The sequence below is a fragment of the Acidovorax sp. DW039 genome (assembly GCF_037101375.1).
In the GTDB taxonomy this organism is placed as follows: domain Bacteria; phylum Pseudomonadota; class Gammaproteobacteria; order Burkholderiales; family Burkholderiaceae_C; genus Acidovorax.
This window is the reverse complement of record NZ_AP029019.1, coordinates 1,090,505-2,013,250: the sequence shown is the minus strand read 5'-3', so window position 1 is coordinate 2,013,250 and position 922,746 is coordinate 1,090,505. Positions and strand designations below refer to the sequence as shown.

Below are 922,746 nucleotides of genomic sequence, written 5' to 3'. Positions count from 1 at the left end.
GGCTGGAGTATCCAGTGCCGAAATCGTCGATGGAAAGATGCACACCCAAGGCTTTCAACGCCGTGAGCTGGCGTGACGCGCCGTCTGCGTTGTCCATGAGCTGGGATTCGGTAATCTCCAGTTCAAGCCGGTTAGCGGGCACGCCTGTGCGCTCCAGCAGGGTGGCAATGTCGGGCACCAGGTGGGGGTCTGCCAGTTGCGTGGCAGAGAGATTGACCGACACCGTCACCCCCCCCAAAGGATGGGCGCTCCCCCCTTCCTGCAAAGGCAGCGCCTGCCACTGCAGCCACTGCAGGCAGGCCTGCTCCAGCACCCAGGCACCAATGGTGCGGATCATGCCCGTCTCCTCTGCAATGGGAATGAAGTCCATGGGAGGCACAGCCCCGAGCACAGGATGCTGCCAGCGCAACAACGCCTCCACCCCCTGCAGCCGCCCCGTTCGGGCACTGATGCGGGGCTGGTAATGCACGCGAAACTCGTCTCGCTCCAGAGCCCGGCGCAAATGCTGTTCCATGGATTGGCGGGCCTGTGCGCGCTGGTCTGTCTCCACAGAGTAGAACTTGGCCATGTCACGCCCGGTGGTCTTGGCCTCGTACATGGCGGCATCGGCGCGGCGCATCAGCTCGTCCAGGTCTGCTCCGTCTTCGGGGTAGACGGCAATGCCCACACTGCAGGAGACATTCAGCTCATGCCCCTCTACGGGGTGGCTTTGGCGGATGAGGGGGATAAGGCGGCGCTCCACCAGTTGCTGCACATCCTCCCTGCCCGCCACATCGCGCATCACCACCACAAACTCGTCGCCACCGAGGCGGCTGACGGTGTCCAGCGAGCGCACGGCCTGCACCAGTCTGGAAGCGACCGAGCGCAGCAGCCCATCGCCAATGTGGTGACCCAGGGTGTCGTTGATGGCCTTGAAGCGATCCAGATCAATGAACAGCACAGCCACCTGCGTGCCCGCCTCGCGGGCCTGCGCCAGCGCGCGCTGAAGATGCTGCACGCACAGTGACCGGTTGGGCAACTCGGTCAAGACATCGTGATGGGCCAGGAACTGGATACGTTCCTCGTTGAGCTTGCGATCGGTGATGTCGATGGCAATGCCGATGTGGTTGGAGACCAGACCGTCCTTGCCCTCGCGCACGGCAGATACCATGAGCCAGGCGGGATAGGTTTCTCCAGAGCGGCGACGAAAGCGCACCTCGCCCTGCCACGATTCCTTGTCGCGCATGCTGCGGGCAATCTGCTCCGCCAGGGACTCGCCCGGGCTGTCGTCCAGCAACAGGCTCAGGTTTTCACCAATCAGCTCATAGAAGTCGTAGTGCGTGCTGCGGCAAAACGCCTTGTTCACGCTGAGTACGTTGTGCCCGGCGTCCATGATGATGATGCCCTCGGACGAGGCCTCGAACACCTTGGCCCACAGCTCCAGCCGCTGCTCCATCACCTTGAGCACGTTGATGGGGGTGAACGAGGTGAGCACCGCGTCACGCCCCTGGTAATGCAGCCGGCGTGCCGACAGCACGGCCCACGACGGCTCGGTCCCGCACTTCCAGCGCACCTCGAACTCGTCTACCGAACCCAGGTCGGCCAGCCGCTGGAAAAACCGGGCGCGTACACCAGGGTCCAGCCCCGCCACCCAGGGGTCCTGCGTGCGGCCATTGAGCCAGGGACTTGCGGGCGCGTTGGCGTGCAACACCTCATGCTCAGGGATGGACGTCACCATGAGTGCGATGGGAAACGCCTCGACCAGTTCGCGCTGCGCCTGGGCGGCACGGGCGCTGGCTGCAAGCTCCTGCTGCAGCAGACGTTCCCGGTCCAGCTGGGCGAGCATGTCATTGAACGCTGTGACCAGACGACCGATCTCGTCGCGGCTGCTCCACTGCGCGCGCAGGCCATGGTCACCGCTATGGCGCACCTCGTCAGCCACCTTGGCCAGATGCTGCAGGGGCTTGGCAATCTGCCTTGCGACCAGCGTGACCAGACTCAGGATGCACCCCAGCAGCACCAGCGCCGTGCCCAGATGCAGCCACATGCGGGCAAACAGGCCGTCCACCCGCTGGGCCAGCAGGTAGTCCAGATGGGTAAAGCCAGAATCCCAAGCGGAAGTCAGCGCCAGCAGCACGCGGGTTTGCTGCTCTGAAACATCGGCCAGGCTGCGGCGCGACTCCCCCGCCGCCATGGTCTGCAAAAGGCCCTGCAATTCCGTCAGCGAGGTTTTGAGTGCCTGCCGCTGGTTGGCCAGCGCGGCATGCATCTCAGGCTTGCTGGCGTTGAAGGCCTGGTTGTAATCAGACTCAATGCCCTGCATCACAGCGTCGAGCCGCCCCGTCAACGTCAGCAACTCTGATGCCCATTGCGGCCCGCGCGCTGGCTTGCTGGCTTGCAGAAACACCGCCGTGTCATGTACCGCCTGGAGCAGCTCGGGAAAGCGCAGCATCGTCAGGGACATGACGTAGTAGCTGTCCAGATCCGGGTCCAGAATCAGGTTGGATTGGTTGGCGATGGTGGTCAGCAGTTCGCGCCCGTCGCGCAGCAACTGACTGCGCGCTGCCGCCAGCACCAAGGCGCTAGACGTGGAGCCCGCCTGCAACCCCGCTTGCGGCAATGCAAAGGGCTCCAGTGAACGGCCGAACTGCAGGCTGGCGGGCCCCGTGCGCAGCTTTTCGTCATGCAACTCGCGCAGGGGGACCAGGCGTTCGAGCACCGCTTGGGCAGAAGGCGCAGCCTGGGATGTCTGCAAAAACTGCCCCATCAACCCGTCGCGCACTACGGCCGCGTAAGCCGTTCCCACAATTTCCTTGCGGGTGAAATCAATCGCCTCGTTTTTTTCGTGAATCAGGATGCTGGAGACATAGATGACGGCAGTGAGGTCCAGCAGATAGATCAGCATCAGCTTGCGCCCCACACTCAGGCGCCCCAGCCAGGCCGAAAGTCGGTGCATCACGGGCATGTGTCCGGGCCTTTGCAGAAAATGTTGCCATTTGTAAAAAATCTGCAAATACCAAGCAAAAATCAAGCCACTGCCAAGCATTCACGGCCAACAACCATCGCAGGACATCCCTTGACAGGGCCTCTGTCATTTTTCAAATAAAAGGCTATAATCGCAGGCTTTGCTGGCAATGCCCCGTCGGCCAAATACTAGTTAAAGACGGGGACAACCGCTGTGCATGGCTTTTGGGCCCGATCTTCCCGAAAACCCTCTGACGGCACATTTTGGAAAACATTAGCTAATGACTACCATCCGCGTTAAAGAAAACGAGCCCTTCGACGTTGCACTGCGTCGCTTCAAGCGCACTATCGAAAAGCTGGGCCTGCTGACCGACCTGCGTGCCCGTGAGTTCTACGAGAAGCCCACAGCAGAACGCAAGCGCAAGAAGGCTGCTGCCGTGAAGCGCCACTACAAGCGCGTTCGCAGCATGCAACTGCCCAAGAAGCTGTACTGATCGCTGTCGGCCCAGGCCGATGCAACCCGCGCTAGGGACGCCAAGCGCGGGTTTTTTCTTTTCAGGATTTGCACAAAGCCGCTTCAGCGTCGTTGCGTCGCCTTGCCGTAGCCCAACTACTGTCTGCGGCGACACGCCTAGCTGAAGCGGCTTTGTGCAAATCCTGCCGCTCACCTTTAGGAGATAACCATGAGCCTTAAAGCCCAAATCACCGAAGACATGAAGACTGCCATGCGCGCCAAGGACTCTGAGCGCCTGGGCACGATCCGCCTGTTGCAGGCGGCCATGAAGCAAAAGGAAGTGGACGAGCGCGTCGAGCTGGATGACGCGGCTATCGTTTCCATCGTGGACAAGCTCATCAAGCAGCGCAAGGACTCGATCACTGCCTTTGAAGGCGCAGGCCGCCAGGATCTGGCAGACAAGGAAAAGGCCGAGATGGCCGTGCTGCAAACCTATCTGCCAGAGCGTATGTCTGCCGATGAAGTCACAGCCGCCGTGAAGGCTATCGTGGCAGAGGTGGGCGCAGCAGGCCCTGGCGACATGGGCAAGGTGATGGGCGTGGTCAAGACCCGTCTCGCAGGCAAGGCCGACATGGGCCAGGTGTCTGCCGCCGTGAAGGCAGCGCTGGCAGGCTGATCGCACGACAGCACCCGCATATTTGCTACCAAATCAATAGCTGCCTGCGCTTTTAAATCAAGCGCTGGCAGCTATTTTTTTATGGAACCGAAGCGTTCCTGGCCTGCAGAAACAGTTCATGGCTGCACACGGGCAGTGCGGCCAACCGCCCACGCCTCAGCCCAACAGCAGCGCACACCCGAGCACCGCCATGGCAGCGCCCACCCACGCACCCCAGGACGGGCGCTGGCCGGTGCGCCACCACAACAGGGGCAACAGCAGCACGGGCGACACGGACGACAGCATGCCCACCAGCCCGGCACTGCCATGCTGCAGGGCCTTGAGGATCAGCGTCATGCCCACCGCCATGGCCAGCGTGGCGCTGGCAAAGGTGTAGGCCAGGTCGCGCCACTGCAGGGGCGACTGCACTCGCGCCATGGGCAGGCCTGTGCACCACAACAGGGCATGGCACGCAAAGCCTGCCGTCATGCGCACCGCTGACGCGGCCACCGGATCCAGCCCCGCCGCCATGGCGGGCTTGAGCACCAAGGTGCCCACCGATTGCCCGAGCGCCGAAAGCACCCCCAGCGCCACGCCCGCCGCCAGTTGGCCCTGGGTGGATTCGAGCTGGTGTGCCACACCAATGCGCTTGCCGAACGCAATGGCCCCCATCACGCCGCCCACCAGCAGCACGCCGCCCGGCAAAGCCCAGCCCTTGAGCGATTCGCCCAGAAACAGCGCCGCCAGCACCACCGTGAACAGTGAATGCGTGGCAAACAGCAAACCCGAACGGCGCGGCCCCAGCCGGTTCATGCAGGCGAACAGCGCCGTGTCACCCACAAAGATGCCAATCACGCCTGACAGCACCAAGAGGCCCACGGCATTCCAGACCCCTTCACCAGCGGCACCTGACCCTGCACCCAAGCCGTCTCCAGCCAAACTGCGCCAGCTGCCCGTGGCCAGTGCCATACCCCACAGCAGCAACGCCGCAAACACCATGCGCCAGCGGGTAAAGGCAAACGCCCCCATGCGCGCCGATGCTGCTGCAGAGAACAAACTGGCCGTGGCCCAGGTGGCCGCAGCCAGCACAGCCAAACTCTCGGGGGGCAACCAGCCAGGCCAAGTCCCGCTCATGCCGCGCCCTCCCCGGTCACCACGCCAGCCGCCCAGGGCCTGCGGCGAAACTGCTCCTGCAGAAACTCCACACACACCCGGACCTTGGCCGAGCGCTCCAGCCGCGTGGGGTAGACGGCCCAGATGTTGGCTTCCTGCTGCCAGTCGGGCAGCACCTGCACCAGCTCGCCGCGCTGCAGCAGCGGCCCCACATCCCACAGCGAGCGCAGAGCAATGCCGCGCCCATCCACGGCCCACTGCACCACCATTTCGCCATTGTTGGCCGACAAGGGGCCGCGCACCTTCACCGCCTGCTCTTGCCCCGCATGGCGCAGTCGCCACACGCCAAAGGGATGGTCGCGCTCCTTGATCACCAGGCAGTCATGACCCGCAAGCTCAGCCAAGGTTCGCGGCACGCCACGCCGCGCCAAATAAGCCGGGGATGCGCACAGCACGCGGCAGTTATCCGCCAGGCGGCGCGCAATCAGGTGCGGGGCGATTTCATCGCCCACACGCACGTCTAGATCAAAGCCCTCACCCGCCACATCCACCAGCCGGTCAAACACCTCCAGCCGCACCTGCAGGCCGGGATGGCGCTCCACCAATTGCGACAGCACAGGGGCCACCACGTTGCGGCCAAAACCGAAACTGCTGCTCACGCGCAGCAGGCCACGTGGCTCAGCGCGCGTTACCGCCACCTCCTGCAGCAGCTGGTCCACATCGTCCAGGATGCGCTGGGCCCAATGGAACACTCGCTCGCCCTCCTCTGTCACGCTCACGCGGCGGGTGGTGCGGTGCAGCAGCTTCACGGACAGGTCTTCTTCCAGCAGGCGGATGCGCTTGCTCACAAACGCAGGCGAAGCCCCCAGCTCTTGCGCGGCCTCGGCAAAGCTGGCCTTGCGCACCACCACGGTGAAAACGCGCAGATCGTCGGGCGAGGGTGTTTTATGCACGATATGTAAACAATGAGGCCACAGATGGCGGATTGTATTTATCTCCGGCATGGCAAAAAATACTGCCATCCTGACACCTTCTTCCAACGACCTTTACGGAGACCCTCATGCCTCAAACCTACAAGATTGCCGTTTTGCCCGGAGACGGCATCGGCAAAGAAGTGATGCCCGAAGGCCTGCGCGCCGTGCAAGCGGCTGCCGCCCGCTTCGGCCTGGATCTGCAACTGCACGAGTTTGAGTGGGCCAGCTGCGACTACTACGCTGCCCACGGAAAAATGATGCCCGACGACTGGAAGGCCCAGCTTTCAGGCATGGACGCGATCTTCTTCGGCGCCGTCGGCTGGCCCGCCACCGTGCCTGACCATGTGTCTCTCTGGGGTTCGCTGCTCAAGTTCCGCCGCGAGTTTGACCAGTACATCAACCTGCGCCCCGTGCGCCTGTTTGAAGGCGTGCCCTGCCCCCTGGCAGGCCGCAAGCCCGGCGACATTGACTACTACGTGGTGCGTGAGAACACCGAGGGTGAATACACATCGCTCGGCGGCGTGATGTACGAGGGCACGGACCGTGAAATCGTCATTCAGGAATCGGTCTACTCGCGCCATGGTGCCAACCGCCTCTTGAAGTTCGCCTTCGACCTGGCCCAAAGCCGCCCCAAAAAGCATGTGACCCTGGCCACCAAGAGCAATGGCATCGCCATCAGCATGCCCTGGTGGGACAAGCGGGCCGACGAAGTCGCCAAGGACTACCCCGGCATCACGCTGGACAAGCAGCACATCGACATCCTCACCGCCCGCTTCGTGCTGCAGCCCGGCCGCTTTGACGTGGTAGCAGCCACCAACCTGTTTGGCGACATCCTCTCGGATCTGGGCCCCGCCACCACCGGCACCATTGGCCTGGCCCCTTCGGCCAACCTGAACCCCGAGCGCACCTTCCCCAGCCTGTTCGAGCCCGTGCACGGCTCCGCGCCCGACATCTATGGCAAGAACATCGCCAACCCGATTGCGATGATCTGGTCCGGCGCGCTGATGCTGGACTTCCTCACGCAAGGCCAGGGCGCTGGCCGTCAGGCCCACGATGCCATCGTGAGCGCCATCGAAGAAATCATCAAGAGCGGCCCCCGTACGCCCGACCTGGGCGGTACGGCCAACACCACGCAAGTGGGTGAGGCCATTGCGGCGCGCATTGCGCAGGGCTGACGAACACTCAGCCCACCCGCCTCCCGTCTCTTGCGCCCATCAGGCGAAGAGAGTGGGAGGCGTTGCCGCCAGCCCTTACTGCGCTGGCCCTGCCGACTGCCACAAAGCCCGCAACAGCGCCTCCAGCACTCTCAGCGCAGGTGCTGGCTCCTTTGTCATTTGGACCCGCACGATGGCGCCATCCACCGCCATGGCCACGGCTTCTGCCAGCGCCGCGTAGGCAGGGTCCGGTGGCAGCTGGGCGGCGATTGCCTGGGTCATCTCCCGCTTGTGACGTCGGGCAATGTCCACAACCTCTGCCCCCAGCCCCTCGGCTTCCGCCACGCCATTGATGAAGGCGCAACCACGGAAATCGGGCATTTCAAACCATGCCTGCATGGCCTGCACCACGCACTGCAGCGCAAAGCTGCCGTCGGCCGGGGGCTGTTCCAAGGCTGATCGAAACCATTGCATCCAGACCGCGTGCCGGTGCTCCAGGTAGGCCACCACCAGGTCTTGTTTACTGGGGAACTGCCGATAGAAGGTGACTTTGGTGACGCGGGCCTCGGCAATGATCCTGTCAATGCCTGTGGCACGAATCCCCTCCCGATAAAAGAGCATGTGAGCGGTGTGCAGGATGCGCTCCCTGGCGCCCATCGAGGCGAGATCCGGCTCATGGCCTTGCACGGCGAACAACAGATTGGTCATGGCATGCAATGGTAGACAAATCTGTCTACATCGCCTAGCATTCAAGCATGTAGACAGACTTGTCTACATGACCATCCCCTTTGAACGCTCCCACTTCGATTGCGAGACCCATCCATGCTGTTCCATAAACTCCGCGGCCAGCGTGCTGCCTTGCCCCCACGCCCTCCCCTCAGGGCCATCGCATTGGCCGGACTCGGGGGCGTCCTCGCGATTGCCACGGTGGCTCTGGCGGGACAGCAGTGGGCCTTGTCCCTCATCCTCGGGTCCTTCGGTGCCTCGTGCGTGCTGGTGTTTGGCTTTCCGGATGTGCCTTTCTCGCAACCTCGCAACGTGGTGGCGGGCCATTTCCTGAGTTCGCTGACCGGGCTGGCATTTCTGCAGTGCGCGGGACCCCATTGGTGGGCCATGGCCCTGGCCGTAGGCACCGCCATCGCCTTGATGATGTGGACGCGCACGGTGCATCCACCCGCCGGTTCCAATCCCGTCATCATCTTTCTGGCGCAGCCTGGATGGGGGTTTCTGTGGTTCCCCACCCTGGCAGGGGCAGTGGTCCTGGTGCTGGTCGCGCTGCTGTACAACAACCTGACGCGCCAGGCTCGCTACCCACAGTACTGGTAATCAGTCTTCTGCCGCACACAGCCTCCCGCCCGGTTGCTCCTTATTTCATAGCTGCTTGCGCTTTCAGGATATGCGCTGATGGCAATTTTTGCCCTCAATCTACAAAAGCACTTATTGAAATAAGAAACCACTACGTTATATCGATATGAAAATAAAAACCTGTTACGCACCAAATGAGGGAATTAAACTTTGCAACAGCCCGGTCTGACGGCCGGAAGTCATCTTCCCTCTTTGAAAGACATTGCAATGCTGAAAAAAGCCCTTTCCGCTCTGGCCTTTGCCACTCTGGCTTTGAGCGCCCAAGCTGCTGACGTGGTCCTGAAAGTGGCCGCGTCCTCAGTGCCGCACGCCGAGATCCTGAACTTTGTGAAGCCCCGCCTCAAGGCTGAAGGCATCGATCTGCAGGTGCGCGAATTCAGCGACTACATCCAGCCCAATGCAGCCGTGGAAGACAAGCAGCTGGACGCCAACTACTTCCAGCACCAGCCGTATCTGGACAGCTACAACAAAGACCGCAAGAGCAGCATCGTGGCCGTACCCAATGGCAATGTGCACATCGAGCCGTTCGGGGCCTACTCCAAGAAGATCAAATCGGTCAACGAACTCAAGGACGGCGCCACCGTCGCCATTCCGAACGATCCATCGAACACCGGCCGCGCGCTGCTCCTCCTGCAATCCCAGGGGCTGATCGAGCTGAAGGACCCGAAGAACATCACGGCAACACCCATCGACATTGTCAAAAACCCCAGAAAGCTGCGCTTCCGCCAACTTGAAGCGGCCCTGCTGCCCCGCGCACTGGACGACGTGGACCTCTCCCTCATCAACACCAACTACGCCATCGAGGCCAAGCTGAACCCGTCGAAGGACGCACTGTTTCTGGAGCCCGGGGATTCCCACTACGCCAACTTTGTTGCTGCCCGCAAGGACCGTGCGAACGACCCCAACATTCAGAAGCTGGTGAAGGCGCTGCGCACACCGGAAGTGAAGAACTTCATCCAGGAAAAGTACAAGGGCGCAGTGTTTCCCGCGTTTTAAGGGTCAAGGCGGACAACCTCTGGCCGCCGTTTTCCCACCCCACAGCGCTGCCTTGGCAGCGCTTTTTTATTGTGCAAACCCAGACACAACCCCATCGCGGGCACCGTGGGAGAAAGCTGCACGGTGGCCCATCATCCCCCACCCGGCGGCACCCTGAATTGCGCGGTAATGCGTTGCTCTGCCCGCATCATCAAGTGCGCCGCTCGCGCCAGCCAACCTCGCCATGCCTGGCCCGCCAACCCACACGGGCGCACCGCCAAGGCTGGGGGAACGGGATTCGCCGGAAGCGAGGTCTGCTCGGCTGGAACACAGGAAGAGGTCACAGGCGTTGGCTTCATGGATCAGCATGCTCGTGCCGCGGCTAACATCTGTAAAGTTGAATTAACTGACAATTGAATTCATAAACTCTGATGTAACCCATGCGCAATCTCAACCTGGACCAACTGCAAACCCTGGTCGCCATTGCAGACCTGGGCACCTTCGCCGCTGCAGCGCAGGCCCTGCACCTGGCTCCGCCCACCGTGAGCTTGCACATCAAGGAACTGGAAACGCGCCTGGAGGCAGAGCTGGTAGTGCGTGGCCGCCGGCAGGCAGAGCTGACGCCAGCGGGGGAAGTGCTGGTGCAAGAGGGGCGACAACTGCTGCTGGCCAGTGACGATCTGGTGGAGCGCGTGCGCCGCCGCGCTGCGGGGCGCGAGGGAGTGGTGCGCGTGGGCGTTTCCGCAGGGGTGAGCACCCGGCTGCTCCCCCTCATGCTGGAGGCATTGGCCCAGCGCTGCCCAGGGGTAGAGCTGCGGCTGGAGGCGGTGGGTTCGGCAGAGTCCATGCAGCGCCTCAAGGCTGGCACGCTGGACCTTGCCATCATCGCCAGCCCCCAGCCCCCACTGCCCGAAGTGCGCCAGACCCCGTGGCGCAACGACCCGATGGTGGCACTGTTGCCTGCCAGCTGGGAGGCCCCAGACACCATCACACCCGACTGGCTCGCCAGCAGGCGCTGGGCATCGTTCGCGCCAGCCACGCAAATGCACGGCTTGATCGCCCACTGGTTTGGTCAGGCGGGCCACCATGCCCGCCCGTTTCTGACCCTGAGCTACCCTGGGGCCCTGAAAAGCCTGGCAACGGCCAGCCGATGCGCCGCCCTGCTGCCACTGGAAGAAGTGCAAGACCTGCAAGGTGCCCCCGAGGTGCAGGTGCGCCCCCTCAGTCCCACCCTGATGCGCCCCATGGCCGTGGCGCACCGCCACCACCCTTCACCCGCGGTACAGAGCGTGCTGGAGTTGCTGGCCGAGTTTGCTGATGCTCATTGACGCTCCCTGCCGCTTGCTGACCAAGCCCCGTCACGGAGCGCGCCACAACCCACGCGAGAAGATCCAGACTATTCCTGCTGGGCTCTAACCCATGCCCCGCGCCACCTCGCGCAGGCACTCCACCAGTTGCGCCGTCACCGGGGTTACCCGCTGGTCGCGCAGGGTGATAAGCCCCACAGGAGGCAGCTCCACCGTCACGGCCAGCTTGAGCACCGCCAGCATGCCCAGCGCCGCAAAGTGCTGCGCCACCGAACGGGCCATGAAGGCCACCGCACCCCGCTGCTGCAAAAAGGTGATCTGCGCGAGGAAAGACGCGGACTCCACAATGTCCACCGGGGGATGCAGCCCGTGGGCAAAAAACTGCTGCTCCAGCTTGACCCGCAGCGAAGCCCAGGGGGGTGGCAGCACGCAGGGCTGGCGGGCAATGTCCTCCCACCGCACCGCGCGCTTGCGGGCCAGCGCGTGGCCGGGGTGCACCACGGCCACCATGGGGTCCTGGTACAGGGCTTCGGTTTCGAGGTCGGGCGAGGCGTAGCCGGGCTCCAGTCGGCCCACAAACAGGTCCAGCTCGCCCAGGCGCAGACGGGGCAGCAGCCGGGTCAGGTCGCCCTCATCAATCAGTACCGTGGTGCGGCTGGAACGGGCCTTGAGCCGCTCCACCGCCTGCGCCAGCAAGGTGGGTGTGGCCGCCACCATTACGCCCACGCTGGTGCGGCCCATGGCACCGCTGGCCTCGGCGGCAATTTCATCGCGCGTGCGGTCGTAGCCCGCCAGCACCGAGCGGGCAAAGCGCACCACGCTGGCCCCCGCGGCCGTGGGCTCGGTGCCGCGAGTGGATCGCTCGAACAGCGGCAGACCAAACATCGATTCGATCTCCGCCAGCGTCTTGGAAACCGCAGGTTGCGTGACGGACAGAAACTCCGCCGCCCGCCCCAGGTGGCGGAACTGGTCCAGCGCCACCAGCATTTGCAGATGGCGCAGCTTGAGGTTGCTGCGCAAAACACGGTCAATCAGAGCCATCGGTAAATCCTTCAACATGCGCAAACGGAAGAACGCTTCATAACCCATTTGCAATGAAGCCAGTCCGTATTTTCATTGGATTGTTATGCAGCATTTCCCAACAATGGTCTCCAACAACGAGAAATTCCCCACGGAGACATTGCCATGCAGACACCCCGCATCGGGCGGCGCCAGCTGGTGCTGGGCACTTTGAGCGCCAGCGCACTTGCACTCACATCCAGCCGCACAGCAGCCCAGAACTGGCCTGAGCGCCCCATCACCTTCATCTGCCCCTGGCCTGCGGGCGGCACGGCCGACCAGTCCATGCGTGCCCTGTGCACCGTGGCCGGGCGCGTGCTGGGGCAAAGCATTGCGGTGGAGAACAAGGTGGGTGCCTCCGGCATGATCGGTGCCAAGGCCCTGGCATCGGCCAAGCCCGATGGCTACACCGTGGGGCAGATTCCGATTTCTGTCACGCGCTTCTCGCAGCTGGGCACCCTGCAGGCCGACCCGCGCAAGGACTTTGCCTACATCGCCCGCACCTCGGGCCAGACCTTTGGCATTGCGGTGCCAGCAGCCTCCCCTTTCAAGACCCTGAAGGACTTTGTGGACTTTGCCAAAGCCAACCCAGGCAAGGTGACCTATGCCCACGCAGGTGTGGGTGGTGCTACCCATGTGGGCATGGAAGAGTTTGCAATGGCCGCAGGCATCCAGCTCAACCACGTGCCCTACAAGGGTGGTGCCGAAGCGCTGCAAGGCGTGCTGGGCGGGCATGTGGATGCCCTGGCCGACAGCAGTTCGTGGGCTCCGCATGTCGAGGCGGGCAAGCTGCGCCTGCTGGCCACCTGGGGCGAGCTGCGCACTGCGCGCTTCAAGGACACGCCGACCCTGAAAGAGCTGGGCTACAACGTGGTGGTGGACGCCCCCAACGGCATTGGCGCCCCCAAGGGGGTGGACCCCGCCATTCTGGCCAAGCTGCGCGAAGCCTTCCGCCAGGCGGTGGCCAGCCCCGAGTTCAAGGCCGTGGCGGACAAGCTGGACGCCCCCCTGCTCTACCTGGATGGCCCCGACTACGAAAAGTACGTGAACACGGTCTACCAGAAGGAAACCATGCTCATCGACAAACTGAAACTGCGCGAGCTGATGAAAAGCTGAAGCAGCCGACCAGCCCGCCCAGCCACCCAGCCCATTGACGCCCCACGACAGAAAGCGCCCTGATGTCCCGCACCGATAGCCCCCTGCTGCACCTGCACCCCAACGACAACGTGCTGGTCGCCAAGACCGTCCTGGCCCTGGGGCAGGAGATTGCGGAGCTGGGCGTGCGCACCCGCGCCCAGGTGCCCGCAGGGCACAAGATTGCGGCCCGCCGCATTGCAGCGGGAGAGCAGGTCAAAAAGTACGACACCGTGATCGGCGTGGCCACGCGCGATCTGGAGCCGGGCGACTACGTGCACAGCCACAACCTGCAGCTGGTGGACTACTACCGCGACCCGGCTTTTGGCACCGATGTGCGGCCCGTGGATTACGTGCCCGAGGCGCAGCGCGCCACCTTTGAAGGCTATGTGCGCGCCGATGGGCAGGTGGGCACGCGCAACTTCATCGGCATCCTCTCGTCGGTGAACTGTTCGGCCACGGTGATCAAGAACATCGCCGCGCACTTCACGCCCGAGCGGCTGGCCGCTTACCCCAACGTGGATGGCGTGGTGGCCTTTGCGCAGACCAGCGGCTGCGGCATGTCGTCACCCAGCGAGCACTTTGATGTACTGCGCCGCACGCTGGCGGGCTATGCGCGCCACCCCAACTTGGCGGGCGTGCTCATCGTGGGCCTGGGCTGCGAGCGCAACCAGGTGGATGGCTTGGTCGAATCCCAGGGACTCAAGACAGGCCCACAGCTGCACACCATGGTGATGCAGGACGTGGGAGGCACCCGCGCCACGATTGCTGCGGGCATTGCCGCCATTGAATCCATGCTGCCCGCTGCCAACGCCGCACGCCGCAGCACCGTCCCCGCCAGCCACCTCAAGATCGGGCTGGAGTGCGGTGGCTCGGACGGCTTTTCCGGCATCACCGCCAACCCCGCACTGGGCGCGGCCATGGACATTCTGGTGCGCCACGGCGGCACCGCCATCCTGAGCGAGACGCCCGAAATCCACGGCGTGGAATTCATGCTCACCCGCCGCGCCATCAGCCCTGAAGTCGGCCAGAAGCTGCTGGACCGCCTGGCCTGGTGGGAGAAATACACCGCAGGCCAGAACGCCCAGTTCAACGGCGTGGTGGGCCACGGCAACCAGGCGGGCGGGCTGGCCAACATCTTTGAAAAATCACTGGGCAGCGCGATGAAGGGCGGCACCACGCCCCTGCGTGCGGTGTACGAATACGCCGAGCCCATCACCGAGCACGGCTTTGTGTTCATGGACTCACCCGGCTACGACCCCGTGGCCTCCACCGGCCAGATTGCCAGCGGCGCACAGCTCATCTGCTTTACCACCGGGCGCGGCTCCATGTTTGGCAGCAAGCCTGCGCCCACCATCAAGCTGGCCAGCAACACGCCCATGTTCACCCGGCTGGAGGAAGACATGGACATCAACTGCGGCGTGGTGATCGACGGCGAATGCACCGTGCCGGAGATGGGCCAGCGCATCTTCGAGCAGATCCTGCGCCATGCCAGCGGCGAGCAGACCAAGAGCGAGCTGCTGGGCCTGGGCGACCATGAATTTGTGCCATGGCACATGGGAATTGTCAGCTGACGCCTATGCGCATTCACTATCAAAAACATAGCTGCCTGCGCTCAACATACGTGCGCTAGGGCCACTTTTCATTCAAACCCATGTCCACCACGCTTTCCCTCGCCCGCCCCGACCTCGTCCGCAGCGCCAACTTCATTGCAGGCCAGTGGGCAGCCTTTGCCGGCCCTCGCCTCGATGTGACCAACCCGGCCACCGGTGCAGTCATCACCTCCGTCCCCGACTCCGGCGCGCCCGAAGCTTTGGCTGCGCTCAATGCAGCCCATGCTGCCTTTCCCACCTGGCGCAAAGTCCCCGCCAAGCAACGCGCCGCCATCATCAAACGCTGGAACGATCTGGTACTGGCCCACCAGGACGACCTGGGCGCATTGATCTCGCTGGAGCAAGGCAAGCCCCTGGCCGAAGGCAAAGGCGAGGTGGCCTATGCCGCCAGCTACATCGAGTGGTTTGGCGAAGAGGCCACGCGCATGAACGGCGAGGTGATTCCCGCCCCCGTGCCGGGCCGCCGCATGTTTGCGCTGAAGGAGCCCGTGGGCGTGGTCGCCGCCATCACGCCCTGGAACTTCCCCGCCGCGATGATCGCCCGCAAGATCGCCCCGGCCCTGGCCGCAGGCTGCACCGTGGTGTGCAAGCCGGCTGAAGACACGCCGCTCACCTCGTTGGCCCTGGTGCAGCTGGCCCATGAGGCGGGCGTGCCAGCGGGCGTGCTCAACATCGTCACCGCCTCGCGCCAGAACACGCCTGCCGTGGTGGACGTGTGGCTGGACGACAGCCGGGTGCGCAAGATCACCTTCACAGGCTCCACCCCCGTGGGCAAGCACCTGGCGCGCCGCAGTGCGGACACGCTCAAGAAGCTGTCTCTGGAGCTGGGCGGCAACGCGCCTTTCATCGTGTTTGAAGATGCCGATGTGGACGCTGCCGTGCAGGGCTTCATGGCCGCCAAGTTCCGCAACGGGGGGCAGACCTGTGTGTGCCCCAACCGGGTGTTCGTACACCGCAGCGTGTTCGATGCCTTTGCCTCAAAGCTCACCGCCGCCGTGGCCGCCTTGAAGGTAGGCCCGGCCAGTGACCCAGCCTCGCAGATCGGCCCCATGATCAACGACCGGGCGGTGGAGAAGATTGAGCGGCACGTCAACGACGCCGTGGCCCGCGGAGCCAAGGTGCTCACGGGCGGCCAGCGCCTGGCCCACCTGGGCCCCAACTACTACGCCCCCACCGTACTCAGCGGCGCGGACGCCACCATGGCCTGCGCCTGCGAAGAGACCTTTGGCCCGGTGGCACCGCTCACGGTGTTTGATGACGAAGCTGAGGTGATAGCCGCAGCCAACGACACACCGTTCGGGCTGGCCGCCTACTTCTACAGCCAGAACGTGCGCCGCATCTGGCGCGTGGCCGATGGATTGGAAACCGGCATTGTCGGCATCAACGAAGGGGCGCTGGCCGCAGAGGCCGCGCCGTTCGGGGGGGTGAAGGAATCGGGCTATGGCCGCGAGGGCTCGACCCATGGGCTGGACGACTACCTGCACACCAAGTATGTTTGCCAGGGGCAGCTGGATTGAGCTGACGCCCCCGGACGGATTCATACGGCGCAAGCCCGCGGCGACGGGCCACGCCACAGGTCAATAAAACCAATCAACCAAGGAGACAAGACCATGAACACACGCAAACCCGTCTCGCGCAGACCGCTGCTGGCTGCCATGGCCAGCCTGGCGCTGGCTGGTGCCCTGCCCCTCGCGCCCATCCTGGCGCAGGCACAGGGCGGCTTCCCCAGCAAACCCATCACCATGGTGGTGCCGTACCCTGCGGGCGGTGCCAACGACATGCTGGGCCGCCTGCTGGGGCAAAAGATGGGCGAGGTGCTGGGCACCCCTGCAATCATCGACAACAAACCCGGAGCCGGTGCCTTGCTGGGCGCAGGCATCGTCGCCAAGGCACCGGCCGACGGCCACACACTGCTGGTGGGCGGCCTGGCCACCCACGCTGCCAGCCCGCACCTGCTGAAGGCCGACTACGACCCGCTCAAGGACTTTGAGCCCATCGGCATGATTGGCCGCGCGCCCATCATCATCATTACCGCAGCAGACTCGCCCTACAAGTCACTCAAGGACGTGGTGGACGCCGCCCGCAAAGACCCGCAGGCCATCATGTACGGCTCGTCCGGCAACGGCTCGCCGCTGCATCTGGCAGGCGAGCTGTTCCTGTCGATTGCCAAGGTCAACATGGTGCACATCCCCTATAAGGGCGGCAATGCGCACATCATCGACCTGATCGGCGGTCGCGTGCCCATCATCTTTGACACGGCCACCAACTCCATGCCCCTGCTGCGCGGCGGCAAGGTGCGCGCGCTGGCCGTAGGCAGTGCCACACGCCTGCCAGACCTGCCCGATGTGCCCACCCTGGCCGAACTGGGCTACCCCCAGTTCGAGTTCTCGGCCTGGTATGCCCTGTTTGCCCCCGCCAAGACACCTGCCGACGTGACAGCCAAGCTGTCGGCCGCCCTGGCCAAGACGCTGAAGATGCCCGAGGTGGCCGCCAAGCTGGGTGAGCTGGGCGTATCCGTGGGCAATGGCAGCGCGAGCGAACTGCGCAGCTTTTTACCCGGTGAGTACCAGCGCGTAGGCAACCTGATCAAGACGGCCAAGATCAAGGCTGACTGATACCTCAGGGGCGCAGACCGCCTGACGATCGCTGGCACCAGCACAGCACTCGTCAGGTGGCCATTCCACTTTTTCGTACGCCTTCTTTTGTGCCTCGACAAGGCCCACTTTTGATTTCCTGGAGAACCCCATGCCTGACGGCCTGCTGCAAGCGCACCCCGATGACCCCACCCGCGAGGTGGCCGACCTGCCCTCGCCCCGCGTACAGGCGCACGCAGCCAACCTGATGGTGCTGGGTGACGGCAGCCTGGGCTGCGTCTGGTTTGGTGGCTCCATGGAGGGGCGATCAGACATCTCGGTCTTCATGTCGCGCCTCGCTCCCGGTGCGCAGCAGTGGAGCCCCGCGGTACAGCTCTCGCACGATGCCGAGCGGTCTGAGCAGAACCCCATCCTCTTTCCTGCGCCCGATGGCACGCTGTGGCTGCTGCACACGGCACAGCTCTCGGGCCACCAGAACACGGCCGTGGTGCGGGTGCGCCGTTCCACCGACCATGGCCACACCTGGTCGGCCCCTGAAACGCTGGCCGAGGCCCCGGCAGGCACGTTTGTGCGCCAGCCCATCCATGTGCACAGCGATGGCAGCTGGCTGCTGCCCATCTTTCACTGCCGCGCGCAAGCGGGCCAGCCGTGGGACGGCAGCCACGACGACAGCGGCGTGCTGCGATCCACCGACCAGGGCCGCAGCTGGCAGGCCGTGACCGTGCCGGGCAGCCTGGGTTGCGTGCACATGAACATCGTGCCTGCCGCCGATGGCAGCCTGCTGGCGTTCTTCCGCAGCCGCTGGGCGGACCACATTTACCGCAGCCGCAGCACCGATGGCGGGCAGACCTGGCAGGCGCCCGAGCCCACGCAGCTGCCCAACAACAACTCGTCCATCCAGGCCCTGCGCCTGGCCGATGGGCGGCTGGCCATGATCTTTAACGCCAGCAGCGCCGCCAACGCTACCGAACGGCGCGAGTCGCTGTACGACGAGCTGGAGGACACCGGCGAAGGTGCCAAGGGTGCCACAGTGGCTGCTACCGCGCAGGCACGCAAGGCCTTCTGGGGCGCGCCCCGCGCACCCATGACGCTGGCCCTGTCGGCCGACGATGGCCTGACCTGGCCCTGGCAGCGCAACCTGGAGGTGGGCGACGGCTGGTGCATGAGCAACGACTCCGAGCAAGGCCGCAACCGCGAATATTCGTATCCGTCGCTGCGCCAGGAGGCCAATGGCACGCTGCACCTGGCCTACACGGTGTTCCGCCAGCACATTCGCCATGTGCGCCTGCAACCCGACTGGGCCACACAGCCAGGCTGAACGAGAACTCGCTTCCGCGACCGCTTCCCTCTCACTTTTTTGCCCTCACCTCGCACACCTTCCGCATGAGCCAAGCCACTTTCCACGTACTCGTCACTGCAGCGCACTGGGCCCCGGAAGCCCAGGCCATCGTCCAGGCCGCTGGCGGCCAGATCCACTTCATGGCCGAGCCGGTGACAGAAGACCTGCTGGTGCAGCGGCTGGCCGAAACCGGTGCGCAAGCCCTGGTGGTGCGCGGCATCAAACCCATCACACAGCGGGTGCTGGAGGCCGCGCCCGCCCTGCGCATCGTGGCCAAGAACGGCGCGGGCATTGACGGCATTGACCTCGAAGCCGCCCGCCAACGGGGCGTGGCCGTCACCGTCGCCCCCGGTGCCAACGCCCGGGCCGTGGCGGAACACGCCATTGCCCTGATGTTGTCCCTGACGCGGCAATTGCCCTTGCTGGACCGCATGGCCCGCACGGGACAGTGGGCCCCCAGCACCTGGCAGGGGCGGGACTTTCGCGATGCCACGGTGGGCATCATTGGCTACGGCAGCATTGGCCGCGCCACGGCCCAACTGGCCAGCGCGCTGGGAGCCAAGGTGCTGGTGCTGCGCCCCGCAGGCCAAGCCGATGGCTTTGACACCGAGCCCGAGCTGGACCGTCTGCTGCCGCAGGTCAACATCCTGAGCCTGCACTGCCCGCTGACGGAGCGCACGCGGGGCTTGATCGGTGCGCGCGAGCTGGCGCTGCTGCCGCCCGGCAGCCTGCTCATCAACACGGCACGCGGACCGGTGGTGGACGAAACCGCACTCATCGAAGCACTGCGCAGCGGCCACCTGGAAGGGGCTGGACTGGACACCTTTGATGCCGAACCCCTGCCCGCCAGCCACGCACTGTGCACGTTGCCCAACGCATTGCTCACGCCCCATGTGGCGGGGGTGACGCGGGGGGCGTCTCTGGCCGTGTCCACCATCACCGCACGCAATGTGGTGGACCACCTAGCGGGGCCTGGGGCCATTGCAGCGCACCGCGTGGCGTGAGGATCTGCGCCCCCCTACACTCTGAGTCGCATCAGCGCCCCTGATCCGGAACAGCCATCCCACCCAGTTCAGTCAACCCTGTCTCCCTTTACCAGCATGCCTGCACTCAACCCCTTCAAAACCGCCCTGGCCGAGCGCCGTCCGCAAATTGGCCTGTGGCTTTCCATGGCCGATGCCTACTTGGCAGAAGCCGCTGCCACCTGCGGCTATGACTGGCTGCTGATCGACGGCGAACATGCCCCCAACGACCTGCGCACCACCATGGCAGCCCTGCAGGCGGTGGCAGCCTATCCCGCCCACCCCATCGTGCGCGTGGTGGAGGGGCAAACCGCCCTCATCAAGCAGATGCTGGACATTGGGGCCAAGACCCTGCTCGTGCCCATGGTGGACACGGCAGAGCAGGCCCGCAGCATCGTTGCTGCCACGCAGTACCCGCCCCAGGGCATTCGCGGCGTGGGCAGTGCGGTGGGACGCTCGTCGCTGTGGAGCAGCCGCAGCGACTACCTGAACGTGGCGGACGATGAAGTCTGCCTGCTGGTGCAGGCCGAAACCGTCACGGCCCTGACCAATCTGGAGGCCATCTGCGCAGTAGACGGCGTGCACGGCGTCTTCATCGGCCCGGCCGACCTGGCCGCATCCATGGGCCACCGCGGCAACCCCGGCCACCCCGAGGTGCAGGCCGCCATCGAGGGTGCCATGAAGACCATCATCGCCAGCGGCAAGGCCGCCGGCACCCTCACGTCAGACCCCGCACTGGCACAGCGCTACCTGGACCTGGGCTGCACCTTTGTGGCGGTGGGGGTGGATGTGCTGATGTTCACCGGCGCGGCCCGCAAGCTGCGCGGGCAGTTTGCCGGGGGCACAGCGGCCGCACCGGCCAAAGCCAGCGCGGCATATTGATGAAAATGACCGCTTGCGCTTATCCATCAAGCGCAAGCAGCTATTAAAAATATAGCAATCCTGGTGCATGGTTCAGTGGCACGCCATCAGCCGTCTCAGTGAATCAGCCGTCTCAGTGAATCAGCCGTCTCAGTGAATCAGTGAATCAGTGAATCAGTGAATCAGTGAATCAGTGATTCGGCCCATAAAAAAAGCTCCTGAGTTTCAGGAGCCTTTTTGCTTGGGGCATGCAGGACGATCAGCTGCCCGCCACCTTCATGCGGTTGACCAGAATGGAGCCCACGGTCTTGGCACCGTAGTTGTAGGCATCTGCGCCCACCGCCTCAATCCCCTTGAACATGTCCTTGAGGTTGCCAGCGATGGTGATCTCGTGCACCGGGTAGGCAATGCGCCCCTTTTCCACCCAGAAGCCACTGGCCCCGCGTGAATAGTCACCCGTCACGTAGTTCACGCCCTGCCCCATCAGCTCCACCACAAACAGGCCCGTGCCCAGCTTTTGCAGCATGGCGTCGAGATCGTCCCCTGCCTGCGTCAGGCGCGATGTCAGCGTCAGGTTGTGCGAGCCACCGGCATTGCCGGTGGTCTTCATGCCCAGCTTGCGGGCGGAATAGCTGGAGAGGAAGTAGCCCTCCACGCGCCCACCCTTGACCACGTTGCGCCGGGCCACCCGCACGCCTTCTTCATCAAAAGGAGAGCTGCCCTTGCCGCCCAGGATGAAGGGGTCTTCCACGATGTCGATGTGCTTGGGAAAGACCACCTTGCCGAGCGAGTCCAGCAGGAAGCTGCTCTTGCGGTACAGAGAGCCACCGCTGACGGCCTGCACAAAGCCCCCCAGCAGGCCCGCAGCCAGCGTGGACTCGAACAGCACAGGGCACTCGGTCGTCGGAATCTTTCGGCTACCCAGGCGGCTCAGGGCGCGCTGCGCGGCGTAGCGCCCCACAGCCTCGGGCGAGGCAAGGTCTGCCGCGTTGCGCATGGAGCTGTACCAGGCATCGCGCTGCATCTCTGCGTTCTTGCCCGGCAGCGAAGCGATGGGAGACACCGAGAAGCTGTGGCGCGAGCTGGCATAGCCGCCCCGAAAGCCGCGTGTATGGGCGCTGAAGAAATGGCTTTGCTGGGCCGACACGCCCGCGCCTTCGCTGTTGGTGATGCGCCGGTGGGTTTTGAAGGCAGCCTCTTCGCAGGCCTTGGCCATCTCGGCCGCTTCCTCGCTGGTGATGGCCCAGGGGTGGAAGAGCTGCAAATCGCGGTGCGTGTCCGTGGGGGCAATGTCCTGCGCATCGGGCAGGCCCGCCACCGGGTCTTCGGCCGTGAAGCGGGCAATGTCGTACGCAGCCTGCACGGTCTGCTCGATGGCTTTTTTGGAGAAATCGGATGTGCTGGCGTTGCCCCGGCGATGGCCGATGTAGACCGTCACGCCCAGAGACTTGTCGCGGTTGCGCTCGACGTTTTCCAGCTCACCCTTGCGCACGCTGACCGACAGGCCGCAGCCTTCAGAGGCCTCGGCACCGGCATCCGTGGCTCCCAGCTTTTTGGCATGGGCCAGCGCCTGGTCCACCAGCTCTTCAAAGAAGGAGCGGCTGTAGCTGAAACCGCTGGCAGGTGTTTGGGACGAAGCGGGGGCCTTGGCAGCAGCCTGGGCGCGTGGGGCGCTTTTGGCGCGGGAAGAAGGTTTATTCATAGCGGCAGCTATGATACTTGCCACTGTGGCGCACTCGCCGCCACCTCTCTCTTTGTCCCCACCCATGTCACGCAAACCCAAAAAAGGCTACTTCGTGAAGGGCCATTTCGTTGCTGAAGGCAGCGAACTGGACCTTCAGCTCAAGGCCGAACTCAAAGGCACGCCCGATGCCAGCCGTACCGATCTCAAACGCGAAAGTGATGCCCTGCAGGAGCTGGGCAAGGAACTGTTGACACTTCGCGCCGACCTGTTCGACTCCGTAGGCCTGCCCGACAAACTGGTGGACGCCCTGGCCGAGGCCAAGCGCATCACCAACTTTGAAGGCAAGCGCCGCCAGATGCAGTACGTGGGCAAACTCATGCGCAAGCTGGAGCCCGAGGTGGTGCAGGCCGCACGCACCGCGCTGGAGGAACAGCACAAAGGCTCTGCCAACGAAAAGCTGCGCCTGCACCTGGCCGAGCAATGGCGCGACCGCCTGATTGCTGATGACGCAACGCTGCCGCTGTGGATGGACGAGTACCCGGACACGGACACACAACAGTTGCGCGCACTGATCCGCCAGGCACGCAAGGATGCCCCACCCGTGGACAAGGCGGCGGTGTCGCAGGGCCTGGCCCCCCGCAAGGGCCGCGCCTACCGCGAACTCTTCCAGCTGGTGCGCGAACACCTGGGCGGCACAGGGCTGGAGCGTGAAGACAGCGCGAACACCGAGGAAGACAGTGATGAGTGAAGCAGCCTCGTTGACTTATGACGCCGTGAAGATCGGCATCGTCTCGATCAGTGACCGCGCCAGCACCGGCGTGTATGAAGACAAGGGCCTGCCTGCGCTGCAGGACTGGCTGGGCCGTGCGCTCTACAACCCCGTTAGCTTTGAAGCACGACTGATTCCGGACGAGCAGGACACCATCAGCGCCACGCTGATTGAACTGGTGAACGCAGGCTGCAGTCTGGTGCTGACCACGGGTGGCACCGGCCCTGCACTGCGCGATGTGACCCCCGAAGCCACGCTGGCCGTAGCGCACAAGGAGATGCCGGGCTTTGGCGAGCAGATGCGCCAGATCAGCCTGAAATTCGTGCCCACGGCCATCCTCTCGCGCCAGGTGGCAGTGATCCGCGACCAGAGCCTCATCATCAACCTGCCCGGCCAGCCCAAGGCCATTGCCGAGACACTGGAAGGCCTTAAGGATTCAGAGGGCAAATCGCTGGTGCCTGGCATTTTTGCGGCGGTGCCTTACTGTATCGATCTGATCGGCGGTCCCTACCTGGAAACACGCGACGAGGTCTGCAAGGCCTTCCGCCCCAAAAACGCTGTTCGCGTACGGCCCGCCTGAGCGGATGACCGAGCGACGCCGGGCACCGCGCCAGTGCCCGGACAACTGTTGATGCCATGAATTCCCCACTCTCGATTCCTTCCCACGACGAGCGCCGCAGCCAGGAACGGCGCATCCTGAGGGTGCAGGCCGAGCTGCTCATCGCTGGCCGCCCTTCCATGTCCGTGCGCACCATGGACATCAGCGAAGGAGGTATCAGTGTGTTGTGTGCAGTGAACCTGCCAGCACGCACCGAGTGCACAGTGCGCGTCTCCTTGCCGATTCCACCCACAGGCCGCAAACCTGTTGAGCTGCGTGCCGTGGTGCGCTACAGCATTCTGAGCAGTACCGGCGGTGGTTTTCAGCTGGGCATGAGCGTGCCCACCACGGACGAAGCCACCAAGGCAGCCATCAAGCAGTACATCAAGAACTGATGGCACATGGTGCGTCGCCCACATGCAGCCACCATGTGCATGGTGACGTTGGTTGACGCGTTCAGGAGTCGTTAGGCCCAGGTTACTTGCCCACCAGTTCGTTGAGCTTGCTGGCCTCGAACTGCTCCTTGAGCGCGGCATCACACGGCACGCAATCCTGCGTTTTCTGCAGCACGGACAGCTTTTCAATGGCCTGCCACAGCAATGTGATCTGGTGCTCCTGCGAGGCAGCGTTGTCGATCAGCCCGCGCATGGCTTGCGAGAGGGGATCGTCTTCCTGGGTGATGCCGTAGGCCGTGAATTTGGGCTTGGGTTTTGCCTCCTCGGTCACGTCGGCACTTTGCCCTTCCTTGGAGGGGATGATGCGTGCAGGAATGCCCACCGCAGTAGCCCCGGCAGGCACCGGCTTGATCACCACGGCGTTGCTACCAATCTTGGCACCATCGCCCACCTCAAAGCCGCCCAGCACCTTGGCCCCTGCGCTCACCACCACATCCTTGCCCAAGGTGGGATGGCGCTTGGCGCCTTTGTACAGAGAGGTTCCGCCCAGCGTCACACCCTGGTAGATGGTGCAGCCGTCACCAATCTCGGCCGTCTCACCGACCACCACGCCCATGGCGTGATCAAAAAACACCCTCTCGCCGATTTTGGCTCCAGGGTGGATTTCGATGCCGGTGAACCACCGCGCAAAGTGCGAGATGAAACGCCCCAGCCATTTAAGACCATGCCCCCAGCACCAGTGGGCAGGCCGGTGCAGCCAGACGGCGTGCAAGCCGGGGTAACAGGTGATCACCTCCCAGGTACTGCGCGCTGCAGGGTCACGGTCAAGAATGCACTGGATGTCGGAGCGCAGGCGGGCAAACATGGATGTGTTGTTGTTGGAATATGGAAATGCAGTCTAGCGCTTTGCCTGAGCGGTTTCGATCATGGCTTTGGCGACACCACGCAGGATGTGGATTTCTTCAGGGCTGAGTTGCGCACGGTTGAAAAGCTGGTTCAAGCGCGGCATGAGCTTTTTGGGAGCCGCCGGGTCCAGAAAGCCGATGGCTGTCAACGCCTGCTCCCAATGCGTCAACATGCCCCCTACCTGCGCAGCATCGGCCAGCACCCGCGGGGGAGTCGCGTCCTGCACTGCAAACCCGCCCAGGGCCTGACGCCAGTCGTACGCAATCACCTGAATGGCCGCACCGAGGTTGAGCGAGCCAAAGCGGGGATTGGTGGGAATGGACAGCGCTACATGGCAACGGTAGACATCTTCGTTCGTCATGCCAAACCGCTCGGAGCCAAAAAGAAAGGCGACGCCCGCCTGGCTTGCGGGCGAGGTGTCAAGCGCCGCATCGTCATCATTTTCTAGAGCACTTTTGCCCTCTAGCGCACGCTGCTCAAGCGCAAGGCGCTCACTTTTCAATAGCATTTCAAAATGGGCCCTGGGCTCCACCGTGGGCGGGCCAAAGTCCCGCGGTGTCATGGCCGTGGCACACAGGTGGCTCATGCCGTCCAGCGCTTCATCCAGAGTGGCGACGATGCGTGCTTTCTCCAGCACATCCAGCGCGCCGCTGGCACGCTGGATCGTCTCTTCCCGCCGCAGCACGTTGGGCCAGCGCGGAGCCACCAGGACCAGATCGTCAAAGCCCATGACTTTCATGGCGCGTGCGGCGGCACCGACGTTGCCGGCGTGACTGGTGTTGATCAGGACAAAACGGGTCTTCATGGGCGGGGGCTGTTCGTGCTGTTAGGTAAAAACCAGCGGTGCAGTTAAAATAGAAGGCTTATTGTCGCCGCCCGCATCGCCCGGCAGCGATCACCGCTCATGATCCGCAAGACATTTAGCGTATGCCATCGGTACCGCTGGCAACCACGGTCTTGCTAACCACCACAATTTATGTCGTCAAATCTGCACCCCATGCTCAACGTGGCCATCAAGGCCGCTCGCGCCGCCGGCGCCATCATCAACCGCGCGGCCCTGGACGTGGAATCGGTTCGCATCTCGCAAAAGCAGATCAACGACTTTGTGACCGAAGTGGATCATGCGTCTGAAAAGACCATCATCGAAACCCTGCTGACCGCCTACCCCGGTCACGGCATCCTGGCCGAAGAATCCGGCAAAGAGTACGGTGCCAAGGATTCGGACTTCGTCTGGGTGATCGACCCCCTGGACGGCACCACCAACTTCATCCACGGCTTCCCCGTGTACTGCGTGAGCATCGCCCTCACCGTCAAGGGCAAGGTCGAGCAGGCCGTGGTGTACGACCCCACCCGCAACGACCTGTTCACTGCCACCAAGGGCCGTGGCGCCTACCTCAACGAGCGTCGCATCCGCGTGAGCAAGCGCACGCAGTTGAAGGACAGCCTGATCTCCACCGGCTTTCCGTTCCGCCCAGGCGACAACTTCAAGAGCTACATGAACATGATGGGCGACGTGATGCAGCGCACTGCTGGGTTGCGCCGCCCAGGCGCAGCAGCGCTGGACCTGGCCTATGTGGCGGCAGGTTTCACCGACGGCTTCTTTGAGACGGGCCTGAGCATCTGGGACGTGGCAGCCGGTTCGCTGCTGGTGACCGAAGCCGGTGGTCTGGTTGGCAATTTCACGGGCGAGGCAGACTTCCTCGAACAGCGCGAATGCCTGGCTGGCAACCCACGCATCTACGGCCAGTTGGTGCCTATCCTGGGCAAATACAGCAAGTTTGCCAGCGCAGGCGACAAGGCCGCCGTGCGCCAGGCCGCTGGCGAAGAAGCCATGGTTGCGTCCGCAGAAGACGCCACAGCCAACGACAGCACTGCGCAGGATACGGAAGGCACAGCCGCTGCCAAGGACGACGCACCGTTCTGAACGGAAAGGCAGCAACCCTCAGGCAATTCCTGAGGAGCTCTCACAGAACGGGCCCTTCAAGGGCCCGTTTTTGCTGGATCTCATTCGGGATCAGGATACTTGAGCGCAATGTTGCGGAAGTCCTCGGCAATGTCCACAAAGGCGTCCACCATGTCGGGGTCAAAGTGGGTGCCCTTGCCCTTGAGGATGGTGCTGCAGGCTTGTTCGTGTGAAAACGCCACCTTGTAGACCCGCTTGTTGATGAGCGCGTCATACACATCCGCCACCGCCATCAGCCGGGCAGACACCGGTATGTCGTCGCCCGCCAGCCCCAGCGGGTATCCACTGCCATCCCATTTTTCCTGATGGCTGTACGCGATCTCCTTCGACACGCTGAGGAACGCCACCCGCATGCCCAGTCTGCGCTCTGCATCCTCAATCGCATCCCGCCCCAGCGTGGTGTGGGTCTTCATGATCTCGAACTCCTCCACCGTCAACTTGCCCGGCTTGAGGAGAATGCTGTCCGGTATCCCGATCTTGCCGATGTCATGCAGAGGGGCCGACTTGTAAAGCAGGTCGATCATGCGGTCTGTCAGTACCGCCTCGAACCGCGGGTGGTTGCGCAGCCGCTCGGCCAGCGTCTTGACGTAGAGCTGTGTGCGGCGGATGTGGTTGCCGGTTTCGTTGTCGCGGGTCTCTGCCAGAGACGTCATCGCCATGATGGTGACGTCTTGAATCGCCTGCACTTCCAGGGTACGCAAGGCCACCTCGCGCTCCAGATAGGCGCTCTTGTCTCGCAGGAAGTCGGCCGTGGCCTTGAGTGCTAAGTGGGTGTTGACGCGTGCAAGCAGGATCGGCGGGCTGATGGGCTTGGTGATGTAATCCACCGCGCCGAGACCCAGCCCCATGCGCTCGTCATCAGGGTCTGAGCGGGCGGTGAGGAAGATGATGGGTATGTCGCGCGTGCTGGCGTTGGCCTTGAGTTTGCGACACACCTCATAGCCATCCATCTCCGGCATCATGATGTCGAGCAGCACCAGATCCGGAGGGGTATCGGAGAGAGCGATCTTCAACGCCTTTTCGCCGTTGTTGGCCACCTTGACCATGAAGTGCTCGCGCAGCAAGGTCCCCATCAGCGTCAGGTTCTCAGGCGTGTCATCCACCACCAGCACAGTGGCGATGTGCTGGTCCACCAAAGTAGAAGAGTTCACGACAAAAGGCGCTTTTTCCATAGGCATTCCTGCTGAGTACACCGTTCAGAGAACCTCGCCGCCATCACCCTGCAAGGGGGCGATGAGCTCCAGAGCCAATTCGAAATCAAAATTTCTCACGCGGGACTGGAGCTCGGTGAAGGCATCGCCTGTCACCGTCTGGATTATTGTTGCATTGTGTTGCAAAAACTCTGTCGCCGCCGGGTCATCCCTGAGCAGCAGGTCTTGCAACCGGGCCAAAGCCTCCTCAGGAGCCAGTTCTGGAGTGGTGCTGCCTGCCTCTCCCGCGCGGGAGTCCTGCGCGCCATCCGGAGCATCCGGCAGGCGCACCCAGGCCTGCAGCCCCGCCAGCAGTGGCTCCATGGAGGCCGCCAAGGTGCCCAGGAGCGGCATGAACCTGTCACTCGACCCCAAGACCGATCCTGCGCCTGAATAGGAGCGCAACGCAAGCTCCAGCGCCTGCGCTTGCTCAGAAACGTCCAGTGCGCCGATATTGGCTGCCACAGAGCGCAACGTGTGGGCCAGCCTTTCTGCCAGGGCGAGATCCCCCGCAGCAATGGCGGCATCCATTTGCGACAAGGTGCCCGACTGCGTTTGTGCGAACCGGGTCAGCATGTCGGCATAAAGAACGGGCTTGCCCAGGGCACGCTGAAGTCCCAGGGTCGTATTCAGCCCAGGCACCACCGGTGGCCAGCCCTTGAGACGCACGGCTGGAGGTGACACGACGGGAGCCTGCGAAGCCGGAGCCGCAGCCGCTGCAACCACCGGAACCTGCCCCAACCCTTCTCGCGGGCGAATCCACCGTGCGAGCGCAGCCCACAGCGCAGCGGGCTCAATGGGCTTTGCCACATGGTCGTTCATGCCGGCGGCAAAACAGCGCTGGCGGTCCGACTCCATGGCGTTGGCTGTCATGGCAATCACTGGCAAGTCTTTGTAGCGGGGGTTGCGCCGCAACTGCCGGGTGGCGGTCTCGCCATCCATGACAGGCATCTGCATATCCATCAGCACCACGTCATAGGCGGTGTGCTCCAGCCGTTCCAGCGCCATCTGGCCGTTGTCGGCCACATCGACCACAAAGCCTGCGTCCCTGAGCAATTCCACAGCCACGATCTGGTTGAGTTCGTTGTCCTCCACCAGAAGCACCTTGGCCCCGCGTACGGCCACAGGCAGAGCATCTGCAGCCGGTGCCGCAACGGGAAGTCTGGCAAGGCGCAAACCACTGCCATCCCATGGCTGCATCAGCGTGTCGAACAGTACCGAGGCGTTGACCGGCTTGATCAGCACGGTATCGATGCCTTCAGCCCGCGCAGCCTTCATCACATCTTCACGGGCATAGGCGGTCACCATGAGCATCTGCGGTACCTTGGGCATGCCCAAAGTGCGAATGTGCCGGGCCAGCTCCACCCCATCCATGCCGGGCATGTGCCAGTCGAGCAGCAGCAAGGCATAGGCATGGTCCTGCTCCATCGATGCGCGCAGCATCTGCAGGGCTTCCAGGCCCGAATGGGCCTGCTCCACCTCAAACCCCATGGCATTGAGCATGTCTGCGAGCACGGTGGCCGCGGTCTGGTTGTCGTCCACCACCAGTACACGGCGCCCCTGCAGGTCTTCGGGTGGCTGCAAGGTCTTGGCGGGAGCACCACGCTCCAGAGGCACCGTCACCCAGAACGTGGAGCCGCGCCCGTATTCGCTGCGCACCCCGACGTCCCCTCCCATCAACTCCGCGAGACTCTTGCAGATGGCAAGGCCCAGGCCGGTGCCGCCATAGCGGCGCGTTGTGGAAGTATCGGCCTGCTGAAAGCTCTGGAAGAGCCGCCCCATCTGCTCCTGCGTGAGGCCGATGCCCGTATCGCGCACCTCAAAACGCAGCATCACGCGCTGGCTGCTCTGCTCCACCATGCGCACCACGATGCTGATCTCGCCCTTGTCTGTGAACTTGATGGCGTTGTTCGCGTAGTTGATCAGAATCTGCCCCAGGCGAAGAGAGTCGCCCAGCAGGTTTTGCGGCACATCGCTGGCCACATCGCACACCAGCTCCAGTCCCTTGACGCCCGCCTTGTAAGCCACCACGTCCGCCACACTCTCGAGCAGGCGGTCCATCACGAAGGGGTGCTTTTCTACCGAGAGCTTGCCCGCCTCGATCTTGGAAAAATCCAGGATGTCATTGATGACCCCCAGCAAATGCTGGCCTGCCTGCTGGATCTTGCTCACATAGTCGTGCTGGCGCGGTGTCAGCCCGGATTTGAGCGTGAGGTGCGACATGCCGATGATCGCGTTCATGGGCGTGCGGATTTCGTGGCTCATATTGGCCAGGAAGTTGGACTTGAGCGCAGTGGACTCCTCTGCAAGTTCCTTGGCGCGCAGCAGGTTCTGCTCGGCCAGCTTGCGCTCGGTGATGTCCACAAACGTGCCAATGGCCCCGCCGGGCGAGCCATCGGGCTGCGAGAAACCATGCAGCCAGAACAGGGTGTGGTGCATCTGCCCATCGGCATAAGGCAAATCCACCTCCTTGTGCACCGCCTGCTGTCCACCACGGGTCAGTTCGGCATCGTGCTCCAGTTCCTTGCGCAGGGCGGCGGGAAGGAAGGGGAGGTCATTCACGGTCTTGCCGATGTAGTCAGCGCTGCGGATTCCAAATGCCTGCTCGTAGGCGCGGTTGAACCCGATGTAGCGCCCATCCGCGCCTTTGTAAAACAGGGGCACAGGAATGGCATCGATCAGCGCCTGCTGGAAATCAAGCTGTGCAGCCACCTGGGCCTCCAGCTGCTTCTGGTCATGGATGTCCACATTCACACCCACCACCCGCACCGCCTTGCCTTGCGGATCACGGAAGATTCGGGCCGCCTCAAGGAACCAGCGCACTTCTCCGTCGGGTCTGACAATGCGCCACGAGTCCCGCAGATGGTCCCCGTCCCCCTGCAGGCATTCATCAAAATAGGCCCGGGTGCGGTCGCGGTCCTGTGGATGCAGGCAGGCCAGCCATTCGTCGCGCGACTGCGGCTGCTTGCCAGCATCAAAGCCCATCATCACGGCCAGCTTTTCTGACCAGAGAATGCGGCCACTGAGCAGGTCCACGTCGAAGACTCCGATCTTGCCAGCCTCCTGGGCCAGCTCCAGCCGCTCATGGGCCTCGCGCAGCGCCACCTCGGCCTTGCGGGCTTCACTCACGTCTTCTATCACCCACAGCGACGCATTGGCAAAGCCCTCCATCTGCAGGCGCCGACCGGAGAGCCGGGCATCAAACGTGCTTCCATCGGGCCGGTAGAGCGTGGCGGTTTCCCGGACCGCCTCGTCGGGTGCAAGGCCTGGCATGACGGCCGCCCTGAACGCCTCAAAAGGCGTGTCCCCTCCAAACAGAAAAGCAGCATGGCGCCCCAGAAGCTGGGAGGATGTTTCTCCCATCAGCTCCACAAAGGCGGGGTTGAATTGCCTCAGCTGCTTGTCGCAGATGAGCACGATGGGGGGCGCATTGTCGAAGATGGCCGTCTGCTGCTCCAGCAGTTCGTTGAGCAGTCGCTCACGGCGCTGCAACTCCGCCTGCGAGCGCATGCGCTCTGAGACCTCCTCATGCAGGCCCACAATGGCTATGCGCTTACCATGTGCATCGAACACCGGAGAAAGCGTGGCCTCATCGTGGTAAACGCTGCCATCGCGCCGCTTGTTCACAAAATGGCCGCGCCACGACTGGCCCGAGAGCAACGAACCCCACATGGCCTGGTACGTCTGCGCAGAAGTCTGCCCACTGGCCACGATGGAGGGTTTGCAGCCCCGCACTTCCTCCAGCGTGTAGCCTGTGTTGCGCTCGTACTGGGGGTTCACCCACTCAATGCGGCCATCGCCGTCGGTAATGACGACAGAGACCGGGCTGCTTTCCAGCGCCGCACCCAGGACGTTGAAACGCTCCTGAGCCGCAGCCACCTGGGCCCGGCTACGCAGCAGATCGAGCAACAGCAGACCCAGCAATCCAAACACCACAAACGCAGCTGCTCCTACCTGCAGGCGCAGATCCACGGGCATCAGGCTGCTGATGTCGTCCAGCACCACCAGCTGCCACTGGCCTCCGGGGTCACGCAGCTCAATCGTCTTGTGGGCCACAGCATAGGGAACACCATTGAGCACGGCCTGCGATGCATCCGGCAAAAACGGAAGGGCTGAAGCCACACCGTTGTCAAAATGCTTGCCAAACTGGCGCGAAGCGCGGACCGCATCAATGCGGGCCTGGGTCAACGGCGGCGCCACGGCAAACAGCCACTCGGGCCGGGTCGACGCAAACACCACCCCCTGCGGAGACAGCAACAAGGCGGGCATGCCGACGCGGGAGAGCACGCCATCGAAGACTTCAAAGCCCACCTTGAACATCACCACACCCACGATGCCCCCGGAAGGAGAATCCATCTCGTACAGGGGAGCTGCGTAGTAAAGACCACGCTCATGTGTGTTGGCCCCCACAGCTGCATACACGCTGATGCCGCCCTGGATGGCCTGCTGGAAGTAAGGACGGAAGGCCAGATTGATGCCCGTGGACCGCTGACCGGCCGTCTCATGGGCCACGACGGTTCCGTCTGCCGCCATCACGTAAACGCCCTGTACCAGAAAGCGCTCACGGGCCACAGCCAGCCGTGCCAGCGCTTGCGGGTAGTCGGGCGGCACTGAGCCGCGAGCCATGTCCTTGAGCAGTGGCTCGCTAAGCCCCAGCAGCGACACCGCCCCCAGCATGCCCGACCCCATGGCCTGGTAGTTGAGCGACTCCACCGTCTGCTGCAGCTTGCTCTGGACATCCTCCGCCCTGTCGGCCGCACGCCAGCGCGCCACGGCCTCCACCGTCAGCCAAGCCGCAAGAAAGGCCGCCAGCACCACCAGGCTCAAAGCCTTGATACTGCGGGCTTCCCTGTCCATGGAGCGGCCCGCAAAAAAAACACCTCCAGACTTCACGCGCACCTCCGCAACACGGCAGATTTACGTGCACTGCACAACCCCCAACCCACGAATCCGCATGACTCAACGCACATCATTCGCTCCTGCTGGCTGTTAGAACCTGTTCAAGATCTTTTTGGGGTCGCACAAGTGTCTTGCCGGGCGCCCGGCTAGGGGATGGGCTGCTAGGCGCAGCGCGCCGCCAATAGCCCGTGCTATTGGCAAGCGGTGCAACAACGCAGACCGCCCGGCAAGCCACTTGCCCGCAGGGTTGGAGTGAAATCGGGTGATTGGACGCCCCGGCTGCTTGCATGGGCACCAGCCCATGCGGCGCACCCGAAGCATCCACTCATCCCGATTGCACTCCAATGCGATCCCCAAAAAGATCTTGAACAGGTTCTTAGAACCCGTTCGACATCTCTTCGGGGCCGTACAAATACCTTGCCCGTAGGGTGGGAGCGCCCTCCCCCCAAAGCCCTGGAACCAGTTCGTCAACACGCTGACCTGCCGGATGACGCACTTGTCTGCGCTCGGGCAGGCCCAGCCCTTACTTGGAGCGGCTCACAAAACTCTTCTGGCGTCGTTGCCGCGTCTTGTCGCACTACGCGTACTGCCTGCGACGCAGCGCCTGGCCCGAACCGCTACGCTGAGTTTTGTGAGCCGCTCTTACTTACTTCATTCGTCCGGAAAGACGAACGCGTCCATCTCCTCGATGGGCACCGGTCTTCCAAAAAGGTACCCCTGAAACCCCTCACACCCGTGCAGCCGCAAAAACCCCAGCTGCCCCGCCGTCTCCACCCCCTCTGCCACCACCTCCAGATCCAGGCTCTTGGCCAGCGCCAGTATCGTCCTCACTATCGCCGCATCGTTGGGGTCGCTCAGCACGTCCCTCACAAAGCTCTGGTCTATCTTCACCTGGTCCAGTGGCAGTCTCTTGAGGTAGCTCAGGCTGGAGTACCCCGTGCCAAAGTCATCCAGCGCAAAGCCCACGCCTTCTTTCTTGAGCTGTTCCATCCTCTCTATGGTGTCTTCTATGTCTCCCAGCAGCAGGCTTTCCGTGAGTTCGAGCTTGAGTTTGCGGGGATCTGCCTGGCACGCTTTGAGGGTACCCAGCACTTGCGCTGCAAAGCCGGGTTGCCGAAATTGCCGGGCGCTGACGTTGACCGAGAGGCTCAGGTGGGCTGTGGCGGGGTTGTGAGCCCATTGGGCCAGTTGGCTGCAGGCGGTGTGCAGTACGGTTTGCCCCAGCGGCAGGATGAGGCCTGTCTGCTCTGCCAGGGGGATGAAGTCTGCGGGGCTGATCATGCCGCGCTGGGGGTGGCGCCAGCGGGCCAGGGCTTCGGCTCCGACGAGTTTGCCGTTGTGGTCCACCACGGGTTGGTAGTGGACGTGGATTTCTTCTCGCGCCAGGCCCTGGCGCAGGTCTGCTTCGAGGTTGGAGCGGGCGTTGACGGCCGCTTGCATGTCGGGGTCGAAGAAGCGCTGGGTGTTGCGGCCTGCGGCTTTGGCCTGGTACATGGCCAGGTCTGCGCGTTTGAGGAGTTCGTCGACGGTGAGGCGTTGCTCTCCAAAGAGGGTGATGCCTATGCTGGGGGTGCTGTAGTGCTGGCCTCCGTCGAGTTCGAAGGGCTGGTTGAGGCTGGTCAGGAGTTTGTCGGCTACGACTTCGGCCTGGGCTGCGGCCTGGCTGAGGTCGGTGCTGAGGTTTTCCAGCATGACGACGAATTCGTCGCCTCCGAAGCGGGAGACGGTGTCGGTCTCGCGCACGCAGCCCACCAGCCGGGCGGCAACCTGGGACAGGAGCTGGTCTCCCATGTCGTGCCCCAGGGTGTCGTTGAGGTCTTTGAAGTTGTCCAGGTCGATGAACAGGAGTGCGCCCTGGGATTTGGTGCGCTGGCCTGCGGCGATGGAGCGCTGCAGTCTGTCCAGCAGCAGTCTGCGGTTGGGCAGCCCGGTCAGCGCGTCGTAGAACGCCAGCCTCTCTATCTCCTGCTCTGCCCTCTTGCGGTCCGTGATGTCCATCGTGAAGCCATGGGACAGCACCGTGCCATCGGGTTCCTTGTGGGGCACCGCACTGGTCATGTGCCAGCGCACGCTGCCATCCGGCATGGTCACACGGTACTCACACTGCCAGGGCACCATGCGCCGCACCGAAACCAGCGCCGAGCGCCGCAACTGGGGAGCGTCCTCGGGCACCACGTGCTTGAGCAACAAGCCATGGTCACGCGTCACATCTGCCGGAGACACCCCCAGAAAGTTGCGCACGGCCTCGCTGATGTACTGCACGCTGGCGGTGGAGCCATCTGCATGCAGCCGGTACTGGTAAATGAAGCCGGGAATGCGGCTGGCAATGCGCTGGATGAACAGCAACTGCTCACGCAGCTGCTCGGCCGCACGGTGTTCTTCCGTGACGTCCTGCACCACCCCCATCTGCACCGACATGCCATCGCGCGAGAGGGAATGCCGCACGCGTGATCGCATCCACCGGACTTCCCCATCGGGCCTGCGCCAGCGGTATTCCATGTCCGAGCCATCGCCCAGGCGACAGGCACTGTCAAACACAGGGCGGTCTTCCGCAGGGATTCCACTCACGGCGCGCGCCGGGCTCACCCATTCCTGGCGTTCAAAGCCCGCAATGTCACACAGACCAGGAGACCAGAGCAGCACCGTCTCGCCCGGGTCTTCAATGCGGCGCCAGTGCCCTGCGTGCGCCAGACTCTCCATGGTGTTGAACACCTCGGTCTGCTCTTGCAGGTCCCTGCGGGCGTCTTCCAGGGCACTTTCAGCACTGGCCAGGGCTACACGCAGGTTCTCGGCTTCCGAAGCATCGCGCACGCTCACCACAATGCACTGGTCTGCCACACGCCTTGCCGACAAATCCCATGCCAGCTGCACCCGTGTGCCTTCGCGCACCACCTGTCGGCAATCCAGGGGAACACCCAGCCGTGCCACGGCACACAACTGCTCTACCAATGAGGTGCCCGCCAGCAGGTCAAACACCACATCGGCCAGCACGCCCTCTTCCCGCACCAGCCCCAGCCCGGGCATGCGGCGCGCAGTGGCATTGGCCGCCCAAAGAAACAGCCCCTCCTCTTCCAGACGAAACTCCAGCAGTGCCACCGGCACCAGATCCAGCACGGCCTGCATGCGCCCATGGGCATGGGGGCCCATCAGGCTGTCGCCATCGGGGTAGAGGAGATCGGTCAGCAGTTCAGAAGAAATCACGATCGCGCTGGAGCCTCTGGATGATTGAAAAAAGGGGAACCAGTAACTGCACAGGAAGGCACACAAAAATGCTTTTGCGTGCGCCACGGCTCACAGTATGTCAAAAGGTAACAGCAAAACGGAACAAACTGTCAGAGTTTTGTGAAACGAAGGCCTCCCCAGGCGCCCGCTCAGCCTGATACAGTCCACGCCTCATCGCGGCAGCCCCGCAGGGCCTTCTTCTGCCGTTCGTCCGTCCCGCACCCATTTTTCGTTGACGCACCGCATGTCCGACACGTTCGAACACCACACCCCCATGATGCAGCAGTACCTTGGCCTCAAAGCCTCGTACCCGGACACGCTGCTGTTTTACCGGATGGGTGATTTCTACGAGGTGTTCTGGGACGACGCAGAGAAGGCCGCGCGCCTGCTGGACATCACCCTGACCCAGCGTGGCCAGTCGGGCGGGCAGCCCGTGGTCATGGCGGGGGTGCCCTTCCATGCGCTCGAAAACTACCTGGCCCGGCTCATCAAGATGGGTGAATCCGTCGCCATTGCCGAGCAGGTGGGCGAGGTGGGCGCAGCCAAGGGCCCGGTGGAGCGCAAGGTGGTGCGCGTGGTTACCCCCGGCACGCTGACGGACACCGAGTTGCTATCGGACAAAACCGAATCCATGCTGCTGGCCGTGCACCAGGGCCCGCGCGCGCGCTGCGGCCTGGCGTGGCTGAGCGTGACGCAAGGCCGCGTGCACCTGGCCGAATGCACCCAGGACGAGCTGGCCCACTGGCTGGGCCGCGTGGCGCCCAGCGAAGTGATCTACAGCGCGGGCGTCACCGAGCGCTTTGAGCAGCAACTGCAGGTGATGCGCCAGGGCGGCGTGTTCACCTGCCCCATGAGCCTGCGGCCCGACTGGCAATTTGACAGCGCCCTGGGCGAGCGCAAGCTGCTGGAGCACCTGGGCGCGGCCAGCCTGCAGGCTTGGGGCGCACACGGGCTGGGCGAGGCGCACGCCGCCGCCGCCGGGCTGCTGGCGTATGCAGAGCACACCCAGGGCCGCCAGCTCACGCATGTGCACACGGTGCAGGTGCAGCGGGGCGACGACCTGATCGACCTGCCAGCCACCACCCGGCGCAACCTGGAACTGGTCAAAACCCTGCGCGGCGACGACGCCCCCACCCTGTTCTCGCTGCTCGACACCTGCATGACAGGCATGGGCAGCCGCCTGCTCAAGACCTGGCTGCTGGAGCCCCAGCGCGACCGCACCGAGGCACGCAGACGTCTGTCAGCCACCACGGCACTGCGAGGTGCCGGGGGTGCGGGCGGCGGCTCGGGCCCCTGGGCCACGCTGCGTGGTGAACTCAAAGGCGTGAGCGATGTGGAGCGCATCACCGCCCGCATCGCCCTGCGCCAGGTGCGCCCGCGTGAGTTGGTGGCGCTGTGCAAGACGCTACAAAAAGCAGAGCTGCTTGCGCACAATGCACAAGCGCCAGAGCCCTATTTGGCCCAAATTTTCAGCCACCTGCAGCCGCCCGCAGGCTGCACCGACCTGCTGTGCCGCGCCATTGCCGAAGAACCCGCCGCCCTGGTGCGCGATGGCGGCGTGATTGCCGAAGGCTTTGACACCGAACTGGACGAGCTACGCGCCATCCAGACCAACTGCGACAGCTTTTTGCTGGAACTGGAAACCCGCGAGAAAGCGCGCACCGGCATCCCCAACCTGCGGGTGCAGTTCAACAAGGTGCATGGCTTCTATATTGAAGTGACGAGCAGCCACCTGGCCAGCGTGCCCGACGACTACCGCCGCCGCCAGACGCTGAAGAACGCAGAGCGCTTCATCACGCCCGAACTCAAGGCATTTGAAGACAAGGCCCTGTCGGCCAACGAACGAGCACTGGCCCGCGAGAAATGGCTGTACGAGCAGATCCTGGACCAGCTGCAGCCCCATGTGCCCGCCCTCACACAACTGGCGCAGGCCCTGGCGGCGCTCGATGTGCTGTGTACGCTGGCCGAGCGCTCGCTCACCCTGAACTGGTGCGCACCGCAGTTTGCGCCCGAGCCCTGCATCGACATTGAAGGGGGCCGCCACCCGGTGGTAGAGGCGCGGCTGGCCGAAACGTCCAACGCCAGCTTCATCGCCAACCACACGCGGCTCAATGCCAACACGCGCATGCAGATCATCACCGGCCCCAACATGGGCGGTAAATCGACCTACATGCGGCAGGTGGCGCTGATCACGCTGCTGGCCTGCATGGGCAGCCATGTGCCCGCCACCAGTTGCCGCATTGGCCCCATCGACGCGATCCACACCCGCATTGGCGCGGCGGACGACCTGGCCAACGCGCAGTCCACCTTCATGCTGGAGATGACCGAGGCCGCGCAGATATTGCACGCCGCCACGCCCCACAGCCTGGTGCTGATGGACGAGATTGGCCGCGGCACCAGCACCTTTGACGGCCTGGCCCTGGCCAGCGGCATTGCCACGCACCTGCATGACAAGACCCGCGCCTTCACCCTGTTTGCCACGCACTACTTTGAATTGACCGAGCTGCCCGCCAAGGCGCGCCACGCCGTCAACATGCATGTGAGCGCAGCCGAGGCAGGCAGCGACATTGTCTTCTTGCACGAAATCCAGCCCGGCCCGGCCAGCCGCAGCTACGGTATCCAGGTGGCCAAGCTGGCTGGCATGCCATCGCCCGTGCTGCACCACGCCCGCCATACCCTGGCTGCGCTGGAAGAGCGTGCGGGGGAGAACGATGTGCAGGTGGACCTGTTTGCCGCCCCGCCCGAGCCCGAAAATGCCGGTGCCAGCCCGGTGGAGGCGGCCTTGTCCGGCATCAACCCCGACGCCTTGAGCCCCCGGGAGGCGCTGGACGCGCTGTACCAGCTCAAGCGCCTGCTCGGCCCTGCTGCTTGAATCAGCATAAAATCGGTGCCTAGCGCTTTCTAAATAAGCGCGATCAGCTATATTTTTTATAGCAAATCTTTATCTCAAGCGCTGGATGCAAAAGCGCTACGCCCTCCTGGACTGAGGTCTGCCGCATGGGCGACCCCGCCCATGGGGGGCGGCGCACTACACTCCACGCTTTGTCTTTTTCCCGATTCGATCCATGACGTACTGCGTCGCCATCAAACTCAACGCCGGGCTGGTGTTCCTGTCCGATTCCCGAACCAACGCAGGCCTGGACCAGATCAGCTCTTTCCGCAAGATGATGATCTACGAGAAGACGGGCGACCGCTTCATGGTGCTGCTGTCGGCAGGCAACCTGAGCATCTCCCAGTCGGTGCGTGAAATCTTGCAGACCACCCAGGTCAAGGACCGCGAAGACGGCGAGCCCATCACCATCTGGAACGCCAAGAGCATGTTTGACGCCGCCCGCGTGCTGGGTGCTGCCGTGCGCCATGTGCATGACCGTGATGGGGCTGCGCTCAAGCGCTCGGGCGTGGACTTCAATGTGTCGCTGGTGTTTGGCGGCCAGATCAAGGGCGAGGGCATGCGCCTGTTCCAGGTCTACTCGGCGGGCAACTTCATCGAAGCGACTTCGGAGACGCCCTACTTCCAGGTCGGCGAGTCCAAATACGGCAAGCCCGTGCTTGACCGCGTGCTGACGCCCGACACCCCGCTGGACGAAGCCGCCAAGTGCGCGCTGGTGTCCATGGACAGCACGCTCAAGTCCAACCTGTCGGTGGGCCTGCCGCTGGACCTGGTGGTGTACGAAGTGGACCGTTTCGGCACCGACAAGGTGGTCTGCATTGACGAGAACAACCCGTACTTCCGCATGCTGCACGACAGCTGGGGCCAGAAGCTGCGGCAGGTGTTTGACAGCATTGAAGACCCGGCCTGGAACGGTGGCAGCACGCAAGCCCCCATCCTCGCAGCGTCCACCCGCAGCAAGCCGCTCAAGAAGATCACCACGCCGCAAGACAAGCTGATCTGATCGACCGGTACAGGCCAAGACAACGCTGAACACCACTTCACCGCCACACCATGCCCCGCCTGTCACCATCGCCTTCCATCCAGCCGGGCACGCTGCCCGTGGTGTTCTCTCACGCCAACAGCTTCCCGGCAGGTACCTACCGGCTGTTGTTCTCCCATTTGCGGGCGCGGGGCATGGACGTCAGCGCGGTGGAGCGCTTTGGGCACGCCCCCCAGTACCCGGTCACCAACAACTGGCCGCATCTGGTGCAGCAGCTGGCGGACTTCGCCCAAACCCAGGTGCAGCGCCTGGAGGGGCCGGTGTTTCTGGTCGGCCATTCACTGGGGGGCTTTTTGAGTGTGATGACAGCAGCCCGCCACCCCGAGCTGGTGCGAGGCGTGGTGCTGATCGACTCGCCCTTGATTGGCGGCTGGCGCGCCAACGCGCTGGGCGTGGCCAAAACCACCCAGGTGGTGGGTTCGCTCTCCCCCGGCAAGATCAGCAGCCGCAGGCGTGACAGCTGGGCCAGCAACGAAGAGGCGCTGGAACATTTCCGCAAGAAAAAGGCGTTTGCGCGCTGGCACCCCCAGGTGCTGCAGGACTACGTCGAGCACGGACTGGTAGACCAAGGTGACAAGCGGGTGCTGCTTTTTGACCGTGCGGTGGAAACTGCCATCTACAACACCCTGCCCCACAACCTGGGGCATCTGCTGCGCACCCACCCGCTGAAATGCCCTGTGGCCTTCATTGGCGGCCGCGAATCGGATGAGATGCGGCAAGTGGGCATGGCCATGACCCAACGCATCACCCAAGGGCGAATCATGATGCTGGATGGCAGCCACCTCTTCCCGATGGAGCAGCCTTTGGCAACGGCGGCAGCCATTGAGGCGTCGCTGCTGAACCTCTTGGCGGTGGGCTGAAGGCCTGCTGCCTGAAGCAGCGCCGAGTGGAGCAGCTCTGAGAACCTGCTCCAAGAGGGCACACCCGCCATCAGAGATAGGTCCGCATCCCCAGATGCCGACAGCCCCATCTTTACCGCTGTGTGAAAAGCTGGCCTTCCTGCGCGCAAAAAATGTGGCGGCTTTCGGCAACCTTTCCCCTACACTGGGCGGCCGTTACAGGGTGATACATAAACATGCCGATCTCTGCCGTGCGCCTTTCCGCGTTCACTTACCTGCTGTTTGCCGGTTTCATGGTGTACACCGCCATGTCCAGCCACAACAGCGTCACCGTTGCCATCATGGTAGCCTCGCTTCTGATGTTTGCGAGCTGTTGGGCCAGCGCCATCCACCTGCTGGGCAGCAAGGCAGCCCTGCGCTTTGTGGTGATTGCGGTGTGCATGGGCTGGTTCGCCGAGCAGATGGGGGCATCGCGAGGCTGGTTTTTTGGTGATTACTACTACACCGATGTGCTGGGAGCGCGGCTGGGTGATGTTCCGCTGGTAATCCCGCTCATGTGGTTCTCCCTGACCTACGCCGGCTACGTGATCGCCAACCTGATCATCTGGCAAACGCCGGTCTACCACGCTCAGAGTTTGGGGCAGGCAGCGTTCCTGTCGTTTCTCGCAGCCATGGTCGTTACCGCCTTTGACCTCGGCGCAGACCCCTACCTGATCAAGGCACTGGACGCCTGGCGCATGGTGAAGCAGGGTGACTGGTTTGGCGAAACCATGCAGGGCTTTGTGGGCTGGGTGTTTGTGAGCTTCTGCATCGTCAGCACCTTTCGCTGGGCCGTGCGCCATGTTCCGCTCGCACCCACCGCGGGCATGCGCAGGCGCGATGTGCTGGTGCCCTTGGCCATGTACGGCACAGGCATGGTGTTCCAGATGACGCTGGGCGTACCGCCTGAAACACGCGCCATCGCACCTTTTGCCATGGGCATTCCGCTGATGTGCGCGCTGGCAGGCCTGCACCGCTGGGTACCGGCTCGGAAAGGGGCCACCGCATGAACCCCCAATTGCGCGCTGCCAACGAGGCAGAACTCAACGCCATGCAGTTCGACACCGACCCGCTGGCGGATGACACCATGGCCCGCATCCTCGGGCCATGGCCTGCGGGCATCCCCTCACCCGACGCCAGCCAGTGGCAGGCCATTGCCGCCGTCAATCGGGTGTTCGCACTGTGGACCAGCAATGCCAGCCTGCTGCAGTGGAATGCCCAGGATGTGGATGTCCCCTCCGAGATTGCGCAGGCTCTGCAGGACTACATTGCTGCGGGCCAAGTCCTTCCGGCCTGGGCAGACCCCCGAAAGATCCAGCGGGCAGAACAGCTCTTCATGGAGCATGGCGCTCTGTCATGCATTTTGCTGTTCTGCTCCAGCCTGCCCGAGTGCTATGTGATACCCGATCTTTCCAGCGTGCTGCACACCGCAGGCCAGCTGGAGCAGCACACCGAGCACCGTATCCGCTCGACAGCCGCCATGATCTTCCCGGTCATGCTGCACGGAGGGCTCACCCAGCCCGGAGGCAGCGGCATTGCCCAGGTGCTGAAGGTCAGGCTCATCCACGCCACCATCCGCAACCTGATCTTGCGCGGCAATCCGCAAGATGCGAAACACCGCCTGCGCAAGGACGGTGTGCTTCCCGCCCTGCACCTGCCGGCCCAGGCAACACCAACCATGCATCAGGCTTTGTATGCCCGGGGCTGGAACCTTGCCGCCCAGGGAGCACCGTGCAACCAGGAAGAGCTGGCCTACACGCTGCTGACCTTCGGCTATGTGTTCCTGCGCAGCATGCGCAGGCTGGGGATAGGACTGCCCCCGGCCGACGAAGAAGCCTATCTGCACGCATGGAACGTGGTGGGTCACGTACTGGGAATTGACTCGGCCCTGATGGTGCACAACATGCATCAAGGCGAATCCTTGATGGGGCAGATGCAGGCCAGGGGCCGGGCCAGCCCGGTTCAGCCTGACCCCCGCCCCGCACTGGGGGCGGCGTTGATGCAGACCATGGCCAACTCCATTCCCTGGAAGATTGTCAAACCCATGCCATCACTGATGACGCACTACCTGTGTGGCAAGGAAACAGCCCATGACCTGGGGCTGAACGAGACCCATGTCCCATGGCCATCACGCTGGCTGTTCTGGACAGTGCTGCTGCTGGCGCGCTGTGTGGATACGACGGTGCGCCTGATCTCGCCGCAGTTTTCCCTGGTGCGAGCACTCACCCGGGTGCTGGGTTACCATTTCATGAGCCGCGTGTTGATGAACCAGACACGGCCCCTGCAATTGCCCGACCAGCTGCTTAGCCAGATGGACAGCGCGGTGGCAAGCTGGAGTGATGACCCCAAGGCCCCGAGCTGGCTAAACCGCCTGGAAGACCGCTGGACCACCTCAGGGCGATGGACTCTGCGCCGCAAGGCCGCCACTACGGCCCAGCCCTGAGGCTCACCGCAGGACTTTTTTTGCAAAGCGATCTGCTCTTTCTTGCTGCTCTCACCTGCCGTGCTGCTGTCTTTATTCCAATCCCACCTCTCCAGCCTTTTGCGCTGGTGCGTGGGCGCGCGCGGCCTCGGCACGGCGCTGTGGTCCTGCACGGCGCTGTGGTCCTGCACGGTGCTGCTGGCCGCATTGCTGACAGCGGGCAAGACATCTGCCGCCGACACAGCTGCGCCTGATGCACCGGTGGCGGAACAAGCCGCAGAACTGCTTTTTCTGACCGATGAACAGGGGGGAGCCGAGGTATGGCCCTACGTATCCCTGCTCATGGATGCCGAAGGAACGCTGACCGCAGAGCAGGTGCTGCAGCAGCTTGACCGGTTTGAAAAGCCGACCAAAGGCGCAACCCTGGGCGTTCGCAAAGATGCTGTCTGGATTTACTTTCCATTCAAGGTAGCGCCCCACTCCGAAGGACGGTGGATCATCGACATCAACCACCCGGACCTCAACCGGATTGATCTGTGGCTGATGCAGGGTGACAAGGTGGTGGAACGCACCCGCCTGGGCACCGATGTCCCCAAGGCGCAGAGACCCCTGCCGGGGCGCACCCCCATGATGGGGCTGTTGCTGGAGCCCGGACAGACATACCAGGCCCTGCTGCGGGTGCAGACCCGGGGGGCCATGATTTTGCCCATCACGCTGAACACGCCCACAGCCATGCTGCAAAAGGCACTGGATGAGCAGATGCTGCAGGGCGTGCTGACCGGTCTGGCACTGTGCCTGATCTGCTACAGCCTGGCCCAGTGGCTCAGCCTGCGGGAGCCGCTGTTCATCCAGTACGCACTGCTCACCACCGGGAGCCTGCTGTATTCGCTGCACTACTTTGGCATCGGACAGCAGTACCTGTGGGGGCACAGCCCCTGGCTGACCGAGCACGCGGTGGGCCTGGCGTCGTTGATGGCGATCACGGGCAGCTTCCTGTTCATGAGCCAGGCCCTGGAGGGGCACAACCCCTCCAGCCGCTTCCTCAAGGGCATGCGCTGTGGGGCCGTCTTCACCGTTTTTCTTGCACTGGTCTACGCGCTGGACCTGATCTCCCTGAAGGGCCTGTCCATCATCGTCAGCCTGATGGGCCCGCTGCCTGCTGCACTGAGCCTGCCCGGCGCGCTCAGACGCGCCCGCGCCGGAGACAGTGTGGGCGTCACCTTGCTGATTGCATGGTTCATCTATGGCCTGGGCTCGGCCGCCATCATTGCTGTCATCAACGGCGGACTGCCGGTGAACTTCTGGACCACCCATTCGTTCCAGATCTCCGCCACCGTGGACATGCTGCTGTTCATGCGCGTGCTGGGGCTGCGCACCAAGGAGCTGCACATCAAGGCCAAGCACGCAAGCCAGGAGCGCGACGCCATGCATTCACTGGCCCACACCGATGCGCTGACGGGGCTGCCAAACCGGCGCGGTCTGCAGATGGCGCTGTCTGCCGCCCTGTCGCGTGCCACGCAAGACAATCTGCTGGCGGTGTACGTCATGGACCTGGACGGTTTCAAGCCGGTGAACGACCAGCATGGACACGATGTGGGCGATGAACTCCTGGTGGCAGTCACGCGACGCCTGCAGGGTCATCTTCGCCAAAGTGATGTGATCGCCCGGCTGGGTGGTGATGAGTTTGTCGTCATGACGGGCCAGTTGCAGACACCGTCCCAGGCGCATGACCTGGGGCTGAAACTGCTGGAGGCATTCAGCGCCCCCTTTTCGCTGGGGCATATCCAGGTGAAAGTGGGGCTGACCATCGGCTACGCCATCGCCCCCACAGACAGCCATGACGCAGCGGGCTTGCTCAAACTGGCGGACGCGGCCATGTACAGCGGCAAGCAAAGCGGCAAATTCTGCGTGCGGCGCAACACGGGGGACCTTGCACTTTCATCGGTGTAACGGCTCACCTGGAAAAACCGGATTGCTACTGCTGCCAATTCCGGGTGGCTTGCGGATACCCGTTTACTTGCAGCACCGGTACGCCAACCCTACCGATGCCGAATAGCCCGTTGGCTGAACGGTAAGCGGGCTTCGGCGCGCATCCCCTTGGAGCTGCGAGACACGCACACCCGCCAGCGCCACCCAATGGCGGCTCAGCGCAGTCATCACATCCACTCCGGCATCCACGCTGTAGAGCCCTGCCTTGGGCTCAAACGCTGGCAGGCGACTGGTGCTGCCAGCCGCAGCTACCGGAACCCCGAAATGGCTGCGCAGGTACTGGCCGTCGGCAAATCCGGCCCCCACACCCAGCGACACCCGGGTTTGCTCAGAATACGGAAAGCTGTAGCCCAGATTGGTGGAGAGCAGCATGCCCCCGTCACGGCCCAGAATGTCCTGCGAAACCCCAGCCCCCACCGACCAGCGGGAGGTGATGGCATACCCCGCACTCAATCTGGCACGCAAGGTGGATCGCACAGGCGGCAATCCCTGCCGCATGGGGGAGTCCGAGGCGTCCTCCCCCTGGTCAATGCGCAAAGAAGCACTGAGGTTGAAGCGATCACCCTGCGCCAGGGTGGCACTGGCGCCCGACTCGGATCGGGCCGCCAAACCATGGCCCAGCATGGCGCTCCCCCGCGATGAACTCAGCCGGAAGCGCCCATATTCCAGGGCCCAGGCAGGCCTCAGGGAATAAGAGCGCCCGGCCCCACCGGCATAGTCTGGGCTGGAGCCAACTATGCCGCCCAACACATAGTGCAAAGCAGGCTTGGGAGCCGCTGCAGAGTCAGCAGCAACTGCAGGGGCTACCTCTTCAACCGGCACAGCCACCTCCGACGGCTGCTGGGCGTGTATTGGCATCCACACCCCGCACAGCGCCCAGTACAGCGCCGCGCACAATGGTTTGCGCGCATGGCCCAGCCACGGCTTTGCAGACGCTGCCCGATGAGGCATGGCGCTCCATCGCGCCATCAATCGGCCCATTGCACCCACCCCATCCAGGCGGTGACCAGAACGACCACGCCAAACACAATGCGGTAGTAGGCAAAGGGCACAAAGCTGTGGGTGCTGATGTAACGCAGCAACCACCGCACGCACAGCCAGGCACTCACAAACGAAAACACCAGCCCGGTGAGGAACATCGGCACATCCGCCATGGACAGCAGCGCACGCTCTTTGTAGAGGCTGTAGACCCCAGCCCCGATCAAAGTCGGGATGGCCAGGAAGAACGAAAAGTCGGTGGCCGCCTTGCGGGAGAGCCCCAGCAACATGCCACCGATGATGGTAGAGCCACTGCGGCTGGTGCCGGGCACCATGGCAAGGCATTGCACCAGGCCCACTTTCAGGGCGTCCAGCGGCGTCATGTCGTCCACCGTCTGGATCCGGGTGGCGACCGGAGCCCTGCGCTCAGCCCACAAAATGATGAAGCCCCCCAGGATGAAAGTGGTGGCTACCACCACGGGGGTGAACAGATGCGCCTTGATCGCCTTGCCAAACAACAGGCCCAACACCACCGCAGGAAGAAAGCCGATCAATACATTGACGGCAAACCGCTGGGCCTGGCGCTGGCTGGGCAAGGCCACCAGCGTGGCCTGAATCTTCTGCCAGTACACCAGGATCACAGCGAAGATGGCACCGGTCTGGATCGCAATGTCGAACACCTTGGCCTTGGCATCATCAAAACCCAGCAGCGAGCCCGCCAGGATGAGGTGACCCGTCGATGAGATGGGAAGAAACTCCGTCAGGCCTTCCACCACACCCATGACGGCAGCCTTGGCCAGCAAAACGATATCCACGCGCAATCCTTCAGGCCCGGCGGGCCGGTAAAAGACCAAATTATCGTCTCGCAGCGGCGGGCTCAAAACGACGATTGCCGCATGCGCCGTTGCAGGAGGTGAAAGCAAGACCACCACGCAGAACAAGGAAACCAGAAGAGCTGTGCAGGCCGCTTGCCGCGATGCCGCATGCAACTCGCGCAGGCCAGACAGCACTTCGCGCCCTGCCGCCGCAGCCTGTCGCAAATCGCTATCGGTGCCGGGCTGCTGTGGGCACAGTCACGTCATCCGAGTCACCCCGCACCGATGACCACCATGACCACGCTGTCCAACCTCTCTCCCGCCGTCACCATCCACCTGACTGCAGCGCTGCTGGCTGTTGCCATAGGCCCGGTCGCCCTGTGGGCACGCCTGGGTAAAACCCAGCGCACCCGCCTGCATCGCGCAGCGGGGTATGCGTGGGTCACCCTCATGGTGCTGACCGCCCTTTCTGCCCTGTTCATCAGCGGGGACAAGGGCCCGCGCCTGGCAGGCTTTGGCCCCATCCACCTTCTGGTGCCGTTCTCGCTGGGGATGATTGCCCTGTCTTTGCGTTACCTGGTCCAGGGCAACATCCAGGCCCATCGCAAGACCATGCAACAGGTGTACCTGGGAGCCTGTGTGGTCGCCGGGATTTTCACCCTGCTACCGCAGCGCCTGCTGGGCCATTGGCTGTGGAGCAGCCTCGGTTTGATCTGAGGACAGGTTCACGCCGCATCTCCTCATCGTTCCAAGCACTTTTCCATCACCTCCAAGGAGCCTCGCCATGAGACACGATCTGCGCCATTACCCCACTGACCACGCTGCCGACCACGCCATGGACCCGCTGGAACGCACCGCCCGCCGCCGGGCAGCGGCCAAGCTGGGTTGGTACATCCACGCCATGGTGTTCATTGCCGTGAATCTGCTGCTGGGTGTTTTGTCAGCGGCATCCGGCAAATCCTGGGCCGTGTTTCCAGCCATGGGCTGGGGGCTGGGCCTGGTGATCCACGGTGTGGTGGTGTTTGCACGCACTGGCGGCTGGTATGAACGACTGCTGCGGGCCGAACGTGCACGTCTGGGTTAACACGGCCATGCAACTCGCCAGCCCCCCCTGGGCTCGACTCATCTTGCGTCTACTGATCAGCAGTGTGGCGCTCTCCACGCCGCTCTGGGCCGCAGCCGGAACCGGCCTAGCCACCCTGCCCGGAAGGGAAGGCGATGAACCGGTGACCATTTTCTACCCCACCCAGAACACCGACCAAGCGGTGGAGTGGGGTCCATTCACACTCCAGCTCGCGCCGGGGGCTGCGCCCCAGCCGGGTAACGGGCGACTCGTGGTGTTTTCGCATGGCTCGGGTGGGGCACCCTGGGTCCACACCGACATAGCCCGGCGTCTGACGGCGGCGGGGTTTGTGGTTGCAATGCCCCTGCACCGGGGAGATAACTACAAGGACACCTCCACCCCCGGTCCGCAAAGCTGGCGCAGACGACCATCAGAGGTCTCCAGGGCCATCGATGCGGTGTCCATGTCGCCAGTATTCAGCGCAATACTGCAACTCGATAAGGTCGGCGTTGTCGGCCAGTCAGCAGGGGGACACACGGCTCTCAGTCTGGCAGGCGGTGTGTGGTCACCTGCCCGATTCCTCTCGCATTGCCTGAAGCATCTGGACGAAGATTTCAACGCATGCGTGGGCACCTACACCCGGCTGACAGGGGGGTGGCTTGACCCCATCAAGAAAGCGTCGGCACGCGGTGTGCTGCGCCAGCGCTTTGATGATCCAGAACCCGTGCAAGCGCATGACCCACGCATCGCGGTCGCAGTGGCAGGCGTACCGGCTTCTGCCGACTTTGATCTGGAGTCCCTGCGTAATCCCCGCATTCCCGTGGGCCTGGTCACTGCAGGCAGAGACATTTGGCTCACGCCTCGATGGCATGGCGAAGCAGTCGCTGCGGCATGCGCGTCGTGCGAACGGTTGGCCCACCTGCCAGAGGCTGGGCATAGCATCATGCTCTCTCCGCCGCCACCCTTGCATCTTCTGGATGACACCAGCCGACATCTTCTTGCAGACCCCGAGGGCTTCGACAGATCAGTGCTGCAAGCCATGGACCAGCACATCATCGACTTTCTGAGCAGGCACCTTTTGCCGCTGGCAGGGGCCCAGCGTTAGCACAAGGAGAAGCGCCCGATAGCGCCAACCCGCGCGGGATTTCTCCCTAGAATCGGTCAACACCGTATAAGGCCTTACATGTCTCCTCCCCTATCACCCGAAGCTCTGGAGGCCCTGGCCCACCGGCGTGCCCAGGCCAAGCTGGGCTGGTATGCACATGCAGCCATCTATGTGGTGGTGAACCTGGTGGTATTCGCCATGTCGGTGTATGCGTTCGGTTCGCGCCCCTGGTCCGTGTATCCCCTGCTGGGCTGGGGACTGGGTGTGGCTCTGCATGGCATCTCGGTGTTTGTGCTGGGCAGTGGCAGCTCGGTACGAGAACGCATGGTGCAGCGTGAGCGTGAAGCCCTGAAGCGCCAGCAGGACCGCGCGGATCAGCCATGATCCCCCGCGCCATCGACTGGATCAGCAAGCTGCGGCACTTTCTGCAAGTGCTGGCTTTCACGCTGGCGGTCGCCACGATCCAGTACGCGTTCATGCCCGAGCGCAACTACGGCACCATGGTGCTGTATTCGGTGCTTATCGGCAGCTTCACCTGGGCGACGATTGACCTGGGGCGGGAGTGGATTCCATCTGCTGCCGAAACCGGGTGGCCCATCGGTTGGCAGGGGCCCGCACTGGTCTTTGCGGGCATCGCCACCGGCTATCTGGCAGGAACACACCTGGGCGATCTGCTGTGCAGGCAATACCTGGATCTGCCTACCAGCAATCCCCCCAGCCTGCGCACTTCGCTCCTCATCACGGTGCTGGCAGGTGTGGCGGGCAGCTACTACTTCTACAGCGTTCACAAGTCCAGCTACCTGGAAGGCAAGATGGCCGAGGCACGCCTGCATGCCAGCGAGGCACGCCTGAAACTGCTGGAGACGCAGCTGGAGCCGCACATGCTGTTCAACACGCTGGCCAACCTGAGGGCGTTGATCGGCGTAGACCCGCAGCAGGCGCAGACCATGCTGGACCACCTGATCGCCTACCTGCGTGCCACGCTGATGGCGTCCCGCGCCACGCAGCATCCGCTGGCGGACGAGTTTGACCGGCTGCGCGACTATCTGGAGCTGATGGCGGTGCGCATGGGCCCGCGCCTGCGCTTCACGCTGGATCTGCCGCAGGCGCTGCGCGAGGCTCCGGTGCCTCCTCTGCTGCTGCAGCCCCTGGTGGAAAACGCCATCCGGCATGGCCTGGAGCCCCAGGTGAGCGGAGGGCTCATCACTGTCAGCGCCCGCCTGGAACGGGGTGCAGAAGCACCGGCCACAGCCCCACCGCAGCTGGTTCTGGAAGTGCACGACACCGGCGCGGGGTTGAATATGGGACGTCATTCCAGCCACTCCACTGCAGGCACGCACTTTGGGCTGGTGCAGGTGCGTGAGCGGCTGGCTACGCTGTATGGCAGCGCGGCCACTCTTGAATTGATAGCAGCCAGCGCTGGTGGTACAAGCGCTACCGTGCGTTTCCCCTTACAACCTGCACAGCCATGACCCTTGCACCCCGCGCCCTGATCGCTGAAGACGAACCGCTGCTGGCTGCTGCGCTGCGCAGCGAGCTACAGCGAGCATGGCCTGAGCTGCAGATCGTGGCCCAGGTGGGCGACGGTCTTTCAGCGGTAGAGCAATCTCTTGCGCTGCGCCCCGACGTGCTTTTCTTTGACATCCGCATGCCAGGGCAAACCGGGTTGGAAGCCGCACTGGAACTGGCCGATGCCTGGCCAGCGCAACAGCCCTTCCCCGCTCTGGTCTTTGTTACCGCCTACGACCAATACGCTGTGCAGGCGTTTGAAGCCCAGGCGGTGGACTACCTGCTCAAGCCCGTACAAAGCGCGCGCCTGGAAAAGGCAGTGCAAAAACTGCGCAAAAAGCTCATGGATCAAGCGCAGGCAGCTATCAATTCAGTAGCGAATGTGTCCTCCATGGGGCTGGACGTACAGCGCACCGTGGACCAGTTGCGCGAATTGCTGACCAGTTCTGCGCTGCAAGCGCCTTCTTTGCCGCCTTCGCCCTCTGCTGCAACACGCCCCCCTGCCCTGTCCATCATCCAGGCCAGCCAAGGCACTCAGATCCACATGGTGCCTGTGGCGGATGTGGTGTATTTCGAAGCCGCAGACAAGTATGTGCGCGTGCTGACCGCAGAGCATGAATACCTCATACGCACGCCGCTGAAAGAGCTGATTGAGCAGCTCGACCCACAACAGTTCTGGCAGGTGCACCGCAGCACGCTGGTGCGCGCCAGTGCCATCACCTCCGTGATGCGGGACGAGGGAGGCAAGCTGCACCTGAGCCTGCGCCACAGGCCTGAAAAGCTGGCCGTGAGCAGGCTCTACGCGCACCTGTTCAAGGCGATGTAGCGCCAGTGCACGGAAGTAGCAGTAGCGCCTTCCTCCTACCCGGCTTGGCAACTGCCAGCGATTAAAATATGCGCTGGGTGTCTGCGCAAATCGGCGCAACAGGTACAGCGAAGGTCGGGCCGCCTCGCGGTTTTTTCACGCCCCGTACCGCATGAACACCCCTCTGGTCCAATGGATGGCCGCCACGCTGTTTGCCGTGGCCTTGCTCCACACTTTCTCCGTCAAGTTTTTCGAGCGACTCTCGCACCGCTACCCACGCCACGCCGGGCTTTTTCATTTGCTGGGCGAGGTGGAGGTCGTCTTCGGTTTCTGGGCCATGGTGCTCATCGTTGCCATGGCCATGGCCGCGGGCGGATCCGAAGCGCTGGAATATGCGGAGTCGCGCAACTACACCGAGCCCCTGTTTGTGTTCGTGGTCATGGTGATTGCCGCGTCGCGCCCCGTGCTGCGCAGCGTCATGGCGGTGGTCGCCACACTGGCGCGTATCACGCCCCTCCCCACACCGTTGGTCACTGCCTGGCTGGGGCTGGCGGCGGTGCCGCTGCTGGGATCGCTGATCACCGAGCCCGCCGCCATGACGATTGCAGCGCTCATGCTAGCCCCACAGATCTTCCGAACGGAAGTGCCCGAGCGCGCCAAGTATCTGGCCTTGGGTGTACTGTTTGTCAACGTCTCCATTGGCGGCACGCTCACCTCTTATGCCGCACCGCCCGTGCTGATGGTGGCAGCCACATGGGGCTGGGACAGCCTGTTCATGCTGACCACGTTTGGCTGGAAGGCGGCCATTGCGGTTCTCATCAACGCGACCGTGTGCACGTTGGTCCTGCGCCGCCATCTGCCCAGTGCAGAGGCCATGGCAGCAGGGTTGAAGGCCAGCGATCAAGCGAAGATGCCCGTCTCGGTAGCTGCGGTACACATCACCCTGCTGGCGCTGGTGGTGCTGTTTGCGCATCACCCGGTTGTGTTCATGGGCCTCTTTCTGCTGTTCCTGGGCTACACACAGGCCTACAGCACCCACCAGAGCCGCCTCATCATCAAGGAAGCCCTGCTGGTGGGCTTCTTCCTCGCGGGGCTGGTGGTGCTGGGCGGCATGCAGCAATGGTGGCTGCAACCCATCGTCTCGGGGCTGGAGCCGCTGGCCCTGTTCGCTGGCGCGCTGGGGTTGACGGCCATTACCGACAACGCCGCACTGACCTACCTGGGCTCGCTCATTGAAGGGATTTCCCCCGCTGCGCAGTACATGCTGGTGGCCGGTGCCGTGGCGGGCGGGGGGCTGACGGTGATTGCCAACGCCCCCAACCCGGCAGGCGTAGCGTTGCTGAAGAACGGGTTCGCGGATCAGACAGTGGGAGCCGGAGGGCTGCTGCTGGGGGCACTGGGCCCTACCGCAGTGGCGGCGCTTGCTCTGGCCTGCCTGTAGTGCAGGTACCACGACTGTCTGTTGAGACTGACTCAACAAGGATGAGCGAAATCTTCCAACCCTTGAAGTCACCGCTTCAGCGGGGAATCTTTCTGAATATGCGGGACCTGCTATCGATGACTTCGAGGCTGCACTCGGACAGTGCTCTCAAGTTTCATTGATTTCATTCTGACCTCGCTGATCTATTTTCAGAATATCAAAGATACGTAAATCGCCAATATCAAATGATTTAACAAAGACTTTATATTTATTATCCAATACCATATTTCCAAAATATTGAACGAGAACCGCGAGTCACCAATTCAACCGATCGTTCACTTTTGGTTAACAGATGTTTAATCGACTGGTCATTTTTAGTTGCCAAGTTCACAATCAAAATCTTGACTTTCTGAGGAAGTGAACAATGCCACTTGAATTGATGCTCTCAATCGCGGAAAGTCCGTTGCCCAAAATCATTGAAGACACTGCAGAGATCGACAAACTCCGGATTTTGGTGGCCGCGCAATTGGTGACGGCCCATTTACCCGATGTGCATTCGCCCATCCAAAAGGCAGAGGTCACCAGCGTCACGCCCCAAGGTCGTGCCGCACTCGAAAAAGCCTATCTGGATCTGAACCTGCCGAACCTGCCGAACCTGCCCACAGAGGTGTAGTGCCTTGAGTTGGGGGTTTCTGGTTGGAACCTCCAACTGAATGCACCCGATGAAGGTCACATCAAACCTTCGCACTATTGCGGCTGACTGGCGGTCTTTGCCTGTACCTGCAGAGGCTCCCAGCTTCCAGCCACGTTTTTCAGCAAGGTGTTGACGGCTGCCAGGCGGCGGTTGCGCACATCCGTGAGGCTGCGCTGGGCCGACAGCACCGTGGCCTGCGCTGTGATCACGTTCAGATACCCCACCGTGCCCGCCCGGTACTGGTTGTTGACCACATCCAGCGCGCGCTGTGCAGCCGCCAGCGCCTCCATCTGGAGTTGCTGCTCCTGCGCCAGGGCTGCGGCGGCCGTCAGGTTGTCTTCCACCTCCTGCAGGGCTGTAAGCACCGTCTGCCGATAGGTGGCGGCAGCCTGCTCGTTGGAAGCGCGGGCCGACTCCACTGCGGCGCTGCGCGCACCGCCGTCAAACAACGATAGCGCCAGCTGCGGCCCCAGGGACCAGAACAGGTTGGGCGCGTTGAACAGATTCGACAGCTCCGAGCCGCGGTACCCCGCGCTGCCCGTCAGCGTCAAGGCCGGGAAGAACGCTGCCTTGGCCACGCCAATTTGCGCGTTGGCGGCAGCCACCCGGCGCTCTGCGGCGGCAATGTCGGGGCGGCGCTCCAGCAGTTGCGATGGCAATTGCGCGGGCACGGTGGGTGGCGTGGGCAGCAAGCCCGTGGGCTGCACGCTGAAACTTGCAGGGGCCTGCCCCACCAGGGCAGCCAGGGCGTGCTCCAGCTGGGTGCGTGTGGTTTCAGCCTCCAGCAACTGCACCTGGGTGGACTTGTATTGCGACTCGGCCTGCGCCACATCGGCTACAGAGGCAACGCCTGCCTGCTGGCGGTTGCGCGTCAGCTCCCAACTGCGGTCATAGGCCTGCAGGGTTTCACGCAGGATCTGCGCATTGGCCTCGGCCGCACGCAGCGAAAAATAGGTCTGCGCCACGCTGGCCTGCACCGAAAGGCGCATGGCCGCCAGGTCGTCTGCGCTGGCCTGGGCGGATGCCTGGGCCGCGTCTACGGTGCTGGCAATGCGGCCCCACAGGTCCAGCTCCCAGCTGGCATTCAGCCCTATCGAATGGCTGGTGCTCAAGCGCGCACTGGTGCTGCCATCCGCCGCCTGCGTGCCGCTGCGAGCGCGTGATGTGCTGGCCGTCGCCCCCAGGGTGGGCAACTGGCTTGCACTGCTGCTGGCCACCGCCGCCTGCGCGGCGCGCAGCCGAGCCAGCGAAAGCGCAATGTTCTGGTTGCCCGCAGCAGCCTGGTCTTGCAAGGCATTGAGCGTGGCATCGCCATACAGCGTCCACCATGCAGCAGGCACTGTGCTGGCAGATGGCGCAGTCTGTGCGGCTTGCGCAGGCTGCCACACGCCTGCGGCGGTGGCGGCCAGCGATTCCTTGTACTGTGCAGGAACCTGCAGTGCAGGCCGCTCGTACACCGGCTGGGTACTGCAGGCAGCCAGCACCGCAGCCGCCAGCAGCGTGGTGCCAGAAAGGGCCAAAGAGCGGCGTGGCGCAAGCGCGCGAGGCAGAAGAACAGACAAATCAGACATCACTCATTTCCTTGTAGCGCGGCGGCGGGTGCATGGGATGAGCCCCGCCCCCTGCGCAGTCGGCCCGCGGTGCGGAGCACGCGCAGGCGCAAGCGGTCCAGTGCCACATAGACCACCGGTGTGGTGTAGAGGGTGAGCAGCTGGCTCACCAGCAGCCCGCCCACCACGGCAATGCCCAGGGGCTGGCGCAGTTCGGCCCCATCCGCCCGGTTGATGGCCAGGGGCAGCGCACCAAAGATGGCGGCCATGGTGGTCATGAGGATGGGGCGCAGCCGCAGGCTGCAGGCACGGTAGATGGACTGGGCCGCGCTGCGCGCACCACTGCGCTGCCGCGACAGTGCAAAGTCGATCATCATGATGGCGTTCTTCTTGACGATGCCGATCAGCAGGATGACGCCGATGAGCGCGATGAGCGAGAACTCGGTCTTGAAGAGCATCAGCGCCAGCAGTGCGCCCACGCCCGCAGAAGGCAGCGTGGAGAGGATGGTGAACGGATGCACCAGGTTCTCGTACAGCATGCCCAGCACCAGATAGATCGTGACGATGGCTGCCAGGATGAGCAGCGGTTGCCCCGCCAGGGCCGATTGAAAGGCCCCCGCCGTGCCGCTGAAGGTGCCGCGAATCCCCACCGGCACGCCCAGCTCGGCCACCGCGTTGTTGACCGCATCAGCCGCCTGCGACAGCGACACGCCGGGGGCCAGGCTGAAGCTGATCGTGCTGGCAGGCGTGCCACGCTCATGGTTCACCGACAGCGGTGTATTGGTGGCGGTGATGCGCGCAAACGCCGTCAGGGGCACCTGTTGGCCTGCGCTGTTGACGAAGAAAAAGCCGCGCAGCGTCTCAGGGCTCTGCAGGTATTGCGGCGCTGCCTCCAGCACCACGCGGTACTGGTTGAGGGGGTTGTAGATGACGCCCACCTGCCGCTGCCCGAAGGCGTCGTTCAGCGTGGCGTCGATCTGCGCCATGGTGAGGCCCAGGCGCGTAGCGGCATCCCGGTCAATCACCAGCGTGGTCTGCAGGCCGTAGTCCGATACATCGCTGTTCACGTCCTCCAGCTCAGGCAGTTGCGACAGCACCTGGCGTATGCGTGGCTCCCAGGTGCGCAGTTCGGCAATGTCGTCGGCCTGCAACGTGTAGTCGTACGACGCACTGCTTTGCCTGCCGCCAATGCGGATGTCGCGCTGCGGCACCATGAACAGGCGCGCACCGGGCTCGTTCTTGAGCTGCTCACGCAGCCGCGCAATGACCACGTCTGACGACTCCTGCCCCGGCCCGCGCTTGAGGGTCATGAACATCTGCGCTGCGTTGCGCTGCCAGCCGCCGGTGGAGCCGGTCACATACTCCACCGCGGGGTCTGCCTGCACGATGGCCAGAAAGCGCTGCAGCCGCTGCTCCATGGCCTGGTAAGACGTGGCCTGGTCCGCACGGATGAAACCCGAGATGCGACCCGTGTCCTGCTCAGGCATGAAGCCTTTGTCGATGGCGGTGTAAAGGTACACATTGAGCCCCACCACCCCGGCCAGCACCAGTAGCACCACAGGTTGGTGGCGCAGGCACCACGCCAGGCTGTGCCGGTAGCCGCGCAGGCCCCGCACCTGCCACCGATCCACCCAGGCCGAGAACCGAGCCCAGCGACTTGACGCGCCGACGCCCGGGGAACGCGCTGCATGCGGGCGCAGCAGGGCCGCACACATCATGGGGGTGGTGGTGAGAGAGACCACCAGCGACACCAGAATGGCCGCCGACATGACGATGGCAAATTCACGAAAGAACCGCCCCACGATGCCGCCCATGAACAGGATGGGCACAAACACCGCGATGAGGGAAATGCTCATGGAGACCACGGTGAAGCCAATCTCGCGCGCGCCTTCGAGCGATGCCTGCAGCGCCGACTTGCCCCGTTCCATGTGACGCATGATGTTTTCGAGCACCACAATGGCATCGTCCACCACAAACCCGGTGGCAATGGTCAGCGCCATGAGCGAGAGGTTGTCCAGCGTGTACCCCGCCAGATACATGACCCCAAACGTGCCCGCCAGCGACACCGGCACGGCCACTGCCGGGATGAGCGTGGCGCGCCCGTTGCGCAGGAACAGAAACACCACCAGGATCACCAGCGCCACCGCAATCACCAGCGTGTGCTCCACCTCCTTGACGGATGCGCGCAGCGTGGGCGTGCGGTCAGACACGATCTCAATGTCAATGGCCGCGGGGATGGAGGCCTGCAACTGGGGCAGCAACGCACGCACGCGGTCTACGGCCTCCAGAATGTTGGCACCGGGCTGCTTGAACACCTGCAGCAGGATGGCCGGCTTGCCATTGGCCACGCCAAAGTTGCGCACGTCCTGCACCGAGTCGGTCACATCGGCCACGTCCGACAGGCGGATGGCATTGCCATCCTTCCAGCGCAGCACCAGCGGCGCGTAATCAGCCGCCACGCGGGCCTGGTCGTTGGCGGCGATTTGCCAGTAATGGTCTTCACGCTCCACCGCACCCAGCGGGCGGTTGGCGTTGGTGGTGGTGATGGCGCTGCGCACCTGCTCCAGCGACACCCCGTTGGCCGCGAGCCGTACCGGATCGAGCGACACCCGCACTGCAGGCAGCGCCCCGCCACTGACGGTGGCTTGCCCCACCCCTTCCACCTGCGAGAGCTTTTGCGCCAGCACGGTGGAGGCAGCGTCGTACATCTGCCCCCGCGTGAGCGAGCTGGACGTGAGCGCCAGGATCATGATGGGCGAATCCGCCGGGTTGACCTTGCGGTAGGTCGGATTGCTGGGCATGCCCGTGGGCAGCAGCGTGCGCGCGGCGTTGATGGCGGCCTGCACGTCGCGTGCGGCACTGTCTACGTCGCGGTTCAGGTCAAACTGCAGGGTGATGTTGGTGCTGCCCAGGATGGAGCGCGAGGTGATTTCATTGACCCCGGCAATGGAGCCCAGCGCCCGCTCCAGCGGCGTGGCGACGGTGGCAGCGACTGTGTCAGGGCTGGCACCGGGCAGGCTGGCGCTGACGGAGATGGTGGGGTAATCGACCTGCGGCAGCGGGGCCACAGGCAGCAGGAAGTACGACACCGCACCCACCAGGGCCAGGCCCAGGGTGAGGAGCATGGTGGCGATGGGGCGGTGGATGAAGGGGGTGGAGAGGCTCATGGGGCGGGCCTCTGGTTTTTAAGATGTTTTTGGTCTCTAGCGCTTATAGAATGAGCGCAGGCAGCTATCAAATTGATAGTATTTGCAGGCAATGCAACTACCCGTTCGGGCTGAGCTTGTCGAAGCTGGGGCTTGTGGGTTGATGGGGTGGCATGCCTATGCTGAGGGCGGGTGCCGGGATATGCGCCCGGCGGCGCACCTTCTTTTCTTGCTTCGCCAAGAAAAGAAGGCAAAAGAAGGCGACCCCCAGTCTGCGCCCCCTTCGCGGTGCGAAGGGGCAAACCTGCGGCGGTGCGGCTGCGGGGTGCGCCGTGGAACTCGCTTTGCTGCTGCGCAGCGCCGCTCGGACAACCCCGGCGAGTCAGTTGACGAAGCATGGGCGCTTCGACGCCCATGCCACCCCGCAACCGCACCGCCGCAGGCGCAGCCAGCAGGGGGTTGGGGAGCCGAACAGCCAAACAGCCGTTCGGGTCGTCGCTGCGCTCGACCCTGCCAGTTCCGCGTCCAGCGCGAGGCGCTTGCGCCCACAACGGAGGGCCGAGCGAAGCAATGGCCCGAATGGATGTCCGCTCCCCATCCCCTCTGTATGCGCCGAGGAGCGCAGCGGGCGGGGTGGCGCGTGTGCCGCAGGACACACGCGCTTCGTGAACTGACTCGCCGCAGTTGTTTGAGCGGAGCGCGTCAGCGCGCAGCGAGTTCTGCGGCGCACCCCGCCCGCGAGCACCGCAGGTTACCCCGTAGCGAAGCGCAGGGGACGCAGACAGCGGGGTCGCCTTTTCTTTGGTGACTTTCTTTTGGCGAAGCAAAAGAAAGTTACTGCGCTGCCGGGCGCACTCCCCGGCTCCCGCCCCATGCAAAGGCATGAAGCCAAAAAGGCCTCTAGCGCTTATACAGCAAGCGCAACCAGCTACCAAAAAAGGAGCACTCATCACACAGCCCCCCTACGCGCCCGCCACCTCTCAGCCCACCCCTCAAACGTCAAATAAATCACCGGCGTCGTAAACAGCGTGAGCAACTGGCTCACGATCAGCCCCCCCACCATCGTCACCCCCAGCGGATGCCGCAACTCACTGCCCACCCCTGTGCCCAACATCAAAGGCAAAGCACCCAGCAAAGCCGCCAGCGTCGTCATCAAAATCGGCCGAAACCGCAACAAACAAGCCTGGTAAATGGCTTCACGCGCAGGCAGCCCCTGGTCGCGCTGCGCCTCCAGTGCAAAGTCGATCATCATGATCGCGTTCTTCTTGACGATACCGATCAAGAGCACGATGCCGATCACCGCCACGATGTCCACATCCAGCCCCGCCATCCACAGCGCCAGCAGCGCACCCACACCCGCAGAGGGCAAAGTCGAGAGGATGGTGACCGGGTGAATCGTGCTCTCATACAGCACACCCAGCACGATGTACATGGTGATGACCGCCGCCAGAATCAGCAGCAGCGTGTTGGACAGCGACGCCTGGAAGGCCAGCGCCGCGCCCTGGAAGTTCATGTCCACCGACAACGGCAACTGCCCCGCCTCGCGCGCGGCAGCCTGCTCGGCCTGGATGGCTTTGACCGCATCGCCCAAAGCCACGCCCGGCGCGGTGTTGAACGAGATGGTGGCTGCAGGCAACTGCCCCACATGGTTCACCGCCAGGGGCATGGCCCGCTCTTCAATGCGGGCCACCGATGACAAGGCCACGGGCTTGCCTGCGCTCGACGTGACGTAGATGCTGTTCAAAGCCTCAGGCCCCAGCTTGAACTGCGGCGCAACCTCCAACACCACACGGTATTGGTTGGACTGGGTGAAGATGGTGGAAATGAGCCGCTGGCCAAAGGCGTTGTACAGCGCGGTGTCGATGCCTGACACCGTCACGCCCAGACGGCTGGCCTGGGCGCGGTCGATTTGCACAAAGGCCTGCAAGCCCTGGTTTTGGAGGTCACTGGTCACATCCGCCAGCTGAGGCAAGGCGCGCATGCGCTGCACCAGCTCGGCAGTGCTGCTCTGCAACTGGGCCATGTCGGGAGACGAGACCAGCAACTGGTACTGCGTGCGCGCCACGCGGTCTTCAATGGTCAGGTCTTGCACCGGCTGGGCATAGAGACGAATGCCTGCGATATCGCGTGTTTCATCGGCAAGGCGGCGCAGCACCACGCTGGCACGTTCGCGCTGTTCGTGGGGCTTGAGATCAATGAGCAGTCGGCCCGTGTTGAGCGTGGTGTTGGCACCGTCAACCCCGATAAAAGACGAGACGCTTTTGACGGCGGGGTCTTGCAGGATGCGCTCTGCCAGCCGCTGCTGACGCTCGGCCATAGCCGCGAAAGAAATGGACTGGTCGGCCTCGGTGGTGGCCTGCAGCGTGCCCGTGTCCTGCACCGGAAAAAATCCCTTGGGCACCACCAAATACAGCACGACAGTGAGGGCCAGCGTGGCACCAAACGCCAGCCAGGTCAGCCCCCGGTGATTGAGCACGCGGGCCAGTGCACTGCCATACTGGGCGATCATGCCGTCGAAGAAACGGCCAGTGGCGCGGTAAAGGCGGCCATGGCTTTCTTCAGGCGTGTGGCGCAGCAGGCGGGCGCACAGCATGGGCGTGAGCGTGAGTGACACCACGGCCGACAGCAAAATGGCCACCGCCATGGTGATGGCAAATTCATGGAACAGCCGCCCCACCACATCGCCCATGAACAGCAGCGGAATCAACACCGCAATGAGCGAGATGGTGAGCGAGATGATGGTGAAGCCAATCTGCTTGGCTCCCTTGAGGGCGGCCTGTAGCGGTGGCTCGCCCTCTTCCACGTAGCGGGCAATGTTCTCGATCATGACGATGGCGTCGTCCACCACAAAGCCGGTGGAAATGGTGAGCGCCATGAGCGTGAGGTTGTTGAGCGAAAACCCCGCCAGGTACATCACGCCAAAGGTACCCACCAACGACAGAGGCACGGCAAAGCTGGGGATGAGCGTGGCCGATGCGCTGCGCAGAAACACGAAAATCACCGCGACCACCAGCCCGATGGCCAGGGCCAGTTCGACCTGCATGTCTTTGACCGAAGCGCGGATGGTGGTAGTGCGGTCGGTAAGCACCTGCACATCCATGGAAGCGGGCAAGGTGGCCTGTAGCTGTGGCAGCAGGGCTTTGATGCGGTCTACCGTGTCAATCACGTTGGCACCGGGTTGCCGCCGGATGTTGAGGATGACGCCCGACTTGGATCCCGTCTCAGGCGTACCTGCCCAGGCAGCCAGACGCGTGTTTTCCGCGTCGTCCACCGTCTGGGCCACGTCGCGCAGGCGGATGGGATTGCCGTTTTTGAAGCCCAGGATCAGCTCACGGTATTCCTGCGCGGACTGGAGCTGGTCGTTGGCATCGATGGTGGAGGCGCGCGCGGGCCCGTCAAAACCGCCCTTGGCCTGCTTGACGTTGGCGGCGGCAATGGCAGTGCGCACATCTTCCAGCGTCAAGCCCAGGTTGGCCAACGCCGTAGGATTCGCCTGGATGCGCACTGCCGGGCGGCGCCCGCCCGCAATGGCCACCAGCCCCACGCCGTTGACCTGCGAGAGCTTGGGCGCAAGGCGGTTCTCCACCAGGTCGTTCAGGCGGATGACGGGCAGCGAGGGCGAGGTGATGGCCAGGGTGAGCACAGGCGCATCGGCCGGGTTGACCTTGCTGTAGATGGGGGGCATGGGCAGGTCGCTGGGCAACAGGTTGCTGCCCGCATTGATGGCGGCCTGCACCTGCTGCTCGGCCACGTCCATCGACATGTCGAGCGCAAACCGCAGCGTGATGACCGACGCCCCGCCCGAGCTGGTGGACGACATCTGCGACAGACCCGGCATCTGACCAAACTGCCGCTCCAGCGGGGCGGTGACGTTGGAGGTCATCACATCGGGGCTGGCACCGGGGTAGAGCGTGGTGACCTGGATGGTGGGGTAGTCCACCTCCGGCAGGGCCGAGATGGGCAGCAGCCGATACGCCAGCAAGCCCGAGATGAGCAGCGCCACCATCAGCAGCGATGTGGCGATGGGGCGCAGGATGAAGAGGCGGGACAGGTTCATGACAAAGGCGGCAACAGGGCCTGCTGGGCGCGGCGGGCGGAGCGCGTGAACACGAAAGCGCTAACGCTCAACGCACGGGCGCGGAGCCTGCAGCGGCGGGAGATGCAGCGGGCGCAGCAGATGCAGCCGCCGAAGCCCCGCGCACCGGCGCAGACGCCCCCGAGGCCGAAACGCCAGGGACACCCGCGGCCGCAGCGCCACTGGCGGCCCCTTGGGGCGACTGAGCGCGCCGGTTGCGGAAGAAGGCACGCCGCTCTTCCGGCGTCATCTTGGCTACTTTCTCGCGCTCTTCAGGGGTGAGGCTGGCCATCAGGGCAGCGCGTCGGCCACCAGCGTCCTGCGCGGCTGCGTCGGCGCGGGTGGCTGCACCGCTGTCAATCACGGCCACCTTGGCACCTTCGCGCAGACGGTCGATGCCGTCGGTCACCACCTGGTCGCCCTCTTGCAGATCGCCCTCCACACTCACCCGCTCGCCATCTGCCACACCCACCCGAATGCGCCGCTGCGTGACGGTGCCGTCGGGTCGCACCAGGTACACGTAATTGTTCTGGATGGCAGTGCCGGGCACGGTGAGCACATCCTTGAGCAGGTTGACCTGCAGCCTCACGTTGACGAACTGATTGGGAAAAAGCAGGCCCTCTTCATTCTCAAACGCTGCCTTGGCCTTGATAGTGCCGGTGGTCGCGTCGATGGCGTTGTCTACTGCGCCCAGGCGGCCACGGGCCAGCCGCTGCTTTTGCTCTCGATCCCACAACTCCACGGGCAGGCTGGCACCGCTGGCCAGACGCTGGTTGATGGCCACCAACTGCGCCTCGGGCACAGAGAAAACCGCATCAATGGGGCGCACCTGGGTGATGGTGACAATGCCTGCTGCATCAGACGGCCCCACGACATTGCCCCGGTCGGCCTGCCGCAACCCCAGGCGACCACCAATGGGCGCGGTGATGCGGGTGTAGCTCAACTGCAGCTTGGCTGCATCCACCTGCGCCTGATCGGCCGCCACCGTGCCTTCCAGTTGTCGCACCAGGGCTTTTTGCGTATCTACCTGCTGCGCGGCAATCGAGTCTTTGGCCAGCAGGTCCTGGTAACGCTGCAAATCCAGTTGCGCGTTTTTCAGTTGCGCCTGATCGCGCTGCAGGTTGCCCTGGGCCTGGGTCAGGGTGGCCTGGTAGCTGCGCGGGTCAATCTCTGCCAGCAACTGCCCGGGCTTGACCTCATCGCCCTCTTTGAACTTGATGGACAGCAGCTCGCCCGATGCCTTGGCCCGCACCACTGCGGTGGCGCGGGCGCTCATGGTGCCAATGGCGCTGACCATGACGCGGACATCCTGCCTTTGCACCACGCCCACAGACACGGGCTGCGCCGCCCCTGCCCCGCTGAAGCGCCCCGGCCCCCTGGCCTGCCCTGAGGACGCGCCCGCAGGGCCCGAAGCGCCAGCTGCGCCTGCCGCCTGTTGCTGCCTCCACCACCAGCCCCCCGCACCGGCCAGCGCCAGCAAAATGGCCAGGAGAACCCACCAGAGCATGCGCCCCTTCTGGCGCGAGACAAGGGCGAACGCAGGAGAAACGGAATGGGTTGGCATGGAGAGGCAGAAGTGAAACCGGTGCCGTATGGTAGCCACGCACCTGCCCCCACAGGGCAAGCGAGGGCATGGATTTACAGGACCTTTACCGGGGCGACAAAAATACATGCGCCCGGTAACTGATCAGCGCTGGCTGGCCAGCAGCAGACCACCCGCTCCCATGAAGAAGCCACCGGTGGCTTTGTTCAGGCGCACCACGCCGCGCGATGTACGGATGAAGCGGCGTATCTGCCGACCGCAAGTGGCATACACCGCAGTGGAAACAAATTCGGCCATCAGATAAATGGAGCCCAGCACCAGAAACTGCGAAGAGGCGGGACGTGTAGCGTCGATGAACTGCGGGAAGATGGCCGCAAACAGCACGATGGCTTTGGGGTTGGTGATGCCGAGCAAGAATTCCTGGGCGATCAAGGCACGTATCTGCACCGGCTCGTTGCTGGAGCCCACTTGCCCGTTGTCCAGCATTTGCAGCCCCCCGAACTCACGGCTGCGCCACGCCCGCCAGCCCAGCCAGAACAGGTAACAGGCACCAACCCACTTGACCACAGTGAAAGCCGTTTCAGACGCCAGCAGCATGGCGCCCAGCCCCACGGCTGAAATGGTGAGAAAGATGGTGAAGGCCGCCACCCGCCCTACGGTGGCCACCAGAGCGGAACCTACCCCCGCGCGGATGCCGTTATTGAGTCCACAAAAATTGTTGGGCCCGGGGGTGAGAGCAATGGCAACAGCGACCGGAACAAAGAGCAGGGCATCCATGGTGAAACCTCCAGCCGATGAGTGTAGGGGCTGCGCGGCCGTTGCGGGGTTGTGGGGTGAATGACCGGCGGGAAGACTAGACCGAACCAACGGGCCTGAGGGTCAGAACCTGATCCCACGGCACACCCGGCAAGGTTTCGTAATGTGCAACCACCACGATACGGGACAGTTGCACCGTTTTCGCAAGCGCCTCGGCCAGATAGCGCAAGGATGGTTTGTCGAGCCCCGCATGGGGGTCATCCATCAACGTCAAAGCAGCACCGCTGGCCAAGGCTGCAGCCTGGCACACCTTGCGGCGGGTGCCGGTGGAGAGGGCGAAAAACGGTTTTGGCAGATGCTCAGTCAGCCCGAATCCCTGCACATGCTCTGCCAGGGCCTGCGCGTCCCAGGTGGGATAGCGCGCCGCCTGGGAGGCCAGCCAATCCTGCGCAAGACTTGGATCGAGCAACGAGGAGCGAGGATCTGCATAAAACACTTGCTGAGCAAGGGCTTGCGCGGAGCTTCCTTCACGCCGCTCGCCCAGCGAGATATGTCCCTCAGAGGGAGAAAGCTCACCCGCCAAAAGGCGCAGCAGCGTCGTCTTGCCGGTGCTTTCATCACCACAAACACACGCCAGCCCCGGCGTCCAATCAAAGCTGAGACCGCTGAACACCGCACGATCGGGGTAACTGAAATGCAGCTTGTCAACGCGCAGCAACGGGGTAGTAGAAGTCATGGAAAGAAGACCGATTAACCGAAAGCAATAAACCACCAAGCCCCTTGTGGAACGCTCCGGGTCCTGGCTCAAGCGGCGCAGAGATTGTGCGACGGCTGGCGCGAATACGGCAGAGCGGACAATCGTGCCTTCGATTCCGCCAACGCTCCGATTTTCTCGACATGAACCTCAGCTATCTGGATTTTGACTACAGCGAAGACTATGAAGGCACGGGCACTTTCGATGCCATGGCCAGCGTCGCGCCCCATCAATGGGATGCTCTACAGAACGAAATTGCGCAGGTGCTGGGCTGGTGCACGCAACAGTTTCCCGAAGGCCCCGCCCCTGCTGAGGAAGGTGGAGACTGGCACTATGACCTGCAGGGTGTGGAGGAAATCAGCACCCCCATGACGGTGAGCTTTCACCCCTCCACGGGGCGCATTGAACGGCACTCGGGCCCTCCCGGTGCGCCTCGCACCACGCTGACGCTGTCGATCAGTGGCAACCCACAGTTCTGCGAAGAATTCCGGGCAGCCTTCGGTGCTTAGGCTCTCAAGGACACGCTGCCTCAAAAACCCGCGCCTTCGTGGGGCTTAGTGCAGGGGATCGTGACAGCATCAGGACGCACGTTACATTGCGAAACTTCACGGTTCATTTAACGACTGGAGAGTATCGATGCTGAAAAGACGTCAATTTCTGAGTGCCAGCCTGGGTGTCTGCGCCTACGCTGCAGGGTCATTTGTGCCAGTGTGGGCGCAGAACGCACCCAACCTGGGCACGCCCGCCCTGCCCTCTCCAGGGTTTCGCCGCACCAAGGTGGGAGACGTGGAGGTGATTGCGGTGATCGACGGGATCGCCCGCCGCCCCTTGGGTGAGGAATTCGTCAAAAACGCGCCGTTGGCCGAGGTGCGGGCCCTGCTGGCTTCGCAGGGGCTTCCCACCGACTACATCGATGTTCCCTTTACCCCCTTTGTGGTGATCGCGGGGGGCCGCAAAGTGCTGATCGATACAGGCCTGGGTGATTTTGGTGGACCGAATGCAGGCAAGCTGCTCGAAAACCTGCGTGCCGCGGGGGTGCCTGCGTCTGATATCGACACGGTGCTGATCAGTCACTTCCACGGAGATCACATCAACGGCCTGCGCAACAAGGCGGGCGAGTTGCTCTTCCCCAAGGCCAAGGTCATGGTGCCTGCAGCAGAGCAGGCCTTCTGGATGGACGATGCACGCATGGCCGCTGCACCAGCCGGAATGAAGCCTGCCTTTGAGAACGTTCGGCGCACTTTTGTGGGCATGCCTGCCGACATGCTGGTGCCTTTTGCCGCAGGCAGCGAAGTAGTTCCAGGCATCCGCTCGGTGGCTGCCTACGGCCACACGCCGGGGCACACCCTGTTTGAAGTCAGCTCGGCGGGCCAGAACTTTTTCTACCTGGCGGACCTGACCAACGTGCCTGCACTGTTTGCACGCAACCCCGATTGGGCTGTGACCTTTGACATGGACGCAGAGGCAGCCCGCAAGGTGCGCCGTGAGGTGTTTGCGCGGGTCACCTCCACCAAGGCGTTAGTGGGCGGCTTCCACTTCCCCTTCCCTGCATTTGGGAAGATGGCCGCGTCCGGTAACGGCTATGCCTTCGAACCGCTGGTCTGAAAGCAGCAAACTCCTGCCCCGGCGGTCAGTGCTGGCCGCGGGCGCCGGTTGCGCCGCATGGCCGTGGGTAGCAGCAGCGCAAGGTGCGGTGGACATACCCGCCCTTGTGCAGCAGGGTGGCTTGGTCGTTGCCATGCGCCATGCCACGGCGCCAGGCACATTCGACCCGCCCGGATTCCGCCTGGGCGATTGCAGCACGCAGCGTAACCTGAGCGAAGAAGGCCGCTCGCAGGCCCGCCGCGCAGGGCAGTGGTTTGCACAGCGGGGCTTGCGCCCTGCAGCCGTCAGGTCCAGCCCATGGTGCAGATGCGTGGACACGGCCACGCTGGCATTTGGCCCGCCCGAGGTGTGGGCGGCATTGGGATCACCCCACGGAGCACCAGAGACCACGGGTGCTGCGCACCTGAAAGAACTGCGCGCAGCGCTGGAGAAGGCCAGCACACGCAAGGGTCAGTTTGAAGTCTGGGTCACGCACATGTTCGTTCTGCAAGATCTGGCAGGCACCAATACAGCCTCTGCAGAAGCTCTGCTGCTGCGGGCTGAACCTGAGTCTGAGGTTCGGGTGATTGCCCGTTTGCCAGCGAGCTGAGCTGTTTGAAACCGACCCACCAAATGATCACTTTCAGGTGAGAGCCTGTGGTCGCGAGCCACTCATTTCCGCAGAGGCTTCTCAAGGTATGGCCTAATATGGGTTTTCCACCATTTTCTAGAGACCTGCCATGGGCAACAAGATCGTTACTGAAGCTGACCGCAAGCGCACTCCCCGTCCACAGCCCCTGCCCGGCTACACCCTGCAAACTCCTGGCCGTGGCCAACGCGTCAGCCTGGAGCGTGGCGTTGCCACCCGCAGCAAGAAGAACCCCGGCAAGCGCTCCAAGAAGGGCGGCTGATGCCAGAGGCCTGCTGCATGCAGGCTCTCACACCAAAAAGCCAACCGCGAGGTTGGCTTTTGTTTTTGTGCTTTCCTAAAAGATCGTTCCACGGCACGTCAGCTCACAGAGGTGCTGGCTGAGTTTCCGTAAACCCCCTGGCGGGCAACACGATGTGGAACGACGCTCCGCGAGGCTCACGGTTGCGCGCAAAGATACGTCCACCCATGGCTTCCACAATCTTTCGGCATATGGCCAGGCCCAGGCCCGTGCCGCCTGAGCCGTCCTTGGTTTTGCTGGACTGGACGAAGGCTTCAAAGATGGACTCCAGCTCCGCCTCTGGAATGCCAGGCCCCTCATCACGCACTTCCACATGCACCTGCCCGTGGGAATCCATCCGCCCCTGAAGATGGATGGCTGAGCCCTTGGGAGAAAACTTGATGGCATTGGCCAACACATTGCGCAATACCTGCTGCATCCGCAGTGGATCCACTTTGGCCACGAGAGGCATGTCCGACAGCTCCACACGCATGGACTGCTGGTTGCGGGTCAGCAAAGGCTCCAGTTCTTGCACCACGGGCTGAATGAGCCCGCGCAGGTCGATACGCTCGAGGTGAATGGTGCCGACCGTGCTCTCAAGCTTGGCAACCTCCAGCAGATCGTTGACCAGCGACAACATGCGCTGACCAGCCGAGTGAATGTCTTCAAACATGCCCGCAAGCCGTGGCTCTGCACGCCCACGGAGCATGCCCAGTTCTGCAAATCCCAGAATCGATTGCAGGGGCGTTCGCAACTCATGACTCATATTGGCCACAAATTCGGACTTGGCCCGGGATGCCTCTTCAGCCGCATGGCGGGCCTCCTGCGTGGCACGCTCTGCCTGGCGGAACTCGCTCACATCCACAAAAATGGTGAGCACCCCTGACGCCTTGCTCTGCGCGTCTGCAATCGCCGCCTTGATAACGCGCGTCTCCCTGCGGGCGCCGTCACCATGCAGCACCTTGGTTTCAAAAAAGGTCTGCCCGCCCATCCTGACCAACTGATCGTTGTGCAGTTGCTCCACCTGGGCCTCATCAGCGGGCAAAAAGCCTGTGAGCCGACGGCCCACCACCATTGCACGCTCCAGGCCCTTGTACTCTTCCCAGGCGCGGTTCACCTGTACGACAGCACCTTCGGTGTTCGTCACCGATATGGGCAGCGGATTCATGTCCAGCAGAAGGTTCTGGAACGCAATTTGCGCCTGCAGGCGGCGCTGCGCGGCCCAGCGCTCAGTGACATTGACGGCGCTGCCCGCAAAACCGGCAAACTGGCCATCCACCTGCAGAGCGACCAAGGCGACATCAAACTGCAGTTCACGGCCATCCGCCAGCCGCACCATGGCTTGGCAATGCCTGACACCTGCGGGAGCACGCGGGTCCAGCGCTGCGGTGACTTCGGCACGGCTCACGGGGTCTACGATGTCCTGCAGGCGCCGCCCAATCGCCTGCTCTGCGGGCGTGCCGCTAAAAGCCATCCAGTGCGCATTGACGTAGGTGATCACGCCGCGTACGTCGGTGCGAAAGATCAGCTCTTGCACGCTGCGCATGAGCACGCTCAACTCACGCTCACTCTGGGCGATGCGCTGCTGCGCCTGGTCGGCCGCGAGCCGGGCTGCCTCGCGCAAACGTACCGTGCGCCAGATAGCGGCTGTCAGCCCCAGAATCGCGAGCACCAGCACGCCGCCTACCCCTACCAGGGCTGCAGCGCTGTAGAACCAACTCCATGCAGCCTGCCGGTAAGACTGCTCGACGATCACCACCAGAGGCTTTGTGCCTGAAGTGCGGAAAGCCAGTATCTGCTGGCTTCCCAACGCGCCCTGCCCTACATAGATGCCATGCTCACGGGCTGGCAAAAAACTGGTGAACACGGGAATGCTGCCCACGGAGGTGCCCACCAGCTTGGCACCGCCTTCAGAGCCCGCCAGCACCGTTCCCCTGTAGGTAGTGATGACCGACTCAAAACTGTCTGTCTCCAGGGTCAGATACTGGAAATTGGAAAACGCGTCAGGATTGGCCAGGCCCACCAGGACCAAAGGACGGCCACTGTCGCCCACAAAAGCGTGCAGCAAAGGAATGAAGGCGACACCGGGCGGAGCGGGTTCAGCAGCCTTGCCTCCAGCGCGCACCGCAGCGAGGCCACGCCCCATCACCAGGGAGCCCATGCTGCCGCGCCCGGGTGGACCCACGGGCCCCAGGCGCTCCAGATCAACGCGCAATCCCGCCTCACGCGGGTTGGTGCTCGTGAGCACATTGCCATACGCATCCAGCACTGCGATGGACCGAAGGTAGGGCAGGCCAAGCAGTGCCTGATTCAGAGCGGCCTGGGTTCGCTCGGTATCTGCATTGACTGCACGCAAGGCAGGTGAGGTGGAAAGCGCCTCCAGCGCCATTTCGCCCGACTCCAGCGTGCGCGTAGCCTGGTCCTCCAGCACGCGGGCGAGCAATGCGGCATGCGATTCGTTGGCGGCAATCGTGCTCCGGAAATCGCTGGCAGCCAGCAAGGCCACGGCAAGAATGGCCGCCAGCGCAGCAAGGGCCCCCACCAGCAGCACCAGGGTACTGGCCTGGCTCCACCGCCCGGCAGCAGTTGCGTCCGGTCGATCAGGTGGTCCTTTGCGCGCCATGCTCAGCGCACCACAATCGGGCCCAGGCCATTGGCGCTGGCTGCGCGCTCAAGTCGGCCATCTCGCTTGATGCGAGCGACAAATTCGTCCATCACCGCCAGCCACTTCGCGTCGCCGGGCTTGACCGCGTAGGCGTAGGGCATCACGGAAAACGGCGTGGGTGGGGGCACCAGGCGCGCCCAGTCTGCGTTGTCCAGCAAACGTCGGCTGTAGGGGTAGTCGGTCATGAAAACATCGACCCTGCCCGCCACCAGCTCCCGCTCGCGGGTAGCGGGCAGCTTGATGCGCACCAGCTGCGCATGCTGAAGGCGCTGCTCCATCACAGGCTCCATGAAGGTGCCAGCCTGCACGGCCACCAGCACGCCTGGCTTGTCAATGTCTGCCCACTGGCGGATGACCTGATTGCTTTTGGTCGTGATGCCGTAGATGTCGCTGCGCAGGTAAGGCTGGGTGAACCGCAGCTTTTCCGCACGCTGCTCTGTCACACCGATGGCGAACATCGCCACGTCACATTTGTCACCGGTGAGGTCACCAATCAAGGCAGGAAACGAAGAATCCACATATTCCAGGCGCACCTTCAGGTCGGACGCAAGCTGCGCAGAAAGGTCGATATCGATGCCTGTAAGCTCTTGAGTGCGCGCGTGGCGCAGGGTTACGCCGTAATACTCCGGCCAGATGCAGACACGCACCACACCCGCATTTTTGACGCGCTCCAGCACTTCCTGCGCGTGGCCGCTGAAAGCCCACAGCCCGCAGCAGAGCGCCAAGCCCCAGCGAAGAACGGAAAGTTTTCGCATGATGCCCCCAGGGAGGTGTGACAAGGAGGATTCAGTCCAGCCGCGAATGACGCGCCTGGCGGGCACGACGCGCCAGCCAGAGAGAGGAAGTGGCCACGGCAATGCCGATGATGAGCGAGGTCATACTGCGGCCTCCATGCGGTAGATGGTTTCAAGCACCTGCAAGGTGCTGAACGGCTTCATGAGGTAATCGTCTGCCCCGGCAGCCATGCCCGCCTCGCGGTCGCCAGCCTGAACCCGGGCGGTGAGAAGAATGACCTTGGTAAAACGGGTGGCATGATCCGCCTTGATTTGGCGGCACACTTCCAACCCGTTCAAAGTTCCGGGCATCATGATGTCCAGCAGCACAATGTCAGGGCAGATTTCGCGACACAGAGCCAGACCTGCGTCACCGGTGGACGCTTCGTGAATTTCGAAATCATCGAATTCCAGCGTCATTTTCAGCAATTTCCGGATATCGGCGTGGTCTTCAACAATCAGAATCTTTTTCATGACATACCCTTGGAAGTGTGAGTCAACCCAGCGCCACACCGGAGCGGACTATAGTCCTGCTTTAGGCTGGGAATGAGTTAATCATATCAATCATTTGTATCAAATGCAAGCCCTTCCAATGCAATAAAAAAAGAGGAAAATGCGTAACTCATGAAATCTGAAAAAACTCCTCCACCGTCGCTGGTCCAGGATCACTACACCACGCTGGAAGTTGCCAGCATGCTGGGATTGGCAGTACGGTCTGTTCAGCTGATGGTGGATCGCAACGAACTGGAAGCCTGGAAGACCCCCGGTGGGCACAGGCGTATTTCCCGTGCTTCGGTGGAGCAATGGATCAACGCCCGCACGGGTGGCGCCAAGGGCGGCAACCCTGTGGCCGTCACTTCCAACCCATCGGAAGGCAATGCAGGTGGAAGCCACAGCCGCGCTCGTCACCATGCCCAGATCCTGCTGATCGAGGATTCGATCCATTTCCAGAACCTCGTGACCCTGCTGGTCAACCAGCACTTCCCGGGGGCTGTGCTGCACACTGCCAACGATGGCATCACAGGCTTGGCCATGTATGGGCAGATTCAGCCGGATGTCCTGATCGTGGACATCTTGCTGCCCGGCATTGATGGGGCCACGCTTATCACCACGTTGAGGTCTCACCCGCAGTTCGCGCGCAGCCGCCTGATCGTCGTGACATCTCTGGATGAAACACAGCGCGAACCCTACGCCTTCGCGCTGCAAGGCGTCACCGTGATCCACAAGCCTCAACTGGTGGCGGAGCTGCCAGCGGCGTTGGCCGACTCATTGCCTGCCAAAGTGGCATGAACCCGACCGCCCTTCCCCCTTGCGTCCTGCTGGTGGAGGACGATGCGTCCATCACCCGCTTCGTATCGATGGCGCTGGACATCCTGCCCATCCGGTTGCTGACATGCACCTCGGTCGCTGCGGCGGTGACGTTGTTGCAGGAGCATGACGTCAAGCTGGTCATCACCGACCTGATGCTTCCGGGGGAATCGGGTTTATCGCTGGTGCAACGTCTGCACACGGATCCACAGTTGCGTCGGAACACCCTGATCGCCGTATTCAGCGCCGGGCTGACTCCTGCGGTGAAAGAGCAATTGCAAGGGCTGAGCCTGTGGCGAACCCTTTCGAAGCCCATCGCGGTACAGGAACTGGAAAGCTGCGTGACCGACGCACTGGCACTGCAAAGCCCGCAGGCCGTTGCCCAGCCAAGCCCCCCGCCCCCAGCCGCCACCCACAGCCCTGCTGAAGCATTGGCCATTACCACCCACTTTGGTGGCGACACAAAGCTGTTCACAACCTATCGTTCAGCATGCTTGCGGCAGTTCAGTGCGGACGTACAGACAGGCGATCGCGCCGCTACATCGGAAGACTGGGCCGCTTTGCGCCGTCTCGCGCACAGCTTGGCCACGGTTCTGCTGACGATTGGCAGACCAGAAGACAGCCTGGTGGCCCGGGCACTGGAAGGCGCTGCCGAGCAAAACCTTCGCAGCGAATGCCAAAGCGGCTGGGCAGACCTGAGAGTGCGGCTGCAACACGGCGCCACCTGAATGCCTTGCCAGCCCACCGGCTGGAAAATTTGCAAACGGCGTGCAACGCAGGACACAACCTGTTCAAATTGCACGCCATGATCACCGTCCACCACCTCGAAACGTCGCGCTCACAGCGCATCCTCTGGCTGCTCGAAGAACTGGGCTTGCCCTACGAACTCAAGATTTACCAGCGCGACAAGGCTACGCGACTGGCTCCCCCTGAACTCAAGAAGATCCACCCGCTTGGCAAATCGCCCGTCATCACAGATGCAGGCGCTGTCATTGCAGAGTCCGGGGCCATCATCGAGTACCTTGTAGAAACCTACGGCCAGAACGCTGGTGGCGATCTGGCCCATCTGCAACCCGCTGCCGGAACGCAAGAACACCGCCAGTGCCGGTTCTGGATGCACTACGCCGAGGGTTCTCTGATGAACTGGCTGGTGATGAAACTGGTCTTCATGAGCATTCCCCAGCAGCCCATGCCTTTTTTTGTGCGCCCCATCGCCCGGGCGCTGTGTGGCACGGTGCAGCAAAAGCTGATTGATCCCAATGTGGATACTGCGCTGGAGTTCATGGACCAGCACCTCGCTCAGAACACCTGGTTTGCCGGGCAGCACCTCACCATGGCAGATTTTCAGATGAGCTTTGCCGTGGAAGCCGCCCTCTCTCGAGCCCGGAAAGGCACACCCCGCCCTCACCTGCAGGCCTACCTTGAGCGCATGCAGGCACGCCCTGCTTACCAGCGCGGCATTGCCAAAGGAGGCCCGGTGGTGATGACGTCATGAGCGAGACTGCATTGACGGCCGCGTCACCCTTTCGAGTGCTGTTTGTCTGCATGGGCAACATCTGCCGCAGCCCCACGGCACATGGTGTCTTCAGGCACATGGTGGTGCAAGCAGGCTTGCAGCACTGGGTCGTGGTGGACTCGGCTGGCACACACAACTACCACCCCGGCGAACCGCCAGACAGCCGTTCTCAACGCCACGCCGCACAGCGCGGTTATGACCTGGCTGACCTGCGTGCCAGGCAGATGTTGGCCGAAGACTTTGAGCGCCATGACCTGATTCTGGCCATGGACTGGGACAACCTTGCGCTGGCACAAGACCTGTGCCTGCCGGGCCATGAAGCCAAAGTCAGGCGCCTGACGGAGTTCTGCCTGCAGTTCGACAGCCCCGTCGTACCTGACCCGTACTACGGAGGTGCGGCGGGTTTTGAGCAGGTTCTGGACCTGGTGGAAGACGCCTGTTCAGGCCTTCTCCGGCATGTCAAAGAACAGGTGCGCCTGAGGCAAACCACTCACTAAGACTAAGACGGCTAACACCCCCTCTGGGTCGTTGTCCCGTCTTGTCGTACCTGATGTACTGCCTGCGGCGGAACGCCTGGCCAGGGCCGCTTCGCTGGGTTGTGTGAGCCGCTCCAAGAACCTGCTCAGAGAACGGCCAGCACCACCAGCGAACCCGCCGCTTCAGCGGATACCGCAGACCAGCGCACCCGGGTCGTTGTGCAGCACCTCGCGCACATTCTTGGCCTCGGCCACGGCCATGTCGCGGGGCAAGGTCACACCATTCTTGACCGCAAGAATTTCCGCCATCACGCTCACAGCGATCTCTGGAGGAGTCTTGCTGCCGATGTAGATGCCGATGGGCCCCCGCAAGCGGGCAAGGGATTCCTCTGTTTGGTCAAAGTGCTCCATCATGCGGGCGCGGCGGGCCTCGTTATTGCGTCGCGATCCGATACCGCCGATGTAAAACGCTTCAGACTGAAGCGCCTCGAGCAGGGCAAGGTCATCCAGTTTGGGGTCATGCGTCAGCGCTACGACGCAGCTGCGTCGATCCGGCTTGAAAGCAGTCACCACATCATCCGGCATCTCTTTCACCAGCCGGGCCCCAGGCACGTTCCAGCTGCCTACATATTCCTCGCGCGGATCGCACACCGTCACGGCAAAGCCGTTGAACAAAGCCATGGTGGCCAGATACTCTGCCAGTTGCCCTGCGCCAATCAGGAGCATGCGGTACTCAGGGCCAAAGGTGTTCGTCAATCGCTGCGCATCCACCCACAATTCGGTCGGTGAAGAAGCTGGTTGAAGGCTCACTGCACCGTCGGCCAGTTGCACGGTGCGTTGCACCAATAGACCCTGGGCCAATTGTTCCAGGAGCTGCTCCAGCGAGTCTGGGTCAGGGTCGTACTCCAGCAGCAGCTCCAGCGTGCCACCGCAGGGCAGGCCAAAGCGATGGGCCTCGTCTGCCGTCACACCATATTTCACGAACGCGGGGGGGCCACTCGGGATGGCATGGCCCATGCCTCGGTCAGCACCCGCTGCCCCGGCATAGGCACGGGTATGGCGGTCGATGAGATCGTCCTCAATGCACCCCCCTGACACCGAGCCCACCACAGCCCCCGTCTCACACAACGCCATGATGGAGCCCACAGGCCGGGGCGATGAGCCCCAGGTGCGCACCACCGTAGCCAGCAAGGCACGCTGGCCCGCCTTGCGCCAGGCCAGCAGGATGCGCAGCACCATCACATCCAGGTTTTCCATGGAGATACCTCAGCTCCTTTGTCTATTTCATCCACCAGGCCAGCAGCGCCAGGGCTACAGCCCCCAGCGCAGCCCAAGCCCATACGGGCAGGCCGCCGGATGCCTCGGGCTCAGCCGCAGCGGGCAGCACATCAGGCTGGGTGGGGGCATCAAACATCACGGTATCTTGTGCCGAGGTGTCCTGAATCTCTGTATCTCCGGCATCCCGGGGGTAGCGGCGCTGCATCTCGTCGTCAAATCGCTTGAAAAAATCTTCCGCCATGGTCTTGGCGGCACCGTCAATCAACCGCTGGCCCAACTGGGCAATCTTGCCGCCCACGGTGGCGTGAACGGTGTATTGCAACTCGCAACCCTCGGGCTGGCCCGCAGCGGCGGGCACGGGCACCAGCAAGACTTTCGCATTGCCTTTGCCAAAACCTGCCACACCACCCGATCCATCAAATGCGATGGTGTAGCTCTCGGGAGCAACGATGTCGGCCAAGGTGATCTTGCCCGCAAATTTGGCTGACACCGGCCCAATCTTGAGAGCCATGGCCACGGCGTACTGATTCTCGCCGCTGGCTTCCACCTTGTCGCAGCCGGGGATGCATAGTTTGAGAACCTCGGGGTCATTCAAGGCATCCCAGGCTTGCTGCTGGGTCACGGCCAGGGTGCGGCTGGCTTGCATTTCCATGGTGGGGTCCTTCGTTCAGTCAGTGTTCAAAAATCGCTGCCTCTTGGATGGGGAGCCATTCGCCAAAAGTTCGCCAGACGGTTGCAGCCACCTAACGGCGCTGCGACTGCAACACCTGCGCAATGCTGTGCGCCAGTTGCTGCAGGCTCTCCAGGTTGTGCACCGCCAGCATGCCGTGAGCATGGCGATGCAGCACCTCCGCACCACGCGCAGTGGGGCGGTAGCCTTCGTAGCGCAGCAGGGGGTTGAGCCACAGCAGCTGCCCGCAGTGGCGGCGCAGCCAGCCCAGTTCCTGCAGCAGCACGGCGGGCTCTCCGGTGTCCAGCCCATCGCTGATGAGCAGCACCAGCGTGCGTCGGCCCACCAAACGGCGCGCATGCTGCAGGCGCAGCTGGTGCAACGCCTCACCCAACCGGGTGCCGCCTGCAAAGTCGGTGATGGCAGCACTGGCATGGGCCAGCATGGCGTCGCCATCGGCGTGGCGGAAGGCAGGGGTCAGGTCGGTAAGCCCCGTGCCAAACGCGAACACATCGCGCCGCCCGACACTCCGCGCAGCACCCTGCCCCGGCGCCGTGGCGGCGTGCAGGAACGTGAGCAGCAGGCGTGCATAGCGCTCCATCGATCCCGACACATCCACCAGCACCAGCAGGGGCACGGGCTGGTCGCGCCGCGCCAGGCGTGGCAGCTCCAGCATCTCGCCGCCCGTACGTGCAGCGCGGCGCATGGCGGCGGCCCAATGCGGGCGGCTGCCGCGGTTGCCGGGGCAGGTGCGGCGTGATGCGTAGCGCGGCAGGGGCAAGGCCACCTCGCGCACCAGGCGCTGCACCAGCTGGTATTCACCGGCAGAGAGCTGGTTGAAATCTGCCCGGCGCAGGCGTTGCTGGTCACTCGCCGTCATGGCGGCGTCGAATTCGATCTTTTGCTCTTGCGTGCTGGCGTGCTGCTGCCGTGCGGCGCGCAAAGGCGCCAGCGCATCGGCCACACGCTGGCGGCGGGGGGTACCTTTCGATTTTTCAGGGGCGGTGGGCAGCATCTGCGCCAGCAGCTTCTGCGCCACATCGGGGTTGCGGAAGTACGCCGCAAACAGTTCGCGAAACACCTGACGGTCCTGCTCGCGGCTGATGAGCACGGCCTCCAGCGCGGCCGCCATGTCCTGCCGGGCCATGCCCACCAGCAACAAGGCTTGCTGGGCCAGCGCCATGCGGGCGGCATCGACCGGCACCCCCGAGCGGCGCAGGGCGCGGCCAAAGCCGGTAAGGTTGTCCGCCAGCTTGCCGCTGCGCGCGTCACCCAGTTGCGAGGCGGTCGTGCGCGCCCCACCGGTAGAGGCTGCAGCAGCAGGAGAGGCCCCTGCCCCAATCATGAAGCCTCCGGCTCTGGCTGCAGCAACTCAGACGCCAGCGCGGCGGTCAACGCGGCCACGTCTTCGCGCTGCTTGAACAAGATGCCCGCGGTGTCACTCACCACCTCGGGGTCCACCACCAAGGTGTCCAATGCCACCAGGGCCTTGGCCCATTCCACGCTCTCGGCAATGCCAGGGGCGCGCTGGAAGGCGTCGGCAAACGGCTGGCTGCGCAGGCGCGACACAAACAGCGCTACCTGCTGGGCCAGCGCATCGCTGGCACCGGGCACCTGGGCGCGGACAATGGCCAGCTCACGCTCACGCTCGGGGTAGTCCAGCCAGTGGTACAGGCAGCGGCGCTTCACCGCGTCGTGCAGGTCGCGCGTGCGGTTGCTGGTGAGGATGGTCACGGGCGTCACAGCCGCCTGCACGGTGCCGATCTCGGGAATGCTGACCTGGTACTCGCCCAGGTACTCCAGCAAAAAGGCTTCGAACGGCTCATCGGCGCGGTCCACCTCGTCGATCAGCAGCACGGCGCCCGGCGCAGGCGCCTGCAGTGCCTGCAGCAACGGGCGGCGGATAAGGTAGCGATCTTGGTACACCTCTCGCTCTGCGGCGCCCATGTCGGCAGCGCGGCCCTGGGCTTCAGCGGCACGCAGGTGCAAAAGCTGCGCGGCGTAATTCCATTCGTACAGCGCCTCGCGCTGCTCCATGCCGTCGTAACACTGCAGGCGAATCAGCACCCGCTGCAACGCGCGGGCCAGTGCCTGCGCCAGGGCCGTCTTGCCCACGCCCGGCTCCCCCTCCAGGAGCAGCGGCCGCTGCAACTGCAGCGCAAGAAACACAGCGGTGGCCAGCCGCCGGTCTGCGAGGTAGCCCTCGTCCCGCAGCGCCTGCATCAGGGCATCGACAGAGGCCAAGGCATTCATGCTTGATTGCTTCACTTTTGATAGCTGCTTGCGCTTGATGGATAAGCGCTAGAGGCACATTTGATTCAAACCTTGTCACCCCACCGCATGCAGATGGGGCGGCCAGACACAAGCGCGGCACGGGCGCCCCGCCGCTGCCTGAACAACGACTGAGCGCCGCACCGTCTCAGGCACCCGTCATCTTCGCAACCGCGCGCTGGGTCTGCACGCTGATGAGGTTGGCCCGGTAGGCCGCGCTGGCATGCAGGTCAGCGTTCAGGTCACTGGCGTCAATCGCCACCGCTGCGGCGGCCTGGGGTGTGAAGCTGCCCGACAGCGCCGCCTCCAGCCCCGCGTGGCGGAACACGCAGCTTGAAGCCCCCGTCACGGCCACGCGCACACCCGTATCGAACTGCGCCACAAACACCCCCACCAGCGAGAAGCGCGAGGCAGGCTGCTTGAACTTCATGTACGCGGCGCGCTTGGGGATGGGGAAGCGCACGGCGGTGATGATCTCGCCCTCATCCAGCGCCGTGGTGTACATGCCCACGAAAAAGTCGTCCGCCGCAATCTCGCGCCGGTTGGTGATGACCGTGGCCCCCAGGCCCAGCACCGCGCTGGGGTAGCAGGCAGCGGGGTCGTTGTTGGCCACGGAGCCCCCCAGCGTGCCGCGTGCGCGCACCTGCCGGTCGCCAATGCCAGCGGCCAAGTCGGCCAGGGCCGGGATGGCGGCCTTCACCTCGCTGCTGGCAGCCACATCGGCGTGGCGCGTCATGGCGCCGATGACGATGGCGTTACCCTCGCGGCGAATGCCAGCCAGCTCAGGGATACTGTTCAGATCAACGATCTTCTCCGGGTTGGCCAGGCGCAGGCGCATGGAAGGCAGCAGGCTTTGCCCACCGGCCAGCAGCTTGCCGCCCTGGGCAATGAGCTGCGCGGCGGCAGCGGTGGAAGAAGGCGCTTCAAAGGTGAATGCGTACATGGTCGAATCTCCTTATGCCTTTGCGCTTTGAATGGCTTCCCAAACACGGTGGGGCGATGCGGGCATGTCGAAGTCCTTCACGCCCAGGGGGCGCAGAGCATCGAGCACGGCGTTGATCACCGCAGGGGGGGAACCAATGGCCCCGGCCTCGCCGCAGCCCTTGGTGCCCAACGGGTTGTGGGTGCAGGGCGTGCAGACATGGCCGAGCTTGAACTCGGGGAAGTCATCGGCGCGGGGCATGGCGTAGTCCATGAAGCTGCCGGTGAGCAGCTGGCCGGTCTCGCGGTCGTACACACAGTTTTCCAGCAGCGCCTGGCCAATGCCTTGCACCAGCCCGCCATGCACCTGGCCCTCCACGATCATGGGATTGATGATGGTGCCGAAGTCGTCCACGGCCGTGAACTTGTCCACGCGGGTCACGCCTGTCTGCGGGTCGATCTCCACCTCGCAGATGTAGGTGCCCGCAGGGAAGGTGAAGTTGGTCGGGTCGTAGAAGGCGGTTTCGTTCAAACCCGGCTCCAGCTTGTCCAGCGGGTAGTTGTGCGGCACATAGGCCGTGAGCGCCACCTGGCCAAACGGGATCTTCTTGTCCGTGCCCCGCACGGTGAATTCGCCATTGGCAAAGTCGATGTCGGCGTCGCTGGCCTCCATCAGGTGCGCGGCAATCTTCTTGGCCTTGGCCTCGATCTTGTCCAGCGCCTTCATGATGGCGGCGCCGCCAACGCTGATGGAGCGCGAGCCATACGTTCCCATGCCAAACGGCACGCGGCCCGTATCGCCGTGCACGATGTCCACGTTTTCGACCGGGATGCCCAGGCGCGCCGCCACCACCTGTGCAAACGTGGTCTCATGCCCCTGGCCATGGCTGTGCGAGCCGGTAAACACCGTCACGCTGCCCGTGGGGTGCACGCGCACCTCGCCGCATTCAAACAGGCCCGCCCGTGCGCCCAATGCACCGGCGATGTTGGAAGGCGCAATGCCGCAGGCCTCGATGTAGCTGCTGTAGCCCATGCCGCGCAGCAACCCCTTGGCTTCGCTGGCCGCCTTGCGTGCGGCAAAGCCCGCCACATCGGCCAGTTGCTGCGCCTGCGTCATGCAGGCGTGGTAGTCGCCAATGTCGTACTGCAAGGCCACCGGCGTCTGGTAGGGCCAACTGGTGATGAAGTTGCGCTTGCGGATTTCGTCTTGCGAAAGGCCCATTTCCCACCCGCAGCGGGTCACCAGCCGCTCCAGCAAATACGTGGCCTCGGGCCGGCCCGCGCCCCGGTAAGCATCGACGGGCGCGGTGTTGGTGAACCACGAATCCACCTCCACATAGACCTGGGGCGTGGTGTACTGGCCAGCGAGCAGCGTGGCGTAGAGGATGGTGGGCACGGCGCTGGCAAAGGTGCTGAGGTAGGCACCCAAGTTGGCGTCGGTGTGCACGCGCATGGCCAGGAATTTGCCGTCCTTGTCCATGGCCATTTCGGCATGGCTCACATGGTCGCGGCCATGCGCGTCGGAGAGGAACGCCTCGCTGCGGTCGGCCACCCACTTGATGTTACGGTTGAGCTTTTTGGCCGCCCAGGTCAGGCACACGTCTTCGGCGTACAGATAAATCTTGGAGCCGAAGCCACCGCCCACATCGGGCGCAATAACGCGCACCTTGTGCTCGGGCAAGCCCATCACAAAGGCCGTCATCAACAGCCGCTCAACGTGCGGGTTCTGGTTGCTGACGTACAGCGTGTATTCGTCGCTGGCGCGGTTGTAGCTGCCGATGGCCGCGCGTGGCTCCATGGCATTGGGGACCAGGCGGTTGTTGACCAGATCGAGCTTGGTGACATGCGCTGCGTTGGCAAAGGCGGCATCCACCGCGCCCTTGTCGCCAATCGCCCATTTGAAGCAATGGTTGTCCGGCGCAATGTCGTGCACCACCGCGCCGGGCACGGCACCGGCTGCGGCGTCGCCCACGGCCACCACGGCGGGCAGCACGTCGTAGTCCACCTCCACCAACTCAGCCGCATCGCGCGCCTGCTGCTGGGTGTGCGCCACCACCATGGCCACATGGTCGCCCACATAGCGCACCTTGCCCTGGGCCAGGATGGGGTGTGGCGGCTCCTTCATGGGCTCGCCGTTGGTGCTGGTGATGAGCCAGCCGCAGGGCAAGCCGTTGATGTTGTCGGCCGCTACGTCGGCCCCCGTGAAAACGCCCAGCACGCCGGGCGCGGCCTTGGCCGCATCCACGTTGATGCTGTTGATCTTGGCGTGGGCGTGCGGCGAGCGCACGAACACCGCATGGCATTGCGCGGCCAGCACCACATCGTCGGTGTACTGGCCTGCACCGGTCAGGAAGCGATAGTCTTCCTTGCGCTTCAAGGCCTCGCCAATGTGCGGCAGTTTGGAAAAGTCGGATGCACCCATGGTCGTTCTCCTCTTTTCTGGTTAAGCCATGGCCTTCTGGCCGACCTGCACTGCGCGCACGATGTTCTGGTAGCCCGTGCAACGGCAGATGTTGCCCTCCAGCAGCTCACGGATCTCACCCTCGCTGGCGTTGGGGTGGCTCTTGCACAGGTCCACCGCGCTCATCACCATGCCGGGGGTACAGAAGCCGCACTGCAGGCCGTGACATTCCTTGAAAGCCGCCTGCATGGGGTGCATGGTGCCGTCGGGCGCGGCCATGCCCTCGATAGTGGTCACCTCGGCCCCTTGGGCCTGCACAGCCAGCATGGCGCAGGATTTGACGGCGCGGCCGTTGACGTGCACGGTGCACGCACCGCACTGGCTGGTGTCGCAACCCACATGGGTGCCCGTGAGCTGCAGGTGCTCCCGCAGCGCATGGACCAGCAGGGTATTGGGGGGGACGTCAATACTGGCCGCGCGGCCATTGACGGTGAACTGCACTTGCATCTCGCTGTCTCCTGTAATGGTGATGGCTGGATTCGCAGCGAGCATCTTGAGACGCACCCGCACCACCCTCCCTAGGGACAACCCTGAAAACGCTCGGCGCTGCGCGGGATATTCTCAAAATGAAACATGCTGCACTGCACACCTGTGCACCATGCACACGCCGGAGGACTTCACGCCATGCTCAGTGCCGCTGCCCTCACCCCCACCGTTGCCACCCTCAGCCCGGATCGCCGCCATGCCCTGATAGCTCAGGCCCGTACCGCTGTGCTGCACGGCGGCCCCCAGACCGGCACAGAGGTGGCACCGTGGATCACCCGCTCGTGGCAGAGGTGTCTGGCGCAGGGCATGCAACCTGCGCGGCGTGTAGTGTTTGAACAGGTCAGCGCTGCGGCACAAAACCGTTCCCGCGACCAAAGCCACCGCCTGGTGACTGCTGCAAGACCGGTGCTGGAGCAACTAGCCCGCGCCATTGGCGGTATGCGCTACTTCGCCTTGCTGACCGATGCCCACGGCGTGGTGGTAGACGTGCTGGGCACACTGGACCGGCAAGATCCCCGCGCCACGGCCATTGGCCGCATCGGTGTAGACCTGTCAGAAGCGGCCGTGGGCACCACGGCCATCGGCGCAGCCCTGGCAGAGTTGCAACCGGTGTGGCTGCACCGGGGCGAGCACTTTTTTGACGACAACAGCAGCTACAGCTGCGCAGGTGCGCCCCTGTTTGACCCCCAGGGTCACTGCATGGGCATGCTGGACCTGACGGGCATTGACGTGCCCGAACGCCCCGAGTTGAGCCACCTGGTCGCCCACAGCGCACGCGCCGTGGAAGACGCCCTGCTGCTGGCCACACCCCACGTGCTGCTGCTTCGGCTGAACTGGCCCGGCTGCATGTTGGGCAGCGACGCTGATGGCCTGATGCTGCTGGACGCCGAAGGTCATATCGTGGGTTGCAACACTGCCGCCCGCCAATTGATACCGCAACCATTGCATGCCAGCGCGCAGCGGCACTGCAGCGAACTGCTGGCCTGCCCCTGGCCCCAGCTGTTTGATGCAGCAGCACGCCAGCACACTGCGCCGCTGGACCTGCCCCTGTGGTCCGGTCTGCGCCTGCATGGCATGGCGCGCAAGGGGTCTTGGTCATCCAGCAAGGCGGTCTTTCGTGAGGTCCCCCATGGCTTTGGCAGAGCCGAATCAGACGCGACCACCAGCTCAGTGCGGCAGAGCCCCGGTCTGCCCACCTATCCAACAACAGCGCCATTGCGGGCGGCTGAGGCAGCCATGATCCGTAAGGCAGTGACGGATGCAAAGGGCAATGTCGCAGAAGCCGCCCGCGCCCTGGGCATCAGCCGCGCCACGGTGTACCGCAAGCTGGGCGCTGCGAAGCGCAAAATCGACTGACTTTGATCCATTTTCGCCCCTTGCGCTTATGGAGCAAGCGCAGGCAGCTATCAAAAGATGAGCAAACTGCAAGTCCACTCATCCGCCCGGGATGTCATTCACCCGTCATCGCCAGCACGACTGCGGTGTCATCCACTACCAGTGTCACGCGGCTGCCTGCTCTCAGGCCGCTTCCTGGTGCGGCAAACCCTACCGCCTGCAGGCCTGAGGGCAACTGCCCAGCCACTTCGTCTCCCAGCGCTCCGAGGCTCACCCGCACAGCCTTGGCAGACAGCCTGAAAGCCCCCGCCGACACTGCGGCCAAGGGCATGGAGGCTGCGGGGGCAGATGCGCGCTCCACCCGCACGGCCGTGGCCTTGCACAGGGCCTGCACAGCCAGGCCGGGGGCCAGGCCCAGCAGTTCTGCACTTTCACGCGTAATGCGCGACCGGATCAGTGGCGGCACCGCTTGGCTGCTGCCATCCAGCGCAGGCTCCGCAGGTGGCGGGAGCACCGCCCCGGTGCCCGACAAGACCAGATCCACCAGCGCAATCTGCCCGGAAATCTGCAAACCCTGAACCACGCAGGGCCACTGGTTGCGCATGCTGGTGCGTACCGCCAGCCGCGCAGCCGCCGCGCCTGCCTGCGGGTGGCTTTGCCAGCGCGCCAGCACCGCAGTGCGGGCCTGCGCCATGGCGTCTGCTGCGGCCAAAAGCTCATGCCCTGCAGCCGTCAACTCGGCGCCGCCGCCCCCTGCCCCTCCCACTGCACGCGCCACCAGGGGCGTGCCAGCCAGATTGGTCAAAGTGTCTACCGCCTGCCACGCAGCCTTGTAGCTGACCCCTACCACACGGGCAGCTTGCGAAATGGAACCGCCCGCACCGATCTGCCGCAGGATATCGATGCGCTTGTCGGTCATTGCGTGGCCCAGGGCACTGGAGAGGGAAAGGTTTTCAGGCATCGGTCACAGGAATGGGGACTTGAAAGGCGGGGCTGAGTATTTCACGGGTTGCAGGGCTTCAGTGCCACCGGGCGTCGACACCTCGCCGAAGTATCTATACTCAGCGCTATTCCCTCAATGAATAGCGAAAACCACGAAGCCATGGACTTCTCCCTCCTCCGCTCTTCCCGCTTTCACCGCATCACCCTGCGCACGCTCTGCGCGGCTTGTGTTGCCCTGCTGGCCTGCACAGCGGCGCAGGCTGAGCAGGTTTCGGTGGCGGTCGCAGCGAACTTCACCGCCCCCATGCAGAAGATTGCGGCGGCCTTCGAGGCCGATACCGGCCACAAGGCCGAGCTGTCCTTCGGTGCCACGGGCAAGTTCTATGCGCAGATCACCCACGGTGCGCCGTTCCAGATCTTGCTGGCTGCAGATGACACCACCCCCGCCAGACTGGACACGGAAGGCAAGGCCGTTGCAGGAACGCGGTTCACCTATGCCGTTGGCACCTTGGTGCTTTGGAGTGCACAACCCGGCTATGTGGATGCGCAAGGCAAGGTGATCCAGACGGGGGACTTCAAGCACCTGGCTATTGCCAACCCCAAACTGGCCCCCTATGGGCTGGCCGCTAGCCAGGTACTGGAAAAGCTGGGGGCTACGGCGTCGGTTCAGCCACGTCTGGTGCAAGGAGAAAATATTGCGCAAACCTTCCAGTTCGTGGCCAGTGGCAACGCACAGCTCGGCTTTGTAGCGCTGTCGCAGGTCATGGTGGACGGAAAGATACCCAAGGGCTCTTCCTGGCAGGTGCCTGCGGCGCTGCACGACCCCATCCGACAAGACGCCGTGCTGCTCAACCCCGGCAAGGACAGCGCTGCCGCCAAGGCATTGCTGCAGTACCTGCGCAGCGACAAGGCCCGCAGCATCATCCAGGCCTACGGCTATAGTTTCTGAGCCTGCGCTACAGCCTGCGGCCCTGCTCAGGCACAACGATTCATTTCCCGTTTCGATGTCAGCTGCGCAGAACTGCAACCACCACCCGCCATGCCTTTCACCTCCGCCGATCTGGCAGCCATCGGCCTGACGCTCCGCCTTGCGGCCACCACCATGGCCTTGCTGCTGGTGCTTGGCACGCCATTGGCCTGGTGGCTGGCCCATACGGCTTCACGCTGGCGGGGTGTGGTGTCGGCCATCGTGGCCTTGCCGCTGGTGCTGCCCCCTACCGTCATCGGTTTTTACCTGCTGGTGGCTATGGGCCCCAACGGTACGCTGGGGCAGTTCACCCAATGGCTGGGCCTGGGCACCTTGCCATTCACTTTTTGGGGGCTGGTGGTGGGCTCGCTGGTGTATTCCTTGCCGTTTGCCGTGCAACCCCTGCAGCACGCTTTTGAATCTGTGGGCCGCAAACCTCTGGAGGCCGCGGCCACATTGGGAGCCGGGCCGGTGGACCGGTTCTTTACCGTGGCCCTGCCCTTGGCACGCCCGGGCTTCATCACGGCCGCCATCCTGAGCTTTGCCCACACGGTGGGCGAGTTTGGGGTGGTGCTCATGCTGGGAGGCAATATCCCCGGCGTGACCCGCGTGGTGTCGGTGCAGATCTATGACCATGTGGAAGCGCTGGAATACACGCAAGCCCACTGGCTGGCCGGGGTGATGGTGCTGTTCTCATTTGTAGTGCTGCTGGGCCTGAACCTCACGCGGCGCAAAGGCTCCATGGTGTCGTGAACATGTCGCGCACTTCACTCCCTTCTTCTGGCGAAGCTCCACACACTCCGCCTGCAACCGCCCCGATCGAGATACGCCTGCAACTGCAGCGGCGGGACTTTGCTCTGGATGTGAATTTGCAGCTGCCAGGGCGCGGCGTCACCGCGCTGTTTGGCCCCTCGGGTTGCGGCAAGACCACCTGCCTGCGCGCCATCGCAGGGCTGGAACGTGCGCCTGCTGGCTGGGTGAGCGTGCATGGCGAGGTCTGGCAGGACGATGGCGGCCTGGGCCCCGACAGGCGCAACCGCGGTCAAAAGGCACATCCATGGCGCCCTACCCACGAACGCACCTTGGGCTATGTGTTTCAGGACGCACAGCTCTTTGAACACCTGGATGTGCAGGGCAATATCCAATACGGATTGCGACGCACGCCCAGCGCGCGCCGTGCTGTGGCCGTGGACCAGCTGGTAGACCTGCTGGGCATTGAACGCCTGCTACAGCGCAAGCCCGCCACCTTGTCCGGCGGCGAACGCCAGCGTGTGGCCATTGCCCGCGCGCTGGCCACCAGCCCACGCCTGTTGCTCATGGACGAGCCCTTGGCGGCGCTGGATGCACAGCGCAAGGCCGAGGTACTGCCCTACCTTGAGAAGTTGCACCGCGCACTCGATATTGCAGTGCTATATGTGAGCCACGCCGCAGACGAGGTGGCGCGGCTGGCCGAACACATCGTGCTTTTGCAGGCGGGAAAAGTGGTGGCCAGCGGCCCTACCGAAGCGCTGATGACCCGGCTGGACTTGCCTTTGGCCCAGGGGGACGCAGCTGCCAGCGTGGTGGTGGGCACCGTGATTCTGCACGACGCGGCAGACCATGTCACCACGGTGGCATTTTCGGGGGGTGAGTTGTTGCTGGTCAGCTCCATACCCGCACCTGCGGGCCAAACCGTCAAGCTGCGCATCCAGGCACGTGACGTGAGTCTGGCGCTCACACCACCGCAGAGCAGCAGCATCCTGAACATCGTGCCCGCCACCGTGCAGGACGTGCGGGAAGACAGCCCCGGTCAGTGGATGGTGGCCTTGCAGGCAGGGCAAGCCCGTCTTCTGGCTCGCGTTACACAGCGCTCGCTGCACGCATTGCAGCTGCAGCCCGGGCAGCCCGTGTTTGCGCAGATCAAGGGTATCGCCATCGTTGGCTGAGTACTCGGCAATTCCATACACATCGCGACTTTTGTGACCGGTTAAGACCCTGGGAACTTGCATCTCGCCGGAGCCAGCCCAGCCCGTTCTTGCCCCAAAGCAACAAAATCCTTTGTTTGTTTCAATGTGTAATCATAAAATGTGAACAAAAGGTGTCTCAAAAAGTGACAACGGGCACCGTTCATCCGTCATCTTCTCCTGTCGTGCGCCTGCCGTACGACGGAAGAATCAAGCGAAAGTACACAGGTGAAGATGTTTTCAGTCTGGCCTCAAGCCATGCCCGAATTTGGCGTTGCCTTCCCCCCGCTCCTTCACAGCCTGCTGTTCTGGGGCTTTGCTGCCCTCGTGGTGCATGTCTGCCAGCGGCTGGTTGAGCACACCGCGTTTTCGGTAGATCCCTCCAGCCGCCGCCTCAGCGCTTCGAAGGCGGCGCTTTGCATTGGCTGCGTGATCTGGGCCCTGGATGTGGTGGGCCTGTTCATGTATCCCGAGCTGTCTGGCCATGTGCTGGAGCTGGGCCCTGCATTGAGTTGCCTGCTGCTGATGGCCTTTACCGCCAAGTTGACGATTCCAGTGCTCAGCACCTGCTCCAGCGCACGGCGACTGGTGCCTGCTGGCTTTGTGATGGCGGTGGGCATGCTGTGCGGGCATTTTCTGCTGGCCACCAGCTACGTAAAGAGTTTCGCCCAGGTCAATCCGACAGCACTGGTCCTGTCTGTTGCGGTGGCGGTAGGCGTATCGGTCTACACCTCCATTCGCCATCGCTCATCCAAGATGAGTGCACTGACCCCCCGTTATGTTCCTCAGGACTGGAAGGACAAGGTGCTGTGCGGCGGAGCCATCATGGTGCTGCACTGGTTGCTGCTCAATTGCTTTGCCCTGCAGGACCCCGGTGTGGACAACCCTCCCAATGGCATGGCCCTGCTCACCGTACTGCTGGTGTTCACGCTGGCCATCGCCCTGGAGCAACTGGGCAACATCCGATCCGACCGGGCTCGCCAGGAACTGCAAAGACGCGGGCTTTCATTGCTGAGGGCCGCCCTGCCTTACCAGCCCCGGCCCGAGCAAGACATACAGCTCTCTGTCATCGCCGATCATTTGCCCAGACTACTGAATCGGCAGACCCTTGCGCTGCACTTTCAACCCATCATCAACCTGCGCAGCCCCCAAGTCCACTATGAGGCCTTGCTACGGCTGAACGATCCCCTGCTGGGACCGTTGAGCCCGGACGCGTTCTTCCTGGTCTGTGAGCTACAGGGCAAAACCCATGTGGCCGACCGGATGATCTTGCTGAATGCCCTGGACGCTGCGCACCAATGGACCGCCCAGGGCATGGCAGCCAGCACCGTGTGCGTCAACGTGGCCCCCGGCACCCTGCTGGAGCCCGGTTTTGCCCAGTGGATTTGTGATGAACTGGCCCAGCGTTCCCTGCCCTGGGGTGCATTGCAGCTGGAGCTGACAGAACACGCCCTGATAGCCTGCGGCGCTCCCATGGTGCAGGCCATTCACGATTTGCGGGTCATCGGGGTCCCGGTCTTCATGGACGATTTCGGAGCGGGCTACTCCTCACTCGGGGTTCTGGCCGATCTGCCCATTGCGGGCATCAAGTGCGACCGCCTGTTCCTGCGCCAGCTGCCGACCGATCCACGCAGACAGTCTCTGCTGCGCCATGTCGTGCGACTGGCAAGAGAGCTTCAGTTGAACGTCGTGGTGGAGGGGGTGGAGACACCCGAGGAATTGCAGTGCGTGATCGAAAGTGGCATTGCCAATATCCAGGGCTATTTCTTCAGCAAGGCCATGCCGCAAGACGAGGTCCCTGCCTGGCATCAGGCCTACAGGCCCGCCGAAGTGCATATCCAGCCCCGCTCGGTGCAGGCATCCAGGCCGACCACGGTTCCATTGGCCGAGGCAGAGACAGACACGCCGGTTTTTGGACCAAGCCTTCAGGCCTCCTCCGCATGAGGTGATGCCCCTGGCGCAGGGCGGCTAATATCCTTGAATGCTGATCGAGACACTGGACACCGCGCGCGACCTGGGGCGACTCAAGGAAATTCTGGGCGTCATGGTGCGCCATGGGTTTGGGGACACCGTGCGCAGGCTGGGGCTGGCAGACAAGCTGGAGCGCGCGGGGCAGGTGCTGAACTGGAGCCATGCAGCAGACCTTGCCCGCATCGAGCCGCCCGTGCAGATCCGCCTGGCTCTGGAAGAACTGGGCCCCACCTTCGTCAAATTTGGCCAGATCCTTGCCGGCCGTGCCGATCTGTTCGGCCCCGAATACATCACGGAGCTGGAGAAGCTGCACAGCCATGTGCCCACCCTGCCACTCGCACAACTGCGCCCCCAGTTGCGTGAGGACCTGGGCGCAGAGCCCGAAGAAGTGTTTGCATGGTTTGACACCGAGCCGCTGGCCGCAGCATCCATTGCCCAAGTGCACCGCGCACGGCTGCACGATGGCACCGAGGTCATTGTCAAAATACGCCGCCCCGGCATATCGGACACCATTGCCGCAGACCTGCGCCTGCTCAAACGTCTGGCCGCCCTGGCCGAAGCAGAATTGCCTTCGCTCAAGCCCTACCAGCCCCAGCAACTGGTCAGAGAGTTTGCACGCTCCCTGCAGCGCGAGCTGGACCTGGCCAGCGAATGTCGCCACGCGGAGCGCATTGCGGCCAACCTGCAGTCACTGCCCTGGATTGTGGTTCCGCGTGTGCACTGGGCACACACGCGCGAACGCATCAACGTGCAAGACTTTATTGCAGGGACACCAGGCGGGGCGCTGACGGACCTGACCCCCGAGGCAGGTTTTGACCGCACCCTGCTGGCCCAACGGGGCGCGCATGCGGTGCTCAAAATGATTGTGCAAGACGGTCTGTTCCATGCAGATCCTCATCCAGGCAACGTTTTCTACCTGCCTGACAACCGCATCGCGTTCATCGACTTTGGAATGGTGGGACGCCTGTCACAGCGCCGCCGGGACGAGCTTTTGCAGTTGCTGCTGGGTTTGGTGGAACAGCGCCCTCAAGCCGTGGCAGACGTGCTGCTGGACTGGACAGGCAGCTTTCAAGGCACAGACCTGGGACAGCTGGAAACGGAGATTGAGGCCTTTGTGGACCAGTACCACGGCATTCCCCTTGCGCAGCTCAGCCTGGGGCAGATGCTGGCGGATGTCACCGCCATTTTGCGGGAGCACCGCCTGGCTTTGCCTTCCGACCTAGCCCTGCTCATCAAAGCCTTCATCTCGCTGGAAGGCATGGGCCGCAACCTGGACCCCGGCTTTCACATGGCCTCCGAAGCCCTGCCCTTGCTGCAGCAGGTGGTCAAAGCCCGCTACCAGCCTCACGCCGTGGCCTCGCGCAGCTGGCAAACCTTGCGCCGTGCCTGGGCGGCTATGGAGCAGTTGCCGGACGACCTCTCGCGCCTGATGCGCAACGCGCGCCGGGGGCATCTGCAGGTGGGCATCGAACTGGCCCACCTCAAGCGGGTGGGCGACCAGATTGACCGATCGGCCAACCGGTTGGCCATGGCGCTGGTGATTGCCGCGCTCATCATTGGCTCATCGATAGTGATGACAGTGCAAGGCGGCCCCACGCTGTTCGGGCTGCCTGCTTTCGGCTTTCTGGGCTTCAGCGGCGCAGTGGTGTGCGGGCTGTGGCTGGTGCGTGCCATCTGGCGCAGCAGCCACCACCGAGACGATGATTGAGAGCAGCTCTCACAACTCAGCGAAGCGCCCCTGACAGGACGGTTCACATACCCAGCACCCGGGATGATGCAGCAATGCGGGCCGTGGCTTGTACACGCAAGGGCCTTACTTGCCAGCGTTCGGGAAGAAAAGCTGCTCGCCGCCGATCTTGTAAGACGCAATCACGTTCTGCCCCGCAGGCGACACCACCCAGTCCACGAACTTCTGCGCGTCCTGCGCCTTCACGTGAGGATGCTTGGCAGGATTGACCACCATCACACCGTACTGGTTGAAGAGACGTGTGTCTCCTTCCACCAAGATGGCCAAGTCTGCGCGGTTCTTGAAGTTGAGCCAGGTACCACGGTCTGCCAGCACATAGGCACCGCTGGACGCAGCGATGTTGAGCGCAGGCCCCATGCCGCAGCCACATTCCTTGTAGCCGCTGCCCTTGGCAGAGTCAGCACCAGCCAGCTTCCAGTAACGCAGCTCGGCGGCATGTGTGCCAGACTTGTCTCCGCGCGACACGAACTCGGTGTTCGATGCAGCGAGCTTCTTCAAGGCCTCCACAATGTCTTTGCCCTTGGTTCCAGCGGGGTCGGCCTTGGGGCCGACCAGAATGAAGTCGTTGTACATGACCGGATAGCGCTTCACGGCCCAGCCGTCGGCCACAAACTTCTCTTCAGCCGCCTGGTCGTGCACAAAGAGCACATCCGCATCACCACGACGAGCCGTGTCGAGCGCCTGCCCAGTGCCCAAGGCCACCACCTTGACATCCAGACCACTGGCCTTCTTGAACTCTGGCAGCAGATACGAAAACAGCCCGGACTGCTCGGTAGAAGTGGTCGAGGCCATCGTGATGGACTGGGCAGAAGCCGCGCCAGAAGCTATCAAAATAATAGCTGCCACCGCTTTATGGACGGGCTTTAGAGCCCAAAATTGTTCCAAACCGTTCATACCAGTTCTCCTTTGACAAACAAACGTGCGGCCTCCGGCAGGGGACCGTTGAAAAAATCGTGCACCGGCAAATCCGCCACCAGACGGCCGTGTTCGAGGTACACGACGCGACTGGCCAGCCGCTTGACCTGACCCAGGTTGTGGCTGCTGAACACCATGGTCACGGGCTGAGCGCCATCACCCTCACCTGCGCGGTGGCCCGCAAACTCCGCCATCAGCGCCTCCACCTCGCGCTTGGCGTGGGGGTCCAGGCTGGAGGTGGGCTCATCCAGCAAAAGGGCAGCGGGCTGCAGGGCCCAGGCCCGGGCAAGGGCCACCCGCTGCTGCTGGCCGCCAGACAAGGTGCGCGCGTTTTGCTGGGCCACAGCCTCCAGCCCCACCCGTTGCAAAGCATCGAGGGCCAGCATGCGGGCCTGCGACCAACGATGCCCCCGCAACCACAACCCGAGGGCCACATTGTTCTGAGCACTGGTGCGCAGCATGTGCGGGCGCTGGAAAAGCATGGCCTGCCGCGCGGTGGGTGCCGTCACATGACGACCTGCGCTGGGAGCCACCAAGCCATTCAACACCCGCAGCAAGGTGCTTTTGCCGCTGCCGTTGGCGCCCACCAGGGCCACACGCTCGCCCGGATGGATGCGCAAGCTCACCCCGGCCAGTGCGTGCACGCGCCCAAAGCGCACATCTACATCCTGCAAATCCATGATCGGGGCCACGCCAGCCGCACCAGCAGCCTTTTGCAACGCAGTCATGCGGCCACCCCAACAGGCAGGCCTGCAGCCGCTCCGTCCACCTTCTCCCGCCAGCGCCGCAGCAGCGCAATCACCACATTCAGCGCCAGCACCACCGCCAGCAGCACCATGCCCAGCGCCAGCGCGAGGGGCAGGTCGCCCTTGCTGGTCTCCAGCGCAATGGCAGTGGTCATCACACGGGTGAATCCATCGATGTTGCCGCCCACGATCATCACCGCCCCCACCTCGGAGATGGCGCGGCCAAAAGACGCCAGCAGCACGGTGAGCAAGGCATAGCGCTCGTCCCAGGCCAGCATCAGGCTGAGCAACAGGGGCGATGCCCCCAAGGACTGCAGCTGCTCGCCGTGGGCCCGATCGGCATCCTCCACCACCTGCCGCGTCAGAGCCGTGGCCACGGGCAACACCAGAATCGCCTGGGCCAGCACCATGGCCTTGAAGCTGAAGAGCCAGCCCCAGCTACCCAGCGGGCCGCTGCGCGAGAGCAGCAGGTACACCACCAGCCCCACCACGACCGAGGGGACAGCCAGCAGGGTATTGAGCACCGCCAGCACCGCCCCACGCCCCGCAAAGCGGGCTACGCCCAGCCAAGCACCCAGCATCAGCCCCGCGCCACAGGCGAGTGCGCAGGCCGTGGCACTGACAGAGAGGGAGCGGCCAACGATGGTCCAGAGAGCAGGATCGGCGGAGAAAGTGAGTTGCAGCGCTGTACTCGCGCTTTCGGTGAGGGTAGACATGGATTCGACTATCGTATGCACCCAGACAATCTCCAGCGATATGAAATCCTGTGCATAGGATCCAACTTCACTACACGCTCAGCCGCGATGCTGGCGACGCCAAAATCCGCAACCCCTTGCCCGAAATGCTGGAAGCCATCGTCCAGCAAGGCTCCATCTCCGGAGCAGCCCGGGTGCTGGACCTGTCTTACCGCCACGTGTGGGGCGCACTCAAGCGCTGGGAAGAGCAGCTGGGTGGCGAGCTGATCATCTGGGGCAAAGGGCAGTCCGCCCAGCTCAGTGAATTCGGCACCAAGCTGCTGTGGGCCGAACGCCAGGCGCAGGCCCGTCTTGCTCCACAAATTGCCGCCCTGCATGCCGACCTGGAGCGTGCCTTTGCCGTGGCCTTTGATGACAGCGCCCATGTGCTGACCCTGTACGCCAGCCACGATGACGCGCTCGCCACGCTGCGGGCGCACGCGGCCACCCCGGGCGCATCCGGGGCATTGCACCTGGACATCCGCTTCACAGGCAGCGTGGACGCCATTCGCGCACTGAACGAGGGCCGCTGCACGCTGGCGGGCTTTCACACACTGGAGCAACCCGCATCCAGCTCTCTGGCAGCGCGCACCTACAAGCCGCTGCTGCAGCCCGGTCTGCACAAGATCATTGGATTTGCCCAGCGCACCCAGGGCCTGATCGTGGCCAAGGGCAACCCGCTGGAGCTGCATACCCTGGCTGATGTGGCCCGCACGGGTGCCCGGTTTGTGAACCGCCCGCTGGGCAGCGGCACCCGTGTACTGCTGGAGGACCTTCTGGCCCTGTCGGGTTTGACGGGGCAGCACATTGCAGGCTTTGAGCGCGATGAACCCTCCCACGCGGCAGTGGCCCAGGCCGTGGCTGCAGGTGCGGCAGATGCAGGGCTGGGTATTGAAATGGCGGCGCGAGCGCGGGGGTTGGATTTTGTGCCGCTGGTCAACGAACGCTACCACCTGGCCTGCCTGAAATCGAGCCTGGACCAGCCCGCCACCCGCGCACTGCGCGAGCTGCTGCTGACGCCTGCCTGGCAACACCACATGAGCCAATTGCCCGGCTACACCCCCATGCACAGCGGCGAGGTGCTGGCCATGAGCAGCGTGCTGCCATGGTGGCAATTTGCCCGTCCCAAACGGGCTTCAGCGCCTAGGAAGAAACCCTAATTGCTACATTTTTTATAGCTAAAGATCGAGTCTACACATAGGGATAACACCGTCACGCAGCTGTCAGGGTCGGCTTAGAGTGCTCCGTAGAATCGCGCCGTTACAAGAGTTCGTGCGCCACCACGCCCCACCGGGCCGTGCTCTGGCGCATGCGGGGAAAAAAGCCTTTTTACTGGAGACACCATGCAGGCTCTATTGAAGCTATCAAGGGGGATCGACTGGCTCAGTGGCCAGATCGGTAAATACGTGGTCTGGCTGATCCTGGCCTCCACCATCATCAGCGGTCTGAACGCGGTGGTTCGCAAGGTGTTCAACACCAGTTCCAACGCATTTCTGGAAGTGCAGTGGTACCTGTTTGCAGCGTCCTTTTTGCTGGCTGCGGGCTACACGCTGCTGCAGGGCGAACACGTCAAGGTGGACGTCGTGTCCAGCCGCTTTTCCAAGCGCACCCAGATCTGGATTGACGTGTTTGGCTACATCGTCTTTCTGACCCCCATGTGCTTCGCGGTGCTGTGGTACGGCATTCCGTTCTTCACACGTGCCTTTGTCTCCGGTGAAATGTCGAGCAACGCCGGTGGCCTGATCCGCTGGCCCGTCTATCTCATGATGCCGCTGGGCTTTGCATTGCTGTGGCTGCAAGGCGTGTCAGAACTGATCAAGCGCGTCGCGTTTTTGAAGGGCTTGATTGAAGACCCCACGGCCAAGAAGGCTGAGAAAACCGCAGAAGAAGAACTGGCTGAGTCCATCCGCAACCTGGCCGAGGCGGCCAAGGGTAACGGTAAGGCGCAGACACACTGAGCGGGGAGACACACACCATGGAATTCATTGCGCACAACCTCGCCCCCATCATGTTTGCGGGGCTCATCTGCTTCTTGCTGGTGGGTTTCCCGGTGGCATTCAGCCTCGGTGCCTGCGGCCTATTCTTTGCCTTTATCGGGATTGAACTGAACGTACTGCCTGAAGCCCTTTTACAAGCCGTTCCGCTTCGGATCTTCGGGATCATGCAGAACGACACGCTGCTGGCCATTCCGTTCTTCACGCTCATGGGGCTGATCCTGGAGCGCAGCGGCATGGCCGAAGATCTGCTGGACACCATCGGCCAGCTGTTTGGCCCCATTCGCGGCGGTCTGGCGCTGGCCGTGATCTTCGTGGGCGCGCTGCTGGCGGCAACGACTGGCGTGGTCGCTGCTTCCGTGATTTCGATGGGCCTGATTTCCTTGCCCATCATGTTGCGGTACGGGTATGACCGCCGTCTCGCTGCCGGTGTGATTGCAGCTTCTGGCACGCTGGCCCAGATCATTCCGCCTTCCCTGGTTCTGATCATCATTGCCGACCAGCTGGGCCGTAGCGTGGGTGACATGTACAAGGGCGCTTTTGTGCCCGGCCTGATGCTCACAGGCTTCTATGCTCTGTATGTCATCCTGCTGGCCGTCTTCAAGCCCCAATGGGTGCCCGCACTGCCCCCTGAAGCACGCACACTGCGTGAAGACAACGGCAAGAATGGATTGCCGTCCCTGTTGGCGCTCACAGCGATCTGTACCGCCGCCTCCGTGTACGTTGGCAAGAACATGGCAACGCTGCACACCTGGTGGTCTGGCGAAACGGTGGAAACCGTGGCCCTGGATGAGACCATCGTCGTCTCCATGTGCTTTGGCGTGGCATTGGCCTTTGTGGTTGCCAGTATCAACAAGATCACACGTCTGGGCCTGCTGTCGCGCGTGGCTGAGCGCGTGACCTTTGTGCTGATTCCTCCGCTGCTGCTGATCTTCCTGGTGCTGGGTACCATCTTCCTGGGTGTTGCAACTCCTACCGAAGGTGGCGCCATGGGAGCCCTGGGTGCAACGATCATGGCCATCTCGCGTGGCCGACTGAACATGAGCCTGCTGACACAGGCCGTGCACACCACCACCAAGCTTTCGTGCTTTGTCGTGTTCATTCTGGTGGGCGCCACCATCTTTGGCCTGACCTTCCAGGGCGTGGATGGCCCGCTGTGGGTTGAGCATCTGCTGTCCGCACTGCCAGGCGGCCAGCTGGGCTTCCTGATCGTCGTGAACATCATGGTGTTCTTCCTGGCGTTCTTCCTGGACTTCTTTGAGTTGTCGTTCATCGTGGTGCCCCTGCTGGCCCCCGTGGCAAACAAGCTCGGCATTGACCTGATCTGGTTCGGCGTGCTCCTGGCCATCAACATGCAGACATCGTTCATGCACCCGCCCTTCGGCTTCGCGTTGTTCTACCTGCGCAGCGTCGCACCAGCCAAGGAATACATGGACAAGGTCACCAAGAAGATGATTGCCCCGGTGACCACACCGCAAATCTACTGGGGTGCCATTCCCTTCCTGATCATCCAGCTGAGCATGGTGGGCCTGGTGATTGCGTTCCCCGGCATCGTCTCCAGCGGGCTTGACAAGGCCGAGGTGTATGACCTGGACAAGGTACGCATGGAAATGGAAGCTGCCATGCCTGATGCGATGCCTGAAACACCTGACCCCACCGCAGGCATGGAAGGCGCTACGGGAACAGACCAACCTGCCTCTGCCCCCGCAGATGACCCGCTGAAGGCGCTGCAGGACTCTCTGGAGCAAGAGAAAAAGTAAGAGAGCAAAAGGGGGCCTGCAGCCCCCCCCAGCAACTCTTCCAGCCCCAGCAGGTGTGAACCTGCTGGGGTTTCTTTTTTACCCCCTGCGAAGCGGGATATCAGACCCGGAAGAGCGGTCTGACGATGAGGTAAAGGAGATGATGCCGACCTATGCCAGAAACATACGGCGCAACGGGCGCCCACCTGCGGCCCCTGAACATTGGGGGCACAGAAAACCTCATCACCAAGGCCCCCCAAAGCCCCCAAAGCACCCAAAGCACCCAAAGCACCCAAAGCACAGTGTCTCAGCCTGCGGCTCCCTGCTCAATTCAAAAGCTGGACACACTGACGTAAGCAGACAAGAAAAAACCCACCGGCATGAGCACGCCGGTGGGTTGAAAGAGGCAACGCAGCGGAGTCTGAGCCCCGCTGCAGTGCAAAACCGTCAGATCTTTTGCGAAGACATGAAGGTGTCGTAACGTGCTTCCGCAAAGCGGAACCAGAGGATCTGGTCACGCTGGAAGGAGCGCATGGCGGCGTAGATCTTCTTCCACTCTGGGCTCTTGGCATCGTTCTCTGCGAACACTTCCATGGAAGCCTTGAAGGATGCATCCATGACGGCTTGCGAGAACGGCAGCACCTTGGTCTTGGCGGCCACCAGTTGCTTCAGCGCTGTGGGGTTCAGTGCGTCGTACTTGGCCAGCATGTCGTTGTGAGCAACGGCAGCAGCAGCTTCGATGATGGCCTGGAACTCGGACGACAGGCCTTCAAATGCCTTCTTGTTGATGAAGAAGTCCACCTCAGGACCGCCTTCCCACCAGCCAGGGTAGTAGTAGAAAGGAGCCACCTTGTTGAAGCCGAGCTTCTGATCATCGTAAGGACCAATCCACTCTGCAGCGTCGATCGTGCCCTTCTCCAGCGACTGGTAGATTTCGCCGCCAGGGATGCTTTGTGGCACTGCACCCAGCTTCTGCATCACTTCACCCACCAGGCCGCCGCCCAGGCGCATTTTCAGGCCCTTGAAGTCTGCAGGCGTCTTGATTTCCTTGCGGAACCAGCCACCCATCTGCGTACCGGTGTTACCACCCGCAAAGCTAACCATGTTGTAGCCGCCGTAGAACTCGTTCATGAGCTTGCGGCCGCCGCCGTGCAGCATCCACGCGTCCATCTGACGGGCATTGAAGCCGAAAGGAATGGCCGAGCCCAGCGCGAATGCGGGGTTCTTGCCGTAGAAGTAGTAAGGCACGGAGTGGCACATTTCCACGGTGCCTTGCTGCACGCCATCCACCACGCCAAAGGGAGGCATCAGCTCGCCGCCGGCATGCACGGAGATTTCAAACTTGCCACCGGACATGGCCTTGACGGCCTTGGCGAAAACATCAGCACCGCCATAGATGGTGTCCAGCGACTTGGGAAAGCTGGATGCCAGACGCCAGCGAACGGCGGCCTGGGCGTGGACGGCGGGTGCAACACCTGCTGCCAGCACGCTGGCAATCCCTGCGTGCTTGATGATGGAACGACGATCCATGAGGTTCTCTCCGATATTTGATTGCAAAACCCAGCACCCCTGCGTTGTACGCAGCTGTGCCGAGGACTTGTTTCAGCCGGACCCATTGTAGGAATATGCCCACCCCCACCCTTGGGGGTTTTCCCGCGAAAAAGCCTGTGTTGTATGACGAATTCAGGCTTCTGCAAGCATGCATCGCATCCACCATGCAGGGCATCCCACAGCACGCGCCAGACACCTTGTTCCGCCATGAAAAATGCCGTGGCACTCAACGCACCACGGCATCACAAACAGCAAGTTTCAGGTTCAGAGAAACCGCTTGGAAATAGCGGCCTGAATCCCTTCAGCATCCAGTCCCTGCAACGAGAGCAATTTGGCGGGGTCACCATGCTCAATAAAGACATCGGGCAGCCCGAGCTGAAGCACGGGCAGAGTGACGCCTGCAGCGTGCAGCGCCTCAGTCACGGCACTGCCCGCGCCGCCCATGATGGCTCCCTCTTCCAGCGTCACAAGCGCGTCGTGGCGAGACGCGATGTCCAGCAGCAGTTCCACATCCAGCGGCTTGGCCCAGCGCATGTTGGCAACCGTGGCGTCGAGCACTTCGGCAGCCTGCAGCGCGGGGTAAAGCAAGGTGCCAAACGCGAGGATGGCGATGCGGGGCTTGTTGTCCTGCCCTGTGGCCCCACCTGTGCGCTCACGCCGGATTTCGCCCTTGCCAAAAGGCAACCCTTCCAGCGTGGGCAGGGGTGTTACGCCAGCGCCACTGCCGCGTGGGTAGCGCACTGCCACGGGGTGGTTCTGCTCAAATGCCGTAGACAGGAGCTGGCGTGTTTCACGCTCGTCCGCCGGGCAGGCCATGCTCATATTGGGAATGCAGCGTACAAACGGAATGTCGTAGGCACCCGCGTGCGTAGCACCATCTGCCCCCACCAGCCCGGCACGGTCCAGGGCGAAGACCACGGGCAGGTTCTGCAAGGCCACGTCGTGGATGAGCTGGTCGTAGGCGCGCTGCAAAAAGGTGGAATAGATGGCCACCACCGGCTTCACGCCTTCGCAGGCCATGCCCGCCGCGAACGTCACCGCATGCTGCTCGGCAATACCCACGTCGTAATACCGGGTGGGAAAGCGCTTTTCAAACTCCACCATGCCCGAGCCTTCGCGCATGGCAGGCGTGATGCCGACCAGCCGCTCGTCCTGCGCAGCCATGTCGCACAGCCATTGGCCGAACACCTGCGTGAAGGTCTGCTTGGGCACGCCCGCAGCCTTGACCAGCCCCACGGCCGGATCAAACTTGCCGGGGCCGTGATAGGCCACGGGGTCCGCCTCTGCCAGCTTGTAGCCCTGGCCCTTTTTGGTGACCACGTGCAGGAACTGCGGGCCCTTGAGGCTCTTGATGTTCTCCAGCGTCGGGATGAGCGAATCCAGGTCATGCCCGTCGATGGGGCCGATGTAGTTGAAGCCAAACTTTTCAAACAGCGTGGCAGGCACCACCATGCCCTTGGCCTGCTGCTCCAGGCGCTTGGCCAGCTCCAGCAGCGGGGGCGCGTTTTTGAGCACACTCTTGCCCACATCGCGGGCCTTGGCATAGAACTGCCCGCTCATCAGTTGAGCCAGATACCGGTTCAGCGCACCCACGGGCGGGCTGATGCTCATGTCGTTGTCGTTCAGGATCACCAGCAGGTTGGTGTCAGTCACCCCCGCGTTGTTCAGCGCCTCAAACGCCATCCCTGCGGTCATGGCTCCGTCACCAATGATGGCAACGGCGTGGCGGTCTTCCCCTTTGCGCTGGGACGCAAGGGCCATGCCCAGTGCCGCAGAGATGCTGGTGCTGGAGTGCGCAGTGCCAAAAGTGTCGTAAGGGCTTTCAGCACGCTGAGGAAACCCCGAGAGCCCGCCGAGCTGGCGCAGGGTGGGCATGCGGTCACGCCGACCCGTCAGGATCTTGTGCGGATAAGTCTGGTGGCCCACATCCCACACCAGGCGGTCGTCCGGCGTGTGGAACACATGGTGCAGGGCAATCGTGAGTTCCACGGTACCCAGGTTGGAGCTGAGGTGCCCGCCCGTTTGGGAAACGCTTTCCAGCACGAAGCCACGCAGCTCAGTGGCCAGCACCTTCAGGTCAGCTCTTGAGAGCTTGCGCACATCTGCCGGATCGTTGATGGTTTGCAGCAGGGGAAAGGAATTCGTGGCCATTTACTATTCTTTTGATAGCTGCCTGCGCTTTCTAGTCAAGCGCAGGAGGCTGTTTCAACACATATATCGATAACAAGGGCCGCAGCGAACGACGCCGTCACATCAACCCACCGCAAAGCGGCCTCAATGCGAACGGCTGACCACCATATCGGCCAAGCCCGCCAGGGCACGGGTATCAGGCAAACCGCTGGAGGCCAGGGCTGCATGGGCCTGCGCCAGCAAGCTTTTCGCATAGGCCTGTGCAGGCTCCAACCCCAGCAGCGAGACATAGGTGGGCTTGTCGCAAGCGGCGTCCTTGCCCGCCGTCTTGCCCAAGGTGGCAGAGTCGGCAATGACGTCCAGAATATCGTCCACCACCTGGAAAGCCAGCCCCACGGTGGCTCCGTAGGCCTGCAAGGCCGCGCGCGCCTGAGGCTGCACGCCAGCGCAGGTCGCCCCCATCAGCACGCTGCCCTCCAGCAGGGCTCCCGTCTTCAGGCGGTGCATCTGCCGTAGCTGATCTTCGGTCAGTGCCAACCCCACGCTGGCCAGGTCAATCGCCTGCCCGCCCGCCATGCCCGCAGAGCCCGCTGCGTGGGCCAACTGGCGGCACAGGGTGGCCTGCACCAGTGGGGAAATATTTTCGCAATCGGGCGTCAGCAACTCAAAGGCAAAGGCCTGCAAGGCATCACCCGCCAGCAGCGCCTGGGCTTCTCCGAACTTGACGTGCACGGTGGGTTTGCCCCGGCGCAGCACGTCGTTGTCCATACAAGGCATATCGTCGTGAACCAGCGAGTAGGCGTGGATCAGCTCCACCGCACAGGCCGCACGCAAGGCCGCATCGTTTGCACCGGCACGCTGCTCGGGGCTAAGGGAGCGGTCAGCGGCGCTCAGTGCAGCCCCGTAAGCGGCCATGACGAGCAAGGGGCGAAGGCGCTTGCCGCCATCCAGCACGGCATAGCGCATGGCATCGCCCAGACCGGCGGGGGCGTCCAGCCCCACCCAGCGCGACAAGGCTTGTTCAACGCGGTCGAGGTGTTCACGGCTCCAGGCGGACAGATCCCATGCACCGTTCATCGAAGTATCCGAAGACAGAATGGCGTTCATTCCTGCCCCCATGTCTGCAAAGTGCCTTCATCCAGAATCTTGATCTGGTCCTGTACGGCATCCAGCCGCTTGCGGCAAAAGGCGAGCAGCGCCGCGCCACGCTGGTAGCCTGCCAGCATCTGGTCCAGGGGCATCTGCCCCGATTCAATGCGGCCAACCAGTTGCTCCAGCTCTTCCAGTGCGGCTTCGTAGCTCACTGGTTCATCGGGAGTGTCTGTTTTCGGGGAAGCCTTGGGCATGGGCGAAGGAGCGGCGGGCGCAGATTAAAACGCGAGATTTTAGGCGCACCCCTTGATCTGCTAAGTCATTTGCCTGTCAGCGGACGTTGACTCGGCCAGACCGGGTCCATCCCTTGAGCTTGCAAACTGGACAAAGTCTGCTTTCGATCAATTCTCAATACACGTAAGGGGGGTGCGGGAATAACCCCACCATCTATAATCCCATTCTTTCGTCGAACCGGCTGTGGGTACTTTGCTCGGCCGGTTTCGTTTTTTCATGCGCCCCAGCGCACCTCCCTGTGGGGAGTCTTTAGGTCAGGTCACCCATGTCTGATTTAAGTCTTCAACTGCAGCAGGCTGCAAGCCAACTACCAGTTTCAAGCTACTTTGACGAAGCGCTGTTCCAGCGCGAGCTGGAGACCATCTTCCAGCGCGGGCCCCGCTATGTGGGGCACCAACTCTCTGTACCCAACGCGGGCGACTACTACGCCCTGCCCCAGGAAGGCGAAGGCCGTGCCTTGGTACGCAATGCCCAGGGCGGGGTGGAGCTCGTATCCAACATCTGCCGGCATCGCCAGGCCATCATGCTCAAGGGCAAGGGTTCGCTGCAAGGCCAGGGCAAGGGCCATGCCGGGGGCAACATCGTCTGCCCGCTGCACCGGTGGACCTACAGCCCCAAGGGCGAGTTGCTGGGAGCGCCCCACTTCGCACACGACCCCTGCCTGAACCTCAACAACTACAAGTTGCGCGAGTGGAATGGTCTGCTGTTTGAGGACAACGGCTACGACGTGGCAGCAGACTTGGCACAGATGGGCCCGCGCGCTGATCTGGACTTTGAAGGCTACGTGCTGGACCATGTGGAATTGCACGAGTGCAACTACAACTGGAAGACCTTCATCGAGGTCTATCTCGAGGACTACCACGTCGGGCCTTTCCACCCAGGCCTTGGCAGCTTTGTCACCTGCGACGACCTGCGCTGGGAGTTTGGCAAGAACTACTCGGTGCAGACCGTAGGCGTAGCCAACCGGCTGGGCAAGGCAGGCAGCCCCGTGTACGAGCGCTGGCACGAAGCCTTGCTGGCCTACCGCAACGGAGAGCCGCCCAAGCATGGCGCGATCTGGCTCACGCTGTACCCGCACATCATGATCGAGTGGTACCCCCACGTGCTCACGGTGTCCACGCTGCACCCCATCAGCACGACCAAGACGCTGAACATGGTGGAGTTCTACTACCCTGAAGAGATCGCGGCCTTCGAGCGCGAATTCGTGGAGGCGCAAAAGGCCGCCTACATGGAAACCTGCATCGAAGACGACGAGATTGGCGAGCGCATGGATGCGGGCCGCAAAGCCCTTTTCGAGCGTGGTGACAACGAGGTGGGCCCCTACCAGAGCCCCATGGAAGACGGCATGCAGCACTTCCATGAGTGGTATCGCCAGACCATGGGCGATGCCTGCCCCAAGGGTTGAGACAGCCGACCAGGCCTACAAAGCTCCGAATACGATGGCAAAACAGCGCCAATAGACCAGACGCTGCAAATTTGCTCTCATTAGAATAGCTGCCAGCGCAAGTCATTCCTGCGCTGGCAGCTATTTTTATTTCAACCCTACTCAACAGGTTTCACATTCCATGCAAGCCCTCTGGATGGTGTTGGCGGCTTTTCTGTTTGCCAGCATGGGGGTGTGCGTCAAGATGGCGTCGGCCCACTTCAATGCGGCCGAGCTGGTGTGCTACCGCGGCTTCATCGGTATTGCCATTCTCTGGCTGCTCACGCGCACACAAGGTGTTTCACTGGCAACCCGCTACCCCGGCATGCATGCATGGCGCAGCCTGGTCGGCGTAGCCTCGCTGGGGGCTTGGTTCTACGCCATTGGCCAACTGCCGCTAGCCACCGCCATGACGCTCAACTACATGAGCAGTGTGTGGATTGCCGCCTTTTTGGTGGGTGGTGCGCTGATTGCATGGCGTCCCTCCGCGGCAACGCCCCGACCTGCGTTTCAAGGTTCGCTGGTGGTCACGGTGCTGACCGGCTTCGTAGGCGTGGTGATGATGCTGCGCCCCAGTCTGGACCAGAACCAGGCATTTGCCGGACTGATCGGGCTGATGTCTGGCATGACGGCTGCGTTTGCCTACATGCAGGTGATGGCGCTGTCGCGGCTGGGTGAGCCCGAATCGCGCACCGTGTTTTACTTTGCCGTGGGCTCTGCAGTGGCGGGCGGCATTGCGATGCTGTTCACCGGCGCATCAGAATGGCCCGGCTGGCCCGCCCTGTGGCTGCTGCCCATCGGCATACTGGCCGCCGGGGGGCAGCTGTGCATGACACGCGCCTACGCCACGGCCAAAACTTCACGCGGCACGCTGGTGGTGGCCAACCTGCAATACTCAGGCATCGTGTTCGCAGCGATCTACAGCGTGGTGCTCTTCAACGACCAGATCCCGTGGGTGGGCTGGATCGGCATGGTGCTGATTGTGGGCAGCGGCATCGTGGCCACGGTGCTACGCGCACGTGCCGCACCCGACAGCCCTGCGGAAGAGCACTGATCTGCCACCCCACAAACCCGGCTGCCCCAGCGTTTGCGGCCCGAACACAGCATTGCAGGAGTTTTGAACATGACCTACACCACTCTCATTTCAGCGACAGAACTGCAGCAGCTGATGCAAAGCGGCCGACCGCTCATGGTGTTCGACTGCAGTTTTGAACTGACCCAGCCCTCTGCAGGAGCACAACACTACGCCCAGGCACACATACCCGGCGCTGTGTATGCCGACCTGGACAAGAACCTGAGTGCCAAGCACGGCGCGCCCGGCGCACACGGCACCCTGGTCGCGCAAGAGGCTGACCAGCCCGCATCCGGAGGCCGACACCCCCTGCCCAGCCGCGAACGGTTTGCCATGTGGCTGTCGAGCGTAGGGTTTGCCAACGACATGCAGGCCGTGGTGTATGACCGCAACGGAGCCAATTACTGCGGCAGGCTGTGGTGGATGCTCAAGTGGGCAGGACACGAGGCCGTGGCCGTACTGGACGGGGGCCTGCAAGCCTGGCAGACCGCAGGTGGTGCCGTCGCTGCGGGTGACGAGCCCTCTCACTTCCAGAGCAATTTCACCCTTCACCCGCCCCTGCGGCGTCTGGTCACTGCCACTGAGGTGCTGCGCAATCTGCAGCAGCCCCAGCAGACCGTGGTGGATGCCCGCGGAGCCCCACGGTACCGAGGCGAAGTGGAGCCCCTTGACCCCGTAGCGGGCCATATCCCCGGCGCGCTGAACCGGCCTTTCGGCGACAACCTGGGAGCGGATGGACGCTTCAAGCCTGCGGCGGTGCTGCGTGCCGAGTTTGAAACGCTGCTCGCAGGCCGCCCAGCGCAATCCGTTGTGCACCAGTGCGGAAGCGGTGTCAGCGCCGTGCCCAATGTGCTGGCGATGGAAGTGGCAGGCCTGGGCCAGACCGGGCTGTTTGCCGGAAGCTGGAGCGAATGGTGCAGCGACCCTAGCCGCCCGGTAGAGCGGGGCTGATGCCAGCAAGCCCAAGCGCGCTGACAGTGCTGAGATCAGGCTCTTGCGGCATATCGCCCAAGAAGATGGCAAAGAACACCGCAAAAAAGGCGGCATGAACACGTCGGATGGCGCAAGGGCACGGTGGAAATGGCTGCACTTGCACTCTCCGGCAGCCCCATCGACCGAAAATTTATTTGTCGGGCTCCTGCACAGCCTTTACGGTTGAAACGGTTTGTTGCAGCACCTGCACACAGGGAAAAGCAGGTCAAAGCCTTGTAGGCGTGTAAGGCAAATTCCTACAAACACCCCGTCAAAACCAGACATTCAGCACAGCAAAACAGGGACTTAATTTTTGAATGGCCCGGTTTCACAATCCATTTCAACGGATCACGCAAAACATGCAACCGCATGCAACGCAAGACCCGGTAATGGAAAAAGGAAGCCGCCATGACCAACGAACAAATCCTCGCTGAAATCCGCGAAGCCAACCTCACTTACCTGATGCTGGCCCAGAACCTGATTCGCCAGGACAAGGCCGAAGCCGTGTTCCGCTTGGGATTGAACGAAGAGGCTGCCGATATTCTGGCCTCGCTGTCAGCCGCCCAAGTGCTGAAACTGGCCTCCAGAAACACGCTTCTTTGCAGCTTCCGCGTGGACGACAACCTGGTGTGGAGCTTGCTGACCAACCACACCGCCAAGAAGGTGGGCAACGAGGCGACCAACACCTTGCACGCCAACATCCTGATGGCCAGCCGCGTGTCGGAAGTTCTGTAAGCCTCACACGCCCAGCCCCAGCAGCCCTGCATTCCCCGAAAGCCCGCCATGTCCACACCTGCCGCATCCGTCAAAAGCGTCCTGAACGAATCCAAGCAGATCGAACGCGCTGCCATGCTCATCCAGATGGGCGCACGCATGCAGGTGCTGGAATCTGAGACCACTCTGTCCTACGAGCGCCTCATCCGCCTGTACAAGGAGATTGCAGGCAAGTCGCCCTCCAAGGGCCAACTGCCCTTTTCTACCGACTGGTTCCTCACCTGGCAGGAAAACATCCACAGCTCCCTGTTCCTGAACATCTACGAATACCTCTCCAAAGGTGTGGATCTGGATTCGGTGGAACTGCTGACCAAGGCCTACCGTCTGTACAACGAGCAAGTGGCCACAGCCGAGATTGAACCCCTGCTGTCTTTCACCCGTGCATGGCGTCTGGTGAAGTTTGTGGACGCAGGCATGCTCACCCGCACCAAATGCAGCCAGTGCGGTGGTCAGTTTGTGACCGAGCTGTATGAGAACCGGCATTTCACCTGCGGCCTGTGCAATCCACCCGCCCGTGCAGGCAAGAGCAAGACGGCTGGCGCGCTGATGCTGCACTGATATTGCACTGACATCAATGAGATAAAAAATAGCTGCCTGCGCTTATGTATCAAGCGCAGGCAGCTATTTTTTGATAGCAGCAATACGCGCACCCACGATGCTCTTGGTTGGAAGCTAGACCATCAGGATCAACACGCCCACGCCCACGCCCACGCCCACGCCCACGCCCACGCCCACGCCCACGCCCACGTCAACTTCAACGTCAGTAACGCAGCATGCCGTTGGCCAGCAATACCCGCACGTTGTCTTCCATGGGCACTGAATAGTCGTGTGCTGCCACCACGGCATTGCCCGTTGGCGTCACCAGCTTCAGACTGATGTACAGCGCCGTGGCTGACGCCGCATAGGTGCCGACCACCACCGCCTGGGCATCGTGGCTCTGGCTGACTTCGCGCACCTCGCGTGAAAGCAGCAACTCCCCTTGGTCCCTCTGCAGGGCCACGCTGTCGCGCAGTTTCAGCTCAACCACCTTGAGACCGCGCTGAACCAGGCGCCCCGCAATCTGCTCCGAAAAAATGCGCCCCAGGCGTGACGACTCGGTGAGCCTGTCCACATTGACCAGCGTCGCCACCATGATGGGATGCTGACCATCCAGCGGCGCATTCAGCAGCAGCGCATCGGCCGCACGGTGGTTGGCTTCGATGAGGTTGGTGGGAAACCACACGGCCCCAGGCTTCTCACCGTAATAAAAGCTGCTGCAGCCCTGCAGCAAGCCTGCGCCCAACGCAGTCGTGGCCGCGGCGGTATGGGTCAAGAAACGTCTTCGTTGCATGGTGACTGATCCGAAAAACAGGCATCCCCTTCAGGGAGCCAGAGGTGCATTGGCTGCACTCGGCGCGGCAGGAAGCATGGGCACGTTGCCCGTGGGCGCAACCACGCGCCACTGCTTCACCGGCAACGCAGGCGCGGGTTGAGAAGGCGGGGCAGGCTCTTTGGGCAGATACAGGGCCGCGTCCGCGTCCTCGATGTAGTAGACATCGGCAGTGCGTGCGAGGTAGCGGTCTGCGTTTTCCAGCGAAGTGGTAATCAACACCTCCGTGCGTGTCGGCCCACCCGCCGCAGGCCCTTCGGTCAGGTACGAGGTGGCATCGGCCAGCAATGCAGCGGCCCCCAAAGTCCCGGCCACAGAAGCTGCAGCGGGGGGCGCATGCACCAGATCACGCGCCACCGTCACCCCTATCGCCAGTCGGGTGAGAGGCAGAGATGCCCGGTTGAGGTTGAACGTCTGCGCCGGGTGTTGCACGACTTGCGCGTCCACCACCAACTGCACGCCCGCCGGCTGGGTGGAAAGCGCTACGCCACGATCTAGCAGCCGCGTGATGAGCAGTTTGCGAAAACCCTGGTTGAAGCTGGCATCGCTCACCGTCGAGACGTGAATGGGGTATTCACCCGGCGGCCATTCCCTGATCTTGTCGGCAATGCGACCTGCCACGTCATCGGCCAGCACATCCCAATGGTGCACAGCGCGGGCTTTTTTCTGATTGCTCGCCGGGTAGTTGTCAGCCCGCGGCACGTCGAGCGAGGAGCACCCACTCACTGCAAGCACAGAAGCGATCAGGCCAGCAAGAAAAACAGGCCCACGCCCACGGAGGAGCTTCAAGGGAGATGCATTCATGAAAACGGTGGGCATGGGCAAAACACTGGATGACGTGTGTTCATCCTAGCCACGCCCGGCAAGGGCCATTGGCTGAAAAGCGCGGGATATGACCACCAGTAGAGAGCTCAACGGCTCATCCCGCTTAATTGATCATCTCAATTTTGGTTAATTTGTTAAATATGCTATAAATAACAATGACTTCAGAAATCTTCATGGACTACAAGCAGATCTGGGCGGGGATCCGTTCCATGTATGAGGACGAAGGGGCGCTGGAAGGCAAGATCCGTGGCGAGCATCTCGGGAGCGTCATCCGGCTCACGCCTTACGCCATGGCCGCCAACATTGGCAGCGCTTCCCTCATGCTGTGGGCTCTGCAGGATTTGCGCAGCATCGGGCTGTACCTCTGGTACACCTGCATGCTGGCCACGGCCTGCGTGGCCATGCAGCGGTGGCGGCATTACGCACATCGCCAGTTGCAAACGGCTTCCCGGCGTGCCGCGCGGCGCGCCACATGGCATGCAAGCATCCTCGCGGTGCTGTGGGCCTGCCTGCCGGTGTTCTGGTTTGCCTCGGTCACATCGGGGCAACAGCTGCTGATTGCCACCCTGTTCACAGGCATGCTCAGCGCAGGCACCTTTCTGTTGAGCCCCCTGCCGAGGGCTAGCCTTTGCTATGCCAGCATCTTTACCGCTGCAGCACTGTGGGCCTTGTGGGATGCGGGAGAACCCATCATGGCGGGCGTAGCGGGCCTCATGGTGTTTTATGCCCCCATCAACATGGTGGGAGCCATTTCGTCGTGGCGCAAAGCCACTGCGCTCATCATCTCGCGCAGCGAAGCGGTGCGGCAGGAACAGCTGCTGTCCACGGTATTCCGGGACTTTGAGCAAAGCGCCAACGAAGCCCTGTGGGAAATCCGCACCAACGGCATGCTGGCCCAGGCCTCTGCCCGGCTGTGCACCCTGCTGCGCCTGCCTCCAGCGCACGCCCCCTCCACCTCTCTGCCCGAATGGCTGGCGCAACACGCCGTACGGGAAAACGATGCGTTTTCCAAAATTCTGGATCAGCAAGCCCCCTTTCACTCGCTGCCCATGGCGCTGGAAATCCATGGAGAGCGTTTTCACCTCGCCTTCACAGGCAAGCCTTTCAAGGACGAGTGGGGACACATCCGGGGATGGCGCGGTGTGGTGGCCGACAAAACCTCCATCGTGCAAGCGCAAGAACAGCTGGAGCGGCTGGCCCATACCGACTCTCTCACCGGACTGGCCAATCGGTTTTTCATCCACCAGGCGATCGCCGAAGAAATGCAGGCGGGGCGCGGTGGAGCCTTGCTGCTGATTGACCTGGACTATTTCAAGACGGTGAATGACACGCTCGGGCATTCGGTCGGCGATGCCGTGTTGCAAGAGATCGCAAAGCGTTTGCAAACCGCCTCTGCCCCCACACACCTCATGGCCCGCCTGGGTGGTGATGAATTTGCCGTGCTGATGCGCCAAAGCCGGGACGGAAGCTACCCGCTGGCCCTGGCACAGCGGCAGGCGCAAATATTGGCCGAGGCCCTGAACCGACCACTGCACATGGAGGGACGGCGCCTGCGCATGGGTGCCAGCATTGGGCTGGCGCTGTTCGAGCCCGGTGACACCGATGTGGACGGACTGCTGGTGCAGGCCGATACAGCACTCTATGTCGCCAAGGACGCGGGCCGTGGGCGCTACGTCGCCTACACACCCGAGATGGGTGAACGCAATCAGCGCAAGGCGCGGCTGGAAAATGACTTGCGCGAGGCCATCCAGCGGCGCGAGATGAGCTTGCACTGGCAACCGCAGATCGACGTCAGCACGGGCCGCCTCTGCGGAGCAGAAGGTTTGTTGCGCTGGCAGCACCCCGAACTCGGTGCCATCGCGCCAACAGAGTTCATTCAGATTGCGGAGCAGTCGGGCATCATCGACACGCTGGGAGCCTGGGTGCTGCTACAGGCCTGCGAAGCCGCCGTGCACCAGCCAGCACTGGCCGGTCTGGACGTCTCGGTCAACGTCTCTGCCCTGCAACTGCGCGACGCCGACTTTGTCACCGTGGTGCAGGCCACCTTGCTGACCACCGGGCTCGCCCCCCACCGGCTGGAGCTGGAAATTACCGAGTCGGTCTTCATTGAAGACCCTGCGCGCGCACTGCAGCAACTGCACGCCCTGCGCGCGCTGGGGGTGCGTATCGCCCTGGATGACTTCGGCACGGGATACTCATCGCTCAGCTACCTGAGCCAGTTCCCCTTCCATACGCTCAAGATCGACCGGGCCTTCATGCAGAAGGCGGGTGAGCACGGATGTGGGCACACCATCGTCAAAAGCATTGTGCGCATGGCCTCTGACCTGGGCATGCGCACCGTGGCCGAAGGGGTGGAAGCTCCGGAGCAACTCGCCCTGCTGTGCGAGATGGGGGCCACCCAGGCCCAGGGTTATCTGTGGTCGCGCCCCTGCAGTGCAGAAGCCTTTGCAGCACTGCGCAGCAAATGGGACCAAGGCACGGCAGAGGAGCGCGTGCCCATGCGCTCCGAGGCCCCGTGACCTTGCCGGGGCAGACGACTATCGCCCACCGCGCTTCAGACGAACGCCAACGCACGAGGGACGCTGGCGTTGCCTCCAGCATCCCCGATGCGCCAGATCATCAGCCCGTATTGCGCAGACCCGCAGCAATACCGTTGATGGAGATATGAATACCCGTCTGGACCCGCTCATCGCCCTGCCCTGCGCGCCAGCGGCGCACCAGCTCCACCTGCAAATGGTGCAATGGATCAATGTACGGAAAGCGGTGCTTGATGGACCGAGCCAAGGCCGTGTTGTGTGCCAGACGCTGCTTGTCGCCGGTGATGCGGGCCAGCGCATCGGTGGTACGTTGCCACTCGGCTTCAATCGCAGTGAACACCTTTTTGCGCAGGCGCGCATCGGTGACCAGTTCGCTGTAGCGTGAGGCCAGCGCCAGATCGCTCTTGGCCAGCACCATGTCCATGTTGGACAGCAGGGTGCGGAAGAACGGCCATTGGCGGTACATCTTCTGCAGCAAGGCGAGCTGGGTTTTGGGGTCCTTGCCTTCGGCGTTGACAAAGGCTTCCACCGCCGAGCCAAAGCCGAACCAGCCGGGCAATGTCAGGCGGCACTGGCCCCAGCTGAAACCCCAGGGAATGGCGCGCAGGTCTTCAATCTTCTGGCTCGCCTTGCGCGATGCAGGGCGCGAGCCAATGTTGAGCTCGGCAATCTCGCGGATGGGGGTGGAATTGAAAAAATAGTCCGTGAAACCAGGGGTTTCGTACACCAGCGCGCGATAGGCCCCCATGCTGGCCAGCGAGAGCTGGGCTGCAGCCTCCAGAAACGCCTTGGTTGCAGGCTTGGTGGGCTGCAGCAGCGTGGCCTCCAGGGTGGCGGCCACCAGGGTTTCCAGGTTACGTCGCCCGATCTCGGGGTTGGCGTATTTGGAGGCGATCACCTCGCCCTGCTCCGTGAGGCGAATCTGCCCGCGCACGGTGCCCGGGGGCTGCGCCAGGATGGCCTGGTAGCTGGGGCCACCGCCGCGTCCCACGGTGCCGCCCCGGCCATGGAACATGCGCAACTGGATGCCATGCGAGGTAGCCAGCTCGTCGAACAGCTCCACCAGGGCGATCTCGGCGCGATACAGCTCCCAGTTGCTGGTGAAGATGCCACCGTCCTTGTTGCTGTCGCTGTAGCCCAGCATGATGTCCTGCTCGCCACCGCTGCGCTGCACCAGGGCTGCAACGCCAGGCAACGCATAGAACTCACGCATGATGGGTGCGGCGTTGCGCAAGTCTTCAATGGTTTCAAACAGCGGCACCACGATCAGGTGGTTGCGCGATTCAGCGTCCAGCGTGCCATTCATCAGCCCCACTTCTTTTTGCAGCAGCAACACCTCCAGCAGGTCGCTCACTGTTTCGGTGTGGCTGATGATGTAGTGGCGAATGGCATCCGGGCCAAAACGCTCGCGCATCACGCGGGCTGTCTCAAAAATCGCCAGCTCTCCCTGCGCGTGGGCCGAGTATTCGGCACCCACCACACGCAAGGGGCGCGCATCATTGAGCAGTTTGATCAGCAGCGCCCGCTTCGCAGCTTCCTGCAAGTCGGCGTAATGCAGCTCAATTCGCGCCTTGGCCAGCAGCTCGGCCACCACTTCCTCATGCTTGTCCGAACTCTGGCGCAAGTCCACCGTGGCCAGATGGAAGCCAAACACCTGCACGGCGCGGATCAGGGGATGCAGGCGCTCTGCCGCCAGCGCCTCGCCATGGTGGGCCTTGAGCGATGCCTCGATCACGCGCAGGTCTGCGAGGAACTCGTCCGGGCTGGCGTAGGGGTTTTGCGGAGCCACCGCATGCCGTGCAGCCTCGCCACCGGTCAGTTCTTTCAACGAAGCCGCCAGACGTGCGTAGATACCCGTCAAGGCACGGCGGTACGGCTCATCCACCCGGTGCTCGCTGGTGTCAGGAGACCTCTGGGCCAGGGCCTCCATCTCGGGCGACACGTTGACCAGGCGGGCAGACAAGGACAGCTCGCCCCCCAGGTAGTGCACTTCAGTCAGGTAGTGCCGTAGCGCCACTTCAGCCTGCCGCGCCAGCGCGTATTGCAGTGTCTGCGCCGTCACATTCGGATTGCCGTCGCGGTCGCCACCAATCCACTGGCCCATGCGCAGAAAGCTGTGCACGGGGTACTGACCCAGCTCGGCTTCCAGGTCGGCGTAGATTTTGGGGATCTCGCGCAGGAACGTTGCCTCGTAGTAGCTCAGAGCGTTTTCAATCTCATCCGCCACGGTGAGCTTGCTGTAGCGCAGCAGCCGTGTTTGCCACAGCTGCGTGACACGGGCGCGCAGCTGCGCCTCATTGGCAGCCAGCTCGCGCGGGGTCAGCGCGTCTTTGGCGGTGTTGTAGAGCTGGGCACGCACGCGAATGTCGTCACGCGCCGCCAGCAACTGGGCAATGTCACGCTCGGCGTCCAGAATGCTCTTGCGCTGCACTTCAGTGGGGTGAGCTGTCAGCACCGGGGCCACGTAGCTGCCCGCTAGAGTTTGTGAAATGGTCTTGGGCGGGATGCCAGCCCAGCGCAGGCGCGAGAGGGCCACCTCAATGCTGCCTTCCTGGGTGTCGCCCGCACGCTCATGCACGGCACGACGGCGGATGTGATGGCGGTCTTCAGCCAAGTTGGCCAAGTGACTGAAATAGGTGAAGGCGCGGATCACGCTCACCGTCTGGTCGCCCGTCAGGGACTTGAGCAGCTTCTTGAGAGCCCGGTCGGCCTCCTGGTCCGCATCCCGGCGAAAAGCCACCGACAGCTTGCGGACCTGCTCCACCAGCTCGTAGGCGTCCACGCCCTCCTGCTCGCGAATGACATCGCCCAGAATGCGGCCCAGCAGGCGGATATCGTCAATCAGGGGCTGGTCCTTGTCGGATCGTTTCATTCGCGCGTGTCTCCGTGAAGTGAGGAAGGGGCGGCCCGCTATCAGCCGTCCTGTTGATGTATGTGGACTCGCGCTGACGAAGCCGGATGCGGGCGCATGCTAGCATCGCCCGCCGCCGAATGATTACAAACAGGTTACGAACTTGAGCACGCAAAACACCCCCATCGTCATCGCCACCCGCGAGAGTCGGCTGGCCCTCTGGCAGGCAGAACATGTGCAAGCCTTGCTGCGTGCGCGGGGCCATCAGGTGGAGTTGCTCGGCATGACCACCAAGGGTGACCAGATCCTGGACCGATCCCTGTCCAAGGTCGGCGGCAAGGGTCTGTTCGTCAAGGAGCTGGAGGTGGCACTGGAAGAAGGCCGGGCGCACATTGCCGTGCACTCGCTCAAAGATGTACCCATGGAACTGCCCGCAGGTTTTGCGCTGGCCTGCGTGATGGAGCGGGAAGACCCCCGCGACGCCTTCGTATCCCCCCGCTACGCCAGCCTGCAGGATCTGCCCGCTGGTGCGGTGGTGGGCACATCCAGCCTGCGCCGTCAGGTACTGCTGCAGGCCCTGCGACCCGACCTCAAGATTGAACCCTTGCGGGGCAACCTGGACACCCGCCTGCGCAAGCTGGACGAAGGCCAGTACGACGCCATCGTGCTGGCAGCGGCAGGCCTCAAGCGCCTGGAGCTGGGCAACCGCATCCGCACCACCTTCGACCCCTCTGACATGCTGCCCGCAGCGGGCCAAGGTGCTCTGGGCATCGAAGTGCGCAGCGATCGCCAGGACCTGATCGACGCCCTGGCCCCATTGGCCCACATGCCCACATGGCTGACCGTGACGGCGGAGCGCGCCGTGAGCCGCGCGATGGGCGGCAGCTGCTCCATGCCTCTGGCCGCCCATGGCCACCTGGAAGGCACGACTCTGCACCTGGACGCAGCATGGGGAGACCCCGAGGGCCAGGCCCCCCTGGTGCGCGCCAGCGCCAGCGCCCATGTAACCACGCTGGCCGAGGCTGATGCACTGGGCCTTGCGATTGCCCAGCGCCTGCGCGATGCTGGAGCGCGGGGGGCAGAAGGGGCAGCCGCCCCGGCAGCGCACTGAGCACCAACCGAACGCCAGCTCCATAAGCACCCGCGGGCCCCGCCATGTTCCCCCCGCAAGTCATCGTCACCCGCCCTGCACGCGAGGCAGCGCCGTGGGTGGAGCAGCTGGTGCAGCGGGGTATTGCTGCGGTGGCCCTGCCACTGATCCATATCGGCCCGGTCACAGACCCTGCATCCCAGACCGCCGTGGCCCAAGCGCTTCAAAGGCTGCAAGACTACCGGGCGGTCATGTTCGTCAGCGGCAATGCTGCGCTGTATTTCTTTGAGTCAAATCATGCTCCAGCGCTTGATAATCAAGCGCAAGCAGCTATCAAAACTAGAGCATGGGCACCCGGCCCCGGCACGGCCAGAGTGCTGCAGGAGCAGGGGTTTGCGGCAGACCGCATTGATGGCCCCGCAGCCGACGCAGCGCAGTTTGATTCGGAAACGCTGTGGCAACAGGTGCATGGGCAAGTGCAGCCGGGAGACCGCATCCTGATCGTGCGCGGGCGCTCTGCAGGTGTGCATGAATCAGAAGGCACAGGCCGCGACTGGCTGGCCCGCCAGATAGAAGCGGCAGGCGCGCAGGTGGAATTTGTGGTGGCATACCAACGGGGTGCCCCGGCCTTCACTACGGATGAACTGACCCTTGCACGGCAGGCGGCCAGCAATGGGTCCGTCTGGCTTTTCAGCAGCTCCGAGGCCATTGCCCATTTGAGTGCGGCACTGCCCCAGCAAAGCTGGCACACCGCCAGCGCCTTGGCCACCCATCCGCGCATTGCCAAAACCGCACGCGACGCAGGATTTGGTCAGGTGCGCGAATGCCGCCCAGCCCTTGCAGACGTGGTGGCGTCGATAGAATCCGGGGCATGAGTTCTGCTCCTGATCTGCCGCAACCTGCAGCAACCCCCGCCCCTACTACAACACCCCCTACGACTGCCGCCACGCCTTCGGGTGCGGAGGCACCAGCCCCATCGCCCACCCGCCATACGGCTTCGGGTGGTATGGGCCTGGGGCAACTGCTGCTGGGCATCGTGGCAGCGGGGGCGCTCACCAGCAGCGTGCTGCTGTGGCAAAAGCTCAGCGGCATTCAGGAACAGCTCGCCCGGCAGTCTGCAGACTCCGGCGCACTGGCCATTGAAGCCCGCACCATTGCGCGCCAGGCGGAAGACCAGGTGCGCGAGACGGCGGCCCGCCTGTCAGTGGCAGAGGCCCGCGTTAGCGAAGTGGCCTTGCAACGCAGCCAGCTTGAAGAGCTGATGCAGAGCCTGTCACGCTCTCGTGACGAGAACTTGGTGGTGGACATCGAATCCGCCATTCGCCTTGCCCAGCAACAGGCCCAGTTGACGGGTGGACTGGAGCCTCTGGTTGCGGCACTCAAAACAGCCAACCAGCGGATCGAGCGGGCCGCCCAGCCACGCCTGGCACCCCTGCAACGCGCCATTGGTCGCGATCTGGATCGCCTGACGCGCGCCACGGTGACCGACACCGCAGGTTTACTAGGACGGCTGGATGAACTGGTTAGGCAAGTGGACGAGCTGCCTGTGCTCAACGCCGTGGCGCAGGCCGCTGCCACACGCAGAATGGGCGCTCCCGCCTCTGGCGCAGCACCCGCCACTGACAACGCAGACCTGCCCTGGTGGCGCGCAGCCCTGCAGCGCGGGTGGGAGGTGGTGCGCGACGAGGCCCGAGGCCTGGTGCGCGTGAGCCGCATTGACCAGCCCGAAGCCATCCTTCTGGCACCCGACCAGACCTTCTTCCTGCGCGAAAACCTCAAGCTCAAACTGCTCAACGCCCGCCTGGGGGTTTTGGCCCGCCAGTACGACTCGGCCCGGGCAGACCTGACTGCGGCTTCGGTGGCGCTCAACAAGTACTTCGACCCCGCATCCCGTCGCACACAGAACGCCGCCAGCATGCTGCAGCAAGCCCAGCAGCACATGAAAGCCGCCGAGCTGCCGCGCCTGGACGAAACCCTTTCTGCGCTGGCCACGGCCGCTGCAGGCCGCTGAGAGGGGCTGAACCATGCGCGCTGCATTGTGGCTTTTGGCTCTGTTTGGCGTTGCCGTGGCGGCAGCGCTGTTTGCCGGTAACAACCAGGGCACGGTCACCCTGTACTGGCCCCCTTACCGGGTCGACCTCTCGCTCAACCTCGTGATCTTGCTGCTGGTGGGCGGGTTCATCACCGTGTATGCCGCCCTGCGTGCACTGGCAGCCTTGCTGGAACTGCCCCATCAGGCCCGGCGCTGGCGTGTGCAGCAAAAGGAACGCGCCATGCACCAGGCATTGCTGGACGCACTCACCCACATGCTGGCGGGTCGTTTCCTGCGCTCGCGCAAGTCGGCCCTGGCCTCGCTGTCGCAAGAAAGCGCCTTGCAGGCAGCGAATGAGCCCGTGCCGCATGGCAGGCAACTGCGCACCCTGGCGCACATGATTGCAGCCGAGTCATCCCACGCCCTACAAGACCGTGCCACGCGTGAGAGCCACCTTCACCAGGCCCTTGAAGAGGCACCCCAGCGAGGCAGCTCGCAGGAACAGGAGCTGCGCGAGGGCGTGCAAATCCGCTCGGCCCGCTGGAGTCTGGACGACCGCGACCCCAGCATCACGCTGGAGCGCTTGGCGGCCCTGCCCCAAGGGGCTGCCCGCCGCACACTGGCCCTGCGCATCAAGCTCAAGGCCACGCGACAAGCCCGCCAGACCCGTGAAGCACTGGACACGGCCCGGCTGCTGGGCAAGCACCGCGCCTTCTCTGCTGGTGCCGCGCAAAGCATCGTGCGCGGGCTGGCTATCGAATTGATCCAGTCCGCGCACGATCCCGCCCAGCTTGTGCAGACCTGGACGGCGCTGGAAAACTCGGAACGCAGCATGCCCGAACTGGCGGTGCAAGCCGCGCAGCGCCTGGCCCACCTGGGCGGGGACGCAGCACAAGTGCGGGCGTGGCTCCTGCCTGTGTGGGAACGCATGGTGGAGCTGCCCGATGGCTTACCTGAAGGGCTCGCCCTCAAGCTCATCCAGTCACTGGAAGAAGGCCTCGATTCGATTGATGCCGCATGGTTGGCAAGGATTGAAGCCGCGCAACAGGCCAACCCACGCGACGCGCGCCTTCAGTACCTGGCCGGTATGGCGTGCCTGAAGCGCCAGTTGTGGGGCAAAGCACAGCAGTTGCTGAACCAGTCCACAGGGCAGCTCCACGACAAACGCCTGCGCGCCAGTGCCTGGCGACATCTGGCCGAACTGGCGGAACAGCGCGGCGACCACGAAACCGCAGCCCAGGCCTGGAAGGCCGCTGCTCAGCAGCACTGAACGCTTCTGACGTGCACTTTGGGGCGCGGTGCACGCCTTGCACGCGCCATCCAGAGATTCAGATCGAACGGAGGAGCGCGGGGGGTACGACCTTGCAGCTTTTTCGACACCTGTTCAGAGAGGCTCATGGTGAAGCGAACGGCCTGCAAGGTTGCCCTGCGTGCGCGGCCTTGGTGCGGTGGTAACTTAATTGGCTTTCCCTTGGCTCACGGCACTGCATCCCACGTCTCACTCGAGCGTTGGGGAACTTTGAGCGCAAGTGCCTTCTCAATTCAGTTTTTTTGAATTAAGGCATCAATCCACCTGAAACCGCGCCCGAGGGTCGGTTCCTACACTGCCAACCATGGAGTGCGGTGGATTCCTGCCTCCACCCACATCCGGCCAAACCCACCATGACCTCAGAAACACGTCAACGTCCTGCCCGCTACTCCGGCATCGCCATGCTGCTGCATTGGGTGTTGGGCTTAGGGTTGATCGCCATTTTTGCCCTGGGCGTCTACATGGCGGACCTGCCCTTCTCACCCCAGCGCCTCAAACTGTACAACTGGCACAAGTGGGCTGGGGTCACCATCTTGGCCCTCTCATTGCTGCGGCTGATCTGGCGCATCACACACCGCCCCCCCGCACTCCCACGGGCCATGGAAGAAGCGATGCCCGCATGGCAAAAAATGGCCCACCACGCCACCCACCACCTGCTGTACGTGCTCTTTTTCGCGGTGCCCCTGATCGGCTGGGCCTACAGCTCCGCGGCAGGATTCCCCATCGTGTTCCTGGGCTTGTGGCAACTGCCTGACTTTGTTCCCGTCAGCAAAGAACTGGCCGAGGCCATCAAACCCTGGCATCAGATCTCTGCATTTGCCATGGCGGCCTTGGTGGTTCTGCATGTGGCAGCGGCACTCAAGCACCAGATCATCGACCGCGACGGCCTGCTGCAACGCATGTTGCCCGGCCCACGCTGACCCTCAGCACCAGTCGCATCTCGCCATCTCAAGGAGTTTTCATGAAGATCACCCACATCGCGTTCGCCACGGCCCTTGGTGCCACCCTGCTCGCATCCCCCGCCATGGCGCAGCAGAAGCTGGACGCAGCCCAAAGCCAGCTCCAGTTCACCGCCCGCCAGATGGGTGTGCCGCTGGAAGGCCAGTTCAAGAAGTTTGATGCGCAAGTGGCCTTTGACCCCGCCAAGCTGGCGACCAGCAAGATCAACTTCACCGTGGACACGGGCAGCGCCACCCTGGGCTCCAAGGAGACAGACGCTGAACTGCCCAAGCCGGTCTGGTTCAACGTGCCCAAGTTTCCCCAGGCCGTCTTCGAATCCACCAGCATCAAGGCCTTGGGTGCCGGCAAGTACGAAGTGGCAGGCAAGCTCACCATCAAGGGCACTTCTGTCAATGTCGTGGTGCCCACCACGCTCACACAAGCGGGTGCCATCACCACCGCTATGGGCACCCTGCCGATCAAGCGTCTGGCATTCAAGATTGGCGAGAACGAGTGGGCTGACACCTCCATGGTGGCAGACGACGTTCAGGTCAAGTTCAAGCTCGCCCTCACCGGCGTCGGCAAGCTCTGAAGCTTGTTTCAGCGAGCCCCGCCACACACGACGCTCTCTCTTTTTACGTGCATCCTTCCTTCAACCCCTTCCTTTTTCAGGAGTCCTTCATGCGCAAGTCTCTTTTCGCACTCGCCGCCGTGGCCGCTCTGTTTGCTGGTGCTGCCCAGGCCCAGTCTGCCAACTACGCCATCGATCCCACCCACACCTTCGTGACGTTCGAGATCAGCCACTTTGGCGCAGCAGTGAACCGTGCCCGCTTCGACAAAAAGGAAGGTACTGTGCAATTTGACCGCGCAGGCAAGACCGGCAAGGTGGAAATCGCCTTCGACGCGACTTCGGTGAACTCGGGCACCCCCGCGTTTGACAAGCACCTGCAAAGCGCAGACCTGTTCAACGCCGCCACATACCCCACCATCAAGTTCGTATCTGACAAGTTCACCTTCCAGGGCGACAACGTGAGCGAAGTGACGGGCCAGCTCACTCTGCTGGGCAAAACTGCTCCCATCACCCTGAAGGCCAACCAGTTCAACTGCTACCAAAGCCCCATGCTCAAGCGTGAAGTGTGTGGCGGCGACTTTGAAGCCACCATTGACCGCACCCAATGGGGCCTGAACTATGGCGTGGACTGGGGCTTCCCCAAGAACGTGCGCCTGATCGTCCAGATTGAAGCCGTCAAGCAGTAATCACGCATCTGCCCCTCTCAAAAGCCACCGCTGCGCTTGCCGCCGCGGTGGCTTTTTTGTTGGGTGCGTGCTTTGGCCCCTACCCATAAAATTATTTTTAAGTAAATTAGTTATGAATAGTAGAATTTGACTCAAATCCAGGAGACACCCGATGACTACAGCCCAACAGCCCTCCCTTTTGCCCGCGCCAGCGGCCATCCAGCAACTGCACCACTACGCTTACAAAGCCCGTGATGCCGAGGAAACCCGCCACTTCTACGAAGACATCCTGGGCCTGCCGCTATACCACATCATTCAGAGCGACTACGTGCCCAGCACCGGCGAGTACTGCCCGTACACGCACTTTTTCTTCCGGCTGCAAGACGGCTCGTTCATCGCCTTCTTCGACCTGGGCGACGACGTGAAGCCCGACCCATCGCCCAATACTCCGCTGTGGGTGAACCACATCGCCTTTCGCGTCAACACCGTTCAAGAACTGGAAAACACCAAGGCTCGCCTGCTGGCCCACGGGGTGGAAGTGCTGGGCGTGACGGATCACCACATCTTCAAAAGCATTTACTTCTTTGACCCCAATGGCATTCGGCTGGAGCTGGCGGCCCAGGTAGCCGATGAAGAGCAGATGGCCAAAGACAGCACCGTCGCACACGCCCGCCTGCGGGAGTGGACGGCCCGCAAGGAGCAGTGGCGCAAGGAAAAGGCAGAAGGCAAAGCAGCCGCGCCACTCAAGCCACAACAAAACGACCGGCCTGAGTTCATCAAGGCCTGACGCACGGCAGCCCGGCTGGCATCAACCCTGGGCCATGCCCTGCAACCACGCGCTGAACGTTTGCAGCACGGGCGAGATGGATGGCAGCGCCGGACTCACCAGGTAATACCCCCGCTCCCCGCGCAGCGGGCGATTGCACGCTACCACCAAATCGCCGCTGGCAAGCTCTGCCTCGATGAGCAGAGGCGGCATCAAAGCCACCCCCATGCCATGCGTGGCGGCCACGGCGAGCATGGAAAACAGTTCGTAGCGAGGCCCATCCAAGGCACGGGGGGCGTCCACCTCCATGGCATCAAACCACTGCCGCCACCCGTAGGGCCGGGTGCTTTGCTGTAGCAGCGGCAGCTGGGCAATGGCATCCGGGGGCACGGGCTGATGGGCTCGGCCCCGGCCCCGGGGGGCTGCTGCTTCAAGCAGGCGGGGGCTGCACACAGGCACCACGTCCTCATGCATCAGCAACTGGGCCCTTACCCCAGGCCAGTTGGCCACCTGCTCAGGTGTGCCCGCATACAAGGCGGCATCGAAAGTGGTGTCTGCAAACAAAAACGGGCGGGTTTGCGTATCGATGTGCACCACGATATCCGGGTGCTGGCGTGCCAGTTGCGGCAGGCGTGGAATGAGCCAGCGCGTGGCAAATGTCGGCACAGCGGCAAGCGAAAGGGTACCGCCTTCGCCCTGGTGGGCCATGACATCCAATGTGTCCCGCTCCAGCCCTTGCAGCCAGCGGGCAACCTGCCGTCCGTAATGCCGCCCGGCGGGCGTGAGCACCATTCCATGGCGCGTACGGCGGAAGAGTTGCACACCCAACTGATCTTCCAGCGCCAGAATCTGCCGTGACACCGCGCTTTGCGTGAGCGACAGCTCTTGCGCAGCACGGGTGTAGCTTTCGTGACGTGCTGCGGCTTCAAAACAGGTCAAGGCCTGGGTGGATGGCAAATGACGGCGCATGGCTGTGAACAGGTTTTCGGCAAATCCCAGATAAGGCAACAGTTTAGACCCAGACATGCAATATCTTCATATCTGCGTGCCAACAAATCGTTTGCCTGCGCCTGCAGCAACGCCTAGGATGCCCTTCAGATTCACCAAGCCTGCATGAAACGCCCTGCGATCTGCTGGCTTGCCCACTCACCCTGATCCAACACGGAGACACACCATGGCCCAACACGCTGCCTTTCAATGGGACGACCCTTTCCTCATCGACCAGCAACTGACCGACGACGAGCGCGCCATCCGTGATGCCGCTGCCGCCTACTGCCAGGACAAGCTGGCCCCACGCGTGCTGGACATGTTCCGCCACGAGAAGACCGATCTCTCCATCTTCCGCGAGATGGGCGAGCTGGGCCTGCTGGGCCCCACCATCCCTGAGCAGTACGGCGGCCCTGGCCTGAACTACGTGGCCTACGGTCTGATTGCCCGTGAGGTGGAGCGCGTGGACTCCGGCTACCGCTCCATGGCCAGCGTGCAAAGCTCGCTGGTGATGGTGCCCATTTATGAGTTTGGCTCTGAAGCCCAGAAGCAGAAGTACCTGCCCAAGCTGGCCAGCGGTGAGTGGATTGGCTGCTTTGGCCTGACCGAGCCCGACCACGGCTCTGACCCCGGCAGCATGGCCACCCGCGCCTACAAGGTGGACGGCGGCTACAAGCTCAAGGGCACCAAGATGTGGATCACCAACAGCCCCGTGGCGGATGTGTTTGTGGTCTGGGCCAAGGAAGTGTCTGAGGGCGGCGCAGTCGGCCCCATCCGCGGCTTTGTGCTGGAAAAAGGCTGGAAGGGTCTGACGGCCCCTGCCATTCACGGCAAGGTGGGTCTGCGTGCATCGATCACCGGCGAGATCGTGATGGACGACGTGTTCGTGCCCGAGGAAAACGCCTTCCCTGAAGTGCAAGGCCTCAAAGGCCCCTTCACCTGCCTGAACAGTGCCCGCTACGGCATTGCCTGGGGCGTGATGGGCGCAGCAGAGTTCTGCTGGCACACCGCCCGCCAGTACACGCTGGACCGCAAGCAGTTTGGCCGCCCCCTGGCTGCCAACCAGCTCATCCAGAAAAAGCTGGCCGACATGCAGACCGAAATTGCCCTGGGCATGCAGGCCGCACTGCGCTTTGGCCGCATGAAGGACGAGGGTATAGCCTCGTTCGAAGGCACCTCCATCATCAAGCGCAACAACTGCGGCAAGGCGCTGGACATTGCCCGCCTGGCCCGCGACATGATGGGCGGAAACGGCATCAGCGACGAGTTCGGCGTGGCACGCCACCTGGTGAACCTGGAAGTGGTGAACACCTATGAAGGCACGCACGATGTGCATGCGCTGATCCTGGGCCGGGCGCAAACCGGGCTGGCAGCGTTTGCCAACTGAAACGGCTACAGCCTCCACCACCTTCTCTGCGATCCTTGATCGCTATTAAAAAGATAGCTGCTAGCGCTTGATGAATAAGCGCTAGCGGCCTTTTTTATTCATAGACCATGACAACCGCTCTTCCCCACCAAGCCGGCGCACTCGCAGGCATCAAGGTACTGGATCTCTCCCGCGTGCTGGCTGGCCCGTGGTGCACCCAGGTCCTGGCAGACCTGGGGGCCGATGTCATCAAGGTGGAGCGCCCGGGCGTGGGCGACGACACCCGCCAGTGGGGGCCTCCCTTCCTGAAAGACGCAGAAGGCAAGGATACGAATCAGGCCAGCTACTTCACCGCCTGCAACCGCAACAAGCGCTCGGTCACCATCGACATGGCCACCCCCGAGGGGCAGGCACTCATCAAGCAGATGGCGCTGCAGGCCGACATCGTAGTGGAGAACTTCAAGGTGGGTGGGCTCAAGCAATACGGGCTGGACCATGAAAGCCTGCGGGCACTGAACCCGCGCCTGATTTACTGCTCCGTCACCGGCTTCGGGCAAGACGGGCCTTACGCCGAACGCGCGGGCTACGACCTGATGATTCAGGCCATGACTGGACTCATGAGCATCACCGGCCATGCAGACGGCGAACCCGGCGGTGGTCCCATGCGCGTGGGTGTGGCCGTGATCGACCTGTTCACCGGTCTGTATGCCAGCAACGCCATCCTGGCAGCGCTGCATGTGCGCGACAACGCCGTGAACGGCACAGGCCAGGGCCAGCACATCGACATGGCGCTGCTCGATGTCGGCATGGCCGTGCTCGCCAACCAGGCGGCAGGCTTTCTGGCCACCGGCAAAGCGCCTGGCCGCATGGGCAACAGCCACCCCAGCCTCGCGCCGTACCAGGACTTTCCGACCGCCGACGGCAACATGCTGCTGGCCATTGGCAATGACGGTCAATTCCAGCGCTTTTGCGCAGCCGCAAACCAGCCTCAGTGGGCCACTGACCCACGCTTTGCCACCAACACCCTGCGCGTACAACACCGCGCAGACCTGATTCCCGCAATGCAGGCCATTACCCGCACGCGCACCACAGCCGAATGGATTGCGCTGCTGGAAGACAAGGCCGTGCCCTGCGGCCCGATCAACACGATTGCGCAGGCGTTTGATGACGCGCAAGTGCAGGCCCGTGGCCTGGCCGTATCGTTACCCCGATGGAAGGATGGCGAGGCCCCTGATGGCGTGACGCACATCACCGGCGTTGCCAGCCCGCTGCGGCTGTCAGCCACGCCTCCTGTGCTGCGCAATGCGCCACCCGCCCTGGGGCAGCACACCGACGAGGTGCTGCGCGAACTGGGCCTGGACGACGCCCGCATTGCCGCATTGCGGGCCCAAAAAGCCATCTGATCCCGGGCCCCAAAACGGCCCCGTCCCACTCGGGCGTGCCAGCGACAGGCACGCCCTGCTTTTATTACAACCAAGGAGACAACATGATCCGTCGCACGGCCCTGACTTTGGGCGCTATCGCACTGGCTACCACGGCAGTCCACGCACAATCAACTTGGCCCACCAAGCCCATCCGCCTGCTGGTGCCCTTTGCGGCGGGTGGTACGACAGACCTGGTGGCGCGCACCATTGCCGAACCCTTGGGCCGTGAGCTGGGGCAGCCGGTGGTGGTGGAAAACAAGGGTGGCGGTGGCGGCAGCATTGGCGCGGCGGAAACCGCCCGCGCCACCCCCGACGGCTACAACCTGGGCGTGGCCACCGTCTCCACCACCGCCACCAACCCGGCCATCAACCCCAAGATTCCGTACAACGTCGCTACCGATTTCACACCCATCGTGAACATTGCCGCCACGCCCAACGTGATAGCGGCCTACCCGAAGCTGCCCTTTCAGGACTACAAGGGCATGCTCGCCGCCGTGAAGAAGGAACCCGGCAAATACGCCTACGCTTCGCCCGGCAACGGCAGCATCACGCATCTGATGATGGAAATGTTCAAGCTGGGCACCCAGACCTTCATGGTGCACGTGCCCTACCGTGGCTCTGGCCCGGCGCTGACGGACACGGTGGCAGGCCAGGTACCGCTGATCTTTGACAACCTGCCCTCCGCCCTGCCCTTCATCAAGGAAGGCAGGCTCGTGCCCATCGTGGTGGCAGCTCCCCAGCGCGTGGCCGCGTTGCCCAACGTGCCCACCTTTAAGGAAGTGGGCATGGAGCCGGTGAACCGCATGGCCTACTACGGCATCGTGGGTCCAAAAAACCTGCCCAAGGACATTGTGGACAAGGTCAACGCCGCGGTACGCAAAGTGGTGCAAGACCCGGCCATCCGCAAGCGCATTGAGGAAACCGGCTCCATCATCATGGCCGACACACCGGAAGCCTTCGCCAAACAGATGCGCGAAGAACTGGCCGTGTACAAGGACGTGGTGGCAAAGCAAAAGCTCACGATGGACTGAGGCGTCCACTTAAAACCCACAGCACTTTGCAGGTGCTGCAACCATTCTTCAAACCCCGCTGCGCGGGGCTTTTTGTTGAACTGCCATCCGGGCTGGCTCACTTTCTGCTTCACAAAGCCCATTGAATTCTGATAATGGGCTGCGTGTCCCGTGCACCTGCGTGCACCTCTGCCAGAGGTTGCCCGGAAAATGCGTGGTGCCACCGCTGCGTTCCCGTCCCAGTAACCGATACCGCGTTGACTGCAGGAGGTTTCCATGAAGCTCAGTGTCAAGCTCCCACTCGCCTTCCTGGCAGCCCTGCTGCTGCTCATGATGGCAGCGCTCTTCGGGATTCAGCAGCTCAACCAGGCGCTGGCGGTGTATGAAACCACCGTAGCGCAGAACTTTGAGCACGAGCGGCGTGCGGCCACCATGCTGCAGGACTTCAAGGTGCAGGTGCAGGAGTGGAAGAACGTGTTGCTGCGCGGCAAGGACAGCGCACAACGCGAGCGCTACTGGAACGCCTTCCTCAAGCAGGAACAAGCGGTAGCGCAGGCTGCCACCCAGTTGATGACTGACCTGCACAGCGGCCCCGCACTGGACAAGGTGCGCGCCTTCGCTCAGGCGCATGAGCGCATGGGCTTGGCCTATCGCAAGGGCTACGAGGCCTTTCGGGCCGCAGACCATGATCCGCAGGCGGGCGACAAAGCAGTGCAGGGCATGGACCGCGAACCCTCGCAGCTGCTCGACCAGGCGGGCGACCTGATTGCCAAGGCCAGCGCGGAGGTAGCCACCGATGCGGCACGCCGGGCCAGCCAGTCCACCACCATCAGCTTGCTGGTGATGTTGGTGGTGTGTGCCGCCAGCATCATCGGCGCGCTGTTGTTCAGTCGTTCTGTGGTGCAGCCCATTGGTCGTGCGGTACGGGTCTCTCAGGCGGTAGCGTCGGGGGATCTGACCGCCGCCCACCCTGCCACAGGGCGGGACGAAATTGCCCAACTGCTCAACGCACTGCACGACATGCAGGGCAGCCTGGCACGGGTGGTACAGCGCGTGCGCCATAACGCAGACAGCGTGGCAGACGCCAGTGCAGAGATTGCCTTGGGCAACAACGACCTGTCTGCACGCACCGAGCGGCAGGCGAGTGCGCTGGAGGAGACTTCGGCATCGATGGAAGAGCTGAGTTCCACCGTGCAGGCCAATGCAGAAAACGCCCAGCAAGCCAACCTGCTGGCTGCGGATGCCACCAAAGTCGCAGCGCAAGGCGGACAGGTGGTGGCAGAGGTGGTTACCACCATGCAGGGGATCAACGACAGCAGCCGCAAGATTGCGGACATCATCAGCGTGATCGACGGCATTGCCTTCCAGACCAACATCCTGGCACTGAATGCTGCCGTGGAAGCCGCCCGCGCAGGCGAGCAAGGACGCGGCTTTGCCGTGGTGGCCGGAGAAGTCCGCACCCTGGCACAGCGCAGTGCAGAGGCTGCAAGGGAGATCCGCAACTTGATTCACACCAGCGTGGAGCGCGTGGAACAAGGCAGCGTACTGGTCGACCGCGCGGGCGCCACCATGGATGAAGTGGTCGCGTCCATACGCAGGGTGAGCAGCATCGTGGCCGAAATCAGCGCTGCCAGCGGCGAACAAAGCAACGGCGTCATGCAGATCGGGGAAGCCATCACCCAGATGGACCAGGTCACCCAACAAAACGCGGCGCTCGTTGAGCAGAGCGCCGCAGCGGCGGACAGCCTGAAGCAGCAGGCCCAGCAACTGGTGCAGGCCGTTGCGGTGTTCAGACTTTCAGGCAGCGAGCCGCCCGCCCTGCCTGCCCACCCGCTTGCCCAGTTGGCCAGGAGCTGAGGACACATCGCGCCAGCCCTTCTTGGCAGAAGCGACTGTGCGGTGTGCCTTTGCGAGGTCAGGCAGCAGCCTTGCCTTATCGGCCAGCCACTGCACTGGAACGACTCAAGAAAATAGCCTGTAGCGCACTGTGTACAAGCGCAAGCAGCTATCAATAAAGTAGCAGCGAGCTACTTTCCATCGCACAGGCTCAGGCAGCCTGTGCCACAGAACTGCTGGAACCCAGCTGTGGGGACGCAAGCTTGCGCAGATAGGCCATAGTCTGCAGGCACGCCTGCGCCACCTCAACGCCTTTTTTCACGAAGTGCTCGCGGAAAAAACGGATGTGGTCCTCGTGGTCGTGGAAGTCACGTGGCGTCAGCACTGCGGACATGACGGGCACTTCGGTATCCAGCTGCACCCGCATCAGTCCGTCAATCACGGCGGTGGTCACAAACTCATGGCGGTAAATGCCGCCGTTCACCACCAAAGCGCAGGCCACGATGGCGTCGTAGCGGCCGCTGCGGGCCAGCTTGCGGGCAAGCAATGGAATTTCAAAAGCTCCCGGTACATCAAACAACGCCACCTGCTCAGGCGGGAGGCCGTGGCGCCCCAGTTCGGCAATGGCTGCGTCACGGGCTTGGTACACGATGTCCTGGTGCCAGCTGGCACTGATGATGGCCACACGGGCGCCACGATGGGCTGCCACGGGAGCGAGGGGAGAGACAGAAGAAGACTGATTCATGGGTTTCTCAAAACAGGTCAAACCAGAATCAGGGCGCGCGCGAACACAGCACACGGGCTGCGCAGCCGCGCCTCAGGCGCAAACGCCCAAGGCACAGCCACGCCGCCACGCGCGCTGTGGGTTTCGCGATCTCTTTCATCCGGACTGTGACCGTCGGCTCTGGCGTCGCACCAGATCTGCTGACCCCGCGGGCCTGTTCCGAAGAACGGCACCCCAGGCGCTCGCGGGCTCTTGCGGGCTTTTCAGCCTGCAAATACCGCCGGTGGGGAATTCCGCCCCGCCCTGAGAACGCTGCCGGCATGGAATGAATCCAACGCCAGCCCGGTCATTCTAGAGCCTGCGCTCCACACTGACGCCTTGCAAAAGGCAGGCATCAGCCAACCGCATCAAAAGGATCGGCTGTACCGCAGTTGGACAAAGTTTTCCCCAGGATTGGGTTTGCGTATGCCTCCGTTGGAGACGTGACGGGCCAGCAAAATGAGTTCGTGCTGACGCTGCGCACCAAAACTAACACCCACACCCACATGGTCGGTGAAGTTGAAGCGGGTGCTGAAAGCCTTGTGCCGCGTGGCGTAGTGGCCGTCCATGACCGATACCCCAATGCCACCCTCCACAAACCAGGCAGATCGCCCTTCATCCGGACGCCAACGCAACGCAGGCACCAACGCCCACTGCGTCCACAGACGCCCCACTCCTGGCTCCGCAGTCCCTTCGGGCACACGCCAACGGGCCAGGTGCACCTCCCAATGCCCTGTGAGCGCCCCACCCATCAAAGAGCGGCGCCATGTCCAAGGCCATTGCAACCCGACTGAGGCGAGCCCAACATCTCCCGCAGCACGCCCCCCATCCAGAAACATGCGACGCTGCTCTAGCGTTGCAGGCGCCGCATCGCCAGCAACGTTCTGCTGCGCAAAAGCCATCCACGGCCACACACACAGGCAGAGCCCGGCAACGCTTGTTCGCGCCAATTTTCCAGACATCCCGAAGGACTTAACGCCGTGGGTAAGGGGGCGAGGCGTAATGCAAAGTAAGGAACGCACAAAGAGCTCCGATGAAACAGGTTTGACAATGAGCGTCACCGCCGACGTCCTCATGAAATCTAGTCATTTCATCGCACTCCACCCCAGCTCATCAGCGCAACCCGCTGTAGGTTTCCACGCCGAGAAAGCGTCAGCCTGCTCACCTGCCGTATGGTTGAGAGAGCGCTTGGAACAGCGAACGCGACCCAGCGAGGTGACTCTGGCCAGGTGGTCCGTAGCAGGCAGTACCAGCGGTACAACAAGACCGGACAACGACGCCGGAGGGGTTGTATTGGCGACTCTTAGCGCGGCCGCTCGAACCCGCTATCCGCCCAGGCCGTAGCACTCGCTGCAGTCAAACGGAACGCAGGAGAAACCGGCACACGCGCCACCTCCTGGCCAAAGGCGTCTTCTGCGCGCAAGGTGGCCGTAGCGCCCTCCTCGTCGGGAACGATGTTCAAAGCCACACGCAGGCGCTGCCCGTCTGCAGCCACGATGGTCACGCTTTTGTTCAACTGGGCATGCAGTTGCTGTTCGTGGCGGCGCAGCACCTCGCTCGCTGTCTTCACCAGGGTGTGGAAGGCCGACACGTCAAGCGGCTTGGGGTTTTTCTTGTCCCGCCCCATGGTCCAGGGGCCGACCAGTGCAGGTTCAGACTCCCCCTGCAGCGTCATGGCCACCGCCCAGCCATCGTCGTCCTCGTTCTTGATGACCTTCGCCGTCCAGCGGCCATCGCTCCAGAGTCGGGGTTCCTGAATCGTGTCTGGAGCTTCGTGCATTTCGGTCATGGCAAGGGGCGGAGCAAAAGGGCGCAGAGCATAACGGCAATGGATTCACCACCTGCCCCTCAATAACCAGCGGTTATCGGAATGTCAGCTCTCAGGCTGCTCAGGCGCTACACCAGCCACTTGGCGGAGCACTGCCATAAAAGCCTGCGCTGCAGGCGTAGGCGGCTCACTCAGGCGGGTGATCAGGCCATAGCCCGGCATGCGGTCGGGCCAGCCTACGGGGATGCGGGCCAGCAGCCCACGGTGCACATATTTTTCGACCAGCGCAGAGGGCTGCAGAGACAGCATGGGCGTGGCATTCATCAATTCGAGCGCGAACAGGAACGAGGGCGTTTCCACCACGCCTGCGGTAAGCGACAGGCCGGCCCCGCCAAACAGGTCGTCCGACACCTTGCGCACCGCCGTGGAGGGCGGGTACAGAATCCAAGGCCAGTGGGCCAGCTCGGTCAGCGACAGGTCGGCCGCGCCGCGCAGCGGGTGGTGCGGCCCGGCCACCACCGACATGGGCTCGGCCGACAGCTGCTCGTAGCGAAACTGGCTGCGCTGGTCCTCGCTGGTGAAGCGGCCGATCATCAGGTCGATCTTGCGCTCGGCCAGCCAGGCGATGAGCTGGTCGCTGCTCTGCTCCAGGATCTTGATGACCAAGAGGGGCCGCAGGCGCTGGATTTCGACTACCGATGCCACCAGCACATGTGCGGCCGACCCGGTGATGGCGCCCACCGTCACGTGGCCATGGCCGCCCTGCTTGAGCGCATTGAATTCATCGACAAACTTGCGCTGCCCATCCAGCGCCGCACTGGCGTAGCGCAGCGTGAAAAGCCCCAGCTCGTTGGGCCGCATGCCGCGCGAGAGGCGGTCGAACAGGCGCGCCTCCAGGATCTCCTCGATGTCCATCAGGATCTTGGTGGCCGCAGGCTGCGTGACGTGCATCTGCTCGGCCGTGAGCCGCAGGTTGCGGGTGCGGCCCAGGATGTCCAGAAACTGCAAATGCCGAAAGCGCAGCCGCGCACAGGCCTGCGCCAAAGACAAGGGTTTACCCGGAAATTCTTCTGGACTCATAAGCGTTTGGAATGGATTGTCGCAAAACATTCAGTGGACCCAGCAGAACACGCAACCTAATCTTCGCCCTGCGTCCATGACGGCTTGCCCAAAAAAAGCCGCAAGCGCCGACGGCCTCGCCAGCGGGGTCTCGCCATTCCAACGGAGACAAGACACCATGCCATTCAAGACCCTCGCCAAATCCTTGGCCCTCTCTGCCACGCTGCTGGCCGCCCTTACTGCCCCCGTCGCCGCGCAAGTCAAGGAACATACCTTCAAGGTCGGCATCGGCCTGAGCGAAGACCACCCGCAGGCCCAGGCCGTGCGCCACTTTGCCGAGCGCCTGCAGGCCAAGAGCGGCGGCAAGATGAACGCCAAGCTGTTTGCCAGCGGCGCGCTGGGCAATGACGTGAGCATGACCTCGGCCCTGCGCGGCGGCACGCTGGAGATGACGATTCCGGATTCGTCCACGCTGATGTCGCTGATCAAGCCCTTTGGCGTGCTGAACCTGCCGCTCACCTTCAACAGCGAGGTAGAAGCCGACGCGGTGCTGGACGGACCCTTCGGCCAGAAGCTGCTGGCCATGCTGCCGGACAAAGGCCTGATCGGCCTGGGCTTCTGGGAGAACGGCTTTCGCCACGTGACCAATTCGCGCCGAGCCATCAACACGGCCGATGATCTGGCGGGCCTGAAACTGCGCGTGATCCAAAGCCCCTTGTTCCTCGACACCTTCAACGCCCTGGGCACCAACGCCACGCCCATGCCCTTCACCGAGCTGTACACCGCCATGGAGCAGAAAGCCGTGGACGGCCAGGAGAACCCGCCCGCCACCATTCTGGCCAGCAAGTTCTATGAAGTGCAAAAGCACCTGGTGCTGTCGCGCCACATGTACAGCGCGTGGGTGCTGCTCATCTCCAAGAAGACCTGGGACGGCCTCTCGGCCGACGAGAAGAAGATCGTGCAGGAGGCCGCGCGCGAGGCCACGCTGTTCGAGCGCAAGACCATCCGCGCCTTCAGCGAAACCGCACTGGGCGAGCTGAAAAAGGCTGGCATGCAGATCACCGAGCTGCCCGCCGCCGAACAGGCCAAGCTGCGCACCAAGCTACAGCCCGTGCTGGCCAAGTACAGCAAGGAGTTTGGTGAAGAGACCACCAACGAGCTGATGGGCGAACTGGCCAAGGCGCGGGGCGGCAAGTAACTTGTGCGCTTCCCGGGGCGCAGCGTACGGCTGCCCCCGTCCCCTCTTTTGCAACGCTTCGATCCCATGACAAGAACACCCCGCCGCCCCTTCCGCTCCCGCGAATGGTTTGCCGCGCCCGAGCGCTCGGACATGACCGCGCTGTACCTGGAGCGGTTCATGAACTACGGGCTCACGCCCGAAGAACTGCGCTCGGGCCGGCCCATCATCGGCATTGCGCAGACGGGCAGCGACCTGTCGCCCTGCAACCGCATCCACCTGGATCTGGCGCGCCGCGTGCGCGATGGCATCCGCGATGCGGGTGGCATCCCGATGGAGTTCCCCGTCCACCCCATCTTTGAGAACTGCCGCCGCCCCACGGCCGCGCTGGACCGCAACCTGGCCTACCTGGGCCTCGTGGAGATCCTGTACGGCTACCCCATCGATGCGGTGGTGCTGACCACGGGCTGCGACAAGACCACGCCCGCAGGCGTCATGGCCGCGTCCACGGTGGACATTCCGGCCATCGTGCTCTCGGGCGGGCCGATGCTCGATGGCTGGCACGAGGGGCAGCTAGTGGGCTCGGGCACCGTCATCTGGCGCAGCCGCCGCCAGCTCGCGGCGGGCGAGATCGACGAAGAAGAATTCTTGCAGCGCGCCTGCAACAGCGCCCCATCTGCCGGGCACTGCAACACCATGGGCACGGCCTCCACCATGAACGCGGTGGCTGAGGCGCTGGGCCTGTCATTGCCGGGCTGCGCGGCCATCCCGGCGCCGTACCGCGAGCGTGGCCAGATGGCCTACGAGACCGGGCGGCGCATCGTGGAGATGGCGTACGAAGACCTGCGCCCCTCGCGCATCCTGACGCGCGAGAGTTTCTTGAACGCGCTGTCAGTGGTCAGCGTGGCCGGCGGCAGCAGCAACGCGCAGGTGCACATCATGGCCATGGCGCGGCACGCGGGCGTGCAGCTCGATGCACAGGACTGGACCGACCACGCCTACGACCTGCCGCTGCTGCTGAACATGCAGCCTGCGGGGCAGTTTCTGGGCGAGCGCTTCTTCCGCGCCGGCGGCGTTCCCGCCCTGATGTGGGAGCTGCAGCAGGCGGGCAAGCTGCACGCCGACTGCGCCAGCGTGACCGGAAAGACCGTGGGCGAGAACCTGCAAGGCCGCGAAACCCATGACCGCGAGGTGATCCGCCCCTTCAGCAACCCGCTGATGGAAAAGGCCGGCTTCATGGTGCTCAGCGGCAACCTGTTCGACTTCGGGATCATGAAGACTTCGGTCATCTCCGAAGCCTTCCGTCAGCGATACCTGAGCAAGCCGGGCGCGGAAGGCATCTTTGAAGCCCGCGCGGTGGTCTTTGAAGGCGCAGACGACTACCACGCGCGCATCAACGATCCGGAGCTCGACATCGACGAAGGCTGCATCCTGGTGATGCGCGGCGCGGGCCCCATCGGCTGGCCCGGCTCGGCCGAGGTGGTGAACATGCAGCCGCCGGACGCGCTGATCCGGCGCGGCATCAACACCCTGCCCACGCTGGGCGACGGGCGCCAGTCGGGCACGGCGGACAGCCCGTCCATCCTCAACGCATCGCCGGAGAGCGCGGTGGGTGGAGGGCTGAGTTGGCTGCAAAGCGGGGACACGGTCCGCATCGACCTGAACACCGGCCGCTGCGATGCGCTGGTCGAACCGGAAGAAATCGCGCGCCGCAAGCGCGAGCTGCCCGCCCCGCCCGCCCCGCCCATGCCCGCGAGCCAGTCGCCGTGGGAGGCGCTGTACCGCGAGAAAACGGGGCAGCTGGCGGATGGCGCGACGCTGGACTTTGCGCTGAAATTTCAGCGCATTTCCGAACAAACGCCACGCCACAACCACTGACAACGACCAGGTGAGGCACTCGCGCTCACCCGGCTTTTTTCAAAAGGACTCTCCATGAACAACATGACGGCAGCGGCAGTTGCCGAACGGGCCCGTGCGCCCCAAGCCGCGTTGCAAGTGCTCCCCGACGATGGCCTGCAAGGCACACTGGTCGGCCGCGTGTGGGTGCCCAGTGGCGCCGTTCCTGGCCCCGCGGTAGTGGCACTGCGGCCCGAAGGTGTTGTTGACCTCAGCGCGCACTACCCCACCATGAGCACGCTGCTCGACACCCTGGCGCCTGCCGAGGCTGCGCGCACCGCCACGGGCCAGTACCTGTGCTGCGTGCAAGACCTGCTGGCCAACAGCCAACCCGGCGCGCGCGACACCACCCGTCCCTGGCTGCTGGCCCCGTGCGATTTGCAGGTGGTGAAAGCTGCGGGCGTGACGTTTGCGGCCAGCCTGATCGAGCGCGTGATCGAAGAACAGGCGCGCGGCGACGCGACCCGCGCGCAGGGCCTGCGCGGCCAGGTCATCGGCCTCATTGGTGAGAACCTGGCCGACATCCGCCCCGGCTCGCCCGAGGCCATGCGCCTGAAGGCGCTGCTGCAGGACAAAGGCCTGTGGTCGCAGTACCTGGAGGTGGGCATTGGCCCCGATGCCGAGGTGTTCACCAAGGCGCCCGTGCTGGCCTCGGTGGGCTGCGGCGACGACATTGGCATCCGCTCCGACTCGGCCTGGAACAACCCCGAGCCCGAGGTGGTGCTGGCCGTGAACAGCCGGGGCCAGATCGTGGGCGCCACGCTGGGCAACGACGTGAACCTGCGCGACATCGAGGGCCGCAGCGCCCTGCTGCTGGGCAAGGCCAAGGACAACAACGCATCGTGCGCGCTGGGCCCGTTCATCCGCCTGTTCGACGCGAGCTTCGGGCTGGAACAGGTGCGCAATGAAACCGTGCACCTGCGCGTGGCGGGCACGGACGGCTTTGAGCTGCGCGGCATCAACACCATGGCCAGCATCAGCCGCGACCCCACCGACCTGGTGGCACAGACGCTGGCCGCGCACCAGTACCCGGATGGGTTCATGCTGTTCATGGGCACGCTGTTCGCGCCCATCGAAGACCGCGACCAGCCGGGTGGCGGCTTCACCCACCACCTGGGCGACCTGGTGTCCATCCAGAGCGCCTGGCTGGGCGGCCTGCACAACCGCGTGACCCACAGCGAGGCCGCGCCGCCCTGGCGCTTTGGCCTGCGCGCCTTCATGGCCAACCTGGCGCAGCGCGGGTTGCTGCAGGACACCGCACTCTGAGTCAAAAAGAAAAACAGGAGACACCCATGCTCAATGCCTTCATCGACCGCTGCTGCCGCGCCATCAACCTGCTCATCGCCCTGGCGCTGGCCGTGATGGTGGCCATGGTGTTCGGCAACGTGGTGCTGCGCTATGCGTTCAACTCCGGCATTGCCATCAGCGAGGAGGTCTCGCGCTGGCTGTTCGTGTGGATCACCTTCCTGGGCGCCATCGTGGCGGTGCGCGAGCGGGGCCACCTGGGCACGGACTTTTTGCTGGCGCGCCTGCCACCGCTGGGCCAGCGCATTTGCCTGGCCCTGAGCTACGCGCTGATGATCTGGTGCACCTGGCTGCTGTTCAGCGGCGCACTGGCGCAGGCGCGCATCAACTGGGATGTGGATGCGCCGGTCACCGGTGCGTCCATGGCCATCTTTTATGCGTCCGGCGTGGTGTTTGCCGTGGCGGCGGGCCTGTTGCTGGCGCTGGACCTGTGGCGCATTGTGTCAGGGCAGATGCCGGACAGCGAACTGGTGCAGATCTCCGAGTCCGAAGAACTGGCCGCCGTGGGCAGCCAACTGCCCCACGCAGCCCCCGCGCCCACGGCCTCGCGCCAGTGAGCCGCCCACCGCAATGACCTGGAGCGTTCTTCCATGACCGTTTTTATCTTCCTCGGCTCCCTGCTGGCCGCCATGGCCATCGGCGTGCCGATTGCCTACGCGCTGCTGGTGTCCGGCGTCGCCCTCATGTGGCACCTGGACCTGTTTGACGCACAGATCCTGGCGCAGAACGTCGTCAACGGCGCCGACAGCTTTCCGCTGCTGGCGGTGCCCTTCTTCATGCTGGCGGGCGAAATCATGAACGTGGGCGGGCTGTCGCAGCGCATCGTCAAGCTCGCGCTCACGCTGGTGGGGCACAAGCGCGGCGGGCTGGGCTTTGTGGCCATCCTCGCGGCCTGCATGCTGGCGGCGCTGTCCGGCTCTGCCGTGGCCGACACGGCAGCGCTGGCGGCCCTGCTGCTGCCCATGATGGTCAAAGCCGGGCACGACAAGGCGCGTGCGGGCGGGCTGATTGCCTCGGCCGGCATCATCGCTCCGGTCATTCCACCCTCCATCGGCTTTGTGGTGTTTGGCGTGGCGGCCAATGTGTCGATCAGCAAGCTGTTTCTGGCGGGCATCGTGCCGGGGCTGCTGATGGGCCTGGCGATTGCAGTCACCTGGTACTGGGTGTCGCAGCGCGAAAACGTCACGCCACCGCCCAAGGCCTCCACCGCCGAGAAGCTGCAGGCGCTCAAGGAATCCACCTGGGCGCTGTTCCTGCCGGTCATCGTGATCGTGGGCTTGAAGATGGGCGTGTTCACGCCCACCGAGGCGGCGGCGGTGGCTGCGGTTTACGCCCTGTTTGTGGCAACGGTGGTTTACCGCGAGCTGCACTGGCGCCAGCTGGCCGAGGTGTTCACCAGCGCCGCCAAAACCACGGCCGTGATCATGTTCCTGGTGGCCGCCGCCATGGTCAGCGCCTGGCTCATCACCGTGGCGGACATTCCGCGCCAACTGGTGGCCCTGCTCAAGCCGCTGATGGAGCACCCCACGCTGCTGCTCATCGCCATCATGGTGCTGGTGATGGCCGTGGGCACCGCCATGGACATGACCCCCACCATCCTCATCCTCACACCCGTGCTGATGCCGGTGGTGAAGGCCGCAGGCATCGACCCGGTCTACTTCGGCGTGCTGTTCATCATCAACAACGCCATCGGGCTCATCACTCCGCCGGTCGGCACCGTGCTGAACGTGGTGGCCGGCGTGGGCAAGATGCGCATGGACGACGTGACGCGGGGCGTGATCCCGTTCATGGTGGCGCAGTTTGCGGTGATGTTCCTGATGGTGCTGTTTCCATCGCTGGTGACGGTGCCGATGCGGTGGTTCGCCAATTGAAGTCTGTCAACTGCGCTGCAACAAAAGGTCTTATCCACATTGGCACTTGGGCTTCACATCCATTGCGCCTATTGCTTGCGAGATCGCATCAGGCGCATCGATAAGGTTACATTCGTCAGCCTTGCCATGGGCATGTGTGAACACGGCCCTTGCATGCCATCAGGAACGGAGAACACACACCATGAAACTCTTGCGCCATGGCCCCAAAGGCCAAGAAAAGCCTGCGCTACTGCACACGGATGGAACCGTACGTGACTTGAGCGCCGTGTTGCCAGACATCACGTCTGCCACTTTGTCTCCCCAAGGTTTACAAGCGCTGGCGCAACTGGATGCGTCAAAACTGCCCATCGTGCCCCAGCAACGTCTGGCTGTTCCATGGAGCGGAATGCGCAAATTTCTCGCGATTGGGCTGAACTATGCAGACCATGCCGCAGAGGCCAACATGCCACTGCCCAAGGAACCCATCGTGTTTACGAAGACACTGGACTGCGCAGTGGGCTGCAACCATTCAGTCGTTCTGCCTCAAGGCTCGGTCAAGACCGACTGGGAGGTGGAGCTTGGTGTCGTCATCGGTAGCCGGGCTCGCTATGTGAGCGAAGCCGAGGCTCTGAACCATGTGGCTGGATACTGCACGGTCAACGACATTTCAGAGCGCGAGTACCAGCTTGAACGTGGCGGTACTTGGGACAAGGGCAAGGGCTGTGACACGTTCGGCCCCATCGGGCCCTGGCTGGTGACGGCCGATGAAGTGGGCGACCCGCAGAATCTGGACATGTGGCTGGACGTGAACGGTGTACGCCAGCAAACCGGCAATACCCGCACCATGGTGTTTGGCGTGGCTCAACTGGTCAGCTACCTGAGCCGCTTCGTCACGCTCGAGCCTGGCGATCTGATCACCACGGGCACCCCGCCCGGCGTGGGTATGGGGAAAAAGCCGGAGCCTCAGTTCCTGAAACCTGGCGACATCATGACCCTGGGAATCGAAAAACTGGGCACCCAGACGCAGACCGTATTTGCCTGGAACCCGGACCTTATTGACGGCTGAAGCCCGACAAGCCTGCGTGGTTGATGCATAAATGCCACGCCCGTGAAAGCAACCACCTGCTTTCGACGGGCTGTTACCTCTGCGGTGGTTATGTGGCGCCGCGCCGGGCGTATCCTCCAGCCAAAGCGCAGTTATTGGGGTTAAGCCTGAAAATTTCCCTCCCAATACCACCCTAACTGCTTCTAGAATTTGTAAACGTGCGTATCAGCGCGAAGGACACGACCATGAAAGCAGTACAGCAGGAAATCGACGAGCGGACCAACCTCACCAGCACGAACAAGTTCGAGCTGCTGCTGTTCCGACTGGGCATTGACAACGCGCTGGGCAAGTCCGAGCTGTTCGGTATCAATGTGTTCAAGATCCGTGAGATCGTGGCCATGCCCAGCATCACCCCCATTGCGGGAACCACGGCCCACTCCCTCGGTGTGGTCAACCTGCGCGGCCAGGTGATCCCCGTGCTGGACCTCCCCTCCATCGTCGGCTGCAAGCCCCAGACGGGCCTCAACATCATGCTGGTGACGGAATACGCACGCACCACGCAGGCGTTTGCGGTGGAATCGGTGGAAGACATCGTTCGCCTGGACTGGAAGCAGGTTCTGTCTGCCGAAACCAGTGGCGCCAAGGGCAAGCTGGTGACCAGCATTGCCCGCCTGGACGGCAACACGGATGAGTCCCGTCTGGCTCAGGTGCTGGACGTGGAAGCCATCCTGCAAATGGTTTCGCCTTCAGACGGCCACGAAGTGACCGAGGAAAAGGTGGGCGCCAAGCTCAAGCTCAAGCCCGGCTCCATCATCCTTGCCGCAGACGACTCCTTCGTGGCGCGGTCTCTGATTGAACAGGAACTGAAGGTTCTCCAGGCCCCGTTTGAAATGGTCAAGTCGGGCAAGGAAGCTTGGGACCGCCTCAACGCCATTGCGAAATCGGCAGAATCTGAAGGCAAATCGGTGACAGACCGCGTAGCCATGGTGCTGACGGATCTGGAAATGCCTGAAATGGATGGGTTCACACTGACCCGCAACATCAAGCAGGACGCCCGCTTCAACGGGTTGCCTGTGGTCATCCATTCATCCCTGTCCGGCTCAGCCAATGAAGACCATGTGCGCAGCGTGGGCGCAGACGGTTACGTGGCAAAGTTTGTCGCAGAAGATCTGGCAGAGACCATTCGCCGCGTTTTGCCTCGTTGATTACAGGGATTTCCCTTGGAAAAGCGTCTCCCCGACGGGAGACGCTTTTTTTATGGGGGTTTGGCAGGGGAACCACGCGTCCAGCGGTCAACCAAACACAGCAGCTGCGCGTCATGGATGAATGAGGAACATGTTTATTCGCTCCTCAGTCAGCTGCGACAGCCAGCGTAGACTGGCAGCAAAGCTCCTCCCAACCGTCCGCCGCGTCAAAAGCCATGAACCACCGCAACGCAACACCGTGGAAACTGCTACCGGCACTGGCGATATGCGCCCTCTTTGCCCAGCCCAGCCTCAGCCAAGTGATTCGCTGTACGGACGCGAAGACCGGAAAGGTGTCCTACACCGATGGTGCGTGCCCCTCTGGCACTCAAACCCACGAGGTGGAGGCCAAAAAGACACCGGAAGAAATTGAGCAGGAACGCCGCAGCGCCGAGCGTGCCCTGGAGTTGAAACAACAAAGACAGCAGGCTGAAAGCGCCGCAGAAGCCGCCGAGGCACAACGGGCTGCAAACCAGGAACGCATCCGGGCTGCCCGCGCGGCGGCCGCCCCCAAGGACTATGCCAATTCCGCCGAATGCGCAACGGCAAAGCGCAATTACGAGCTTCTCAGCAGCAGCCTTTCGCGCACCACCTACGAGCAGGAAGTGAGAGCAGACGCCGCCCAGCGGCAAATGGACCTGGCCTGCCTGGGCCCCCAAGGCTATGCCGAACTGGAGCGCGCACGGGCAGCCCAGCCCCGCATCGTCGTCACGCCGCCCAGGCACTCTTACTACCCCGCACCTGCTCCAGCGCCCACTCCGCAGCAACCCTACATCACTGGCTGCAGTTCTTTTTACTGCACCGACAGCACTGGGGCACGGTATCCAAGGTCTGGCCCAGGCCAGTTTCCAGGCAACGGGAGCGCATGCAAGTCCAAGGGCGGGCAAGCCCCCTGTTGATGGGTCAGAAGCTGACTGTGCTTTGCCCCGTTGAGGCTTACGCAACCCCAGCAGGCCCTTTCGCACTTGCAGCCAAACCCGTCTCTACCGATGGAAAAGCCAGGCGCACCCCCAACTCTTTCACCATCCGCTGGTTGTCCAGGCGGCGGGATTCGCTCATGAAGCTCAGCAGCATCGCGGGCAGTTGTTCTTGAGCCGCCGCCCTCGCAATGCGAGGGGGCCGAGGCAGGCCATACAGGTCGGCGGCCAAGTCAAAGTAGTCGCCCATGCGCATGTGGTGCCCGTCGCTCACGTTGTAAGCGCGTTGCGGCAGCCCCTTCCACAAAGCAGCCCAGCATGCCCGTGCCAGGTCATCGGCATGGATGTGATTGGTAAAAACGTCATCCTCCCGGTTCAGCACGGGAGTGCCCTTGAGCAATCGGGCACGTGGGGTTCCCCCCTCCCGGTCAGGCGCATAAATGCCCGGTATGCGCAGGATGCATGCGCGCACGCCAGCGCGGCCCAGGTGCCGGATGACGGCTTCCGCATCCACCCGCCGCTGCGCCCGGGGGGTGGACGGCGCCACCGTTCGCTCTTCGCGAACAATCGCCCCACCGCAGTCTCCATAGACACCGCTTGTAGAAGCATAGGCCAGTGAGGCAGGTTGCCCTCGCAGCCTGAACACCCGTGCCAGTGCCCGCGTTCGCGGGTCCTGCCACCACGCGTGCGGGCCTGCGCCCTCGCCCGGGGGAGGCGCCAGATGCAGCACCCGGGTGGCAACCCCCGCAAGACGGCGCAGGGACGCGGCATCGTCCAGATTGCCAACCAAAGGGGTTATCCCCGCACGACGCAACTCCGCTTTGCGGGTGGGGTTAGAGGTCAAGGCCAGAACCCGCATACGCCCAGCGCCCGGGCCGGTCGCCAAATGACGGGCCACACGCATGCCGACATCGCCGCAACCGACAATCAATAACCGTTCACGCCGAAAACGGGCGGGCAATGCCCCGAGTGCGCTGGACAAGGCTACGGAACTCATGCTTTCCTTCTGGTGAAAAATGATCGGGCAGGCAGCGCAAGCATCCCTCACCTGCGCAAAGGGCCTCTGGGCGGTACCGTCCGGTTTCTGCGGGCAAAATCGGCGCCATTCGCAAAAGATCCCGAGGATACCCACAACATGACCCAACCCCACGATACCCAAGGCGGTTTTCAGATCACCGTGAACCCCAGCGGACGGGCCTTCCAGAGCCAGGGCAATGAAACCATTCTGGCCGCAGCGATCCGCAGCGGAGTCGGCCTTCCGTATGGCTGCAAGGACGGGGCGTGTGGCTCCTGCAAGTGCAAAAAGGTCAGTGGCTCGGTAACGCATGCGGACCATCAATCCAAAGCGCTGAGCGCAGAAGAGGAGTCGGCAGGCTGGGTGCTGACCTGCTGCGCCCAGCCCACATCAGACGTGGTGCTGGAATCCCGCCAAGTCACGGACGAGAGCGCGTATCCCATCAAGAAGATGCCTGTGCGCGTTTCGAGTCTGCAGAAAAAATCGCACGATGTGATGGTGGTGCGCCTGCAATTGCCAGCCGCCGATACCTTCCGCTACCATGCGGGGCAGTACATCGAGTTCATCTTGCGCGACGGTGCCCGCCGCGCCTACTCCATGGCCAACGCTCCGCACACCCAAGGTGACGCCCCCGGGGTTGAACTGCATATCCGGCACCTTCCCGGTGGCAAGTTCACCGACCACGTGTTCGGAGCCATGAAGGAAAAGGAAATCCTGCGGGTGGAAGGCCCCTTTGGCAGCTTCTTCCTGCGCGAAGACTCAGACAAGCCCATCATCCTGCTGGCATCAGGCACCGGTTTTGCGCCCATCAAGGCACTGCTGGAGCACATGCAGTTCAAGGGCATTCAGCGCCCTACCACCCTGTACTGGGGCGGACGGCGCCCGGAAGACCTGTACATGCACGACTGGCTACTGGAGCAGGCGGCCCAGATGCCCCACCTGCGCTACGTGCCGGTCGTTTCGGATGCCCTACCCCAGGACGCCTGGGCAGGCCGTACCGGCTACGTGCACCAAGCCGTGCTGGATGACTTTGCAGACCTGTCTGGCTACCAGGTGTACGCCTGTGGCGCCCCCATCGTGGTCGAATCTGCCCGCACCAGCTACAGCGAGCAGCGAGGGCTGCCTGCCGAGGAGTTTTTTGCCGACGCGTTTACCTCTGAGGCGGACAAGCACGGTGGGTAACACTTTGTGAGCGAGTAGCTGCCGCTTGCGCCTGCGCAGAGGGCGCAAGCCATTTTTCTGCACAATGGGAGCACTATGAACCGCAGACACCTTCTTCTTGCCAGCGCAGCGGCAGCCGCTGCGCTCCTTCATCCCGCAGCGCAAGCACAGGATCCCGGCCAGCCCATCCGCCTCATCGTGCCCTACGCACCCGGGGGCCCTATCGACGTGACCGCCCGTGCACTGGCCGAGCGCGTGCGCGATTCGCTGGGCACGGTCATTATCGACAACAAGGGCGGTGCTGGCGGCAACATTGGTGCTGACGCCATTGCCAAGGCGGCACCCGACGGCCTGACCATCGGTATCGCGGCCACGGCCACGCATGCAGTCAACCCATGGCTTTACGCCCGCATGCCTTTTGATGCCGCCAAGGACTTCACCGCCATCACGCAGATGGTGCGTGTTCCCAATGTGCTGGTGATGAACGCAGCCAAGGCTGAGCAGCTCAAGATCCACAACCTGGCGGACCTGATTGCCTACGCCAAGGCCAACCCCGCCAAGCTCAACTACGGCAGCGGCGGCAACGGCAGTGCCGGGCATCTGGCGGGCGAAATGTTCAAGCAGCAGGCAGGCATCTTTGCGCTGCACATTCCCTACCGGGGTGCCAACCCCGCGCAGCTGGCGCTGCTGGCGGGCGAGGTGGACTTCAACATCGACAATCTGGCCGCCGCAGCGCCCAACATCCGGTCAGGCAAGCTCAAGGCACTGGCAGTCACATCGCTGGAAGCATCCCCCGCATTGCCAGGGGTGCCTCCCATGGCACAGACGTTCAAGGGCTTTTCCATCGACACATGGTGGGGCCTGGTGGCGCCCAAGGGCACCCCCAAACCCGTGATCGACCGCCTGAACAAGGCTTTTGTGGCCGCCCTGCAAGCCCCCGAGACCAAAACCCGTTTTGCGGCGCTGCTGGCCGAACCCGTGGCCACCACGCCCCAGCAGTTTGAAAGCTTCATGGCTGCAGAGCGCGCCAAATACCAGCAGGTGGTCAAGCTGTCTGGCGCGAAAGTGGATTAAGAACCGCAAGCCACACCATCCGCTGACGCATTCAGAGAAAGCGATCTTCGCTATCTTTCGTATAGCAACCATCAGACGGATACGAGCCGCCAAGACCAGCTGCCCCACATCCACCAGCGCTTGACGCGTTGGTCTTGCGCCAGGGGCAGCAGGCTATTTTGGGACAACCAGCCATGCGCCATCTTGGCCGGGCGTTGTCCACAATGTGCGGCGGCAATACCGGCGCAGCAGGTCGATCACCGTCTCGACCTGATCCAGGGGCAGTTGCAGATACAAGGCACCGCCTCCAGGCCCCAGGGTGAGCAAATTCAGCGTGTACGCGGGGTTGTATTCGTGGTAATGCACTTCCGCGACTTCCGTCCCGCAGTCCAGCAGCGGCGCGTGGCACATGACGATGCCGTACAAGTTGCCAGATTCGGAGAAGCGCATGGATGACAGGTCCGCCTCCAGCGCATCGACGATGCGCATGTACTCGGGGCGGTAGCTATGCCAGAGCCGCTGGCTCCACTTCTGGCGGATTTCGGCGTAGCCCAGGGTAGCGCTGGGCTCTCCAATCAGGTGTCGCGGATTCACGCCCCGGAGGCGCTGCGCCAATTCCAGGGGTGATTCGCCATAGCGACTAGGCAGTAAAGGAGTCTCATGCGTCTCGTAGGCACTCAGGCATCGGTCCGTGTCCGCCTCAGACTTGAGCAGCGCCGTCATCAGGCTGTCTCCGTCCCGGGTGTAACCCGCCTTCAACTGCCAGGGCAGACTCTCCCATGCTGTGAACATGTCGCTCGGGGATGCGCCTTCCACCACGAATTGCACCACCGCTTCGACGCTATCAAAAGTGCGCGTCTTTTTTTGGATCTGCGCAATGACCTTGTGCGGCAAGTAGACCTCCATGGCCCAATCCGTGCCCACGCTCAGGTAGCTACCGCTGAGGTGTTTCCTGCAGAACTTGCGCAGTTGCTCGTAAAAGTCGTCGGCCACCCACCGGCCTTGCTGCGTGAACTTGAAGCGAATGGCCTTTCCGGCATGCATGAACTCCAGCACCACTTTGCCGCCGACGCTCCCCTCGGCACGCAGGCTCTCGGGCACAAACTCTCCCTGGGTGGCCTGCGCGAACGCCTGAAGCACTCCCACGTAGTTGGCCGCCTCAGCGATGCACTTCGGGTCGAACTCGCAGATCCGCTCGGGAATCATGTGATGGAAGATCTGGCCTAGGTGGGAGTTGCCCCAGTCTTTGGGCAGGGGCCGGAAAGTGATGCCAGCTTTTTTGAGGATGGCGGCGACGGTTTGGGACGTAGTGGTCATTGAAATCCTTTGCCCTCTGATCAGGGCTGTCGGGTCATCGCCCAGACCTGCTGCAACACCGTCCCGCCTTTGCCAGCCACCAGGTCATCGCGCAGTTGTTGCAGGAAGTCCAGACGATGCTGTCGGTTCAGGTCTGGCCGATGGGGAACCTTGCCTTTATCGGCCCTGCGCATCAGTGATTGCAGCGATTGGAGAAAGGTGCGCGGAAAGATCTCGTAGCACCAGCCTTTCTCGGTAGAGGCCAGCCAGCGACCCTGCATCACCAGCGGAGCCTTTTCCAGCATGTGGTACAGCCAGGGCAGTGCGTGGGCATGGCGGCTGTCGTCACACTCATCCAGTACCCAACTGTTGCGCGGCTGGGGGTTCAACCAGAAGTTGATATCGCTCACCCACGCTTCCAACGCCACACAGGAAGGGCTTTCCTGCATCCACCCCAGCCACTCCAGCATCTCCAGCTGCTGGGCAACGTTCATGCCGCAGTACTGGAAGTCTCTGCACAGCAAATGTGACAACGCCTCGGCGCGGTAACTTGCCGCCGTCGATTCACTCGTGCGGGTGACCCCGTCCCCGTCGGTGTAAGTCGAACGCAGATTCACAATGTGTGCCCATTGCTCAGGCGTTTGCACGGGGTGAAAGAAGAGTTCTCGGCATGTCATCCAGGTGGGGGGATACTCTCCCTCTTGTCCCTGCCACAGCACACCATCAAAAAACAGGGCGCGCAGCGCTGCATATTGCTGCGGCTCGCACCAGTCGAATGCATCCAGGGCGTCCATGCGGTTCCACAGCTGCTCCCTCGTCCAATCCATCGGCACTCCTGTTCGTAATTCGTTTTCGCTCAGCATCCAGCAGCTCAGTGGCGCAGTCATGACTGCCCCAAGCCTGGCGCCCATCGCAATATAAGGCCCTCCTCGCGCCCTTTCGCCCTCTTGCAGTGGACAAGTTGTCAACCTCCGGCGCGTGGTCACGAAGCACCCTGTGCAAGGCGCACATGGCAACAGCGCCATCCAACGCACGGCCATCACCCCACCCTCAACCGCCCAGGCACAGCCTCAGATCATCACGGAAAGAAACGAACTACAGGCCCTTCTCATGAGAATGCAAGGTGCGCAGTCAACAAGACATTTAACCCCTGGCGCTTATGGAATAAGCGCAGGCAGCTATTAATTCAATAGCAAAACCAGGAGAGTTCGCGAAAGCGTCTTCACCCGCCCGCAAGGTGACAGGGCCCGCTATGGCCTCAGACGGTTTCCAGACGCTCAATGCGCTGGTCGCGCACGGCCTGCAGCCACTCGTCGCGCACTTCGGCGGGTGCAATTTCTGCCAGCGGCAGCAGCACAAAGGCCCGCTCGTGCATGCGGGGGTGGGGCACGGTCAGCGTAGGGGTGTCGATGGCAAAGCCATCGAAGAGCAGGATGTCCAGATCCAGCGTGCGTGGGGCGTTACGGTAAGGGCGTTCGCGCCCTGCCGCGGCTTCGATGGATTGCAGGGCTGCAAGCAGTTCATGCGGGGGCAGGCTGGTGTGCAGCGCTGCCACGGCGTTGTAGAAATCAGGGCCGGTGGCGTCTACCGGGGCGCTGCGGTACAGCGCGGAGCATTGCTGCAGCCGGGTGCCCGGCAATGCTGCCAAGGCCTGCAGGGCAGCGCGTAAGGCAGCGGGGGCGTCTCCCAGATTGGCCCCGAGGCCGATATACGCCACGTGTGCAGCTTGGGTTGCCATGGGAGCCATGGCGGAATCAGGCATCCGAAGCCATACCCGGTGCTTCTCCCCCTGCACCGCCTGCCCCGGCGGGCTTGCGGCGACGGCGGCGACGCTTTTTGGGGGCTGCGGGGTCCATGCCTGGCTCGGCGTCTGGGGCGGTATCCGAATCCGTTGGTGCAGTGGATGCAGAAGAGGCGGAAGAACCCGCTGCAGCGGCCTTTTTGGGAACACGACGCACGTTGGCTTGCTGGGCCTGCTGTTGCGCCTTCTGACGCGCGCGCTGCTCTTCGCGGGCCTGTTCCAGCAGGTCTTCGCGGCGCTCATCGTCTGCGGTCTGAAAGTCCTGCCACCACTCGGCCAAGGCTTCCTCTACCTCGCCAATGTCGGCACGCAGGCGCAGAAAGTCGAAGCCAGCGCGGAAGCGGGGCTGGATCACCATGCCAAAGGGCGTATTGCCCACGCGCTTTTCAAAGCGGGGCTGCATGACCCAGATTTCGCGCATGTCGGCAGCCAGCTTGCCGCGCCCCGACACATCGCCAATGCGGCGGTCAAACACCTCGTCAATGGATTCCTGCAGCGCGGGCAGGGGGTGGTCACGGCGGGCCAGGCGGTCTTCCCAGCCCTTGCGCACGTCTTCCCACAGCACACAGGCCAGCAGGAAGCTGGGGGCCACGGGCTTGCCTTCCTGGACACGGCGGTCGGTGTCGATCAGGGCGGCCTTCACAAAGGGGGTGTCGGCGCGTTCCACCGCCACATCCAGCAGGGGGTAGATGCCTTTGGCCAGGCCCAGCTTGCGCAGCTGCTCGATGGTGGCAATGGCATGGCCTGTTTGCAGCAGCTTGAGCATCTCGTCAAACATGCGGCTCTGGGGCACATCGGCCAGCAATGTCTGCGATTGCACCAGCGGAGCCGCCGTCTTGACCTCCAGGGTAAAGCCCAACTGGCTCAGCTTGGCAGCAAAGCGCACGGCGCGGATGATGCGGACCGGGTCTTCGCGGTAGCGCGTGGCGGGGTCGCCAATCATGCGCAGGGTTTTCTTCTTCGCGTCCTGAATGCCCTTGTGGTAGTCCACCACCACCTGGGTTTCCGGGTCGTAGTACATGGCGTTGACAGTGAAGTCGCGGCGGGTGGCGTCTTCATCCTGCGGGCCCCAGACGTTGTCGCGCAGCACACGGCCACTGGCGTCCACGGCATGCTGCATGCCCGACAGCTGTGCCTTGCTGGTCTTTTCGTTGCCACTCACCTGCCCTGCCGCCGAGTTGTCGAGGTAGGCACGGAAGGTGGAGACCTCGATCACTTCATGCTCACGACCGCGCCCGTGCACCACATGCACGATGCGAAAGCGCTTGCCAATGATGAAAGCGCGGCGAAACAGCGCCTTGACCTGCTCCGGCGTGGCGTTGGTGGCCACGTCAAAGTCTTTGGGGCGCAAGCCCAGCAACAAATCGCGCACCGCACCGCCCACGATGTATGCCTCATACCCCGCGTCCTTGAGGGTGTGCACCACATCGGCCGCCCGCCGGTCCACCAGGTCCGGGTTGATGCCGTGGACCGATGCGGGTACCTCTTCGCGCTTGCCGAAATGGGGCTTGCCGCCAGAGGTGCCGGGCGTGGACTTGCCCAGCAATTTGTCGATGAACTTCTTGATCATGGATATGCAGTAAACAGGTGGACTGGCACGGGGCGCAGCTCAGGGTGCGGTGGCTTGCGCAGGGGCGGTGCTGCTGGCGTCGGCCACAAAAAGGTCCAGTATGCGCCAGCCGCGCTCTTGCGCCAGCGCGCGCAGCCGGGCGTCGGGGTTGGTGGCCACTGGATGGTTGACTTTTTCCAGCAAGGGCACGTCGTTCATGGAATCGCTGTAGAACGTGCTCTCCACATCCGCCCAGCCGAGTTTACGGTCTGCCAGCCACTGGTCCATGCGCAGCACCTTGCCCTGGCGCATGGTCGGGATGCCATCGATCTCACCGGTGTACCAGCCGTTGGCATCGCGGGCCAGCTGCACAGCCAGCAGCTCCTGCACGCCCAGTGCCTTGGCAATGGGACGGGTCACAAACTCATTGGTGGCCGTGACGATGACCACCTGGTCTCCCGCCAACTGGTGCTGGCGAATCAGGTCCAGCGCCTGGGGGCGAATGGCAGGCTCGATCACCTCGCGCATGAACTGCGCGTGCGCTGCGGCAGCCGCATCGGGGCCGCGCTGGCGCACAGCCTCGGTGGCAAAGCGCACGTAGTCTTGCACATTGAGGGTGCCCGCCTGGTAGTGCGCGTAGAACTCGTCGTTGCGGCGCGCAAACTCCACGGGGTCATTCCAGCCGATGCGAATGGTGAACTCGCCCCACTCGTAGTCAGAGTCCAGCGGCAGCAGAGTGTGGTCCAGATCGAACAGGGCCAGCCGGGGGCGATGGGTGCGGGTATCAGTCATGGATGAGGAAGATGCAATAGGGTCAAGGCATGGGGATCAAGGCATGGCAAACGGGCATGCGACATGCCCGTTGCTGCAATGCAGAAGATCAGTCGCCGTCATTCAGACTCAAGCATGGCCTTGAGCAGCGGGATGGTGATGGCCCGCTGGGTGCGCAGTGCAAAGGCATCGAGCTGGTCCAGCAGCTGCATCAGGCTGCCCAGATCGCGCGAAAACCGCTTGAGCATGAAATCCATCACCTCGTCGCCCAGGAACACGCCCCGCGCATCGGCCTCTTGCCGCAGCACGGCCCGCCGCGCGGTTTCGTCCAGCAACTGCAGCTGAAACACATGGCCCCAGCCCATGCGGCTACGCAGGTCGTCGCGCAGGGGCAGATCAGCGGGTGGCAAGTCGCCAGCGGCCAATACCCAGCGCTGTCCGCCCGTGGCGGGGTTGATCGCATTCACAAACCAGTTGAAGGCACTGGCCTGCTGGGCAGTGTTGTAAAGATGCACTTCGTCCATCACAACAGCCGCCCAGCGCTCATCAAAGTCGGGCGGGTTGGCAACGGAAGCGTCCATCCAGCCCACGCTGGCACCTTGCTGATGCAAGGCTTCGCACACGGCCTTGAGCAAGTGGGTCTTGCCACTGCCGGGCTCACCCCACAGGTAGGTGGGCACAGGCGAGCGGGTGCTCTGGCTGCTGCCTTCACCGGCCCACAGGCGCAGATGCTGCAGAGCCGCCTCGTTGGGGCCCGCGTAAAAACTCGACAGCGTGGGCCCGGTGGCCAGGCCGATATCCAGCGCCAGCTGCTTCATGGCTGCAGCCTGCCGGCAAACGCACTGGAGCGAAGAAAAAGGGCGTAGAACTGCATGGGCTCCAGAGAAGAACAGAAAGGGAACAGGGAGAAAACAGGACGGTGCGAAAGGGAAGCCAGCGAGCGGGCCGCTCACACCCCGTAAAATCTGCGCAAATTTTAGTCTGCTGCGCACGCTGGTCCGTGCCATCCCCGCCATGAGCAACTCTGCCGCTACCCCTACCCCCCTGTCCTACAAAGACGCTGGCGTTGACATCGACGCTGGCGACGCACTCGTCGAGCGCATCAAGCCCCTGGCCAAGAAAACCATGCGCGAAGGCGTGCTGGCAGGCATTGGCGGCTTTGGTGCCCTATTTGAAGTGCCCAAGCGCTACAAGGAACCCGTGCTGGTGAGCGGCACCGACGGCGTGGGCACCAAGCTCAAGCTGGCGTTTGAATGGAACATGCACGACACCGTGGGCATCGACCTGGTGGCCATGAGCGTGAACGATGTGCTGGTGCAAGGTGCCGAGCCCCTCTTCTTCCTCGACTACTTTGCCTGCGGCAAGCTGGACGTGGACACTGCCGCAGCGGTGGTGGGCGGTATCGCCAAGGGCTGCGAGCTGAGCGGCTGCGCCCTGATTGGTGGCGAAACGGCTGAAATGCCCGGCATGTACCCTGCGGGCGAATACGATCTGGCCGGTTTTGCCGTGGGCGCGGTCGAAAAATCCAAGATCCTGACCGGCCAGAACGTACAACCCGGCGATGTGGTGCTGGGCTTGGCCAGCCATGGCGTGCATTCCAACGGCTTCAGTCTGGTGCGCAAGTGCATCGAACGTGCAGAGTCCGCAGGCACCGTGCCCGCCACACTGGACGGCAAGCCTTTCAAGCAAGCCATCATGGAGCCCACCCGCCTGTATGTGAAGAACGTGCTGGCCGCGCTGGCCGCTCACCCCATCAAGGCACTGGCACACATCACCGGTGGCGGCCTGCTGGAGAACATTCCCCGCGTGCTGCCCGAAGGCACTGCCGCCCACCTCAAGAAGGGCAGCTGGCCACAGACCGAGCTGTTTGCCTGGTTGCAGAAAACCGCAGGCATCGACGATATCGAGATGAACCGCACGTTCAACAACGGCATCGGCATGGTGGTGGTGGTGGACGCAGCCAACGCTGAAGCGACAGCCGCCACCCTGCGCGCTGCAGGCGAGCAGGTCTACACCATCGGCGTGATCGCGCCACGCGGCGAAGGCGCCGCAGTCGTCGTAGCCTGAGTTTGAGCCCACCCTCGCATGGCGCAGCACCAGCCCCCCGCACTGCCTCCTGAGCCATCGACGGCACTCACCAGCTACCCGCCACCACCGGCCCCCTCCCCTTCGCTTCGCTGGGCACCGCTCTCAGGGGTGGTGCTGGCCAGCTATTTGCTGGTAGCGGCCACGTTGCTGCTGGTGATGTGGCGGGGACTGCTGCCCGGGTTGTTGTGCGTTTGCCTGGGTTTCTTGCTCACCCGTGCACTGACAGGGTGGATCACCGGGGCGCTGCACCGCTTGAAGCGACCCGCAGGAGGGCAGCGCACCACCCCACGCGCCGCCGAGGTAACCGCAGCCGCCATCGTGATGCTGATGCCTCTGGCTCTGTTGGCCATAGGGCTCACGCACTCCCGCGGCTATCTGGTCGATGCACCCCAGCAATACCGCGAGCTGCTGAACTACATGGCGCGCACGGTGCTGGAATTGCGCCTCAAGCTGCCTGCGGACATGGCGGCGCACCTTCCAGAAGGAGCGGCTGAAATCCAGCGCTTTATCGCCAGCTACCTGGGCGCCAAAGCCGGGGCACTGGCCATGGCGGGGCGCGCCTGGCTGGGCAGCGTGCTGTTTGCCTATGTGGGTCTGCTCATTGGCTCGCTGGCTGCCGTAAGGCAGACCAAGCCCTCTCTCGGGCCCCTGGCCCAACAACTCGCTGTGCGCATCACGCTGTTTGGCGAAGCCTTCCGCCAGATTGTGGCGGCACAGTTCTGGATTGCGGCCTTCAACACCTTGCTGACGGCGCTGTTCCTGCTGTTTGTGTTGCCACTGTGGGGCATGACACTGCCTTACACCCCCGTGCTGATCACCTTCACGTTTGTGGCGGGGCTGGTTCCCATTGTGGGCAACCTGCTGTGCAATGTGGTGATGACCATCGTGGGCCTGTCCGTGTCGCCCATGGCTGCCGCGGCTTGCCTGGCGTTTCTGATCCTCATCCACAAGGCGGAATACGTCATCAATGCCAAGGTGGTGGGGCAGCGCACACAGATGGGAGTGTGGGAGCTGCTGAGTGTGATGTTTGTGGCCGAAGCTGTCTTCGGGCCCGCAGGGCTTGTGGCAGCGCCCTTGTTCTACGCCTACCTCAAAAAAGAACTGGTGGCAGCCCGGCTGGTGTGATCAGCTCACTCTGAGCCGCCAACAGTTCACTATCAAATTCATAGCTTCCTGCGCTTTATCCATAAGCGCCAGGACTTGAATTAGCTCTTCCTTCACCCACTCTTTGCAGGCAAGGATGGTTGGCATCCATCATGGTTACGCGCTGCATCCATGGTGTGCTGATTGGGCAGGCCCCATCCCGGCATGAAGCGTGAACAGCATGCGGTGCACAATGTCTGAAAATGATGGATTCCTGTCTGTCACAGGTGCAGCGGCATTCAGACCTGCCTCGCACAATCATGGTCATTCCCCCTCCACTTTGAGAGCAGCACCATGAATTCCTGTCTGATAGTGATCGATGTTCAAGAATCCTTCCGCCACCGCCCCTTTTTCAACGAGGCGGGTCTGGCGGATTACCTCGCCGCCCAGAATGCGCTGATCGAAGGCTGCCAAGCCAGGCAGATTCCGGTGGTACGGGTGTTTCATGCGGATGGGCCGGACAACCCTGAGAACCCCTTTGCGCAGGCCTCGGGCCATGTGCGCCCCCTGCAAGGACTTGTCCACTTTGAGGCAGCCGCCACTTTTACCAAATCACGCCACAGTGCCTTGGTAGGCACGGGCCTGGACGTGTGGCTTGTGCGCCAGGGCATTGGCAAGATCATCATCAGCGGCATCCGCACCGAGCAATGCTGCGAGACCACCGCACGGCACGCTTCGGACCTGGGCTGGAAGGTGGACTACGTGACCGAGGCCACCCACACCTGGGACATGGTGCAACCCGATGGGCAGGTACTGAAGGCGCAGGACATCAAGACGCGCACTGCCACTGTGCTGCAAGGCCGCTTTGCCACGCTGTGCACCGTGGCACAGGCACTGCAGACTTAATGGCCGGGAGTACCCTCATGCGAGTCACCGTCTGCGAACTGCCCAGCCAGCCTGCAAACTTGGCACCGGCATGGCACAGCCTGTGTGAACACTCCAGGCAAGCACAGCCCGATCTGCTGGTACTGCCCGAATTTGCCTTTGTGGAACCGCTGTGGGAAGCCGAGCGCTTTGACCCCCAACGCTGGGACGACGCTGTGGCACAAACCGACGCCTGGATGCAGCGTCTGCCAGAACTTGGCGTGGCCTGTGTGGTGGGAGCACGCCCTGTGACCGACGGTGGTCGCCCATTCAACGAGGGTTTTGCCTGGACGCCCCAGCGGGGCTACCAGCGGCTGCGCCGCAAGTTCTACCTGCCCGACGAGCCAGGAGGGTGGGAAGCACGATGGTTTGACCGCGGTGACGCCACGTTCCCGCCGCTCGATATTGCAGACCATTCCATGGCCATCAACATCTGCACGGAGCTATGGGCTCTGGACACATTTGCCAGCTATGCCCAGCAAGGCGTGCAAGCCATCATCACCCCGCGTGCCACAGCCCGCGCCACAGTCGAAAAATGGCTGGCCATGGGCACCGTGGCGGCGGCGCGTGCGGGGGCATTCAGCCTGTCTTCCAACCGCGTGGATGAGCACGGCACTTATGGCGGTGCGGGCTGGGTGATAGACCCCGACGGCGCATTGCTGGCACGCACCACCGCCCAAGCGCCTTTCTGCACGGTAGATATCGACTTGTCTGCCGCCCAACAAGCGCGCCACACTTATCCCCGCTATGTATTTGAAGCGCAGTGAGCCGCTCTGCCCGCCCCCATTGAAAGACGCCCATGTCCCTGCCTGCCAACCCGTACCGCCATCCCACCGACCCGACATTTGCCGCCCCCCAGCGCACCTTGCAGGTGAGCATCCTGGTGTTTGACAACATTGAAGTTCTGGACCTGGGTGGCCCTTATGAAGTGTTCACCGCTGCCACCCGCATGCATCAAAGGCAGTCAGCGGGGAGTCCGCCCCTCTTCCAGGTGCAGTGCGTGGCCCGCAGTCTGGCCCCGGTGCGCGCCCGGGCAGGGCTGCAGGTCGTACCAGATGCTGACTTTGACCATGCCCCAGCGCCCGATGTGCTCATCGTGCCCGGTGGCGTGGTGGATGCAGCCGCTGCCTGTGCACAGACCCGGGAATGGGTGGCCCGTTCCAGCCAGTCGGCGCAACTCACTGCATCGGTCTGCACGGGGGCCTTTATCCTTGCGGCAGCAGGCGTGCTGCGCGGCGGAACTGTTACCACCCACTGGGAAGACTTGGCGGACCTGCGAGCGCAATACCCCATGCTGGACGTGCAGGAGCACGTGCGGTGGGTGGACCAGGGCTCTCTGGTGACCTCCGCAGGCATCAGTGCAGGCATTGACATGAGCCTCCACCTGGTCAGCCGACTGGCAGGCCCGGCACTGGCAGAGCGCACCGCACGCCAGATGGACACCCCCTGGAACCCTTTGCCTTGAGCACCGCAGACATTTCACACCCCGGGCAGTTGGCACCCGCAACCCACGGTGCAGCCGCGCACGTGTATTTCATCCTGCTGCATGGCAGCCTGGTGCTGGACTGGGCAGGGCCAGCCGAAGCGCTGCGCATTGCCAACCAGATCAGCCTTCAGCAGGGCCGCAGCGCCCCCTTTGTGCAGCACTTTGCAGGGCCATCGCCACAGGCCTCCACGTCTGTGGGAGTGATGCTGCAGGGGCTGGAGCCGCTCCCTGCCACCCTGCCTGAACCCGCATGGGTCGTGCTGATCGGGTTGCCCGGACAGCGTATTGATGTGGACACAGCGGATGCTCGGCACCTGCTGCACTGGCTCAGGGGCCTGCGCCTGGCCCCTGGACGCACCGAACTGGTCACCATCTGCGCGGGTTCGGTTCTGGCGGCACATGCGGGCCTGCTGGCGGGCCGCCGGGCCACCACCCACCACCAGCATCTGGATGAACTGGCACAGGTAGAGCCCCGCTGCGACGTGGCTACCAATCGGGTGTTTGTGGCAGATGGTCCCATTCACAGCAGCGCAGGCGTCACCACAGGCATCGATCTGATGCTGCACCGCATCTCGCAGCATTGCAGCCCTGCACTGGCAGCTCAAGTGGCACAGACCATGGTGGTGGCACTGCGTCGCGGGCCTGACGACCCGGAGTTCTCACCGTTTCTGCACCACCGCAATCACTTGCATCCTGCATTGCACCGCGTGCAGGACGCAATCGCCCAACAACCGCAAGCCCCCTGGAGCGTACCTGCCATGGCACAGATTGCGCATACGTCAGAGCGCCACCTCAACCGGCTGTTTCTGGAGCATGCGGGCATTGCCCCACTGCAATACCTGCGCCGCATCCGCCTGGCGGTGGCAGAGGCTGCACTGCGCGCGGGCCACAGCGTGACACGGGCTGCCGAAATGGCCGGCTTCAACTCGGACACGCAACTGCGCCGCGCTTGGCACCAGTTTGGCAAGGGCGGCACGCCCTCTCAAAGCGCCTCGTAGACACCCGCGAGAAGCCCAGGACAGGCGCCTTTCTGGCTCTCAATAAATCGCAGGAACGTACATCGACTCGGGCACGGGCTGGCGGAAGTACTCAGGGTTGCGCACCCGTTCGGGCAATACGACTGGATCATGCGGCACTTCCTGGTAAGGCAACTGGCCCAGCAGGTGGTGAATGCAATTGAGGCGCGCCTTCTTCTTGTCTACTGCCTGTACCACCCACCAGGGCGCTTCAGGGATGTGGGTGCGCTCCAGCATGATTTCCTTGGCCTTGGTGTAGGCCTCCCAGCGCACCCGGCTTTCCAGATCCATGGGGCTGAGCTTCCACTGCTTGAGTGGGTCATGGATGCGGCCCAGGAAGCGCAGATGCTGCTCTTCATCGGTGATGGAGAACCAGTACTTGACCAGCTTGATGCCAGAGCGCACCAGCATCTTTTCAAACTCGGGCACCGTGCGGAAGAACTCTTCGTACTCGTCGTCGGTACAGAAGCCCATCACCCGCTCCACCCCGGCGCGGTTGTACCAGCTGCGGTCAAACAGCACGATCTCCCCAGCCGCAGGCAAATGGGCCACATAGCGCTGGAAGTACCACTGCGTACGCTCCCGGTCATTGGGTGCGGGCAGAGCCGCCACGCGTGCCACGCGGGGATTGAGCCGCTGGGTGATGCGCTTGATGACGCCCCCTTTGCCTGCAGCGTCCCGCCCCTCAAAAAGGATGACCACCTTCTGGCGGCTGTGCTGCACCCAGTCCTGCAGCTTGACCAACTCGCCCTGCAGCCGAAACAGCTCTTTAAAGTAACGCTGCCGCTCTAGCTTGTCGGTGGCGACCAGATCGCCGTCCTCGTCCACATTGCGGTCCTCAATTTCCAGTTCCAGCTCTTCGTCATAGCTGTCAATCAGGTCGTTGGCGATGCGCTGCATCAGGTCTTGGGCGTCGAACGGTGCGTTCTGGAGCATGGCAGTCAGTGAAGCAAAAAGATGCTGCACATCCTGCACCCCTGAGGTGACAAAGCGATGACAGCCATCAAAACGTCACGAATTGGTCACACGAAACCAGCACCATCGGGCACTTGCGTCAGAGCTTGCATCCAGCACTGCGCACCCCATGCAGGTGAAACTTGCATGCCGAATTTTCAGCCACTGTTTTACGTCCTCCATGAGCCACACCGCCCCAGCGCCCTCCTCCCCTGGCAGCTATGGAGGGGATGCTGCCGGTCTGATCTGCGGTTACCTCATAGGCCACGGCCCCACTCCGCAGGCGCTGGACTGCGATGAGGCCTCGCATTGGCTGGACCAACAGCGGGTTCGCGCTCACGTGGAGCCGGGCTTGGGATTGCAGGCCGATGGGCCGCCAAGTTCCACCGCCCTGCCGTCAGATGGAGACACGGCACCTTTTCTGTGGCTGCATTTCAATCTGGCACATGCGCATGCCATACGCTGGATGCAGCGCCATGCACCGTTACCCGACACTTTTTTTGAGGCACTGCGCGAAAGCTCCTATTCCACCCGCATTGAGCGTGACGACGATGCATTGATGGGTGTTCTCAACGATGCACACTTTGACTTTGCCTTCGAGCCCTTCGACATTGCCACCCTGTGGATCTGCGTGCTGCCCCATCTGGTGGTGACTGCGCGTGTCCACCCGCTCAGGTCCGTAGATGCCTTGCGCACCGCCGTGCGCAACGGCCAGGCCCCACGCTCCAGCGTAGCCTTGCTGGAGCAGTTGATGCGCACCCAGGCTGCGGGCCTGGTCGATATCGTGCGGGGGGTGACGCAGCGCATCGACAGCATTGAAGACGAATTGCTCGCCGGGCGGCTCAACCACAAACGCGCCCGCCTGGGCGTGCTGCGCAGGCTGCTGGTGCGCCTGCAGCGGCTGCTGGCGCCTGAGCCTGCGGCACTCTTTCGCCTGCTGCAACACCCGCCTGTATGGATGGGAGCGGACGATGTGCAGGAACTGCGGGACTCCACCGAAGAGTTCTCTGTGGTGTTGCGCGACATGCAGGGGCTTCAGGAACGCATCAAGCTGCTACAGGAAGAACTGGCAGCCAGCGTGCAGGAGGCCAACAGCCGCAGCCTGTTTGTGCTGACGGTGGTGACGGTGCTGGTCCTGCCCATCAACATCCTGACGGGCCTGCTGGGCATGAACGTGGGAGGCATTCCGCTGGCCAGCAGCGAACACGGCTTCTGGGTGGTGGTCTGCATCCTTGCCGTCTTTACCGCAGTTGCGGGCTGGCTGGCGCTGCGCAGCACACGGGACAAATAGTGCGGCCAAAGCGCCCCACTACAATGCCGCCCCTGCCTGCATTGAAGACTGGGGAGCACTCCCCGCCGCACCATGAACATCGTCGTCAAAGAAGAACTCAAAGCCTACATCGACCCACTCACCCCCGAAGAACACGATGCTCTGGAACGCAGCATCCTGGCGGAGGGCTGCCGTGATGCCCTGGTGCTGTGGGGTGACATCCTGGTGGATGGGCACAACCGCTACGGCATTTGCCAAAAGCATGGCCTGCCTTTTCAGACCGTGCAGAACACACGTTTTCAGTCCATGGAGGATGTGTACCTCTGGATGATCGACCAGCACCTGGGCCGCCGTAGCGTGTCTGACTTCCAGCGTGGCGTGCTGGCCTTGCGCAAACGCGAAATCGTGTCTGAGCGACGTGCACGGGCCGCAGCGGAGTTTGTAGCCAAGGCACCTGCCGACGAGACACCTGCCGACGATGGTGGCGAACCCTCCTCAGCGAATGCGGCCACTGCCACCACGGCCACCATTCCGGCCGATGACCTGAGCAGCCGCGAAGCCATTGCCCGCGCTGCACGGCTGAGCAGCAGTCAGGTGGTCATGATCGAAAAAATCCAGAAGCAGGCTGCGCCTGAACTGGTCGCTGCCGTCAAATCCGGAACCATTTCGCTCAACGCTGCCGCTGCCGTGGCCACGCTGCCTGCGGAAGAACAGGTGGCTGCCGCCACGGCAGGCAAGGATGAGCTGAAGCAAGCCGCCAAGCGGGTGCGTGAAGCCAAGCGCAAAGCCCGTGAAGAAACGGCCGCTTCCACCGATGCCGCCGAAGGCAGCGCCGCAACGGCCGCCCATGCAGCCGGGACGCAAGGTACTGAAACGGTTGAAAGCCTGCGCGCCCGCGTGGCCGAACTGACTGCCGAGAACGATGCGCTGCGTCGCCAGGTAGCGCAGCTGCAAGCCCAACTGGGCCAGGACGACGGCCAGCCCTTTTGAAACCGAAGACTCGCCTCAATTCAGCGAGCGGCGCAGGGCGTTGAGGCGGTCAGAAACCATGTCTACGTCCAGCCCATCTTCAGCATGGGCAAGGTAGGCTTCCAGATCCAGCACGGCCTCCTTCGCGTTGCCCAGCTCGGCATGGGCAAGCCCTCGGTCGCGCCGCTCGCCCCAAGTGGTGGGCGAAAGGATGATCAACCGGTCCAATACCGCCGTCAGACGCTGCCAGTCCTGCTGTGAGCGGTGTACCTCTTTGAGATTGCGCAGCATGCGGGCGATGATGTCGCGCGGCGTAGCCGCCTGCAGGTACAGACCCAGCGGTACGTCGTAGTCGTCCACCAGTCCGTTTTGGCGTTTGTAGGGCTCCAGACGCTCGGACAAATCTTCGCGGCTGAGCGACTGGCCATTGGTCGGGTCCATCACGACCTGACCTTTGGGCAGCAGCACCTTCACCATGAAGTGGCCCGGAAAACCCACCCCCCTAACATGCAGGCCCAGCCCCTGCGCCAGCTCCATCCACAACACAGCCAAGCTGATGGGAATGCCGCGCCGCGTGCGCAGGACGGCATTGAGATAGCTGTTCTCCGGGTCGTAATAGTTGTTGACGTTGCCGGCGAAGCCCAGATCAGAGAAGAAAAACTGGTTGAGCATGTGCAGGCGCTGCAGGGACGGTGCATCTACCGCCAAGCGCCTGCGAATGCGGGCCTGTAGCTGGTCCACGTCGCTCAGCAATTGCTGCACATCCAGCTCGGGATACTCGTCCTGGGCGATGCTGGCAGCCGCTTCGAGCAATGGAAAGTGCTCATCGCTTTGCACCAGGCTGGCAAAGTATTCCAGCGACGAGGGGACGGAGTAGCTCAAGGTCATGGTGGATTTTTAGAGGGCGAGCCCCCCGGCGTCAAGCTGCAAAACCAGCGGATTTACCAGTCACTTCCGCAGGCTGCCAGCGCAACCCTCGCCGCGGGATGAGAGGAAATGCTCAGCGGCGCAGCATGCGCCGCAGCTTCAGGCCCGCAGCCCACAGTGCGCCAAAGTAAAGGGCCGCAGCGGCTGCCATGAGGGCGGCCAGCAAAAGAATGCGCTGAGCGCTGTGCGCTCTCAGAGCCACCCAGTCAAAGTAATACGAACTCCACGCCAGCAGCACGGCCAGCAGGGCGCTGGCAGCCACCACCTGCAGCAAAAACCGCCCCCAGCCCGGCTGAGGCTGGTAACTGCCCCTGCGTACAAGCCCTATCAGCAACCATGTGGCATTGATCAATGCGCCCAACCCGATGGAAAGCGCCAGCCCGGCATGGTCCATCAGCGGCACCAGCGCGGCGTTGAGAAGCTGCGTCAGCACCAGCACCACCACCGCAATCTTGACCGGGGTGCGCACATCCTGGCTGGCGTAATAACCAGGCGCAAGCACCTTGATGGCCACCAGCCCCAGCAGGCCCGCGCCGTAGCCCGACAAGGCTACTGCGATCTGCCCTACATCCGAATCTGCCAGCCGGCCATAGTGGAACAAAGTGGCCACCAGAGGCTTGGAAAATGTCAGCAGCGCCACAGCACAGGGCACCGACAAGAGCACCACGATGCGCAAACCCCAGTCCATCATGGCAGAGTACTTTTCAGCGTCTCCCGCAGCCTTGGCTGCGGTGAGCTGGGGCGTCAGCACCACCCCCAAAGCCACGCCCAGCAAGGCGGTAGGAAACTCCATGAGCCGGTCGGCATAGAAAAGCCAGGTCACGCTGCCCGGCGCAAGGTACGAGGCGATCTGCGTATTGATCATGAGCGAAACCTGCGCCACGCCCACCCCCAGAAGAATCGGAGCCATCAAGGCCAGCACGCGTCGCACGCCCGGATCAGCCCAGGCATCCCGAATGGCAGTCCATGTCACGCCAATGCGCGGCATCAGGCCCAGGCGATGCAACGCGGGCACCTGCACCAGCAACTGCAGCAAACCGCCCAGCATGACCCCACCCGCCATGGCGTAGATGGGCTCAATGCCCCTGGCCTCCAGTTGCGGAGCCCCCAGCCATGCGGCAGCGATCATGCAGACATTCAAAAGCACAGGCGATGCGGCAGGCACGGCAAAGTGCTTCCAGGTGTTCAAAATCCCCGCAGCCAGTGCGACCATGGACATGAAGCCGATGTAAGGGAACATCCAGCGGGTCATCAACACGGCTGCATCAAAAGCCTCGGGGCTTTGGCGCATGCCACTGGCCAGCGCCCAGACCAAAGCCGGGGCCCCCAGCACGCCCACCACACAGGTCAGCAGCAACGTCCAGGCCAGCACGGTTGCCACACTGGCGATCAGGGCGAGGGTCCTCTCCTCGCCTTCCTTGGCCTTGGTGGTCGCCAGCACCGGCACAAACGCCTGGGCAAATGCGCCCTCGGCAAAAAGGCGGCGAAACAGATTGGGGATGCGGAACGCTACGTTGAAAGCGTCTGTGAGCGCGCTGGCACCGAACATGGACGCCATGAGCAAGTCACGCGCCAAGCCCGTCACGCGGGAGGCCAGGGTCAACAGGGAAACGGTGGAGGCGGCTTTGAACAGTGACACCGCCGGGAGTGTATTCGCTCGGCAGGCAATGGCAGCCTCCCCACAGGCATTGTTGCGCTCGCTTACTTTGACTGCCCGCCAGCACAGATCAGGAAGACGAGGCAGGCGATGAAACAAGCCTCTTGCTGAGACAGGAGGGTCAGTTTTCAGAGCTGGGCTATAATCGCGGGCTTTGCTGACATCATCCTCAGACTCAAGGAAATTACATCATGGCATCCGCAAAACCAAAGAAGAAGAACCCACGCCTGGCGTCGGGCCGTAAACGCGTCCGTCAGGACGTCAAGATCAACGCCGCAAACACATCGCTGCGTTCCAAATACCGCACTGCCGTCAAGAACGTCGAGAAGGCTGTTCTGGCTGGCGACAAGGTGAAGGCTGCTGAAGCTTTTGCCAAGGCACAAAGCGTGGTGGATACCGTTGCCGACAAGGGTATCTTCCACAAGAACAAGGCAGCTCGTGACAAGAGCCGTCTGGCAGCCAAGGTGAAAGCCCTGGCACTGGCCGCCTGACCCATTTCAGGCAAACAGCACGGGTAGTGAAAGCTGCCCGCCGTTTGTAACGGGTGCGCTGTCAGCAAACATCAAAACCGCCTTCGGGCGGTTTTTTTGTGCCCGAACCGTATTGAACAATACAGCGAGCGGGCAACCACCCCGCCGCTTTTGTACAAAAGCGGAGCAGCAGACTCAGCCTCAGGAAAAATCGGGGCGAAAAAAAAGGCCGTCAGGCCTTTGTGGGGGGTGAATCAGGCAGAAGGCACGCTTCGGCCACCTGCAGATTGTTGTCTCGGGCGAAGTTGAGCACAAAGTCCCATGCCATGGGCTCATGGTCGCGCAGGTCACGATGAACGACCACGCACTTGATGCCGTTGAGCGTGGTGGGAATGCACCAGGGCGAATAACTCAAATGGCTGCCGGGCCGCGACCCACCGGGGCGAAACTGGCTCATCACGCCAGCCAACCGCTCTGCCCAGTCGCTGGGCCGAAAGGTTTTCCCGTCGTGGGTAATGCCCTGGATGAAGACTTCTTTTGTGGTGGGGGAAACCATCGGGGTCGGTTGGTTCGCTTGGTAAGTGGCAGCACACCGCAGTGTTGCCGCGGCCCTGCATTCTAACTCTTATATAAGAGCTAACCCTGTATTCCGGTGGGGTGGTCAGGTAACGGCCCGACAACAGTCGGGTCATGCATTGCTGTGATGCGCATTTGTCAACAGCCAGCCATGGCACTCCACCTAGAATCGGCTTTCGCTTTTTTCGGGAACCGGGCCACAAGCCCTCCCATCACTGCACCGTCTGGAGATTTCTGCATGACCGCTACCACCCCGGCAGCTTCGCCCCACGTGATGAACACCTATGGCCGCGTACCGATCGCGCTGGCCCGAGGCCAGGGCTGCCGCGTATGGGACGTCAACGGCAAAGAGTACCTGGACGCGCTGGGCGGCATTGCCGTCAACACCCTGGGCCACAACCACCCCAAGCTGGTACCTGCCCTGCAGCACCAGCTCACGCAGCTGATCCACACCTCCAACTACTACCACTCGCCTTTGCAAGAAGCGCTGGCAGCCAAGCTGGTGGAACGGTCGGGCATGACCAACGTGTTCTTCTGCAACTCAGGGCTGGAGGCCAATGAGGCCGCCATCAAGATTGCACGCAAGTACGGCGTGGACAAAGGCATCGCCAATCCACAGATCGTGGTGTACGAAAAAGCCTTCCATGGCCGCTCCATCGCCACCATGTCGGCCACGGGCAACCCCAAGATCTACAGCGGCTTTGGCCCGCTGGTCGAGGGCTTCATCCGCGTGCCGCTGAACGACATCGAGGCCATCAAAAAAGCCACCGAGGGCAACCCCAATGTGGTCGCCGTGTTCTTTGAAACCATCCAGGGCGAAGGCGGTGTGAACCCCACCCGCGTCGAATACCTGCAACAGCTGCGTGCCCTGTGCGACGAGCGCGGCTGGCTGATGATGATTGACGAAGTGCAGTGCGGCATGGGCCGCACAGGCAAGTGGTTTGCCCACCAGTGGGCAGGCGTCGTGCCCGACGTGATGCCCCTGGCCAAGGGTTTGGGCTCGGGCGTGCCGATTGGCGCTGTGGTGGCGGGCCCCAAGGCCGCCAACGTGCTACAGCCGGGCAACCATGGCACCACCTTTGGTGGCAACCAGCTGGCCATGCGTGCGGGCAACGAAACCATCCGCATCATGGAAGAAGAAGGCCTACTGGAGAACGCCGCCACTGTGGGTGCGCACCTGAAAGCTGCCCTGCAGCGCGAACTGGGCAGCCTGCCCGGTGTGAAGGAAATCCGCGGTCAGGGCCTGATGCTGGGCGTGGAGCTGAACAAGCCCTGCGGCGCCCTCACCGGTCGCGCCGCCGAAGCGGGCCTGCTGATCAGCGTGACGGCCGACAGCGTCATCCGCCTGGTGCCGCCGCTCATCCTCACCGTGGCAGAGGCGGACGAAATCGTCGCCAAGCTCACCCCTCTGGTCAAAGCCATCCTGGCCGAATAAACCTTGCAGGGCACGCCACGCGTGCCCTTTTTGCCCATGAAACACTACCTGCAGTTCACCGACCTGACCGCTGACGAATACGCTTACCTGTTCGAGCGCGCTGCGATCATCAAGAAGAAGTTCAAGTCGTACGAAAAGTACCACCCCCTTGCCGACCGCACCCTGGCCATGATTTTTGAAAAGGCCAGCACCCGCACCCGTGTGAGCTTTGAAGCGGGCATGTACCAGCTGGGCGGCAGCGTGGTGCACCTGACCACGGGCGACAGCCAGCTGGGCCGCGCCGAGCCGATTGAAGACAGCGCCAAGGTCATCAGCCGCATGACCGATCTGGTGATGATCCGCACATTCGAGCAAAGCAAGATCGAACGTTTTGCCGCCAATTCGCGTGTGCCCGTCATCAACGGCCTGACCAACGAATATCACCCCTGCCAGATCCTGGCCGACATCTTCACCTACATCGAACACCGCGGCTCCATCGCAGGCAAGACCGTGGCCTGGGTGGGCGACGGCAACAACATGGCCAACACCTGGGTGCAGGCAGCCTCGCTGCTGGGCTTCAAGGTGAACGTAAGCACACCGCGCGGCTACGAGATTGATGAAAAATTGGCCTCTGGCGCCCATGGAATAAGCGCAGGCAGCTATCAGTTCTATAGCAATCCACTGGAAGCCTGCAAAGGTGCAGACCTGGTGACCACTGACGTGTGGACCAGCATGGGCTACGAGGCCGAGAACGAGGCCCGCAAAAAGGCCTTTGCGGACTGGTGCGTGGACGCCGAGATGATGGCCGCCGCCCAGCCCGACGCCCTCTTCATGCACTGCCTGCCCGCGCACCGTGGCGAAGAAGTCGAAGCTGAGGTGATCGACGGCCCCCAATCCGTAGTGTGGGACGAGGCAGAAAACAGGATGCACGTGCAAAAGGCACTCATGGAGTACCTGTTGCTCGGTCGCCTGAGTTGAGAGGCTGGCAGTCGGGCCACATCGGTTGACCCCTCACCCTATGGTCGATCCAAGCCAGCCTCGCCTCATCGACCATCACCTGCCCATCTACCAGTTTGTGGAGCGGCATAGCCTGCGCGTGGTCCAACCGCTGCGCGATGCGCTCAAGCACGTGATAACCCCGCAGGTGGTAGAGGACCCTTTTGCGCTGCGCATGATTGCCCTGCGGGAGGCTCCGGCAAGGCTGGCGCGCAAGCTGGGTTTGGCCACCCGCTTGCCAGAGCGGCCTTTCGGGTTGCCAGATTTCGTGCTGCTGGAGCGCAAAGGGGATGAAGAGCTAGTGTTGGGTCTGGCGGGCCGCTTCTGGCAGCCAGACTACGGACTGGTGCCGCTGACGGATGCCACGGACTTCGCGCGCATCGGCCAATCGGGCATTCCACGGCTGGTGTTGCAATTCGCGACCGTCAAGCTCCCCGACGGCAGCACGTTGCTCAGCACAGAAACCCGCGTGCATTGCCCGGACTCGGCGTCACTGCGGCGCTTTCGCCCCTACTGGTGGCTGATACGGCCCGTCAGCGGCTGGATACGGCGCCGCATGCTGCAAAGATGGGCTCGTACCGCGATCTCCTCAGCCATCGCCCAAGCCTCATCCTCTTCGTAATGCAAGGCTCGCCCGACAACCTTCACCACGAAGCCCTGCTCACAGCATGGGGCACGTTGGGCACCCATTTGAAAGCGGCCTCTGCGGCAGCTTGGCAGCGAGAAGGACGCCGACTGCTCCGCAGCTGGTCGCGTTGGCCACGCGCATATCACAACTGCGCTCATTTACGCGCCTGCCTTTATCACTTGCAAAGCACTACAGCCCCTCTGGAAGACCCCCATGCGGTGGAGTTGGCGCTGTGGTTCCACGATGCCATCTACTGGCCCTGGAGCCACCACAACGAAGAGCGCAGCGCTGTATGGGCGCAGCGTTTTTTACAGCAGCAGGGACTGCCCGCACAGCGCGTGGCCACTGTGGTGCAGCACATTCTGGACACAAAACACACCCCGGGTCCGCTCACCGGAGATGCGCTATGGGTGGTGGACATTGACCTGGCAATCCTCGGCCAGGAAGACGCGGTGTACCGCCAGTTTGAGCGCAACGTGCGCAAGGAATATTTCTTTGTGCGCTGGCCGCGCTATGTGGCTGGCCGCAGCACCGTGCTGCAGGGCTTTCTGGACCGGCCCCGCATCTACCAGACTGACTTTTTTGCCCAACGATTCGAAGCGCAGGCTCGCATCAATCTGCGCCATGCGCTGCAGGCCTTGCGCGAGGGAAAGCTCTACACCTGACCCCGGCAGCAGAGCAAGACGCAGGCCACGTCATCTAACGCAGCATTGCTTTAGATAAGCGCATCACGCCCGCTCTTTGCCACCCGCAGACCATGGCCCCTGGATAGTCTGCGGCTGGTTGTCAGAGCCCTTGGAGCCACCGCCAGACGAGCAGCTGCCGCAACTGCTGCAGCCCCCATCGCCTCCGCTGCCACACCCGGCGCTTTGTGCCATGGCGGGGTGCACCCGGCCCAATTTTTTGCGTAGCCCGGCGGGCAACCAGCGCCACACCATGTAGGCCGCAGCCAGCGCCACCATCAAACCCGTGATCCATTGCTGCCACATCACGCGCCACCTCCTAAGGCCAAGGCGATTCGGTAGGTCACAAAGCTGGCCAGGTAGGCCAGGCCAAACAGATAAGTCACCATCAGCAGCGGATAGCGCCAGCTGTTGGTCTCGCGCCGCACGGCGGCGATGGTGGAGATGCACTGCGGCGCGAACACAAACCACACCAGCAGCGACAGCGCCGTGGCCAGCGACCAGCTTTGCGCAATCAGCGGGCCCAGCTGACTGGCCACCTCCTCACCCGTGGCCGACAAGGCATACACCGTGCCCAGCGCACCCACAGCCACTTCACGCGCGGCCATGCCGGGCACCAGGGCGATGGCAATCTGCCAGTTAAAGCCAATCGGTGCCACCAACACCTCGAGCAAGCGCCCCAGCTGGCCTGCAAAGCTGTAGGTGATTGCCGCTTCGGTCGCACCCTCCGGCGGGGCCGGGTAGGTGGACAGGAACCACAGCAGCACCGTGACGGCCAGGATGATTCCACCCACGCGCCGGATGAAGATCTTGGCCCGTTCATACAAACCATGAGCCAGGCTGCGCACACTGGGCCAGCGGTAGGCAGGCAGCTCCATCAGCAGCGGGGTGGGCCGCGTGTCGGTGCGGGCCAGCTTGGCCACTGCGGCCACGGCCATGGCACTGGCGATGCCGCCCACATACAGCGCAAACAACACCACGCCCTGCAGGTTGAAGAGACCAGCCACCGTGCGCTCTGGGATGAAAGCGCCAATGAGCAGCGCATACACCGGCAACCGGGCCGAGCAGGTCATGAGCGGGGCAATCAGAATGGTGACGAGCCGGTCACGCCAGTGCGTGATGGAACGCGTTGCCATCACCCCCGGCACGGCACAGGCAAAGCTGGACAGCAGGGGGATGAAAGAGCGCCCCGACAGGCCCACCGTGCCCATCACCCGGTCCAGCAAGAAAGCCGCGCGGGGCAGGTAGCCCGAGTCTTCCAGCGCCAGGATGAAGAGGAACAGCGTGAGGATCTGCGGCAGGAACACCAGCACGCCCCCTGCCCCGGCCACAATGCCATCCACCAGCAGGCTGCGCAGCGGCCCTTCGGCCATGTGCTCCTGGATCAGGCCAGAAGTCCACTCCATACCCGCCTTGATCCAGTCGGTAGGCACCGTGGCCCAGGTGAACACGGCCTGGAACATCAGGAACAGCGTCACCAGCAAAAGCAGCATGCCCCACACGGGGTGCAGCACCACAGCGTCGATGCGGTCGTCCACACGCAGGCTTGCGGCAGGGGCGCGCACAGCCAGCTCCATCAGGCGGTGCACCTGCTGGTGGGTGCGGCTGACCTGGGTTTGCGCATCCAGGGCCGATGCGTCCAGCGCCACAGCCTCTTCCGCAGGCACGACAGGCGCTTTCAATGACTGCGCGGCAGGCGAATCGAGCCAGGCCAGCAGCTCCTGCGCGCCATCGCCCCGCACCCCCACCGTGGCGAGCACCGGAATGCCCAGCTCACGCGAGAGCACCTCCCGGTCAATCTGAATGCCCTGGCGCTCGGCCATGTCGCTCATGTTCAGCACCAGCACCATGGGCAGGCCCAAGGCCCGTGCCTCCAGCACTAGGCGCAGGTTCAGCCGCAGGTGGGTGGCATCGGTCACGCACACCAGCAAATCGGGCAAGGCCTCGCCAGGGCGGCGGCCCCGCACGATGTCGCGGGTGATGGCCTCGTCCAGGCTGTGCGCGTGCAGGCTGTAGGCACCGGGCAAATCCAGCACCCGCACCTTGCGGCCACTGGCCGTGTGCAACGTGCCCTCTTTGCGCTCCACCGTCACGCCAGCATAGTTGGCCACCTTCTGGCGCGCGCCGGTCAGCAGGTTGAACAGCGCCGTCTTGCCGCAATTGGGGTTGCCCAGCAGCGCCACACGCTGCAAATCACCGGCGGAACTGGCGGCACCGCCCCCCATATTCACCGCCGCGCTCATGCCAGCACCTGCACTTGCACCATGGCCGCTTCTTGCTGGCGCAGGGCAAACGTGGCCTGCCCCACCCGCACGGCCAGCGGGTCGCCCCCCCAGGCACCCCGGGCCAGCACTTGCACGGCCTCACCGGGCACAAAACCAATCTCCAGCAGGCGCAGCAAGGTGCTGTGCTCCCGCCCGTCGCGGGCGGGCACCAGTCCAGTGACCAAGGCGGGGGTTCGGGGCTTCAGCCCGTTCAGGCTCAAGGCAGCATGGGGCACCGAGGCTGCGGCCAATGGGGCGGCTGGTGCGCTGGGGTGCAGGGCAGCGGCGGCACCCTCTTGCATGGTTTTCATGGCGGGACTGTGTTCGTGCAAATGAGTTTGGTTCTCATTTTACGATTGGAGTTCCGCAGGCGGTTGATTCAGGTCAGAGGGGATGGGAGGGTGGATTGTTTTGGCTGGCTTTTGGAGGTAAGGGATGCGTCCGCAAAGGAAGTGCTATCGGCCAGATAGCGGACATTTGATTGCACCCATGATGACACCTGAAATCGATGCAGTTATCACGCTTTTTCCTTCTCACGCGGGTGGTAGACAGCACGCGATTACTGGTGAGTACCGAGGAGTTCTAAGTCTTTCAGAAGATGAAGCGTATTCCATGAGGATTACAGTTCCCCATCAGGTTGAATTCCGGCCCGGACACACCTTGACGGTCGGCGCTCAATTCCTGTTCCCAGGGATGGCGTTGCCTCGATTCCCTATCGATGCGACGTTTCGAGTGTGGGAGGGCGGCATCGTCGGCCACGGTCGCATTGTCAGAATTCACGACCGGGTGTCTCCGTGAGACAGTTTCCAGCAAGAAGAGGGACATTCCAAAATGACTATCACCCGTGATGCAGCAACAGCGTTGGCGCGCGAACAGATTGAAAAACTGCAGCGGGATGCAGGCTGTGCTCTATCCATACGGCCGGAACTCACTACGGAAACTCCAAATGGATGGGTGTTCTTCTACAACTCGGAAGAGTTCATTTCTACGCGTGTGCCGTCGGCAGCACTCGCGGGCAACGGTCCAATCTTCGTCAATCCTGATGGCGAAGTTCACCTGCTTGTTGCGCACTTGAGTTGGGAAGAGCAGGTCGTAAACCTTTAGGTCCGCTTGGGGCCCAAAGCAGCTATTGAGCCCCCCATTCCCAGGATGCGCAGCTACAGACAACACCGCCCAAGCAGCCATCCCGCTCCCCGTCAACCACCCCACGCAAACCCCACCCTAAAAATCTCCCACTGTTGGAAATAACCGACACCACAAAAAATCCAGGCCATTACCTTCACGTCCCATGCAAAAGCTTTGGGACATTTCCCCCCCCGTTCACACAGGCAGCCCGGTGTTTCCGGGCGATACGCCTTTTAGCCAGCAGTGGTGCGCCACCATTGGCCCCGGCTGTCCGGTCAATGTCAGTGCCATCACGCTCTCGCCCCACGTGGGCGCGCATGCCGATGCGCCGCTGCATTACGACGCAAGCGGCGCGAGCATTGGGGCCGTGGCGCTGGAGGCGTTTCTGGGCTCCTGCCGCGTCATCCACGCCATTGGCTGCGGGCCGCTGATCGAGTGGCAGCACATTGCCCACGCCATCAACCCTGCCTTGCCCCCTCTGCCCGCCCGCGTGCTGGTGCGCACCTATGCCCAGGCCCCGGCACAGTGGGACGGCCAGCTCGCCGCCTATGCGCCCGCCACCATCGAGCGGCTGGCCGACCTGGGTGTACAGCTGGTGGGCATAGACACCGCCAGCATTGACCCTGCCGACAGCAAGCTGCTTCCCAGCCACCAGGTCATTCGCCGCCGGGGCCTGCGGGTGCTGGAGAACCTGGTGCTAGACCACGTGCCCGAGGGCGACTACGAACTCATTGCGCTGCCACTGAAGCTGACGACCGCCGATGCATCCCCCGTACGGGCGGTGCTTCGATCACTGCTCGGGTAAGCCGCATCTCCCTACGCCTGCCTTTCAAACGTTTTTGACCGCTAGCGCTTACCCCACAAGCGCAGGCAGCTATCAAAAAAGAAGCAAAAACCCATCAAAGACCATGACCATTACCCTGCAAGACTGCCGCACCCGCGATACCCAAGACCCTCTGCGCTCGCTGCGCGACCACTTCGCCCTGCCCCCCGGCGTGATCTACCTGGACGGCAATTCGCTGGGCGTGCTGCCCAAGGCTGCGCCCGCCCGCATTGCCGACGTGGTGCAGCGCGAATGGGGTACAGACCTCATCAAATCGTGGAACACCGCCCGCTGGTTTGACCTGCCCCAGCGCCTGGGCAACCAGCTCGCCCCCTTGATTGGCGCGGGCCAGGACCAGGTGGTGTGCACCGACAGCACCTCCATCAACCTCTACAAGGTGCTGAGCGCTGCGCTGAACATTGCCCGCGAAGACAGCCCCACGCGCAAGCGCATCGTGAGCGAGCGCAGCAACTTCCCCACCGACCTCTACATTGCCGAAGGCCTGTGCAAGGAGCGCGGGCTGGAGCTGGTGCTGGTGGAGCCTGAGGAGATTGCCGCATCGCTGACCAGCGACGTGGCCGTGCTGATGCTGACGCACGTGAACTACCGCACCGGCGCGATGCACGACATGGCCGCCATCACCGCCGCCGCGCAGGCCCAAGGCATTTTGTGCGTGTGGGATCTGGCCCACAGCGCAGGCGCTGTGCCGGTGGACCTGCTGGGCGCGAATGCTGATTTTTCGATTGGCTGCGGCTACAAGTACCTGAACGGCGGCCCTGGCGCACCGGCCTTTGTGTGGGTGCACCCGCGCCATGCCAACCGCTTCTGGCAACCCTTGTCGGGCTGGTGGGGCCATGCCGCGCCCTTCCAATTCACGCCCGATTACCAGCCCGCGCCGGGCATCACCCGCTACCTGTGCGGCACCCAGCCCATGATCAGCCTGTCGGCCCTGCAGTGCGGGCTGGATGTGTTCACGGCCTCTCAGAGCCTGGGCGGTATGGCCGCGCTGCGTACCAAGTCGCTCGCGCTCACCGACCTGTTCATCCAACTGGTGGAGGAGCGGTGCGCGGGCCACGGCCTGGGCTTTGCCACGCCGCGTGAGCACGCCCAACGCGGCTCGCAGGTGTGCCTGACGCGTGACGAAGGCGCTGGCGTGAACGGCCAGGGCAGCGGTGCCTACGCCATCGTGCAGGCGCTGATTGCACGCGGCGTGATTGGTGACTTCCGCAAAGGCGACGGCGGCAAGGGCCCGCACAAGGACATCCTGCGCTTTGGCTTTACGCCGCTGTACATCGGCTTTGAAGACGTGTGGAACGCCGTGGAGCACCTGCGCCAGGTGCTGGAGAGCGGCGAATGGCAAAAGCCTGAATTCAACCAGACCCACGCAGTCACCTGATCGGGGAGGAAAACCACCATGTGCCCTTTCTCTCAAACCCCTGCACCCGCCAGCGAAGTACCGGGCGCTGCGCTGCCTGAATCCATCGTGCACGAAGAGCGCGCCCAGCTCGATTTCAGCAAAAGCATGAGCTATGGCGACTACCTGCAGCTCGATGCCATCCTCACCGCCCAAAAGCCACTGTCGCCCGCGCACGACGAGATGCTGTTCATCGTGCAGCACCAGACCAGCGAGCTGTGGATGAAGCTGATGCTGCATGAGCTGCGCGCCGCCATTGCGCGCATTGCCAACCCCGATACCGGCACACGCGCCGAGGCCTTCAAGATGCTGGCCCGCGTAAGCCGCATCATGGAGCAGTTGGTGAGTGCATGGAACGTGCTGGCCACCATGACGCCACCCGAGTACACAGCCATGCGCCCGTACCTGGCCAACTCCAGTGGCTTTCAGAGCTACCAGTACCGCGCCATCGAGTTCTCGCTGGGCAACAAGAACGCCGCGATGCTCAAGCCGCATGAGCACCGCCCTGACCTGCTGGCCCAGGTGCGGGCAGCGTACGAGGCCCCCTCGCTGTACGACGTATCGCTGCAATTGCTGGCCAAGGAAGGCCTGCACATTCCGGCAAGCCACCTGGAGCGCGATTGGACGCAGCCGTACAGGGAAAGCGATGCGGTGGAGCAAGCCTGGCTTGCGGTGTACCGCGACCCGCAAAAGTACTGGGACCTCTATCAGCTCGGCGAAAAGCTCACCGACATCGAGGATGCCTTCAGACTCTGGCGCTTCCGCCACGTAACCACGGTGGAGCGCGTGATCGGCTTCAAGCGCGGCACAGGCGGCACAGGTGGCGTGAGCTATCTGCGCAAGATGCTGGACGTGGTGCTGTTCCCTGAAATCTGGCGCCTGCGCACCAATCTGTAAATAAGCACTGCCACCACAGACCGACAGCACGGTCTTCAAACCAAAAGAGCTGCCAGCGCTTGATACAAAAGCGCTGGCAGCTCTTTTTTCTATAGCAAAACCAGTATCAGCCTGCCGTTGCGCACCTGCCTCTGTGGCGAGGAGCGCTTGGGCGTGCTGCTGGTCTGCAACCTGCTATCAGGGCAGGCGCAGATATTCGGATTCGCGCACGTTTACGCGGTATTCACGTCCGCCGATGGAGTAGGTCACCCACAGCATCTTGGGAATGCCAGGGGTGGGGTCGTAGCCCGCCAGCTCGTTGTCTGCGCGCACGGAAAGGCGATCGCCAGCGACGCGGGAACGCACGCGGTCGGTCACGTCGATCACGCGGTTGTCTGCCCCGTACACCGCCTGAACGATTTGCAGGCCACCGTAGCCTTGGTTGGGTCGCTCGTAGCCCCCACCGCCATAGCTGCCGCCGCTGCCACCGGGCGCGCCGTGCCAGCCACCGTTCCAGCCTTCGTTACCCCAGTTGCCACCACCCCAGCCCACAAAGCGGGCACCGTCGATGGTGCTGCCTTCGGCGTATTCAAACATGCGGTTCTGGCCGTCGCGGGTGCGCACGTAGATGCGCAGGGTCTTGCGCTGGCCGCGGTGGGGGTCTACACCAAAGGTGTCGTTGGTCAGCGGGATGGCTCCGTCCTGGCGGGCCAGATCGCGCAAGCGGCGTGTCACGTCCACATAGTGCTCTGAAGTGCCGTACAGCGCCTGCAGGATGCGGAACTCGCCATCGTCACGCCCGTTGCCCTGGCCGCCATGCGAGCCGCCTTGACCCCAGTTGCCGCTGCTCCAGCCGGTGAACTGGGCACCGTTGACATAGCTGTCTTCGCGGTACTCAAACGTGCGGGTGCCACCGTTGGGCCCGCGGGCGTAGATGCGCAGAGACTTCACGCGGCCACGGTCTGGGTCGGTGCCAAACACATCGTTGCTCACGCGGAAGGTCTGGTCGCTGCGGGCCAGCTGGCGCAGGCGCTCGGTCACGTCCACACTGCGCTCGGGGGTGCCATAGCTGGCGCTCAGAATCTGGTAGGCACCCTCGTCCCCTCCACGCTGGGCGGCGGCCGGGCCTAGCAGCCCAAAAAACAAGAGCAACACGGCCCACAGGCCGTGCAAGGGGTTGTGGAACAACATGGGGAGACCTCCTAGTCTGTTGGAATGGTCGCACGGGCGACTCTTGAGGATGTTCAAAAATGGCACGGCGCCTCCCTCTAACGGGCGCCGCTGTGGCGCGTTGACCCGCGCCGACCGGCGAGATTATCGGGGCGTGAAAAACCTGTACCAAATGTTTTCAGCGCAGGCAGGGAAACATCGCACCCAACATCGCACCATAGGCAGGCGTGAAGGCGACAGCCGCTGGCGCGTCGAACGGGTAGGCTTGCAGCGTCATGCCGCCCAACCACGCTTCTCAATTACCCACCAGGTCGCCCGCTAGGTCGTCCGCCATATCGCCTGCATCTGCCCCCACCACCGGGCCTGCACCTGAGCATGCAACGCCATCCCATCCGGCTGGCCCGGCTGGCAAGGCTGATCCCGCTCATCCCGGTTCTGTTTTGGGCAACAAACAGGCCTGGGCCATGCTGCTGGTGCTGGTCAGCGGCTTCGCACTCAGCCAGGCATTCCGCACCATCACCTCCATCATGGCCACCAGTTTGCGGGCGGAGTTTGGGCTGTCGGCACAGGCGCTGGGGGTTTTCGCGGGGGCCTTTGCGTTTGCGTTTGGCACCATGCAACTGTTCATGGGCATAGCGATCGACCTCTATGGGCTTCGTCGCACGGTGCTGGTGGTGTTTCCGGTGGCCATTGCGGGCGCCGGCCTCTCTGCCCTGGCCCCGGGTTACGGGTGGGTGCTGCTGGGCCAGATGCTGATTGGCGTGGGCTGCTCTCCGGCCTTTTTGGTCTGCACGGTCTTCATCGCCAGGTACTTTGCGCCTGCAAAGTTTGCCGCAGTGTCCGGGGTAGCCATGGGGGTGGGTGGCCTGGGCATGCTGTTCACAGGCACGCCACTGGCGTGGATGGTGCAGCAATCGTCGTGGCGCACCGGCTTTGGCGTGCTGGCGGCATTGGCTACGGTGGCATGGGTGCTGATTTACTGGAAGGTACGGGAGCCGCAAGCCCTTCCGGCCCATGGCGGCATCCACCCAGGGGATGTGCCCAGAGAATCCATTGCACAGGCGGCCAGGGGGTTTGGGGCCCTCTTCTTGCTGCCTCACACGGTGGGCATCATGCTGCTGGCGCTGATGACCTATGCCTCGATGCTGACGCTGCGCGGTTTGTGGCTGGGGCCCATGCTGATTGAACGGCATGGCTTTACGCTGGTGGCCAGCGGGCATGTGGCCACGGTGATGTCATTGGTTTCCCTTTTCAGCCCCGCCCTTTTTGGGCGCATGGACCCAGGCCCCCAGCACCGCCGCCGCTGGCTGGTGGGTTTGACGCTGCTGATGGGAGCCTTGTTTGCCGCCATGGGCTGGAGCCATGTGGCATGGCTGAACGTAGCCGGGGCACTGGCCGTGGGCGTGCTGTCAGGCTACATGGTGCTGCAGTACGCCGACGTGAGGTCTGCCTACCCCGCATCCATGACGGGGCGGGCCATGTCACTCTTCACTATGGCCATGTTTTTGGGAGTTGCACTCATGCAGTGGATCACCGGCATGGCTGCCACCACCGCGCCGGGGTGGGGCTGGGAGCCTTATACGGCGGTGCTGCTCACCATAGCGGGTCTGCTTGCCGCAGCTGCTGCTGCGTTTCGCTGGCTTCCCGGCCCCTCAGAACCTGGTGACCAAAATAGGCCCTAGCGCTTATATACCGTGCGTAGCAAGCTATAAATTGAGGAGCACACATTACGATCTGTGCAGATCCATTCCATCGCCCCGGTAAAGCCAGGGCACATCAAGAATCTTCTCGCCCAGCAGCCGCAGCGACAGATCGCGCGCCCAGCGCACAGGCCCCGTGGCATGAAAGATGCGCCCATTGCGGATGGACCGGGCCTGAACCCGCGCGTTGCGCTGCCAGCGGTTGACGGCATAGCGACGCAGGCGCAAGGGCACTTCCAGGTCATGCATGGACAAGGCCCTCTCCACCTGCGCGGCGTCTTCAATCGCCATGCCCGCACCTTGGGCCAGATAAGGGCGCATGGGGTGGGCGGCATCCCCCAGCAGGGCCACCAGGCCCCGGGCCATGTCGTCGGCGCTGCGCACAGGTGGGCGGTCACACAATGGCCACAGTCTCCAGCCACGGCCTGCAGCTTCTACGCTGTGCACGGCGTGCTGCAAGGCGGTGCTGGTGCCCAGCAAGGCGGCTTCCAGGTCGCGGGCATTGGCGTCGTGGTCCCATTCCTCCAGGTTGGCCGGTGCCCGGCCCTGCACAATGACCACCAGGTTCTGCAGCTCACCACGGCGCACGGGGTACTGCACCATGTGCAGCCGCGGCCCGAGCCAGGCCGTGACGTGGCGGGTGCGCAGCGAAGGGGGTAGCGCGCTTTGCGGCACCAGCGCGCGATAAGCCAGATGCCCCGTGACCCGCGGCGCCTGCGCGCCCAGCAGCAGCAAGCGGGTGCGGCTCCACAAGCCGTCCGCACCAATCAGCGCATCGCCCTCAATCTCCTTGCCCTCGGTGGTGCTCACGGAGACCACCGTTTCGGCGCCCGGCACTACACCAGCCCGGCCTGCCTGGCCGCTGGCGTCGGCAAAGGATTCGATGCCCACGCCCTGGTACAGCTGTGCATCGGTGTAGCGCTGCACACCACCGTGCAACAGCCCATGCAGATCTGCGCGATGAATGGTGGCATAGGCAGCGCCGTAACGTTGCACGGTAGTGCGCCCAAGCGGCAAGACGCCCAGCTCTTTGCCGCTGAGTGCACAGCGCACCTGCAGCTTGTCCGGGAACGCCGCCACCTGCTGCAGCGCCTTTTGCAGGCCCCAGGCCTGCAGGCAGCGCACCACGTTGGGGCCCAGTTGCACCCCGGCCCCTACTTCTGAAAACTGCGCCACCCGTTCATACAGCCGCACATCCCACCCGGCGCGCGATGCCGCCAGCGCAGCCGCCATGCCGCCAATGCCGCCGCCAGCAATCAATACCTGCTTCTTCATGGCGCCCGATTGTCGGGCCTGCGGCGGGTTCGCCCAAGCACTGGTGTCACGATCAGATCAAGCTTTTGTTCATGACCTGGTTGAGGACAAGGGCTGCAACGCGGCCTCCAGCACGGCCACAGGCATGGGCCGCCCGAACAGGTAGCCCTGAAAGGCGGGGCAGCCGTGCTGTTTCAGAAACTCGAGCTGCCCTGCGGTTTCCACGCCCTCGGCCACCACGCTCAAATCCAGGCTGTTGGCCAACGCCAGAATGGTGCGGACGATGGCGGCATCGTTGGGGTCTGTCAGCACATCGCGCACAAAACCCTGGTCGATCTTGAGCTGATCCAGCGGCAGGCGCTTGAGGTAGCTGAGCGACGAATAGCCCGTGCCAAAGTCATCCAAAGAGAAGCCCACGCCGCGGTCACGCAGCTGCTGCATGCGTGCGATGACGTCCTCCACATCCGTCAGCAGCAGGCTTTCGGTCAACTCCAGCTTCAGGCGCTCGGGGTTCGCGCCAGTGCGATGCAGAGCCTCCAGCAACTGGTCCACAAAATCTGTCTGCCGGAACTGGCGCACGCTCACGTTGACTGACAGGAAGAGCGCCCGGGTAAGGCTGCTGCGTGACCAGGCGACCAGTTGCTCGCAAGCAGCCTCCAGCACCCACTGGCCCAGGGGCAGGATCAGCCCGGTCTGCTCGGCCATCTCAATGAACTCTGCAGGCGCCACCATGCCGCGCTGCGGATGGCTCCAGCGCACCAAGGCCTCAGCCCCCTGCAGTTTCCCATTGCAATCCACCACGGGCTGAAAATGCAATTGCAATTCCTGCTGCTGCAGGCCGCGCCGCAGGTCTGCCTGCAGTGCCGAGCGGGCACGCGCAGCGGCTTGCATGTCGGGGTCAAAAAAGCGCTGGGTGTTGCGGCCCGCTGCTTTGGCCTGGTACATGGCCAGGTCGGCATGCTTGAGCAATTCGTCCACAGTGCAGGGCTGCTGGGGGCCAAACAGCGCAATGCCAATGCTGGGCGTGCTGTGATGGGTGCCCTCTCCTTCCACACCGATGGTGTAGGGCTTGCCCAGCATGGTGATGATGTAGCTGGCCACCAGCGCGGCCTCGGCGCTGGCCTGGGCTGCGGTGCTGCTCAGGTCTTCCACCAGCACCACAAACTCGTCCCCGCCAAACCGGGCCACCGTATCGGTGGCGCGCACACAGCCCTGCAGGCGCTGGGCCACCTGTACCAGCAGCTGGTCGCCCTTGTCGTGCCCCTGCGTGTCGTTCAGGTCCTTGAAGTTGTCCAGATCAATGAACAGCAAGGCACCGTGGCCGGGCCTGCGCCCCACCGCCATGAGGGAGCGCTGCAGGCGGTCCAGCAGCAGCCTGCGGTTGGGCAGGCCAGTGAGCGCGTCATAAAACGCCAGTCGCTCAATCTGGCTCTCGACCTCCTTGCGTTGCGTGATGTCCCGTCCTACCCCTCGGTAGCCGCGCAGCTGGCCCGCATCGTCCAGCAGGGGTACACCACTCACGGCGATCCAGTGCAAGGTTCCATCGGGGCGGCGGCGCTGCAGCTCCAGATCACGGAACGGCTGGCAGCTGGCCAGTACACCCTGGTGGGCAGCCCAGTCGGCTTCGGTCATGTTCAGGGCACCCATGTCCCAGCGGGTGCGCCCCAGCACATCGGCAGGGGTGATGCCATTGATGCTCAGATCACCCACCAGCTGCACAAAGCGGCCTTGGGCGTCAGTCTCCCAGTACCAGTCGGACGAGAGGTCGCTCAACGAGCGAAAGCGCGCTTCGCTCTTGCGCAGTTCCGCCTCTACACGCACATAGTCGCTCACGTCGGTAAACGTGCGCACCACCCCACCGTCATGTACCGCCGTCGTGCGCACTTCCAGCGTTCGTCCGTCGCGGGTGGCACGCCAGTACAACGCGGGCGACTGGGCCACGGCCCCCTGTGCAACGTATGCCTGGCCGCGCTCATCCACCAGCGAATAGCTTTCTCCAAAGTCACCCCGGGCGGCCTGGGCTTGCGTCACTTCGGCCAAGGTAGGCTGGGTGGTGAGCAGGGACTCTGGCAGGTTGAGCAACTCCAGCACGCGCTGGTTGTAGACCTGGATGCGGCCATCCACCCCGGTTTTGAAGATGCCTTGGCTCATGCTGCCCAGCGTAAGTTGCAATGCCTGGCGCTGCTGCTGCAGGTAGTGCAAGGGCCCCATGGCGTAGGGTGCAGGCTGGGTTCGCACACTGCGCGTGGCACTGCCGTCACCCTGGCGGCGCTGCAACAGGCCTCGCAGCCTTTGCATCAACTCGGGCAGATGGCTGTGACGGGGCGCACGCAAGACATAGTCGGCCAGACCGCAGCGAAAGCCCCGTGCGGCCAGCGCCTCTTGCTCGGGGTTCAGGCACATCACCACTGCATGGCCCGCACACAAGGCCAGCGGCCCCGCCACATCACGCGCAGCAGGTGGCATGCACAGCACCACCACCGCCCACGCCTGCGAGGCGAGCGAACCTGCCGCGGTTTCAGCACTGCGGCCATGCACAAAGCGGCAATCGGGAAGGCTCGATTCCAACTCGGCCTGCGCGGCCTCGGCATGGGCACTGTCTTCGTCCAGCCACAACACTGGGGTCATCATCGGGGCGCCTCATCTACAGCATGCACCGCATCCACAGGAAGGGCATGCAACCCGTGTTCACGCTCCAGCACATCCAGCGGTAACGGTCTCCCAAAAAGGTACCCCTGAAACCCCTCACACCCGTGCAGCCGCAAAAACCCCAGCTGCCCCGCCGTCTCCACCCCCTCTGCCACCACCTCCAGATCCAGGCTCTTGGCCAGCGCCAGTATCGTCCTCACTATCGCCGCATCGTTGGGGTCGCTCAGCACGTCCCTCACAAAGCTCTGGTCTATCTTCACCTGGTCCAGCGGCAGTCTCTTGAGGTAGCTCAGGCTGGAGTACCCCGTGCCAAAGTCATCCAGCGCAAAGCCCACGCCTTCTTTCTTGAGCTGTTCCATCCGCTCTATGGTGTCTTCAATGTCCCCCAGCAGCAGGCTTTCCGTGAGTTCGAGCTTGAGTTTGCGGGGGTCTGCCTGACACGCTTTGAGGGTACCCAGCACTTGCGCAGCAAAGCCGGGTTGCCTGAATTGCCGGGCGCTGACGTTGACCGAGAGGCTCAGGTGGGCTGTGGCGGGGTTGTGGGCCCATTGGGCCAGTTGGCTGCAGGCGGTGTGCAGTACGGTTTGCCCTAGCGGCAGGATGAGGCCTGTCTGCTCTGCCAGGGGGATGAAGTCTGCGGGGCTGATCATGCCGCGCTGGGGGTGGCGCCAGCGGGCCAGGGCTTCGGCTCCGACGAGTTTGCCGTTGTGGTCCACCACGGGTTGGTAGTGGACGTGGATTTCTTCTCGCGCCAGGCCTTGGCGCAGGTCTGCTTCGAGGTTGGAGCGGGCGTTGACGGCCGCTTGCATGTCGGGGTCGAAGAAGCGCTGGGTGTTGCGGCCTGCGGCTTTGGCCTGGTACATGGCCAGGTCTGCGCGTTTGAGGAGTTCGTCGACGGTGAGGCGTTGCTCTCCAAAGAGGGTGATGCCGATGCTGGGGGTGCTGTAGTGCTGGCCTCCGTCGAGTTCGAAGGGCTGGTTGAGGCTGGCCAGGAGTTTGTCGGCTACGACTTCTGCCTGGGCTGCGGCCTGGCTGAGGTCGGTGCTGAGGTTTTCCAGCATGACGACGAATTCGTCGCCTCCGAAGCGGGAGACGGTGTCGGTCTCGCGCACGCAGCCCACCAGCCGGGCGGCAACCTGGGACAGGAGCTGGTCTCCCATGTCGTGCCCCAGGGTGTCGTTGAGGTCTTTGAAGTTGTCCAGGTCGATGAACAGGAGTGCGCCCTGGGCTTTGGTGCGCTGGCCTGCCGCGATGGAGCGCTGCAGTCTGTCCAGCAGCAGTCTGCGGTTGGGCAGCCCGGTCAGCGCGTCGTAGAACGCCAGCCTCTCTATCTCCTGCTCTGCCCTCTTGCGGTCTGTGATGTCGCGGCACACCCCGAGCACACCCGTCACGCGGCCCTGGTGGTCGCGAATGGGCGTCTTGATCGTTTCAAAGCACCCTTGGTAGCCATCCTCGGCAAAGGTCAACGTCTCTTCATACACCAAGGGCTGCCATGCGGCAATGGCGCGCCGATCCAGCGCACGGAAGACCTGCGCGTCTGCAGGCGGCAGAAAGTCCGCGTCCGTGAGCCCCACGATGTCTCGCTCGGCCCGGCCTGCAAAGCGCTCAAACACGGGGTTGCAGGCCAGGTAAACGCCTTGGGTGTCCTTGAGAAAAACCATGTCGGGCATTGCACTGACCACACTGGCGAGCCGGGCCTTCTGGGAGGCCAGTTCCAGTTCAATGCGCTTGAGGTTGGTGAGCTCGTATGCAAACAGCACCACCGCGGGCGGCACCTGGCCGGGGGAGGATTCGGCCACCAAGGTGGTGTGCCAGTACTGACGGCCTTCCGCGTAGTCGGAGTGGTGCTCCAGCACCACGGTCTGCCCGGTAAACGCCTCTTCAATGGGGCCCCGCAGTCGCGCCATCAACCAGGCGGGTACCACTTCAGGCAGGCGCCTGCCCTGCAGTTCACTCACAGGCTGCTTGAGCCATTCGGCCTGTTGCTCGTTGATGTAGAGCAACCGCATGTCCCGGTCAATACGCGCCACGCCGCCAGGCACGCGGCGCAGCACATCGGCCATTTGCGCTTCGTGCGCATGGGCCGCTGCTTCGGCCAGGCGTTCTGCAGTGATATCGCTTTGCACGCCGTCCCATATCACGCGGCCGTCATCCTGCAAGCGCGGTGAGGCGCTCAGCCGCATCCAGCGCAGTTCGCCATCAGGCCTGCGCATGCGCACCACCACCTCCATGGGTTCCATGGTGCGCAGCGAGTCGCGTCCGGCAGCGTGCAGTAGCGGCCGGTCTTCGGGAATGATCTGATCGTGCAGTGCATTCTTGTCGCGCAACACTTGCTCGGCCGTGATGCCGTTGAGCCGCTCGATGGCATCCCCCATGTATACAAAGCGGATGCGACCATCGGTGTCACGCAGCACCTGGTAAAGCACGCTGTGGGGCAGGTTGCGCCCCAACAGTTGCAGCTTCAATTCGCTCTCGCGCAACAAATCCTGCGCCTGACGCAGCTGCACATAAGGTCGGCTGATACCGGCGATGAATACCCCCTGAAACAGCAGCGCATACGCCACCACGCGCAAACCATGCGATAGCGGATTGCCCGCCATGGTGTGCCCACCGCCCAATGCCACCACCAGCTCGCCACAAAGGAAGGCCCCTGCCGCCCAGGCAAAAAAGCGCTCACGCCCTTCGCAGGTGGCGCTGCGATAAAGCCACCAGGCCGTCCAGCCGAAGGCAGGAACCAGAGCCCACGCCACAGCCGTGCGCAAATCGGCCTGCACAAACCATGCAGGCAAACCTTGGGTGGCAAGCCACAGGAGACTGAAAGCCAGCAGACCTGCAGCCAACGCCCAGGCGCGCGGCTGGCCGGGTAACGTGCGCCGCCACGCCACTAAGGTGAGGGTCAGCCACTCGGCAAGGCGCGCCCATGCACTGATCCAGACAGACACGTCCGCAGAGCCGGCTGCCAGGTGCCCCTGCGGTGCATGCGCCACCGCACCATGCAGAAAATTGCAGACGGCTGCCAGACCAAACCCGGCCACCAACACATTGGCGCGGCGCTGGTCCCCAGGCTCGAGCATGTTCAGACTGACAGACACCACCAGAAGCCCCAGCAGCACGGCCACAAGCTCGAGCAAGGGCTCAACCCCGTGCAGCGCATGCCCTTCCCCACCCAGCAAGATGGACAACGGTGGCAACACCAGCGCAAGGGCCAGCACCACCAACCCGGCTGTGATGGCGGGTGACTCGGAAGCGAACAACCGGGTCATAAAGGGGCGGGTGAACACGCTCATAAAAAGGAACTACGGTGGGCCTGCGAACAAGGTGAAAAAGCGCTACCCATCAAGAAAAGCTACGCCTTGAGGCCAAGCCGCCAACCGCTGAACACCCTGGAAGAAGCTGCGGAAGAAATGATTGCCGCGCCCATCAATGTGAACGCAAAGTAAACCTGACCACCTGCACGCAGGGGGTGACAGGGTTATCGGCATCTGGAGGGAGAAATTCAGCTCCTGCGGGGCGACCCGTGGCCATTCATGGGCCTACGGCAGAGTGTATCGAGACGTAAATTTCTGTCCAGCGCGCCCACGAAGTGAGCCCAACGACTGGACGCGTTTGCCCCCGATACCGCTTTAATCCGACGGGTGCTTACAGGAGAGACAGGCACGAGTCCCCCGCAGACTGCAGGGGTCGGTCAACGCCCTCAGCTTTGCAAGAGCTGGCGCAGCACAAAGGGCAAGATGCCGCCAGCACGGTAGTAATCCACCTCAATAGGGGTATCGATGCGCAGGGTCACCGTCACCTGCACACGCTCGCCGCCAGGCCGATGAATGACCAGCTGGGCATCACTTTGGGGGGTCAAGGCCGGATCGGGAATCACGTCGATGACTTCGCTGCCGGTCAAGCCCAGAGACTCCCACGAATCCCCTGGGCGGAACTGAAGCGGCAACACCCCCATGCCCACCAGATTGGAGCGGTGAATGCGCTCAAAGCTGCGAGCGACCACGGCCTTGATGCCCAGCAGCTGTGTGCCTTTGGCCGCCCAATCGCGACTGGAGCCCGTGCCATATTCCTCCCCCGCAAAGATGACGGTGGAAACGCCCTTGGCCATGTACTGCATGGCTGCATCAAAGATGAACATCTTCTCGCCCTGCAGCGGCCCCTCGCTCTGAAAGAGGGTGACACCGCCCTCTTCCCTGGACCCATCGGGCTTGGGCGGAATCATCAGGTTCTTGATGCGCACATTGGCAAAGGTCCCGCGCACCATCACATCGTGGTTGCCGCGGCGGGCACCGTAGCTGTTGAAGTCCTGTTTCATCACACCGTGCTGTAGCAACCACTGGCCTGCAGGAGAGCTCTCCTTGATGGACCCCGCAGGCGAGATATGGTCGGTAGTGATGGAGTCTCCGAACAGCGCCATGATGCGGGCGCCGTGCACAGTGGGGAGTTGCGCATCTTTAGGGGCCTCAACGCCCGCAGCGCTTGCGCTAACAGCTCCTGTTTCCATAGCAAACTGGGCAAAGAACGGCGGCTCTGCAATGTAGGTGCTGGCAGGCCAGGTGTAGACATTGCCGCTGACACCGCGGATCTTCTCCCACAGCTTGCCGGGATCAGACGCCACCTTGGCGTAGTTGTCGCGGAAGGCTTTGCCGTTCATGGCAAATCGCATGAGCTGGTTGACCTCGTCACTGCTGGGCCAGATGTCACCCAGGTAAACATCGCGCCCGCCCTTGCCTTTGCCCACGGGCTCGGTCATCAGGTCCTTGAGCACGGTGCCTGCAATCGCATAGGCCACGACGAGGGGCGGGCTCGCCAGAAAGTTGGCCTTGAGGTTGGGGTGAATGCGCGCCTCAAAGTTGCGGTTGCCCGAAAGGACGGCTGCACACACCAGGTCGTTGCCGGTGATCGCGTCATTGAGCTCGGGGGCCAAGTCGCCCGCATTGCCGATACAGGTCGTGCAACCGTAGCCTGCCAGTGCAAAACCCAGTTTTTCCAGATAAGGCAACAAGCCGGTCTGCGTCAGGTATTCGGTCACGATGCGGGAACCGGGGGCCAGCGAGGTTTTGATGTGAGGCTTGACCTTGAGCCCGGCCTCCACGGCCTTCTTGGCCAGCAGGCCTGCCGCCAACAGCACACTGGGGTTGCTGGTGTTGGTGCAACTGGTGATGGCAGCAATCAGCACATCGCCATTGCCAATCGTCACATCGCCCGGACGGCTCGCCTCTTTGGCAGGAACTTCGGCATGGGCTGCCGCAAAGGTGGGGCGGTTCTGCTCCATCTCTACCAGGAAGCGAGGGCCACCTGACGGCGCTGGCACCTCTGGCTGAGCGCTGGGCTGGGCAGGCGCTTCCACCGGCCGCACGTGGTACCGGGTGTGCAAAAGCTCTGCCGGGCGGTTGAAGCCGTTCTGACTGCTGGGTTTGCTGAACAGATCGGCAAACTGGCCAGAGACCTTTCCCAGCTCCATCCGGTCCTGAGGGCGCTTGGGGCCTGCCAGGCTGGGTGTCACATCCCCCAGGTTCAGGCGCACCACCTGCGAGTAATCAATCTCGCCGGCCTGAGGCACTCCAAACAAGCCTTGCGCGCGGAAATAGGCTTCAAACGCCTCGATTTCGCCTTTGGTTCGGCCCGTGCCCTTGAAATAATCCACCGTCTTCTCGTCCACCGGGAAGAAGCCCATGGTGGCGCCATATTCAGGGGCCATGTTGCCAATGGTGGCGCGATCCGGCAGGGACAAGGTGCGCGTACCCTCGCCAAAAAACTCCACAAACTTGCCCACCACTTTGTGCTGGCGCAGGATCTCGGTCACGGTGAGCACCAGGTCGGTGGCCGTCACTCCTTCGCGCAACTGGCCCGTCAGTTCAAAACCCACCACATCGGGCGTGAGGAAATACACGGGCTGCCCCAGCATGGCCGCTTCGGCCTCAATACCGCCCACCCCCCAGCCCACCACACCAATACCGTTGATCATGGTCGTGTGGCTGTCAGTGCCCACCAGAGTGTCGGGGTAGTAAACGCCATCACGCGTCTTGTGTACGCCGCGTGCCAGGTACTCCAGGTTGACCTGGTGCACGATGCCAAAACCTGGCGGCACCACGCCAAACGTATTGAACGCCTGCATGCCCCATTTCATGAATTCGTAGCGCTCTTTATTGCGCTGGAATTCAAGCTTCATGTTCAGGTCGATGGAATTCTTCTTGCCGTAGTGGTCCACCATGATGGAGTGGTCCACCACCAGATCGACGGGCACCAGCGGTTCGATTTTCTTGGGGTTCTTGCCCAACCGTGCGGCCACGCTACGCATGGCAGCAAGGTCCGCCAGAAGGGGCACGCCGGTGAAGTCCTGCAGCACCACACGGGCCACCACAAACGGAATCTCATCCTTGCGCTCGGCCACCGGGGCCCAGTGGGCGAGCTGCTCCACATGCTCAGGAGTGACCTTGCGTCCGTCACAGTTGCGCAGCACCGATTCCAGAACGATGCGGATGGAAACCGGCAGCCGCTGAATATGGGGAAACTGTTTTGCCAAGGCTGGCAGGGAATAAAACTTTCCCTTCTTGCCAGACGTCGTCTCAAAACCCTGAAGGGTCTGGGCAAATGCATGCCCCTGAGACTCAAAAGACGAGGTAGCTGACGGCTTGGAAGAAACGGCCATGGCGAACTCCTGTAAAAGGCAATGCCGCCTATTCTGTCAGCCCAGCAAGCTGCTGCAAGTCAAAGGGATATGGGAGGGTAGCTTGGTTGGCAAAGGCGGAATCCTCAGGAATACCGCACTTGAAATGCGTTCTTCAGAAACTTCAAGACTCGCTGCTGTTAATACCTGCTCTCAGAGAAGGACTTGGCACCCAACCCGCGCGCGCTCTCCGACCACTCTACAAAAACGTTTCAAGAACGTCAACCCTCTTAGAATTCAAATGACCAGGTGCCGCCAAGCCATTGATCTGAAATGCTTCATTGGCCATGCATGAGTTCAAAACAGGTAATGAATGCATCCATTTGAATATGGAGACATAAAAAAAGCCCGCGTCTGCGGGCTTTTTTGTAGGAGAAAACTGATTTTCAAATAGCGAATTGTTCGCGATTTTCGTTCTGGATCCATTTTGGAGCCTTGCCGCGGCCTGTCCATGTCTCACCAGTAGCTGGATTGCGGTACTTGGGCGCCACCTTGGTGCCAGCAGTAGCGCTGCGTGCACGGCCTGTGGGGAACACATCCTGGGTTGTCAGACCGAATTCAGCCACCAAAGCACGAACCTGGGAAATGGCATCGCTCAGTTCGCGGCGGCGCGCTTCACTGATTTGCTGCTCCAGGGCTTCACGTTGCTTCAATAGTTCTTTGTAGCTGGTCATGGTGTGTAATGAATGGTAAGTAGAGCGGATTCGCTATTATAGGAAAAATTAACAAGGCCTGCGCTAGATCGAGAAAAACAAAAGGAGTTCCGTACTTCTTCAAAGTATTGCGCAGATTCCCCCGGGTTTACCGACCGTGCCGCGTTACCGCAATCTTTCATTGCCAGTTCTGAAAGAGCGCCATGGAGGAATTCAGCGCCTAACTCGCACAGAGTTTTAGCGCATTTGAATCCTGATGACAGCTATTACGGCTTCGACTCCAGAAGCCATCTCTACCCCGCCCCAAGACTTTGCCTTCATTTCAAAGTCGACTGTGCTCTTCCTGGGAGTGAAACACCTGAAAATCGCTGCCTCTGCAAACTCAAGAACACCATGGCTATTTACTGCATCGGCGACATCCAGGGCTGCGACTCAGCGTTAGAACGGCTTTTGTCCACTATCGATTTCTCTCCAAGTCGCGACACCCTTTATCTTTTAGGAGACCTGGTGAATCGCGGGCCAGAGTCGGTATCGGTTTTGCGCCGCTGCATGACGCATGGCGACGCCATCCGCCCGCTGCTGGGCAATCATGACCTGCACCTGCTGGCTGCAGCCCATGGTGCCCGCAAGCCATCGCGGCAAGACACCCTGCGCCAGGTGCTGGATGCGCCAGACTGCCAGAGCCTGCTGGGCTGGCTGCGTCAACAGCCCTTGGTGCGCACGCACCAGCATGCAGGTCAGCAGTTATTGATGGTGCACGCAGGCGTGCTGCCCGGCTGGTCGGCCGACGATGTGGTGACGCTGGCCCAGGAAGTCCATGCGGTTCTGCAAGGCCCCGACCTGGGAGAGTTCTTGCACCAGATGTATGGCAACCTTCCCAATCAGTGGAGCCCCGATCTGCAGGGTGTGGAAAGACTGCGCGTCATCATCAACGCACTGACCCGCCTGCGTTTTTGCTCGCCGGAAGGTGTGATGGACTTCGAAAGCACCGAAAGCGCCGCCGCTGCGCCAGAGGGCTTGCTGCCCTGGTTTGATGTGCCGGGGCGGCGCACTGCACACACGGTGATGGCGTTTGGTCACTGGTCCACCCTCGGCTGGCTCAACCGCCCACATCTGCTGGGACTGGACACTGGCTGCGTGTGGGGTGGCTGCCTCAGCGCCGTGCGGTTTGGCAATACGCTGGCAGATCGCGAGTTGATTCAAGTGCACTGTGAGCAGGCTCAAGTGCCGGGCCAGTAACCCCCGGCCCGCATGACGAAACCCGCCATGGCTTCGTCATGCCCTCTCCAGCGATCGCTCCATTGCTGATGACTGCCACACCTTTCCATCTGCCTGCGCCAGCAGCATGGGCAAGCCTGGCACACGGCGCGCCAGAGCCTGGGCTGCAGCGGGGCCCATCACCATCATGGCCGCCCCCAGTCCGTTGACCTCCTGCACGGTTCTGGCCACCATGCTCACACCATGCACACCCGTTGAAGGCCAACCCGTTCGGGGATTGAGCACATGGTGCATGCGTTGCCCGTCATGAAAAAAGCAGCGCTCGTAATCACCCGATGAAGCGACTACGGCCTGGCCTTGTACAGACACTGCGCCCAACAGGCGCGACGGATCTCTGGGGTCACGCAAGCCCACACGCCAAGGCTTTCCATGCATGGAGCCACTCACCACCACATCACCACCGCCGTTGATCAGGCCGTCTTGCACACCGTGGGCTTGAAGCACCTGCATGGCTTCGTCCAGGATGGGCAATTTCGCAATCCCTCCCATGTCCAGTGCCATGCCGGGCTTCTTTAAGTGAGCAGTCCCTGCCACCAGGTTGAGCACCAGAGCCTGTGCGTTCACATAGCCCAACTGGCGAGTCACCTCTTTGGCATCAGGCATGCGCTGTAGCCCCTCGCCAAACTGCCAGGCCTTGAGTCCACCCACGGTGATGTCGAAAGCACCGCCAGACGAGGCATTCACACGCTGAGCAGCCAGCAGCAGGTCCATGACGTTCGGGGGCACAGGCACCGCCTGTTTCCCGGCATGCATGCTGATGCGAGAGATGACGCTATCGGGCTGAAAGCGGCTGAACTGGGCCTCCAATTCGCGCATGCGCCGGTAAGCAGCTTGCACGGCAGCTGCCACCGCCCCCTCGTCGTCACCCAGCGCCACTATGTCCACCGCAGTGCCCATGACCACTTCGCGGCGGCGCAACACAGATGGGGTGGAACGCGAGGCACCATACGCATTGCACAGGCCGCCCAGCAAGGGTACGGCCAGCATGGCCCGTCGCCCCAAACGCAGCTGCGCCAGGTTTTCAGAAAAACCTGAGCGCGAGAGGGAGGACCAAGGGGAAGACAAAAAGCGACTCATGCGCAGCCTCCTTACAGAGACTGGTCGGCCATGTAATCCACTGCGGCCTTCACTTCGTCGTCGCTCAAACTGGCGCCGCCACCACGGGCAGGCATCATGCCCTTGGCCCCTGTGAAGCCTTCGATGGCGTGCTTGTACAGAACGTCCTTGCCCTGAGCCACCCGAGGGCCCCAGTCAGCCTTGTCCCCAGGCTTGGGGGCACCCGCCACACCCGCTGCGTGACACATGGCGCAGGTCTTGCCAAACACTGTCTTGCCCAAGGCGTTCTCCTTGGCAGCAGGTGCCGCAGGAGCCGCGGGTGCGGCAGGTGCCTGCGCGCTGGGTGCGGGCGCGGCACCTGTCGCCTGCGGCGCCTGCTTGTCGCCACAGGCAGCTACCGTCAGCGAGAGCGCCACAGCCAGGGCGGCATACATCATTGAAGTCTTTTTCATCACAAACGTCCTGTCTTGAAAAGGGATTGAGTCACAGGGCAGGCACCTTGCGGATGGCACAGCGCATCTTTGCTGGATGGCATGTGCTATGTGCAGTCCACAGCCTTTTCGTTGGACTGCACATGCACGCTGCAAAACGCGCAGCGCAAAGGATCACCTGGCCCCAACACCACCAGCAGTGCTGGCATGGACTCAATGTATGCGGGGGGACTCAGTCAAAGGATGACCCACATCAAATAGATTCACATTACATGAATCTATTATCCAGCCCATGTTTTTGAAGTGCCAACACCGAACCTTGCGCCTGTGGGTGATGGCATGGTTTTTTGCCACGCTGCTGGTGGGCATCGGCAATCCGCTGATACGCAAGGCCCATGCAGAACCCGTGTGCTCCAGTGGTGGTGTCATCAAGTGGGTGGAGCCTCCACCCGCCCCCGCCCCCGCCACCACAGCCCACGCGCATGCACTGGACTGCGCGCTGTGCCTTCCCACCTACGCGCCTCCAATGCACGTAGCCGCCAGCACATTGCCTGCCCGCAGCGCACTGCGCCTGCCAGTGCCGCCCACACAAACCCATGCGCCGCCACGAGTCCCTGACAGGCCTCCGGCGCGCGCGCCTCCCGTTTTTTCCTGAGCCCATTGAAAGAGGTAAACCATGAGCGAACACAAAGAACAGCCACTTGCCCCCGCAGCACTGGGCAGACGCAGCTTCATCAACACCGCTGCGCTGATGGGGCTGACGGCCGGCGTTGCTGCCTGCACTGACAAGCCCGCAGCCTCTACAGCGCCTGCGGCCGCGGCCTCTGCCACACCCGCAGCAGCCCATACAGGCACAGGCGCCAACCCGCACCTCAAGCCTGGTGAGCTGGACACGTACTACGGCCTCTGGAGCGGCGGCCACACCGGTGACATGCGCGTGCTGGGCCTGCCTTCGGGCCGCGAGATCACGCGCATCCCCTGCTTCGTGCCCGATGCGCTGGTGGGCTGGGGCATCACCAACGAGTCCAAGGCCGTGATGGGCACCAAGGCCGACGGTCACCTCGAATACACAGTAGCGGATACCCACCACACCCACGCCTCGTACAAGGATGGCAACTACGACGGCCGCTACGCCTGGATCAACGACAAGATCAACAGCCGCGTGGCCCGCATCCGTCTCGACTACTTCGTGTGCGACAAGATCACCAAGCTGCCCAACGTCCAGGGCTTCCACGGCATCTTCCCCGACAAGGCCGACCCGGTGGACCCGGCCATCAACTACACCACGCGCGTGTTCTGCGGCGGTGAGTTCGCCATTCCCCTGCCCAACACCGGCTCGGAAGACTTCACCAAGTACCGCTCCCTGTTCAGCTGCGTCGATGCAGAAACGATGGAAGTGCGCTGGCAGGTGCTGATCGACGGCAACTGCGACCTGGTCGCCACTTCGTACGACGGCAAGCTGGCCGCCACCAACCAGTACAACACCGAGATGGGCGCGAAGTACGAGGACATGATGTCCGCCGAGCGCGACGCCTGCCTGTTCTTCAACGTGGCGCGCATCGAGGCTGCCGTGAAGGCGGGCAAGTTCAAGACCATCGGCAGCAGCAAGGTGCCCGTGGTGGACGGCACGCACGAAGCCAACAAGGACCCCAAGACCGCCCTCACCGCCTACGTGAGCGTGCCCAAGAATCCCCACGGCGTGAACGCCAGCCCCGACGCCAAGTACTTCATCTGCGCCGGCAAGCTCTCGCCCACCGGCACTGTGATCGAACTGGCCAAGGTGCTGGACTGGTTCGACGGCAAGCTGGAGAAGCTGGACGACGCCATCGTGGCCGAGGTGGAGCTGGGCCTGGGCCCGCTGCACACCGCCTTTGACGGCCGCGGCAATGCGTACACCACCCTCTTCCTGGACAGCCAGGTGGTGAAGTGGAACGTGGAGGCCGCCATCAAGTTCCACGCCGGCGACAAGACCGCCAAGTACGTGGTGGACCGCCTGGACGTGCAGTACCAGCCGGGCCACTTGAACGCCTCGCAGTCCGAAACCAGGGCCGCCGACGGCAAGATCCTGGCGGTGGGCTGCAAGTTCTCCAAGGACCGCTTCCTGCCCGTGGGCCCGCTGCACCCCGAGAACGAACAGCTCATCGACATCTCGGGCGAGAAGATGGTGCTGCTGGCCGACCACCCGGTGCGCGGCGAGCCCCACGACTTCATCATCTTCAAGCGCGACCTGGTGCGCCCCAAGCAGGTGTACACGCTGGATGAGTTCCCGCTGGCCGTCAAGGACCCCAAGGAATCCGGCGTGTTCCGCAATGGCAAGAAGGTCACGGTGAAGCTGACCTCGCAAGCCCCGGCCTTCAGCCTGCGCGAGTTCAAGCTGAAGAAGGGCGACGAGGTGACGCTGATCCTGACCAACCTGGACAAGGTGGAGGACCTGACGCACGGCTTCGCGATCCCGAACTACAACGTGAACTTCATCGTGAACCCGCTGGAGACCAAGTCGGTGAGCTTTGTGGCCGACAAGCCCGGCGTGTTCTGGTGCTACTGCACGCACTTCTGCCATGCGCTGCACTTGGAAATGCGCACTCGCATGATCGTGGAGGGTTGATGAGGCGATCCCCCTGAGGCGCGACCGCTCGGTGCTGGTCGCCAGAGGCGACAGCTCTTCGGGACCGTCCAAGCCTGCGCAGGCAGGCTTGGAGCCGCGGCCCTCAGCCCCTTCTCTCTGCGCGCTTCGCGCTCCGGGAAGGGGGACGCAGCCCTCGCTGCGGGGCGGCGCGGCCGGCTAGGCCCTTGCTCGGCTGCCCACGCCTGGGGCGCGCCAGTTGCGCAGGCCGCGTTTCTTGTGAAGTTGGTGTGTTTGTTCTCCCCCACCCGTTCGGGCTGAGCTTGTCGAAGCCCTGCGCGGCGCTCAGCAATGACAGATCCTCAAAGCCGAGCAAATAGATATTTGAATGAAATTGGCCGCTAGCGCTTGATGAATAAGCGCAAGCAGCTATCAAAAAGATAGTCCCATGATCTCCCTTCGTCGGCAGTTCGCCACGCTTCTTCTGGTCTTGTTGGCAGCTCTTTGGCTGGCGCCGCGCGCGCATGCTGCGGCGGGGGCCTACGAGGCGGAGTTGCCTGCCGATCTGGCCACGGCCCGCGATCTGTGCGCACTGGTGCCCTGCAAGGACGTGTTCCCCGGGGCCACGCATTTTTCGGAGCGCAAAGGCCAGCCGCCCTATGTGGAGGCCTACGACAACGACAGTGCCCAGAAGAAGCTGCTGGGCTACGTGATGCTGTCCACCGACATCACCGACACGCCCGCCTATTCCGGCAAGCCGGTGGTCACGCTGATCGGCATGGACAAGGACGGCCGGTTTGTGGGCGTGAAGGTGCTCAAGCACTCCGAGCCCATCCTGCTGCTGGGCATCCCGGAATCGGCGCTGCTCAAGTTCAACGGGCAGTACCTGGGCAAGTCGGTGGCCGACAAGATCGAGGTCGGCCAGTCGCGGCCCGACGAGAACGTGATCGGCCTGGATGCCATCTCGGGCGCCACGGTCACCGTCATCGCGCAGAACCAGGTCATGATGGCCTCGGGCTCGGCCGTGGCGCGGCAGGTGGGCATCCTGGCGCCCACGGTACGCGAGCCCGCCCGCTATGCCGAAACCGGCAAGCGCCTGACCTGGGCCGAGCTGGTACAGCAAGGCACGGTGCAGCGCCTGCGCGTGCAGCCCGAACAGGTGGGCCTGGACAAGGGCCCCGAGCCGTTCATCGAACTGTGGTTTGGCGACCTGAACCACCCCGACCTGGGCCAAAGCGTGCTGGGCGAGAACGGCTGGCACAACCTGCGCCAGCAGCTCAAGGAGGGCGAGCACGCCTTCTTCATCATCCGCACCGGCGGCAAGGAATCGTTCAAGGGTTCGGGCTTTGTGCGCGGCGGCATCTACGACCGCGTGCAGGTGCACCAGGGCGCCGACGCATTCACCTTCCGCGACCTGGACGCGCTCAACCTCTACGGCATCGAAGCCGCGGGCGCGCCCAGCTACAACGAGTCGGTCATCTTCATCATCCGCTCGAGTGCGTTCTCCGCCGCGTATCCGTGGCAGCTGAGCTTTTTGGGCAACCGCGTGGACCGCGCTACCGGCACGCGCAGCTTCACCAGCTTTGACGCGCCCTACTGGCTGCCCGCCGCCTTGCTGCAAGGCGGGCGCCCCACCATCGACGAGCCGGACGCACCCTGGGTGCGCGTGTGGAAGACCCGCGCCGTGGAGATTGCGCTCTTCGCCGCGCTGCTGGTGGCCGTGACGGTGGTGTACGCGCTGCGCGAGACGCTCACGCGCCGCTCCACCCACAAGAACAAGTGGCCCGTCAACGCCTTCAAGTACAGCTTCTGGGCCATCAGCATCGGCTGGATCGGCTTCAGCCAGATGGCGCAGCCCTCCATCACGCAGGTGCTGACCTGGTTCCATGCGCTGCTGTTCCAGTGGACCTGGTCGCTGTTCCTGTCCGACCCGTTCATCTTCCTGTTCTGGATCTTCATCATCGTCACCGTGTTCCTGTTCGGGCGCGGGCTGTTCTGCGGCTGGATGTGCCCGTTCGGATCGCTGCAGGAGGGCATCTACAAGATTGCGCGCACCCTGGGCCTCAGGCGGTTCCAGACGCAGCTGCCGCAGAAGTGGCACGACCGGCTCAAGTGGGTGAAGTACGCCGTGTTCTTCGGCTTGCTGGCGGTGTCCATGTTCTCCATGGGCACGGCCGAGAAGCTGGCCGAGGTGGAGCCGTTCAAGACCACTTTCCTGGTGGGCGTGCTCAACCGGGCCTGGCCTTACAGCCTGTTCGTGGCAGCCATCCTGGGCGTTTCGATCTTCATCGAGCGGCCTTACTGCAAGTACATCTGCCCGCTGGGCGCGTCGCTGGCCATGCCCAGCACGTTCCGCTGGTTTGGCCTCAAGCGCAAGCAGGACTGCAACAGCTGCAAGGCCTGCGCCACCGGGTGCGGCGCCCAGGCCATCGACGCCGACGGCCGCATCGACCACCGCGAATGCCTGCACTGCCTGGACTGCATGGTGCTCTATACCGACACCAAGGGCTGCCCGCCCCTGGCCAAGGAACGCAAGCGCCGCGAGAAGGACGGCCTGGAGATCACGCCCATCGGCAAGAACGGCTATTTCATCCCCATCCACCCGGCCACGGTGCAAGACCAGATCTCGGCCAAGGCCGCGCAGGGGCCGGACCCGCGCCTGCCCACCGCGCCGGCGCAGCCTGCGCACAAGGCTGATGCCACCGGCCTGCGCTGGGTGGCCCTGGAACTGGCGGACCACCTGTGGCCCTGGAGCCGCGCAGGCTGGGCATCGCGCCGCGGCCTGCAGATCGCGGGCTTCTCGCTGGCACTCGCGGCCAGCGTGGCCTGGGTGATGGCGGCGCTAGGCACGCTGTCGTCGGGCGCCATCATCGGCTGGTGGTTTGGCTGGAGCGTGTACGAGGTGCTGATCCGCCTGTCGGGCAAGCGCTACGTGAAGGACGGCCCGTGGTGGCAGGGCCAGTACCGCGTGGCCGGCGTGATGGACATGCTGAGCTACGTGGGCTTCAAGAACCTGCTGATCGGCGCGGCGCTGTTCCTGGCCCTCAAGGCCGTGGCGGGGCTGGTGTGATGAAGCCTCCCCGTGCGCTCCTCAACGCAGCTGCCGCGGCCCTGGCACTGGCACTGTCACTGTGGGCCGCGCTGCCTGCGGCGGCGGCTACCGTGCAGGTGCGCCCGGGGCAGGACCTGCAGGCCGCCGTCACCGCCGCCGCGGCCGGCGACACGGTGGAGGTACAGCGCGGCTTCTACCGCGTGAACACGCTGCGCATCGACAAGCCGCTCACCCTGCGCGGCCTGGACCGCCCCACCTTGAGCGGCGGGCAGCAGGGCGACACCATCCGCGTCACCGCGCCCGACGTGGTGATCGAAGGCCTGATCGTGCGCGACTCGGGCACCAGCCTCAAGGACCAGAACGCGGGCATCTACATCCAGCCCGGCGCCCACCGCGCGGTGGTGCGCTACAACGACCTCACCTACAACCTGTTCGGCCTGTGGATCGAGAAGGCCAACGACGTGCGGGTAGAGCACAACACCATCACCGGCCTGCGCGATGTGGGCTCGTCCCAGCGCGGCAACGGCGTACAGCTGTACAACACTACGGGCGCGCGCATCGAGGGCAACCAGATCAGCTTCGTGCGCGATGCGCTGTATGTGGACGTGTCGCACCACGCGGTCTTCCGCGGCAACAAGCTGCACCACAGCCGCTACGGCACGCACTACATGAACTCCTACTACAACCTGTGGGAGGACAACGACACGTACCTGAACCGCGGCGGCCTGGCGCTGATGGAAGTGCGCGACCAGGTGGTGCGCAACAACCGCGCCTGGGGCAACGCCGACCACGGCATCATGCTGCGCACGCTGCAGGACTCGGTGGTGGAGAACAACGTGGTGGCCGAGAACCAGCGCGGCTTCTTCATCTACGACGTGGAATACGCCACGCTGCGCGGCAACCTCGTCACGCGCAACACCGTGGGCGTGCACCTGTCGGCCGGCTCCACCCGCAACGTGGTGGAGGGCAACGACTTCGTGGGCAACCGCGAGCAGGTGCGCTACGTGGGCGCCCGCGACGAACGCTGGGGCACCCAGGGCGGCAACTACTGGAGCAACTACCTGGGCTGGGACCGCGACGGCAACGGCGTGGGCGACGTGCCCTACGAAGCCAACGACATGGTGGACCGCCTGACCTGGCGCCACCCCGCCATCAAGCTGCTGCTGGCCAGCCCCGCCGTGCAGACGCTGCGCCTGGTAGGCCAGCAGTTCCCGGTGCTGCGCGTGCCCACCGTGGTGGATCCCAAGCCCCACATGCAACCCTTTCACCCAGAACGGAGCAATTGGCGTGACCCGCAATCCTCCTCCCATTGATCCGCCCGCGCCCGCCGCCATCGAGGTGCGGGGCGTGCACAAGCGCTACGGCGCGCTGCACGCCGTGGACGGCATCGACCTGCGCATCGAGCGCGGAGAAATCCTCGGCCTCATCGGCCACAACGGCGCCGGCAAGAGCACGCTGTTCAAGATGGTCCTGGGCCTCACGCCCGCCACCGCGGGTGACATCCGCGTGGGCGGCACCAGCGTGCAGGGGCGCGACTTCCGCACCGCACGGCGCCACCTGGGCTACCTGCCCGAGAACGTGGTGCTGTACGACAACCTGAACGGCCTGGAGACGCTGCAGTTCTTCGCGCGCCTCAAGGGTGCGCCGCAGGCCCAGTGCGCCGCGCTACTAGAGCAGGTGGGCCTGGCGCACGCGGGCCGCCGTGCCGTGCGCGAATACTCCAAGGGTATGCGCCAGCGCCTGGGCTTTGCGCAGGCGCTGCTGGGCGACCCGCAGGTGCTGCTGCTGGACGAACCCACCAACGGCCTGGACCCGCAGGCCATCCGCGACTTTTACGCCACGCTGCGCGGCCAGCAGGCGCGCGGCGTGACCATCGTCATCACCTCGCATATCCTGGCCGAGCTACAGGAGCGCGTGGACCGCCTGGCGATCCTGGCCGCTGGCAAGCTGCAGGCGCTGGGCAGCGTGCAGGCGCTGCGCGACCAGACGCACATGCCGCTGACCATCGAACTGGCTCTGGGCGACGCGGACATCCCCGCCGCCGTGCTCGCCCTCGCGCCGCTGCAAGGCGTCACGGCCACAGCCCACGCCGGCGGCCTCACAGCCATTTGCCCGCGCGACGCCAAGATGGCCGTGCTGGGCGCGCTGGCGCCGCTGGGCGCGCGGCTGCAGGACGTGCAGATCCACGAACCGTCTCTCGAAGACGTGTACTTCGACTTGCGCAAAGGCTAGCCATGGAATTCCAACCAATCCTCACCATCGCGGGCAAGGAGTTCCGCGACCGCATGCGCAACCGCTGGGTGCTGGCCGTGGCGCTGGTGTTCACCGTGTTCTCGCTGGCGATTGCCTACTTTGGCGGCGCGCAGCAGGGCACGGTGGGCTTTCGCTCCATCGAGTTCACCATTGCCAGCCTGGTCAGCCTGGTGATCTACCTGATCCCGCTGAACGCCCTGCTGCTGGGCTTTGACGCCATCGTGGGTGAGCGTGAGCGCGGCTCGCTGGACCTGCTGCTGTCGCTGCCCCTCACGCGGCTGGAGCTGCTACTGGGCAAATACCTGGGCCTGGCCGCGGCGCTCGCGCTGTCTACGCTGGCGGGCTTTGGCCTGGTGGCGGTGCTGCTGGTGCGGCAGTTCAGCGCGGCTGCGCTGTTCCACTTTGGCGGCTTCATGCTCAGCTCGGTGCTGCTGGGCCTGGCGTTCCTGAGCCTGGCGGTGCTGCTGTCGGTGCTCACGCACGAGCGCACACGCGCCTCGGGGCTGGCAATTGCTGCCTGGTTCTTCTTCGTGCTGGTGTTCGACCTGCTGCTGCTGGGCGCCCTGGTGGCCACGGGCGGCAGCGTGGGCGGCGAGGCCATGGCCTATCTGCTGCTGCTCAACCCCGCGGACGTGTTCCGCATCCTCAACGTGTTCTCGCTGGAAGATGTGCGTACCCTGTACGGCCTGACCAGCATCGTGCCCCCCGCCCTGGCCAAGCCATGGCTGATGGGCGCGGTGATGGCGGGCTGGATCGTGGTGCCCCTGGGTCTGGCGGGCTGGAGATTCAAACCATGACGCCCCTTCTTTACCAACCTCGGTGCGGCTGCACCACCCGCCGCCAGCTGCTGGGCTGGGCCGCCCTCGCGTCGCTGGGCGCACTCACGGGCCTGGGAAGCCTGGCCGGCTGCAGCCAGGCGGACCGCGGCGCGCAGTCGCTGCAGCCTGTGGACTTTGACCGCGCCACCAGTTGCGAGCTGGACGGCATGCTGCTGGCCGACTACCCCGGCCCCAAGGCCCAGGTGCGCTTTGCGGGGCAGGACAAGCCCTTGTTCTTCTGCGACACGGTAGAACTGTTTGCCACGCTGCTGGTCGGCGAGCAGGTGCGCGCCGTGCAGGCCGTGTACGTGCAGGACATGGGCCAGGCCGACTGGGACGCGCCCAAAGGCCACTGGATCGACGCCAAGGGCGCCCTCTACGTGGTGGGTGGCAAGCGCCACGGCTCCATGGGCCCCACCATCGGCAGCTTTGCCCAAGAGGCGGATGCGAAAAAGTTTGCGGTCGAGTACGGCGGCAAGGTGCTGCGCTTTGCCGAGATCACGCCCGCCATGGTGGACCTGAGCGGCGGAGCCCAGCATGACGGCCGCATGTGAACCGGGTTTCGCGCCTGCGGCACGAAACCGTCGCTGGGCTCTGGCAGGTCTGGCAAGCCTTGCGACCACCGCAGCAGGTGTTGCAGGCTGGAGTGCGTGGCAAAACGGTATAGCATCCAGTCGCCCCGCCAGCCCCACCGCAGACCTGGAAAGCCTGACAGACGATGTGTGCGTGGTGGCCCCACCCACCCCCTACAACGCAGACAAGGGCCTGCCCCTGAGCGCCGCACGCGAAGTGCCACCCGAGGTGCGTTGCCCTGTATGCGGCATGTACCCCACACGCGCCCGTGCCTGGGCGGCCCAGGTCATCTTTGCCGACGGAGACGCCTTCTTTCTGGATTCACCGCTCAGCTTGCTGATGTATCTGGGCGATGTGCCCCGCTACACACGGGGCCGAACCCTGGATGCCCTACGCGCCCGGTACGTGACCGACATGGAGTCGGGGGGTTGGGTGGAGGCCACACAGGCCATGTATGTGGTGGGCTCGTCGGCCTTGGGGCCCATGCGGGCGGGCAATTTGCCCGCATGGAGCCAACGCGCCGCCGCTGAGGACTTTGCAAGGCAGCGCGGTGGACACGTTCTGGCGTGGGGTGAAATCACCCCAGCGCTGGTGGCTTCGCTGGCACCCCGTCGCCACACCGTGCACGCACTACCCTAGCGCGCAGGTGCGTCGTGACCCATCAACAAAAAGGGCCACATGGATGTGGCCCTTACTAATTGCTATTCTTTAGATAGCAGCTCGCGCTCAATAGACGGGCGCTAGGCCCTTTTTTCTCTGCGTATCAGCTCTGCTCGCTGGATGTCTCGCGCACCGCCGCCTTGAACAAGGCCGCCACCTTGCGCTTGGGCTTGATGTTGGCCGAGATGCCGCTGCGCACGGGTGTCTTGGCCGTGGCTTCCCATGCCGCTGGGGTGTCGGTAGCACTGGGTTCGTAGGGCTTGCTGAAAAACGGATCGCGCGATACGGCGGCGGGCCGGAAACCCCGGTAATCGCGACTCTCACGCCCTTCACGACTTTCGCGTGGCTCCCGCGAATCACGCGGCTCGCGGCGGAAAGCGCCAGCCTCCCGCGCATCGCCGTAATCGCTGTCGCGAGACGAGCGGCGGCTTTCACGCGGGCGCTCATCTTCCAACTGCAGCGTCTCCAGCTCGATCTTTTTCTTGATCAGCTTTTCAATGTCCGTCACCAGCCGCGCATCGCTGCCGGACACGAGCGTTACGGCCAGACCGGAGGCACCTGCGCGGCCCGTACGACCGATGCGGTGCACGTAGTCTTCGGCATTGAACGGCACGTCAAAGTTGAAGACGGCGGGTACATCCTTGATGTCGAGGCCGCGGGCCGCCACATCCGTACACACCAGCAGGTCCACCTCGCCTTGTTTGAAGGCTTCCAGGGCCTTGAGGCGCTCGTCCTGGCTCTTGTCGCCGTGCAGGGCAGCGGTCTTCAGGCCTTCGCGCTCCAGGCTGCGTGCCAGACGGCCGCAACCCAGCTTGCTGTTCACAAAAATGAAGGCCTGCTTGATGCCACGCGAGCGCAACACATGGTGGATAGCCCGGCGCTTGTCGTCATCGCCCGCGCTGTAAAAGCGCTGCTCCACTGTAGCCGCCGTCTCGTTGGGGCGGGCCACTTCGATGGTAATGGGGTCTTGCAGGTAGCTGCTGGCCAGGCGCTTGATCTCGGGCGAGAAAGTGGCGCTGAACAGCAAGGTGGTGCGCTGCTTGGGCAGGTACGACAGGATGCGCTGCAGATCCGGCAAAAAGCCGATGTCCAGCATGCGGTCTGCCTCGTCCAGCACCACGTATTCCACCTGGTTGAGCACCGCGTTCTTGGCCTCGATGTGGTCCAGCAGGCGGCCTGGCGTGGCCACCAGCACCTCAACGCCTTTTTTCAGTTCGATGGTCTGGGGCTTCATGTCCATGCCGCCAAACACCACGGTGCTGCGCAGCTTGGTGTACTTGGCGTACAGCGCAATCTGCTGGGCCACCTGGTCGGCCAGCTCACGCGTGGGCAGCAGCACCAGCGCACGCACAGGGTGCCGTGCGGGCGATGTCGAACTGTTTTCGTGCTTGAGCAGGCGCTGCAGCAGTGGCAACGAGAACGCCGCCGTCTTGCCTGTGCCCGTCTGGGCGGCGCCCATCACGTCTTGCCCCGTCAGCACGACGGGGATGGCCTGGGCCTGGATGGGCGTCATGGACTCGTAGCCCATTTCGGCCACGGCACGCGCTAGCGGCTCGGCCAGCGATAGATTGGAAAAAGAACTTGTCATTTAGCCCTCTATTGTCGCACCGCAGGCCTTAGAAGGCACTTTTTTGCAATTTGCGCCCCCTGAAAGGGGACTTGGCAAGCGGATACGAGTGCACTTTGCTACTAAATACATAGCATCCTGCGCTTATGCGAAGGGCGCCAGAGGCATATCGTGCCTGGGCGATGGCACTAAGGGGGTTACCCACTCAGTCACCGGCCCTCAGCTTTCAGAGGCTGCGGGCGGAGAAAGTGTCACAAGCCTGCACGCTGCCCTGCTTGAGGCCCGTGTAGAACCAGCGCTGGCGCTGAGCGCTGGTGCCATGGGTAAAGCTGTCGGGCACCACGGCCCCTCCTGCAGAGCGCTGCAGGGCATCGTCCCCAATGCGGGATGCAGCGTTCATCGCCTCTTCCACATCCCCTTGTTCCAGCAACTGGCGGGCATTCTGTGCGTGGTATGCCCACACCCCCGCAAAACAGTCGGCCTGCAACTCCAGTCGCACAGACATGGCGTTGAGTTCTTTCTGGCTGACCCGGCCACGCATCTGGTCGACCTTGGCGCTGATGCCCATCAGGTTCTGCACGTGGTGCCCCACCTCGTGGGCAATCACATAGGCCTGCGCAAAATCGCCAGGCGCGCCCAGGCGGTTTTTAAGGACTTCGTAAAACGCCAGGTCGATGTAGACCTTCTGGTCTGCGGGACAGTAGAACGGCCCCATGGCCGAGCGACCGGTACCGCAGGCAGTGGGCGTCGAGTTTTTGAAAAGCACCAGACGTGGCTCTTGGTACCGTCCTCCTGCCTGGCGGAAAACGTCTTTCCACACGTCTTCGGTATCCGCCAGCACGGTAGCCACAAAACGTGCCATGCGGTCATCGGCAGGCGGGTGGTGAGCAGGCGCCTGCTGGACATGTGCGGGTGGCCCCCCGCCCCCGCTCAGAAGGCCCAGAATGGTGAGCGGATTGACGCCCAGCACCCAGCCCCCCAGCAGCGCTATCACGATGGTGCCGATACCGATCCCCCGGCCACCAAAGCCGAACGAGCCACCACCGCCGCCGCCATCGTCGCTGTCACGACGATCTTCAACGTTGTCCGATTCCCGATTGCCTTCCCAACGCATACATTCCTCCTGCCCCTGTCCGGTGCAGGGTCATCTAGCAAGCTGGTGATCTTAGAGCCTGTTTGCAACCCTCTCGGGCTACCCAGGGCATCGCAAGATACGGCAGATTTTTGGCTTTGTCGCGCATGCGCCATGCCAATGCGTAACAGATTTCGGATTTCGGGATTCCACACTGCCAATTGTCTACACACTGTGTACAGTGCTGAGCAGCCACGCGGGCACACCACCCGCAACACCGCCCACTGCACTGCTCCACCGTGCCGCCTATCTTTTCATTCCAACTCCCACTGCCGTCCATGCCCGGGCGCAGCCTTCGCACCCAGATTGCACTGGTCTTTGGCATCCTGGTGGTTGCGCTCTCTGTGCTGCTGTCCATCGGTTTTGGTGAGGTGGTAAAGCGCCGCATCCAGCGCGACGTGGGAACTTCGTTGCAGACCCTGGCGGACGCTACGGCCTCACTGCTGGCAGCCGGTCTGTACCAAAGGGTGCGTGAAGTGCAGGTGCTGGCGTCTTCTGAAGTGCTGTGGAAAAGTGGGCTGGACTCCCCCCAGGTCTTGCAGCTTCTGGCGCGCCAGCAGGCCATCCACCCGCAAAGCCTGTGGTTGGGCGTGACCGATGCACAGGGCGTGGTGCATGCGGCGTCAGGCAACATGCTCTTGGGGCAAAACGTGTCGGAGCGCCCCTGGTTTCAGGCGGGTCTGAAGGGTCCTCATGTAGGAGATGTCCACCCCGCCAAGCTGCTTGAAAGCCTGCTGCCCCCCAGCAAAAGCGGCGAACCCTACCGTTTTGTGGACTTTGCCGCGCCCATCCGCCTCAGCGGCAAAACAGTGGGTGTGCTGGGCGTACACGGCTATTGGGAGTGGGTCAATGAAATGATCCAGACGCTGATGCCCGTGGACGCGCGGCAGGATCAGCTGGAAGTGTTCATCTTCGATAAAACAGGGCAGCTCATTCACGCTCCCGCAGACCAGCAAACGCTGCTTCAGCGCCTGGGCCAGAAACTGCCGGATGAGCGTTTTTACAAAGTACCCAGCGATACCGCCCGGGCCGACCAGACCGCCGTGGTGCGCTGGGCCGATGGCCAACGCTACCTCACCTCGCACGCACGGCTGCAGGCACGCAGCGCAGAAAGCGATATGGGATGGCACATCGTGGCCCGCATGCCGGTAGACATTGCTTTTGCGGAGGCCACGCAGGCGGTCTACAAGGCATTGCTGGGTGGATTCATTGCCGCCGTGGTCACCTCGCTGCTGGCGTGGATGGCTGCGGGGCGGCTGAGCGAAGACCTCAATACGCTGGCGCGGGCTGCGCAGGATCTGGAAGCGGGGAACCCCAAAGCGACCATTCCCACGGCCCAGAGCAGCCTGGAAGTCAGGCGCCTTTCTTCCGCCCTGCGGGACATGACGCAGCGACTGCTGACTGCCCACGGCGCCATGGAAGCGCAGGTGCAGTTGCGCACGCAGCAGCTGGAGCAAGCCAACCGCGAGCTGGATCTGCAGGCCCGCAGCGATCCCCTGACAGGCCTGCTGAACCGCCGAGGGTTTGATGCGCAGATGGCTTACGCACTGGCACTGGCGCGGCGCAGCGGCAGGCCTTTGTCCATCGTCACGATGGATGTGGACCACTTCAAGCAGATCAACGACACCTACGGCCATGAGGCGGGTGACCATGTACTGCAGCGCCTGGCCCAAACGCTGATGCAGCGCCTGCGGGATTCGGACGTGGTGGCACGCCTGGGGGGTGAGGAATTTGCAGCGCTGCTGCAAGACACCGACATTGCTGGCGCACGCGCCATTGCCCAGGCACTGGTCGATGCCATTGGTGAGCAGCGTGACCCGGTGGCAGGGCACTTCACCATCAGCGCCGGGGTAGCCACCTTGCGTGGTATGGACGACCTGGGTTCAGCCCTGCTGCGCCGGGGGGATGAGGCGCTGTACGAAGCCAAGCGCGCAGGGCGCAATCGGGTGGTGGTGCAGGCTTAAAGCCGTTGCGGCGGAACGTCTGGCCAGGGCCACTTCATTGAATCGTATTGGCCGCACCTGGAAGCGGCCCGTGAGCGCTCAGGCCTTGGGCAGCGTGACGCCCACCTGCCCTTGGTACTTGCCGCCGCGATCCTTGTAGCTGACCTCGCAAACGTCGTCCTTGTCGCTTTCAAAGAACAGCACCTGGGCGCAGCCCTCGCCTGCATAGATGCGTGCGGGCAGCGGTGTGGTGTTGGAAAACTCCAGCGTCACATAGCCTTCCCACTCGGGCTCGAAGGGAGTGACGTTGACGATGATGCCGCAGCGTGCGTAGGTGCTCTTGCCCAGGCAAATGGTCAACACGTTGCGCGGAATGCGGAAATACTCCACCGTGCGGGCCAGCGCAAAGCTGTTGGGTGGGATGATGCAACTGTCGCCGTGGAAATCCACAAAGCTCTTCTCATCAAAATTCTTGGGGTCCACCACCGTACTGTGGATGTTGGTGAACACCTTGAATTCAGGGGCGCAGCGGATGTCGTAGCCGTAGCTGCTGGTGCCGTAGCTGATGATCTTCTGCCCCTCGCGCTCACGAATCTGGCCTGGCTCAAAGGGCTCGATCATGCCGTGGTCTTCGGCCATGCGGCGGATCCACTTGTCGCTCTTGATACTCATCGGTTGGCTCCTGCGCTGCAGCACTTGCCCGGCTGCAAGTCGGCAAGCCAGGCAATATGCTATGAAATATGTAGCTGGTAGCGCTTTTACATCAAGCGCTAGGGGCGTATTTTGCTTGAGAAATCACGGTTTGTTCGATCACCCGGTCATCGCCCAGTACGATCAGCGCAAACAATAGCTCTTCCAGGCTGTTGGCCTGGCGCGTCTTGCGCGCCAACAGCGGCGTAGCCTCGGGGTTCAGCACCAGGAAGTCCCCTTCGCATCCGGGCTGAAGATTGCCCACCACGCCCCCCAGGCCCATGGCATGGGCCGCACCTGCCGTGTGCTGCCACCACAGCTGGGTCGGGCTCAGGCTCAGGTCCGTCTTGGTCTGCCCCTCGCGCCCCACGTAATAGGCCGCCATCATGGTGTGGAAGGGGCTGAAACTGGTGCCCCCACCCACATCGCTGGCCAGGCCATAACGGAAACCGGCGCGATCCGCACCGGCGTAGTCGAAGAAGCCGCTACCCAGAAAGAGATTGCTGGTGGGGCTGATGGCTGCAGCGGTTTTGCGCTCGTGCATCAATGCCCGGTCGGCATCGTCGAAGTGAATGCAGTGCGCATACACCGCACGCTCGCGCATCAGACCAAAGTCGTCGTACACCGCCAGATAGCTGCGCGAGCGGGGAAACAGCTCGCGCGCCCAGCGGATTTCGTCCAGGTTCTCTGCCACGTGCGACTGGATCCACACGTCACCATAGCGCGCAGCCAGCTCACCCGCACCGCGCAACTGCTCGGGGGTGCTGGTGGGGGCAAAGCGGGGGGTAATGGCGTAACCCAGGCGGCCCACGCCATGCCAGCGCTGGATAAGCGCCTCGGTATCAATCAGGCTTTGCTCCGTCTCGTCGCGCACGCCGTCGGGCGAGTGGCGGTCCTGCAGCACCTTGCCTGTGACCAGCCGCAGACTGCGGCGCTGGGCCTCGGCAAACAGGGCATGCACAGACGCCGGGTGCGATGTGGCAAACGCCAGTGCCGTGGTCACACCATGGCGCAGCAACTCTTCCACAAAGAACCCTGCCACCTCGCTGGCGTACTCGGGCTCAACAAAGCGCGACTCATGCGGAAACGTGTAGTTCTCCAGCCAGGGCAACAGACCATCGGCGGGCGAGCCAATCACATCCGTCTGCGGAAAGTGCACATGCAGATCCACAAACCCTGGCGCCAGAATGCGCCCAGGCAGATGGGTGACGGCCCCCTGCTGCGCCCATTGCGGCGCCAGCGCAGCCCACGATCCCGCAGCGACCACCCTTTGGCGCCCTGCAGCATCAGGAGCGATGGCCAGCAGGCCGTCCTGGTCGTACAGGGCCTTGCCATCATCGGCAAAGCGCAAAAGGGCAGATCGGAATACTTGCATGGGGCGAGAGCTTAAAGGGCGAGAACACCCTCACCATACCGGAGGGGTAATAGACAGTAGAAGTCCGGTGGTGGTGGGTGCGTCAGCGCGGTAGCGAGCCTTTGACGCCTTCTACCAGCCAGTTCATTTGCAGGATCTGTGCATCGCTCAGCGTCTGCCCGGCAGCGATGACCTCGCGGCCCTCGGTGTCGCGCACCGCCTGCTTGCCCGCGCGGAACGGATGGAGCTTGCCCGCGCCCACCGCCTTCTGCGCAGCCAGCACCTCCTGCTGCACGGCCTGGGGCACCTTGGGGCCAAAATCTCCCACGCGGATCATCCCTTCACGCACACCGCCCCACAGGTTGCCTGATTTCCACTGCCCGCTTTGCAGTGCCCGCACCCGTTCGGTGTAATAAGCGCCCCACTGGTGCGTCACGGCAATGATCTGCGCATCTGGCCCGGTCTTGCGCATGTCGGAGTGGTAGGCCACGGCCATCTTGCCGCGCTCCTGCGCCGCAGCCATCACTGCGGTGGAGCCTGTGTGAAAGGCAATCACATCCACGTCCTGGTTGAACAGAGCCATGGCAGCGTCGCGCTCCTTGGGAGGGTCAAACCAGACGTTGAGCCACACTACCTTGACCGATGCATTCGGGTTGACCGACCGCATGCCCAGAGTGAACGCATTGATGCCCTGCAGCACCTCAGGAATCGGGAAGCCTGCCACGTAGCCAGCTACACCGGTCTTGCTCATGCGGCCTGCGGCAATGCCCGCCAGGTAACGGCCTTCGTAATAACGCGCGTTGGCAGTGGCCACGTTCGGGGCCTGCTTGTAGCCGGTGATGGATTCGAACTTCACGTTGGGGAAGTCCTGCGCCACTTTCAGGGTGGGCTCCATGTAGCCAAAGCTGGGGGTGAAGATGATCTGGTGCCCGGTAGCGGCCAGGTCGCGGATTACCCGCTCTGCGTCTGCCCCCTCGGCCACGTTCTCCACATAGGTGGTCTTGACCTGCGAGCCCAGCGCCGCCTCTACGGCTTTTCGCCCCTCTTCATGCTGGCGTGTCCAGCCTGCTTCGGTGATGGGTGAAACGTACACAAACCCAGCCTTGAGCGGCTCGAACTTGGCAGCCGGAGCCGCCGTCTGTGCAAAAGTGGGGGGAAGGGTTACGGCGCAGAAAAGCGCACTCACACAAGCCGCACGCAGTGCGGTGGCGAGGTTTTTGTACATGGTGTTCCTCTACATGGCCCGAAGTAAAAAACAAGAAAACCGCCGGGCAGCGGTTTTCTCAGGGTGCGGATTCTACCCGCCGCGCACAAAGCGCATCGCGAAGGTGCTCAGGTCAGACGCTTGAGCGAAGGGTCGGCCTGATAGCCCAGGCGGAACTGCCCCACCACCTCGCTCAGGCGTTGGGCCTGCTCGTTCAGGCTTTGCGCGGCGGCGGTGGATTCCTCCACCAGCGCAGCGTTTTGCTGCGTCATCTGGTCCAGTTGCGTGACGGCAATGTTGACCTGACCAATGCCATGGCTTTGCTCCTTGGTCGCAGCGCTGATCTCACCCATCATGTCCGTCACGCGCTTCACGCTGGCCACGATCTCGTCCATGGTGGTACCTGCGTCTGCCACCAGACTGGCACCGGCTTCCACGTTTTCCACGCTGGCACCAATCAGGCTCTTGATCTCGCGCGCTGCGTTGGCTGAACGCTGGGCGAGGGAACGCACCTCGCTGGCGACCACGGCAAAGCCCCGGCCTTGCTCCCCCGCACGGGCCGCTTCCACGGCGGCGTTCAGCGCCAGAATGTTGGTCTGGAAGGCAATGCTGTCGATCACGCCAATGATGTCGGAGATCTTTTTGGAGCTGTTGTTGATCTGGTCCATGGTGCTGACCACCTGGGCCACCACTTCACCACCGCGCTGCGCCACCTGGGCTGCAGTGTGAGACAGCATGCTGGCCTGGCTGGCCGCATCGGCACTGTGCTGCACGGTGCTGGTCAACTCTTCCATGGCGCTGGCGGTTTCCTGCAGGTTGCTGGCAGCGTTCTCGGTGCGCGCACTCAGGTCCTGGTTGCCCGACGCAATCTGGTGGCTGGCAGTGGAGATGCTGTCCACCACGCCACGCACCTGCTGCAGCGAGGTCTGGAGCACCTCGCGCATGCGATCAATGGCGCGCAGCAGATGCCCGGTTTCGTCGTTGGAATAGCGGGTCTGGGGGCGACCGGTCAGGTCCAGGTTGGCAATGTCTTGAGCGCTGGCTTCAGCCAGCTTCAAAGGCCGGGTGATGCTGGAAGCCAGGTACCACGAGAGCACCAGACCGAGCAACAGAGAGATCAAACCGCACACCACCAGCAGCACGCTGGTCTGGGCACGCAGTTCATCGTTGCGTTTGGCAGCGGCGTCCAGCTCTGCGCGCTGGCCGGTTGCCACTTCCTGCACGCTGGCCACATAAGTGCGGGCCGTGGGCTCGAAACGCTCGGCAAACACCTTTGCGGCGCCCTCTGAATCGCCCGCCTTCTTGAGTTTGCTGACCTCTTCACGCGCAGCCAGGTAGGCCTTGCGCTGCTCATTGATCTTGTCGTACAGCGCCTTCTGCGCAGGCGTGACCATTTGCGTTTCCAGGTACTTCTGCAGATCGTTGGTCTCAGCGATGGAGGCAGCTGTAGCGGGGGCAAAGTACTCAATCAGACTGGGGTCGCTGCTTTTGGCAATGGCCGATGCGCGCTGCACACCCGCTGTGGTGTTGCGCAACCAGTCGGCCGTGGCACGCTCGGTCTTGAGGTTCACTGCCAGCATGGTGTCAGTGACTTGCCCCATCTGGCGCAGTTTGAAGACGGCAAACAGACTGGTGAGCAGGGAGAGGGTCAGGATGAGCCCGAGCACACAGGCCAGGCGCTTGGCTATGGATAGCTGGTTGAGGAACATAAATGTGGAGGTAATCAATTACAGAACCGGTCTGCCGACTGCCCGCTGCATCGGGGCACCGCAGCCCAGGCTTTCACCGTGCGCAGCAATGCACTCGGCGAAATCCCTGGTTCATGCGTTCTGAGCCGGAAGTCAAAACGCAACAAAGTGCAACATGATAACCCGCCAAGCTTACAAAACCGACAGTGTTAACAAAGCGTCAATTGCAAGCTAGGCCCTTGTACCTCTGCTACCTCAAAGCGGACACGGAACAGATCCGCAGTCTTCCATGCCAAGGACTGCCAGTATCAGTAGTCGTGCTCCACAAACCTCTCGAAAGTCTCCTTGAGTTGGTGCTCCCACTGCCGCTTTTGCGGGTTCGAGGCAAAGCTGGCCTCGAAGCTGTTGAAGGCCAGTTGGTACGCATGCCGGGCCGTGAGGCCTGTGGCCGCAAAAAGCTGAACAAAGTTCTCGTTGATGTAGCCGCCGAAGTAAGCCGGGTCATCCGAATTGACGGTAGCGGCCAAACCGGCGTCCAGCAGCTTGCCCAGGTTGTGGTCTGCCAGATCCGGAAACACGCACAGCTTCTGATTGGACAGTGGGCACACCGTGAGCGGGATACGCTCCTGCGCCAGCCGCTGCATCAAAGCGGCATCGTGGATGGCCTGGACTCCGTGGTCAATGCGCTCCACCTTCAGCACATCCAGCGCACTCCAGATGTAGGCAGGGGGGCCTTCTTCTCCCGCGTGCGCCACCAGGTGCAAACCCAACTCCTTGCAGCGCGCAAAAACACGGGCAAATTTTTCTGGCGGGTGACCAACCTCGCTGCTGTCCAGGCCCACGCCGATGAACTTGTCACGGAAGGGCAGCGCCTGCTCCAGCGTCTCAAAGGCTGACTCTTCGCTCAGGTGGCGCAGGAAGCACAGGATGAGCGACGCATTCACACCCAGCTTTTGCCCTGCATCCACGCATGCACGGTGCAGCCCCTGCACGACCGTGGCCATGGACACACCACGCTCGGTATGGGTCTGCGGGTCAAAAAACAATTCGGCGTGCACCACGTTGTCGGCCGCTGCGCGCTCGAAATAGGCCCAGGCCATGTCGTAGAAGTCCTGCTCATGCAGAAGCACGCTGGCACCAGCGTAGTAGATGTCGAGGAAGCTCTGCAAATTGGTGAAGGCATAGGCCTTGCGCAGGCTCTCCACATCGGCGTACGGCAGCGTAACGCCGTTGCGCTGGGCCAATGCAAAGATCAATTCAGGCTCCAGCGAGCCTTCGATGTGAATGTGCAGTTCAGCCTTGGGCATTTGCCGCAAAAGATCTGGCAGGCGCTCTGCAGAAATGGGGGGGACTTTGAACATCAGCAAGCTCCGTGGGTAGGGTTGAAAACATCATGCCTTTTTGCCGTGCGAATGGAAACCGGCAAACCCGTGGCAAGATGAAAAAAGGCCGCCCGAAGGCGGCCCTGTGGTTGCGCTGACAGCGACTTACTTCTTGTCGGCACCGGGGATCTTGCCTTCCACGCCCTTGACGTAGAAGTTGATGCCACCCAGGAATTTGTCATCAGCCACGGCATCCTTTTCCAGCACTGGCTTGCCATCCTGGCCCACGATAGGACCCTTCCAGATCACAAAGCTGCCGTCGGCCAGGCCCTTCTTCACTTCTTCCACCTTGGCCTTGGTTTCGGCAGGCACGTCTTCAGCGATGGAGACGAGATCGATCGCGCCTTCCTTCACGCCCCACCACGAAGCCTCGCCACCCTTCCAGTTGCCTTCCAGCGCATCCTTGGTGGCCTTGATGTAGTAAGGGCCCCAGTTGATGACGGCAGAAGCCAGGTGGGCCTTGGGGCCATAGGCGGTCATGTCGCTGTCCCAGCCAAAGGCGCGCTTGCCCTTTTCCTGGGCCGTCTTGAGCACGGCAGGCGAATCGGTGTTCTGGAACAGCACGTCAGCACCACCGTTGATCAGGCTGGTGGCGGCTTCGGTTTCCTTGGGTGGGCTGAACCATTCGTTCACCCACACCACCTTGGTCTTGATCTTGGGATTGACCGACTGCGCGCCCAGCGTGAAGCTGTTGATGTTGCGGATCACTTCAGGAATTGGTACCGAGCCCACCACGCCCAGGGTGTTGGTCTTGGTCATCGCGCCAGCGATCACGCCCGCCATGTAGGCACCTTCGTAAGTGCGGCTGTCATAGGTGCGCACGTTCTCGGCGGTCTTGTAGCCTGTGGCGTGCTCAAACTTCACATCCTTCAGATCGCCAGCGATCTTCTGGATGGATTCCATGTAGCCGAAAGTGGTGCCAAAAATCAGCTTGTTGCCCTGGCCAGCCAGGTCACGCAGCACGCGCTCAGCATCGGCCGACTCAGGCACGCTTTCGACAAAGCTGGTGACCACCTTGTCGCCAAATTCCTTCTCGATGGCCTTGCGACCGTTGTCGTGGGCGAAAGACCAGCCACCGTCACCCACAGGGCCCACGTAGGCAAAAGCGATCTTCAGTGGCTCTGGCTTGGGCGCTGGGGCAGAAGCTGCGGGGGCAGGTGCCGGAGCTGGCGCAGGTGCAGGAGCCTCGGTCTTGCCGCAGCCCACCACGGCGGCAGCAGCCAGTGCAGACAGCGCTGCCACTTTGAACATCGAACGCTTTTGCAGATCGGTCATGTCGATTCCTTGAGAGAAAACAGTGAAAACGGAGAGGAAAAACGGAAAACAACCATTATGAGCCGGGGTAAAACGGCTTACCCAGGGATGCGGGCATGTTCACGCGAATCCAGGCGGGATTGCGCGAGATCAAGGCCAGCACCACGATGGTGGCCAGGTAGGGCAACATGCTGAGCAACTGGCTGGCCACCTGCACGCCTGTGGCCTGCAAATGGAACTGCAGCATGGTCACCCCACCGAACAGATAAGCACCAAGCAACACCCGTGCCGGGCGCCAGGTGGCAAAGGTGGTGAGTGCCAGCGCAATCCAGCCACGGCCTGCAACCATGCCCTCCACCCACAGGGGCGTGTACACCGTGGAAATGTAGGCACCTGCCAGACCACACAGCGCCCCGCCCGCCACCACAGCCGCCAGCCGAATGCGGCGCACGGGGTAGCCCAGGGCATGGGCTGACTCTGGCGACTCCCCTACCGAGCGCAACACCAGCCCGGCGCGCGAACGGTACAGAAACCACACCAGGGCCACCACCAGCAGCATCGTGAGGTAGACCAGCGGATGCTGCTGAAACAGCGCCGTGCCCAGCAACGGGATATCGCCCAGCACCGGAATGGAATATTTGGGCGATTCAGGCAGTTTGGCCTGCACATAGCTGATGCCCGCAAACGCCGAAAAGCCCACGCCAAACAGCGACAGCGCCAGCCCGGTGGCGTACTGGTTGGTGTTGAGCCAGATCACCAGCACGCCGAAAACGGCCGCCAGCGCAGCCCCTGCGGCCATGCCCGCAGCAAAACCCAGCCATGTGTTGCCGGTGTGCACCACCGTGGCAAAACCTGCAATGGCCGCGCACAGCATGATGCCCTCGGCCCCAAGGTTGACGATGCCCGCCTTTTCATTGATGAGCAGCCCCAGGGCGGCAATCGCCAGCACGGTGCCCGCGCTGAGGGTGGAGCCGATGAGAAGTGCGTACGATTCCATCATTGGCCTCCCTTCGAAGCCGCCCAGCGGATGCGGTAGGCAATCAAGGTGTCGCACGCCAGCAGCGTGAACAGCAGCAGCCCCTGGAACACTCCGGTCAGGGACTTGGGCAAGCCCAGGCGCGACTGCGCCAGCTCGCCGCCGATATAGAACATGCTCATGAGAATGGCCGAGAGAATCATGCCCACGGGATGCAAGCGCCCCACAAAGGCCACGATGATGGCCGCGAAGCCGTAGCCCGCAGGCACATAGGGGGTGAGCTGGCCGATGGGGCCCGCCACTTCCAGCGCGCCAGCAAGACCTGCAGCACCGCCAGAGATCAACAGCGCAGTCCACAGCGCACGGCGCGATGAAAAGCCCGCGTAACGCGCCGCCGCGGGTGCCAGGCCACCCACCTGCTGGGCAAACCCGGCGCGGGTGCGGAACAGGAACACCCACAGCGCTCCCGCCCCGGCCAGCGCCAGCAGCAGGCCGATGGACACGCGTGAGCCCTGCATCAGCCGGGGAATCTGGGTGACCTTCTCAAACATCTTGGTCTGCGGAAAGTTGTAGCCCATGGGGTCCTTCCATGGCCCGTAAACCAGATAACCCAGCACCAGCGTGGCCACGTAGACCAGCATCAGGCTGACCAGGATTTCGTTGGCGTTGAACTTGTCGCGCAGCAGCGCCGTAAGCCCCGCCCATACCATGCCGCCCAGCACGCCAGCGAGCAGGATGGCAGGCACGATCCACGGACCGGTGGTCTTGTCGGCCAGCAGCGCCATGCCGCCCGCCGCCACGGCACCGATGACGAACTGGCCCTCGGCACCGATGTTCCACACGTTGGAGCGGAAGCACACCGCCAGCCCCAGCGCAATCAGCAGCAGCGGCGTAGCCTTGACCATGAGTTCGCCAATGGCGTACTGCGATTTGATGGGTTCCCAGAAAAACACCTGCAGCCCGCGCACCGGGTCTTTGCCCAGCGCGACGAAGAGCGCAATGCCGATCAGCACCGTGACCGCAAGGGCCAGCACGGGTGAGCCATACGTCCACAGCCGCGAGGCCTGGGGACGTGGTTCCAGCTTAAGCATGCTGCACCTCCCCCGCTGTGGTCGCAATCTGCTGCTCGGCCTGGGCCAGACAGGCCTGCACATCGGCATGCCACAACCCGCTCATCCATTCGCCAATGCGCTCCACCGTGGCCTCGGCACGCGGCACCGAGGGCGACAGATGGCCTTTGGCCACCACATGCAGCCGGTCACAGATCTCAAACAATTCGTCCAGCTCCTCACTCACCACCAGCACAGCGCAACCGGCGTCGCGCAGTGCCAGGATGGATGCGCGGATTTGCGCAGCAGCGCCCACGTCCACACCCCAGGTGGGTTGCGAGACGATGAGCAGCTTGGGGTTCGCGTCAATTTCACGCCCCACAATGAATTTCTGCAGGTTGCCGCCCGACAGCGACTTGGCAGGCGCGTTGGGGCCACCGGCCTTGACGTTGAAGCGGTCAATCAGCGCCTGCGCATGCTTTTGCAGGGCACCCACCTTGATCCAGCCACTGCCGCTGACCGAGTTGGTCCGCGTGAGCAGCAGGTTGTGCGCCAGCCCCATGGTGGGCACGGCGCCGCGGCCCAGGCGCTCTTCAGGCACAAAGTGCAGCCCCAACGCCCGGCGCTGGGTGGGGCCCATGCGGCCCGCGTTGTGCCCTGACACCTGAATGCTGGCCGCCTCGGCGCGCTGGTCTTCGCCAGACAGGGCATAGAGCAGTTCCTTTTGCCCGTTGCCGGACACGCCCGCAATGCCAACCACCTCGCCCGCCTTGACCTCGAACTCGATATCCATCAGGTCCACACCGAACTGGTCGGCGCGCGGCAGGGAGAGGCTCTGCACCCGCAGCACCGTAGCCCCCGTCTGCACCTCGCGGTGCTGCAAGGCGGGTGGCTCGGCCCCGATCATCAAGCGCGACAGGGACGCATTGCTTTCCTCAGCCGGGTTGCAGACCCCTGTGACTTTGCCGCCGCGCAGCACCGTGCAGGCTGTGCACAGGGCGCGAATTTCATGCAGCTTGTGGCTGATGTAGAGAATGCTGCAGCCCTCGGACGCCAGCTTGCGCAGCACCACAAAGAGCTTTTCCACCGCCTGGGGCGTCAGCACCGAAGTGGGCTCGTCCAGGATCAACAGCTTGGGATTGGTGAGCAGGGCGCGGATGATTTCCACACGCTGCATCTCCCCCACGCTCAGGGTGTGCACCGGGCGCAGCGGGTCAATGTCCAGGCCGTACTCGGTGGCCTTGGCGGTGATGCGGCTGGTCACCTCGGCCAGCGTCAGGCTCTTGTCCAGGCCCAGCCACACGTTCTCGGCCACCGTGAGGGTGTCGAACAGGCTGAAATGCTGGAACACCATGGCAATGCCCAGGGCACGCGCTTCCTGCGGGTTGCGCACCTGCACGGCCTGGCCGTTGAAATGGACCGTGCCTTCGTCCGGTTTGACGGAGCCGTAGATGATTTTCATCAGCGTGGACTTGCCCGCGCCGTTTTCGCCCAGCACGGCGTGGATTTCGCCAGGCTGCACTGTCAGCGAAACGCCGCTATTGGCCACCACGGCCGGATAGCGCTTGGTGATGCCCGCCAGCTGCAAACGCGGCGGCGCCGCACCAGGCGCAGAGAAATGGGGGGGAGAACTCATGCGGGGATTGTCTCTCAGAATTACAACTTGTTATCTCTGGGCCAGTAACTGCCAAATCATGCCTTGCGGCTTATTCAGCATGCGCAGGCAGCTATTCTTTTCGTAGCGAAGCAGCCACCGACTTGACACTGTCGCGCAGCCACATGGCTGCAGCCGAGTGGTGCGTCCGCGCATGCCACAGCTGGTAATACAACAGCCGGGGAAACGCCACCGGGCTGGGCAATATGGCCACTGGCAGCTGCGCGGTGAAGCGCTCGCAGAACTGGCGCCCGGTCGTCAGCACCAGCAGGCTGGAGGCCACGATGTGCGGAATCGCGCTGAAATGGGCGCACCGTGCGGTGATATTGCGCGAAAGGCCCAGGCTGTCCAGGTGGGCATCGATCACGCCTCGCGCCCCAGGGTGTGTGGGCGTGGGGGCAATGTGCTCTGCCGCCAGCCAGTCGGTCTCGGTCCAGCCCCGGCGCACCGCAGGATGGTCCTTGTTCACCAGGCACACCACCTCGTCACCAAACAGACGGCCCATGTGCAGGTCTTCAGGCGGCTGGGGCCAGTTGCCAATCACCACATCCACATCGCCCTGGGCCAGATGGGCGTGGTAGTGCGCGTCGGCCGACAGGGGCAGAATTTCAATCGGGCACAGGGGGGCCTGCGCCTTGATACGGGCCACCAGCTGGGGCAGAAAAAGCGGATCCAGATAGTCGCTGGCCGCCACGCGAAAGGTGCGGGTGGCCGTGCGCGGGTCAAAACCCCGCGCGTCAGAAAACAGTGCCTCGGCCGAGCGCAGGATCAGTGCCGCGGGCTCCACCATGCGCAGGGCAGCATCGGTGGGCATCATGCTGGCCCCTGATCGCACCAGCAGCGGGTCGCCTGCCAGATCACGCAGCCGCTTGAGCGCAGCCGACACTGCCGGCTGGTGCATGCCCAGCCGCACGGCTGCCCGGGATACGCTGCGTTCAGTGAGCACGGTGTGCAAGACCCTTATGAGATGGAGGTCTATCTTGTCGAAAAGGGCTTGGTCTCTCATAGCAGTGGGGGCATGGCTGTCATAAGCTTGCACGTATGCCGATGGCGGCCCCGCGTTCTACCCTCAGATGAACACATAGACATTGAAGCGGTATCTTTCATGACGACCCGACCCTTGCAATTCTTGCGCCGAGGCCAGCCCGTGGCGCTGGGCAATGTACCACCCGACCGCACTTTGCTGGAGGTGCTGCGCGAAGACCTGGGCTGCACCGGCACCAAGGAAGGCTGCGGTGAAGGCGACTGCGGTGCCTGCACCGTGGTGCTGGGCGAGGCAGACGGCCACGGCAAGGTCCGCTTCAGCGCAGTCAACAGCTGCATTCGCCTGGCGCACTCGGTAGACGGCATGGCGCTATGGACGGCGGAAGACCTGACCGAAGACCCGCTGATCCAGCCGGTGGCCGCTTCAGCCGCATCGGCAGGCTCGACCACACCCCCCACCACCCATGACAGCACGCTGCATCCGGTGCAGGAAGCTCTGGTGCAATGCCACGGCTCCCAGTGCGGCTTCTGCACCCCTGGGTTTGTGATGAGCCTGTTTGGCATGTACCAGAACCGCGTGTGCCAGGGCCAAGCCATCACACGCGCGCAGGCCCAGCAAGACCTTTCCGGAAACCTGTGCCGCTGCACCGGCTACCGCCCCATTCTGGACGCAGCGCAGCAGATGGCATCGCTCCCCCGCGTTGCGGTGAAAGAGGACGAACTGCTACAAAAATTAGAGCTGCTTGCGCAATCCAGACAAGCGCAAGAGCCTCATTTCACCTATATCGCCCCCACCAGCCAGGCAGAACTGCTGGCCGCCCGCGCCGCCCACCCGCAGGCGCAGGTGGTGGCTGGTGCCACCGATGTGGGCCTGTGGATCACCAAGCAGCACCGCCAGTTTGCCCAGGTGCTGGACGTCACCCGCGCCGCCGAGCTGCGCCGCATCGAAGACACCCCCGAGCACATCGCCATCGGCGCAGCCGTGTCGCTGACCGACGCCTTTGCCCGGCTGGTGGCGGAATGGCCCAGTCTGGCGGAATTTGCCCACCGCTTTGCCGGTCTGCCGGTGCGCAATTCAGGCACCTTGGGCGGCAACGTGGCCAACGGCTCCCCCATTGGTGACTCCATGCCGCTGCTGATTGCGCTGGGCGCCCAGGTGGTGCTGGCCAGCCACGCCCGGGGCGAACGCCAGCTTCCGCTGGAAGACCTCTACACCGGCTACCGGCAGAACGTGATGGCCCCGGACGAACTGCTGGTGCGCATCGTGGTGCCCCGCGCCACACCGCACCAGACCCTCAAGGCCTACAAAATCTCCAAGCGGTTTGACGACGACATCTCTGCCGTGTGCCTGGTGGTGAAACTGAAAGTGGAAGACGGCCAGGTGCGCGAAGCGCGCATCGGTGCAGGCGGGGTGGCCGCCACCCCGGTGCGCGCCCGCCAGACTGAGGCCGCCTTGCAAGGCCGCCCCTGGGGCGAGGCCTCCGTGCAGCGGGCCGCCCAGGTGCTGCAAGCCGAGTTCAACCCCATCTCTGATATGCGGGCCAGCAGTGCCTATCGCCGCACCGTGCTGGCCAACCTGCTGCAGCGCCTGTGGCTGGAGAGCCAGGGCCATCCCCAAGCCAGCCTGCAACAACTCACCCAGGAGGCCGTATGAGCCCCCAGCCCCTTCACACCCTCTCGCCCAGCCGCGATGCCGTGGACGCCCCTGCGGCCGTGCAGGCCGACGCCCACGCCAACGCAACGGCCCCCACCGCCTCTCGGGCCGACAGCTCCTCCATTGCCCGCGCGGCCATGGGCCAATCGCACTTCCACGAAAGCGCCCGCGCCCAGGTGGCGGGGGCTGCGCACTACATTGACGACCTGCCCGAGGTGAAGGGCACGCTGTATGCCGCGCCCATTCTCTCTACCGTGGCGCACGGCACGCTGAATGGCGTGGACGCCAGCGCGGCTTTGGGCCTGCCCGGCGTGCGCGGCGTGGTGCTGGCGCAGGACGTGCCTGGCAACAAGCTGCTGGCCGCCTTTGCCCATGACGAACCTGTGTTTGCGCATGGCACCGTGCACCACATCGGCCAGGTGGTGGGCCTGGTGGTGGCGGAATCCGTCATGCAGGCGCGGCGCGCAGCGCGGTCGGTCAAGCTCGACATCACCCCCCTGCCCGCTATCCTGACCGTGCAGCAGGCTCTGCAGGCGCAAAGCTACGTGCTGCCGCCCGTGTTTGTGCGCCGGGGCGATGCTGCTGCGGGCCTGGCCAGTGCGGCTCACCGCTTGAGCGGTGCGTTTGAAGTGGGTGGGCAAGAGCACTTTTATCTGGAAGGCCAGATTGCCTATGCGCTGCCGCTGGAACAAAAGCAGTGGTGGATCTACTCCAGCAGCCAGCACCCCGGCGAGGTTCAGCACTGGGTAGCGCACGCGCTGGGCATCGACAACCATGCGGTCAAGGTGGAATGCCGCCGCCTGGGCGGTGGCTTTGGCGGCAAAGAGACGCAGGCGGGCCACCTGGCCGTGTGGGCCGCTGTGGCCGCGAACAAGCTGGGCCGCCCCGTCAAGCTGCGGCTGGACCGGGACGACGACTTCATGGTCACCGGCAAGCGCCACCCGTTTGCCTACCAGTACGACGTAGGCTTTGACGACCGTGGCCGCATCACAGGCCTCAAGCTGCAGATGGCCGCCAACTGCGGCTTCAGCGCCGACCTGTCGGGCCCCGTGGCCGACCGCGCGGTGTTCCACGCCGACAACGCGTACTTTCTGAGCGACGTGGAGATTGCCTCGTACCGCTGCAAGACAAACACCCAGAGCCATACGGCCTTCCGCGGTTTTGGCGGGCCCCAGGGTGTGATCGTCATCGAAGCCATCATGGGCGACATTGCCCGCGCGCTGGGCCGTGACGCACAGGACGTGCGCATGGCCAACCTGTACGGGCGCAACGCCAGCGAAGGCCGCAATGTCACCCACTACCAGATGACGGTGGAAGACAACATCCTGCACGAGCTGCTGCCGCGCCTGGAACACACCAGCCGCTACCGCGAGCGGCAAGCCGAGATTGCCGCGTGGAATGCGCAAAGCCCCGTGCTCAAACGCGGGGTGGCCATCACGCCTGTCAAGTTCGGCATCAGCTTCACGGCCACCCTGTTCAACCAGGCCGGGGCGCTGGTGCATGTTTACACCGACGGCAGTGTGCAGGTGAACCACGGCGGCACCGAAATGGGCCAGGGCCTGCACACCAAGGTGGCGCAGATCGTGGCCGACGAGCTGGGCGTGCCCCTTTCCCGCGTGCTGGTGACCGCCAGCGACACCAGCAAGGTGCCCAACGCCAGCGCCACGGCTGCCAGCAGCGGCACAGACCTCAACGGCCGCGCCGCGCAATACGCCGCACGCAATGTGCGCGACAACCTGGCATCGTTCGTGTGCGGGCTCGATGGCTGCGGTGCCGGGGCCATCCGCTTTGCGGGGGGGCAGGTCATCTCGCCCAAGGCGGTGCGCAGCTTTGAGGCGGTGGTCAAAGAGGCCTACGCCAACCGCATCCAGCTGTGGAGCGACGGCTTCTACCGCACCCCCAAAATCCATTACGACAAGACCACGCTCACCGGCCGGCCCTTTTACTACTTCAGCTACGGCGCAGCGTGCACCGAAGTGGCGATCGACACACTGACGGGCGAGAGCCGCGTGCTGAAGGTGGACATCCTCCACGACGTGGGGCACAGCATCAACCCGGCCATTGACGTGGGGCAGATCGAAGGCGGCTTTGTGCAGGGCATGGGCTGGCTGACGACGGAACAACTGGTGTGGAACGACAAAGGCCTGCTCACTACCCATGCGCCCAGCACCTACAAGATCCCGGCCACCAGCGACATCCCCCAGCACTTCAACGTCAACCTGTGGCACGAAGCCAACCGGGAAGACAACGTGGGTGGCAGCAAGGCCGTGGGCGAGCCGCCCTTCATGCTGGCCATCAGCGTGTATGAGGCGCTGCGCAACGCCATTGCAGCAGGGCGTAAAAGCACGCCCGCGCACACGGCTGTCTTGCTGAACGCTCCGGCTACCGCTGAGAATGTGCTGACTGCGTTGCAAGGCATGCCGACGTAACCCCTCGGTCAGAACCTCACTAGAGGGAGCGACGCGCCTGCCATGCGACGAGTGACAACATTACCGACAGCAGAATCAAAACCAGAGGGCCTGTTGCGGGAATAGACTGGGTGCTGCCGGGAGAGGCAGGCAGCAAGGCAGGTCCTCCCGCGTCCACGATGCGAGCGTTGTTCGCATCGAGATCGTCATCGCCCTCTCCTCCATTTTTTATGCGCAAAGTTACCACATTGCCAGCCACGGTTGCTTGGGCATAAGCGTACCAATGCGGCGCAGTATTTGAAGCTGTAGGTCCATATTTCAAATACCGTGCGTTGGCAGGCAGGTTGGGATAAGTGATGCGAATCGTGGCGGTGGCATGGGGTGCACAGCCATCAAGCACAAAATCGAAGAGGTCACCCACCACGGAAGCGCCCGCAGGCAGAGGATCAGCGATAGCGGAGCGGACCAAGAATTGCGCTTGGGTGAACTGGCAGGTGTTTCCCATGTCGTCTGTGACACTAACCTGTGCGGTTCCCCCGCTTGGAAGCGGCAGGCCACTTGTATCGCTTGCGCCGATGGTCAGGGTTCCGGACACGAACGAAATGTCATATCCCCTTTGCTGGGAATAAAGACCCGTTACCCGCACGCTCTGGGTACCTACAAGCGCGCTGTCAGACACGGTGACCGGCGTTCCCAGCAGGCGGGCGTCTGGGTTAGCAGGGGTATAGGTCACGACAACGTTTGCGGACGTGGTGCCGTCAAACGCTCGACTTCCATTACCCGCAGTGGCGGTCAAACTCGCGGTGAATAGGTTACGTAACAACGGCGCCGTATACCCCGAATAGATCCGCCAGATGGCGGAAGTACCACCTGCATCGTCGATATTCCAGCTGGCCGCGCTGAAGGTAGGCAACGACTTCATTTGAATGCTGCTCAAGCCAGAAATACCGCTTCCACTACCGGTGCCCACGCCTACTACCAGGCTGCTTGTAGTGGTGTTCCAGAAGCTGCCCGAAACACTACCGCTGTTGGAGCCCACCAAACCACCAGCACTGCCGGCACTGGCCGTACCAGTGGCATAAACACGCGCAACGCTTCCCTGGTTGAGCCCCACCAGACCGCCTGCCGTAGTGCTCCCCTGAACGCTCCCGGTGGCGTAGCTGTTGCTGAGACTGCCTGTGTTAAACCCTACAAGCCCCCCTGAGTGGACTCCGCCAGTGACGGCGCCCGTTGCCACAGACTGGCTCACGCTGCTGTCGTTGGCACCCACAAGACCACCGACGTGCAACGTACCGCTGACGCTGCCACTGGTGTAGCTCGCACTCACGCTCCCCAGGTTGTAGCCCACCAAGCCACCAACGTTATCGGTCCCGCTGACAGTCGAATCGCTGGCAATACGTTCAATCACCCCGTTAGCTGCGTTATAGCCCACCAGTGCACCCGTGTAAGTGCCTCCTGCTACGCTGCTCCCCACCAAATTAATGTGGCCAACATAGCCTGCGTTGAATCCAAAAAGCCCGGCGTAGGTGGTACCAGCACGGTTAATGGTCAATCCACTGATACGAAAACCTTGACCGTCGAGCCCACCGGTAAAAGGGGTTGCAGAAGTTCCAATGGGTGAAAAGCCGGTCCCATTGTTCCAGGACGCGGTACCTGAAGCATCTATGTCATTGGCGAGGATAAAGCGGCTACCCGCCAAACTGCTGGACTCCAGACTTCGCAAGCCATAGATGTCAGCGATACGAAAAGGCGAGGCTGCGCTGCCATCGCCTGCCAAGGCTCGAACGAACGTGGCGCCGGGACTGAGACGGAAGTCAGTGATAGTGAACGTGGGAAGACTACTGGAGACTTGGTTCCAAATGCCGGCCTCCAGACTCAACACACCAAGGCTCACACTACCGTTACTGATTGCCGTACCGGCGGCAGAAACCGTGAGAGTTCCGCTGGGCGCGTTCACGCCACCACCCAGGATGATGTTGCCGCCATTGCTCGTGCTCAGACGCAATGTGGCGCTATCGCTCCACGCCAACTGATCGGCCAGGTCAAGATTGCCGCCCGCCAGCAGTTGACGATTGCCGCTGATGGTGAACTGTCCACCACTATCCAGAGCCAAAAGACCTCCGGAGCCCAAATCGGCATCCAGGCTGTAGCTGGCCGCACTGGCGTTTAGGTAAAGGCTGAAGCCGGTATCAGTCAGACCAGCGAAGTCTGAACTTGCGAGAAAGCTGAGGTCAGTATCGGAATAGCTGCCCCGGGCGGCCAAGTAGCGACTGCGGGTTGCCGTGAGACTGCCCTGCCCAGTTACCAAACGCATGGCCGAGGCGTAAATGTCCAGGCCCTGGATACCAAGGTAGCCGACTCGGTCACTGAACGCGGCGCCCTTGCTGGAGCCGCCGTCCAGGTAGGTGAGGGTGCCATTGCTGTCGAATCGGCTGGATTCGCCAAGGACATAGTAATAGCCGTTCGCCCCGGTGGAGACGCTGCCGATCAGTTGCCCCCCCGACACGGCACTGACGGTGGTACCAGCCAGTGCCGTGCTGCCGACGTCGCTGAACACCCGGCCGCTCACAGCGTGAGGTGTGGTGCTGTAGCGCCATTGCAGATACGGATAGAGATTGGTACCGATGCCCCAGACCGATGAGGCGAAACCGGCGGGCAGGCTGCCCTGCAGCTGCGCGGTGGTGCGGCCAGTGATGCCAGCAGCCAACCCACCGGCTGCTCCCTGTGTTTGGCCGCTGGTCTGGATGTTCCAATAGCTGGAAGTGATAGCGCTGCCCGGTGCGTTGTTGTAACCGGCGAATCCGCCGAGTTGACTGCTGCCTGCGATATAGCCAGTGGAATAGCTGTTGCTGATGGTGCCGTTGATGAAATTGACGCCCACGAAACCGCCAATATTGCTGGCCGAGCCCTGACCGATTACCGCGCCGTTGGCGTAGGAGTCGGTGATGCTGCCTTCGTTATGGCCGACGAAACCGCCGATGGGGCCCGCCGCCGCCCTCACCGTGCCAGTGGCGTAGGACTGGCTGATGGAACCGCCATTGCCGCTGTAGCCGTTGGCTCCGACCAGCCCACCGACATAGCCGATGCCGTTGTTCGGGTTGGTGCCGGTCACATTGCCGGTGGCATAGGCGCGCGTGATGCTGCCGCCGTTGAAATTGATGCCGACCAGGCCGCCGACCTGGTAGCCGGCGCCGGTGACGTTGCCACTGGCGGAGGCATCGGCGATGGCGCCGCCGTCGTTGGTGCCCACCAGCCCACCGGTATTGGCCTCGCCAGTGCTGGTGCCGCTGACGGTGGTGCTGGCTGATGCGCTGCCAAGGGTCCCGCCCGTCATGTAGCCGACCAGCGCACCGACACCGTCGCTGCCAGTGACACTGCCGCCCACCAGCTTGACGTTGACCAGGGTCGCACCGGAGGTATAGCCAAACAGACCGACGTAGTTCGTGCTCGCTCGGTTGATGGTCAGGCCGTTGAGGCCGAAGCCCTGTCCATTGAAGCTGCCGGTGAAGCTGCCGGTGTCGCTGCCCAGGGGCTTGAAGCCCGATGCACCCCAGACATCGGCGTAGTAACCGTTGCCGCCTGCAGCAAGCGCGGCGCCGAGGTCGAGGGAGGTGCCGAGCCGGTAGTTGCCGGCCAGGTTCATGCCGATCAGTTGCAAGGCATGGGGGGTGTACACCGCGGTGGAGTACTCGCTGCGCAGCATCGGCCGGGTATCACCCTCGAACATCACCCAGGTGTTGGTGAAGTCGAAGCCGTTGTAGGTGGACTGGTTGCGGGCATTGGCCGAAGTGATGGCGGTGCCACCGCTGGCGCTGCTGGCCTGCCCGGTGCTGTTCACATCCCAATAGCTGTTAGCGAAGGTGATGGTGGACAGGAAGGTGCCGCCGATCAGGCCGCCTGTGGCGGTGTAGCCCTGGACCCGGCCGCTGGCATAGGTGTTGGTCAGCGTGGCTGAGTCGAAGACATTGCCCACCAGCCCGCCTGCAAAGGCGCTGCTGTTGCTGATGGTGCCGGTCACCGCGCCCGTGGCATAGGCGTCTGTCAGGGTGCCGTTCTGCACCGTGCCAGCCAGGCCGCCGACGTTGCTCAGCCCCGTCACGGTGGCGGTCGAGGAAGAGCCCTGCAGCGTGCCATTGGTGATCTGGCCGACCAGCCCGCCGACGTTGGAGCCGTTGCCCAGCACCGAGCCGGTGACGTGGATGCCCGACAAGTTGCCGCTGAGCGAGCCACTGACGGCACCGACGGTGATGTTGCCGGTGATGGCAGCGTTGGACAGGGTCAGGTCGCGTACCTGCCCGCTAACGGCTTGGAACAGGCCCACGTTGTTTTCGGTGCCACGGGTAATGGTCAGGCTATCTACTGCGTGGCCGAGACCGGTGAAGGCGCCGCTGAAGCCCTGCAGCGGTGCAAAGCCCTGGCCGCCGTTCCAGGAGCGCGTGGCGCTGGCGTCCAGGTCAGTGGCGAGGGCGAAATTGCCACTCGCGCTAACGGCTTGCAGACCCGAGATATCGCGGATGAGCGTATATCCCACGCCCCCGATGTTGAGGCTGGAGTTGCTCCCGGAGAGCGTGATGCTGCCGTCCTTTGCCAGAGAGTATCCAGAGCCGAAGGTCATCACAAGCCCTGCAGAAGATCCACTAGCAACCATCGGCCCGTTGATTTCCACTCGACCTCCTGCAGCCAAAGTGAGCACTGTGTCAGCAGTCCAGCTCAACGGAGCATCAACCTTGATGAGATCAGAGCCTGTGGAAGTGATGGTGACTGAACCACTTGCGAGTCTGTTGGAAAGATCATTTGCTCCGACCAAAGAGTTCGTTGCATTGGGAGTCCAGACATTGCCGCTCCACACACCGCCACTGCTAGCCCCCGAGTGAATAGTTACGTCATATGCAAGAGCGCTTCCCGAAAAAAGCAGAAGAACAGACAAGAGGAGGATGTGCATGGGTAAAGAATCGGGCTTGATGAACTGCTTGAAATACTTTGCAAAGAGACAAAAACCAAACAGGTCTTAAAAACCTTCTTTGCTAACGGACGCACCAAATTGCCCAAAAGCATGCCATTGAAAAGGACGAATCTGCAAAAGATATTTGGCAGTGCGCACTGCCCCACGACGCAACTTTCAGCACCACCGGCTAATGATGCTCTGCATAACCCCTGCGAGGAGGTGACGATGCAGTTAGAGATGGAGCTTAAACCGGCCCCAGTGCCATGCGCCCAGAGGTCGGTGCCTCTCGCGCGTGACCGATCTGCACGCGGTTGCGCCCTGCCCGCTTCGCGTCGTAGCACGCCATATCGGCGGCGTACAGCACCGAGGCCACATCGCGCATGGCGGGCTCCAGCGCCACCAAGCCAATGCTGATGCTGAGTGTGAAGCTGCTGCCCTGGTACGAGGGTGCCCAGGCCTGCACGGCCTGGCGTAGCTGTTCAGCCACCGCTTGCCCGCGGGCCAGGGTGCAGCCGGGCAGCACCACCGCAAATTCATCGCCACCTACCCGTGCGGCCCATCCCAGTTGGCGAACTTGCGACTCCAGCAGGCGCGCCACATGGCGCAGGGCGTCGTCGCCAGCGTCATGACCCGCCAGGTCGTTCACCACCGTGAAGTGATCCATGTCCATGTACAGTATGACGCCGCTCCCCACCCCACCGCCGGGGGCCATGTCGGCCGGGGAACGCAAACGGGTGGTGCGCTCCAGCAGCAAGGCACCCAGCCGCTGGTCAAAAGCGGTGCGATTGAAGAGCTGTGTGAGCGCATCGTGGGTGGTGTCCCAGGTCTGCTGTTGCTGGGCCTCACGTGCCGCGGTGATGTCTTCCAGTATCCACACCGTGCCGCCGTCCATCGCATCGGGCTGCACGCCGCGGCCCTGCACCCGCGCCCACACGGGGCTGCCGTCCTTGCGCATGAAGCACACGTCCCCATCAAAGGCACCGTGCACTGCAAACTCGGCCTGCACCCGGGCCCCTGCACGCGCATAGTCTTCAGCCGATGCATACAGCGTGCGTGCGGGTTTGCCTTGCAGTTCGCGGGGCGAATAGCCCAGCATGAGGCAGGCCTGCCGCCCCACGACCTCCAGCACCCCGTGGCGGGTGATGACGATGCCGACGGAGGCGTGGTCGAGAATGGCCTGGAACTGGCTGGCCAAGGCGCTTTGCTGCTGCGCATGCTCGCTGCCCTGGCGGGCCAATTGCTGCAGCACGGCGACCAGGTCGCCCACCTCCCCTTGGGCTTCTGGCCAAGGCACGGGGGCCTGCTCGTCGCGGCGCAGCAACTGGCGGGCTGCTTCGCGCAACTGCGCCAGGGGTTGTGCCATCCACACCAGCACCACGGTCAATGCAAGCGCCGCGGCGGCCAGCACCCCGGCCACCGTCCACCAGGCCTCACGCTGCGCGCCAGCCAACGGTGCCAGCAAGGCCCGCGAATGGCTCACGCGGGCCACCATCCACTGCGGCAGCGGCATGCCCGCCATGCTCACGATGTGATCCGCCTGCACCTGGGTGGTGCCACGCCCCTCCAGCGGCTGGGCCTGGCGCTGCCAGCGGGCAAAGACGGCCGAAAGGCCTGCCTCATCCCGCACATTGCCCAGGACACGGCTGGGGTCGGAGTGAGAAAGAATGGTGCCGTCGCGTGCAAACACGATCAGATGCGATTCATCCCGCTCGGGCAAAGCCATGGAGGGCGGCAAAAGACTTTGCGATTGCAGCTTGAGCGCGCCTGCCAGCACCCCCGCTACGGCGCCATCCTCCCGATGCAGGGGAATGGTGAAGGTCACGCGCGCATCGCCCGTGCCGCCCGCAATCAGCTCTGACACCTGGGGCTTGCCCTCGGCCAGGGTGCGGCGCAAGACATCCCGCTCAGAGGGCTCCAGCGATGCAGCGGCCACTGGACGCCCGCCGCGCTGGCTCAGCAGCAATTGGCCGTTGCTGCCCGCAATTTGCACCGCATCGAAAAAGCCCAGTGCCGAGAGACCGTCCAGCTCCTGCGGGTCTTGGAAATAGGACGGCTCCTGCAAGCGTGGCGCAATGGTTCCTGCCAAAGTACGCAGCACTTTCTGGCTTTGTTCCATCTTGCCCGCCAGCAGGCGGGCAATGACTTCCACCTCATCGGTCTGCTGGGTCACCACCCGGCGCAAGGCCTCTTGCCCCGATACATGGGCGACATAGGCCGCCGCCCCGGCACCCGCAGCCAGCATGGAAGCCACAGCGATGCTCACCATCCACCACACCAGCGGCCCGGGCATCCTCCAGGAAGGGGTGTCCGCCGGCAGTACAGAGGAAGGGGGAGCAGTCATGGCGCCTCGATTGCTGCGCCACACCTGTCAGCGCTCAAGGCCATCCCTGAATGGGAGAAGAACCACCCTTGCGCCACGCGCAACCCTGCCTGTGAGGCGTTGAGTGCCAATGCGCCAGATACGGACAGTGAGCGGGAAACAGGCATGAAGGCTGGGCCAGTGAGGTCTGTTCCAGCCAAATATACGCAGCCCCTCATCGCCTCGGGTTGGGTGGAACCCGCATGGAGTCACACGGAGAAACCCTTAGCCCCTGGGGATGCCCTGCACGAATCACCGCGCCGTGTGCATCTGCGGCCTCGGGCGGTCTGCCGGGGCTGCGCAGGAGCAAACGACCAGCCCGTCGGGGCTGAGCCAGTCTTCAATGCAGCCACTGTCCCGGCGCTTCAGACTCCGATGGGTGAGAGGGAAAACCCCTTTGCCTCAGTGCCCCGCCATGCTCTGCAGCGCCAGAGGCTGCGGCAGATTCAGCACATTGCCGGTGCCGTGGATAAGGCCCAGCTCACGCAGATGCCGCAGCACACGTGAGAACGTTTCGGGCGCAATGCCCAGCTGGGCAGCTATGAGGCGCTTGCGCTGGTGCAGCGTCACGCGCAGCGTGCCGGAGGGGTCTTGCTGGGCGTGGTTGAGCAACCACTGTGCGCACCGCGTTTCGGCGTCGTGGGCGAGTCGGCTCACCGCCAGTTCGGACTGCTGACGGTAGCCCATGGCCATATCCAGAAGCAGGCCACGCGCGCCCTCGGGCATGGCGGCTAGACTGGCGCGGAAATCGGCGATGGGTACGCGGCGCACCTGCACGCGGGTTTCGGCCACCATGTCCACAGGCAGCGGCAAACCGAGCAATGCCGATGCGGCGTCCAGCCAGAACGGCCCCTCCACCGCCCCCAACTGGTGCCGCAGGTAGCCTTCTTCATAGAAGCCCCGCAGCACCCTCCCGCTTTCCAGGTGCAGCACCGAGGTCAGTACCTCGTGGCGCCTGCGCAGCACTTCGCCGGCGGCAATGACTTCCGTCTGGACGGGCAAGGAAAATAAATTGGATGGCAGCATGCAATTGAATGTGCCGTTGCAGCGCCGGGAAGGCTTTGAGCAAGATCAAAAGCCGCGCGGAACCCATCCCAATTAGCGCAAACCCCGTCACTGTGGGGCTTGGCGCGGAATTCCGACACCGTCAGCCTGCTGTCAACTGGACACCCTACAACGCCCGCAGCCCGCTCTCAAGCGGACCACCGTCCTGCTACGCAAGCTTGTTCAAGACGAAAAGCTGCTGCCGGGGCACAAAAATTGCTCATACCAACACCATGCATGTTTCGTGCACCACCAGCCAGCAAAGATGAGGTTCATCGGCGCAGGCTGGGGCCGCAGGAAGCCATCGCAACGACGACCGGCGGCAGTGCCCCGAATGTCTGTGCAATGGCCACCGGAGCGGCGATCCATTTGTTTTGTCATCTAACCCAGGAGAACCCATGAAAAAAAACCTGTTGGCGCTGTCCCTCACGCTTGGCGGCGTCCTGCTGGCCAGCGGTGCCCACGCCCAAAGCTCTGTCCAGGTCACAGGCCTGACTGACGTATTTGCCGGATCCCTCAAAAACTCCGGCGACGCGGGCCGCAAGTCGGTGGTGGACAGCGGCGGCATGACAACGTCCTGGTTTGGTTTCAAGGGCACGGAAGACCTGGGCGGTGGTCTCAAGGCCAATTTCCAGCTCACCTCGTTCATCAAGGTGGACAACGGCTCGCAAGGCCGCTTCACCAACGACACCTTCTTCTCCCGTGACGCGAACGTGAGCCTGTCGGGCGACTTCGGCTCGGTGATGCTGGGCCGCTGGATGGCCCCCAACTTCCTGCCCTCGGTGGTGGGCAACCCTCTGGGCGACTCGTTCACCTTCTCGCCGCTGATCCTGCACATGAACGTGCCACTGTTCAATGGCACCGGCTGGGGCGCCACCACACCGTCTGACACCGGCTGGAGCAACCAGCTGGTGTACAGCACACCCGACATTGGCGGCTTCAAGGCCAACCTGCAGTACCAGTTTGGTGAACAGGCCGGCAATAACGGCAAGAAGAACGTCGGCGCCAATTTCTTCTACTTTGCAGGCCCGCTGACAGTGACCGGCTTCTACGAGCGCGATCAGATCAGCAACCCCGGCCAGGGCGCCTACCTGGGCACTACCAAGAAGGACTGGATGCTGCTGGGCGCTTACGACTTTGGCATGGTCAAACCTTTTGTGAGCTACGGCGAAGCCAAGGCCGACAACAGCACCAACAAGGCCAAGACGCTGCAACTGGGCGCATCTGTGCCTGTGGGCCCCTCGGGCAAGGTGCTGGTGGAATGGGTGAAGACAGACCTGTCGCAAACCAATGTGGACCGCAAGACCTACACCGTGGGCTACGACCACTTCCTGTCCAAGCGCACCGACGTGTACGCCATGTTCATGGGCGACAAGATCACCAACCAGACTTCCGGCACCAGCTTTGGCGTCGGCATTCGCCACCGTTTCTGATACCAGACGGCCAGGTGGGCACCGCAGGGATGCCCTCCACCCCCACCCACAAAGGAGCCCAACCGGGCTCCTTTTTTGTTGGGCCGCCCGCTGGGCAGCATACGTCTTTTGGGCTGTACCGCTTTATCCGAAAGCGCAAGCAGCTATCAAATATATAGCATCAACAGGCATCGTGAAACCAATTCAGGAAACCTGTCCGGTCCGCAATTTGTAACTACATTGTCACAAGTTGAGGTCATCATTCGAACCCTGCTCAGGGACCCGACACAACGCGATGCAAAACATGATGTGCAGCCGACGCCAAGCGTTGCTGGCGAAGCTGTCGCCCGCTGCGCAGCACGGCACTGGCGCGCTGGCGCAGCTGATGCGCTCGGGCGGGCTGCACTGCGTCTTCCAGCCGCTGGCAGACCTGCGTGAAGGCAGCATATACGCGCATGAGGCACTGATTCGTGGCCCGCAGGGCACGCCACTGCAAAACCCCGATGCCCTGCTGCAGCAGGCACGTGCCGAAGATGTGCTGCAGGACTTTGAATGGCTGTGCGCCTACACCGCGCTGGAGCAGTGGAGCCAGCAACCCACCGGGGGCCGCCTGTTCGTCAATATCAGCGCCGATGCGCTGGTGCAGGGCGTGGCCCTGGTGGGCGCAGGCATGCTGGGCGACGCCGTGCGCAGCCTGGGCCTGAGCGCACGCATGCTGGTGCTCGAAATCACGGAGCATGAACGCGTCACCGATATTCCCCGCCTGCGCCAAGCCATTGACGCGGTGCACGCCTGCGGCGCGCGCATGGCGCTGGACGACTTTGGCGATGGGCGATCCAGCCTGCGGCTGTGGTCCGAAGTCAAGCCAGACTTCGTGAAGATTGACAAATACTTCATCCGCGAGATCAGCGACCGCCCCGAAAACCTGCAGATGCTGCAGGCCATCAAAGGCATTGCCGATGTGTTTGGCACCACGCTGATTGCCGAGGGCATTGAAACCAAGGATGACCTGCGCGCCCTGCGCGACCTGGACATTCCCTACGGCCAGGGCTGGCTGCTGGGCCGCCCTGCCCCCGCCGCCCGCGAGGCTGTGGAAGGCCCGGCCCTGGAGGTGATGCACGACCGCCGCGTGGCCGTGCTGCCCCACCTGGGGCAAACGGCACGCCCCAGCATTCTGCGCAGCCTGCGCGTGGTGCAGGCACCGCCGGTGACACCCACCACGCCCAACAATGCGGTGGCGGCCATGTTCCACGAGCGCACCGAACTGCACGCGCTGGCGGTGGTAGACGGCACAAGGCCTGTGGCCCTCATCAACCGCCAGCAGTTCATGAACCACTACGCCACGCTGTACTTCCGCGAAGTGCATGGCCGCAAACCCTGCCTGGCTTTTGCCAACACCGCCCCCCGCGTGGTGGAGCTGGACTGCGATGTGGAGCAGCTCATGGGCATCCTCACATCACAAGACCAGCGCTACCTGAACGACGGCTACATCGTCACGGACAACGGCCGCTACCTGGGCCTGGGCACGGGCGACCAGCTGGTGCGCGCGGTGACCGAGACACGTATCGAGGCAGCGCGCCACGCCAATCCGCTCACCTTTTTGCCCGGCAACATTCCCATCAGCCTGCACATGCAGCGCCTGCTGGACAACGGCACCGAGTTCGTGGCCTGCTATGCCGACCTGAACCACTTCAAGCCTTTCAACGACCACTATGGCTACTGGCGCGGCGATCAGATGATCCGGCTGGTGGCAAGGCTTGCCACCATGCACTGCGACGCACGGCGCGACTTTGTGGGGCATGTGGGTGGGGACGACTTCATGCTGATCTTTCAGAGCAGCAACTGGCGCCAGCGCTGCAAGAACATCATCCAGGACTTTGCACGCGAGGCAACGGCGCTTTTTGATGAGACAGCGCAGCGGGCGGGCGGCATCCATGCTGAAGACAGGCATGGCGTGCCGCGGTTCTTTCCGTGTACCACGCTGGCCATGGGGGCAGTGCACATCACGCCAGGGAGATTCCGCCACGCCGAAGAGGTGGCCAACCTGGCCGCGCTGGCCAAGCACGAGGCCAAGCAGACAGCCACCGGGCTGGTGCTGCACACCGGGCTGACCGCTGCCGATATGAGCGTGCTGGCGGCTTGAGCCCAGCTTGAACCCACATTGCGCAGAGAGACTCTGCTCACCCCCTTCAGGGCACCTGTGCTCCTGCTTCAAACCACCTGCCAATCAGCGCGCGCTCGGCGTCGGTGATCTGCGTGGCGTTGTTCATGGGCATGAGCTTTTGCACCACGGCCTGCTGGTAAATGGCCTGAGCGTTCTGCTTGACCAGGGCGGGCGAATCCAGCCGCAGGTTCTTCATCTGCACCTGCGCGCCATGGCACAGGTAGCAGCGCTGCTCCAGCACAGCCTGCACTGCGGCAAAGTCGGCCTTGGCATCATTTTGACTTGTAGCGCTTGCTGCACCTGCGCTGGCAGCTCCTGAAACAGGAGCAGATACCGGCTGCGCCACCGGCACCGGGCGCATCCACGCCATGGCCCCCACGATGACGGCCACACCCACCAGTGCGTAAGGCAGCGGGTTGCCGTTGCGGCCCAGCTTGTAGCCGTGGCGCATCACGAAGAACTGGCGAATGGCGGCCCCTGCGAACATCATGAGGATGAGCACCAGCCAGTTCTGCGGGTGGTTCCAGGTAAAGCTGTAGTGGTTGCTGAGCATGGCAAACAGCACCGGCAGCGTGAAATAGGTGTTGTGCACGCTGCGCTGTTTGCCGCGCTTGCCATGAATGGGATCCACCGGCTGCCCGGCCTTGATTTGAGCGATGACGGTGCGCTGGCCCGGGATGATCCAGAAGAACACGTTGGCGCTCATGGCGGTGGCGATCATCGCGCCTACCAGCAAAAAGGCGGCGCGGCCGGCAAACCAGTGGCAGGCCAGCCAAGCAGCGATGCATACCAGCCCAAATACCAGCGCGCCCACGATGGCATCCCCGTTTTTGCGCTGCCCGAAGATGCGGCAGATGGCGTCGTACAGCAGCCAGAACACCACGAAGAACCCGAGCGCCACCGCAATGGCCGTGGCGGGTGCCCAGTCCATCTTCGATTTGTCGATGAGATACGTGCTGGCGCTGTAGAGGTAAGACACCGTGAACAGCGCAAAGCCGCTGAGCCAGGTGCTGTAGCTTTCCCAAAAGAACCAGTGCAGGTGCTTGGGCAACTGCGGCGGGGACACGGCAAACTTGACCGGGTGGTAGAACCCGCCGCCATGCACGGCCCACAGCTCGCCGCTCACGCCCTGTTTTTTCAGGTCTTCGTCTTCGGGCGGCGTGAGGCTGCTGTCCAAAAAGACGAAGTAGAACGACGAGCCAATCCAGGCGATGGCGGTAATGACGTGGAGCCAGCGCAACAGCAGGTTGGCCCAGTCGAGAACGTAGCTTTCCATATCTCAACCTTGGCAGCGCCAGGCGCTGCAAACCTGCTCACCACTGCGGGCGCTCTGAGCAGAACACACAGGTCGCGCACCTTGGCTGGCAGGCCTTTTGCATGCTTGCACAGGCAAAGACCGACAGGCCGGGGCACCGCTGCGACCGAAACTCAACGACCAATAACACCCAAAAGTGTATGCACAAATTGTTCCAGATTCAGCCTCGCAGGTTAAGGAGGCTGAGCCGCTATGGAGTCAGGGTCTGCAGCAATTGCGCCGCCACAGCCAAAGCAATCACTTCGGGCTGCTTGCCGTGAATGCCGGGCACGCCAATCGGGCAAGTCACCTGCGCCAGCTCGGCCGGGGTAAAGCCGCGCTCTGCCAGGCGGTGCGAAAAGGTGGCCCACTTGGTCTTGCTGCCAATCAGGCCAATGAAGGGCAGATCGCCCCGCTCGCGCTGGCGGCGCAGGCAGGTGGCCACCACGTCCAGATCTTCGGCGTGGCTGAAGCTCATGATAAGCACGCGCGAGCCCGCCGCCAGCAGGGGCACGGCCATGTGCACGGGCTCCGAATGCTCGCAGACCACGCCCTCGGGCGGCGCGGCGGGGAAAATCCCGTCGCGGCTGTCGATCCATGTCAGGGCAAACGGCAGCGGGGCCAGCACCCGCGCCAGCGCATGGCCGACATGCCCCCCGCCAAACAGGGCCACGGGCGTGCGCGGGCCTTGCAGCCGGGCCGCCAGACCAGCCGCATCCGCAGGGCCCAGCGCCTCGAATCGCAGGTGCACCACCCCGCCGCAGCACTGACCCAGGGCGGGGCCCAGCGCATAGCGAACCTGCGGTTCGCCGGGCTCTCCGGCCAGGCGTCGGCGCGCATCGGCCATGGCCTGGTGCTCGAGGTGGCCCCCGCCAATGGTGCCAATCACGCGATCGGCCAGCACCGCCATCCAGGCCCCGGGTTCCCTTGGGGCCGAGCCTTCGGTAGACTTCACGCTCACCAGCCAGGCGGTTGCGCCCTTGTTCAGCGCATCTGTCAGCAAACCTACATCCGTCACATCGGCCCTTTCACCTTGAAGGTTGCATGCGGCAGTGCCGCGTGCATCCACTGAGTTTCGAGTTGTCTGACTCCACACCCGGAATGCCATCCAATCCACCCCAAAGCGCTTCTGGCGCACGCCCCCGCTGGCTTCGCTGGCTGACAGCGAGTGTCATGGCCGTTGTGGCCGCCGTGGTCGCAGCCTGCCGGTCTGCCCCCGAAACCCCGCCCGTGCAAGACAGCAAAGCCCCCAGCAGCGACTCGGCAGCGGCCCCGCCCGTGGCGGCCGCCACCAGCGTCAAACCATCTGCCGCCGCCACGGCGCGCGAATATCGCAAAGACGCCGCAGCCCACATCTACAGTCTGAACAGCCAGCGCATCTACCAGGGCAAGCTGCCCGCCATGCTTTACGCCATTGGCGTGCTGGAGGTAGACATTGACCGCCAGGGCCGGGTATCCCGCCTGCACTGGAGCCGCGCCCCACGCCACGCCCCCGAGGTGGTTGCAGAAATCGAACGCACCGTGCGCGCCGCTGCCCCCTACCCCGTACCCAGCCGCCTGGGCAAGGTGACTTATGTGGACACCTGGTTGTGGGACAAGGGTGGCAACTTCCAGCTCGACACCCTGACCGAAGGGCAGCACTGAGAGCCGCTCGAAGAACCTGTTCAAGACCTGCTGTGGGCCGGGACGGCCATTGGCACCCCATCGGCCCTGTGTTCTTGCGCAGCCCATTCAATCACCCTGTAGCGCTTACCATACGGGCGCAAGCAGCTATTCATTTGATAGCAAATTGCACACTACCGCTCACGAGCCCCGGTAGGTCGAATAACTCCAGGGGCTGACCAGCAGCGGCACGTGGTAATGCTGATCGGCGTGTGCCACGCCAAAGTCCAGGCTCACCTGGTTCAGAAAGTTCGGCTCTGGCAGCGCCACGCCGCGGGCCTTGAAGTATCCCGCCACATCAAACGTCAGCCGATAGGTGCCCGCGCGCAGGCTGGCGTTGTCAAACAAGGGCGCATCGGTGCGGCCATCGTGGTTGAGCACCAGATCCTTGAGCAAGGTGGCCTGATCGGCCTGGGTGGAATAAAGACGCACCCGCATGCCCGCCGCGGGGCAGCCATGCATGGTGTCCAGAACGTGGGTACTCAGGCCCATGGCAAATCTCCGGCAAATCGATCCAACAAATGCACAAATGCAGTGAACAGGCTGAGGGCCTTCCGCAAGGCCTGATCCTGCAGCCTGCGCCCTCGTGCAGCAGGCTCAGTGTATACAGTTTATGTATATGAAACGCCTGCAGACAGAGTGCCTGCCCAGCACCGCATTCGCAGGTTTCATGCCCGGCGCAGAGCCCTGCCCTGCAGCTGCAAGGCCAACGCTGACAGACGCTGCACCAGCGCGGGGTATTGCGACTCGGACGTATTGCCGTAGCCCAACACCAAGCCGTTGCAGTCAGCGCGCTGCATCAACGCAAAGCGCGAGAGCGGCGCAGGGGCCATGTCATAGGCACGGGCCGCCTGGGCCAGCAGGTGATCCGGGCAGTCTGGCGGCAGCTGCACCGTCAAATGCATGCCGCTGTCGCCTCCCAGCACTTGGTGCGGAATATCAAGATGCCGGGCCAGGGCTTCCCGCAGCGCCTGCTGGCGACGGCGATAAAGACGCCGCATGCGCCCCAGATGGCGACTGAACTGGCCGCTTTCCATGAAGTCCGCCAGCGCCAGCTGCTCAAACCGATGCCCGCCGCGCAAGGTTTCCTGCAGCAGGGTCTGCGCCTGCTGGGCCAGAGCCGCTGGCAGCACCACAAAGCCCAGCCTCAAGGAAGGAAACAGGGTTTTGCTGAATGTCCCAACGTACAGCACTGGAGCATCCGCCTGCAGCCCCTGCATGGCGCCAATCAGCTCCCCCGCGTGCCGAAATTCGCTGTCGTAATCGTCCTCAATGATCCATGCGCCATGGGCTTGGGCTTGCTCCATCAGCGCCAGACGGCGAGCGGCCGACAACACCGCCCCCGTGGGGTACTGGTGCGAGGGCGAGGTGTACACCAGCCGCGGTGGCTGCGCGTCCCATGCGCCCTGCGGCACGGCCAGGCCCGATGCATCTACCGGCACAGGCACCACAGTCAGGTCAGCGCATTCAAAGGCGGTTTGTGCCCCGCGGTAGCCAGGGTCCTCCACCCAGGCGATGTCCCCCGGGTTGGCCACCAAACGCACGCACAGGGCCAAGGCCTCTTGGGCCCCTTCGGTGATCATCACCTGGTCAGCCGTGCAGCGCACGCCCCGCGCCACGGCCAAGTGCATCGCCAGGGCCCTGCGCAGTGCCGGCTCACCAGCCGGGTCGCCGTAGCCCAGCGTGGCTACGCCACCGCGCTGGTAAGCACGGTCTACCGACCTTTTCCACGCAGGCATGGGAAACCTCGCCAACGCGGGGACTCCGGGGCGAAACGCGTGCGCTCCATCTTGTGCGCCGTAGTGGGACCGCACCCTTTCCACCCGCCCCGCAAGGGGCCGGGTCTGCATGCGCGGGGCAGGCGGAGATGCCTGCTGCGGCATTACAGACACCACACCGCCGCCCCGCAATTCCGCCACGCGGGTGCCCTGGCGGCTGGGTTCCAGATACCCCTCAGCACTCAGCTGTTCATACACCGCGATCACGCTGTTGCGGGACACGCCAAGGGCTTCGGCCAGGGGGCGTGATCCGGGCAAACGACAGCCCGCAGGCAGGCGCCCCGTCAGGATGGCAGCTCGCAAACGTTGCAGCAGCTGGCGCTGCAAGGGCTCCGCCCCTGGGCCACGTTGCAAGGACGGGGCCAGCAGTACGTCAGAGACCGGAGAAAACGAAGCGTGAGACATGGGAGGCACCTTGCATTGAACAGAACGTACGTGCCTCAAAAGAAGCGCAGCGCATGGATCGTGGCTCCATCAAAAGACGCTTTAGTGGCTCTTTTGAAAGAGCCACCGGCATTCTAGAGTGCCACACCGTTTCTCACACACCCTTTCTCATTTACTGAGCCTTCCACACCATGACCCAGCGCACCAACGAATACGGCCAACCCATTGGCGAGCCCATGCCCCACTGGAGCCCCCGCCCCTCGCCCACCGGCGTCACCCTGACCGGCCGGTTTTGCCAGCTGGAGCCACTGAACGCCGCCCGCCACGCCGCAGACCTGTTTGCCGCCTACCAAACCGCACCCGACGGCCGCAACTGGACCTACCTGTTCATCGGCCCCTTCGCCAGCGAAGACGAGTACCGCCGCCATGCCGAAGCGGCCGCGCAAAGCACCGACCCGCGCCACTTTGCGGTGATCGACACCACCACCGGCAAGCCCGTGGGTACGCTGTCGCTCATGCGCATCGACCCCACCCATGGCTGCATTGAGGTGGGCCATGTCACCTTCTCACCGCTGTTGCAGCACACCCCCGCCTCCACCGAAGCGCAGTTTTTGCTCATGGCCTACGCTTTCGACACCCTGGGCTACCGCCGCTACGAGTGGAAGTGCGACAGCCTCAACGAGCCCTCGCGCCGCGCCGCGCTGCGGCTGGGCTTCACATTCGAAGGCATCTTTCGCCAGGCTCTGGTCTACAAAGGCCGTAACCGCGACACGGCCTGGTACTCCATCACCGATGCCGAATGGCCCACCGTGCGCGCAGCGCTGCAAACCTGGCTGAGCGAGAGCAACCTGGACGCGCAAGGCCAGCAGCGCCAGTCGCTCGCGGCTCTGCGGGCTGGAGCAACACACCACGCTCAATGAACTGCAATGCGAGCAGGTCCTTCATGAGCTTCATGCCCTGACAACGGGCCTACACTTGCTCCCTCAACGCCCATCCAACCGTTTCCCGAGGAGATGAACGAATGAATATCCGGCAAACCCTGCTGGCCAGCAGCCTTGCGCTGGCCTTGCTCAACCTGGCCGCCTGCGGCGCGACACCGCCCGCGGCCAATGCAGCCGCATCCCCCGCTGCCACAGCCACTGCGGCACCTGCGGTGCAGCAAAGCGCGGCCGCTGCTGCCGCCAGCGCGGCTTACGACTTTGACATGGACGTGTTCCACCCCGTGGTGGCAACCAATGGCATGGTGGCCACCGAGCAGGAACTGGCCTCGCGCATCGGGCTGGACATTCTCAAATCCGGTGGCAACGCTGTAGACGCCGCCGTGGGCATCGGCTTTGCGCTGGCCGTGGCTTTGCCCAACGCGGGCAACATCGGCGGTGGCGGCTTCATGATGGTGCACGACGCCAAGACGGGCAAGACCGTGGCGCTGGACTTCCGCGAAGTGGCACCGATCAAGGCCACACGCAACATGTACCTGGACGACAAGGGCAACGTCATCAACGGCAAGTCGCTCTACACCCACTACGCCGTGGGCGTGCCGGGCACGGTGGCTGGCATGGAGCATGCACTCAAGAAGTGGGGCACCATGCCACTCGATAAGGTGATTGCACCCTCCGTTGCGCTGGCAGAGAAGGGCTTCCCCGTCAGCGAAACCCTGGCCAAGATCCTGCAGCAGGAAAAGAAGAACATGGGCCAGTGGCCCGCCACCACCGAAATCTTCTGGAAGAACGGTGAGCCCCTCAAGCGCGGCGACCTGCTGGTGCAAAAAGACCTGGCCCAATCCATGCACCTGATCGGCCAGCAAGGAGCCAAAGCCTTCTATGAAGGTGCCATTGCCCAGAAGATTGCAGCCGAAATGGCCCCCCACGCGGGTGCCATCACCCTGCAAGACCTGCGCGAATACAAGGTGGCCGAGCGCGAACCCGTGCGCGGCACCTACCGCGGTTACGAAGTGGTGACCATGCCCCCACCCTCTTCTGGTGGCACGCACCTGGTGCAAATCCTGAACATGCTGGAGCAGTGGCCCCTGGCCCAGTGGGGCCAGAACAGCGCGCAAACGCTGCACTACATGGCAGAGAGCAGCAAGCTGGCCTACGCAGACCGCTCCGAGTACCTGGGTGACCCCGACTTTGTGAAGATTCCACTCAAGGGCCTGACCTCCAAGCGCTACGCCGAATCGCTGGCCAAGACCATCGATGGCAACCGCGCCCGCCCCGCCAAGGAAATCAAGCCTGGCCAACCCCAGCCGTATGAAAGCGACCAGACCACCCACTACTCGGTGGTGGACAAGGCGGGCAACGCCGTGGCCGTGACCTACACGCTGAACACCAACTTTGGCAGCGGCATCGTCGCCAAGGGCACCGGCATCTTGCTGAACAACGAGATGGACGACTTCTCGGCCAAGCCCGGCGTGGCCAACGCCTACGGCCTGGTCGGCGGCGACGCCAACGCCGTGGCCGCCAAGAAGCGCCCCCTGTCTTCCATGACACCCACCCTGGTACTCAAGGACGGCAAGCCCACGCTGGTGACCGGCAGCCCTGGCGGTGCCCGCATCATCACCACCGTGCTGCAAACCGTGGTGAACACCATCGACTTTGGCAACAACCCCGCCGAAGCCGCCGCCGCACCGCGCATCCACCACCAATGGACGCCCGACGAACTGCGCGTGGAAAAGGGCCTCTCGCCCGACACCCTGGCCCTGCTCAAGCAACGTGGCCACAACATCGCCGTGAAGGCATCGATGGGCCGCACGCAAACCATCCAGATCCGCAACGGGCAGCTGTATGGCTACTCCGATCCGCGCAATCCGGATGGGCAGACGTTGGGGTATTGAGGGCGTCTAAACCTATTTCCAGGCCGCACTGAGTGCGGCCTTTTTTTTGCCTTCGATTTGGGGGTAAAGCCCACCGGGATTTCTCGATTTGCGGCGTGCGGCCATGGTCCCCGTAAATGTCCAAGAAAGTGGCCGCTGAGATCGTCATGCAGGGTCCACAGTCCTGACTTTGGCTTGAACGGACGCATTACTCTGCCGTGCCCCAAGAGTCAGTAAAAAGCCCTGGATAGACGCTGCTAAGGCCCAAAAGGGGCTCGGCAGCCCAATCCAAAGCGTTGCGCATTTAAAGATTGCAACGCATTTCTTTGCTCCCTAGCATTCTGGCCGTTCTCACGTTTTCCCTTTTTGATCAGATTGAACAGTCAATACGAATGCTTGAGGAAATCAGGGCTGATGACCCGCAGCTAAACCAAGCGACTGCACTGCCAGTCGCGCTGCGGCCATATATCCAAGCCGGGTCCATCTGCGCGAGTGGCCGCATCCGGATCGTTGGAAACCCTTTCCGAAATCCCAACCAAATTCAACTCATCAGCAAGCCTGATCCACACTCCCAATGTCGACATCTGAACACACCCTACAGATCGCTCGAGGCTTGGCATCGCAGGGCCATTTTGATGCAGCACTTTCACTGCTGCAGCCAATGGGCCAAGGACCGCAACCCGACCCACGCGTGCTCAACCTCCTGGGCTCCGTACAGCTGCAAACCGGACGAATCGATGATGCCATCCGTACGCTGGAGCGTGCAGCCCCCTTGAGTGAGGGATCAGGCATCCCCTACATCAATCTGGGCCACGCCCTGCGCAAAGCCCAACGCTTCACCGATGCGGTGGAAGCCTTCAGGGCCGGGACGCGACTTTCGCCAAGGGAGCCTGAGGGGTTTGTGGGCTTGGGAGAGGCGTTGCTTGAATCCTCGCAGTTTGCGCAGGCGCACCAGGCCTTTACCGAGTCGCTTCCGTTGATGGGCGAACGCGCCGCGCAACGAGAGCGGGCACAGGCAGGGCACTTCGCCACTGCACCGTTTTGGTGGCGATCGCACCGTTATGGCCCTGTCGAGTTACGCCCCTTGACGCTTGAAGACGTGCCGTTCTTTGCAGAGTGCAGCGCAGACCGCACCTTCATGGACCATTTCAATGCACCCCAGACGCCAACCATAGACCAGGATGGGCTGGCATCGCGCATAGAACAGGAGGCGCGTTTGGCCCCAGTGCAAAGGGGCAATATCAAGTGGGTGATTTGGCATGCCGCAACCAATCAACGCATAGGCTTGGCGGGTATTCCATCCTTTCATTTATTGAACAGGAAAGCGGAGGTTGCCGTGGGTGTCAGGGGGGCCCACGCCAGTTCAGGCACCGGAATCGCCGCCTTTCTGGGGGTACTGGACTTCGCGTTTGAAAGACTGGGCACCCATAAAACGCAAGCGCTGGTTTATCAAACAAACCCCAACGCGCTGAAACAGCTCATCGCACTCGGTTTCGATCAGGAGGGGCTGCTGAAGGACGAGATCCTGCTGCCCGACGGGCGGTGGTTGCATGTGCATTCCATGGCGCTTTTTCAGACTAGGTGGAACACCCTGCCCCGCCTGTTAGCGCTCCGCACACGCTTCCATTCAACTTGAACCGATTAAGCATAAACATGTATCCATCTATGCGTCATCTGCCCTTGCATCCTATCGCAGCCGCTGTGATTACCACCTTTGGCGTGAATGCCGCCCTCGCTGACACAGGCAACATCCGGGTGTCCGTCAGCTACCCAGGCATGACGGTGATTGTCCCTTCAGGAGTCACAACAAACTCTGTCGATCTCTTGGTCGTCCCACGTAACTCGCCCTTGCCGAGCAATGCCCAGCTCAACGATAGCGCCTTCCGGATGTACAAGCTGGATTCCGCAAATGCCGTATACGCAAGCAACGTTCAGCCGACACTAGGGGGTAACTACATAGCCTGCCAAACTCAATGCACCCTCACCCTGAACATTACAAACCCCACTCAACCCGGGTACGTAGCCTCGTCTATTTACTTCGGCTGGGACAAATTCGCGCAGGGTGACTACGACCTCTTAGTGCAGGATAGCGAGGCCCAGATCACGATTTTCTCTGTGCCGTTCACGTACGCGCCTAACGAGGCACCTGTTGCATCCAACGTGGCTATCAATGGCGTTGCGCGTGAAGGCAGCCTTCTCACGGGTCAGTACACATACAGCGATGCAGAAAATAATCGGGAAAGCTTCTCAACGTTCCGCTGGGTTCGTCATAGTGTCACCACAGGTGTGGCGGGTGGGACTACGGTGGGAACCGCACGCAGCTATACGCCAGTGCAAGAGGATGTCAGCAAATACTTGTATTTCTGCGTAACGCCAGTCGCTGATGTCGGCAACCTCACAGGTGCAGAAGTCTGCTCTGCGGCCACGCCCGCTGTCCTTTCTGCGCCCATCGTCAGTTCTGGCACTGGCAACATCCAAGTCACGGTCACCCATCCCAATATGACGGTGACGGTCCCCACGGGGATCGCACCCAACAATATTGACCTATTGGTGGTTCCCCGTAATTCGCCTTTGCCCAGCGGAGCAGAACTCTCTTCGAGCGCGTACAGCATGTTCAAGCTGTCAAGCTCTGACGCAAGGTACTTCAGAGAAGGCAAGACCGTGCAACCGACGCTGGGCGGTGAGTCCATCTATTGCCCGGGTCAATGCACCTTAAATCTCAACATCACATCGCCTAGTAATCCCGGAACCACGGGCATCGCCTCTTCCATCCAGTTTGGATGGGATCAATTCATTAACGGCGACTACGACCTTCTGGTGCAAGACAGCGCAAGCCGAACCAGCGTTTACTCGGTGCCTTTTACCTACGCCCCCAATGCTGCGCCTGTAGCATCCAACATCTCCATTTCAGGCACTGTCCGCGAAGGTAGCCTCCTCACGGGCGGATACGTCTTCAGCGACACAGAAAACAATCCAGAAGGCGCATCGACATTCCGCTGGGTGCGCAATAACACCAACACAGGCATTGCAGGTGGCACCACGCTAGCGGGTACCCGGACCTACACACCCGCACCAGCAGATGTCGGCAATTACCTGTATTTCTGCGTTACACCCGTAGCAAACGCGGGCACGCTCACCGGCGCAGAAGTCTGCTCAGCAGCGACCGCTGCAGTAACAGCCGCGCCTGTCAATGGCATCTGCGGTGCAGCATCCAACACTGCTACAGCCTTTACACCTTCAGCGAACCTCTGCACCACAGGAAGTGCAAGCCAGGTCACCACAAGCAGCGCATCTTGGAGATGGAGCTGCAGCGGCACCAACGGCGGTACCGCCGCAAGTTGCTCAGCGCCTTTTGCCAGTTTGCCTGGCGGTGGTGGCACGCTAGGCACCATTCAAGCAACAGGCACCAACAACTGGCAAATCAGGACGGCAGATTCAGGATTTGTTTCTTTGCCCGCTCCTGCGCCCACGGGAGTGACCTTTCCCAACGGAGCCACGAAGGTAGTGCTGGACGCCGGAACACCGGGCTCCAGCGCGACTGTCACCTTGCGTTTCAGCGACATTCCGGCGGGTGCGAAGCTGTACAAATACGGCAAAGAAACGGGCGTCGGTGACAACAATAAATGGTTCGAATACCCTGCAACCATCGACTTCAATGCCAAAACAGTGACCTACACCCTGACAGACGGCCAAAAGGGTGACAACGACTGGGTGGCCAACGGGGTGATCAATGATCCCGTCGCACTGGGAGTGGGTGTAGGAGGCGGCTCTGGTGTCGCAGGCATACCGACACTGAGTGAATGGGGGCTGATGATGCTAAGCGCATTGATGGCCTTGGGCACCTTTGGAGCAATGAGAAGGCGCGGCAGGTAAGCGCTAAACAATACTTACCGATGAGCGCTGTAGCCCCATTGAAAAAGCGACCACAGCAAGTCATTGGTACGCTTGGCCAGAATCGACAGCGTTCCTACTGTGCAGGCAGCATGCCCGCAAGCTGCCTGCGCCCAATGGCAATTTTCAACTTCTGCACCGGATTGCGGTTGCCCCCAGGAAGCCATGTATGGGCGAGCCGCCCACGGTAGGCATCAAAATGCCAGCCCCTGGGCGCAGCGGGAATGCCAGGGCGATCCAGCAATATCTTCAGGGCCTGGGTGCCCGCGAGCCCAGCGCACAACATGCATGCCATGCCTGTTGAAGGGCCCTGCTGCAGATCGAGTCGCACACGGGAAGGATCCACCAGGTAGCTGGCATGAAGCCGCGCGGGGGCCAACCCCAAAAGAAATCTCAACCCTTGCTCAAAGTGGCTTTGCCCTTCGAGCTGGAAGTACGACTCAAAGCTCATCTTGCCGGGCATGAACGCCAGAAATGCGACGCCCATTCCCAACGGCGCAGCCGTGATGGCGGGAATGCCCTTCCGTTCACAAGCAGCAAACACCGCTCGGCGCGTATCAAAGGCAAAGAAATCGAGACTGTCGACGTACAGGTCCACGCCTTCCAGAAACTCATCCAGATTTTCAGGAGTCACCCCCTTGGGGAACATACGGAGGTCCATATCCGGCTGTATGTCGCGCGCCATGGAAGCCATCACTGAAAGCTTGGGGGCACCCACGGTGGACATGCTGGCGCCTGCCTGCCGGTTGAAATTGGCAATGCTGAACTCGTCAAAGTCGGCCAAGCTGAAAGCGCCTATCCCCAGCCGCGCCAAAGTCAGAAGATGGTTCCCCCCCACACCACCCAGACCAGCGATGGCGACCCGGCAACTGCGCAGGCGGCGCTGCTCAGACTCTGTGACCCAGCCAATATTGCGATCAAACGCCGCTTCATAATCAAACATTCAATATCCCCTTAACCGCCTGACAAGCCCATCCTCATCTTTCGGATGAAAGAAATAGGGATAGAAACTGCGTTCTTGAGATGCCAACTCCGGATGGCCACCAAATTTCTTGATCTGCGCAAAAACGGTAGGGGCTTCTATGTGCAGCAATATCGCTGGCGCACCCACACGCTCGCACACGCGTTCTGACCCCACCTGCACAAAACCGAGCATGCGCTGATAAAAGCTTGCATGCTTTGGATTAACTTCGATCACGATATCAGTCGCACCACGCAGGCGCAGAGCGACAAGCGCGGCTATATGAAAAATGGCGCCCATCACACGTTTCGATCGAACATTGGGATCAAAGGCCAACTGCCCAAACTCGCAAATCACAGCGCCCTTTTCCCTCAAACCATTGATGAATTCCGGGTAGAGTTCGCCCGCAGCAAAATCCCCGTTATCAACGCCCACAGAAAGGGTTCCCATGGTTTGGCCATTGATCTGCACCACCAGACTGCTTCTGTTTTGCAGATGAGTCAGCGATGTATCCAGCGCATATCCCTTGCTTGCATACATTCTCGACAACAATCCTTTCCCAGATCGGGAGAGCCGAATCTTGCAAGTGAGAGATATACCCTCCACCAACTCCATCCCTCCCTGATAAGGAAGCTCAATAATCGTATGCTCTGAATCTTGCATAGCTTATATATGGTTGATAACCATTCGCAATGCTAACACTCTCAAACAAATGAAATGTTGCCTAAACAACTAATGATGGATTTTGAGATATGTTGTTTCAATTGAAATTCAATGAAGCAATTTGAATTTCAAAGTTACATTGATTTTTTGACATTTCATAAAAACGATACAAATTTCATTACCCAAAAATAATGATTTTGCGGAACTAGCGATGTACAGACGGAGTTGGCAGGGGATTGCAAGCTCGCTTCGTTTCAAGCAGGCAGCGGGTTGCTGTCTGTTGCGCATCTCCTACCGTCTCAGGGTTCTCCAGAGTGCACGCATCGCCCGCTCGATCTCTACACTGGTTCAGATCGAATACAAAAAGGGGCCCGAATGTCGCTTGTCACTTGGAAGCAAATGCCCCCCACCAGTTGGGTCGCCGTCATGAATGGGCAACCCTTGTGCACACTGAAAGGCAAAGACATCGGGGGATGGACAGCCTGTTGGGAGGGAGAGCGAGTGTGGCCGCCCCCGGCACATTTGCCAAAGGCCATGCCCCAGCCGACAAAATACTTCGGCAGCCTGGACGAGGCCAAAGCAGCAGTAGAGAAGGTACTTGGGGAGTGATATCCCCCCCCGGCCGCGCCTGCGAAACGGGAGCAGCCAATGTGGGGGAGCAGCCACCATGGGCCTTCCCTCTTCAGCAACCGGATACGCCCTCCGCATTCAGCCCGTAAGCGTGTACGCCTGAAAGCGCAAGTGGCCCACAACGCCGCAATGGCTCGCTCGCGTGGCACACGCGGGTCGCTAAATGCGTCAAAAACACCTGTAGCGCTTTTGCAAAAAAAAGCGCAGGCAGCTACAAAATCAATAGCACCCTGAAATCATTCACATTGGTATGGGTGGGCCCAGTCACCACCAGATCGCCTAAAGCGCTGAAGTAGCCATAGGCATCATTGCGGTCGAGGTGGTCATCGATTCGCAGGCCCAAGACACGGCCACGGGCCAGGGTGTCCGGCGTGACGATGGCGCCCGCGTTGTCCTCCACGCCATCGATCCCATCCGTATCAGCGGCCAATGCCCACACGCCGCTTTGGCCTTGCAGGGCCTGGGCCAGGCCCATACAGAACTCACCCGCCCGGCCGCCTCGGCCTTTGGCTGCGCCCTCGGGGCGGGGGCGTACGGTGACGGTGGTTTCGCCACCTGAGAGCAACACGCAGGGTCGTTCAAACGGCGCACCACGCTGGGCCACAGCGCGGGCCAGGGCCGCGTGCACCTTGCCCACTTCGCGCGATTCGCCTTCGATTTCGTCCGACAGGATGTGCGCGGCCCAGCCTGCGGCGCGGGCCGCTTGCGCTGCCGCTTCGAGCGACTGCTGGGGGGTGGCGATGAGGTGCACCGTATGGCCTGTAAACACGGCGTCGCCGGGCTTGGGGGTTTCGAGCAGCCCTGCCTCCAGCGCCGCGCGAACGGCAGGCGGTACGGTGATGCGGTAGCGGTCCAGAATCGCCAGCGCATCGGCACAGGTGCTGGCATCGGGCACCGTGGGGCCGCTAGCGATGATGGAGGGGTCGTCGCCCGGCACATCGCTGATGGTGAGGGTGACCACACGCGCCGGGGCGCAGGCCGCAGCCAGCCGCCCGCCCTTGATGCGCGAGAGGTGCTTGCGCACGCAGTTCATCTCGCCAATCGCAGCACCGCTGGCCAGCAGTTCTTTGTTGACGCGCTGTTTTTCGGCCAGCGTGAGGCCATCGGCAGGTAGCGTGAGCAAGGCCGAGCCGCCGCCAGAGATGAGGCAGATGACCAGGTCATCGGGCGTGAGGCCTTGGGTGAGGGCCAGCATGCGCTCTGCAGCCTGCAGGCCTGCGGCATCGGGCACGGGGTGGGCGGCCTCGACCACTTCAATGCGCTGCTTCAAGCCCGCCGGTCTGGGCGGGTTATGGTCGTAGCGGGTGACGACCAGGCCGCTGATAGGTGCGTCGGCAGGCCACAGCGCCTCTAGCGCCTGCGCCATGGAGCCCCCGGCTTTGCCCGCGCCCAGCACCAAGGTGCGACCTTTGGGCACAGCAGGCAAATGGGCCTGTAGGCCCTGCAGGGGCTGGGCGCTTTGCACCGCCACGTCGTACAGGTGGCGCAGGAAGGCGGTGGGGTTCTGGTGGGGATCAGGCAAAGTCATGGTGGGCCATTGTGGCGCAGAGCAGCTCACAAAACTCTAGGCATCCTCTGCGCGAATCGAACTGGCCAAGTGCGCACTGCGGATCGGGATGGGCTGCAAAGCGCAGTAATAGCCGTCGCTATTGCGAGCATTTGCAACGCGGCAGACCGCCCGATTCCGCAGATGCACACGGCGCGGTGATTTGTGCAGAGGGTCCTTGGTGGCGTCGTCGCTGCGTCCGGTCGTACTACCCACATTTGCGTTACTCCAGCGCCACCTTGGCCTCTTTCACCAAGCGCGCAAAGCGCTCGGTGTCTTCCTTGATCTGGCGGGCCATTTGCTCGGGCGTGTTGCCAATCGGGTCGGCACCGATGTCTTCCATCTTCTTGCGGAAGTCTGCCGACTGGATGATCTTGACCATCTCGGTGTTCAGCCGTGTGACCACCTCTTTGGGTGTGCCTGCAGGGGCCAGCACGCCAAACCAGGTGCCCAGGTCAAAGCCTTTGAGCCCGGCTTCGTCGAGCGTGGGCACATCGGGCAGCGCAGCCGAGCGCTTGGCCGTGGTCACCGCCAGTGCGCGCAGCTTGCCCCCTTTGATGTGGGGCAGCACGGGCGTGATGGTGTCGAACGACATGCTGATCTGCCCGCCCAGCAGGTCGGTCGCCATGGGGCCACTGCCCTTGTAGGGCACATGCAGCAGTTGCACCCCGGCCATGGATTCAAACTGCGCGCCAATCAGGTGCTGGCCGGTGCCGTTGCCGTTGGAGCCAAACGCGAGCTTGCCCGGCGCGCGTTTGGCCTGGGCGATCAGCTCGGGCACGGTGCGGATGGGTGGGGCTGCATCGGCCTGCACCACCAGAACGTTGGGCACCATGGCCACGGTGGTGATGGGGGCGAGGTCTTTTTGAAAGTCATACGCCAGCTTGCGGTACACGCTGGTGGCAATGGTGTGGTGCACCGCGCCCATCAGCAGCGTGTAGCCATCGGGCTTGGCCTTGGCCACAAAGTCGGCGCCCAGGGTGGCACCGGCGCCGGGCTTGTTCTCCACGATGACGGGCTGGCCCAGGCTTTTGGCCAGCTCTTGCCCCAGGGCGCGAGCCAGCACGTCGGTGGTGCCCCCTGCGGGAAAGGGCACGATCAGGCTGATATTTTTGGCGGGCCAGGCCTGTGCAGCGGCAGTGCCCGCCAAAGCACACAGCACAGCCGCGCTGGCCAGGTGGCGCAGGGTATGGCGCTTGGGTAAATGCAGGGTCGTCATGGCTTGTCTCCAATGTCGTTTTGGTTCTGCGATGGAAATCCCCTGCCGCCGCGCCTCTGACCGGGCAGCGTGCATGGACCAGGGAATGGGGGTGTGCTGAACGCTCAGGCGGCGGCCAGCCGATCGCACACGGCGCGGGTCACTTGCACCGTGGTGGCTTTGCCCCCCAGGTCGCCGGTGTGCAGGGCGGCGTCGGCGGTGACTTGCTCGATGGCGGCCATCAGGCGCTTTGCGGCAACGTGCTCGCCCAAGTGTTCGAGCAGCATCACGCAGCTCCAGAACGTGCCCACGGGGTTGGCCAGGCCCTTGCCCATGATGTCGAAGGCCGAGCCGTGGATGGGCTCGAACATGCTGGGGGAGCGGCGCTCGGGGTCGATGTTGCCGGTGGGGGCAATGCCCAGGCTGCCTGCCAGTGCGGCGGCCAGGTCCGAGAGGATGTCGGCGTGCAGGTTGGTAGCGACGATGGTGTCGAGCGTGGCCGGGCGGTTGACCATGCGGGCGGTGGCAGCGTCCACCAGCTCTTTGTCCCACTTCACATCGGGAAACTCCTGGCTGATCTGCTGCGCAATCTCGTCCCACATCACCATGGCGTGGCGCTGAGCATTGCTCTTGGTGATGACGGTGAGCAGCTTGCGGGGCCGCGACTGGGCCAGGCGGAAGGCGTAGCGCATGATGCGCTCCACCCCGGCGCGGGTCATCACGCTCAGGTCGGTGGCCACCTCGATGGGGTGGCCCTGGTGGGCACGGCCGCCCACACCGGCGTATTCGCCTTCGGAGTTTTCACGCACGATGACCCAGTCCAGATCCTTGGGCGCGCAGCGCTTGAGGGGGGCGTCAATGCCCGGCAGGATGCGCGTAGGCCGCACGTTGGCGTACTGGTCAAACCCCTGGCAAATCTTCAGCCGCAGGCCCCACAGCGTGATGTGGTCGGGGATGTGCGGGTCGCCCGCCGACCCGAACAGGATGGCGTCCTTGTCGCGCAGCTGGGCCAGGCCATCGGTGGGCATCATCTCGCCGTGGGCGCGGTACCAGTCGCCACCCCAGCCGTAGCTGGTGAATTCAAATGCCAGGTCGGGTTGCGATGCGGCCAGGGCCTGCAGCACTTCTTGCCCTGCGGGAATCACTTCTTTGCCAATGCCGTCGCCGGGAATGCACGCAATGCGGTAGGTCTTGCTCGTCATGGAACCTGTCTCCTGAGTTATGGGGTGCTGCGCCACCAAGGCGCCTGACGAGGGCAAATCTACCTACAGCTCATTCATAAATTTGCGCTGCAAGTTATCCTATTGTTAACTTCAAAGAAACAATGAGCACACCTCTCTCCGCCCCCTCAGAGATGGGCTTCTTCAGCCTGCTCGCCCGCTGTGGCAGCTTCTCTGCCGCTGCACGCGAGTTGAACGTGACCACGCCCGCCGTCAGCAAAAGGCTGGCGCAAATGGAGGCGCGACTGGGCGTACAACTGCTCAACCGCACCACCCGCCGGGTAAGCCTCACGCCAGAGGGCGAGACCTACTTGCAGCATGCGCGACGCATCCTGGCCGAGATTGACGATATGGAGCAGCTGGTGTCGCGCACATCAGGCACCCCGCAAGGGCTGCTGCGCGTCAACGCCACACTGGGCTTTGGGCGCAGCCATATCGCGCTGCGCATCTCTGAATTTGTGCGCCAGCATCCGCAGGTGCAGGTGCAACTGCAGCTCTCGGTAGATCCTCCCCCTCTGGCGGCAGATGCGTTTGATGTCTGCATACGCTTTGGTGAACCGCCCGACGCCCGGGTGATTGCACGGCGCATCGCCCCCAACCGGCGCTTGCTGTGCGCATCACCGGCCTACCTGCAACGCCGTGGCACACCCAGAACGCCCAGTGATCTGGCGCGCCATGACTGCATTGGTATCCGCCAGGGTGACGACGCCTACGGCCAATGGCGATTGACGGCAGGACGCAAGACTGAAGTGGTGAAGGTGCGCGGCGCACTGAGCACCAATGACGGCGAGATTGCCGTGAACTGGGCACTGGACGGGCACGGCATTGTGATGCGCGCCGAATGGGACGTGGCCCGCTACCTGCGCAGCGGCCGACTGGTACAGGTGCTGGCAGACTTCCAGACGCCTGCGGCCGACATCCATGCGATCTACCCCCAGCACCACCAATCGGCAGCACGGGTGCGCGCCTTCGTGGACTTTCTGGCAGAGCGTTTTGCAAACAGCTCACCAGGGCATTGATGCCACCATGCACCAATGCAGTGCTGCACCAAAGGATGACAAAACAAAGCACCACCAGAGTGCGGCACTGAAAAGCGCACACATCCCGCCCGACAAGCGCAGAACGCGTACAGAGATTCCCTAGGTGGACAAAAACAGTCCACCAAAACTGTATACACATTGGCGCATGCCGCTATCATGAAAGACATGGATAACTCAACCACCGGCCAGATTGTTCAGCGGCTGACGCGTGCCATCGTGGAGCACCGTTTGCAGCCGGGCACCAAGCTGGCAGAGCAAAAGCTGGCAGACCATTTTGGGGTTTCGCGCACGCTGGTGCGCCAGGCCCTGTTTCAGTTGGCGCAAAACCGCCTGGTGCGGCTGGAGCCTGCGCGGGGCGCTTTTGTGGCGGCCCCCTCTGCCGAAGAAGCCAAGCAGGTGTTTGCCGTGCGCCGCATGCTGGAGGCCGAGATGGTGCGCGCCTTCATTCGCCAGGTCACCGCAGCCAAGCTCAAGGCCCTACGTGAACACGTGGCGCGCGAAAAGGCCGCTGTAGCCCAAGGGGACGCGCCTGAGCGCACCGAGTTGCTGGGCGACTTCCATGTGCGCATGGCGGAGCTGATGGGCAACCAGGTGCTGGCCCAAATGCTGGGCGACCTGATCTCGCGCTGCTCGCTCATCACGCTGATGTACCAGAGCGCATCGGCAGCCGCCCACTCGCACGAAGAGCACGCCGACATCGTGAAGGCCCTTGCCGCCAAAGACGAAGAGTTGGCGGTTCAACTCATGCAGGAACACCTGTTGCATGTGGAAGAAAGCCTGACGTTTGACCGCCCGCCTCCAGCCAACGACCTGTCGCTGGCCCTGTCCTGACACCACTCCACGCCCCCCTCAGAGCACACCTCACACCATGATCTACGACGCCACCGGCCCCTACCCTCGCGACCTGATCGGTTACGGCAAGAACCCGCCCCACGCCCAGTGGCCCGGCGGCGCGCGCATCGCGGTGCAGTTTGTGCTGAACTACGAGGAAGGCGGCGAGAACGCCACGCTGCACGGCGATGCGGGCAGCGAGCAGTTTTTGTCTGAAATGTTCAACCCCGCCAGCTACCCCGAGCGGCACATGAGCATGGAAGGCATCTACGAATACGGCTCGCGTGCAGGTGTGTGGCGCATCCTGCGCGAGTTTGAAAAACGCCAGCTTCCGCTCACCGTGTTCGGTGTATCCACCGCGCTGCAGCGCCATCCCGATCTCACGGCCGCCTTCGTGGAGCTGGGCCATGAGATTGCCTGCCACGGCCTCAAGTGGATTCACTACCAGAACGTGCCCGAAGCCGTGGAGCGCGCCCACATGCACGAGGCCATGGAGATCATCCAGCGCATGACGGGTGAGCGCCCCCTGGGCTGGTACACCGGCCGCGACAGCCCCAACACCCACCGCCTGGTGGCAGACTACGGCGGCTTTGCATACGACAGCGACTACTACGGCGACGACCTGCCCTTCTGGATGAAGGTGCAGAAGACCGACGGCAGCATGGCGCACCAGCTCATCGTGCCCTACACACTGGACTGCAACGACATGCGCTTTGCCCTGCCCCAGGGCTACTCGCATGCCGACCCGTTCTTCCAGTACATGAAGGACACGTTCGACGCGCTGTACGCCGAGGGCGACCCCGCTGGCGACAACGCGCCCAAGATGATGAGCATTGGCATGCACTGCCGCCTGCTGGGCCGTCCAGGGCGCATCACCGCGTTGCAGCGGTTCCTCGACCACATTGCACAGCACGACAAGGTGTGGGTGGCGCGGCGCATCGACATTGCCCGCCACTGGGCGCAACTCCATCCCGCGCCCGCCGTGTGAGCCCATGGATGACCCATACATGAATCAAATCGGCCTCCAGCGCTTATCCAGCAAGCGCAAGCAGCTCACTTTTTTGAAGCACCTACCATGCCATTGACCTTGGAACAACTCAACGCCGCCAGCCCCGCCGAAGCGCTGGCGCTGCTGGACGGGCTGTACGAACACTCGCCCTGGATTGCCGAGCAGGCCCTGGCGCAGCGGCCCTTTCGCAGCCTGGCGCACCTGCAGCACGCTATGGCGCAGGTGGTGCGCACCGCGGGCACCGATGCGCAACTGGGCCTGATCCGCGCCCACCCTGAGCTGGCAGGCAAGGCCATGGTGGCCCAAAGCCTCACGGCCGAATCTGCCAACGAGCAAAGCAAGGCGGGCCTCACACAATGCACGCCCGAGGAGTTTGAGCGTATCCAGCAGCTCAACGCGGCGTACAACGAGCGCTTTGGCTTCCCGTTCATCCTGGCTGTGCGCGGGCCGCGTGGCACGGGCCTCAGCAAGCGCGAAATCATCGACACCTTTGCCCGGCGGCTCGATAACCACCCCGAGTTTGAATTGGCCGAGGCGCTGCGCAACATCCACCGCATTGCCGAGATTCGGCTGGCCGACAAGTTCGCCACCGAGCCCGTGCTGGGCAACGATGTATGGGACTGGCAGGAGCAACTGGCCCAGCACTCAGACCCCGGCTTTGCCGAGAAGGGCCAGCTCACCGTCACCTACCTCACCGACGCGCACCGCGCCTGCGCACAGCGCATCAGCCACTGGATGCGCGACTGCGGGTTTGACAGCGTGGAGATCGACGCCGTGGGCAACGTGGTGGGCCGCTACCACCCGGCTACAGACGGTGCGCGCTACCTCATGACCGGATCGCACTACGACACCGTGCGCAACGGCGGCAAGTACGACGGGCGCCTGGGCATCTTTGTGCCCATGGCCTGCGTGCGCGAGCTGCACCGCGCTGGCAAGCGCCTGCCGTTTGGCATCGAAGTGGTGGCGTTTGCCGAAGAAGAGGGCCAGCGCTACAAGGCTACGTTCCTGGGCTCGGGTGCGCTCATCGGGCACTTCAACCCCGCCTGGCTCGATCAAAAAGATGCCGATGGCGTGACCATGCGCGAGGCCATGCAGCACGCGGGGCTGTGCATTGGCGACATTGCCAAGCTGCAGCGCGACCCGGCGCAATATCTGGGCTTCATCGAAGTGCATATCGAGCAGGGCCCGGTGCTCAACGAGCTGGATCTGCCCTTGGGCGTGGTCACCTCCATCAACGGCGGTGTGCGCTTTGTGGCCGAGATGATCGGCACAGCCAGCCACGCTGGCACCACCCCCATGGACCGCCGCCGCGATGCGGCCGTCGCCGTGGCCGAGCTGGCGCTGTATGTGGAGCAGCGTGCCGCGCAGGATGGCGACTCAGTGGGCACCATCGGTCTGCTCAACGTGCCCGGTGGCTCCATCAATGTGGTGCCGGGGCGCTGCAGCTTCTCCCTGGACCTGCGCGCACCCACCGATGCCCAGCGCGATGCGCTGGTGCGCGACGTACTCGACACACTGGCCCGCATCGCCCAACGCCGTGGCCTGCGCTACACCCTTGAGGAATCCATGCGCGCCGCCGCCGCGCCCAGCGCGCCCGCCCTGCAGCACCACTGGGAGCGCGCGGTGGATGCCCTGGGCCTGCCCGTGTTCCGCATGCCCAGCGGCGCGGGGCACGATGCGATGAAGCTGCACGAAATCATGCCCCAGGCCATGCTGTTCGTACGCGGGCAAAACTCGGGCATCAGCCACAACCCGCTCGAATCCACCACCAACCACGACATGCAGTTGGCCATTGATGCCTTCACCCATGTGCTGCACCAGCTTGCCGAGGAAACACAACCATGACCACCCCCCACAACTACGCCGCGCTGGACGCCTGGATCGACCAGCACTTTGACGACGAAGTGCGCTTTCTGCAGGCCCTGGTGCGTGTGCCCACCGACACGCCACCCGGCAACAACGCACCCCACGCCGAACGCACGGCCGAGCTGCTCAAAGACTTTGGCTACGAGGCTGAAAAGCACGCCGTGCCCGCCGCTGATGTGCGGGCCTATGGCATGGAATCCATCACCAACCTCATCGTGCGCAGGCCCTATGGCAGCCCGGATGGCAGCGGAGGCAAGACCATCGCCCTGAACGCCCACGGCGACGTGGTGCCACCCGGCGAAGGCTGGACGCACGACCCCTACGGCGGCGAGATTGCCGATGGCAAGATGTACGGCCGCGCCACGGCAGTGAGCAAAAGCGACTTTGCATCGTTCACCTTTGCCGTGCGCGCGCTCGAAGCCGTGGCCAAGCCCGCGAAGGGCGCGGTGGAGCTGCACTTCACCTACGACGAAGAATTTGGCGGCGAACTGGGCCCCGGTTGGTTGCTGAAAAACGGACTCACAAAGCCCGACCTGATGATTGCCGCAGGCTTCAGCTACGAAGTCGTCACCGCCCACAACGGCTGCCTGCAGATGGAAGTGACCGTGCACGGCAAGATGGCCCACGCCGCCGTGCCGCATACGGGCGTGGACGCACTGCAGGGTGCGGTGCACATCCTGAATGCGCTGTACGCGCAGAACGACGAGTACAAGAAGGTCACGTCTAACGTCGCGGGCATCAAGCACCCCTACCTGAACGTGGGCCGCATTGAGGGCGGCACCAACACCAACGTGGTGCCCGGCAAGGTGATGTTCAAGCTGGACCGCCGCATGATCCCCGAGGAAAACCCTGCCGAGGTGGAAGCGACCATCCGCCGCATCATTGAGCAGGCCGCAGGCGAGCGCACAGGCATCAGCGTTGAAATCAAGCGCCTGCTGCTGGCCAACGCCATGACCCCACTGACAGGCAACGCACCGCTGGTCGATGCCATCCAGAAACACGCCCAGGCCGTGATCGGCGAGCCTGTGCCTGCCGTGGGCACACCGCTGTACACCGACGTGCGCCTGTATGTAGAGCGTGGCATCCCCGGCGTGATCTACGGCGCGGGACCGCGCACCGTGCTCGAATCACACGCCAAACGGGCGGATGAACGCATCGAGCTGGAAGACCTGCGCCGCGCCACCAAGGTGATTGCGCGCGCACTGAGTGACCTGCTGAGCTGACGCACAGGCAACTCGCCATCCCCTCACCCATACCAAGCCGGGCCCCTGCGCCCGGCTTTTTGTGCCCGCATGCCCCCTGAGCAGGGATAACCCGCAGTCCCTTGCAGTCATTCATGTCTACACTTTTTGTATGCAATTTTCGCGTACAGAAATTGCCAATCAACAGGGACCTTTCATGCAACGTTTCTTTCGCTCACTGTTTGGCCGGGTGGTGCTGGCATTGATCGCCGGTGTTCTGGTGGGGCTGCTGTGGCCGCAATGGGCCGTGCAGCTCAAACCGCTGGGCGACGGATTCATCAAGCTGATCAAGATGCTGGTCCCGCTGATTGTTTTCTGCGTGGTGGTGCACGGCATTGCGGGCACTGGCGACTTGAAGCGGGTGGGCAGGCTGGGCGTCAAATCGCTGATCTATTTTGAAGTCATCACCAGCATTGCACTGGTGCTGGGTCTGGTACTGGCGTTTGTGTTTGAGCCCGGTGTGGGCATGAATGTGGACCCCAAGGCGCTCGACGCTTCAGCCATGAGCAGTTATGCAGACAACGCGCACAAGCTGTCCGGGGGCGGGTTCAGCGACTTCATGCTCAAGCTCATTCCCACCACGGCCATCAGCGCATTTGCTTCGGGCGACGTACTGCAGGTGCTGCTGTTCTCCATCGTGTTCGGATGCGCCCTGGCGCTGGTGGGAGATCGCGGCAAAGGCGTAGTGAGCCTGATCGAAGAGTTCTCTACCGTGCTGTTCCGCGCGATGGGCCTCATCATCCAGCTGGCCCCGCTCGGGGTGCTGGGCGCGGTGGCATTCACCGTGGGCAAGTATGGTGTGGGCTCGCTCAAGCAGCTGGGCATGCTGGTGGGCCTCTTCTATGCGGCAGTCGTGCTGTTTGTGGTGGTGGTGCTCGGAACCGTCATGCGTCTGTCGGGGTTGAGCCTGTTCAAGCTGCTGCGCTATCTGCGCGAAGAACTTGCGGTGGTATTCGCAACGACTTCTTCCGACAGCGTGCTGCCCCAGATCATGGCCAAGCTCAAACACCTGGGCGTGCGCGACTCCACCGTGGGGCTGGTCATCCCTACAGGCTATTCGTTCAACCTGGACGCGTTCTCGATCTACATCACCCTGGCGGCAGTGTTCATTGCCCAGGCCACCAACACGCCCATCAGCATGACCGACCTGCTGACCATCTTGGCCATTTCCCTTGTCACATCCAAGGGGGCACACGGCGTGCCCGGGTCTGCCATCGTGGTGCTGGCAGCCACCTTGCAGGCCATTCCTGCCATCCCGGCCATTGGTCTGGTGCTGGTGCTCTCGGTCGACTGGTTCATGGGCATTGCCCGCGCACTGGGCAACCTGATCGGCAACTGTGTGGCCACCGTTGCGATTGCCGCGTGGGAAGGTGACATTGACCGGCAACGGGCACAGGCTGTGCTAGATGGAAAGCCAGTGCCAGAAGAGCAGTAACGAGTCATCGTTGGAAGAGGATCCTGGCGCTTGGGCTTCTACGCAACAGTTTTGTAAATAAATGCAAGGACAGAGCGAATTCGATGTGTAATTTTCTGAGCCTCTTTTTGAAAGCGCTTTCATGATCCAGACACTGCGCGCCAAGATCCTCACCATCAGCACCGCCACTGTGGTGGGCGCGCTGGCGGTGACGGGAGCGGCGACCTACACCATCACCCGCTCCAACACCTTTGCCACCATTGAGCAGGATCTGGACGCCATCACCGCAGGCAACGCGACAGCGATTGACCAGTGGGTGGCGGCCAAGGGCTTGGCAGTGCAAGCCACTGCAGCAGTGGTCGAACACGGGGACCCTCAAGGCTTTGTCAAACAGCTCAGCAAATCGGGTGGCTTTCCCATCACCACCGTAGGCTGGGAAGACAAGACATTTTTTTCCACCACATCCACGGCCCCCGGCTACGACCCTACAGCCCGCCCCTGGTACAAAACGGCGGCGCAGGCAGGCAAGCTGTCTGTGACCAAGCCCTATGGCGATTCCACGACCGGCGTGCCCTATGTTGCGTTCGTAGCGCCCATGCTGCGTGACAGCAAGCTCGCTGGCGTGGTGAGCGGTGCAGTGCCATTGGATGGCGTGCGTGAAGTGGTTTCCACCATACGCCCCACACCCAGCAGCATGGGCTTTGTGGTCAACAGCGATGGACTGATCCTGGCGCACGCAGATGCCAAACTGGCGCTCAAGCCCGCAACAGAAATATCCCCCCTGCTCATACCCACAGCTCTTGCTGAGTTCAGCAAAACCAGCAAGCCGCTGGAGGTGGAAATGGCCGGAGCCAGCAAGCTGCTCAAAGGCCGACAGGTTCAGGGCACAGATTGGATATTGGTCGTAGCGCTGGATAAGGCAGAAGCTACCGCGGGGCTGCGCAGCGTCCTTCAGACGCTGGCCATAGCAATCGTTCTGCTGGCACTGGGCGCTGCAGGTATTGCAGGCCTGCTTACCGCTACTTCGTTCCGTCGCCTCTCGCAGGTGAGAGATGCCATGGACAAGATTGGCTCGGGAGGCGGTGACCTGACACAAAGGTTGCCGGTTTCTGGGCAGGACGAGGTGGCGCAAATCGCATCGTCCTTCAACAAGTTTGTGGAGCAGATCAGCACCGTGCTCAAGGATGTGCGCAACGGGGTTGAGTCGATGAAGACTGCCACCGATGAAATACGTGCAGGCAACCAAGACTTGTCCAACCGGACGGAGGGCTCTGCCAGCAGCTTGCAGGAGACATCGGCATCCCTGTCGCAACTCACCGTGGCCGTGAAGCAATCTGCCGACTCCGCCAGCCTGGCCACCAAGCTGGCAGGTGAAGCCAGCGCCTCAGCACTCAAGGGTGGCGAAGTGGTCGCCAGTGCCGTTGCCACCATGGACGACATTTCCAAGGCGTCTGCCAAGATCGGAGAGATCATTGGCGTGATCGACTCGATCGCCTTCCAGACCAACATCCTTGCCCTGAACGCTGCGGTAGAGGCAGCCAGAGCGGGTGAACAAGGCAGAGGTTTTGCTGTGGTAGCCAGCGAAGTACGCAGCCTGGCTCAGCGCAGCGCAGAGGCAGCGCGGGAGATCAAGACACTGATCGACGCATCCAGCGCCAGCGTGATGACGGGCTCAGAGCGGGTTCGCGCAGCGGGCGAAACCATGGCGGCCATCGTTCAGAGCATTCAGCGCGTAACGCTCACGATTGGGGAGATCAATGGGTCCATGGCTGAACAAAGCTCCGGTATCAGCCAGATCAATCAGGCCGTGACCGAGATGGACCGAGCTACACAGCAAAACGCAGCCCTGGTCGAGGAGTCCACCGCGGCGTCCGCCGTCTTGAACGAGCAGGCCCACAACCTGTCACGCACTGTGGCAGGCTTTACGCTGGACTCTCATGGCGCATCCTCCGGGCTTCTTTCCAGCACCCAACGTTTGCCCTCACTTTAATAAGAAGGTTGCCACGCAATTGCAGCATCTGAACGGCTGCGTTGCGTGCAACGGCATGCGCGCACAGTCATCAGATCAGAAGCACGCATTCGTCAAATCCGATATCTTTCAGCGCCCTGTGGCACCATAGCGCCCGGGCTTTTTTCTGCTAGGTCCATTCGTTTACGCTTGCTACCCCGTTGCACCCCCACCCTCTGCAACGCATGGGCTCAGAGCCTCATCACGGCTCCACTCGCGTTGATCAATTCATGCACACAACGCATGAGGGCACCAGCCATGCTGAACCAGACATGCATTAAGCTCCCTCGAACCGTCTCGCACACACTTTTCTCTCTATGACACAGAACCTGTCTGCCGCCGAACAGGCCCTGCGCGAAGCCGCGCTCGAATACCACCGCAACCCCAGCCGGGGCAAGATTTCCGTCACGCCCACCAAGCCGCTGTCCAACCAGCGCGACCTGTCTCTGGCGTATTCGCCCGGCGTGGCTTACCCCTGCCTGGACATTCAGGCCGATCCCTCCAAGGCGTTTGACTACACCTCGCGCGGCAACCTGGTCGCAGTGATTACCAATGGCACAGCCGTGCTGGGCCTGGGTGATATTGGCCCGCTGGCAGGTAAGCCTGTCATGGAAGGCAAGGGCTGCCTGTTCAAGAAGTTCGCCGGTGTGGATGTGTTTGACATTGAGCTAGCCGAGCGCGATCCCGACAAGCTGATCGAGATCATTGCCAGTCTGGAGCCCACGCTGGGCGGCATCAACCTGGAAGACATCAAGGCCCCCGAGTGCTTCTACATCGAGCGCGAGCTGAGCAAGCGCATGAACATTCCGGTGTTCCACGATGACCAGCACGGCACGGCCATCATCAGCAGTGCGGCGCTGCTCAACGGGCTGGAGCTGGTGGGCAAGGACATTGGTGCGGTGAAGGTGGCCGTGTCCGGCGCGGGCGCTGCTGCCATTGCCTGCCTGAACGTGATGGTGGGCCTGGGCGTCAAGCGCGAAAACATCTTTGTGTGCGACTCCAAAGGCGTGATCTACGAAGGCCGCCCCGGTGGCTACGACGAATCCAAGGCCCAGTACGCACAGAAAACCGAAGCGCGCACGCTGGCCGATGCGGTGAATGGCGCAGACGTGTTCCTGGGCTGCTCTGCGCCCGGCGTACTGACGGCAGAGATGGTCAAGACCATGGCCCCCAAGCCCATCATCCTGGCGCTGGCCAACCCCGAGCCCGAGATCCGCCCCGAACTGGCCAAGGCCGTGCGGCCCGACTGCATCATCGCTACCGGCCGTTCGGACTACCCCAACCAGGTCAACAACGTTTTGTGCTTCCCCTACATCTTCCGTGGCGCGCTGGACTGCGGTGCCACCAAGATCACCGAAGCCATGAAGCTGGCCTGCGTGCGCCAGATTGCCGATCTGGCCAAGGCCGACATCAGCGAAGAAGTGGCCAACGCCTATGCGGGCAAGGAACTGACCTTTGGCCCCGACTACCTGATCCCCACGCCATTTGACTCGCGCCTCATCCTCAAGATTGCCCCTGCCGTGGCGCAAGCTGCTGCCGAGTCTGGAGTGGCCACCCGCCCCATTGAAGACATGGAGGCGTACAAGGAAAACCTGTCGCGCTTTGTGTACCAGACAGGCATGCTGATGCGCCCGGTGATCACCGCCGCAAAGGCCCTGCCCGAAGGCCAGAAGCGTGTGGCCTACGCAGACGGTGAAGACGAGCGCGCCCTGCGTGCAGCCCAGATGGCCATCGACGACAAGATTGCCCACCCCATCCTGATTGGCCGCCCTGCGGTGATTGCCGCCCGCATCGAAAAAGCAGGCCTGCGCATGCAGCCCGGCAAGGATGTGGAGATCTGCAACCCTGAGGACGACCCACGCTTCCGCCAGTACTGGGAAACCTACCACCAGCTCATGAAGCGCAATGGCGCAACGCCCGAGGTGGCCAAGGCCGCGGTGCGCCGCTCCAACACCATCATTGCCTCGCTGATGGTGAAGCTGGGCGATGCGGACGCCATGATTTGCGGACTGGTGGGCACCTATGAGACGCACCTGGAGCGCATCAACAACATTCTGGGCCACGCCCCTGGCGCCACGAACTACGCTGCGCTGAATGCGCTGATGACAGACCGCAACGGCACCCTGTTCATTGCGGACACCTATGTGAACGAGGACCCCACGGCCCAGCAACTGGCCGACATTGCCTGGATGTCGGTGCAGGAAGTGCAGCGCTTTGGCTTGCCACCCAAGGTGGCCTTCCTGTCGCACTCCAGCTACGGGTCCTCCAAGCGTGCATCAGCACGCAAGATGCGCGAGGCCCGTGACCTGTTCGTGGCCGCCCATCCCGAGATCGAGTGCGACGGCGAACTGCACGGTGACGCCGCGCTGGAACCCAACATCCGCAAGACCTACATGACGGAAGCGGATTCGACGCTCAGCGGCTCGGCCAATCTGCTGATCTGCCCGAATATCGATGCAGCCAACATCCTCTACAACGTGCTCAAAACCACCACCAGCGGTGGTGTGACGGTGGGGCCAATCCTGATGGGTGCGGCTGCCACGGCTTACATCCTGACGCCAGCCGCCACGGTGCGCCGGGTGTTCAATATGACCGCACTGGCTGTGGCCAGCGCGGCGGCACGCCCCCGTTGAACCACCGCAGGCTGCTGCGCGCAACCAACGCGGCAGCCATGCCGTAGTAAGCAAAGAAAAAGGGCCCGCGTGGGCCCTTTTGTTTTACGGTGTGCAGGCAAACGCCGATGCATTCAGCGTATTGGCACATCCACGAAATCAGCCACCGGCGGCAGATGGGTGACGAGCCAGGCGGAATCGAGCTGCAGGGCCTGGCGGATCTCCTGGGGCAGGCTGGCGATGGTCTCTTCGGGCGACATGGGCTCCTCCAGGCCAATTTCTGCCAGCAGCATGGCCACATGCACGATACCCCCCAGACGACAGAAGGGCGTGGCCGCGACGGGGTCCTCTGCCGTCTCCAGCGCACGCACGATGGTTTCCGGAAAGCGCCAGCGACGGGCCAGCTCAGCGGTGACCTGGGCTTCTGTGAAGCCGAGCAAGAGTTTTTCACGCTCCCACCGTCCGCCCGCATGGTGGGGCAGCTGCTCGATGGCAGGAATCTGTTCCGGCGCCTTCTGGGCAATGATCAGCTCGCCAATGCGCACCAGAAATCCCGCCAGCCAAGACTGCTGCACGTCTGAGCCCAGCGTGCGCGCCAACCACTGGGCATAGCCCGCAGTGGCCATGCTTTCCTTCCAGAAGGCATCGGCATCCACTCCGGGCATATCCTTGAACATGCCCGCCGTGCTGGCCGCCAGCGCCAGGGTGCGCACCTGGTTGAGCCCCACCAGGGTGAGCGCATCATCCAGAGAAGCCACCTGCCGCTGCAGGCCAAAACGCGCGCTGTTGGCCAGGCGAATGAGCTTGGCGGTCAACGCCGGGTCTCGCGCAATGGCGCTGCGCACCTTCTCAAACGGGATGTCGTCGTCCTGCATCGTCGCCACCAGTTCCCGCGCCACGTCGGGCATGGTGGGCAATTGCACGTTTTCGAAAAACTCGGTCAGGTGTGGCATAGGTCAGCCCTCTTGTGGGTCTTTAAAAAGCCCGCTGCGCCCCTGTAACTGCAGTGCCAAGCAGCGGACTGCGCACCCGGCCGTGGTTGCGGTGCCACCGTGGGGTAGAGGAAGTCCTGCATAACTCCCTGCGGCCTGTGATAGCGCGGCCTGAGCCGTCCGCTGCGTTGCTTTTCTTGCCAATAGCCGGGCTGTTGACTCCAAAAGACGCCTTGCGGCCTACCCCGAGCCGCACCACCACCAACCCGCGAGGGCTATGCAGAACATCCTGAACACCTCGCCATCGGTTTGCGGATGCTGCACTTCGTTGTACCACCGGCACCCGCCCCCTGTCTGCGTGTTTCTCCCAATCCGTTGCGCCTGCGCACGGCGGCTCCGGGATGCGGACACACTTCTGCCACAAAGCTGCCCCACACCGCACCATTTCGGGAAACCCTCCATGCCCGTGCGCACCACTTCGGTGAACAATGTTTTTTGATGCTGGACAAACCCTGTCCATGCGCTGCAAATCGAACCAAAACGGGCATCGTTTTTGCTGAACAGTCCCCATGACAGCACCGCACTACCCGTGCGGGTGTCTGTCCCCTTGTTGAACAGGTTCTACAACCATTTTTGGCGTGCGCCAGGAGCTATTTCCATGAAGAAAAGAACGTTCGTGCAAACCGCAGCAGCCTTGGCCTTGGTGGGCGCATTCTCGGCAGCGCACGCGCAGAGCACGCCTATCAAGTTCCAGCTTGACTGGCGCTTTGAGGGGCCTGCGGCCCTGTTCCTGCAGCCCGCGGCCAAAGGCTACTTCAAGGCCGCGGGGCTGGACGTGACCGTAGACGCAGGCAACGGCTCGGGCGGCGCGGTGCAGCGCGTAGCATCGGGCACCTACGACATGGGTTTTGCCGATCTGGCCGCTGTGATGGAGTTCCACGCCAACAACCCCGACGCGCAGAACAAGCCCGTGGCGGTGATGATGGTCTACAACAACACGCCCGCTTCGGTGATGGCGCTCAAGAAAAGCGGCATCAACACGCCCGCAGACCTGGCGGGCAAAAAGCTGGGAGCCCCGGTGTTTGACGCAGGCCGCCGTGCCTTCCCCATCTTCCAGAAGGCCAACAAGGTCGGCAACGTGCAATGGACCGCCATGGACCCGCCACTGCGCGAAACCATGCTGGTGCGCGGCGATGTGGACGCGATTACCGGCTTCACCTTCACTTCGCTGCTGAACCTGGAGGCCCGCGGCATCAAGACTGCGGATGTGGTGGTGCTGCCTTATGCCGACTACGGCGTGAAGCTGTATGGCAACGTGATCATTGCCTCGCCCAAGCTCATCAAGGAGAACCCGGCGGCGATCAAAGCCTTCCTGTCCGCCTTCACCAAGGGCGCCAAGGAAGTCATGGCCAACCCCGCTGCCGCCATCGAGCATGTGCGCGCACGCGACGGCATTGTGAACGTGGCGCTGGAAACACGCCGCCTGCAACTGGCGATCGACACCGTCATCAACAGCCCCGACGCGCGCGCCGAGGGCTTTGGCCAGGCCAAACCCGGCCGCCTGTCGCTGATGGCGTCGCAGGTGTCGGACGCGTTCAACACCAAAACCCGCGTGAACCCAGACGATGTGTGGAACGGCAGCTTCCTACCCAGCGCCGCAGAGCTGAACATCCTGCCGAAGAAGTAACACAGAAGCAACGCGGCCTTTCACTATCAATTCAATAGCTGCTTGCGCTTACTCCATAAGCGCTGGCGGCACTTTTCATCCATCACCATGCAGGCTAACGACTCCTATTTCGTGGATTTCCGCGACGTCTGGCTCGCCTACAACGACGAGCTGCTCGCGCAGAACCACTTTGCCGTCGAGGCCATCGACCTGCAAATCCGCCAGGGTGAGTTCATCGCCATCGTGGGGCCGTCGGGCTGTGGCAAGTCCACCTTCATGAAGCTGGCCACCGGTTTGAAGATGCCCTCCATGGGCAAGATCCTGATCGATGGCAAGCCCGTGACGGGCCCCCTCAAGATTTCGGGCATGGCCTTTCAGGCTCCGTCGCTGCTGCCATGGCGCACCACGGTCGACAACGTGCTGCTGCCGCTCGAGATCGTAGAGCCCTTCCGCAGCAACTTCAAGCACAAGCGCAAGGAATACGAGGAGCGCGCCCGCAAGCTGCTGCAAAAGGTGGGGCTGGGTGGCTACGAGGACAAGTTTCCGTGGCAGCTGTCAGGGGGGATGCAGCAGCGCGCAAGCATTTGCCGCGCCCTCATCCACGAACCCAAGATGTTGCTGCTGGACGAGCCCTTCGGCGCGCTCGATGCCTTCACCCGCGAGGAGCTGTGGTGCATTCTGCGCGACCTGCAGGCCGAGCAGAAATTCAACGTGATCCTGGTGACGCACGACCTGCGTGAGAGCGTTTTCCTGGCCGACACGGTGTATGTGATGAGCAAGAGCCCCGGCCGGTTTGTGGTGCGGCGCGAGATTGAGCTGCCCCGCCCCCGCGACCTGGAGGTGACCTACTCCAAAGAGTTCACCGACATCGTGCACGAGCTGCGCGGTCACATCGGGGCTCTTCGCCAGGGTGCAGGAAAAGCAGGCGCACCCATCCCGCAATAAGACCAGAGACCCCCATGCACAAAAAAACCGTAGAACGCTGGTCCCCCTGGCTGCTGCTGGCGGCCACCATCCTGCTGTGGCAAATCATCTGCTCGGCCTTCAATGTGTCTGAGTTCATCTTCCCCAGCCCCTGGGCCATTGGCACGCAGCTGGTGGAGTTTGGGGGCGTCATTGCAGGCCACGCCTGGCGCACCTTCTGGGTCACCATGGCGGGCTTTGCAATCGCCATCGTGGTGGGTGTGCTGCTGGGCTTTGTCATCGGCAGCTCTCGCCTGGCCTACGCTGCCATGTACCCGCTGATGACAGCCTTCAACGCCCTGCCCAAGGCGGCGTTCGTGCCCATTCTGGTGGTGTGGTTCGGCATTGGCGTGGGGCCAGCCATCCTCACAGCCTTCCTCATCAGCTTCTTTCCCATCATGGTCAACATTGCCACGGGCCTGGCCACACTGGAGCCCGAGCTGGAAGACGTGCTGCGCGTGCTGGGTGCCAAGCGCTGGGACGTGCTGACCAAGGTGGGGCTGCCCCGCTCGCTGCCCTACTTTTATGGCTCTCTCAAAGTCGCCATTACCCTGGCCTTTGTGGGCACCACGGTGAGTGAGATGACCGCTGCCAACGAAGGTATCGGCTACCTGCTCATCAGCGCGGGCTCGTCCATGCAGATGGGCCTGGCGTTTGCCGGGCTGATGGTGGTGGGCGCGATGGCGATGGCGATGTACGAATTGTTCAGCTGGGTGGAAAAGCGCACCACCCGCTGGGCACACCGAGGATCGCAGGGGGAGTGAGAACCGCACCAAGCGGCGGCAGGGCCTGGAATCAGGCCTTTGCCCCCTTGCGCTGAACATTGGCTCGCAAGTACGCTACCAGACGGTCCACCCGCTCCACCATTTCGGCCTTCATGGGTTCGAAAACATTACGTTCTTCTGAATCGCGCTTTGCCTCGGCCAGCGCAGCAAAGTCATCGCCGCCATAAAGCCAGGCGCTGATCAGGGCAGCGTATCCATAGTTCTGCTGCGCATGCATCGCGAACGTGGTGGGCACAGGGGAGTTCGGAGACCAGGGGAGCGCAAAAGCAGTTTGTCCGCTCATGATGGATTCCATACCAAGCGAGGTACGGGTGGTCTCGAGAATACCGAGCACCGGCTCTCGCATCTCCTCCAGCATGCCGTACAGATCAGCATGCGACTTGATAGGCACATAGGCAAAGATGCCACGGAATATGCCCACGTAGAAATTCAGCTGCCGCCGAAAATACATCTCGTCCTGCTCCGGAAAAACGGCCCGCAGCACATCAGCGATTTCCTCGCTGAACACATTGACGTCGATGATGATGCTGGGCTCGTTGTTCAGGGTTGAGCTGGCGAGCGTCAGCACCTGCCCCCCAGCCGGGGTAGAGCGAAAGTAATTGGCCTGCGTCTGCGCGTGGTAGTAGGGCAAATCCAGCGGCTGCCGGGGCGATATGAAACCCAACGGAGCCAGCAGCGCAGTGAGTTCTGCACGCATCGTGCCCCGAGCCCAATCCAGGCTGGGTCCTTCAACGGAAGTTGCTGACCCAGCCTCCTGCACACCCATCACGATGTCACGCCACACACTGGCACGCTGTGGCGGCAACACGGTTTTGGGTGCCAGCAGGGCCAGGCCCAGCTGATCATCCAGCACCGACAAGCCCAGCGCATTGGCCAACCGCACCACCGTGTGGAGCAACCGCATGCGGTTGTCGGCTGGAAGGGAAAACACCCACACGCGTCGGGTACAGCGCTGCGCCTCTGCCACTGGATCACCCAGCCAAGGGGCTTCCCCACAGCCTTTGTAGGCGGCCATCTGCTCCGCCAGCGCCTTGAATTTTGGATGAGCATCGGCCTCCTGCCCTTCAAGGGCAAATACAGAGCGCGCCGCTTCTTCAAACAGCATTGGCTGGGGTTGGTCAGCGGGTATTTCCCAGATACGAAGGTCGTAGCTCATGCTGCAGATACCCAAGGTGATTGATGAACAAATGTGGAGCTGCCGCGCACCCCGTGGTGGCAGGCGCTTGAGGGCCTGCACGTATGCTAAGGGAGGTGATCTGGCAGAACATGGGACTCCACTCGGTGTGCGAGACCCAGACCACGAGCCGCCTTCACATGCAGCTTGTACAAACTGCGCCTTAGCGCTTATGCACAAAGCGCAGGCAGCTCTCATTTCAGGAGCATAGCCACAGCGCATACTCCCTGCGGGTAACGGGCCGCTATACTGCCCGCCCCATTGCTCCGCAGGATGGAACCCGCATGCGCCTGACCGCTTTTTTCGCCCCCGCACGCACCTGGGGTGCCGCCCTCTCAGCCTTGGCTGCCCTGGCCCTGGTGGCCTGCGGTGGCACCTCGCCCACGCGCACCGAACCTGCTGCGCCTGCCGCGTCCACCACTCCCACCCTCAACGCCGCCCCCGTGCGCATCGGCGTGGCGCTGGGCGGCGGGGCTGCCAAGGGGTTTGCGCACATTGGTGTGATCAAGATGCTGGAGGCCAACGGCCTGGCTCCGACTGTGGTGGCAGGCACCAGCGCGGGCAGTGTGGTGGGCGCGCTCTACGCCAGCGGGATGAATGCCTTTGAACTGCAGGAAAAAGCCGTGGCGCTGGACGAAGCCAGGATTCGTGACCTGCAGCTATCGTCTGGCGGCCTGCTGCAAGGCCAGAAGCTGGAAGACTATGTGAACGAACAGGTGCGCCGCAGGCCACTGGAGCAAATGGCCAAACCCTTCGTGGCCGTTGCCACCCGACTGGAAGACGGAGAACGCACCGTGTTTGCCAGGGGCAACACCGGGCAGGCAGTGCGTGCATCCAGCAGCGTGCCGGGCGTGTTCCAGCCCGTCACCATTGGCAAGTACCACTTTGTGGACGGCGGCATTGTGAGCCCTGTGCCGGTGGATGCCGCCCGGCAGCTGGGGGCAGATATCGTGATTGCGGTGGACATCTCTAACAAGGCACGCGGCCAAGCCCCGGAGAACATGCTGGGCGCGCTGAACCAGTCCATCGCCATCATGGGCCAGAAGCTGGGCCAGGCGGAGCTGGCGCGTGCCGACGTCATTATCCGCCCCCAGGTGCTGGACATTGGGGCCGCGGATTTCAGCCAGCGGGCGAATGCGATTGTCGAGGGCGAAAAGGCGGCCCTGGCCGTGATGCCACAGATTCGTGAGCGGGTTGCCAGGCTGCAGACAGAGCGGGCCAACGCCCTGCGCGCAGCACAGCAGAAGGCGGCACAAGAGCAACTGCAAGCCTGCCTGGAAAACCGCTCGCGCATGCAAAAGCTGGCCGGTCTGGCGGGCATGGACGACAGCTGCGGCAACCCCAAGTAACACGGCGCAGATGCCTGAGACCCTAGCCGCGCGTAGCTTGCAGTAAAGTCAATCAAACGGGACTGCCACAGGGCAACCATGGCAGCCCTTCTGCAAGCCGTTCAAACGGCAGCCCATACCATCCGGCACTTTCTCAGCGTCTTTTGCAGCCCACCATGTCGTCTCCCTTTTCAGCCGTCAAACCCAGCCTCAAACTGGCCGACCAGGTCGCCAGCGCGCTGGAGGCCGAGATCCGCGCAGGACGCATCCAGGCAGGCGACAAGCTGCCCACCGAAGCCGTGCTGGCGCAGCAGTTTGAAGTGAGCCGCACCGTGGTGCGCGAGGCCATCTCGCGCCTCAAGTCTCTGGGGTTGGTGGATTCGCGCCAGGGCAGTGGGGTGTATGTGCAGGCACCGGGCATAGAGCCGTTGCAGTTTGACCTGGCCCATGCCGCATCGCGCGAGGCGGTGATGCAGATCGTGGAAGTGCGACGGGCGCTGGAGTCTGAAGTGGCCGAGCTGGCGGCGCAGCGCCGCACCCTGGAGGACGTGGCAGCCATCCGCACCGCCATGCAGCGCATCGGCGAGGCCGTGAAGGCCGGGGGAGATGGGGCGGAGGAAGATGTGGAGTTTCACCGCGCCATTGCGCGCGCGGCAGGCAACCCGTTCCTCATCAGCACACTGGACTATCTGGCCCGTTTTCTCAGCGGGGCCACCCGCGTGACGCGGGCCAACGAGGCGCGGCGCAGCGACTTTGCCCAGGCCGTGAACCAAGAGCATGAACGCATAGTGGCGGCCATTGAGGCTGGCGACCCGGCAGGTGCGCGGCAGGCGGCCACGGAACACATGCGCAACGCCCTCACCCGCATTGCCCAGGCCGACCCGACGTTCTGGGAGCAGCACGGTGCGCGTCTCGCGCAGTCGCTGCTGCATGCACCGGTGCATTAGCCGTCAGGCTCTGTCTCAGCGTCTCCGCTCAACAGATCAAAGCCTAGGGTTAACCCGCATCAGGGTCGTTTCTTTAAATTTGTATGATAACCATATAAACACACCAACAAGGGTGCTGCTCGCTCTTCACCCTTCCATCCGGAGATATCCCGCACATGTCCACCCTCGCACTTCTCGGCATCGGCGCCGGCAGCATTGCCCTGCTCCTGTTGCTCATCATCCGCTGGCAGGTCCACGCTTTCGTGGCGATGATGCTGGTGAGCTTTCTGGTGGCGTTTGCCACGGGCATGCCCATTGGCGACATCATCAGCACGTTGATTGCGGGCATGGGCGGGACGCTGGGGTCGGTGGCCATCCTGGTCGCGCTGGGCTCCATGCTGGGGCGCATGATCGAGGTCTCGGGCGGCGCGGCCAGCCTGGCCAACCGCTTCACGCAGCTGCTGGGGCCCACACGGGTGCCCATGGCGCTCACCGCCGCAGCGCTGGTGCTGGCCATCCCGGTATTTTTTGACGTGGGCTTCATCATCCTGGTGCCCATCGTCTACGGCTTTTGCAAGGCGGCAGGCGTGAACCCCATCAAGTTCGGCCTGCCCGTAGCGGGCATCATGCTGGCCGCGCACGTGGTGGTGCCACCGCACCCCGGCATCGTGGGCGGTGCGGCCATCGTCAAGGGCGACATCGGCTGGATCACCATCATTGGCCTGGCCATCTGCATCCCGCTGGCGGCGCTCTCACAGGTCGTTTCGGGCTGGCTCAACCGCAAGGGCTACCCCATGCTGCCCACCACGGCCGAGCAATTTGCGGCCTTTGGCAACAGCGAAGACAGCCAGGCCAGCAAAGCAGCTAAAGCGCCCGGCGTGGGCACCATCATGGCGCTGATCATCATTCCCCTGGCCCTCATCATGGCGGGCACCACCGGTGCCACGCTGCTGCCCAAGGGCGACAACCTGCGCAATGTGCTGGGCTTCATCGGCTCGCCCATCTTTGCGCTGATGGTGGCCGTGGGCCTGGCCATGTTCCTGCTGGGCCGCAACCAGGGCTGGAACCGCGAGCGCACCAACGCGATCATGGAATCCGCCCTGCCCCCTGCCGCCACCGTGATCCTGGTGACCGGCGCTGGCGGCGTGTTTGCCAAGGTGCTCACGGCCAGCGGCATTGGCACGGCGCTGTCGCAAAGCCTCACCGCTACTCATCTGCCCCTCATCCTGCTGGCGTTCATCATCTCTCTGGCGCTGCGCGCTGCACAGGGTTCGGCCACCGTGGCCATCATCACCACCTGCGGCCTGCTGGCCGACGCCATGGCAGGTGGCGGGTATTCCCCCTTGCAAGTGGCGCTGCTCACGGTTGCCATTGGCTTTGGCAGCCTGGGCCTGTCGCACGTCAACGATTCGGGCTTCTGGATCGTGACCCGCTACCTGGGCCTGAGCGTGGGCGATGGCCTGCGCACCTGGACCGTGCTGACCACCGTGCTAGGTCTGGCGGGCTTTGCCCTGACTGCCCTGCTGTGGGTGGCCGTTGCCTGATTTTTCCTCTTTGCTCTAGAAAGACACCACTATGACCCAACCCACCGTCGGCATCATCGGCCTGGGCGCCATGGGCGCTGGCATTGCCAAGACCCTGCGCAACAACGGTTTCACCATCCACGTGTGCGACGTGCGCCCCGGCGTGGCCGATGCCTTTGTGGCAGACGGTGGCACGGCCCACGCCACCACGGCAGCACTGGCAGCGGTGAGTGATGTGGTGGTGTCGGTGGTGGTCAACGCCGCGCAGACCGAGAGCGTGCTGTTTGGCGACGATGGCCAAAGCGGTGCGGCCAGCACCATGCGCCCCGGCAGCACCTTTGTGATGTGCTCAACCGTGGACCCGAACTGGTCGGTGGCGATGGAAGCGCGCCTGAACGCCCTGGGCCTGCACTATGTGGACGCGCCCATCTCCGGCGGCGCAGCCAAGGCCGCATCTGGGCAGATGACCATGATGACCTCGGCCAAGCCCGAAGCCTATGCCGCGGCTAACGTGGTGCTCGACGGCATGGCCGGCAAGGTGTACCGCTTGGGCGACAAGGCGGGCGCGGGCAGCAAGGTCAAGATCATCAACCAGCTGCTGGCCGGTGTGCACATCGCCGTGGCCGCCGAAGCCATGGCCCTGGGCCTGCGTGAAGGCGTGGACGCTGCAGCGCTGTACGAAGTCATCACCCACAGCGCGGGCAATAGCTGGATGTTTGAAAACCGCATGGCCCATGTGCTGGCGGGCGACTACACGCCGCTGTCGGCCGTCGATATCTTTGTGAAGGACCTGGGCCTGGTGCTGGACACCGCACGCGCCAGCAAATTCCCCCTGCCGCTGGCCGCCACCGCGCACCAGATGTTCATGCAAGCCTCAACCGCAGGCTTTGCCAAGGAAGACGATAGCGCCGTGATCAAGATCTTCCCGGGCATCACCCTGCCTGAAGGCAAGGAGAAAAAGGCATGACACGCGCACGTGCACTGCTGGGCTGCATTGCCGACGACTTCACCGGCGCGACCGACCTGGCCAACAACCTGGTGCGCGCAGGCATGCGCGTGGTGCAAGCCATGGGCGTGCCCACGGCGCCTTTGGACACCGAGGCCGATGCCATCGTGGTCGCACTCAAGTCGCGCACCATTCCAAAAGACGAAGCGATTGCCCAGTCGCTTGAGGCGCTGAAGTGGCTGCAGGCGCAAGGTGCCGAGCAGATCTACTTCAAATACTGCTCCACCTTTGACAGCACGGCCGAAGGCAACATCGGCCCCGTGACCGATGCGCTGATGCAGGCACTGGGCACCGACTTCACCATCGCCACGCCCGCCTTCCCCGACAACAAGCGCACCGTGTTCAAGGGCTACCTGTTTGTGGGCGATGTGCTGCTCAGCGAGAGCGGCATGCAGAACCACCCGCTCACGCCCATGACCGACCCCAACCTGGTGCGCGTGCTGCAGGCGCAAACACCCAGCCGCGTGGGCCTCATCGACCACAGCGTGGTTGCACAGGGCGAGGCCGCCATCCGCGCGCGCATCGACCAACTGAAGGCCGAAGGCGTGCGCATGGCCGTGGTCGATGCGGTGTCGAACGCCGACCTGCTGCGCCTGGGCCCTGCCCTCAAGGGCATGCCGCTGGTGACTGCAGGCTCGGGCGTGGCCATTGGCCTGCCGGGCAACTTTGGCGTGGCTCCCAGCAATGAGGCCGCCCGCTTGCCCGCTGCACAAGGACTGCAGGCCATCGTGTCGGGCAGCTGCTCGGTAGCCACCAATCAGCAGGTCATGGATTTCATCAAGGCGGGCAAACCCGCTCTGGCCATCGACCCGCTGCGCATCGCCGCAGGCGTGGACGTGGCCGCCGAAGCGCTGGCATGGGCTGAGGGCCACATCGGCCAAGGCCCGGTGCTGGTGTATTCCACCGCCGAACCTTCGGCTGTGCGCGCCATTCAGGGCAAGCTGGGTTCCGAGAAAGCCGGTGCCATGGTGGAAGAGACCATTGCCGCCATTGCACGCGGCCTGGTGCAGCGCGGTGTGCGCCAGCTTATCGTGGCGGGTGGCGAAACCTCGGGTGCCTGCGTGCAGGCCCTGGGCATCACGCAAATGCGCATTGGCGCGCAGATTGACCCCGGCGTGCCGTGGTGCCATGCCGTGGCCCCCGATGCCAAGGACGGGCTGCACATCACACTGAAGTCGGGCAATTTTGGCAGTACCGACTTTTTCACCAAGGCTTTTGCACAATTGCAGGCATGACCTCTACCCCCGCCTTCATGGATGAGCCCCAGGCCCGCGACGAAATCTGCCGCGTGGGCCGCAGCCTGTTTGAGCGGGGCTATGTGCACGCCACCGCAGGCAACATCAGCGTACGCCTGGCCGATGGCTACCTCATCACCCCCACCGATGCCTGCCTGGGCACGCTGCAGCCCGAGCGGCTGGCGCGCCTGGACGCTCAAGGCCAGCAGGTGGCGGGCGACCGGGCCAGCAAGACCATTGCGCTGCACCGGCAGATTTACGAGGCCTCGGCTTCGACTGCAGCCCCGGCGCGCTGCGTGATCCATACGCACAGCACGCATCTGGTGGCCTGCTCATTGCAAGCCGACATGACGGCCAACGGCCCGCTGGGGCCTGACGCGCAATTGCTGCCGCCCATCACGCCCTACTTCGTCATGAAGGTGGGCCGCGTGCCGCACATCCCCTACCACCGCCCTGGCGACCCGGCTGCGGCGGCGCTGGTAGCGCAGACCATTGGCCGCTATGCCGCCAAGGGCAGCCCTGTGCGCGCGGTGATGCTGGCGCGCCTGGGCCCCAACGTGTGGCATGACACGCCCGCCGCCGCCATGGCCGTGCTGGAGGAACTGGAAGAAACCGCCCGCCTGTGGATGCTGTGCAGGCCCCACCCCACGCCCCTCAACCCCGTGCAGATCGAGGAGCTGCGCCAGAGTTTTGGAGCGCACTGGTAACCGGGGTGCTGCGCTTGAACAGGTTCTAACGGCGTGGGGGACGAAAGATTAGACACAAGGAGACAAACCATGACCCTTTCTTTCTGGCGCAAAGCCTTTGCCCCCATGCTGCTGGGCGTGCTGGCCACAGGCGGCGCATCGGCTGCGGACTACCCCGCCCCCCAACACGGCGAGTGGATCGTCAAGGACTTCCGCTTCCACACGGGCCAGACCTTGCCCGAACTCAAGCTGGCCTACTCCACCGTGGGTGAGCCCACCGGAGAGCCCGTGCTGGTGCTGCATGGCACCAATGGCTCGGCAGAGAGCATGCTCACGCCAGGCTTTGCAGGCACGCTGTTTGGCCCCGGCCAGCCGCTGGATGCGCGCAAGCACTTCATCATCCTGCCGGACGCCATTGGCACCGGCCGCTCCAGCAAGCCGTCGGACGGCCTGCGTGCCGCCTTTCCGGCCTACAACTACGACGACATGGTGCAGGCCCAGTACCGCCTGCTGACCGAACACCTGGGTGTGCGCCATGTGCGCGCCATCATCGGCAACTCCATGGGCGGCATGCACACCTGGGTGTGGGCCCAGCGCTACCCCGACTTCATGGACATCGCCGTGCCCATGGCTTCGCTGCCCGCTGCGATGTCGGGCCGCAACTGGATGATGCGCCGCCTGCTGGTCGATGCCATCCGCAACGACCCCGAATGGCAAGGCGGCAACTACACCCGCCAGCCCCGCAGCCTGCAGTTTGCGTCGGTATTCTTTGGCACCGGCACCAACGGCGGCAACCAGGGCCTGCAAAAGCTGGCCCCAACCCGCGCTGCGGCCGATGCGCTGGTGGAGCAACGCCTCAAAGCCCCTTTCCGTGGCGATGCCAACGACCACATCTACCAGTGGGAGGCATCGCGTGACTATGACCCCGAGCCCGGGCTGGAGCGCATCACTGCACGCGTGCTGGCCATCAACTCGGCAGACGATGAGCGCAACCCGCCCGAGCTGGGCGTGCTGGACAAAGCCATCGCCCGCATCCCGCACGCACAGGCCTACGTGATCCCCGCCAGCGCCGACACCCTCGGCCACAGCACAGTGGGCCTGGCGCGCTTTTACCAAGACCGGCTGGCGCAGGTGCTCACCAGCGCACCGCGCCGCTGACCCGTTTTTTTCAGAAAGCCTTTTTCATGCCCCGCTTTGCCGCCAACCTGTCCATGCTCTACAACGACGTGGACTTCCTCGACCGCTTTGCCGCCGCTGCCCGCGATGGCTTCAAGGCAGTGGAATACCTCTTCCCCTACGCCTACCCGGCGCAAGAACTGGCCACACGGCTGCAAGCCAACGGCCTGCAGCAGGTGCTGTTCAACGCGCCACCCGGCAACTGGGACGCAGGCGAGCGCGGGCTGGCCTGCCTGCCGGGGCGTGAGGCCGAGTTCCGCGAAGGCATTGCCAAGGCCGTTGAATACGCCAAGGCCCTGCAATGCCCCCGCATCCACGTGATGGCCGGGCTGGTGCCCCAGGGGGCAGACGCAGCCACCGTGCGAGCCACCTACATCGCCAACGTGCGCTACGCCGCCGAGCAGGCCGCGCCCCATGGCATCCAGATCCTGCTGGAGCCCATCAATGGCCGCGACATGCCCGGCTTCTTCCTCAGCCGCCAAGACCAGGCCCATGCGCTGATCGCCGAGATCGGTGCCACCAACGTGAAGGTGCAGATGGACCTGTACCACTGCCAGATCGTGGAAGGCGACCTGGCCATGAAGGTGCGCCAATACCTGCCCACCGGCAACGTCGGCCACTTCCAGATTGCCGGTGTGCCCGAGCGCCACGAGCCCGATGTGGGCGAAGTGAACTACACCTACCTGTTCAAGCTGCTGGACAGCCTGGGCTACGACGGCTGGATTGGCTGCGAATACCGCCCCGCGCGCGCCGCCGCCGCCCACGCCACCAGCGACGGGCTGGGCTGGCTCAAGCCCTGGCTGTAAGAGCCTGTTCAAAGGGCTGAAATACCCGCAGGCTTGCAGGGTATGGAATATGCTTACTGGATCAATCGGGCTGCTGCGCTTGTGCATCAAGCGCAAGCAGCTATATTTTTGATAGTAAACAGACATCCAACATGCCTTGGCACGCGCGCCTGCAACTGAACTACACCCTGGAAAACGCCCGCACCGTAGCGCGGTTTGAGCACAACGGGCCGCTGCGCATTCTGCAAAGCCTGTACCCCGAAGGCGACAGCATCTGCCACAACGTGCTGGTGCACCCACCGGGCGGTTTGGTGGGCGGCGACACGCTGGAGATAGCCGCTACCGTGGGCACAGGGGCACATGGGCTGGTCACCACACCAGGGGCCACGCGGTTTTACCGATCCACCGGCGAGCTGGCGCTGCAACGCACCCACTTGGCCCTGGCAGAGTATGCGCGGCTGGAATGGCTGCCGCTGGAGGCGCTTTGCTATAACGCCTGCCAGGCCCGCAACCACCTGAGCCTGGAATTGGCCCCAGGGGCCGAATGCATGGGCTGGGACGTGACCGCGCTAGGCTTGCCGCATGCCCACCAGCCTTTTGAAACAGGCCGCTTTGAACAGCACATCGAGGTGCCCGGACTGTGGCTGGAGCGCGGGGTGCTGGACGCCACCGACCACCAGCTTCTGCAAAGCCCGCTGGGGCTGGCCGGGCAGCGCTGCCTGGGCAGCCTTTTCTTTGTGACCGGTACCCCGCTGGACAAATCGCGCCGTGACATGGCGCTCGACGCCGCGCGCGCGATGATGGACGAGCACCCGCTCAAGGCGATGGCCGGTGCCACCAGCCCCAACAGCCAGCTGGTGGTGGTGCGCGCACTCGGGCCCCAGGTCGAGCCGGTCATGCAACTGCTCAAGCAGGTGCGCGCCGCCTGGCGGGCCGCCCTGTGGCAGCTGGACGCAGTACCACCGCGCATCTGGGCGATGTGATCCCGCTGTGGGCATGGCAAGAGCGGCTCACACACCCTCTTGGCGTTGTTGACCCGTATTGCCATCGTGCTTGTACTGCCCGCGACGGAACGCCTGGCCATGGCCGCCCCGCCGGGTCGTGTGAGCTACGCCAAACATGCTCCTGAAGTACGAATACAGAGCTCAAGCAGCTACATATTTAATAGCAATTCACTTTCCACAGTGATGCGATCTGCGCAGGTTTGAGACAGAGGCAGAGGGCATCAGAAGGCATCCACAGCCCTTCGTGCCGATGCCTAAACGCTTCTCACCACAACACAGCGCAGGCCTGAAGCCCGGGAGTCGTCGCGAAATCGACTCAGGGCTTTCCCTGATCCTGCCCCTCAAGGCACTCTGTGCGCCGCCGGGGCGTGATGGCGCGTATTGCCTGGTGCCCGCCAGGCGGCACCGACTGCATTGCCCGCTTCATCCAGCCGAGAGCCTGCCTTAAGCACGCGCCAAACACGGTCTCCCTTCCAAAGCACGGGCGCGGCGCAGCAAACGCAAACCAGGCCTTACTGACAGGGTGACTGGGGTTTCTACTTGTATCGGGAAATATAGTTAATAAATATAACTATCTACCGATGCACATATCTACCCGCACTCCAGCAAAGCCGGGCGTTTTCGCAGCCTGCATGCACCAGCCACGATCTCGGTGCGCACAGGCTGTGCCTGCCACCACAGCGCCCGGCAGCCCAAGGTGCGACGTGCATCCGAGTTCACCAAGCCCCGCCATGGCGGGCGGAGGGAACTCGGTACGCGCAAGAGCACGGCAGGGCCCGCAAGGCCCAGCACGCTCCTGATTCAACCCGGCATCCACTCAGAAAGAAACTCATCATGAAGAGACAACACTCCCTCTCCTCCCTGGCCATCCTGGCTGCGCTGACCGCCGCTTCCGCGGGCGCCCAAGCCCAATCCAGCGTGACCCTTTACGGGCTGATCGACGCATCGGTAGGCCGTTTCAATGGCGCTGCGGCAGGCATCAATGCCCAGAATACTGCCGTGAGCAAGGTGGAAAGCGGAAGCCTGTCCACCAGCCGCTGGGGCATTCGCGGCAATGAGGATCTGGGGGGCGGCCTGTCTGCCAGCTTCGAGATGTCGTCCTTCTTCCGCAACGACACCGGTGCAGCTGGGCGTAACGACGCCATTGGCGCACCAGTGAATGTGGCCGCCGACCCCTTCTTCTCGCGCATGGCCTGGGTCGGTCTGTCGCACAAGGACTTTGGCCGCGTGCGCCTGGGCAACATCACCACGCTGATGTTCTCCAACAGCATCTCCTCCAACGCCTTTGGTGACGCCACCGTGTTCGGCCCGCTCAACCTCGTCACTTTTGTGGGCAGCCCGCTGACGGGCGGCACGGCCTGGACCAACTCTGTGGTGTATGACAGCCCCAACATCGCAGGCTTTACCGGTGCAGCCGCCTATGCGGCCTCTGAAGGACAAGGCGGTGGCAACCGTGCCTTGCGCGTGGCCTACAGCAATGGCCCTCTGGCCACATCGCTGGCATGGCAAAGCGTGAAGAAGAACCCATTGACCTTTGCCGACGGCACATCGCCCAACAACACACGCTCCTGGCAGTGGGCTGGCTCGTATGACTTCCAGGTCGTGAAGGTGTGGGCACACCTGGGCCGCATCGAGAACAAGGGCACAGAGGCAGCACCGCTGAACGTGTCCTACAAGGTCTGGGACCTGAGCGCCTCCGTGCCCGTCGGCCCCGGCAACATCCTGGCAGGTTATGCGTCGCGCCGCACCAGCGACGCCGTGGGCCCCATCCCTGCCACTTCTGCAGGCGGCAACGTGCAGCGCAAGGTGTTCACCGTGGGTTATGACTACTGGCTGTCCAAGCGCACAGACCTGTATGCACTGGCCATGCGCGACAGCACCCGCACCAACACCGTGGGCAGTGGCCTGCTCAACGCCAGCGGCACGAGCTTTGCAGTGGGCATCCGCCACACTTTCTAAGAGCTCTCTTTTGCACCGCCTGCGGGCGGTGCGCGTCAGTGTTTTTCAAGCGATCCAAGGTTGGGGCGTCTACGGACGCCCTTTTTTTTGCGAGGTTCCCGCGCATTGGCGGGCCGCTCATATCGTTTGGGAAAGCTTGGAGGCCAGCAGATCGGCCGTGTAGCGGAGTCTGCCAATATCGACCTCAGCCTGCACGCCACGGCTGAAGCAGCACAGGGTGCCGTAGACCCCGCCATCCGACAAACGCACTGGAGTGCTGAGGTGTGTGCCCACGGGAAAGCCAGGGTCTGGTACTTTGCCCGCGGCAATCAAAGGACGCGCGTCCTGAATCGCTTCAGGCAAGCGGCCTTCAATCACCTGCTGGCACCAGCTCTGCTCCACCGGGTCAGACATACCGGTTTGCACAGCAGTGAAATCGGCGGCGCTGTCGGCAGCTCTGATGACTCTCTGCCCATCCACGATCTGCGAGACGAAAGCCACGTCCATCCCCAGGCGCGTACGCAGCAGTTGCAGCACCTGAGGAATGGCGGCAGGCAACTCAGGGTCTGCTGAATCGCTGGTGGCTACCAGCAACTCAGAGATGGTGACATCCAGATCGTCGGGGTTGTAGTCCAAAAACATGCCAGCAGTTTAAGGGGCCGTCGCCTGGTGGGGCGTAAGCAGTCGTTGCAGTAGCCCCACGCGCTCACGCCCTATTCAGGGCGCCGGATGCGCAGGCAATTTCAGCAACCCATCCGCCTTGAACATGCCGCGTATGCCCCGCACAGCCTGCCGGATGCGGGCTTCGTTCTCAATCAAGGCAAACCGCACGTACTCGTCACCATGGTCTCCGAAGCCGATGCCGGGTGACACGCAAACCTTGGCCTTCTCCAGCAACTGGCGCGCAAATTCGAGCGAACCCAGAGGCCGGTAAGGCTCGGGAATGCGCGCCCAGATGTACATGCTGGCCTTGGGGCAGTCCACCGCCCAACCTGCCTCAGTCAGGCCCTTGTAGAGCACATCACGCCGCCGTTGGTACTGGGCGGCAATGTCTTTCACGCACTGCTGGTCGCCCTCCAGCGCGGCAATCGCTGCCACCTGCAGCGGCGTGAAGGTGCCGTAGTCGTGGTAGCTCTTGATGCGTGCGAGGGCGGCCACCAGGTCGGGGTTGCCCACCATGAAGCCCACGCGCCAGCCCGCCATGTTGTAGCTTTTGCTGAGGGTGAAGAACTCGACCGCCACATCTTTGGCGCCGGGCACCTGCATGATGCTGGGGGCTTTCCAACCATCGAAAACGATGTCTGCGTAAGCCAGATCGTGCACCACCAGGATGTCGTGCTTTTTGGCAAGGGCGATCACCCGCTCAAAGAAATCCAGCTCCACGCACTGCGCCGTGGGGTTGCTGGGAAAGCCAAAGATCATCATCTTGGGCTTGGGGTAGCTGCCGCGGATGGCCTTTTCCAGTTCGGCAAAAAAATCGATATCGGGCGCCACAGGCACGCTGCGGATATCAGCGCCTGCAATCACCGCGCCGTAAATGTGGATGGGGTAGCTCGGGTCAGGCACCAGCACGGTATCGCCCCGGTCCAGCGTGGCCAGCATCAGGTGGGCCAGTCCTTCCTTGGAGCCGATAGTGACGATGGCCTCGGTATCGGGGTTGATATCCACCGCATAGCGGTCCTTGTACCAGTGGCTGATGGCACGGCGCAGGCGCGGAATGCCTTTGCTGGCGCTATAGCCGTGGGTGTCGGGCCGCTGGGCCACTTCGGTGAGCTTGGAGACGATGTGCGGCGGCGTGGCCCCGTCGGGGTTACCCATGCTCATGTCGATGATGTCTTCACCCCGGCGACGGGCAGCAAGCTTGAGCTCAGCCGTGATGTTGAAGACGTAGGGAGGGAGGCGATCGATGCGCGCGAAGCGGCGCTTGCCTTGCGATGCAGACATGCTGGTGAACTTTCACGTAAGCGCCCGGAACCGTCCGAGCGACGTGGTCGGCAGAAAGGCCGACCCGTCTGCAATATAGCGCAAGCTCACACGCGCCAGCGCAAGAGGACCAGCTATTTCTGCTGCAGCGCCGCACGCTCGCTGGCCAGTGACCATGCGTACATGCCCACGCCGCCCAGGCCCAGCACCGCCCCCACCCATCCCGTGGAAGTCCAACCCCACCCCGCCGCGATGGCCACGCCTCCGAGCCAGGCACCGAGGGCATTGGCAGCATTGAAGGCGGAGTGATTGAGTGCCGCAGCGAGCGTTTGCGCATGGCCTGCCACATCCATCAGCCGGATCTGCAAGGCCGGGCCTATGGCCACCAGGGTGCCCAGCACAAACGTAGCCACCGCCGCAGAGACAGGGTGATGTGCCGCGGGTACGAAAAGCACCATGACAGCAATGGACCAACCCAGCACCTTGCCCACGGTGGGCATCAACGCCTTGTCGGCCATGCGGGAGCCCACCACATTGCCCACCACCATGCCCAAACCAAACAGGGACAGCACAAAAGGCACCAGCGCAGAGGGCATGCCCGCCACTTCGATCAGGGTAGGTTTGATGTAGCTGAACACGGCAAACATGCCCCCAAAGCCGATAGCGCCAATACCCAGCGTGAACCAGACCTGCTTGCGCGCCAAGGCACCCAGCTCACGCAGGGGGCTGGCACCGGCGGCCGCAGGGATGGCCGGAACCCAGCAACGTACCAGCACCACAGCAGCCACCGCAATCAACCCCACAAAGACAAAGGCAGCACGCCATCCGAAATGCTCGCCCAAAGCGGCGGCAATCGGCACCCCGACCAACGTAGCCGTCGTCAGCCCCAGCATGACCCAGCCCACCGCACGTCCGCGCCGTCCGGGCGGAGCCAATGCAGCGGCCACCAGCGCGGCCACGCCAAAGTAGGTCCCATGCGGCAGGCCCGTGAGCAGACGCATGGCACTGAGGGACGCGTACCCCGGCGCAATGGCAGAAGCAAAGTTGCCCAGTGCATACACCGCCATCAAAGCCATCAGCAAGGCGCGGCGACCCCAGTGCGCAGCCAGCACGGCCAGCACAGGAGCCCCCACCACGACACCCAGCGCATATGCACTGATGACATGCCCTGCCTGCGGAATGCTCACGCCAATGTCACGCGCCACCTCGGGCAGCAGGCCCATGATGACGAACTCACCCGTACCAATGGAAAAGCCGCCCAACCCCAGCGCAAGCACGGCACGTACCAGCGTGCGTTCATCACGGGATTCAACTGGGGTTGGAGATACGTCAACGGGGGAAGGCAAAGTCATGGGCACAGGCTCTACCGCGCCAAAGCGCGATGCGAGCGGGTAGACGGGGAAAGAAGACAGAAAGCGGCACGAGGAGCCGCAACAGAAAAGGGGACGCACCTTAGCACGAGGCGCGAGAGCCTGCAGGAGACGGGTGAATGCGCCTCTTTGGAGAAGCGCCCATGGCACGACGACAATGCAGGCCAAGATGACTCGACAACCTCAACAACCTGACGGAGGCTCCATGACTGACTCAGAAAACACGTCCGATATCGCCAGCACGGTGAAGGTGCTGGCGTTTGATATTTTCGGCACCGTTGTGGACTGGCACGGCAGCATCGTGCGGGAAATGCAGACGCTGTATCCCGATGTGGATGGCGATGCCTTTGCTTTGGCGTGGCGGGCAGGCTATCAGCCCGCCATGGCGCGGGTCATGCGGGGCGAGCAAGGGTGGACGCGCATTGATGAACTGCACCGCGGCATCCTGGATGAAATATTGCCCCGGTTTGGATTGGCGCACCTGAGCGAAACACAGCGCCAACACCTCAACCACGTATGGCACAGGCTGGCTGCATGGCACGACAGCGTGGAAGGGCTCACCCGGCTCAAGAAGCGTTTCATCATCACGACGCTATCGAACGGCAATATCGGCCTGCTGACCCACATGGCCAAGCGGGCCGGGTTGCCGTGGGATTGTGTGCTGAGTGCCGAAGTGTTCAAGGCCTACAAGCCCAGCCCCGCCACCTACCTGGGGGTGGCGCAGGTGTTTGACTTGAATCCCTCAGAAGTGGCCCTGGTGGCCGCGCACCATGACGACCTTGCCGCCGCCGCGCAGTGCGGGCTGCGCACCTGCTACATCGAGAGGCCCCTGGAGTTTGGAGCCCAACATCCCAAGGACGTGTCGCCTCAGCCAGGAAACGACCTGCACTGCAGCAGCTTGCTGCAGCTGGCGCAAAAACTGGGCTGCTGAGTTTGCCGAGTCAGGCCGCGGCCACCATCATCTGCACAAACATTTGTGTGCGTGCATCAAACTCCGCACTGGTGGAGGTGAACTCCACACCCGCCATCGCACGTGCATCTTCGGTTTTGACGGTGACGACGCGCGCGTAAATGTCCCGGGCCTGGTACTGCACCAGCGTCAGGTCGAAGGAAAGGCGCACTTCGCCCTGCAAGTCCAGAGGCTCCACCAGGTCCAGCATCGCACCGTGGTAGCCCATATCCCGAATCACCGCCTGAGCCACATGCGGCAGCACCACCCCGTCCTGCACGATCTGGTAGGTGCAAGGTATGCGTACCTCCACCCGATGGCTGCGGCGGAACTCCTGCCGAGGCACCTTGAGGCGGCGCGTGGGAATGGCCACCAGCTCCCGCATGGTCACGGGCTGGGCAGAGCCTTTGACAAACACCTGCATGGGAGCGGTGGCAGACACCAGGCCCCAGCACCGGTCGTAGGTCTGTTCACTGATCAGCACCTGCCCACGAAGGCTGAAAGCCTGCAGCCTGAACGCCAGATTGACCAGATCACCGATCACGGTGAAGTGCGAAAACGCCTGGGACCCGATACGGCCCGCCAGCGCCTTGCCCGTGCTGACGCCAATTCCCATGAACACCTGCGGAATGCGGTCTCGCATGTGTTCCATATTCAGATCGCGCATGGCCATCTGCATTTCCACCGCGCACATCACTGCCCGCTCCACATCATCAGCGCGCGTCTTCTCGGCACCGAACAGCACCTTGATGGAGTCACCCGCCAGCTGGTCTATCGTGCCCTGAAAGCGAGTCACCACCTCGATGAGCTTGGCTAGGCACCGGTTCAAAGGCTCCAGGTCTGCCGATAGCGGAGCATGTGGATCCGTCACAGGACCGCCCCGCAGCTTGGCCCACACCACGGTGACTTCACGGGTCACCATGGCGAACTCGAACGGAGCCGCGCTGCTCTGCGCAGCCATGTGCAGGGTGGCAGACATTTCTGCACGCGCCAGGCTGCTCAAGGGGGCACCTTTGTCCCGGGTGATCAGGGAGTCCAGGTGCTGGAACACTTCTTCCGCATCGAACGCTGATGGACCGGCAGGAGGGGCTGTTGTTTCTTTGTCCATAACTGGGAGGTGAGAGTCCATCCAAAGCGCCCCGTGCTGCATGCGCCCGGCCACAGCACCTGCTGCAGCGCGCCGCAGCAACAGCTCGCAACGGCAGAATAGGCCCCGCAGGAAGGATGGTCAATATCGTGTTTCTACGTGCATGCCGTGTGGTCACTCACGCATGCCCAGCGGTTGACACTGGTTTACACAGGCTCCCTCAGCCTTGCGCACGCTTGGGCGTTATCCCATCACGCAGCGTGATTCCACACAGACGAAGTCGCTGGTGCGCCTGTCAAAGTCCCAACGCTGGGCAAGTCGCTGGGGCTGGGCGCTGCACTCCCCTTGCCCTGGTGGTGGCCGCAGGCTTTGCAGCACCAGAAGACTGTTGGGCTGCCCTTTGCGCAGCCGCAAGGATACGGCCGTGCCTGCCTGCAAGGACCACAGGCCCGGCAGAGGCTCCCACAGGCCGGGCTCATGCACATGGCCGGAGAGCAGCATGTGGGCCCCAGCTTCCCGCCAGCGCTGTACCGCCTCGTCAGCCCGGTAAGGACGGTGGGACCGATCCTCCGCCCCACGCGCCACCAGCGGGTGATGGCTGACCACAATGCGCCACGCATCATTCGGAGCGGCGAGCAGCTCCGTTGCCACCCGCTCCACCTGCAGGGCAGAAAGACTGCCCCGCTCATGCCTCCACGGCCTGGTGGTGTTGACCCCCAGCACCGTGAACGGCCCGGCCTGTTGGTGCGGCTCCAACTGCGCGCCAAACTGCGCGGCGAACCGGTCGTAGGCACGCCCCCAACGCAGCCACCACGCAAAAAGGGGAAGGTCATGATTGCCGGCCAGAACCACCCGCTCCTGCGTGCCCAGGCTCTTGATGAAGTCATGCGCCATGGCAAATTGCTGGCGGGTGGCGCGCTGGGTGAGGTCGCCAGACACCACTAGCACATCCACCTCCAGCCAGTGGGCCAGGCGCTGCACTGCGGCGCATACAGCGGGGTCATGGGCACCAAAGTGCAGATCCGACAGATGCATCAACCTCGCCTGATGAGCGCCATGGCCTGCAGTGCCTTCCTGAACCTGTTCTTGGGCAGGGGACCCTTCAGTATTTTCAGCCCCGGCGATGTTGCGCTGAGCAGGATCGGCACCGCCTGCAAAAAGCGGGTGGCTCATCGAATAAGCCCCACCCCCTCCATCGGAGGACAGCGGGTGCAGAGACATTCCCCAGCCCATAGCTCACTCCTGTGCTTTATTGGCTTCAGACTGCCGCCAGTACGGGGGCCGGTTTATCTGCCCCGGCCTGCACGGTGCTCGCCTGTGGGCTGCGCTCCAGGGCTGTAGGCGCCACCAACCACAGGGGGCGGCTGTGCAGCTTGAAGTGCAAGGGAGCATGCATGCGCTCGCTTTCACCATCAAAGGCCACTTTGACCTTGCCCTGGCGCCATCCCGCAGGCTCCACGCTCAGCTCGGCACAAGCCAGACTCAGCACTGCCGGGTCTTGCTCCAACTGGCCCATCGCAGCACGCCAGATGGTGCGCAACATGGCCCAGCGGCTTTGCGGCCTGAGCATCACCACAGCCAATTGGCCACCGCGGGCCACAGACTCAGCCTCGGGCAGGCCCACCTGCTCCAGTTGCAAAGGGTTGTTGCCGACGAACAGAGTGGTCACCACATGCTCCTGTTCACACACCTGCCCGCCCTGATGTGTGCGCACCAACACCCGCCACCGCCTGCCGGCCGAAGGGCGCAACATGCTCCACACCTCGGCACCCGTCGCCACCCAGCGCTTGCGCCCAAAGCGCCGCGTGGCCTGCTCACGCTCGGCCAGCAAACGCGGGTACAACCCCACACTGGCGTTGACCAGAAAGACCCGGTGGTTCACAAAGCCCACCTGTACCGGTCGCAAATCGCCCTCCCGCAACGCCTGCAGCATTTGCAGCACAGCGGCCTCGGCATCCAGCTCCAGCCCCTGCTCGCGACTGAAGTAATTGAACGTGCCCATGGGTACCACCCCCATGGGTACACCCGCCTTCAATGCAGCCGCTGCCACCGCGTTGATGGTTCCATCCCCCCCGGCAGCCACCAGCAACCCCGCGGTGTCGCGCGCAGCATTGGCGGCGTGGGCGGCCAGTTGCACGATCCCACCCCGCTCACGCGGCACATGCCAGACGACGGGGTGCGCGCAATGGGCAAATGCGCCACTCAACTGGGATCGCGCCAAGTCCAGATCAGCCCCCGGTCGCAGTGGCACCACCAGATGAACCGGACTTTGGGCATGCAACAGATGGGGGCGAGGAAATTCATTCATGAGAGGCAAGACGGCATGCAAGCCGTTCGTTCAAACAAAGCTCAATGGGACCGAAAGCGAAAACAGCCAGGAGCGGCTGGCAGCGCAGCGGGAGATTCACGGCCGCTGCAATATGGTCAGCTGTGAGTGAAGGAGCCGCAGCCAGTGAGGTACGCCGATGCCTGTCGGCACGCGCCTACAGACGAAGGTCGCGCAGGAACTTCGCTTCTCATTGCGGCACTACACCTCCGGTGTCTGAGGGCCTCAAACCCTTTCGCATGCCGTGCCTTGGCACCAGCATCTAACGGCCATGGTGTACAAACACGCCCCTTCAGGTTTCAAGAACCGAATCCCCGATCCATGGACATTGAAAACTTTGCTCTCTGGGTGGCAAGCCACCCCATCCCCCTCTGGCTCGCAGGCTCCACGCTCGGTGCGTTGTTGGGCTTTCTGGCCCTGATCGGCCTGCGCCTGATGCGCCACCAGAAATCTCCGCTGCGGCACATGCTGCACCCGTCCAAGGCCTTTGCACTGCTGGTGTTGGCCATGGCGACTGCAGCAGGGGCCTTGCTGGCGGGAGGGACGTTACTCGCTCTGATGGCCGAAGGCACGCAATCCACCGGCCCATGGGGGCGCATTGACGAAGCTGTGGCCCACCAGTTGCGCACGGTGGTGGGCATGGCCACACTGCACTGGTTTGCTGCCCTTACCCATCTGGGGGACAGCTGGGTGCTGGCTGGGCTCACCTTGGTGGTTGCTGTGGCGCTGTGGTGGCGCAGGCACAAGCTGCTGGCCTTGGGATGGGTGGTGGCCATGGCTGGCAATGGCGCACTCACCAAGGTGTTGAAAGACGTGTTTGCCCGGGTGCGGCCAGAGCATGTGCACGGCGCGGCCCATGCCGATGGATTCAGCTTTCCGAGCGGGCACAGCAGTGCCTCCATCGTGGCCTATGCCATGTTGGCCTACATGGCTGTGCGCTTGCTCCCCCGCCAGTGGCATGTGCCCGCGGTCTGCATGGCGGGCGCCCTCATCTTCACGACGGGCTGGAGCCGCATCGTGCTGCACGTGCACTACGTGAGCGATGTGCTGGCGGGCTGGCTGCTGGGCGGCACCTGGATGGTGTGCACCGTGCTCATCATGGACAGCATGGCGCGCTGGCGCGGCGCGCCACCGGCGCTGGCCCGCCAGTAATGGCTGGCAAGCTCAGATAGCGACCAGCTTCTGGATGCCCTTGGCCTCCATCTCGCTGCCGGGGCCGCGGGCGATGACCTCGCCCCGCTCCATCACCAGGTATTCGTCGGCCAGCTCCTGGGCAAAGTCGTAGTACTGCTCGCACAGCAAAATCGCCATCTCTCCCTGGTCCGCCAGCATGCGGATCACCCGGCCGATGTCCTTGATGATGCTGGGCTGAATGCCCTCGGTGGGCTCATCCAGAATCAGCAAACGCGGGCCGGGAGCCAGAGCCCGTGCAATAGCCAGCTGCTGCTGCTGCCCGCCCGACAAATCCCCGCCCCTGCGCCCCAGCATCTGCTTGAGCACCGGGAACAGCTCATACAGGTGCGCGGGCACGGGGGTGGAGCCGCTCTTGTACGCGAGCCCCATGCGCAGGTTTTCTTCCACCGTCAGGCGGCCAAAAATCTCGCGGCCCTGGGGCACAAAGCCAATGCCTGCGCGGGCACGCTCGTAGGGCGTGGCCTTGTCGATAGGTTTGCCATCAAAGGTGATGCTGCCGCTCTTGATAGGCACCAGGCCCATCAGGCTCTTGAGCAGCGTGGTCTTGCCCACGCCATTGCGGCCCAGCAGCACGGTGACTTTGCCGGGCTCGGCGGTCAGGCTCACGTCCCGCAGGATGTGGGAGCCGCCGTAGTACTGGTTGATGTTGTTTACGGTGAGCATGGTATTCAAGCCATTTATGCTTTTAGGCCTCTAGCGCTTATTCATAAAGCGCAAGCAGCTACGTTTTTGATAGCAAAACAAGTCAGCGACCCAGGTACACCTCGATGACCCGCTCATCTGCCTGTACCTGATCGAGCGTGCCTTCGGCCAGCACCGAGCCATCGCACAGCACCGTCACCTTCTCGGAGATGGTGCGGATGAAGCCCATGTCGTGCTCCACCACCATCAGCGAGTGCTTGCCCTTGAGGGTGAGGAACAGCTCGGCCGTACGCGCGGTCTCGTCGTCCGTCATGCCCGCCACGGGCTCGTCCAGCAGCAACAGCTTGGGGTCTTGCATCAGCAGCATGCCAATCTCAAGCCACTGCTTTTGCCCGTGGCTCAGGTTGCCCGCCTGGCGCGTGACGCCGCCCGCCAGGTGAATGGTGTGCAACACCTCGGCCAAACGGTCGGATTGCGCCGAGTCCAGCTTGAAGAACATGCTGGACTTGACGCCCTTGTGGGTCTTCAACGCCAGCTCCAGGTTCTCGAACACCGTGAGCTGCTCGAACACCGTGGGCTTTTGAAACTTGCGGCCGATGCCCAGGCTGGCAATCTCGGGCTCGTTGTGGCGCAGCAGGTCGATGGTGGAGCCGAAAAACACCGAGCCCTTTTGCGGACGCGTCTTGCCGGTGATGATGTCCATCATCGTGGTCTTGCCCGCACCGTTGGGGCCGATGATGCAACGCAGCTCGCCAGGGGCAATGTCCAGGTTCAGGCCATTGATGGCCTTGAAGCCGTCAAAACTCACATGCACATCTTCCAGGTACAGGATGCGGCCATGGGTCACATCCACCTCACCCGGCGTGGCGATGCGCGAGAAGCCTGCCGCACGCCCGCCCGACTCGGTCTGCCCTGCCACCACCGGTGCCTGCAGCCGCTCCACGCGGCGCGCACCTTCTTCCATCAGATCGGGCGTCATTGCGCGTCTCCCTTCTTGGCTTTGAACTTGTTGACGAGACCCACGACGCCATTTGGCAAGAACAGCGTGACGGCAATGAACAGCGCGCCCAAAAAGTACAGCCAGAACTCCGGTGCCGTCACCGTGAGCCAGCTCTTGGCCCCGTTGACGATGAACGCACCCACGATGGGCCCGATCAGCGTGGCACGCCCGCCCACTGCCGCCCACACAGCGATCTCGATGGAGTTGGCAGCGCTCATCTCGCCGGGGTTGATGATGCCGACCTGCGGCACATACAGCGCGCCTGCCACGCCGCACATCATGGCGCTGATGGTCCAGATGGTGAGCTTGTAGGGCAGCGGTGAGTAGCCCGAGAACATGACGCGGCTCTCCGCATCGCGCACGGCCTGCAGCACGCGGCCAAACTTGCTGCGCACCAACCAGCGGGCCAGCAAAAAGAAGCCTAGCAACGCCAGACCGGTGAGCACAAACAGCGTCATGCGCATGTTCTGCGTGGCAATCGGCATGCCCAGAATGCGCTTGAAATCAGTGAACCCGTTGTTGCCGCCAAAGCCCGTCTCGTTGCGGAAGAACAGCAGCATGGCCGCATACGTCATGGCCTGGGTGATGATGGAGAAATACACGCCCTTGATGCGCGAGCGGAAGGCGAAGTAGCCGAACACGAAGGCAATCACACCCGGCACCGCCACGATGAGAATCAGCGTAGCGATGAAGCTGTCGGACAGGGCCCAGTGCCAGGGCAGCTCCTTCCAGTCCAGGAACACCATGAAGTCCGGTAGGTCGCTCTTGTAGTTGCCATCGCGGCCAATCTGGCGCATGAGGTACATGCCCATCACGTAGCCGCCCAGCGCAAAGAACAGGCCGTGGCCCAGGCTCAAAATGCCGGTGTAGCCCCAGATCAAGTCCATGGCCAGGGCGCAGATGGCGTAGCACATGATCTTGCCGAGCAGCGCCACGGCGTAGTCCGACAGGTGGAACATGCTGCCTGCAGGCACCCACAGGTTGAGCACGGGGGCCACTGCGCACACCACGATGAGTGCCACGATGAAGGCCGACCAGCCACCGCGCGTGAGCAGCGGCGCGGGTGCGGGCAGTTGGAGAGAGGTAGGAGATGGAGTCGTCATGATGGTTCTCGTGCGGCCACTCAATCTGCCGTGCGCCCTTTGACCGCGAAGATGCCCTGGGGCCGCTTCTGGATGAAGATGATGATGAACACCAGCACCGCAATCTTGGCCAGCACTGCGCCCGCCCAGCCTTCAAGGAACTTGTTCAAAATGCCCAGCCCCAGCGCGGCATACACCGTGCCCGCCAATTGGCCCACACCGCCCAGCACCACCACCATGAAGGCATCGACGATGTAGCTCTGGCCCAGGTCAGGACCCACGTTGCCCACCTGGCTCAGCGCGCAGCCCGCCAGGCCCGCAATGCCCGAACCCAGCGCAAAGGCCATGGTGTCGATGCGCGCGGTGTTGACGCCCATGCACGAGGCAATGGGGCGGTTTTGCGTGACGCCACGCACAAACAAACCCAGGCGCGTGCGGGCAATCAGGTAGCCCATGCCCAGCAGCACCGCGATCGCAAAGCCGATGATGACGAGCCGGTTGTAGGGCAGCGTGAGGTTGGAGAGCACCTGCACGCCACCGCTCATCCACGAGGGGTTTTCCACCCCCACGTTCTGCGCACCAAAAATGGTGCGCACCAATTGCATCAGCACCAGGCTGATACCCCAGGTGGCCAGCAGCGTTTCCAGCGGGCGGCCGTACAGAAAGCGCAGCACGCTGCGCTCCAGCACCGCGCCAACCAGGGCCGAGGTGAAGAAGGCCAGCGGCACGGCGGCGACCAGATACCAGTCAAACGCGCCGGGAAAGAACTTCTGAAACACACCCTGCACCACGTAAGTGGTGTAGGCGCCGATCATCATCAGCTCGCCATGGGCCATGTTGATCACGCCCATCAGGCCGTACGTGATGGCCAGGCCCAGCGCCACCAGCAGCAAGATGGAGCCCAGGCTGATGCCGGAGAACGCAGCCCCCAGGCGCTCGCCCCAGGCCAGCTGGCCTTGCATGGCCTGCAGCGCGGCGCGCAGTGCGCCTTTGACCTTGGGGTCTTCTTCGGTGTTCAGGCGCTCGTTGAGCAGCAGGCGCGTTTCGGGCGTGGCGTGCTTTGCCAGGGCCTGCGCGGCCGCCAGGCGCTGGGCGGGGTCCTCGCTGCCCAGCAGCGTGGCGGCGCGGGCCAGTTCCAGCTGGGCTTTGATGGCAGGCGCAGTCTCTTGCGCCAGCGCCTTGTCCAGCAGCGGCAGGCGGGCGGCATCTGGCTCTTTGGCCAAGGCCTTGGCAGCGGCCAGGCGCTGGGCTTCATCCTTGCCAAACAGCGCCAGGCCCGCCAGGGCCGTATCGATCTCTCCGCGCATGCGGTTGTTGTTGATGATGTCTTCGGCATCTGCAGGCACAGGCACCTCGGCACCCGTGATCGGGTCCACGCCTTTGTTGCCTTGCACGATGAAAGCCTTGTTGCCTGCCACCTTCACGGCATCGTCCGCCAGCGCCTGCAAAAAGGCGCGGGTCTGCTCGCTGGGGTCGGCAGCCGCCTGCTGCAAGGCGGCAATGCGGTCATCGGTCTCGCCCGAGGCCATCGCCAGGGCCTGCTCAGCAGTCAATGCGTGGGCGCTGCCTGCCATCCATAGCAGACTGACCCACAAGGCCAATAAACATCGCAACATAGAACCATCCAATAGGCCTGCAGCGGGTGCAGGCAATCACACAAAGAAAAAGGGAGGGCGCACGCGCCCTCCCTTCTTGGGCACCGTCAGAGTGCTTACTTCTTCTCTGGCTCGTCGGCCTTCTTGTCGTTGCCTTCAATGTAGGGAGACCATGGCTTGGCCTTGACGGGGCCAGGGGTCTTCCACACCACGTTGAACTGGCCATCGGCCTTGATCTCGCCGATAAACACGCTCTTGTGAAGATGGTGGTTCTTCTCGTCCATCTTGCTGACGATGCCCGAGGGAGCCTTGAAGGTCTGGCCAGCCATCGCAGCAATCACCTTGTCGGTTTCGGTGCTCTTGGCCTTGGCCACGGCCTGGGCCCACATGTTCACGCCGATATAGGTGGCTTCCATCGGGTCGTTGGTAAGCGGCTTGTCCTTGTGGCCCGCAATGTTCTTGGCCTTGGCGTAGTCGCTCCACTTCTTGATGAAGGCGGTGTTTTCGGGGTTCTTGATGGACTGGAAGTAGTTCCAGGCGGCCAGGTGGCCCACCAGCGGCTTGGTGTCCACGCCGCGCAGTTCTTCTTCACCCACGCTGAAGGCCACCACCGGCACGTCCTTGGCCTTCAAACCTGCGTTGCCCAGTTCCTTGTAGAACGGCACGTTGGAGTCACCGTTGATGGTGGACACTACGGCCGTCTTGCCGCCCTGGCTGAACTTCTTGATGTCGGCCACGATGGTCTGGTAATCGCTGTGACCAAAGGGGGTGTACTTCTCGTCAATGTCGCTGTCCTTCACGCCCTTGCTCTTGAGGTAGGCGCGCAGGATCTTGTTGGTGGTACGGGGGTACACATAGTCCGTACCCAGCAGCACCCAGCGCTTGGCGCTGCCGCCATCCTTGCTCATCAGGTAATCCACCGCAGGGATGGCTTGCTGGTTGGGCGCAGCACCGGTGTAGAACACGTTCTTGGACAGTTCTTCACCCTCGTACTGCACGGGGTAGAACAGCAGGCCGTTAAGCTCTTCCACCACAGGCAGCACCGACTTGCGGGACACGCTGGTCCAGCAGCCGAAGATCACGGCAACCTTGTCCTGGGTCAGCAATTGCTTGGTCTTTTCAGCAAACAGCGGCCAGTTGGAGGCTGGGTCTACCACCACGGGCTCCAGCTTCTTGCCCAGCACGCCGCCCTTGGCATTGATCTCGTCGATCGCCATCAGCACGGTGTCTTTCAGCACAGTCTCGGAGATGGCCATGGTGCCCGAGAGGCTGTGCAGGATACCGACCTTGATCGTGTCCTGGGCGTGGGCTGGCAGTGCAGACAGACCGGCCAGCGCGGCGGCAGCAGCGAGGGCTTTGAGGGAATAACGACGTTGCATGTGAGCTTCTCCGGTAGGTAAGGGGTCAAACCGCTTCGCCCTGCCCTCGGAAGGCATCCCGAGGGTTGTGTGGTGCGATGGGGTTGATTCTGGAGAGCCCCCCCGTTTCGGGAAATACGCCGGGTGGCGTATGCCGGGCATTCACTCGGCACTGAAAAGCGGCCGCCAATGCTCGAAATATGCAATGCCATATTTTTCTGGACGAGCCCGAATGCTTGTCGTAAATTCCGCGCCGCTACCGAGGGAGGGGATCCGTCGGGAAGCGCATACAAAACTCACCACACAACGATGAAAAAGCCTAGCCTCTTCCGCTTTGCGTACCTGCTGACCCCTGCGGCACTTGCTATCACGATAGGGGGCTGTGGTGGTGGCGGGACATCCGCCCCACAAATTTCTGCCAAGGATTACTCTCTGGCCGAGCAGACCGCCGTGCAAACGCCTTACATGGCTCTTGGTATTGCCATCAATGTGGATGAGCTGCCCATGGCAAAAAGCAAGCGGGTCTACGCCGCAGCCTATGCGCTGGTACAGAAGCATCAGCAACTCAAGTCCGGCGGTACCGCAACCAAGGACACTGTGACTGAAACTGCCTGCGACGCTGGAGGCAGTTACCGCTATCGCGAGCTGGACGGTCAGGACATCATTGAGTTCAGCGACTGCCGTTTTGATGATGGCGAAGAGCTCATGCCAGGTATACGTCTGCTCACCAGCCTCGGGGGAACTGTGCGCTACACCTTTCTGACCGATGCGACGATGGATATTGCATATCGCACCGAAGAAGAAACGGTCACCCGTTACCTGACCGTGGACGGCTTGGAGACGAACCGCGAGACCATCACCAGCGCTTTCTGGTTCGGTAGCAACGCACAGGGCTATCACTTCAAAGATATGAACTACCAAGTCCACTACCAAGGTAATAACCGAGACTACGTGTTGGCGGGAGAGGGATTTAAAGCCACCATCGACCTGAAAAACGGCATGCAACTCGCGGGAACCGTCCGAGCTGAAGGGACCATGGGTAGCCGCCAGCTGCCGTTGACACGTTTCCAGTACGTCACCGAAAGCCCCCTGTTATTCACCAGCACTGACGAATTCAGCGATGTCGCGGCGGGTCAGGTGCTCATCAGCGCCCCCGACAAGTCCACCCTGCGTTTGAGCTACACAGGTGCGAATACCTACACCACTTCAGTGGCCGCGCAATAAACCATCCCAACTGAGTGAGACTCTCCATGCTTCAGCGATTCATCTGCCTACTCATTGCATTCAGCGCCACCTTCTGGGGGGGATCAGTCATGGCTTCCAGTCCCTCAGAGCCTGCCTTCAAGACCCAGCTGGCTTCGTGCTTTGAACCCCATCGGGACACCGGAGCCATCCGCAGCCTGGAGACATGGTTGGCAGCGGGCAAGTCGGTATACCCCAACTACAACACGGCATTGAGTATCAGCATGAACTGCATGCGTTCAGTGTGCGGAGTCAAAAATCCGCTGTGTTGCAACACCTACTGCAGCATGTTTGGTCTCACCGGCAATGAACGCGATATCTGCGTCAATAAGTGCACCAACCCCAACGGGTACTGATCGAAAGCTCGGTCTGCGGGCTTTCTCGTCTGGCTGGACTCTAGCCGCGACCGCAGGTTTGATCTGCGCCTTGGCCTTCCCCCGATGGGAAGGCCTTTTTCTTGAGCCCCTGGCTTGGTGCGCTCTGGTACCTCTGCTGATCGCGCTGGAGCGTCGTCAGCACCCATGGTGGTGCTGTTTTGTATTCGCACTCACCTATCAAGTCACCCAAGTGCTTCCTCTCATGGTGCTGCTGGGGCCCTGGGTTGGTGCGCTGCTGGTCAACGCCATCGGTATGTGGCTGCTACCTGCCAGCTATGTGCTGCTACGCAGGCATTTCACCACGGGCTGGGCGCTGTCAGTGTGGGTCCCGATGGGGGTGGTGCTGGAGTGGGCGCAAACCACCCTGCTGGCCACCAACGCGCCTTGGTGGGCACTGGGTGCGTCGCAGGCCCGGTTGATTGCAGAGATTCAGTTCATTCACGCCACAGGCATGTGGGGCCTCACGGGCTGGCTGCTGCTGATCAACACCCTGATGTACTGGGCTTGGCGTCAACGGAACTCCTACCGCAAAGCGCTTGCCAGCGGGTTACTGGTAGCAGGAGTGATTGCTCTGCCTTGGACGTATGGTGCTTGGCGCGTGGCGAAATCAGATCAGACTGCGGTGAAACCATCCAACAGCGTGCGGGTGGGCGTGATCGGCTCAGGGCTTCCCGAACCGGGCACTGATCGCATTCCTTTGGCTCTCCGCGCCAGCGAGGCCGCCATCGCGCAGTCGCCCGACATACTGGTCTGGCCAGAAGGTGTCAACGTACCAGGAATGCCCAACATGCCAAGCATGCGCCGAACTTTGCAGCAAAGCGTGGCGCAATGGCAGACACCTTTGTTGTTGGTGGGCACGCAATTCCGTATGTACGGATCAGAGCTGGCGCACACCGCATTTTCCCGTGCCATTGAAGCGCCGTACGAGGCACGTACAGGCAGTGTATGGCTGCAACCAGAGCAAAAGGTCACCGATCCCGCATTGTTCATTCCGAAAGAGCATCTCGTTCCATTTCAGGAAGTTTTACCCGCTACCGAATCGATGCCCTGGTTGGCTGCAGCCTTGCATCCCTTGGCACAGCACGGCCGTGCCCATTGGTTCACCGCTGGCGAAGAAGCACCACCCATGCTCCCGCAACTACGGGGCAGCAGCAACACCGAGCGAACTATCACCATTGCGCCGCTGCTCTGTTTTGAAATTCTTTTCCCCGCAACCTTGGCGCAGCGGGTGCGCAATGGCGCGCAACTCGCAGTCTGGCAAACCAACGATGAGGATGCGCAAGCAGGGCTCTATGCGTACCAGTTTGCCCAGTTTGCGCGCCTGCGCGCTGTAGAGACGGGCCGAGATATCGTGCGCGTCAACACAGATGGCGACCACCAGCATATTGATGCATACGGTCGCACCATTGCCCAGGTGCCGCGCAGTCCAGCACCCTCTCACGGTCTTTTCGTCGTGGCGGCTCGGCAGGAGCACACCTTGGCAGTTCGGCAGCCTCATGCATTCATCATGGCGTGCGCTGTGACTGCTGCATTGATCATGCTGTGGTGCATGGGGCTCAGACAGCAGCCTCCACCACTATAAAAAATAGAGCGCTCTGCGCTCTTTCGACGCCGTTCAAAGCATCTTCAACGGGCAACCCCCATTTGCCCCGTATCAAAGAAGACTGGACAACTTGTCCATCGCCCCCTGCAATCAGGCACGTATAGTTCCCAGCGTCATCCTCCACCCTTGGACCCTAGCCGTGAACACCACTGACGCCCCGCCCAGCCACGAAGAACTCGCCGTACTGGAAGCGCTTTTCAAGGGCATGGATCGCTACTTCAGCGAGAGCGAGGAACGTCGCCGCTTCATGCGCTCTGTCAATGGATTAGGAGAAAAAGACCTCCCACTTTTGCAGGCAGCCCTGGCAGGCAAGCTGACACCGGAGACCGCACAAAAGGCTGCCGCCAGCGCAGACAGTCCGTTGCGCATGGCCCATGCGCTGCTGGAGCTGGAAACCACCGTCAAAAAGAGCAAAGACCCGGTGCTGCTGGACTTCATCTTTGCGCTGCTCCGCTCACCAAAGGTGACCACTGGCCTGGACCGCTTGTGGTTCTTCCCCTGGGAGCAGTCGCTGGTCCTGAACAAGCTGCTGACGCAAGAGCAGTTGCGTTTCATCTGGCAAAGCAGGAAGGATGCTTATGCCAAGGAGCTGGTGCCTGACTCCATGCGGCTTCTGGCCAAACACCGCCAGTGCCCCGCCGATGTGCTGGAGGACATGCTGATCCGCGACGATGCCATGCTGCGCAAGATCATCGGGATGCACGCCAACACCTCCTCAACGATCACACGCTTTTTTGTGAACAGCCCCCGCAAGGCAGAACGACTGCACCTGGCGACATCCCGCCATGCCAGCAGTGACGTGCTGCTGAGCCTGTTGCACGACAAGCATGACGAAGTCAGCCGGGCGGCACGAAGAAACCTGGCTGAGCGCTTTCCATCCGTGCAGGTAAACGATGCCGTGATCGAAGCCGCGGTGGCCCAGCACCTTACGGCACAGCGAGCCAAGCCATCCACACCCAAACCGGCCTTCAACCCCCAACAGGCCATCAAGGCAGGCCATGAAAACGTGCTGGGGCTGGACAGTAGCCAGCGCAAGCGGGTGGCCGACAGCACCATAGATGCGGAGCTTTTGCGTTTGCTGGCAACCGACAGCAGCAAGGCCGTGCGCAGAGCGGTCGCCCGAAAACTGCTCGCAGGACCAGAGGTACTCCAGGCCCTCGCTCGGGATGAAGATCTGGAGACTTCCAACAACGCGCTGATTGCGTTGTTCCATACCTCGCCCAAAGCCACGGTAGAGGAATTTCTGACGACCGAGGCGCTGGACACAGCCCACCGCGATATTGCGCAGCTGGTGGCACATGGCAGCGGGCCATCAGAGGACTATCAGGATTCATTCACCACGCAGGAAAAGCAGGCCTTTACGCGAATGCAACTGGTGGCCGCACACACCCGCAATCCGCTGATACAGCTCATGCTGGTGAAGGACCTTGATGCCATACCTCCTGCGCACACGGCCCGCTGGGACCTGCTGGCAGCGCTCAAAACCAACCGGCACCTGAGTGAAGCGGTGTGCCGAAAAATGGTGGTGGACCTCAGATTCGGCGGCTTTGAACCCATTTGGTACTGCAACAGTGCCGCTCTGTTGCGCGAGTTGCTGCAGCCCGGTTTAGCGGAGCCCCACTACCACTCAGCCATACAAGCCAGATTGGCCGAGCTGGCTGAATTGGCGAACCAGAACTCCGATTAAGTGGACTCTCGGAGCCACCGGCTCGTATCGCACCTGAGAAGCCCGACAGCCCAAGGGAGCCTTACCGGGCTGCACCCAGCTCCACTCATCCTGCATCAAACAGAGGCAGGTTTCCATCATCAGCGCAGTACACCGTGTTGCGCCCGGTGCCCTTGGCTCTGTACAGCGCGTGATCGGCACGGTTGACCAAGGTTTCGAATTCCTGCGGGTCGTCTGGCATGCTGGTGGCCACGCCAATACTCACAGTGACGGCAAGGCGCAACTCTTCATCGTTGATGGGAACGCTCATCGCCTCCACCTCGGCACGCAGCGACTCGGCCGCGCGCAACGCACTGGGCCCGTCGGTTTCGGGCAACACGATCACGAACTCTTCGCCGCCAAACCGCGCCACGATATCCACGCCTGCGCGCTTGCGCGTCTGGCATACCTGCGCCACGGCGCAAATCATGCGGTCCCCGATCAGGTGACCCCAGGTGTCATTGACGGATTTGAAGAGATCGATATCCACCACCAAGACTGACAGCGGATGACCGAAGCGCCTTGCCCGTCGGCATTCGTTGTGGCCCTGCTCCATCAAAGAGCGTCGGTTGGCAAGGCCAGTCAAGGCATCTTTCGACGCCAATCTCTCCAACTCGGCGTTGAGTTTCTGCAGCAGCGCGTTCTGCTCGCGCAGTTGCTGATTGATCTGAGCAATTTCCTGCTCACGCTGTTTGCGGTCATGGATGTTGAAGGTCACACCAATCAACCGCCGTCCAGGCGTGCTGGTGTGCGTGTCCATGATGCGGCCATAGTTGGCAAACCACACCCACTCACCCTGCTTGGAGCGCAAGCGGAATTCGCATCGGTACTGTGGCGTGACCCCGCCGAGGTGGTCGTGCACCGCCTGGCGCACCACTTCCACATCGTCGGGATGGAATAGGTCGTAGATATCGGGCACCGCTGATGCCATCTCATCAAGCGTGAATCCCAGTTCGGTAAACGTCTTGGTGGCCTTGCGGGTGACTGCGCCTGTTACCAGATCGTTCTCCCACAAATCCAGTCCGGCAGCCTCCAGGGCCAGCTCCAACCGGTCCTTGTTGAGCTCAGCCTCATCGTTGTGGGGTAGCGCCGACGCAGATGCACCTGGATCAGCAGGAGCAGCATGTTCGGCAGAGAAGGCCGCCTCTGGGTGAGAGGCAGCGTCCGGGTGAGGGGGGCCGCCAGGCGGCTTGGCAAACTCCATGCGGTCACATTTGCGGCATGGCCCCTGCGTAGCCCAGGCTGCGCAACAGCGTTGCAAACGAGGCCACGACACCCGGCGTTCCATACAGCTGGGGCGCGGCCTGCACAGCCAGCACACTCACCGGCACACCGGTGCTGCAGCCCTTCACCGTATCGTAGTAGGGCTGCAGATCGCTGCTCGCGTTCGAGAAGCCCTGCCCTGTGCCCTCCGAGTAGTAGCAGATCGAATCCGGCGCAATCACATCCGGCTTTTGCGAGAGCGAGGAGTACATGATGAGACTCTCGTTCAGCGTATAGATGGTGTGCGTCTCTGTGCTCTGGGCGGGATCAGGGTGGTTGTCCAGCCGCACGATGCCCGTGTCCAGGGATGCAGCGGTTGTGCTCTGCGTCACGCTGGTGATGTAGAAATTGGTCACCACCGGCCAGCTTGCGCGCTGGGTGATCATCTGGATGGCATCGGCCACCGCCTGGGTGGGCGGCGGCACAGCAGCGTTGCGCAAAAATTCACCCAGGGCACGGGCCTGGCCCAGGGTGCCGGGGATGTAGCTACCAGACAGGGCAAACCCGTTGCCCTGCACAGATGGCCACATGGCAATGCCCGAATAGCCACCAAACCCGCCCACCACGCCGCCTGCCAAAGACTCCACCTGCGCAGCCGTCGTAGCGCCGAGCACCGCAGATTGCACATCTGCCTGCGTGGCAGCATCACTGGCCAGGGCCGCTGGGCAAGGAGCGAGAGCGGGGTTGCCGGTAAAAGTGGTTTGGGGCAGCTGGGGCACAGCGCGGCCAGCGCCGTCGCCGTCTACCACCCACACAGCACCGGGGTAGAGCATGGCTCCCAGCAAAGGCACCAGCGAATTGATCGGGCCGATCTCCACCGGCACAAAAGCCCCAAGGGATGCGCCCAGAGTCGCCTGCATCACATTCACGGTGTTCTGCACCGACTGGGTGATGGTCGAAAGCGTCAGCCCTTCGGCAGCGTCGGGCGAGCCCATGATGGCGAGCACACAGGCATTGGTGCTGCCATCGTAGTCCTGCACTGGGACATTGACCGGCCCCGGCTGGGCCGCCAGCTCCGCCAGGATGGCGCAAGCATCACTGAAACTACCCCCGCCACCGCTCGCCAGAATTGCGGCGCCGCTGGCAATGTCCTTCAAATCCGTCAAGCCGTAGCTCGTAGCCCCCATCTCTTGTCCCTTGATACATTTGTAAACATGGGACGATATGCCAGAGCGGGCCAATGTCAACCGAAAAGTTAGAGGGTGATACCCCGGCTTTAAACGGAATTGCGATCTAAATCAGGAAATTGGGAGCCCCATTGGTGCGATTTTCCAGGAGGAACTGATGCGAACCCAGTTTGGCACCCAAATGGTGCCAACCCAAGGTCTTTTAATGGCGAAAGCCCCAAAGAGGTGCAGACCCGTGCGCAGCCCCTATCCACCCAAGATGGCCCTTTGATGCAAGTTGCAGGCGGAGACGGATACAACGCTGCGATCAACGTTCAGGCATCGCCAGGGTCTCCACTGTTACATGCTTGTGCACAGGACTGGAGAGGACCAGCGACGTGGTGACAGCCCCGTACTGGGCCAGCGCATCCACCACCCTCTCCAGATCAGACGGCGCAGGAATAGCGCAACGCACAATGAAGCAGTCCTCTCCAGTGACACGGTCGGCAGAGAGCACCTCAGGCATGCTTTCAAACAATGCAACGTACGGCGCAATGCCGCGGTGGTCGGTCTGCACGCGGATGATGGCGACCAGCCCGACGCCAATCGCACGCAAGTTGACGCGGGCGCTGTAGCCCTCGATCACTCCAGCCTCTTCCAGCTTTCGCACGCGCTCACTCATGGCGGGCTGAGAGAGGCCGATGCGCTTGCCCAGCGCTGCCAGGCTTTGGCGCGCATCGGTCTGCAGGGCCTGAAGGATGAGCCAGTCTTTTTTGTCGAGTGTCATGGTGTGCGCTAGGAAAGACGGTTGAAGAGCAGGCAGCCTCTATTGTTTTCCAGGCCGCCGTGGATTGAGCCAATGCCCCATCGGTTTAGGCCCCTCCATTCCGATGACTGACCCTGTACAGCACGGGGCAGCGTGTCTACGCTGAGGCTCTGTTTTGTCCCAACACACCCCTGCCATGCAACTCATTGGAATGCTCGACTCACCTTACGTCCGCCGCGTCGCCGTAGCCCTGCACGCACTGGATATCACTTTCGAACACCAGCCCGTGTCGGTGTTTCGCCAGTTCGATGACTTTGCTCGCACCAACCCCATCGTCAAAGCACCTACCCTCGTTACGGACGAGGGGGTGGTACTCATGGACTCGACCCTGATCCTGCAGTGGATCGAACGGTGTGCCCTGCGATCTGGGAACACCGGGCGCAGCTTGATATCCAGCGCCAGCGCAGACCAACTGCACGACCTGCGCCTGACCGGGCTGGCTCTGGCCGCTTGCGAGAAAACCGTGCAAACCGTGTATGAGCAGCAGCTGCGCCCCGCCGAGAAGCAGCACGCCCCCTGGCTGGAACGTGTCGAGCGCCAGCGCAATTCCGCCTTTGAACTGCTGGAAGCCGAACTGCAACGCGTGCCGATGCAAGCAGACACAGAGCCACTCACCCACGGGCGAATCGCCTGCGCCGTAGCCTGGAGCTTCACGCAGTTGCTGATACCTGGGTGCGTGCCAGAGTCCAAGCATCCTGCACTGGCAGCCTACTCTGCTGCGGCAGAGCAACTGCCCGCCTTTGTGGCCTGCCCTCAAGCCTGAGCCAGAACCAAGCCAGACCTGAGCCCAGGTCTTTCAGGCGATGCGGGCAATGACCGCACCCAGCGCCTGGGCGCTGCCCGCAGCCGCCACCAAGGTGACACGCCCTGCGCGATGCGCTGTCACCTGCATCTCCATCTTCATGGCTTCCATCACGGCAATCACGTCGCCCTCTTGCACCGTGTCGCCATCGGCCACCTTCCAGGCGTGCAGGTTGCCGGCGATAGGCGAAGTGACTGCGGCGGCATCCACCGCAGCCTCTGCCGATGCGGCGACACCAGCCCCCTGCCCGCCTGCAGCCGCCAGGCCTTGCAGCAGCACGGCGGGCAGACCCAGCTGAACGCGGCGGCCATCGATTTCGATGGCGGTGCGCAGCAGGCTGGTGTCGGCTGCGGGCGCAGCCCGCACGGCAGCGGCCAGTGGTGTGGCAAAGTCAGATTCGATCCAGCGGGTGTGTACCTTGAAGCCGTCGGCTCCCACAAAATCCGGGTGGTCGATGACCGCGCGGTGGAAGGGCAGCACCGAGGCCACGCCGTCGATCTGAAATTCGCGCAACGCACGGCGGGCGCGGGCCAGGGCCTGTTCGCGGGTTGCGCCGGTGACGATGAGCTTGGCCATAAGCGAATCGAACGTACCGGGCACGACGGAGCCGGTCTGCACGCCCGTATCCAGCCGCACGCCGGGGCCCGAGGGGGCATCAAAGCACTGCACTGGGCCGGGCGTGGGCAAGAATCCCCGGCCGACATCCTCGGCGTTGATGCGGAACTCGAACGAGTGGCCCAGCGGCGCGGGCGTTTGCGTGATGGACAGCGGCAGGCCATCGGCCACACGCAGTTGCTCCACTACCAGGTCCACGCCGGTGGTTTGTTCCGTTACCGGGTGCTCCACCTGTAGGCGGGTGTTCACCTCCAGGAACGAGATGGCGCCGCTCTGGCTCAGCAAAAACTCCACCGTGCCTGCGCTCACATAGCCTGCGGCGGCGCAAATGTCGCGTGCAGCGGTGTGGATGCGTTCGCGCTGGGCTTCGGTGATGAAAGGCGCGGGGGCTTCTTCCACCAGCTTCTGGTTGCGCCGCTGCAGCGAACAATCCCGCGTGCCCATCACCACGACGTTGCCATGCGTGTCGGCCAGCACCTGGGCCTCGATGTGGCGGGGTTTGTCGAGGAACTGCTCCACAAAGCACTCGCCCCGGCCAAAGGCGGTGACGGCTTCGCGCACGGCGGATTCATAGAGCTCGGCCACTTCGTCCATGCGCCAGGCAATCTTCATGCCGCGCCCGCCGCCGCCAAACGCGGCCTTGATGATGATGGGCAGGCCGTTTTGCTCGGCAAAGGCCAGCACCTCGCTCGCGTCCTTCACCGGGTCGGGCGTGCCCACCACCAGCGGCGCGCCCACCTTCAGGGCGATCTTGCGCGCCTCCACCTTGTCGCCCAGCTGGGCAATGGTGGCCGGGCGAGGGCCAATCCAGGCCAAGCCGGCATCGATCACGGCCTGGGCAAAGGCAGCGTTTTCCGAGAGGAAGCCGTAACCGGGGTGCACCGCATCGGCACCGCTTTTTTGGGCGATGGCCAGGAGCTTTTCGACGTTGAGGTAGGTGTCCGCAGGGCGGTCGCCATCCAGCCCATAGGCTTCATCGGCCATGCGGGTGTGCAGCGCGTCGATGTCGGCATTGGCATACACCGCGACGGACTGCACGCCGTAGTCGGCACAGGCGCGGGCGATGCGGACGGCGATCTCGCCTCGGTTGGCGATCAAAACTTTTTTCATATCAAGGCTCCAATGTTCTGCTCAGCACAGGGTGGCGAGATCGCCGTCGCCTGCTGCGCAGGCACTGCGATGTGCAGAAGCGCCCGCCAAGCGGCCGCTTTCTCCACGATTGGCAATCAAGACTTTTTTCATATCAATGTTCCGGTGTTCTTTGAAAGTGCAAGCAACGGCACAAACAATCAAGGCGCAAGTTCTGCAAACGGCTGAATCGGGTTGAACCGCAACCACGCGCCCACAGGGATCTGCCCGGCGCGGTCAAGGTGGTACGGGGCCACGCAGCCAATGACCGGGTAGCCGCCCGTGAGCGGGTGGTCGGCCAGGAACAGTACGGGCTGGCCGCTGGGCGGCACCTGCAGGGCACCGAGGGCCGTGCCTTCGCTGGGCAGTTCGCCAGTGATGGCACGGTCCAGCGGCACCTCGCCCGCCAGGCGCAGGCCCACGCGGTTGGACTGGGGCGTGACCTGCCAGCGCTGCGCGGCAAAGCGGGCGATGGCTTCGGGGGTGAACCAGTCGGTGCGCGGACCCATCACCACGTCCAGCACCACTTCTTGCTCCAGCGTGGGTAAATCAGCAGGCGGCAGCTCGGGGGCGGCCACCACGTTGGCAACGGATGCGGGCCGCACGGCCAGCCAGTCGCCCACGGCCACGGGCGCGGGGCCGACATGGGCCAGGGTGTCGGTGGCGCAGCTGCCCATCACAGGTGCTTCGGCAAAGCCGCCGCGCACGGCCACGTAGCAGCGTGCACCTGCGGTGGGTTGGCCCACGGCCAGCATGTCGCCATCGGCCAGGGCCACAGGTTCGTAACGTGGCACAGGCCAGCGCTGGCCGTCGGTCGTGGTCAGCGTCAGTACGGCATCGGCACCGGTGACGGCCACCACGTTTTCGCCCACGCTGCGCAGTTGCAGGCCACCACCCACGGTCTCCAGCGCGGCCAAATTGCTGGCGTTGCCCACGAGGCGGTTGGCGGCCTTGAGGGCAGCCTGGTCCATGGCGCCGGAGGCCGAAACGCCCTGCCCGGCCTGGCCGTGGCGGCCCAGGTCCTGGAAGACGGTGAGCAGGCCCGTGGCGCGCACCTGCAGCGCGGTTTGCCCTGCGGCCAGGTGGTGCTGCGAGCGACTAGAGAGTTTGAGGTCTTTTTGGCCTGTAGCGCTTTCTGCATCAGCGCTAGCAGCTATTGATTTAGTAGCAATATCCACAAAGCGCACGCGGTAGCCCGGCTGCAGCAAGGCGGGTTGCGCGCGGATGATGTCCCACATGGCCACAGGCGTGGTGCCGATGATCTGCCAGCCACCGGGGCTGGCTTGCGGGTACACGCCGCTGAAGGTGCCTGCCAGCCCCACAGAGCCTGCAGGCAGGCGCGTGCGCGGGGTGCTGCGGCGTGGCACGTTCAGGCTGGGGTGCCCGCCGCTCAGGTACGCAAAGCCGGGGGCAAAGCCGGTGAAGGCCACGGTGTACTCGCTGCCCGTGTGGCGCTGCACCAATTCATCCGTGGTGATGCCCAGAATCTGCGCCACCTCAGCCAAGTCTTCACCGTTGTAATGCACGGGTATTTCAACGAGCGTGCTGCTGCGCTCGGCGCGCTGCGAAAGGTCGCGCTGCGCGATTTGCTGCACCAGTGCCGCAGCACTGGTGGCCGAGGGGCGAAACCGCACGAGGATGGTCCGCGCCGCGGGCACCAGTTCTTCCACTCCGGCCAGCGGGGCGCGCTGCAGCGATGCCAGCAGCGCCAGGGTTTCTTCCAGATCGGCCAGTTCAACCAGCAGCGAATTGAGGGTGACGGGCAGAAAACGCATGCCGCCTTACCCCTGGGCCGAAGCCATGAAAGGGGCCATGAACGAAGCGATCTTGATGCCATCGGCCTCGAAGCGCTTGCGCAGCTCTCGCGCAATGCCCACGGCATCGGGGCTGTCGCCGTGCACGCAGATCGAGTCGGCCTCGATGCGCACGGTGCTGCCGTCGATGGCCTCAATCGTGCCTTCGCGCACCAGGCGCACCATGCGCTGGGCAATCACTTCGGGGTCATGTAGCACCGCACCTTTTTCGCGGCGCGACACCAGGGCACCCTGCGGTGTGTAGGCGCGGTCGGCAAAGGCTTCGGACACCACGCGCAAGCCTGCGTCACGCGCCCATTGCACCAAGGGCGAGCCCGCCAGAACGACCAGCGCCAGGTCGGGGTTGAGGGTGCGGAGGGCCGTGATCACATCCTTGGCCTGCCGCGCATCATGCGCAATGGTGTTGTAGAGCGCACCGTGCGGCTTGACGTAGCGCACCGTGGTGCCTGCGGCTGTCGCCAGCCCTTGCAGCGCGCCGATCTGGTAGATCACATCTGCCACCAGCTCGGCGCTGGAGATATCCATGCTGCGGCGGCCAAAGCCCTTGAGGTCGGGGTAGGCCACGTGTGCCCCCACCACCACGCCGCGTTCTGCCGCTGCGCGCAGGGTTTGCAGAATGCCGACGGGATCGCCTGCGTGAAAGCCGCAGGCCACATTGGCGCTGCTCACAATCTCCAGCATGGCGGCGTCATCGCCCATAGTCCATGCACCCAGGCTCTCGCCCAGGTCGCTGTTGAGGTCCATTGTTGTCATCGTGTTCTCCGGGTGCTGTCACATGCATGGGTGCGTGCCATGCGTGCGGCCAGCAGGGTCAAAAATAGGATCGCCCAGGCTCAGTGCAGCGCACCGCCCACTTCGCGCACATCGGCCTGCACAGCCAGGGCGGTTGCGATGGCCAACTGCAAGCCACGCACCTGCGTGTCCAAGGCCATGCTGGGCATGCCGGGGTGCAGCGCCGCCAGTTCGGGCAAGGCAGGCACATGGATAAAGCCTCCGCGCACGGCGCCAGTCCCTGCTGCACTGCCAGCCCGCACGGCCAGGTGGTGCATCAGCGCATAGAAGATGTGATTGCACACAAAAGTGCCTGCCGTGTTGGACACCGCCGCAGGCACGCCTGCCGCCCGCATGTCACGCACCATGGCCTTGATGGGCAAGGTGGAGAAGTACGCAGCAGGCCCGCCTGCTTGCACAGCGGTGTCCACGGGTTGGCGCCCGGCGTTATCGGGGATGCGGGCATCGTCCACATTGATGGCCACGCGTTCGGGCGTGATCTCGGTGCGCCCACCGGCCAGGCCCAGGCAGATCACCAGCGTGGGCTGCCATTGCGCCATGGCTTCATCCAGCCGGGCGATGGCATCGCCAAAAACGCAGGGCAGTTGCACGGCGCGCACGGTGCAGGCACCGCCCTTCGCAGCGGGCTGCCAGCCGTCCAGCGCGCGGGCCACTTCCCACGAGGGGTTGAGCGGGTCTTTGTCAAACGGCTCAAAGCCGGTGAGCAGCACGTTCTGCGTCATGGTGTGTCCTTGGAGTTAACGGGCATTAACTTGGGTTAGCGGAACATCAGGAAGTACAGCAAAAACACGTTGGCCGTGAGCAGCGCCAGCGCCGTGGGCACCTGGGCGCGGATAACGGCGTTCTTGTCCGGCAGCTCCAGCAGCGCGGCAGGCACGATGTTGAAGTTGGCAGCCATCGGCGTCAGCAGTGTGCCGCAATAGCCCGACAGCATGCCAATGGCCGCCATCACTGCGGGGTCACCGTGGTAGACGCCCACCAGCACGGGCACGCCCACGCCACCCGTCATCACCGGGAAGGCGGCAAAGCCGTTGCCCATGATGATGGTGAACAGCGCCATGCCAATCACATACACGGCCACGGCAACAAAGCGCAGGTCCATGTTGATGTAGGTGGTGGTGACATAGGCCACGGCCTTGCCCACACCGGCATCCGAGAACACCAGGCCCAGCATGCCCAGCATTTGCGGCAGCACCAGGGCCCAGCCCAGGGCGTCGGTCAGGCGGCGCGATTCGCGCATGCCTTGCGCGGGGGTTTCACGCGTCAGCCAGCACACCAGCGCCAGCGACAGCACGCAGCCCACGCCCAGGCTCACCAGCGTGGTGTTCTTGGGGTCCAGCAGTGGTACGCCGCCCACCGATAGGTGCTTGGCCGACAAGGTGCCAATCATGGTGACCAGCGGAATCGCCAGGGCTGGGGCAAACAGCTTGTTGCCCAGGCGCTTGGCGCTGGCCGCGTATTCAGCCACGCTGGGGCTTTTGTGCTGGCCACCGGCCACGCCGCCAAAGCCCGCAATCAGCGCCATGGCCACAGCGCCCACGCCCACCCACAGGGGGGGCAGCTGGTCGCCCACCAGAAACACCAGCGCATACAGCCCCCAGAACAAGCCGCTGCTCAAACGCTTTGGATTGCTGCGATCGGTGAACGTGGCAATGGACGTGAGGGCCAGCACGGCGCCCACCAGGTAGTACAGGTATTGGATGGAGAGAATCATGGCGGCGCTCCTCAGGCAGCTTTGTTGGAAGACGCTGCAGACACAGCAGAAGCGGACAAGGGCTCGATGCCCTCGGCCTTCAGCTCACGGGCGAGCACGCCGTCCAGCCTGTACAGGCGCCAGGCATGGATGGCAAACGCGCAGATGGCGGTGGGAATACCCCAGAACGCAACGTGCAGTGGCTCCACATCAATGCCCGCTTCGTGCAGGAAGGTGGTCATCAGCACGATGGCACCGAAGGCGACAAAGATGTCTTCGCCAAAGAACAGGCCCACGTTGTCTGTCGCGGCCGAGAAGGCGCGCAGCTTGTGGCGAATGCGCTCAGGCAGCGTGCCGTAGCGGGCTTCGGTCGCGCCTTCGGCCATGGGGGCCAGCAGCGGGCGCACCATTTGCGGGTGGCCGCCCAGGCTGGTCAAGCCAATGGCCGCAGTGAGCTGGCGCGCAGCCAGGTACACGATGAGCAGGCGGCCTGCGGTGGCCGACTTGATGGAGCTGATCCAGTTTTGCGCATGCTGGCGCAGGCCATGGCGCTCCAGCAGGCCAATCACCGCCAGGGGCAGCAAGATGATGAGCGGCAGGTTGCGCGTCTTGATGAAACCTGTGCCGATGGTGGCCAGGATCTTGTCGATGGGAAACCCGGCGGCCAGGGCGGTGCCCACGGCCGTGACGATCACGACCAGCATGGGGTTAAACCGCAGGACAAAGCCCACGATGATGATGGCCACCCCGATGAGCGGCCACAGATTGACGTCATTAAGCATGTTGATCCTTCGTTGAGCACACAGACACACAAATACCCCGGGGCTGCCTGCATCAAGCATCAGCCCGCAGGCTCCGCTCTTGTGCACACCCCTTCCTTCCCGGCCCCTGGTTCACGGAGCCCGGTGTCGGTTCACATCCCTGGATGTAGAACCCGTCGCGTTTCGTCATGCAACTTGCATGCCATATCAAAGGACAATAAATGCACCATTGAGTGGCAATCAAATATTTTTTGTTGAACAATAAATATCAAGTTGTCTCACGATAATTGAATTCTGCCCAACAAAGCACTGTTCTCCCTCTCGGTAAAAACCCTCGGTTTGCATGTCCTCACCGCTGTTTGCAGGCAGGTTTTCGGTCGATGAGCAGCGCACAGGAGCCACGAGAGCCAACAGGCAGGCCTGCCGCCCTTACCATGCGCGCATGAAGACAGAACTGAACAACCCGCAAACGCTGAATGACCGCATGGCCGAAGTGATCCGGCACAAGATCGTGCAAGGTGAGTTCGCGCCGGGCCAGCGCCTGTCAGAGGCCGCCCTGAGCGAGAGTCTGGAAATTTCGCGCAACACGCTGCGCGAGGTGTTCCGGCTGTTGACCAAAGAGGGGCTGCTCAAGCACGAGCCCAACCGGGGCGTATTTGTGGCCATCCCCACGATTGCGTCGATCATCGATATCTACCGGGTGCGCAGGCTGATCGAGTGCCAGGCCCTGGCCCAGGCTTACCCGCGCCACCCGGCCAAAAAGCATTTGCGCGATGCCGTGGAGATGGCGCTGCGCTGCCGTGATGCCGGCGACTGGCAAGGTGTGGGTACGGCCAACATGGAGTTCCACATGGCCATCGTGGAGCTGGCCGACAGCGAACGCCTGAACGTGATGTTCTCGCACCTGCTGGCCGAGCTGCGGCTGGCGTTTGGCCTGCTGAACGACCCCGAGTTTCTGCACATGCCCTATGTGGAAATGAACGTGAACATCCTGGAACTGTTTGAGGCGGGCAAGCTGCAAGAGGCTGCCGCTGCACTGAACGAGTACCTGGTGCACTCCGAGCGCATCGTGCTAGCCGTGTATGCGCGGCGCATTTCGGATGGCGGAGCCCCTCGCTGAGCCGATGGACGCTTCCCACAACACCCCCGTTCCGCCCGCGCAAATAAGCGCATTGGCACTCAGCACTTTTCAAAACCAGGGCTATGCGCTGGTGCCACAGGCCGTTGACCAGCCCGCATGCGAAGCCCTGGCGGCAGCGTGCGCGGGGGTGGACAGCCGCTCGGGCGGCAGCCGCAACATGCTGCAGCAGCCCTGGTGCACAACGCTGGCCGAGCGGTTGCGCCAACACCCGACCGTCGCGGCCTGCCTGCCCCAGGGCGCAGTGGCCGTGCAATGCACGTACTTTGAAAAAGCCGCGGATCGGAATTGGCTGGTGGCAATGCACCAGGACCTGAGCGTGCCTGTGGCCCGGCCAGAAAGCGCGCCTGGCTGGCACGGCTGGGCCCAGAAAGAAGGCCATTGGTTTGTGCAACCCCCGTCCGCCTGGCTGGCACAGCTGGTGGCGGTGCGGCTGCATCTGGACGAATGCGGCCCGGAAGATGGCCCGCTGCGCGTGATCGCCGGGAGTCATGCGAGCGGCAGGCTGGACGCTGAAGCCATCGCGGCGCTGCGCCAGTCTCAGCCCGAAGTCATCTGCACCGCCGCCGCAGGCACTGCGCTGTTGATACGCCCCCTGCTGCTGCACGCCTCCTCCAAATCCACCGGCACAGGGCGCAGGCGTGTGCTGCACTTCCTGTTTGGCCCGGCAACGCTGCCGTTCGGATTGCAGTGGCAGGACTCGACAGGACGAGCGCAAGAGCGTGCCGCTGACTGACGCTGGTACAGCGGCCAGAAAGCGACGATTGCTCTTATTTTGATAGCAGACTGCGCTTTATCTGAAAGCGCCATCGCTACTTTTCACGAAATTCCAGGCTCGGCAGCGACCACGCGGTCCCTTCCACCCGATTTGGCACGGTACAGCGCAGCGTCTGCGCGTGCCAGCAGCACATCAAAATTCGCGTCGCCAGCGCCCACCGATGTGACACCGATGCTCACCGTGCAATGCGGGCCGCCCGCCGCCACAGGGGCGTTGCGCACGGTAGCGGCTACACGCTCGGCCACAGCCTGGGCAGCTGGCAAGTCGGTGGCAGGCATCAACACCAGAAACTCCTCGCCACCATAGCGCCCCAGCCGGTCCGAGGCGCGCAAGGCTCCACGCACATGGCTCACCACGTCGCGCAAAACGGCGTCGCCCACCAAATGCCCATGGGTGTCGTTGATCTGCTTGAAGTGGTCCACATCCAGCATCAGCACGGAGAAAGTGTGTCCGTAGCGCTGCCAGCGTTGCATTTCGCTGTCCGCCAGCTCCAGCACCGCACGGCGGGCCAAGGCGCCGGTCAGGCTGTCGTGCGTGGCGAGGTGTTCAAACTCGGAGCGCACCCGCTCACTGGCCATTAGCAGCACACCAACGCACACCAGCAACACCGCGAAGCTGTACGTGCCGAGATAGAGCGACTGCATGAGTGAGGGCGTGAAGCGGTTGTCGAAGGGGCTGTCCATCCACAGCGACCAGACACCCCGCACTACCAGCACCACCGACTGCATGATCAGCGCGCACGCCGTAAGCCGGTTGGCAAAGCCCTTGCCATTGCGCCACAGCACGCGCACATGCACCACGCAGGTCACGGCCAAAGTGCTGGTAAAGAAAAAGACCCGAAACCGGTAGTCCGGCTGCACCCAGAGGAACAGGGCCAGCAGCGTCAGGCACACCGCAAAGAGCACATACCAGGGACGCCGGACATCAGGCAGGCCCAGAAATCTCTGCGTCCCAAAGAGGAAATAGGCAAACCCCATCATGAGCAGCCCATTGCCCCCCAGCACAGACACCCAGGCTGGCAAGAAGCCGCCCACCATGTACGTCACCGTGGCCAGGCCACACAGCAAGGGAGCCAGCCCCCAATGACGCAGCCCTCGAATAGAGGTGGGGTAATTGGCGCGTACCCCTAGCAGCACCACTCCCAGGACTACAGCCATCAGGCCGGACATCGCGGCCAATGAATGGACTTCAAACATCCCCGTGAGTGTAGTGACCAAATGTTACAAAAATCCCTGGGTTTGGACGGTCAACACGGGCCTGTTCAGCCGATCAAGTCGATCGAGCCGCTTTTCAGCCGTGTTGCCGGGCCAGCCACTCGCGCAACCGCCGCACTCCTTCTGCAAGCCGCCCCACGTCCTTGGACGCGAAACACCAGCGCAGCCAGCCACGCCCCTCAGGGCCAAAGGCATCGCCGGGGGCCAGGCCCAAGCCCGCCTCGGCGACCAGTCGTTTGGCTACCTCCATCGAGTCATCCAGCCCTTCCATGCGGAAAAAGGCATACATGCCGCCACGGGCTGGCGCCACCTGCACCCCTGGCAGCTCGGCCAGCAACGGCACGAGCGTGTCTCTGCAGTGCTTGAAGTGCGACACCACCCGGGGCGTAATTTCTTTGCGGTAAGCCAGCGCTGCCAGCGCAGCGCGCTGGGTGAACACGCTGGCGCACGAGGTGTTGAACTCGATCAGCTTGCCCATAGCATCGACCAGCGCCTCGGGCAGCACCAGCCAGCCCAAGCGCCAGCCGGTCATCAAAAAGCTTTTGGAAAAGCTGTGCGCCACCACCAAGCGGTCATCGGGCGCGGCCACATCAAGAAAACTGGGCGCACAGCCCTGGGCGGTGGGCTCGTAGTAGAGCTTTTCGTACACCTCGTCGGCCAGGATCCAGGTGCCGGTGCTGCGGCAGTGCGCCAGAATCTGCTGCTGCTCCTCGCGCGTCAGCGTCCAGCCCGTGGGGTTGTTGGGCGCGTTGAGGATGAGCAGTTTGGTGCGCGCCGTAATGGCACCGAGCAGCGCAGGCATGTCGAGCCCCCATGCGCCCGCGTGAGGGCGCAGCGGCACGCAGCGCACCTGGGCGCCCATGATGGTGGGCTGGGCCACCAGATTGGGCCAGACGGGCGTGACGATGACCACCTCATCACCCGCATCCACCAGCGCCTGCACTGCCAGCATCAGCGCACTGACGCCACCCGAAGTGACCACAATGCGCCCGGCGTCAACGCTCGCCGCAGGATGGGATTCGGTCATGTACTGGCCCAGAGCCTCCCGCAACTCGGGCAGGCCACAGTTCTGCGAATAGAAGGTTTCCCCACTCTCCAGCGACTCAATGGCCGCGCGGCGAATCACTTCAGGGGTGACTTCATCGCTCTCTCCAAACCAGAAAGCCAGAACATCCTTGCGGCCCATGTCCGCGTTGGCAATTTCACGAATTTTGGAAGCTTCAAGCTGGGCAATGACAGAGCGCATGCGATGGGTTCCTTGGGCAATGAAAAGACTGTGAGCAGGTTCTTAGAAAAACAGACTGCCCAAGCCTCAATGTAATTCGGCCCAAGGAGCGCGCGCCTGATGTGGCCTACTTTTTCCGTGCGGTGAAGACGTGGGGATGCAGGTGCTTCAAGCGTGATATCGCTGCGAACCACCGCATTCCACTATCAAAAATATAGCTGCCTGCGCTTTATGCATAAGCTCTGCACTCAGAAACAACAAAAATCATTGGGTAGCGGCGCTCACTCCTACACCTTCTTTCACCGTGCACCGACAAGCACATGTCCGGGTTCTCCGAACATCAAGACCTTGGTAGGACAAGACGAGGAGCCCCCATGCCACGAGCCGCCTGGAGCGCAAAGCGTGAACGCCAGTACGAACACATCAAAGACAGCCTGCAGGAACGGGGGCGCAGCCCCGATGTGGCCGAGGAAATAGCGGCACGCACCGTGAACAAAGAGCGCGCCCAACATGGCGAAGCCCGCACCGCCAGCCCCCAAACGTTGCGCGACACACCCGCCCCCGTGCGCGGCGGCAAACGCTCACACCAAGGGCCGCAGGGTCGTACCAAGGCGCAACTGTACGAGGACGCAAAACGAAAAGGCATCGCTGGGCGGTCGAAGATGAGCAAGGCGGAACTGGAGCGGGCGGTGGACGGGTAGCCAAACCCCAACTCCTGTGAAACAATCTTTTGACACTTCAAAAAGAATTTCCCGCCGTTTCCCGAACACGAGCCTGCAGTTCGTGTGCTCTTGAACCTGCGCGCCTACCCATTTGTCCAACCCTTGCACTCTTCGTGAGTCACTCAACAAACGTCCACTTCATGTCTCAAGCACTGCGCTCCATCACAGCTCTTCTTGCCACAAGCATCACCGTTCTGGTCCCGCTCACTGCGCGGGCCCTTCAGCCAGAGTCGGGGATGTGGACGGTCAATGGAGAGGTCAACGGAAAGCCAGGGCGTGGTCTGCAAATTGATGCCCAGGGTGGCCGCAATCTGATCGTGACGTACTTTGGTTATCGGGAAGATGGCTCGTCCATGTTCCTTCAGGCCAGCGGCCCCCGGCAGGACGACGGTACATTCACCGCAGACTTGGTCGAGTTCCAGGGAGGAAAAGCGCTGGGTGCCCCCGCCAGGGATGGACAGGTGCGCAAAGTGGTCGGCAATATCTCCATTGCCTTTGACAGCGCCACGACGGCCAGCGTGACCCTTCCTGGCGAAGCACCGGCAAGAATGACGCGGTTTCAATACGAAGATCACACAGCCCGCTTCAACCGCGAGGGCCGCTACGCCATCTCCTATGCCTTGGCCACCTTCGGCAATCTGATGCCTGCCACCGTGACCTTCAAACTGGAAAACGGCAACTTCTCCATGAGTCGCAACAACGGTGATCTGGAAACCTGTGAATACTCAGGGCGCTATCAACCGGCAGGCCAAGGCATCAAGGTCGAGGGCACTTTTGCGTGCAAACAGGCCAATTCGTCTTCTTCGGGCACGTTCTGGACTGAAGAGATGGAGGTGGATGAACAGCTCTCGTACAGGGCTGTGATCTGGAAGCAGATCCAGGGAAGTTCCATCAATCCTTCGGCCGAATATCACTACGGCCTGTGCCAAGCAGCCGCTATGTTCTTGACACCGAATCGCTGCACCAAGCCCTAGGCTACAGGGGTTTCCCAATGGCCCACAAGACGGCATCAATGGCGTCGACCGTCTTGCTCCCCCTCACCCCTCAAACTGCGGATGCAGCTGCCGGATGCGGTTCATGGCCATCGCCGCCGCCGCCGTGCGCGTCTCCACGCCCAGCTTGGCAAACACGCGCTCCAGGTGTTTTTTGACGGTGGCGGGGCTGGCGCCCAGGATGTCGCCAATGTCGCGGTTGATCTTGCCCTTCACCACCCAGTACAGCACCTCGGCCTCACGGGCGGTGAGCTTGAAGGACAGGCTCATGGATTCGATGATCTTGGCATCGGACACCTCGCGCATCACGATGAGCCAATCACCGCCGCCTTCGCTGTCGCCCGCCTGCTGGTGCAGGCGGAACGTGAGGCGGCGCGCGCCCTGCTCTACCGCCAGGCGCGGTGGTTCGGCCAGTGATGCGGCCAGCAGCTCGGCGGCGTTGTCGGCCAGCACATGGCGGCGCAGCCAGGCCTGCACAGGTTCAGGGGCCCACTGACCGAAAGCGGTCGGTGCGCCGTCAGGCCCCACCTCACCAAAGTAGCTTTGCAGCAGCTCCCGCGCCAGCGGGGTTTGCCACACGATGCGGCCATCTGATGCGCGCACGGTGATGCTGGCGTAGCCAAAAGCATCGAGCGCGTTGCGCGCCTCGCGGGCCTGCAGGGCGTCTTGCCGGGCCTTGCGGGCCGCGCCCAGGTGCACCTGCATGCGGGCCATCACCTCGCGGGGCTTGATGGGCTTGGTCACGTAGTCGATGCCCCCGGCCTCCAGCGCGGCCACCAGGTGCTCGGTCTCGGTCAGGCCGGTCATGAAGATGATGGGGATGTGCGCCGTGGCAGGGGATGCCTTGAGACGCCGGGCGACTTCAAAGCCATCCATGCCGGGCATCATGGCGTCCAGCAGCACGATGTCTGGCAGCGCCTGTGCGGCGCGCTGCAACGCCGCCTCGCCATGCATGGCGACCAGCACGGTGTAGCCGGATTCATCGAGTGCATCGTGCAGCACGGCCAGGTTGTCGGGCACGTCGTCCACGATGAGCACCACGTCGCTGTTGCGGTCCAGCAAGGCAGCAGCGGGGGTTGCAGGTACGGTGGGGGATGCGTTCATGACGAGGCTTGCTCCAGGGCCTGGCCCATGGCGTCGAACTGGAATTGCTGTGCCAGTTGCCGCATGTGGTGCACAAAGGCGGTGTGTTCGGGGTATTGGCGCTCGATATCCGCCAGGGCATTGAGGATGCCCCGGTAGTAGCCTAGCGAGACGGCGTGCGACAGCTCTGCGAGCAGCGCCTGGGGCGGACAGGAGGGGGCGGCCGCACCTGTGGATTCTGCGGGCTCAGCCGATGGGTGGGATGCGTTAGATGCACTGGATGAAGCCACCACAGCAGCCCACGGTTGTGGAGCCTTGGCATGCCCTGCGCCGCCTGCTTGCTCGCCCGTGCCTGCCGCAGCAGCATCCACCCACACCAGCTCCAGCCGCCGCTCCAGCCAGTCCAGCAGCTCGGTGTGGCGTACGGGCTTGACGATGAAGTCTTCGGGGCGGATGCCTGCATCGTTGTCCAGCGTCTTGTCAAACGCATTGGCCGACACCACGGCGATGCAGGCTCCGTCATCCCTATCCGGCGCTTCAGCCCAGCCCTGTGCGCGGATGCGGCGAATCGTCTCCCACCCGTCAATGCCGGGCATGGCCAGGTCCATGAAGATGGCGTGGGGGCGGTAGCCAGTGGCCAGCAGGTCCAGCGCATCGTGGCCGCTGGCGGCCTGGCGCAGTTCAAAGCCCAGTGGCTCCAGCAACTGGCGCAGCAGCTCGCGGTCGGGCTCCTCGTTGTCCACCACCAGAATGCGACGGCGCTCTCCCGCGTAGCCGGTGCGGGCCTTGGCGGGGCGCGGCAAAGCGGGGGTACCGGCCTTGCCCAGCGCGTCGGCATGCACCTCGGGCAAAAAGAGTTTGACGTGAAAGACCGAGCCCACGCCGGGCTGGCTGGTCACCGTCAGCTCGCCGCCCATCAGCGCGGTGAGCATCTTGGCAATGGTCAGGCCCAGCCCGGCACCCGGTGCGCCCGTGGCGCTGGCCCCCGCGGCCGAACCGCCCCGGGTAAAGGGCTCAAAAATGCGCTCGATCTCTTCCTGCGTCAGCCCCGGCCCGGTGTCCTGCACGTCAATGCGCGCCATCTCCCGCGCATAGCGCACCCTCAGCGTGACCGTGCCACGCGCCGTGAACTTGATGGCGTTGCCCAGCAGGTTGATGAGGATTTGCCGCAGGCGCTTGTCGTCTGCCCGCACCACCTCGGGGATCATGCCCTGCACATCAAACTGAAACGCCAGCCCCTTGGCGGCGGCCTGCAGCTCAAAGAGGCCTGCGATTTCATGCAGCCCATCGGCAAAGCGCATGGGGGCCACGTCCAGCGTGAGCTTGCCGGACTCGATGCGCGCGATGTCCAGCGTGCCCTCGATGAGCGAGAGCAAATGCTCGCCCCCGCGCCGGATCACATGCACCGCCTGCTTGCGGTGCGCGGGCACTGTGGGGTCTTCGCCCATCAACTGCGCGTAGCCCAGGATGGAGTTGAGCGGGGTGCGAATCTCGTGGCTGATGGCGCTGATGTAGCGGCTCTTGGCCTGGTTGGCCTGGTCTGCCAGGGCACGCGCATCTTCGGCCTGCTGGCGCGCCTGCTCGGCCACGCGGCGTGCGGTTTGCAGGGCTTCGTCGGTTTGCCTGTGCAGCTCGATTTCGCGCATCAGCAAACCTGTCTGGCGGTTCGACTCCTCCTGCGCCACTTGGCGGCTTTTGTGCGCCAGCACCAGCCACCAGGCCACGATGCCAGAGATGACCAGCAGCGCCAGATACGCCTTGAGCAGGCCCGATCGCAGCGCCACCTCGGGCGCGGCCAGCACATCGGTGTCCGTCATCGCCTGGGCGATGGTGTTCAGCTCCTGGTGGTACAGCAGCCCCATCACCGCCGCCAGCAGCGGGGCGATCACCAGCATCAGCAGCAGAAAGTGGCCCAGGCCCGTGTCCAGATAGCGCCACACCGCGCGCGGCAGCACCCAGCGCAGCGCGGCAGACCATTGCACTGCCATGCTCGCGTGGGGCTTGCACAGGTCGCCACAGCGCGCGTCCAGCGTGCAGCACAGCGAGCAGATCGCACCCCGGTAGGCGGGGCATTGGGCCATGTCGGGGGCTTCGTACTCGCGCTCGCACACCACGCAGCGCTGCACTACCAGGCGCTGGTAGCGGCCTACATCGGCAGTCCGTGCGCCGGGCACCGGGCCATGCATGGGCACGGCCACCGGATCGGACAGGGGTTCGCTCTGCCGGGCGATGTAGTACCTGCCCCGCGTGGCCCACGCAATCAGCGGCGCGGCCACAAAGGCCACGGCCATGGCAATCACCGCCGAGAACGCCTGCGGCAGCGGGCCAAACAGCCCCAGGTGCGCGCTGATGGAAACGATGGATGCCAGCGCCATCGCGCCCACGCCCACGGGGTTGATGTCGTACAGGTGCGCGCGTTTGAACTCAATGCCCTTGGGCGACAGGCCCAGCGGTTTGTTGATGACGAGGTCCGCCACCACCGACATGATCCAGGCGATGGCGATGTTGGAATACAGCCCCAGCACCTCGCCCATGGCGCGGAACACGTTCATCTCCATCAGCATGAAGGCGATCAGCGTGTTGAACACCACCCACACCACCCGCCCCGGGTGGCTGTGCGTGAGGCGCGAGAAAAAATTGGACCACGCGAGCGACCCCGCGTAGGCGTTGGTCACGTTGATCTTGAGCTGCGACACCACCACAAACAGCGCGGTGGCCGCCACCGCCCAGCCGTAGTGGGGAAAGACGTACTCGTACGCCGCCAGGTACATCTGGTTCGGGTCTACCGCGCGCTCCACCGGCACCATGTGCGTCAGGGCCAGCCAGGCCAGCAGCGCGCCGCCCAGCATCTTGAGCACGCCCAGCACCACCCAGCCCGGCCCGCCCACCAGCACGCCCAGCCACCAGCGGCCCCGCTTGCCTGCGGTGGGTGCCGGCATGAAGCGCAGGTAGTCGGCCTGCTCCCCCATCTGGGTGATGAGCGCAATGCCCACCGTGAGGGCTGCACCAAACATGGGCAAATTGAAGCGATTTCCCTGGATAAATTCACCACCGTAGTGCGAAATTCCAGAAAACGCACCAGGATCGCGCAGCAGCACCACGCCAAACGGCACCACCAGCATCACCAGCCACAGCGGCTGCGTCCACACCTGCAGACGGCTGATGGCCGACACGCCGTGCGTGACCAACGGAATCACCACCAGCGCGCAAATCAGATAGCCCCAACGCGGCGGAATGTCGAGCACCAGCTCCAGCGCATAGGCCATCACCGCGGCTTCGAGCGCAAAGAAGATGAAGGTGAAGCTGGCGTAGATCAGCGAGGTGAGCGTGGAGCCGATGTAGCCAAAGCCCGCGCCGCGCGTGAGCAGGTCCATGTCCACCCCATAGCGCGCCGCATACACGCTGATGGGCAGCCCCGCCAGAAAGATGATGAGCCCCGTGGCCACGATGGCCCAGAAGGCGTTGATGAAGCCGTATTGCACCAGCAGCGTAGCACCTACGGCTTCCAGGATCAGAAACGATGCCGCCCCGAACGCCGTGTTGGCCACACGCCATTCAGACCACTTGCGAAAGCGCTGGGGCGTGTAGCGCAGCGCGTAGTCCTCCATGGTTTCCGTCGCGACCCAGCTGTTGTAGTCGCGGCGCACCTTGACGACCTGCTGCGGGGGCTGGCCAGAGTCGGCAGGGGGAACGGGGGGCATGGACATAGTCCAGCCTGGGTGCAGGTTCCATGCCACGGATGGCCTGCCCTTCGTCCTCTGGCGTATGGCGGGCACGGGGCTTGCTGCCTATGATGGGCTCGCTTCCACCAGATCACCCCGGTACACCATGGAACTCACCCCCAGAGAAAAAGACAAGCTGCTGATCTTCACTGCCGCCCTGCTGGCCGAGCGCCGCAAGGCCCGGGGGCTGAAGCTCAACTACCCCGAGGCCGTGGCCCTGATCAGCGCTGCCGTGATGGAAGGCGCGCGCGACGGCAAGACGGTAGCCCAGCTCATGAGCGAAGGCCGCACGGTGCTGACCCGCGCCGATGTGATGGACGGCATCGCAGAGATGATTCCGGACATCCAGGTCGAGGCCACCTTTCCCGATGGCACCAAGCTCGTGACGGTGCATCAGCCGATTTTATGAAGCCCCCCTGTGTCGCCTTCGGCGCCTTCCCCCGAGGGGGACGCCGCCAGCGCGGCGGGGCGGCCCTTGCGCGGCGGCCGCTGGCCTAGACCACGCCAGTTTTCACTTTCAGGAGTCCTTTCACATGCACCTCTCCCGCACCAAATCCACTCTTATTCTGATAGCTGCCAGCGCTTTATCCATGAGCGCTAGCGCCCATACGGGCGTAGAAGCGCACAGCCACAGCGGTTTCATCAGCGGCTTTGTGCACCCCCTGTTCGGGCTGGACCACCTGGCCGCCATGGTGGCCGTGGGCCTGTGGAGTGCGCTGGCAGCCCGCAAGGCCGGGCCCGAGCTGGCCTGGGGCCCGTTGGGCTTTGCCGCCATGCTGCTGGTGGGCGCAGTGCTGGGCCTGCAGGGCGTGATGGTGCCTGCGGTGGAGCCCATGATTGCGGCCTCGCTGCTCGTCACCGGCCTGCTGGTGGTGTCGCGCCTGCGGGTGCCCGGGCTGGTGGCGGCGCTGGGCGTGGGCGCGTTTGCCCTGTTCCACGGCGTGGCCCACGGGCTGGAACTGGCAGGAGAGACCAGCGCCTGGCCCACCCTGGCAGGGATGCTGACAGCCACCGTGCTGCTGCACTGCGCAGGCCTGGCCGCAGGCTGGGCGCTGCGCCAGCGCACGGTGTGGATCAGCCGCACCGCAGGCATGGCCGTGGCCCTGATGGGTGGCGCGCTGCTGGCGCAGATGGCCTGATTCCATTTTCACATCATCCGTGTCATTGTTGCTTCGCCTTGCCGTGCTACAGCACTGTCTGCGGCTTCGCGCCTGGACACGAATGATTTGGAAAACGGAATGAACCCCGCCGCTCACCCACTCCCTACACCCATTCTTTGATCTGGAATCTGGAGCCCCCCCATGATCCCTGGCGAACTCATCACCGAACCCGGCGAGCACGTGCTCAACGCGGGCCGCCGCACCCTCACGCTGGTGGTGCGCAACACGGGCGACCGGCCCATCCAGGTCGGCTCGCACTACCACTTTGCCGAGACGAACAATGCCCTGGGCTTTGACCGGGCGGCTGCGCGCGGCATGCGGCTGAACATTGCTTCGGGCACCGCCGTGCGCTTTGAGCCCGGCCAGGAGCGCACCGTGGAGCTGGTGGACTACGCGGGCGAGCGCAAGGTGTACGGCTTTCAGGGCCTGACGCAGGGCGCGCTCTGAACATTGAAACAAACCAGCCTCTAGCGCTCATGAAATAAGCGCAAGCAGCTATCAAAACCATAGTAAACCGTTCTAGCGGAGCACCCCCATGGCAACCATTGGACGACGCGCCTATGCCGAAATGTTCGGCCCCACCGTGGGCGACCGGCTGCGCCTGGCCGACACCGAACTCCTCCTTGAAGTCGAAGCCGACTACACCCTGCGCGCGGGCAGCTACGGCGAAGAGGTGAAATTTGGCGGCGGCAAAACCATTCGCGACGGCATGGCGCAAAGCCAGCGCACCAATGCGGGTGGGGCTGTCGATACCGTGCTGACCAACGCCCTGGTGATTGACCACACCGGCATCTTCAAGGCCGACATCGGCCTCAAGGCAGGCCGCATCGCCGCCATCGGCAAGGCGGGCAACCCCGACACGCAACCCGGCGTGGACATCATCATCGGCCCCGGCACCGAGGTCATCAGCTGCGAGGGCAACATCGTCACCGCGGGCGGCATCGACAGCCACATCCACTACATCTGTCCGCAGCAGATTGAGGAAGCCCTGGCCAGCGGCGTGACCACCATGCTGGGTGGCGGCACCGGCCCCGCCACCGGCACACTGGCCACCACCTGCACGTCGGGCCCCTTCAACATGGAGCGCATGCTGCAGGCGGCTGATGCCTTCCCGATGAACCTGGGCTTTTTGGGCAAAGGCAACGCCAGCCTGCCCGATGCGCTGCACGAGCAGATCAACGCCGGGGCCATCGGTCTCAAGCTGCACGAAGACTGGGGCACCACGCCCTCGGCCATCAGCAACTGCCTGGATGTGGCGGACGAGACCGACACGCAGGTCGCCATCCACAGTGACACGCTCAATGAATCGGGCTTTGTGGAGAACACCATTGCCGCCGTGGCCGGGCGCGGCATCTGCGCCTTCCACACCGAAGGCGCGGGCGGCGGGCACGCACCCGACATCCTGCGCGTGGTGGGCGAGGACAACTTCTTGCCCTCGTCCACCAACCCCACCATGCCGTACACGCACAACACGCTGGACGAGCACGTGGACATGCTCATGGTGTGCCACCACCTCGACGCCAGCATTGCCGAAGACCTGGCCTTTGCCGAAAGCCGCATCCGCAAGGAGACCATCGCCGCCGAAGACATCCTGCACGACCTGGGCGCGATCAGCATGATGAGCAGCGACAGCCAAGCCATGGGCCGCGTGGGCGAAGTCATCCTGCGCACCTGGCAAACCGCGCACAAGATGAAGGTGCAGCGCGGCTGGCTGGCCCCCACTGCGGGCCGCGACGAGCTGGCCGAGATCCTGCAGCGCAACGACAACTTCCGCATCAAGCGCTACGTGGCCAAGTACACGATCAACCCCGCCATTGCGCACGGCATTGCCCACGAGGTGGGCTCGCTGGAAGTGGGCAAGTGGGCAGACATCGTGATCTGGAAGCCTGCGTTCTTCGGCGTGAAGCCTGCGCTCATCCTCAAGGGCGGGCTCATCGCCATGGCCGCGATGGGCGACCCGAATGCCTCCATCCCCACGCCGCAGCCCGTGCACTACCGGCCCATGTTCGGCGCGTTCGGCGGGGCCATTGCCAAGACTTCGCTCACCTTTGTGTCGCAAGCGGGTCTGAATGCGGGCATTGGCGAACGCTTTGGCCTGCGCAAGCAGCTCAGCGCCGTGCGCAACATCCGTGGCGTGCGCAAGCAGCACATGGTGCACAACAGCTACACGCCCAAGATGGAGGTGGACGCGCAGACCTACACCGTGCGCGCCGACGGCCAATTGCTCACTTGCGAGCCCGCCACCGTGCTGCCCATGGCGCAGCGCTACTTTTTGTTCTGAGCAACGCATGGCCGCCCACCCATCCCAGCTGCACATCCGCCTGGACGACCTGAGCGACCCGCGCATCGAGGCGTTCATGGAGGAGCACCTGCGGGACATGCGCGCCACATCGCCGCCGGAGAGCGTGCACGCGCTGGACATGGCCCGGCTGCGCCAGCCGGAGATCCGTTTCTGGACCGCCTGGCTGCCCGATGAAGCTGCGCCCTCCCCTGGGCGGCTGGTGGGTACAGGCGCCCTCAAGCACCTGGACGACGGGCATGCCGAACTCAAATCCATGCGCACAGCAGCCTCGGTGCGCGGCCAGGGCGTGGGCCGGGCTGTGCTGGAACATATCCTGGGCCAGGCGGTAGACCTGGGCTACCAGCGCATCAGCCTGGAGACGGGCAGCCAGCCGTTTTTTGAGCCCGCCCACCAGCTGTATCTGCGCTACGGCTTTGCCGACTGCGCGCCGTTTGGCAGCTATAGGCCAGACCCGCACAGCCGCTTCATGACCAGAGCGCTGTAGCGCCACAATGCAGCTTTGCCCCACCGTGCGGGCTGGCTTCTTCTTAATCCGTCACCATGATCCAGGTTTCCAAACTCATCCCCCAGGGCCAAGGCCTGGCCCCTGTGCTGCTCAAGCGCGCCGCCACGGTCGAACTCGACTGGGACGTGCGCCAGAAAAGCCGCTTTGCCGCCACCGACTCGGCCGGGCGCGAACTGGGCATCTTCCTGCCACGGGGCACCCTGGTGCGCGGCGGCGATGTGCTGGTGGCCGAAGACGGTTCGCTGGTGCGCGTAGTGGCCGCCCAGCAGCCCGTGCTGGTCATCACCCACTGCCCACAACACGGCACCGCGTTTGACCTGACCCGCGCCGCCTACCACCTGGGCAACCGCCATGTGCCCATCGAGCTGCAGCCTGACCACCTCAAGATCGAACCCGACCACGTGCTGGCCGACATGCTGCGCGCCATGCACCTGATCGTGACCGAACAGGACCTGGCGTTTGAGCCCGAAGGCGGTGCTTATGCCGCTGGGCATGGCGGGGGGCACAGCCATGGGGAACATGGACATGGAAAGGGGCACGACCATCACCATGGTCACGAACACTCCCATGACCATTCACATGGCCATACCCACGAACATGGGCATAGCCACGATCACAACCATGCAGCCGCCCCCAGCGCCCCCAGCGCAGCCCCTGCCCGTGGGCGCACCGTGTCGATCCCCGTGGTCGCCCAAGGGCATGTACACGGCCCCGGCTGCAACCACGACCACTGACTCCCACTCCATGCGCCTGGACCGCCCCACGCCCCTGCCCGCCGCCAGCTTCCTGCAGCTGATGTGGCTGGCCTCGCCCGCGCTGCCTGTGGGTGGGTTCTCGTACTCCGAAGGGCTGGAAAGCGCCATTGAAAACGCGGGCCTCGCCAGCGAGGTCGCCGTGGGTGACTGGCTGCTGGACCAGCTCCACATCACCCAGGCGCGCGGCGACATGGCCCTCATCGCCAAGGCCGTGGGTGCCTGGCGGCGCGGCGACATGGAGCACGTCAAAGAACTCAACGACTGGGTGCTGCACACCCGCGAAACCAGCGAGCTGCGCTTGCAGACGGAGCAAATGGGTCGCTCTCTGGCCGAGTGGCTGCGCAACCAATACCAGGGTGACGAAGCCCTGATGCCCGCCGTGCGCCACCTTGCCGCCCTGCCCCCCACCTACCCCGTGGCCTTCGCACTGGCCGCATCGCCCACCCAGGCCAGCGTGCGCGAGGTGCTGCTGGCCTACGCCTTCGGCTGGGCCGAGAACATGGTGCAGGCCGCCCTCAAATCCATGCAATTGGGCCAAAGCGCAGGCCAGCGCATTCTGGCCCGGCTGGCAGGCGCCATACCGCTGGCAGCAGACCACGCTGCCAGCCTGATGGACAGCGAGCGCCAGGCGTTTTCGCCCATGCTGGCCATTCTGAGCGCCCAGCACGAAGTGCAATATTCAAGGCTTTTTCGCTCCTAGCGCAAGCAGGATAAGCGCAATCAGCTATCTGTTTAGTAGCAAACAATGCCATCACCCACACCATGACCAACGCACTGCACCACATCCCCCACCGCACCAAAAACCTGCCCCCCCTGCGCGTAGGCATCGGCGGCCCCGTAGGCTCCGGCAAAACCACGCTGCTGGAGATGCTGTGCAAGGCGATGCGCGATGACTACGACCTCATCGCCATCACCAACGACATCTACACCAAGGAAGACCAGCGCCTGCTCACCGTCAGCGGTGCCCTGCCCGCCGAACGCATCCTGGGCGTGGAAACCGGCGGCTGCCCCCACACCGCCATCCGCGAGGACTGCTCCATCAATTTGGAGGCCATCGACCGCATGCTGGGCGATTTCCCCAACGCCGACATCGTGTTTGTGGAAAGCGGCGGCGACAACCTGGCCGCCACCTTCAGCCCCGAGCTGAGCGACCTCACCATCTACGTCATCGACGTGGCCGCCGGCGAAAAAATCCCCCGCAAGGGCGGCCCCGGCATTACCAAAAGCGACCTGTTCGTCATCAACAAAACCGACCTGGCCCCCCACGTGGGTGCCAACCTGGATGTGATGCGTGCCGACACCACCCGCATGCGCACCAACGCCCAGGGCCTCAAGCCATTTGCGATGACCAACCTCAAAACCCAGGACGGCCTGGCCGAAGTCATCCGCTTCATCGAGACCCGCGGCATGCTCACCAAAACCGCCCGCGCAAGCAGCTAGAATACGCAGCTTCCAAAACCCGGAGACTTGGGTGAGTGGTTTAAACCAGCAGTCTTGAAAACTGCCGAAGGAGTGATCCTTCCGTGAGTTCGAATCTCACAGTCTCCGCCAGAATGCAAAAAAGCACCCTGCGCAGGGTGCTTTTTTTGTCTGCGCCACCCCCATTGGTCTCAGGGGAAGATGCGTCTTACCCACTATCTGTGGGTCAATGCAGCTGTGTGTAGCCGCGTCGCAGGAACCAGCGCCTGCGCTACCGGCGCACAGTTCAATTCCAGCCGTACCGACCGTTCAAAAGCTCTCCCACTCATCATCCCCAGCGCCCGGCTTGGTACTGGGCGCTGCCTTGGCCACCGGCGCCGCCAGGCTGGCCGCTGGCTTGGGTGCCGTGGTCTTGCCCAGCTTGGCTGCTGTCTGGCTTGTTTTGCCTGCCAAAGCACTCTTGGAGCTGTAGGCCGCTGCTGCGGCACGGCTGATGCTTGGCGCAGGGGCAGCGCTGCGGTAGCTGGCGTCTTGTGCGAGCTTGAAGACGGCCACGGCGTTGACGAGTTCTCCGGCCTGGCCATTGAGGCTGGCGGCCGCTGCGGCCATTTCTTCCACCAGGGCTGCGTTTTGCTGGGTGGCCTGGTCCATTTGCGTGACGGCTTCTCCCACCTGGCCTACGCCCTGGCTTTGTTCGCTGCTGGCGGCGCTGATCTCGCCCATGATGTCGGTGACGCGGCGGATGGCGGTGACGACTTCGGTCATGGTTTCACCGGCCTTGTCTACCAGGAGGCTGCCTTGCTCTACGCGCTCTACGCTGGCGGTGATGAGGCTCTTGATTTCCTTGGCGGCTTCTGCGCTGCGCTGGGCGAGGCTGCGCACTTCTCCGGCCACCACGGCAAAGCCGCGGCCTTGTTCGCCTGCACGGGCGGCTTCCACTGCGGCGTTCAGCGCCAGGATGTTGGTCTGGAAGGCGATGCCGTCGATGACGGTGATGATGTCGGCAATCTTGTTGCTGCTGGCGTTGATGCCTTTCATGGTCTCCACCACTTCGGCAACGACGGAGCCGCCTTGCTCTGCCACGCTGGAGGCGTTCATGGCCAGCTGGTTGGCGGTGCGGGCGTTGTCGGCGTTTTGCCGCACGGTGGAGCCGAGCTCTTCCATGGAGGCTGCGGTTTCCTGCAGGGCGCTGGCTTGCTGTTCGGTGCGCGCGCTCAGGTCGTTGTTGCCGGAGGCGATCTGGGCGCTGGCGGAGGCGACGCTTTCGGAGTTCTGGCGCACGACGGAGACGGTGCGCACGAGGCTTTGCTGCATGCGGGCCAGGGCGCTCAGGAGTTGGCCGGTTTCGTCTTGCGAGGTGACTTCGATGGGGGCTGTGAGGTCGCCTGCGGCAACTTGGTCTGCGATGACCACGGCGTGTGCCAGGGGGGCCGTGATGGAGCGGATCAGCCAAGCTGCGGCGAAAATAGTCACCAAGATTGCAACCAACGAAACGATGAGCAGAACGGCTCTCGCAGAAGAGAAAGTACTCGATGCATTTTTCGATGCTGTACTTGCACCTTCATGGTTCAGCTTTACCAGCTTGTCCAAACGGTCCTTGATCTCCAGATAAATTGGACGAGACTCCTTGGACATGACCGCTGCTGCGCCCGCGCCATCGCCGCTTCGTGACAACGACAGAGCCTTGTCATTGACTTGCACGTACTTGTCCCATAGAGCCCCAAAGTCGTCGTAGAGCTTTTGTTCTTCTGGACTGCTGATGAGTTTTTCGTAGACCTTGCGCTTTTCCGCAAACTTGGTACGTTGATCGACAACTTGCTTGTCAAGAGCTACCTTGGCGCTCTCATCCGGGGCCAGCACATGAGCAAGGATTGACAGCCGCAGGTCCGATGATTCGGCCTCAAGAATGTTGACAGCCTCAACGCTAGGGAGCCAATTGGTAGTGATGTTGTCGGTTTCTTCGTGTAGCGACGCAAGTTGCATCAACGAAGTGATAGCAAGCAATAGCAGCATTCCCAGCAGGAGGGTAAATGCACCGATCAATCGCGTGGATATTTTCAGATTTCTCATGTCGCTCCTACGTGGTTTGTTTGCTAGATCAGACGTCACAGTTGGGTGACACTAGTCGCTCGCAGTAAAATGAATTTTATGATAAATATGAAATTCATGCAAGAATTTATCACTTTTAATTCGCCTATATGTTTCAGACGGGACAATGCATCCATGTCCGGATGTAAAGGTCAGGGCCTCCCAGGCGAGCAATTGCCGCCTTCACCCCAAGGGGCTCAAAGCGTAGAGCAGAGGGCAATTTTGGGTCGGTTGCGGACCATTTGCGCCAAGTTATGAGTTCCCCAACAAATACAGCAAAAACGTATTGTCAACGCTGTATTTTTTGTCTGACGCCCCGTAACGACACACTGAAAAATCCAAATTTCCAGGCTTTGAAGCGCTCACCGTCTGCGCCGGTACCTGACCCTGCACGGCGTGTGCGCTTTTCGACTCTCGGCAGCCATTACTACCCCTCAGTGTCGAGTGCTCTTCACCTAGCACCCTCTCCATGCGCAGTCGCTGCGGGGGAGTATTTCTGCAAATGCCCGCCCCCGCCGTGCTAGAACGTGGGCCCCGGGTGCGTTGCCCGGTGCAGCGGTGGCGTGGGTGTGGATGAGCGCGCTACCTCCACGAATGTCTGAAATAGGAGATCGATGTGCAAGCCAGTACGAAGAAGGTGGCCGTAATTACCGGTGCGGGCTCAGGGGTTGGCAAAGCGGTGGCGCTGGCCCTGATTGGCGATGGCTACCACGCTGTGCTGGCTGGGCGCCGTGCGGGCATGCTGGACGAGGTGCGTGCGCAGGCGCAAGCGTTGCACGGTGCGGCGGACCGCGTTTTGTGTGTACCCACCGACGTAGGTGACGCCGCTGCGGTGGAGGCGTTGTTTACCCAAGCGGTTTCGCAGTTCGGGCGCGTCGATGTGCTGTTCAACAACGCGGGCCGGGGCAACCCACCCGGCGAGTTCACCGATTGGACGGCCGAGCAGTGGCGGGAGGTGGTAGACGTCAACCTCAACGGCATGTTTTTCTGCATGCAGCAGGCGTTTCGCGTCATGCGTTCGCAGACGCCGCAAGGCGGGCGCATCATCAACAACGGATCGATCTCGGCCCACGCGCCGCGCCCAAACTCCATCGCCTACACGGCAACCAAGCATGCCGTGATGGGGCTGACCAAAACCGGTGCCCTGGATGGCCGCAAGTACAACATTGCCGTGGGGCAGATCGATATTGGCAACGCTTTGACCGACCTGGCCTCGCGCATGGGCAAGGGCGTGCCGCAGGCCAATGGCGAGATCGCGGTGGAGCCGCTGATCGACGTGGCGATTGTGGGTGAGTCGGTGCGCTACATGGCGAGCCTGCCGCTGGAGGCAAATGTGCTCTTTCACACTGTAATGGCGACCAAGATGCCTTTTGTGGGGCGGGGCTGACGCGCACCGAGCCTCTTCCAGCGCGCAGACATGGCCTGCATGCATCGGGATTCATGCAGGCCCGAGACGGTTTACGCACAACCCTGCTTGCGCACCACCGCCCGCCCGTTGGAGGTGAGCGGAACGGGGCCACGACGGTCTCAGCCGGCCATCGTGGGGTAGTCGGTGTAGCCCACGGGGCCTGGCGAATAGAACGTGTTGGGATTGGGCGCGTTCAGGGCTGCGCCGGCCTGGATACGCTCTGGCAGATCTGGGTTGGCCAAAAAGCTGGTGCCAAAGGCCACGGCATCGAGTTTGCCGTCGGCAATCGCCTGAGTGGCCTCCTCAGCGGTGTAGCCCATGTTGCCCACCAGCACGCCTTGGTACTTGGCGCGTGCCACGGTCATCACGTCGCCATGCTGGGCCTGGAAGAAGTCTGCGCGCATCACGTGCAAATAGGCCAGCTTGTAGGCATTGAGCTTTTCGGCCAGGAAGCCGATCAGGGCCACGGGGTCGCTGTCCTTCATGCTGTTGAAGCTGTTCAGGGGCGACAGGCGCAGGCCCACACGCTCGCTGCCGATGGCCGCAGTCACGGCGGTCAGCACTTCAAACAGGAAGCGTGCACGGTTTTCCATGGAGCCACCGTAGCCATCGGTACGGTCGTTCGCGCCATCGCGCAGGAACTGGTCGATGAGGTAGCCGTTGGCGCCGTGCACTTCCACGCCGTCAAAGCCAGCGGCAATGGCGTTTTTGGCGCCCTGCGCAAAGGCGGCCACGATGCCGGGAATTTCAGCTTCCGTCAGCACATGGGCAGGCACGTGAGGCACTTTGCCCGTGGGCGTGTGGATGTCACCTTCCACGGGCGTAGCGGTGGACGACACCGTGGGCGCACCGCCGTTGATGGCAGGGTGGGCGGCGCGGCCTGCGTGCCAGATTTGCATGAAGATGCGGCCGCCCTTGGCGTGCACGGCCGACGTCACTTGCTTCCAGGCAGCGATCTGCTCGTCGGAATAGATACCCGGCTCGGCAATGAATGCGGAGGTGTTGGGGGCCACCATCGTGCATTCGGTGATCAGCAAGCCGCCGCTGGCACGCTGGGCGTAGTACTCGGCCATCATGGCATTGGGCATGTGGCCCGCATCAGCGCGTGCGCGCGTCAGGGGGGCCATCAGGATGCGGTTGGGAAGAGTCAGGGAGCCAACTTGCAAAGGGTTGAATAGCATGGGATGGGTCGCAATCAAGGTTGAGAAAAGCCATCAGCGCAGAGCACTGGCGGGGTAGAGCAATTGAGTTGAGTACACAACTATATGCCTTTATTAAAACCATTGAGTACTCAAGTGAATTGCAAGACGTGCTTGGGTGGATCTTTGGGCTAAGGGACAATCCACCCAATGAAAAACCCGTCGACGACTGACATCGACCCTGTAAACCCATGCGCCTACCAACGAGAGGCACTGGGGGATTTGCCGTGCACGAACATCTCGATCCGGCGGGCAGCCCGCAGGCTGGCATATCTGTACGACGAGGCGGCAGAGTGTGTGGACCTGAAAGCGACGCAAGTCACCCTGGCAGGCATGATCGACCAGATGACCGATGTGCAGACTGCGCGAGGCCCCACACTGCTGGAGCTGGCGGGAGGGCTGGCGATTCAGATTTCGGCGCTGACCCACGCATTGAGGCCTCTGGTACGTGATGGGCTCGTTGCCCTGCACCCCGATACACAAGATAAGCGCACCAAGCGTGCAGTCCTCACAGAAGACGGAAAAGCACGACTCAAGCAGGCACTGCAGGCATGGTCTGCCGTAAATCACCGCGTGGAAGAGGTGCTGGGGCCTGAATCGGCAAGCATGCTGAGGGCATTGGCCGATCAGGTCGCGTCGGATGATTTTCTGCAGTCATACCGTAATGCAGCCCAGCGACAGCGGTCCGAATAGGCTCCCAGCCCCATACCTACTGCATAGAACACGCTGCAATCAGTTTGTAGCCTTGGTTTGCACTGACTGGTACGACCAGACTGCTGACGACCCATGCCACAGGGGCGCAGGCGACCTTGTGCCAGCCGCACGAGGTATCAGCCATGCTGCGGGGGGCGACCCAGGTGCCGCTCAAGAAGGAGTTCATGGTGAACGGTGGCGAAAACCACGCGGGGAATATGTGCGAGGCGCTGCACTGGCACGGCTTCATCGGCATGGAGCGCGAAGCCGTGGACCTGATGGCGAACTGGATAAAGATGCCAACGCCGTAATACGGCATCCGCTGCTCCAAGATCCGGCACGTGATGTTGTCTTCAACATGGGCACTGCAAATTGCTTGGAGCACCAAATTTCACTCTGTCAGCAGCAGGGATGGCTGCCCCTGAGTGGCTCCCACCGGCAACTGAAACACCGATACCGTTCTGACCAGCTCCATGGAGCGCTGCCGCAGACTTTCTGCGCTGGCGGAGGACTGCTCCACCAGGGCCGCGTTCTGCTGGGTGCTTTGGTCCATGCTGTCCACGGCTTTGCTCATTTCCGTCACACCACGCGCCTGCTCGGTGCTGGCAGCGCTGATCTCGGCCACGATGCTGTCCACGCGCTGGATGGCGGTGACGATGTGAGACATGGTCTCCCCCGCCTGGGTGACCAGAGTGGCGCCCTCCTCCACATACTCGCTGCTGGAATGGATGAGCGTGCCGATCTCTTTGGCCGCCTGCGCGCTGCGCTGTGCCAGCGCGCGTACTTCTGAGGCCACCACGGCAAACCCGCGCCCTTGCTCACCAGCGCGCGCGGCCTCCACCGCGGCGTTCAGGGCCAGGATGTTGGTCTGGAAGGCAATGCTGTCGATGACCGTGATGATCTCTGCAATCTTTTTGGAGGCTGCGGAAATGTTGGCCATGGTGTCCACCACCTTTTGCACGACCTGTCCTCCCTCACGCGCCACGCCCGAGGCGGTGGAGGCGAGCTGTTTGGCCTCTTGCGCATTCTCTGCATTGCGAGAGACCGTCATGTTCAGGTGCTCCATGGTGGAAGCGGTTTGCTGCAACGCACCGGCCTGCTGTTCGGTGCGGCTGGAGAGGTCGTGATTGCCTGCGGCAATCTCGGCACTGGCGTTGGCCACGCCGTCGGCAGACGAGCGCACCGATCCCACCACCTGCAGCAATGAGGTCTGCATGAAGCGCAAGGCGTCCAGCAGCGGACTGAATTCATCCTTGCTGTGGTCGGCAATCTGCAACGTCAAATCGCCATGCGCAACGCGCTCTGCCACTTCGCTGGACTGCGCAATGCGCCGCTCCAGCACTTTTTTCACCCAGATGGCAAAGCCAGCCAGCGAGACGATGATGGCTGCAAGCCCTGCAAGCTGGATCATGAGGGTGAGGTTGATGGACTCCTGCACGCCCTGGATATCTTCCGACAGCGATTTGGTCTGGTAATCAACCGCGCCTTCCAAGGCTCGCAACAACGCGTTGCGGGCTGGGATGGTGTTGGAGACAAGAAAGTCGAATGCGCGCTCACGGTCGCCTTGCTGGATGAGGCGTATGTTGGCCTCCCCCTCGACCCAGAAGGCGGACACCAGCCCTGGAATGGGCTTGAACACTTCCTTGCCCTTGACGGAAAACAGCCTTTGCTCATAGTCCTTGAGCGCGGCATCAATCAACTCGCGCCGTTTGGCAATGTCTTGCAAAGAGGCATCCCGCTCTTGCGGGGTGCGGGCCAGCATGGCGTGCCGCAACTGAAGGGATGAACGAATGATGTCCAGTTCAATGGCTGCAGCGCCCTTTAACTGGAGTACCCGGCTGTCCTTGATATGAAGCGCCACGGTCTGGACGGAGGAGAGTTCCGTGTAGCTGAAGATGCCAAAAGTCACCACGGCTACTGCCAGCGCAGCGATGGTGCAGAAAAGGCGCTTGGTGATTCCCATGTGACGCTCCGTATCAAATACACAATTTTGATGCGGCTATTTTATGATTTTTATCAAAATAATCAATAAAAATATATTCTTTGGTTCTGAAATATGATGAATGTGACTGATGAGTCATTGCTAAAACACGGAAGGTTGATGACAGGGCAAAGCCATGAAAAAAGGGAACTGCACGCCAATGCAGTTCCCTTCGCTCCGGAAAAAGAGGGCTACTTGCGCCCTGCCCCTTTACCCCCCGCGGTTACGCATCCAGTCCGCAGTGCCCATAAAGCTCTCGCGCAAGCGCGCGCGCAGGTCCTCAGGCACGCCTGTCTCGCCCATGGCCTGGTCCATGCAAGCCACCCACTGGTCGCGCTCTTTGATGCCGATGGAAAACGGCATGTGCCGCGCACGCAGGCGGGGGTGGCCGAACTGATCGGTGTAGTACGAAGGGCCACCCAGCCAGCCGCACAGAAACCAGAACAGCTTTTGCCGGGCGCTGTCCAGATCGGGGCCGTGGGCGGCACGCAGTTCGGTGTAGGCGGGCTCCAGGTCCATCAGGTCATAGAAGCGGTCGGTCAAGGCGCGCACGCGGTCTTCGCCACCGATCCATTCAAACGGTGTGGCGGGTTGCGGCTGGGGTTGGGCCTGTGGGCTGGCGGTGTCTGCGTTCATAGTGTTTTAGTGCTCCAGCGCTTATTTGATAAGCGCAAGCAGCTATCATATTGATAGCAATCTATTCTACCGCCCTGCGCAGCGTGTCCACCACGGGGCGGCGCAATACCTCGCGCAGGCCCCACCAGCCCGCCAGCAGGGCCAGCACTGCCCCCGCTACGGCACCTGCCAGCGGCACCCAGGGCGATGCCGTCCAGGCAAAGTCAAACACATAGCGCGCCAGGGCCCAGCCAACGGCTACAGCCACCGCACTGGCCAGAAAACCCGCCAGCAGGCCCACGCCCATCAGCTCGGCCCGCTGCACCTGGCGCAGCAGGCTGGCACGGGCCCCCACAGCGCGCATGATGGCGAATTCGCGCGCACGCTCTTCGCGCGTGGCGGTGACGGCAGCAAACAGTACCACCAGACCTGCGGCGAGAGTGAAAGCAAACAGAAACTCCACCGCGCGGATGACCTGGTCGAGCACGCGCTGCACCTGCGTGATGGTGCTGCCCATGTCCACGTTGGTGATGTTGGGGAATTGCCGCACCAGTGCATTGTCAAAGCCCTGCGTTTCCGGCGCGCGGTAGGCAGCCAGATAGGTCACGGCCACGCCTTCGAGCGATTCCACGGGGTACATGACGAAGAAGTTGGCACGCATGGAGCCCCAGTCCACCTTGCGCAGGCTGGTGATGCGGGCCTCGTTCTGCACGCCGCCAATGTCAAACAGCAGTCGGTCGCCGAGCTTGAGGCCCAGGGTCTGGGCAATGCCCTCTTCCACACTCACGGCTCCGGCTTCGTTCTCCGTCCAGCGGCCGGCCACGATCTGGTTGTGGGTGGGTTGCTGGGCAGCAGTGGAGAGGTTGAACTCCCGGTCCACCAGGCGCTTGGCACGGTCTTCGGTGTAGCTGTCCGGGCCCACGGGCTGGCCGTTCACGGCCAGCAGGCGGCCACGGATCATGGGATACCAGTCGTACTTGGCCACGCCGCCGGTTTGCAAGGACTTCTGAAAATCCTCGGCCTGCTCGGGCATCACGTTGATGACGAAGCGGTTGGGCGCATCGGGCGGCGTGGCCTGCCGCCAGCTGCTGATGAGGTCTGTGCGCAGCAGCACCAGCAACACCAGCGCCAACAGGCCCACGGCCAAGCTGCTGACCTGTACCACCGCGTACACGGGCCGGGCCGAGATCTGCCGTGTGGCCAGCACCAGCCAGCGCGGGGCCGTGGCCTCGTTGACCAGGCGGCGCAGCAGCTTCACCGCGACCCAGCTCAGGCCTGCGAACAGCGCCACGGCGGCGGCAAAGCCCCCAACGGCGATGAAGCCCAGCTTGAGATCGCTGCTGACCGCCAGCAGCAGCGCGGCAAAGCCTGCCACCCCCACGCCCAGCACCGCCAGCGACGCAGGCTTGAGCCCGCCCACATCGCGCCGAATGACGCGCAGCGGCGGCACCTGGGCCAACTGCAATACAGGCGGCAGGCCAAAGGCAAACAGCAGCGTGAGGCCCATGCCCAGGCCAAACGCCACGGGCCACAGGCTGGGCGCTGGCAGCGCTGCCTCTACCAAGCCCGCCAGCAGCAGCACAAACACGTTGTGCACCAGGTAACCCAGCCCCACACCCACAGCGCTGGCAAACATGCCCACCAGCGCAAACTCTGTGGTGTAGGCCCCGGCTATGGTGCGCTGGCTTTGGCCCAGCACGCGCAGCATGGCGGATGCATCCAGATGGTCTGCCGCAAACCCCCGCGCGGCCAGCGCCACCGCCACGGCAGACAGCAGTGCGGCCAGCAGGGCGACCAGATTCAGAAATTTCTGCGCGCGGTCGAGCGTCTGGCGCATTTCGGGGCGGCCGCTTTCCAGCGACTCGACCCGCACGGCGCGCACCTCGGGCTTTTTGACCTCGGCATTGGCCCAGTCGGCAAAGGCTTTGACGGCTGCCGCAGACCCTGCCACGGCAAAGCGGTAGGTGATGCGGCTGGCGGGCTGCACCAGCCCGGTGCGGGGCACATCTGCCTCGTTGAGCATGACGCGCGGTGCAAAGCTCATGAAGCCTGCCCCCCGGTCGGGCTCGATGACGATGATGCGGGCGATGCGCAACTGGGCGTCGCCCAGCAGCAGCGGGTCGCCCACGCTCAAGCCCAGGGCGTCCAGCAACGGGGCGTCCACCCATACGTCGCCCGGGGCGGGAATGTCGCGGGTGGCCTGCTCGGGCGCGCCGGGTGCATCGGCCACTTTGAGCGAGCCCCGCAAGGGATAGCCCGCCGCCACGCTTTTGAGGGCGACCAGTTTGCTGGCCCCGCCCTGCGCATCGCTGGCGCGGCCCATGGTCGGAAAGCCCATGGTGCTGACGGTTTGCAGCCCCAGCGCGCGCGCCTTGTCCACAAAGGCCTGCGGCGTGGGGTTGTCGCTGGCAACCACCGCGTCACCGCCCAGCAGTTGCAGGGCATCGCGCTGCAGGCCCCCTTGCAGGCGGTCTGCAAAAAAGCCCACCGAGGTAAGGGCCGCCACGGCCAGCGTGACCGCCACCATGAGCAGGCGCAGCTCGCCCGCACGCAAATCACGCCAAAGGGTGCGCCAGCCCAGGCGCAGGAAGGACAGGTTCATGGCCGCAGACCTTAGCGCAATTGCGTGGCGGCTTGCGCCATAGGGATTTGCGGCCCGCGTCCATACGCCACCTGCCAGCGGGTTGTGCCTTGGCTGCCGTGCGCCACCAGGCCCTTGCCGCCAGGGCGCAGCGGAATGGGCAGGCGCTGCACGGGCTGCGAACCATTGGCCTCGGCCTCCAGCCGCTGGGCCAGACCTTGCAATACGGGTTCGATCTGATGGCCTATGCGGATCTGGGGGTTGGAGAAGCCATCGGCCTTGCCAGCCTCCACCTCGCGTTGCGCAATGATGGGCACGGCCTTGGCAAAGGCCTCGGCAAACGAGTAGGTGGAGCGCAGCTGCTCATCAAACACGGCCCGGCCAAAAAACGTCAGCTCAGACCGCATGCCGCAGCCGTACGAGGTGTGGGTGGCATCCGCCGCCGTCATGATGAGGGTGGACGGGCTGGTCAGCGCATCAATCCAGCCGCCGGAATAGCAGGCCGAAATGGCGATCACCCGATGGCGGATGCCCGCATCGTCCAGCATGTGGCGCAGCAGCTCGGGTGTCATGGGGTCTACCTGCAGGGGTGGGTGCGCCGCGGCCAGCTGGTGGTCGCGTGCGCCGTGAGAGGTCATGTACACCACCAGCACATCGTTGTCGATGTCCATGGTGTCCGCCAGAGCCTCGATGGCAGCACGCAGGTTTTCTGGCGTGGCCCACAGGTGGGTGTCTGCCGTCTGCGCGTGGTTGAGCAGATGCAGCACCCGGCCCCGCGCGTCAAAGCGGTCTTGCAGCAGCTCGCTCACCATCGTGCTTTCGCGGCGGAAGACTTCCTCGCCCGCGTACGGCGCGAAAACCAGGCCATACACATCCACCACACCGGGGCGCTCGGGCACCAGGTCTTGCGTGTAGGCCTCCAGCATTAGCTGCTGCCCTTCAAACACCGATTGCGACAGCGTCAGCACCGGGGGCTGCACCGCATCAGCCTCGGCGGCAGCGTCGTCTTGCACCGTGGCGGGCATCCAGGTCGATTCAAACCCTGCGCTCAGATGCAAGGCCATGCCAGCCACCGTCACCACAGCAAACACGGCGGTACGCCAGCGCGACTGGGCAAAACGGGCCGTAAGGCGGATCAGCACCGCCAGCAGCCACAGCAGGGTCAATACGCCGCCTGCCAGCAGTGCCATCTCTTGCCACAAAGGCCCCTCGGTGGTGTAGGCCGGGTCGGCTGGGGATGGCAGCACCAGCAGAGGCAAGAGGGTGGGCAGGGCCGCCACGTTGCTCAACAGCAGCCAGGCCACCGGGCCACCTTGGGGAAAATCACCGGCCTGCACATGGTTTGGACTCGCAGGGCTGCGATGCATGGCCCACCACGCGCACCCCAGCATCAGCAACGACAGCCATTGGCTGCCCAGCCACCCGCGCAGGCTGAACTCCACCGGCCCCGTGGTCGCGGCCCATTCTCCCCAGGCCGACAAGGCCCAGCACAGAGCCAACAGCATCAAGAGCTGCAGGGGCGAAGGCGTGGCCGCGCCCGTGCGGGGGCGCAGAAACACCGCCGCGCGGAGCCCCTCGACCAGCCACCGGTAGGCAGACAAGGAGGCAGGTCTAGGCGCGGCAGGGGCCGCAGGCAGTGCCGGGGGGGCTTCAGTGGGGCTAGCAGCTTCAAGGGACTCAGGCCCCGCTGCTGGCGTGGGAGCGGAGGGGGAAGGAAGGTCGGCAGACATTCCGCAATCATGCCATCAGAGCCTTATTGGCATGTAGCGCTTGACTATCAAGCGCAAGCAGCTATCAATTCAGTAGCAAAAAGTCTTAGAACCTGTTCAAAATCTTTTCGGGGATCGCATTGGAGTGCAATCGGGATGAGTGGATGCTTCGGGTGCGCCGCATGGGCTCGTGCCCATGCAAGCAGCCGGGGCGTCCAATCGCCCGATTTCACTCCAACCCTTGCGGGCAAGTGTCTTGCCGGGCGGTCTGCGTTGTTGCACCGCTTGCCAATAGCACGGGCTATTGGCCGCGCGCTGCGCCTAGCAGCCCATCCCCTAGCCGGGCGCCCGGCAAGATACTTGTGCGACCCAAAAAAGATCTTGAACAGGTTCTCAGGCCAGCTCTGGCTGCAGCACCAAGCGGTGCGCGCCGGTGTAGCACACAAAGCGCCGGTTGGTGGCGCGGCCAATCGCGCACAGGCCCAGTTGCTGCGCCACAGCGTGGCCCATCTGCGTCATGCCGCTGCGCGACACCACGATGGGAATGCCCATCTGCGCTGATTTGATGACCATCTCGCTGGTCAGGCGGCCGGTGGTGTAGAACACCTTGTCAGCCCCGGTCATGCCGGTGTGGGTGCCGGTCTTGATGCCGTTGGCAATGGTAGTCGCCCCGCCTGTGTCGGGGTTCATCCACATCCAGCCCGCAATCGTGTCGATGGCGTTGTGGCGGCCCACATCTTCCACAAAGGTGAGCATCTCTTCGCCGCGGAACAACGCACAGCCGTGCACCGAACCTGCCGATTTGTAGGTTGTTTCCTTGAGCCGGATGGCGTTGACCAGCCCGTACAACTGCGCCTGCGTGAGTTGCGCCTCTGGCAGCTCGATGCGGTCCACTTCGTCCATCAGGCCGCCAAACACGCTGCCCTGCCCGCAGCCGGTGGTCACCACTTTGCTGGCGGTGCGCTCTTCAATGCGGGCGATGCCATTGCGGGTGTAGACGGCGGCGGCATTCACCTCCCAGTCCACGGTGATGGATTCAATGTCAAACACCGACTCCACCAGCCGCTGGTTGCGCAGGTAGCCCAGCACCAGCAACTCGGGGTGTGCGCCCAGCGTCATCAGCGTGACGAGTTCACGCCGGTCCACATACACCGTCAGGGGCCGCTCGGCAGGAATTTGCACCTGCTCCGTCTCGCCTCGCTCGTTGATGACCTCCACCGCATGGGTCAGCGGAGCTTGCGACTGGGTCAGGCGCGGCAAGGCCGGGTGGGCCGTTGCAACGGAGGTAGCGAGGGACGAATCGGTCATGAACGCAGGGTACACGCAAAAAAGCCGCAGGGGTTGCTGCGGCTTGGAGTCAAACATACCGGGCCTGGATGAGCCCCCATGTTCGTCAGGACTTGGGAGCAGACGCCGCAGGCATGTTGGTGCTGGGTGGGCTGCTGGCCGTGCCGGGTGGCGAATGGGCGCCAGACGACTCCAGCGGTTTGGCCGCTGGTGGGGTGTAGGCAAACGGGCCAGGGTCAGTGCAAGCCGCGGTGGCCACGGCAGGCTTGGCGTCCTTGCTGGTCTTGCGGTAGTGGGCCGCCACCTTGTCCTGTGCCTGGCACAGCTTGTAGTTGTCTACCTTGCCCGCCCAGGCCGTCTTGGCAGCGGCTTCGGCAGCTTTTTCAGCAGCCTCCGGGCTGGGGGCGGGCAGTTTGGCCACTGCTGCGGAGCAAACGCATGCCGCGCACAGGGCCATCAATGATGTCTTGAACAATGAAGTCATGGTGCGTTGCCTTAAACCTGCGCGGGCTGCTGGCCCGCAGATGGTGCGGCGCTGCCATCTTTGGCCACGCTGCGTTGCCGGGGGATCTTGCCCGCCTGGATATCGTCGTACCACAGCTCGTGGTGCTCCTTGGCCCAAGCATCGCTCACGTAACCCGTCTTCATGGCCTTGTAGGCACCGCGCATGCCCACTGTGCCCATGTAGATGTGGCCGCAGATGAGCGCCATCATCCAGATGGCCAGCGTGGCGTGGATCATGTGGGCGATCTGCATGTCACCGCGCACATCACCGAAACCAGGAATGAGCTTGTCCAGCACCAGGCCTGTACCCACCACAAAGATGCCGGGGATGGTGATGCCCCACCAGAAGAGGCCCTTCTCACCCGCGTTGAAGCGGTGCGAAGGCACTTCGTGGCCATCACCACCCAGCATGCCGCCGCCCTTGGACAGCCACACAAAGTCTGCGCGGTTGGCAATGTTGTCCTTCACAAAGGTGAGAACAATCACTGCCAGAGACACAGCAAACAGCGGCCCCATGAAGTTGTGCACGTTCTTGAGCGCGTAAGTGAGCCAACCGAACAAGGTGCTGCCCAGAATGGGAAGCAGGAAGAACTTGCCGAACGCCATCACGATGCCGGAGATGGCCAGCGCGATGAACGCAAAGGCATTGGCCCAGTGGGCTGCTCGCTCAAACGGTGTGAACCGTTCAATCCCCTTGGTGCCCGTGTCGGGGTGGTCATGCCCCATCGGGCCCTTCACAAAGTAGAAGATGCACAGCGCCAGCAGCACGATGGCGAACAGCGCGGCACCGTAAGGAATGATCCAGTGGTTGCGCACTTCACGCCATGCCTGACCCGCGTTGGTGAAGCGGGAGCCGGGGTACTGCACGTAGGGCTGGATGAGGTTGCCCGCCTCGGGGGCCTGGGTCTTGGGCAGGCTGCTGTAGCCTGTCACGCCCTGCCCCACCTGCCGCCACATCGGGGCGTTGTTTCCGGGCTGCACCTTCATGCGCTCGCCGTTGGTCTGCTCGGCGTAGCCGGGCTCGGCACTGGCGTCGGGCTTGACCTCAAAAATGTTTTGCCCCTGCACCCCGGCCATAGCCGCAGCAGGTGCTGCCACGGCTGCGGGGGGTGCCGCGGAGGCGTCTCCCACGGTGCCCGAAGCCACCGGGCCGCTCGGTGCCTGGGCGTACGCACCCCAGGCTCCAAGGGTCAGCAGCAAGGCACAAATTGTGTGTTTCATGGCCGACCTCGCTCAGGGCTTCTGGTTGCGGGAGTACTCGTTTTGCCCATACTGCTGGCGCGCGCGCAACTGCTGCTCCCAGCTGGTCTTGTCGCCCGCCTTCCAGCCAGGCTGGGTGAAGTTGCTGCCAGTGCCCGCGTAGGGCGCGGCGTCGTGCTTGACTGCGCCGCCTGTCTGCGGACGCTCGCCGCAGCCCGCCAAGGCAATGCCCAGGGCCAGCGCGATCAAAGAGGTGGAGGCAATGCGCTTCATGACTTGGCTCCTGCGGGGGGTTGACCTGCCTGCTTGGAGCCGTAGGCCGTGCCCCAACCCCACACTTCAGCGCCCTTGCCGCGCTGCACCACGCGGTTGCGGAAAATATCGGCCACCACGTCACCATCACCAGCCAGCAGGGCCTTGGTGGAGCACATCTCGGCACAGGCCGGGAGCTTGCCCTCGGCCAGACGGTTGCGGCCATATTTTTCAAACTCGGCCTGGCTGCCATGGGTTTCAGGGCCGCCAGCGCAGAAGGTGCACTTGTCCATCTTGCCGCGCACACCAAAGGTGCCGGAGGACGGAAACTGCGGCGCGCCAAACGGGCAGGCATAGCTGCAGTAGCCGCAGCCAATGCACACGTCCTTGTCGTGCAGCACCACACCTTCTTCGGTGCGATAGAAGCAGTTCACCGGGCACACGGCCATGCAGGGTGCATCGCTGCAATGCATGCAGGCCACCGAGATGGATTTCTCGCCAGGCACACCGTCGTTGAGGGTGACCACGCGACGGCGGTTCACACCCCAGGGGATTTCGTGTTCGTTCTTGCACGCAGTGACGCAGCTATTGCATTCGATGCAGCGCTCGGCGTCACAGATAAATTTCATTCGGGCCATTTTTGCTGTCTCCAATCAGCGATTCAGGTTTTGCCGCCGGGCCGCCCCAAGGCAAAACGCGGCCCCCTCGGGGGGCAGCGCAGTACACGAAGTGACAAGCGTGGGGGTCATGTCTTTACGCACGCTCCACGTTGCACACCGTGGTCTTGGTTTCCTGCATCATGGTCACGCTGTCGTAGCCATAGGTCGTTGCCGTGTTCACGGCCTCGCCACGCACGATAGGTGCCGCACCCTGCGGGTAATGCGCCAGCAAGTCGGCGCCCTGCCAGCGTCCAGAGAAGTGGAAGGGCATCCACACCGTGTCAGGTGAGACACGCTCGGTTACCAAGGCCTGCACGTTCAGGCGTGCGCCTGTGGGCGAGCTGAGCCAGACACGTTCGCCATTGCGGATGCCGCGGTCCGCCGCCGTCTTGGGGTTGATCTCGACAAAGGCCTCTTGCTGCAGCTCGGCCAGCCAGGGGTTGGAACGGGTTTCCTCACCGCCGCCCTCGTACTCGACCAGACGACCCGAGGTGAGGATGAGCGGAAACTTCTCGTGCACCTTGTCGGCCAGGTTTTTCTCCTGCACGGTCTTGTACAGAGTGGGCAGACGCCAGAAAGCCTTCTTGTCGTCGTGCGTGGGGTACTTGGCCATCATGTCCGGACGCGTGCCGTACAGCGGCTCGCGGTGCTGCGGAATCGGGTCCGGGAAGTTCCACACCACGGCACGCGCCTTGGCGTTGCCGAAGGGGTGGCAGCCGTGCACCTTCATGGCCACGCGGATGATGCCGCCCGAGGGATCGGTCTTCCAGTTCTTGCCTTCGGCAGCCTTTTTCTCGGCATCGGTCAGGTCGTCCCACCAGCCCAGCTTCTTGAGCAGAACGTGGTCAAACTCGGGGTAACCGGTGGTGATGTCCGCCCCTACCGAGTGGGAACCGTCTTCGGCCAGCAGGTTCTCGCCGTTGCGCTCCACGCCAAAGTTGGCGCGGAAGTTGCCGCCGCCGTCCATCACATGCTTGGAGGTGTCGTACAGGTTGGGCGAGCCTGGGTGCTTGAGTTCGGGCGTGCCAAAGCAGGGCCATGGCAGGCCAAAGTAGTCACCGCCAAACTCGTAGCCGGTTTCCTTGTCCTTGCCGCCCTTGGCCTTGAGGGTCTTCACATCGAACACATGCATGTTCTTCATGTGAGCCTTCAGGCGCTCCGGGCTTTGACCGGTGTAGCCGATGGTCCAGACAGAGCGGTTGATTTCACGCAGGATGTCTTCGACCACGGGCTCGTCCATGCCCTTGACCTTTTGCAGCTTGTAGTTCTTGACCAGCTCCTTGTCGAAGCCCAGCTTTTGCGCCAGCTGGTACATGATCATGTGGTCGGAGCGGCTCTCCCACAGCGGCTCGATCACCTTCTCGCGCCACTGGATGGAGCGGTTGGATGCCGTGCAGGAACCGCTGGTTTCGAACTGCGTTGCGGCAGGCAGCAGATACACCGCGCGGTTGGGGTTCAGGTCTTCGGGCTTGCCGGGCATGGCAGCCATGGCAGCGGTGGCCGACGGGTAAGGGTCTACCACCACCAGCAGATCGAGCTTGTCCATGGCACGCTTCATTTCCAGACCACGGGTCTGGGAGTTGGGTGCATGGCCCCAGTAGAAAACGCCGCGCAGGTTGCTGTCCTGGTCGATCAGCTCGTTCTTCTCCAGCACGCCATCGATCCAGCGCGAGACGGTGATGCCGTTCTTGGTCATCATCGCGGGCGAGGCGTACTGCTTCTTGATCCACTCGTAGTCCACGCCCCATGTGGTGGCAAAGTGCTTCCATGCACCTTCAGCCAGGCCGTAGTAGCCGGGCAGCGAATCGGGGTTGGGGCCTACGTCCGTCGCACCCTGCACGTTGTCGTGGCCGCGGAAGATGTTGGTGCCACCGCCCGACTTGCCGATGTTGCCCAGCGCCAGCTGCAAGATGCACGAGGCGCGCACGATGGCATTGCCGATGGTGTGCTGGGTCTGGCCCATGCACCACACGATGGTGCCGGGGCGGTTTTCGTTGAGGAGCTTGGCCACCTTGAACGTGGTGGCTTCGTTCACGCCGCAGGCCTCCTCCACCTTGTCGGGTGTCCACTTGGCCAACACCTCCTCACGCACCTTGTCCATGCCGTAGACGCGGTCGTGGATGTACTTCTTGTCTTCCCAGCCGTTCTTGAAGATGTGGTACAGCACACCGAACAGGAACGGAATGTCAGTACCCGAGCGGATGCGCACGTACTCATCAGCCTTCGCTGCGGTGCGGGTGAAGCGGGGGTCCACCACGATGACCTTGCAGCCGGTTTCCTTGGCGTGCAGCAGGTGCAACATGCTGACGGGGTGCGCCTCAGCGGCGTTGGAGCCAATGTACAAGGCGACCTTTGCGTTCTGCATGTCGTTGTACGAATTGGTCATGGCCCCATAACCCCAGGTGTTGGCAACGCCCGCCACGGTGGTGGAGTGGCAGATGCGGGCCTGGTGGTCGCAGTTGTTGGTGCCCCAGAAGCTCACAAATTTGCGCAGCAGGTAAGCCTGCTCGTTGTTGTGCTTGGACGAACCGATGAAGTACACGCTGTCGGGGCCACTGGCCTCGCGCAGCTCCTTCATCTTGGCAGCGATTTCATTGAGCGCCGTGTCCCAGCTGATGCGTTCGTACTTGCCGTTGACCAGCTTCATCGGGTAACGCAGGCGGTATTCACCATGGCCGTGCTCGCGCAGGGCCGCCCCCTTGGCACAGTGCGAACCCAGGTTGATGGGCGAGTCAAACACTGGCTCCTGGCGCACCCACACGCCGTTTTCCACCACGGCATCCACAGCACAGCCCACGGAGCAGTGCGAGCACACGGTACGCCGCACCTCGATCTTGGTATCGCCCAGACCGACCTTGGCACCTTCAGCCGCCTGGGACTTTTTCACCAGAGCGAGTTGGGACGCAGCAATGCCGACGCCCACCCCCAGGCCTGAGCGACGCAGGAAGGAGCGGCGATCCATCGTGGGCAACGCCTGGGCGAGGCCACGGCGCAGACTATGGACGAACGAAGAAGAAATGGCGGTGCCTTGCGCAGCAGCCGCAGATTTTTTGGTGAGCAACATGTCGCGCCCCGAAATCAGAGTTGGGTGGTTTTGTAGTACTGCTTCACGTGCGCAGAGAGGTGGTAACCACCGCCCTTTTCAGGCGCAACGCGGGCTGGCTCAGCAAGCTCAGCCTCAGTGGGGGCCACGCGCGGCAACGCGGCCAGCGCGGCAGCGCCTGCGCCCACAGCGGCGGCACCGGCAAAAAAACTGCGGCGGGATGGGGTGTTCGAAGTCGCGGATGGCTGGCGGTCCTGCATGCTTGTCTCCAGGAGGGCTGGCAATGATGGATATGAAATAAATTGCATAAGTAGTCTAAGCGAGGCATGAGCCCTTCGCAACGCGAAGCGCCCTAAACCCACTGCCGCAGTTGATCTTTACGACAGGGATTTCCCGCATCACTCCCTGCGGTCGGTGGTAGCGCGGCCTCGGGTAGTCCGCTGCGTTGCTTTTCTTGCCAATAGCCCCGCTATTGGCTGCAAAAAGACGTCTTGCGACCTATCCCGATCCGCACCACCACCGACTCGCGAGGGTGATGCGGGACATCCCTGGGTCAAACCCTTGGACTTCGTAAAAAAAACGTCAATCCAGCATGTCAAAGCCCTGCGACTCCACTGCCACGAAGGCCCTGGTGAGCTGCGCCACCGCTGCGTAAAAGCGGGCTGCGGGATGCGCCTGCAGTGCATCGCACAGCGCGGGCAACCACGTTTGCAAGTGGGCGGCAAAAAATTCTTTCTGGCTCGTCAGGTTGCAGACAGCCATGTCATCGCCAGCGATCAGGTAACGCATGACCTCGCTGAGGTAGGCCACATGGTCTTCTGTTTCAGGCATGGCCTCATCGCGTCCCAGCCCCAGCCGGGCCAGGTCTGTGCGCAAGCGGGCCAGCGGCTTCTCGTTCAGAAATCCGGCGAGGTAATGCGACGCATACAGAAACACCTCGGGCTTGCCGACACCGCCAAACAGCCGGTCATATTCAGCAGCCACGGCCTCATCGCTGTGCGCGCGGGCGGCAGCCACCAGTTGCTGCCAAGGCTCCTGCAAGAATGCGCCTTCGGCAGGGGCTTGCGTCACGGCCACACGCAAGGCGGCCATCAGCTCCGCAGCGGGCGGGGCGTAATAGAGTTGGGCCAGCACGCCATACAGCTCGGCGCGCGCGGTTTCTTCGTCGAGCGCGGAGCTGCGCGGCACGCTCATGGATGCATTGGCACTCACAGGTCGGTCACTTTCGATTCGTTTTGTGCGGAATACAGGTCGATCACGCGGCAGTCGCTGCACATCTTCAGGCGCTCCAGCGCCTCGCCCTGGAACATGGCATGCCCGGCCAGCTTGCCCAGCATGGCCTCAATGGCCTTGACGGTGCCAAAGGGCTTGCTGCAGCGCACACAGGCCCAGGGCTTGGCCTCGTTGAGCACCTGCAGCTGGCTGCGCTCAGGGGTGAGCAACAGGCGCGGCTGCAGGGTGATGGCGTTTTCAGGGCAGGTGGTCTGGCACAGACCGCACTGCACGCAGTTCTGCTCCAGAAAACGCAACTGGGGTAGCTGGGGGTTGTCCTGCAGGGCGCTGGCGGGACAGGCACTCACACAGCTCAGGCACAGGGTGCAACGGTCCTTGTCGACCTGGATGGTCCCTAGCGGCGAGCCTTGGGCAGGCAAATCGATGGCCACGGGCAGGCCAGTGCGGGCCAGCGGAGCTTGTTCTTGCAGATGACCCAGCGCCATCTCCAGGGTGGCGCGCTTTTCCTTGGCCACCGCAAAACGGGCAGGCACGGCGGGTATGACCTGCCGCGTCTGACCCAGGGTTTGCAGGGTCGCGTCCAGATCGGTGGGGTGCTTGGCCTGCAGAATGCGCAGGTGCGTGCCGGTGTAGCCCAGCCCGTTCAGAATGCGCTGCGCCACATCCATCTGGGCACGCAACCCGTCCAAGTATTGGGGTGCTTCCTCGTCAGTGACCAACACGGCAATCTGCGATGCGCCGTAGGCGATGGCGCTCAGCCACAGGTCCACGCCCGTGCTGGCGGTGTGCCACAGCGCCACAGGAATCACGTTGGCCGGAACACCCTGCGCCACACGCAACTGGGCCGCACGGCCCAGCTCATGAACCAGCGCCTGGCCACGGTCTTGGCTGTGCAGCAGCAATACGGCATCCTTGCCGCCCGCAGCCGCATAGGTGGAGAGCAAGGTTTTCAGGCGCAGCCCCTGTTCTGCCGCTGGGGGATATGCGTAGGACATGGCTCCGGTGGGGCACACGGTGGTACAGGCCCCGCAGCCCACGCACAGGTTGGGATTGACCACCACGCGCTGACGAGCCTTGTCGCTGCTGATGGCTTCTGCCGAGCAAATATCCACACAGGCATTGCATCCCACAGAGGTATTGCGGCTGTGGGCGCAGAGCTTTTGCTTGTATTCAAAGAACTTGGGCTTTTCAAACTCGCCCACCAACTCGCGCAGCTTCAGCACGGTGGAGACATCGCTGCCATCGCTGCGCAGGTATCCCTGGGGCAAGGCGTGCTGCAAGAAGGTGGGCGTGGCATGGGGGGCGCGCATGTCCAGAACCAGATCGAATTGCGCCGTGTCTGAGGACGCCACACGCTGGAAGTCGATGGCACCAGCCACCTGACAGACCTTCACACAGTCGCGATGAGAGGTACAGGCCGAGAGATCCACCTGGTAATCCAGCCCGATGGCGTTCTCAGGGCAGGCAGCCACGCAGGCATTGCAACGGGTGCAAAGATCGAGCTGGATGGGGTTGCTGTCGCTCCAGCGCAGTTCGAAGGCGCCCAGCCAACCCGTCAGGGCCTCGATGCGCCCACCCAGCACCGGATAACGCCGCGCCTGCGCGCCCCCGGCCTGGCCCGGCCCCTGTGCGAACAGCGTCACGTCCAGCACGTCAGACACGAGGGCCGCCACACGCTCTGCCGCATCCAGCGGGCCGATGATGAGCAGACGCCCTGCACTCTTGTAAGTGACCACAGGAACCGGTGGTGGCTCTGGCAGGTGCGCCGCTGCCAGCAGCGCGGCTATCTTGGGGCCCGCCTTGGCGGCATCGCGGCTCCATCCTCCGGTCTCACGGATATTGACGAAGCGGATGGGAGAGACAGCACCCTCGGTCTGCTGGCCCAGATCGGCAAACAGGCGCTGCTCCTGCGTGCAGGCGACGACCACTTCGTCGCCCGATCGGATGGCCTGGGTGAATGCGCCCGCCTCACGGCGGCACAAGGTGGAATGGAGTGTCAGGTCTTCACGAAGCGCCTTGCCCAGGTCCTGGGCGTTCAGCGGCATCGTCTGGTTGCAATCGCAGATGAGCGTGGTCATGTTCTGGGTGGCTGGCAGAGGCTGCGCCCCCCGTGTCTGTAACAGAACCGGTGGACACCGCCCCTTGCGAGCTAGGAATGGCTGTGCATACCCCCGACTGTGCCACGGCTTGCCCCGGTTGTGCCAGGTGACCGTCTGGCAACGTTGGAGATACGGGGTCTTTGGCGAGCGCTTCGCCCGGCTGCACCTGCTGACCAGAAGCTGGTGCACCCTGTGTGGAGGGCACCGGCTCGGCCAATTTGTCGTCCTGCACCAGGCCCATGAACTGGGCACTGACCATCTGCCGCAACATGCTGGCGGGCAGCGGGTCGGGCTGGGTGTAGTCGTCGATATAGATGTCGAGCCCGTCCATCACATTGAAATGCGGGTCGGAAAACAGCTTCTTCATCGCGGCATTGCGCACTTCGGGCGCGACAGCGCGGCCCACAAAGGGCTTGAAGTCTGAATCCCGGGACAGCGCCTGCACATCCTCCAGGGTGGGCGGCGGCGGTGCGGCCACTGCATCCGCGGCAGGGGCCGTTGTGGTGCCTTGCACAGGTGCTTTTGCCAAGGCAGGCCCTGCGGCAGGTGCGGTAGCAGGCTGCGGTGGCTCTACCACGGCCTGGCGCTCAGGCTCCTGCACCGGCTTGCCTTCGCGCACATCCTGCTTGCGGCGCGACCAGCGCCCCAGAAATCCCTCAGCCATGGCGGCCTCCGCCGCGCAGCTTGTCGGTGCTGACCGAGGCCGGGTTGCCAAAACGGTCCTGCAGGGGCTGAAAGCTGTCCGGCCGCTTGCGGCGCTTGGGCTCGGGCTGGTAGTGCTCTGCCACAAAGGCCTGCATCGCTTGCAGCACTTCAGGCGGCACGGGCACCTGTTCCACCATTTCTTGAGCGTCCAGCCAGCGGCCTGCGTCGTGATAGCTCAGGCTCACCTCTACAGGGCGTGCGAGGGCCAGTTGACCGGACCCATCGTCCTCATCCATGCGCCACAGCACAAACCAGCACGGCGCTGGCGACGATGCATTCAGGTGATAGCCCTCGGCATCGTCACGGAACAGCTCCACCTTGAAATCGGGGAACAGCCACTGAGCAGATGACTCGCTTTGGCGCAACAGTCTGGGCACATCTCCAAAGGCTGCCTCGTGAGGAACCACATCCTCCAGCACCCAGCGCCAGGGCTGCCAGCGGTTGTCCAGTTGTTCCCGCCGCATGATGACGGCGACTTGAAAAGCGGGGCGTGTTTGCATGGACGAACTGTAACGCCCTGCCCTATCTCCCTGCTTCAGACGCTATTTATGGAGCCAGCACCAACCCACTTGATGCCGCTCACGGATGCCCGGGCAAATTGAAAGGATTTGACGGGCTCAGCACAAGGAACCTTTTCCAACATCAAAGCTGCCGACTCAGCAAGTGCCGGGTTCAGGATGCAGTGACGCCGCGCCCTGGGGTGTAGAGCACCGCTCTAGGAGCACGGCACAGCCCCCACAAGCGCATGCCAGCCAAATCGGCCAGTTGGACACCGGTTGCGGTGGGGGCAGAGATGGTGGCCAGGGCGCTGATGCCCACGCGGACGCATTTGCGCACCAGCTCATGGCTGCCGCGACTGGTCAGCACCACAAAGCCGGGCTCGCGGATGTTCTGGTACTTTGCGAGGTAGCCAATCAATTTGTCCAGCGCGTTGTGACGCCCCACATCCTCGCAAGCAAACAACAGTTGTCCATCCAGACGCGCCCAACCCGCAGCGTGCAACGATCCCGCCTGTGCGTTCAGCCTTTGCCGCATCTGCAGCCCATCGAAAGCCTGGAGGACGGTGGCGACGTCTACTTCGCGATGCCACGGTTGCGCAGGTAACTGCTCCGGCACCAGATCGAGAGCCGCCAAGTTTTCCACACCGCACACCCCACAGCCGGTGCGGCCTGCAAGTGTGCGGCGGCGGGCTTTCAGGCGCTCGAAACAGCGGGCTGCGATGTCCATGCGCACTTCGATTGCGCCGACCCCGTGCGGAAGGGCAGCAGAGCCGCTTTCCACCTCGCACACGTCCACGCCGCGGCAGTCGTCCATATGGTCGATGATGCCCTCGCTCAGCGCAAAGCCCAGCGCAAACTCCTCCAGCTGGTCGGGCGTTGCCATCATGACCGCATGTGACACCCCGTTGAACACCATGGCGACAGGCACCTCTGCAGAAAGCCAGTCAGGGCGCTCCTCACCCTCATCAGACAGGCCTTGCTCGCCAAATACCCGAACCTTGCGGGCCGCCACTTGGGGTAAAGCGGCTTCCATGATGCGGTTGCCAAGCTCTGCGCAGGAAGCAGATGAGACATCTGTCCACCCCGTCATGCCGTATCTCCGTTGCACACACCATCTGCACCGCTTTGCGCCACCAGACGCCCCTGGGGAGTCAGCTGCACCATCCATCTCCCCTCATGCTGACGCACATCCACCCAGCCCGGCCCGGCTTGCCCGCCTATGGAGGCAGCCCCCATCAAGGTGAGCTGCCGCATCAACACGCTGGCACTTTGCGAGAGACGTTTGCCCAGCCAGGGCAAAGACACAGCCTCCGGCTCTCCCGCCAAAGTTTGCAGAATTCGGATCGCGAGCGAAGACTCTCCGTGCACAGCGGGCGCATCTGCCATCACGCCGACACCCCGGCTTCTGAGGCACTGGGTTGTGAAACGGCACCGTTGTCCGCCCCGTTACCTGCCCCATGCGGCACCAGAACCACCGGGATGGACTTGGAAGTGGGCGTACCGGCCACATCAGCCACGGCGCTCAGGGGTACCAGAGGGTTAGTCTCAGGGTAGTAAGCCGCCAGATTCCCGCGAGGAATGTCGTAAGCCACCAATTTGAAGCGATCCGCTCGGCGCTTCTGTCCATCACTCCACAGGGTATGGATGTCCACCCAGTCGCCGTCCTTCATGCCCAAGGCCCGAATATCCTCAGCGTTGATGAACACAACACGGCGCTGACCGTACACACCCCGGTAGCGATCATCCATGCCATAAATGGTGGTGTTGTACTGGTCGTGCGAGCGGGTTGTCAGCAGTGTGAACACCACCGCGTCTTTGAACCGTTCTCTCGCCAAATGGGTGGGCGTATCGCGCGGAACAGCATGCACGTAAAAAGATGCCTTGGCAGAAGGTGTCGCCCAGACCCGTTCGCTGGCGGTGTTGCGCAGCCTGAAGCCGCCTGGCAGCGCCACCCTGGCGTTGAAATCCTTGAAATCAGGGAACACCTTTTCAATGAGGTCACGGATACGGCTGTAGTCCTCCACAAGCCACAGCCAGGGCACCTGGCTGCGCGAGCCCAGCGTGGCAGCAGCCAGACGGGCCACGATGGCAGGCTCAGACAGAAGGTGTTCTGAAGCAGGCGGGTTGATGCCCATGGACAGATGCACCATGCTCATGGAATCCTCCACAGTCACCCCCTGGGGGCCCGTGGCCTGCATGTCGATCTCCGTACGGCCCAGGCACGGGAGGATCAGAGCCTCTCGCCCGTGTATCACGTGGCTGCGGTTGAGCTTGGTGGCCACATGCACCGTCAAATCGCACCTTTGCAGTGCCTTCCATGTTTCGTAGGTATCGGGTGTGGCGGCGGCAAAGTTGCCTCCGAGTGCAAAGAAAACCTTGCCCCGCCCCTCCAGCATCTGGCTGATGGCCTCTACGGTGTCCACGCCGGGTTTGCGCGGTGGCTCAAAGCCAAAGACCTCCTGCAGCTTGTCCAGCAGGGCGGCCGGGGGCTTTTCCCAGATACCCATGGTGCGGTCGCCTTGCACATTGCTGTGGCCTCGCACGGGGCAGGGGCCAGCACCTTCCCGCCCGATGTTGCCTCGCAGCATCAACCAGCTCACGATGGCCTGGATGGTGGCAACGGAATGCTTGTGCTGGGTAATGCCCATGCCCCAGCAGGCGATGACGCGCTCGGCTCCGATGTAGATGTCAGCCGCCGCGCGGATCTGCGCTTCGGACAGGCCGGATTCCTGCTCCAGCAGCGCCCATGACTCAGCCCTCAAGTCCTCGGCAAGCGCCTCAAACCCCGTGGTGTGCTCCGCAATGAATGCACGGTCCAGCACCCCACCCCGCTGGTCCTCCTGCTCCAGCACATGCTTCATCATGCCCTTCACGACGGCAAAGTCACCGCCCACCCGCAGCTGGAAGTAGTGCGTGCTGATGGGCGACGAGCCCAAGGTGGCCATCTCCATCTTGTTTTGGGGGTCTGCAAATCGCTCCAGCCCTCGCTCGCGCAGGGGGTTGAAACTCACGATGCGAGCCCCGCGCTTGTGGGCATCCCTCAACTCGGCCAGCATGCGGGGGTGGTTGGTTCCGGGGTTCTGTCCAAAAATGAAAATCGCGTCGGCGCACTCAAAGTCGTGCAGGGTGACGGTGCCCTTGCCCACACCGATTTGCGGGCGCATGCCACTGCCGCTCGGCTCGTGGCACATGTTGGAGCAATCGGGAAAATTGTTGGTGCCGTACTGGCGCACAAACAACTGGTACAGAAAAGCGGCCTCGTTGCTGGCACGACCCGAGGTGTAGAAGATGGCCTGGTTCGGATCGGGCAGCGCATTCAAATGCCGCGCGATCAGGGCAAAGGCGTCATCCCAGGCGATGGGGCGATAACGGTCGGTCTGTCCGTCATACACCATCGGGTGGGTGAGCCGACCTTGGTCTTCCAGCCAGAAGTCGCTTTGCTCTTGCAAGGCAGTCACAGTGTGCTGCGCAAAAAAGTCGGGAGCCACACGCCGCTCGGTAGCCTCTGCTGCCACAGCCTTGGCTCCGTTCTCGCAAAACTCGAAGGTTGAGGCGTGGTTGCGATCAGGCCAGGCGCAACCTGGGCAATCAAACCCGTCAGGCTGGTTGGCCGACAGCAAGGTCTTCGCACCCTTCAGCGGTATGTCCTGGCGCAGCAGCGTGTTCTTCACGCTGTTCAAAGCGCCCCAGCCACCGGCCGGGCCTTTGTAAAACTCAATTTTTTCTTGTTTCATCGCCAACTCCCGGACTGAACGAAAACCAAAAGGCGCTGCAGCAAGCCCCGCCTGAGACGGGTGACCTGCTGCGCGCCGGGATCCATGCTTGTACTGCTGCTCAGGAGGGCGCGCAGACGCCTGACCCAGCGCCTACGCCCCACCCAAGGTCATTCACTGAAAGAACTTGGCTGCGCTCAACAGTGTCTTGTACGTGCCCCAGGCCAGTGGCAAGCCCACGGCCAGCCAGGCCAGCACCACCACGGCGGTGCTGGTGCGCTCAGCAGTATTGCCACCTGTGCCTACTTCAGCGGCCACAGCCTTGTCGTGGGCCAGCTTCTTTTCGTGGGCCAGCTCGGCATCGGTCATGAAGTGCTTATCGGCCACCGGACGCACCAGCAAGTTGGCAATCAGCCCCACAGCCAGCATGCCCACCAGGATGTACATGGTCTGGTTGTAGACCTGCTCGCGCGGAATGCCCAGGCCCAGCTGGTATTCACGCATGTAGTTGACCACCACCGGGCCCAAGATACCTGCAGTTGCCCAGGCTGTGAGCAAACGACCATGGATGGCACCCACCATTTGCGTGCCGAACAGGTCGGCCAGATAGGCAGGCACTGTGGCAAAACCGCCACCGTACATGGACAGGATGACGCAGAACGCGCCCACAAACAGCAGCTTGCTGCCCGCACCGGCCGACGAGGGAATGCTGAAGTACAGCAAACCGCCCAGCACAAAGAACACGGTGTAGGTGAGCTTGCGGCCCAGCTTGTCGGACAGGCTGGCCCAGAAGAAGCGACCACCGATGTTGAACAGCGACAGCAGCGCAGTGAAGCCACCCGCCACGGCAGCAATGGCTGCCAGCTCTTCCTTGCTCAGCTCGGTGAACTTCTTGCCGATGCCCACCAAGCCTCCGCCAAACACTTCCTGCAGCATGGGGCTGGCCATGCCGATCACGCCAATGCCAGCCGACACGTTCATGCACAGCACCACCCACACCAGCCAGAACTGGGGGATGCCCCAGACTTTCTTCACATGGACATGGCGCTGCGTGATCATGGCGTTGGCCGTCAGCGTGGCCGGGGGCGTCCAGCCCTCGGGCTTCCAGCCGCTGGGGGGCACACGATAGCCCAGGGCACCGGCCATCATGAACGCAAAGTACACCAGCGCCATGACCACAAAGGTCTGCATCACACCCGCGTCGGTGGGCGTGGCGAAGAGCTTCATCAACTCCACTGCCAGGGGCGAGCCGATCATGGCTCCACCACCAAAGCCCATGATGGCCATGCCAGTGGCCATGCCGCGCCGATCAGGGAACCACTTGATCAGTGTGGACACGGGGGAGATGTACCCCAGCCCCAGCCCGATGCCACCAATCACACCCGAGCCCAGAATCATCATCCAGAACTGGTGGGTATAGATGCCCAGGGCCGACAGCAGCATGCCGCCACACCAGCAAACAGCCGACACCACGCCCGCCTTGCGAGGGCCAGCACGCTCAAGCCAGCCACCCCAGATGGCCGCGGAGCAGCCCAGAAACACGAAGAACAGGGTGTACATCCACCCCAGGGTGGCAACGCTCCAGTCACACTGCGTGGTGAACAACTGGGCAAAGAACCCCACATCCTTGCCACAGGCAGCGCCCGTTCCTGCCGTTTGCAAAGCCTTCGACAGGGGCAACCAGAACACCGAGAAGCCATAGGCCATGCCGATGCACAGGTGAATTGCCAGCGCAGCCGGAGGCACAAGCCAGCGGTTGAAGCCAGGCCCGGCAATGATGCGCTCCTTGTCCAGAAACCCCGGCGCTTGGGGTACTTGGCTGCCCATTGGCACGCTTGCAGTGGATGCCGTCATCTGATTCCTCTCCCTTTCGTGTCACGCCGCAAAGGCGCAGTTTATTGATGCAAATCAAGCACCAGGACGGGAGTTTCAGTAACGCAGAGACAGATGGTCAAATTGAATCAACACATCGCTTGATTCATGGCGCGAATGTATGCACAGACTTGCATAACAGAAACCATCAAAAGGTCTCGTCGCAGTTCTGGAATGGGAAGCGCAGTTCGACCAGCCTCACGCAGTGAGATCGCCGCAATGCGATTGCACCTGATCACGCCACTCTGCAGACTCCAGCAGCTGCAAAGCCGCCTCCAGAGCGCGGGAGGTGCGGGGCCCGCGCTGCGTCATGAACCCTATGGGTGTGTGCACATCCGGCTCCACCAGCGGCAATGCCTCCAGCGTGCGCTCGCTGCGCACCGCCGACACCATGGCACTGGGGAGGATGCTGCAGACATTGCCAGCAGCCACACTCAACACGAGAGTGAGCACCGAGTTGGTCTCCATGGCGGGCGCCGACACGACCCCTGCCTCCCGCAACGCCTGATCGATGATGAAGCGGTTATGCATCTCGGTCGTGAGCAGGCACAACGGCAACGCTCCGGCCTCTCGCCATGTGATGGGCGCCCCGATGCGCAACTGGTCTTTTGCAGCCACCGCTGCTCGCCGGATCAGGTAGTAACGCTCAGTGCACTGCGGCCAGGACCGCAAACTACCGCGCTGCGCCTGCATGCGCTCGCTGTAGCCAACGGCCAGATCCAGCGACAGATCTTCAAGCCCCTGCTCCAACTCCAGCGAGCTCATGGACAGCACCACCGACGAAATACCCGGGTGTCGTGCCTGGAGCAGCGCTGCAAAACGGGAGAGTATGGGAACCGCCGTAGGGGTGGACGCCATGCGCAAGCACCCACGCGGCGCGTCCTGCAAGCTGTGCAGCTCCTGTCGCAGCACTTCGCTTTCTCGCAACATGCGTTGCGCGGTGCTCAGCACGGCCTGCCCTTCGTGGGTGAGTCCCACATACGAGCGCCCACGCTGCACGATCACGACGCCAAACTCTTCCTCCAGCGCACGCAGCGCATTCGACAGTGCAGGCTGGGTGATATGACAGGCTGCAGCAGCACGACCAAAATGCCGGTGCTCATGCAGTGCCACCAGGTAACGCAAGGACGCGAGCAGGTTCATGCAGTCACACCTCTCTGGCGCACCTAGGCCGGACGTGGATTGCCCAGCCCGGCAAGGGCGCCATCACTACCCACACGGCAGGCACCTCATGCTCCGGCAACCCACTGATCCATTCATATATTTTTAGCCATCCAGCGCTCTATCTATAAGCGCAGGCAGCTACATATTTCATAGCAAAATCAGGTATTCTTGCTGATGGAGATGGTGGGGAACTTGCTGGAGAAGTCCTTGGCCTTCTGCGCAATCTTCACCGCCACATCGCGGGCCACCTTCTTGTAGATCTGGGCGACTTCGCCATCGGGGTCTGCCACCACGGTGGGCTTGCCGCTGTCGGCCTGCAGGCGGATGCTCATGTTCAGCGGCAGCGCGCCCAGGTAATCCATGCCGTAGTCGGCCGCCATCTTCTTGCCGCCGTCGGCACCAAAAATGTGCTCCACATGGCCGCAGTTGCTGCACACATGGGCTGCCATGTTTTCCACAATGCCCAGGATGGGCACGCCCACCTTCTCGAACATCTTGATGCCCTTCTTGGCGTCCAGCAGGGCAATGTCCTGAGGCGTGGTGACAATGACCGCGCCGGTCATGGGCACACGCTGGCTCAGCGTGAGCTGGATGTCGCCGGTGCCGGGGGGCATGTCGATGATGAGGTAGTCCAGGTCTTTCCAGTTGGTCTGGCGCAGCAGCTGCTCCAGCGCCTGGGTAGCCATGGGGCCGCGCCAGATCATGGCTTCGTCCTGGTCCACCAGAAAGCCGATGGACATGACCTGCACGCCGTAGTTCTCCAGCGGCTCCATGGTCTTGCCGTCTTCGCTTTCAGGGCGGCGGTTGATGCCCAGCATCATGGGCTGGCTGGGGCCGTAGATGTCGGCATCCAGCACACCCACGCTGGCGCCCTCGGCAGCCAGCGCCAGGGCCAGATTGGCGGCCGTGGTGCTCTTGCCCACGCCACCCTTGCCCGAGGCCACGGCAATGATGTTCTTGACCTGTGGCAAAAGCTGCACACCGCGCTGCACGGCGTGGGCCACCACCTTGCTGGTGATGTTGACCGAAACGTTACCCACGCCAGCCACGCCTTTGGCGGCCGCTACCAGTTGGCGGCGCAGCTCGGGCACCAGGCTCTTGGCGGGGTAGCCCAGCTCCACCTCAAAGGCCACATCGCCACCCGTGATCTGCACATTGCGGACGGCGCGGGTGCTGACGAAATCCTTGCCCGTATGGGGATCCAGCACGCTGGAAAGAGCGGCCAAAAGGCCCTGTTCGGTGACTGACATTCAAATAACTCCTGTGGGGCCGCTAGTCTATCCAAGAGGCTTTCACGGATTTTTGTTGGGGGCAAGAGGGCGGCGTGGGTCACACACGGGCAACCCTGCCGCCAACTGCATGACAATGCGCACCCATTGGGCCGTGACAGCGGCCACCTCCCCCTTTGCACCCGGCGGCGCTGCCGCCCCCTGCCCGAGCGAGAAAACACCGTGAAATTCAAGATGTCTGAAAACTCCCTGTTCGCCGTGCTGCTGCGCTCGCCGTGGTGGATCAGCTTTGTGCTGGTGGCGGTGATCGCGCTGGTGTCCCGCGCACTGCTGCCCAAGGAGTACTTTGTGTTCGGCGCTCTTGGGGGCTTTCCCATCTTTGTCGTGGGCTGCATTGCCGCCTGGCGGCAACTGCGCGCGCCCAGCAAGGCCAAGGTCAGCCAGATGCTGGACAGCGTACAGGGCATGCACTGGAATGCGTTCTCCCAAGCCCTTACCCACGCCTGGGTCGCCCAGGGCTATGACGTGAACGTGGCCTCCAAAGGCGTGGTGGACCTGCGCCTGGCCAAGGACGGCAAGACTTTTCTGGTGAGCGCACGCCGCTGGAAAGCCGCCACGCATGGCGTGGAACCCCTGCGCGAGCTGTACACCGCCATGCAGACTCAGGACGCCCAGGGCGCCATCTACATTGCTGCGCAAGGCAGCGTGAGCGAGAACGCAGCCCTGTTCGCCCGAGACCATGGCATCACCCTGCTGCAAGGGCCCGCGCTGGCGGCGCTGTTGCTGGGTTGATACACAGGCGGCGCTGGGGTGCGGTGTAGTGCGGGAGATGCGGGTTTTCCCAAACCCATCGATGGAAGCGGCGCCGCACACTCCTGACCACAGCCATCTACAGTCTTTCTCTGTTGAGCCGCACTAACCACCCACGTCCACGATGCGCCCCAAACACCCGGCCGCCCCCGCCACGCCCCCAACGGGCCTGCTGTTGACGGGCGGCGGTGCCCGTGCCGCCTACCAGGTGGGCGTGCTCGAAGCCATTGCCGATCTGCGGCAGGCCTGCGGCGCGGGTGATGAACCCAACCCGTTCCCCATCATCACCGGCACCTCGGCCGGGGCCATCAACGCAGCCGCCCTGGCCTGTGGGGCCGACCACTTTGACCGCGCCGTGCGGCGCATTGCGCGCGTGTGGCGGCAGTTTCATGCCAACCAGGTGTACGGAGCCGATTCGCTGAGCGTGATGCGCAGCGGCGCGCGCTGGCTGACCCTGCTGTCCATGGGCTGGGCGCTGGCGCGGTGGCGGCGCATGCGGCCCCAGTCGCTGCTGGACAACTCTCCGCTGGAGAAGCTGCTGGTCAAGATGGTGCCGCTGGTGCGCCTGCCCCGCCTCATCCGCAAAGGGCACCTCAAGGCGCTGGCGGTCACCGCATCCAGCTACAGCTCAGGCGAGCATGTGACGTTTTTTGAGTCGGCCGAGCCCGTGCAGCCCTGGGTGCGCTCGCAACGCAAGGCGGCGCGCGACCGCATCACGCACGAACACCTGCTGGCGTCTTCGGCCATTCCGTTCATCTTCCCCGCCAAAGGCATCGTCATGGGCGACCACACCGAATATTTCGGTGACGGCTCCATGCGCCAGTCTGCACCCATCGCCCCGGCCATCCATCTGGGGGCCGAGCGCATTCTGGTGATCGGCGCAGGCCGCATGCACGAGCCCAAAGGCGATGCCACCGCCAACCCGTCGCCCACCTACCCGTCGCTTGCGCAGATTGCAGGCCACGCGCTGTCCAACATCTTTCTGGACGCGCTGTCGGTGGATGTGGAGCGGGTGCAGCGCATCAACCAGACGCTCTCGCTCATCCCCGAAGAAAAGCGCACCCACAGCGCCCTGCGGCCCATCGAGCTGCTGGTCATCGCCCCCTCGCAACGGCTCGATGCCGTCGCCGCCCGCCACGTGGGCGACCTACCCGGCCCGGTGCGCACCATGCTGGGCGCGCTGGGCGTGACCTCCAACATGGCCGATGTGCGCGGGGCCGCACTGGCCAGCTACCTGCTTTTTGAGGCAGGCTACACCCGCGAGCTGATGGAACTGGGCCGCGCCGACACCCTGGCCATGCGCGAGGAGGTGTGCCGGTTCTTTGGCTGGACGGACACAGGCGCAGAAGTCACCCGGCAGTTGCATCAGTAGGCCACCGCCCGCAACGGGGCTTGGCGCTCGCCTAAAATTGCGGGTTCCGCCTGAGAAAGCCGTACACCCATGACGTCATCCGCCCGCAAACTCTTCGTCACCACCGCCCTGCCCTATGCCAACGGCAACTTCCACATCGGCCACATCATGGAATACATCCAGGCCGACATCTGGGTGCGGTTCCAGCGCATGCGGGGTAATGCAGTGAATTTTGTGGGTGCTGACGACACCCACGGCGCGCCCATCATGATTGCCGCAGAGAAGGCAGGCAAAACGCCCCAGCAGTTCGTGGCCGACATCGCCGCGGGCCGCAAGCAGTATCTGGACGGTTTTCACATCAGCTTTGACAACTGGCACAGCACCGATGCGCCAGAAAACCACGAGCTGGCCCGCCAGATCTACCGCGACCTGCGCGACCGCGCCGACGGCAGCCTGATCGAAGTGCGCACCATCGAGCAGTTCTTCGACCCCGAGAAGAACATGTTCCTGCCCGACCGCTACATCAAGGGTGAATGCCCCAAGTGCCATGCCAAGGACCAGTACGGCGACAACTGCGAGGTGTGTGGCACGGTGTATGCCCCCACCGACCTGATCAACCCCTACTCGGCCCTCTCTGGTGCCAAGCCCGAGCTGAAACAATCCGAGCACTTCTTCTTCAAGCTGTCGGACCCGCGCTGCGTGGAATTTCTGCAGAACTGGACACAGGACGGCAAACTCCAGCCCGAGGTGGCCAACAAGATCAAGGAATGGTTCACCGTCCGCACCAACCCGGACGGCACGCAAAGCGAAGGCCTGGGCGACTGGGACATCAGCCGCGATGCGCCCTACTTCGGCATCGAAATTCCAGACGCGCCGGGCAAGTACTTCTACGTGTGGCTGGATGCACCCGTGGGCTACCTCGCGTCGCTGAAGAACCTGCTGGAAAAGCGCGGTGAGAGCTACGACGCCTACATGGCCGACCCGCTTCTTGAGCAGTACCACTTCATCGGCAAGGACATCGTCACCTTCCACACCCTGTTCTGGCCCGCCATGCTGCACTTCAGCGGCCGCAAGACGCCCAACAGCGTGTTCGTGCACGGCTTCCTCACCGTGAACAACGGGGAGAAGATGAGCAAGAGCCGCGGCACCGGCCTGGACCCGCTCAAGTACCTGAGCCTGGGCATGAACGCCGAATGGCTGCGCTACTACCTGGCCGCCAAGCTCAGCGCCCGCAACGAAGATATCGACTTCAATGCCGAGGACTTCATGCTGCGCGTGAACAGCGACCTCATCGGCAAGTACGTGAACATTGCCAGCCGCGCTGCGGGCTTCTTGACCAAGCGCTTTGACGGCAAGCTGACCAGCGACTTTGACGCTGCCGGCAGCGCCCTGCTGGCCGAAGTGCGCGGCGCCCGCGACACGCTGGCCCAGCTGTACGAGGCCCGCGAATACGGCAAGGCCACCCGCGAAATCATGCTGCTGGCCGACCGCATCAACGCCTACGTGGACCAGAACAAGCCCTGGGACCTGGCCAAGGACGCCGCCAACAACGTAGCGCTGCACCAGGTGTGCTCGGTGCTCATCAATGCGTTCGACGCCCTCACCCGCTACTTGGCCCCCGTGCTGCCCGGCCTCTCGCGCGCGGTGGAAGGCTTCGTCGGCCGCAGCATGGCGCAGTGGGCGGTGGACGGCAACGTGCAGGCCATCCAGCCCTACAACCACCTGATGCAGCGCGTGACGCCCGAGCAGCTTGAGGCATTGTTTGAGGCCCCAGCGCAGGCTGCACCTGCGCAAGCAGCTACAGAAACAGTAGCATCCAACGGCCACCCCGGCGGCGAAGAGCTAGCCCCCACCATCACCATCGACGACTTCACCAAGATCGACCTGCGCATTGCGCTGATCGTGAATTGCGAGCCGGTGGAAGGATCCACCAAGCTGCTGCGCCTGACGCTGGATGTGGGCGAGGGTCGCACCCGCAACGTGTTCAGCGGCATCGCCAGCGCCTACAAGCCCGAAGACCTGATTGGCAAGCACACCGTGATGGTGGCCAACCTGGCCCCGCGCAAGATGAAGTTTGGCGTGAGCGAAGGCATGGTGCTGGCCGCCAGCCACGGGGATGAAAAGGCCAACCCCGGCATCTATGTGCTGAACCCCTGGCCCGGCGCTACCCCCGGCATGCGGGTACGCTGAGGCGCGCAGTCCCCTGTTCCGTGTATCAAGGCCCAGCGATGGGCCTTTTTCTTTGCTGACTGCAGGGTACGCGCACACCAAGGCCTCGCCGCCCACCGGCACGCACATGGGGCAGATTCCGACAAGCGGCCCATTCGCCCGCATGCCCAATCCAATGACGCTCCAGCCTCTCCGCCAGGGCCTGAACGTCCCTTGTTGGCTGGGAGCCCGACCACGTAAAGGAGACGCCATGCCCCAGCAAAACCTGTCGCAAGCCCATGTCCGCGAGTCCATCGCGGGAGAGGAAGACCCCGGTGCGTCGCTGGATGTGGTGCGCAGCCTGCTCCAGAAGCAACGACTCGTCCATCTGCAGGACACCGCACCCACCATCCACCTGGATTTGACACTGGGCCAGCACGCCATTGCCGCCGATGTGGCCTGGAGGGCACAGACCGCCAAGACCACGGCCGAGCTGCTAGGCCTGGTCGTTGCCCACCATGGCGAGATTGCGGACCAGGCCTGGGCCCTGTTCACCCGCACCGGGCAACGCGCCCTGGCGCTGGAGGTGGATGAAGACCGTGACGGAGTGTTCTACATCAGCCGCCGGGATGGCTGACGGGCCGTTGACAGGCCGTTGGGTCGTGAAAGCCGCTTGGAGCCTGTCAGTGGCCCACATAGCGGCCCGGGCGATGGCTGATCCACAAGAACACGCCCATCACCACAGCGGCCAGCACGGAGTAAAACACCCGCTCCAGCGGCACCACAAACAAGGCCAGCAGCAGAACCACGCAGTCGATCACCAGTTGCACCTTGCCTGCCCGGATGCCATGGCGGTTTTGCATGTACAGCGAAACGATGGTGGCTCCACCCAGGCTGGCGCGGTGGCGCGCCAGAAACAGGCAGCCAGCGCCCAGCAGCAACCCACCCAGCAGGGAGGCAAACAGCGGGTTGATGTAGCTCACCTGCATCACATGCGGGAACAGCTCTGTCAGCAGGGACAGAAGAGCCACGCTGACAAAGGTCTTGAGCGTGAATTCACGCCCCATGCGCGTCCACGCAAACCAGTAAAACGGCAGGTTGACCACAAAGAACAGTTTGCCAAACGACACATCCGTCAGGTAGTGCAGCAGGAACGCAATCCCCGCCGTGCTGCCAATGAGCAGACCCGCCTGATTGAACAGCATCAGCGCCATGGCAACGAACAACGTGCCGGAAAACAGCGCCTGGGCATCTTCGTAGGTGCCGTGGCGCAGTGAGGTGACAGGGTGGCTGGAGGGCGCTGGAGCCGGAGGCAACTGCGAGGAAGGGGAGGAGGAAGACATGGAAAAACTCTTGATTTCTGAACCGGGAGCGAAGGCCTTGTGGGCCTCACTCCATCACCGGCACGACACCGGCCTGAGAACCTGTTCACATTGATTGCACAGGTTCTTACACCAAGCAAACCGCAGGCCAGGGTTGCGACCTGCGGGAAAGGCATGACCCGCCTGAACTTGCTATGAAATTTGCAGCACCTTGCGCTGATGGCAATTGCTGCAGGCCCAATTTTCCGTCAATTGCCATATCCCTGCTGCGCGCAGCGGCGGGGTTCAGCTCCAGAGACGGCTCCATGGCAGACCCCAAGACTCCGCTGACCGTGACGCCATGAACGCGCTCACTGCGCTATCACCGGCCTCCGCCCCGGAACTCCGGTGCCTCCATATCGTCTGCCGAGCGGGTACGGATGACACGCTGGTCCCCTCCATGCACCACCGTAAAAACCTGTGGCGTGCCACCCGGAGACACAAACCGCCAGTCCACCTCGGTCTCTGCCTTCAGGGCAAAGTACATGGTCTTGGCGGGCTTGCCCAGCATGCGCCGCACCTGGGACATCTCCATGCCCGGCTGCACACGGGCAAACACTTCGGGCGTCAGCACCTGCCTTGCTGCCTGCAGCCTGCCGTCTGGCCCGATGGTCATCATGTAATTCACCTGTCCCGCAGGCTGGCGGTTGTATTCGAGCGTGCGTCCGCCATCGGGCTCGTTCCACACATTTTCAGGCGCGCCAAACCGGTCGCGCACGTCGGCCTCGGTCGAAACGCCGGGTTGCAACTCGCTCAGACGCTGCGGATCGCAAGCCGCCAGGGCACACAGGGCGAGCGCAGCCGCAACCGCCCAGGCACTGCGCCCCAGGCGTTGAAGGTGAAGAAAAGAAAGACGGTCGGTGTATCGGCGCAAAAAGGTCATGGCATCGTCCCGGTAAAATCCGGCCCAAAGAGGTTCACAGACATGTCCATTTTCCGCCGCCCCGATTACCAATCCGACGCTACCCAGTTCATCAACCAGCTCAAGACCAGCAAGCCCGAGCTGGACAAGCAGCAGCAGGCCGGCCGCGCCCTGCTGTGGGACAAGCAGGTGGACCGCCAGCTGTGGGGCGACTACCGCCGTGGGCAAGTGGCCCAGAAGCCGTACGTCTACCAGACCAGCGCGGACTGACGCTTTGCGGTTGCCATTCTTTGCCATGAAATCAGCCTCCGGCGCTTGTTCCATAAGCGCTGGCAGCTACGCATTTCATAGCAATCCATGAGCAACATCCCCTCCCCCCTGACCGCCCCCGAGGCGGACGAGCCACCTGTGCCCTCCGGCAGCACCATGCCCGAAGTGGTGGACCAGGTGGCTTTGGCGCGCCTGTACGGTGAGCCGCTGTTTGCGCTGCCCACCGACCTCTACATCCCGCCCGACGCGCTGGAGGTGTTTCTGGAGGCGTTCGAGGGACCGCTGGACTTGCTGCTGTACCTGATCCGCAAGCAGAACTTCAACATCCTCGACATCCCCATGGTGAGCGTCACGCGCCAGTATCTGGCGTATGTGGACGAGATCCGCAGCCGCAACCTGGAGCTGGCTGCCGAATACCTGTTGATGGCAGCCATGCTCATCGAGATCAAGTCGCGCATGCTGCTGCCGCCCAAGAAGCAGGAAGGCGGCGAGGAGCCCGAAGACCCGCGCGCCGAGCTGGTGCGCCGCCTGCTGGAATACGAGCAGATGAAGATGGCCGCGGCGCGCCTGGGGCAGATGCCCCAGTACGGGCGTGATTTCCTCAAGGCGCAGGTCTACATCGAGCAAAGCCTGCAGCCCCGCTTTCCGGATGTGCATGTGGTGGAGTTGCAGCAGGCCTGGCGTGACATCCTCAAGCGCGCCAAACTGGTGCAGCACCACAAGATCACACGCGAAGAGCTTTCCGTGCGCGAATACATGAGCATGGTGCTCAAGACCCTGCAGGGCCGCCGCTTTGTGGAATTTGAAGAACTGTTCAACCCCGAGAGCGGCAGCACCGTGCTGGTGGTGACCTTCATCGCCCTGCTGGAGCTGGCCAAGGAAACCCTGATCGAGATCACGCAGGCCGAGGCCTTTGCCCCGATCTACGTGCGCCTCGCCTACACACCCGTATGACATCCAACTGAGCGGCTGCGCCGCTTCCCCCTCTCTCGCTGCGCGGGAGGGGGACGCCACCGGTGGCCTGGCGAAGCCAGATCCACGGCGGCACTGGCATGGCGCCGCGCCCACTTCAACGGCAACTGACACCTTCTATGGCATCCCACGACTTTGACGTTCTCATCGTAGGCAGCGGCCTCGCAGGCCTCTCGGCGGCCCTGCATCTGGCACCCACCCACCGCGTGGCCGTGATCACCAAGCGCACGCTGCAGGATGGCTCCAGCGCCTGGGCGCAGGGCGGCATTGCCGCCGTGCTGGCCGACGACGACAGCTTTGCCGCGCACATTGAAGACACGCTGGTGGCAGGTGCAGGCCTGTGCGACCTGGCCACCACACGTTTTGTGGTGGAGAACGCGCCCGAATCCATCGCCTGGCTGCGCGGCCTGGGCGTGCCCTTCACGCTCGAAGGCGACCAGCTGCACCTGACGCGCGAAGGCGGCCACAGCGCACGCCGCATCGCCCACGTGACCGACGCCACGGGCGCGGCCGTGCAGCGCACGCTGATCGACGTGGTGCGCAGCACGCCCGGCATCACGTTGTTTGAGCAGCACACGCTGGTGGACCTGATCACCACACGCAAGCTGGGCCTGCCCGGCAACCGCTGCCTGGGCCTGTATGCGCTGGACAGCGACACCGATGAGGTCGTGACCTTCCGCGCACCGCAGACCATTCTGGCCACGGGCGGCGCAGGCAAGGTGTACCTGTACACCACCAACCCCGACACCGCCACCGGCGACGGCATTGCCGCCGCCTGGCGCGCGGGTTGCCGTGTGGCCAACATGGAGTTCATCCAGTTCCATCCCACCGGCCTGTACCACCCGCACGAAAAGTCTTTCCTCATCAGCGAAGCGGTGCGCGGCGAGGGTGGCAAGTTGTTGCTGCCGCCATCAGCCGGTGGCCACCGCTTCATGCCCGACCACGACCCGCGCGCAGAACTGGCCCCGCGCGACGTGGTGGCCCGCGCCATCGACTTCGAGATGAAAAAGCACGGCCTCGACTGTGTGCACCTGGACATCTCGCACCAGAGCCCGGAATTCCTGCAGGAGCACTTCCCCAACATCCTGGCCCACTGCGCGTCGCTGGGCATCGACATCACCAAAGAGCCCATCCCTGTGGTGCCCACGGCCCACTTCACCTGCGGCGGCGTGCTGACCGACCTGGCAGGCCGCACCGACCTGCCCGGCCTGTTTGCCGTGGGCGAGGTGGCCTGCACCGGCTTGCACGGCGCCAACCGCCTCGCCAGCAACTCGTTGCTCGAATGCATGGTGTTTGCCCGTGCTGCCGCGCAGGCCATCGCCGCCGCACCTGCAGCCGAGCTGCCCGACGTGCCCGCATGGGACGACAGCCAGGTGACCGACGCGGACGAGTGCGTGGTCATCTCGCACAACTGGGACGAACTGCGCCGCTTCATGTGGGACTACGTGGGCATTGTGCGCACCAACAAACGGCTGGAGCGCGCCGCGCACCGCATCGCCATGCTGCAGGCGGAGATCCAGGAGTTCTACGCGCACTTCCACGTCACGCGCGACCTGCTGGAGCTGCGCAACCTGGTGCAGGTGGCGGACCTGATCGTGCAAAGCGCACAGATGCGCCGCGAAAGCCGGGGCCTGCATTACAGCCGCGACTACCCCGAGGTGGCAGCCCCCGCGGCGCCCACCATCCTGGTGCCGCCGGTGCAGCGCTGATCAACGCTGCGCAAGGTTCTGTCCTCCACATCCCGCAAGCATTCATGAGTACACCGCCTGCATCGCATGCACCCGCAGCCACGCTGGCCCAGCGCAGCGTGGCCCACGTGTGGCACCCCTGCACCCAGATGAAGCGCCACGAGGCGCAGCCGCCCATTGCCATTACCCATGCCCAGGGGCCCTGGCTGCATGCGGAAGATGGCCGCCGCTATCTGGACGGCGTCAGTTCCTGGTGGGTCAACCTGTTTGGCCACAGCCACCCGCACATCAAGGCCGCACTGGCCGATCAGCTCGACAATCTCGACCATGTGATGCTGGCAGGCTTCACCCACGCGCCGGTGGTGGAGCTGTCAGAGCGCCTGGGCGCGCTCACCGGCCTGGGCCACGCGTTCTACGGCAGCGACGGTGCATCGGCCACCGAAATTGCGCTGAAGATGAGCGCGCACTATTGGCGCAACCTGGGCCGCCCTGGCAAGAGCCATTTCATCGGTCTGGCAGGCGGATACCACGGCGAAACGGTGGGTGCCCTGGCGGTCACAGACATTCCGCTGTTCCGCGAGGCCTATGCCCCGCTGGTGCGCCTGGCCGCCACCGTGCCCAGCCCCGATGCACGCCTGGCAGAGCCGGGCGAAACCGCCGCCGATGTGGCCCGCCGCGCCGCCACCGCACTGGAGCACTGGCTGCAAGCGCACCATGCCGACACTGCGGCTTTGATCGTGGAACCCCTGGTGCAGTGCGCCGCTGGCATGGCCATGCACGACCCCGAATACCTCCGGCTGGCCCGCGCACTGTGCGACCGGTACGAAGTGCATCTGGTGGTGGACGAGATTGCCGTGGGCTTTGGCCGCACAGGCACCCTGTTTGCCCACCAGCAGGCAGGCATCAGGCCTGATTTCATTTGCCTCTCCAAAGGCATAACCGGGGGCACGCTGCCGCTGTCTGCGGTGCTCACCACGGATGCGGTGTATGCCGCGTTTTACGACGACAGCATGGCGCGGGGCTTTTTGCACTCGCACTCGTACACCGGCAACCCGCTGGCCTGCCGCGCTGCCGTGGCCACGCTGGAGCTGTTTGACCAGCTTGATGCACTGAACGCCAACGCAGCCCTGGCCCAGCGCATTGACGCAGCCTGTGCACCGCTCACCCAACACCCGCGCGTGCGCCACGCCCGGCGGCTGGGCATGATCTGGGCGTGGGACGTGGACTCTCCCCTGCCCGACTTTGCCCGCCGCTACCACCAGCATGCGCTGGCGCAGGGGCTGTTGCTGCGCCCCATCTCCCACGCAGCGGGGCATACGGTGTATGCCATGCCACCTTACCTGCTGGACGACGAGGCCGTGCACTGCCTGGCCACCGGTGCCCTGCACGCACTGCAAGCCACCCTGGCGGAGGAAGCATGACGCGCTGCTTTGTTGTAGGCACCGACACCGGCGTCGGCAAAACCCATGCTTCTTGCGCGCTGCTGCAAGCCCTGGCGCGGCACCACCGCCGCGTGGTGGGCATGAAGCCCGTGGCGGCAGGCGTGGTGCCCTGGGGCGAAGGCTGGGCCAGCGAAGACAGCATTGCCCTGCGGGCGGCCTCCACCATTGCCGTGCCGCCTGAGCTGGACACCCCGATGCTGCTGCCGGATCCCCTGTCGCCCCACATTGCCGCAGAGCGCGCGGGGGTGTCCATCAATATCGCCACCATCGTGCACGCTTACGAAGCGCTCAGCGCGCAAGCCGATGCCGTGGTAGTCGAAGGGGCCGGTGGGTTCCATGTGCCGTTGTCACTGACCGAAACCGGGGCGGACCTGGCCGTGGCGCTCAAGCTGCCCATGGTGCTGGTCGTAGGTCTGCGCCTGGGCTGCCTCAACCACGCGTTACTCACCGCAGAAGCGATTTCCGCACGCGGGCTGACACTGGCAGGCTGGGTGGCCAACCGGGTGGACCCCGACATGCTGGCCCCCGATGAAAACATGGCGTGGCTGCAGCAGCGGCTGGGCGCGCCCTTGCTGGCAGAGATCCCCTGGGGCGAGCACAGCGCGCACGACCTGGCCGCCCACTTTCAGCTTCCTGCAGACTGGACCCGATGAACACCTCCGCCCCCCTGCCTGCCAGCTCGTGGCTCCATGAACTGCAGGACCGCCTCGCCGACCTGAAAGACCAGCACCTGCTGCGGGTGCGCCGCACCGTAGCCCCTGCGGGCGGCCCCCTGCTGCAGGTGGATGGCCAGCCCATGCTGGCCTTTTGCAGCAACGACTACCTGGGCCTGGCGACCCACCCCGCCCTGGCGGCCGCGGCCAGCGAGGCGGCCCATGCCTACGGGCTGGGCTCGGGCGGCTCACCGCTGGTCAGCGGGCACAGCACCGCCAATGCGCTGCTGGAGCATGACCTGGCCCGCTTTGTGGGCCTGCCCCGCGCGCTGTACTTCTACGCGGGCTATGCCACCAATGTGGGGATCGTTCCGGCGCTGGTGGGCGCGGGCGATGCGCTGTTCTCCGATGCGCTCAACCACGCCTGCCTGATTGACGGGGCCCGCCTATCGCGCGCCACCATTCACCGCTATCCGCATGCCGATCTGGCCGCACTGGAGGCGGCCCTGGCCAGCAGCCCTGCCCGCCGCAAGCTGGTGGTGACCGATGCGGTGTTCAGCATGGATGGCGATGTGGCCGACGTTCCCGCGCTGCTGGCGCTGTGCGAACGCTACGACGCCCTGCTGCTGATTGACGACGCCCACGGCTTTGGCGTGCTGGGCGGCCCCAACGGCCAAGAGGGGCGCGGCACGCTGGCGCACTACGGGCTGACGGGCGATAACGCATCGCCCCGCATCCTGTACATGGCCACGCTGGGCAAGGCCGCGGGTGTGGCAGGTGCTTTTGTAGCCGGTAGCGATGCACTGGTGGAATGGCTTCTGCAAAAAACCCGCAGCTACATTTTTGCCACTGCGGCCCCGGCCTTGCTGGCCAAGTCTTTACAGGCCAGCCTGCAGGTGATGCAGACGGAGACCTGGCGCTACAACCACCTGCAGCAGCTCATTGCCCGCCTGAAGGCAGGGCTGGCCCCGCTGCTGCTGCGCAAGCCATGGCAGTTGCTGCCCTCCAGCACCCCCATACAGCCTCTGGTGATCGGCTCCAACGCGGCAGCGCTGGACGCCATGGAAGCCCTGCGCTCGCGCGGCCTGTGGGTGCCCGCCATTCGCCCCCCCACCGTGCCCGAGGGCACGGCGCGGCTGCGCATTGCCCTGTCTGCCGCCCATACGCTGCTGGACATAGACCGCCTGGTGCAGGCACTGGCGGAGCACGCTGCATCGAGTACAGAGCAGCAGCACTGACCCACGCCACAAACCAGCACCAGCCCTGCGGGAAAAGGGGATGTCGCTAGACTGCGCCGCCCCTTTCTGGTCACCCGCTTCCCATCCGAAGCGCCACGGCCAGGCGCCGCACGCGTGCCGCCTTCCGTCTGACGAACCATGAAGGGACCACCCTGAACCCACCCTTCATGTTCACTGCCAGCACCTCTCTCTTCCCGCTGATCCTCATCACCAGCTTTTTTGTGGTCCTTGGGCACGATGGCCGCAGGGTCGCGCAACTGGGGGTGCTGTTCTTGCCTGCGCTGCTGTGGCTCGTATGGCCTGTGCAGTCGGGCCTATGGCAACGCATGCGGCGCAGTGCCATCTGGGCACTGGCCATGGCTTTTGTAGCCGACGGGCTGCTGCGCGCCTACCTGTGGGAGGCTTATCAGGCGGCCCCCGACAGCACCACCGTGTTGGGTGCCCTGGCCAATACCAATCCGCGCGAGGCAACGGAGTACCTGCAGACCCACTGGCGGGCCGCATTGCTGGGCTGCGCAGTCTGGGCAGCCACCGGTGCGCTGCTGTGGCGCTGTTTGCCCCACAAGCATGCGGCGCAGCTCAAGCCAGGGCGTCGGTGGCAGATGACTGCGTGGATCACCCTGTCGCTGCTCTGCCTGGCTGCTCTCGCCAGCAAGCCCTGGCGACGCCTGCATCCGCTGCTGTACTGGCCCACCCTGGCGCAGTCGGTGAAGGCTCAGCAGGACCAATGGGCCAACCAGGCGCAACGCCGTGCAGCCCTGCAGGCCAACGCGCTGAACGCGAACCCCACCCTCAGCCGCTCTGGTCCCTCCACTGTCGTGCTCGTCATCACCGACAGCATCAACCGCGACAACATGCAGCTTTACGGCTACGGACGGGCAACCACCCCCAGGCTGGTAGACCTGCAACGCCAGCAGCCGGAGCAGATGCTGGTGCTGCGCCATGCCTGGTCGGCAGATGCGAGCACCCTGCCAGCGCTCGACAACCTGTTCGGCATGGGTGACCCCCACACACCCCAACCCCAGCACCTGATGGCCTTGGCACGGGCGGCGGGCTACAAAGTCTGGTGGATGAGCAACCACGACGATATGGCCGTGGAGCAGCAACACGCCAGGCTGGCCGATGTGGTGGACATGGTCAACCGCACCCCGGGCCGCGCCAGCGCATCACTGGACGGTGAGTTGCTCGACTGCATCGAAGAAGCTCTGGCCGACAAGGCCGAGCGCAAGTTCATCATCGTGCACCTGCTGGGCGCCCACCCCCACTACCGGCTGCGTTTTCCGCAGGGACAGAACCCTTTTGATGATGGGGTGGATGCGGTGGAATCGCAGTTGCAAAGCCAAGGCCGATCGGCCTGGGTGAGGCGCTACCGGCAGGACTATGACGCTGCGCTGCTGTACCACGACTTTGTGGTGGCGGAGTCTCTGCGCATCACCCAGCGTGTACCCCGCAAGGGGGAATACCGGGCCTGGTTCTACCTGTCTGACCACGGCCAGGAAGTAGGCCATGGAGAAAACCGCGTGGGGCACAGCCCGGCTACAGAATCGGGCTACCGCATACCGGCACTGGCCTGGTCTAACGGCTGGGCGGCACAGCCCCGCACTGCAGACGACTTGCCCAGCGTGGCCCAGCGCCCTTTCCGCGCTGACTGGGCGGGCTGGACTTTGGCCCATCTGCTGAGCCTGCAGTGGGCAGGCCAGCAACACGAGCGGGATGTGCTCAACCCTGGCTACCAGTGGGCACCGCCCGCGCTGCCAGTGCAGGTGCGATCGTTCATCGAATGAACCTCGGGCTCCTCGGTAAGCGCATGGCCCCACCTTATCCGTCCAGATTCAAAACCGGGCACACTCCAACGCTTCACTCCTCAACCCATGCAAGGACACCATGCCGCATCTGGTCATTGAAACCACCGCCAACCTCGGCACCTATCCCAAAGCCCAGGTTCTCAAGGAACTGGCAGCGTCGCTCACCGCACATCCTCAGATTCCGGTCGAGGCCGACCTGAAAATCCGCTTTGTGGATGTGACCGACTTTGTGATGGGCACAGCGCCAGAACTGCGTGGCTTTGTGCATGCCGAGCTGCGGCTGATGACAGGGCGCACGCCCGAAGCCAAGACCGAACTGGCCGGACGCGTGCTGGAGGTGCTGCAACGCAATACACCACGACCCGAAGGCATGTCAGTGCAGCTGAGCGTGGAAGTGCGCGACATGGACCGCGCCACCTACGCCAAAGCCCGACTCGAATAACTCTTTGGGCGCTTCGCCCTCTGCCTTAGGGCGGGCTAAGGGCTGACTAAGGGCGGGCCGCAAACCCGCCCAGTGCCTCAATACCCGGCAGCCAGTCCGTCGCGGCGCGGGTCGCTCGCAGCCACATAACCTTCCACAGCCGGGTTGCCCGCACGCCAGATGAACTGGCCCGCGCCAAAGTCCTGGTACGAGTCGTTGATGACATCGATCTCGTGCCCCAGATCCTGAAGGCCCTGCACGGTGGCTGCGTTCATGGCCGCTTCCACGTTGATGTTGAGCCCCTTGTTGAAGCGCCAGCGCGGCGCATCGCAGGCGGCCTGCAGGCTCTGGCGGTAGTCCAGCATGCGCACCAGCGTTTGCATGTGGCCTTGCGGCTGCATGTTGCCGCCCATCACGCCATAGCTCATCACGGGCTGTCCGTCCTTGGTCAGGAAGGCCGGGATGATGGTATGGAAGGGCCGCTTGCCAGGCGCCACGACGTTCGGGCTGGTGGCATCCAGGCTGAAGCCATGGCCCCGGTTTTGCAGGCTGATGCCGTAGGTGGGCTCCACACAGCCTGAGCCAAAGCCCATGTAGTTGCTCTGGATGAAGCTGACCATCATGCCGTTCTCATCGGCTGCCGTCAGGTAGATGGTGCCGCCCTTGACCGGGTTGCCCGCCTTGAAGTCCTGCGCACGGCCCAGGTCGATCATGCGGGCGCGTGAGGCCAGGTAGGCGTCATCGAGCATTTGCTCGGGTGTCACTTCCATGGTGGATGGCTCGGACACATAGCGGTACACATCGGCAAACGCGAGCTTCATGGCCTCGATCTGCACATGCTGCGAGGCCACCGAATCCACCGGCAGGCTGGCCATGTCGAATTTTTCCAGGATGCCCAGCGCAATCAGCGCAGCAATGCCCTGGCCGTTGGGCGGAATCTCGTGCAGCGTGTAGCCCCGGTAGTCGCGGGCAATGGGCTTGACCCACTCGGGCTGGTAGCTGGCCAGGTCTTTCACCGTCAGGGCTCCGCCCTGCTCTTTGGCAAAGGCTACCAGGGCTTCGGCAATCTCGCCCTCGTACAGCGCATCGCCGTTGGTGGCGGCAATGGCCTTGAGCGCACGGGCTGCGGCGGGGAAGCGGAACAGCTCCCCCACCTCAGGCGCGCGGCCCCAGGGCAAGAAGGTGTCGGCAAAGCCCGCCATGCCCTGCAGCACGGGGGTGGCAGCCACCCACTTTTGCTGCACCACGGGCGGCACCAGGTAGCCGCGCTCTGCAACTTCAATCGCAGGCACCATCAGATCGGCAAACGGCAGCTTGCCAAAGCGCTGGCTCAAAGCCACCCAGCCACGCACCGCGCCGGGGATGGTTACCGAATCGATGCCGCGCATGGGCGGCGTGGCGGCGTCTGCGCCGTACTTGGTCTTGAAGTATTCGGGCGTCCAGGCCTGCGGCGCACGGCCCGAGGCATTGAGGCCGTGCAGCTGCTGCCCATCCCACAAGATGCAGAACGCATCGCTGCCCAGGCCATTGCTCACCGGTTCCACCAGCGTCATCACGGCGGCAGTGGCCACGGCAGCGTCTACCGCGTTGCCGCCCTGCTGCAGGATGCGCAGACCGGCCTGTGCCGCCAGCGGGTGCGAGGTGGACACCACATTGCGCGCGAACACCGGGATGCGGGTAGAGAGGTAAGGGTTGTGGTAGCTGAACTGCATGCGGTCTCCTGGCGTTTATTCGAGGTGGATGGGGTGCTTATTCGTTGACGATCTTGCGTTCGCTGATGATCTTCTTCCACTTGGCCAGATCGTCCGCCACCATCTTGGTGAACTGGGCGGGCGTGCTGGTCACGGGCTCAATGCCCAGCGTGGTGAGCTTGTTGCGCACCTCGGGGTCGCTGAGCGCCTGGTTGGCGGCCGTGTTCACACGGGTCACGATGTCGGCGCCCAAGCCCTTGGGGCCGTACAGGCCGAACCAGGTGTTGGACTCGTAGCCGGGCAGCGTGTCGGCAATGGGTGGCAAATCGGGCGCCAGTGGGCTGCGTTTGAGCGTGGTGACGCCCAGCGCACGCAGGCGGCCATCGCGCACATGGGGCATGCCGGTGGGCAGCGAGTCAAACAGCACATCGAGTTGGCCGCTCACCAGGTCTGGAATCGCCAGCGCCGTGCCCTTATAGGGGATATGCGTTACGTAAAGACCCGCCTGTGCCTTGAACAGCTCGGCCGTCAGCTGCACGATGGTGCCGTTACCGCTGGATGCGTAGTTGAGTTTTCCGGGGTTCTTTCTGGCGTACTCAATCCACTCCTTCACCGTCTTGGCGGGCGAGCTGTTGGGCACCAGCATGATGCTGGGCGCGTTGCCTACATGGGCAATGGGTGTGAAGTCACGCACCGTGTCGTAGGGCAGTTTGTTGCCAAGCGCCGGGCCAATCGAGTGCGTGCTGGTGGTGGCCAGCAGCAGCGTCAGGCCATCGGCAGGCGCTTTGGCTGCCAGATCCGCCCCCAGGCTGCCGCCCGCGCCGGGCTTGTTGTCCACCACGATGGAGGTGCCCAGCTTTTCACCCATCTTTTGCGACAGGGTGCGCGCAAACAGGTCGGTCGCGCCGCCTGCCGGGAAGGGCACGATCAGGCGGATGGGTTTGCTGGCCTGTGCCAGTGCAGCAGGCACGGTGGCACCCAGAGCCATGGCGGCGGCCAAGCCGCGCAGAAAGTGGTGGCGACGGATCATGGATCGATTCCTTGCAAGAGTGGGGAGCGGCAACAGTGAAAAGAAGGCACCTTCAACGCACCCAATGTATGCGCTGGCCATCCATCAAAACAGATAATCAAAGTTATTTCACTATGACGCTACGTCATAAATAGCACCATGAAACCTTCAGCTGCCCCTGCCGATGAAGTCTCGCTGCAGCAGTTCCGCGCCCTGGCCGCGATTGCGCAGACGGGCAGCTTCACCTTGGCGGCCGATGCGCTGCAACTCACCCAACCTGCCGTCAGCCACCTCATCAAGCGCATGGAGCAGCAGCTGGGCCAGCCGCTGGTGGTGCGCGGGCGGCGCATTCGGCTCACCGATGCCGGGCAGATGATGGCCGACACCGCCCAGCGCGCGCTGCGCATGATTGACGAGTCGGTGCACGCCTGTCGCTCGCAGGCGCAGTTGCAAGAAGGCCGGGTAGTGGTGGCCGTGGGGCACCTCACGGCGGGCGCCCTGCTGCCCGCGTTGCTCACCCGCTTCTCGGCCGCGCACCCGCAGCTGGTGGCCACGCTGCACGACAGCAATGCCGCGCAGATGGTGGCGCAGGTGCTCTCGCGCGAGGCAGACTTGGCGCTGGGCTCAGACATCGGCCAGACGCATTCAGAGCTAGCCACCGAGCGCCTGTTCAGCGAGCGCATGGCGCTGTTCTTGCGGCAAGACCACCCCCTGGCCCAGCGCGCCAGCGTGCAAGGGCGTGACCTGGATGGCCTGGCCTTGGTGCATGTAAACCCCGACGCCGTGGTGTGGCGTGCCATCAGCCGCGAACTGAGCGCCGTGGCCAATGTGTACCCGCAGGTGGTGCACCATGTCTCGATGCTGACCACGGCCTTCGGCATGATCCAGGCGGGTGCCGGGGTGGCGCTGCTGCCGCGCTACGTGGCGCGCCTGATGCCGCCCGACCTGCGCGCCGTGCCCATCGTGCGGCCAGTGCTGGAATTTCCGGTGGTCGCCATCCGCCTGGCCAAACAGCCGCTCAGCCCCGCAGCCATGGCATTTTTGGCCATGGCGCGGCAGCATTTACGGCCAGCCGCGCCGAACTGAAATCCAGCTCAAGACGGGCGAACCGCTCACACCATCTGCACATCAGAAGGCAGCACCTGCGCTGGCAGCCAGCCTCGCAGGCTGTTGATAAACGCCCAGGCCCGTACCCGGGGAACATCGCTCACACGCAGCACAGTCTCCGTGAGGCGGCCTTCGCGCAGCGCCACGGCTCGGCCTACACCGGGCAGCAGCCCGCTGGCCAGGGGTGGGGTCACCCAGCGGCCATCGGCCAGCAAGGCTGCGATGTTGCCGCGCGTGCATTCGGTGATCTCGCCCTGCTCGTTGAACAGCAGCGTGTCAAACACTTCGGCATCGGTGGGGTTGAAAGCGTCGTAATGCCCGCGCCGGGTGGTCTTGTGGCGCGTGAACTCGCTGTGAGCCTCGGCCAGGGGGTGGCTGGCCAGCTGCAGCCGCACCACGCCGGTGGTGGGCTGCATGGCAAAGGCCTCGGCCCGGGGCTGTCCTTGTGCATCCAGCAGCAGGCGCACGCGCCACAGCCCTTGCGGATGCTGCACAGCCAACTGCGCAAGGCATTGCTGCATCGCAACTTCATTCCACAGATAGCCAAAGTGGCGGGCAGCGCTTTGCATGCGCGCCAGGTGGTCAGCGCAGTGGCGCAAGGTGCCCCCCTCCAGCGCCAAGGTTTCCAGAATTTCAAAAGGCATGCTCGCCCTTTCCATAAAAGCGCGCTTGTGGCGCCACTCGTGCCACTCAGCATCGGGCTGCGCGCCCGAGGTGATGCCGCTGCCAATGCCGCACACCACCGCCTGCCCCTCGCCCGCATCGCTGGCGGGCGTCAGCACCAGGGTGCGAATGGGGACATTGAAGGTGGCTGCCACCGGGTGCAGCCCGCTCTCGCCCGCAGGGCCTGCCGGGCGCACCACACCCACGGCCCCGCAGTACACCCCGCGGGGTGCGGGCTCCAGTGCGTGGATCATGTGCATGGCACGCACTTTGGGCGCGCCCGTGACGGAACCACAGGGGAACAACGCTGCAAACACATCAGCCAAGCTGGTGCCCGGGCGGGTGCGTGCCTGCACGTCCGAAGTCATCTGCCACACCGTGGGCAGCGCCTGCGTGGCAAACAGCGCGGGCACGCGCACGCTGTGGGGCAGCGCCACGCGCGATACATCGTTGCGCAGCAGGTCCACGATCATCACGTTCTCTGCCCGCTCCTTGGGCGCTGTGCGCAGGTGTTCAGCGTGGGCGGCGTCCTGCGCGGGCGTGGCACCGCGGGGGGCGGTGCCCTTCATGGGGCGGGCCAGCAAGGGGCCCTCCCCGGCGGGGCTGTCCATGCCTTCGTGCCAGTCAAAAAACAGCTCGGGCGATACGGAGAGCACCTGCTCGGGCCCGGCATCGATGAAGGCGGCGTATCCATGCGGCTGGGCGCGGTGCAAGGCGGTAAACAGGTCTGCCGCATGGCCCTGCAGTGTGCCGTGCACCGGCGCGGTGTAATTCACCTGGTACAGCTCGCCATTGCCAATGGCTTGCTGGATGCAAGCGATGGCAGCATCAAAATCAGCGCGCGCAATGCCCGGCTGCCACTGCACGCTGGGGGCTTGGCCCGTTGCCCCTGGGGGGGGCTGGTCTGCAGGCCAGGGCTCGGCCTGGTCGTACACCGCAAACCAGGCCAGCGGCCCCTGGGCGGCGTGGGTCTGCAGGGCAGCATCAAACGCAGCTGCCGCCTCGTAGCGCACATAGCCCACGCACCACGCCCCCTGGCGGGCTGCGGCGTGCACGGCGTCCAGCACTGCGCGCACGTCGCCTGCTGCATCGGCGCGCAACACCTGGCGCGGTGCACCAAACTGACAGCGCAGGCGGGGCGCATCAGGTCGCAACGGCTGGGTGAAGTCGATGCAGGTCATAGAAGTGAAATTCACCTTCAGGGCAATAAAGTCGAGCGCAGGCAGCTACTTTTTTAATAGCAAAACAAAACTGTCGCACCAAGCACGGGCCAGCTGCCGCGCCAGCCGCCCCCGCTCGGGCAAAGGTGGCAAGGATAGCCAGATTGCGTGCCAGCGCGCATCGCATAGACTTGGCACCCTCCTTTTTGGGGGCTTTTGCAGGCAAGCCTGCCGCTTTTTAAGGTGGGCATTGCCCCTTTGCCCCCGCTGTTTGTGCCCCCCTGAAACACCCGCCCCACGATCCACATGACCTATTCCGTCAAGGAAATCTTCTACACCCTGCAAGGCGAAGGCGGCCAGGCGGGCATGCCTGCAGTGTTCTGCCGCTTTGCGGGCTGCAACCTGTGGACAGGGCGCGAGCAAGACCGCGCCAGCGCCATCTGCCGCTTTTGCGATACCGACTTTGTGGGCACGGATGGCACGCTGGGCGGCAAGTTTGCCGATGCCCCGGCACTGGCCGCGCAGATTGCCGCCCTGTGGCCTGCCGCCGACACCCGGCACCGCCTGGTAGTGCTGACGGGCGGAGAGCCCCTGCTGCAGGTCGACACACCTTTGATCGACGCCCTGCATGCCCAGGGCTTTCGCATTGCGGTGGAAACCAATGGCACCGTGGCTGCCCCCGAGGGCATTGACTGGCTGTGCGTGAGCCCCAAAGCCGGGGCCGAATGGGTGCAGCGCAGCGGCCAGGAGCTGAAACTGGTGTGGCCCCAGCCGGGCCTGGACCTGGACCTGTTGGAGACCACCGGCCAGTTCAGCCAGCGCTTTCTGCAGCCCATGGATGGGCCGGACCAAGCCCGCCACATTGCCCTGTGCATCGACCTGTGCATGCAGCGACCCGCCTGGCGCCTGAGCCTGCAGACGCACAAGCTCACCGGCATCCGCTGAGCCACGCGGCCGCGTACCACCGCTTGCCCCTCCAGCCCCCTCACAGACCGCCGTTTTGTTACCCCATGCTGTTCACCATCTCCCAGCGATTTTTCTTTGATGCGGCCCACACCCTGCGCCGCGAGATCGAGGCCGAAGGCAGCCGCCGCGTGCACGGCCACACCTACCATGCCGAGGTCTGCCTGACCGGGCCACGCGACCCGGCCACCGGCATGGTGCTGGACCTGGGCCTGCTGCGCCAGGGCCTGGCCGTGGTGCGCGAGCAGCTGGACCACCACATGCTGGACGAAGTGCCCGACCTGGGCGCCCCCACGCTGGAGAACCTGTGCATCTTTATTGCCCAGAAGCTGCCCGCCAATCTGCGCCCCAGCCTGAGCCGCGTGCGCGTGTGGCGTGAAGCCTTGGGCGACAGCTGCACGCTCGATATACCGAAGGCATAACCACGCGTGACGACCAGATCCGCATGGCGCTCCATCGGCGACGCTCTCTCGCGGGCCTAGATCCACATCAAAAACACTGCTAGCGCTTGATTAACAAGCGCCAGCAGCTACATATTTGATAGCAAATCAACTCGCAAATTTTCAAGCAGCACCCAGGTGCGGCACCAGCCCCGCCGTAGGCTGTCCGTTCTTGAGCGCCGCCGTGAAGGCTAGCATCCGGTCAATCGGCTGGCGTGCGCGGGGGATGAGCGCGGGCTCTACGTGCACCGCATTGGCCCCGGTCTCCAGCACGCGGGCCACATCGGCCAGGCCGTTCATCGCCATCCAGGGGCAATGCGCGCAGCTCTTGCAGGTGGCGCTGTTGCCCGCCGTGGGCGCTTCATAAAAGGTCTTGCCGGGGTTGAGCGTGCGTAGCTTGTGCATCATGCCGTTATCGGTGGCCACGATGAATTCGGTGGCATCCATCTCGCGTGCGGCCTTGAGGATGGCGCTGGTCGATCCCACGGCATCGGCCAGGGCCACGACATCGGCGGGGCTTTCGGGGTGGACCAGCACCTTGGCGGCGGGATGCTCTTTTTTCAGCAGCTCCAGCTCCAGCGCCTTGAACTCGTCGTGCACTATGCAGGCACCGCTCCAGAACACCATGTCCGCCCCCGTTTCGCGCTGGATATACGCGCCCAGGTGGCGGTCAGGGGCCCACAGAATCTTCTGGCCTGCGGCCTTGAGGGCACTCACGATCTCCAGCGCACAGCTGGATGTGACCAGCCAGTCCGCCCGCGCCTTCACCGCCGCGCTGGTGTTGGCGTAGACGACCACGGTGCGGTCAGGATGCTGGTCGCAAAACGCGCTGAACTCGTCGATGGGGCAGCCCAGATCGAGCGAGCAGGTGGCATCCAGGTCGGGCATGAGCACGGTCTTTTCCGGGCTCAAAATCTTGGCCGTCTCACCCATGAAGCGCACGCCGCTCACCACCAAGGTCTGCGCGGCATGGTCGCGGCCAAAGCGGGCCATCTCCAGCGAATCGCTGACGATGCCACCCGTCTCCTCGGCCAGGTCCTGCAGGTCGGGGTGCACGTAGTAGTGCGACACCATGACCGCGTTCTTTTCCTTGAGCAGACGGCGGATCTTGTCCTTGAGCGCGGCACGCTCGGCCTGCGAAGGCTCAGGCGGCACACGCGCCCAAGCGTGTTTGGTGGAGCAGACGGCGCCCGCAGCGGCTTCGTCGGGCTGCTCGTATTCCACATCGATGCGGTTCAGGGCTGCGGTGCTCATGCCAGCTCCTGCAGGCGCATTGAAAAATCGGTGGCCTTCACATCCTTGGTCAGCGTGCCGATGGAGATGCGGTCCACGCCCGTCTCGGCCAGTTCGCGCAAACCTTCGAGCGTGACGCCGCCCGAAATTTCGAGGATTGCACCACCGCCCGCATGCGCTGCATTGATGCGCACCGCCTCGCGCAGCATGGGCAGCGGCATGTTGTCCAGCAGCACCATCTTGGCCCCTGCGTCCAGCGCTTCGGCAAGCTGCTCCAGGGTCTCCACTTCAATCTCGATGAAGCTGGCCTGCGCGGCCACGGCTTGCGCAGCTTTCAGCACGGCCGTCACGCCACCGGCAGCGGCAATGTGGTTCTCTTTGATGAGCACCGCATCGTGCAGGCCAATGCGGTGGTTGGTGCCGCCACCTACGCGCACCGCGTACTTTTGCGCCAGGCGCAGGCCGGGAATCGTCTTGCGCGTGTCCACGATGTGGGCGCGTGTGCCCGCCACCACGTCCACATAGGTGCGCGTCTTGGTGGCCACGGCCGACAGCAGTTGCAAAAAATTCAGCGCAGTGCGCTCGGCGCTCAGCAAGGCGCGGGCCTGGCCTTCCATCTCCAGCACCACCTGGTCGGGGGCGCAGCGCTGGCCCTCTTGCACATGCCAGGTGATCTGCACCGTGGGGTCCAGTGCGCGCAGGGCCGCTTCGGCCCAAGGGGCGCCACAGATCACGGCGGCTTCGCGCGCCAGGATGCGAGCGCGGGCACGGCGGGCGGGGTCAATCAGGCCAGCGGTCAAGTCGCCAGCGCCTACGTCTTCGGCCAGGGCGCGGGCTACGTCGGCCTGGGCCAGGGCAGCCACGGCCGCTGCGGTTTCATCGTCTCGTTTTTTCATGGGCGGCAAGCATAGCGGCAACGCACTGCATTGCGTCACATTTTTGACAGCAGGTACGACTCGCAGTCACCAGCGACTCATGACCTGCCGCCAAGGCGGCCCCGCACTGCGTCACTCGTCGCGGCGGGCGCGCAAATCCCCCGGGGTCACTCCGGCAATGTTCTGCACACCATCGTTCGCGCCGTGCTGGCGCAGCAACGCCATGACGCTCGGGTTGTCGTCCAACGCAAACCACAGCGGGCCACCATCCGACACCCAGGTCTGGCCGCTGCAGTAGTGCAGTGCGGTGTTGCCATAGGCGTCCACCGCGTGCACGTCGGCCCCGGCGGCCAGCAGGTACTCGGCCACGGCAAGGTCATCGGCCAGCGCGGCTGCCATCAAGGGCGTGCCCAGGCGGCCCACCCGGCCCTTGTCTTCGTAGATGACTGCCGCAGTGCGCACATTCACGTTGCAGCCCAGTTCTTTGACCAGGTAGCGCACCAGCTCCACCTTGCCCGGCATGACGCAGGGGGCTGCACTGGCGCGCACGAGCAAATCAGGCGCCACCGCACGGGGGTTGGCCTGCGCCAGTTTGCGCACCATGTCCACCGAAAAGCTCTGCAAGGCCTCCTGCAGTGTCCGGGGCCGGACCTGTGCGCCGTGCGCCAGCAGCCAGTCCACCCACTCCACCTGGCCCGATTGCGCTGCGTACGCCAGCGCGTCCATGCCGTCGGGAGTGCAGGCGGCCAGATCAGGCTGGCGCTGCAGCACGATGCGCAGGTTGTGCAAACGTGCCTGCAGGACTGCGGCGGCCTCCGTCAGTGCTTGCTGGGCGTCATCACGTTCGTCATCGCTGCTTTCATCGCCGTCGTCACTTCTGTCATTTGCCTCGTCGCAGGCCAGTTGCGCCTCTGCGTGCTCGGCAATCGCCCAGCGGTAGCCTTCGCAGGCCACCAACCAGGGGGTTTTGCCGTCGGAGTTGCAAAAATCCACCGTGCCTTCGCTGGCGATGAGGGCATCGAGTTCTTCCCCTGTGATTTCACGCTCGGCCATCTCTTCCATGAAGGCTTCGGCCTCGTCGCTGGCGGGTGCACCGTCCTCTTCACCCGCACCGTCGTCTCCATCAGCCTCCATGCCCACTTCGATCATCGCCTGCTTGCTTCCCTCTGACAGCGAGCCCGGATGCTCCTCGTACACCAGTGTTTCGATGAAGTCCCAGTAGTAGGCCGAAAGGTCCACGCCCTCGCCACCCTCGAAGGGCACCAGCACCAGATCGCCGCCATCCACATCGCACTGCATGCCCAGCAGCTCGAAAGCGCGCGCCAGGTAGGAGGTGCGGGCAAACTCTTCGGGGTTCTTGAGGTAGTCCGCAATCACCATGTGCTGGGGGCACCCGCGCTGCAGGCTCTTCAGCGCGGCGGCGTGGTCAGCCTGACGAATACGGAAAGCGCCCGGTGGGCTGACATATGGAACGGGGTGGTCGGGGCTGTGGGGCACGTGTGCAGTCATGGGTAGTTGGGGCTTTAAGGATGTCCTTAAGGAGCTAATAGACTGGAGCGAACTGCAAGAATGCCCGCGCAACAACGTCCAGCGGGCAAACCGAAATCTTGCGGAGGATGATAGTCAGCGCAGCACGCTGCGTACTGGACAAGTTGTCCAGTACGCACGCCCCGCCATTGAGGGCGTTAAGCACAAGGGCGTCCGACTCAGCGCTGCGCCAAATGCTCCTTGGCCGTCACCTGCAGTTCGTAGCTGAAGAAATGGTTGCGCCCCAGCGCCTTGGCGGCATACAGCGCCTCGTCTGCGCGTGTCACCATGCCTAGATAGGTGGTGCTGTCGTCGGGCACGCAGGTGGTGATACCGCCCGATACAGTGACGTATTCAGACACCGTGGAGCCTGGATGCAGCAGCTTGCGCCCCGCCAGTACTTCGGTCAGGGCCCGCGCAAACATCATTGCGCCAGATCGCGGCGTGTTGGGCAGGATGAGTCCAAACTCCTCGCCCCCCACACGGCAGGCCAGATCGCCCGGGCGCTGGCAAATGCTGGCCAGCAGATGGGCCACGGTCTTCAGGCACTTGTCACCTTCAGGGTGGCCCAGCGCATCGTTGTACTGCTTGAAGAAGTCGATGTCGCACATCATGAGCGTGAGGGGCTTGCGCTCTCGCCGCGCCATGCGAATCTGCTCATGCAGCACACGGTCAAAGCCGCGGCGGTTGACAAGTCCCGTCAGCGCATCGCGCTCGATCAGCGAATTGAGCTTGCGGTTGGCATCGTACAGTTCCTCGGTAGCAGCTACCAGGCGACGCTGCATGGCCAGCAGGCGCTGCATGGCGCGGATCTTGGCAGCCAGCACCGTGGCCCGTACGGGCTTGACGAGGTAGTCGTCCCCACCCGCGCGAATGCCTTCCCACAAATCCTCATCACGGTCCATACCGGTGAGGAAGATGATGGGAGTCCAACGGCCATCCTCCAGATCGCGGATGCGCTCTGCGATCCAGTAACCGTTGTTACCGGGCATGAGGATGTCCAGCAACACCAGATCGGGCCGCTGCTGCTGGAACATAGCCAGCGCCTCATCGGCAGATGAGGCCTCGATCGCCTGCTCCACCCCCATGCGCAGCAGCTCCTGGCACAGGTGCTGGCGCACCGAATCCTGGTCGTCCACCACCAGAATCCGCAAGTCGGTGTTCTGAAGAATCTTCATTGACTGACCTTCCTGCATGCTTTCTCTGTCTCCGTGTTTTTCGCCATCCGGGGTCACGGTGGTACCGCAACCATCGTCACAAGCCATTGTGAGGCTAAAACCGCTCACTACCGTTATCACATCGTCAAACATCATTGCCCGGAAGGGACCGGCGCAAGCCGCACAACAGTGGGTCGCACGACCATTGACAAAACCTAAACCGCAGAGCCCACAGGGCTACCTAAGGCACGGTGTGGCTCTGGCATAGACTCGCGGCAATTTTTTGGAGACAAGCCCTTTGAGGACTCAGAGCGGTGTTCATGCCATGACCAGTACACACACCCCAAGCCCCGCAAGTGCCACCCCCTACGGCACCCTGCCACCCGCATCCCCCCTGCCCCAGCGCCGCCCCGTGAGCCTGCCGCGCCTGGCTCAGATACGCGAGGCCGGTGAAAAAATCACCATGCTCACCGCCTACGACGCCACCTTTGCCGCTGTGGCCGACGCAGCTGGCGTGGACTGCATCCTGGTGGGCGATTCACTCGGCATGGTGTGCCAGGGGCTGCCCAGCACCGTGGGCGTCACGCTCGACACCATGGCCTACCACACCGCCAGCGTGGCCCGCGGCCTGCAGCGTGTGCAAGGCACCGCCTGGCTGGTGGCCGACCTGCCCTACGGCACCTACGCCGAAAGCCGCGAACAGGCCCTGCGCAGCGCCTGCACGCTGATGCAGGCGGGCGCACACATGGTCAAGCTGGAAGGCGGTGGCTGGACGGCACCGACGGTGGAATTCCTGGTGCAGCGCGGCGTGCCCGTGTGCGCCCACCTGGGCCTGACGCCCCAAACCGTGCACGCCCTGGGCGGCTACCGTGTGCAAGGCAAGACCGACGAGGCCGCCCGCACCCTGCGGCAGGACGCGCACGATCTGCAAAACGCCGGTGCCGCCATGCTGGTGCTGGAGATGGTGCCCACCGCCCTGGCCACCGAGCTGACGGCCGAGCTGCCCCACTGCCACACCATCGGCATTGGCGCGGGCAACGGCACCGCAGGCCAAGTGCTGGTGTTGCACGACATGCTGGGCATGAACCTGGGCAAGATGCCCAAGTTCGTCCACAACTTCATGCAGGACGCAGGCAGCGTGCGCGGAGCCATGGAGGCCTACGTACGGGCCGTCAAGCAAGGCCGCTTCCCCGACAACACACTGCACGCTTGGTAAGCCCTTTTGCCTTTGGTTTTGAACACCAAGACGCATTCGAATACGAAGACAAACACCCAGTCCCGCCCCATGCTCATCACCCACACCATCGACGAACTGCGCCAGGCCCTAGCCCCCTACCGCCGCCCCGCCTTTGTGCCCACCATGGGCAACCTACACGAGGGGCACCTGAGCTTGGTGCGCCAGGCCAAGCCGCTAGGCGACGTTGCCGTGGCCAGCATTTTTGTGAACCGCCTGCAGTTCTTGCCGCACGAAGACTTTGACAGCTACCCCCGCACCTGGGAAGCGGACTGCGCCGCCCTGCAAAGCGCAGGCTGCGACGTGCTGTTTGCCCCGCGCGAGGCCGACCTGTACCCCCAGCCCCAAACCTTCAAAGTGCACCCCGCCCCCGCACTGGCCGACCTGCTGGAAGGACACTTTCGCCCCGGCTTTTTTACCGGCGTCGCCACCGTGGTGATGAAGCTGTTTGCCTGCGTGCTGGGCCAGACGGGCGGCGTGGCCGTGTTTGGCAAAAAGGACTACCAGCAACTCATGGTCATACGCCAGATGGTGCAGCAGTTTGCGCTGCCCATCACCATCGTGGCGGGCGACACCGCCCGCGCACCCGATGGCCTGGCCCTCAGCTCGCGCAACGGGTATCTGAGCCTGCAAGAGCGCCAGGAAGCCGTGGCCCTGGCCCAGGCACTGCAACACCTGAGCGAACGCTGGCTGCAGGCCCTGCAACAAAGCGACCTCACCGCCCCACCCCACGCGCTGGAGCAACAGGCCATGGACGTACTGCGCGCCCGAGGCTGGCAACCCGACTACCTCACCGTGCGCCGCCGCACCGACCTGCAACCCGCCACCGCCCACGACGGCCCCGGCACCCTGGTGGCCCTGGGCGCGGCGCGGCTGGGCAGTACACGGTTGATTGACAACCTGGAGTTTTGACGCGTACGCAGGTACAGACCACCTGCATCACTACCAAATAGATAGCTGCTGGCGCTTGATGGATAAGCGCCAGCGCCATTTAGGGCTATTCCAAACCTTCGCCTTGCCAGCAGGCGGATCAATCCACCACTGTCAATTTCGCCACGCTCAGCGCCAGCCACTTGGTGCCGTGGCGGGGGAAGTTGACCTGGGCGCGGGCGTCGTCGCCCGTGCCTTCAATGGCCAGCACCTTGCCTTCGCCAAACTTGGTGTGGAACACAGCGGTGCCTGCGCGCAGCCCGTGCGAGGGCGCGGCCTTTTGTGGAGGTACGGGTGGGCTGGCAAAGGTTTCAGATTTGAAGCCAAATGAGCCTCTAGCGCCCGACTGGTAAGCGCTAACAGCTCCTGAATTGGGAGCAAACGAGCCAAAGCCTTGCTGCTTGGGCGTGATCCATTTGAGGCACGCTTCGGGCAGTTCGTCAAAAAAGCGGCTCTTGACGTTGTAGCGCGTCTGGCCGTGCAGCATGCGCGTTTGCGAATGGCTGAGGTACAGGCGTTTGCGGGCGCGGGTGATGGCCACGTACATCAGGCGGCGCTCTTCCTCCAGCCCATCGCGGTCGCTGGAAGAGTTGTCGTGCGGGAACAGGCCCTCTTCCAGGCCGCCGATGAACACGCCGTCAAACTCCAGCCCCTTGCTGGCGTGCACGGTCATGAGCTGCACGGCGTCTTGCCCTGCCTGGGCCTGGTTGTCGCCAGCTTCCAGCGCGGCGTGGGTGAGGAAGGCGACCAGCGGCGAGAGGGTTTCGCCCGTGTCTGCGTCGATGATGCCTGCGGGGTTGGTGGGGTTGGCAGAGTTAGCGGGCTTGAGCGGCTCATCCAGCACCGGGGCGTTCGGGTCCAGGCCTTGGCTGACGGCACTCTGCGTGAGCGGCTGACCATGCTCATCCAGCGGCAGGGCCACGGCATCGCGGCCAAAGCCTTCTTGTGTGACGAAGCTCTCGGCGGCGTTCACCAGTTCCTGCAAGTTCTCAATGCGGTCAGCGCCTTCTTTTTCGGTGCGGAAGTGCTCCACCAGCCCGCTGGATTCGAGCATCTGCTCGATGATGCCCCGCAGCGACCGGCCCTCGGTCTGCTCGCGCAGCACGTCGATCATGGCGACGAAGGCCTTGAAGTTGGTGCCAGCCTTGCCGGGCACGGCGCTCACGGCATCGTGCAGCGAGCAGCCTGCGGCGCGGGCGGCGTCCTGCAGCACTTCAATGCTGCGTGCCCCAATGCCGCGCGGCGGGAAGTTGACGACGCGCAGAAAGCTCGTGTCGTCGTGCGGGTTCTCTAGCAGGCGCAGGTAGGCCAGTGCGTGCTTGATTTCGGCGCGCTCAAAAAAGCGCAGGCCGCCATACACGCGGTAGGGCACTGACGCATTGAACAGCGCCGATTCGATCACCCGGCTTTGCGCGTTGCTGCGGTAGAGCACGGCAATCTCTTTGCGCTCAAAACCGTCGCTGCGCACCAGTTGCTTGATCTCATCGACCATCCACTGCGCCTCGGCCAGGTCGGTGGTGGCTTCATACACGCGCACAGGTTCGCCCGCGCCCTGCGTGGTGCGCAGGTTTTTGCCCAGGCGGCGGCTGTTGTGGCTGATGAGGTGGTTGGCGGAGTCGAGGATGTTGCTGTAGCTGCGGTAGTTCTGCTCCAGCTTGATCTGGTGCTGCACGTCAAACTCGCGCACAAAGTCGGCCATGTTGCCCACGCGTGCGCCGCGAAAGGCGTAGATGCTCTGGTCGTCATCGCCCACGGCCATCACGCTACCCTGGCTTTGCAGGCGGCCCGCCACCTCGTCGCCGGCCATCTGCTTGAGCCACAGGTACTGCAGGCGGTTGGTGTCCTGAAACTCATCAACCAGGATGTGGCGGAAGCGCCGCTGGTAGTGCTCGCGAATCGGATCGTTGTCGCGCAGCAGCTCATAAGAGCGCAGCATCAGTTCGCCAAAGTCCACAACCCCTTCGCGCTGGCACTGCTCTTCGTACAGCAGGTAAAGCTCGATCTTCTTGCGGCCATCGGCATCGTGCGCGGGCACATCGCCGGGGCGCATGCCCTCTTCTTTGCAGCCCGCAATGAAGTAAGCCAGCTGCTTGGGCGGAAAGCGCTCTTCATCCACATTGAACTGCTTGCACAGCCGCTTGATGGCCGAGAGCTGGTCTTGCGTGTCCAGAATCTGGAACGCCTGCGGCAGGCCCGCAGCCTTGTGGTGTGCGCGCAAAAGGCGGTTGCACAGGCCATGGAAGGTGCCGATCCACATGCCGCGCACGTTCACCGGCAGCATGGCGGTGAGGCGCGCCACCATCTCCTTGGCGGCCTTGTTCGTAAAGGTGACGGCCAGGATGCCACCGGGCGTGACGTGGCCATGCTGCAGCAGCCACGCAATGCGGGTGGTGAGCACACGCGTCTTGCCCGAGCCCGCGCCCGCCAGGATGAGTGCGTGGCCTGCGGGCAGGGTGACTGCGGCGAGTTGTTCTTCGTTCAGACCAACCAACAGGGGCGAGTTCATGGATGCGTGGGCAGTAGCGTGCATCGGCGCACCCGAAGATGGATTGAAGGGCGCAGCAGCGGATGGGGGCACCGGCTCATCGGGTGCCCCGGAAAACAGATCTTGTGGGAACATGGAGCCATTGTAGAAAGCCCACCTTCACCATGGCCCGTTTCTCTGTTTTTGCCCTTGCGATTGGCGCTGCCGCCAGCCTTTTCACCGCGGCAGCCGCTGCGCAAGCCAGCTGCAGCAGCGATGGCGCCCCCCGCCCCACCGCTCTGTTCGAGCGCTTCATCAGTGCCGATTGCGAAGCCTGCTGGGCAGACCCGGCCACCCCCGCGCCATCTGCGCCATCCACCCTGGTGCTGGACTGGATCGTGCCGGGCACGCAGGGCGAGGATGCCCCGCTGGCTGCGGCCGCCAGCCGTGATGGCCTGTTGCGGCTGGAAGAGCTGGGGCGCGGTACGCCTGCCACCACCGATATGGCCACCGCCAGCGTGCTGCGCGGCCAGCACCACAGCCACCAACTCACCCAGCCCTTGCGCGTAGCCCACGGCCTGCCCATGAATGACTATCTGGGCACGGGCATCGCGCTGCGGGCCACCCATGCCGGGCGGGCCTCTACGGCGGGTTCCTGGCACTACCACCTGCTGCTGGTGGAGTCGGTTCCCGCAGGCGGCGAAGGCACGCCCGTGGCGCGCAATCTGGTGCGAAACATGCTCTCAGGCACATGGGATGAGCGCAACCAGCTACCAAAATCAGAGCTGATTCGCAGCCGCTTTGCCTGGATGGACAACCGCCCCATGCGCATTCCTGAAGGGGCCAAGGCAGAGCGGCTGCACATGGTGGGCTGGGTGCAGAACGCACAGGGCGAAGTGGTGGCCGCAGCCCGGTCAGCATGCCGGTAATACAGGTCATACGGATGGCGTTATGACAGCGCCTCGCCATGCGCCTAGAATCAATCACCGGGCCCAAGTTTCTTGATGCCCGGTTTTTTTGTGCCTGTGCAACCAGGGTTCGGTACCAGCTCTCACGCCTGTACTCACAAAGCCGGTCCCAAGCCAAGCGCCCCACGCTGCCGAAATGGTTCGGCAGTGCCTTTTCAAAGGAGCTTGGAATCTCATGGAAATCTTCGACTACGACAACATCCTGCTGCTGCCACGCAAGTGCCGTGTGGAAAGCCGCTCTGAGTGCGACGCCAGCGTGGAGCTGGGCGGACGGCGCTTCAAGCTGCCCGTGGTGCCTGCCAACATGAAGACGGTGGTGGATGAGCGTATTTGCGAGTGGATGGCGAAGAACGGCTACTTCTACGTGATGCACCGTTTTGACCTGGACAACGTTCAGTTTGTGAAGGACATGCACGCCAAGGGGTGCTTTGCGTCGATCTCCCTGGGGGTGAAACAACCCGACTACGACACAGTGGACCAGTTGGTAGCCCAGGGTCTGGTGCCCGAGTACATCACCATCGACATCGCCCACGGCCATGCCGACAGCGTGAAGAACATGATCGGCTACCTCAAGCAGAAGCTGCCGCAGTCCTTTGTGATTGCCGGCAACGTGGCCACGCCTGAGGCGGTGATTGACCTGGAAAACTGGGGCGCAGACGCCACCAAGGTGGGCGTGGGCCCCGGCAAGGTGTGCATCACCAAGCTCAAGACCGGTTTTGGCACGGGCGGATGGCAGCTCAGCGCGCTCAAGTGGTGCGCCCGTGTGGCCACCAAGCCCATCATTGCCGATGGCGGCATCCGCAGCCATGGCGACATTGCCAAAAGCATCCGTTTCGGTGCAACCATGGTGATGATCGGTTCCCTGTTCGCGGGGCACGAGGAATCACCCGGCAAGACGGTGGAAGTGGACGGTGAGCTGTTCAAGGAATACTACGGCTCGGCCTCGGACTTCAACAAGGGCGAGTACAAGCACGTGGAGGGCAAGCGCATCCTGGAGCCCATCAAAGGCAAGCTGGCCAACACGCTGGTGGAGATGGAGCAGGACGTGCAAAGCTCCATCAGCTACGCGGGTGGCACCAAGCTCATGGACATCCGCAAGGTGAACTATGTGATTCTGGGCGGCGACAACGCAGGTGAACACCTGCTGATGTAGCCGTCCCGTCCAAGGGCTGGGCTGTGGGGGCCGTCTTGGCGGTCTTTGGTGGCCGCTCGCAAAGAGCCCGCCCAGCCCTGTTCACGGTGCCCGCAGCAGGTTCTGCGCCATGTGGTGCAGGTCGTGCCCTGGCTTGGCCAGGGCATCGAGCACGCTGAAGTGGTTCAACCCCGGCATCAGCTGCACCCGGGGCACCGCGTGGGATCCCCAGGCATCCTGAATCAGCTGGGCCTGGCGCTTGAACTCGTCACTCTCCTCCCCACCGGCCACGCTGTAGAGCACACCCCGGGCCGGTGCCTGCAACCTCGCAGGGCTGGCCTGCTGCACATGGCCGTCGGTAATGCGCAAGCTCTCTTGCAGAAAAGGCGTGTACATCAACGGCTCCAGATCGTGCACGCCTGAGATGGACAGCGCATTGCGCACCAGGCCATCAGGCAACTCCGCACTGATCAAAGGCCACACGCTGGTCAGCAACATGGCCGCGAGCTGCCCACCTGCCGAGTGGCCCACCGCCGTGATGCGGGCGGGGTCGCCACCATGGCGTGCAATATTGCGCCACACCCAGGCAAAGGCCTTTTCCATCTGCCGCCCGATGTGAGGGATGGTCACCGGAGCCTCCGGCATGCCGGGGCACAGGGCATAGTTCAGCACCACCACGCAGAACCCGGCACGGGTAAAAGCCGGTGCGATGAAGGAGTGGTCTGATTTGTCGAGCGACCGCCAGTACCCGCCGTGAATGAAAACAAGGACGGGAACGCCGCCTGGGGCCACACGCTCTGCCGGGAAGATGTCCAGACTCTCGCCCACGCCCGTGCCGTAGGCCACATCCAGTTCGCAGGGAATATTGCGACGCACCTGGGCTGAATCAGTCGCCCAGCGCTGAAAAAACTCCATGTGCTCAGGGACCAGTGCGCGGTTGTTGTACATGCGCTCCAGCCAGGCGGGATCGTGCTGCGGAAGGGACATTCCTGAAATCTCCTTGAAGGTTTGCGAGCTGTTTGAAATCCGTGGGGCTGCGGGTGTGGCAGCGGCGAACGGCATCATCTTCTCTCTCTGAGCACGCTGCAAGCTACGTGACAGGGTGACGCGCGCAAAAGCGCCATCATGTACCCAGAGACAACGCTTGAGAAAAAAGCCATGACCCAACCTTCGCTTCGTATCGCCGTTCTGGGCATTGGCATGATGGGCAACCCCACCGCCCGGCGCCTGCAGGCGGCAGGTCACCAGGTTCATGTCTGGAACCGCACACGCGCCAAGGCAGAACCACTCGCCGCGCATGGTATTGCAGTGCACTCTGTGGCTGCGGAGGCGGTGCGGCATACCGATATCGTCATCAGCTTTCTGGAAAACGGCCCGGTGGTGGGCCAAGTGCTTTTCGAGCAAGGGGTCGCCCAGGCGATGCAGCCGGGCGCACTGTTGATCGACATGGCTTCCATCCAGCCGCGCGAGGCGCGTGACCATGCAGCACGCCTTGGCGAGCTGGGCAAGGCGCATCTGGATGCTCCCGTATCCGGCGGCACGGTGGGTGCAGAAAATGGCACGCTGGCCATCATGGCGGGTGGCAGGGCTGAGGATTTTGCGCGGGCCCAGCCGGTGTTCGCCCACCTTGGCCGCGCAACGCATGTGGGGCCGCACGGCTGCGGCCAACTGGCCAAACTGGCCAATCAGATGATTGTCGGCATCTCCATCGGTGCCGTCGCCGAAGCCCTGCTGTTCGCAGCCAAAGGCGGGGCCGACATGGCCAAGGTGCGTGAAGCCATCATGGGAGGATTTGCAGACAGCCGCATCTTGCAATTGCACGGCCAGCGCATGGTAGACCGCGATTTCGCACCCAAAGCCCGTATGGCCGTTCAACTCAAGGACATGCGCAATGCCTTGGCAACCGCTGCCGAGATCGGTTTCGATGCGCCCGTAACTGCCTTGTTTGAGTCTCTCTATGCCCAAGGCATAGACCACGGCCTGGAAGACCTGGACCACAGCGGGCTGTTCGTAGAGCTGGCCAGCCGAAACGCAATGCAATAAATTCTTCGCAACTTGCGCCAGCCGTGAAAAATAGTGCATAATACGAGTCTCTGCAGCGATGCAGACCAAATAAAAAGTTTGGGTTCTTAGCTCAGTTGGTAGAGCAGCGGACTCTTAATCCGTAGGTCGAGTGTTCGAGTCACTCAGGACCCACCAAACAAGCCGCAAGGCAACAGAAAGCCGAAGCTACTTTGTAGTTTCGGCTTTTTGCTTTTGCGCGGCGTTTTCTATTTCCTTCGCTGATCCACCCTCTTTTCATCAGCGCATCAAGGTGACTGGTCAACCATGAATCCACAAGCCCACACGCTCTGGAAAGGCCCGCAATGGGCCCTAGCTTTCTTGCTGGCCATTCTGGGCATGCTGGGGCCCTTCTCCATCGACACGTACATCCCGGCGTTCTCCGGGATTGCTACAGCGCTCGGAGCCACGCCCATCCAGATGCAGCAGACCCTGTCGGCTTATCTGTTCGGGTTCGCATTCATGAACCTCTTCCATGGGGCCTTGGCGGACAGCTTTGGCAGGCGGCCCGTGGTGCTCTGGGGCATCGCTCTCTTCACCATCGCATCGGCGGGCTGCGCACTGTCCCAGAACATCGGGCAACTGGTGTTTTTCCGCGCGGTGCAAGGCTTGTCTACCGGCGCGGGCATTGTGGTGTCCCGGGCGGTGATTCGAGACATGTTCCCGCCCGCCCAGGCGCAGAAGGTGATGAGCCAGGTCACCATTTACTTTGGCGTGGCTCCCGCCATTGCACCCATCGTCGGTGGATGGCTGTTTGTGCACACCGGCTGGCAGAGCATCTTCTGGTTCCTTGCGCTGGTGGGTGCCACACTGTGGATCACGAATTTCCGCCTGCTGCCTGAGACGCTGCACGCCGAGCATCGCCAGCCTTTCAATGTGCCCCACCTCATGCGTGGCTATTGGGCGTTGGGCTCCAGTCCCAAGTTCGTGCTGCTGGCCTTTGCGAGTGGCATCCCTTTCAATGGCATGTTTCTGTATGTGCTCTCTGCCCCCGCATTCCTGGGCGAGCACCTGCATCTCGCACCCACGCAGTTCTTCTGGTTTTTCGTGTTGACCATCTCGGGAATCATGGGTGGTGCGTGGCTCAGCGGTCGGCTGGCAGGCCGCATCGCACCCAAACGCCAAATCCGCCATGGCTTCGTGATCATGTTCACAGTGGGCATCGTCAACGTGGCACTGAACCTGGTTCTGCCACCTCACCCTGCCTGGGCCTTGCTGCCCATTGCCATCTTTGCCTTCGGGTGGGCATTGATGGTGCCGGTAGTGACGCTGCTGGTGCTGGACCTCGCTCCCGAACGGCGGGGCATGGCTTCGTCGCTCCAGGCTTTTGTGGGCTCCACCGCCAACGGGATCGTGGCGGGGGTGGTTTCCCCCATGGTGATGCATTCCACACGCGGGCTCGCACTGGCCTCGCTGCTCATGCTGTGCATAGGGCTTGCCTCATGGCTGTACCTGCATCACCGCTGGCCAGAGATAGGCAAGAAAGCCTCCCACCCAGCCAAATAGCCGAGGGCAGCCATGCGCCTGCTAGCGTCGGCGCTCCGTGCCCATCTGCTGGTAGTACCGTCGCTTTTCCTCGTACATGGCCTGATCGGCCTTGAGCAGTGCAGCCTCCACCCCTTCACCCGACTGGCAACAGGCAATACCCATTGCAAAGCCCAGGGGCTGTCCTGAGTAGAACTGGTTGTTCATTTCAACCAGCGACAGGATGCGCTCTCGCACCGCCAAAGCTCCACGCTCATCCACACCAGGAAGAAGCACAGCAAACTCATCTCCCCCGACGCGGGCGGCACAGGCAGGGGCATCAACGGCCTTGGCAAGCACTTCTCCAGCGCGGCGCAGCATGGCGTCACCCGCTGCATGCCCTTGTTCGTCATTGATGGCCTTGAGGCCGTTGAGATCAATGGCAATCACCGCAAAAGGCCAGGGCCCCTTGCGCGTGAGGCGATTCAGTTCTTCCGCATAGAAAGCACGGTTGCGCAGCTGGGTCAGGACATCATGCTTGCCCAAGTATTCCAGGTAAGCCTCGGCTTTCTTGCGGGCCGTGATATCCACCAGCGAAAGCAGCACCAGGCTCCAGTCATCAAGGTGACTGTTCAGCACCGAAAACTGCATGTGGATGTGCACAGCCTCCCCCGTGAGGGAATAGTTGGTCACCTCGCGCTGCTGAACGGTCCGCCCTTCCCACAGATCCTGCAGTTGCTCGGCAAACGACTCGCGCATCTCGCCACGGAACACACGGCTGATGTTGTTGAGCAAATGCTCCTTGGAGCTGGCGCCAAACATCTGCAGCGTCTGCTGGTTCACGTCGATCACCCGGATTTCCTGCATGCAGCGCGAAATGAACTCGGGGTGCACCTTCAGAAAAGTCTTGAAATCACCAATTCCTTGGGCGCGCACCCCGTCAAGCAACGCCTTGATGGCACTGAAATCTTCTACCCACAAGGACACGGGGGAGTACTCGAACAAATCACGCGCGTATTGCTCGCTGCGTCGCAATTGGTGCGCACCTCGCACCTCCTGAGTGATGTCCTCCAAGGAGACCAGCACCCGACTCCAGTCCTCCTCATGCCCAGGCAAGACGCGCACACTGATACGGGCATCCAGGCGGCGACCATCCAGCGCGTAGTTCACGGTCTCGTTGGTGAACTCAAGGCAACCATTCCACAGCTGCGCCAGCTCCCGAACCATGGACGCGTGCATGTCATCCCTGAACACCCTGGACAGCTGGGACACCAAAACATCCTGCGTGGGGGCCGCGAAGAGATCCAGCGTTCGCTGGTTCACCCGCAAAACCTTGAGCGCCGCACTGCACTGGGCGAGCAGAGCCGGCTCTGCCTGCAAGTGAGCCCGAAGGTCCTCTACGCCCTCGGCGCGCCATCCGTCGAACAGCGTTTTCAGGCCGCCGTAATCCTCCAGCCAGAGCGAGACAGGAGCCAGATTGAACATGTGCTCGAAATCAGCACCAGAAGAAACGGAGGAAGACACAGCAAGATCCTTTCAACGCCCATTATGCGGAGACAGATCGGCAAAAAGTGAACAAATCCTTACACATCTGCCAAAGAACCCGCCAGTAAAAAAGCCACTGCTCTTACGAGCAGTGGCTTTGAAAGGTATCAGTGGATGTCATCACCCACAGCCCATCCCATCAACGTGCTGGGCGTGCAGGGCGCTTGCGTGCGTCGTGCGGAGCAAACTTGCCGCCACCTGCGCCTGCTGGCTTGGCAAAGGCGGGTTTGCGTGGCGCAAAGTCACCACGTTCAGCACGTGGAGCACCCATTTCAGCGCGAGGACCAAAACCACCACGGGGCGCACTGTCACCAAAGCCAGGTTTGCGGCCATAGCCTTCGTTGTCACGGCGCTGACCGAAGCCGCGCTCTTCGCGGGGAGCAAAGCCCTCGCCACCACGGGGGCCTGCAGAACCACGGCCCGCAAATCCACCGCCAAAACCACCGCGATCGTTACCACCGCGGTCTCCGCGGCCAGCAAAGCGACGGTCACGGCCTTCAAAGCCACCGGAGCGTCCGCGGCCGCCGAAGTCACCACGGGGAGTTTGCGGAGCACGCTGTGTGGGCTCCAGACCGGGAATCACTTCCGACTTGAACTGCTGACGGCTGTAGCCTTCGATGTCAAAAATCTTGCGACGATCACGGAACTCGGCAAACGTGACAGCCAGGCCATCACGACCCGCACGACCGGTACGGCCAATGCGGTGGGTGTAATCCTCAGCCTTCATCGGCAGGCCAAAGTTGAAGACGTGCGTGATGGTCGGCACATCAATACCACGGGCAGCCACATCCGTTGCCACCAGAATCTGAACCTGCCCGTTGCGCAGCGCCATCAGACGACGGTTGCGCAGACCTTGGCTCAAGGCACCGTGCAAGGCGACGGCAGAGAAGCCGTCTTGCTGCAGATCATTGGCCAAGCCGTCGCATTCCACCTGGGTGCTGGCGAACACGATGGCCTGGTTGATGGATGTATCGCGCAGCCAGTGGTCCAGCAACTTGCGCTTGTGCTGGGCGTTATCGGCCCAGTACAGCACCTGCTTGATGTTGGCATGCTTCTCCTGAGGAGAGTCGATGGTCACCTTCTGCACGGACGAACCACCGTCGTGCATCACCCGCATGGCCAGCTGCTGAATGCGCGGCGCAAACGTGGCACTGAACATCATGGTTTGCTTGCGCTGGCTGGTGAGCTGATTGATCTCGGCCAGGTCGTCCGAGAAGCCCAGGTCCAGCATGCGGTCGGCTTCGTCCACCACCAGGAACTGGACCTTGTCCAGCTTGATCTGCATGGAGCGCTGCAAATCCAGCAGGCGGCCTGGAGTTGCCACCACCAGATTGGCGTTCTGCAGCTTGGCGATCTGCAACTGGTAGGGCATGCCGCCCACCACGTTGGCCACGCGCAGACCGCGGCAGTGCTTCACGAGATCAATCGCGTCGTGGGCCACTTGCTGGGCCAGTTCGCGGGTGGGGCACAGGATCAGCGCACCGGGGGTCGCCGCCTTGAAGTTGCGGGAGCTGGTGGGGTCCTTGCGCTTGGCGCGCTTGGGAGCAGGCTCACCCCGCGCAGCAGCCTCAGCCACGGCACGCTCGAAAGCCTCACGCTCAGCAGCTTCGGCCTGCGCCTGTTGCTGGATCAGAGTGTGCAGCACGGGCAGCAGGAAGGCAGCCGTCTTGCCGCTACCCGTCTGGCTGGACACCATCAGATCGATGAATTTGCCAGAGTCATTGCCACCACCCATTGCGAGAGGAATGGCCTTGCGTTGAACACCGGTGGGCTGGGTGTAACCCAGGTCTGCCACGGCGCGCACCAGCTCAGAGGCCAAGCCCAGTTCGATAAAGCCATTGGGCTCGCTGGTTTCTTGCGCAACGTCAGCTGCAGCAGCGTTCAGGGATTCAGCGGAAATAGAAGAGTCAGCAGGCGCGAAATCGCCCTGCACTTGCAAAGTGTCGGTCATATTTTTCTCACACGAAAACATCCGCAGGCGGTAGCCTGAGGGTGGCCTCGTCAATGGTTAAAAAACATCAACCATCAAACGAAACCTGTACCGGCTTGACCGGTGCGGGTGGGCAAAGATCGCGAACCGGAGTTCGCATGCAGCAGAAACCTGCTAGCCCAGTGTGTGAGGGGAGATGCGCAATCTGCGCCATAAATCGGCGCAGCCCAGGATTATTGCACGTTTAAGGGTTTCCCCGCAATAGAGCGATCGGGATTCATTGCGATGAATCAGGTCGAACTCACTGCCAAAAGATGGGTTCGGTAATGGGCCAGCTCATCAATGGATTCATGCACGTCAGCCAGCGCCGTGTGTCGCTGCGCCTTTTTGAAACTGGAGTAAGCCTCGGGCTTCCAGCGCTTTGCCAGTTCCTTGAGTGTGCTGACATCCAGATTGCGGTAGTGGAAAAAGCGCTCCAGCTTGGGCATGTAACGCACCAGAAACCGACGATCCTGCCCAATGCTGTTGCCACACATGGGCGCAACTCCCTTGGGCACATATTGGCTCAGGAAAGCCAGAATCTGCTCCTCAGCTTCCGCCTCGGTCAGGGTCGATGCCTTCACTTTTTCGGTCAGGCCACTGCGCCCGTGGGTGCCGCGATTCCAGGCGTCCATCTTGCCCAGTTGCTCGTCAGACTGGTGGATGACCAGCACCGGCCCTTCCACCCGTGGTTCCAGATGGGGGCCAGTGACCACGACGGCGATTTCCAGCAGGCGGTCATTCTCCGGGTCCAGGCCGGTCATCTCGCAGTCCAGCCATACGAGGTTTTGATCGGATTTCTTGAGCAAGGCAGGGGTGGGGGTGTTCGCTTCTGACATGGTGCGCATTGTCGCCGATGGCCTAAACTCGCTGCACATGGCTCTCTTTGACGAAATCTCCCCCTCCCTCTTGTTGACTCTGCTCTTTGCGCTGGCACTGAGCCTGGGCATGCTGATGAAGCTATGGCTCGCATCCCGCCAGATCCGGCACGTGGCTACCCATCGTGGCGCGGTGCCAACCGCTTTTGCTGAGCGCATTACCCTCTCTGCCCATCAAAAGGCAGCGGACTACACCGTAGCAAAGGCCCGGCTGGAGATGCTGGAGTTGGCGGTAGGCAGCGCGGTGCTGCTGGGGTGGACTTTGCTGGGCGGGTTGAACCTGCTGAACCAGATGCTGCTGGAGTGGATGGGCGGCGGCATGTGGCAGCAACTGGCCTTGCTGGCGGCCTTTGCGCTGATCAGCGGGTTGCTGGACCTGCCCTTCTCGCTCTACAAAACCTTCGTGCAGGAAAAGCGTTTTGGGTTCAACAAAACCACTCCTGCACTTTGGATGGGGGACATGCTCAAGTCCGTGTTGCTGGGCGCACTGATCGGTCTGCCGATTGCCGCCGCCATCCTCTGGCTGATGGGTGCTGCAGGAGCCTACTGGTGGGCTTGGGCCTGGGGAGTGTGGATGGGCTTCAACCTGCTGCTGATGGTGATCTTTCCCACCTTCATCGCCCCCCTTTTCAACAAGTTCCAGCCGCTGGAAGATGAATCGCTCAAGCAGCGTGTTGCGGCTTTGATGCAGCGTTGCGGCTTCTCAGCCAAGGGCCTGTTTGTGATGGACGGCAGCCGCCGCAGTGCCCATGCCAACGCCTATTTCACCGGTTTTGGCGCTGCCAAGCGCGTGGTGTTCTACGACACGCTTTTGCGCAATCTCTCGGCTGATGAAGTGGAAGCGGTGCTGGCCCACGAACTGGGGCATTTCAAGCACCGGCACATCGTCCAGCGCATCGTGGGCATGTTCGCCTTCAGCTTGGCAGGTTTTGCTCTGCTGGGCTGGCTTTCCACCCAAGGGTGGTTTTACACGGGGCTGGGGGTCATCCCTTCCATGGGGCTGTCCGCCGCCTGGAGCGATGCGCCCAACGACGCGCTTGCCCTGCTCCTTTTCATGCTGGCCACCCCAGTGTTTACGCAGTTCGTTTCTCCGGTGTTTGCGCAAATGTCACGCAAGCACGAGTTCCAGGCCGACGCCTATGCAGTGGCGCAAACGCGTGCTGCCGATTTGCGCTCTGCCCTGCTCAAGCTGTACGAAGACAATGCGTCCACCCTGACGCCAGACCCGGTGTACGTGAAGTTCTATTACTCCCATCCCCCAGCCTCCGAGCGGCTGGCCCGCCTGTAACCCCCCAAAGCCACCGCACCATGACTTCCATGTTGAAGAAAAAAGACTGGTCCACGCAGACCCGCAGAGCGCTGAATGCTACTAAAGTTGTAGCACAACTGAGCCAGCTACAGGGCTGGATGCTGACGGGTAGCGGCTCCGATGTAGCCATCGAGAAGACCTACCACTTTGCCAACTACTACGAGACCATTGCCTTCGTGAATGCGGTGGCCTTCATTGCCAACGCGCAAGACCATCACCCCGACCTGTCGGTGCACTACAACCGCTGCGTAGTGCGGCTCAACACGCACGATGTGAACGGTATTTCTGCCACCGATCTGGAATGCGCAGCCCAGTTCGACCGCTTGCTGGAGCCCGCATGACCAGCCCCTGCTCCGGCAATTGCCATGGCTGAGCGCAGCGCGTTGATGGAAGGCACCGTGGTGGCAAGCCATGGCCGCCATTGCGTTGTTGAGACCCCGGACGGTGAGCGGCGCATCTGCCACCCACGCGGCAAGAAAAGCCAAGCCGTCGTGGGAGACCGCGTGCTGTGGCAGGCTGCGCCTGCTGGTCAAGGGGACGAAGGCACCATTGAGAAGGTACAGGAGCGGCGCAACCTGTTTTATCGCCAGGACGAGATTCGCACCAAGTCTTTTGCAGCCAACATCGATCAGGTTCTGATCCTCATTGCTGCCGAGCCCGTGTTTTCAGAAAGCCAGCTCGCCCGCGCATTGATCACTGCCGAGGCGACGAACATCACCCCCCTGATCGCCCTGAACAAGAGCGACCTGGTGGAGCCCTTTGCCCGCGCGTGGGAGCGTCTGCATCCCTACCGCCATATGGGCAGCGAAGGCAGGCACTACCGCGTTTTGCCCTTGTGCCTCACCCAGTCCAGCGAAGTGGATCGCGCACTGCTCATGGAACAACTGCAAGGCAAGACGACGCTGGTGCTGGGCCCGTCTGGCTCGGGCAAAAGCACGCTGATCAACCTGCTGGTGCCCGGAGCCAGCGTGCTCACGGGGGAGATTTCGCAAGCGCTCAACTCCGGCAAGCACACCACCACCAGCACCCACTGGTACTGGGTGGACGCGCAACGGACGACTGCGCTGATCGACTCTCCGGGCTTTCAGGAGTTCGGCCTGCACCACATCACGCCCATGCAGCTGGCCAGTTGCATGCCTGACATTGCAGCGCACGCCACCGATTGCCGCTTCTACAACTGCACCCACCTGCACGAACCTGGCTGCGGGGTGCAGGCTGCATTAGAAAAAGCTCCTGAGGCAGGTGGGATCAGCGCAAGCCGCTACAAAATTTATAGTGATTTGTTCGAGGAACTGAGTCAGCCGCGCTATTGAGAGAGCAGCTGCTCACTCAGCTATGCCCATGCTTGGGCATGGTTGTGGCAGATGGCTGAAGCGATCTCAACCGGCAGACTTGGCCGCCCTCAGCCCAAAAGGCGCGCCAGCGTGAGCAAGGCGAGCAGCAGCATCCAGACCACCACGGAACGCCAGACCAGCCCCACCACACTGCGCAGATGGCCCACCTCAGGGGTCACCCCAGGAGTCGATGCGCTATCCCCCAGGTCAGCATCCATCTCCAGCCCCTCTTGCAAGCCATGGGGTACTGGTTTGGCCTTGAGCGCCTCGCCCCCCAAACGCACATTGATCGCCCCCGCTGTGGCCGCCAAAACAACGCCATCGTTGTCGTTGGGAAAGCGCTGGGCATGGAAACGCCAACCGTCAATCGCCTCCTCAAAACTGCCCACCACCGCAAAGCTCAGGGCGGTGAGGCGGGCAGGAATCCAGTCCATGGCCCACCAGGCCTGTGCTGACGCGGTCTGCAGGGCCTCGCTGGCAGGTTGGGCAATGGCACGTTGCCGAGGGTGCCAGTAACGCGACACAAACTCTGCCATCCGGTACAGGACCGCACCGGTGGGGCCGAGCCCGACCGCAGCCAGGATGGAAAACCATGCCAGCACACCAAACACATGGCGGTGCGCAGCAATGACGGAATACTCAATCACATGCCGCACGATTTCGCTGCGCGGCAGCATGCCTACATCCACCTGCTGCCAGTGGGCCAGCCGCTCACGGGCGGCATCTTCCTGGCCATCTTCCAAGGCATCCCGAATGCCCGTGAAATGGTGGCTGAACTGGCGAAAGCCCAGCGTGATGTAGAGCACCGCCACGCTCCACACCACCGCAAACGGCCACCCCAGCCCCCACAACAGGGCCCAGTGAATCGCAAGGGTGACCAGTGCAGGCAGCACGACAGCCAAGCTCCAGGCCACCCATCCATGGTGTGTTTTGCCCGCGTCGAAATTGCGGCTGACAGACAGCGCCCAGGCACGCAGCCCGGAGTGAATCGGATTGCTGCGAGAGAGGGGGCGCGCCTGCTCGATCAGCAGAGCGAACAGGATGGCAAAGAAACTCATGGGGCAATCATAACGGCCTGCTCAGGCACATCTTTTGACATTGCGCTCACCATGAAGCATGCCAACCAGAGGGACCCAGACATGAAAAATGGCGTTTGCGACACATGGACTGCCCTCCCACGCGACACGACCAGCCTACGCTCAGGCCGAGAGAAAACGATAGAAGTTGCGCAGCATCCCTGCCGTGGCGCCCCAGATGAACCGGGTGACATCCCCATCTTGATAGGGCATGGAGAACCACTGGCGACTGATGCCTTCACTCTCGAAGACATGGTGTCTGTGGTTGGCCGGGTTCATCAGGAAGGCCAAAGGCACTTCAAACACATCCGCCACTTCGTCGGGGTTGGGTGTGAGTGGGGCCTGCGGGGCCACCAGCCCGACAACGGGCGAAACAACGAAGGAAGAGCCCGTCACATACGTGGGCAGCGTCCCCAGCACTTCCACATGCTCTGCGGCCAGACCCACCTCTTCCCAGGCTTCACGCAACGCTGTGTGCGCAGCGCTGCCATCTTCCGGATCAACCCGCCCCCCCGGAAAGGCCACCTGCCCAGAATGCGTGGACAGATGAGCCGTGCGCTCGGTGAGCAATACCGCGGGTTCGTCCCGCATGACGATTCCCACCAGCACCGCCGCCTGGGCTGAGGGGCGGTTCATGTAGGGCTTTTCAAGCAGCACCTCGGGAGTCCAGACCAGAGCCTGCGCAAACCGCTGACGCAAAGCCATGGGGGACAGGGCCTGCAGGGGCACAGCAGGCAGATGGCTGTCCACCTGTGCCACCGGCACATCGCGTGGATCAAAACCCGCCATGGACGACAAAGGCTTCGCCAAGGGAGCTGCAGAAGAAGCGTTCACGATGCATCCAGACATTCAAATGTGCGGCAACCCGGCCGCTGCATACCGGCATGAAACCAGCGCCAGAAAACAAAAAACCGCTACAGGCCAAGGCACTGTAGCGGTTTGAAGCACAGATTGCGCGGTGCTTATGCGGCGGTTGCAGCAGCCTTGACGCGCGAAGGCAGCTTTTCCTTGATACGTGCCGACTTGCCGCTGCGGTCACGCAGGTAGTACAGCTTGGCACGACGCACGTCACCACGGCGCTTGACTTCGATGCTGGCGATCAGGGGGCTGTAGGTTTGGAATGTACGTTCCACACCTTCGCCGCTGGAGATCTTGCGCACGGTGAAGCCACTGTTCAGGCCGCGATTGCGCTTGGCAATCACCACACCTTCGTAAGCCTGCACGCGCTTGCGGTTACCTTCCACCACGTTCACGTTCACGATGACGGTGTCACCAGGAGCGAACTCGGGGATAGTCTTGTTCAAGCGGGCGATTTCTTCCGCTTCCAGAGTCTGGATCAGGTTCATGTTGATGTATCCAACGATCTTGACCGCGCCACAAATGGCTGCGTCGGGATTGACGTTCAGGGTTTTGTCCAGAAAAACTGGTGACAAAACGGCCGGACAGAGGATCGAAAAGCCTTTGATTATAACCAGTCAGCGCAATTTGGCCAATACGGCTTCGTCCACCGACTGGAGAAGTCCTGCGGCTCTGGCCGCATCAATCAGATCGGGGCGGTGGCGCGCAGTGATGGCCAAACGCTGATCGCGACGCCATCGGTCAATCTGCGCGTGGTGCCCTGAGAGCAGCGGAGCAGGCACTGCCCTGCCCGCCCACTCCTCGGGACGGGTGTAATGCGGGCAGTCCAGCAAGCCATCCAGCGCCGGGTTGAAGCTGTCAAACTGGTGGCTGCCCTCGTCGTTCAACACGCCCGGCTGAAGGCGCGTCACGGCATCCAGCAGGGCCAAAGCGGCAATTTCTCCACCAGAGAGCACAAAATCACCCAGGCTCAATTGCACCGATACGTAGGCATCGATAAAGCGCTGATCGATGCCTTCATACCGCCCACACAGCAATACCGCCCCGGCACTGGCAGACCATCCCTCGACTTCGGCATGGTTGATGGTGCGACCAATGGGCGAGAAAAGCACCAGAGGAGCCTCCTGGCCTGCCTGCTCACAGCGGTCTGCGCGAATGGCCGCGAGACAACGCTCCAGCGGCTCCGCCATCATCACCATTCCCGGCCCACCTCCAAACGGGCGGTCATCTACACGCCGGTAGTTGCCCTCGGCATAGTCGCGCGGATTCCACAGCCGCACATCGACCTGACCACTGGAATAGGCGCGCCGGGTAATGCCCGCAGTCAAAAACGGAGCAAACAGCTCGGGAAACAGGGTGATGACGTCAAAACGCATGGGCAGGGCCTTTACCGGCAAAGATGCGGATCAGGGCCGACGATCAATAGTCTGGCTGCCAATCTACGGTGATGCGCTTTTCTGCCAGTTCGACCTTGTCCACGAAGGCCGAGACAAAGGGAATCATCCGCTCCTGGGTCTTGCCATCCTGCTCGTAGGAAAGCACCAGCACGGTTTGCGGTCCGGTCGAGAGCAGTTCGCGCACCTGCCCCAGCGCAACCCCCTCCCGGTTGACCACGGCAAGCCCGATGAGATCCACCCAGTAGTACTCGTCACTTCCCGTGGATGGGAAGCTGGAGCGGGGCACAAACACCCGCGCACCGCGCAGTGCTTCGGCCGCATTGCGGTCATCCACGCCATCCGCCCAGGCCACGATGGTGTCGGAATGGTCCTTGGCCTGACGAATCTTGAGCAGGACAGTGCCCTGAAAAGTCTTGGCTCCGCGCTCGGAAGGCTGCAGATACCAGCGCTTGGACGAAAAAAGTGCCTCGGGGCTGGCACTGTGCGGCATGACCTTGAACCAGCCTTTCACACCCCAGGCATCGGCAATGCGCCCAACCTCTACGGCATCTGCAGGAAGTTCGGTCAGCTCAAGCGTGAGAGAAGTGGTCATAAACGGTCACATCAGTGCGCACAAAAAAGAAAAGGGCGGGATCCGCCGGGAAAACCCACGGAGCCCGCCCTTTTCAGGGGACTTTAAGCAGCCTTCTTGGCAGCCTGCTTGATCAGGCGGTCCACGGTAGGCGAGGACTGGGCACCCACGCTCTTCCAGTAGGTCAGGCGATCCTGAACGATACGCAGGCCTTCTTCAGTTTCCTTGGCGGTAGGGTTGTAGAAACCGATACGCTCAATGAAACGACCATCGCGGCGCACGCGCTTGTCAGCAACGACGATGTTGAAGAAAGGACGGCCCTTGGAACCGCCGCGGGAGAGTCGAATGACGACCATAATTAATCCTTCGGGTGGAAAAGCCGCGCACACAATGCGCAAGCTAGGAGTTTTTCGCAACGTTTGAGACACGCGACATGACCACCCGGTCAGCGACACGCTGCAAAGCCCGCAATTATATCCACAACCCTTTCACCATGCCTACCATTCGCCAGAGCACAGACGCCGACATCCCCGCCATCACAGCCATCTATCGCCATCATGTCCTCCACGGCACCGGCACTTTCGAGATTGATCCGCCCTCCGAGGCCGACATGACGACTCGCCGCGCCGATGTTCTGGGCCGCAACCTGCCCTGGCTGGTTGCAGAAAAAGACGGCCAGGTACTGGGCTTTGCTTATGCCAACTGGTTCAAACCCCGGCCCGCCTATCGCTTTTCTGCAGAAGACTCGATCTACGTGGCCGATGCGGCGCGCGGCATGGGGGTCGGTCGCAAGCTGCTGGCAGAGCTGGCGGTACAGGCTGAGGCCGTAGGCGTTCGCAAGTTGCTGGCGGTGATTGGCGACTCGGCCAACGCGGGCTCCATTGGGGTTCACCGGTCGCTGGGCTTTACCGAAGTGGGCGTCATGCGCTCGGTGGGGTGGAAGTTCGGTGCCTGGCGCGACATCGTGCTCATGGAAAAAACCCTGGGCGCGGGTGACACCACCTCGCCTGAATGAGCGCACCATGAAGAACAAGACATTGGCTGCCTGGCTTGCCTTTGTCGGTGGGCCGTTGGGCCTGCACAGGTTTTACCTGCACGGCTTGGGCGACCTGCTGGGCTGGATGCTGCCCATTCCCACGGCCCTCGGGCTGTACGGCATTCAGCGCGTGCAACAGTTTGGGCAGGATGACCAATACAGCTGGTTCCTCATCCCCCTACTGGGCTTCACCATTGCGGGGTGCGCGCTGCGAGGCATTCTGTATGGCTTGCAGACACCCGAAAAATGGAATGCCCGCTACAACCCTGCTGCCCCCCTGGACGCCCTCCCCGGCCAGACGCGGTGGCTCACCATTGGCGCGATTGTCTGCTCTCTGCTCATAGGCACCACGGTGCTGATGGCCAGCATTGCCTTCAGCTTCCAGCGCTATTTCGAGTACCAGATCGAAGAGGCACGCAAGATTTCGCAGTAACCCGCGGCGGTGATGGACCTGCCGTGTGCCCTGCACCCAAGCCCAAGAAAAACGCCCTGTCTGATGATGCATCAGACAGGGCGTTAGCGCTTATGGAATCAGCGCAAGCAGCTACGATTTCAATAGCAATCAGAACAACTGCAGGCTGACCCAGTAGGCGATGGCTGCCACAAATGCACTGGCGGGGATGGTCAAAATCCACGCCCAGATGATGTTGCCCGCCACCCCCCAGCGCACAGCACTGGCGCGCTGGGTAGACCCCACGCCCACAATCGCACCGGTAATGGTGTGGGTGGTAGAGACTGGAATACCCAGAGTGGTGGCCAGAAACAGGGTGAGCGCGCCACCCGTTTCGGCACAGAAGCCACCCACAGGCTTGAGCTTGGTGATCTTCTGCCCCATGGTCTTCACGATGCGCCAGCCACCAAACATGGTGCCCAGGCCAATGGCAACGTAGCAGCTGACGATGGTCCAGGTGGGCGGAGCCGCATCGCTGGCCGAGGCGTAGCCGGTGGAAATCAGCAGGAGCCAGATGATGCCGATGGTTTTTTGCGCGTCATTGCCACCGTGTCCCAGGCTGTAAGCACCGGCAGACACCAGTTGCAGGCGGCGGAACCACTTGTCCACCTTGCTGGGACGTACCCTGCGGAAGATCCAGGCCACAGCCACCATCATCAGCGAGCCGAGGGTAAAGCCCAGCAAAGGCGAGATGAAGATGAACGCCACGGCTTTCAGGATGCCTGCAGCCACCAGCGCGCCCGCACCGGCCTTGGCAATCACCGAGCCCACGATGCCGCCGATCAGTGCGTGCGATGAGCTGCTGGGAATGCCGTAGTACCAGGTGATCACGTTCCAGGTGATGGCCCCCACCAGGGCACCAAAGACCACATGCACGTCCACAATGCCGGGCTGCACAATGCCTTTGCCCACGGTGGCCGCCACCGTGAGGCTGTGGAAGACAAAGATCGCCACGCAGTTGAAGAACGCGGCAAAAAGCACCGCTTGCGCAGGCTTGAGTACGCCCGTCGACACCACGGTCGCGATCGAATTGGCGGCATCGTGAAACCCGTTCATGAAATCGAACAGGATCGCCAGCGCGACAAGTAGCATCACAACCCACAGGGCTGTTTGTACGGTTTCCATGTTGAAGTGCCCGCTCGATCAGGAGTTTTCGAGGACGATGCCCTCGATGGTGTTGGCCACGTCTTCACACTTGTCGGTGATGGTCTCCAGCAACTCGTAGATGGCCTTGAGCTTGATGACTTCACGCACATCAGGCTCTTCACGGAACAGCTTGCTCATGGCGCTGCGCATGACGCGGTCGGCATCCGATTCGAGGCGGTCAATCTCCTCGCATGTCTTGAGGGCAGCCTCGGCCACCGCAGGATCGGCAATCTTGTCGAGGAGCTTCACGGCGTCGCGCAGGCGCTCGCAGCACTTGAGGCTCAGGTCGGTCAAGCGGGTGATCTCTTCGGTCATATGGCGCACGTCGTACAGCGCCATGGTCTCTGCGGAGTCCTGGATCAGGTCGGCCACATCGTCCATCGTGTTGATCAGTGTATGGATCTGCTCACGGTCGATGGGGGTGATGAAGGTCTTATGGATGGCCTTGTTGACATCGTGCGTCACGCGATCGGCGGCGCGCTCGGCGTTGTCCACATCCTGGTTGTACTTTTCACGCAGATGAGGATCGTTGTAGTTGGCCACCAGGTGCGAGAAGGCGCGTGCGGCTTCGACGATGCGGTCCGCATGCTGGTTGAACATTTCGAAAAAATTGCCTTCGCGTGGCAACAGCTTGGCAAACAGCATGCAGGCTCCTGGTGGGATATCAAAAAATACAAAGAACGATCGCCACGGGGTGTCGTGACGGTTTTGTGACATGCGGAGTTTAACCGTGAGCGGTTGCAACCTGCTGGCGGCAACCGCTCACTTTCCTTGACCCGGCACAGTGAAAAGACCCGGGGCGACCCAGGCCAGGAAGCTACCTGCTCAAGCGCCCCGAAAGATGAAATACACCGCCCCCACCAGGCACAGGCCCGCCCACAGGTAGTCCAGCTTGAGCGGCTGGTCGAGATAAAACACCGCGAAGGGAACAAACACCCCCAGCGTGATGACCTCTTGCATGATCTTGAGCTGCCCCACATTGAACTGGGTGAAACCAATGCGGTTGGCCGGCACCTGCAGCAGGTACTCAAACAGCGCAATCCCCCAACTGACGAAGGCAGCGGTGTACCAGGGGGCAGACGCCAGATTCTTGAGGTGTCCGTACCAGGCGAACGTCATGAAGACATTGCTGGCCACCAGCAAAAGAACGGTTTGAAGAGGAATGGGCAGTTGTTGGAGGAAGCTCATGATTCGCGGACCGCGGGACGACAAAAGAAAGAGATAAAAAAATACCTCTGGCGCTTATAGATAAAGCGCAGGCAGCTACATAAAGAATAGCAGGACACCTAGTGTGCTCTGCAGCGGACTCCATGCTGCCACGACCCGTCACCTTCATGCGCATTTGCGCTGCAGTGATAGACGTTCTCCTACAAGACTGGCTAGCCGGGGACGACAGCGCGCCATGGCCTCCCTTCCTAAAGTGGGACCACCGCGTGCAGATGCCGGACCCCGGTTCAGGCATCTGCTGAGTTTTCTGATTCAACCAAGGACCCAGCCGATGACATCCCGCTTTCGCCTTCTTCCTGTTGCACTGATCGTGGCCTGCGCCGCCGCAGGCGCACAGGCCCAGACTTCCAGCATGGGCAATTCCTCCATGAATCGCGGCGCAGAGCGCAGCTCGGTGCTGCCCTACACACACGACGGTTACTTCGGCCTGAGCGCGGGTCGTTCCAAATACGATCTGAACACAGGCCCGATGGGCATGGAATCCGACAATTCGGATACCGCCTGGAAGCTGTACACCGGTGGCTTTTTTCACCCCAACTGGGGTCTTGAGGTCGGCTACGTGAATGCAGGCAAGGCACGCCGCCTGGGTGGCGATACCGAGGCCCACGGCATCAACCTCAGCCTGGTAGGCCGCGCGCCGGTCAGCGAGCAATTTGATGTATTCGGCAAGGTGGGTACGACCTACGGTCGCACCCGCACGGGTGGCTTCAGCGGCTTGGGCGTGCAGACAGGCAAAGAGGACGGCTTTGGCCTGTCTTATGGTCTGGGGGCCCGGTGGACCTTCAACCCGCAGTGGGCCGCCGTTATCGAGTGGGAAAACCACCGATTCAAGTTTGCGGACGGCAACGACGACGTGAAAATGACCACCGTGGGGCTGCAGTACCGCTTCTGATTCCGAAGCCCTGCCTCGCCTCATCAAAACAAAAAGGGCGCGATGTGCATCGCGCCCTTTTTACATGGGAGATTGCTCCCACCGAACGACAAAGATCCGGCAGTTGCCTGAGTGATTACTCGCCCAGGTACGCTGCGCGCACCTTGGGGTCATTCAGCAGTTCCTGACCAGGACCCGTCATGGTGATGAGACCGGACTCCATGACGTAGCCGCGGTCTGCAATGGCCAGCGCACGGCTGGCGTTTTGCTCCACCAGCACGATGGTCACGCCCAGGGCGTACACATCGCGCACCACTTCAAAAATCTTGTCCACCATGATGGGCGACAGGCCCATGGAGGGTTCGTCCAGCAGCAACACCTTGGGCTGGCTCATCAGCGCACGGCCCATGGCCAGCATTTGCTGCTCGCCACCGGACATGGTTCCTGCCAGCTGGTCCTTGCGCTCGCGCAGACGCGGGAAGATGGTGAACATCTTCTCGATGTCAGCCAGGATGCCTGCCTTGTCATTGCGGATGTAGGCGCCCATCTGCAGGTTCTCCGTGATGGTCATGCGTGCGAACACGCCACGGCCTTCCGGCACCATCACCAAGCCCTTCTTCACCAGATCCCAGGCGCCCTTGCCACGGATGCTCTCGCCCAGGTATTCGATGTCGCCATCGTTCATGGGCAGGGTGCCTGTGATGGCTTTCATGGTGGTGGTCTTGCCTGCACCGTTGGAGCCAATCAGCGACACCAGCTCGCCCTCGCGCACCTCAAAGTCCACGCCCTTGACGGCCTGGATGCCGCCGTAGGCCACCTTCAGGCCTTTGACCTTCAGCAGCACGTTATTGGATTTTTCGGCCATTCTCAATGTCCTCCGGTGCCCAGATAGGCCTCAATCACTTTTTCATTCTTCTGCACAGTGGCAGGGGTGCCCTCGGCAATCTGCTTGCCGTAGTCGAGCACCGTCACCCGGTCGCACAGGCCCATCACCAGCTTCACATCGTGCTCGATCAGCAAGATGGTGCGGTTGTCCTTGCGGATCTGGTCGATCAGTTCGCGCAGCTGCACTTTTTCGGTGGCGTTCATGCCAGCGGCAGGCTCATCCAGCGCAATCAGTTGAGGATCGGTTGCCAGGGCACGGGCAATTTCCAGACGGCGCTGGTCACCGTAGCTCAAGGTACGGGCCTTGTAGTCAGCAAACTTGCCGATGCCCACATAGTCCAGCAGCTCTTGCGCACGCTTGGCAATGGCGGCTTCTTCGTCCTTGAAGGCCTTGGTGCGGAAGACCGCGCCCAGCAGGCCGGAGTGGGTACGGATGTGGCGACCCACCATCACGTTCTCCAGCGCTGTCATCTCAGCAAACAGCCGGATGTTCTGGAACGTGCGGGCAATGCCTGCCTTGGCCACTTCATGCACGGCGGTGGGCTCGTAGGGCTTGCCCGCCAGCTCAAAGGTGCCGCTGTCGGGCGTGTACAAGCCGGTGATCACGTTGAAAAACGTCGTCTTGCCAGCTCCGTTGGGGCCGATCAGGCCATAGACCTGACCGCGTTCAATCGTGATGCCCACGTCAGAGAGGGCTTGCAGGCCGCCGAAGCGCTTGGAAATGCCTGCAACCTTGAGCACCACATCGTTGGTTTTTTCTGCCATGTTCTAACTTTCTGCGATGGGTTCAGGTCTTCTGGGTCAGGCTCTTGCCATGCTCGGGGGCGGGCCACAGACCGCGGGGACGCATCAACATGATGATGATCATGGCCAGGGCAATGAGCAACTGGCGCAGGATGGCGGAATCCAGACGGCCATCGGTCATGGCCTGCAGGGGACCGGCCACATAGCGCAGCACCTCAGGCAAGGCAGACAACAAGATGGCACCCAGGATCACACCAGGGATGTGGCCGATACCGCCCAGAACCACCATGGCAATGATCATCACGGACTCCATCAGGCTGAACGACTCGGGCGACACGAAGCCCTGAAAAGCACCGAACATCGCACCCGACACACCGCCGAACGAAGCGCCCATGCCGAAAGCCAGCAGCTTCATGTTGCGGGTGTTGATACCCATGGCCTTGGCGGCGATTTCGTCTTCGCGGATAGCCATCCATGCACGGCCAATGCGGGAGTCCTGCAGGCGGTAGCAGATGATTACGGTCAGCACCACCAGGATCAGGAACAGGTAGTAGTAGAGCGTGACGGAGTTGATATCAAAGCCGAACAGCTCCAGGCGCTTGCCCAGGTCCAGACCAAAGATCTTGACCGAGTCGATCTGGCCGATGCCCTTGGGGCCGTTGGTCAGGTTGACGGGGTGATCCAGGTTGTTCAGGAAGATACGGATGATTTCGCCAAAGCCCAAGGTCACGATGGCAAGGTAGTCGCCGCGCAGCTTGAGGGTAGGCGCGCCCAGCAAGGCTCCGCATACCGCAGCCAGCAACGCCGCCAGCGGAATCACCAGCCATAGCGAGGTGTGCAGCCCGTTGGGGAACATGGCAGCAAACGCCGCAAAGTTGTCTGCCAAGTGGGGCGATGCCATCAGACCAAACAGGTAGGCCCCCACGGCGTAGAACGCCACGTAGCCCAGGTCGAGCAGGCCTGCATAGCCCACCACGATGTTCAGGCCCAGCGCCAGCATGACGTACAGCAGGGCCAGGTCAGCAATACGCACCCAGGCGTTTCCGAAGGATTGCAGGATCAGCGGCAGCACCAGCAGCGCCACGGCGCCGATGATCCAATTGGTTTTGGTGTTCTTCATGGTGAAAGGCTCCTCAGGCGCGATCAGCCACACGCTCACCCAGCAGGCCCGAGGGGCGCAGCGTCAGGATGATGATCAGCACGATGAACGCAAAGATGTCGGTGTAATGGCTGCCCAGCAGGCCGCCCGTGAGGGTGCCGATGTAGCCTGAGCCAATCGCCTCGATGAGGCCCAGCAAAATGCCGCCGACGACCGCACCGGCCAGGTTGCCGATGCCGCCGAACACTGCAGCCGTGAAGGCCTTGAGACCAGGCAGGAAACCCATGGTGTGCTGCGCAGTGCCGTAGTTGGAGGCGTACATCATGCCGGCAATGGCGGCCAGCACCGCGCCGATGATGAAGGTGGCAGAGATCACCATGTCGGGCTTCACGCCCATCAGGGAAGCCACGCGAGGGTTCTCGGCCGTGGCGCGCATGGCGCGGCCCAGGCTGGTGTGGTTGACGAGGTAGACCAGGGAAGCCAGAGCCACTGCCGTCACACCCAGGATCAGGATCTGCGTGGGCGTGATGAACGCGCCACCGATCTGGAAGGGCGAGCTGGGCAGCAGGGTGGGATAGGGCTTGTAGTTGGGCTTCCAGATGATCATGGCCAGCGTCTGCAGCAGGATGGACATGCCGATGGCCGTGATCAGGGGCGCCAGCCGCGGGCTGTTGCGCAGCGGCTTGTAGGCGATCTTCTCGATCGTGAAGTTGAGGGTGGCAGCGACCACGCAGGCGATCAGCGTTGCCAGCAGCAGGATGACCCAGCCTGGCGCGCCGGGCATGGCCCCTTGCATCAAGCCAATACAGCTCCAGCTTGTGAGTGCACCGATCATTAGCACTTCGCCATGGGCGAAATTGATCAGTTGAATGATGCCGTACACCATGGTGTAGCCCAAGGCTATCAAGGCGTACATGCTGCCCAATACCAGACCGTTGATGATCTGCTGCAGCAAAATGTCCATAAGAAAAGTCCTTCGTTTGTGACGTGCCCATCGTGCAGGCACCGGGATCGGTGCAGCCTTTTGGGCCCGACTGCCATCTAGCAAAAAACCCGCCAGAAATGCAGCTGTGCGGGTTTGTGGTCGGGATTGTAGCCAGTAGTGGATTCGCCTCCACGCCAGTGTTGGCGGGGTTTTCCCGCGGATTTGCGCTTCATCAGGTGCAAACGCTATTCATAAGGAATTTTGATGCAGCCGTGAACATTGGTTTGCAAACTTATTACCAGACCTATGCAATATCGGCATAACCATCCCGTTTGGACAGTTGCCGAGGCCGTTTTCAGCCCTCCGCAAGGGGATTTTCAGACTCGGCCCGGGCGGCCTCGTTGCGTTCGCGCAGATCACGCAACTTCTGCGCAATCTTGATCTCCAGCCCCCGCTCCACCGGCTCATAAAAGCCGGGGTCAGCCATGCCATCAGGCAAATAGCGCTCGCCCGCCGCAAAACCGCCCTCCTCGTCGTGCGCGTAACGGTAGCCCTTGCCGTAATCCAGCTGCTTCATGAGCTGGGTGGGCGCATTGCGCAGGTGCATGGGCACGGGGCGTGTGCCGTCCTGCTTCACCCAGGCCCTGGCTGCGTTGTAGGCCTTGTAGACGGCGTTGGACTTGGGGGCCACAGCCAGGTACACCACGCACTCGGCCAGTGCCAGCTCGCCTTCAGGTGAACCCAGGCGCTCGTACACCTCGGCAGCATCCAGCGCCAGACGCAGGGCACGGGGATCGGCCAGGCCAATGTCTTCGCTGGCCATGCGCACCAGGCGGCGGGCCATGTAACGGGGGTCTGCTCCGCCGTCGAGCATGCGCACCAGCCAGTACAGCGCGGCATCCGGGTCAGAGCCGCGCACCGATTTGTGCAGCGCACTGATGGTGTCGTAGAACTGCTCGCCGCCTTTGTCGTAGCGGCGCATGCGCTCGCCCAGCACCTTGAGGAGCCAGGCGTCGGTGATCTCTGCCAGCTTCTCCTGCGTGGCGGCCATGGCCAGGGTTTCGAGCGTGTTGAGCAACTTGCGCGCGTCCCCATCGGCATAGGCCACCAAACGGTCGATTGCTATGCTTTCCATAGCTGGTACCGCTTGCCTGGATTGCGCCAGCGCCACAATCTGCTTCAAGTCCTCAGCAGACAGCGGCTGCAGCACATACACCGCCGCGCGCGAGAGCAATGCTGAGTTCACCTCAAACGAAGGGTTCTCAGTGGTGGCGCCAATGAAGGTGAACAGGCCGCTTTCCACATGAGGCAGAAACGCATCCTGCTGGCTCTTGTTGAAGCGATGTACCTCATCCACAAACACCAGCGTGCGCTGCTGCATGAGCCCGTCGCGCGCGGCTTGCGCACGTTCCACCGCGTCACGGATGTCCTTGACCCCGCCCAGCACCGCGCTGATGCTGATGAACTGCGCATCAAACGCATCGGCCATCAGCCGTGCAATGGTGGTCTTGCCCACGCCAGGAGGACCCCACAGGATGCAACTGTGCGGGCGGCCGGACTCGAACGCCAGGCGCAATGGCATGCCAGGCCCCAGCACATGCTGCTGGCCGATCACCTCGGCCAGGGTACGGGGCCGCAGGCTTTCCGCCAATGGCTGGTGCAGCCCTGAAGTGCTGGAGGGTTCAGACGTTTTGCGGCTCATAAGCAAAGAGATGAGGCCAACAGCCGCCCCGGATGAGAGCCTGCTGGAAAAGGAGAAACAAAACCAGAGACAAAACAGCTGGCCGCGCTTGAAAACAAAGCGCAGCCAGCTATCTTAAATATAGCATCGAGTCACTTTGGCAAAGCGGCTGCTGACTGCTGCAAGCCGATGAAGCCAACGCGACTCAGGCACTTCTCATCACAAGCCACGGCCATCACCTACCAAGGCACAGCAGACCTCAACGGGAGTCACGAGGACGAGTGGCGCGCAAACCGCGCCGCATCACCTCGTACTGACGCGCTTACTGCTTGACCACATCAGCCCCGGCTGGAGGCTTGAACTGAAAGGTGCCTGCTGGCAAGGAGGGATTGACCTGCATCCCCTTGAAGCGGATGGCCGAACGCTGGCCAAAGCTGTCCACAATGTCGAGGGCCGCCAACTGCTCCCCCGCAAAGCCCACGCGCACGCTCTGCAGTTGCCCGTCCTTGGCCTTGGGGCTGGCCTGTACCCATTGCAGGCCATCCTGGTCCGGGGCCGATTCGAGGGTGAAGTCTGCCTTGAGGGCAGCAATGTCGGCCGCAGAGGCAATCAGTGCTGCGGGCGTGGAGCCCAGCGCCTGCGCCTGCGAGCGCTGGGTGACCTGGTTCAGGTCCACATCCAGCAACCACAGGGTTTGACCATCGGCCACGATGGTTTGTTCAAAAGGCTTCTGGTAGACGAACTTGAAGCGCCCGGGCCGCTGGAATTCGAACGTGCCGCTCGAAGTTTTGCTGCGTGCAGCCTGCCCGTCTTTAGGAGGCGAGGTGACCACCTGCGTGAACTCTGCCTTGCCGGTGTGCACGCCCTTCATGAAGGTTTCCAGGCTTTTTAGCCCGTCAGCGCTTGCAGAACCAGAGCTGGCAGCTATCAAAATTGCAGCAAATTTCTTCTTCATGCAGTTCCTTGTGTGAACGGAGGGACGGAATCCAGGATCCTGTCTTGCCTCCGTGACTGACCCGGTTATTCGCGGGCGGGCACCAGCACTTCGCGCTGGCCGCTGGCGGTGAGGGCACTGACAAGACCGGCTTTCTCCATGTCTTCGAGCAGGCGGGCCGAGCGGTTGTAGCCGATGCGCAGCTTGCGCTGCACGTAGGAGATGCTGGCCTTGCGGTCTTTCAGCACCACCTCGACCGCCTGGTCATACATGGGGTCTTTTTCGCCACCTTCACCCCCACCGTCTCCAGACAGATCACCGTCACCGTCCACAGTTCCGCCTTCGAGCACGCCCTCTATGTAGTCCGGCTCCCCTTGTTCCTTGAGGTAACTGACGACACGGTGTACTTCTTCGTCCGACACGAAGGCACCATGCACGCGGATCGGCAAGCCGGTGCCGCTGGCCATGTAGAGCATGTCACCCATGCCCAGCAGGGCTTCGGCCCCCATCTGGTCGAGGATGGTGCGGCTGTCAATCTTGCTGCTGACCTGGAACGCAATGCGGGTGGGTATGTTGGCCTTGATCAGGCCGGTGATCACATCCACGCTGGGGCGCTGGGTGGCCAGGATCAGGTGAATACCGGCCGCCCGCGCCTTCTGCGCCAGGCGGGCAATCAGCTCTTCAATCTTCTTGCCCACCACCATCATCAGGTCGGCCAGCTCGTCGATGATGACCACGATGTGCGGCAGACGCTGCAGCGGCTCGGGCTCTTCGGGCGTGAGGCTGAAGGGGTTGTAGATGAACTCTTCCTTGGCTTTGGCTTCGTCGATCTTGGCGTTGTAGCCCGCCAGGTTGCGCACACCCAGCTTGGACATGAGCTTGTAGCGGCGCTCCATCTCGGCCACGCACCAGTTCAAGCCATGGGCGGCCTGCTTCATGTCCGTGACCACCGGGGCCAGCAGATGTGGAATGCCTTCGTAGACGGACATTTCCAGCATCTTAGGGTCGATCATCAACAGGCGCACATCGCGCGCCTCGGCCTTGTAGAGCAGCGAGAGGATCATGGCGTTGATCCCCACCGACTTGCCCGAGCCCGTGGTACCGGCCACCAGCACATGGGGCATCTTGGCCAGGTCGGCCACCACCGGGTTGCCCACAATGTCCTTGCCCAGCCCCATGGTGAGCATGCTCTTGGCCTCGTGGTAAATCTGCGAGCCCAGGATTTCGGACAGACGAATCGACTGGCGCTTGGCGTTGGGCAGCTCCAGCGCCATGTAGTTCTTGCCCGGAATGGTCTCCACCACCCGGATGGACACGAGGCTGAGCGAGCGGGCCAAGTCTTTGGCCAAACCCACAATCTGCGAACCCTTCACGCCCGTAGCGGGTTCGATCTCGTAGCGTGTGATCACGGGGCCGGGCATGGCGGCCACCACGCGCACTTCCACGCCAAAGTCCTTGAGCTTCTTCTCGATCAGGCGGCTGGTCATCTCCAGCGTGTCGGCAGAGACGGTTTCCTGCTTCTGTTGTGGGCCGTCCAGCAGGTCCACCATCGGCAGCTTGCTGTCGGGCATGTCGGTGAACAGGGGCTTTTGCCGCTCTTTCACGACGCGGGTGCTTTGCGGTGCATCCACCAATACGGGCTCGATGATCTGCACGGGCTCGGGGTGGTGCTCTTCGCTTTCGGTGCGCTCTTCACGCACCACCACTGCGCGCTCGCGCGCCGCCTTGCGGCCCACGGCCACGTCTTTGGCCACTTCACGCTGGGCCAGACGGGACTGAACCAGGGCATCAATGCGCCCGCCCAGCCATTCCGCCACGCGCCCCCAGGAGAAACGGAACACCATGGAGGCACCCAGCACCAGCAAGACGATGCAGACCAGCCCCGACCCGGTGAAGCCGAGCCATTTCATGCTGTTCAGGCCCATGGTGTAGCCCAGCACACCACCGCCATGCCCACCGGGAAGATAAGGCTCGAAGCGATACAGGCGCGACCATTCCAGTGCAGAGCTGGCACTGACCAGCAGCGCCAAGCCCACCCAGAACACCAGCCTGCGCACAGCGGGCGTAGGCGCATCGGGGGGCATCTCCCCGCCACGCATCCAGCGGGCCAAAGATGCAAACCACGCGCAGATGGCGGCCGCCACGCACCACCACACCGAAAAGCCCATCGCAAAGTAGCTGCCGTCCGCCAGCCAGGCACCCAGGCGCCCCGCCCAGTTGGACACCATGCGTGATGAACTGACCCCGGAAGAAGACCAGGAGGGATCCTGGGCCGAGTAGCTGATCAGCGCCAGCAGCCAGAAAACCAGGGCCAGCAGCCCCACCAGCAGACTCACTTCATGCCCGAACCGGGCAACGCCGGTGCGGGGGGGCGATTTGGCCGCCGCAGATGCATTCAAGGTATTGAGGGAATAAGTCATAAAACGTGCCGGGCGAGCTTACCCCATGGGCGGGTGGGCGCTGGCAGCTCCAGCAGGGCCGTGCGCACGCCATTCACCGCAGTTCAGTACACCTCAGTTCAGTGCGTTCAGTCGCTCCTTGAGCAGCGTGGCCCCGTTGGGGAGCGTCTGGATAAATGCGCGCTCCTCCAGGTCCTTCATCACGCGGCTGACCATCTCACGGGACGCACCCACCATCTTGGCCAGATCCTGGCGCGAGATTTTCTCGCGGATGATCCACTGGCCCTGGGCATCCTGCACCGCAAAATCCAGAAGGGCATGGGCCACCCGCCCATACACATCCAGTAACGCCAGTGACTCAATTTTTCGGTCTGCATGGCGCAGCCGCTTGACCAGCCCGCGCATCACCACCAGCGACATGGATGCGTTTTCAGACAGGCAACGGGCAAAGTCGTTACGTCCCAGCAAGAGCACATCCGTCTGTACTTCAGCTCGCACGGTGGCCGAGTGCGGCTCGTTGTCGATGATGCTCATCTCGCCGATGTAGTCCCCTGGCCCGAGCGTGGCAAGAATGACTTCGCGGCCGCGGTTGTCGGCAGAGACCACCCGGGCACGCCCCGTCAGCAAAATGGCCAGCGCGTTGGACTTTTGCCCCTGCTCCACCAAGACCTCTCCGCGCTTGAAACGGCGTTTGGTCACGGCACCGCTGATCACCTCGGCCTGTGTCACTGTCAGCAGTGAAAACAACGGCACCCTGCGCAGCAGGTCGAGGTTGGACAACATCGTCGACATGGAATGACTTCTCCCGAACAAGGAGGCGCATCGCGCCCGTTAGCCGCCGGATGGCAGAAATGAACCCAGAGCCTGCAACACCTGTATGGAGTGCCCGCACGGGGCTAGCACGCCCGCTGAATGCATGCGCGGCCCGAAAAGATATCCATGGCCGCCCTGTGCTTCGCTGAGGGCATCCCGAGAGATTACAAGCAGGTTCTTACAATCGTACCGATTGAAAACACCCTGCACTGCCGCCCATTGTCCGGGCGGATACTTGGCAGGTTCTCGTTATTTTCCAACAGTGCCCGCAGCCCGGGCGCGCACCACACAGGCTTGTACCATGTCTACCACCCAACACGCGAAAGTTCTGATCCTCGGCTCTGGCCCTGCTGGCTACACCGCAGCCGTGTACGCAGCCCGTGCCAACCTCAACCCCGTGCTGATCACCGGCATGGCCCAGGGCGGGCAGCTGATGACCACGACCGAAGTGGATAACTGGCCTGCCGACGTGCACGGCGTGCAAGGCCCGGACCTGATGCAGCGCTTTCTGGAGCACGCAGAGCGCTTCAAGACCCAGATCATCTTTGACCACATCAACAAGGTCGACTTCAGCAAGCGCCCCTTCACCCTCACCGGCGACAGCGGCACCTACACCTGCGACTCACTGATCATCGCCACCGGCGCATCGGCCAAATACCTGGGCCTGCCCTCTGAAGAGGCCTTCATGGGCCGCGGCGTGTCGGGCTGTGCCACCTGTGACGGTTTCTTCTACCGCGACCAGGATGTGTGCGTGGTGGGTGGCGGCAACACGGCGGTGGAAGAGGCTCTGTACCTGTCCAACATCGCACGCAAGGTCACCCTGGTGCACCGCCGCGACAAGTTCAAGGCAGAGCCCATTCTGGTCGACAAGCTCAACGAAAAGGTCGCTGCGGGCAAGATCGAACTCAAGCTCTTTCACACGCTGCACGAAGTGCTGGGCGACGACACCGGCGTAACAGGTATCCGCATCAAGAGCACGCAGGACGGCAGCACCCAGGATGTGGAGCTCAAGGGCTGCTTCATCGCCATCGGCCACGCGCCTAACACCGACATCTTCCAGGGCCAGCTGGAAATGGACAACGGCTATATCGTCACGCAGGGCGGCCTCAAGGGTTTTGCCACGCAGACCAGCGTGCCCGGGGTGTTTGCCGCAGGCGACGTGCAAGACCATGTGTACCGCCAAGCCATCACCAGCGCAGGCACGGGATGCATGGCCGCACTGGACGCGCAGCGCTTTCTTGAACAAGAAGGTTGATCAAAATTTAAGCTGCAGGCTATAATCTGCGGCTTTGCTGAATCCAGCCCGTTCATGCAGCGGGTTTTTTGGTTTCAACAATCGGGTTACCGCCACCCTTTCTGGCGAGGTGAGGCCGCAAGCCATCCTGGGGACAACGACTCCGGGGCCCAGCGAGCGGCCGTTATAAAAGTATCGGAGTGTCCTCATGGCACGCGTCTGCGACGTAACGGGCAAGAAGCCCATGGTCGGGAACAACGTTTCCCACGCCAACAACAAAACCAAGCGCCGGTTCCTGCCGAACCTGCAATATCGCCGTTTCTGGGTGGAAAGCGAAAACCGTTGGGTTCGCCTGCGCGTTTCCAGCGCTGCCCTGCGTTTGATCGACAAGAACGGTATCGACTCCGTGCTCGCAGACCTGCGTGCACGTGGCCAGGCTTAAGGAGTAGCACCATCATGGCAAGCAAAGGCGGACGCGACAAGATCAAGCTGGAATCCACTGCGGGTACCGGCCACTTCTACACGACGACCAAGAACAAGAAGACCATGCCCGAGAAGATGCTGATCATGAAATTTGATCCCAAGGCTCGCAAGCATGTGGAATACAAGGAAATGAAGCTGAAGTAATTCAGCCCGTTGCCCCCAAAAAAGCCGCCCGGCAGCAATGCTTGGCGGTTTTTTTATGCCCGTTTTGACGCTCGCTGCTGTGGAACAGCCAGCGATGTGGCTCAAGCAGCCCGGTGAATCCGAGGCTGCTGCAACTGCTGGTCCATCAGCTCACCCAGCGTGCGATAACCCGCCTCCACCTGGGGTGTGAACGGCATGCCGCAGCTCAGACGCAAAAAATGCTCGTACCGCCCTGTGTTGGAGAACATGGGTCCTGGCGCGGTGCGTATTCCGGCACGCAGCGCTTGGTCATACAGCAAGGTGGTCGAGATACCCTCGGGCAACTCCAGCCACAGGCTGAGCCCGCCGGGCGGAAGGCTCAACCGAGTGCCTTGTGGAAAGTAGCGTGCAATCGCCCGTGCCGCCTGCTCGCGCTGCAAGCGCAGTTGCACGCGCATGCGGCGCAAGTGGCGTTCATAGCCGGGGGAATTCACACTGCGCGCCGCCAGCAGTTGTGACCATGTCTGCATGTTGCGCGTGCTCGCAAACTTGAGCATCTGCACACGCGCATGCCAACGGCCTGCACTCATCCACCCTTGGCGCAAGCCCGGTGCAAAGCTCTTGCTGAGTGAGGCGCAATAGATCACCTGCCCGGCATCTCCGGGTTGGTCCCACGCCTTGACAGGGCGTAGCGGGTGAGGCGATTCCACAAACTCCCGGTAGATATCGTCTTCAATCAGCGCCAAACCGTACTCCACACACAAGGCGACCAGCCGCTGCTTGTGGCTGTCAGGCATGACACTGCCCTGGGGCATTTGCAAATGTGGCACGACCACCACGGCCTTGAGGCGCGGCTCATTGCGTGCCGCCAGTTCCAGCGCTTCCAGGGACATGCCGGTATGGGGGCTGCACGGGATTTCCAGCGCACGCAGGCCTCGCACCTCGATGGCCTGCAAGATGCCAAAGAACGTTGGCGACTCCACTGCAATCACGTCGCCCGGCTCCGCCACAGCATCCAGCGCCAGATTGACCGCCTCGGAATTGCCCAGTGTGGCGCTCACATCAGACGGCGCAATGCTCAACCCAAAACCCAGCGCATGGCGCGCCATGGCCTGCTGAAACTCGGGATGGGTGGTAGGGGCCGAGGGGCCGTAGACCAGAATGTCCGGCTGCTCACGCAGCAGCGTGTGCGCCAACCGGTTGAGGGCCTGCGCGTCAAACAGGCTCGGCGCCGGCATGGCACTGCCCAGGTCCAGCGGCAAGGGGCCTGCCCTGCGGGCCTTGTCCAGAAACAGGGAGATGCGCTCGTTGATGCCCGCAAACACACGGGGGTCGCTGGGCAGGGGTTCGTGCAACTCGGGCTCGCGCGCCCGGGGCAATGCCATGCCACCCCGCTCCCGCACGAAGTAGCCCACGCGCTCACGCGCTTCCACGCAGCCCTGTGACTCCAGATGACGCAGCACCTGCAGCGCGGTGGTCAGGCTGATGTCATGGCGCTGGCACAGCTCACGCACCGAAGGCAGACGCATACCAGGCTGCAGGCTGCCGGACGCAATGGCCTGCTCATACAAAGCAGCCAGACGGCGATAACGGGGGGAATCGGTGCGGTTTTCAGAACGGGTCATGGCAAGCACGAAGTCTGTCGATCAGCGCCTGTTCAGGGACGACAACGATCATGCCTGCGCGGCAGCCAACGCAACAGATACAGAACAGGCGCATCTGCACCATAACAGCACGCGCAAGAGAGCAACTGTTCTACCTGCCAGTGACCCGCTGTGTGTCTGCCGCAAAAGCCGCACTTTTTTTACGCTGGAGGCCCTTGTTTCTGCACCAAAGGAGCCTCCATGCAGCCCCAGCACACCATCCAGAGCGTCCCACCCTCCTCCTTCACCCTGCAGATCGGAAACTGCCAGCCCGTGCTGACTTGCCTGCGCAAGGGGGCAAGCTTGCAGGTCCTTGAAGGCAGCGTGGAAGCATCGCTGGGGCCGCTGCTGTACGGACAGGTGTTGGCAGCAAGAACACTGACGTTGCACCCGGGCCAGATTCTGGAGGTCGACGCAGACGAATCCGCGACATGGGTGCGCCTGCAGCACCGGGGCGAAGGCATGGCACGGCTGCTGTGCACCGAGCCTGCTGCAGACCCGGCGTGGGAAGTGAGCAAACTCATCCACGCCCTGCGCCGGGCATGGATGAAATTTCAGCGCTGGAGCCGTGGCGTGCCCCAGCGCGGCAAATCAGGCCTGGGCAGATCGCAGGCGTAGCGAGAAATCACGCAGGGCAGCGATCCCGCTTTCCTCGGCACGACGGCACCAGGCCTGCAGGTCTGCTGTCAGCTGCTCACGCGACTGGGACGTGTTGAGCCAGAGCTGGCGCAGTTCCTCGCGCATGGTGACCATCTTGTCCAAGGCAGGATAAGCCGCACGCACCTGGGCAAGCTGGGGCAGCGCCACCGCCGGCACTTTCTCAGCATCGCGGTGCAGCCAGCGCTTGGCGGCCTTGAGAACCGAGACATCTCCATGCCTGGCCTTGAGGGCGGCCATTTCATCCTTGCACGCCTGACGCACACCGCGGGCGTAACCGGCCATCATCTCGTAGCGGTTGGCAATCAGGGCCTCCAGCGTCTTTTCATCAGCCACCGGTTTGACCTCGCCCAGTTGCAGCTTGGGCGGCACCTTTTTGACGGTGGCCCAGCCCACCTTGCGCATCAGGCTGATGTAGACCCAGCCAATATCAAATTCGTAGGGTTTGACCGAAAACTTGGCGGCCGTGGGATAGGTGTGGTGGTTGTTGTGCAGTTCCTCCCCACCAATGATGATGCCCCAGGGGGAGAGGTTGGTGCTGGCGTCTTGCGCCTCAAAGTTGCGGTATCCCCAGAAGTGCCCCACCCCGTTGACGACACCCGCAGCCCAGAAGGGAATCCACGCCATCTGCACCGCCCACACGGCGGCACCTGCAGCGCCAAACAACGCCAGGTTCAGCACCAGCATCAGGCCCACGCCTTGCCAGGTAAAGCGGCTGTACACATTCCGCTCCATCCAGTCGTCAGGGGTGCCATGACCGAACTTTTTCAGTGTTTCTGCATTTTTGGCCTCAGCCCGGTACAACTCGGCCCCGCGCCACATCACAGTGTCCAGACCCCGGGTTTGCGGGCTGTGGGGGTCGTCCACCGTTTCGCATTTGGCGTGGTGCTTGCGGTGGATGGCCACCCATTCCTTGGTCACCATGCCGGTACCGACCCACAGCCAGAAGCGGAAGAAATGGGAGGGGATGGCGTGCAGATCCAGCGCGCGGTGGGCCTGCGCCCGGTGCAGGAAGATGGTCACGGCGGCAATCGTGACATGGGTGGTGGCCAGGGTATACAGCACGATCTGCCACCAGGTCAGATCCCACAGGCCATGGCCCAGCCAGTCCACTGCGGCATTCAGTACCGCCCAATCGGGTAACAACATAACTTCCTCAACTCTCTCACGCAGGCAAACTGCTCACTGGCCCACACCAGATGGTGTGCCAGTCCATTGTAGGCATCCACCCGGCAGGGTGGTTCAGGGTTTCACCGCAAGGCGCGGGGTCTTGAGAGCGACTCACACAACCCCGCCTGCGTTCGCAGTTTTAACGCTTGCGTTCCCACACGGCGGCGAAGAAGCCATCCGTCTGGTGCCGGTGGGGCCACAGGCGCAGGTAGGTGGTCCCCGTCTCGCCGCCGCTGCACAGGCTGGCGGCCTGCTCTACCTTGAGCTGGGTGAGGACTTCGCCCGCATCCAGCACGGCAAAGTCAGCGTGTGCGGCGCTGAAAGCCTGGGCAATAGCTTCGTTCTCCTGAGGCAGGATGCTGCAGGTGGCATACACCAGGCGCCCCCCGGGCTTGAGCAGGCGGGCAGCGCTTTCCAGGATGGCGGTCTGCTTGTCCACCAGCTCCTGCACTGCCTTGGCAGACTGGCGCCACTTCAGGTCTGGATTGCGGCGCAGCGTACCTAGGCCCGAGCAAGGGGCATCCACCAGCACCCGGTCGATCTTGCCCGCCAGGCGCTTGATGCGCTCATCGCGCTCGTGGGCGATGGCGGCGGGGTGGATGTTGGACAACCCGCTGCGGGCCATGCGGGGTTTGAGCGCGTCCAGCCGGTGGGCCGACACGTCAAACGCATACAGGCGGCCTGTGCTGCGCATGGCGGCACCAATGGCCAGGGTCTTGCCACCGGCACCGGCGCAGAAGTCCACCACCATCTCGCCCCGCTTGGCGTCAAGCAGCAGGGCTAGCAATTGCGAGCCCTCGTCCTGCACCTCGATCGCGCCCCGCGTGAAGGCATCGAGCTTGGTCAGCGCAGGCTTGCCCTCAATGCGCAAGCCCCATGGAGAGTACGGAGTCGCTACTGATTTGATAGCTGCCTGCGCAAGCTCCTTCTGCACATCCGCCCTTTTTTCTTTGAGGGTATTGACGCGCAGGTCCAGCGGTGCGTTCTGCGACAGGCTTTCTGCCAGCGGCCAGAACTGATCCCCCAGTTGCTCCTTGAGCGGCGGCACCAGCCACTCGGGCAGGTTGTGGCGGTGGCGTTCCATCAGGTCATCCGGGCGGATGCTGTCGCACTGGTCAAGCCACTTCTTCTCCTGCTCGGTCAGCGCACTCTTGAGAAAGTCGCGGGGGCCGTGGAACCCCAGGATGGCCATGCGGCGCTCCTTGGGCCCCGAGCCTGAGGGGGCCAGATGGTCGAACAGCAGCTTCTTGCGCAGCACGGTGTAGACCGTTTCGGCCAGCGTGGCCCTCTCGCGGGGCCCCAGGCCCCGGTTGTCGCGGAAGTAACGGGAAACCACCGCGTCGGCGGGGTGTTCAAACGTGAGAGTGAGCCTGACCAGTTCGGCGCAGGCATCAAGGAGAACTTTGGGATGCATTCCCCGATTGTCCCACTGTGCAGGGCCAAGGGCTTCGCGCAGGGCCTGCCACAACTGCTGGCAGGCCCTGCAGCGCACCCCGTAGAGCCTTCAGCGCGAGAATTCAGCGCGAAAAAACAGGATCAAAGGCGTAGCGCCGGATTTCCTTGATCGTCGGGTCCTCACCCGCCCACAACACCAGCACAGGCCCGGGCAGGTTGAGTGAGCGTTCCAGCCAGCGGCACAGCTCGTACCGGTCCTCATCGTCCAGGCGGGGCACATCCACAAACAGCAAATAGGCACGCCGCTGAGGATGCTCGCGCAGGTTCTTGCGCACCAGCCAGGCGCCTGTGATGGGCGTGCAACGGGCCAGCTCGGCCTGGAGTTCACCCAGTTCAAACTCGCTGAGATCGTGGCGGGCGATGTGGTTGAAATAGGCGGAATTCGTCAACTCCTCCCACGCACGCTCTTCGGATTCTTGCGCACGCTCCAGCCGCTTGCGCCACTGCTTGAAGGCCGCAGCATCATGGTCGTAGCCGATGCGCGGCGTCTCCAGCTCGGCCAGCGCGGTGCGGGCAGCCCACCAGCGGTCGTTGCTGCCCGCGTCCCACAGGCGGTGCAGGCAGGCCAGCTTGGCGGCTCGGTCTCCCTCCGGCAGGCAGGTCACCAAGCCACGCAAAGCACCTGGGTGTTCTGCGCTGCGCTCCAGCGCCAGTTCGTACAGCGGGCGCACATCGGCCCGGGGGTCCAGGTGCTTGCGCAGGCGTGCCAGCTCCACCAGCTCTGCCGCACTGGCCTGCGGCACCCCAGCCTGCAGCACGTCGGCCCGCGCACGCACGCGCTGCAGCCAGGCGTGGTGCAGCTTCCACTCGGTGGCATTCGCAGTGCACCACTGGCGGTCAAAGTGCGCAATCCAGCGCTTGGGCTCCTTGCCCAGCAAGGCCAGTGCGCTGCCACGCGACCATTCCGGCAAGGTGGGGGCGGCGTCCAGCGCCTCCAGCCGGTCACGCAGGCCGGGGTGGGTGTCGTCCAGGTTGCTCAGGCGCTTGAGGGCCTGGCGCAGTGCGTCGTTGGCAAAGGCAGCATCCGGCGCATCGGCCAGCAGGCGGCGCATGCCGCGGTAGGGGCCCACGGGTAATGGGTTGGAGGCCGCAGCGCACCAATGGTCGCGCCAGAATTCCGCCTCCAGCCAGCGGCCGCGGATTTCAACTTCGATCAGCGCAGCAGCCATCACCTCGCGCCCCGACAGGCGGCCCGCCACGTTGTCGGCCTCGTATTCATCCTGCCGGGCCAGCGCAAAGGTCTTGGCCGCAAAGCGCGGAAAGTACCAGCGCAGGAAGGCTTCGGTAGCGGCCCCGGCCACGCCGCCGTTGTCGCCCAGGCTCTTGTTGAGCTGCATCCACGACCAGCGGGTGCGGTAAATCCATGCGCCAAAGCGGCCATGGTCTCCGCGCAAATGCCCGTACTCATGGGCCAGCACAGACAGGAAGCGGCTGCGGTCCAGCGCCATGAGCAGCGGTAGCCCGATCACCAGGTAATTGACGCCACCGCCGAACAAGCCATAGCGCGGAATCTGCTGGATGGCTGCGTTGAAATCGCCGTTGAGCAGCACATGGTCAATGGCCGGGCCTTTGATCTTGCGGCGAATGCGGTTGAGCGCCTCGAACAGCTCGGGCGCTTCCTCGGCCGTGATCTCCTCACCTTCGGGCGGGGCCATGCGCATCCACAACGCCCGCAGGCTGACCCACAGCAGACTGCCTGCGGCCACCAGCAACCACAACAGCATGAACCGCACGCGGCCATGCATCATCTGAGACACTACCCAGCCCATCAGGGCGATGGCCAGCACAAAGCAGCCCACCACCCAGGCGTATCCCAGGGCGGCAAAAAAGGCGACGCTGCGCCGATAGGCGCGGCTGTTCTCGGCGCTGTCCTGCTCACTGGTGCGCACCAGGTGCACAAAATCTGCCCATTCCACGGCTGGCTTCCTCCCTGTCACTTTTTTATGGGGTCCATCGATCGTTGGCCCCCTTGGCAATGCAACCCACCATGGTAACGATGAACGAAGAACTCCCCTCTTTCACCCCCACCCCACCCGGCCTGTATCGGCATTACAAGGGCATGCTGTATGAGGTGCTGGACACCGCCCGGCACAGCGAAACTCTGGAGCCCATGACGGTGTACCGCGCACTGTATGGCGAACACGGCCTGTGGGTGCGGCCCGCTGCCATGTTTGCCGAGCAGGTCTGTATCGACGGCGTGTGGCAGCCGCGATTCGCCCCGTGCAATAGCGCAGACAAGCCTGCCTGAGATTTGCTGAGCAGCAGGCGCTATGGATTCAGGAGCTGCCCGCGCTTGATGGATGAGCGCTACAGCCCATTTTGACTCAAAGAGCCTGTTCAGACATCTCTGGTGGCAAGCCCGCCCGCGGGAGCCACACCCGCGCCAGCAAGCCACCGCCGGGCGCGTTGGACAGGCGCAGCTCGCCACCGTGGCGGCGCACGATGTCCTGCGCAATGGTCAGGCCCAGGCCCACGCCGCCACTGCCGCGGTTGCGGGAAGCCTCCACGCGGTAGAACGGGGCCATCACCCGCGCCAGCTCCGCCTCGGGCAGACCGGGACCGTGGTCGCGCACGGCAATCACCAGGCCAGCGGGCTCGTCTTGCAACGTGACTTCGGCGCTGCCCCCATAACGCACCGCATTGCCGACCAGATTGTCGAGACACCGGCGCAGGGCCCCGGCCTGCACGGCCAGCGGTTGCGCCTGCCCTTGCACCGTCACGGCGTGCCCCATGTCCATCTGATCATCGGCCAGGCTGTGGGCCAGCGCCGCCACATCCAGGCGAACCCAGGGTTCCGCCTGCGCCACCCCGCGCAGGTAGTCCAGCGTGGCGGTGATCATGGCGTCCATCTCGGCAATGTCGCGGCCAAAACGCTCCTGGTCCTGCGGGTGGGGCAGTGCTTCTGCGCGCAGGCGCAGGCGGGTCAGCGGGGTGCGCAGGTCGTGCGACACCGCGGCCACAAACCCGTCGCGATCAGCCAGCTGCTGGCGCAGCCGCGCCTGCATCTGGTTGAACACACGGCTGGCGTCACGGCACTCTGCAGGGCCGTCCTCAGGCAAGGTCGGGCGGTCCAGGTTGCGCCCCAACTCTTGCGCTGCGCTGGCCAGGCGGTGCATGGGTTGCGCCAGCCAGCGTGCCGCCCACCAGGCCACCGCCAGCAGCACGGCCAGCCGCACGCCAATGTCCAGCAACAGGCCCAGCTTCAGGCGCGGGGGCGCATCCATCACCTGCGCGATGCTGGGCGGGCCCGGCGGACGAGGGGGCTGCAGCCGTGCAGCGGGGGCGGGGTGCCCCACGCCTGCGGCCTCTGCGGGGCTGGGCGGAGGGGCCTTCACATCGATCACATCGGACGGGGCTGACGAAGGGGGAGCAGGCCCCTGCCATGCCCCCGCGCCCGGCGCACCAGGCGGCGGTGGTGGACGCAACTCCCACATCAGCGACAAGGCCAGCACATGGCTGGCGAACACGGCCACCAGCAGCAACAACGCCAGCCGACCAAACAGCGTGGAAGGCACCAGCCACCGGGCCAGCGCCCGAAAGGCAGACCGCAGCGGCTGCAGGCTCAGCGCAGCCATCCCACCTGCCCTTGCAGGGACTGCACATGGAACAGGTAGCCCGCGCCGCGCACGGTGCGGATCATCGACGGAGAACGCGGGTCGTCGGCCAGCTTGGTGCGCAGGCGTGAGACAAGCAGATCGATGCTGCGCTCAAACGCATCCATGGCACGGCCCCGGGCCTGCTCCATGAGCTGATCGCGGCTGAAAATGCGCCGGGGCATGCGCAAGAAGGTACACAGCAGTCGGAACTCTGCGTTGGACAAGGGCACCACCACGCCCTGCGGAGACAGCAGATGGCGCTCCACGCAATGCAGCTCCCAGCCGTCAAAACGCACCACTTCGTCCGGCCCTGTAGAGGCCGGGGTGCCATCGGCGGCAAGGCGGCGCATCACGGTCTGGATGCGGGCCACCAGTTCACGCGGCTCAAAGGGTTTGGCCATGTAGTCGTCGGCCCCCATCTCCAGCCCCAGCACGCGGTCGTAAGGGTCGGCCCGGGCGGTGAGCATGATGATGGGCAGCCGGGAATGCTGGCGCAGCTCACGCGCCAGCGTGATGCCATCGGTGCCGGGCAACATCACGTCCAGCACCACCAGATCTACTGCATGCGACGACAGCATGGCGCGCATCGCGGTCGCATCCCCCGCGGCCAGTGTGTGGTAGCCAAAGCGGGCCAGGTAATCGGTCAACAGGGTGGTGATTTCGACATCGTCGTCCACCACCAGAATGGTGTGCATGGGCGCAGGCAGGGGGTTGTAACCGGGCAAGTGTAGGCAAGCCCCATCGGCCCACTTGGCCAGATCTGGGGGGCTTTTACCCCCCAATTCCGCCCATGAAAACGGGCTTTGTATCGACCTTGGTACAAACCGGACAAACGCCATTGACACACGCCACCAACAATGGGCTGCAGGCTGCACAACCCACCCGCGCCACCCAGCGCGGACGGGCTGGACAGCCCCGAGGGCCTTGGGTGGCAAGCCGTTGCGCAGTTGCTGCACAAGACCCGCAAGGCAGCGCTGCGCCAGGCTTGCGCCCGCCCCGCACACGGCCTCCGGTCATGTGAAGGCACGTGCGCCCTCCAGGCTCAGCGCTGCCTCCACCCATGGAACGAAAGGAACGACGATGACGACCATCAGTAGCGTCAGCAGTGCCTGGTCCAGTGCCAGTGTCCAGCGGGCGAGCCGCCCTGGGCCCTCGCCGGAGCGACTGCTGTCAAAGATAGATGCCGACGGAAGCGGCGGCGTAGACAGCACAGAGCTGCAAGGCTTGCTGGACAAGGTGGCCAAGAAGACGGGCGTGACAGGCGACACCAGTGCGTCCGATCTGCTCACCCAGTTCGATGCCAACGGTGACGGCAACCTCAATGCCGATGAGCTGGGCAAGACCATGGAGAGCCTGATGCCAGCGCGCTCCACCATGGACTTCGCCCAGGCGCGCAGTGCAGATGCCAGCAGCAGTGCAAGCAACGCAACCAGCGCAAGCAGTGCAAAGGGCCAGGCTGGAGATGATCTGTTCGGCAAGGTGGACAGCGATGGCGATGGCTCGGTCAGCAAGACCGAACTGCAGGCCCTGCTGGAGGCCATGTCGGGCGGCACGGCCAGCAAGACCGGGGTGAGCAGCGATGACGCGTTTGCTGCGCTGGACGCCGATGGCGACGGAAGCCTGAGCCAGGCAGAGTTCGATGCAGGCCGTCCATCCGGCGATGGCCCGCAGGCAGGCGGTATGCCGCCACCCGGTGGCCCTGGCGGCCCCGGTGGAGCGGGTGGCCCGCGTGGCGCAGGTGGGGCCCAGGCCTCCAGCGAGAGCACCACCTACGATCCGCTGGATACCAACGAAGATGGCGTCGTGTCGATCGCCGAACGACTGGCGGGCAGCTCGTCCACCTCGGGGCAGGACGCCATCACGGCGCTCTTCAATGCCATCGACACCGACGGCGACCAGAGCATCAGCTCTGCAGAAAGCCAGTCGTTCATCGACCAGCTGACCAGCCAGTTAAAGCCATCGGCCAGCAACGCTTCGGGCCAGTCCTCAAGCAGCAACAAGGACGGAAGCCAGAGCACTGACCTGGCCCGGCTGGCCGACTTTGCGCGCCAGCAGTACGCCCGTGCCGCCAACGACTGGAGCGCATCAAGCCGCGCCAGCACCCTGAGCGCCGTGGCCTGACAGGGACCGAGTCTTCCCCGGACTTTCGCCCCACCCGACCGGCCAGACCTGCCGGTCAGCGGGGCAAGGCCCGATTTCACAGGTTTCTGGCTGCGTGGTGCGATTCGCCCGTCAGTTGACGAGCCACGCAGGCCAGAGCCTCTGTGCATCCACTCCAGTTCATTAAAAACGCTTGTGGCGCTCTTGGACAGAGCGCTACAAGCTATCTATTTGGTAGCAAAAGCATTTCCGATAGTGTTGCCCAGAGCGCCTGAACAGCACCACAGCCTGACCAGTTCAAGGCTGAACTGATTGTTCGCCACCGGACTACCCCTTGCCTCCCGCGCGTCCTACAGCCAGCTCCCTCGCTGGCGAATACGCTGACCTCCATCCTGCCGGCAGCCTGCAGTAGCCTCATGCACAGCCGCACACGCCACCCTTCTGCACCAACCGGGTAGCAAGGCTGAGTGGAGGTGAAAGTGGAGATGAAAAGCGCAGCATGGGCATGCTCCCTTGCCTTGCCCATCACGCATCTCAGGCCCCGGCGCCCAACCCACCCATGTCAGGAGGTATCTATGGGCTATCTACTCCAGGGGCTGTTTGGAGAACGATCTCTCACCAAAGTGGTAGGGCTGTATGCCCACCAGAGCCAGGCAGAAAAGGCACTGGCGCAAGTCGCAGGCCTTGGCGGCCTGCGTTCCGCACAGGTGCGGCTGCTGGGCCCCAGCGATGCACACGCCCCCCACCGCGAAATCTTTTCGCACGCACTGGAACCCGAAACCCAGGGCATTGCCCGCACGGTGTTCCAGACCCACCTGGTGGGGGGCATGGCAGGCGCTGTGGCCGGTCTGGCGTTGTACACGTGGTTTTACCGGGCAGGACATCCCATGGTGGCCAGCAGCCCGCTGCTGGCGTTCATCGCGCTGGTGGGCTTCAGCATCACATTCGGGCTTCTGGCGGGCGGCTTTTTGTCGATGCGGCCAGACCATATCCGCCTTATCACCCGCGTGCGCTCGGCCCTGCGGCACAACCATTGGGCGGTGGTGGCGCACCCCACCACGCCAGAGCAGACGGCGCGCGTCAAGGCCGTGCTGCACGACAGCGCAGCCGAAGTGATTTCCACGCTGTAACGTGGCGTGGGCAGCTCAGCCCAGTTGCTGCACCAGGGCGCGCACCGCGCGGGGGTAAATGATGTGCTCTTGCGTCAGCACCCGCGCCGCCAGGGTTTCGGCGGTATCTCCGGGCAGCACAGGCACGACAGCCTGGTCCAGGATGGGCCCCACATCCAGCTCGGCCGTCACCTGGTGCACGGTGACACCCGCAAATTTGCAACCTGCATCAATGGCGCGCTGGTGCGTGTGCAGCCCGGTAAAGGCCGGTAGCAATGAGGGATGGATGTTGATGAGGCGACCCGCGTAGTGCGCCACGAAACCCGGCGTAAGGATGCGCATAAAGCCCGCCAGCACGACGAGCACGGGCGCAAACTCATCCAGCTGGGCCGCCAGGGCAGCGTCAAAGGCCTCGCGGCTGGGGTAAGCCTTGTGGTCCAGCACGGCAGTGGCAATGCCCTGCTCCTGCGCAAACACGAGCCCACCGGCATCGGCCTTGTTGCTGACCACGGCAGCGATGCGCACGCCATAGCGCCGCTCCCACTGTTCCTGCTGTGCGGTTTTGACGATGGCCGCCATGTTGGAGCCCCCGCCAGAGATCAAAATCACAATGTTCTTCATTTGCCCGCGATTATCCCAGCCATGTCATCCCTCACCCCCTACAGCCCCGCCACCCGTCCCCTCACCCCTGTGGAAGCCCGCGTGCTGGCCACGTTGATGGAGAAAGCCCGCACGGTGCCCGACAGTTACCCCATGTCGCTCAACGGGCTGGTGACCGGCTGCAACCAGAAGACCAGCCGCGACCCGGTGATGCAACTCACCGAAGCCCAGGCACAGGAGGCGCTGGACGCGCTGAAGCTGCTGACGCTGGTGTTCGAGAGCAGCGGCAACCGCACCACGCGGTGGGAACACAACTTTCAGCGCGGCGTGGGCGTGCCGGACCAGGCGGCTGCGCTGCTGGGCCTGCTGATGCTGCGCGGCCCCCAGACCGCAGGCGAGCTGCGCATCAACGCCGAACGTTGGCACCGGTTTGCCGACATCTCGTCAGTGGAAGCGTTTTTGGACGAGTTGCAAAACCGCAGCGAAGAAAAAGGCGGCCCCTTGGTCGTGCTGCTGCCACGCGCCCCCGGCGCGCGCGAGCCGCGCTGGGCCCACCTGCTATGCGGCCCGGTAGACACCAGCCAGCAGGCCTACGGCGGGCACCCAGCCCCCTCGCTGGACACCCCTGCCCCCGCCCTGCAAGCCCGTTTGCAGGCCCTGGAGGACGAAGTGGCCGAGTTACGGGGCACGGTGCAGCGCCTATGCGACGAGCTGGGCCTGCGCGATTTGCCGCCCATGTCACCACCCGGACAGCCATAAAAAGAACGACCGTGCTACAACTACAAGATCATTAGGAGACACGCTGCATGGATCTCGCATTCACCCCCGAAGAGCAGGCCTTCCGCGAAGAGGTTCGCACCTGGGTTCGCGCCAACCTGCCCCAGGAGATTTCTCACAAAGTGCACAACGCCCTGCGCTTGACGCGCGCAGACATGCAGGGCTGGGCCAAGATCCTGGGCAAGAAGGGCTGGCTGGCGTTTGGCTGGCCGAAGGAGTTTGGCGGCCCCGGCTGGACTGCCGTGCAAAAGCACCTGTTTGAGGAAGAATGCGCGCTGGCCGGTGCCCCCCGCATCGTGCCCTTTGGCCCGGTGATGGTGGCCCCGGTGATCATGGCGTTTGGCAGCCCCGAGCAGCAAAAGCGTTTTCTGCCCGGCATTGCCAGCGGCGAAGTGTGGTGGAGCCAGGGCTACAGCGAACCAGGCTCGGGCTCGGACCTGGCCAGCGTCAAGACCCGCGCCGAGCGTGTGGGCGACAAATACATCGTCAATGGCCAGAAGACCTGGACCACGCTGGGCCAGTATGGCGACTGGATGTTCAACCTGGTGCGCACCAGTAACGAGGGCAAGCCCCAGACAGGGATCAGCTTTTTGCTGGTGGACATGAAGTCGCCCGGCGTGACGGTGCGCCCGATCAAGCTGCTGGACGGCGAGTGCGAGGTCAACGAAGTCTTCTTCGACAACGTCGAAGTGCCCGTGGAAAACCTGGTGGGCGAGGAAAACAAGGGCTGGACCTACGCAAAGCACCTGCTCAGCCACGAGCGCACCAACATTGCCGATGTGAACCGCAGCAAGCGCGAGCTGGAGCGCTTGAAGCGCATCGCCAAGGCCGAAGGCGTGTGGGAAGACCAGCGCTTCCGCGACCAGATCGCCCTGCTGGAAGTGGACATCGTGGCACTGGAAATGCTGGTGCTGCGCGTGCTGTCGGCGGAGAAAAGCGGCAAGAACTCGCTGGACATTGCGGGGCTGCTCAAGATCAAGGGCAGCGAGATCCAGCAGCGGTATGCCGAGCTGATGATGCTGGCGGCCGGCCCGTTTGCCATGCCGTTTATTGAAGAGGCCATGGAGGCCGGCTGGCAAGGCAACTTCCCCGGCGGCATCACGGCCAACGCACCGCTGGCGTCCACCTACTTCAACCTGCGCAAGACCACCATCTACGGTGGTTCGAACGAAGTGCAGCGCAACATCGTGGCTCAGACCGTGCTCGGCTGAACCCAAGTTCCAGGAGACAAGAACATGGATTTCGATTTTTCTGATGACCAGGAACAACTGCGCGACGCCGTGCGCAAGTGGGTAGAGAAGGGTTACAGCTTTGAGCGCCGCCGTGCCGCCGTGGCGGCAGGGGGTTTTGACCGCGCAGCCTTGAATGAACTGGCAGAGCTGGGCCTGACCGCGCTGACCGTGCCCGAGGCCCACGACGGCATGGGCCAGGGCGCCATAGACGCCATGGTGGTGGCCGAAGAACTGGGCCGCGGGATTGTGCTGGAGCCCATCGCCCAGTCCTTCATCGCCAGCAGCGTGCTGGCCCGCTATGCCCCCGAGCCATTGCAGGCCGCATGGTTGCCCCGCATTGCCGCAGGCGAAGCCCTGGTGGTGCTGGCCTACCAGGAACGCAAAGCCCGCTACCGCCTGAACGTTTGCGATGCAAAAGCCACTGCAGCGCAAGCAGGATATGCGCTGACAGCTACAAAAAGCATAGTACCTGCCGGGGACCAGGCCGACGCCTTCATCGTGCCTGCGCTGCTGGACGGCCACATCGCCCTGTTCCTGGTGGAACGCAACGCCGCCGGTGTCAGCACCCAGGGCTACGTCACCCAAGACGGCAGCCGCGCTGCCGAGGTGCATCTGACCAACGCCGCAGCCACCCTGATCACCACCGACGGACTGGCCGCGCTGGAGCTGGCAGTGGACACAGGCATTGCCGCCACCTGCGCCGAGGCCGTAGGGGTGCTGGACAAAACGGTTGCCATCACTGTGGAATACATGAACCAGCGCAAGCAGTTCGGTGTGTTCATCGCCAGCTTCCAGGCCCTGCGCCACCGCGTGGCCGACATGAAGATGCAGCTGGAGCTGGCCCGCTCCATGAGCTACTACGCCAGCCTGAAGCTGGGTGCTCCAGCAGAAGAGCGCCGCCGCGCCATGGCCCGCGCCAAGGTACAGCTGGGCCAGTCCATGCGCTTCATCGGGCAACAGGCAGTGCAACTGCACGGCGGCATCGGGGTGACCGATGAGTACATCGTGAGCCACTACTTCAAAAAGCTCACGCAGCTGGAAGTGACTTTTGGAGACACCCTGCACCATCTGGGCGAGGTGTCTGAACGCATGCAGGAGACGGCTGGGGTGTTTGCCTGAGCGATCGACGCTCGGCTTTGCGTTGCGTGGCATGCCACAGGATGGCGTTTCGTCGCACTCCTGTCACATGCTACGGTCACGCTTCGATGTTTGCCTTTTTGCCTTCCTCTGGAGCATCTCATGCATTCTTCACCGTTGCCGCGCCGTTCGTTCCTGGCGGCCGCCGCCGTCGCGTCACTTGTTCTGGCTGGTTGTGGTTCCAGCTCACCTGACCATCCCCCCATCGTCTTCGTGCACGGCAACGGCGATACGGCGGCCCTGTGGCAAACCACAGCGTGGCGCTTCGAATCCAACGGCTGGCCACGCGACCGGCTCTACGCCATCGACGTACCGTATCCGCAGTCCCGCGACGATGACACCGTAGCGCAGCCCGGCCGTACCTCTGCAGCCGAGCACATGGCCTTCCTGAAGGCCGAAGTAGATAAGGTGCTGCGCGCCACCGGTGCCAGCCAGGTGGTACTGCTGGCGAACTCACGGGGTGGCTACGCCGTGCGCAACTACATCCAGAACGGTGGGGGCGACCGCACGGTGAGCCACGCTGTTCTGGGCGGTACGCCCAACCACGGCGTGTGGGCCATTCCCGGCTTTCGCGAAGGCAGCGAGTTTTCTGGCACGGGGCCGTTCCTCACCCGGCTGAATGCACCCAAGAATGCTGCTGGTGACGAAGTGCCCGGCCCAGTGCGCTGGATGACGATTCGCTCTGACAGCAATGACAAGTTCGCTCAACCGGATGGTGTGTGGATCGGCCAACCAGGTACTCCCACCAACGTGACCGCTGCCGGGCCTGAACTCAAAGGCGCACAGAACGTGGTGTTCCCACGCATCGATCACCGCGAGACCTCGTTCTCTGCCGTAGCGTTTGATGCCGCCTACCGGTTCATCACTGGAGAAGCGCCCATCCGTACGGACATCGCTACCGAAGGTGCCGTGGTGCTCAACGGCAAGGTCACGGGACTTGGTCTGAACTCCACCGACCCCACATCTGGCAGTTTCAGCAATAACCTGCCCTTGCCCGGTGCGCAGCTGGAGGTATATGCCACCGACCCCGCAACCGGCGCGCGCACCGGTGCCGCTTTGCTGAAGAAGACCGTGGGTGCCGATGGCATCTGGGGCCCGCTGACCACCCAGCCTGGCGTGCCGCACGAGTTCGTGATCTCGGCCCCTGGCTACGCCACGACCCATATCTACCGCAGCAGCTTGCCCCGTGGCAGCAACCTGATCCACCTGCGCGCCGAACGCATCGCCGATGCCGACAAGACCGCAGACTCCATCGTCACGCTGACCCGCCCCCGTGGCTATCTCGACCCGGCCCGAGACAAGATGCTGCTGGACGGCGCAGCGCCTGTAGGTGTGCCAGCCGGTGCTGGCGTAGCGTCTGCCAAGATCAAGCCATCCGGCGGGCAGCGCCCCATCGCCGCCGAGTTCAATGGCGAGCGCGTGGTGGGGCAGACCTGGCCCGCTGCCCAAGGGCACGTAGTGCTGCTGGAGATCAGCCAGTAAAGCGAACGCTGCTGCGGCACCAGTGTGGTTGCAGCAACGATGCGTCCCATCCAACAAAAAGCCCCGCTGGTTACCCAGCGGGGCTTTTTGTTGGAACTGTATCGCTCAGGCCGAAGACCCCTACCTCAGTGCCGGTGCCCTTCGTGACCTTCATGCTGCTTCAGGCTGTCGACGATGTTGACCGTGACCCCGTTGGGCAGCACCATGTCCGATGGTTTCATCCCCGGCTTGCAGTCGCCCAGACGGCGCCCGGAGAACTGGGTCACCCCAGGGCTGCTGTAGGCCACCGGTTTCGAATAAGCCACCTCGAAATCTCCCTGATAAAGCTGCTGGAAGTCTCCCTTCAAACGGATGCGGGCCTTGACCTGGTTGTCGTGTACGAAGCACACCGTCTGCACCGTGAACTGTCCTGCTTCCTTTACGACCTTCGTTTCGTGGCAGTGCTCCTGCCCTGGCACGATAGCGAGCATGGTCAAAGCATCCACTTCGTTTGTAGTGCATTGCAGCACCTTTTGCTGACGCATGACAGACTGGCCGGCACCAATGATCGAGACTTCCCATAAGCCGGGTTTGCGCACAGGCAGGGCATCAGCGTGGGCGAGCGGCAGGAGAGCACCCAACGAGTGTGACAACACAGCAAGGACAAGTGTGGAGGTTTTCATGAAGCAAAAATAGAGTGCCAGAGCCCCCTGAGGGCCCTGGCAAAGGCTCTATGCCAGAGCGCGATGACGAGATGAGTTCGGCAAAGCAGAAGCTACCGCATCAGCGACCAAAACGACGCCGGTGCCCCCAGGCCATCAGCGCCAGCAGGGCCGACAGCATGATCATTCCCCACTCGGACAATGTGGGGATGGACGCAGGGCCGGTAGCTGGAGCAAAGCGGAACACCGCAGTGCAGTCCGCTGCCACAGCAGGCACGGTGTAGGTAGTAAAGCCTGCATTGAAGCTTCCGCCAGTGCAGGTGCTGGATGCATCCAGCGCCGCACGCATACCCGCACCAGGAGCAAGAGTGAACACGGCACTTGCGCCAGGCATCACAGCCTGGGAGGCAGGGGACACCGTACCGGTGCCCGACAGCACAGACCCAGTCACCACTGGGTTGGGCACAAACGCGAACACTGCGGAGCAAGCGCCCGCCACACTGGGGATGGTGTACACCGTGGTATCAGCATTAAAGCTACCGCCCGTGCAAGTGCTGCTGGCCGCCAGAGTGGCGCGCTGCCCCGCACCGGGTGTGAGCGTGATCACTGCCGTGCTGCCCACCGCCACCGACTGCGATGCAGGAGTGGCCACACCGCTGCCTGAGGCCACTGATGCTGTGACCGCCACAGGTCCGATGAAAGCGAAGTTCACCGAGCAATTGGCTGCCACTGAAGCGATGGTGTAGGTGGTGCCAGACCAAGTGCCTGCAGCGCAGGTGCCTGTCGGCGTGCCATTGGAGTATCCAGTGTTGGGCGTGACCACGTACGAGGCAGAGCCACCGATCACCACAGTCTTGGGCGTGTTGGGCGTGATAACGCCGCCTGTGCCTACCGTAGGCGTGACCGTGGCAACGCCTGCATTCACAAAGCTAAAGTTGATTGTGCAGCTTTGCGCAATGGCATTGGTCGTGTAAGTGCTCCCCACCAGGGTGCCACCCGTTTGTGCGCCGCCCGCTGCGCAGTTGTCAGTGATGACAGGTGCGTAGCCTGCGTTAGGCGTGACAGTGAACGAGGTGGTCCCCCCCGGTGCCACCGGCTGGGTCACGGCGGGGCTGACCGTTCCATTGGCACCGATCGCAGGCGTCACGTCCAGGGGCACGGTGAAGTTGGCAGTTACAACCTTGGACGCATCCATGGAAACGGTGCAACTTGTGGCGGTACCGGAGCATCCACCACCGTTCCAGCCCGAAAAGATCGATCCAGAGGGTGCGGTGGCGTACAAGATGACTTGGGAACCGCCCGGTGCGTCTGCGGCGCAACTCGGGCCACAAGTGATGCCCGATGGCACCGAGGTCACGGTCCCCGCGCCAACTTTGTTGACCGATAGGTTGAACAACCCCAGACCCACGGGATTCGAATCCGTGGCGGTGTTGTTGGAGCTTTCGCGGTCCTTCACACCGACGGGTGCTGTCACCACAGCTGTGTGCAGGATGGTGCTGGCACCCGTGCCAGCAGGGTCTGCTTGCGCCGAAATGGTGTAAGTGAGCGTGCCGCCAACCGGGACAGGAGCTGTCAGTATCTGACTCACAGCGCCGGAGCCTGAGGGCACAGGGCAGACTGCGCCACCGCTGGCAACACAGGTCCATGAGATGTTTGTCAACGACGCAGGCGCCGACTCCTGGACGGTCGTTCCGGCGGGTACATCCGTGGGGCCGAGGTTGGTCACGGACATGGTGTACGTGAGGGCCTGGCCCCAGATCACGGCGCTTTGCCCGTCAGACAGGCTCACGCTCAAATCGACCAGGGGGTCCGTCGTGATCCGGCTTTGCACCAGCGGCCCCAGCAGGGGCGAAATGGCATCGCCCACGATGGAATAGTTGCCGTGGTTGATGGGGCCCGTGGTAGTACCCGGCGTGAGAAACGACAGCGGGATGGTGCCGCTGCTACCCGGATTGAGCGTGCCGATCGGGCACGACACCGTATCGATCTGGTTGCCCGCCGCACCAGACGTACTGACCGTGCAGGCGCCCGGCACGGTGGCTGGGTCCACGCGCAGGTTCTTGGGGGTTCCTGCCGTGTTGTCTTGCGGAGACACGATGGTCACCACCGTGCTCGTCAACGGCACGTCACCCTGGTTCGAATACGAATACGTGTAGGCAACGCTGCTGCCGGCGGCAGCGTACTCTGGCGCATCGGCCTTGATGCCTGGGCCGGGCAGGTTGGTCAGACCGGCTCCAGAATCCACATAGATATGGCCGGAATGCCCACCCGCGCTGCAACCCGCAGCGATCACGGTGACCTTGATCTGGTCGCCCACATCCAGCACACCGGCCCCAGGTGCAATGTCGATGGTCTGCCAGTTGGTGTACTGAAAGCCGCCAACCGTCTGCCAGGGCACGCCCGACTGGCCAGAGAAGTTGAAGGTGTAGAACAGCTGTTTGTTCTTCGTGACGTTATAGACCTCGACGAAGAAGTAGGGCTGCTCGTTCCCGGCATGGCCAGGGTTTTGCAACACCGGTGCGATGGCAAAACGCACGTGTGCCTTCCCATCCGCAGGGTCAACGTCGCTCAGGGTCATCATGGCCGTCTGGTCAATGGACGCAGCACGGTTCTGGGCGCCCAGGTAATTGACGCGAGCACTCTTGGCGCCATACAGCGGAAAGCGCACCTGACCGTTGACGTTCGTGTCAGAGCCATTACCCACAGCATCGGTCGGCGCTGGTGTGGAGGTTGTGTTGACGGTGAGCCCCAGATCACTTTCGGCATCCGGCGGGAAGTTAGCCAAAGGAATACCGGCACTTGGCACGCGCAGATGCCGAATGTTCCAGTTGGCCAAATCATTCTCAAAGCCGCCATTCAAGAAAGCCGCATGAGATGAGCCTGCGGTGGTCACAAAGACCAGCAACCCCAACAGCCACAGGCACAAGTAGCGCGGGAACCCGGAAGGCTCTTCGCGCTTTCCAGCGGGAAAATTCTGTGTGATCAATCTACCTTCTCCTCTTTGAAGCAGTCCCTGTTGTCAAAACCTGCAGGCCGATTTCGGCCAAGGCTGCGCCCTGCCTTGCGACATACACAGCAAAATTGATGGGGGAAATTTCGACCGTTATCGACGAGCCAAGCCTCGTCGACCGGTTGATGCGGGGTGGGTCAACTCATGCGGCGAACACCAGCCCTTTGCCAAAGACCGCACGCACAGGCAACGCCATCGCTGTGTCGTCCAGGGTCTTTCGTCGCAGTCGCGTCAGAGCTGACTCGATGCGATGGAAATCGTCTTCCAGGTCACGGGCGCCTACCGCCTCCGTCAGCGCCTGCTTGCTGATCACCGCGCCCGGCGTACGCATCAGACACGAGAGAATTTCCAATTCCCGGGTCGTGAGAATGACGTTTTTGCCGTTGGGGGCACGAAGCTTCCCGCCCGCCCTGTCAAGACTCCAGGACGAAGTCACTTGCGGAGCACTGATCTGGAACTGGCGTTGCCTGCTGCGCAGCTGAGAGCGCACGCCTGCCACCAGTTCCTGCATATCCACTGGCTTCACGAAGTACTGGAGCGCACCGGCATCCAGCCCCTTGATACGGCTGTCGAGATCTGCTCGTGCCGTCATCAGCACAGTGGATATGCCTTGTGCAGCAAGGCGCTCTACAAGACTCAATCCATCCGCACCGGGCAGACCGATATCAATGACCGCCAAGTCCACCCGGTCTCTCAACAACCGCACGTAAAAATCTTCGGCAGACTCCGCACCCCAGGTATCAAATCCGGCGTGCGCAAGATATCGGCAGACATTCGCGCGAATGTCTTCATCGTCTTCAACGACGGCGATAGTGGCTTTGGGACTGACGGACACGGACACGAAAGAGGCAGAGAGTGACAAGTTGATACGTAAGATTGTCCCAGCCCTGAACAAACCCGGCCATGCACAAGAACTCACAAAAACTCACAACACTGATTACTTCTCCGTTCAGGGGCCTGATGAGAACGCTGTGCCTCATGTTTGTGAGCCTCCTGTGCATGGTCGGACAGGCCGTGGAAATGGACTCCGACATTCATCTCCGGCTGGGCTGGGAGGTACCGATGGAACGCATCGACGATGTAGCAAGTGCATGGACGCCAGACACAGTTCCGCCCGCCTCCACCATGCCGGGGAGCATCTTGCTTAAATCACTGAGCGCGGGTTATCTCGGCCACGCGGTATGGCTGCGCTTTCAGGTCCCGGAATTCAACTCCGCAGATGCGGATGATCATCTATGGCTGTTGGCGCAGCCAACTTATTTGGACGAAGTAACGCTGTACCAGCGCAGTCCCTCGGCACCCGACTGGCGTGCTCAGTTCAGCGGCGACCTGATCCCTGCGGACCAAAAGCGCCATGTCCGGCAGCACCTTTTCCGCCTCACTCCGGGCAGCACCGTACTGCTCAGGATCAAGACGACGAGTGCCATGCAGTTTCAGGGAAAGATCCTCTCCGACAAAACGCTGGAGAGGGTGCTCGCCGACTCAGAACGCAATCAAGGGTTGTACTTCGGTGCACTGCTCGCACTACTGCTGGGTTTGGTGGCAGCAGCCACCATCTTCAAAGCCCCGCCGCTCAAGGCCTTGGCCATCTTGGGCATCGTGAGCGCTGCGCACCTGATCAATGTGCGGGGATACACAAGCCTATGGATACCAACGTCACTGACGGCATGGGCCAGTCATGCCGTCAGCCTGGGGTCGTTTGCCATCGCTGCGGCGGTGGCATGGCAAGTCCGCATTCAGCTCACAGCCCATTCCCCTCATCACAGAACAGACCGATTCCTGGTTGCGCTGACTCTGTTCAATGTGTTTTGCATGGCCAGCGTTCCGCTGAACTTTTACGGTGACATTGCATGGATGCACCTGGTTTCGCTGCTTATCTGCGACCTGATCGCAGTGACCCTGAGCCTGAAAGCGCTGCTCAGCGGACGGCATCGGCTTCAGCATGCTGTCCTGCTCATGGCTTACGGACTCCACACTGTCAGCGGAGGGCCGCTGGCACTCCTCATGCTCGGGCACTCCGAATGGGACGTTGATGCCACATCTTTGTGGCAGGGGGAAGCGCTGCTGTTCACCTTCCTGATGGCTTTCGCAGTGTTTTTGGGCATGGTGCGCCGATACACCAGAGCCATTGCGGCGAAGGATCAAGCGATCACAAGACTCGCAGAATCTGAACACCGCCTGGAGGACCGGATTGCACTGCGAACCGCAGAGCTTTCATTTGCTCAGCAGGCGCTGGTAGAGGCCTTGCAAAGTGAGAGAGCACTGCGGCAAGAGCAGCATCAATTCTTCAACATGATCAGTCACGAGTTCAGGACTCCGTTGGCGGTCATTGATAGCGCCGCAGCAGAGCAGCAGACCTTTCCCTCCGAAGATCTGAAGAACCAAACCACGCGCGCCGATCAGATCAGAAGAGCCTGCCGGAGACTGACCTCCATGATCGACAGCTGTCTTGTCAACGATCGTATGGAGAGCGCGGGCTTTCACCTGCACCCCTCCAAAACGTCTGTGCCCGACATGCTGGAGCATGCCGCGCAGCTCGTGCGCTGGTCACCCAAGCACCAGCTCAAGCTATTCACACAAGCAGCACCTGCCGAGTGGATTTGCGATGCAGCGCTGGTGCGGATTGCCTTGTCGAACCTGGTGGACAACGCAGTGAAATACGCCAAGGCCGGAGAAATCTTCATTGCGGCCAGCCGCAATGACGCCGGTCTGCTGGAATTTACGGTGGCTGATGACGGCTCGGGCATGTCGCTAGAAGTGATGAACAAGATCTTCACGCAGTTTGAGCGGGGGGATCGCACAGACCAGACGCGAGGTTTCGGGCTGGGTTTGTGGGTGGCTCGCAGAATTGCCCGCTTGCACGGCGGCGACATCTCGGTCGAATCGCAACTGGGCCATGGCTCGTGCTTCATCATGACGATTGCCGCGCAGCGCCTTCCACGCTAGGAATCCTCAGCATTAATCACTGAGCGGTATACATCTGCGGAGTCGGGTGGTCTGCAGCGGTGCAAATGCTCGCACCAGCTATGGCTGCGTTTCGCATCTTTCAGACCATCCTGATCCGTCACGCACCTACTCTTGTCGCTCGATTCGCGCCGAGGATCCCTGGTCGAAGAAAGGAATCCTGGATAATCCAGAGTTTCATGCCAATCCACAGGCGCAGCTAAGCCTGGCAGTAACCTGCGACCCCGTTCAAAGGCCTGTTTTCAGCGACCCATGCACCCATGAGCGTTACCGCGACCGACCCCAATCTCAAACACCTGCAAAAAGCCCGCGAGCAAATTGCCAAGGGCGATCTCAAAAATGCGGCACTCACGCTGAACAAGGCCAACAAGCAGTGGCCGCAGGACCCCCGCGTTTTCATGCTCGGCGGCCTGCTGGCTGAGAAGTCCGGGAACATCAAGGGTGCTTTTGAAGCGCTGCGCAAGTCGGTATCCCTGTCCCCCGACTGGGGCCCAGGACAGCTGGAACTGGCGCTTTTGCTGGCACGCCAAAACCAGTTTGCCGAGGCCATCGAGACCGCAGAGAAAGTTGCCAAGCTTGAACCCCAGAATCTGACCGTACTGGCAGGGGTGGTGGATATTGCCCACCGCGCAGGCCACACGGAGATGGCTATCAAACACCTGCGCCGTGGCCTGGAACTGGTCCCCAACGACGCCATGCTGCGCAGACTGCTTGCACGCGACCTGAGCGAGCAAGGCCAACACGAAGAGGCGCTGAAGGTGTGGGGCGGACTCATCGATGAGAACCCCTCTGACCATGAGGCTCTGGTGGGCCGCGTGCAGACTCTTCTGGCCGCTGGCAAGCCAGAACAAGCGCAAGCAGATGCGCAGGCACTGCTGGCACTGGCGCCACAGGACGAGGTGTACCAGTACTACGCCCAGTTGACGCAGGGCGAAACACCAGCGCAGCAACCCGCCGCATTGATGCGTGGCCTGTTCGACAGCATGGCTGATGTCTATGACGGACACATGGTGCGCGGCCTGAAGTACCAGCTGCCCAAGCAGATTGCAGAGAAGATCCTGGCGCGCTACCCCGACAAGCACCTCAACCTGCTGGACCTGGGCTGCGGCACTGGGCTGCTGGGGGTATGCCTGGGGCCTCTGTCCGGCTACCTCATCGGTGTGGACCTGTCGACCAAGATGGTGGAGCAAGCCGCCCGCCACAACGTATACGACCGTTTCCACACGGTGAATCTGCACGATGCATTGCGCGATACGCCCGATGGCCTGTACCAGGTCATCACGGCACTGGATGTGTTCATCTATGCAGGCGATCTGACAACTGCCATCCCCAATGCTTTGCGCATCCTCGCCGCAGATGGACAGCTGATCTTCTCGTGTGAAACGGCCAGCGAATCCGGGCCTGACCTGGTGCTGCAGTCCAGCGGCCGTTATGCACACAAACGTAGCCACGTGGAAGCACTGTGCCGCGCGGCGGGCTTCGATGACGTTGCTGTGGAAGAGACCACCCTGCGCACCGAAGGCGGTGCCCCTGTGCAAGGTTTTGTGGTGACTGCACACAAGCCTGCCGCCTGATCTTTTGAGAGCCGCTGTGCGCCGAAATGCAGGCCACAGCGAGACAGCAAAAAGGCCCATCCGAAACGGTGGGCCTTTTTGCTTTCATGGGGTGATAAGAGTGGCTAACAAAACTCAGCGTAGCGGCCTTGGCTAGGCGTTTCGTCGCAGGCAGTACGCCGGGTACGACAAGACGGAACAACGACGCCAAGGGAGTTTTGTTAGCCGCTCTAAGTGGCGGGTGAGTTACGTCAGAAGGTAATCCACGGGCAGCAAGGGCTCCGGCAAATGGGTTTCACCCAGGGACTCCCGCAAGTTGATTTCGATTGCACGGCAAAGGGTGTCCAGCGGAAGATCATTGCTCTCGAGCCCGAAGGGTTCCTCAATTTCGTCACCCAGGGCGTCCAGGCCGAAGAAGGTGTAAGCCACGATGGCCACTACAAACGGGGTCATGAAGCCCGTGGTGTCCACCAGACCGAACGGCAGCAGAAAGCAGTACAGGTAAGCGGTGCGATGCAGAAGCAGCGTGTACGAAAACGGTACGGGCGTGTTGCGGATGCGCTCGCAGGACGCGGCTGACGCAGTCATGGCAGACAGAGTGCTGTCGATGCTTGCCGCAAGACAGGGGTCAACGCGACCTTCGCGCAGGCACAAGGCCAGATCACGCCCCATACCTTGCATGATGGCGTCGGGCCGCTGGGCCGATGACTGCACGCGAGGCCACTCCTCGGGCTGCAGCCAGCGCTGCAGCAGCGCATCGTCCGTCTGGGCACGCAGATGCAGCCGGAGGGCATGCACAAACGCAATGGCACGGTGCACCATGCGCACACGCACATCTCCCGCCCGGTTCGCAGGCTCGATGGGCTGGCTGTCGTGAATCAGGCTCAGGCATTGACGCGAGAGGTTGCGTGTTCGCAGCACCAGCTCGCCCCACAGCTTGCGCCCTTCCCAGTAGCGGTCGTAGGCCGTGGTGTTGCGAAAGCCCAGAAAAATCGCAAGTGGCAGTCCCATCAGGGTGAACGGGATGGGGGTCAGCGTGATCTTGAAGATGAACAGACTGCCGTGGGCCAAGGTCACGGCGGTAGCCAGCAGAGTGTTGAACAGCAGCGTCCACCGGATACGCTGGAGGATGGAGCCCCGCAGCAGCAAGAACAATCGCAGCCCGGAGGGGCGGTCCCGAACAATCATGAGAAAACAGGGTAAACCCTTATTTTCCCACAGGGATTCAGCAACTCCCGCAGTTCAGGGTCTTGCAGCTACCGCTACGCCGCCAAGCGCGACGACTTGGGCACATGGGCCAGCAGGAACTCCATCTGGTCGGCCAGGATGCGCCGATTGCGCAGGATGAAGTCCTCCCACAGGCTGGGCACGTAAGGGGCATACAGCAGGGGCATGTGCGCCTGTTCCGGGGTGCGGGGCCCTTTGCGGTGGTTGCAGGCACGACAGGCGGTGACGACATTCATCCAGTGGTCCTGCCCGTGGTGAGCAAACGGCACGATGTGCTCCCGGGTCAGCTCGTCCTCGTGAAAGTGCCCGCCGCAATAGGCGCAGATGTTCCGGTCACGCGCGAAAAGCTTGCTGTTGGTGAGGCCTGGCTTCAAGTCAAACGGATTGATGCGCGGCACGCCCTTGGTGCCGATGATGCTGTTGACGGCAATCACGGACTGCTCGCCCGTGCGCGCATTGTGACCACCGCGAAAGCATGCAATCTGCGCGCCGGACTCCCAGCGCACCTCGCCTGCGGCGTAATGGATGACGGCTTGCTCCAACGTGATCCACGATTGGGGCAGCCCCTGGGCTGACAGCTTCAAGACCTTCAAAACACGCCTCCTGGAACTTTCGCTACACAAGGATTCGGAACTCGGACGTCTCGGGGGAAGGCACTGCGCTGGTGCCATTCCGCAAGGCCTTGGCGCCGCCGCAGCAGGGCTGGGGACGCGGGCAAGGCATGCCTCGGTCACAATATACTCTTTTTCCATGACAAATTGGCGTCTTGCGCTTGATCCACGTGCGCAAGCTGCTATCAAAAAGATAACAAGCCGATGAAGATCTTTCGCGGATTCCACCACCCTGGCATCGCCAGCGCTTGCGCGCTGACCATCGGTAATTTCGACGGCGTGCACAGAGGCCACCAGGCCATGCTGGCACTGCTGAACAACGAAGCGGCCCACCGGGGGGTGGAAAGCTGTGTGCTCACCTTTGAGCCCCATCCGCGGGACTACTTTGCCGGAGCCCTGCACAAGCCAGAACTGGCCCCAGCCCGCATTGGCACCCTGCGTGACAAGCTCACCGAGTTGGAGCGCTGCGGGGTGCAGCAGGTGGTGGTGCTCCCCTTCAGCGCCAGACTGGCGGCACAAACACCCCAGGCTTTCATTGATGAAGTGCTGGTTCAGGGGCTGGGGGCGCGCTACGTTCTGGTGGGTGACGATTTCCGCTTTGGTGCGCAGCGTGCAGGGGATTACGCCATGCTGGACGCCGCCGGGCAAACCCAGGGCTTTGACGTGGCCCGCATGAACAGCTACGAGGTGCGCGGGCTGCGGGTTTCCAGCTCCGCCGTGCGTCAGGCACTGGGACGTGGTGATATGGAGGCCGCCGCTGCACTGCTGGGCCGCCCCTACACCATCTCCGGCCATGTGGTGCACGGGCGCAAACTGGGCCGCGAACTGGGAGCCAGCACGCCGGGCGGGCAAGACGGTTTCCGAACCCTGAACCTGCGCTTTGCCCACTGGAAACCCGCCGCCAGTGGCATCTTTGCCGTGCTGGTGCACGGCCTGTGTGACGAGCCGCTGCCCGGCGTTGCCAACCTGGGCGTGCGCCCGTCGCTGGCCCCCAACGATGTGAACGGTGGGCGTGTTCTGCTGGAAACCCATTGCCTGCGGTGGCCCGACAGCCTGGGGGCAGAAGGGGCCTACGGTAAAATCATCCGCGTGGAACTTCTGCACAAACTGCACGACGAGCTCAAGTACGACGGTCTCGATGCCCTGACAAAGGGCATTGCCAAGGACTGTGCTGATGCACGGGCGTACTTCGCATCGGCCAACGCCCCTTCTCACACCGAAACCCGGCGCCAGACGACGCGCGACCGAATTTAGAGGGCTGCCTTTGCGCAGCGCCCGCGCATGCGGGCCTACCCTCCTCTTGCCCCGCTTTTTTCAGCCTCTTCCCGCTTCCGCACCGGGTACGTCCCGGGTTGCACCGCTCTAAGGTCTACTCATGTCCGATCAAGCCAGCTCCACCCCCACGTCCGGCACGCCCGCCGTGGACTACCGCGCCACCCTGAACCTGCCCGACACCGCCTTCCCCATGCGGGGCGACCTGCCCAAGCGTGAACCGGGCTGGGTGAAAGAGTGGGAAGACAAAGGCATCTACAAAAAGCTGCGTGACGCCCGTTGCGGCGCGCCCAAGTTCATCCTGCACGATGGCCCGCCCTACGCCAACGGCCAGTTGCACATTGGCCATGCGGTCAACAAGATCCTCAAGGACATGATCACCAAGGCGCGCCAGCTCGAAGGCTTTGACGCGCTGTACGTGCCCGGCTGGGACTGCCATGGCCTGCCGATCGAGAACGCCATCGAAAAGCTCCATGGCCGCAACCTGCCACGCGACGAAATGCAGGCCAAGAGCCGCGCCTTTGCCACCGAGCAGATCGCTCAGCAGATGGCCGACTTCAAGCGCTTGGGCGTGCTGGGTGATTGGGACAACCCCTACAAGACCATGAACTACGCCAACGAGGCTGGCGAACTGCGGGCCTTGAAGCGCGTGATGGAGCGGGGCTATGTGTACCGCGGCCTCAAGCCTGTGTACTGGTGTTTTGACTGCGGCTCCTCGCTGGCCGAGTTCGAGATCGAATACCAGGACAAGAAGAGCACCACGCTGGATGTGGCCTTCAAGGCCCACAACCCTGCCGCACTGGCAGCAGCCTTTGGCGTGCCCGCCTTCACGCAAGATGCGTTTGCCGTGATCTGGACGACCACCGCCTGGACCATTCCCGCAAACCAGGCGCTGAACCTGAACCCGGAGCTGCCCTACTCCCTGGTGCAAACCGAGCGCGGCCTGTACGTGCTGGCCGAAACCCTGGTGGATGCCTGCATGGAGCGCTGGGGCCTGCAAGGCAAGGTGCTGGCCACCGTGCCTGGCGAAAAGCTGGGCGGCATCGAGTTTGAACACCCGCTGTACGACGTGGCCAGCGAAGACGGCAGCTATGGCTACCGCCGCCTGTCGCCCGTGTACCTGGCCGACTACGCCACCGCCACCGACGGCACGGGTATCGTGCACTCCTCGCCCGCCTATGGTGTGGACGACTTCAACTCGTGCGTGGCGCACGGCATGAAGTACGACGACATTCTGAACCCCGTGCAGGGCAACGGTACCTATGCGGCCGACTTCCCGCTGTTTGGCGGCCAGCACATCTGGAAGGCCATCCCCACCATCATCGAGGCCCTGCGCAATGCAGGCCGGCTGATGGCCACCAAGGACATCGTCCACAGCTACCCGCACTGCTGGCGCCACAAGACGCCCGTGATCTACCGCGCCGCTGCCCAGTGGTTTGTGCGCATGGACGAAGGCGAGGGCGTGTTCACCACCGACAAGGCTCCCGGCACGCTGCGCCAGACGGCCTTGGCGGCCATCGAGCAAACCAGCTTCTACCCCGAAAACGGCAAGAGCCGTCTGCGCGACATGATCGCGGGCCGACCCGACTGGTGCATCTCGCGCCAGCGCAGCTGGGGTGTGCCCCTGCCCTTCTTCCTGCACAAGGATTCGGGCGAGCTGCACCCACGCACCATGGAGATCATCGACCAGGCTGCGGCCATCGTCGAGAAGGGCGGCATCGAGGCCTGGAGCCGCGTGACGCCCGAGGAAATACTGGGCGCAGACGACGCACCCCACTACACCAAGAGCACCGACATTCTGGAAGTGTGGTTCGACTCGGGCTCCACCTTCTGGCATGTGATGCGCGGCACGCACGGGACCATGCACCACGAGACGGGTCCCGAGGCCGACCTGTACCTGGAGGGCCACGACCAGCACCGCGGCTGGTTCCACAGCTCTCTACTGCTGGCCAGCGCCATCTTTGGCCGCGCGCCCTACCGCGGCCTGCTGACGCACGGTTTCACCGTGGACGGCCAGGGCAAGAAGATGAGCAAGTCGCTGGGCAACACCGTCTCGCCGCAAGAGGTGAGCGGCAAGCTGGGCGCGGAAATCATCCGCCTGTGGTGCGCCTCGACCGACTACTCGGGCGACCTGGCGATCGACGACAAGATCCTGGCCCGCGTGGTCGATGCGTACCGCCGCATCCGCAACACGCTGCGCTTCCTGCTGGCCAACGTGAGCGACTTTGACCCGGCCACCGACAGCGTGCCCGCCGACCAGTTGCTGGAGATCGACCGCTACGCCCTGGCCCGCGCCAGCCAGTTGCAGGCCGACATCCTGGCGCACTACCAGGTGTATGAGTTCCACCCTGTGGTGTCCAAGTTGCAGGTCTACTGCTCGGAAGACCTGGGCGCGTTCTACCTCGACGTGCTCAAGGACCGCCTCTACACCACCGCACCCAAGAGCCTGGCACGCCGCAGCGCGCAGACCGCGCTGTACCAGATCACCCACGCCATGCTGCGCTGGATGGCTCCGTTCCTGTCGTTCACGGCCGAAGAAGCGTGGAAGGTGTTCGGCAAATCCGAAACCATCTTTGTCGAGAAGTTCTGGGACTTCGGTGCCACCGACACCGCATTGCTGGACAAGTGGGACCGCATCCGTGCCGCCCGTGAAGTGGTGAACAAGGAAATCGAAGCCCTGCGGGCCGACGGCAAGGTGGGCGCATCCCTGCAGGCCGAAGTGACCGTGACTGCCGGTGGCGAGCTGCTGCAGGCGTTGCAAAGCCTGGGAGAAGACCTCAAGTTCGTCTTCATCACCTCCGCCGCAACCCTGGCCGAAGGTGAAACCCTGGCCGCCAGCGTCACGCCCAGCAGCCACGCCAAGTGCGAACGCTGCTGGCACTACCGCGACGATGTGGGACAAGACGCCGCCCACCCCACCATTTGCGGCCGTTGCACCAGCAACCTGTACGGAGCCGGTGAAAGCCGGGTGTGTGCCTGATGGTCGCGCTCGATACCGCAGGCAAGGGATCCCCTGGCCGTACCATCGCGCTGTGCCTGGTGTGGGCCGTCATCATCATGGCGGCAGACCAGTGGACCAAGGAACTGATCCTGCGCAACTACCAGTTGGGCGAAGCCACGCACATCACGGGCTTCTTCAATATCGTTCGTGCCCACAACACCGGCGCGGCTTTCTCCTTCCTGTCCAACGCAGGGGGGTGGCAGCGCTGGCTGTTCACAGGCATCGGCGTGGTGGCCAGTGTTTTCATCATCTGGCAGCTCTACAAGCACCCCACACAAAAGCTGTTCTGCTTTGCGCTGGCCAGCATCATGGGTGGGGCAGTGGGCAATGTGGTGGACAGGCTCATGCACGGATACGTGGTGGACTTTCTGGACTTCCATGCCATGGGCTGGCACTTTCCGGCCTTCAACGTGGCCGACTCGGCCATCACGATGGGGGCGATCTGCCTGATTCTGGATGAGCTGATGCGCGCCCGGCGCGAACGCTGAAGACGCGCAGCTCAGACACACTTGACTTGCTGAACGGCCCGCCACGTGCGGGCCGTTTGCTTTTTGCACGCTGCGTGCAAGACCGCTCGGTGTCATCACACCGTCATGGCGCTGCGGTGCAATGAAATCGTTTACATGCATCCGTCCTGTGCAGAGATTTCATGAGCATTCAGCAAGTCGCCCAGCAAGCGGGCGTATCGGTCGCCACGGTGTCGCGGGCTTTCAACAGCCCGGGCCAAGTTGCCCCGGCGACCCGTGCGCTGATTGAGCGCACCGCCCAAAGACTGGGGTACGTGCCCAACGCCAGCGCACGCACCTTGCGTTCGCAGCGCAGCCGGGTCATCGGCGTGGTGCTGCCCACCCTTATCAACCCGGTTTTCGCGGAATGTCTGGAAGGCATTGCGCAAGCTGCGGCCGCCAAGGGCTATGCGATCCTGCCCATGACCACCGAATACAGCCTGCAACGTGAAGAGCATGCGGTACAGCAACTGCAGGCCAGCAATGTGGATGGCATGGTGCTGGTGGTTTCCAGTCCCGGCGCATCGCAGGCCTTGCAGCAACTTGCCAGCCGTGGGGTGCCCTATGCCCTCATCTACAACCGGCACCCCGATCACCCTTGTGTGTCCGTCGACAGTGAACAGGCCGTGGCGGATCTGGTAACGCACCTGCACACACTGGGCCACCAGCGTATCGCCATGGTGTGCGGGCACAGGGCGGCATCAGACCGGGCACAGCAGCGCAGCAAGGGTTTTTTGCAGGGCATGGCCCAGGCAGGGCTGGCAACCCCCCTGGTGCTCGAGGTGCCATTCATCCACGCCGCAGCCCAGCAAATTCAGGCGCTGCTGCAAGGGTCCCATCGCCCCACGGCACTGGTGTGTTCCAACGACCTGCTGGCTATTCGCAGCATCCGGGCAGCCGTCCAGATGGGGCTGCGGGTTCCACACGATCTGAGCGTGGTGGGCTTTGACGGCATTGCCTTAGGGCTGGAGCTCACCCCCATGCTCAGCACCATCGCCCAGCCCAACGCCGACATGGGGGCACGCAGCGTCAGCCTGCTGCTGGAGGCTTTGGCGCGGGGTGAACCGCTGCAAGCCCATCAAAGCATCACCCTCGCCCACCAATGGCGCACGGGGGAGTCGTGTGCCCCAGCGCCCTGAATCGTTCCTTTTTCAAACCCTCGTTTTCCTTCACCCGTTTGGAGTCTTCCATGCACACCACCGCACGACAACACATCCGCAATGCCCTGCTGGCCCTGGGCCTGACCGCGACAGCAGGCCTTGCCCTGGCCCAGAACGCCATTTGCTACAACTGCCCGCCTGAATGGGCCGATTGGGGTACTCAGCTCAAGGCGATCAAAGCCAAGACAGGCGTCACGGTACCGCCCGACAACAAGAACTCCGGCCAATCACTCGCCCAGCTGGTGGCAGAGAAGGCGAGTCCGGTGGCCGATGTCACCTACCTCGGGGTGACTTTCGCCATCCAGGCGCAAAAGGACGGCGTGGTTGCCAGCTACAAACCTGCCGCCTGGGCGGACATCCCCGACGGACTGAAAGATCCGCAAGGCCACTGGTTCACCATCCACTCCGGCACGCTGGGCTTCATGGTCAACGTGGACGCCCTCAAGGGCAAGCCGGTGCCCCAGTCCTGGGCGGATCTGCTCAAGCCTGACTACAAAGGCCTGATCGGCTATCTCGACCCCGCTTCGGCCTTCGTCGGCTATGTGGGTGCCGTGGCGGCGAACCAGGCGCGCGGCGGCACGCTCGATAACTTTGGCCCCGGCATCGACTACTTCAAGGCGCTGCAGAAGAACGAGCCCATCGTGCCCAAGCAGACCTCCTATGCACGCGTGCTCTCGGGCGAGATTGCCATCTTGCTGGACTACGACTTCAACGCCTATCGCGCCAAATACAAGGACAAGGCCAACGTGCAGTTCGTCATCCCCGCCGAGGGCACGGTAGTGGTGCCTTACGTGATGAGCCTCGTGGCCAACGCTCCGCACACCGACAACGCCAAGAAGGTGCTGGACTTCGTGCTGTCAGACGAAGGCCAGGCCATCTGGGCCAACGCCTATTTGCGGCCCGTGCGTGCCAGCGCCATGAGCAAGGAAGTGCAGGCCCGCTTTCTGCCCGCCACGGAATATGCCCGCGCCAAGACGGTGGACTACGCCCGCATGGCGGCCGTGCAGAAGGCATTCTCTGACCGCTACCTGAAAGAGGTGCAGTAAGCCATGCGCCACGGAGGTTTCGCCCCGTCACGCACGATGCTGCTGGCCTGCGCTGCGCCTGCCGTGGCCTTCTTCACCGCCTTCTGGCTGCTGCCCGCCGCCTTGCTGATGGCGCTGCCTGCACGCCAGGGCTGGGCCACTTACGCAGCCGTGCTGACCCACGGCAGGTATTTGCAGAGTCTGCTGCAAACGCTGGGCCTGTCGGCCGTCGTCACGCTGAGCACGCTGGTGCTGGGTGCCCTGGTGGGCATTACCCTGGCACGCCAGCGTTTCAGGGGCCAGCAGCTGCTGCTGTCCCTGCTCACCTTGCCACTGTCTTTTCCGGGGGTGATCGTCGGATTCTTCATCATCCTGCTCGGCGGGCGGCAAGGCGTGGTGGCGGACCTCATGGAGTCCCTCGGCGCCGGGCGCACCACCTTTGCCTACGGACTGGCCGGGCTCTTCATCGCCTACCTGTATTTCTCTCTGCCCCGCGCCATTGCCACGTATACGGGCGCCGCCCGGGCCATGGACCCCCAACTCGAAGAGGCGGCCCGATCCCTGGGCGCATCCCGCTGGCAGGTGGCACGCGATGTGTGGATCCCCGAGCTGGGGCCCACCACCCTGGCGTGCGGGGCCATTGTGTTCGCCACGGCCATGGGTGCGTTTGGCACGGCATTCACCCTGTCCACCAAATTCGAGGTGCTGCCCATCACGATCTACAACGAGTTCACCAACTACGCCAACTTTGCGCTGGCGGCCAGCCTGTCCGTCACGCTGGGGCTCATCACCTGGCTGGTCTTGTGGATGGCGCGGCGGGCTTCCGGGCGCGCTGCGTGGTAGCACCTCATTCACCTCTTTTATGAAAACCACCCGACAAACGCCCTGGCCCCTGCTCGCCCTGACCGGCCTGGTCACGCTGTTCCTGCTCGCCCCCATGCTCCTGTCCATCATGGCGGGGCTGGTGGAAAACTACAGCGTCGGCATCCGCAGTGGCTTGACGCTGCGCTGGCTGCAGGAAGTGTGGGACAACTATGGCAACACCGTGGGCGCATCGCTGCTGCTGGCCTTGTTGTGTGTACTGGGCAACCTGCTCATCGGTGTGCCTTGTGCCTACGCCCTGGCCCGCAGCCCATCGCGCTGGGCACGGCTGCTGGAAGAGCTGCTAACCCTGCCCGTAGCCATCCCCGGCCTGGCCAGCGCGCTGGCGCTCATCCTGCTCTACGGCACGCTGCAGGGCTTCAGGCAAAGCCTGGCCTTCATTCTGGTGGGGCACATGGTCTTCACCCTGCCCTTCATGGTGCGCACGGTGGCCTCTGCATTCCAGAAGGACGAACTGCGCGCCTTGGAAGAAGCCGCACGCTCGCTGGGCGCAGGATTTGCGCAGCGCTTCATCGGCGTACTGGTGCCCGCCGTGTTGCCCGCCATCGTGGCGGGCAGCCTCATGGTGTTCACCCTGTCCGTAGGCGAGTTCAACCTGACCTGGATGCTGCACACGCCCCTCACACGCACCTTGCCCGTGGGGCTGGCAGACAGCTATGCCTCGATGCGCATCGAGGTCGGATCGGCTTACACGCTGGTTTTTCTGATGGTCATCCTGCCCGTGCTGTGGGGTTTGCAGGCCATCGGTTCATTGATCGAGAAACACCATGGAACTTGAACGCACGCGCGTGGACGTGGTCCAGTGCGCAAAAACCTATCCCGATGGCACCCGTGGCCTGCACCCGACAGACCTGCAGGTAGAGCCCGGCGAAGTCCTGGCCCTGCTCGGCCCATCAGGCTGTGGCAAAACCACGTTGCTGCGCCTGATGGCAGGCCTGGAAGCGCCAGATGCAGGCAGCCGCATTGCGTTTGGCGGCGTCGATGTCACCCATCTGCCCATCGAGCGCCGCGGTGTGGGCATGGTGTTTCAGCACTACGCCCTGTTTCCGCAAATGACAGTGGAGGCCAATATCGGCTATGGGCTCAAGATCCGCGGCGCAAAAGCCGCAGAGCGGCAGCGCATCGTGGGCGAACTGGTGGACCTGGTGCGCCTGCGGGGGTTGGAGAAGAAACGCCCGGCAGAGCTGTCAGGTGGCCAGCGCCAGCGCGTGGCACTGGCGCGCGCCGTGGCGGTGAGGCCCCGGGTGCTGCTGCTGGATGAGCCCCTCACGGCCCTGGACGCCAAACTCAAGGAATCATTGCGAGACGAGCTGGCTCAGTTGCTGCGGCAACTGCACATCACGGCCATCCACGTCACGCACGATCAGCAAGAGGCCCTGGCCATTGCAGATCGGCTGGCCGTCATGCAGGCGGGCCGCATTGTGCAGGTGGGCGATGGCGAGACGCTGTACCGCAACCCCGCCCACCCGTTCGTCGCCACTTTCCTGGGCCGGGTCAATCAGCTGCAACGCAGCGAAGAGGCAAGGCGGCGTGGCGTGTTGAGCCTGGGAGGCTGGGACCTGCCCTGCGCATTGGGCCTGCAAGATATGGCCACCGTGCTGGTGCGCCCAGAGGACATCCAGGTGGGTCCTGCGCAGCCGGGCTGGGGGCGGGCACAGGTCGTGCGCAGAAGTTTTCTGGGGGACCGCGTGCAACTCACGCTGCAGGTGCCTGAGCAGGCGCTCATCAACGCCGACGTGTCACGCGATCACCCTGCTCAGGCGGGTGAGACCGTGGGCGTCTACATCGCTCCGGAACGGCTGATGCCCTTCGAGCCGGTGCATTGATTTCACCTATCCAGGCACATTCACCCTGCCCCCAAACATTGCGCACATCCACCATGACCACGTTGCTTCTCCAACTGTCTGACCCCCACATCCGTGAACCCGGCCGCTTGGCCTACGGCCGCATCAACACGGCACCCTACCTGGCACGCGCGGTGCAGCACATCCTTGACCTGCCCCAGATGCCCGATGCGGTGGTCATCACCGGTGACCTGACTGACTTTGGCAGGGCGCAGGAATATGACCACCTGCGGGCATTGCTCCAGCCCCTCCACATGCCCGTCTACCTGCTGCCCGGCAACCATGACAGCCGAGAGCAATTGCGCGCCAGCTTTCCGGACCACGCCTATCTGGGGCGCAGCGGGTATGTGCAATACAGCGTGCCTGTGGGCCGCATGCAACTGATTGCGCTCGACACCGTGATCCCCGGGGCCAGCGGCGGAAGCCTGTGTGAGGAACGCCTGACGTGGTTACAGGCCGAGCTGGCTGCGCACCGGGAAAAACCCGTGGTCATCGCCATGCACCACCCACCGTTCCAGACCCTGATCGGCCACATGGACGCGATCGGCCTGACGCAGGGAGCAGCGGAGCTGGAAGCCATGGTGGCACGCCACCCACAGGTGGAACGCATCATCTGCGGGCACCTGCACCGCAGCATCCAAGTGCGCTTTGGCGGCAGCATCGCCTCTACCGCCCCCTCGCCAGCCCATCAGGTGCGGCTGGACCTGGCCCCCGATGCAGCGTCGGCCTGGATGCTGGAGCCGCCCGGCTTTGCCCTGCATGCGCTGCCACCTGTTGGCCGACTGGTGAGCCACACCGCAGCCATAGGCCCCTGGGAAGGTCCCTATCCATTTCATGAATCAGGACGCCTGATCGACTGACGCGGGCGATTGACCTCCCCACCATCGGTCCATTTCAATGCAATGTCCCCCTTGGGGGCATGCCTGCAGGCGCTATCGATTTAGGAGTATGCTGTATGACATTTTTATGACATCTCTGGCGAGCGCGATTCTTGCAGCGTCATCGCTGACAGACCGCTGCGCTGGCGGCAGGGTAAGAACCAAGAAGAAGAACGACGGTATTTCATGAAGCATCTTTTGAATTTGTTGGCTGCTGTGGCCTTGCTCATCTGGGGCACCCATCTGGTGCGCACAGGCATCCTGCGCGTGTTCGGCGCAAACCTGCGGCAGTTCATCGCGCGCAGCGTCAGCACCCGGTTCACTGCGGTGCTCTCGGGCATGGGGGTCACGGCGCTGGTGCAGTCCAGCACGGCCACGGCGCTCATCGTTTCGTCCTTCGTAGGGCAAGGGCTGGTGGGGCTGCCTGCAGCGCTGGCGGTGATGCTGGGTGCCGACGTAGGCACCAGCGTGATGGCGGTGGTTTTCTCTTTGGATCTGTCGTGGCTCTCTCCCCTCTTCATCTTCGTGGGGGTGGTGCTCTTCATCTCCCGCAAAGACACGGCCGCGGGCCGCGTGGGGCGCGTGCTCATCGGCCTGGGCCTGATGCTGCTGGCCTTGCGGCTGATTACCGAGTCCACCACGGTGCTCACCCAATCCCCCACCGTGCGCACCCTGCTGAGCGCGCTGACGAGTGACCTGCTGCTTGAAATCTTCACCGGGGCCGTGCTGGCGGTGCTGTCTTACTCCAGCCTTGCCACGGTGCTGCTGACAGCCACTTTGGCCGGGTCAGGCGGCATTCCGGTCGATGTGGCTCTGGGACTGGTGGTGGGGGCTAACCTGGGCAGTGGCTTGCTGGCGGTGATGACTACCTTGCGCGCCAATATCCAGACCCGGCAAGTCCCCTTGGGCAACCTGTTCTTCAAGATCATCGGGGTCGTCATCATGACACCCATGATTGGCCTGTGGCTGCAGCACGCCCGCCCCCATGTGCCGGACATTGCATCGCTGGTCGTCCTCTTCCACCTTGCGTTCAATCTGGTGGTGGGGCTGGTGTGCATCGCGTTGACGGGCACTGTGGCGCGCGCCGTGCAAAAACTGCTGCCGGTGGCCGATGCCCAAGCAGCTGCAGGCAGCCGCCCCCAGCACCTGGACCCTTCTGCACTGGCCACGCCTTCCCTGGCCATCTCTTGCGCGGCGCGTGAGGCCTTGCACCAGGCCGATGTGGTGGAGTCCATGCTGCTGGGCCTGCACCAGGTGATCCGTACGGACGACCAGAAGCTGGCGGAAGATCTGCGCAAGCTGGACGATCAGGTGGATGAGCTGTACTCGGCCATCAAGTACTACATGACCAAGATCTCGCGCGAGGCGCTGGATGAGCGCGAAGGCCGCCGCTGGGCGGACATCATCAGCTTCACCATCAACATGGAGCAGATCGGCGACATCATCGAGCGCGTGCTGATCGACATTGAGGACAAGAAAATCAAGAAGGGCCGCCACTTCTCTGAAGCGGGCATGGAAGAAATCAACGAACTGCACACCCGGCTGGTGGCCAACCTGCGGCTGGCCATGAGCGTGTTCCTCAACGGCAATGTGCGCGACGCGCAGAAACTGCTGGAAGAAAAAGCGCGCTTTCGCGACCTGGAGCGGGCCTACTCGGCAACGCACCTGGCGCGGCTGTCAGACAACACGGTGCAGAGCATTGAAACCAGCTCGCTGCATATTGACCTGATCAGTGAACTCAAGCGCATCAACTCGCTGCTGTGCTCCATTGCGTACCCCATTCTGGAGTCTGCAGGAGCCCTGGCACCCAGCCGCCTCAAGCCCACGCCAGAGCAAATTTAGAGCGGCTCTCCAGGCAGTGCCTGCGTTCAGGCGGTTACAGCCTGCTGCTCAGGCACGGGGCGCTGCGCATAGCGTTGCGCCAGCACGGCGCACACCATCAGCTGCATCTGGTGGAACACCATCAGGGGCAGCACCACAGCGCCCACGGCATGTGATGCGAACAGCACCTTGGCCATGGGCACGCCACTGGCCAGGCTCTTTTTGGAGCCGCAGAAGACGATGGTGATTTCATCTTCTTTGGAAAAGCCCAGACGGCGCGCCGCCCAGGTGGTGCTGACCAAGGCCATGGCCAGCAGCACGGCACACACCAGCACCAGCCCCAACAATGCGGGCAGGGGTAACTGGCCCCACAAGCCCTCGACCACCGCCGCACTGAATGCGGTGTACACCACCAGCAGGATGGAGCCCTGGTCCACAAACTTGAGCACCGCAGCGCGTTGCTTGACGAAGTTGCCGATCCAGGGGCGCAACAGGTGACCTGCCACAAAGGGCACCAGCAGTTGCAGCGTGATGCGGCCAATGCTGGCCAGCGTGTCAGGCTGGGCAGAGCCCCCCTGTGCAGGCACGTCGGGCAACACCAGCCCCACCAGCAGGGGCGTGATCACGATGCCCAGTAGGGTTGACGCAGAAGCGCTACAGATGGCCGCAGGCATGTTGCCGCGCGCCATGGCTGTGAAGGCAATGGCCGACTGCACGGTGGCAGGCAGCACGCACAGGTACAGGATGCCGGTGTAAAGCCCGGGCGTGACCAAAGGCTGCAGCACCGGGCGCAGCGCCCAGCCCAGCAGCGGAAACAGCACAAACGTAGTCGCCACCACCACCAGATGCAGCCGCCAGTGCGAGAGCCCCGCCACGATGGCATCGCGCGAGAGCTTGGCCCCGTGCAAAAAGAACAGCAACGCCACAGCGGCTACGGTCAGCCCTTCCAGCGCCTGCGCTGCGACGCCATGCGCAGGCAGCAGGCTGGCCAAGGTGACGGTGCCCAGCAAGGCCAGGGTGAAATTGTCGGGAAGGAAGCGAGAGCGGGCCATAGGAGGTGAGCGGGTGAATGAGGGAGTGGCTGGTCAGGGATTGCAGCCCATCGGGGCTGAATGGGCGAGTGCGCGCATTGGACCCGAGCTTGATTCCAAAGAGAAATGGATTTCTCTGATGGATTTATGATTTGAGTGCATGAATATCACCTTACGCCAGCTGCTGGTCTTTCAGTCCGTTGCGGGCACGCGCAACTTCAGCCGCACGGGCGACGCCATCGGGCTGACCCAACCCGCTGTGAGCCGCTGCATCACCGAGCTGGAAGCCCAGCTGGGCCTGAAGCTGCTGAACCGCACCACCCGCGAGGTCACGCTGACCGAAGCCGGCCAGCGCCTGGCAGCCCGGCTGCCGCGCGTGATGGAAGAGCTGGAAAGCGCCCTGCTGGATGTGCGGGAGCTGGCAAGCGGTCAACGTGGCCGGGTGCGCGTGGCCAGCAGCCCCACCCTGTCGGCCAACCTCATGCCCGAGTGCATTGCACGCTGCCAGGCCACCCTGCCGGGTCTGGAGCTGGTGCTGCTGGACCGCATGCAAAGCGATGTGCTGGCCAGCGTGTTGTCGGGCGAGGTGGATTTTGGGGTGGTGATTGACCCAGGCGAGCGCGATGCGCTGGAGTGCGAAACCATCCTGACCGAGCCGTTTTGCCTGGCCTGCCCGCCGGGCCACCGGCTGGCGCGCAAGCGGCAGGTGCGCTGGACCGATCTGGCGGGCGAAGCGCTGGTGCTGCTTGACCATGCCTCCGGCAGTCGCAGGCTGATTGACCGGGCCCTGCAAAGCCACGGCGTGGAATGCACCGTGGCGCAAGAGGTGGGGCATCCCACCACCATCTTCCGCATGCTGGATGCAGGCCTGGGCGTGTCTGTCATCCCCACGTTGGCGTTGCCGCCCGAAGGGCTGCCCCGGTTGGCGGTGCGCCCCTTGCGCCCTCAGGTCGACCGGGAGATTGTGCTGGTCCACCGCCGCAACCGGGCGCTGTCTCCGGTGGCGCAGGCGGCGTGGAACCTGGTGCGGGAAGTAGCCACCCAACGGGCTTCCAGCGCTTGACAATCAAGCGCAAGCAGCTATTAATTCAATAGCAAACAGAAAAGCGGACAACGCTGGCGGACTACCAGCCGCAATACCCGGCAATCACCAGCGCGGCCTCGGGCGTGAACAAGCCTTGCTCCAGGCGGTGCAGCAGTGGCCCGTTTTGCAACAGTTCAAATCGCTCCACCTCTCCGTCCTGGTTGGCGGGCTCCATGCCTTCGGGCACAACGGCCTGGAACCAGTCGATGCGCTCACGCATGAAGCCTACGCCACCGCCTTCACGGCTGGGGCGGGAGAACTCCACGTAGCCGCCGTGCGCCACGCGGTGCAACTGGTCCACCTCCAGCCCCGCTTCCTCCCAGGTTTCACGGGCCAGAGCTTCAGGCAGGGTGTCCTGCGCGGAGACCATGCCACCCATCAGCGTGTCCCACATGCCCGGGTTGTTGGGCTTGGTGTGAGAGCGCTGCTGCACCCACATGCGTCCATCCGGTGCCACGCCCACCAGATGCACGGCGCGGGTGGCGATGCCCAGCACGCGCACGGCTCCGCGCTCAACGGTAGCCACCACATCCCCTTGCGGGTTGGGCACGGCCAGTTGCTCATCGCGCCAGGGGCCGCAGCGCCCGGCAGTGCGCAATGCGGCGGCAACGGCATTGAGCGCCGCCGTGGCGTCTTCAGGCGCTACGTCCAGGTACCAGGCCGGTTGCTGAGGATGCTCCTGAAAATATAGCTGCCAGCGCTTATCCATCATGCGCTGCAGGCCGATTTCTTCAAAGAAACCTTGTACCACAGAGCCCACCGCATGACCGGCCACGTGCAATGCAACGCGGGGCTGCGCAGGGGGTTGCTGCGCGGCCTGCCGCACCGGCTGCAGCCACGGGCCAGGGGCAGAAGTGGCCCAGGCCGGAGGAAAAAACGCGCCGCTCACAGCGTGAGAATGGTGCAGCCGGTGGTCTTGCGTGCCTCCAGGTCCCGGTGCGCCTGCTGCACCTGGGCCAGGGGGTAGCGCTGGTCGATATGGATCTTTACCTGCCCGCTGGCCACCACGGCAAACAGGTCGTCGGCCATGGCCTGGGTGCTTTCACGGGTGGCGATGTGGGTGAACAGCGTCTGGCGCGTGACGTACAGCGAGCCCTTGGCCCCCAGTGCGCCGGGTGCAAACGGAGGCACAGGGCCAGAGGCATTGCCAAAGCTGGCCATCAGGCCGAAGGGGCGCAGGCAGTCCAGCGACTTGTCCCAGGTGTCCTTGCCCACCGAGTCGTACACCACTTTCACGCCCTTGCCGCCAGTGATGTCCTTCACCCGGGCCGCAAAGTCTTCGGTGATGTAGTTGATGGCGTGGGCCGCCCCATTGGCCAGTGCCAGCTGGCACTTGGCGTCGGACCCGGCCGTACCGATCAGTTGCAGGCCCAGTGCCTTGGCCCATTGGCAGGCAATCAGCCCCACCCCACCAGCGGCCGCGTGGAACAGCACAAAGTCGCCGGCCTGCAGGCCCTCCACGGGCAGCGTCTTTTTCAGCAGGTACTGCGCTGTCAGGCCCTTGAGCATCATTGCCGCGCCGGTTTCAAAGCTGATGGCGTCGGGCAGTTTGCACACCGTCTTGGCGGGCATCACGCGCACCTCGCTGTAGCTGCCGGGCGGGTTGCTGGCATAGGCGGCACGGTCACCCACCTTCAGATGGGTGACGCCCTCGCCCACGGCCTCCACCACGCCTGCGCCCTCCATGCCAATGCCTGCGGGCATGTTCAGCGGGTACAGGCCGGTGCGGTGGTACACATCGATGAAATTCAGGCCGATGGCATGGTGGCGGATACGGATCTCGCCCGGGCCAGGTTCGCCCACGTTCACATCGACAAGTTGCAACTCTTCGGGGCCGCCATGCTGGCGGATCTGGACGGCAAGGGTCATGGCTCGGGGTCTCCTGTAATGCGAGTGACAAAACGGCAGGCATCGTGCCATGTTTCTGCAAGCCTTGCAGATGCCAGCCCGTTACAGTTGCCACCATGACTCAACGACTGACTCCCGGCACCGCAGCGCTGCTGACCACGGCCCCGCTGCTATGGGCCGGCAATGCTGTGGTGGGCCGACTGGTGCACACAATGATCCCCCCCATCACCCTGAACTTTGTGCGCTGGGTACTGGCCTTCGCCATCCTGCTGCCCCTGGCGCGCCACGTGCTGCGCAAGGACAGCCCCCTGTGGCCTCACTGGCAACGCTATGCCGTGCTGGGCCTGCTGGGCATCGGCCTCTACAACGCTTTGCAGTACATGGCCCTGCAGACCTCCACCCCCATCAACGTGACGCTGGTGGGCTCCAGCATGCCGGTATGGATGCTGGCTGTGGGGAGCTTGTTCTTTGGTGCCAAGGTCACGCGCCAACAGCTGGCAGGAGCGGTGCTGTCGATTCTGGGGGTGCTGATCGTGCTCAGCCGGGGGGAGTGGAGCCAGCTGCTGGCTTTGCGCCTGGTGCCGGGCGATCTGTTCATGCTGCTGGCTACGGGGTCATGGTCTTTTTATAGCTGGCTGCTGGTGCGCACCAGCGAACCGGCGGGCCTGCGCAGCGACTGGGCTGCATTCCTGATGGCGCAACTGGTCTTCGGCCTGGCATGGTCCGGCAGTTTTGCAGGCGTGGAATGGAGCCTGGGGCGCACTCACATCGAATGGAGCTGGGCGCTGGCAGCGGCCCTGGCGTTCATAGCAATCGGCCCGGCGGTGCTGGCCTACCGCTGCTGGGGGGTGGGGGTGCAACGTGCCGGGCCTGCCGTGGCGGGCTTTTTCATCAACCTCACGCCGCTTTTTGCGGCCCTGCTGTCTGCAGCCTTCCTGGGCGAGCGTCCTCACCTCTTTCACGGCGTGGCGTTTGCGCTGATCGTGGGAGGCATTCTGGTGTCTTCACGGCGCTGAACCCAAGGCCACTCCGCAAGGATCGACTCCGCCGCACAGCGGACGGCGAAAAAACTTCAGCCTACGCTGCATCCACAGCTGGGAGCGCCGGGTCATGCCCCAACAGGGCCTCCAGCTCGTGCAGCGGCATGGGCTTGCCCAGCAGGTAGCCCTGGAAGTAATGGCAACCGTAACGGGCCAGGGTGTCACGCTGCTCCACGGTCTCCACGCCTTCTGCAATCACGTCCAGCTCCAGGTTGCGTGCCATGCCGATGATGGTTTGCACAATCACGTCATCGGTCTGCTTGGCGCCCAGGTTGCGCACAAAGGACTGGTCAATCTTCAGTTGATCGAGCGGCAGACGCGTGAGGTAGGCCAGCGATGAGTAACCGGTGCCAAAGTCGTCCACAGAGAAGCGCACGCCTTTGGTCTTGAGCTGCTCCATCTTGGCGATGGTGTCGTCCACGTCGTCCAGCACCAGCGACTCGGTCAGCTCCAGCTTGAGCAGATGGGCTTGCGCGCCGGTTTCGCGCAAGATCTCCACCACACGTTCCACAAAGTCAGGCTGACGGAACTGCCGGGCGCTCACGTTGACCGACACCTGCACGTGCTGATACCGCGGATCACTCTTCCATGCTGCCAGCTGCGCGCAGGCGGTGCGCAGCACCCAGTAGCCAATCGGCACGATCAGTTCACTCTCTTCGGCCACCGCGATGAACCCCCCGGGAGCAATCAGGCCCCGCTCGGGGTGACGCCAGCGCACCAGCCCCTCCACCCCCACGATCCGGCCATCCAGGCGCTGCTGGGGTTGGTAGTGGAGTTCAAACTCGCCTTCAAAAATGGCTTTCTGCAGGTCGTTTTCCAGCTGCACCCGCTGGTTGATGGCCACCTGCATCTGGGGGTCAAAAAAGCACAACGAGTTGCGCCCTTGCGACTTGACCTGGTACATCGCAATGTCTGCCTGTTTAAGCAGATCTACCGGAGGCTGCATGTCCAGGCCGATCAGCGTGGCGCCTATGCTGGGCGTGCTGTGATAAAGGTGGGCGCCCAAGGCGTACGGCATGTTCAGGCGGCGCAAGATTTTCTCGGCCACGCGCCGGGCCAGCGAAGCCGCATCGTTGCGGCTGGCCGCCAGATTCTTGAGCATGACCACAAACTCGTCCCCACCCAGGCGGGCCACCGTGTCTTCGGTGCGCACGCAGGCCCGCAGTCGCTCAGCCACCTGGCGCAGCAGCATGTCTCCCACCTCGTGTCCCAAGGTGTCGTTCAATGTCTTGAAGTGGTCCAGATCGAGGAACAGCAGCGCGCCATGCTGGCCACTGCGGGCGTTGGCCGCCACGGCCTGCTGAATCCGGTCCATCAGCAAGCGGCGATTGGGCAGCCCGGTCAGCGGATCGTAGAAAGCGAGGTTTTCGATCTCTGCGCTGGCCCGGCGCAGTTCGGTGACATCGTGGTAGGTGATCACCAGCCCGGCATCAGGGGTAGGCCGCTCTGTCACCTGGATCACACGGCCATCCGGCAGGCCCTGTTCATGCGGGCCTTGCGGATTACGTTGCACAGCCACGCGTTGCTCCACCCAGCGCAACTGCTCTTCAGGCGACGCGTTTTCCAGGTGGTGCCGGGCTTTCTCCATCAGGAGTTCACGAAAGGGAATCTGCGGTGCCAGGTGCCCCTTGAGCCAGGGGTAGATCTCCTCAAACCGCCGGTTCCACTGCACCAGCCGCATCTGGCTGTCGAGCAGAACAAAGCCGCTGACCATGGACTCCAGCGCCTCGTCCAGCGTGGCCTTGGAGTGGGCGATGGCCACCCGCGCCTGCGTCATGCGGTCCAGGTAGCGCATGGATACTGCGCCAACCAGGATCATCATCGCAACAAAACCCAGGGTGGTGAGCACAATGCCATCCCGGGTCGAGCGCCATGCCGTCAAGGCATCGTGTCGGGGCACGCTGGCAGCAATGCGCAAGTCCTGGTACATCAAAGGGCGGTACACCACCAGCGCGGGCTCGCCGCCAAGCCGTGCACGGGCTTGCCACGCGGGGCCCGTGGCATCCAGTTCAGCCAGGGGTGGCGAAAGCAGCAGCTTTTCGCCCTCTTCCTGTCGGGGCAAGGTCAAAAGGGCCTGCCCGCCAGTTCGCTCCAGAGTGACCTGCAAGCCTGGAATGTCCATGCCCTGCGTCAGCACCCCGGCCAATGCCACCACAGGTACCTGCGCCACCGCCAGCATGCGGGAGCCGTCGGCCAAGGCCATGGGGCGTGCCATGTACAGCACCTTTTCGGCACTGACAAAACTCACGGCAGGGGCGCTGACCGTGAGCATGGGAACCGGCTGCGAGAACACCAGGTCGGCCAGACCTGCAGGCAGTGACACCGACAGCGAGGCCCCCGCAGCATCCGATGACGCAATGACCCGGCCTTTCTCATCCAGCAGCGCAACGTAGCGCACCATGAGGTTCTGCCGGGCCGAGCTGCGCAGCCTTTGGCTGGCGACCTCCGGGTCCAGCCATTCCTGCCGCACGCCCGACAGCTCCAGAATCTCGTCCATGCTGGCCAGCAAAACATCCACCGCCAGGAATGAGCGATTCAGGGCCGCCTCCGCACTGGCGACAAAGCGATTGGCACCGCTGGCGGCATCCACCAGCGCTACCTGTCGGGCCTGGTAGATGAGCGTTGCAGCCACGGCCACGACAGCCAGCACAAAGGCGGACACACCTCCCCAGACAAAGAGCTTGATGCGCCGGGGTATCTCGGGGCTCATGGCGCTTTGGGGGCAGAAGCCATGGTGCCGTGCACCGGACCGATGGTGGAGTTCCAGACCTGCGCACAACGCTGACCGCAGCGCTGCAACCATCGCGGCAGCACGGTAGACGCAAAAATATCCCGTCGGCGACGCTCGTCCTGCTCAGAAACAGGCACCAGGACCATTCGCCCCTTGCGCCCGCCTGCGCACTCGGGCGCACCGCGGTTGCAGGCCAGGCCATCGGCGGTCTCACGCTCCGATTCGCTCCAGATGGAGGCCTCCAGCTTGGGTAATTCCGTCTGCAGCAAGTCACGCAATTCGGCGGGCAGTGCAGTCCACACGGCCCTGTTGGCGCCAAAGACAGCCAGCCCCCAGGTGATGGGCAAGCCGTGCACATGGCTCATCAGCGAGTACAGGCCCAGCGTATTGCCGGACATGGTGCCGGTGATGGCACAGTCCATGTTGCCCGCCTTGACGCTGGGCACAATCTGCGCAAAGCCTGTGAGGATGGGCACGGCGCCCAGAGCCGTCACAAAGTCAGCCTGCGTCGACGATGAAACCCGGACCCTGCGCCCGGAAAGGTCCGCCAGGCTGCTCATGGGTTTGCTGCAGAACACGACCTGCGCCGGGTACACGTAAATGGCCAGCGGCTCCACCCCGTGCTGCTCGCGCAGGGTCTTTTCCAGGTAAGGCCTGAAGGCCTTCAGGGTGAGTCGCAACGTGCGGATGTCAGGGTTCAGCCCCGCAAGGTCAGGCGCCGTGTATTCGGGATACTGGGCACTGAAGGAGCTCATGAGCGCCGTGCCAAAGGGCACAACCCCCAACTGCATCAGGCGCAACATCTCTGTGCCGGGAACTCCAGCGCGGTCAAAAGGAACAATTTCGGCGGTGTAGCGACCGCCACTGATGCGGGCCAGTTCCTTGGACCAGAAAGGCTCTTCCCGGCGCGTGTATTGACTCAAATCCGCCAGCCCTCCCACCACGCGCAAATGGTAGGCAGGGGGCGGTGGTTTGGCATGGGCCGCAGCCATCGCCAAAGCCAGCCCCATGCAGCAGCACAGCGCGGCAGCGCCTGGGCGCATTCTTCGCAGTGATGGGAACAAGCTCAACATGGCGGCCACACAAACCCAAGCTTTTCGTTAGCTCCCCTTTTCCTGGACAGAAAAAAGCAAGAAGAGCGCCACCCTGCGGGCCACAGACATAGCGGCGTCGATTGTGCCCATTACGCGGCCCGAGCACAGCTAAATTGCTACGCTTGGTCACATTTAATTGACATTAGTCAAGAGTGTGCGCCCACGCGATAACGGTGGCAAGGAAATCATGCGCCGGGGAAAGCGCCCCCATCTGCCAGCACGTTCTGACCCGTCATGTAGGCCGCATGGACACTGCACAGAAATGCGCAGATGGCACCAAACTCCTGTGTCGTACCAAAGCGGCCTGCGGGAATGGCTGCCTGCTGCGCAGTGCGCACGTCCTCAATGGATTTGCCGGTCTTTGTGGCTGCCACGCCCAGCGTGGTCGCCAGGCGATCCGTATCGAACTTTCCAGGCAGAAGGTTGTTGATGGTGACGCCCTGCGCCGCCAGTTTGCTGCGGGCCACCCCCGCCACAAATCCGGTGAGGCCACTGCGTGCACCGTTGGACAAACCCAACACATCAATAGGCGCCTTCACAGCGCTGGAAGTGATGTTGACGATGCGACCAAATCCACGCGATGCCATGCCGTCCACCGTGGCCTTGATCAGCTCGATGGGCGTGAGCATGTTCGCATCCACCGCCTTGATCCAGGCATCACGGTCCCAGTCACGGAAATCGCCGGGCGGTGGCCCGCCCGCATTGGTGACCACGATGTCGAAGTCACGCCCTGGCCCGCCAGCTGCGGCAAACACGGCTTCACGCCCTTGCGCCGTGGTGATGTCGGCCGCCACGGCAATCACTTGAGGGGCCCGCTGATTTTGACTTCCAGCGCTTGCCCACTGGGCGCCGTCAGCTCTCAATTGAATAGCAGCCTGTTCCAGGACTTCTGCATTGCGGGCATTGATGACCACATGGACGCCTTCGCGCACCAGCGCCTGCGCGCATCCAAAACCCAAACCTTTGCTGGCGCCACACACCAGCGCCCATTTGCCCGCAATACCCAAATCCATAACAATCTCCGGTTTACATTTGTTGATGCCATCTGAGGACTTTCAAATTGCCACGGACCTCCGTCGCGCCTTTGAATCCTCTCGCGGGGGCATCATAGATTGAGGCGTATTCCATGAACTGGCTGAATCCCCTAGCCCTTGCAACCGGCTTGGCTTTGACTGTTGCACTCCCGTTTGGCACAGCACAGGCGCAGTCTGCGGTGACCAAGCGGTCCACCGAGCTGCGTGAATCCCCGGCGGACAACGCGCCCAGTCTGGGATCCATTCCTGCCAACACGCAGCTCACCCGTACCAATGAACGCAATGGCCCTTGGGTCAAGGTTCAAACTCCCGACGGCGCAAGTGGCTGGGTTCACAACTTCGACATGGGTGCTGCCAACTCGGCCGCCCCCAGCGGCAACAACAACGCCAGCACCGGAAGCATGCGCACACTGGGTGGCGCGCTGGGACGCGGGGGAAGCAGCACCACCACCCCCACCGCGACCGCCGGTACCCGGGGCTGGGGGAACGGCAAAGCCAATCACGCCCCTGCAGGCGCATCCCAAGACGGGGACGATGAAGACAACAATGGGGGCGAGGAGGCTCAAACGCCCTCCAACAAGCGCCAGCAACCTGCTCGCCCAGGCTATTCAGCCAGCACAGGCGGTCAGGCATCGCCCTACCAGCGCATGCCCACGACAACGCCTCAGCAGGCCATGCCGCCCGGTATGTCCACCTACTCTTCTGGCAACCAGAACTGGGGCAACGGAGGGTCTGCGAACGGCTGGGGTGCACCCAGCAAGTAAGCAGGCGTAGCGTCCGCACTCTTCGCCAAGGCGGGCAGACGCCTCTCCCCTTCAGAACGTTCACCCGCGGGCGGCGCGGGTGAACACAAAAATGCCTGCGACCACCAACGCTGTGCCGGCGGCAATCCATAAGGTGAAGGGCTCTCCCAGCAGCCAGATGCCCATCAGGATGGTCGACAGTGGCCCCACCATTCCCACCTGGGCCGCCATGCCCGCCCCGATGCGCTCAATCGCCATCATCACTATCAGCACTGGCGCTGCGGTGCACAGCGTGGCATTGAGTACCGAGAGCCAGAGCACTTGCGGGGCGACCTGCGCAGCGCTCAAAGGGCGCAACAGGACAAACTGCACCAGGCAGCAGATGCAGGCCACGGTGGTGGCAAGGCCCACCAGCCGCAACGAGCCAATGCGCTGCACCATTTCACCGCTGTAGACCAGATACACCGCATAGCTGGCGGCACTCAGGAACACCAGGAGCGCCCCCCAAGCTGTATGAGCCCCCTGCATGCGGGCCTCCAACCCAAAAACCAGAACCACGCCGCAATAGCTGATGAGCATGCCCACGGCTTGCATCCAGCGAATCCGCTTGCCATACATTGCCCAGCCCAGAACCATGACCAGCGTTGGGTTGAGGTACAGAATCAGTCTCTCGAGGCTGGCCGTGATGTATGCCAGCCCCGCGAAATCCAGAAAGCTTGCGAGGTAGTAACCCGTCACCCCCAGCCCCACGACGCCCCACTTGTCCTTGGTGGACAGCGGTGCTTTGCCACGGCTGGCCCACCAGGCCATGGCCGCGAAAATGGGCAGGGCAAACAGCATGCGATACATGATGAGCGTGACCGCGTCCACGCCATATCTGTACGCAAGCTTCACGATGATGGCCTTGCCACTGAAGGCAATAGAGCCCGCCAAAGCGAGGGCGAGGCCTGCGGCCATTCCGCGTGATGAGGAGGATTGAGGGGAAGAATTCAGCACACCCAAGCGTCCATTCAAAGAACTTGAGTGTGTCACGACCTCGCACTCCAGACCATCGGACCTCAGTTGCGCGGGCAACGCCGATCACGATGACGTGATAGGGCCAAAGTGACAGAGCCACCTTGCTTTTCAGGTGGGTACTGGCTGCCTTCCGATAGGTGAAGGCAACACCCTCAGACGTTCAGTGCTTCTGAAACAGGCTGTGGTGCAAGCGCCGAAGCGACCACCACACACCCACAGCCACGACAGGGATTGCTATGGCTGCGGTCGACTCTGCCGATAGCGGCCAACCCAAGGCTTTGCCCCCCTTGGCCAGATAGGTGACCAGCCCCACGATGTAGTAGGTGATGGCTGCCACAGAGAGCCCCTCGACTGTGGACTGCAGCTTGAGTTGCAGATCCTGCCGCTGGTTCATCGCTGCCAGCAAAGCCTGGCTGCTTTGCTGCTGCTCAATTTCCACCCGCGTGCGCAGCAGGTTGCTCATGCGCGAAACACGTTGAGACAAGGCGTCCTGCCGACGAGCGGCCCATTCGCAGGTGCTGCGGGCAGGGGTCAGGCGACGATCCATGAATTCACGGATGGTCTGCATTCCTGCAAGGCGGGATTCGGCAATGTCTTCGATCCGCTTGTCCAGCAACTCGAAATACGCACTGCTGGCTGAAAACCGTGAATGGCTGGCCGCATACTGGCTCTCCACCTGTCCAGCCAGCTTGGTCAGGCGGTCCAGCAAGGCGGGCTCATCATCCCGGTTGGCGGTGCGGATGGCATCGGCCAGCGCTGCCAGTTCGCGTTCGGCAAAGGCCAGCACCGACGAGGCCTCCCGCGCTGCAGGCAACCCCAGCAAGGCCGCCATGCGGTAGGTTTCGATCTCCAGCAGACGCTGCACCAGGCGGCCCAGACGGCGCGGTGTCATGCCACCGGCCAGCAGCACCATGCGCGAAAAGCCATCGGCGTGAATCGCAAAGTCGGTATACACCTCTCCATGCCCATCGGCCACAGTCGAAGCCACCAGCGTGTCCTCATGCAGCACATGCTTGACAAGGTTGCCTGAACCGAAGGTATGGGTGGGCAGCACCCACAAGTTCAGGCTGCAAAGGCACTGGCCTGGCAAGTGCGCGAGCCAGTCCTGCGGCACCACATCGATGGCACTGGCGGGCTCACGCTCGCCAAATGCGTCTGTGGCGGTGGCGACCATGAAGGTCCAGGTCACAAATTCGGTATGCAGCTCCCACCGGATGCGAAAGGCTCCCAGATCCATGCGCAAATGGGTAGTACCAGCATCTGGCAGCGCCAGATGGTGATCCCTCAACAAGGCCGCCACATGGGCACGGCTGGCCTCCCGCTCGCCCGCATCGGCCAGCATGACGATGTGGGCGATCGCCAGTGGGGCCGACATGGCCTCCGGTGGTCGGGCATGGATTTCGTTGTGCAACAGAACCCGGTGCGGGTGCTGCTTGGGGCTGGTCATAGCTGGCATGCAAATCCCTGCGGCTGAAGGCGCCATTGTGTACTCACAGGCCGCGGTATCCATGCTGGGTAAAGGACAAAAAACAACGGCACCCGAAGGTGCCGTTGCATTCATGCGCCAAGCGCGCTGTCTGTGGGCAGATGGACCTGCCCTTGTCAGACTCACTCTTCGACGAAGGCTTCCTCGCGCTTGTTCTTCACCGCAGGCAGCAGCACGATGATGAGCAGCAGGGCCGCAGCAGCCAGCAGGCCGGCAGACAGGGGACGCGTGACAAACACGCTCCAGTCACCGCGCGACAGCAGCAGAGCACGGCGCAGGTTCTCCTCCATCATGGGGCCCAGAATGAAACCCAGCAGCAAAGGTGCAGGCTCGGTACCCAGCTTGTGGAAGACATAACCGATCAGGCCGAATGCGCCCACCATCCACACGTCAAACGTGTTGTTGTTGGTGGAGTACACGCCCACCGCGCAGAACAGCACGATGGAGGGGAACAGCCAGCGGTAAGGCACTGTGAGCAGCTTGATCCAGATGCCGATCAGGGGCAGGTTCAGGATCACCAGCATGGCGTTACCAATCCACATGGAAGCGATCAGACCCCAGAACAGCTCGGGGTTGCTGGTCATCACCTGAGGACCAGGCTGGATGTTGTGGATGGTCATGGCACCCACCATCAGCGCCATCACGGCGTTGGGAGGGATACCCAGTGTCAGCAGCGGGATGAACGAAGTTTGCGAGCCGGCATTGTTGGCCGATTCAGGCGACGCCACACCGCGGATGTTGCCTTGACCGAAAGGCACTTCACCGGGACGCAGCTTGGTCTTCTTCTCCAGTGTGTAAGCCGCAAACGCAGCCAGCAACGCACCACCGCCAGGCAGGATACCCAGTGCAGAGCCCAGGGCTGTACCACGCAGCACGGCGGGCACCATGTTCTTGAAGTCTTCCTTGGTGGGGAACAGGCCTTCCACCTTGGCAGTGAACACTTCACGCTCATCGTCAGGCTGAGACAGGTTGGCAATGATTTCGCCGTAACCGAACACACCCATGGCAATGGTCACGAAGCCAATGCCGTCTGTCAGCTCAGGGATGTCGAAGCTGAAACGGGCCACACCGGAGTTCACGTCGGTACCCACCAGACCCATCAGCAGGCCCAGCACGATCATGGCCACCGCCTTGAGCAGGGAGCCCGAAGCCAGCACCACAGCACCGATCAGGCCCAGCACCATCAGAGAGAAGTACTCTGCAGGGCCGAACTTGAAGGCCACCTCAGTCAGTGGAGGGGCAAACGCCGCCAGGATCAGCGTACCGGCGCAACCTGCAAAGAACGAGCCCAGACCGGCAGCCGCCAGCGCGGGGCCTGCACGGCCCTTGCGGGCCATCTGGTAGCCGTCGATCACCGTCACCACAGACGAGGACTCGCCAGGCAGGTTCACCAGAATGGCGGTGGTGGAACCACCGTACTGCGCGCCGTAGTAGATACCGGCCAGCATGATCAGCGCCGCCACGGGTGGCAGCGCATACGTGGCGGGCAGCAGCATCGCAATGGTGGCCACAGGGCCAATGCCTGGCAGCACACCGATCAGCGTGCCCAGCAAGCAGCCGATGAAACAGTAGATCAGGTTCTGAAACGTGAAGGCAACGCCAAAACCCAGCGAAAGGTTGTTAATCAATTCCATGGTGGTGTACCTGCTTTAACCGGAGATGAAACTGGGCCACACCGGGAACTGCAACTTCAGCGCCCATACGAAAGCCACATAGCTGCCGATAGCCAGAATGGTGGCTAGTCCAAAAACACCCTTGGCACTGAATTCGTTCCCTGCCAGGCTGGCAATGAACGTCAATGCATAGATGGCCACAATCAGACCCATGGCTGGCACGCCGATGCTGGGCAAGCCACCCAGCAAGATGCCGAACGCGAAGTTGGCTGCCAGGATGAAGAACAGAGGCTTCCAGGCCCACTTGCCAATCTTGTCGCCGTCAGCGGTTTCCACTGTCATCGCCTTGAAGGTGATGACCAGGCCAATGATGGCCAGCAGAATGCCGAGGATCAACGGGAAGTAGCCGGGGCCCATGCGGGCTCCCGAGCCGATGTTGTACGTGGTGGCTCCCCACGCAAAGGCTCCTCCAACGGCCATGAACATCACGCCGGAGAAAAAGTCTTTCTGACTCTTGATTTTCACGAGTTCGTCCCCTTAAGGAAATTCGGATCGGGCGATTGTGGTGGCAAGGTTTCCCACACTCGATGTGGATTCCACCTACATTCGGTAACGCCCTAGGGACGAAGCACCCAAACATCGGGAAAACCCCGATCTCCGAGCACCCGTTGCTATCGGTTTTTAGCGGGCTACAGGCACCATGGTCAGGTCGTCAACAGGCTCAGGCTTCCAGCGGCGGCGTGGCAGCAATCACCTCTTCCAGCGAAGTCACGCCCTCGGCCACGCGCAAGGCACCAGCCAGACGCAGGGGCCGCATACCGTCCTGCACAGCCTGCCTGCGTAGCGCTTCAATCGATGGGGCCTGGTTGATCTTTTCCTTGAGCTGCTCACTCACCGTCAGCAACTCATACAGGCCCATACGCCCCTGAAAACCCGTCATGCGGCAATCCACGCAGCCCACAGCCTTGTAGGGTTGATAAGAGCCATTGAGCTTCCAGGGTTTGACGACCTCGGCCAAGGTTTCGCGCTGGGCAGCGGGGTCGGGCTGGCGGCACTGTTTGCAGAAGGTGCGCACCAGCCGCTGGGCCAGTACGCCCAGCAGTGTGGCGTTGATCAGGTAGGACGGCACACCCAGCTCCATCATGCGGGTGATGGCGCTGGGAGCATCGTTGGTGTGCAGGGTAGAGAACACCAGGTGGCCCGTCAGCGCTGCCTGGATCGCCATCTCTGCAGTTTCCAGATCGCGGATTTCACCCACCATGATGATGTCCGGGTCCTGCCGCATCAAGGCACGCAGGCCTTCGGCAAAGTTGAAGTCGAGCTGGGGCTGCACCTGCGTCTGGTTGAAGCTGGGCTCGATCATTTCGATGGGGTCTTCCACCGTGCTGACGTTGACCTCTTCCGTCGCCACACGCTTCAAGGTGGAGTACAGCGTGGTGGTCTTGCCCGAGCCCGTGGGCCCGGTCACCAGAATGATGCCGTGCGGCCGCTTGACCAGCGCCTCCCAGCGCTGCGCGTCGTGCAGCGAGAAGCCCAGCGCGTCCAGGTCCTTCACCGCGTTGTCCGGGTCAAAAATCCGCATCACCATCTTTTCGCCAAACGCCGTGGGCAGCGTGGAAAGGCGCATTTCCACTTCTTCACCACGCGGATTGCGGGTCTTGATGCGGCCATCCTGCGGGCGGCGCTTTTCCACCACGTCAATGCGCCCCAGGAGCTTGATGCGCGAGACCATGGCGTTGTGCACGCCCATGGGCATCTGGTAGACGGGGTGCAGCACCCCGTCGATGCGGAAGCGAATCACCCCCTGCTCACGTCGTGGTTCCAGGTGGATATCGCTGGCGCGTTGGTCAAAGGCGTACTGCCACAGCCAGTCCACCACGCGCACCACGCCCTGGTCGTTGGCATCGAGCTGCTTGTTGGTCTTGCCCAGCTCCACCAGTTGCTCAAAGCTGCTGCCCGCATTGGCACCGCCCGCCTTTTGTGCCGCCTTCACCGATTTGGCCAGCGCAAAAAATTCAGCCGTGAAGCGGTGGATGTCCTGCGGGTTGGCCACCACGCGGCGCACCGTGCGACGCGACTGGCGCTCCACCTCGGCCACCCAGTCGGTGATGAAGGGTTCTGCAGTGGCCACCACCACTTCAGCGGGCGTGACCTGCACAGGCAGCACCTTGTGCCGCTCGGCATACGTCGCACTCATGGTGTCGGCCACACGGCCCACATCCACCTTGAGCGGATCAATGCGCAGGTAAGGCAGTCCCGAGCGTTGTGCCAGGTATTCCGTCAAGGCCTCGATGTCCAGCGGCCTGCCATCACTGGCCCGCGACATGGCCACATTGGCGAGCCGCACCAGCGGGTTCTGCGCACTCTCAGCCTGCGAACAACGCGCAATGGTGCGCTGGGCCTCTTCGGCGGAAATGACTCCGTCGGCACTCAGCCAATCCACCAGCTTGCGCCAGACGAGCGGGCCTTTGAATGTGGAGGCCGACGCAGAACGCGGGGCGACCGCCGGGGCTGCAGACGCAGTAGAGGCAGTAGACGCAGGCAAGGGCACAGTAGACATGGAAGAAACCTGGATCAATCACACAAACCATGAACAGCGCAGAGGCTACGGCTTACACACCGCAGCCCCTGTCACCGTTCCTGCAACAAGGCACGAGCACAACCTCAAGCTACCACCGGCTTGAACACACGCAGCCACTTGGTAGCGGGCAGCCCCCAACGCTCCTGCACCACCTCGGCACGGGCCATCAGCTCGGCGCGCTTGGGGCGTGAAGGCGTGCGCTGTGCCAGCACCACCGTGTTGCCTTCGCGCGTGGGCTTGAAGGCCCACAGGGTATCTTCACCAAAGGCGCTGGCCATGCTCTGCAGGCTACGCTCGTAGCTGGAGGATCGGCCAAACAGGTTCACTGTCATGCACCCGTCTTCTGACAACAATGCACGGCAGTCGGCATAAAAGTCGGGGCTGTCGAGCACCGGGGCTGCGGCCTCGTGGTCGTACAGGTCCACCGCCAGCGCATCCACCGTGCCCAGCCACATGGGATCGCGGATTTCCTGCGCTGCGTCACCCAAAATGACCCTCAGCTTGGGGCCATCGGGCGGCAGCTTGAACCACTGGCGGCACACGGCCAGCACCTGGGGGTTCAGCTCAATTGCCGTGGCGCACAGGCGCAGCTTCTTGTGGCAGAACTTGGTGATGGCCCCCGCCCCCAGGCCCAGCTGCATGGCATGGCGCTTGGTCACAGAGGTGGGTTCGACAAACAGCAGCCAAGCCATCATGCGCTGCACGTATTCCAGCTCCAGCACAAAGGGGTCATCCACCCGCATGGAGCCCTGAATCCAGGGCGTGCCCAGGTGCAGGTGACGGACTTCTCCGTCGTCAGAGACGCTGACTTCCGGCAGCTCGGGGAGGGTGTTTTTTTTGCGGGTCATATTCAAAGCAATCCGTGCTCGGCCATCAGCCGGGCCCATTCGGTCCGTTTACGTTCAAAGCTCCAGGCGGCGTTGGCGGGGCTGGTGGAGGGCAGCCGCACCGACTGCACCTGAGCACCGGCATAGGCCCCTGCCCACTGCTGGCGCACCGCCGCACTGTGCTTGAAACTCTCCCCCCCATTGTGGGCGATGGCGCGCAGTGCCGGGCACTGCCGCAGCAACTGCGCAAAATCGTTGACCACGGGGTGGCGGATGCTGGCGTCCAGGCTGCCCTGGCGTTCGCAACTGGCATACACATCCCACACGCCCAAACCTCGGTCCAGCAGCCACGCGCAACGCTGCGCGTAATGCTCAGGCCCGGCAGGCGGGATGGGGTGCTGCGGCCACAGGCTTTGCAAGATGCGCCAGAACTGGTTTTGCGGATGGCCGTAGTACTGCTGAGCCTGCAGAGAAGCCGCCCCCGGAAAGCTGCCCAGCACCAGCACCACGGTGTGGCCCGACACCACTGGCGGCAGGCCTTGCAGGCGAAGCCCCGATGACTCCATCTGCGGCGCGCTTGCCGGAGGGCCAGGCGCTTTGCGGCCAGTGGCTGGTGATGGGGCTGCCTCGGTTTTGCTCATGAGCGTGATTGTGAAGCGCCCACGTATCGGGAATGTATAGGGCAGGTATCCATCGCACATGCCAGGATTTTTGCTATACAAAATATAGCTGCCTGCGCTTGTCAATAGGGCGCTACAGCCGTTTTTCATCCAATAACTGACGCACACCCGGCAAAGCGGCGCAGGCGTTGGCGGTGGTGGCCTCGGCCAAAGCCTGCGCAGACATGCCACGCAATTCGGCCACCGCAGCGGCAATGCGGGGCAGCTCGGTGGGGGTGTTGCGCCCCTGGGGCACGCCTTGCGCCCGCTGGGCCGCCGTGGTGTAGAGCCAGTGGGGCGGGATGTCGGGGGAGTCTGTTTCCATCACCACGCTTTCCAGCGGCAACTCTGCGGCCAGACGGCGCAATTGCAGGGCCCGGTCATACGTCACCGCCCCGCCAAAGCCGAGCTTGAAACCCAAGGCGATGAACGCCTGGGCCTGCTGGGCACTGCCATTGAAGGCATGCGCAATGCCGCCCGGCACCCGCACCTCGCGCAGGGCTTTGAGCAATGGATCGGCCGACCGGCGCACATGCAAAATCACTGGCAAATCCAGACGCCGTGCCAGCAACAACTGGGCGCGGTACAGGCGCTGCTGGCGCTCGTTGTCGAGCCCAGGCACAAAGTAATCCAGACCGATTTCCCCCACAGCCACCAGACGCGGGTCACTGCGGTGCTGCTGCAGCGCCAGAGCCAAAAGCTCCAGGTCTTCATCGCTGGCACGGCCGGTGTACAGGGGGTGGATGCCCAGGGCATAGCTGTCGCCATGCCGGTGGGCCAGCAGACGCACCGCGTCCCAGTTGCTGCGTTCCACTGCGGGCAGCACGCAGTGCGCCACCCCGGCGTGCCGGGCTTGTTCGCGCACGGTGTCCACATCCTGCGCCAGCTCGGGCGCGTCGAGGTGAACGTGGGTATCAATCCAGAAACTCATGGCGGGATGATGCACCACGCACGCCCCCGCCCCACAACAAGAAGCTTCTGAGCGGAGCGGCCGTCACTCAGCCCGGTCCCTGATATTGCCCGCGCCCCTGGCGCTTGGCCAGATACAGCTTGGCATCGGCACGCGCAATCAGGTCATGGGCGTTTTCCGCCTCGCCCACCCCGAAAGCCAGGCCCACACTGGCACCGACACGGACGGGGTCTCCCTGCAAGTCAAACGGAGCCTGGGCGGCCTCCACGATCTTGGCGGCCACGGAACGGGCATGGTCCAGCTCACGCACCTGCTCCAGCACCACGGCAAACTCATCCCCGCCCAGGCGCGCCACAGCGTCACGCGGGCGTACCAGCGAACGCAGACGCTGGGCAAACAGCTTGAGCAGCTCGTCACCCACGGGGTGCCCGTAGGTGTCGTTCACCGGTTTGAAATGGTCGAGATCGATGTACAGCAGCGCCATGTGTGAACCGCCCCCCTGGGCCATGCTGCGCTGCATGTAGGCGTCCAGTCCGGCGCGATTGAGCAGCCCGGTAAGCGGGTCGCGCTGCGACAGCGCAAGCAGCCGCCCTGCTTCCTGCCGGTGCTCGGTAATGTCCTGCGCCATGGCAACGAATCCATCCACCTCACCCGAGGGGGTTCTGAGTGGCAGGTAATGCACGGACAGACATCCTGGCGGGCTGCGCAGCGGGTCATCTTCTTCAAAAGTGACCGTCTCGCCCGCCAGTACGCGTTGCACCATGGGCAGGCTGCGCTGGTAGGCGTGGTCTCCCAGCACCTGGGCCAGCGTGTGGCCCAGCATCTCGTCACGTGGGTGGCCGTGCCAGCGCTCAAATGCGCTGTTGATGAAGCGAAACCGCTGGTCTGCCCCCACCACCGCCACCAGCGCGGGCACGGCTTCGGTGATGGAGCGAAGGGTGCCGGTCTGGCGCAGCAACTCCAGCCGCGCCTGCTCGGCCTGCGAAATGTCGCGCATCACAGCAGACAGATGCTCCAGCCGCCCTTGCCTGTCGCGGTGGCCAATGACCATGTGGCTGACCGGCACCTGCCGCCCCTGCGCGTCCAGCACATGGATTTCGCCCGTCCACACGCCACTGCGCACCACTTCGGGCACCACCACATCGGTATGGAGCTTTTGCACTTCGGGCGAAAACAATGCCGACAGCGATACCTGGGCAGCGGGCACCTCCGGGGCCAGGCCAAGCAGCCGCCTCACCGCGGGGTTGAGGTAGGTGATATCTCCCTCGGCGGAGGCTTGCACCACAAAGTCAGAAGTGCTTTCGATGATGTCTGAGAGCATGCGCCGCGCGCGTTCGGCGTGCACGCGCTCGGTGATGTCCTGCACGGCACCGACCAGTCGCACCGTCACGCCGCCTTGCCGCTCCGCCTCGCCCGCAGAGCGCAGCCAGATGCGCCGCCCTTTGGCGGTGACGGCAGGCAACTCCAGGTCCCAGGGCTCGCCTGTTTCAATGGCACGGGCAAAGGCCTGGCGTATCACGGGGCGCGCGTGCGGTTCGTAAAAGTCCAGCGCGTCCTGCAGGGCGGGTACCACGCCCGGTTCAACGTCATGAATACGATGCATCTGCACGGTCCACGCCGAGCGGCCCGTGACCAGATCACGCTCCCAGCCGCCAACGCCCGCCACGCGGCCGATGCGGGCCAGCAACTGTTCACTGGCGTGCAAGGCCCGGGCAGCCTCTTTCTGCTCGGTAATGTCACGCCCCACCGAATGCACGTATGGCCGCCCTTGTGCGTCGTGCAACAGGGTGTTGACCCAGGCCACCCAGCGGTCTGGCTGACGCCCCTGGCTGCAGCGCAGACGGTTTTCGTTGGCGCAGCGCTGCCCGGTGGCAAACACGTCCGTCAGGCGCGCACGCAGGGCTTCGCGGTCCTCGGGTGCCACATAGTCGTACAGGTTGAGGCCCACCATGTCCTGCCCCTCCAGCCCGACAAAGCGGGCGTAGGCCGGGTTGGCATAGAACAGCTCACCGCTGGGCCAGGACAGGGACACCATTTCGCCCTGCCCTTCCACCATGGTGCGGTAGCGGGCTTCGCTGTCGGCCAAGGCCTTTTCGTAGTCCTGGCGCACCGCAAAGGCACGGGTGAGCAGGTCGCGCCGCATGGCCAGGGCCTGCGCCGCCATGGTAGACAGCGACTGCAAGGTGGCGCGCTGGTGGGCATCCAGGCGGCGTGCCTGCTGGTCAATCACGCACAGCGCACCCACCCGCTCGCCACCGGGGGCCAGCAGCGGTGCCCCGGCATAAAAGCGCATCTGCAGCTCGCCGGTGACCAGGGGGTTGGAATCAAAGCGCGCGTCCCGCCGCGCATCTGCCACTTCCAGGATGTCGGGCTGCTGTATGGTGTGCGCGCAAAAAGCAATCTCGCGGGCCGTTTCACTCACCCCCGTCAGGCCCACATTTGCCTTAAACCACTGGCGGTTTTCATCCACCAGGCTGATCAACGCAATGGGCACCCCGCACACCTGGGCTGCCATCCGGGTGATGGAGTCGAACAGGGGTTCTGGCGGGGTGTCCAGCACCAGCAGATCGCGCAGCGCGGCCAGTCTCTGTAGCTCGTCCGGGGTCTGGTTCGACAAGAAGCCCTCCATCGAAACCCGTTGTGAAAATGCATCCCACCGTGGCAGCCACAGGCGAGAACTCCACTTTCAGCGCATTTTCAGCGGCTTGCAGAGGGCATTGCCGGGCTCTGCTTCATTTTGCACACGTTTGGATACAAAACAACCAACTTTTGGAGCATGGAGAGGCCGCCGCGCCTGCGGATCGTCAACGGATCGTGACCACAGGACTACAGCCGCCCCTGCACCAGCCGCACCACGCGGTGGCAGCGCGCCGCCAGCGATTCATCGTGCGTCACCATCACAAAGGCCGTACCCCGGTCGCGGGCCAGTTCCAGCATCAGGTCAAACACGCCATCGGCAGTGGCACGGTCCAGGTTGCCTGTGGGCTCATCGGCCAGCACGCAGGCCGGGCGGGTAACCAGGGCACGGGCAATGGCCACGCGCTGGCGTTCGCCACCCGACAGCTCTGCCGGGCGATGCTGCAGGCGCCCGGCCAGGCCCACGGCAGCGAGCACGCGCTCGGCCTCGGCATGGCACTGGGCCAGCGGCAGGCGGCGGATGCGCAGGGGCATGGCCACGTTGTCCAGCGCGCTGAACTCGGGCAGCAGGTGGTGAAACTGGTAGATGAAGCCCAGGTGCTGGTTGCGCAGCTGGCCCTGCCGCTCGGGCGAGAGGGTGGACAGCTCCGAGCCCTTGAGGCGCACCGTGCCTGCCGTGGGCGCATCCAGCCCGCCCAGCAGGTGCAGCAGCGTGCTCTTGCCCGAACCCGAGGCACCTACGATGGCCAGCGTCTCGCCCGCGCGGATTTGCAGGTCCACGCCGTGCAGCACGGTCACGTCGAGCCGGCCTTCGGTAAAGCGCTTGGTCAGGCCCTTGGCTTCCAGCACCACCTCACCGCTCAGAGCATTTTGGCCGTTTTGGCCTGTAGCGCCCTCTGAATAAGCGCGAGTAGCTACATTATTCATAGCGAAGAGCCTCTGCGGGGTTCACCCGGCTGGCACGCCAGCTGGGCCATAAAGTCATCACTAACGCAAGCGACAGCGAAGTCACCGCTATCGGAACAATGTCACTCGCCTGCGGCTCGCTAGGCATCTTGCTGATGAGGTAGATGTCCTTGGGCAGGAAGCTGGCGTTCAGCGCCCGCTCAATGGCTGGCACGATCACATCGATATTCACCGCCACCGAGAGGCCCAGCAGCAGGCCCACCCCCGTGCCAATCACCCCCACCATGGCCCCCTGCACCACAAAGATGCCCATGATGCTTTTCGGGCTGGCCCCCAGCGTGCGCAGGATGGCGATGTCCGCGCGCTTGTCCGTCACCGTCATCACCAGCGTGCTCACCAGGTTGAAGGCAGCCACGGCAACGATGAGCGTGAGGATGATGAACATCATGCGTTTTTCGAGCTGCACGGCGGCAAACCAGGTGCGGTTCTGCTGCGTCCAGTCGCGGATGAGCAAATCACCGCTCAGGGTCTGCGCCAGTTGCTGGGCCACCTCGCGGGCCTGGTGCAGGTCCTTGAGCTTGAGGCGGATGCCCGTGGGGCCTTCCAGCCGGAAGATGCGCTGCGCGTCTTCATGGTGCAGCATCACCAGGGCCGAGTCGTATTCGTAGTGGCCCGAGTCAAAGGTGCCAGCCACCGTCATCTGCTTGAGGCGGGGTACCACGCCTGCGGGCGTGACCTGCCCGGCCGGAGCAATCAGCGTGACGGCATCACCCACCCGCGCGCCCAGCGAGCGGGCCAGCTCCCGCCCCAACACCACGCGGAACTCGCCCGGCACCAGTTGCTTGAGCACATCGGCATTGGCGGCCCCCAGATCGGTCACCGCACCTTCCTGGGCCGGATCAATGCCGCGCACCAGCGTGCCTTTCATGTCCTCGCCACGGGCCAGCAGTGCCTGCGCCGACACAAAAGGCGCAGCCCCCACCACATTCGGGTTGCGTTGCGCCTCCGCCAGCGTCCGGGCCGGATCGGGCATCGCGGCGCCGTGAGGCGCAAAAATCTCGATGTGCGAGACCACACTGAGCATGCGGTCGCGTACCTCTTTTTGAAAACCGTTCATCACGCTCAGCACAATGATGAGCGCCGCCACCCCCAGCGCAATGCCCAGCATGGACACGCCCGAGATGAACGAGATGAAGCCGTTGCGCCGCGTAGCGCGGCCAGCGCGGGTGTAGCGCCAGCCCAAAGCCAGTTCGTAAGGAATTTGCATGGAAGCGCGATTGTGGCATTGGGCTCAAGCCCTTCCGAACTCATCCCGATGCCGCCCCCCGGATAATCCCCCCCATGGCTCTTATCACCCTCATCAATGCCCAGCTGGCTTTCGGGCATGTCGCTTTGCTGGACCACACCGGCTTTTCTCTTGAAACCAATGAACGCGTCGGCCTGATTGGCCGCAACGGCGCAGGCAAGTCTTCGCTGCTCAGAATTCTGGGTGGGCTGGCCAAGCCCGACGACGGCACGCTGCAGGTGCAGCAGGGCACGCGCATCGCCTTTGTGGAGCAGGAGCCCGCACTCGACCCCGACGCCACCATCTTCCAGGCTGCGTCTGCTGGGCTGGCCGGGGTGATTGCCTTGCGCGACCAATACCTGGCCCATGCCGAGGGCGTGGACCTGGACGCGCTGCAAACCCAGATCGAGGCGGCTGACGCCTGGAACTGGGAGCAGCGCGTGGAAGAAACCCTGCAGCGCCTGCACCTGAACCCCGACGCCCGTGTGGGCGACCTCTCCGGCGGCACCAAAAAACGCGTGGCCCTGGCCCAGGCGCTGGTGGCCCGGCCCGATGTGCTGCTGCTCGATGAACCCACCAACCACCTGGACCTGGACTCCATCCGCTGGCTGGAGGATTTGCTCATTGACTTCAAGGGCAGCGTGGTCACCATCACCCACGACCGGGCGTTTCTGGACCGCATCGCCACCCGCATCGTCGAGTTGGACCGGGGCCTGCTGCGCTCGTACCCCGGCAACTTTGCCGCCTACCGCCTGCAAAAGGAAGAACAGCTGGCGCAGGAAGCCGTCATCAACGCCAAGGCCGACAAGCTGCTGGCGCAAGAAGAAGTGTGGGTGCGCAAAGGCGTGGAAGCGCGCCGCACACGTAGCCAAAGCCGCATTGGCCGCCTGGAAAAGCTGCGCGAAACCCGCGCCGCCCGCCGCGACGTGGTGGGCAAGGTGAAGATGGAAGTGGGCACCGGGGGCGACAGCAACTACCAGGGCAAGATCGTTGCCGAGCTGCAGCATGTGAACAAGGCCTTTGGCGACAAGGTGATTGCCCGCGACTTCAGTGCCACGCTGCTGCGCGGCGACAAGATCGGCCTGCTGGGCCCCAACGGCGCGGGCAAGACCACGCTGCTCAAGATGATTCTGGGCGAGCTGGAACCCGACAGCGGCACCATCCGCCGTGGTGCGAACCTGCAGGTGGCCTACTTCGACCAGTTGCGCGACGCCATCAACCCCGACGCCACGCTGGAAGACTTCATCAGCCCCGGCAGCGAGTGGATCGAAATCAACGGCCAGCGCAAGCATGTGCGCAGCTACCTGGGGGACTTTCTGTTCTCGCCCGCGCGCGCGCATTCGCCCGTGCGGTCGCTGTCGGGCGGCGAGCGCAACCGCCTGCTGCTGGCCCGCCTGTTTGCCCGCCCCGCCACCGTGCTGGTGCTGGACGAGCCCACCAACGACCTGGACATTGAAACCATCGACCTGCTGGAAGAGCTGCTGCAGGACTACCCCGGCACCGTGTTCCTTGTCAGCCACGACCGCACCTTCCTCGACAACGTGGTGACCAGCACCATTGCCTACGAAGGCGATGGCGTGTGGCGCGAGTTTGAAGGGGGCGTGGAAGACTGGCTGCAGCAATCCCAGCGCGCGCAGGCCGTGCGTGCTGCCAATGCTGCGGCAGCCGCTGCAGCTGCGCAGCCCCCCGCCGCCAGGCCGGGTGCTGAAGACAAGAGCCAAAACACCGCAGAACCCTCAAAGGACCAGCGCAACGCGCTACCAAAAAAGAAGCTCAGCTACAAAGAGCAGCGCGAGCTGGAGCAACTGCCCGAGCGCATCGCCGCGCTGGAGGCCGAGCAGCAATCCATCCAGCAAGAGCTGGCCGATGGCACCCTCTACACCCGCGATCCCCAACGCGCCACCGCCCTGCACGCGCGCGAAGGTGTGATTGAAGAGGAACTGCTGGCCGCGCTGGAGCGGTGGACGGATCTGGCTCCCTGAGCAGCCACACGCCCCTCCATTCCACGCCCCTAGATCCCACGCCGTATCTCCGCAGCCCGCCCGCAGTGCCCGCCCCCATCGGCACCAGGGGGCACCAAGCGGCACCACCCGGGTGGCCCTGCGGGGCTCACCGCATCCACGAAAATACGGCCCATGCCCGCACCGAACCATTTGCTGATTCCCTACGCGGCCAGCCGCGCCGCTGGCGCGCAAGAGGCGCTGAAGGGCCTGACCCTGCCCCATCTGGACCGCCTGCTGGTCCGCCTGAGCGCGGCAGACGCCAGCCCCGGCGAAGAGACCAGCCTCACCCCTCCGCACGAGCGCGTGCTGGCCCAGGCGCTGGGCCTGGGCACTGAAGACGGGCTCATCCCCTGGGCCGCATGGCACCGCCTGCAGCAGGGGCAGCCCACGGGTCATCCAACGGATGAGACACCGGAAGCTTCCGCCTGGGCCTTCATCACGCCCTGCCAGTGGCAAGTCACCACAGACCACATCACCCTGCACGACCCGGCCCACCTGGGCCTGGACGAAGCCGCCTCGCGTGAGCTGCTGGCCATCGTGGCCCCGTGGTTTGCCGAGGATGGCATCACCCTGTACTACGACCAGCCTACCCGCTGGATGGCCAGCAGCCCATTGTTTGCCACGCTGGCCACCGCCTCGCTCGAACGCGTGCAGGGCCGAGACGTGCGCGCCTGGATGCCCGACGCGCGCGAGGCCCGCACCCTGCACCGCCTGCAAAGCGAAATGCAGATGCTGCTCTACACCCACCCTTTCAACGACGCCCGCACGGCCCAGGGCCTGCCCGCCGTCAACTCGTTCTGGGTCCACGGCACTGGCGCATTGCCCCCTGGGCTGGCGGCACCCGCGCAGCCACCACAGGTGGCAGACGCACTGCGCGCCCCCGCCCTGCGCGAAGACTGGCGCGCCTGGGCAAGCGCCTGGACCGCGCTGGACGCGGGCCCCGTGGCCGAGCTGCTGAAGCTGGCCGAACAGGGCCAGCCCGTGCGGCTGACGCTGTGCGGTGAGCACAGCGCGCAAACCTTCCACACCGCGCCCCTGGGGCTGGTACAGCGCATTCAACGCCTTTTCAGCCCCCAGCGCTTTATGGACGTGCGTGAGCAGCTATGAAAATAGTAGCAAGAGACATTCCCCCCCGCACCGCCTGGGCGCTGGAGCAAGCAGGCGTACACCCCCTGCTCGCCCGCCTGTATGCCGCGCGCGGCGTGCAAAGCAAAGAAGAGCTGGACGACGGCCTGGCGCGCCTGCTGCCCCCCAGCGGTGAAAAAGGCATGAAGGGCATTGACGCCGCTGCCCGCCTGCTGGCCGACGCCATGGCGCAGAACCTGCGCCTTGTCATCGTGGCCGACTACGACTGCGACGGTGCCACCGCCTGCGCTGTGGGCGTGCGCGGCCTGCGCCTGCTGGGCGCGCAGAACGTGGACTACCTAGTGCCCGACCGCGTGGCCGACGGCTACGGCCTCACCGCTGCAATAGCCCGCCGCGTGAAGGAACGTGGGGCCGACGTACTCATCACCGTGGACAACGGCATTGCCAGCGTGGAGGGCGTGGCCGAGGCCAAGGCCCTGGGCCTGCAAGTGCTCGTTACCGACCACCACCTGCCCGGCCCCGCGCTGCCCGCGGCAGACGCCATCGTCAACCCCAACCAGCCCGGCTGCACGTTCGAGAGCAAATCCATGGCCGGCGTGGGCGTGATGTTCTACGTGCTGCTGGCCCTGCGTGCCGAGCTGCGCGCGCGCGGAGTTTTTGACGCCGCGACCCAGCCCAAGCTCGACCCGTTGCTCACCCTGGTCGCACTGGGCACCGTGGCCGATGTGGTCAAGCTCGACGCCAACAACCGCCGCCTGGTGGCTCAGGGCCTCAAGCGCATCCGCGCAGGCCAAATGCCTGCGGGCGTGGCCGCCCTCTTCACCGTGGCTGGCCGCAAGGCGGCTGCGGCCACCACGTTCGACTTTGGCTTTGCCCTGGGCCCGCGCATCAACGCCGCAGGCCGTCTGGCCGACATGACGCTGGGCATTGAATGCCTGCTGACCGACAACGCCGCGCGCGCCGCCGAGCTGGCAGGCATGCTGGACGGCATCAACCGCGAGCGCCGCGAGATCGAGGGCGGCATGCGCGAGCAGGCCATGCTGATGGCCGAAAGCCTGTTTGACGAGAGCGAGGAGCCCCCGCCCGCCATCAGCGTATTCGACCCCGACTTTCACGAAGGCGTGGTGGGCATCGTGGCCAGCCGTATCAAGGACAAACTGCACCGCCCCACCTTTGTGTTTGCCGCCAGCAGCGCGCCAGGCAAGGAGCATGAGCTCAAGGGCTCGGGCCGCTCCATTCCCGGCTTTCACCTGCGCGATGCGCTGGACCTGGTGGCCAAGCGCCACCCCGGCGTCATCCTCAAGTTTGGCGGCCACGCCATGGCGGCGGGCTGCACGGTGGCAGAGGAATCGTTCGACGTGTTTGAACAGGCCTTTGCCCAAGTGGCACAGGAATGGCTGGACGCCGCCACCCTCACCCGCAAGATCGAAACCGACGGCCCCCTGGCCCCCGAATACTGCCGCGCCGACATCGTGGACACCCTGCACCGCGAGGTGTGGGGCCAAGGCTTTTTGCCCCCCACCTTCAGCGAAGAGGTGGAAGTGCTGAGCCAGCGCCTGGTGGGCGAGGCCAAAAACCACCTCTCCATCAAGATCATTCACCAGGGCAATCCGGTAGACGCCATCTGGTTTGGCCGCACCGAGCCCCTGCCCGCCCGCGTGCTGCTGGCCTTCCGCCTGGATGTGAACGAATGGAAGGGTGAGCGCAAGGTGCAGTTTTTGGTGGAAGGCGCTCAGGTCTAGCGACAGATTCTTCCAACAAAAAAAACCTGCAAGGCATGATCGCCCTGCAGGTTTTTTTGATGTGTGGCCTTCTGAATTCTCTTTACTCTAGGAGACTCCAGCGCCCGTAAATCAAGCGCAAGCAGCTATCAACTCAATAGCAGCCACCCGCGCATGCATCTACAGGCGAGCCCCTTTCTCAAAAGCTCTCCCACTCATCATCACTCCCCTTGGCCGCTGCAGGTGCAGGCGCCGCTGCCTTGGCCGGTGCGGGCGCCTTGGCGCTGCTGGTGAGCTTGGCCGCTGGCGCTGCCTTGGGGGCCGCCACAGCCTTGGCGGGAGCGGGGGCAAAGCGCTGGGCCGGTGTGGGGCGGGGTGCAGGCGCCGGAGCCGGGATGGCGGCACGGGCACTGCCGCTGGACCCCACGTTGAACACGGCCACCACTTCGGCCAGCCGCTGCGCCTGGTCGCGCATGGAGGCGGCGGCGGCGGTGGATTCTTCCACCAGCGCGGCGTTTTGCTGGGTCATCTGGTCCAGGTTGGCCACGGCCTGGTTGACCTGGGCAATGCCGTCGCGTTGTTCTGTAGACGATGCGGTGATTTCGCCAATGAGGTCGCTGACGCGGCGCACGCTGGCGACGATTTCGTCCATGGTCTTGCCGGCCTGGGCGACTTGTTCGGAGCCGCTTTCAACGTTTTCGACCGATTTGCCAATGAGGGTCTTGATTTCCTTGGCGGCTTCGGCGCTGCGCCCGGCCAGGTTGCGTACTTCGCTGGCCACCACGGCAAAGCCGCGGCCTTGTTCGCCTGCGCGGGCGGCTTCCACGGCGGCGTTCAGCGCCAGGATGTTGGTCTGGAAGGCAATGCCGTCAATGACGCCGATGATGTCGCTGATCTTGCGGCTGCTTTCGGTGATCTGCTGCATGCTGGTGACCACCTGGCCCACCACTTCGCCACCGCGGGCGGCGGCCTGGGCGGCGGTGCCTGCGAGCTGGTTGGCCTGGCGGGCGGTGTCGGCGGACTGGGTGACGGTGGCCGTCAGTTCTTCCATGCTGGAGGCGGTTTCTTCGAGGTTGGCGGCGGTTTGCTCGGTGCGGGCGGAGAGGTCGTGGTTGCCGTTGGCGATTTCGATGGAGGCGGAGGAGACGGAGTCCACGCCCTGGCGTACTTCGCTCACCACGCCGCGCAGGCGGGCGGACATGTCGGAGAGGGCGCGCAGCATCTGGCCGAGTTCGTCTTTGCGGCTGGAGTGCAACTCGCGGGTGAGGTCGCCTGCAGCGATGGCGTTGGCGGTTTCGACCGCACGGTCCAGGGGCCCGGTGATGGAACGCACCAACATGCCCGCCAGCACCATGCCCAGCAGAAAGAGAACCACCACCACGGTGCCTGCCACCCACACCAGGCGGGCACCTGCATCCGCAGCGGCTTTCACGGCGTCGTCACGCTGGCTTTCCTGCAGCGTCACAAACTTGTCGATGGACTCCAGGTACAGCGTGACCTTGGGGCGATAGACGGTCTCCAGAAACTGCTGCTTCTGGGTCACTTCCGCATCCATCAGGGGGCGGATTTTCTCGCTCAACCCGCGTACATCCGCACGGGCGGCAGCCACGGCGGCAAGGGCGGCCTTGTCGGCATCCGAGGTGGCTGACTCATTGATCTTTTCCTGCACTGGGGTGATTCGGGCAGTCAGCGCCGTCACGCGCTTGTCAAAGTCCTCTCTCAGGGCGATGTCGGTCGTGACAAAGCGGGCCATGGACATCGTGAGAGCCAGCTCAGCCTGTCCACGCCACTGCACGGCCGTGGTGATGGCGTTCTCGCGCTTTTGCACCACAGCCTCGGTCTGGTCGGTCATGTGGCGGCTGTAGAGCTGGGTGCCGATGGCGGCGGCCAGCATCAGCACCAGCAGCCCCAGGATCACGCCCCACATCTGGTGGGCTACGCGCAGGTCTTTGAATCTCATGGTTTATGGCTCCCTGGACAGATAGAAGAAAAAGTTCTGCGATACCAACAATCGATCAAATATATCATTTATCGCAAATTAAACAATTAAAGGAAGCCGTCTTGCCCTGAGGGTTGAAGACCAGCCCGTAGAATGGATTCGTGACTACCTACCTCAACGCTGATCTGCACTGCCACTCTGTGGTGTCAGACGGGACTCTGACGCCCGAAGACCTGGCCGCAAGGGCCAAAACCAACGGAGTGGAACTCTGGGCGCTGACCGATCACGACGAAATAGGCGGCCAGCACCGTGCCGCCGCGGCAGCGCGTAGCCAAGGGCTAGCCTATCTGACGGGTACGGAAATCTCTGTCACATTTGCTAACACCACGGTGCATATCGTGGGGTTGGGGTTTGATCCGGACAACGAAGCGCTGAAACGTGGCTTGGCCGCAACGCGCGGCGGCCGTGGCGAGAGGGCGCGCGAGATGGCGGCCCAGCTCGATCAGGTGGGCATTTCGGGCGCGTACGAAGGTGCGCTGCAGTTTGTGGGCAATCCGGAGCTGATCTCCCGCACCCACTTTGCGCGTTTTCTGGTGGAGACCAAGGTCTGCCGGGATACGGCAGAGGTCTTCCGAAAGTTTCTGACCGAAGGCAAGCCGGGCTACGTGCCGCACCGCTGGGCTGCCCTGGGCGATGCCGTGCGGTGGATCAAAGACGCGGGGGGCGTGGCCGTGATTGCCCACCCTGCCCGCTACAAGTTCACCGCCAACGAGGAATACGCGCTGTTTTCAGAGTTCAAGGAACATGGCGGCACCGGCGTGGAGGTGGTGACCGGAAGCCACAGCGCTGCCGAGTATGTGACGTACGCGGCCATGGCGCAGGAGTTTGGTCTGGCCGCCTCGCGGGGCAGCGACTTCCACAGCCCGGACGAATCCCACACCGACCTGGGCACCCTGCCCTACCTACCCGGCCACCTGACCCCCATCTGGGAAACCCTGGCAGAACGTATCCGGCCTGCCGCCTGAGGCAGCAAGCCACTATCCACGAGGCGCACAGCCATGGCTCAGTATTTTGAAGTCCACCCCGACAATCCGCAGCCCCGCCTGCTCAAGCAAGGGGCCACGCTGCTGCAAAAAGGCGGCATTCTGGCGGTGCCTACCGATTCGAGCTATGCGTTGGTCTGCCACCTGGACGACAAGGATGCGGTAGACCGGCTGCGCCGCATCAGGCAGGTGGACGACAAGCACCACCTCACGCTGCTGTGCCGGGATCTGTCGGAGCTGGCCAACTACGCCCGTGTGGACAACCGGCAATACCGCCTGCTCAAGCTGGGCACACCGGGGCCTTACACCTTCATCCTGGAGGCGACCAAGGAAGTGCCGCGCAGGGTGAGCCACCCTTCGCGCAAGACCATTGGCTTGCGTGTGCCCGACCGCAAGGGGCTGCAGCTTTTGCTGGAGCTGCATGGTGCGCCGTTGCTCGCCACCACGCTGATTCCGGCTGGAGAAAGTGAGCCGCTGAACGATCCGCAGGAGATTCGCGAGCGGTATGAAAAGGTGCTGGACGCCATCGTGGACGCGGGGGCCTGCCCTTTGGAGCCCACGACGGTGATCGACCTGACCCCCATGGGCACCGGCGGTGACCCTGAAGTGGTTCGCGAGGGTCGGGGCAGCCTGCAGGCGCTGGGGCTGTAAAAGTCGTTGCTGTGAAGCCTTGTTTACGGGGCCTGGTCAAAGGCCCCCACGGCGCTACAGCTTGAAAGCGCCCACCGCGCGCTGCAATTCTTGGGCGCGCTCAGACAAGGCAGAGGCCGCACTGGCAGCCTGTTCGACCAGCGCTGCGTTCTGCTGCGTTGCGCCATCCATGTGCGCCACAGCCTGGTTCACATGTTCAATGCCCGAGGTCTGAGCGTGCAGAGCCGATGAAATATCACCCAGTAGCGAAGTGACCTGACCCACGGCCTGCACGATCTCGCTCATGGTCTCGCCCGCCTTGCCTACCAGGCCCGCGCCGTTTTCCACATGGTCCACCGACTGGCTGATCAGCGTCTTGATCTCGCGCGCGGCCACGGCACTGCGCTGAGCCAGGCTGCGCACTTCGCTGGCCACCACGGCAAAACCGCGTCCCTGCTCGCCAGCGCGGGCGGCTTCCACCGCCGCGTTCAGCGCCAGGATGTTGGTCTGGAAGGCAATGCCCTCGATCACCTGGATGATGTCCACAATCTTGCGGGAGCTGCCGCTGATGGCATCCATGGTCTGCACCACGTCACCCACCACGGCGCCGCCGCGCTCTGCGATCTGCGAGGCATTCACTGCCAGGGTGCTGGCAGAGCGGGCGCGCTCGGCGTTCTCGCGCACCGTCACGGTCAGCTCTGACATGCTGGCCGCGGTATCGGCCAGCGAGGTGACCTGATCTTGTGTACGGCGGGAGAGATCGCTGTTGCCGGAGTCAATTTCCACCGTGGCTTCGGAGATGGAATCGGAGGATTGCTTGATGCCCGTCACCAGCTCGGTCAACGTGTCCTCCATGGCACCCAGCGCGGTGAGCAAGCGACCAAAGTCTCCTTGCAGGTCTGAGGAAAACTCCTGGCTGAGATCGCCTGCCGCCACCGTCTCGGCAATGAGCAGCGCCTGCTTCAAGGGCGTGACGATCATGCTGCGCAACACCACAAAGGAGCCCAGTGCCACCAAGAACACCGCGCATCCCAAAACGGCCAGCCACATGCGCACACTTGCCAACTCATCGTGGGCCAGGGTCACGGCGCGGTCCAGCGTCTGCTTTTGGGTCGCCTCCAGCCCGCTGACAGTGGCCACGGCAGAACGGTAAGCCGCCTCCGCATCTCCCACCTCCTGCCACACCACCCCGACCAGGATGGCCACCAGCAACACGATGACCCCAAAACCCATCAGCAGCAAAGTGCCGATCCGCAGGCGATCCAATCCCATACCTTGTGTCTCCGTTTTTGTGTTGGGCTGCAAGGGCCTGTTCACAGTGTTTTCAAAGTTGCGCAGGCATCCCGCCCCAAAGGGGTGGAAACTGGCATCTCAAAAAAGACTTGATCAGGCTCAAACGCTCAACGGCATCGTAGCGGCGATTGGGCGATTGCGCTGGCCGTTTACAGGCCTGCGTAGTGCATCCGAGACAGCGCTCGACAGTCTGAGACAATCCAGCAGTGGACACCTCAAACCTCATCCAAACCATCCTGGTCTATGCCCTGCCCGTGCTGTTTGCCATCACGGTGCACGAGGCGGCACATGGCTACGCAGCACGGCACTTTGGCGACAACACCGCCTATGTGCTGGGGCGCATCACCCTCAACCCCGTCAAGCACATCGATCCCATCGGCACCATCGCCATGCCGCTGCTGCTGATTTTTGCGACATCTGGCGCCTTTGTGTTTGGCTATGCCCGGCCCGTGCCCGTCAATGTGGGATCGCTGCGCAACCCCAAGCGGGACATGATTTGGGTCGCGCTGGCCGGGCCTGCATCGAACTTCGTCCAGGCCATTGCATGGGCCGCGCTGTGGGCCATACTGGCCGGGATTGGCGTGCAGGAAGAGTTCTTCATTGGCATGGCCCGCGCGGGCGTGCTGGTCAATCTGTCCATGTGGGCGTTCAACCTGTTTCCGCTGCCTCCGCTGGATGGGGGCCGCATTCTGGTGGGCCTGCTGCCCTGGAAGGCGTCGCAGGCGCTTTCGCGGGTAGAGCCCTACGGCTTTTTCATCGTGATGGCCCTGGTGTATTTCCAGATCGTGTCCCAGTTCTGGATGACGCCCCTGATGAGCCTGGGGCTGACACTGATCCGCACACTGGTGGTCTCGCCATTGAACTCCCTGCTGGGGTAACGCCACGGTGGCTGCGAGCAGCGCTGCCGCAGCACCAGAGCCCCACCTTACACACCTCGCTTTTGTCCTTGTATGAGCACTACCCGTTTCCTTACCGGCATCACCACCACAGGCACTCCCCATCTGGGCAACTTTGTGGGCTCCATCCGTCCCTCCGTGGCGGCCAGCCTGCGCCCCGGCGTGCAAAGTTTTTACTTTCTGGCCGACTACCACGCACTCATCAAGTGTGAAGACCCGGTTCGCATCCAGCGATCAACCCTGGAGATTGCCGCAAGCTGGCTGGCTGCCGGACTGAACCCTGAACATGTCACGTTCTACCGCCAGTCCGACATCCCCGAAATCCCGGAGCTGAACTGGATGCTGAGCTGTGTGACAGGCAAGGGCTTGCTCAACCGCGCCCATGCCTACAAGGCATCGCAGGACAAGAACACCGAAGCGGGCCGCGAGGCCGACGATGGTGTGACCGCCGGGCTGTTCATGTACCCCGTGCTCATGGGAGCCGACATTCTGATGTTCAAGGCCCACAAGGTGCCCGTGGGGCGCGATCAGGTGCAGCACATCGAGATGGCCCGCGACATGGCCAGCAGCTTCAACCACCTGTATGGCGAGCACTTTGTGCTGCCTGAAGCCGTGATTGATGACAACGTGGCCACCCTGCCCGGGCTGGATGGCCGCAAGATGAGCAAGAGCTACAACAACACCATTCCACTGTTCTCATCGCGCGATCAGCTCAAAAAGCTCATCGGCAGTCTGCTCACCGACTCGCGTGCGCCCGGCGAGCCCAAGGACACGGAAGGCTCCGCACTGTTCCAGATCTACCAGGCATTTGCCACGCCAGAGGAGACAGAAACGCTGCGCAAGGCCTATGCTGACGGCATTGCCTGGGGTGACGCCAAGCAGTTGCTGCTGGAGCGCGTGGACCAGGTCATCGCCCCGATGCGGGACCACTACCAGAACCTGATCCAGAACCCTGCCCGCATTGAAGAGACTCTGCTGGCAGGCGCAGAACGTGCCCGTGCCCTGGCCACGCCGTTCATCAAGGAACTGCGCTCCGCAGTAGGCCTGCGCAGTCTGGCCCAGGCCGCGGTTGCCAAGACCGCAAAGGCGGCCAAGGTGGCACAGCCCGTGTTCAAGCAATACCGCGAAGCCGACGGCAAGTTCTACTTCAAACTGCTGGGTGCAGACGGCCGCCTGCTGCTGCAGAGCACCGGCTTTGACGCCCCCAAGGAAGCAGGTCAGGCCATTGCACAACTGCAGAGCCAGCCCGACGCACTCGACGCCCTGGCGGCACGATTGACGCCTGTGGAGGGCGTTGATCTGACGGATGTACGGGCAGCACTGCAGGCTTTGGCGGAAGCCAACGCGGCCTGAGCACCCAAGGGGCCTGAATGCCCCTCATACGCTACTAAAAGCATAGCTGCCTGCGCTTTATCCATGAGCGCAGGCAGCTTTTTTATGGGGGTTTCAGTGTCCAAACACCATGGACATGGGGCATTCGCCTGGGCAAGGCGGATGCATACGTTCAGCGAGTGAGCCCCGGAGAGGGACTCACCCACCGGCAGTCCCTCGTACCTCCAACACGCCCATGAAAAGGAGCCGACGATTCCCGCAAGCGGCGGCAAATCCGCAACAGGCAACGAGGAATTCTCTGCAAAACATGCCGCCCGCAGTGCATTCACTGCTTTCATCGCGACACACAGATGGTGTACCTTTGCTGCCTGGTGCAGCACGCAAGCTACCAGCCTGCAACCCGCGCCCAACATCCGCCCGTTTCTTCATCTTTGCCCTCTGGAGGCCCATGCTCCGCACGCCACCCGCCTATCCAACGCTTGCAAGCACCGCACGCTGGCTGTGTGGTGTAAGCCTGCTGGCCCTCGCAGGCTGTGCTGGTCTTACAGGCACAACCCCTTCCGCACAGAACCCGAGCCAGCAGGTGTGGACCAACTCCCTCGGCATGGAATTTGTGCAGCTGCCTGCTGGCAGCTTCTGGATGGGCAGTGACGAGACTGTTGAAGAGCTGGCGGCGGCCTACCCCTTGCTGGAGGCCTCGCGCTTCAAGGCGTTGGCCGACGAGGCTCCGGTGCATCAGGTGCACATCAGCCGCCCCTTCTGGCTGGGCAAGCACGAGGTGACCGTGGGCCAGTTCCGCCTCTTTCTGCAAGCATCCGGTCACGTTCCTGAATCTGTGGCCGACGGCACAGGCGGCTATGGCTACAACCCAGACTACGACCCCACCACCACCACCACCCGCGGCGATGCCTTTGAGGGCCGATCTCCACGCTACCGCTGGGACAACCCCGGATTTGCCCAGGCAGACGACCACCCCGTGGTCAACGTGACATGGAACGATGCCCAAGCCATGGCGCAGTGGCTGACACAGCGCGAGGGCGTGCGCTATCGCCTGCCCACCGAGGCTGAATGGGAATACGCCTGCCGCGCTCAGTCACGCACCCGCTATCCCCACGGCAACGACCCCACAGCGCTGACACGCTATGCCAATGTGTTTGACCAAGCTGCAGCCCCCTATTGGCCACGCTGGCGCCAGCACGCCTTGCCCGGCAACGACGGGAATGCCTTTACCGCCCCCGTGGGTAGCCAGGAACCCAACGCCTGGGGCCTGCATGACATGCTGGGCAATGTGTGGGAATGGGTGGCCGACTGGCACGACGACACCTACTACGCCCGCTCACCGCAGACAGACCCGCAAGGGCCGGAAACCGGATCGGTCAGGGTGCGCCGCGGAGGCTCCTGGCATACCTGGGCCTTCTACGCCCGCTGCAGCTACCGCAACTGGAACACGCCCCAGACGCGCTACACCCTGGTAGGTTTCAGGCTCTTGCGAGAAGCCCCCACAGGGCAGACACCCACCAAGGGGCCATGAATCTGCCATACACACCGTGCTGACATGGTCCTTGGAACAGGTTCTTAAAAGTCAACAAGCGTCAACCAAGGCGTCCATTTGCCCTGCTCCCCCCGTCAGGCAGCCAGACTGTCGGAAATAATCGACGCTGACTTATCTCTGTAGGGGGAATGGATGCGCATAGCCGCACTGGACGACGATGCGCTGCAGCTCGATCTCTTCAAGCAGGCCCTGCAAGCCATGGGCCATGAATGCCATACCTACCTGACCGGAAACTCATTGCTGAAGGCATTGGGAAAGGAAGCCTTTGATCTGCTGATCGTCGACTGGCACTTGCCCGACACCACGGGCCCGGAGGTAGTGCGCTGGGTGAGAGAACATATCGGCCAGGAACTGCCGATCCTGTTCGTGACACACCGCCAGGAGGAGCGCGACATTGTGGAGGGACTCGGCAGCGGTGCTGACGATTTCATGGTCAAGCCTGTACGTATTGGCGAGCTGCGCGCACGCGTGGCCGCCTTGCTGCGCCGCGCTTATCCCCCGCAGGGTGACGAGGTGCTGGAGTTTGGGCCGTACCGGTTCCTGCCTGATTCGCGCTCCATCGAGTTCCACGGACAACCCATAGAGCTGAAAAACCGCGAGTACGAACTGGCGCTGTTCCTGTTCCAGAACATGGGCCGCCTGCTCACACGTGATCACCTCAAGGAAATCCTCTGGGGCCATGTGCCCGATGTGATGTCGCGCTCACTGGACACCCACATTTCACGCCTGCGCAACCAGCTGGACCTGCGGCCGGTCAACGGGTTCATCATCATCGCCGTGTACGGGGTGGGTTACCGCTTTGAAGCGGTAGACACCGAGCAGCGCAGATAACCCATGGTCCTGCATGCCCAGCACTGCCGATAACGCCGTGATGCCCGCGCACGTCAGCCGCCACGCGTGGTTGTGAATCGCCCCACCGCCCCCAACAAGGAGCCTCTCTTGATACGTGCCCCTCGCCTGCTTCGCCTGCCTTCAGCGCTTTACCTCACGGGCGTGGTGCTCCTGGGCACGGGCGCGTGGACGGTCTGCGCAGCGCAGCAGCGCGATGAAGTCGCGCACACCGTGAAGCCGGGAGACACGCTGGAAGGCATTGCGCAAAGCTACTTCGGAGCGCCACAGCTTTGGCAACAGCTGCAAGCGCGCAACAAGGTGAAAAACCCGCGCCATCTGCAACCGGGCTCCACCGTGTGGGTTCCTGTGCACCTGCAGCCCCAGGAAACGGCGCGTGTGGAGTTCGCCCAAGGCAGCGTCGAGGCCACCGCGCCTGCACAGGGAGCGGGCCAACCCATCGCCGAACGGGTGACTGCAGGCTCAACCCTCAAAGAGGGAACGCGGCTGGAAGTAGGCCCCGATTCTTTCGTGACAGTGCGTCTGGCTGACGGGTCCGTCGTGCGCGTCAATGCACAGTCCGAGGTGGAGCTACGGCAGTTGCGTCGGCGGGGCCGTAACGGTCCATCGCAGTCGGTGCTGGAAGTCAACCGGGGTCGCGTGGAGTCCTCCGTAACGCCCACGTCGGATGGCACCCGGCGTTTTGAAGTGCGCACCCCTCGCGCCGTCACCAGCGTACGGGGCACCCGCTATGACGTTGCCCTCCATGACGGAGGGCAGACCGTGGCATCCGTGCTGGAAGGCTCTGTGGCCGTGCAGGGCCGCGAATCAGCCGCCCGTACCCCAGCTGCCCCTGCAGCAACGCTGGAGCCAGGCCAAGGTATTGCGGTGCAGGCGGATGGCACGGTCGGCGCAGTGCGTCCACTCCTGCCGCCACCCGACCTGCGCGCTGTGCCCAAGGCCTTGCACGAACCCGGCCTGCTTGCGCTGGACCTGCCCGAGCAGCCCGAAGCCCATGCCTACCAGGCTTTGATCGCCCGGGACGCAGGCCTGACCCAGGTGCTGCGCACTGGCACCTTCGCCACCGGCCGGATCCGATGGCCCGGCCTGGAAGATGGGCAGTACTTCGTCTCCGTGCGCGCGGTGGACTCGGCAGGTATTGCCGGGTTGCCCGCCACCCAGCCCATTGCTGTTAAGACCAAGCCCGTGCCCCCGCTCTATCAACATCCCGCAGCGAAGGGAGTGGTGCCCCACACCGGAGCCCACCTGATCTGCACCGAGGTGCCTGGCATGCGCTGGTACCACGTGCAGGTATCGACCCAGGCGGACTTCTCGCAACTCCTCAAGGACGAAAGCCGACTGAGCACCTGCAAGTTGCCGGTGGAAGGTTTGCCGCTGGGCCACTACTTCTGGCGCGCAGCCAGTGTGCAAGAGCTGGCCGATGGTGCAGTAGACACCGGCCCCTTTGCCGCCCCGCTGCCATTCACGGTCGTGGCCCAGCCGCCCACTCTCAGCGCACAAGCGCTGCAGACCAGCGATGGGGAAGCCACCGTGAGCCTGCGCTGGCCCGCCCAGCCCGGCCAGCGCTTCCGACTGCAACTGGCCAGAGACCTTACCTTTGCGAGCCCCGTGCGCGATACCGAACTGAGCGAATCGCACTGGACGGCATCTGACCTGGACGCAGGCACCTACTATGTGCGCATCCAGGTGCTGGACGCATCGGGCTTGCAAGGCGACTTCTCGCCCGCCCGCACGCTGCGCGTGGGCACCGGCTTCAGCACCAGCTTCGGCCTGCCTGTGTCGGACTCCAGCGGCGAAGCAGTTCGCCGTCCCTGAGCACTCGGCCCCATATGCCCAGAGCCGCCCGCACCCGCGCCCAGCAGCGCCTTCTGGAGTGGGCTCTGCTGGCAACCACACTGCTGGGCATGGTGGCGTGGCTGAGCGCGCCCACCCAACTCTCGGGGCCCAATCACCTCATTCAGGACATCGGCCTGCGCTCGCTGGCACGCGCACCTCATCCAGACATCGTCATCGTGGCGGTAGATGACCGCAGCATCACAGCCATTGGCCGCTGGCCCTGGCGCAGGGCACTGCACGCACAACTGCTGCAAACCATCAGCGCCCAGCAACCCAAGGCCATCGGCCTGGACATCCTCTTCAGCGAAGCCGACACCGACAACCCGCTGGACGACGCCCTGCTGGCCCAAGCCATCCACAACGCCCGCAACGTGGTGCTGCCCGTGCTGCAGCGCAGCTATGCAGGCATGGGCATGAGCGCATCACAGCCGCCGCTGGAGCGCTTTGCACAGGCTGCCGCGGCACTAGGGCATGTGCATATTGCACCTGACGGCGACGGAGTGGTGCGCAGCCTCTATCTGCGGGAAGGCCCCGAATCAGCGCAGTGGAGCCACTTCAGCCTGGCCATGCTGTGCGCGGGGCAAGCCACGGGGATACCTTGCCCAGCCACCTCCCCTGAAACGGAGACCGCCCCCACCTGGACCATGCGTGATCGTGAGCTGATCGCCTTTGGCGGTGGACCAGGGCACTTTCCCACCTATTCCTACATCGACGTACTGCAAGGCCAGACGCCCCCGCAGGCATTTGAAGGGAAGTACGTGCTGGTGGGCGCTGTCGCTTCGGGGCTGGGCGATCTGTTCGCCACACCGGTGAGCACGGGGGCACGACTGATGCCAGGGGTGGAGGTGGTAGGCCATGTGCTCGACGGACAACTGGCGCAAGTGCGCCTGCAGCCCGCATCGCCCGGGTGGAACCTCGTGTTCAACCTGCTGCCCGTCGGGTTGGCGCTAGGTGCGCTCTGGTTTTTGGGCCCGCTGGGGGCATTGCTCACCAGTGCGGGCCTGGCCTCGTTGACTTTGGCCCTCGCCATACTGTTTCCCGGCTGGGCCGGAGTGCAGTTTGCCCCCGCCGCCGCCCTGCTTGGTCTGGTGCTGGCATACCCACTGTGGAGCTGGCGCAGGCTCAGCGCTGCAGCCCAGTATTTGCGGATCGAGATGGAGCGACTGCAGCAAGAACACGCCTTGGCCCACCGCCCTGCACCCACCTCGGGTGACTTTCTGGACCGGCACATCAACGCTGTAGAGAGTGCATCCCGCCAACTCCGGGATCTGCACCAGTTCGTGAGCACCAGCCTGCAACAGCTCCCCTCGCCCAACTTTGTGTGCGATGCCCAAGGGCACATCCTGCTCCTCAACGAAGCAGCGCAGCGCCACCTCCATCTGCCGCCGCAGGCACACAGCCAGGCCGGTCTGGGTAAATCCATCACCCACATGCTGCATGACCTGTGCGGCGTGCATGACGGGCAACCGCTGCTGACCACAGAGAAGCTGCGCAGCGGCCAGTTGCCAGCGCAATGCGAGGGTTTGGACGCCAAAGGCAGAAGCCTGCTTTTGCTGAGCAAGCCATTTACCGAATTCGCGAACGTCGGCTGGCTCATCACGCTGGTAGACATGAGCGACATCCGCCGAGCCCTGAAGCAAAGAGACCAGGCGCTGCACTTCATTTCTCACGATATCCGTGCCCCCAATGCATCGATCCTGACCCTGCTGGAAATGCAGCGGGCATCGCCCGAGCAACTGCCCACCCCGCTGCTGATGCAGCGCATCGAGCGGTACGCCCGCAGCTCGCTGGAAATGGCTGAAAACTTTGTACGCCTTGCCAGCGCACAAACCCAGGAATACCAACAAACCGAGCTGGACCTCGTCGCCCTGCTGCACGAGACCGCCGACGACGCCTGGGCCCTGGCCCGTGAGCGGCAGGTTCATATTACCTTGCTTAACCTGCCCGATGAAGCCCCCTGCACGGGCGATCGCCCCTTGCTCGGCAGAGCCATCGCCAACCTGCTGCACAACGCCGTCAAGTTCAGTCCCGAGGGCGGAACCGTGCAATGCCGCGTTACCGCATCGCCACCACACTGGATCATTCACGTACGCGATCAAGGCCCCGGCATTGCGAAAGAGCAGCAAAAGCAGCTTTTTGCCCCCTTCGCACGCCTGCACGAGCAAAGTCACCCCCAAGTCAACGGGATCGGTCTGGGTTTGGCACTGGTGCACACGGTCGTGCAACGCCACGGCGGAAAACTGGAAGTGGAAAGCGACACAGGCTGCGGCGCAGAGTTTCGAATGTACCTGCCCTGCGCAACGAGGATGGGTGAAAGGATAGGCTGCGATCAGGCGTGGAACTGAAAGATGGTTTAGGCAAGCGTATTGCAGAAGCAGCCCCCAAGATAAAAACTCTAAAAAGTGCAATCGAGCAGCAAAACACCGAGGTTCTACGCATCCGTGGCGAACACTCGCGCATCGTGTGTCGCGCCGCAGCTACCAAGCACCCGCAAACGCCCTTGCCTGATAGCTGGCCAGCCAGAGAAAACGACCCGCTGCAATAGTTGCGGGCGCTGACGAATCATTCGAGGACGCCGCTGCGACTTCGCATGAGTCGACAAGGGCTCTGGAGCGACTCATCAACAGTTGCCCAAGAGCGTAAGGACCGGATAACCTTCGGCCCCAACAAGCAAAGGGGGAACATGTCCAACTTCACAGACTATTTGTCTGCATTCTCAAGTGCAGTCAGCGCTGCTGCCGCCTACTGGGCGTGGAGCACAGCAACCGAAGCACATAACCTAGCCAAGTCTCTGGCTGAAAAAACGGTTGCAGATGAGTTTGCACTTGAACTCGAGCGCTTGACCCTAGCTGTTGCGGAGGTGGAGGCCGAGTCGGCAAAGCTCTACTTTCTCGGGGCCAACACGAAGGTGGCTGCAACTTCACGCGCAATGGCGATGGGTACTGACAACCTGTCGAACAGTAGGTTCAAGCTATTTATTGAACGGGTTGATGAGCACATTGCCGACTCAGTTGAGACGACTGACAAGGTGAAGGCGTTTCGAAGTCGCGCCAACGAAATATCGCTGTCTTCAGTGCGGCAGATGGAAGAAGTCCGCAAACTGCGAATTGAATGCGCGGCTCTCTGTATTGAGCTTCGCGGCAAATTTGACAGGCTACAAGTAGATAGGAGTGGGTGGGTCAACGGCTGATACACGACGAAGCCCTGACCTACTAATACCCATGCACCCTTGGACTTCACCCGGTTTCGTAGACATATTTCAACTTCCGTTTCGGAGTTGTTCGAATGCCAGCGGACTCAGTTGGTCTAGGTGACTGTGCCGACGGATTCGATTGTAAAAACCTTCGATGTAGTCAAACACATCTGACTTGGCGTCTTGCCTGGTGGCATAGATATGGCGTTTGATTCTCTCCTTCTTCAAGCTGCTAAAGAAGGACTCTGCCACCGCGTTGTCCCAACAGTTTCCACGTCGGCTCATGCTTGGCACCAATTGGTTGTCCTTGCACCAGCGGGCGAAGTCGTCACTGCCAAACTGACTTCCTTGATAGGAATAGATCATCACCGGGCCCGTTGGGCGCCTGCGCCACATAGCCATCGTGAGCGCATCCAACACCAACTCTGTAACCATGCTGGCGTTCATTGCCCAGCCGACCACCATGCGCGAGTACAGGTCAATTACGGCCGTTAGGTACAACCAATCCTCATGGGTTCGGATATAGGTAATGTCGATGACCCACACTTGGTTCGGCAGCGTGACCGTGAACTCACGTCGCAAACGGTTCGGTACTGCAGTCGCAGGAAGGCCGACTCGGTAGCGAGGTCGCTTGTATCCACGCACTGAGCGCAGTTGGGCCTGGCACATCAGGCGTGCTACACGTTTTGGCCGTACGCCATACCGTCCTCTCGCGAGTCCCGCAGAATGCGTGGGCTTTCACAAATCCCATGGCTGTCGTCAAAGGATTGCCGAATTCTTGCCAGCAAGATATCGTCGGCTAAAGCGCGTTTGGACTTTGGATTGGCCTTCCAAGCGTAATAGCCATTGCGCTGTACGCGCTGAACGCGGCACATGCTGCTGAGCCGGAACTGGCCTTTGTGCTAGGCCATGAATGCGCACTTCACCCGGCCAGCTTGGCAAAGTACGTTGCGGCCTTTTTTAGGATGTCACGCTCCTCATTAGCCCTTTTGAGTTCCGCTTTGAGCCGGAATACCTCTGCCTTGAGCTGGCTTGTTTCTGCGCCCCCTGCGCTCGATTGCTCTTTGGCAAGCCGCACCCACAGGTACAGGCTTTTGTCCGACACGCCCAATCGCTTGGCTACATCCACTACCCCATAACCACGCTCAGTCACCTGTTTGACGGCTTCTGCCTTGAACTCCGCCGGGTATCGCACTCTCTTCATTTCTCACTCTCCAGTTCAATTTCGACCTTGATAGGTGTCTATTGAACCGGGTGAAGTCCAATTGTTCTCTCCTGTCTGGTTTACAGGGAGAAGCCGCTGTCGCTCTTTTTCATGCGTTTCAAGTCAGTCACTGCACCCATTTGCATTGACTGCTATACATACTATTAGTCACCGACTTTTGCGCCCTTTAGGTCTGTGACTGCTGCAGCCTATCCCCGACATATTTATGACCAGCAGCATCGGTGCGTCGTTTAAAGCGGTTCCGTTCGGTGTTCAGTAGTCCTCAGGCAACATCAAGCAGGTGCAACTGCGGTCAGCTTCGGTGATGACCCACACCTTGCCGTCACCTACTCTGTAGCTGCTGAAGATGCGGTCACCGTAGGCCAATGCGTTTTGGTTTGCATGTACGTCGTCGCTCGCCAATTCACCCCAATCGCCGTGGATGTGTCGGCCAAGCAGTAGGAGCGGATTGACCTTGTGTTTTTCGCAGTGGGCAAGTGCAGCTGGGGTTGCTACAAAGGAGCCGAATTGGAAGAGTGCCATGTTGCTTTGTTGACCGTGGTTTCAGTCGAACAAAGTTACGAGGTAGCGGTACTTCACGCGACCCGAAAAATGCGGCTTCGCTGTTGATCGTGAGCCAAAGACGACAGACAAATTCCGGTCGCCCTAGATGCTGGTCAGGTAGCAAAGTATGGTTTTCAACACAGGAGAGACCGACCATGACAGCACTGACAAAACTCAAGCTTGTGAGCGCTCAAGCAGACCAGAAGACACCAATCGCCATCCGCCGTTTTAAGCTGACTGGGAAAGTCGATCTTCAGATCGCGCTAGCAAAAGCACAGACCGGAGGCGGGGAATTTGTAGCATCCCGCAAGAAAACAATCATCGACCGTGAAACTGGTTTGAAAAAACAAGTGGACGCAGCGATGACGGTGCGACCATGGTGGTGGACAAATCAGACCGGAACTGTCGTTCTGGGTTTGCGATACGGCTCAAAGCCTATCGAGATCGCCAAGGGCAAGAACGCTATCGAAGTGGGCCACATCGACAGTCTTGTAGACACGCTATTGGCCGTGCGTGAAGCCATCTTGGCCGGCGAGCTTGATGCTCAGATCGAAGCAGCCAGCGGCGCTGTCCGTGCCGGTTTCAAGAAGAAGTGACGCTGTTTGTGAACACATACAAAGCAAGAGTCCGCGTTCACGGCCCATCTGGAGCAAATACCGTGACGGTGTGGGCGCAAGTGGCGGCCAGCAATCCCATTCATGCACTCCAGCTACTTAAGTGGCAGTTTGGGCCTGGCAATGTGCTCGGCGTGGCGGTGTTGGTCTGAGTTTCTCTGATGGATGAAGTCGATCCGTCGCAGTCGTTCAAGCGATGCGATCCAACCGCTAATGTGAAGCAGTTGCAGACTTGTCAACTGTGCTTCTGGCCATCCGCTTCCGAGACGAAGCGGATGTGCTGACCGTCAAGAGAGAAGCAGGGAAGAAGACTCATCCAGTTGGAAGCATTCCAAAGACGCGCGGAACTGTTAAGACAAGCCGCGATGATTCCCACAGGTTTCCGGGCATGGGGCAGTCATGTTAGTTATGGCTTCGCGGAGAAATGGCAAGAAAACAGCCAATCCAGAAATACATCCTTCACCAAGCCCGCGTGCACAGCATTGCCGAAGCACGTGAACGCCCTCTCCCTGGATTTAGGGAGACGCCAGTGAGGAGGGAATCCCTGCAACTGCAACGCTTCCGAAGGAAGTAGATGTCGGCCTTTAGTCCCCACCGCCGCGCCAGTGAGCGACTCCTCCTTGTTCAAGCGCGGGACGATGGGAATTTGTGTGGTGGTCATAGCAACGAGTGCGGGGACGTGTGCAAGCCGTTTCACTCGCAGGCCAGAGGGACGAAACTGCAAGATATGGTTCCAGATATTTAACTCCTCTCCCTTGCAGTTCCACTCCAGCTTCTGTAACGAGGGGACGGCGATGACGTCAAAAAGCTCATCCAACCACCCGCGCAACCACTTTGGATCCAGCGCAGCCCACAACTTCAACGCCCACTCCCGATTTTGCGCAATGAACCGAACTTTCCAATCCGGCCAGTCACCACGGCTTGCTGCATAGCTCGGCCAACTCTCGATCCAACGCCTGGACCGAGTTGAGCTAAGCGGACGTCGGAGCCACTCTCGATCGCCATTCGGTGGGTAGTCGCGCAGCGACACACGGCCTCCCGTGGACTCTCTAACAGTCACAGCCGCTTCACTAAGCAATGAACTCCCAAACCGACCTAACACTTCAAATTGACCAGCACGGTCGGCTGGATTCGAATCGATTGGATACCAATGCCAAGGATCCAGTTCATACCCCCAAATCGGGAACGAAGGCATCGAGTCGCGCCATTCGGTGGTGCCGGTCGCTTTGTCATGCTCATTGAGCTTCTCAAGCAGCTTTCCCCAATGGTTGATGCAGCGCGCATGATCTGCGGAGAGTTGCGCGGAAAGAAGTGCCTCATTTTCGCTCTTGCACTTGGGCTTGGAGATGATCTTTATTAACTCAATCCGAGCGACTTTTTCCAGCGCGACCACGGTATCGTCAGTGCGGGAGCGACTCACTCTGCGCGCGGGTACGCGTGCGGACAGTGGTACTGCTAGAAGCTTGCGAATACAGTCGCTGTCGGTGACGAGCGCCTTTCTTCGCTGAGCGAATATGAAGAATCGCTCTCTGTGGTGTGGGTAGCCGCGGTGGTGCGGAGACATCAAACCGGTGGCCTCGGGTCCAGATGAAATCGGTTCCGTTGCCACAACGTCATAGCCTAGATCCTGGAGAATCGTCTTGACCCGTCGCCACGTATTGCCATTGTCGTGGCGGGGAAAATTCCCTACGTTTTCCAGTAGCAGGAAAGCCGGAAGAAGCTCCCTTGTCATGGTTGCTAGCGCATGAAAGACTGTGCCTCTTGTGTCCTCAAACCCCTTTTGCGCCCCAGATTTCGAAAAGGGTTGACACGGAAATCCAGCGCAAAGTAGGTCATGGCGCGGAAGGAGCGCTCTACCGTCCGCGAGAGTCCTTAGATTGCTAGCGTCGTCGTTGAGGAAGACGAAAAGGTCGCCGTGAACTCTTTTTAACGCACCATCGGTGTCGAAAACAGGGAGGGCGTGCATCAATTCTTCGCGCTTAGCCGAACGGAGCAAGAGTGCTGCAGCTTCAACCTTCGGAAGGTGATGGGTAGCGTAGCTTTCAACAATATCGGGGAAATTCTGCGCGTAACACTCCCGCAAGTCATCCTCGATCTCTGAGGCTGCCACGCATTCGAACTCGAACTGCAACTGCCGGGACTTCAGCATTTCCTTGGCAACTTGCGATAGAGCATGATGAAACCCGCCGAGTCCCGCGCAAAAATCCACGAACTTGATGATGTTGTCATTCTTTGCCGATACCGCTCTGCCCACTTTTCCTCCGCTGCTCAGACCACAATGCATTCAAACGTCAATAGTACCAGCTCACGTACACGTTCCATGCAGCTATCATTTGTCTAGGCCTTGGATGGCGCAAAACAATGGGAGAAACGATGGATTTAGCGGTCGAAGAAGACCTGATTGGCATCGCGCAGGCACTTTCCGATCTGTCACAGCAAGGCCGGATGCCGCAGGGCGTTACGCCCCCACCAGATCTCGTTCCTTTTGATCCTGATTCTGTTGACTTTCAGTCAAACGACTGGCTGCTAAAGACGCTAAAAATACAGGGTTGGCTGTTTCTTGACAGCCCTGTATCAGCCGATATCTCGGCTGATGAAGCCGCCCTGCAACTTTTTCAGCAGTTGTCAAGCGATTCGGCAAATTCCTGTGTCATTGCAGGCACAGGCGGATTGCAACTGTCAGCGCTTGGCTCGCAGCATCTTGACTACAGGCTCTCTCGAGCTGTGTCGCATCGGGAGATGTTTGATGAGTCTCTTGAAGATGACCAAAGCCTGAAAGAGGCGACAGAGGCGTGGCGGCTGGTTTGGGAGGAGGCGAATTCTGGCCAGGACAAGCGGCCGAGTTCCATCAAGGCGGAAGTCAAGACAATGACGATCCGAACGCTCGCAGACTACGGCAAGGAAGGAGAGTTAGAGCTTAATCCCTCCTATCAGCGCGACAGCGTGTGGTCCACGGCTGATTCCCAACTCCTTATTGACTCGATACTTCGCGGTATTCCCATACCTTCGATCATCTTGACGCAAATTGAAGGCAGCGATCAACTTCAGATCGTTGATGGAAAGCAGAGACTCACAGCCATTCTGCGCTTCATTGGTCAGCATCCCAGTGCACTTGCGTTCGCAAAAGAAAATGAAGTTGAGAAAGAGCTTGCGACTAACCCAAAGCGCATCATCAGCAAGCTGCATTTGCGTGGAAGAGAGATTGGGGCAAATTTTTTGCCGTTTCGACTCCGACGGTACACGGATCAAAGAGATCCGCTTTTTCCGCTATCCGGCAAGTACTACGCCGAAATTCGCGATCTACCGTTAAGAGTGGGACAAGACCAGGTGAAGGTGCGAGATATTTTCGAGAAGGCACACTCAAAATATCAGATCCCCGTCATCATCTATGAACGCACACGACTGCGTGACATCCATCTCGTTTTCTCAATCTATAACAAGCAGGGCAAGAAGCTCAACGCAGAGGAGTTGCGTAACGCAACGTATCATCATCTCGGCCTAACCAAGCTCCTGTTGCTACTGAGCGGCGACCGCCCCGACGTCGAAGAGCTCGCGCGGTACTTGCCTGCAGAATTTAGGCCACGCATCGCGGAGATTGGCAAGACCTTGCTTGACCGCGGATTCGGAACGCTCAGGTTCAAGCGAACGAAAGTGCTCTCGTGGGCGTGCGCAATCTTCTTGCATGCTCCGAATAAGAGTTCGAGTGGAGTCTTCGTCACACCTTCTACCGCGTCTCACATCGATGCTCTGCTGATCGAACTAAGCGATAACCAAGGCCTTCTAACGCTGCCTCAGACCCTGACAACGCTTGCGAGCGATATCTACCAGGCAGTTCTGCTGCATTCCGACGCAAACAATGCATGGTCCCCCAAGTTCCGTAGCAAGAGAGGTGTCGCGTCACGATGGGAGGAGTTGCCGCTGGTGGGCAGCCTCATTGCATCCCTCGTTCTCGCGGCAACGGATCAAGGCGACCGTTTGCTCGATGCAATTGATGAAGTTAGAGAGGCCACAGAGCGCAGGCTCGGACCCGAGAAGACACAGAACAAAACGCAGTGGGAGTACATTGCACAAAGCTGCCTGGACATTCTGAAGGCCACAGGCATAGATCTCGATTCAGCCGAAGTTGTTCTTCAGAAGCGATACGGTTACAGCTGCATTACGACGCTACGTTCGATTGCTGCTGCGGCGGCGCAGAAGTAGTGTGAGCGAGGAATCCCGTAGAAAGATCGAAGTACTCCGGCGACAGGAGCGTGCGGCAGCGCCTGCTGCCGCCGCTCCCTATTCGGCGTCTTCGAAGTGGTGGGAAATCTACCAAAAAAGCCTAGCCAAGCTACCACCTCAGACGCAGCAGGTCGTTGAGGAGGACGCGAGATACATCGCAGACAGAGCGATGCCAATGATCGGAAGCGTGCTCGATCGAGAAGCGTATGGTGAAGCGAGAGTCCGGACGGGGGTGGTCGTCGGCTCTGTGCAAAGCGGCAAGACGGCGAGTATGTTGGCGGTTGCAGCCCTTATTCTTGATCGTCAAGTCGATGTACTGATTTTCCTGGCTGGTACCCGCGTTCCTCTTTGGCTTCAGACGTACGAGCGGCTCCTGTCACAACTCGATGGGTCTTCGGCTGATGTGGCATGGAAGCGGGACAAGGTCCGTACGCTTGTTCCGCAGCCCGAAGATGTGCTGGGAAGCGAGACGCGTGTGGATCCCATTGCATATCTGCGTGGGCAGCGCAGACGCGCTGAGAAGGGCCTAATTGAGAGAACTCCATTGATCATCGTCGTTCCCAAGGAAGATGATCACTTACTGGCGCTTGCAAAGTTCGTTGACGAATTGCTCGGGAGTTCTGAGCGTACTCACGATAGTGAGCCAATCTCCATGGTCGTGCTGGATGACGAGGCGGACGATGCAAGTGTTCTCGATGCGGCGGACAGTGGGAAGGTGACTCCCAAGTTCATTGAGATGCTGTGGTCTCGGGGGCCGTCAAAGCCACTCACTACACACAAGAACGTTTTCGCGACATACATCGCATATACCGCGACTCCGCAAGCAAATTTTCTCCAGCACGCACACAACCCGCTCGCTCCACGCGATTTCTTTGCAGCGCTTCGAGTTCCGTCTGATATCGGCACTACCTCCCCAAGGTGCGTGTCCTATGCCGAGCCTGGTGGGTTATCGGGCTATTACACGGGTGGCGACTTTTACTACGACAGATTCCATGGGCTAGCCGCAGATCCCTGCATCGGCTATCCATTTCCAGAGACAGATGATGGCGACGAGCACGCTGGCGAGGGAGGCGTTGATGCGGTAATTTCTGACTTTGATGCGACGCGCTGGACGATGCTTGGTGACGCACTCCGGCATTACTTTGTATCCGGAGCGGTCCGACTGTTGCTTTCGAAGAAACACTTTCATAAGTCAGGCACTGTGTTTCCCACTCTGGAAGCTGCAGTCGCAGAATTGCCTTCCGCGCATTCAATGCTGTATCACCCGTCGGCGCTAAAGAACGATCACTTTGCAGCGGCTGTTGCTATCGTTCGATGGTCTCGTAGTAGCGAGGGCATGCTGTCACTTGCTGAGGTTCACGCACAAGAGTTTGACGAGCAGCGCGCTTACTTGGACGTCAGCGGGCTAGAAGCGCGGCTTGAGTCAGAAGCGGATCTTTGGTCGGTTTGGCTAGAGCGCTTCAAAGCCAGTACCGCCGCCCTTGCAACGCTGCCTGGAGGCGGACCAAATGCAATACATGATCTTGAATGGGAGACAGTTAAGGCCTGTCTATGCGAGCAAGTCTTCCCTAACGTGAACATTCGAGTTCTAAATAGCGATGCTCGAGCGAGTTCACGCCCTGAATTTCTACCTAGCAAGACCGATACGGGCTGGGAAGCGCCCGCTGACATTTACTCGATTTTTATTGCGGGAAACGTTTTGTCGCGAGGGCTAACGGTGGAAGGGCTGTGCACAAGCCTCTTTCTTCGTGGCGCTCGTGAACCGGCTGCCGACACGCAGATGCAAATGCAGCGCTGGTTTGGATATCGGGGTGCATACTTTGCGATGTGTCGCGTCTTCGGATTCTCTGATCAGCTTGAACTGTTTCGCCAGTACCATGGCACCGATCAAGCCCTCAAGAGTGAGATCCTCTCCGCAATGGACGCACCAATTGCCGGTGCTAGGGACAGTATTCTTGTGCTGCAAGGTGAGACATTTCGAGCGACCTCCAAGGTCGAGACGAAGAGAGTGCCACTGCATCCCGGCCCCACACCTTCAATCCGTATGTTTGAGCCGCCGGATGGAGATTGCTACGACGCCAACCTCGCCGTACTTGCCTCTACTCTCGACGTTCCTGATCTGACGGCATTGACCACCGACGGCGTGTTACGCGGTCTGATTCGCGAGATCCCACTCTCGCTACTTGAAGTCGCCAGCCTTTTAGAAAAATTTACTTACTCACGGCACGATCCAGCGCTCAGCTTGGAGATGTCACAGCGGTGGACGCACTTGCAGCAGTTGATGCGAATTTCGACACCGTTCTTTCGACCTCCGGGAAGAGCGCCCGGCCCGATGCGCGTAGAGCCATCAGGTTGCCCATACTCCATCGCCGCTTATCTTCGCTTCTGGCAAGCGGCGTTGGATGATCCCACCGTGCCTGGCTTGCGCCCGACCGACAATGACAAAGTTCCGTGGAATATGACCGACATTAAGGCATACAGAAGCGCGAAGCCGGAGTTCTACGTCGGGGTGCGGTTTGGACCATTGCAAACTGCGCAGAGCGAACAATTGCGCCGCTTTGACCTACAAATGATGACTCGCGGAATCTCTGAGCGACATCCAGATCAACTAGTGACGTTGTGGGGCTCAAGAAATCCTAGCGAGAAATGGCTCGGCGACCAATTGTTCGACTATCACTTGCATGGACCCGAGAAAGCCCCACATCTGCTGACCGGTGATAAATGGCGCCCGCGCGGGCACCCAGGCCTACTTCTTTTTCATGTCGTGAAAGAACCATTAGGTCGCGAAGTTATCTGTATGGGACTTTCAATCCCACAAGGCGGCCCCGATCATATTGCGGCATTGAAATGAATAGTCTTACCGATGCATATCAAAGGGTGCGTGACGAACTCGCTGAACTAGGCGTTGAGGGTGACGAGAAGGCACATCGGACGATGTGGATCGTTCCACGATTGCTCGGTGTCGCGCGGTCAGAGAAGTCCATTGGCGTGTTTCTCGTCGGCCCACCGCTTCACGCAAGCTCTACCCTCGTTCGCCGCCATCTCGACTACGCTAAGTGGGACATTGTGGAAGGGGGCGCTTCGGTCGAGGCCAATCGTTTGGTCTATCCGGGCAAAGATCAATATGCTCCGGTAGCAGCAATGGTCGCGGTAGAACTAGCGAACGCTGGAATTGAAGCAGGCGAGAGTATTCAAAGCGCGTTTTCGCGGGTTGAAACGGTAATAGAACTATCGCTTCGGCGTTCAGCGATTACAGAGGAGCATTTACTCGGGCTTTTGGGTGAACTTACATGCCTTGAGACTATGTTGAGCGCGGTAGTCCTACAGCCACAGTTGCTCGTGTCGGTACTTGAGATGTGGACTGGCTGGCGGGGTGCTACACGAGACTTTCGCATTGGCTCAACATCAGTTGAAGTGAAAACAACATTGACTGCTAGTTCCAGCCATCGATTTAGCGGGCTATACCAAGTAGAGCGCTGCCTCGATGAACGTCGCTTGCTCTTACTCAGTGTTGGATTTCACTCGAACACGGGCGACGGCACAAGCCTAACAAACATGGTTTCTCGGATTGCAAAGTTATTGCGACTGAGCGGCGCAGAAGGTCTCGAATCTCGCTTCTTGGAGGCCGTAAGAAGCTATGGCGCCGAGCATGGGATTGGATACGATCATGCACTGATGGCGGAACATCACGTCTACGCGACGAAGTTTTCAATGACGTTCACGCCGCGACTTTACGATCTGGATGATGCTAGCATGCGACTTCTGAGGCGGACTGACGTTGAGATGACCTTTGTACGCGCAGATGACTTGGCATTTTCATTGGAACTGCCTTCGTCGATCTCTCCTGGAAACCCTTTGGCAAACTGGGCCCACGCTATTACTCAGTTCACGCGTGAATCTCTGCATCTGACTTAGGCGAACCGATGCCAATACTTTGGCATGTTTATCTCTCCAATCGAGGAGGCCTCAGCGCCGGTCTTAGGAGCCCACTCGACCCAAGTGGCTGCCTGCAAAGCAGGCGCGCTATGCAGTCGCCAAACGGGCGATAGTGCTGATTAGCAAGCGAAAGCCATATATCCGCAACCGCACCGAATCCAATCATTCGAAGCTCCTCCTTGAATGCACAGGGGACTAGTGAATGGGGGCTTGTTTCAGGCCGAACGAGATCGGTGACAGCGACGCCGCCTCACAAAGCGTATCAAAATATTGAAGAATCCAGCGAAGCGTGCTAAGGACAGAGCCAGGCAGCTCTCGGTTTAGGTAGATATGTCTGTCGCATCGCAGTCAGTACGGGAAGCCAGAAGGAAAATCTCAAGATACTGAGGGCGTCGTCGGCACTTAATTTATGCTGTTATAGCTTGGGTGATGAGGCTTATCACTTAAATTCACTGACAGCGTAGAGAGAGCCAGACGCGGAACTGCAATCCCTCAACCAGTCCACAAAACAAGTGCAATTTGTGGACGCACTTTCTTCGCGAAGGGTTGTAGAGGTGTGCATGTCATACAAGGCCTCAAATCCTGCGCACAAGCGTTAATCGCAGGTGCCAGCCACCTAGGACTGCCGCAGGCCTGTGGTAGCTTGCCGTGGTGGCTTTGAGCTTACAAAGCTCCGCTGTACTGTGTGCTAGCAGCAAAAACAAAAACGTCCACTAGTTAGTGGACGCTGTCGTCAGAGCACAGGGCCCTGGCGGAGAGGGTGGGATTCGAACCCACGGTAGTGTTGCCACTACGCCTGATTTCGAGTCAGGTACATTCGACCACTCTGCCACCTCTCCTAGGTGTGTTTCTCGGTCGAGAGACTGCGATTATAGCAGGCGCTGAACTGAAGAACTTTGCAAATCTTTGCAAGGAAAAATTCCGTGGTCTGACTGGAATTTCCCTTTAACGACAACAGGTTACGAGCGACGCGACTCAAATGCACTTCATTTCGAGTCAGGTACATTCGACCACTCTGCTACCTCTCCTGTGTGTCTAAGCCTGCGATTATAGCAAGCTTTGCCAAGGCTGGCGTCGCCATCTCAACCATGACGCCTCATCAGTTGGTGTGCCCCCAGCGCCGCGCATGAAGTGACGCCCAGCATGGCCATGTTCCGGTCTATTTCGTCACGCAGGAGGCCTATGGCATGCGTGACCCCGGCCTCTCCTGCGACGGCAGCAGCGTAGTTGAACGGCCGCCCCACCAGTACCATGCGTGCCCCCAGGGCAATGGCCTTGAGCACATCGGAGCCACGGCGAAAGCCTCCGTCGATCAGCACGGGGTAGGAAGGCCCCACCGCAGCGACCACCGCCTCCAGAACACGCATGGCCGACGCCGCGCCATCCAGTTGCCGCCCGCCGTGATTGGAGAGCACGACCGCATCCGCCCCCATGCGCTGGGCCTGCAAGGCGTCCTCCACACTCAGGATGCCCTTGATTACCAAGGGGCCCTTCCACCGCTGGCGGATAGCCCGCAGATGGTCCCAATTCAAATGGTCCCGGGCCGAAAAGTCGCGCAGCACGGACGATGAAACGATGGGAGCGCCGCGGGTGGCAAACGAGTTTTCAAAGTGCGGCATGCCGTGGCAGAGCAAGGTGCGCGCAAAAGTGCTGATCAGCCAGCGTGGCCGCACCAGGCCATCCCATGCCAGCCGCAGGCTGGGCCGCAGCGGGGTGGAGAAGCCGGAGCGGATGTTGTTCTCCCGGTTGGCGGAGATGGGAATGTCCACAGTTACCACCAGCGTGCGAAAACCTGCCCGGGCCACGCGGTCCAGCAAGGCATCAATGCGTGCTTGATCTCCGGGGATGTAGGCCTGAAACCAGGTTGTCGGACTTTCCCGGGCGACCTCTTCCATGGGAATCAACGACGTTCCACTCATCACCGAAGCGATGCCTGCCCGCTGGGCTGCGCGGGCCAGCACCAGATCGCCCCGGTAGGTGGACAAGGCGTTGATGCCCATGGGGGCGATACCAAAGGGGCTGGAATAGCGTTCGCCAAACAGCTCAACCGCCTGGGTGCGCGCCGAAACGTCACCCAGCACGCGGGTCGTAAAGGCGTATTCGTCAAACACGCTGCGGTTGTCACGCAGTGACAGGTTGTCTTCTGCCGCGCCAGCGATATAGCCAAAAATGGGACGGGGCAAGCGCTGGCGGGCAACCCGTTCAAAGTCGTGCAGGCACAGCATGTGGCGCAGCACACGCCGCTGGCGCGGGCTGACCGCGAGGGGAGGCGTTGCATCAGGGGAAAGCGAAGCAGGAGCAGACGATGGCATGACGGCAGCTTGAAAGATGGCAAGCAACGAGAAGTCGCTACTCTAAAAACGATGAAACTCGCAAGAAAGCGAAATATCTTGAACAGCACTGTTCGCTTTTTTGCACAATGTGCACATGCCAACGCCATCGATCAAGCAGCTGGAGGCCTTCTGGTGGGCTGCCACCTGCTCCAACTTCGCAACCGCAGCAGAGAGAGTTCACCTGTCGGTCTCCTCGCTGTCCAAACGCATCACTGAGCTGGAGTCCACCCTCGGCCAACCGCTTTTTGACCGTAGCGGCCACAGGGCGGTGCTGACTGACGCAGGCCAACGCCTCGTTCCTGCTGCGCAGGAAGTTCTGCAGGCAGTTGCGGCACTGGGCAAAGCGGCTGAAGGCCCTGTAGCTCTATCTGGTCGATGCCGGTTCGGTGTGGGTGACCTTTCGGCGCTGACCTGGCTGCCCGCCTTTGTCGCGGCAGTTCGCAAGCAGCAGCCGCATCTGGCTTTGGAGCCCTATGTGGACGTGGGCAGGGTGTTGGAGCACATGCTGGACAACGGAGAACTGGACTTTGCCGTGATAGCGGGCAGTTCCTCACGCAGCACCTTGATCTCTCAGACGGTGGGCGCAGCGCGCTTTGAATGGGCTGCCGCACCGGCCCTGAAGGGCCCCGCAGGCCGTAAGACAGCCTCGGCCCTGCTGCAAAGTCACCCTCTGGTCACGCTGCCAGCAGGTGCGGGCACCACCCGACTGCTGGACGAATGGCTCATGGCGCAGAACCTCGCCTTGAACGAGCGCATTCTTTGCAACAGCTGGGGGGCCGTGGCGGGCCTGTTGCGGGCAGGCGTGGGGGTAGGCTTTTTGCCTGCGGGCTGGATTGCCCCCCTGGGGCTGCGCAAAGCAGGTGGAGGGCTTGCTCTCACCCCGCTGCAGTACACATTTCAATGGCGGCGTGGTGATACCCGCAGCCTGATTCCCACCCTGCGGCAACTGGTGCAGGCCCACGTGGATTTCTCTACGCCTGCGACCTTGAGCGTGCAGCCTGCCTGACGCATTGGCATTGGCTTTTGCCTCAGGAAGAAAAACAAAACGGGCCTCTCGGGCCCGTTTTGTCCAAATAGACCCGCCACTAGCGACGGATCATGCTCCACTTTTTATGCAAAGGTGAAGCGCCATCCCATCATGCCGGTGTGAGTTCCGACACCCCGCCCATGTAGGGGCGCAGCGCAGCGGGCACTTCCACCGTGCCGTCCGCACGCTGGTAGTTCTCCAGCACCGCCACCAGGGTACGGCCCACGGCCAAGCCAGAGCCGTTCAGGGTGTGCAGCAGTTCGTTTTTGCCTTGCGCATTCTTGAAGCGGGCCTGCAGACGGCGGGCCTGGAAGGCTTCGCAGTTGCTCACCGAGCTGATCTCACGGTAGGTGTTCTGCGCAGGCAGCCACACTTCCAGGTCGTAGGTCTTGGCGGCGCTGAAGCCCATGTCGCCGGTGCACAGGCTCATCACGCGGTAAGGCAAACCCAGCTTTTGCAGCACAGCCTCGGCGTGGCGGGTCATTTCCTCCAGCGCTTCGTAGCTCTTTTCGGGGTGGACGATCTGCACCATCTCCACCTTGTCGAACTGGTGCTGGCGGATCATGCCGCGCGTGTCACGGCCATAGCTGCCCGCCTCGGAGCGGAAGCAAGGCGTGTGGGCTGTGAGCTTGATGGGCAGATCAAACTCCGCCACCACCACGTCGCGCACAAAGTTCGTCAGCGGCACTTCGCTGGTCGGGATGAGATAGAGAGCCGCGTTGTCTGGCACGGGTTCACCGTCCTGCCCGCCCTTCTTGGCGGCAAACAGGTCGCCCTCAAACTTGGGAAGCTGGCCTGTGCCTTTGAGCGAGTCGGCATTGACGGCATAAGGCACATAGCACTCGGTGTAGCCATGTTCCTGGGTCTGCATGTCCAGCATGAACTGGCTGAGGGCACGGTGCAGGCGGGCAATCTGGCCCTTCATCACCGTGAAGCGCGAGCCCGAGAGCTTCACACCCATATCAAAGTCCAGGCCCAGCGGCGTGCCCACGTCCACATGGTCCTTCACTTCAAAGTCCAGCGTGCGTGGTGTGCCCCAACGGCGCACTTCCACGTTGCCATGCTCGTCGCTGCCCTGGGGCACGCTCTCGTGCGGCAGGTTGGGCACGGCCACCAGCATGGCCTGCAGTTCGGTCTGGATCTGGTCCAGACGGGCGGCGGACTGTTCCAGCTCCACCTTGGATGCGGCCACCTGCGCCTTGGCGGCCTCTGCGCCGTCCTTGTCGCCCTTGCCCATCAGCATGCCAATCTGCTTGGAGAGCTGGTTGCGCTGGGCCTGCAGTTCCTCGGTGCGGGTCTGCAACGTCTTGCGTTCGGATTCCAGTGCCTGGAACGCCTCGACGTTCAGGAAGGCCTGGGGCTTTTTGCGGGTTTCCAGACGCGCGATGACGGTATCGAGGTCTTTGCGGAGGAGAAGAATGTCGAGCATGGGCTGGATTTTAGAGGGGGAAGCCTCGCCGCCTCGCGGGCAGGCAGGCGCAGGATCAACACCCTGCGTTCAGATGAAGGAAAAAACGGGCCGCTCTCAGACAAGACTGGCGGGATCGAAATTGGCACCGCACAGGATCAGGCCCACGGTTTCCTGCGGCTGGGGCTGGTAGGCACCGCTTTGCAAGGCGGCCAAACCCAAAGCGGCAGCGGGCTCCACTGCCAGTTTCAGTTCGCGCCACAGCCACTGCTGCGCGGCGCGGATGGCGTCGTCACTCAGCAGCAGCGCATCGTGCACATGGCGTTGGCTCACCTCCCAGCCAATGGTTCCGATGCGCTTGGCTCCCAGCGAATCTGCCGCTATGCCGCCGACCGACACATCCACTGGCTGCCCGGCGGCGCGTGCTGCATGCAGTGTGGGTGCGCCTTCGGGCTCCAGCGCAATCACCCTGGCGCGGCTATCCACCCACGCAGCCACGCCACCGATGAGGCCGCCGCCGCCCACGCTCACCAGCAGGCTGTCGGGCAGATGACCGGCCTGCTCTTCCATTTCCAGCGCCAGCGTTCCCGCCCCGGCCACCACTTCAGGCTGGTCGTAGGCGTGGGCCTGCAGGGCTCCGGTGGCCTGCTGGCGGGCCACACAGGCCTCATAGGCCTGGGCATAAGCGGCTCCGGTGACAACCACCTCAGCCCCCAGCGCACGCAGACGTGCGCGCTTGACCTCAGGCGACACCTCGGGCACAAAGACCTCGCAACGCACACCCAGGGCTTGCGCGGCCGCCGCCACCGCAATGCCCGCATTCCCACCCGAGGCAATGATGACCCCGCTGGCAGGTACCGTGTTGGCCAGCAAACGGTAGAGCATGCCGCGGGCCTTGAAGCTGCCGCCCACCTGCAGGTGCTCCAGCTTGAGCCACACCTCGCGGCATTCCACGCCCAGCGCCTTGCCCGGCAGGCGCAGCAAGGGGGTGGTGCGCAAAAACTGGGGCAGCGCACTCAGCCGCTGCCGTGCCTGGGAGATGGCGGCTCGATCAATCATTCAAAAAACTCCGTGAAGCGTGCAAAGGTGGGGAGTGTAGAGAAGCCAGGCAGCCATTGACGGCCCAGTCTGATCTACAACCAGCCCATTAACTGCCGATAGCTTAGAGATACAACGCCATGCACACCGCCTGAACGAAACATCCGCCGCACACAGCGGGCGGCAGGCAGCAAGCACAATGGCATGTCAGCAGGAGGATGCGCGATGTTTTTTGTGTTCGGCCCTTCGGGGCAAATCTTCAAGGGTGGGCCAGAAAACCTGGACAAGATTGCCGCAGTGCGCCGCGTGCTGCGCCCCCAGGCCCTTCGCACGCGCAGCCTGGAGATTTCAGACGCGGCAGAACATGCCCCCGCGGCACCAGCGGCCGAGCAGCCGCACCCTGGCCGGGTGGCGAACCTGCGGCTGCAGGATGCCGTGAGTGCCTACACCCAGACCCAGCAAGGCCCCAAGCGTGCACGCGAGCCCTTGACCCGGGTGCGCGATGTGATGAGCCACGGTGCCCTGAGCGTGCCCCCAGACCTGCGGGTGAACGACGCCTGGCAAACCCTGGCGGAACACCAGGTGGCGCAAGCCCCCGTGGTGGACGCGCTGGGCCGCGTGATTGGGCTGCTGCTGCGCGCCGACATGGCACCGCTGGACCTTCTGCCCGAACCCGGCGCGGTGAAAGAGGCGATTGAGCTGGCACGCCGCCCGGTGTCCGAAGTGATGGTGAGCCCCGTGCCCACCGTGGCGGCCGATACGGCATTGCGCAGAGTCGCCTCGGTGCTGCTGACGACGGGTCTGCCGGGCTTGCCGGTGACCGATGAGGCGGGCGTGTTGGCCGGGTTCATCTCGCGCACCGACATCTTGCGCGCCGTGGCGGCAGACCCGCCACTGGACTTGTGGAGCGGCCCTGGGCCGCAAGCCTGATGCAATGGAAGAGCCAGCGACGATGCCGCCAGACGAGCGGCATGCCTCATGCCTCCGTCGCCGTCTCCCGCCGTTTGGGCCGAGCAGGTCGAAGCCAGGGCGTTGCTGCCAAAGGCCCCACCACAGGCTCAGGCTGGTCAGTGGGCCTGAGGCAACCATTCAATCAGTCATTTCAGCCTGCAGCGCTTGATTTACAAGCGCAAGCAGCTACAAAACCAATAGCGCCCCTCAATGCGCGGCCGGTCCAGTCTCGGGCATGCGCTGGCTGATCTCCAGCCCCGTGGCTGCGTCGATCTTGAGCCCCTTGGGCAGCGGGAACTTGATGGTTTCCTCGATGCCATCCATGCTGCGCACGGACACCGCTCCCAGCGCCTTGACGCGGTCAATCACCTCGCGCACCAGAATCTCGGGGGCAGAGGCACCGGCCGTGAGGCCCACGCGGGTCACGCCTTCAAACCACTCCGCCCGCAGCTCGGCGGCAGAGTCCACCATGTAGGCCCGGGTGCCCAGGCGGGCGGCCAGTTCGCGCAGGCGGTTGCTGTTGGAGCTGGTGGGACTGCCCACCACAATGACCAGATCCACCTGCGGCGAGAGGATCTTCACGGCGTCTTGCCGGTTTTGCGTGGCGTAGCAAATGTCCTGCTGCTTGGGCTCGCGCACTTGCGGGAAGCGTGCGCGCACAGCGGCGGTGATCTCTGCCGCATCGTCCACGCTCAGCGTGGTCTGGGTCACCACCGCCAGTTTTTGGGTCTGGCCGGGCTGCACGCGGGCGACGTCTTCCACGTCTTCCACCAGGTGGATGCCATGGTCCAGCTGGCCCATGGTGCCCTCCACCTCGGGGTGGCCCTTGTGGCCGATCATGATGAACTCGTAGCCCTCTTTGGCCAGCTTGGCCACCTCGACGTGTACCTTGGTGACGAGGGGACAGGTGGCGTCAAAAATGCTGAAGCCGCGTGCCTCGGCCTCCTGCTGCACGGCCCGGCTCACGCCGTGGGCACTGAAGACCAGCGTGGCACCGGGGGGCACTTCCGAAAGTTCTTCAATGAAGATCGCGCCCTTGGCCTTGAGGTCATTGACCACATAGGTGTTGTGCACGATTTCATGCCGCACGTAGATGGGTGCGCCAAACTTTTGCAGCGCCCGTTCCACGATCTCGATGGCGCGGTCCACGCCCGCACAAAAGCCGCGGGGCTCGGCCAGCAGAATTTCCTGAGGGCCCGTCATCACAGAATTCCAATCAGGTGCACTTCAAACGTGACGGGCTGCCCTGCCAGCGGGTGGTTGAAGTCAAACAGCACGGCACCGTCTTCCCGCACCTGCTGCACCGCCCCGGCGTAGCTGCCCAGGCCATCGGGCGTCGGGAACTGCACCACATCGCCCACGTTGTATTTTTCGTCAGGGTCACCCAGCTGATCGAGCAGCTTGCGGGCCACCCATTGCTGCATGTCGGCGTTGCGCTCGCCAAAGGCGGCACCGGCAGGCAGCTCAAACGTGGTGCGCGTGCCCTCGGGCAGGCCCAGCAGGCGCTCTTCCATGGCAGGCGACAACTCGCCCGTGCCCAGCGAAAGCGTGGCGGGTTTGTCGTCAAACGTGTTGATCACATCCCCCGCTGGGCCGGCAAGGCGGTAGTGCAGGGTCAAGAAGGACCCGGGCTGAACGGTGGGAAGTGGGGCGGCTGTAGTGGTCATGAGAGTCTCGATAAACTGCCGCGATTGTAGAAAACCGGGCAAACCCCTACCGGGCTGTGCACCTGCCTTCAGCCTTTTGCAGCCCCAACCCACCCGCGCCATGGCCATCAAAGACCTGCCCACCGACGCCCAACCCCGCGAAAAGCTGCTGGCCCGTGGCCCCGCTGCCCTGGCCGATGCCGAGCTGCTGGCGATCTTGCTGCGCACGGGCATCGTGGGCAAAAGTGTGTTGCACATGGCGCAGGAGCTGCTGGAGCCCCCGGTGCGCGACGCGGCCACCGGGCAGCTCGGTGGTGGCTTTGGCGGCATTGCCGGGCTGCTGCACGCCAGCACCGACGACCTGGCCCGCATCAAGGGCCTGGGGCCCGCCAAGCGGGCCGAGCTGGTGGCCGTGCTGGAGCTGGCCCGCCGGGCGCTGGCCCAGCAGCTGCGCGAGCGCGAGGTGTTCGGTTCCCCCAATGCCGTCAAGCAGTACCTGCAACTGCATTTGGCGGCCAAGGGACACGAGGTGTTTGCCGTCATCTTCCTGGATGCGCAAAACCGCCTGCTGGCGATGGAAGAGCTGTTTCGCGGCACCCTGACACAAACCAGCGTCTACCCCCGCGAAGTGGTGCTGCGCGCCCTGCACCACCACGCCGCCGGTGTGGTGCTGGCCCACAACCACCCCAGCGGCAGCGTGCAGCCCAGCCGCGCCGACGAAGCCCTGACCCAGACGCTGAAAACCACGCTGGCCCTGGTGGACGTGCGGGTGCTGGACCATGTCATCGTCGCGCCAGGCCAGGCCCTGTCGATGGCGGAAAGCGGCCTGCTGTGATGCCTGCGACATGCATCCAGCGCCTGCAGAGAGCCACCCCGGCCCGGTGGCTCGTCAGCGCCATGCTGGTCGCGGGCTTGCTCACGCTGAGCGGCTGCGCCGCGCCCTTGCAGCCATCCACCGCGGCCACCACCTCGACGTCGCCCCATGCACCGCAAGCCAATGGCATCCGCCTGCTGGCGCAGGCCCATATTCCTGCAGGCACCGACGTACTGGGCAGCCGCTTTGGCGGCATCTCGGGGGTGGACTATGACGCCCGCAGCGGCCAGTTCTGGCTGATCAGCGACGACCGCGCCACCCTCGGCCCGGTGCGCATGTACACAGCACGCTGGGCGCTCGCCAACGCACTCACCTCATCGCCACAAATTACCGGCATGGTGGTGCTGCAGGGCGATGGTGGCCAGCCGTTCCCTGCGCCACGACGAGGCGGGGCGAGTGCTCAAGGTGGCACCCATTCACCCGACACAAGCCCTGAAACGCCCGACGCCGAGGCCCTGCGCTGGCACCCCTCAGGCCACAGCCTGTGGTGGACCAGCGAGGGCGATCCCAGCCGCAGCATTGGCCCCCGCCTGCGCGAAGCCCTGCCCGATGGGCGCTGGGCCCGTACCTTGGCCCTGCCCCCGGCCTTTGAGCCCAGCCAGCCCGCCACGCCCCCCCATCAGCGCAGCGGCCCGCGCAACAACGCAAGTCTGGAAGGGCTGACGTTTTCTGCCGATGGCTGCACCGCCTGGCTGGCGATGGAAATGGCCTGGCACCAGGATGGCCCCCGCCCCACCGTGCAGGCCCCCGGCGGCCCGGTGCGCATCACCGCGCTGAACGCCACCACAGGCCAGGCCCAGCAACAACGCGCCTACCTGCCCGACGCCGTGCCCCACGCACGCCGCCTGCCCTGGGGCCCTGAAGTCAACGGCGTGAGCGAAATCCTGGCCGATGGCCCCCACCACCTGCTGGTGCTGGAGCGCAGCTACAGCGCAGGCGCAGGCTTTGGCGCACGCCTGTACCGGGTGGACCTGCGCACGGGCAGCGACACGCTGACCTTGCCCGCCCTACAGCCGGGCAACTACACGCCCCTGCAAAAATCACTGTTGCTGGACTTTGCCACCCTGGGCCTGGGCACCGTGGACAACCTGGAAGGCATGACTTGGGCCGAGCCCCTGCCCAGTGGCGAACGCGTGCTGGTGCTGGTGAGCGATGACAACTTCAACCCCGCGCAAAGCACCCAGTGGCTGGCACTGGCCGTGCCTGCCTCTGGCGAAAACGATGGCGTGAACCCCGCAGCGGCAGGCGGCGAGCGCGGCCCCTCATCCCCTACCTCTCAGCCCTCCCCCTGCGGCGCTGCCTTGCCCGTGAAAGAACCTGCATGACGCGCCCCCCTGCCCCACCGGCCCCGCCTGCCCCGCCCATTAGCTTGAAGGGCCTGCCTGCATCCACCGCCCAACCGGCAGCAGACGGCTTGACCGGCGCGCTGACTGGAGCGTTGACGGGAGCCCTGGCCGCTGCGCTGGCACGCGCGGTGACGCCTTCACCCACTGACCCCACCGCACCCACAGCAGCGCAGCCGCAGGGCGCTGACGCGCCCGTCCCCCCACCCAGCCGCGCACAGCGGCGTGCGCAACTGAGCGCCAGTGCCCGTGCGGCCCGCAACCCGGCCACAGGGTGGCAGGCACCGCTGCCGCGCCCCGCCACACCAGCCCGGTCCACACCGATGGACGCCGCGCGCCCCGCCAAGCAGCCCCCCGCCCCCCGTCGCGCCAGCGTGAGGGTGGCCGGGCTGCAAGACCTGGGAGCCATCACCCGGCAGTTGCGTGAGCAGCGTGAACGCGCAGAGGCTGAAGAAAAAGCCCGCCGCGCAGCCGCCGCCCGGCTGGAGGCGGAGCGGCAACTGTTTGCCCGCAGCGTGGGCCCGGTGCAGCCGCTGCCCGACCGCAACCTTGCCCCGCTGGCCACCCACCCACCCGAACCGCTGCCCCTGCAGCATTGGCTGGACGAGGAGCGGGTGCTGATGGAATCCATCAGCGACGACTTTGATGTGAGCAGCCTGCTGGACACGGACGACCAGCTGAGCTTTCGCCGCCCCGGCATTGGCGTGGAAATCACGCGCCGCCTGCGCTCAGGCCACTGGAGCATTCAGCGCCACCTGGACCTGCACGGCCTGCGCGTGGATGAGGCGCGCGAGGCGCTGGGCGATTTCATTCGCACCGCCCACAAGCTGGGCGTGCGCTGCGTGCGGGTGGTGCACGGCAAAGGCCTGGGCTCCCCCGGCAAAAGCCCGGTGCTCAAAGGGCGGGTGCAAAGATGGCTGGTGCAGAAGAAAGAAGTGCTGGCCTTTGTGCAGGCCCGCCCCATCGATGGCGGCGCAGGTGCGCTGCTGGTGCTGCTGCAGCCTGCACTGGCAAAGCATGCTTAAAAGCTGCGCTATAGCTTACGAAACAAGCGCAGGCAGCTCTCTTTTTTATAGCATTTCAGACTTCTGCAACCACCGCCTTTGGCGCGCAGCTACATGAAGCGTGCATACGGGTCCACCAGCGAAGCGATGGTGGGCCCTTGCTGGGCTGAGGCTTCCGCCGCACTGCCTGCCTGGCGCGGGTTACCCTCGGGCTCCACCGCGACCACTTCCACCGGCAGCGGCAGCATGCGTCGGCCATAGAGGCGCTGCACCCGCTCCTCCAGCGTGGGATGGGTATGCAGCCAGCGCGCCATGAAGCCCACCGCCTCCACATCCACCAGCAGCATGTGCTGCACCGTGGGGTGGTGAAGCCCTCCATGGCTGGGCCCTTCGTAGCCCGGTGCGGCGGCCACGCGCTGGGTCATCACCTTGCGCAGCACACCGCCCAGCCCGTCGCGGCTGCGCGTCCACTGCACAGCGCGTGCATCGGCCAGGTATTCGCGCTGGCGCGACACCGCAGCCTTGAGAATGCGCCCCGTCAGCCATCCGGCAAAGCCCGCCACCTTCACGGCGGAGCCAAACCACCAGGCCAGCCCGGGCCGTTCGCGCACCGTGTCGCCAAAGTTGTGGACCAGCTCCAGCCCGAACACCATGCCTGCCAGCTGCATCTTCAGCCGCGTGTCGCCCTCATGCAGATGGCTGAGTTCGTGCGCCACCATGCCCTGCATCTCGTCGCGCGTGAGGTAATCCAGTGCGCCCTGGGTGACGGCAATGACGGCATCGCTTTCATCCCACCCTGCGGCAAACGCATTGATGGCGTCGGTGCGCGGCACCACCATCACCTGGGGGCGGGGCATGTGGGCGGCAATGCACAGCTCGTCCACGATGTTGGACAGCCGCTGCTCGGCCAGCGACAGGGAAGGCCTCAGCTCCCGCGCGCCAATGCGCTTGGCCAGCTTGACGCCACCTGCACGCAGGTTGGAGGTCTCCAGCCACCAGCCGCCCAGCACCAGCATGAGCGACAAGCCCACGTTGGCCACCAGAAACCCCTCGGGCGGCGGCAAGTGCACCGGCAGCACCATCGCCATCAGCCACCAGGCCAGCGCCAGCGCTGCATGTACGGCAGCCACCAGCACCACCACGGCAACGGCAAAGCCCAGCAACAGCCGACGCGTCTCGCTGCGTGCATCGGCCTGGTGATCCCAGAATTTCATCCAGCGTACCCCTGCGCAAGTTGGGGGACGTTCAGAACTTCACCTGCGGAGCCATGCGCTCTTCCTGGCTGCGCGTGGACTCCAGCATGGGTTGCACAGAAAAGCCCAGCAGACGGGCCACGATCAGATCCGGAAAACGCGCAGCACGGTCGTTGAATTCCAGCACCTGGTCGTTGTAGGCCTGGCGCGCAAAGCCCAGGCGGTTTTCGGTGCTGGTCAATTCTTCAGACAGCGATTGCATGGTGGCATCCGCCTTCAATTCGGGATAAGCCTCGGCCACCACCATGAGGCGACCCAGCGATGTGCCCAGCACCCCCTCTGCCGCAGCCAATGCGCCCAGCGCCTGGGCATTGGCCGGTGTGGCCCGGGCGGCGCCTGCGGCGTCCACCGCCTGCCCGCGCGCCTTGATGACGGCTTCCAGCGTAGCGGCCTCATGCGCCAGATAGCCGCGCGCCACCTCCACCAGATTGGGCACCAGGTCATAACGGCGCTTGAGCTGCACATCAATCTGCCCAAAGGCGTTGGCAATGCGATTGCGCAACTGTGCAAGCCGGTTGTAGACCGACACGGCCCACACACCCAAAGCCAAAGCGACACCCAGCACCACCCACGCGGTTGTTGACATTGCGACCTCCCTGTTGTTGATGGGTGCATCTTAACGACCGGGAAAAGCAAGGTTCGACACTGCACCCAGCTCAGGTTCCCACAAGCCTCCAGCGCTTTCCCGACAAGCGCAAGCAGCTACAAAACCCATAGCAAAAAGAAAAAGCCACCCTACGGCCTGACCGAGAATGGCTTTGCTTCTGAACCCCGGCACGCCAGCCCCTGAAGAAGGGCTGGCGTGCCAAAGTACCGCTTACTTGGACAGATCCAGCGCGTACTTGGATGTGCCCTTGCCGCTGCCGTCATCGGCGGCCAGCAAACTCACATTGCTCAGGCCTGCGGCCTGGGCCACTGCCAGCGCATTGGCACCGGAGCTGAACACCACGGGACCTGCCACCGTGGCCTTGGCAAAGCGCCAGCTCTTGGCAGCGCCGTTGGCCGTGCGGGTGACCGACGGGTTCTTGCGGATGAAGTCGATCACCACATCGCGGTTGGCATCAGGCGAGGCCCAGATGGTGCCCGAGCCGTCGAGCTTGTCGATGAAGCTCTTGCCGCTGGTGGCCCGGTAGTTGTTGGTGGCGATCACAAACTCCTGTGCGGGGTCGATGGCCTTGCCCAGATAGGTCAGGTTCTTGATGCGGCTGCCCTTGGGCTGGGTCACGTCAATCTCATACTGCACATCGGCGGTGGTGAACATGTCGAAGTTGTAGCCGGGGAAGGTGCTGATGAGCTGCTGCTCCGTGGTCTTGACAGGATCGATCTGGTTGAAGCGCTGGGCAGCGGCTTCGAGCCAGTTCTTGATGTCTGCACCGTTGACCTTCACCGCATACACGGTGTTGGGATACAGGTACAGGTCTGCCGCATTGTTGATGGCCAGCGGGCCCACGGCCACGTCGGTGTAGTCGGCACCGCCCTGGAAACCGCTCTTGAACGGTGCGCTCACCGACAGCACGGGCAGGCTCTTGTACTGGGGCAGGTTGGCCTGGATGTAGGCCGCCACATAGGCCTGCTGGGCCTGGTTCACGATCTGGATCGCGCCGGGGTCACCCACGTCGGCAAACAGCGTGCTCATGCGGAAGTCGGTCTTTCCGATGGGCGTCTTCACGTACTGGATCGCAGCCTGGTGCTGGGTCTCGATCAGTGGGGCGATGGCGGGGTCGGCATCCACGGTCACCGTCGCGCCAGCGGCGTTCTTGCTCTGGATGTTGCGCAGTTCGCTCTTGCTGGCGGTCTTGTTGACCACCCACTTGCTGCCATCCCACTGCAGCGCCAGCTGCACCACGCCCAGGGCCTTGCCCCAGGAGCTGGCCATGACGGCGGGCACACCGTTCACCGTGCCCGCCTTGTGGTCCACGCCGGGCAGGTTGAAGCTGGGTGTGGCCGCGGTATCAGGGAACACGCCGTGCTGGTGGCCCATCACCATCGCATCAATGCCCGCCACCTTGGACAGGTGCAGACCGGGGTTCTCCATGGTGGGGGAATAGGCAGAGCCATCAAGCCCGCCGTGCAGCAGCGCCACGACGATGTCAGCGCCCTTGGCGCGCAACTCGGGTACGTATTTGTTGGCCGACTCCACTGCACCTTCGGTGTAGACCTTGCCTTCCAGGTAGCGCTTGTCCCAGTTCATGATGCCGGGGGTGGTGAAGCCGATGACGCCGATCTTGATGGGCAGCTTCACTTCCTTGCCGTCCGTGCCCTTGGCCACCAGCGTGCGCTCCAGCACGGTGTAGGGCTGCACCAGCGGCTTCTTGGTCTTGCTGCTGTACACGTTGGCCAGCACGGTGGGGTAGCCCGCGCCCGCGCATTTCTTGGTGGGATCGACACCATCCACGTCCAGCCCGCCGCCCAGCACCTGGTTCAGGAAGGGCAGGCCGTAGTTGAACTCGTGGTTGCCCAGCGTGCCCGCATCAAAGCCCAGTGCGCCCATGGCCTTGTACATGGACAGCTGCTGCGTGCAGGGGATGGGGCTGATGGTGGCTTCGTAGTCGGCCAGCGCGGTGCCCTGGATGGTGTCGCCGTTGTCCACCAGCAGGGTGTTGGCAAATTCCTTGCGCGCTGCGCGCACCAGCGTGGCGGTGCGCTCAAAGCCGTAGCTCTTGTCCTCGGCCAGCTTGAAGTAGTCGTAGCTGCGCACGTTGAAGTGCAGGTCGGTCGTTTCCAGCACGGCCAGGGTGGCGGTGGCCCCCGCATTGCTGGGGCTGTCACCCCCATCGCTGCCGCCGCAAGCGGTCAGCGAGGCAGCCAGCGCCACCATGCCCAGTGCCGCAGTGCGGCGCGTCAGTTGTCCTGCCACGCCAGCGTGTGCTCGGCGGTACTCAAAAGTCTCTGTCAACATTGGAAAACCCATGGTTGGAAAGTAAAGAGTTTGTAAAGACTGTTTGACAGGGCTGTGACGGGCACCGCGTGCCACGCGCTGTATGCGGCGATCCACTCACGCACCGACTGCAGACGGGTGACTGGCTGACACCGGCCCACCGCAGATTGCAGTAAGGTGCAGGCACCTGAAAACCAAGGAGGTGGCAATGAAAAACCGTTTTTGGATGGTGGCGGCAAACACGGTGGTGGCCGGGGCTGCAGGCCTGCTGGGCGGCTGCGCCGGTATGGGCGCGGGCAGCTACGGCAACGCCCCTGCTGGCGCGGCTACGGGAGCGCAGGCAGAGGCCAGCGCAGCCCAGTGCAACGCAGGGCCCGCGCAGTCGTTTGTGGGCCGCGATGGCACAGGCAGCGTGGTGGAAGCCGCGCGCGTGCAGTCAGGCTCCCGCATGGCCCGCATCCTGCGGCCCGGCCAGATGGTGACCAAGGAATACGACGCCCAGCGCCTGAACCTGCTGGTGGACGATGCCGGGCGCGTCACTGCGGTGCGCTGCGGCTGACTCTGTCAGAGCAAGCCCAACGGGGCAACGCTGGGCAAACGGGTGCAATGCCCTGCCCTTGAATGCCCTTGTGGGGACAGCCTGACGGGATCACTCCGCCAGAAACAATTCCTGCAAGTCGCTTAAAAAGTCAAAGCCCCGCTCGGTGGGGCGCACCTGCACGCCGTCGCGCACGATCAGGCCCTTGCGCTCTGCTTCTTCCAGCCCCTTGGCGATGGCGCTGATGGGCAGGCCCGTGCGTTCGGTGAACTCAGGCAACGCAAACCCGGCGCGCAGGCGCAGTGCGTTGAGCATGTACTCAAACGGCAGGTCAGCCCGGCGCACATCGTCGTCCTGCGCCACGGCGTGGCCTGCCAGGGCGTTGTCCATGTACCGGACCGGGTCGCGAAAGCGCACCTGCCGCACCACGCGGTGGGCAAAGCTGAGCTTGCTGTGCGCGCCAGCCCCAATGCCCAGGTAGTCGCCAAACTGCCAGTAGTTGGTGTTGTGAAAGCACTGGTGTCCGGCGCGGGCGTAGGCGGACACTTCATACCGCGCCAGCCCCGCGGCCTGCGTCATCTCGGTGATGCGGTCAAGCATGGCGTAGGCCAGATCGTCCTCAGGGATGGCGGGCGGGAACTTGGCGAAGTAGGTGTTGGGCTCGATGGTGAGGTGGTAGATGGAGATGTGCGGCGGTGCCAGTTGCAGCGCCTGCTGCATGTCCTGCTCCATCTGCGCCAGGGTCTGGCCTGGCAGGGCGTACATGATGTCGAGGTTGAAGGTGTCGAATGCGCTGGCAGCCTCCTCCACCGCCGCCAGGGCCTGGGCGCGATCATGCACGCGGCCCAGGGCCTTGAGGTGCGTGTCGTTGAAGCTCTGCACCCCGATGGACAGGCGCGTGACCCCCGCGCTGCGGTAGGCGCGGAAGCGGTCCTTCTCAAACGTGCCGGGGTTGGCCTCCATGGTGATCTCGCAGTCGGCCTCCAGCCGCAGGCGGGCGCGGATGTCGCTGATCAGCCGATCGATCGCCTGCGGTGCGAACAGGCTGGGCGTGCCGCCACCGATGAAGATGCTGTGCACCGAGCGGCCCCAGATCAACGGTAGCGCAGCTTCCAGGTCGGCCATGAGCGCGTCGATGTAGCGCTGCTCGGGCACCTCGCCTGCCCCGTTGCCACCGCGCGCTTCGTGCGAGTTGAAGTCGCAGTACGGGCACTTCTTCAGGCACCAGGGCAGGTGCACATACAGCGATAAAGGCGGCAGGGCTGTAAGTTGCAACAGGCCGGGACGCATGTAGTGCTGGATGTCGCGCACCACGGCGGGCGCGTCGTCGGTGTGCGGGGCAATCGGGATATGGGTCACAGGCGGGCTCTCAGCACTCAACGCTCAAATCAGAACTCAAAACCAGCGCTCGCGCATCAGGGCCAGCATTTGCGCGGCAGAACGGCCACGGTGGCTGTTGGCGTTCTTCACTTCCACGGGCAGTTCGGCAAAGGTCTTGCCAAATTCGGGGATGAACATGACAGGGTCGAACCCAAAGCCATTGCTGCCGCGCGGCTCGGTGGTGATCTCGCCCACCACGCGGCCCACAGCGATCAGCGGCTCGGGGTCTTGCGGGCTGCGCACGGCCACCAGGGTGCTGACCATGGCGGCTCGGCGGTTGGCAACGCCCTGCAGTTGCTCCAGCAGCACACGCACGTTGTTGGCGTCACTTTTTTCGTAGCCAAACTGGGTGCAGTAGTAGGCCGTATCGACGCCCGGCAGGCCGCCAAAGGCATCCACGCACATGCCCGCATCGTCGGCCAGCGCAGGCAAGCCGGTGTGTTGCGAAGCAAAGCGGGCCTTGGTCAGCGCGTTCTCAACAAAAGTGCGAAAGGGTTCTTCGGCCTCACCCACGCCCAGGTCACCCTGGCGCACCAGTTCCACGCCCAGCGGGGCAAACATGGCCTGCAGCTCGGCAAGCTTGCCTTGGTTGTTGGATGCCAATACGAGTTTCATAGTCAAATCAGGCTCTAGCGCTTATTCATCAAGCGCAAGCAGCTATTAAATAAATAGCAAATTAAAGAGCAATCCAATCAAGCGGCCAGCGCCTGCTGCTGCAACTGGATCAGCTCGGCAATGCCTTTTTCGGCCAGTGCCAGCAGTTGGTCCATTTCCTTGCGGGTAAAGGCCACGCCTTCGGCTGTGCCCTGCACTTCCACATAATGGCCAGCGCCAGTCATCACCACGTTCATGTCGGTGTCGCAATCCACGTCTTCCACATATTCCAGGTCCAGCAGCGGTGTGCCTTGCACGATGCCCACCGAGATGGCGGCCACAGGCTCGCGCAGGGGCGACTGGGTGATCTTGCCCGCAGCAATCAGCGTGTTCACCGCGTCTTGCGCAGCCACCCAGGCACCAGTGATAGCCGCGGTGCGCGTGCCGCCATCGGCCTGAATCACGTCGCAGTCGAACTGGATGGTGCGCTCGCCCAGCAGCTTCAAGTCAAACACTGCACGCAGCGATCGGCCGATGAGGCGCTGGATCTCTTGCGTGCGGCCGTTTTGCTTGCCGCGTGCGGCCTCGCGGTCGCTGCGGGTGTGGGTGGCGCGGGGCAGCATGCCGTATTCGGCCGTCACCCAGCCTTCGCCACTGCCGCGCTTGTGGGGCGGCACACGCTCTTCCACCGACGCGGTGCACAGCACCTTGGTGTTGCCAAACTCGATGAGCACCGAGCCCTCGGCGTGCATGGTGTAGTGGCGGGTGATGCGCACGGGGCGCAGCTGGTCGGCGGCGCGTTGGCCAGAACGTTGAAAGGTGGTCATGTCAGCAGCGATCACATCGCAATAAGGAGTTTCAAAAGGGCTTTCAAAACGGACGGGCCCGCAAGGGGCCCGTTTCCACCAGGGGTAAAGCCCACTGTTTCAGCCGCGGCGCGCGGCAGAGCGGCGAATGGCCTCGTTGATTTCAGCGATGGAGCGCTCGATGGCGGCGTCGTCCAGGTCATCCACCAAGCCATCAAGCGGGCCCGCCTGGATGGTGGAGGCAAACACATCGTCGCTGATGCTGTCGGTGGACACGCCCTGGGTGGACTCGAACGCATCGGGCGTCTCCCATTCCAGGGCCACCACGGTCACGTTGTCGCTGCTGTCGCCCGCCTTGCGCAGCGCCTCTTCCACCAGTTCAGGCACTGCGTGCGATACCGGCTGGCGGGCCAGCTCCTTCGAAATCTGGTCATCGCTGAGCGTGCCCCACAGGCCATCGGAGCACAGCAGGATGCGATCGCCCTGCTCCAGGTACACCGGGCCGGTAATGTCGTAGATGGGTTTGGTGGGCGAGCCCAGGCAGGTGAAGAGTACGTTGCGGTTGATGCGATCCAGCCCGGGGGGCGGAGCGTTGCGCAACTCCATGTACGAGTGGTCGCGCGTGCGGGTGAGCAGCTCGCCATCGCGCACCATATACAGGCGCGAATCCCCGCAGTGAATCCAGGACGCCGAGCCCCCCTGAATGACAGCAGCCACCAGGGTGGTGCGAGGCGTGTCGATCATGCCCTTCTCGCTGGCATACCGCAGGATTTGGTGGTGGGCTGCCAGCAGTGCGCCCGACAGAAACTCCTGCACATCCTGAATCTGCGGCTTGGCCTGCTTTTGGAACAGGGCCGAGACGGTCTGCAACGCAATCTGCGCAGCCACTTCCCCTTCAGGATGGCCCCCCATGCCGTCGGCCAGCACAAACAGGCCGGACTCCCGCGTGTAGCAGTAGCCCATGCGGTCTTCGTTTTTTTCGCGGCCTCCGCGGCGGCTGATCTGGAATACCGAAAACTTCATAGGAACTCACGCAAGTAAGGGATGCACCAGGGCATCGTGACAGCAGCACTTCATACGCTGCCCAGGTGTGCCGCAGCGCCAACCGCCCGGCGCGCTCATTTGGGCTTGACCCCGATTCCGGTGGCTTCGCCCACCTTTTGCACATTTTTCTTGGTGTCGGACACGAGCGTGTCCAACTGCAGACGCATTTTTTCGGCCACCGTGAGCTTGGTGTAGCGGCGCTCGCCTTCGCGGCTCAGCTCTTTTTGCAGGGCAAACACCGACTGGGGACGCGACAAAGGGTCCAGCGCCATGCACCATTCCACCACTTCAATGAGGTTGTCTGAATACACCCCGCGCAGCTTGGTCAGCGCCAGGGAAAGGCGGTCTTTCTCAATACGCTGCGGAGCCTCGTTGGGAGGAAAGCCCTGCATGCAGGCATAAATGCAGGCACCAATGGCGTAGATGTCGGTCCATGGCCCCATCTGCGAGTCGCGTCGGTACATCTCGGGGGCGGCAAAGCCGGGGGTGTACATGGGGCGGATGAAGTTGCCTTCCTTGCTCAGCACCTCTCGGGCCGCGCCAAAGTCAATCATCACCGCCTTGTTGTCGTCTGTGATGAAGATGTTGGCGGGTTTGATGTCCAGGTGCAGCATCTTGTGCTGGTGCACGATGCGAAGCCCACGCAGCACTTCGTCAAACAAAGAGCGGATGGTGGACTCTCGGAACACCTTCTGCGTTTTCAGGTCGCGCGCGGTGATGATGAAGTCCTGCAGGGTGGCACCCTCCAGGTAGTTCATCACCATGTAGACGGTTTCGTTTTCGCGGAAGAAATTGAGCACGCTCACCACCGAAGCGTGCGAAATCTGCGCGAGGGAGCGGCCTTCCTCAAAAAAGCTCTTGAGACCGAGGCGGTAGAGGGACAGCTTTTCGGGAGCCACCTTGGGCAGCAACTCGCCGGGCGCGCGCGTGGCAAGGGATGAAGGCAGGTATTCCTTGATGGCGACTTGCTGCCCCTCGGTATCGACCGCCAAGTACACCACGCCAAAACCACCGGAGGAGACTCTGCGGATGACGCGGTATCCACCCAGCATGGTGTCTGGCGGCAAAGGGGCCGGCTTGATTTTTGACATATTTTGCGAAGATGACTCGGGGGTAAGGCGGAACCCGGATAATCGCCGGATCGCAAGCAACCATCAAAAAGTCCAATGCCAGTTTACAGCATGACCGGATACGCCAGCGCACAGCACGGCGGGTCTGCCGGCGGCGCTGAAACCGAGGGCCGCGCCACCCAAAACCGCAGGCTGGGGCTGGAGATCCGGTCGGTCAACAGCCGCTTTCTGGACCTCTCTTTCCGCCTGCCCGATGACCTTCGCTCTCTGGAGCCTGCACTGCGCAGCCTGCTGACGGCCAAGCTCAAACGCGGCAAGGTGGAAGTGCGAGCGGCCATCGAAAACGAGGACGGCAATGCCCTGCAAGACCCACCCGCACGCCTGTTGCAGCGCCTGAACTCGCTGCAGGACTCCGTCAAGGCATGGCTGCCCAACGCAACACCCTTGAGCGTGGCCGATGCCTTGCGCCTGTGCGCCAATGCCAATTCAGGCACCGAGGACTGGAGCGAGGCTGTGCCAGCGCTGGCTGAAGAGGCTCTCACAGCGCTCATCGCAGCCCGTGAGCGCGAGGGCAAGCGCTTGGCGGCCATGGTGCTTGACCGGGTCAAACAGCTCCGCAGCCTCGCCCAGCAGGCCGTCCCTCTCGTTCCCCAACTGGTGGAACAGCAACGTCAGCGGTTCATGGAGCGCTGGAAAGAGGCCATGGCGCTCACCGACGGAGCCACCCTGCCCGAAGCTGCACGCGACCGGGCCCTGACCGAGGCCACAGCGTTTGCCATCCGCATCGATGTGGCGGAAGAGATCACCCGTCTTGAATCTCACCTGGATGAAATCGAGCGGCTCCTGAAAAAAGGTGGGGAGGTGGGCAAGCGACTCGATTTCCTCATTCAGGAATTGCACCGCGAAGCCAACACGCTGGGCTCCAAATCCGCCGCGCTCGACCTCACACGCATCAGCGTAGACATGAAGGTGCTGATCGAGCAGATGCGCGAACAAGTGCAAAATATCGAGTAACACTCATTTTTTGATAGCGCCTTGCGCAATCCAGTCATGGAATATCCCGGAAATCTCTTCGTAGTGGCTGCCCCCAGCGGAGCAGGCAAGTCCAGCCTTGTCAAGGCTCTGCTGGAGCTGGACTCCCACGTCAGCCCGTCCATCTCCCACACCACCCGCCCCCCTCGCGGGCAGGAAAAGCATGGGCGCGAGTACTTCTTCGCCTCTCAGGCAGAGTTCGACGCCATGGTGGAGGCCGACGCGTTTGTGGAATGGGCTCACGTGCACGGCAACCGGTACGGCACGTCCAAAAAAGCCATCGAAGAACGCATTGCACAAGGCGCTGACGTCATCCTGGAAATTGATTTTCAGGGCGCATTGCAGGTCAAGCAGGCATTTGCCAATGCCGTATTGGTTTTCATCCTGCCGCCCAGCTGGGAAGAACTGCGCTCGCGTCTGGAACGCCGGGGTGAAGACTCGCCTGAGACCATTGAACTGCGCCTGAAGAACGCCGCCACCGAGATGGAGCAGGTTCACAAATTCGACTTCGTTATAATCAACGAATTGTTTGAACGAGCCCTTTTTGACCTGAAGGCTGTCGTTCACGCCCAGCGACTCAAGTACCTGGCCCAGCGCCGCGCCCGCGCTGACACCTTCAAGTCGCTCAACATCACCTGAATTCCCCGGAGTAATTACGATGGCACGCATCACTGTAGAAGACTGTCTGGAAAAGATCCCCAACCGTTTCCAGCTCGTGTTGGCCGCCACGTACCGTGCTCGCATGCTGAGCCAAGGCCATGCCCCCCGCATCGAGAGCCGCAACAAACCTGCCGTGACCGCACTGCGCGAGATCGCCGAAGGCAAGGTTGGCCTGGAAATGCTGAAAAAGGTTCCTGGTTGATTTTTATCAGGCCCCTGGCCACCCAAAAGCACCGCTTTGCGGTGCTTTTTTTTGCTTGTCTGCCGTCCTGCGCGCTACCGCGCTACATTTGAGGCATGAACGCGGTGCTCAATTCACCTTCTGCAACGCAGACCCGACCTGGCGAAAGCCAGTCCCCCGCCAGCCCTCACGCCGCAGCAGCCAATGCAGCTGCGGCCAGCTTTGCTGCGCTGACAGAAAACCTCGACTATCTGGACGCAGCCAGCATCGAACAGGTACGGCAAGCCTACAAATTCGCGGACGAAGCGCACCTGGGGCAGCTCCGCAACAGCGGCGAACCCTACATCACGCACCCCATTGCAGTGGCAGCGCAGTGTGCCAGCTGGAAGCTGGACGCGCAGGCTTTGATGGCAGCGCTTTTGCACGATGCCATGGAAGACTGCGGTGTCACCAAGGCAGATTTGATTGATCGCTTCGGAGCACCCGTGGCGGAGTTGGTCGATGGGCTGACCAAACTGGACAAACTCCAGTTCAACACCCGCGAGGAAAACCAGGCCGAGTCCTTTCGCAAGATGCTGTTGGCCATGGCCCGCGATGTGCGGGTGATCCTGATCAAGCTGGCCGACCGTACGCACAACATGCGTACCCTGTCGGACATGCCGCGCAGCAAGTGGGGACGCATTTCGTCGGAAACCCTGGAAATCTATGCACCGATTGCACACAGGTTGGGCCTGAACCAGACTTATCGCGAATTGCAGGATCTCGCCTTCCGGCACCTCCACCCCTGGCGCTATGCCACGCTGGCCAAGGCGGTCAACAAGGCACGCAACCGTCGCCGTGATCTTATCCAGCGCGTTCAGACAGAGGTGGACGCCGCATTCAGCCGCATCGGCATGAAGGTACGCCTAGCCGGTCGTGAAAAAACCCTGTACGCCATCTATCAAAAGATGGACCTCAAGCACCTGAGCTTTGCCCAGGTGACAGACATCTATGGTTTCCGGGTGATTGTGCCTACGGTGACGGACTGCTACACCGCCTTGGGGGTGCTGCACCAGATGTACAAGCCCGTTCCTGGAAAGTTCAAGGACCATATCGCGATTGCCAAGCTCAACGGCTACCAGTCGTTGCACACCACCTTGGTGGGCCCATCCGGTATCAACATTGAATTCCAGATGCGCACCGATGAAATGCACATCGTTGCGGAGGCTGGAGTGGCGGCACACTGGCTCTACAAGGCGCAGGATGCGGACGGCACCGCTGCGGAGAGACTGGGCACCAAGTGGTTGCAGTCTCTGCTCGACATACAGAACGAAACACGGGATGCAGCCGAGTTCTGGGACCACGTCAAGGTGGATCTGTTTCCCGATGCCGTTTACGTGTTCACACCCAAGAGCCAGATCATGGCACTGCCACGCGGAGCCACGGTGGTAGATTTCGCTTATGCCATTCACAGCAATGTGGGTGACCGCACGACAGCAGCGAAGATCAACAACGAACTGGTGCCCTTGCGCACAGAGCTCAAGAACGGCGATGTGGTGGAGATCATCACAGCCCCCGTATCTACACCGAACCCTGCCTGGCTTGGTTTTGTGCGCACTGGCAGAGCCCGCTCCAAAATCCGCCACTACCTCAAGACCCTGGCACACACCGAGTCTGAAGGGCTGGGGGAAAAGCTGCTGACCCAGGCCATCCGGGCCGAGGGCCTGGAGCAGTTGCCACCAGACGAGGAGGAAAACCACGCCCTGTGGGAAAAGCTCTTGCGCTTCACCGGCAATCGCAGCCGCGGCGAACTGATGGCTGACCTGGGACTGGGCAAGCGGATAGCCAGTATCGTGGCCAAGCGTCTGGTAGTGCTTCTGGGAGAGCATGGCCACCGACCCGACGCCCTACTGCTGACCCGCGAACGCTACACATCGCATGAGAATTTGTCTCAAGGCGCAGTAACACTGGACGGCAGCGAGAACGCATCCGTACAGTACGCGCCTTGTTGCCGCCCAGTACCTGGAGACCAGATTGTGGGCTACCTGGGCCGCGGCGAGGGCCTGGTGGTGCACAACGCCCACTGCGGTGTCGCCAAACGCCTGCAACACAAAGACAGCGAAAGATTCATTGCGGTGGACTGGGCCGATGAACCCACACGCATGTTTGAGACCGGAGTGGTCGTCACCGTGTCGAATGGCAAGGGCGTGCTCGCGCGCATCGCTCAGGAACTGGCCCACTCGGAAGCGGACATCACCCATGTGGACATGGACGACGAAGGGGCTTTGGACACCATAGATCTGCGATTCATTGTGGCAGTACGCGACCAGGCCCATCTGGAATCAGCGCTCCGCAACCTGCGCCGTACGCAGGCAGTCATCCGTGCCGCAAGAATCACCCCGCAGAACGGTTAGAACCGCTGAGCGCTGAGCGCTTCCTCGTTTATTTCGAGGAAGCGCGGGCTGTTCCAATATTGCCTATTTGCGCTCGGGCGCCGGGTAGCTGACATCCACTACCTCGAGTGAGCGCACTCCACCTGGGGTCGGTAGCGGCACTTCGTCCCCAATACGCGCCTTGAGCAAGGCACGCGCCACGGGAGATATCCAGCTGACCTGTCCTGCGTGGCTATCAGCTTCGTCGATTCCCATGATGGTGATGGTACGCTGAACGCCCTCGTCATCAGCATAGGTGACAGTGGCACCGAAGAACACCTGCTCGCTTCCAAAGTGCAGTGCAGGATCGACCACTTCTGCAATCTCCAGGCGCTTGGTCAAAAAGCGAATGCGCCGATCAATCTCACGCAAGCGCTTTTTGCCGTACAGATAGTCACCATTCTCCGAACGGTCACCATTGCTGGCAGCCCAGTGGACTGCCTCCACCACTTTGGGACGTTCTTCATCAATTAAAGCCAGCAACTCTGACTTCAAGCGGGCATACCCCGCAGGAGTCATATAGTTTTTTCCTCCCGCAGGCAGCGGGGGAAGCGCCACCTCGTCGCCGTCGTCCGTGTCAGTTTCCTTGGTGAAAGCTTTGCTCATGCGCGTGGGTCTCCGAAAAGATCAAGCGAAAAGACAAATGAAAAAGCCTGCAACTTTTCAGTTGCAGGCTTTAAACATTGGTGCGGCTGGCAGGAATCGAACCCACGACCCCTTGGTTCGTAGCCAAGTACTCTATCCAGCTGAGCTACAGCCGCTAAGCTTTGAATTATAGCATAAATTTTTAACTTCTTAAAAATTTATGCAACTTGTTTTTGCTACTTGCTTCGCTTCGCAGCATCAACTTCATCGCATACATAGATTGTAATGCAGTTTGAGGGACAGTTTTTCCAAAAACCGAAGCTTTTCTCGAAAAAAGCACCACTGCAAGACATCTGGTAGGGCGTGAGGGACTTGAACCCGCGACCAAAGGATTATGAGTCCTCTGCTCTAACCAACTGAGCTAACGCCCCCAGAGCTCCGCTTTCGCGGAAGCGCGCCATTGTACGGCGTTATTTGCGGTGACTGAGCGCGTTGGAAACCAGCTTGGAGGTGATGTCCACAATCTGGATCATTTTGTCGTAGGGCATCCGGGTGGGGCCAATCACACCCAAGGTGCCGACCACCTGGCCATCCACCTCATAGGGAGCACTGACAACAGACAACTCCTCGAACGGGACGACCTGACTCTCGCCACCGATATAAATGCGGACACCCTCTGCTTGGCTTGAGATGTCCAAAAGGCGCAGTATCTGCGTCTTCTGCTCAAAGAGATCAAACGCCCGACGAAGGTTTCCCATGTCGCTTGAAAAGTCGCTCACCGAGAGAAGGTTTCGCTCACCTGAGATCACGACCTCCTCCTGGGCCTGCGAAAGCACTTCTGAGCTGACAGTCACGGCAGCTTGCATCAGCGCTGCAATCTCACCACGCAGTTGATCCACCTCTGACCTGAGTCTCTCACGTACCTGCTCCATGGCAAGCCCTGCGTAATGGGCATTGAGGAAGTTGGCCGCCTCGATCAATTGAGACTGAGAGTAGTCCGCATCAGTGAAGATGACGCGATTCTGAACATCTCCATCAGGAGACACGATGATCACCAGAAAGCGTCGCTCGGAAAGGCGCAAAAATTCGATATGCCTAAAGACCGACGTTCTTCGCGGTGCCATCACCACCCCAACAAATTGGGACAGGTTGGACAGCAGATGGGCTGCGTTAGCAATTACCTTTTGCGGCTGCTCTGGTGCGAGTTGGGGAGTGTCCAGGCTGTCACGCTGAACGGTGAGCATAGTGTCCACGAACAGGCGATAACCTCGGGCGGTCGGGATCCTTCCCGCGGAGGTGTGAGGGCTGGCGATCAAACCCAACTCTTCCAAATCCGCCATGACGTTGCGGATAGTGGCAGGCGACAGGTCAAGCCCAGAAGCCCGGGACAGCGTACGGGATCCCACGGGCTGCCCATCGGCTATGTAGCGCTCGACCAGCGCTTTGAGCAACAACTTGGCACGGTCATCGAGCATGGTTTGATTTTAATGATGTAATTTCCAAATGACCTTGAAATTCCGTCGCATCGCCTTGATTGGCAAGTACCAGGCCTCTACTGCACCCAGCATGACCGACAGCAGCCTGAAGGCTTTGCAGGAAATAGCAAGCTTCATGAGCAGTCTGGGCTGTGAGGTTTTGCTGGAAGCGGAAACCGCAGCCAATACCGGACTCTCACAATACCCATCAGTAGAAGTGGATGCAATCGCCAACTGCGACTTGGGTCTGGTGGTGGGAGGGGATGGCACCATGCTCGGAATTGCGAGGCGGCTTGCCCGGCACAACGTTCCCCTCATTGGTATCAATCAGGGCCGTCTCGGCTTCATCACAGATATTCCGTTCGAGGCATACCAAGCCACTCTGGGCCCGATGCTGCAAGGCGAATACGAAGAGGACTCGCGTCCCTTGATGCACGCCCGTGTGATGCGGGCTGAAGAGATGGTCTTCGAAGCATTCGCCATGAATGATGTGGTAGTGAATCGGGGTGGAACATCGGGCATGGTGGAGCTGCGTGTGGAGGTTGGCGGAAGGTTCGTATCGAACCAACGCGCAGACGGCCTGATCATTGCTTCACCCACAGGGTCCACAGCCTACTCCCTTTCAGCTGGTGGCCCCATGCTCCACCCCTCCATTCCAGGGTGGGTTTTGGTTCCTATCGCGCCGCACACGCTCTCGAACAGACCCATCGTTCTTTCGGACGCTGTTGAAGTCGCGGTCGAGGTGGTGAGTGGCCGCGATGTCAGCGCCAATTTTGATATGCAGTCGCTTGCATCGCTGCAACACGGAGACCGAATTCTGGTGCGCCGATCGGAACATTCCGTGCGTTTCCTTCATCCCGTGGGCTGGAACTACTTTGCGACATTGCGCAAAAAGCTGCGCTGGAACGAAGGAGGGTCCTGAGATGCCCCTCAAGCGCATCATCTTGCGCGATTTCGTGATTGTGGAGGCTCTCGATCTTGAGCTGCGTTCTGGCTTTACCGTACTCACAGGAGAAACAGGCGCTGGCAAGTCCATATTGATCGATGCCCTGCAAATCGTTCTGGGGGCCAGGGCGGAATCTTCCGTGGTGCGAGAAGGAGCGAGCAAAGCGGACATCTGCGCAGAGTTCGACACACCTGCGCATGTGCACGAGTGGCTGGATGAATCGGGACTCGAACATGATGGAACGCTGTTGCTGCGCAGAACCATCGATGTCCAGGGTAAGAGTCGCGGCTGGATCAATGGGACTCCGGTCACAGCGACTCAACTACGCGCTCTGGGTGAGCAATTGCTGGATATCCACGGACAGCACGCTTGGCAAAGCCTGACGCGGGCAGAGGCCGTGCGAGGTCTGCTGGACGCCTACGCCGGTAGCTCATCAACACAGACATCAGAATGCTGGAGTCGCTGGCGAGAAGACCTGAAAGCCCTGGCACAAGCGCATGCTGCCCAGGCAACTCTGCAACAGGAGCGGGATCGGCTGCAGTGGCAAATTGCAGAGCTTGAAAAGCTCGCACCGGAGCCGGGTGAGTGGGAAGAACTGGAAGCCACGCACAAGCGCCTCTCAAACGCCCAGGCGCTGATTGACGCAGCACAGAGTGCGTTGGCAGTGATGGAAGACGAGGACGGTGGAGTTCTTGCTGGTCTTGCCAAGACTCTGGATGCTCTTGAAAGCCAAGAGCATGTGGAGCCGGAATTTAGGAACATGGCAGATATCGTTTCATCCAGCCTGGCGCAGGCAAGTGATGTTGCGCACTCTTTGCAGACCTACCTGCGCCGGACAGATGTCGATCCGCAGAGGTTGGCAGAACTGGACAGCAGAATTTCCTCTTGGCTCCAGCTCTCCCGCAAGTACAGAAGACCACCCAGCGATTTGCCTGCACTGTTGCACGAATGGAAAAGCGTAATGGCGCAACTGGATGCGTCCAGTGATCTAAATGCATTGACCAAAGCGGCTGAAGCCAGCGAAGCGGCCTACTTGTCTGCAGCCCGCTCACTCTCAGTGGCCCGTACCAAGGCAGCGCCCAGGCTTTCATCTGCTATCACCAAGGCCATGCAAGGCATGGGAATGCAGGGGGGGCGCTTTGAAGTGAGCGTAAAAAAACAGGCTGAGCCCGCAGCACACGGACTGGACGAAATCACTTTTCTGGTGGCCGGTCATCCGGGCACAAGCCCTAAACCGATTGGGAAAGTGGCCTCAGGCGGTGAACTGTCGCGAATCTCTCTGGCTATCGCTGTGACAACCAGTCAGTTAGGCAAGGCTCCCACACTGATATTCGACGAAGTGGACTCGGGTGTGGGCGGAGCTGTGGCTGAGACCGTTGGACGGCTCATGCAGCGCCTTGGCAAGGATCGGCAAGTGCTGGCGGTAACCCATCTACCCCAAGTTGCCGCATGTGCGAATCATCATTTGAAAGTCTCCAAGAGCCGCACCAAGGCGGATACCACCAGTTCGGTAACGTCCGTGACAGAAGAGATGCGAATTGCCGAGATTGCCCGCATGCTCGGGGGTGAGCGAGCCACTGCAACCAGCTTGGCACATGCAGCTGAAATGCTTCAGTCTGCACAACTGGAAGGGGGAAATCGCCATGCCACCTGAAATTGTTCTGATCACAGGGATGTCGGGCTCAGGAAAGTCTGTGGCACTCCACGCCATGGAAGATGCGGGGTATTACTGTGTAGACAACCTCCCCCCCGAATTGCTATCGGCATTTGTGGAGCTGGAGCACAAGCACCACGGCAACCGCGTCGCGATTGCCATGGATGTACGCAGCGCGACCTCCCTGCCCCAAGTTCCCCGGGATCTGCAACGTCTCAAAACCCAAGGGGTTTTGGTGCAGTCATTATTTCTGGACGCCACCACGGGTACGCTGGTCCGGAGATTTTCAGAAACGCGAAGACGCCATCCTCTTTCCAACGATGGGCATGTGCAAGGGCGACAGGCGCTGGTGGAGATCATTGAACTTGAGCGCGAACTCCTGGCTGATCTGCGCGAACAGGCCCACGTGATAGACACCAGCAACATTCGGGCGTCCCAGTTGCAGAGTTATGTCAAGAGTCTTCTTTCGATTGCCCCCGGGGGCATGACCCTGGTTTTTCAGTCATTTGCGTTCAAGCGAGGGATCCCTGTAGATGCCGATTACGTTTTCGACGTTCGCATGCTCCCAAATCCGCACTACGAAAGTGGCCTGCGAGAGTTGACCGGTCTGGATGAGCCTGTTGCCGAGTTTTTGAAGCAGCAGCCTGAGGTATCCACCATGCAGTCACACATAGAACAATTTTTGACGCATTGGCTGGATGTGCTGGAACAAAACCATAGAAACTATGTGACTGTGGCCATAGGCTGCACCGGCGGTCAGCACCGATCCGTATTTTTGGTACAGCAGCTGGCAAAAGCATTCGAGCACCGCTGGAAAGTTTTGCGCAGACACCGAGAACTGGAAGGTCGGTGAGAAGAGCCATCTGCCCCCGACACATCAATTCAAAGCTTGGGATCACACCAGTCGCTCAAGCAATTTTCGAAGGGGAGCAGGAAGACCAGCCTGAACCCATTGCTCAGGCGAAAACCAATGACCAGCCCCCTTTGGAATGTAGCCCTCAGGGACGGTCGCTGCGATGGGATGCAGATGCAGGTCCCGATGCGTGAGGACATGCACGAAAGGTTCAATGTCCTCCAAGTCTTCGCTGCCGAGCCCCCAGGTTTTGATGGCATCTTGAAGCAAGGCCCACTCTGCAAATACAGGAACACAGTGCAAACCCGCCCAGATTCCTTTGGAGGGCCGCACCTCCAGCCAGACCGAGCCGTCAGGTCTCCGCATCACCAACAACCACCAGGATTCTGACCGCCTGATAAGTTTGCGCGTCTTCACGGGATAGTGCTCTGGCTGCCCCTGCTTTCGCGCGACACAAAGGTCCATCAAAGGACAAGTGAGGCATTGTGGGTTGCGAGGAGTGCACACCACCGCACCCAAGTCCATCATGCCCTGGGTATAGCCAGGCATTGCACGGTGCAAGTCCGATGTGGGCAATAGAGCTTCTGCATGAGCCCACAATTCCCGCTCATGCTTGGCGACAGCCAAGTCGGAGTCAAAACCCAGCAGGCGTGTAAGAACCCGGCGAACATTCGCATCGAGAATAGCTGCACGCTGAGAGAAACAAAAGGCTGCGATCGCACCTGCTGTTGATCGACCTATGCCAGGCAGTCCCGAGAGCAACTCTACGGTTTCAGGAAAACGACCTCCGTACTGCGAAACCACTACCTGCGCGCATTTGTGGAGGTTTCGTGCCCGGCTGTAATAGCCCAGGCCACTCCACAAACCCATCACATCCTCTTGCGAGGCTTGGGCCAATGCAGTCACGTCAGGAAAACGCCTCAGAAAGCGTTCGTAATACTCCAGCACGGTGGCGACCTGGGTCTGCTGAAGCATGATTTCAGACAGCCAAACCCTGTAAGGATCACGGGTTTGCTGCCAAGGGAGATGACTGCGTCCATGCGCCGCCTGCCACCTCACGACCAAGGTAGCAACAGTCTCCGATCCCGATGTCATGCAAGCACGACGTCCAGAGACATATCAGGCGCTGCGGAAGGCCCTTCGGGCAAAGATATGAGCTGCGTTGTCAGTTCCTGAAGTCGCTGCTCCAGTTGAATCAGCTCTTCTTCACCGGCTTCTATTTCCGAAATTCGCTCCACCAAGCCACTGGCCGCTTGCTGAATACGATCTACAGCTTCAATGCGGCGCGAGAAACTACGCCGACGCTCCTTGAGCTGGGAGTCCAGCTGAGCGGTAGCAGATTTGCTCCACAGTTCCAGATCGTTTGCAGCTGATTCGTACACAGTACGCAGACGGGTGCCCAAAGCGCGGACGAGACGCTCAGCAAACTCAGGCTGAGCAAGCTTCAATGCATTGCTCACACCGAGGTATTGCAGATGGCTTTGCTCAATCTGCGCAAGATCGTGCATGAAATGCTCCAGTTGCGGAGCCGATGGCACTTGCAGAGAAAAACCGAACTCAGCGTTCAGCTGTCTGAATGTGCCGCCCAACATCGCCTGGATTTCAGTACCCGAGGCCTGCGCTTTGTCCAGGGTAGAGCGAAGCTTGTCAAAGGTTTCCTGATAGATTTTGCGGATGCCTAGCTTCAGTCCCTTTTGCTGGAGCGCCTGAGAGAGCTCCGCCAACTCTGTCTTCAGGGCCTTCGAGCCCAGCTGTGCAAAAACCTCGCGCAGTAATTTCAGATGCACAGCCCTGACTGCCTGAATCTTGGCAGTGCTCAGGTCAAACTCTTGTTGTTCTTGCTGGATACGGTTGCGCATGCTTTCGATGACGGAAGCATTCTTTCCGCGCAGACTGCGGAGCTCCGCCATCTGGTCATCCAGATCACGGCGACGGATGTTGATGGCCCGGGAAGCCTCTGCCCGCAAATTCGCAACCCCTGAGGCCACAGCTGCGCGCAAGATGGCTTGGCGTCGCCCCATCACGCCCTGGCCAAGAATATCCTCCAGAACGGGAAGGCCACTGGATTCCAGCAGAACATCGTCGCAAGCGATTTTGGCAACAAGTCCTTTTTGCGCTGAGACAGGAACGACCTGCTCCAACGGAATACCCAACATTTCTGCGGAAGTGCTGCGCTGCCGGTCTAGCTGGGCCTGCACCTGTTCAGGGGTGTTCAGGGCGTCCCAGAGCGTGTCGATCTTGTTGAGAACGACCAGTCGCGCATCCATGCTGTCAGCAGCAGTGGCCAGATGCTCGCGCCAGATAGAGAGATCAGAGCGCGTAACACCGGTATCAGCACTCAGGATGAAAACGACAGCGTGGGCCTGAGGAATCAGATTGACGGTCAACTCAGGCTCGGCACCCACTGCATTGAGACCGGGGGTATCCAGAATCACCAAGCCCTGCTTCAACAGCGGATGGGGAATATTGATAAGGGCGTGCCGCCACATAGGCACTTCGACCTTGCCGTCGGCATCAGGAACTGGATTTTCTTCAGCCAAATCGTCGTGCCAGAACCCCAACGCACGGGCATCGTCCAGACTGACGCGACGAATCTCAGCCACTTTCTCCAGCGCACGCGCGATCTGATCGGCATCATTGACGTCCAGAGGAATCTCGACCCAACGTTCGGGTTTGAGACGCAGTTCAGTAAGCCCTTGCATCTGCAACCGGGTCTCGATAGGAAGCAGTCGCAGACTCGGCGGCAACGACGACTCGTACCCCAATTCCGTCGGACACATCGTTGTACGCCCAGCGCTGGCGGGCATGATGCGACGACCATAGTCGGCAAAGAAGATGGAATTGATCAGTTCAGACTTCCCGCGTGAAAACTCCGCGACGAAAGCCACCATGACCTTGTCCGTACGGACCTGATCTTCCAGACGCTGCAGGCGCTCCTGGACGGCTGCGTCCATGAGATCGTGTGCAGCCATCCACTCTGCAAGTTGCTTGAGTTGCTGCGCAAAGGCGCGCCGCCAAGCACCATGCTGATCAAACTGTTCGTTGAATGAGGGTCCCACTTTGCTCCCGGAATGCAATAGACGGTCTGCAAGCAGACATAAGCAAAATATAGCACCGACACCAAGCCGTCCCTAAGGCGGAGCATGCAGGAGTTGTGCTCTGCGCACACTTGCCGCTCCATCCGTGCAGAGGATGCCTAGGTACGCTTTACGCCTAGCGCTGGCAGCGCGGACAATAAAAACTGCTGCGCTGCCCTTGCCTCAGCATCCGAATAGGTGTTTCACACTGCAGGCAAGGCTGCAGCGACCGTCCGTAGACTTTTGCAGCAGTCTGAAAATGACCTTCGGTTCCGTCAGCACTGGAGAAATCTTTCAGGCTGGAGCCACCCATGTTCACGGCTTCGCTCAATACCTCACGAATGGCATGGAAAAGCCGAGAGCTCCTTTCCAAGCCGATCAGAGAAGCTTTAACGGTGGGGCTGATACCCGCTCTGAACAAGGCTTCCGAGGCGTATATGTTCCCTACGCCCACTACCAGTTTGCCGGCCAAGAGCAACTGTTTGATATCCGACCGACTGCTCTTGAGCCCCTGCCGAAAGCGCTCCATCGTGAAGGCATCACTCAAAGGCTCCATACCCAGCCCGCCGAGCAGCTTGCGAGCCACAGGATCCGTCTCTCCTGCGACATAGATCACCGCACCAAAGCGGCGTGGATCATGCAATCGAAGCACCCCTTTAGATGTCTGCAATTCGAAGTGATCGTGCTTACCCTTCTCCGGCAGAGCCAAGGCAAACCGCAAACTGCCCGACATCCCCAGATGCACGAGCAACATAGCACCGCTGTCCAGACCAATCAGCAAGTACTTTCCCCGACGCCGGACCTCGGTGATGGTCATTCCCTCCAGCGTCCGTGGATCGCAACCCAGTGGCCAGCGCAGCGGTTTCCCAAGATAGACGCCGTGCACGCGTGCACCAGCAATGGCATCGGCAAAGCTACGGCGTGTGACCTCTACCTCAGGCAATTCAGGCATATCGCAGGCATTCAAGCAAGTGGGCGGGGAGGTGGATTATTATGGTTTGATGCAGCAAATTCACCGCTTTCGCTTGATTCCCCTGGCATGTGCACTGGTCTTCACCACCTCGTATGGCTGGGCGCAAACAGCGGCAAGCCCTACGGCACCTTCACGCAAACCTGCTACGGAAAGCGCCATATCCGAGGGAGAGCTCTTTTATGAAACGCTGCTGGGTGAAATAACGACCCGCACAGGCGATCCAGGAGCGGGCTACGCCTTGATACTGGATGCAGCCCGCCGCAGTGGAAGTGCTCAGCTCTATCAGCGTGCAGCAGACATTGCTTTGCAATCGCGCTCGGGGGAATACGCCCTGGCTGCAGCAAAGGCATGGAAAGAAGATCAACCGCAATCGCGCGATGCCAACCGCTATGTTCTGCAGATACTGATAGCGCTCAATCAAGTCAGCGAAACTACTGAACCCCTGCAACAATTTCTTCGCCAAACTCCACTCCCCAATCGTGTAGGGGTGCTGACTGCAATCCCACAGATGTATGCGCGCGTCAGTGACAAGGCAGCTGCGGCCAAAGTAGTTCAAGAGGCCATCAGCACCGAACTCTCAAGCCCCAGCCTTTCATCAGCAGGCTGGATCACTGTGGGCCGCATGCAGCTGGCCGCAGGCAACAAGACTGCCGCCATGGACGCATTGACCAAAGCTCATGCGGCAGATGCCAGCAACGACGGACAAGCCCGACTTGCCCTTGACTTGATGGAGGAAGGCAACAAAGACGCAGAGCCGTTTGTCACGCGTTTTCTCCAGCAGCCAAACGCGTCTGAAATTCGCATGCTGTATGCGCGCGTTCTTTTAGGGCAGTCACGGTTTGCCGAGGCAGTGGAGCAGTTGACACGCACAACGCAAGAGAAACCCGACCTTGCCGAAGCCTGGCTTCTGCTGGCGAGCCTTCAGGCGCAAAACCAGCAGCTCGTGCAGGCAGAGCAATCTCTCAGCCGCTTTTTAGAACTTGCGCAAAATACTTCAGAGCCTCTGTCTAACGCACGTGTGCTGGAGCAAGCCTATCTGCTAGGCGCTCAGATTGCAGAGAAACGAGGGGACGTACCTGCAGCGCAGGAATGGTTGAAGCGCATAGACAACGCAGAAGACTCTTTCAGCGTCCAGCGCATGAGAGCATCCCTGCTGGCGCGCCAGGGGCGCATGCCAGAAGCGCGCGTACTTTTGCGCAATATCCCTGAACGCAATGCGGAAGCTCAGCGCATGAAACTGCTGGCGGAAGCACAGCTACTCAAAGACAACCAACTCTACGAGGAAGCCTACAAGATTCAGGCAGACCTCCTCAAGCAGAATCCAGAAGACAACGATCTGGCTTACGAGCAAGCCATGCTGGCTGAAAAAGCAGGCAAGCTGGATGTCATGGAATCCTTGCTGCGCGGAATCATTCAGCGGCAGCCTGACTATCACCACGCATACAACGCGTTGGGTTATTCGTTGGCGGATCGAGGAATCAAACTGCAGGAAGCCAAGCGACTCATTTTGAAGGCGCTTGAATTCGCGCCAGACGACCCTTTCATCTCTGACAGCCTTGCCTGGGTGGAGTTTCGACTCGGCAACAAGGCCGAAGCGCAACGGCTGCTGAAGGCTGCTTTCGAAAAGAAGCCCGATGCGGAAATTGCCGCCCACTGGGGTGAAGTTCTCTGGAGCCAGGGCGACACCGAGAAAGCCAAGTCAGTCTGGCGCGAAGGTTTGCGCCTGAACCCAGACAACACGACGCTGAAAGAGACGCTGAAGCGGCTTGGGGTTTCACTTTGAAAGCCGCAGGATCGCCAAGCATTCTTCCCGCAATGAAGCGCCGCTGGAGCCGGTCATGCGTTACCGTTTTGGCAAGCCTTGTTTTTGCAGGATGTGCCACCCCACCCCGCCCCACAGAAAACTCTGACTATTGGTCAGGCCGGATTGCATTGCAAACCGAGGAAGACCCTCCGGGGTCGTTCTCTGCCCTGTTTGAACTCGAAGGAAGCGAAGCCCAAGGTGCGTTGACCTTGCTCACACCGATTGGCACCAGCATTGGCAAACTTCAATGGGCACCCGGAAAGGCCTCCCTGCAAACGGGCAGTGAGACCCGGGAGTCAGAATCACTCGACAGGCTTGTGCAACAAGTGACCGGAACAACCGTTCCGGTCAATGCACTTTTTGGATGGCTGAAGGGCACACAAACTCTTGCTACGGGCTGGACGGCCGATCTGAGTGCTGCCTCCGAAGGAAGAATCACTGCATACCGTTATTCGCCAGAGCCCAAGGCAACGTTACGTATTGCCATCACCCAATAACACCGCATGAAAGCGCTTTACGACGTACCAGCCCCGGCCAAGCTCAATCTGTTCCTGCACATCACTGGGCAGCGTGCAGATGGCTACCACCTTCTGCAATCCGTGTTCATGCTGGTGGACTGGAGCGACACACTGCATTTCGAATTACGTGCCGGAAGCCAGTTGAGCAGGGAAGACCACGGTATGGAGCTTCCCCCCGTAGATCTCAGCCTCAAAGCCGCACAAGCGCTGCAGGCAGCAACAGGCTGCACATCAGGTGCGCACATCTGCCTGCACAAGCGCATCCCGGCCCAGGCGGGAATGGGAGGAGGCTCGTCGGATGCGGCCTCTACCCTGATCGCATTGAATAGGTTGTGGAATCTGCACCTGTCTCGCACCCAGCTTGAAGAAATTGGTTTGAGCCTTGGCGCAGACGTTCCCTTCTTCCTGCGCGGCCACAACGCCTGGGTAGAGGGAATCGGAGAGCAAATCCACCCTCTGGAGGGCGCAGCCGCTCTGCCTCCGGCGCGTTTTGTCATCGTCAAACCGGAGGCTGGACTCGAAACAAAAGCGATTTTTTCATCGCACCTGCTAAAACGCGATTCCGACCATGCTACAATCTTAGGCTTTGCTGCAGCACACTACGATTTTGGTCGTAATGACTTGCAGCCAGTCGCACAAAGCTTGTGCCCTGAGGTAAAAAAAGTCACAGAGTGGCTAAAAACCAAAGGATTGCATGCTAGAATGACGGGCTCAGGCAGTGCAGTGTTTGCAAAAATGCCTCATGAAGTTGATTTTCAAGATGCGCCCAGCAACTGGAAAGTCAAAACATGTAGCAATCTGATGATTCATCCGCTAGCGGATTGGGTTATAGAAGCGAATTAAGGTTGATTGCCAACGGCAGTTGACCCGTGTAGGGGAGTCGCCAAGCTGGTTAAGGCACCGGATTTTGATTCCGGCATGCGAAGGTTCGAATCCTTCTTCCCCTGCCAAATACCTTTCCGCATACGGGCTTTTATTCAGACTGCTGGGTCTCTCATGCAAGCCAACCAACCCGACTTCATGGTTTTCACCGGCAATGCCAATCCTGGCATGGCAGCTGAAATTGCGAAACACCTTGGCACCCAATTGGGCGCAGCCGATGTGGGTCGATTCTCTGACGGCGAAGTCACCGTCGAAATCAAACAAAACGTCCGTGCACGTGATGTGTTCGTAGTGCAGTCCACCTGCGCTCCCACGAACGACAACCTCATGGAACTGCTGATCATGGTGGATGCACTCAAGCGTGCATCGGCTGAACGTATCAGCGCCGTGATCCCCTATTTCGGTTATGCACGGCAGGACCGCCGCCCACGCTCTACCCGCGTGCCCATCACTGCCAAGGTGGTAGCCAACATGCTGCAGGCTGTTGGTGTTGCCCGGGTGCTGACCATGGACCTCCACGCGGACCAGATCCAGGGTTTCTTCGATATTCCCGTGGACAACATCTACGCGTCGCCCGTGCTGCTGGGTGACCTGCGTCAGAAGAACTACGAAGACCTGATTGTTGTGTCCCCCGATGTGGGTGGCGTGGTTCGTGCCCGCGCCTTGGCCAAGCAACTGAACTGCGATCTGGCAATCATCGACAAGCGTCGCCCAAAGGCCAACGTGTCTGAAGTGATGCATGTGATCGGCGAAATTGAAGGCCGCAACTGCGTCATCATGGACGACATGATTGATACGGCAGGCACCCTGGTCAAGGCAGCCGAGGTGCTCAAGGAGCGCGGAGCCAAGAAGGTCTATGCTTATTGCACCCACCCCATTTTCTCTGGCCCCGCCATCGAGCGCATTTCCAAGGGTTCTGCGCTGGATGAGATCGTGGTGACCAACACCATCCCGCTGAGCGAATCCGCCAAGGGATGTTCAAAGATTCGCCAGTTGTCCGTGGCTCCGCTGATCGCAGAAACGATCCAGCGCATTGCCAAGGGCGAGTCGGTGATGAGCCTGTTCTCGGAATAAGAAAGTTTTCCTCTGCCACGGGGCCTTGCAGAAGGCACCTCTGGCACATGAAACCCTCAAGCCTCCTTTGGGAGGCTTGTCTGTTCGGGAACAAACCGTGGATTTGCCAGCGCTGTTTGCAGGCAAATCTTTTTCAACAGGGAATGACTGGTCGCGGTCGTCCCCCACAAGGAGCTAACTATGAACTTCGTCGCTTTTGAGCGCGCCAAGCAGGGTACGGGTGCGAGCCGCCGTCTGCGTATTTCGGGCAAGACGCCTGGTATTGTGTACGGTGGTTCCGCTGAACCCCAACTGATTGAAGTGGACCACAACGCACTGTGGCACGCCCTGAAGAAGGAAGCCTTCCACTCCAGCGTTCTGGACATGGAACTGAACGGCAAGACTTCCAAGGTTCTGCTGCGCGACGTGCAATACCACCCCTTCAAGCAACTGGTTCTGCACATCGACTTCCAGCGCGTGGACGAGAAGACCAAGCTGCACATGAAGGTGCCACTGCACTTCAGCGGTGCAGAAGAGTCCCCCGCCGTGAAGGTGGACAAGTGCATGGTCAACCCCGTCGTGAACGAACTGGACGTGAGCTGCATGCCTTCCGACCTGCCAGAGTTCATCGCTGTGGACCTGTCCAAGCTGGAAAAGGGTTCTTCCCTGCACCTGAAGGACATCAAGCTGCCCAAGGGCGTGAGCGCTGTGATCCGTGGCAACAAGCAAAACCCCGTGCTGGTGTCCGTGGTGGCTCCAGTGGTCGTGGTGGAAACTCCTGCCGAAGCAGCACCTGCCGCCGATGCCAAGGGCAAGGGCAAGGGCAAGAAGTAAGCTGCGGCTTCTTCAACGCTTGCAAGACCATCTGGCCCTGTGCTGGATGGCTGCCAAAAACGGTCCACGATGTGGGCCGTTTTTTTTGACCCCTACCACCGATAATTGCCAACATGATCAAGCTGTTTGTGGGCCTGGGCAATCCCGGGCCCGATTACGAAGCCACCCGCCACAATGCGGGCTTCTGGTGGATTGATGCCCTTGCCCGGGAACTCAAGGTACAGCTGGTGCCCGAGCGCAGCTACTGGGGCCTTGCGGGCCGCACCACCATCGCCGGGCAAAGCGTGTGGCTGCTGGAGCCCCAAACGTTCATGAACCTCTCCGGCAAATCGGTGGCTGCACTCGCCAAGTTCTTCAAGATCCAGCCGAGCGAAATTCTCGTAGTGCACGACGAGTTGGATCTGCCGCCTGGGCAGGTCAAACTCAAGCGCGGCGGCAGCCATGCGGGACACAACGGCTTGCGCGACATCCACGCCCAACTGGGGTCACCCGACTACTGGCGCTTGCGCATCGGCATCGGACACCCTGGCGAAAAATCCGAAGTGCCCCACTGGGTACTGAAAAAGCCTGCTCCCGATCAGCGGACATTGATTGAAGAGAGCATCGCCCACTCGCTCAAAGCACACACTGCCATGCTGGCGGGCGACATGGACAAGGCGACTTTGCTGGTCCACACCACCAAGCCACCCCGGCCAAAGCCACCGCGCCCACCCGAACTGGCAGCGACGCCAAAACCTTGATGACGCTATTCTTTTGATAGCTGCCTGCGCTGTATCTGCTTGCGCTACAGCACAAAAATATCAAAAGCTTTTCAAGCCTGATGAAGAGGGCTCAAAACCCAGGGGCAGTGATCGCCCCAGAGTAGAGCCCTGCAGGCATCACACCTTTTGTGATTGCAGGCGCTGAAATTTCTGCCACAGGGTTTCGCGGTTTTCCAAGTACTGCGGATTCACCGGGATGCAGGCCACGGGGCAAATCTGAACGCACTGCGGCTCGTCGAAGTGCCCGACGCACTCGGTGCACTTGTGTGGGTCGATCTCGTAGATTTCCTGCCCCATGTAGATTGCATCGTTGGGACATTCGGGCTCGCACACATCGCAGTTTATGCATTCATCGGTAATCATCAGCGCCATACGAGGCTCCCGCAGGCAACGCACATGGCCTGGAGTGAGAGGGTCCGCACGACCCGGGTGGGCAAGACTGGCTTCATAAGCCCCAATTATCCCGCCTGCGTGGCATGACGCTTGCTGGCACCCGCTGAAACACACTGCGCGCAGCAGGGACGCTTTGCCAGTATGCTGTGTACACACATGAATTGACTGCACTACCTCGACACGATCACTGCCATGGGTCCGTTCCTCCTCAAACGCCTGCTCACCCTTGTGGCGACTTTGCTCGGCGCTTCGGCCGTGGTGTTTCTCGTGCTGGAAATCCTTCCAGGCAATGCAGCGCAGATGCTGATGGGACCTGATGCCTCGCCCGATGCGGTAGCAGCCCTGGCCACCAAACTGGGGCTGGACCAGCCCGCATTGCAGCGCTACATGCACTGGATTGGCGGGCTGCTGACGGGCGACATGGGAGAGAGCTACGCCTACAGCACCCCGGTGCTGGATCTGGTGCTGGAACGCCTGGCGCTGACGGTGCCCCTGGCGCTGCTTGCCATGGTGTTCACCGCTGTTCTGGCTCTCGTGGCGGGCGTGTATGCAGCCTCGCGCCACAACCGCTGGGGCGATGTGGGAGTGATGGCATTGGCCCAGATCGGCATCGCCATTCCCAATTTCTGGTTCGCCATCCTTCTGATCCTGCTGTTTTCCGTCAAGCTGCAATGGTTTGCGGCGGGCGGCTTTCCGGGCTGGACGGAGGACAGCGGCGGCAGCCCGCTGGAGGCTCTCAAGGCGCTGTTGCTGCCTGCCATTGCGCTGGCCGTGGTGCAGGCCGCCATTCTGGCCCGCATCACCCGCTCTGCCGTGCTGGAGGTGCTGCGCGAAGACTTCGTGCGCACGGCACGGGCCAAAGGCTTGTCGCAGCGCGCAGCGCTGTGGGGGCATGTGCTGCGCAACGCCATGATCCCGGTGGTGACGGTGATGGGGCTGCAGTTTGCATCGCTGCTGGCGGGCACCATCGTGGTGGAGAACGTGTTTTACCTGCCGGGCCTGGGGCGGCTGATTTTCCAGTCCATCTCCAACCGGGACCTCATCGTGGTGCGCAACTGCGTCATGCTGCTGGCAACGATGGTGATCGTGGTGAACTTTGTAGTGGACGTGCTGTATGCGGTGATCGACCCCCGCGTGAAAGCCAGTGACATCTGAACCACCATGCAGAAAGACCACGCCACCCTGACCATGCCCCCCGCGGGCTCTGTCGCCACTTCTTCTACATCTGCTACGACTGCGCCCACCGAACGCAGCCCAGGTGCGCGCCACAGCCTCCTACGGGCCCTGCGCCACCGCAGCTTTGTGCTCGGTGCCGTGCTCACTGCGCTGATGCTGGGCATGGCGGCGCTGTCGCTGCTGTGGACTCCGTGGTCTCCCTACGAGGTGGACCTGGCCAGCAAGCTCCAGCCGCCCTCTGCAGCCCATTGGCTGGGGACCGATGCTTTCGGGCGCGACATCGTCTCGCTGCTCATGGTGGGGGCGCGTAACTCCATCCTGGTGGGCGTGATTGCCGTGGGCATTGGCATGGGCGTGGGCACCGCCCTGGGGCTGCTGGCGGCGGCCCGCAAGGGCTGGGTGGAAGAGGCCATCATGCGCCTGGCCGACTTCACCTTTGCGTTTCCGGCCCTGCTGCTGGCCATCATGCTCACCGCAGTCTTCGGCGCGGGCATCGTCAACTCCATCATCGCCATAGGCATCTTCTACATCCCGACATTCGCCCGGGTCACACGCGCTTCGGCCAACGCGGTGTGGTCGCGCGAATACATCCTGGCGGCGCGCGCCTGCGGCAAAGGCCCCTGGCGCATCACGCTGGAGCATGTGCTGCCCAACATCCTCTCGGTGCTGATCGTGCAGGCCACCATCCAGTTCGCGCTGGCCATTCTGGCCGAGGCTGCCTTGTCATACCTGGGGCTAGGCACGCAGCCACCCGATCCCTCCTGGGGCCGCATGCTGAGCGAAGCCCAGACGCTGATGTTCCAAGCCCCGCTGCTGGCCGTGTGGCCGGGGGTGGCCATTGCCCTGGCCGTACTGGGGCTGAACCTGTTGGGCGACGGCCTGCGCGACCTGCTGGACCCCCGGCTGGCGAGGAAGCGATGAAACCCGCAAGCGGAGCAACCCACGCAGCAACCCACGCAGCAACATACGCAGTCACCAAAGCCATCTCAGACCTCCACACACCCCCACGATGACGCTGCTTGAAGTCTCCAACCTCCGCATCCGTCTGCAGACCCACCGAGGCCCCGCCGATGCTGTGCGTGGCGTGGGCTTTGCCCTGCAGCGCGGAGAAACACTCGGCCTCATCGGCGAATCGGGCTGTGGCAAATCCCTTACCGCCATGGCGCTCATGGGGCTGCTGCCCGAAAGCGCACAGGTCACGGGCAGCATCCGCTTTGATGGGCAGGAGCTGGTGGGCATCAGCGATGCGCAGTTATGCCATCTGCGCGGCAACCGCATTGGCATGGTGTTCCAGGAACCCATGACCGCACTCAACCCCGTGCACACCATTGGCCGCCAGGTGGCAGAGCCCCTGCGGCGGCACCTGGGCCTGGATGCCAGGGCAGCGCGGCAGCAAGCCATTGCCTTGCTGGACCGCGTAGGCATACCGCAGGCCAGCCAGCGGTTTGATGCCTATCCACACCAGTTTTCAGGCGGACAGCGGCAGCGCATCACCATCGCCATGGCGCTGGCCTGCGGGCCTGACCTGCTGATTGCCGACGAGCCCACCACCGCACTGGATGTGACCATCCAGCAGCAGATTCTGGACCTCATCAGCGACCTGGTGGCCGAGCGCAACATGGCGCTCATCCTCATCTCGCACGATCTGGGCGTGATCTCCCAGAACGTGGACCGCATGCTGGTGATGTATGGCGGCAGCGTGGTCGAAAGCGGTTCCACCGCTTCGGTGTTTGCTGCCATGGCACACCCCTACACACGCGGGCTGTTGGCCGCCAGGCCCCAGATGACCACGCGCAGGGGCGCGCAGGTGCGGCTGTCCACCATTGCAGGCACCGTGCCCGAACTGGTGGATTTGCCTGCGGGCTGCCCCTTTGCCGGGCGCTGCACCTTCACGGCCCAGACCTGTTACCACACGCCCCCCGAAGCCACTGTGGTGGCGCGGGATGATGACGGAGAACACCTGGTGCGTTGCCTGCGGCCCGAAGCCATGGAGCCCGCGGTGTGCATCGCCACTCCTTCTGCAGCAGCCCACGCACCCGCAACGCCAGCGGCTTCTACGCCATGACCGATACCGCAACCTCCGTAGCCCCTCCGCCGCCCGCAGTGCCGCTGCTGGAGGTGAAGGATCTGGTTCGCGAATACACGCTGCCTCGCGAACATCTGCTGCGCGCGCCTGCCAAAGTGCAGGCCCTCAAGGGCGTGAGCTTTACGCTGCACAGCGGGCGCAGCCTGGGCGTGGTGGGCGAGTCAGGCTCCGGCAAATCCACCCTGGCACGCACCGTGATGGCGCTGGACGCCCCCACTTCCGGCAGCGTGCACCTGCTCGGGCGCAACCTGCACCAGCTCGGCCCCACCGCGCTGCGCGAAGCCCGGCGCGATTTTCAGATGGTGTTCCAGGACCCCTACGGATCGCTGGACCCACGAAAGACCGTAGGCTGGATCGTGAGCGAGCCCCTGCAGGCCCAGGGCCAAACCAACCGCGCTCAGCAGCGGGAGCAGGCCGCCGAGGTGTTGGCCCAGGTGGGCCTGCGCACCAACGACCTGGACAAATACCCGCACGAATTCTCAGGCGGCCAGCGCCAGCGCATTGCCATTGCACGCGCACTCATCACCCGGCCCCGGCTGATCGTGGCCGACGAGCCCGTCAGCGCGCTCGATGTATCGGTGCAGGCCCAGGTGCTCAACCTGCTGCAAGATTTGCAACAGCAATTTGGGGTGAGCTACCTGCTCATCAGCCACGACCTGGCCGTGGTAAACCATCTGTGCGATGAAGTGGTGGTGCTATACCAGGGGCAGATTGTGGAGCGTGGAGCCCCGGCCGAACTCTTCCAGCATGCGCAGCACCCCTACACCCAGTCGCTGGTGGGTGCTGTGCCGCATGTGCAGCCGGGACGGGCACGGGCACGGCGGCAGGCAGCCGCACAGGCACGCACCCACGGCGCGCACCCCGTACCTATGGCGTGATCAGTGCACACGAGCCACGCAGGGTTTTCGATGGTGTACAAAGCGCTCTGTCTCCCGGCCCGCCGTCACGCACCGGTGCACCAGCGCACCGACGCACGGGCTACTGAAGGTTTTGTCTGGTCTTAGTTGGAGTTTGCGAACATGCTGAACCGCCGATCCGTTCTCGCCACTGGCGCCCTGGCCGCCATCCCGCTCGCCGTCCCCGTGGGTGCCCTGGCCCAGAGCCGCAAAGATGCCGTCGTGCTGGCCATGACCCTGGAGCCCCCAGGTCTGGATCCCACGGCAGGTGCAGCCTCCTCCATCGCCGAGATCGTGCAGTACAACGTCTTTGAGACGCTCACCAAGATCAACTCCGACGGCACCGTCTCCCCTTTGCTGGCCGAGAGCTGGGAGGTATCACCAGACCTCAAGACCTACACCTTCAAGCTGCGCAAGGGCGTCAAGTTCCAGAACGGAGAACCCTTCAACGCGGCTGCGGTCAAGTTCTCGTACGACCGCGCGGGCGGTGAGAAAAGCACCAACAAGGACAAGCGCACCTTTGCCAACCTGACCACGCAGGTGGTGGACGAACACACCCTGGTCGTGCTGAACAAGGACATCGACCCCGACCTGCTGTTTGCACTGGGTCAGGCCACCTCCATCATCGTGGAGCCCAAGAGCGCAGACACCAACGCCACCAAGCCCGTGGGCACGGGGCCTTACCAGCTGGGGGCATGGAACAAGGGCTCCTCGGTGGTGCTGACTGCGTGGGATGGCTTCCGGGCTGCCAGCGCCATCAAGATCCGCCGGGCCACCTTCCGCTTCATTTCTGACCCGGCTGCGCAGGTGGCCGCCCTGCTGGCGGGCGATGTGGACCTGTTCCCCCGCGTCACGCCGCGCAGCGTGCCGCAGTTCAAGACCAACCCGCGCTTTCAGGTGCTGGTCAGTGGCTCGCGGGCCAAGACCATCCTCGCCATCAACAACGCGCGCAAGCCGCTGGACGACGTGCGCGTGCGCCGCGCCATCGCGGCAGCCATTGACCGCAAGGCCGTCATCGAGGGCGCTGGCGATGGCTATGGTGCCCCCATCGGCAGCCACTATGTGCCCGGAGCCTTTGGCTATGTGGACACCACGGGCATCAACCCGTTCGACATCGAGAAGTCCAAAAAGCTGCTGGCCGAGGCAGGCGTCAAAACCCCGCTGGAGCTGACGCTGACCCTGCCCCCCACGCCCTATGCGCGCCAGGGCGGTGAAGTCATCGTGGCGCAGCTGGCCAAGGTGGGCATCGTGGCCAAGACGCAGAACGTGGAATGGGCACAGTGGCTCAGCGGCACCTACGGCAACAAAAACTACGACCTGACCCTCATCTCGCATGTTGAGCCCTTTGACCTGGGCAACTTTGCCAAGCCTGACTACTACTGGGGCTACCAATCGCCCAAGTTCAACGAGCTGTACAACCAGATCAAGAACGCCGCCCGCCCGCAAGACCGCGCCCGCCTGCTGGGCGACGCGCAAAAGCTGCTGGCCGAAGATTCCGTGCACGCCTTTCTGTACCAGCCGCAGTGGATCACCGTGGCGAACAAAAACCTCAAGGGGTTGTGGAAGGACATGCCGGTGTTCGTGAACGACCTCTCGGCCCTGTCCTGGTCTTGATGGTCCGTCCGCCGCCGCAGATACTGCTGATGCGGCGGCAGATTACTCCTGAAATGATAGCTGCCTGCGCTTGATCCATAAGCACTACAGGCCATTTTCATTGATATTCCACACCCCCTTGCCATGACCGCACTGCACGACCTGCCCGCCCACGAACTGCTGGCCGCCTACCGCCAGCGCACGCTGTCCCCCGTGGAGGTCACGCAAGACGTGCTGGCACACATGCAGCGCTGGGAGCCCCACATCCAGGCCACCTACCTGCTCAGGCCCGAGCATGCGCTGGCGCAGGCCCGCCAGAGCGAAGCCCGCTGGCTGCGCGGCGAGCCCCAGGGCCTGCTGGACGGGGTGCCCGTCACCATCAAAGAAAACATCGCCACCCAGGGGGACCCTACGCCCCTGGGCACTGCCGCCGTGCCCCTGGTGCCCGCAGCAGCCGATGCGCCCCCAGCCGCGCGCCTGCGCGATGCGGGTGCGGTGATGGTGGCCAAGACCACCATGCCTGACTACGGCATGCTGTCCTCGGGGCTGTCCAGCTTCCATCCCCTTTCGCGCAACCCTTGGGATACCACCAAGGGGCCGGGTGGCTCCAGCGCCGGTGGCGGTGCAGCGGCGGCGGCGGGCTATGGGCCTTTACACATTGGCACCGATATTGGCGGCTCGCTGCGGCTGCCTGCCAGCTGGTGCGGCATTTTCAGCCTCAAGCCCAGCCTGGGCCGCATCCCCATCGACCCGCCGTACACCGGCCGCGCCGCAGGCCCCATGACCCGCACCGTGCAAGACGCCGCCCTGATGATGCAGGTGCTGAGCCAGCCCGACGCGCGCGACAGCATGAGCCTGCCCTACCAGCCCATCGCCTGGGACAGCTACGACCAGGGCGTGCAGCGCCTGCGCGGCCTGCGCATGGGCCTGCTGCTGGATGCCGGTTGCGGCCTGCCCGTGGAAGACGAAGTGCGGTCTGCGGTGGAACATGCCGCCCGCCTGTTCGAGCAGGCGGGTGCACAGGTCACGCTGATGCAGCCCTTCATGACCCAGGCCATGCTCGACGGCATGGACCACTTCTGGCGCATGCGTTCGCACATGGACCTGCAAGCCCTGCCTGATGCGCAGCGCGCCAAGGTGCTGCCCTACATCCGCGCCTGGGCAGAAAGCGCTGCGGGCATGACGGGTACGCAAGTCTTCCAGGCCAGCCAGCAGTTTCACCTTACGCGGGTTGCTACGGTCAAGGCCTGCAGCACGTTCGACTACGTCATCTCGCCCGTGGCCCCCATGCCCGCGTTTGCGGCCGAACTGCCCTCGCCCACCAACGACCCTTTGCGCCCGCTGGAACACATCGGCTTTACCGTGCCCTACAACATGTCCGAGCAGCCCGCAGCGTCGGTCAACTGCGGCTATACGGCCAGCGGCTTACCCATAGGGCTGCAAATTGCCGGAGCGCGGTTTGATGACCTGGGCGTGCTGCAGGTGGCCCGTGCATTCGAGTTGATCCGCGACCCGCAGCGGCCCTGGCCACAGCCCCCGGTTCTGGATTGATCGCACCTCAGATGGCTCGCGCCTCCCGCCATTCACGCTGAGCCTGTCCTGAGCCTGCCGAAGGACTCAACCCGAACGGATATGGCAAGTTCAAAGAGACCCACGCCATAGGCCAGCCCACAAAAAAGCCCCGCCGACCTCTCTGGTCGGTGGGGCTTTGTTTTTGGCTTTTTTGGCCGCTTGGCAGCCATGAAGCCGAAGCTATGTCAGTGCATGAAGTTCGGCAGATCCATCACCTTGCCGTTGAGCTTGGCCTGACCCGCTTCCATCTTCAGGCTGCTGATCAGGTTGTCGCCCTCCTGGCGCAGGTAGCCGGCGGCCTGGGCCATGCCAATCAGGGCATCCATGTCGTCGCTCTTGAATTCTTCCTGCCCCGCTGCCTTGGCCAACTGCGGCAGCCAGGCCTTGGGCAAACGCGCATTGGCATGCAGCACAGAGTTCTTCAGCAGCACAGGGCCCCAGCCCGCCTGCGCAACCTCTTCTGGCGCAGGTGCGCGGGTTACCTCGCCGCCATACTCTAGCTCGGCCTGCTGGCCGCCCAGCGTGGCAAAGAACTTCATCGAGTACGCAGGCAGGGCCGCCGTCAGGCGCTGGGCGTTGTCAGCCAGCAGCTTGAAGATCTTTCCACCGTCATCGTCCTGCGCCATGGCCTTCAGGCCATCCTTGCTGTAGCTCTCCAGCAGCGCCATCTGCAGGCTCTTGACCACGTCGGCATCAATGCGCTGGAACTTCTCTTCAAACCCGACCGATTCGAAGTCCAGAGGGCCAACCAGGCCCTTGCCCTTGAACGAAGTGCTCATGCCCATGAGCTTGCCATTGCGGTCAATGGTGGTTGTGCCGGTCAGGTCCTTCAACGCCAGCATCGGCTTGGCTGCGCCGCCGGGTGGCGTGCTGCTCGCGTCGATCTGGGCAAAACGCACCGAGCCCTTGCCCGGAGCCAGCATCCACAGCTCATCAATGATCTGGCTGTCGAAATCGCCACTCATACCCTTGAACGTGATCGCAATGCGGTTCTCGGTAGCAGGGTCGGCTTCTTCGTCGCCCTTGCTGCTCAGCCCGGAAAAGGCCACCTCAGGCCACTGGAACTTGCCGTTGACCTGCGTGCGACCTCCGTTGATGGAGAACTCGGCCTTCAGTTCCTGCCAGCGCAAGGTCACTTCCTCATCACCCACTTCACCCGCAGGCACCATCAGCTCCATGTGGTGACCGCCTGCCAGGCCATGCACCGTGAGCAGTGTGGGCGCCGTGGCCTTGGCCAGCAGCTTGCCGCTCTTTTCGTCCATGCCTTCCAGCGCAAAGCGTGAATCCACCACCGCAGCCGCAATACGGCCACCCGCCAGAGGGCCATGGCGCACTTGGCTGTTCACCACCACCCGAATAGGCTGGGGTGCCTGGCCGGACTCTTCGGATGCAGGAGGCACCCACTGCAGCACCAGCCTGCCCTGCGATGAAAAGAAGCCCTTCTGATAATCCTGCGAAACCACGGCTTCTTTACCCAGCACCTTGCGGACGTCCTCCACGGCCTCCAGATAGCTCGTCTCGGCCTGTCGGCCCATGAACCAGGTAGCACCGCCATAGGCTGCAACCACCGCCAGCGCCGCTGCGGCGCCCAAAGCTGTTTTCTTGCTCATTGTCAAATCTGTGAAATGGGTTGACCCACCCCCCTCGGATGGTGCGCGCGAGAATACCAGTGCACTCCCCGCTTCCCCGATTGCCCCCACGGCGCAGATGCAAGCAAATGTGCACTAATGGACAAACACGGGGACCAAGAGGGTTCCCCACAGCCCATGCACAGCTGCCACATGCCCTGCAAACGGGCCATCCGCAATCTCCCTGCGCTGATCGCGTTGACTCCACAGCAATATCGGCTATCTTCGGGTGAGGCACGCTACCGCGCTGGGGCGTGCAAGCCCTTCCCCCTTCCGCTTACGGCCCCGTCTCATGGACCTTTTCCTCATGGCGATCCTGATCGCCTCCGGCACCTACATGCTCAACGCCAAGGAGCAGCGCAGGCGCATTGCCATTTTGGGCATGCACCTGAGCCACTACCAGATTGAAAGACTCATGGAGGCGCTCACCGATGGCTACCTGCGCGCTTTGGGCGAAAGCACACGCGAGCGGCAGGACCAGGTCTGGTCACTGCTGAGCACCACCGAGCACCAGCTCAGCGAGCAATTCACCCAGTTCGCTGCCGACTTTGCCAAGGTGAGCGACGAAGACGCCCGCGTCAGCCGCCTGCCCATCGCCCTGCCGTTTGCCGACAAGCTGTTTCCGGCAGCCACTTTCGACATGCGCCGGGCCCTGGCCATCCATGCCAAGGGCATTGCCCACGTGCTGCAGAACACAGGGCATCTGAGCGCCAAAGACCGGGCCTACATGATGACGGCCGAGCTGTTCCTGATGCAGCACACCTGCCACTGGTACTGCAAGTCCAAGACCATTGCATCGGCCCGCATGATGGCCCGGCACCAGACACCGCACGAGCAGCTGGTCAACTCCGTATCCGAGCCCACCCGCAGGGCTTACCTGGCGCTGATCCAGGGGCAGTAGGGCCCGCTTTCGTCATACGCACAGGTCGGCATGGAAGGCACGCCCGCAACCACCACAGACAGCCTGGGCAACCCCCTCACGCTGCAGGACGCCAGCAGCCGCCAGGCCGTCAATGACTTTGTAGAAGGCTTCATCGCCTGCGAAGCCCGCGCCGTGAACGTGCTGCAGGCGCAGGGCGACACCAGCCCCATCGTGCAGGCCTGCTGCGCCGCACTGCACATGTTTGCCGAATCGGCCGAGGCACCGCGCAACGCCCGCCCCTTCATCGATCAGGCCCAGGCCCATGCAGCAAAGGCCAGCGAACGCGAGCAACGCTTTGTGGCCGCCATTGCAGCCTGGGTGGACGGCGACCTGCCCCGCGCCATCGCACTGCACCAGGAACAAGCCCGCCTGCACCCGCGCGACCTGGCTTCCATCAAACTGGGGCAATACCACCTGTTCAACCGCGGCGACTCGCCCGGCATGCTGCGCCTGGCCCTGCAGGCCCTGCCCGCTGCGGCGGAAGTGCCTTACCTGCACGGCATGCTCGCCTTTGGCTGGGAGCAATGCCACCGCCTGCCCGAGGCCGAAGCCGCCGCCCGCCACGCCATCGCCCTGTGCCGCAAAGAGCCCTGGGCCCACCACGCGCTGGCCCACGTCATGCTGACCCGGGGCCGCATCCGCGAAGGCATCGACTTCATGGCCAGCGTGAGCGACACCTGGACGGGGCTGAACTCCTTCATGGTCACCCACAACTGGTGGCACCAGGCGCTCTTTCTGCTGGAACAAGACCGCCACGCCGAGGTGCTGGCGCTATACGACCAGCAGGTGTGGGGCGTGGTCAAGGAATACACGCAAGACCAGATCAACGCCATCTCGCTCCTGGCCCGGCTGGAGCTGGCAGGCGTGGATGTAGGCCCACGCTGGGCCGACGTGGCCGACCACCTGGCTCTGCGCCTGGCCGACCATGTGCTGCCCTTTTTAGACCTGCAATACCTCTACGGCCTGGCCCGCGCAGGCCGCATGGACGCCGCACGCACGCTGCACCACCACATCACCGCCCACGCCGCCACCCGCACCGAGGCGCACGAACGCACCGTGTGGCAACAGGTGTGTGTGCCTGCTGCCCACGGCCTGCTGGCCCATGCGCAGGGCGACTGGGCTACGGCGGTGGAGCAGCTGGGCGTAGCATTGCCCCGGCTGGTGGAGATTGGCGGCAGCCATGCGCAGCGGGACTTGTTTCACCAGATCTGGCTGGATGCGCTGCAGCGCAATGGGCAGTGGGCGGCGGTGCAGAATGTGCTGCAGCCGATGGTGAATGGGCAACCGGAGTCTGTGCGGCTGGCGCGGCAGGTGGGAGTGGTGAATGGGGTGTTGAGGTTGCCCGAATGCACTCATTTCCAGAGTAAGAACAAATATGCTGTTAGAAGCATGTTTTAGCGATGCACGTGTCTACTACCTACCATCCGGACTTCCACCCAGATCCCAGTATATGGAGATCTCTCGATGCCCAAGACCGGGTTCGGATGGTCATCAGTTACCACGCACAAAACAGAATCAGTGTTTCCGACACACGCATGCATGCACTTCTGCATGTGAATATCGAAAACATGCTGCTAACGGGAAAAGGCCCCGTAACAAGGGCACTTGAAAAGCTTCGGGCAGAAGGCCATCCGAGACACAAAGCAATCCATATCCTTGCAACCATCTGGCTCGCGTATCCAGTGGGATCAATTGGCGGATCTGCAAACTTGACTCATCAAGAGCAGCAATTGGCATTCAACGCAGCCATGGAAACCATCACTGGAGAAAGATGGCTACAACTGCACAAGCTGCTACGAAACAAGCTTAAAAAGGACCTTCAATGAGCGGTGCAGGCTCAGAAGTCCAATTCCCCCAGCCTCACTGAACCACTCACCTCACCACCAGCTTCCTCTGGTCATACACTGGCTGCTCCGGCAAATCCGCCAAGTGCCGCACATCGGCCCAGTCCAGCACCTCCACCGCCTCACCCTGCACCCGCACGCGGTTGAGCCCTGCGTTGGGAATATCGCTCTGGCGGGGCCCGTCCAGACCCGTGCCGCGTGCGGTGCGCCAGATCATGTCCAGCACACCGCCGTGGGTCACCACCATGACCTTCTGGCCCTGGTACTGCTGGGCAATGCGGTACACCGCATCCATCACGCGGGTGTGGAACTGGCGGGTGGTTTCGCCGCCGGGCATGCCGTAGTCGGCTTCAAAGCGCAGCCACTGGGCCCAGGCGTCGGCGTGTTCGCGCTTCACGTCCTCTACGCGCTTACCGTCTACCACGCCAAAGTTTTGCTCGCGCAGGGCGCTGTCGGTCAGGGTGTCGATGCGTGCATGGGGCAGCAACACCTTCAGGCTGGGCGCGGCAGTTTGCTGGGTGCGGATGAGGTCGCTGCAGACCAGGTGGTCCACCACCCATTGCTCTGCCGCCAGACGTTCGGCCACCCGGCGCGCTTGCTCCAGGCCCGTGGCGTTCAGGGGCACATCCACCTGTCCCTGAAAGCGCAGCTCGCGGTTCCAGTCGGTTTCTCCGTGGCGGATGAGGATGAGTTCAGTCATGGGTGCAACGATTCTGTATGCCGGTTCTGTGTGCCATTTATTAGCAAAAATGGGGCCTAGGGCAATCACAGCAAGCGCAGGCAGCTATGTTATTCATAGCACCTGCGGCAACTCAGCGCTGCGATGTGGCCAGCCGCACGGCCAGGCCCAAAAAGACCACGCCCGCAATGCGATTGAGCCATTGCTGTGCGCGGGGCGAGCGCAGCAGCAGCGCGCCAAACACGCCCGAGAAGCAGGCAATGGCCCCGAACACCAGCAGCGCCGCTGCAATGAACACCAGCCCCAGCACCATGAGCTGCCCGCCCATGGCTCCGCGCGCCGGGTCGGCAAACTGCGGCAAAAAGGCCAGGAAAAACACCAGCACCTTGGGGTTGGTCAGGTTCATCACCACGCCACGGCCCACCATGCGCCACAGGTTGGGGGGTGCGGCTTCGGCCGGGGCCCCTGCACTATCCACGCCACCTGCAGAGGCCGGGGCCCGCAACGCTTGCCATGCCAGCCACGCCAGATAGGCCGCGCCCAGCAGCTTGAGCACGGTGAAGGCCATGGCAGACGCCGCAAACACCGCCGCCAGCCCCAATGCCACTGCCGCCGTGTGCACCACCAGCCCGCAGCACAGGCCTACCACCACGGCCATGCCCGCCCGCCACCCACGCTGGGCCGACTGCAGAAGCACAAAAATGTTGTCAGGCCCGGGGGTGAGCCCCAGCAGAACGGAGACGCCGAAAAAGGCCAGCAGGGTGTCGGTAGAAGGCATGGGCAACCAGCAAAAACAATTCACACAAAGGGATGCACATTGTGACGTGAGAGCCCTCCGTGGCGGCCCCGGGCAAACGCTGGGCGCTTGGAACCTGTGTCGATATCTTCAGCGCATCGGCACCACAATGACCTTGGGGCGTGGCTGGCAGCCGGGGCCTTCGTAGGCAGGGCTGTCGCGCTCCCAACCGGGGCCGGGGGAGGTTTGTGCGCACACGCGCGCACCATCGACCTTGCTGCGCCAGTAGTACCACGGTGCAGGGGCGGCGCTGGCGGGTATGGCCTGCAGCAGGCACAAGGCGGCCACAGCCACGAGCCCCCAGCCAATCACCCAGGCCCGCGTTGCCGACCCCCACCAACCAGCACGGCAACGGCTGGGGCGGTGGCTGGAGGGGCAGCAGGGGCGCACGGTGTGATTCATTGCGGAGATTCTGCGCCTGAGGGCAATGCCCAAGGTGCCGTCACGATCCACCCCTCCAGCGGGTCCAGCCCGTGCGGCAGACCATACAGGGCATCGCCCTGCGCGTGCTGGCGCTGGGCCCAGGCGGCCTGCAGCAGGCACAGCGTGGCGTCCAGACTGTCGCCGCTGGCATCCTGAACCAGTGCATCGCGCTGGGCGTTGCTGAGCTTGAGGCGCAGGTCCAAGCGGGTCTGCCCCATCTCCAGCGCGTGGATCAGGTCTTTGCGGGCGATGAGCCGGTCGGGCGTCTGCTTGGCGCGGTCGTCGCTTTTGTAGCTGCGCCGCTGCAGTACCTCGCGCGCCAGCAGGCCGGGGTAGGCCTCCAGCGCCACGCGCCGGGCGTCGCCGGTGCTCTCAGCGCCGGGCGGCATCAGGCCGGGCACCCACACCCCTGCATCCAGCAGCAGGGGCAAGCCTGCGTGCAGCATGTAGGCCACGGGCGGGTTCACCCATTTCATGGAGGGGCTGGAGCCTGCGGGGCCATCGGTGGCGCGGTGGGCAAACTTGCCGCCCACGGGGCGTGCATCGCAAAAGCCCGCAAACGCCTCGCGGATCTGCTCGCGCGGCAGGCTGCGGTAGTGCTGCATGCAGGCACGCCAGTCGGTCGGCCAGCCCAGCGTGGTGACCAGCTCGCGCGGCAGGCCGAAGGGCAGATCAAAGCCGCCCACCCACGACCTGGGCTGACCCAGCCACTGGGCAAAAGCGGGCAAGGTCTCCATGCGCTCCAGCGCCAGCAATTGCACACGCACACCATCGCTGCGGCCCAGCGCCAGCACGATGGGTTTGCGGCGGCTGGGGCTGCTGGAGAAATCGCAGCCAACTAACATGCCTATTCCTTTCAAACTCTGCACTACCCACGGGACGCAACCTACGCTAATGGCACGACCGACGCCAGCGCCCCCGCGGAAGGGCCGCCCCGCCCCGCTGGGGGCGTCCCCCTCCCAACTCGCGCAGCGAGATGAGAGAGGGGGAAGGCGCGAAGCGACTCAGGGGGTGCATCTTGTCATCCTAAAGCCAGCGCTGTCACACCTGCCGCAATGCACACGGCCCCGCACACCCGCGCCAGCCGGTCGCCCTCGCCCAACAAGTGCCCGCCAATCAGCGCAGCAAACAGCATGGAGACCTCACGTGCCGGGGCCACGTGCGACATGGGGGCCTGCTGCATGGCGTAAAGCACCAGCACATAGGCCACCGGGCTGACCACGGCCACCAGCAGCGCAAAGCGCCACTGCGCCAGCCACAAACTGCGGGCGGTGGGCAGGTCGCGCAGCACCACGGGGGCCAGCAGGCCCACGCGCACAAAGTTGCCCATGTAGTCGATCAGGATGGGCGACATCAGCAGCACCTTGACGGCGTACCCATCCACCACGGTGTAGCTGGCGATGAAGGCCCCGGTGAGCAGCCCGTAGGCCATGCCTTTATGCACGCGCTGACGGGCTGCAGGGTCGTGCGCAGCGCGCAGCAACCCCGGCCCGCCCGCAATCAGAAACACGCCCCCCACCACCCCGGCAATGCCCAGCGCCCCCAGGGCGGAAATCTGCTCGCCCAGGAGCGTGATGGCGACCAGAGACGACAGAAGCGGCCCCGAGCCACGCGCCAGCGGGTACACCACCGTGAGATCGGCAACGCGGTAGCCGCGCAGCAAGATCACGTAATACAGCACATGCAGCACGCCGCTGGCCACCACAAAGCCCCACTCCACCGCGCCCCACAACGGCACCACGTCCCGCCCCAGCCACCAGCCCAGCGGTGCCCAGAAGAGCATCATGAGAACGGAGGTGAAGAATGCGAACCGCGCATCACCACCCGCCTTCTTGGCAGCAATGTTCCAACAGGCATGGATCAGCCCGGCGAGGATGATGAGGGCGAAGGCGTTGAGGGTCACGGGTGAGAAACTGAGTGCACTATGGAATGAGCATGAACGAACTGGAAGCCCTGTACGCGGAGCTTATGGAAGCGTTGCGCGAGGCTTCGACAAGCTCAGCCCGAACGGTTTTCAAAGCCAGAAGGCCAACTCCATCAAGCAAAAAGCCGCAGCGCCATGGGGGCTGCGGCTGAAGCTATGTCGGTGAAGCAGAGACGAAAAGTGGGGCGATTTGCGTAGCGAGCCAGCCTAGTCTGGGTCGATGCGCACAGCCGTACTCTCGTACGGCGAGCACAGCAGGCCCGGAATCGGCTGGCGCAGTAGCAAAGCGCCCCGCTTTTCAAGCCCGGCCGATGATGGAGGCCGTGGCCATCAGCTCTTCGAGCAGCGCAAACGACACCTTGCCCGACACGGAGTACGGGTCCAGCTCGGGCTTTTCAGAATATTTGAGCAGGATGGAATGGTTGATCTTGGAGAGGTTGACCTGCCCCATGGTCCAGCCGCCAAAGCGGCGCTCGGCAATTTCCTCGTAGTGCAGCAGTTCCACATCCTTGTGGCGCGGGTCGCGCTGGATGTGGCCGTAGAGCTGGCTGACGGCAGAACGGCCACCTTCGATGGCTTGCAGGAACACCCCGCCGCCGTAACACAGCACCCCGGTGATGCCGCAGCCGGGGTTGTGCTGGCGGGACTGGCTGAGGATGGCTTCAATCGCTTCGGCCGACGTATCGACCGCGCGGCTGGCGTAGAGCAGGCGTACCAACATGTTCAGTTCTTTCCGGGGATGAGGGAGAGGAATTCACGGCGCAGGGCGCTGTCCTTGAGGAACACGCCCCGCATCACGGAGTTGATCATGCGGCTGTCATTGTCACGCACACCGCGCCAGGACATGCAGAAGTGGCTGGCTTCCATGACGATGGCAAGGCCATCGGGCTGGGTCTTTTCCATGATGAGGTCGGCCAGTTGCACCACGGCCTCTTCCTGAATTTGCGGACGACCCATGATCCAGTCCACCAGGCGGGCGTACTTGGACAGGCCGATCACGTTGGTGTGCTCGTTGGGCATCACGCCAATCCAGATCTTGCCGATCACGGGGCAGAAGTGGTGGCTGCAGGCGCTGCGCACGGTGAGCGGGCCCACGATCATCAGCTCGTTGAGGTGCTCGGCGTTCGGGAACTCGGTGATGGGGGGCTGCTGCACATAGCGGCCCCTGAACACCTCGTTCACATACATCTTGGCCACGCGGCGCGCCGTGTTGTTGGTGTTGTGGTCACCCTCGGTGTCAATCACCAGGCTGTCGAGCACGCCCTGCATCTTGGCCTCGACCTCGTCCAGCAGCTTTTCCAGCTCACCGGGCTGGATGAACTCAGCGATGTTGTCGTTGGCGTTGAAGCGCTTGCGGGCTGCATGGATCCGCTCGCGGATCTTCACAGAGACGGGCGTACCTTCGTCGTCGGGCAATTGGGTCGTCATGGCGGCGTCAGGTTGACTGGACAAGGGGCACATCGTAACAGCGAAAGCAGGCCAGCGCATGGCAGGGTTTTAGGGCTCCAGCGCTTGATGAATGAGCGCAAACAGCTATCAAATCAATAGCACCCAACACTGACATATGCAACGTCAGTAACGGTTGCCCGTCACCCACAGCGCCAGCCGCATGAGCCCGAAGGCCACCCGGTCGAGCACCCGCTGGCGCAGCGGTCGGCCTGCGTAGCGGGCGGGGTCCATGCGGCGGCCCGCGTGCTGCATGGCGTGCACCAGGCGCTGGCGCAGGTCGGTGGCGAAGGCGGCATCCTGCACCACCACATTGGCCTCGCGAGCCAGCAGCAGGCTCAAGGGGTCCAGATTGGACGAACCCACGGTGGCCCAAGGCCGGTCCCCCTGCGCATCCACCACCGCCACCTTGGCGTGCAGGAAGCTGGGCTCGTATTCGTGGATTTCCACCCCGGCGTCCAGCAGCAGGCCATACACCGGACGCGCTGCGTGGTACTGCATGAAGTACTCGTAACGCCCCTGCAGCAGCAGCCGCACGCGCACGCCGCGCCGCGCTGCCATCACCAGCGCGCGGCGCAGCTTGCGCCCGGGCATGAAGTAGGCGTTGGCGATGATGACTTCGTGCCGCGCTGAGCCAATGGCGCGCAGGTAGGCTTTCTCGATGCGGCTGCGGTTGCGCACGTTGTCGCGCAGCACCAGGGCCGCCCGCACGGGCATGGTGGAGCCCTCTTCTTCCTCCAACTGCGCCTGCTGCAGCGCGTGGCGCTGGGCGCTGGCCGCACGCAACGCCTGCACAGCCTCGGGCAGGCGGCGCTTGCGCACATCCCGCACCGCCTGCATGCGCCACCACAGCTGCTCCATGGTGTCGCTGGCCTGGGCCACCAGGCTGCCCGTGGTGCGCACCGCAAAGTCAAACCGGGGGGCCGTCAACGCGCCGTGGTTGGGGTCATGAAAATCGTCCAGCACATTGATGCCACCGCAGAACAGGATGCGCCCGTCCACCACACACAGCTTGCGGTGCAGCCGCCGCCAGCGGTGGGGCAGCAGCAGGCCCAGGGTGCCCAGCGGCGAATACACCCGCCATTGCACCCCGGCTTCGGTCAGGCGCTCAGCCCAGTTGGCGGGCAGGTGGCCTGTGCCCACGCCATCCACCACCAGATGGGTGCGCACGCCGCGCTGGGCGGCGCGGGCCAGCGCCTCGGCCACCGCAGCACCTGCACCGGTGAAGTCAAAAATATAGGTTTCAAACTGGATGTCGCTGAAGGCAGCATCCATGGCGGCGATCAGCGCCGGAAACAGCTCCTGCGCCCCCTGGTACAGGCGCACCTCGTGGTCGCTGGCAAACTCGGACGAGCGTGGCATGGTCCGGCGGGTCGCTACAGGCGGAACTCTGCAATCAGCGGCAGGTGATCGGACATGCGCCACCAGATGCGTCCGCGCGGCACATGCAGCCCGGTGGGGGTCAGGCCGCGCACATATACATGGTCAAGTTGCGCCAGCGGCAGACGGGCGGGATAGGTGTAGGCGCGAGGGGCGTCAAACTCCAGAAGGCCGTATCCCGCCAGAATGCGCTTGAGCTGCGGCCCCCAGTCATTGAAATCGCCTGCCACCACGAGGGGCTCGCCTGAGGGGACTTCGCGCTCGATGAACTGCTGCAGCCGCTGCACCTGCCGCACGCGGCTGCCAGGAATCAGCCCCAGATGCACCACGATGGCATGCAGGGGGCGCTCATGCACGCGCACCTCCACATGCAGCAGCCCCCGCTGCTCAAAACGGTGGTCGGAGATGTCCTCATGCTGGTGCCCCACCACCGGCCAGCGCGACAGCAGCGCATTGCCGTGCTCGCCATGCTTGGTGATGGCGTTGGTGCGGTACACCGCCTCATAACCTTCTGGCGCCAGAAAATCGGCCTGCGGCAGCTCCGGCCAGTGGTGAAAGTAAGCCTGTTCGCGGCGGTGCAGCTTGCGCACTTCCTGCAGGCAGACCAAGTCTGCATCGAGCTGCTCCACCGCCAGGCCCAGGTTGTGGATTTCCAGCCTGCGCGCGGGGCCCAGGCCTTGCACGCCCTTGTGGATGTTGTAGGTGGCTACGCGGAAGGTGTCAGGATGCTCCATGGCGCTGATTGTGTCGTAACGGCGCAGCGTTCAACGCACTGGCGGGCTTTCCCGCATCTTCAAAAGCCGTCCAGTGGGCATACACTAGGCTGCATACACCCATGATTCATGTGCCCATGCCGGGCACCGCCGCCCCAGATGGCCACAGCCAAAGAACCAGATCAGCAAGACAGCCAGGCGCTGGTGGTTGACAGCAATGCCACGTCGCGCAGCATTCTGGTGGCACAGCTGCGCGAGTACGGGGTGACCAAGGTGGTGCAATGCAGCCGGGTGCGCGATGCGCGCAACCGGCTGGAACACACGGTGTTCGACTACGTGCTGTGCGAGCAGTACTTCACAGAGTCCAACCATTCGGGCCAGACGCTGCTGGACGACCTGCGCAGAGCCCAGTTGCTGCCGTTTTCCACCGTGTTCTTCATGGTGACGGCGGAGGCCTCTTATGCCGCCGTGGCCGAAGCAGCCGAATCCGCACTGGATGGCTATCTGCTCAAGCCCTTCACGCCCAGCGCGCTGTTTGAGCGGCTGAGCCTGGCGCGCATGCGCAAAGTGCACCTCAAGCCGATCTTTGACGCCATTGAGCAAAACGATTTTGAAACCGCTGCCAGCCTGTGCGTGGAGCGCTTTGAAACCCGCAAACCCTATTGGCTTTACGCCGCCCGCATAGGAACGGAACTGCTTCTGCGCCTGGGCCGACACGCCGAAGCGCGCACCCTGTTTGAGGCCGTGATTGCAGCCCGCGCTCTGCCCTGGGCCAAGCTGGGTGTTGCACGGGCGCAAATCGAGTCAGGCCAGGCGTCCAAGGCCATTACCACCCTGCAGGGACTGATTGGTGAGGACTCTTCCTTCGCCGATGCCTACGATGTGCTGGGCCGGGCCCAGGTGGAGCTGGGACAATTCACCGAGGCCATCGAAACCTATCGCATTGCGGCCGAACTGACCCCGGACTCCGTGGTGCGCCTGCAGAAGCTGGGAATGATGTCTTACTACATGGGTGAGCGTGCCACCGCCACCCGCGTGCTGGCCCGGGCTGCCGTGCTGGGGCTGGACTCCAAGCTGTTCGACTGCCAGTCCCTGGTGCTGCTGACCTTTGCCTACTTTGCCGACAACGACCGCAAGGGCATTGAGCGCTGCATGGCCGACTTTGCCCGCTTGCTGGAACGGCACGAAAACACCAACAGCCCACGCATCCTGCGCTTTGTGGAAGTGTCACGCACGCTGCAGCTCATTCAGCAGCGCCAGTTCTCGCAAGCCGTTGCAGCCGTCAAGCTGATGGCCCAGGAAATCAACGAGAGTACCTTTGATTTTGAAGCTGCCTGCAACCTGGGCAGCCTGCTGGCCGTGCTGGCCACCACGTCCATCGACATGGATGAAGGCATGGTGTGGATACGTGCGCTGGGCATGCGTTACGCCAACACCCGGGGTCTGAGCGAACTGATGGCCAATGCCTGCAATGTGTACCCGCCCTACGCCGAGAGCGTGCGTGAGTGCCTGCAGCACATCAACAAGACTGCAGAGATGGCCATGGCGCGCAGCCTCTCTGGCGACCCTGCAGGCGCAGTGCGCAGCCTCATTCGCCACGGCCGCGAAAGCCTCAACTCCAAGCTGGTAGACCTTTCGCAACAGGTGCTGCTGCGCCACCGGGACCGCATCGAAGAAGCGGATTCCCTGCAAAAAGACATTGATGCGCTGCGTGCGTGCTGCGGCACGGCGCCCACCCGTGCAATCCTGGGTCAGGACAGCGAACGGCATCCGGGCGGTGTCGTCATCCGCACACGATCTGCGCCGACCGAAGGTGATTCGGCCCGCGCCCGCGCCGATATGGCTACAGCACCTGCGCCCGAAGCGTTGGAGGACGATGCGGGCTCTGACCCCCTGGACGCGTTCAGATTGAGACCCAACTGATCGGCCTGGGGCCAGTGCCGCTGGGAAGGTAACGGCGTTGAGCTTGCAAAATCAGGTTGGTCCCTTGTCCGCCAGGCGAGGCAGCAAAAGACAAGCCTCAGCGTTCGATGCGGAAAAACACAGGTCTGCCGCCGCCAGCCAGGGAAGCCACTGCCACCGCACATGCTCCCGGGGGTTGAGCACGACAGGCTGGACGTTGGGTACGCAGAGGCCGAAAACCCGCTCGCGGTTGCGGGTGACCTCTGGCGCATAGCGGTGCCGCCACTGCAGCCAGATGTCATAGACATTCTCCAGCTGCCAGTCCATCAGCTGGACTCCGGGGTCTCCCACATCGATACCGGTTTCTTCACGCACCTCCCGCGCGGCGGTTTCATGCCAGGGTTCGTCCCACCGGTCTTTGCTGCCGGTGACAGACTGCCAATGCTCCACTCCGACGTCCGTACCCGCCCGCTGGATGAGCAGCACCTCCAGCGCTGGGGTGTAGATCACCACCAAGACGGACTCTGGGATCTTGTAGGGTTTCACGACAGGTGCTGCGCGAAGGACACAAGAACCTGTTCAAAGGGGCACATCAGCGCTGGCTTTTGACAGCGACCGGGGGAGGCAACTCCTTGGCCTGCAGCATGCGCACCTGGGCCACCAGCTTGTTGTGCGAATCCAGGAAGGCTGCAGCAATCACCTTGCCTTCGTTGGTATTGCTCCAGCCCGCGCCAGCCCCACCACCCATGCGGCCAAAAAGCATGCCTGCCGCCCCCAGATCTGTGGTGCGGGCGGAACCCGTTGCCGCAGCGATCTGCTCGGTCGTTTCGTTGTCGGTCAACAGCAAAGCGGTTTGTGCCTCCTTGAGTTTGACCTGCTCTGCCAGGCCGATCAGCCCCGCAATATCACGCAGAACCGGAATCATGGCGATCACCCCGGCAATCCCCCGGCCGGCGTCCTGCTCGCTGAAAGTCAGGCTGGGCACCAGCGTGTACTGCGCCTCATAGCCACGGCCCTTGGCCACAGTGGACTTCTGGCGAAGCACTCCAGCCTCTTTGAGTTCCTGCTCCTGGATGGTGGAACGCAGGCCTGCCGAACGGTCCACCACGCGGAAACAGCCACTTTGCTGCGCGATCAGCCGAATCAACGGCACCGGCGATGCGGGCAAGTGGTAGCTGCTGGAGACGGTATAGCCGTTCGGATTCTCAGCCAAAGCCAGCGTGGCGACCGGAGCGTCACACTGGGTGAGTGACTTGTCGGCCCCCTTGGCACCCGCCGGGCCCGCAGACCCTGAAACGACCGAGCCTCCTTCGCCCAACTCGGTCTTTTTTTCACCGCAACCCGCCAGAGCCAGCACAGCCACCAGTGCGCCGATCAACGACCTGGCAGCGAAGCCATAAATCACGGATGTTTTCATTTTTTACCTCTTGAATCGAACCACCCAACGAAAAAGCGGCCCAGACACGAATGTCTGAGCCGCTTGGTCTTCTGCCACCTCACGTTGTCAGAGGGTGGGTGGCAAGAATCCTGAAACCCTTATCAGCTGGCCTTGGCAGCGTCGGGGTTGCGCAGGCGGATGTGCAATTCGCGCAGCTGCTTTTCATCCACTGGCGAAGGCGCTTGCGTGAGCAAATCCTGAGCACGCTGTGTCTTGGGGAAGGCGATCACATCGCGGATGGACTCTGCGCCAGTCATCAGAGTGATCAGACGGTCCAGACCAAATGCCAAGCCACCGTGCGGAGGCGCGCCGTACTGCAGCGCGTCCAGCAGGTAGCCAAACTTTGCGCGTGCATCTTCCGGATTGATCTTGAGCGCGGAGAACACCTTGCTCTGCACGTCGGCACGGTGAATACGGACCGAGCCGCCGCCCAGTTCCCAGCCGTTCAGCACCATGTCATAGGCCTTGGCCAGGCACTTGCCCGGATCGGTGTCCATGAGGTCTTCGTGACCATCCTTGGGGCTGGTGAAGGGATGGTGCACGGCCACCCAACGGTCTTCTTCCTCGTCGTGCTCGAACATGGGGAAGTCCACCACCCACAGAGGGGCCCAACGGTTTTCGAACAGGCCATTCTTCTTGCCAAATTCGCTGTGCCCGATCTTGATGCGCAATGCGCCGATGGCGTCGTTCACCACCTTTTCCTTGTCTGCACCAAAGAACAGCAAATCGCCGTCCTGTGCACCCGTACGCTTGAGCACTTCTGCCAGCGCAGCGTCGTGGATGTTCTTGACGATAGGCGACTGCAGGCCATCGCGCCCCTTGGCCTGCTCGTTGACCTTGATGTAGGCCAGGCCCTTGGCACCGTAGATCTTGACGAACTCGGTGTAGCCGTCGATTTCGCCACGCGACAGGCCACCGTCTTCACGGGCGCCACCGGGCACACGCAAGGCCACCACGCGGCCGCCCTTCATGTTGGCCGCGCCAGAGAACACCTTGAAGTCCACGTCCTTCATCACGTCGGTCAGCTCGGTGAATTCGAGCTTCACACGCAGGTCGGGCTTGTCGGAGCCGAAGCGGTGCGCGGCTTCCTGGTAGGTCATGATCGGGAATTCGCCCAGATCCACACCCAGTTGCTGCTGGAACACTTCAGTGATCATGCGCTGGAATATGGCGCGGATTTCTTCTTCGTTCAGGAACGAGGTTTCGCAGTCGATCTGCGTGAACTCAGGCTGGCGGTCCGCACGCAAGTCTTCGTCACGGAAGCATTTGGTGATCTGGTAGTAGCGGTCATAACCCGCCACCATCAGCATCTGCTTGTAGAGCTGGGGGGACTGTGGCAGCGCAAAAAACTGGCCGTCGTGCACACGGCTGGGCACCAGATAGTCGCGCGCACCTTCGGGCGTGCTCTTGCCCAGCATGGGGGTTTCGATGTCGATGAAACCTTCCTTGTCCAGGAAGTTGCGCACCTGAATGGCTGTCTTGTAGCGCAGCATCATGTTGCGCTGCATGTAAGGACGACGCAGATCCATCACACGGTGGGTCAGGCGCGTGGTTTCCGAAAGGTTCTCGTCGTCCATCTGGAACGGAGGCGTCACGGAGGCGTTGAGCACCGTCAGCTCATGGCACAGCACCTCAATCTTGCCGCTCTTGAGGTTGTCGTTGGTAGTGCCTTCGGGGCGCGCACGCACCAAGCCCTTGACCTGCACGCAGAACTCGTTGCGCACGTCCTCAGCGGTCTTGAACATGTCTGCACGGTCGGGATCACACACCACCTGCACAGAGCCTTCACGGTCACGCAGATCGATGAAGATCACGCCCCCGTGATCGCGGCGGCGGTTGACCCAGCCCGCCAGGGTTACGGTTTCGCCCATCAGGGCTTCAGTCACAAGACCGCAATAGTGAGAGCGCATGGGCATAGCATTACTTCCGGCGCCGCTGTGGCGCAATGAATGAAAACGAAATTATTTAAGGGGGAGCTGATTGGGGTCCACAGGGGCCACCACGCCCATCGAAACGATGTACTTGAGCGCGGCGTCCACGCTCATATCCAGCTCGACGCAATCGCTCTTGCGCATCAGCACAAAGTAGCCGCCCGTGGGGTTGGGCGTGGTCGGTACATACACGCTGACGAATTCGTCGCGCAGATAAGCGGCAATCTCACCGTTGGGCGCACCCGTGATGAACGCCACCGTCCAGACGCCTTCACGCGGCCATTGCACCAGCACCGCAGTGCGAAAAGCGTTGCCGCTTTCGGAGAAGAGCGTATCGGAAACCTGTTTGACGCTGGAGTAGATGGAGCGGACCACCGGGATGCGGTGCACCACGGCATCGCCCCATTGCACCAGTTTGCGCCCCACGAAGTTGCTGGCCACAGCCCCCACCACCAAAAGGATGAGCAGGGTGAGCAGCACGCCGAATCCGGGAATGTGCATCCCGAGGACGCGGTCGGGCTGCCATGCCGCAGGCAGGATCTGCAGCGTCTGATCCAGCGTGCTGACGATCCAGTTCAGGACCCAGGCCGTGATGACGCCAGGAACGATGACCAGCAGGCCTGTGAAAAGCCACTTGCGCAGGGCGGACATGTTTTCCAATCAGGAGGAAGAGCCTGCCGTGGTGGCCGCGGCAGGCGCCGGGGATGCAGCTGGTGCGCTGGCTGCCGGCGCAGATGTATCGGACTTGGATTCCGTCGCTGGCGCGGAACTTCCGCCACTGCCGCCACGGAAGTCCGTCACGTACCAGCCGGAGCCTTTGAGCTGAAAACCCGCCGCAGTGACCTGCTTGGAAAAGGCTTCTGCACCACAGGCAGGGCAAGTGGTCAGAGGTGCATCCGAGATTTTTTGCAGCACATCCTTGGCATGGCCGCAGGAGCCGCATTTGTAGGCGTAGATAGGCATGTCAGTATGAAGGGAAAGTGCAAAACCTTCAATTATAGGCGGGCGCTGTATGTACAACCCCGCCCTTGAGGCGACCGCCTCTGTTCTTTGAGCGGCCGACAGCAGCTTGCACCGGCCTTCTTACTCCACGCCCACCATCTTGTGATGGCCCGCGTGGCTATTGCGGATGGCCTGGGGGCCCAGCGATCCCGCAAGCATGCCCAACAGCGCAGCCAGCAAGCCTGCCAGCTGGGCAGGGAAGACTTTGCCCGCAGGGGTGGCGAGGAACAAAATCCACGTCAGCAACCCGAGGACGATGGCAAAAATGGCCCCCTGAGTGGTGGCACGCTTCCAGTACAGACCAAACACCAGGGGAACAAAGGCCCCCACCAGTGGCACCTGGTACGCACCAGACACCAGTTCATAGATCGGTGTGCCCTGCATGTAGATGGCATAGCCCAGCACAAACAGGCTGAACACCAGGGTAGTCACGCGCATGGTCAGCAGATGCTGCCGATCTGAAGCGTGGGGACGGAACTGGCGCCAGATGTTTTCCGTGAAAGTCACGCTGGGTGCCAGCAAAGTGGCCGATGCTGTGGATTTCAGCGCGGACAGGAGCGCCCCAAAGAACAGCACTTGCATCACGAAGGGCATCTTGGCAAGCACCAGGGTGGGCAGCACTTTTTGGGGATCGTCCTTGAGGAGGTCCGCGGTTTCGCCAGGCATGATGATCAGGGCGCTGGCAACCAGAAACATGGGCACAAAGGCAAACAGGATGTAGCAGATGCCCCCGATGACAGGACCACGGGTGGCCGCCTGGATGTTGTTGGCCGACATCACGCGCTGGAAAACGTCCTGCTGTGGAATCGAGCCGAACATCATGGTGATGGCCGCTGCAACAAAGAAGACGATGTCGTGAAACTGCGGCTCAGGCCAGAAGCGGAACAGCTCGCGGCTGGAGGCCAGTTCCAGCACCTTGTCTGCCCCGCCAGCCATGTTTCCGGCGAACACGGCGATGATGGCCAGCCCCACGACCAGAATGATCATCTGGATGAAGTCCGTCACGGCCACAGACCACATTCCGCCAAAGAGGGTGTAAGCGAGGATGGAAAACACGCCAATCACCATGCCCATGGTGATACTGACAGCCCCGCCAGACAGCAGGTTGAACACCAGGCCCAGCGCAGTCACCTGCGCAGACACCCAGCCGAGGTAGCTGAGCATGATGATCAATGAGCACACCACCTCTACCGTGCGCCCGAAACGCTCACGGTAGTAATCGCTGATGGTGAGCAGTGTCATCCGGTAAAGGCGCCCGGCAAAGAACAGCCCCACGAGGATGAGACAGAAGCCCGCGCCGAACGGGTCTTCCACCACATTGCCGAGCCCGCCCTCAATGAACTTGGCGGGAATACCGAGCACCGTCTCGGAGCCGAACCACGTCGCAAACGTGGTGGTGATGATCATGTACATCGGCAGGTGTCTGCCAGCGATGGCGAAGTCCGCCGCATTTTTCACACGCTTGGCAGCCACCAGACCAATGGCGATGGTGACCAGCAGATAAACGATGACCAGTGTCAACAGCACGGCATGCTCCTTGATGTCGCGGACGTTGTAGGAAAAAAGAAAAACCAAGCGAAAACAATGCCCGGGGCCTGATGTGACAGCCCGAAACGGCCCCAGGCAGCATCAGGCAGGCTAGAACACCTTGACCCGGATGATCAGTTGCATGACCAACAACCCAAGCACAAAACCCAGGCCCACGCTGCAAATGAGCTGCAGCAAGCGGTTGGTTCGTCTTTGCGTCTCGATCAGCTCTTTCAGCACTGAGCGGTCATCATCCGGGCGACGGCGCAGGTAGTCGTGCAACAGACGAGGAAGCTCTGGCAGCAGCTTGGCATAGTGAGGCGCCTCCGCCTTGAGGTCATGCCACAGCCGCTGAGGCCCCATCTGCTCGAGCATCCACTTCTCCAGAAACGGTTTGGCGGTGCTCCACAGATCCAGGTCGGGGTCCAACTGCCGCCCCAACCCTTCGATGTTGAGCAGCGTTTTCTGCAGCAAAACCAGTTGGGGCTGGATTTCCACATGGAAGCGCCGCGAGGTCTGGAACAGGCGCATCAGCACCATACCCAGCGAGATTTCCTTGAGCGGACGGTCAAAGTACGGCTCGCACACAGCGCGTATGGCTGACTCCAGGTCGTTCACCCGTGTTTCCGGTGGAACCCAACCGCTTTCCAGGTGCAGTTCAGCCACGCGCTTGTAGTCCCGACGGAAGAACGCAACGAAGTTCTGCGCGAGGTACTCCTTGTCGGTTTCGGTCAACGTGCCCACGATGCCGAAATCCAGCGATATGTAGCGCCCGAAGGTCTCTGGCTCCAGACTCACCTGGATGTTGCCGGGATGCATGTCGGCGTGGAAAAACCCGTCACGGAAAACCTGGGTGAAGAAGATCGTGACCCCGTCGCGGGCGAGCTTGGGAATATCCACCCCTGCTTCACGCAAGCGCTCCACCTGGCTGATCGGAACGCCCTTCATCCGCTGCATCACCATGACTTCGGGGCGGCAAAAGTCCCAGAAGATTTCCGGAATCAGCACCAGGTCCAGACCCTGCATGTTGCGGCGAAGCTGGGCTGCATTGGCCGCTTCGCGTATCAGGTCCAGCTCGTCGTGCAGGTAGTTGTCAAACTCGGCAACCACCTCACGGGGCTTGAGGCGCTTGCCGTCTGCGGACAGGCTCTCGACCCAGCCCGCCATCATTCGCATCAGGCCCAGGTCCTTTTCAATCACCGGAAGCATGCCGGGACGCAGCACCTTGACGGCCACCTCACGCAGCACACCGTCCCGGTCTACCAGCGTGGCAAAGTGCACTTGGGCAATGGAAGCGCTGGCCACCGGCACGCGGTCGAAAGACGCAAAGATGCTGCCCAATGGCTTCTGAAAGGCCCGCTCGATGGTGGCGACGGCCACGTTGGGATCGAAGGGAGGCACACGATCCTGAAGCAGGGCCAGTTCGTCGGCAATATCGGGGGGCAGCAGGTCACGGCGGGTAGAGAGCACCTGCCCAAACTTGACGAAAATCGGCCCAAGCTGCTCCAGCGCCTCGCGCAGGCGTTGGCCCCGGGGGGCATCCAGCTTGCGCCCCACCGACAGCACCCGCGAAAGCCAGCGCAGCCAAGGCTTCTGAAAGCTGTCCAGCACCAGCCCGTCAAGGCCGTACCGGAACACCACCCAGAGGATGGTGAAACCACGCAAGAAGCGCTTCATGTTTCGGCCCGGTCTGCGGGACGCGGAGCCACTGGAGTGACCGCAGTGCTTGCAGGGGCCACACGGGCACCCACAAACTGACGCAAAGCCTGGGCGGCTCGCCGAGCCATCTGGGCGATCTGGTGCGCAGGCGCATCACCCACAAGCCGTGCCAGATCCTCTTCCAGATCCCAGCGCACGTGGTCTACCAGCCAGTTGATTTCTGCAGCCAGTTGCACATCCCCTTCGATACGGATGGCAGGCTTGTCGCCGCGCAAGGCGCCCTGGGCCAGCGCCAAAGGGGACAACTCAGTCACCTCCAGGCGGAGATCAGGCACATCGCCCTCGCTGGCCAGATTGAAAAGCCCTGCGGGAGTGACCAGAAGCGCCATCGAATAGATGCGCCACTGGACGCGGGCCACGCGGCCTTTTTGGCGGCGCAGGCGCTCCATGGCCTCGGGTTCCTGCATCAGGACATGGTTGATGAACAGCACAGCACGCTGATGCACTTCGTGGACAAGCCATTGCGGTGGCTGCGGCCCAGAGGTAACGCGGTCAAAAATGCCGTCCAGAAATGAAAAAGGGGACTGTGTTGCCATAGTCCCCGATTATTCCCTGAACTGGGTTCCCGAAACCGGGATACCCCTGCGAGATTACTGCAGCGCCTGCACCCCGGCCACCAGCCAGCCGTTGTTGCCGCTCTTGCCCTTGGTCATGTTCCAGACTTCGCGGAAGGGGCTGGGGCCTGCAGAGACTTCTTCGCGGATCATGCCCGAGAACTCGACACTGGCCATGTAGCGATCTTCCATTTCCTCGATGCCCAGCAGTTGCGCCTCGATCATCACCACATCGGTATGGTTGGGCTCGGCACCGCGCTGCGATTCGCGCTCGGCCAGCTGGGTGCGGATTTCCTCGAGCATGCTGTCGGTCATCATGGAACGCAGCGTGGCGATGTCCGAACGGTCCCAGGCGGCCTGCAGCGTCACGAAATTGCGCTTGGCGGCAGACAGGAAGCCTTCCGTGTCAAAACCCGCAGGAATGCCCCAGTTCTGCGAACCGGACAGACCCGAGCCAATCACCACGCCTGAGCCCTGGCTTTGGCGCGATGCATCAAAAGCCATGCTGCTGCGCTCCCATGGACGGGCAGACGCGTCATTGCCCACATTTTCGGGGCGGTAGGTGTTGGGCACCTGGGCGGTACCCGGTGTGGCTGCGCCTGCGCCCTGAAATGCATACGGCGAGTTGCCTTGCGGAGCAGCCCCACCGCTGCGGCGGCGCATGATCATGCCAATCACGGCCACTGCTACCATGGCCAGCAGCGCAAACATCAGCACCTGACCAAAGGCCTCACCCAGGCCCAGCGAGTGGGCCAGCCAGGCCAGGCCCAGCCCGGCAGCCAAGCCACCCAGCATGGCACCCCAAGGCTTCTTGGGCGCTGCAGCAGGCGCACCTGCGGCGGGCGCCGCCGGGGCAGGCTTGTTCGCTGCCGCGTTGTTGGTGACGTTTTGCGCAGGTGCACCCGCACCCGAAGACTCGCGCTGGGTCACGTTGCTGGATTGCTGCCCCACGGACTTGCCGCCACCCAGACGCTTGGCTTCGGCATCCACATGGACCACCGCCATCAGCGCCACCAAAACCAAAGACCACAGTTTCATCATGTCACCTCCGTTGTGTCATTCATCAGCATTGAACGCACGGTTTGCGTTCAGCACTTGATTCCAACATGCAAAGCCACTATTCCGCCAGTCATGTTGTGATAGTCCACATGCCCAAAGCCGCTTTGTTGCATGAGGGATTTGAGTTCTTCCTGCCCTGGGTGCATGCGGATGGACTCGGCCAGATAGCGGTAGCTGGCGTCGTCGCCGGCCACCAATTTGCCCAGCTGGGGCAGCACCTTGAAGGAGTACCAGTCGTACACCTTCTCCAGCGGCTTGGCCACTTTGGAAAACTCCAGCACCAGCAGCTTGCCGCCGGGCTTGAGCACACGGCACATTTCAGACAGGGCACGGTCCTTGTGGGTCATGTTGCGCAGACCGAAGGCCACGCTGACCACGTCAAAGTGTCCATCCGGAAAAGGCAGCTTCTCGGCATCGCACACCATGGTGGGCAGGATCACGCCTGCGTTGATCAGCCTGTCACGCCCCGTGCGCAGCATGGCCTCGTTGATGTCCGTGTGCACCACGCGGCCAGTGCTGCCCACTTTTTTGGAAAAGGCCAGCGACAGGTCACCCGTGCCGCCCGCAATGTCCAGCACCTGGCTGCCTTCGCGCAGGTTGGCCACCATCACGGTATAGGCCTTCCACGCGCGGTGCAGGCCGCCAGACATCAGGTCGTTCATGACGTCGTATTTGGACGCCACCGAATCAAACACGCCGCGTACGCGCTGTGCTTTTTCGTTTTCGTCAACCGACTGGAATCCAAAGTGGGTGGTGCTCATGGTCTTCATGCTAGGCGCGTGTGCGCCCGTCGTACAGCGACAACCCCGCACTGAAATGGGGCATCGGTCGCAGGGTTCTTGTCAAATGGTGATGTAGCGCCCGTTATTCAAGCGCAAGCAGCTATAAATTTAATAGCATTTATCACCCCTCGGCTTTGACAGCGATCAATGGCTGCCGCAGGCGTGGCCACCCCCTTTGGGGGCCATGGGTGCATCGCGCTCCACGCCTGCTGCGGCCAGCCGCTCCTCATACTGCTGCCACAGCGCTGTTTCGTTCTGCCCCAGCTCGTAGAGGTAGTCCCAGCTGAAGATGCCGCTGTCATGCCCGTCAGAGAACGTGGGCTTGACGGCGTAGTTACCCACCGGCTCCAGGTTCACCAAGGTCACATCGCGCTTGCCTGTCTGCAGCACTTCCTGCCCGGGGCCATGGCCCTGAACCTCTGCAGAGGGGGAATAGACGCGCATCAGTTCAAACGGGATGCGGTAGGTGGCTCCATCTGAAAAAGCCACCTCCAGCACGCGCGAGACCTCGTGGACCGTGAGCGCGGTGGGTGCAGGAGCACCCGCTTTCAAACCTGCCATGCCATCACCTGTCAAAAAATGGAACGCGGGCCAGCGCCCGCCACAATGAATCTGAAGCGCGCGGCGTCATGCCGCGGCCAGTGCGCCATCCAGGCGCGCGCGCAACGCAGACTCCAGCGCAGGCAGCAGCGCCTGCACCGCAGCCTCTTGATCGGCAGGGCTGTTGCGCTGGGCTGCCGCCCATACCGGCGAAGGGAAATGGCTGTCCCACTCAAACCGCGCAATCACGTGCCAGTGCAGGTGCGGCACCATGTTGCCCAAGGCCGCCAGATTGACCTTGGCGGGGGCCAGATGCTGCCGCAAGGCCTGCTCTACGAGCGTCACAGCCCGCATGCAGTGGGCCTGCTCGTCTTCAGCCAGGTCCGAAAACTCGGCCACATGCGCATTCCACACCACGCGGTAGAAGGCGGGAAACCCCGCCTCCTGCGCCCGGATGACACGCAGCCGGGCTCCGCGCCAGACCAGCGTCCCGCCATCGGCGGCACACAGCGGGCAGGCTGGGGCTTCGGTCACACCAGCACCCGCTCAATGCCGCCCTGGTTGGCGCGCTGCACGTACTCGGGCATCCAGTTCTCGCCCAGAATCTGGCGGGCCATCTCGATGACGATGTAGTCGGCTTCGAGCAGGCCGTTTTGCAGGTCGTCCTGGTAACGATTCAGCCCTTGCAGACAGCTGGGGCAGCTGGTCAGGATCTTGACGTTGTCCTGCTCGGCCACTGCACCGCTGGCACGCAAGGCCGCTTCGCCCTTGCGGATTTCCTCTTCCTTGCGGAAGCGCACCTGCGTCGAGATGTCGGGGCGCGACACACCCAGCGTGCCCGATTCGCCACAGCAGCGGTCGCTCTTGAGCACCTGCTCGCCCACCAGCGCCTTCACGGTCTTGAGGCCGTCCTGCTGCTTCATGGGGTTGTGGCAAGGCTCGTGGTACAGGTAAGCGCCCTTGCCTTGCAGGGTGATGCCCTTATCCAGCAGGTATTCATGGATGTCGATGATGCGGCAGCCGGGGAAGATCTTGTCGAACTGGTAGCCCTGCAGCTGGTCGTAGCAGGTGCCGCAGCTCACCACCACGGTCTTGATGTCAAGGTAGTTGAGCGTGTTGGCCACGCGGTGGAAGAGAACCCGGTTATCCGTGATCATCTTCTCGGCCTTGTCGAACTGGCCGCTGCCACGCTGGGGGTAGCCGCAGCACAGGTAGCCCGGTGGCAGCACCGTCTGCACGCCCGCATGCCACAGCATGGCCTGGGTGGCCAGACCGACTTGCGAGAACAGACGCTCCGACCCGCAGCCGGGGAAGTAGAACACCGCTTCCGAATCCGCCGTGGTGGCCTGCGGGTTGCGGATGATGGGCACGTAGTTCTTGTCTTCGATGTCCAGCAGCGCGCGGGCGGTCTTCTTGGGCAGGCCGCCGGGCAGCTTCTTGTTCACGAAGTGAATCACCTGCTCCTTGATCGGTGCGGTGCCCACGGTGGCTGGCGGCTTGGCCGTCTGCTTGCGGCCCACGGCGCGCACCAGGTCCACCACTGCGCGCTGGGCCTTGTAGCCCACGTCCACCACAGCGGTGCGCATGAACTTGATGGTGTCCGGATTGGTCGCGTTGAGCATGGCCATGGCCATGGCGTTGCCGGGACGGAAGGTCTTCTTGCCCATCTTGCGCAACAGGTTGCGCATGTTCATGGTCACATCGCCAAAGTCGATCTTGACCGGGCAAGGCGTGTAGCACTTGTGGCACACCGTGCAGTGGTCGGCCACGTCCTCAAACTCTTGCCAGTGCTTGATGGACACGCCGCGGCGCGTCTGCTCTTCGTACAGGAAGGCCTCGACCAGCAGCGAGGTCGCCAAAATCTTGTTGCGCGGGCTGTACAGCAGGCTGGCGCGGGGCACGTGGGTGGAACACACGGGCTTGCACTTGCCGCAGCGCAGGCAGTCCTTGACCGAATCGGCAATGGCGCCAATATCGCTTTGCTGCATGATCAGCGACTCGTGCCCCATCAGACCAAAGCTGGGTGTGTAGGCGTTGGTCAGGTCTGCATGCATGACGGCCGCATCAGAAGCCTTTTTGGCCTCTGGCGCGCTTGCAGCAAGTGCAGGCAGCTCCTGATTTCGTAGCAGCTTGCCTTTGTTGAAGCGACCCTCCGGATCCACCTTGCGCTTGTATTCCGCAAACGGGCGCAGTTCGTCGTCGGTCAGAAACTCCAGCTTGGTGATGCCAATGCCGTGCTCGCCCGAGATCACGCCGTTCAAGCTGCGTGCCAGCACCATGATGCGGGCCACCGCTTCGTGTGCGGTCTGCAGCATCTCGTAGTCGTCGCTGTTGACGGGAATGTTGGTGTGCACATTGCCGTCGCCTGCGTGCATGTGCAGCGCCACCCACACGCGGCCCTTGAGCACGCGCTTGTGAATAGCCACGGCCTCGTCCAGGATGGGCTTGAACGCAGCACCGGTAAAGATGCCTTGCAGCGGCGTGCGCAGCTGCGTCTTCCAGCTGGCGCGCAGGGTGTGGTCCTGCAGTTGTGGGAACAGCGTTTCCACGTTGTCCAGCCAGCCCTGCCACAGCGCACGCACTTCGGCCACCAGGGCAATGGCCTGGGCCACGCGGTCTTCCAGCAGCTCGGCAGCGGGCACGTCGTCGGCCGCGTCCTGCTTGCCCAGCGGCAGGTTGCCGCGCTCGAAGAATTCGGTCAGCGTGTCGCACAGCTTGAGCTTGTTGCGCAGGCTCAGCTCGATGTTGATGCGCTCGATGCCATCGGTGTACTCGGCCATGCGCGGCAGCGGGATCACCACGTCTTCGTTGATCTTGAAGGCGTTGGTGTGGCGGCTGATGGCGGCTGTCTTCTTGCGGTCGGCCCAGAATTTCTTGCGTGCATCGGCGCTGATGGCGATGAAGCCTTCGCCGCTGCGGGTATTGGCCAGGCGCACCACTTCGCTGGTCACGCGGGCCACTTCGTCGGCATCGTCGCCCGCAATGTCGCCAATCAGCACCATCTTGGGCAGGCCACCGTTGCCCTTCTTGCTCTTGGTGGCGTAGCCCACGGCCTTCAGATACCGGTCGTCCAGGTGCTCCAGGCCCGCCAGCAACACGCCACTGCGCTTTTGCTCGGCAAACATGTAGTCCTTGATGTCCACAATGCTGGGCACCGCATCCTTGGCATTGCCAAAGAACTCCAGGCACACGGTGCGCGTGTGCTCAGGCATGCGGTGCACCACCCAGCGCGCGCTGGTGATGAGGCCGTCGCAGCCTTCCTTCTGGATGCCTGGCAGGCCAGCCAGGAACTTGTCCGTCACGTCCTTGCCCAGGCCTTCCTTGCGGAAGGTGCGGCCTGGGATGCTCAGGCGCTCGGTGCGCACGGGCGTCTTGCCGTCGGCTTCGAAATATTGCAGCTCGAAGGTGGCAGTCTCCACGTCATGGATTTTGCCCATGTTGTGGTCCAGGCGGGTCACCTCCAGCCACTGGGCGTCGGGTGTCACCATGCGCCAGCTGGCCAGGTTATCGAGCGCCGTGCCCCACAGCACGGCCTTCTTGCCGCCCGCGTTCATGGCGATGTTGCCGCCAATGCACGAAGCCTCGGCGCTGGTGGGGTCTACCGCAAACACAAAGCCTGCGCGCTCGGCCGCATCGGCCACACGCTGGGTCACCACACCGGCTTCGGTCCAGATGGTGCCCACCTCACGGTCCAGGCCCGGCAGGCGGCGCATCTCCACCTCGGTCATGGCTTCGAGCTTTTCGGTGTTGATGACCACGCTCTTCCAGGTCAACGGAATCGCGCCGCCGGTATAGCCGGTGCCGCCCCCACGCGGGATGATGGTCAGGCCCAGCTCGATACAGCCCTTGACCAGCGCGGCCATCTCGGCCTCGGTGTCCGGCGTCAGCACCACGAACGGGTATTCCACACGCCAGTCGGTCGCGTCCGTCACATGGCTCACGCGCGAGAGGCCGTCGAACTTGATGTTGTCCTTGGCCGTCAGGCGACCCAGCGTCTTTTGCACCTGACGGCGCAGCTGAGCAGCGTTCTCGAAGGTGGCGTTGAACTCTTGCACCGCACGGCGCGCGGCCACCACCAGCTCGCCCACCAGGCGGTCGCGCTCGGCGTCGTCGTTGGGGGTGCGGCGCTTTTCGATTTCTCCCAGGCGGTGGTTCAGTGCATCGACCAGCAGCTTGCGGCGGTCGGGGTTGTCCAGCAGGTCGTCCTGCAGGTAGGGGTTGCGCTGTACCACCCACATGTCGCCCAGCACTTCGTACAGCATGCGGGCAGATCGACCGGTGCGGCGCTCTTTGCGCAGCTGGTCCAGCAGGTCCCAGGCGGAGGAACCCAGCAAGCGGATCACGATCTCCCGGTCAGAGAACGAGGTGTAGTTGTACGGGATTTCACGCAGACGGGCGGGCTCGGCAGCCTGCGTCTGCAAGGCAGCCAACGCAATCGGAACATTCATGGGGTTAGAGCGTGTTGTGTACTTTTACGTGCCCACGAAAGCCGGAGAAAGGCCCGGCAACGAGGCGCAAGACGCGCAGCGGTACAGGTACCGCCAGCGGCGTGCAACAAAGTGGCCGGGCCTTTCTCCGGCTTTCCCGGAGGGTTGGGCCCTGAGGCTAGAACTCGCGGCGTTGCAGAATTTTCCAGGGCTTAAGCCTTGGCAGCGGTCTGCGCCTTGCGAGCACTAGCCTCAGGGTCCAACGTGGGTACGTAAAAAATGCATAACACGCTCTGAACCTGGGGTGGGCGCCACGCGCCCATGAGCCTCGGGGGCGTGATTTTATGCCAGCAGCCCCCGAGCCTGCCTGAGCCGAGCCCAGAGCCCCCAGACACATTCCGGTCAGCGCCCAGCCCAGACTGCGCTGTCAATCAAAACGGAAGTTGGCGCCAAACCTTTGGCCCACGCGCAGCACCTGGCCTGCCCCCTTGGCCACAATCGCATTCATTCCAAAGGTGATAGCGCCGTCAAGCCGCCGGTCAGCGCGGTAGGCGCTCAACGCATCGCTGACAGCGGGGTGGCTCTCGGCCGTAGCGGGGTCGATGTTCGGAATCGGGCAGCGCGCGCAGGGCTTTACATGGCGCAATTCCACTTCGTGCCCCTCCACCTCCAGCCGCACGCCTTCAATGCGGTCTTCATCGTGGGCTTCCACACCGCCCAAGACCACGTTGGGGCGGAAACGCTCTACGCCCACCGGGGCATACCCGGCTGCCTGCAAGCGCTCGTTGAGGGTGTCCATCGATGCCTCGCTGGTCACCAGCACGGCGAAGCCATCGGCAAATTGCGTGTGCGCGTCCAGCTCGCCAGTCCATTCCTTGCTGGACCAGCGGCGATGATCGGGGTCGAAACGCACCATCCGGCAAGGCTGCCCCAGAAAGTCGCTGAACCACTGCGCCGCGACCGCCCCCATGTCCCAGGCGGGCAAGGTGTCCCGCCACACCGTCACCGTGGCAGGGGCTTCCACCACGTCCAGACCGACATGTAGGGCCAGCATGCCTGGAGCCCGCAGAACCATTTCCGAGGTTTTGAGTTCGGGGCGGATCAGCGCCATGCGGGGCAGTGTGCGTTGCGTCAGGAATTGCCCCTGCGCATCCACCACCATCCAGGCCCGGTCGAGATCCAGCCCGGTTTCGGTCAACAACGCCTCTTGCACCTCTATGCCAGCGCACGACTTGACGGGATAGATGAACAACCGGGCAATGGTTCCGGTCAGGTCGGATTCAGCTTCTAAAGACATGAGGAAGGCTCCGCGATATGAAGGGCGGCCCGTTCCGGGTGATTTGATTTGTCATCAGAACGGGCTGGGATAGGAAGGCTCGGAATTGTGAACCAGACACACCATCCCAGAAGCCCCCCACCCTGATCAGCACAAACGCCGCTCCTACAATGGCAGGCATGGCACATACCTTTGATATCTGCATCCGTGGGGCCGGCATTGTGGGCCGCACTTTGGCATTGTTGCTGGCGCGTGATCGCCTGCGCGTGGCGCTGGCGGCAGCGCCGCAAGCACCAGCCAGCACCGCAGACGTGCGCGCCTACGCGCTGAACACCGCCTCTCGCACCCTGCTGGAATCCTTGCGCAGCTGGCCTGACTCGGAGCACGCCACGGCCGTGGCACGCATGGAAGTGTTCGGAGACCGGGATGGCGCGGTGCAGTTTGACGCAGCCGCCCAAGGCACAGAAGCCCTGGCCTGGATCGTGGACGTGCCCGCTTTGGAGCAGCGACTGGCCGAAGCGGTGCGCTACCAACCCCAGGTCGAGGTGGTCAGCGCCCCCGTGAACGCGCCGCTGACAGTGGTATGCGAGGGCCGTGCCAGCGCTACACGGGCTGAATTTGCCGTGGACTTCGACGTGACGCCCTACTCGCAGCACGCCATTGCGACCCGGGTGGTTTGCGAACAACCCCACGGCCAAGTGGCTCGCCAATGGTTTCTGCCCCAGGGCATCCTCGCGTTTTTGCCGCTGGACGGAGCAGACGGCCACACCGTTGCCGTGGTGTGGTCTGCAGAACGCGAGCAGGCCACCACTTTGCTCGCACTGGAGCCAGACCTCTTCATCGAGGAACTGCACGCCGCCAGCCAGGGAGCACTCGGCACATTGGAGCTGGCGGGCGAACGAGCCGCATGGCCCCTCCAACAAGCCCAGGCCAACCGCTGGTGCGGCCCGATGCCCGACGCAGGCAAAACCGCGCGCAGCTGGGTGCTGGCAGGCGATGCCGCACACAACATCCACCCACTGGCAGGCCAAGGGCTGAATTTGGGACTGGCCGATGCACAAGCGCTGGCCCGCATCCTGCACGAACGTGACTACTGGCGCAGTGTGGCCGACATGCGGTTGCTGCGCAGCTATGAACGCGAGCGCAAGGCCGCTATGCTCCCCATGAGCCTGGCCACCGACGGGCTGCAGCAGCTGTTTGCACGCACCGAAAACCCGGTCCAGGTTCTGCGCAACTGGGGCATGCGAGGGTTTGAGCGCAGCGGCCTGCTGAAACAATGGGTCACCCGTCAGGCCATGGGAACCCTTTGAGCCCAGCCCACTCCACCCCCTGTCCTTTTTCTTTTTTCACCCTTGGCACCAGCCTTCGGCGCTGCCGCACCATCGAGCCTCTCATGAAACTCTTCCCTACCCTGCTGGCCGCCGCTGTTCTGGCGCTGGGCCTGTCCGCACAGGCTCAAGAAGCAGCCATCCGCAAGACGCTGAGCGATCGCATTCCGCAGCTGGGCAAGATCGATGAAGTGAACTCCACCGCGATGCAGGGCCTGTACGAAGTGCGTATCGGCACAGACGTTTTCTATACCGACGCCAAGGGCAATTACCTCATCCAGGGCGAGCTGATCGACACCAAGGCGCGCCGCAACCTGACGGAAGACCGCATCAACAAGCTGACAGCGGTGGACTTTTCGGCCCTACCCCTGCAAGACGCCTTCACCATCGTGCGCGGCGATGGCAAGCGCAAGGTCGCCATTTTTGAAGACCCCAACTGCGGCTACTGCAAGCGCTTTGAGCGCGATTTGCAGAATGTGGACAACATCACCGTCTACCTGTTCCTCTACCCGATCCTCAGCCCGGATTCGGCCGAGAAGTCCCGCAATATCTGGTGCGCCAAAGACCGCGTGACCGCCTGGCAGGACCTGATGGTGCGCGAAAAGGTGCCCGCAGCCGCCAGCTGTGACACAGCCGCCATCCAGCGCAATCTGGCCTTTGGCCGCAAACACAAGATCACCGGCACCCCTACGCTGATCTTCGCCAACGGCACCCGGGTGCCAGGCGCGATTGGCGCGCAGGAAGTGGAAAAGCGCTTTGCCGAAGTGGCGAGCGAGAGCACTGCCAAAAACTGACCCTTGATCAGACAACCGCCGCAGGCCAACGGCGGTGCCAGGGGCGCGCAGGCGCTCCAGGGCCCGTCAGGCGCGGCAGCCTAGCCGAGTCTTATGCCCAAATCATCCGCCCCTGCTCCCATTCACTACGAGGTGGTCCCGGCCAACCTCCAGGCCCATCTTTTTCAGATCACCCTGACGGTGGCCTCGCCCCTGGCCCGGCAGGTGGTGTCCTTGCCGGTGTGGATTCCCGGCAGCTACCTGGTGCGGGAGTTCGCCAAGAACCTGCAAAACCTCCAGGCCCGGCAGGGCCGCCGCAGCGTAGCCCTGCAGCAGACGGACAAACACACCTGGGTGGCCGAGTGCAAGGCACAAGAGCCGCTGGTGCTGACCTATGAGGTGTGCGCCTACGACAACTCGGTGCGCACGGCCTGGCTGGATGCGGACCGGGGCTTTTTCAACGGCACCAGCCTGTGTCTGCGCGTGCATGGGCAGGAGCAAGCGGCCCATACCCTGCAGGTGAGCCCCACCGCCGCCACGGCAGCATGGTCCGTGGCTACGGGACTGCAGCCCCTCAAAACCACCCGCAAAGGCTTTGGCCTGTATGGCGCAGCCCACTACGACGAGCTGGTGGACTGCCCCGTGGAAATGGGCGATTTCTGGGTGGGACGCTTTACGGCCTGCGGCATACCCCACCAGTTTGTGGTGGCTGGCGCAGCACCATCCTTCGATGGAGAGCGCCTGCTGGCCGACAGCCAGAAAATCTGCGAAACCGCCATCCGTTTCTGGCATGGCAAGGGCAAGACGCCGTTTGACCGCTATGTTTTCATGCTCAATGCCGTGCATGATGGCTACGGTGGGCTGGAACACCGCAACTCCACCGCACTGATCTGCGGCAGGCGTGACCTGCCCCGCACCGGTGAAAAGCGCCAGGGCGAGGGCTACACCACGCTGCTGGGCCTCATCAGCCACGAGTATTTCCACACCTGGAACGTGAAACGCCTGCGGCCTGCAGAGTTCAGCCGCTATGACTACGACCAGGAGAACTACACCCAGCTGCTGTGGTTCTTTGAGGGCTTTACCAGCTACTACGACGACCTTCTGCTGCGCCGAGCAGGCCTGATTGACGACACCACCTACCTCAAGCTCATCAACAAAACCATCAACCAGGTGCTGCAAACACCCGGGCGCAAGGTGCAAACGGTGGCCCAGGCCAGCTTTGATGCGTGGGTGAAGTACTACCGACAGGACGAAAACACCGCCAACGCCACGGTGAGCTACTACACCAAGGGCTCGCTGGTAGCGCTGTGCCTGGACCTGAAATTGCGCCAGGAAGGCAAAGCCACGCTGGATGCCGTGATGCGCGGGCTGTGGCATCGCAGCCAGGGCGGCCCCATTAGCCAGGACGATCTGCTGGCAGTGCTGCAGGAGCTGACCGGACGCCCCTGGACACAGGAAATTCAGCAATGGGTGCACGGCACGGACGAACTGCCACTGGAGTCCCTGCTGGCAGCGCACGGCGTGACCTTGAAAGCAGAACCCGCCCAGCTGGCGCAGCGCCTGGGCCTGCGCGTGGCGGAGAACCACAGTGTTCAGATCAAGACCGTGCTGCGCGGCGGTGCCGCCGAACAGGCGGGTATGGCAGCGGGAGACGAGTGGCTGGGCATCGAAGTCAAAGGCCAGGGCTGGCGCATTGCCAAGCTGGACGATGTGGCTTTCTACACGGGCCCACACCGCCAGCTCACCGCCCTGGTGGCGCGTGATGGCCGCCTGCTGCGCCTGCCGCTCAGCCTGCCCCTGGCAGCTCCTGCTGCTGCGCCCACCAACGCACGGCGCAAGGCGCCCAAACCCGACACGGTAAGCCTCAGCGCCACCGACAGCAAAGCTGTGGGCCGCTGGCTGGCTGATGCGGTGTGACCTGATGTGACAGTGCAGACTGCCAGAATGACCTAGACCCACAGCACAGATAGCGCAGCCCCACAGCCGTGCGCGACGCGCGACAGCGGGCTGCAAGGTGCTTGGGTATAGTCGGCAACACCTTTTTTTGAACAGGTTTTGACCCCGGTTCCGGCACCCGGAACCCCAACCAGGAGACAACATGGCTTACGAGACCATTGAAGTGCGCACCGAAGGCGAGAAGGTCGGCATCATCACCCTCAACCGCCCCAAGCAGCTCAATGCGCTGAATGACCAGCTGATGAACGAGCTGGGCGAAGCGCTCAAGGCTTTTGATGCCGACGAAAAGATCGGCTGCATGATCATCACCGGCAGCGAAAAAGCCTTTGCCGCCGGTGCCGACATTGGCGCCATGGCCAAGTACAGCTTTGCCGACGCCTACAAGGGCGACTACATCACCCGCAACTGGGAAGCCATCCGCAGCATCCGCAAGCCCGTGATCGCCGCCGTGAGCGGCTTTGCCCTGGGTGGCGGCTGCGAACTGGCCATGATGTGTGACTTCATTATCGCTGCAGACAACGCCAAGTTCGGCCAGCCCGAAATCAAGCTGGGCGTGATCCCCGGCGCGGGCGGCACGCAGCGCCTGCCCCGTGCCGTGGGCAAATCCAAAGCCATGGACATGGCCCTGACCGGCCGCATGATGGACGCCACCGAGGCCGAGCGCGCCGGGCTGGTCAGCCGCGTGGTGCCTTTTGACAAGCTGCTGGACGAAGCCCTGGGAGCTGCACTCATCATTTCGGACTTCTCGCGCATCGCCGTGATGGCGGCCAAGGAATCGGTCAACCGCTCGTTTGAAGGCACCCTGGCTGACGGGGTGATGTTTGAGCGCCGCCTGTTCCACGCACTGTTTGCCACGCAGGACCAAAAAGAAGGCATGGACGCGTTCATTGCAAAACGCAAGGCCAATTTTGTGCACCAGTGATTTTTTTGGTCTATAATTTGAGGCTTCGGTGGTATAGCTCAGTTGGTTAGAGCGCAGCATTCATAATGCTGATGTCCCAGGTTCAAGTCCCGGTACCACCACCAAATCAAAAACCCTGCTTGGTTCGCCAAGCAGGGTTTTTTGTTGTCTAAATGGCTGAAGCTGGATACCCCAAAAGTGACCAGTCAGGTGGGGAGGCCGATCTGATGGCAGAAAAAAATAGCTGCTGCGCCCGCTGAGCAAGCGCAGGCAGCTCATCTTTTCATAGCACCTTTAGTCCACAGACCCACCTGTCAATGGCTGTGCGCCGCGCCGCTCACCAGCGTGACCACCACCATCCCCGCAACGAGCCACGCAATCTGTGCAATGGTTTCACGCGCTGTCAGGCGCTTTTGCAGCTGTGGAATCAAGTCAGCCAGCGCCACATACACAAAGCTGCTGGAGGCCACGGCCAGGAAATACGGCAAAAAGTCCTGTAGCTGCGCCACCAGAAAATAGCCCAGCACCCCGCCCAGGGCCGTGACTGCACCGGCCAGAGACACCTTCACCAGCGCCATGCGGCGGTTGGTGCTGGTCTGCCCCAGCACCACCAGGTCACCCATGTGGTGCGGCACCTCGTGCGCCAGCACCGACATGGCGGCGATCACACCCAGGCGGATATCGGCCATGAATGCGGAGGCGATCAGGATGCCATCGCCAAAGCAATGCACGCTGTCACCCGTCAGCACCGCCCAGCCGCCTGCGCGGGGGCCGTGGTGGTGGGCGTGGCCGTGATGGTCATGACCAGCAGCGTGGGCATGATCGTGCCCGTGGTCATGTCGGTGATGGTGCCCATCGCCATGCGCATGCGGGGTCGACTCGGCGTGGCTGTGCTCGTGCCCGTGGTGCCACAGCTCGGCCTTGTCGAGCAAAAAGAAAAACACCACGCCCACCAGCAAGGTGGCAAACAGGTCGTGCGCTCCGGCCTGGCTTTCAAACGCCTCGGGCAGCAGGTGCATGAAGGCGGTGGCCAGCAAAGCCCCTGCCGCCAAGCTCAAGAGGTGTTGCGGCCCCACACCGTCTTGCTGGCGGCCCAAACCCCACCGCATCAGCAGGGCTGCAACCCACACACTGCCAATACCGGCAGCCAGGGTGGCAATCAAGATTGCTATCAAAGTCATAGCTTTTAGCGCTTATTAATACTGCCTTAGAGGCATTTTTCAGGATCAAACGCTTGTGCTGTACCCGGAAAAAAAGCCGCCCCGAAAACTTCAGGGCGGCTTCTGGCTGAAAACAGGAGAAGCTCAAACCACTCCGTGGGTCTTGAACCAGGCCAGCGCGCGCTTGAAGCCGTCTTCCGCCGCTTCCTTGCGGTAGCTGGGGCGGTAGTCGGCATGGAAGGCGTGCGGCGCATCGGGGTACACCACAAACTCGGAAACCTTGGCTGCAGCAGAACCGCTGGCTAGGGCTGATTTCATCTTATCAACCGTGTCAAGAGGGATGCCGGAATCTTTTTCGCCATAAAGCCCCAGCACCGGCGCTTTCAGAATGGGCGTCAGATCCACCGGGTGCTTGGGAGTGAGGTCGGTGGACTGCCCCACCAGCCGCCCATACCAAGCCACCCCTGCCTTGACCGGCCCGTGGGCGGCATACAGCCACGTGATGCGGCCACCCCAGCAAAAGCCCGTCACGCCCACACGGGCAGCATCACCGCCATTGGCGGCGGCCCACTTCACGGCACCGTCCAGGTCACCCATCACCTGCCCATCGGGCACCTTGGAGACCAGCTCGGCCATGAGCTTGGACACTTCGGTATAGCTGGCCGCGTTGCCCTGGCGCGCGTACAGCTCGGGCGCGATGGCGAGGTAGCCCGCCTTGGCAAAGCGCCGGCACACATCGGCAATGTATTCGTGCACGCCAAAAATCTCCTGGATGACCAGAACCACGGGCAACCCGGTCTTGCCTTCAGGCGCTGCGCGGTACGCAGGCACCTTGAAGCCATCCACCTCGTAGCTCACCTGCCCTGCCACCAGGCCATCAGCAGGGGTGGAGATGGCGGTCTGCGCCATCAAAGGCGCAGCAGCAGCCGCATAACCCAGGCCCAGCGCAGCCTGCAGGGCGGTGCGCCGTGTGGCACCCGCTTCGGTAGAGCGTCCGGGCAGCAGGGCTTGCGTGTCCAGGTGGTGGTCATGGTTCAGCATCAGAGTCCTCCAGAGTTGATGGTCAGCAGATAGGTTGGCGCAGGAAATCGAATCGGATCAGAAGGCGCAGCCCCTGAAGAAGCCCGCAGGAGCATGAGGAGACGGCGCAACGCAGGGCACCATTTGCCCCATGGGAGCCTCGGGGCCATCCCCTCCTGATACAGCAGGGTGTCACGGCGATGGATTCATCTTAGCAATTTGTTTACAAATACGCCCGGCAAAGGTTTCGAGAGGGAGCCTCACTTGCGGATGCTTTTCCGTTGATGAGTGCAGCAATTCCATTTTCAATTTCTGTCTTGACAGAAATTTCAGAATGAAAGAGACTGCCTCCCATGCAACTCACACCCATTGCCCAACAATTCGTCGTCCACTGGGGCGAGATGGGAAGCGCCTGGGGCGTTAACCGCACCGTGGCGCAAATCCACGCGCTGCTGTTCTTCCATGGCCGCCCGCTCAATGCCGAAGAGATTGCCGACACCCTGGTGGTGGCGCGCTCCAACGTGAGCACCAGCCTCAAGGAATTGATCAACTGGCAGCTGATCCGCGTGACCCATGTGCTGGGCGACCGGCGCGACTACTACGAGACCAGCAGCGATGTGTGGGAACTGTTCCGCACCGTGGTGCGTGAGCGCAAGACCCGCGAGTTTGACCCCACCACCCGCATGCTGCGTGAGCTGGTACGCAAGCCCGACTTTGCCCAGGAAAGCCCCGACGCCCAAGACCGCGTGCGCGAAACCCTGCACCTGATGGAATCACTGGGCACCTGGGCCGACGAGATGCTACGCCTGTCGCCCAGTACGCTGGAGAAGGTGCTGCGCATGGGCGCCACGGTGCAGAAGTTCGTTCGTGGCGGCGATGCGCCTGCGGCTCCTACAGCCACTGGCGGTGCAGACCGCACACCCCCTGCCCCCTGACGCCTACGCCTCAAATTTTTTTTGGCCGTTAATTTCTCTTTTGACAGAAATTTCAGAAAGAATCGAGATCATGACTGCAGCCCTCTATCCCGTCACCCTGTACTACGACAGTGCCTGCCCCCTGTGCGAAACCGAAATGCACAACCTCATGCTGCGCAACCAGGCCGGGCAGTTGCGGTTTGAGGATGTGCAAGCCCCCGGCTTCATCTGCCCCGAGGGCGTGACGCGCGAGGCGCTGCTGACACTGATGCACGCCCGCACCGCCAGCGGCCAATGGCTCAGCGGCGTGGCCGCGTTTGAGGTGGCCTACGCCGCCGTGGGGCTGGGGTGGGTCATGTCTCCCGCCCGCATCCCGTTGCTGCGCGCAGGCATGGATGCGCTGTACCCCGTCATCGCCCGCAACCGCTACCGCGCACCGGCCTGGGTGATACGCATGTTCTTTGGCAAGGCCTTGCGCCGCGCTGCAGAGCGGGCTGCAGCGCAGCAGTGCACGGACCAGTGCATGTTGGACAGAACGCAAGAAGGGCCAAACGGGCGGGGCGGTAGAGGCAGCACAGCCCCTGCAACATCCGTTCGGTCTGAGCCTGTCGAAGCCTCGCGCCGCGCTTCGACGGGCTCAGCGTGAACGGTTCCGCGAGGTACTCATCCCCCTCTCATCGAAGGCCTGCCATGACTGCCCCCTCCACACCCACCGCCCCCCTGCAAGTGCTCCTGACCGGGGCCACCGGCTTCATCGGCCGGGCCATTGCCGCCGCGCTGCGACGGGCCGGACACACCGTGCACGCAGGGCATTCGCCACGACGGCATCAAGGCGCTGGCGTGCCCATGGACTTTGCCCGCGACACCGACGCCGCCACCTGGCTGCCCCGCCTGCAAGGCATAGACGCCGTAGTCAACGCCGTGGGCGTGCTGCGGCACACTGCGGCGCGCCCCATTGATGCCGTGCACCAGCGCACCCCCGTGGCGCTGTTTGAAGCGTGCCGACAAGCGGGCGTGCGGCATGTGGTCCAAATCTCGGCCCTGGGCGTGCAGACCGGCACCACCCGCTATGCCCACACCAAGCGCGCTGCCGACGAGCACCTGCTGGGCCTGGCGGCGGCCCCACGCTCCACCCTGCGCGGCGTGGTGCTGCGCCCCAGCGTGGTGTTTGGCCAAGGGGGTGCCAGCACCGCCCTGTTCATGCGCCTGGCACGCCTGCCTGTGCTGGTATTGCCCGGGCCGGTGCTCACCGCACGCATCCAGCCCCTGGCGGTGCAAGACCTGGCAGATGCCGTGGTGGCGCTGCTGGGCAGCCACAGCCGCCAACGCGGTGTGGTGCCCTGCGCGGGGCCTGAGGCACTGACCATTGCGGCCCTGATTGCCAGCCTGCGCGCGCAGTGCGGCCACCAGCCAGCCCATGTGCTGCGGCTGCCCACGCCACTCACCCACCTGTCTGCCCGCCTGGGCGACTGGGTGCCCCTATCCCCCTGGGGCAGCGAAACCCTGGCCATGCTGGCCACCGACAACGTGGCCGACCCCGCGCCGCTGCAAGCCCTGCTGGGCCACCCCGCCACGCACTACAGCCAGCTGGTAGAGCGGGCCAGGGCCACCACCCCCACAGGGGCAGAAGCAGCCCACACCGGAGCTCCCTCATGACCCGCCAAGAACACCCCACGCCTCCACGGCCTGCCCTCACCGCCACCGCTTCATCTCTCCGCCTGCTGCGCGCCAGCCTGGTGGCCGTGTGGCTGGGCACCGCTGTGGTCAGCGCCATCACCCACCGCACGCAAGGCGATGCTCTGCTGCGCAGCGCTGGGCTGACCGATGACGCTTGGATTCAAGCCCTGATCTGGGGCGGTGCTGGAGCCGACCTGCTGATGGGCATAGCGCTGTGGCGCTGGCCCGGCCGCCACAGCGCATGGGCGGCCCTGGCGTTGATGGGGGTGATGACCCTGACGGCCACAGTGCTGCTGCCCCACCTGTGGCTGGACCCGCTCGGGTCCCTGCTCAAGAACCTGCCCATCGCCGCCATCCTGTTGGTGCTGGGAACCCACTCGGCCCGCAACGAGGAAACCACATCATGAACACCTATCTCGTCCTCAAGACTATCCACATCATCTCCAGCGTGCTGCTGGTGGGCACGGGCCTGGGCTCTGCGTTCTACCTGTTCTTTGCCAACCGCAGCGGCAGCGTGGCCGCGCAGGCTGTGGTGGGCCGTCTAGTGGTGCGGGCCGACTGGTGGTTTACCACCCCCGCCGTCATCGTGCAGCCACTCAGCGGCATTGCCATGGCCCACATGGCGGGCTGGCCGCTCACTACACCGTGGCTGGCCCTGTCCATCGCGCTGTACCTGCTGGCTGGTGCCTGCTGGCTGCCCGTGGTGGCCATCCAGATCCGCATGGCCCGCATGGCGCAAGCCGCCCACGCCGCAGGCACCCCGCTGCCCGCGCAATACGTGCGCCTGCAACGCTGGTGGGAAGGCCTGGGCTACCCCGCCTTCATCGCCATGGCCGTGGTCTTTGCGCTGATGGTGAACAAGCCTGAGCTGTGGGGTGGGTGAGCCAACGCCACAGGCCATGGAGAGAAAGCAAGAGAAGGCACGACAACAGATCACCCGAAACCCGCTCCGCTGAGCCCGCATAAAAGTGCCTCGCAAGGCTTCGACCAGCTCAGCCCGAACGGGTATTTGAGGCCCACACCAACCACAACACACACCAGGGAGGAACCATGTCTGACACCCCAACCAAGCCCCCCACAGAGCCCCTAGAGCCCCGAGAACCCGCAGCGCCTTCGCCTTGGGACGCAGCAGAAGACCCCTCACGCCTGCCCTTTGGCAAGTTCGCGCCCATCCTGTGCGGCATGGTGTTTGGCGTTCTGCTGCGGCTGGCGTTCAGCGGCGCGCCCAGCAGCCGCTGGTCGGCCATGGTGGGCGCATTCATCTGGCTGGCACCGCTGGCCACCGGGGCCATCACCGTGTACCTGGCCGAGCGGCAGCAGCGGCGCAGTTGGGCGTATTACGCCTGGGCCCCAGCGCTGGCCACGGCGCTGGTAGTGATCGGATCGCTGCTGGTGTTGATCGAGGGGCTGATCTGCGCCATCGTCATCTTGCCGCTCTTCACCTTCATGGGCATGGCGGGCGGGCTGTGCATGGGGCTGGTGTGCCGCCTTACCCGCTGGCCGCGTCATGCGGCTTATGGCTTTGCCGTGCTGCCCCTGGCCGCCGCGCTGGTGCTGCCGCAGGGCGCACCCGCGCAAGTGGGCCAGGTGGAGCGCAGCCTGTGGATCAACGCCCCTGCATCGGTGGTGTGGCAGGGCATCAACGACATCCGCAACATCCAGCCCCGCGAGGTGGAAACATCACTGGCCTACCGCATCGGCGTGCCCCCGCCCGTGGAGGCTGTGACGGTGCAAGAGGAAGGCGGCGCGCATGTCCGCAAAATCCGCTGGGGCAAGGGCGTGCACTTTGACGAAGTGATCCAGGACTGGGAGCCCGGCCGCCACCTGCGCTGGACCTTCCGCTTCGGGCCGGACTCCATCCCCGCAGGCGCGCTGGACGACCACGTCGCCATTGGCGGTGCCTACTTTGACCTGAACGACACCGCCTACACCCTGACGCCCGAGGCAGGCGGCACGCGGCTGCACCTGCGCATCAGCTACCGCCTGTCCACCGACTTCAACACCTACGCCAACTGGTGGGCCCAGGCTCTGCTCGACAACTTTGCGCTGACCGTGCTGCAGCTTTACAAGACGCGGCTGGAGGGGTCTGCGTGAGAACAAGCTGAACGGGGAACGGCAGGAGTGCAGGCGAGCGCCTCTCAGGAAATCACTATCAAAAAGATAGCTGCCTGCACTTTCTATTCAATGCCCGGAGCCACTTTTACCCCGAATTGGTTGTTTGCGCAGCTTCAGGTTTCAGACCCAGCGCAAAGCTTGCGGATGCCAGCGGGCCGTGGCTGAGAGGTCGCCCTGCGGGTAGTTCCGTGTTGCGTCGCGCAAAAGTGGCGGCAATGGCAGAGGCCAGCGTGGCACTGTCCAGTTCCGTGCGCTGGGCAATCACGGCCAGGTCGAAGAAATCCTTCATGCGGCTTTTGGCCTGCCCCAGCATCACCATGGCCTGATGCTTCTCGGCGATGTGGGGACGTGCTGATCGGCAGCACGACACGCTGAGGCCCTTCGCGAAATGGCCTCAGCGTCAAACCCGGATTGCAGGCCAAAGGGCCTACCGCCCTCCATGAACAAGCCCACAGCGGGCAACAGCCATACGGTTCAATCAACCCGCAGCACCTCAAACTGCTGCGGGACCGGTGCGCCTACCTGTATCGCCACCTCATCCCCCTCGCACTTGCCCAGCATGGCTCTCGCCAAAGGCGCTTCGCCGCTAATGACCTGGACGCCGCTGCCCAACTTCATGCTGCCCCCATCTGGGCCAAGGAAGATCTCGTGTTGCTTGTCGTCAGAATCAACCAGACAAACCAACGCACCAAGTTGTATGCCTTTGCTGGCGTCATAAGGGCGTGGCCGGAATTGACGCCAATGGGTCATCGCTTGGCGGATGGCTGCAGCACGCCGAGCTTGGCCGGTGGCAAGGTAAGCAGCTTCGAGCCCCAGTGTGTCGTATTTGTTTTCGGCAATGTTCTCTTCGTGAGTCGCCGTTTCGTGGGCCACCCGCACCGCCTGCTCGGCTTGCAGCAGGTCTTCAGCGAGCTGATTCAGTACTTGTTGCTGCAGCAAAAATTTATCCATGATCCAAGGTAGGCGTCTCAAACAATCGGGGCAGGTCTTCATTATGAAATGCACCCATCGCTTTCAACGCTTGCGCCAGGGTAAGGGATGCTTCGGTGATCGAGACGGTCCCTCTTCAGAGTGGCAAGTGTGCTGAAGGGCAGCGGCTACAAGGACAAGCCCGTTGCGAAAGACAAGAGATGCCGGGTGAACACGTCACGGAGCAGATCGCCAATCAGACCGCTGCTGCGGTGACCTGACTTAACTCAGACAGCCTCCTCGACACCCGGGGCGATTCACGTGCGCAAATTTGTCTTTGGATAAATCCAAACGGGTGGTACACCGCCAACCGTTGCGAAGAGCCTGTTTCGGCCTTCGCTTGCAAATCCAAGCATTTGAGCGGACACACCCCAGGGGGATCACACATGGCCGGAAAGACCGGATATTGCCTGCCCGGCAGGCATCGCTATTGGCGCACTACGTCTCACAGCAGCACTCTCAAAGGGCTTTGGTCCTTCACCTGCTTGCTGCTGCTCACCCTGGTGAGACCTCGGGCTCAGGCTCCATCCACACCCCTGCTGCCCAGTGCATCTCTCGGCACCATCACCAGCCCGTCCGCGCCTGCGCAACTGCATCCTGTTCCAGGCCTCGCCTGGTTTAACAGCTTCTGGGTATGCCTGATTGGAGCACTGGTACTCTGCGTCAGTGGCTCGGCCCTGGCGCAACCCACCTGGAGCAGCGCGGGCAACCTGGGCACTGCGCGCGACCGCCACACTACCACGCTGCTGCCCAGCGGCAAGGTGCTGGTCACGGGGGGGCAAAACGGCGCCACCCGCCTCGCCAGCGCGGAGCTGTACGACCCGGCCACCAATACCTGGAGCAGCGCGGGCAACATGGGCACCCCGCGCTACCAGCACACGGCCACGCTGCTGCCCAGCGGCAAAGTGCTGGTCACGGGAGGAACCCATATCAGCGCCGCCCTCGCCAGCGCGGAGCTGTACGACCCGGCCACCAATGCCTGGAGCAGCGCGGGCAACCTGGGCACTGCGCGCAGCTTCCACACGGCCACACTGCTGCCCAGCGGCAAGGTGCTGGTCACGGGAGGGGTGGGCAGCAGCTACCTCGCCAGCGCGGAACTGTACGACCCGGCCACCAATGCCTGGAGCAGCGCGGGCAGCATGGGCACTGGGCGCTTCCTACACACGGCCACGCTGCTGCCCAGCGGCAAGGTGCTGGTCACGGGAGGGGGGAGCAGCGGCAGCTACCTCGCCAGCGCGGAGCTCTACGACCCGGCCACCGATGCCTGGAGCAGCGCGGGCAACCTAGGCACTGCGCGCTATGACCACACGGCCACGCTGCTGCCCAACGGCAAGGTACTGGTCGCGGCAGGGCGCAACAACAGCGGCCCACTCGCCAGCGCGGAGCTGTACGACCCGGCCACCAATGCCTGGAGCAGCACGGGTAACCTGGGCACTGATCGCAACGCTCACAAGGCCACGCTGCTACCCAGCGGTAAGGTGCTGGTCACGGGAGGGGGCAACGGCAGCAGCATCCTCGCCAGCGCGGAGCTGTACGACCCGGCCACAAATTCTTGGAGCAACGCAGGAAACCTGGGCACTGCGCGCTACGTCCACACGGACACGCTGCTGCCCAGCGGCAAGGTGCTAGTCACGGGAGGAGTCGGCAGCAGCGGCACCCTCGCCAGCGCGGAGCTGTACGACCCGGCCACCCATGCCTGGAGTAGCGCGGGCAACCTGGGCACTGCGCGTTACGCCCACACGGCCACGCCGCTGCCCAGCGGCAAGGTACTGGTCTCGGGAGGGTACGGCAACAGCTTCGACACCCTCACCAGCGCGGAGCTGTACGACCCGGCCACCAATGCTTGGAGCAGCGCGGGCAACCTGAGCACTGCGCGCCGCTCGCATACTGCCACACTGCTGCCCAGCGGCAAGGTGCTTGTCACAGGAGGGGACAACAACGGCAGCACCTACTTCGCCAGCGCGCAGCTGTACGACCCGGTCACCAATGCCTGGAGCAGTGCGGGCAACCTGGGCATTGCGCGCAGCTCGCATACGGCCACGCTGCTGCCCAGCGGCAAGGTGCTGGTCACGGGAGGTTTGGGCAGCAGCGGCACCCTCGCAAGCGCGGAGCTGTACGACCCGGCCACCAATGCCTGGAGCAGTGCGGGCAACCTGGGCACTGCGCGCCATTACCACACGGCCACGCTGTTGCCCGGCGGCAAGGTGCTGGTCACGGGAGGTGTCGGCAACACCAGCGCGGAGCTGTACGACCCGACCACCAATGCCTGGAGCAGCGCGGGCAACATGGGCACCCCGCGCTACCTGCACACTGCTACCCTGCTGCCCAGTGGTAAGGTGCTGATCACGGCAGGGTACGGCAACAGCGGCCCCCTCGCCAGCACGGAGCTGTACGACCCCGCCACCAATGCCTGGAGCAGCGCGGGAAACCTGGGCACTGCGCGCTACTGGCACACGGCCACACTGCTGCCCAGTGGCAAGGTGCTGGTCTCGGGAGGGTACGGCAACAGCTTCGATACCCTCGCCAGCACGGAGCTGTACGACCCGGCCACCAATGCTTGGAGCAGCGCGGGCAACCTGGGTACTGCGCGCCGCTTGCACACGGCCACACTGCTGCCCAACGGCAAGGTGCTGGTCACGGGAGGAGGAGGCGGCGGCGGCTCCCTCGCCAGCGCTGCGCTGTTCACATCGGACCTGGGTGCCCCCTCCACCCGTCAACCGATTCTGAACAGTGCCAGCCCAGGTGTTCTGCTGCCGGGGGCTGCGTTGACCCTGAACGGCATGCGGCTGCGCGGTGACAGCGAGGCCAGTGGCGGCTCTTTCAACAGCTCGGCGACCAATCTGCCGCTGGTCTACCTGCAGCGTCTGGACAACGAGGCAGGCGCATGGCTTGCCCCCGCCACGTCCAGCAGCACCAGCTACACCTCACTGCCTTTGCCCTCATCGCTCGACGGCGGTTGGTATGCCTTGCGCGCGGTGGTCAACGGCATTGCGTCCGACGCGCTGCTGGTGCGTGCTGCCAGCTTGCCCAGCGCGCCCACGGCCTTGGCGGCCTCGACGGGCGATGGCGTCGTCGCACTGACCTGGGCCGCTGCCGCCGATGACGGCGGTAGCGCTGTCACCTATACCGTGTTCAAGCGACTGGTGTCCGGGGGGGGCAGTACATGGGCGTGCAGCACCAACGGTGCGTTGGGTTGCACGGCCTTGGGTCTGACCAACGGTCAGGCGTATTCCTTCACCGTGCAGGCCACCAACGCCGTGGGCAACGGCCCCCTGTCTGCTGAGGTGCAGGCCACACCGCAGCAGATCATCAACCCGAGCGTGCCTTTGACGGGTGTGCCGGGCGGTGGCAACGCATCGGTGCAGATTGCAGGCGCGCCTGCGGGGTGTACGGTGGGCTCGATGAGTATCGACACGTCGGTGCCCCCAGGAGCGCCGAGCAACGCGACCTTCCCTCTGGGTGTGTTGCGCTTTACCGCCACGGGGTGCGACAACGCCACGCTCACGGTGAACGTCACGTATCCGTCCGCCATTCCGGCTGCGGCGCAGCTGAAAAAATACGGCCCGCAGACGTTTGGAGCACCCAGCACGTGGTTCTCTCCCAGCGTGTCCAGCATCAGCGGGGACCGCCTGACGGCCAGCTACCAGGTCACGGATAACGGCGAGGGCGATGCGGACCCCACCTTGGGCAGCATCAGCGACCCGTTCGCACCGATGGTGCTGGCAGCAGCGCCTGGGCCCAGCGGTGTGGCCTCCATCCCGACGTTGAACCAGTGGGGGTTGATCCTGATGTCGCTCATGGCGGCGGGCATGGGCATGTTGGCAGTGCGCAGGCGCACCTGAGGGGGTGATTGCAAACGAGGCCGCCAGGAAAACTCTGCACGGATCAATTCACCCTGGGCTTGGACCCACTGCCCAGGAAGACCCCCCAAGGAAGTCTTCCTCAAAGCAGATAGGTCGTGCCCTGGGCAGTACTGATAGCCCTCATTGCCACAAGCCCTGGGTGGGCGGCTTGATGCCCACCATAAGCGGCCCGATACAGCGTTTGAAACCCCGCAATTGATACGGTACGAACCTACTTGAACCGTTCACTGAGCGCAGTCGAAGCGCTGCGCAAGGTTTCGACCCGCTCAACCCGAATGGATGTTGCTGGTGGGCCCAGGCCCTCTGCCAGACAACTTTGCGCAGACCGTGCTGCAGCTTTACAAGGCACGGCTGGAAGGGTCGGCATAAACAACAAAGCGCCCTGAGACCCAGGGCGCTTTGTGCGTTGATTACTATGAAAACGATAGCTTCTTGCGCTTATCTATCAAGCGCTAGCGGCCTTTTTTATCTCAAACGCATCAAGCCTTGGGGGCAGCAGCCAGCTTGTCCTGCGTCTTGGTGTCAAAGTCGCTGGCATCGTGCCGCTCATGCAACTGGCTGGCCAGGTCACCGCGCACCCGGTTCACCATGCGGCCACGCTGCACGGCGCGGCGCTGGCCCACCTGCTCGGCCCAGCGCAGCACGTGGGTGTACTCATGCACCTGCAAAAACTCGCCCGCGTCGTAGGCCTCGCCCTTCACCATCAGCCCATACCAGGGCCAGATCGCCATGTCGGCCACGGTGTACTCATTGCCCGCAACGTATTCCGTCACGGCTAGGCGCTGGTTCAGCACATCCAGCTGGCGCTTGGTTTCCATCGCATAGCGGTCAATCGCGTACTCGATCTTGACCGGCGCGTAGGCATAAAAATGCCCAAACCCGCCGCCCACAAACGGCGCACTGCCCATCTGCCAGAACAGCCACGACAGGCACTCGGCCCGCGCCGCGCCGTCCTTGGGTAAAAAGGCACCAAACTTCTCGGCCAGATACATCAGGATGGCGCCGGACTCAAACACCCGCACCGGGTTGGCCGGGTCAGTGCGGTCTTGCAGCGCGGGAATTTTGGAGTTGGGGTTGATGCCCACAAACCCGCTGCCAAACTGATCGCCATCGCCAATGCGGATCAGCCACGCGTCGTACTCCGCCCCGCTGTGGCCCAGCGCCAGCAGCTCTTCCAACATGATCGTGACCTTCACGCCATTGGGCGTGCCCAGCGAGTACAGCTGCAGCGGGTGTCGGCCTACGGGCAGCTCTTTATCGTGCGTAGCCCCGGCAACGGGCCGATTGATGCTGGCGAACTGGCCGCCGTTTTCTTTGTTCCATTGCCAGATGGCGGGGGGGGTGTAGGGGGTGGACATGAGCGACTCCGGGCAATTTAAGTAAGCTGTGGCAGGATCTCTAGCGAATGTCGAACGAGTTTAGCGATGCGGCATATTCACTGCGGAACAGGGCCAATATTGTTGGAAGGAACCTTCTTTATGAAGTTAGCAATGGGACTCCATCCGACACACTCAACTCACCCAACACACCACACAATTCAGGCATCTACCGCTCAACCACTGATCAAAAGGTACGCAAACAGCAGCCGATGCGCCATGCAGCATTCCTAGCGCACAACTTTGGACCGGACCAAAAAAGTGCTACAGCCAATCTTCACCAGATCAACGCACTTTAAATCTCGCTAGGTGGCGCCTCATCAAGCACCGACCAGACTTTCAACCCTTCAGCTCTCGCAGCCCTCGCCAATTCACGATCAGCGGTAGTCAAAACGGTTTGTGATTCCCTAGCCAAGTGTGAATAGTTCCCATACATCAAACTAGCCAACTGAAGCGCGTCGGAATAGTCGAGCCCAGAGCGGGTCGCCAAGTCTTTAACTAAAGGGTAGTAGTCTGGATCATGAAGTGCAATCTCAGGCAGTGTTCGACGCATACCCATGAACCAAATTGTCAATTGGTGAGCCGCTGTCAGGTACTCCTCGCGACTTAGACGCTTGACCCGACGCCATTTTGTTTTTAGCACGCTCAGTGCCTCATGAAAACAGAATTCCGTCGTGTAAACCGTTGGTCGTCGGTTGAAATACTCGCGAACTGCTTCCGAGCCATCATCATCAACGTAAAGTAGTACAAGCGCAGAAGCATCGAAGAACTCGGCACGAGCAAATACGTTGTTCATGGGATTAATGTCAGAGAGCGAACGAAAGCTTAGAGTCGCAAAAGCTACCAAAGGTCATCGCACGTATGGTCGGGTAGAGAAGCCTGAACTCAGGAAAGCTACGAATTCAAGCGTCGCCTTTAAATCTATAGCATTAGGATCAAACAAGAAGCGCGCCACTCTGCCGATCAGGTAGCGCTCGCGCTCACAGAATTAGTGCGCCTTATCCCAATTAGCCCCCACCCCCACCTCCGCCAATAACGGCACCTTCAGCGCCGCCACCTCCGCCATCAGGCGCGGGATGTGGGTCTTGAGCCAGTCCACCTCGCTCTCGGGCAGCTCGAACACCAGTTCGTCGTGTACCTGCATGATCATCTTGATCTCCGGCTTGTGGGCGTCCAGCTCCTTTTGCACGGCCACCATGGCCAGCTTGATGAGGTCAGCGGCCGTGCCCTGCATCGGTGCGTTGATGGCGGCACGTTCGGCCCCTGCGCGGCGGGGGCCGTTGGGGGAGTTGATTTCGGGCAGGTACAGGCGGCGGCCAAACACGGTTTCGACATAGCCCATGGATTTGGCGGCGGCCTTGGTGTCGTCCATGTACTGCTTCACGCCGGGATAGCGCTGGAAGTACTTGTCGATGTAGGCGGCTGCGGCCTTGGTCTCGATGCCCAGGTTTTTGGCTAGGCCAAAGCTGCTCATGCCATAGATGAGGCCAAAGTTGATGACCTTGGCGTAGCGGCGTTGCTCGCTGGTGACCTGATCGACCTCCACGCCAAACACTTCGGCGGCGGTGGCACGGTGCACGTCCAGCCCGGCGTGGAAGGCGTGCAGCAGCGAGTGGTCGCCGCTCAGGTGGGCCATGATGCGCAGCTCGATCTGGGAGTAGTCGGCACTCGCAATCACCCGGCCTACGGGGGCCACAAAGGCTTCGCGTACGCGGCGGCCTTCGGGGGTGCGGATGGGGATGTTCTGCAGGTTGGGGTCGTTGCTGGACAAGCGGCCTGTGACGGCCACGGCCTGCGCGTAGTGCGTGTGCACGCGGCCGGTGCGTGGCAGGGCCAGTTGGGCGAGCTTGTCGGTGTAGGTGCCTTTGAGCTTGACGAGGCTGCGGTGCTCCAGCAGCTTGGCGGGCAGGGGGTAGTCCTCGGCCAGCTTTTCCAGCACTTCTTCGTCGGTGCTGCGGGCACCGGTGGCGGTCTTCTTCACCACGGGCATGCCCAGCTTGTCGAAGAAGATTTCGCCCAGCTGCTTGGGGCTGCTCAGGTTGAAGGGCTGGCCTGCAATCTCATACGCCTCGGTTTCAAGCTGCAGGATGCGCTGGCCCAGCTCGTGGCTTTGGGCGGCCAGCGTGGGTGCGTCAATCAGCACGCCGTTGCGTTCGATGCGGTACAGGGCCTCGCTGCTGGCGATCTCCAGCTCGTAGATAAAGCGCAGTTTGTCGTCCGCCTGCAGCAGGGGCCACAGGGCGTTGTGTACGTCCAGGGTCTGGTCGGAGTCTTCGCACGAGTAGGCGGCGGCCTTGTCTACCGGCACTTGCGCAAACGGGATCTGGTGCGCGCCTTTGCCGCACAGGTCTTCGTAGCTGATGCCTTTGCGGCCGGTGTGGCGCTCAGCCAGGCTGGTCAGGTTGTGGGGCTTATGCACTTCGAGCACGTAGCTTTGCAGCATGGTGTCGTGTGTGTAGCCCTGCACCTCGATGCCGTGGTTGGCGAACACATGGCGGTCGTATTTGATGTGCTGACCCAGCTTGGGGTGCTTGGGGTCTTGCAGCCAGGGCTTGAGGCGGGCGAGCACTTCATCCAGCGGCAGTTGCGCGGGGGCATCGGGGCCTTCGTGGCGCAGGGGGATGTAGGCGGCTTCGCCGGGCTGCACGCTGAAAGAGATGCCGACGATTTGGGCGCGCATTTCGTCGAGGGAGTCGGTCTCGGTGTCGATGGCCGTGAGCGGGGCTTTGTGCAGGCGCTCCAGCCACTGGTCAAAGTCGGCCCAGTTGAGGATGGTGTCGTACACCACCGTGCGGTGCTGGGCTTCTTCGGCCACGGTGCTAGCGGAGTGGTCGGCAAACAAATCGCCGCTTTGGCCGGGCATGGCGACGGTGGGGGTGGTAGCCGCTGGAGCCGATGCACCTTTTATGGCGGCGGCCAGGCCCTTGAAGCCGTACTTTTCGTAAAACGGCAGCAGGCCCTCGTTGTCGGGCGCATCGAGCGTGATGTCATCAAACGCGGGCAGGCCGGGGATGTAGTCGGCCAGTGCGCAGTCGGTCTTCATGGTGACGAGCTGGCGGCTCAGGGCCAGTTGGCCGCTGGCAATGGCCTCGCGCAGGTTGTTGCCCGCCACGCCCTTGATGGCGTCGGCGTTGGCAATCAGGTTGTCGAGCGAGCCGTATTCTTCCAGCCACTTGGCGGCGGTTTTGGGCCCTACCTTGGTCACGCCGGGCACGTTGTCCACGGTGTCGCCCACCAGGGCCTGGTAGTCCACCATCAGCGCAGGGGGCACGCCAAACTCGGCCGTCACGCCCGCCACATCGCGGCGCTTGCCGCTCATGGTGTCGATGATGGTGATGTGCTCGTTGACCAGTTGGCTCAGGTCTTTGTCGCCGCTGGACACGATAACTTCAATGCCCTGCGCTGCGGCCGTGTGGGCCAGGGTGGCGATAACGTCGTCGGCCTCCACGCCGGGCACGGCCACCACCTTCCAGCCCAGCAGGTCCACCACCTGGTGGATGGGCTCGATCTGGCTGCGCAGGTCGTCGGGCATGGGCGAGCGCGTGGCCTTGTATTCGGTGTACAGCGCGTCGCGGAAGGTGGGGCCGCTGGCGTCGAACACGCACACGGCGTAGTCGGCGGTCACCTCTTTGCGCAGGGCCTGCATCATGTTGATCATGCCGCGGATGGCACCGGTGGCTGGGCTCGTAGGGTCGCCCGGCACGGCCCGCAGGTCGGGCATGGCATGGAAGGCGCGGTAGAGGTAGCTGGAGCCGTCCACCAGCACCAGGGTCTTTTTGTCAGTCATGCACGGATTGTGCACGGGCACGGTGCCTGCGGCCCGCGCTCTACAATCGGCCCCATGCGCGCACTCCACCTCTTTCTTCTGCTGGGCCTGGCGTCCAGCCCCCTGCTGGCCCAAAATACCAACCAAAATGCCCTGCAGGGCACAACTGATAAGCGCGAGCAGCTATCAAATCCAGAGCAACTGGAAGGCCGCGCCAACCAGCGCACCGAGCGTATTCGCGTGGAAGACGGCGGCAGCCGTGTGGACGAGCTGCGCGTGGGCGGCCAGACGCAAAGCATCAACGTGCAGCCCAAGAACAGCGACATGCCCGCTTACGAGGTCAAGTCGCCCGACGGTGCCCGCAGCCGCGCTGGCAGCAACAGCGGTGCCGAGACCAACACCGCACCCCGGGTGTGGAACGTGATGAAGTTCTGAGCCGCGGCCCAAACGCCCCTCTCAAATACCCAAGCCGCCAGCATCGGGCACCGGCCCGGTGGCTGGCTTTTTTACCGCATGGCCCCGCCCACTTTTGCACCAGCAGGGGTGGGGTTGATCGACTGATTTCCCGCCGAACCGAACCATGGCTGTTTTTACCGAAGTCTCCAAAAAAGATGCCCGCGAAATCCTGCGCCGCCTGCAGATTGGCGAACTGGTGGAACTGCGCGGCATTGAGGGCGGCATTGAAAACACCAACTACTTCCTGACCAGCTCGCAGGGCGAGTTTGTGCTCACGCTGTTCGAGCGCCTGACGGCCGAGCAGCTGCCGTTTTACCTGCACCTGATGAAGCACCTGGCGCACGGCGGCATTCCGGTGCCCGAGCCGCGTGCGGACAAATACGGCGAAATCCTGCACACCGTGGCGGGCAAGCCTGCGGCGGTGGTGAGCAAGCTGCGCGGCAAGAGCCAGCTGGCCCCCGAGCCCGTGCACTGCGCCGCCGTGGGTGCCATGCTGGCGCGCATGCACCTGGTGGGGCGCGACTTTGACCGCCACCAGCCTAACCTGCGCGGCCTGCCCTGGTGGAACGAGACCGTGCCCGTGGTGCTGCCGCACCTGAATGAAGCCCAGGCCGCGCTGCTGCGCTCTGAGCTGGCCTACCAGAACCATGTGGCCGCGTCGTCCACCTACGCTGCCCTGCCCCGTGGCCCGGTGCATGCCGATTTGTTCCGCGACAACGTGATGTTTGCCGAAGACACGCTCACGGGCTTCTTCGACTTTTACTTTGCAGGTGTGGACACCTGGCTGTTTGACTTGGCCGTGTGCCTGAACGACTGGTGCATTGACCTGCCCACCGGGCTGCACCACGCCGAGCGCGCCACCGCCATGCTGAACGCCTACCAGGCCGTGCGCCCGCTGACAGGGCCAGAACGCGAGCTGTTGCCTGCCATGCTGCGCGCTGGCGCGCTGCGCTTCTGGATCTCGCGCCTGTGGGACTTTTACCTGCCGCGCGAGGCGTCGATGCTCAAGCCGCACGACCCCACACACTTTGAGCGCGTGCTGCAGGGGCGCATTGCCAGCCCGGTGGTGCTGTAAAGCGGCTCGCATCAACCCTTGCCAATGCGCCCTGGCCATCTGGCCATCTGGCCGGGGCAGCTGGGGCAGTCATGCGGTCCGCTCATGCTGCGCCCCACCCGGGTCGGCAATTTCTGCAAAAGACATACGAAATGCAGCGCAAGAGCCCCTTCGCCACACGCGTTTGAAGGCAGCTGGGGTAAATTCCCCCCACGGTCCAACGATCCGCACTTCCGTCAGCACACGGTCAAAACACCGCCAACACAGCCACCCAGGGGCCGGGCTCATGCCAGGCCATGTGGGGAGTGAGACACCGCTGACTGGTGATGACTGATGGAACTGCACAGCCCCCTCCAACCCCATTCATGAAACTACACATCGTTCCCGCCCAAACCGGCTTCACCTGGGTCAAGCTGGGTGTGCAGGCCTTTCGCAGGCAGCCCATGGCGCTGGCGGCCCTATTTTTCCTGTCGTTTGTGTCCATGTCACTACTGGCCAGCGTTCCGGTGCTGGGCAGCATTGCATCGCTGGTGCTGCTGCCATCTGTCACGCTGGCCATGATGGTGGCCACGGGCGAATCGATTCAGGGCCAGACGCCCACGCCCGCGCTGCTGCTCGTCACCTTCCGCAAGGGCCGGCAGCACCTGCGCCACATGCTACTGCTGGGCGTGCTGTACGCCGTGGGGTTCCTCGGCATCATGGGGATTTCCGCCCTGGTGGATGGCGGGCGCTTTGCGCAGGTGTACATGGATGGCGCGCCCGTCACGCAGCAACTCGCATCAGACCCGAGCTTCCAAAAAGCCATGTGGACAGCCACGTTGCTGTCCCTGCCCTGGTCGCTGCTGTTCTGGCATGCACCGGGGTTGGTGCACTGGCACGGTATTCCGCCTGTGAAGGCGCTGTTTTTCAGCCTGATGGCCTGTGTGCGCAATGTCTCTGCCTGCCTGGTGTTCCTGTTCACCTGGCTGGGCATTGGCGTGGTGGGGGCCATGCTGATCAGCGTGATTTCGCTGGCGCTGGGCCTGGGAGGCGAGGCCGTGGGCAGCCTGCTGGTGGCCGCCGCCATGATGATGGCCACCACCATTCTGGCCTGCGCGGTGTTCATCTTCCGCGACTGTTTTGAGCCGCCCGAAAGGCTGACCCATGAGCCGCCCCACACCCCCCAGCCACCCACACCCCCAGCTGCTGGGCAGGACTGAAGACGAGCTGCGCTGGCACCAGCGCCGCAGCCTGCTGCAGGCGGCGGCCCTGTGGGCCGCAGCGGGCGGCTGGCCCACGGCGCAGGCTCAGTCGCGCAGCAACATTGTGGAACTGCGGGGCGATGTGCTGCGTAACGGCAAGGCACTCACGCCCCAAGACCCCATTGCCACGGGCGACCGTATAGAAACGGGCCCTGGCGCGACGGCGGTGTTTGCTGTGGGCAGCAGCGCCTTCATGCTGCGGCAAAACACGCAGGTGGTGCTGGAAGGCGAGGAGCCCACCACCGTGCGGCTGCTGCGCCTGCTGACTGGCGCTGTGGCCAGTGTGTGGGGCAAAGGCCCAGACCGGCAGGTGGTGATGCCGACTCTGACCGCAGGCATCCGGGGTACCGGGGTGTATGCAGAGGTCTTTCCACAGCAGGATCTGCGGAGCTATTTTTGCAACTGCTATGGCACGGTCGATCTGTCTGCAGGCAGCGAGCGCGTAGTGAGCCAGTCGGTGTATCACCAGTCCTTCTGGGCCGAGCCCGCGCCGCGCAATGGCCGCCTGCTGACGCCCGCGGGGGCCATCAACCACACGGATGAGGAACTGGAGTTTCTGGCCAGCCTCATCAGCCAGCGCACGGCCTGGCAGATTGCCGGGCGCAAAGGCACCAAGGACGGGAGTGGGCAGATGGACTATTCCGCGCCTGCCACAGCAGCCCCCGGGGCCCGACGCGCCGCACAGCCGCCTTATGGCGAATATGGGCCGTAGGGCTGCCAAGACTGCCTCGTCCATGAAATCTGCGCTACATCGCTACACGGTCTGATGTAGCCATGCCGTCAGGGAGCGGGACCTGCCACCGAACCGTCATAAATCAGTCAACGGACTGTCACAACATGTTTCTAGCATCGCCCGCTGGACTCCACGTCCGCAGGCGAGGCACTTGGCGGTGCATGCCAGCAGGACGTGGCCTGCAACTACGCACACCCCACTGGAACTACATAGAGATGTCCCAATCCACGCTGACCACCCGCCGCAAAGCCCTGCAATTTCTGGCTGGAGTTCCCATGCTGCCCCTGGGCGCTACGGGCGCCGCCTCGCTGCTGACTGCCTGCGGCGGCAGCGACAGCCCCAGCGCAAGCTTTGTGTCTGCTTCCTTCACATCCATGTCCGCTCCTTCGCTGGCCAACGCAGCAGCCATGGCCACGACCACCGTGGGCTCCACCATGAATGTGACGCTGAGCGACAACACCGTGCGCACGTTCCAGCTGGCGTACCAGCCGTTCTTTGTGACGGGCGACATGGTGTCTGACGGCAAGGGCGGCAAAGTTCTGGCTGGCGGTTACTACGACATCAACAACAAGCCCATCATCGACGCCAGCGTGCCCGGCTCCGAGCGCCAGTTCTTCTCGGATTCGCCTGACGGTACATCGCTGCTGACTGTGCCCGATGCCAAGGTAGACGGCGTCAAGGGCAAGCCCGTGTTTGCCGTGGTGCAGTTCGAATACACCACCTGGGCGCAAGACGGCAAGACCGACATGTACGGCAAGCTGCCCTCGCCCATCGCCGTGCTGACGCTGGACCAGGACCAGGACACCGGCAAGCTCAGCCTGGTGAAGTACCACAACGTGGACACTTCCAAGGTGCGCGGCCTGTGGATTACCTGCGGTGCCAGCCTGTCGCCCTGGGGCACTCACCTGTCCAGCGAAGAGTACGAGCCCGATGCATTCAGCATTGCCTCCAACACCATGTTCAAGGCCTACAGCAAGAACCTGTACGGTGATGAAACCAAGGCCAACCCCTACCACTACGGCCACATGCCCGAAGTGACGGTGAACCCTGACGGCACCGCCAGCATCAAGAAGCATTTCTGCATGGGCCGCATCTCGCACGAGCTGGTGCAGGTGATGCCTGACCAGCGCACCGCCCTGATGGGAGACGACGCCACCAACAGCGCATATTTCGTGTTCGTGGCAGACAAGGAAAAGGACCTGTCCTCCGGCACGCTGTATGCCGCCAAGGTCGGCACCGGCTTCTCCATCGACCCTGCAGCCAACAGCGCGGCCGCGCTCACCTGGATCAAGCTGGGCTCTGCCACCAGTGCCGAAATCGAGCAGCTGGCCAACACGCTCAAGCCTACCGACATCATGTCGGTGTCGAGCACAGATCCACAGGACGCAACCTTCACCAAGATCGTGGCCAACGGCAAGACCGAGTGGATCAAGATCAAGCCCGGCATGGAGAAGGCTGCCGCCTTCCTGGAAACCCACCGCTACGCCGCTTTCAAGGGTGCGAGCCTGGGCTTCACCAAGATGGAAGGCACCACGGTCAACGCCAAGGACAAGATTGCCTACTCTGCCCTGCAGAACGTGCAAAGTTCCATGGTGGCAGGCAACGCCGCCAACGTGCCCGGCAACGGCATCTCGGTGCCCAAGCAACTGGTAGCAGGCGCTGTGATGGCTCTGAACCTGCGCGGCGGCCAGAAGGACACCGAAGGCAATGCGATCAACAGCGAATGGATGCCTGTGGACACCAAGGCCCTGCTGGCTGGTGAAGACACCGCCGCTGACGCGCTGGGCAACACGGCCAACCCCAACAAGATCGCCAACCCCGACAACCTGAAGTTCTCTGAAAAGCTGCGCACACTGTTCATCGGCGAAGACAGCAGCCAGCACGTGAACAACTTCCTGTGGGCCTACAACGTGGACACCAAGCAGCTCTCGCGCCTGATGTCCATTCCTGCAGGCGGTGAATCCACCGGTCTGCACGCCGTGGACGAAATCAACGGCTGGACTTACATCATGAGCAACTTCCAGCACGCCGGCGACTGGGGCAGCATCCACAGCGTGGTCAAGGACACGCTGGACCCCATGATTCGCGCCAACTACAAAAACAAGTCGGGTGCAGCGGTGGGCTACCTCACCGGCACACCCACGCAGATGAAGCTGGGCTAAACACACCCGCCTCGAAACTGCCGCCGCCCGCACGCGGGCGGTGCATACCCAAAGCCAGCAGGGCATCGTGCCCAGCTGGCTTTTTTGCTTGTGGCCCCGCATCGCAAAGCTGGGCCATCCACGGCGCGCACCCAACCGCTATTTGAATGGAGTTGAGAAAACAAAACCAAAGTGGGCGCGAAAAATCGAAATTTTGCGGGCCTACACGGAATTTATGGGAACACAGCGTTGCAACTGGATTGCAACCCTTGGAATTGCTCAAAGGAGAGCTATGAGCAGTGCCATTAGTCAATCGTGACGGCTAGCCTCAAAACGAGACCATCGAGCAGTCAAGTGTGTATGGGTGGCTTATTGTCACAGGGGACATTTCGAGAAATCGCGGGCAAAGACGTATTTCTTCCGAGATGCGATCGCATAGCGGTTGATCTCTGCCACTTCATCAAGAGAGAGGATATCGTTGTCGCTCTGAGAGACAAGACATATCGTCGGAGTCAGAGGAACTATCCTGACGTTTGAAAAGTTGTCAGGGACAATGAATTCACCTTCGCCTGCTTTGAGAATACCCCAACGGGCATCAGTCAATTGATCCCTAACAATGGCGAGATTCGTCTGGATGTTTGCTCCAGCCAAGTTTCGCCCTGGAATCGTCAGATCGGGGCGTATGAAGGCGATGTGATGCTTTTCCAGTAGCTCCTGTTGGTCCTTGGTGAGATTTCGCTCGGGAGTGATGTTCCCTTTAATTGGTTGATCTGCAATGGGTTGGGACTTTCGGTGCGCACGAATATTCCAGAGCGCGAAGAAATCATTGACTATAGGCTTCTCAAAGAAGCCCACATGTTTAACCCGCCCATCAATGATGGCCTCCGCCAAAGATTGAAATGCATCTTCGATCTCTCTCATGTACCCTTGCTCTGCTCGCTCATCCCACGCACGCATAGCACAAAAGAGTTCATCTTCTGGCTTTAGGCGAAATTGCTTTTTGCTCGAGGTGTAAGAGACGCATACGCGCCCATCTCTGCCGACAAATCGAGCGATAGAGGCTCGTGGGAATGTGTGCTGCTTCACGACGAGGCGATGGGGGTTTCCCTTTTGAGTTTCTTCAAATGTCATGGTCAAACAAAAGCCCTGCACATACAAGAAAGGTACCTCAACACATAGAGGGTGACAGCATCTTTACATGCTCACAGCTTATAGAAACTCAGACTAAAAGAGGACGCAATGAACATCAGTGCAGGAACTGATACAGCCAAAAGTCCGAGATGGAGCGTTGAATTGACGAAGGAACTGGTTACCGAGGTGTTCGGTAAGGAACAGTGGGCGAAGGCATTCCCGAGCGTCAGGGCCGTGACTGATAGGCCAGCCTTCTGTGGATATCACTACCATGAAGCCTTAGACATGATGAACAAGTACGTCAACTCAAATATGAAGGACGTTGGCTTATTCAGTATTTTCGGGAACAGTGACGAATTCAATGAGCTGATGCTGCAAATCAGTGCGAATGTAGTTGCATTCGTACAGAGTCTTCATGCGTTAACGGATTGCTGCTCCCACATGCTTTATCACACCCTAGCGCTTGAAAAGCATCCCAGCCCGCTAAAAGAGCGTGATATCAATGCCGCGCAGGTACTCAAGCGTTTGAAGCCGAATAGCAATACAGAGGATCTTGAGCATGGCAAGCTCTATACGTTGTTCAAGCAGATGACTACTGGCGAGGACTATCGATACCTGTGTGCGCTAAGCAACACGTTAAAGCACCGTAGCATGATTCTCCCGCAACTGAATCAGGACACTACCGGCACGCGGCAAGAGAAGTGGATTCTCTTCCTTGAACCATTCAAATACATGGGAAGTTCATTTGACAGAACAAATGTTCGCGAGTTCATGCGAAAGGAGCACGACCGAATTCAACCTTTGACGGTAGACATCGGTGTACAAATGAACGAAACTTTAAAGAGGCTCCGGCGTTGATGCGACGCCTGATCTAACGGCAATCTTGCTATCAGCTAACGTTCAGCAGGTCCATCTGCCCCGCATCATCCGCTGCCCTGTTCTGAGCCTTGATCTTGTCCCGGATGCGCTGAATCAGCTTGCCCATCCCGCGTGGGGTCATGCCATAGGCTCGTGCCAGTTCGTCCTTGTTGCGGCCGTTGAACTGGTCGTAAATCTCAAGTTCCTTCAGCGTGAGCTTGTACTGCACGTCCTTGGGGAATGACACCACCTGCCCGGCCCAGTAGGTGCTCAGGTAGTCCACCACGGACGAGGCCGTCACTGACGCGGCATCGGGTGCCGTATCCATTTCCATCAACTGGCGCGCGATCACGTCCTGCAGCTCCTGCAGCAGCTCGTGACGCTTGAGCGTCATCCGCGAGAGTTCCTGACTCACTCGTCGCTCTCCGCAGTGCGCAGCGGCTGCACAGCCGCCGACACTGAACGGCCCAGGATGGTCGTCAGGTCAGCCCAAGCGTTCCAATGCTTGTCAAAGCCAAGCTGCTGGTTCAAACAAGAATAAGCGCGGCTCAGTTGGGACAGGCTGCGCTCCTCCAGCGGCTGCTCCTGATGCAGTGCGAGCACCTCGTCGCACATGGTTTTCAGGTGGGCGGGCAGTGATCGCATGGCCCACTTCTTCAGCGTCTCGATCAGCGCATCCAAGGCGGCAGGCCGCCCCCAGCGCAGGTCGTCTACCTTGGCGATGCGCTTCACATAGGCCGCCAGTGCGCGCTCCGATGGGTCACGCACCTCGCCCAAGACATGCAGAAAAAGCCACAAAGCCCGCACCTTGCTGACTTGCGGCCCCACGGTTTGTGAACGGTCAGCAGCCTTTGGACGGACCTTGAAGCCCTTGCCCTTGAAGTGTTCCAAAACCCGCTCCATCGCTGGAACATCCATCGTGGTGAGCGATTCGGACTTTCCAACGGCGCGCAGGACGTCCCGGTATGCCAGCTCATCAAGGCCCGCCGTTCGTCCAAGCTCGCGCTTGGCCACATGGATCAGCTTGATCAATGTGGTTCTGCGGGCGTTGCCTGGTGTCTTGGTGGTTGTCATGTTGTGATGGGTATCAGGTGGCTTTCCAGAACCCCCGGCGGGGGCTCCAGAAAACCGGCTGTCAGTCTTGCGCCGCGCTTGGCGGTTTGGGCTCATGCCTGTCGCAGATGGCCGTGGCCGTCACCCGGAAGTCATACCGGCCACACTCCCAGCGCGGTCCTTCAGTGGGGGCCGCATGACCGGAAAACACCTCCGCGCCGTGCTTGCAGTTGCGGCAGCTCGGGCGTTGATTGGCAGTCTTGTAGCCAATAGCAGCTTGGCGCGATTGAATGCTCCCCATGGTCAGGCCTCCTCAACCTCGCGGGCGGCGGCTTTCAGCAGCGCATCCACCATCTTGTCAACCTCGCTGTCCACGGGCTTGACGACGCATTTGTCGCCCGAGTCCGTTACCTTGACACCGATCTTTTTCAGATCGTTAGCGCACAGGTTGGACAGTGCATCCTTGACGGGCTCTTCCTTGGTGCGGATCAGCACATCCACTTGGTCAGGGAAGTGCTTCTTAATGCGCGCAACAACCGCGTCGGCGTCGTCAAAGCTGAGAGAACCTTTGGCCTTCGCGTAACCGACTTTGATGCCTGCCAGTACTTGCGTCTTGGGCTTCACGAAGCATTCAGGGTGCTCCTCAACCAGGGCGCGCAGCTTGGCCTCTGACTCTGCCGCTTTGGCCAGGGCGCGCTTGATGGAAGGCAGATGCTCGCGATTCAGAGCGGCTTGAGCATCTCGCAGGGCCGTCACACGCTCGCTCAACAATGAGCGGGCCTGCGAATGCACCTCTGCGGCTTTGGTAATGGTGTCCAGTGCGGTAGACATGGGTGACCTTTCAATGTTTGGTGGTGGCCGCAGGGCCGAGCTGGCCCAGGGCGATGGCTTCAACGGCCTTGAGCAGCACAGAGGGAACCTCATGCAGACGGCCTGTGTTTGCTGCGGCAGACAGGTAAGCGCTCAACATCGCATTCAGCGATATGTCGACCAGCTCCTGCTGCCCACTGACGAACTCTTGGATGCCACGTGAAAGCACTTCCGTTCGGTTCAACAGCTCCTCGGTTGTCATGGAGACGAGACCTTTGTCCATGCGGCCTCCTCAGCAGCGGTAGCCACGGCTGGCGATACGCTGATAGTCCAACGCACCAGGCCGCAGAACCGGCGCAGGTTCAGGCCGGTACACCGGGCCATGCATCACGTTGATCTGCGGTGGCAGGGCCACGTTTGGCAGTTGCGCAGGTGCCTTCTTCGGCTTGTTGGGCGAGCCGATAGGACGGCCTCCGCGTTGCTCTCTGTGTTGAAGCTTGCTCATTTGGGTTCACCTCCTTTTCTCTGGGCGATCTGTTCACGCATGGCGCGCACTGTGGGGCTCATGCCTCCACGGGCAGGTGCAGGCGCTGCAGGCCGGGGCACTGGCGTCGGGGCTTGGACTAGGTCGGCCACGCTGGCCGGGCCATTGACACCGGCCGCACGCGGGCCGGTGCGCAGCTCGTGCTCCCGCTGCGCCTCGGCATCGGCTTCCTTCTTGTTGGTCATGCCCGAAAGAATGGCGAACAGGTACGAATGCCCCGTGAGCGGTAGCGTCAGGCGCTCCATGGCGCGGGCCGTCAGCATCTGCTCGATAGCCGCCGCCCAGTTCGCCAGCGGGGCCTCCCAGTCGCGGCCCTTGTAGTGGATGGACCTGGCCTCCAAGCCAGGCAGCAGCTGGGTGATCAGCTTCAGCTTCTTGGTGTTGGTCAGCCGCTGGCTGGGCGGCGTGAACAGCGTCAGGTACTGCAGCACCAGGCTGGACAGCGGCACGCTGATGGCGACAAGCCGGTCAAACGTCTTGTCTGACTCCAGCCGTCCCAGAATCTGCTCAAAGGTCAGCTCAGCGCTGCACACCGGGCAGGCGAGTTTCTCGGCCATTACCGCAGCCCCCCACACATGCGCTGGCCCAGCTCCATACCCTGCAGGTGCGCAGAGTCCAGCTCGGCCTCCGTCGCGTGCATGCTGGCAATCACCATCGCCAGCGCGCCGGTAGAAGCAAACAGCGCCACGGCCAGCCACAGCACCAGGGGAATCAGGGGATGACGACGCCGCTTCATGCCACCTCCCGGCGAGGGACCACAGACAGCACGCCCTCAAGGCGCAGCCCTGCATCTATCGCGGCCCAGTCACTCGCAAACTGGCCGCGCATGCGGCCCTTGGAGCCGTCATCCAACGTGATCAGAACAAGGTAGGAATGCATCACGCGCCCCTCACCGCAGCCGTGATCAGGGCCGCATTCACCTTGGGCGCACCAATCTTCACCGCCTCGTTCATCGCCCGTGTCACCAGGTTGTTGATGGCCAGCGGGTAGCACAGCGACTGCTCCCGCGCCTGCCGCTGTGCCAGGCGAAACCGCACGAATCACCGCCCCGGTAATGTCCGCCGCCATCAGCGCCTTGCCCCTGCGGTGGCTGTCCTCCATGCCGATCACATAGGGCTCAATCACCGTCACGCGCTCGCCCGTGGTGTTGATCCAGTCAATCAGGTCCTGGCGCAGGGTGGACTTGCCCCCGCCCGACTCGGCCACCACCGCCAGCATGCCCCCGTGGCGGGCCGTGTGGCGCATGGCGGCGCGCACATAGCGAATGTCGTCCGTGATGAAAACGTCCGCATCCTCGTTCAGCTCATTCACAAACGGGTCGCGTAGCACCCTGAAGTGCTGCCGGGCGGCAGATGACAGCGAATGGTGGCGGAGTAACATAAAAGGGTCCTCTTCTTGGTTGGTGCCGGGCCGGGGGCCGGAGTTATTGGCTTGCGCCATCGCCTGCAGCTTCGCGTTGGCGCGCGGAGCTGCAGGTGCTTCGTCAAAGGTCGCAGCCAAACGCTCGGGCGGTAACCCTTTCAACTTCAGATAAGCGCTGATGCGCTCGCGCAGCAGGGCCTCATTCAGGCCGCGAGTGCTGGGCCAAATGCGGTACTTGATGATTTGGGTGATCGCAGCGCGCGACACCCCCACATGGCGCGCAAGCTGCGCCTGGTTGCTTCCCACGTAGGCAAGGTCTAAAGGCAAATTCAGCATCGGTGGCCTTTCACACTGCGCGCAGGCCGCCTGCAGCCCGCATGGGTTGATCTGCCATGGCCGGGGCCTGGTACTGCGCAATCAGCGCCGCCACCTGGTCCTCGGGCACGCCCTCCGCGTAGCGCTTCATGAAGAAGGCGTTTTCATCGGCCGACAGGTGCCGCCCAATAGCGCCCACGATGCGCAGCATCGCGGTCACCGGGTCCAGCATTTCAGGGCCAGCGGGTGCCGCATGGGCTGGGGTTTCAATCTCCGTGCCCTGGCGCGGCAGATAGGCAGGCATCTGGATGTCCTGCAGATAGCTGTGTGCATTGATCTGCCCGCCAAAGGGCGTTGCGCGCTTGGCCCGCGCCGCCTTCACCTCGTCGGTCGTCATGCCGGGGTATGCCGCCTCGTCCATGTCGGCCGCAGCGCGCTCCGCTTGGGTCATCGCCGTGCGCTTGTACTCAGCACCTATCAAGGCCGCATCCGTGCGCTGGCCATAGTCGTCGTATTCCACGTTGGGCTCCACCCGGTACGCCAGCGGCTCACCGTCATAGCGCAGCACCTGCACCTGGATGGCGCACTCGCCATAGATCAGCCCACGCACCACCACTGAATCGCCCACGTTGACCCCATCCAGCCCGCGCAGGCTGTAAGTCTTGGTGCGCTCCGCCGCAGGGTGGCGGAAGGTGATCGACAGATCAGGCTTCACCTGCCGTTCCTCCTCCTTGCTGCGCATGAACGCCTGGCACACCTCCACCGGGGGCAACACGCGCAGCTGGTCTGCGGTAATCAGCTGCCACAGGTCGTAGCGGGCCACAGGCGCTGCCAGGCCGGGGCGGCGCAAGCGCGTGTCCTGGCCGGGGATCAGGTTCGCGTTGTAGGCATTGGCCCAGGCAAACGCCGCAGCGTTCAGCTGCTCCACGTTCTCCACCGGCTGAAAGCGCAGGCGGCTTTCAAACTGGGTTTCAACAATGTTGTTGCCGTTTTCAACGCCGCCCTTGGCCCGCGCATTGCCAGCCTCATGGGTGTGGTGCCGCACGCCAAGCGCATCCAGCAGCGACTTGATGGCCGAGGACTGGTTGGCGCTGCCCTTGTCCCACAGCAGATGAAACGGAACCCCATGAATCGGGCGACCCTGCTGCTGGCCCCATGCGAACATCAGAAACTTGAACAGGCTGTGCTGGTCCTCGCCCAGCGCCTCGGTGTACCAAGGCACCACGCAGGCGCTTGCTTTGTCATAGCTGACGTATCGGTAGCACCTGAACTTGATCTGCGCAATCCGGTCCAGCTTGTTCTTGTAGAACTCGTCGTCGCGGATGATGTACTGCCGCCCCTTGAGGTAGTACACCAGGCACAAAGACGGGTCGACCTGCCCCGTGTGGTTCGGATGCGGGGCACGCAACGCCTGCACCGGGTCAGCTATGCGCTGCGCAGCCACGTTCAACTTGCGGTCGCGCAGCAGCTTGTTCAGTTGCCCATTGCTGACACCGAAGCTGTGCCCGTTCTGCTCCAGAATGCCCCGCGCCGTGGTGGTGAACAGGGTCTGCTTCCCATTGGCGCGCACCGCCTCGCGCTGCGCCGCGCCCAGGGTCACCAGGGCCTCCGCAGATACGCTGGTGCTGCCCTTGTCGCAGCGCGCCTTGCGGCCCGACGACCAGCCCGCCACCGCCTTCAGGTGCCGATACACCGTAGCCACAGAAAGCCCCAGGAACTGGCCCGCCTCACGCACCAGCTCAGTCCCCGTGCCGTGCTCCGCCGCATCCAGACGTCGGGCCAACTGGCGCACGTAATCGCAGGCTTCAGGAGAAAGTGCGGCCATCTCTGCACTCACCTCATGCTGCAGCATCAGCTGCCTCTTGCATCAGGTATTGGCGCGATTCAGCCAGGTCAGCGCCAAAGCGCTGGTCAAACTCGTGCTGCGCAGCGCCCACCATCTGAGCCAGTCGGGTCAAAGCGTCCTGCAGGTGCAAGGCCGCCAAGGCAACCGGCCGGGGCAGCGGCGCGGGGGCCTCGGGGTCATAGTCTGCGGCAGATGTGACTTCATGCGTCCACCACGCCTCCAGCGCAATGGCAGACTGGTGATGCGCCTCCACCGCCTTCTCGATCAGAATCTGCCGGTCGGCCACTTCCTTCTGAAAATCGGCAACCCGCTCATCCAAAGGCACCACGGTGGGGCGGTTACCGGCCAGCTTCTTCTCCGCCTTGTCCGCGCGCTCCTCTGCCTTGGCGCGCTTCTCCGCCGCAAACTTCACGTCCTGCTCTGCCTGGCGCAGCCGCTCACGCAACTGGCTGGCGCTCAGGCGGTCAATGTCATCCATCTCCTGCAGGTTTTCCAAAACATCGTCGTCGTGGGTTACGAGTTCCAGAAAGGCGCTGGCGTTCTTCACCTGACTGCTCAAAAGTTCCAATTTGGAACTTTTTGCCGTCTTGGCCGCAGCCTGCATGAATCGAAAGGCCGTTGTTTTGGCGAAGCCGAGCAGCTCCACGCGCTGAGCGAACTCACCATGTGGCGTGATCTCCTTCAACAGCAACAGCCGCTTGCCTGTTTCAAGAATGGCCTCCACTGTGCGGCGCTGGTAGAAGCGGATTTCGTCCTCCAGCGTCCCCACTGTCAGCGCCCCCTCATATCCGAGTCGCTGTGCGAGAGCCGATGCGTTCTCTTCGACCAACGCCAAAGCATTGCGCGCCCCCGATTCCTGAGCCGCCATATCAGCGGGCGTAGCCCCCACAAATTCAGGGCCGCGCTGCTCTGCAGCGGCCAATGGTTTGCGTCCTGCCATGTGTGTTACTCCTGTAGTTGTTAATCAAATGGCGCGCGTGTAGCGCTGGTCAATGTCTTCAATGCGCTGCCGCACCCGGCGCAGTTCGTCGTCATGGGCACGGGCCAGCTGAATCAGCTTGGGCGTCAGTCGCCAGCACTCCTCATTGCCCGGTATGCGCTCTGCAATGCCCTCATCTGCCAGTAGCTGCAGGTCTCTCAAAGCCATGGGCGGCGTGATCTGGAGCGCTTCGGCAACCTGTTTCAGGCGCAGCCCGTCAAAGGCATGGCCCTGCAAAATCCACTGCAACCGAAGGGCGCCCCGGCCCAACTGCCGGTGGTGCTCTACAAAGCTGCGCTGATCGCCCTGGCCGCCGTCCTCGGCTACTGGCTGGACCGCGCACTGTTCCCCTACGCCCGGCCTGACGGCTACTTGCAGCGTGACTGGCGCTACGGTACCGATGAGCCCGAGGGTGATGTGGACTATCCCGTCGTTCAGGCCTATATCCGCGTCTACACCGCCGCCATGCTGCGCCGAGCCATCGTGGTCGGCTGCGTGGTGCTGGGCATTGCTGCGGGGCTGTAATGCGCTGGCGCTCCCCTCTATCTGCCCTGGCCTGGCTGGCCTTGGCCGCTGCGGCGCTGGCCGCCAGTTGCCAAGTCCACGCCCAAGGCCTCCAGCCACCCCAGGCGGCCCTGCAATACCGCTCACTGCTCATTCGCACCGCCCATGCAGGCTGGGGCATGGATGCGCCCGTGGCAGTGTTCGCCGCCCAGGTACACCAAGAAAGCGCCTGGCGGCCTGATGCCGTCTCGCACGTCGGCGCACAGGGCCTGGCCCAGTTCATGCCCGCCACTTCCCGCTGGATCGCCAGCCAAGCGCCCGATCTGGCTACGCCCCAGCCCTACAACCCCGCGTGGGCGCTGCGTGCCCTGGTCACTTACGACCGCTGGCTTTACGACCGCACGCCCACCCGCTACACGCCCTACGAGCGCATGTGGGTGGCCCTGCGCAGCTACAACGGCGGGCTAGGCCATTGGCAACAGGAGGCCGCCAGTACCGGGCTGGCCCAGCCTTCTCGCGCCCAGGTGGACGCGGCCTGCGGCTCAGCCCGCCGCGCAGCCGTGCATTGCAAAGAAAACCTGGGCTACCCCCACCGCATCCTGGTGGTGCTGCAGCCCCGCTACCTGCAATGGGGGCCGGGCCTATGAGCACCGCCACCGCTGCACTTGCGGGCCTGGTATTGGCCGTAGCCACCGGCATTGCCGGTTATGGCTACGGCATAGACCAGGGCAAAGCACTGGAAAAGGGCCGCCAGGATGCCGCTGCATTGAAGACGCTGACCGACCAGGTCAACGCCCATGCCGACCTGGTCAAGCGCTCCAGCGCAGCCAGCCGCGCGCTGCGCGCCGCCATGGCAGAGCAAGAGCGCACCAACACCGCAACCACACGGGAGCTGACCCATGAACTCACCCAAACGGCTGACAGCCGCGCTGGTTGCGTCTTTCCTGCTGGCGTCATGCGCAACCTTGCAGACGCCCGCGACCGGGCTGCAGAGGCCGCTGCCAGCGGAATACGCCAGCCGGTGCCCAGCGCCGCCCCAGGCCCCGGCGCTGACCGGTGAAGTGGACCCTGTAGCCGAGGCCCTCAAGGCCATGTACGACCTGTATGGCCTGTGCGCGGGCCGCTTTGTAAACCTTTTGAACTGGATGGACGGAGGGCCGCAGCAGTGACCGACGACATAGACCGCGCCGCCCAGCGCGAAGCGGAAATGCTGGCCGACGCCCTGCGCGACCAGGCCCGCCGCGCCGGGCTGGCGGGTAAGACAGAGGCCGACTCGGCCGCCGAATGCACCGAATGTGGAGATGACATCCCTGCAGCCCGCCGCCGCGCGGTGCCGGGATGCCAGCTGTGTGTGGCCTGCCAGTGGCAGCAAGAAAAAAGCAAGGGAGCGAGAGCCAGATGAGCTTCACCGATATGACATTCAGTTTCGAGGCCATGCGGTGGATCGTCGTGACCGCCATTGGCATTTACGCCTGGTTCATCGGTCGCCAATCGGCCAGCGGCGCAGAGCTGCTGGAGCTGCGCACCCGCTTGACCACGCTGGAGGCGCAAATGGCGCAAGTCCCCAGCCAGGCGCAACTGCACGAGCTGGTGGCCACGGTAGAGCGCCTGCGCGGCGGCATCGAAACCGTCGCCGCCCGCATTGAGCCCTTGGGCCGCAGCGTTGACCGTGTCGAAAGCTACCTGCTGAACAAGAAATGACCAAGTACGCCCAATACCTCGCAGAAGACCGCCGCCTGGTCATCCTGCGCATCCTGTCTGAAATGCCCGCCTACCGGGCCAACAGCAGCGTCATCTACACCGTGCTCAGCAGCTGGGGGCATGAGCCCAGCCGCGACCAGGTCAAGTCTGATCTGCGCTGGCTGGAAGAGCAGCTGCTGCTCACCGCCGAAGAAGTTGGCAGCGTCCTGCTGGCCACGCTCAGCGAGCGCGGGGCAGACGTAGCCGCAGGCCGCGCCATCGTGCCTGGCGTCAAGCGCCCCGGAGCCTGACCCATGGGCCGTAAATCCTCGGTCGCCCGCATGGACCCCGCCGCCCGCAAGTACCTCGAAAAGCTGCTGCGCGAAGACCGCCACACCCTTGACGAGCTGCTAGCTGCCCTACGCGCCAAGTTTCCCGCCGCAGATGTCAGCCGCAGCGGCTTGCACCGCTACCGCGCCAGCCTGGAAGAAATGATGGGCCGCATGCGCGAGATCGACACCGCCGCCACCGCCCTGGTCTCTGAGCTGGGCGAAGGCGTGGGCGACAAGGCCGGGGCACTGCTCGCCCAGGCCGTCACAACCCTGGCCACCAATGCCGCCCTCAACGCCCACGGCGAAGACGTGAGCATCAAGGAAGTGGCCGAGCTGGCCCGCGCAGCCCGCGCCGCCATGCAGGCCCGCACCATGAGCCTCAAGGAACGCGAGGCGGTAGAAGAAGCCGCCCGCCGCAAACTGCTGGCCGAGCAAGAGGCCAACCTTCAGGAGGTCGCAAAAGCCCAGGGCATGGACGAAAGCCAGGTGGACTTTTGGCGTCGCAAGTTCCTGGGCATCGGGGGCTGACCATGCACGCCATCAAGCCCCTGGACACCACCTTGCGCACGCTGGAATGGGACGATCTGCCCGCCAGCGTGCGCTCCATCCCCGAAGGCTTCAACCCGCTGGACGATGGCGTTTTGATGAAGCACCAGCGCGAGGTGGCCGCCATCCAGGCCGCCATCATCGCCGTGCCCAAAGGCCGCCGCACCGGCATCACCTTCGGCACCATGCTCAACAAGACCCTGGTGGCCGCCGCGCGCAAAAGCGCCGGGGGTGACAACGTCTACTACATCGGTGACACCAAGGAAAAGGGCCTGGAGGCCATCGGCTACTGCGCCAAGTTCGCCCGCGTCATCGCCCAGGCACAGGGCCAGGGCATCTCGGGCGTGGAAGAGTTCCTGTTTGAAGACCAGGACGACACCGGCAAAACCCGCCATATCACCGCCTACCGCATCCGCTTTGCCAGCGGGTTTCAGGTGTGCGCGCTCTCCAGCCGCCCCGCCAACATCCGGGGCCTGCAGGGCCATGTAGTAATTGACGAGGCCGCATTCCACCCCGACGTGCAGGGCGTGCTCGACGCCGCCACCGCGCTGCTGATCTGGGGCGGCCAGATCACCGTCATCAGCTCGCACAACGGCAAAAACAACCCCTTCGCCCAGTTCTGCCGCGACATTGAGGCGGGCCGCTATGGCGAAGACGCGCGGGTGGTCACCGTCACGTTTGACGATGCGGTGGCCAATGGCCTGTACGAGCGCGTGTGCTTCATGAAAGGCACCCCGCCCACGCTGGAGAGCAAAAAGGCCTGGTACAGCAAGATTCGCAACGGCTACGGCGTGCGCAAGGCCGCCATGCGCGAAGAGCTGGACGCCATCCCCCGCGACGGCAACGGCGTATGCCTGCCAGGCGTATGGATTGAGCAGGCCATGACCCTGACCGAAACCTGCGTGCTGCGCCTGGCGCTGGACGATGACTTTGTGCGCAACACCCCCGAGCAGCGCACCGCCTGGGTGGCCGACTGGATCGAGCGCAACCTAGACCCGGCCCTGGAGCGGCTGGACAAAACCGTCCGCCACGTCTTCAGCCAGGACTACGCACGGCACCGCGACTTTTCGATTTGGGGGGCTATAGCCCTCACCGCTGGCATGCGCCGCGAGGTGCCCCTGGTCATCGAAATGCACAAGGTGCCCTACGCGCAGCAAAAGCAAATCACCCACCACGCCATCAGGCACCTGCCGCGCCGCTGCGGCGGGGCCATGGACGCTGGCGGCAACGGCGAAACGCTGGCAGAAGAAACGGCCGACGAGTTCGGCCACAGCCATGTGCACCAGGTCAAATTCAACCGGGGCTGGTACGGCACCTGGATGCCCAAGCTGGTGCAGGGCTTTGAGGACGGAATGATCGACATTCCAGCCGACCCCAACATGGCCCAGGACCTGCGCGCCATTGAAGAGGTGGACGGCATCCCCATGGTGGCAAAGGCCCGGCGCAAGGACGTGAAGGACCCGGACCTGCACCGCCATGGCGACGCTGCCTCCATGCTCGCCCTGGGCTGGTTTGCCACGCTCAACCTGAGCGCCGCCATTGATTTCACCCCCATGCCCGCGCTGCCGCGCGGCTTTGACAACCTCGGCGCGGCCGAAGACGGCCAGGACGACGACGCAGAAGACTACCTGCGCCTGGTCGAGCCGCGCTCCCACTGGTAACCCGCCATGGCAACCTCCCGCATCCTTGGCCCAGACGGCCAGCCCATCACCATGCCCGACCTGCAAGAGCCGCAAACCTCGCGGCTTCTGCACTTGCAGCGCGAACTGCAGTCGCACCCCACACGCGGGCTCACCCCATCGCGCCTGGCCCGCATCCTTGACGCAGCCGAAAACGGCGACCTCACCGCCCAGTTTGAGCTTTTTGAGGACATGGAAGAAAAAGACGGCCACATTGCCGCCGAGATGGGCAAGCGCCGCCGCGCCTGCGTGCTCGACTGGGACGTAGTTCCGCCAGAGGGGGCCGACGCTACCGAGAAGAAGACAGCCGAGCAGCTGAGCGAACTGCTCATGGAGATTCCTGACTTTGAAGACATGGTCTTCGACCTCACCGACGCCATCGGCAAAGGCTTTGCATGCCTTGAAATCGAATGGCACCGCGTAGAGGGCTACTGGGTGCCCAAGACCATCACCCACCGCCCCCAGTCCTGGTTCAGCCTGCACCGGGGTTACCGCCAAGAGCTGCGCCTGCGCACCAACGCCGCCCACGATGGCGTCATGGGCGACCCACTCACCCCCTTCGGCTGGGTCACCCACATCCACAAGGCCAAGAGCGGCTACCTGGAGCGCTCGGCCCTGTTCCGTCAGTTGGTGTGGCCCTACCTGTTCAAGAACTACAGCGTGGGCGACCTGGCCGAGTTTTTGGAGATTTACGGCATCCCGCTGCGCATCGGCAAATACCCCGCCAGCGCCACAGAAAAGGAAAAGGCCACGCTGCTGCGCGCCCTGGCATCCATCGGCCACAACGCGGCGGGCATCATCCCCGAGGGCATGCTCATCGAGTTCAAGGACGCGGCCACGGGTGACCCCAAAGCGTTTGAGCTGATGATGACCTGGTGCGAACGCAACCAGTCCAAAGTCATCCTGGGCGGCACCCTCACCAGCGGTGCAGATGGCAAGAGCAGCACCAATGCCCTGGGCAACGTGCACAACGAAGTGCGCAAGGACCTGCGCGACGGCGACATTCGCCAGGCCAACACCACGCTCACCCGCGACCTGGTCTTCGCCATCGCCTCCATCAACGGCCTGGCGCAAGGCGGCCTGCGCCGCTGCCCCCAGTTCCGCCTCAACGCCCAGGAGCGCGAAGACCTGGCCACGTTTAGCGAGGCCTTGCCGCCCCTGGTCGAAATGGGCATCCGCCCGCCCGTGGCCTGGGTGCATGAACGGCTGGGCATCCCCACCGCCCAGGGCAATGAGCCCGTGCTGCTGCCCCGCCAACGTGAGGCCACCGCCGCACTGGCCGCAGCCACCGCCCAAACCCCAGCGGCTGGATGGGCAGCGCCCGCAGAGCTGCCACCGCCCGTGCAAATGCAGCCCCAGCTCGCGGGTGACCTGGCCCCCGCCGTAGGCGCGTGGATTGATCTGGTGCGCGGCCTGGTGCAGCGCGCCAGCTCACTGGCAGAAATCCGCGACGGCCTGGACACACTGCTGCCCGGCATGACGCTGGACCAGTACGCCGCCGCCATGGCCGTAGCCCTTCGCGCCGCAGAAATGGCGGGCCGGTATGAGGTATTGCAAGAAGCCGCAGCCACGGGCGCGTAAAGGCCCCGCAGGGGGCAAGCCGCCCCCGTTGCACTGCCGCGCCCGCATTCATGCCTCATAAACGTTTATAAACACGCTCCCGCGCCACCGCCATGCCATCAGCCGCTTACGGATCGCTGCCCTTTGCCGAGCAGGCCGAGTTTTTCCGGCGAAAGCTCAACCTGCCCACCGATGGCTGGACCGACATCTACACCCGCGAGCACGACTGGGCTTTTGTGGTGGCCGGGGCCAACCGCGACGCGATAGTGGCCGACTTCCGCGCCGCCGTTGAAAAAGCCATTGAAGGCGGCACCACGCTGGAAGAATTCCGCAAAGACTTCGACCGCATCGTCGCCACCCACGGCTGGGACTACAACGGCGGGCGCAACTGGCGCAGCCGCGTCATCTACGACACCAACCTGGCCACCAGCTACGCGGCCGGGCGCTGGCAGCAGCTGCAGGCCGCCCCATACTGGCAATACGAGCACCAGGACTGGGTGCAGAACCCGCGCCCCCTGCATGTGAGCTGGGACGGCCTGGTGCTGGAGCGCGACAACCCGTTTTGGCAAACCCATTTCCCGCCCAACGGCTGGGGCTGCCATTGCAAGGTACGCGGGCTGTGGCCACGCGACCTGCAGCGCCTGGGCAAAACCGGGCCCGACCAAGCGCCCGAGGTCAACCTGGTAGAGCGCACCATCGGCCAGCGCAGCATCAACGGCCCGCGCCAAGTGCAGGTTCCGGAGGGCATAGACCCCGGCTTTGAATACGCGCCTGGCAACGCACGGCTCAAGGCAGCCATGCCTCCACCGCGCTCTGGTGGGCCTGCCGCCAACGTTTATGCCGACGGCTTGCCAGACACCCTGCCGGGTAGGCCGCTACCACCACCGCGAAGGCTTGCCGGGCTTGACACGCTGCCCACTGACCAACCCCCTGAGTTTTACGTAAACGACTTCTTGGCACGCTTCGGTGCCACCATGGAGCAGCCGGTGATATTCCGCGACGCTGTGGGCGAAGGCGTGGTCATCGGCAAAGACCTGTTCACCGCATTCGACGGCTCTTGGAAGGTGCTCAAGTTTGACCGCGACAAATACCTGCCGCTTTTGGCCGAATCGCTCAAAGAGCCAGACGAAATTTGGCTGCGCCTCGAATGGATGCACACACTGGGCAAGGCCGTCGTGCGCCGCCGCTACATCAGCAACTTTGCGGTGGGGGGCAAAGACACTGCAGCCCTAGCGGTATTTGAGCGCGGTGAGGACGGTTGGACCGGCGTCACGATTTTTCACCCCGGCACCGTCAAGTACCTCAACAAGTTCCGCCAAGGGGTGCTGCTGTACCGCCGAGAGGCATAAAGAAAGCTTCATCAAATGAAAAGGCCAGCTCACCGCCACGAGCTGGCCCATCCAGGATTGGGGGCGGATGCCCTGGCGGGGGCTCCATCCTGTAACGGCGCTCATTGTACGGAGGAAAGCAAAAATGGCTGGAACCCACATAGTTTTTTCAGTGGAAGACGAAGCGGTGCGGCAGATGCTGGCGCGCCAGGCCGAGCTGCCTGGCAGCGAGCTGATGGCGCGCATCGGCGAATACCTGCTCGCCTCCACGCAGGCCCGCTTCAAAACCCAGACTGCTCCAGACGGTACCCCCTGGGCACCATTGAAACCGTCTTACAAACGGCGCAAAAAGTACAACCAGGACAAGGTGCTTACCCTGCGCGGCTACCTGCGCAGCGGCATCCGCTACCAGGTAGAAGGCCAGGACACCGTGCGCGTGGGCACTAATGCCGTTCAGGGCGCTATCCATCAGTTCGGCGGCCCCATCCAAAAGCGCGCACGCACAGCGACAGTCCGGTATCGAAGTGAAGCCGGGCGTATCCTGTTTGCCGGTCGCAAGCACGCCAACGCGACAGCCAAGCAGGTCAATATCCCGGCGCACCAGATCGACATGCCCGCGCGGCCGTATTTGGGCATCAGCGCCGCAGATGACAAAGAGCTTCGGGAAATCATCCGAGACTGGGTCATAGGCCAATCCAAATAGGGTCCTGGTTCCCAATACTTAAACCCGCCCGCCGCCGACCATGGCGGCATGTCTCAACGCACCGCCCACCGCACTACACGCATCGCAGCCTGCAGCGCCATCGCTGCCGCTGTGGCCATTGCGGCCTGCACCTTTCAGCTGCCCGGCAAGGCAGACCTGCCAGAAGGCTCCGTACTGCTGCAGCTCACCCCAGCGGGTGAGTTCCGCCCCAACGATGGGCGCGAACTCGAGCCCGGCTCTTGGCGCATTGACGCGGCCAGCGCGCAGGGGGTCATTCAGCGCTTCAAGGCGCGCGGCAAGCCCGCCGTCATCGACTACGAGCACCAGACCCTCCACAAGGAAAAGAACGGCCTGCCCGCGCCCGCCGCAGGCTTCATGCGCGACCTGCGCTGGGTCGATGGCCAGGGCCTCTTCGCCGTTGCCGACCTGACCGCCCGCGCCCGCGACCTCATTGCGGCGGGCGAATACCTCTACTTCAGCCCCGTCTTTGAGTACGACGAGAAGACCGGCACCGTGCGCGCCATCTGCATGGGCGCGCTCACCAATGACCCCGGCATCAGCGGCATGCAGCCGCTTTCGCTGGTAGCTGCCGCCAGCGCCGCATTTCTTCCCCAACCTCCCCAGGAGCCCTCTGTGAACCCTTTGCTCAAAGCATTGCTGGCCGCCCTCGGCCTGCCCGACAACACCACCGAAGACGCGGCCATTACCGCGCTCAAGGACCTCGGCCCCCTGAACAAGCTCAAGGCACGCGACACCGCTGCCCTCACCGCGCTGCAACTGGGCGCTGATGCCACGGCCGAAACAGTGATTGCCGCCTGCACCAGCCTGCGCACAGCCCAGGCCGCCGCGCCCGATCCGGCCAAGTACGTGCCCATCGAATCCGTCACAGCCCTGCAGGGCCAGATTGCCGCGCTCACCGCGCGCCAGCTCGATGCGGATCTGGAAGCCCAGATCAAGCCCGCCCTGGCCGATGGCCGCCTGCTGCCCGCGCTGGAAGGCTGGGCGCGTGACTTGGGCAAAAAGGACATGGCCGCGCTCACCGCCTACCTGGGCGCAGCCAAGCCCATCGCCGCACTGACAGGCACGCAGACCGGGGGCAAGCCTCCTGTGGCCACCGCCACGGGCGACCAGCAGCTCAGCGCCGAGGAACTGGCCGTGTGCAGCGCTATGGGCATTTCGCCCGAGGCCTACCGCAAGGCAGGCGCGTCCATCGCCACCGGTGCCGCTGCCTGAGCACGGCCACCCCACCACCCACTGGAGTACTTCAGCCCATGCCCGCACTCACCCAAGACCGCAACAGCCGCCGCCGCGACGGCAATCAGGTAGAGCCACCCGTGGCCGCCGCCACCCGCATCTTTGGCGGGGCCATCGTTTGCGTCAACGCCGCTGGCTTTGCCGTGCCAGGCGCTACCTCCACCACGCTCAAAGCCGTAGGCGTTGCCGAGCACCGCGCCGACAACCTGAGCGGCGCAGCGGGCGCGATCCGTGTGCGCTGCCGCAAAGGCCCGCACCTTTTTGCCAACTCCGCAGCGGCCGACGCCATCACGCTGGCCGACGTGGGGGCGGACTGCTTCATCGTGGACGACCAGACGGTCGCCAAAACCAACGGCAGCAACACGCGCAGCGTGGCCGGGAAGGTTTTCGACGTGGATGCCGACGGCGTCTGGGTCGATTTCCGCTAACGCGCATTGCAACGGAGTTTCAACCCATGATCATCAATCACAGCAACCTCGCCATCCTTAATCAGTCGTTCAGCGCCGCCTTTGCGGGCGGCCTGGCCAGCGCCGCGCCCATGTGGTCGCAAATCGCCACGCTGGTGCCTAGCACCACCAGCGAGCAAAAGTACGGCTGGCTCGGCAAGATCACCAAGTTCCGCGAATGGATCGGCGAGCGCCAGTACCAGAACCTGGTCGCGCACGACTACGCCATCAAGAACAAGACCTTTGAAAACACCGTATCGGTAGGCCGCGACGAGATCGAGGACGACCAGTACGGCGTCTACAAGCCCGTCATCGAGCAGCTCGGCCAGGACGCCGCGCTGCACCCCGACGAGCTGGTCTTCAGTCTGCTGAACGCGGGCTTCACCACGCCTTGCTACGACGGCCAGTACTTCTTCGACACCGACCACCCCGTGGGCTCGCCTGGCGCGCAGACCAGCGTCAGCAACTTCCAGGGCGGCAGTGGCGCGGCCTGGTTCCTGGTGGACAACACCAAGGTCATCAAACCCATCATCTACCAAAAGCGCCGCGACTACGCCTTCCAGGCCAAGACCAGCCTGAGCGACGACAACGTATTCAGCCGCAATGAGTTCGTGTGGGGTGCCGATGGCCGTGGCAATGCAGGCCTGGGCCTGTGGCAACTCGCCTACGCCAGCAAGCAAACGCTGGACGTGAACAGCTACGCCGACGCCCGCGCTGAGCATCAGTCCTTCCGGGGCGACAACGGCAAGCCCCTGGTCATCCGCAGCGCCGAGTTGTGGGTGCCCCCCTCACTGGAGCAGCAGGCGCTGGAAGTGGTTCAGGCCGAGCGCCTGGCCAACGGTGCCAGCAACGTGATGCGCAACCTGTCCAAGGTTGTCGTCTGCCCCTGGCTCACCGCCTGACCTCCCATCAGTCCACGCCCACCAGTCCAACCCCGTAGGAGCAACACCCATGGCAACCGCCAATAAGAACCCCCAGCCAGCCAAGGCCGCTGCAAGCAAGAGCGCTGCCGCCACAGCAGGCCAGCCTGGCCCAGGCATGCGCCAGATGCTGCAGGTCATCGCCAAGCGCGACGGATTCCGCCGCGCAGGCCGCGAATGGCACGGCACCAGCCACGTCCCCCTGGATGAACTGACCCGCGCCCAGTACGACCAGCTCACCACAGAGCCGCTGCTGGTCACCCAGCTGCTGGAAGTGCCCGAAGAGCAGGCCGCCGAGCTGACCGGCGAAGACGCCCAGGCAGAGAACTGACCCCCACCATGGCCTACATCACGACCACAGAACTTGCAGAGCGCCCAGGTGCCCGCGAACTGGCCCAGCTCGCCAGCGCGGATGCCCAGCCCGTGAGCGACTTCGCGCTCATGGACGCCACGCTGCGCGGCCAAGACCGCAGCGCTTGGACGCCCGCACAGACTGCGGCCGCAGATTTGGCCCTGGCCCGCGTGCAAGACGCCATTGCCGAGGCCGGTGCGCTGATTGACGGCTACCTGGCACAGCGCGGCTACACGCTGCCGCTGGCACTGCCACCAACCAGCACCGGCAAAAGCGTGCTCTCCGCCTGGGCGCGCTCCATCACCCGCTACCTGCTGAACAAGTCGCGCATCTCGGACGAGGGCAAGGACCCCGTAGCCCGCGACTACCGCGACGCCTTGAAGATGCTGGGCCTGCTCGCCCAAGGCAAATACAGCCTGGGCGCGGGTGACCCTGCAGCCCCGGCCAATGTGCCAGGCGGTGCCACCGAGGTGCGCTTTGACAGCGCGCCCTCCGTCTTCAACCGCAGCCAGCTGCGGTCCTTTCACTGAGCCTCGCCATGGATGTCACTCCATTCCTGGACCGCTTGCGCGCCCGAACCACCGGCATGCGCGAGATTGAGGCCGCCGCAGGCCTGGAGGCCGCCATGGCCAGCAACCTGGCCGCGCCCGCCGCCTACGTCATCCCCATGTCAGAGCGCGGCAGCGAGCTGGAGCACACCGGCGCGGTGGACCAGTGGCTGTCCCAGGTCTTTGCCGTGCTGCAGGTAGTGCAAACGCAAGCACCCGCAGGCAGCTCCGGCGTGCTGGACCTGGTGCAGTCGCGCCAACAGGTCAAAGCCGCCCTGGTCGGCTTTGTGCCCGACGAGGACACGGGCGAGCCCGTCACCTTCCTGGGCGGCGAGCTGGTCGAGTTCGGGGGCGATGGCCGCATGTGGTGGGCCGATGAGTTTCATGTGAAGAGCTACTACAGGAGCAACCCGTGAGTAAACCCGATGCCCAAAACACCACCAAGGCGCAGAACAAGACCGCGCCGCAAACCGATGCCACCGCTGCCAACAGCGGAGCCGCCGCCTTGGTTCCTGCCACGCAGGCCCAGCCCACCGCGCCCGATGAGCACCACGGACGCGGCGGCCTGTTCATCCGCCAAAGCGACGGCACCCGCCTGAAGGCGCAAGCCGCCCCCGCAGCCCCTGATCAACCCGAAAAGGACGCCCCATGAGCGCACCCAAGTTCTTCCGCAAGATGGCCATCCTGGCCGTCACCGAGGCCACGGTCGGCACTTTGGCCGTGGTCACCGCCGCCAACGCCATTGAGGTCAGCGACGTAACGCTCACGCCGATTGAGGGCGATGAAGCAGACCAGGGCGTGATTCGCCCGTACTTTGGGGCCAGCGAGACCAGCATGGTCACCCTGTACCGAAAGGTGGCCTTCAGCGTGGGCTACGCGGGCGTATCACCCGCAGGCACTTTGCCCGGCTTCACGCCACTGCTGCGCGCATGCGCGGCCAGCGCCACCAACACGCCAGCACCCGCGCCTACGCCCAACACCGTGTTCGCACCGGTGACAGACGACATTGAGTCGCTGTCCATCTACGCCACCATCGACAAGCGCCTGTACAAAATGGCCGGGGCACGGGGCAACGCCAAAGTGGTGTGCGATGCCAAGGCCATCCCCAAGTGGCAATTCGAGTTCACCGGCTCCTTTGTGCCGGTGGAAGACGTAGCCGCCATGCCCGCCGTCAACTACTCGGCGTTTCAGCGGCCGCTGGGCGTCAACAAGCTCAACACCACGTTCTCGATTGACGGCTACACCGCCGCCGCGAACTCCTTCCAGTTCGACTTCGGCAACCAGGTCGTCAAGCAGGACTTGATGAACGTGGACACCACCGAAATCACTGGCCGCACCTCCACCGGCAGCGTCACTTTCCGCGACACCGATGTAGCGACCAAAGACTGGCTGGCCATGGCCCGCACCAGCGCCAAAGTGCCCCTGCTGCTCAAGCACGGCCAGGCCGCCACCAACACCGTGTCGCTGTCCGTGCCCCTGGCGCAGATCGGCAAGCCCACGTTTTCTGAGGTGGACGGCATTCACATGATCACCGTGCCTTTCCGCTGCATTCCCTCCAACGCGGGGAATGACGAGTGGTCCATCACCGTCTGACCGGCGCATTTCTCGCCGGCGGATAGCCACCCCCACAACCCTTGCAACCCGATTTCAAACAGGAGAACTTTTATGGCCGTCGTCCTCGCATCCGTCGCTTTCTGGGCACCCGTCATCTACCGCTTGGTGGGTGACGAGGGCGAGCCCACCACCGTCAGCTTCCGCGCCCGCTACAAGCGCCTCAAAACCTCCGAGCGCAAAGACATGGACCGCCGCCTGGCAGCGGGCCGCATGGACGAACGCGCGCGCGAGCGGCTGCGGGCCCAGCTGCAGCTTTCCCACCTCACTGAAGACGACCGCTACGAAATCCAGGCACAGCTCGACGCCGTGCCCGCCAACGACAAAGACTTTCTCGACGCCGTGCTGGTGGACTGGGACCTGACCGACCTCACACACAACCGCATTCCCTACACGCCCGCCAACCGCGAGGAAGTGGTGGAGGAATGGGACGGCATCGAAGCCGCGCTGGTCACCGCCTACTTTGACGCAGGGCGCAAAGCCCGCCAGGCAGCGGAGATCGCAAAAAACTCCGCAGCGCCGTCCGCCACAGCCTGACGCGGCGCGGCGCTGAAAGCCCCCAGGAGGAACAAGCCGAGCTGCGCGAGCAATGGGCGTTGCTGGGGGCTGATCCAGACCAGGCCATGGCGGCGATGGCCGATGGAGCGCTGGAGCCGGAGCCCGAGGGGGACTTTGAACTCTCCCCCGAGGAGTGGCAGGGCTGGGAGGTCTTCGACGCCATGTGGACCAACTGGATCGTCGTTGCTGGCTGGGGCGGTGCCTACCGCCAGGGCCTCAACTACACAGCGCTGCCGACCGTCATGGACTTCCTGCAGGTCCCCCGCAAAAAGCGCCGCAATGTCTTCTGGATGGTTCGCATCCTCGAAGACGAAGCCAAAAAGCACCTGAACAAGCCCTAGAGCCCACCATCAAAGGAAAGACGCCCGCCCATGTCCAATGAATTCAACGTAGCGGTCAAACTGCAAGCGGACGCCTCGCAGTACACCGCCGAATTCACCAGGGCCGGGCGCACCGCACAGGCGTTTGCCGCAGAGCTGAATGCGGGCAGCTCTGCAGCGGCCGGGGGGCTGGACAAAGCCACCGCCCAGGCCCAGCGCTTCGGCGCGGCCACCAGCGCCGCCGCAGGCCAGGCCCAGCAGGGAATTGCAGCCGCTACCAGCGCCAACCAGGCCCTGGACGCTTCCATGGCCAAGGTCAACAAGACCGCCGCCAGCAACCAGCTCGGCGCATCTCTCAGCGCCGTTACCAAGGAAAGCCAAAGCGCATCGCAGGCGCTGGGCGCTGCTGACCGCCAGGCTCAGGCGCTGGGCGTCTCCGCCAAACAGACCGCCGCCGCCATGCGCGGTGTGCCCGCACAAATCACCGATATCGTCGTCAGCCTGCAGGGCGGCCAGGCCCCCATGACGGTGTTGCTGCAGCAAGGCGGCCAGCTGCGCGACATGTTCGGCGGCATCGTTCCCGCCGTGCGCGCACTCGGCTCCACGGCGCTCGGCCTGGTCAACCCCTTCACACTTGCCGGAGGGGCGGCAGCAGTGCTTGCGCTGGCCTACAAGCAGGGCTCGGCCGAGGCCGACGAGTTCCGCCGCGCCATCGTCATGTCCGGCAACGCAGCTGGCACCAGCGTAGCCCAGCTCTCCGACATGGCGCGGGCCGTCAGCGCCAACATCGGCACGCAAAGCGAAGCCGCCGCTGTGCTGGCCCAAATGGCCTCGGGCGGCCGTATCGCGGGCGACAACCTGCAGTACTTCACCGAGGTGGCCATGGGCCTGGAGCGCTACGTGGGCGTTCCCGTCAAGGCGACCATTGCTGACCTGGAAGAACTGGGCAAAGCCCCGCTGGCCGCCAGCGTCAAGCTCAACGAGCAGTACCGCTACCTGACGGTGGCCGTGTACGAGCAGATCAAGGCGCTGGATGAACAGGGCCGCAAGGAGGAGGCCGCCGCAGTGGCGCAAAACGCCTACGCGAAGGCGTTTGAGGCCCGCAAGAATGAAATGCAGGCCAATCTGGGCTATCTGGAGTCTGCATGGGACAGGGTAACGGCGGCGGCTAAACGGGGCTGGGACGCCATGCTGAACGTGGGCCGGTCGTCCACGCCAACCGACGCGATGGCCGCACTTCGCGACCGGCTCTCCAAGCAGCAGGAAGAGCTGGCCTCCAAACGTGCGCTCAACCCCTATGCGGACACCTCGGGACTTGAAAAAGGAATTGAAATCCTCAAGCAGCGCCTTGGCCTGCTAGAAAGCGATGAGCGGCAAGCCAAGCGACTGGTGGCCGCTGAAGCGGAACGTTCCGCCAACGAACGCCTGTATTTCGACTGGAAGAAGCAGGGAGAACAGTTCCAGTCCAAGGCGGACAAGCGGAACGAGGAAGTGCGCAAGGCCCAGATCGAAGGTCAGGCGCTCATTGCAGCGGGTTTGCTCAAGGAAAGCGAACTGCGTGAGCGGATCGCGGGCATCAACAAAAAGTACGAAGAAAAGGGCTCCGGAGCCACGGCCAAAGATGCCCTAAGCGCGCAAATCGAGGCAACACGCCAAGGCTACAAGCTGCTGGCAGCAGAGACTGCCGACGGCTTGGACGCTATTGATGCCTTGCGTCAGCAAGGCCAACTAAGCGAATACGCCGCGCTACAGCGAAGCACTGCGCTGCGGCTACAGGAGCTGGACGGGCACAAGGCCGCATTGTCCGCCGAATTGGCACTGCTGCAAGGTCGCAAAGACATGGCGCGCGAGCGCGCGGCCGTAGAGGGGCAGCTGGCCGAGCTGGAACAAAAGCGCATCAACCTGCAAAACGCCTCAGCGCGTGACCTGGACACCCTGCTCATCAAGCCGCAGCTTGCGCTGGTGTCCGGCTTGCGCCAGGGGGCCACGGCGATTAACGAACAGGCGGCCGCCTTGGAAGCCCAAAACCGGGTTTATGGCCAGGCGGGCAGCGCACTTGTCGATCTGAACATTGCGCAACTGGAAAAACAACGCCTGGACCTGGAAGCCTCTGAGACGGTCAACTGGAACGGCTCTGGCGGCAGTGCAGGACAAGGCGGGGGCGGCGGGGGCGGCGGGTCCGCAAGCCGGGTCAACAAGGGCGCGTTCGGAGGCGGCAACAGCAACTATGACTACACCTATGCCGGTCCCGGTGGCGGCGTGGGCATATCAGGCATTGGCGATAGCGGCGGGGGCGGTTTTGGCGACTCCACCGCCAGTTCTGGCGGCGGCCGAGGATCACCCGATGTTTATGAGGGAGAAATGGGGGGCGGCTCGCCCGGACAGCGCGGCGCAGCTTTGGCCTGGAAGAACAACATCGCGGTAACGCCAGGCCAGGTGATCAGCGTCAGCGCAATGCGCGCCCGCATCATCTGGGGGCCTAACCGCTCTTATCCATACGCAGCAGGTAAGGTATGACACAGTACATCGATACCAAAAATGGCCGCTGGCCAGTGACAGAGCACGAGATTCGTGCGGGGCATCCGAACACCTTGTTCCCTAGCCCCTTTGAGCCCTGTGAAGGTTACGCCCCCCTGGTGTTGGAGCCCGTTCCGGTCTATGACTCCGCCACCAGCCGCTTGGAGCCAACGCGCCCCAAAGAAGTGAACGGCCAATGGCTACAGGGCTGGGAAGTGCGGCCGCTCAACCCCGCTGAAATCGAATCCCGAGCGGCTGAAATTGCTGCTCGGTTGACAGCCGATAAGGCGGCCGTTGTTGCGGCCATCAACTCCGAGTACGAGCGCCGCATGGAGGTGATTTCTGCGCGATATCCCGCCAGCGAAAGGGAAAGCTGGCCAGTGCAAACCGGGGAAGCGAGGGCCTTGCTGGCTGATCCGGGCGCTCAAACCCCATGGATTGACGCGGCCGCCGCAGTACGCGGCATTGACCGCGCCGAGCTGGCCACCCGAATCATTGCATTGGATAACGCCTATAGAACTGTGCACGGTACGCTGACCGGCGCAAGACAACGGCTGGAGGACCTCGTAGGGGCCGCGACGAGCCGCGAAGAGGTATTGGCGGTTGACCCTCTTCAGGGCTGGCCCGAGGAAGGGGGCCAAAACTAGTAAAAGACGGGCGACCTGGCTAGGTGCGCTAACACCTGGCCAAGCCCCAACCTGCAGAAGCAGCCTGCAAGCCGACAAGGCCCGCCACTCTGATCAGAGTGCGGCGAGTCTATCGGAAGTTTCAACCATAGAAACCGGCTTGCAATGAATGAAATCAGATGCGGCGCATGCGCCCGCAAACTTGGCGAAGGCGAATACACCCGCCTCGTCATCAAATGCCCCCGCTGCGGGGCAATCAATACCTTGAGGGCCGAGAGCCCCCCATCAGCGCGCCAGGGAGCGCCAGACTTGAAAGGGCCTCATGGCTCCCATCATTCCCTGGATCGGCGGCAAACGCCGCCTCGTCGACCTGCTGCTGAGCAGGTTCCCACCCCATAGCTGCTACGTGGAAGTCTTCGCGGGCGGAGCAGCCGTGTTCTTTGCCCGCCACCCCGCCGACGTCGAGGTGCTGAACGACGTCAACGGCGACCTGGTCAATCTCTACCGGGTGGTGACGCACCACCTGGAGGAGTTCGTCCGCCAGTTCAAATGGGCACTCACCAGTCGCCAGGTGTTCAAGTGGCTGCAGGAAACTCGGCCCGAGACATTGACGGACGTGCAGCGTGCGGCCCGGTTCTTCTACCTGCAGCAGCAGAGCTTTGGTGGAAAGGTAGCAGGCCAGACGTTCGGCACCGCCACGACGGCGCCAGCCATCAATCTCTTAAGAATCGAGGAGAACTTGTCAGCTGCCCATCTACGCCTGGCTGCGGGGACGTATATCGAGAACCTGGACTGGGCCTCGTGCATTGATCGCTATGACCGGTCTCACACACTGTTCTATCTCGACCCGCCTTACTGGGAGACCGAAGGTTATGGCGTGCCGTTTCCCTGGGAACAATACGAACTGATGGCAGCCAAGCTGAAGGCGATCAAAGGAAAGGCGGTGGTGAGCATCCGCTCCTGCTGAGTTTTCGCGCCGTGCTTCAGCTATTCCCTTGTCACCTCGGCATTAAAACAAATACAAATCAATATCATTCACATAAAATAGAAGATTCACCTCTGCTGCTCCACTTCCGGTGGACGCAGTCCTTTCTCTGGCAAGCGGCGGCTTCAACGCTGCGGCTGGCTGCCATCACCTCACAGGAGTCCTCATGCAAACCGCACCGCTCACCCCGATTCTTTCCGCCTTGGCACTTTGCGTGGGCACATGGGGCGCAGCGGTTGGCACAGCCTGGGCGCAGACACCTTCGCTGCCTGCGCCCAGCACAGCCAGCACGAACGACAGCAGCGCCACAGCCCAGCAGGTGGTGGCGCACTATGCGCACCTTGTTCACACCAGCTACAGCGACACCCTGAATGCTGCCAAGGCGATGCAAACGGCCATCAGCGCCTTCACTGTGCAGCCTTCTGCTGCAACCCTGGCCGAGGCCCGCAAGACCTGGCTGGCCGCGCGCGAGTTCTATGGGCAGACCGAAGCCTTCCGCTTCTACGGCGGCCCCATCGACAACGACAAAGGCCCTGAAGGCCGCATCAATGCCTGGCCCATGGACGAATCGTTTGTGGACAGCGTGCAGGGCAAGCCCAACGCCGGGCTGGTGAACAACCGCAAGTTCGTGATCAACAAAAAGAACCTCGCAGCCCAGAATGAGCGCGGCGGCGAAGAAAACATTGCCACCGGCTGGCATGCCATCGAGTTCTTCCTGTGGGGTCAGGACCTTTCGGAAACCGGCCCCGGTGACCGCAACTTTGAAGATTTTGTGGACGGCAAGGCCCCCAACGCAGACCGCCGACGCCAGTACCTGAACGTGGTGACGGAGCTGTTGATTGACGACCTCACCACGCTGGTCAAGGCCTGGGCACCCGATGTGAAGAACAACTACCGCGCGCGCTTTGTACAGGGCAACCGCGAATCGGTGCGCAAGATGCTGGTGGGGCTGGGGTCGCTGTCGCGCGGCGAGCTGGCGGGCGAGCGGCTGGAAGTAGCCCTCAACAGCCAGGACCAGGAAGACGAGCACTCCTGCTTTTCCGACAACACCCACCGCGACGCGGTGACCAATGCCAAGGGCATTCAGAACGTGTGGCTGGGCAAGTACCAGCAAGCCGACGGCACGCTGCTGGCAGGCCCATCGCTGCGCGACCTGGTGGCTGCCAATGACGCAGCCCTGGCCGAGAAGACCACGCAGCAGATAGCCGCGTCGGTCGCCGCAACCGAGGCAATACAGGCCCCGTTTGACCGCGAAATCATCGGCGGCAAGGAGGCCCCTGGCCGCCAGCGCATCCAGAAGGCCATCGACAGCCTCACGCAGCAAAGCAAGGACCTGGTCGCCGCGGCCAACGCCATCGGCATCACCAAACTGACGCTGGTGCAGCCTTGAACATGCAGATTCCGCAAGCCAAACGTCTCCATCAAAGCAGGCGCGCCTTGCGCCTGGCAGCAGCCAGCATGGGGGTGATCGCCCTGGGGGGCCTGGGCTTTGGTGCCTTGACGGCCGCACCCCAGCCAGACCCGCTGGGCGAGAAGACCGGCGGAGACACCACGGTGTACGCCACGGGGCGCAATGCCTTTTCGTTCCCTGCTGCCAACCTGCCCGACGACGAGCGCACGCGCTTTGTGATTGGCAACTCATTCTTTCGCCGCAACTGGGTGGAGGCACCGGCTTCCACCAAGGCCCGCGATGGCCTGGGCCCGCACTTCATCGCGCGGTCTTGCGGGGGCTGCCATGTGCAGGATGGCCGGGGCGAGCCGCCCGCCATCTTCAACCGCCTGGGTGAGACCAAGGACCCCACGGTGGCGCTGCTGATCCGCCTGTCCATCCCCGGCACGGATGCGCACGGCGGCCCCAGGCCTGACCCCGTCTATGGCGACCAGTTCAACAACGCCGCCATCCAGGGTGTGAAGCCCGAGGGCCGCGTCACGCTGCGCTACGACACCGTCAAGGGCAAGTTTTCTGATGGCACGTCCTACGCGCTGCAAAAGCCCGTGTACGGCTTTGCCGAGCTGGGCTACGGCCCCATGCACCCCGATGTGATGCTGAGCCCGCGCATTGCCCCGCAGATCATCGGCGTGGGCCTGCTCGAAGCCATTGCCGAGGCCGACATCCTGGCCAACGCGGCAGACCAGGCGGCTGCGCCTGGCCCCATCAAGGGCACCCCCAATCAGGTGTGGGACGCCCCCTCGGGCCGGATGATGCTGGGCCGCTTTGGCTGGAAGGCCAACGTGGCCACCATTGCGCACCAGACGGGCGGGGCCTTTCTGGGCGACATGGGCATCACCTCGCGCCATTTTGCGAACGAAGCCTGCACCCCGGCGCAGAAGGACTGCCTGGCCGCACCCAGCGGCAAGAGTGCTGCGGCGCAAGGCCAGAGCGGCGTGGAGATTGACGACAAGACGCTGGACGATGTGATCTTCTACCAGGCCACCCTGGCCCCCGCCGCACGCCGCAACCCCCAGGACGCCCAGGTGCTGCGCGGGCAGGCCCTGTTTGCGCAAGCCCAGTGCGCAACCTGCCACCGGCCCAGCTACGTGACGCAGGGCGGGCCGTTTCCGCACCTGACGAGCAAGGCATTGAACGGCCAGCGCATCTGGCCCTACACCGACCTGCTGCTGCACGACATGGGCGAGCGGCTGGCAGATGGGCGACCCGACTTTGGTGCCAATGGCCGCCAGTGGAAGACCCCGCCGCTGTGGGGCATCGGGCTCATCAAGGACGTGAACGGCCACACCCGGCTGCTGCACGATGGCCGCGCACGCGGCGTGCTGGAGGCCATCCTCTGGCACGGCGGCGAGGCCGATGCGGCGCGCGAAGAAGTGCTGAAGATGAAGAAGGCCGACCGCGAAGCGCTGGTGAAGTTTGTGGAGTCCTTATGAGCACACGCCATAGCCATCCATTCCCCCCCACGGGCCAGGCCTTGCCAGCCCGGTTAGCCGCAGCGCTGTTGCTGGCCTGGGCGGGCTGTGCGCCAATGCCTGGGCTGCACGGCAGCGCCCATGCACAGACGGCGCGAAGCCCACAGCCTCCGCAGGCAACGGAAAGCAGGCCCGCATGGCAACGCGAGGCCGTGCCTTTTTATGACACAGTGCATGCGCTGCAAGGCATCTACGCCCACCACGCCACGCCGCAGGCGCAGGCTTGGGAGCGCAGCGCACAGGCCCTCGCCGGGGCGCTGGCAGCGCTGTGCCAAGCCAGCCCAGGGGCCGATGCGCAAGCCGCGCTGCAACAGGCCCGCAGCGCATGGCGCAGTACAGCGGGAGAGTGGGAGGCGCTGTCTGCCGTGGCGATTGGCCCGGTGATTGCGCGCCGCACCCAGCGCGCCATTGACTTTGCACCCACCCGCCCGGCGTTGATCGAAAAGGCCATACCAACCCAGCCGCAAGGTGCCGCCGCCATGGAGCGCATTGGCACACCGGCCAAGGGCCTGCCCGCACTGGAATGGCTACTGTGGACCCGTCCGGTACAGCCGGGCACCACCGCCTGTGGCTACGCAAACGAAGTGGCGCTGGACATAGCCCGTGAGGCCACCGCCGTGGCTGCCACATTTGCCAACGCAGCGCAGACCGACTGGGGCGCAGAGGAACAGCAAGAGGCTTCCACCCAGGCCATCAGCGAGTTTGTGAACCAGTGGGTAGGGGGCATTGAGCGCCTGCGCTGGGCACAGATGGAAAAGCCCCTGCGTGCAGCGCAAGGCAGCAAAGCCCCCGACTACCCGCGCAGCGCCAGCCAGACCACGCTGGCCTCCTGGGCTGCCACCTGGCAGGGCCTGCGCAGCGTGACGGTGCAGGCCGCATCAGCTAACGTGCCCGCGCCCGGAGCCGCGCTGGTACCGCTGGCCACCTACCTGCGCGGCAAGGGCCTGAACCCGCTGGCCGACAAGCTGCAGCAGGCGGTGCAGAAGGTGGATGCATCCATGGCCCAGGTACAACGCACCGGGGTGCAGGGCAAGGCCGCCATCCAGCAGGCGGCACGGGACCTGGCCGCGCTGAAGTTTCTGGCCGAATCTGAAGTGGCCCCTGCACTGCAGGTGAGCATTGGCTTTTCGGACGCTGATGGAGACTGATACCCTGCCCCACCCCGCCCTGCCGCGCAGGCAGGCCTTGGCCTTGCTGGCGGGCGCAGCAGGCCTGGGGGCCTGTGCCTTGTTGCCAGGCCCGGTGCAGGCAGCCACGGCGCGTGTCGCCACCAGGGTGAAAGGCGACACAAGAGCACCGGCTGACGCCCCCGTCTATCTGGCCGCAGCGTGGGAAGTGCAAGGCCGTTACTTCATCGGCTTGCTGGTGGCCACAGCCTCCATAGTGTCCTCCACCCCCAGCAAACACAGCCAAAACAGCCCAGGGCTCAAAGTACACGCAGCGCTGGAAGTACCGTCGCGTGCCCACGGCGTGTTCCCTCTGGCCGATGGCTCCATCGTGGCCGTGGCACGCCGCCCCGGCGACTGGCTGGTGCGCTGGTGCCCGGCCCAGGCCCAAGCGACTGCGCTGTGGCACTGGCAGTCGGCCGACAGCCACTTTCCGGATCGCACCTTCAATGGGCATGTGCTGGCTGGCCTGCCAGGCATGGTCGGCAAGGACGGTGAATGCCTCTACACCACCGAAACCGATGTGGAAACCGGTGCCAGCGTGGTGGGCGTGCGCCATGCCCGCACACTGCAAAAGCTGGCCGAATGGCCCACCCACGGCATCGACGCGCATGAGCTGATCTGGGACCTGCACAGCCCCGGTGGCCCCACCCTGCTGGTGGCCAATGGCGGCGTTCCCACCGCCCCCGAGACAGGGCGTGCCAAGCGCGACATGCACCGCATGGATTCGTCTCTGGTACGGCTGAACGCCACCACGGGCCGCCTGATGGGCCAATGGCGGCTGCCAGACCCGCGGCTGAGCCTGCGCCATTTGGCCTGGAGTTTGGATGGCAAAACGCTGGGCATTGCTTTGCAGGCCGAACATGACGCCCCTGCGGATCGCCTTGCGGCCCCTGTGCATGCGAGGTTTGATGGGCAGACGCTGTACGCCTCCGCCGCGCTGCATGCCTCTCAGGCCCACACTGCTCTGTCTCTGCAAGGCTATGGCGGCAGCATCGTGACTGCGCCTGACGGCTGGGCCGTGAGCTGCCCACGCGCAGGCTGCGTGGCGTGGTTTGACCTGCAGGGCCAGCTCACCGCCCGCATGGCACTGAGCGAGGTCTGCGCCCTGGCAAGCACCGTTGACGCACAAGGCGGCTCCACAGTCTGGGCGGCAGGGCAGGACCACAGCCTGCTGCAAAGCGCCGAGCCCCAGACCGCCCAGCCCCTGCACCTTGCGCATGCAGGTGCGCTTCAACCTGCACGCATGGACAACCACTGGGTGCTGGCTCAAACATCAAGGTAAAAATGGCTCTAGCGCTTATGGATAAAGCGCAGGCAGCTACTTTTTTAGTAGCATCAATATTCAGACTACCGGCACGGGCTGCTGCCGCGCCCCTTGCACCAGCTCATGCACAAACCGCAGTTTGACCATGGCCCCTGCTGACAAGGCAAAGGGGTAAGCATCGCTCTGGCCCAGGCTGCGGTTCAGGCTGTTGAGCAGCAAGGTCACAGGCACCCACTGGCTCACCATGTCGTCAAAGCTGGGGGCCGGGCTGCCAAATGGGTCTGCCACGGTGTGGCGCAGGCCAGGCTGGGGGCTGGACAGCGGTGTGGGCACCGTGACCCCCAACTGGTAGCTGGCGGCAGTTTCCAGCAGGTCCACCATGTGCAGGTAGTGGGCCCAGGTCTCCGCCCAGTCTTCCCAAGGGTGGGCAGAGGCGTAGGCGCTGACGTGTTTCTCGGCCCATGGGCCCAAGTCCGCGCCCTTGGCGTAATGGGCCTGCAGGGCCGCGGCGTAATCGGTCCGCTCATCGCCGAACACTTTGCGGAAATCCTCCAGACGGGCACCGCCCTGCACCAGTTGGTCCCAGTAAAAATGGCCCGACTCATGCCGCAGGTGGCCAATCAGGGTGCGGTAGGGCTCCCCCAGCGCGATGCGGCGGCGGGCGCGCTCGTCGTCGTCGGCCTCGGCCACATTCAGGGTGATGGTGCCGCCTTGATGACCGGTCAGCACCTGCGGGCCGCCCGGCCATTCGGCCAGAAACTCGAACACCGGCGCGGGTCGGCCAGACACGGGCTCGAGCCCCAACCGGGCCAGGGTGTAGAACAGTTGGCGTTTGGCCGCTTCGGTCAGCTGCCAACGGCCCAAGTTGCCGGGCACCGACAAGTCCGGCAGCACCCGCGTCTGACGGCAGGACACGCACAGTGGGGAATAGTCGTTGGCGGGCACCGCAAAGTTGCAGGCGCCGTGCGCTGTGCGGTTGTGGCACATGCGGTAGAGCTTGCCCGTAGCGCCCGTGGTGGCACCGCGCTCGCCCATGCGGCGCCACAGGTCCGGCCCGTCTTGCGACGCGGGGGTGAGGGCTGCCATGGTCAGCTGGTCTGGCACGAAGGCCAGCGTGCTGCCGCAGTTCAGGCATTGCACGCTGTCAAAAAAAACCAGATGACCGCAGTGGTCGCAATTGAATACGCGCATGGGGGCGAAGCTTATCCCTTTTTGGTGGAGCAGCCAGGGGCTGAAACAGCGCGCCCCCGGTGGGCAAGCCAACCGGGGGCGCAAGACGGAAAGGAAGAAGTGAAGGACGGAGCGCTCACAAAGAGCGAGGTCTCAGCCTTTCGCTTCAGAACCTGCCACCTCAGGGGCGCACAACGATGCTGTTGCGCACTTCACGCACATGCTTGGTGTTGCGTGCAATGTTCTCGGCCTGGTTCTTTTCGGCTTGCGACTTAGCAAAGCCCGAGAGTTGAACGGTGCCGTTCAGGGTTTCCACGCTGATGGAGGTGGCGGACACGGTTTTGTCCTCAGCCATCTTGGCCTTCACGGCGGTGGTGATGCCTGCATCGTCCACATACGAGCCAACGGTCTGCTGGTCGCGTGCAACGGAGCAGCCGGTGGCCCCGAGAACCGACAGGCCAGCCACAGCGGCGAAAGCGAGAGCACGTGCGTATTTCATGGTATTTCCTTTATTGAAGTAAGAGAACGCGGGTGCGGTGGATCACACATCCGCCCAAAGACCTTCTGCACCCTCCACGGCCTTTGGATCGGTGAGGCCGGGAGCACACCATGTGCTACCAGCTCCAGGGGAAATCTTTGCGATGTCAGCGCATGTGCATGCCACGGTGACTGCGCGAATCACGACGGGTCAGCCACAGGGCCAATGCACCCAGTGCCGCACCAGACGCCACGGCAATGGCCATCGACTTGGCAGGTTGCTGCTCCACATAACGTGTGGTCGCATCGCCGGCCTCCCGCAGGTGGCGACGGGCCCGGTCAGTCGTCATGGCGCAGTAGTCAATGCATTGCGAAGCCATTTCTTGCGCACGGGATGCGAACTCCTGGATGGCAGGGCTGGCTTCGGCACGCAGGTCCTGCACACGCTTTTCTGCGCGGTGCAGCGACTCATCGGCCATGGTTTCGGTAGCGCGCACTGCCTCCTCGGCACTTTGCAACACGTCGTCTGCCAGCTTGCGTGCGCCTTCGCTCATGTTGTTGGTGACGGATTCAACGCTCATCGGTAGCTCCTTGTTCGGGGGTGAAAAAATGGTCATGGGTGGGTTGCACCTGTTCAAGGCGAAAGTGCAGGTCACCCTCGCTTGAGCAAGCCCACCACAAAGGCCACCACGGCCATCACCACAAAGATGAAGAAAAGGATCTTGGCAATGCCCACAGCACCTGCCGCGATGCCCCCGAAGCCAAAGAGCGCCGCCACGAGCGCAATCACCAGAAAAACCACTGCGTAATGCAACATATTCATCTCCTTGAAAGTGCTGACCCAAAGCCAGCGGTTGAGGAGCGCCTGTCATCAGCGCTGGGCGTGGGGGTCCGCAAGTCACTGCACACGGGGATGGGCGAAGCCTCTGTCCGGCCAAGGTATGCAGGGAGTTGTGAATCAACACACTGGGATCCACTGTAGGTGCGCCAGCGTGGCAGCGGTGCGGGAGCTTGGCTCTGTCGCCTGTCAGCACTTCGCATGCTCGGCTGTAGGACGCCGCCTTGCACCAAGGCGGCAGGGACGTAGCAGACGCCCCGGGCTGCACATGATGGGCCAGCCCGGCCCGCATGTGTTTTCTGGTCAGTGATGCTGCAGGGGCAATGCAGCAGAGAGCAAAGTGCCCTTGCCTGGGCTGGAATGCACGGTCAGACGGCCTCCCGCGGCCTCTACGCGATGGCGCATGCCTGCCAAGCCGTGCGACGCCACACTCACACCCGCAGGATCAAAGCCCACGCCATCGTCATGCACCTGCACCGCCACGTGATTGGGGTGCGCCTGCACCGACACCAGCACCTTCTGGGCCTTGGCGTACTTGCCGATGTTGGTCAGTGCCTCCTGCACCATGCGGTACACCGTCAACTGCACTGACGAGGGCAGCTCCACCGCCTCCAGATTGGTCTCCACCTCGATGCCTGCGCGCTGCGCGTACTCGCGGGTCAGAATCTCCAGCGCGGCCGTGAGCCCCAGGTGCGAGAGCGAAGAAGGACGCAGGTCTTCGATGATGCGGCGCTTGAGGGCAATGCCGCTGTTGAGCGTGTCGGTCAGATGCTTGAGGCGTTCGGACACATCCGGAGCGCTGGTATCGATCTTGGACTTGAGCCGCGCCACGTCGAGCTTGGCGGCCGTCAGCAGCGCGCCCAGTTCATCGTGCAGTTCGCGGGCCAGATGCCCACGCTCGTCTTCACGCACCTGTTGCAGGTGGTTGGCCAGCTCAGACAGCGTCGCCGTGCGCTCACGCACCAGGCCCTCCAGACGGTCACGCTCGTACTCCAGCAAGGCCTGTTCACGCTGGCTCACCAGCTGCAGAGCCCTTGCTTGGCGCAGGTACATGAAAAACGCAAACAAGCCGATGGCCGTGACTGTGGCAATGCCAATGCGCGACAGCATGAGCGAATGGATCACCTGGGCCTGCCCCGCCTGAATGCGCTGCGTGCTGCGCTCGATGAGTGCATGCGCGTGCTTGCGGATTTCATCCATGTTCTCACGCCCCATGTCGGTGTGCAGAACAAACTTCCAGGCATCCTCGTTGCCCTGCCTGCGCAACCGCAGGCTCAGCTCCATCTCGGCCAGCTTGCGTGACACCTGGCGAGACAGCAAGGCCACCTCCTGCAAGTCTTCTTTCGAGTCCACGAACTGGTTGCGCAATGCGTCCAGATGGCTCTGCAAGGCGGCCATGGCCTTGTCGTAGGGCTCCAGGTAGGTCTCGTTGCCAGTGAGCAGATATCCGCGCTGGCCGGTCTCTGCATCCAGCATGCTTTGCAGCAGGCGGTTGACCACGCTGCGCGTGGTCTGCCACTGGCTCATCTGCTGCAGCGCCTCTTGCGAACGCATGTGGCCGGTCTCGTTGATGCCCACGAGCACCATGGCCGCCAGCAAGGCCATGGGCAGGCTCAAGGCCATGCGGCGTACCTTTGGTAACCAGCGACGGAAGGTGGCTTGCATTGTCATAGCGGTGATTCAGGATAAAGTTTCTGGGTCTGGGTGTTGCATTCCACAAACAAAGCAGCACACAAGCGCCGTTTTTTCAACCTCTTACCGGAGGCGGCCTGCACGCCTTCTTGAAAGAAAGCCTGATGATCAAAATTGGCATTGTGGATGACCACTCCATCGTTCGTACCGGCCTGCGCCAGTTCCTCTCGGAGCATGTGGACCTGCGTGTGGTGGGTGAAGCGTCCAATGGCCGTGAGGCCATTGACCTGGTTCGCAACCAGGAAATCGATGTGCTGCTGATGGACCTCTCGATGCCCGGCCAAAGCGGTCTGGACGCCCTGGCCATGCTGCGCGCCAAGGCGCCCGACATGGGCATCCTCATCCTCAGTGGCTACCCCGAAGAGCACTACGCTATCAACCTGATTCGCCAGGGCGCGAGTGGCTACCTGAACAAGGAGTGCGAGCCCACTGAAATCGTTGAGGCGATCCGCGTCATTGCGCTGGGCAAGCGTTACCTCACCCCCACCGTGGCAGACCTGCTGGCCCAGCAGCTCAACCGCAAGGATGACGCCCCCCCGCACGAGCAACTGTCTGAACGGGAGTTTCAGGTGTTCCTCAAGCTGGCCAAGGGTGAGACCGCGGGCGACATTGCGCGGGACCTCTCCCTGAGTGTGAAGACGGTAAGCACCTACCGCACCCGCCTCATGGAAAAGATGGGACTGTCTTCGAACAGTGACCTGACGTACTACGCCCTCAAGAACCAGCTCATCGACTGAGCACCCGGCACGCGGGCTACGGCCCGCTTGAACGGTTTGCCAAAGCCGCAGATCGCTGCGAATACAGCGACGCCGCAAGGCTTGTCGGCCTTGTTTCTCCATTCCGCGCTCCATAGAAAAAAGCCCGGCAGAGGGCCGGGCTGCAACGATCCAACGGGCACAGCAAAGGCCCTGCTGCTCAAGAGCCTCTTCGCTCCATGCAGTACTCCACCAGCGCGTCAATTTCGTTCGACTTGTCGAACACGGCATCCACACCCAGTTGCTGGCACCGCGTGCGGATGTCAGGCGTTGCATAGTTGCTGAGCACCACGATCTTCTGATGGGGCTTGCGTTCACGGCACGCAGCCAGAATGCCCAGCCCGCTGCCCTGCCTCAGGAAGAGATCGACGATGGCCAGATCCCATTGGCTGCCACGTTCCTGCAGCCAGGTCTTTCCTTCCTCTTCCGTTTCCGCAAAGCCTACCGCTTCGACAGACGCAAGCTCCTCCAAAGTGCCAATGAGGTTTTCTCTGATGGTCGCGTTGTCTTCAACGATATAGGTGCGGAGTTTCACAGCTGGATCCAATGGTTCGGCCAGTGCAGACATGGACGGCCGTGCCATGACTTTAAGAGCATTTTTTTTACAATTTTGCCAGCCGTACTTTGCTCTACCGGTAGGAAATTTCCTACGTGGCGTGCTCCCCACACACGCTGCAGGCCGCATCGCGGGACAGGTTCATGGCGCTCCACTCCATGCTTCTGCCGTCCAGCATCAGCATGCGGCCCACCATGGCTGGCGCAGCACCTGACAGCAGCTTCAATGCCTCTGTCGCCTGCATGGCGCCGATCACCCCCACCAAAGGAGCAAAGACGCCCATGGTGGAGCACAGGACTTCTTCAAACTCGGCCTGTGGCGCAAACAGGCAGGCGTAGCAGGGTGAGGTAGCCTGTCGCGGATCAAACACCATGATCTGCCCGTCAAAACGAATGACGGCCCCCGCAACCAGAGGTTTGCGGTGGCGTACGCATGCAGCGTTGACAGCGTGGCGGGTGCGATAGTTGTCGCTGCAGTCCAGCACCACCGTGGCCTGGGGCACCCATTCGTCCAGCAGTGCCTCATCGGCACGCTGCTGCAAGGTCGTCACCACCACATCCGGGTTGATGGCATGCACCGCCTGTGCAGTGGACTCCACTTTGGGCAGGCCCACCCGGTCGGTAGTGTGAGCAATTTGTCGCTGCAAGTTGGTCAGGTCCACCACATCGTGGTCCACCAGGGTGATACGACCCACACCAGCCGAGCCCAGATACAGCGCCACAGGCGAGCCCAGTCCTCCTGCCCCTATCACCAGGGCATGCCCAGCCAGCACACGCTCCTGGCCTTCAATGCCTACCTCATCCAGCAGGATATGGCGCGAGTAGCGCAGCAGCTGTTCATCCGTCATCGTTGCATCACTTCACACATGAAGAGCGCCTCACACAACCCGGCAAAGCGGCCCTGGCCCGTTGTTCCGTCGCAGGCAGGGCCAACAGTACGACAAGACGTGACGACAACGTCAGGGGGGTTGTGTGAATCGCTCAAAAAGGCTGGGCTCCCCGCAGGGAGCCCAGCCTTGTTCCAGGTCTTACCGTGTCACCATCCCGGTGGGTGGTGAGATCAGTTTTCCTTCTTTTCTTCCTGGCGCTCGGTCTGAGTCTTGCTCACCAGCACGGGGCGGCCCTTGAGCTTGTTCAGCGCCTGTACCAGCTGGAAGTCCTTGTCCGTACCAAACTCGGGCAGCTTGCGCTCGGAAGCAGGCTTCTTGGCCTCTTCTTCCAGGCGCTTGCGCGCTTCCTCACGCGCCTTCTCGCGGGCCGCATCCTTCTCTTCTTCGCCCTGGCCACTGCCCAGGTGCTTGTCAAGATCGGCTTCGCGCATGCGCAGGGCGGCAAACAGATTGCCCTCCTCCGACTCATCAATCATCACGTCGGGAACAATGCCCTTGGCCTGAATCGACTTGCCGCTGGGGGTGTAGTAGCGGGCCGTGGTCAGCTTGATGCCGGTGTCGGGGCCCAGCGGCCGCACGGTTTGCACCGAGCCCTTGCCAAAGGTCTGGCTGCCCATGATGGTGGCGCGCTTGTGGTCCTGCAGCGCACCGGCCACGATTTCGCTGGCCGAGGCGGAGCCTTCGTTCACCAGTACGACGAGAGGCACGGTCTTGAGGGCTGCAGGCAGCTTGCGCAGCGGATCGCTTCCGCTGCGGCGCTGATAGAACTCGGGCGAAGCTTTGTAGGTGGCCTTGCTCTCGGCCAGCTGGCCATTGGTGCTCACCACCGTGACGTTTTCCGGCAGGAACGCTGCTGAAATGGCCACTGCTGCATCGAGCAGGCCACCGGGGTCATTGCGCAGGTCCAGCACCAGCCCTTTCAGGTTGGGCTCCTGCTTGTACACGTCTTCCACCTTGCGCACGAAGTCATCGACCGTGCGCTCCTGGAACTGGGACAGACGAATCCAGGCGTATCCGGGCTCCATCACCTTGCCCTTGACGGACTGGGTCTTGATCTCCTCGCGCACGATGGTGACGGGGAAAGAGCGGTTTTCGTCCTTGCGGAAGATGGTGAGGGTGACCTTGGTATTGGGCTCACCGCGCATGCGCTTGACGGAGTCGCTCAGCGACAGACCTTTGACGGCGGTGTCGTCAATCTTGGTGATCAGGTCGTTGGTTTTGAGCCCGGCGCGGAAGGCGGGAGATCCCTCAATGGGCGACACCACCTTGATGAGGCCGTCTTCCTGGGTGATCTCGATGCCCACTCCCACAAAGCGGCCAGTGGTGCCTTCGCGGAATTCCTTGAAGGACTTCTTGTCGAAATACTGGGAATGCGGGTCGAGGCTGGAGACCATGCCCGAGATAGCGTCCGTGATGAGCTTCTTGTCATCCACCGGCTCAACGTAATCAGTCTTAACCAGACCAAAAACGGCGGACAGCTGCTGGATTTCTTCCAGAGGCAGAGGCGTCATTGCGCCGCGTGCCACCGTCTGCAAAGACACCGTGGTCAGCGCACCCGCTACCACGCCTACCGACACCCATCCTGCAATTTTCAGTTTCTGGCCCATACGTCACCTTTTACCGCTTCAATATACACCTTGGAAGGGCCACGCCCCGCGCAGTTCCGCGCCAGCGCTCACTTTGCCGGCCTCTGCCCGGGTTTTCCCGGGCAGATTTACCGATTCTTTACGCTTTGCCTTGAGAGGCCACAGCCGCCGCCGCTTTCGCCGCAGCTTCCGCATCGCCAAGATAGTAGTGGCGGATGGGCTTGAGATCCGCATCCAGCTCATAAACCAGCGGAATCCCGTTGGGAATATTCAGACCCACGATGTCGCTGTCAGAGATGTTGTCCAGGTACTTGACCAAGGCGCGGATCGAGTTGCCGTGGGCGGCAACCACCACACGCTGCCCACTGCGGATGGCCGGGGCCATGGTTTCATTCCAGAATGGCAGCACGCGGGCCACGGTGTCCTTCAGGCATTCGGTCAGGGGAATCTGCTCGGGGCTGAGCTGGCGGTAGCGGATGTCGCTGCGCTCGCTGCGTGCATCGGTAGGCTCCAGCGCTGGTGGTGGGGTGTCGTAGCTGCGGCGCCATACCAGCACTTGCTCGTCGCCATATTGCTTGGCCATGTCGGCCTTGTTCAGGCCTTGCAGGGCACCGTAGTGGCGCTCGTTCAGGCGCCAGCTGTGCACCACGGGCAGCCAGGTACGGTCCATTTCGTCCAGCGCGTGCCACAGGGTGCGGGTGGCGCGCTTGAGCACGCTGGTGTAGGCCACATCAAACTCGTATCCCTCGGCCTTGAGCAGGCGGCCTGCATTCTTGGCTTGCTCCACACCGGTGGAGGTCAGGTCCACATCGGTCCAGCCGGTAAAGCGGTTTTCAAGGTTCCAGGTGGATTCGCCGTGGCGGATCAGAACGAGTTTGTGCATGGTTTCCCTAGAAAGAGCGGGTCAAAACCTTACATTTTAGAATCGCACTGTTCGCCAACCCAAGGAATCTTCGTGAAATTCATCATCGACAACTGGTACCTGTTCGTTCTGGCCCTCGCCTCCGGGAGCATGCTGCTGTGGCCCACGCTGCGCAGTGCTGGGGCTGGCTCGCTCAGCCCAGCCCAGGCCGTGCAGCTCATCAACCGCGAAAAGGCCGTCGTGATCGACGTGTGCGAGGCCGACGAATTTGCCGCCGGGCATGTGGGTGGTGCCAAGAATGTGCCCCTGGGCCAACTGGAAGAACGCCTGCCCGGCATGGTGAAGAACAAGAATGTGCCTGTGGTGCTGGTGTGTGCCTCCGGTGCGCGAGCCAACCGCGCCGTTGCCGTTGCCAAAAAGCTGGGCTATGAAAAGGCTGAAGCCCTGGCTGGCGGCCTGAAGGCGTGGCGCGAAGCCAGCCTGCCCGTGGAAAAAGCCTGATCTCTCACACAAGGAGCCTCGCCATGCAAGCCGTCAAGATGTACACCACCGCTGTCTGCCCCTACTGCATCCGCGCCAAGCAGATCCTCAAGTCCAAAGGTGTGGAGCAAATCGAGGAAATCCGCGTGGACATGGACCCTGCCGCGCGCACCCACATGATGGAAATCACGGGCCGACGCACCGTGCCACAAATCTTCATCGGTTCCACCCATGTGGGGGGCCACGATGATCTGGTGGCACTGGATGGCCGGGGCGGCCTGATGCCGCTGCTGGAAGGCGCTTGATGCAAGTGCGGTCTGGAGCTGCCTTGCAGACCGCCCTTTCAGACTGCCTTGTGGGCGCTGCATAATGCAGCCCCATGTGCCCGCTGCGGGAGCTGTTCCCCAGCGGGTTTTGTTTTGCAAGCAAACTCGTTTGAGCGTATTTCGCAAGTAGAGAGACTTTGACCATGGCCGACCAAGACACCAATCCCGTTTTCCAGATCCAGCGCGTGTACCTGAAGGATCTGTCGCTCGAACAGCCCAACTCCCCCGCCATCCTGCTCGAACAGGAGCAACCCAGCGTGGACATCCAGCTGGGCGTGGAAGCCGCCCCCGTGGCCGATGGCATCTTCGAAGTCTCGGTCACTGCCACCGTGCAGACCAAGATCAAGGACAAGACCGTGTTCCTGGTGGAAGCCAAGCAAGCGGGCATCTTTGAAGTGCGCAACATCCCCGAAGACCAGATGGGCGCCATCATGGGCATCGCCTGCCCCCAAATCGTGTACCCCTACCTGCGTGGCAACGTGGCTGACGTGATCAACCGCGCTGGCTTCCCACCCGTGCACCTGGCCGAAATCAACTTCCAGGCCATGTACGAGCAGCAACAGCAAGCTGCGGCCGCCAACACCGCCGTTGCGCAGTAAGCGGCACGCGTGGCAGCAAGGTTGCGCCACGTATGCGAACAAGGGGGCCTTCGGGCCCCTTTTGCTTGATAGAGCTTGATACAACAGCGGTAGCAGCTATGAAAATCGTAGTACTCGGCGCAGGCGCATGGGGCACGGCAGTAGCCTTGAGCGCAGCCCAGCATCCCGCCGGTCACCAGGTCACCCTGTGGGCCCGCAACGCGAGCCAGGCACGCAACATGCTGGACCAGCGCGAAAACCGCGCCTACCTCCCCGGCATCGCCCTGCCTGCGGCCTTGCACGTCACCAGTGCAGACCCGGCGCAGGCATGCCAGGGGGCGAATCTGGTCATCATCGCCACACCCATGGCCGCCCTGCGCGGCATGCTCTCAAGCCTGAGCGCTCTCCACATGCCTGTGGCTTGGCTGTGCAAGGGGTTTGAATCGGCGGAAAGCGCGGGCAGTGCGGGCAACGCCAGCCCCGGCATGCTGGCCCACGAGGTGTGCGCGCAGGTGGCACCATCGCTCATCTCCGGCGTGCTCAGCGGCCCCAGCTTTGCGCTGGAAGTCGCCCGCAACCAGCCGACGGCCCTGGTCGCCGCCAGCGAGCACGCCGCCGTGCGCGATACGTTGGTCGCCGCCTTCCACAGCCCCAGCGTGCGGGTCTATGCCAACGAAGACATCGTGGGCGTGGAAGTGGGCGGAGCTGTGAAAAACGTGCTGGCCATTGCCACCGGGCTGTGCGACGGCCTGCAACTGGGTCTTAACGCCCGCGCCGCACTCATCACCCGCGGCCTGGCCGAAATGACCCGGTTGGGCGTGGCGCTGGGTGCGCGGGCCGAGACCTTCATGGGCCTGTCGGGCATGGGCGACCTGGTGCTCACGGCCACGGGCGACCTCTCCCGCAACCGCCGTGTGGGGCTGCTGCTGGCAGAGGGCAAGACCCTGCAGCAGGCCGTGGAATCGCTGGGCCATGTGGCCGAAGGCGTGTACTGCGCCCGCACCGTGGCGCAGCGGGCCACGGCGCAGGGGGTGGACATGCCCATCACCCAGGCCGTCGTGGCCCTGCTGGATGGCCACATGGGCCCCGCCGAGGCGGTGGCACGGCTGATGGGGCGCGGCCCGGCAGTGGAACAGGTTTGAACCACCGGCAATGCCACAAGCAAAAAGGGAAAAAAAGGGGCCGAGGCCCCTTTTTGCTTTTGATGGGCCTATTTGATAGGCCTATCCACCCCGTTCCGTTACAGCCCCAGCTCCAGCGCCAGCAGCTCCTCCACCGTCTGGCGGCGGCGGATCAGGCGGGCCTGGCCACCGTCCACCAGCACTTCGGCAATCAGCGGCCGGGTGTTGTAGTTGGAGGACATGCTCGCCCCATACGCGCCGGTGTCGTGAATCACCAGCAGATCACCCACCTGCGCGGCAGGCAGTTCGCGCGGCAGCACCACGCCGCCGTCGCCCTGGGTGAACACGTCGCCCGACTCGCACAGCGGTCCGGCCACCACGGTGGGGCGGCTGCTGCCTTGGCTGCCATCGCGGCGCAGCACGCTCATGGCGTGGAAGCTGCCGTACATGGACGGGCGCATGAGTTCGTTGAAACCGGTGTCCAGCAGCACAAAGTGGTTGCTGCCCACGTCCTTGGTGGCGCGCACCTCGCCCAGCAGCACACCCGATTCGGCCACCAGGAAGCGGCCTGGCTCCAGCTCCAGCCCCAGCTGGTGGCCCACCACGGCCTCAGCCTGCTGGCGGGCGGCGTTCCACAGCCCGAAGTAATGCTGGGTGTCGATCACCGCATCGCCCGCGCGGTAAGGAATGGACAAGCCGCCACCGGCCGAGATGGCATGCAGGTCATGCCCTGCCGCGTGGGTGGTGCGCACCAGTTCCACCATGGCACCGCACACCTCGGCCAGATGGCCGTAGTCCACACCCGAGCCAATGTGCATGTGCAGGCCCACCAGCTTCAGGCCTTGCTCGCGGATGGTTTGCAGCGCCAGTGGCAAATCGGTGTGCCAGATACCGTGCTTGCTGTGCTCCCCGCCCGTGTTCGTCTTGTTGCTGTGGCCGTGGCCAAAGCCGGGGTTGATGCGCAGCCACACCGCATGGCCTTTGGAGCGCGGCCCCAACTGGCGCAGCATGTCGATGGAGCCTGCGTTGACAGGCACGCCGTGCTCCACCACGCAGTCGAGCGTGGCGGCATCGAACAAGTCGGCGGTAAAGACGATCTCGGAAGGTTCTCCACCCGCCTGGTAGCCCGCCGCCAGCGCCCGCATGATTTCGCCGCGCGACACCGCATCCACCTTCACGCCCTGCTCACGCATGAGCTTGAGGATGTGAATGTTGGAGCAGGCCTTCTGCGCAAAGCGCACCGTATCGAAGTTGGACACCTGGGCAATGCGCTCGCGGATGGTGGCCGCGTTGTACACCCACAGGGGCGTGCCGAACTGGTCGGCCAGAGACCACAGCTGGGCGGGAGTGAAGGGGTTGGACATGCAAGGGCTCCGATCAATGAGTGCGGGTAACTGAAGAACGGCAGCCCAAGGGCTGCGGTCGATCGGTGGATCATGCCCGGCCTACCGCATTCAGTCCAATACCAAATATTCCAGCAGCCATTCAAAATGGATATGCTTTCACCATGCCATCCCCGCTATCTACGCCCTCCGCGCACTCCCCACACGCCGCCCAGGCGGACCTCATCGCCCACCGCCACATTGAGGTGTTCCGCGCCGTGATGACGGCGGGCAGCGTGACCAGCGCCGCCGCCCTGCTGTACAGCTCGCAGCCCACCGTGAGCCGCGAGCTGGCCCGGCTGGAGCAACTGCTGGGCTACCCGCTGTTTGAGCGGCTGCAAGGCCGCCTGCGCCCCAACGCCCGGGCGCTGGCGCTGTGGGACGAGGTGCAGCGGTCCTGGCAGGGGCTGGAGCGCGTGGTGGAGCGCGCCGTGGCCCTGGGGCAATCGCACGAGGCGCAACTGTCGGTGCTGTGCCTGCCCGCCCTGGCCCACGCCCTGCTGCCCGGTGCCCTCGCCCGCCTGCAGCAGGCGCAAACCCACACGAAGGCCCCGCTGCGGGTGTCCGTCACGCCGCAGGAATCCCCGCTGCTCGAAGAATGGATGACCGCCCAGCGCTTTGACCTGGGCCTGAGCGAGCACACCACCACGCCCCCCGGCGTGCAGGCCGTGCCCCTGCTCACGCTGGACGAAGTGGCCGTGCTGCCCGCCGCGCACCCCCTGGCAGCGCAGGCCGTGCTGCAGGTGCAAGACTTTGCAGGGCAACCCTTTGTGAGCCTGTCTGCCGACGACCCCTACCGCCGCCAGATCGACACGCGCTTTGCCGAAGCCGGAGTCGCCCGGCAGCTCCACCTGCAAACCCACAGCGCCGTCGCCGTGTGCGCCATGGTGCAGCAAGGTCTGGGGCTGGCCATCGTCAACCCCCTCACCGCCCTGGCCATGGCCGGGCCGGGGCTGGTGGTGCGCAGGCTGGGGTTTTCGGTGCCGTTCAGCGTGAGCGCGCTGCTGCCACTGCACCGCCCCGGACTACCGGAGGTGACGCCGCTGGTGCAGGCGTTAAGGACGGAGGCCGCAGCAGCCCATGCGCGGCTGCAAGACAGGTTGACTCCTTGAGCCATCCAAATCAAAAAAACAACAACAAAATGGCATCTAGCGCTTATCAATAGAGCGCAAGCAGCTATTAAATCAATAGCAAATTCACACCAAACACGCACCACTAACTCACACACTCACAACTGCAGCCGCATCGCAAAGGGCTGGTGGTGCGGCGTATGCGGGCAGGACCAGTCTGCAATCATGGAAGCGACACACCGCGATGCTGCAGACATCTTTCCCTGGCGGGGGAAAGCCAGCGTGACCAAGCGGGACAGATCGGGTTCCAGCAAGCGGCTGGCCTGCAGGCGGCCATCGCGGAGTTCTTGCGCAATGGCGTAAGGGCCCAGCACTGTGTAAAGCCCCGGGGTGGAAGCCACCAGTTCTTTCTGGAGGATCAGTGAATCGGCCTCGATGGCCGCATCCAGCACAAAGCCCTGGCTGCGGGCGGTGTCGTCCAGGGCATTGCGCCACGGGCTGGGGCGGCGGGGGAGCGCCAGAGGCAAGCCCTGGAGCTGGCTGAAACGGACGCTGGATTGCGCAGTGATCGCATCCCCCGGAGCCGAGACCAGATAGGTGTGCGCCACGGCCAGCACTTTCTCGTCGCTGCCGCGCGGGGTCTGAAAGCGGAAGACGATCGCCATGTCCACCGCGCTGCTGTCCAGCATGGCGTTGAGTTCGGTGCCCTGCGCCTCCACCACATTAAGCCGGATGCCGGGGTGGTGCTCCCGCAGGCGCTGAAACACGCAGGTCATCAGCTCGTGCGCCGCAGAAGGGATGATGCCCAGCCGCACCTCACCGCCCAGTGTGCTGGCCTCGGCACGCAGGCTGTCGGACAGCGCCTCGGTCTCCTGCAGCCAGCGCCGCAGCCGGGGCAAGGCACGCGCTCCCGCCTCGGTCAGCGATACACCGCGCCCCGTGCGCACAAACAACGCGCCGCCGTGCTGCCGCTCAAAGTCGCTGATCTGGCGGCTGATGTGGGACTGCACGGTCTGGCGGCGGGCTGCCACCTTGCTCATGCTGCCGCTGTCGGCCACTTCCAGAAACAGCCGCACGCTTTCAATGTTCATCGCAGCGTCCTTGGAACAGGTGAGGGATAACGTGCCCCAGTTATCTCAAAAAAGGCAACTCTGAAACCTGCGAATTGTATCTATGCACATAGGCAGGGCATTTCTACAGTGTGTCCCTACCGCTGCCCGCCACCCCAAACCGGCAGGGAGCGATCCATTTTTCATTGTGAGGACACTGCCTTGAAACTTGCCACCTTCCAACACGCGGGCCGCACCCTTTACGGGGTCGTCCAGGGAGCCAACTACCTGCTGCCGTCTGACGACTTCCTGCGCAAGTACCCGGATCTGCAATCGGTACTGGCCGCCCAGGCGCTGCCCGCGCTCGCTGCCGAAACTGCTGCGGGCCAGCGCACGGTAGCTGTTGCCGACACCGTGGCCGTCCCCGTCATTCCCCAGCCGGGCAAGATCATCTGCGTGGGCCTGAACTACAAGACCCATGTGGCCGAGACCAAGCGCGCAGACAGCGAATACCCCTCCTTGTTTCTGCGCTTCAACGATTCGCTGGCCGCCCACGGCCAGGAAGTGCTGCGCCCCGCCTTCTCGGAGCGTTTTGACTGGGAAGGTGAGTTGGCCTTCGTCATCGGCAAGGGCGGCCGCCATATCTCGAAGGCCAATGCGTTCGATCACATTGCCGGGTATGCCTGCTTCAACGACATCAGCGTGCGCGACTGGCAGCGCCACACACACCAGTTCACACCGGGCAAGAACTTTCCAGGCACAGGGCCCTTCGGCCCCTACTTGGTAACGCGCGATGAAGTTCCGGATGTGACCCAGCTCACGCTGGAAACCCGACTCAATGGCGAAGTGATGCAGCACGCCAGCCTGGGCGACCTGATCTTCGACATTCCGACCGTGGTGGAGTACATCTCGCGCTTCACCCCCCTGTCGCCAGGTGACGTGATTGCCACCGGCACGCCAGGGGGCGTGGGCGATCGCCGGGAGCCACCCCGCTACATGAAACATGGCGACACGGTGGAAGTGGAGATCACCGGACTGGGCATCTTGCGCAACCGCATCGGCACCGATGCCTGACACACGGGCACAGCGTATGACAACCCCCTCCCACACATCCACCACCCGCAACCTGCGCATTGCCGTAGACATCGGCGGCACTTTCACCGACATGGCTGCGTTCGACGAGAACACCGGCCAGTTGCTGTTTGGTAAAGCCCTGTCCACCCACGGTGCCCTGGTCAACGGCATCCAGTCCACGCTGGACAGCGCAGACATTGACCTGCGCGACGGCAACCTGTTCCTGCACGGCTCCACCATCGCCATCAACACGCTGCTGGAGCGCAACGGTGCCAACACTGCGCTGCTGATCACCGAAGGCTTTCGCGACATCTATGAAATCGGGCGCGTGAACCGGCCCGATGCCTACAACCTGTTCTTCAACAAGCACCAGCCGCTGGTGAAGCGGTCGCTGCGCTTTGAGGTGGCCGAGCGCCTGCGCGCCGACGGCAGCCTGCACAAGCCGCTGGACGAAGACGCCGTGCGCGAGCTGGCCAAGGAACTCAAAGGCCAGGGCATTGAAGCCGTGGCCGTGCTGCTGCTGCACTCGTACCGCAACCCGACGCACGAGCAGCGGGTGAAGGCCATTTTGCAGGAAGAACTCCCGCACGCCTTTGTCTCCGCGTCGCACGAGCTGAGCCAGGAATACCGCGAATTCGAGCGGGTCTCCACCGTCGTGGCCAATGCCTACGTGGGTCCACGCGTGTCGCAGTACCTGGGCCAGTTGGAAACGCATCTCTCCGCCAAGGGTTTCGAGGGGGACTTCTACGTGGTGCAGTCCACGGGCGGTCTGTTCCCCATCGAGCATGCCCGGGTAGGCTGTGTGCGCATGCTGGAGTCCGGCCCCGCAGCGGGCGTAATCGGCGCGCAAGCGATCTGCGCACAGCTGGGCATGGGCGACGCCATTGCGTTTGACATGGGCGGCACCACCGCCAAGGCAGGCGTGATCAGCGAAGGCCGCCCGCTCACCACCGGCTCTGCACTCATCGGCGGCTACGAGCGCGCACTGCCCATCCAGATTCCGATGATGGACATCCACGAGGTTGGCACCGGCGGCGGCTCCATCGCCCGCGTGGAAACCGGCAACGCGCTGCGCGTGGGGCCGCAAAGTGCAGGCTCCATTCCCGGCCCGGTGGCCTATGGCCGCGGTGGCCAGGAGCCCACGGTGACGGATGCCAACCTGGTGCTAGGGCGGCTGGATGCCGACAACTTCCTGGGCGGCGAGCTCAAGCTCGACCTGGCGGGCTGCCAGCGTCAGATGGCCGAGCGCATTGCCACCCCGCTGGGGCTGGAGCCCACCGAGGCGGCCGACGGCATCCTGCGCATTGCGGTCACGCAGATGTCCCACGCCGTGAAGGCGGTGACCACCGAACGCGGGCTGGATGCAGGCAGCTTCACCATGGTGGTGTACGGCGGCGCAGGCCCGCTGCATGCGTCGGCCATTGCCCGCGAAATCGGCATCCGCAAGGTGCTGATTCCGTATGCGCCGGGCTACTTCTCGGCCTACGGCATGCTGTTTTCTGACCTGCGCTACGACTACGTGCGCTCCGTCTTCCGCAAGCTCAACGATGTGTCGTTCGACGAGATTGAAGAAGCCTACAAAAAGATGGAAGACGAAGGCCGCGCCGCGCTGGAGCAATCGGGCGTGAAGGCCGACGGTGTGGTGATTGAGCGCGCAGCCGACATGCGCTATGTGGGCCAGGAACACGCCGTGACCGTGGATCTGCCGCTGTCCTTCTTCGCAAGCCGGGACCGCTCGGCCATCAAGCAACAGTTTGATGAACTGCACAAGGTGCGCTACGGCACATCGGCGCCCAAGGAGCCTGCCGATCTGGTCAGCCTGCGCGTGACGGTGCTGGGCACCATGAAAAAGCCGCCCAAGCACCAGGTAGAAGCAGGCAGCGCAAAGCCCGAAGCCAACGCATTGCGTGCCACCAAGCCGGTGTACTTCCGCTCGGTGGGCTGGGCAGACACGCCGGTTTACAAGCGGGGTCTGCTGCGTGCAGGCAACCTGATTCCAGGCCCTGCACTGATTGAGGAACATGCCTCTACCACCGTGGTTCAGCCGGGCGACGAGTTGCGCGTGGATGAACTGGGCAATCTGCAAATCGCCATCGGGAGCGACCGCTCATGAGCACCTTCACCACACACAACGCAACGCCCACCTCTGCCGGGCCCGTGATCGACCCCGTCACCGTAGAGATCATCCGCAACGGCCTGTATGCCGTGACGGAGGAGATGAAAACCAACCTGACCCGCACGGCCTACAACCTCATCATCTACGAGGCACTGGACTTCACCGTGGGGCTGTTCACCAAGGAAGGCGACACCGTCTCCATCGGCCTGGGTTTGCCCATGTTCATTCGTGGCATGTCGGAAACCGTCAAGGCCAAGATCCGCCACTTTGGCTACGAGAACATCTTGCCCGGCGACATTCTGGTGACCAACGATGCCTACACCACCGGCAGCCACCTGAACCACTTCACCTTCACCATGCCGGTATTCCACGAGGGCAAGCTCGAGGGCTTTACCTGCTGCATGGCGCACTGGCTGGACGTGGGCGGCACACTGGGCAATGTCACCACCGACATCTTCAGCGAAGGTATCCAGATCCCCATCGTCAAGTACCAGCGTGAGGGCGTGGTCAACCAGGACCTGATCGACATCATCGCCATGAACGTGCGCCTGCCCGAGCGGGCGCTGGGCGACCTGCGCGCACAGATCACCGCCATCACCACGGGCGAGCGCCGCTATGTGGAGCTGCTGCAGCGCTATGGAGCCGATGCCGTCAATGGCTCGATTCGGCAGATCATGGATTCGTCCGAAGCGGTGGCCCGCAAGAACACGCTATCGATTCCGGATGGTGTGTACGAGGCCGAGTCGTTCATGGACGACGACGGGCTGGAGATCGGCAAGCGCATCCCGATCCGGGTGAAGGTGACGGTGCAGGGCGATGAGATGACGGTGGATCTGTCGGACGTGTCCAAGCAGGTGCGCGGCTTCTACAACTCGGGTTTCACCACGGGCATCGCATGCGCCCAGGTGGCCTACAAGTGCCTGACCACGCCCACCGACTACCCCGTCAACGATGGCAGCTTCCGCCCCCTGAAGGTGGTGATGCCCATGGGCACCGTCATCAGCGCAGAGCGGCCCTACCCCATGCGGGTGTGGATGACCTTCCCGATGACGGTGATCGACACCATCTTCAAGGCCCTGGCCCCCGCCATTCCAGACCGCTCCATCGCCGGGCACCATGCCGATCTGGTGTTTCCCAACATCCACGGCATCTCGCCCGAAGACGGCCGGTTGTTCATCGTGGGCATTGGCCCGCTGGGCGGCGGTTGGGGTGCCAAGAGCAAGGAAGACGGCGTATCGGTCACGGTCTGCATCAACGATGGGGACACGCACAACAGCCCCACCGAGCAACTTGAAGCCAAATACCCCGTGCTGGTGGAGAAGTACGAGATTCGCAAGGACTCCGCAGGCGCAGGGCAGTACCGCGGCGGACTGGGTGCAGAGATGGTGGTGCAGGCGCTGTCGCCATTCACCGTCACCACCCGCATCGACCGCGTGCACTGCAAGCCCTGGGGCCTGGAAGGCGGCGGAGATGCGATGGGCAACGGCCTGGCCGTGCGCCACAAGGGCGAATGGAAGACCGACCATGCCAACGCCAAGATCTTCAACGTGCGCCTGGAGCGGGGCGACGCGTACAAGATGCTGTCGGGCGGCGGCGGCGGCTTTGGCAATCCGCTGGACCGGGACATCGACAAGGTGGCAGAGGATGTGCGCGAAGGCTACGTAAGCGAGGAGGTTGCCAAAGAGGTCTACCGCGTGGTGCTCAATGCGCAAGGCCAGGCCGACCGGGAAGCCACCCAGCGGCTGCGCGCCAGCCTTCCTGCAGCGGCCAGCACTTCTGCCGCGTGGGCCGGCCAGTGATCGTGACCGAAGAACGCGACTGCATCGCACAGCGCACAGAGGCACTTTTGCACCTCTGGAGCGATCTGGCGATGCGCCACGTCGCCCTGGGTGGCACCTGCGGTTGCGGCGTGGGGGGCATCAGCCTGCGGCTGGAAGACTTCGAGCTGGACATCTTCGACTATCTTCAAGACGCAGGCCTGCGTTCGGGCCACGCGGCGGTCATGGCGTTTTTCACCGCCTGGGGTCCCGCCACATCGCAGCCTGAGCCCGTGCGACTGCTGCTGCAGCGGCTGAACCAGAGGGCCGTCGAGCAGGACGGCGCAGACTGGATCTTGTCGCGGCTGGAGCGCTCACTGCGCTCTTTTGCGAGCCTGCACGGTTCTCAGGCAGAGGGCTAGCAATGGCTGGGCATTTCTCCTCACTCCTGCTGGCGGATCAGGCGGCGACCATCGGCCCTCAGTCTGGTGCCAAGGTTCCCGTCACGGTGCTGACCGGCTTTCTGGGCAGTGGCAAAACCACCCTGCTCAACCGGCTGCTGCGCCAGCCAGGGCTGGACGGCACCGTCGTCATCGTCAACGAGTTTGGTGCCATCGGCATCGACCACGATCTCATCACGCACACCACCGAAAACACCGTACTGCTGGCCAACGGCTGCCTGTGCTGTGAGGTGCGCGGCGACCTGGTGGCAGCGCTGAGCGACCTTGCGCAGCACATGGGCTCCCAGCTGCAAAGGGTGCTAATCGAGACCAGCGGGCTGGCAGACCCCACGCCCATCCTCAGGGTGTTGATGGGAGACCCCGTCGTCTCCCGCCTGTTTGCGCTGCAAGGCGTTGCCTGCACCATCGACAGTGTGCTGGGCACGCAGACGCTGGCCGAGTACCCCGAATCAAGACGCCAGGCCGCAGTGGCTGATGCGCTGGTGCTCACCAAGACCGATCTGCCAGCCGCCAGCCAAGACAGCGCTGGCCAGGCCGCACTGATGGTGGAGCTGCGTCGTATCAACCCCGATGCCGCCATCGTCACCTCGCCGCAAGACCCTGTCATGGCATTGCTCGCGCTGATGCAACAACAGGCACACCGAGCGCCAGTGGAGGAAAGCGTGGCGGGGTATCGCCCACTGGCAGCCACACCGCAGGCCGAAGCAGCCCCTGCACAGCACGCCAAGGGCATCACATCGTTTGTCATCACCCGCGACACGCCTTTGCCCCTGGCGCCATTTGCCCATTGGCTGGACATGGTGGTGGCATCGCGCGGCGCAGACTTGTTACGCGTCAAAGGGTTGATTCACACCACGGACGACCCGGAACACCCCTTGCTCATCCACGGCGTGCAGCACCTGTTTACCCCTCCCGAAAGACTGCCCCGCTGGCCCTCGCAGGACACCCGAACGCGGCTTGTCTTCATCACGCGGGGAGTGGATGCGCAAGCACTGTCAGACACGCTGGACATTCTGGTCAGAAAACACGGGCGGCAGGCAATGTCTGCGCAACCCCACTGAGTTGACTTCAAGACGACATACGACAAAACCCAAGGAGACAAAATGAACAAACGCCAATGGTTCCGGGGCCTCAGCGCCATCGCTGCCGTGTGTGCATGCCCTGCCCTCATGGCACAGACCGCTCCTGCAGCATTTCCTGCCGCAGACCGCACGATTCGCATCGTTGTGCCATTTGCGGCAGGCGGTGGGGTAGACAGTGCAGCACGCCTTCTGGCAGAGCAAATGCGCAAGCAGCTGGGCGCCTCTGTCATTGTGGAAAACAAGGCTGGTGCCAGCGGCACACTGGGCGGCCGGTTCGTGCAAAGCGCACCGGCGGATGGCTACACCCTGCTGTTTTCAGCGGCAACACAGGTACACACGCGGCAGGTGATGAAAAACCCGCCCTATGACCCCCAGACCGATTTCACACCCGTGGCGCGCGTGGGCGAGGCCCCGTTGATGCTGGTCATCAGCCCCAGACAGCCGGAACAGAAGCTGTCTGAGGTGCTGAAAGCCGCCGGCGCCAAGCCCGAGGAATGGACCGCCGCGCTGCCCGCTCTTGGAGCCCCCAGCCACCTGGCGACCCTGCTGCTGGCCAAAGAAGGCAAGGTGAGCTTCACCTACGTGCCCTACAAGGGCACGCAGCCCGCGCTGGTGGACGTGGCAGGCAACCAGGTGCAGATGCTGCTCGACTCCATGGTGTCTCTGCTGCAACTGGCCAAGTCCGGCAACGTCAAGCCGATTGCCATCACCTCCAAAAAGCGCAGCCCCTTGATGCCGCAAGTGCCAACGATGAGCGAGAGCGGCTTGCCCCAGTTCTCTTACGTGTCGTGGTACGGCCTGTGGGCCCCCAAGGGCACGCCACCCCACCTCGTTGCAGCACTCAACAAAGCCGCCAACGCGGCTGTAGACGAGCTGGCGAAATCCGGCGCATTCACCGCCCTGGGCATTGATCCGGTGAATGAAACCCCCGAGCAGTTCCGCCAATACATCGCACGCGAAGTGGAACAAGGCACCGAGCTGTTGCGCAGTGCGGGCTACAAGCCCGAGTAAGAGCGACTGACACCCCCCCTGGCACCGTCGTTCCGTCTCGCCGTACCTCGCGTACTGCCTGCCATGGAACGCCTGGCCAGGAGCGCTTCGCTGGGTTGTGTTCGCCGCTCCGAACACGCCCCTGCATCACCACCAACGCAAACCAAGGAGACGACACCATGAAAACCCAAACCTTGCTCGCAGCTATCGCCAGCACACTGGTCCTGCCAGCCTTCGCGCAATCCTCCGTCACCGTCTTTGGGGTCATCGACGCCAACTACCAGCACGCCAGCCAGGGCGGCGCGTCGGTCAACCGGGTCAACGGCAACGGCGGCAACCAGATCAGCCGCCTGGGCTTTCGCGGAACCGAAGACCTGGGCGGCGGACTGTCTGCCAGCTTTGTGCTGGACATGGCGCTGAACATCGACACCGGTGCAGGCGGCCTCACCTCCACCAACAACCAGACGGCGGCAGCGGGATCGGGCATCACCTTCAACCGCCGCTCCACCGTGAGCCTGACCAGCAAAACCCTGGGCGAGCTGCGTATTGGCCGCGATTTCACTCCCACCTACTGGAACCTCACCGCCTTCGACCCCTTCGGTACGGCGGGCGCGGGTTCCGCCGCCAACATCATCCAGAGCAACCTGTCGAAAGTCTCGACCGTACAAACTGCTTTGCGTGCATCCAACTCGGTAGGCTACTTTTTGCCCCAGGGCAACGGGCTTTACGGCCAGCTGATGTATGCCATGGGCGAAAACCCCTCCAACGCCCCCAACGGCACCCGCAAAGACGGCAACTACGCAGGCCTGCGTATCGGGTACGCCGATGCCAACCTGCATGTGGCTCTGGCGCACGGGCGCACCTCACTGGCCTCTGGCGATGTCACCACCACCAACGCGGGCGCTTCCTATGCCTTCGGCCCCGTCAAGCCCATGGTGCAAGTCTTCCAGGACCGCAAGGACAACGTCGCCACCCCTAACCGCTCCTCGGGCTTCCTGGTGGGTGCGCAGTTCACCGTGGGCTCTGGCTACATCCCGGTGTCTTACTCACAAATCCACGACAACGCAGCCGTCGAACGCAAGGCGCAGCTGCTTGCCATTGGCTATGTGTACAACCTCTCCAAACGCACCGCCGTCTACACCACCTTCTCACGCATCGGCAATTCTGGCGGCGCCAGCGTGAGCGGCGGAGGCGTAACGGGCGTTGCCAACGCAGCCTGGAAGGGCACGGACATCGGCATACGGCATTCGTTCTGAGTCGCCGGAGAGAAAATGAGATGGATCACTCCATCCGAATGGCTTCCAGCGCTTACGGGACAAGCGCTGGTAGCTATCAATTCAGTAGAAGCGAACGCCAAGCCGGACAGCGAGCATGTTCGCTTCTGGCTGCAATTCGCTTTCAGCCTCGCTCACCCCGCCACCATCCCCCGCACCTTCGCTGCCAGCCGCTCTTGCACCACGGGCGACACGAACTTGTCCACCTCGCCGCCCAACACGGCAATCTCGCGCACGAAGGTGCTGCTGATGAACTGGTATTTGTCGCTGGGGGTGAGGAAGACGGTTTCCACCTGCGGCATCAGGCTGCGGTTCATGCCGGCGAGCTGGAATTCGTAGTCAAAGTCGGTCACGGCACGCAGGCCGCGCACCATGGCTTTGCCGCCGCGTGCCACCACAAAGTCGCGCAGCAGGCCTGAGAAGCTTTCGACCTGCACCTGGGGGTATTGGCGTGTGGCTTCGCGCACCATGTCGATGCGCTCTTCCAGGCTGAACAGGGTCTTTTTGTGGTGGCCTGCGGCCACGGCCACGATCACATGGCCGAAGAGCTGAGTGGCTCGGCGCACGACATCTTCATGACCCAGGGTGATGGGGTCGAAGGTTCCGGGGTAGACGGCGATCACGTTCTGGGCCATGGCGGTTTTGTCTCCTGTGGGCGGCTCGGGGGCCGCGAGCGGGCATTATGCAGTGCAGTGCAACATGAACCGAGGGGCACGGGGCGGATCACCCCTCTGTTTACACAAAAACAGACCCCAGCGCTTTATCCACAAGCGCAAGCAGCTATTAATTCAATAGCAATCCTAAATGCCTTTACATTGAACCTGCACCTTTGAACTTGAAGCATCCGTTCGGGCTGAGCTTCTCGAAATCCGGCGCGGGCTTTCAACTTCGCTCAGGGAATGGTTGAGGCACGCTTAGAACCTGTTCAACGGCCGGATCAAGAAGGCGCAACGCGGCGCAGCAGGTGCGCATGCACCGCGCCCGCCTTGAGGTAGCGGTGCACGGCCAGGCCCCAGGCGGCCAGTTCGTCGTCGGCCCAGACGCGGGGAGCTTCCAGGTACACAAATCCCTGCGCTGTCAGCGCTTGGGAGGCAGCTTGCAGGGCGGGGGTGAAGAAGTCGCTGTCAAACGGCGGGTCCAGCAGCACCAGGTCCAGGCTGCCGGATGCGGCCTGCTTGAGGGCAGCCACGCCGTCGCCGCGCTGCACGCGCACGGCGCTGGCCTGCAGGCGCTGCTGCAGGGTGTGGAGTTGCGCCACCAGCCCGGCGTCGCTTTCCACCAGCTGCACGCTGCTGGCACCGCGTGAGGCGGCCTCCAGCCCCAGCGCGCCAGTGCCTGCAAAGGCGTCCAGGCAGCGCCAGCCGCTCAGGTCTTGGCCCAGCCAGTTGAAAAGGGTTTCGCGTACACGATCAGGCGTGGGGCGCAGGCCGGGGCGCTGGGCCACTGCCAGACGGGTGCGCTTCCACAGGCCGCCAATGATGCGCACCTCGCCCGCACCTTTGAGGGCTGGGGCGGCGGGCTTGTCTTTGGCTGCGCCCTTTTTGCCAGCCGGGGCAGAGGGCATTGCGGCAGCGGCCTGGGCCTTGCGGATTTCTGCGTTGATGGCGCTGGTTTTGAGGGTAGAGCGGCTCATGGCTTGCCCCCGACCACCACGGTGACCATGCGCTCAGGCTGCAGCTTGCGGGCCATGGCGGCGCGCACATCGGCCAAGGTGAGCGCTTCCACCTTTTGCGTCCAGTGGTCCAGGTAGTCCAGAGGCAGGTTGTTCCAGGCGATGTTGGCCACGTTGCCCAGCAGCTTTTTGTTGCTGTCGATGCGCAGCGCAAAGCCACCGATCAGGTTGTCCTTGGCGGCGCGCAGCTCGGCCTCGGTGGGGCCCTCGGCCACAAAGCGCTGCACCACGTCGCGTGCCACCTTCACGGCCTGGGCGGCCTGGTCAGGCCGGGTTTGCAGGCCGATGGTGAAGGCACCGGCGTTCAGGCCACCCGCAAAGTAGCTGTAGACGCTGTAGCTCAGGCCGCGCTTTTCGCGCACTTCCTCCGTCAGGCGCGACACAAAGCCGCCGCCGCCCAAAATGTGGTTGCCCACCAGCAGGGCCAAAAAGTCCGGGTCGCGCCGCGGAAAGCCGGGCTGGCCGATGAGCACATGGGCCTGGGCGGAGGCAAAGGGGATGACCTGCTCTGCCGCAGCCTTCAAGGGCTCGACCTCCGGCACGGCGGGCAACGCAGCGCAGTCGCCCTGGCTGGCGGGCAAGCGGGCCAGCAGCTTGGCGACCAGCTCTTGCGCTTGCGCGCGGGTCACCGCCCCGACGATGCTCACGCGGGCGCGGCACGCGGCCACCATCTGGGTGTGAAAGCGCTGCATGTCCTGCACGCTGATGCGGGCCAGTGTCTCGGGCGTGGGCCGCTGGCCGTAGGGGTGGCTGCCATACACGGCGGTGGCAAAGGCGTCACCCGCCACATTGGCAGGGCGCGTGGCGGCTTCGCGCAGGCTGGCCGTCCAGCGGGCGCGGTCGCGCGCCCAGATGTCGGCAGGCCAGCTCGGCTCGGCCAGTTGGCGGGCGGCCAAGCGTGCGGCGCGGTCCAGCAGGGGCGCATCGGTGAGGGAGCGCAGCGAGTAGTGCAAAGCGTCGTTGTCCGCCCCCACTTCCAGCGATGCGCCAAGGTCGGCCCAGGCCTCGCCCAGGGCGTTTTCATCCAGCGGGGCCTCGCCGCCCTGCCCTTCCGCGCCCCCCTTGACGCCCTTGGAGGCCATCAGCGCCACGCTGCTGGCAAGTCCTGCCTGCGCGGCAGGGTCGCGGCGGCTGCCTGCGTCAAAGTCGATTTGCACATCCACCATGGGGATCACGGGGCTTTCCACCAGCCAGACTTTGGCGCCGTTGGGCTCCGTCCAGTGCTGTATGGGCAGCAGCGCCCAGGCGGGGGTGGCATAAAAAACCATTCCGGCGCACGCCAACAGAGCGCTGGAAGCTACTTTTTTGATAGCAATCATGTTGTTTTTCCAGGTTCTGGGCGGTATCAGCGGATGACGGCACCGGCGGGCAGTGCGGGGCGCTTGCGGGCACCTTCCAGCGGCTGGGGCACCAGGGTGGCCACGGTGAGCTGGTCGTCGCCAAAATACTTGGCTGCCACGGCTTTGACCTCATCCACGGTCACGGTGCGCAGCAGAGTCAGCAGGCGCTCTTCCGCATCCAGCGGAAAGCCTTGCACCCAGTTGCCGCCCAGCTCCTGGGCCTGGTTCTGTACCGAGTCGCGCTCGTACACGGTGGAGGCAATCCACTGCGTCTTGACGCGGGCCAGTTCGGCTTCGCTCACGCCCTCGCGGGCCACGCGGGCCACTTCGGCGCGCAGGGCTTCTTCCACCTGCTGGGCGGTTTTGCCCGCAGCGGGCACACCGGTCAACATGAACAGGGAGGGGCCACGGCCCGTGATCATGGCGGAGCTGCCTGCGTTGTCGGCCACGGGCTGCTCACCCTGGCTCAGGGCTCGCTCCAGCCGCGCACCGTCGTAGCCGCTGAGCACGGCAGACAGCACCAGCAGCGACAGCGCATCGCGGTCGCCCTCCTGCAGGTCTTGCACACGGGTGAGTGAGGGCACCTTGAAGGCCAGCGCCACATAGGCTTGCTCGGCCGGGGCCTTCACCACCACGCGGCGCAGGCCCTGCTGCTGCGGCTCCACGCGGGGCTTGCGCTCAGGCAGGGCACGCACGGGCAAGGTGCCGTAGTACTTTTCGGCCAGCGCGCGCACCTTGGCCACGTCCACATCGCCCGCAACGACCACCACAGCGTTGTGTGGCGAGTACCACTGGCGATGGAAGGCGCGCACATCGTTCGGTGTCATGGCGTCCAGATCGCTCATCCAGCCCACGATGGGACGGCGATAGGGCGATGCGTTGAAGGCCGTGGCAAACAGCTGCTCGGCCAGCATGGCGCGGGGCTGGTCTTCGGTGCGCAGGCGGCGCTCTTCCTTAACGACCTCGATTTCCTTTTTGAATTCGTCGTCAGGCCAGTGCATGTTGGCAAACCGGTCTGACTCCAGCCGCATCACGTCTTCCAGGCGCTGGGCCGGAATCTGCTGGTAGTAGCCGGTGTAGTCGCGGCTGGTGAAGGCGTTCTCGCGCCCCCCCAGCGCAGCCACGCGGCGCGAGAAATCGCCCGGCGGCACCGTCTTGGAGCCCTTGAACATCATGTGCTCCAGCACATGGGCCACGCCCGAGGTGCCGTCCACTTCGTCCATGGAACCCACCCGCACCCACACCATGTGCACGGCGGTGGGCGCACGGTGGTCTGGCTGCACGATGAGCTGCATGCCGTTGGCCAGCGTGAAAAGCTGGGCCCCGGCAGCATTGCTCGTCACCGCAGAAGAGCCCGCTGCAGTACCTGCAGGCACAGCCGCCGCATGGGCAGCCGGTCGCGCCGCAGCAGGGGCTGCAGCCAGAACGGTGGATGGTTCGGAACCCGGTGCAGCCACGCTGGTGGCGGCCCCGGCACTGATGCAGGCCAGCAGGCCCAGTAGGGTGAAAGCGCGTTTCATAGAATGCAGTGATTCTAAGAACCCGCCAATGTTCAGTTTTTTCAAGAAAAAGCCCGCACCCTCGCCCGCACCCGCCGATGCGGCTGCACCCGCAACCCCGTCTGCGCAGGCACCCGCCTCGGCACCAGTCGCTGCGCCCGCAGCAGAGCCTGCCCCGGCCCCTACGGGTGGATTTGGCTGGCTGCGCAATCCGTTTGGCAGCAAGGCTCCTGCTCCGTCGCCCACACCTGCGCCTGCCTCTGCGCCTTCCGTGGCTCCCGCGCCGATTCCGGCGCCCGTGGTTGCGCAGCCTGCAGCGCCCGTTGTCCAGCCGCCCGCAGCCCCGGTAGCAGCTCCATCCCCTGCACCTGCCGAGCTGCCCGCGCCCGCCGTGCCGCAGGCCGTGCAGCCACCGGTGCAGGCAGCGCCCAGCGCCACCCCACCGGTGACTCCTGCGGTGGCAGTTCAACCCCCGCCACCAGCGCCTGTTGTCGCGGTCGCCCCTGCGCCGGAGCGCAAGGGCTGGCTGGACCGGCTCAAGGCGGGCCTGCGCAAAACCGGCTCCAGCATCGCCACTGTGTTCACCGGAACGCAAATCGACGATGCGCTGTACGAAGAGCTGGAAGAGGCCCTGTTGATGGCCGACACCGGTGTGAAAGCCACCCAGCACTTGCTGACCGACCTGAAGCGCCGGGTGAAGGAGACCAAAACCACTGACCCTGCAGCCGTCAAGGGCCTGCTGGCCGATGCCCTGGCCGAACTGCTGCGCCCGTTGGAAAAGTCGCTGGTGATTGGCGAGCACACGCCCACCGTCATCATGGTGGCAGGTGTGAATGGTGCGGGCAAAACCACGTCCATCGGCAAGCTGACCAAGCACCTGGCCAACGAAGGGGCCAGCGTGCTGCTGGCTGCTGCCGACACCTTCCGCGCCGCTGCGCGGGAGCAGCTGGGCGTCTGGGCTGACCGCAACACCGTGGAAATCGTCAGCCAGGAAGGGGGCGACCCCGCCGCCGTGAGCTTTGACGCGGTGAAAGCAGGCAAAGCCCGCAACAAAGATGTGGTGCTGGTAGACACCGCAGGCCGCCTGCCCACGCAGCTGCACCTGATGGAAGAGCTGAAAAAGATCAAGCGTGTGGTGACCAAGGCCGATGAGACCGCACCGCACGAAGTGCTGCTGGTGATAGACGGCAACACCGGCCAGAACGCCCTGGCACAGGTGCGCGCTTTTGATGACGCCCTGCAACTCACCGGTCTGGTCGTGACCAAGCTGGACGGCACCGCCAAGGGCGGAGTGCTGGCCGCCATTGCACAGGAACGGCCCGTGCCGGTGTACTTCATCGGCGTGGGCGAAAAGCTGGAAGACCTGGAAACCTTCAACGCCAGAGAGTTCGCCCAGGCGCTGCTGTCCTAGGAGCCGTCTCAGGAACGTCCTGCGCAGGGCGTTCTTGGGGCATCTTCAGCGAACGCCCTGCAAAACTGCCGCCTTGGCAGCTTTACCGTTTACAAAAAGCCACAATCCCCCCATCATGGGCCTTCCGCGAACTCAGGCGCAGGTCCATGTTTCTGGAACTCATCAAAGGCGTCGCATTGCTCTTGGCGCTGTGCTTTCTGCACGGCGTCAACATCCGCGTCTGGCGTAAGCGGCCTTGGGTGGGGCAAATCGTCTCCGGCATCCTGTTTGGCGGCATCTGTGTTGTAGGGATGCTGCTGCCGGTGGTGCTGATGCCGGGCGTCATCTTCGATGCACGCTCGGTGGTGCTCAGCATGGCGGGGTTGTTTGGGGGCCCCGTAGTGGGCGCCATTGCCGCCACCATGACCATGGGCTGGCGTTGGTGGATCGGCGGGCAAGGCATGGCAGTGGGTGTGCTGGTAGCACTGATCTGCGTGTGCCTGGGGTTGGCATACCGTTATGCCTACCAGCGAGGCCGGTTGAACGTGGAGCCACGCACCCTGCTGCTGTTTGGCCTGATCGTGCATCTGGCGGTGCTGGCTGCGTTCCAGCTTTTACCCGCCCCTGTGGCCCAGCACCTGAACCAGAAGGTAGCCCTCCCCTTTTTGCTGATCTTTACGGTGGCCACGCCCATGCTGGGGATGCTGCTGCGCGACGTGGAAGAGCGCCTGCATACCGAACAGGCCCTCACAGAGAGTTCGGCACGGCTGCAGGCGATCACGCAAGCCATTCCGGATGTGTTGCTTGTCATGGATCGGCGGGGACGTTATCTGGAGGTCTTGTCGCACGACAAAAATGCACTGGTGGCGCACCCGCAGCAACTGCAGGGCAGGCATTTGCAGGATGTTCTGCCCGCTGACCAGGCGCAACGCTACCTGCAGTTGATCGATGACACCCTGCGCTCAGGAGATACCCAAACACTGGAATACGAAATCCAGACATTGAACGGCCCCCGCCAGTTTGAGGGCCGCACCCAGCCGCTGGATGTGCCCGTGCAGGGCGAAGAAGCCGTGGTGCTGCTGGCGCGCGACATTACCGACCGCAAGCAGGCTGAAGCGGCTTTGCGTGAATCTGAGCTGCGGTTTCGCTCCCTGCTGCTCAATATTCCGTCCATTTCTGTCCAGGGCTATCTGGCAGATGGCACCACCACCTACTGGAACAAGGCTTCAGAGCGGCTGTACGGCTACACCGCCGAAGAGGCCATGGGCAGCAGCCTGTTCGATCTGATCATCCCGCCGGTGATGCGCGACACAGTGCGCAGCAACGTAGAACACATGTTTGCCACGGGTGAGGTCATCCCCGCTGGCGAACTGCAACTGCAGCGCAAGGATGGGACCCTGGTAGACGTGTTCTCCAGCCACGCCTACATCAACGTTCCGGGCCAGCCACCCGAAATGTTTTGCATAGACATCGATATTTCGGGTCGCAAGGCCGCCGAAGATGAAGTGCGGTATCTGGCTTTTTACGATGCGCTGACGGAGCTGCCCAACCGCCGCCTGCTGGTAGACAGGCTGCAGCAGGTGCTTGCAGGCAGCGCGCGTTCGGGCATGACGACGGCAGTGCTGTTTGTGGACCTGGACAATTTCAAGACACTGAACGACACCCGTGGACATGAGGTGGGAGACCTGCTGCTGATGGAGGTGGCTCGCCGCCTTCGCACCCATGTGCGTGAACTGGATACGGTGGCACGCCTAGGCGGTGACGAGTTTGTGGTGGTGCTGCAAAACCTGGACAGCGATCCCGCAGAAGCCGCAGGCCAGGCACGCATGCTGGGCGAAATGCTGCGCGCCAAACTGGCGCAACCCTATGACCTGCACGGCCATGAGCACCATTGCTCCGCCAGCATCGGCGTCACACTGCTGCACGGGCAGCGTATTACCGTAGACGAAGTCCTCAAGCAGGCGGATATGGCCATGTACCGGGCCAAGGACGCGGGGCGCAACACCCTGTGCTTTTTTGACCCAGACATGCAGCAGGCCGTCAACCGCAGGGCCACGCTGGAGGCCGAACTGTACAACGGGCTGAAGCAGAACCAGTTCCTGCTCTTGTTCCAGCCCCAGGTGGACGAAGCGGGCCGCATCAGCGGTGCAGAAGCCCTGGTGCGCTGGCTGCACCCTGTGCATGGCATGGTTCCGCCGGGCGAGTTCATTGCATTGGCAGAGGACACCGGGCTGATCCTGCCGCTGGGCCGGTGGGTGATGGAGACCGCCTTGCGCCAGCAGGCCCAGTGGCGGCAAAACCCGCAGCTTGCAGATCTCACGCTGTCCATCAACGTCAGCGCCAGGCAGTTTCACCAGGATGATTTCGTGACTCAGGTGCTCGACCTGCTACGCACCAGCGGAGCAGACCCCACACGCATCAAGCTGGAGTTGACGGAGAGCCTGCTGCTGAAAAACGTGGACAGCGTCATCACCACCATGCACGCGCTACGCGCGCAAGGGCTGGGCTTTTCGCTGGATGACTTCGGTACAGGCTACTCATCCTTGAGCTACCTCAAGCGACTACCGCTTGATCAGATCAAAATCGACCAAGGTTTTGTGAGGGATGCGCTGGTGGACCCCAATGATGCAGCCATTGCACGATCCATCATCGCGCTGGCGGACAGCTTGGGCCTCTCTGTGATTGCCGAAGGCGTGGAGACGGAAGCGCACCACACCTTCCTGCTGCGTCATGGGTGCAGAGCTTTTCAGGGCTATTTCTTTGGCAGGCCCATGCCGCAGACGGACTTTGAGCAATTTGCAAGAGGAGATATGTCCCCTTGCGTGGAAGCGCTGGCGTGACACTGGTCTGTTGATAACAGCACCAGCCCACCGTTCAGAGGTGTCCAGCCAAAAACTGGTGTTGGCCCCGCTCAATCCCCCAGAAAAACCATGTGATATTTTTTTCAAAACTTATATCATTTTTAACGTTTAACAATACAATATCGATCAGTTAGGAGAGCCGCTGTACTTTTTTGCTGGCGCAGTGCAGTGGCATGAAATGGGAGAAACAGCGCGTTGCTTGCAACGCCGTTGTGCTCGAGCCAGACAGGCCAAGTCGCGAGGAGAATACGTCGCAGACACGGCCCTCAACTGAATATGGGCTCTTATATGAAAAACTTGAAGATATCCACCCGCCTCTCAGCCGCCTTTGCGGTGCTGGTGCTGATGCTGCTGGGCTTGGCCGTGGCAGCCATGTCCCAGCTGTCCAGCATGCGGGCGGCCACAGCAGAAATTTCCGAGAACTGGCTACCCAGCGTGGAGGTCATCAACTCCATTGATGCACAGGCGGCCCAGTTACGACTGATTGTTCTCTCGCATGTCATGGCTACAGAAGACAGCAAGATGGCCAAGATCGATCAGCAGTTGCAGGCAGGCAGGGCCCGGATGGCACAACTGCGCAAAACCTACGAAGGTCTGATCAGCAGCCCCGAGGAGAAAAAGCTCTACGAGGAATTTGCAGCCAATTGGGGCAAGTACATCGCTGTCAATGATCGCGCTCTGGCGCTGTCTCGCAAAAACCAGAACGACGAGGCGCGTGCCATTGTTGAAAGCGAATCGCTCACCCTGTACGAGCGCAGCGGCCAGATGCTGGAGGCCCTGGTCAAAATCAACGCCGATGGTGCCGCCAAGGCCAAGCAGGACTCCGAATCCACCTATTCCACCGCACGCAACACCCTGCTGGTGGTTGCCGCACTGGCCATTGCCGTTGCTATCTCCGCGGCCCTCTGGCTGATCCGCTCCATCACGGCCCCCCTGGCACACGCCGTGGTCATCGCAGACCAAGTTGCCGCAGGCGACCTCACAGCCCCCATCGAAGTCACCTCGCAAGACGAAACCGGCCAACTCCTGAGCGCCCTGGCCCGCATGCAGCAAAGCCTCGTGCGCACCGTCTCCGTCGTGCGCCAGAACTCCGAAAGCGTCGCCTCCGCCAGCGCCCAGATCGCCTCCGGCAACAACGACCTGAGCGCGCGCACCGAACAGCAAGCCAGCGCCCTGCAGGAAACCGCAGCCTCCATGGAAGAGCTCGGCTCCACCGTGCGGCAAAACGCCGACAACGCCCGCACCGCCAACCAGCTGGCCATGAACGCCTCCAGCGTGGCAGAGCAAGGCGGCTCCGTCGTTGCCGAAGTGGTGGAGACCATGAAAGGCATCAACGCCAGCAGCAACAAGATTGCCGACATCATCACCGTCATCGACGGCATCGCCTTCCAGACCAACATCCTGGCGCTGAACGCCGCAGTGGAAGCCGCCCGTGCAGGCGAACAAGGCCGCGGCTTTGCCGTGGTGGCCGGAGAAGTGCGCAGCCTCGCCCAGCGCAGCGCAGAAGCCGCCAAGGAAATCAAGAGCCTCATCACCGCCAGCGTAGAGCGCGTAGAGCAAGGCAGCCTCCTGGTAGACAAGGCCGGTGAAACCATGACCGAAGTCGTCACCGCCATCCGCCGCGTCACCGACATCATGGGCGAGATCAGCGCCGCCAGCAGCGAACAAAGCCAGGGCGTAGGCCAGGTGGGAGAAGCCGTCACGCAAATGGACCAGGCCACCCAGCAAAACGCAGCCCTGGTGGAAGAAATGGCCGCAGCGGCCGCCAGCCTCAATGGCCAGGCCGGAGAACTCGTCAACGCCGTGGCCGTCTTCAAGCTCGCACAAGACGCCAGCTACCGCAGCGCTGCCCCTGCGCCAAGCATCAGCCGTGCCGCAGCAGCGGCCTACAGCTCCAAGAGTGCTTTGGCAGGCAAAACAAGCCAGACAGCAGCCAAGCTGGGCAAGACTCCAACCAACAAGCCAGCGGCCAGCTTGGCGGCACCAGTGGCCAAGGCAGCGCCAGCGCCCAGCGGGGCGGCAAACACTGCGGGGGCAGGGGGCGCTCCCAAGGCTACAGCCAGTGCCAAGGCCGCCGGTGGGGCGGATGATGAGTGGGAGAGCTTTTAAAACCCCAAACCCCGATGGGAACTTTGCCTTTAGCACTCTCTCTAATCGAGTGCTAACATGATGCCCTTGAGGAAAGGATTCCCGGCATGACACTTTCATCTGGAACCGCTATCACCGCAGTTGCCCCAGTCAACCCATGGGCCATGGTCCCTGCTTTGGGTAACCTGGATGCGTACATCTCCGCCGTCAACAGGTTGCCCCTGCTGACGCCCGAGGAAGAGCAAAAGTACGCCCGCCAGCTCAAGGAAAACAACGATGTGGAAGCTGCGGGCCGGCTGGTGATGTCACACCTGCGGCTGGTGGTCTCTATTTCGCGCCAATACCTGGGCTATGGCTTGCCCCATGGCGACCTGATCCAGGAAGGCAATGTGGGTCTCATGAAGGCTGTCAAGCGTTTTGACCCTGACCAGGGCGTGCGCTTGGTGAGCTACGCCATGCACTGGATCAAGGCTGAGATCCATGAGTACATCCTGAAAAACTGGCGCATGGTCAAGGTGGCGACCACCAAAGCCCAGCGCAAGCTGTTTTTCAACCTGCGCTCCATGAAGCAAGGCTTCAAGGCCGACGCAGGAGCGGCCGAACTGGCAACGCACCGAGATACGCTGTCTGACAGCGAAATCGACACCGTGGCGGCCCAGCTCAACGTCAAGCGTGAAGAAGTCATTGAGATGGAAACGCGCATGGCAGGCGGAGATGTGCTGCTGGATCCAGCGCCTTCGGATGATGGCGAGCAGGCTTATGGCCCCATCGCCTACCTGGCAGACGCTTCGCACGAGCCTACCGCCATGATCGAGTCGCGCCAGCGTGATGTCATGGCTTCTGACGGGATTGCCAACGCCTTGGCAAGCTTGGACGAACGCAGCCGCCGCATTGTGGAAGAGCGCTGGCTGAAGGTGAACGACGATGGCTCTGGCGGCATGACGCTGCACGAGTTGGCTGCTGTGTACGGCGTGAGCGCCGAGCGCATCCGGCAAATCGAGGTTGCTGCCATGAAGAAGATGAAGAAGGCATTGACCGAAACGGTATGAAGCCCGTGTTTCACCAGAGAGCCCGCCTTGTGCGGGCTTTTTCGTTTTGGGGGATGCCGATAAGGACCAGCCAATGCGGTACGCTTTGAAATTCGAAACCATGGCTGTGCAGTGACGTGAATGTGAGGGGCTATGCCCCTGCTAAACCTCTAACACTTCCACTTATCTCCTAGGATCGCTATGCATCTGGCAATGTCCCGCCGTGCGCTGTTGATGACAGCGGCGGCTGCAATGATTTCCCCATGGGCTGTGGCGCAGAAAAGTGCCACCACGGATACGGCCTCCGGCTGGCCCAACAAGGCGCTCAAGATCGTGGTGGGATTCCCGCCCGGTTCGTCTCCGGACCTGACGGCTCGCACTTTTTCCGAGCCTTTGTCCAAAGCCCTTGGCCAGCCCGTGGTGGTGGAAAACAAGGTGGGAGCTGGCGGGAATATCGGTGCGGATGCCGTAGCCAAGGCCCATGACGATCACACCATCGGCCTGATGATCAACGGCAACATGACCATTGCCAAGCTCATCAACCCAGCCGTGCAATATGACCCACAGAAGGATCTGGCTCCGTTGACGCTGGTGGGCATTTCGCCACTGGTGCTGACGGCCCCCCTGCAACAGCCTGGGGTGCCCAACACAGCGGACGCACGCGAGTTTCTGGCAGCCGCACGCGCGGCAGGTGACAAATGGAGCTATGGCACGCCAGGTGTAGGTACAGTGGGTCATATTGGCACCGAATTGCTCAAGGCACGCAGCGGCATCAACCCCGTGCATGTGCCCTACCCCGGCTACCCTCAGGTGGCCACCGCCATGCTGGGTGGGCAGCTGCAAATGGCACTGTTGCCCCCGGCACTGGCACAGGCTCAGGTGAAAGCGGGCAAGCTGCGCGCCATCGGAGTGACCTCTGCGGGCCGAAGCGCCCTTGCACCCGACATTCCCAGTCTGAAGGAAGCGGGCATTCAAGGCTTTGAGCTGGAGATATGGAACGCCTTTGCAGCGCCTGCCACCATGCCCAAGGCGATTCAGGCACGCCTGGCGACCACGCTTGCCGAGATTGCACGCACGCCCGACGTGCGAGCCAAGCTGTTCCAGCAAGGGTGGCAGGCGGTGGGAAGTGCGCCTGAGGGCTTGGCGAACCGCATCAAGGCCGACACGGCTGCCATGGGACAAATCATTGCCCAGCGGGGCATCAAGGCGGAATGAGCGAGAGGGCTGCAACCCCAGGCAGCCGCTTCAAGTCAGCTGGGGTCATTGGCCTCATGGCGAGGCCATCCAATCCCAATCAGGTTTTTTCCTTGAGCAGTGTGCTCACGTCCGCTGCCAAGGCCTGGGCACCGCTGCCATAGCGGTGGTAGACGCGCAGGCGGCCAGCGGTGTCATAGACGTAGCTGCCTGCGGAGTGGTCCATGGTGTAGCTGGTGGGAGTCTTGCCTTCCACCTTTTTGTAGTAGATCTTGAAGTCCTTGGCGACCGCGGCCAGTTGCTGCGCATCGCCCCGCAGAGCCAGGAAGGTGGGGTCAAAGTTGCCCATGTAGGCCTTCAGAACTTCGGGGGTGTCACGCTCCGGGTCTACGGTGACGAAAATGCCTTGCAGGCGGTCCCCATCAGCCCCCAGCATGCGCTTGACCTCCGCCAGCTCTTGCATGGATGTGGGGCACACATCAGGGCATTGGGTAAAGCCAAAAAACACCACGACCACCTTGCCTGCAAAGTCTTTGATGCTGCGGGCTTGCCCGTTGTGGTCGGTCAAGGGCAGGTCTCGGGCGTATTCCGCCCCTGTCACATCAACACCCTTGAACTCGGCCTTCTTTTCCGTACAGGCAGTCAAAAATGCCCCAGCGCCTGTTAATAAAGCGCAGGCAGCTATTAATTTAATAGCATTTCTAGTATTCATGGTAATCACAGAACGTAGTGATCCACCAGCAATGCGGCAAACAGCACGCTCAGGTGAATCAGGGAAAAACGGAAGGTTTTGCGCGCCAGCGCATCAGAGTAGTTGCGCCACAGGGCAAAACCATAGGCACAGAAACCTGCGCTGAGCACCACGGCAAAAGCCAGGTAAATCCACGAGCTCATGCCGTAAACAAAGGGCATGAGGCAGCCCGCAAAGAGGATGATGGTGTAGAGAAACACCTGCAGCCGCGTGAACTCGTTGCCATGGGTCACCGGCAGCATGGGCAGGCCCGATTTACGGTAGTCCTCCACCCGGTAGAGCGCCAGGGCCCAGAAATGCGGGGGCGTCCACAGAAAAATGATGAGGAAGAGAATCAGAGCCTCGGGGCCCACGTCACCCGTCATCGAAGACCAGCCCAGCACGGGCGGCATGGCACCCGAAGCTCCGCCGATGACAATGTTCTGAGGGGTCAGCGGCTTCAGCACCACCGTGTAGATGACCGCATAGCCAACGAAAGTGGCGAAGGTCAGCCACATGGTCAGTGGATTGATCCAGACATACAGCAAGGCCGAGCCTACAGCGCAGAGCACGGCAGAGAACAGCAAAGTCTCCTGGTTGGACAACTCCCCCTTGGCCGTGGGGCGCCAAGCGGTGCGTTTCATCTTCGCGTCGATGCCCTGCTCCACAATGCAATTGAAAGCGGCAGCAGCCCCTGCAACCAGCCAGATGCCTGCGCTGGCCAGCGCCATCTGACCCACCTGAGGCCAACTGGGCAGACCCGGCACGGCCAGCACCATGCCAATCAGTGCACAAAACACGATCAGCTGCACCACGCGGGGTTTGGTCAGCGCATAGAACTGCGCAAAACGCGACGGCGGGGAAACGGCAGCAACACTCATTCAAACACTCTCGGCGCGCCTTGCAGGCGCATGAATCTCAATCGGGGTTCCAGCCACAGCCACTGCACGGCTGGCAGCAAGCCCCCAGGTCAACACCACCACCAGGGCCGCAGCCCCGCCGGTGTGCAACACAGCGGCAACCAAGGGCCAGTCCAGCACGACGTTGGACAGGCCTGTGGCAAGCTGCAGCAGGGCCAAGGCAGCCAGCCAGCGCGCCTGCGACCGCAGACCCGCAGTGCGGTGCAATCGCCAGGCCAGCCAGCCCAAAGCCAGCAGCACCGCGTAGGCCGCAAGCCGGTGCACGTAATGAATGGCCGTGAGGCCAGCAAAGCTGATGTGCGAGCCATCCTTGAGCAAGCCCAGTTCGCGCCAGATCTGGAATCCTTGGCCAAAGTCCATATCGGGCCACCAACTGCCTTGGCAGGTAGGAAAGGTGGAACAAGCCAGCACGGCATAGTTGGTGCTGACCCAACCACCCAGCGCCACCTGCAGCCCCAGAAGACCCAGCACGGCCCACATGGCCCAGCGAAGGCCCGCACTGACCTGCACGGCGGAGTCACCGCAAGCCACCCGCGTGTGCTGGACGGCCTGCACGCAGAGCAAGGCCAGCAGTACCAACCCACCCATCAAATGCAGGGTGACGATGGCGGGGAAAAGCTTCATGGTGACGGTGAGCGCGCCAAAGGCCCCCTGCAGACACACCCAGAACAGGGTGAAGGTAGGCCACCACGGGCTGGGCAGTCCATCGACTTTGGCCACGCCACCGCGTGCTGCGTCAGCATCAGCCCGTGCCTGCATGCGGCGCTGCACCCAGGCAGATGCCGTCATGACAATGATCAGCACCCCTACACCGGTGGCCAAATAGCGGTGGATCATCTCCACCCAAGCCTTGCCGTGCGTTACAGGGCCGGTAGGCATGACCTCTTGTGCTGCAGCGATTTCGTGGCGGGCGCCTACGGGGCTGGCGTTGCCGTAGCAACCGGGCCAGTCCGGACAGCCCAGGCCCGAATCCGTGAGCCGGGTGAACGAGCCGAACAGCACGAGATCGAACGTGAGGAACAGAGTGAGCACCGTGAGCATCTGCAGTCGGCGCGTGGGCGAGGCCCCGCGGCTGCGAAAGCGAATCCAGGCCAAGGGGCCCAGGGCAATCAGCAACCCCAGCAGCATCAGCCTTGCCAGGGGCGCGAGATCGTAGAGAGGTTGCGTTTCCATGTCAGGACGGCTTTCCAGGACGACCCGGTTGATCCCACGAGGCAGAGGCACGCAGCAGACGCTCAAGGTCCTTCTTGGCCTTGGCGGCACCCGCAGCATCCATGGGGGCAGGAAAACGCATCATCCAATGGCCCATGGGGTCTACCACATAGATGTGGTCGGCAAGGGAGTGCCCGGGGGCGGGCGCCAGCCACTGCGCCAGAGCAGCGGCATCCACGCGCCGCACCTGCGCCTGTTGCAGCGCTGGAGCGAGGGTAGCTGGCGGCTGCTGGTTATCGTTGATCAACCAGACCCAATCCATGCGGTCTTTTTCGCGGCCCAGGCTTTCACGCAACTGCCGCTGCAGATATAGGTGTTTTTGACAATCGGCCTGGCAATCGCCACCACTCACGCTGACGAGCAGCCACTGGCCTTGCAGGTCAGTCAACGGCACCGATTGACCCTCCAGCGTTGTCGCAGCAATGGAGGGCATGGCCCGTTGCGGCTCGATCAGCTCGCCATGGCTGCGCCTGCCTTCCGGGCGGATCACGTAGTAGGTCAAATACGAGGCGACCACTGGTGCAGCGCAAATCAGCAGCACGCCCAGCATCTTCCAGCGGCCATGGCGTGTACGCTGGGCAACGTCCATGGCCTGGCCCGCCTCTGGCAGGTTATGAATGGTCAAACCCAGAGGGTGCTCTGCCGCAACCTCAGGGGGTACGCTGGCGGCGTGGGCGAACGAAGCGTCGGATGATTTGGAACCAGACATAAAGAAGTGCAATCAGGCCGCAAAGCCCGAACCATTGAAATGCGTAGCCGTAGTGCTTGTCGACACCCGAGGCAACCACCGGCCAGTCGCGCAGCAGGCCTTCGCTGGCCTCACCTACCTGAACCACGGTGAGACCCCACAGCGGCAACCGCGTTTCACTGCGAAACGCAGCCAAGTCCAGATTCTGCCGGATGCGAGAAGACCCCAGCGCGCTCTCGCCCGCCCCCAACTCATAAAGCCGTGATGGGGCAGCGGCAACCCGGCCCTTCACCTGAATCCAACCGGAAGGTGTCTCCACCTGGGGAAGTTGCGTACGGTCCTGAAAGTTGCGGGGTATCCAGCCGCGCTGCACCAGAAGAACCACAGGGGCGTCATGCAGCAGCAGGGGGGTCAACACAAAAAAGCCGGGGCGCCCGTTCATCTGCCGGTTGTCCAGGTAAACCGTGTGTTCAGGCAGCCACCGGCCTTCCAGCGCCACGGCACGGTGCAGCAAGGCTGCGCCCTCCGCAGAGATGTCTACGGGCAAGTCAGCACCCTTGAGCGGGAGCATGGCAGCTCGGGTTTCGATCTGTGCCTGGTAGTCCAGCTTCTCCTGGGCCCGCCCCAGCTGCCAGCGGCCCAGCATGGCAGTCACGGTCATGGCCGCAATGGCTGCCACGGTGATCACGATGAAAAGCACCCACTGTGTACGTGAGCGAGGTGTCACGGGATAATGCCTTTCATGAAATACCTTGTGATTGTTGCATTCGTGGGAATCCTGGCCAGCCTTGGCTCTGCGCTGTTCTTCATGATGCGCAACGGAGGCAATGACCGCACCAAGGGTAACCGCATGGCCCGCGCGCTGGCAGTACGGGTAGGCCTTTCGGTCGTGCTGTTCCTGTGCATTCTGGTGGCATGGCAACTGGGCTATATCCAGCCTACCGGTTTACCGGCAACCCGGTAAGCCGTTTTCCAATCCACAGACGTTTGCCTCTGGCACATCTGACTGTCCAACAAAAAAGCGCCTCACGGCGCTTTTTTGTTGAGTGACCTTGATCGGCAGACTAGGCCTGGCACGCAGGGCTGTGCAGCCCCTCGAAGGGACCACCCGACAAACGGGCGTCCTCTTCGTTGCTGTCACATCCAGTAAACCAGCACGTAAAGACCCAGCCAAACCACGTCCACAAAGTGCCAGTACCAGGCCGCACCTTCAAAACCAAAGTGCTTGTCTGCCGTGAAATGACCCTTTTGCAGACGCAGCGTGATGAACAACAGCATCAGCATGCCCACAAAAACGTGGAAGCCGTGAAAGCCGGTCAACATGAAAAATGTGGAGCCAAAGATGCCGGAGGACAGCTTGAGGTTCAGATCGGTGTAGAGGTGGTAGTACTCATAGCCCTGCACGGCCAGGAACACGATACCCAGGAGCACAGTCGCCCACATGAAGGCAATGGTTTTGCCACGCTGGTTCTCACGCAGAGCGTGGTGGGCAATCGTCAGCGTCACACCCGATGTCAGCAGCAAAGCAGTGTTGATGGTGGGCAGCCAGAAAGGGCCCACGGTCTGGAACGGCTCCACCGTACCCGCTGGAGAAGCTGTGACACCCGCTGAAACGCTGGGCCACACCGCCTTGAAGTCTGGCCAGAGCAAGGCATTGTCCAGGCTGCCCAATGCAGGCACTGAATGCGACCGTGCCCACCACAGCGCGGTAAAGAATGCACCGAAGAACATGACTTCCGAGAAGATGAACCAGCTCATGCTCCAGCGGTAAGACAAATCAATCTTGTGGCCGTACAACCCGCCTTCGCTTTCACGGGCGGCGTCACGGAACCATTGGTACAGGACGAAAAGCCACCACACCAGGCCTAGTGCCAGGGAATACTTGCCCCACTCGTGGCCATTGATCCACTGGCCAGCACCGAGGATGACAAAAAACAGCCCGGCAGCCGCCATCACAGGATGACGAGACTCTGCTGGCACGTAGTAGTACGGTGTTGTGCCGTGTGTTGATGCACTCATTTCAGCTCCTGACTCTCTCTAAATCGTTGTTATCCGTTTCGGGGGCAAACCACTGGGTCACACAATCCAGTTGACCAGCGCAATCAACGCCAGCACCAGAGTAAAAACCGCCACGAGCCCCACGACGATGATGTGGATGGGGTTCAGCTTCTCGACATCCTGAGCGTATTCGGCCCCTTTGCGCAAACCAATCAGCGACCAGGCGACTGCGCGCACGGTACGCAGCAAAGAACCCTTGCGCTGCGTGGCTGGCACTTTGGCTGAAGGCTCCACGGATGTCATGAACCTGCTTTCTGCATCTGTAGCGCAGGCGCTGCAGCGGTGGACTCAGGTGCTGGCGGCGTCTTGCCCCCGACCTCAAAGAAGGTGTACGACAGCGTGATGGTGGTCACGTCTTTCGAAAGGCGAGGATCAATGACAAACGCGACAGGCCATTCCTTTTTCTCACCAGGCTCCAGCGTGTACTGGTTGAAGCAAAAGCATTCCAGCTTGGTGAAGTGCGCCGCAGCCTGACGGGGCGCATAGCTCGGAATGGCCTGGGCGGCCATGCGACGGTTTTGCACGTTCTGGAACTCGTACATCACGGTGGTCAGCTCGCCCGGATGTACCTGCACAGAGCGCTGCGCAGGTTTGAAATCCCAGGGGCCACGCGCATTGGCATCAAACTCCACCGTGATGGTGCGACTCTTGTCTACCTGCGTATTGGCGGGCACACGAGCGTCTTTGCCCGCCACGCCGTTGCCGGGCACCTGCCGCTCGGACAGCGACAGGATGTTGATTCCGGTCATCTCGCAAATGTGCTTGTAGATGGGGATCAGTGCATATCCGAAAGCGAACATGCCAGCCGCAATCACGACCAGTTTGCCCACCATCTTTGCATTTTCCCGGCGCAAGCTCATAGGACGTCCTCAGCGTGACAGCAGCGCGACTTTGACCATGAATCCCACAAAGAATGCGACAGCCACCGAGGCCAGAATCAAGGCCATGCGGAGGTTGCTCTTCTTCTGCTCAGGCGTCATGTAAGGCTCCTCAACCCACCACGCGGGTTGCAGTGGCGTCGAGCTTGGGGGGCGTTTCAAAAGTATGGAACGGAGCTGGAGAAGGCACTTCCCATTCCAGCCCCTCGGCGCCTTCCCATGGCTTCTGAGGTGCCTTGGCACCCTTGCCGCGCATGGCAGGGAACACCACAAACAGGAAGAAGTACACCTGCATCAGACCAAAACCCAGCGCGCCCACTGATGCAATGGCATTGAAGTCAGCAAACTGCATGGGATAGTCGGCATAGCGGCGAGGCATACCGGCCAGCCCCAGGAAGTGCATGGGGAAGAAGGTGATGTTGAAAGTGATCAACGAACCCCAGAAGTGGATCTGACCACGGGTTTCGCTGAACATGACACCGGTCCACTTGGGCGCCCAATAGTAGTAGGCGGCGAACATTGAGAACAGGGAGCCTGCCACCAGCACATAATGGAAGTGGGCCACCACATAGTAGGTGTCCTGCAGCTGGATATCGATAGGAGCCATGGCCAGAATCAGGCCAGTGAACCCACCCATGGTGAACACGAAAATGAAGCCCACCGCAAACAGCATGGGGGTTTCAAAGGTCATGGAGCCGCGCCACATGGTGGCGATCCAGTTGAAGATCTTCACGGCCGTAGGCACGGAGATCAGCATGGTGGCGTACATGAAGAACAGCTGTCCAGTGACTGGCATGCCTGTCGTGAACATGTGGTGAGCCCACACAATGAAGGACAGGATGGCGATGGAAGACGTGGCGTACACCATGGATGCGTAGCCGAAGAGCTTCTTGCGCGCAAACGCGGGCACGATCTGGCTGATGATGCCGAAAGCCGGCAAGATCATGATGTACACCTCTGGGTGGCCGAAGAACCAGAAGATGTGCTGGTACATGATCGGGTCACCGCCACCGGCGGGGTTGAAGAAGCTGGTGCCAAAGTGGCGATCGGTCAGCGTCATGGTGATGGCACCTGCCAGCACAGGCATCACGGCGATCAGCAGATAGGCGGTGATGAGCCAGGTCCAGGCGAACATCGGCATCTTCATCAGCGTCATGCCGGGGGCACGCATGTTCAGGATGGTGACGATGATGTTGATCGAACCCATGATGGAAGAAGCACCCAGGATGTGCATGGCGAAAATGCCCGCATCCATGGAAGGGCCCATCTGCAGGGTCAACGGTGCGTAAAGCGTCCAGCCCGCTGCCGGAGCGCCACCGGGCATGAAGAACGACGACACCAGCATGATGGCCGCAGGAATCATCAGCCAGAAACTGAAGTTGTTCATGCGGGCAAAAGCCATATCGGATGCGCCGATCTGCAGTGGCAGCATCCAGTTCGCAAAGCCCACGAAGGCCGGCATGATGGCCCCGAACACCATGATGAGGCCATGCATGGTGGTGAGCTGATTGAACAGTTCAGGGTTCACCAGCTGCAGGCCAGGCTGGAACAGCTCGGCACGGATCAGCAGAGCCAGCACGCCCCCCACCATCAGCATGGTGAAGGAGAACAGCAAATACAGCGTGCCGATGTCTTTGTGGTTGGTGGCAAACACCCAGCGGCGCCAGCCAGTGGGTGCGTGGTGGTGGTCGTGGCCGTCGTGTGCGTGATCGCCAGCGTGTCCGTGGTTATCGAGAACTGCGCTCATTTTGAATTCCTCAATGCGATTGGGCCTGATTACTTGCCACGCTGGGCCACCACTTCAGCTGGCTGCACCAGCTGGCCAGTCTTGTTGGACCAGCTGTTCTTCGTGTAACTCACCACTGCCGCGATGTCTGTGTCGCTCAACTGCTTCCACGAAGGCATTGCACCGTTGGCAGCACCGTTCAACAAAATCTGGATCTGCTTGGCATGGTCCTGATCCAGAACGATGGCAGAGCCATCCAGCGGCTTGATGGGGCCCGCGCCCTTGCCGTTGGCCTGATGGCAGGCGGCGCAGTTGGCGGCGTACACCTTTTCACCACGCTTGATGATGTCGGCCAAGGCCCACACCTTGGTGGGATCATCCAGCTTCGCTGCAGCCTTCTTTTTCTGATCAGCCACCCAAGCGGAGTAGTCTTCTGCAGACAGAACCTTCACATGGATGGGCATGTAGGCATGCTCTTTGCCGCAAAGCTCGGCGCACTGGCCGTAATAGTCACCCACCTTTTCAGCGCGGAACCAGGTGTCGCGCACAAAACCGGGAATCGCATCCTGCTTGATACCAAAGGCGGGAACCATGAAGGCATGGATCACGTCGTTGGCGGTGGTGATGATGCGCACCTTCTTGCCCACGGGCACAACCATCGGGTTATCCACCTTGAGAAGGTAATCTGCAGGGGCTTGAGACACGTTGCCACTGTCGGACATCACACGGTGATTGCTGTCCAGCGTGGAAATGAACGCCAACCCCTCGCCTTCACCATTGAGATAGTCATACCCCCACTTCCACTGGTAACCCGTGGCTTTGATGGTCAGATCGGCGTTGGTGGTGTCCTTTTGTGCAACCAACACCTTGGTGGCAGGCAGAGCCATCAGGATGACGATGATGAAGGGCACGATGGTCCAGACGACCTCTACAGTGACCGATTCATGGAAGTTGGCTGCCTTGGCACCCCGAGACTTGCGGTGCTTCCAGATGGAATAAAACATCACGGAGAACACCGCAATGAAAATCACCGTGCAGATGATGAGCATCATCCAGTGCAGGAAGTGTTGCTCCTCGGCAATCTTGGTGACCGGCGGAGCCAGATTGAGCTGATTGACCGAGGGGCCGCCGGGCAGGTCCTGAACGGCGTGGGCTGCGCTACCCACCCATGCACCAGCCATCAGCAGCAGAGAAGCCAGCTTGTTGGGAATGCTCTTCATAGTTCTCATTTACTTCCAAGCCTCAAATTAACCAATCCCTGCGACGCCTGCGTGGGGTCAGGCTGCCCGCAGGGCCATGCGGATCTCCGAGGCCAGCGCGGAACGAAGTTCTGGACGAACAAAGCGCCCCACCTCTACCGACCGGCCATGTGCAGACAAGGTGATGAGTGATCTGTCGCCTGACTTGGGCTCTACACGAACCCACCACCGGTCGAATTCAGCCCTCTCCAGCCTGCCTGCTGTCTCCCGTTCCACTACAAGGCGCGACCCCTGCAGAGAAATTCTTTCGCCATCCGTCGCATGACGACCGTACATGGCAAATGCAATTCCGACAACAGCAATTTCCAGAGATGCGAACGGCAGTACAAGGCGGGCTCCCAGCAACCAGAACCCCATGCCGATTCCCAGCGATACGCAGCACAGCGACGCGTACATCCACCCGAGCTGCTTTGGTGACAGGGAGCAGTTGCGGGCGAGATGCCATGCGACTCCGTTATCCGACACCGTGGCAAAACGAAAAATCAAGCCAGTCACCGGAAATACCCACCAGGACCGCAGGACGTCGCATGGTTTAGCCTGGATGCGCGCCCCGCAAATTGCGCGGGAAAATGCCCGAAAGTTCACATCTCAACTGCGAAGAATTGTAGCGCGCCTTGTTCTAAATCATTGACAGAGCGCGCCAGATTACTTATTGCCGGAGCCGTTACGCAACATGCTGCGCATGTCACTCAAAGACACTGTGCTGCTGGCACTGACAGGTACCTTGGGTGCGGCCTTGAAAGCATGTCCATAGATGATTTCGAAAGTGAGCGACAAATCACCCGAACCACCGTTTGAACCCAGCTTTTCAGCCAATACCGCATGGAGCCGATCACGCCACTTGCGCCCCCTCAGGGCACCGAACCGGGCGGGGTGCAGATTGCAGCCAAGTTCACGCAATTCCTGAAGGAGACGCTGTGGCGTCGCAAAGGTGAGGGTAATGCGTTCCATGTCCATCACAGGTTCGGCAAAACCCGAATGCACAAGCATGTCGCCCCAGTCATGCATATCGGTGAATGAGTGACCTGCCGGGGGCCAACCCAGCTCTTCATAAACGCGACGAAGCTCCTTTGCAGTGTCTGGCCCCAGGCAGGAAAACATGAGGTAACCATCCACAGCAAGAGCCTTGTGCCACTGCGATATCAGCGCTTGAGGGTCGGAGGCCGTATGCAATGCCATATTGGCCCAGAGCATCTGCACACTTCCATCTGCCGGTCGACCAAAAACGGGGGAAGAGCCAGACCACCGGGTTGGATTCCACCATGGCTTTTCAAGCACCTCCTGCGCCGCAGCCAGGCCGCGAGCAGAAGTTTCTGTCACGGTACAGCGGGCTTTCGGGTAGCGGGCACTTACCAGTGCGTGACCCTGCAGCCCACCACGCACTGCATCCCAATGACACCATGCGGAAGGAGACTGGCGAATCCACTGCAGCCGCTCCTCCATGCGACGTGCCACTTCCTCATGCAACCAAGGTGAAGCGGCAGGTGCACTGGCGTGCCAGCGGGCTGCAGCAACGGGGTCAATTGTGGGTGGACGCTCTGTGGACATGGATCTCAGGACTGGATCAAGGGGCTGGCGAGTATATTGACTGCATGCTTTCGAAGTGGATGTCAGGTTTATGGCGACCTTTGGCAACTTGGGGTCAACACATCCCAAGCCAGTGCTCTGTGTGCCGAGCCTGGCCCACACAAAGGGTGTGCAACGCTTGCGTGGCTCGCTTTGCCCAGCCTGCAAGTCGTTGCATCCGCTGCGCGATGATCGTACCCAGTGGAGTCCTTGAGTGCGGGGCATGTCTGAAAGAGCCGCCTGAGCTGAACGCCTGCCTCACAGCTGTGGACTATGCCTATCCATGGGCACAGGCAATCCGTGAGTTCAAATTTCACGGAGATACTGGCTGGTCTGCGCCTCTGTCCACCCTGCTGCGCAGCGCGCCCTGGGTGGAGCCGGCGCTGGAAGCCGCTGACTGGGTGCTGCCCATACCGCTGTCGCAACAGAGGCTGCGTGAGCGAGGATTCAATCAGGCGGCCCTGATTGCCAAGCAACTGGCCCCTCACAAGACAACAACCCAGGCCCTGCTGCGGCTACAGGACACCGCCGCGCAAAGCGGCCTGACGCGAACACAGCGCATGCGCAACCTGCAACAGGCATTCATGGTTGAACCCACCCAAGTGTCGCTTTTGCAAGGCCGCAAGGTGGTGCTGGTGGACGATGTCATGACCACTGGGGCCACACTCAACGCGGCAGCCACCGTACTGCGCTCATGTGGCGTGGCACACATCACCGGTATTGCAGTGGCGCGAACGCCAATGGGTTAGGCAGACTGCCCGGCAGCGCCGCGCCATCTTCACCCTATGCACCCTTGCGCCACCGCATGCGCAAGGCAATGATTTCGCCCATGATGCCCCGCCGGAAGGCGAGCACACAGACCACGAAGATCAGCCCGGTGACCATGGTGACCGACTCACCCAGGGTTTTGAACCAATCCACACTGGTCAGTGCTGCAAGCAGGTTGCCCAATTCGCCAATCTTGTTTTCGAGCAGGACCACCACTGCAGAGCCCACCAGAGGACCTGACAACGTTCCGAGTCCGCCAACAAGATTCATCAGGATGACCTGCCCTGAAGCCGTCCAGTGCACATCTGACAGGGTGGCAAACCCCAGCACCAGGGTCTTCAAAGAGCCCGCCAGCCCTGCCAATGCGGCCGATAGCACGAACGCGAGCAATTTGTAGCGGTGGGTGTCATAACCCAGCGAAATCGCCCGCGCCTCGTTCTCCTTGATGCCCTTGAGCACCTGGCCGAAGGGCGAGTGGATGGTCCGCACAATCAGGCAAAACGCGGCAACCACCACAACGAGGGCCACGTAATACATGGTGAGATCGCTCCCGAGATCCAGCACTCCCAGCAGCTTGCCGCGCGGAACGCCCTGAAGCCCGTCCTCCCCCCCGGTGAAAGGGGCCTGCAGGCACGCAAAGTAAAGCATCTGTGCCAACGCCAGCGTGATCATCGAGAAATAGATACCTTGTCTGCGGATGGCCAGCCACCCGAACAGCAGCCCGAGCAGGGCCCCCCCCAGCGTACCCAGCAGCAAAGCCAACTCTGGCGTCAGCCCCCACACTTTCACGGCATGCCCTGCCACATAGGCTGCACCACCGAAGAAGGCGGCATGCCCGAACGAGAGCAAACCTGTGTAACCGAGCAGCAGATTGAACGCGCAGGCAAACAGGGCGAAGCACATGAGCTTCATCACAAACACGGGATAGGCCCCGGCAAACGGAGCCACCACCAAGGCCAGCAACAGCAAGCCATATCCCAACTGGGAAATTTTTCTGGAGTTCATGGCATGCCCCCCTTATTTTTCTTTGCCAAAAAGGCCTGCGGGGCGTATGAGCAAAACCACCACCATGATGACAAACACGACAGTGGATGAGGCCTCGGGGTAGAAGACTTTGGTGAAGCCTTCAATGACCCCCAAACCCAGCCCCGTGAGGATGGAGCCCATGATGGACCCCATACCCCCAATGACCACCACAGCAAACACCACAATGATGAGGTTCTGCCCCATCAGCGGAGTGACCTGATAGACCGGTGCAGCGAGCACGCCCGCGAATGCGGCCAGTGCAGCGCCAAAGGCGTATGTCAGCGTGATCATGACCGGCACATTCACACCAAACGCTTCAACCAACCGAGGGTTCTCGGTACCTGCGCGCAGGTATGCACCCAGCTTGGTCTTCTCTATCACGTACCAGGTTCCCAGGCACACAACGATCGAGGCCACCACCACCCAAGCACGGTAGTTAGGCATGATCATGAATCCCAGATTCGTGGCTCCCTCCAGCAACTCGGGCGTGTCATAGCCCAGGCCCGACACCCCGTAAATCGAGCGAAAAACACCTTCAATCAACAAGGTAAGACCGAGCGTGAGCAGCAGGCCATACAGGTGATCCAATTTGTAGATCCACCGCAGAAGCAGCCGCTCTACCAGCACCCCGAACACCCCCACCACCAGCGGTGCCAGCAGCAGCATCCACCAGTAGCCAATCCCCAGGTAGCTCATGGCCATCCATGTGAGCAAGGCCCCCATCATGAACAGCGCACCGTGTGCGAAGTTGATGACATTCAGCAGCCCGAAAATGACTGCAAGACCCAGGCTCAGGATGGCATAGAACGACCCATTCACCAGCCCCAGAAGAAGCTGGCTGAGCAGGCCGGGCAAGGAGACACCAAAAATTTGCATGTGAGGCTGCGCTGGTGAGCGGAGTGTTCAGGTCAATCGATACACCACGGGTAGCAAGGGAGCAAAAAGCCCCGTCACTTCCACAAGGGGCACTTGCTCTCCGCCTTGGTGGTGAAGACCTGCTCACCAGGCAGCTTCTTGATCAGCTTGTAGTAATCCCAGGGCTTGGTCGATTCCGAGGGCTTCTTCACCTCCATGAGGTACATGTCATGCACGTAGCGTCCGTCAGCGCGCAACTGGCCTGAACCAAAAAAGTCACTCATCTTCATGCCGCGCCAAGCCGTCATCACCTTGTCCGCGTCCACACTCTTCGCCGCTTCCACAGCCTTCAGGTAATTCATGGTGGCGGAATAATCAGCGGCCTGGATCTCGGTCGGCATGCGCTTGGTCTTCTCAAAGAAACGCGCCGAGAACTTGCGGGTTTCCTCGTTCAAATCCCAGTACCAGCTGGTGGTGAACTGCAGGCCCTCGGTATTGCGCAGCCCTAGGCTGTGCACATCGCTGATGAAGATCAGCAGACCAGCCAGCTTCATGCTTTTGCCAATGCCGAATTCCTTGGCAGCCTTGATGGAGTTGATGGTGTCGCCGCCAGCATTGGCCAGCCCCAGAATCTGGGCCTTGGAATTCTGTGCCTGCAGCAAGAAAGAGGAGAAGTCAGAGGCATTGAGCGGATGACGCACCGAGCCCACCACGTTACCGCCCTTGGCCTTGACCACCGTGCTGGTGTCCGCTTCCAGCGCGTGGCCAAAGGCATAGTCCGCTGTCAAAAAGTACCAGCTCTTGCCACCTCCATCCACGATGGCCGAGCCGGTGCCTTTGGCTAGTGCCACGGTGTCATACGCGTAATGCACCGTGTAAGGAGTGCACTGGTCATTGGTCAGAGCCGACGTCGCGGCACCGTTGTTGATGTACACCCGCTTCTTCTCGGCAGCCACTTTGGCCGTCGCCAGCGCCGTGCCCGAATTGGTTCCACCAAACACCATCGTCACACCCTGGGTGTCAATCCACTCACGGGCCTTGGAAGCGGCAATGTCTGCCTTGTTCTGGTGGTCTGCGGTGAGCAGCTCGATCGGCATGCCCAGCACCTTGCCCCCGAAGTCATCAATCGCCATCTGGATCGCCAGTGCTCCGTTCTTACCCTCCACATCGGCATACAGGCTGGACATGTCTGTGATGAATCCGATCTTGACTTTGTCTTGTGCTTGCGCTGTGGTGGCAAGCCCTGCGGCGCCCAATACCAAAGCCAATGCGGCGGCGAGTCTGCTCTTCTTCATGGTTTGTCTCCTGTAGGTATGTGAAGGATGGACGAATCAACCGGAATGCGAGAAACACAGAGCCCCTGAAAGGCGGCAACGCATGGCGCTACACACCCAAAAGCTCGTTGAGCACAGGCATCTTTTCCTGCAGCTGGCTTGCACCAAACTGCTCAACAATGCGACCGTGCTCCATGACGTAAAAACGGTCTGCCAGCGGCGCAGCAAAACGGAAGTTCTGCTCCACCATCACCACCGTGTACCCCTTCTGGCGCAGCGTGGTGATCATGCGGGCGAGGGCCTGAACGATGACGGGAGCCAGCCCCTCAGAGATTTCATCGAGCAACAGCAAGTTGGCACCCGTACGCAGGATGCGCGCCACTGCCAGCATTTGCTGCTCGCCACCCGAAAGCCGGGTGCCCTGGCTGTGCCGTCGCTCTGCCAGATTGGGAAACATGGCATAGATCTCCTGCACCGACATGCCTGGTGTGGAGGTCTTGAGCGCAGGCGGCAGCAGCAGGTTTTCCTCGCACGAGAGGCTGGAGAAAATGCCCCGCTCCTCTGGGCAGTAACCCACACCAAGATGCGCTATGCGGTGCGTTGGCATGCCCACCGTTTCCACGCCATTGATCTTGACAGATCCCTTGCGCGCCCCAGTCAGGCCCATCACGGCACGCATGGTGGTGGTGCGCCCTGCTCCATTGCGGCCCAGCAATGTCACCACTTCGCCGGGCTGCACAACGATGTCCACTCCGTGAAGAACATGAGACTCACCGTACCAGGCCTGCAGATTTCGGATTTCCAGCGCAGGCGTGCCGGATGCGGAGGCGCGGGTTGCCATGTCAGTGGGCTCCCTGCAATTGGCCATCCGTGGTGCCCATGTAGGCTTCCATCACCTGCGGGTTGCTGGAAACCTCTTCATAAGGCCCCTCAGCCAGGACCGCACCGCGCTGCAGCACCGTGATGCAATCGGCGATGGTGGAAACCACCTTCATGTTGTGCTCCACCATCAAAATCGTGCGCCCGGCAGAGACTTTTTTGATGAGCTGCGTGACACGGTCTACATCCTCATGCCCCATGCCTTGGGTGGGCTCGTCCAGCAGCATCAGCTCGGGCTCCATGGAGAGCGTGGTGGCAATCTCCAGAGCGCGCTTGCGGCCATAAGGCAGGTTCACGGTCACCTCATCGGCAAGGTCTTCCAGCCCCACCTCTGCCAGCAATTGCATGGCCCGATCGTCCAGCTGGTGCAGGGTGCGTTCGCTGCGCCAGAAATGAAAAGACGTGCCCAGCTTGCGCTGCAACCCGAGCCGTACGTTTTCCAAGAGCGTGAGGTGCGGAAACACTGCAGAAATCTGGAAGGATCGAATCACACCCCTGCGCGCAATCTGCGCGGGCGCCTCAGCAGTGATGTCCTGCCCGTTGAAGCGGATCACCCCCGAGGTGGGCACCAGAAACTTGGTGAGCAGATTGAAGCATGTGGTCTTGCCCGCACCATTCGGTCCAATCAGTGCATGTATCGAACCCCGGCGCACAGCCAGATTGACGTTGCTGACAGCGGTGAAGCCTTTGAACTCTTTGGTCAGGCTCTGGGTTTCAAGGATGACGTCACTCATTGCGCCTGGGTTACTCCGTGGTGCAGGATGAAAGCTCGACAGGTCAGGCGCACAGCGTCGCCCTTGACTGCGTTGCATCGTATGCGCCGAGGCGGGTCGGCAGATACTGGGAGTAATGCCTATGTATTAATGCCGAGACAATGACCCCACCCCAGCGATACCCAGCGATACATGAAAACCCCTAGCATGTATGTCGCGCAGGTACTGGCATCCCGCTGAAGCCCTGCACCGCACCCGCTCCCTCATCCATCCGCCTCATGGCCCCAACAAACTCCTCTTCATCCGCTCCACGGGGCGCACCCCGTTCACTGTCCGGGCTTCTGCCTTTCCTGCGGCCCTACAGGGGTCGCATCGCCTGGTCCTTGGTTTGCCTGGTCATGGCGGCTCTGGCCACACTTGCATTTCCGCTGGCGCTGCGCGACCTGATCGACACCGGGCTCAGTGGCGACAGAGGCTCCCAGGCCATGGCTCTGCAGGGACACTTTGGTGCGCTCTTTCTGGTGGCCGTGGCGCTCGGGGTGTTCTCTGCCGCACGGTTTTATGCCGTGAGCTGGCTGGGCGAACGCGTGACCGCAGACCTGCGCCAGGCCGTTTACAGCCATGTGCTCAGGCAAAGCCCACAGTTCTTTGAAAGCACCCAGACCGGAGAGGTGTTATCCCGCCTCACCGCAGACACCACCCTGGTGCAGACCGTTGTGGGCTCGTCCCTTTCCATGGGGTTGCGCAATGCAGTCACAGGCCTGGGGGCACTGGGCATGCTGGTGTGGACGAATCCCTATGTGATGTCTGTGGTGCTGCTCGCCTTGCTCGTGGTTGTGCTTCCGGCCATGTGGATCGGCAGGCGGGTGCGGCGACTGTCGCGTGACAGCCAGGACCGCGTGGCGGACTCCAGCGCGATTGCGGCAGAGGTGCTCAATGCCATTCCGGTGGTGCAGAGCTACACCGCGGAAAAGCTGGAAACACAGCGCTTTGCCTCGGCCTCAGAAAACGCCTTTCATACCGCGGTGCAACGCACCCGTGCCCGCTCTGTGCTGGTGGCCTTCATCATCATTGCCAATGCAGCGCTTCTGCTGTGGGGCTTGTACCGGGGGACGCAGGCCGTACTGGCGGGCGAGATGACCGCAGGCCACCTGGGGCAGACGGTGGTGTATGTGATGCTTCTGGCCGGTGCGGTGGCTGTGCTGGGCGAGGTGTATGGCGACCTGCTGCGTGCGGCAGGAGCCACTGAACGGCTGATGGAGCTGCTGGCAAGCCGCTCGCCGGTAGAAGAACCTGCGCACCCCCAACCTCTGCCGCATACCGGCAAGGGTTTGGCAGTGGAGTTTCGCAACGTGCAGTTTCGCTATCCCTCTCGCCCCGAAAAGCCTGCGTTGGCGGATTTTTCGCTGTCCTTGGCGCCTGGAGAGACCGTGGCACTGGTGGGAGCCAGCGGCGCTGGCAAAACCACGGTGTTCCAGTTGCTGCAGCGTTTTTACGACGTGGACCCTATGGCGGCAGACCCCCAGCCCTGCGGCATTTTTCTGAACGGGCAAGACATTCGCACGTTGGCATTGGACACCCTGCGCGGCCAGATCGGAACGGTGCCGCAAGATGCGGTCATCTTCGGGGCCAGCGCGCTGGAGAACATCCGGTACGGCAAGCCCGGTGCCAGCCTGCAAGAAGTGCGAGACGCTGCAAAGGCAGCGTTTGCGGACGATTTCATCATGGCGCTTCCGCAAGGCTATGACACCTTCCTGGGTGAGCGCGGTGTTCGGCTCTCCGGGGGCCAAAAGCAGCGTATTGCTATCGCGCGCGCTATCCTCAAGAACCCGCCCTTGCTGCTTCTGGACGAGGCTACCAGCGCGCTGGACGCCGAAAGCGAACGCATGGTGCAAGCGGCGCTGGATACCGCCATGCAGCGCCACACCGGCCAGCGCACGACCCTGGTCATTGCACACCGTCTGGCCACGGTGCAGAACGCAGACCGCATCGTGGTGCTGGAGCACGGCCGCATGGTGGAGCAAGGCACGCATGCAGAACTGGTGGCGGCCAAGGGTGTGTACGCCAAGCTGGCAGAGCTGCAGTTCACAGCCTGAATGCCGCCCTACTCGTCGCCCCCGCTTCGCCACAGGCCTGCGTAAGCACCAAGGGCTCCCCCGCGACCAACGACAATGGAGCCATGTTTCACATCGTTCTTGTCGAACCCGAGATCCCGCCCAACACGGGCAACGTGATCCGCCTCGCAGCCAACACGGGCTGCACGCTGCATCTGGTGGAGCCCCTGGGCTTTTCCATGGAAGACCGGCTAATGCGCCGCGCGGGGCTGGATTACCACGAATACGCCGAGGTGCTGCGCCACCGCAACTGGGATGCCTTCCTCGCCAGCGCACAGCCCGATCCGCAACGCATGTTTGCGCTGACGACGCGCGGCACGCGCGCCGTGCACGACACATCATTCCTGCCGGGAGACTGGCTGGTGTTCGGCTCAGAAACCCGCGGCCTTGCCCCCGAGCTGCGCGACAGCTTCGCCCCGGAACAGCGTCTGCGCCTGACCATGGTGCCCGGACAACGCAGCCTGAACCTGTCCAACGCGGTCGCGGTGACGGTGTTTGAAGCGTGGCGGCAGAACCACTTTGCCCTGCCGCTAACCCAGGCTTCCGCCCCCCAGCCTCCCGCCCCTTCCCACTAGGACTTCACTGGCTGCAGACGGGCCACCTCTGCCTGCTTGCGCAGCGCCACGGCCTGCCGCACCTGCTCGCTCAGAAAGTCCAGGAACACCTTGGTACGTGCGGGCAACATCCGCCCGGTGGGCAATGCCGCGTATACGGTGTAGCGCGAATAAATCCAGTCGGGCAGCAAGTGCACCAGCTCGCCACGGACCAGATGCTCCTGCGCGAGCAGGCGCGGTGCCACCGCCACCCCCATGCCATCGACAGCAGCACGCATGAGCACTTCGGTGCTGATGGATTGCAGCACGGAGGGCACCTCCACTTCCTGAGGCGGTTGGGAGCCATCCAGGCGCGCCAGGCGCAGTCGCCGCCCCAAGCCTGGCTGGGTTCGGGCTGCCATGCCAGAGTCGCGCAGATAGTCGTGGTGTGCCAGGTCCTGCGGCTCCGAAGGGTGCCCCAGCCCCTTGCGGGCCAGATAAGCCGGGGCTGCCACCACAATGGCTTCCCCCTGCATCAACGGTCGGGCCACGATGTTGCCGTCAAAGTACTCTCCGGCCACCATCAACGTGACGTCAAACTCGTCCACACGGCCAGAGGCATAAGCATCGATGTCAATGTCCAGCATCAGACGGGGATGCTGCGCGTGCCAGGTGGCCAGCAAGGGGGCGAGAAAGTTGCTGGCCAGCACGGGAGATGCCACCACACGAATGCTGCCACGCAGATCACGTGTGCTGGCGGCCGCAGCAGCTTCGGCGTCCTCGATCTCGTGCAGGATGGACCGCACCCGCGCCAGATAGGCCTCACCGGCTTCCGTCAGAGCGAGCTTGCGGGTGGTGCGCTGCAGCAGCCGGGTGCCGAGATGCTGCTCCAGATCCGCCACCAGCCGGGTCACCACCGGAGGGGACAACTCCAGCCACCGTGCGGCGGCTGCAAAGCCGCCTTCGTCCACCACGGCCTGGAACACCCGCATCGTCAGAAGCCTATCCATTTGAGCAATGATTTTTTACACAGAAACTGGATTATTTCTGTTTTGCGAATTATTCGTTGCCGACAGTGCTATTTTTCAAAGGGATAACCCTAGGTACAGTCTATCCCATCGATGAGCGAACCGCCAAACGGGCACTCACCGAGGCAGGACAGGAACCCGGCGCAAACCCGGGTTTCTGCCCCGGAGAACAGGCTCATTTTTGAAAGGACATCCTCATGAACTCGTACCGCACACTCGCCGCCGTCACCCTCGCACTCACCACTTTCGCTGCACAGGCTGACTCTGCCCTGCCACGCGATGGCGACTGGAACAGCTACCCCTTGGCCACCACCAGCAGCACCCTGACCCGCGAAGCCGTGGTGGCTGAACTGGTGGCCGCCCGCCAGTCCGGCACCCTGCCACAAGATGCCGAGTGGTACAACGTGCCCGCACCGCTGAACATTCCTGGCACAGCACTGAGCCGCGCCGAAGTGCGTGAAGGTGCCGTAGCCGCCGCCAAGGGCGCACGCACAACTCTTAGCGCTGAGTAAATAGCGCCCACAGACTCGGGGCTGCGACACACAGAGCCCCAGTAAAAAAGGCCTGCCGGACATATCCGGCAGGCCTTTTGTCATGACCGAGCGCCCGACGGCTCTACTGCTTCAAGGAGCTGCACCGTAGTTACGAGCCAAGGACTCCGCCACACACACGGGTTTGTCGCTGCCTTCACGCTCTACGGTCACCAGCCATGTCATCTGGATGCCGTCCGGCTCGATGCGCTCTGCCGCTTGCAACAGCAGGCGTGCGCGCAGGCGACTACCCACCGGCACCGGGGCGGTGAAACGCACCCGGTTGAGTCCGTAATTGACGCCCATGCGCGCGCCTTCGATCTTCAAGCCCAGATCAAAAAACCGGGGAATGAGTGACAGCGTAAGAAAACCATGGGCAATCGGAGCACCGAAGGGACCTGTCTTGGCACGCTCCGGGTCTACGTGGATCCACTGGTGATCGCCGGTGGCATCGGCAAACAGGTTGACTTGCTCTTGCGTGATGGTGATCCAGTCGGTCACGGCCACTTCCTGGCCGACGCAGGCGCTGACTTCGGTGTATGAGCGAAAGGTTTTCATCGCTTCAATGTAGCGCTGCAACCGGGACGCGCTTGTCTGGCGCGCGACAGCGAAGGGATGACGGGGCCAACGGGCGGCAGGACGGCGAAACCGGCCCGGCCGCCCCGGCCCCTCACATCAAGCGTCCAGCCAGCGGCAGATGCCCTGCCACTGTTCACGGTCGCGTGCCACGCGGGTGGTCGTGCTCACGTCAAACACCGTCAAACCCTGGGCAGCCAGGTGCACGTAATTCTGCGTGTCGCGCACATAGCCCAGCACCGGCAGGCCCAGTCCGTCCACGAAATGGTGCAGCTGCTCTGCCGAGCGGGTGCGCTCGTCAATGCGCATGCCCACAATGCCCACCTCTACCCCCGCCGACTGGCGGTGAGCCCGCAGCTCATCCAGAAAAGCCTGGGTAGCGTAGATATCAAAAATGCTGGGCTGCAGCGGCACGATGACCTTGTCGGCCACCTTCAACACATCTTTGAGCGCACTGCCATGCAGCCCGGCGGGCGTGTCCAGCACGGCATGGGTGGTGCCTTTGGGCGGACTCGTCAGGGCTCCCGTCTGGGTATCCCACTGGCCAATGGCGGCCACACTGGCCGGGCGCAGGCTCAACCACAGATGGGCCGACTTCTGGGGGTCAATATCGCCCAGCACGACCGTGTGCCCCTGGCTGGCGTAGTAACCCGCGACGTTGGTCGAGAGCGTGGACTTGCCCACACCGCCCTTGGGATTGGCAACAACAACCACTGGCATGTTGATCTCCTTGTGACGAGAAATAACCATCAAAAACCGGCTCTGCGCTTATCAATACGGCGCAAGAAGCTATCAAAAGAATAGCGTTTCACTTTGCAACCGCTATGCGTGCTGCGCACCGCGCTTCACGAAGAAGAGCCCCGCGCCCACGGCCATCAGCAGCCCGCCAAACACCCGATTTTGCACACGCACCGCACGAGCACTGCGCATCAAGCGCCGCAGGGCGCTGGCACCTGCCGCATAGCCGTGCATGACCACCACATCCACCGCCATGGTGGTCACGGCCATCACCAGCAGCTGCGTCCACAGCGGGCGCGTGTCGGTCATGAACTGGGGCAGCACCGCCACCATGAAGATGATGCCTTTGGGGTTGGTGGCGTTGGTCAAAAAACCGGTCAGGCAGCGCTTGGTCCACGGCCCGGCAGGGGCGGCCTCATCGCCGTGGATGGGAGAGCGGTCCCCCGCACGCCATTGGCTCAAGCCCACATAAATCAGATAGCAAGCGCCAGCCACCTTCACGGCGCTGAAAGCCACCTCAGACGCCAGCAGCAGCGACCCCACCCCCGCACCGGCAATCAGCAAGATGAGCAGCAGGCCCAGTTGGAGCCCGAGGATGGTGGCGCTGGTTTTGCGCACCCCGTACGACAAACCGTGGCTCATGGACAGCACTGCCCCCGAGCCGGGCGAGACCGCAATCAGGCAAGACGCCGCAAAAAAAGCCAGCCAGGTCTGGAAATCCATGAATGCACCGTAGGGAGAGAGCCGGGGAAGCACGGCTCAATGCAAAGCACCAAGCCGCGGATGTGGGCAGCGATGATAGCGCCAGTTTGTATGCCATACCGGAGCGTTGCGCAAGCCAGACAAGCGCCAACCGCTATGTATTAGATAGCACCAACACATCCTGTCCTGCACTGTTCACCCCAGCCATGAGGCACTCAGAGGTGTCAGAATCCCCATGACTGCCGCGCTCCCGGCATGGCTCCGCCCCCTCCTCTGACCTGCCTATCACCAGCCCCTCCGACACCCCATGGAACACGCACCCACCTGGCTTACCTACGGCTTGATGTACCTGAGCGCTGCCGTGCTGGCCGTTCCCCTCTCCAAAGCGTTGGGACTGGGATCCATCATTGGCTATCTGGCTGCCGGGATCGCCATTGGCCCCTGGGGCATGGGCCTGGTGAGCAATGTGCAGGACATCCTGCACTTTGCAGAATTCGGCGTGGTGCTCATGCTGTTTTTGGTGGGGTTGGAGCTGCAGCCCAGCCGCCTGTGGGCCATGCGCCGCCCCATCTTCGGCACCGGCAGCGCCCAGGTGCTGGGCTGCGCGGCCGCCCTGTTTGTGGCGGGCTGGCTAGCGGGCATGCCCTGGCGCATCAGCCTGGTGGCAGCACTGGGGCTGGCGCTGTCGTCCACCGCCATTGCGCTGCAGGTGCTGGCAGAGCGCAACCTGCTGCGCACCAGCAGCGGGCAGGCAGGCTTTTCGATCCTGCTTTTTCAGGACGTAGCTGCCATCCCCATTCTGGCGCTGCTGCCCCTGCTGGGAGCCGCCGCCGGGGCGGACGACAGCCACTCGGCAGGCGAAGTGGCGTTGGAGGCACTCAAGATCGTGGGCGTGATCGGTGCCATTGTGCTGGGTGGCCGCCTGCTGCTGCGCCCCCTGCTGCGGTGGATTGCCAAGAGCAAGACGCCCGAAATCTTCACCGCTGCGGCACTGCTGCTGGTGGTGGGCATTGCCTACTTGATGGTGATGGTGGGCCTGTCCATGGCGCTCGGCGCCTTCTTGGCAGGCGTGCTGCTGGCCGACAGCGAATACCGCAGCGAGCTGGAGGCCGACATTGAGCCTTTCAAAGGGCTGCTGCTGGGTCTGTTCTTCATCGCTGTAGGCATGAGCATCGACTTTGGGGTGCTCATGCGTTCCCCTGGGCTCATGCTGGCCATCCTGCTCGGGTTCATGGCAATCAAGGCGGTGGCCATCTACACGCTGGCCAAGGTAGTGAACATTCCCTACCAGGAGCGGCCCGTGTTCACCCTGCTGCTGGCCCAGGGCGGAGAGTTCGCCTTTGTGGTCTTTCAGGCCGCTGCAGGGGCGCAAGTGTTTTCGGGCGAAACGGCCTCTTTGCTGATCGGCGCAGTGGCCTTGTCCATGCTCATCAGCCCGCTGCTGCTGGTGGTGATGGACCGCGTCCTGCTGCGCCGCTACGCCCGCCTCAAGACGGCGGTGCCTCAGGCGCAGGAGATTTCGGAACAGCAGGAGGCCCCGGTCATCATTGCGGGCTTCGGCCGCTACGGCCAGATCGTTGCGCGGATGATGCTCACGCAAGGCATTCCCACCACGGTGCTGGACCACAGCGTGGAAATTCTCGAAATTGCACGCACTTTTGGGTATCGCGTGTTTTATGGCGACGCCACACGCCTGGACTTGCTGCGCATTGCCGGGGCCGAGCACGCGCGCGTGCTGGTAGTGGCAGTGGACGATCCCGAGCAGTCCCTCAAGATCGTCACCCTGGCGCGCAAGCATTTCCCCCAGCTACAGATAGTGGCCCGCGCTCGCGACCTGACGCACTGGAATGCACTGCGCGACGAAGGCGTCACCCTCGTGCAACGCGAACTGTTTGAATCCAGCCTGGTGAGCGCACGCACCGTGCTGGAACTGATGGGCCAGACACAGGCACAGGCACTGGAAGTGGCCCGCCGCTTCCGAGAGCACAACATCGCGCTGGCCGACCGCATGTACCCCCACCACAAGGACCGCGCCAAGATGATGGCCGTGGCCCGCGAAGGCCGTGCCCAGCTTGCCGAGCAAATGGCCAAGGAACGCCAGGAACAGGCCGCGCGGGAGGCTACTGCGCAGGTCTATCCAGGGTATGGCGGGGCTGAGGGTGAAGACTCCACACAGAATCAGCCCATTGCAGAGAATGAACCCAGTTCCGGGGTGAACAAAGACCGTTCCTAGTTTCAACAGTCAGCGTCAACAGCCATGCTCTTTGCGATCATCTTCACTGACAAACCCGGCTGCGGCGATCTGCGCGCGGCCCACTTGCAGGCGCATATTGATTGGCTGGAGGCACATCAGGAATTGATTCCTGTGGGCGGGTCTCTTCGCACGGAGCCCGGCGCTGTGCCCCAAGGGGGGTTATGGATCGCCACTGCCGAGTCCAAGGCACAGCTGGAAGCGTTGATTCAGAGCGACCCGTTCTTTATCGCGGGACTGCGCCAGCGTTACGAAATCCTGCACTGGTCGAAAGCCAACGACGCGCGCAAAGTCCTCATTTAACGCGGCGGGCATATACCCACTGGCGTCGTTGTTCCGCATGCCTGTCGCACTGCCAGACACGAAACGCTAGCCGCCACTGAAGCACCACGCTGATGGGGTTGCCTTTAACCTGAGAACAAGAACCGTTCTCAATAAATATACAATACTTTACTTAGCAACTGTTCAGAGCCTTTTTGTTGGACTCACGTCCAGAGAAGGCCTTGAACAGACCTGTACCCGCACCCCGGAGCCTCCGCGGTGCGAGCCCCGCCAGCCAGCGTTCCGACCACGCAAGCCCGCGTCCTGTTGTTGTCTTCGGAACCTGTCATGCCCCTTTATTCCCTGGCCTGCGCAAACCGCTTGCGCCTGGCGCGCGCATTCACCCTTACTCCCTTGGCCTTGTGCCTGGCGCAGGCAGCCGCTGCGCAGACGGCTGCGGGAGAAACCGCCGTGCAACTGCAGGAAGTCCGCATCAACGCCAGCACCGAAAAGGACATGGGCTTTGCGCCGGTAGAGGCTCAAACCGCCAGCAAGGCACCCATGCGCAGGCTGGAAACTCCGCAGTCCATCAGCGTGGTCACCCGTGAGCAGATGGAGTCGCGCCAGATCACCAACGTGCAGCAAGCGCTGCAGACCGTGGCGGGTGTGAGCCCGGTCAACTTTGGACGGCGGGGCTTTGACGACATCAACATCCGGGGCTTTCGCTCCACCGAATCCATTCTGGTCGATGGCCTGGTGCAAAGCCCTGGCATGTGGGCCAAGTTGCAGCCTTACGGCTACGAGCGCTTTGAAGTGCTCAAAGGTTCGGCATCGGTGCTCTACGGGCAGGTGCAGCCCGGCGGCATCGTCAATGCGGTGAGCAAGCGGCCCAAGAAAGAAGCGCTGAACGAGGTGGGCGTAGAGGTAGGCAGCTTTGGCCAGCGCACGCTGCAGGCAGACATCAACAGGCCGCTGTCCGAATCTGGCAAGTCTGCGCTGCGCATCAATGCGCAAGTCTCCAACGCCGACGACCCCACGCAGTTTGTGTACCGCAAGGACCGCTGGTTTGCGCCCTCGCTATCGCTCGACCTGGGGCCGCAGACCGACCTGGTGCTGTTTGCCACCTATAGCCAGAGCCAGTGGATGCGCCAGCAGGGCATCTCGCCCTATGGCACGGTGCTGCCCAACCGCAACGGCACCCTTTCGCGCACCCTGTTCACGGGTGACCCGAGTTTTGGCGGGTACGACGTAGAGAGCAAAACCGTGGGCTACACGCTGGAGCACAAGATGTCGGAGGCCATGACCTTCCGCCAGAACGTGCGCTACGAAACCGAGAAAGGCACGGGCAACTTCATCTCCAACCTGGCCCTGCAGGCCAACCAGCGGCTGCAAAACCGCCAGGCAACGCGCCAGTACATCGACTACGACCTGCTGGCCACCGACACCTCGCTGCTGTCGCGTTTTGAGGCGCTGGGGGTCAAACACCAGCTCGTGACGGGTCTGGACGTGCGCTCCGGCCACACCTACCAGGGCCAGCGCCGCTGCACCATTGGCGCGCTCGACCTGTTCAATCCTGTATATGGCATGGCAGCGACCTGCCCCACCAACCTGACGAGCGACGCACCCGAAAAGCTCACGGTGGCAGGCCTGTATGCGCAAGACCAGATCAAGTTCGGCCAGGGCTGGACCGCGCTGGTGGGCATGCGCCGCGACTGGTCTACCAATGAGATCAATGACCGCCTGGTCAAAAAGCAAACCCGCCAGAAAGACAGCGCCACCACGCTGTCAGCAGGCCTGGTCTATGAATTCAAGCCTGGCTGGTCTGCCTACGGCAGCTATGGGGAATCGTTCCTGCCTGTGTCAGGCCAGACCTTTGGCGGCTCCGCCTTTGCGCCGGAAACTGGCAAGCAATGGGAAGCGGGTATCAAGTACGAAGCCCCGGGCGGGCAACTGACGGGCTCGCTGGCCGTGTTTGACTTGGTGCGTGAAAACGTGACAACGGCAGACCCGGTGAACACAGGTTTCAACGTGCAGACGGGCCAGCAGCGCGCACGCGGCCTGGAGGCCGAATTGGGTGCAGACCTGAAAAATGGCTGGAAGCTCACCAGCGCCTACACGTACACACAAACCAAGGTCACGCGTGACAACAACGCCGCCATCGTCGGCCTGCCGCTCAACCTGACCCCGCGCCATACGCTCACGGCCTGGGCCACCTACAAGCTGCCGCAATACCCGCGCGTAACGCTGGGCCTGGGCGGGCGCTACGTGAGTGAACAGATCGGCTCCTACCCGTTCACACTGCCCTCGTACTTCGTGGCCGATGTGTCGGTGAGCTACGTGGGCGAGAACTACCGCATCACGGCAGGCGTCAAGAACGTGTTTGACCGCGCTTATTACGACGGTGCGATCAATGCCAACGTGGTGTCGCCCTCGCTGCCGCGCAACTTCAGCGTGGGGCTGACCTACTTCTTCTGACCTCCCGCCCACACGCTCCCATGCGCACCCGCGCACCCGCGCTCATCTCACCACCGCCAGCCACACATGCCCAGCCAGCGCACCCTTCACCGCCTCTTTGTCCTGCACTCCTGGGCAGGCATCGTCACAGGGCTGCTGCTGTTCATCGTGTGCTTCTCGGGTGCGGTGGTGGTGTTCAAAAACGAGATCGACTTGTGGGCCAACCCATCGCTGGCCCAATTGCCCAGGGCTGAGCCACCCGCACCGCTGGACACCGTGCTGGCAAGCCTGCAGGCCCGCTACCCCCAGTCGGTCGTCGAGACGATTGCGCTGCCGGACCCGATCAACCCCAACTACTTTGCCTTTGTGCGGGAGCCCGGCGCGCCCGCCAGTGAACGCACCAAGATCGCACTGCGCTCGGACACCGGGGCCGTGGTGGGCCCGGTGGACAGCCAGCTCGGCCAGTACCTGCGCATGCTGCATGTGTTCCTGTTTTTTGGGCCCCGGTGGATCGTGGGCTTTCTCGGCGTTGCCATGCTGGTGCTCATCGGCACCGGCATCGTCATCCACCGCAAAATCCTGGCAGAACTCTTCACCCAGCGCTGGGGGCGCAGCCTGCGGGTGGTGATGTCGGACCTGCACAAGTGCATCGGCATCTGGGGCCTGGGCTTTCACATCCTGATTGCGGGCACCGGGGCCTGGATGGGTCTGGCAACGCTGTTTGAGCAGAGCTTTCTGTTCGCCACCACAACTACCGGCGCCAATGCAGCGACCAAAACCGCAGGCAAGTCCGACACATCGCCCGCCACCATGCAGTCGCTGGATGGCTTGCATGCCGCTGCCGTGCAGGCGGTGCCCGGCCTGCAGACACGCTTTGTGTCGCTGCAGCGCTGGGGCACTTCCCAGGCCAAAGTCTCTTTCACCGGCAACCTGGACGGGCACCTGCTGAGCACCACGCGGGTGGAAGCCAACGCGGCCACGGGTGTGCTGACCCGCGTGCACGACCCGCGCAAGCAAGGCTTCTGGTCACAGTTCAATGGCCTGATGGAGCCGCTGCACTTTGGCGACTTTGGCGGGCTGGCACTGAAGTGGCTGTACTTTGTGCTGGGCATGACGCCCGCCTTTCTTTCCATCTCCGGCACGCTGATCTGGCTGGACTCGCGCAAGCAGCGCCAACGGGAGTCTGCGCAGGCTCCGATCCCTGGCGCATCCACTCACTCTGCCCCGGCGCACTAACCCACCGCCAAGCGCAACTGCCAAGACACGCCCTTGCCCGTGAAACGATCCATCCGCTTTTACCTCGCCCTGCATGCCTTCGTGCCCCTGGCACTGGCGGCATCCATGGCCCTGCATCTCGCCCCCACCCCAGCCCATTGGGCAGCGTTGGCACAGCGCCCGGTGTGGACGGTATGGGCGCTGATCGGTTTCTGGCTCGTGGTGTCTGCCCTGGCGGCTGCGTTGCAGCCCGTCGCACTATGGCGAATGGCCTTGTGGGCCGCAGGCGCCATGCTGCTCGCCCTGGGGCTGGCTGCGCTGCCACTGGGGGCGGCCTTGGGCGGCAGCATGTTGGGTGGTTTGCTGGCCTGCGCATTCGGTTGCGTGGCAATGGGCTTGGCGATTGCACCGGCGCGAGTGCAGGTCAAAGTGCCCAGACCAGTGCAACGCGCACCCCGCGCCGCACCACCTGCACAGGCCCTCACCGCCGAAACAGCGGCACATCGCCCCCTCTGGCACCGGATTGCCCCCTTGCACCACCTGGCTCAGTGGATGCGCTGGCCCCATTGGCCGTTCGTGGTGGTGGCGGCGCTGGGCATCGAATCGTTCCGCCTGGCCCATGTCGTGGGTTCCGGGATAGCTCGTCCGTCAGGCATGGCGGGCTTGCTGGTCGCATTCTTTCTGGCACTGCCTGCGGCCACCCTGCGCCACTGGTGGGGGCGGTGGGCAGCTGCGCTGTGGTTGCTGGCAGGCGTGGCCTACATTGGCCTGGCATTCAAGTCCGGGCTGCCCCAATGGCCAGTGGCTGCCGCACTGTGCTTGTGGCAACCCGCCTGGGCACTGCGCCAGCGCCTGCGTTTGCGCGCAACGCAGGCCAAGGCCGAGCACCAGACCGCATCCACAGGCACACCCGCTCGCTCCACCCCTCAAAGCGCCGCCTGACCATGGACGACCTTGCCTACCTGAGCATTGCCCTGGCCTCCCTGCTGGGGCTGACCACCTGGGCCCGCAGCACCCACACCCGCGCCTGGGGCGAGCCGAGCACCAGCCGCCGGGCCAAGGCACTCTTGCCCGCCACCCTGTTGCTGCAGGCCTGCACCGCCTGGCTCACCGGGCCCTGGGTGACGGGCATCACGCTGATCGCCGCCGCATGGATGCTGCTGGGTGCCGCCCTGGTACAGGCCATGAACCAGTGGCCTGCACGCACCCAACGCTGGGCCTTGCGCCTGGGCTGGCTGGGCATGGGCGGTTGCGCGGTGACTCTGGCTGCGACCCTCACTCAGGGCATACATTAAATCGGCCTCTAGCGCCTGAGGACAGAGCGCAAGCAGCTACATTTTCAATAGCAAACAGATTCTCCACACCCAAGCCCGGCACAATCGCGGGCATGCAATGGACTGTGACCCCCTGGATTGAACTGCTGCGCTTGGCGCTGGAAGTAGCCGCCACCGTGGCCTTTGCCCTGTCGGGCGTGATGATGGCAGCGCGCAAGCGCTTTGACGCTGTGGGCGTGTGCGTGGTGGCGTTTGTGTCGGCCTTTGGCGGGGGCACGCTGCGCGACCTGTTGCTGGACCAGCGCCCGTTTTTCTGGGTGCGCCATACCGAATTTGTCTGGGGCATCCTGGCGCTGAGCGTGGCCGCCATGCTGTTCATGCGCCAGCGCCACTTTGAGCCCACCGAGCGCGCCATGCTGCTGCCCGACGCCATCGGCTTGGGCCTGTTCGCTGCGGTAGGGGTAGACATTGCCGCCGCCGTGGGCATGCCACCGCTGATTGCCGTGATGATGGGCGTGACCACCGGGGTGTTTGGCGGCGTGCTGCGCGATGTGCTGTGCAACGAGGTACCGCAGGCCTTCAGCGACCATCGCCCCTACGCGCTGTGCGCCTTTGCAGGCGGCTGGGCCGACATGGCTCTGCGGCAGATTGAGGGCACGGCCGTCAGCCCCCTGCTGGCCTGCGTGGTGGTGACGGCCGGGCTGAGGGGCCTGGCGTTGTGGCGCAACTGGCAACTGCCTGCCTGGCGGGTTTAGATCGGCTGACACCCCCCTGGCGTCGTTGTTCCGTCTTGTCGTACTGCTTGTACTGCCTGCGACGGAACGCCTAGCCAGAGCCGCTTCGCTGAGTTGTTTCAGCCGCTCTTGGAGCCTCTTTCACTGGCTCCACGTAAAATCAGCCGCCCAGCCCCTGGATGTACACCATGAATTGCTGCCCCACGACCCACACCACACTCCCCATTGCCCGCCCGGCACGACACACGCTGCGCAACTTGCTGCTTTGCTCAGCGCTCGGCACTGCGGGCCTGCTCGCGCTGCAGCCAGCCCAGGCCCAGGTGGTCAGCCCGCTGGGTAACGTGCGCAATTTTCCCGAGAATGCCGTGCGAGGCACGCTCACCATCAACAGCGTGCAGGAAGCCAAGCTCGACAACAAGGACGTCCGCATGGCCCCGGGCATGCGCCTGTTCAGCCCACAGAACTCGCTGGTGCAACGCCACACCGTGATCGGGCAGACCTACAAGGTCAACTACGTACTTGAAGCCAGCACCGGGATGCTGCTGTCGGCCTGGATTCTGAGCGAGGCCGAGGCGGCCAAGCCCTTCAAGGGCAGCGACACAGTGCTCACCAACATCAACGTTTCCAACGGCAACGTATCCACCGGCAACGTTCTGAAGTAACGCTGCCTGCAGCCCGGCACTGCGTCCGGGCCCAGTCCCCCCCCACAGTCCGCGCCCCACAGGCGGCGGGCCTGTTTGCTATTTGCGGATTTCCCATGGCCAAAAAAGTCTTTATCAAAACCTTCGGCTGCCAGATGAACGAGTACGACTCGGACAAGATGGCCGACGTTCTCAATGCCGCCCAAGGCTACGAGCCCACGCAGAACGTGGACGAAGCGGACCTCATCCTCTTCAACACCTGCTCGGTGCGCGAAAAGGCGCAAGAGAAAGTCTTCAGCGACCTGGGTCGCATCAAGCACCTGAAGGCACGCGGCGTGAAGATTGGTGTGGGTGGCTGCGTGGCCAGCCAGGAAGGCGCGGAGATCATCAAGCGCGCCCCGTTTGTGGACGTGGTGTTCGGCCCGCAGACACTGCACCGCCTGCCCGAACTGCTGAGCCAGCGCGAGCGTCAGGACCGCCCCCAGGTGGACATCAGCTTCCCCGAAATCGAGAAGTTTGACCACCTTCCGCCCGCCCGTGTCGAGGGCGCCTCGGCCTTTGTCTCCATCATGGAAGGCTGCAGCAAATACTGCAGCTACTGCGTGGTGCCCTACACGCGCGGTGAAGAAGTGAGCCGCCCGTTTGACGACGTGCTGGTGGAAGTGGCGGGCCTGGCCGACCAGGGCGTGAAGGAAGTGACGCTGCTGGGCCAGAACGTGAATGCTTACCTGGGCAAGATGGGCGGCACGGCAGAGGTGGCCGACTTTGCCCTGCTGCTGGAGTACGTGGCAGATATTCCGGGCATTGAACGCATTCGCTACACCACCAGCCACCCCAACGAGTTCACACCCCGGCTGATCGAGGCTTATGCCAAGCTGCCCAAGCTGGTGAGCCACCTGCACCTGCCGGTGCAACACGGCAGCGACCGCATCCTGATGGCCATGAAGCGTGGCTACACGGCCATGGAATACAAAAGTACCATCCGCAAGCTGCGCGCCATCCGCCCTGATCTGGCGATGAGCAGCGACTTCATCGTGGGCTTCCCAGGCGAGACGGAAGATGACTTCAACAAGATGATGAAGCTCATCGACGATATCCACTTTGACAACAGCTTCAGCTTCATCTTCAGCCCACGCCCCGGCACACCGGCCGCGAGCCTGCACGACGACACGCCACACGACGTGAAGCTGCGCCGCCTGCAGCACCTGCAAGGGGTCATCAACGCCAACATCAAGTCCATCAGCGAGAGCCGGGTGGGTACGGTACAGCGCATCCTGGTCGAAGGCACTTCCAAGCGCGACACCCACGAGCTGATGGGCCGCACCGAGTGCAACCGCGTGGTCAACTTTGCGGGCCAGGCGCGGCTGGTGGGGCAGATGGTGGACGTGAAGATCACCGAAGCCAAGGCATACACCCTGCGCGGCGAGGTGCTGGTGCGTGAGGACGCCCCGCTGGCGGCCTGACGAAGGCACAGCCCGCTAGTCGCTGCTCGCTACTGCACCCAAGGCCCCATGGCAGCCCCTGCTCCAAGCCCTGCCACCCCAGCGCACGCGCCAGACGCCGCGGGCGTGCCCAGCCCAGGCCCTGCATCCGGCAAGCCGCGCCAGAATGGCCCCTCGTTCCAGCAACTGCTGTTGCTGGCCTTTTTGCTGATTGCGGGCTTGCTGGGCACCAGTGCCTTGCGCGCAGTCTTCATGCTGGAATCCCTGATCGGGCAAAGCCAGGCCAGCGCAGCCCAGGCAGCCGCCCTGAGCGTGACAGCGCAAACGCTGAACCAGCGCGGCCAGGCCCTGGAGCGGCTGGCACGCCAGTCGCTGGTGCTGGGCGATGCACAGCTGCGCCAGGGCTTTGACGACATGGCGGCCGATGCAGCACGCCTGCTGGAGCAGTTGACGCAGGCAGGCCTGCCGCAAGACCTGGCGCAGCAGTGGCAGGGCCACATGAAAACGGTACACACCCTGCTGCGAGCAGCGCCCGGCCCTTCGCTTGAAAATGAGCGCAGCGTGGTCGAAGAATTTGTGGCGCTGGACAGCCTGCACGCGGCCATTACGCAGGCCGTGCAGCAACTCAACGAGCGCAAGAGCCGCGAGTTGCAGGCCATGGTGGACGCCAGCCGGCAGGGCGTGACGCACCAGCTTGTCGGAGCCATCGTGCTGGGCCTGGTGCTGGCCTTGTCGCTGGGCATCTGGCTGGCACGTCCGTTCAAGCGACTGGAGCGTGCCATTCGCCGCCTGGGAGAAAACCAGCTGGAGCGCCCCGTGGTCATCAGCGGCCCCGCAGACGTACGCCGGGTGGGGCTGCAACTGGAGTGGCTGCGCCTGCGCCTGCTGGAACTTGATGCCGACAAAGCCCGCTTTCTGCGCCACGTATCCCACGAACTCAAGACCCCGCTGGCTTCGCTGCGTGAAGGCGTGGCCCTGCTGCAGGACGAAGTGACCGGGGCGTTGACCGAAGGGCAGAAGGAAGTCACCCAGATCCTGCTGCAAAACACGCTGGTGCTGCAAAGCGAAATTGAAGCCTTGCTGCGCTTTAACGCCGCAGCCTTTGAGGCACGGCAACTGCAACGGCGCGAGACCGAACTGATCGGCCTGCTGGAAGACCTGGCGGACAACCAGCGCCTGCAGTGGCAGGCCAAGGGGATGCGTGTGGAGGTGGAAGGTGAGCCCACCGTGCTCTTGCTGGACCCCGAAAAAATCGCCTCGGCCATGGGCAACCTGCTCTCCAACGCCATCCGCTTCTCGCCGGAGCAAGGTACCGTCCGGCTGTCTGTATCGCGTGCGGCAGGTATGGTGCGGATCGATGTCACCGACCAGGGTCCGGGCGTAGCCCCTGCAGACCGCGCCCATGTGTTTGAGCCCTTCTACCGCGGCGAGCGCCAGCCCGAGAACGCCGTGCGCGGCACGGGCATTGGTCTGTCTATCGTGCAGGAATACATCCACGCCCACGGGGGCAGGGTGCAACTGCTGGATGCACCGCCCCGCTCCTTTTTCCGGATTGAATTACCTGATGCATCCTGACCTTACCCCACCGAGCATGCCCACCCGCGTGCATGGCACCCCTGTGCTGGCAGCCGCGCTGTGTTTGGCCTTGCTGGCAGGATGCGCCACCACCGCACCGCAGACGCAAACGCCTGCACCTCCCCCGCCCGTGGAAGAGCCCCAGATGGCAGCGCCTGCCGAACCTGAACCCACGCAGGCGGAAGAAGCTGGCCCCACTACGCCGCCCAAAGACCGCCTGCGCGAGCTCCTGGACTATGCCGACCGCATGCAGCGGGCCAGCACCGTAGACCTGGCGCGGGAGATGGCCCGTTTGTCTGACGGTGACGAGAACAAGCCCGGGCGCAACCTGCGCCTGGCCCTGGTGCTGATCCAGACCCGGCAACCTGCAGACACGGCCCGCGCCCTGGGCCTGGTGCAGCGCGCACTGGCCCATGCCGATGCCCAAGACCTGCACCCTTTGGCACGCCTTCTGGAAGCACGTTTGACACACCAGCGCAAGCTGGAAGACCAGCTGGAGCGGCAAGCCCAGCAATTGCGCGATGCGCAGCGGCGCAACGACCAGCTGAGCGATCGGCTGGAAGCCATGCGCGCAATTGAACGCAGTCTGACCACGCGTCCGCCCACGTCCGTCGCCCCCGCCAGCAATCCCGCCTCACCCAGCGGATCTGCCAGCAGCACCAACGCCGGTAAACCCTGATGCCCCGTGCCATGACCGCGCCCCACAACCCATCGCAGCCCTCCCGCCCTGCCCAGCACCGCATCCTGGTGGTGGATGACGACGCGGACATGCTGCGCCTGCTGTCGCTGCGCCTGAAGGCTGCGGGGCATGACGTGGTGGCCGTGGGCTCTGCCGAGGCAGCCCTGGCCCAACTGGACATTGCCAGGCCCCAGCTGGTGCTCAGCGACGTGCGTCTGCCGGGCAAAGACGGTCTGGCGTTGTTCGACGAGGTGCATGCGCGCCACCCTTCGCTGCCCGTGATCCTGCTCACGGCCCACGGCACCATTCCCGACGCGGTGGAGGCCACCTCCCGCGGCGTGTTCACTTACCTGACCAAGCCCTATGACGGCAAGGAGCTGCTGGAGAAAGTGGCCGAAGCGCTGGCCCTGAGCGCGCCAGCCGTACACCAGGCCCATGCCAACGAAGCCTGGCGGGCCGATATCGTCAGCCGATCCACGCGCATGACCGACCTGCTGGCCGAGGCGTACATGGTGGCCCAGTCAGACGCCAGCGTGCTGCTGCTGGGCGACAGCGGCTCGGGCAAGGAGCTGCTGGCCCAGGCGATCCATCGCGCCAGCCCCCGTGCGCAGCGGCCTTTTGTGGCGGTCAACTGTGGGGCCATCCCGGAGGCCTTGCTGGAGTCCGAGCTTTTCGGCCACGTCAAAGGCGCGTTTACCGATGCCGTCAGCAACCACAAGGGGCTTTTCCAGGCGGCAGACGGTGGCACCCTGCTGCTGGACGAGATTGGGGATATGCCACCGGCCCTGCAGGTCAAGCTGCTGCGCGTGCTGCAGGAACGTGCCGTGCGGCCTGTAGGGTCCAGCCAGTCCATTCCCATCAACGTGCGCATCATCTCCGCCACGCACCGCAACCTGGAAGCGGCCATGGCGGCCGGTCAATTTCGCGAAGACCTGTATTACCGGCTCAATGTGGTGACGCTGCTGCTGCCCACGCTGGCCGAGCGGCGGGAAGACATTGCGCTGCTGGCCAACCACTTCCTGGACAAGCTGGCCCACAAATACGACAAGCGCCTCTCAGGCTTTGCGCCCGAGGCGCTCAAGGCCCTCACCACGGCTGCATGGCCTGGCAACGTGCGGCAGCTCTACAACGTGGTCGAACAGGTGTGCGCCCTGTCTACAACCCCCCTCGTGCCCCTGACACTGGTGCAGCGGGCGCTGCGCACGCCTTCCACCCAGGTGCTCAGCTTTGCAGAGGCACGCCAGCGGTTTGAGCGCGAGTACCTGGTGGGCCTGCTCAAGATGACCGATGGCAATGTGGCCGACGCCGCCCGGCTGGCCCAGCGCAACCGCACCGAGTTCTACCGCCTGCTGCAAAAGCACGCTCTCACCCCCGGCCAGTTCAAGGCCGAAGGAAGCGGCACCGACGATGTCGCCGATGAGCGACAAGAGTAAGTCTTTGATTTAAAAGCGTTTTCCTGCGCACAACTACAAGTCGATCGCTAGACAGCGACAAAAAATCAAGCGTTACCCCGCAAAAACGCCTCTGGCGGGACGTCAACGCCTGCCTGTACCTTTGCTTACGTACAAAGCAGCAGCTAAGCATTTGATTTGAAACAGCTTTTCAAAGCTGGCACAGGGTTTGCCCTAAACAGGGCATGCAAGCCCTTTTTCACTCCATAACCCTCAGTGCACCCGCGAAGGCACGGGTGTTGGCAGCATGCGCCGCCCTCTGTGCGATGGGCCTCGGCGCAGCGGGCGCACAGCCCGTCCGTGCGTCCTCCACTTCCTCTTTGCCTCCCGCGTCGCCCGCCGCCCCGCAGGTGGATCTGGACTATGTCACCCAACTGGCGCGCCAGCGCGCGGCCCAGCCCTATGCCGCGATGAACGTGCGGCTGCCGCCCGAGCTGGAGTCCATGAACTATGACCAAGTGCGCGACATCCGCTGGCGGCCGCAACAAGCCCTGTGGCGCACAGAGCAGTTGCCGTTTGAAGCCATGTTCTTCCACCTGGGCCTGTACCAGCGTGAGCCTGTGCTCATCAATGAAGTGACGCCCCAAGGCAGCCGCCACATCCCCTACCGGGCGGCCGATTTCGACTATGGCAAGAACAAGGTCAGCCCTCAAACCTGGGGAGACCTGGGGTTTGCAGGCTTTCGCCTGCATTACTCGCTGAACACCACAGCCTACAAAGACGAGCTGGTGGTGTTCCAGGGAGCCAGCTACTTCCGCGCCTTGGGCGCGGGCCAGCAATACGGGCTGTCGGCCCGGGGCCTGGCGATTGACACCGTGGGCGGTGCGGGCGAGGAGTTTCCGCGCTTTACCGAGTTCTGGCTTGTGCGCCCCCAGCCAGGCGAAAAGCAGGCCACGGTGTATGCGCTGATGGATTCGCCCCGCGCTACAGGAGCCTACCGTTTTGACATCCAGCCCGGCCCGCAGACCGTGACGCAGGTGCGCGCCCGCATCTTTGTACGCGGTGCAGCCGCAGGGCCCATCAAGACGCTGGGTATCGCGCCGCTGACCAGCATGTTCCTGTTTGGCGAAAACCAGCCCCGCAAGGACGACTTTCGCCCCGAGGTCCACGACTCGGACGGCCTCATGGTGGCCACGGGCGAAGGGGAGTGGTTGTGGCGGCCCCTGCAAAACCCCAGACAACCGCTGGTCACCTCGTTTGCCACCACCAACCCCAAAGGGTTTGGCCTGATGCAGCGTGACCGGCAGTGGAGCAGCTACGAGGACGTGGAAGCCCGCTATGAGCGCCGGCCCAGCGCCTGGGTGCGCCCTTTGCACGACTGGGGCCCTGGCCGGGTGGAACTGGTCCAGCTGCCCACGCCCGACGAAACCCACGACAACATCGTCGCCTACTGGGTGCCCCGCCAACTGCCCGCAGCAGGTACGCCCCTGGAGGTGAACTACGAGCTGCTCTGGCAGGGCGACGAGCAGCAGCGCCCCCCGGGAGCCTGGGCCACGCAGTCGCGCCGCGGTGTGGGCTACACGCAGCAAAGCGCAGAGGCGCTGCGCAAGCAGGTGCAGTACGTGGTGGATTTCACCGGCCCGGCGCTGGCCCCCCTGGATGCCCAGGCCCCCGTGAAAGCCGTGGTGACCAGCGACGGCAATGGCCGCGTGTTGGAAAGCGGTGTCTACCGCAACCCCGCCACAGGCCAATGGCGCATGACCGTGCGCATTGAGCGATTGAGCAAAGACCGCCCCATCGAACTGCGCGCTTTCCTACAACACCTCCAACACGCTGTGAGCGAAACATGGACCCACGTGATTCTTCCCGAGTAGGCCGTCATCCCACCCGTTTGCAGACGACACAGGAGCCCACCATGCATGCAACCCGTACCGCCACCGAAGGGCTGGCCCGCCGCGGGGCGTCGTACCCGCGCCCTGCACGTCCGGTAGCCAGCTCACGCAGTCCGCTGCGCGAGGAACGGCACCCTAATAGCGTCACCGCCCCACCCATGCACCGCGGCTCCATGCCGGTCGTGCCGTGGAAAGGTTTCTGGAACAGCCTGGCCAGCGCCTTGCTAGGCCGCACACCCAATACACCTCAGGGGCCTTTGGAAGCTGCCCCGCAACAGGCCTGGGAACAGGCAGCGCAGCGCCGCCGCTGGACCTTTGCGCTGCTGGTGCTGGCCAGCACGATACTGGCCAGTGTGCTGTTTGCCCAGGTACAGCCCGTGTATGAGAACGCCTGGCTGGGCTGGGGGCAGGTAGGCCTGTTTGCCCTGCTGTCTGCGTGGGTGGTGTCCGGCTTCATCACCGCGATGATGGGCTTCTGGGTGATGCTGCGGGGTGACCGGCATTCCCTGTCTGCCCGCAGTGTGGCCAGCCACACGCTATCGCCCGAGGTACGCACGGCCATCATCATGCCGATCTGCAATGAGGATGTGGCCACGGTGTTCGCGGGGCTGCGTGCCACCTGCGAATCGGTCGCGGCCACTGGGCACGGTGGCAGCTTCGATGTGTTTGTGCTGTCTGACAGCTATGACGCAGACATTGCCAAGGCAGAGCGCGCCGCCTGGGAAGAGCTGCGCAGCGCTCTGGCAGGCCAAGGGGGCGCTCAAACCCAGGTGCAGGTGTACTACCGCCTGCGCAAGCGCCGCACCCACCGCAAGGCAGGCAACGTGGCCGACTTTTGCCGCCGCTGGGGCAAGGACTACCGATACATGGTGGTGCTGGACGCCGACAGTGTGATGAGCGGTGACTGCATCGTCTCCATGGCCAAGCTGATGGAAGCCCACCCCACGGCGGGCATCATCCAGACCGCAACCCAGGCCATTGGCCACGTCACGCTGCATGCGCGTGCCCAGCAGTTTGCATCGCGGGTCACGGGTCGGTTGTTCACGCTGGGCATGCAGTTCTGGCAATTGGGCGAGTCGCACTACTGGGGCCACAACGCGATCATTCGGGTGCAGCCCTTCATGCAGCATTGCGCGTTGGCCCCCATTCGCGGCACGGGCGGGCTGTCGGGCGGCATCATGTCGCACGACTTTGTGGAAGCGGCACTGATGCGCCGCGCGGGCTACCACGTATGGCTGGTAGGCGACCTGGTGGGCAGCTACGAGCAGCAACCGCCCGACCTGCTGGCCGAGCTGCAGCGTGACCGGCGCTGGTGCCAGGGCAACCTGCAAAACGCCCGCCTGATGGCCGAGCCAGGCATCCACCCCGTGCACCGCTCCATGTTCATCACAGGAGCCATGGCTTACCTGTCTGCCCCGCTGTGGCTGGCGTTCCTGACCCTGGGTACCGCCCTGTGGGTGTCGGGCTCGCCCCTGCTGGCCAGCTGGCATATCTTGCCTGCCGAGTTGCTGGCCCTGTGGGCCTGGACATTGAGCATGCTGTTCCTGCCCCGCATCCTGGGGGTGGCTGCCGTCTTCATGCGGGGCGAGCAGCAACGCTTTGGCGGGGCGCTGAGCCTGCTCAAGAGCGCGGCCCTCGAAAGCGTGCTGGCCATCCTGCAGGCGCCTGTGCGCATGCTGGCCCACTCCCTGTTTGTACTGGTGGCGCTGACAGGCATCGCGCTGGACTGGAAATCCCCCCCGCGCGAGGCACAGGCCGTTCCATGGCGGGACGCTGCAGCCCAGTTGGCCCCCATGTCGCTGGTGATTGCGCTGCTGGCCGCGGGCGTTGGTGCTATCGACAGCGGCGCCTTGCTGTGGCTGGCCCCGGTGGCTGTGCCACTGGCCTTGGCCATCCCGCTGACCGTGCTGACCAGCCAGATTGCGCTGGGCAAGGCATTGCGTGCGCAGCGGTTCCTGCTGATTCCGGAAGAGGCCTGGTCGCCCCCCGTGCTGCGCAAGGCATGGCGTCACGCCCAGCGCCTTGCCCAGCCTGCGCTGCGCCTGGCAGCATGAGGGGCTAGTCCACTTGAATCCTTGAAATCGGCGGTGCGCCGGGGCTGCAGCGGAATGCACGGCAACGAAGAGTGCGGCCTAGCCAGACCCTCACGCACCGCTTTCAGTGGACTAACGGTGTTTCGTGAGAAACGCCACAGTTTCAAGGTCGGTGCTTGCACCGGCCTTTTGTTTCAAAGCTCTGTTTTTGATAGCAGCTTGCGCTCTTGGCATGAGCGCTAGAGGCTTGGCCAGCGTGTAACAGGGCCACTCAATCCAGCAAACAGGCACTTTGCGGGTCGCTACGATATGGCCGACTGCGGCCTCCGCCGCCCCTGTGACCTGCCCTGTTGAACGGATTTGCCTGTGAACTCCGCGCTCATTTCTACACCTTCCCCCAGCGCCACTTTGCCATCGCGCCGCTTTTTCCACTCCAGTCTGCTCGTCCTGGCCCTGCTGGCAGCGGGCTGTGCAACGCCACCAGAACCTGCGCCCGAACCTGCTCCTGAACCCGAGCCAGAGCCGGTAGCGGCCCCCGCACCGCCGCCTCCGCCACGGCTGCTGTTCGCGGGTTTTGCCATGCACTCCCAGTCCAAAGCGTTCCGCAACGATGTGCTGGCAGCAGAAAAGCTGGTGACGCAAATCGACCCGAACGCCCTGCTGGTCAAGCTGGCCAACCCGGCAGCAGGCCAAAGTGCCGACTGGCCTCAGGCAACGGTCGAAAACTTTGAACTGGTAATGAACAAGATTGCCGAAGTGGCGCGGCCCCAGGACAAGATGCTGCTGCTGATCTCAACGCATGCCAATCCGGGCACGCTGAATATCCAGGCCGCGGGCAAGAACCTGAAACCACTGACCGCCCAGACACTGAGCGCCGCCATGGCTCCGGTGCAGCACATCCCAGCCATTGTGGTGCTTTCCGCCTGCTACAGCGGCTCTTTCCTCAAGCCTCTGCAAGCACCCAACCGCGTGGTGATCACCGCCACCGACGTCAACCGCACATCCTTCAAGTGCCAGTACACGGGGGACTACACCTTCTTTGGCGATGCGCTGTTCAACCAGGAACAGGCCACGGAACTCTCAGTGACCGACTGGATGGCCGCAGCGCGCAAGAGCATTGAAGCCCAGGAAAAGCGCCGCCGCCTGCCCGCGTCGAAACCCCAGATTCATGTGGGCGAAGAAGCCAAGGCATGGGCAGAGAGGCCACTCAAAGACTGGATGCAGGTGTCTGCACCACAGTAAGGCTTCGCTCAGAATCCGTTCAAAGGCCTTGAACAAAAAGAGCTGCTAGCGCCCTGTACACAAGCGCTAGCAGCTCTTTATTTTGTAGCAGCCTGATAGCTGCAGTTCAAGGTCGCAGCTCAGCGGGGTCCGCCGAAAGGCATCTTGGGCATGCCCCCCATGCCCTTGAGGCCGCCCATGCGCTTCATCATCTTCATGAGGCCGCCGCCCTTCATCTTCTTCATCATTTCCTGCATCTGCTCAAATTCCTTGAGCAGGCGATTGACCTCTTGCACATGCACGCCCGCCCCGTTGGCGATGCGCTTCTTGCGCGTGGCTTTGATGAGTTCGGGCTTGCGCCGCTCTTGCGGCGTCATGCTATGGATGATGCCTTCCTTGCGGCGGATGTCTTTTTCTGCCTTGTCCATGTCGATGGAGCCTGCTTTGGAGGTCAACTCGGTCGGCAGCTTGTCCATCAGGCTGGAGAGCCCGCCCATCTGCTTCATCTGCTGGATCTGTGCCAGGAAGTCGTTCAGGTCAAAGCCATCCCCACTCTTGACCTTGGCTGCCAGCTTCTGGGCAGCTTCCAGGTCCACACCCGCTGTAACCTGTTCCACCAGGGCCACGATGTCGCCCATGCCCAGGATACGGCCCGCATGCCGCTCGGCATCAAAGACCTCCAGCCCGTCGATCTTCTCGGACACCCCGGCGAACTTGATGGGAGCCCCGGTGACCTGACGCACAGAGAGCGCGGCACCACCGCGTGAGTCGCCATCGAGCTTGGTCAACACAATGCCGGTCAGTGGCAGGGCTTCCTTGAATGCCTTGGCGGTATTGATTGCATCCTGCCCCTGCATGGCATCCACCACGAACAAGGTCTCGACGGGATGGATGGCAGCATGCAACTCCTTGATCTCATTCATCAAGGCTTCGTCAATCGCCAGGCGGCCCGCGGTGTCCACCAGCAGCACATCAAAGTAATGCTTCTTGGCATAGTCCAGGGCTGCACGGGCAATATCCAACGGCTTCTGGTCGGGGGTACTGGGGAACCACTCCGCGCCCGCCTGAGCCGTCACGGTCTTGAGCTGCTCAATTGCCGCAGGGCGATACACGTCGCCAGATACCGTGAGCACCTTCTTCTTGCGCTTTTCAATGAGGTGTTTGGCCAGCTTGGCGGTGGTGGTGGTTTTACCCGCACCTTGCAAGCCCGCCATCAGGATCACGGCAGGGGGCTGAGCAGCCAGGTTGATATCGGCCACTCCTTCGCCCATGGTGGCCGCCAGTTCGCGGTTCACGATGCTGACCAGCGTCTGCCCGGGCTTGAGGGAGCCCAGAACCTCCTGGCCCAGGGCCTTTTCCTTGACGCGTGCAATGAAATCGCGCACCACGGGCAGCGCCACGTCGGCCTCCAGCAATGCCATGCGCACTTCACGCAGCATGTCCTGCACGTTGGATTCGGTAATGCGGGCCTGGCCACGCATCTCCTTGACGAGTCGCGTAAGTTTGTCGGTAAGTGCGGAGGCCATAGGCTGAGGGTGGGGAAGGATTCTGAAAACACCCATCTGGCGGCATCCATGCAGGCATCAAGAGTGAAGCAAACAGGGCGCCAGGGGCGGGCAAAAGGCTAAACTGTGACCCATGATTTTAGCGAGTAGCTCCCCCGTCAGCTGGCTGCTGGCCCTGGCCGCAGCCTTGGCATACGCCACCCCGGCCGCCGCCGCATCCCGGCTTGGCCAAAAGGCGTCACGTAACGCCTTGCTGCTGGCGTGGGTGCTGCATGGTTTGTTGCTGGTGTGGGGCTTGTGGGGAGAGACTCCACGCTTCGGTTTTGGCCCGGCCTTGTCCGTGACCGCATGGCTGGTGCTGACGGTCTATGCGGTGGAGCGGCAACTCTTTCCGCAAATGCAGGCCCGCTGGATTCTGGCCGCCCTGGGGGCTGCCACCATCGTGCTGGCATTGCTCTTCCCTGGTCAGCCCCTGCACGTGACCGCATCCGCCTGGCTGCCACTGCATCTGGCCCTGGGCATCGCCTGTTATGGCCTCTTTGCGGCAGCGGTGGTTCACGCCTGGCTCATGACTCGCGCAGAGCATCACATCCGGCAAGCAGAAGACCCCCACAGCGGAGTGCCGCTTCTGACTCTGGAAAGACTGACCTTCAGGTTTGTGACTGCCGGCTTCGTGCTGTTGAGTGCGACCTTGCTGGCAGGCTGGCTGTTTGGTGAGACCCTGTATGGCCGCGCCTGGCGCTGGGACCACAAGGCGGTTTTCTCGCTGCTCTCATGGCTCACGTTTGCCACACTCATCATCGGCAGGGCACGTTTCGGATGGCGGGGCCGCAATGCCGTCCGGGTACTCTACGCAGGCTCGGCATTGCTCATGCTGGCGTATGTGGGATCGCGCTTCGTGCTGGAAGTAGTTCTGGGTCGCAGCGCATGAAATACCTGGTCCTGTTTGCCATTCTGGCGGTTGTCTTCGGCGTGTGGAGACATCGTCGCGAACCTGTTGCGCAGCAGCCTCCGCGGGCAGGTAACCCACCCCCTCCGCAAGATATGGTGGCATGTGCGCATTGCGGACTGCATTTCCCTCGTGCCGATGCCATCGTCCAGCACGGACGCGCATATTGCTGCGCAGACCACCTGCGCGCAGGCAGCTTGTGATGAACGATGGATTGCTGGCCGAGCCACGGCTGAACGCCGCGGACGCGCCGTTTGCCCGACTGTGGCGGGGCTTTCTGACCGGGCGGCTGATGATTGCGGTGGCGTTGCTGACGCTGCAACTCTTCAGCCTGTTTTTCAACCAGCAGCTAGACCCGGCCTCCTTTGCAGTTTGTACTGCCTATCTCGTAGCCACTGCCTTGCTACGGATCCTGGGCAGCCAAGTGCCCCCGCCACCTAATACTGGCCCTCACTGGCTACCCTCCATCGGGCTGGATATTGCCGCGGTGTGTGCATTGCAATTGCTGCACACCGGCACCATGAACTTCACGCCCCTGTTTGGGCTACCCATTCTGATGGCAGCTGTCCTGGGCTCACTCACCCTTGCCCTGGGAACCACTGCCGCCGTCACACTGCTGCTACTGATGTGGGCAGGCTGGACCAGCACACAAAACCTGGGAGATGACACGCAACGCTACCTGCAAAGTGCGCTGACAGGCACCGGCTACTTTGTGGTGACCTACTTGGTCCACCAACTCTCTACCAGGCTGGTAGGCGAGCAGGAAATTGCGCAGCGCAACCGGGTGGCGGCACAGCTGCAGATGCAGGTCAGTGCGCTGGTGATTGAGCACCTGAGTGACGGGGTGCTGGTGGTGGACGAGAACAACACCGTACGCATGGCCAATCCCGCAGCGCAAACCTTACTGGGTGACAGTACCCCCACCCTTCTTCCCTTCTCATTAAACCGTGGCGATGGATGGCAGCCTCTGGTGCAGTTGGCACATCAGACCTTCCAAAGCCATCAGCCGCAGGCGGCCGATGTGGCCCTGCTGCATCCCGGTGAAAGCCCGATGGGGCTGCATGCACGAACCTGGCTGACCTCCACAGCAGAGGGCGCATCGCCAGGCAAGGGAGAACAGCTGTGCGTGATGTTTCTCCATGATCTGCGCGAGATGGAAGCACGCCTGCGCACCGAAAAACTGGCGTCCATGGGTCGCATGTCTGCCGCAGTGGCCCATGAAATTCGCAATCCACTGGCAGCCATCGTTCAGGCCAATGCCTTGCTGGAGGAAGATCTGCAAGATCCCGCCCAAAAACGCTTGGCCCACATGGTGCAACAGAATGCAGACCGTCTTGCCCGCATTGCCGAGGAAGTGCTGGACATTGCGCGCGTTCAGCACCAGATCAGCCACGCACCGGCCTCCACCCTGCCGCTGGACGCCAGCGTTGCGCAGATGTGGAACGATTGGGCAGCTCATGATCCGGCGCGCAGAAAAGGACAGCTGCTTCTCAACGCCAGCCAGCAGCATGTGGAGTTTGACGCTGAACATCTGCGCCGTGTGCTGGTCAACCTTCTGGACAACGCAGCGCGCTACATGGGGTCCGAACAGGATTCTCTGATGGTGCAGACCCGCATCAGCGTCACGGGCCAGATCACCTTGCAGGTGTGGAGTGACGGCGCGCCTATGGACAAATCGGTGGAACGCCACTTGTTCGAGCCATTCTTCTCCTCCGAGAGCCGTTCCAGTGGCCTGGGTTTGTATATCTGCCGGGAACTCTGCCAGAGGCACGGCGCATCCATCAGTTACCAGCGCACTACGCGCGCACTGGAGCGCGGGGCCATTGGGGGCAACGCATTTACGGTGGCATTCCGCAGGACCACCCGCCCCATCGAGCCCGCCACACTTTTTGATTCCATCGTGATCTGAAATCCATGAACGCCTTAGCTGCATCCATCCTGGTCATTGATGACGAACCCGACCTGCGCACGCTGTACGAGTTGACCTTGTTGCGCGAGGGCTATCGGGTCGAAACGGCATCGACCCTGCAGGAAGCCCGAGAGCAGCTCAAAGCGCAGACCTACGATGTCGTCATCACCGACATGCGCCTGCCGGACGGCTTTGGCATGGAGATCCTGCAAGACCTGCGCGATCAACAGCGAAGAGAGCGATGCGTGGTGATGACGGCCTATGGCTCCGCAGAAAACGCCGTGGAAGCGCTGCGGTCTGGAGCATTCGACTACCTGACCAAGCCCGTAGACCTCAAGCAATTCCGCTCCGTAGTGGCATCTGCAGTGCAGGGTACCGGCGCGACGCCGCCACCACGCTCCACGCGTCAGGTGACCGGTGCCCGCGGTGCGCCAGCCAAAGATACGGGCAGCGCAAGCACAGCTATCGTCAACACGTCCCTTGAACGCCTGGTGGGCGACTCCGATGCCATGCGCAATGTGAAGCAGCGCATTGCCAAGGTAGCACGCGGCATGGCACCAGTGCTGGTAAGAGGCGAGTCGGGCACCGGCAAGGAACTGGTAGCGCAGGCCCTGCACGCCTGCAGCCAGCGCTCAGATGGCCCCTGCGTTGCAGTGAACTGTGGAGCGATCCCTGAGAACTTGCTGGAAGCAGAATTCTTTGGCGCAAGAAAAGGCTCCTACACGGGCGCCAGCCAGGACCGTGAGGGGTATTTCCAGGCGGCCAAAGGAGGCACGCTGTTTCTGGACGAAATTGGAGACCTGCCGTTGGCCATGCAGTCCAAACTGCTCCGTGCCATCCAGGAACGCAGCGTGCGCCCCCTGGGCTCTACACAGGAAGAGACCGTGGATGTGCGCATCGTCAGCGCCACACACCGCGACCTCGCAGCAGATGTGCAGGCAGGACGTTTTCGGCAGGATCTGTACTATCGGCTCAACGTCATCGAGATCGTGATTCCCCCCTTGCGGGAGCGCAGGGAAGACCTGCCGGCTTTGTGCGCGACGTTGTTGGCGCGTATCAGCCAGGAATCCGGCATGCCAGTCCCACGTCTCACCGACCAGGCCTTGCAGGCCATTGCCGCCCATCCACTGACGGGCAATGTGCGGGAGCTGGAAAACCTCCTGCACCGGGCCGTCGCACTCAGCGATGGGGATGAATTACAGATAGACGGCGTCTCCCCGCCTCCTTGCCCACCCGACATGAGGGTGACATCTCAACCGCAGACACCACCAGCCGCTACGTCGTCAGCAGTGGGCTCCACACAAGATGCCAACCCCACATCCCAAGCAGCCGCAGGAGCGCTGGGATGCCCCCCTCTGCCCGATGATCTTCAGGCTTGGCTAGACCAGCAGGAACGGGAGATTCTGGTGCGGGCATTGAAAGAAAGCGGCTTCAATCGCACCGCGACTGCCGCCCGGCTGGGCATCAGCCTGCGACAGATTCGCTATCGCATTGCACGGCTGAACATCGCAGTGCCCAATGACCCGGATTTTCAGGAAGAGATCGGCTGACATGAGCGCAGCCTCCTCTGTCTGGGAAGACGACTGGTATCGCCAAGCCACCCGGCTGCCTTCTCCCAACTTTGGCTTCCGCCCCTGCCCGGCACGTGAGTCCGTAGACCTTGTCGTGGTGCATTCCATCAGTCTTCCACCAGGGCAGTACGGCACAGGAGCCGTGCAAAGGCTGTTCACCAACACTCTGGATTGGGATGCCCACCCCTATTACGAGCAAATCCGCGGACTTCAGGTCTCCGCCCATTTCTTTATTGAACGCAGTGGGCAACTGTGGCAATTTGTAGGCTGTGATCAGCGCGCATGGCATGCAGGACAGTCCTTTTACCGAGGTCGGGCCAATTGCAACGATGACTCCATCGGTATCGAACTCGAAGGACTGGAGGGCCTCACTTTTGAAGAAGCCCAATACCAGACACTCGCCTCCCTGTGCAATGACCTGGCAGTTCGCTACCCCCTCAAATACATTGCGGGGCATGAACATGTGGCCCCGGGGCGCAAAGCAGATCCGGGTGTCGGCTTTAACTGGCACAAGCTGATGCAGTTGGTTGAGGCAAGCACCCTGAGCGCGCCTAGTCAAGTCGCAGCGAACTAAACCTGAGCAGCGTTCGGGTTTAAAAAAAGCGGCCAAATCAGGGTAGGATCGCCCCCCTTCAAAAACAACGATCCAAGCCCCAAGCGGCCTCGCAAGAGAAATCCTGCGCGAGCCCGCACAGTTACGCCAACAGCCCCCACGAAATCCCATGGCAGAGCGGTTTTCCGCACCCTTTGCCGACCTGTCTGAGTGGTGATACAGCTGGTTGCCAGAAACCAACTGATGCCTCACGGTACACTACCAGTAGTGCCTTGAACACGAACGACACACCATATATAGTGTGCAAAGCCGAAAGGCTGGTGCACCGCTCTCGTCTCTGCTGCAGCTCCCGCAGCTGCCAGCCCACCCCGTCAGCCCATAGAAGAGGACACCCATGCAAGCTGCTTTGAACACGCCCGAAACCACTCGCGCGCCCCTTGAAGGTGCAGTCACCGACACTGCCGAATCGGCAACCGGTACGCAAGGTCACTACCAGATCATTCGGCGCAACGGCGCGGTCGTACCGTTCGAAGCACCCAAGATTGCCATCGCACTTATGAAAGCCTTCTTGGCCGTACACGGCACGCAAGGCGCTGCCTCCGCCAGCGTGCGCGAAGTAGTGGATGCCCTGACCCAAGGTGTCACACGCGCCCTGATGCGCTCTCGCCCCGGCGGCGGAACGTTCCATATAGAAGATGTGCAAGACCAGGTAGAGCTGGGTCTCATGCGCGGAGGCCACCACGAGGTGGCCCGCGCATATGTGCTGTATCGCGAGCGCCGCACGCAAGAGCGCGCCAATTTGGTCAAGCAACATGCTCCCGCCACGCCCGTCCTTCATGTACTGGACAACGGCCAGCGCGTCACACTGGATCTGCACCGCCTGCAGTCACGCATCGAATCGGCCTGCGTTGGGCTGGGCAAGGACGTCAAGGCCGACCCCATCTTGGCGGAAACCATGCGCAACCTCTATGACGGCGTGCCCATGGACGAGGTGTACAAGGCATCCATTCTGGCGGCTCGCACACTGATCGAAAAAGACCCCGACTACACCTACGCCACCGCACGTTTGCTGCTGCACACCATCGTGCGTGAAGTGCTGGGTCGCGACGTGATGCAGGACCAGATGGGCGCGGCTTACGTCGATTACTTCCCCCAATTCATCCAAAAAGGCGTGGACAACGAACTGCTGGATGCACGTCTGCTGAAGTTCGACCTGGCCCGCCTGGCAGCCGCCCTGAAGCCTCAGCGCGATCTGCAATTCGACTACTTGGGCTTGCAGACACTGTACGACCGCTACTTCCTGCACGTGCGCAAGAGCCGCATCGAACTGCCCCAGGCCTTCTTCATGCGCGTGGCCATGGGCTTGTCGCTGAACGAAGCCGATCCTGAAACACGGGCCATCGAGTTCTACGAAGTGCTCTCCAGCTTCGATTTCATGTCGAGCACGCCCACCCTGTTCAACAGCGGCACCCTTCGCTCGCAGTTGTCCAGCTGCTATCTGACGACCGTGCCGGACGACCTGGACGGCATCTATGAATCCATCAAGGAGAACGCGCTCCTGTCCAAGTTTGCCGGCGGTCTGGGCAACGACTGGACCCGTGTACGTGCCCTGGGTTCCCACATCAAGGGCACCAATGGCGAATCCCAAGGCGTCGTTCCCTTCCTCAAGGTGGTGAACGACACGGCTGTGGCCGTGAACCAGGGTGGCAAGCGCAAAGGTGCCGTCTGTACCTACCTGGAAACCTGGCACCTCGACATCGAGGAGTTTCTGGAACTGCGCAAGAACACAGGCGATGACCGCCGCCGTACGCACGACATGAATACGGCCAACTGGATTCCAGACCTGTTCATGCGTCGCGTGATGGAAAAGGGCACCTGGACGCTGTTCTCTCCTTCCAACGTTCCAGACCTGCACGACCTGTTCGGCGCAGAGTTCGAGAAGGCCTACGTAGCCTATGAAGCCAAGGCTGCCAGCGGCGAACTCAAGCCCAGCAAGACAGTGCAGGCCACCGATCTCTGGCGCAAGATCCTGACCATGCTGTTCGAGACAGGCCACCCCTGGATCACATTCAAGGATGCCTGCAACGTACGCTCGCCCCAGCAGCACGCAGGTGTGGTGCACTCCTCCAACCTGTGCACGGAAATCACGCTCAACACCAGCGATACGGAAACCGCTGTCTGCAACCTCGGCTCCGTGAACCTGCGTCAACACTTGAAGGACGGGCAGATCGACCACGAGAAGCTGAAAAAGACCATCACTGTGGCCATGCGCATGCTGGACAACGTGATCGACATCAACTACTACGCCGTCAAGAAAGCCCGCGATTCCAACCTGCGTCATCGTCCCGTGGGTCTGGGTCTCATGGCGTTCCAGGACAGTCTGTATGAGTTGCGTATTCCTTATGCATCGCAAGAAGCTGTGGAGTTTGCGGACAAGTCGATGGAAGCCATCTGCTACTACGCTTACTGGGCTTCTACTGAATTGGCCAAGGAACGTGGCCAATATTCCAGCTACAAGGGGTCTCTGTGGGACCGCGGCATCCTGCCCCTGGACACACTGGACATGCTGAGCCAAGCCCGTGGTGGCTACGTGGAAGTGGACCGCGCCTCGACGCTGGACTGGGATGCGCTGCGCAAGAAGATAGCGCAGGACGGCATGCGCAACTCCAACTGCGTGGCCATCGCTCCTACAGCCACCATCTCCAACATCGTAGGAGTGGACGCATCTATCGAGCCATCGTTCGGCAACCTGTCGGTCAAGTCCAACCTGTCGGGCGAATTCACGGTCATCAACGGCTATCTGGTGCGTGACCTCAAGCGTCTGGGACTGTGGGACGACGTGATGATCATGGACCTCAAGCACTTCAAGGGCTCGCTGCACCCGATTGATCGCGTGCCCTCCGATGTGAAGGCTCTTTACTCCACTGCGTTTGAAGTCGAACCCAAGTGGCTAGTTGAGGCTGCTTCACGCCGTCAGAAGTGGATTGACCAGGCACAGAGCCTGAACATCTACATGGCTGGCGCATCGGGCAAGAAGCTGGACGACACCTACAAACTGGCATGGGTACGTGGCCTCAAGACCACTTACTACCTGCGCACCCAAAGCGCTACTCACGTCGAAATGAGCACGGTCAACACGCGTCAGCTCAATGCCGTGTCATCGGGTTCTGAAGGTCCTTCGGCTCACTCGGCCGACAACACCTCGAACGCTGCGCAAGCCAGCGAAGCACATGGCACTGCAGTGCCAGCAACCGACGTGAAGTTCACTGCCATCGACGACGTGGCATGCGAGGCGTGCCAGTAACGCCAACCACGCAGCACGCCTTCATCAAAAAGGCGTGCTGCTCATGTGCTGTGAAGCAACAAAACGTTGCTGCACAACGCTTCAGTGCTTTTCTTTTTGCAGCACTGCTTTCATAATCCGCACACTGGAAAATCTATGCTGACCTGGGACGAAGAAGTCAAGCCCTCATCGCAAAATCCAACGGACGGTGGCATGCACAGCAGCCACCAGGCAGAGCAGTCTTCGCTGTCTTCGCAGACACCTGCACTGCAATCCGTTGCAAGCGTTCAGCAGAACGCATCTCCAGCTCCTGCCGCCACTCACCGCCGTGTGGTCGCAGCAGACAAGCGCATCATCAACGGACAGACTGATGTGAATCAGTTGGTGCCGTTCAAGTACAAATGGGCGTGGGAAAAGTACCTCGCCACCTGCGCCAATCACTGGATGCCGCAGGAAGTGAACATGACGCGCGACATCGCACTCTGGAAGGACCCCAATGGTCTGACCGAAGATGAGCGTCGCATCGTCAAGCGCAACCTCGGCTTTTTTGTCACGGCAGATTCGCTGGCCGCCAACAACATCGTGCTGGGCACCTATCGCCACATCACGGCGCCCGAGTGCCGCCAGTTCCTGCTGCGCCAGGCATTCGAAGAGGCAATTCACACCCATGCGTACCAGTACATCGTTGAATCGCTGGGTCTCGATGAGAGCGAGATCTTCAACGCCTACAACGAAGTCGCCTCCATCCGTGACAAGGACGAGTTCCTGATCCCCTTCATCGAAGCGATCATGGATCCCAACTTCCACACGGGTACGCCACAGGCCGATCAGACATTGCTCAAATCGCTGATCGTGTTTGCCTGTCTGATGGAAGGCTTGTTCTTCTATGTGGGCTTCACACAGATTCTCGCGCTGGGTCGCCAGAACAAGATGACAGGCGCTGCAGAGCAGTACCAGTACATCCTGCGTGATGAGTCGATGCACTGCAACTTTGGCATTGACCTGATTAACCAGCTCAAGCTGGAGAACCCCCATCTGTGGACTGCAGAGTTCAAGGCCGAAATCAAGGCCCTGTTCCTCAAAGCCGTAGAACTGGAATACCGCTATGCCGAAGACACCATGCCGCGTGGCGTGCTGGGCATGAACGCATCCATGTTCAAGGGCTATCTGCGGTACATCGCCAATCGTCGCGCCACCCAGATCGGCCTGGAAACGCTCTTCCCGAACGAGGAAAACCCGTTCCCGTGGATGAGCGAAATGATCGATTTGAAGAAGGAACGTAACTTCTTCGAAACACGGGTCATTGAGTACCAGTCTGGCGGAGCGCTGTCCTGGGACTGATCCCATTGCGTGCTTTCAGGCCATGGACGCTTACACCACACCCCGCCCACCAGCCCTCGTGATGAGAGCTTGCGGTGGTGTTCCCGTATTCATGGTGATGGAGCCAGACAGCGTCCATCACCATGGATCGCTTCACGTCCACTGCAGATGTGAAGTGCTCTTTGCTAATTGACCCAAGGAGAACATGATGGCAACTGCGAAAAAACCGGCCGCAAAGAAAGCCGCCCCAGCAAAAAAGGCGACTCCCGCTAAACCCGTAGCCGCAGCGAAGAAGGCTGCTGCTCCAGCGAAGAAGGCTGCTGCTCCAGCGAAGAAGGCTGCTGCCCCAGCGAAGAAGGCTGCTGCCCCAGCGAAGAAGGCTGCTGCCCCAGCGAAGAAGGCTGCTGCTCCAGCGAAGAAGGCTGCTGCTCCAGCGAAGAAGGCTGCTGCCCCAGCGAAGAAGGCTGCTGCCCCAGCGAAGAAGGCTGCTGCCCCAGCGAAGAAGGCTGCTGCCCCAGCGAAGAAGGCTGCTGCTCCAGCGAAGAAGGCTGCTGCCCCAGCGAAGAAGGCTGCTGCCCCAGCGAAGAAGGCTGCTGCTCCAGCGAAGAAGGCTGCTGCCCCAGCGAAGAAGGCTGCTGCCCCAGCGAAGAAGGCTGCTGCTCCAGCAAAGAAGGCTGCTGCCCCAGCGAAGAAGGCTGCTGCTCCAGCAAAGAAGGCTGCTGCTGCAAAGAAAGTGGTGAAGGCTCCAACTGCGCCTGCAGCGCCAGCCGCACAAACTACCCTGAACCCTCAGGCTGCATGGCCCTTTCCCACAGGCGCAAAGCCCTGAGGAAAGCGTTTCACGCTCAGTCTGACCCGGTGCCCGCACCGGGTTTTTTTTGCCTATTTCAGAGGCAGCGCCCCTCAGAGCCGGGCTGAAGCCCCACATGCTGCCGGAATTGGATTACCCGAGGTATGGTGACGCAGCCAATCATGCGCACCCACTGAAACTCCAAACGCGAGTCAGTCAGCGAATGGCATGGTTCAAGCCTCTGATCCATCAGAGGCTGAATGGGCATCTCAAGCGAAATCGGCAGGTGAAAAATCCAGCACGTAGTTTTGGGGCCCACGCTGAGCAATCTTCAATGCACCGACCCGATTACCCAGGGCAGCGCAACGGGTCAAAGGCCAGCCCTGCTCCAGGCCGAACAGCAGGGCTCCGCGCCAAGCGTCACCACACCCCGTGGGATCGACCACAGCGGCGGGCTTGACTGGCGCAATACGAGTGGACTGTCCATCCACCCAGACATCACAGCCCTCAGCCCCCAGAGTCACCACAAGCCCCTGCACCTTGCGGGAAATATCTTCCAGCGAGAGGCCCGTCCGGTCGCAGAGCATCTTGCCTTCGTAGTCGTTCACGGTCACCCAGGTGGCCTGCTCGATGAATCGCCGCAATTCATCGCCGTTGAACATGGGCAAGCCCTGCCCCGGGTCGAACACGAACGGGATTCCCGCCGCAGCAAACTGCGCCGCATGCTCCAGCATGGCATCCCGCCCATCGGGTGAAATGATGCCCACGCGCACCTGTGGGTGGGCATCAATCTTGGAGATGTGCGCCTGAGACATGGCACCCGGATGGAAAGCCGTGATCTGGTTGTTGTCACGGTCCGTCATGATCATGGCCTGCGCAGTGTAAGTGCCGTCCACCTGCCGCACGTAACGATCATCAATGCCCAGAGACTTCAAACGCTGCAGGTAGTCGGCTCCGTCGGTTCCCAAAGTCGCCATGGGCCAAGGATCACCACCCAGCAGCTTGAGGCTGTACGCGATGTTGCCTGCACAGCCTCCAAAATCTCTGCGCAACGAGGGCACCAGGAAAGACACATTGAGAATGTGCAACTGATCGGGGAGTATCTGCTCCGCAAAGCGCCCCTCGAAAGTCATGATGGTGTCGAAAGCCAGGGAACCACAAATAAGAGCAGCCATAGGAGGACAGAGAAAAGAGAAAAAGAAATTGCTCAGGGATAAAACGCCAGCAGGCGATACCCGGCGACCTTGGAACCACCGGTAGTCACCAGCACTGACACGGACGCAGTCCACTCACCGCTTGCGGCAAGCTCCTGAGGAGCACCCAACTCAGTCGGCATCAGCACGCGCCTGAGTACTGGTTGATCCTGCGCATCTGTCAGTGTCAACTCCACAGCCGGCATCTCCAGCGGAATGGAAGCGCGGCTTTTCATAGTCAGAGCGAGTACATAGCTATCGCCCCGGGCCTTGTTGAAAGCCGAGCTGTCGATCACGACATCGCTGATCTGACGCTGCGGTGCCAAGACGCACTCCAAGGGTTGACACAAGGCGTGCAACAGAGGTCGCAGGCGCGGCTCCATAGCGGCAAGACGGTTACGCTCGTAGACCGCCACTTGAGCCACCAAAAGCAAGAGCAGACTCAGGCCGACAAGACTGAGCGCCACACGAACCATCGGACGCCGCCAGAAAGCCCGACGCCGGGCCGCCTTGACGAAACTCACATCCTCCGTCGCCTCTTGAGAGGAAATCTCTTCCTCATCAGGAAATACGGAGGTATCCACGGCGTCGGCTGCACGCGACTCATCAGCCTTCTTCGCGACCGGGTCTGGCACAGCGGTGGGAAACTCCACAGAGGGTAAAGGTGGCTCCCCCAATGGATCCGTGGGCATATCCACCAAGGCTTCGCTGGCAAGCACTACCGGCTCCGATCCGGCCAGCACTCCGCCCTCCGAGCTGGGCTCGTCCGGGGCTGCTGACAAGCGCTTCGCGGGCAGCTCCAGCGGAGGGTACCCAGACTCGACTACCTTCTGGGATGGTGCATCGGTCCCGGTTCCAGAATGACTTGGTGCCTCCAGATCCACCGCGACCTCAAGGTCCTTCGCGTCTTCAGGCAGCAATGCGGTATCAGCAAAGTCCTCTGCGTAGGGCAGCTCGTAACCGCCCGGCTGCGGCACCGGCAATGACGACACCGGAACCTGTAATTCTTGGGGAGGAATCACCGGAGAAGCCGCCACATTCACACGCGGCGGTTCTTGCAGAACCAGCTCCAACATGTCTGCCGTGAGAACCCGGCTTTCCTCACGCTGTGGCACGACAGGCTCAGAAACAGAAACCTGGGGCGCAGGGGCGTCGCTAAGACGGCTGCGATCAGCCGACCAGGCAAACGGGGACAGAGGCTCAAGCCCCAACTCCTGCTCCGCTTTGCTTGGTGCAGAGCTTGCGGAGGTCAAAAAGGCCGGGGGAACCGGGGGAGGAACATCCAGTACCGGGGCTTGGCCCTGAGGGGTTTGCAACAAAGGCGAGACTGGATCACGCACCGTCCCGACGGGGTGTGATGCCGGCGAGGGAGGTAGCCCACCCTCCTTGATTGGAGCCAAGACCGATGGGGCAGCAGGAGTTGCAACCCTTCCGGTGGGTGCCGCGCCCCAGGCACGGGTCGATTCATCCGGTCGCGCCACAGGCATCGGCGGTGGTCGCACATCCGTCAAGGAGACATCCGGCAGCAGTGCTGGCGGCAGCGCAGGCATGAGGGACTGCGAGGCATCAAACACCTCTGCACAGTTGCCGCAGCGCACCCATCCTTCAGATATGCGCAACTGGTCCGCGACCACCTTGAACTGGGTCGAGCAAGCGGGGCAGCGTGTGATCTGGCTCATCTGCAATGGATTGTAGAGCGCGCGCCCCACAGCCCGCGGGGCCTGGCGAGGGTCAACGGCTGGCCGTCATCAAAATCCAGCCATCTTCAGAATCGGCCACCTGCAACTGCAGCCAAGGGCCGTAGGCCTCCTTCAACTCGTCAGCCTGGCGCTCCAGAATGCCTGCCAGCACCAGATGGCCGCCCGCAGCCACATGGCCACACAACAGTGGCGCCAAAACACGCAAGGGTGTTGCCAGAATATTGGCCAGCACCGTCTTGTATTCGCCTTGAGCCTTGTCTGGTAATCCGGCCTTGAGCTGCACGCCATTGGCCTGCGCATTCTGCAGTGTGGACTCCACAGCTGCAGGATCAATGTCCACAGCGTCAATATCCACTGCACCAAACTTGGCCGCACCAATGGCCAGAATGCCCGAGCCGCAGCCGTAGTCCAGCACGCGCCCAAGGGAGCTGACGCCGTCTGCGCCCACCGTACCGTTGCGCGCAATCCAGCGCAGGCACATGCGGGTGGTGGGATGGGTGCCCGTGCCAAACGCCAAACCAGGGTCCAGGCGAATGCTGCGCACCGCTTGCGCAGGCAGCTCATGCCAGGTCGGCACAATCCAGAAGTCGGGCGTGATATCGACCGGGGCAAACTGCGATTGGGTCAGGCGCACCCAGTCTTGCTCAGGCACTTCTGCCACGCCGAGCACCTGGCAACCTTCAAAGAAATCCTGCACCGCCAGCAGCTGGCGCGCTTCTTCTGCTGCATCTGCGGACGGGAACAGCGCCACCACACGGCTGCGCTGCCAGCCATCCTTGGGCGGAGGCATGCCTGGCTCACCAAACAGCGCCTGCTCTGCGTCGGTCTGCGCGTCAGCGTCCTCCACAGAAACGCTCAGCGCGTCCAGCGCATCCAGCGCATCGCTCACCGCTTCAATGCGGTCTTCAGGGCACATCAGGCTCAGCTCAAACATGGAAAACGCCTCTTTGCAAAAATGAAATGCTGGCACCTGTTTCCAAGTGCCAGCATGCAGGGTAACTCAGCGCCTCACAGCGCCTTTCTTCAACGCTTTAGCGTTTGTGTTGCGCCAGCCACTCTTCCAGGTAGTGGATGTTGGTGCCGCCAGCCATGAACTTGGCATCCACCATCAGCTCCCGGTGCAGGGGCACGTTGGTGTTGATACCTTCGATCACGGTTTCAGACAGTGCCGTGCGCATGCGGGCCAAGGCCTGCTCACGCGTGTCGCCATGAACAATGATCTTGCCGATCATCGAGTCGTAGTTGGGCGGCACGAAGTAGTTGGTGTACGCATGCGAATCCACACGCACGCCTGGACCGCCCGGTGGGTGCCAGGTGGTGATGCGACCAGGGGATGGAATGAACTTGTAGGGGTCTTCCGCGTTCACCCGGCACTCGATGGCATGGCCACGGATCTCGATCTGGCGCTGCGTGAAAGGCAGCTTCTCGCCCGCTGCCACCATGATCTGCGTCTTCACGATGTCCACACCAGTGATCCATTCGGTCACGGGGTGCTCCACCTGCACGCGGGTGTTCATCTCGATGAAGTAGAACTCGCCGTTTTCGTACAGGAACTCGAACGTGCCCGCACCGCGGTAGCCGATCTTCTTGCAGGCAGCCACGCAGCGCTCGCCGATCTTCTCGATCAGCTTGCGGGGAATGCCCGGGGCTGGCGCCTCTTCAATCACCTTCTGGTGGCGGCGCTGCATGGAGCAGTCACGCTCGCCCAGGTACACGGCGTTGCGGTGCTTGTCGGCCAGCACCTGGATTTCGATGTGGCGAGGGTTCTGGAGGAACTTCTCCATGTACACCGCAGGATTGCCGAAGGCCGCACCTGCCTCAGCCTTGGTCATCTGCACGGCGTTGACCAGCGCTGCTTCGGTGTGCACCACGCGCATGCCGCGGCCGCCGCCGCCGCCTGCAGCCTTGATGATGACCGGGTAGCCCACCGCCTTGGCAATGCGGCGGATCTGCACCGGATCATCGGGCAGCTCGCCGTCAGAGCCGGGCACGCAGGGCACGCCTGCCTTGATCATGGCTTGCTTGGCCGATACCTTGTCACCCATGATGCGGATGGACTCGGGTGTGGGGCCGATGAACTGGAAGCCACTCTTTTCCACGCGCTCGGCAAAGTCGGCATTCTCGGACAGGAAGCCGTAGCCGGGGTGAATGGCCTCAGCATCAGTCACCTCAGCCGCCGAGATGATGGCGGGCATGTTGAGGTAGCTCAGGGGCGAAGGCGCGGGGCCGATGCACACGGCCTCTTCGGCCAGCTTGACGTATTTCGCATCGCGGTCCGCTTCGGAATAGACCATGACGGCCTTGATTCCCAGCTCGCGGCATGCGCGTTGGATACGCAGAGCAATCTCTCCGCGGTTCGCAACCAGAATTTTCTTGAACATGGGCGCCTTATTCGATGACGAACAGCGGTTGTCCGTATTCCACGGCTTGGCCGTTTTCGCCCAGGATGCGGGTCACGGTGCCCGACTTGTCGGCCTCGATCTCGTTGAGGATCTTCATGGCTTCGATGATGCAGAGGGTCTCGCCCTCTTTGACCTGACTGCCCACTTCCACAAAGGCCTTGGCGCCGGGGCTGGACGAGCGGTAGAACGTACCGACCATGGGCGACTTGACCACATGACCTGTCGGGGCTGCCGCTGCGGGGCTGGGCAACTCGGCCACGGGTGCCGCGACAGGGGCTGCAGGTGCCACGGGGGCCTGTACAGGCGCTGCCACATATTGCTGAACCACGGCACCACCGCTCTTGACGATACGGACTTTGCCTTCGGCCTCGGTGATTTCGAGTTCGGAAACGTTTGACTCGGACACGAGGTCGATCAGGGTTTTGAGTTTTCGCAGATCCATGGAAGCTCCAACGGCTATAAAACTAAATAGGGCGCGAATTTACTCTAATTTCGCACTACCCCAGCCTTCCGGAGGTAATTTTCAATAACGTCGAGGTCAAACCAAAGCAAAAAAGAGGGTTTGAGCCGGTTCGAAAGCGCTGAAGATCAGCGCAAAGAGGACCACTGCTGCAGGTCCTGGACGGTCACTTGCCCCATTTTACGATGCAGCACCCGCCCCTCCTGCCCGAGCACGACCGTGAACGGAAGCCCCCCCGTCAGGTTGCCCAGAGAGCGGGCCAGATCCGTTCCGCCCAGCCCCGCAAGCCCTACCGGGAAGTCCAGCGGTAGGCGCTGCAAAAACTTGCGCACGGACGAAGGCTGGTCAATTGCCAACCCCACCACCTGCCAGCCTTTGGCGGCCTGCTCGCGATAAAAGGTGTTGAGCATGGGCAGCTCTTCCACACAGGGCGGGCACCAGGTGGCCCAAAAATTCAGCAGCACGGGCTTGCCCGCCAGCGCCTTCATGGCCAGCGGTGCGCCACCGGCGGGGGTTTCAAACTCCAACCCCCACAGCGCCGCTTCGGCCCCATCTGCCATGGCGTGGGGTTGCAGCCGCCACCATGCAATGCCCGCCCCGCCCGCAGCGGCCACACCAGCCACAGCGCCATACAGCCAGCGCCTGCGGGAGACACTGCTGGGCGCAGAAGAGGGTTGCGACGCAGAAGCCCCTTGCAGCGGCGGGACATTCTGGTTTGCCTGCATTTCGGGGTGGGGTTCTGATCGGAGTTCGGTCATGGTGCAGTTTCTTCCAGCAGACGGCGCACGGCGGTCACATCGCCGCGGGGAACGCGGCCCTTGGAGTCGGGGCGCAGGGCTCCGCGCAGGTCGTCCAGGTCATAGATCATCAGGTGCACGCCAATCATCTCGTTGAGTTCGGGGCATTTGCTGCCCAGACTCAGCGCCTCCACCGATTCGCCATGAAACCCGGTCACCGTGCGCGGTTCATAGTCCACATGGTGATCGATCAGCGCAATCTCGGCCGACTTGGGGTCATCACAGAACAGCTGGATATAGATATCAGACAGCCGCGTGGCCGTGCCGTGCCACACGGCCCCCGCAAGGTGGGGGCGAAACTCGGCCATGCGCCCCATCCACACCAGCGCCAACTGGCGCAGGGCGCGCAGCTCGCGCGGCTGGGTGTCGGCACAGAACAGGTCGATGTATTCACGCACCGCGGCCTCCACCTCGTCGTTGTCGGGCAGCGGGGTACGGGCGGGCAGGCCCATCTGCCGCACGGCGCGGCGCTTGGCCGGGCCCCATTCCAGGCCCTCCTCCACCACGATGCGGGCCGTGGTAGCTGCAATTTCGGCGCTGAGGGGGGTAGAGGTAGTCATGGGAAAACCCTGAGGAGATCGGCAGCCGCCATTGTGGCCCGAACACCGCCAGCACAGGGGCCGCACGCCCGTGTACGGCTGAGGGTCTTTGGAGGCCCAGCGCAGCGGCAAGGCACTAGTAGAACGACGCAGACGCTATCAAAAAGAAAGCAGCCTGCGCAATATCAGCAAGCTCCTGAGCGACATTCAGCTGCAAACTGCATCGCCCATGCAACGGCAGACCAGCCGCTGCCTCGATGGAAGCCGCGCCAGCTGGTCGCACCGACTACCGGTTTGGTATAAAAAACACTGCCAGCGCCCACTCCATAGGCGCAGGCAGCTATGTTTTTTGAAGCAAACAAAGCGTCAATCTCAATCCAGACTGGCCCCGGACTCCTTCACCACCTTGCCCCACTTCACGCTCTCGGCCTGGATGAAGGCAGCAAACTGCTCTGGCGTTTCGCTGACGGTTTCCGCGCCCTGCTCGTTGATCTTCTTCTTCACATCGGCCTGGTTCAGCACTTTGACCAGAGCCTTGTTGAGCTGGGCCACCACCGGGGCGGGCGTGCCTGCTGGCGCAAACATGCCAAACCATGATGTCGCTTCATAGCCGGGCACGCCTGCCTCGGCAATGGTGGGCACGTTGGGCAGCTCGGGCGAGCGCTTGGCGGTGGTCACGGCCAGCGGCACCAGCTTGCCGCTGCGCACATGCTGAATGGCCGAGGGCATGTTGTCGAACATGACAGCAATCTGGTTGCCCAGCAGATCCGTCACCGCCGGGGCGCTGCCCTTGTAGGGCACATGCTGCATGTCCACCTTGGCGAGGCTCTTGAACAGCTCGCCCGACAGGTGGATGGAGCTGCCGTTGCCCGACGAGCCGAAGTTCACCTTGCCGGGGTTGGCCTTGGCGTAGGCGATCAGGTCCTTCACCGACTTGAACGGCTGGTTGGGGTTGGCCACCAGCAGGTTGGGCACGTTGGCCACGCGGGTCAGCGGTGCAAAGTCCTTGATCGGATCGAAAGGCATCTTCTTGTACAGGCTGGCATTGATGGCGTGGGTGCCCACGGTACCCATGAACAAGGTGTAGCCATCGGGCATTGCCTTGGCTGCCGCCTGCCCACCGATGTTGCCGCCCGCACCCGCGCGGTTGTCCACGATGACGGACTGGCCCAGCTCGGTGGTCAGCGCCTGCCCGATGATGCGCGCCAGGATGTCGGTAGTGCCGCCCGCAGCGAACGGCACGATGATGGTGACGGGCTTGGTGGGGTAGCTTTGGGCCAGCGCGCCTGCGCTGCCCAGCAAGCCTGCACCAGCCAGAGCCGCGGCGGCCAGGGCAGAGAAGGCCTGTCGGCGTGTCGTTGAAATGCGGTTCATGGTGTTGTCTCCTTCAAAAGGTGGATGGAATCGGTGCATGGCGGCAGCAGCGGGCCGCGCCATGGCCTCAACCAGGGCTCTGCGGCCCCGGGCGAGAAAAGTGTTGCGCCCCTTGCTCAGGGGTTGGGAAATCCGTACTGGACGTGAGCTGCTTTAAACCGGTGCCACCCCCAGCGTGGTGCCGCCGCACACGTACAAAACCTGACCCGTCACAAAACCGTTGTCGGGCGACAGGAAGAACAGCGCCGCGCGCGCCACGTCGTCGGGCGTGCCCATGCGGCCCACAGCAATGCTATTGAGGATGCGCTCGGTTTGCGGCGCGCCCTCGGGGTTGCTCTGGCGGAACAGCTCCGTGGCAATCGGCCCAGGGCCAATCGCGTTGACGGTGATGCCATCTCCCCCCAACTCCATGGCCAGTGTGCGGGTCATGCCAATCAGGCCCGCCTTGGTGGCGGAGTAGACGATGCGGTCGCCCTTGCCCAAAGCAGCGCGGGACGACATGTTGACGATGCGGCCCTGCCCGCTAGCACGCAGCGTGGGCAAAAAGGCCTGCACCAGCAGCATGGGCGCACGCAGGTGCAGCCCCACCACGTCATCCAGCTGCGCGGTGGTGGCGGTGTCGATGGTGCCGGGGCGTGTGGCGCCCGCGTTGTTCACCAGCGCCGTCACGTTGTGCTTGGCCGCAATCTCGGCTGCGCGTTCGCGGGTTGATGCTTCATCGGTCAGGTCGCCCTGGTAGGACGTGAGCAGCGGGTGGCTCCAGGTGGGCAGCACGTAGTCCAGGTTGACCACGGCGCGTCCCTGGGCCAGCAGGGCTTCGGCAATGGCCTTGCCAATGCCGTTGCTGGCACCGGTGACGACGGTGACCGGGGTGACGGAGGTGCTGTTGTGTTCTGTCATGCTCACACGCGCTCCAAAATCACGGCAATGCCCTGGCCCACGCCGATGCACATGGTGCACAGCGCGTACTGGCCCGCGTGTTCGTGCAGGCGGTTGACGGCGGTGGTGACCAGGCGCGCGCCGCTGGCCCCCAGCGGGTGGCCCAGCGCAATGGCGCCGCCCCATGCATTCACACGCGCGTCATCGTCCTTGATGCCCAGGGCGCGCAGCACGGCCAGGCCTTGGGCAGCAAAGGCTTCGTTCAGCTCGATCACATCCAGGTGGTCGATGGTCAGGCCCGTCTGCGCCAGCACTTTCAGCGTCGCCGGTGTGGGGCCAAAGCCCATGATGCGCGGCGCCACACCGGCCACGGCCATGCCCACCACGCGGGCGCGGGGCTTGAGGCCGTATTTGGCAGCGTTGGCCTCATCGGCCAGCAGCAGCGCGCAGGCGCCGTCGTTCACGCCCGATGCGTTGCCCGCCGTCACCGTGCCGTCAGGCCGCACCACGCCCTTGAGCTTGGCCAGCGCTTCCAGGCTGGTCTCGCGCGGGTGTTCGTCCTGGCTGACGATGATGGCGTCGCCCTTCTTTTGCGGAATGTGCACGGGCACGATCTCGCGCGCCAGGTGACCGGCCTTGATGGCGGCCACGGCGTTGAGCTGGCTGCGCAGGGCCATCTGGTCCTGGGCTTCGCGCTCAATGCCAAAGTCCGTCGCCACGTTCTCGGCGGTTTCGGGCATGGAGTCCACGCCGTACTTTTCCTTCATCAGCTTGTTGATGAAGCGCCAGCCAATCGTCGTGTCATACACCGCGTTGTTGCGGCTGAAGGCGCTCTCGGCCTTGGGCATGACGAAGGGCGCGCGGCTCATGCTCTCCACGCCGCCCGCGATCATCAGGCCCGCCTCGCCCGCCTTGATGGCGCGCGCTGCGGTGCCGACAGCGTCGAGCCCCGAGCCGCACAGGCGGTTGATGGTGGCGCCGGGCACGTCGATGGGCAGGCCCGCGAGCAAGCTGCTCATGTGGGCCACGTTGCGGTTGTCTTCACCCGCCTGGTTGGCGCAACCGTAGAGCACGTCGGTCACCGCCGCCCAGTCCACGCCGGGGTTGCGGTCCATCAGCGCCTTGATGGGGATAGCGCCCAGGTCGTCGGTGCGCACGCTGCTCAATGCACCGCCGTAGCGACCAAAGGGCGTACGGATGGCGTCGCAGATAAAGGCTTGGGGTTGGCTCATGGGTTTGTCTCCTGGAATCTGAATACGGAATCAGGCCGCGGGGCGGATGGGCAGGCCCACCAACTGCTCCAGCTCGGCCAGCGACAGGCCGGGCACGGTGTCGATGAGTTGCAGGCCTGTGGGGGTGCAGGCCAGTGTGCACAGATCGGTGTAGATGCACTTCACGCAGGCGACACCGGTGAGGGGGTAGGTGCACTGCGTGACCACCTTGCTCGCGCCCTGCTTGGTGAGCAAATCCATCATCACCCAGGTCTGCTTGGCACCAATGGCCAGGTCCATCGCCCCGCCCACTGCGGGAATGGCCCCGGGCTCGCCCGTGCTCCAGTTGGCCAGGTCACCCGTGGCGCTGACCTGAAAGGCGCCCAGCACGCAGATGTCGAGGTGGCCGCCGCGCATCATCCCGAAGCTGTCGGCGTGGTGAAAGTACGCGCCGCCGGGCAGCAGCGTCACCGGCTGCTTGCCCGCGTTGATGAGGTCGTAATCCTCCTGCCCCGCAGCGGGTGCCGGGCCCATGCCCAGGATGCCGTTCTCGCTTTGCAGGATGACTTCGCGCCCCTCAGGGATATGGTTGGCCACCAGGGTGGGCTGGCCGATGCCCAGGTTGACATAGGCACCGTCGTGGATGTCCTGCGCCACGCGGCGGGCGAGTTCGTCTTTGCTCCGTTTTTGATAGCTACTCACGCTTTCTCCTTGTGCGCCAGAGGCATTTTTTATGTAATCAGGCGGTCTTCTTGAAGCCGCCTGCCTGCGTGGCAGTGCGCTCAATCTTCAACACATGGCTCACGTAGATACCCGGCGTGACGATGGCTTCGGGGTCCAGCGCCCCCAGCTCCACCACTTCGTGCACGGTGGCGATGGTGGTCTTGGCGGCGGTGGCCATCACCGGCCCAAAGTTGCGGGCCGACATGCGATAGGTCAGGTTGCCCCAGCGGTCACCCTTCTCGGCCTTGATCAGAGCCACATCGCCGTGGATGGGGTACTCCAGCACGTAGTGCTTGCCATTGATCTCGCGCGTTTCCTTGCCAGCCGCCAATTCCGTGCCATAGGCCGTGGGGCAGAAGAAAGCGCCGATGCCCGCGCCCGCAGCGCGCAGCCGCTCGGCCAGATTGCCCTGGGGCACCAGCTCCAGCTCCAGCTTGCCGCTGCGGTACAGCTCGTCGAACACGTAGCTGTCCACCTGGCGCGGAAAGCTGCAGATGATCTTGCGCACCTGCCCGGCCTTGAGCAGCGCAGCCAGCCCTTGGTCGGCATTGCCTGCGTTGTTGTTCACCACCGTCAGGTCGCGCGCGCCGTGTTCGATCAGGGCGTCAATCAGCTCGCCGGGAATCCCCGCCGTGCCAAAACCGCCAATCAGCACCGTGGCACCATCGCGCACCCCGGCCAGCGCTTGTGCGGCCGAGTCGGCTATCTTGTTGATCATGAATCCTTGTCTCCTGCAAAACGGATGGATGGGGCGAGCACCCCGGCACCAAAACTTGGGCACGAACCGAAAGCCCCATCGGCACATCGATTCAAAGCACCTGCATCAAATGTTCGCATATAGAACATTTGTTCGTATAATGAATTATAGAGACTGAATCCACCATGCCCACCCCTGAAAACCCCGAGGCCACCTCGGGCTTGCCTGCGTCCGCCTCTTCATCGGCCGCTTCCGCAGACGCTTCCTCAGCCCCTGCGGCGGCCGAGCCACCCAGCGCGCCCAAGCCGGGCGACAGCTATGTGCAATCGTTCGCACGGGGGCTGGAGGTCATCTGCTCGTTCAGCGCCAGCGCACCCCAGCAAACCCTGAGCGAGGTCGCCGCCCAGACGGGCCTGACCCGCGCCGGGGCGCGGCGCATCCTGCTCACGCTGCAAACGCTGGGCTATGTAGAGACCGACGGCAAGCTGTTCCGCCTCTCGCCGCGCATCCTGGACCTGGGCTTTGCCTACCTGTCGTCCCTGCCCATGTGGAACCTGGCCGAGCCGGTGATGGAAGACCTGGTCGAGCAGGTGCGCGAGTCGTCATCGGCCGCCGTGCTCGATGGGCTGGACATCGTCTACGTGCTTCGCGTGCCCACCCACAAAATCATGCGCACCAACCTGGGCGTGGGCTCACGCCTGCCCGCGCCGTGGACATCCATGGGCCGCGTGCTGCTGGCGGGGCTGAGCGACGATGAACTGCAAGCCCGCCTGTCCACACTGGAGCTGCACCCCTTCACCGCCCACACCGCCGCTGACCTGCCCACGCTGCTCGAACGCATCCGCCAGGCCCGCACCCAAGGCTGGTGCCTGGTGAACCAGGAGCTGGAAGAAGGCCTGATCTCGATTGCCGCGCCGCTCACCAACCGCGCCGGGCAAACCGTGGCGGCCCTCAACATCAGCGGCCAGGCCAACCGCACCAGCGCCGAGCTGATGCAGCAAACCCTGCTACCCCCGCTGCTGCGCGCCGCGCAGACCATCTCGCGCATGATGGGTGCGGCACGGCGCTGACCCGCCCCCCATCCCCATCCACATGCCCCCCGGCCCTGCCAGGGCTGGGTGTGCGTGCTACCCTCCCAGCCCATGTTCAACCCCTCTCAAGCCGATGTGCGCCGCTTTCTGTGCGGTGTGCACGCCAAAGCCCAAAGCGGCGCGCCCATGGAAGCCATCGAAACGCTGGCCAGCCTGTGGATTGCCGAGCACCCCGAGTACCACGCCGACCTGTCGGACGTGGACGCAGCCATTGCCCGCAACTACGACGAGACGCCACAGCAGACCAACCCGTTTCTGCACCTGTCCATGCATCTGTCGATCAGCGAGCAGTGCAGCATTGACCAGCCACGCGGCATTCGCCAGGCGGTGGAACTGCTGGCCAAGCGGCTCGACTCGCTGCACGACGCGCACCACGCTGCCATGGAGTGCCTGGGCGAGATGCTGTGGGAAAGCCAGCGCTCGGGCCGCCCACCCGATGGCAATGCCTACATCGCAGCCGTGCAACGCCGCGCCACCCGCGACTGAAGCCTCGCCGCCATTGCTGACCAGACCACGAACGGCATCCCCCTGCTGGGCTTGAACCGATGCTTCACTACCTGCTCCACGCGTCTGAGGTGCCGTGGCAAGACCAGTTGCTCTACGCTGGCATCTTCGTCGCAGCCATTGCCCTTGTTTTTCTGGTCCTGTGGTGGCGCAGACGTGCGGCGCACCCTCGGCGGGGTGATTTCGCTGCTTTGGTGGAGCAACCCGACGTGGCTCAGGCCCTGGCTGCGCAGGAAGAGAGCCCACTGAGCGATGCAGCGCATGCCTGGCAGCAGACAAGGCACACCATGGCGAACGTCAAGACCGGGGTGGAACGGTTTCTGGCCTTGATCTGGGCCCTGCTCAGTGGCCTGCTGTGTGCCATCAGCGTGTCTGCCGTGATCAGCGACCTCTGGAAATTCCCGGCCGTGGACTGGCGCCTGTTTGCCTTCTACGCCGTGCTCGGTGTTGTGTCTGCCTGGTTCACCCGCGTGCAATGGCGTGACTTTCGCGGGCGCACATAACGGCCTTCACACGCGAGGGGCACGAGCGCGCTTGACGGTATGAGAGCCTGTTGACGATCTGCCGTCCGCCCTACAGCACACCTGCCCGCAACGGAGACTCTGACCACACGGTCCACTCAAGAGTCCCGGTTTGCAGACAATTCCGCCTTACCCACCGGAGGCACGATGCAAACCACACCTGCAACCCCACCATCAGCAACCCCATCGCTGCCGCCACAACTGCCCACGCCCGTCGCATACCTGGGTTATGGCGGGCTGCTGCCCTTCGTGGCGCTTGCCCTGGTGGGTTGGTGGGCACCCGGCACCCCGTTGTGGGCCACGGCCCTGATGGGCTACGGCGCAGTCATCCTGAGCTTTGTGGGCGCGCTGCACTGGGGCCTAGCCATGGCACTGCCGGACCTGGATGAGGCAGAGCGCACACGCCGCTTTGTCTGGAGCGTGGTGCCCTGTCTGCTGGCATGGCCCGCACTGTTGCTGCCCCCGCAGATGGGCGCCCCCTTGCTGATGGCAGGCTTTGCCGCACACCTGTGGCAAGACCACCGGCTTGCACGCCAAGCCACCCTGCCCACCTGGTACCTGCCACTGCGCTGGCGCCTCACGGTGGCTGCCTGCGTGTGCTTGGCACTGGGTGCGGCAGCGGCCTGATGACCCTTGCACACAGCTCGTTCACCAAGCCGCTTCAGCTATCTATTTGATAGCTGCCTGCGCTTGATTGATAAGCGCAACGGGCGATTTCTGCCTAGATGCAGAAATACGACAAGACCGCTGTGTGACATACGCCCCATGCAGGCAACTGGCTACACTCCGTTGACTTTTTTGGCAGCCATCAACCAAGGGCCGTACACCATGTCTTTCCTCTCTACACGCAGTCTGCTGGCGGCTGCCATGCTGGTCGGCACCGGCCTGTCGTCTGCCCAGGCGGGCAATCTTTTCAAGTGCACAGACGGCAGCGGCCAGGTGGTCTACTCTGACCGCGCCTGCGCCAGCGAGGCTCCCAAGCCTTCAGCCGCTGCCACCGCTGCTGGCAAAAATGCGGCCAGTTTCAGCAACGCCGCCGTCAAGGGCAAGATCACCGAGGCCGCCATCGCCGCTATCCTGCGGCAGGCCATCGATCTGGGCACACGCGGCGACTACAAAGGCCAGTGCGCCCTGGCTGCGCCAGACATAGCCTTCTCCATCACCGACACCTCAACCAAGCCCCCCAGCACCATGTCGGGCAAACGCAAGGAACTGTGCGAGCTGCAGCGCACCTCTGCCCAGACCCTGGCATCCAATGGTCTGCGGGCCAGCGTGCAGCAATCTGGCGTACAGATCAAGATCAGCGCTGACGGCACACAGGCCACGGCCAAGCACACGCATACGACAACCGTGAAGGAGGATGGCGACGTGGTGATGGTGCAGACCTGCCAGCAAGATGATGCGTTTGGCATCTACGACGGCAAGATCCTCTACAACAGCGTGCGTTCCGTCTGCAAGCAGACCTCCTGACCGCGAGGCACCACGCAAGACCCCAACAAAAAGGCCCGCAGATGCGGGCCTTTTTGTTGGGGGGTAAGTAATGGTCGCGGTGTCAGACCTGCGATACCTGACCGCTGAAAGTCATCGGCGGAAGCGCGACTGGGGCACCACCTGCAGGTCGCCCTCCACGGTGCCCAGGTAGTTTGCAAGTGCCTTGAGTTCCGCGTTGGTGAACTGCTTGGCGACACCGCCCATGATGGCGTTGTTGCGGCCCACATTGGCGTTGCCCGCATCAGCCTTGTACGACTTGAGCGCTACGAACAGATAGTCGGAATGCTGGCCCGCAATCTTGGGGTAAGAGGGATCGATGGGCTTAGCGAAGTTGTCGCCGTGGCAGGACACGCATGCGCCCTTCTTCAGCAACTCAGCCACTTGGGCGCTGGGTTCGCGTGTGGGCTTGGCAGGCAGCTCAGTGGCCTTCTTGCCGTGCTGTTCGTAGTAGGCAGCCACATCGGCGATGTCCTGGTCGGACAGCGAATCGGCAATGCCACGCATGGTGGGGTGCTTGCGGTCGCCCTTCTTGTAGGCTTCCAGCGCAGAGGCAATGTACTTGCCGCTCTGGCCCGAAATCATGGGCACCTTGTGCACTTCAGGAAAGCTGGCCTGATAGCCGGGAATGCCGTGGCAACCGATGCACATGGCAATCTTCTTTTCGCCCGCGTTGATGTCACCCTTGACTTCCTGAGCTTGAGAAACAGCGGTCACAGAAGCGACAGCCAAGGCAAATATCGTGGTCAGCGTTTTGTTCATTTTGCGCGCACAATCTCGTGGAAGTTCGGTTCTGGGCCCCGCTCGGCGTTTGATTATACCGAGCACCTGTCAAGCCCATTCATCAACGATTCGGTGATTTCCCTTATGAAATTTCACGGTTCCCAGAATTACGTAGCCACCCAGGATTTGATGTTGGCAGTGAATGCCGCCATCACCTTGCAACGCCCTTTGCTCATCAAGGGCGAGCCCGGCACCGGCAAGACCATGCTGGCCGAAGAAGTGGCCCAGGCCCTGGGCATGCCGCTGCTGCAATGGCACATCAAATCGACCACCAAGGCGCAGCAAGGGTTGTATGAATACGACGCCGTGAGCCGCCTGCGCGACAGCCAGCTCAATGATGGAGACAGCGCCGAACGTGTGAAGGACATCCGCAACTACATCGTGCAGGGCGTGCTGTGGCAGGCCTTCACGGCCGATCAGCCTGTGGCGTTGCTGATCGATGAAATCGACAAGGCCGATATCGAGTTCCCCAACGACCTGCTGCGCGAGCTGGATCGCATGGAGTTCTATTGCTACGAAACGCGCGAGCTCATCCGCGCCAAGCACCGGCCCCTGGTGTTCATCACCTCCAACAACGAGAAGGAACTGCCCGACGCCTTCCTGCGCCGTTGCTTCTTCCACTTCATCAAGTTCCCTGATGCCGACACGATGCGCCAGATCGTGAACGTGCACTTCCCCACGCTCAAGAGCGACCTGCTCACCGTGGCGATGAAGACGTTCTACGAGGTGCGCAACCTGCCGGGTCTGAAGAAGAAGCCATCGACCAGCGAGCTGATCGACTGGCTCAAGCTGCTGGTGGCCGAAGACATTCCACTCGAAGCCCTGCAAAGCGCAGACAACAAGGTGTCGGTGCCGCCGCTGGTGGGCGCGCTGCTCAAGAACGAGCAGGACGTGAGCCTGTTTGAAAAGCTGGTGTTCATGAACCAGCGCAACCGCTGAGACCACCATGAGCGAGACCCGGCGCCTGCTGGTGGAAGGCCTGTCGGACGCGGTGGGCTTTGTAGGCGGCGCGCTGGCGGGCTATGGTCTGGCATGGCTGATGGGGTTTGACATTTTTGCCCCCGGCTATGGCCCGGCGAGTCTGCTGGGAATTGCACTGGTGGGCCTGGGCGGCGGCCTGGGGCTGCACGGTGCGCGGCGCTGGCGGGCAGCGCAGCCACCTTCGGACACATCCACCCCACCAGCGCCCAAGGACAAAGGCTGACACGGGTTGCATCACCCGAACGCCACCGCTATTGATTTAAGAGCAGCCACCGCACATCCACACAGCGCGAGAGGCCCCTATGCTGATTGATTTTTTCTACACCCTGCGCGCGGCCAAGCTGCCCGTGTCCGTGAAGGAATACCTCACCCTGCTCGAAGCCCTTCAGGCCGGGGTGGTGGGGCCGCGCTCTGACGACGCGTGGAGTCTGGACGACTTCTACAACCTCTCGCGCCTCACGCTGGTCAAGGACGAGAAGCACTACGACAAGTTCGACCGGGCCTTCGGCGCCTACTTCAAGGGCGTGGAGATGGTGGCCGACTTCACCAAGGAAATCCCCGCCGACTGGCTGCGCAAAGTGCTGGAGCGGGAGCTGACGCCTGAGCAAAAGGCCGCCATCGAGAAGATGGGCTGGGACGAGCTGATGGAGACGCTGAAGAAGCGCCTGGAAGAGCAGAAAGAACGCCACGAAGGTGGCAACAAATGGATCGGCACCGGCGGCACCAGCCCCTTTGGCCACGGCGGCTACAACCCGCAGGGCGTGCGCATTGGCGGCGCGGGCAAGAACAAGAGTGCGGTGAAGGTGTGGGAGCAGCGCGCCTATCGCGACTATGACGACCAGCAGGAATTGGGCACCCGCAACATCAAGGTCGCGCTGCGCAGGCTGCGCAAGTTTGCGCGCGACGGGCACGAGATGGAGCTGGACCTGCCGGACACCATTCGCAGCACAGCAGCCAACGCGGGCTACCTGGACATCAAGATGATTCCCGAGCGGCACAACAACGTGAAAGTGCTGCTGCTGATGGACGTGGGCGGCACGATGGATGAGCACATCCAGCGTGTGGAGGAGCTGTTCAGCGCCGTCAAGAGCGAGTTCAAGCACCTGGAGTTCTACTACTTCCACAACTGCGTGTACGACTTCATGTGGAAGAACAACAAACGCCGCTTTGCAGAGAAGTTTCCGACCTGGGACATCATCCGCAAGTACAACAAGGACTACAAGTTGATCTTTGTGGGCGATGCCACCATGAGCCCCTACGAAATCCTGCAGCCCGGCGGCAGTGTGGAATACAACAACGAAGAACCTGGGGCCGAATGGATTCAGCGCCTCACGCACGCCTTCCCGAAGTTTGCGTGGATCAACCCCGAGCCCCAGGGCGTGTGGCAATACCGCCAGAGCATCAGCATCATCCAGCAGCTTATTGGCAACCGCATGTTTCCACTCTCGCTCAAGGGGTTGGAAGAGACCATGCGACTGCTGTCCAAATAAAGCCTCTGCCGGTGTAAGTCACGCGCGGCAACGCGCCGATGCTGTCCTACAGAAACGGAGGCCTTTTCAAGGCATAGTGCCGGGGGCAGCGGCAGTCCATACTTATCTGCTGCCCTGCCTTTAGCGACATGAATTTTTCTCTTCCTTTTTCCGTGGAGCGCGCCCTGGCCAGGGCCCAGGCGCAGTCCCATCCAACGCCGGCCGCTTGGTCGGCGTTGCTGCTTTGTGGCGTGCTGGGTTTGTCTGGCTGCAGCCTGCTGCCCGGCAAGCAGACCGAGCGCAAGGACGATGCTGCCGCCGTGACCACCAACGACGCCCAGCCCACCTTCACCCTGGAGGTGAACGCACCGCCTTCCGTGCGCGAGATGCTGGAGCGGCATCTGGAGCTGCAGCGCTTTCGGCAACTGCCCGATCTGCAGGCCGAAGAATTGCGCCGTTTGCTGCATGCCGCAGACGCCAACGCCCGCGAACTGCTGGGCACGCTGGGCTACTTTGCGCCGGACATAGCCATCCAGGTGCGCGAAGTTGCACCGCCCGCGCCCCGCTATGCGGTAACCATGACCGTGGAGCCTGGCACGCAGACGCGTATTGCACAGGCCGACATCCGCTTTGCCGAAGGGGCGGAGACCGAGCCCGGCGCACGCGTGCGCCAGCTCGAACGTGTGCAGCGCGACTGGGCCTTGCCCGCAGGCAGCCCCTTCACCCAATCGGCGTGGGACGACGCCAAAAAGGCAGGCCTGCGCCAACTGCAGGTGCGCCGCTACCCCACCGCAAGCATTGCCAGCAGCCGTGCCGAGGTGGACGCTGACACCCATGAGGCCAATCTGGCAGTGACCTATGACCCGGGCCCCGCCTTCCGCTTTGGCACGCTGCAGGTGCGCGGCAACGAGCGGTACAGCCCCGAAGGCGCCCGCCGCCTGGCCCGCGTGCCCACCGGCAGCGTCTACGATGAGGCCGAACTGCTGGATGCGCAGCAGCGCCTGGCCAGCAGCGGGTATTACGACGCGGTGTTCCTCACGCTGGACACCGAAAGCCCCAACCCGCAAGCCGCCCCGGTGATTGCCCAGGTGCGCGAAGCCAAGCTGCAGAAGCTGGTGTTTGGCGTGGGTGTCTCCACCGACAGCGGCCCGCGTCTGTCCATCGACCACAGCCACAACCAGTTTCCCGCCGATGGATGGCGTGCCGTCAACAAGCTCTCGCTGGACAAGAACGCGCAGCAGATTGGCACGGGCTGGACCGCCCTGCCCGATGACAACGGCTGGCGCTGGTTCACCTCAGGCCTGGCACAGCGCCAGCAGACGGGTGACTACGACGTCAACAGCGTGGAAGTGCTGGGGGGCCGATCCAAAAGCACCAAGAGCATCGACCGCACGTACTACCTGCGCTACGACACCACCCGCGCCCAGGGCCTGAATGCCCCGGCAGACAGCGCGGCACTGAGCGTTAACTACGGCTGGACAGGCCGCTACTTCAACAACAACACTGCGCCCACACGCGGCTATGGCATTGCTGTGGAACTGGGAGCAGGCGTCACCCTGCGCCCTGAGCGCACGCCCTTTACCCGCACCCTGGTGCGGTGGCAGTCGTTCTTCCCCGCAGGGCGGGTGGAAGCCGCCGATGGCGTGGCACGCAACGCCCGCCTGTCACTGCGCACCGAAGTCGGTGCCGTGGTGGCGCGCAGCAGCGCCGAGATCCCGGTCACCCAGCTCTTCCTGACCGGTGGCGACACCACCGTGCGCGGCTATGGCTACCGCGCCATCGGTGCCCGCACCAGCAACAACCAGCTCTACGGAGGCCGCTACATGGCCGTGGCCAGCGTGGAATGGCAACGCCCCATCGTCTACGGCGGCAACATGACCGACTGGGAAAACACCCTGTTTGTAGACGCCGGTGCCGTAGCCGACCGCGTGGGCGACCTGGACCCGCGCGTGGGCGTAGGCACGGGCGTGCGCTGGCGCAGCCCCGTGGGGCCCCTGCAGGCCGATCTGGCCTGGGGCGTGCAATCCAAAAAACTGCGGCTGCACCTGCGGCTGGGGTTCACTTTCTGATCGTCTGATGTCGCTTCCCCAAGACCCCCACACGGGGCCAGAACCTGTTGCCCCCGGTGTGGAGCCCGGCCCCCTGCGCAAGGCTCCTCACGCCGCTGCATCGGCGCAGACACCGTGGCCCGATGACCTGCGACCGCCCCCACCGTCACCACAGCCACGCCGCCGTGGCGCCGCACGGCTGCTGCAATGGCTTGCAGGCTGTGTGCTTGCGCTGGTGCTGGTGGCCGGGCTGGTGTGGTGGTGGGCGAGCCAGTCCACATCGCTGGCGACGGCGCTGGAGCGCGCTGCGCAATGGCTGCCCGCAGGGCAGACCCTGCAAAGCCGCGATGTGAGCGGATCGCTGCGCAGCGGCGGACAGATTGGCTGGCTGCGCTGGAGCAGCCCCAACCTGACCGTGGAAGTGACCGACGCCCGCCTGGGCTGGCAACTGCCCGCCCTGCTGCAACGCAGGCTGGAGCTGAGTGAGGTGAGTGCCGCCCGCGTGCAGATCATTCCCGCAGAACCGCCGGAAGACGCGCCCAAACCACCTACCGAGCCCCTGCAGCAGTTGCTGCTGCCCCTGGCCATCGACCTGCCCTTGCGGGTGGACACGCTGCAATGGGGTGCAGATGCTGCGGCCCCCACCGTGCAGATCAACGGCCTTGCGGGCCATTACCGGTTTGACGGGCAGAACCACCAGTTGCAGATAGAGCAACTGGTGCTGGCGCGGGGCCAGTACACGGCGCAAGCCACGCTGCAGGGTGCAGCACCCATGGCGCTGCAGGCGCGCGTGGATGGCACCGTCACCACCGCCTTGCCCGGCCGCACTGAAGCCTTGACGGCCCAGGCCCATGCCAGCGTACAGGGCACGCTGGCCAGCGCCGCAGCACGCCTGCAACTGCAGGCGGATTTGCTGCCTGATGACGGTATCGCCACGGCCCCGGCGAACTCCACCGGCAAAGCGCCTGGCAAGTCGCCCAATCCGCAAGCTGCGATGCGCGCTACCGTGCAGGCCACCGTGTTGCCCTGGGCACCACAACCCCTGCAACAGGCCAGCGCCACACTGCAGGCCCTGAACCTTGCAGCGCTGTGGCCCCAAGCGCCCGTCACACAGCTGCATGGCACGCTCAATGTGGGCGTGGCACCTGACGAGGCGGGCCAGCCCACCCGCTGGCGGCTGGGTGTGGATGTGGCCAATCTGCAAAGCGGCCCCTGGGATGTGCAGCGTCTGCCCCTGTCGCAGTTGAGCGCCCAGGCCACGTATGACGGGGCGCGCTGGTCCGTGCCATCCGCGACAGCCACCGTGGGCAAGGATTCGGGCACCGGGGCTGCAGCGGGCTCCATCACCCTGCAAGGTCAGTTCACCCCGGCAACCCAGGTGTTTGAAGGGCAGGCGGCATTGCGCAACCTGTCGCCCGACGCGCTGCATTCCGCGCTGGCAGCCGCGCCCCTTTCTGGCACTGTGCAGGCGCGGGTGGTATCCGACACCACTCAGGCCGTGCGCTTTACGGCAGACATCCGCGCGGCACGCCCCGCCCCCTCCGCCAAATCTGGGGCACTGCGCGTGGATGCGTTCACCACCCAGGGCCAATGGAGCCCGCACGAGAGTGGCGGCACCGCACACATTGACAGCCTGACGCTGGACGCACTGCAGGCCCACGCACAGGCGACGGATCTGCGCATCAGCCTGGGGGAAGCGAAGGCCGACGTGGCTTCCCCACCCCAGCGTGCCGTGGCAGCACAGGGTTTGCTGAACCTGCGCATTCCCGGCAGTGACTTGCGCCTGCAAGGCAATATCGCCCCCCGCACAGGCAAGGGCGAAGCGGCGGTGCGCGTGGGCGATGCGGACCAGAGCCTGCGCTGGCTGGCCGCCCTTCCCTGGCTGGGCAAGGCCCTGCAGCCTGCGCTGCAGGGCATCACGGCCAAGGGCCAGGCGCAGCTGCAAGCGCAGTGGACGGGTGGCTGGCACAGTCTGCAGCAGCAATGGGCCGCCGCCCAAAATGCAGCGCCTGGCACCCCGACAGGTGCAGGCAGCAACGCAGGGCCGTTTTCTGTGCAGGCCACGCTGACCAGCCCCCAGCTCGACACCCAGTTACCCGCAGGCGAAAGCAGCAACACGGCCACCCACATTCAGTGGCGTGGCATCAAGGCCGAACTGCAAGGCCAGATCAACCAGGCCAGCCTGACGCTGGAGGGTGAGGCACGCAGCGGCACGCAGCGCTTGAGCGTGCAGACCCGCGTTACGGGAGGAGCAGGGGGTGCAGGCAGCACAGGGGCTGCAGCAGGCCCCGGCCACTGGCAGACGCAATGGCAAACCCTGCGCGCCCAGTGGCAAGACACCCGCCGCCCTGGCGCATGGACAGCACAGCTCACATCGCCCCTCACAGTGTCGGTGCGCATGCAGCCCCCTGCCCAAGCCACCAATGGCAAGCGTGACACCCGCAGTCATCGAGACAACCCGGCCAACCCACCCGCCCAGCCATCCCGCATGGAGATTCAGGCCTCCGCAGGCCAGGCGCAGGTGACCGGCCCGCAACCCGGCACGGTGCAACTGCGCTGGCAGCCGCTGCATCTGGCCACCGGTGGCGGCACCGCGCCGCGCCTGCAAACGCAGGGCACGCTGCAAGGCCTGCCCCTCGCCTGGGTGGATGCCCTGGGCACCGTGGCCGAACCCGTGCCCGTGGCTACGCCCGCAGCGGCGCCGCTGCCCGGCGCAGCCCCCTCGCCCACTGCGCCTATGCTGGCACCGCAACCCCTGCTGGCACGCCTGGGCTTGTCTACCGACCTGCTGCTGGACGGTGAATGGAACGTGGACACCATGAACACCCCCGACACCCCGCGCGCCACGGCCAGCCTGCGCCGCACGCAGGGCGATCTGCGCATCCTGGGTGGCGAATCCCCTGCGGGGGCCATCAGCGTCAGCAGTGGGCAAGGCCTGGGCGCGGGCAGCGTCACGGCCATGGCTACCCCTGCTGCAGGGGGCACCGCAGCAGGGGTGCGTCAGGCCGAGCTGTCTGTGCAACTGCAAGGGGATGCCCTCAGCGCCCGCCTGCAATGGGCCAGCGCACGCGCGGGGGAGATCGATGCCAGTGCCTCCACCCGCATTCAGTGGGGTGCGCAGGATGCCAACAGCGCCCTGTGGGCCGCTGATGCGCCACTGGCGGGCACCGTGCGTGCGCGCCTTCCCGATGTGGGGGTCTGGTCTGCCCTGGCTCCCCCCGGCTGGCGCGTGCGTGGCACGTTGGATGCCAATGCCACCTTGTCCGGCACACACAATGCGCCCCGCTGGGTAGGCACCCTGGCGGCAGACGACCTGGCCGTGCGCTCGCTGATCGACGGGGTGGACCTGCAAGGCGGTCGGCTGCGCGCCACCCTGCGGGGCAATCAGGTGGAACTGACCGAGTTCCAGCTGCAGGGCGGGCGTGGCAGCAAGGCCCGCATTACGGGCCAGAGTGGCAACCGCACCCCTGCCCCGGAGGAGCGAGGCACCCTGTCGGCCACAGGCCGCCTCGGCTGGAGCGATGCCGACACCGCCACGGGCGCGCCGCCCCGCATCACCCTCAACCTGCAGGCACAGGCCAAGGCGCTGCAGGTGCTGGTGCGGGCAGACCGGCAGGTCAGCGTGTCAGGCACATTGCAGGCGCGGCTGGAGCAAGGCCAGTTCAGCCTGACAGGTCAGCTGACCACAGACCGCGCCACCATCATCCTGCCCGACGAATCTGCGCCCAGCCTGGGCTCTGACGTGGTGGTGCGCTCTGCCGCCCGCGACAGGCAGGCCCAGGCCAGCGCACAGGCGGCGGGCCGCGCCCAGCAAAAGGCCGAGCAGGAAGCAGCCCGCTCTGAGCCAGCAGGCGTCTCAGGGAGCCCCCAGATGGTGCCCGCCAAGCCCCCGGTGATGGCTGTCACGTTGAACCTGGGCCGCGACTTTGCGCTGCAGGGCCGAGGCATCACCACCCGGCTGACCGGCGAGGTGGAACTGCGCAGCAGCCCCACACCCGGTGCCCCGCCCCGCGTGACGGGCGAGGTGCGCACCGAAGAAGGCCGCTACCGCGCCTGGGGCCAGGTGCTGGACGTGGAAACCGGCCTGATCCGCTTCAACGGCCCCTACAACAATCCCTCGCTCGACATCCTGGCCCTGCGGCCCAACATCAGCGTGCGCGCGGGCGTGCAGGTCACCGGCTCGGCCCTGGCCCCCCGCGTGCGCCTGTACTCCGACCCCGAACTGCCCGACGCAGAAAAACTCGCCTGGGTGGTGCTGGGCCGCGACGCCACTGCAGGCGGCGCCGAGGCCGCCGTGCTGCAACAGGCCGCACTGGCCCTGCTGGGTAACCGCGGCCAGTCGGTCACCGCCAATCTGGCCAACCGCGTGGGCCTGGATGAAATCGGCTTCAAGGGCGCAGCTGCGGGCGAAGATGCGAGCAGCGCCGCGCTCACCTTCGGCAAGCGCATCTCCAAAGACCTGTACGTGACCTACGAGCGCACCCTTTCGGGCACCATGGGGGCGCTGTACATCTTCTACGACCTGTCACGCCGCCTGACCCTGCGCGGCCAGGCCGGCAGCAACAGTGCGCTGGACCTCATCTACACCATGAAGTACGACTGAATCAGACTTCAGAGCGGCTGACACCCCCCAGCGAAACGGCCCTTGCCAAGCGTTCCGTCGCAGACAGTACAGCAGTACGACAAGACGGAACAACGAAGCCAGGGGGCGTTGTGTCAGCCGCTCGCAGAGAACCAGGGCGCGCAGCCTCTACAATCGCGCCCTGTCTCCTCGTAGTTCACAGGGAATCTATCGAGGAGTTTTTTAATTCCGTATCACTTTTGTATCTACGTACGATCAATGGAGCGTCAGCATAGATACGATTAGCGGCAGTCCTGCCCATGGATACCCGCCGCATCGGGCAGCAACGGCCACGAGCAGTCGGTAGTGGCCGGTGAAAGCGGACGCTCAACGTCGGCTGCTGCTTAGTGTTGGGCGCGCAACTAAGCAATGTCAGCCCCGCTGGCAAACCGCTTGATGAACTCAACTCCCGCATCTGTTACCCAGTAGGTAAAAGTCATGGGGAAGCTCTTCGAGTAACCACTGTCACCCTTGATGTCGAAGCTCATACCCTGAACGTGCTTGTCCTCAAAGAAACCATCTTTGACGGCATTTGCGACGAGTAGATCGCCCGCGGCTCCCAGTACGAAGACGCGCTCCCCCGACTTTGCAAGCAGTTCGAAGAGCCTTCGCTCGAACTCGCCGTATCGGTTGTTCAAGATGCCTAGGTTATGTTTGTACATCTTTACTGCCAGCCGATCGATCTCTTTTTTCTGGTCGAAGCGGGTGTGACAGTTCGGACAAAGAGCAATTAAATTCTCAAAAGAATTGTCTTGTGTGTCAGCCCAAGGAACGATGTGCGCGATTTCAGTGGTAGTCGCACGGCATGTCGGAATTGCACAGCGGTGCCCCGCTTCCACGAGAACGGCGCGCTTTACATCGGCTGGAATTGTGTCTCGGCTCATTTAACTCTCCGATCTAGCGCCCAACGTAACTTAGACCGCAAAACCTGCGGGATAAACTGGACCGTGCGGGATATTCTGGACACGAATTTCTCCTGTAGGCGGCTTGCTGCATGGCTTGGCAAGGGATGGCCTGTTTAGACGTCCAGGTATAAAAATTCCGCAAAACCCGGTGCGCGTCAGCTCGACAAACTATAGCTTGCCGTAGGCAGACACCGGGATTTCCAACAGTAGCGTGCAGCAAGTCAAAGGCAGCTTCTGGGTGACGCTTCTGAACGACGGCTCCGGGCCCAAAGCAGTCTCTAACCCAGCTTCAAAGCAGCCTTCGCTAGCCCGTTACTTAAACAGCATTCCGCAGATAGTTATCGAAGACAAGTCGAATAAATCTTCCGGTACGCCTGTCTAGCGAAGCTGTGACAAGCGTCAGCGGGCAACATTGAGTTTTCTGCCCAGCCATCCCGACTAGCTGAGGCAGGGCGTAGAAGACGTTATTTTTATCCGAATAGTCAATGACCCACTTGCCTCCTAGCCGCCGCCGGAATACCTCGCCGACGTGTCGGGCCATGCCGTCGACAATTGCGGCCTCGCTTTGCTCCAGGGCTTGCCCCACAGTCGAATACTTTGCAAGGCCAAAAGACTCGACGACTCCCAAAGATTCCGGTGAATAGTCGAGCTGTCCCTGCAGTTCACTTGGCAGTAGTCGCTGAAAGCGCTCGATGGCCTCGTCCATGTCCATAAGCCATATCTGGAATTGGTTGCTTTCTTCTTCAGTCATTGCTGTCGTTTCCTCCTCGCAGCAAACATTGGCAAAAATCGGCTACTTCCGAACGTCTGCTTTTGGCCGAAGACGGGCACTCAGAACAGCTTCCATATATCGGAACAGGGTAACGAGCGTACGAGCCAGTTCGGCGCCTATGGCTCAAGATCTGCGTGCTTCCCATTGATACAATGGGAAGCGCGTATCACCGAACGCTCAATTTGAAGCCAATTCAATGACAAAATCAATTGCAAGTCATTGATTTTAAAAGGCTTTTTTAGACCCTCTTCGTAGTTCAATGGATAGAACGAGTGCCTCCTAAGCGCTAGATACAGGTTCGATTCCTGTCGAGGGGACCACTTCCCGAGGTGAAAACAGCGCTCCAACGCTTATCCAACAAGCGCAGGCAGCTATACAAAATATAGCAACCGCTTCTTTACCCCACATGGACCGGTCATCGCAGCCACTTGCGGCGTGGCTTGGGGGTCACGGTGATTTCTACGGATTGCTTCACCGCAGGGCGTCCGCTGGCTGGGTCGGTATCCACCACGTCTTCCAGGGCGATGCGCTGCACCTCAGTGTCTGTGGACGCCTCCAGTTCTTCCAGAATGCCACTGATCTTGCGCTCAGCCTCATCAACCTGGGGCTGGGATGGAGGGGGAATGGGCATGGCTGGGCTCCTGTTTCTGGGCCGTGGCCTGCTGCACTGCGGCCACCGTGCCGTCGTCGGCAAATCTGCATTCTGTAGAGCCTGGGGTGCAGCGCACGTCAGCGCGCACCGACATTGGTCGTGCTACGCCGACTGACCGCCCCCGCGAACTTGGCACCGGTTCAAAATGCATCACGCCGCAGAAGGTGCCGCCGCTGCCGGGGCCGGCCGCCCCGCTGTTGCAGCGCTGCCCATGGATGCCCCCACGATGCAGGTGATGGCCAGCCATTGCACTGCTGTGAGGTGCTCCCCCAGCAGAGGCACGGCCAGCAGCGCGGCCACGGCGGGCTCCATGCTGATCATGATGCCGAAGGCCTCTTTGGGCAGGCGCTTCAAAGCCATCATCTCCAGGGTGATGGGCAAGGCGCTGGAGATGGCGGCCACGGCCACGCCCACCAGCAGCACAGAAGGAGCCAGCAGCGCCGCACCGGAATGCGCCACGCCCACGGGCACCACCACCATGGCAGCCACCAGTAAGCCCAGAGCCACCGACTGCCCGGCATGCAGATGCCCCACGCGCTTGCCATAAATGATGTAAAGCGCCCAGAAGACGGCCGCCCCCACGGAGTAGAGAATGCCCACGGGGTCCAGCGGTGTACCGCCCAAGCCAAGCGGCAAGAGCAGACCCAGCCCCGCAATGGCCAGCGCCACCCACACAAAGTCCACCGCCCGGCGCGAGGACCAGATAGCCACGGCCAGCGGCCCGGCGAATTCGATGGCCACAGCCAGACCAAACGGCAGGGTGCGCAGCGACATGTAGAACATGAGGTTCATGGCCCCCAGCGCTACGCCGTACAGGGCCAGGGCCTTGGCATCCGTCCCCGACAGACGCCAGCGCCAGGGGCGCCACAGCAACAGCATCAGCAAGGCAGACAATCCCACCCGCACGGCGGTGGTGCCTTGGGCCCCCACCACCGGAAACAGCGCCTGCTTGGCCCACGATGTACCAATGCCCAGAGCCGTGACGGAACCCAGAACAGCGAGGAAGGGAATGAAACGTTGAAGACGGGATGCACTCATGCGCAAAAATGTAGTGCGTCCACCCCGTACTTTTTGCTCTGTTTCAGGGCGCTTGACGCAACTTTCGCTCACGCATGCCCCCACTGCCTGCCATTCACAGGAAGCCCATGACCACCCCAGCCGCCCCGCTTGACCGCTTTGACCTGGCCATTCTGGACATCCTGCAGGCCGACAACACCACGCCCCAGCGTGTGATTGCCCAGGCGGTCAACCTGTCAGCCCCTGCCGTGCAGCGGCGCATTCAACGCCTGAGGGAAAGCGGGGTGATCCGCGCCAATGTGGCGGTGCTGGACCCGGTCAAGATGGGCATCCCGCTGACCATCGTGCTGGAGGTGCATCTGGAAAACGAACGCCCCGACCGCACGGCCCCGCTGCGGGCGCGTATCGCCGCTGAGGAAGCCGTGCAGCAGTGCTACAGCGTGACGGGCGAGGCGGACTACCTGCTGGTGGTGAACGTGGCTTCCATGGCCGACTACGAGGCGCTGACGCAGCGGCTGTTTGACGGGGATGACAATGTACGCAGGTTCCGCACCTCGGTGGCGCTGGGCTGCCTCAAGTCGGGCTTGCGGGTCCCTCTAGCCGGGCTCAGGCCGCTGGCCTGAGGGGCCGGATGGCCCGCCCCACCTACCGCAGCGTCGTGAACGCAGTGTTCAGAGGTTCAAGAGTTGACGCAGTGCTGCCCCGCTGAGACGCTGGCGCGGCCCCGAGAGCAATTCACACATGCGCGCATTCAGCGGCGCGGCCACGCCCTGCTGTGCTGCCAATCGCACCACGGCGCCGCAAAGCGCATCGATCTCTGTCACGCGCCCGGCTTCCAGGTCGTCCCACATGGACGAGCGCGCCTGCGCATCCATGCGCAGCATGCGCTGGGCCAACCGGGCAAACAGCCAGGTGGGCAGACGCATGACATGGGGCAGCCACGCTGCGGGTACCGTGGCCACCTGGGCCGGGCGGATGCCCGCCTTGCTCAGGGCGCGCAGCGCCTCGGTCTGCAGCGCGGCCAAGACGTAGCGGCAGTCCCGGTCCAGCAACTGCTGGCGCAGGGGCATGCCGCACAGGGCATTGACCGGGTTGTTCAGGTTGAGCAGCAACTTGCCCCACTGCACTGCACGCATGTCGTGCGACAGCACCAAAGGCAGGCCCGATGCGCCCCATACCGGGGCAAGATGCAGCGTGGTCGGATGGTGCTGCAGGTGCAGCAGGCCCGAGGTGGCCCGGTGCACATGCGTGCCGCGCAGCACCACGTTGTAGGGCACCATGCCCGCCAGCACCTGCAGTTGCGGGGCAGCCGCCTGCAGCTGCGCCACGTTGTCCACCCCGTTCTGCAGAGAAATCACGGTGGTGCCTGGGGGGCACTGTGCTGCCAAATCGTGCGCCGCAGCCGCCGTGGCACCGCTTTTGACGCACAGCAGCACCGTGCAGTCACCGCCCGCCTTGTGTGCCAGCTCCAGTGCCTCGGCCAGCGTGGCGCACAGATACAGGGCCGTGGGCGGAACGGTGTGGTCGTAGCCTTCCAGATCCGTCACACGCAAACCCTGCGCAGCAATGGGCCCGAGGGTGTGACAACGCCCCACCAGCGTCACCGCGTGCCCCTGGGCAGCCAACCGCCCACCCACATAGCAGCCAATGGCGCCTGCGCCGAAAACGATGTAGTGCATGGTGAAGGACTCCCGTCCAGATCAACAGGTTGGCAGAACCTGTTCAAAGAGATATTGGCTGGGGATGCAAGCATCGCGCCCGGCAAAAGAGTTGCCTGGGCTTTTGGGATTACTCGCACCACTGCCTGAAGAAGTGCCATTGTGAGGGCAGCGGCAAGGGCCGTCTGGCAGACAGGCGACTTTCGCGCTCAACGCCCTGAGACGAGCCCTGCAACGCGCCCTAAATTCGATGGAAAAACGCTTCTAGCGCTTATCCAATCAGCGCAATCAGCTATTTAATTGATAGCAAATTGCACCACCACCTGCAAGCCCCCCAGCCTGGCGGACTGTCCCAGCTGCACCGTGGCCTGGTGCGACTGGGCAATGGCCTGAACAATGGCCAGACCGAGACCGCTGCCCTGCACTGCACAGGCGCCACCTTCTGCACCAGCGTGTGCACCACCATCGGTCGCGCGCACAAACCGCTGCATGGCACGCTCGCGGTGCTCTGGGGCGATGCCGGGGCCGCTGTCCTCCACCGTGAGGGTGGCGTGGCCCTGCTGTACCGTCACCTGCACATCCACCTGCCCGCCCTGCGGGGTGTATTTGATGGCGTTGTCGAGCAGGTTGCGCACCAGCATGCGCAGCGCTTCGGCGTTGCCAGGCACGGTGGCGGCCTGCGATTCCAGAAGCCCCACGTCCATGTTCCGCGCCTGGGCTGCGGGGGCCACGTCGGCCAGCGCGAGCTGGGCCACAGCGCGCAGCTCCACCGGCTCGGCAGGAGCGGCACTGGCCTCCTGCCGGGCCAGCGTCAGCAGCTGCTCCACCAGGCGCGTGGCCCGGTCGATGCCTGCGGACAGGCGCTCAATGGCGGCGGCGCGCCCGGCTTCGTCACCCGCGCGCTGCAAGCCCTGCAGCTGCAGGCGCAGCGCGGCCAAGGGGGAGCGCAGTTCGTGCGCGGCATCGGCCACAAAGTGCTGCTGGGCCTCAAAGGCACGCTGCACGCGCTCAAACAGTAGGTTCAGCTCACCCACCAGGGGCTGCACCTCGTCAGGCAGCTGGGCGTCGTTCACGGGCGAGAGGTCATCCGCCTGGCGGCTTGCCAGCTGGCGGCGCACGCGCTCCACGGGGGCGAGAGAGCGGCTCACGCCCCACCACACGGCCAGCACCAGCAGCGGGGCCATCAGCGTCAGTGGTGCCAGCGTGCGCAGCGCCAGGCTGCGGGCCATGTCGCGCCGCGCTGCCATGTTCTGCGCCACCTGGATGACCTGTGAGCGCGTCTGCATCGAGAACACACGGTAGGTGCCGCCGCGCGCCTGCACATTGGTAAACCCCAGCACCGCAATCTGCGGCAGCGCGGCCCCTACGGCCGATTCAAAAATGCGCAGACCTTCGTTGGTCCACACCTGCACGATGAATTCGTGGTTTTCATCTTCCGGCTCCAGGCCGGGGCCCAGGCCTTGGGCGTCCACCGGCAGGCCAGATCGCAACGCCAGCGCGGTTTGCTGCATGTGGTAGTCAAACAGCGCATCGGCCTCGGCCAGCGCCGCCCGATAAGCCAGCGCCCCCTGTACCGCCCCTGCCAGCACGATGGCGGCGAGCAGGAACACCAGCAACTGCATGCGCAGGGAACGCGGTAGCAAGCCCCGCAAAGCGTTGAAGAGCTTGCCCATCACATCTTCGGCACCAGATAGCCGACGCCGCGCACGTTGAGGACCAGTTCGGCCCCCAGCTTCTTGCGCAGGCCGTGGATATAGACCTCCACCGCGTTGCTGCTCACCTCGTCACCCCAGCCGTAGAGCTTGTCTTCGAGCTGCTGGCGCGACAGCACCATGCCGGGGCGGGCGATGAGCGGCTCCAGCACCGCCCATTCACGCCCCGACAGCACCACCGGCGTGCCGCGCACCGTCACCTCGCGTGTGGCGGGGTTGATGCACACGCCCTGGTGCTCATACACGGGCTCGGCACGGCCCGCAGCGCGGCGCAGCAGGGCGCGGATGCGGGCCAGCAGCTCGTCCAGGTCGTAGGGTTTGAGCACGTAGTCGTCCGCCCCGGCGTCCAGCCCTTCGATGCGCTGGGCCACGGCGTCGCGGGCTGTGGCCACCAGCACGGGGGTGCGGTCTTTGCGGGTGCGCAGGTCGCGCAGCACCGCCAGGCCATCACGTTTGGGCAGGCCCAGGTCGAGCAGGACGAGGTCGTAGGGCTGCGTGCGCAATGCAGCGTCTGCCGCATCGCCATCGCGGGCCCAGTCCACCGCATAGTGCTCGGCGCGCAGCAGGTCCTGCACGGCTTCGCCTATCATGGGGTCGTCTTCAACAAGCAGCAATCGCATGGTGGGCAAGCATAGCGAACGGTGGAGGTGAATGGTCTGTGCCCTGGCTTCGACAAGCTCAGCCCGAACGGATCAGGGTCGCGAACGATCGGGGGCGCGAAAGGTCAGGCCAAGGGCTTTCGCCCCAGCCTGTCTGCTGCATGTCCGCTGCATGTCTACTGGCTGTCGTGGCAGGTCAGCCCAGCCGCACCGGCACAAAGATCTTGTTGCCGTCGCGCTCAATCAGCAGCGCCACCGACTTGCCCGCCTTGGCCACGGCGCTACGCACCTGGTCAATGTCACGCGCGGGCTGGCCGTTGACGGACAGCAGCACATCGCCCGGTTGCACCCCGGCGGCAGCGGCAGGGCCACGGGCCTGCTCAATCACCAGCCCTTCGGCCACACCGGCCTGGCGGCGTTCCGCGGGCTCCAGCGGGCGCAGGTATAGCCCCAGCTGGCCCTTGGCCACGGCTTCCTTGCTGCTGGCCACCTTCTTGCCCTTGTCGCCCGCATCGCCCAGCGTGGCGGTCAGCTCCAGCGGCTTGCCCTGGCGCCACACCGTCAGGCGGGCGCTTTGGCCGGGCAGGGCCTGCCCCACCCAGGCGGGCAGGTCGCCTGAGGCCACGATGGCCTGCCCATCCACCTGCCGAATCACGTCGCCCGCCTTGAGGCCCGCCTTGTCAGCAGGGCCGCCCGGCGTCACGCTGGCGACCAGTGCGCCCTCGGGCTTGTCGAGCTGGAAGGACTCGGCAAAGGCCTGGTTCACTTCCTGCACCGCCACGCCCAGCTGAGCATGGCGCGCCTGGCCGGTGGCCACAATCTGGTCCTTGATCTTGGCGGCCAGCTCGATGGGGATGGCGAACGACACACCCTGGTAGCCCCCCGAGCGGCTGTAGATCTGCGAGTTGATGCCCACCACCTCGCCGCGTGCGTTGAACAGCGGCCCGCCCGAGTTGCCGGGGTTGACCGCCACGTCGGTCTGGATGAAGGGCACCAGGCTGTCGTCAGGCAGCGATCGGCCCTTGGCGCTGACCACGCCTGCGGTCACGCTGTTCTCAAAGCCAAAGGGCGAGCCAATGGCCAGCACCCATTCGCCCACCTGCAGGTCGCGCGTGCTGCCCAGGCGTACGGTGGGCAGGTTCTTGGCGTCAATCTTGAGCACCGCCACATCGGTCTTGGCATCGGCACCCAGCACCTTGGCCCGGAACTCGCGCCGATCGGTGAGCTTGACGACGACCTCGCTGGCACCCTTGACCACATGGGCATTGGTCAACACCAGCCCGTCAGGGCTGACGATGAACCCCGAGCCCAGCCCGTGGGTGGGCACGCTGCGCTGGGCCTGCGCGCCTGCGCCCGGAAAGCCGAACTGGCGGAAGAATTCATAGAAGGGGTCGTCCGGGTCCAGCTGCGGGCCACGCTGCTGGCGGGCCGTGGGTTGTTCATCGTCGTCATCATCGTCTGCGGCTTGCCCTGCCTTGGTGGTGCCGGTGACGCTGATATTGACCACCGCTGCACCGTTTTGCGCCGTGATCTGGGCAAAGCTGGGCAGCGCCACAGTGCCTGCGGGCGAGGTGGCCTGCGCCACCAGGGGCGCAGCCTGCAGCCCCGATGCCTGAGCGCTGGCCTGCCGCCCCACCACCAGCCCGGCACCTGCGCCGCCCAATGCGCCTGCGGCCACCAGGGCCAGGATGAGTCTGCGGGGGGTTGCGAGAAGGGAGTTCATGGTCTGCCTTTCCTGTCGGGTTGCGATGGAAGGCAGTGTGGGGACGCAGACTTAGACGAAACTTAGAGTGGCTCCCCCCCCACACAGAGGCCTCATTCAGAAGCCAGGGCCACCACAGGATCGAGCTGCGCAGCGCGCCGCGCAGGCATGTAGCCAAACACAAGGCCTGTGCCCACCGCACACGCAAATGCGCCCGCCATGGCCGTCACGGAGAAGATGGCAGGCACGCCCGCCACCATGAGCGCAGCGCCCACCACCAGCCCGATGACCACGCCCGACGCGCCGCCCACCAGCGTCACAAGCACTGCCTCGGTCAAAAACTGCCGCAGGATGTCGCCCTGGCGCGCGCCCGTGGCCATGCGGATGCCGATTTCGCGGGTGCGTTCGCGCACCGTCATCAGCATCACGTTCATCACGCCAATGCCCCCCACCACGAGCGAGACGGCGGCAATCAGCCCCAGCATCAGCGTCATCGCGTTGCGCGTCTGCGCCTCGGCCTGCAGCTTGGCTGCGGGGTTGCCAATGGCGAAGTCCTCGCGCCCGTGGCGCTGCAGCAGCAAGGCGCGCATGGCCTGCTCGGCCGCCTGCACCTGGGCCACCGATGCTGCGGCCACCACGGTGTAGTCGGGCTGCGTCTGGGCGCGGTACACGCGGGCGCGGCCCGCCTGGTAGGGGATGAACACCATGTCGTCATAGTCCTGCGCGCATGAGCCGGCACCGCGCTCGGCGTGTTCGGAAAGAACTGCTCCTTGGCCTTGCCCCAGCACCACCAGCATCTGTGAGCTTGGCTTTGCTATCGCAAAGGCCGGGGGAATGCTTTTGGATCTCCAGTCATGTGAGGTGGAGTAATCGGAGACAGATCCCGATTGATGACGGCATTGGATGCGCTCAATCAGCGCCATGGCAAAGGCTCGGTGCATTGCAGCAGCGCGGGGACTGCATGCTAAGTCAATAGCTGGGGCATGAAGCAGGAGGGCGTGCACCGCAATACACGATTCGCTGGGAGGATGTGCCTATTGCGCGTGCGTGAGAGCTATTGGCCTTCAACCAGCAGTTTTTTCGGACAGAGGAAAAGAGCGTGGGTCAAAAGTCGTTGGATGCCTGGATCAGCTCAGAATCCGAAAAACATATCCTCAAGCACCAATGTCGTGGTTTTGGCAAAATCGAAAGTACGATCGCGCGGGTCAAAAATCTTAATGACGGATTTGAATTTCTACATGCACGCAAGTCTAGATGATCTTGACAGTTAATTAACAAAATTGATTGCATTTATCGGATTGAGCCGTGAGGCCTTGACGGCTGGATAAATTCCGAATGCAAGGCCTGTGCATATTGTTGAAACAATACTAATTAACGCCGCAGAAAAAGATATGGAAATAGGGAGTCCAATGAATAATTCAACAGACAGCGAAATTGTGAAGCCTAGAAAAGTTCCAAATATGCTGCCAGTAAAAGTTGCAAAAAATATCTCAAATAAGAAAAGCATTGTGACATCTGAAGGCTTTCCGCCTACGGCAAGACGAATACCAATTTCACGTGACCTTTCACGAGTTGTAAGTAACAGGGTACTGGCAATATTAATTGCACCCAAGACAATTGTGGAAATTGCACCAAACATGAGAAATTTTGCTATCAGTCTAGCCTGTGAAGAAATGAGTTCTGTTAATTGAGTTGGTCTTATTATTGCTGGATCAGGAGTGTAGCCCAAACTTCTGATTATTTTCTTAGCATATTCTGAAGTTTCATTTGTTGAATTGGCTGATGTTTTTACTAGCGCCATATCAAAACCCATAGGATTTTTAAAGTGGCTAATTGATTGATAGGTGAATATGCTACTAGAAATATCGAACGGCAAAACTTGAGGATAATTAATATTCTTTGCAATTCCAACAATCCTATAAAATTTTGATCCTATATTTAGCGTTTGTATAGAACTATCGTGTGGGTAGTTGATCTTTTTTGCAATCGTTGAGCCAATCACAATTGCCCCTGTATTGAGATCAAGGTCTGTAAGCATCCTACCAAATGAGACATCGAGAGCAACTATCCTATTGAAAGAGGGGGATGCATTTACAATATTATAAGACTGGTTATCCGCCAAATTAAAAACTTGAGAATTTTCAAAAATTATCTCTGACGTCAATTCTACGTTTGAAAGTAGCTGGGGTAATTTTTGAAAATCTTCTAATTTTAATCTTTTAAAACCAGAGTTAGTTGGCGCTTGAAGTCGAATTAGCCAAACATTCGGATGCAATTTTTGATGCTGCTCTTTAGCGTAGGCCCAAGACGAGTTGCCTAAGTTTATAGATAATGAAGTAATAGCCACACCAAGGACAATGCCGACTGTAGGAATTAAAGCTCTGGCTGGTGATCGCTTGAATGTCAAATACGCGTCATGCGCAATGTAAAAAATTCCAAGGAAATATCTAAATATCATGCGTTCCAAATATATAAATGAAGATTATAGAGATTCCAGAAGTTCACTGGTCGAACTCCAGGGTGTTGTAAAGACACACGGCAGTCAAAAAAATTCAATACTAAGCGGCATTGATTTTCAAATCAAACCTAGTGATTACGTAGCAATCACGGGAGTTTCAGGATGCGGAAAAAGTACATTACTCAATATTATAGGAATGCTAGATTATCCAGATGAAGGGAATTATTTTCTCGATGGTGAAAATATTTTCCAAAAAAATACAGCGGAACTTTCGGTACTCAGAGGAGAAAAGATTGGATTTATTTTCCAATCATTTTGCCTTGTGAGCAATAGAACAGCACTAGAAAACGTGATGATGCCATTGATTTATAGGGGGTGGAACAGAAATGAGGCAACAGAGCGTGCCAAATGCTTAATGAGTGAATTGAACCTATTTTCCAAAACGGATTGCTTTCCACACCAACTTTCAGGTGGACAACAACAAAGGGTTGCGATAGCAAGAGCTATAGCAGGTCGCCCCAAGATGGTATTGGCAGATGAACCCACGGGAAATTTGGACGCTGAAGCAACTCAGGACGTTATAAAAATAATCGAAAAAGTTGTAAGCTCCAATGGAGTGGCATTGGTGATGGTCACGCATGATAAAAATTTGTTTGATAGAGGAGGGAGAAAAATCGTTCTATCAGAAGGCCTAATAAGAGAGATCTAATAATCAAATTTTTTATGAATTATTTTATCGCCTTCTTTTAAATCACCAATAACTTCCGCCATCTCAGTGTCAATAGTCTTGGCTTTAATAAAAATTTTTTCTTCGCCCCCATCTGCTTTTATTTTAGTCACATATGTTATTGACATTTCCCCAGAGTATTCATTTTGAATAAACTTGATTGGTAAAACTAGACCTGTTTTGTTTTTTTCTAGCAGGATATGAACTAAGGCTGATGCGCCTTGAGGAATCTCATCAGAAAAATTTTCTAGTTTAATTCTTATTTCGTACCTATTGGCTTCCTCGCTGTGAGCAGTGTCACCTGATGGTAATCTTGAAAACGAAGAAACAATTCCAGAATAGGTTTTCTTTGTCGTAGAAATGAACTTAACATTCGCCGGCTGACCAATCTGAATCTTCTGATGTTCATCTTCAGCAACGAAACCTCGTATCTCTAATCCATCAAGACTATGTAGTCGGAAAAGAGACTCACCTCTTTTTACAAATCGCCCAACTTCGACGTTGAAGGATTCCCCTGGTTTGTTAGGGATTTCTCCAATTAATACATTACTATGTGATGTAATTTTTTGTTGAGATGCTAATTCATTTAGTTCATCAACTTTGATTTTGGCTAATGTAAAGTTTGTCTCAGCCAATGCAGCATCAACTCCTTTACTTTTCTGCAAGTTGTAGCTCAGATCATAATTTGCAGAATCCAATTGATCTCTTATCTGCTGATTTTGATTATATATTTCTTCCAGTTCATTTCTCGGAATAATACCCAAATCAAATAACCTTTGGCTTTCGAGTAACTTTTCTTCTCCCTTCTTTTGGGCTCTTTGTAAAATAGAAATTGTGCTACGCATGCGACTGGCATCAATGCCATCTTTCCAGTTCCTGATTTCATCCAACTCTTTTTTTGATTTTAGTAGATTTGCTTTGGCAAGCTTTATTTGATCGTCTAACTCTGTTAGCGACAGCTCAACAAGTACCTCCCCTGGCCCCTTTTTTTCGCCGAAGCGAAAGTTCTTTGCTTTTATATATGCATCAAAAGGAGCGGTTACATCGGTGATATTTCCAGATATCAATTTACCGGAGAATTCAAATGACTGGTTGGTACTTCCAATTTTAATTATTGTTGTTTCGCCTTGTATGGTTTCAACTTTGCGTAGTGCACCAAATAAATAATTTGATGCAAATATTGTTGCAACCAATATTACAATGCCTGCGAGCACTATTGGTTTAATTTTCGACACTTATTCCCCAAGTTTCTAGCGTGGTTCCAAGCTGGTTGTCCAGTATGGTTAAGTAGTTAAGATAATTAATCTTTGTGTCGATGCTGGAAAGTTCTGCTAGTCTTAGTTCTTCTTGATAGGACAAAAGTTGAAAATTAGAAGAACGACCAGCCTTGAATTTCTCTAGCTCTATTTCTATTTTCTTTTTGGACAAAACTATCCTTCGTTCGGATATCAATATTTGCCTTTCTAATATTTCAATATTTCTAACAATGGAAACAATGCTTCGTGCTATGCGTAGTTCCGACGCTTTTAATTCAACGAGCGATTTTTGCAGTTTCACATCTGCTTGCACGGCCGCACGCTCTGTGGAAAAATCATTTATAGGGATTTGAAGAACTAACCCCACTGATTTATCTTGCCTTGAATTTAATGGTGATTTGTATCGGGTAGAATTAATTTGAAGCGAAATTTCTGGCAACTGAGCATCTTTAGCAAGCCGCTTGGCAATTTCACTCTGCTCTGTCTGTAAAAGCATTGCTTGATAATCAGGATTTCTTGAGAGACCAGTGCTAATAATTTCCTCAATTTTTCCTAGTCTGACTGGTATGGCCTGGATTTCATCGACTGGATCAAACTGGGCACTTGTAGGAATTGCCATCCAAAGAGCTGAAAGTTCACTAGAGGCAACAAACTCTGCTAAAAGTGCTTGGTCGAGAGATTGTTCTTGACTAGATAAGTCGAAATCAACACTTAAATACTCACTCTCTGGTATTCGGCCCGCATCAATTAGTTCTCTAGTAATTTTCAAGAACTCTTTGGCTCTTTTTAAGCTTTGTTCTGCAATTATTCTTGCTTGCTTTGCTTTTTGAAGGTTTCTATAGAAAAAAATAACGTCCGTTATTTTTGAGGATATCAAATTTTTTCTTTGCAATTGAAGTATTTGATTTTGATTTTCAGCTATCTTTACGCTGGCGTACGAGTTTGAAAATCCGGCTCCTCGCAAAAGTGGCTGAGATATGGAAAGCATATCGTTTGCGTAATTTTTTGACCCATTACCAGCATCATTTAATTCCCAGGCGTAAGTTATTGACGCGCCAGTCGGAAGTGTCCAAGTTACTTTTGGGCCAATCGATTTTGAAAAATTAGCCACATTTTCTATCGAGTTTTTATATATTCCAGCATCAACAGAAAGAAGTGGGGTAAATTTTCTGTGGGCTAATTTAAGATCTGCACTTTCACTGGTTTTTTCCAGACGCGATAATAAAATACTATCGTTATTCGTCAGTGACTCTTTTATTGCTTCAGAAAGCTTTAGAGAGATCACGGTATGCTGTGCGGGAGCCGTTCTGGCTATGCATGTGAGGAAAATGATTAAAATCACGCCTGCCATTCCTTTGGATAGCAATCGTTTTTTTCCTAGTATGCCTGAATTGATGCTTGTTAACAATTTTTATAAATTTCAGACTTGCGTTGCCGATAACTACTATGTCATCAATTAACAGTAGTGGTGCGAAATGAGCTTAAATATTTCTTCTTCATCATCATTTTCAGAAAATCTTACACCATTAGTCTCTGCAGATAAATATCGAACCAGTGGAGCGGCTGCCAATGTCAGGTCAACAAGAAATCTTGATTTTTGGTGGGATTAAAGCGAAATTTTGCCTGAGGCGGTGATGCTTGCAAGTGAAGCTATCGATGTGAAAAGCCAGAAACCGTGTGGAATTCCTTGGCGAGTTACGATTTTAAGAATATACCATCAAAAGAATTAGCTTTTTTCGTACCCACGCTTGCCGAGACCGGGAACATTGATGATAAAAATGCGTTTCTTCTCATCGGAGATGAATTAACGCATAAAATCTACTGGATTCAAAAAAGGCTACCAATTTAATAAGAATGCTTGAGGAAATTTTGGTAGCGAATATTGCTATAGGCCCGTCGGCAATGGCTGGAAGAGACTATCATGTGAGAGCGCTTGACTAAACAAAAAGCTAGAATTTTTTGCTTTATCAAACCAAAATGAAATATAAAAAAGGGAGCATTTGCTCCCTTTTTTTATGGATGGCTGTACTTTAGTTTGTAGTTCCCATTGCCACCGCGTGAGTTCACGATGACATAGCGATAGGTGCCTGGCGGTTGATCCAGAGCTGAAAGTATTGCGCCACCTACATCCTTCCAAGAACCATTTACATTACGTTCGATCCTTGCATCCAGCGATGCGTTTGAAAGATTCGTCAACGAGCCCGTATGACTGCCCGTGCAACTCGTTGTGTAAGGTCCGATTACCACGAGGGTCGTGGAAGCTGGAATGCTTCCGGTGGGAGAGCCAGAAAAGTAAATCGTGCAGTTCGCCGCTTGGGCCTGCGTCAAACCTAAGCCCAGAGTAAGGGCACCGAAAGCAACAGCCTTCGCCAAAAACTTAGTACTCATGAATTCTCCCATTTTAGAAATGTACAAATAGTCGTACTTCGCTATTATCAACCAACGTTTAACAATTCGTCAACAATTTATTCTGTGCGTATCGTGCACATGAAGTACTATTTGCCACTGCATCAATGCAGCCTCAATTGGCGGGTGTGGGTGGCAGCCCATGTGAGTGCTTGAGTCACGCGACGTACCCTATTTAAGAGCCTGTCAAATTCTTTGCCTGAGGTGTGACTGCAGCTATGCTGCTGCGCCCATGAGAGCCAAGTACCCCAGCGACATCAGCCCAGAGCAGTTCGAACTCATCCGCCCTTTGCTGCAGAGTGCTCGCAAAGCAACCCACCCGCGCAGTGTTGATCTGTACGAGGTGTTTTGTGCGGTGCTGTATTTGCTGCGCACCGGTTACCAGTAGAGGGCGCTGCCAAGTGACTTTCCCAAGTGGCGTACGGTGCATGCGCACTTTGCGATCTGGAGTGAGCCGCGTGAGGGCAGCAGCCTGCTGGAGCAGGCCTTAAAAAATAAGGTTGGCGCGACCCGAGAGAGACTGGTGCGCAACGTCTCAAGCGAGTTCTTGATTGTGGACGCGCAGAGCGTGAAGAACACTGACACAGCGGCCTTGAAGGACTATGACGCAGGCAAGAAGGTCTCGGGCATCAAGCGTCACATTGCAGTGGACACGCAGGGGCCGCCACATGCTATCGCGGTTACCACCGCCGAGGTGACGGACCGCAAAGGAGTGTTGCAGGCCCTCAAGCGCTGCGAAGGTAGCTTGAGCCGTGTGAAAGGACTGCTTTGTGACAGCAGTTATGTGGGCAAGCCGTTCGCCCAAGGCATTAAAGACATTCTGAGTGCACATGTGAGCGTACAGATTGCCAAACGCTGCGAGCTTCACACGTTCAAGACGATGCCCCAGAGTTGGGTGGTCGAGCGCAGCTTTGCCTAGCTGGATAAGAACAGGTGATTGTGGAAGAACTGCGAGAGGCTGCTGAACACCAGCTTGCAGTTGATCCACTTGGCGTTATTGACTCTGCTACTCAAGAGATTTTGAACAGGTTCTCAGACACCAAACCGGTACACGATGGCCCCGCGCACCACTTCGCCCGGCAGCCACCAGCGCACGGGAAACGCGGGGTGGTTGGGGGCGTCTGGGTATTCCATGGGCTCCAGGCAAATGCCGTCGCCAGGCTGCCACAACCAGTCGCCCTGCCCCTGGCTGGCGCGCCCCAAGTCGCGTACCGGGTCGGCCTTGAGGCCATGCCCTGCATACACCTGCACACCGGGGGCTGTGCTCCACACCTGCATGCTGCGGCCACTGGCAGGGTCGGCCAGCTGCGCCACGGGGCGCAGGCCCGCAGGCGTGACGGGTGAGGCCGGAGCCGCACCCCAGGCTTGTGAGGACTGCGGCGCATCGTCCAGCACCAGGTAGTGGTCCAGACCGCCTGCACGCGCCAGTTGCTCATGCGGCTGGGCTGCGGCGTCGCCCACGCTGCGGGGTTGGCGAAAATCAAAGGGCGTATCGGCCACAGATTCCAGCGTGCCCAGCGGGCACACATCGGCAGCCAGCGGCACGTAGCGGCTTGCTGGCACCTGCAGCGTGTGGCCATGGGTGCTGCCCACCCCAGCCAAGTTGAAGAATGCGTGGCCCGTGGGGTTGAACACGGAGGGAGCATCGGCCACCTCGGCAGACCAGGCCATGTGCAAGGCATTGTCTGGCGCTGCGTGCAGGTGCAGCGTGAGCCGCACGGTGCCGGGCACCCCGTCATCTTCGGTGCGGAAGGTGTGGGTCAGTGTGATGGCATCGGGCTGCACGGCCTGCACGGCAAACACCTGAAAGCGGCAGCCCAGCGGCCCGCCGTGGTGGTGGTGCGGCCCGCTGTTGGTGGGCAACTGCAGCGTGCAACCGCCGGGCATGCGCAATTGCCCGGTGCGCAGGCGCCCCGCCCAGCGGCCAATGAAGGCCCCCATGGAAAGCTGCCCGTCCAGATAGCCCTGCAGGCTGGGATAGCCGAGGGTGACATCCACCAGGCCGCCTTGCCCGTCGGGTACGGCCAGCTGCACCAGGCGCGCGCCGTAGTTGCTGACGGCCACCTGCAGGCCGCCCGCACCGCGCAGGGTGTACAGGTCGGTGCGCTGGCCGTGCAGCTCTTGTTGAAACGCGTCGCGTGAAAGTGTGTAAGCCATGTGCCCGAGTTTATTTGGCTGGCGCGGTGGAGGCTGCAGCCTTGGGGACTGGGGCGTCGCGCGTGACCAGCCAAATGCCTAAGCACACCAGCACCAGGGCGAGCAGGTTCTTCCACTCCAGCAGCGCCTCGCCCAAAAAGATGGCTGAAAGCACCGCGCCAAACACCGGCACCGAGAAGTTGAACACGGTGATCTGGCTGACCCGGTTGTGCTTGAGCAGCAGGCTCCACAGCGAAAACGCGGCTGACGACAACAGCGCCAGGTACACCAGCAGCAGGGTGGATTGCCAGGTGAAGCCGGTGAGCGAGCCCCCCAACCCCCAGCCAATGGCCAGCAGCGCCGCGCCGCCCAGGGCCAGCTGCCAGCCGGTCATGACCATCGAATCCATGCGCTGCGACACCTGCTTGCCGTAGATGCTGGCCGCGGCCAGCACAAAGGCGGCGATCACCACAAAGCCCTCGCCCAGCAGGGTGAAGTCCATGTCAAGCGTGCCCCGCCCCAGGTTGACCACCATCACCCCGGCAAAGCCCACGACACAGCCCCAGATCTTGGCGTGGCTCAGACGGTCGTTGTGATAGATCCAGTGCGCCAGCAGCACGCTAAAAAAAGTGCCTGTGGCATTCATGATGGAGCCCTTCACCCCCGTGGTGTAGGCCAGGCCAATGTAGAAAAACACGTACTGCAGCGTGGTCTGCGCCAGCCCCAGCACCACCAGTTGCCGCACAGCCCCGGCCCCCAGCCCCCAAACGGGGCGACGCGTGGCCAGTGCCAGGGCCAGCAGGGCCAGCCCCGCCCACAGAAAGCGCCAGCCCGCAAACACCAGCTTGGTGGGCACATCATGGGCAGCGATGCCAAACCACTCGTAGCCCGTCTTGATGGCCGGATAAGAACTGCCCCAGAGCAGGCAGCACAGCAGCGCAAGGGCTACAACGATTTTGCGGTCTGAGAAGCGGGAAGAACCCATGCAATAGCCTTTCTTCAAATGCAGCCTTCTGAGAATCCGTTCCAAGAAGCTGCGTTGGTCACACAAAGCTGCGCAGGGCAGCAGAAGGAAAAACGGGCGGGTACCCAAGGCACCCGCCCGCAAAGCCAGAGGGCAAGGCCCGCTGGCGTACCTCCATCAGTCAGCGCTCAACCCGTCTTCAGGATCAGGTTGGGCAGCCACATCGAGAACGAAGGCACATAGGTGACCAGTGCCAGCGCCACGATGAGCGCGCCATAGAAGGGCCAGATGGTCTTCATCACAGCGCCAACCGAGATGCCACCGATGGTGCAGCCAATGAACTGGGTGGTACCCACCGGAGGCGTGTTCAGACCCAGTGCGCAATTGATCAGCATGACGATGCCGAACTGCTCGGTGGTCATGCCAAACTGCTGGCAGATGGGCAGGAAGATCGGTGTGCAGATCAGGATGGTGGCAGCCATGTCCAGGAACGTGCCCAGAATGAACAGGATGACGTTCACGCTCAGGAAGATGACCCAGGGGGTGGTGCTCATGGAGCGCAGCGCCTCTGCAGTCATCTCCGCCACGCCGTACAGGCCGATGAGGTAGCCGAACATGGAGGAAATGCCAATCAGCAGCAGCACGGTGCCCGTGGTCTTCACGGCCTTGGAAGCTGCCTTGAGGAACTGCTCACGGGTCAGGCGGCGGTATACCAGTGCCGAGAGGAACAGGGCCCAGACCACTGCCACAGACGCGGATTCCGTGGCAGTGAAGGCGCCAGACAAGATGCCGACGATGATGATCACCACCACCGCCAGACCGGGCACGGAGGCCTTGAACGACATCCACACGATGGCCCAGCCGGGGAACTCGCCCGCGGGGTAGCCGCGCTTGACGGCCACGAAGTACGCAGCAGCCAGATTACAGATGGTCAACAGCAATGCAGGCACGATACCGGCAAGGATCAGAGCCGCAATGCTCACCTTGCCACCCGCCGCCAGCGCAAAGATGATGAGGTTGTGCGAAGTGGGCATGAGCGCACCTACCAGCGAGGCGTGCGTGGTCACGTTCACCGCATAGTCGGCGTGGTAGCCCTCTTTCTTCATTTGCGGGATCAGCACCGCCCCCATGGCCGACACGTCTGCCACCGGAGAACCGGAGACTCCGCCGAACAGCGTGCAAGCCAGCACGTTGCTCATGCCCAGACCGCCACGTACGTGGCCTGCAAGGCTCTTGGCAAAGTCCACGATGCGGTCGGCAATGCCGCCGTACATCATGATTTCGCCGGCAAAAATGAAGAACGGGATGGCCAGGAACGAAAACGGATTCATCCCCGAAATCATTTGCTGAAAGCCTACCGCCAGGGGCAAGCCTTCATAAAGAATGGTGGCCAGCGATGACAGGCCGATGGAAAAAGCCACGGGCACGCCCAGCAGCAGAAGCAGCGTGAAGCTCACGCACAGAATGGTCAAAGCCATGATGAAAATCTCGGTGGGTGTCTGAGAGTGAAAGGCTCAATACCAGGCGGGCTCGACTTCTGTGCCACGCACCAGGGCAATGATGTGTTCGAGTGAAAACAGCGACACCAGCACCCCCGCAAAGGCAGGCGGTACGTACTTGAACGCTTCGGAAATACCCAGGGTGGGAATCTTGTAATCCATGACCGACTCGGCCAGCACACCGCAGTTCCAGGCCATCACCACGCCGAAGATGAGCACCAGCACATGGATCAGGATTTCCATTTTCAGGCGCAGCCACTCGGGGGCCAGCACCAGGAAGGACTCCAGGCCAATGTGGCCTGCGTCACGCACGCCCACTGCCATGCCCAGCATGGTGACGTAGAGCACCAGCAGCACGGCGCCGCTTTCAGCCCAGGTAGGGGTGTCATTGAAGATGTAGCGGCCGATGACCTGGTAAAGCACGGCAAAGACCAGCAGCACCATGCCAGCGACGCCCACCATGAGGCAGGAGCGTGCGATGAAGGCGCACAGCCGCGTGTAGAGATTGAACATACGGATGACTTCAGGAGGGGCCGCGGGTTCATCGCCCACGACCTGTTGACATGCCTTAAGGGGCGATTACTTCACTGCCTCGATGCGCTTGACCATGTCCTGCAGCTTGGGGTCCTTCAGGAACTTGTCGTACACAGGCTTCATGGCTGCCTTGAAGGGAGTCTTGTCCACTTCAATGATTTCAGCACCACCGGCCTTGACGATGGCCAGCGACTTCTCTTCGCGCTCGTCCCACAGCTTGCGCATGTAGACCACCGACTCTTTGGCAGCAGCGCGGATGGCCTTTTGCTCATCCGCACTCAGCTTGTCCCACACGCGCTTGGAGAACAGCAGGATTTCGGGTGCCATGGAATGCTCGGTCTTGTTGAAGTACTTGGCGACTTCAAAGTGGCGCGAGCTTTCGTAGCTGGGGTAGTTGTTTTCGGCAGCATCCACCAGACCGGTCTTCAGAGCCGTATACACCTCGCCGAACGGCATGGGCGTTGCGTTGGCACCCATGGCTTCAAGCAGGGACACCCACAGATCGCTTTGCTGCACGCGCACCTTCAGCCCCTTGGCATCGGCCAGGGTCTTGATGGGCTTTTTGGCGGTGTAGATGGAGCGTGCACCGCTGTCATAGAACGCCAGACCCACGAAGCCCTGCGATTCGCAGTCTTTCAGAATCTCGTCACCAATCGCACCGTCCAGCACCTTGCGCATGTGTTCCTTGTCGCGGAACAGGAAAGGCATGGTGGGCACCATGGTGGCGGGACAGATGTTGTTCATCGGTGCCACGTTCACGCGGGTCATGGCAATGGCACCCAGCTTGGTCTGCTCGATGGTGTCCTTCTCGATACCCAGAGCACCCTTCGAGAAGACCTTGATGGAGTGTTTGCCACCTGTGGCTTTGGAGAGCACTTCGCTCATGTGGCGCACGGCCAGCACGGTGGGGTAGTCATCGGGGTGGATATCCGAAGAGCGGAATTCGGTGGCCTGTGCAGCCAGGCTGCCCAGCGCAACACCAACGGCAACAGCAATGCGGCCCAGAAGATGTGGAAGTTTCATGGGTTGTCTCCTTGGTTGATGGGGTCAACGCCCCGATGTGGTCGATGAAAAAGGGGTTTCAGGCAGGCCGCACACGCCAGGCCGGGTGACGAACACCGCGCCGCCGTGGGCTACGTCATCTCCTGCGGGTTGGGCCGGACGAATGGAGGTGATGAACAGCGTGTCCAGAGCGGGTCCGCCAAAGCTGCACATGGAAGGTTTGCTGCCAGGCACCCGGATGGAGCGATCCAGACGCCCTTCTGGGGTGAAGCGGTGCACCATGCCCGCGTCGTTGGCACAAATCCAGTAGCAGCCCTCGGCATCCACCGCTGCGCCATCAGGTCGGCCGGGCAGGTCTTTCATGTCCACCAGCAGCTTGCGCTCACCCAGACTGCCGTCGTCATGCAGGGGCAAGGTCCAGATCTTCTGCACCGACGGGTGGCTGTCGCTGAGGTACATGGTGCGCCCGTCCGGGCTGAAGCCCAGACCGTTCTGCGTGACCAGCCCCTGCACCAGCGGGGCAGAGAGGCCTGAAGCGTCCGTGCGATACAGCCCGCCCGCGGGTCGGGCCAGCGACATATCGCGCACCATGGTGCCTGCCCAGAAGCGCCCCTGGCGGTCGCAGCGTCCGTCGTTGAAGCGCATGCCTGCTTCCGGGTGATGCACCATGGACAGCAGCTTGCAGTCAAGCAGACCTGCAGCACCGGGACGTACGTGAAAGACACCCGACTCCATGCCTGCAATCAATCCACCGTCGGCGTGCAACGCCACGCAGGCGATGCGCTCTGGCGCAGCCCAGCTGGTGAGCTGGCCATCGGCCATCGACCAGCGGCGCAATGCGGGCGCCTCAATGTCCACCCAGTACAGCGCCTGCTCGGTCACGCTCCACACAGGGCTTTCGCCCACCGCATCCAGGTGCCCTGGCAACAGAATGTCTACGGCGGGCTGAGTCATTCGAAAGGCCCTGTGCGCACAAACGGACCACCCTGAAAGATCACGGCGGGGTCTGTCATGTCGGGATTGGGGTCAGCCGCCTCGATCTTGGCGCGGAAGGGCTCCGAGCTGTCTTGCGGGCGGTAGCCGATATGACGGGCCAGGGTGTTGTCCCACCAGGTGGTGGTGTTGTCGCCCATGCCATAGATGATGCTGTGACCCACCACAGGGGCTGTGAGGCTACTCACCACCAGGCGCTCCAGGTCGTCGTAGCTCATCCATGTGGCCAGCATGCGGCGGTTGCGCGGCTCAGGGAAAGACGAGCCGATGCGCAGGCAGACGGTTTCAATACCGTAGCGGTCGAAATAAAAACGTGAGAGATCTTCACCAAACGCCTTGGACAGGCCATAGAGCCCGTCGGGGCGCTTGGGGTCGCGCAGGCCGACCACTTCATCCTGGCGGTAGAAGCCGGTGACATGGTTGGAACTGGCAAACACGATGCGCTTGACGCCCTGCTTGCGAGCCGCTTCGTACAGGTTGTAGGCACCAATGATGTTGGCCTGCAGGATGGGCTCCCAGGGCTGCTCGGTGGATACACCGCCCAGGTGCACCACGGTGTCCACATCCTTGAGCAATTCCAGCACCGCGGTGGCATCTTCCAGCTTGGCAGGGCAAAGTTCCTCGCCCGCTTGCGCCTCGCCCAGATCGGCAATGTCCGACAGACGGACCGTGTTGCAGTAAGCCTTCAGGCGGGTACGCAATTCACGCCCCAGGCCGCCTGCAGCGCCGGTGAGCAGAATGCGGTTGAATCGGATCGATGTCGGGTGACTAGGCATGGCAATTCGGCTGGTTCTTGGTACAGTGACACTCATCACAGTTGAACGTCATCAGTTGTCGTACAACGAAACACAATGTACTACGTAGTTCCACGAAGAAACATAGGGATAACACCGAGACATGAACACCGACACCACACTCCGCCGCAAGCCCCGCACGTTGGCCCTGGAGCTGGTGGATTCGCTGGGCGACCGCATTCGTGACGGTCGGCTGGCCGTGGGCGACAAGCTGCCCACAGAGGCCGCGATCATGGCCGAATTCGACGTCAGCCGCACCGTGGTCCGGGAGGCCATTTCCAAGCTGCAAGCCTCGGGTCTGGTGGAAACGCGCCACGGCATCGGCACCTTCGTTCTGGGCGTTGGGCAGACCCCCGGCTTCAAGATCACGCCTGAGCAATTCAGCACCTTGCGCGATGTGATTGCCGTGCTGGAGTTGCGCATTGGCGTCGAGACCGAGGCCGCCGCCCTGGCCGCCCTGAGGCGCACCGAGGCCAACCTGAACACCATGCGGCAGGCACTGAACGCCGTGGCCCAGGCTGTGGACGAAGGACGAGACGCCGTGGCCTCGGATTTCCAGTTTCACCTGGAGATTGCACGCGCCACCCAGAACAGCCATTTCACCGAGTTGATGAGCACACTGGGCAGCATGATCATCCCGCGCGCACGACTGGAGAGCCCTGACGACCAGAGCGACGAACGCCGCCAGTACCTTCGCCGGGTCAATGGCGAACACGAAAACATTTTCGACGCCATCGTGGCGCAAGATCCCGACGCCGCACGCGCTGCGATGCGCACCCACCTGGCCAACAGCCGCGAGCGCCGCCGTCGTGCCCAGGCCGAGGCCAGCTGATCCGGCCTGAGAGCCTACCCAAGAGGTCTTCGCGAACAACAAGCCATCGGCGCGCTACCCCATCAGTAGTAACCCGATGGCTTTTTCTTGATTTACGTTGTACGATGACATACAACATGAAGTTCTCATGTTCTGAGATACCCCACTCATGAGGGTTCTCGGAAATCCCCATTTATTGCCTACGGAGCCCGACCATGTCCCCTCAAGAACTCAAAAGCGTATTGCAAGCTGGCCTGTTGTCCTTCCCACTGACCGACTTCGACAGCAACCTGCGCTTTGCCCCCAAGCCCTACGCTGACCGCCTGGAATGGCTGCAGCCTTACGGCGCTTCGGCCCTGTTCGCTGCGGGCGGCACAGGTGAGTTCTTCTCGCTGGAGCCCGGTGAATACAGCGAAGTGATCAAGGTGGCTCTGGCCACCTGCAAGAACCGCACCCCCATCATCGCGGGCGCTGGCGGTGGTACCACCCTGGCCATTCAATACGCACAGGAAGCTGAGCGCCTGGGCGCCCAAGGCATCTTGCTGCTGCCCCACTACCTGACCGAAGCCAGCCAGGAAGGCCTGATTGCCCACGTGCAGGCCGTGTGCAAGAGCGTGAAGTTTGGCGTGGTGGTCTACAACCGCGGCGGCTGCCGCCTGACACCTGCCAGCCTGCAAGTGCTGGCCGACACCTGCCCTAACCTGATCGGTTTCAAGGATGGGATTGGCGACATCGAGAAGTTCGTCAGCATCCGCCAGACCCTGGGTGACCGCTTTGCCTACCTGGGCGGCCTGCCTACCGCCGAGCTGTTTGCAGGTGCCTACAAGGCCATGGGCTGCCCCGTGTACTCGTCGGCCGTGTTCAACTTCATCCCCAAGACAGCGATGGAGTTCTACAACGCCCACGCTGCGGGCGACACTGCGACCTGCGACCGCCTGATCCGCGACTTCTTCCTGCCCTACATCGCACTGCGCAACCAGGGTGAAGGCTATGCGGTATCCATCGTCAAGGCGGGTGCCACCATCGCAGGCCACAGCGCCGGCCCTGTGCGCCCACCGCTGTCTGACCTGAAGCCTGCCGAAGTGGAGCAACTGCGCGCACTGATGGCACCCCTGGGCCCCCAGTAAACCGCCCTGCGCAGAACCCATAACCACAAGGCGCACGAACTGCTCAACAGGTTCCAAGCGCCATCCCGGCCCCAGCCCACTGGGGCTTTCTGCTTTATCCAACCACCATCCGAGGAGACACTCATGAACCCTATCGCTTCCGCTTCCCATTGGACCTATCGCTGCGCTCAAGGCGTCACCCTGGCTGCAGCGCTGATCGCAGCCCCCCTGGTGGCACACGCCCAGGCCACCCCCGATGAGCAAGCCGTGGCCTCTGTGGTGGAGAAACTGCGCGCAGCCATGGTGGACCCGGACCAGGCCGTGCTCAAAGACCTGACCAGCCCGCTGCTGAGCTACGGGCACTCCGGCGGCAAGATTGACACCCAGGCCAGCTTCATTGCAGCGCTGATGGATGGCTCCTCTGATTTCGTGTCCATCACCTTGTCGGACCAGACCATCAGCGTGTCGGGCAACGTGGCCGTGGTGCGCCACACGCTGTCGGGCGCAACCAATGATGGTGGCAAGCCCGGCAATGTGACCATCAAGGTCCTCACGGTGTGGCAAAAGGACGGCAGCCAATGGCGTCTGCTGGCCCGCCAGGCCGTGCGCCCCGCCTGATACTCTTACCCATCATTTACCGGACCGACCATGCAACCTTTGCAACGTGTACTGCAGGCGGGCAAGCTCGTGCCAGCCCTGGATCAGGCCTTGCACGCCCGCTACTCTGTTCACCGGCTGGCTGACGAAGCCGATGCCCAGGCATTTCTGGCGACACACGGTGCCCAGTTTGATGCCGTTGTGACGAGCGCAGCCATCGGCTTGCCCGCGCACTATCTGGAGTCATTGCCATCGGTCCGGGTCATCTCCAGCTTTGGCGTGGGCCTGGACAAGATCCCCGTGAAGGAAGCCCAGGCGCGCGGCATTGCCGTGGGCTACACGCCCGACGTTCTCAACGACTGCGTGGCAGACACGGCTTTCGCACTGATGCTGGATGTGGCGCGCCGCACCACAGAGGCGGACCGATTTGTGCGCGCAGGCCAGTGGGCCCGGCTGGGAGGCAACAGCTTTGGACTGGGGCGCAAGGTCAGTGGTGCGCGCATGGGCGTGGTGGGCCTGGGCCGCATCGGCCAGACCATTGCAAGGCGCAGCCTGGGCTTTGACATGGAAGTGCGCTACCACAGCCGTCGGCCCGTGGCAGGAGTGCCTTGGCATTACGAGGCATCGCTGGTCGATCTGGCGGCCTGGTGCGACTTTCTGGTCGTCGTCACGTCTGGCGGCCCCGCCACGCGACACCTCATCAATGAAGACGTACTCAATGCGCTGGGCTCCACAGGCTTTCTCATCAACGTGGCACGCGGCACGGTGGTAGATGAAGCCGCATTGATCCGCGCGCTGCAGGACGGTCGCATCGCTGGTGCCGGACTCGACGTGTTCGAGAACGAGCCCCACGTGCCCGACGCCCTGATGGGCATGGACAACGTGGTGCTGCTGCCGCATATTGCCAGCGCCACGCACGAAACCCGCCAAGCCATGGGCCAGCGGGTGATGGACAACCTGGAAGCGTTTGAGCGCACTGGCCAACTGGTCTCTGCCGCGTATTGAACGCGCCCTGGAAAGCTCTCTTATTTTTACCAACCCACCCAAATGACCATGAAACAGAACCTCATTGGCGGCCAATGGACCGAAGGCGTCCGCACCTACCAGAACACCAACCCCTCCGACACGCGCGATGTGATCGGTGACTACGCCGTGGCCAGCCGCGAACAGGCGCTGCAAGCCGTGGCAGCCGCGCACGCTGCCTTCCCGGCCTGGAGCCTGTCCACACCCCAGCAGCGCTTTGACATCCTGGACGCGGTGGGCAACGAAATCATCGCCCGCAAGGCCGAGCTGGGCGACCTGCTGGCCCGCGAGGAAGGCAAAACCCTGCCCGAAGCGATTGGCGAAGTGGGCCGCGCTGCAGCCATCTTCAAGTTCTTTGCTGGCGAAGCACTGCGCCCCGGTGGCGAAGTGCTGCCGTCGGTGCGCCCTGGCGTGGGCGTGGAAATCACCCGCGAGCCCCTGGGTGTGATCGGTCTGATCACCCCCTGGAACTTCCCTATCGCCATCCCCGCCTGGAAGATTGCCCCGGCCCTGGCCTATGGCAACACCGTGGTGTTCAAGCCCGCAGAGGTGGTGCCTGGCTCGGCCTGGGCGCTGGCCGACATCCTGCACCGCGCAGGCCTGCCCGCAGGCGTGTTCAACCTGGTGATGGGCCGTGGCTCTGAAGTGGGCGCCGTGCTGCTCGAAGACGAGCGCATCGCGGGCGTGAGCTTCACCGGCTCCGTCGGCACTGGCCAGCGCGTGGCGGCTGCCTGCGTGGGCCGTGGTGCCAAGGTGCAACTGGAGATGGGCGGCAAGAACCCGTTTGTGGTGCTGGACGATGCCGACCTGAACGTGGCCGTAGGTGCCGCCATCAACAGCGGCTTTTTCTCCACCGGCCAGCGCTGCACCGCCAGCAGCCGCGTGATCGTGACCGAGGGCATCCACGACCGCTTCGTGGCCGCCATGATCGAAAAGATGAAGACCCTGAAGGTAGATGACGCCCGCAAGGCCGGCACCGACATCGGCCCAGTGGTGGACGACCGCCAGCTGGCGCAAGACCTGGAGTACATCGCCATCGGCCAGAAGGAAGGTGCCAAGCTGCACGGCGGCGAAGCCCTCGCCACCAACGCAGACGGCGCACCAGGCTACTACCTGCGCCCCGCCCTGTTCACTGAAACCACGCCCGAGATGCGCATCAACCGCGAAGAAATCTTTGGCCCCGTGGTCAGCATCCAGCGTGTGAAGGGCTACGACGAAGCCCTGGCCCTGGCCAACGACACGCCTTTTGGCCTGGCCAGCGGCATTGCCACCACCAGCCTGAAATACGCCACCCACTTCAAGCGCCACGCCCAGGCGGGCATGGTGATGGTGAACCTGCCCACCGCTGGCGTGGACTACCACGTGCCGTTTGGTGGCCGCAAGGGCAGCAGCTACGGCCCACGCGAGCAAGGCCGTTACGCCGCCGAGTTCTACACCACCGTGAAGACGGCCTACACCCAGGCCTGATGACGGACCCACGCGGGGGCGCAATGCCCTCGCCGTTTTTTCGCACTCCTGCCACCCTGCAACAGGGACATCGGCACGGCAGGGGTGCCATTTCTTCCCGATCATTCAGCGCACTGGCTTCATCACCTGGCCCTGGTGCGCAGCGTGCGCGCCAGCAGACCGAGCCCCCCATGGCCCGTCATTAGAATCCCCCGCCATGCACATACACATACTCGGAATCTGCGGAACCTTCATGGGCGGCCTGGCAGCCCTCGCCCGCGAGGCAGGGCACAAGGTCACCGGCTGCGATGCCGGGGTCTACCCCCCCATGAGCGACCAGCTCCGCGCCCTGGGCATTGACCTGATTGAAGGCTTTGGGGCCGAGCAGCTGGCGCTGCAACCCGACATGTTTGTGGTGGGCAACGTGGTCAGCCGTGCCCGTCTGGCCGATGGCTCACCCAAGTTCCCGCTGATGGAAGCCATTCTGGACGCAGGCTTGCCCTACACCAGCGGCCCCCAGTGGCTGGCCGAGCATGTGCTGCAAGGCCGCCATGTGCTGGCCGTGGCGGGCACGCATGGCAAGACCACCACCACCTCCATGCTGTCGTGGATTCTGGAGAGCGCAGGCTTGCAGCCGGGCTTTCTGATCGGTGGCGTGCCGCTGAACTTCGGCATCTCTGCCCGCCTGGGCGCCGCGCAGCGCCCACAACCCGGCCCTGGCGCGCAAGGTCAGCGCCCGCTGTTCGTGATCGAGGCGGACGAGTACGACACCGCCTTCTTCGACAAGCGCAGCAAGTTTGTGCACTACCGCCCCCGCACGGCAGTGCTGAACAACCTGGAATTTGACCACGCCGACATCTTTGACGACCTGGCTGCCATCGAGCGCCAGTTCCACCACCTGGTGCGCACCGTGCCCCCCTCGGGCCGCGTCGTGACCAACGGGCTGGAAGAGAGCCTGACCCGTGTCTTGAACAAAGGCTGCTGGAGCGAGGTGAGCAGCTTTGGTGCTGCCGTGAGCGACTTCACGGCCGAAGGCGACCCGCAGGCCTTTGATGTATTGCACCAAGGCCGCAAAGTGGCGCGGGTGGAATGGGCGCTGACCGGCGTGCACAACCAGCTCAATGCGCTAGCGGCCATCGCCGCCGCGCAGGATGTGGGCGTCCACCCCGAGGTGGCCGCTGCCGCGCTGGGCCAGTTCCAGAACGTGAAGCGCCGCATGGAGCTGCGCGGTACCGTGCGCGGCATTGCCGTGTACGACGACTTTGCGCACCACCCCACCGCCCTGCGCACCACGCTGGATGGCCTGCGCCGCAGCCTGGGGGCGGAAGCCCGCATCCTGGCCGTGTTCGAGCCCCGCAGCAACACCATGAAGCTGGGGGCCATGAAAAGCCAGCTGCCCTGGGCGCTGGAGCCTGCCGATCTGGTGTTCTGCCACACAGCGGGGCTGGACTGGGATGCCGCCGAAGCCCTGGCACCGCTGGGCGTGGGCATGGGCCAACGTGCGCAGACTGCACCAGACATTGCCACCCTGGTGGAGCAGATCACCCAGGCCGCTCGCCCCGGCGACCATGTGGTGTGCATGAGCAATGGCGGTTTTGGCGGCATCCACGCCCGGTTGCTGGAGGCGCTGCAACGCGGGTAACGCTACGGCAACGTTACAAGCACTATAAAAACAATAGCTGCCTGCACTTATCCATCAAGCGCTGGCAGCTATTTTTATGCTCATCACTTGTGGAATGGCAATGCTGAAGCTCGGCCGCTTGGAGCGGCTCACACAAGCCAGCGAAGCGACCCTGGCCAGGCGTTGCGTCGCAGGCAGTACAAGCAGTACGACAAGACGGAACAACGAGGCCAGGGGGGGTTGTGTTGGCCGCTCTCAGTACGTGATGGCCATGGCTGGCACATCCACACGCACGATCGGCCGCGCCAGCGCCGCACTGGCCGCCAGGGCAAAGCGCTGGCCCCACTCTGCTTGCGAGAACAATGCTGCCCCGGCAGCCTGCGCCACGGTCAGCACCTTGTCGGCCAGCAAGACTTTGCCGCTGGCCCGCAGCGGCTCGCAGTCGAGCGTGGTGAATTGCTCGTCCAGCCACAGGCGGGCGGCCTCGTGGGCCATGGGCTCCGCGCTGGACAGGTCAAAACGGTATTCCTGATCGGCAGCCAGACGGACGGATACTTCACTGGGCATGGGGTGACCTCGTTGCAATCGTGGAAGAACTGGGATGAGTTCCGGTGAGCTTACACGCTGTGCCCACCGGGTGCATCTCCGTCTTTTCCCTGTAGCGCCAGCCCGCCGCTTCAGCGAGCGCGGCGCGCCTGCACGGCAGCCGACAGGTCTGCCAGCGCCGTCAGCGAGTCGTCCCAGCCCAGGCAGGCATCGGTGATGCTCTTGCCGTACTCCAGCGCACAGGCATCGTCCTTGCCGGGGGTGAACTTCTGCGCCCCCGCGTTGATATGGCTTTCGATCATCACGCCGAACACGCTGCGCGAGCCGCCTGCAATCTGGGCCGCAATGTCACGCGCCACATCCAGCTGGCGCTCGTGCTGCTTGTTGCTGTTGGCGTGGCTGCAGTCCACCATCAGCGTGGCGGGCAGCTTGGCGGCCTCCAGGTCCTTGCAGGCGGCGGCCACGCTGGCAGCGTCGTAATTGGGGGCCTTGCCGCCACGCAGGATCACGTGGCAATCCTTGTTGCCGTTGGTGTTGACGATGGCGACCTGGCCATTCTTGTGCACGGACAGGAAGTGGTGACCGCGGCTGGCCGACTGGATGGCATCCGTGGCAATGCGGATGTTGCCGTCTGTGCCGTTCTTGAAACCGATGGGAGCGGACAGGCCCGAAGCCAGCTCGCGGTGCACCTGGCTCTCGGTCGTGCGGGCACCAATGGCACCCCAGGCAATCAGGTCGCCAATGTACTGGGGAGAGATCACGTCCAGGAACTCGCTGCCCGCAGGCATGCCCAGGCGGTTGATGTCGATGAGCAGCTGGCGCGCAATGCGCAGGCCTTCGTCGATGCGGTAGGTCTCGTCCAGGTAGGGATCGTTGATGAGGCCCTTCCAGCCCACGGTGGTGCGGGGCTTTTCGAAGTACACGCGCATCACGATCTCGAGCGTGTCCTTGTACTGCTCGCGCACCACCTTCAGGCGGCGGGCGTAATCGAGCGCAGCCACGGGATCGTGGATGGAGCAGGGGCCGATGATGACGAGCAAGCGATCGTCCTGTCCGGCCATGATGTTGTGGATGTTCTTGCGGGTCTGGCTGATGAGCCCTTCCACCGGCGTGTTGCTGATGGGGAAGAAGCGGATCAGGTGTTCGGGAGGAGGCAACACGGTGATGTCCTTGATACGTTCGTCGTCGGTCTGGCTGGTTTTGTCGACGCTGCGGTACCAGGCATCGCTGGCGGGAGTGGCTTGCACGCTCATGTTGTCTTCCTCGTGAGGGTTGAAAGATGAAAAAAACGGGGGGCTGAAAAAACAAAAACCGCCGGGCTTTTCAGCTTCGGCGGTTGTCTGGTGAAGGTTTTTTAGGTGCTTGCGCGTTTCCCTCTCATCCGCCTGGGACCGAGATAAAAAACCAAAAATAAAACGCGCTGCGAACTTGCATGTCTTTCAATGTAGCACAGCCTGGGGGTGGTTCGGCAAGGGCGGCGTCACTCGCTGGCCCCAAAAAACCACAGGCGACTTCAGCGCGCTGTGATCCTGGAAGCATCGGAACCGGAGAAAGAGGCGACTCAGCCCCGGCTTCCCAGCCAACGACGCCGCAAGCGATCCCACCAGCTTGCAGGGCGGGAAGCCGTTGAAGCGTCGTCTGTGGTGGTATCCGCCCGCCCATCATGTTCATACATGTCGATGAGCAGCAAGGCCTCGCCCAAGGTACGCCATGCCAGCAACTCAAACCGGTCAAAGCAGGCGGCTTCGCCGCTGCTGCGCTGCTCCAGCGCCTGCTTCCAGGCACTGATGGCAGAACGCAGTTCCCACAGGGCTCGCTGATAAGCGTCGAACTCGTACAGCCCATGCCATGCAGAGCCCAAGCCGGTCAACAGCAACTGGTGTTCTCGCGCATTCTGAAAAAGCTGGGTTGCAGCGCGCAGGATGACGGCCGCATCGGTGCTGGAGCGGCGGGCGCGCACGGCCTCTTCGATCAGACCAGAGAGCACGCTCAGGCTGTCACGCAACTGGCGCGAATCCTCGTCGGCCACACCTTCGCGCAGAAAGCGGCTGATGTCTCCAAAAGACTGAAGACTGGGTGGCAGGGATGTGCGCGGCACGGACATGCGGCGATTGTGCGCCCGGCACGGTGCTCTGTGCAGGTCCGCACAGACGCAGCCGGGGCCCTGGGCAGCAGGCAACCACCTGCAGGTGGCCGCCACGCAACACAAGCCTCAGCTTTTAACGATGTTTTTACACTCTCAAAGATGCTTGCTGCGCAAGCGCAGCTCAGCGCAAAACCCGCTCAGGCCGTTCCGCCGACGGTCAGGCCCTCAATGCGCAGCGTGGGCTGCCCCACGCCAACCGGCACGCTCTGGCCTTCCTTGCCGCAAGTACCTACGCCGCTGTCCAGGCGCATGTCGTTACCGATCATGGTGACCTTCTTGAGCGACTCCGGGCCGCTGCCCACGATGGTCGCGCCCTTGACGGGATACTGGATCTTGCCGTTTTCCACCCAGTAAGCCTCGCTGGCGGAGAACACGAATTTGCCGGAGGTGATATCCACCTGCCCACCCCCAAAGTTGCTGGCGTACAGCCCCTTTTTGATGCTGGCAATGATTTCCTGCGGGTCCTTGTCGCCGCCCAGCATGTAGGTGTTCGTCATGCGGGGCATGGGGATGTGGGCGTAGCTCTCGCGGCGACCATTGCCCGTGGGCGCAACCCCCATGAGGCGGGCGTTCAGCGAATCCTGGATGTAGCCACGCAGAATGCCGTCCTCGATGAGCACATTGCGCTGGCTGGCGTTGCCCTCATCGTCCACGTTCAGCGAACCACGGCGGTCGGCAATGGTGCCATCGTCCAGCACCGTGACGCCCTTGGCCGCCACCCGCTGGCCAATGCGGCCACTGAAGGCGCTGGAACCCTTGCGGTTGAAGTCTCCTTCCAGCCCGTGGCCCACGGCTTCGTGCAGCAGAATGCCTGGCCAGCCCGAGCCCAGCACCACCGTCATCTCGCCAGCAGGTGCAGGACGGGAATCCAGGTTCACCAGCGCGGCGTTGACTGCCTCATCCACATACTGGCCGAGCAGTGCATCGTCAAAATAAGCCAGACCAAAACGCCCGCCACCACCGGCAGATCCCATTTCGCGGCGGCCGTTCTGCTCTGCAATGACCGTGATCGAGAGACGCACCAGAGGGCGCACATCTGCCGCCAGAGTGCCGTCGGCACGGGCCACCAGCACCACGTCGTACTCGCTCGCCAGGCCCGCCATCACCTGGGCCACGCGGGGATCTTTGGCGCGGGCGCGCTGCTCCAGACGCTCCAGCAGGGCCACCTTGGCTGTGCTGTCCAGCGAGGCGATGGGGTCTACGCCCTGGTATAGGCTGCGGCTGGTGGCGACCTTTTTGGCAGGCACACGCACCCGCCCCGCCTGGGCCACTGACGAGATGGAACGCACGGTGCGCGCTGCGTCCAGCAAAGAGGCCTCGGAAATATCGTCCGAGTAGGCAAAGGCTGTCTTTTCGCCACTCACGGCGCGCACGCCCACGCCCTGGTCAATGCTGAAGGAGCCCGTCTTGACGATGCCCTCTTCCAGGCTCCAGCCTTCGCTGCGGGTGTACTGGAAATACAGGTCCGCATCGTCCACCTGATGGGCGCGAATCTCCGCCAGAGCGCGGGCCAAATGGCTCTCGTCCAGCCCGAACGGGGTCAGGAGCAGTTCGCGGGCAACATCAATACGTTGGGTGGTGGCAGCGCGCTGGGGCGCAGCAGTAGAGGAGCGAAAGGTCATCGCCACATTTTAGGCGCGCAACCCCATCCCCGCCGCCACAGGGGGAAACCACCAGAGTGAGCCCCGCAGATGGAATCAGGATGCCGTCAGGTCGTGCAGGCTGGCATCCTGCGCATGGCATTGCACGGCCTCAATGCCCGCATCCCGGGCCTTGGCGCCCGAGTACATCTGGCTCTGGCCAATGACCTGCCCGTTGGCGGCCTTGAGGGTGAAGTACGGTGCGCCGTTGCGGGCGCACAGACGTCCGTAGCGGGCGTCATGGGGAGCGTGCTTTTTGACCGACTCAATGCCCTGCAGGGCACTGGCATGCGAGTGGTAAGTCTCGCTGGTCAGTATGACCTGCCCGTTGGACGCGAGCAGGTTGAACACGAACTTGTCGTCGGACGTCTTTTTCAGCTCGAACTTGGCCGCCATCGGAAACACCTCCAAGAGACCCCACTGCGCGCGTTGTACCCGCTGTGGCGGGGCGCAGGCAAGGGTGGAGACCCCATTTCCCTATGCCGTGGCGGGGTCCAGGAGTAGCGAACTCTCAGCGTTTCAGCTCAAAGCGGCGTTCGCGCTTTGGCGGGTTCCTGCCGCTGGGCGCGGGCCACCGACATCAGGATGCCCAGGGCCAGCCCCAGCGTCACCATGGCCGTGCCGCCGTAGCTGATGAACGGCAGGGGCACGCCCACCACGGGCAGGATGCCGCTGACCATGCCCATGTTCACAAAGGCATAGGTAAAGAAGATCATGGACACCGCGCCCGCCATCAGACGGCCAAACAGGGTCGTGGCCCCCAGCGAGATATACAGCCCACGCCAGATGAGCAGCAGAAAGCCCACAATCAGGAACAGATTGCCGGCCAGCCCGAACTCCTCGGAATACGCTGCAAAAATGAAGTCGGTCGTGCGCTCGGGAATGAACTCCAGATGGGTTTGCGTTCCCGCCATGAAGCCCTTGCCCGTGAGCCCACCCGAGCCGATGGCAATCATCCCCTGGATGATGTGAAAGCCCTTGCCCAGCGGGTCGCGTGTGGGGTCCAGCAGGGTGCAGATGCGTTGCTGCTGGTAGTCGTGCAGCACCGGCCAGCGCACCCCGTCGGCGCACAGCTGGGGTTCAAACCACACGATCAGGGCAATGCCAATGCCACCGATGATGACGGGCGGCAGCACCAGCTTCCAGGACAAGCCCGCAAAAAAGATCACCGAAAGCCCGGCGGCCAGCACCAGCAGCGATGTCCCCAGGTCGGGCTGCTTCATGATGAGCCCGACCGGCACCGCCAGCAGCAGACCGGCAGCAGCAAAGTCCAGCGGGCGCAACTGCCCTTCCCGTTTCTGGAACCACCAGGCCAGCATCAACGGCATGGCAATCTTCAAAATCTCGCTGGGCTGGATGACCAAGCCCACGTTCAGCCACCGGGTGGCCCCCTTTTTGGTAATGCCAAAAAGCGCCACCGCCACCAGCAGCAGCACCCCTGCCGCGTAGAGCGGCACGGCAAACGCCATGATCTTCTGCGGCGGCACCTGGGCCACCACAAACAGGATGGTGGCGGCAATCACCATATTGCGGCCGTGGTCCACGAACCGGGTGCCGTGGTCGTAGCCCGATGAATACATCGCAACCAGCCCGGCACTGGCCAGCATCAGCACCACAAAGATCAAAGGCAGGTCAAAACCCCGGAACAGGGGCAACACACGCTGCAGGAGGGAAGTCTTTTCAAAAACGGCGGCCATCCCCGATTATCGAATGCCACGCGCGCACCGGGGTCACTGCAAGCCCTCCTGACCTTGCACCGGAGTGCACAATCCGCCCTTTTTCAGCGTTCCAGCCCAAGCATGCCCCTCACCCACCTTCTGTACCTGCACGGCTTTCGCTCATCCCCCCAGTCGGCCAAGGCCCGGATGATGGCGGAGTACATGGCGCGAGTCTGCCCGCAGGTGCAGTTCTGGTGTCCGCAGCTTCCGCCCTCCCCCGCCCAGGCCATGGCCGAGGTGATGCAACAGGTGAAGCACTGGCCGCACAGCAGCATGGCAGTGATCGGGTCTTCGCTGGGCGGTTTTTATGCCAGCTGGGTGGCAGGGCAGACCGGTTGCCCCAGCGTGCTGCTCAACCCCGCTGTAGACCCTGCCCGGGATCTGGCCCGCTACCTGGGAGAGCAAACCAGCTGGCACAACCCGCAAGAGCGATTTTTCTTCCTGCCCGAATACATAGACCAGCTCAAAGCGCTGGACCTGCGCCTGAACCCCGCACCTGCCTCCGCAGCGCCGGAGCTGGCCATCATCGCCAAAGGGGATGAAGTGCTGGACTGGCGCGAGATGGTGGGGCGCTACCCCCACGCGCAGTTGCGGCTGCTGGAAGGCGGTGACCACGCCCTGAGCGACTTTACCGACCACCTGCCCCTGGTAGCGCAGTTTCTGGGCCTGCCGCCACCCTGAAACCCCTGATGCCTTTGCGAAATCAACGCGCAGTGGCTGCCGAGGCCGCTTGCGCAGCCAACCAGCGCGCATGCTCTGCCGGATAGGCGGCGCGGTAGCGCTGCAGGTGGAAGGCGGCTTCCTCATCCAGGCCCAGCAAGAGTGCACTGTCTACCACCCTTTCGATCACCCGCGGCTCAGGCGAGAAATGCAGCAGCGCCAGCGCCACCTCATGCACCTGCTCGGCATTCTGGGGCGTCAAGGGATGGGTGGTCAGCCAGGCAAACCGTACCTGGTCAGGAAACAGGGTTCCCAAAGGCACCGCGGCAGCCCGCAGGTCACGCAGATCTGCCGGGCGCTTGTCCACCGGGCGGTAGAGCTGGCTCACTGCCCGGTATTGCCAAGAAACGGTGGCCAGGCCCGCCGCCCCCACCACACAGGCCGCGCAAGCCAGCCCCCAGATCACCGGGCCGGTGCGGCGCCCCAGCAACAACAGCAGGGCAAAAATCGTAACCACCTGAAACGGCCCGTACCACAGCGGGTACTCCACCATGCTGTGTGCCATCACCAGCGCCAGCAGGCCCCAGGCCAGCTGGCGCACCGGGTCCGATTCACGCCAGGGCCTTGCCCATACCGCCGCCGCGCAGACGCTACCACACAGCAGCAGCGCAAAGGGCAACCCCAACTCCACCGCCAGATGCAAGGGCAAGTTGTGGGCGTTGTCCAAAAGAATGCAGAAGCGCTCCCCCGGGAACAACGTCACGTAATGGGCGTAGCCCAGCTCCCCCCAACCCCAGCCCCACCAGGGCTTGAGGTCAATCAGGTGCCCCATGTTGGACCACAGCACCTGGCGGCTCACGCACTGTCGCCCCTCGCCCGCCAGCCGGGCAAACAGCCCCTCAGCCTGGACTCCTTTCCAGTGCAGCAGCAATTCGGGCAAGGCCCAGGCGGCCAGCAAATACAGCACGCCGCCCAGCACCGCCACGGCAATAGCCTGCCGCGCGCTGGTGCGGTGCCACAGGCACAGCAACACCAGCATCAACCCCCATTGCAGCGCGCCGGTGCGCGACACGGTGGCGGCAGAAGCCAGCGCCAAAAGGGGCAACAGGGCGCCGAGCGCCACGCCCACCCAGCGCCGCCCCTGGTTGTCGGCCCGCACCCACAGCCACATCAGCGCCCACACGCCCATGGCCATCAATGTGGCCTGCTGGTTGCGCTGGCGCAGGTTGCCCACGGCCTGCCCGGCGGTGGAGGGGTGTATCCACGGCAGGCCCAGCGGCTCCTCGCCCAGGTATTGCAGCAGGCCCACCACCCCACCCACCACCGCAGCCAGCAGCAGGCCCCAGGCCAGCACCTGCGCCGCCTGCGACACGAACCGCGCGCGCGCGCCGGGGGTGTGTACCCGCCCGCCTTGCACCAGGCCCCATACGGCCAGCACCAGCCCACAGGTCCAGGCAAACACCAGCGGCCAAAAGTTGGGCGACGGTGGAGCCGTCACCGCAAACAGAAAGGGCAGCGCCACGGCCAGCACGGTCAGGGGTAACGCAAGGACGGCGAACGGCATCAAAAGGCACTCGTGGAAAGCACTCGGCAGGCAACGGCTGCAAAGGGTGGAGACAAGGGTGGGGATGATAGGGGTATTGGCCCTTCCGGTTCTGGAAGGCTGCAGCGCTTGTAGGCAGTGCGCAACCAGCTATTGATTCAATAGCACCCACCGCCTGCGTGGCTGACGTTGGCAGACCAGGATGGGCGGCAGGCAAGTGCCCCCTGCCCGCCAGAGCGGCGCGGCGGATCGGCCATGGGACAATCCCGCCATGCATGCACTCTTTGAAGAAGCCGGCAAATTCATGGCCGGACGTATCCTGTCCGAAGCGGAAAGCTCAGCCCAGGTCGAGCTCGATTCGGGCAAGCGGGTCAAGGTCAAGGCCGCCAACATCCTGTTGAAGTTTGAAAAGCCCGCTCCCTCCGAGCTGATCGCCCAGGCGCAGGCCGTGGCCGAGACGATTGAGCTGGACCTGGCCTGGGAATTCGCGCCCGAGGACGACTTCGGCTTTGCCGACCTGGCCCGCGACTATTTTTCGGACAACGCTACGCTGGCCCAGCAGGCGGGCGCGCTCTTTCGCCTGTACGACGCGCCGCACTACTTCCGCCGCGCAGGCAAGGGCCGCTTCAAGAAAGCCCCCGCCGAAATCCTGCAGCAGGCCCTGGCCGCCATCGAGAAGAAAAAAGCCATCCTCGCGCAGATTGACGAATGGGCCGCCGCCCTGGGCCGGGGCGAATGCCCGCAGCCCATCCGCGACCAGCTCTACAAAATCCTGTTCAAGCCCGACAAGAACGCGCCCGAATACAAGGCCGTGGTCGAGGCCAGCCGCGCCACGCACACCGCCCCGCTCGATCTGCTGCAAAAAGCAGGCGCTATCGACTCTGCCTACCAGTTCCACTGGAAGCGCTTTCTGTTCGAGAACTTCCCCAAGGGCACGGGCTTTCCCGCGCTCACGGCCCCGGTCATTGCGGACGAGCTGCCGCTGTCGCCCGCACAGGCCTACTCCATCGACGACTCGCAGACCACCGAAATCGACGATGCGTTGTCCGTGCAGGGCCTGGGCACCGGCACCGTGGTGCTGGGCATTCACATTGCCGCACCGGGTCTGGCCATCCAGCCCGGCAGCGCCATTGACCAGCTGGGCCGTGCCCGCCTGTCCACCGTATACATGCCGGGCTACAAGATCACCATGTTGCCCGACGAGGTGGTGCAGACCTACACCCTGGACGAAGGCCGCGCCAACCCGGCTGTGTCGCTGTACGTGACCATTGACGAGGCGACGCTGGAATTCCAGGGCACCGAGACCAGGCTCGAGCGCGTGCACGTGGCCGCCAACCTGCGCCACGACCAGCTCGACAGCGTGGTGACGGAAGAATGGCTCACCAACCCCGCGTTTGAGCACCAAAACGACCCGCAGCGCTTGTCTGGCTTGCGCGAGCAGCTATCATTTTTATATCGCCTTGCCAAAGACCTCAAGGCCCGCCGCGAGGTGGTGCGCGGCAAGCCCGAGAACTTCAACCGGCCGGACTACAACTTCCGCCTCGTTGGCAACAACGGCGCCGAGCCCACGGGCAATGAGCAGGTGCAGATCAGCGTTCGCCAGCGCGGCGCGCCGCTGGATTTGATCGTGGCCGAGGCCATGATCGTGGCCAACAGCACCTGGGGCAGCTGGATGGCCGAGCTGGGCGTGCCCGGCATCTACCGCAGTCAGGCCAGCATGGCACCGGGCGTGAAGGTGCGCATGGGCACCAAGGCGCTGCCGCACGCGGGCATTGGCGTCAAGGCCTATTCGTGGGCCACATCACCCCTGCGCCGCTACACCGATCTGGTCAACCAGTGGCAGATCATTGCCTGCGCGCGCCACGGGGCCACCGCAGCGCTGGCTGCGCCGTTCAAGCCCAAGGATGCGGACCTGTTCTCCATCATCAGCAGCTTTGATGCGGCCTACAGCGCCTATAACGGCTACCAGGCGGGCATGGAGCGCTTCTGGACGCTGAAGTACGTGGAGCAGAACGGCATCACCGAGCTCACGGCCGCCGTCATCAAGGAAGGCCCTGGTGGCAGCTTTCTGGTGCGGGCGGACGATATTCCACTGGTCTTTCCGGTGCTGGGCGCGCAGAACCTGCCACGCGGCGCGCGCCTCAAAGTCAAGCTGGGCGAGGTGGACGAGATCACCCTCGACATCCACGGCACGGTGCTGGAGCGGCTGGACGACCCGGCCGATGCCAGCGATGATGCAGCGGTGGAGGACGAAGGTGACGACGACGCCGTGGCAGGCCCGATTGCCATCGCGGTGGATGTCAACGAAGCCGACAGCCCCGCCCCTGCCAACGCCGATAATCCGACGCCGTGAACATCCGCTCGCTTTTCCGCTCTTTCAGCACGCTGCAGATTGCACTGGGCGTGTCGGTGGCCGTGCATGCGGCCCTCATCTCCGTGCGCTTCATCGACCCGGAGGGCTTCAACCGCGTGTTCCAGGACACGCCGCTGGAAGTCATCCTGGTCAACGCCAAGTCCAACGAACGTCCCGAGAAGGCCCAGGCCATCGCCCAGTCCAGTCTGGCCGGTGGCGGGGATGCCGCTCAGGGTCGGGCCACCAGCCCCCTGCCCTACTCAGCCCTGACGGCCGTGGGCGACGACTTTGAGGAGATGCAGCGCAAGATGGATGCGATGCAGGAGCAGCAAACCCAGCTGCTCACGCAGCTGCGCAAGCAGCTCGCCTCCATGCCCGAGCCTGACCCGCGCAAGCCAAGCGAGAGCGGCGAGCAGATGTCGCAAGAGGAAAAGCGCCGCCAGCTCCTCAAGCAGCTGGCCGAGATTGAAAAGCGCATCAACGAAGAAAACGCCCGCCCCAAGAAGCGCTACATCAGCCCCGCCACGCGCGAAGAGGCCTACGCCGCCTACTACGACATATTGCGCCGCAAGGTGGAAGACAAGGGCACCGAGAATTTCCCGGAGCAGGGCGGCAAGAAACTGTATGGCGAGCTGATCATGATCGTCACCGTCAACCACGACGGGCGCGTGCTGGCCACCGAAATCGTGCAAGGCTCGGGCAAATCGGTGCTGGACCGCCGGGCTGAGGCCATTGCCCGCGCCGCCGGTCCGTTTGGCAACTTCACCCCCGAAATGCGCGCCAAGGCCGACCAGATTGCGATGGTGGCCCGCTTCAAGTTCACCCGCGACCAGACGCTGGAAACCAGCGTGAGGTAAGCCTCAGGTTGGCCGGTAGCGCCTTTTAAAAAAGGGGCTGTCGGAGACCTGGCACAACCCGTCGTAGCCCGTTCCGTAGCGGCCTGGGCTTTCAGCCTCTGACACCGCCCCTGCATGCAGCCCTTGTTGTTCCGATGACTTCTTCGCCTTCCCCCGCCGATCTGTACTGCGTCATGGGCAACCCTGTTGCCCACAGCCGCTCACCCGCCATCCACGCCCGTTTTGCCGAACTCACCGGCCAGCGCCTGCGCTATGAACGCCGCCTGATCGAGCTGGACGGCTTTGTGCAAGGCGTGCGCGACTTCACGGCAGAAGGTGGCCTGGGCTGCAACATCACCGTGCCCTTCAAGTTTGAAGCGCCCGCCATGGCCACGGTGTGCAGCGACCGCGTGCGCCTTGCAGGGGCCGCCAACGTGCTGAGCTTTCAGCCAGACGGCAGCATCCATGCCGACAACACCGACGGCCTGGGTCTGGTAGCCGACATCACCCGCAATGCCGACGTAGCCCTGCAAGGCGCGCGGGTGCTGCTGGTGGGTGCGGGCGGTGCCGCGGCCGGGGTGCTGGGCCCCCTGCTGGAGGCCGGGGCCGCGCATGTCACCGTGGCCAACCGCACCGTGGCGAAGGCCGAGGCGCTGGTGGCATCGCACAGCGCGCTGGCGGCGCTACAAAAAGCAGAGCTGCTTGCGCTTTCCCCACAAGCGGTAGAGGCTGATTTCGACATCATCATCAACGCCACCGCCAGCAGCCTTGCAGGGGCCGGCGTGCCCGTGCCTGCCAGTGTGCTGCGCCCAGGCAGCCTGGCCTACGACATGATGTACGGCCCCGCGGCGCAAGGCTTTATGGACTGGGCCAGCGCCCACGGCGCCGTGGCACGCGATGGGCTGGGCATGCTGGTGGAGCAGGCAGCCGAGGCGTTTGCCCTGTGGCGCGGCGTGCGTCCACCCTCTGCCCAGGTGCTGGAAGAAATGCGCCAGTCGGCCAGTTAAGCGGCACGCCCCATCAACCCACTCATCCCAACGATGACAGCCCAGACCCCGCTGCCATTGCCTTGCACCACCTGCATGCAGGAGCCCACGCCATGAAGGCGCTGGCCCGCTGGGTGGTGCTGGTGCTGCTGGCCCTGGTGGCGCTGCAGCTTTTCTTTGTGGTGCGGATTGCGGCCATGGTGGCCATCAACCCCGAGTCCACCACGTTCGAGCGGTCTGAGGCGTGGGCGCTGCTTCGCAGCAAAGGCAGCATCCCCTGGCGCCAGCAATGGGTGCCCTACGGCAAGATCTCCGACCACCTCAAGCGCGCCGTGATCGCATCGGAAGACGATGGCTTTGTGAACCACGAGGGCGTGGACTGGACCGCCATCGAGAAAGCCTGGGAGCGCAACGCCAAGGCAGAAGCCCAGGTAGCCAAGGCCCAAAGCAACGCCCCCGACCGCCCGGTGCGTGCCCCCAAAATCCGCGGCGGCTCCACCATCACCCAGCAACTGGCCAAGAACCTGCTGCTGTCGGGCGAGCGCACCCTGCTGCGCAAGGGCCAGGAGCTTGTGCTGACCCTGCTGCTGGAGCAACTGCTGAGCAAGGAGCGCATCCTGGAGATTTACCTCAACAACGTGGAATGGGGCGAAGGCGTGTTCGGTGCCGAGGCCGCCGCACAGCACTACTTCCGCAAAAGCGCCGCCCAGCTCACCCCCAGTGAAGCCGCCCGTCTGGCCGTGATGCTGCCCGCACCCAAGCGGTTTGAGAAAACGCCCAACTCGGCCTACCTGGCGGGGCGCACGCGAACGATTCTGGGGCGTATGGGCAACGCGGAGCTGCCTTGACGGCCACACCTCGACCCACTGCGGCTGCCGCACCACGCACTGCGCGCACATCGCGCAGCCCCGGCCACTGGCTTGCCATGGCCCTCTTTGCCACGGGCGCGTGTGCCCTCCTCACCGTCTGTGCAGCCTTGGCATACCGGCATTACGAACGACAGTTCATGCTGGAGTTTGTGCCCGATGCCCTGGGCGTGCGCAGCATCAGCTACCGGCTGGAAGAATCCTGGGGCTTTGGCCCCGGCGGCAACGAGGCGGGCATTCGCATCTACCCTCTGCCGCTGCACGTCGCCCAAGACATTGAGCAGCGCGGCCTGGACTTTTTTCGCACCCTGCCGCCCAACGCCCGCCAGGCACAGCGCTCCTGGCGCGGAGACTACGGCGATTGGAAGCCAACGCCCATCACCGCCAGCGCACACTGGCCTGCACCCACCACGCCGGGGCCGCTGAAGGTGTACGACTACGTCTGCAAATACGGCTTTTGCATCGACATTGCCCCCAGTGTGCTGGAGGACGCCCAAGCCATCATCAACAGCCCAGGCAGCTACTACGCCTATGGGCGCATCGGCGTCATGGTGGTGAGCCCCGCGCGCCAACGGGTGCTGTACCTCTACAACGGCTGACCCATCGGCACCGCCCCAGCGTCGCGCCTGCGCTCCAGCCATACCGACACAGGCTGCTCCGGCCTCAGGGTCACATGCAGGCGCGGGGCGCAAGCGGCCTCTCCTTCAGGCCAGCGCACGGTGTAGCGCTGCAGCAGCATGGCGGCCAGCAGCGTTATCTCCAGCATCGCAAAGTGCTGGCCGATACAGACCCTGGGACCCAGGCCAAACGGAATCCAAGCACCCTTGGGGATGGGCGGGGCACCTTCCAGAAATCGCTCAGGCCGGAACTGCTCAGGTTGCGCAAACCACCGGGCGTCGCGGTGAAGCACCCAGGGCGTGATCCGCAACATCGCACCTTTAGGCACATCCACGCCACCCAGCGTGATGGGTGCGGTGGTCCGGCGGTTCATGAGGGCCGAAATGGGCGGGTACAGGCGCAAGGCCTCTTTGAGCGTAGCGCTCAGCCAAGGCAATAGGGCCAGATGCTCTGGGCCGGGCACACCGCCTTGCAGCACTGCATCCACCTCGGCGCGGGCACGCTCGGCCGCCTCAGGGTGCTGGGCCATCAGCGTCGTCCACCACAGCAAAGTGGTGGCGCTGGTCTCATGGCCAGCCTGGAAAGTGACGAGGCATTGGTCCAGCACCTCCTGCGCGGACAAAGCCGCGCCGGACTCTTCATCGCGCAGAGCCAGCAGCATGTGCAGCAAGTCACTGCGCTGTGCGGCACCTTCCCCATCCACCACGCTGTTCACCACGCCGTCAGGAAACTCGGCGCGACGCGCATCAATATGCCGCTGCACCAGCCCCTTCAAGGTGCGAATGGCTCGGCGCTTTTCAGCCTTGCCAGGCAGGGGCAGCCAGTCTGGCAGCGTGAAAGGCAAGAACATTTCGCGGAATGCAGATGTGGACAAGGTCTGCGTAGCCCAGGCAGCATCGCGCGCATCGGCCTGCGCTGCTTCGCTGAAAAGGGTGCGCAGAATCACATCCATGGCCACATCTGTCCACAGCGCATCCACCGCCACCCGGGCGCAGGGCTGGCCTGCGGGCACGGCGGCATCCAGGGCACGGCTGGCGGCATCGGTCATCAACTGCGCGTAACCCGCCACGCGTCGGGGGGTAAAGGCGGGCATCAGCATGCGGCGCTGGCGTTGCCAGGTCGCTCCTTCCGTCACCAGAACACTCTGGCCAAACACCTGCTCAAACACCTCCATACCGCGCTCCCAGCGGATGAGGTGATGGGCATGGGTGATGAGTGCCTCGCGCACCAGATCCGGGTGCATCAGGTCCCATGCATCCTCGTAGCCCAAGCGCATGCGGGTCAGGTCGCCATGCTGGCGCTGCAGGCGTGTGACAAAACCCAGGTAGTCCCTGCGCATGTCATGCAGCAGGGGCAAGCCCCACCACCGGCTGCTGGGCCCGGCGGGGGGACGGGGTTGATGACCGGGCAGAACCCCGGCCTCCGTGCCGCCACCCGCGGCCGCGCCGGGCAAAGAGTTCATCGAATCAGGTGCATGAGAGGATGTGTTCATGGCACGCATCGTGGCCCGCAAAGTTGCGCTGTGTATTGAACGAAATCGACACGCGCCCCTCGCTACACTGCCCCACCATGGCAACTTTGGCACCCCTGTCTGCAGAGCACCCTTCGGGGCTGATTCCATCGGGTCAGCTCTGGTTGCCCCGTGCGTCACTGACGCACTGCCTTCGCGCATCCATCGTGCGCAATACCGTGGGGTACCGGTTGGCGGATGCACAACGCCTCAACCACTTTCCAGCCTCGCCCTTGTGCAGCCTGAGCTGGTGGTTTACCGGCTACAGCGAGACTCTGGTGCCCCGCACCACGGGTGGTGTGGGGCACCTGGGTTGCGAACGCCTTCCCATGCCGGGCCGCTGGGTGCTGACCGGCCCCCAAACCGTGCCCAGCACCAGCTGGTGCCCCGAGCCCACCGAGGGCCTGATGGTGCTGATGCAGCCGGACGCACTGCACCTGCTGACGGGGCTGGAGCCCGAAGCGCTGACCAACTGTGTGGTCGATGCCCAGGCTGCGCTGCCCGCCGACTGGCATCCCATGCTGGCGGCTGTGCAGGCACAGCCCGACAATGCCCGCCGTCTGGCATGCCTGGAGGATTTTCTGGAACCCCGCTGGGAAGCCTGCCGCCCCGAGCAGCCTGGCCCCGGGCGCAGCTATAGCGACTGGGCCCAGCACCTGGCACAGCGGGCCGCACTGTCTGCCCCCGGGCGCAGCCTGCGCCAGCTGGAGCGGCGCATCAAACGCTGGGCTGGGCTGCCCATGCGGGAGCTGCGTGGCATGGGCAAGTCAGAGCAGGCATTCTTTGATGCGCTGACGGCGCACGTCGACCAGGGAACGGTGTCATGGGCCGGGGTGGCAGCCAGCGCGGGTTTTGCAGACCAGTCGCACCTGTGCCGGGTCACCCGCCGCATCACGGGGTTCTCGCCCCAGGCTTTGTACGAAGGCATCCTGCGCGACGAGGCGTTCTGGGCATACAGGCTCTGGGTTTGATGCCACGGGCACGGGCTGGCAGATTGGCCGGGCTCGCAGCCCATCGCCTTCACATGAACGTCAGGGGATATGCACTTCCTGGAACGTCACCCTGCGCCGCTGCGGGTCGAACAAGCTTCCATCGGGCAGCACATGCATGCGGATGTCGGCCGCCTTGGCCATGGGGCCATCGTCGTCCACGATCTGCGCACGGCGGGCATCAAAAATCTTGACGTAGTAGTTGCCCAGCACCTCCCACATGCCATCGGGGCGCACCAGCAAGGCCGTTTCTTCATCAATGCCCACGCCAATGAGCTGGGGGTGGTCCAGCACGGCGCTGATGAGGCGGTTGTAGCGGGCGCGGTGCATGAAGTGCTGGTCCACAATCGCCCCGCGAAACAGGCCGAACCCCGGGGCCAGTTCCTTCATGCCGCGGGCAATGTTGATCTGTTCCTCTTCCTCGGAATTGCGCGGGGTGCGCCATTTGCCCGTCAACATCAACCGGCTCATCACCGATGCACCGGCAGACGTTCCGCCCACCACAGCCCCGTTCAGGTAGCGCGCCTCAATGGTCTGCAGGGCGCGTGTGCCCACCAGCAGGTTGGACAGGCGCGACTGATCGCCACCCGAGAACCAGAAACCACTGAAGCCTTCCAGCGCCTGCACCACCGCCGCACTGTTGGCCTCGCCAGGGCGAATATCCAGCACCTGCACATCCGCCCCCAGCCGGGCAAAGTCGCGGGCCACCTCCAAAGCCTCCTCGTCCGACTTGGAACTGGCCATGGGGAACACGGCAATGCGCGCCTTCTCAGCCCCTGCCAAGGCCACAAAGCGCTTCTGCACGCTGACCGGAGTCTCCCCACCGCCCACGATCAGCAAATGCCCCTGTGGGCGCATGAACAAACGCAGGGCGGCAGAGAGTCTCCCGGCGTTGGCGGTGGCACTGGCGGCGTTTGGAGTATTCGGAGCGTTGGCATTGCCAGCCTGCGGTGCAGGTGGTCCCATCAGCATGGTTTGCGCCGTGGGGAGCGCAGGCGTTGCAGGGGCCGCCTCTGCCGGTACCACGGCCTTGGGCGGCATCGGCCCGAAGACGCCCTGGGGCACAGGCGGCGTCTGGGCATGCGCCATGCCCACCATCATCCATAACGCCCCGGCGTATCTCATGCCAAGGAGCCCCCCAGAACCAGACCAGCACCCACGCAGCAATGACTGAACGTATCGAAACATGGATCGATAAGAAAAAAGGGAAAGGAAAGACGGCCCGCGCACGCAGACCCAAAGCCCGCGCAGATGACACACGCGGGGCGACAGCGCAGTCCGCAGGGGCCAGGGCATCCGTCGCAAAACAAAGGGCGAATTTTATGCAACCGCGCGGCGGAGCAAGCATGCAGAGCTTTTGCCCGTACCTGCTGCTTGCAATGTGTGGCGAAGCGGTGAAGCAGATTCTTGTGGCATCACGGGATATTCACGATCCCACAACAGATGCCGGATACACGGCTGCAGACGCTCTACCCTCTGCACTCTATCGATCAGACTCTTGCTGTGGCGGGGAAGTCCAGCACGAAGAGTTAGAGCAGCTCACACAACCTAGCAAAGCGACCCTGGCTAGGCGGTGCTTCGGAGGTAGTACGAGCGGTACGGCAAGGCGGAACAACGACGCCAGGAGTATTTTGTTAGCCGCTCTTAGAGCAGCGCTCGAATCGTTGTTCGGTGACCACTGATCCCCATTGGCTTCCAGGACTCTCGTGGACGAGTTGGAAATTGTGTGACTCGTATAGATGCCTTGCGGCATCCAGGCCAGAAAAAGTCCAAAGGAAGGTCTTGCGGTACCCGCACATTTCCGCAAACTCCACTGCCTTTGTCAAAAGTTGGCCACCATGCCCTTGACCCCTTATTGCCTCGGTGGTGATAAACCACCGCAGGTGAGCGCCAGATGTACTTGCGTGAGTACCGTCAATGATGACTGATCCTTCAATACTGCCATTGCGCTGTACGAGCCAAATTCCATCGCGACCGGCTTGATAGTTTTGACAGAAGTCCGCGAGTTCTCGCGCTACCTTTGCCTCGAAGGCGACACCAAAACCATTAGAGACGGAGTAGTAGTTGGCATGGAGTTGAGCAATGCGCCCGATACAGCCTGGGATATAGCCTTCGGAGATGGTGGTGGTCATAGCGGGATGGGTGTTGTGAGGCCTCACGAGCCTGTAAAAAACTTGTTCATTGAGTCAGCACCTTTGAACGTGAATCCACCATTCGGGCTGAGCCTGTCGAAGCCTCATGCGGCGCTTCGACCCGCATACACGCATTCAAGTTAGTTGATGCCGACTCAGTAGTGCAAGCTCCCGCATCGCTATGCGCATCACACACGGGGATGCTCACAGCCTTGACGTTCATGGGCAAGTGTGCCGCAGTTTCTGCCTGTTTGAAGTTTCAGCGCAGTTGTTGTGTATCTGCGGCAATAATGATCTGGTTGGCACTGCGTTCTTTGCTGGCGTTACTGGGCAGTTCGACGCCATCGATGGCGATGAACCGAATGTTGTGCGCACAGGGGCTCGCTCAATCACCCGGCAGTAGATCAGGCACTGGCTGTAGGCCAGCAGCACGATATCGATCATGATGCGTGGGTCGTAGGCGCTGGCACCAGTCTCACCGTTTTTGAAACGCGTACCCAGCGGTACAAGGTCCAGTTCGTGATCGACCTAATAGTTCAGCACGAAGGCAAAGCTGCCGGGGGTGATTTGCTCAGACAGGACCACGGGCAGCGGCAGGCTGTTGCACTCTTGAGGTTTGTAGCGGGCCATGGTTTGCTGTCTCCTTGGGGAGAGCGCAAGTGCTGTTCCAGTTTTCTACAGCCTCAACGCCCTAGGTCAGCGGCACCGGAAGGAGCGCAGCGAGTGAAGAGCACCACAAAAGCTCATGAAAATGGCGAAGCCATGGGCTTTGTTGGCGTCCGCTCGACCAAGTTGTCAGACATTACCGCCTGCCGCAATGAAGGCCTGAATTTCGCCCTCGCGGCGAGGACCGGACTCCAGCCATTCCACGCACCACTCCGTAATGCGCTCTCCTTTTTCATGGAGCAGGGTACCGGGACTAGGCTCGTTAATCCATTCCCGCTGGCGGATGAGCGCCAAGGGTTCCTCGGAGCCTGGAGTGTCTTGCGAAAAGGTCAGCGCCTCTTCGTACGTGCTGAAGGCATAGTAGTAATCGTCTCCTGCACCTTCATCCGGGGCACCCTGCTCTGGATGACACCAGACCCGATACTCCAGCACCTCGTCAAAGAAGTAACCCCCGCCTGACTGGCTTAAGGCTGGGTACTCGCCCACAAGTTCCGGATCTACGGCGACGGGAAATTGGCTCATGTTCATCTCGACAGGTAACGACTGAAAGGGCCTTCCACGCGCCAGTGCCCCGCGCATTTGCGGCATAAGAACCTGTTCAAAGGCATCTCGCTGGTTGGAGGGAAGGGGAAACGCATGACTGCCATTGTCACCATCAGCATCCATGCGGAAAAGAATGTCTGCGCTACCCATGGCGTTGACGCCACAGGCACGCCGAGACTTTTGCGGTCCGGTGTGCCGCGCGCCAAGCTGCTCTAACCCATCGCCGCGCGGCCATCCGCTTGCACCTCAACGGCACCGCCCTGCATTCAAAGCGGCTGCGCTCCTGCCCCGTATCATCCCCGCCATGCTTGCCAAGTTAATGAGTTACTTCCTGCTGGGCGTGGTGCGGTTTCTGACCGGCTCGCAGGCCCGCTGGTATGGCTGCCCGCCCAAGGCAGAGCAGCGCATCTACTTTGCCAACCACCAGAGCCATGCCGACATGGTGCTGATCTGGGCGGCGTTGCCGGAGGAGTTGCGCAGCATTACCCGCCCGATTGCCGCCAAGGACTATTGGACCAAGACGCCGTTCAAGCAGTGGATTACCACAGCCGTGTTCAACGCGGTGTATGTGGACCGGCAAGCAGGTGCAGCGCGGCCTGCTGCGGCACAAACACCCCCCGAAGCACCTGCATTACCCCCATCACCCGAGCCGGAAACCGCCATGGCGGGTGGGCCTGACCCCGCACCAGACCCCGCACCAGACGCTGCACCGCCGCCGCCCAGCCCCGAGGCGCTGCGTGCGGCCCTGCCCGAGAACGACCCGCTGACGCCGCTGGTGCGGGCGCTGGAGAGTGGGGATTCGATCGTGATCTTCCCCGAAGGCACGCGCGGCCATGGCGATGAGCCCCAGCCGTTCAAGTCGGGCCTGTACAAGCTGGCGCAGATGTTCCCGAACGTGGTGCTGGTGCCCGCATGGATCAACAACGTGCAGCGGGTCATGCCCAAGGGGGAGGTGGTGCCTGTGCCCATCCTGTGCTCGGTCACCTTCGGTGCGCCGATTGCCCTGCAGCCCGGTGAGGAGCGCAGACCGTTTCTGGACCGCGCCCGCCGCGCGGTGATGGCCCTGCGCGAGGTGTGACCCCATGAACAGTTTTTTGCGCAATCTCACCCCCTCGCAGCAGATCGGTGCCTTGTTCATCGTGGTGTTCGGGGTTTTGTCGCTGGCCACGGTATGGGGCTTTGTGCGCTCGCTGCGCGAACACGCCACGGACGACCCGTTGGCCGATGCACACACGCAGGAGGTCAAGCGCTTTTGGGGCCTGCTGAAAACCTCGTGGGTGATGGCCACGGTGTTCTGGATCGGCTGGGCGCTGGGCGATACGGTGGCCACGGTGCTGTTTGCCATCGTGGGCTTTTTTGCGCTGCGGGAGTTCATCACGCTGTCGCCCACGCGGCGGGGGGACCACCGCAGTCTGGTGCTGGCCTTCTTTGTGGTGCTGCCGCTGCAGTTCATCATCGTGGGCAGCAAGATGTTTGACCTGTTCACGGTGTTCATCCCGGTGTATGTGTTTTTGGCGCTGCCGGTGGTGAGTGCGCTGGCCAATGACCCGGAGCGTTTTCTGGAGCGCAACGCCAAGCTCCAGTGGGGCATCATGGTCTGCGTGTATGGCATGAGCCATGTGCCTGCGCTGCTGTTGCTGGACTTTCCGGGCTACCGCGAAAAGGGGGCTTTCCTCGTCTTCTTCCTGGTGTTTGTGGTGCAGACCTGCATGCTGGTGCAGCACCTGCTGGGGCGGCGCTTTCCGCACAAACCGGTGGCCCCGCAGGTGAGTCAGAGCTTTCAGTGGGCCAGCTGGCTGGCGGGCGTGGCAACGGGGGGGCTGGTGGGTGGCTTGCTCTCGTTCATCACGCCGTTCAAGCCGGGGCAAGCGCTGGGCATGGCCCTGCTGGCCTGCTTTGCGGGCAGCCTCGGACATCTGGTGATGAAGGCCCTCAAGCGCGACCGGGGCGTGACAAGCTGGGGCATGCAGGGCATGTCAGTCACCGGAGCGGGCGGCCTGCTGGACCGGGTAGATTCGCTGTGCTTTGCCGCGCCGGTGTTCTTCCACTCGGCACGCTGGTATTTCGGACTTTAAGCAAAATAGGCCGCTAGCGCTTGATGGATAAGCGCAGGCAGCTACCAATTCAATAGCAAATGCGCATTTTAGGGATTGACCCCGGACTGCAGACCACCGGCTTTGGCGTGGTGGATGTGGAAGGCCACAAGCTCAGCTACGTGGCCAGCGGCACCATCCGCACCACCACGCTGGCCCTGGGCGATTTGCCTGGGCGGCTGAAGATTTTGTTTGACGGCATCACCGAAGTAGCAGCCCGCTACGAGCCCGACGTGGCCTCGGTCGAGATCGTGTTCGTCAACGTCAACCCGCAATCCACCCTGCTTCTGGGGCAGGCGCGGGGCGCAGCCATCACGGCCCTGGTGGCCAGCAATCTGCCCGTGGCCGAATACACGGCGCTGCAGATGAAAAAGGCGGTGGTGGGCCACGGCCGCGCCGCCAAGAGCCAGGTGCAGGAGATGGTGCGCCGCCTGCTCAACCTGCCCGGCCTGCCCGGCACCGACGCAGCCGACGGCCTGGGCCTGGCCATCACCCACGCCCACGCAGGCGCAGCCATGGGCCGTGTGAGCGAGGTGGCCTCACTGAACCGCCGCCAGCACGCCATGTACAAGGGCGGGCGCAGTTATTGAAGCTGCAGAGACAAAAAGGCTTTAGCCCAAAATAGTCTGCAGCGCTTATGCAATAAGCGCAAGCAGCTCACTTATTGATAGCACGCACCGCCCTCAGCGCCCCAGCCCGCGCTTGAGTTCCTTGAGCAAGAGCAGCACCTGGTTGGATGCGTGGCGGCAACTGGTGTTGAACAGTTGCAGGGCTTTGGGCTGGTCGCCCGCCTGCATCAGCTCCACCAGGGCTGCGGCCTGCTGGTGGAAGTACTGGTGGCGGGCTACCAGCATCTCGAAGGCCGGGAAGTGCCCCAGTCGCAGGCGGCCGGTGCCGCCCAGCCAGCGGCCCAGATCACAGCGGTCTGCCTGGCAGATGGGCTCGGCATGCACGACTTCGGTGGAGCGCCCATGCACCAGGTCTTCCAACTGCTGGCGCCAGACTTCGTGGCTGGTGATGGCAGAGTCCAGATCCAGCTCGGTCATCAGCATGGCCGCGTATTCGGGGTCCAGCACCAGCTCGCTGCCGTTGTCCTCCATGGCCCATGTGGTCTCCACGGTGTCGGGGTCCTGCTCACGGATTTTGAAGATACGGCTGAAAAAGCCCATGCACTGCCTCAGATCGGTTGGAAAAAGTTCAGGTGGACGGTCCACCCGAAGGTCTGTTGTCGGTCTTCTTTTGCGACTCAGGCAGCCTGTCGGCAAGGGTCAGAGCACTGTCGCGGCGGGCCACAGGCCGAGCCTTTCGCGCTCATCTGGCGCCCGCCAGCTTGGCGGCCCTGTCGACACTTTGAAAAGATCGTCAACCAACTCAAGAAACATTTTGTATCGACATTCGGGTTTTGGCTATCAAAAAAACGCATCCGGCGTCTGGCGGCCGACAGCAACCCTTGCTGCATCCACGCCACCGGCCGCACGGGTGCAGGCAGTGAGCGACGGGCAGACAATGTGCAGCATGACTGACCACTCCATTCCACGCCGCCCCCACCTGTCCATGCTCGACCTGGTTGCCGTACGAGAAGGCGGTACCGTGGCCGATGCGCTCCAAATTGCCGTGCGCACCGCCCAGCACGCAGAGTCGCTGGGGTTTGTGCGCTACTGGCTGGCAGAGCACCACAACATGCCGGGCATTGCCAGCTCGGCCACCGCAGTGCTGGTGGGCCATATTGCCGGGGCCACGTCGCGCATCCGTGTGGGCTCGGGTGGCGTGATGCTGCCCAACCATGCGCCCTTGGTGGTGGCAGAAGCCTTTGGCACCCTGGCCGAGCTGTACCCCGGCCGCATCGACCTGGGGCTGGGCCGGGCACCGGGCACCGACCCGACCACCATGCGCGCCCTGCGTCGCAGCCGGGTGGAGACGGCCGACGACTTTCCGCAAGATGTGGCCGAGTTGCAGCGCCTGCTGGGCCCGGTGGAGCCCGGCCAGCGGCTGGTAGCCATGCCCGGAGCGGGCACCCAGGTGCCGATCTGGTTGCTGGGCTCCAGCCTGTTTTCAGCGCAGCTTGCCGCCGAACGCGGCCTGCCCTACGCCTTTGCATCGCACTTTGCACCGCGCTTTTTGCACCAGGCGATTGACCTTTACCGCAACCTGTACCGCCCTTCTGCCGCGTGGCCCAAGCCCTACGTGGCCATTGGCGTGCCGTTGATTGCCGCCCCCACCGATGACGAGGCGGAATATCTGGCCAGCAGCACCTACCAGCGGGTGCTGGGCATCCTGACCGGCAACCGCATCAGTCTGCAGCCTCCGGTGGAGAACTACGCAGCCCGCCTGCAACCCCAGGAGCGGGCAGCGATTGGCGACTTTCTGGCCGCTGCGGTGATTGGCGGGCCTGACACCGTGCGCCAGGGGCTGATGGCCTTGGCCCAGGAGACGGGGGCGGATGAGCTGATTCTGGTGTCTGATGTGTACGACCCGGCGCTGCGCCTGCGCTCGCTGGACATCGCCGCGCAGGCCCATGCGAGCTGGGTGCAAACGCCAGCCGAAACGGCAGCACCAGTCTGAGCAATGCCAGGGGCTTTTGCCCGGCCAAGAGGGACTCACACGACCCAGCGAAGCGGCCCTGGCCAGGCGTTCCGTCGCAGGTAGTACACCAGGTACGACAAGACGGAACAACGACGCCAGGGGGTTGTGTGAGCCGCTCTAAGCACGCCTCGGCCTGGGCAATCATCGTGCCAGGTAACCACCATCCACAGGGTAGTAAGCACCGGTCACGAATGAGGCCTTATCAGATACCAGCCACGTAACCAGCTCAGCCACTTCTTCAGGTCGCCCCAGGCGGCCTATGGGATGCGCCGCCACCAGCATTGCCTGGACGCCAGGGTTGGATTCGAGCCCGCTGATCATGGGCGTATGGATGAACGCCGGGCCCACTGCGTTGATACGCACACCCTGAGCGCTGTACTCCAGCGCGGATGCCTGTGTCAGGCCGACCACACCATGCTTGGCCGCTGTGTAGGCTGGCGCAGTGGCAAAGCCGACAGCTCCCAGAATCGATGCCATGTTGACGATGGCTCCGCCCCCGGTCTTGAGCATGCCCGCAATCTGGTACTTCATGCCGTAAAAGACGCCCGAGAGGTTGACGTTGATGACCTGCGCCCAGCCATCCAGGGGATAGTCCGCCGTGGGAGCCTGAGGACCTCCGATGCCTGCATTGTTGCAGGCGATATCCAGCCGCCCAAAATGCGCCACGGTGCGCTGCACCAAGGCCTCGTTGTCAACAGCGCTGCCGGTATCAGCCGGTACGAAGATCGCGTCGCCCCCGCGTTCTATGGCCATGGCAGCGGTCTCTTCACCAGCCACCGCGTTCACGTCAGACACCACGACACGTGCCCCCTCTCGGGCCCACTGCAAAGCAATCGCGCGGCCAATACCCGAAGCGGCGCCTGTCACCAGTCCTACCTTGTCTTTCAGCATACGTTCCTCCTTGATTTGTTTGCAGGCTTCATCGCTTATGAGCCTCTTTGCGATCCATGGAAGCCATTGAGGAAGCAATCAAGCCCCTGGCATTGTGCGCCCGCGTGCAGCAGCGTTGTTGTCCAGGCTTCACACCAAGCGGCTACCATCGTGGGCGGTGCGGCAACGGCGCAATCCTGGCCCTGCCCCCTCTGTTCACCCACCGCTTACCGCTATCGCACTGGCTGCTGACACATGCCCGCTTTTTCTTTTGAAGCCCTGGACGCCCAGGGCCAGACCCGCAAAGGCCTGCTGGAGGCCGACACCGCCAAAGCTGCCCGGAGCATGCTGCGTGCACAGGCGCTGGTGCCCATGTCGGTCGAGCTGGTGCAAACGGGGCAGACCACGGCGGGCGGCAGTGCATCCTGGAGCCAGCGGCTGCTGACCCGGCCCGTGTTCAGCTCCACCACCCTGGCGGTGTGGACGCGGCAACTGGCGGGGCTGGTGACATCCGGGCTGCCGCTGGAGCGAGCACTGACCGCCCTGAGCGAGGAAGCCGACGACGACCGCCAGAGCCATCTGGTGGCCGCGCTGCGCGCCGAGGTGAATGCGGGCTCTACCTTTGCCAGAGCGCTGGGCCAGCACCCGCGGGAGTTTTCAGACATCTACTGCGCCGTAATCGGTGCGGGTGAGCACAGCGGTGACCTGGGCATGGTGCTGGAAAAACTGGCGGACGATCTGGAAGACCGGCAGGCCCTCAAAGCCAAGCTGATTGGTGCGGCGCTCTACCCGGCCATCGTGACGGTGGTGGCCATCGTGATCGTGCTGTTTCTGGTGGGCTACGTGGTGCCGCAGGTGGCCAGCGTGTTCGCAGGCACCAAGCGGGCACTGCCCTTTCTGACGGTGATGATGCTGACCATCAGCGACATCGTGCGGCACTACGGCTGGGTGATGCTAATTGCTCTCATTTGCATAGCTGCCGGCACACGGTGGGCGCTGACTTTCGAGTCTTTTCGCGAAAAGTTTGACGCGGCATGGCTCAACCTGCCCGTCATCGGCAAACTGGCCCGGGGCTACAACGCGGCCCGTTTTTCAGGCACCCTGGCCATGCTGACGGGTGCCGGGGTGCCCATCCTGAAAGCCTTGCAGGCGGCCGCGGAAACGCTGAACAACCGCGCCATGCGGGCCGATGCGCTGGATGCACTGGTGCTGGTGCGGGAGGGGGCGCCTCTGGCCTCTGCGCTGGCGCAGAAAAAGCGCTTTCCAGGGCTGGTGTCCATGTTTGCACGCCTGGGCGAGCAGACGGGGCAGTTGCCGGTGATGCTGCAACGCGCTGCCGTGCAGATTTCTGCCGAAGTGCAGCGCCGATCCCTCCAGCTGGCGACAGTGCTGGAGCCGCTGCTGATCGTCGGCATGGGTCTGGTGGTGATGACCATCGTGCTGGCCGTGATGCAGCCGATCATCGAGCTGAACCGGTTTGTGAAATAACTGCAAAAACCGCCCCCGCCCAAAACAACAGAAAGACATCTCCATGCCCGTCACGTTGGAAGACAAGCTGGTCGTGGCCATCTCCTCGCGCGCGCTCTTTGACTTTGAGGAAGAAAACCGCGTTTTCGACCCTCTGGACCCCCGCGCCTACATGGAACTGCAGCAGGCCCGGCTGGAAGTGCCTGCCAAGCCGGGGGTGGCGTTCCAGCTCGTCAAAAAGCTGCTGGCCTTCAACACCGACCAGGCGCGCCGCGTGGAGGTGGTGATCCTCTCGCGCAACGATCCGGTGAGCGCGCTGCGCATCTTCCGCTCGGCCAAAGAGGCGGGGCTGCCGCTGGAGCGTGGCGTTTTCACCCAAGGGCGCGATCCGTTTCGCTACCTGCGGCCCCTGGGGGCGCACCTGTTCTTGTCGGCCAACGAAAAGGATGTGAGCGAGGCGCTGGCCCTGGGCTTTCCGGCGGCGCGGGTACTGACTGAATCCGTGGCCGCAGGCATGGACTACCCCCACGAGCTGCGCATAGCCTTTGACGGAGACGCCGTGCTGTTTTCTGACGAAGCCGAGCGCGTGTACCAGACCGAGGGGCTGGCGGCCTTCCAGACACACGAAATCAGCAAGGCCGCCCTGCCGCTGTCTGAAGGACCGTTCAAGCCCCTGCTTGCAGCCCTGCACCAGCTCCAGCAAAAGGCGGGCGCATCGGGCATGCGCTTGCGGGTGGCTCTGGTGACCGCCCGCAGCGCCCCTGCGCATGAGCGAGCCATCAATACGCTGATGAAATGGAACCTGGCGGTGGACGAGGCCATGTTCCTCGGCGGGCTGGAAAAAGGCCCCTTCCTCAGGGAGTTTGAACCTGACTTCTTCTTTGATGACCAGACCGGTCACGTCACATCCGCCGCACTGCATGTGCCCTCGGGCCATGTCCGCAGCGGCATTGCCAACCTGCCTTGAAGCGGGTGCATCCCACCTGCGAAATCGCCATTGCAAAGCTGCAGCGAAAGTGCGCAACGGTTGGTAAACGCCGCTCCGCAGCCATTGCAAAAGCGGCATGATGGCCTGACCTGAGAATTCTCTCTGCCCGCATCGTGCCGTGCAGAGGATCCGTAGATCATCACGCCGCGCCGCGTTGGAGTCAGACCCTTGTCATTTTTCAAAATCATGGCAGCCGCTGCAGCGCTGCTGGCAACCCTGGCCCACGCCCAAACCGACGCGGCAGCCGGTGGGCAGCCCCCTCCTTCCGCCGCACCCGCGCCTGCATCCAGCGGTGCGAGTCAACCGCTGAGCAAGGGCGAAATCAAGGCGATGCGCGACTTCAAGCTGCTGGACTTCAACGGTGACGGCAAGCTGAGCCGCGCGGAAGTGAAACTCTTTCCCCGACTAGCGGCAGCATTCGACGAGGCCGACACAAACCACGACAACTACATTTCGTACGAGGAAGTGCGTGCTTTCGCAGTCAAATACCGGGCTGAGCGAGAGCGTCAGCGTGCGGAGCAGGCGGCAAACGCGACACACGCCACACCGTCGCCCCCTGCCTCTTCAACAGATCCAAAGACAGACTGAGAGCGGCTAACGCTATTGGCGCCGTAGTTGCGTCTCGTGGTATCTCATGCGCTGACCGCAACGATGGAATGCCTGACCATCACCGCTTCGGTGGATTGGTTTAGCTGCTCTGAATCCCCGCAAGCAATCCGCTGGTAGCCCCACAGCCGCTCAGAGCCCGGCGGTTCGTTTGATCTTGGGGTCAGAGTAGGTCAGCTCTTCCTGCTTGACCTGTTGTGCCAGCCGCTCCTGCTGGGTCATCTTGTTGATGTCCTGTGCCATCTCCACGGCAGAGCCGCTGGCCCGCCACATGGACTGGATCAACTCCAGCAGCTGTTTGTAGATGGGCTCCTTCGGAGGCTCTGGCGGCTCTTCTACGGTTTCTTTCTTTTTGACCTCAGTCCAGTCACGGTTGGGAGTGTCTGGCGCGGAAGGCTTGTCCGGCTCGCGCACGATCGCACCCTCCCCAAGTCGGTCGGCGGACTCGACGGGGTTTGGCGCGTTGATGGGACGCACCGCAGGGGCGCCGGAGGCGCCAGTGGAATACAAATCAGCGCCCTGAGGACGCCAGTTTGGCGATCGGTCGACAGGTGGCATTTGCATGGCAGTGGCCCGTAGTGAAATGAAAAATGCAGGTGGCTTTACCACCTTCTTCGTACTTCATTTCGGCAAACAAAAGGGGAAATTAAGCCCTTTTTTGCCTTTTCTTCGGAATTTAAGGGTTAACCCTTAAATTTAGTGCCATAACAACTGCCACCGCATTCGGGCTGCTATTGTTTTCAGAGTGGCCCACACAACCCAGCGTTGCTGGGCCTGGGCCCTGACCAGGTGTTCCGTCGCAGGCAGTACATCAGGTACGACAGACGGAACAACGCCCCCAGGGGGTTGTGTTAGCTGCTCTAAAGGAAGCGCTCCAGCAGCTTGCGGGAATGCTTGTCCAGCGCAGTGGTATCAGGCACCTTGAACTGGCCCCCTTCACCCGCCGCAATCAGAAGCCGCGTGCGCCCCGCCAAACGGCGAATATCCTCTTCAGCCTTCAGAACCAGCCGCGCAGGGCCTCGGTCCGTCAGCACCTCCCAGGTGCTTGGGGTAGAAAAGCTGGATACAGAAACGATTTTCTCGATAGTAGGCACAAACTCTCTGACTGCCAACTCTTCTTCAATCAACTGGCGTTGTTCGGATGGCAACTGATCTAGTCGGTCGATCCAGAGCAGTTCATGGCCGTCCGCACCTACCAGAGATAAGCCCTCGCCGGGAGCGGCAATCGGAAAAGCTCGCACGGGAACCACACCTTCGTGCACAGAACCGTCCGGCTGGGTAAGCACCAAGCGGCCATGGGGGTTGCGACGCAAGTGAAACGAAGTTCCGGCGGGTGCCACTGCCGGAGACACATGGGAAGCAGGGGGAGCAATGGAGGTCGTCAAGATTCTTCTCCTGTCTCAAGGGTTGCCAGCAGGGTGTGCAGGGTGCAGCAAGCTGCTATCGATGATGACGCCAGCGGCCTGCGCATCTTCTTCAGCACGCCGGGCCTGAGCCTCGTACAGGCGCCAGTAAGCGCCCTGCTTTTCCATCAGTTCATCGTGCGGCCCCACCTCGACTACCTCGCCGCGGTCCATCACCACCAGACGGTCCGCCTTGCGCAGGGTGGACAGGCGGTGGGCAATAGCGATGGTCGTGCGCCCTTGCACCAGGTTGTCCAAGGCCTTCTGGATTTCCTTCTCGGTTTCGGTATCCACAGCCGAAGTGGCCTCGTCCAGAATCAGGATGCGGGGATCAATCAACAGCGCACGGGCAATCGAAATACGCTGGCGCTCACCGCCCGAAAGGCCCTGCCCACGCTCTCCCACCAGCGAGTCATAGCCGTGCGGCAGGCGCAGGATGAATTCGTGCGCATGCGCAGCACGGGCAGCAGCCACGATCTCTTCACGCGTTGCGTGGGGTTTGCCGTAGGCGATGTTCTCTGCGATGGTGCCAAAGAACAGGAAGGGCTCCTGCAACACAAGGCCAATGTGCCGGCGGTAATCAGCCACCGCAAAGCGCCGGATATCAATACCATCGACTTGGATCGAGCCGTCGCTCACGTCATAAAAACGGTTGATCAGGTTCACCAGCGTGCTCTTGCCGGAGCCACTGTGCCCTACCAGACCAATCATCTCACCCGCACGGATTTCCAGATCCAGCCCCTTGATGACCGCACGGCTGCCGTAGCGAAAGCCCACGTTCTGCATGGTGATGGAGCCTTCAATCTTGTCCACCTTCACAGGCTGGGCGGGATCGGGCACGTTGCTGACGTGATCCAGGATGTCGAAGATGCGCTTGGCACCGGCGGCAGCCTTCTGCGTGACGGAAACAATCCGGCTCATCGAATCAAGCCGGCCATAAAACCTCCCGATATAGGCAATGAAGGCGGTGAGCACACCCACCGTGATCTGGTTGCGCGACACCAGCCAGATGCCAAACGCCCAGACCACCAGCAAGCCGATTTCGGTCAGCAGCGACACGGTGGGGGTGAACAGGCTCCAGGTCTTGTTGAGCTTGTCGTTGACTTCCAGGTTGTGCTGGTTGGCGTCCCGAAAGCGCTGGGCTTCGCGCTTTTCCTGCGCAAAAGCCTTCACCACGCGAATGCCCGGAATGGTGTCTGCCAGCACGTTGGTCACTTCAGACCAGACTCGGTCAATCTTCTCAAACCCTGTGCGCAGGCGGTCGCGCACGGTGTGGATCATCCAGCCGATGAAAGGCAGGGGCACCAGTGTGACCAGCGCCAGCCAGGGATTGATGGAGAACAGAATCACCGCGGTCATGCAGATCATGAGGACGTCGGTGATGAAGTCCAGCGCATGCAGCGAGAGGAAAACGTTGATACGGTCCGTTTCAGAGCCGATGCGCGCCATCAGGTCACCCGTGCGCTTGCCGCCAAAATAGTCGAGTGACAGGCGCAGCAAGTGCTCATAGGTCGTGGTGCGCAAATCCGCACCAATGCGCTCGGACACCAGTGCCAGGATGTATGTCCGCGCCCAAGACAGCCCCCACGCAGCCAGAGCAGCCAGCAGCAATCCGCCCAGGTAAAGCAGCACCAGGCCCGGGTCAATCTTCTGACCGTTCTGGTATGGAATCAGGATGTCATCCATCAACGGAATGGTGAGGTACGGAGGCACCAGGGTCGCGGCCGTTGAAGCCATGGTGAGCGCAAAACCGGCAGCCAGTTGCTTGCGGTAGGGACGCGCAAAACGCCACAGTCGCAGCAACACCCAAGTCGAAGTCTGCGGTGCCTGAATGCGGGCGCAGGCAGGGCACTCCTCCGTATCCGGCGGCAACGGGGTGTGGCATACGGGGCAGGCAGGCTCCTCGTCGTCAGGGGCGGCAGCGCCTGCACCACGCTCCAGTTGCTGCTCAAAGCGCTGCATCAAACGCAGCGCCTGCGGGTGATTGCTGAGGGTGAAACGCCAGAATGCCAGCCGCTCATCAGGGGTGTGCAACTCCAGCGTTCCCACGCCACCATGGTCTTGCAACTTGAGGGCCAAGCCCTGCACCAGGGGCCAATCCTTCCAGGTGGATGCCCCTGGTTCACGGGCCAAAAGGCGGGAGGAAGTCACAACCACCCACCCTTTGTCAAAGCGCAAATCTGCGCTCAGGTCAACCTGTAACGCGGCCAGGACGTTTTCATGGGACGCGAGTCTGGCTCGCAAATCGGCCCCTTCCGGGCCAGAAAAGACACCCGAGGCGTCTACAGAATGGTGATGTTGCATATTCTTTGTGTTTTCCGCAGCCTGGAGTACAAAACCGCAAGCTGCGCAGATGTCGGAATTTTGACCGAAACCCGGTCCACCAACGAAAGCTGACACTTACACCCGATCATCCCGCCAAATTCATGCCCAACCGGGCGCACAATTGCAACCCTGTCCGGCCCGTCCGGTGTCTCTGAACCGCTCCGATCCATGGCAAAAATCGACGACATCCAACTGCTCCGCATCAACTACCTGCGTGGCCCCAATATCTGGACTTACCGCCCCGTGCTGGAAGTCTGGCTGGACCTGGGAGTGCTGGAAGACCATCCTTCCAACACCCTGCCCGGGTTCAATGACCGCCTGACGGCATGGTTGCCCGCACTGATCGAGCACCACTGCGGCGTGGGCGAGCGCGGCGGTTTCCTGCAGCGCCTGCAGGAAGGCACCTGGTGCGGGCATGTGCTGGAACACATCGTGATTGAGTTGCTCAACCTGGCGGGCATGCCCACCGGCTTTGGGCAAACCCGCAGCACATCGGTGCGCGGGGTGTACCGCATGGTGTTCCGTGCCCGCGACGAGCAAGTCGCCCGTGTGGCACTGGCCCAAGGCCACCGCCTCATCATGGCAGCCATCAATGACGAGCCTTTTGATGTGCAGGCCGCCGTGGCGCGGGTGCGCACTGAAGTGGACGACCAATATCTTGGCCCCAGCACAGCCTGCATCGTCACCGCGGCTACCGACCGTGGCATTCCCCATATTCGCCTCAACGATGGCAATCTGGTGCAACTGGGCTACGGTGCCAGCCAGCGCCGCATCTGGACTGCGGAAACTGAGCGCACGAGCGCCATTGCAGAAGGCATCGCCAGCGACAAGGACCTGACCAAGAGCCTGCTCAAGGCCTGCGGCGTGCCGATTCCGGAAGGTCAGGTCGTCAACAGCCCCGAAGAAGCCTGGGAAGCAGCGCAAGACATCGGCCTGCCCGTCGTGGTCAAGCCATCCGACGGCAACCATGGCCGGGGCGTGACCCTGGACCTGCGCAAGAAAGAAGACATTGAAGCCGCCTACCACGTAGCCTACCCCGAAGGTAGCGACGTGATGGTGGAGCGCTTCATCCCTGGCGACGAACACCGCCTGCTCGTGGTCGATGGCAAGGTGGTTGCTGCCGCTCGCGGGGAAGTGGTGGGCATCACCGGCAATGGCCGCTCCACGGTCAAGGAGTTGATTGACAGCCAGCTCAACTCTGACCCACGGCGCGGCTACGAAGAAGAATATCCGCTCGAAATCATCGACGTGGCCACGGACGCCAAGGTTCAACTGGAACTCAAGCGCCAGGACCTGACACCCGACTCCGTGCCCGAGGCGGGCCGCCATGTGGTCATCCAGCGCAACGGCAATGTGGCGGTGGACTGCACGGACGATGTTCACCCCGAAGTGGCCTACACCGCTGCCCTGGCTGCCAAGGTAGTGGGGCTGGACATTGCAGGCATCGACATGGTTGCGATGGACATCTCCAAGCCACTGCAAAGCCAGGGTGGAGCCATCGTGGAAGTCAATGCAGGCCCTGGCCTGTTGATGCACCTCAAGCCCGCTGTGGGCGCTCCCCGCCCGGTGGGACAGGCGATTGTGGAACACCTGTTCCCGTCAGAAGAAGAGCAGGAAGGCATGGCCGGACGCGTGCCCGTGGTGGGCGTGGCAGGCACCCGCCAGACCTCCACCATTGCACGCGTGGTGGCTTGGCTGCTGCACCTGGGCGGCCACCACACCGGCTTGGCATGCCGTGACGGCCTGTTCCTGGATCGCCGCCGGGTCGAATCGACCGACTGCGCCCACTGGGAGGCAGCACACCGCCTGCTAATGAACCAAATGGTGCAGGCCGCTGTGATTGAAAACGATGCCCGCACCATTCTGCGTGACGGCCTGGCCTATGACCGCTGCACGGTGGGCGTGGTGACGGACATGGATGGCATGGAATCGCTGGCCGAGTTTGACGTGCATGAACAGGACCAGATGACCAAGGTGCTGCGCACTCAGGTGGATGTGGTGCTGGACCACGGTGCCGCCGTGCTCAACGCCGCCATCGAGCAAGTGGCCGCCCTGGCCCCCCTGTGCGACGGCGATGTGGTGCTGTATGCACAAGACGCCACGCTGCCCGTCATCGCAGAGCACCGCGCCAACAACAACGGCCGTGCCGTGCTGGTGAAGAACGGACGTGTTGTGCTGGCCACGGGTTCTGCAGAGCATGTGCTCGGCACGCTGGGCGAACTCACCTTTGGCCGCAATGGCATTGTGCCTGACACGGATGCACTGCTGGCTGCCATTGGCGCTGCCTGGGCACTGAACATTGCCCCAGACCTGATCGGTGCGGGCATCAAGACCTTTGAGCCCGAACTGCAGACACCGCCCAGCCCCCGCCCAGTGGCCGTTGCCGCACTGGAAGCCCGCTGAGCCCAAGCCCCAGAACACCGACTTGTTGCACGCGATGAGAACAGAGCGTAAGGCGCACTGACGGAATAGAGAGAGAGAACTTCATGGATGTAACCCGCACCCGGGCCCTGCGTGGCCCCAACCTCTGGAGTCGCCACATGGCCATCGAGGCCTTGGTGACCTGCAGCGAAGCAGAGCGCGCCATTGGCAAGATGGCTGGTTTTGAAGACCGCCTGCGTGCACTGTTCCCGGCCATCGGGGTGCTGCACCCAGAAGGTGGCGACAGCGATATCTCCCTCGCCCATGTGCTGCAGACTGCCGCGCTGGCACTGCAAGCCCAGGCGGGCTGCCCCGTGACCTTTGCGCGCACCGCAGCGACGACTGATGCAGGCGTGTACCAGGTGGTGGTGGAATACAGCGAAGAAGCCGTGGGCCGCAAGGCTTTTGCCGATGCGCAGCAGCTCATCCAGGCCGCACTGGGCCATGGCAGCTTTGACGCAGAAAAGGTGATTGCCGACCTGCGCGAGCTGGACGAAGACGAGCGCCTGGGGCCCAGCACCGGCGCCATTGTGGAAGCTGCCGTGGCGCGGGGCATTCCTTACCGCCGCCTCACGCGCGGCAGTCTGGTGCAATTTGGCTGGGGTTCCAAGCAACGCCGCATTCAGGCGGCTGAGGTGGACTCCACCAGCGCGGTGGCCGAATCCATTGGCCAAGACAAAGACCTGACCAAGCGCCTGCTGCATGCCGCAGGCGTACCTGTGCCGCTGGGCAAACCTGTAGAAACAGTGGACGAAGCCTGGGAGGTTGCCCTCAAGGTGGGTCTGCCCGTGGTGGTCAAACCCCAGGATGGCAACCAGGGCAAGGGCGTTACTGTCAACATCACCGACCGCGCCCAGCTGGAAGAAGCCTACAAAAATGCCGCCGACTACGGCACCGTGATGGTCGAGCGCTTTCTGCCCGGCCATGACTTCCGCCTGCTGGTGGTGGGTGACCAGCTGGTGGCGGCTGCACGCCGCGAGCCGCCCCAGGTGCTGGGCGACGGCCAGCACACCGTGCGCGAACTGGTGGACGTGGTGAACCAAGACCCCCGCCGTGGCGAAGGCCACGCCACCTCCCTCACCAAGATCCGCCTGGATGACATCGCCGTGGCGCGCCTTGCCATGCAAGGCCTGACGCCCGACTCGGTGCCCGCCAAGGGCCAGCGCGTCATCCTGCGCAACAACGCCAACCTGTCCACGGGCGGAACCGCTACCGATGTGACAGACGACGTGCACCCCGAAGTGGCGGCCCGCGCTGTGGCGGCCGCCCAGATGGTGGGCCTGCACATCTGCGGTGTGGACATGGTGGCAGAAACCGTGCTGCGCCCGCTGGAGGAGCAAGGCGGCGGCTTTGTGGAAGTGAACGCCGCGCCCGGCCTGCGCATGCACCTGGCCCCCAGCTACGGCAAGCCCCGCAACGTGGGCCAGGCCATGGTGGACAAGCTGTTCTCCCCCGGCGACGATGGCCGCATCCCCACCGTGGCCGTGACCGGTACCAACGGCAAGACCACCACGGCGCGCCTGATTGCCCACCTGTTCACCGCGCAAGGTCTGCGCGTGGGCATGACCAACACCGACGGCGTGTACGTCAATGGCCGCCAGATCGACAGCGGCGATTGCAGTGGCCCCAAGAGCGCCCGCAACGTGCTGCTGCACCCCGAAGTGGATGCCGCCGTGTTCGAAACCGCTCGTGGCGGCATCTTGCGCGAAGGCCTGGGTTTTGACCGCTGCCAGGTGGCGGTAGTCACCAACATCGGCGAAGGCGACCACCTGGGCATGAACTACATCACCACGGTGGAAGACCTGGCCACGGTCAAGCGCGTGATCGTGCAGAACGTGGCCCCGGATGGATATGCCGTGCTCAACGCCATGGATCCCATCGTGGCGGGCATGGCCGCCGTCTGCCCCGGCAAGGTGATCTACTTTTCCAGCGACCGCCACCACCCCGTGATGGCGACCCACCGCGCGCAGGGCCACCGCACCGTGTATGCGGATGGCGACACCATTGTGGCCACAGAAGGCTCCTGGCGCGAAACCATTCACCTGCGCGACGTGCCCATCACGCGCAATGGCCGCATTGGCTTCCAGGTTGAAAACGTCATGGCCTCGGTTGCGGCAGCCTGGGCGGCGGGCGTGCCCTGGCAGACCATTCGCCGCGGACTGTCGGGATTTGTGAATGACAGCGACAACGCCCCTGGCCGCTTCAATGTGATGGACTATCGTGGCGCGACCGTGATCGCCGACTACGGCCACAACCCCGACGCCATGCGCGCCCTGGTGCAAGCGGTGGACGCCCTGCCCGCCAAGCGCCGCAGCGTGGTCATCAGCGGTGCGGGCGACCGCCGCGACGAGGACATTCGTGCCCAAACCGTGATTTTGGGCGCTGCCTTCGACGACGTGATCCTGTACCAGGATGCCGCCCAGCGCGGCCGTGCCGACGGCGAAGTCATGGCGCTGCTGCGCGAAGGCCTGGCGGGTGCCAGCCGCACCAAACACGTCGAGGAAATCCGCGGCGAGTTCATCGCCATTGATGCTGCACTGGCGCGCCTGCAACCCGGCGACCTGTGCCTGGTGCTGGTGGACCAGGTGGAAGAGGCACTGGCCCACCTGGCCCAGCGCTGCACCGAAGCCGGAGCCGCGGCATGACATCGCGCCGATTGACGGGCCTTTTGCCTGGCCTGCGGGGCAGCTCAGCAGCGGCAGCCGCGCTGGCAGCAACCCTGCTGCTGGCCGCGGCCCCGGAGGTCGCTCTGGCTGCCTCTGGCGAGAAGATTGGGACGGTGGACACCGCCTTTCAGCTGCTCGGGCGCGACCACGACATCATCGTGGAAGCCTATGACGACCCCGGTGTGCAGGGCGTGACCTGCTACGTGTCCCGCGCTCGCAAGGGCGGCATCAAGGGCACGCTGGGGCTGGCGGAAGACCGTGCCGAGGCTTCGATTGCCTGCCGTCAGGTGGGGCCGGTGAGCTTTCCTGAGCCCCTCAAGAAGCAGGAAGAAGTGTTCAGCGAACGCATGTCCATCCTCTTCAAGCGCCTGCGCATCGTGCGCATGGTGGACCCCGCCCGCAACACGCTGGTGTACCTGACCTATTCGGACAAGCTGATCGACGGATCGCCGCAAAACAGCGTCACGGCGGTGCCGGTAGACCGGGCAACGCCCATTCCACTGCGCAAGTAGCCGCGCGTCGCAGAAGGCTCCATCGGTCATCTGCCACTGCACCCCTCGCCCCCAGGCCCCGCCAGCATCTGCAGGCGGGGCTTTTTACTTGCATCGCGGAAAAAGTGGCTATTACGCCCGCCTGATAAGCGCAGGCAGCTATTGATTCAATAGCAAATCAAACCTGGGCGGCAATCTGGCGCAAGGCCTGCTCAAACACCTCCACCGGCTGTCCACCCTGAATGAGATGGCGCTCGTTCACGATGATGGCGGGCACCGAGTGGATGCCGTTTTGCAGGTAGAACTGCTCCTTCTCTCGCACTTCGTCGGCGTATTGGTCGCTGGCCAGCACGGTGCGGGCTTGCGCGCCATCCAGCCCCACCTCTTGCGCCGCATGCACCAGCACCTCGTGGTCACCCGGGTTCTGGCCGTGGGTGAAATAGGCGGCAAACAAGGCTTTCTTGAGCGCAAGCTGCTTGCCCGAAGGCTCCGCCCAGTGCAGCAGGCGGTGGGCATCAAACGTGTTGTAGATGCGGCTGCGCTGGCCCATGTTGAAGGTGAAGCCCAGTTCAGCCCCGCGGGCAGCGATGGCCTCGCGGTTCTTCTGGCTCTGCTCGGGGGTCGCTCCGTACTTTTGCTGCAGGTGCTCGCCAATGTCTTGCCCTTCGGGGCCCATCTGCGGGTTCAGCTCAAAGGGCTGAAAGTGCATATCCAGCGCCACCGAGCCCTGCAGGCGGGTAGCGGCCTGCTCCAGGGCCTGCAGGCCGATGATGCACCAGGGGCAGGAAACATCGGAAACGAAATCGATCTTGAGCGTGGTGGTCATGCGAGCCTTTGCAACCGGGTGGATGGATATGGGATGAGATATGGGGTGGGTGTGAGATGGTAGGCCGGGTCACGAGCTGCCACCGATACGGCACACATAACCCCTGGAACAGAGCAGGCTGCACGGAAGGCCCTAACAGGCCCACCCGGAGCTGCGTGGCAGGCCTATGGGAAAAGCCCTACGGCACCGGCCATTGATACAAGCAAAGCGCTCCCGATATGACACGCTGATGGCGTACGTGGCCTGCGGCGCAGGTTCAGCGCTGTCCCCTTGAATACCCCCTTGTCATCCAGTGGAGAAAGCCTTCATGACACCTCAGCAACAACAAGCCGTCCTCACCATTGCCATGCTCGCCGCTTTTGCCGATGGAGCCAAGGATGACTCGGAACGTGAGGAAATCCGCCGCATTGCGCAGTCCCTCGCGGCAGACGGCCACATGCCCGACTTGCCCCGGCTGTACCAGGACATGCTGTTGCGGCGCACCAACCTGGCCGCAGCCACAGCCCTGCTGCAAGACCCCGCGCACCGCCACTTGGCTTACGAAATGGCGGTGTGTGTCTGCGATGTGGATGGCCGCAAGACCGCGGCGGAACAGCAGTTCCTGCAAGAGCTGCGCCAGGCCCTGGGCATGGCAGCGGCCGACACCAGCAGCTTCGACCGTGAAGAGCAAACCTTGGTGGATGTAATGGAGCCCCCAGCCCCTGCCGTGGCCCAGCGCACGGCCCTGCAACCCACCACGATTGCAGATGGCGCGGCAACCGCTGCCAACGCCGACCTCGACAAAACCATCCTGAACTACGCCCTGCTCAATGGGGCGCTGGAGCTTTTGCCGCAGTCCTGGGCCTCCATGGCCATCATCCCCTTGCAGGTGAAGATGGTGCACGCCGTGGGGCTGGCCCATGGCGTGGAGCTGGACCGTGGGCACATCAAGGAATTCATCGCCGCCGCCGGGGTGGGCATGGCATCGCAGTACGTGGAGCAATTTGGCCGCAAGCTGCTGGGGGGGTTACTGGGCAAGGTGGCAGGCTCTACCTTGGGCGGACTAGGGCAGGCGGCCACGGGCATGGCCTTCTCGTTTGCCACCACCTACGCGCTGGGTCAGGTGGCCAAGCGGTATTACGCAGGCGGGCGGGTGATGAGCACCGCCGTGCTGCGCGAGACTTTTCAGGAACTGCTCGGTCCGGCCAAGCAATTGCAGAACCAGTACTTGCCCCAGATCCGCGAAAAGGCGGCCACACTGGATGCCAGGCAGATCATGGGGCTGGCAAGGGGCGGGTAAGAGGCGGGTAAGCCACACAGCGCTGAAGCCCATCAAAGCAAAGCCCGTGGAAGCAACGAATGCAGATCGCTATTTATTTGATAGCCACTTGCGCTTTATTAATAAGCGTTAGCGGCTTTTTTGAAAGGAAGTAGTCCAGCTAGGCGTCCCCCTTGGCCAGCAACCCGTGGCAACCAGACTGGCGGGCATCTGTGGCGCAATTTGCACGATCGGCAGCGGGCGGTGCATGCCAGAATGGAACATGCCCGTTTTTCCGGTCCACGCCCCTGCCATACCCCTGATGTCACTGGATTCTCCTTCCGACAGCGCAGTCAACTCTCTGTACCGAGCCGCACTCGGCCCGGTCAATACAGAGCGCTACCTCCCGGAATTTGCCCGGCTGGACGCCATGGGTCGCACGCTGACCAGCTGGAATTGGGCGGCTTGCGTCTTCACCCTGGGCTGGATGGTGTACCGGCAACTGTGGGGCGCGGCACTGGTTTACGTGGCAGTGGCAGAGGCTGTGGCCCTGCTGGTGTTTGGACTGGGTCGCCCCCTGTTGCAATGGCCCCAGGCTGTGGAATGGGGCGTGGTGGGCGCATTCATCGTGGCGGGCAGCGTGATACCGGGGCTGTATGCCAATGCACTGCTGCACGCAGACATCCGCAAGCGCGTAACCAAGGCGCTGGCCGCATCGGCCACCATTCCCGAAGGCTGCGATCTGCTGGCCCGGCAGGCTCCCTCGCGCAAACGTCTGACCTGGGTGGTTGCGGGGCATACGCTGCTGGTCCTGGCAGCCCTGGCCGCCTACTTTTTCATGCCCCAGGGCTCTGCCACCCAATCAGAGCCCGCTGCAGCCCCAGCCTCGTCCAACTGGAACACCCCTTCACCCACACTGGCCCCTGTGGCTGCGCGCGCTGCGTCGGCAGCGGGCACGGTGGTGGCCTCCGCTGCGGGTAGCGGCGAAGCGGAGAAGGCAGTGCCCCCATCGCCACCCGTCTCCCCTACCACAGCAGCCTCCGCCGCTGGTGGGGCGGCAGTGACGTCCAAGAACGTGCCCCCCAGTGCACCCGTGGGAGCAGAAGATGCCCCAGGACCCGCGCCTGCCCCGGCCTCGGCAACAACCCCTGGCCGTCGCGGTGAAAAAGACAAGGAACCCGAGGCCCAAACTTCAGAGGTGGTGACGAAAACTGCCGCCAAGGAAGCCCCGGCAAAAGAAGCCGTGCGAGCACCGGAAAAAGAGAAGGAAAAAGCCAAGACCTCGCCAACGTCCTCTTCTGCTGCCGCCTCTGGCGCCGCCCCGGCTGCATCTGCAAACGCCGTCAAAACAAAGGAAGCCCGGGAAGCCAAAGACACGCGTGAGGCCAAAACTCCCAAGCCAGCAGCCAAGGCCTCTGCCCCTGCCGCAGCGCCCCGCGCGGCTGAAGGTGCGGCGTCCGCCGCCAGTGCGCCCACCGTGGGCGCTGCAGCGGGCTACTACATCAATGTGGGGTTGTTTGCGGATGAGGCCAACGCACGCAAGGCCCAGTCGCGCCTGTTGAACGAAGGCCTTCCCGCATTCCGCCAAACGCTGGAAAGCGCCAAAGGCACCCGCACGCGGGTGCGCGTAGGCCCCTATTCCACACGCGCCGAAGCCGACACCGCCGCAGCCAGCATCCGTTCGCTGGAGCTGGATGCAGTGGTGTTCCACAAGGAACGCTGAGCCCCCGGCGGGGGTCGGCCTCGGGCATCTGCAATAGCCTATTGGCGTCAAAGGTTTCTAAATGTAAGCAAGCTCGGACCAGAGTGGTAAATTGGCGCAAGATGGTGGGCGCGCAGGCCCTGCACTGGCCCAGTGCCCCAGCAACCTACAGGCAGCTATTTGTGGAACTCAGTCGCGACTTTCAGCGCCGTAAGGATTTCTTGTCGCTCACAGCCGAAGACGAGCGCGCCCTGCGCCGCCTGCATGGTTTGCTGGGCGACGAAGCGCCCGGATTTGTTGAGGCGTTCTACGACCACCTGATGTCCTTCAGCGAGACCCGCGCGCTGATACCCGACGAAGCCACGCTGAGCCGACTGAAGAAGCTGCAGTCCGGCTACTTCAAATCCCTGGTTGCTGGTGTGTACGACCGCCCTTATCTGGAAGACCGCCTGCGCGTAGGTCTGGTGCACGCCAAGGTCGGCCTCTCCCCCGGCTGGTATCTGGGTGCCTACAGCCACTACCTCACCGATCTGATGCCGCGCATCGCCCATGGCATTGCAGGCGTTCCTGCTGATGAGCTGCTTGCCACCTTCCAGGCGCTGATCAAGGTGGTGTTTCTGGACGTGGGGCTGGCCATAGATAGCTACATCGCCCATCGCGACGAACTGATTGCGGACCTGCGTGATTACGGCGCTGCGTTTGCCAACCTGCCTTACGGCACCATGGTGGCCACTGCAGACCTGAAGGTGGTGTTTGCCAACCGCGCTTTTGAAAAGCTGTTCGGGTTTGCGCCCAACAGCCTGCGGGGCTGCCCGCTTTCCAACGTGATGGATGTGGACAACATCACCACGCTGATCAGCGCCGCCTTGCGGCAGCAGAACGTGCGCGAGACGCTGGAGGTACGCCCCCACCACAACCCGCTGGCGGTACCCGTCAGCATCACGGCGCATATGCTGCCCCTGTCGGATGCAGGACAGGAGCAGCGCCTGCTGCTGGTGTTTGAAGATCTTCGCGAGCAGACCCAGCTCACGCGCGACCTGCTGAACGCCCAGGCGGTGGCCAACATCGGCACCTGGCAGACCCACTTTGACGGGCACTTTGCCCTCACGCCGCAGGCGGCACGTCTGTTCGGCTGGCCTGTGGCCAAGCCTTTCACCTATCCAGACTTTCTCTCATGCGTGCACGAGGACGACCGCGCACGCGTGGATGGTGAATGGAACACGGCGCTCAAGGTGGGGCGCTTCCGGTTTGAATGCCGGGTGCATTCATCGCCCGGCGCCCGCTGGGTGGAGGCGCGTGGGCTGATTGAAAAAGACAGCCAGGGCAATGCCATTCGCGCTTATGGCACGGTGCTGGACATTTCTGACCGTAAGGCCACCGAACAGGCCATGGAGCGTCTGGCGTTCTATGACTCACTCACCGGCCTGCCCAACCGCACCAACGGCATGATGCTTGCACAGCAGATGCTCGACCAGGCCCGCTACCGCGGGCAGGCGGCTGTGGTGCTTTTTGTGGACTTGGACCGGTTCAAGGAAATCAACGACACCCACGGTCATATCGTGGGCGACAACGTGCTGGCGGAGCTGGCCACGCGGTTTCGCGCCGCATGCGCTCCGGAGGATGTGTTTGCGCGTGTGGGTGGAGACGAATTCATGTGCGTCTACGCCCTGGCACCTGACGAAGACAAGCTGCTGCGCGCACAGCAGCTGCAGCAGGCGCTGACGCGGCCTGTGCTGATCGACAGCCTGCGCTTTGAAGTCGGCGCCAGCATTGGCGTAGCCACCTTCCCCGACCAGGGAGAGAACGTGGAAGACTTGCTCAAGCACGCTGATATCGCCATGTACGAGATCAAGGCGCGCGGCGGCGGCAGCCATCTCTACTCCAACTCTCTGGGCATGAAGCTGGAGCGGCGCATTTCGCTGGGCACCAAGCTCGCCAAGGCGCTGGCCCAGTCGCAACTGCAATTGCACTACCAGCCCAAGGTGCATCTGGCCACAGGCGAGTTGCGCGGGGTGGAGGCCCTGTCCCGCTGGTGTGACGAAAACGGCCAATGGATCAGCCCCGGCGAGTTCATTCCCGTGGCCGAAGAGCGTGGACTGATTGGCGAGTTAGGAGACTGGACACTGACCCAGGCAGCCCGCGATATCCGCCACTGGCAGGAGTCGGGAGCGCGGGTCATTCCACGCGTGGCGGTGAACGTCTCTGCCTCGCAGATGATGGACGAGAGCTTTGCCGAACGGGCCGAGCGCCTGGTGCGTGCCCAAGGTGTCGAGCCCCGCATGGTAGAGCTGGAGATGACCGAGTCAGCGCTGATGAACGAGCCTGAAAAAGCCCGGCATGTGGCGTCCCGACTGGTGCAGGCGGGCTTCAGGCTGTCCATCGACGACTTTGGCACCGGATATTCGTCGCTGGAGCGGCTGCAAAGCTTTCCCGTCTTCAAACTCAAGATCGACATGTCGTTCGTGCGAGGCATGGACACCCACTCGGGCAATTGCGCCATCGTCACCGCGGTGATCGGCATGGCCAAGGCGCTGAAGCTGGAAACCGTGGCCGAAGGCGTGGAGACCGAAGCCCAGGCTACCTTGCTGACGCAGCTGCAATGCGATGAAGCTCAAGGGTATCTGTACTCAAAAGCCATCCCTGCCGGGCTTTTGCTTGAGCAATGGCTCATGCAGGGCGCACCTGCAGCGATTTCAGCACCTGCGGCTACCACGGCAGTCGCGCAAGCACCCGAGCAGACACGACAAGAATCACCCACACCTGCAGCCGCCAAGTGATCTAGTTGGCCCACGCACAGCAGCTTTGCAGCGCAGCAAGGGCAACCCGAATGTTGCACGGCCTGTAAACCTGTTGCGCACAGCCCCCAACAAGGGCAATGCATCTGGCTGCCAACCCTTTCCTGGCCTATGCTACGGCACAGGATTTACCTTTCAACCTATTGCACTTGCCATCATGAGCCACACCAACAACCCCGTCGTATTCGGCACCGAAGACCTGCTGATGAGCCTGTGCAACTCCGTCACGCGCGTTCTGAGCGTTGCCACCCAAAGCCAGGTGCACTATTCCGGCATGGTGCAGCGCATCACCAAAACCTGCCTGAAGCCCGACATTGGCTGCTTTGTGCTGTTTGACGGCGGCTTCTCGGGCCTGGTCATCATCAACTTCTCTGCACAGGCTGCGATGGAGCTGTACCAGAGCTACCTGCTGAGCATGGGCATGTCCAAGGACGATCTGGTGTCCTCCTACACCTCTGACGAAGTCAGCAACGTGATGGGCGAATTGATGAACCAGGTGGTGGGTGACTTCACCGGCAAGATCCGCCGCGAACTGCAGACCCACATCACCCAGAACCAGCCCAAGATGCTGGTGCTGAACAAGCAGGTGATGTTGAGCGTGGACGCCAACCTCGACAACCCCGAGGCCCGCCGCGTGACCTTCTACACCGGCAACAACAACATCTTCTATCTGGAGCTGGCCATCGATCGCACCGAGTTCGTCAAGCTCTACGACTTTGAACCCCAGGAAGCACCCGACCCAGACGCGCTGATCGCCCAGGCCAACCAGCCTGCAGCCCCGGCAGCCGCTCCAGCAGCCTCCATGGATAGCGACACAGACGACCTGCTCAAATCGCTCGGGATGTAATTCCCAGGAACCCCACCAAGGCAGTCTCCGGGCTGCCTTTTTTATTGCCAACCTCTTGCTCTCAATTCCATAAGTCAAATATCATTGAATTATGGAAATCAATGAAGCAGTCAAAGCCATGGCAGCGCTGGCACAAGCATCCCGGCTGGAAATCTTTCGGGCACTGGTGGTGGCGGGCAGCGAAGGTATGACCCCTTCCGCCCTGAGCGAGACATTGGGCGTGGCGGCCAACACCCTCTCCTTCCACCTCAAAGAGCTGAGCCACGCAGGATTGGTGGCGCAAGAGCGTGCGGGCCGCAACCTGATTTATCGCGCGCAGTTTGATCGCATGAATGCTCTCATCAGCTACCTCACAGAAAACTGCTGCCAGGGCCAACCTTGCATGCCTGCCTCCGGTCCAACTGGCTGCGCATGCTGATCTGCGGGGCTTTCACAGCCCCGACACCTTCGCCAAGCCCAATGCTGCATCCCCGCCTCGGCCACAGGCCCAGGCATTCCATCCTGGTCACCCGGAGCCCTGCATGACAGACACCCACCCGCCCCTGAACGTCCTCTTCCTGTGCACGCACAACTCAGCGCGCAGCATCCTGGCCGAGGCCCTACTCAACGCCATGGGCGAGGGGCGTTTCAAGGCCTATTCCGCGGGCAGCAGCCCGCGAGACAACCAGCAGCCCCATCCGCTGGGCTTGCAGGTGCTGCGCAATGCAGGCATTGCCACCGATGGCCTGCGCAGCAAGAGCTGGGACGAGTTTGCGGCCCCCGATGCGCCCCACATGGACCTCATCATCACCGTGTGCGACAACGCCGCAGGCGAGGTCTGCCCCATCTGGCCCGGCCACCCTGCCACAGCCCACTGGGGTTATGCAGACCCTTCCGCCGGTGACGGCACCGAGGCGCAAAAGCTGGAAGCCTTCCGCAAAACCCTGCACGACATCCAGCGCCGCCTGTCACTGCTGATCAGCCTGCCTGCCGACAAATTGCAGCACGCCATGCTGCAAAGCACGGCGCGTGAGCTGTCCGCTTCCACGCACTGACGCATCTCTGCTCCCCACACCCCATGACCACCACAGCCTCCCCTCATCACCACCCGTCGGCGCATCTTCCAGACACCCGCAGCATGAGCGTGTTTGAGCGCTATCTCACCGTCTGGGTGTTTCTGTGCATCGTGGTGGGCATGGCGCTCGGTCACCTATGGCCCGGCGTCTTCCAGGCCGTGGGCCGCATGGAAATCGCCCAGGTCAACCTGCCCGTGGGCTTGCTGATCTGGGTGATGGTGATCCCCATGCTGATGAAGGTGGACTTTGGCGCACTGGGCGAAGTGCGCCAGCACCTGCGCGGCATTGGCGTCACGCTGGTCGTCAACTGGCTGGTCAAGCCGTTTTCGATGGCACTCTTGGGCTGGCTGTTCATCCGCCACTGGTTTGCGCCCTGGCTGCCCGCCGACCAGATCGACAGCTACATCGCCGGGCTCATTTTGCTGGCCGCCGCGCCTTGCACGGCCATGGTGTTTGTGTGGAGCCGCCTCACCGGTGGCGACCCGCTGTTCACCCTGTCGCAAGTGGCGCTCAACGACAGCATCATGGTGCTGGCCTTTGCGCCGCTGGTGGCGCTGCTGCTCGGGGTGTCGGCCATCACCGTGCCGTGGGCCACACTGCTCACTTCGGTGGTGCTGTACATCGTGATCCCCGTGGCCATCGCACAAGCCCTGCGCCGCGCCCTGCTGGCGCGTGGCCCGGCGGCGCTCGACGCCGCACTGCAGCGCATTGGCCCCTGGTCCATCACCGCACTGCTGGCCACGCTGGTGCTGCTGTTTGCCTTCCAGGGCGAGGCGATCCTGGCGCAGCCCCTCGTCATTGCGCTGCTGGCCGTGCCCATCCTCATCCAGGTGTTTTTTAACGCGGGCCTGGCCTACTGGCTCAACCGCGCCGTGGGCGAGAAGCACAGCGTCGCCTGCCCGTCGGCGCTGATTGGTGCGTCCAACTTTTTCGAGCTGGCCGTGGCTGCGGCCATCAGCCTGTTCGGCTTTCACTCCGGCGCGGCGCTGGCCACGGTGGTGGGGGTGTTGATTGAAGTGCCGGTGATGCTGCTGGTGGTGCACATCGTCAACCGCAGCAAGGGCTGGTATGAGCGTGGGCTGAACACGGATTGAGGGCAGTCTGAGCGCAGGCCAAGTACCATTCGCTAGCAAAAATATAGCTGCCAGCGCTTGAAGGATAAGCGCCAGGCAGCTTTTTTACTTCAAACCCATCACACGCGGCGCTGCGCAGCCAGGCGCTGCACCACGGCCACCAGCCGGTCAATCTCGTCCAAGGTGTTGTAGAACGCCAGCGACGGACGTACCGTGGTCTCCACCCCAAAGCGGCGCAGGATGGGCTGCGCGCAATGGTGACCGGTGCGCACGGCAATACCCTCTTCGTTCAGCGCTTTGCCCACTTCTTCGGTGGTGTAGCCCGCCAGCACAAACGACATCACGCTGGCCTTGTGGGCCGCTGTGCCAATGAGCCGCACACCCCGGATGGCGCCCAGGTGATGCATGCCGTAGTCGAGCAGCTCGTGTTCGTAGCGGGCAATGTTCTCGATGCCCACGCGGTTCACGTAGTCGATGGCTGCGCCCAAGCCTACAGCGTCGGCAATATTGCCAGTGCCTGCCTCGAACTTGTTGGGGATGGGCTGGAACACCGTCTTTTCAAACGTGACATCGGCAATCATGTTGCCGCCGCCCTGCCAGGGCGGCATGTCCTCCAGCACCTCGCGCTTGCCCCAGACCACGCCAATGCCCGTGGGCCCAAACACCTTGTGGCCCGAGAAGACAAAGAAGTCCGCGCCCAGGTCCTGCACGTCCACCCGCATGTGCGAGATGGACTGCGCCCCATCGACCAGCGCCTTCGCACCCGCCCGGTGGGCCATGGCCACGATCTCCTTGACCGGCACCACCGTGCCCAGCGCGTTCGACACCTGCGTGACGGACACGATTTTGGTGCGGCTGTTCAGCAGCTTCTGGTATTCATCCAGCAGCACCTGGCCCGAGTCGTCCACCGGAATCACCCGCAGCTTCGCCCCCTTGGCAGCGGCCAGTTGCTGCCAGGGCACGATGTTGGCGTGGTGCTCCAGGTTGCTGACGATGATCTCGTCGCCCTCACCAATGTGCTGCGTGCCCCAGCTCTTGGCGACCAGGTTGATGGCCTCGGTGGTGCCGCGCACAAAGATCACCTCGTTCACATCCGGCGCGTTGATGAAGTTTTTCACCCGCTGGCGGGCACCTTCGTAGGCGTCCGTAGCACGGGCAGCCAGTTCATGGGCTGCGCGGTGGATGTTGGAGTTTTCGTGCTCGTAAAAGTAGCTGATGCGGTCGATGACCAACTTGGGCTTGTGCGTGGTGGCCGCGTTGTCAAACCACACCAGGGGCCGCCCGTTTACCCGCTCGGACAGCACCGGAAAGTCGCGGCGAATGGCATGCACATCAAACGCAGGGTGCGCGCTGCCCGCCACCGCAGGCACCGCCCCCGCCCGCTGCGCCGCGGGGTGGCCGGGCGTGGTGTAGCCGCCGGGCAGCACCACCGCGTTGGCAAAGTAGAACTGCGGCTCTACCGATGGCACCGTGCTGGGCACGCCAGGGCCTGCCGTGGGCGATGTGACCTGGGGCACATGGGCCGCATCGAACGACTGGAAGGGCAGGCGCGACAAGGCATCGAGCCCATCCACATCCTGGGCAGACTGCGCCGCTGCGCTGCCAGAACGCTCACCCACAAAGTAGTACGGCGCAGCGGCTGCGGGCGCGGAAGGCAGTGAAGCCACCGGTGCCACACCCAACACGCCCGAACCCAGGCGCGGCTCGTAGGCAGGCAAGGTGCTGAGCACGGTGTCGGGCACACCATTGCCTGCCGAGGCATGCGGCACCAGCGCAGGGGCGCGGTGCGCCAGCGACAGCACCGGCGTAGGCGATGCAGGCAGCAGGTTGCTGCCCGGAATCTGCCCTTGCGGGATGGGCGTGCCTGGCACCGAGGGCCCCAGCCCGGCCGGGCTGGCCAGGGGCGAGCCGGCAGGGGCCAGGTTCACGGGGGCCTGCACGCCGGGTGGAAAGCCCGCCGCAGCAGGGCGCGGCACGGCAGAGGCGGCGCCAGACAAGTCAGGCGACTCGCCCGGCAGGGCCGCAAACAGGGCCGATGCCATGCGGGCCAGCGCCGCCGTGTCCAGCGGCGACTGTGGCGCAACCCCCGACGGGATCGAGGAAGTGTGAGAAAGGTTCGTCACCGCGCGGCCACCTTATTTGTAGGTGTCTGGGTAGTCGTGGTACTTGTTGATCTCCACATCGTCCAGCACGGCCAGCGCGTCGGGCGTGAGCACGGCCAGCGAGCAGTACAGCGAGATCAGGTACGACGCAATCGCATGGTTGTTGATGCCCATGAAGCGCACCGACAGGCCAGGGCTTTGCTCGCCCGGCAGGCCGGGCTGGTACAGGCCCACCACGCCCTGGCGCTTGTCGCCCACGCGCAGCAGCAAGATCTTGCTCTTGCCATCGGCCACCGGCACCTTGTCCGACGGGATCAGCGGCACGCCGCGCCAGGTGATGAACTGCGAGCCAAACAGGCTCACCGTGGGCGGTGGCGTGCCCCGGCGCGTGGCTTCGCGGCCAAAGGCGGCAATCGCCAGCGGGTGGGCCAGGAAGAAGGCGGGCTCCTTCCACACCTTGGTCAGCAGCTCGTCCAGGTCGTCGGGTGTGGGCGCGCCCGTCAGCGGGAAGATGCGCTGCTCGTCCGTCACCTGCGCCAGCAGACCGTAGTCGGCGTTGTTGATCAGCTCGCTTTCCTGGTTCTCCTTGATGGTCTCGATGGTCAGGCGCAGCTGCTCTTTGACCTGATCGTGCGGGCTGCTGTACAGGTCGGAGATGCGGGTGTGCACGTCCAGCACCGTGCTCACCGCGTTCAGGAAGTACTCGCGTGGGTTCTCTTCGTAGTCCACGAAGGTGCGGGGCAGCTGGTTTTCCTTCTCCTTGGCAGTGCACGCCACCTTGATGGCCTCGGGGTTCTTGACCTGGTTGAGGCGGTAGATGCCCGCCTCCACCGGCACCCACTGCAGCAGGTGCGTGAGCCAGCGGGGCGAGATGGTGGAAAGCTGCGGGGCCGTTTTGGTGGCGTTGGCAAGTTGCCGTGCGCCGCTATCGCTGAGTGCGGTGGTTCCGCCCACTGTTGCCGACATGTGAATACTCCGTCAGGTTGAAAACAAACAAGAAAACAAACAGGAAAGAATCAGAAAGCCCGCCAGCCCACGCAGTCCCCCTCCAGTCAACGGGGTGCGCCATAGCCAGCCAGCCAGCGATCAATGCAGTGTCAAAGCTCTGGCGCCCCGCTTCAACAGGCTATAGCCGCCAACTGCAGGCCGCGCACCAATTGCCGCTGGTGCACCGCCTCGCCGCGAGTGACCAGCACCGAGGGCGCCACGCCCAGCGCGCTGGCCAGCTTTTCGACGGTGTGCAGCGATGCGATGACGCTGCCGCGCTCGATCTCGCCCACGTACGAGCGATTGAGGTCCGACTGCTCGGCCAGCCGCTCTTGCGACCAGCCCTGCGCCTCGCGCGACTGGCGCACTGCTATGCCAAAGCCTTTGACGAGCGTGGTCACAACGACACCTCGGCCAGGATGGACGGAAAGCGCCCCGACGCCTGCGCACTGGCCTGCGTGACATGGCCGCCCGCAGGCACGTCGTGCGTAACCCACACGTTGCCGCCAATCACTGCGCCCTTGCCCAGCGTGACGCGGCCCAAAATGGTGGCGCCCGCGTAGATGACCACGTCGTCCTGCACCAGCGGGTGGCGGGGCAGGCCTTTGTGCAGCACGCCTTCGGCATCGGTGGGAAAGCGCTTGGCCCCCAGCGTCACGGCCTGGTAAATGCGCACGCGCTTGCCAATCACCGCCGTCTCGCCAATCACCACGCCCGTGCCGTGGTCGATGAAAAAGCCCGCACCAATCTGCGCACCGGGGTGGATGTCAATGCCCGTCTGGCTGTGCGCCAGCTCCGACACAATGCGCGCCAGCAGCGGCAGGCCCAGCAGGTACAGGCGGTGCGCAATGCGGTGGTGGATCATGGCCAGCACGCCGGGGTAGCACAGCAGCACCTCGTCCACACTGCCCGCCGCCGGATCGCCCTGGTAGGCGGCCAGCACATCGCTGTCGAGCAGGCGGCGGATGTCGGGCAGCGACTGGGCCAGGTCCTGCGCAGCCTTCAGCGCCAGAAGCTCCACGTCCTGCGGGTCACGCGGGCGGTGACGGTGGGTGTATTTCAGCTCCAGCACCATCTGCGCATGCAGGGTGTGCAGGGCGGCATCCAGCGTGTGGGCCACGTAAAAATCTTCGCTCTCCTGGCGCAGGTCGGGCGGGCCCAGCCGCATGGGAAAGAGCGCGCCCTTCAGCTGCTCCACCACATGCGCCAGCGCATCGCGCGACGGAAACTCGCGCCCGCCGGGCTCCTGCGATCGCTTTTGCGCATCGCGCCATTCGCGGCGCACGCCGTGCAGCGACTGCACGATCTGTTCAATGTCAAAAATGGCCATGGCGTGGTCCTCGGTGCCGTCCGTCAGTTCTGGTCAGTTCTGGTCAGTCAGGGTCAGTCCTGCACCCAGGGCAGGCCATGAAAGCGCCAGCCATCGCTGCCGCCCCGGTGCTGTTGCGCGTCGATCTCCCCCTCGAAGCCTTCAAGCACATTGAAAACATGGGCAAACCCCGCAGCCGCTGCAGCCTCTGCCGCCAGCACCGAGCGCTTGCCGCTGCGGCACAGCAGCAGCACCACGGCGTCCTTGCCGCCGTCCTTGGCCAGCTTGGCTTCCAGTTCGCGCACGAAGCGCGGGTTGCGCACCAGCGATGTGCCAGTGGCCCAGGCCACATGCAGGCTGCCCGGCACATGGCCGACAAACTTGCGCTCTTCGGTCGAGCGCACATCCACCAGCACCGCCTGACTGGCTTGCACCAGTTGCCAGGCCAGTGCGGGCGGCACGCCTCCGGCATAGGTCAGGCCCTGGGCCTGGGCAGCGGTGTGAATGGCTTGCAGTTCAGGAGCAAGGGCTTGGGTATCCAATGCGGTGGTCATGGGAGGGGCTTTCAGTCAAAAAAGGCTCTAGCGCTTATTCATCAAGCGCAAGCAGCTATTTATTTCATAGCAAAAGACACACAGAGGGGCTTCAATACGGCACATCGCCCAGCACGGTGGCGCGGTGCATCACACGGCGGTGGGGCAGGTAGTCCACCGTGGCGTAGTGCTGGGTCAGGCGGTTGTCCCAGAAGGCCAGGTCGTACTGCTTCCAGCGCCAGCGCACGGTGAATTCGGGCTTGGCGATGTGCACCCGCAAGAAGGCCAGGATCGCGTCGCTCTCCTTCTTGTCCAGCTCGACGATGCGGCTGGTGAAGCCTTCGTTGACGAACAGCCCGCGCTTGCCGCTGACGGGGTGGGTGCGCACCACGGGGTGCGGAATGTCGGGGTACTTGGCTGCAGCGCTCTCCCACACCTTGCGCTCCTCGGGCGTGCGGGCATAGCGCCGGGCGGGGAAGGACTGCACAAAGCTGTGCTCGGCATGCAGCGGATCGAGAAACTTGCGCAGCGGCTCGGACAGCGCCTCGTACGCCGCAATGCCGCTGGCCCACAGCGTGTCGCCGCCCGACGGGGGCAAATGCCTTGCCGACAGCAGCGCGCCCATGGGCGGCTTGTCGATAAAGGTCACGTCGGTGTGCCAGTTGTCGTTGTCCGGCGGGTTGTTGTCATCGGTGTCCAGCACGATGATCTCCACCGCATCCGGGTGCGTGGGGTACACGGGGTGGATGTGCAGCTCGCCAAAGCGCCGCGCCAGGTCGCGCTGCTGCACGGGGGTAACGGGCTGGTTCTCAAAGAACAGCACGTGGTGCTGGAGCAGCCCGGCCAGCAGCGCATCGCGCTGGGCGTCGCTCACGGGCTGGGTCAGGTCAATGCCGGTGACAAGGGCGCCAATGGCAGGGCCCAGGGCTTGGATGTGCAAGGTCATGGTGGCGAAAGATGGCTAAAGGCGGCTGAAAGTGGCCTCAAGCATCCCGCCAACCCGGCGGCGCACCAAGCTCGTTATTTGCATTTGCTATGTTGATTTCCTTCCATATCAACTTATTCATCTAAACATAGGATTTCCGTGACACCCCTGCACCGCAGGGCTCCCCACCTGGATCGCACTCGATCACCGACACGGAAACCGCACCATGAAACTCTGGAAACCCTTTGCCCTCGCCGCCGCAGGCACCCTCGCCCTGGCCAGCGCCTTCAGCGCCCTGGCCGCTGACAAGAACGTGGTGGTGGGCTACCAGACCGACGCCCTACCCTCGGCCGTGGCCATTGCCAATGGCGACTTCGCCAAGACCACGGGCTACCAGATCGACTTTCGCAAGTTCAACTCGGGCGCTGACGTAGTGGCCGCCATTGCCTCGGGCGATGTGCAGGTGGGCTATGTGGGCTCCAGCCCCTACGCTGCGGCCGCTTCGCGCGGGCTGGACATTCAGGGCTTTTACCTGGCCTCCATCTCGGGCACAGACGAGGCCCTGGTGGTGCGCAACGGCTCGGGCATCCAAAGCGTGAACGACCTCAAGGGCAAGCGCCTGGCCGCTGCGCCCGTGTCCACCGACCACTACCAGTTGCTGGCCCTCATCAAAAACCTGGGCCTGACCGAAAAAGACGTGACGGTGCTGGCCATTCCACAGCCCGAAATCGTGGCCGCCTACAACCGGGGCGACATCGACGGTGGCTTTGTGTGGGACCCCGCTCTCACCGAACTCAAGAAGAACGGCACCGTGTTGGTCACCTCCAAAGACGTGGCTGAAAAAGGCGCCCCCACCTTCAGCGCCTGGGTGGCTACGGGCAAATTTGCCAAAGAGCACCCCGAGTTCCTGAAGAACTACGCCGCCGTCATCGACAAATACAGCCAGTCTTTTGCCACCGACAAGGCCGCCTGGGGCCCCGACAGCGAAAACACCAAGCTGCTGGCCAAGCTGCTGGGTGGCAATCCGGCCGATCACGCTTCGGCGCTGAAGAACCTGAACCTGGTGCCCCGCAGCGAGCAGGTGACCGACGCCTGGCTGGGCGGTGGCGAAAAGTCTGGCGTGGCCAAGATCCTGAAGGAGACCTCCGCCTTCCTGAAGGAGCAAAAGAAGATCTCGCAGGTGCAGGGCAGCTACGCCAAGTACGTCACGCCCACAGCGCTGAAGTAAGAGCGACTCATAAAACTCCCCTCGCGTCGTTGTCTCGCCTTGTCGTACTGCTTGTACTGCCTGCAGCGAAACGCCTAGCCAGGACCGCTTCGCTGAGTTTTCTGAGTCCCTCTAGGCCCTGAACCACCACTACCGGAGCCCCACCATGCTGTCTGTACGCAACGCCAGCGTTTTCTTTGAAGGCCGCGACGGCCACCCGGTGCAGGCGCTGGACCGGGTCTCGCTCGACATCCCGCCACGCGGCTTTGTGGTGGCCCTGGGCACTTCAGGCTGCGGCAAATCCACCCTGCTCAATGCCATGGCGGGGTTTCTGCCACTGTCTGAAGGCAGCATCACGCTGCATGGCCGCCCCATCACCGGCCCTGGTGCAGACCGGGGCGTGGTGTTCCAAAAGGACACCCTGCTGCCCTGGAAGACCGTGGCCGAGAACGTCGCCCTGGGCCTGCAATTTGCCGGTGCCAGCCGCGCCCAACGGCGCGAGCGTGCGCTGGAGCTGCTCGAACTGGTGGGCCTGCAAGACTTTGCCAATGCGGCGCCCTATGAGCTGTCTGGCGGCATGCGCCAACGCGTGGGCCTGGCCCGTGCGCTGGCCCCCAACCCTGACATCCTGCTCATGGACGAACCCTTTGGCGCGCTGGACAGCATGACCCGCGAGCAGATGCAGGAACTGCTCGTGTCCGTGTGGCAGCGCACAGGCAAGCAGGTCTTTTTCATCACCCACTCCATCGAGGAAGCCATCTTCCTTGGCACCGAGGTCATCGTCATGTCGCCGCGCCCAGGGCGCATCGTGGCCCGGTTTGATCTGGACTATGTGCAACGCTTCGCGCGCGAAGGCAACGCCAAGGCCATCAAGACCCTGCCCGGCTTTGCACAGCTGCGCGAGCAGATCCGCGACATCGTCCACAGCGCAGAGCACACCGCAGCACCCACGGAACAAGGAGCCCTGGCATGAACGACCTGGTGTTGAACTACCTGCTGCCCACGGCAGAAAAAGGCGACGATTACGGCGATGGGTACAGCGATGCAGTGGCCCCGGCCCCTGCGCCCATCCCTCCCGCCCCGCGCACCGTCAAGCCCCGGAGCTTTGGCGTGGGCGAGCGCTCCACCGTACCCATCAGCATCGGCGCCGCGCTGGCCCTGCTGCTGACCTGGTGGCTGGTGGCGCAGACCGGCTGGGTGCCCAGCCTGTTCATGCCCACGCCTGCCGAGGTGTGGGCCACGGGCGTGACCATCTTTACCGAAGGCTATGCCAACGCCACGCTGTGGGAACACGTGGCCGCCAGCCTCACACGCATCGTCAGCGCCGCCGTCATCGCCATCGGCCTGGGTGTGCCGCTGGGCCTGCTGATGGGTCTGAACCGCTGGGCCAAGGGCGTGCTCGATGCGCCCATCGAGTTCTACTGGCCCCTGCCCCCACTGGCCTACCTGCCGCTCATGATCATCTGGCTGGGCATTGGCGAGACCTCCAAGATCGCCCTGCTGGCCCTGGCCATGTTCGCGCCCGTGGTGCTGTCGGCCCAGGCCGGTGTGCGCGCCCTGCCGCTGGAGCGGGTCAACGCAGCCCTGTCCCTGGGGGCCACCCGCAGGCAGCTGTTCACCCACATCGTGTTGCCCTCGGCCCTGCCCGAGATCCTCACCGGCATACGCATTGCCCTGGGCGTAGGCTGGGGCACGCTGGTGGCGGCCGAGCTGATCGCCTCCACCCGGGGCATCGGCTACATGATCATGTCGGCCTCGCACTTCCTGGCTACCGACGCGGTGTTTGTGGGCATTGGCGTGATTGCAGCCCTGGCCTTCTCCTTCTCGCTCGTCATGCGCCTGGCAGAGCGGGTACTGGTGCCCTGGAAAGGCAAGCAGTAAGCCTGCCCCAACACCATTCAACCCAGCAGCAAAAAGCCCGCGCCCCCTGCAAAGGGAGCGCGGGCTTTTTGTGGTTGATGCCCCAGCGATTCGGAGCGATCTGGGCGATCAACTCACATGGTTACTGCCGCATGCAGCCGCAGTCGCAGAGGCATGCAGCACTACGCTTACACCTTCTCCAGCGCCTGGGCCAAATCAGCACGCAGGTCGTTGATGTGCTCAATGCCCACTGACAGGCGCACCATGTTCTCGCTCACCCCGGCCTTGGCCAGCTCTTGCGGGTCGAGCTGGCGGTGGGTGGTGGATGCCGGGTGGGTGGCCAGCGACTTGGCATCGCCAATATTGACCAGGCGGGTAAAGAGCTGCAGTGCGTCCAGGAAGCGCGCACCGGCGGCGCGCGGGTCGGCATCGCTGCCCTTGAGACCAAAGCTCAAAATGCCCGAGGCCTTGCCGCCCAGCTGGCGCTGCACCAGCGCATGGTCCGGGTGGTCAGGCAGGCCTGCGTAGCGCACCCATTCCACCTTGGGGTGGCTTTGCAGATACTGGGCAATGGCCAGCGTGTTTTCGCAAATACGGTCCATGCGCAGGGCCAGCGTTTCAATGCCTTGCAGGATGAGGAAGGCATTGAGCGGCGCCAGCGTGGCACCCATGTTGCGCAGCGGCACCACCCGTGCGCGGCCAATGTAGGCGGCAGGGCCCAGGGCTTCGGTGTAGACCACGCCGTGGTAGCTCACATCGGGCTCGTTCAGGCGCGGAAAGCGTGCCTTGTGCTCGGCCCAGGGGAACTTGCCGCTGTCCACAATCGCGCCGCCCACGCTGTTGCCGTGGCCGCCCAGGTATTTGGTGAGCGAGTGCACGACGATGTCGGCCCCGTGCTCAATGGGGCGCAGCAGGTAGGGGCTGGGCACAGTGTTGTCCACGATGAGAGGCACGCCGTGGTCATGAGCCACCTTGGCCAGCGCGGCAATGTCCGTCACGTTGCCCAACGGGTTGCCAATGGATTCGATGAAGATGGCCTTGGTGCGACTGTCGATGTGCTGCGCAAAGCTGGCAGGGTCGCGCGGATCGGCAAAGCGGGTGGTGATGCCCTGCTGCGGCAGCGTGTGGGCAAACAGGTTGTAGGTGCCGCCATACAGCGTGCTGGCCGACACGATGTTGTCGCCCGCCTCGGCAATGGTCTGGATGGCATAGGTGATGGCCGCCATGCCCGATGCGACGGCCAGCGCGGCAATGCCACCCTCGAGCGCCGCCACGCGCTTTTCCAGCACATCGGTGGTGGGGTTCATGATGCGCGTGTAGATGTTGCCCTGCACCTTCAAATCGAACAGGTCTGCACCGTGCTGGGCGCTGTCAAAGGCATAGGCCACGGTCTGGTAGACGGGCACGGCCACCGCCTTGGTGGTGGGGTCGGGGCTGTAGCCCGCATGAACGGCAAGGGTTTCGATCTGCATCGGTGTTGTCTCTTCAGTCAAAAGGGTTGGAAGGAAGCGGGCTGCGCACAGCCACCCGGCAACGTGCGCCCGCCGTGCACCAAGAAAGGCACTCAGGCAGGCTGGGCGGCAAAGGCCATTCTGCGCCCTGGGGCAGGTAAGCGATACGAACGAATGGCTATGTGCTTATGCCCCTGGCGCACTCCCCAGCCGCCAGCCGCCCGCACTCAGATGGCACGGGCGCAGCCTCAGGCCAGGGATGAAAACTGGCTGTCAAAGGTCTTGCTCACATCCAGCTTCTGTTTGACCAGGCCCACCTTCAGGTAGAAGTCTGCCGTGCGCTGCTGGTCGGCCACCACCTGCGCATCAATGCTGAGCCAGCGGGTTGCCCGGCGCTCAAACTGCAGGCGTGCAGCTTCTTCGGGGATGCCGATGATGCGTGCCAGCGCTGCACCAAACTCCGCCGGGCGCTGGTAAGACCACACCTGAGCCCGCTCCACCCGCGCCTTGAAGTCCTGCAGTGCGGCGCGCTTGTTTTGCAGAGCCGATTCGGTGGCCGCCAGAAAGCTCAGGCCTGAAGACAGACCGCGTCCATTGACCAGCACGCGCGCATGCTTGCTGGTTTCGGCCAGCGCGGTGTAGGGCTCCCAGGTGGCCCAGGCGTCCACCGAGCCCTGGGTCAGCGCCAGCTTGGCATCTGCGGGCGGGATGAATTTGATCTGCACATCGTCGGCCGTGAGCCCCACGGATTCCAGCGCCTTGAGCGTGACGTAATGCCCGATGGAGCCCCGGTTGGTGGCAATGCTCTTGCCCTTGAGGCTGCTCGCGTCCTTGAGGGGGGACTGGGGCGTGACCAGGATGGCTGTGCCATACGGGTCAGACCGGTTGGCGGCAAACGCCTTGATGCGGCTGCCTGCGGCCAGGGTAAAGAGCAGCGGCGCATCGCCAATGGGACCAAAGTCCACCGCGTCGGCATTGAGCGCTTCGGCCAGCGGCGCGGCGGCAGGAAACTCGGTCCATTTGATGTCGTAGCTCAGGTCTTTCAGCTCACCCGCCGCTTCCAGCAGAGCCCGCAGGCCGCCCTTCTGGTCACCCGCGCGCAGCACGGTCCTGGCTTGGGCGTGCACCAGCACGGGCGAGAGGAAGGAGGCTGCAGATACCGAGGCGGTGAGCAGGCGGTGGAAGTGGCGGCGTTGCATGGTCAAACCTTGAAAGTCAGTATGCCGACCATTGCACCAGCCGCGTGGCCTGCGGCCAACGAAGCAATTTGCAGTTGGATATGCGCCCAATCGCTGCGGGCGGTGCATTCAACCAAGCACACCTGTTCACGCTGAGCCTGCTCAAGCGCAGCGCATGACTTCGACAGGCTCAGCCCGAAGGGGCGGGACTCTGACGAACAGGCCGCGCCCTACAGCCCCAGCGCCCAGCGCCCCGCCGCCACGCGTGCACTGTCGTCCTGCGGGGTGTGGATGCGGCCACACAGCACATCGCGCAAGTGGCGCTCCAGCGGGTTCTTGCGGGCCAGGCCGTGGTTGCTGGTCAGGGCCAGGGCCTGCTCCACGGCCTGCACGGCGTTACCGGTGGTGATGGACTTGATGAGCCCGCTGTGCACGGCAGACAGCGGCGCACCTTCATCAGCGTCGCGTGCCAGGCTGGCAATCAACCGCTGGTTGGTGAGCAGCAGCGCCTCGATACCGCCCAGCGCCTCTTGCGCACGCGGCAGGGTGGCCAGCGCAGCGCCCAGGCTAGCAGGTTTGCGATCGTGCAGAAAGCCCACCAGCCAGTCACGGGCAGCCTGGGCCACGCCGGTGTAGAGCGAGCCCAGCATCACAGCCATCTCCACCTGCAGCCAGGGCTCCCCACCGGCCCAGGCGGCCGGGGCGCGCAAGTCCAGCGCATGGTCGTGGGGGATGAGCACATCGTCCAGCACCACGTCATGGCTGCCACTGGCGCGCAGGCCCAGGTGGTCCCAGGTCTCCACAATGCGGATGCCGGGCAGCCCTGCCTGCACCAGAAAGCTGCCCACACGCGGCTCGGCTTCGTCAGTGCGGGCCCACACGCTGTACCAGCGCAAGATGGGCGAGCCGGTGGAATACACCTTGTGGCCGCTGATGCGCCAGCCCTCAGGCGTGCGCCGCGCCACCGTGCCGGGCAGGCCACCGCGGGCGGGCGACCCCAACTCCGGCTCCACCCGCAAGGCATTCACCAAAGACACCCCGGCAGCCGCCTCTGCCACCAGCTTGCGCGCCAATGGCTCGGGCCAGGACCGCGCCGGATGCGACCGCCCCATGCTGCGGTGCTGGATGTACTGCATGGTCAACACCAGGGCCGTTGCGGGGCAGGCGTAGCCCACGGCCCCCACCACCGCCCCAAGCTGCGCCACCGTCGCCCCCTGCCCGCCCAGCGCCTGCGGCGCAGCCAGCGTGAGCAGACCTGCACGTTGCAGGTCCTCAAAATTCTCAAACGGAAAGCTGCCCTCGGCATCGTGCCGGGGCGCTCGGTGGGCAAACTCCACCGCCAGGGTGCGCGCCGCCTGCTCCCAGGTCAGCGGCGCGTTCACTGCAACACCTCGGGCTGTTGACGCACCACAATGTCGTACAGGCTCTGAAACGCATGCTCGGCCCCGCCGGGACGGCCAATTTGTGAATGGGTGAGTGCGGCTACATCGTGCGGAATCGGGCTGGGCGTGCCCGCCGCCTCGGCCAGCAACTGGGCCTGGCAGGCGTTCTCCAGCGCGATGTACCACCACGCGGCCGACTCCACCGAAGGCCCCGCCGTCAGGATGCCGTGGTTCTTCAGAATCACGGCCTTGTGCTGGCCCAGCGCCTTGCCAATGCGAAAGCCTTCGTCCGTCTCCAGCACCACACCGCTGAAGTCATCAAACAGGCCATGGTCGCCATAGAACACACAAGAGTCCTGCGTCAGCGGGTCCAGCTTGCGGCCCAAGGTAGACCAGGCCTTGCCGTAGGTGGAATGGGTGTGGGCCGCGGCCACCACATCGGGGCGCACCTCATGCAGGGCGGCGTGGATGGCAAAGGCGGCGCGGTTCAGCGGCCCCTCGCCCACCACAATCTCGCCCTGCGCATTCACCAGCAACAGGTCTGACACCTTGATCTGCGAGAAGTGGATGCCCAGCGGGTTGACCCAGAAGTGGTCCAGCCACTCCGGGTCGCGGGCAGTGATGTGCCCTGCCAGGCCGTAGTCAAAACCAAACTGCGCAAACAGCCGGAACGCCACGGCCAGGCGCTCCTTGCGGTAGCGGCGCTCGGCCTCCAGCGTGGGACGAGCGGGGGCTGGGTCAAACCAGTCTTTGCGCTGGGGGTGGGCGTTGAACGCAAGGGTGGAGGCAGCAACGGGCTGGAGAACGGCGGACATGGCGGCGGCTTTCAGGAAAGAGGGTTGCAGAGGGAAAAACAGACCACCCCACCATAAAAGCCCCACACCCCCATGCCAACGAAGAAATCCGCGTGACCACATGCGGTTTCGGCATGAGCTGTCTCTGCTTTCACCTTGTCTGCTGCCCCAGCAGCCCCCGCATCTCCACCTGCGGCAACCGCATATCGATGCTACGCAACAGTCTTTGCGCAGCGGCATCGCTTGCCTGAATCTTGCGGCCTATTCCATTGCTACGCCTGCCCTATTGCCATGCCAGACCAACCTCCACTGAACCGCCGCCACCTTCTGCAAGCCAGCCTGGGCGCTGCCGCCTGGGCCGCTACAGCCCACACCACCGCCCTGGCGGCAGGGTCGTCGCCCCCTGCAACAGACCTTGCCAAAGTGACCTTGCGCATCGGCACCTACAAGGGCCTGTGGCGTGCGCTGCTTGCGGCTTCTGGCCAGGGCCAGACGCCTTACCGCATTGAATGGCGCGAACTGAACAACGGCGTGCTGCACATCGAAGCCCTGAACGGCGATGCACTGGACCTGGGCTCGGGCAGCGAAATCCCCGCCCTGTTTGCCGCAAGGCAAAAGGCCCAGGTGCGCTTCATCGCCATCACACGCGAAGACCTCAACAACCAGGTCACCCTGGCGCGCAAGGATGCGCCCATCCAGCGCATTGCCGACCTTAAAGGCAAGCGCGTGGGCTATGTGCGGGCCACCACATCGCATTACTACCTGAGCAAGCAATTGGCCGAGGCGGGCCTGAGCTTCAACGACATCCAGGCCATCAACCTCAGCCCCGCAGACGGCCTATCGGCCTTTGACCGGGGCGATCTGGATGCCTGGGCCATCTATGGCTACAACGGCCAGCTGGCCCGGCTGCGCTACGGCGCACGCGTGCTCAAAACCGGGCTGGGCTACCTCTCAGGCAACTTCCCCATCTACGCCAACCCGCGCGCGGTGGACGACCCGCTGCGGCACGCCGCCATCAGCGACTACCTGCAACGCCTGCGCCGCGCCTACCTGTGGGCCAACCAAAACTACCTGGCCTACGCCCAGGCCCAGTCCGCAGAAACCCGCGTGCCCGTGGGCGACCTGATTGAGCTGTGGAACAACCGCAGCACCGACTACGACCTGCGCGCCGTGGACGACACCGTGGTGCAAGGCCATCAGGCTGTGGCTGATGCGTTTTTGCAGCTGGGCGTGCTGGACGGGCCTGCGCAGGTAGCACCGCTGTGGGACAGGAGTTTCAAGGCCGCGCTGGGGGGTAAGGCGATGTAAGCATCGGCTTTTTACCAAGGCCTGCAGCGCGACGGGCGTTGTAGCACGAGCCCTAGGGGGCCGCTAAGGATGCGAGCAGTGAGGGTAAAGTGATAGGCAGAAACCGGCCAGGAAGCCGGTGAGGGCAGATGAAAGCGAACGCTCAACGTACGAATTCACGTGTGCCTATAGGCGTCCCGTTGAATGAGGGTTAGGCCACAGTTTCACGGTGCTCAACCTTTGACGCGAGTACCCAACCACTCAAACCGTACGAAGACGAAATTTCAAAGCACTTGGCCTGCTTGCGGCTGAGATGCTCCAAAGTTTGCCCAATCGATCCGCGCCAAAACAAAGGCCAACCCCACTTTTTTTCTTGCTCGAAGCGCTCAGCGTTTTGCGAAAGAAAAGTTTCCAGTGGTACTTCAGATATTGAGTACAGGATGTTGCCGCCTAGATCGTGCTCAAAGAAATAGCCTTCGACTTCAGTGAAGACAACCGAAGCGCACTTGATATCGATGGTTGATTCATACGGCCACGACACATCGAACTTGACTTGACGCTTTGCGCCTTCTACAGAATAGCCGTTGAGGTGATAGTCGTGCCAAGAACGCATGAGGAGCCTAACGTAATGTGGACCACACCAAGCCGCAGGCAATATCTGATGTGTGGGGTCTAAATTGGTTCGAAAAGAACGCGGAAAGTGGCTGGTAGCCGTAGCTTTACGGCATGCGTGCTGTATGTAAATCCAATACCAAATTCAGTCATGAACCCCGCCGCCACTCCCGTGTTGCGCGCTACACGTTGCTTGATCCGGTCCGTGCGCGAGTTCATCAAAAATACTATAGCCTGCGCACGGAGTTGGGCCATGCCCCGCGGGCTTAGTACATCGTCAGATGGCGGCTTTGTGGGTGTCGTCTGAAGGGCAGTTCAGGGCCCACTGCAGTCTTCCGACTCTGCCAATTTCAGTCATTACTCAGAGCAGAAAGTGGCTGCTCGCCTTCAGCCTTTGCACTCCTAAAACCCACCTTGAGGGCCGGTCACACTACGTCGAAAATGCCCCACCAAGGCTCAGCAAGCGGGTCTGGAGTGGGGTTGTGACGTCGGTACTCCCAAAAGTCTGCCGATAGACGGACTTCAGTAGGTGCCACGCCTCGAAAGGTCACAAACGCATCACTTCCCTTGATTTGCTGTGCGAACTCCTCGTGGTCACTTGGCGACCAAGTGACAAACGACTGACCGACGCCATACGTACTATGACGCGAGAGGTATTGGATGACGGTCATGTCCATCTTGTATTGCAGTCGGAGCCATAGCCTAATCGCGGGCCATCGAGATGCACCCTCGTCTTCGGGTGGCAAGCGCAATAGGCGATTGATTGCTATCTCAAATCGCGTGCCTCGATCCTTCGTTCCCAGATGTGCATCAAATGCAAGTCCGTCGCCACAGGGGTTCAGCACTGGGTATGCAGCAGCCGTGGCGCGAAACTGACTCATCGCAGTCAATGCGTCTCCCAGATTCAATGTCTTGAGCGATAGTCCCTGCTTCTTGAGAAATGCACGCATATCCTTCTCGACTTGCGGCGCGGCAATCCGCCCTTGAATTGTCATTGGTAGGTGGTCGTGTTGAATGTCTGGTAGTGGCCGGATTCTGCCCCACGACGAGAGACGCGAGTGGGCCCATAGCGCCGCCTCATTCATTTCAAAACGCGCAATAGATGCGCCCACAAAACCCGGACTCTTCCCTGCAACCCCCGCCCCGCGTACCATCCTTCCCTCACCTGAAGGGGACCATGATGACGACGATGAACAAGCGCAATTTTGTGGCGGCGGGCGTAGGGATGGCCAGCCTGTGGGGCACTGCCAGCGTGGGCCACGCTGCGGCCAAGTTGCCGCAGGGGCCCACCTTGCTGACCATCAGCGGTGCGATCACCAAGCCTAACCGGGGCGCGCTGGACACCACCATCGATCAGATGATGGGCAAGCAGGGAGTGCTGTTCAACGAAGCCCATGCACTGGATGCTGCAGCACTGCAGCGCATGCCTTCGGTCACGATCAAGCCCACGCTGGAGTACGACGCCCAGCGCCACACGCTGCAGGGCCCCCTGCTCACCACTGTGCTGGCGGCGGCCGGTGTGCCCCAGGGCAGCAATGTGCACCTGGTGCTGCGCGCCATTGATGGCTACACCGTGCAGATCAGCCTGGCTGATGCACAGGCCTACCGCATGATCGTGGCCACCCACATTGACGGCAAGGCGATGGCGCTGGGAGGCCTGGGGCCCCAGTGGGCGGTGTACGACGCAGACGTCATTCCCGCCTTTCAGGGCAAGTCGCTGAAAGAGCGGTATGCCCTGTGCCCCTGGGGCATTTACCACATCGAAGTGCAAAAGAGCTGAGAGCCTGCAGATCCAGCGGCAGACCTAAAAGCTCTGTTTTTGATAGCTGCCAGCGCTTTATTGACGAGCGCTGCAGCCATTTTTTCTCAAATCATCCTCCACCTCAGGCACCGGCTCGCCACACCTGCGTGTCGGTGATGGCCGCCACATCCACCCGCGCGGGCAGGATGCCGTCGCGGGCGGAACGGTCGGCCACGGTTTGCAGGGCGGTGATGTCGGCCTGCGTGACGGGCCGGGAGGCTATGGCGGCGCGGGCGGTGATGGTGCGCGCAGCCTCGATGGGCAGGCGGGTGAGTTGGGCGTAGACCTGCGCATAGGCCTCCCGATTGGCCAGAGCCCACTCGCCAGCGCGGGCCAGGCGATGGAGGTACTGCACGATGGCAGCGCGCTTGGCGGGGTCGGCCAGGGCGGCGTCGGTGGCGGTGATGAAGCCCAGCGCGGTGTTGATGCCGCGCCCGTCGCGCAAGATGCGGCCGCCTTGCTGCAGGGCAATGGTGTAGTACGGGTCAAAAATGGCCCAGGCGTCGATTTGCTTGGACGCGAACGCAGCAGCGGCATCGGTGGGCAGCACGAACTTGACGGTGACTTCTTCGCGCTTGACGCCCGCCTCTTCCAGCGCGCCGTAGAGCTGGTATTGAGAGATGCTGCCACGTGCGGACGAGACGATCACGGTCTTGCCCCGCAAGTCGGCCACGCTGCGCAGGGGCGAGTTGCCTTGCACCACGATGCCCAGCGAGTCGGGCTGGCCGACGCGGGTGGCAACGATCTTGAGCGGGGTCTTGCCCACGGCGGCGGCCAGCACGGGCAGGTCGCCCGCCATGGCGGTGTCTACCGCACCGCTGCGGTGCGCCTCAAACAACGGGGCTGCGCCCTGAAAGTTGGCCCAGCGCCAAGCAAAGGGCGCGCCGTCCAGCGTGCCAGCGGCCTCGAACAGCGCCTTGAGCCCCCCGGCCTGGTCGCCCAGCACCAGCGACGGCTGCGCGGCATTTTGGGCCCAGGCTGCGCTGCCCCACCCTGTGCTGGCCACGGCCAACGTGGTGCCCACGCCTTGCAACCAGGCGCGGCGGGTGCTGGCAGGAGTGCGTTCAGCCACTGGGGCCGACAGAGACATTCGCTGTGCCATCGCTCAAGCCGCCTTTCGTTCAGCGGGCTGGGCTGCACGCTCTGCATCGCGCTCGGCCACTTTGGCGCGCACCAGGGGCAGTAAATCGCGGCCGTAGGTAATGGCGTCCAGCAGCGGGTCAAAGCCCCGGATGAGGAAGGTGGTGATGCCCAGGTCGTAGTACTTGAGCAGGGCGTTAGCCACTTGCTCAGGCGTGCCCACCAGCGACGTGGTGTTGGAGCGCCCGCCGGTTTCACGCGCGATGGCCGTCCACAGGTGTTCGTCCACGCGGTCGCCCTTGGCGGCATCGGCCAGCAGGCGGCGGGCACCCTCGCTTTGCTGCGGGCCGCCGCGTGCGTAGCCTTGGTCTACACGCAGGCGGCGGGTTTCTTCCAGGATGCGGTAGGCGCGGGTCCAGGCTTCGTCTTCCGTCGCGCCCAGAATGGGGCGGAACGAGATGCTGAACTGCACGGTGCGGCCATGGCGCGCAGCCTCGGCGCGCACGCGGCGCACCAGGTCGCCCGCTTGCTCCAGCGATTCGCCCCACAGGGCGTACACATCGGCGTGCTTGCCAGCCACCTGCAAGGCAGGGGCAGATGCACCGCCAAAGTAGATGGGAACGTAAGGCGCCTGCACGGGCTTGACTTCTGACCACGCACCTTTGACGCGGTAGTACGCGCCCTCGTGGTCAAAAGGCTTGTCAGCCGTCCACACCTGGCGCAGCAGGTCCAAGTATTCGTCGGTGCGGGCGTAGCGCTCGTCATGGCCCACAAAGTCGCCATCGCGCTGCTGGTCTTCGTCCGACCCGCCGGTGATGTAGTGCACCGCCACGCGGCCACCGGTGTAGTGGTCGAGCGTGGCGAGCTGGCGCGCGGCCAGCGTGGGCGCCACAAAGCCGGGGCGGTGGGCGAGCAGGAATTTGATTTTGTCGGTGACCGAAGCGGCGTAGTTGACGGTGAGCAGCGTGTCGGGGCTGGAGGAGCTGGCGGGCACCAGGATGCGGTCAAAGCCCGCGTGCTCGTGCGCCTGGGCAAACACCCGCACATAGGCCGGATCGACCGCGGGGCCCTTGCGGGTGATGGTTTCAGAGACTTCGTGCGGCTGGATCATGCCGATGAACTGGACGGGCATAGCGGGCTCCTGAGGGTGTGAGAGAGATTCCTTTCATGATCCGCACCTGCACACGCCAAGCCAACGAAGAAAAACGTGTTTGTAAACTCCGGCTTTGCATACCATGTGGGTTGCACTGCAGGATGCAATGCAAGCGTGACTGCGCCGCCCCGACGGCGCGACCACCGACGGACAGGACGTGCTTATCGCCAGGAGCCCCCGATGTCATCCACACCCCAGACCAGCGCCGCCCCATCGGCAGCCACTTCAGCAGCCACACTGGCCACCGAACGCGTGCTGCACGCCAGCCCGCGCAAGGTGTTCCAGGCCTTTCAGCAACCCGAGCTGCTGGCCCGCTGGTGGGGCCCCGCCGGGTTCAGCAACACGTTTGAGCAGTTTGACTTCACCCCCGGTGCACGCTGGGTGTTTGTGATGCAGGGCCCGGACGGCAAGCGCTACCCGAACGAGTGCGTGTTCCGCGCCATCGAGCCGAACGCAGGCGTGGTGATTGAGCATGTGGTGGCACCCCACTTCACCCTGACCGTGCAGTTGCACGCGCAAGGCGATAACCACACGCGCCTGACCTGGGCGCAGACCTTTGAAACCGCAGAGCTGGCGGCCCAGCTGCGCGACCTGGTGGTGCCCGCCAACGAACAGAATCTGGACCGGTTGCAGGTGGTGCTGCTGAGCCAGTCGCAACGGGCGTAACCCACAGGCAGCAGGGGCACGCCATGCTCTCCCATGTTTTTGTGGGCATTTCCGACTTTGACCGCGCCCTGGCGTTTTACCGACCCGTGCTGGGCACGCTGGGCGCCAAAGAGCGGTTTTGCGATGCCGCACGGCCCTGGGCGGGGTGGGAATCCACACCAGGGCCCCGGCCGCTGTTTGTGATTGCCCGCCCGTTCAACGGCGAAGTCCCCAGCCCAGGCAACGGCCAGATGGTGGCCTTTATGGCTACCAAGCGCAGCCAGGTCGATGCTGCACACGCACTGGCGCTGACCCTGGGCGCGCAGTGCGAAGGCCCTCCGGGCCTGCGGCCTGAGTACCACGCGGACTACTACGGCGCGTACTTTCGGGACCCGGACGGCAACAAGCTGTGCGTGGTGTCGCACGGGGTGGCGTAGCACCTGAGTATTGAGCAAAAATCGGGTCTATCGCTTTATCCATAAGCGCAGGCAGCTATTAATTCATGAGCAAATAGTGCGCTACCGCGCCACACACTTCAATGCGGAAAGCCACCCCGGCGCGGGCGCACGGGTTCGGCGTCCATGCGGCGGATGAGGGCTTCCAGGCCATCAGCATCGGGCGATGCGGAAGCAGCCAAACGGGTGGTGGTGGCATTGGAGGGCGCGGAGGCACGGCAGACCAAGTCGTCCTCTGACCAGTCGCCCTGCCCTGGCGAGGAGCGAGCACGCAGCCAGCCATTGCGATCCACCAGCATTTGCGAGCCCTGCGGGCCTTTGCCATCATTCGCCGCCTGCCCCAGCACCCAGGCGAGCACGGGCAATGCCTGGGGGTCTTGCACCACGCATTCCGCTTGGTCGGCAGGGTCTGCAAGTTCAGCAGCGCCACCCGCCACCGCCTGGGCAGGTACCCACAGGGTGACCAGGCGCGGGTCATCTGGCGGCAGCGCATCCACACTGCCACCCAGCACCACGCGCAAGCGCTGGCCCTGCAGCTGGCGCACGCTGGTGGCGCCCGTGTTGCGGCAGTGCAGCCGGGCCTGGGGCATGCGCACGGGCTGGGCCCACGCGCCGGTGTCGCGCAGCAGCTGGCCTGCCGCGTAGGCCTGCAGGTAATCCAGCACCTGCCACACCTGCTCGTCGGTCAGGTTGGCAAAGGCGGGCATGGTTTGCACACCCGCTGCACTGTGCATGCCGTGGCGCACGCGCCAGAACAGTTCGCCCTCCAGCCGCTTCCACAGCAGCGATCCGTTCAACGTGGGCGGCCACATGGGCAGGCGGGCGGCATCGGGCCCCTCGCCCTTGCCATCGGCACCGTGGCAGCGCACGCACTGCTGCTGGTAGATGTGCGCGCCCTGCGTGATCGACTGCACCGTGAAGCCGGTGGGCGAGCGGTGCCAGCTGGTAGGCACCGCCGGGGCTTGCAACAAGGCCAAAGCCGACCACGGGGCGGCTGTGGCAACCAGCAACAGAGCCGGGGCCAGAGCCCATCGCGCCCACCGCCAGCGCAGTGCCAGCAAGGCCAGCACACCCAGGCCCAGCATGCACGCTAGCAATGCCGTGGCCTGGCGGGCCAGCTGGGGTTCTTGCGCCAGCACTTCAGCCGCCAGGCGCTGCGCCCACGGCCACGCGGGCTGGCCATGCACATCGGTCAGCAAGCCCACAGAGTGCAGTGCCGCTTGCAGGGCTTGCTGGCTGCGCTGGGCCAGGGCCAGCACGGTGTCCAGCCAGTCAGCGGGCACAGTCCAGGCCATCACGCAGTACCCACGCCGGGGGCTGCAGCAAGGTCCACCTCTGCCGTCACCAACTGGCGTCCAGCCCCAGCAGTGCCAGGGCCTGGTGCCGTAGCTCGGCCAGGCGCGGGTGGCCCCGGTGGCGGGGGTACGGCAAGTCGTTCACCAGCACTTGCTGGATGGTGGCAGGCCGCTCGGACAGCACCACCACGCGCTGCGCCATGAACAGGGCCTCTTCCACATCGTGCGTGACCAGCAGGGCCGAGAAGCCTGTGCGCTGCCACAGCTCCACCAGTTCGGTCTGCATGGCCAGGCGGGTGAGCGAATCGAGCTTGCCCAGCGGTTCGTCCAGTACCAGCAGGCTGGGGTCGTTGACCAAGGCCCGCGCCAGCGCCACCCGCTGCGCCATGCCGCCCGAGAGCTGGTGCGGAAAGGCCTTGCCAAAGGACTCCAGCCCCACCAGTTGCAGGGCTTGGTCTACACGATGGCGGTGGGTTTTGAGCAAGCCCCGCGCTTGCAGGCCCAGCGCCACGTTGTCCCACACCGTGCGCCAGGGGAACAGCGTGGGGTCTTGAAACACCACAATGCGCGATGGGTCAGGCTGGGTGATGGGCGCACCGTCTTGCAGCAGCTCGCCCGCCGTGGCGGGCTCCAGCCCCGCCACCAGCCGCAGCAGGGTCGATTTGCCGCAGCCGCTGGGGCCCAGCAGAGCCACGAACTCGCCGGGCTCAATGGCCAGGTCCAGCTCGTCAATCACCTGCAGGGCGCCGCCGGGCAGGTCAAACCAGTGGCTCACATTGCGCACATCGATGCGTGCACCCGCCGCAGATACCGGGGGCGGTGACGCTGTGGGGGCCGCTGGGGCCTGGGTGGAAGTCACCATTTCACAATCCCCTTCTGCCAGGACAGCACCCGGTCACGCAGCACAAACAGCAGCGAGATCACGCCCGAAAACAGCAGCGCCATGATGATGAGCGCACCGTACATATTGGGGTAACTGGCCCAGCCCTGCGCCCAGGTGAGATACCAGCCCAGGCCCGATTTGACGCCCAGCATCTCGGCCACCACCAGGGTGGAAAACGCCGCGCCCAGCCCCATGAACAGGCCCACAAACACCTGCGGCAGCGACGCCGGAATCGCCACGCGCAGCACCAGAAACCACTGCGATGCGCCCATGGTGCGCGCCACGTCGTAGTAGTTCTTGTGCACGCCCGCCACACCCGACCAGGTGAGGATGGCCACCGGGAAGGCGGTGCCCAGCGCAATCAGAAAGATGGCCGTGGACCAGCTCGATGGGAAAAAGTAAAACGAGATGGGCAGCAGCGCCGTGGTGGGCACAGGGCCCAGCACCCGCAGCACGGGGTGAATCCAGTAATTGGCGCGGCGGGACCAGCCCATGAGCACGCCCACGACAAAGCCCACGCTGGCGCCAATCGCAATGCCCAGCGCCAGCAGCTTGAGCGAGTTCCACGCGCTGTCGAGCAGCCGCGCCCAGTCGGTCACATACACCTCGGCCAGGCTTTGCGGCGGGGCAAAGAAGGGCGGTGGCAGCGTGCCCAGTTTGGCGGTGTAGACCTCCCACACCGCCAGGCCGACGGCAATGGCACCAAGCCAGGGACCTGCGCTGCGCAAGCGTGCAGCTTGGCTCCCCAGCCATCGGGGCCAAGCCACCGCCAGCCACAGCACGGCGGCAACGCCCCAAGCCGCCACGGCAAATTCCTGCGTGTAGGCCCAGTCGCTAAAACCTACCGGCAGGTTGGGCCAGAACCAGGTGATGGCGCCCAACACAGTCCAGGCCAGTGCGGCAAACCAGCCCGTCCAGCCCAGGCGGGCTGGGGGTGCCTTGGCCACGGGCGCGGCCTTGGGCGCTGCGCGCGCTGGTGCAGGAAGAGATGACCGAGAAGAGGCAGACGAGGAGGACGTAGAAGGAACTGCCACGGGCAAGCCCGTGGGTGTGAGGGTGGTGCTGTGTGCCATGGTGCGACTCCTGCGGGCCCTCAGGCCAGCACGTCCACCGTCACATGCTGCGCAAAGCGCGCGGCATCGGTGCTGGGCTTGAGCACGCCCACCAGCTTGAAGTCGCGGGCGTAGAACTCCACCTCTTTTTGCAGCGCCACGCCGCTGGGGTGGTTGCGGTGCGTGAGGGTGCCCAGCACGGCACGCAGGTCTTCCACCGGCACCTTGGAATAGGGGCTGTAGATGCGGGCTGTTTCGTTGGGGTAGTCGGCCACAAACTCAGAACCCTGGTTGATGGCGCGTACCAGCGAGGCCACCAGGGGTTTGTCCGAGCGGATGAGCTTGCCGCCCACGCCCACCACGCAGCAGGTTTTGGCCGCGTATTCGCCCGAGAGGTTCGTGGCCAGCTCGACCAAGCCCTTGGTGCGCCGCTCAATCAGGAACAGGTTGGGGTCACCATCGGCAATGGCGTGGGCCTCGCCCTTTTCTACCGCCAGGCCCAGCATGTCGCCAGGAAACTGGCGCCAGCTCACGTCTTTTTCCGGGTCCAGCCCGGCCTTGGTCAGCAGCACAGAGAAAAAGTTCTTGCCAGGGCTGTTGAGGTCAGACACCGCAATCGTCTTGCCCTTGAGCTTGGCAATGCTGGTGATGCCCGCCGGGCTATAGCCCACCAGGCGCGAGCAGCCCCCGTGGCTGCTGCCCACCAGCTTCACGTCCAGGCCCGACTCCAGCGGTTTGATCCAGCGGTGCACCATGCCCACCGCGGCATCGGCCTTGCCGGTGGCAATGGTTTCGAGCAACTGGTCGGTCGAGCCCGCAAAGTTCACCAGCTCAACCTTGAGGCCCTGCTTTTCAAAAAAGCCGCGCTCAATGGCCACGGGCACGGCCGACAGACACACCGCGTTGGCGTTCCAGGCCAGCGTGACGGGGCGCAGCTTGCTGCCCTGGGCCAACACACTGCTGCTACCCACCACGGCGGCAGCACCAGCAACGCCAGCCCCTGCTGCCGTGCGCAGCACCCGCCGGCGCGACCAAACACCCGATGCTGCTGCCCCTTGATCCTTGCCCATGCGAACCTCCTGTGTATGCGGTGAAACGAAGCCTGTGGCGCGCCAGGGCAGGGATGAACCCGTGCCTGCCGACCGTGGCGCTATTGCAAAGCCAACACGCGCCGCAGAGAACGAACAAAATCACGCATCGATATGCAAAAGTTTCAGCAGCGCAAAAAGCCCAATTGCGGTGCAATGCGAACATGAGTACATCCCCATCCATCGCCCGCCTGCGCGAATTTGTGCAGGAACTGGCCGCGCTGCTGCAGCGCAACCCGACCGAGCCTGAGGTGCTGGAGCGCGGTGGCGCCCTGCTGGGCCGCCTGGTGGCACACGACGACTGGCTGCCTGCCGCCTATGCCAAGCCCCACCCCGACCGCTACCAGCAGTACCTGCTGCACGCCGATGCGCTGGGGCAGTTTTCGGTGGTGAGCTTTGTGTGGGGGCCGGGCCAGTCCACCCCCATCCACGACCACACGGTGTGGGGCCTGATTGGGATGCTGCGCGGCGCCGAGACGGCCCAGCACTTTGCCAAAACTGCGGAGGGCCGATGGGCGCCACACGGTGATCCCAGCCGCCTGATGCCGGGGCAGGTCGAAGCGGTGTCGCCCCGCATTGGCGACGTGCACCGCGTGAGCAACGCGCTGGCCAACCAGACGTCCATCAGCATCCATGTGTATGGCGCCAACATCGGCGCGGTGGAGCGCTCGGTGTACCTCGAAGACGGCACGCGCAAGCCCTTTGTCTCGGGCTACAGCAATACCGAGCTGCCCAACCTGTGGGATCTGTCAGCCGAGCGCAATGCTGCGCTGCGTGCGCAGTGAAGCCACCCGTTCCCCATTTTTCATCGACGCCATCCATGACCCAAGCACCATCACCAGGCCTGAACCCCTTGCCGCAAAAAAGCTATGCCGATGTCCGCAACGCCCTGCTCGCCCAGCAGGAGATTGCGCTGATCGACGTGCGCGAAGAACATCCCTTTGCCCAGGCCCACCCGCTGTTTGCCGCAAACTTCCCCGCAGGCAAGCTAGAGATCGAGGTCTACACCCGCATCCCCCGGCGCAGCACCGCCATCGTGGTGTACGACGATGGCGAGGGCCTGGCCGAGCCCGCAGCACGCACCCTGCAGCGCCTGGGCTACACCGATGTGGCCTTGCTGACCGGGGGCCTGCAGGGCTGGCGCGATGCAGGGGGTGAGATCTTCATCGACGTGAACGTGCCCAGCAAATCGTTTGGCGAACTGGTGGAGGCCGAGCGCCACACGCCCTCGCTGCCCGCAGAAGAAGTGAAGGCCCTCATCGACCAAAAGGCCGACGTGGTGGTGCTGGACGCGCGTCGGTTTGACGAGTACCAGACCATGAACATCCCCACCGGCGTGAGCGTGCCGGGGGCCGAGCTGGTGCTGCGCGCCAAGGCGCTGGCCCCCCGGCCCGAGACGCAGATCATCGTCAACTGCGCGGGCCGCACACGCAGCATCATTGGCACGCAGTCGCTCATCAACGCCGGGTTGCCCAACCCCATCGCGGCCTTGCGCAACGGCACGATTGGCTGGCTGCTGGCTGGACAGGAACTGGAGCGCGGCGCCAGCCGCCGCTTTGACACCCAGCCTACGTACCAAACACACGACACGCCCGAGCAGCGCGCCGCCGCCGCCCAGGCGGCCCGCCGCGTGGCCGACCGCGCCGGGGCGAAGCGCGCCCGCACCGAGCACCTGCACGCCTTTGCCCTGCAGGCCGAGCGCACCACCTATTTGCTGGATGTGCGCACGCCCGAGGAGTTTGCCCGTGGCCATGTGCCGGGCTTTCGCAACGCGCCCGGCGGCCAACTGGTGCAAGAGACCGACCACACCGCCCCCGTGCGCGGCGCCCGCCTGGTGCTGGTGGACGACGACGGTGTGCGCGCCAACATGAGTGCATCGTGGCTGGCCCAGATGGGCTGGGATGTGTGGGTGCTGGACGGTCTGCAGAGCGCGGACTTTCACGACACCCGCCCGGCCCCACAGCCCGTGCCCGAACTGCTGGAGCCCGCCCAGTGGATCACCCCCGCCGACCTGGCCGCACGCCTGCAGCGCGAGGCCCCGGGCCAGACGGCGGTGCTGGACATGACCACCAGCGCCAACTACACGCTACGCCACATCCCCGGCGCGTGGTTTGTGCTGCGGTCGCAACTGGCGCAGGCGCTGCAAGCCATTCCCAAAGCGCCGCACTATGTGCTGACCTGCGGCAGCAGCCTGCTGGCCCGCTATGCGGCGGTGGATGTGGCCCGCATCACCGGTGCCACGGTGCAGGTGCTGGAGGGTGGCACCCTGGCCTGGATTGCCCAGGGCCTGCCGCTGGAGCAAGGCGAAACCCGCCTGGCCTCACCCCGCATTGATCGCTACCGCCGCCCCTACGAAGGCACGGACAGCCCGCTTGAGGCGATGCAGGCGTATCTGGATTGGGAGTTTGGACTGGTGGAACAACTGGGGCGCGACGGCACGCACGGCTTTCGGGTGATCTGAACGATCGCCAGGATGGCCGTATGCCCTGCACCGCTGGGGCATCAAGACAAAAAGGCCCGGAGCTTTCACTCCGGGCCTTTTGCGTTTCAGCCGGGCTTGAGGACGTTGCCCCATGCGAACTATGCAGCCACTGCTTCGGGCAAACGCTCTGCCAGCTTGCCCGCCACTGTGCCCGGCTTTGCACGCGCAACGGTGTAGCGGTTGGCAGGCACAGGCAAGCCCAGGTTGCCACGGAAGGTCGGGGCCGTGTACTCCTTGCGGTAGATGCCGCGCGCTTGCAGCACGGGCACCACCAGTTCGGCAAAGTCCTTGAGCGAGGTGTTGGGCAGGGCTTCAAAGAAGTTGAAACCATCCGCCCCGCCCTGCTCAAACCAGCGCTGGATCTCGTCCGCCACCTGCTCTGCCGTGCCCACGAAGGTGCGCTTGGGGCGTGCGTGCCACAGGGCCACTTCGCGCAGCGTCAGGCCGTGGGCCTTGGCGTGCTGCTTGATCTTGTCGCTGGCGCTTTGCTGGCTGTTGCGGCCGAGGTCACCCAGTTCGGGGAAAGGCGCGTCCAGCGGGTATTGGGAAAAGTCGTGGTCGTTGAACGGCCGGGCCAGTGCCGCGATGGCGTTCTCGATGGGCACCAGCGCCGCCAGTTCCTGGTACTTGCGCTCTGCCTCCTCTGCCGTGCGGCCCACGATGGGGCGAATGCCGGGCAGCAGGAACACCTTGGCCGGGTCGCGCCCCTCGGCCGCCACACGGGCCTTCACATCGCGGTAGTAGGCCTGGGCTTCTTCCAGCGTATCGGCATGGAAGAAGATGGCATCGGCGCGCTGCGCGGCAAAGCGCTTGCCGTCTTCTGACGCACCGGCCTGAAAGATCACCGGCTGCCCCTGGCGCGAACGGCTGATGTTCAGCGGCCCCTCCACCGAAAAGAACTCGCCCTGGTGGTCCAGCCGGTGCAGCTTGGCGGGGTCGAGGAACTGACCCGTGGCCTTGTCGCGCACCAGGGCGTCGTCCTCCCACGAATCCCACAGGCCCTGGACCACATCCAAGTGCTCTTGCGCCAGGCGGTAGCGCACATCGTGGTCGTAGTGCTCTTTGCGGCTGTAGTTGCGGGCGCTGCCGTCCAGCCACGAGGTGACCACGTTCCAGCCTGCACGGCCGCCGCTGATGTGGTCTAGCGACGCAAACTGGCGCGCTACCGTGAAGGGCTCGCTGTAGCTGGCCGTCACCGTGGCCACCAGGCCAATGTGCGAGGTGGCCCCGGCCAGGGCCGACAGGATGGTGAGCGGCTCAAAGCGGTTGAGGTAATGCGGGCTGGAGCGCTCGGTGATGTGCACGCTGTCGGCCACGAACAGAAAATCAAACCGCGCCTTCTCGGCCAGTTGCGCCTGCTCTTTGTAGAAGCCGAAGTTCACGCTGGCATCGACTACTGCGTTGGGATGGCGCCAATCACCCCAGCCTGCGCCCACGCCATGCAAGACGAAGCCGAAGACCAGTTGACGGGGATGGGATGAAGGGTTGGAAGCGGGGGACGATGGGGTTTGGGTCATGGTGCGGCCTGGGGGCAGTGGTGAATGACATCCAGCACAGGAAGCCCTTCGCTGGTCGTGCATGCAGCTTAGGAAGGCCCGATCGCTCAGCGAAGGAATCAAAACAGATATGGATATGCGGCGCCCCACCTGCCCAAGACGCCGCGCACGCCCCGTCACTCTGGCGAAGGCACATCCCGCACGGCACGCTCCACCGCTTCACGGGTCAGCGTGGGGGCAAAGGTCTCGATGAAGCTGTAGGCGTAGCCGCGCAGCCAGGTGCCACGGCGCACGCCCAGGCGGGTGACGTTGACTTCGAACAGGTGGCGCGCATCGAGCATGCGCAGGTGTCGGTCACGCTCGGGGTCTACCGCGATGGAGGCCACGATGCCCACGCCCATGCCCAGCTCCACGTAGGTCTTGATCACATCAGCGTCCATAGCAGACAGCACCACCTCCGGCTTGAGCCCCTCGCGGGCAAAGGCTTCGTCGATGTGCGAGCGGCCGGTGTAGCCCAGCTCGTAAGTGATGATGGGGAAGGCCTGCAGCTGCTGCAGCGTCACGGGCTCCTGCAGATCGAGCAGTGGGTGGCCTGGAGGCACCACGATGCTGTGCGTCCAGCGGTAGCAAGGCAGGGTGACCAGAGCGTCGTAGTGCGACAGTGCCTCGGTCGCCACGCCAATGTCGGCCTCGCCGCTGAGCAGCATCTCGGCCACCTGCTTGGGCGAGCCCTGGTGCAGGTGCAGAGACACCTGCGGAAACATGGCCCGGAAGTCGCGCACCACATGGGGCAAGGCATAGCGTGCCTGCGAGTGGGTGGCAGCGATGGACAAGCGCCCTTCATGGCTGGAGCGGTACTCGGCACCGGCGCGCTTGAGGTTGTCGGCATCCTGCAGCAGGCGCTCCACAATCGGCAGCACGGCTTGACCGGGCGGCGTGAGGCCAGTGAGCCGCTTGCCCGCGCGCACAAAAATCTCGATGCCCAGCTCTTCCTCCAGCTCCCGGATCTGGCGGCTCACGCCGGGCTGGGAGGTGTAGAGCAAGGCCGCCACTTCGGTGAGATTGAAGCCGCAGCGCACGGCCTCGCGAACGGAACGCAGTTGTTGGAAATTCATTGTTATGTGGTTCTCTCGCAAGCGATGGGGAAGCGAAAGGAGCCACAGGTGGCGGCCGTGGCTACGACCAGCTACACCAGCTACAACCAGCCACTGCAAGCCTCAGGCATGCATACCGTGCAGCCCCTTCGCGTGGCAAGTGCCAAGGACTGACACGCGCCATGCCCTCACTTTAGGATGCTGCGCGCATATCGATAAATGGTCATTCGCAATAAGCTAGGACTCAGCTCTTTTCGGCGTGAGCTCATGCCCCAGGGCTATGAGGGACGGTGGGCGAGCCTTCACAGCCATCGCCAGGGCAAGGACATCAAATCATCAAAAATGATAGCTACTAGTGCTTATCTAATAAGCGCTAGAGCCCATTTTTATTGAAACCCCTGACGGGCCGGTGTGCAGTCAGCTCGCCAAAAGCTTCTGCGCCGCCTTGTTGCGTTTGACTACCGCCAGCTGCAGCGGCGTGCGGCCTTGGCTGTCGCAGAAGGTACGGTCCGCCCCCGCCTGCAACAGCAATGGGATGCAATCGGTCGCCTTGCATAGCACTGCCCCATGCAAGGCATTGCCACCGTAGTACAGCGCCCGGTTGGGGTCGGCACCATGGGCCAACAGCAGCGTCACCTTGGCTCCAGACCTGGCATCAATCGCGCCCTCCAAGGGGCTGCGCTGCGCATCGGAGGATGGATCGGCGGGCAGACCGAGTTGAAGCACCATCTTCAGCAGCTCCACAGGCCGGTCCACGATGCGGCTGGTGAAATCCAGCAGGCAGCTGTTGGCAGCATTCAGCCAGACAGCGTCGCGCGTGGGGAATACCTCGGGGGCGCTGCGCAGCACCAGGTTTCGCAACGTGGCCACGTCCGTACCTTCGTGCTTCGTGATGCCCTCCACCAGCAAACGAGGCTCCGGGATTTTGTCGATGCACATCAGTGCATGGTCTTGTGGCCGCCACAGGCGGTCCAACGCATGGAAATTCCCAGCATCCACCGCACTGCTCAGCAGCTGATGCCGGTAGGCCTCGTCTGGCGGGGCATGCGCCAGCAGCTCATCGAGGCGCGCATGGTCGTGGTACCAGATCGCGCTGCGTTGCTGCTGCGGGATGTCGTACTCCAGCGCGTATTGCGGCCAGATCACCCGACCACCGTGTGCCACCAGCAGGTCGCGCAATGCCTGGTGCACGCCCCCGGCCAGGGCCGAATCCCCGTGCTGGCTTACGGCGTTGACCTCTGCGCCCCGCTCCAGCAACCACTGTGCTGCCTGCACGGCCATGGAAACGGGCTTGCCCAAATAGTGCGTTGCATCGGCCAGTTGCATCAAAGGCGTGTTCCCCTCGTCGTCCACCGCGTTCACATCCAAGCCCGCATCCACCAGCGCCTGCATCAGGGCAATGTCAAACGCGTAGGCCGCGCAATGCAGCGGAAACACGGGTAAGGTGAAGCTGGGCATGCGGGTGACCAGCGCCAGCGGGTCGGGCCGCGCCCCGGCTTGCAGCAGGGCAATGATGGCGTCGGTGGGCAACACGCCGCTGGCCTTGCCCGCCTGCGGCGTGAGCAAATGCACGATGAGCGGCCGGTGGTACAGCACCGTGTTGGGGTCCAGGCCGTGGTGGTGCACCAGGTTCAAGACCTCGCCATATTGTTCTTTGGAGAGCAACTGGTGCACTTCTTCCAGCGGGTCCAGCTTGCGCACCGCGGCTTCAAACTGCTTGCGCGTGACGGATTTTGCACCGTTGAGAAAAAAGCCTTGCGCCTTGGGGCCATCGTGCCATTCACAGCTCAGCAGCTTGGCCCCCCGCTCCATCAAACCAGGTGGCCATTCTTCGGCAGGCAGCAGGTTCCATGGCCCCAGCACGGCCAGCTCTGCACACAACTGCGCAGCCCCCGCAAACTCAAAAGAGACCCCGGAGTCTTCACCCAAGCCGAGCATCGTGCCCAGCACGCGGGCTTGCTCGTTCAGCGGCATGTCGGCTGTGGCCTCGGCCTCAGCAGCCCAGGCGGCCGCCTGGGCGCGGGACTCAAAGTAAACGGTGTAGCGCAGGTGAGATTCAGACATGGGGCGGGTTCAACAGCAAAGACAAAACACAGTGGTATGCAGCGGCGGCCTGCAGCGCATCAGCTCTTTTTCTTTTCGAGTTTTTTGAGGGTGGCCTCGTACGCCTCGGCCACATCGGTGCGGGTTTCGGCAGACACATCAAAGCGGCTGGCCAGCACCGCCGCATCGGCTTTGGCACCCAGCTGGCCAATGGCCTTGAAGACTTTTTTCATGAAGGCGGCATCGCCGCCCAGGATGTGTTTTTCAAACCCCAGCAAGTCGATGATGGGCGCAACCAGCTGCGCAGACTGCACTTTGCCCACCACGTCGAGCAGACGCTTGTAGTGGTACAGGTGGGCTTCTGAGAAGCTGCCCCGCAAGTCGAAAAACGCCAGGAACAGGTCGGCAAACGCGGGGATGGGCGCCTCCACCAGAATGCGAGCGATGGTGGCGTGCTCGTGTTTGAGCTTGCCTGCGTAGAAGGGTTCGTACTCCGGGAAAAACGCCAGATAGGTGTGAAAGCTCTGCATCAGTGGCGGCAGCAGGCGGTCGCCGTAGGTACTGAGGATTTTGACGAGCAACTCGGCCTCTATGGAGTAATGCGGACGCAGCCCGTGGCTCACCATCGCATCGAACGCTCCGGGAGCCGGATGCGCCAGAGCTCCGCGCACCATCTCTTCGTCAAAGTGGCCGTGCACAAAGCTGGAGAAGGCTGCGCCCAGCAAATTCAAATCAGTCACCGCATAAAGCGAAGGCCAGTTCTTTGACTTCATCCATCCGGCAATGCGCTGGGCTTCGATGGCGTCTGCCTCCGGCTCGTAAGGCTCTTCGGGCAGCTCCAGCTGCAATCCTTGTTTCTCAGCACTCAGTTCACTGCTCACGCTCAGCCTTCTATAGCGCCGCCTGCCAAGGGAGCCAACGTGGTCAGCGGGTTGTCGTTGATTCCCAAATCCTCCAGATGTGTGCAGTCTGCGAGCGGCGACAGGTCTGTGATGCGGTTGCGGTCTACATCCAGCTGCTTGAGTGTGGGATAGCTTTTGACGAATGAAAGGTCTGTGATCCGATTGCTGGAGAGGTACAGACTCTCCAGCCTGGGCAAGCTCAACCGCAACGGGAAGTGGGTGAGCTTGTTGTGCCACAGGAACAGAGTGTCAACATTCAGGCCGTTGAGTGCCTCGAAGTCATTGAAATCGCAGTTCTCAATGGTCAGCGATTTCAGGTGCGTTAGAGCTTTGAGGGCCTGCAGGTTGGTGAACGTTACGCGGTCAAGACTCAAGCGCCGAAGCCCCTGAATGTGTGCCAAACGAGACAGATCAATCGCCTGCGGAGTGCGGTTACTGCGCAGGTGAATGTCCAGAATGTCATCGCACTCTGCAATCTGGTCCAGATCAGCATCAGTGAATTTCTCCAGGTGCAGGCCATCGGCGTGATTCAGCACGCGAATGGGGCGATAGATGCGGTCGGTCCACTTTGGCTTGGTAGTCATGCAATCGAGCGTGCTAGGGAAGGAAATGGATGGCAAACGGCGCGTACACACGCCATCAGTTGTGGATATTGAGGTAGCGGTGGCACAGCTGGCCGATGGCATCGCACAGCACATCGGTCGCAGGGGGCATGCCCGGCTCCATCGGCCACTCGATGGCCTCACGCAGCACCCAGTTGTCACCTTCGATCTGCGAGAAGCGGACCGTCATCTTCCTCCAGTCAGTCACCTGGGCCACCAACTCCACAGCGCCGCTGCGGCTGAGATAGGACTTGGTGCGAGACAGGTGCAGGCTGCGGGAGTGATCGTCGTACTCCAGGTACAACAGATCGGGCGGTACTCGCGGGTCGGCGCCCGCCCCCAGTCGTGCCACTACGTCCTTGAGGCAAGTGCGCAGCCACTGGGGGTACTGCACGGGCTTCCAGTCGGTAGGGCCTTCGATCCGCGCGCAGGCGCGCGTCCAGGTGGCGCGCTGGGCAGCGCCACCCGCAGCCGCCTTGGGCTTGGCGGGCTTTTGGAGTGATGCCGAGGTGGTCAGCGCCGCCACGGGTGCCTCGTATTCCGTGCCCCGGAACAGGCGCACATCGGCAGCCACCAGCTTGCCTTGGGCCGTCAGGGCCTCGGCCAGCACAGCCGCTACATCCAGGTTGCCTGCGCTGACGGCCAGGCGCAGCGGGGTGCGACCGCGGGCGTTGGCGGCCGCGGGGTCCAGGCCCCAGTCCAGCAGTTGGCGGGTTGTCGCCACCGGGTCGCCCTCTCGCTGCCACGCCACCGAGATGCCGGCGCGGCTCTGATTCAAACCGTTGACGTCACCTGCGCAGTGCATCAGCGCATTGCTGCCTGCGGGGGTGGTGAATTGCACATTGGCGCCGCGGTCCTTCAAAAAGCGCAACAACGGCACACTGCCCATGGATGCAGCCATGAGTAGCGGGTTGTAGATCTCACGGTGGTCCATGGCGTCGATATCGGCTCCGGCGGCCAGCAACCTGTCCACCGCCTGGTAAGCGGCATCAGCTTGCTCTGGCGGTGCGTCTTCGCGAAACGGCATGCTGAAGATTTCGCCCCGCATATCTCTCAGGCCGAGCACCATGCAGACGGCAGAGTCCTTGGTCTGACGGGGATCGCCTCCCGCAGTCAGCACCTGGTCCAGCCGCTCCAGGGCACGATCCCGGGAATGATTGGCAAACTGTTCACAGCACACTGCCAGCGGGGTAGTCCCGCGGTTCACGCGCCTGTTGGGATCGGCGCCATGCGCCAAGAGCAGGCACAGCAACTCGAACTGCGCGTCTACCCGCCCGCGCACGGATTCATCATCCTCACGGTCGTAATACGCCCAGCGCGCGTCACATGCCCACTGCAATGCAGGGTACTGGGATACGCTGATGCGGTCTGGGTGAACACCGGAGCGCACCAGGCGTTCCAGGGAGGACAGGATGTGATCAAACCCTGAGTCGTGCTCAAGGACAACAGCGGACGAGCTTGCCATGGCGGGGGGACTCCAGCCGCCTACCAGCGGACCGATGGGCCGTCGAAGTCCAGCGTCACCACATGCTTGTCGCCGTCGCGAAACTGAAGCTCCAGCAGTCCCGCGTCTTCATCTGTAAAGGCCAGACCATCAATCATGGGGGCGTCGGCCAGGTCCTCGCTGTCGACGGCGGTCACTTCATCGGTACGCAAATCCAGCAAACGCAGCTCGGGGTAATCCATGTCCTCGCCGTACTCGATGTAGGCGACCAAGGCCCGCGAGGCATGCACAGCGATGGCTGCGACCAGCCCTTCGCCCTCTCCCTCATGCGCCCGCTCTTGCACGGCACCCCAGAGGGCTTTGTGGTCTTGGACCACCGAGGCATAGCGGGACTCTGGCTGCAGCGCAGGCGTGATGGAAGGGGACGATGGGGTCGGGTGGGTCATATGAGTTCTCCTGAGATCAAAAAAAAGCATTCCCTGAAAAAATGGCACGGCCGATGCGTCAGAGCCTTCTCGCACCGTTCGAGTGAGGTGTGCTCTTGAACCGCTTCTCATCGCATCAGCTCCTTGCGAGGGCAGACATTTCCTGCCGCAGCAGCTGCTCCACCTCGCTGGTCTCAAACTGGGATTGCAGCAAAGGAATGGCAAAGCGGTACTCGGCATCCTGCTTGCGCAGTACATAGGCCAGTTGCAGGCGCGCCAGCGATTCGCGCAGCGCCTGCGCATCGGCCGCAATGCCGTGCGTTTGCAGCAATTCAATCAATGCCACCAGACTGGTCTGCCCTGCCTGTGCGGTGTGGTAGACCAGCACGCGGTCCAGCCTGCAGGCGGCTTCGTCCTGGCTCAGGCGGCCCCAGCCGGCCAATGCGTCCTGCACGGCCTGCGAAGCGAGGGCCTGGTTGAGGTGGTGAGTCTCGATGGCCCGCTCGCCGGGTTGCAGGGCTTCCAGACATTCCTGGCACAGGATGGCCACCAGGTTGGCACGCTGGCCGCTGGCGTCGATCAGGCGCTCTACGAGCGCATCGCTGGCAAAGCCCAGGCGCAGGCGGCGCAGCGGTTCGGTGGCCAGTTCGCGGCAGGCCTGGCGCTCCAGGCCGCCGATGGTCAGCACTTCGCCAAAGTTGCGCAGGGGGCTTTGGTAATCCAGCACTGCGGTGGCGTACAGGTCCCAAAAGCCCGCCAGCATGAACCAGCACCGCCCCTCATCGCTGAGGGCGCGCAGGGTCGAGAGCTGCTCGTACCCCCGGGAGGATTCGTCGCGAAAGAACAGGTCTGCCTCGTCCACCAGCAGGTACAGGCGCTTGCCCACGTATTGCGCCTGGAGGTGATCCACGATGCCCTCCAGGGGCGTAGCGGCAGGCAACCCCAATTGCAAAGCCAGGCGAGGGGCCAAGCGATGATCGCGCAGGGACACGTAGTGGCACACGATATGCGGATGCCCCTGCAGGCGCCGCTGCACGGCTTTGAGCAGGCTGCTCTTGCCCAGTTGCCGCCCACCCACCACCAGGTAGTTGGCGGGCTCACGGGTCAATACCCGGGCCAGCAATTGCGCACGTCCAAAAAAGGCACCTTCACGCGTGACGCCACCGCGCGTCTGGTAGGGCGATATGCGCGTGATGCGCAGTTGCGCAGCCAACAGGCGCAGCAGCACCTGCTCTGATGCACTGCCCAGCAACCACTCCGTCTGCGTAGCGCTATCGACCAGCACATGCAGGTTGGCGTGGTCAGCACAGTGCTTTTGGAGCAAGGGCTGGGCGGTTTCTTCGCTATCCGAACCCAGCACCAGCAACACATCACTGGCAGTGCCGGCGGCCCGCAGGCTTTGCACCAGTGCGGCCTCGTCCACACCGGACTCGGGCACCAGTACCAGGCAGCGGTCCAGCGATGCGGGCCAGTCTGCAGGCAGTTGCCACTGCAGCACCACGCCAGGCAAGGCCCAGTCTGCACTGGCCTGCTGGGTTGCGGCCACCTTGGCGGCCAGCGCCTGGGCCAGCACCGCGCCATCTGCGCTAGCGCATTGCACGGCACGCTGCCAGTCAGCCTGCCGGATACCTGCGGCCTGCAGGGTGGCGGGCAGACGACCGGTGAGGCGCAGCACCTTGTCCAGCCTGGGCAACAAGGCCAGCGGAGTGCGCCGTAGCCGGGCAGGTCGCACGCGTGCAGGCCCCAGCAGCGGGTGGCGCACCACCCACATCACCCCTGCGCCCACAAAGGCCATGCCGCACCACAGCATCAAATTGCGCAGCCAGCCAAATGGATCGGGAGCGGTGGAAGGCCCCGCCCCTTCCGGGCGGTCGTCTCCCACCCCGTCCTGGCAATTCAGGGGCAAGAAGCCCGGGGGGAACGGCGGCTTGCCTGCCCTGCACGACCAGGTGAATTTCTGCGGGTTCCATCGCATCACCGCCTGCGCACCTGCGAGGATGCCCATTTCGGAGTCACGCACCACCTCGACCTGCAACACATAGGGTTCAGGAGACGAAGCACGCACGAAGCGGCCTGTGCCGGGGGGCGCGTAGTGCTGGATGTCTGCGGGCCAGCCGCCTTGTTCATGGGTGGCCTGTCCCAGGGCCACACGCCATTGCGCAATCTCTCCCCACACGGGGCCCGCCGCTTCTACCGCCGTGACCCGGCCGCGGGTGGCGGGGTTGAGCTTGGGCGTGAGCACCGCACTGGCCACAAACAGCGTGACCAGCGCAATCACCACGGCACGCACCACCGTGCGGGAGGGCATGGCCATCATGGCGCGGCGCAGGTGTCCAGCACCGCCAGCCCGGCCTCGCGCACGATGGGGCTGCGCCAGTGCAGGCGGGCAGCATCCCCCTGGCCACGCACATGGATGAGGTTGCCCCAGAACAGTCGGCGCAGGTCATCGTCTTGCAGGTAGGGGCGCGCGCGCCCCAGGTCTTGTGCCTGCAACAGCTGGCTTAGCCGCTCACGGGCATGAGGCTCCTGCGCCAGCGGCAGATAGGTTTGCCAAAGCCGCGCGCTGCCCGCCAGGTGGGAGTGCAAGGCCCGCGCCGCCGTGGCATCGCCCTCCAGCGCCAGGGTGCCATGGTCTACCAGCCACTGCAGCCCCTCTTCAAACAACGCGGGGTGCGAGCCCGTGAGGTCTTGCAGGCCTGCCAGCACGGGCACCGTCCAGGTCTGCTCGGGCCAGCGGTGGCGGGCCAGCACCACCAGGTCTTCCAGCGTGGGCTCCGGCCAGTGGTTGACCTGGGCAATGTTGAGCAGTGACAGGTCACCGCTGCGGTACTTGAGGTCGGCCAGCGCCTCGCCACCGCACAGCAGCAGGTGCAGGCGGCCGCTGTGCATTTCGCTCAGGCTGCGCAAAATGCCCGCCAGCGTCTCACGCAGGGCGGGGGTGCCCTGCTCAAACCGGCTGACAAGGCAGAACAGGCGCTCGCCTGCCAGCAGGCGGCGCTCCAGCGCGGCTTCAAATTCGTAATCCGATGCGACATCCCCTAAACCGCATTGCCGCCCCAGTGCCGCAAAGTACTCATCGGCGGCCGTGCTCACGCTGTAGGGCGGCTGGATGTGCAGCACAGCCTGCTCGCCATACTGCGCGCGGGCCCGGGCCAGCAACTCTTGCCGAAACGGCGGCTGACCCCAGTGCGCGGGCGACAGCAGCAGCGAGATGGGATAGGGCGCAGCCTGGGCCAGCTGGGCAAACAAGCGATCCTGAAACGCCGCGAAAGGCTGGGGCCCCGAAGACTCTGCCTGCAGGGGAAACTCGGGCTCAAACCCGGCGGCGCTCAGCAGCCGGTTGGCTTCGGTTTCGGTCAGCCGCAGGTAGCGTGTGCAGGCCACCACTTTGTCGCGCGAACGCGGGTTGGGCACCGACACGCCATTGCGCCAGTTGTTGACGGCTTCGCGGCTGAGGCCAATCTCGGTGGCGACCCCGGAGGCGCTGGCGCGGATGCGGCGCATGTAAAGCGAAAGAAGCACCGAAAAGGAATCGCTGGCCATGGATGCAGAGGAAGAAAGCGTGTGCAAAAAAAGGGGGGAGAGGCAGGAGTATCCGCTGGAGCACGCCCCCTTGAGCCATCGAACCGCAATGGCTCACCAGCTCAGAGGCTCGCATCCATTCACCCCAACGCCCCCGAAGACCACCAACGCCAGGCCTTGACGCACCCCAGACCGCAGGCCACCAACACCGGGCTGTACAGCACCAGCATGCCCAGCACGGTGTAGAAGGTGCCGACTTCCTCATCGGCGGCCTCACCAGTGGCCGCAGGTGCATCGGGCTCCAGCATGCGGGTGGCCCCATCGTCAGGTGTCGAGTTTGATGCAGCCTGGGCCTGATCCTTCAACTCCATGGCAAATGTGGTCACCATGGCAAAAAGGGCAACCCCCAACGCCCCCAGGTACGCATAGCGCAGCGCAGGCGCGTTCAACGGATAGAAGTAGCCCGCCAGCACCGCTGCAGGGGCCAGAAAGAACACATGCGACAGCAGGCGGTTGGCATCCCAGGGGGCATCCTGGTCCAAGGCCCCGATGGCGGAGCGGTACACCCACGCACCCACCACAAAGATCAGCCCACCCCACCATTCAATCTCGGTCAGCATAAAAACCCTCCCTCTTTAGCGACTAACACGCCCCCCCTGGCGTTGTTGTTCCGTCTTGTCGTACCTGATGTACTGCCTGCGACGGAACGCCTAGCCAGGGCCGCTTCGCTGGGTCGTGTGAGCCGCTCATATTCGTCACGTTTCTGGCGCGGCTCTCTCATGAAAACAGGGACTTGCGCTCCTGCTGCATGTAGTACAGCGGCAGCACCACCGCCAGCACCACGCCCAGCCCAATCCAAAGCCACAGCCCCTTGAACAGCAGGGCGGTAACCACCGTGAACAGTGCTGCATGCACGAGGCCCTTGAAGCCTGCACGCAGCAAAAAGACACCCATGAGGCCTTGCACCGGCGGGACACCGCTTTCGCGCATGTCTTTGAAAAGGTTGAGCATGGCCTGTGCCGCTTCTTGCCCCTGCCGCTCCCTCTCATCCTGCTCGGCGCGCAGGGCTGCGATGTGGACAGGTTTGCGCGGGCGTTGACGGTCTTCTTCCTCCGCGCCCGCACTCTCCGTGTCTTCGGCGGGGTCCTGCTCTGGCGTTTCAGCCTCTGCAAGAGCTTTCAGTGCGGGGTAGCGCTCAAGCAAGGTCTTGCGTGCCACCCACATGCCCTGATCAAAGTGCATGCGTTCGATCTCGCCCACCTGGTCATAAAACACCTCGGCCACGGCGGCCTGCAAGCCGTGGGCAAACAACTCTTCCAGCATGGACAAGGGAATGCCCTCGCTTGAGCTGGAATCAAACTGCACTTGCAGGCAGCCACCCGTGACTTCCATGCTGTGATTGAACCAGTCTGCGCTCCAGAGCTTTTCAGGGTCTGCGCCGCCCAGCTTCTCTGCCCAGCGGGCGGCCTCTGGCGCATCGCCCGCCTGTTGGTATTGAAGAACCAGCTGGCAGCAGCGCAGGGCGATGGGCTCCTTGAAGAGCAAGTGCAGGGTATGGGTGTTTTGAGACATGGGCAGGAGCGGGGCAGTTGCTGGGTCTGATTGTTGCCCGCTTCTGGCACACACCGGCCTGCCAACTTGTCACCTGTGCACAGCCCTGCGGTGGACAAAACGTCCACCGCCATGCCAAAGGTGGAAGTACAAAGGAAAAAAGGGGGCACCGCCCCCTTTTTCAGCTACATCCCAGCCACTCAGACAGCGCCATGCGCTTCCACATACAGCGCGTACAGCGAGTGCGAACTCGCCATGTAGAGACGGTTTTTCTTGGGGCCACCAAAGCACAGGTTGGCACAGCGCTCGGGCAGACGAATATGTGCCAGGGGCTTGCCCTGGGGGCTGAAGACCATCACTCCGTCCAGATCCTCGGGCTTGCCCTTGAGGGGGTAGACCTTGCGGCCACCCTGCTCCACCGGCTCGGTGTGCAGTGCACCGTTGCTGCCCCAACCGCACCACAGGTTGCCGTCGCGGTCCACACGGAATCCGTCCAGCGCTCCCTGGTCCGCAGCATCAATCAGCTTGGTCTTGTTCGCCACCGAACCATCGGGCTGCACGTCATAGCTCCAGATGCTGCGGTTGGGCGTGCCCTTCCACTCCACCACGTAGAGCTTCTTCTCATCGGGCGAGAACGCCAGGCCATTGGGATTGACGATGTCTGTGATGACGGCATGGAGCTTGCCATCCGGCGTGAGGCGGTACACGTTGGTAGTGGCCTGCTCGGGCTGGGCGCGGAAGCCTTCCCACTCGCCATTGATGCCAAACAGCGGGTCGGTGAACCAGATGGTGTCGTCAGACTTGACGACGATGTCATTGGGCGCGTTAAGCTTCTTGCCCTGGTAGCTGTCTGCCAGCACCGTCAGGTTGCCGTTCTTTTCGGTACGCACGATGCGGCGGGTGACGGAGTGCTCGCATGTCACCAGGCGGCCTTGCCGGTCGCGGGCGTTGCCGTTGGCCCAGTTGGCAGGTTTGCGGAACTCGGTAAAGCTGCCGTCCCGCTCGCTGTACTTCATGATGCGGTTGTTGGGAATGTCGCTGACCAGCACATAGCCGCCGTCTTCCGGAAAGTACACCGGCCCCTCGGCCCAGCGCATGCCTGTGGCCACCTGCTCTACCGTGCTGCTGTAGATGCGGTATTTGGCAAAGCTCGGGTCCAGAATCTGGATGGCCGGGTCCGGGTACCGCTGGTTGGGCTTGAAATCAAACGCCTGGGCCATGGCCCCCGAGCCTGCGAGGGCCAGCCCGGTGCCCGCCGCGGCCTTGAAAAACTGACGGCGCGGCGTGTGGTCGATAGGTTGCATGCTTGTCTCCATTCTTGGTTTCTTCTGGCATGCCAGGTGCGGTGAAACGTGGAGCAGAGGCGCCGGCCAGGCCCGCTGCGCCTGCGATGACTGTGAACAGGTTCTACCAGTCCGCAGGCAGCTTCACCCCACCCGCTGCCACGGGGCAGCCGACGGTGCAGGGTTGCAGTGCGGCTCAGCGCACCATGCAAGGCATCTTGTGGTTGAACTTCCAGCCGGGAATCAGGTACTGCATGGCAATGGCATCGTCGCGCGCGCCCAGCCCATGCTGCAGGTAGAGCTGGTGGGCCTTCTCGACTTCCACCATGTCCAGCTCCACCCCCAGGCCGGGCTTCTGCGGCACCTGTACATGGCCGTTCACGATCTGCAGCGGGTCCTTGGTCAGGCGCTGACCGTCCTGCCAGATCCAGTGGGTGTCGATGGCCGTGACGCGGCCCGGCGCTGCTGCGCCCACATGGGTGAACATGGCCAGGGACACGTCGAAGTGGTTGTTGGAATGCGAGCCCCAGGTCAGACCCCAGTCGCGGCAGGTCTGGGCCACGCGCACCGAACCCGCCATGGTCCAGAAATGCGGATCGGCCAGCGGAATATCGACGCTTTGCAGCGACAGCGCGTGGGTGAACTGGCGCCAGTCGGTGGCAATCATGTTGGTGGCCGTGGGCAGGCCGGTGGCGCGGCGGAACTCGGCCATCACCTCGCGCCCGCTAAAGCCGTCTTCGGCACCGCAGGGGTCTTCGGCATAAGCCACCACACCGCGCATTTTCTGGCCCAGGCGAATGGCGTCCTTGAGCATCCAGCCGCCATTGGGGTCCAGGGTGACGCGGGCTTCGGGGAAGCGCTCGTGCAGGGCCACTACGGCCTCGACCTCTTCGTCACCACGCAGCACACCGCCCTTGAGCTTGAAGTCGTTGAAGCCATAACGCTCGCGTGCGGCCTCTGCCAGACGCACGATGGAATCTGCCGTCATGGCTTTTTCATGGCGCAGGCGGAACCAGGCGTTGTCGGCATCGGGGTCGGTGACGTAAGGCAGGTCGGTCTGGGTACGGTCGCCAATGTAGAAGAGGTAACCCAGCATCTCCACTGCGTCGCGCTGCTGGCCTTCGCCCAGCAAGGCCGCCACGGGCACGTTCAGGTGCTGGCCCAGCAGGTCCAGCAAGGCAGACTCCACCGCAGTCACGGCGTGGATGGCGGTGCGCAGGTCAAACGTCTGCAGGCCACGGCCTCCCGTATCGCGGTCGGCAAACTGCTGCTGCATGCGCTGCAGCACCCGCTGGTAAGTGCCAATGGGCTGACCCACCACCAGCTCGCGCGCATCTTCCAGCGTCTGGCGAATCTTCTCTCCACCCGGCACTTCGCCCACGCCGGTGTTGCCGGAGCTGTCCTTGAGGATGACCAGATTGCGTGTGAAGAAGGGCGCGTGGGCACCGCTCAGGTTCATGAGCATGCTGTCACGTCCCGCCACGGGGATAGCACGCAACTCGGTAACGACAGGGGTGGAGGACTGGGTCATGGTCAGAGAAGGTAGAGAGAAAGAAAGGAAGAGCGCGATGCGCCCACCCTCATGCCCATGGCCTTCTCACACGGGAAGGCCATGAGGGTTCAACATCAGTCGGCCTTGATGTTGCGGTCGGTGATCAGCTTCTTCCAGCGCGAGAACTCGGCGGCCTGGTAGGCGGTGAACTGCTCGGGCGTGTTGGCCACAATTTCAAAGCCCAGCTCCAGCAGCTTGGGTTTGACCTGGGGGTCGTTCAGGCCCGCCACGATGGCGGCATGCAGCTTGGCTTTGATATCGGCAGGCAGGCCACGAGGGGCTGCGAAGGCTTGCCATGAGTACACGTTGGCATCCTTGATGCCGCCCTCTTCCAGCGTCTGCACGTTGGGCAGCAGCGGCGAGCGTTTGGCGCTGGTGATGGCCAGTGCCTTGAGCTTGCCCGCCTGGATTTGCGGCATGGCGGTGTTGATGTTCATGAAGGACGCATCGACCTGAGCCCCCAGCAAGTCCGTCATCACCGGGCCACCGCCGCGGTAAGGCACATGCACGCCGCTGGTGCGGGTTTGCTGCCAGAAGAGTTCGGCCGTGAGGTGGTCGCTGCTTCCGTTACCCGAAGAGGCAAAAGTCATCTTGCCGGGGTTGGCCTTCTGGAAGGCAATCACGTCGGCCAGCGACTTGTGTGGCGACGAAGCAGGCACCACCAGCACGTTGGGGGCCTGCACGGCCACGGTGAGGTAGTCGAAGTCCTTGGTCGCGTCGTACGGTACCTTGGCCAGCAGATGCGGCGCGATCACGTAGGGACCCAGCGACGACACCAGCAGCGTGTAGCCGTCAGGAGCCGACCGTGCCACAGCACCGGCACCAATCGTGCCGGTGGCACCGGCCTTGTTGTCCACGATGAAGGTGCCGCCGAGCTTGTCCTGCAGCTTGGGAATGAGGGTGCGGGCAATGAGATCGGTGGAGCCCCCGGGTGGGAACGGCACCACCATCGTGACTGGCTTGTCAGGCCAGGCCAGTGCCGATGTCATGGTCAATGCGGCAGCAACGGCGCACAACAGTTTCTTCATGTTTGTCTCCTTGGGTTGATAGGGAATGGCCGGTTTCTGATGCCTGGCCTGAGAACCTTTGCAATCGGGGCGAGAAATTACTGCGGCCCCACGCGCTCGATCAGCGCCTTGAGGGCATCCATCTCGTCGGGCTTGAGATCCACCAGCGGCGCGCGCACCGGGCCTGCGGAGTGCCCCACCAGCGCGGCACCTGCCTTGACGATGCTGACGGCATAACCCGGCATGCGATTGCGGATGTCGAGGTAAGGCATGAAGAACTCCCGCAGCAGGCGGTGCTGCGTGGCCATGTCATCACGGGCGACAGCGTGGTAGAAGTCCATCGCTGTCTTGGGAATGAAGTTGAAGACCGCCGACGAATACACCGGGGTGCCCAGCGCCTTGTAGGCTGCGGCATAGACCTCGGCCGTGGGCAGGCCGCCCAGGTACGAGAAGCGGTCACCCATCTTCATGTAGATGGAGGACATGAGTTCGATATCGCCCACACCGTCCTTGAAGCCGATCAGGTTCGGGCAACGCTCGGCCAGGATGGCCAGCGACTGGGGTGTGAGCTTGCACACGTTGCGGTTGTAGACGATGACGCCAAATTTCACGCTCTTGCAGACCGCTTCCACATGGGCAATCAGACCTTCCTGGCCCGCTTCGGTCAGGTAGTGGGGCAGCAGCAGGATGCCGTGGGCACCCTGGCGTTCGGCCTCCTGCGCGCACTGGATGGCAAAGCGGGTGGGGCCGCCCGCGCCCGCAATGATGGGGACACGCCCTTTGCAGGTCTGCACTGCCGTGCGAATGATGGCGGGGTACTCATCCGCCGTCAGCGAGAAGTATTCACCGGTGCCGCCTGCCACAAACAGGGCGCTGGCTCCGTAAGGCATCAGCCACTCCAGCCGCTCGGCATACCCCTTGGCATTGAAGTCACCCTGGGCATCGAAATCGGTCAGGGGGAAGGACAGCAGCCCCTGGGACATGATGGACTTGAGTTCTTGCGGATTCATCGGTGGCCTTTCTTGCTGGTACCGCTACCAAATATCGAATGCACAAATGGTAGCGGTACCAAAATCAGGCGTCAATGTCGTACAACTCAGGGTTTTCCCGAAAATCTCAACAACTCAGGGCTGCATCTCCACGCAGCAGCTCCCCCACCTTCACCAAGGCCGCTCAGGTCGTATCGCGCTCCACAATGGAAAAGTCCACCTGCACCACGGGTGGGTCCACCTCACGACCCTCGGCGCGGTCCATCAGGTAGCGGGCGGCCAGCTGCCCGATATGTGCGCCATTGATATGCACCGTGCTCAGGGCGGGCAGCATGTCGGCCACAAAGGGCACATCGCCAAAACCCATGATGGCGAGCCGATCGGGCACCGGAATCTGCCGGGACCGGGCTTCGGTCGCCACCCCTACGGCCAGCAGGTCGGAGCTGCAGAACACGGCGTCTGCGCCGGGGCATTCGTGCAGCAGGCGGCCCAGCGCCTCGCGTCCGCTGCGCAGGGATCGCTGCGCCCCCACATTCACCACATGCACCGGCGGCAAACCTGCTTGCAGGGCTGCCTCGGCAAAGGCGGCCGCCCTTCGCCCCGCCCGCTCGTCCTCGGCGGTGATCAGCGCCAGGCGCTTGCGCCCCTTGCCCATGAAGAACTGCGCGACGGCGCGGCCAATGTCCAGGTGGGAGAAGCCCACCAGCATGTCAATCGGCGTGGGGGTCAGATCCCAGGTCTCTACCACCGGGATACCCGAGGCCAGCAGCCGGGTGCGCCCCTTGCCCGCGCCCATGATGCCGGTCAGGAAGATGCCGTCAGGTCGGCGGCCAATGATGGCCTCCAGCAGCAATTCCTCACGGGCCGCCGAGTAGCCCGACTGACCGAGCATGAGCTGGTAGCCCGCATCGAACAAGGTGCTGTTCAGGCTCTCGATGGTTTCCATGAACACCGACATCACGGTGCTGGGCACCACCGCCGCAATCAACCGGCTGCGTGCCGAGGCCAGCCCGCCCGCCATGCGGTTGGGCACGTAACCCGTGCGCTGCACGGCATCGAGCACACGCTGGCGCACCTCGGGCGATACCTGGTCCGGGGTGTTCATCACGCGCGAAGCGGTGATGGGTGCCACACCCGCGAGTTTGGCCACATCACGCAAAGTGATAGCACCACTGCTGCGGCGCGAGCGCTTGGGGTTGTCTTTTTCTGTCATCGATGGTTTAAAATGGTACCGGTACCATCTGCAATACACAAGCCGGCGCAGCCGCTGAAACATCCGTAACGGCTGCGCGCAAAGTGGCCGATCATAGGAGACATGCATGTCCGAAACCCCCACCGATGAGCCTCTGAAACCCCTCACCATCCGCATGCACGACAGTGACAATGTGGCCATCGTGGCCAACGATGGAGGCCTGCCCACAGGCACCACCCTGCCCTCGGGCCTGGTGCTGCGCGACAAGGTGCCGCAGGGCCACAAGGTGGCGCTGGTTGATCTGCCCGCCGGGGGCGCGGTGCTGCGCTACGGCATTCCGATTGGCTATGCCATCAGCGACATTCCGGCAGGCAGCTGGGTACATGAGCGGCTGCTGTCCATGCCCGAGGCCCGCGAGCTGGACGCCCTGCCCATGGCCACCACGCGCGGCCAGGCCTTGCCCCCGCTGGAGGGCTACACCTTTGAGGGCTACCGCAACGCCGATGGCTCGGTGGGCACGCGCAACATTCTGGCCATTACCCAGACCGTGCAGTGCGTGGCGGGCGTGACCGAATTTGCCGTGCAGCGCATCAAGAAAGAACTGCTGCCCCGCTATCCGAACGTGGACGACGTGGTGGCGCTGGAACATGGCTACGGCTGCGGTGTGGCGATTGACGCGCCTGACGCCATCATCCCCATCCGCACCCTGCGCAACCTGAGCCTGAACCCCAACTTTGGCGGTGAGGTGATGGTGGTGAGCCTGGGCTGCGAAAAGCTGCAGCCCGAGCGTTTGTTGCCCCCCGGCTCCATCCCTGTGGTGGACGAGCGCAGCAGCACCCAGGGGCTGGATGTGGTGTGCCTGCAGGACGAGGCCCACGTGGGTTTCATGTCGATGGTGGAGTCCATCATGCGCCAGGCGGAAACCCACCTGCAGCGCCTGAATGCGCGCCGCCGCGAAACCGTGCCTGCCAGCGAGCTGGTGGTGGGCGTGCAGTGCGGGGGCAGCGATGCGTTCTCGGGCGTCACCGCCAACCCGGCGGTGGGCTTTTGCACCGACTTGCTGGTGCGGGCGGGTGCCAGCGTGATGTTCTCGGAAACCACCGAAGTGCGTGACGGCATTGCGCAGCTCACGGCCCGCGCCGCCACCCCCGAGCTGGCCGAGGCCATGGTGCGCGAAATGGCCTGGTACGACGCCTACCTGCAGCGCGGCAGCGTGGACCGCAGTGCCAACACCACGCCCGGCAACAAGAAGGGCGGGCTGTCCAACATCGTCGAAAAGGCCATGGGCTCCATCGTCAAGTCTGGCTCCGCCCCCATCGCGGGTGTGCTGTCGCCGGGCGAGAAGCTCAAGACCCGGGGCCTGACCTACGCGGCCACACCTGCCAGCGACTTCATCTGCGGCACCCTGCAACTGGCTGCAGGCATGAACCTGCATGTGTTCACCACTGGGCGTGGCACACCTTACGGGCTGGCCGAATGCCCGGTCATCAAGGTAGCCACCCGCACCGACCTGGCACGCCGCTGGCACGACCTGATGGACGTGAACGCAGGCACCATTGCCGAAGGCAAGGCCACCATTGAAGAGGTGGGCTGGCAACTGTTCCACCTGATGCTGGACGTGGCCAGCGGCCGCAAAAAGACCTGGGCCGAGCAGTGGAAGCTGCACAACGCCTTGGTCTTGTTCAACCCGGCCCCAGTGACCTGAAGCGGCGCATACCGTCCAGCGCTCCGTCGCTGGTTCGAAGTCTTTGAATCATTTGGAGCTGCAGCGCTTGATAGACAAGCGCAGGCAGCTCCTTTTTTTATAGTGATTACAACGCTTCGTAATGCCACTGCATGCGCAAGGTGGTGGCTTGCCCCTGCGCCAGCACACGCAGCCCCGGCCTGCCCGGCAGGTGGAAGGCATCAATCGGCTGGGTGATGGGCTCAAAGCAGAAAGCGCCCCCGTGCGGCGGGCGGTAGATGAGGCAGTAATGCTGGGCTGACCCGCCATCGCGTTCAAAGTCGGGCATGGCGACCGACAGGCGCGCTCCCCATTCCGGCCACTCGATGCGTGCCGTTCCGCCCCATCCGGTGTAGGCGTTGTCAATCAGGCTGCCGTGGGCAGAAATGCCCTGATTCAGGTCCCAGCCTTGCGGAAACTCTGCCGTCTGCAGGACGGGAATCGGATCGTCCCCGCACAACCACACCGCCCCCACCGGCGCTGCGATGCGCGTGCCCGGTGTGCGCAGGAACCAGGGGTGCACCCCCATGCCATACGGCAGAGGGTCCGGCCCCAGGTGGCGCACCATCACCGTCTGCTCCAGCATGCCGGGCCGCAGCCGGAAAGTCTGCAGCGCCTCGTAGTCATACGGGTTGCCCTGAAAGTGGCGAGAGCACAGCGACATCTGCACCGTGTCGTCGCTCACCTGTTGGAACACCCAGGGCTGCAGCCAGCCATCGCCATGGATGGGATAGGGCTCACCCGCACGGTTGAGTGCCATGGGATGAAAGCGCCCGTCCTGCGCAAAGCCGCCGTGGCTGATGCGGTTGGACCAGGGCACCATGGCAAAGGAGGCGAGCTGGTACATGTCTTCCGTGCGGCCATCCCAGGGCCGCCACAGGTCCAGCTTGCCAGCGTCGGCACTGGGCCAATCGGCCTGCCAGGCAGCCACAGCGCCGCCCAGGGTGGGAACCAAGCCTAAATGCTGGCCCGCATGGTGCAACCAGACGATGGGATGGGAAGGATGGGTCATGCGCAAACCTGAGGTGAATGAGGAGAGCTGCGGGAGAAGCAGCAGGCAGTGATGACGAGCCCTGGGCTCAGCCACCAAAAAGCGATGCGGGCAGACCGGGGCTGTCTACCCGCGCGGCAAAGACGGAACCCGCCAGCGGCTGGGCCTCCAGCGCCTGGGGCGTCAGCCCCACGCGGGCGCTGCTGATGAACAGGGTGCGCAGGTCATCGCCGCCAAATGCGCAGTTGGTGACTTGCGCAGCAGGTACGGCCACGCGCGCCAGTTCTTGCGCCGTGTCGGGGTCGTGGCATGTCACGCAGCCGCCGCCCCAGTGGGCCAGCCACACACGCCCCAGCGCATCGGTGGTCATGCCGTCCGGCACGCCATCGCCCGGCGGCAGGCGCAGCCAGGCCTGCTTGCCAGACAACGTGCCACGCACCGGGTCAAACACATACCGGTAGACGCAGCCTTGGACGGTGTCGTTGAAATACATGTAGCCCCCCGACCAGGTGGGCCCATTGGTCACGGCAAAGCCGCTCTCGTGCAGCGAGCACTGGCCGTCGGCGTCATACCGGTACAGCGAGCCGGTGGGCTGCACGCAGTCAAAGTCCATGGAGCCCGCCCAGAAGCGGCCCTGGGCATCGCATTTGCCGTCATTGAAGCGGTTGCCCACGGGCTCCTGCGCGGGCTGGTGCACGTAACGCGGGGCGGTGTCAGCAGCCGGGTCAAACCAGGCAAATCCGCGCCGCAAGGTCACGATCAGGCCCGGGTGGTGAGCACGCTCGGCCACGGCCGAGATTTCTTCCGCAAACGTCCAGCAGCGCTTTTCGCCACTGGCAGGGTCCAGCCGGTGCAACTGGCGCTGCAGGATGTCCACCCAGTACAGCGCCTGCTCGCGCTGCGACCACAGAAGCCCTTCGCCCAGCTGCGCCTCAGCCTTTTGTGCGCAGGCCACGCTGCCCACCACAGGGCGCGCAAACGCCGATGGCTGCTGGCTGTGCGCCAGCGGTTGTGCATTGGTCAATGCCTGTCTCCATGTTGTTATTTCTGAGCCAGTCAGGGCTGTGCCTCTTGACGGCGGGCATCTTATCAACGTCAATTGATACTTGAAAGTTTATTTTTCAGCATCTTTTGATATTTATTTCAATATGTCATCTTTGATCGCAAGCAATCAATCCGCCTCTTCCAAAGCCGCGCAGGCAGGCCAGCTCTCCCGCTTTCCCAGCCTGCAAGGGCGCAGTGTTTTTGTGACGGGCGGCGGCAGCGGCATCGGCGCCGCCATCGTCTCGGCCTTTGCCGAACAGGGCGCGCGCGTGGCGTTTGTGGATGTGGCCCAGGGTGCAAGCGAGCAACTGGCCGAGCAGATTGCCGCCGCAGGCCACGCCAAGCCCTGGTGGCGCGTGTGCGATGTGCGGGACATCGCGGCCCTGCAAACATCCATCAGCGATGCGGCGGCAGCGCTGGGAGATTTTTCGGTGCTGGTGAACAACGTGGCCAGCGATGACCGGCACAGCCTGGAGTCCGTCACCCCCGCCTACTACGACGAGCGCATCGCCATCAACGAGCGCCCCGCGTTCTTCGCCATCCAGAGCGTGGTGCCGGGCATGCGCAAGCTGGGCAGTGGCTCAGTCATCAACCTGGGCTCCACCGGCTGGCAGGGCAAGGGCACGGGCTACCCTTGCTATGCCATCGCCAAGTCGTCAGTGAACGGACTGACCCGGGGGCTGGCCAAGACGCTGGGGCAGGACCGCATCCGCATCAACACGGTGTCGCCCGGCTGGGTGATGACGGAGCGTCAGGTCAAGCTCTGGCTGGACGATGCGGGCGAGCAGGAACTGGCCCGCAACCAGTGCCTGCCGGACAAGCTGCTGCCGCACGATATTGCACGCATGGTGTTGTTCCTGGCGTCGGATGACGCGGGGATGTGTACGGCGCAGGAGTTCAAGGTGGATGCTGGGTGGGTTTGATTTTTTTGAATCAAACTGGGCTCTAGCGCTTATGGGGAAAGCGCAGGCAGCTATGAAATTGGTAGTAATTGTCTGCGTTCTTCCTGCCTGTTCGGGCTGAGCCTGTCGAAGTGGGGGCTTGCTGGCTGAATTTGCCGCATGCCTGTGCCAAGGGCGGGTGCCGGGATGTGCGCCCGGCGGCGCACCTTCTTTTCTTGCGTCGCCAAGAAAAGAAGGCAAAAGAAGGCGACCCCGCTGTCTGCGTCCCCTGCGCTGCGCTACGGGGCAACCTGCGGTGCTCGCGGGCGGGGTGCGCCGCAGAACTCGCTACGCGCTCTCGCGCTCCGCTCAAACAACTGCGGCGAGTCAGTTCACGATGCACGTGTGTCCTTCGGCACACGTGCCACCCCGCCCGCTGCGCTCCTCGGCGCATACAGAGGGGATGGGGGAGCCGAACAGCCACTCGGGCCATTGCTTCGCTCGGCCCGAATTCGCGGGCGCAAGCGCCGCGCGCTGGGCGCGGTACTGACAGGGTCGAGCGCAGCGACGACCCGAGCGGCTGTTTGGCTGTTTGGCTGTTTGGCTGTTTGGCTGTTTGGCTGTTTGGCTGTTTGGCTGTTCGGCTCCCCACCCCCCTGCTGGCTGCGCCTGCGGCGGCGCGGTTGCGGGGTGAGCATGGGCGTCGAAGCGCCCATGCTTCGTCCTCTGACTCGCCGGGGTTGTCCGAGCGGAGCGCCCACGGCGCGCAGCGAGTTCCACGGCGCACCCCGCAACCGCACCGCCGCAGGTCTGCCCCTTCGCACCGCGAAGGGGCCGCAGACTGGGGGTCGCCTTCTTTTGCCTTCTTTTCTTGGCGACGCAAGAAAAGAAGGTGCGCCGCCGGGCGCACATCCCGGCACCCGCCCTCGGCAGAGGCATGCCGCAAGATCAACGAACAAGCCCCGGCTTCGACAAGCTCAGCCCGAACGGATAAGGGTGTGACCGGGGACGGAGAACCCAAGCAATCGCTACTAATTTAATAGCTGCCTACGCTCAATCCAAAAGCGCTAGCAGCACATTCCACCCCAACCCATCAATCCCCCAACTCCAACCTCCGCCCATACTGCACCAGACTCGCCTGCTTGAGCGCCCTCATCATCACCTTGGCCGCAGGCGACAACAAACGGTCCGCCCGGGTAATGACCCCAAATGCATCCATATGACAAGGCATGGGCAACGGCAATATCGAAACAATGCCGTGCGCAGCGTAGTACTGCGCCACATCCGTCGCCACCACCGCCACCATGTCACTTTGCTGCAGCATGCGGGTCATGAACAGCAGGGCCGCTGTCTCGATCGTGTTGGTCGGCGGTGCCAGCCCATCCTGCTGAAACATCAGATCAAACCGGTGGCGGAGCACGCTGCCCGCGGGCGGCACGATCCAGCCTGCGGACACCACATCGCGCAGCGTCAGCCCCGTCATGCCGCACAGCGGGTGCCCAGGCCGGGCCACGGCGCACACCATCTCTTCCGTCAACGGCTCGTAGCGCAGGTTGCCCTTGTCGTGCTCTGCAAACAGGCGGCCCAGCACGATGTCGAGCTTGCCTTGCTCCAGCCGCTCCAGCAGCACCGGGCTGGTTTCCACGTCCAGCATGATGCGCAGGCTGGGATGCTCCTGCTTGACCAGCGCCGTCGCTGCAGGCAGCACGCTCAACGCGGGCGAGGTAATGGCACCGATGCCCACCTGGCCATAGTGCCCGGTCTTCAAGGCCGTCAGCTCGTCGTGGGCCTGGTTCAGGTTGGCCAGCGCCATGCGCGCGTGGCGGATCATGGTCTCGCCATACCAGGTGGGGCGCATGCCCCGGGGCAAGCGCTCGAACAGGGGCACTTCCAGCACATCCTCTAGGTCCTTGAGCAGCTTGGACGCGGCGGGCTGGGTCATGCTGAGCACCTGGGCGGCGCGGTGAATGTTGCCCTCCTCCGCCAAAGCCACCAGCAGCAACAGTTGGCGCGTTTTCAGGCGGGCGCGGATGAACCAGTGGTTGTAGTTGCTCATGGGGTTTTCCAGAATGCTCGGACTGATATCTATTTTGCCTAAAAAACTATTGGATTGATATCAAAACAAAACCTAGACTTTGCTGCAAACATTGACCGAAGGCATCCATGCGACTTGGCGACATGCAGCAATCTCCCCGGAACCTGATCAACGGGCGCTGGGAAAGTGGCACCACCACGGGCGTCAGCCTCAACCCGTCTGACACCCGCGAAGTGGTGGCCGAATATGCACGCGCCGACCGCAACCAGACCGAGCAGGCCATCAAGGCCGCAGCCGATGCCCTGCCCTACTGGGCCCAGAGCACACCCCAGCGGCGCGCCGACGTACTGGATCAGATCGGCAGCGAGTTGCTGGCGCGCAAGGATGAACTGGGCACCTTGCTGGCCCGTGAAGAGGGCAAAACGCTGCCCGAAGCGGTGGCCGAAGTGGCGCGCTCCGGCCAGATCTTCAAGTTTTTCGCGGGTGAGGCGCTGCGCATTCCGGGCGAGCTGATGGCCTCGGTGCGCCAGGGCGTGCAGGTGGATGTGACTCGCGAGCCGGTAGGCGTGGTGGGCATCATCGCCCCCTGGAACTTTCCCATGGCCATTCCGGCCTGGAAGATTGCCCCCGCCCTGGCCTACGGCAACACGGTGGTGTTCAAGCCCGCCGAGCTGGTCACGGCCTGCGGCTGGTCTCTGGCCGAAATCATCCACCGCAGCGGCTTGCCCGCCGGGGCCTTCAACATGGTGATGGGCAGTGGCCGCGAAGTGGGCCAGACGCTGGTGGACCACCCGTTGGTGAATGCCCTGAGCTTCACAGGCTCCGTCGGCACGGGCGAGCGCATTTTGCAGGCGGCCACGCAACGCCGGGCCAAGGTGCAGCTGGAAATGGGGGGCAAGAACCCCCTGGTGGTGCTGGCAGATGCCGACCTGGAACAGGCGGTGGAATGCGCGCTGCAGGGCTCGTTCTATTCCACAGGCCAGCGCTGCACGGCATCGAGCAGGCTGATCGTGGAAGCGGGCGTGCATGAGGCTTTTGTGGCGCGCCTGCGCCAGCGCCTGGCCGCGCTGAGGGTAGGCCACGCACTGGAGCGGGGCACCGAGATGGGCCCGGTGGTGGACAGCAGCCAGCTGGAACAGAACCAGAGCTACCTTGCCATTGCCCGCAGTGAAGGGGCGGAACACATCTATGGCGGCGAGCTGCTGGAGCGCCCCACCCCCGGCCACTACATGAGCCCTGCCCTGTTTCTTGCCCGGCCAGAGCACCGCATTGCGCGTGAAGAGATCTTCGGCCCCGTGGCGTGCGTGCTGCGTGCCGACGACTACGAGCACGCACTGGCCCTGGCCAACGACACGCCCTTTGGCCTGTGTGCAGGCATCTGCACCACATCGCTCAAGCACGCCATGCACTTCAAGCGCCACGCAGCCGTGGGCATGACCATGGTGAACCTGCCCACGGCGGGCGTGGACTTCCATGTGCCGTTTGGGGGACGCAAGGAATCGAGCTACGGCGCACGCGAGCAAGGGCGGTACGCCGCGGAGTTCTACACCACAGTCAAGACAGGCTACATGCTGGCTTGAGACATTGCCGGGAGGGCGCAGGCAGCGGGCAGGCGTGCCCACCTGCTAGAGACCACGGCCCAGGAAGCGCGGTCCGAGAAGCGCAATACGTCAACCGCCCAGCGGTTTCCATTTCATACCAACGACAGGAGACAAAGCACCATGAAACTCAATCGCCGAACCTTCGGAACGACCCTGGCCTGCGCCTCGGCAGCAGGTTTGCTCAGCCCCATGGCGTGGGCGCAAAAACCCATCGTGCTGGGCTTCAGCCAGGTGGGGGCAGAGAGCGAATGGCGTACCGCGAACACGGAGTCCATCAAGGCCGCCGCCAAGGAAGCAGGGATTGAACTCAAGTTCTCGGACGCCCAGCAAAAGCAGGAAAACCAGATCAAGGCCATTCGCGCATTCATCGCCCAGAAGGTGGACGTGATTGCCTTCTCTCCTGTGGTGGAGTCTGGCTGGGAGCCCGTGCTGCGTGAGGCCAAGGCCGCCAAGATTCCGGTGGTGCTAACCGACCGCGCCGTGAACACCAAGGACACCTCGCTGTACGTGACCTTCATGGGCTCGGACTTTGTGGAAGAAGGTCGCAAGGCCGGCCGCTGGCTGGTAGAGAAGATGAAGGACCAGAAGGGCGAGGTCAACATCGTGGAGCTGCAGGGCACCGTGGGTTCCGCCCCGGCGATTGACCGCAAGAAGGGCTTTGAGGAAGTCATCAAGGCCGACCCCAAGTTCAAGATCATCCGCTCGCAGACGGGCGACTTCACCCGCGCCAAGGGCAAGGAAGTGATGGAAGCCTTCCTGAAGGCCGAGGGCAAGAGGATCAATGTGCTGTACGCGCACAACGACGACATGGCCATCGGCGCCATTCAGGCCATTGAAGAAGCCGGCCTGAAGCCCGCCAAGGACATCACCATCATCTCCATCGATGCAGTCAAGGGCGCGTTCGAAGCCATGATCGCCGGCAAGCTCAACGTGTCGGTGGAATGCTCGCCCCTGCTGGGCCCTCAGCTCATGAGTGCCGTCAAAGACATCAAGGCAGGCAAGCCCGTGCCCAAGCGCATCGTGACCGAAGAAGGCATCTTCCCGATGGAAGTGGCCGCGCAAGAGTTCCCCAAGCGCAAGTACTGATTCCCCCTGAGCCGCCTGCGCAGCGGGTGGCCCTTGCGCGGTGGCGCTGGCTTGGGACACGCCAGTTGCCACTGACCCGAACGGCGTGGACGCCGCATCAGAAATACAAATTCACAACAGGAGACAGAGACAAATGAAGCGAGCTATTTTCAAGGCCGTGCTGGCTACCGCCGCACTGGCCGCCATGGGCGTGACATCGATGGCATCGGCCCAGGACAAAGGCACCATCGGCATTTCGATGCCTACCAAGTCGTCAGCCCGCTGGATTGCTGATGGCGACAACATGGTCAAGGTGCTCAAAGACCGGGGCTACAAGACCGACCTGCAATACGCAGAAGACGACATTCCCAACCAGCTCGCACAGATCGAAAACATGATCACCAAGGGCGCGAAGGTGCTGGTGATTGCGTCCATCGACGGCACCACGCTCTCGCGCGTGCTGCAAAGCGCTGCGGACAAGGGCATCAAGGTCATCGCCTACGACCGGCTCATCAAGGGATCGAAGAACGTGGACTACTACGCCACCTTCGACAACTTCCAGGTCGGTGTGCTGCAGGCCACCTCCATCGTGGACAAGCTGGGACTCAAGCAGGGTAAGGGCCCCTTCAACATCGAGCTGTTCGGCGGCTCGCCCGATGACAACAACGCTTTCTTCTTCTACGACGGCGCGATGAGCGTGCTGCAGCCCTACATCGACAGCGGCAAGCTGGTAGTGCGCAGCAAGCAGACGGGCATGAACAAGGTGGGCACACTGCGCTGGGATGGTGCAGTAGCCCAGGCCCGCATGGACAACCTGCTCTCGGCCTACTACGGCAAGGACAAGGTGCACGCCGTGCTGTCGCCCTATGACGGCATCTCCATCGGCATTCTTTCGTCCCTGAAGGGCGTGGGCTATTGCACGGCGCAGCAACCCTGCCCTGTGGTCAGCGGCCAGGACGCCGAAGTGCCTTCCATCAAGTCCATCCTCAAGGGTGAGCAGTCCTCCACCGTGTTCAAGGACACGCGCGAGCTGGCCAAGGTGGCCGCCAACATGGTGGATGCCGTGCTGTCTGGCAAGCAGCCTGAAATCAACGACACCAAGACCTACAACAACGGTGTGAAGGTGGTGCCCTCCTACCTGCTCAAGCCCGTGGCGGTCGATGCTTCCAACTGGAACAGCGTGCTGGTGGGTAGCGGCTACTACCAAGAGTCGCAAATCAAGTAAGCCTGCGGGCGATGCCTCCCCTGCCATGCAGTCATGCGCGGCAGCGGGAGTTTTCCTTCTTCATTCGCTACCGCGCCCGGCACAGCTGCCGGGCCATGCAAGTCAGACACACCATGTTGCTTGAGATGCGGGACATCCGCAAAACCTTCCCCGGCGTTGTGGCCCTCAACAGGGTGAACCTGCGCGTGCGGGCTGGAGAGATCCACGCCATCGTGGGCGAAAACGGCGCAGGCAAGTCCACCTTGATGAAGGTGCTCTCCGGGGTGTACCCCCATGGCAGCTACAGCGGCGCCATCGTGTTCGAGGGCGAGGAGCGCGCCTTCCAGGGCATTCGCGACAGCGAGCACCTGGGCATTGCCATCATCCATCAGGAGTTGGCACTGGTGCCGCTGCTGTCCATCACCGAGAACGTCTTTCTGGGCAATGAACCCGCCCGCCGCGGCGTGATCGACTGGATGGCCGCCCATCAGATGACCCAGGAATTGCTGCGCAAGGTGGGCCTGAAAGAGTCGCCCGATACGCTGGTGTCAGAGCTGGGCGTGGGCAAGCAGCAATTGGTGGAGATTGCCAAGGCGCTGTCGCGCAAGGTCAAGCTGCTGATCCTGGACGAGCCCACCGCCAGCCTGAACGAGAACGACAGCCATGCGCTGCTGGAGCTGCTGCTGGAGTTGCGCCGCCAGGGCATCACCTGCATCCTCATCTCGCACAAGCTCAACGAGATTTCGCACGTGGCCGACTCGATCACGGTGCTGCGCGACGGAAGCACGGTGGAGACCATGGACTGCCACGCCCAGGCCGTGAGCGAGGACCGCGTGATAAAGGCCATGGTGGGCCGCGAGATGGCCGACCGCTACCCGCCCCGCACACCCGACATTGGCGAAGTGGCTTTTGAGGTGAGGAACTGGACGGCCTACCACCCCCAGCGCAGTGACCGCCCCTTCATCCAGGGGGTGAACCTGCAGGTGCGGCGTGGCGAGATCGTGGGCATTGCGGGCCTGATGGGCTCGGGCCGTACCGAGCTGGCCATGAGCATTTTTGGCCGCTCCTGGGGGCAGCGCATCAGCGGTGAAGTGCTGCTGCACGGCCAGCCCATGGACGTGAGCACCGTGCAGAAGGCGGTGCGCGGCGGCCTGGCCTATGTGACGGAAGACCGCAAGGGCAATGGCCTGGTGCTGAACGAGGACATTCAGTTCAACGTGTCCCTCGCGCATCTGCGCGGTGTATCGCGGCGCGGCGTGATCGACCATGGGCGTGAGCACCAGGTCGCGCAGGACTACCGCACACGTCTGCGCATTCGCTGCTCGGGGGTGGACCAGCGCACGCTGAACCTGTCGGGCGGCAACCAGCAAAAGGTGGTGCTCGCCAAGTGGCTGTTTACCGAGCCCGAGGTCCTCATCCTCGACGAACCCACACGGGGCATTGACGTGGGGGCCAAGTATGAGATCTACACACTGATCGCCCAGCTGGCGGCAGAGGGCAAATGCGTGATCGTGATCTCTTCCGAAATGCCCGAGCTGCTGGGCATTTCAGACCGCATCTATGTGATGAACGAAGGCCGCTTTGTCGCCGAGATGCCCACGGCACAGGCGTCTCAGGAAAACATCATGCGCGCGATTGTCAACGCGCCCCATGAGGCGCCCAAGGAGGCGCTGCGCGGCCAGCCAAGGCCCTTGCACGACGGCCCTGACATGGCGCATGCCAGCGCAACCGCATCGCACAGCCACCAGCACAACGAAAACCGGATATGAGCCAGATGACTACTTCTTCCCCCACCGCCTCGGCCGCAGCCCACACACCGGCCAAATCTGCCCGGTCACTGCTGGACCACGCCAAGAACAACCTGCGCGAATACGGCATGTTGATCACGCTGGTCGCGATCATGGGATTCTTTCAATACATGACCGACGGCACGCTGATGCAGCCGCTCAACCTCACCAACCTGATCCTGCAGAACAGCTACATCGTCATCATGGCGCTGGGCATGCTGCTGGTGATCGTGGCGGGGCACATCGACCTGTCTGTGGGTTCCGTGTGCGGGTTCATCGGCGCGCTGGCGGCCGTGCTCATGGTGCAGTACCAGTGGCACTTTGTGCCTGCCACGCTGGTGTGCCTGCTGTGCGGGGCCCTCATTGGCGCCATCCAGGGCTGGTTTGTGGCGTTCTCGCGCATTCCATCCTTCATCGTGACGCTGGCGGGCATGCTGGTGTTCAAGGGGCTGGCACTGGCGCTGCTGGCGGGGCAGTCGGTAGGTCCCTTCCCGGAAGCCTTCCAGATGCTCAGCTCGGGCTTCATTCCGGACATTGCCGCTGGCGAGGGCATCAAGGTGACATCGCTGGCACTGGGGCTGGTGGTCGCGGCCGCGCTGACGGCCTCGGCCGTGCGTGACCGCGCACACCGCATCAAGCATGGTGTGCATGCCGAACCGGCGGCGCTGTTCCTCATCAAGACCACCGTATTTGCGGGCCTGCTGGTGGCCTTCAGCTACCTGCTGGCGTCTTACAAGGGCTTGCCCAATGTGCTGATCGTCATGGCGCTGCTCATCGTGCTGTTTGAGTTTGTGACCACACGCACCACCATCGGACGTCGCATCTATGCCATGGGGGGCAACGAGAAGGCGGCCAAGCTCTCGGGCATCAAGACGGAAAGGCTCTCCTTCTATGCCTTCGTCAACATGGGGGTGCTGGCTGCACTGGCAGGCCTGGTGTTTGCCGCGCGGCTGAACACAGCAACACCCAAGGCCGGCCTGGGCTTTGAGCTGGACGTGATTGCGGCCTGCTTCATCGGCGGTGCCTCTGCATCGGGCGGCGTGGGCCGGGTGATGGGTGCCGTGATTGGTGCCTTCGTGATGGGGGTGATGAACAACGGCATGTCCATCCTGGGCATCGGCATCGACTACCAGCAGGTCATCAAGGGCGTGGTGTTGCTGGCCGCCGTGCTGGTGGATGTCTACAACAAGAACAAGGCATGACGAGTGACCCACGCCTTGGCTTGGCACCCACCCATGTATCAGACCGCAGCCCCATGAACGCAGCGCACACCCAGCCTTTACTCCAGCTCACGGGCGTGCACAAGCAGTTCGCTGGCATTCCGGTGCTGCGCGATGTGCAGCTCAACCTCTACCCCGGCGAAATCCACGCTCTCATGGGCCAGAACGGCGCTGGCAAGTCCACGCTCATCAAAGTGCTCACGGGGGTGATCGAACCCAGCGGCGGGCAGATGCGCATGGGTGAGCAGACCCGCTGGCCCACCTCACCGCTGCAGGCGCAGCAAAGCGGCATCAGCACGGTGTACCAGGAGGTCAACCTGTGCCCCAACCTGTCGGTGGCAGAGAACATCTTTGCGGGCCGCTACCCGCGCTGCGGCTGGGCCCAGGGGTTTCGCATTGACTGGTCCCGCATGCACCGCAGCGCCAGCGAACTGGTGCAGCGCATGGGGCTGGACATTGATGTGACGCGGCTGCTGTCGGACTTTCCGGTGGCCGTACAGCAACTGGTGGCCATCGCACGCGCCATCAGCATTGAAAGCCGCATTCTCATCCTGGACGAGCCCACCTCCAGCCTGGATGAGGACGAGGTGCAAAAGCTTTTCCAGGTCATGCGCAAGCTGCGCGACGAAGGCATGGCGATTGTTTTCGTGAGCCACTTTCTGAACCAGGTCTACGCGGTGTCTGACCGCATCACCGTTCTGCGCAATGGCAGCTGGGTGGGTGAATGGAAGGCGAGCGAGCTGCCAGCGCAGGCATTGATCTCTGCCATGCTGGGGCGCGAGCTGGCCAGTGCAGGAGCGCAGACCCACGCAGCTTCAGTGCAAGACCCTTCCGTCCATGCCCTGGTGAGCACCCAGGCCTTGGGCAAGGCAGGCCAGATTCGCCCCATCGACCTGGACATCCGTCCTGGCGAAGTGGTGGGGCTGGCGGGCCTGCTGGGATCAGGCCGCACCGAACTGGCACGCCTGCTGTTTGGTCTGGAAGCGCCAGACCGTGGCGCATTGCATGTCGATGGCAAGGTGGTGACCTTTGCCAGCCCGATGGACGCGATTGCGCAGGGACTGGCCCTGTGCCCCGAGGAGCGCAAGACCGACGGCATCGTGGCCGAGCTGTCGGTGCGCGAGAACATTGCCCTGGCCCTGCAGGCGCGCATGGGCCTGGGCCGCTTCCTCTCGCACAGCGAGCAAACGGAGATGGCCGAGCGCTATGTACAGATGCTGAGCATCAAGACCGCCAGCGTGGACACGCCCATTGGCCTCCTGTCGGGGGGCAACCAGCAAAAGGCCATTCTGGCCCGCTGGCTGGCCACCGAGCCCCGTCTGCTGATTCTGGACGAGCCCACACGCGGCATTGATGTGGCCGCCAAGCAGGAAATCATGGACCAGATCCTGCGGCTGGCGCAGGCGGGCATGGCGGTGCTTTTCATCTCCTCCGAAATGAGCGAAGTGGTGCGCGTGGCGCACCGCATTGTGGTGCTGCGGGACCGGGAAAAGGCCGGAGAGCTGCCCGCGGGCAGTACCGAAGACGATGTGTACGAACTGATTGCAGCCGACCATGCATGAGATAGAGAACACCCCCCTGAGCCGCTTCGCGGCCTCCCCCCGCTCTCGCATCGCTGCGCGATGCGGGCAGGGGGACGCAGCCAGCACTGCGGGGCGGCCCTTGTGCGGCTGCCCGGGCCTAGGCCGCGCCAGTGGCACATGCAGCGCCATGGATGACTCGTATGTCTGAAGAACGTAATTCGCCCCACCTTATTACAGCTCTGCTGCGCCACCGTCTGGCTTGGCCCCTCATCACCCTGCTGCTCCTGCTCGGCGTGAACACGGCATTCAATGCCAGCTTTCTGCAGCTGGAGTGGCGCGACGGCCACCTCTACGGCAGCCTGATCGACATCCTCAACCGCGCAGCGCCGCTGGTGCTGGTGTCTCTGGGCATGACGATGGTGATTGCCACACGCGGCATTGATATCTCCGTAGGCGCGGTGGTGGCCATTGCCGCTGCCGTCACGGCCTGGATGATTGGTGGCTCGGTGTCTGGCGATACCAGCCGCTTCCCCTTGCCCGTGGCGCTGCTCGCGGGTCTGGGCGTGGGGGCGGTGTGCGGCCTGTGGAATGGCCTCCTGGTGGCGCGCGTGGGCATGCAGCCCATCATTGCCACGCTGATCCTGATGGTGGCGGGGCGCGGCATTGCGCAGCTGATCACGGACGGGCAGATCATCACCATCTACTACACGCCCTACTTCTTCCTCGGCAGTGGCTATCTGCTGGGCGTACCTTTCTCGCTGTTTGTGGTGGCAGCAGTTTTCGGGCTGCTGTACCTGGCCGTCACGCGCACGGCACTGGGCCTGTTTGTGCAGGCGGTAGGCATCAATCCTTCTGCCGCCCGGGTGGCAGGCGTGCAGGCCCGGCGCATCACGGTGGCGGCCTACACGTTTTGCGGGGTATGCGCGGGCATTGCGGGCTTGCTCATCAGCTCCAACGTCAAGAGTGCAGACGGCAACAACGCAGGACAGCTGCTGGAACTGGATGCCATTTTGGCCGTGACGCTGGGCGGCACTGCCCTCACGGGTGGCCGCTTCAGCCTGGTGGGCAGCGTGCTCGGTGCGCTCATCATCCAGTCGCTCACCTACGCCATCTATTCGCTGGGGGTGCCGCCTGAGATCAATCTGGTGGTGAAGGCCATCGTGGTGTTCGTGGTGATGCTGATGCAGTCGCCCGAATTCCGCGCACAGCTGGGCATGTGGGTGCGCAGGCCCAGCGGCCCGGGGGTTGCACCATGAGCGCCGTGTCACACACCGTAACCGCTGCTGCGCCGATGGATGCTGCGCCGCACGCACGAGGAAGCGGCTTGAAGCTGAATCGCAAATACCTGCCGCTCACCGCCACCGTGGCGCTGTTTCTGGCCATGGCAGTCACGGGGTCGGTCATGTACTCGGGCTTTCTTTCAGCCCAGGTGTTCCTCAACCTGCTGATCGACAACGCCTTCCTGGTCATCGTGGCGGTGGGCATGACGTTTGTCATCCTGTCGGGCGGCATCGATCTTTCCGTCGGCTCCGTCGTGGCGTTGACCACGATGGTGCTGGCCAGTCTGGTAGAGCACCACGGCTGGAGCCCCATTGCAGCCATACCGCTCGTGCTGCTCATGGGCACAGTGTTTGGGGCAGTCATGGGGTTCCTGATCGAAAGGTTCAGGCTGCAGCCCTTCATCGTGACCCTGGCGGGCATGTTCCTGGCACGGGGGCTGTGCTACCTCATCAGCATCGACTCCATCAGCATCACGCACGAGGGCTACTCCGAAATGGCCCAGTGGCGTCTGCCCATGGGTGAATCCATGTCGCTATCGCTGGGCGCGCTGATGGCCATGGCGGTGTTGCTCATCGCCATCTTCATGGCCCACTGCACGCCCTTCGGGCGTGCGGTCTATGCCATCGGCGGCAGCGAGCACTCGGCCGTGCTGATGGGGCTGCCCGTGCGCCGCACGCTCATCGGCGTGTACACGCTGTCGGGCCTGTGCTCGGCGCTGGCGGGGGTGGTGTTCACGTTCTACATGCTCTCGGGCTACGGCCTGCATGCCACAGGCATGGAGCTGGACGCCATCGCCGCTGTGGTGATCGGCGGCACCTTGCTCACCGGGGGTGTGGGCTACCTGGCGGGCACGTTGTTTGGCGTGCTCACGCTCGGAATCATCCAGACCCTGATTGCCTTTGACGGCTCTCTCAGCTCGTGGTGGACACGCATCGTTGTTGGCGTGCTGCTGTTCATCTTCTGTCTGCTGCAGCGCGTGCTGACGCACCGCTCTGCACAACGCACCTGATTTTTTGTTTCTCTCTCACCTCCCCACCATGACGACTCCCAAGCGCAAACTCCGCTCCACCGAATGGTTCGGCACGGCCGACAAGAACGGCTTCATGTACCGCAGCTGGATGAAGAACCAGGGCATTCCGGACCACGCGTTCGATGGCCGCCCCGTGATCGGCATCTGCAACACCTGGTCTGAACTGACTCCGTGCAACGCGCACTTCCGCAAGATTGCCGAGCATGTGAAGCGCGGCATCTACGAAGCGGGCGGCTTTCCGGTGGAGTTCCCCGTGTTCTCCAACGGCGAATCCAACCTGCGCCCCACGGCCATGCTCACGCGCAACCTGGCCAGTATGGACGTGGAAGAAGCCATTCGCGGCAACCCCATCGACGGCGTGGTGCTGCTGGTGGGCTGCGACAAGACCACGCCTGCGCTGCTGATGGGCGCGGCCAGCTGTGACGTGCCAGCCATCGTGGTCACGGGCGGGCCCATGCTCAACGGCAAGCTCGACGGCAAGGACATCGGATCGGGCACGGCCGTGTGGCGGCTGCACGAATCGCTGAAGGCAGGCGAGATCAACGAGCACCAGTTCTTTGCAGCCGAGGCAGGCATGTCCCGCTCGGCAGGCACCTGCAACACCATGGGCACGGCCAGCACCATGGCCTGCATGGCCGAGTCGCTGGGCACCTCGCTGCCGCACAATGCGGCGATTCCGGCCGTCGATGCCCGCCGCTATGTGCTGGCCCACATGTCCGGCAAGCGCATTGTGGAGATGGTGCATGAAGACCTGCGCCTGTCCAAGATCCTTACGCGCGAAGCGTTTGAAAACGCCATCCGTACCAATGCGGCCATCGGTGGCTCCACCAACGCGGTCATCCACCTCAAGGCCATTGCAGGCCGCATCGGCGTGCAGCTGGACCTGGAAGACTGGACACGCATTGGCCGGGGCACACCCACCCTGGTGGATCTGCAGCCCTCGGGCCGCTTCCTGATGGAAGAGTTCTATTACGCCGGTGGCCTGCCCGCTGTGCTGCGCCGCCTGGGCGAGAACAACTTGTTGCCCCATCCCGACGCCCTGACCGTGAACGGCAAGAGCCTGTGGGACAACGTGCGCGAAGCACCGCAGTACAACGACGAGGTGATCCGCCCCATCACCAACCCGCTGATTGCCGATGGCGGCATCTGCATCCTGCGCGGCAACCTTGCGCCGCGCGGCGCGGTGCTCAAGCCCTCGGCAGCGTCGCCCGAGCTGCTCAGGCACCGGGGCCGTGCGGTGGTGTTCGAGAACCTGGAGCACTACAAAGAGCGCATCGTGGATGAGAACCTGGACATCGACGAAACCTGCGTGATGGTGATGAAGAACTGCGGCCCCAAGGGCTACCCCGGCATGGCCGAGGTGGGCAACATGGGCCTGCCGCCCAAGCTGCTGCGCCGCGGCGTGAAGGACATGGTGCGCATCTCGGACGCCCGCATGAGCGGCACCGCCTACGGCACCGTGGTGCTGCATGTGGCCCCGGAGGCAGCAGCACTGGGGCCGCTGGCTGCCGTGCGCGATGGCGACTTCATCGAACTGGACTGTGAAAACGGCCGCCTGCATCTGGACATCAGCGACGAGGAACTGGCTGCACGCCTGACAGCCCTGCGGGGCGAAGACAAAGGCGGCCGGGGCGGCTACCAGCGGCTGTATGTGGACCATGTGCTGCAGGCCGATGAAGGCTGCGACTTCGACTTTCTGGTGGGTTGCAGAGGTGCTGCGGTGCCGCGCCACTCGCATTGATGTGGAGCCCCGCCCTGAGGCGCTGAGCGCTTCGGGGCCTCGCCCTACCCCAGCCAAACGCTACACATTTGATAGCTGCTTGCGCTTATCAGATAAGCGCTAGAGGTCTATTTCATTCAAACCCTGATCTACCCCCACCATGCCAGCCACCCATTCCCTCAAGAACCCTCGCTACCGCGGCATCTTCCCCGTGGTGCCCACCACCTTCCACGAAGACGGCTCGCTCGACCTCGACAGCCAGAAGCGCTGCCTCGATTTCATGATCGACGCCGGGGTGGACGGGCTATGCATCCTGGCCAATTTCTCCGAGCAGTTTTCCTTGTCGGATGCGGAGCGTGAAGTCCTCACCCGCACATCGCTGGAGCATGTGGCGGGCCGCGTTCCGGTCATCGTCACCACCACCCACTACGGCAGTCGCGTGTGTGCGGAGCGCAGCCGCGCCGCGCAGGACATGGGCGCGGCCATGGTGATGATCATGCCGCCCTACCACGGTGCCACCTTCCGCGTGCCGGAGGCGCAGATCTATGAGTTCTATGCCCGCGTGTCTGACGCCATCACCATCCCGATCATGGTGCAGGATGCGCCCGCCAGCGGCACGGTGCTCTCAGCCCCTTTCCTGGCGCGCATGGCGCAGGAGATCGAGAAGCTGGCCTACTTCAAGATCGAGGTGCCCGGCGCGGCCAGCAAGCTGCGCGAGCTGATCCGCCTGGGCGGTGACGCCATCGAAGGCCCGTGGGACGGCGAAGAGGCCATCACCCTGCTGGCCGACCTGGATGCCGGAGCCACGGGTGCGATGACGGGTGGCGCTTTCCCCGACGGCATCCGCCCCATCATCGAGGCGCACCGCCAAGGCGACATGGACCAGGCGTTTGCGCTCTACCAGCGCTGGCTGCCGCTCATCAACCACGAAAACCGCCAGGGCGGCATCCTCACCGCCAAGGCGCTGATGAAGGAAGGCGGCGTGATTGCCTGCGAGGCAGGTCGCCACCCCTTCCCTGCCATGCACCCCGAAGTGCGCCGTGGCTTGATCGACATTGCGCGGCGGCTGGACCCGCTGGTATTGCGCTGGGGGCGCTGAGCCCGTGGCCACAGCGCATGACCAGGGGCCGGACATGAATCCATCAGAGCCCCAACCCGCACTGATCTGCCTGGACTGGGGCACGAGTTCGCTACGTGCCTACCTGCTGGATGGAGCTGGAGAGGTGCTGGCACAGCAGCAGCGGCCCTGGGGCATCATGAACCTGCCCGAGCCGCTGGAGCATGCGCCCCCTGCCCAGGTTCCACCGGCCCAAGCCAATGACGCACGTTTTAAACACGCATTGCAAGACACCTGCGGCCCGTGGATACAGGCCCACCCGCATCTGCCTTTACTGGCCTGCGGCATGGTGGGCAGCGCACAGGGCTGGCGTGAAGCGCCTTACCTGGCGTCACCCACCACACTCGGCGGCCTGGCGCAAAGTCTGGGGGTGGTAACACGCCACCAGGGCATGCCTCTGCACATCGTGCCCGGCTTGCTGCAAAGCGGTAGCCTGCCGAACGTGATGCGGGGTGAAGAAACGCAAGTGCTGGGGGTGCTGGCCACGTGTGCCAACGGTGCTGAGCAGCCCTTGCTGATCGGACTGCCCGGCACCCACAGCAAATGGGTCCACGCACAGGGCCAGCAGATCCACCACTTCCTGACCTTCATGACGGGTGAGGTGTTTGCTGCACTGAAGAACCACACCCTGCTGGGCAAAACCATGCAACCAGCGCAAACGCCCGATGACGACGCCTTTCGCAAGGGCTTGCAGGTTGTGCGCTCAGGTGCCCATCCCGCCGGACTGCTGAGCCACCTGTTCAGCACACGCACCCTGGGCCTGACCGGGCAACTGCCCCCCACAGCGCAGGCGGACTACCTCTCTGGCCTGCTGATCGGGCACGAGATGGCAGGCCTTGCGCTGCACCTGCAGGCATCCACGCAGCCATTGCCCCAGGTGGTGCTGTGCGGTGAGCCTGACCTGTGCCGACGCTACAGCATCGCACTGCAATGCTGGGACCTGGGCACGCCCATGCTGGCCGCCAGCGCCACGGTGCGGGGCCTGTGGCGCATTGCGCTACAAGCCGGGCTGGTGGATGGGCACGCCAAACCGGCCTCTCTTACAGAAGGTACTTTCCAGTGACTCCGTTGTCTTCCCTGTTCCACACCGCCTTGCAGCAATGCGGGCTGGTTGCCATTTTGCGGGGCGTGCGCCCTGATGAGGTGGTCGCCATCGGGCATGCGCTGTATGCCGCAGGCTTTCGCCTCATCGAGGTGCCCCTGAACTCCCCCGATCCACTGCAGAGCATCCGCGCCCTGCGCAGCGCGCTGCCGCCGGATTGCCTGGTGGGTGCGGGCACCGTGACCAGCGTGCAGGCATGCGCCGAGGTGGCCTCGGCAGGCGGCCAGATCGTGGTGATGCCGCACAGCGATGCTGCCGTGATCCGCGCGGCCAAGCAGGCGGGCCTGGCCTGCGCGCCCGGCGTGGCCACACTGACTGAAGCCTATGCCGCGCTGGCTGCGGGTGCTGACGCCCTCAAGCTGTTCCCGGCAGAGGCTCTGGCCCCCAGCGTGCTGAAAGCATGGCGTGCGGTGCTGCAGCCCCCCGTGGCCCTGCTGCCTGTAGGCGGCATCACGCCGGAGAGCATCGCCCCCTATGCCAAGGCTGGCGCTTCGGGCTTTGGCCTGGGTTCCGCCTTGTACCGCCCGGGTGATGACGCCACGCAAGTAGCCACCCAAGCGCGTGCCTTTGTGAGCGTGTGGCATGCCGCTTATCCGACGAAAGCGCGCTGACACGCTGGCACCTGGGCAGATTCCAACACCCCTTTTCCCTCGATCCTTCTGCATTCATGAAAATCACGCGACTGACCACTTTCCTGGTGCCACCCCGTTGGTGCTTTCTCAAGATCGAGACGGACGAAGGGATCACCGGCTGGGGAGAACCTGTTCTGGAGGGGCGCGCGCACACCGTAGCCGCGGCGGTGGAAGAGCTGGGCGACTACCTCATTGGCAAAGACCCCCGCCATATTGAAGACCACTGGACGGTGCTGTACCGCGGCGGCTTCTACCGGGGCGGTGGCATCCACATGAGTGCGCTGGCCGGTATTGACCAGGCGCTGTGGGATATCAAGGGCAAGGCGCTGGGCGTGCCCGTGTGCGAACTGCTGGGTGGACGGGTACGGGACCGGATACGGGTGTACAGCTGGATCGGCGGCGACCGGCCCAGCGAGACAGCGGCCGCCGCCAAAGCAGCGGTGGCCCGCGGGTTCACGGCGGTGAAGATGAATGGCACCGAAGAAATGCAGTACGTGGACAGCTACGACAAGGTGGAGCGCTGCCTGCAGAACGTGGCTGCCGTGCGTGACGCCGTGGGGCCCCATGTGGGCATTGGGGTGGACTTTCACGGCCGGGTTCACAAGCCCATGGCCAAGATTCTGGTGAAAGAGCTGGAACCCTACCGGCTCATGTTCATTGAGGAACCCGTGCTGAGCGAGCACTACGAGGCACTGAAAGAACTGGCCCCGCTCACCTCCACGCCCATTGCGCTGGGCGAGCGGCTGTACTCGCGCTGGGACTTCAAGCGCATCCTGTCTGAAGGCTATGTGGACATCGTGCAGCCGGATCCCTCGCACGCGGGGGGCATCACCGAGACCCGCAAGATCGCCTCCATGGCAGAGGCCTACGACGTGGCGCTGGCACTGCACTGCCCGCTGGGGCCCATCGCTCTGGCGGCCAATCTGCAGCTGGATGGTGTTTGCTACAACGCGTTCATTCAGGAGCAGAGCCTGGGCATCCACTACAACGCCGCCAACGACCTGCTGGACTATGTGAGCAACCGCGAGGTGTTTGCCTACGAGGATGGCATGGTGACCATCCCCCAAGGCCCTGGGTTGGGCATTGAAGTGAACGAAGCCTACGTGCGCGAGCGTGCCGAGCAAGGCCACCGCTGGCGCAACCCGGTGTGGCGACACCGGGACGGCAGCTTTGCAGAGTGGTGAGGGGTGAGCCTGGCGTGGAAGCGCGCTTGGAGCGATAGCTGCCCGCCCACCTGCTCCACTCAATTGGGAATCAATGTGTCTTGCGTGTGACGGGCTTGATCTTGATCAACTCGCGCGAGCAGGGGTACTCATACAGTCGGGGCTTCACTCCTAAGCACTGCCATGGCCATCGAACTCTATCGTGACAAGAATCATGCATGTCTCATGTTCACCGATCTCATCGAAGAGGACGGTCAGGCGGTACAGGCCAACCAGTTCCTGATCGTGGACGATGACACCGGGGCCATCATCGACCCGGGCGGCAACCTGGCGTTCAATGAGCTGTTCATGGGGATGACCAAGCACTTTGCGCCCCACAAACTGTCGTACCTGATCGCATCTCATGCGGACCCGGACATCATCGCCTCGCTGGACCGCTGGATGACCAGCACCAAGGCATCGCTGGTGATTTCACGGGTGTGGGAGCGTTTCGCGCCCCACTTCACCAAGGTCGGCAAGACGGAGAACCGCGTGATTGGTGTGCCCGACAGTGGCGGGCATCTGCCACTGGGACGCCATGAACTGGTGCTGCTGCCAGCGCACTTCATGCATTCAGAAGGCAACTTCCACTTCTACGATCCGGTCAGCAAGATTCTGTTCACCGGTGACCTTGGCGTCTCCATGATGTCGGGTGCAGAAGCGGCACGCCCCATCACGGACCTGAAGCCCCATATCCCCCGCATGGAAGGCTTTCACCGTCGCTACATGGTGTCCAACAAGATCCTGCGGCTGTGGACGGCCATGGCGCGGCAGCTGGACATTGCCATGCTGGTGCCACAGCATGGTGCCCCCATCATGGGCAAGCAAGCTATCAACGACTTTTTCGACTGGATCGAAAACCTCAAATGCGGTATCGACCTGTTTGATGACCGTGCCTATCAGATCCCCAGCGCCTACATCGACCCCGTCACGCGGCAGATGCGCCCAGCGCTGCGTCAGGTAGGCTGACCGTCGCAGCCCCACCGTGGGGGCGGCTGGGCATCTCACTGGTCATCTGGCAGGCCAGTTGACCCACGCGCGCCAGCGCCTGCAAGTGGCGCGGCGTCCAATCCCCACCCATGCCGATGCGCAGGCAGTTGCGAAAGCGGCCACTGGCGCTGAACAGCGTGCCGGGGGCCACCAGAATGCGCTCCGGCAGGCACAGGTCGTGCAGCGCTGCGGCATCCATTCCACGCGGTAACTCCACCCACAACAACAGGCCACCCGGCGGGTCGCTTACCCGCGTTCCCTGCGGGAAATGCGTGGCGATGGTGCTGCGCACCGCCTCCATGCGGGCAGCCACAGCAGCACGCAGCTGGCGCATGGATGCGGCGTGGCCCGCCTGCGTGATCAGGTCTGCAAGCGCCAGCTCCAGCACGGCAGATTGCCCTCCAGCCTGCAGGTCCTTGATGCCGCGCAGCTTGTCGCTCCAGCGCCCCGCTTCCACCCATCCAAGGCGCAAGCCCGGGGCCAGCGTCTTGGAGAAAGAATCGCACAGCATCACATGACCGGAGGTGTCATAGGACTTCACCGCACGACGCATTTCGGGCACCTCCACCAGGTCGTTGTAGATGGCGTCCTCGATGACCGCAATGTCGTGCCGGGTAGCCATCTGAGCCAGCCGCTTGCGTTCCGCCAGGGGCATGCAGCTGCCCAGCGGGTTGCTGAGCGTGGGCACCAGCATGACGGCCTTGACGGGCTGGGTGTCGAGCGCGAGTTGCAGTGCGTCCAGCGACAAGCCATGGCGGGGGTGGGCGGGTATCTCCAGCGCCCGCAGGTGCAGCCCCTGGAGCACTTCAAGAAACGAGAAATGCGTGGGGGACTCCAGCGCGACCACATCCCCCGGTTGCGTAACGGCACGCAAGCACAGCGCAATGCTGTCCATGCAGCCGCCGGTGATCATGATGTTCTGCGGGTCCAGGCTGCACCCCAGGCCTACGGCATAGCGCGCCAGTGCACGGCGCGCGTCTTCATGCCCGGCCGAGGAAGGATAGTTGCACAGCAGATGCCGGTGGCGCTGCACCGAACGGGTCACGGCGCGACGCACGCGGTCCACATCGAACAGGTCTGGCCCTGGCGTGCCGCTGCTGAAAGACACCATGCCCTCGGGTTGCTGCCGCCCCAGGATGCGCTGGCCCAGCCAGTCCACCGACACTTCCCGTGGTCGCCTCAAGGGCCGGGGCGTAGACGGCTCTGGTAGCTGCACAGGGCGCGCTGCAACAAAAAATCCGGACCGGGGGCGCGCCACGATCAGACGCGCATCCTCCAGCCAATGGTAGGCCTGCACCACCGTGGTCTGTGCCACGCCATGCTGACGAGCCAGCTCACGCACGGACGGAAGCTTCTCGCCACGGGCCAGCGTGCCATTGCGGATCAGCTCCGTCAGTTGCTGGGCAATCTGCAGGTACAGCGGGGGTGCATCGGTCTGGGCCATACCGCATTCTGTACGGCATGCGCGCGCCTCGGGCAGTACAGAACGCCGCACACCCGGGCAGTACAGATGCGTCACTGCACGTCGCTGTACTGGTTCAGCTGGGTCCGATCTGCAACTGGCATGCGCCAGCCTCGAGCGGCACAGTGAAGACATGAACACCGCCACACTCCCCACACCCCAGCCCCCCGCCGCTCGGCGCTCCCGCAGCGAGCCATCCACCTCTGCACTGCCCCTCAGCCCTTCCCGCGGGGCGGAGCACTACACCTTGCAGAACACGCAGGCTGTTCAACACATCCATGTGCCTGCCAGGATGGCCGCTGTGATCCAGGTGGAGCAGGGTCTTGTCTGGCTGACTTGTGATGGGAGGCTGGAAGATCACTTCCTTGCTGCAGGCGAGTGCACCACCCTGCTGGGACCGGCCCGCTTGCGGCTGAGCGCAGAGGGCCCGGGTGTCGCCAGTTTTCATTGCACGC

The 922,746-nt window shown here is 62.9% G+C and carries 808 protein-coding genes, 8 tRNA genes, 6 pseudogenes and 1 riboswitch (2 of these 823 only partly in view); of the genes and pseudogenes, 425 read left to right on the top strand and 397 right to left on the bottom strand.

Annotation, left to right across the window (positions count from 1 at the left end):
- Window positions 1–2,944 carry the 5' portion of an EAL domain-containing protein gene (locus AACH87_RS08990; RefSeq protein WP_338798462.1) on the bottom strand. Its footprint begins 353 nt before the window's first position, so 2,944 of the gene's 3,297 nt are visible here — the first part of the coding sequence; it begins with the start codon at window positions 2,942–2,944; its stop codon lies off the left edge, out of view.
- A gap of 280 nt (window positions 2,945–3,224) precedes the next feature.
- Here AACH87_RS08990 and rpsU point away from each other — a divergent pair, with 280 nt between their 5' ends.
- Window positions 3,225–3,437 (top strand): 30S ribosomal protein S21, encoded by a 213-nt coding sequence (rpsU, locus tag AACH87_RS08985; RefSeq protein WP_007833691.1) that lies wholly within the window; start codon window positions 3,225–3,227, stop codon window positions 3,435–3,437.
- 189 nt (window positions 3,438–3,626) lie between these two features.
- A complete protein-coding gene (locus AACH87_RS08980) occupies window positions 3,627–4,073 on the top strand; it encodes a GatB/YqeY domain-containing protein (RefSeq protein ID WP_338798461.1) in 447 nt (148 codons plus the stop codon).
- Between the two features lie 156 nt (window positions 4,074–4,229).
- Here AACH87_RS08980 and AACH87_RS08975 read toward each other — a convergent pair whose 3' ends face one another.
- Both AACH87_RS08975 and AACH87_RS08970 read right to left on the bottom strand, forming a co-directional pair.
- A complete protein-coding gene (locus tag AACH87_RS08975; protein WP_338798460.1) occupies window positions 4,230–5,186 on the bottom strand; it encodes a DMT family transporter in 957 nt (318 codons plus the stop codon).
- Entirely contained in the window at window positions 5,183–6,118 is a 936-nt protein-coding gene (locus AACH87_RS08970) for a LysR substrate-binding domain-containing protein (RefSeq protein ID WP_338798459.1), read from the bottom strand. Before AACH87_RS08970 ends, AACH87_RS08975 begins: the two co-directional genes overlap by 4 nt.
- A 107-nt stretch (window positions 6,119–6,225) precedes the next feature.
- Between AACH87_RS08970 and AACH87_RS08965 the strand changes: the two genes are divergently transcribed.
- Window positions 6,226–7,314, top strand: a complete 1,089-nt coding sequence (locus AACH87_RS08965) for a tartrate dehydrogenase (protein WP_338798458.1) — start codon at window positions 6,226–6,228, stop codon at window positions 7,312–7,314.
- Between the two features lie 75 nt (window positions 7,315–7,389).
- Here AACH87_RS08965 and AACH87_RS08960 read toward each other — a convergent pair whose 3' ends face one another.
- Window positions 7,390–8,001 carry a TetR/AcrR family transcriptional regulator gene (locus AACH87_RS08960; protein WP_338798457.1) on the bottom strand — a complete coding sequence of 204 codons (612 nt, stop codon included), beginning with the start codon at window positions 7,999–8,001 and terminating at the stop codon, window positions 7,390–7,392.
- Between the two features lie 114 nt (window positions 8,002–8,115).
- On the opposite strand from AACH87_RS08960, the gene AACH87_RS08955 reads away from it, so the two are divergent.
- From AACH87_RS08955 to AACH87_RS08945, 3 genes are all read left to right on the top strand, one after another.
- A complete protein-coding gene (locus AACH87_RS08955; RefSeq protein WP_338798456.1) occupies window positions 8,116–8,619 on the top strand; it encodes an HPP family protein in 504 nt (167 codons plus the stop codon).
- Between the two features lie 246 nt (window positions 8,620–8,865).
- Window positions 8,866–9,654 (top strand): MetQ/NlpA family ABC transporter substrate-binding protein, encoded by a 789-nt coding sequence (locus AACH87_RS08950; protein ID WP_338798455.1) that lies wholly within the window; start codon window positions 8,866–8,868, stop codon window positions 9,652–9,654.
- 419 nt (window positions 9,655–10,073) lie between these two features.
- A complete protein-coding gene (locus AACH87_RS08945; RefSeq protein WP_338798454.1) occupies window positions 10,074–10,961 on the top strand; it encodes a LysR family transcriptional regulator in 888 nt (295 codons plus the stop codon).
- Between the two features lie 84 nt (window positions 10,962–11,045).
- Here AACH87_RS08945 and AACH87_RS08940 read toward each other — a convergent pair whose 3' ends face one another.
- Window positions 11,046–11,981: a LysR substrate-binding domain-containing protein gene (locus tag AACH87_RS08940; protein ID WP_338798453.1), complete on the bottom strand. Its 936-nt coding sequence runs from the start codon at window positions 11,979–11,981 to the stop codon at window positions 11,046–11,048.
- A gap of 144 nt (window positions 11,982–12,125) precedes the next feature.
- Between AACH87_RS08940 and AACH87_RS08935 the strand changes: the two genes are divergently transcribed.
- The 7 genes from AACH87_RS08935 to hpaI all read left to right on the top strand — a co-directional run bounded on the left by AACH87_RS08935 (window position 12,126) and on the right by hpaI (window position 20,583).
- Entirely contained in the window at window positions 12,126–13,115 is a 990-nt protein-coding gene (locus tag AACH87_RS08935; protein ID WP_338798452.1) for a tripartite tricarboxylate transporter substrate binding protein, read from the top strand.
- A 62-nt stretch (window positions 13,116–13,177) separates the two neighbouring features.
- A complete protein-coding gene (locus tag AACH87_RS08930; protein WP_338798451.1) occupies window positions 13,178–14,707 on the top strand; it encodes an altronate dehydratase family protein in 1,530 nt (509 codons plus the stop codon).
- Window positions 14,708–14,787: 80 nt separating this feature from the next.
- On the top strand, window positions 14,788–16,263 hold the full coding sequence (locus tag AACH87_RS08925; RefSeq protein WP_338798450.1) for an NAD-dependent succinate-semialdehyde dehydrogenase: 1,476 nt from the start codon (window positions 14,788–14,790) through the stop codon (window positions 16,261–16,263).
- Between the two features lie 93 nt (window positions 16,264–16,356).
- Window positions 16,357–17,361 carry a tripartite tricarboxylate transporter substrate binding protein gene (locus AACH87_RS08920; protein ID WP_338798449.1) on the top strand — a complete coding sequence of 335 codons (1,005 nt, stop codon included), beginning with the start codon at window positions 16,357–16,359 and terminating at the stop codon, window positions 17,359–17,361.
- A gap of 130 nt (window positions 17,362–17,491) precedes the next feature.
- Entirely contained in the window at window positions 17,492–18,658 is a 1,167-nt protein-coding gene (locus tag AACH87_RS08915; protein WP_338798448.1) for an exo-alpha-sialidase, read from the top strand.
- A 65-nt stretch (window positions 18,659–18,723) separates the two neighbouring features.
- Window positions 18,724–19,683: a hydroxyacid dehydrogenase gene (locus AACH87_RS08910; protein ID WP_338798446.1), complete on the top strand. Its 960-nt coding sequence runs from the start codon at window positions 18,724–18,726 to the stop codon at window positions 19,681–19,683.
- Window positions 19,684–19,779: 96 nt separating this feature from the next.
- Window positions 19,780–20,583: a 4-hydroxy-2-oxoheptanedioate aldolase gene (gene hpaI / locus AACH87_RS08905; protein ID WP_338798444.1), complete on the top strand. Its 804-nt coding sequence runs from the start codon at window positions 19,780–19,782 to the stop codon at window positions 20,581–20,583.
- A 238-nt stretch (window positions 20,584–20,821) separates the two neighbouring features.
- On the opposite strand, the gene pmbA is transcribed toward hpaI, so the two are convergent.
- Window positions 20,822–22,264: a metalloprotease PmbA gene (gene pmbA / locus AACH87_RS08900; protein WP_338798443.1), complete on the bottom strand. Its 1,443-nt coding sequence runs from the start codon at window positions 22,262–22,264 to the stop codon at window positions 20,822–20,824.
- A gap of 64 nt (window positions 22,265–22,328) precedes the next feature.
- Between pmbA and yjgA the strand changes: the two genes are divergently transcribed.
- From yjgA to AACH87_RS08885, 3 genes are read left to right on the top strand one after another with little or no spacing between them, the layout of a single operon-like run.
- The gene (gene yjgA, locus AACH87_RS08895; protein WP_338798442.1) at window positions 22,329–22,994 is read left to right on the top strand and encodes a ribosome biogenesis factor YjgA; all 666 of its coding nucleotides are present in this window, start codon (window positions 22,329–22,331) and stop codon (window positions 22,992–22,994) included.
- Window positions 22,987–23,595, top strand: a complete 609-nt coding sequence (mog, locus tag AACH87_RS08890) for a molybdopterin adenylyltransferase (protein WP_338798441.1) — start codon at window positions 22,987–22,989, stop codon at window positions 23,593–23,595. Before yjgA ends, mog begins: the two co-directional genes overlap by 8 nt.
- Window positions 23,596–23,651: 56 nt before the next feature.
- Window positions 23,652–24,008 (top strand): PilZ domain-containing protein, encoded by a 357-nt coding sequence (locus AACH87_RS08885; protein ID WP_338798440.1) that lies wholly within the window; start codon window positions 23,652–23,654, stop codon window positions 24,006–24,008.
- Window positions 24,009–24,090: 82 nt separating this feature from the next.
- Here the strand turns inward: AACH87_RS08885 and cysE are convergent, their stop codons facing one another.
- Both cysE and AACH87_RS08875 read right to left on the bottom strand, forming a co-directional pair.
- Window positions 24,091–24,873 carry a serine O-acetyltransferase gene (gene cysE, locus AACH87_RS08880; protein WP_338798439.1) on the bottom strand — a complete coding sequence of 261 codons (783 nt, stop codon included), beginning with the start codon at window positions 24,871–24,873 and terminating at the stop codon, window positions 24,091–24,093.
- 33 nt (window positions 24,874–24,906) lie between these two features.
- Window positions 24,907–25,719 (bottom strand): RNA methyltransferase, encoded by an 813-nt coding sequence (locus AACH87_RS08875; RefSeq protein ID WP_338798438.1) that lies wholly within the window; start codon window positions 25,717–25,719, stop codon window positions 24,907–24,909.
- A gap of 171 nt (window positions 25,720–25,890) precedes the next feature.
- Between AACH87_RS08875 and AACH87_RS08870 the strand changes: the two genes are divergently transcribed.
- Window positions 25,891–26,838, top strand: a complete 948-nt coding sequence (locus AACH87_RS08870) for an inositol monophosphatase family protein (protein WP_338798436.1) — start codon at window positions 25,891–25,893, stop codon at window positions 26,836–26,838.
- 80 nt (window positions 26,839–26,918) lie between these two features.
- On the opposite strand, the gene AACH87_RS08865 is transcribed toward AACH87_RS08870, so the two are convergent.
- The 3 genes from AACH87_RS08865 to AACH87_RS08855 form a co-directional block, all read right to left on the bottom strand.
- Window positions 26,919–28,049: a two-component system response regulator gene (locus AACH87_RS08865; RefSeq protein WP_338798435.1), complete on the bottom strand. Its 1,131-nt coding sequence runs from the start codon at window positions 28,047–28,049 to the stop codon at window positions 26,919–26,921.
- 24 nt (window positions 28,050–28,073) lie between these two features.
- The gene (locus AACH87_RS08860) at window positions 28,074–32,924 is read right to left on the bottom strand and encodes a PAS domain S-box protein (RefSeq protein WP_338798434.1); all 4,851 of its coding nucleotides are present in this window, start codon (window positions 32,922–32,924) and stop codon (window positions 28,074–28,076) included.
- A 693-nt stretch (window positions 32,925–33,617) separates the two neighbouring features.
- Window positions 33,618–36,167, bottom strand: a complete 2,550-nt coding sequence (locus AACH87_RS08855) for an EAL domain-containing protein (protein WP_338798432.1) — start codon at window positions 36,165–36,167, stop codon at window positions 33,618–33,620.
- 265 nt (window positions 36,168–36,432) lie between these two features.
- Here AACH87_RS08855 and mutS point away from each other — a divergent pair, with 265 nt between their 5' ends.
- From mutS to AACH87_RS08825, 6 genes are all read left to right on the top strand, one after another.
- A complete protein-coding gene (mutS, locus tag AACH87_RS08850) occupies window positions 36,433–39,060 on the top strand; it encodes a DNA mismatch repair protein MutS (protein ID WP_338798431.1) in 2,628 nt (875 codons plus the stop codon).
- 193 nt (window positions 39,061–39,253) lie between these two features.
- Window positions 39,254–40,081 carry a proteasome-type protease gene (locus tag AACH87_RS08845; RefSeq protein ID WP_338798430.1) on the top strand — a complete coding sequence of 276 codons (828 nt, stop codon included), beginning with the start codon at window positions 39,254–39,256 and terminating at the stop codon, window positions 40,079–40,081.
- A gap of 50 nt (window positions 40,082–40,131) precedes the next feature.
- A complete protein-coding gene (locus tag AACH87_RS08840; protein ID WP_338798429.1) occupies window positions 40,132–40,980 on the top strand; it encodes an alpha/beta hydrolase in 849 nt (282 codons plus the stop codon).
- 215 nt (window positions 40,981–41,195) lie between these two features.
- Entirely contained in the window at window positions 41,196–42,008 is an 813-nt protein-coding gene (locus AACH87_RS08835) for a carotenoid biosynthesis protein (RefSeq protein ID WP_338798427.1), read from the top strand.
- Window positions 42,005–43,441 (top strand): oxygenase MpaB family protein, encoded by a 1,437-nt coding sequence (locus tag AACH87_RS08830; protein ID WP_338798425.1) that lies wholly within the window; start codon window positions 42,005–42,007, stop codon window positions 43,439–43,441. Before AACH87_RS08835 ends, AACH87_RS08830 begins: the two co-directional genes overlap by 4 nt.
- Before the next feature lie 42 nt (window positions 43,442–43,483).
- Window positions 43,484–45,370 carry a diguanylate cyclase gene (locus tag AACH87_RS08825; RefSeq protein WP_338798424.1) on the top strand — a complete coding sequence of 629 codons (1,887 nt, stop codon included), beginning with the start codon at window positions 43,484–43,486 and terminating at the stop codon, window positions 45,368–45,370.
- A gap of 63 nt (window positions 45,371–45,433) precedes the next feature.
- Here AACH87_RS08825 and AACH87_RS08820 read toward each other — a convergent pair whose 3' ends face one another.
- Window positions 45,434–46,360, bottom strand: coding sequence for a MipA/OmpV family protein (locus AACH87_RS08820; RefSeq protein ID WP_338798422.1), 927 nt, complete (start codon window positions 46,358–46,360; stop codon window positions 45,434–45,436).
- 17 nt (window positions 46,361–46,377) lie between these two features.
- Window positions 46,378–47,202 carry an undecaprenyl-diphosphate phosphatase gene (locus tag AACH87_RS08815; protein ID WP_338798421.1) on the bottom strand — a complete coding sequence of 275 codons (825 nt, stop codon included), beginning with the start codon at window positions 47,200–47,202 and terminating at the stop codon, window positions 46,378–46,380.
- A gap of 294 nt (window positions 47,203–47,496) precedes the next feature.
- On the opposite strand from AACH87_RS08815, the gene AACH87_RS08810 reads away from it, so the two are divergent.
- The 8 genes from AACH87_RS08810 (at window position 47,497) to AACH87_RS08775 (ending at window position 53,777) form a co-directional block, all read left to right on the top strand.
- Complete coding sequence (locus tag AACH87_RS08810) at window positions 47,497–47,919, top strand: DUF2306 domain-containing protein (protein ID WP_338798420.1); 423 nt, start codon at window positions 47,497–47,499, stop codon at window positions 47,917–47,919.
- Window positions 47,920–47,986: 67 nt separating this feature from the next.
- Complete coding sequence (locus AACH87_RS08805) at window positions 47,987–48,286, top strand: 2TM domain-containing protein (RefSeq protein ID WP_338798419.1); 300 nt, start codon at window positions 47,987–47,989, stop codon at window positions 48,284–48,286.
- Window positions 48,287–48,293: 7 nt separating this feature from the next.
- Window positions 48,294–49,370, top strand: a complete 1,077-nt coding sequence (locus AACH87_RS08800) for a dienelactone hydrolase (RefSeq protein ID WP_338798418.1) — start codon at window positions 48,294–48,296, stop codon at window positions 49,368–49,370.
- A gap of 78 nt (window positions 49,371–49,448) precedes the next feature.
- Window positions 49,449–49,754, top strand: coding sequence for a 2TM domain-containing protein (locus tag AACH87_RS08795; RefSeq protein ID WP_338798416.1), 306 nt, complete (start codon window positions 49,449–49,451; stop codon window positions 49,752–49,754).
- A complete protein-coding gene (locus tag AACH87_RS08790; RefSeq protein ID WP_338798415.1) occupies window positions 49,751–50,842 on the top strand; it encodes a histidine kinase in 1,092 nt (363 codons plus the stop codon). The genes AACH87_RS08795 and AACH87_RS08790 overlap by 4 nt, the downstream gene beginning before the upstream one ends.
- Entirely contained in the window at window positions 50,839–51,705 is an 867-nt protein-coding gene (locus AACH87_RS08785) for a LytTR family DNA-binding domain-containing protein (protein ID WP_338798414.1), read from the top strand. Before AACH87_RS08790 ends, AACH87_RS08785 begins: the two co-directional genes overlap by 4 nt.
- A 151-nt stretch (window positions 51,706–51,856) precedes the next feature.
- On the top strand, window positions 51,857–53,125 hold the full coding sequence (locus AACH87_RS08780) for a putative Na+/H+ antiporter (protein ID WP_338798413.1): 1,269 nt from the start codon (window positions 51,857–51,859) through the stop codon (window positions 53,123–53,125).
- Between the two features lie 403 nt (window positions 53,126–53,528).
- Window positions 53,529–53,777: a hypothetical protein gene (locus AACH87_RS08775; protein ID WP_338798412.1), complete on the top strand. Its 249-nt coding sequence runs from the start codon at window positions 53,529–53,531 to the stop codon at window positions 53,775–53,777.
- Window positions 53,778–53,851: 74 nt separating this feature from the next.
- Here AACH87_RS08775 and AACH87_RS08770 read toward each other — a convergent pair whose 3' ends face one another.
- The 6 genes from AACH87_RS08770 to AACH87_RS08745 form a co-directional block, all read right to left on the bottom strand.
- Window positions 53,852–55,369, bottom strand: a complete 1,518-nt coding sequence (locus tag AACH87_RS08770) for an efflux transporter outer membrane subunit (RefSeq protein WP_338798411.1) — start codon at window positions 55,367–55,369, stop codon at window positions 53,852–53,854.
- The gene (locus AACH87_RS08765; protein WP_338798409.1) at window positions 55,369–58,515 is read right to left on the bottom strand and encodes an efflux RND transporter permease subunit; all 3,147 of its coding nucleotides are present in this window, start codon (window positions 58,513–58,515) and stop codon (window positions 55,369–55,371) included. Before AACH87_RS08765 ends, AACH87_RS08770 begins: the two co-directional genes overlap by 1 nt.
- A 928-nt stretch (window positions 58,516–59,443) precedes the next feature.
- Window positions 59,444–62,551, bottom strand: coding sequence for an MdtB/MuxB family multidrug efflux RND transporter permease subunit (locus tag AACH87_RS08760; protein WP_338798407.1), 3,108 nt, complete (start codon window positions 62,549–62,551; stop codon window positions 59,444–59,446).
- A 67-nt stretch (window positions 62,552–62,618) separates the two neighbouring features.
- Complete coding sequence (locus AACH87_RS08755) at window positions 62,619–64,133, bottom strand: MdtA/MuxA family multidrug efflux RND transporter periplasmic adaptor subunit (protein ID WP_338798406.1); 1,515 nt, start codon at window positions 64,131–64,133, stop codon at window positions 62,619–62,621.
- A 123-nt stretch (window positions 64,134–64,256) separates the two neighbouring features.
- Window positions 64,257–64,889 (bottom strand): LysE family translocator, encoded by a 633-nt coding sequence (locus AACH87_RS08750; protein WP_338798404.1) that lies wholly within the window; start codon window positions 64,887–64,889, stop codon window positions 64,257–64,259.
- A 76-nt stretch (window positions 64,890–64,965) separates the two neighbouring features.
- On the bottom strand, window positions 64,966–65,586 hold the full coding sequence (locus AACH87_RS08745; protein WP_338798402.1) for an ABC transporter ATP-binding protein: 621 nt from the start codon (window positions 65,584–65,586) through the stop codon (window positions 64,966–64,968).
- 179 nt (window positions 65,587–65,765) lie between these two features.
- On the opposite strand from AACH87_RS08745, the gene AACH87_RS08740 reads away from it, so the two are divergent.
- From AACH87_RS08740 to AACH87_RS08725, 4 genes are all read left to right on the top strand, one after another.
- Window positions 65,766–66,131, top strand: a complete 366-nt coding sequence (locus tag AACH87_RS08740) for a hypothetical protein (protein ID WP_338798400.1) — start codon at window positions 65,766–65,768, stop codon at window positions 66,129–66,131.
- Between the two features lie 127 nt (window positions 66,132–66,258).
- Window positions 66,259–67,227, top strand: coding sequence for an MBL fold metallo-hydrolase (locus AACH87_RS08735; RefSeq protein WP_338798398.1), 969 nt, complete (start codon window positions 66,259–66,261; stop codon window positions 67,225–67,227).
- Entirely contained in the window at window positions 67,205–67,816 is a 612-nt protein-coding gene (locus AACH87_RS08730; RefSeq protein ID WP_338798396.1) for a histidine phosphatase family protein, read from the top strand. The genes AACH87_RS08735 and AACH87_RS08730 overlap by 23 nt, the downstream gene beginning before the upstream one ends.
- A 130-nt stretch (window positions 67,817–67,946) precedes the next feature.
- A complete protein-coding gene (locus AACH87_RS08725; RefSeq protein ID WP_338798394.1) occupies window positions 67,947–68,117 on the top strand; it encodes a hypothetical protein in 171 nt (56 codons plus the stop codon).
- A 103-nt stretch (window positions 68,118–68,220) separates the two neighbouring features.
- On the opposite strand, the gene AACH87_RS08720 is transcribed toward AACH87_RS08725, so the two are convergent.
- The 3 genes from AACH87_RS08720 to AACH87_RS08710 form a co-directional block, all read right to left on the bottom strand.
- A complete protein-coding gene (locus AACH87_RS08720; protein ID WP_338798393.1) occupies window positions 68,221–70,758 on the bottom strand; it encodes an ATP-binding protein in 2,538 nt (845 codons plus the stop codon).
- Between the two features lie 2 nt (window positions 70,759–70,760).
- Entirely contained in the window at window positions 70,761–71,555 is a 795-nt protein-coding gene (locus AACH87_RS08715) for an ABC transporter substrate-binding protein (RefSeq protein ID WP_338798392.1), read from the bottom strand.
- A 120-nt stretch (window positions 71,556–71,675) separates the two neighbouring features.
- The gene (locus tag AACH87_RS08710) at window positions 71,676–72,047 is read right to left on the bottom strand and encodes a response regulator (RefSeq protein WP_338798391.1); all 372 of its coding nucleotides are present in this window, start codon (window positions 72,045–72,047) and stop codon (window positions 71,676–71,678) included.
- A 150-nt stretch (window positions 72,048–72,197) separates the two neighbouring features.
- Between AACH87_RS08710 and AACH87_RS08705 the strand changes: the two genes are divergently transcribed.
- From AACH87_RS08705 to AACH87_RS08690, 4 genes are all read left to right on the top strand, one after another.
- Window positions 72,198–72,863 carry a response regulator gene (locus AACH87_RS08705; RefSeq protein ID WP_338798390.1) on the top strand — a complete coding sequence of 222 codons (666 nt, stop codon included), beginning with the start codon at window positions 72,198–72,200 and terminating at the stop codon, window positions 72,861–72,863.
- The gene (locus tag AACH87_RS08700) at window positions 72,860–73,609 is read left to right on the top strand and encodes a response regulator (RefSeq protein ID WP_338798389.1); all 750 of its coding nucleotides are present in this window, start codon (window positions 72,860–72,862) and stop codon (window positions 73,607–73,609) included. Before AACH87_RS08705 ends, AACH87_RS08700 begins: the two co-directional genes overlap by 4 nt.
- Before the next feature lie 77 nt (window positions 73,610–73,686).
- Complete coding sequence (locus tag AACH87_RS08695) at window positions 73,687–74,376, top strand: glutathione S-transferase (RefSeq protein WP_338798388.1); 690 nt, start codon at window positions 73,687–73,689, stop codon at window positions 74,374–74,376.
- The gene (locus AACH87_RS08690; RefSeq protein WP_338798387.1) at window positions 74,373–74,894 is read left to right on the top strand and encodes a low molecular weight protein-tyrosine-phosphatase; all 522 of its coding nucleotides are present in this window, start codon (window positions 74,373–74,375) and stop codon (window positions 74,892–74,894) included. Before AACH87_RS08695 ends, AACH87_RS08690 begins: the two co-directional genes overlap by 4 nt.
- Window positions 74,895–75,056: 162 nt before the next feature.
- Here AACH87_RS08690 and AACH87_RS08685 read toward each other — a convergent pair whose 3' ends face one another.
- The 7 genes from AACH87_RS08685 to AACH87_RS08655 form a co-directional block, all read right to left on the bottom strand.
- Window positions 75,057–76,130, bottom strand: coding sequence for an XdhC family protein (locus AACH87_RS08685; RefSeq protein ID WP_338798386.1), 1,074 nt, complete (start codon window positions 76,128–76,130; stop codon window positions 75,057–75,059).
- A gap of 22 nt (window positions 76,131–76,152) precedes the next feature.
- Complete coding sequence (locus AACH87_RS08680; protein ID WP_338798384.1) at window positions 76,153–76,803, bottom strand: carbon monoxide dehydrogenase subunit G; 651 nt, start codon at window positions 76,801–76,803, stop codon at window positions 76,153–76,155.
- A 91-nt stretch (window positions 76,804–76,894) separates the two neighbouring features.
- Complete coding sequence (locus AACH87_RS08675) at window positions 76,895–78,166, bottom strand: VWA domain-containing protein (RefSeq protein WP_338798383.1); 1,272 nt, start codon at window positions 78,164–78,166, stop codon at window positions 76,895–76,897.
- Window positions 78,163–79,074 carry a MoxR family ATPase gene (locus AACH87_RS08670; protein ID WP_338798382.1) on the bottom strand — a complete coding sequence of 304 codons (912 nt, stop codon included), beginning with the start codon at window positions 79,072–79,074 and terminating at the stop codon, window positions 78,163–78,165. The genes AACH87_RS08675 and AACH87_RS08670 overlap by 4 nt, the downstream gene beginning before the upstream one ends.
- 166 nt (window positions 79,075–79,240) lie before the next feature.
- Entirely contained in the window at window positions 79,241–80,035 is a 795-nt protein-coding gene (locus tag AACH87_RS08665) for a xanthine dehydrogenase family protein subunit M (protein ID WP_338798381.1), read from the bottom strand.
- Between the two features lie 12 nt (window positions 80,036–80,047).
- The gene (locus tag AACH87_RS08660) at window positions 80,048–82,435 is read right to left on the bottom strand and encodes a xanthine dehydrogenase family protein molybdopterin-binding subunit (protein ID WP_338798380.1); all 2,388 of its coding nucleotides are present in this window, start codon (window positions 82,433–82,435) and stop codon (window positions 80,048–80,050) included.
- Between the two features lie 21 nt (window positions 82,436–82,456).
- A complete protein-coding gene (locus AACH87_RS08655) occupies window positions 82,457–82,921 on the bottom strand; it encodes a (2Fe-2S)-binding protein (RefSeq protein WP_338798379.1) in 465 nt (154 codons plus the stop codon).
- Window positions 82,922–83,098: 177 nt separating this feature from the next.
- On the opposite strand from AACH87_RS08655, the gene AACH87_RS08650 reads away from it, so the two are divergent.
- A complete protein-coding gene (locus tag AACH87_RS08650) occupies window positions 83,099–84,316 on the top strand; it encodes a helix-turn-helix domain-containing protein (RefSeq protein ID WP_338798378.1) in 1,218 nt (405 codons plus the stop codon).
- Between the two features lie 94 nt (window positions 84,317–84,410).
- Here AACH87_RS08650 and AACH87_RS08645 read toward each other — a convergent pair whose 3' ends face one another.
- Window positions 84,411–85,256 carry a TOBE domain-containing protein gene (locus AACH87_RS08645; protein WP_338798377.1) on the bottom strand — a complete coding sequence of 282 codons (846 nt, stop codon included), beginning with the start codon at window positions 85,254–85,256 and terminating at the stop codon, window positions 84,411–84,413.
- A gap of 141 nt (window positions 85,257–85,397) precedes the next feature.
- Between AACH87_RS08645 and modA the strand changes: the two genes are divergently transcribed.
- The 5 genes from modA (at window position 85,398) to AACH87_RS08620 (ending at window position 91,826) form a co-directional block, all read left to right on the top strand.
- Complete coding sequence (gene modA, locus AACH87_RS08640; protein WP_338798375.1) at window positions 85,398–86,186, top strand: molybdate ABC transporter substrate-binding protein; 789 nt, start codon at window positions 85,398–85,400, stop codon at window positions 86,184–86,186.
- 90 nt (window positions 86,187–86,276) lie between these two features.
- Window positions 86,277–86,957: a molybdate ABC transporter permease subunit gene (modB, locus tag AACH87_RS08635; protein ID WP_338798374.1), complete on the top strand. Its 681-nt coding sequence runs from the start codon at window positions 86,277–86,279 to the stop codon at window positions 86,955–86,957.
- Window positions 86,958–86,959: 2 nt separating this feature from the next.
- Window positions 86,960–88,129, top strand: coding sequence for a molybdenum ABC transporter ATP-binding protein (gene modC / locus AACH87_RS08630; RefSeq protein ID WP_338798373.1), 1,170 nt, complete (start codon window positions 86,960–86,962; stop codon window positions 88,127–88,129).
- Between the two features lie 276 nt (window positions 88,130–88,405).
- Window positions 88,406–90,091, top strand: coding sequence for an EAL domain-containing protein (locus AACH87_RS08625; RefSeq protein ID WP_338798372.1), 1,686 nt, complete (start codon window positions 88,406–88,408; stop codon window positions 90,089–90,091).
- A 37-nt stretch (window positions 90,092–90,128) separates the two neighbouring features.
- On the top strand, window positions 90,129–91,826 hold the full coding sequence (locus AACH87_RS08620; RefSeq protein ID WP_338798371.1) for an AarF/UbiB family protein: 1,698 nt from the start codon (window positions 90,129–90,131) through the stop codon (window positions 91,824–91,826).
- Between the two features lie 105 nt (window positions 91,827–91,931).
- Here AACH87_RS08620 and AACH87_RS08615 read toward each other — a convergent pair whose 3' ends face one another.
- From AACH87_RS08615 to AACH87_RS08605, 3 genes are read right to left on the bottom strand one after another with little or no spacing between them, the layout of a single operon-like run.
- The gene (locus AACH87_RS08615; RefSeq protein WP_338798370.1) at window positions 91,932–92,759 is read right to left on the bottom strand and encodes an extracellular solute-binding protein; all 828 of its coding nucleotides are present in this window, start codon (window positions 92,757–92,759) and stop codon (window positions 91,932–91,934) included.
- Window positions 92,756–93,508, bottom strand: a complete 753-nt coding sequence (locus AACH87_RS08610) for a phosphate ABC transporter ATP-binding protein (protein ID WP_338798369.1) — start codon at window positions 93,506–93,508, stop codon at window positions 92,756–92,758. Before AACH87_RS08610 ends, AACH87_RS08615 begins: the two co-directional genes overlap by 4 nt.
- Complete coding sequence (locus AACH87_RS08605; RefSeq protein ID WP_338798368.1) at window positions 93,505–94,242, bottom strand: ABC transporter permease; 738 nt, start codon at window positions 94,240–94,242, stop codon at window positions 93,505–93,507. The genes AACH87_RS08610 and AACH87_RS08605 overlap by 4 nt, the downstream gene beginning before the upstream one ends.
- A 50-nt stretch (window positions 94,243–94,292) precedes the next feature.
- Here AACH87_RS08605 and AACH87_RS08600 point away from each other — a divergent pair, with 50 nt between their 5' ends.
- The 3 genes from AACH87_RS08600 to AACH87_RS08590 all read left to right on the top strand — a co-directional run bounded on the left by AACH87_RS08600 (window position 94,293) and on the right by AACH87_RS08590 (window position 98,014).
- Complete coding sequence (locus tag AACH87_RS08600; RefSeq protein WP_338798367.1) at window positions 94,293–95,420, top strand: substrate-binding domain-containing protein; 1,128 nt, start codon at window positions 94,293–94,295, stop codon at window positions 95,418–95,420.
- A gap of 183 nt (window positions 95,421–95,603) precedes the next feature.
- Window positions 95,604–96,218, top strand: coding sequence for a TRAP transporter small permease subunit (locus AACH87_RS08595; RefSeq protein ID WP_338798366.1), 615 nt, complete (start codon window positions 95,604–95,606; stop codon window positions 96,216–96,218).
- Between the two features lie 17 nt (window positions 96,219–96,235).
- Window positions 96,236–98,014 carry a TRAP transporter large permease subunit gene (locus tag AACH87_RS08590; protein WP_338798364.1) on the top strand — a complete coding sequence of 593 codons (1,779 nt, stop codon included), beginning with the start codon at window positions 96,236–96,238 and terminating at the stop codon, window positions 98,012–98,014.
- Window positions 98,015–98,440: 426 nt separating this feature from the next.
- Here AACH87_RS08590 and AACH87_RS08585 read toward each other — a convergent pair whose 3' ends face one another.
- From AACH87_RS08585 to xseB, 4 genes are all read right to left on the bottom strand, one after another.
- Complete coding sequence (locus tag AACH87_RS08585; RefSeq protein ID WP_338798363.1) at window positions 98,441–99,523, bottom strand: TRAP transporter substrate-binding protein; 1,083 nt, start codon at window positions 99,521–99,523, stop codon at window positions 98,441–98,443.
- Between the two features lie 285 nt (window positions 99,524–99,808).
- Complete coding sequence (gene dxs, locus AACH87_RS08580; protein ID WP_338798362.1) at window positions 99,809–101,695, bottom strand: 1-deoxy-D-xylulose-5-phosphate synthase; 1,887 nt, start codon at window positions 101,693–101,695, stop codon at window positions 99,809–99,811.
- A 123-nt stretch (window positions 101,696–101,818) separates the two neighbouring features.
- Entirely contained in the window at window positions 101,819–102,781 is a 963-nt protein-coding gene (locus tag AACH87_RS08575) for a polyprenyl synthetase family protein (RefSeq protein ID WP_338798361.1), read from the bottom strand.
- The gene (xseB, locus tag AACH87_RS08570) at window positions 102,778–103,020 is read right to left on the bottom strand and encodes an exodeoxyribonuclease VII small subunit (RefSeq protein ID WP_338798359.1); all 243 of its coding nucleotides are present in this window, start codon (window positions 103,018–103,020) and stop codon (window positions 102,778–102,780) included. Before xseB ends, AACH87_RS08575 begins: the two co-directional genes overlap by 4 nt.
- Before the next feature lie 305 nt (window positions 103,021–103,325).
- Here xseB and AACH87_RS08565 point away from each other — a divergent pair, with 305 nt between their 5' ends.
- The 5 genes from AACH87_RS08565 (at window position 103,326) to flhC (ending at window position 107,859) form a co-directional block, all read left to right on the top strand.
- Window positions 103,326–104,465, top strand: coding sequence for an aromatic ring-hydroxylating dioxygenase subunit alpha (locus AACH87_RS08565; protein ID WP_338798358.1), 1,140 nt, complete (start codon window positions 103,326–103,328; stop codon window positions 104,463–104,465).
- A 160-nt stretch (window positions 104,466–104,625) separates the two neighbouring features.
- Window positions 104,626–105,537 (top strand): DMT family transporter, encoded by a 912-nt coding sequence (locus tag AACH87_RS08560; RefSeq protein ID WP_338798357.1) that lies wholly within the window; start codon window positions 104,626–104,628, stop codon window positions 105,535–105,537.
- A gap of 69 nt (window positions 105,538–105,606) precedes the next feature.
- Entirely contained in the window at window positions 105,607–106,506 is a 900-nt protein-coding gene (locus AACH87_RS08555; protein WP_338798356.1) for a sulfurtransferase, read from the top strand.
- 429 nt (window positions 106,507–106,935) lie between these two features.
- Window positions 106,936–107,262 (top strand): flagellar transcriptional regulator FlhD, encoded by a 327-nt coding sequence (flhD, locus tag AACH87_RS08550; RefSeq protein WP_044398361.1) that lies wholly within the window; start codon window positions 106,936–106,938, stop codon window positions 107,260–107,262.
- Between the two features lie 48 nt (window positions 107,263–107,310).
- Window positions 107,311–107,859: a flagellar transcriptional regulator FlhC gene (gene flhC / locus AACH87_RS08545; protein ID WP_338798355.1), complete on the top strand. Its 549-nt coding sequence runs from the start codon at window positions 107,311–107,313 to the stop codon at window positions 107,857–107,859.
- 202 nt (window positions 107,860–108,061) lie between these two features.
- On the opposite strand, the gene AACH87_RS08540 is transcribed toward flhC, so the two are convergent.
- Window positions 108,062–108,631 (bottom strand): FlgO family outer membrane protein, encoded by a 570-nt coding sequence (locus AACH87_RS08540; protein WP_338798354.1) that lies wholly within the window; start codon window positions 108,629–108,631, stop codon window positions 108,062–108,064.
- Window positions 108,632–108,661: 30 nt separating this feature from the next.
- Window positions 108,662–109,489 carry a hypothetical protein gene (locus AACH87_RS08535; RefSeq protein WP_338798353.1) on the bottom strand — a complete coding sequence of 276 codons (828 nt, stop codon included), beginning with the start codon at window positions 109,487–109,489 and terminating at the stop codon, window positions 108,662–108,664.
- 179 nt (window positions 109,490–109,668) lie between these two features.
- Between AACH87_RS08535 and AACH87_RS08530 the strand changes: the two genes are divergently transcribed.
- The gene (locus AACH87_RS08530; protein WP_338798352.1) at window positions 109,669–112,014 is read left to right on the top strand and encodes an EAL domain-containing protein; all 2,346 of its coding nucleotides are present in this window, start codon (window positions 109,669–109,671) and stop codon (window positions 112,012–112,014) included.
- A 100-nt stretch (window positions 112,015–112,114) separates the two neighbouring features.
- Here the strand turns inward: AACH87_RS08530 and ppc are convergent, their stop codons facing one another.
- Window positions 112,115–114,904: a phosphoenolpyruvate carboxylase gene (gene ppc / locus AACH87_RS08525; RefSeq protein WP_338798351.1), complete on the bottom strand. Its 2,790-nt coding sequence runs from the start codon at window positions 114,902–114,904 to the stop codon at window positions 112,115–112,117.
- 142 nt (window positions 114,905–115,046) lie between these two features.
- On the opposite strand from ppc, the gene hemC reads away from it, so the two are divergent.
- The 8 genes from hemC (at window position 115,047) to AACH87_RS08485 (ending at window position 122,276) form a co-directional block, all read left to right on the top strand.
- Complete coding sequence (gene hemC / locus AACH87_RS08520; protein WP_338798350.1) at window positions 115,047–115,994, top strand: hydroxymethylbilane synthase; 948 nt, start codon at window positions 115,047–115,049, stop codon at window positions 115,992–115,994.
- Between the two features lie 44 nt (window positions 115,995–116,038).
- Window positions 116,039–116,848: a uroporphyrinogen-III synthase gene (locus AACH87_RS08515; protein ID WP_338798349.1), complete on the top strand. Its 810-nt coding sequence runs from the start codon at window positions 116,039–116,041 to the stop codon at window positions 116,846–116,848.
- Window positions 116,849–116,979: 131 nt separating this feature from the next.
- Window positions 116,980–117,984, top strand: coding sequence for a uroporphyrinogen-III C-methyltransferase (locus tag AACH87_RS08510; RefSeq protein ID WP_338798896.1), 1,005 nt, complete (start codon window positions 116,980–116,982; stop codon window positions 117,982–117,984).
- A gap of 13 nt (window positions 117,985–117,997) precedes the next feature.
- The gene (locus tag AACH87_RS08505; RefSeq protein WP_338798348.1) at window positions 117,998–119,275 is read left to right on the top strand and encodes a heme biosynthesis HemY N-terminal domain-containing protein; all 1,278 of its coding nucleotides are present in this window, start codon (window positions 117,998–118,000) and stop codon (window positions 119,273–119,275) included.
- Between the two features lie 392 nt (window positions 119,276–119,667).
- On the top strand, window positions 119,668–120,234 hold the full coding sequence (locus AACH87_RS08500; RefSeq protein ID WP_338798347.1) for a cytochrome b: 567 nt from the start codon (window positions 119,668–119,670) through the stop codon (window positions 120,232–120,234).
- Window positions 120,235–120,275: 41 nt separating this feature from the next.
- Entirely contained in the window at window positions 120,276–120,845 is a 570-nt protein-coding gene (locus AACH87_RS08495; RefSeq protein ID WP_338798345.1) for a YceI family protein, read from the top strand.
- A gap of 89 nt (window positions 120,846–120,934) precedes the next feature.
- On the top strand, window positions 120,935–121,510 hold the full coding sequence (locus tag AACH87_RS08490) for a YceI family protein (protein WP_338798344.1): 576 nt from the start codon (window positions 120,935–120,937) through the stop codon (window positions 121,508–121,510).
- 151 nt (window positions 121,511–121,661) lie between these two features.
- Complete coding sequence (locus AACH87_RS08485) at window positions 121,662–122,276, top strand: VOC family protein (RefSeq protein WP_338798343.1); 615 nt, start codon at window positions 121,662–121,664, stop codon at window positions 122,274–122,276.
- 21 nt (window positions 122,277–122,297) lie between these two features.
- Here AACH87_RS08485 and AACH87_RS08480 read toward each other — a convergent pair whose 3' ends face one another.
- Window positions 122,298–123,224 (bottom strand): LysR family transcriptional regulator, encoded by a 927-nt coding sequence (locus AACH87_RS08480; RefSeq protein WP_338798894.1) that lies wholly within the window; start codon window positions 123,222–123,224, stop codon window positions 122,298–122,300.
- 205 nt (window positions 123,225–123,429) lie between these two features.
- On the opposite strand from AACH87_RS08480, the gene AACH87_RS08475 reads away from it, so the two are divergent.
- The 4 genes from AACH87_RS08475 to AACH87_RS08460 all read left to right on the top strand — a co-directional run bounded on the left by AACH87_RS08475 (window position 123,430) and on the right by AACH87_RS08460 (window position 128,899).
- Window positions 123,430–124,629: an acyl-CoA dehydrogenase gene (locus AACH87_RS08475; RefSeq protein ID WP_338798342.1), complete on the top strand. Its 1,200-nt coding sequence runs from the start codon at window positions 123,430–123,432 to the stop codon at window positions 124,627–124,629.
- A 107-nt stretch (window positions 124,630–124,736) separates the two neighbouring features.
- Window positions 124,737–126,011: a CaiB/BaiF CoA-transferase family protein gene (locus AACH87_RS08470; protein WP_338798341.1), complete on the top strand. Its 1,275-nt coding sequence runs from the start codon at window positions 124,737–124,739 to the stop codon at window positions 126,009–126,011.
- An 83-nt stretch (window positions 126,012–126,094) separates the two neighbouring features.
- A complete protein-coding gene (locus AACH87_RS08465) occupies window positions 126,095–127,063 on the top strand; it encodes a tripartite tricarboxylate transporter substrate binding protein BugE (protein ID WP_338798340.1) in 969 nt (322 codons plus the stop codon).
- Between the two features lie 255 nt (window positions 127,064–127,318).
- A complete protein-coding gene (locus tag AACH87_RS08460) occupies window positions 127,319–128,899 on the top strand; it encodes a methyl-accepting chemotaxis protein (protein WP_338798338.1) in 1,581 nt (526 codons plus the stop codon).
- Between the two features lie 190 nt (window positions 128,900–129,089).
- Here AACH87_RS08460 and AACH87_RS08455 read toward each other — a convergent pair whose 3' ends face one another.
- The 4 genes from AACH87_RS08455 to AACH87_RS08440 all read right to left on the bottom strand — a co-directional run bounded on the left by AACH87_RS08455 (window position 129,090) and on the right by AACH87_RS08440 (window position 132,489).
- A complete protein-coding gene (locus AACH87_RS08455) occupies window positions 129,090–129,623 on the bottom strand; it encodes a 6,7-dimethyl-8-ribityllumazine synthase (RefSeq protein ID WP_338798337.1) in 534 nt (177 codons plus the stop codon).
- A 123-nt stretch (window positions 129,624–129,746) separates the two neighbouring features.
- Window positions 129,747–129,917, bottom strand: a riboswitch (FMN riboswitch).
- Window positions 129,918–130,009: 92 nt separating this feature from the next.
- A complete protein-coding gene (locus tag AACH87_RS08450) occupies window positions 130,010–130,480 on the bottom strand; it encodes an acyloxyacyl hydrolase (RefSeq protein ID WP_338798892.1) in 471 nt (156 codons plus the stop codon).
- 464 nt (window positions 130,481–130,944) lie between these two features.
- A complete protein-coding gene (locus AACH87_RS08445; protein WP_338798336.1) occupies window positions 130,945–131,430 on the bottom strand; it encodes a hypothetical protein in 486 nt (161 codons plus the stop codon).
- A gap of 84 nt (window positions 131,431–131,514) precedes the next feature.
- Entirely contained in the window at window positions 131,515–132,489 is a 975-nt protein-coding gene (locus AACH87_RS08440) for a LysR family transcriptional regulator (RefSeq protein WP_338798335.1), read from the bottom strand.
- A 157-nt stretch (window positions 132,490–132,646) separates the two neighbouring features.
- Between AACH87_RS08440 and AACH87_RS08435 the strand changes: the two genes are divergently transcribed.
- The 8 genes from AACH87_RS08435 (at window position 132,647) to AACH87_RS08400 (ending at window position 141,884) form a co-directional block, all read left to right on the top strand.
- Window positions 132,647–133,666: a TRAP transporter substrate-binding protein gene (locus AACH87_RS08435; protein WP_338798334.1), complete on the top strand. Its 1,020-nt coding sequence runs from the start codon at window positions 132,647–132,649 to the stop codon at window positions 133,664–133,666.
- Between the two features lie 66 nt (window positions 133,667–133,732).
- Window positions 133,733–135,523 carry an IlvD/Edd family dehydratase gene (locus tag AACH87_RS08430; protein ID WP_338798333.1) on the top strand — a complete coding sequence of 597 codons (1,791 nt, stop codon included), beginning with the start codon at window positions 133,733–133,735 and terminating at the stop codon, window positions 135,521–135,523.
- Window positions 135,524–135,577: 54 nt separating this feature from the next.
- Complete coding sequence (locus AACH87_RS08425) at window positions 135,578–136,807, top strand: fumarylacetoacetate hydrolase family protein (protein ID WP_338798332.1); 1,230 nt, start codon at window positions 135,578–135,580, stop codon at window positions 136,805–136,807.
- A gap of 26 nt (window positions 136,808–136,833) precedes the next feature.
- Entirely contained in the window at window positions 136,834–137,403 is a 570-nt protein-coding gene (locus AACH87_RS08420) for a TRAP transporter small permease (RefSeq protein WP_338798331.1), read from the top strand.
- A gap of 33 nt (window positions 137,404–137,436) precedes the next feature.
- The gene (locus AACH87_RS08415; RefSeq protein ID WP_338798330.1) at window positions 137,437–138,717 is read left to right on the top strand and encodes a TRAP transporter large permease subunit; all 1,281 of its coding nucleotides are present in this window, start codon (window positions 137,437–137,439) and stop codon (window positions 138,715–138,717) included.
- Window positions 138,718–138,898: 181 nt separating this feature from the next.
- A complete protein-coding gene (locus tag AACH87_RS08410; RefSeq protein WP_338798329.1) occupies window positions 138,899–139,762 on the top strand; it encodes a fumarylacetoacetate hydrolase family protein in 864 nt (287 codons plus the stop codon).
- 224 nt (window positions 139,763–139,986) lie between these two features.
- On the top strand, window positions 139,987–140,946 hold the full coding sequence (locus AACH87_RS08405; protein WP_338798328.1) for a chemotaxis protein: 960 nt from the start codon (window positions 139,987–139,989) through the stop codon (window positions 140,944–140,946).
- 215 nt (window positions 140,947–141,161) lie between these two features.
- A complete protein-coding gene (locus AACH87_RS08400) occupies window positions 141,162–141,884 on the top strand; it encodes a DUF4124 domain-containing protein (protein WP_338798327.1) in 723 nt (240 codons plus the stop codon).
- 37 nt (window positions 141,885–141,921) lie between these two features.
- On the opposite strand, the gene AACH87_RS08395 is transcribed toward AACH87_RS08400, so the two are convergent.
- Window positions 141,922–142,899: an SDR family oxidoreductase gene (locus tag AACH87_RS08395; protein ID WP_338798326.1), complete on the bottom strand. Its 978-nt coding sequence runs from the start codon at window positions 142,897–142,899 to the stop codon at window positions 141,922–141,924.
- Window positions 142,900–143,037: 138 nt separating this feature from the next.
- Here AACH87_RS08395 and AACH87_RS08390 point away from each other — a divergent pair, with 138 nt between their 5' ends.
- Window positions 143,038–144,099, top strand: a complete 1,062-nt coding sequence (locus AACH87_RS08390; protein WP_338798325.1) for a CDP-6-deoxy-delta-3,4-glucoseen reductase — start codon at window positions 143,038–143,040, stop codon at window positions 144,097–144,099.
- Between the two features lie 75 nt (window positions 144,100–144,174).
- Window positions 144,175–145,152 carry a tripartite tricarboxylate transporter substrate binding protein gene (locus AACH87_RS08385; protein ID WP_338798324.1) on the top strand — a complete coding sequence of 326 codons (978 nt, stop codon included), beginning with the start codon at window positions 144,175–144,177 and terminating at the stop codon, window positions 145,150–145,152.
- 153 nt (window positions 145,153–145,305) lie between these two features.
- Here AACH87_RS08385 and AACH87_RS08380 read toward each other — a convergent pair whose 3' ends face one another.
- The 6 genes from AACH87_RS08380 to hda form a co-directional block, all read right to left on the bottom strand.
- Window positions 145,306–146,448: a hypothetical protein gene (locus AACH87_RS08380; protein ID WP_338798323.1), complete on the bottom strand. Its 1,143-nt coding sequence runs from the start codon at window positions 146,446–146,448 to the stop codon at window positions 145,306–145,308.
- Window positions 146,449–146,468: 20 nt separating this feature from the next.
- The gene (locus AACH87_RS08375; RefSeq protein WP_338798322.1) at window positions 146,469–147,254 is read right to left on the bottom strand and encodes a hypothetical protein; all 786 of its coding nucleotides are present in this window, start codon (window positions 147,252–147,254) and stop codon (window positions 146,469–146,471) included.
- Between the two features lie 431 nt (window positions 147,255–147,685).
- Window positions 147,686–148,174 carry a 2-amino-4-hydroxy-6-hydroxymethyldihydropteridine diphosphokinase gene (folK, locus tag AACH87_RS08370; RefSeq protein WP_338798321.1) on the bottom strand — a complete coding sequence of 163 codons (489 nt, stop codon included), beginning with the start codon at window positions 148,172–148,174 and terminating at the stop codon, window positions 147,686–147,688.
- Between the two features lie 7 nt (window positions 148,175–148,181).
- On the bottom strand, window positions 148,182–149,798 hold the full coding sequence (pcnB, locus tag AACH87_RS08365) for a polynucleotide adenylyltransferase PcnB (RefSeq protein WP_338798320.1): 1,617 nt from the start codon (window positions 149,796–149,798) through the stop codon (window positions 148,182–148,184).
- A 39-nt stretch (window positions 149,799–149,837) separates the two neighbouring features.
- Window positions 149,838–150,569: an HAD family hydrolase gene (locus AACH87_RS08360; RefSeq protein WP_338798319.1), complete on the bottom strand. Its 732-nt coding sequence runs from the start codon at window positions 150,567–150,569 to the stop codon at window positions 149,838–149,840.
- A gap of 98 nt (window positions 150,570–150,667) precedes the next feature.
- Window positions 150,668–151,366: a DnaA regulatory inactivator Hda gene (gene hda / locus AACH87_RS08355; protein WP_338798318.1), complete on the bottom strand. Its 699-nt coding sequence runs from the start codon at window positions 151,364–151,366 to the stop codon at window positions 150,668–150,670.
- A gap of 196 nt (window positions 151,367–151,562) precedes the next feature.
- On the opposite strand from hda, the gene purM reads away from it, so the two are divergent.
- From purM to AACH87_RS08325, 6 genes are all read left to right on the top strand, one after another.
- Window positions 151,563–152,615 (top strand): phosphoribosylformylglycinamidine cyclo-ligase, encoded by a 1,053-nt coding sequence (gene purM / locus AACH87_RS08350; protein ID WP_338798317.1) that lies wholly within the window; start codon window positions 151,563–151,565, stop codon window positions 152,613–152,615.
- 18 nt (window positions 152,616–152,633) lie between these two features.
- Entirely contained in the window at window positions 152,634–153,761 is a 1,128-nt protein-coding gene (locus AACH87_RS08345) for a permease (RefSeq protein ID WP_338798316.1), read from the top strand.
- Window positions 153,762–154,073: 312 nt separating this feature from the next.
- Window positions 154,074–154,625: an isochorismatase family protein gene (locus tag AACH87_RS08340; protein WP_338798315.1), complete on the top strand. Its 552-nt coding sequence runs from the start codon at window positions 154,074–154,076 to the stop codon at window positions 154,623–154,625.
- A gap of 17 nt (window positions 154,626–154,642) precedes the next feature.
- Window positions 154,643–155,410 carry a carbon-nitrogen hydrolase family protein gene (locus tag AACH87_RS08335; protein WP_338798314.1) on the top strand — a complete coding sequence of 256 codons (768 nt, stop codon included), beginning with the start codon at window positions 154,643–154,645 and terminating at the stop codon, window positions 155,408–155,410.
- A 32-nt stretch (window positions 155,411–155,442) separates the two neighbouring features.
- Window positions 155,443–156,108: a DJ-1/PfpI family protein gene (locus AACH87_RS08330; protein WP_338798313.1), complete on the top strand. Its 666-nt coding sequence runs from the start codon at window positions 155,443–155,445 to the stop codon at window positions 156,106–156,108.
- Window positions 156,109–156,137: 29 nt separating this feature from the next.
- A complete protein-coding gene (locus AACH87_RS08325; protein WP_338798891.1) occupies window positions 156,138–157,127 on the top strand; it encodes a helix-turn-helix domain-containing protein in 990 nt (329 codons plus the stop codon).
- Between the two features lie 39 nt (window positions 157,128–157,166).
- On the opposite strand, the gene ppk2 is transcribed toward AACH87_RS08325, so the two are convergent.
- Entirely contained in the window at window positions 157,167–158,081 is a 915-nt protein-coding gene (ppk2, locus tag AACH87_RS08320) for a polyphosphate kinase 2 (RefSeq protein WP_338798312.1), read from the bottom strand.
- 199 nt (window positions 158,082–158,280) lie between these two features.
- Between ppk2 and AACH87_RS08315 the strand changes: the two genes are divergently transcribed.
- Together AACH87_RS08315 and AACH87_RS08310 are read left to right on the top strand one after the other, a co-directional pair.
- A complete protein-coding gene (locus AACH87_RS08315; RefSeq protein ID WP_338798311.1) occupies window positions 158,281–159,390 on the top strand; it encodes a transporter in 1,110 nt (369 codons plus the stop codon).
- Between the two features lie 72 nt (window positions 159,391–159,462).
- On the top strand, window positions 159,463–160,359 hold the full coding sequence (locus AACH87_RS08310; protein WP_338798310.1) for a plasmid replication/partition related protein: 897 nt from the start codon (window positions 159,463–159,465) through the stop codon (window positions 160,357–160,359).
- A 15-nt stretch (window positions 160,360–160,374) separates the two neighbouring features.
- Here AACH87_RS08310 and AACH87_RS08305 read toward each other — a convergent pair whose 3' ends face one another.
- Both AACH87_RS08305 and murJ read right to left on the bottom strand, forming a co-directional pair.
- Entirely contained in the window at window positions 160,375–161,226 is an 852-nt protein-coding gene (locus AACH87_RS08305) for a tetratricopeptide repeat protein (protein ID WP_338798309.1), read from the bottom strand.
- A 112-nt stretch (window positions 161,227–161,338) separates the two neighbouring features.
- Window positions 161,339–162,904: a murein biosynthesis integral membrane protein MurJ gene (gene murJ / locus AACH87_RS08300; RefSeq protein ID WP_338798308.1), complete on the bottom strand. Its 1,566-nt coding sequence runs from the start codon at window positions 162,902–162,904 to the stop codon at window positions 161,339–161,341.
- 209 nt (window positions 162,905–163,113) lie between these two features.
- Here murJ and rpsT point away from each other — a divergent pair, with 209 nt between their 5' ends.
- Complete coding sequence (gene rpsT, locus AACH87_RS08295) at window positions 163,114–163,413, top strand: 30S ribosomal protein S20 (protein ID WP_044398144.1); 300 nt, start codon at window positions 163,114–163,116, stop codon at window positions 163,411–163,413.
- Window positions 163,414–163,624: 211 nt separating this feature from the next.
- Here the strand turns inward: rpsT and AACH87_RS08290 are convergent, their stop codons facing one another.
- Entirely contained in the window at window positions 163,625–163,948 is a 324-nt protein-coding gene (locus AACH87_RS08290) for a DUF3579 domain-containing protein (RefSeq protein WP_338798307.1), read from the bottom strand.
- 258 nt (window positions 163,949–164,206) lie between these two features.
- On the opposite strand from AACH87_RS08290, the gene AACH87_RS08285 reads away from it, so the two are divergent.
- The 4 genes from AACH87_RS08285 (at window position 164,207) to AACH87_RS08270 (ending at window position 167,671) form a co-directional block, all read left to right on the top strand.
- A complete protein-coding gene (locus AACH87_RS08285; protein WP_338798306.1) occupies window positions 164,207–165,403 on the top strand; it encodes an aspartate aminotransferase family protein in 1,197 nt (398 codons plus the stop codon).
- A 36-nt stretch (window positions 165,404–165,439) separates the two neighbouring features.
- Complete coding sequence (gene argF, locus AACH87_RS08280; protein WP_338798305.1) at window positions 165,440–166,360, top strand: ornithine carbamoyltransferase; 921 nt, start codon at window positions 165,440–165,442, stop codon at window positions 166,358–166,360.
- Between the two features lie 40 nt (window positions 166,361–166,400).
- Entirely contained in the window at window positions 166,401–167,000 is a 600-nt protein-coding gene (locus AACH87_RS08275; RefSeq protein ID WP_338798304.1) for a hypothetical protein, read from the top strand.
- A gap of 185 nt (window positions 167,001–167,185) precedes the next feature.
- Window positions 167,186–167,671 (top strand): hypothetical protein, encoded by a 486-nt coding sequence (locus AACH87_RS08270; RefSeq protein WP_338798303.1) that lies wholly within the window; start codon window positions 167,186–167,188, stop codon window positions 167,669–167,671.
- A 63-nt stretch (window positions 167,672–167,734) separates the two neighbouring features.
- On the opposite strand, the gene AACH87_RS08265 is transcribed toward AACH87_RS08270, so the two are convergent.
- Genes AACH87_RS08265 through AACH87_RS08255 form a run of 3 tightly spaced genes read right to left on the bottom strand, consistent with a single transcriptional unit; the run spans window position 167,735 to window position 170,264 of the window.
- The gene (locus tag AACH87_RS08265) at window positions 167,735–167,995 is read right to left on the bottom strand and encodes a hypothetical protein (RefSeq protein ID WP_338798890.1); all 261 of its coding nucleotides are present in this window, start codon (window positions 167,993–167,995) and stop codon (window positions 167,735–167,737) included.
- Entirely contained in the window at window positions 167,995–169,914 is a 1,920-nt protein-coding gene (locus AACH87_RS08260) for a ferrous iron transporter B (RefSeq protein WP_338798889.1), read from the bottom strand. The genes AACH87_RS08265 and AACH87_RS08260 overlap by 1 nt, the downstream gene beginning before the upstream one ends.
- A gap of 14 nt (window positions 169,915–169,928) precedes the next feature.
- Complete coding sequence (locus AACH87_RS08255; RefSeq protein ID WP_338798302.1) at window positions 169,929–170,264, bottom strand: FeoA family protein; 336 nt, start codon at window positions 170,262–170,264, stop codon at window positions 169,929–169,931.
- A 178-nt stretch (window positions 170,265–170,442) separates the two neighbouring features.
- Here AACH87_RS08255 and AACH87_RS08250 point away from each other — a divergent pair, with 178 nt between their 5' ends.
- The 5 genes from AACH87_RS08250 to kynA all read left to right on the top strand — a co-directional run bounded on the left by AACH87_RS08250 (window position 170,443) and on the right by kynA (window position 174,212).
- On the top strand, window positions 170,443–170,751 hold the full coding sequence (locus AACH87_RS08250; protein ID WP_338798301.1) for a hypothetical protein: 309 nt from the start codon (window positions 170,443–170,445) through the stop codon (window positions 170,749–170,751).
- A gap of 33 nt (window positions 170,752–170,784) precedes the next feature.
- The gene (locus AACH87_RS08245) at window positions 170,785–171,057 is read left to right on the top strand and encodes a YrhB domain-containing protein (RefSeq protein WP_338798300.1); all 273 of its coding nucleotides are present in this window, start codon (window positions 170,785–170,787) and stop codon (window positions 171,055–171,057) included.
- Window positions 171,058–171,241: 184 nt separating this feature from the next.
- Entirely contained in the window at window positions 171,242–171,883 is a 642-nt protein-coding gene (gene kynB / locus AACH87_RS08240; protein WP_338798299.1) for an arylformamidase, read from the top strand.
- Window positions 171,884–171,986: 103 nt separating this feature from the next.
- Complete coding sequence (kynU, locus tag AACH87_RS08235) at window positions 171,987–173,297, top strand: kynureninase (RefSeq protein ID WP_338798298.1); 1,311 nt, start codon at window positions 171,987–171,989, stop codon at window positions 173,295–173,297.
- 18 nt (window positions 173,298–173,315) lie between these two features.
- Window positions 173,316–174,212 carry a tryptophan 2,3-dioxygenase gene (gene kynA, locus AACH87_RS08230; protein ID WP_338798297.1) on the top strand — a complete coding sequence of 299 codons (897 nt, stop codon included), beginning with the start codon at window positions 173,316–173,318 and terminating at the stop codon, window positions 174,210–174,212.
- A gap of 177 nt (window positions 174,213–174,389) precedes the next feature.
- On the opposite strand, the gene AACH87_RS08225 is transcribed toward kynA, so the two are convergent.
- The gene (locus AACH87_RS08225; RefSeq protein ID WP_338798296.1) at window positions 174,390–175,382 is read right to left on the bottom strand and encodes a DUF3395 domain-containing protein; all 993 of its coding nucleotides are present in this window, start codon (window positions 175,380–175,382) and stop codon (window positions 174,390–174,392) included.
- Window positions 175,383–175,825: 443 nt separating this feature from the next.
- On the opposite strand from AACH87_RS08225, the gene AACH87_RS08220 reads away from it, so the two are divergent.
- Window positions 175,826–177,043: an MFS transporter gene (locus AACH87_RS08220; RefSeq protein ID WP_338798888.1), complete on the top strand. Its 1,218-nt coding sequence runs from the start codon at window positions 175,826–175,828 to the stop codon at window positions 177,041–177,043.
- A gap of 45 nt (window positions 177,044–177,088) precedes the next feature.
- On the opposite strand, the gene AACH87_RS08215 is transcribed toward AACH87_RS08220, so the two are convergent.
- The 5 genes from AACH87_RS08215 to AACH87_RS08195 all read right to left on the bottom strand — a co-directional run bounded on the left by AACH87_RS08215 (window position 177,089) and on the right by AACH87_RS08195 (window position 188,302).
- A complete protein-coding gene (locus AACH87_RS08215; RefSeq protein ID WP_338798295.1) occupies window positions 177,089–178,336 on the bottom strand; it encodes an FAD-dependent monooxygenase in 1,248 nt (415 codons plus the stop codon).
- A gap of 69 nt (window positions 178,337–178,405) precedes the next feature.
- Window positions 178,406–180,946 (bottom strand): EAL domain-containing protein, encoded by a 2,541-nt coding sequence (locus AACH87_RS08210; protein WP_338798294.1) that lies wholly within the window; start codon window positions 180,944–180,946, stop codon window positions 178,406–178,408.
- Entirely contained in the window at window positions 180,943–184,251 is a 3,309-nt protein-coding gene (locus AACH87_RS08205) for an EAL domain-containing protein (RefSeq protein WP_338798293.1), read from the bottom strand. Before AACH87_RS08205 ends, AACH87_RS08210 begins: the two co-directional genes overlap by 4 nt.
- 407 nt (window positions 184,252–184,658) lie before the next feature.
- A complete protein-coding gene (locus AACH87_RS08200) occupies window positions 184,659–187,610 on the bottom strand; it encodes an aconitate hydratase (protein ID WP_338798292.1) in 2,952 nt (983 codons plus the stop codon).
- A gap of 404 nt (window positions 187,611–188,014) precedes the next feature.
- Complete coding sequence (locus AACH87_RS08195; RefSeq protein ID WP_338798291.1) at window positions 188,015–188,302, bottom strand: H-NS histone family protein; 288 nt, start codon at window positions 188,300–188,302, stop codon at window positions 188,015–188,017.
- A 372-nt stretch (window positions 188,303–188,674) separates the two neighbouring features.
- Between AACH87_RS08195 and AACH87_RS08190 the strand changes: the two genes are divergently transcribed.
- Window positions 188,675–189,520, top strand: a complete 846-nt coding sequence (locus AACH87_RS08190) for a symmetrical bis(5'-nucleosyl)-tetraphosphatase (RefSeq protein ID WP_338798290.1) — start codon at window positions 188,675–188,677, stop codon at window positions 189,518–189,520.
- 36 nt (window positions 189,521–189,556) lie between these two features.
- Here the strand turns inward: AACH87_RS08190 and AACH87_RS08185 are convergent, their stop codons facing one another.
- Window positions 189,557–190,636: an FAD:protein FMN transferase gene (locus tag AACH87_RS08185; RefSeq protein WP_338798289.1), complete on the bottom strand. Its 1,080-nt coding sequence runs from the start codon at window positions 190,634–190,636 to the stop codon at window positions 189,557–189,559.
- 11 nt (window positions 190,637–190,647) lie between these two features.
- On the bottom strand, window positions 190,648–191,067 hold the full coding sequence (locus tag AACH87_RS08180; RefSeq protein ID WP_338798288.1) for a c-type cytochrome: 420 nt from the start codon (window positions 191,065–191,067) through the stop codon (window positions 190,648–190,650).
- A gap of 271 nt (window positions 191,068–191,338) precedes the next feature.
- Between AACH87_RS08180 and AACH87_RS08175 the strand changes: the two genes are divergently transcribed.
- From AACH87_RS08175 to AACH87_RS08140, 8 genes are all read left to right on the top strand, one after another.
- Complete coding sequence (locus tag AACH87_RS08175) at window positions 191,339–191,701, top strand: hypothetical protein (RefSeq protein ID WP_338798287.1); 363 nt, start codon at window positions 191,339–191,341, stop codon at window positions 191,699–191,701.
- A gap of 21 nt (window positions 191,702–191,722) precedes the next feature.
- Complete coding sequence (nosZ, locus tag AACH87_RS08170; RefSeq protein ID WP_338798286.1) at window positions 191,723–193,651, top strand: TAT-dependent nitrous-oxide reductase; 1,929 nt, start codon at window positions 191,723–191,725, stop codon at window positions 193,649–193,651.
- A 406-nt stretch (window positions 193,652–194,057) separates the two neighbouring features.
- Window positions 194,058–196,679: a 4Fe-4S binding protein gene (locus AACH87_RS08165; protein WP_338798285.1), complete on the top strand. Its 2,622-nt coding sequence runs from the start codon at window positions 194,058–194,060 to the stop codon at window positions 196,677–196,679.
- Entirely contained in the window at window positions 196,679–197,974 is a 1,296-nt protein-coding gene (locus AACH87_RS08160; protein WP_338798284.1) for a nitrous oxide reductase family maturation protein NosD, read from the top strand. The genes AACH87_RS08165 and AACH87_RS08160 overlap by 1 nt, the downstream gene beginning before the upstream one ends.
- Complete coding sequence (locus tag AACH87_RS08155) at window positions 197,949–198,893, top strand: ABC transporter ATP-binding protein (RefSeq protein WP_338798283.1); 945 nt, start codon at window positions 197,949–197,951, stop codon at window positions 198,891–198,893. Before AACH87_RS08160 ends, AACH87_RS08155 begins: the two co-directional genes overlap by 26 nt.
- A 2-nt stretch (window positions 198,894–198,895) precedes the next feature.
- Window positions 198,896–199,711 carry an ABC transporter permease gene (locus AACH87_RS08150; protein WP_338798282.1) on the top strand — a complete coding sequence of 272 codons (816 nt, stop codon included), beginning with the start codon at window positions 198,896–198,898 and terminating at the stop codon, window positions 199,709–199,711.
- Window positions 199,708–200,286, top strand: a complete 579-nt coding sequence (locus tag AACH87_RS08145; protein WP_338798281.1) for a nitrous oxide reductase accessory protein NosL — start codon at window positions 199,708–199,710, stop codon at window positions 200,284–200,286. The genes AACH87_RS08150 and AACH87_RS08145 overlap by 4 nt, the downstream gene beginning before the upstream one ends.
- Window positions 200,270–200,944: a nitrous oxide reductase accessory protein NosL gene (locus AACH87_RS08140; protein WP_338798280.1), complete on the top strand. Its 675-nt coding sequence runs from the start codon at window positions 200,270–200,272 to the stop codon at window positions 200,942–200,944. Before AACH87_RS08145 ends, AACH87_RS08140 begins: the two co-directional genes overlap by 17 nt.
- 124 nt (window positions 200,945–201,068) lie before the next feature.
- On the opposite strand, the gene AACH87_RS08135 is transcribed toward AACH87_RS08140, so the two are convergent.
- Together AACH87_RS08135 and AACH87_RS08130 are read right to left on the bottom strand one after the other, a co-directional pair.
- Complete coding sequence (locus tag AACH87_RS08135; RefSeq protein ID WP_338798279.1) at window positions 201,069–202,553, bottom strand: DEAD/DEAH box helicase; 1,485 nt, start codon at window positions 202,551–202,553, stop codon at window positions 201,069–201,071.
- Between the two features lie 205 nt (window positions 202,554–202,758).
- Complete coding sequence (locus tag AACH87_RS08130) at window positions 202,759–203,646, bottom strand: neutral zinc metallopeptidase (RefSeq protein WP_338798278.1); 888 nt, start codon at window positions 203,644–203,646, stop codon at window positions 202,759–202,761.
- Between the two features lie 296 nt (window positions 203,647–203,942).
- Between AACH87_RS08130 and AACH87_RS08125 the strand changes: the two genes are divergently transcribed.
- Entirely contained in the window at window positions 203,943–205,628 is a 1,686-nt protein-coding gene (locus tag AACH87_RS08125) for a diguanylate cyclase (protein WP_338798277.1), read from the top strand.
- 78 nt (window positions 205,629–205,706) lie between these two features.
- On the opposite strand, the gene dcd is transcribed toward AACH87_RS08125, so the two are convergent.
- The 10 genes from dcd to AACH87_RS08075 all read right to left on the bottom strand — a co-directional run bounded on the left by dcd (window position 205,707) and on the right by AACH87_RS08075 (window position 217,864).
- Window positions 205,707–206,279, bottom strand: coding sequence for a dCTP deaminase (dcd, locus tag AACH87_RS08120; protein WP_338798276.1), 573 nt, complete (start codon window positions 206,277–206,279; stop codon window positions 205,707–205,709).
- A 91-nt stretch (window positions 206,280–206,370) separates the two neighbouring features.
- The gene (gene guaD, locus AACH87_RS08115; protein WP_338798275.1) at window positions 206,371–207,672 is read right to left on the bottom strand and encodes a guanine deaminase; all 1,302 of its coding nucleotides are present in this window, start codon (window positions 207,670–207,672) and stop codon (window positions 206,371–206,373) included.
- Window positions 207,673–207,754: 82 nt separating this feature from the next.
- On the bottom strand, window positions 207,755–208,876 hold the full coding sequence (locus tag AACH87_RS08110; RefSeq protein ID WP_338798274.1) for a BMP family ABC transporter substrate-binding protein: 1,122 nt from the start codon (window positions 208,874–208,876) through the stop codon (window positions 207,755–207,757).
- A gap of 107 nt (window positions 208,877–208,983) precedes the next feature.
- Complete coding sequence (locus AACH87_RS08105; protein ID WP_338798273.1) at window positions 208,984–210,564, bottom strand: methyl-accepting chemotaxis protein; 1,581 nt, start codon at window positions 210,562–210,564, stop codon at window positions 208,984–208,986.
- A gap of 287 nt (window positions 210,565–210,851) precedes the next feature.
- Entirely contained in the window at window positions 210,852–211,904 is a 1,053-nt protein-coding gene (locus AACH87_RS08100) for an adenosine deaminase (RefSeq protein ID WP_338798272.1), read from the bottom strand.
- A 126-nt stretch (window positions 211,905–212,030) separates the two neighbouring features.
- Window positions 212,031–213,200 (bottom strand): BMP family ABC transporter substrate-binding protein, encoded by a 1,170-nt coding sequence (locus AACH87_RS08095; protein WP_338798271.1) that lies wholly within the window; start codon window positions 213,198–213,200, stop codon window positions 212,031–212,033.
- Window positions 213,201–213,255: 55 nt separating this feature from the next.
- Window positions 213,256–214,176 (bottom strand): ABC transporter permease, encoded by a 921-nt coding sequence (locus AACH87_RS08090; RefSeq protein WP_338798270.1) that lies wholly within the window; start codon window positions 214,174–214,176, stop codon window positions 213,256–213,258.
- Window positions 214,176–215,246 carry an ABC transporter permease gene (locus AACH87_RS08085; protein WP_338798269.1) on the bottom strand — a complete coding sequence of 357 codons (1,071 nt, stop codon included), beginning with the start codon at window positions 215,244–215,246 and terminating at the stop codon, window positions 214,176–214,178. The genes AACH87_RS08090 and AACH87_RS08085 overlap by 1 nt, the downstream gene beginning before the upstream one ends.
- Window positions 215,239–216,840, bottom strand: a complete 1,602-nt coding sequence (locus tag AACH87_RS08080; RefSeq protein WP_338798268.1) for an ABC transporter ATP-binding protein — start codon at window positions 216,838–216,840, stop codon at window positions 215,239–215,241. Before AACH87_RS08080 ends, AACH87_RS08085 begins: the two co-directional genes overlap by 8 nt.
- Before the next feature lie 91 nt (window positions 216,841–216,931).
- Window positions 216,932–217,864 (bottom strand): LysR family transcriptional regulator, encoded by a 933-nt coding sequence (locus tag AACH87_RS08075; RefSeq protein ID WP_338798267.1) that lies wholly within the window; start codon window positions 217,862–217,864, stop codon window positions 216,932–216,934.
- A gap of 99 nt (window positions 217,865–217,963) precedes the next feature.
- Between AACH87_RS08075 and xdhA the strand changes: the two genes are divergently transcribed.
- Window positions 217,964–219,496 (top strand): xanthine dehydrogenase small subunit, encoded by a 1,533-nt coding sequence (xdhA, locus tag AACH87_RS08070; RefSeq protein ID WP_338798266.1) that lies wholly within the window; start codon window positions 217,964–217,966, stop codon window positions 219,494–219,496.
- On the top strand, window positions 219,493–221,925 hold the full coding sequence (xdhB, locus tag AACH87_RS08065) for a xanthine dehydrogenase molybdopterin binding subunit (RefSeq protein ID WP_338798265.1): 2,433 nt from the start codon (window positions 219,493–219,495) through the stop codon (window positions 221,923–221,925). The genes xdhA and xdhB overlap by 4 nt, the downstream gene beginning before the upstream one ends.
- A gap of 19 nt (window positions 221,926–221,944) precedes the next feature.
- On the opposite strand, the gene AACH87_RS08060 is transcribed toward xdhB, so the two are convergent.
- From AACH87_RS08060 to AACH87_RS08050, 3 genes are all read right to left on the bottom strand, one after another.
- Window positions 221,945–226,570 carry a GLUG motif-containing protein gene (locus tag AACH87_RS08060; RefSeq protein ID WP_338798264.1) on the bottom strand — a complete coding sequence of 1,542 codons (4,626 nt, stop codon included), beginning with the start codon at window positions 226,568–226,570 and terminating at the stop codon, window positions 221,945–221,947.
- A 523-nt stretch (window positions 226,571–227,093) separates the two neighbouring features.
- The gene (locus AACH87_RS08055) at window positions 227,094–229,190 is read right to left on the bottom strand and encodes a diguanylate cyclase (protein ID WP_338798263.1); all 2,097 of its coding nucleotides are present in this window, start codon (window positions 229,188–229,190) and stop codon (window positions 227,094–227,096) included.
- A gap of 420 nt (window positions 229,191–229,610) precedes the next feature.
- Window positions 229,611–230,234, bottom strand: a complete 624-nt coding sequence (locus AACH87_RS08050) for a Crp/Fnr family transcriptional regulator (RefSeq protein ID WP_338798262.1) — start codon at window positions 230,232–230,234, stop codon at window positions 229,611–229,613.
- A gap of 416 nt (window positions 230,235–230,650) precedes the next feature.
- Here AACH87_RS08050 and AACH87_RS08045 point away from each other — a divergent pair, with 416 nt between their 5' ends.
- Together AACH87_RS08045 and AACH87_RS08040 are read left to right on the top strand one after the other, a co-directional pair.
- Complete coding sequence (locus AACH87_RS08045; protein ID WP_338798261.1) at window positions 230,651–231,685, top strand: porin; 1,035 nt, start codon at window positions 230,651–230,653, stop codon at window positions 231,683–231,685.
- Window positions 231,686–231,959: 274 nt separating this feature from the next.
- A complete protein-coding gene (locus tag AACH87_RS08040; RefSeq protein WP_338798260.1) occupies window positions 231,960–233,807 on the top strand; it encodes a phosphodiesterase in 1,848 nt (615 codons plus the stop codon).
- Between the two features lie 46 nt (window positions 233,808–233,853).
- On the opposite strand, the gene AACH87_RS08035 is transcribed toward AACH87_RS08040, so the two are convergent.
- Together AACH87_RS08035 and xdhC are read right to left on the bottom strand one after the other, a co-directional pair.
- Window positions 233,854–235,104, bottom strand: a complete 1,251-nt coding sequence (locus tag AACH87_RS08035; RefSeq protein WP_338798259.1) for a urate hydroxylase PuuD — start codon at window positions 235,102–235,104, stop codon at window positions 233,854–233,856.
- Window positions 235,105–235,333: 229 nt separating this feature from the next.
- Window positions 235,334–236,140: a xanthine dehydrogenase accessory protein XdhC gene (gene xdhC / locus AACH87_RS08030; RefSeq protein WP_338798258.1), complete on the bottom strand. Its 807-nt coding sequence runs from the start codon at window positions 236,138–236,140 to the stop codon at window positions 235,334–235,336.
- A gap of 155 nt (window positions 236,141–236,295) precedes the next feature.
- Here xdhC and AACH87_RS08025 point away from each other — a divergent pair, with 155 nt between their 5' ends.
- Window positions 236,296–236,766 (top strand): hypothetical protein, encoded by a 471-nt coding sequence (locus AACH87_RS08025; RefSeq protein ID WP_338798887.1) that lies wholly within the window; start codon window positions 236,296–236,298, stop codon window positions 236,764–236,766.
- A 159-nt stretch (window positions 236,767–236,925) separates the two neighbouring features.
- Here AACH87_RS08025 and uraH read toward each other — a convergent pair whose 3' ends face one another.
- Both uraH and AACH87_RS08015 read right to left on the bottom strand, forming a co-directional pair.
- Window positions 236,926–237,276: a hydroxyisourate hydrolase gene (gene uraH / locus AACH87_RS08020; protein WP_338798257.1), complete on the bottom strand. Its 351-nt coding sequence runs from the start codon at window positions 237,274–237,276 to the stop codon at window positions 236,926–236,928.
- Between the two features lie 176 nt (window positions 237,277–237,452).
- Window positions 237,453–238,967, bottom strand: a complete 1,515-nt coding sequence (locus AACH87_RS08015; RefSeq protein WP_338798256.1) for a PLP-dependent aminotransferase family protein — start codon at window positions 238,965–238,967, stop codon at window positions 237,453–237,455.
- A 170-nt stretch (window positions 238,968–239,137) separates the two neighbouring features.
- On the opposite strand from AACH87_RS08015, the pseudogene AACH87_RS08010 reads away from it, so the two are divergent.
- The 4 genes and pseudogenes from AACH87_RS08010 to AACH87_RS07995 all read left to right on the top strand — a co-directional run.
- Window positions 239,138–239,839, top strand: a pseudogene (locus tag AACH87_RS08010) (GNAT family protein); the annotation flags it as partial.
- 128 nt (window positions 239,840–239,967) lie between these two features.
- Window positions 239,968–241,779 carry a gamma-glutamyltransferase gene (ggt, locus tag AACH87_RS08005; RefSeq protein WP_338798255.1) on the top strand — a complete coding sequence of 604 codons (1,812 nt, stop codon included), beginning with the start codon at window positions 239,968–239,970 and terminating at the stop codon, window positions 241,777–241,779.
- Between the two features lie 553 nt (window positions 241,780–242,332).
- Entirely contained in the window at window positions 242,333–243,394 is a 1,062-nt protein-coding gene (locus AACH87_RS08000) for a GNAT family N-acetyltransferase (protein WP_338798254.1), read from the top strand.
- A 17-nt stretch (window positions 243,395–243,411) separates the two neighbouring features.
- Complete coding sequence (locus AACH87_RS07995) at window positions 243,412–245,631, top strand: IPTL-CTERM sorting domain-containing protein (RefSeq protein ID WP_338798253.1); 2,220 nt, start codon at window positions 243,412–243,414, stop codon at window positions 245,629–245,631.
- Between the two features lie 94 nt (window positions 245,632–245,725).
- Here AACH87_RS07995 and AACH87_RS07990 read toward each other — a convergent pair whose 3' ends face one another.
- The 5 genes from AACH87_RS07990 to AACH87_RS07970 form a co-directional block, all read right to left on the bottom strand.
- Window positions 245,726–246,592 (bottom strand): ThiF family adenylyltransferase, encoded by an 867-nt coding sequence (locus AACH87_RS07990; protein WP_338798252.1) that lies wholly within the window; start codon window positions 246,590–246,592, stop codon window positions 245,726–245,728.
- On the bottom strand, window positions 246,593–247,150 hold the full coding sequence (locus AACH87_RS07985) for a long-chain N-acyl amino acid synthase (RefSeq protein ID WP_338798251.1): 558 nt from the start codon (window positions 247,148–247,150) through the stop codon (window positions 246,593–246,595).
- Window positions 247,151–248,114: 964 nt separating this feature from the next.
- Window positions 248,115–249,431: a glycerate kinase gene (locus AACH87_RS07980; protein WP_338798250.1), complete on the bottom strand. Its 1,317-nt coding sequence runs from the start codon at window positions 249,429–249,431 to the stop codon at window positions 248,115–248,117.
- 241 nt (window positions 249,432–249,672) lie between these two features.
- The gene (locus AACH87_RS07975; RefSeq protein ID WP_338798248.1) at window positions 249,673–250,668 is read right to left on the bottom strand and encodes a tripartite tricarboxylate transporter substrate binding protein; all 996 of its coding nucleotides are present in this window, start codon (window positions 250,666–250,668) and stop codon (window positions 249,673–249,675) included.
- A gap of 104 nt (window positions 250,669–250,772) precedes the next feature.
- Complete coding sequence (locus AACH87_RS07970) at window positions 250,773–251,849, bottom strand: tartrate dehydrogenase (protein ID WP_338798247.1); 1,077 nt, start codon at window positions 251,847–251,849, stop codon at window positions 250,773–250,775.
- 122 nt (window positions 251,850–251,971) lie between these two features.
- Between AACH87_RS07970 and AACH87_RS07965 the strand changes: the two genes are divergently transcribed.
- The 8 genes from AACH87_RS07965 (at window position 251,972) to AACH87_RS07930 (ending at window position 263,909) form a co-directional block, all read left to right on the top strand.
- On the top strand, window positions 251,972–252,886 hold the full coding sequence (locus AACH87_RS07965) for a LysR family transcriptional regulator (protein ID WP_338798246.1): 915 nt from the start codon (window positions 251,972–251,974) through the stop codon (window positions 252,884–252,886).
- Window positions 252,887–253,063: 177 nt separating this feature from the next.
- Entirely contained in the window at window positions 253,064–253,738 is a 675-nt protein-coding gene (locus AACH87_RS07960) for a GntR family transcriptional regulator (protein WP_338798245.1), read from the top strand.
- A 37-nt stretch (window positions 253,739–253,775) separates the two neighbouring features.
- Window positions 253,776–254,726 carry an allantoinase PuuE gene (puuE, locus tag AACH87_RS07955; protein WP_338798244.1) on the top strand — a complete coding sequence of 317 codons (951 nt, stop codon included), beginning with the start codon at window positions 253,776–253,778 and terminating at the stop codon, window positions 254,724–254,726.
- An 87-nt stretch (window positions 254,727–254,813) separates the two neighbouring features.
- Complete coding sequence (gene uraD, locus AACH87_RS07950; protein WP_338798243.1) at window positions 254,814–256,592, top strand: 2-oxo-4-hydroxy-4-carboxy-5-ureidoimidazoline decarboxylase; 1,779 nt, start codon at window positions 254,814–254,816, stop codon at window positions 256,590–256,592.
- On the top strand, window positions 256,589–257,836 hold the full coding sequence (locus AACH87_RS07945; protein ID WP_338798242.1) for an ArgE/DapE family deacylase: 1,248 nt from the start codon (window positions 256,589–256,591) through the stop codon (window positions 257,834–257,836). Before uraD ends, AACH87_RS07945 begins: the two co-directional genes overlap by 4 nt.
- A 175-nt stretch (window positions 257,837–258,011) precedes the next feature.
- Window positions 258,012–259,289, top strand: a complete 1,278-nt coding sequence (locus tag AACH87_RS07940) for a C4-dicarboxylate transporter DctA (protein WP_338798241.1) — start codon at window positions 258,012–258,014, stop codon at window positions 259,287–259,289.
- A 121-nt stretch (window positions 259,290–259,410) separates the two neighbouring features.
- Window positions 259,411–261,258, top strand: a complete 1,848-nt coding sequence (locus AACH87_RS07935; RefSeq protein ID WP_338798240.1) for a methyl-accepting chemotaxis protein — start codon at window positions 259,411–259,413, stop codon at window positions 261,256–261,258.
- A 335-nt stretch (window positions 261,259–261,593) separates the two neighbouring features.
- Window positions 261,594–263,909 carry an NADP-dependent malic enzyme gene (locus AACH87_RS07930; protein WP_338798239.1) on the top strand — a complete coding sequence of 772 codons (2,316 nt, stop codon included), beginning with the start codon at window positions 261,594–261,596 and terminating at the stop codon, window positions 263,907–263,909.
- 113 nt (window positions 263,910–264,022) lie between these two features.
- Here AACH87_RS07930 and AACH87_RS07925 read toward each other — a convergent pair whose 3' ends face one another.
- Entirely contained in the window at window positions 264,023–264,841 is an 819-nt protein-coding gene (locus tag AACH87_RS07925; RefSeq protein ID WP_338798238.1) for an HDOD domain-containing protein, read from the bottom strand.
- A 637-nt stretch (window positions 264,842–265,478) separates the two neighbouring features.
- On the opposite strand from AACH87_RS07925, the gene AACH87_RS07920 reads away from it, so the two are divergent.
- The 3 genes from AACH87_RS07920 (at window position 265,479) to AACH87_RS07910 (ending at window position 268,213) form a co-directional block, all read left to right on the top strand.
- On the top strand, window positions 265,479–266,507 hold the full coding sequence (locus tag AACH87_RS07920; RefSeq protein WP_338798237.1) for an ABC transporter substrate-binding protein: 1,029 nt from the start codon (window positions 265,479–265,481) through the stop codon (window positions 266,505–266,507).
- 87 nt (window positions 266,508–266,594) lie between these two features.
- A complete protein-coding gene (locus AACH87_RS07915; protein ID WP_338798236.1) occupies window positions 266,595–267,431 on the top strand; it encodes an ABC transporter ATP-binding protein in 837 nt (278 codons plus the stop codon).
- Window positions 267,432–267,445: 14 nt separating this feature from the next.
- The gene (locus AACH87_RS07910) at window positions 267,446–268,213 is read left to right on the top strand and encodes an ABC transporter permease (protein ID WP_338798235.1); all 768 of its coding nucleotides are present in this window, start codon (window positions 267,446–267,448) and stop codon (window positions 268,211–268,213) included.
- Between the two features lie 31 nt (window positions 268,214–268,244).
- On the opposite strand, the gene AACH87_RS07905 is transcribed toward AACH87_RS07910, so the two are convergent.
- Complete coding sequence (locus AACH87_RS07905; RefSeq protein WP_338798234.1) at window positions 268,245–269,390, bottom strand: hypothetical protein; 1,146 nt, start codon at window positions 269,388–269,390, stop codon at window positions 268,245–268,247.
- A gap of 302 nt (window positions 269,391–269,692) precedes the next feature.
- On the opposite strand from AACH87_RS07905, the gene AACH87_RS07900 reads away from it, so the two are divergent.
- From AACH87_RS07900 to AACH87_RS07855, 10 genes are all read left to right on the top strand, one after another.
- Window positions 269,693–270,757, top strand: coding sequence for a patatin-like phospholipase family protein (locus tag AACH87_RS07900; protein ID WP_338798233.1), 1,065 nt, complete (start codon window positions 269,693–269,695; stop codon window positions 270,755–270,757).
- Between the two features lie 155 nt (window positions 270,758–270,912).
- Entirely contained in the window at window positions 270,913–271,683 is a 771-nt protein-coding gene (locus tag AACH87_RS07895) for a FadR/GntR family transcriptional regulator (RefSeq protein ID WP_338798232.1), read from the top strand.
- A gap of 155 nt (window positions 271,684–271,838) precedes the next feature.
- Window positions 271,839–273,206, top strand: coding sequence for a GntP family transporter (locus tag AACH87_RS07890; protein ID WP_338798231.1), 1,368 nt, complete (start codon window positions 271,839–271,841; stop codon window positions 273,204–273,206).
- A gap of 31 nt (window positions 273,207–273,237) precedes the next feature.
- The gene (gene ltnD / locus AACH87_RS07885) at window positions 273,238–274,152 is read left to right on the top strand and encodes an L-threonate dehydrogenase (RefSeq protein ID WP_338798230.1); all 915 of its coding nucleotides are present in this window, start codon (window positions 273,238–273,240) and stop codon (window positions 274,150–274,152) included.
- Complete coding sequence (gene otnK / locus AACH87_RS07880) at window positions 274,149–275,426, top strand: 3-oxo-tetronate kinase (RefSeq protein WP_338798229.1); 1,278 nt, start codon at window positions 274,149–274,151, stop codon at window positions 275,424–275,426. Before ltnD ends, otnK begins: the two co-directional genes overlap by 4 nt.
- Before the next feature lie 17 nt (window positions 275,427–275,443).
- A complete protein-coding gene (locus AACH87_RS07875; RefSeq protein WP_338798886.1) occupies window positions 275,444–276,133 on the top strand; it encodes an aldolase in 690 nt (229 codons plus the stop codon).
- Window positions 276,134–276,202: 69 nt separating this feature from the next.
- Window positions 276,203–277,270, top strand: a complete 1,068-nt coding sequence (locus AACH87_RS07870) for an alpha/beta fold hydrolase (RefSeq protein ID WP_338798227.1) — start codon at window positions 276,203–276,205, stop codon at window positions 277,268–277,270.
- A gap of 26 nt (window positions 277,271–277,296) precedes the next feature.
- Window positions 277,297–278,094 carry a 2-oxo-tetronate isomerase gene (otnI, locus tag AACH87_RS07865; RefSeq protein WP_338798226.1) on the top strand — a complete coding sequence of 266 codons (798 nt, stop codon included), beginning with the start codon at window positions 277,297–277,299 and terminating at the stop codon, window positions 278,092–278,094.
- A gap of 131 nt (window positions 278,095–278,225) precedes the next feature.
- Entirely contained in the window at window positions 278,226–279,056 is an 831-nt protein-coding gene (locus tag AACH87_RS07860; protein WP_338798225.1) for an urease accessory protein UreD, read from the top strand.
- Window positions 279,057–279,911: 855 nt separating this feature from the next.
- Window positions 279,912–281,036, top strand: a complete 1,125-nt coding sequence (locus AACH87_RS07855) for a porin (RefSeq protein WP_338798224.1) — start codon at window positions 279,912–279,914, stop codon at window positions 281,034–281,036.
- Between the two features lie 117 nt (window positions 281,037–281,153).
- Here AACH87_RS07855 and AACH87_RS07850 read toward each other — a convergent pair whose 3' ends face one another.
- The 3 genes from AACH87_RS07850 to AACH87_RS07840 all read right to left on the bottom strand — a co-directional run bounded on the left by AACH87_RS07850 (window position 281,154) and on the right by AACH87_RS07840 (window position 284,290).
- A complete protein-coding gene (locus AACH87_RS07850) occupies window positions 281,154–281,657 on the bottom strand; it encodes a GAF domain-containing protein (protein ID WP_338798223.1) in 504 nt (167 codons plus the stop codon).
- Window positions 281,658–281,732: 75 nt separating this feature from the next.
- Window positions 281,733–282,959 (bottom strand): alanine transaminase, encoded by a 1,227-nt coding sequence (gene alaC / locus AACH87_RS07845; protein WP_338798222.1) that lies wholly within the window; start codon window positions 282,957–282,959, stop codon window positions 281,733–281,735.
- A 113-nt stretch (window positions 282,960–283,072) separates the two neighbouring features.
- Window positions 283,073–284,290, bottom strand: coding sequence for an MFS transporter (locus tag AACH87_RS07840; protein ID WP_338798221.1), 1,218 nt, complete (start codon window positions 284,288–284,290; stop codon window positions 283,073–283,075).
- Window positions 284,291–284,513: 223 nt separating this feature from the next.
- Between AACH87_RS07840 and AACH87_RS07835 the strand changes: the two genes are divergently transcribed.
- On the top strand, window positions 284,514–285,239 hold the full coding sequence (locus tag AACH87_RS07835) for a haloacid dehalogenase type II (RefSeq protein ID WP_338798220.1): 726 nt from the start codon (window positions 284,514–284,516) through the stop codon (window positions 285,237–285,239).
- Window positions 285,240–285,249: 10 nt separating this feature from the next.
- Here the strand turns inward: AACH87_RS07835 and AACH87_RS07830 are convergent, their stop codons facing one another.
- The 3 genes from AACH87_RS07830 to AACH87_RS07820 all read right to left on the bottom strand — a co-directional run bounded on the left by AACH87_RS07830 (window position 285,250) and on the right by AACH87_RS07820 (window position 288,652).
- Window positions 285,250–286,365 (bottom strand): adenylate/guanylate cyclase domain-containing protein, encoded by a 1,116-nt coding sequence (locus AACH87_RS07830; RefSeq protein ID WP_338798219.1) that lies wholly within the window; start codon window positions 286,363–286,365, stop codon window positions 285,250–285,252.
- A 222-nt stretch (window positions 286,366–286,587) separates the two neighbouring features.
- The gene (locus AACH87_RS07825; RefSeq protein WP_338798885.1) at window positions 286,588–287,379 is read right to left on the bottom strand and encodes a metallophosphoesterase; all 792 of its coding nucleotides are present in this window, start codon (window positions 287,377–287,379) and stop codon (window positions 286,588–286,590) included.
- A gap of 223 nt (window positions 287,380–287,602) precedes the next feature.
- A complete protein-coding gene (locus AACH87_RS07820) occupies window positions 287,603–288,652 on the bottom strand; it encodes a diacylglycerol kinase family protein (RefSeq protein ID WP_338798218.1) in 1,050 nt (349 codons plus the stop codon).
- A 339-nt stretch (window positions 288,653–288,991) separates the two neighbouring features.
- Here AACH87_RS07820 and AACH87_RS07815 point away from each other — a divergent pair, with 339 nt between their 5' ends.
- Complete coding sequence (locus tag AACH87_RS07815; protein WP_338798217.1) at window positions 288,992–289,822, top strand: phosphatase PAP2 family protein; 831 nt, start codon at window positions 288,992–288,994, stop codon at window positions 289,820–289,822.
- Window positions 289,823–289,834: 12 nt separating this feature from the next.
- Here the strand turns inward: AACH87_RS07815 and urtE are convergent, their stop codons facing one another.
- The 5 genes from urtE to urtA form a co-directional block, all read right to left on the bottom strand.
- Complete coding sequence (gene urtE, locus AACH87_RS07810) at window positions 289,835–290,527, bottom strand: urea ABC transporter ATP-binding subunit UrtE (RefSeq protein ID WP_338798216.1); 693 nt, start codon at window positions 290,525–290,527, stop codon at window positions 289,835–289,837.
- A gap of 82 nt (window positions 290,528–290,609) precedes the next feature.
- Window positions 290,610–291,485, bottom strand: a complete 876-nt coding sequence (gene urtD, locus AACH87_RS07805; protein WP_338798215.1) for an urea ABC transporter ATP-binding protein UrtD — start codon at window positions 291,483–291,485, stop codon at window positions 290,610–290,612.
- Window positions 291,482–292,609, bottom strand: coding sequence for an urea ABC transporter permease subunit UrtC (gene urtC, locus AACH87_RS07800; protein WP_338798214.1), 1,128 nt, complete (start codon window positions 292,607–292,609; stop codon window positions 291,482–291,484). The genes urtD and urtC overlap by 4 nt, the downstream gene beginning before the upstream one ends.
- Window positions 292,610–292,629: 20 nt before the next feature.
- Complete coding sequence (gene urtB, locus AACH87_RS07795) at window positions 292,630–294,204, bottom strand: urea ABC transporter permease subunit UrtB (RefSeq protein ID WP_338798213.1); 1,575 nt, start codon at window positions 294,202–294,204, stop codon at window positions 292,630–292,632.
- Window positions 294,205–294,299: 95 nt separating this feature from the next.
- Window positions 294,300–295,562, bottom strand: coding sequence for an urea ABC transporter substrate-binding protein (urtA, locus tag AACH87_RS07790; RefSeq protein WP_338798212.1), 1,263 nt, complete (start codon window positions 295,560–295,562; stop codon window positions 294,300–294,302).
- Window positions 295,563–295,850: 288 nt separating this feature from the next.
- Here urtA and AACH87_RS07785 point away from each other — a divergent pair, with 288 nt between their 5' ends.
- From AACH87_RS07785 to AACH87_RS07770, 4 genes are all read left to right on the top strand, one after another.
- Window positions 295,851–296,765, top strand: coding sequence for a hypothetical protein (locus AACH87_RS07785; protein WP_338798211.1), 915 nt, complete (start codon window positions 295,851–295,853; stop codon window positions 296,763–296,765).
- A gap of 89 nt (window positions 296,766–296,854) precedes the next feature.
- Window positions 296,855–297,139, top strand: coding sequence for a hypothetical protein (locus tag AACH87_RS07780; RefSeq protein ID WP_338798210.1), 285 nt, complete (start codon window positions 296,855–296,857; stop codon window positions 297,137–297,139).
- Window positions 297,090–298,742: a hypothetical protein gene (locus AACH87_RS07775; RefSeq protein WP_338798209.1), complete on the top strand. Its 1,653-nt coding sequence runs from the start codon at window positions 297,090–297,092 to the stop codon at window positions 298,740–298,742. Before AACH87_RS07780 ends, AACH87_RS07775 begins: the two co-directional genes overlap by 50 nt.
- 160 nt (window positions 298,743–298,902) lie before the next feature.
- Window positions 298,903–300,450, top strand: coding sequence for a hypothetical protein (locus AACH87_RS07770; protein ID WP_338798208.1), 1,548 nt, complete (start codon window positions 298,903–298,905; stop codon window positions 300,448–300,450).
- A gap of 85 nt (window positions 300,451–300,535) precedes the next feature.
- Here the strand turns inward: AACH87_RS07770 and AACH87_RS07765 are convergent, their stop codons facing one another.
- From AACH87_RS07765 to AACH87_RS07755, 3 genes are all read right to left on the bottom strand, one after another.
- Window positions 300,536–301,672: a diguanylate cyclase gene (locus tag AACH87_RS07765; protein WP_338798207.1), complete on the bottom strand. Its 1,137-nt coding sequence runs from the start codon at window positions 301,670–301,672 to the stop codon at window positions 300,536–300,538.
- 4 nt (window positions 301,673–301,676) lie between these two features.
- Window positions 301,677–302,858 carry a DUF917 family protein gene (locus tag AACH87_RS07760; protein ID WP_338798206.1) on the bottom strand — a complete coding sequence of 394 codons (1,182 nt, stop codon included), beginning with the start codon at window positions 302,856–302,858 and terminating at the stop codon, window positions 301,677–301,679.
- Window positions 302,859–303,165: 307 nt separating this feature from the next.
- Entirely contained in the window at window positions 303,166–303,624 is a 459-nt protein-coding gene (locus AACH87_RS07755) for an Lrp/AsnC family transcriptional regulator (protein WP_338798205.1), read from the bottom strand.
- A gap of 175 nt (window positions 303,625–303,799) precedes the next feature.
- On the opposite strand from AACH87_RS07755, the gene AACH87_RS07750 reads away from it, so the two are divergent.
- Entirely contained in the window at window positions 303,800–304,426 is a 627-nt protein-coding gene (locus AACH87_RS07750) for a glutathione S-transferase N-terminal domain-containing protein (protein ID WP_338798204.1), read from the top strand.
- A gap of 33 nt (window positions 304,427–304,459) precedes the next feature.
- On the opposite strand, the gene AACH87_RS07745 is transcribed toward AACH87_RS07750, so the two are convergent.
- The 6 genes from AACH87_RS07745 to AACH87_RS07720 form a co-directional block, all read right to left on the bottom strand.
- A complete protein-coding gene (locus AACH87_RS07745; protein ID WP_338798203.1) occupies window positions 304,460–306,190 on the bottom strand; it encodes a biotin carboxylase N-terminal domain-containing protein in 1,731 nt (576 codons plus the stop codon).
- 179 nt (window positions 306,191–306,369) lie between these two features.
- On the bottom strand, window positions 306,370–307,983 hold the full coding sequence (gene pxpB / locus AACH87_RS07740; RefSeq protein WP_338798201.1) for a 5-oxoprolinase subunit PxpB: 1,614 nt from the start codon (window positions 307,981–307,983) through the stop codon (window positions 306,370–306,372).
- 6 nt (window positions 307,984–307,989) lie between these two features.
- Entirely contained in the window at window positions 307,990–308,775 is a 786-nt protein-coding gene (locus tag AACH87_RS07735) for a 5-oxoprolinase subunit PxpA (protein ID WP_338798200.1), read from the bottom strand.
- Window positions 308,776–308,855: 80 nt separating this feature from the next.
- Window positions 308,856–309,536: a pyroglutamyl-peptidase I gene (pcp, locus tag AACH87_RS07730; RefSeq protein ID WP_338798199.1), complete on the bottom strand. Its 681-nt coding sequence runs from the start codon at window positions 309,534–309,536 to the stop codon at window positions 308,856–308,858.
- 35 nt (window positions 309,537–309,571) lie between these two features.
- Window positions 309,572–310,528 carry a DUF979 domain-containing protein gene (locus AACH87_RS07725; protein WP_338798198.1) on the bottom strand — a complete coding sequence of 319 codons (957 nt, stop codon included), beginning with the start codon at window positions 310,526–310,528 and terminating at the stop codon, window positions 309,572–309,574.
- Between the two features lie 11 nt (window positions 310,529–310,539).
- Window positions 310,540–311,289 (bottom strand): DUF969 domain-containing protein, encoded by a 750-nt coding sequence (locus AACH87_RS07720; protein WP_338798197.1) that lies wholly within the window; start codon window positions 311,287–311,289, stop codon window positions 310,540–310,542.
- Between the two features lie 421 nt (window positions 311,290–311,710).
- Here AACH87_RS07720 and AACH87_RS07715 point away from each other — a divergent pair, with 421 nt between their 5' ends.
- Window positions 311,711–312,388 carry a GntR family transcriptional regulator gene (locus AACH87_RS07715; RefSeq protein WP_338798195.1) on the top strand — a complete coding sequence of 226 codons (678 nt, stop codon included), beginning with the start codon at window positions 311,711–311,713 and terminating at the stop codon, window positions 312,386–312,388.
- 4 nt (window positions 312,389–312,392) lie between these two features.
- Window positions 312,393–313,142: a phytanoyl-CoA dioxygenase family protein gene (locus AACH87_RS07710; RefSeq protein WP_338798194.1), complete on the top strand. Its 750-nt coding sequence runs from the start codon at window positions 312,393–312,395 to the stop codon at window positions 313,140–313,142.
- Window positions 313,143–313,225: 83 nt separating this feature from the next.
- Here AACH87_RS07710 and AACH87_RS07705 read toward each other — a convergent pair whose 3' ends face one another.
- A complete protein-coding gene (locus AACH87_RS07705) occupies window positions 313,226–314,380 on the bottom strand; it encodes a GGDEF domain-containing protein (RefSeq protein WP_338798193.1) in 1,155 nt (384 codons plus the stop codon).
- Between the two features lie 94 nt (window positions 314,381–314,474).
- A complete protein-coding gene (locus AACH87_RS07700) occupies window positions 314,475–315,644 on the bottom strand; it encodes a pyridoxal phosphate-dependent aminotransferase (protein WP_338798192.1) in 1,170 nt (389 codons plus the stop codon).
- Between the two features lie 353 nt (window positions 315,645–315,997).
- Here AACH87_RS07700 and AACH87_RS07695 point away from each other — a divergent pair, with 353 nt between their 5' ends.
- The gene (locus AACH87_RS07695) at window positions 315,998–316,324 is read left to right on the top strand and encodes a plasmid stabilization protein (protein ID WP_338798191.1); all 327 of its coding nucleotides are present in this window, start codon (window positions 315,998–316,000) and stop codon (window positions 316,322–316,324) included.
- Between the two features lie 161 nt (window positions 316,325–316,485).
- Complete coding sequence (locus AACH87_RS07690) at window positions 316,486–317,319, top strand: hypothetical protein (RefSeq protein WP_338798189.1); 834 nt, start codon at window positions 316,486–316,488, stop codon at window positions 317,317–317,319.
- A 63-nt stretch (window positions 317,320–317,382) separates the two neighbouring features.
- Here AACH87_RS07690 and AACH87_RS07685 read toward each other — a convergent pair whose 3' ends face one another.
- A complete protein-coding gene (locus AACH87_RS07685) occupies window positions 317,383–318,441 on the bottom strand; it encodes a response regulator (RefSeq protein ID WP_338798187.1) in 1,059 nt (352 codons plus the stop codon).
- The gene (locus tag AACH87_RS07680; protein ID WP_338798186.1) at window positions 318,438–322,127 is read right to left on the bottom strand and encodes an ATP-binding protein; all 3,690 of its coding nucleotides are present in this window, start codon (window positions 322,125–322,127) and stop codon (window positions 318,438–318,440) included. Before AACH87_RS07680 ends, AACH87_RS07685 begins: the two co-directional genes overlap by 4 nt.
- Before the next feature lie 121 nt (window positions 322,128–322,248).
- Between AACH87_RS07680 and AACH87_RS07675 the strand changes: the two genes are divergently transcribed.
- The 9 genes from AACH87_RS07675 to AACH87_RS07635 all read left to right on the top strand — a co-directional run bounded on the left by AACH87_RS07675 (window position 322,249) and on the right by AACH87_RS07635 (window position 328,415).
- Entirely contained in the window at window positions 322,249–322,551 is a 303-nt protein-coding gene (locus AACH87_RS07675; RefSeq protein ID WP_338798185.1) for an urease subunit gamma, read from the top strand.
- A 124-nt stretch (window positions 322,552–322,675) separates the two neighbouring features.
- Window positions 322,676–323,281 (top strand): HupE/UreJ family protein, encoded by a 606-nt coding sequence (locus tag AACH87_RS07670; protein WP_338798184.1) that lies wholly within the window; start codon window positions 322,676–322,678, stop codon window positions 323,279–323,281.
- A 162-nt stretch (window positions 323,282–323,443) separates the two neighbouring features.
- The gene (locus AACH87_RS07665) at window positions 323,444–323,749 is read left to right on the top strand and encodes an urease subunit beta (RefSeq protein ID WP_338798183.1); all 306 of its coding nucleotides are present in this window, start codon (window positions 323,444–323,446) and stop codon (window positions 323,747–323,749) included.
- 88 nt (window positions 323,750–323,837) lie between these two features.
- Window positions 323,838–325,583, top strand: a complete 1,746-nt coding sequence (ureC, locus tag AACH87_RS07660; protein ID WP_338798182.1) for an urease subunit alpha — start codon at window positions 323,838–323,840, stop codon at window positions 325,581–325,583.
- 7 nt (window positions 325,584–325,590) lie between these two features.
- Entirely contained in the window at window positions 325,591–326,088 is a 498-nt protein-coding gene (locus AACH87_RS07655) for a GNAT family N-acetyltransferase (protein ID WP_338798181.1), read from the top strand.
- A gap of 56 nt (window positions 326,089–326,144) precedes the next feature.
- A complete protein-coding gene (gene ureE, locus AACH87_RS07650; RefSeq protein ID WP_338798180.1) occupies window positions 326,145–326,843 on the top strand; it encodes an urease accessory protein UreE in 699 nt (232 codons plus the stop codon).
- Between the two features lie 10 nt (window positions 326,844–326,853).
- On the top strand, window positions 326,854–327,564 hold the full coding sequence (locus AACH87_RS07645) for an urease accessory UreF family protein (protein ID WP_338798179.1): 711 nt from the start codon (window positions 326,854–326,856) through the stop codon (window positions 327,562–327,564).
- 62 nt (window positions 327,565–327,626) lie between these two features.
- Window positions 327,627–328,304 (top strand): urease accessory protein UreG, encoded by a 678-nt coding sequence (gene ureG / locus AACH87_RS07640; protein ID WP_338798178.1) that lies wholly within the window; start codon window positions 327,627–327,629, stop codon window positions 328,302–328,304.
- A 21-nt stretch (window positions 328,305–328,325) separates the two neighbouring features.
- Window positions 328,326–328,415 (top strand) — tRNA-Ser (locus AACH87_RS07635).
- Between the two features lie 177 nt (window positions 328,416–328,592).
- Here AACH87_RS07635 and AACH87_RS07630 read toward each other — a convergent pair.
- Entirely contained in the window at window positions 328,593–330,353 is a 1,761-nt protein-coding gene (locus AACH87_RS07630; RefSeq protein ID WP_338798177.1) for a methyl-accepting chemotaxis protein, read from the bottom strand.
- A 628-nt stretch (window positions 330,354–330,981) separates the two neighbouring features.
- Here AACH87_RS07630 and AACH87_RS07625 point away from each other — a divergent pair.
- A complete protein-coding gene (locus AACH87_RS07625; RefSeq protein ID WP_338798884.1) occupies window positions 330,982–331,758 on the top strand; it encodes an SDR family oxidoreductase in 777 nt (258 codons plus the stop codon).
- 140 nt (window positions 331,759–331,898) lie between these two features.
- Here the strand turns inward: AACH87_RS07625 and AACH87_RS07620 are convergent, their stop codons facing one another.
- The gene (locus AACH87_RS07620; protein ID WP_338798175.1) at window positions 331,899–332,960 is read right to left on the bottom strand and encodes an alkene reductase; all 1,062 of its coding nucleotides are present in this window, start codon (window positions 332,958–332,960) and stop codon (window positions 331,899–331,901) included.
- 168 nt (window positions 332,961–333,128) lie between these two features.
- Between AACH87_RS07620 and AACH87_RS07615 the strand changes: the two genes are divergently transcribed.
- Together AACH87_RS07615 and AACH87_RS07610 are read left to right on the top strand one after the other, a co-directional pair.
- Window positions 333,129–333,671: a MarR family winged helix-turn-helix transcriptional regulator gene (locus tag AACH87_RS07615; RefSeq protein WP_338798174.1), complete on the top strand. Its 543-nt coding sequence runs from the start codon at window positions 333,129–333,131 to the stop codon at window positions 333,669–333,671.
- Window positions 333,672–333,814: 143 nt separating this feature from the next.
- Window positions 333,815–333,982, top strand: a complete 168-nt coding sequence (locus AACH87_RS07610) for a hypothetical protein (protein WP_338798173.1) — start codon at window positions 333,815–333,817, stop codon at window positions 333,980–333,982.
- An 80-nt stretch (window positions 333,983–334,062) separates the two neighbouring features.
- Here the strand turns inward: AACH87_RS07610 and AACH87_RS07605 are convergent, their stop codons facing one another.
- From AACH87_RS07605 to apbC, 21 genes are all read right to left on the bottom strand, one after another.
- A complete protein-coding gene (locus AACH87_RS07605) occupies window positions 334,063–335,634 on the bottom strand; it encodes a methyl-accepting chemotaxis protein (RefSeq protein ID WP_338798172.1) in 1,572 nt (523 codons plus the stop codon).
- A gap of 228 nt (window positions 335,635–335,862) precedes the next feature.
- Window positions 335,863–336,288: a group II truncated hemoglobin gene (locus AACH87_RS07600; RefSeq protein WP_338798171.1), complete on the bottom strand. Its 426-nt coding sequence runs from the start codon at window positions 336,286–336,288 to the stop codon at window positions 335,863–335,865.
- 61 nt (window positions 336,289–336,349) lie between these two features.
- The gene (locus AACH87_RS07595) at window positions 336,350–338,869 is read right to left on the bottom strand and encodes an FtsX-like permease family protein (protein ID WP_338798170.1); all 2,520 of its coding nucleotides are present in this window, start codon (window positions 338,867–338,869) and stop codon (window positions 336,350–336,352) included.
- 11 nt (window positions 338,870–338,880) lie between these two features.
- Window positions 338,881–340,578, bottom strand: a complete 1,698-nt coding sequence (locus AACH87_RS07590; RefSeq protein ID WP_338798168.1) for a C13 family peptidase — start codon at window positions 340,576–340,578, stop codon at window positions 338,881–338,883.
- Between the two features lie 372 nt (window positions 340,579–340,950).
- Complete coding sequence (locus AACH87_RS07585; RefSeq protein WP_338798166.1) at window positions 340,951–341,865, bottom strand: formate dehydrogenase accessory sulfurtransferase FdhD; 915 nt, start codon at window positions 341,863–341,865, stop codon at window positions 340,951–340,953.
- 85 nt (window positions 341,866–341,950) lie between these two features.
- On the bottom strand, window positions 341,951–342,328 hold the full coding sequence (locus AACH87_RS07580) for a hypothetical protein (protein ID WP_338798165.1): 378 nt from the start codon (window positions 342,326–342,328) through the stop codon (window positions 341,951–341,953).
- A gap of 11 nt (window positions 342,329–342,339) precedes the next feature.
- Window positions 342,340–343,569, bottom strand: coding sequence for a formate dehydrogenase subunit gamma (locus AACH87_RS07575; protein ID WP_338798164.1), 1,230 nt, complete (start codon window positions 343,567–343,569; stop codon window positions 342,340–342,342).
- Window positions 343,570–343,581: 12 nt separating this feature from the next.
- Entirely contained in the window at window positions 343,582–343,821 is a 240-nt protein-coding gene (locus tag AACH87_RS07570) for a hypothetical protein (RefSeq protein ID WP_338798163.1), read from the bottom strand.
- Complete coding sequence (gene fdh3B / locus AACH87_RS07565) at window positions 343,818–344,438, bottom strand: formate dehydrogenase FDH3 subunit beta (RefSeq protein ID WP_338798162.1); 621 nt, start codon at window positions 344,436–344,438, stop codon at window positions 343,818–343,820. Before fdh3B ends, AACH87_RS07570 begins: the two co-directional genes overlap by 4 nt.
- A gap of 115 nt (window positions 344,439–344,553) precedes the next feature.
- Complete coding sequence (locus AACH87_RS07560) at window positions 344,554–347,523, bottom strand: formate dehydrogenase subunit alpha (protein ID WP_338798160.1); 2,970 nt, start codon at window positions 347,521–347,523, stop codon at window positions 344,554–344,556.
- Window positions 347,524–347,537: 14 nt separating this feature from the next.
- Window positions 347,538–347,762, bottom strand: a complete 225-nt coding sequence (locus AACH87_RS07555; RefSeq protein WP_338798159.1) for a formate dehydrogenase — start codon at window positions 347,760–347,762, stop codon at window positions 347,538–347,540.
- A 322-nt stretch (window positions 347,763–348,084) separates the two neighbouring features.
- Window positions 348,085–348,696: a molecular chaperone TorD family protein gene (locus AACH87_RS07550; protein WP_338798158.1), complete on the bottom strand. Its 612-nt coding sequence runs from the start codon at window positions 348,694–348,696 to the stop codon at window positions 348,085–348,087.
- A gap of 14 nt (window positions 348,697–348,710) precedes the next feature.
- Entirely contained in the window at window positions 348,711–350,780 is a 2,070-nt protein-coding gene (locus AACH87_RS07545) for a 4Fe-4S binding protein (protein WP_338798883.1), read from the bottom strand.
- Window positions 350,740–351,498 carry a DUF3306 domain-containing protein gene (locus AACH87_RS07540; RefSeq protein ID WP_338798157.1) on the bottom strand — a complete coding sequence of 253 codons (759 nt, stop codon included), beginning with the start codon at window positions 351,496–351,498 and terminating at the stop codon, window positions 350,740–350,742. The genes AACH87_RS07545 and AACH87_RS07540 overlap by 41 nt, the downstream gene beginning before the upstream one ends.
- Entirely contained in the window at window positions 351,491–352,039 is a 549-nt protein-coding gene (locus tag AACH87_RS07535; RefSeq protein ID WP_338798155.1) for a DUF3305 domain-containing protein, read from the bottom strand. The genes AACH87_RS07540 and AACH87_RS07535 overlap by 8 nt, the downstream gene beginning before the upstream one ends.
- A gap of 172 nt (window positions 352,040–352,211) precedes the next feature.
- The gene (gene fdhD, locus AACH87_RS07530) at window positions 352,212–353,072 is read right to left on the bottom strand and encodes a formate dehydrogenase accessory sulfurtransferase FdhD (protein ID WP_338798882.1); all 861 of its coding nucleotides are present in this window, start codon (window positions 353,070–353,072) and stop codon (window positions 352,212–352,214) included.
- Between the two features lie 53 nt (window positions 353,073–353,125).
- Window positions 353,126–353,344: a hypothetical protein gene (locus AACH87_RS07525; protein WP_338798154.1), complete on the bottom strand. Its 219-nt coding sequence runs from the start codon at window positions 353,342–353,344 to the stop codon at window positions 353,126–353,128.
- Between the two features lie 80 nt (window positions 353,345–353,424).
- Window positions 353,425–355,773 (bottom strand): FdhF/YdeP family oxidoreductase, encoded by a 2,349-nt coding sequence (locus AACH87_RS07520; RefSeq protein ID WP_338798153.1) that lies wholly within the window; start codon window positions 355,771–355,773, stop codon window positions 353,425–353,427.
- 153 nt (window positions 355,774–355,926) lie between these two features.
- Window positions 355,927–357,606 (bottom strand): OFA family MFS transporter, encoded by a 1,680-nt coding sequence (locus AACH87_RS07515; RefSeq protein WP_338798152.1) that lies wholly within the window; start codon window positions 357,604–357,606, stop codon window positions 355,927–355,929.
- Window positions 357,607–357,822: 216 nt separating this feature from the next.
- Window positions 357,823–358,767: a LysR substrate-binding domain-containing protein gene (locus AACH87_RS07510; protein ID WP_338798151.1), complete on the bottom strand. Its 945-nt coding sequence runs from the start codon at window positions 358,765–358,767 to the stop codon at window positions 357,823–357,825.
- A 179-nt stretch (window positions 358,768–358,946) separates the two neighbouring features.
- Window positions 358,947–360,038: an iron-sulfur cluster carrier protein ApbC gene (gene apbC, locus AACH87_RS07505; RefSeq protein ID WP_338798150.1), complete on the bottom strand. Its 1,092-nt coding sequence runs from the start codon at window positions 360,036–360,038 to the stop codon at window positions 358,947–358,949.
- A gap of 213 nt (window positions 360,039–360,251) precedes the next feature.
- Between apbC and AACH87_RS07500 the strand changes: the two genes are divergently transcribed.
- From AACH87_RS07500 to AACH87_RS07485, 4 genes are all read left to right on the top strand, one after another.
- Window positions 360,252–360,809 carry a restriction endonuclease gene (locus AACH87_RS07500; protein WP_338798881.1) on the top strand — a complete coding sequence of 186 codons (558 nt, stop codon included), beginning with the start codon at window positions 360,252–360,254 and terminating at the stop codon, window positions 360,807–360,809.
- Between the two features lie 142 nt (window positions 360,810–360,951).
- Window positions 360,952–362,199 carry a patatin-like phospholipase family protein gene (locus tag AACH87_RS07495; protein WP_338798149.1) on the top strand — a complete coding sequence of 416 codons (1,248 nt, stop codon included), beginning with the start codon at window positions 360,952–360,954 and terminating at the stop codon, window positions 362,197–362,199.
- Between the two features lie 69 nt (window positions 362,200–362,268).
- Complete coding sequence (gene metG, locus AACH87_RS07490) at window positions 362,269–364,368, top strand: methionine--tRNA ligase (RefSeq protein ID WP_338798148.1); 2,100 nt, start codon at window positions 362,269–362,271, stop codon at window positions 364,366–364,368.
- A gap of 229 nt (window positions 364,369–364,597) precedes the next feature.
- Window positions 364,598–364,963, top strand: a complete 366-nt coding sequence (locus AACH87_RS07485; protein ID WP_338798147.1) for a hypothetical protein — start codon at window positions 364,598–364,600, stop codon at window positions 364,961–364,963.
- A gap of 46 nt (window positions 364,964–365,009) precedes the next feature.
- Here the strand turns inward: AACH87_RS07485 and AACH87_RS07480 are convergent, their stop codons facing one another.
- Together AACH87_RS07480 and AACH87_RS07475 are read right to left on the bottom strand one after the other, a co-directional pair.
- Entirely contained in the window at window positions 365,010–365,669 is a 660-nt protein-coding gene (locus AACH87_RS07480; RefSeq protein ID WP_338798146.1) for a YitT family protein, read from the bottom strand.
- A 340-nt stretch (window positions 365,670–366,009) separates the two neighbouring features.
- Entirely contained in the window at window positions 366,010–366,570 is a 561-nt protein-coding gene (locus tag AACH87_RS07475) for an outer membrane protein assembly factor BamE (protein WP_338798145.1), read from the bottom strand.
- 42 nt (window positions 366,571–366,612) lie between these two features.
- Here AACH87_RS07475 and AACH87_RS07470 point away from each other — a divergent pair, with 42 nt between their 5' ends.
- The 8 genes from AACH87_RS07470 (at window position 366,613) to AACH87_RS07435 (ending at window position 375,059) form a co-directional block, all read left to right on the top strand.
- Window positions 366,613–366,819, top strand: coding sequence for a DUF3460 family protein (locus tag AACH87_RS07470; RefSeq protein WP_338798144.1), 207 nt, complete (start codon window positions 366,613–366,615; stop codon window positions 366,817–366,819).
- Between the two features lie 156 nt (window positions 366,820–366,975).
- A complete protein-coding gene (locus AACH87_RS07465) occupies window positions 366,976–367,773 on the top strand; it encodes a ScpA family protein (protein WP_338798879.1) in 798 nt (265 codons plus the stop codon).
- Between the two features lie 137 nt (window positions 367,774–367,910).
- Window positions 367,911–369,500: an L-aspartate oxidase gene (gene nadB, locus AACH87_RS07460; RefSeq protein WP_338798143.1), complete on the top strand. Its 1,590-nt coding sequence runs from the start codon at window positions 367,911–367,913 to the stop codon at window positions 369,498–369,500.
- A 44-nt stretch (window positions 369,501–369,544) separates the two neighbouring features.
- On the top strand, window positions 369,545–370,900 hold the full coding sequence (gene bioA, locus AACH87_RS07455) for an adenosylmethionine--8-amino-7-oxononanoate transaminase (protein WP_338798142.1): 1,356 nt from the start codon (window positions 369,545–369,547) through the stop codon (window positions 370,898–370,900).
- Entirely contained in the window at window positions 370,897–371,574 is a 678-nt protein-coding gene (bioD, locus tag AACH87_RS07450; RefSeq protein ID WP_338798141.1) for a dethiobiotin synthase, read from the top strand. The genes bioA and bioD overlap by 4 nt, the downstream gene beginning before the upstream one ends.
- Window positions 371,571–372,812 carry an 8-amino-7-oxononanoate synthase gene (gene bioF / locus AACH87_RS07445; RefSeq protein WP_338798140.1) on the top strand — a complete coding sequence of 414 codons (1,242 nt, stop codon included), beginning with the start codon at window positions 371,571–371,573 and terminating at the stop codon, window positions 372,810–372,812. Before bioD ends, bioF begins: the two co-directional genes overlap by 4 nt.
- Window positions 372,813–372,979: 167 nt before the next feature.
- Window positions 372,980–374,596 (top strand): phosphoethanolamine transferase, encoded by a 1,617-nt coding sequence (locus tag AACH87_RS07440; RefSeq protein ID WP_338798139.1) that lies wholly within the window; start codon window positions 372,980–372,982, stop codon window positions 374,594–374,596.
- 100 nt (window positions 374,597–374,696) lie between these two features.
- Window positions 374,697–375,059 (top strand): 5-carboxymethyl-2-hydroxymuconate isomerase, encoded by a 363-nt coding sequence (locus AACH87_RS07435; RefSeq protein ID WP_338798138.1) that lies wholly within the window; start codon window positions 374,697–374,699, stop codon window positions 375,057–375,059.
- A gap of 77 nt (window positions 375,060–375,136) precedes the next feature.
- Here AACH87_RS07435 and AACH87_RS07430 read toward each other — a convergent pair whose 3' ends face one another.
- Both AACH87_RS07430 and AACH87_RS07425 read right to left on the bottom strand, forming a co-directional pair.
- Window positions 375,137–376,750, bottom strand: coding sequence for a gamma-glutamyltransferase family protein (locus tag AACH87_RS07430; protein WP_338798137.1), 1,614 nt, complete (start codon window positions 376,748–376,750; stop codon window positions 375,137–375,139).
- Window positions 376,751–376,787: 37 nt separating this feature from the next.
- On the bottom strand, window positions 376,788–377,756 hold the full coding sequence (locus AACH87_RS07425; RefSeq protein WP_338798878.1) for a tripartite tricarboxylate transporter substrate binding protein: 969 nt from the start codon (window positions 377,754–377,756) through the stop codon (window positions 376,788–376,790).
- A 141-nt stretch (window positions 377,757–377,897) separates the two neighbouring features.
- On the opposite strand from AACH87_RS07425, the gene AACH87_RS07420 reads away from it, so the two are divergent.
- Entirely contained in the window at window positions 377,898–378,824 is a 927-nt protein-coding gene (locus tag AACH87_RS07420; RefSeq protein ID WP_338798136.1) for a LysR family transcriptional regulator, read from the top strand.
- A gap of 26 nt (window positions 378,825–378,850) precedes the next feature.
- Here AACH87_RS07420 and AACH87_RS07415 read toward each other — a convergent pair whose 3' ends face one another.
- Complete coding sequence (locus AACH87_RS07415; RefSeq protein ID WP_338798877.1) at window positions 378,851–380,689, bottom strand: chorismate-binding protein; 1,839 nt, start codon at window positions 380,687–380,689, stop codon at window positions 378,851–378,853.
- Window positions 380,690–380,974: 285 nt separating this feature from the next.
- Between AACH87_RS07415 and queE the strand changes: the two genes are divergently transcribed.
- Together queE and AACH87_RS07405 are read left to right on the top strand one after the other, a co-directional pair.
- Window positions 380,975–381,613: a 7-carboxy-7-deazaguanine synthase gene (queE, locus tag AACH87_RS07410; protein WP_338798135.1), complete on the top strand. Its 639-nt coding sequence runs from the start codon at window positions 380,975–380,977 to the stop codon at window positions 381,611–381,613.
- Window positions 381,614–381,678: 65 nt separating this feature from the next.
- The gene (locus tag AACH87_RS07405) at window positions 381,679–382,053 is read left to right on the top strand and encodes a 6-carboxytetrahydropterin synthase (protein WP_338798134.1); all 375 of its coding nucleotides are present in this window, start codon (window positions 381,679–381,681) and stop codon (window positions 382,051–382,053) included.
- Between the two features lie 141 nt (window positions 382,054–382,194).
- On the opposite strand, the gene nadA is transcribed toward AACH87_RS07405, so the two are convergent.
- The 4 genes from nadA to AACH87_RS07385 all read right to left on the bottom strand — a co-directional run bounded on the left by nadA (window position 382,195) and on the right by AACH87_RS07385 (window position 386,884).
- Complete coding sequence (nadA, locus tag AACH87_RS07400; protein WP_338798133.1) at window positions 382,195–383,325, bottom strand: quinolinate synthase NadA; 1,131 nt, start codon at window positions 383,323–383,325, stop codon at window positions 382,195–382,197.
- A complete protein-coding gene (nadC, locus tag AACH87_RS07395) occupies window positions 383,322–384,200 on the bottom strand; it encodes a carboxylating nicotinate-nucleotide diphosphorylase (protein WP_338798132.1) in 879 nt (292 codons plus the stop codon). Before nadC ends, nadA begins: the two co-directional genes overlap by 4 nt.
- 111 nt (window positions 384,201–384,311) lie before the next feature.
- Window positions 384,312–385,688 carry an ankyrin repeat domain-containing protein gene (locus AACH87_RS07390; protein ID WP_338798131.1) on the bottom strand — a complete coding sequence of 459 codons (1,377 nt, stop codon included), beginning with the start codon at window positions 385,686–385,688 and terminating at the stop codon, window positions 384,312–384,314.
- A gap of 197 nt (window positions 385,689–385,885) precedes the next feature.
- Window positions 385,886–386,884 (bottom strand): diguanylate cyclase, encoded by a 999-nt coding sequence (locus tag AACH87_RS07385; RefSeq protein ID WP_338798130.1) that lies wholly within the window; start codon window positions 386,882–386,884, stop codon window positions 385,886–385,888.
- Window positions 386,885–387,188: 304 nt separating this feature from the next.
- Here AACH87_RS07385 and panB point away from each other — a divergent pair, with 304 nt between their 5' ends.
- The gene (gene panB / locus AACH87_RS07380) at window positions 387,189–388,079 is read left to right on the top strand and encodes a 3-methyl-2-oxobutanoate hydroxymethyltransferase (RefSeq protein WP_338798129.1); all 891 of its coding nucleotides are present in this window, start codon (window positions 387,189–387,191) and stop codon (window positions 388,077–388,079) included.
- Window positions 388,080–388,148: 69 nt separating this feature from the next.
- Complete coding sequence (panC, locus tag AACH87_RS07375) at window positions 388,149–389,009, top strand: pantoate--beta-alanine ligase (protein WP_338798128.1); 861 nt, start codon at window positions 388,149–388,151, stop codon at window positions 389,007–389,009.
- A 118-nt stretch (window positions 389,010–389,127) separates the two neighbouring features.
- Here the strand turns inward: panC and AACH87_RS07370 are convergent, their stop codons facing one another.
- The gene (locus tag AACH87_RS07370) at window positions 389,128–391,647 is read right to left on the bottom strand and encodes a UvrD-helicase domain-containing protein (RefSeq protein ID WP_338798126.1); all 2,520 of its coding nucleotides are present in this window, start codon (window positions 391,645–391,647) and stop codon (window positions 389,128–389,130) included.
- Window positions 391,648–391,676: 29 nt separating this feature from the next.
- Here AACH87_RS07370 and AACH87_RS07365 point away from each other — a divergent pair, with 29 nt between their 5' ends.
- Window positions 391,677–392,420 (top strand): hypothetical protein, encoded by a 744-nt coding sequence (locus tag AACH87_RS07365; RefSeq protein WP_338798125.1) that lies wholly within the window; start codon window positions 391,677–391,679, stop codon window positions 392,418–392,420.
- Window positions 392,421–392,634: 214 nt separating this feature from the next.
- Complete coding sequence (locus AACH87_RS07360) at window positions 392,635–393,612, top strand: GMP reductase (protein WP_338798124.1); 978 nt, start codon at window positions 392,635–392,637, stop codon at window positions 393,610–393,612.
- 81 nt (window positions 393,613–393,693) lie between these two features.
- On the opposite strand, the gene AACH87_RS07355 is transcribed toward AACH87_RS07360, so the two are convergent.
- Entirely contained in the window at window positions 393,694–394,578 is an 885-nt protein-coding gene (locus AACH87_RS07355) for an alpha/beta hydrolase (protein WP_338798123.1), read from the bottom strand.
- Window positions 394,579–394,749: 171 nt separating this feature from the next.
- Here AACH87_RS07355 and AACH87_RS07350 point away from each other — a divergent pair, with 171 nt between their 5' ends.
- The 3 genes from AACH87_RS07350 (at window position 394,750) to AACH87_RS07340 (ending at window position 397,158) form a co-directional block, all read left to right on the top strand.
- Entirely contained in the window at window positions 394,750–395,634 is an 885-nt protein-coding gene (locus AACH87_RS07350; RefSeq protein WP_338798122.1) for an NAD(P)-dependent oxidoreductase, read from the top strand.
- An 80-nt stretch (window positions 395,635–395,714) separates the two neighbouring features.
- A tRNA-Lys gene (locus AACH87_RS07345) sits at window positions 395,715–395,790 on the top strand.
- A 129-nt stretch (window positions 395,791–395,919) separates the two neighbouring features.
- The gene (locus AACH87_RS07340; RefSeq protein ID WP_338798121.1) at window positions 395,920–397,158 is read left to right on the top strand and encodes a multidrug effflux MFS transporter; all 1,239 of its coding nucleotides are present in this window, start codon (window positions 395,920–395,922) and stop codon (window positions 397,156–397,158) included.
- 21 nt (window positions 397,159–397,179) lie between these two features.
- Here AACH87_RS07340 and AACH87_RS07335 read toward each other — a convergent pair whose 3' ends face one another.
- From AACH87_RS07335 to orn, 3 genes are all read right to left on the bottom strand, one after another.
- The gene (locus AACH87_RS07335) at window positions 397,180–398,640 is read right to left on the bottom strand and encodes a GGDEF domain-containing protein (protein ID WP_338798119.1); all 1,461 of its coding nucleotides are present in this window, start codon (window positions 398,638–398,640) and stop codon (window positions 397,180–397,182) included.
- Between the two features lie 160 nt (window positions 398,641–398,800).
- Window positions 398,801–400,612 (bottom strand): DEAD/DEAH box helicase, encoded by a 1,812-nt coding sequence (locus tag AACH87_RS07330; RefSeq protein ID WP_338798118.1) that lies wholly within the window; start codon window positions 400,610–400,612, stop codon window positions 398,801–398,803.
- 269 nt (window positions 400,613–400,881) lie between these two features.
- Window positions 400,882–401,469 (bottom strand): oligoribonuclease, encoded by a 588-nt coding sequence (gene orn / locus AACH87_RS07325; protein WP_338798117.1) that lies wholly within the window; start codon window positions 401,467–401,469, stop codon window positions 400,882–400,884.
- Between orn and AACH87_RS07320 the strand changes: the two genes are divergently transcribed.
- Genes AACH87_RS07320 through rsgA form a run of 3 tightly spaced genes read left to right on the top strand, consistent with a single transcriptional unit; the run spans window position 401,468 to window position 404,130 of the window.
- Window positions 401,468–402,796: a M48 family metallopeptidase gene (locus tag AACH87_RS07320; protein ID WP_338798116.1), complete on the top strand. Its 1,329-nt coding sequence runs from the start codon at window positions 401,468–401,470 to the stop codon at window positions 402,794–402,796. The two genes, orn and AACH87_RS07320, sit on opposite strands and share 2 nt — an antisense overlap.
- Window positions 402,797–402,816: 20 nt before the next feature.
- Window positions 402,817–403,158 (top strand): 4a-hydroxytetrahydrobiopterin dehydratase, encoded by a 342-nt coding sequence (locus tag AACH87_RS07315; RefSeq protein ID WP_338798114.1) that lies wholly within the window; start codon window positions 402,817–402,819, stop codon window positions 403,156–403,158.
- A 24-nt stretch (window positions 403,159–403,182) separates the two neighbouring features.
- Window positions 403,183–404,130, top strand: a complete 948-nt coding sequence (rsgA, locus tag AACH87_RS07310) for a ribosome small subunit-dependent GTPase A (protein ID WP_338798113.1) — start codon at window positions 403,183–403,185, stop codon at window positions 404,128–404,130.
- 89 nt (window positions 404,131–404,219) lie between these two features.
- Here rsgA and AACH87_RS07305 read toward each other — a convergent pair whose 3' ends face one another.
- A complete protein-coding gene (locus tag AACH87_RS07305) occupies window positions 404,220–405,209 on the bottom strand; it encodes a CobD/CbiB family protein (RefSeq protein ID WP_338798112.1) in 990 nt (329 codons plus the stop codon).
- A 141-nt stretch (window positions 405,210–405,350) separates the two neighbouring features.
- Window positions 405,351–406,016, bottom strand: a complete 666-nt coding sequence (locus AACH87_RS07300; RefSeq protein ID WP_338798111.1) for a CoA pyrophosphatase — start codon at window positions 406,014–406,016, stop codon at window positions 405,351–405,353.
- Here AACH87_RS07300 and AACH87_RS07295 point away from each other — a divergent pair.
- Window positions 406,015–406,170: a hypothetical protein gene (locus AACH87_RS07295; protein WP_338798110.1), complete on the top strand. Its 156-nt coding sequence runs from the start codon at window positions 406,015–406,017 to the stop codon at window positions 406,168–406,170. The genes AACH87_RS07300 and AACH87_RS07295 overlap by 2 nt on opposite strands.
- 19 nt (window positions 406,171–406,189) lie before the next feature.
- Here AACH87_RS07295 and rplS read toward each other — a convergent pair whose 3' ends face one another.
- The 4 genes from rplS to rpsP form a co-directional block, all read right to left on the bottom strand.
- Window positions 406,190–406,573, bottom strand: a complete 384-nt coding sequence (gene rplS / locus AACH87_RS07290; protein ID WP_015013107.1) for a 50S ribosomal protein L19 — start codon at window positions 406,571–406,573, stop codon at window positions 406,190–406,192.
- Between the two features lie 129 nt (window positions 406,574–406,702).
- Window positions 406,703–407,461, bottom strand: a complete 759-nt coding sequence (trmD, locus tag AACH87_RS07285; RefSeq protein ID WP_338798109.1) for a tRNA (guanosine(37)-N1)-methyltransferase TrmD — start codon at window positions 407,459–407,461, stop codon at window positions 406,703–406,705.
- A gap of 43 nt (window positions 407,462–407,504) precedes the next feature.
- Window positions 407,505–408,074, bottom strand: coding sequence for a ribosome maturation factor RimM (rimM, locus tag AACH87_RS07280; protein WP_338798108.1), 570 nt, complete (start codon window positions 408,072–408,074; stop codon window positions 407,505–407,507).
- 83 nt (window positions 408,075–408,157) lie between these two features.
- Complete coding sequence (gene rpsP / locus AACH87_RS07275) at window positions 408,158–408,409, bottom strand: 30S ribosomal protein S16 (protein WP_005794048.1); 252 nt, start codon at window positions 408,407–408,409, stop codon at window positions 408,158–408,160.
- A 137-nt stretch (window positions 408,410–408,546) separates the two neighbouring features.
- Between rpsP and AACH87_RS07270 the strand changes: the two genes are divergently transcribed.
- Together AACH87_RS07270 and AACH87_RS07265 are read left to right on the top strand one after the other, a co-directional pair.
- Window positions 408,547–409,068: an N-acetyltransferase family protein gene (locus AACH87_RS07270; RefSeq protein ID WP_338798107.1), complete on the top strand. Its 522-nt coding sequence runs from the start codon at window positions 408,547–408,549 to the stop codon at window positions 409,066–409,068.
- A gap of 7 nt (window positions 409,069–409,075) precedes the next feature.
- Window positions 409,076–409,522, top strand: a complete 447-nt coding sequence (locus AACH87_RS07265; protein WP_338798106.1) for a hypothetical protein — start codon at window positions 409,076–409,078, stop codon at window positions 409,520–409,522.
- Window positions 409,523–409,651: 129 nt separating this feature from the next.
- Here the strand turns inward: AACH87_RS07265 and AACH87_RS07260 are convergent, their stop codons facing one another.
- The 3 genes from AACH87_RS07260 to AACH87_RS07250 all read right to left on the bottom strand — a co-directional run bounded on the left by AACH87_RS07260 (window position 409,652) and on the right by AACH87_RS07250 (window position 411,874).
- Window positions 409,652–410,665 carry an inorganic phosphate transporter gene (locus tag AACH87_RS07260; protein ID WP_338798105.1) on the bottom strand — a complete coding sequence of 338 codons (1,014 nt, stop codon included), beginning with the start codon at window positions 410,663–410,665 and terminating at the stop codon, window positions 409,652–409,654.
- 18 nt (window positions 410,666–410,683) lie between these two features.
- Window positions 410,684–411,331, bottom strand: a complete 648-nt coding sequence (locus AACH87_RS07255; protein WP_338798104.1) for a DUF47 domain-containing protein — start codon at window positions 411,329–411,331, stop codon at window positions 410,684–410,686.
- A 180-nt stretch (window positions 411,332–411,511) separates the two neighbouring features.
- Window positions 411,512–411,874, bottom strand: coding sequence for a DMT family protein (locus AACH87_RS07250; protein ID WP_338798103.1), 363 nt, complete (start codon window positions 411,872–411,874; stop codon window positions 411,512–411,514).
- Window positions 411,875–412,184: 310 nt separating this feature from the next.
- Here AACH87_RS07250 and AACH87_RS07245 point away from each other — a divergent pair, with 310 nt between their 5' ends.
- Complete coding sequence (locus AACH87_RS07245; RefSeq protein WP_338798102.1) at window positions 412,185–412,805, top strand: outer membrane beta-barrel protein; 621 nt, start codon at window positions 412,185–412,187, stop codon at window positions 412,803–412,805.
- Between the two features lie 115 nt (window positions 412,806–412,920).
- Here AACH87_RS07245 and AACH87_RS07240 read toward each other — a convergent pair whose 3' ends face one another.
- From AACH87_RS07240 to AACH87_RS07205, 8 genes are all read right to left on the bottom strand, one after another.
- Window positions 412,921–413,649, bottom strand: coding sequence for an ABC transporter ATP-binding protein (locus AACH87_RS07240; RefSeq protein ID WP_338798101.1), 729 nt, complete (start codon window positions 413,647–413,649; stop codon window positions 412,921–412,923).
- A 2-nt stretch (window positions 413,650–413,651) separates the two neighbouring features.
- On the bottom strand, window positions 413,652–414,434 hold the full coding sequence (locus tag AACH87_RS07235; RefSeq protein WP_338798100.1) for an ABC transporter ATP-binding protein: 783 nt from the start codon (window positions 414,432–414,434) through the stop codon (window positions 413,652–413,654).
- A gap of 22 nt (window positions 414,435–414,456) precedes the next feature.
- Window positions 414,457–415,533: an ABC transporter ATP-binding protein gene (locus tag AACH87_RS07230; RefSeq protein WP_338798099.1), complete on the bottom strand. Its 1,077-nt coding sequence runs from the start codon at window positions 415,531–415,533 to the stop codon at window positions 414,457–414,459.
- Window positions 415,534–415,546: 13 nt separating this feature from the next.
- A complete protein-coding gene (locus tag AACH87_RS07225) occupies window positions 415,547–416,476 on the bottom strand; it encodes a branched-chain amino acid ABC transporter permease (protein ID WP_338798098.1) in 930 nt (309 codons plus the stop codon).
- Window positions 416,477–416,792: 316 nt separating this feature from the next.
- Window positions 416,793–418,139 (bottom strand): replication-associated recombination protein A, encoded by a 1,347-nt coding sequence (locus AACH87_RS07220; protein ID WP_338798097.1) that lies wholly within the window; start codon window positions 418,137–418,139, stop codon window positions 416,793–416,795.
- Window positions 418,140–418,440: 301 nt separating this feature from the next.
- Window positions 418,441–419,073, bottom strand: a complete 633-nt coding sequence (gene lolA / locus AACH87_RS07215; protein ID WP_338798096.1) for an outer membrane lipoprotein chaperone LolA — start codon at window positions 419,071–419,073, stop codon at window positions 418,441–418,443.
- Window positions 419,074–419,138: 65 nt separating this feature from the next.
- Window positions 419,139–421,472 (bottom strand): DNA translocase FtsK 4TM domain-containing protein, encoded by a 2,334-nt coding sequence (locus AACH87_RS07210; protein ID WP_338798095.1) that lies wholly within the window; start codon window positions 421,470–421,472, stop codon window positions 419,139–419,141.
- Window positions 421,473–421,565: 93 nt separating this feature from the next.
- On the bottom strand, window positions 421,566–422,243 hold the full coding sequence (locus AACH87_RS07205) for a Crp/Fnr family transcriptional regulator (protein WP_338798093.1): 678 nt from the start codon (window positions 422,241–422,243) through the stop codon (window positions 421,566–421,568).
- Between the two features lie 322 nt (window positions 422,244–422,565).
- Here AACH87_RS07205 and trxB point away from each other — a divergent pair, with 322 nt between their 5' ends.
- From trxB to rpmG, 3 genes are all read left to right on the top strand, one after another.
- Entirely contained in the window at window positions 422,566–423,519 is a 954-nt protein-coding gene (gene trxB, locus AACH87_RS07200; protein ID WP_338798091.1) for a thioredoxin-disulfide reductase, read from the top strand.
- 187 nt (window positions 423,520–423,706) lie between these two features.
- Window positions 423,707–423,940 carry a 50S ribosomal protein L28 gene (gene rpmB / locus AACH87_RS07195; RefSeq protein WP_005797187.1) on the top strand — a complete coding sequence of 78 codons (234 nt, stop codon included), beginning with the start codon at window positions 423,707–423,709 and terminating at the stop codon, window positions 423,938–423,940.
- 14 nt (window positions 423,941–423,954) lie between these two features.
- Window positions 423,955–424,125 (top strand): 50S ribosomal protein L33, encoded by a 171-nt coding sequence (gene rpmG, locus AACH87_RS07190; protein ID WP_008904999.1) that lies wholly within the window; start codon window positions 423,955–423,957, stop codon window positions 424,123–424,125.
- Between the two features lie 101 nt (window positions 424,126–424,226).
- On the opposite strand, the gene AACH87_RS07185 is transcribed toward rpmG, so the two are convergent.
- Entirely contained in the window at window positions 424,227–425,729 is a 1,503-nt protein-coding gene (locus AACH87_RS07185) for a PLP-dependent aminotransferase family protein (RefSeq protein WP_338798086.1), read from the bottom strand.
- Between the two features lie 219 nt (window positions 425,730–425,948).
- On the opposite strand from AACH87_RS07185, the gene AACH87_RS07180 reads away from it, so the two are divergent.
- Window positions 425,949–426,365 carry a hypothetical protein gene (locus tag AACH87_RS07180; protein WP_338798085.1) on the top strand — a complete coding sequence of 139 codons (417 nt, stop codon included), beginning with the start codon at window positions 425,949–425,951 and terminating at the stop codon, window positions 426,363–426,365.
- Here AACH87_RS07180 and AACH87_RS07175 read toward each other — a convergent pair.
- The 3 genes from AACH87_RS07175 to AACH87_RS07165 all read right to left on the bottom strand — a co-directional run bounded on the left by AACH87_RS07175 (window position 426,339) and on the right by AACH87_RS07165 (window position 430,945).
- Window positions 426,339–427,553 (bottom strand): fatty acid desaturase, encoded by a 1,215-nt coding sequence (locus AACH87_RS07175; RefSeq protein ID WP_338798084.1) that lies wholly within the window; start codon window positions 427,551–427,553, stop codon window positions 426,339–426,341. The two genes, AACH87_RS07180 and AACH87_RS07175, sit on opposite strands and share 27 nt — an antisense overlap.
- Before the next feature lie 160 nt (window positions 427,554–427,713).
- Entirely contained in the window at window positions 427,714–428,988 is a 1,275-nt protein-coding gene (locus tag AACH87_RS07170; protein WP_338798083.1) for an RsmB/NOP family class I SAM-dependent RNA methyltransferase, read from the bottom strand.
- Window positions 428,989–429,091: 103 nt separating this feature from the next.
- On the bottom strand, window positions 429,092–430,945 hold the full coding sequence (locus AACH87_RS07165) for a M48 family metallopeptidase (protein ID WP_338798082.1): 1,854 nt from the start codon (window positions 430,943–430,945) through the stop codon (window positions 429,092–429,094).
- Between the two features lie 71 nt (window positions 430,946–431,016).
- On the opposite strand from AACH87_RS07165, the gene AACH87_RS07160 reads away from it, so the two are divergent.
- Window positions 431,017–431,277 carry a DUF1653 domain-containing protein gene (locus AACH87_RS07160; protein WP_338798876.1) on the top strand — a complete coding sequence of 87 codons (261 nt, stop codon included), beginning with the start codon at window positions 431,017–431,019 and terminating at the stop codon, window positions 431,275–431,277.
- Between the two features lie 76 nt (window positions 431,278–431,353).
- Here the strand turns inward: AACH87_RS07160 and AACH87_RS07155 are convergent, their stop codons facing one another.
- Entirely contained in the window at window positions 431,354–432,604 is a 1,251-nt protein-coding gene (locus AACH87_RS07155) for an ATP-binding protein (RefSeq protein WP_338798081.1), read from the bottom strand.
- The gene (locus AACH87_RS07150; RefSeq protein ID WP_338798080.1) at window positions 432,592–433,320 is read right to left on the bottom strand and encodes a response regulator; all 729 of its coding nucleotides are present in this window, start codon (window positions 433,318–433,320) and stop codon (window positions 432,592–432,594) included. Before AACH87_RS07150 ends, AACH87_RS07155 begins: the two co-directional genes overlap by 13 nt.
- A gap of 95 nt (window positions 433,321–433,415) precedes the next feature.
- Between AACH87_RS07150 and AACH87_RS07145 the strand changes: the two genes are divergently transcribed.
- The 3 genes from AACH87_RS07145 (at window position 433,416) to AACH87_RS07135 (ending at window position 435,855) form a co-directional block, all read left to right on the top strand.
- On the top strand, window positions 433,416–433,646 hold the full coding sequence (locus AACH87_RS07145; protein ID WP_338798079.1) for a hypothetical protein: 231 nt from the start codon (window positions 433,416–433,418) through the stop codon (window positions 433,644–433,646).
- A 59-nt stretch (window positions 433,647–433,705) separates the two neighbouring features.
- Entirely contained in the window at window positions 433,706–434,746 is a 1,041-nt protein-coding gene (locus AACH87_RS07140; protein WP_338798078.1) for a calcium-binding protein, read from the top strand.
- 554 nt (window positions 434,747–435,300) lie between these two features.
- Window positions 435,301–435,855, top strand: coding sequence for a hypothetical protein (locus AACH87_RS07135; RefSeq protein WP_338798077.1), 555 nt, complete (start codon window positions 435,301–435,303; stop codon window positions 435,853–435,855).
- Between the two features lie 15 nt (window positions 435,856–435,870).
- Here AACH87_RS07135 and purN read toward each other — a convergent pair whose 3' ends face one another.
- A complete protein-coding gene (purN, locus tag AACH87_RS07130) occupies window positions 435,871–436,455 on the bottom strand; it encodes a phosphoribosylglycinamide formyltransferase (protein ID WP_338798076.1) in 585 nt (194 codons plus the stop codon).
- Between the two features lie 21 nt (window positions 436,456–436,476).
- On the opposite strand from purN, the gene AACH87_RS07125 reads away from it, so the two are divergent.
- The 4 genes from AACH87_RS07125 to AACH87_RS07110 all read left to right on the top strand — a co-directional run bounded on the left by AACH87_RS07125 (window position 436,477) and on the right by AACH87_RS07110 (window position 441,062).
- The gene (locus tag AACH87_RS07125) at window positions 436,477–437,193 is read left to right on the top strand and encodes a YceH family protein (RefSeq protein ID WP_338798075.1); all 717 of its coding nucleotides are present in this window, start codon (window positions 436,477–436,479) and stop codon (window positions 437,191–437,193) included.
- Window positions 437,194–437,240: 47 nt separating this feature from the next.
- On the top strand, window positions 437,241–438,422 hold the full coding sequence (locus AACH87_RS07120) for an acyl-CoA dehydrogenase family protein (RefSeq protein ID WP_338798074.1): 1,182 nt from the start codon (window positions 437,241–437,243) through the stop codon (window positions 438,420–438,422).
- A 24-nt stretch (window positions 438,423–438,446) separates the two neighbouring features.
- A complete protein-coding gene (locus tag AACH87_RS07115; protein WP_338798073.1) occupies window positions 438,447–439,562 on the top strand; it encodes an acyl-CoA dehydrogenase family protein in 1,116 nt (371 codons plus the stop codon).
- Between the two features lie 120 nt (window positions 439,563–439,682).
- Window positions 439,683–441,062, top strand: coding sequence for an alpha/beta fold hydrolase (locus AACH87_RS07110; RefSeq protein ID WP_338798072.1), 1,380 nt, complete (start codon window positions 439,683–439,685; stop codon window positions 441,060–441,062).
- A gap of 125 nt (window positions 441,063–441,187) precedes the next feature.
- Here AACH87_RS07110 and AACH87_RS07105 read toward each other — a convergent pair whose 3' ends face one another.
- The 3 genes from AACH87_RS07105 to AACH87_RS07095 all read right to left on the bottom strand — a co-directional run bounded on the left by AACH87_RS07105 (window position 441,188) and on the right by AACH87_RS07095 (window position 445,554).
- Window positions 441,188–441,724, bottom strand: a complete 537-nt coding sequence (locus tag AACH87_RS07105) for a DUF3617 family protein (RefSeq protein ID WP_338798071.1) — start codon at window positions 441,722–441,724, stop codon at window positions 441,188–441,190.
- Window positions 441,725–441,824: 100 nt separating this feature from the next.
- Window positions 441,825–444,689, bottom strand: coding sequence for an IPTL-CTERM sorting domain-containing protein (locus AACH87_RS07100; RefSeq protein ID WP_338798070.1), 2,865 nt, complete (start codon window positions 444,687–444,689; stop codon window positions 441,825–441,827).
- Window positions 444,690–444,855: 166 nt separating this feature from the next.
- Window positions 444,856–445,554: a response regulator transcription factor gene (locus AACH87_RS07095; RefSeq protein ID WP_338798069.1), complete on the bottom strand. Its 699-nt coding sequence runs from the start codon at window positions 445,552–445,554 to the stop codon at window positions 444,856–444,858.
- Window positions 445,555–445,616: 62 nt separating this feature from the next.
- Here AACH87_RS07095 and AACH87_RS07090 point away from each other — a divergent pair, with 62 nt between their 5' ends.
- Both AACH87_RS07090 and AACH87_RS07085 read left to right on the top strand, forming a co-directional pair.
- Window positions 445,617–447,659 (top strand): ATP-binding protein, encoded by a 2,043-nt coding sequence (locus AACH87_RS07090; RefSeq protein WP_338798068.1) that lies wholly within the window; start codon window positions 445,617–445,619, stop codon window positions 447,657–447,659.
- Window positions 447,660–447,937: 278 nt separating this feature from the next.
- Entirely contained in the window at window positions 447,938–449,251 is a 1,314-nt protein-coding gene (locus tag AACH87_RS07085) for a tetratricopeptide repeat protein (protein ID WP_338798067.1), read from the top strand.
- A gap of 225 nt (window positions 449,252–449,476) precedes the next feature.
- Here the strand turns inward: AACH87_RS07085 and AACH87_RS07080 are convergent, their stop codons facing one another.
- Together AACH87_RS07080 and AACH87_RS07075 are read right to left on the bottom strand one after the other, a co-directional pair.
- Window positions 449,477–450,418 carry a bestrophin family protein gene (locus AACH87_RS07080; RefSeq protein ID WP_338798066.1) on the bottom strand — a complete coding sequence of 314 codons (942 nt, stop codon included), beginning with the start codon at window positions 450,416–450,418 and terminating at the stop codon, window positions 449,477–449,479.
- Between the two features lie 74 nt (window positions 450,419–450,492).
- On the bottom strand, window positions 450,493–451,050 hold the full coding sequence (locus tag AACH87_RS07075; protein ID WP_338798065.1) for an HNH endonuclease: 558 nt from the start codon (window positions 451,048–451,050) through the stop codon (window positions 450,493–450,495).
- Window positions 451,051–451,272: 222 nt separating this feature from the next.
- On the opposite strand from AACH87_RS07075, the gene AACH87_RS07070 reads away from it, so the two are divergent.
- From AACH87_RS07070 to AACH87_RS07025, 10 genes are all read left to right on the top strand, one after another.
- On the top strand, window positions 451,273–452,322 hold the full coding sequence (locus AACH87_RS07070; RefSeq protein WP_338798064.1) for a bifunctional riboflavin kinase/FAD synthetase: 1,050 nt from the start codon (window positions 451,273–451,275) through the stop codon (window positions 452,320–452,322).
- 121 nt (window positions 452,323–452,443) lie between these two features.
- Complete coding sequence (gene ileS / locus AACH87_RS07065; protein WP_338798063.1) at window positions 452,444–455,320, top strand: isoleucine--tRNA ligase; 2,877 nt, start codon at window positions 452,444–452,446, stop codon at window positions 455,318–455,320.
- A complete protein-coding gene (gene lspA / locus AACH87_RS07060) occupies window positions 455,320–455,829 on the top strand; it encodes a signal peptidase II (protein WP_338798062.1) in 510 nt (169 codons plus the stop codon). Before ileS ends, lspA begins: the two co-directional genes overlap by 1 nt.
- Window positions 455,830–455,990: 161 nt before the next feature.
- Window positions 455,991–456,986 (top strand): LacI family DNA-binding transcriptional regulator, encoded by a 996-nt coding sequence (locus tag AACH87_RS07055; protein WP_338798061.1) that lies wholly within the window; start codon window positions 455,991–455,993, stop codon window positions 456,984–456,986.
- Between the two features lie 50 nt (window positions 456,987–457,036).
- Complete coding sequence (locus AACH87_RS07050; protein WP_338798060.1) at window positions 457,037–458,053, top strand: ABC transporter substrate-binding protein; 1,017 nt, start codon at window positions 457,037–457,039, stop codon at window positions 458,051–458,053.
- A gap of 3 nt (window positions 458,054–458,056) precedes the next feature.
- Window positions 458,057–458,875 carry an ABC transporter permease gene (locus tag AACH87_RS07045; protein WP_338798059.1) on the top strand — a complete coding sequence of 273 codons (819 nt, stop codon included), beginning with the start codon at window positions 458,057–458,059 and terminating at the stop codon, window positions 458,873–458,875.
- A gap of 19 nt (window positions 458,876–458,894) precedes the next feature.
- A complete protein-coding gene (locus AACH87_RS07040; protein ID WP_338798058.1) occupies window positions 458,895–459,692 on the top strand; it encodes an ABC transporter permease subunit in 798 nt (265 codons plus the stop codon).
- Complete coding sequence (locus AACH87_RS07035; RefSeq protein WP_338798057.1) at window positions 459,682–460,740, top strand: ABC transporter ATP-binding protein; 1,059 nt, start codon at window positions 459,682–459,684, stop codon at window positions 460,738–460,740. The genes AACH87_RS07040 and AACH87_RS07035 overlap by 11 nt, the downstream gene beginning before the upstream one ends.
- Before the next feature lie 53 nt (window positions 460,741–460,793).
- Window positions 460,794–461,618, top strand: coding sequence for a phosphodiesterase (locus tag AACH87_RS07030; RefSeq protein ID WP_338798056.1), 825 nt, complete (start codon window positions 460,794–460,796; stop codon window positions 461,616–461,618).
- 204 nt (window positions 461,619–461,822) lie between these two features.
- The gene (locus AACH87_RS07025; RefSeq protein ID WP_338798055.1) at window positions 461,823–463,478 is read left to right on the top strand and encodes a Na/Pi cotransporter family protein; all 1,656 of its coding nucleotides are present in this window, start codon (window positions 461,823–461,825) and stop codon (window positions 463,476–463,478) included.
- A 26-nt stretch (window positions 463,479–463,504) separates the two neighbouring features.
- Here the strand turns inward: AACH87_RS07025 and AACH87_RS07020 are convergent, their stop codons facing one another.
- Complete coding sequence (locus AACH87_RS07020) at window positions 463,505–464,509, bottom strand: bile acid:sodium symporter family protein (RefSeq protein WP_338798054.1); 1,005 nt, start codon at window positions 464,507–464,509, stop codon at window positions 463,505–463,507.
- 139 nt (window positions 464,510–464,648) lie between these two features.
- On the opposite strand from AACH87_RS07020, the gene AACH87_RS07015 reads away from it, so the two are divergent.
- Window positions 464,649–465,551, top strand: a complete 903-nt coding sequence (locus AACH87_RS07015) for a LysR family transcriptional regulator (RefSeq protein ID WP_338798053.1) — start codon at window positions 464,649–464,651, stop codon at window positions 465,549–465,551.
- 61 nt (window positions 465,552–465,612) lie between these two features.
- On the opposite strand, the gene AACH87_RS07010 is transcribed toward AACH87_RS07015, so the two are convergent.
- Window positions 465,613–466,407, bottom strand: coding sequence for an NUDIX domain-containing protein (locus tag AACH87_RS07010; RefSeq protein WP_338798874.1), 795 nt, complete (start codon window positions 466,405–466,407; stop codon window positions 465,613–465,615).
- Window positions 466,408–466,457: 50 nt separating this feature from the next.
- Window positions 466,458–467,441 carry a quinone oxidoreductase gene (locus AACH87_RS07005; RefSeq protein ID WP_338798052.1) on the bottom strand — a complete coding sequence of 328 codons (984 nt, stop codon included), beginning with the start codon at window positions 467,439–467,441 and terminating at the stop codon, window positions 466,458–466,460.
- 95 nt (window positions 467,442–467,536) lie between these two features.
- On the opposite strand from AACH87_RS07005, the gene AACH87_RS07000 reads away from it, so the two are divergent.
- Window positions 467,537–468,436, top strand: a complete 900-nt coding sequence (locus AACH87_RS07000; RefSeq protein WP_338798051.1) for a DMT family transporter — start codon at window positions 467,537–467,539, stop codon at window positions 468,434–468,436.
- A gap of 61 nt (window positions 468,437–468,497) precedes the next feature.
- On the opposite strand, the gene AACH87_RS06995 is transcribed toward AACH87_RS07000, so the two are convergent.
- From AACH87_RS06995 to AACH87_RS06985, 3 genes are all read right to left on the bottom strand, one after another.
- Window positions 468,498–471,170: an EAL domain-containing protein gene (locus tag AACH87_RS06995; protein ID WP_338798050.1), complete on the bottom strand. Its 2,673-nt coding sequence runs from the start codon at window positions 471,168–471,170 to the stop codon at window positions 468,498–468,500.
- A complete protein-coding gene (locus tag AACH87_RS06990; RefSeq protein ID WP_338798873.1) occupies window positions 471,167–472,201 on the bottom strand; it encodes a TRAP transporter substrate-binding protein in 1,035 nt (344 codons plus the stop codon). Before AACH87_RS06990 ends, AACH87_RS06995 begins: the two co-directional genes overlap by 4 nt.
- A gap of 269 nt (window positions 472,202–472,470) precedes the next feature.
- Complete coding sequence (locus AACH87_RS06985) at window positions 472,471–473,298, bottom strand: SDR family oxidoreductase (RefSeq protein WP_338798049.1); 828 nt, start codon at window positions 473,296–473,298, stop codon at window positions 472,471–472,473.
- Window positions 473,299–473,411: 113 nt separating this feature from the next.
- Between AACH87_RS06985 and AACH87_RS06980 the strand changes: the two genes are divergently transcribed.
- The gene (locus AACH87_RS06980; protein ID WP_338798048.1) at window positions 473,412–474,083 is read left to right on the top strand and encodes an SH3 domain-containing protein; all 672 of its coding nucleotides are present in this window, start codon (window positions 473,412–473,414) and stop codon (window positions 474,081–474,083) included.
- 60 nt (window positions 474,084–474,143) lie between these two features.
- Here AACH87_RS06980 and AACH87_RS06975 read toward each other — a convergent pair whose 3' ends face one another.
- From AACH87_RS06975 to AACH87_RS06925, 11 genes are all read right to left on the bottom strand, one after another.
- Window positions 474,144–475,019: a DMT family transporter gene (locus AACH87_RS06975; RefSeq protein WP_338798047.1), complete on the bottom strand. Its 876-nt coding sequence runs from the start codon at window positions 475,017–475,019 to the stop codon at window positions 474,144–474,146.
- A gap of 220 nt (window positions 475,020–475,239) precedes the next feature.
- On the bottom strand, window positions 475,240–476,535 hold the full coding sequence (locus tag AACH87_RS06970) for a DUF3422 domain-containing protein (protein ID WP_338798046.1): 1,296 nt from the start codon (window positions 476,533–476,535) through the stop codon (window positions 475,240–475,242).
- Window positions 476,536–476,687: 152 nt separating this feature from the next.
- Window positions 476,688–478,199 carry a tripartite tricarboxylate transporter permease gene (locus AACH87_RS06965; RefSeq protein ID WP_338798045.1) on the bottom strand — a complete coding sequence of 504 codons (1,512 nt, stop codon included), beginning with the start codon at window positions 478,197–478,199 and terminating at the stop codon, window positions 476,688–476,690.
- Window positions 478,200–478,214: 15 nt separating this feature from the next.
- Window positions 478,215–478,703, bottom strand: coding sequence for a tripartite tricarboxylate transporter TctB family protein (locus tag AACH87_RS06960; RefSeq protein WP_338798043.1), 489 nt, complete (start codon window positions 478,701–478,703; stop codon window positions 478,215–478,217).
- Between the two features lie 196 nt (window positions 478,704–478,899).
- The gene (locus tag AACH87_RS06955) at window positions 478,900–480,738 is read right to left on the bottom strand and encodes an ATPase, T2SS/T4P/T4SS family (RefSeq protein ID WP_338798042.1); all 1,839 of its coding nucleotides are present in this window, start codon (window positions 480,736–480,738) and stop codon (window positions 478,900–478,902) included.
- A gap of 104 nt (window positions 480,739–480,842) precedes the next feature.
- Window positions 480,843–481,607, bottom strand: a complete 765-nt coding sequence (locus tag AACH87_RS06950) for a spermidine synthase (RefSeq protein ID WP_338798041.1) — start codon at window positions 481,605–481,607, stop codon at window positions 480,843–480,845.
- Window positions 481,608–481,609: 2 nt separating this feature from the next.
- The gene (locus tag AACH87_RS06945; protein WP_338798872.1) at window positions 481,610–482,152 is read right to left on the bottom strand and encodes a DNA-deoxyinosine glycosylase; all 543 of its coding nucleotides are present in this window, start codon (window positions 482,150–482,152) and stop codon (window positions 481,610–481,612) included.
- A gap of 187 nt (window positions 482,153–482,339) precedes the next feature.
- Window positions 482,340–483,176 carry a TatD family hydrolase gene (locus AACH87_RS06940; protein ID WP_338798040.1) on the bottom strand — a complete coding sequence of 279 codons (837 nt, stop codon included), beginning with the start codon at window positions 483,174–483,176 and terminating at the stop codon, window positions 482,340–482,342.
- Between the two features lie 67 nt (window positions 483,177–483,243).
- Window positions 483,244–485,772, bottom strand: coding sequence for a PAS domain S-box protein (locus AACH87_RS06935; protein WP_338798039.1), 2,529 nt, complete (start codon window positions 485,770–485,772; stop codon window positions 483,244–483,246).
- 209 nt (window positions 485,773–485,981) lie between these two features.
- Complete coding sequence (gene lolD, locus AACH87_RS06930; protein WP_338798038.1) at window positions 485,982–486,719, bottom strand: lipoprotein-releasing ABC transporter ATP-binding protein LolD; 738 nt, start codon at window positions 486,717–486,719, stop codon at window positions 485,982–485,984.
- Window positions 486,712–487,965, bottom strand: coding sequence for a lipoprotein-releasing ABC transporter permease subunit (locus AACH87_RS06925; protein ID WP_338798037.1), 1,254 nt, complete (start codon window positions 487,963–487,965; stop codon window positions 486,712–486,714). Before AACH87_RS06925 ends, lolD begins: the two co-directional genes overlap by 8 nt.
- A 74-nt stretch (window positions 487,966–488,039) precedes the next feature.
- Between AACH87_RS06925 and AACH87_RS06920 the strand changes: the two genes are divergently transcribed.
- From AACH87_RS06920 to recJ, 3 genes are all read left to right on the top strand, one after another.
- Window positions 488,040–489,965 carry an ATP-binding cassette domain-containing protein gene (locus AACH87_RS06920; protein WP_338798036.1) on the top strand — a complete coding sequence of 642 codons (1,926 nt, stop codon included), beginning with the start codon at window positions 488,040–488,042 and terminating at the stop codon, window positions 489,963–489,965.
- Window positions 489,966–490,118: 153 nt separating this feature from the next.
- Window positions 490,119–491,093, top strand: a complete 975-nt coding sequence (locus tag AACH87_RS06915; protein ID WP_338798035.1) for a phosphoglycerate mutase — start codon at window positions 490,119–490,121, stop codon at window positions 491,091–491,093.
- The gene (gene recJ / locus AACH87_RS06910; RefSeq protein ID WP_338798034.1) at window positions 491,090–492,814 is read left to right on the top strand and encodes a single-stranded-DNA-specific exonuclease RecJ; all 1,725 of its coding nucleotides are present in this window, start codon (window positions 491,090–491,092) and stop codon (window positions 492,812–492,814) included. The genes AACH87_RS06915 and recJ overlap by 4 nt, the downstream gene beginning before the upstream one ends.
- Window positions 492,815–492,992: 178 nt before the next feature.
- On the opposite strand, the gene AACH87_RS06905 is transcribed toward recJ, so the two are convergent.
- Window positions 492,993–494,753, bottom strand: a complete 1,761-nt coding sequence (locus AACH87_RS06905; RefSeq protein WP_338798033.1) for a methyl-accepting chemotaxis protein — start codon at window positions 494,751–494,753, stop codon at window positions 492,993–492,995.
- Window positions 494,754–494,893: 140 nt separating this feature from the next.
- Between AACH87_RS06905 and AACH87_RS06900 the strand changes: the two genes are divergently transcribed.
- Together AACH87_RS06900 and AACH87_RS06895 are read left to right on the top strand one after the other, a co-directional pair.
- On the top strand, window positions 494,894–495,757 hold the full coding sequence (locus AACH87_RS06900) for a 3',5'-nucleoside bisphosphate phosphatase (protein ID WP_338798032.1): 864 nt from the start codon (window positions 494,894–494,896) through the stop codon (window positions 495,755–495,757).
- Between the two features lie 33 nt (window positions 495,758–495,790).
- Window positions 495,791–496,426: an L-threonylcarbamoyladenylate synthase gene (locus AACH87_RS06895; RefSeq protein WP_338798031.1), complete on the top strand. Its 636-nt coding sequence runs from the start codon at window positions 495,791–495,793 to the stop codon at window positions 496,424–496,426.
- A gap of 54 nt (window positions 496,427–496,480) precedes the next feature.
- Here AACH87_RS06895 and AACH87_RS06890 read toward each other — a convergent pair whose 3' ends face one another.
- Entirely contained in the window at window positions 496,481–497,677 is a 1,197-nt protein-coding gene (locus tag AACH87_RS06890; protein WP_338798030.1) for a methyl-accepting chemotaxis protein, read from the bottom strand.
- A gap of 227 nt (window positions 497,678–497,904) precedes the next feature.
- On the opposite strand from AACH87_RS06890, the gene AACH87_RS06885 reads away from it, so the two are divergent.
- From AACH87_RS06885 to AACH87_RS06850, 8 genes are all read left to right on the top strand, one after another.
- Complete coding sequence (locus AACH87_RS06885; protein ID WP_338798029.1) at window positions 497,905–498,576, top strand: site-2 protease family protein; 672 nt, start codon at window positions 497,905–497,907, stop codon at window positions 498,574–498,576.
- A gap of 72 nt (window positions 498,577–498,648) precedes the next feature.
- Window positions 498,649–499,947, top strand: coding sequence for a tryptophan--tRNA ligase (locus tag AACH87_RS06880; RefSeq protein ID WP_338798028.1), 1,299 nt, complete (start codon window positions 498,649–498,651; stop codon window positions 499,945–499,947).
- Window positions 499,948–500,530: 583 nt separating this feature from the next.
- Complete coding sequence (locus AACH87_RS06875) at window positions 500,531–501,457, top strand: formylglycine-generating enzyme family protein (RefSeq protein ID WP_338798871.1); 927 nt, start codon at window positions 500,531–500,533, stop codon at window positions 501,455–501,457.
- A 153-nt stretch (window positions 501,458–501,610) separates the two neighbouring features.
- Window positions 501,611–502,309, top strand: a complete 699-nt coding sequence (locus tag AACH87_RS06870) for a response regulator transcription factor (RefSeq protein WP_338798027.1) — start codon at window positions 501,611–501,613, stop codon at window positions 502,307–502,309.
- Window positions 502,310–502,417: 108 nt separating this feature from the next.
- Window positions 502,418–504,142: a FecR domain-containing protein gene (locus tag AACH87_RS06865; RefSeq protein ID WP_338798026.1), complete on the top strand. Its 1,725-nt coding sequence runs from the start codon at window positions 502,418–502,420 to the stop codon at window positions 504,140–504,142.
- Between the two features lie 14 nt (window positions 504,143–504,156).
- A complete protein-coding gene (locus AACH87_RS06860; protein ID WP_338798025.1) occupies window positions 504,157–506,508 on the top strand; it encodes a CHASE2 domain-containing protein in 2,352 nt (783 codons plus the stop codon).
- Window positions 506,499–506,708, top strand: coding sequence for a hypothetical protein (locus tag AACH87_RS06855; protein ID WP_338798024.1), 210 nt, complete (start codon window positions 506,499–506,501; stop codon window positions 506,706–506,708). The genes AACH87_RS06860 and AACH87_RS06855 overlap by 10 nt, the downstream gene beginning before the upstream one ends.
- Window positions 506,709–506,846: 138 nt before the next feature.
- Window positions 506,847–507,353, top strand: a complete 507-nt coding sequence (locus AACH87_RS06850; protein ID WP_338798023.1) for a hypothetical protein — start codon at window positions 506,847–506,849, stop codon at window positions 507,351–507,353.
- Window positions 507,354–507,422: 69 nt separating this feature from the next.
- On the opposite strand, the pseudogene AACH87_RS06845 reads toward AACH87_RS06850, so the two are convergent.
- Both AACH87_RS06845 and AACH87_RS06840 read right to left on the bottom strand, forming a co-directional pair.
- A pseudogene (locus AACH87_RS06845) lies at window positions 507,423–508,560 on the bottom strand (IS3 family transposase).
- A gap of 273 nt (window positions 508,561–508,833) precedes the next feature.
- On the bottom strand, window positions 508,834–509,103 hold the full coding sequence (locus tag AACH87_RS06840; RefSeq protein WP_338798022.1) for a hypothetical protein: 270 nt from the start codon (window positions 509,101–509,103) through the stop codon (window positions 508,834–508,836).
- Window positions 509,104–509,279: 176 nt separating this feature from the next.
- Here AACH87_RS06840 and AACH87_RS06835 point away from each other — a divergent pair, with 176 nt between their 5' ends.
- Window positions 509,280–509,720 (top strand): DUF6641 family protein, encoded by a 441-nt coding sequence (locus tag AACH87_RS06835; protein ID WP_338798021.1) that lies wholly within the window; start codon window positions 509,280–509,282, stop codon window positions 509,718–509,720.
- A 424-nt stretch (window positions 509,721–510,144) separates the two neighbouring features.
- Here AACH87_RS06835 and dcm read toward each other — a convergent pair whose 3' ends face one another.
- The gene (dcm, locus tag AACH87_RS06830) at window positions 510,145–512,022 is read right to left on the bottom strand and encodes a DNA (cytosine-5-)-methyltransferase (protein ID WP_338798020.1); all 1,878 of its coding nucleotides are present in this window, start codon (window positions 512,020–512,022) and stop codon (window positions 510,145–510,147) included.
- 89 nt (window positions 512,023–512,111) lie between these two features.
- On the opposite strand from dcm, the gene AACH87_RS06825 reads away from it, so the two are divergent.
- Genes AACH87_RS06825 through AACH87_RS06815 form a run of 3 tightly spaced genes read left to right on the top strand, consistent with a single transcriptional unit; the run spans window position 512,112 to window position 517,874 of the window.
- On the top strand, window positions 512,112–513,938 hold the full coding sequence (locus AACH87_RS06825) for a DUF262 domain-containing protein (protein ID WP_338798019.1): 1,827 nt from the start codon (window positions 512,112–512,114) through the stop codon (window positions 513,936–513,938).
- Between the two features lies 1 nt (window position 513,939).
- A complete protein-coding gene (locus AACH87_RS06820; RefSeq protein WP_338798018.1) occupies window positions 513,940–516,810 on the top strand; it encodes a Z1 domain-containing protein in 2,871 nt (956 codons plus the stop codon).
- Window positions 516,807–517,874, top strand: coding sequence for a PD-(D/E)XK motif protein (locus AACH87_RS06815; protein ID WP_338798017.1), 1,068 nt, complete (start codon window positions 516,807–516,809; stop codon window positions 517,872–517,874). The genes AACH87_RS06820 and AACH87_RS06815 overlap by 4 nt, the downstream gene beginning before the upstream one ends.
- Before the next feature lie 770 nt (window positions 517,875–518,644).
- Here the strand turns inward: AACH87_RS06815 and AACH87_RS06810 are convergent.
- Window positions 518,645–518,734: transfer RNA gene (locus AACH87_RS06810), tRNA-Ser, on the bottom strand.
- 243 nt (window positions 518,735–518,977) lie between these two features.
- A complete protein-coding gene (locus tag AACH87_RS06805) occupies window positions 518,978–520,207 on the bottom strand; it encodes an alpha-hydroxy acid oxidase (protein ID WP_338798016.1) in 1,230 nt (409 codons plus the stop codon).
- A gap of 115 nt (window positions 520,208–520,322) precedes the next feature.
- On the opposite strand from AACH87_RS06805, the gene AACH87_RS06800 reads away from it, so the two are divergent.
- On the top strand, window positions 520,323–521,234 hold the full coding sequence (locus AACH87_RS06800; protein ID WP_338798015.1) for a LysR family transcriptional regulator: 912 nt from the start codon (window positions 520,323–520,325) through the stop codon (window positions 521,232–521,234).
- A gap of 130 nt (window positions 521,235–521,364) precedes the next feature.
- Here AACH87_RS06800 and serS read toward each other — a convergent pair whose 3' ends face one another.
- Window positions 521,365–522,684, bottom strand: a complete 1,320-nt coding sequence (gene serS, locus AACH87_RS06795; protein ID WP_338798014.1) for a serine--tRNA ligase — start codon at window positions 522,682–522,684, stop codon at window positions 521,365–521,367.
- Window positions 522,685–522,780: 96 nt separating this feature from the next.
- Window positions 522,781–523,722: a threonine/serine dehydratase gene (locus tag AACH87_RS06790; protein WP_338798013.1), complete on the bottom strand. Its 942-nt coding sequence runs from the start codon at window positions 523,720–523,722 to the stop codon at window positions 522,781–522,783.
- A gap of 204 nt (window positions 523,723–523,926) precedes the next feature.
- On the opposite strand from AACH87_RS06790, the gene AACH87_RS06785 reads away from it, so the two are divergent.
- Complete coding sequence (locus AACH87_RS06785) at window positions 523,927–524,631, top strand: CBS domain-containing protein (protein ID WP_338798012.1); 705 nt, start codon at window positions 523,927–523,929, stop codon at window positions 524,629–524,631.
- Window positions 524,632–524,859: 228 nt separating this feature from the next.
- Here AACH87_RS06785 and ispH read toward each other — a convergent pair whose 3' ends face one another.
- Both ispH and AACH87_RS06775 read right to left on the bottom strand, forming a co-directional pair.
- Window positions 524,860–525,855, bottom strand: coding sequence for a 4-hydroxy-3-methylbut-2-enyl diphosphate reductase (gene ispH, locus AACH87_RS06780; protein ID WP_338798011.1), 996 nt, complete (start codon window positions 525,853–525,855; stop codon window positions 524,860–524,862).
- Window positions 525,855–526,319 (bottom strand): FKBP-type peptidyl-prolyl cis-trans isomerase, encoded by a 465-nt coding sequence (locus tag AACH87_RS06775; protein WP_338798010.1) that lies wholly within the window; start codon window positions 526,317–526,319, stop codon window positions 525,855–525,857. Before AACH87_RS06775 ends, ispH begins: the two co-directional genes overlap by 1 nt.
- Window positions 526,320–526,419: 100 nt before the next feature.
- Here AACH87_RS06775 and radC point away from each other — a divergent pair, with 100 nt between their 5' ends.
- The 3 genes from radC to AACH87_RS06760 all read left to right on the top strand — a co-directional run bounded on the left by radC (window position 526,420) and on the right by AACH87_RS06760 (window position 529,540).
- Complete coding sequence (gene radC, locus AACH87_RS06770) at window positions 526,420–527,133, top strand: DNA repair protein RadC (RefSeq protein WP_338798009.1); 714 nt, start codon at window positions 526,420–526,422, stop codon at window positions 527,131–527,133.
- Complete coding sequence (locus AACH87_RS06765; protein ID WP_338798008.1) at window positions 527,133–528,497, top strand: esterase-like activity of phytase family protein; 1,365 nt, start codon at window positions 527,133–527,135, stop codon at window positions 528,495–528,497. The genes radC and AACH87_RS06765 overlap by 1 nt, the downstream gene beginning before the upstream one ends.
- A gap of 341 nt (window positions 528,498–528,838) precedes the next feature.
- Window positions 528,839–529,540, top strand: a complete 702-nt coding sequence (locus AACH87_RS06760; protein ID WP_338798870.1) for a Smr/MutS family protein — start codon at window positions 528,839–528,841, stop codon at window positions 529,538–529,540.
- Between the two features lie 89 nt (window positions 529,541–529,629).
- Here the strand turns inward: AACH87_RS06760 and AACH87_RS06755 are convergent, their stop codons facing one another.
- From AACH87_RS06755 to AACH87_RS06745, 3 genes are all read right to left on the bottom strand, one after another.
- Window positions 529,630–530,733 carry a M48 family metalloprotease gene (locus AACH87_RS06755; RefSeq protein ID WP_338798007.1) on the bottom strand — a complete coding sequence of 368 codons (1,104 nt, stop codon included), beginning with the start codon at window positions 530,731–530,733 and terminating at the stop codon, window positions 529,630–529,632.
- 31 nt (window positions 530,734–530,764) lie between these two features.
- A complete protein-coding gene (locus AACH87_RS06750) occupies window positions 530,765–531,358 on the bottom strand; it encodes a LemA family protein (protein WP_338798006.1) in 594 nt (197 codons plus the stop codon).
- Window positions 531,359–531,589: 231 nt separating this feature from the next.
- Window positions 531,590–533,590 carry a bifunctional 2',3'-cyclic-nucleotide 2'-phosphodiesterase/3'-nucleotidase gene (locus AACH87_RS06745; RefSeq protein WP_338798868.1) on the bottom strand — a complete coding sequence of 667 codons (2,001 nt, stop codon included), beginning with the start codon at window positions 533,588–533,590 and terminating at the stop codon, window positions 531,590–531,592.
- 268 nt (window positions 533,591–533,858) lie between these two features.
- Between AACH87_RS06745 and AACH87_RS06740 the strand changes: the two genes are divergently transcribed.
- Window positions 533,859–534,209, top strand: a complete 351-nt coding sequence (locus AACH87_RS06740) for an I78 family peptidase inhibitor (protein WP_338798005.1) — start codon at window positions 533,859–533,861, stop codon at window positions 534,207–534,209.
- Window positions 534,210–534,299: 90 nt separating this feature from the next.
- On the opposite strand, the gene hemW is transcribed toward AACH87_RS06740, so the two are convergent.
- The 5 genes from hemW to AACH87_RS06715 form a co-directional block, all read right to left on the bottom strand.
- A complete protein-coding gene (gene hemW / locus AACH87_RS06735) occupies window positions 534,300–535,547 on the bottom strand; it encodes a radical SAM family heme chaperone HemW (RefSeq protein WP_338798004.1) in 1,248 nt (415 codons plus the stop codon).
- 36 nt (window positions 535,548–535,583) lie between these two features.
- A complete protein-coding gene (rdgB, locus tag AACH87_RS06730) occupies window positions 535,584–536,183 on the bottom strand; it encodes an RdgB/HAM1 family non-canonical purine NTP pyrophosphatase (RefSeq protein ID WP_338798003.1) in 600 nt (199 codons plus the stop codon).
- A 77-nt stretch (window positions 536,184–536,260) separates the two neighbouring features.
- A complete protein-coding gene (gene rph / locus AACH87_RS06725) occupies window positions 536,261–536,989 on the bottom strand; it encodes a ribonuclease PH (RefSeq protein ID WP_338798002.1) in 729 nt (242 codons plus the stop codon).
- A 99-nt stretch (window positions 536,990–537,088) separates the two neighbouring features.
- The gene (locus tag AACH87_RS06720; RefSeq protein WP_338798000.1) at window positions 537,089–537,991 is read right to left on the bottom strand and encodes a PP2C family serine/threonine-protein phosphatase; all 903 of its coding nucleotides are present in this window, start codon (window positions 537,989–537,991) and stop codon (window positions 537,089–537,091) included.
- A 95-nt stretch (window positions 537,992–538,086) separates the two neighbouring features.
- Complete coding sequence (locus tag AACH87_RS06715; RefSeq protein WP_338797999.1) at window positions 538,087–539,103, bottom strand: serine/threonine-protein kinase; 1,017 nt, start codon at window positions 539,101–539,103, stop codon at window positions 538,087–538,089.
- A gap of 75 nt (window positions 539,104–539,178) precedes the next feature.
- On the opposite strand from AACH87_RS06715, the gene AACH87_RS06710 reads away from it, so the two are divergent.
- From AACH87_RS06710 to AACH87_RS06695, 4 genes are all read left to right on the top strand, one after another.
- A complete protein-coding gene (locus AACH87_RS06710) occupies window positions 539,179–540,096 on the top strand; it encodes a YicC/YloC family endoribonuclease (protein ID WP_338797998.1) in 918 nt (305 codons plus the stop codon).
- Between the two features lie 36 nt (window positions 540,097–540,132).
- Window positions 540,133–540,753 carry a guanylate kinase gene (gene gmk / locus AACH87_RS06705; protein WP_338797997.1) on the top strand — a complete coding sequence of 207 codons (621 nt, stop codon included), beginning with the start codon at window positions 540,133–540,135 and terminating at the stop codon, window positions 540,751–540,753.
- Between the two features lie 19 nt (window positions 540,754–540,772).
- A complete protein-coding gene (rpoZ, locus tag AACH87_RS06700; protein WP_005794722.1) occupies window positions 540,773–540,976 on the top strand; it encodes a DNA-directed RNA polymerase subunit omega in 204 nt (67 codons plus the stop codon).
- Window positions 540,977–541,071: 95 nt separating this feature from the next.
- A complete protein-coding gene (locus AACH87_RS06695) occupies window positions 541,072–543,348 on the top strand; it encodes a bifunctional (p)ppGpp synthetase/guanosine-3',5'-bis(diphosphate) 3'-pyrophosphohydrolase (RefSeq protein WP_338797995.1) in 2,277 nt (758 codons plus the stop codon).
- 63 nt (window positions 543,349–543,411) lie between these two features.
- Here AACH87_RS06695 and greB read toward each other — a convergent pair whose 3' ends face one another.
- The 4 genes from greB to hrcA form a co-directional block, all read right to left on the bottom strand.
- Window positions 543,412–543,972, bottom strand: a complete 561-nt coding sequence (gene greB, locus AACH87_RS06690; RefSeq protein WP_338797994.1) for a transcription elongation factor GreB — start codon at window positions 543,970–543,972, stop codon at window positions 543,412–543,414.
- 78 nt (window positions 543,973–544,050) lie between these two features.
- Window positions 544,051–544,127, bottom strand: a tRNA-Arg gene (locus tag AACH87_RS06685).
- A gap of 178 nt (window positions 544,128–544,305) precedes the next feature.
- Window positions 544,306–544,382 (bottom strand) — tRNA-Ile (locus tag AACH87_RS06680).
- Window positions 544,383–544,421: 39 nt separating this feature from the next.
- Window positions 544,422–545,426 carry a heat-inducible transcriptional repressor HrcA gene (gene hrcA, locus AACH87_RS06675; RefSeq protein ID WP_338797993.1) on the bottom strand — a complete coding sequence of 335 codons (1,005 nt, stop codon included), beginning with the start codon at window positions 545,424–545,426 and terminating at the stop codon, window positions 544,422–544,424.
- A 28-nt stretch (window positions 545,427–545,454) separates the two neighbouring features.
- Between hrcA and AACH87_RS06670 the strand changes: the two genes are divergently transcribed.
- Genes AACH87_RS06670 through rapZ form a run of 3 tightly spaced genes read left to right on the top strand, consistent with a single transcriptional unit; the run spans window position 545,455 to window position 548,879 of the window.
- Window positions 545,455–546,348, top strand: coding sequence for an NAD kinase (locus AACH87_RS06670; protein ID WP_338797992.1), 894 nt, complete (start codon window positions 545,455–545,457; stop codon window positions 546,346–546,348).
- A 1-nt stretch (window position 546,349) separates the two neighbouring features.
- Entirely contained in the window at window positions 546,350–548,026 is a 1,677-nt protein-coding gene (gene recN / locus AACH87_RS06665; RefSeq protein ID WP_338797991.1) for a DNA repair protein RecN, read from the top strand.
- Window positions 548,016–548,879: an RNase adapter RapZ gene (gene rapZ, locus AACH87_RS06660; protein ID WP_338797990.1), complete on the top strand. Its 864-nt coding sequence runs from the start codon at window positions 548,016–548,018 to the stop codon at window positions 548,877–548,879. Before recN ends, rapZ begins: the two co-directional genes overlap by 11 nt.
- 42 nt (window positions 548,880–548,921) lie before the next feature.
- On the opposite strand, the gene mutY is transcribed toward rapZ, so the two are convergent.
- The 3 genes from mutY to mutM form a co-directional block, all read right to left on the bottom strand.
- Complete coding sequence (gene mutY, locus AACH87_RS06655; protein WP_338797989.1) at window positions 548,922–549,974, bottom strand: A/G-specific adenine glycosylase; 1,053 nt, start codon at window positions 549,972–549,974, stop codon at window positions 548,922–548,924.
- Window positions 549,971–551,938, bottom strand: a complete 1,968-nt coding sequence (locus AACH87_RS06650; protein ID WP_338797988.1) for a dynamin family protein — start codon at window positions 551,936–551,938, stop codon at window positions 549,971–549,973. Before AACH87_RS06650 ends, mutY begins: the two co-directional genes overlap by 4 nt.
- A 154-nt stretch (window positions 551,939–552,092) precedes the next feature.
- Window positions 552,093–552,908 carry a bifunctional DNA-formamidopyrimidine glycosylase/DNA-(apurinic or apyrimidinic site) lyase gene (gene mutM, locus AACH87_RS06645; RefSeq protein ID WP_338797987.1) on the bottom strand — a complete coding sequence of 272 codons (816 nt, stop codon included), beginning with the start codon at window positions 552,906–552,908 and terminating at the stop codon, window positions 552,093–552,095.
- Here mutM and AACH87_RS06640 point away from each other — a divergent pair.
- The 7 genes from AACH87_RS06640 (at window position 552,880) to pth (ending at window position 558,760) form a co-directional block, all read left to right on the top strand.
- On the top strand, window positions 552,880–554,712 hold the full coding sequence (locus AACH87_RS06640) for a tetratricopeptide repeat protein (RefSeq protein WP_338797986.1): 1,833 nt from the start codon (window positions 552,880–552,882) through the stop codon (window positions 554,710–554,712). The genes mutM and AACH87_RS06640 overlap by 29 nt on opposite strands.
- A gap of 32 nt (window positions 554,713–554,744) precedes the next feature.
- The gene (locus tag AACH87_RS06635) at window positions 554,745–555,230 is read left to right on the top strand and encodes a lipoprotein insertase outer membrane protein LolB (RefSeq protein WP_338797985.1); all 486 of its coding nucleotides are present in this window, start codon (window positions 554,745–554,747) and stop codon (window positions 555,228–555,230) included.
- A gap of 6 nt (window positions 555,231–555,236) precedes the next feature.
- Entirely contained in the window at window positions 555,237–556,094 is an 858-nt protein-coding gene (ispE, locus tag AACH87_RS06630) for a 4-(cytidine 5'-diphospho)-2-C-methyl-D-erythritol kinase (protein ID WP_338797984.1), read from the top strand.
- Window positions 556,095–556,124: 30 nt separating this feature from the next.
- A tRNA-Gln gene (locus AACH87_RS06625) sits at window positions 556,125–556,201 on the top strand.
- A gap of 46 nt (window positions 556,202–556,247) precedes the next feature.
- Window positions 556,248–557,207 (top strand): ribose-phosphate pyrophosphokinase, encoded by a 960-nt coding sequence (locus AACH87_RS06620; protein ID WP_338797983.1) that lies wholly within the window; start codon window positions 556,248–556,250, stop codon window positions 557,205–557,207.
- Window positions 557,208–557,387: 180 nt separating this feature from the next.
- A complete protein-coding gene (locus AACH87_RS06615; RefSeq protein ID WP_338797982.1) occupies window positions 557,388–558,020 on the top strand; it encodes a 50S ribosomal protein L25/general stress protein Ctc in 633 nt (210 codons plus the stop codon).
- Window positions 558,021–558,133: 113 nt separating this feature from the next.
- Window positions 558,134–558,760 (top strand): aminoacyl-tRNA hydrolase, encoded by a 627-nt coding sequence (gene pth / locus AACH87_RS06610; protein ID WP_338797981.1) that lies wholly within the window; start codon window positions 558,134–558,136, stop codon window positions 558,758–558,760.
- A gap of 138 nt (window positions 558,761–558,898) precedes the next feature.
- On the opposite strand, the gene AACH87_RS06605 is transcribed toward pth, so the two are convergent.
- Window positions 558,899–559,153, bottom strand: coding sequence for a YfhL family 4Fe-4S dicluster ferredoxin (locus AACH87_RS06605; protein WP_338797980.1), 255 nt, complete (start codon window positions 559,151–559,153; stop codon window positions 558,899–558,901).
- A gap of 213 nt (window positions 559,154–559,366) precedes the next feature.
- Between AACH87_RS06605 and AACH87_RS06600 the strand changes: the two genes are divergently transcribed.
- From AACH87_RS06600 to AACH87_RS06575, 6 genes are all read left to right on the top strand, one after another.
- Window positions 559,367–560,329 carry an ABC transporter permease gene (locus tag AACH87_RS06600; protein ID WP_338797979.1) on the top strand — a complete coding sequence of 321 codons (963 nt, stop codon included), beginning with the start codon at window positions 559,367–559,369 and terminating at the stop codon, window positions 560,327–560,329.
- A gap of 6 nt (window positions 560,330–560,335) precedes the next feature.
- Window positions 560,336–561,271, top strand: a complete 936-nt coding sequence (locus AACH87_RS06595) for an ABC transporter permease (RefSeq protein ID WP_338797978.1) — start codon at window positions 560,336–560,338, stop codon at window positions 561,269–561,271.
- A gap of 88 nt (window positions 561,272–561,359) precedes the next feature.
- Entirely contained in the window at window positions 561,360–562,415 is a 1,056-nt protein-coding gene (locus AACH87_RS06590; RefSeq protein ID WP_338797977.1) for an ABC transporter ATP-binding protein, read from the top strand.
- Window positions 562,412–563,314, top strand: a complete 903-nt coding sequence (locus AACH87_RS06585) for an ATP-binding cassette domain-containing protein (RefSeq protein ID WP_338797976.1) — start codon at window positions 562,412–562,414, stop codon at window positions 563,312–563,314. Before AACH87_RS06590 ends, AACH87_RS06585 begins: the two co-directional genes overlap by 4 nt.
- Before the next feature lie 141 nt (window positions 563,315–563,455).
- The gene (locus AACH87_RS06580) at window positions 563,456–564,946 is read left to right on the top strand and encodes an ABC transporter substrate-binding protein (protein ID WP_338797975.1); all 1,491 of its coding nucleotides are present in this window, start codon (window positions 563,456–563,458) and stop codon (window positions 564,944–564,946) included.
- 123 nt (window positions 564,947–565,069) lie between these two features.
- Complete coding sequence (locus AACH87_RS06575) at window positions 565,070–566,476, top strand: amidase (RefSeq protein WP_338797974.1); 1,407 nt, start codon at window positions 565,070–565,072, stop codon at window positions 566,474–566,476.
- 206 nt (window positions 566,477–566,682) lie between these two features.
- Here AACH87_RS06575 and AACH87_RS06570 read toward each other — a convergent pair whose 3' ends face one another.
- Complete coding sequence (locus AACH87_RS06570; RefSeq protein WP_338797973.1) at window positions 566,683–568,107, bottom strand: YdgA family protein; 1,425 nt, start codon at window positions 568,105–568,107, stop codon at window positions 566,683–566,685.
- A gap of 310 nt (window positions 568,108–568,417) precedes the next feature.
- Between AACH87_RS06570 and AACH87_RS06565 the strand changes: the two genes are divergently transcribed.
- The 3 genes from AACH87_RS06565 to AACH87_RS06555 all read left to right on the top strand — a co-directional run bounded on the left by AACH87_RS06565 (window position 568,418) and on the right by AACH87_RS06555 (window position 570,873).
- Window positions 568,418–569,026: a hypothetical protein gene (locus AACH87_RS06565; protein WP_338797972.1), complete on the top strand. Its 609-nt coding sequence runs from the start codon at window positions 568,418–568,420 to the stop codon at window positions 569,024–569,026.
- 30 nt (window positions 569,027–569,056) lie between these two features.
- Entirely contained in the window at window positions 569,057–570,445 is a 1,389-nt protein-coding gene (locus AACH87_RS06560; RefSeq protein WP_338797971.1) for a tetratricopeptide repeat protein, read from the top strand.
- A 137-nt stretch (window positions 570,446–570,582) separates the two neighbouring features.
- Window positions 570,583–570,873: a hypothetical protein gene (locus AACH87_RS06555; protein WP_338797970.1), complete on the top strand. Its 291-nt coding sequence runs from the start codon at window positions 570,583–570,585 to the stop codon at window positions 570,871–570,873.
- Between the two features lie 46 nt (window positions 570,874–570,919).
- On the opposite strand, the gene AACH87_RS06550 is transcribed toward AACH87_RS06555, so the two are convergent.
- The 5 genes from AACH87_RS06550 to AACH87_RS06530 all read right to left on the bottom strand — a co-directional run bounded on the left by AACH87_RS06550 (window position 570,920) and on the right by AACH87_RS06530 (window position 574,692).
- Window positions 570,920–571,591 (bottom strand): histidine phosphatase family protein, encoded by a 672-nt coding sequence (locus AACH87_RS06550; protein WP_338797969.1) that lies wholly within the window; start codon window positions 571,589–571,591, stop codon window positions 570,920–570,922.
- 112 nt (window positions 571,592–571,703) lie between these two features.
- Complete coding sequence (locus AACH87_RS06545) at window positions 571,704–572,348, bottom strand: LysE family translocator (RefSeq protein WP_338797968.1); 645 nt, start codon at window positions 572,346–572,348, stop codon at window positions 571,704–571,706.
- Window positions 572,349–572,456: 108 nt separating this feature from the next.
- The gene (locus AACH87_RS06540; protein WP_338798867.1) at window positions 572,457–572,675 is read right to left on the bottom strand and encodes a hypothetical protein; all 219 of its coding nucleotides are present in this window, start codon (window positions 572,673–572,675) and stop codon (window positions 572,457–572,459) included.
- A gap of 89 nt (window positions 572,676–572,764) precedes the next feature.
- On the bottom strand, window positions 572,765–573,634 hold the full coding sequence (locus AACH87_RS06535; RefSeq protein ID WP_338797967.1) for a DUF429 domain-containing protein: 870 nt from the start codon (window positions 573,632–573,634) through the stop codon (window positions 572,765–572,767).
- Window positions 573,635–573,810: 176 nt separating this feature from the next.
- Window positions 573,811–574,692, bottom strand: a complete 882-nt coding sequence (locus AACH87_RS06530) for a DMT family transporter (RefSeq protein ID WP_338797966.1) — start codon at window positions 574,690–574,692, stop codon at window positions 573,811–573,813.
- A 32-nt stretch (window positions 574,693–574,724) separates the two neighbouring features.
- Here AACH87_RS06530 and AACH87_RS06525 point away from each other — a divergent pair, with 32 nt between their 5' ends.
- Window positions 574,725–574,865 (top strand): hypothetical protein, encoded by a 141-nt coding sequence (locus tag AACH87_RS06525; RefSeq protein WP_338797965.1) that lies wholly within the window; start codon window positions 574,725–574,727, stop codon window positions 574,863–574,865.
- 146 nt (window positions 574,866–575,011) lie between these two features.
- On the opposite strand, the gene AACH87_RS06520 is transcribed toward AACH87_RS06525, so the two are convergent.
- The 4 genes from AACH87_RS06520 to AACH87_RS06505 all read right to left on the bottom strand — a co-directional run bounded on the left by AACH87_RS06520 (window position 575,012) and on the right by AACH87_RS06505 (window position 578,273).
- Window positions 575,012–575,434 carry a BLUF domain-containing protein gene (locus AACH87_RS06520; protein WP_338797964.1) on the bottom strand — a complete coding sequence of 141 codons (423 nt, stop codon included), beginning with the start codon at window positions 575,432–575,434 and terminating at the stop codon, window positions 575,012–575,014.
- Between the two features lie 2 nt (window positions 575,435–575,436).
- Entirely contained in the window at window positions 575,437–576,141 is a 705-nt protein-coding gene (folE, locus tag AACH87_RS06515; protein WP_338797963.1) for a GTP cyclohydrolase I, read from the bottom strand.
- 144 nt (window positions 576,142–576,285) lie between these two features.
- Window positions 576,286–577,521 (bottom strand): cardiolipin synthase ClsB, encoded by a 1,236-nt coding sequence (gene clsB, locus AACH87_RS06510; protein ID WP_338797962.1) that lies wholly within the window; start codon window positions 577,519–577,521, stop codon window positions 576,286–576,288.
- A gap of 14 nt (window positions 577,522–577,535) precedes the next feature.
- On the bottom strand, window positions 577,536–578,273 hold the full coding sequence (locus AACH87_RS06505) for an endonuclease/exonuclease/phosphatase family protein (protein WP_338797961.1): 738 nt from the start codon (window positions 578,271–578,273) through the stop codon (window positions 577,536–577,538).
- Between the two features lie 138 nt (window positions 578,274–578,411).
- Here AACH87_RS06505 and AACH87_RS06500 point away from each other — a divergent pair, with 138 nt between their 5' ends.
- Window positions 578,412–580,175 (top strand): response regulator, encoded by a 1,764-nt coding sequence (locus AACH87_RS06500; protein WP_338797960.1) that lies wholly within the window; start codon window positions 578,412–578,414, stop codon window positions 580,173–580,175.
- A gap of 51 nt (window positions 580,176–580,226) precedes the next feature.
- Here AACH87_RS06500 and nudB read toward each other — a convergent pair whose 3' ends face one another.
- The 14 genes from nudB to AACH87_RS06430 form a co-directional block, all read right to left on the bottom strand.
- Complete coding sequence (gene nudB / locus AACH87_RS06495) at window positions 580,227–580,700, bottom strand: dihydroneopterin triphosphate diphosphatase (protein WP_338797959.1); 474 nt, start codon at window positions 580,698–580,700, stop codon at window positions 580,227–580,229.
- A gap of 46 nt (window positions 580,701–580,746) precedes the next feature.
- The gene (locus tag AACH87_RS06490; RefSeq protein WP_338797958.1) at window positions 580,747–581,571 is read right to left on the bottom strand and encodes a CsgG/HfaB family protein; all 825 of its coding nucleotides are present in this window, start codon (window positions 581,569–581,571) and stop codon (window positions 580,747–580,749) included.
- A gap of 122 nt (window positions 581,572–581,693) precedes the next feature.
- The gene (gene aspS / locus AACH87_RS06485) at window positions 581,694–583,508 is read right to left on the bottom strand and encodes an aspartate--tRNA ligase (protein WP_338797957.1); all 1,815 of its coding nucleotides are present in this window, start codon (window positions 583,506–583,508) and stop codon (window positions 581,694–581,696) included.
- A gap of 45 nt (window positions 583,509–583,553) precedes the next feature.
- Window positions 583,554–584,174 (bottom strand): DUF502 domain-containing protein, encoded by a 621-nt coding sequence (locus AACH87_RS06480; protein ID WP_338797956.1) that lies wholly within the window; start codon window positions 584,172–584,174, stop codon window positions 583,554–583,556.
- Window positions 584,175–584,183: 9 nt separating this feature from the next.
- Window positions 584,184–584,486: an FmdB family zinc ribbon protein gene (locus tag AACH87_RS06475; protein WP_338797955.1), complete on the bottom strand. Its 303-nt coding sequence runs from the start codon at window positions 584,484–584,486 to the stop codon at window positions 584,184–584,186.
- Between the two features lie 120 nt (window positions 584,487–584,606).
- On the bottom strand, window positions 584,607–586,052 hold the full coding sequence (locus AACH87_RS06470) for a sodium:solute symporter family protein (protein WP_338797954.1): 1,446 nt from the start codon (window positions 586,050–586,052) through the stop codon (window positions 584,607–584,609).
- A gap of 111 nt (window positions 586,053–586,163) precedes the next feature.
- Window positions 586,164–587,729, bottom strand: coding sequence for a ubiquinone biosynthesis regulatory protein kinase UbiB (ubiB, locus tag AACH87_RS06465; RefSeq protein ID WP_338797953.1), 1,566 nt, complete (start codon window positions 587,727–587,729; stop codon window positions 586,164–586,166).
- Window positions 587,726–588,307: a hypothetical protein gene (locus AACH87_RS06460; RefSeq protein ID WP_338797952.1), complete on the bottom strand. Its 582-nt coding sequence runs from the start codon at window positions 588,305–588,307 to the stop codon at window positions 587,726–587,728. Before AACH87_RS06460 ends, ubiB begins: the two co-directional genes overlap by 4 nt.
- Before the next feature lie 54 nt (window positions 588,308–588,361).
- On the bottom strand, window positions 588,362–589,366 hold the full coding sequence (locus tag AACH87_RS06455; protein ID WP_338797951.1) for a Tim44-like domain-containing protein: 1,005 nt from the start codon (window positions 589,364–589,366) through the stop codon (window positions 588,362–588,364).
- A gap of 47 nt (window positions 589,367–589,413) precedes the next feature.
- On the bottom strand, window positions 589,414–590,145 hold the full coding sequence (ubiE, locus tag AACH87_RS06450) for a bifunctional demethylmenaquinone methyltransferase/2-methoxy-6-polyprenyl-1,4-benzoquinol methylase UbiE (protein WP_338797950.1): 732 nt from the start codon (window positions 590,143–590,145) through the stop codon (window positions 589,414–589,416).
- A gap of 165 nt (window positions 590,146–590,310) precedes the next feature.
- Window positions 590,311–590,727 carry a DUF971 domain-containing protein gene (locus AACH87_RS06445; RefSeq protein ID WP_338797949.1) on the bottom strand — a complete coding sequence of 139 codons (417 nt, stop codon included), beginning with the start codon at window positions 590,725–590,727 and terminating at the stop codon, window positions 590,311–590,313.
- Between the two features lie 66 nt (window positions 590,728–590,793).
- A complete protein-coding gene (locus AACH87_RS06440) occupies window positions 590,794–591,240 on the bottom strand; it encodes an HIT family protein (RefSeq protein WP_338797948.1) in 447 nt (148 codons plus the stop codon).
- Window positions 591,237–595,154, bottom strand: a complete 3,918-nt coding sequence (locus AACH87_RS06435) for an FAD/FMN-binding oxidoreductase (protein WP_338797947.1) — start codon at window positions 595,152–595,154, stop codon at window positions 591,237–591,239. The genes AACH87_RS06440 and AACH87_RS06435 overlap by 4 nt, the downstream gene beginning before the upstream one ends.
- A gap of 406 nt (window positions 595,155–595,560) precedes the next feature.
- A complete protein-coding gene (locus tag AACH87_RS06430) occupies window positions 595,561–596,430 on the bottom strand; it encodes an MOSC N-terminal beta barrel domain-containing protein (RefSeq protein ID WP_338797946.1) in 870 nt (289 codons plus the stop codon).
- Window positions 596,431–596,588: 158 nt separating this feature from the next.
- On the opposite strand from AACH87_RS06430, the gene AACH87_RS06425 reads away from it, so the two are divergent.
- The 5 genes from AACH87_RS06425 to AACH87_RS06405 all read left to right on the top strand — a co-directional run bounded on the left by AACH87_RS06425 (window position 596,589) and on the right by AACH87_RS06405 (window position 601,492).
- Entirely contained in the window at window positions 596,589–597,719 is a 1,131-nt protein-coding gene (locus tag AACH87_RS06425; protein ID WP_338797945.1) for an FAD-dependent monooxygenase, read from the top strand.
- An 83-nt stretch (window positions 597,720–597,802) separates the two neighbouring features.
- On the top strand, window positions 597,803–598,531 hold the full coding sequence (locus AACH87_RS06420) for a DsbC family protein (protein ID WP_338797944.1): 729 nt from the start codon (window positions 597,803–597,805) through the stop codon (window positions 598,529–598,531).
- Between the two features lie 93 nt (window positions 598,532–598,624).
- Complete coding sequence (locus tag AACH87_RS06415) at window positions 598,625–600,427, top strand: peptidase M61 (RefSeq protein ID WP_338797943.1); 1,803 nt, start codon at window positions 598,625–598,627, stop codon at window positions 600,425–600,427.
- A 181-nt stretch (window positions 600,428–600,608) separates the two neighbouring features.
- Window positions 600,609–601,388, top strand: a complete 780-nt coding sequence (locus AACH87_RS06410) for an enoyl-CoA hydratase (protein WP_338797942.1) — start codon at window positions 600,609–600,611, stop codon at window positions 601,386–601,388.
- Between the two features lie 27 nt (window positions 601,389–601,415).
- Window positions 601,416–601,492, top strand: a tRNA-Met gene (locus AACH87_RS06405).
- A gap of 189 nt (window positions 601,493–601,681) precedes the next feature.
- On the opposite strand, the gene AACH87_RS06400 is transcribed toward AACH87_RS06405, so the two are convergent.
- Window positions 601,682–602,548 carry a ZIP family metal transporter gene (locus tag AACH87_RS06400; protein ID WP_338797941.1) on the bottom strand — a complete coding sequence of 289 codons (867 nt, stop codon included), beginning with the start codon at window positions 602,546–602,548 and terminating at the stop codon, window positions 601,682–601,684.
- A 123-nt stretch (window positions 602,549–602,671) separates the two neighbouring features.
- Window positions 602,672–603,568, bottom strand: a complete 897-nt coding sequence (locus AACH87_RS06395; RefSeq protein WP_338797940.1) for a dienelactone hydrolase family protein — start codon at window positions 603,566–603,568, stop codon at window positions 602,672–602,674.
- A gap of 332 nt (window positions 603,569–603,900) precedes the next feature.
- Here AACH87_RS06395 and AACH87_RS06390 point away from each other — a divergent pair, with 332 nt between their 5' ends.
- The 6 genes from AACH87_RS06390 to AACH87_RS06365 all read left to right on the top strand — a co-directional run bounded on the left by AACH87_RS06390 (window position 603,901) and on the right by AACH87_RS06365 (window position 608,232).
- Complete coding sequence (locus AACH87_RS06390; protein WP_338797939.1) at window positions 603,901–604,482, top strand: MarR family transcriptional regulator; 582 nt, start codon at window positions 603,901–603,903, stop codon at window positions 604,480–604,482.
- Window positions 604,483–604,552: 70 nt separating this feature from the next.
- Window positions 604,553–605,107 (top strand): DUF393 domain-containing protein, encoded by a 555-nt coding sequence (locus AACH87_RS06385; protein WP_338797938.1) that lies wholly within the window; start codon window positions 604,553–604,555, stop codon window positions 605,105–605,107.
- Between the two features lie 74 nt (window positions 605,108–605,181).
- Window positions 605,182–606,117: an NAD-dependent epimerase/dehydratase family protein gene (locus AACH87_RS06380; RefSeq protein WP_338798866.1), complete on the top strand. Its 936-nt coding sequence runs from the start codon at window positions 605,182–605,184 to the stop codon at window positions 606,115–606,117.
- Window positions 606,114–606,545 carry a DoxX-like family protein gene (locus AACH87_RS06375; protein WP_338797937.1) on the top strand — a complete coding sequence of 144 codons (432 nt, stop codon included), beginning with the start codon at window positions 606,114–606,116 and terminating at the stop codon, window positions 606,543–606,545. The genes AACH87_RS06380 and AACH87_RS06375 overlap by 4 nt, the downstream gene beginning before the upstream one ends.
- Window positions 606,542–607,021: a DUF2269 domain-containing protein gene (locus AACH87_RS06370; RefSeq protein WP_338797936.1), complete on the top strand. Its 480-nt coding sequence runs from the start codon at window positions 606,542–606,544 to the stop codon at window positions 607,019–607,021. The genes AACH87_RS06375 and AACH87_RS06370 overlap by 4 nt, the downstream gene beginning before the upstream one ends.
- A gap of 167 nt (window positions 607,022–607,188) precedes the next feature.
- Complete coding sequence (locus tag AACH87_RS06365) at window positions 607,189–608,232, top strand: SRPBCC family protein (protein ID WP_338797935.1); 1,044 nt, start codon at window positions 607,189–607,191, stop codon at window positions 608,230–608,232.
- Window positions 608,233–608,338: 106 nt separating this feature from the next.
- Here the strand turns inward: AACH87_RS06365 and AACH87_RS06360 are convergent, their stop codons facing one another.
- Entirely contained in the window at window positions 608,339–608,623 is a 285-nt protein-coding gene (locus AACH87_RS06360; protein WP_338797934.1) for a nucleotidyl transferase AbiEii/AbiGii toxin family protein, read from the bottom strand.
- 104 nt (window positions 608,624–608,727) lie between these two features.
- Window positions 608,728–609,204, bottom strand: coding sequence for a GreA/GreB family elongation factor (locus AACH87_RS06355; protein ID WP_338797933.1), 477 nt, complete (start codon window positions 609,202–609,204; stop codon window positions 608,728–608,730).
- 404 nt (window positions 609,205–609,608) lie between these two features.
- On the opposite strand from AACH87_RS06355, the gene AACH87_RS06350 reads away from it, so the two are divergent.
- Entirely contained in the window at window positions 609,609–613,064 is a 3,456-nt protein-coding gene (locus AACH87_RS06350) for an IPTL-CTERM sorting domain-containing protein (RefSeq protein ID WP_338797932.1), read from the top strand.
- Between the two features lie 500 nt (window positions 613,065–613,564).
- Here the strand turns inward: AACH87_RS06350 and yghU are convergent, their stop codons facing one another.
- The 3 genes from yghU to polA all read right to left on the bottom strand — a co-directional run bounded on the left by yghU (window position 613,565) and on the right by polA (window position 618,248).
- Window positions 613,565–614,443 carry a glutathione-dependent disulfide-bond oxidoreductase gene (yghU, locus tag AACH87_RS06345; RefSeq protein WP_338797931.1) on the bottom strand — a complete coding sequence of 293 codons (879 nt, stop codon included), beginning with the start codon at window positions 614,441–614,443 and terminating at the stop codon, window positions 613,565–613,567.
- 313 nt (window positions 614,444–614,756) lie between these two features.
- The gene (locus AACH87_RS06340) at window positions 614,757–615,257 is read right to left on the bottom strand and encodes a type II toxin-antitoxin system VapC family toxin (RefSeq protein ID WP_338797930.1); all 501 of its coding nucleotides are present in this window, start codon (window positions 615,255–615,257) and stop codon (window positions 614,757–614,759) included.
- Between the two features lie 192 nt (window positions 615,258–615,449).
- On the bottom strand, window positions 615,450–618,248 hold the full coding sequence (polA, locus tag AACH87_RS06335) for a DNA polymerase I (protein ID WP_338797929.1): 2,799 nt from the start codon (window positions 618,246–618,248) through the stop codon (window positions 615,450–615,452).
- 54 nt (window positions 618,249–618,302) lie between these two features.
- Between polA and AACH87_RS06330 the strand changes: the two genes are divergently transcribed.
- The 5 genes from AACH87_RS06330 to AACH87_RS06310 all read left to right on the top strand — a co-directional run bounded on the left by AACH87_RS06330 (window position 618,303) and on the right by AACH87_RS06310 (window position 623,873).
- Window positions 618,303–618,662: a hypothetical protein gene (locus AACH87_RS06330; RefSeq protein ID WP_338797928.1), complete on the top strand. Its 360-nt coding sequence runs from the start codon at window positions 618,303–618,305 to the stop codon at window positions 618,660–618,662.
- Between the two features lie 145 nt (window positions 618,663–618,807).
- Entirely contained in the window at window positions 618,808–619,758 is a 951-nt protein-coding gene (locus AACH87_RS06325; protein WP_338797927.1) for a homoserine kinase, read from the top strand.
- A gap of 344 nt (window positions 619,759–620,102) precedes the next feature.
- Window positions 620,103–620,936: a BPSS1780 family membrane protein gene (locus tag AACH87_RS06320; RefSeq protein WP_338797926.1), complete on the top strand. Its 834-nt coding sequence runs from the start codon at window positions 620,103–620,105 to the stop codon at window positions 620,934–620,936.
- On the top strand, window positions 620,881–621,690 hold the full coding sequence (locus AACH87_RS06315; protein WP_338797925.1) for an iron dicitrate transport regulator FecR: 810 nt from the start codon (window positions 620,881–620,883) through the stop codon (window positions 621,688–621,690). Before AACH87_RS06320 ends, AACH87_RS06315 begins: the two co-directional genes overlap by 56 nt.
- Before the next feature lie 236 nt (window positions 621,691–621,926).
- The gene (locus AACH87_RS06310; RefSeq protein ID WP_338797924.1) at window positions 621,927–623,873 is read left to right on the top strand and encodes an alkaline phosphatase PhoX; all 1,947 of its coding nucleotides are present in this window, start codon (window positions 621,927–621,929) and stop codon (window positions 623,871–623,873) included.
- A gap of 354 nt (window positions 623,874–624,227) precedes the next feature.
- Here AACH87_RS06310 and AACH87_RS06305 read toward each other — a convergent pair whose 3' ends face one another.
- Window positions 624,228–624,983, bottom strand: coding sequence for a hypothetical protein (locus AACH87_RS06305; protein WP_338797923.1), 756 nt, complete (start codon window positions 624,981–624,983; stop codon window positions 624,228–624,230).
- 108 nt (window positions 624,984–625,091) lie between these two features.
- On the opposite strand from AACH87_RS06305, the gene AACH87_RS06300 reads away from it, so the two are divergent.
- Window positions 625,092–625,841 (top strand): hypothetical protein, encoded by a 750-nt coding sequence (locus AACH87_RS06300; RefSeq protein WP_338797922.1) that lies wholly within the window; start codon window positions 625,092–625,094, stop codon window positions 625,839–625,841.
- 31 nt (window positions 625,842–625,872) lie between these two features.
- Here AACH87_RS06300 and AACH87_RS06295 read toward each other — a convergent pair whose 3' ends face one another.
- The 11 genes from AACH87_RS06295 to AACH87_RS06245 form a co-directional block, all read right to left on the bottom strand.
- Window positions 625,873–626,235, bottom strand: a complete 363-nt coding sequence (locus AACH87_RS06295) for a Mor transcription activator family protein (RefSeq protein ID WP_338797921.1) — start codon at window positions 626,233–626,235, stop codon at window positions 625,873–625,875.
- 17 nt (window positions 626,236–626,252) lie between these two features.
- A complete protein-coding gene (locus AACH87_RS06290) occupies window positions 626,253–626,915 on the bottom strand; it encodes a regulatory protein GemA (protein ID WP_338797920.1) in 663 nt (220 codons plus the stop codon).
- Between the two features lie 282 nt (window positions 626,916–627,197).
- A complete protein-coding gene (locus AACH87_RS06285; protein ID WP_338797919.1) occupies window positions 627,198–627,725 on the bottom strand; it encodes a host-nuclease inhibitor Gam family protein in 528 nt (175 codons plus the stop codon).
- A gap of 10 nt (window positions 627,726–627,735) precedes the next feature.
- Complete coding sequence (locus AACH87_RS06280; RefSeq protein WP_338797918.1) at window positions 627,736–627,987, bottom strand: hypothetical protein; 252 nt, start codon at window positions 627,985–627,987, stop codon at window positions 627,736–627,738.
- Window positions 627,988–627,996: 9 nt separating this feature from the next.
- On the bottom strand, window positions 627,997–628,209 hold the full coding sequence (locus AACH87_RS06275; RefSeq protein WP_338797917.1) for a hypothetical protein: 213 nt from the start codon (window positions 628,207–628,209) through the stop codon (window positions 627,997–627,999).
- Window positions 628,206–628,805, bottom strand: coding sequence for a hypothetical protein (locus AACH87_RS06270; RefSeq protein ID WP_338797916.1), 600 nt, complete (start codon window positions 628,803–628,805; stop codon window positions 628,206–628,208). The genes AACH87_RS06275 and AACH87_RS06270 overlap by 4 nt, the downstream gene beginning before the upstream one ends.
- A complete protein-coding gene (locus AACH87_RS06265) occupies window positions 628,805–628,984 on the bottom strand; it encodes a hypothetical protein (RefSeq protein WP_338797915.1) in 180 nt (59 codons plus the stop codon). Before AACH87_RS06265 ends, AACH87_RS06270 begins: the two co-directional genes overlap by 1 nt.
- A complete protein-coding gene (locus AACH87_RS06260; RefSeq protein WP_338797914.1) occupies window positions 628,981–629,946 on the bottom strand; it encodes a hypothetical protein in 966 nt (321 codons plus the stop codon). Before AACH87_RS06260 ends, AACH87_RS06265 begins: the two co-directional genes overlap by 4 nt.
- Before the next feature lie 10 nt (window positions 629,947–629,956).
- A complete protein-coding gene (locus AACH87_RS06255; protein WP_338797913.1) occupies window positions 629,957–631,750 on the bottom strand; it encodes an integrase in 1,794 nt (597 codons plus the stop codon).
- Between the two features lie 13 nt (window positions 631,751–631,763).
- Window positions 631,764–632,711: a hypothetical protein gene (locus AACH87_RS06250; protein ID WP_338797912.1), complete on the bottom strand. Its 948-nt coding sequence runs from the start codon at window positions 632,709–632,711 to the stop codon at window positions 631,764–631,766.
- A gap of 24 nt (window positions 632,712–632,735) precedes the next feature.
- Window positions 632,736–632,918, bottom strand: coding sequence for a hypothetical protein (locus AACH87_RS06245; protein ID WP_338797911.1), 183 nt, complete (start codon window positions 632,916–632,918; stop codon window positions 632,736–632,738).
- A gap of 57 nt (window positions 632,919–632,975) precedes the next feature.
- On the opposite strand from AACH87_RS06245, the gene AACH87_RS06240 reads away from it, so the two are divergent.
- From AACH87_RS06240 to AACH87_RS06100, 29 genes and pseudogenes are all read left to right on the top strand, one after another.
- Window positions 632,976–633,275, top strand: coding sequence for a putative holin (locus tag AACH87_RS06240; RefSeq protein ID WP_338797910.1), 300 nt, complete (start codon window positions 632,976–632,978; stop codon window positions 633,273–633,275).
- Entirely contained in the window at window positions 633,275–633,901 is a 627-nt protein-coding gene (locus AACH87_RS06235) for a transglycosylase SLT domain-containing protein (RefSeq protein ID WP_338797909.1), read from the top strand. The genes AACH87_RS06240 and AACH87_RS06235 overlap by 1 nt, the downstream gene beginning before the upstream one ends.
- Window positions 633,898–634,314, top strand: a complete 417-nt coding sequence (locus AACH87_RS06230) for a hypothetical protein (protein WP_338797908.1) — start codon at window positions 633,898–633,900, stop codon at window positions 634,312–634,314. The genes AACH87_RS06235 and AACH87_RS06230 overlap by 4 nt, the downstream gene beginning before the upstream one ends.
- A 105-nt stretch (window positions 634,315–634,419) precedes the next feature.
- The gene (locus AACH87_RS06225) at window positions 634,420–634,656 is read left to right on the top strand and encodes a TraR/DksA C4-type zinc finger protein (RefSeq protein WP_338797907.1); all 237 of its coding nucleotides are present in this window, start codon (window positions 634,420–634,422) and stop codon (window positions 634,654–634,656) included.
- Between the two features lie 11 nt (window positions 634,657–634,667).
- Window positions 634,668–634,955 carry a DUF2730 family protein gene (locus tag AACH87_RS06220; RefSeq protein ID WP_338797905.1) on the top strand — a complete coding sequence of 96 codons (288 nt, stop codon included), beginning with the start codon at window positions 634,668–634,670 and terminating at the stop codon, window positions 634,953–634,955.
- Window positions 634,952–635,245, top strand: coding sequence for an ArsR family transcriptional regulator (locus AACH87_RS06215; RefSeq protein ID WP_338797904.1), 294 nt, complete (start codon window positions 634,952–634,954; stop codon window positions 635,243–635,245). Before AACH87_RS06220 ends, AACH87_RS06215 begins: the two co-directional genes overlap by 4 nt.
- A 3-nt stretch (window positions 635,246–635,248) precedes the next feature.
- Window positions 635,249–635,794, top strand: coding sequence for a phage protein Gp27 family protein (locus AACH87_RS06210; RefSeq protein ID WP_338797903.1), 546 nt, complete (start codon window positions 635,249–635,251; stop codon window positions 635,792–635,794).
- 2 nt (window positions 635,795–635,796) lie between these two features.
- Window positions 635,797–637,473, top strand: coding sequence for a hypothetical protein (locus AACH87_RS06205; protein WP_338797902.1), 1,677 nt, complete (start codon window positions 635,797–635,799; stop codon window positions 637,471–637,473).
- A gap of 6 nt (window positions 637,474–637,479) precedes the next feature.
- Entirely contained in the window at window positions 637,480–639,072 is a 1,593-nt protein-coding gene (locus AACH87_RS06200) for a DUF935 domain-containing protein (protein WP_338797901.1), read from the top strand.
- A gap of 92 nt (window positions 639,073–639,164) precedes the next feature.
- Window positions 639,165–640,400, top strand: a complete 1,236-nt coding sequence (locus AACH87_RS06195) for a PBECR2 nuclease fold domain-containing protein (protein WP_338797900.1) — start codon at window positions 639,165–639,167, stop codon at window positions 640,398–640,400.
- 124 nt (window positions 640,401–640,524) lie between these two features.
- Window positions 640,525–641,082, top strand: coding sequence for a phage virion morphogenesis protein (locus tag AACH87_RS06190; protein ID WP_338797899.1), 558 nt, complete (start codon window positions 640,525–640,527; stop codon window positions 641,080–641,082).
- 48 nt (window positions 641,083–641,130) lie between these two features.
- Window positions 641,131–642,315: a phage protease gene (locus tag AACH87_RS06185; protein WP_338797898.1), complete on the top strand. Its 1,185-nt coding sequence runs from the start codon at window positions 641,131–641,133 to the stop codon at window positions 642,313–642,315.
- Between the two features lie 38 nt (window positions 642,316–642,353).
- The gene (locus tag AACH87_RS06180) at window positions 642,354–642,764 is read left to right on the top strand and encodes a hypothetical protein (protein ID WP_338797897.1); all 411 of its coding nucleotides are present in this window, start codon (window positions 642,354–642,356) and stop codon (window positions 642,762–642,764) included.
- 26 nt (window positions 642,765–642,790) lie between these two features.
- A complete protein-coding gene (locus tag AACH87_RS06175; RefSeq protein ID WP_338797896.1) occupies window positions 642,791–643,684 on the top strand; it encodes a Mu-like prophage major head subunit gpT family protein in 894 nt (297 codons plus the stop codon).
- Window positions 643,685–643,733: 49 nt separating this feature from the next.
- The gene (locus AACH87_RS06170; protein WP_338797895.1) at window positions 643,734–644,033 is read left to right on the top strand and encodes a hypothetical protein; all 300 of its coding nucleotides are present in this window, start codon (window positions 643,734–643,736) and stop codon (window positions 644,031–644,033) included.
- Between the two features lie 8 nt (window positions 644,034–644,041).
- Window positions 644,042–644,584 (top strand): DUF1320 domain-containing protein, encoded by a 543-nt coding sequence (locus tag AACH87_RS06165; RefSeq protein ID WP_338797894.1) that lies wholly within the window; start codon window positions 644,042–644,044, stop codon window positions 644,582–644,584.
- A gap of 8 nt (window positions 644,585–644,592) precedes the next feature.
- Complete coding sequence (locus AACH87_RS06160) at window positions 644,593–645,018, top strand: hypothetical protein (protein WP_338797893.1); 426 nt, start codon at window positions 644,593–644,595, stop codon at window positions 645,016–645,018.
- Window positions 645,015–645,254, top strand: a complete 240-nt coding sequence (locus AACH87_RS06155) for a hypothetical protein (RefSeq protein ID WP_338797892.1) — start codon at window positions 645,015–645,017, stop codon at window positions 645,252–645,254. The genes AACH87_RS06160 and AACH87_RS06155 overlap by 4 nt, the downstream gene beginning before the upstream one ends.
- The gene (locus AACH87_RS06150; RefSeq protein ID WP_338797891.1) at window positions 645,251–646,195 is read left to right on the top strand and encodes a hypothetical protein; all 945 of its coding nucleotides are present in this window, start codon (window positions 645,251–645,253) and stop codon (window positions 646,193–646,195) included. Before AACH87_RS06155 ends, AACH87_RS06150 begins: the two co-directional genes overlap by 4 nt.
- A 72-nt stretch (window positions 646,196–646,267) precedes the next feature.
- Entirely contained in the window at window positions 646,268–646,750 is a 483-nt protein-coding gene (locus AACH87_RS06145; RefSeq protein WP_338797890.1) for a phage tail assembly chaperone, read from the top strand.
- A 59-nt stretch (window positions 646,751–646,809) separates the two neighbouring features.
- Window positions 646,810–647,112 (top strand): DUF1799 domain-containing protein, encoded by a 303-nt coding sequence (locus tag AACH87_RS06140; RefSeq protein WP_338797889.1) that lies wholly within the window; start codon window positions 646,810–646,812, stop codon window positions 647,110–647,112.
- A 30-nt stretch (window positions 647,113–647,142) separates the two neighbouring features.
- Window positions 647,143–649,608, top strand: coding sequence for a phage tail length tape measure family protein (locus AACH87_RS06135; RefSeq protein WP_338797888.1), 2,466 nt, complete (start codon window positions 647,143–647,145; stop codon window positions 649,606–649,608).
- Window positions 649,605–650,255, top strand: a complete 651-nt coding sequence (locus AACH87_RS06130; RefSeq protein ID WP_338797887.1) for a hypothetical protein — start codon at window positions 649,605–649,607, stop codon at window positions 650,253–650,255. The genes AACH87_RS06135 and AACH87_RS06130 overlap by 4 nt, the downstream gene beginning before the upstream one ends.
- A 144-nt stretch (window positions 650,256–650,399) precedes the next feature.
- Window positions 650,400–650,633 (top strand): Com family DNA-binding transcriptional regulator, encoded by a 234-nt coding sequence (locus AACH87_RS06125; protein ID WP_338797886.1) that lies wholly within the window; start codon window positions 650,400–650,402, stop codon window positions 650,631–650,633.
- Window positions 650,557–651,189: pseudogene (locus AACH87_RS06120) on the top strand (DNA adenine methylase); the annotation flags it as partial. The gene AACH87_RS06125 and the pseudogene AACH87_RS06120, both read left to right, overlap by 77 nt.
- A 196-nt stretch (window positions 651,190–651,385) precedes the next feature.
- The gene (locus AACH87_RS06115) at window positions 651,386–652,609 is read left to right on the top strand and encodes an imelysin family protein (protein ID WP_338797885.1); all 1,224 of its coding nucleotides are present in this window, start codon (window positions 651,386–651,388) and stop codon (window positions 652,607–652,609) included.
- A gap of 68 nt (window positions 652,610–652,677) precedes the next feature.
- On the top strand, window positions 652,678–654,102 hold the full coding sequence (locus tag AACH87_RS06110) for a di-heme oxidoredictase family protein (RefSeq protein WP_338798865.1): 1,425 nt from the start codon (window positions 652,678–652,680) through the stop codon (window positions 654,100–654,102).
- Window positions 654,099–655,289, top strand: a complete 1,191-nt coding sequence (locus AACH87_RS06105) for an imelysin family protein (protein ID WP_338797884.1) — start codon at window positions 654,099–654,101, stop codon at window positions 655,287–655,289. The genes AACH87_RS06110 and AACH87_RS06105 overlap by 4 nt, the downstream gene beginning before the upstream one ends.
- Complete coding sequence (locus tag AACH87_RS06100) at window positions 655,279–656,592, top strand: DUF1513 domain-containing protein (protein ID WP_338797883.1); 1,314 nt, start codon at window positions 655,279–655,281, stop codon at window positions 656,590–656,592. Before AACH87_RS06105 ends, AACH87_RS06100 begins: the two co-directional genes overlap by 11 nt.
- 60 nt (window positions 656,593–656,652) lie before the next feature.
- Here the strand turns inward: AACH87_RS06100 and AACH87_RS06095 are convergent, their stop codons facing one another.
- The 5 genes from AACH87_RS06095 to AACH87_RS06075 form a co-directional block, all read right to left on the bottom strand.
- Window positions 656,653–657,765: a putative zinc-binding peptidase gene (locus tag AACH87_RS06095; protein WP_338797882.1), complete on the bottom strand. Its 1,113-nt coding sequence runs from the start codon at window positions 657,763–657,765 to the stop codon at window positions 656,653–656,655.
- A gap of 160 nt (window positions 657,766–657,925) precedes the next feature.
- A complete protein-coding gene (locus AACH87_RS06090; RefSeq protein WP_338797881.1) occupies window positions 657,926–658,243 on the bottom strand; it encodes a BON domain-containing protein in 318 nt (105 codons plus the stop codon).
- Between the two features lie 145 nt (window positions 658,244–658,388).
- Window positions 658,389–658,802, bottom strand: a complete 414-nt coding sequence (locus AACH87_RS06085) for a hypothetical protein (RefSeq protein WP_338797880.1) — start codon at window positions 658,800–658,802, stop codon at window positions 658,389–658,391.
- A 71-nt stretch (window positions 658,803–658,873) separates the two neighbouring features.
- Window positions 658,874–659,038: a DUF1328 domain-containing protein gene (locus tag AACH87_RS06080; RefSeq protein WP_338797879.1), complete on the bottom strand. Its 165-nt coding sequence runs from the start codon at window positions 659,036–659,038 to the stop codon at window positions 658,874–658,876.
- 324 nt (window positions 659,039–659,362) lie between these two features.
- Window positions 659,363–660,730: a CHASE3 domain-containing protein gene (locus AACH87_RS06075; RefSeq protein WP_338797878.1), complete on the bottom strand. Its 1,368-nt coding sequence runs from the start codon at window positions 660,728–660,730 to the stop codon at window positions 659,363–659,365.
- 125 nt (window positions 660,731–660,855) lie between these two features.
- On the opposite strand from AACH87_RS06075, the gene AACH87_RS06070 reads away from it, so the two are divergent.
- The gene (locus tag AACH87_RS06070) at window positions 660,856–661,488 is read left to right on the top strand and encodes a response regulator transcription factor (protein ID WP_338797877.1); all 633 of its coding nucleotides are present in this window, start codon (window positions 660,856–660,858) and stop codon (window positions 661,486–661,488) included.
- Between the two features lie 178 nt (window positions 661,489–661,666).
- Here the strand turns inward: AACH87_RS06070 and AACH87_RS06065 are convergent, their stop codons facing one another.
- The 4 genes from AACH87_RS06065 to gpmA form a co-directional block, all read right to left on the bottom strand.
- A complete protein-coding gene (locus AACH87_RS06065) occupies window positions 661,667–662,041 on the bottom strand; it encodes a response regulator (protein WP_338797876.1) in 375 nt (124 codons plus the stop codon).
- 112 nt (window positions 662,042–662,153) lie between these two features.
- Window positions 662,154–662,909 (bottom strand): HesA/MoeB/ThiF family protein, encoded by a 756-nt coding sequence (locus AACH87_RS06060; RefSeq protein WP_338797875.1) that lies wholly within the window; start codon window positions 662,907–662,909, stop codon window positions 662,154–662,156.
- 212 nt (window positions 662,910–663,121) lie between these two features.
- The gene (locus AACH87_RS06055; RefSeq protein ID WP_338797873.1) at window positions 663,122–664,558 is read right to left on the bottom strand and encodes a S41 family peptidase; all 1,437 of its coding nucleotides are present in this window, start codon (window positions 664,556–664,558) and stop codon (window positions 663,122–663,124) included.
- Window positions 664,559–664,676: 118 nt separating this feature from the next.
- On the bottom strand, window positions 664,677–665,420 hold the full coding sequence (gpmA, locus tag AACH87_RS06050; RefSeq protein ID WP_338797871.1) for a 2,3-diphosphoglycerate-dependent phosphoglycerate mutase: 744 nt from the start codon (window positions 665,418–665,420) through the stop codon (window positions 664,677–664,679).
- Window positions 665,421–665,492: 72 nt separating this feature from the next.
- Here gpmA and AACH87_RS06045 point away from each other — a divergent pair, with 72 nt between their 5' ends.
- The 4 genes from AACH87_RS06045 (at window position 665,493) to AACH87_RS06030 (ending at window position 667,925) form a co-directional block, all read left to right on the top strand.
- Window positions 665,493–665,900: a rhodanese-like domain-containing protein gene (locus AACH87_RS06045; protein WP_338797870.1), complete on the top strand. Its 408-nt coding sequence runs from the start codon at window positions 665,493–665,495 to the stop codon at window positions 665,898–665,900.
- A 23-nt stretch (window positions 665,901–665,923) separates the two neighbouring features.
- The gene (grxC, locus tag AACH87_RS06040; protein ID WP_338797869.1) at window positions 665,924–666,184 is read left to right on the top strand and encodes a glutaredoxin 3; all 261 of its coding nucleotides are present in this window, start codon (window positions 665,924–665,926) and stop codon (window positions 666,182–666,184) included.
- 164 nt (window positions 666,185–666,348) lie between these two features.
- Window positions 666,349–666,804, top strand: coding sequence for a protein-export chaperone SecB (secB, locus tag AACH87_RS06035; RefSeq protein WP_338797868.1), 456 nt, complete (start codon window positions 666,349–666,351; stop codon window positions 666,802–666,804).
- A 98-nt stretch (window positions 666,805–666,902) separates the two neighbouring features.
- Complete coding sequence (locus AACH87_RS06030) at window positions 666,903–667,925, top strand: NAD(P)H-dependent glycerol-3-phosphate dehydrogenase (RefSeq protein WP_338797867.1); 1,023 nt, start codon at window positions 666,903–666,905, stop codon at window positions 667,923–667,925.
- 98 nt (window positions 667,926–668,023) lie between these two features.
- Here the strand turns inward: AACH87_RS06030 and lysA are convergent, their stop codons facing one another.
- Window positions 668,024–669,268 (bottom strand): diaminopimelate decarboxylase, encoded by a 1,245-nt coding sequence (gene lysA / locus AACH87_RS06025; protein WP_338797866.1) that lies wholly within the window; start codon window positions 669,266–669,268, stop codon window positions 668,024–668,026.
- 143 nt (window positions 669,269–669,411) lie between these two features.
- Between lysA and AACH87_RS06020 the strand changes: the two genes are divergently transcribed.
- The gene (locus AACH87_RS06020; protein WP_338797865.1) at window positions 669,412–670,398 is read left to right on the top strand and encodes a LysR family transcriptional regulator; all 987 of its coding nucleotides are present in this window, start codon (window positions 669,412–669,414) and stop codon (window positions 670,396–670,398) included.
- Between the two features lie 116 nt (window positions 670,399–670,514).
- Here the strand turns inward: AACH87_RS06020 and AACH87_RS06015 are convergent, their stop codons facing one another.
- On the bottom strand, window positions 670,515–671,447 hold the full coding sequence (locus tag AACH87_RS06015; protein ID WP_338797864.1) for a LysR family transcriptional regulator: 933 nt from the start codon (window positions 671,445–671,447) through the stop codon (window positions 670,515–670,517).
- Window positions 671,448–671,627: 180 nt separating this feature from the next.
- On the opposite strand from AACH87_RS06015, the gene AACH87_RS06010 reads away from it, so the two are divergent.
- From AACH87_RS06010 to AACH87_RS05980, 7 genes are all read left to right on the top strand, one after another.
- The gene (locus tag AACH87_RS06010; RefSeq protein WP_338797863.1) at window positions 671,628–672,479 is read left to right on the top strand and encodes a fumarylacetoacetate hydrolase family protein; all 852 of its coding nucleotides are present in this window, start codon (window positions 671,628–671,630) and stop codon (window positions 672,477–672,479) included.
- A 16-nt stretch (window positions 672,480–672,495) separates the two neighbouring features.
- On the top strand, window positions 672,496–674,592 hold the full coding sequence (locus AACH87_RS06005) for a hydantoinase/oxoprolinase family protein (protein ID WP_338797862.1): 2,097 nt from the start codon (window positions 672,496–672,498) through the stop codon (window positions 674,590–674,592).
- Window positions 674,589–676,394, top strand: a complete 1,806-nt coding sequence (locus tag AACH87_RS06000; RefSeq protein WP_338797861.1) for a hydantoinase B/oxoprolinase family protein — start codon at window positions 674,589–674,591, stop codon at window positions 676,392–676,394. The genes AACH87_RS06005 and AACH87_RS06000 overlap by 4 nt, the downstream gene beginning before the upstream one ends.
- 2 nt (window positions 676,395–676,396) lie before the next feature.
- On the top strand, window positions 676,397–676,774 hold the full coding sequence (locus tag AACH87_RS05995; protein ID WP_338797860.1) for a hypothetical protein: 378 nt from the start codon (window positions 676,397–676,399) through the stop codon (window positions 676,772–676,774).
- Between the two features lie 2 nt (window positions 676,775–676,776).
- Window positions 676,777–677,874: a GTP-binding protein gene (locus AACH87_RS05990; protein WP_338797859.1), complete on the top strand. Its 1,098-nt coding sequence runs from the start codon at window positions 676,777–676,779 to the stop codon at window positions 677,872–677,874.
- Between the two features lie 42 nt (window positions 677,875–677,916).
- Window positions 677,917–678,906 carry a tripartite tricarboxylate transporter substrate binding protein gene (locus tag AACH87_RS05985; RefSeq protein WP_338797858.1) on the top strand — a complete coding sequence of 330 codons (990 nt, stop codon included), beginning with the start codon at window positions 677,917–677,919 and terminating at the stop codon, window positions 678,904–678,906.
- A gap of 158 nt (window positions 678,907–679,064) precedes the next feature.
- Complete coding sequence (locus AACH87_RS05980) at window positions 679,065–680,141, top strand: porin (RefSeq protein WP_338797857.1); 1,077 nt, start codon at window positions 679,065–679,067, stop codon at window positions 680,139–680,141.
- 152 nt (window positions 680,142–680,293) lie between these two features.
- On the opposite strand, the gene coaD is transcribed toward AACH87_RS05980, so the two are convergent.
- The 4 genes from coaD to AACH87_RS05960 form a co-directional block, all read right to left on the bottom strand.
- On the bottom strand, window positions 680,294–680,794 hold the full coding sequence (coaD, locus tag AACH87_RS05975; protein WP_338797856.1) for a pantetheine-phosphate adenylyltransferase: 501 nt from the start codon (window positions 680,792–680,794) through the stop codon (window positions 680,294–680,296).
- Window positions 680,795–681,096: 302 nt separating this feature from the next.
- A complete protein-coding gene (gene rsmD / locus AACH87_RS05970; protein ID WP_338797855.1) occupies window positions 681,097–681,792 on the bottom strand; it encodes a 16S rRNA (guanine(966)-N(2))-methyltransferase RsmD in 696 nt (231 codons plus the stop codon).
- Window positions 681,789–683,150, bottom strand: coding sequence for a pitrilysin family protein (locus AACH87_RS05965; RefSeq protein WP_338797854.1), 1,362 nt, complete (start codon window positions 683,148–683,150; stop codon window positions 681,789–681,791). Before AACH87_RS05965 ends, rsmD begins: the two co-directional genes overlap by 4 nt.
- A gap of 26 nt (window positions 683,151–683,176) precedes the next feature.
- Complete coding sequence (locus AACH87_RS05960) at window positions 683,177–684,691, bottom strand: pitrilysin family protein (RefSeq protein ID WP_338797853.1); 1,515 nt, start codon at window positions 684,689–684,691, stop codon at window positions 683,177–683,179.
- A gap of 28 nt (window positions 684,692–684,719) precedes the next feature.
- On the opposite strand from AACH87_RS05960, the gene ftsY reads away from it, so the two are divergent.
- The 5 genes from ftsY to AACH87_RS05935 all read left to right on the top strand — a co-directional run bounded on the left by ftsY (window position 684,720) and on the right by AACH87_RS05935 (window position 693,252).
- Window positions 684,720–686,081, top strand: coding sequence for a signal recognition particle-docking protein FtsY (gene ftsY, locus AACH87_RS05955; protein WP_338797852.1), 1,362 nt, complete (start codon window positions 684,720–684,722; stop codon window positions 686,079–686,081).
- A 146-nt stretch (window positions 686,082–686,227) separates the two neighbouring features.
- Window positions 686,228–688,900: an EAL domain-containing protein gene (locus AACH87_RS05950; RefSeq protein WP_338797851.1), complete on the top strand. Its 2,673-nt coding sequence runs from the start codon at window positions 686,228–686,230 to the stop codon at window positions 688,898–688,900.
- Window positions 688,901–689,209: 309 nt separating this feature from the next.
- Window positions 689,210–691,030 (top strand): methyl-accepting chemotaxis protein, encoded by a 1,821-nt coding sequence (locus AACH87_RS05945; protein ID WP_338797850.1) that lies wholly within the window; start codon window positions 689,210–689,212, stop codon window positions 691,028–691,030.
- Between the two features lie 86 nt (window positions 691,031–691,116).
- Window positions 691,117–692,058 carry an RNA polymerase sigma factor RpoH gene (gene rpoH / locus AACH87_RS05940; RefSeq protein ID WP_338797849.1) on the top strand — a complete coding sequence of 314 codons (942 nt, stop codon included), beginning with the start codon at window positions 691,117–691,119 and terminating at the stop codon, window positions 692,056–692,058.
- Between the two features lie 192 nt (window positions 692,059–692,250).
- Window positions 692,251–693,252, top strand: a complete 1,002-nt coding sequence (locus AACH87_RS05935; protein ID WP_338797848.1) for a tripartite tricarboxylate transporter substrate binding protein — start codon at window positions 692,251–692,253, stop codon at window positions 693,250–693,252.
- Window positions 693,253–693,331: 79 nt separating this feature from the next.
- Here the strand turns inward: AACH87_RS05935 and AACH87_RS05930 are convergent, their stop codons facing one another.
- From AACH87_RS05930 to AACH87_RS05910, 5 genes are read right to left on the bottom strand one after another with little or no spacing between them, the layout of a single operon-like run.
- A complete protein-coding gene (locus AACH87_RS05930) occupies window positions 693,332–693,943 on the bottom strand; it encodes an SCO family protein (protein WP_338797846.1) in 612 nt (203 codons plus the stop codon).
- Between the two features lie 5 nt (window positions 693,944–693,948).
- On the bottom strand, window positions 693,949–694,842 hold the full coding sequence (gene cyoE / locus AACH87_RS05925; RefSeq protein ID WP_338797845.1) for a heme o synthase: 894 nt from the start codon (window positions 694,840–694,842) through the stop codon (window positions 693,949–693,951).
- A complete protein-coding gene (locus tag AACH87_RS05920) occupies window positions 694,843–696,054 on the bottom strand; it encodes a COX15/CtaA family protein (protein ID WP_338797843.1) in 1,212 nt (403 codons plus the stop codon). It abuts the gene before it with no gap.
- Between the two features lies 1 nt (window position 696,055).
- Window positions 696,056–696,802, bottom strand: coding sequence for a hypothetical protein (locus tag AACH87_RS05915; RefSeq protein WP_338797842.1), 747 nt, complete (start codon window positions 696,800–696,802; stop codon window positions 696,056–696,058).
- Window positions 696,744–697,442 carry an SURF1 family protein gene (locus tag AACH87_RS05910; protein WP_338798864.1) on the bottom strand — a complete coding sequence of 233 codons (699 nt, stop codon included), beginning with the start codon at window positions 697,440–697,442 and terminating at the stop codon, window positions 696,744–696,746. The genes AACH87_RS05915 and AACH87_RS05910 overlap by 59 nt, the downstream gene beginning before the upstream one ends.
- Before the next feature lie 81 nt (window positions 697,443–697,523).
- Here AACH87_RS05910 and AACH87_RS05905 point away from each other — a divergent pair, with 81 nt between their 5' ends.
- Complete coding sequence (locus AACH87_RS05905; RefSeq protein ID WP_338797841.1) at window positions 697,524–697,745, top strand: twin transmembrane helix small protein; 222 nt, start codon at window positions 697,524–697,526, stop codon at window positions 697,743–697,745.
- Between the two features lie 173 nt (window positions 697,746–697,918).
- On the opposite strand, the gene AACH87_RS05900 is transcribed toward AACH87_RS05905, so the two are convergent.
- From AACH87_RS05900 to AACH87_RS05865, 8 genes are all read right to left on the bottom strand, one after another.
- Window positions 697,919–698,800 carry a cytochrome c oxidase subunit 3 gene (locus AACH87_RS05900; RefSeq protein ID WP_338797840.1) on the bottom strand — a complete coding sequence of 294 codons (882 nt, stop codon included), beginning with the start codon at window positions 698,798–698,800 and terminating at the stop codon, window positions 697,919–697,921.
- 57 nt (window positions 698,801–698,857) lie between these two features.
- A complete protein-coding gene (locus AACH87_RS05895) occupies window positions 698,858–699,082 on the bottom strand; it encodes a DUF2970 domain-containing protein (protein ID WP_338797838.1) in 225 nt (74 codons plus the stop codon).
- On the bottom strand, window positions 699,079–699,699 hold the full coding sequence (locus tag AACH87_RS05890) for a cytochrome c oxidase assembly protein (RefSeq protein ID WP_338797836.1): 621 nt from the start codon (window positions 699,697–699,699) through the stop codon (window positions 699,079–699,081). The genes AACH87_RS05895 and AACH87_RS05890 overlap by 4 nt, the downstream gene beginning before the upstream one ends.
- 9 nt (window positions 699,700–699,708) lie before the next feature.
- Complete coding sequence (locus AACH87_RS05885; RefSeq protein ID WP_338797835.1) at window positions 699,709–699,819, bottom strand: cytochrome oxidase small assembly protein; 111 nt, start codon at window positions 699,817–699,819, stop codon at window positions 699,709–699,711.
- A 10-nt stretch (window positions 699,820–699,829) separates the two neighbouring features.
- Window positions 699,830–701,464: a cytochrome c oxidase subunit I gene (gene ctaD / locus AACH87_RS05880; RefSeq protein WP_338797834.1), complete on the bottom strand. Its 1,635-nt coding sequence runs from the start codon at window positions 701,462–701,464 to the stop codon at window positions 699,830–699,832.
- Window positions 701,465–701,493: 29 nt separating this feature from the next.
- Window positions 701,494–702,663, bottom strand: a complete 1,170-nt coding sequence (gene coxB, locus AACH87_RS05875) for a cytochrome c oxidase subunit II (RefSeq protein WP_338797833.1) — start codon at window positions 702,661–702,663, stop codon at window positions 701,494–701,496.
- A 57-nt stretch (window positions 702,664–702,720) separates the two neighbouring features.
- The gene (locus tag AACH87_RS05870; protein ID WP_338797832.1) at window positions 702,721–703,197 is read right to left on the bottom strand and encodes a DUF2244 domain-containing protein; all 477 of its coding nucleotides are present in this window, start codon (window positions 703,195–703,197) and stop codon (window positions 702,721–702,723) included.
- A gap of 150 nt (window positions 703,198–703,347) precedes the next feature.
- Window positions 703,348–704,250, bottom strand: a complete 903-nt coding sequence (locus AACH87_RS05865) for a biotin synthase (RefSeq protein ID WP_338798863.1) — start codon at window positions 704,248–704,250, stop codon at window positions 703,348–703,350.
- Between the two features lie 284 nt (window positions 704,251–704,534).
- Here AACH87_RS05865 and AACH87_RS05860 point away from each other — a divergent pair, with 284 nt between their 5' ends.
- A complete protein-coding gene (locus AACH87_RS05860) occupies window positions 704,535–705,017 on the top strand; it encodes a ComF family protein (RefSeq protein WP_338797831.1) in 483 nt (160 codons plus the stop codon).
- Window positions 705,018–705,051: 34 nt separating this feature from the next.
- Here the strand turns inward: AACH87_RS05860 and AACH87_RS05855 are convergent, their stop codons facing one another.
- The 5 genes from AACH87_RS05855 to AACH87_RS05835 form a co-directional block, all read right to left on the bottom strand.
- Complete coding sequence (locus AACH87_RS05855; RefSeq protein ID WP_338797829.1) at window positions 705,052–706,041, bottom strand: branched-chain amino acid ABC transporter permease; 990 nt, start codon at window positions 706,039–706,041, stop codon at window positions 705,052–705,054.
- Window positions 706,042–706,053: 12 nt separating this feature from the next.
- Entirely contained in the window at window positions 706,054–706,938 is an 885-nt protein-coding gene (locus AACH87_RS05850; protein WP_338797827.1) for a branched-chain amino acid ABC transporter permease, read from the bottom strand.
- Between the two features lie 74 nt (window positions 706,939–707,012).
- A complete protein-coding gene (locus AACH87_RS05845; RefSeq protein ID WP_338797825.1) occupies window positions 707,013–708,212 on the bottom strand; it encodes an ABC transporter substrate-binding protein in 1,200 nt (399 codons plus the stop codon).
- A gap of 88 nt (window positions 708,213–708,300) precedes the next feature.
- Entirely contained in the window at window positions 708,301–709,032 is a 732-nt protein-coding gene (locus tag AACH87_RS05840; RefSeq protein ID WP_338797824.1) for an ABC transporter ATP-binding protein, read from the bottom strand.
- Window position 709,033: 1 nt separating this feature from the next.
- Window positions 709,034–709,804 (bottom strand): ABC transporter ATP-binding protein, encoded by a 771-nt coding sequence (locus AACH87_RS05835; protein WP_338797823.1) that lies wholly within the window; start codon window positions 709,802–709,804, stop codon window positions 709,034–709,036.
- 257 nt (window positions 709,805–710,061) lie between these two features.
- Between AACH87_RS05835 and AACH87_RS05830 the strand changes: the two genes are divergently transcribed.
- Complete coding sequence (locus tag AACH87_RS05830; protein ID WP_338797822.1) at window positions 710,062–711,879, top strand: ABC transporter transmembrane domain-containing protein; 1,818 nt, start codon at window positions 710,062–710,064, stop codon at window positions 711,877–711,879.
- Window positions 711,880–711,962: 83 nt separating this feature from the next.
- Entirely contained in the window at window positions 711,963–712,472 is a 510-nt protein-coding gene (locus AACH87_RS05825) for a tRNA (cytidine(34)-2'-O)-methyltransferase (protein ID WP_338797821.1), read from the top strand.
- Here the strand turns inward: AACH87_RS05825 and AACH87_RS05820 are convergent.
- Window positions 712,469–713,440, bottom strand: coding sequence for a LysR family transcriptional regulator (locus AACH87_RS05820; protein ID WP_338797820.1), 972 nt, complete (start codon window positions 713,438–713,440; stop codon window positions 712,469–712,471). The genes AACH87_RS05825 and AACH87_RS05820 overlap by 4 nt on opposite strands.
- A 215-nt stretch (window positions 713,441–713,655) precedes the next feature.
- Here AACH87_RS05820 and AACH87_RS05815 point away from each other — a divergent pair, with 215 nt between their 5' ends.
- On the top strand, window positions 713,656–713,970 hold the full coding sequence (locus AACH87_RS05815) for a DUF4148 domain-containing protein (protein ID WP_338797818.1): 315 nt from the start codon (window positions 713,656–713,658) through the stop codon (window positions 713,968–713,970).
- Window positions 713,971–714,081: 111 nt separating this feature from the next.
- Here the strand turns inward: AACH87_RS05815 and AACH87_RS05810 are convergent, their stop codons facing one another.
- From AACH87_RS05810 to AACH87_RS05800, 3 genes are all read right to left on the bottom strand, one after another.
- On the bottom strand, window positions 714,082–714,546 hold the full coding sequence (locus AACH87_RS05810) for a MaoC family dehydratase (RefSeq protein ID WP_338797817.1): 465 nt from the start codon (window positions 714,544–714,546) through the stop codon (window positions 714,082–714,084).
- A gap of 117 nt (window positions 714,547–714,663) precedes the next feature.
- Window positions 714,664–715,284 (bottom strand): ParA family protein, encoded by a 621-nt coding sequence (locus tag AACH87_RS05805; RefSeq protein WP_338797816.1) that lies wholly within the window; start codon window positions 715,282–715,284, stop codon window positions 714,664–714,666.
- 102 nt (window positions 715,285–715,386) lie between these two features.
- Entirely contained in the window at window positions 715,387–716,025 is a 639-nt protein-coding gene (locus AACH87_RS05800) for a LysE family transporter (protein WP_338797815.1), read from the bottom strand.
- 286 nt (window positions 716,026–716,311) lie between these two features.
- Here AACH87_RS05800 and kefC point away from each other — a divergent pair, with 286 nt between their 5' ends.
- From kefC to AACH87_RS05725, 15 genes are all read left to right on the top strand, one after another.
- Window positions 716,312–718,237, top strand: coding sequence for a glutathione-regulated potassium-efflux system protein KefC (gene kefC / locus AACH87_RS05795; protein WP_338797814.1), 1,926 nt, complete (start codon window positions 716,312–716,314; stop codon window positions 718,235–718,237).
- 24 nt (window positions 718,238–718,261) lie between these two features.
- Window positions 718,262–718,558, top strand: a complete 297-nt coding sequence (locus tag AACH87_RS05790) for a YciI family protein (RefSeq protein ID WP_338797813.1) — start codon at window positions 718,262–718,264, stop codon at window positions 718,556–718,558.
- A gap of 306 nt (window positions 718,559–718,864) precedes the next feature.
- Window positions 718,865–720,991: a TonB-dependent siderophore receptor gene (locus AACH87_RS05785; protein ID WP_338797812.1), complete on the top strand. Its 2,127-nt coding sequence runs from the start codon at window positions 718,865–718,867 to the stop codon at window positions 720,989–720,991.
- A gap of 66 nt (window positions 720,992–721,057) precedes the next feature.
- Window positions 721,058–722,206 carry a PepSY-associated TM helix domain-containing protein gene (locus AACH87_RS05780; RefSeq protein ID WP_338797811.1) on the top strand — a complete coding sequence of 383 codons (1,149 nt, stop codon included), beginning with the start codon at window positions 721,058–721,060 and terminating at the stop codon, window positions 722,204–722,206.
- A 33-nt stretch (window positions 722,207–722,239) separates the two neighbouring features.
- The gene (locus tag AACH87_RS05775) at window positions 722,240–723,127 is read left to right on the top strand and encodes a hypothetical protein (protein ID WP_338797809.1); all 888 of its coding nucleotides are present in this window, start codon (window positions 722,240–722,242) and stop codon (window positions 723,125–723,127) included.
- Window positions 723,128–723,129: 2 nt separating this feature from the next.
- Window positions 723,130–723,480: a hypothetical protein gene (locus tag AACH87_RS05770; protein WP_338797807.1), complete on the top strand. Its 351-nt coding sequence runs from the start codon at window positions 723,130–723,132 to the stop codon at window positions 723,478–723,480.
- A gap of 92 nt (window positions 723,481–723,572) precedes the next feature.
- Entirely contained in the window at window positions 723,573–724,214 is a 642-nt protein-coding gene (locus tag AACH87_RS05765; protein ID WP_338797805.1) for a trimeric intracellular cation channel family protein, read from the top strand.
- 167 nt (window positions 724,215–724,381) lie between these two features.
- On the top strand, window positions 724,382–724,855 hold the full coding sequence (locus AACH87_RS05760) for a hypothetical protein (protein WP_338797804.1): 474 nt from the start codon (window positions 724,382–724,384) through the stop codon (window positions 724,853–724,855).
- A 95-nt stretch (window positions 724,856–724,950) separates the two neighbouring features.
- Window positions 724,951–726,297 (top strand): tRNA (N6-isopentenyl adenosine(37)-C2)-methylthiotransferase MiaB, encoded by a 1,347-nt coding sequence (miaB, locus tag AACH87_RS05755; RefSeq protein ID WP_338797803.1) that lies wholly within the window; start codon window positions 724,951–724,953, stop codon window positions 726,295–726,297.
- Window positions 726,298–726,345: 48 nt separating this feature from the next.
- Window positions 726,346–727,851, top strand: coding sequence for an ATP-binding protein (locus AACH87_RS05750; protein WP_338797801.1), 1,506 nt, complete (start codon window positions 726,346–726,348; stop codon window positions 727,849–727,851).
- Window positions 727,841–728,530, top strand: a complete 690-nt coding sequence (locus tag AACH87_RS05745) for a hypothetical protein (RefSeq protein ID WP_338797799.1) — start codon at window positions 727,841–727,843, stop codon at window positions 728,528–728,530. The genes AACH87_RS05750 and AACH87_RS05745 overlap by 11 nt, the downstream gene beginning before the upstream one ends.
- 11 nt (window positions 728,531–728,541) lie before the next feature.
- Window positions 728,542–729,963, top strand: a complete 1,422-nt coding sequence (locus AACH87_RS05740) for a sigma 54-interacting transcriptional regulator (protein ID WP_338797798.1) — start codon at window positions 728,542–728,544, stop codon at window positions 729,961–729,963.
- 284 nt (window positions 729,964–730,247) lie between these two features.
- Window positions 730,248–731,795 carry a glucan biosynthesis protein G gene (locus AACH87_RS05735; RefSeq protein WP_338797797.1) on the top strand — a complete coding sequence of 516 codons (1,548 nt, stop codon included), beginning with the start codon at window positions 730,248–730,250 and terminating at the stop codon, window positions 731,793–731,795.
- 41 nt (window positions 731,796–731,836) lie between these two features.
- The gene (gene mdoH / locus AACH87_RS05730; protein WP_338797796.1) at window positions 731,837–733,867 is read left to right on the top strand and encodes a glucans biosynthesis glucosyltransferase MdoH; all 2,031 of its coding nucleotides are present in this window, start codon (window positions 731,837–731,839) and stop codon (window positions 733,865–733,867) included.
- Window positions 733,868–734,212: 345 nt separating this feature from the next.
- The gene (locus AACH87_RS05725; RefSeq protein ID WP_338797795.1) at window positions 734,213–735,088 is read left to right on the top strand and encodes a C13 family peptidase; all 876 of its coding nucleotides are present in this window, start codon (window positions 734,213–734,215) and stop codon (window positions 735,086–735,088) included.
- 119 nt (window positions 735,089–735,207) lie between these two features.
- Here AACH87_RS05725 and ffh read toward each other — a convergent pair whose 3' ends face one another.
- A complete protein-coding gene (ffh, locus tag AACH87_RS05720) occupies window positions 735,208–736,593 on the bottom strand; it encodes a signal recognition particle protein (protein ID WP_338797794.1) in 1,386 nt (461 codons plus the stop codon).
- A gap of 112 nt (window positions 736,594–736,705) precedes the next feature.
- Between ffh and ccsA the strand changes: the two genes are divergently transcribed.
- From ccsA to AACH87_RS05680, 8 genes are all read left to right on the top strand, one after another.
- Entirely contained in the window at window positions 736,706–737,503 is a 798-nt protein-coding gene (ccsA, locus tag AACH87_RS05715) for a cytochrome c biogenesis protein CcsA (RefSeq protein ID WP_338797793.1), read from the top strand.
- Complete coding sequence (locus AACH87_RS05710; RefSeq protein WP_338797792.1) at window positions 737,392–737,724, top strand: PP0621 family protein; 333 nt, start codon at window positions 737,392–737,394, stop codon at window positions 737,722–737,724. The genes ccsA and AACH87_RS05710 overlap by 112 nt, the downstream gene beginning before the upstream one ends.
- Window positions 737,724–739,430, top strand: a complete 1,707-nt coding sequence (locus tag AACH87_RS05705) for an ATP-binding protein (protein ID WP_338797791.1) — start codon at window positions 737,724–737,726, stop codon at window positions 739,428–739,430. The genes AACH87_RS05710 and AACH87_RS05705 overlap by 1 nt, the downstream gene beginning before the upstream one ends.
- A 5-nt stretch (window positions 739,431–739,435) precedes the next feature.
- A complete protein-coding gene (locus AACH87_RS05700; RefSeq protein ID WP_338797790.1) occupies window positions 739,436–740,980 on the top strand; it encodes a sigma-54 dependent transcriptional regulator in 1,545 nt (514 codons plus the stop codon).
- 1 nt (window position 740,981) lies between these two features.
- On the top strand, window positions 740,982–741,575 hold the full coding sequence (gene ampD, locus AACH87_RS05695) for a 1,6-anhydro-N-acetylmuramyl-L-alanine amidase AmpD (protein WP_338797789.1): 594 nt from the start codon (window positions 740,982–740,984) through the stop codon (window positions 741,573–741,575).
- Window positions 741,576–741,948: 373 nt separating this feature from the next.
- The gene (locus tag AACH87_RS05690; protein WP_338797788.1) at window positions 741,949–744,858 is read left to right on the top strand and encodes a ribonucleoside-diphosphate reductase subunit alpha; all 2,910 of its coding nucleotides are present in this window, start codon (window positions 741,949–741,951) and stop codon (window positions 744,856–744,858) included.
- A gap of 135 nt (window positions 744,859–744,993) precedes the next feature.
- Entirely contained in the window at window positions 744,994–746,178 is a 1,185-nt protein-coding gene (locus tag AACH87_RS05685; RefSeq protein ID WP_338797787.1) for a ribonucleotide-diphosphate reductase subunit beta, read from the top strand.
- A gap of 187 nt (window positions 746,179–746,365) precedes the next feature.
- Window positions 746,366–746,986 carry a histone gene (locus AACH87_RS05680; protein WP_338797786.1) on the top strand — a complete coding sequence of 207 codons (621 nt, stop codon included), beginning with the start codon at window positions 746,366–746,368 and terminating at the stop codon, window positions 746,984–746,986.
- Window positions 746,987–747,216: 230 nt separating this feature from the next.
- Here AACH87_RS05680 and AACH87_RS05675 read toward each other — a convergent pair whose 3' ends face one another.
- The 13 genes and pseudogenes from AACH87_RS05675 to AACH87_RS05615 form a co-directional block, all read right to left on the bottom strand.
- Window positions 747,217–748,122, bottom strand: a complete 906-nt coding sequence (locus AACH87_RS05675) for a carbohydrate kinase family protein (RefSeq protein WP_338797784.1) — start codon at window positions 748,120–748,122, stop codon at window positions 747,217–747,219.
- A 32-nt stretch (window positions 748,123–748,154) separates the two neighbouring features.
- Window positions 748,155–749,255 (bottom strand): DUF3426 domain-containing protein, encoded by a 1,101-nt coding sequence (locus AACH87_RS05670; protein WP_338798862.1) that lies wholly within the window; start codon window positions 749,253–749,255, stop codon window positions 748,155–748,157.
- 498 nt (window positions 749,256–749,753) lie between these two features.
- Window positions 749,754–749,819, bottom strand: a pseudogene (locus AACH87_RS05665) (zinc-ribbon domain-containing protein); the annotation flags it as partial.
- Between the two features lie 52 nt (window positions 749,820–749,871).
- Window positions 749,872–750,774 carry a 50S ribosomal protein L11 methyltransferase gene (prmA, locus tag AACH87_RS05660; RefSeq protein ID WP_338797783.1) on the bottom strand — a complete coding sequence of 301 codons (903 nt, stop codon included), beginning with the start codon at window positions 750,772–750,774 and terminating at the stop codon, window positions 749,872–749,874.
- A 97-nt stretch (window positions 750,775–750,871) separates the two neighbouring features.
- A complete protein-coding gene (gene accC / locus AACH87_RS05655; RefSeq protein WP_338797782.1) occupies window positions 750,872–752,221 on the bottom strand; it encodes an acetyl-CoA carboxylase biotin carboxylase subunit in 1,350 nt (449 codons plus the stop codon).
- 7 nt (window positions 752,222–752,228) lie between these two features.
- Window positions 752,229–752,684 carry an acetyl-CoA carboxylase biotin carboxyl carrier protein gene (gene accB, locus AACH87_RS05650; protein WP_338797781.1) on the bottom strand — a complete coding sequence of 152 codons (456 nt, stop codon included), beginning with the start codon at window positions 752,682–752,684 and terminating at the stop codon, window positions 752,229–752,231.
- Window positions 752,685–752,830: 146 nt separating this feature from the next.
- Window positions 752,831–753,427 (bottom strand): TlpA disulfide reductase family protein, encoded by a 597-nt coding sequence (locus AACH87_RS05645; protein ID WP_338798861.1) that lies wholly within the window; start codon window positions 753,425–753,427, stop codon window positions 752,831–752,833.
- 29 nt (window positions 753,428–753,456) lie between these two features.
- On the bottom strand, window positions 753,457–754,059 hold the full coding sequence (locus AACH87_RS05640; RefSeq protein ID WP_338797780.1) for a hypothetical protein: 603 nt from the start codon (window positions 754,057–754,059) through the stop codon (window positions 753,457–753,459).
- Window positions 754,060–754,410: 351 nt separating this feature from the next.
- Window positions 754,411–755,412 (bottom strand): tripartite tricarboxylate transporter substrate binding protein, encoded by a 1,002-nt coding sequence (locus AACH87_RS05635; protein WP_338797779.1) that lies wholly within the window; start codon window positions 755,410–755,412, stop codon window positions 754,411–754,413.
- Window positions 755,413–755,565: 153 nt separating this feature from the next.
- Window positions 755,566–756,312, bottom strand: a complete 747-nt coding sequence (locus tag AACH87_RS05630) for an SDR family oxidoreductase (protein ID WP_338797778.1) — start codon at window positions 756,310–756,312, stop codon at window positions 755,566–755,568.
- 2 nt (window positions 756,313–756,314) lie between these two features.
- On the bottom strand, window positions 756,315–757,523 hold the full coding sequence (gene pcaF / locus AACH87_RS05625; protein ID WP_338797777.1) for a 3-oxoadipyl-CoA thiolase: 1,209 nt from the start codon (window positions 757,521–757,523) through the stop codon (window positions 756,315–756,317).
- A 30-nt stretch (window positions 757,524–757,553) separates the two neighbouring features.
- The gene (locus AACH87_RS05620; RefSeq protein WP_338797776.1) at window positions 757,554–758,204 is read right to left on the bottom strand and encodes a 3-oxoacid CoA-transferase subunit B; all 651 of its coding nucleotides are present in this window, start codon (window positions 758,202–758,204) and stop codon (window positions 757,554–757,556) included.
- A gap of 37 nt (window positions 758,205–758,241) precedes the next feature.
- The gene (locus tag AACH87_RS05615) at window positions 758,242–758,943 is read right to left on the bottom strand and encodes a 3-oxoacid CoA-transferase subunit A (protein WP_338797775.1); all 702 of its coding nucleotides are present in this window, start codon (window positions 758,941–758,943) and stop codon (window positions 758,242–758,244) included.
- Between the two features lie 164 nt (window positions 758,944–759,107).
- Between AACH87_RS05615 and AACH87_RS05610 the strand changes: the two genes are divergently transcribed.
- From AACH87_RS05610 to AACH87_RS05590, 5 genes are all read left to right on the top strand, one after another.
- Window positions 759,108–759,992, top strand: a complete 885-nt coding sequence (locus AACH87_RS05610) for an IclR family transcriptional regulator C-terminal domain-containing protein (RefSeq protein ID WP_338797774.1) — start codon at window positions 759,108–759,110, stop codon at window positions 759,990–759,992.
- 72 nt (window positions 759,993–760,064) lie between these two features.
- Window positions 760,065–760,499 carry a DUF1841 family protein gene (locus AACH87_RS05605; RefSeq protein ID WP_338797773.1) on the top strand — a complete coding sequence of 145 codons (435 nt, stop codon included), beginning with the start codon at window positions 760,065–760,067 and terminating at the stop codon, window positions 760,497–760,499.
- 59 nt (window positions 760,500–760,558) lie between these two features.
- Window positions 760,559–761,020, top strand: coding sequence for a hypothetical protein (locus tag AACH87_RS05600; protein WP_338797772.1), 462 nt, complete (start codon window positions 760,559–760,561; stop codon window positions 761,018–761,020).
- A gap of 165 nt (window positions 761,021–761,185) precedes the next feature.
- Window positions 761,186–761,665 carry a DUF3429 domain-containing protein gene (locus AACH87_RS05595; RefSeq protein WP_338797771.1) on the top strand — a complete coding sequence of 160 codons (480 nt, stop codon included), beginning with the start codon at window positions 761,186–761,188 and terminating at the stop codon, window positions 761,663–761,665.
- A gap of 201 nt (window positions 761,666–761,866) precedes the next feature.
- Window positions 761,867–762,508, top strand: coding sequence for a DUF4124 domain-containing protein (locus AACH87_RS05590; protein WP_338797770.1), 642 nt, complete (start codon window positions 761,867–761,869; stop codon window positions 762,506–762,508).
- Between the two features lie 111 nt (window positions 762,509–762,619).
- Here the strand turns inward: AACH87_RS05590 and AACH87_RS05585 are convergent, their stop codons facing one another.
- Entirely contained in the window at window positions 762,620–763,288 is a 669-nt protein-coding gene (locus AACH87_RS05585; protein WP_338797769.1) for a c-type cytochrome, read from the bottom strand.
- A 105-nt stretch (window positions 763,289–763,393) separates the two neighbouring features.
- On the opposite strand from AACH87_RS05585, the gene AACH87_RS05580 reads away from it, so the two are divergent.
- From AACH87_RS05580 to AACH87_RS05560, 5 genes are all read left to right on the top strand, one after another.
- Complete coding sequence (locus AACH87_RS05580; RefSeq protein WP_338797768.1) at window positions 763,394–764,248, top strand: MoxR family ATPase; 855 nt, start codon at window positions 763,394–763,396, stop codon at window positions 764,246–764,248.
- Window positions 764,249–764,255: 7 nt separating this feature from the next.
- Window positions 764,256–764,513 carry a hypothetical protein gene (locus tag AACH87_RS05575; protein ID WP_338797767.1) on the top strand — a complete coding sequence of 86 codons (258 nt, stop codon included), beginning with the start codon at window positions 764,256–764,258 and terminating at the stop codon, window positions 764,511–764,513.
- A 79-nt stretch (window positions 764,514–764,592) separates the two neighbouring features.
- Complete coding sequence (locus tag AACH87_RS05570; RefSeq protein WP_338797766.1) at window positions 764,593–765,780, top strand: VWA domain-containing protein; 1,188 nt, start codon at window positions 764,593–764,595, stop codon at window positions 765,778–765,780.
- A 128-nt stretch (window positions 765,781–765,908) separates the two neighbouring features.
- Window positions 765,909–767,828 (top strand): BamA/TamA family outer membrane protein, encoded by a 1,920-nt coding sequence (locus AACH87_RS05565; RefSeq protein ID WP_338797765.1) that lies wholly within the window; start codon window positions 765,909–765,911, stop codon window positions 767,826–767,828.
- A 7-nt stretch (window positions 767,829–767,835) separates the two neighbouring features.
- Entirely contained in the window at window positions 767,836–772,410 is a 4,575-nt protein-coding gene (locus AACH87_RS05560; RefSeq protein ID WP_338797764.1) for a translocation/assembly module TamB domain-containing protein, read from the top strand.
- Between the two features lie 380 nt (window positions 772,411–772,790).
- On the opposite strand, the gene AACH87_RS05555 is transcribed toward AACH87_RS05560, so the two are convergent.
- Window positions 772,791–773,312, bottom strand: a complete 522-nt coding sequence (locus AACH87_RS05555; protein WP_338797763.1) for an HNH endonuclease signature motif containing protein — start codon at window positions 773,310–773,312, stop codon at window positions 772,791–772,793.
- Window positions 773,313–773,649: 337 nt separating this feature from the next.
- On the bottom strand, window positions 773,650–774,084 hold the full coding sequence (locus tag AACH87_RS05550) for a hypothetical protein (protein ID WP_338797762.1): 435 nt from the start codon (window positions 774,082–774,084) through the stop codon (window positions 773,650–773,652).
- 266 nt (window positions 774,085–774,350) lie between these two features.
- Here AACH87_RS05550 and AACH87_RS05545 point away from each other — a divergent pair.
- Window positions 774,351–774,425 (top strand) — tRNA-Arg (locus tag AACH87_RS05545).
- 95 nt (window positions 774,426–774,520) lie between these two features.
- On the opposite strand, the gene AACH87_RS05540 is transcribed toward AACH87_RS05545, so the two are convergent.
- On the bottom strand, window positions 774,521–774,736 hold the full coding sequence (locus tag AACH87_RS05540) for a hypothetical protein (RefSeq protein WP_338797761.1): 216 nt from the start codon (window positions 774,734–774,736) through the stop codon (window positions 774,521–774,523).
- A gap of 171 nt (window positions 774,737–774,907) precedes the next feature.
- On the bottom strand, window positions 774,908–775,795 hold the full coding sequence (locus AACH87_RS05535; protein ID WP_338797760.1) for an EamA family transporter: 888 nt from the start codon (window positions 775,793–775,795) through the stop codon (window positions 774,908–774,910).
- Window positions 775,796–775,902: 107 nt separating this feature from the next.
- Here AACH87_RS05535 and AACH87_RS05530 point away from each other — a divergent pair, with 107 nt between their 5' ends.
- Window positions 775,903–776,397 (top strand): Lrp/AsnC family transcriptional regulator, encoded by a 495-nt coding sequence (locus tag AACH87_RS05530; protein WP_338797758.1) that lies wholly within the window; start codon window positions 775,903–775,905, stop codon window positions 776,395–776,397.
- Window positions 776,398–776,445: 48 nt separating this feature from the next.
- Here AACH87_RS05530 and AACH87_RS05525 read toward each other — a convergent pair whose 3' ends face one another.
- The 6 genes and pseudogenes from AACH87_RS05525 to AACH87_RS05500 all read right to left on the bottom strand — a co-directional run bounded on the left by AACH87_RS05525 (window position 776,446) and on the right by AACH87_RS05500 (window position 783,852).
- Window positions 776,446–777,453 carry a 2-dehydropantoate 2-reductase gene (locus AACH87_RS05525; protein WP_338797757.1) on the bottom strand — a complete coding sequence of 336 codons (1,008 nt, stop codon included), beginning with the start codon at window positions 777,451–777,453 and terminating at the stop codon, window positions 776,446–776,448.
- 275 nt (window positions 777,454–777,728) lie between these two features.
- Entirely contained in the window at window positions 777,729–779,105 is a 1,377-nt protein-coding gene (locus AACH87_RS05520; protein WP_338797756.1) for an ATP-binding protein, read from the bottom strand.
- Window positions 779,105–779,764, bottom strand: a complete 660-nt coding sequence (locus AACH87_RS05515; RefSeq protein WP_338797755.1) for a response regulator transcription factor — start codon at window positions 779,762–779,764, stop codon at window positions 779,105–779,107. The genes AACH87_RS05520 and AACH87_RS05515 overlap by 1 nt, the downstream gene beginning before the upstream one ends.
- 175 nt (window positions 779,765–779,939) lie before the next feature.
- The gene (locus AACH87_RS05510) at window positions 779,940–781,466 is read right to left on the bottom strand and encodes a DegQ family serine endoprotease (protein WP_338797754.1); all 1,527 of its coding nucleotides are present in this window, start codon (window positions 781,464–781,466) and stop codon (window positions 779,940–779,942) included.
- 92 nt (window positions 781,467–781,558) lie between these two features.
- A pseudogene (locus AACH87_RS05505) lies at window positions 781,559–782,194 on the bottom strand (FtsX-like permease family protein); the annotation flags it as partial.
- A gap of 518 nt (window positions 782,195–782,712) precedes the next feature.
- Window positions 782,713–783,852 carry an ABC transporter permease gene (locus AACH87_RS05500; protein WP_338797753.1) on the bottom strand — a complete coding sequence of 380 codons (1,140 nt, stop codon included), beginning with the start codon at window positions 783,850–783,852 and terminating at the stop codon, window positions 782,713–782,715.
- A gap of 49 nt (window positions 783,853–783,901) precedes the next feature.
- Between AACH87_RS05500 and AACH87_RS05495 the strand changes: the two genes are divergently transcribed.
- Complete coding sequence (locus tag AACH87_RS05495; RefSeq protein WP_338797752.1) at window positions 783,902–784,612, top strand: ABC transporter ATP-binding protein; 711 nt, start codon at window positions 783,902–783,904, stop codon at window positions 784,610–784,612.
- On the opposite strand, the gene AACH87_RS05490 is transcribed toward AACH87_RS05495, so the two are convergent.
- From AACH87_RS05490 to AACH87_RS05480, 3 genes are all read right to left on the bottom strand, one after another.
- A complete protein-coding gene (locus tag AACH87_RS05490) occupies window positions 784,609–785,865 on the bottom strand; it encodes an HlyD family efflux transporter periplasmic adaptor subunit (RefSeq protein WP_338797751.1) in 1,257 nt (418 codons plus the stop codon). The two genes, AACH87_RS05495 and AACH87_RS05490, sit on opposite strands and share 4 nt — an antisense overlap.
- Window positions 785,852–787,228 (bottom strand): TolC family protein, encoded by a 1,377-nt coding sequence (locus AACH87_RS05485; RefSeq protein ID WP_338797750.1) that lies wholly within the window; start codon window positions 787,226–787,228, stop codon window positions 785,852–785,854. The genes AACH87_RS05490 and AACH87_RS05485 overlap by 14 nt, the downstream gene beginning before the upstream one ends.
- A gap of 671 nt (window positions 787,229–787,899) precedes the next feature.
- Window positions 787,900–788,274: a hypothetical protein gene (locus tag AACH87_RS05480; RefSeq protein WP_338797749.1), complete on the bottom strand. Its 375-nt coding sequence runs from the start codon at window positions 788,272–788,274 to the stop codon at window positions 787,900–787,902.
- 250 nt (window positions 788,275–788,524) lie between these two features.
- Between AACH87_RS05480 and AACH87_RS05475 the strand changes: the two are divergent.
- A pseudogene (locus tag AACH87_RS05475) lies at window positions 788,525–789,316 on the top strand (IS5 family transposase).
- 8 nt (window positions 789,317–789,324) lie between these two features.
- Here the strand turns inward: AACH87_RS05475 and AACH87_RS05470 are convergent.
- The 7 genes from AACH87_RS05470 to AACH87_RS05440 form a co-directional block, all read right to left on the bottom strand.
- Window positions 789,325–790,449: an aldose epimerase family protein gene (locus AACH87_RS05470; RefSeq protein WP_338797748.1), complete on the bottom strand. Its 1,125-nt coding sequence runs from the start codon at window positions 790,447–790,449 to the stop codon at window positions 789,325–789,327.
- Window positions 790,450–790,459: 10 nt separating this feature from the next.
- Window positions 790,460–791,413: a DMT family transporter gene (locus AACH87_RS05465; protein WP_338797747.1), complete on the bottom strand. Its 954-nt coding sequence runs from the start codon at window positions 791,411–791,413 to the stop codon at window positions 790,460–790,462.
- Window positions 791,414–791,580: 167 nt separating this feature from the next.
- Window positions 791,581–792,870 (bottom strand): TRAP transporter large permease, encoded by a 1,290-nt coding sequence (locus AACH87_RS05460; RefSeq protein WP_338797746.1) that lies wholly within the window; start codon window positions 792,868–792,870, stop codon window positions 791,581–791,583.
- Window positions 792,871–792,906: 36 nt separating this feature from the next.
- Window positions 792,907–793,404 carry a TRAP transporter small permease gene (locus tag AACH87_RS05455; RefSeq protein ID WP_338797745.1) on the bottom strand — a complete coding sequence of 166 codons (498 nt, stop codon included), beginning with the start codon at window positions 793,402–793,404 and terminating at the stop codon, window positions 792,907–792,909.
- Between the two features lie 66 nt (window positions 793,405–793,470).
- Window positions 793,471–794,448, bottom strand: coding sequence for a TRAP transporter substrate-binding protein (locus tag AACH87_RS05450; RefSeq protein WP_338797744.1), 978 nt, complete (start codon window positions 794,446–794,448; stop codon window positions 793,471–793,473).
- 24 nt (window positions 794,449–794,472) lie between these two features.
- Window positions 794,473–795,381: an SMP-30/gluconolactonase/LRE family protein gene (locus tag AACH87_RS05445; RefSeq protein ID WP_338797743.1), complete on the bottom strand. Its 909-nt coding sequence runs from the start codon at window positions 795,379–795,381 to the stop codon at window positions 794,473–794,475.
- The gene (locus AACH87_RS05440; RefSeq protein WP_338797742.1) at window positions 795,378–796,196 is read right to left on the bottom strand and encodes an NAD(P)-dependent oxidoreductase; all 819 of its coding nucleotides are present in this window, start codon (window positions 796,194–796,196) and stop codon (window positions 795,378–795,380) included. The genes AACH87_RS05445 and AACH87_RS05440 overlap by 4 nt, the downstream gene beginning before the upstream one ends.
- Before the next feature lie 121 nt (window positions 796,197–796,317).
- Between AACH87_RS05440 and AACH87_RS05435 the strand changes: the two genes are divergently transcribed.
- From AACH87_RS05435 to mpl, 6 genes are all read left to right on the top strand, one after another.
- On the top strand, window positions 796,318–797,046 hold the full coding sequence (locus AACH87_RS05435; RefSeq protein ID WP_338797741.1) for a FadR/GntR family transcriptional regulator: 729 nt from the start codon (window positions 796,318–796,320) through the stop codon (window positions 797,044–797,046).
- Window positions 797,047–797,240: 194 nt separating this feature from the next.
- A complete protein-coding gene (gene kdgD / locus AACH87_RS05430; protein WP_338797739.1) occupies window positions 797,241–798,152 on the top strand; it encodes a 5-dehydro-4-deoxyglucarate dehydratase in 912 nt (303 codons plus the stop codon).
- 123 nt (window positions 798,153–798,275) lie between these two features.
- Window positions 798,276–798,749: a nuclear transport factor 2 family protein gene (locus tag AACH87_RS05425; RefSeq protein ID WP_338797738.1), complete on the top strand. Its 474-nt coding sequence runs from the start codon at window positions 798,276–798,278 to the stop codon at window positions 798,747–798,749.
- Between the two features lie 30 nt (window positions 798,750–798,779).
- Window positions 798,780–799,733 carry a 2-hydroxyacid dehydrogenase gene (locus tag AACH87_RS05420; RefSeq protein ID WP_338797737.1) on the top strand — a complete coding sequence of 318 codons (954 nt, stop codon included), beginning with the start codon at window positions 798,780–798,782 and terminating at the stop codon, window positions 799,731–799,733.
- 42 nt (window positions 799,734–799,775) lie between these two features.
- Complete coding sequence (locus tag AACH87_RS05415; RefSeq protein WP_338797736.1) at window positions 799,776–801,218, top strand: aldehyde dehydrogenase family protein; 1,443 nt, start codon at window positions 799,776–799,778, stop codon at window positions 801,216–801,218.
- Window positions 801,219–801,414: 196 nt separating this feature from the next.
- Window positions 801,415–802,839: a UDP-N-acetylmuramate:L-alanyl-gamma-D-glutamyl-meso-diaminopimelate ligase gene (mpl, locus tag AACH87_RS05410; protein WP_338797735.1), complete on the top strand. Its 1,425-nt coding sequence runs from the start codon at window positions 801,415–801,417 to the stop codon at window positions 802,837–802,839.
- Between the two features lie 234 nt (window positions 802,840–803,073).
- Here mpl and AACH87_RS05405 read toward each other — a convergent pair whose 3' ends face one another.
- From AACH87_RS05405 to rodA, 6 genes are all read right to left on the bottom strand, one after another.
- Window positions 803,074–803,385, bottom strand: a complete 312-nt coding sequence (locus AACH87_RS05405) for a hypothetical protein (RefSeq protein ID WP_273624696.1) — start codon at window positions 803,383–803,385, stop codon at window positions 803,074–803,076.
- Window positions 803,386–803,495: 110 nt separating this feature from the next.
- Window positions 803,496–804,617, bottom strand: coding sequence for a 3-deoxy-7-phosphoheptulonate synthase (locus AACH87_RS05400; protein WP_338797734.1), 1,122 nt, complete (start codon window positions 804,615–804,617; stop codon window positions 803,496–803,498).
- A 308-nt stretch (window positions 804,618–804,925) separates the two neighbouring features.
- Window positions 804,926–805,468, bottom strand: a complete 543-nt coding sequence (locus tag AACH87_RS05395; protein WP_338797733.1) for a hypothetical protein — start codon at window positions 805,466–805,468, stop codon at window positions 804,926–804,928.
- A 179-nt stretch (window positions 805,469–805,647) separates the two neighbouring features.
- Window positions 805,648–807,132 carry a metalloprotease TldD gene (gene tldD / locus AACH87_RS05390; protein WP_338797732.1) on the bottom strand — a complete coding sequence of 495 codons (1,485 nt, stop codon included), beginning with the start codon at window positions 807,130–807,132 and terminating at the stop codon, window positions 805,648–805,650.
- A gap of 75 nt (window positions 807,133–807,207) precedes the next feature.
- Entirely contained in the window at window positions 807,208–807,546 is a 339-nt protein-coding gene (locus tag AACH87_RS05385) for a YegP family protein (protein WP_338797731.1), read from the bottom strand.
- 128 nt (window positions 807,547–807,674) lie between these two features.
- Entirely contained in the window at window positions 807,675–808,847 is a 1,173-nt protein-coding gene (gene rodA, locus AACH87_RS05380; RefSeq protein WP_338797730.1) for a rod shape-determining protein RodA, read from the bottom strand.
- Window positions 808,848–808,949: 102 nt separating this feature from the next.
- Here rodA and AACH87_RS05375 point away from each other — a divergent pair, with 102 nt between their 5' ends.
- Complete coding sequence (locus AACH87_RS05375; RefSeq protein WP_338797729.1) at window positions 808,950–809,549, top strand: YqiA/YcfP family alpha/beta fold hydrolase; 600 nt, start codon at window positions 808,950–808,952, stop codon at window positions 809,547–809,549.
- A gap of 22 nt (window positions 809,550–809,571) precedes the next feature.
- Here the strand turns inward: AACH87_RS05375 and AACH87_RS05370 are convergent, their stop codons facing one another.
- Window positions 809,572–811,092, bottom strand: coding sequence for a Wzy polymerase domain-containing protein (locus AACH87_RS05370; RefSeq protein ID WP_338797728.1), 1,521 nt, complete (start codon window positions 811,090–811,092; stop codon window positions 809,572–809,574).
- Window positions 811,093–811,342: 250 nt separating this feature from the next.
- On the opposite strand from AACH87_RS05370, the gene AACH87_RS05365 reads away from it, so the two are divergent.
- The 5 genes from AACH87_RS05365 to AACH87_RS05345 all read left to right on the top strand — a co-directional run bounded on the left by AACH87_RS05365 (window position 811,343) and on the right by AACH87_RS05345 (window position 816,711).
- Complete coding sequence (locus AACH87_RS05365; RefSeq protein WP_338797727.1) at window positions 811,343–813,424, top strand: RNB domain-containing ribonuclease; 2,082 nt, start codon at window positions 811,343–811,345, stop codon at window positions 813,422–813,424.
- Window positions 813,421–814,281, top strand: coding sequence for a TonB family protein (locus AACH87_RS05360; RefSeq protein ID WP_338797726.1), 861 nt, complete (start codon window positions 813,421–813,423; stop codon window positions 814,279–814,281). Before AACH87_RS05365 ends, AACH87_RS05360 begins: the two co-directional genes overlap by 4 nt.
- A gap of 134 nt (window positions 814,282–814,415) precedes the next feature.
- Entirely contained in the window at window positions 814,416–815,267 is an 852-nt protein-coding gene (gene aroE, locus AACH87_RS05355; protein ID WP_338797724.1) for a shikimate dehydrogenase, read from the top strand.
- 92 nt (window positions 815,268–815,359) lie between these two features.
- Window positions 815,360–816,094 carry a monofunctional biosynthetic peptidoglycan transglycosylase gene (gene mtgA / locus AACH87_RS05350; protein WP_338797723.1) on the top strand — a complete coding sequence of 245 codons (735 nt, stop codon included), beginning with the start codon at window positions 815,360–815,362 and terminating at the stop codon, window positions 816,092–816,094.
- Window positions 816,091–816,711, top strand: coding sequence for a hypothetical protein (locus AACH87_RS05345; protein ID WP_338797722.1), 621 nt, complete (start codon window positions 816,091–816,093; stop codon window positions 816,709–816,711). The genes mtgA and AACH87_RS05345 overlap by 4 nt, the downstream gene beginning before the upstream one ends.
- Here AACH87_RS05345 and AACH87_RS05340 read toward each other — a convergent pair.
- Window positions 816,699–818,222 carry a cytochrome P450 gene (locus AACH87_RS05340; RefSeq protein WP_338797721.1) on the bottom strand — a complete coding sequence of 508 codons (1,524 nt, stop codon included), beginning with the start codon at window positions 818,220–818,222 and terminating at the stop codon, window positions 816,699–816,701. The two genes, AACH87_RS05345 and AACH87_RS05340, sit on opposite strands and share 13 nt — an antisense overlap.
- A 77-nt stretch (window positions 818,223–818,299) precedes the next feature.
- On the opposite strand from AACH87_RS05340, the gene AACH87_RS05335 reads away from it, so the two are divergent.
- The gene (locus AACH87_RS05335) at window positions 818,300–819,211 is read left to right on the top strand and encodes an AraC family transcriptional regulator (RefSeq protein WP_338797720.1); all 912 of its coding nucleotides are present in this window, start codon (window positions 818,300–818,302) and stop codon (window positions 819,209–819,211) included.
- Window positions 819,212–819,271: 60 nt separating this feature from the next.
- Here AACH87_RS05335 and AACH87_RS05330 read toward each other — a convergent pair whose 3' ends face one another.
- From AACH87_RS05330 to AACH87_RS05320, 3 genes are all read right to left on the bottom strand, one after another.
- Window positions 819,272–820,354 carry a cyanophycinase gene (locus AACH87_RS05330; RefSeq protein ID WP_338797719.1) on the bottom strand — a complete coding sequence of 361 codons (1,083 nt, stop codon included), beginning with the start codon at window positions 820,352–820,354 and terminating at the stop codon, window positions 819,272–819,274.
- 509 nt (window positions 820,355–820,863) lie between these two features.
- Window positions 820,864–821,361: a GNAT family N-acetyltransferase gene (locus AACH87_RS05325; RefSeq protein ID WP_338797718.1), complete on the bottom strand. Its 498-nt coding sequence runs from the start codon at window positions 821,359–821,361 to the stop codon at window positions 820,864–820,866.
- Window positions 821,362–822,156: 795 nt separating this feature from the next.
- Entirely contained in the window at window positions 822,157–822,720 is a 564-nt protein-coding gene (locus tag AACH87_RS05320) for a hypothetical protein (RefSeq protein ID WP_338797717.1), read from the bottom strand.
- A gap of 154 nt (window positions 822,721–822,874) precedes the next feature.
- Between AACH87_RS05320 and AACH87_RS05315 the strand changes: the two genes are divergently transcribed.
- The 3 genes from AACH87_RS05315 to ruvC are packed head-to-tail and all read left to right on the top strand — an operon-like array spanning window position 822,875 to window position 825,253.
- Entirely contained in the window at window positions 822,875–823,648 is a 774-nt protein-coding gene (locus tag AACH87_RS05315; RefSeq protein ID WP_338797716.1) for a lysophospholipid acyltransferase family protein, read from the top strand.
- Window positions 823,649–823,652: 4 nt separating this feature from the next.
- Window positions 823,653–824,645 carry a phosphatidate cytidylyltransferase gene (locus AACH87_RS05310; protein WP_338797715.1) on the top strand — a complete coding sequence of 331 codons (993 nt, stop codon included), beginning with the start codon at window positions 823,653–823,655 and terminating at the stop codon, window positions 824,643–824,645.
- A 59-nt stretch (window positions 824,646–824,704) separates the two neighbouring features.
- Entirely contained in the window at window positions 824,705–825,253 is a 549-nt protein-coding gene (gene ruvC / locus AACH87_RS05305; RefSeq protein ID WP_338797714.1) for a crossover junction endodeoxyribonuclease RuvC, read from the top strand.
- A 93-nt stretch (window positions 825,254–825,346) separates the two neighbouring features.
- On the opposite strand, the gene AACH87_RS05300 is transcribed toward ruvC, so the two are convergent.
- Window positions 825,347–825,832 (bottom strand): CZB domain-containing protein, encoded by a 486-nt coding sequence (locus AACH87_RS05300; RefSeq protein WP_338797713.1) that lies wholly within the window; start codon window positions 825,830–825,832, stop codon window positions 825,347–825,349.
- 346 nt (window positions 825,833–826,178) lie between these two features.
- Here AACH87_RS05300 and AACH87_RS05295 point away from each other — a divergent pair, with 346 nt between their 5' ends.
- Entirely contained in the window at window positions 826,179–827,225 is a 1,047-nt protein-coding gene (locus AACH87_RS05295) for an LLM class flavin-dependent oxidoreductase (protein WP_338797712.1), read from the top strand.
- A gap of 162 nt (window positions 827,226–827,387) precedes the next feature.
- Here the strand turns inward: AACH87_RS05295 and AACH87_RS05290 are convergent, their stop codons facing one another.
- Window positions 827,388–828,137, bottom strand: a complete 750-nt coding sequence (locus tag AACH87_RS05290; RefSeq protein WP_338797711.1) for an SDR family oxidoreductase — start codon at window positions 828,135–828,137, stop codon at window positions 827,388–827,390.
- A gap of 234 nt (window positions 828,138–828,371) precedes the next feature.
- Between AACH87_RS05290 and gspF the strand changes: the two genes are divergently transcribed.
- From gspF to AACH87_RS05275, 3 genes are all read left to right on the top strand, one after another.
- Complete coding sequence (gspF, locus tag AACH87_RS05285; protein WP_338797710.1) at window positions 828,372–829,604, top strand: type II secretion system inner membrane protein GspF; 1,233 nt, start codon at window positions 828,372–828,374, stop codon at window positions 829,602–829,604.
- Between the two features lie 43 nt (window positions 829,605–829,647).
- A complete protein-coding gene (locus AACH87_RS05280; RefSeq protein ID WP_338797709.1) occupies window positions 829,648–830,550 on the top strand; it encodes a 5'-nucleotidase in 903 nt (300 codons plus the stop codon).
- Between the two features lie 189 nt (window positions 830,551–830,739).
- On the top strand, window positions 830,740–831,159 hold the full coding sequence (locus tag AACH87_RS05275) for an EF-hand domain-containing protein (RefSeq protein ID WP_338797708.1): 420 nt from the start codon (window positions 830,740–830,742) through the stop codon (window positions 831,157–831,159).
- A 150-nt stretch (window positions 831,160–831,309) separates the two neighbouring features.
- On the opposite strand, the gene AACH87_RS05270 is transcribed toward AACH87_RS05275, so the two are convergent.
- The 3 genes from AACH87_RS05270 to AACH87_RS05260 all read right to left on the bottom strand — a co-directional run bounded on the left by AACH87_RS05270 (window position 831,310) and on the right by AACH87_RS05260 (window position 834,884).
- Entirely contained in the window at window positions 831,310–831,741 is a 432-nt protein-coding gene (locus AACH87_RS05270) for a hypothetical protein (RefSeq protein WP_338797707.1), read from the bottom strand.
- A 296-nt stretch (window positions 831,742–832,037) separates the two neighbouring features.
- Window positions 832,038–832,529, bottom strand: a complete 492-nt coding sequence (locus AACH87_RS05265; protein ID WP_338798860.1) for a DUF1854 domain-containing protein — start codon at window positions 832,527–832,529, stop codon at window positions 832,038–832,040.
- 48 nt (window positions 832,530–832,577) lie between these two features.
- Window positions 832,578–834,884 (bottom strand): ABC transporter ATP-binding protein, encoded by a 2,307-nt coding sequence (locus AACH87_RS05260; RefSeq protein ID WP_338797706.1) that lies wholly within the window; start codon window positions 834,882–834,884, stop codon window positions 832,578–832,580.
- Between the two features lie 189 nt (window positions 834,885–835,073).
- Between AACH87_RS05260 and cphA (AACH87_RS05255) the strand changes: the two genes are divergently transcribed.
- The 3 genes from cphA (AACH87_RS05255) to AACH87_RS05245 all read left to right on the top strand — a co-directional run bounded on the left by cphA (AACH87_RS05255) (window position 835,074) and on the right by AACH87_RS05245 (window position 840,504).
- Complete coding sequence (gene cphA, locus AACH87_RS05255; protein ID WP_338797705.1) at window positions 835,074–837,308, top strand: cyanophycin synthetase; 2,235 nt, start codon at window positions 835,074–835,076, stop codon at window positions 837,306–837,308.
- A gap of 83 nt (window positions 837,309–837,391) precedes the next feature.
- The gene (gene cphA, locus AACH87_RS05250) at window positions 837,392–839,971 is read left to right on the top strand and encodes a cyanophycin synthetase (protein WP_338797703.1); all 2,580 of its coding nucleotides are present in this window, start codon (window positions 837,392–837,394) and stop codon (window positions 839,969–839,971) included.
- A complete protein-coding gene (locus tag AACH87_RS05245) occupies window positions 839,968–840,504 on the top strand; it encodes a CreA family protein (protein ID WP_338797702.1) in 537 nt (178 codons plus the stop codon). Before cphA (AACH87_RS05250) ends, AACH87_RS05245 begins: the two co-directional genes overlap by 4 nt.
- Window positions 840,505–840,661: 157 nt before the next feature.
- Here AACH87_RS05245 and AACH87_RS05240 read toward each other — a convergent pair whose 3' ends face one another.
- The gene (locus AACH87_RS05240; protein WP_338797701.1) at window positions 840,662–841,309 is read right to left on the bottom strand and encodes a DsbA family oxidoreductase; all 648 of its coding nucleotides are present in this window, start codon (window positions 841,307–841,309) and stop codon (window positions 840,662–840,664) included.
- A 307-nt stretch (window positions 841,310–841,616) separates the two neighbouring features.
- On the opposite strand from AACH87_RS05240, the gene AACH87_RS05235 reads away from it, so the two are divergent.
- The 7 genes from AACH87_RS05235 to arsB all read left to right on the top strand — a co-directional run bounded on the left by AACH87_RS05235 (window position 841,617) and on the right by arsB (window position 850,039).
- Window positions 841,617–842,588 (top strand): DUF533 domain-containing protein, encoded by a 972-nt coding sequence (locus AACH87_RS05235; protein WP_338797700.1) that lies wholly within the window; start codon window positions 841,617–841,619, stop codon window positions 842,586–842,588.
- Between the two features lie 280 nt (window positions 842,589–842,868).
- Window positions 842,869–844,269, top strand: a complete 1,401-nt coding sequence (locus AACH87_RS05230; protein ID WP_338797699.1) for an SPOR domain-containing protein — start codon at window positions 842,869–842,871, stop codon at window positions 844,267–844,269.
- A gap of 161 nt (window positions 844,270–844,430) precedes the next feature.
- Window positions 844,431–847,025, top strand: a complete 2,595-nt coding sequence (locus AACH87_RS05225; RefSeq protein ID WP_338797698.1) for an EAL domain-containing protein — start codon at window positions 844,431–844,433, stop codon at window positions 847,023–847,025.
- A gap of 175 nt (window positions 847,026–847,200) precedes the next feature.
- Window positions 847,201–847,890 (top strand): DUF3334 family protein, encoded by a 690-nt coding sequence (locus tag AACH87_RS05220; protein WP_338797697.1) that lies wholly within the window; start codon window positions 847,201–847,203, stop codon window positions 847,888–847,890.
- A gap of 91 nt (window positions 847,891–847,981) precedes the next feature.
- A complete protein-coding gene (locus AACH87_RS05215; protein WP_338797696.1) occupies window positions 847,982–848,308 on the top strand; it encodes a metalloregulator ArsR/SmtB family transcription factor in 327 nt (108 codons plus the stop codon).
- A gap of 103 nt (window positions 848,309–848,411) precedes the next feature.
- The gene (locus AACH87_RS05210; protein WP_338797695.1) at window positions 848,412–848,924 is read left to right on the top strand and encodes an arsenate reductase ArsC; all 513 of its coding nucleotides are present in this window, start codon (window positions 848,412–848,414) and stop codon (window positions 848,922–848,924) included.
- 23 nt (window positions 848,925–848,947) lie between these two features.
- Window positions 848,948–850,039 (top strand): ACR3 family arsenite efflux transporter, encoded by a 1,092-nt coding sequence (arsB, locus tag AACH87_RS05205; protein WP_338797694.1) that lies wholly within the window; start codon window positions 848,948–848,950, stop codon window positions 850,037–850,039.
- Window positions 850,040–850,137: 98 nt separating this feature from the next.
- Here arsB and AACH87_RS05200 read toward each other — a convergent pair whose 3' ends face one another.
- From AACH87_RS05200 to tauD, 6 genes are all read right to left on the bottom strand, one after another.
- Window positions 850,138–852,141 (bottom strand): family 2A encapsulin nanocompartment cargo protein cysteine desulfurase, encoded by a 2,004-nt coding sequence (locus AACH87_RS05200; protein WP_338797693.1) that lies wholly within the window; start codon window positions 852,139–852,141, stop codon window positions 850,138–850,140.
- 12 nt (window positions 852,142–852,153) lie between these two features.
- Window positions 852,154–853,086 carry a family 2A encapsulin nanocompartment shell protein gene (locus AACH87_RS05195; protein WP_099656507.1) on the bottom strand — a complete coding sequence of 311 codons (933 nt, stop codon included), beginning with the start codon at window positions 853,084–853,086 and terminating at the stop codon, window positions 852,154–852,156.
- A 152-nt stretch (window positions 853,087–853,238) separates the two neighbouring features.
- Window positions 853,239–853,508, bottom strand: a complete 270-nt coding sequence (locus tag AACH87_RS05190; RefSeq protein ID WP_338797691.1) for a helix-turn-helix transcriptional regulator — start codon at window positions 853,506–853,508, stop codon at window positions 853,239–853,241.
- Window positions 853,505–854,437, bottom strand: coding sequence for a serine O-acetyltransferase EpsC (gene epsC / locus AACH87_RS05185; RefSeq protein ID WP_338797690.1), 933 nt, complete (start codon window positions 854,435–854,437; stop codon window positions 853,505–853,507). The genes AACH87_RS05190 and epsC overlap by 4 nt, the downstream gene beginning before the upstream one ends.
- A gap of 53 nt (window positions 854,438–854,490) precedes the next feature.
- Complete coding sequence (locus tag AACH87_RS05180) at window positions 854,491–854,970, bottom strand: rhodanese-like domain-containing protein (RefSeq protein ID WP_338797689.1); 480 nt, start codon at window positions 854,968–854,970, stop codon at window positions 854,491–854,493.
- Between the two features lie 91 nt (window positions 854,971–855,061).
- Window positions 855,062–855,895, bottom strand: coding sequence for a taurine dioxygenase (gene tauD / locus AACH87_RS05175; RefSeq protein ID WP_338797688.1), 834 nt, complete (start codon window positions 855,893–855,895; stop codon window positions 855,062–855,064).
- Window positions 855,896–856,100: 205 nt separating this feature from the next.
- On the opposite strand from tauD, the gene tauA reads away from it, so the two are divergent.
- The 3 genes from tauA (at window position 856,101) to AACH87_RS05160 (ending at window position 858,962) form a co-directional block, all read left to right on the top strand.
- A complete protein-coding gene (tauA, locus tag AACH87_RS05170; protein WP_338797687.1) occupies window positions 856,101–857,102 on the top strand; it encodes a taurine ABC transporter substrate-binding protein in 1,002 nt (333 codons plus the stop codon).
- A 145-nt stretch (window positions 857,103–857,247) separates the two neighbouring features.
- Window positions 857,248–858,054, top strand: coding sequence for an ABC transporter ATP-binding protein (locus tag AACH87_RS05165; protein WP_338797686.1), 807 nt, complete (start codon window positions 857,248–857,250; stop codon window positions 858,052–858,054).
- Entirely contained in the window at window positions 858,051–858,962 is a 912-nt protein-coding gene (locus AACH87_RS05160) for an ABC transporter permease subunit (protein WP_338797685.1), read from the top strand. The genes AACH87_RS05165 and AACH87_RS05160 overlap by 4 nt, the downstream gene beginning before the upstream one ends.
- Window positions 858,963–859,129: 167 nt before the next feature.
- Here the strand turns inward: AACH87_RS05160 and AACH87_RS05155 are convergent, their stop codons facing one another.
- From AACH87_RS05155 to AACH87_RS05140, 4 genes are all read right to left on the bottom strand, one after another.
- A complete protein-coding gene (locus AACH87_RS05155) occupies window positions 859,130–860,413 on the bottom strand; it encodes an aminotransferase class I/II-fold pyridoxal phosphate-dependent enzyme (protein ID WP_338797684.1) in 1,284 nt (427 codons plus the stop codon).
- Window positions 860,414–860,640: 227 nt separating this feature from the next.
- The gene (locus AACH87_RS05150; protein ID WP_338797683.1) at window positions 860,641–861,591 is read right to left on the bottom strand and encodes an ABC transporter substrate-binding protein; all 951 of its coding nucleotides are present in this window, start codon (window positions 861,589–861,591) and stop codon (window positions 860,641–860,643) included.
- A gap of 209 nt (window positions 861,592–861,800) precedes the next feature.
- Window positions 861,801–862,952 carry an acyl-CoA dehydrogenase family protein gene (locus AACH87_RS05145; RefSeq protein WP_338797682.1) on the bottom strand — a complete coding sequence of 384 codons (1,152 nt, stop codon included), beginning with the start codon at window positions 862,950–862,952 and terminating at the stop codon, window positions 861,801–861,803.
- Window positions 862,949–863,767: a class II aldolase/adducin family protein gene (locus tag AACH87_RS05140; RefSeq protein WP_338797681.1), complete on the bottom strand. Its 819-nt coding sequence runs from the start codon at window positions 863,765–863,767 to the stop codon at window positions 862,949–862,951. Before AACH87_RS05140 ends, AACH87_RS05145 begins: the two co-directional genes overlap by 4 nt.
- A 270-nt stretch (window positions 863,768–864,037) precedes the next feature.
- Here AACH87_RS05140 and AACH87_RS05135 point away from each other — a divergent pair, with 270 nt between their 5' ends.
- Window positions 864,038–865,054, top strand: coding sequence for an ABC transporter substrate-binding protein (locus AACH87_RS05135; RefSeq protein WP_338797680.1), 1,017 nt, complete (start codon window positions 864,038–864,040; stop codon window positions 865,052–865,054).
- A gap of 190 nt (window positions 865,055–865,244) precedes the next feature.
- Here AACH87_RS05135 and AACH87_RS05130 read toward each other — a convergent pair whose 3' ends face one another.
- Together AACH87_RS05130 and AACH87_RS05125 are read right to left on the bottom strand one after the other, a co-directional pair.
- Window positions 865,245–865,646 carry a hypothetical protein gene (locus tag AACH87_RS05130; RefSeq protein ID WP_338797679.1) on the bottom strand — a complete coding sequence of 134 codons (402 nt, stop codon included), beginning with the start codon at window positions 865,644–865,646 and terminating at the stop codon, window positions 865,245–865,247.
- Window positions 865,647–866,070: 424 nt separating this feature from the next.
- On the bottom strand, window positions 866,071–866,640 hold the full coding sequence (locus AACH87_RS05125) for a hypothetical protein (protein WP_338797678.1): 570 nt from the start codon (window positions 866,638–866,640) through the stop codon (window positions 866,071–866,073).
- Window positions 866,641–866,834: 194 nt separating this feature from the next.
- Between AACH87_RS05125 and AACH87_RS05120 the strand changes: the two genes are divergently transcribed.
- On the top strand, window positions 866,835–867,425 hold the full coding sequence (locus AACH87_RS05120; protein ID WP_338798858.1) for a molybdopterin-dependent oxidoreductase: 591 nt from the start codon (window positions 866,835–866,837) through the stop codon (window positions 867,423–867,425).
- 103 nt (window positions 867,426–867,528) lie between these two features.
- On the opposite strand, the gene AACH87_RS05115 is transcribed toward AACH87_RS05120, so the two are convergent.
- Entirely contained in the window at window positions 867,529–868,548 is a 1,020-nt protein-coding gene (locus AACH87_RS05115; RefSeq protein ID WP_338797677.1) for an ABC transporter substrate-binding protein, read from the bottom strand.
- A 3-nt stretch (window positions 868,549–868,551) separates the two neighbouring features.
- On the bottom strand, window positions 868,552–869,658 hold the full coding sequence (locus AACH87_RS05110; protein ID WP_338797676.1) for an LLM class flavin-dependent oxidoreductase: 1,107 nt from the start codon (window positions 869,656–869,658) through the stop codon (window positions 868,552–868,554).
- A gap of 201 nt (window positions 869,659–869,859) precedes the next feature.
- Between AACH87_RS05110 and AACH87_RS05105 the strand changes: the two genes are divergently transcribed.
- The gene (locus tag AACH87_RS05105) at window positions 869,860–870,345 is read left to right on the top strand and encodes an SRPBCC domain-containing protein (protein ID WP_338797675.1); all 486 of its coding nucleotides are present in this window, start codon (window positions 869,860–869,862) and stop codon (window positions 870,343–870,345) included.
- 23 nt (window positions 870,346–870,368) lie between these two features.
- Complete coding sequence (locus AACH87_RS05100) at window positions 870,369–870,761, top strand: VOC family protein (RefSeq protein ID WP_338797674.1); 393 nt, start codon at window positions 870,369–870,371, stop codon at window positions 870,759–870,761.
- Between the two features lie 98 nt (window positions 870,762–870,859).
- On the opposite strand, the gene AACH87_RS05095 is transcribed toward AACH87_RS05100, so the two are convergent.
- The 4 genes from AACH87_RS05095 to AACH87_RS05080 are packed head-to-tail and all read right to left on the bottom strand — an operon-like array spanning window position 870,860 to window position 875,079.
- Window positions 870,860–872,074: a cytochrome c gene (locus AACH87_RS05095; RefSeq protein ID WP_338797673.1), complete on the bottom strand. Its 1,215-nt coding sequence runs from the start codon at window positions 872,072–872,074 to the stop codon at window positions 870,860–870,862.
- A 46-nt stretch (window positions 872,075–872,120) separates the two neighbouring features.
- Window positions 872,121–872,936, bottom strand: a complete 816-nt coding sequence (locus AACH87_RS05090; RefSeq protein ID WP_338797672.1) for an ABC transporter ATP-binding protein — start codon at window positions 872,934–872,936, stop codon at window positions 872,121–872,123.
- A complete protein-coding gene (locus tag AACH87_RS05085) occupies window positions 872,930–874,030 on the bottom strand; it encodes an ABC transporter permease subunit (RefSeq protein WP_338797671.1) in 1,101 nt (366 codons plus the stop codon). Before AACH87_RS05085 ends, AACH87_RS05090 begins: the two co-directional genes overlap by 7 nt.
- Window positions 874,031–874,050: 20 nt before the next feature.
- Entirely contained in the window at window positions 874,051–875,079 is a 1,029-nt protein-coding gene (locus AACH87_RS05080; RefSeq protein ID WP_338797670.1) for an ABC transporter substrate-binding protein, read from the bottom strand.
- 182 nt (window positions 875,080–875,261) lie between these two features.
- On the opposite strand from AACH87_RS05080, the gene AACH87_RS05075 reads away from it, so the two are divergent.
- The gene (locus tag AACH87_RS05075) at window positions 875,262–875,882 is read left to right on the top strand and encodes a cysteine dioxygenase (RefSeq protein WP_338797669.1); all 621 of its coding nucleotides are present in this window, start codon (window positions 875,262–875,264) and stop codon (window positions 875,880–875,882) included.
- A gap of 35 nt (window positions 875,883–875,917) precedes the next feature.
- Window positions 875,918–877,558, top strand: coding sequence for a rhodanese homology domain-containing protein (locus tag AACH87_RS05070; protein ID WP_338797668.1), 1,641 nt, complete (start codon window positions 875,918–875,920; stop codon window positions 877,556–877,558).
- 119 nt (window positions 877,559–877,677) lie between these two features.
- Here the strand turns inward: AACH87_RS05070 and AACH87_RS05065 are convergent, their stop codons facing one another.
- The 16 genes from AACH87_RS05065 to AACH87_RS04990 all read right to left on the bottom strand — a co-directional run bounded on the left by AACH87_RS05065 (window position 877,678) and on the right by AACH87_RS04990 (window position 896,702).
- A complete protein-coding gene (locus AACH87_RS05065) occupies window positions 877,678–879,096 on the bottom strand; it encodes an LLM class flavin-dependent oxidoreductase (protein ID WP_338797667.1) in 1,419 nt (472 codons plus the stop codon).
- 155 nt (window positions 879,097–879,251) lie between these two features.
- Window positions 879,252–880,190, bottom strand: a complete 939-nt coding sequence (locus tag AACH87_RS05060; RefSeq protein WP_338797666.1) for a CysB family HTH-type transcriptional regulator — start codon at window positions 880,188–880,190, stop codon at window positions 879,252–879,254.
- A gap of 396 nt (window positions 880,191–880,586) precedes the next feature.
- Window positions 880,587–882,233, bottom strand: a complete 1,647-nt coding sequence (locus AACH87_RS05055) for an ankyrin repeat domain-containing protein (RefSeq protein ID WP_338797665.1) — start codon at window positions 882,231–882,233, stop codon at window positions 880,587–880,589.
- Between the two features lie 59 nt (window positions 882,234–882,292).
- Entirely contained in the window at window positions 882,293–883,093 is an 801-nt protein-coding gene (locus AACH87_RS05050; protein WP_338797663.1) for a hypothetical protein, read from the bottom strand.
- Between the two features lie 2 nt (window positions 883,094–883,095).
- The gene (locus AACH87_RS05045) at window positions 883,096–883,698 is read right to left on the bottom strand and encodes a leucine-rich repeat domain-containing protein (protein ID WP_338797661.1); all 603 of its coding nucleotides are present in this window, start codon (window positions 883,696–883,698) and stop codon (window positions 883,096–883,098) included.
- 55 nt (window positions 883,699–883,753) lie between these two features.
- Window positions 883,754–885,181, bottom strand: a complete 1,428-nt coding sequence (locus AACH87_RS05040) for a hypothetical protein (protein ID WP_338797660.1) — start codon at window positions 885,179–885,181, stop codon at window positions 883,754–883,756.
- Between the two features lie 20 nt (window positions 885,182–885,201).
- Window positions 885,202–885,606: a hypothetical protein gene (locus AACH87_RS05035; protein WP_338797659.1), complete on the bottom strand. Its 405-nt coding sequence runs from the start codon at window positions 885,604–885,606 to the stop codon at window positions 885,202–885,204.
- Between the two features lie 115 nt (window positions 885,607–885,721).
- The gene (locus AACH87_RS05030; RefSeq protein WP_338797658.1) at window positions 885,722–887,899 is read right to left on the bottom strand and encodes an AAA family ATPase; all 2,178 of its coding nucleotides are present in this window, start codon (window positions 887,897–887,899) and stop codon (window positions 885,722–885,724) included.
- On the bottom strand, window positions 887,899–889,128 hold the full coding sequence (locus tag AACH87_RS05025) for a hypothetical protein (protein ID WP_338797657.1): 1,230 nt from the start codon (window positions 889,126–889,128) through the stop codon (window positions 887,899–887,901). The genes AACH87_RS05030 and AACH87_RS05025 overlap by 1 nt, the downstream gene beginning before the upstream one ends.
- Window positions 889,129–889,247: 119 nt before the next feature.
- Entirely contained in the window at window positions 889,248–889,727 is a 480-nt protein-coding gene (locus AACH87_RS05020) for a hypothetical protein (protein WP_338797656.1), read from the bottom strand.
- A 157-nt stretch (window positions 889,728–889,884) separates the two neighbouring features.
- The gene (locus AACH87_RS05015) at window positions 889,885–890,679 is read right to left on the bottom strand and encodes a hypothetical protein (protein WP_338797655.1); all 795 of its coding nucleotides are present in this window, start codon (window positions 890,677–890,679) and stop codon (window positions 889,885–889,887) included.
- Window positions 890,680–890,858: 179 nt separating this feature from the next.
- Complete coding sequence (locus AACH87_RS05010; RefSeq protein ID WP_338797654.1) at window positions 890,859–891,962, bottom strand: SMP-30/gluconolactonase/LRE family protein; 1,104 nt, start codon at window positions 891,960–891,962, stop codon at window positions 890,859–890,861.
- Between the two features lie 175 nt (window positions 891,963–892,137).
- Window positions 892,138–893,472: a glucarate dehydratase gene (gene gudD, locus AACH87_RS05005; protein WP_338797653.1), complete on the bottom strand. Its 1,335-nt coding sequence runs from the start codon at window positions 893,470–893,472 to the stop codon at window positions 892,138–892,140.
- A 95-nt stretch (window positions 893,473–893,567) separates the two neighbouring features.
- Window positions 893,568–894,521, bottom strand: coding sequence for a tripartite tricarboxylate transporter substrate binding protein (locus AACH87_RS05000; protein ID WP_338797652.1), 954 nt, complete (start codon window positions 894,519–894,521; stop codon window positions 893,568–893,570).
- A 77-nt stretch (window positions 894,522–894,598) separates the two neighbouring features.
- A complete protein-coding gene (gene kdgD, locus AACH87_RS04995; protein WP_338797651.1) occupies window positions 894,599–895,510 on the bottom strand; it encodes a 5-dehydro-4-deoxyglucarate dehydratase in 912 nt (303 codons plus the stop codon).
- Window positions 895,511–895,673: 163 nt separating this feature from the next.
- The gene (locus AACH87_RS04990; RefSeq protein WP_338797650.1) at window positions 895,674–896,702 is read right to left on the bottom strand and encodes a LacI family DNA-binding transcriptional regulator; all 1,029 of its coding nucleotides are present in this window, start codon (window positions 896,700–896,702) and stop codon (window positions 895,674–895,676) included.
- Between the two features lie 106 nt (window positions 896,703–896,808).
- Between AACH87_RS04990 and garD the strand changes: the two genes are divergently transcribed.
- Window positions 896,809–898,386: a galactarate dehydratase gene (gene garD, locus AACH87_RS04985; RefSeq protein WP_338797648.1), complete on the top strand. Its 1,578-nt coding sequence runs from the start codon at window positions 896,809–896,811 to the stop codon at window positions 898,384–898,386.
- Between the two features lie 106 nt (window positions 898,387–898,492).
- On the opposite strand, the gene AACH87_RS04980 is transcribed toward garD, so the two are convergent.
- Window positions 898,493–899,416, bottom strand: coding sequence for an aldose 1-epimerase (locus AACH87_RS04980; protein WP_338797647.1), 924 nt, complete (start codon window positions 899,414–899,416; stop codon window positions 898,493–898,495).
- A 67-nt stretch (window positions 899,417–899,483) separates the two neighbouring features.
- Window positions 899,484–900,362 (bottom strand): SMP-30/gluconolactonase/LRE family protein, encoded by an 879-nt coding sequence (locus AACH87_RS04975; protein WP_338798857.1) that lies wholly within the window; start codon window positions 900,360–900,362, stop codon window positions 899,484–899,486.
- Window positions 900,363–900,543: 181 nt separating this feature from the next.
- Here AACH87_RS04975 and AACH87_RS04970 point away from each other — a divergent pair, with 181 nt between their 5' ends.
- The gene (locus AACH87_RS04970; RefSeq protein ID WP_338797646.1) at window positions 900,544–901,362 is read left to right on the top strand and encodes an SDR family oxidoreductase; all 819 of its coding nucleotides are present in this window, start codon (window positions 900,544–900,546) and stop codon (window positions 901,360–901,362) included.
- Window positions 901,363–902,413: 1,051 nt separating this feature from the next.
- On the opposite strand, the gene AACH87_RS04965 is transcribed toward AACH87_RS04970, so the two are convergent.
- Window positions 902,414–903,376, bottom strand: a complete 963-nt coding sequence (locus AACH87_RS04965; RefSeq protein ID WP_338797645.1) for a LysR family transcriptional regulator — start codon at window positions 903,374–903,376, stop codon at window positions 902,414–902,416.
- A 107-nt stretch (window positions 903,377–903,483) separates the two neighbouring features.
- Here AACH87_RS04965 and AACH87_RS04960 point away from each other — a divergent pair, with 107 nt between their 5' ends.
- From AACH87_RS04960 to AACH87_RS04895, 14 genes are all read left to right on the top strand, one after another.
- Window positions 903,484–904,935: an aldehyde dehydrogenase family protein gene (locus tag AACH87_RS04960; protein WP_338797644.1), complete on the top strand. Its 1,452-nt coding sequence runs from the start codon at window positions 903,484–903,486 to the stop codon at window positions 904,933–904,935.
- A 141-nt stretch (window positions 904,936–905,076) separates the two neighbouring features.
- Window positions 905,077–906,042: an ABC transporter substrate-binding protein gene (locus AACH87_RS04955; protein ID WP_338797643.1), complete on the top strand. Its 966-nt coding sequence runs from the start codon at window positions 905,077–905,079 to the stop codon at window positions 906,040–906,042.
- 133 nt (window positions 906,043–906,175) lie between these two features.
- On the top strand, window positions 906,176–907,246 hold the full coding sequence (gene chvE / locus AACH87_RS04950) for a multiple monosaccharide ABC transporter substrate-binding protein (protein ID WP_338797641.1): 1,071 nt from the start codon (window positions 906,176–906,178) through the stop codon (window positions 907,244–907,246).
- A gap of 113 nt (window positions 907,247–907,359) precedes the next feature.
- Window positions 907,360–908,994 carry a multiple monosaccharide ABC transporter ATP-binding protein gene (gene mmsA, locus AACH87_RS04945; RefSeq protein WP_338797640.1) on the top strand — a complete coding sequence of 545 codons (1,635 nt, stop codon included), beginning with the start codon at window positions 907,360–907,362 and terminating at the stop codon, window positions 908,992–908,994.
- Window positions 908,991–910,214 carry a multiple monosaccharide ABC transporter permease gene (gene mmsB, locus AACH87_RS04940; protein ID WP_338797639.1) on the top strand — a complete coding sequence of 408 codons (1,224 nt, stop codon included), beginning with the start codon at window positions 908,991–908,993 and terminating at the stop codon, window positions 910,212–910,214. Before mmsA ends, mmsB begins: the two co-directional genes overlap by 4 nt.
- A gap of 53 nt (window positions 910,215–910,267) precedes the next feature.
- Window positions 910,268–911,794 (top strand): sugar ABC transporter ATP-binding protein, encoded by a 1,527-nt coding sequence (locus AACH87_RS04935; protein WP_338798855.1) that lies wholly within the window; start codon window positions 910,268–910,270, stop codon window positions 911,792–911,794.
- 161 nt (window positions 911,795–911,955) lie between these two features.
- Window positions 911,956–913,011, top strand: a complete 1,056-nt coding sequence (locus tag AACH87_RS04930) for an ABC transporter permease (protein ID WP_338797638.1) — start codon at window positions 911,956–911,958, stop codon at window positions 913,009–913,011.
- A gap of 35 nt (window positions 913,012–913,046) precedes the next feature.
- Window positions 913,047–914,045, top strand: coding sequence for a galactofuranose ABC transporter, permease protein YjfF (gene yjfF / locus AACH87_RS04925; RefSeq protein WP_338798854.1), 999 nt, complete (start codon window positions 913,047–913,049; stop codon window positions 914,043–914,045).
- A 28-nt stretch (window positions 914,046–914,073) separates the two neighbouring features.
- On the top strand, window positions 914,074–915,807 hold the full coding sequence (locus AACH87_RS04920) for an IlvD/Edd family dehydratase (RefSeq protein WP_338797637.1): 1,734 nt from the start codon (window positions 914,074–914,076) through the stop codon (window positions 915,805–915,807).
- Window positions 915,808–915,946: 139 nt separating this feature from the next.
- Entirely contained in the window at window positions 915,947–916,885 is a 939-nt protein-coding gene (locus tag AACH87_RS04915) for a dihydrodipicolinate synthase family protein (protein ID WP_338797636.1), read from the top strand.
- Between the two features lie 34 nt (window positions 916,886–916,919).
- Entirely contained in the window at window positions 916,920–917,966 is a 1,047-nt protein-coding gene (locus AACH87_RS04910; protein ID WP_338797635.1) for a 2-dehydro-3-deoxygalactonokinase, read from the top strand.
- Window positions 917,963–918,616: a 2-dehydro-3-deoxy-6-phosphogalactonate aldolase gene (locus AACH87_RS04905; RefSeq protein ID WP_338797634.1), complete on the top strand. Its 654-nt coding sequence runs from the start codon at window positions 917,963–917,965 to the stop codon at window positions 918,614–918,616. Before AACH87_RS04910 ends, AACH87_RS04905 begins: the two co-directional genes overlap by 4 nt.
- A gap of 56 nt (window positions 918,617–918,672) precedes the next feature.
- On the top strand, window positions 918,673–919,821 hold the full coding sequence (dgoD, locus tag AACH87_RS04900; RefSeq protein WP_338797633.1) for a galactonate dehydratase: 1,149 nt from the start codon (window positions 918,673–918,675) through the stop codon (window positions 919,819–919,821).
- Between the two features lie 162 nt (window positions 919,822–919,983).
- Window positions 919,984–920,808 carry an MBL fold metallo-hydrolase gene (locus AACH87_RS04895; RefSeq protein ID WP_338797632.1) on the top strand — a complete coding sequence of 275 codons (825 nt, stop codon included), beginning with the start codon at window positions 919,984–919,986 and terminating at the stop codon, window positions 920,806–920,808.
- Here the strand turns inward: AACH87_RS04895 and AACH87_RS04890 are convergent.
- A complete protein-coding gene (locus AACH87_RS04890; protein WP_338797631.1) occupies window positions 920,768–922,273 on the bottom strand; it encodes a PLP-dependent aminotransferase family protein in 1,506 nt (501 codons plus the stop codon). The genes AACH87_RS04895 and AACH87_RS04890 overlap by 41 nt on opposite strands.
- Before the next feature lie 151 nt (window positions 922,274–922,424).
- Here AACH87_RS04890 and AACH87_RS04885 point away from each other — a divergent pair, with 151 nt between their 5' ends.
- On the top strand, window positions 922,425–922,746 hold the 5' portion of the coding sequence (locus tag AACH87_RS04885) for a DUF2917 domain-containing protein (RefSeq protein ID WP_338797630.1). Its footprint extends 26 nt past the window's final position; only the first 322 of its 348 coding nucleotides appear in the window; the start codon lies at window positions 922,425–922,427; the stop codon falls past the right edge of the window.

Coding starts and splice junctions, on each gene's coding strand:
- rpsU (WP_007833691.1), top strand. CDS start 3,225: ATGACTACCATCCGCGTTAAAGAAAACGAGCCCTTCGACGTTGCACTG.
- AACH87_RS08980 (WP_338798461.1), top strand. CDS start 3,627: ATGAGCCTTAAAGCCCAAATCACCGAAGACATGAAGACTGCCATGCGC.
- AACH87_RS08975 (WP_338798460.1), bottom strand. CDS start 5,186: ATGAGCGGGACTTGGCCTGGCTGGTTGCCCCCCGAGAGTTTGGCTGTG.
- AACH87_RS08965 (WP_338798458.1), top strand. CDS start 6,226: ATGCCTCAAACCTACAAGATTGCCGTTTTGCCCGGAGACGGCATCGGC.
- AACH87_RS08960 (WP_338798457.1), bottom strand. CDS start 8,001: ATGACCAATCTGTTGTTCGCCGTGCAAGGCCATGAGCCGGATCTCGCC.
- AACH87_RS08955 (WP_338798456.1), top strand. CDS start 8,116: ATGCTGTTCCATAAACTCCGCGGCCAGCGTGCTGCCTTGCCCCCACGC.
- AACH87_RS08950 (WP_338798455.1), top strand. CDS start 8,866: ATGCTGAAAAAAGCCCTTTCCGCTCTGGCCTTTGCCACTCTGGCTTTG.
- AACH87_RS08945 (WP_338798454.1), top strand. CDS start 10,074: ATGCGCAATCTCAACCTGGACCAACTGCAAACCCTGGTCGCCATTGCA.
- AACH87_RS08940 (WP_338798453.1), bottom strand. CDS start 11,981: ATGGCTCTGATTGACCGTGTTTTGCGCAGCAACCTCAAGCTGCGCCAT.
- AACH87_RS08935 (WP_338798452.1), top strand. CDS start 12,126: ATGCAGACACCCCGCATCGGGCGGCGCCAGCTGGTGCTGGGCACTTTG.
- AACH87_RS08930 (WP_338798451.1), top strand. CDS start 13,178: ATGTCCCGCACCGATAGCCCCCTGCTGCACCTGCACCCCAACGACAAC.
- AACH87_RS08925 (WP_338798450.1), top strand. CDS start 14,788: ATGTCCACCACGCTTTCCCTCGCCCGCCCCGACCTCGTCCGCAGCGCC.
- AACH87_RS08920 (WP_338798449.1), top strand. CDS start 16,357: ATGAACACACGCAAACCCGTCTCGCGCAGACCGCTGCTGGCTGCCATG.
- AACH87_RS08915 (WP_338798448.1), top strand. CDS start 17,492: ATGCCTGACGGCCTGCTGCAAGCGCACCCCGATGACCCCACCCGCGAG.
- AACH87_RS08910 (WP_338798446.1), top strand. CDS start 18,724: ATGAGCCAAGCCACTTTCCACGTACTCGTCACTGCAGCGCACTGGGCC.
- hpaI (WP_338798444.1), top strand. CDS start 19,780: ATGCCTGCACTCAACCCCTTCAAAACCGCCCTGGCCGAGCGCCGTCCG.
- pmbA (WP_338798443.1), bottom strand. CDS start 22,264: ATGAATAAACCTTCTTCCCGCGCCAAAAGCGCCCCACGCGCCCAGGCT.
- yjgA (WP_338798442.1), top strand. CDS start 22,329: ATGTCACGCAAACCCAAAAAAGGCTACTTCGTGAAGGGCCATTTCGTT.
- mog (WP_338798441.1), top strand. CDS start 22,987: ATGAGTGAAGCAGCCTCGTTGACTTATGACGCCGTGAAGATCGGCATC.
- AACH87_RS08885 (WP_338798440.1), top strand. CDS start 23,652: ATGAATTCCCCACTCTCGATTCCTTCCCACGACGAGCGCCGCAGCCAG.
- cysE (WP_338798439.1), bottom strand. CDS start 24,873: ATGTTTGCCCGCCTGCGCTCCGACATCCAGTGCATTCTTGACCGTGAC.
- AACH87_RS08875 (WP_338798438.1), bottom strand. CDS start 25,719: ATGAAGACCCGTTTTGTCCTGATCAACACCAGTCACGCCGGCAACGTC.
- AACH87_RS08870 (WP_338798436.1), top strand. CDS start 25,891: ATGTCGTCAAATCTGCACCCCATGCTCAACGTGGCCATCAAGGCCGCT.
- AACH87_RS08865 (WP_338798435.1), bottom strand. CDS start 28,049: ATGGAAAAAGCGCCTTTTGTCGTGAACTCTTCTACTTTGGTGGACCAG.
- AACH87_RS08860 (WP_338798434.1), bottom strand. CDS start 32,924: ATGGACAGGGAAGCCCGCAGTATCAAGGCTTTGAGCCTGGTGGTGCTG.
- mutS (WP_338798431.1), top strand. CDS start 36,433: ATGTCCGACACGTTCGAACACCACACCCCCATGATGCAGCAGTACCTT.
- AACH87_RS08845 (WP_338798430.1), top strand. CDS start 39,254: ATGACGTACTGCGTCGCCATCAAACTCAACGCCGGGCTGGTGTTCCTG.
- AACH87_RS08840 (WP_338798429.1), top strand. CDS start 40,132: ATGCCCCGCCTGTCACCATCGCCTTCCATCCAGCCGGGCACGCTGCCC.
- AACH87_RS08835 (WP_338798427.1), top strand. CDS start 41,196: ATGCCGATCTCTGCCGTGCGCCTTTCCGCGTTCACTTACCTGCTGTTT.
- AACH87_RS08830 (WP_338798425.1), top strand. CDS start 42,005: ATGAACCCCCAATTGCGCGCTGCCAACGAGGCAGAACTCAACGCCATG.
- AACH87_RS08820 (WP_338798422.1), bottom strand. CDS start 46,360: ATGCCTCATCGGGCAGCGTCTGCAAAGCCGTGGCTGGGCCATGCGCGC.
- AACH87_RS08810 (WP_338798420.1), top strand. CDS start 47,497: ATGACCACGCTGTCCAACCTCTCTCCCGCCGTCACCATCCACCTGACT.
- AACH87_RS08805 (WP_338798419.1), top strand. CDS start 47,987: ATGAGACACGATCTGCGCCATTACCCCACTGACCACGCTGCCGACCAC.
- AACH87_RS08800 (WP_338798418.1), top strand. CDS start 48,294: ATGCAACTCGCCAGCCCCCCCTGGGCTCGACTCATCTTGCGTCTACTG.
- AACH87_RS08795 (WP_338798416.1), top strand. CDS start 49,449: ATGTCTCCTCCCCTATCACCCGAAGCTCTGGAGGCCCTGGCCCACCGG.
- AACH87_RS08790 (WP_338798415.1), top strand. CDS start 49,751: ATGATCCCCCGCGCCATCGACTGGATCAGCAAGCTGCGGCACTTTCTG.
- AACH87_RS08785 (WP_338798414.1), top strand. CDS start 50,839: ATGACCCTTGCACCCCGCGCCCTGATCGCTGAAGACGAACCGCTGCTG.
- AACH87_RS08780 (WP_338798413.1), top strand. CDS start 51,857: ATGAACACCCCTCTGGTCCAATGGATGGCCGCCACGCTGTTTGCCGTG.
- AACH87_RS08775 (WP_338798412.1), top strand. CDS start 53,529: ATGCCACTTGAATTGATGCTCTCAATCGCGGAAAGTCCGTTGCCCAAA.
- AACH87_RS08770 (WP_338798411.1), bottom strand. CDS start 55,369: ATGTCTGATTTGTCTGTTCTTCTGCCTCGCGCGCTTGCGCCACGCCGC.
- AACH87_RS08765 (WP_338798409.1), bottom strand. CDS start 58,515: ATGAGCCTCTCCACCCCCTTCATCCACCGCCCCATCGCCACCATGCTC.
- AACH87_RS08760 (WP_338798407.1), bottom strand. CDS start 62,551: ATGAACCTGTCCCGCCTCTTCATCCTGCGCCCCATCGCCACATCGCTG.
- AACH87_RS08755 (WP_338798406.1), bottom strand. CDS start 64,133: ATGCCAACCCATTCCGTTTCTCCTGCGTTCGCCCTTGTCTCGCGCCAG.
- AACH87_RS08750 (WP_338798404.1), bottom strand. CDS start 64,889: ATGGATGCCCTGCTCTTTGTTCCGGTCGCTGTTGCCATTGCTCTCACC.
- AACH87_RS08740 (WP_338798400.1), top strand. CDS start 65,766: ATGAACCTCAGCTATCTGGATTTTGACTACAGCGAAGACTATGAAGGC.
- AACH87_RS08735 (WP_338798398.1), top strand. CDS start 66,259: ATGCTGAAAAGACGTCAATTTCTGAGTGCCAGCCTGGGTGTCTGCGCC.
- AACH87_RS08730 (WP_338798396.1), top strand. CDS start 67,205: ATGCCTTCGAACCGCTGGTCTGAAAGCAGCAAACTCCTGCCCCGGCGG.
- AACH87_RS08725 (WP_338798394.1), top strand. CDS start 67,947: ATGGGCAACAAGATCGTTACTGAAGCTGACCGCAAGCGCACTCCCCGT.
- AACH87_RS08720 (WP_338798393.1), bottom strand. CDS start 70,758: ATGGCGCGCAAAGGACCACCTGATCGACCGGACGCAACTGCTGCCGGG.
- AACH87_RS08715 (WP_338798392.1), bottom strand. CDS start 71,555: ATGCGAAAACTTTCCGTTCTTCGCTGGGGCTTGGCGCTCTGCTGCGGG.
- AACH87_RS08710 (WP_338798391.1), bottom strand. CDS start 72,047: ATGAAAAAGATTCTGATTGTTGAAGACCACGCCGATATCCGGAAATTG.
- AACH87_RS08705 (WP_338798390.1), top strand. CDS start 72,198: ATGAAATCTGAAAAAACTCCTCCACCGTCGCTGGTCCAGGATCACTAC.
- AACH87_RS08700 (WP_338798389.1), top strand. CDS start 72,860: ATGAACCCGACCGCCCTTCCCCCTTGCGTCCTGCTGGTGGAGGACGAT.
- AACH87_RS08695 (WP_338798388.1), top strand. CDS start 73,687: ATGATCACCGTCCACCACCTCGAAACGTCGCGCTCACAGCGCATCCTC.
- AACH87_RS08690 (WP_338798387.1), top strand. CDS start 74,373: ATGAGCGAGACTGCATTGACGGCCGCGTCACCCTTTCGAGTGCTGTTT.
- AACH87_RS08685 (WP_338798386.1), bottom strand. CDS start 76,130: ATGGAAAACCTGGATGTGATGGTGCTGCGCATCCTGCTGGCCTGGCGC.
- AACH87_RS08680 (WP_338798384.1), bottom strand. CDS start 76,803: ATGGAAATGCAAGCCAGCCGCACCCTGGCCGTGACCCAGCAGCAAGCC.
- AACH87_RS08675 (WP_338798383.1), bottom strand. CDS start 78,166: ATGATTGGGGCAGGGGCCTCTCCTGCTGCTGCAGCCTCTACCGGTGGG.
- AACH87_RS08670 (WP_338798382.1), bottom strand. CDS start 79,074: ATGAATGCCTTGGCCTCTGTCGATGCCCTGATGCAGGCGCTGCGGGAC.
- AACH87_RS08665 (WP_338798381.1), bottom strand. CDS start 80,035: ATGTACGCATTCACCTTTGAAGCGCCTTCTTCCACCGCTGCCGCCGCG.
- AACH87_RS08660 (WP_338798380.1), bottom strand. CDS start 82,435: ATGGGTGCATCCGACTTTTCCAAACTGCCGCACATTGGCGAGGCCTTG.
- AACH87_RS08655 (WP_338798379.1), bottom strand. CDS start 82,921: ATGCAAGTGCAGTTCACCGTCAATGGCCGCGCGGCCAGTATTGACGTC.
- AACH87_RS08650 (WP_338798378.1), top strand. CDS start 83,099: ATGCTCAGTGCCGCTGCCCTCACCCCCACCGTTGCCACCCTCAGCCCG.
- AACH87_RS08645 (WP_338798377.1), bottom strand. CDS start 85,256: ATGCCTGAAAACCTTTCCCTCTCCAGTGCCCTGGGCCACGCAATGACC.
- modA (WP_338798375.1), top strand. CDS start 85,398: ATGGACTTCTCCCTCCTCCGCTCTTCCCGCTTTCACCGCATCACCCTG.
- modB (WP_338798374.1), top strand. CDS start 86,277: ATGCCTTTCACCTCCGCCGATCTGGCAGCCATCGGCCTGACGCTCCGC.
- modC (WP_338798373.1), top strand. CDS start 86,960: ATGTCGCGCACTTCACTCCCTTCTTCTGGCGAAGCTCCACACACTCCG.
- AACH87_RS08625 (WP_338798372.1), top strand. CDS start 88,406: ATGCCCGAATTTGGCGTTGCCTTCCCCCCGCTCCTTCACAGCCTGCTG.
- AACH87_RS08620 (WP_338798371.1), top strand. CDS start 90,129: ATGCTGATCGAGACACTGGACACCGCGCGCGACCTGGGGCGACTCAAG.
- AACH87_RS08615 (WP_338798370.1), bottom strand. CDS start 92,759: ATGAACGGTTTGGAACAATTTTGGGCTCTAAAGCCCGTCCATAAAGCG.
- AACH87_RS08610 (WP_338798369.1), bottom strand. CDS start 93,508: ATGACTGCGTTGCAAAAGGCTGCTGGTGCGGCTGGCGTGGCCCCGATC.
- AACH87_RS08605 (WP_338798368.1), bottom strand. CDS start 94,242: ATGTCTACCCTCACCGAAAGCGCGAGTACAGCGCTGCAACTCACTTTC.
- AACH87_RS08595 (WP_338798366.1), top strand. CDS start 95,604: ATGCAGGCTCTATTGAAGCTATCAAGGGGGATCGACTGGCTCAGTGGC.
- AACH87_RS08590 (WP_338798364.1), top strand. CDS start 96,236: ATGGAATTCATTGCGCACAACCTCGCCCCCATCATGTTTGCGGGGCTC.
- AACH87_RS08585 (WP_338798363.1), bottom strand. CDS start 99,523: ATGGATCGTCGTTCCATCATCAAGCACGCAGGGATTGCCAGCGTGCTG.
- dxs (WP_338798362.1), bottom strand. CDS start 101,695: ATGGCCACGAATTCCTTTCCCCTGCTGCAAACCATCAACGATCCGGCA.
- AACH87_RS08575 (WP_338798361.1), bottom strand. CDS start 102,781: ATGAACGCCATTCTGTCTTCGGATACTTCGATGAACGGTGCATGGGAT.
- xseB (WP_338798359.1), bottom strand. CDS start 103,020: ATGCCCAAGGCTTCCCCGAAAACAGACACTCCCGATGAACCAGTGAGC.
- AACH87_RS08565 (WP_338798358.1), top strand. CDS start 103,326: ATGTCTGATTTAAGTCTTCAACTGCAGCAGGCTGCAAGCCAACTACCA.
- AACH87_RS08560 (WP_338798357.1), top strand. CDS start 104,626: ATGCAAGCCCTCTGGATGGTGTTGGCGGCTTTTCTGTTTGCCAGCATG.
- AACH87_RS08555 (WP_338798356.1), top strand. CDS start 105,607: ATGACCTACACCACTCTCATTTCAGCGACAGAACTGCAGCAGCTGATG.
- flhD (WP_044398361.1), top strand. CDS start 106,936: ATGACCAACGAACAAATCCTCGCTGAAATCCGCGAAGCCAACCTCACT.
- flhC (WP_338798355.1), top strand. CDS start 107,311: ATGTCCACACCTGCCGCATCCGTCAAAAGCGTCCTGAACGAATCCAAG.
- AACH87_RS08540 (WP_338798354.1), bottom strand. CDS start 108,631: ATGCAACGAAGACGTTTCTTGACCCATACCGCCGCGGCCACGACTGCG.
- AACH87_RS08535 (WP_338798353.1), bottom strand. CDS start 109,489: ATGCCCACCGTTTTCATGAATGCATCTCCCTTGAAGCTCCTCCGTGGG.
- AACH87_RS08530 (WP_338798352.1), top strand. CDS start 109,669: ATGGACTACAAGCAGATCTGGGCGGGGATCCGTTCCATGTATGAGGAC.
- ppc (WP_338798351.1), bottom strand. CDS start 114,904: ATGAAACGATCCGACAAGGACCAGCCCCTGATTGACGATATCCGCCTG.
- AACH87_RS08515 (WP_338798349.1), top strand. CDS start 116,039: ATGTTCCCCCCGCAAGTCATCGTCACCCGCCCTGCACGCGAGGCAGCG.
- AACH87_RS08510 (WP_338798896.1), top strand. CDS start 116,980: ATGGGCCTGGGGCAACTGCTGCTGGGCATCGTGGCAGCGGGGGCGCTC.
- AACH87_RS08505 (WP_338798348.1), top strand. CDS start 117,998: ATGCGCGCTGCATTGTGGCTTTTGGCTCTGTTTGGCGTTGCCGTGGCG.
- AACH87_RS08500 (WP_338798347.1), top strand. CDS start 119,668: ATGACCTCAGAAACACGTCAACGTCCTGCCCGCTACTCCGGCATCGCC.
- AACH87_RS08495 (WP_338798345.1), top strand. CDS start 120,276: ATGAAGATCACCCACATCGCGTTCGCCACGGCCCTTGGTGCCACCCTG.
- AACH87_RS08490 (WP_338798344.1), top strand. CDS start 120,935: ATGCGCAAGTCTCTTTTCGCACTCGCCGCCGTGGCCGCTCTGTTTGCT.
- AACH87_RS08485 (WP_338798343.1), top strand. CDS start 121,662: ATGACTACAGCCCAACAGCCCTCCCTTTTGCCCGCGCCAGCGGCCATC.
- AACH87_RS08480 (WP_338798894.1), bottom strand. CDS start 123,224: ATGCGCCGTCATTTGCCATCCACCCAGGCCTTGACCTGTTTTGAAGCC.
- AACH87_RS08475 (WP_338798342.1), top strand. CDS start 123,430: ATGGCCCAACACGCTGCCTTTCAATGGGACGACCCTTTCCTCATCGAC.
- AACH87_RS08470 (WP_338798341.1), top strand. CDS start 124,737: ATGACAACCGCTCTTCCCCACCAAGCCGGCGCACTCGCAGGCATCAAG.
- AACH87_RS08465 (WP_338798340.1), top strand. CDS start 126,095: ATGATCCGTCGCACGGCCCTGACTTTGGGCGCTATCGCACTGGCTACC.
- AACH87_RS08460 (WP_338798338.1), top strand. CDS start 127,319: ATGAAGCTCAGTGTCAAGCTCCCACTCGCCTTCCTGGCAGCCCTGCTG.
- AACH87_RS08455 (WP_338798337.1), bottom strand. CDS start 129,623: ATGAATCAGTCTTCTTCTGTCTCTCCCCTCGCTCCCGTGGCAGCCCAT.
- AACH87_RS08450 (WP_338798892.1), bottom strand. CDS start 130,480: ATGTTTCTGGATGGGGGGCGTGCTGCGGGAGATGTTGGGCTCGCCTCA.
- AACH87_RS08445 (WP_338798336.1), bottom strand. CDS start 131,430: ATGACCGAAATGCACGAAGCTCCAGACACGATTCAGGAACCCCGACTC.
- AACH87_RS08440 (WP_338798335.1), bottom strand. CDS start 132,489: ATGAGTCCAGAAGAATTTCCGGGTAAACCCTTGTCTTTGGCGCAGGCC.
- AACH87_RS08435 (WP_338798334.1), top strand. CDS start 132,647: ATGCCATTCAAGACCCTCGCCAAATCCTTGGCCCTCTCTGCCACGCTG.
- AACH87_RS08430 (WP_338798333.1), top strand. CDS start 133,733: ATGACAAGAACACCCCGCCGCCCCTTCCGCTCCCGCGAATGGTTTGCC.
- AACH87_RS08425 (WP_338798332.1), top strand. CDS start 135,578: ATGAACAACATGACGGCAGCGGCAGTTGCCGAACGGGCCCGTGCGCCC.
- AACH87_RS08420 (WP_338798331.1), top strand. CDS start 136,834: ATGCTCAATGCCTTCATCGACCGCTGCTGCCGCGCCATCAACCTGCTC.
- AACH87_RS08415 (WP_338798330.1), top strand. CDS start 137,437: ATGACCGTTTTTATCTTCCTCGGCTCCCTGCTGGCCGCCATGGCCATC.
- AACH87_RS08410 (WP_338798329.1), top strand. CDS start 138,899: ATGAAACTCTTGCGCCATGGCCCCAAAGGCCAAGAAAAGCCTGCGCTA.
- AACH87_RS08405 (WP_338798328.1), top strand. CDS start 139,987: ATGAAAGCAGTACAGCAGGAAATCGACGAGCGGACCAACCTCACCAGC.
- AACH87_RS08400 (WP_338798327.1), top strand. CDS start 141,162: ATGAACCACCGCAACGCAACACCGTGGAAACTGCTACCGGCACTGGCG.
- AACH87_RS08395 (WP_338798326.1), bottom strand. CDS start 142,899: ATGAGTTCCGTAGCCTTGTCCAGCGCACTCGGGGCATTGCCCGCCCGT.
- AACH87_RS08390 (WP_338798325.1), top strand. CDS start 143,038: ATGACCCAACCCCACGATACCCAAGGCGGTTTTCAGATCACCGTGAAC.
- AACH87_RS08385 (WP_338798324.1), top strand. CDS start 144,175: ATGAACCGCAGACACCTTCTTCTTGCCAGCGCAGCGGCAGCCGCTGCG.
- AACH87_RS08380 (WP_338798323.1), bottom strand. CDS start 146,448: ATGACCACTACGTCCCAAACCGTCGCCGCCATCCTCAAAAAAGCTGGC.
- AACH87_RS08375 (WP_338798322.1), bottom strand. CDS start 147,254: ATGGATTGGACGAGGGAGCAGCTGTGGAACCGCATGGACGCCCTGGAT.
- folK (WP_338798321.1), bottom strand. CDS start 148,174: ATGGCTCCCATGGCAACCCAAGCTGCACACGTGGCGTATATCGGCCTC.
- pcnB (WP_338798320.1), bottom strand. CDS start 149,798: ATGATCAAGAAGTTCATCGACAAATTGCTGGGCAAGTCCACGCCCGGC.
- AACH87_RS08360 (WP_338798319.1), bottom strand. CDS start 150,569: ATGACTGATACCCGCACCCATCGCCCCCGGCTGGCCCTGTTCGATCTG.
- hda (WP_338798318.1), bottom strand. CDS start 151,366: ATGAAGCAGCTGGCGCTGGATATCGGCCTGGCCACCGGGCCCACGCTG.
- purM (WP_338798317.1), top strand. CDS start 151,563: ATGAGCAACTCTGCCGCTACCCCTACCCCCCTGTCCTACAAAGACGCT.
- AACH87_RS08345 (WP_338798316.1), top strand. CDS start 152,634: ATGGCGCAGCACCAGCCCCCCGCACTGCCTCCTGAGCCATCGACGGCA.
- AACH87_RS08340 (WP_338798315.1), top strand. CDS start 154,074: ATGAATTCCTGTCTGATAGTGATCGATGTTCAAGAATCCTTCCGCCAC.
- AACH87_RS08335 (WP_338798314.1), top strand. CDS start 154,643: ATGCGAGTCACCGTCTGCGAACTGCCCAGCCAGCCTGCAAACTTGGCA.
- AACH87_RS08330 (WP_338798313.1), top strand. CDS start 155,443: ATGTCCCTGCCTGCCAACCCGTACCGCCATCCCACCGACCCGACATTT.
- ppk2 (WP_338798312.1), bottom strand. CDS start 158,081: ATGCTCCAGAACGCACCGTTCGACGCCCAAGACCTGATGCAGCGCATC.
- AACH87_RS08315 (WP_338798311.1), top strand. CDS start 158,281: ATGAGCCACACCGCCCCAGCGCCCTCCTCCCCTGGCAGCTATGGAGGG.
- AACH87_RS08310 (WP_338798310.1), top strand. CDS start 159,463: ATGAACATCGTCGTCAAAGAAGAACTCAAAGCCTACATCGACCCACTC.
- AACH87_RS08305 (WP_338798309.1), bottom strand. CDS start 161,226: ATGACCTTGAGCTACTCCGTCCCCTCGTCGCTGGAATACTTTGCCAGC.
- rpsT (WP_044398144.1), top strand. CDS start 163,114: ATGGCATCCGCAAAACCAAAGAAGAAGAACCCACGCCTGGCGTCGGGC.
- AACH87_RS08290 (WP_338798307.1), bottom strand. CDS start 163,948: ATGGTTTCCCCCACCACAAAAGAAGTCTTCATCCAGGGCATTACCCAC.
- AACH87_RS08285 (WP_338798306.1), top strand. CDS start 164,207: ATGACCGCTACCACCCCGGCAGCTTCGCCCCACGTGATGAACACCTAT.
- argF (WP_338798305.1), top strand. CDS start 165,440: ATGAAACACTACCTGCAGTTCACCGACCTGACCGCTGACGAATACGCT.
- AACH87_RS08275 (WP_338798304.1), top strand. CDS start 166,401: ATGGTCGATCCAAGCCAGCCTCGCCTCATCGACCATCACCTGCCCATC.
- AACH87_RS08265 (WP_338798890.1), bottom strand. CDS start 167,995: ATGTGGCAGCAATGGATCACGGGTTTGATGGTGGCGCTGGCTGCGGCC.
- AACH87_RS08260 (WP_338798889.1), bottom strand. CDS start 169,914: ATGGGGGGCGGTGCCGCCAGTTCCGCCGGTGATTTGCAGCGTGTGGCG.
- AACH87_RS08255 (WP_338798302.1), bottom strand. CDS start 170,264: ATGAAAACCATGCAAGAGGGTGCCGCCGCTGCCCTGCACCCCAGCGCA.
- AACH87_RS08250 (WP_338798301.1), top strand. CDS start 170,443: ATGATGACACCTGAAATCGATGCAGTTATCACGCTTTTTCCTTCTCAC.
- AACH87_RS08245 (WP_338798300.1), top strand. CDS start 170,785: ATGACTATCACCCGTGATGCAGCAACAGCGTTGGCGCGCGAACAGATT.
- kynB (WP_338798299.1), top strand. CDS start 171,242: ATGCAAAAGCTTTGGGACATTTCCCCCCCCGTTCACACAGGCAGCCCG.
- kynU (WP_338798298.1), top strand. CDS start 171,987: ATGACCATTACCCTGCAAGACTGCCGCACCCGCGATACCCAAGACCCT.
- kynA (WP_338798297.1), top strand. CDS start 173,316: ATGTGCCCTTTCTCTCAAACCCCTGCACCCGCCAGCGAAGTACCGGGC.
- AACH87_RS08225 (WP_338798296.1), bottom strand. CDS start 175,382: ATGTTGTTCCACAACCCCTTGCACGGCCTGTGGGCCGTGTTGCTCTTG.
- AACH87_RS08220 (WP_338798888.1), top strand. CDS start 175,826: ATGCTGCTGGTGCTGGTCAGCGGCTTCGCACTCAGCCAGGCATTCCGC.
- AACH87_RS08215 (WP_338798295.1), bottom strand. CDS start 178,336: ATGAAGAAGCAGGTATTGATTGCTGGCGGCGGCATTGGCGGCATGGCG.
- AACH87_RS08210 (WP_338798294.1), bottom strand. CDS start 180,946: ATGATGACCCCAGTGTTGTGGCTGGACGAAGACAGTGCCCATGCCGAG.
- AACH87_RS08205 (WP_338798293.1), bottom strand. CDS start 184,251: ATGAGCGTGTTCACCCGCCCCTTTATGACCCGGTTGTTCGCTTCCGAG.
- AACH87_RS08200 (WP_338798292.1), bottom strand. CDS start 187,610: ATGGCCGTTTCTTCCAAGCCGTCAGCTACCTCGTCTTTTGAGTCTCAG.
- AACH87_RS08195 (WP_338798291.1), bottom strand. CDS start 188,302: ATGACCAGCTACAAAGAACTATTGAAGCAACGTGAAGCCCTGGAGCAG.
- AACH87_RS08190 (WP_338798290.1), top strand. CDS start 188,675: ATGGCTATTTACTGCATCGGCGACATCCAGGGCTGCGACTCAGCGTTA.
- AACH87_RS08185 (WP_338798289.1), bottom strand. CDS start 190,636: ATGAGTCGCTTTTTGTCTTCCCCTTGGTCCTCCCTCTCGCGCTCAGGT.
- AACH87_RS08180 (WP_338798288.1), bottom strand. CDS start 191,067: ATGAAAAAGACTTCAATGATGTATGCCGCCCTGGCTGTGGCGCTCTCG.
- AACH87_RS08175 (WP_338798287.1), top strand. CDS start 191,339: ATGTTTTTGAAGTGCCAACACCGAACCTTGCGCCTGTGGGTGATGGCA.
- nosZ (WP_338798286.1), top strand. CDS start 191,723: ATGAGCGAACACAAAGAACAGCCACTTGCCCCCGCAGCACTGGGCAGA.
- AACH87_RS08165 (WP_338798285.1), top strand. CDS start 194,058: ATGATCTCCCTTCGTCGGCAGTTCGCCACGCTTCTTCTGGTCTTGTTG.
- AACH87_RS08160 (WP_338798284.1), top strand. CDS start 196,679: ATGAAGCCTCCCCGTGCGCTCCTCAACGCAGCTGCCGCGGCCCTGGCA.
- AACH87_RS08150 (WP_338798282.1), top strand. CDS start 198,896: ATGGAATTCCAACCAATCCTCACCATCGCGGGCAAGGAGTTCCGCGAC.
- AACH87_RS08145 (WP_338798281.1), top strand. CDS start 199,708: ATGACGCCCCTTCTTTACCAACCTCGGTGCGGCTGCACCACCCGCCGC.
- AACH87_RS08140 (WP_338798280.1), top strand. CDS start 200,270: ATGACGGCCGCATGTGAACCGGGTTTCGCGCCTGCGGCACGAAACCGT.
- AACH87_RS08135 (WP_338798279.1), bottom strand. CDS start 202,553: ATGACAAGTTCTTTTTCCAATCTATCGCTGGCCGAGCCGCTAGCGCGT.
- AACH87_RS08130 (WP_338798278.1), bottom strand. CDS start 203,646: ATGCGTTGGGAAGGCAATCGGGAATCGGACAACGTTGAAGATCGTCGT.
- AACH87_RS08125 (WP_338798277.1), top strand. CDS start 203,943: ATGCCCGGGCGCAGCCTTCGCACCCAGATTGCACTGGTCTTTGGCATC.
- dcd (WP_338798276.1), bottom strand. CDS start 206,279: ATGAGTATCAAGAGCGACAAGTGGATCCGCCGCATGGCCGAAGACCAC.
- guaD (WP_338798275.1), bottom strand. CDS start 207,672: ATGCAAGTATTCCGATCTGCCCTTTTGCGCTTTGCCGATGATGGCAAG.
- AACH87_RS08110 (WP_338798274.1), bottom strand. CDS start 208,876: ATGTACAAAAACCTCGCCACCGCACTGCGTGCGGCTTGTGTGAGTGCG.
- AACH87_RS08105 (WP_338798273.1), bottom strand. CDS start 210,564: ATGTTCCTCAACCAGCTATCCATAGCCAAGCGCCTGGCCTGTGTGCTC.
- AACH87_RS08100 (WP_338798272.1), bottom strand. CDS start 211,904: ATGTTCAAAGTCCCCCCCATTTCTGCAGAGCGCCTGCCAGATCTTTTG.
- AACH87_RS08095 (WP_338798271.1), bottom strand. CDS start 213,200: ATGACCGATCTGCAAAAGCGTTCGATGTTCAAAGTGGCAGCGCTGTCT.
- AACH87_RS08090 (WP_338798270.1), bottom strand. CDS start 214,176: ATGGAATCGTACGCACTTCTCATCGGCTCCACCCTCAGCGCGGGCACC.
- AACH87_RS08085 (WP_338798269.1), bottom strand. CDS start 215,246: ATGCTTAAGCTGGAACCACGTCCCCAGGCCTCGCGGCTGTGGACGTAT.
- AACH87_RS08080 (WP_338798268.1), bottom strand. CDS start 216,840: ATGAGTTCTCCCCCCCATTTCTCTGCGCCTGGTGCGGCGCCGCCGCGT.
- AACH87_RS08075 (WP_338798267.1), bottom strand. CDS start 217,864: ATGAGAGACCAAGCCCTTTTCGACAAGATAGACCTCCATCTCATAAGG.
- xdhA (WP_338798266.1), top strand. CDS start 217,964: ATGACGACCCGACCCTTGCAATTCTTGCGCCGAGGCCAGCCCGTGGCG.
- xdhB (WP_338798265.1), top strand. CDS start 219,493: ATGAGCCCCCAGCCCCTTCACACCCTCTCGCCCAGCCGCGATGCCGTG.
- AACH87_RS08055 (WP_338798263.1), bottom strand. CDS start 229,190: ATGACTGCTCCCCCTTCCTCTGTACTGCCGGCGGACACCCCTTCCTGG.
- AACH87_RS08050 (WP_338798262.1), bottom strand. CDS start 230,234: ATGCTGCCATCCAATTTATTTTCCTTGCCCGTCCAGACGGAAGTCATT.
- AACH87_RS08045 (WP_338798261.1), top strand. CDS start 230,651: ATGAAAAAAAACCTGTTGGCGCTGTCCCTCACGCTTGGCGGCGTCCTG.
- AACH87_RS08040 (WP_338798260.1), top strand. CDS start 231,960: ATGCAAAACATGATGTGCAGCCGACGCCAAGCGTTGCTGGCGAAGCTG.
- AACH87_RS08035 (WP_338798259.1), bottom strand. CDS start 235,104: ATGGAAAGCTACGTTCTCGACTGGGCCAACCTGCTGTTGCGCTGGCTC.
- AACH87_RS08025 (WP_338798887.1), top strand. CDS start 236,296: ATGGCCGTTGTGGCCGCCGTGGTCGCAGCCTGCCGGTCTGCCCCCGAA.
- uraH (WP_338798257.1), bottom strand. CDS start 237,276: ATGGGCCTGAGTACCCACGTTCTGGACACCATGCATGGCTGCCCCGCG.
- AACH87_RS08015 (WP_338798256.1), bottom strand. CDS start 238,967: ATGTCTCACGCTTCGTTTTCTCCGGTCTCTGACGTACTGCTGGCCCCG.
- ggt (WP_338798255.1), top strand. CDS start 239,968: ATGAATATCCGGCAAACCCTGCTGGCCAGCAGCCTTGCGCTGGCCTTG.
- AACH87_RS08000 (WP_338798254.1), top strand. CDS start 242,333: ATGTCGACATCTGAACACACCCTACAGATCGCTCGAGGCTTGGCATCG.
- AACH87_RS07995 (WP_338798253.1), top strand. CDS start 243,412: ATGTATCCATCTATGCGTCATCTGCCCTTGCATCCTATCGCAGCCGCT.
- AACH87_RS07990 (WP_338798252.1), bottom strand. CDS start 246,592: ATGTTTGATTATGAAGCGGCGTTTGATCGCAATATTGGCTGGGTCACA.
- AACH87_RS07985 (WP_338798251.1), bottom strand. CDS start 247,150: ATGTATGCAAGCAAGGGATATGCGCTGGATACATCGCTGACTCATCTG.
- AACH87_RS07980 (WP_338798250.1), bottom strand. CDS start 249,431: ATGACTTTGCCTGATCCCCACCAGAACCCCACCGCCTTCCTGCGCCAC.
- AACH87_RS07975 (WP_338798248.1), bottom strand. CDS start 250,668: ATGACGACCCTGCATTTACCCAAGCGCCATACCCTGCGCCACCTGGCC.
- AACH87_RS07970 (WP_338798247.1), bottom strand. CDS start 251,849: ATGACGAGCAAGACCTACCGCATTGCGTGCATTCCCGGCGACGGCATT.
- AACH87_RS07965 (WP_338798246.1), top strand. CDS start 251,972: ATGAGCACACCTCTCTCCGCCCCCTCAGAGATGGGCTTCTTCAGCCTG.
- AACH87_RS07960 (WP_338798245.1), top strand. CDS start 253,064: ATGAAAGACATGGATAACTCAACCACCGGCCAGATTGTTCAGCGGCTG.
- puuE (WP_338798244.1), top strand. CDS start 253,776: ATGATCTACGACGCCACCGGCCCCTACCCTCGCGACCTGATCGGTTAC.
- uraD (WP_338798243.1), top strand. CDS start 254,814: ATGCCATTGACCTTGGAACAACTCAACGCCGCCAGCCCCGCCGAAGCG.
- AACH87_RS07945 (WP_338798242.1), top strand. CDS start 256,589: ATGACCACCCCCCACAACTACGCCGCGCTGGACGCCTGGATCGACCAG.
- AACH87_RS07940 (WP_338798241.1), top strand. CDS start 258,012: ATGCAACGTTTCTTTCGCTCACTGTTTGGCCGGGTGGTGCTGGCATTG.
- AACH87_RS07935 (WP_338798240.1), top strand. CDS start 259,411: ATGATCCAGACACTGCGCGCCAAGATCCTCACCATCAGCACCGCCACT.
- AACH87_RS07930 (WP_338798239.1), top strand. CDS start 261,594: ATGACACAGAACCTGTCTGCCGCCGAACAGGCCCTGCGCGAAGCCGCG.
- AACH87_RS07925 (WP_338798238.1), bottom strand. CDS start 264,841: ATGCCACACCTGACCGAGTTTTTCGAAAACGTGCAATTGCCCACCATG.
- AACH87_RS07920 (WP_338798237.1), top strand. CDS start 265,479: ATGAAGAAAAGAACGTTCGTGCAAACCGCAGCAGCCTTGGCCTTGGTG.
- AACH87_RS07915 (WP_338798236.1), top strand. CDS start 266,595: ATGCAGGCTAACGACTCCTATTTCGTGGATTTCCGCGACGTCTGGCTC.
- AACH87_RS07910 (WP_338798235.1), top strand. CDS start 267,446: ATGCACAAAAAAACCGTAGAACGCTGGTCCCCCTGGCTGCTGCTGGCG.
- AACH87_RS07905 (WP_338798234.1), bottom strand. CDS start 269,390: ATGAGCTACGACCTTCGTATCTGGGAAATACCCGCTGACCAACCCCAG.
- AACH87_RS07900 (WP_338798233.1), top strand. CDS start 269,693: ATGCGCCTGACCGCTTTTTTCGCCCCCGCACGCACCTGGGGTGCCGCC.
- AACH87_RS07895 (WP_338798232.1), top strand. CDS start 270,913: ATGTCGTCTCCCTTTTCAGCCGTCAAACCCAGCCTCAAACTGGCCGAC.
- AACH87_RS07890 (WP_338798231.1), top strand. CDS start 271,839: ATGTCCACCCTCGCACTTCTCGGCATCGGCGCCGGCAGCATTGCCCTG.
- ltnD (WP_338798230.1), top strand. CDS start 273,238: ATGACCCAACCCACCGTCGGCATCATCGGCCTGGGCGCCATGGGCGCT.
- otnK (WP_338798229.1), top strand. CDS start 274,149: ATGACACGCGCACGTGCACTGCTGGGCTGCATTGCCGACGACTTCACC.
- AACH87_RS07875 (WP_338798886.1), top strand. CDS start 275,444: ATGGATGAGCCCCAGGCCCGCGACGAAATCTGCCGCGTGGGCCGCAGC.
- AACH87_RS07870 (WP_338798227.1), top strand. CDS start 276,203: ATGACCCTTTCTTTCTGGCGCAAAGCCTTTGCCCCCATGCTGCTGGGC.
- otnI (WP_338798226.1), top strand. CDS start 277,297: ATGCCCCGCTTTGCCGCCAACCTGTCCATGCTCTACAACGACGTGGAC.
- AACH87_RS07860 (WP_338798225.1), top strand. CDS start 278,226: ATGCCTTGGCACGCGCGCCTGCAACTGAACTACACCCTGGAAAACGCC.
- AACH87_RS07855 (WP_338798224.1), top strand. CDS start 279,912: ATGAAGAGACAACACTCCCTCTCCTCCCTGGCCATCCTGGCTGCGCTG.
- AACH87_RS07850 (WP_338798223.1), bottom strand. CDS start 281,657: ATGTTTTTGGACTACAACCCCGACGATCTGGATGTCACCATCTCTGAG.
- alaC (WP_338798222.1), bottom strand. CDS start 282,959: ATGTCTGCATCGCAAGGCAAGCGCCGCTTCGCGCGCATCGATCGCCTC.
- AACH87_RS07840 (WP_338798221.1), bottom strand. CDS start 284,290: ATGACTTTGCCTTCCCCCGTTGACGTATCTCCAACCCCAGTTGAATCC.
- AACH87_RS07835 (WP_338798220.1), top strand. CDS start 284,514: ATGACTGACTCAGAAAACACGTCCGATATCGCCAGCACGGTGAAGGTG.
- AACH87_RS07830 (WP_338798219.1), bottom strand. CDS start 286,365: ATGGACAAAGAAACAACAGCCCCTCCTGCCGGTCCATCAGCGTTCGAT.
- AACH87_RS07825 (WP_338798885.1), bottom strand. CDS start 287,379: ATGCATCTGTCGGATCTGCACTTTGGTGCCCATGACCCCGCTGTATGC.
- AACH87_RS07820 (WP_338798218.1), bottom strand. CDS start 288,652: ATGAATGAATTTCCTCGCCCCCATCTGTTGCATGCCCAAAGTCCGGTT.
- AACH87_RS07815 (WP_338798217.1), top strand. CDS start 288,992: ATGGACATTGAAAACTTTGCTCTCTGGGTGGCAAGCCACCCCATCCCC.
- urtE (WP_338798216.1), bottom strand. CDS start 290,527: ATGCTCACCGTAAACAACATCAACCAGTACTACGGCGGCTCCCACATC.
- urtD (WP_338798215.1), bottom strand. CDS start 291,485: ATGACGCCCGATCTGATGGAAGAAGGTGCGCGCCGCGTGGAGCGGCTG.
- urtC (WP_338798214.1), bottom strand. CDS start 292,609: ATGACGACTCCATCTCCTACCTCTCTCCAACTGCCCGCACCCGCGCCG.
- urtB (WP_338798213.1), bottom strand. CDS start 294,204: ATGTTGCGATGTTTATTGGCCTTGTGGGTCAGTCTGCTATGGATGGCA.
- urtA (WP_338798212.1), bottom strand. CDS start 295,562: ATGCAACGTCGTTATTCCCTCAAAGCCCTCGCTGCTGCCGCCGCGCTG.
- AACH87_RS07785 (WP_338798211.1), top strand. CDS start 295,851: ATGAAAAAGCCTAGCCTCTTCCGCTTTGCGTACCTGCTGACCCCTGCG.
- AACH87_RS07780 (WP_338798210.1), top strand. CDS start 296,855: ATGGCTTCCAGTCCCTCAGAGCCTGCCTTCAAGACCCAGCTGGCTTCG.
- AACH87_RS07775 (WP_338798209.1), top strand. CDS start 297,090: ATGAACGCGATATCTGCGTCAATAAGTGCACCAACCCCAACGGGTACT.
- AACH87_RS07765 (WP_338798207.1), bottom strand. CDS start 301,672: ATGGAGTTTGCCAAGCCGCCTGGCGGCCCCCCTCACCCGGACGCTGCC.
- AACH87_RS07760 (WP_338798206.1), bottom strand. CDS start 302,858: ATGGGGGCTACGAGCTACGGCTTGACGGATTTGAAGGACATTGCCAGC.
- AACH87_RS07755 (WP_338798205.1), bottom strand. CDS start 303,624: ATGACACTCGACAAAAAAGACTGGCTCATCCTTCAGGCCCTGCAGACC.
- AACH87_RS07750 (WP_338798204.1), top strand. CDS start 303,800: ATGCAACTCATTGGAATGCTCGACTCACCTTACGTCCGCCGCGTCGCC.
- AACH87_RS07745 (WP_338798203.1), bottom strand. CDS start 306,190: ATGAAAAAAGTTTTGATCGCCAACCGAGGCGAGATCGCCGTCCGCATC.
- pxpB (WP_338798201.1), bottom strand. CDS start 307,983: ATGCGTTTTCTGCCCGTCACCCTCAATTCGCTGCTGGTTGAACTGGCC.
- AACH87_RS07735 (WP_338798200.1), bottom strand. CDS start 308,775: ATGACAACAATGGACCTCAACAGCGACCTGGGCGAGAGCCTGGGTGCA.
- pcp (WP_338798199.1), bottom strand. CDS start 309,536: ATGACGCAGAACGTGCTGCTCACCGGCTTTGAGCCGTTTGACAAAGAC.
- AACH87_RS07725 (WP_338798198.1), bottom strand. CDS start 310,528: ATGATTCTCTCCATCCAATACCTGTACTACCTGGTGGGCGCCGTGCTG.
- AACH87_RS07720 (WP_338798197.1), bottom strand. CDS start 311,289: ATGCTTAATGACGTCAATCTGTGGCCGCTCATCGGGGTGGCCATCATC.
- AACH87_RS07715 (WP_338798195.1), top strand. CDS start 311,711: ATGAAGACAGAACTGAACAACCCGCAAACGCTGAATGACCGCATGGCC.
- AACH87_RS07710 (WP_338798194.1), top strand. CDS start 312,393: ATGGACGCTTCCCACAACACCCCCGTTCCGCCCGCGCAAATAAGCGCA.
- AACH87_RS07705 (WP_338798193.1), bottom strand. CDS start 314,380: ATGTTTGAAGTCCATTCATTGGCCGCGATGTCCGGCCTGATGGCTGTA.
- AACH87_RS07700 (WP_338798192.1), bottom strand. CDS start 315,644: ATGCGCTCTGTCATTGCCCAGCTTGAAGCTTCCAAAATTCGTGAAATT.
- AACH87_RS07695 (WP_338798191.1), top strand. CDS start 315,998: ATGCCACGAGCCGCCTGGAGCGCAAAGCGTGAACGCCAGTACGAACAC.
- AACH87_RS07690 (WP_338798189.1), top strand. CDS start 316,486: ATGTCTCAAGCACTGCGCTCCATCACAGCTCTTCTTGCCACAAGCATC.
- AACH87_RS07685 (WP_338798187.1), bottom strand. CDS start 318,441: ATGAACGCATCCCCCACCGTACCTGCAACCCCCGCTGCTGCCTTGCTG.
- AACH87_RS07680 (WP_338798186.1), bottom strand. CDS start 322,127: ATGTCCATGCCCCCCGTTCCCCCTGCCGACTCTGGCCAGCCCCCGCAG.
- AACH87_RS07675 (WP_338798185.1), top strand. CDS start 322,249: ATGGAACTCACCCCCAGAGAAAAAGACAAGCTGCTGATCTTCACTGCC.
- AACH87_RS07670 (WP_338798184.1), top strand. CDS start 322,676: ATGCACCTCTCCCGCACCAAATCCACTCTTATTCTGATAGCTGCCAGC.
- AACH87_RS07665 (WP_338798183.1), top strand. CDS start 323,444: ATGATCCCTGGCGAACTCATCACCGAACCCGGCGAGCACGTGCTCAAC.
- ureC (WP_338798182.1), top strand. CDS start 323,838: ATGGCAACCATTGGACGACGCGCCTATGCCGAAATGTTCGGCCCCACC.
- AACH87_RS07655 (WP_338798181.1), top strand. CDS start 325,591: ATGGCCGCCCACCCATCCCAGCTGCACATCCGCCTGGACGACCTGAGC.
- ureE (WP_338798180.1), top strand. CDS start 326,145: ATGATCCAGGTTTCCAAACTCATCCCCCAGGGCCAAGGCCTGGCCCCT.
- AACH87_RS07645 (WP_338798179.1), top strand. CDS start 326,854: ATGCGCCTGGACCGCCCCACGCCCCTGCCCGCCGCCAGCTTCCTGCAG.
- ureG (WP_338798178.1), top strand. CDS start 327,627: ATGACCAACGCACTGCACCACATCCCCCACCGCACCAAAAACCTGCCC.
- AACH87_RS07630 (WP_338798177.1), bottom strand. CDS start 330,353: ATGAGAAATCTGAAAATATCCACGCGATTGATCGGTGCATTTACCCTC.
- AACH87_RS07620 (WP_338798175.1), bottom strand. CDS start 332,960: ATGCTATTCAACCCTTTGCAAGTTGGCTCCCTGACTCTTCCCAACCGC.
- AACH87_RS07615 (WP_338798174.1), top strand. CDS start 333,129: ATGAAAAACCCGTCGACGACTGACATCGACCCTGTAAACCCATGCGCC.
- AACH87_RS07610 (WP_338798173.1), top strand. CDS start 333,815: ATGCTGCGGGGGGCGACCCAGGTGCCGCTCAAGAAGGAGTTCATGGTG.
- AACH87_RS07605 (WP_338798172.1), bottom strand. CDS start 335,634: ATGGGAATCACCAAGCGCCTTTTCTGCACCATCGCTGCGCTGGCAGTA.
- AACH87_RS07600 (WP_338798171.1), bottom strand. CDS start 336,288: ATGAACGCAGACACCGCCAGCCCACAGGCCCAACCCCAGCCGCAACCC.
- AACH87_RS07595 (WP_338798170.1), bottom strand. CDS start 338,869: ATGAACCTGTCCTTCCTGCGCCTGGGCTGGCGCACCCTTTGGCGTGAT.
- AACH87_RS07590 (WP_338798168.1), bottom strand. CDS start 340,578: ATGTCTGCCGACCTTCCTTCCCCCTCCGCTCCCACGCCAGCAGCGGGG.
- AACH87_RS07585 (WP_338798166.1), bottom strand. CDS start 341,865: ATGACCGATTCGTCCCTCGCTACCTCCGTTGCAACGGCCCACCCGGCC.
- AACH87_RS07580 (WP_338798165.1), bottom strand. CDS start 342,328: ATGACTTCATTGTTCAAGACATCATTGATGGCCCTGTGCGCGGCATGC.
- AACH87_RS07575 (WP_338798164.1), bottom strand. CDS start 343,569: ATGAAACACACAATTTGTGCCTTGCTGCTGACCCTTGGAGCCTGGGGT.
- AACH87_RS07570 (WP_338798163.1), bottom strand. CDS start 343,821: ATGAAGCGCATTGCCTCCACCTCTTTGATCGCGCTGGCCCTGGGCATT.
- fdh3B (WP_338798162.1), bottom strand. CDS start 344,438: ATGGCCCGAATGAAATTTATCTGTGACGCCGAGCGCTGCATCGAATGC.
- AACH87_RS07560 (WP_338798160.1), bottom strand. CDS start 347,523: ATGTTGCTCACCAAAAAATCTGCGGCTGCTGCGCAAGGCACCGCCATT.
- AACH87_RS07555 (WP_338798159.1), bottom strand. CDS start 347,762: ATGCAGGACCGCCAGCCATCCGCGACTTCGAACACCCCATCCCGCCGC.
- AACH87_RS07550 (WP_338798158.1), bottom strand. CDS start 348,696: ATGAGCGTGCCGCGCAGCTCCGCGCTCGACGAAGAAACCGCGCGCGCC.
- AACH87_RS07545 (WP_338798883.1), bottom strand. CDS start 350,780: ATGCCGCTGAACGCCCAGGACCTGGGCAAGGCGCTTCGTGAAGACCTG.
- AACH87_RS07540 (WP_338798157.1), bottom strand. CDS start 351,498: ATGGCTGAGGGATTTCTGGGGCGCTGGTCGCGCCGCAAGCAGGATGTG.
- AACH87_RS07535 (WP_338798155.1), bottom strand. CDS start 352,039: ATGCAAACACGCCCCGCTTTTCAAGTCGCCGTCATCATGCGGCGGGAA.
- fdhD (WP_338798882.1), bottom strand. CDS start 353,072: ATGGAAGCCGCTTTACCCCAAGTGGCGGCCCGCAAGGTTCGGGTATTT.
- AACH87_RS07520 (WP_338798153.1), bottom strand. CDS start 355,773: ATGAAACAAGAAAAAATTGAGTTTTACAAAGGCCCGGCCGGTGGCTGG.
- AACH87_RS07515 (WP_338798152.1), bottom strand. CDS start 357,606: ATGACGGCATCCACTGCAAGCGTGCCAATGGGCAGCCAAGTACCCCAA.
- AACH87_RS07510 (WP_338798151.1), bottom strand. CDS start 358,767: ATGAACCTGCTCGCGTCCTTGCGTTACCTGGTGGCACTGCATGAGCAC.
- apbC (WP_338798150.1), bottom strand. CDS start 360,038: ATGTCAGTCACCGAACAGGGCCTTTTGGCCGCTCTTTCCAGCGTGCTG.
- AACH87_RS07500 (WP_338798881.1), top strand. CDS start 360,252: ATGTCTGAAAACTCCCTGTTCGCCGTGCTGCTGCGCTCGCCGTGGTGG.
- AACH87_RS07495 (WP_338798149.1), top strand. CDS start 360,952: ATGCGCCCCAAACACCCGGCCGCCCCCGCCACGCCCCCAACGGGCCTG.
- metG (WP_338798148.1), top strand. CDS start 362,269: ATGACGTCATCCGCCCGCAAACTCTTCGTCACCACCGCCCTGCCCTAT.
- AACH87_RS07485 (WP_338798147.1), top strand. CDS start 364,598: ATGCCCCAGCAAAACCTGTCGCAAGCCCATGTCCGCGAGTCCATCGCG.
- AACH87_RS07480 (WP_338798146.1), bottom strand. CDS start 365,669: ATGTCTTCCTCCTCCCCTTCCTCGCAGTTGCCTCCGGCTCCAGCGCCC.
- AACH87_RS07475 (WP_338798145.1), bottom strand. CDS start 366,570: ATGACCTTTTTGCGCCGATACACCGACCGTCTTTCTTTTCTTCACCTT.
- AACH87_RS07470 (WP_338798144.1), top strand. CDS start 366,613: ATGTCCATTTTCCGCCGCCCCGATTACCAATCCGACGCTACCCAGTTC.
- AACH87_RS07465 (WP_338798879.1), top strand. CDS start 366,976: ATGCCCGAAGTGGTGGACCAGGTGGCTTTGGCGCGCCTGTACGGTGAG.
- nadB (WP_338798143.1), top strand. CDS start 367,911: ATGGCATCCCACGACTTTGACGTTCTCATCGTAGGCAGCGGCCTCGCA.
- bioA (WP_338798142.1), top strand. CDS start 369,545: ATGAGTACACCGCCTGCATCGCATGCACCCGCAGCCACGCTGGCCCAG.
- bioD (WP_338798141.1), top strand. CDS start 370,897: ATGACGCGCTGCTTTGTTGTAGGCACCGACACCGGCGTCGGCAAAACC.
- bioF (WP_338798140.1), top strand. CDS start 371,571: ATGAACACCTCCGCCCCCCTGCCTGCCAGCTCGTGGCTCCATGAACTG.
- AACH87_RS07440 (WP_338798139.1), top strand. CDS start 372,980: ATGTTCACTGCCAGCACCTCTCTCTTCCCGCTGATCCTCATCACCAGC.
- AACH87_RS07435 (WP_338798138.1), top strand. CDS start 374,697: ATGCCGCATCTGGTCATTGAAACCACCGCCAACCTCGGCACCTATCCC.
- AACH87_RS07430 (WP_338798137.1), bottom strand. CDS start 376,750: ATGCAGTTCAGCTACCACAACCCTTACCTCTCTACCCGCATCCCGGTG.
- AACH87_RS07420 (WP_338798136.1), top strand. CDS start 377,898: ATGAAACCTTCAGCTGCCCCTGCCGATGAAGTCTCGCTGCAGCAGTTC.
- AACH87_RS07415 (WP_338798877.1), bottom strand. CDS start 380,689: ATGACCTGCATCGACTTCACCCAGCCGTTGCGACCTGATGCGCCCCGC.
- queE (WP_338798135.1), top strand. CDS start 380,975: ATGACCTATTCCGTCAAGGAAATCTTCTACACCCTGCAAGGCGAAGGC.
- AACH87_RS07405 (WP_338798134.1), top strand. CDS start 381,679: ATGCTGTTCACCATCTCCCAGCGATTTTTCTTTGATGCGGCCCACACC.
- nadA (WP_338798133.1), bottom strand. CDS start 383,325: ATGAGCACCGCAGCCCTGAACCGCATCGATGTGGAATACGAGCAGCCC.
- nadC (WP_338798132.1), bottom strand. CDS start 384,200: ATGAAAAAACGAGACGATGAAACCGCAGCGGCCGTGGCTGCCCTGGCC.
- AACH87_RS07390 (WP_338798131.1), bottom strand. CDS start 385,688: ATGACTGCACACGTGCCCCACAGCCCCGACCACCCCGTTCCATATGTC.
- AACH87_RS07385 (WP_338798130.1), bottom strand. CDS start 386,884: ATGAAGATTCTTCAGAACACCGACTTGCGGATTCTGGTGGTGGACGAC.
- panB (WP_338798129.1), top strand. CDS start 387,189: ATGACCAGTACACACACCCCAAGCCCCGCAAGTGCCACCCCCTACGGC.
- panC (WP_338798128.1), top strand. CDS start 388,149: ATGCTCATCACCCACACCATCGACGAACTGCGCCAGGCCCTAGCCCCC.
- AACH87_RS07370 (WP_338798126.1), bottom strand. CDS start 391,647: ATGTTCCCACAAGATCTGTTTTCCGGGGCACCCGATGAGCCGGTGCCC.
- AACH87_RS07365 (WP_338798125.1), top strand. CDS start 391,677: ATGGCCCGTTTCTCTGTTTTTGCCCTTGCGATTGGCGCTGCCGCCAGC.
- AACH87_RS07360 (WP_338798124.1), top strand. CDS start 392,635: ATGGAAATCTTCGACTACGACAACATCCTGCTGCTGCCACGCAAGTGC.
- AACH87_RS07355 (WP_338798123.1), bottom strand. CDS start 394,578: ATGTCCCTTCCGCAGCACGATCCCGCCTGGCTGGAGCGCATGTACAAC.
- AACH87_RS07350 (WP_338798122.1), top strand. CDS start 394,750: ATGACCCAACCTTCGCTTCGTATCGCCGTTCTGGGCATTGGCATGATG.
- AACH87_RS07340 (WP_338798121.1), top strand. CDS start 395,920: ATGAATCCACAAGCCCACACGCTCTGGAAAGGCCCGCAATGGGCCCTA.
- AACH87_RS07330 (WP_338798118.1), bottom strand. CDS start 400,612: ATGACCGACACTTTGCAAGTGCAGGGCGATTTCGCGCCTGCTGACTCT.
- AACH87_RS07320 (WP_338798116.1), top strand. CDS start 401,468: ATGGTGCGCATTGTCGCCGATGGCCTAAACTCGCTGCACATGGCTCTC.
- orn (WP_338798117.1), bottom strand. CDS start 401,469: ATGTCAGAAGCGAACACCCCCACCCCTGCCTTGCTCAAGAAATCCGAT.
- AACH87_RS07315 (WP_338798114.1), top strand. CDS start 402,817: ATGACTTCCATGTTGAAGAAAAAAGACTGGTCCACGCAGACCCGCAGA.
- rsgA (WP_338798113.1), top strand. CDS start 403,183: ATGGCTGAGCGCAGCGCGTTGATGGAAGGCACCGTGGTGGCAAGCCAT.
- AACH87_RS07305 (WP_338798112.1), bottom strand. CDS start 405,209: ATGAGTTTCTTTGCCATCCTGTTCGCTCTGCTGATCGAGCAGGCGCGC.
- AACH87_RS07295 (WP_338798110.1), top strand. CDS start 406,015: ATGGACGACAAAGGCTTCGCCAAGGGAGCTGCAGAAGAAGCGTTCACG.
- AACH87_RS07300 (WP_338798111.1), bottom strand. CDS start 406,016: ATGGCGGGTTTTGATCCACGCGATGTGCCGGTGGCACAGGTGGACAGC.
- rplS (WP_015013107.1), bottom strand. CDS start 406,573: ATGAACCTGATCCAGACTCTGGAAGCGGAAGAAATCGCCCGCTTGAAC.
- trmD (WP_338798109.1), bottom strand. CDS start 407,461: ATGCGTTTTGACGTCATCACCCTGTTTCCCGAGCTGTTTGCTCCGTTT.
- rimM (WP_338798108.1), bottom strand. CDS start 408,074: ATGACCACTTCTCTCACGCTTGAGCTGACCGAACTTCCTGCAGATGCC.
- rpsP (WP_005794048.1), bottom strand. CDS start 408,409: ATGGTCGTCATTCGACTCTCCCGCGGCGGTTCCAAGGGCCGTCCTTTC.
- AACH87_RS07270 (WP_338798107.1), top strand. CDS start 408,547: ATGCCTACCATTCGCCAGAGCACAGACGCCGACATCCCCGCCATCACA.
- AACH87_RS07265 (WP_338798106.1), top strand. CDS start 409,076: ATGAAGAACAAGACATTGGCTGCCTGGCTTGCCTTTGTCGGTGGGCCG.
- AACH87_RS07260 (WP_338798105.1), bottom strand. CDS start 410,665: ATGGAAACCGTACAAACAGCCCTGTGGGTTGTGATGCTACTTGTCGCG.
- AACH87_RS07255 (WP_338798104.1), bottom strand. CDS start 411,331: ATGCTGTTTGCCAAGCTGTTGCCACGCGAAGGCAATTTTTTCGAAATG.
- AACH87_RS07250 (WP_338798103.1), bottom strand. CDS start 411,874: ATGAGCTTCCTCCAACAACTGCCCATTCCTCTTCAAACCGTTCTTTTG.
- AACH87_RS07245 (WP_338798102.1), top strand. CDS start 412,185: ATGACATCCCGCTTTCGCCTTCTTCCTGTTGCACTGATCGTGGCCTGC.
- AACH87_RS07240 (WP_338798101.1), bottom strand. CDS start 413,649: ATGGCCGAAAAATCCAATAACGTGCTGCTGAAGGTCAAAGGCCTGAAG.
- AACH87_RS07235 (WP_338798100.1), bottom strand. CDS start 414,434: ATGGCAGAAAAAACCAACGATGTGGTGCTCAAGGTTGCAGGCATTTCC.
- AACH87_RS07230 (WP_338798099.1), bottom strand. CDS start 415,533: ATGAAGAACACCAAAACCAATTGGATCATCGGCGCCGTGGCGCTGCTG.
- AACH87_RS07225 (WP_338798098.1), bottom strand. CDS start 416,476: ATGGACATTTTGCTGCAGCAGATCATCAACGGTCTGGTATTGGGCAGC.
- AACH87_RS07220 (WP_338798097.1), bottom strand. CDS start 418,139: ATGAGCCGCAAAACGTCTGAACCCTCCAGCACTTCAGGGCTGCACCAG.
- lolA (WP_338798096.1), bottom strand. CDS start 419,073: ATGAAGAAGAAATTTGCTGCAATTTTGATAGCTGCCAGCTCTGGTTCT.
- AACH87_RS07210 (WP_338798095.1), bottom strand. CDS start 421,472: ATGACTTATTCCCTCAATACCTTGAATGCATCTGCGGCGGCCAAATCG.
- AACH87_RS07205 (WP_338798093.1), bottom strand. CDS start 422,243: ATGTCGACGATGTTGTCCAACCTCGACCTGCTGCGCAGGGTGCCGTTG.
- trxB (WP_338798091.1), top strand. CDS start 422,566: ATGTCTACCACCCAACACGCGAAAGTTCTGATCCTCGGCTCTGGCCCT.
- rpmB (WP_005797187.1), top strand. CDS start 423,707: ATGGCACGCGTCTGCGACGTAACGGGCAAGAAGCCCATGGTCGGGAAC.
- rpmG (WP_008904999.1), top strand. CDS start 423,955: ATGGCAAGCAAAGGCGGACGCGACAAGATCAAGCTGGAATCCACTGCG.
- AACH87_RS07185 (WP_338798086.1), bottom strand. CDS start 425,729: ATGACCCGTTCTGAAAACCGCACCGATTCCCCCCGTTATCGCCGTCTG.
- AACH87_RS07180 (WP_338798085.1), top strand. CDS start 425,949: ATGCAGCCCCAGCACACCATCCAGAGCGTCCCACCCTCCTCCTTCACC.
- AACH87_RS07175 (WP_338798084.1), bottom strand. CDS start 427,553: ATGTTGTTACCCGATTGGGCGGTACTGAATGCCGCAGTGGACTGGCTG.
- AACH87_RS07170 (WP_338798083.1), bottom strand. CDS start 428,988: ATGCATCCCAAAGTTCTCCTTGATGCCTGCGCCGAACTGGTCAGGCTC.
- AACH87_RS07160 (WP_338798876.1), top strand. CDS start 431,017: ATGGTAACGATGAACGAAGAACTCCCCTCTTTCACCCCCACCCCACCC.
- AACH87_RS07155 (WP_338798081.1), bottom strand. CDS start 432,604: ATGGCTGCGCTGAGCCTGCAGCCGCTGCGGTCTGCCTTTCGGGCGCTG.
- AACH87_RS07150 (WP_338798080.1), bottom strand. CDS start 433,320: ATGCACACCATTCTGGTGGTGGACGACGATGTCGAAATCACCACCCTG.
- AACH87_RS07145 (WP_338798079.1), top strand. CDS start 433,416: ATGAAAACGGGCTTTGTATCGACCTTGGTACAAACCGGACAAACGCCA.
- AACH87_RS07140 (WP_338798078.1), top strand. CDS start 433,706: ATGACGACCATCAGTAGCGTCAGCAGTGCCTGGTCCAGTGCCAGTGTC.
- AACH87_RS07135 (WP_338798077.1), top strand. CDS start 435,301: ATGGGCTATCTACTCCAGGGGCTGTTTGGAGAACGATCTCTCACCAAA.
- purN (WP_338798076.1), bottom strand. CDS start 436,455: ATGAAGAACATTGTGATTTTGATCTCTGGCGGGGGCTCCAACATGGCG.
- AACH87_RS07125 (WP_338798075.1), top strand. CDS start 436,477: ATGTCATCCCTCACCCCCTACAGCCCCGCCACCCGTCCCCTCACCCCT.
- AACH87_RS07120 (WP_338798074.1), top strand. CDS start 437,241: ATGGATCTCGCATTCACCCCCGAAGAGCAGGCCTTCCGCGAAGAGGTT.
- AACH87_RS07115 (WP_338798073.1), top strand. CDS start 438,447: ATGGATTTCGATTTTTCTGATGACCAGGAACAACTGCGCGACGCCGTG.
- AACH87_RS07110 (WP_338798072.1), top strand. CDS start 439,683: ATGCATTCTTCACCGTTGCCGCGCCGTTCGTTCCTGGCGGCCGCCGCC.
- AACH87_RS07105 (WP_338798071.1), bottom strand. CDS start 441,724: ATGAAAACCTCCACACTTGTCCTTGCTGTGTTGTCACACTCGTTGGGT.
- AACH87_RS07090 (WP_338798068.1), top strand. CDS start 445,617: ATGCACAAGAACTCACAAAAACTCACAACACTGATTACTTCTCCGTTC.
- AACH87_RS07085 (WP_338798067.1), top strand. CDS start 447,938: ATGAGCGTTACCGCGACCGACCCCAATCTCAAACACCTGCAAAAAGCC.
- AACH87_RS07080 (WP_338798066.1), bottom strand. CDS start 450,418: ATGATTGTTCGGGACCGCCCCTCCGGGCTGCGATTGTTCTTGCTGCTG.
- AACH87_RS07070 (WP_338798064.1), top strand. CDS start 451,273: ATGAAGATCTTTCGCGGATTCCACCACCCTGGCATCGCCAGCGCTTGC.
- ileS (WP_338798063.1), top strand. CDS start 452,444: ATGTCCGATCAAGCCAGCTCCACCCCCACGTCCGGCACGCCCGCCGTG.
- lspA (WP_338798062.1), top strand. CDS start 455,320: ATGGTCGCGCTCGATACCGCAGGCAAGGGATCCCCTGGCCGTACCATC.
- AACH87_RS07055 (WP_338798061.1), top strand. CDS start 455,991: ATGAGCATTCAGCAAGTCGCCCAGCAAGCGGGCGTATCGGTCGCCACG.
- AACH87_RS07050 (WP_338798060.1), top strand. CDS start 457,037: ATGCACACCACCGCACGACAACACATCCGCAATGCCCTGCTGGCCCTG.
- AACH87_RS07045 (WP_338798059.1), top strand. CDS start 458,057: ATGCGCCACGGAGGTTTCGCCCCGTCACGCACGATGCTGCTGGCCTGC.
- AACH87_RS07040 (WP_338798058.1), top strand. CDS start 458,895: ATGAAAACCACCCGACAAACGCCCTGGCCCCTGCTCGCCCTGACCGGC.
- AACH87_RS07035 (WP_338798057.1), top strand. CDS start 459,682: ATGGAACTTGAACGCACGCGCGTGGACGTGGTCCAGTGCGCAAAAACC.
- AACH87_RS07030 (WP_338798056.1), top strand. CDS start 460,794: ATGACCACGTTGCTTCTCCAACTGTCTGACCCCCACATCCGTGAACCC.
- AACH87_RS07025 (WP_338798055.1), top strand. CDS start 461,823: ATGAAGCATCTTTTGAATTTGTTGGCTGCTGTGGCCTTGCTCATCTGG.
- AACH87_RS07020 (WP_338798054.1), bottom strand. CDS start 464,509: ATGGCCCGCTCTCGCTTCCTTCCCGACAATTTCACCCTGGCCTTGCTG.
- AACH87_RS07015 (WP_338798053.1), top strand. CDS start 464,649: ATGAATATCACCTTACGCCAGCTGCTGGTCTTTCAGTCCGTTGCGGGC.
- AACH87_RS07005 (WP_338798052.1), bottom strand. CDS start 467,441: ATGACCCTTGCCGTCCAGATCCGCCAGCATGGCGGCCCCGAAGAGTTG.
- AACH87_RS07000 (WP_338798051.1), top strand. CDS start 467,537: ATGACTCAACGACTGACTCCCGGCACCGCAGCGCTGCTGACCACGGCC.
- AACH87_RS06995 (WP_338798050.1), bottom strand. CDS start 471,170: ATGAGCCCCGAGATACCCCGGCGCATCAAGCTCTTTGTCTGGGGAGGT.
- AACH87_RS06990 (WP_338798873.1), bottom strand. CDS start 472,201: ATGGGGCTGGCTTTGGCGATGGCTGCGGCCCATGCCAAACCACCGCCC.
- AACH87_RS06985 (WP_338798049.1), bottom strand. CDS start 473,298: ATGGATTTGGGTATTGCGGGCAAATGGGCGCTGGTGTGTGGCGCCAGC.
- AACH87_RS06980 (WP_338798048.1), top strand. CDS start 473,412: ATGAACTGGCTGAATCCCCTAGCCCTTGCAACCGGCTTGGCTTTGACT.
- AACH87_RS06975 (WP_338798047.1), bottom strand. CDS start 475,019: ATGGCCGCAGGCCTCGCCCTCGCTTTGGCGGGCTCTATTGCCTTCAGT.
- AACH87_RS06970 (WP_338798046.1), bottom strand. CDS start 476,535: ATGCCAGCTATGACCAGCCCCAAGCAGCACCCGCACCGGGTTCTGTTG.
- AACH87_RS06965 (WP_338798045.1), bottom strand. CDS start 478,199: ATGGAATTGATTAACAACCTTTCGCTGGGTTTTGGCGTTGCCTTCACG.
- AACH87_RS06955 (WP_338798042.1), bottom strand. CDS start 480,738: ATGTCTACTGTGCCCTTGCCTGCGTCTACTGCCTCTACTGCGTCTGCA.
- AACH87_RS06950 (WP_338798041.1), bottom strand. CDS start 481,607: ATGACCCGCAAAAAAAACACCCTCCCCGAGCTGCCGGAAGTCAGCGTC.
- AACH87_RS06945 (WP_338798872.1), bottom strand. CDS start 482,152: ATGGAGTCATCGGGGCTTCGCCTGCAAGGCCTGCCGCCAGTGGTGTCG.
- AACH87_RS06940 (WP_338798040.1), bottom strand. CDS start 483,176: ATGAGTTTCTGGATTGATACCCACGTTCACCTCGACGCGCCCGAGCTG.
- lolD (WP_338798038.1), bottom strand. CDS start 486,719: ATGAATAATGTAGCTACTCGCGCTTATTCAGAGGGCGCTACAGGCCAA.
- AACH87_RS06925 (WP_338798037.1), bottom strand. CDS start 487,965: ATGCAAATTCCTTACGAACTGGCTTTGGGCTGGCGCTACACCCGCGCT.
- AACH87_RS06920 (WP_338798036.1), top strand. CDS start 488,040: ATGGCTCTTATCACCCTCATCAATGCCCAGCTGGCTTTCGGGCATGTC.
- AACH87_RS06915 (WP_338798035.1), top strand. CDS start 490,119: ATGCCCGCACCGAACCATTTGCTGATTCCCTACGCGGCCAGCCGCGCC.
- recJ (WP_338798034.1), top strand. CDS start 491,090: ATGAAAATAGTAGCAAGAGACATTCCCCCCCGCACCGCCTGGGCGCTG.
- AACH87_RS06905 (WP_338798033.1), bottom strand. CDS start 494,753: ATGAGATTCAAAGACCTGCGCGTAGCCCACCAGATGTGGGGCGTGATC.
- AACH87_RS06895 (WP_338798031.1), top strand. CDS start 495,791: ATGGCTCAGTATTTTGAAGTCCACCCCGACAATCCGCAGCCCCGCCTG.
- AACH87_RS06890 (WP_338798030.1), bottom strand. CDS start 497,677: ATGGGATTGGATCGCCTGCGGATCGGCACTTTGCTGCTGATGGGTTTT.
- AACH87_RS06880 (WP_338798028.1), top strand. CDS start 498,649: ATGAGCACTACCCGTTTCCTTACCGGCATCACCACCACAGGCACTCCC.
- AACH87_RS06875 (WP_338798871.1), top strand. CDS start 500,531: ATGGAATTTGTGCAGCTGCCTGCTGGCAGCTTCTGGATGGGCAGTGAC.
- AACH87_RS06870 (WP_338798027.1), top strand. CDS start 501,611: ATGCGCATAGCCGCACTGGACGACGATGCGCTGCAGCTCGATCTCTTC.
- AACH87_RS06860 (WP_338798025.1), top strand. CDS start 504,157: ATGCCCAGAGCCGCCCGCACCCGCGCCCAGCAGCGCCTTCTGGAGTGG.
- AACH87_RS06850 (WP_338798023.1), top strand. CDS start 506,847: ATGTCCAACTTCACAGACTATTTGTCTGCATTCTCAAGTGCAGTCAGC.
- AACH87_RS06840 (WP_338798022.1), bottom strand. CDS start 509,103: ATGGCACTCTTCCAATTCGGCTCCTTTGTAGCAACCCCAGCTGCACTT.
- AACH87_RS06835 (WP_338798021.1), top strand. CDS start 509,280: ATGACAGCACTGACAAAACTCAAGCTTGTGAGCGCTCAAGCAGACCAG.
- dcm (WP_338798020.1), bottom strand. CDS start 512,022: ATGCATTGTGGTCTGAGCAGCGGAGGAAAAGTGGGCAGAGCGGTATCG.
- AACH87_RS06825 (WP_338798019.1), top strand. CDS start 512,112: ATGGATTTAGCGGTCGAAGAAGACCTGATTGGCATCGCGCAGGCACTT.
- AACH87_RS06815 (WP_338798017.1), top strand. CDS start 516,807: ATGAATAGTCTTACCGATGCATATCAAAGGGTGCGTGACGAACTCGCT.
- AACH87_RS06805 (WP_338798016.1), bottom strand. CDS start 520,207: ATGCCATCGTCTGCTCCTGCTTCGCTTTCCCCTGATGCAACGCCTCCC.
- AACH87_RS06800 (WP_338798015.1), top strand. CDS start 520,323: ATGCCAACGCCATCGATCAAGCAGCTGGAGGCCTTCTGGTGGGCTGCC.
- serS (WP_338798014.1), bottom strand. CDS start 522,684: ATGCTCGACATTCTTCTCCTCCGCAAAGACCTCGATACCGTCATCGCG.
- AACH87_RS06790 (WP_338798013.1), bottom strand. CDS start 523,722: ATGATTGATCGAGCCGCCATCTCCCAGGCACGGCAGCGGCTGAGTGCG.
- AACH87_RS06785 (WP_338798012.1), top strand. CDS start 523,927: ATGTTTTTTGTGTTCGGCCCTTCGGGGCAAATCTTCAAGGGTGGGCCA.
- ispH (WP_338798011.1), bottom strand. CDS start 525,855: ATGACGGGCCCTCAGGAAATTCTGCTGGCCGAGCCCCGCGGCTTTTGT.
- AACH87_RS06775 (WP_338798010.1), bottom strand. CDS start 526,319: ATGACCACTACAGCCGCCCCACTTCCCACCGTTCAGCCCGGGTCCTTC.
- radC (WP_338798009.1), top strand. CDS start 526,420: ATGGCCATCAAAGACCTGCCCACCGACGCCCAACCCCGCGAAAAGCTG.
- AACH87_RS06765 (WP_338798008.1), top strand. CDS start 527,133: ATGCCTGCGACATGCATCCAGCGCCTGCAGAGAGCCACCCCGGCCCGG.
- AACH87_RS06760 (WP_338798870.1), top strand. CDS start 528,839: ATGGACGCCGCGCGCCCCGCCAAGCAGCCCCCCGCCCCCCGTCGCGCC.
- AACH87_RS06755 (WP_338798007.1), bottom strand. CDS start 530,733: ATGAAATTCTGGGATCACCAGGCCGATGCACGCAGCGAGACGCGTCGG.
- AACH87_RS06750 (WP_338798006.1), bottom strand. CDS start 531,358: ATGTCAACAACCGCGTGGGTGGTGCTGGGTGTCGCTTTGGCTTTGGGT.
- AACH87_RS06745 (WP_338798868.1), bottom strand. CDS start 533,590: ATGGTGGCGCTGGCTGCCTCGCTGACCGCTTGCGGCGGCAGCGATGGG.
- AACH87_RS06740 (WP_338798005.1), top strand. CDS start 533,859: ATGAAAAACCGTTTTTGGATGGTGGCGGCAAACACGGTGGTGGCCGGG.
- rdgB (WP_338798003.1), bottom strand. CDS start 536,183: ATGAAACTCGTATTGGCATCCAACAACCAAGGCAAGCTTGCCGAGCTG.
- rph (WP_338798002.1), bottom strand. CDS start 536,989: ATGACCACCTTTCAACGTTCTGGCCAACGCGCCGCCGACCAGCTGCGC.
- AACH87_RS06720 (WP_338798000.1), bottom strand. CDS start 537,991: ATGAAGTTTTCGGTATTCCAGATCAGCCGCCGCGGAGGCCGCGAAAAA.
- AACH87_RS06715 (WP_338797999.1), bottom strand. CDS start 539,103: ATGTCAAAAATCAAGCCGGCCCCTTTGCCGCCAGACACCATGCTGGGT.
- AACH87_RS06710 (WP_338797998.1), top strand. CDS start 539,179: ATGCCAGTTTACAGCATGACCGGATACGCCAGCGCACAGCACGGCGGG.
- gmk (WP_338797997.1), top strand. CDS start 540,133: ATGGAATATCCCGGAAATCTCTTCGTAGTGGCTGCCCCCAGCGGAGCA.
- rpoZ (WP_005794722.1), top strand. CDS start 540,773: ATGGCACGCATCACTGTAGAAGACTGTCTGGAAAAGATCCCCAACCGT.
- AACH87_RS06695 (WP_338797995.1), top strand. CDS start 541,072: ATGAACGCGGTGCTCAATTCACCTTCTGCAACGCAGACCCGACCTGGC.
- greB (WP_338797994.1), bottom strand. CDS start 543,972: ATGAGCAAAGCTTTCACCAAGGAAACTGACACGGACGACGGCGACGAG.
- hrcA (WP_338797993.1), bottom strand. CDS start 545,426: ATGCTCGATGACCGTGCCAAGTTGTTGCTCAAAGCGCTGGTCGAGCGC.
- AACH87_RS06670 (WP_338797992.1), top strand. CDS start 545,455: ATGACCTTGAAATTCCGTCGCATCGCCTTGATTGGCAAGTACCAGGCC.
- recN (WP_338797991.1), top strand. CDS start 546,350: ATGCCCCTCAAGCGCATCATCTTGCGCGATTTCGTGATTGTGGAGGCT.
- rapZ (WP_338797990.1), top strand. CDS start 548,016: ATGCCACCTGAAATTGTTCTGATCACAGGGATGTCGGGCTCAGGAAAG.
- mutY (WP_338797989.1), bottom strand. CDS start 549,974: ATGACATCGGGATCGGAGACTGTTGCTACCTTGGTCGTGAGGTGGCAG.
- mutM (WP_338797987.1), bottom strand. CDS start 552,908: ATGCCTGAATTGCCTGAGGTAGAGGTCACACGCCGTAGCTTTGCCGAT.
- AACH87_RS06635 (WP_338797985.1), top strand. CDS start 554,745: ATGAAGCGCCGCTGGAGCCGGTCATGCGTTACCGTTTTGGCAAGCCTT.
- ispE (WP_338797984.1), top strand. CDS start 555,237: ATGAAAGCGCTTTACGACGTACCAGCCCCGGCCAAGCTCAATCTGTTC.
- AACH87_RS06620 (WP_338797983.1), top strand. CDS start 556,248: ATGCAAGCCAACCAACCCGACTTCATGGTTTTCACCGGCAATGCCAAT.
- AACH87_RS06615 (WP_338797982.1), top strand. CDS start 557,388: ATGAACTTCGTCGCTTTTGAGCGCGCCAAGCAGGGTACGGGTGCGAGC.
- pth (WP_338797981.1), top strand. CDS start 558,134: ATGATCAAGCTGTTTGTGGGCCTGGGCAATCCCGGGCCCGATTACGAA.
- AACH87_RS06605 (WP_338797980.1), bottom strand. CDS start 559,153: ATGGCGCTGATGATTACCGATGAATGCATAAACTGCGATGTGTGCGAG.
- AACH87_RS06600 (WP_338797979.1), top strand. CDS start 559,367: ATGGGTCCGTTCCTCCTCAAACGCCTGCTCACCCTTGTGGCGACTTTG.
- AACH87_RS06595 (WP_338797978.1), top strand. CDS start 560,336: ATGCAGAAAGACCACGCCACCCTGACCATGCCCCCCGCGGGCTCTGTC.
- AACH87_RS06590 (WP_338797977.1), top strand. CDS start 561,360: ATGACGCTGCTTGAAGTCTCCAACCTCCGCATCCGTCTGCAGACCCAC.
- AACH87_RS06585 (WP_338797976.1), top strand. CDS start 562,412: ATGACCGATACCGCAACCTCCGTAGCCCCTCCGCCGCCCGCAGTGCCG.
- AACH87_RS06580 (WP_338797975.1), top strand. CDS start 563,456: ATGCTGAACCGCCGATCCGTTCTCGCCACTGGCGCCCTGGCCGCCATC.
- AACH87_RS06575 (WP_338797974.1), top strand. CDS start 565,070: ATGACCGCACTGCACGACCTGCCCGCCCACGAACTGCTGGCCGCCTAC.
- AACH87_RS06570 (WP_338797973.1), bottom strand. CDS start 568,107: ATGAGCAAGAAAACAGCTTTGGGCGCCGCAGCGGCGCTGGCGGTGGTT.
- AACH87_RS06565 (WP_338797972.1), top strand. CDS start 568,418: ATGGACCTTTTCCTCATGGCGATCCTGATCGCCTCCGGCACCTACATG.
- AACH87_RS06560 (WP_338797971.1), top strand. CDS start 569,057: ATGGAAGGCACGCCCGCAACCACCACAGACAGCCTGGGCAACCCCCTC.
- AACH87_RS06555 (WP_338797970.1), top strand. CDS start 570,583: ATGCATGCACTTCTGCATGTGAATATCGAAAACATGCTGCTAACGGGA.
- AACH87_RS06550 (WP_338797969.1), bottom strand. CDS start 571,591: ATGACTGAACTCATCCTCATCCGCCACGGAGAAACCGACTGGAACCGC.
- AACH87_RS06545 (WP_338797968.1), bottom strand. CDS start 572,348: ATGCCTTCTACCGACACCCTGCTGGCCTTTTTCGGCGTCTCCGTTCTG.
- AACH87_RS06535 (WP_338797967.1), bottom strand. CDS start 573,634: ATGTTAGTTGGCTGCGATTTCTCCAGCAGCCCCAGCCGCCGCAAACCC.
- AACH87_RS06525 (WP_338797965.1), top strand. CDS start 574,725: ATGAACGAACTGGAAGCCCTGTACGCGGAGCTTATGGAAGCGTTGCGC.
- AACH87_RS06520 (WP_338797964.1), bottom strand. CDS start 575,434: ATGTTGGTACGCCTGCTCTACGCCAGCCGCGCGGTCGATACGTCGGCC.
- folE (WP_338797963.1), bottom strand. CDS start 576,141: ATGACGACCCAATTGCCCGACGACGAAGGTACGCCCGTCTCTGTGAAG.
- clsB (WP_338797962.1), bottom strand. CDS start 577,521: ATGCCACGCTCGTCCGAGTTTGCCAGCGACCACGAGGTGCGCCTGTAC.
- AACH87_RS06505 (WP_338797961.1), bottom strand. CDS start 578,273: ATGGAGCATCCTGACACCTTCCGCGTAGCCACCTACAACATCCACAAG.
- AACH87_RS06500 (WP_338797960.1), top strand. CDS start 578,412: ATGGCCACAGCCAAAGAACCAGATCAGCAAGACAGCCAGGCGCTGGTG.
- AACH87_RS06490 (WP_338797958.1), bottom strand. CDS start 581,571: ATGAAAACATCCGTGATTTATGGCTTCGCTGCCAGGTCGTTGATCGGC.
- aspS (WP_338797957.1), bottom strand. CDS start 583,508: ATGCCCATGCGCTCTCACTATTGCGGTCTTGTGACTGAAGCCCTGATG.
- AACH87_RS06480 (WP_338797956.1), bottom strand. CDS start 584,174: ATGTCCGCCCTGCGCAAGTGGCTTTTCACAGGCCTGCTGGTCATCGTT.
- AACH87_RS06475 (WP_338797955.1), bottom strand. CDS start 584,486: ATGCCTATCTACGCCTACAAATGCGGCTCCTGCGGCCATGCCAAGGAT.
- ubiB (WP_338797953.1), bottom strand. CDS start 587,729: ATGAAGCGCTTCTTGCGTGGTTTCACCATCCTCTGGGTGGTGTTCCGG.
- AACH87_RS06460 (WP_338797952.1), bottom strand. CDS start 588,307: ATGGCAACACAGTCCCCTTTTTCATTTCTGGACGGCATTTTTGACCGC.
- AACH87_RS06455 (WP_338797951.1), bottom strand. CDS start 589,366: ATGATGAAACTGTGGTCTTTGGTTTTGGTGGCGCTGATGGCGGTGGTC.
- ubiE (WP_338797950.1), bottom strand. CDS start 590,145: ATGAGCACCACCCACTTTGGATTCCAGTCGGTTGACGAAAACGAAAAA.
- AACH87_RS06445 (WP_338797949.1), bottom strand. CDS start 590,727: ATGGCAGGTTTGAAAGCGGGTGCTCCTGCACCCACCGCGCTCACGGTC.
- AACH87_RS06435 (WP_338797947.1), bottom strand. CDS start 595,154: ATGAATGTTCCGATTGCGTTGGCTGCCTTGCAGACGCAGGCTGCCGAG.
- AACH87_RS06430 (WP_338797946.1), bottom strand. CDS start 596,430: ATGTCTTTAGAAGCTGAATCCGACCTGACCGGAACCATTGCCCGGTTG.
- AACH87_RS06425 (WP_338797945.1), top strand. CDS start 596,589: ATGGCACATACCTTTGATATCTGCATCCGTGGGGCCGGCATTGTGGGC.
- AACH87_RS06420 (WP_338797944.1), top strand. CDS start 597,803: ATGAAACTCTTCCCTACCCTGCTGGCCGCCGCTGTTCTGGCGCTGGGC.
- AACH87_RS06415 (WP_338797943.1), top strand. CDS start 598,625: ATGCCCAAATCATCCGCCCCTGCTCCCATTCACTACGAGGTGGTCCCG.
- AACH87_RS06410 (WP_338797942.1), top strand. CDS start 600,609: ATGGCTTACGAGACCATTGAAGTGCGCACCGAAGGCGAGAAGGTCGGC.
- AACH87_RS06400 (WP_338797941.1), bottom strand. CDS start 602,548: ATGACTTTGATAGCAATCTTGATTGCCACCCTGGCTGCCGGTATTGGC.
- AACH87_RS06395 (WP_338797940.1), bottom strand. CDS start 603,568: ATGCTGAACCATGACCACCACCTGGACACGCAAGCCCTGCTGCCCGGA.
- AACH87_RS06390 (WP_338797939.1), top strand. CDS start 603,901: ATGCAACTCACACCCATTGCCCAACAATTCGTCGTCCACTGGGGCGAG.
- AACH87_RS06385 (WP_338797938.1), top strand. CDS start 604,553: ATGACTGCAGCCCTCTATCCCGTCACCCTGTACTACGACAGTGCCTGC.
- AACH87_RS06375 (WP_338797937.1), top strand. CDS start 606,114: ATGACCCGCCAAGAACACCCCACGCCTCCACGGCCTGCCCTCACCGCC.
- AACH87_RS06370 (WP_338797936.1), top strand. CDS start 606,542: ATGAACACCTATCTCGTCCTCAAGACTATCCACATCATCTCCAGCGTG.
- AACH87_RS06365 (WP_338797935.1), top strand. CDS start 607,189: ATGTCTGACACCCCAACCAAGCCCCCCACAGAGCCCCTAGAGCCCCGA.
- AACH87_RS06355 (WP_338797933.1), bottom strand. CDS start 609,204: ATGGATAAATTTTTGCTGCAGCAACAAGTACTGAATCAGCTCGCTGAA.
- AACH87_RS06350 (WP_338797932.1), top strand. CDS start 609,609: ATGGCCGGAAAGACCGGATATTGCCTGCCCGGCAGGCATCGCTATTGG.
- yghU (WP_338797931.1), bottom strand. CDS start 614,443: ATGTCCACCCCCTACACCCCCCCCGCCATCTGGCAATGGAACAAAGAA.
- AACH87_RS06340 (WP_338797930.1), bottom strand. CDS start 615,257: ATGAACAACGTATTTGCTCGTGCCGAGTTCTTCGATGCTTCTGCGCTT.
- polA (WP_338797929.1), bottom strand. CDS start 618,248: ATGACTGACAAAAAGACCCTGGTGCTGGTGGACGGCTCCAGCTACCTC.
- AACH87_RS06330 (WP_338797928.1), top strand. CDS start 618,303: ATGCGCGCACTCCACCTCTTTCTTCTGCTGGGCCTGGCGTCCAGCCCC.
- AACH87_RS06325 (WP_338797927.1), top strand. CDS start 618,808: ATGGCTGTTTTTACCGAAGTCTCCAAAAAAGATGCCCGCGAAATCCTG.
- AACH87_RS06320 (WP_338797926.1), top strand. CDS start 620,103: ATGAAACTACACATCGTTCCCGCCCAAACCGGCTTCACCTGGGTCAAG.
- AACH87_RS06315 (WP_338797925.1), top strand. CDS start 620,881: ATGAGCCGCCCCACACCCCCCAGCCACCCACACCCCCAGCTGCTGGGC.
- AACH87_RS06310 (WP_338797924.1), top strand. CDS start 621,927: ATGTCCCAATCCACGCTGACCACCCGCCGCAAAGCCCTGCAATTTCTG.
- AACH87_RS06305 (WP_338797923.1), bottom strand. CDS start 624,983: ATGACATTTGAAGAAACTCAAAAGGGAAACCCCCATCGCCTCGTCGTG.
- AACH87_RS06300 (WP_338797922.1), top strand. CDS start 625,092: ATGAACATCAGTGCAGGAACTGATACAGCCAAAAGTCCGAGATGGAGC.
- AACH87_RS06295 (WP_338797921.1), bottom strand. CDS start 626,235: ATGACGCTCAAGCGTCACGAGCTGCTGCAGGAGCTGCAGGACGTGATC.
- AACH87_RS06290 (WP_338797920.1), bottom strand. CDS start 626,915: ATGACAACCACCAAGACACCAGGCAACGCCCGCAGAACCACATTGATC.
- AACH87_RS06285 (WP_338797919.1), bottom strand. CDS start 627,725: ATGTCTACCGCACTGGACACCATTACCAAAGCCGCAGAGGTGCATTCG.
- AACH87_RS06280 (WP_338797918.1), bottom strand. CDS start 627,987: ATGGACAAAGGTCTCGTCTCCATGACAACCGAGGAGCTGTTGAACCGA.
- AACH87_RS06275 (WP_338797917.1), bottom strand. CDS start 628,209: ATGAGCAAGCTTCAACACAGAGAGCAACGCGGAGGCCGTCCTATCGGC.
- AACH87_RS06270 (WP_338797916.1), bottom strand. CDS start 628,805: ATGGCCGAGAAACTCGCCTGCCCGGTGTGCAGCGCTGAGCTGACCTTT.
- AACH87_RS06265 (WP_338797915.1), bottom strand. CDS start 628,984: ATGAAGCGGCGTCGTCATCCCCTGATTCCCCTGGTGCTGTGGCTGGCC.
- AACH87_RS06260 (WP_338797914.1), bottom strand. CDS start 629,946: ATGCTGAATTTGCCTTTAGACCTTGCCTACGTGGGAAGCAACCAGGCG.
- AACH87_RS06255 (WP_338797913.1), bottom strand. CDS start 631,750: ATGGCCGCACTTTCTCCTGAAGCCTGCGATTACGTGCGCCAGTTGGCC.
- AACH87_RS06250 (WP_338797912.1), bottom strand. CDS start 632,711: ATGGCAGGACGCAAACCATTGGCCGCTGCAGAGCAGCGCGGCCCTGAA.
- AACH87_RS06245 (WP_338797911.1), bottom strand. CDS start 632,918: ATGGCTTTGAGAGACCTGCAGCTACTGGCAGATGAGGGCATTGCAGAG.
- AACH87_RS06240 (WP_338797910.1), top strand. CDS start 632,976: ATGGCCCTGCAAAATCCACTGCAACCGAAGGGCGCCCCGGCCCAACTG.
- AACH87_RS06235 (WP_338797909.1), top strand. CDS start 633,275: ATGCGCTGGCGCTCCCCTCTATCTGCCCTGGCCTGGCTGGCCTTGGCC.
- AACH87_RS06230 (WP_338797908.1), top strand. CDS start 633,898: ATGAGCACCGCCACCGCTGCACTTGCGGGCCTGGTATTGGCCGTAGCC.
- AACH87_RS06220 (WP_338797905.1), top strand. CDS start 634,668: ATGACATTCAGTTTCGAGGCCATGCGGTGGATCGTCGTGACCGCCATT.
- AACH87_RS06215 (WP_338797904.1), top strand. CDS start 634,952: ATGACCAAGTACGCCCAATACCTCGCAGAAGACCGCCGCCTGGTCATC.
- AACH87_RS06210 (WP_338797903.1), top strand. CDS start 635,249: ATGGGCCGTAAATCCTCGGTCGCCCGCATGGACCCCGCCGCCCGCAAG.
- AACH87_RS06205 (WP_338797902.1), top strand. CDS start 635,797: ATGCACGCCATCAAGCCCCTGGACACCACCTTGCGCACGCTGGAATGG.
- AACH87_RS06200 (WP_338797901.1), top strand. CDS start 637,480: ATGGCAACCTCCCGCATCCTTGGCCCAGACGGCCAGCCCATCACCATG.
- AACH87_RS06195 (WP_338797900.1), top strand. CDS start 639,165: ATGCCATCAGCCGCTTACGGATCGCTGCCCTTTGCCGAGCAGGCCGAG.
- AACH87_RS06190 (WP_338797899.1), top strand. CDS start 640,525: ATGGCTGGAACCCACATAGTTTTTTCAGTGGAAGACGAAGCGGTGCGG.
- AACH87_RS06185 (WP_338797898.1), top strand. CDS start 641,131: ATGTCTCAACGCACCGCCCACCGCACTACACGCATCGCAGCCTGCAGC.
- AACH87_RS06180 (WP_338797897.1), top strand. CDS start 642,354: ATGCCCGCACTCACCCAAGACCGCAACAGCCGCCGCCGCGACGGCAAT.
- AACH87_RS06175 (WP_338797896.1), top strand. CDS start 642,791: ATGATCATCAATCACAGCAACCTCGCCATCCTTAATCAGTCGTTCAGC.
- AACH87_RS06170 (WP_338797895.1), top strand. CDS start 643,734: ATGGCAACCGCCAATAAGAACCCCCAGCCAGCCAAGGCCGCTGCAAGC.
- AACH87_RS06165 (WP_338797894.1), top strand. CDS start 644,042: ATGGCCTACATCACGACCACAGAACTTGCAGAGCGCCCAGGTGCCCGC.
- AACH87_RS06160 (WP_338797893.1), top strand. CDS start 644,593: ATGGATGTCACTCCATTCCTGGACCGCTTGCGCGCCCGAACCACCGGC.
- AACH87_RS06150 (WP_338797891.1), top strand. CDS start 645,251: ATGAGCGCACCCAAGTTCTTCCGCAAGATGGCCATCCTGGCCGTCACC.
- AACH87_RS06145 (WP_338797890.1), top strand. CDS start 646,268: ATGGCCGTCGTCCTCGCATCCGTCGCTTTCTGGGCACCCGTCATCTAC.
- AACH87_RS06135 (WP_338797888.1), top strand. CDS start 647,143: ATGTCCAATGAATTCAACGTAGCGGTCAAACTGCAAGCGGACGCCTCG.
- AACH87_RS06130 (WP_338797887.1), top strand. CDS start 649,605: ATGACACAGTACATCGATACCAAAAATGGCCGCTGGCCAGTGACAGAG.
- AACH87_RS06125 (WP_338797886.1), top strand. CDS start 650,400: ATGAATGAAATCAGATGCGGCGCATGCGCCCGCAAACTTGGCGAAGGC.
- AACH87_RS06115 (WP_338797885.1), top strand. CDS start 651,386: ATGCAAACCGCACCGCTCACCCCGATTCTTTCCGCCTTGGCACTTTGC.
- AACH87_RS06110 (WP_338798865.1), top strand. CDS start 652,678: ATGGGGGTGATCGCCCTGGGGGGCCTGGGCTTTGGTGCCTTGACGGCC.
- AACH87_RS06105 (WP_338797884.1), top strand. CDS start 654,099: ATGAGCACACGCCATAGCCATCCATTCCCCCCCACGGGCCAGGCCTTG.
- AACH87_RS06100 (WP_338797883.1), top strand. CDS start 655,279: ATGGAGACTGATACCCTGCCCCACCCCGCCCTGCCGCGCAGGCAGGCC.
- AACH87_RS06095 (WP_338797882.1), bottom strand. CDS start 657,765: ATGCGCGTATTCAATTGCGACCACTGCGGTCATCTGGTTTTTTTTGAC.
- AACH87_RS06090 (WP_338797881.1), bottom strand. CDS start 658,243: ATGAAATACGCACGTGCTCTCGCTTTCGCCGCTGTGGCTGGCCTGTCG.
- AACH87_RS06085 (WP_338797880.1), bottom strand. CDS start 658,802: ATGAGCGTTGAATCCGTCACCAACAACATGAGCGAAGGCGCACGCAAG.
- AACH87_RS06080 (WP_338797879.1), bottom strand. CDS start 659,038: ATGTTGCATTACGCAGTGGTTTTTCTGGTGATTGCGCTCGTGGCGGCG.
- AACH87_RS06075 (WP_338797878.1), bottom strand. CDS start 660,730: ATGACAATGCAAGCCACCTTCCGTCGCTGGTTACCAAAGGTACGCCGC.
- AACH87_RS06070 (WP_338797877.1), top strand. CDS start 660,856: ATGATCAAAATTGGCATTGTGGATGACCACTCCATCGTTCGTACCGGC.
- AACH87_RS06060 (WP_338797875.1), bottom strand. CDS start 662,909: ATGACGGATGAACAGCTGCTGCGCTACTCGCGCCATATCCTGCTGGAT.
- AACH87_RS06055 (WP_338797873.1), bottom strand. CDS start 664,558: ATGGGCCAGAAACTGAAAATTGCAGGATGGGTGTCGGTAGGCGTGGTA.
- gpmA (WP_338797871.1), bottom strand. CDS start 665,420: ATGCACAAACTCGTTCTGATCCGCCACGGCGAATCCACCTGGAACCTT.
- grxC (WP_338797869.1), top strand. CDS start 665,924: ATGCAAGCCGTCAAGATGTACACCACCGCTGTCTGCCCCTACTGCATC.
- secB (WP_338797868.1), top strand. CDS start 666,349: ATGGCCGACCAAGACACCAATCCCGTTTTCCAGATCCAGCGCGTGTAC.
- AACH87_RS06030 (WP_338797867.1), top strand. CDS start 666,903: ATGAAAATCGTAGTACTCGGCGCAGGCGCATGGGGCACGGCAGTAGCC.
- lysA (WP_338797866.1), bottom strand. CDS start 669,268: ATGTCCAACCCCTTCACTCCCGCCCAGCTGTGGTCTCTGGCCGACCAG.
- AACH87_RS06020 (WP_338797865.1), top strand. CDS start 669,412: ATGCCATCCCCGCTATCTACGCCCTCCGCGCACTCCCCACACGCCGCC.
- AACH87_RS06015 (WP_338797864.1), bottom strand. CDS start 671,447: ATGAACATTGAAAGCGTGCGGCTGTTTCTGGAAGTGGCCGACAGCGGC.
- AACH87_RS06005 (WP_338797862.1), top strand. CDS start 672,496: ATGACAACCCCCTCCCACACATCCACCACCCGCAACCTGCGCATTGCC.
- AACH87_RS06000 (WP_338797861.1), top strand. CDS start 674,589: ATGAGCACCTTCACCACACACAACGCAACGCCCACCTCTGCCGGGCCC.
- AACH87_RS05990 (WP_338797859.1), top strand. CDS start 676,777: ATGGCTGGGCATTTCTCCTCACTCCTGCTGGCGGATCAGGCGGCGACC.
- AACH87_RS05985 (WP_338797858.1), top strand. CDS start 677,917: ATGAACAAACGCCAATGGTTCCGGGGCCTCAGCGCCATCGCTGCCGTG.
- AACH87_RS05980 (WP_338797857.1), top strand. CDS start 679,065: ATGAAAACCCAAACCTTGCTCGCAGCTATCGCCAGCACACTGGTCCTG.
- coaD (WP_338797856.1), bottom strand. CDS start 680,794: ATGGCCCAGAACGTGATCGCCGTCTACCCCGGAACCTTCGACCCCATC.
- rsmD (WP_338797855.1), bottom strand. CDS start 681,792: ATGAGCCGCTCTACCCTCAAAACCAGCGCCATCAACGCAGAAATCCGC.
- AACH87_RS05965 (WP_338797854.1), bottom strand. CDS start 683,150: ATGATTGCTATCAAAAAAGTAGCTTCCAGCGCTCTGTTGGCGTGCGCC.
- AACH87_RS05960 (WP_338797853.1), bottom strand. CDS start 684,691: ATGAAACGCGCTTTCACCCTACTGGGCCTGCTGGCCTGCATCAGTGCC.
- ftsY (WP_338797852.1), top strand. CDS start 684,720: ATGTTCAGTTTTTTCAAGAAAAAGCCCGCACCCTCGCCCGCACCCGCC.
- AACH87_RS05950 (WP_338797851.1), top strand. CDS start 686,228: ATGTTTCTGGAACTCATCAAAGGCGTCGCATTGCTCTTGGCGCTGTGC.
- AACH87_RS05945 (WP_338797850.1), top strand. CDS start 689,210: ATGAAAAACTTGAAGATATCCACCCGCCTCTCAGCCGCCTTTGCGGTG.
- rpoH (WP_338797849.1), top strand. CDS start 691,117: ATGACACTTTCATCTGGAACCGCTATCACCGCAGTTGCCCCAGTCAAC.
- AACH87_RS05935 (WP_338797848.1), top strand. CDS start 692,251: ATGTCCCGCCGTGCGCTGTTGATGACAGCGGCGGCTGCAATGATTTCC.
- AACH87_RS05930 (WP_338797846.1), bottom strand. CDS start 693,943: ATGAATACTAGAAATGCTATTAAATTAATAGCTGCCTGCGCTTTATTA.
- cyoE (WP_338797845.1), bottom strand. CDS start 694,842: ATGAGTGTTGCTGCCGTTTCCCCGCCGTCGCGTTTTGCGCAGTTCTAT.
- AACH87_RS05920 (WP_338797843.1), bottom strand. CDS start 696,054: ATGGAAACGCAACCTCTCTACGATCTCGCGCCCCTGGCAAGGCTGATG.
- AACH87_RS05915 (WP_338797842.1), bottom strand. CDS start 696,802: ATGTCTGGTTCCAAATCATCCGACGCTTCGTTCGCCCACGCCGCCAGC.
- AACH87_RS05910 (WP_338798864.1), bottom strand. CDS start 697,442: ATGACCGTGACTGCCATGCTGGGCCGCTGGCAGCTGGGGCGGGCCCAG.
- AACH87_RS05905 (WP_338797841.1), top strand. CDS start 697,524: ATGAAATACCTTGTGATTGTTGCATTCGTGGGAATCCTGGCCAGCCTT.
- AACH87_RS05900 (WP_338797840.1), bottom strand. CDS start 698,800: ATGAGTGCATCAACACACGGCACAACACCGTACTACTACGTGCCAGCA.
- AACH87_RS05895 (WP_338797838.1), bottom strand. CDS start 699,082: ATGACATCCGTGGAGCCTTCAGCCAAAGTGCCAGCCACGCAGCGCAAG.
- AACH87_RS05890 (WP_338797836.1), bottom strand. CDS start 699,699: ATGAGCTTGCGCCGGGAAAATGCAAAGATGGTGGGCAAACTGGTCGTG.
- AACH87_RS05885 (WP_338797835.1), bottom strand. CDS start 699,819: ATGACGCCTGAGCAGAAGAAGAGCAACCTCCGCATGGCCTTGATTCTG.
- ctaD (WP_338797834.1), bottom strand. CDS start 701,464: ATGAGCGCAGTTCTCGATAACCACGGACACGCTGGCGATCACGCACAC.
- coxB (WP_338797833.1), bottom strand. CDS start 702,663: ATGAAGAGCATTCCCAACAAGCTGGCTTCTCTGCTGCTGATGGCTGGT.
- AACH87_RS05865 (WP_338798863.1), bottom strand. CDS start 704,250: ATGTCCACAGAGCGTCCACCCACAATTGACCCCGTTGCTGCAGCCCGC.
- AACH87_RS05855 (WP_338797829.1), bottom strand. CDS start 706,041: ATGAACTCCAGAAAAATTTCCCAGTTGGGATATGGCTTGCTGTTGCTG.
- AACH87_RS05850 (WP_338797827.1), bottom strand. CDS start 706,938: ATGCAAATTTTTGGTGTCTCCTTGCCCGGCCTGCTCAGCCAGCTTCTT.
- AACH87_RS05845 (WP_338797825.1), bottom strand. CDS start 708,212: ATGAAGAAGAGCAGACTCGCCGCCGCATTGGCTTTGGTATTGGGCGCC.
- AACH87_RS05840 (WP_338797824.1), bottom strand. CDS start 709,032: ATGGCAACCCGCGCCTCCGCATCCGGCACGCCTGCGCTGGAAATCCGA.
- AACH87_RS05835 (WP_338797823.1), bottom strand. CDS start 709,804: ATGAGTGACGTCATCCTTGAAACCCAGAGCCTGACCAAAGAGTTCAAA.
- AACH87_RS05830 (WP_338797822.1), top strand. CDS start 710,062: ATGGCCCCAACAAACTCCTCTTCATCCGCTCCACGGGGCGCACCCCGT.
- AACH87_RS05825 (WP_338797821.1), top strand. CDS start 711,963: ATGTTTCACATCGTTCTTGTCGAACCCGAGATCCCGCCCAACACGGGC.
- AACH87_RS05820 (WP_338797820.1), bottom strand. CDS start 713,440: ATGGATAGGCTTCTGACGATGCGGGTGTTCCAGGCCGTGGTGGACGAA.
- AACH87_RS05815 (WP_338797818.1), top strand. CDS start 713,656: ATGAACTCGTACCGCACACTCGCCGCCGTCACCCTCGCACTCACCACT.
- AACH87_RS05810 (WP_338797817.1), bottom strand. CDS start 714,546: ATGAAAACCTTTCGCTCATACACCGAAGTCAGCGCCTGCGTCGGCCAG.
- AACH87_RS05805 (WP_338797816.1), bottom strand. CDS start 715,284: ATGCCAGTGGTTGTTGTTGCCAATCCCAAGGGCGGTGTGGGCAAGTCC.
- AACH87_RS05800 (WP_338797815.1), bottom strand. CDS start 716,025: ATGGATTTCCAGACCTGGCTGGCTTTTTTTGCGGCGTCTTGCCTGATT.
- kefC (WP_338797814.1), top strand. CDS start 716,312: ATGGAACACGCACCCACCTGGCTTACCTACGGCTTGATGTACCTGAGC.
- AACH87_RS05790 (WP_338797813.1), top strand. CDS start 718,262: ATGCTCTTTGCGATCATCTTCACTGACAAACCCGGCTGCGGCGATCTG.
- AACH87_RS05785 (WP_338797812.1), top strand. CDS start 718,865: ATGCCCCTTTATTCCCTGGCCTGCGCAAACCGCTTGCGCCTGGCGCGC.
- AACH87_RS05780 (WP_338797811.1), top strand. CDS start 721,058: ATGCCCAGCCAGCGCACCCTTCACCGCCTCTTTGTCCTGCACTCCTGG.
- AACH87_RS05770 (WP_338797807.1), top strand. CDS start 723,130: ATGGACGACCTTGCCTACCTGAGCATTGCCCTGGCCTCCCTGCTGGGG.
- AACH87_RS05765 (WP_338797805.1), top strand. CDS start 723,573: ATGCAATGGACTGTGACCCCCTGGATTGAACTGCTGCGCTTGGCGCTG.
- AACH87_RS05760 (WP_338797804.1), top strand. CDS start 724,382: ATGAATTGCTGCCCCACGACCCACACCACACTCCCCATTGCCCGCCCG.
- miaB (WP_338797803.1), top strand. CDS start 724,951: ATGGCCAAAAAAGTCTTTATCAAAACCTTCGGCTGCCAGATGAACGAG.
- AACH87_RS05750 (WP_338797801.1), top strand. CDS start 726,346: ATGGCAGCCCCTGCTCCAAGCCCTGCCACCCCAGCGCACGCGCCAGAC.
- AACH87_RS05745 (WP_338797799.1), top strand. CDS start 727,841: ATGCATCCTGACCTTACCCCACCGAGCATGCCCACCCGCGTGCATGGC.
- AACH87_RS05740 (WP_338797798.1), top strand. CDS start 728,542: ATGACCGCGCCCCACAACCCATCGCAGCCCTCCCGCCCTGCCCAGCAC.
- AACH87_RS05735 (WP_338797797.1), top strand. CDS start 730,248: ATGGGCCTCGGCGCAGCGGGCGCACAGCCCGTCCGTGCGTCCTCCACT.
- mdoH (WP_338797796.1), top strand. CDS start 731,837: ATGCATGCAACCCGTACCGCCACCGAAGGGCTGGCCCGCCGCGGGGCG.
- ffh (WP_338797794.1), bottom strand. CDS start 736,593: ATGGCCTCCGCACTTACCGACAAACTTACGCGACTCGTCAAGGAGATG.
- ccsA (WP_338797793.1), top strand. CDS start 736,706: ATGATTTTAGCGAGTAGCTCCCCCGTCAGCTGGCTGCTGGCCCTGGCC.
- AACH87_RS05710 (WP_338797792.1), top strand. CDS start 737,392: ATGGCGGGGCCGCAATGCCGTCCGGGTACTCTACGCAGGCTCGGCATT.
- AACH87_RS05705 (WP_338797791.1), top strand. CDS start 737,724: ATGAACGATGGATTGCTGGCCGAGCCACGGCTGAACGCCGCGGACGCG.
- AACH87_RS05700 (WP_338797790.1), top strand. CDS start 739,436: ATGAACGCCTTAGCTGCATCCATCCTGGTCATTGATGACGAACCCGAC.
- ampD (WP_338797789.1), top strand. CDS start 740,982: ATGAGCGCAGCCTCCTCTGTCTGGGAAGACGACTGGTATCGCCAAGCC.
- AACH87_RS05690 (WP_338797788.1), top strand. CDS start 741,949: ATGCAAGCTGCTTTGAACACGCCCGAAACCACTCGCGCGCCCCTTGAA.
- AACH87_RS05685 (WP_338797787.1), top strand. CDS start 744,994: ATGCTGACCTGGGACGAAGAAGTCAAGCCCTCATCGCAAAATCCAACG.
- AACH87_RS05680 (WP_338797786.1), top strand. CDS start 746,366: ATGGCAACTGCGAAAAAACCGGCCGCAAAGAAAGCCGCCCCAGCAAAA.
- AACH87_RS05675 (WP_338797784.1), bottom strand. CDS start 748,122: ATGGCTGCTCTTATTTGTGGTTCCCTGGCTTTCGACACCATCATGACT.
- prmA (WP_338797783.1), bottom strand. CDS start 750,774: ATGTTTGAGCTGAGCCTGATGTGCCCTGAAGACCGCATTGAAGCGGTG.
- accC (WP_338797782.1), bottom strand. CDS start 752,221: ATGTTCAAGAAAATTCTGGTTGCGAACCGCGGAGAGATTGCTCTGCGT.
- accB (WP_338797781.1), bottom strand. CDS start 752,684: ATGGATCTGCGAAAACTCAAAACCCTGATCGACCTCGTGTCCGAGTCA.
- AACH87_RS05645 (WP_338798861.1), bottom strand. CDS start 753,427: ATGCAGGCAAACCAGAATGTCCCGCCGCTGCAAGGGGCTTCTGCGTCG.
- AACH87_RS05640 (WP_338797780.1), bottom strand. CDS start 754,059: ATGACTACCTCTACCCCCCTCAGCGCCGAAATTGCAGCTACCACGGCC.
- AACH87_RS05635 (WP_338797779.1), bottom strand. CDS start 755,412: ATGAACCGCATTTCAACGACACGCCGACAGGCCTTCTCTGCCCTGGCC.
- AACH87_RS05630 (WP_338797778.1), bottom strand. CDS start 756,312: ATGACAGAACACAACAGCACCTCCGTCACCCCGGTCACCGTCGTCACC.
- pcaF (WP_338797777.1), bottom strand. CDS start 757,523: ATGAGCCAACCCCAAGCCTTTATCTGCGACGCCATCCGTACGCCCTTT.
- AACH87_RS05615 (WP_338797775.1), bottom strand. CDS start 758,943: ATGATCAACAAGATAGCCGACTCGGCCGCACAAGCGCTGGCCGGGGTG.
- AACH87_RS05610 (WP_338797774.1), top strand. CDS start 759,108: ATGCCCACCCCTGAAAACCCCGAGGCCACCTCGGGCTTGCCTGCGTCC.
- AACH87_RS05605 (WP_338797773.1), top strand. CDS start 760,065: ATGTTCAACCCCTCTCAAGCCGATGTGCGCCGCTTTCTGTGCGGTGTG.
- AACH87_RS05600 (WP_338797772.1), top strand. CDS start 760,559: ATGCTTCACTACCTGCTCCACGCGTCTGAGGTGCCGTGGCAAGACCAG.
- AACH87_RS05595 (WP_338797771.1), top strand. CDS start 761,186: ATGCAAACCACACCTGCAACCCCACCATCAGCAACCCCATCGCTGCCG.
- AACH87_RS05590 (WP_338797770.1), top strand. CDS start 761,867: ATGTCTTTCCTCTCTACACGCAGTCTGCTGGCGGCTGCCATGCTGGTC.
- AACH87_RS05585 (WP_338797769.1), bottom strand. CDS start 763,288: ATGAACAAAACGCTGACCACGATATTTGCCTTGGCTGTCGCTTCTGTG.
- AACH87_RS05580 (WP_338797768.1), top strand. CDS start 763,394: ATGAAATTTCACGGTTCCCAGAATTACGTAGCCACCCAGGATTTGATG.
- AACH87_RS05575 (WP_338797767.1), top strand. CDS start 764,256: ATGAGCGAGACCCGGCGCCTGCTGGTGGAAGGCCTGTCGGACGCGGTG.
- AACH87_RS05570 (WP_338797766.1), top strand. CDS start 764,593: ATGCTGATTGATTTTTTCTACACCCTGCGCGCGGCCAAGCTGCCCGTG.
- AACH87_RS05565 (WP_338797765.1), top strand. CDS start 765,909: ATGAATTTTTCTCTTCCTTTTTCCGTGGAGCGCGCCCTGGCCAGGGCC.
- AACH87_RS05560 (WP_338797764.1), top strand. CDS start 767,836: ATGTCGCTTCCCCAAGACCCCCACACGGGGCCAGAACCTGTTGCCCCC.
- AACH87_RS05555 (WP_338797763.1), bottom strand. CDS start 773,312: ATGAGCCGAGACACAATTCCAGCCGATGTAAAGCGCGCCGTTCTCGTG.
- AACH87_RS05550 (WP_338797762.1), bottom strand. CDS start 774,084: ATGACTGAAGAAGAAAGCAACCAATTCCAGATATGGCTTATGGACATG.
- AACH87_RS05540 (WP_338797761.1), bottom strand. CDS start 774,736: ATGCCCATTCCCCCTCCATCCCAGCCCCAGGTTGATGAGGCTGAGCGC.
- AACH87_RS05535 (WP_338797760.1), bottom strand. CDS start 775,795: ATGAGTGCATCCCGTCTTCAACGTTTCATTCCCTTCCTCGCTGTTCTG.
- AACH87_RS05530 (WP_338797758.1), top strand. CDS start 775,903: ATGACCACCCCAGCCGCCCCGCTTGACCGCTTTGACCTGGCCATTCTG.
- AACH87_RS05525 (WP_338797757.1), bottom strand. CDS start 777,453: ATGCACTACATCGTTTTCGGCGCAGGCGCCATTGGCTGCTATGTGGGT.
- AACH87_RS05520 (WP_338797756.1), bottom strand. CDS start 779,105: ATGGGCAAGCTCTTCAACGCTTTGCGGGGCTTGCTACCGCGTTCCCTG.
- AACH87_RS05515 (WP_338797755.1), bottom strand. CDS start 779,764: ATGCGATTGCTGCTTGTTGAAGACGACCCCATGATAGGCGAAGCCGTG.
- AACH87_RS05510 (WP_338797754.1), bottom strand. CDS start 781,466: ATGAACTCCCTTCTCGCAACCCCCCGCAGACTCATCCTGGCCCTGGTG.
- AACH87_RS05495 (WP_338797752.1), top strand. CDS start 783,902: ATGCGTTCCAAATATATAAATGAAGATTATAGAGATTCCAGAAGTTCA.
- AACH87_RS05480 (WP_338797749.1), bottom strand. CDS start 788,274: ATGAGTACTAAGTTTTTGGCGAAGGCTGTTGCTTTCGGTGCCCTTACT.
- AACH87_RS05470 (WP_338797748.1), bottom strand. CDS start 790,449: ATGGCTTACACACTTTCACGCGACGCGTTTCAACAAGAGCTGCACGGC.
- AACH87_RS05465 (WP_338797747.1), bottom strand. CDS start 791,413: ATGGGTTCTTCCCGCTTCTCAGACCGCAAAATCGTTGTAGCCCTTGCG.
- AACH87_RS05460 (WP_338797746.1), bottom strand. CDS start 792,870: ATGGCTTTGACCATTCTGTGCGTGAGCTTCACGCTGCTTCTGCTGCTG.
- AACH87_RS05455 (WP_338797745.1), bottom strand. CDS start 793,404: ATGTTCAATCTCTACACGCGGCTGTGCGCCTTCATCGCACGCTCCTGC.
- AACH87_RS05450 (WP_338797744.1), bottom strand. CDS start 794,448: ATGAAACTTCCACATCTTCTGGGCCGCATTGCTGTTGCCGTTGGTGTT.
- AACH87_RS05445 (WP_338797743.1), bottom strand. CDS start 795,381: ATGACTCAGCCCGCCGTAGACATTCTGTTGCCAGGGCACCTGGATGCG.
- AACH87_RS05440 (WP_338797742.1), bottom strand. CDS start 796,196: ATGCCTAGTCACCCGACATCGATCCGATTCAACCGCATTCTGCTCACC.
- AACH87_RS05435 (WP_338797741.1), top strand. CDS start 796,318: ATGAACACCGACACCACACTCCGCCGCAAGCCCCGCACGTTGGCCCTG.
- kdgD (WP_338797739.1), top strand. CDS start 797,241: ATGTCCCCTCAAGAACTCAAAAGCGTATTGCAAGCTGGCCTGTTGTCC.
- AACH87_RS05425 (WP_338797738.1), top strand. CDS start 798,276: ATGAACCCTATCGCTTCCGCTTCCCATTGGACCTATCGCTGCGCTCAA.
- AACH87_RS05420 (WP_338797737.1), top strand. CDS start 798,780: ATGCAACCTTTGCAACGTGTACTGCAGGCGGGCAAGCTCGTGCCAGCC.
- AACH87_RS05415 (WP_338797736.1), top strand. CDS start 799,776: ATGACCATGAAACAGAACCTCATTGGCGGCCAATGGACCGAAGGCGTC.
- mpl (WP_338797735.1), top strand. CDS start 801,415: ATGCACATACACATACTCGGAATCTGCGGAACCTTCATGGGCGGCCTG.
- AACH87_RS05405 (WP_273624696.1), bottom strand. CDS start 803,385: ATGCCCAGTGAAGTATCCGTCCGTCTGGCTGCCGATCAGGAATACCGT.
- AACH87_RS05400 (WP_338797734.1), bottom strand. CDS start 804,617: ATGAGCGTGCAAGCCACTCCCGCCAGCGATGCCTGGTACCGCAGCGTC.
- AACH87_RS05395 (WP_338797733.1), bottom strand. CDS start 805,468: ATGTCCGTGCCGCGCACATCCCTGCCACCCAGTCTTCAGTCTTTTGGA.
- tldD (WP_338797732.1), bottom strand. CDS start 807,132: ATGACCTTTCGCTCCTCTACTGCTGCGCCCCAGCGCGCTGCCACCACC.
- AACH87_RS05385 (WP_338797731.1), bottom strand. CDS start 807,546: ATGGCGGCCAAGTTCGAGCTGAAAAAGACGTCCGACGACAAGTTCGTG.
- rodA (WP_338797730.1), bottom strand. CDS start 808,847: ATGGCCGCCGTTTTTGAAAAGACTTCCCTCCTGCAGCGTGTGTTGCCC.
- AACH87_RS05375 (WP_338797729.1), top strand. CDS start 808,950: ATGCCCCTCACCCACCTTCTGTACCTGCACGGCTTTCGCTCATCCCCC.
- AACH87_RS05370 (WP_338797728.1), bottom strand. CDS start 811,092: ATGCCGTTCGCCGTCCTTGCGTTACCCCTGACCGTGCTGGCCGTGGCG.
- AACH87_RS05365 (WP_338797727.1), top strand. CDS start 811,343: ATGCATGCACTCTTTGAAGAAGCCGGCAAATTCATGGCCGGACGTATC.
- aroE (WP_338797724.1), top strand. CDS start 814,416: ATGACTTCTTCGCCTTCCCCCGCCGATCTGTACTGCGTCATGGGCAAC.
- mtgA (WP_338797723.1), top strand. CDS start 815,360: ATGAAGGCGCTGGCCCGCTGGGTGGTGCTGGTGCTGCTGGCCCTGGTG.
- AACH87_RS05340 (WP_338797721.1), bottom strand. CDS start 818,222: ATGAACACATCCTCTCATGCACCTGATTCGATGAACTCTTTGCCCGGC.
- AACH87_RS05335 (WP_338797720.1), top strand. CDS start 818,300: ATGGCAACTTTGGCACCCCTGTCTGCAGAGCACCCTTCGGGGCTGATT.
- AACH87_RS05330 (WP_338797719.1), bottom strand. CDS start 820,354: ATGAGATACGCCGGGGCGTTATGGATGATGGTGGGCATGGCGCATGCC.
- AACH87_RS05325 (WP_338797718.1), bottom strand. CDS start 821,361: ATGACCACCACCATCTCCGAAGGCTATATCCCAGGCTGTATCGGGCGC.
- AACH87_RS05320 (WP_338797717.1), bottom strand. CDS start 822,720: ATGGGTAGCGCAGACATTCTTTTCCGCATGGATGCTGATGGTGACAAT.
- AACH87_RS05315 (WP_338797716.1), top strand. CDS start 822,875: ATGCTTGCCAAGTTAATGAGTTACTTCCTGCTGGGCGTGGTGCGGTTT.
- AACH87_RS05310 (WP_338797715.1), top strand. CDS start 823,653: ATGAACAGTTTTTTGCGCAATCTCACCCCCTCGCAGCAGATCGGTGCC.
- ruvC (WP_338797714.1), top strand. CDS start 824,705: ATGCGCATTTTAGGGATTGACCCCGGACTGCAGACCACCGGCTTTGGC.
- AACH87_RS05300 (WP_338797713.1), bottom strand. CDS start 825,832: ATGGGCTTTTTCAGCCGTATCTTCAAAATCCGTGAGCAGGACCCCGAC.
- AACH87_RS05295 (WP_338797712.1), top strand. CDS start 826,179: ATGACTGACCACTCCATTCCACGCCGCCCCCACCTGTCCATGCTCGAC.
- AACH87_RS05290 (WP_338797711.1), bottom strand. CDS start 828,137: ATGCTGAAAGACAAGGTAGGACTGGTGACAGGCGCCGCTTCGGGTATT.
- gspF (WP_338797710.1), top strand. CDS start 828,372: ATGCCCGCTTTTTCTTTTGAAGCCCTGGACGCCCAGGGCCAGACCCGC.
- AACH87_RS05280 (WP_338797709.1), top strand. CDS start 829,648: ATGCCCGTCACGTTGGAAGACAAGCTGGTCGTGGCCATCTCCTCGCGC.
- AACH87_RS05270 (WP_338797707.1), bottom strand. CDS start 831,741: ATGCAAATGCCACCTGTCGACCGATCGCCAAACTGGCGTCCTCAGGGC.
- AACH87_RS05260 (WP_338797706.1), bottom strand. CDS start 834,884: ATGCAACATCACCATTCTGTAGACGCCTCGGGTGTCTTTTCTGGCCCG.
- cphA (WP_338797705.1), top strand. CDS start 835,074: ATGGCAAAAATCGACGACATCCAACTGCTCCGCATCAACTACCTGCGT.
- cphA (WP_338797703.1), top strand. CDS start 837,392: ATGGATGTAACCCGCACCCGGGCCCTGCGTGGCCCCAACCTCTGGAGT.
- AACH87_RS05245 (WP_338797702.1), top strand. CDS start 839,968: ATGACATCGCGCCGATTGACGGGCCTTTTGCCTGGCCTGCGGGGCAGC.
- AACH87_RS05240 (WP_338797701.1), bottom strand. CDS start 841,309: ATGACCACCACGCTCAAGATCGATTTCGTTTCCGATGTTTCCTGCCCC.
- AACH87_RS05235 (WP_338797700.1), top strand. CDS start 841,617: ATGACACCTCAGCAACAACAAGCCGTCCTCACCATTGCCATGCTCGCC.
- AACH87_RS05230 (WP_338797699.1), top strand. CDS start 842,869: ATGTCACTGGATTCTCCTTCCGACAGCGCAGTCAACTCTCTGTACCGA.
- AACH87_RS05220 (WP_338797697.1), top strand. CDS start 847,201: ATGAGCCACACCAACAACCCCGTCGTATTCGGCACCGAAGACCTGCTG.
- AACH87_RS05215 (WP_338797696.1), top strand. CDS start 847,982: ATGGAAATCAATGAAGCAGTCAAAGCCATGGCAGCGCTGGCACAAGCA.
- AACH87_RS05210 (WP_338797695.1), top strand. CDS start 848,412: ATGACAGACACCCACCCGCCCCTGAACGTCCTCTTCCTGTGCACGCAC.
- arsB (WP_338797694.1), top strand. CDS start 848,948: ATGACCACCACAGCCTCCCCTCATCACCACCCGTCGGCGCATCTTCCA.
- AACH87_RS05195 (WP_099656507.1), bottom strand. CDS start 853,086: ATGTCGGCAACAGTGGGCGGAACCACCGCACTCAGCGATAGCGGCGCA.
- epsC (WP_338797690.1), bottom strand. CDS start 854,437: ATGGCCATTTTTGACATTGAACAGATCGTGCAGTCGCTGCACGGCGTG.
- AACH87_RS05180 (WP_338797689.1), bottom strand. CDS start 854,970: ATGACCACCGCATTGGATACCCAAGCCCTTGCTCCTGAACTGCAAGCC.
- tauD (WP_338797688.1), bottom strand. CDS start 855,895: ATGACCTTGCACATCCAAGCCCTGGGCCCTGCCATTGGCGCCCTTGTC.
- tauA (WP_338797687.1), top strand. CDS start 856,101: ATGAAACTCTGGAAACCCTTTGCCCTCGCCGCCGCAGGCACCCTCGCC.
- AACH87_RS05165 (WP_338797686.1), top strand. CDS start 857,248: ATGCTGTCTGTACGCAACGCCAGCGTTTTCTTTGAAGGCCGCGACGGC.
- AACH87_RS05160 (WP_338797685.1), top strand. CDS start 858,051: ATGAACGACCTGGTGTTGAACTACCTGCTGCCCACGGCAGAAAAAGGC.
- AACH87_RS05155 (WP_338797684.1), bottom strand. CDS start 860,413: ATGCAGATCGAAACCCTTGCCGTTCATGCGGGCTACAGCCCCGACCCC.
- AACH87_RS05150 (WP_338797683.1), bottom strand. CDS start 861,591: ATGCAACGCCGCCACTTCCACCGCCTGCTCACCGCCTCGGTATCTGCA.
- AACH87_RS05140 (WP_338797681.1), bottom strand. CDS start 863,767: ATGTCCGCCGTTCTCCAGCCCGTTGCTGCCTCCACCCTTGCGTTCAAC.
- AACH87_RS05135 (WP_338797680.1), top strand. CDS start 864,038: ATGCCAGACCAACCTCCACTGAACCGCCGCCACCTTCTGCAAGCCAGC.
- AACH87_RS05130 (WP_338797679.1), bottom strand. CDS start 865,646: ATGCGTTCTTGGCACGACTATCACCTCAACGGCTATTCTGTAGAAGGC.
- AACH87_RS05125 (WP_338797678.1), bottom strand. CDS start 866,640: ATGACAATTCAAGGGCGGATTGCCGCGCCGCAAGTCGAGAAGGATATG.
- AACH87_RS05120 (WP_338798858.1), top strand. CDS start 866,835: ATGAACAAGCGCAATTTTGTGGCGGCGGGCGTAGGGATGGCCAGCCTG.
- AACH87_RS05115 (WP_338797677.1), bottom strand. CDS start 868,548: ATGGCACAGCGAATGTCTCTGTCGGCCCCAGTGGCTGAACGCACTCCT.
- AACH87_RS05110 (WP_338797676.1), bottom strand. CDS start 869,658: ATGCCCGTCCAGTTCATCGGCATGATCCAGCCGCACGAAGTCTCTGAA.
- AACH87_RS05105 (WP_338797675.1), top strand. CDS start 869,860: ATGTCATCCACACCCCAGACCAGCGCCGCCCCATCGGCAGCCACTTCA.
- AACH87_RS05100 (WP_338797674.1), top strand. CDS start 870,369: ATGCTCTCCCATGTTTTTGTGGGCATTTCCGACTTTGACCGCGCCCTG.
- AACH87_RS05095 (WP_338797673.1), bottom strand. CDS start 872,074: ATGGCCTGGACTGTGCCCGCTGACTGGCTGGACACCGTGCTGGCCCTG.
- AACH87_RS05090 (WP_338797672.1), bottom strand. CDS start 872,936: ATGGTGACTTCCACCCAGGCCCCAGCGGCCCCCACAGCGTCACCGCCC.
- AACH87_RS05085 (WP_338797671.1), bottom strand. CDS start 874,030: ATGGCACACAGCACCACCCTCACACCCACGGGCTTGCCCGTGGCAGTT.
- AACH87_RS05080 (WP_338797670.1), bottom strand. CDS start 875,079: ATGGGCAAGGATCAAGGGGCAGCAGCATCGGGTGTTTGGTCGCGCCGG.
- AACH87_RS05075 (WP_338797669.1), top strand. CDS start 875,262: ATGAGTACATCCCCATCCATCGCCCGCCTGCGCGAATTTGTGCAGGAA.
- AACH87_RS05070 (WP_338797668.1), top strand. CDS start 875,918: ATGACCCAAGCACCATCACCAGGCCTGAACCCCTTGCCGCAAAAAAGC.
- AACH87_RS05065 (WP_338797667.1), bottom strand. CDS start 879,096: ATGACCCAAACCCCATCGTCCCCCGCTTCCAACCCTTCATCCCATCCC.
- AACH87_RS05060 (WP_338797666.1), bottom strand. CDS start 880,190: ATGAATTTCCAACAACTGCGTTCCGTTCGCGAGGCCGTGCGCTGCGGC.
- AACH87_RS05055 (WP_338797665.1), bottom strand. CDS start 882,233: ATGTCTGAATCTCACCTGCGCTACACCGTTTACTTTGAGTCCCGCGCC.
- AACH87_RS05045 (WP_338797661.1), bottom strand. CDS start 883,698: ATGACTACCAAGCCAAAGTGGACCGACCGCATCTATCGCCCCATTCGC.
- AACH87_RS05040 (WP_338797660.1), bottom strand. CDS start 885,181: ATGGCAAGCTCGTCCGCTGTTGTCCTTGAGCACGACTCAGGGTTTGAT.
- AACH87_RS05035 (WP_338797659.1), bottom strand. CDS start 885,606: ATGACCCACCCGACCCCATCGTCCCCTTCCATCACGCCTGCGCTGCAG.
- AACH87_RS05030 (WP_338797658.1), bottom strand. CDS start 887,899: ATGGCCATGCCCTCCCGCACGGTGGTGCGTGCCGTGGTGATTGCGCTG.
- AACH87_RS05025 (WP_338797657.1), bottom strand. CDS start 889,128: ATGGCCAGCGATTCCTTTTCGGTGCTTCTTTCGCTTTACATGCGCCGC.
- AACH87_RS05020 (WP_338797656.1), bottom strand. CDS start 889,727: ATGCTGACCGAGATTGAATGGTGGGGTGGGCTGATCTTTGTGGTGGGT.
- AACH87_RS05015 (WP_338797655.1), bottom strand. CDS start 890,679: ATGTCTCAAAACACCCATACCCTGCACTTGCTCTTCAAGGAGCCCATC.
- AACH87_RS05010 (WP_338797654.1), bottom strand. CDS start 891,962: ATGCAACCTATCGACCACACGCCGCGCCGTCAGTTTTTCAAGGCCGCG.
- gudD (WP_338797653.1), bottom strand. CDS start 893,472: ATGACCCAGTCCTCCACCCCTGTCGTTACCGAGTTGCGTGCTATCCCC.
- AACH87_RS05000 (WP_338797652.1), bottom strand. CDS start 894,521: ATGAAGAAACTGTTGTGCGCCGTTGCTGCCGCATTGACCATGACATCG.
- kdgD (WP_338797651.1), bottom strand. CDS start 895,510: ATGAATCCGCAAGAACTCAAGTCCATCATGTCCCAGGGGCTGCTGTCC.
- AACH87_RS04990 (WP_338797650.1), bottom strand. CDS start 896,702: ATGACAGAAAAAGACAACCCCAAGCGCTCGCGCCGCAGCAGTGGTGCT.
- garD (WP_338797648.1), top strand. CDS start 896,809: ATGTCCGAAACCCCCACCGATGAGCCTCTGAAACCCCTCACCATCCGC.
- AACH87_RS04980 (WP_338797647.1), bottom strand. CDS start 899,416: ATGACCCATCCTTCCCATCCCATCGTCTGGTTGCACCATGCGGGCCAG.
- AACH87_RS04970 (WP_338797646.1), top strand. CDS start 900,544: ATGTCATCTTTGATCGCAAGCAATCAATCCGCCTCTTCCAAAGCCGCG.
- AACH87_RS04965 (WP_338797645.1), bottom strand. CDS start 903,376: ATGAGCAACTACAACCACTGGTTCATCCGCGCCCGCCTGAAAACGCGC.
- AACH87_RS04960 (WP_338797644.1), top strand. CDS start 903,484: ATGCGACTTGGCGACATGCAGCAATCTCCCCGGAACCTGATCAACGGG.
- AACH87_RS04955 (WP_338797643.1), top strand. CDS start 905,077: ATGAAACTCAATCGCCGAACCTTCGGAACGACCCTGGCCTGCGCCTCG.
- chvE (WP_338797641.1), top strand. CDS start 906,176: ATGAAGCGAGCTATTTTCAAGGCCGTGCTGGCTACCGCCGCACTGGCC.
- mmsA (WP_338797640.1), top strand. CDS start 907,360: ATGTTGCTTGAGATGCGGGACATCCGCAAAACCTTCCCCGGCGTTGTG.
- mmsB (WP_338797639.1), top strand. CDS start 908,991: ATGAGCCAGATGACTACTTCTTCCCCCACCGCCTCGGCCGCAGCCCAC.
- AACH87_RS04935 (WP_338798855.1), top strand. CDS start 910,268: ATGAACGCAGCGCACACCCAGCCTTTACTCCAGCTCACGGGCGTGCAC.
- AACH87_RS04930 (WP_338797638.1), top strand. CDS start 911,956: ATGTCTGAAGAACGTAATTCGCCCCACCTTATTACAGCTCTGCTGCGC.
- yjfF (WP_338798854.1), top strand. CDS start 913,047: ATGGATGCTGCGCCGCACGCACGAGGAAGCGGCTTGAAGCTGAATCGC.
- AACH87_RS04920 (WP_338797637.1), top strand. CDS start 914,074: ATGACGACTCCCAAGCGCAAACTCCGCTCCACCGAATGGTTCGGCACG.
- AACH87_RS04915 (WP_338797636.1), top strand. CDS start 915,947: ATGCCAGCCACCCATTCCCTCAAGAACCCTCGCTACCGCGGCATCTTC.
- AACH87_RS04910 (WP_338797635.1), top strand. CDS start 916,920: ATGAATCCATCAGAGCCCCAACCCGCACTGATCTGCCTGGACTGGGGC.
- dgoD (WP_338797633.1), top strand. CDS start 918,673: ATGAAAATCACGCGACTGACCACTTTCCTGGTGCCACCCCGTTGGTGC.
- AACH87_RS04895 (WP_338797632.1), top strand. CDS start 919,984: ATGGCCATCGAACTCTATCGTGACAAGAATCATGCATGTCTCATGTTC.
- AACH87_RS04890 (WP_338797631.1), bottom strand. CDS start 922,273: ATGGCCCAGACCGATGCACCCCCGCTGTACCTGCAGATTGCCCAGCAA.